We start from the raw sequence: 922,746 nt of genomic DNA on the forward strand, positions 1-922,746 counted from the left end.
TCTGCGACTGATTGGCCTTCTTTGCCCGCGACATAGTCCAGAAGCAGATTGAGTTTGGCCTTGCTGCCTTTCGGTTGCAGTCTTTTTAGATTGGCGATGTTTTTACCGTCCATCGCGATCACATAATCGAAGAGGTGAAAATCTTCCCGTGTGACCTGTCGCGCTTTTAGATCGCTGATATCGAGACCGTGATTGCGGGCGGCGACTTGGGCGCGTTTATCCGGCGCGCGGCCAATATGCCAATCGCCGGTTCCGGCAGAATCCGTTTTGACATTGAAACCTTCTTGGTCGGCGAGATCACGGAAGGCACCTTCAGCTAAAGGAGAGCGGCAGATATTGCCGAGGCAAACAAAAAGCACGGTCGGGGTCATCGGGTTTTATTCTCCTGAAACGAAAGGATTTCTTCTGTATCTGGTCGTGTTAAATTATGAAACGGATAGATCCATCGTTATGTTATTTTTATGAGCCTGATTAAAATGTATCATGCCTGAATTAAGAAGGCTGTAAATATGTTACGGGCGATAGCTTGGCGCTGTATATGCTTGTTCTAGCGGCTCTTTATATGCCCAGTTAGAAGAAATTATCGTCCCTATTGGTTTGTTCTAGTGTGTATTATGACTGCCTAAAATAGTTATCCTGTTATCAAGACGTCTCAAAAAAACAGTGATGTCCAAGTAAAATATCTGGCTATTAACGAGTTTGTAATCTTATTAAGCGAGAGCATATAGTCTAGGTTGCGTGACGTTCTGCTTTTGTTGATTGTAATGAGTAAGGGCTTTTGTGATGGCCGCAATTTTTATTATAATATTACTTGCAATATATTTTATTCCTACATTGGTTGCCAACTCTCGCAATCATAAGAACACGATGTCGATCTTTCTTCTTAACTTATTTTTAGGTTGGACATTTTTAGGATGGGTTGCGGCATTGGTATGGTCATTTACTGCTCAAGATTAAAGAGTTTCTTGGGTGAAGGCCGTGATGATGGTTTAAAGAAGGAAAAGCGTAATAGCGTGCGTTTGGGGTTGTCGCATGCTTTCCTTGGGATGCCATCGCTCTCAAAAAGATGCTGGCGGATTTGCCGCTTTTGGGAGCGCCAAACATAACGGTTGACCGTTAGTCGCAGCTTGCTGAAAAAGCGATTATGATATTGGGCATCGGCTATGCAGGTGCGGTGATAATAAAATTTTGGTTTCGCTCTCTTCTTTATCGTATTTTTTAGGTTTTCACCGAAGAATAGTCTGATGTTATAGTATTTTTAGTGGCTTTTCTGTCTTTTTAGGCTTTGTTCTGAAATATCAGGAAAATCTGTTGAAAATCAGAAAAAAATGATAGCATCTTCTTCCATGACAAATGTGACTTCACAAAACGAAAATCTATCGCCTCTCAAGCTCGTGCGGGCTAAAATCACAAAAGCGGCAAAAACCGCTGGAAGAAATCCTGACGATATTGAGCTGATCGCGATTTCCAAATTACATCCGGCTGAAGCAGCGCTTCCCCTGATTGCTGAAGGACAGCGTGTTTTCGGTGAAAACCGCGTTCAGGAGGCCTTGGGTAAATGGCCGCCCTTGATCAAGGCAAATCCCGATATTCGCCTGCATTGCGTGGGGCAGCTTCAATCGAATAAAGCCAAAACAGCGGTTGAATTATTCGATGCGATCCATTCGGTTGATCGGCCTTCTTTGATTGAGGCCTTGGGGCGTGCCATGGATTCTTTGGATAAGAAACCGGAATGCTTCATTCAGGTTAATATTGGCGAAGAAGACCAAAAGGGTGGTTGCGACATTGCCGATACCAAAGCCATTTTGCAGCAATGCCGCGATGCAGGATTGCCTGTTATCGGTTTAATGTCTGTGCCTCCTCTCGAAGTTGAGCCTGCGCCTTATTTTGCCCTGACCGTTAAAATGGCACATGATCTGGGCTTGCCTGCGGTTTCGATTGGTATGTCTTCAGATTATGAAAAAGCGATTGCCCTTGGCGCGACCCATATCCGTGTCGGAACGGCGTTGTTTGGTCATCGGGAATAATTATTTTTCTGTCGTAGAAAGGCGGGGGCAATGAGTGAAGCGGCTATTTTGATCGAGGGATTGTCCAAAGTCTATGACGGAGGCAAACAAGCCGTTACCGATCTCAATCTGAAGATACCTCGCGGATCTATCTATGGGTTATTGGGCCCTAACGGTGCCGGAAAATCAACGACGATCAATGTTTTAGCCGGACTTGTCAAAAAAACGGTCGGACGGGTTTCAATTTGGGGATTTGATATTGATCACGACCCGTTGAATGCCCGTGCGTCGATCGGGATTGTGCCGCAGGAAATCTTCTTCGATCCTTTCTTTACGCCGTTTGAAACTTTGGAAGTTTATGCCGGTCTTTTCGGTATTCCCAAAAAACAGCGGCGGACGATGGAGTTGTTGGAGGCGGTGCATCTGGCCGACAAGGCTTTTTCCCATGCCCGTTCTTTATCGGGGGGAATGAAACGCCGGTTGTTAGTTGCAAAAGCGATGGTCGCTTCGCCGCCAGTTCTGGTTTTGGATGAGCCGACAGCCGGGGTTGATATCGAATTGCGGCAACAGCTTTGGTCTTATGTCAAAAAGTTGAATGACCAAGGGGTGACGATTGTTCTGACCACCCATTATTTGGAAGAGGCCGAACAATTATGTGACCGGATTGCGATTATCAATCATGGCCATTTGGTAACCGATCAGCCGACCCGCGCTTTGTTGGATATGGCAGGGGACAAAAGCATGGATGTCGTTTTACGGCAGCCTGTCGATGCCTTGCCCGCAGAGGTTGCCTCTTGGTTGACCCATTACAACCATGAGGTTTCTGCCGAAATGGTTGATCCGAACCGCTTGCATATCCGTTACGATAAGAAGAAGATCACGGCCGGTGATATATTGACGGTTATTGAACAGGCCGGATTAGCCATTGTCGATGTGTCGACACATGAAGCTGATCTGGAAGATGTCTTTTTGAGCCTGACCAAGGGCAAGCCAGAAGCATCGTTAACATAACCGGTGGCGTTAAACCTTTCTACGGGTTTGAATAAAAGCCGGTATCAGTAATGGAGGTCTTTTGACCTTATGAGTGACAAGATTTTTGATGTCGTTATCGTCGGCTCGGGGGCTGCTGGATTAACCGCAGCTTTGCATTTGGCTGACCGTTTTGATGTGGCTGTTCTGGCAAAAGGATCTATTTCAGATGGATCGACCGCGAAGGCACAAGGCGGCATTGCTGCGGTGTTGGATGCCGGTGACAATTTTGAAAACCATATCAAAGATACCTTTACCGCGGGTGCTGGATTAAATCGTCGTTCGACCGTTGAATATGTGGTTGAACATGCACCGGAAGCAATCGAGCATTTGGCTGAAATCGGTGTGCCTTTCAATCCCGGCAACCAGTTCGGCGAAAGATGGCATTTGACCCGTGAGGGTGGACATAGTCATCGTCGTATTGTCCATGTTGATGATGCGACCGGTCTATCTGTTCAGAAGGCTTTGCAAAAAGCAGCGCATGCCCATCCGCGTATTCGTTTAATTCCTGATATGGCGGCGATTGACCTGATCTCCGGTCGGCATTGCCAGGACCCTTCGGATAGCCGTGCGATCCATGGGGTTTATGCCTATAATTCATGGAATGGAAAAGTTCAGCGTTTTCTAGGCCGTGCCACGATTTTGGCAACCGGTGGCGCAGGACAGATTTACCAGCATTCGACAGCCCCTAAGGGTGCGACCGGTGACGGTATTGCGATGGCATGGCGTGCGGGGGCGCGGGTTTCCAATCTGGAATTCAATCAGTTCCACCCAACCGCCCTTTATAATCCGGAAGGCACCCATTTCCTGATTACCGAGGCGATGCGCGGTGAGGGTGGTCAACTGAAAATCCCGACCGATGGTCATCGGTTTATGCCGGATTTTGACGACCGCAACGAATTAGCACCCCGTGATATTGTGGCGCGTGCGATTGATCATGAAATCAAACGTTTGGGTCTGGATTATGTCTATTTGGATATCAGCCATCGTCCGGCAGAATTCATTGAGCAGCATTTCCCGACCATTCGCGCCCATTTGTTAGAGCAGGGTATTGATATCACGACCCAGCCGATTCCGGTTGTGCCAGCGATGCATTATACTTGCGGTGGTGTTTTGACCGATCTGAATGGTCGTGCCGATTTACCCGGTCTCTATGCGATTGGTGAGGTTGCGCAATCAGGTTTGCATGGTGCCAACCGTTTGGCCAGTAACTCTTTATTGGAATGTCTGGTCTTTGGTGAGGCGGCGGCTCGTCATATACATGAAAATTGGGACGATTTGGCTGAACCTCCGGCGGTTCGTCCGTGGGATAACAGTCGGGTTACTAATTCCGATGAAGAAATCGTGGTTCAGCATAACTGGCATGAAATCCGGCGCGCTATGTGGGACTATGTCGGTATTGTTCGTTCCAACAAGCGTTTGATGCGCGCACGCCATCGTTTGGATAATTTGACCCATGAAATTGCTGAATATTATGGCAATTTCCATGTTTCGCCTGAATTGATCGAGCTTCGCAATTTGATTGATGTCGCGGGTTTGGTTGTGCGTTGTGCCATGAGCCGAAAAGAAAGCCGCGGATTGCATTTCAATCTCGACTATCCGGATACTTTGCCTGTGGCCGTTGATACGGTGTTGACGCCCTAGGTCATATTAAAACGTCACTTTTTTAATGGGGGGAATATGAAGCGGACGATAATCGGGCTTTTGGCAATGACAGCGGCGGTTCCAGCGATGGCGGTCTTACCGCCTGTAATTGGAGACCCATGGCCCGTCGAAGCCAGCAACCTATCCAAGACAGTTAAAACCATTTCTTCCGATGTGTTTGAAGGACGGGCACCAGGTAGTCAGGGTGAGAAAAAGACAATCGATTGGCTGATACAGCAATATCAGTCTTTGGGACTGGAGCCCGCAGGCGATAATGGTGGTTGGACGCAGGCCGTTCCGTTGGTGCATACCCGATTGGGTAAGCCGGAACATTTGGAGATAGCGACCCGACAGGGCGTAATGCCATTAGAGTTGGATAAAGATATTTATCTGACCAGTTTGCGGCCTGTTGATAAAATTATCTTGAACAACGCGCCTGTAGTTTTTGTTGGTTATGGTGTTTCTGCCCCTGAACGAGGTTGGGACGATTTCAAAAATGTTGATCTGAAAGGCAAAATTGCTGTCTTTTTGATCAATGACCCTGATTTTGCGGCCGTGTCCGGCGATGATGCTTTCGGGAAATTTGGCGGTCGCGCCATGACCTATTATGGCCGTTGGACCTATAAATTCGAAGAAGCGGCTAGACGAGGCGCGGTTGCTGCCTTGATCGTCCATGATACCCAAGGGGCGGGTTATGGATGGAATACGGTAACGGCACCGGCCGGTGAAGGCTATGACATTATTCGTGGTGAAACGGATAAGCCTGTGGCTTTGCAGGGGTGGTTATCGCAATCGGCGGCAGAGACAATATTTGCAAAGTCGGGTTTGAATTTCGAAAATCTTAAAAAACAGGCACGGCAGAAATCCTTCCGTCCCGTTACTTTGAAAAATAGTGGTTTTTCGGCGAGCCTGCCTTTAACCTATCAGAATATTACCAGCTATAACGTCCTTGGCCGGATAAAAGGCGCGAAGCGGCCTGATGAAACCATCATGTTTGGGGCGCATTGGGATGCCTATGGTATCGGCGCACCCGATAGTGAAGGCCGCACCATTCGTCCGGGTGCGATTGATGATGGAGTGGGTGTCGCCGCTGTTTTAGAATTGGCGCGCTTATTCAAATCGGATCAGCATCAGCCTGATCGTTCTTTGTTATTTGCATCATGGACAGCAGAAGAGCGCGGCATATTGGGTTCCAGCTATTATGCCGAGCATCCTTTATATCCATTGGATAAAACGGTCGCCAATTTTACCATTGATGTTTTGCAAACAGCTGGCCGATCAAATGACGTATTGTTGATTGGTGCCGGACAAAATACGCTTGAAAATGATCTTGCCAAAGTCGCCAAAGGCGAAGATCGGGTTGTGAAACCGGAATTGCTGCCTGAGCGTGGTCTCTTCTTCCGAGCGGATCACTTGCCCTTTGCCAGAAAAGGCGTGCCTGTTTTGTTGATGATGGGCATGGCTGGTGCCTATGACCTTCAAGATGGAGGCGAGGCTGCTGGTGAAAAATGGCTGTCTGGTTACATGAAATGCTATCATCAGACTTGTGACCGTTGGACAGAAAATGCCAATTTTCAGGGCGCTGCACAAGATGTGAAGCTACTTTATCTGATGGGTGAAGATTTGGCTTTCTCTGGCCGTTGGCCGCAATGGTTGCCCAATTCCGAATTCAAGACGAAGCGAGCACCCAAATAATCGCTTTTTATTTTTATGAAAATTCTAAAAAGGTCTATTGTAATCACAGTAGACCTTTTTTTGTAAATGACGATTTAGTTACTTTTTTAAATCATATGCTTAATAATAATTAAGCCTATAAATTAGGCTTAAAATTGAATTTGAATAATTTTGGTTTTTTTGTAATTATTTTTTAAATAAATATTTTTAATATTTGTCATCCAATAACAAAAAACCTTTGGGAAAAGTTGGTATGGCAAAGAATAGAAAAGGGTCGTTAAAACATGACGAAAAGCGTATCATTAAAGCCCTGCTTTCTCAGGGGTGGCGTAATCAAGACATACAAGCTTTAGTCAATATTGGGCGTAAGTATACTATTAATGGAGCACGTATTACTGAGGTTAAAAAAGACGATAGTATTGTTGCCGCAACCAAAGATGAAGTGCATTTTTTTGAAGTTAAACAACATTCTTTTGATGAAAAAACAGGCTTAAACCCTTTTGTTAATGAGCGATTGATACGTGCCCGAGAAGCAATGATCTTGGCTGTTCAGGTTTTTAATAACCCTACAACGTGTTTTAAATCTGAAGTTTTTACTATGCTAGCAAATGTTGCATGGACTTATTTGATCCATGAATTTTATGAACAAAATGATGTTAATATTGTAGGTTGCGATGGACGAACCTTATTACTAAGTAAGGCAATAGAACGAAATGATTGTCCTTTTAATGATGGCGTAAAAAACAATCTTCGTTCTCTAAAAAAATTACGAGATGAAGTTGAGCATAAATTACTTGGTCGAGCAGATTTTAAATGGCTTGGCTTATTCCAAGCATGTTGTTTAAATTTCGATAGGGTATTGTGCCAACTTTTTGGAAAAAAAATTAACTCTTGCACGCGAACTATCCTTCGCACTCCAATTTTCTAAGCTTGATTTCTCTCAAACAACAACGCTTAATCGTTACGAAATTCCTGAGCATATAGATGCGATTGATGCACGCTTACATGAAGATATGACTGAGGAGCAAATCGCGGATCTTGATTACCAATTTCGTGTTGTTTATACTCTTGATGCTGTATCAAAATCACGAGCACATTTTCAGTTCGTAAATCCAGATTCTACACAAGGCAAAGAAATCCATAACGTATTGGTACGACATCAGTTATCAGATTCACTCTATCCGCATAAAGCTGGTGATGTTGTAAATAAAGTCAAAAACGATACGGGCAAAAAATTTACTACTCATAACCATACGCAAGCGTGGAAATTTTTTAATGTCCGACCTGCATCAGGAGGAAGCCAGCCAGAAAATACGAATAAAGAGTATTGTATATATCACCCCGTATACAATAGTTATACATATTCGGATAGCTGGATAGAGTATCTTAAAAATATAGTAAAAAATGATGAAGAGTTTTCTAAATTAAAGCTGTATAAATTTCCAAAAATAAAATAGAAAATAAATTTTTATTCTACTCAAGCATGTCTTTGTTGAAAATGGCCTGACAAATGTCAGGCCATTTTATTAAAAGCGATCGGGAATAGGGCGATAAATGCATCGCTATCCGTGGTTTCTTAGATGCCTTTGAAGTCGATGGTGTCTTTCCTTTGCAGTGGAGCAAAAGAAAGCAGTCCACGGCGATAATTAAAACGAACAGGTATGGTGGTAACACCGGCACCGATGGTGACCAAGGATTCTTGCACCCGAGGCTCATGCATCAAATGAGGCGGGTTAATCGGGATGCCAACCCCGTCGTCTGATACCGTGACCCGATGATTGGCATCGCGGTCATGTGTCAGGATAACGGCATATACACCTGTTTTTGGAACCCGAACGCAGATTTTTATGGGGCCGCTTTTCGGGATAACCATTTCTTGCCGCCGGAAGATTTTATTCTGGGCGGATAATTCCTCTTCATCGGCCATGAAGTCATCTTCCGTCGGGGGATAAAGATCGATTCTCAGCAAGCCTTTGCGGTCTTTTAAGCCGACAGCCTGAACGACCAAGGCGGGGCCTTTTTCGTTCGGGCGGCACATCACCTCTTCTTCTGAAGGGGCATTGGCAATGATGCCCTGATCATTAGCCATGAAAGACACGAGGCCTTTGGTCGAGTCCACTTCTACCATATGCTGGTAGCTGTTTTTTTGCGTGGTTTTTGCAGTGTTAACCGTCGAGGGCAGCGCCGTTGCTGTTTTAGTAGGAGCTGTGGCGACTGCGCTGAAAGGGGATGAATCCGGATTAGCGGAATCCATGATAGGTTTCGGGTTGCTGTCGGTTGCTGTGTCAGAAACGGAAGAAGAAGAAAGAATCTGGGTGACCGCCGATGCTTCTTTTTGTTGTGTGCTGATCCTGCCATCCACAACAGGCTGGGCAGCCAGCAAGGCCAAGAATTCCAACACGTATTTTTCCTCTCTTACCGCTTCTGGGAAAGCAATATTTCTATTTTATACTTTAGTGACAAGCATATCTATGCTGAAATGACAAGGGAAAGAACATTGAGTTTCAACAAGCTATTATCCCATGTCACCAAAAACACTCATTTTATATTCAAAAATTTTAAGAACATCTTCAGGAATTAGTTTGTCATAATCTCCGGTAACGAAAATACCATACTTCATGGCCTTTCTCGCGGGCTTTCTTTTCATAACGGGTCTGTGGCCAATCTTGTGGACGCTGTAAAAAGTCGCGAGGCGTTTCAGCCAGCCATTCAAAATCGGGGCGTTGTCCCATAATCATCATAGCCCAGCTGCAATAAATAGGATGATCGGTTCCAAAACGGAATTCGCCTCCCTTTTTCAATTTGCGGGCGATGAGTCCGATAGGCCCGTGATTCATAAAGCGTCTTTTGGCATGGCGGGCTTTTGGCCATGGATCGGGATGCAGAAGATAGGCGCGGTCTAAGCTGCCATCGGGTAATTGTTCCAGAATATCCAAGGCATCGCCACGATGAAGTCGAATATTCTTTAGCTGGTTATTGTCGATATGCGTCAGTAGGCCAACGACACCATCCAAAAAGGGTTCGCATCCGATAAAGCCATGATCGGGACGCATCATAGCTTGTCCGGCGAGATGTTCGCCTTTGCCGAAGCCGATTTCAAATTCCAGCGGTCGATTATCGCCGAAAAGATCGGTCGCGGAGACCGGCTCTTCTGTTGTGATTTCGAGCTGTGGCAGCAGCATTTCGACTAATTCTGCCTGTTTGGGGCGCAGGCTGTGACCTTGTTGTCTGCCATATAGCCTACGAATAGTGAGAGGATCATGAATAGAGCTGTCAGTCATAAGATCGCCGTATCGGATTTTTCAGAAAGAAGGAAGAGAAAGCGTTTTTTGTAAAAAACCATATTTTGCGCGAAGGATGAGTAAAATTTTTCTTTGATGGAAAGAATGCATCCGGTTGTGGCCGCAAAAAGAAATAGGGGCAAAGCTTTATCCGATATGGATCAGCGTATTTTATGCCGCATGAGAAATTCTTCTTCCCCGTCATTTTCATTATGGTGATCAAGAATTTCCCATGCGTTATGCCATAGCGGATTTATTGTGGCTGGAGCCTTAACCCCATACGGATGGAGTCTTTGAAACCAAAAATCGGAGCTAATATACCAACAGAATGCCGTTTCAGATCGCGGTAGCCTAAGCGAGCGTAAAGGCGATGTGCTCTTTCATTTTTCTTGATGACATCGAGAATGACCATCTCGACACCTTGTCGCAGGGCTTGTTCTTTGATGTAGCCAAGCAGTGAACGGCCAACGCCTTGACTGCGAGCGGATTCATCAACGCAGATACTTTCTACCATCATTTGTCCTGCTTTAGGCTGATGATCGAGTTGGCTTAATAAAATTCCCCGCAAGATGCCGCCTATTTTGCCGTAAGTGGCAAAAAGATGTTTGAGCTCTTCATTGAGCGCATTTGGGTTGTAGCCTTTATAGGTCGCAACACCGAGTAATTGGCCGCTGCGGCTGGTCGCACTGACGATAGATCTGGATGAGATGCTGCGGCGGAGAAAGTCCATTGCCTTTTCTTGTGATCCTAGCGGGATCTTTAATTTTCGGGCGAAGGTTTTCCAGAAAAGCAGATAGGCAGAATCCATATTTTCAGAAGGAACGCCATCCTGAATTTTGAAATCTTTTATCGGGGATAAGGGGGGGCGGGGCGTAGAATGAGACATCGTATATCCACATTATTGGCCAAGATTTGGAAAAGATCACAAATAGCCGGATAGCTGATGAGATTTTGAGCCTGTTGCCTGCGGCCAGTTTCAAAAGACAGACGACCGAATACATGGAAGATACCGGTGTTTAGTCTCTTCGTGGGCGGGGCAGCTTATATTGGGCGCTAAATCTTGGGGGGCAGATATCGGGCTATCGTTGAAAGACAAAAAAAGGGCTGGAGAGAAAATCCCCCCAGCCCCTTTTTTGCGTTGTTATAAAGCGAATTAAGCTTCGATAACGTCGACAATGTTGGTGGTGCCAGCTTTACCGAAAGGTTCGCCTGCAACAACAACCAGCTTGTCACCAGCTTTAGCAAAACCGTATTTTTTAGCGGTTTCAGCAGCCAGCTTTTTAGCTTCGTCCAAGGTCTTAACCGAGGAAACTTCGATCGGCTGAGCGCCCCAGACCAGACCTAAACGACGAGCAACCGTTGCGTTCGGGGTCAAGGACAGGATCGGAGCCGTCGGACGGGTGCGGGAAACGCGCTGTGCCGTTACACCGGTTTCGGTGAAGACGACGATAGCTTTTGCGCCAACCGTTTCAGCAGTTTTGCTGGCATTTTCAGCCAAAGCATCAACCGTGGTCGGTTCTGCTGGGGTCGGGGTGAAGCGAACGCGTTCGATGTAACCCGGCGCATTTTCAACATAAGAAGAAATGCGATGCATCATGTTAACAGCTTCATGCGGCCAGTCACCGGCTGCAGATTCTGCAGAAAGCATGATACCATCGGCACCTTCGTAAATGGCGTTTGCAACGTCACTGACTTCAGCGCGGGTCGGAGCCGGAGCTTTGATCATGGATTCGAGCATAGCGGTTGCAACGACAACCGGCTTGCCCAGCTGACGGGAGCGTTCAACGATGCGCTTCTGCGTCGGCGGAACGGATTCCGGCAAGCATTCAACACCAAGGTCACCACGAGCAACCATGACAGCATCGGTAGCTTCAAGGATGGATTCGAGGTTTTCAATGGCGGCGGGCTTTTCGAGTTTGACGAGAAGCGGAGCGCGACCTTTGATGAGTTCTTTGGCTTCGATGACGTCTTCGACGCGCTGCACAAAGCTAAGAGCAATCCAGTCAGCTTTTTCCTGAAGAGCAAAGTCGAGATCTTTGCGATCTTTCGGGGTCAGAGCGGCCAGCGGGATCACAACGTCAGGAACGTTGAAACCTTTATGGTCGGAAAGGGGACCCGGAACTTCGACGCGGGTAACGATCTTCGTCGGGGAAGATTCGACGCAACGAACAACGATTTTACCATCGTCCAAAAGGAGACGGTGACCCTTGTCTAATGCCTTGAAGATTTCAGGATGCGGCAGGTTAACGCGGGTTTCATCACCAAGGGCGGTGTCCTGATCGAAAGTGAAGGTCTGGCCTTCTTTCAACTGAACCTTGCCTTCTTTGAAGTCACCGACGCGGAGTTTCGGACCCTGAAGATCGAAAAGGATCGTGGACGGGCGATTGAATTCTTTTTCAAGCGCACGAATGTTGTCAACGATGACTTTCTTTTCGTCATGGGTACCGTGGCTCATGTTGATACGGAATACGTCCGCACCTGCCAAGAAACGATCACGGATCTGTTCTGCCGTGGAGCTGGCAGGACCTAATGTGGAAACAACACGTACCTTACGGCCGCGTGGGAAAAGTCCTTCAGTCAAGCTTCTATTCCTTCCGCTTTGCTGATTTAAAATCACTTTATGCCATTTGCGCTTCTATCATCAGATGATCAAGCACAACTTCGCGTGGCAATTTGTTACAATTGGAAGGAAAAGGGAAGCGTCTCTTCGCCTAGAATCCATATTTTTCTTTATTTTCAGTAAAAAAAAACGTTTTCTTTTCCGCCTCTTGCCTAAAGATTGCTGTATCGTGAGTTTTTTCATACAGCCTTGATAGGGTAAACTGTATTGAGAAGCCTTTTCCTTTGGAAAACAGGCAAAAATTATATATTTAGTTATTTTTCAATGGGGAATGAATTTTACCATGTCAGAAAATGTTGCCGCTGATCAGCTCCGTCTGTTCGTCGAACGGATTGAACGACTCGAAGAAGAAAAGAAAGGCATGGCGGACGATATCCGTGATGTTTATCTGGAAGCCAAATCCCAAGGCTTTGATGCAAAAACAATGCGTTCGGTTATTCGTTTGCGGAAAATGGAAAAAGATGCCCGCGATGAAATGGATGCTTTGCTGGAAACCTATCGGAATGCGCTTGGGTTGAACTAGGTCTTTTTTACTATCCGAAAAAGGCGGGGCTACTCTTTTTTGATACTCTACTAGGGCATTAGAGAAATTCTATCGGGTTTTAGCGAGAAAGCATTTAGGTCAAGCCGATATCAATCAGCCCGTTTTAAGGCTATGATGACGGCTATTGATGATGCTGTTCTTCCCATAGAAATGATATTTTGCTATTTACCCCGCTCGTAAAGTCACACTTTATCTTCTTTTCGATATTTTTCAGACGTTATTCTGTCTGGAAAAGAAGGCCGGTGTGACTTGAAACGGAGACCGGAATCTTCTGGCTGTCGATCCGTCAGTCAGATCGGGGCATTGTTTTATAAAGAGCTGGATCCGGCGTGGTCTGACCAATGTCCCGCTTTATTTCGTCTAATTTTTTGATTAGGTCGGATGTAAAGCCAGTATCCCTATTCCCCGATTACGGGGATATTCATGTATCTCGTATAGACAGATGGAACCATGGCAGGCCATTCAAAATTTAAAAATATTATGTATCGCAAGGGCGCGCAGGACAAAAAGCGTTCTGCCCTTTTTTCGAAATTATCCCGTGAAGTCACGGTAGCCGCCAAGTCCGGTTTACCTGATCCGAACGCCAATCCGCGCTTGCGTGCGGCTGTTTCTGCTGCCCGTTCTGGTGGTATGCCGAAAGACAATATCGAACGCGCTATTGCTAAAGCTGTTGGCGGCGACGGTGATAATTATGAAGAACTGCGTTATGAAGGTTTCGGCCCGAGTGGCGTTTCTTTGATCATCGAAACCTTGACCGATAACCGTAACCGCACCGCCACCAATATCAGAACTGCCCTTTCCAAAAATGGCGGTAATTTGGGCACCAGTGGTTCCGTGACCCATGGTTTCGATCGTATGGGTTTGATTACCTATAAGGCCGAGGCCGGCGATCCTGACAAAATTTTCGAAGCCGCTTTGGAAGCCGGTGCCGAAGACGTCACTTCTTCTGAAGATGAGCATGAAATTTGGACCGCACAGGCCGATCTTCACGAAGTCGCAGGTAAGCTGGAAGCTATTCTGGGTGAACCGGAAGGCGTGAAATTGGCATGGCGTCCGCAGACAGTGATCAATGTCGATGAAGATAATGCTGGCACCCTGATGAGACTGATTGAAGCGTTGGAAGACGATGATGATGTCCAGACGGTTTGGGCCAATTACGACATCGATGACGAAGTCATGGAACGTCTGGGACAGGATTGATTTTTCTGTCTGAAAAGGGTTGTGATCGGTGCCAATGATTTTTCTGGGTCTTGATCCCGGTTTGGGAACGACCGGCTGGGGAGCTATCACGGTTGACGGCAATCGTCTTAGTCATATCGCCAACGGACAAATCCGCACCGATCCTTCTATGGCTTTGGCACGGCGGCTGGCTTTGTTGCATGATGCCTTAGCCGCCGTGATCGCCACCCATCAGCCTGAAATGGCCGCGGTTGAAGAGGTCTTGGGTAATAGTAATGCTCAATCGACCTTAAAGCTGGGGCAGGCGCGTGGTATTGCGCTGTTTAGCTTGGCCGAGGCTGGTTTGGCGGTGGGTGAGTATCACCCGAATGTCGTAAAAAAAGCGGTGGTTGGCACCGGAAGCGCCGATAAAAAACAGGTGCAGGCGATGGTTTCCCGTTTGTTGCCTGGTGTGAAGCTGACGGGCCCAGATGCTGCTGATGCTTTGGCTGTCGCGATTACGCATGCCCATCATCACGCGACTGCCCATGGTTATGCCCGTCGAGTCATAGCCTGAAATATTTTAGAGCCCATCCGGCGATATGCCAAAATAGGAAAATATATCAATGATCGCACGACTGGTTGGTATTCTGGTTGAAAAAAACGCTGATTCTGCGGTCATTGATGTCAATGGCGTTGGGTATCTTGTCCAGTTGTCAGGACGCGCCTTGGACTATTTTTCTGAAATAGAGGGCGAGATTACGGTTCATATCGAAACGCAGGTTCGGGAAGACGCGATTACTCTTTACGGTTTTGCGTCTTATATGGAACGGGATTGGTTTCGACTGTTGACGTCTGTTCAGGGCGTTGGCGGCAAAGCAGCGCTTGCGATTTTGACGACTTTAACGACTGATGCAATTGCATTGGCGATTTCCAGCGGCGACAAGACCATGATTTGTCGCGCCAATGGTATAGGCCCGAAAATTGCCCAGCGGATTATCAATGAATTGAAGGATAAACCGGCGGCTATTGCGCTGTTATCTTCTGTGAAAAGCGAAAATCTGTCTGTGAAAGATATTTCTCAGACTTCTATTCCCGCTAATGCCGGTAATTTCGTCGCCGATGCGGTATCTGCGCTTTTGAATTTGGGCTTTAAGCCTGCCGAGGCACAAAGAGTTGTGCAGTTGGCATCAGAAGAATTGGGCGAGCAGGCTACTTTGGATAGTCTGGTTCGTTTGGCGTTGCGGTTATCTTCCAAGCATTAATTTTACAGCATAACGGCAAGCCCGACCCCCGCAATCAAATGGCGGGGAGATGGGCTATAAAAACCGTGTTGATTATTGCTGTTCCGGATGCGGAATTTCCCAATCGACAAAAGCCTTGCTGGTTTTTATCTGTGGGCGGCTATCGATCAAGACTTTGATAACCCGATTATAGCGTTCGTCTTTTTCAGCCGCTTTGATAAGCAAATCGCCTAATATCTTCTGCCGTGCTTCGGCATATTTTTTCTTGGCGGCGGCCTGACGAGCAAGTAGCGCTTTATAGCGTTGCTTTGCTTCCTCTACCTGACGTTGCGCTTTCAGAATTTTAGGCGCTAAGCCGTCATTTTCATCATCTTCAACGGTATCAGTGTCTGCCATATAGTTATCCACAGGCTGTATTGACCTTTGTACTTTTCTTTTTCTGACAATATAGCGCATTTTTTTTCCCTGAGATCCTCTCACAAGAGAATTTAACCTCTATTCCAAATGGAATAAAAATAGAAGATGCGCAAAATGGATATATTTCAACTATTTTCAGTCGTCTGAGTAAAATAGTGATAAAAGTTTTGTCTTTTGAAAGAACAGACCGGCATTAACCTTTGGCTATCCGGTCTGTTTTGTTGGTCGTTTTTAAGGCTTAATATATTAGATGACGGGCGTAATAAGCGGTTTTCCAGCAAAGAAGGCTAGAAGATTGTCGATTACTAGATGCGCCATAGTTGTGCGCGTTTCGACAGTGGCACTGCCGAGATGAGGCTGTAAGACGACTTTGGATGACTGTGTTAAGCCTGCTGGAACCTTTGGCTCATGAGCAAATACATCCAATCCGGCGCCAGCGATGATACCTTTTTCGAGAGCCTCAATCAGAGCGTCTTCATCGACGAGGCTGCCACGGGCAATATTAATCAAAACGCCTTTTGACCCTAAGGCTTCGAGAACGTCTTTATTGACCAGTCCTTTGGTCTCTGCCGTGCCAGGGGCGGCTAAGACCAGCACATCAACCGCCTTCGCTAAATCGGCAATATTGTCATAATATGCCCATGCGACATCTTTTTTATGACGGGTGCAATAGCTGATGCTCTTTGACATTGGTGCTAGTCTTTCGGCGATAGCTTCACCAATGCGGCCGAGGCCAAAGACACCAACATCGAGGTTACTGGCACTGTGAGACAGAGGGATTTCTTCTTTATTAACCCATCCACCTGCACGGATCAGTTTATCATTCTGAATGATGTTTCTTTTTAACGTAAGGAATAAGGCGACCGCCATGTCGGCGACGTCTTCGGTTAGAACACCCGGTGTATTGGAAACCCGAATATTGCGTTTTTTAGCGCCTTCAAGATCAATCCCGTCAAAGCCAACCGCATATTGGGCGATGATTTCGAGATTGGGGAATTGATCCATATCCTCCGCTGTAATGCGGGCTTGCCCATCTCCGACCAAGGCTTTGATCTGTGGGGCTATTTCGGGCGTGATTTTCATGCCGTATTCATAGACGGTGAATAACGCGTCTAGTTTGTCTCTTGCCCCGTAAAAAAGGGGGGTACGTAACAGAATCACAGGTTTATCAGTCATTGCTTAATCTCCTGAGCGGATTATGAAGAATAAGCACTTTTATGACCGGTCTGCAACGAACAGCCCGCCGATTTCAATCGAAAGAAAAAGGCGACGGTCTCATAAAAAAACTTTATTTTCTGTCCTTATCATGGTCTCTTTCTTTTTATGACGCGGAATACTCTTTTGAATCCTGAAGCTGAAAATACTGATCCGGATCAGGCACTGCGCCCCCGTTCACTGGATGAATTTATTGGGCAACAGGCGGCGCGGGAAAATATACGCGTCTTTATTGAAGCGGCCAAAAAACGGCAGGAATCGCTCGATCATGTGCTTTTCTTTGGCCCGCCGGGATTGGGTAAAACAACGCTTGCCCAGATTGTTGCCCGTGAAATGGGCGTTGGATTTCGGGCAACATCGGGCCCTGTTATCGTGAAATCCGGTGATCTTGCGGCGCTTTTGACCAATTTAGAAGACGGGGATGTCCTTTTCATTGATGAAATCCACCGTTTGCAGCCTGTGGTTGAAGAAGTGCTGTATCCGGCAATGGAAGACCGTGCATTGGATCTAATGATAGGTGAGGGGCCTTCTGCCCGTTCTGTCAGAATTGATCTTCCGAATTTTACGCTGGTTGGAGCAACGACCCGTCAAGGTCTGTTAAGCACGCCGCTTCGGGATCGCTTCGGTATCCCTGTCCGGTTGCAGTTTTATACTATTGAAGAATTACGGCAGGTGATTACCCGTGCTGCCCGTTTGTTGGGGATGGAAATCGCACCGGAAGGTGCCGAAGAAATTGCCAAAAGAGCGAGAGGCACACCGCGTATTGCCGGGCGTTTATTGCGTCGTGTTCGAGATTTTGCGGATGTGGCCGGAGCGACAATCGTGGATCGTTTTATTGCCGACGAAGCGTTAAATCGTTTGGAAGTCGATAAGATGGGGTTGGATTTGATGGATCGCCGTTATCTGATGATGATTGCGGATATCTATAAAGGGGGGCCGGTTGGTATTGATACTTTGGCGGCCGGTTTATCTGAACCCCGTGATACGGTCGAAGAAGTCATCGAGCCTTATTTAATCCAGTTAGGATTGGTCGCGCGAACCGCCCGTGGTCGCCAATTGAATGGCTTAGCATGGCGGCATTTAGGTTTAACTGACCCAAAAGAGGCCGAGCAGCAGAGTTCTAAAAAGAAAAATCAGTCCGGTTTATTATAAAAATACCGCGCTTTTCATCGCCTGTTCAGGTTGTTTTTCTTTTACAGGGAACGATTATCAAAACAGATTAAAAAAGAATAGAAATATATACTATAATGACGATCCAGAGAGGGGTTTGTTCTTTTCATTAGGTTTTTAAAGAAAAGAACGTATTATTCCGTCTGGCTTTGTCTGTGCAAGAAGGCTGCTGCGATGGTAATGCATGGAAAGACAATATCGAAGGATAAGCCTGTTGATCCGATCGCAGATGGTGTCTTGAAAGAACGCGTTCACTATTTCCCTGTAAATGTTTATTACGAGGATACTGATCTTTCCGGACGTGTCTATCATGCCAATTATTTGCATTTTGCCGAACGGGCGCGTTCCGATCTGGTAAAATTGATGGGTATTAACCAGCGGGTCGCCTATCAGGATGGTGTCGGCATGTTCGTGATCCATCAACAAAAAATTCGTTATTGCCAGCCCGCATGGTTGGATGATCGGTTGGAAATACAAACCGAAATTATCCGCTTGCGAGCCGCAACGCTTCAGTTACAGCAACAGATTTTTCGCGGCACAGAAATTTTGACAGAAGTGGAAAGTGAGATTGCTTTTCTTTCTGTTGAGGGTCGTCCTTGTCGTATTCCGTCTTATTGGCGACCTTTGTTTGAGTCCTTGTGCCTCCCCGCGGCTGATCGGGTTGAAAGGAAGTAATTAAAAGATGCCTTCTTTGGGAATGTCCGGCAATGCCGATTTGGCGAGTTCTGTATTATCGCCGGTGACCTTGTTTTTGCATGCCGATATCGTTGGCCGTTTGGTCATGATCGTGCTGTTATGTGCCAGTATATGGAGCTGGGCCCTTATTCTGGGGCAGTTTTTCCGTGCTTCGGCAGCTAATCGTGCCAGCCGCAATTTTGAAAAAGCCTATAGTAAAGCAGAATCCATGGGCGAGCTGGAACGCTTTTATGATCGCTATTTCGGTAGCAATGATCCTTCTGCCCGTATTTTTCTGTCCGGTATGCAGACCGTGAAATCAGCAGGAAGAGCCGTTGACCATGAGGGTGACCGTGATCGGTTGTCTGTGTCCCTTGAGAGTGCTGTTGGGGCGGCTGTTGAGGATATGTCGTCCCCTTTGAGCAGCCTTGCCACCATTGGTTCGGTGTCTCCCTTTGTCGGTCTGTTCGGAACGGTTTGGGGCATTATGCATAGCTTTAGCCAGATCGCAGCCGGTGGAAATACGGCGATGGCGATTGTGGGGCCGGGCATTGCCGAAGCGTTGTTTTCAACGGCGTTAGGTTTGTTCGCCGCTATTCCAGCCAGCATTGCCTATAACCGGATGGCGCATAGTGTTGGTCTGTTTGAATCACGCCTTACCCGTTTTTCTGATCGCATTTACATCACCCTTAGCCGCGCCATGGACGCCCGTCACTGATGAGCGCAGTTTCGGCAAGAAGAAGGCGTGGGTCTAAAAGACGGCCTTTGATGGCAGAAATCAACGTAACGCCTTTGGTGGATGTTATGTTGGTGTTGCTGATTATCTTCATGGTGACAGCGCCTTTGATGGTGACTGGTGTTGCGGTCAATTTGCCGGATAGCCGTGCCAAGGCGTTGGAATCCAAAGAAAAGCCGGTGACCATTACGATTGATGCCGAGGGCGGCATTCATATTGATGATGATGTCGTCGATATGGCCGAATTACCTGCCCGTTTGCAGGCTATCCATCAGGCTGATCTGGCAAAGCATGAACAGGTATCGGGTGAAGGTGATCCTGATGCGCCTGCGGTTGCGAGTGAGCAGCCGATTTATCTGAAAGCCGATCGGGTTTTGAACTACGGTCGGGTTATGCAGGTTATGGGTGAGTTGGATAATGCTGGCTTGAAAAAAGTGGCTTTGGTGACAACGGGTGCCTCTGGCGCTTCTTCTGGAAGTAAAAACACCCCGACTGATGAGGGAAGGTAAGTCATTGTGATGACCTCCCGATCAGCTATGAGACGCGGCTTTGTTATAGCCATTGCCGGTCATATCGCTTTGTTACTGTTTTTCTTGATTCGCTTTTCGTTTCAGGACAAGCGGCCAAGCCAGCCTGTGGATACGATCGAGGTAACCTTTGCGCATGGCGTCGGGATGCATTCTTCTTCGCCTAATGCGTCTTCTGAGGCAGCAAGGGCGACGACCGCACCGAAAATAGGGGAAGAAAAAGAGGCGGCTCCGGCACCGAAAACTTCTGTGCCAAAAGAGGCGACAGCAGAGCCAAAGGCGCAGGCTCAAAATACGGCTAAAGCAGAGCCGAAAATAGAAAGTAAGCCGGTAGCCAAGCCTGAAATACAGCCAAAGGCAAAGCCGGTCGAAACGCCTAAGCCTTCTCTTGCGCCAAAAATTCAGCCACAACCCAAAGAAACTGCGGTGGTGCCCCCTCAGAAAAATAAGGCCGTGGCTCAAGAAAATCCGCAGCCAAAAGCTGAAAGTAAAACGCAAAATAAGCCCCATAATGACGTCAAGAATTTAATGGAGTCTTTTTCTAAATCTCAGGTTAATGTTTCCGATCATAAGGCAGGCAGCAACACAGAGAGTAATAAAGGAAAAGAAAAGAGTAACGCACCGGATAGCGGAAAAAGTAAAAGTGATAATAACCGGAATAGCGGTTCCCGTTTAGGATCGGATTTTTGAAAGGTATTCTTGGCGGGACGGGGACTTCTTCGAAACCGCAAGGCTCTGCCATTTCTGGTCCGGCCTTGAATGGTTTGGGTGCAGCTATCAAGCGTCAGGTTCAGCCTTGTTATGACCTTGGTGCTTTGGGTGGCACCGATGCGATGCGGATTATTACCGTTTTGCGGTTACGCTTTAATCAGGATGGTTCGGTCAACGGCACGCCTGAAATGATCGAACAAACCGGCCTGACTTCGGATAATCGCTCCTATGCTCGTCAGATGGCTGAAATCAGCCGCCGTGCTGTTTTGCGTTGTGCTCCGCTGCATTTGCCTGCTGAACTTTATAAGGGAGGATGGGATGAAATTGATATTGGCTTCATTCCGGCGCAGATGCATTGAGATTATAAAGAATAACGTGGCCTGTTCCAAAAATGGCCTCGAAATGAAGGATTGTTGAATGAGCAGCGTAATCAGAAAATGGGCGGTAACCGCTTTAATGGCTGTCAGCAGCACGGCTTTGTTCGCGCAGAATCCGGCGGCGGGCGGCAATAATGCAGCGCCTGCCAATCAGGGTGATAGCCGCCGTATTTTGCGGGTGGATATTACCGGTGGTATTTCGCAGCCGATGCCGATTGCTATTCCGGTGATGCCGACTCCAAATTCGGTGACGACGTTAGCGGGCACGACGGCCGTGTTAGGACGTCAGGTGGCCTCGGTTATTTCCAATGACCTGAAATCGAGCGGCCTTTTTTCTCCGTCGCAGCAGGCTTCCTTGCATAATGTTTCTTTCCCTGAAGTAACTGCGCCGCAATATGGATATTGGTTATCCAGTGGGGCGCAGGCTTTGGTTCAGGGTTTTGTTCAGGCCAATGGTGACGGCACCTTGACGGTGGGTTGTTATCTTTATGATGTGTTTGCTTCGCAGGAAATGTTGCATAAAGGTTTTGTGGTAAAACCAGCCGATTGGCGGCGTGCCGCGCATAGATGTGCGGATGCGGTTTATACCCGACTGACCGGTGAAGGCCCCTATTTTGATAGCCGTATTGTTTATATTTCGGAGACGGGCCCGAAGAATCACCGTCTGAAACGTTTGGCTATCATGGATCAGGATGGTGCCAATCATCGTTTCTTAACCAATGGTCAGTCAATGGTTCTGACCCCGCGTTTTGCGCCGAACCAACAGACCGTGACCTATCTCTCTTATGTCGATAACGCCCCCCGTATTTATGTTTATACGTTGGGTTCAGGGCATGTCCGTTCGGTCGTGAATAAGCCGAATACGACCTTTGCCCCGCGTTTCTCGCCTGATGGAAAGACGATTGTCTTTTCTATGTCGGTTGCGGGTAATGCCGATATTTACAAGGTTCCGGTTTCAGGTGGGCAGGCAACGCGCCTGACGACTTCACCTGGCATTGATACGGCACCAAGCTTTTCACCGGACGGTTCAAAAATCGTCTTTGAAAGCGATCGTTCTGGTAGCCAGCAGATCTATGTCATGAATGCCGATGGATCTAACCAGAACCGCATCAGCTTTGGTAGCGGTCGCTATGCCACCCCAGTATGGAGTCCGCGTGGTGATTTGATTGCCTTTACCAAATTGGGTGGTGGTTTCCATGTCGGTGTCATGAAGACCGATGGTTCTGGTGAACAAATTCTGACCAATGGTTGGCAGGATGAAGGCCCGAGCTGGTCACCGAACGGACGGGTTATCGCCTTTTTCAGAACAGCGCGTAATTCTGGTCATACCGAATTATGGTCTGTTGATTTAACGGGCGTTAATGAACGGCATATTCCGACACCTTTGGATGGATCTGATCCGTCTTGGGGACCGTTATTGCCATAATTTCTTTATTGTTTTCATTAATTGGAAGATAATCGCTGAGTTGTTCAAGCGATTCGGTGATTATTACTTTTCATATTATTGTTTTTTTCACGGGATGGCAGACCTTTTTGCCGATGAGGTTAATAATGACTAAAAGTAAATTAACAATAAGTCTGTTTGCTGGTCTAGTAGCCCTTACTGCCTGCTCGAGTCATCAGCCAAAAGCGGCTAGTTTGCCACCTGCTCCGGCGACCAAAGCACCGGCTCCCAATTCGAATGGTGATGTCGATACCGGTGCCGTTCGCGATACGGTCGTTCTGGGTTCCCATGCTGATTTCCTGCGTCAGGTCGGAACGGATATGGTGCATTTCGCTCTGAATAGTCATGACCTTGATAGTGAGGCCAAAGCTATTTTGGATCGCGAAATCAGATGGTTGAAAAAATACCCGAGCACTCGCGTCACGATTGAAGGTCATTGTGACGAACGGGGTACCCGTGAATACAACATTGCTTTGGGTGAAAAGCGTGCCGATGCGGTTCGTGATTATCTCGTAAAAGCAGGTGTTGCCAATTCGGTTAATGTCATCAGCTATGGTAAAGAACGGCCATTGGCTATGGGTTCCGATGAAGATGCATGGGCACAGAACCGTCGTGCTGTGACTGTCACGCCGAATTGATCTATTTCTTCTAAGATTGAAGATCGATAATAAAAAGGCCGCCTTTGTTGAAGGTGGCCTTTATTATTTTAAAGGCCATAGGTTGAGGTTGCCTGCATTCCATTTTTGGTAGGCTATCAGGGCGGCGGAATTTGTGAATATATTTTCGTTATAGTGAAAATGAAACGCGGTTATGTTCGGTTTTCAAACAGGCATGCTTGCTGATTTTGGTTCGATAGAACCGTCTAGCGACTCCATAGATGTATGATAAAAGTTCGATATTTGTCTATTGTTGCGATTTTTATTGGCAGTTCAGCCTTAGCCGAAGCCGCGTATTAATAACGATCAAAAAAGTTTTTGTGAGGGCTGGTATAACGGCATAGCCGTTGTTGAAAATGAATAGATAAATTTTGAGATGTTTTGAGACATGAATTTTAGACAATATGAAGGTCAGCGTTGACGATATCTTGGCCTTATTGTGTTTAGTCCATCGAATGCCATGAGATGCCGTTTTAAGATCACTAGGGCTAGCAAAAGAGAGTAGAAAATACTCTATTTCATTTAGTGTTTAATCTTTGTTTTAGATCAAACATCAAAGATAGGTGAGAGCCGATAATCCAGAACAAAATAATGTTCACCCATTTGATATTTTTGATTCCGATAAAAAAAGCAAGATTGGCGATGATCGTCACAATGATCGCGGCAGAAATAAGAATTAAGAACGGGTTGGATGAGCGGTTTAGATTTAGCTTGGGGCGTTTGTTGTAGCTGTAAATTCCAAGAAGAAGCGCCAGCACATAATAGATTGGACTGCTGTGCGCTTGTGTCGTCGTATAGGCCGTGATTGCAACCGCATATGTGAGAAGTAGGCCATTTATAAAAAATATTTTTAAAGGGGCGGAATGGTTATTTGACTGCCAATGCATTTTTTATATCCGTTCCTTAAAGTGAAGTTGTTTCGTTATTTCGCCTGATTTTTCTTGCAGATGAGAGAATCCCCGCCGAAGCGGGGAGGTTTAAAATACCTCGACAGCGAGACGGCCGACGGCCGGATCGTCGGTGAAAAAGCCATCCAATCCCAATTCCAGATAACGTCTAATTTCAGCGATCGAGCCTTGGATATTTCGGCTATTATCGCCTTCCTGATTGCGTAATTGTCGCGGCAGGAAGATGTTTTCAGGGCGGCAGGTATAGCTATGCACAAACAAACCAGCATCATGCGCATTTTGTATCAAGTTAGTCGGTTGTAGCCATTGGCCATTGCTATCTTTGGGGATTAGATATTCATTGGCAGGCCCGATCGCATCAGCATAGCCGCGAAGTTCTTGCAGCCCTTCTTTTGATACCAGATTTCTGAAAGTCGTTTTTCCACCAGCGGCCAGAATATCAGCGGGCGGCACGTCTGGATAACCCAGCAGAAACATTAATTTCCAGTTTGGTCGGCTCTGGCCTATTTTTTTCCGGATATAACGGAGAGGGGTCGGTTCAAAGGATTGAATTTCGACCGGAGCCTGACGCGTATAATTATGACGGTTCAAAATATCTAAAAGTTGGTCTTCGGGTGTGAAGCCCAATTTATGAAAATGGGTCGGGTTTTTCAATTCAGGAATAATGCCGATTTGACGACCTGAGGCGGTTGCCGAGGCGGCGACAAAATCAATAACTTCTTCGATAGACGGTATATCAAACCAGCCATTATAGCGGCTGTTAGAAGGTCTGATTTGTGGCAGCCTTTCACAGGCACGGAGTTGTTTAATTTCGGCAAAAGTAAAGTCGGTGGTGAACCAACCTTCTTGCTGTTTGCCGTCAATCGTCATGATCCGTCGCCGATTGGCAAATTCTGGATGTTGAGCGACATCCGTTGTGTCGGTGATATTGCTTTCATGACGGGCAATCAGCCTGCCATCTTTGGTTGGTACCAGATCTGGTTCGATATAATCGGCACCGTCAATGATAGCTTTGCCATAGGCCGCCAATGTGTGTTCTGGTCGTAAGGCCGAAGCCCCGCGATGCGCAAAAATCAAAGGACGGGTTGGAAAAGCCATGCTGGGGGATGCGACAAGCGCATTCCCCCGAAACAAGCTGCTGGCCGCTAGAACCGTTCCTGTTGTTTGTAAAAAATGGCGGCGGCTGAAGAGGGACATCATGAAACCTTCAAAGGATTTAGAAACCGGCCTGAACCGTGATGAAGAACATACGAGGCGCGATCGGGAAGGCTGTATATTGTCCCGAAGCCTGATTGGTTCCGAGCGTTGACCAGCCTTTTTCGCCAGTCAGGTTGGTGATGTTACCTTGAATGCGCAGATCCCGAACATGAGGAATGTTATGGAATGTATAACCTGCATTCAAGCCATAGATCATATAGGAGCCAGCCGACAGGTCATTGGTAAAGGTTGCCGGACGTTTGCCGATAATATCACCCGTTACCTGTGCCGAGAAATTGCCCCATTCAAAGCTGCCGACGAATTTTTCTGTCCAATCAGGCACACCGGCTACGCGTTTGCCCGCGGTCATAACTTCTGAACTGCCGTTGTTGTAATTGTCGTTATAGATCGAACGGTTATAGGATAGCGCGTTATAGACGGAGAAATGGGGACCGAATTTCATCGTGAAAGATAAATCCATCCCGTCCGTTGTGACTGAACCGACATTGGTCAGGGTTGTTGCGCTGCCCACAATCGAAGAATTGGTCTGGGTGGTTGAAACAGCTAAGAGGCGGTTGGAGAAATGGACGTGGTAATATTCGAGCTGGCCACTGAAATGGGTGAGGGGCCCGAAATGAACATCGCGATTGGTACGGATACCGGTTTCATATGTCCATGAAGTTTCTGGCTTACCGTTTTTCTTGAAATCTTCGAAAGCTTGTTGGCTGGTCACGCCCCATGGGGTGGCGTTACCATAACCTTGTGCTTCGAAGCTGCGCATATTTTCTTGAATATTGGCGAAAAGCTGTTCGTGGGGTGTTACATTCCACAAAGCACCGAAGGCTGGCAGGAACGGTTTTGTTGCCGAAATTTTACCGCCCGGAACGGTGATCGCATTTTTAGGAGAAAGCGAACCCGGCAAAGCGGCAATCGGTAATTTACCGTCGGTGTAGACTAATTCAGATTTAAAGCCCGCCTGCAAAGTAAGGTTGCGGGTGATCCGCCATGTATCCTGCAAATGGGTAACAAAAGTGTCAGTATAAAAAGCATTTTTATATTGCTGGATAAGCGGGTTTTTCGGTCTTTGGTAAGGGGTTGAAGGCGAATTGACATCAAGCGCATACCAATTACGGGCTTGGGTATTATCATTCCGTTCATACCAGCCACCGACTTCGATTGAGTGTTTGCCCGTCTTGTAATGCAAGGTGGACATCAGGCCGCCGCGATTATCGAGATATTCGGTTGTTCGGGTGGCATAGCCAGAATTACCGAAGACAGATTTTAAATCTTGCCCCGGGAAATAAGCTTCAAACAAAGCGGGCAATCCGGCGGCCTGAATAGGCCCTGCGACGACACCAACACCGGAATTGTGATGATAGTAAAATTGGTTATCCCATGAAATGTTTTCGCTGAAATCATGGGTGAATTTGATGTAGCCCAAGAAATCTTCACGTTGGGCATCGGAATAATAGTTCCGATAGTTCAAGCCCGCAGCGGCTGGTGTGGCACCGCTTGCCGAAAGATAATTTTGAGCCGCGTTGAAGTCTGGATACATGAAAGGTCGAACATAAACCGAGCTGGGCATAACAACGCCATCTTCATTCGGTTCGACTTTTTTTGACCAGTCGAAATAGAGCGTTAGCTTATTGCTGTCGTCTTGATGAGTGAATTTGGCATTGACCTGATTACCCCCTTGGCGGCCATTGAAGTCCCATGCTTTGGCGTCTTGTCTTGCCCATGAAACATAGGCTTTGTTGCCATCCCCGAATTCACCGGTGTCGATGCGGGCAAATGTCCGATAGGTTGAATAGCTACCAAAAGTCTGGCTGATTTGTCCGCCCGCCCGAGACAGTGGATCGCTGGTTAAAAATTCGAGCGTTCCGCCAAGGTTACTGGTCGAAGCCGTTCCGAGGGCGCCCGCGCCGGAAGACAATGAGGCCGATTTTGTGTTTTCACTGATCATCGCCCGTTGCGGGGAAAGCCCGTTATAGTTTCCGTAATTCTGGTCACCTAACGGCACACCATCCATCGTATAGCCGAGCTGGTTTTTGTTAAAACCGTGAATAAACAAGGATGAGTTTTATTCGTTATTGCCCCATGGATCGGCATTGGTGAAAACCACACCCGGCAAAATGGCGATGGCTTTGACCGGATTTAACCCTGGTAACAGGCGCTGTATCTCGACGCGACTGACGCTTTGTTCTGAATGGGTCTGTCGCGCTGTAACAACGAGATCGCTGCCTTTATCGGCTTCTTTATTGGCCGCTTGAGGCGCTGATTTATCTGCGGAGGTGGAAGTATTTTCCATTTTTTCCGGCGCAGTTTGAACTTTTTCGGTTGTAGGCGTCGCTCCTAGAACGACGTTTGGAAGAAGTGCAGAAAACGTAAGCGTGCAACATGAAAAAGCGATTTTGCGCACAGAATTATATCCCCCTAGAGCTTTATTGCGCTGTTGGGATAGAAGTTGATCTTTGCATCAATATTTCAGGATGATGTCATTTTTGTTGCATTGGGCCAGTGTGTTTTATTTGTATCAGTCTTAACTGTAAAAAACTGTGTTTTTTCGAGTCGCTTTTTCTAGCCAACGCTATTTCATCGGGTTGCTATCTTTTTTCTTTGAGCGTAATGACTGGGACATCCCCGGGGGGCCGTATGAATACGGCTGAGAATGAGCTGATTGCTCTAACCCGTCGAACCTGATCCGGCTTAACACCGGCGTAGGGAGGGAAGGCATCAGACCTTGCTTCTTATCCGTCGGCCGAAAGCCTTTTTCCGGTCGGCCTGATGGTTGACCTGCAAGAAGGATGCATAAATGGCTGATATTTCCGATCAGAATATTCCCGGTCACGTCACGACCGGTCCAATTCGTGGCTCTCGTAAAATTTATGTCGAAGGCAAGCATGGCGTTCGTGTCGCTATGCGTGAAATCGCGTTAGAACCTTCTGCCAATGAGCAGCCGGTTCGTGTTTACGATTGTTCTGGTCCTTATACCGATCCCAATATCAAAATCGACATTAGTGCGGGTTTAAAACCGCTTCGCCGCGACTGGATTTTAGCGCGGGGTGATGTCGAAAGTTATGAAGGTCGTGAAATTAAACCCGAAGATAATGGCCAGTTGGGGCCAGATCGTTCGGGCGGTGTGCCACCTTTTCCCAATGTAAACCATCATCCTTTGCGTGCCAAAGCGGGTGCCAATGTCACCCAGATGCATTATGCCAAAAAAGGCATTGTCACGCCGGAAATGGAATATATCGCTATTCGCGAGAATTGTGGTCGCGCCGAGTTAAAAGAAGCCATGATTCGTGATGGTGACAGCTATGGGGCGAATTTGCCCGATTTCATCACGGCTGAATTTGTGCGTGATGAAGTAGCCAATGGTCGCGCTGTTATTGCCGCCAATATCAACCATCCTGAAGCCGAACCAATGATTATTGGCCGTAATTTTCTAGTCAAAATCAATGCCAATATCGGTAATTCCGCCGTGGCTTCCGATGTTGCAGCAGAAGTCGAAAAGATGGTGTGGGCCATCCGTTGGGGCGCTGATACTGTGATGGATCTGTCCACTGGACGGAATATCCATGACACCCGCGAATGGATTTTGCGGAATAGCCCTGTTCCCATTGGCACGGTGCCGATTTATCAGGCTTTGGAAAAAGTTAATGGTATTGCCGAAAACCTGACATGGGAAGTCTTTAGAGATACCTTGATTGAACAGGCCGAGCAGGGTGTTGACTATTTCACCATCCATGCTGGTGTCCGTTTGGCCTATATTCCGTTAACGGCAAACCGTATTACCGGTATCGTCAGCCGTGGCGGTTCTATTATGGCTAAATGGTGTTTAGCGCATCATGAGGAAAACTTCCTCTACACGCATTTCGAAGATATTTGCGAAATCCTGAAACGGTATGACATTGCTTTTTCGTTAGGCGATGGTTTGCGTCCGGGTTGTATCGCCGATGCCAATGATCGCGCCCAGTTCGCTGAATTGGAAACTTTGGGTGAGCTGACCAAAATCGCATGGAAGCATGATGTTCAGGTCATGATCGAAGGCCCGGGTCATGTCCCGATGCACAAGATCAAGCCGAATATGGATAAGGAACTGGTCGCTTGTCATGAAGCGCCTTTCTATACCTTGGGCCCCTTGACGACAGATATTGCCCCTGGTTACGACCACATCACGTCTGCGATCGGTGCGGCTATGATCGGATGGTACGGCACGGCCATGCTGTGCTACGTCACCCCGAAAGAGCATCTGGGCTTGCCTGATCGTGATGATGTGAAGGTCGGCGTTGTTACTTACAAGCTGGCTGCCCATGCGGCGGATTTGGCTAAGGGTCACCCGACGGCTCGTTTCCGCGATAACGCCTTGTCCCGCGCCCGTTTCGACTTCCGCTGGAAAGATCAGTTCAATTTGAGCCTTGATCCAGATACGGCAGAATCTTTCCATGACCAGACTTTGCCAGCAGAAGGGGCTAAATCTGCCCATTTCTGTTCCATGTGTGGCCCTAAATTCTGTTCTATGAAAATTACGCAGGAAGTGCGTGAATTTGCTGCCCAAGGCATGGAGCAAATGAGCGACCAGTTTAAAGAAAAAGGTGGCGAAATTTATCTGCCAGCAGCTGAATAGCCCCTTTTTGCTTACTCCTTAAATTTACCCTGAGAACTATCCCTGTTTCGCTTGTCGGAGCAGGGATTTTTTTTGGAATCTGTTCAGAAAACCGAATCTTTGAATAAGATCGGCAGAGGTCATCCGTTTTGTAAAAATGGACGGTTTGCAATTAACGGAAAGAGGAATGGGCTTTTTGCTTTACCCAATATCGAGGTTTTTATAGGCTTTTAGAGGATGCGTTAGGCGCGAATATTTTATTCGGGAAAGCGTCAATAAAATCGTAGTTTCAGGCAAAAGTTATCTATCTGCGCCTAAAAATAGAATGTTGAGCCTCTGTTATCTGTCGATTTATTGTGGATAGCATCCGCATTTTATGGATGAATGGCGGGCGTTTTTGAACGTCTATATCGGTCTAGTCGCTCTGTGCTGTGCTACAGCATGTTATCGCGTAGTGGGTGCGGTTTTTAAGGGGCAGGATATTGAGTTTTGCTTTGGGAACTAGGAATTTGATGCCCACAAGATAGAGCCGTGTTCTGTAACCTAGTTATTAATTCGGACAGGCAAATTATGTCTGAAATTAAGGTGGCGGAACCGCTGCCAGGCCGTTTGCTTGAATATCCACTGACGCCAGAACGTCAGGTGGGCGCCGTATGCATCGAACCAGGGCTCGAACAGGGACAGCTCCCTTGGATGTATTTATAGCCTCAGGGATAATTGCTAGAGCGCGCACCGCGCAGAACCGCCGCGTCCTATTTAGGATGCCTGAGGCTTATCATCAAGGCGGTTTACGATATTTTCCATTCTTTCTGCATAGCCTTCAATCAAAACAGCGAGCCGTTCTTTCTCTTCCTGCTCCATTTTTAGCTTTTCCTGATTAAGGCGCAGCGTTTCCGTAAGTTGTTCTTTCTGTTGTTGGAGCTGTTCATTTTGAGATTGAAGATGGCGAGCTTCGTCTTTGATATCTTCATTTTGATCGGCCAACAGCAAAGAGGCGAGCATAATACGTCTTATGTCACCTGCGACATGTAATTGTTCGCTTATCCTTACGACTTCTTTATCTACAATATCAGCCAGAAAACGAAGGCGGTTCTCATCCCCATCGCGGCAGGCTAGCTGATAATTTCGCCCGCCGATCATTATATCTACTTGCGCCATATTCTGTTCCTGTTTTGCATGACCGGTTTTATGGAACAGTCTCCTTGATCGATTTTATCATATTATCGATGCAATCATAGGATGAAAAACAAAGCTGTCAGGGTTCTGCCAACAAGGTTAAAATTCATTAGTGGAATATTATTATTTACGGCGAAGGTCGCTTCTTTTTTTAACTCTTATTCATGCATAGAAAGTTGACGGGTGCTTATTGCGTTGAACCCAAAGTTTTATCCGCTTCACTGCCTTCAAGTAGATGGGTTAATTCATCAACGAAAGCGATCTTACCGTCTTTAATGCCATAATAGGCAACCACTTTGATGAGGCTTGTTTTGCCAGAGATTCGTGTGGCTTGGGCAATATGCACGGTTGCTGCTGCATCAGGGCTGGTAACGATATGGAGAATTTTAATTTCAAGGGCGCTGAGCTTGGTGCGTAAGGCCTTGATGTGAGTCAAAAAGTCACTCAGATTTAATTCTTTGCCATCGACTAGCTGTCGATAATCAGCAGCGAACAAATCAAGCATTTCTTCGGCGGGTCGATTGAAATCCGTCAGCCGTCCAAACATCTGTCGGATAAGCTGTTCGCTATTCGGTTTCATAGGCGTTTATCTTTTCTGCATAAATATGGATGGAATGAGACAATTTAGGTAGTGGCAGATCCATTACAAATGCTGTGCTGCGGATTTTAGCGATATTTGGGCATTTGATCGTCATCCGAATAGGATATGGGTTATTTTTGAATGATGTATGTACTTATTCACCATGAGAGAGTCCTGTTTGAGATGCTTTTTTTCTCAAAATACATTAGATCAATAGCATTTTTTACGAGGTGGGTTATTTCACCTTGTCTTCTTTCTCTTCTGTATTTTTTTGAGAAGGGCTGGTCTCGGCGGTTTTTTGCTTCAAATCCGGTTGAGGCTTATCTGAATCTGCAAGGCTGTTGGCCAGAATAGCGCGGTCTTCCTTTGTAGGAAAAGAAGTCTTATTTTGATCTTGTCCTTGAATGTTTCCGGTTAGAAGGCAATCAATTCGAGACAAGGCTTCTTCAGTGGCTTCGCGTAATTTTTGATAGCGCGCGGCAATGTCCTGATCCGCCATACGTCGATGATCGGCCTCTTCTAATCGGATAAGAGCCTGTGATAGGCGATTGAGGGCATTTAAAAGACGATCTTGAGCCATATATCTGCCCATAGCATGTTGAAGCCATGCCTCAATATGGCCTTTTATTGTTTTTATAAGGTTTTTTGATTCTAAAGGTCATTCTTTGTCGGGACATTGCCATCCGGCGTGTTGACCTTTCCGGTGGCAAAAGACTAATAAGGCCGCGTTTACCGGTTTTTATTCATTTTCGACCGGAAATTTCGATCCTCCCTTCTAATTTTTTAGGTATCTCGTAATGTCTGTTCCGTATCGACACCTCGCTAATGCCATTCGTGCCTTGTCGATGGATGCTATCCAGGCCGCTAACAGCGGGCATCCGGGGTTGCCGATGGGTATGGCAGATGTCGCAACCATTTTATTTGGTCGTTATCTAAAATATAATCCCAAAGATCCGGCTTGGCCTGATCGTGACCGTTTTGTCTTGTCTGGCGGTCATGGTTGTATGTTGCTTTATTCGTTGTTGTATCTGACCGGATATGATGAGCCGACTTTGGATGACATCAAGAATTTTCGCCAGATAGGAAGCCGCTGTGCCGGTCATCCGGAAAATACCTTGTTACCCGGTGTGGAAGCCACGACGGGCCCTCTAGGTCAAGGTATTGGTATGGCCGCCGGTATGGCTTTGGCCGAGCGTCATTTGAAAGCCCGCTTCGGTGAAGATGTCGTCAACCATCGCGTTTGGACGATCGCCGGTGATGGTTGTTTGATGGAAGGTATCAACCATGAAGTCGTTGGGATTGCAGCTAGGCTCGGCCTAGGAAACCTCAATGTTCTCTGGGATGATAACGGTATCACTATTGATGGTGATGTCACAATTTCCCGTAAAGAAGACGTGATGGCGCGCCATCGTGCCTGTGGTTGGCATGTGGTCGCCTGCGATGGTCATAATACAGAATCGATCATCAAAGCGATGGACGAAGCCATTGCTGATCCGCGGCCTTCTTTGATCGCTTGCCGGACGACGATTGGTTATGGGTCCCCCGGCAAACAGGGCACCGCGGCAGCACATGGCACGCCTTTGGGTGAAGAAGAAATTTTGTTGACCCGCGAGGCGTTGGAATGGACCAGTCCTGATTTTACCGTGCCGCGTCATATCCTGAAAAAATGGAAAGAGCTCGGCACCCGCAATCTCGATGAATATCAGGCGTGGAAAGAACGGCTGGACGCCCATAAGGATAAAGACGAATTCCTGAGAATCATTGACGGCAAGCTGCCGCAGGATTTTGATCTGACAGATCATAAGAACAATATTATCAGTGCAGCGATGCCTATGGCGACCCGTAAAGCTTCGGAAATAGCTTTGGGTGTTCTGACACGTCAGGTGAGTGAGTTAGTTGGCGGGTCGGCTGATTTGACGCCGTCCAATAATACAAAGCCGAAAGGCATGACCACTTTATCATCTGATGACTATGGAGGCCGTTATATCCATTACGGTATCCGTGAATTCGGCATGTCCACAGTGATGAATGGTATGGCCTTGCATGGGGGCGTTATCCCTTATGGTGGGACGTTCCTTGCCTTTTCTGATTATAGCCGTCCGGCCATTCGTCTTTCTGCGCTCCAAAAAACGCGGGTCGTCTATGTCATGACCCATGATTCGATCGGTGTTGGCGAAGATGGGCCGACTCATCAGCCGATCGAGCAGGTGATGTCATTACGACTGATTCCCGATTTGAGAGTTTTCCGGCCTGCTGATTCGATTGAAACTGCCGAATGTTGGGAACTAGCCTTAAAAAATATCGATGGGCCTTCATTGATGGTTCTATCCCGTCAAAATTTACCCTTGCTGCGCGAATCAGCGGATGAAAATCTTTCTGCAAGAGGGGCTTATCGTCTTCGTTCGGCTGTTGCCAAAAGACGGGTTATTCTAATGGCGACCGGATCAGAAGTTTCTTTGGCTGTTGAGGTCGCTAGTCTCCTAGAAACCGCTGGTTTTGGGGCTGATGTCGTGTCGATGCCAAGTTGGACCTTGTTCGATCAACAGCCTGAATCCTATCGTAATGACGTTTTGCCCGATCAGCCTCAATCGACAATTTTACGCGTTTCTATTGAAGCAGGGACGACAATTGGTTGGGAACGGTATACTGGAATAAATGGTCTTCGTTATGGTATTGATGTTTTTGGTGCATCGGCCCCGGCGAATGATCTATATGCTCATTTCGGCTTGACCGCAGTCGGCATCACGAACAAGGTGTTGGCCGCGATCGCCGGTAAGTCGGCACGTTAAAAAATAGCTACTGAATGATAGCTACTTATAAGTAGGAGAATAAACATGGCGGTTAAAGTTGCGATTAATGGCTTCGGCCGTATCGGCCGTCTGGCTGCGCGTGCAATTCTGTCGCGTCCGGATTCTGGACTTGAACTGGTTACGATCAACGATCTGGGTAGCGTTGAAGGCAACGCTTTCTTGTTCAAGCGTGACAGTGCGCATGGCACCTATCCGGGTACCGTTACCACTGAAGGTAACGACATGGTCATCGATGGCAAAAAAATTGTTGTCACCGCTGAACGTGATCCGGCTAATCTGCCTCACAAAAAACTTGGCATTGATATCGTGATGGAATGCACGGGTATCTTTACCAACACCGAAAAAGCTTCTGCCCATCTGACCGCAGGTGCCAAGAAGGTTCTGATTTCTGCTCCGGCCAAAGGTGCGGTTGACCGTACCGTTGTTTTCGGTGTGAACCACAAAGACCTGACCGCAGACGACAAGATCGTTTCTAACGCATCTTGCACGACCAACTGCTTGGCTCCGGTTCTTCACGTTCTTCAGCAGAAGATCGGTATCGTCCGTGGTTTGATGACCACCGTCCACAGCTTCACCAACGATCAGCGCATTCTGGATCAGATCCATTCTGACCTTCGTCGTGCTCGCACGGCCAGCGCTTCCATGATCCCGACCAGCACCGGTGCTGCCCGCGCTGTTGCTCTCGTGATCCCGGAACTCAAAGGTAAGCTCGATGGTATCTCCATCCGCGTACCGACCCCGGATGTCAGCCTTGTTGACTTCACCTTTGTTCCGCAGCGTGACACGACTGCAGAAGAAATCAACAGCGTTCTTAAAGCCGCTGCTGACACCGGTGATATGACTGGCGTTCTCGGTTACACTGACGAACCCCTCGTTTCCCGTGACTTCTATTCCGATCCGCATAGCTCCACCGTTGACAGCCGTGAAACGGCCGTTCTCGAAGGTAAGCTGGCTCGCGTTGTTGCATGGTATGATAACGAATGGGGCTTCTCCAATCGTATGGTCGATACCGCTGCTCAGATGGCTAAGACTCTCTAGTCTTAACGATCTTATCGGTAAAAAGGATATCCCGCTTTTTGTCCTTGTGACGAGGGGCGGGATGCCTCTTAATTACCTGTAATCGGCAATCCTATTTGCCGGTGACAGCATTAACCTCCTGATACAGGCCTGTTGTCCCATAATCCGTTATGACCGGGTCTCGAAGGAGGATGTCTCCGTTATCAGATCCGCTTTATGATTTAAGGCGGCCAAAAGGAGGATATAATGGGTTTTCGTACATTAGATAATATTGGCGACGTTAAAGGTAAGCGCGTTCTCGTTCGCGAAGATCTGAACGTTCCTATGGATGGCGACCGCGTTACGGATGATACCCGTCTTCGCGCTGCGATCCCGACAGTTAATGAATTGGCAGAAAAAGGCGCAAAAGTCCTTATTCTGGCTCACTTCGGTCGTCCGAAAGGTCAGCCGAATCCTGAAATGTCCTTGGCTCGCATTAAAGATGCGCTGGCTGGCGTTCTGGGTCGTCCGGTTCACTTCATCAATGACATCAAGGGTGACGCTGCTTCTAAAGCCGTTGATGCTCTGAATCCTGGTGCCGTTGCTCTTCTTGAAAACACCCGCTTCTATGCTGGTGAAGAAAAGAATGACCCGACCTTGGCTGCTGAAGTTGCCAAGCTTGGTGACTTCTATGTCAATGACGCTTTCTCGGCTGCTCACCGCGCCCATGTTTCGACCGAAGGTCTGGCTCACAAATTGCCTGCTTTCGCTGGTCGTGCCATGCAGAAAGAATTAGAAGCTCTTGAAGCTGCTCTTGGCAAGCCGACCCATCCGGTCGCAGCCGTTGTTGGTGGCGCCAAAGTTTCCACGAAGCTTGATGTTCTGACCAACCTTGTTGCCAAGGTTGACCATCTGATCATCGGTGGTGGTATGGCCAATACTTTCCTCGCCGCACAGGGTGTTGATGTTGGTAAGTCCCTTTGCGAGCATGAGCTGAAAGATACCGTTAAAGGTATTTTCGCTGCTGCTGAAAAAACGGGCTGCAAAATCCATCTTCCGAGCGACGTCGTTGTTGCAAAAGAATTCAAAGCTAACCCGCCGATCCGGACCATTCCGGTTAACGAAGTTGCTGATGACGAAATGATCCTCGACGTCGGCCCGAAAGCGGTTGTTGCTTTGTCTGAAGTTTTGAAAGCTTCCAAAACCTTGGTCTGGAATGGCCCGTTGGGTGCTTTTGAAATTGCACCTTTCGATAAAGCTACGGTTGCTCTGGCTCAGCAGGCAGCTGCTTTGACCAAGGCTGGTTCCTTGATCTCTGTTGCTGGTGGTGGTGACACGGTTGCCGCTCTTAACCATGCTGGTGTGGCAAAAGACTTTAGCTTTGTCTCAACCGCTGGTGGTGCTTTCCTTGAATGGATGGAAGGCAAAGAGCTGCCAGGTGTTAAAGCCTTAGAAGCTTAATTTAAAAGTTCGCTTTTAAAGAAAAGAGGGTGGTCTTATTGGCCGCCCTTTTTTTATCTTTTTCGGGTTTTGATGCATTTTTGGTTTGTCTTTTGGGGCTAGGAAAAATTAACCTGCGACCTGCGACCTGCGACCTGCGACCTGCGACCTGCGACCTGCGACCTGCGACCTGCGACCTGCGACCTGCGACCTGCGACCTGCGACCTGCGACCTGCGACCTAAAGTAAGGGTAGAGGTTGGATATAAAAAAAGTTGGCCGCTGAAATGATTATTGTTTCTTTAGTTATCTTATTGTGACTATTTAGAAAAATAATTTAAAAATATAGTGGCTATTTTAATCTGTATTTTTGTATTTTTGCCTGAATAACGTCGCTATTTCATTTTCGTGAATAATAGATAGATTAAATCTATCCAGAAAATCTTCAAAATACTTTATCGCAAAAGCGGATAGTTCTGTATCTGTGATGCTATAACATTATAATATCTTTCTATATGACAGAGAAAACGGGTGACTGATTCTCTTATCAGGTTAAAAAGAGTTGCTCGGGTAACCGTCAAATTGAGTTTTCAGCCGAAAGCGTTATTTTACTGATACAGCTAGATATGCTGGGGCTGTTACCTTATATCCCAAGGGAAGGAGCGCTGCGATGTCTATTACTCCCGAAGTAAAAGCTATTCTTAATCTTTATGAAAGTGATAATCCCGGGACAAAGGCTAATCTTGCTCGTATTTTGAATCATGGCCGCTTGGGTGGAACTGGCAAGCTGATTATTCTGCCAGTCGATCAGGGTTTGGAGCATGGCCCCGCACGCAGTTTTTATCCTAATCCTGCAGGATATGATCCCCAATATCATTATAAATTAGCGATTGATGGCGGGTTTTCTGCCTTTGCTGCCCCGATTGGGATGCTGGAAACCGGCGCGGCTACATTTGCGGGTCAAATCCCGACGATTTTAAAAATGAATTCTTCCAATAGTTGGTCATCTGTCAACGATCAGGCTGTGACTTCCTGTGTTGGGGATGCTTTAAGATTGGGATGCTCGGCTGTCGGTTTTACGATTTATCCCGGCTCTGATATTATTTTCGAACAGATTGAAGAATTCCGCCATATTTCGGCAGAAGCCAAAAGATGTGGTCTGGCAACGGTTGTTTGGGCCTATCCCCGTGGTGGGCGTTTGACCAAAAGAGGTGAAACCGCTTTGGATGTGAGCGCCTATGCCGTGCATATCGCTGCCCAGATCGGTGGTCATATTATCAAAGTCAAATTGCCGACTTCACATATCGAACAGCCTGAAGCGATTTCTGCTTATTCAGGAAAAGACTGGGCTCCGCTCGCCAATCGCGTTTCCCATATTATGGAATCCGCCTTTGCTGGACGGCGTATGGTTGTTTTTTCCGGCGGTGAAGCCAAAACACCGGATGAACTTTTTCGGGAAGCTGAAGCTATTCGTGATGGCGGTGGTCATGGTTCGATTATGGGACGCAATGTTTTCCAGCGTTCAAGAGAAGAAGCCTTGGCGCTCGTCGATAAGATTGTCGATATTTATAAGAAAAAGGATTGAGCGGCATTAAAAGCCGAACGGGTAGGGTAAATAATCTTAATCCGTGTTTTGAGGCGAAAAACAGCCTGTCTATGGATCAATAGAAAATAGAGATGATTAAGGGTGAGCTTTTTTATCCCTGCCCGAAAACGAGCAGGGATAGTAAGAGGTCAGATTGTTATTCAGCGGCGACTGCGGCCGCTTTTTCTTTAGCTTTTTCTGCTTCGATTTCGGCTGCCTTGGCTTCAACCAAAGAGACGATGTGATCGAGCATTTTGGCATCTTCGACCGTGTGGTCGGTGACACCTGACAAGAAAACCATATGCTTGCCATGACCGCCACCGGTAACGCCGATATCGGTTTCCCGAGCTTCACCAGGGCCATTCACAACACAGCCCAAGATAGACAGCGAAAGCGGCGTTGAGATATGCGCCAGTCTGTCTTCCAAAGCCTTGACCGTTTTAACAACATCAAAGCCCTGTCTGGCACAGCTGGGGCAGGAGACGACCCGAACGCCACGCGTCCGAAGATCTAATGTCTTGAGAATATCGTAACCGACCCGAACTTCTTGTTCTGGATCTGCCGAGAGGGAGACACGCAGGGTATCACCGATGCCGTCCCATAACAGATTACCAATACCCAAAGCCGATTTAACCGTGCCGCCGATCAGGCCACCAGCTTCGGTGATGCCTAAATGGAGCGGGCAATCAACGGCTTTCGCCAAGGCTTTATAAGAAGCGACAGCCAAGAAAACATCAGAAGCCTTCACAGCGACTTTGAATTCGTGGAAATCTTGATCTTGCAATAATTTGATATGGTTTAAAGCGCTTTCGACTAGAGCGTCGGGGCAGGGTTCACCATATTTTTCCAACAGTTCTTTTTCGAGACTACCCGCATTCACACCGATACGAATGGCGCAGCCATTGGCTTTTGCAGCCCGGACAACTTCGGCTACCCGTTCGGAAGAACCGATATTACCCGGATTGATACGGAGGCAGGCAGCCCCTGCATCAGCAGCTTCCAAAGCCCGTTTATAGTGGAAATGGATATCCGCAATGATCGGCACTTCTGCTGCGCGGACGATGTCCTTTAAAGCGGCAGTGGACTCTTTATCGGGGCAGGACACCCGAACAAGGTCAACACCAACAGCTTCGCAGCGTTTGATCTGGGCGATCGTGGCCTGAGCATCTGTGGTCGGGGTATTAGTCATGGTCTGAACACTGATCGGGGCATCTCCGCCGACAGCGACATTACCAACCATGATCTTGCGCGATTTGCGGCGCTCTATATGGCGCCAAGGACGAATGGACATATGCAAAGCCTATACGTCTAAAAGGGCATAAAACCAACCGTCTAAGGGGTTTTTGATAGAGAAGAAAGCAATATTCAAAATTCTATGGAGAAGTTACAACAGTTTACCGTTTCCTTCTGCGCGAGGGGACAGGATTACAGGTTTACATAAAGAATTATTTATATTTATATATTCTTAATATTTACAGATCAGGTTGTGACACGGTACAGCTACCCTGCCCGGGGGAGATTATAAAATTCCGAGTAGATAAGAATAGCAGTTTGAACCGAGTTGTTTAAAAAATGTCGTCTTTATCTGCTGGTATGATGTGGCTGAATAGAGCCAGCCCGATATATTTTGAAATCTGATCGCCGATTACCCTTTTCTTAGGAGACTTCATCTATGGCCAATGAGCCTTATATTGTCCGTGACATTAGCCTTGCCGGTTGGGGCCGTAAGGAAATCGATATTGCCGAAGGCGAAATGCCCGGCCTGATGGCTTTGCGTGAAGAATATGCCGCGAAGAAGCCGTTAAAAGGCGCTCGGATTACCGGTTCTTTGCATATGACCATTCAGACCGCTGTTTTGATTGAAACGCTGGTCGATTTGGGCGCGGAAGTACGTTGGGCTTCTTGCAACATTTTCTCGACGCAGGATCACGCAGCAGCGGCGATTGCAGAACAGAATATTCCGGTATTTGCTGTTAAGGGCGAGTCACTGGAAGAATATTGGGATTATGTCGATCGTATTTTCGATTGGGGTAATGGCGAAACCGCTAACATGATTTTGGACGATGGTGGCGATGCAACCATGTTCATTTTATGGGGCGCAAAATTGGAAGCGGGTATTGAATTCCCGGCTCCGGAAAATGAAGAAGAAGAAATCTTTCAGAAGGTTGTGCGTCGTCGTGTCGCAGCCAGCCCGGGCTTCCTGACCAAAACCGCAGAAACGGTTAAAGGTGTTTCCGAAGAAACCACCACCGGCGTTCATCGTTTGTATGAGATTTCAAAGAAGGGCGAGCTGCCTTTCCCAGCAATCAACGTCAATGATTCCGTCACCAAATCGAAATTCGACAATCTTTATGGTTGTAAGGAATCTTTGGTCGATGCCATCCGTCGTGCAACCGATGTGATGTTGGCCGGTAAGGTCGCTTGTGTCGCCGGTTTCGGTGATGTGGGTAAGGGTTCTGCTGCTTCCTTGCGGAATGGTGGCGCTCGCGTTTTGGTAACCGAAGTCGATCCAATCTGTGCGCTTCAGGCCGCGATGGAAGGCTATGAAGTCGTTACCTTGGAAGAAGCGGCACCGCGCGCCGATATCTTTGTGACCTGCACTGGTAATGCCGATATCATCACGCTGGATCACATGCGTGCCATGAAGCATCACGCGATTGTCTGCAATATCGGTCATTTCGATAGTGAAATTCAGATTAGTTCGCTGGCTAATATGGAATGGAACGAAATTAAGCCGCAGGTTGATCTGGTCAAATTCCCAGATGATAAGGAAATTATCGTTCTGGCTAAAGGCCGTTTGGTCAATCTGGGATGTGCCACGGGTCATCCGAGCTTTGTGATGTCAGCAAGCTTCACCAATCAGGTGTTGGCTCAGATCGAATTGTTCTGCAACAGCGATCAATATCAGAAAAATGTTTATATGCTGCCGAAGCATTTGGATGAAAAGGTTGCCGCCTTACATCTTCCGAAATTGGGCGTGCATTTGAGCAAGCTGACCCAGAAGCAGGCTGATTATATCGGTGTTCCGGTCAATGGACCTTTCAAGTCCGATCATTACCGTTATTAATTTTTGAATTTCGGGAGCGGTTAATGCCGCTTTTCGAAAGTCCATAACAAGGAACCGGTCATTCTATGGCCGGTTCTTTTTTTATGTATAAATGCGGCTGGGAATAGATTTGCCTATTCAGGTAAGGGAGATTTTGAGAATTTGGGTGATGTTTTGGGCGGTTAGGACAACCGGAGACATCGCATAGACAAGATGCTTATAGGATATTTAAGATCGGACAGGAAGCTGTCCCGACCGGAGAACCGGTCAGGACAAAAAGCTTCGCTATTGGTTTAGTTACGGGTTAACTTTTTATAGGCTTGGGCGCTGGCACGGTCAGCGGCTTCACCAAAGCGGCGGCGTTTGTCTTCTTCGTAGGATTCGAAGTTGCCTTCGAACCATTCGACATGACCGTCGCCTTCAAAAGCGAGAATATGAGTGGCTAAGCGATCGAGGAAGAAGCGGTCATGGCTGATAACCACAGCGCAACCAGCAAAGTTTTCCAAGGCTTCTTCCAAAGCACGCAAGGTTTCAACATCAAGATCGTTGGTCGGTTCATCCAACAACAGAACGTTGCCGCCTTCTTTCAGCATTTTAGCCATATGAACGCGGTTTCTTTCACCACCGGACAACTGGCCAACTTTTTTCTGCTGATCCGAGCCTTTGAAGTTAAAGGCACCGACATAAGCGCGGGTTGCGATTTCATGCTTACCGAAGTTGAAGCGATCAAGACCGTCTGAAACTTCTTCCCAGACATTCTTGTTCGGATCAAGATGATCGCGGCTTTGATCGACATAGCCGAGCTGAACCGTGGGGCCGACTTCGACTTCACCCGCGTCTGGCTTTTCTTGGCCGGTAATCAATTTGAATAATGTGGTTTTACCCGCACCATTCGCACCGATAACACCGACGATACCGCCCGGTGGGAGTGAAAAGCTTAAATCTTCGAACAGTTTTTTGTCGCCAAAGCTTTTGGTAAGACCACGTGCTTCGATGACCTTGCTTCCCAGCCGTTCAGGAATCTGGATCATAATCTGGGCTGCACCCGGACGACGATCATTCTGCTTTTCAACCAATTCGTCAAAGGCCTTGATACGGGCTTTACTTTTGGTCTGGCGCGCTTTCGGGCTCTGTCTGATCCACTGCAGTTCCTGCTGGATAGCCTTTTGACGGCCTTCTTCTTCGCGTTCTTCTTGCTCCAGTCGTTTGGACTGGGCTTCTAACCATGCAGAATAGTTGCCTTCAAACGGGATGCCGCGACCACGATCGATTTCAAGCACCCAGCCCACAACATTATCAAGGAAGTAGCGATCATGGGTGACCAGAATGACGTTACCTGGATATTCTTTCAAATGATTTTCCAGCCATGCGACGCTTTCGGCATCAAGATGGTTGGTCGGTTCATCCAACAGAAGGATACCCGGTTTTTCAAGCAACAGGCGGCATAAAGCGACACGGCGGCGTTCACCACCGGAAAGCTTGGTTACATCAGCATCACCCGGCGGGCAGCGCAGCGCTTCCATTGCGATTTCCAGCTGGTTATCCAATGTCCAGCCATCAACGGCATCAATCCGTTCTTGCAATTCGCCCATTTCGGTCATCAGCGCATCGAAATCGGCATCCGCAGGCGGATCTGCCATCAGCGTGGAGATTTCATTGAAACGGTCGACCAAATCCGCGGTTTCGCGGACGCCGTCCATTACATTGCCTTTGACATCTTTATTGGGATCAAGATTCGGTTCCTGTGGCAGATAGCCGACATTGATACCTTCTGCAGCCCATGCTTCCCCCTGATATTCCGTATCCATACCGGCCATGATTTTCATCAGGGTGGATTTACCGGCACCGTTGACACCGATGATGGCGATTTTGGTACCTGGGAGGAATTGCAGGTGAATATTGTTTAGAACAGGTTTTTTAGCGCCGGGAAAAGTCTTGGTCAGACCTTTCATGACATAACTATACTGGACGGCCATGACGTCTCCGAGATTTGGCGAAAAAGGGAAAATATCGTCTAAATTAGCGAAGCTTTGTTATATTGGCAAATCCTGTTCACCCAAAAATGCGGTTATCAGGTTTTTTGTCAGATTGTTTTTTGAAAGACGGAAAAACACCCTTACCCTGTATAGATAAGCGACATAAAATTCTATGCTTTATTTCCACAAGCAAAGATGCAATTTTCAATTTTATTTGAAATTATTTTACATAAAAAAGTAATTTAATGTTTTTAGCAGTAGGTGATTTTTGTTATTTTTTCTTAAGTATATCATTATCAGGAAAAATTGTTTTTTAAAGTGTCGTGAAGTTATGAGGGTGGAAAAACAGGACAGAAATATTTTGTCTTAAACCCATGTCCTTATATCTTTCAAAAGCGACAGGTAATTCCCGCTAGAAAAAAACAGCAATAAAGAAACTTTAGAGTTTTTTATTGTGAGTCCCGATTCTGACTCGAGAGTAGAAAACTATTCGAAGTATGATTTTTTACCCAAATTTTAAAAATAAAATCGAACTAGTTGGGTCCATAATCAGCTTATATTCAAAAAACTTCTTCTATTTTGTAGCTTTTTTGCCTCGAAATCATAAATTTGCGACCAATAGAGGTCGAAAAGGCTTTCTTCCTGATTGATTATTGGAAATGAATCGCTATTGGGAGCCAATGGGGCACGGCGTTTCGGACCGGGCCCGTTATTAACAAAACTGGAGCTACTCTCATGAAGAAGCTTGGCATCATTTTTGCCGCCGCCGGTCTGATGGCTGTTGCTGCTTGCAACAAACCGGCTGAAAACACTGAAACCGCCAACGGCACGGACAACACCGTTGTTTCCGTTGATAACGGTGCAATCGACAACTTCGCAACCGACGTTAGCTCGGCTGCTGCCAACGCTGCTGAAAGCGTTGACAATGTGACCGCAGCTGCTGCTGAAGGTCTGAAGAACAAAGTCGGTAAGTAATCGGCTTTTTCTTCCTTACTTGATATAAACAGCAGAAAAAATCTGCGGTTTATATCAATACAGAATTTTAGGCGGGTATCTGTTAGATGCCCGCCTTATTCTATGTATATATCTGGCATAAAAACGGGTAAAAGCCATTCGGTCTTGTCATTGAGGCGAAGAGGGCTTTAACCTTTTCTCTTCCTCCTCATATTCAAGAATACGACAGTTTTTTATCTATTAGGGACGACAGATGGCCAAGCCTTCCGCACCGATTCTGTTTTTTAACAGCCTTTCCAGAACGATCGAACCTTTTACCCCCATCGATCCGGAGCGTGTGCGTCTTTATAGCTGTGGCCCGACTGTTTATAATTTTGCCCATCTTGGAAATTTACGGGCGTATGTCTTTACCGATAGCTTGCGGCGGATGCTGAATTGGAAAAGCTATCCGGTTAACCATGTTATCAATATCACCGATGTCGGACATTTGACTTCTGACACGGATACTGGTGACGATAAAATGGAAGCTGCGGCCAATCGCGCCAAAAAGACGATCTGGGATATCGCCCATTTTTATACCGAAGCTTTTTGGCAGGATTTGAAAAACCTTAATATCTTTAATCCTACCATCTGGAGCATTGCGACCGATCATATTGAAGATATGATTGCCTTTGCTCGCAAGATTGAAGCTGCCGGATTTACCTATTTGCTGGATAGCGGGCTTTATTTTGATACCAGCCGCCTGAAAGATTATGGTTTGCTAGCCGGTCACCGTGAAGAAGAAGGTGTCGGACGGATTGATACGGTTGCGGGTAAGAAGCATCCGGCTGATTTCGCTTTATGGCGGCGTTCTGCCGAAGGTGAAAAGCGCCAGATGGAATGGATATCGCCTTGGGGTTTGGGTGCGCCCGGCTGGCATCTTGAATGCTCGGTGATGAGCATGAAATATCTGGGCGAGCAATTCGATATCCATACCGGCGGTATCGATCATCGCGAAATTCATCATTGCAATGAAATCGCCCAGAATCAGGCGTTCACTGGTGATGATAAAAAAACAGGTGCTAATTTCTGGCTGCACAACAATTTTCTGGTTGATCGTAGCGGTAAGATGTCGAAGTCGAAGGGTTCTTTCCTGACCCTTTCTACTTTGATAGAAGCGGGTATTCATCCTTTGGCTTATCGGGTATTATGCCTGTCAGCCCATTACCGTTCGGAACTGGAATTTTCACAGGATAATATTCTGGCTGCTCTGACCCGTTTAAAGCGGTTGGTGATCGGGGTTGGTCAGCTGAAAAAGAAAATACAGAAAAAGACGGGTTCTGAAACCGAGCCGGATTGGTTGCGGGCTTTTGATGAAAGGTCTTATAGCAAGGGTGCTCCGCTTGATTATCAGCGTGAGTTGATTGAGACTCCGTTGAAAAAAGAGGCTTTGGCAATATTAGAACGTTTTGATCAGGCAGTTTCCAATGATCTGATGTTGCCGCAGGCTTTGCCTTTGTTAGAAGAGACGCTTGGTAATAAAAAATTACAACCGGAAGAGCAGTTGAGATTGATTGCCTCTATGGACATGATATTGGGACTCAATCTTTTGCATCTGGATCGGGCAAGCCTGAATATGCGCCCCAAAAACGCATCTTTACTGGAAAATAACGTTTTGGCTTTATTGGAAGAACGGCAGATTAAACGGAAAGAAAAAGATTTCGCTGCGTCGGATGCGATCAGAGATCGTCTTTCCGAGGCCGGTATTGACGTTCTTGACGGTGATCCTTTGGGGTGGGAATGGCGACCGCAATGGAATGCCTGAGTTTCTTTTTCGGGGTTGTCCTCTAAATAGAGTGATATCTGCCGAATATAAACCTGATGAACCGACTTTGCGCAGCTTGAAAGGAATAATAATGGTAACAGAGTGGACGCCAGATAGTTGGCGCGATTTTGAAGCGCGGCAGTTACCTTCTTATCCGGATAACGATAAACTGGATAAAGTGTTAGATCAGTTATCTTCTTACCCACCTTTGGTTTTGGGTTCAGAAGCCCGACTGTTGAAAGAAAAACTGGCTGATGTCGCCAAGGGCAAAGCTTTTATTGTCCAAGGTGGTGACTGCGCCGAAAGCTTCCGCGACTTTTCTGCTGAATCCGTTCGGGCGACTTTGTCGGCTCTGTTATGGATGAATACGGTTATCGCCTATGCGTCTGGAAAGCCGGTTGTCCGTATTGGACGGATCGCTGGGCAATTCGCTAAACCTCGTTCATCCAATATGGAAGAACGGAATGGCGTTTCTTTGCCAAGCTATCGCGGTGATAATGTTAATGGCATTAGCTTTACCGAAGAAGCCCGTATCCCTGATCCTGACCGTCTTTTGACCGGTCATGCCCAAGCCGCCATTACTTTGAATTTGATCCGTGCTTATACCCAAGCCGGTGACGATAAATGGGAATATGCCTTCAATGGTCTGAACGACTTCGTCAATAGCCGTTCATGGGCTGAAGATTCCTGGCGCGGTCTGGTTGACGAAATGGGCGATTCCTTCCGTTTTGCCCAGGGCTGTGGTGGTTTCGGTAAAGGCTATGCTGATCCTTGCTTTACGAGCCACGAGGCTTTGCATCTGCCTTATGAAGAGGCAATGGTGCGCAGCGACTGTGACTATGGGCTGGATTATGCCACTTCTGGTCATTTCCTGTGGATTGGTGATCGCACCCGTTTCGAAGGTTCGGCTCATGTCGAATTTTTGCGTGGGGTTGATAACCCGATCGGTCTGAAATGTGGCCCCAATCTGGAACCTGACGAATTGCTGCGTTTGTTGGATGTTCTGGATCCGACCCGTGAAGCAGGTCGCATTACCTTAATCACCCGCTATGGCGCGAATAAGATCGAAAAGCATCTGCCTGAATTGGTTCGTGCGGTTAAAGCAGAAGGTCGTCCGGTTGTCTGGATATGTGACCCGATGCATGGCAATGGCACGCAGACCAGTGATGGTCAGAAAACGCGGCCTTTCGAGCGTATCCTTGACGAAGTTAAAGGCTTCTTTGCTGTTCATCAGGCTGAAGGCACCTATGCGGGTGGTATTCATCTTGAAATGACCGGCCTTGATGTGACCGAATGCGTCGGCGGCAGTGCCGAGTTGAGCGAAGAAGATTTGAAGCGTCGTTATTTAACGCATTGTGATCCGCGTTTAAGCCGTGATCAGGCGTTAGAAATGGCTTTCCAGATTGCCGATTTCTTCTAGATTACCTTTATTATAGTTGACGAGAAGGGCGGGGTGGACTATCCCGCGCTTCTCTGCTGGTCCCTTCGTCTAGCGGTCTAGGACGTCGCCCTCTCACGGCGAAAACACGGGTTCGATTCCCGTAGGGATCACCATGTTATATTTTACCCTTTAATTTATTTTCATAATAAATAGACTTTAGAATACAGCTTTGTGTTTTAAAGTTTTGTTTGCTTTTGAAAAAGCGATAAGTATAGTTCGTTCCCCGAATTTTTGAGGGTGATCTTTTTTTTCGTATTTTTAACGCCTGAAAAACAACTTCTTTTCAAAAAAAATATTTAGTTTCAATCTATTGCATAGAATCGCATTATTTTTTGTTGTTTTGTGTTTTTTGATTATGGTTGTTTAGAACCCTCTTTAAAATTGATATTGATTTTCAATATCAATTGATAAATAATAAATTATTCTCATTACCTAATGTTATTTGTCCGTGTTACAAATTGTTGTTGTTGGGTGGGATTGTGTATTTCTATTTCAATGTAATACATTTTTTAGGGGGAAAGTTATGTACACCAAAAATGCTCTGCTGCCGTTTCAAAATTCCATAAACCTTTAATCACGAAGGTTTTGTCTATGAGTTTTTCGGAGCCATATCGTAGCAGTCCTTATTCCTTTTTACGGCGTAATATACATTGGTTACTTCCCAGTTTTTGTTTGGGAATGATACCGACGGCTGTTTTCGCTGAAGATGCATCATATCTTCAGAGAACGGCAGAACATGAAGATGCCAATTCTGCGGCATCTGACCATTCCATGGAAGCAAGACGTCATCGCCATCATCATGATGGTCAAGGCCGATTTGACCATGGAGACAAGCATCGTCAAGATCATCCGCATGACCATCACGGGCATAATAACATGTCCGATGATGATAACCTGTCTATTCGTGATTTAATTGTTGAAGCCGATCGCCCAAAAGCGACGACTGATGGTAGCAACAGCTATGCTGTTAGGGGGGTTACCATTGGTAAACGGGTTCAGCGATTGGAAGATATTCCGCAGTCTGTTTCTGTGATGACGAAGCAGCAGATGCTGGATCAGAATTTGAATACGGTTAATGAGGCGTTGAATCAGGTTCCTGGTGTGACCGTGAATAATTACGGTGACGGCACCTCGGGATTTATGTCTCGTGGTTATTCTATGAATACCCAATTTGACAGTATTCCGTCTTTTGGGGGTACTTCGTTTGCGCAGCAATTCGATCTTAATATTTATGATCGAATGGAAATTTTGCGTGGACCTGACGGTATTTTCCAAGGGGGTGGATCACCCGGTGGTGTGATCAACATGGTGCACAAACGGCCTTTGAATAAATTCCATGTCGAAACCGGAGGATCGGTGGGTTCATGGAATAACCTGCATGGGTATTTCGATGTTACGGGTCCGCTGAATAAATCAGGCACCATCAATGGCCGTATTGTTATGGCTGGCTCCAGTCAGGATTATTTCTATAAACCCGGTCATGATCAGCGTTGGACCGGATATGGCGCCATTGACTTCCATTTCGATGAAAAAACGACCTTAACGCTTACTGCAACTGGTCAAAAAAATAGAACGACCCGTTTCATGGGCTTGCCGCGTGCCAGCGATGGTTCCGATCTTAATCTGCCGGTTTCAAGCTATGTTGGTGCCAGCTGGAATCAGAGCCGGTCACCTATGTATGAATTGTCTGCTGATTTTGAGCGTCATCTTGGAAAAGGTTGGCAGGTTCGTTTGGCTGGACGTCATCGTTATACCAACAGTTCGCAAGAATATAGCTTGCTGAGCAAGCTGAATACGCAAACGATGAAGAGTAATTTTTCTTTATACAACGCCGTTGATAAGGAAAGATATGATGATGCTGATCTGTATATAACTGGCCCTGTCCATTTATTTAACCGTAAGCATATTTTCTTGGTGGGCGCTAACTACAGCTACAATCTTGAAAGAGATGGCAGTAGTTCCGCGAGTTACAGCAAATATCCTCAGCTGACCAATCAGGATATCTTTAATCCTGTTTTGCCGCAGAATTTGCTGCCGACGGGATTAACCTCTTATTATAGAGAGCCTTTTGTCCAAAAAGGTTTATATGCATCTGCCCAGATTGAAGTCATCAAACCTGTGCAAATTCTGTTGGGCGGCAGAATGAGCAGTTATACCTATAAGCTGAAAAATTTGGTGGCGGGAACGCCAACGAAAACCCAGCAGCATGTCGGCAACCAGTTGACGCCTTATGCGGGTATCGTTTGGCATATGACGTCAGATCTGACGTCTTATTTCAGCTATACCGATATTTTCTCGCCTCAGGGTGGCTATACGGAATCCGGTGATCGGGTTAAGCCATTGCAAGGTCAGCAAATGGAAGCTGGTATCAAGGGCTCATGGTTCCGTGGAAAGCTGCATGCTAGTTTTGCCGCTTATCGCATCATGCAGCATAACTTGACCCAAGCTTCTCCTGATGGTCGGATGGATTGTGGTCCATCGCAAACTTCTACCTGCTGGATTGCGGCTGGCTTGGTGCGTAGTCAGGGATTTGATACCGAAATTATCGGGCAGCCTATGAAAGGCCTCGATATCAATTTTGGTTACACCTATAACGATAACCGCGTCATGAAAGGCGGCGATGATCTGGTCGTTGGCTCACGCTATACTGCCAATACGCCCGCCCATTTGTTCAAATTATGGACGCATTATCGCTTTGCTTTAGGCAAATCTACCGACAAGAATATTTTAAGCTTTGGTGGTGGTCTTAATGCCCAAAGTTCTACTTTCGGCACGACGCGCACTGTCACTCAACCGGGTTACATTATTGGTTCCGCGCAAATCGGATACCAGCTTAGCCCGAAATTTGAGATTTCAGTGACCGTCAACAACCTGAGCGATACCCGCTATTATAGCCGTTTGGGTAACGTCAATTATTATAACTATTATGGCACCCCGAGAAGCTTCATGTTCTCGGTTCATAACTCGTTCTAATAAAATATGGGGAGGGTGGCTCTTTAACATTCAACGATGTTAAGAGCTAATCCTCCCTGTGAAGTTTCTTTGTAATTGGCATTCATATCGAGACCCGTCCGGCGCATTGTTTCGATAACCTGATCTAAACTGACACGATGGTTGCCATCCCCGATCATAGCCAGCCGCGCGGCCTCGATAGCTTTAATAGCACCGACCGCATTACGTTCGATGCAAGGCACCTGCACCAATCCGCCAATCGGATCGCAGGTTAAACCCAAATTATGTTCCATGCCGATTTCAGCGGCGTTTTCGATCTGGCGTGGAGAGGCATCAAGGGCGGCTGCAAAACCGGCAGCAGCCATTGAGCAGGCAACCCCGACTTCCCCCTGACATCCTACTTCAGCCCCAGATATTGAGGCATTTTCTTTGAAAAGAGCGCCAATTGCGGTCGCAGTGAGCAAGAATTTTTCAATGCCTCTTTCAGTGTCGCCTTGAATAAAACGGCGATAATAGCGCAATACGGCCGGAATGATTCCAGCCGCGCCATTTGTCGGTGCCGTCACAATTCGACCACCGGAAGCGTTTTCTTCATTAACCGCCAAAGCCCAAAGATTGATCCAGTCGAGTGCGGCCAAAGGATCAATGGCTCGATCGCTATGAATGGCTTTTAATCGCGCATAAAGGGCCGGGGCACGCCGTCTAACTCGTAAACCACCAGGAAGCACACCGGTTTCACACATACCCCGTTCAATGCAGCCTTCCATGGTTTCGGCAATATGAGCGATACCTTGTGACAGTTCTTCTTCTGTGAGGGTGGCTAATTCATTTTGGCGTTGGATATCGGCAATCGATAGACCGGTTTCGATGGCGATTTCCAGCAGATCCCGTGCTGAATGATAGGGGTATGGTAGATCCAGTTCTGGAAGTTTTGCCTCTTCCCCTGTTTCGGGAGGGCGTTCGATAATGGTACCGCCGCCTATAGAATAGGCTGTGTTTTCAAGGAGAATATGGCCGCTATGGTTATAGGCCACAAAATGCATTGCATTAGAGTGGAAAGATAACCGTTTTTTCTTTCCCAGAGAATGTCTTTTTCTGGATCGAACGGAATAGAAAGGCCGTCAGCAAATTGCAGCGTTTTTTCTTGTTGGATGCGGTCAATGATAGGTTCGATGTCATCGACATTGACCTGATCAGGTCTTTCACCCGAAAGCCCCAACAAAATTGCCCGATCGGTAGCATGGCCGCGTCCGGTTAACGCCAAGGAGCCGAAAAGCGTGACGACAATTCGGCTGACCTGTTTTTTATCCAATGCTGCGATGAAATCAGCCGCTGCTGTCATAGGCCCCATTGTATGGGATGAAGAAGGGCCGATACCGATTTTGAATAATTCGAAAACGCTGCTAACCATATTATCTCCTATTTGAATAGGTAGTAGATAAATGGGTTCAAAAAAAGCAGCTTTTTTAAAACTTTATCAAAAAGAAAAGATATTTTCTTAGCCTTGTAGTGGGCGAGGAAAAAGATGCTTTTCTTTTAAATCCTGTTCTGATTTTTCTATATTCTGTTGTCTGATAACGGCATCCGCCCCCAGCTTTTTTTCAAGCGATGCCGCCAGCAATTCAACCATGACCAAGCAAGGCACCAGAGATTCATGTGACGTGAAAAGTGTAAAGTCACAGGTCAACACATGATGCGCCAAACGCGAAACGGGCGATAATTTCGGATCCGTGATCAGAATAATCGAAGTCCGTTTTTGATGCGCCTGATCAGCCAATAGGGCGATCTCTTCTTGATAATGACAGATATCAAACAGCAGCAGAATATCCCGTCTTCCGCTGTCTATGAGCTGCTCATAGGGTGTGAAGGCGTTATTTTGCACCAGATGGGTGCGTGGGCGCAATTTATGCAGTTGATACCAAAATAATTCGGCGATCGGATGCGTTAAATGATTGCCGACGATATAGACATTGCGCGAGCAGTCAGCCAGAAGTTCGGTGACATCTTCTAATTCGCAGGCGTTAATCCGCTGTAGGGTTCTGTGCATGCAGTTTTCAAAGAAAGTGTCAGCTTCCTGAAGAACTGAAGAAACGGCGGGATTATCGCTAACGTGATTATGGGCGTCGTCTTGAGCCTGTGGCGTATTGTAAATGAGTTTCTGATATAACTCGGTACGCAGACAGGCTTGGAATTCTGGAAAGCTACCAAAACCCAGTTTTGAAACAAAACGTAACACGGTCGGTCCGCTGACTTTAGCCTTTGCCCCCAGCTTTGCCACGGTTTCCAAACCAGCCATCATGTCACTGGCAAATAATATCTGAGCAATTCGCCTTTCAGCCTGCGTGAAATTTTCTGACGCCTGATGAATTAGAATAGCGAGATTTGATGTATCTTTTTTTACTTTATGCGCTTTCATGCGATGCTTGCAATATTTGTTAACATAAAATTCTTTGCAAATATAAAAAAGGTTTTTCTTAAGAAATTCCCCCTATTTCGAAATATTGGTATCATTTTATTATTTAGATGGGAAGGCTTTAAAAAAGATATTTTGTCAGACTATTATTCTGATCAATTTTTTTCTAAAAAAAATAATTTTATTTTTTTAAAGAAATGAAATTGATATGGATATGTTATATATGGGGTATTTTTAAAATATATATATCACTCCTTTTTGCGGAGTGATATCTCCATATTAGCTATCCAGCGTCAGAATAGAATAATAACAAATATTTATTCTGTCTGAAAAATATTATTTTTGCGCTTTTTTGCGTGCCTTAGTAACGGCATCTTTTAACGCAGCATAGTCAGCGACGCCAGAAAAGACCTTGTCACCGATAATAAAAGCAGGGGTGCCAGTGAGTCCTAATTCCCTTGCCAGCAGAATATTTCTGGTAATTTCTTGCGTGATGGCGGGGCTGCTGCTTTCTTTTGCGATCTCTTGAGGATTAAGTCCCAGTGATTTGACGATATCGACAATCACCTCGGCAGAAAGATGCTTGCTGTTATAAATCTGATGATGAAATTCACTGAATTTATTGCTGGTTTTTGCAATGGCTAATCCTGTTCTGGCAGCAATCTCGCTGTCGGGCCCTAAAATAGGCAATTGCCGTATAACCAGACGAACATCTTTATCTTCTGCCAAAAGGCGGTTCAGATCGCCATTGGCTTTGCGGCAGAAACCACAAGCATAATCTGAAAATTCGACAACCGTCACATGGCCTTTTTCTGCGCCATCCCATGCACCTGCAAAAGGCGTTTCCAAGGCAGTTCTGTTTTGGGAAACCAGCTTGTCAGTTTCACGCTGTTGTAAGGCTTCCATGGCCTGTGGAATAATTTCAGGGTGTTCTAAAAGATAAAGCCGCACGCTTTCGCCGGATTTTTCTACCGAATTTCCCGTGATCATGCCGCTGCATAACATATAGCCCAGCATAATGATTCCGCCACCGACGGCACCCGCCAGAACCGAGCAGAGATGGTTTTTCTTACAGCCACTTTTATTTTCCACTCTTACTTCCTCTTCTTGGTTCGGGGTATCAGGCATATTGGGGCTTTCCTGTGCAGAGACCGATATCGGATCGGTCATTTCTTTTTCTTTTTTTCTAACGCCTGACGAGCGGTTACGGCGATATCATTGGCACGACGCCATTCGGTGCTATTCGGATCGAGGCCTTTTAACGCAACGTCAGCCGCATCCATTGCCAAGGTTGTTTGTCCGCTGAGGCTGTAGCGTTCGGCCGTTGCGAGATTCATACGCGCCACATCACCTTCACGATCGTAAATTATGCCGAGGACAAACCATGCCAAAGGATTATCTTCTTCCCGATCAACGGCAAGCGTCAGGACTTTTTTAGCTTCAGCATAATTGGCAGGATCTTCAGTGGCCATCAATGCATGACCAAAAGAGGCAGCGATAAGAGGCGACTGTGAAATTTCGGTGGCTTCCCTGTAAGGGGCTAATGCCTCATCAGGATGGCCGGATTCAAGTAAAATCTGGCCTTTTAGCTCTAGAAAATAAGGGTCTTTCGGGATGAGGGTGAGCAGTTTTTGCACTTCATCCATTGACTGGGTAAAATAGGATAAGCGATGCCATGCATAAGCACGGGCATAAAGATCAGGGATATTATGGGGATCATCCGGATAGGATTTTAGCACCTCATTCGGGTCAGAAATATAACCGATAAGCTTGGCTCTGACGCGAAGGAAAGCTTGTTGTAGCTGTGGGTCGATGGGGCGGTTCCATGAAGGCAGATTTTCGAGATCGCCCCGCAGCATCATTTCACGATCGGCAGTCATGGGATGGTCGCCTGCAAAACTGCCATCGGAATCCGCCGACATAGAACGATATTCCAGCTTTCTGATCTTGCCGAAAAATTCAAGCAGTCCATGGCCGGAAATATCCGCGCGTTTCAGGAATTTTACCGCTGCTGCATCGGCGCTGGCTTCCTGTGTGCGGGTATAGCTGAGATAATGCTGGACAGCGACCTGACTGCCGATGCCGCCCAGCATGGTACCAATGACACCTGCGGCTGGAACAATGGCCGAGAGAGGTACCAAAACGGCTTGTAGCAGCATGGCAGCCAAGCTTATGCGTCCAGCTTCGTTAATACCGGCAGTGTTGACGACATGGCCAGCCGTGACATGTCCTAATTCATGCGCCACCACGCCTTGAATCTGGTTAATATTATCCGCAGCCATGATTGTGCCGGAATTAATAAAAACCATCTGTCCGCCTGCAACGAAGGCGTTGATTTCGGAATCATTGACGATCAGGATTTTGACATCCCGTAATCCGGTTGCGGCAACAAGGGGAGACAATGCCTTTTTTAAAAGGGCATCGGTTTCAGCATCTTGGAGAATTTCCTGTGCAAAGGCCGCAGATTGAATCAGCGTAAAGCTGACCATGAGACAAGATATGAAGAGCCAGAAGCGGCGTATCATGAAAAAAACGGAACCCTGATAGCTAAAAAAACAGATTCTACACCCAGATATAAGCGCTTATTCATAAGATAACGACCGGAATGGATAAAAGTTTGATAAATATTTTTTATAAATTCCGATAGTGACTTATTACTTTGCTTAATAAATTTCTAATGATGATATCTATAGTAATTTAAAATTAATTTTCAAATTTTTTGCAAATGCTATTCTGTTTTTTGATTAATTAACAATATTTTTAGTTTTTCTTTTTGTTTTTTTATTAGCAAAAAGATGTTTTTATTATGGGTATGAACAAAAAGAGCAGGGTGGTGATGCCCTGCTCTTTATTCAGACCATAAAAATGGTTTTATTCACCGAATGTCCGTTGCCACCAACCACGACGAGGTGCCGGTTTTACAGCATCACCGCTGGTATCGGTTGCGGCTGTATTATCCGGCGCTTTGACCATGGGAGCAGCTGCCGGTTTTTCTTCGACTTTCTCAACCGCTTTGGGTTCAGCCGCTTTTACCTCTGGCTGTGCTTCGCTGCTTGCTTCGGCTTTTTTCGCAGCGGCTGTCTTGGATGATCTTGTCCGTCTTTTGGCCGGACGTTTGACTTCCGTTTCAGCTTCAGGGGTTTCAGAATTTTCGGCCTCTACATCGGCTTTCGGTTCCGGTTTTTTACGACGGGTTGTCGTTGTCCGTTTTCTGACCCGTTTCGGCTTGGTTTCTTCTGCCTTTTCATTTTCAGCAGGAGCGGGTTCAGCGGCCTTAACTGCCATTTCGGTAACCGGTGCTTCGTTTTTCACTTCAGCGACGGTTACTTCGGTCGGAGCAACTTCTTCATGAAGCACGGCTGGAGTCTGATAGCTTTCATTTTCCAGCTTGGGTGATCTTGCACGAGGACGGCGTCTTGTCCGATTTGTGCGGGCGCTTTTGGCTTCGCCATCAGCGGCTTCCTCAACCGAAAAGGCCGTCTCTTCGGTTTCTGGGGCGACCAATGCCTTTGGAGCATCATAGTGGTTACCAGCGATAGCCGTGCTGTCGTTCGCGGGTGCCTTTTCCGAAGATTCAGAACCGAGCATCAACGGCTTTTCAGCGACATTGTCGCTGTTACGACGACGACCACCCCGTCTGCCACGCCGACTGCGGCGGTTCCGGCGGCTATGTTCGCTATCGTCTTCGTGACCAGTGGTTTCTTCTTCGGCTTCAGGGAATGCCTGCAAAGCTTCCTTCGGTTCGATCCGACGGTTATCCTGAATGGCAACCTCGTTATTATAGCTCGAATTGCGTCGAGCCATATTCTGGCGATGATTGCGACGGAAAGGCGCTTCTATGACTTCTTCAGCCTCGATTTCTTCAATCTCTGGCTCTTCTTCATAGTCGTCGATTTCATCCGGTGAAGAGGATGACGTTGGCAAAGGTGGCGGCAGCATCAAGCCGTGGCTGGGTGGAGGTCCAGCAGATTCGACCGATATCTGATTGTTTCCACGGAGCGGATCGCCGTCAATAAGAACGGTGACGCCATAAAGGGTTTCAATGCTACCCAATTCTTTCCGTTTTTTATTGAGAACATAAATAGCAGAATCGAGCGATGTCAGAACGTGAATCTGGCTGCCATTGCCACGGGAGGCTTCGTCTTCGATCATCCGCAAGGCCATCAGTCCAGCAGAAGGCGTCGTCAGCATCAAGCCAGAACCCTGACAATGTGGGCAAGGGACGGTTGAAGCCTCGAGCATACCGGTTCTTAACCGCTGGCGGCTCATTTCCATCAGACCAAAACTTGAAATATGGCCGACCTGAATACGGGCGCGGTCATGTTTCAGGGCGTCTTTCATCGCCTTTTCAACGCGGCGGACATTGGAATTGGATTCCATGTCGATAAAATCGATGACGACCAATCCGGCCATATCACGCAATCTGAGCTGTCTTGCGATTTCCGCCGCTGCTTCCAGATTGGTAGCCGTTGCCGTTTGTTCGATATTATGTTCGCGGGTGGAGCGTCCCGAGTTAATATCAATCGAAACCAAGGCTTCGGTCGGGTTGATAACCAGATAACCGCCCGATTTTAACTGAACGATAGGCTGATACATCGCATTCAGCTGAGCTTCGACGCCAAATCGTTGGAACAACGGTGCCGGATCAGCATAAGGATGCACTTTCCGGACATGGCTTGGCATCAGCAACTTCATGAAATTGCGCGCTGCCCGATAGCCGTCGTCACCTTCGACCAGAATTTCGTCGATTTCACGGCTGTAGATATCGCGGATAGCCCGCTTTACCAGATCGCTGTCACCGTAGATAAGGGCCGGCGCTTGGGAAAGTAGGGTTTTATCGCGGATTTCATCCCATAAGCGGGCAAGGTAATCGAAATCGCGTTTTATTTCGGTTTTTGTCCGCTGCAATCCGGCTGTTCTGACGATGCAGCCCATTGAGCTCGGCAGATTAAGTTCTGCCATGATGGTCTTTAATCTTTTACGATCGGCCAGATTAGAAATTTTGCGGGAAATACCGCCACCATTACTGGTATTGGGCATTAAAACACAATAGCGACCGGCCAAAGACAGATAAGTCGTAAGGGCGGCACCCTTGTTACCGCGTTCTTCTTTTACGACCTGAACCAGCAATACCTGCCGCCGACGGATGACATCCTGAATCCGATAATGATGCCGCCCGAAGTGACGCCGACGGCTTCTCAGATTTTCGAGGCTATCGTCATTGGCGTCATTACGGATCGTTTCGGAATCCGACAGTTCTTCATTGTCGTCTTCGTCTTCGCTTTCCTGCTGTCTGTTGTGATGCGCGGAATATTCTTCTTCTTCACGAAGAAGGGCTTCGCGGTCTTCCCGAGGAATTTGATAATAGTCGGGGTGAATTTCAGAAAAAGCGAGGAAACCCTGACGATTGCCACCATAATCGACGAAAGCAGCCTGTAGAGAAGGTTCTACACGGGTAACTTTTGCCAGATAGATATTGCCTTTTAATTGGCGACGGTCAGCCGATTCAAAATCAAATTCTTCAATACGGTTTCCTTTGATGACGGCGACCCGGGTTTCTTCCCGGTGACGGGCGTCAATCAACATTTTAGTAAGAGTCATTCAAAAATCTCCGTCGCGCTGCACAATTATTTAGTAATAAAGGGCGCGCGAGTAATAATAATATATCTAAAAACAGTGTCGTAATCTGGGAAACAGGATCTAGCGCTGACCTTGTGGTCAGCCATGAACAACAGCACTGAGAGGCCGCGCGGCTATCATCGGCGCTGTAACAAGCGCGGAGTGTGGTAGCTGCAGCGGGCCCTGCCTTATCGGAATGGGGCAGGCTTAAAACAGCGGCGTGCATCTATGCTTTCAATCCGGAAACACAAATAGATATGGTTAAATAAAATTGTAAACGCGAGAGGCAGAAGCGATTCCGGTTTTTTCGAACCAAATTTTTCCTGTTCTCTTCATTGATTCGCTACCATCGCTTTACGCCAGACGCAATGGTCGCTTTTCAACTTAGGGAAGGAGCTTATCCTTTATGGGGAGAAATATAAATATCAATAGCTTGCGCTATGAAGATGTTTTTTTAAAAATCGTTGTTTTTCTGGCTGGTCACAGTCCTTCTAACAAGGGTAATCGGTTAAAATGGCGCATCCGAAAAGAAAAAAGACCCTTTTTTACAGATGGTGGGCTGTGATTGTTAAATATCTTGAAGATATTGCAAAGGATTTTAAGCTGAAATTTTTTAGGAAAAAACAGTTTAGTCTGATTATCTTTTTTCTGTTTTTTGTATCTGACGGGGCTTTTGCTGCCGTGATGCCTATGGCGAAAGCGGTTCGGATACCGATTGCCCGTGAATCATCCCCTGCTATTTCAAGTCTGCCGCATATATACGGGGCGCGTGTTTCTGGTCGACCTTTGGTTTTGATTGATCCCGGTCATGGAGGACATGATCCCGGCTCGTCTTCTCGCGATGGTCGCCTTCATGAAAAAGATGTGACCTTGGCAATCGGCTTGGCTATTCGTGATGCGCTGATCAAGTCGGGGCGGGTGCGGGTTGCTTTGACCCGTGAAGATGATCATTTTTTGCCTTTGGTTTCCCGTCGAGAAATCGGGCGGCGAATGAATGCTGATTTATTTATTTCTGTTCATGCGGATAGTGCGGCGGCGGGCAATCCGCATGGGGCGACGATTTATACCTTGTCAGAGGTGGCGTCTGATAAAATTGCCGCGCGCCTAGCGGCGAGAGAAAATCAGGTCGATATTTCGGGTTCAAGAGAGCTTAGAAACCAAAATAGCGAAGTAAAATCCATTCTTTACGATCTGACCCGTCGTGAAACGATGAATGCCTCTGTGTCTTTTGCGTCGCTTTTACAAAGAGAATTGCAGGGTCGAATCCCTTTTCGTAGTCATTATCATCGCTTTGCAGGCTTTGTCGTTTTAAAAGCACCGGATGTGCCTTCTGTTCTTATGGAGACCGGTTATATTTCCAATCCGGCCGAGGCCGCGCAGCTTTTTTCCCGTGGATATCGGGAAAATTTGGCTTTGGGGGTTCGTCGGGCGATTGAAATTTATTTTGCCCGCCGCTTGGCACGTCTGGCGGAAAGATCCGATTTAAAATCGGACAGGCAGAAAAAATAACGACAGGAAAAATAAAACGATAATATCAAATATGGTCTAAAAAACAGTTTTTTCTATGTCGTTTTTAAAATAAGGTAAACGGGCGGATATGGCAGATACCAACAGCAACAAAGAAATAGATAGTCGATATTATCTTTTGTTGAAAAAGGTTTTTGCTTCTTTCTGGCTGGGATATTATTTTCATTTTTCTGAAAAGATATATCTGAATATTGTGCCTCATCAGGAATTTAATAATGTCTGAACCCCTGATAACGGGGGGGATAACATTTAATCATAAAGACCAGAAACCACGCATTATGTCTTTGAAACGATTTTGGCATGGGAAAATTCTGCGATCTTTTTTTCTGCTATTTATTGTTGGCTGTTCTTTTTCGGGCTTTTTATTCTGGCGGTATTTTATCAAGGATTTGCCATCGGTCGAAATGCTTGCCGACTATCATTTGCCTTTGCCTGCGGTTGTGCGCGACGGGAACGGGATGCCGTTTGGTCATTTTGTCCGCGAACACCGAGAAAAGCTCAATTACGAAGATTTTCCTCCGGTGGTTATTCAGGCGTTTCTGTCCGCTGAGGATAAATCATTTTTTTCACATCACGGGATTAACGGAACGGCTTTTTTAAAAGCGGTCTACGAATATTTTACCAAAATGGGCAGCGGTGAGCGCGCGCATGGCGGTTCAACTATTACCCAGCAGGTGGCAAAAAATCTTCTTGTGGGGGACGAATATTCGCCTAGTCGAAAGGTTAAGGAAGCTATTCTGGCTTTTCAGATCGAGCATCTTTTGAATAAGCGCCAGATTTTAGAAATTTACCTCAATCAGATTTTTCTGGGACGGAATGCTTATGGCGTCAGTGCGGCGGCCAAAGCCTATTTTGGTAAAAATGTAAAAGAGCTTTCTTTGCCGGAATCCGCATTTTTGGCGATTTTGCCAAAAGCGCCCTCCAATTACACGCCTGAACGTTATATGGAGCGTGCCTTGGGACGGCGCGCCTATGTGTTGCATCAGATGATGTTGAATGGATATATTTCGGCGGCGCAATATACAGCGGCTAGCCACACGCCTTTAGGGGTTATCAAACCGCATCTTGTCGCGAAGCCACCGGTCAAAGGCGGTTATTTTCTGGAAGAAGTGAGACGAGAATTGATTAGCCGTTTTGGTGAAACCACCAAAGATGGCGAAAATAATGTCTATTCCGGCGGATTATGGGTCAGAACCTCTTTTGATCCGGTTATTCAGGATTCCGCAGAAACAGCTTTGCGAGATGGTTTTGTCCGTTTCGAACGAGATCATGGCTGGAATGGTCGTGTCGGAAATATTGATCCAGAAGAAGGTTGGCAGGAGCGATTGATTGCAGCGGATATCGGCACAGGATATGCCGATTGGTATGCCGCCGTTGTTCTTGAAAAAGAAAATACCCGTGCCAAAATTGGCTTTGCTGATGGACAGGAGGATTTTCTTTATCCTTGGGGGGCGGCGATGCCCCGTCATGATACCGAGACTTCGGCATGGCGATTTATTCATGCCGGTGACATTATCATCGTTAAGAAAATCGATAATTTTTGGATATTGCGTAGTTTGCCTTCTGTTTCTGGCGGTATGGTCGTTGAAGATCCGCATACGGGTCGTGTATTGGCGATGCAGGGCGGATTTGATTACCGAAACGGTGATTTTAACCGCGCAACCCAAGCAGAAAGACAGCCCGGTTCAACCTTCAAGCCTTTTGTTTATGCCGCCGCATTAGATCATGGCATGACACCGGCATCTATTATTGTTGATGGCCCTTTTTGCGTTTACCAATCCGCTCGTTTGGGCATGAAATGCTTTCGCAATTTTTCCGGTGGATATTCGGGCCCGCAGACTATGCGTTGGGGTGTTGAGCAATCTCGAAATTTGATGACGGTGAGAGCTGCTGCCCAGACGGGTATGCCGCATATTGTTAAAATGGCTGAAAAAGCCGAGATCAATCCGCCCGGACATCCGTATCCGGCCGTTTTGGGTATTGCTTTGGGTGCCGGTAATACGACGGTTATGCGTTTGACCAATGGCTATTCGATGTTAGCTAATCAGGGACGGCGATTACATCCTTCCTTGATTGACTATGTCCAAGACCGGAATGGTAAGGTCATTTATAAATCGGATGATCGAATATGCACGGGCTGTAACATGCCAGAATGGGATGGACGGCCTATGCCACGGCCTCATCATACCGCCGAGCAGGCGATCAATCCGATGACTTCCTATCAAATGCTCCATATTCTGGAAGGTGTTGTTCAGCGAGGAACGGCGGCAAAATTGCGTGATTTAGGACGTCCAATGTTTGGGAAAACGGGTACTTCGACGGGGCCGACCAATGTCTGGTTTGTTGGGGGGTCTGCCGATTTGGTGGCTGGTTTATATGTTGGTTATGACCGTCCCCGTTCAATGGGGCATAGTGCGCAGGGGGGAACGGTGGCTGCCCCGATTTTTAAACAATTCGCACAGCGAACAATGGTTGATATGCCGGTAAAGCCTTTCCCCGTGGCACCCAATATCCACATGGTGAAGATCGACCGTTATTCCGGCATGCGTATTTATGGGTCCCCCCCCTTTAATCCGGCTGACCCAATGAGTCCGATTATATGGGAAGCATTCAAGCCGGATAACGAGCCGCATCGGAGTTTTTACCGTCCGGCTGTCGCGGCACCAGCTGTCAACAATACGGGTGATAATACGCCGCATCCAGATGCAGCGAAGCCTGCACCATCGGCGGCACCGGCCGATCTTCCGCATTCAAATGATAGCAGTAGCTTGCAGAAGAGAGGCTAAATCTATTAGAAGCCTAGCTAGTCAGGCTTTTTATCTGATCCGACCATTTTATTTTGACCGGCCTTTTTTTGATAGGCTGTTTTTCTCATTCAGAAAGGGATGATTATGCGCGCCGAAGCGCAAGCCCATGTCGACCATATCCAAGAATCTTTGGCGCTTCTCAGGCGCTTTCTCGACTGGGATAGAGCCTTGCGGCGGCTGGATGAACTGAACGCCCGTGTCGAAGATCCTACTTTATGGGATGATGCCCGCGCTGCACAGGAAGTTATGCGCGAGAGGGGGCGGCTGGATGAATCCATTGCAGCCACCCGTGCTATTGCAACAGAGCTTCAGGAAAATATCGAGCTGATCGAAATGGCGGAAGCCGAAGGCGAAGAAGAAATGGTGCAAGATGCCATTTCTGCTTTGAAAACTTTGGCGGAGCGCGCTGATCGCGACAAAGTGAAGGCTTTGCTTTCTGGAGAAGCCGACGGCAACGATACTTATATCGAAGTCAATGCGGGTGCTGGCGGAACGGAAAGTCAGGATTGGGCAGAAATGTTGAGCCGGATGTATCAGCGTTGGGCTGAACGGCAAGGCTTTAAGGTCGAATTGGTTGACTATCATGCCGGAGAGCAGGCCGGTATCAAATCAGCGACGCTGCTGGTAAAAGGCGAAAGCGCCTATGGTTATGCCAAAACCGAAAATGGTGTCCATCGTTTAGTGCGGATTTCACCTTTTGATAGTAATGCGCGCCGTCACACGAGCTTTGCTTCGGTTGCAGTTTATCCAGTGGTCGATGACGATATTGATATCGAGGTTTTAGATAAAGATCTGAAGATTGATACCTATCGTTCATCCGGTGCCGGTGGACAGCATGTGAATACGACGGATTCTGCTGTTCGTATTACGCATATGCCAACCGGTATTGTGGTTGCCTGCCAGAATCAGCGTTCCCAACATAAGAACCGCGCCGAAGCGATGAAGCAATTAAAGGCGCGTCTTTATGAGCGTGAATTGCAAATACGTGAAGCTGAAGCCAGTGCTGGCTATGCGGCCAAGAGTGAAATTGGATGGGGACATCAGATCCGCTCTTATGTCTTGCAGCCGTATCAGCTGGTCAAAGATTTGCGGACAGGTGTTACCTCGACCGCGCCATCCGATGTGCTTGATGGTAATCTGGATGCGTTTATTGCCGCCGCTTTGGCGCAGCGGATTACGGGCGAGACGGTTGAAGTGGAAGATGTAGAATAGAGAACAGAAGTTTTGATAGCGGTTGGCATTAACCGCTATTAAAAAGATTTGCTTAATAACGCCGCAATAATCCGACTAACCGGCCTTGGATACCGATTCTGCTGGCATCATAGCGCATCGGTGCATAGGTGCGGTTGGCAGGATCAAGCCGAACCATCCGACCTTCACGGTGAAAATATTTCAAAGTTGCATCGCTGTTGTCAATCAAAGCGACCACGATTTCGCCTTCATGGGCTTCGTCAGTCTGGCGAACGATGATGTAATCACCGTCAAAGATACCGGCATCGACCATTGAATCTCCGGCCACTTCTAAAGCATAATGCGCGCCACTTCCAAGATAGCTGGGAGGCACGGCCAGATGAGATTGGCCTTCTAAGGCTTCTATCGGCAAACCGGCAGCAATCCGGCCATGAAGCGGGATTTCAATGACATCATTATCCGCTTTCGGAGGCGTATAATCCTGCGAAATTTTTTTTTGAATTTCTGTTTTATTCTCTGGCAAACGGATAACTTCTAAAGCCCGAGCGCGATTAGGTAGCCGCCGAATAAACCCCCGTTCTTCCAAAGCTTTTATCAGGCGATGGATTCCCGATTTCGATTTGAGATCAAGGGCAAGTTTCATTTCTTCAAAAGAAGGTGAAATACCTGATACGCTGAGCCGGTTGTGGATAAAAAGAAGCAAATCATGTTGCTTGCGCGTCAGCATAGCCGCAATCTTCCGTCAAAGGCCCGCTAACGAAGGGGCGTGTTTCCTTGTCTTTTATAAGAAAGGCTTCATTATTCTGTTGGAACAGATACAGAACGTGTAGGAAACATCCATCTAACTGTCAATAGATGAGTAACAGTTTTAAACCATTCGTTAGCGGCTATTTTACCGGAGATTTTGGGAAAAGTTTTTCCATGCTTCGAATACTTGACTGGCACGTCCGCTATCAATGACATTGGATGCGACGTTAACGCCGTCATCCCAATCCCAGCATTTTTCAGCAACAATAAGCGCACCTGCCGCGTTGATTAAAACGGCATCCCGATAAGCAGACGCTTTACCCGCCAAGAGATCCAGCAAGGCTTGTGCATTATATTGGGCATCGCCGCCGCGAATGCTGCTGATCGGGTGGCTATCAAGATTAACGTCTGCTGGTTTAATCCGTATGAGGCCTTCTGGTAGGCCACTATTGGGATTGGCATTTTTCCGGATCATCAAAGCAGAGCTGCTTTTGCTGATGGAAACTTCGTCCAGCGGATCGTCACCGGAAACGAGCAAGACCGTATCAAGACCAAGGAGGTTGATCGCTTCACTATAGGCATCAAAATAGCGGGGCGAGGCCAAACCGATAAGTTGCCTTGAGACCTGTGCCGGATTGGCAAGAGGCCCGATCAAATTAAAAATGGTCGGTTGGCCAATCTTTCGGCGGAGTGGCGCGATGTCGGCTAATTCCGGATGAAAAGTCTGGGCAAAAAGAAAGGTGATACCGGTTTCTTTAAGACAATTTTCAGCCTGTTTCGGCGTAAGGTCTATTTTAATGCCCAGTGCTTCCAAAGTGTCAGCCGCACCGGCTAGGCTGGAAGAGGCGCGATTGCCATGCTTGGCGACTGGAATATGGGTCGCGGCGACCACGAGGGAGACCGCTGTCGAAATATTCAGGCTGTTTTGACCATCGCCACCCGTTCCGCAAACATCAATAGTGTTTTCGGGGGCTTTAACTGTGACCATTCTTTCGATCGCAGCCTTGGCTGCGCCCGCGATTTCTGTCCCGCTTTCTCCCCGTTTGGAAAGACCTATCAAAAAAGGGGTGATAGCGTCTTTATCGTAAAAGCCATCGAGGATGTCTCCGAATATCTTTTCGGATTCTTCGAAGCTGAGTGGACGGGTTGGATCTGGAAGAACGGATGTCATAAAAAAGCCCTATTATTCAGCCGCCATTACGGATTTATTTTCTTGGGCAATTTTGATGAAATTGCCAAGCATTTCATGTCCAAATTCGGTGGCAATGCTTTCTGGATGGAACTGTAAACCGTGGATGGGAAGCGTTTTATGCCGCAATCCCATAATGGTTCCGTCTTCATCCCATGCATTCACGATGAGATCGGCAGGGAAATCTTTTTTATCGACTACCAGTGAATGATAGCGCGTGGCAGTTAAAGGGGAGGGTAAAAACGCAAAAAGACCGCTATCATCGTGATGAATAGAAGACGTCTTACCATGCATTAAATTCTGTGCGCGGACGACTGAACCGCCAAAATATTGCCCAATGGCCTGATGACCCAAGCAAACACCGAGCAGAGGGCGTCTCTGGGTCGCACAAGCACCCACCAGATCAAGAGAAATGCCCGCTTCGTTAGGCGTTTTGGGCCCTGGTGAAATAACAAAGGCCTCGGCATTTGTTGCCATGGCTTCTTCGACAGTCAGGGCGTCATTCCGGACGACTTCTATCTCAGCCCCTAATTCTTGGAGGTAATGGACAATATTCCATGTGAAACTATCGTAATTATCAATGACAAGGATCATCTTATAAAGACTTTTTAAAACGGACTAACTTTTATCTTCTAGCACAGCTTTCCCATCCTAGGGATAGTTCTTCTATGGCTTTTCGGTGAAACAGAATAAGAAATATTTTTGATAAAAATATGAAGATGTTATTATAAAATTTATAGATATGAATTTTTAAAAAATATGACTTATTGTTAAAGTTAAAATGTAAAAAATAAACATCCAATATAGTTTATAGCTTTAGTCCAAATTAAATCTTATTTGTTGTCATTTTTTGTTTTTATCGTCGTTTTTTTCTTTTTAGTTTTTTGCAATTTTATAAATCATCTTTTTAGTATAATGACTATTGAAACTTTTATTTATTTTAAATGGTTTAAAAAAGGTCAATTGGGTATTTGAGAAAGGTTTTTAAATTCTGAAATTCTAACTTTTGAGCAGCGATATCGCTGCTGTGTTTTTTAAGTCGAAATGTGGATTTTGCGTCTCTCGGAAAAAGAAAAAATTTTGGCGGAAGTTTGTGGCTATATTTATATGTTAAAAAAAGCCTTTTTTAGATTTTTGCAATTAACAGATGTAAATTTTTATAAATTTATTCAATTAGACCTTAATTTTAGTGATTTTCTTGATATATTTGTTTTTCTGGTTAGTGATCTATAGTTGTTTAAATGAAAACAATTATTACCAAATGTGTAACATTGTAATTTAAAAATATAACAATATTTTATTGTAAATTTGATACAGAGTATGTTGCCACTACTTCCTTTTATGAATATAAAATAACAAAATTTTAAGAAGCCGAAGAAAGTTAATAAAAATTTTATAAAATTTTAATACTGAGTCTATTCGTAAGGGTATCATCCCTTTGGGTGGCGGCTATTCTGGTTGGTATCTTTAAATTCGAATTTCAGTAAAGAAAAATTAAAAAATGTCGTTTGAATAAACTAACGCCTTTCCTGCTCCTTTGAAAAAACGGTGAATTTATGGGTATTTCAAATTTAATAAAAAATTTGAAAGTTTCTACCAAAACATATCTTATTATGATCCTCCCCATTCTCTTGTTGATTATCGGGGGATTCGGATCACTTCGTGTACAGTGGAAATTTGCATCAATAGCTAAAGATTTGGGTGTCGCGCAGAGAGCCCGCGCTCAGTCTGTGAGTGATATTTCGCGTGCTACCGCAGATTATCGTTCGGCTGAAACACGTTTTGTTATGGTTCCCGATCCTCAGGCCATCCAAGCTGCCCGTCAGGAGATGACTGTTTATCGGGGGCGGATAGAAGACAACATCCATTCATTGGAGCAGAGCGAAGCGAGCCAGGATGTCTTCGATGCCACGCGCCGTTTTTTAGCAAACTGGCAAAATTATGTCGCTGTGAACAAGACAACACTTGATGCCGTTCAGCAGGGGCGGGCGAATGAAGGCCGCGATTTGTTTTGGAAAGAATTACCGGCTTTCGATCAGGCGACTTCTGCTCTTAGCAATTTGCAAAATGTCGAAAAACAGGTCAATAGCGCTAAAGTCGTGGATATGGAGCGTTCCTATAATTACGTTCGTATCTTGACCATTATCGTGACAATTTTGGCCGTTTTGATTTCCTTGTTGATTGCCAATATTGTTATCAAAGCAATCGTTCAACCGTTGGGTATTATTACAAATGCCTTGGGTGAATTGGCCGAAGGCAATATGGATGTGCATGTTGCCCTTGATCCGCGCGAAGATGAAATTGGCATCTTGCTTGATGCCTTGAAGATATTCCGTGACAAGATGCGGGATGCCGAAAAACAAAAACAGATGGAACTCGATTCTCTGTTTTCAGGCATTGGCGAGGCCTTGGACGGCTTGCGCCGCTATGATTTAACGACCCGTATTAAAGGTAATCTGACAGGATCCTTCTCTGAAATTCAGGAAAATTTCAATAATTCAATGAATTTCTTGGATCAGACGATGTCTCAGATCATCAAATCGGCTGAAAATATTCAAAATGGTGCGAGCGAAATTCGTCAAGCTTCTGATGACCTGTCACAGCGTACTGAACAACAGGCAGCCAGTCTGGAAGAAACTTCAGCAGCAATGGAAGAAATTTCCAGAACGGTTGATATGGCTGCAGTGGGTGCCAAGGAAGCCAAAAGTATCACCGATAGAGTCCAAAGTGAGGCCGAAAAAAGTGGCGATATTGTCCGCCGTGCTACAGAGGCTATGGGCAAGATCGAAAGCTCTTCTAATGAAATCGCCCAGATCATTAGCGTGATCGATGGTATCGCTTTCCAAACCAATCTGTTGGCTTTGAATGCAGGGGTTGAAGCTGCCCGTGCTGGTGATGCGGGTAAGGGATTTGCAGTTGTCGCATCCGAAGTTCGGGCTTTGGCACAACGGTCTGCTGAAGCGGCCAAGGATGTTAAAGAAAAAATTACAGCAAGCGCTGGTGAAGTTGATAGTGGCGTTGTCCTTGTTAACGAAGCCGGTCAGGCCTTAGAACGGATTGTTGGCCAGATTCATGAAGTCGGGCAGAAGGTGACTGAAGCCTCAACCATGGCTGAAGAACAAGCTGTTGGTCTGAAGCAAGTGAATACGGCTGTTTCCGAAATGGATGGCGTTACCCAGCAGAACGCCGCAATGGTAGAAGAATCTACCGCAGCAGCGCGTAATCTTGCGGCTGAAACTATGGGAATGATGGAACAGGTCGAGATGTTTAAGTTGAGCAATTCTCGGCAGTTCAATAACAATCCCGCAATGGCAGCTTCGCCCAGAAAAATAGCTAGCCGCCCGTCTACGCCTGCAAGAAGTGCTGCTAAGTCTTCTCCTGCTAAATCCTCATCAGCCGCTAAATCCAATCCGGCACCAAAGCCGATGGCGGATGATGATTGGTCAGAATTCTAAATTTAACCAGCTATTAAAAAATAGCTTTCTAAGCGGGTGGGTAATTTTTTACCTGCCCGTTTTTTTTTATATTTATTGTCTCTTTGCTTTTCCTGACTTCTGTGTTTTTATTCAAAAAAGGATATTTAGGTATAAAAACGGCATAGTTTATGCATTGTTAGTATATTATAGTTAAATTTTTTGTAGTTTTATTCGATATTGGGCTTTTCTTCTAAAAGAATTTACCCTGAATAAAATGACATTCCCGCAAAAGTTATGAATGTGGGGGAATTTATTTATGACACTGGCAAGGAACGGAAAAAATATGAATGATACCGTCACCTTAGAAATCAATGTCATCGACTCTTTTGAAGAATTTAGTCACTGTTTTACCGGCGAATGTCGGGTCGCCGTTTTACCGATCCTTTATAAAATAAGTCAGGTTTTGGTGGATAGTGCGGATTTTACGGCTTCTATTCCCGTAATCCTCGATACGATGCAAAATCACCTTAAAATGCAACGTGGCATTATTACCCTTTATGATCGCCATGTAGATACCATCTTTATTCATGATAGCTTTGGATTAAGCGAAGAAGAAAAAACGCGTGGCATTTATGCTGTCGGCGAGGGCGTTACCGGGAAAGTGGTCGAAAAAGGCAAAGCCATTGTTGCCAAGCGTTTGATCCAGAATCCTGATTTTTTGAACCGCACGCAAGCCTATCCCAAAAAAGGCCGATCAAAGGCGGCCTTTTTTAGTGTCCCCATTATTAGAGGACAAAAAGTATTAGGAACGATTGGAGCAGAGCGCGTTTATATCAATCCCCATCTTTTGCGGCAGGATCTTCAGCTTTTGGCGATGATTGCCGCTATGATGGCACCTGCTGTTGAACTTTATATGCTTGAAAATATTGAAAAAGTTCGGCTGGAGAATGAGAATCGGCGTCTTAAAAATACCCTGAAAGAACGGTTTAAACCTTCTAATATCATTGGTTGTTCCAAACCGATGCAGGATATCTATCAGCTGATCCATAAGGTTGCGGCAACAAAGGCCACGGTGCTTATTTTAGGAGAAAGCGGGGTCGGTAAGGAGCTAGTCGCGACGGCTATTCATTATAATAGTCCAAGTGCCGATGGCCCTTTTATTAAGGCCAACTGTGCCGCTTTTCCGGAGAGCTTGGCTGAAAGCGAGTTATTTGGTCATGAAAAAGGAGCTTTTACCGGGGCTATCGCAACCCATAAGGGCTTTTTTGAGCAGGCTGATGGCGGCACCATCTTTCTAGACGAAGTGGGCGAATTGAGCCTGAGTGTTCAGACGAAATTACTACGGGTGTTACAGGAACGCAGTTTTCAACGTGTCGGAGGCAATCGGCCTATAAAGATAGATGTCCGGATTATTGCGGCGACCAACCGTGATTTAGCCAAAATGGTAGAAGAAGGCAGCTTCCGAGAAGATTTATATTATCGGTTGAATGTGTTTCCGATGATGATCCCGCCTTTACGGGATAGAGGGAGTGACGTGATTACCTTGGCCGATCACTTTGTAAAAGTTTTTGCCGAAGAGAATGGTAAGAATATCAATCGGATATCAACGCCTGCCTTGAATATGTTGATGGGGTATCATTGGCCCGGAAATGTCCGCGAATTAGAAAATGTTATTGAACGCGCGGTAATACTTGCCGATGATAAAGCCATTCATAGCTATGATTTACCCCCATCCTTACAAACAGAAGAAAAAGAAATTGGCGTAGATCAAGTAGGTCAAATCACCTTGGAAGCCCGTATTCAGGCGATAGAAACTAAAATGATTATTGAAGCTTTGAAAAAACATAATGGTCATATGGGGGACGCAGCCAAAGAATTAGGGCTAACCCGCCGGATGTTAAGCGTCCGTATGGAAAAATACGATATTAGCTACAAAACCTTCCGTTCCAAATAAATTTGTGTTGAGGCAATATCCTCTAATTTCTCTTGCTGGATAAAATGAATGCGAAGCGCCTTTTTCTGGAAAGGCGCTTTGTCTCTTTTAAAGCGAAAAGGGATATCTTTTGAAATCAATGCTTTGGCTGTTTTGAAAAATATAATTCCCTTTAAAAAGTTTGATATTATAAAAATATGCATATTTGTGCATTATTTTTACGTTTTTACCGATATTGCATATTTAAAGACGGCTTATCTTTTCTCGCAATCTGGCTACGTGAATTTTTGGATTTTAATTTTTAGCTAAAAAAAGAAAAAAGCGGCATTTTGACGTTAAATTATAAAATTTTTAGAATTATAATTTAATATTAAGAATTTTTAATGCGTTTTTAAATTTTTATTCCTCATTTTTGATGCGCCATTCAAAACTGGTACGGCTGTTGCATTGTCCTTGTTCGTAAAGGCAGTTTGGGAACTTCACCATTTTTCCGGTTCCTCTGCCTCTCGCAATCAAGGGAGTTTTCAACAATGACGACCGCTACGGAAACACGTAAAGTTGCCATTTACGGCAAAGGTGGAATCGGGAAATCAACCACCACCCAGAATACCGCTGCTGCTCTGGCTTTCTTCCACGACAAAAAAGTTTTTATTCATGGTTGCGATCCGAAGGCGGATTCGACCCGTCTTATCTTGGGCGGTAAGCCACAGGAAACGGTGATGGATGCCTTGCGCGATCATGGATCTGAAAATGTGACTTTGGATAAAGTCATGAAAACAGGTTTCCACGATATCCGCTGTGTTGAATCCGGTGGCCCTGAGCCGGGCGTTGGTTGTGCTGGTCGTGGTGTTATTACCGCCATTGATCTGATGGAAAATAATGACGCCTATACCGAAGATCTGGATTTCATTTTTTTCGACGTTTTGGGTGACGTTGTTTGCGGTGGTTTCGCCATGCCTATTCGTGAAGGTAAGGCGCAGGAAGTTTATATCGTTGCTTCCGGTGAAATGATGGCCATTTATGCCGCGAACAACATCTGTAAGGGTCTGGTGAAATACGCCAAGCAAAGTGGTGTTCGGTTAGGTGGCATCATTTGCAACAGCCGTAATGTGGATGGTGAAAAAGAATTCTTAGAAGAATTCACGAATGCCATTGGCACCCAGATGATCCATTTTGTGCCTCGCGATAACATCGTTCAGAAAGCCGAATTTAACAAAAAAACGGTGACTGAATTCGATCCTGAACAGAATCAGGCTCTGGAATATAAAGAGCTGGGTCGCAAGATTCTTGAAAACAAAATGTTCGTCATTCCAAAACCAATGACCATGGATGAACTGGAAGCGATGGTCGTTAAATACGGTATTCTTGACTAAATATTGCTGAATATTGGCAATGTAAAATACCGTTATTTTAATAAAAATATTTTGGCTTCTGCAATAAGTAAAAGCTTCACCGAACGGAGAACAGATCATGCCATTACATGAGTTTGACTGCAGCAAGGTGATTCCCGAAAGAAAGCAACATGCCGTTGTTAAGGGTAGAGAAGAGGATTTAACCTCTTGCCTTCCCAAGGGATATCTCAATACCATTCCTGGATCGATTTCGGAGCGTGGCTGCGCTTATTGCGGAGCCAAGCATGTTATCGGTACGCCGATGAAAGATGTTATCCATATCAGCCATGGGCCGGTGGGTTGCACCTATGATACATGGCAAACCAAACGTTATCTTAGCGATAATAACAATTTCCAGCTGAAATATACTTTTGCTTCCGATGTGAAAGAAAAGCATATCGTTTTCGGCGCGGACAAGCTTCTTAAAAGCAATATTATCGATGCGTTTAAGGCTTTCCCAGATATCAAGCGCATGACGGTTTATCAGACCTGCGCGACGGCCTTGATCGGGGATGATATCGAGGCAATCTGTGATGATGTCATGGAAGAAATGCCGGATGTCGATATCTTCGTCTGTAATTCTCCGGGATTTGCGGGGCCAAGTCAGTCAGCTGGGCATCACAAGATCAATATCGCCTGGGTCAATAACAAGGTCGGCACAGTCGAACCCGAAATTACCAGCGATTATGTCATCAACTATGTGGGTGAATATAATATCCAGGGTGATCAGGAGATCATGCAGGATTATTTCAAACGCATGGGTATTCAGATCCTTTCAACCTTTACCGGCAATGGATCTTATGATGACCTGCGCGGTATGCATCGTGCCCATTTAAATGTTTTGGAATGTGCGCGTTCGGCTGAATATATCTGCGATGAATTGCGGGCACGCTATGGCATTCCCCGTATGGATATCGACGGTTTTGGCTTTAAGGCCTTGGCTGGTTCGTTGAAAAAAATTGGTTTGTTCTTTGGCATCGAAGACCGTGCTCAGGCGATCATTGATGAAGAAGTGGCCAGATGGCAGCCGGAACTTGACTGGTATAAAGAGCGCCTGAAAGGCAAGAAGCTGTGCCTGTGGCCAGGTGGTTCCAAGCTGTGGCATTGGGCGCATACGCTGGAAGAAGATCTCGGCATCAGAATCGTTTCTGTCTACACGAAATTCGGCCATCAGGGCGATATGGAAAAAGGCATTTCACGTTGTAGTGAAGGGGCTTTGGCAATTGATGATCCGAATGAGCTGGAAACGCTTGAGGTCATGGAAAAGCTGAAACCTGATCTTATCCTGACCGGTAAGCGTCCTGGTGAAGTCGCCAAAAAAGTGCGCGTTCCTTATCTGAACGCTCATGCCTATCACAATGGCCCTTATAAAGGTTTTGAAGGTTGGGTTCGTTTCGCCCGCGATATTTATAACGCGATCTATTCCCCGCTGCATCAATTGGCCTTTACCGACATCAGTAAAGACGATTTCGCGACAGATAAGGGTTTCATGACCCGTCGAATGATCTCGGACGTAGATTTGGATGACGAAGTCAAAAATAACACCGAGCTTCGTGAATATACAGGTGGTTTTGACAGCGTTTCGAAGCTTCACGACCGCGAATATCCCGAATTTGAATCTCAATCTGCCCCTGCTGCGGCCGAGTGACAGGAGAGAGAATGATGCAAGAAACAATTGAAAACAAAGTCGGCGATCTGCTTAGTTTTATCATGAAGAACAGCCTGTGGCAGTTCAATTCCCGTGGTTGGGATCGCCGCAAGCAGAGTGAGGGGGTTCTGACCAAGGTTTCCGAACTGCTTTGCGATGAACCTGTCTCGAAAGAGACGCCGGCTGATAAATGTTATTACGCCGAAGCCCAATGTGTCGTCGATGGTTTTAACAAGAATTTTCCTTGGCTGAAGGATTTGAGCAAGGACGAAATCAAAGCGCTGATCCACCAGTTACATGAGCGTTTGGATTATCAAACCATCGATGCTTCTTTGAATGCAGAACTGACCGTTAAAAACTATTAAAATGGGAAAAGCCTCATGAGCTGTCAATTAAAAGTTAAAGAGCGGGATGGCGTAATCAATCCTATTTTTACCTGCCAGCCTGCTGGTGCCCAGTTTGCCAGTATCGGTGTGAAAGATTGCATCGGTATCGTGCATGGCGGTCAGGGTTGTGTGATGTTCGTGCGTTTGCTGATTTCTCAGCATTTTAAAGAAAGCTTTGAAATTGCATCTTCGTCTGTCCATGAAGATGGTGCCGTCTTTGGAGCGACCAATCGGGTTGAAGAAGCCGTCGATGTGCTTTTATCCCGTTATCCTGACGTCAAAGTGATCCCGATTATCACGACTTGCTCGACGGAAATTATTGGTGATGACATTGATGGTGTTATCAACAAATTGGAAGATGAGCTGTTAGCTGAAAAATTTGCTGGTCGTGAAGTGCATTTGGTGCCGGTGCATACCCCGAGTTTCGTCGGGAGTATGATCAGTGGTTATGATGTGGCCGTCCTCGCTTTTGTGAAGAAATTTGCTAAAAAAAGCGAGCCGACAGACAAAATTAATGTGATTACCGGATGGGTCAATCCCGGGGACGTCACCGAAATCAAATCTATTTTGAAAGATATGGATATTGATGCCACGGTGTTGTTCGAAATTGAAAGTTTTGACGCACCGATCATGCCTACTGGTAACTCGGTCGGTCATGGCGAAACCACCATCCAAGATTTGCAAGGCACAGCCAATGCGAAGGGAACTATTGTTCTTAATCGTTATGAAGGGGGTAAAGCTGCGACTTTCCTTGAAAAGAAATTCAAGGTGCCGTCCGTCGTCAGCCAAACGCCCATCGGTATTCGGAACACCGACAGCTTCGTCCACAACCTGAAAGAAATGACAGGGAAGCCTATTCCGGAATCATTGGTTTATAAACGGGGTGTCGCTTTGGATGCGATTGCCGATATTAGCCATATGTTCCTTGCCGAAAAACGGGTCGCTATTTATGGCGCGCCGGATATGGTGATTGGCTTAGCTGAATTCTGTCTCGACCTTGAAATGAAACCGGTTCTTTTGCTGTTGGGTGATGACAATGGCGGTTATGCCAAAGATCCCCGCATCAAAGCGCTTCAGGAAAATGTCGATTACGACATGGAAATCGTCACCAATGCCGATTTCTGGGAGCTGGAAAACCGGATTAAGAATGAAGGCTTGGAGCTTGATCTGATTTTGGGTCACTCCAAAGGCCGCTTCATCTCCATGGAATATAATATTCCCATGGTGCGGGTTGGTTTCCCAACCTTCGATCGTGCCGGTCTCTATAATTATCCTATTGTCGGTTATGGTGGTGCCAAATGGTTGGCAGAGCAGATGGCAAATGCTCTCTTTACCGACATGGAATATAAGAAGAACAAGGAGTGGCTGCTTAACGTCTGGTAGATTCCTTTAAATTCGCGATATTGTCCGTTCGGCAAAGGTGTCAGGTTGTGATGACCTGATACCTTTACGCCCTAAAATGCTCTTTTTGATAAGAGGACATGATGAAAATAGCTGTCTATCTGAACGACAAAGATGAAGTGGCTACTTTTCGGGAAAAAGGCTCTGTCAGGTTATATGAATCTTCAGATGGAAGATGGCGAGCTGAAAAAGAAATTCCCTTTTCTCTGGTCGGTGTCACCACATTAGGGGGTATTCGACAAGCCTTATTAGACCTTGTGCCAAAGCTTGAAGATTGCACGACGTTTCTTTCCGGCGATATCAACGGCATTGCCTATGTTTTTTTACGGGATGAACTGGGATTTTCTATCTGGAAATCAGAAGGTTCGCTGGAAGAGCAAATCAATATTGTCGCGCAAAAAGAGAAAGAAGCGCGCGCGATTGCAAAATTGAAGGGTGACTGTTCAAAAGGTTGCTGTTCAACGGGAAAAAAGAAACATAGCGATGCGGAAAAAAGTGAATGTCCGCCCGATATGACGCCGTTTTTGGTAAAAACAAATGATAAGGGTGATTATACCCTGAGCCTGATTGAAGTGATGAAGCAGAATCCTTCGCTTAATTCGCGCGAAATATTGATTCCGATTATGGAAGATTTTCCTTTTAGAAAGTTAGAAATTCTTTGTGACCATCTGCCGAAATGGTTCACCCGAAAAACGGATGATCTCCATTTAAAAGCTGAAATCGAGACCTCTGAGCGGTTGGAAACGGGTGTAAAAGCTACGCTGATACATGCCCCAGCCTGAGTAAAAACTGACTGGTTCTGAATACGCTTTCGCATAACGCAAAAAGGACAGACGATGGCTCCCAGACAAAAGAAACCGGATATGCTGTATTTTGCCTATGGCGCGAATATGAATACAGAGCGGAATTGTCATAAGGCAAAAATTCTGACGGTCGCCCGATTACCAGATCATAAGTTATCTTTTTATGCGCATTCCGATATCTGGGATGGCGGTGCCGAAACTTTAATACCGGCGGCCGGAGAAGATTTATGGGGCATCGTTTATAAACTGGCAGCGATGGATTCTGATGTTTTAGATATTCGTCAAAATGCCAAGCAAGATGGCACGGGAAGCTATTTTCATACCCCTGAAGATGTGATGGGGATTGATGGTCAGATTTATTCTGTTCTGGTCTATAAAAAGGCGGCGTTAGGTAATGCGGAACAGCCCAGCGATGAGCAAATGGCTGATATTATTGCCAGTGCAGAAAAGCATGGCTTACCTAGCGAATATATTGACGGCCTTAAAGAAATTACGACGAAGAAAGCCCGCTATCCGGTTCCAATGAAGGGCAGCATGGAAGACTTTTTGAAAAACTTTGTTCCTTGTGAGTGCTGATTGACTTTAAGGAGCAGGTTTATGGCTATATCAGGCCGCCGAAATATTGCCCCGATGGCCTGAATATGAGTTATTTTACGAAGAGAGCGCCTCTAAAATATGGCAATCGGCTATCCTTCCGCCTTGGCAGGAATTGATCTGATGGCGAAGTTCTTTGGCTAGTTTGGTGAGATCCTGAATTTTATGTTCGACGGCTTCTAAATGGCTGTGTGCCAATCGATCGACCTCGTTACAATCCTGATCTTGCTTTTCCGTTAGCGCGAGAAGTTCACGGACATGATTTAAGGTGAAGCCCAATGATCGGCAGCGCCGAATGAACGTCAATCGCATCAAATGAGAGCGATTATAAAGGCGGTAATTCCCCTCTGTTCGAGGCGGTTCCGGCAAAAGACCGATGGATTCATAATAGCGAATAGTAACAATTTTAGTCTCGGTTTCTTTGGCCAGAGTACCAATGGTGAAATAATCCGCATTCATGGCTTGACCCTATAGTTACTATAGCCCCCATCTTAGTCGTCTTATCATTTGATTGCACGAGGATCATCATGGGTGTCAAATGCTGTGGTTGTGAGACGATTTCGCCGACAACAAAGAAGATTCCTGTCGGTTATAAGAGAGTCTTGTGGAGTGTTTTAATCATCAATGCCGCTATGTTTTTAGCAGAGATAGCGGCCGGTATTTTATCAGGATCGGCTTCTTTGCAAGGCGATGCGCTCGATTTTCTGGGCGATAGTTTTAATTATGCCATTAGTCTTTTGGTGATCGGGTATTCTTTACGAGCCCGTGCCAAAGCTGCGCTTGTAAAAGGCTTAACAATGGGACTTTTGGGGCTATGGGTAATTGTTATTACCCTGTGGCATATTATCAGTGGGACTCTGCCAGAAGCCCAAACAATGGGTATGGTCGGCGGCATAGCGCTTATCGCGAATGTGGTCTCATTTTTGTTATTATGGCGCTTTAGATCCGGCGATGCCAATATGCACTCTGCGTGGATTTGTTCTCGCAATGATGTGATTGGCAACTTCGCCGTTCTTTTGGCCGCTTTGGGGGTATTTAATATTGCCAAAGGTTGGCCTGATTATGCGGTGGCGGCCATTATGGCTATTCTTGCTTTGCAAGGGGCATGGATCAGTATTCGGATGGCTTTGGGTGAGTTACGATCACTGGCAAAGGCATAAAATTTAGCGGTTATTTTTTGAGCCAGCCACGAGAGCGATACCAGATGGCGGTTTCATTGAGGCCTTCTTCAAGGACAATTTGCGGCTGCCAAAGCGAGGGCTGTGGCCGTAATGTGGGATTGATCACCCAGTCGGGATGGCAAAAATAGCGAACACGGTCTTGTGTCAGACGTGCTTTTTTACCGCGCAGCCAAATTTCAGCATGTGAAGCAAAAGATAATAGCTTTTTGGGAAGGTGAACCACTCGCACGGATGGCCGACCGACTGCATGCCCCAAGACTTGGGCAAATTCATTTTGGCTCCAGCCTTCTGGATGACCATCATCGACTTCGTAAAGTTGATGGCAGCTTGGCGCGCCAATTTTTGGATCCGCTAAGGTAAGAAGAAGGCGCGATAAGTCATCGGCAGCGATAACAGACAACCGCCCTGCGGGAGGCATAAGCATTATCCCTCTTACCGCCATTCTGAACATTTCCAGCATTTCCTGATCGCCTGATCCATAGACGGCAGGAGGGCGGATAATTGTCCAATCGAGGCCAGAGGCTCTTACTTTTTCTTCTGATTGGGCTTTTGACCAGCCATAATCAGAAAGCTCGGATTCTCTTGCAGCTAAAGAAGAAACATGAATGAAGCGAGTGACACCGGCGTCTTTCGCGACTTCTAAAAGTTTTTCTGTCCCGGTGAGATTAATACGGGCAAAGGCTGCTCTGTCATCGGCCTTGATCGCGCCTGCCATATGGATAACTGCCTGACAGGAAGAAACCAGTCTTTTGAGGCTGTCTTCATCTTCAAGGCTACCTCTAATCCATTCGACCCCCGGCCTTGCCGGTTGTGGTCGTCGGGTTAAAGCCTTGATGCCAATACCGCGTCCAGCCGTATTATTGAAGACGTGGCCACCAATGAAGCCGGTTCCCCCCGTCAAGGCAATTTTCATAGCATAACCATATGGTTGCGGTGGATAAGAGCGGTACGAGCCTCATACCCCAAAATTTCCATAATCTCTTGTGACCGCTTGCCAGTGATTTTGGCAGAATCGTCGCTATCATATTCAATCAGCCCGCGGGCGATCAGATTATGATCTTGATCTAGAATATCGACCACATCACCACGGTTGAATTTGCCTTCTATTGAGCAAACACCGGCCGGAAGCAGGCTATTCCCGTCGTTGAGAGCATCGACTGCCCCTTGGTCGATATAAACCTGCCCATGGGCGGTTAACCGTCCGGCGAGCCATGTTTTATGAGCAGAAGCACTCTCGTCAGCTGTAAACAAGGTGCCTGCGCCATCATTTAAAAACATGGTCAAAGGGGAAGGGCGCTTACCTGTGGTAATGGCCAGATTAACACCGGAATAAGTCGCGATACGCGCGGCCTCTACCTTGGAAGCCATACCGCCAGATCCCATCCCAGAAGCGGAATCGCTGCTGGCCATGGCTTCTGTGTCGTTATCAATATGTTCGACCTTATCAATCCGTTTGGCGTTGGGATCCTTCATCGGATTGGCCGTATAAAGGCCATCAACGTCAGAAAACAGAATAACGCCCGAAGCGTGACTGGCTTGTCCAATACGAGCGGCTAAACGGTCATTATCGCCGAAACGAATTTCTGCGGTTGCAATCGAATCATTCTCATTGATAACAGGCACAACACCCAGTGAAAGAAGGCGGTCGAGCGTGGCTGACACATTCAGGTAACGGCGGCGATCTTCAAGATCATCCAAGGTAAGCAGGATTTGAGAAGAATCGAGACTGCAAGCGCCCAATAATTCTGCCCAGCATTGGCTTAGCACAATTTGCCCGACAGAAGCCGAAGCCTGCGCATCTTCTAAAGACGCGCGGCCGCCCCGAGGCAGATTGAGCCGCCTTGCACCAAGCGCAATAGCACCGGAAGAAACAACAATGATTTGCTGTCCCGCTTGATGGAGCTTGGCGATGTCATAGGCAACCGTTTGCAACCAATCACGTCGCACTTGACCCCGCTTATCAACAAGCAGAGATGATCCGATTTTTATAACTAATCGCGGACAGTTTCCTGGCCGGAAAACCGCCCCGTTATTGTCAGCAGAGAGATTTTCTCCACTGATTATTTGGCAGGCGGATAAATCAGGGCGTGACTGTAGCGTTAGATCGGCGACCATATCTTCTCCGTTTGAGCAGTGCTCTCTTGCGCTTTTTCCGTAGCGCGACCGGTCATTGTAACAAGCTGGTCAAGGATAGGGTCCAGACCTTCACCGGTAGCACCTGATAAAAGCATGGGTTTTTGTCCGCTTGCTTCTTCTAATGCTTTCGCTAGCTCGGCGCAGGTTTCTTCATCGACGCTGTCTATTTTATTCAGCGCCAAGATTTGCTGTTTTTCTTCTAAATCGGCACCGTATAAAACGAGTTCGTTTTGCACTTCCTGCCATGCCGCGACGGGATCTTCGCCAGAGGCATCCACAAGATGCAGCAAAATACGACAGCGTTCGATATGTCCCAAGAAACGGTCACCAATACCGACACCTTCCGAAGCCCCTTCGATAAGGCCGGGAATATCGGCCAGAACAAATTCCTGACCATGGCGACGCACCACACCTAATTGAGGGTGAAGGGTCGTGAAGGGATAATTACCGATTTTAGGGTTGGCGTTGGTTGAAGCCTTGAGAAAAGTTGACTTTCCGGCATTTGGCAAACCGACCAGACCGACATCGGCTATTAATTTTAGCCTTAGCCATACCCAAGCTTCTTGTGCTGGCCATCCGGGGCCATGTTGACGCGGGGCGCGGTTGGTTGAGCTTTTATAGCTGGCATTACCGCGGCCACCATCGCCACCTTTCAGGAAAACGACTCTTTCGCCGACTTTCGTGAAATCATGGAGAATTTCTTCTTTGTCTTCGGACAGGATTTGCGTTCCGACTGGCAATTGGATGACCAAGTCCTTTGCGCCAGCGCCGGTTTTATTTGTGCCGGCGCCGCTGGCACCACGAGGAGCGCGAAAATGCTGGGTGTAGCGGAAGTCGATCAGCGTATTGAGGCCAGGAATGGCTTCAAAAACAATGTCGCCGCCTTTGCCCCCATTTCCCCCATCGGGGCCGCCATATTCAATGTATTTTTCATGGCGAAAAGAGACCGCACCGGGGCCACCGGCGCCAGAACGCAGATAAATTTTGGCCTGATCGAGAAATTGCATGGTGAGACAGACTATAAAGAAAACAGGGCTTGTTTGAAAGCCTGATGATAGCAGAGGATATCATTTCATAAAATAATATCCCCGTTATCATATTACGCCGCTAGTGTCGCGATTCTGTTTAAAATAGTCTGTAATTTATTATGAGAAGAAGACATCTGAGACGAGGATAATACCCTGACGCGTTCTTCCTTGATAAAATTTTCAGGTAAGAAGGATACCGAATTATTAGCGGCACCCCATGCGGCTGTCGGAGGGTTTTTCTGTTTTTCAGAAAAGCCCAATTTTGTTAACAGCTTTTCTGCGGCTTCATCTTCGTGATCATAAGCCGCCGTCAGCATGGGAAGACGCAATGCGTTATCGGCAAAATGAAGCATCATTTTGCTGGCTTCTGTTGCGAAGCCATTGCCCCGAAAAGCAGGTGCAATCCAGCAAAAGAAATGGGCTTCGGTGCCCGCCAGTGCCGTGATGCCGATCAGGCGGGGTTCTTTCCCGCTTCTTAAAAAGACACCCGAATGCGGGCGCGTGATATCGGTTTCACGGATAAGCCGAGAAGCATTATCCCGTAAGTAACGGGTTACATCATTATCGGAAGAGTCGGGCGATCCGCTGCGTGAAGAGGCAGTTTCCAGCAGATCGAGTAAAACACTAAGGTCATCTGACCACAGCGGCCTCAAAAATAAACGTGCGCTATAAGCGAACATCGGTTTAAGCTCCTTGATCGCCCCCCATTCATAGCTGCCGTTAAAGACAGTATCATGACAAAAGACGAAATAAACGAGCGACTAACCGACCAAAAAAAAGAGCGGCCTTGGGTAAGGCTGCTCCCCTTTAAAACTGTTATAAAACAGTAATAATCGGGTCGCCCTTCGACGGACGACCCAACGGATCATCCGTTATTCAGCTGCCAACGGCTGTGCGTCGACGCTGACATAGCTGCGTCCGAGTTTTCCTTTATGGAAAACCACACGGCCTTCAGCAATTGCAAATAAAGTATGGTCTTTGCCCATACCTACATTGCGGCCGGCGTAAACTCTGGTACCGCGCTGACGGATAATAATATTTCCGCCAATAACGCTTTCACCACCAAATTTTTTAACACCAAGGCGGCGACCAGCTGAATCGCGACCGTTACGCGACGAACCGCCTGCTTTCTTATGTGCCATTATGTAATCTCCCTAGAAAAGTCTGCTTACATTAAAGAGCAATGACTTTGCCGGTTAAAATTCTGAACATTCTGGCACTATTGGGTAAAATACGCATAGCGCCGGAAAAAGTTTCAGAAAAAATGAAATCCAATATTAAGCAGCGGCGTTACCGACTGATACAATCTTGAGGATTGTATGCTGCTGACGGTGGCCGTTACGGCGACGATAATTATGGCGGCGACGTTTTTTGAAGACTATGACTTTTTCCGCCTTAGCCTGAGCAATGATCTCAGCTGAAACCGTCAAACCTGTGACGGGCTTAAGATCAGCACCCTCACCAGCAAGCAGGACATCTTCAAGCGAAACTGTCGTTCCCGCCTCGCCGGCGATTTTTTCGACAACAATTTTGTCTCCAGCGGCGACGCGGTATTGCTTCCCGCCGGTGCGCACGATAGCGAACATGGCTTTTATCACTTCTTCAAAGGCATGAAATAAACAGATCCGACCACGCGCGGTCAACCCACACATGCCGGTTTAAGTGTGCTCTGCTAGTCTAAACTGAATAGTGAGTCAATATGTTGAATCGATTATTCGCCGAAAAAGGCCAGCTTTTAGCCTTATTCTTTCATTGTTGAGAGGCTTTTGCATCTGTTGGCGTATTGTCTGATCTATTGAAATTTATTTTTTCCAAGGGAAATATCGAGCGTTATCATAGTGATGACGATGCCCTTTATTTTTATCGGCAAGAAAAAGGCGTTGCCGTCAAAGCAACGCCCCAAAAGTAATTTTGTTCTTCTTATTCTGGAAAGAGAATTTCTGACAGGATTAGAATATCCATGAAATATTGCCTTTGATTCCACTTTCAGAATAGCGCGTGCCATATTGACCCGTATAGGAAACACCCAATTGTAAGCGTTGCTTGATTTGAGCCTGCAAGCCTGCGCTGACCATCGCGGAATTTTGTGCCAAAGGAACACCGGAAACATTAAAATCAGAACTGCCTGAAAGGAAATTCTGTCTTATTGAAGGCGTGATTGTTCCAAAGGCATGGCGATAACCGATAGTCGCATTCGGTGTCAGGACAGTAGTTTTTCCTAATGTCATGCGAGAAGCCAAGCGCGAACCGAAGGTCGCATAGGCCATATTAGTGCTTAACGCATGGCCGGAAAGTGCCGCCGCGCCGCCTTGTTCACGGAAAGCATTTGTGTGTTGGTTGATATAGGCCGCATTTCCGAAAGGTTCTACCATGACCCGACCGATGTCAAAGCGATAGCCGATATCGGCAAACGCCTGTGTCGTACCGCCATTATAGCGGCTGCTCTGTTGATCGGTAAAATCAGAATAAAGTACTTTTCGACGGGTGGCTAATCTGTCCCATGTATAAGTCGCCCCCATTCGTAACCCTAGGCGATCCCAATTGGTATTGGCGTAACCACCCAAGGTGACGTTGTTGCTATGCCCTGAAGAGGAGCGTTCGCCGACAGAAAAGCCGGAATGACCATAACCGACAAGCGCACCAATATGCCAACGAGGAATCAGGGAAGTTTCACCACCAAGGACAAAACCGCCGACAGAATTATTCATGCCTGCTGCGTTGGCTGTATGGCCGTTTTTGCTCCAATTTCCATAGGATTGCATCCATAGGGTTTGACCTTCATCGCTGTCACAGACTGCCCCAGAATTGTGATTGGAGGTTTTTGCTGTTGTTGCACCTGGAAGACAATCAGCCAACCGCATCCGGTTAATTGCCATATCCCGAATTTCTGTGGCGTTCTGGATAAGTGCCGTTCGGGCAGAGGCGTGGATTTCGCCGGATAAGCTGTTGAAGGCATTTCTGGCACCTGCAAAATTGAGCAAAGTTGCAGGTAAGGCCAGCGAAGAGGTTGGCGATAGACGATCAAGCGTTGAAGCGACATTTTGTTCGTTGCGGCTTTGAGCGGCCGAAGTAAAAGTGATCTGGCTTCGTTCAACTTCCAGAGAAACGACGTTTTGTTTATAGTCAACGCCGGTCGTCAGGAAGGGGTAGATCGCGCTGTCTCCCGTTAGGTTGCTTTTTACGGCACCGAACTGTCCCGATATGCCATCCGAAGCGGTTAGAATATCGTAATGTTGCCCTAATGCTGGGCGTCCGGTTTGCGCGGTTGCCAAGCTGACGAGAGTGGCGCCATTAATTTGCGCCGTGCCGTTGACCGTGATCATGCTGGCGGAAGTGCTGCCAACTTGGGTGAGGTAAGTGGCATCGCTGTCTAAGACTAAATTTTGCGAGACTGCCATATTGCCGCCGCCATTGGTCAAGACAGCCCCCGGAGTGACAATACCTTGTTTGACCGTCAATCCACCCGCGAAAAGGCCATTACCGCTGACAATACCGGTTGAATTAACCATGGCGGTTGTCTCGCCGTTATTTTCAAAACGGCCTGCATTTTCGACCACTGATTTGTCGATTTTGCCAGTTAGAATGAGTTCGGCATCCGAGGTAATGCCTGTCTTGCCACTATAGCTGTTATTGCCAGAGAAGGTTTCTCTTCCTCCGGCAATAATAATGCCGCCATGCGTTTGATCTGCCCCACCTGTCAGGATCGGAACGGGCACCATATCTGCACGGGTTGAGCCATCGGCATAATCATCACGGATGGAACCTGAAAAGACATCCTGTGCTTGGCTTAATAACAGGGTGTTGTCGCCCAATACGACCTGACCATTGCCGGAAAGAGAGCGGATAGTCTGCCCTGCATCGGAATGGGCGATATCAAAAGTTCCGTTCACATTCACAACTGAAGATTGAGCAATACTTCCGGGACCGCCGATGCCCAACCAGCCTTTGTCAGCGATATTGGTTGCGCCGGTATAGCTGTTGCTATTGGTTAAATAGGCTATGCCGCCGCTTTGAATATTAACGTCTTTTGAGCCCGATATTACTCCAGCCAAGCCAAGCGCGCCCATGTCGGAAGAGACATTAAGGCCATCAGAAAAATCGGCATCCGAGACATAAAAAGGCGTGTAGCCTGTCACGGCATTTTCGAGGTCATACATAACGGCATTGTGCAAAAAGAAAGACACGCCTTCGAGTGTGTAATTATCCGGCGTGTAGATGTTGCTGCCCAAGGTAAGGACGTTGGTTTGATCGCCTTGCGCGCCGTCTCCCGTTGTAATGGAGACGGTCTGAGCATTGGCTGTATTCCCTGTGATGCTTAGAGTATGTCCCGGATCAACATCATTACTGTAACCATCGCTGCCCGTTGCCCCCGCATTGGACGCTTGATCGAGTAAGTCATTTGAGCCGACGATAATCATCGGTGTGCCGGAATCCAGCAGGGTGGGCATGGCGCGGGTGCTTTGACCATTATCAAGCGCATATTTGAACATGCTGTCAAATTGGCGACCTGCATTAGCCCCCGACAGTGGGAAGCTGCCAATAACGCTCCGCCAAGGGACTTGTGTAAAAAATTGCGCTCTTAAGGCCGGAGTAAGCCCCACAATGAGGCAACTTGCGCCACAATTCCCTGGTGTTGTTGCCGTGCCGTTGGCTTCGACAATATAGCCGCTTTTGGTTAACTGACCCGGAACGCCACCATTGTCACCTGGGTAGATGAAATCTCCGGCACCCATGATGCCGTAAAAATGATTTTCATCTGGAGCCGCGCCGGCATCAAGTGATCTTTGCCATGATAAATCTTGATAATAGGCTTGGGACGGATCGAGCCCTGGCGTGTCGGGTGAAATTTGTTGCCCGATATCATCGGAGTTTATTCTATCCTCTGTGGCTATTGATGCCTGAATAACGGCCACGCCCAAGCCGCCAGAGGTATCGTAATCCGCAACTTTGTTGCCCGTTACACTATTATAGAATTGAATGTTGGAAGCCGTGGTATCTGATTGCAGATAGCCATAGGTTCCATCCCCATACATATAGCCATAAGGGCTGCTGATGGCGGTGCCTGTATTTTGAGGAAACCAGCTGGGCATGGTGCCGTTACTGTTCATGCCCACTGCGATATTAAAAGAATCCGACCCTGTATCGAAAAGATATTCTTTGGGATCCCCATTATTAACACCGGCATTGATGCCTAGGCGGGTAAAGGAAAAGCCGTCTTCTGCTTCGTTAATAATATCAAGCGGGATATCGGTTGCATGCAGTATGCTGGGATAAAAAACACAACTCGCCATAAAAAGACGGGTTATAACCCTTCTTAGATTTATCATATCCCCCCCCATTTTTTATAATTTAACAATACTACTTATAATGAAAAATATAATTTTACAATTTTTTAGAGTTGTTCAGTAGATTTGGGTTTGTTTTCTAAAATGGAGATGATGAAATATATTGGAAATTTATGATTTTTCGTGATTACATGGTTTAAAAATTACATTTTGATATTTTATTTTTGAGATATTGTGTTTTGTTTTTATTTTTAATTTAATTAAATATAAAATTTATTGACCATATATTTGTATGTAAAAAATAATAATTTGTGATTTATCTGGTGTTTTTTATTTATATTTTTTAAATTATTTATTTTTTTAATTTTATATATATTCTAAAATATATCAAATTTATTGTTTTTTATATTATTTTTATTTCTTAAAAATAGTATTAAAAAAGTGCCATTGTAAAATGGCACCCTTCATCATTTATAGTAGTTGTTAGATGTTTTCTATCTACTTGATGAATTGACGTTTGGTCATAAAGGGCAAAAGAATAAATTGTGCGCCGCCGCGATAGATCAAAAATAAGCTGAAAGATAACCACAGGCCATTATTGCCCCAGCCTTTTAGAAAAAACAGACTGACCATAAAGAGCGAAAGCGCGACTGCCATGCAGCCCATCATGCCTTTGCTCCAGCCTGCGCCGACAAAAACACCATCCATGACATAAGAACTGACGCCAACCAGTGGCATGATGACTAGCCAGATAGAAAATCCAGCGGCGGTATTGGCGACGATTTGATCGGTAGTGAATGACTCTACCAAAGAAGAACCGGAAAAGCCGAAAATGACAGCCAACAAGACTGCTACTAAAAAGCCTTGCAGTAAACAGGCACGCATTAATTGCGAAAAACGATGATGATCTTTGGCACCGGCGGCTTCACCGCATAATATCTGTGCCGAGCTTTCATAACCATCCAAAATCAGGGTTGATAAAGAGAAAAGCTGATTGATAATGGCATTAGCAGCCAACAGAATGGCACCTTGCTTGACGCTCATACGCGTAAAAAAGATGATGGCGGTCATCAACAGCAACGTGCGGATGAATAAGTCACGATTGAGGCTGAATAATGCGTAGATGGTTTCTTTTTGCCATGTTCGGCGTTCAAGCCCCAGATAGTATAATATCCTTGGCCGCACATGTTTTGTAATTGCTGCAAGCAGCAACGAAGTTGAAAATATTTCGGAAATGATTGACGCATAAGCGACCCCATTAACGCCTTGTTTCAACAAAAGAACAAACAGGCAATCCATTGAAATATGGAAAAAATTACTGGCAACCTCGATCACCAGAACCGTTCGCATTGAACGCATCCCGATTAACCATGCGCTGAGAGCGACATTGGATAAAATAAGCGGCACGACCCAATAACGCCGCATCACATAATGCTCAGCTTGTTCTCGGATCGAGCCCGACGCATCCATGAGAGAGAGGCCGAGAGGAAGGATGATTGGCTTTAAAAGCAGTATTAAAAGCCCAATGCCTAAAGCGAGAGAAACCGCCCGTATCAGGGTTTGTTCGGTTTCATGGCTAGCTTTTATTGTCATAGGATGACGGCGGCCAGATTCTTCCCATTGGGCTTCTGATAGGGAAGGAGGTTGTGTTGTTTCTACTGTATGCCGTCCGGCAGCTTGCGCCGTTAAAGCAACCGTGCCGGAGCGTAAAAAATTAAAAAGCACACATAGAGTGGTTAATAATTTCGCCCCGATTTCAACGCCGCCTTGAGCCTGTGGATTACCCATCCGGCCAATTGCCCAAATATCGGCAAGACCAAATAACGCCGTTGCAATATTGGTGACAATCGCTGGTAGGGCGATAGCCGCAATGACTTTATGGCGAGATAAAGTAAGGAAAAGGCGGTCGGTGGCTCGTTTCGGCGATAACATTTCTCTGGGATGGCGCGCTGTCTTTTTACTGTCAAGCCGGATGCCGGATTCTTGGTTGTCGATATTATCCAGTTCGGCAGATAGGGAAGAAAAGCGGCTCAATTTCCATCCATTTATGCATAGTTTTGAATGGGATAGACTGTGATGGGTTGAAAAAAACAGAATAACGACAAAATTATATGAATATCATGCAATATTCCTCTGTGTTTTGATGGAGAAGCCTGTGTCCGTTGCGTCGTCTTCCCTTTTTTCTGTTTCGGATCTTCTAAAAGAAGGGGATACACCGGATAATGTTCAGTCGAGCTCGCAACTGGTCGATAAAAAAGCTTTGCGGAAATTTTTCCGGCAACGTCGGAAGGCTTTGACGGATAACCCATCATGGAAGGCCGATGGTCTAATTTTCACCTTGATGTTGGCAGAGCATATCCGCAGTCACTTTGGGAAGGCGCGTTCTATTTCCGCCTATTTACCCAATGATGGCGAGGTCGATCCTTTGCCGATCTTTTTGCAGGCGATTGATGCAGGCATTACGCCGTTATTGCCTAGAATTGTTGAAAAGGATGCGCCGCTCGATTTTCATCGTTGGTGGCCTGGTGATCCTTTGGAAGAAGTCGCTGGTGGCGTTTTGCAGCCAACCCAAAATTCTGAAAAAATGGCACCAGATATTATCTTGACGCCTTTGGTCGGCTTTGACCGTTCTTTACGGCGTTTGGGACGTGGTGGCGGTTATTATGACCGCAGTTTTCAGGCTTACCCTGATGCTATTCGTATCGGTGTGGCATGGAGTATCCAAGAAGCAGAATCCATTCCGGTGGAAGCATGGGATATGCCGCTTCATGCTGTTGCGACCGAAAAAGAATGGATCGGTTTTTAGGCGATAGCGTGGCTGTTTAAAGGGGTGGTGGGTTAATCTTGTTATCCCGATATCTTGATTATTGGAATCCGAAGGTAAGCGCCTAGTAGGATTATAACACCCAGTTGATAGGGCGGCGGCAATATTTTTTCTGTCGCTTCTCGGTTAAAGGCTAAAGAAAATAAGCGCTAGCTTTTCCGTGAATCCTGACCCGCAAAGGCTATCATTTTTGTTATTTTTGTTTGAATTCAACGAGGTCTGGCCCCGTTAACTGGTAATGGGCGGACTGGATGAAGTGATCAGGATTAACCGGCGCATTGTTATAATGCACTTCATAGTGAAGATGGGGGCCTGTCGAAAGGCCGCTTGTCCCAATCTGCCCAATGGTTTGTCCTTGCTGAACAATCTGCCCCTGATGAACATGTAGGCAGCTCATATGAGCATAGGCGGTTTCAATACCTTGTCCGTGATTTACGGTCGCAAAATTGCCATAGCCTGATTTTCGACCGGCAAAAGTCACGCGTCCAGCTGATGCGGATTTTACTGCTGTTCCGTAAGGACTGCTGATATCAATGCCTTTGTGAAAGCGGGTAAATCCCAAAATAGGATGAAAGCGATAGCCAAAGGGTGATGATATTCTGCCCGCTACCGGAAGAATAAAGTTATTGGGGGAAACAAGGGGAGCCTGACCTTTGTTATCCAGCCAATAAATTTGGCCATTTTTTTCCCATTTAAAAAGCTGAACCTGTACAGGGTCGCTTTTACGGGTGGTGTTTTGAGAATCCGTTTGCGCCAAAGCAATATAGAGTGGGTCGCCTATCGCCTTTTCACCCAAGCTATTTTCTCTTTGATTAAGTACGATATTGAGCCGTGTTTTATGGCGCAAAAAGAGACGTGGATTGGGCAGCTGCCTTTTTAATAATTGTTCGATTTTATCCGCCAATGAGGCAGGAATACCGGCAGTTTGGCTATCTTCTTTGATGTTTTTATCAATAGAAAAACTAAATTTTATCGGGCGGGTAACGAACGGTATTGTATATTGTGTGAGCTTTAGCCCATCCGTTCCACGGTCAATATTGACCATGCTATCAAATGAAGCTCTGAAATTGAGATGGCTCATCCTGCGGGCTTGGAGCGAACTGCTGGGGGGCAGGGTGATGATATGAAAAGCGGTGTCGTTGCTAATCGAATTTTTAGGCACGCTGGTTGTAATCAGCTTTTCAATTTCTTGGGCTTCCTGTGTCGAAAGACCGGCTTTTTCAAAAAGACGGGTAAGTGGTATCCCGTTTTCTTTCTTTAAAAAACGTACCGTCGATGCGGGGGATGCTGCCACTTCTGATTGGGATGCGATGACGCCGGCTTTTGGGGGTGCTGGAAAGAAGTGATCCATCCCGACAAGGGTTGTCGATAAAGGGGTTTTTTGCGGATTAGATTTTATGATCGGCGCGACGGCTTCGCTTTCCGGCGGCAGAAAATTTTTGTGCGTTGACGGATGGGTCAGCAAAGCGGCGGTAATCAGAGAGGTTAAGCTGAAAGCGCCGCGCCACCAACGGGCAGAGCCGATGGATTCCGCCAGATTGATGACCCAATCATCTCTGAGCATCCATGTTCTGAGTTGGAGCCATTCGGCACCGGATGAGGTCGGCATAGCAGGGGCGGTCGTAAATGCCCGCAATCTGTCAACCATCATTCTCAACGCCAGATTTTGAGATCCGCTGTTATCGTGATGTCCCTGTGACAAATGTGGTTTGGCGGCGCCTTCTGCCATTTCGTGTAACCTCAATCAATAAATGCGACCTTTGAGCTTTTTTAAGGCCACAGTCATATGCGCTGTCCGGTTTGGTAAGACTGTTTTTGTGCCTGACAACCATAAAGCCGAGTAGGCTTTTTGCCGGATAAACCTTTGTATTCGGTAAAGATTTGACTTCTTTAACGGAAAAAACAGTCAAAAATTCAATAATTGCGATAAGATATAGCTTAATTTGCGATGAACGGAAAAAGCTTTTGATAAAAAAATCAGCTTAGGAAGGCTGTTCCCGCGTAAAAATTCAATTTTGGAAATCGGCAGAGGATAACAGCTTGTCTTTTATCCTTTAAACCCCGACATATAACGCACTATGTCCCGTCTTTTTTCTTCGTCCTCCGTCATTGCCGTTTTGGGACCCACCAATACTGGCAAAACCCATTATGCTGTTCAACGGATGTGTTCTTATACATCAGGGGTTATTGGATTTCCTTTGCGTCTATTAGCGCGGGAAGTTTATGACCGCGTTGTTGCGATCAAAGGTGCCGAGCGGGTGGCTTTGATTACGGGCGAAGAGAAAATTCTTCCGGCCAAAGCGCAGTATTTCCTTTGCACCGCAGAATCTATGCCGATGAACCGCGACTTTGCCTTTGCGGCTTTGGACGAGGTGCAATTAGGCTGTGACCGCGAAAGAGGGCATGTTTTTACCGATCGCCTTTTGAATTTGCGCGGGCGGGAAGAAACGATGTTTTTAGGGTCGGATGCGCTTCGGCCTTTATTACGTCGTCTTATTCCCGGAATTGAAATTGTAAGCCGTCCGCGTTTTTCTACGCTGTCCTATAGTGGCCCTACCAAATTATCACGATTACCGCCTCGGTCAGCGATCGTCGCCTTTTCTGCCGAGGAAGTCTATGCCACAGCCGAAATGCTGCGGCGGTTACGGGGCGGGGCTGCTGTTGTGATGGGCGCCTTGTCTCCACGCACCCGAAATGCCCAAGTCGAGATGTTTCAGGCGGGCGAAGTTAATTATTTAGTGGCGACCGATGCCATTGGTATGGGACTCAATATGGATGTGAGTCATGTTGCCTTTGCTTCCTTGAGTAAATTTGATGGGCGACAAGTGCGCCGCCTTACCATCCCTGAAATGGCGCAGATTGCAGGTCGTGCGGGGCGGTATCAGCGAGACGGTAGTTTTGGCGTTTTGCAATGGCCGGGGGAATCTCTCGAATTTAGGGATGAAGAAGTTTCGGCAATTGAAGAGCATCATTTCTCACCGGCTGAATATTTATATTGGCGCGAAGGTGAGCCAGATGTCAGCGGATTGGATTCCCTGATCGCGTCTTTAGAACGTAAGCCCGGACTGCCTTTGTTACGCGCCGCACCAGAAAGTTATGATTTAGCTGTTTTGCATAAATTAGCCGCTGATCCGACGATCAGAGAAAGGTCGCGTTCTTCTTTGGCGGTCAAACGGCTTTGGGCGACTTGTGGTTTACCTGATTTTAGAAAAACCGGCATTGAAGCGCATAGCCGTTTAGTGCGGCGGATTTTTTGTTATCTGACAGAAGGGAATGGTTATCTGCCCGTCAGTTGGGTTGCTGATGAAATCGTGAAATTGGATAATGTCCAAGGCGATGTCCCGACTTTGTCGGAGCGTTTGGCCGGTATCCGTATTTGGGCCTATATCGCCCATAGATCAGACTGGTTAGAAAATCCGACCAAATGGGCTGAACGAACGCGTGCCTTGGAAGAAAAATTATCCGATGCTTTGCATGAACGGTTAACGCAGCGCTTTGTTGATCGTCGCACCTCTATTCTGATGCAGGATATGGGGAAGGCTGGATTGGATATGCTGCCCACCGAATTTGCGGAGGATGGTGTCGTTTTGGTCGGGGGAGAATCCATCGGACGGTTGGAAGGTTTTTCTTTCCAAGTCGATCCGGCTGCCCGCCATGGCGATATGAAGCGTTTACATGCGGCGGCAGAACGGCGTTTGGGTGGTGAGCTGGCGCGAAGAGCAAAAGCTTTACAGAATGATAAAGATGAAGCCTTCTCCCTGTTGGCAGAAAAAGGGAAAAAAATAGGGCTGTTATGGCAGAGCTATCCGGTTGCCTATCTAGAGCGCGGTAAGTCGTTTTTGACCCCTCGTGTGAAATTAAGCCGTTCACTTGATCGTTTACTGCCTGCTGACCAAAAACAGATCGAAGAACGTTTAACCTTGTGGCTGCATAATAATATTCAGAGAAGACTGGGGGCTTTGGTCAAATTATCTGAATTATCTGGACAGGCTGACACGCCGCCTTCTTTGCGGGCATTATTTGCGTCTTTGGTCGAAAAGGGGGGATATCTGCCACGGGCTGAAATGGATGATATCCTGAAAATATTGAATCGGCCTTTGAAAAAGCAGGCGGCGATATTGGGTATCCGTTTCGGACGTTTAGATATTTTTATGCCAGCTTTGTTAAAACCACAGGCTATCCGTTGGCGATTGGCTTTGCTGACGGTCTTTCGCGATCAGATTTTATCATTTTTCCCAGAGAGTACTGGATCAGCGATAGAAACGCCGAGAGATAGTGAAACGGCGGAAATGGCCGGCTTGGTCGGCTTCCGGTCTTTGGGAGCTCAAATGCTGCGGGTGGATAGTGCCGAGAAATTGGCTTGTATGGTGCATGATCGCCGTTTACCTAAAGGAGAGGCCTCTGTTGAAAAGAAAGCTTCCGGTAAAAAGCCGCAACCGCCTTTAGCGAAGAAAAAAGCCGAGGTTGAAGCCGCATTGCCTTCTGCGAAAAAGCGCGCAGAGAAGGGGCGTGATTCTTTGGAAGTGAAGCCGCCAAAGAAAAAAACGGCCAAAAATGTAAAAGTGGCTTTGTCGCCACCGTCAGCCCAAGAAAACCTAAAGACGAAAAACTATAAGAAGAAAAAAGAAGATATTTCGCCCAAGGAAAAGACAGAGAAGAAAAATCTGTCCTTTGTTCCTGACCAGCGGATGATGCAGGGTATGGGGCTGAAACCGGATGCTTTTGCTAAGTTGATGTTAAAATTGGGCTTTTATCCGGCGGAGAAAAAGCAAAAAGCTGAAGCTATCGTGAAAGATGAAGCGCAACAATGGGTGTGGCGTGGCGCAAAACGACGAGGGGGAAGCCGAACTGCTTTTCATAAAAAACAACCTGACATCCCTAATGCTTTTTCTGTTTTAGCCATTTTGAAAAAATGATTTTTTTATGTCTTCTATAAAGAAACGTCTTTTTTAGCGTATTGGGCTATCGTTACATCCTGTAACGCTTCGGCACTTGTCAAAATTTCATTTAATTCCTAGAGCAGGGCTTCCGTATTCTGGAAAGAGTAGGCGTTTGGCCGGAAAAGGGTTTTAAACCTTCCGTTTTTTGTGTTGGGCGTCTTTTGGTTGTTCATCAGGGTGCATCGTTCAGCTTGTACATTAAAGCCGCGACGTGATGCCCTTATCGGAGTTTCTTATAATGACGTATGTCGTTACCGATGCCTGTATCCGTTGTAAATATATGGATTGCGTCGAGGTTTGCCCTGTAGATTGTTTCTATGAAGGCGAGAATATGCTCGTCATCAATCCCAACGAATGCATTGATTGCGGTGTTTGTGAACCGGAATGCCCCGCAGAAGCTATTCTGCCCGATACCGAAAACGGGCTTGAAAGCTGGATGGAACTGAACCGTAAATACGCCGAAGAATGGCCGAACATCACGCATAAAACCGACGTCCCTGCCGATGCCGATGAAATGCGCGAAGTAACGGGCAAATTGGAAAAGTTCTTTTCACCAAAACCGGGAAGCGGTGATTAATCCCTTTTCTTTCTTTTACGTTTAAGAGTGCGTTTTGTGTTGTCAGCCTAATAACGTCCCTTAATTTTGGGCGTTATTAGGCTATGACCTGTTGGAATTTTTCCTAATTTGTGTTAAAGAGTCTTCAGAAAAGAAGGTTTTCCAAGGATTTTATTTTAGGCAATCGGTGAACGGGTTGTCTTTTTTCATCCTAATGTATCGCAAAATGGGTTCTCTGCATCATGACTACCGACCTATGTCGGGCTATGATATCTAATTGTCCGGTACCTGATTTTTTAAGATCATCAGTCATCGCACGGGAACCTTACCACAGGAAAGGTCGTATATAATGGCTTCCAAGGCGCTGAGTTTCGTCGTCGGCGATTACGTCGTATATCCCAAGCACGGTGTTGGGCGCGTAGTTGAATTACAAAGCCAGGAAATTGCCGGAACCCGTCTTGAACTTTATGTCCTGCGTTTTGAAAAAGAACGGATGACCTTGAGAGTTCCGACAAATAAAGCAGAAGCCGTCGGCATGAGAAAGCTTTCATCCAGTGCGACGCTTCAGGAAGCAATCCAGACTTTAAAGGGAAAACCCCGGATTAAGCGGACAATGTGGTCTCGGCGTGCGCAGGAATATGAAGCCAAGATCAATTCAGGTGATCTCGTTTCGATTGCTGAAGTCGTCCGCGATTTGTTCCGTGCCGATGATCAGCCGGAGCAGAGCTATTCTGAACGGCAGATTTTTGAAGGTGCCGCTTCCCGTCTTGCTCGTGAATTAGGGGCAATGGAAAATACGGATGAAGCACAAGCCCTCGATAAAATCTTTGATGTTTTGAAGGCTGCGGCAGAAGAACATCGCCAGTTGGTAAAAGAATTGGTTAAAGAAGAACCCGTCGAATAGTCAGAAAGCCTTGCAATAGGCTTTATTTTTATGACGATGTGTTTGCGAAAACGGCTTTTTTCTCGAAAAGCCGTTTTTTTTGTTGATTGTTATAATTACCTCTCTTTATCCCATAATATCGTTATTTTTTTATCGGGGTGGGGTAATTTATGCGGCATCGTTACAAAATGGGGTTATGTGCCCTGATGCTTATTGTTGCAATTCCGGTTGCTTTTAAAAAAATCCGGCCTTTTTTCTCGAGCGAGATTGGCCAATCCTATCGTTTCCAGCCTTTCAATAATATTTCTTTGGCGGGCGTAGAAGACGCTGAAATTATCGTAGGCGGTGATTATGCTGTGAATGTGCAAGGGTCTTCTCAGGCCGTCAAATCTTTAGATATGCAATTCCAAAATAACAGCCTGCATATTTTACATAAGAAAAAGGTGCTAGATTTTTTTAGCCATTATACAAAACCAGCCAAAATTCGGATCATCTTGCCTACGCTAAAGACAATCGTTTCGTCAGGTTCTTCTACTGTTTCAGTAAAAGGTGACGTCAAAAATGATCTTACCGTCGTTTTAAGTGGATCTGGAAACATTGTGATTTCTGGTAAAATTCAAGAAAACACAATGGCCGTTTTAAAGGGCTCTGGTCAGATATTCTTGTCTGATATCGATGCGGATAAGGTAGTTTCTAATGTTTTTGGATCCGGCGATATAAAGCTTGCGGGTGAATCCCATTCTTATACTGGCCTGCTTATGGGATCAGGAAAGATTGATATTAGCCAGCTTCAATCGAAAGAAGGCCACCTTTCGCTCATGGGATCGGGGGATATTGAAGTAAACCCCGCCGTCGATATGAGCGCATGGAAAATATCTAAAACAGGCAGTGGTACAATTCAGCCCAAAAAAGCCTGATTTTTATACAGCCTGTTTATGCATTAACGATGCAATAAGAAAAGGGCGTTTTCTGCTCGCCAATTTGCGGCTTTGGCTGAAATCTGTTTATCGTGAGAGAAAAACCAGCTTTCTTTCACTTTGTAATGATGCTGAGCCGCAAATTCGTAGAAATCTTCTATGGTCAACATGTGAATGTTGTCTGTTTCATACCATGAAATCGGCAGGATAGGGGTGACTGGCATTCTTCCCCTGAGCATTAAAGCCATTCTGACTTTCCAATAGGCAAAATTGGGGAAAGACACGAAAGCATAACGGCCAATGCGTAAAAGTTGGTTCAGAACCTGATGAGGGGCACGTGTCGTTTGCAATGTTTGGCTTAGGATCACGAAATCAAAAGCCTGATCGGGATAATTGACAAGGTCGGTATCAGCATCGCCTTGAATGACAGATAATCCGCGAGCGACCGCATGGCCAACATTCACCGGATTGATTTCTATCCCGCGCGCATCAATATTTTTGCTTTTTTTCAAAGCCGCGATCAGAGAACCATCACCACAACCAATATCAAGCACCCGGCTTTCAGGGATGATGTGATTAGAAATAATCGCAAAATCAGGCCGTGTCGGTTGCATGGACAGAGATAATTTGACCGAAGGATCTTCGAGGATTTGAGAATCTTTTAACGACATTATGCGCGGTCACCCTCTAAAAAACCATGAACCGTCCGATGAAGATCCGGCGCATCCAGTAAAAAGGAATCATGACCATTCGGGTTAGATAATTCCATGAAGCTAACCGCAGCCCCTGCCGCATTTAGTGCGTGCACGATAACCCGCGATTCTGAGGTCGGATAAAGCCAGTCGCTGTCGAAACTGATGACACAAAAGCGGTTTTTTGTACCTCGGAAAGCATTGGCGAGTTTACCGCCATGTTCTTCGGCTAGGTCGAAATAGTCGGTGGCGCGGGTGATATAAAGATAAGAATTGGCATCGAAACGTTCGACAAAACGAATGCCTTGATGCCTGAGATAACTTTCAATTTGGAAATCAGCGTCAAATCCGAAGCTTTTTTCCTGTCTTGATTGCAAGCGCCGTCCAAAACGGGCAGTTAAACCGGATTCCGATAGATAGGTAATATGGGCTGCCATGCGGGCAACGGCTAGACCCGCTACCGGAGGGTCTTTTTCTTCGTAATAATTCCCTTGGCGCCATTTCGGGTCCGCCATGATCGCCTGACGTCCGACTTCATGAAACGCAATATTTTGAGCTGAATGACGTGCGGTTGAAGCAATCACAACCGCAGATTCTAGACGATCAGGATAGGTGGATGCCCATTCTAAGGCTTGCATCCCGCCCATAGATCCGCCGATGACTGCTTTTAATCGTTGAATACCTAAATAATCGAGCAGTTTTGCCTGTGCCCGCACCATATCCCTGATCGTAATGACAGGGAAATTCATTGCATAAGGCGTTTCGGTATCTGGAACAAAGCTGGCAGGTCCTGTTGAGCCCAAGCAGGAACCCAGAACATTCGAACAGATAATACAATAATGCTCGGGATCGATCGCTTTCCCTTTACCGATCATCCGTGACCACCAACCGGGCTTTCCCGTAATCGGATGGTCGGAAGCGGCAAATTGATCGGCGGTCAGAGGATGGCAGATAAGAATCGCATTCGAAGCATCTGCATTAAGCTGACCATAGGTTTCGTAGGCAATTTCAATTCCGGTTAGCAGGCTGCCCCCGTCAAGAGCTAGTTCCCCCGGTAAAGTGATGTGCCGTTTAAGGCCAAAGCGTCTGTCATTACTCATTATCTATTGTCGATTGACGGTTGCCGCAGATATTGTCAACGTAGGATTGATGTTATTGGCAGGAAGCCAAGGACTATTTATCCCTTTTTATAATATTGCGTGTTTTTTGTAACCATAAAGTCGGAATAAATTGTATTTTCGGAGAAGGCTCTATCGCGCATTAGAAATGTCGATAGATAGTGAGAATATCAGAGCTCAATTTTGATAGAGCCTAGCGTGAAATTGACTATCAAAGCAGAAAGCTTTTATGCCTAGTCGCTCTGAATGACATCCGGATGGCGTTGTTCAGCGTTTTTTAGGCTTTACAGCGGATATTTTATTGAAGATTGGCGGTTTGTCGTTTTTAATCGAATGGGGTGAACAGATTATTGAAGGCGTTTCAACTGGCCGGACAGAAGGCTTGATTGATATATTTGAAACGCAATAAAGCAAATTTTGATAACCGTTTTTGTTTTTATCCAGCCATAAAAGAAGGGAAGTAATATGTCCAAGACGGCTCTGATCACAGGAGCGACCGCCGGTTTCGGCGCGGCGACGGCACGGCTTTTTGTCCAGAATGGCTGGAAAGTAGTTGCAACCGGACGCAGAAGTGACCGTTTGCAAAAATTGGTTGATGAACTTGGCGCCGATAACGTCTTTCCTGCGGTTTTTGATATCAGAGATGAATCGGCCATGAAGGCCGCCTTGGCGGCTCTTCCACCGGCATTTTCGGAAATTGACCTGTTGATCAATAATGCAGGTCTTGCTTTAGGCACAAAAGCGGCACCAGATATCCAGCTTGATGATTGGCGGACGATGATCGACACGAATGTGACGGCATTGGCGGTTATTACCCAGCATTTATTGCCTAAGCTGATCGAACGCCGTGGTATGATTATCAATCTGTCTTCAGTGGCTTCACACTGGCCTTATCCCGGTGGAAATTGTTATGGTGGGACGAAAGCCTTTGTTCGGCAGTTTTCATATGGTTTGCGGTGTGATTTGCATGGAACCGGTGTTCGCGTAACCTCGATTGAGCCCGGTCTTTGTGAAAGTGAATTTACTTTGGTAAGAACCAAAGGCGATCAGAAAGCCTATGATGATGCCTATAAGGGCGCAAAGGCGCTGCAACCGGAAGATATTGCGGATACGCTTTTGTGGGTCGCCAGTCAGCCAACCCATGTTAATATCAATTCTCTTGAGCTAATGCCGGTTAGTCAGACGTGGAATCCATTCCGAATTTATCGTGATTAATTATTAAGGTCTTTTGTGACAGAATATTCTGATAAGCCCCATCTTATTCTGATTGATGGATCGGGTTATATTTTTCGTGCCTATCATCGCTTGCCGCCTTTAACCAACAAAGCCGGATTGCCTGCTGGTGCCGTATATGGCTTTACCACGATGTTGTGGAAGCTGGTTGAAAATGTCCGGAAGCAGGATGGCCCGACCCATTTTGCTGTTATTTTTGATTCAAGCCGGAAAAGTTTTCGGCAGGCATTATATCCGGCTTATAAAGCGCATCGCCCGCCGCCGCCCGAAGATTTGGTGCCACAATTTCCTCTTATCAGAGAGGCTACGCGCGCGTTTTCTGTGCCTTCTATCGAGCAAGAAGGTTTGGAAGCGGATGATATTATTGCCTGTTATTCAAAATCGGCTTTGGCGCAGGGTTTTCAGGTAACCGTTTATTCGTCTGACAAAGATTTGATGCAATTAATCCAGCCCGGATTAAAGCTTTTTGATCCGGTTAATAATTGTCTGATTGGGTCGGAAGAAGTTGTTAAAAAGTTTGGGGTCGAGCCTGATCAACTAGGCGATTTACTCGCGTTGATGGGGGATACATCCGATAACGTGCCGGGTATCCCCGGTGTGGGCCCAAAAACTGCCAGCCGTTTAATTAATGAATATGGTAGTCTGGGAGATATTTTGGACGCTGCGGCTGAAATCAAACAGCCGAAATTGCGGCAGAATTTGATCGACCATAAAGAAACCGCGCTGTTATCCCGTAAGCTTGTTGCCTTGGCGGATGATCGTCCTTTACCGGAACCGCTTGATAATCTGGTTATCAAAGGCGTCGATATGACACCTTTGCAGGATTTTTTAAGCGAGCAGGGATTCTCTTCTTTATTGGCGCGTGCGGGTGGTGGTCAAACATTGCCTGTAGCAGACGGAAGTAAAGAGATGGCCGCCGCTTCCGATCAGGTTTTCGATGCCGATGCCGATGCCTATGAAACCGTGATTGATGGTAAGGCTTTAGATCGTTGGATCGCGGATATTTATAAAACAGGCTTTGTCGCCGTTGATACTGAGACCGATAATCTGGATGCGACACAGGCGACATTGGTTGGTGTCAGCCTGTCTACGAAAGCGGGTAAAGCCTGTTATATTCCTTGCGGACATGGTGGGCATGACCTTTTGGATCAGGCGCCTGAACAAATGGCGTTATCTGTTCTGATTGAAAAGTTGAAGCCGGTTTTAGAAGACCCGTCTATTCTCAAAATTGGGCAGAATATCAAATATGATATGATTGTTCTGTCGCGATATGGGATTTCTATCGCGCCTTTCGATGATACCATGCTTTTAAGCTATGACCTTGATGCAGGTCGGCATGGTCATGGGATGGACGAATTAAGTGTTCTATATTTTGATCATCAGCCAATCAGCTTCAAATCGGTATGCGGAACCGGCAAATCCGCCATTACTTTTAATCATGTGCCCATTCCAGAGGCGACGCGTTACGCGGCCGAAGATGCCGATATCACTTTGCGGTTATGGCAGTTATTAAAGCCGCGTTTATCAACTGATCATGTTACCCGCGTTTACGAGAATGTTGATCGACCATTGGCGCCTGTGATTGCCCGTATGGAACAACGTGGGATTACGGTTGATAGCGTCGCATTACGCCGTCTGTCATCGCGTTTTGCCAATGATATTGGACGTCTTGAAGAAGAAATTTATGCGCTGGCAAATACCCGTTTTCTGATTTCCAGTCCCAAGCAATTGGGCGAAGTGTTGTTCGGTTCGATGGGGCTGAAAGGCGGGAAAAAGAGCAAAACTGGGCAATGGTCGACTAATGTCACCGAGCTTGAGCGCTTATCCGCCGATGGCGAGAAGATCGCGGTTAAGATTTTAGAGTGGCGGCAGCTTTCCAAATTGAAGAGCACCTATAGTGATGCTTTGATTGGAAAGATTAACCCTGAAACGGGACGTGTCCACACAAGCTTTAGCTTAACAGGGGCACAGACCGGCCGTTTATCTTCTACCGATCCTAATTTGCAGAATATTCCTATCCGCACCGAAATCGGTCGTGAAATCAGAAATGCCTTTATCGCGGAATCCGGTCATCTGTTGTTATCTGCGGATTATTCACAGATTGAGTTACGGTTGGCAGCTCATGTGGCCAATGAAACGGCTTTGTTGCAGGCTTTTAAAGATAACGAAGATATTCATTCTTTGACGGCCAAGCAGCTATTCGGTCATGTCGATCGTGACAGTCGGGCAAGGGCAAAAACGATCAATTTTGCTATTTTATATGGCATTTCGGCATGGGGATTAGCTGCCAGACTGGAAATAGATCGTTTTTCAGCACAGGAAATCATTGATCGTTACTTTGAACGTTTTCCTGCTATTCGCCAATATATCGACCAGACGTTAGATTTTGTGCGTTTGCATGGCTATGTTGAAACGCCCTTTGGACGAAAAACGCATTTGCCTGCGATAAAAAACCGTAAGGTTACCGAAAGACAAGCGGCAGAGCGGCAGGCTATCAATGCGCCTATCCAAGGTATGTCGGCTGATATTATCAAGCGGGCGATGGTTAGAATGGAACCTGCCTTGGCGGAAGCTGGGCTTTCTTCTGTAAAAATGCTGTTACAGGTTCACGATGAATTAATTTTTGAAGGCCCTGAACAGGATATCGAAAAAGCTAAACCCGTTATTCGTCAGGTAATGATGAATGCCGCTTCTCCAATCATTGAATTATCGGTTGATCTGGAAGTCGAGATAGGCACGGGGACAAGTTGGGGTGCCGCACATTGACAACCCTGAATAAAGAGGATGCCGAAGCCAAAGATATTGCTATCTTGGCAAAGGGCGGGCGTACCAATGTTTTCGGATTTTTGTTGCGTTTGGCCGCTCGGATTCCTTTTCTTTTTATTGCTGGCCGGATTTATGGCGCCGATGCTTTGGGGCAGTTTGCTTATGCGGTTCTGGTAACAGAATTTACCGCTCAGCTTGCCACATTGGGTTTGACTAGAGGCCTTGCCGAAAAATTATCGCGCACGAAAGAGTCTGAGAATTATATTGTCGGTGATGCGTTACTGCTTTCCTTGATAACGGCTTCAATCGGGGCGATCATTTTATCTTTCATGCCGTTTTTGATGTTTCGGGGCGGGGCGATCAGCTTTGCCGACCATTGGTTGTTTCCTTGGGTCGTCGTGGCTTTGGTTTGGGCGGATATCGCCTTGGCCGCGCTTGCCTTTTATGGTGACATTGCAGCCAGTGTGAAAGCGCAGGCGATTATTGAGCCTTGGGTGCTGTCGATCGCATCCGTTGTTTTCATCTGGGTTGCGCCGCATGAAGGCTTGTTGCTATCTTATGTCGCGTCAGCAATTGCTGCGCTTGCAGCTTCTCTTTATCCTTTGTTACGACGTTTTGGTTGGCCGCATGGCTGGAAACCCCATATTCCGACTTTATTTTCGTTAGCTAGACGTAATATTCCTTTGGCTGCCGCCGATGCGATCGAGTGGAGTTCCAGACGGCTCGATATCGTTTTATTGGGATTGTTTTTTTCTTCTTCGGTTGTGGGCATCTATTATGTCGCGCAGCAAGTTGCCTCTTTGGTGCAGAAGCTGAAAACAAGTTTCGATCCGATTTTGGGCCCTGTCATTACCCGCAGTTTAGCCGCAGGTGATAAAACGGCGGTTGCGAACCAAGTGCGGCAGGTGGGCTTTTGGATTATTGCGGCGCAAACCGGCATTACCCTTGCTTTGGGTCTAACCAGTCACGGCGTCATGGGGTTAGTGGGCCCGCGCTTTGCGGGTGGGGACGGGGCGTTATGTTTCCTGTTGGTAGCTGAAGTCGTGGCAGCAACGGCTGTGATTTCCGAAGCTGCTCTGATTTATATTGCACCCAAGACCAATATGGCGATTTCGATTGCAATGTTATCGTTGCAGGCGGCGCTTTCCATTCCATTGATATCGGCTTTGCATAAGCATTTGGGGCATAATCCATTGCCCTCTGATTTGGCGGCGGCGGCAGGTCCTGCGCTGGCACTTGCAATATCGCTGGGTATTGGGTCAATTTTGAAGTCGTGTTTGTTACGCCGTCTTTTGAAGGCTCCGGTTTCGCCGTGGAAATGGGCATTGTTACCGGCTGTTATTGGCGCGGGTAGTGTTGGAATGTTGGCTCGGCAATTCCCTGAATGGCTTGAATTGTCCTTAGGCGTCATCATGATATTGGTGAGCTATTGTTCGATTATCTGGTATTTGGGTTTTTCACCTGAAGATCGGTTGTTATTTAAACGCCAGAAAATGCCAGATTTATCGCCCTCTTCAACTGCGGAAGTCGATCAGGAAGAGGCGTGACCGGATGCGTTTTTTTTCTGATCTATTGTCTTTTTATAGACGCCATAGGCTGCTGATAAATCTGTCTTTGTGTTTGCCGCCTATGGCGTTGCTTTCTTTATCCATTGGATCAACCCATATCGGTATACATGCCTTGATACAGTCGATCGCCGGTGTTGGTGATCCGACAGCAAGGATGATTCTGGGATTACTGCGCTTGCCCCGTCTATGCGTCGGATTAGGGGTAGGCGCGATTTTAGGCATGGCTGGCGCTGTTAATCAGGGGTATCTGCGTAATCCATTGGCCGATCCATCTTTATTAGGTACCTCGAATGCGGCTGCTTTGGGGGCGGTTTTAGCCTTTTATTTTGGATTTTCTGCCCGATTTGTTTTTTGCTTACCCCTTTTTGCCTTTATCGGTGCTTTGGCTGGATTGCTGCCTTTGTTATGGTTTGTCCGTCGCCATAATGACCCGCAAAGCCTTATTTTAGGAGGGGTCGCTATTGCAGCGTTTTCCGGCGCCTGTATTAGCCTCGCCTTGAATTTATCGCCTAATCCTTTTGCCGCCATGGAGATCATGACTTGGTTGATGGGGGCTATTACCGACCGAAGCTGGAATCATGTTCTGCTGCTGTCAGTGCCATTCTGCCTGTCTCTATTTCTATTCAGAAAAACAGCTTCTGCGCTTGATGCTTTAATTTTGGGGGATGATGTCGCCGCTAGTCTTGGTTTTGACCTTGTTCGCTTGCGTTGGTTGATTATGGCGGCTTTGTCTATTGGAGTTGGTGGTGCGGTTGCTGTGAGCGGATCGATCGGTTTTGTTGGGTTGATTGTGCCTCATATTCTTCGTCCTTTTACGCGACAGCTTCCGTCTGAATTATTATGGCCTTCGGCTGTCGGGGGCGCTTTGCTAGTAACTTTTGCTGATATTTTTGTTCGCCTGTTACCCACCGAAAATGAATTACAATTGGGCGTTGTAACAGCTTTTATTGGGGTACCTATTTTTTTTCGGCAGGCGATTAAAGGCGTGGAGGCGATGAAAAGTTTATGACCCGCCTGGTTGCCGAGAATATAGAATTAAAAACAGGTAGCCATCCGGCGGCTATCACCGTCTGTGGCGATTGCAGTTTTAAAAATGGTTTTTTGACAGGATTAATTGGTGCCAATGGTGCCGGAAAAACAACTTTTTTAAAAGCGTTAGCCGGATTGAAAGCTCCAGATAGAGGGCAAATTATCTTGGGTGATCGTAGCCTTTCTGATTTTTCTCCGCAGCAAAAAGCCGCTTCAATCGCTTATTTGCCGCAAAATCGTCGGATTCAATGGCCCGTGAAGGCACGGGATTTGATATCCCTTGGCCGTTTAACCTATGGTCGATCTTTGAGCCGATTAGATCAGCAAGATAGAATAGCCATAAATCACGCCATTGAAGTAACCGAGGTCAGCGATTTATTAGATCGGTCTATGGCTTCTCTTTCTGGTGGCGAACGAGCGCGTATTTTATTGGCGCGCGCTTTGGCTGTGGATGCGTCGGTTTTGTTAGCCGATGAGCCTTTGGCTGCCCTTGATCCGGGCTATGCCATGCAAATTATGGATGTGTTGTTGCAGGAAGCGGGAAGGGGGCGGATTGTGATCGTTGCCTTGCATGACCTGACCTTGGCAGCACGTTATTGTGACCAACTGGTTCTATGGAATCAGGGTAGAATTGTTGCGGAAGGAACGCCTGAAGACGTTTTGACTGAAGAGGCCTTGGCAGGGTGCTACCGGATAAAAGCGATCAAACAAAATTATGAGGGGCATTTACTGATAACGCCCTATGCGCGGGCTGATTTTTAAAATTTATTTTATACTTTACTTTAATTATACAAATTATCTGTAATCACAGCTTGTTTAATGTGGAAAAAATGTCCACTCTCATAATCAAGGTGATTGATCCTTTGTGTCAGTTGCCGGCCTTTGATTATCTTAATTGGGGTGAAGATAGCAAAAGATTGCCGTTATAATTCTTTCCGGTATTCATCGGAGAGATGGACGCTTCAGCACCAACGGGAGGACGTGTAATGAATTCCCCGAAAAAACCAGCTAATGGTGCCATGGCTCTGGTGGAAATGAAAGAGTTTGCTACCTTTCCGGCAGCTACTCAACGCTATATTCGTCGTTCATTGGATATTGGCCTGAAACGCCATGACGTTTTAGAACGGTGGTCGCGCGATGTTATCGAAGCCGCCAGTATCCGTGCGCAGATGCAGGTGTACCATTATTTGGATACAGTCCGTCATCATTTGCCGGATGATAATGGTTTAGAATCCCTTCAACTCTTTATGACGCCGCTGATCATCATGTCGGCTTTCGATTTGGGGCAGGATCGTCTGACCGGATTTTCGGCCTATCGTTTTCTTTATGAACGACTGTTAGGAGCTGCAGTTCGTCCGTGGTTGCCATCAGCTTTTTGTGCTTCGGCAGCTCTTCCGCATCTTCATCCAGAAAAACGTCGGGCGCTTTTACAATCCATCAGTGAAGCCGCTGTGACGGCACCCGGATGGTCGAATCGCCAGCCTTGTTTCATCCCTGAATGGGTTGAAAAGGTGCAACAGCATTTGCCGAATTAATAAAGCGATAATTTGATTTTGGTAAAGCCGCCGGTTTTTATAATCGGCGGCTTTTTTTGTCGAAGTAAACGAATGCTGGGCGGGGACATCCTTCTGATTTTGAAAGCAGAAGGATATCTGCCATCCCCAAAATGCGTTTTAATTTTGGCTATTTAATTTTTCGACCGCGGCATAAAGCGCTACGGCAGCAGCGTTCGAGACGTTCAAGCTTTCAATTTTTGAGCTGATAGGCAGTTTTGCCAGTTCGTCACAATGCGCTTCGGTATTCTGGCGCAAGCCTTCGCCTTCTGCACCCAATACCAGAGCGGTTTTGCCGCTGCCCAATGTCTGGGACAACGTTGCTTCGGAATGACCCGTCAGGCCGATGCGCCAGTAGCCGGCTTCTGCAATCTCATCTAAGGCACGGGCAAGGTTGGTCACTCTGATCCAAGGAACGATTTCCAAAGCGCCGCTAGCTGCGCGTGCCAAAGCACCGGATTCGGGTGGTGAGTGGCGGTCTTGTGTAATAATGCCCAGTGCATCAAAGGCGGCGGCTGACCGAAGAATTGCCCCGACATTATGCGGATCAGTTACCTGATCAAGAACAAGAAGAGGGCGTTTGTCGGTATCCGGTAAATCCAAAAGATCGGCGAGCCAGATATCGGGTAATGGATCGACTTCGATGACAATGCCCTGATGCGGAGCATCATTGGGAACGAAACGACCCAGATCCGCGACATCGGAAATGGTAACCGGAACCGATTTATCAATTTGATAAGGTGCCAGAGCTTCTCTGGTCGCCCATATCCGACGGATATGGCGTTCCGGATTGTTTAATGCGGCTTCCACCGCATGGCGTCCCCAGAAGCGTGGATGGGAAGGTGAAGATGCCTTGTTCCGGTTTCGAGCCATATAAAAAAATTCCTTGGTTGATTGGTCGGTTATGCGGGACTGTATAAATATTTTTCAGAAAAAAATGCAGAGGTTATCCTGCTTTAAGAAGCCATGTCGTTTTATTTTACCCAATTTGAAATAGGTAATTGCGATTTTGGGCGCTTTTTTGAGGATAAAGGAATAAAAAATAATTATTTTTTAAATATCCGGTTGACAGATTAGCTCATTTTCGTCATTGAAACCCCTCAAATAAATTGCCTCCTATGGACAGGTGGCCGAGTGGTTAAAGGCAGCAGACTGTAAATCTGCCGGGCTTCGCCCTACAATGGTTCGAATCCATTCCTGTCCACCATCTTCCGATGATGTTAGGGCGTAATTGTTGAATGAAAATGCAGGACAGTCTGATAAAGATTGGCCTGTTTTTTTATGCCTTTTTCCCTTTCCTGTTTTTCGACCGCTTTTTAATGCCTATTAGCCGCGCTGATATAAAAAAATCCCGCCCTTTCAGAAAAAAGGCGGGACTTTGTTAGCGTTTATGTCAGTTTATTATTTTTTAGCTGGTGGCATCAGTTTTAAGCCAGTGAAGAGCGCCGGATTATTGCCGCGCTGCACCAGAATAAGAACCGTATTACGCCCTGCTGCTTTGGTTGCATTGATAGCAGCCACCGCATCACCAATACTGGTTACCGGATGTTCATTCATAGAAAGAATGACATCGCCACGACGTAAGCCTTTTTCAGCAGCATCACTGGACGGATCCACGTTGGATATCCAAAGACCATGCGAATTTTGCGGAATATTAAGGCGGTTGGCTACTTCCGGTGTTACCGGCTCAAGCGTAATGCCAAGCGCGGTTCTTGCTGAATTCCGAGGCGTATTCTGGTTACTGTCATCATCAGAATCGTCGTTTTCTGGCACGCCATTTGTTGCGAGCTGATCTTCAGGCGGACGTTCCGCCAGAACCGCTGAAAGCGTGATATGCTTACCATTGCGGATAACTTCGATCGGCACTTTTGCCCCAACTGGCTGGCTGGCAACAAGATAGCTAAGAGTGTTATCCGGCGTAACGTCGATATTATTGACTTTTACTAGAACATCACCCTGACGGAGACCTGCTTTGAAACCAGGGCCGCCGGGTTCGACCCGAACGACGATTTCACCATGATCTTTCGGCAAGCCAAGACCTGCTGCAATATCGTCGGTCAGAAGCTGGATAGCAACGCCGAGATAGCCGTGACGGACTTTCTTACCCGCCCGTAATGTATCAACGACAGGTTTGGCGATTTCTGCCGGAATAGCAAAACCGATACCGATATTACCGCCATTAGGAGCCCAGATGGCCGTATTAATGCCGATAACATTACCGTTTACGTCAAACATCGGGCCGCCGGAATTACCCTGATTGATGGCCGCATCCGTCTGGATGTAACGGTTATAAGGGCCAGAACCAACGCCGCGATGCATGGCAGAAACGATACCAGCGGTCACTGATCCACCAAAGCCAAAGGGGTTACCAATGGCCAAGACCCAATCGCCTACGCGCGTTCTGGTGGAATCCCCAAACTGGACAAAGGGAAGCGGTTTAGCAGATTCGATTTTCAGCAATGCCAAATCTGAAGCGGAATCCCGTCCAACGATACGGGCTTTATATTCGCCATGATCCGGCAGGGTAACCGTAATGGATTCGACAACGGCGCTTGCGGTTGCTGATCCTGATTTGTCTGGATCGCCTGCAGAAATCACATGGTTATTGGTTACGACAAAACCATCTGGTGACACAATAAAGCCGGAACCCAATGACTGGGCTTCCCGTGTGATGGGACGTCCGGTGTCTCCGCTGCCAAGTCCACCAAACAGATCTGCGAAAGGTGTACCAGCAAAAGGATTAGCTGGCGTTTGAATTTTTACCCTTTGAGTTGTCGAAATATTGACAACGGCTGGCTGTAATTTTTCAACAAGATCTGCAAAGCCGGGGATCGTCCCATTTTTGGAAATCGGTGCATGGATCGTGCCTGGTGCGTTTTGCGCAACCTGAGCATCTACCGGCTGTTGGGTGACCATGGTGGCAGTGGCGCCGCCGATAAGTAAGGCGGCAGTAACGGCATAGGCGTAGCGCACTTTGGCAGACCTCCTGATTTTTTTCGGGGGTGTCACTGTCACTCCTTCGTTCAATTCATCGTCAGTTTTAAAGGGTATGCCGGTCATGGCCTATTTTCTAAGCCATAGCATCTTGAAGATAGAGCTAAATATAGCATTCGATTGGTGTTTTTAATATAAGCTATGTTTGTGAAAGCTCTAGTGAGAATAGGAAAATAATAGCTGAACATTTTTTGAATGATCTTTCGTTTGTTCGCTGTTTTTCCCCGAAATTTTACATTTACTGTAAAAATAAAACGCCCTCTTCTTGAAGAAACGGGATATGGCTATTTAAACGATGACCGGACAGTGAAATCTTACGGCATCTTTATCAGAGCGCAATAGGTTTAAAAAAATATCTTTGGGATATTCTGTGCCTATTCCTTTAAAATGATGGCGTTCGGGCTATATCACTGGCCTGATTTTGCAAATTTTTGGATGCTTTTTTGTCAGAATTTTTAAATTTTCGAGCGTTATATAAAGACATTTTCTTTTCATTTTTTCTTTTCAGGTTGATTGATGGCTGACCAAAATCGCGCCCCTGTTTCATCGGAAACATATCTTTTTAATAAAATAACCTCTGTGCTAGATCCTATTTCTGGTCAGAATCTTGTCGATTCCAAGCGGCTAATGGCCGCCGAATTAAAGGAATCCGATGCCCGCTTTGTTATTCGGGCCAATGGTTTGACAGCAGAGCAGCGAGCAGAGCTTGAAAAGCAGATTTCTGATGTTTTCGCTGACGACTCTGCTGTTGAAAAGACGCATTTTACTTTTGTGCTGAGTAAGTCAAAACCGAAAATTGTAGCCGTCGCAAGCGGAAAGGGTGGGGTCGGAAAATCAACCTTATCAGCAGCACTGGCTTTGCTATTAAAACAACAGGGAAAGCGGGTTGGTTTAGTTGATGCAGATATCTATGGTCCATCGCAAGGTTTGTTAATGGATATGTGCCGCCAACATGTTTCCGCAGATGGCGAACGATTACGGCCTGTTGTAACCGCAGACGGTATTCCTATGCTTTCCATGGGGCAGATTGCTGACCCCAATCAGGCGATCGCTTGGCGTGGCCCTAAAATTGCAGGTGCCTTCAATCAGTTAATGGGAGCTGATTGGAGTGATTGCGAAATTTTGATTATCGATTTACCCCCTGGAACCGGCGATATCCAGTTATCCATGGTAAGAGAGCATAAACCCGATGGCGTTTTAATTATATCAACGCCTCAGGATATGGCCTTGATTGACGCGAAGCGGGCAGTTGATCTTTTCCGAAAAACCGAGACGCCTATTATCGGCCTGATTGAAAATATGGCCGGATATCAATGTCCTCATTGTGGTGAAATATCAGATCCTTTTGGAGCTGGTGGTGCCGAGTTGGCGGCGGCTGATATGGGGATCGATTTTTGGGGACATATACCGTTAGGCCTGAATATTCGTTTGGCGGCTGATTCTGGCCATTTAGGAAGTTGTTTGAAAGACTCGGAAGAAGGGGCTGCTGCTGCTTTTTCTGCAATTGCTAAAAGACTCGGTCTTTGGCTTGATCAGCAAGGGTAATAAATGCGCGTCTCAAGCATGAATCAAAAAAACGATGCTATTCTTTATAAGAAAATATCGCGTCTGGTTTTTATCATAGATTTTTGTGGTTTTTCTTAAAAAGTCTCTGATAATAGCCACTATTTTGGCAAAAGAGGAGAAATGCCTCTTTTGTCATTTTTGTTTTTTTGCGCTTTATTTTATCGAATTTTTTGAATTTTCGATTTACGGTAATCGGTCAGCGCCACCTTGCATCCCATCCGCCCCCCTGCTAATTAAACTGCGGATCATAACTGGTGAAAATGATTGGAGAAGCTTCGAGTTTCTGTCTTTTATTATCGCCGGTTTTGTATGCCTATGCGGCATATCCAGTGTGGCCCTATGTGCGCCCCGGCTGTTTCGAACCGGGACGGAATACAGGGTTAGGCATCTATAATCTGGGGACGGCAGGCGCATGGAAATATCCGGCAGCATTCAAGCAAGCCTTGGTGGCCGTTATGCCCTGGCACTTTTCGAGGTTGCACAGGAAAAAGGGCAGATCGACACGGTCGCTGCCAGTCTCGGCAAATTCGATGAAGCTTTTGCTGAAGCAAAAGAGCTTCGTCTGCTTGCAAATAATCAAATCTTTTCCCGTAAACATGTTGAAAAAGCTATCACAGCACTCATTCCAGTGCTGGCGATTGATGATTTAACGGCAAAATTTCTGAATCTGTTGGCTGCTAAAGGGCGGCTGGGCGCTTTTCCTGAAATTGCGAGCGCCTATCGTCAATATGTAGCCGACCTTCGTTCTGAAAAGGTGGCCGATGTTATTACGGCTCATCCTTTATCTGACGAACAGAAGTCGACGCTCATTGCTCGACTTAAAGAACAGCTTAAGGCTGATGTGCAAATCAACGCAACGGTTGATCCTTCCCTTCTTGGTGGGATGATTGTGCGTCTGGGTTCACGTCAGATTGACGGATCGATTCGGAGCAAGCTGCATATGCTTGCACAGGCGATGAAAGGGTGAATATGGAAATCCGCGCCGCAGAAATTTCAAAAGTCATCCGTGAACAGATCGAAGGCTTTGGTGCAGATGCCGAAGTCAGCGAAGTTGGTCGGGTGATTTCAGTGGGTGATGGTATCGCCCGCGTATATGGTCTCGATAAAGTCGAGGCCGGCGAAATGGTTACCTTCTCCAGTGGTGTTCAGGGGATGGCCCTCAACCTCGAGGCCGATAATGTCGGCGTCGTGATTTTTGGCTCCGATCTTGAAGTTGGTGAAGGCGATACCGTTCGCAGAACTGGTCAGATCGTGGACGTTCCGGTAGGTCCGGAATTGTTGGGCCGCGTTGTTGATGCCTTGGGTAACCCGATTGACGGTAAAGGCCCGATCGACACGAAGTTACGGCGTCGTTCTGAAGAGATGGCTCCGGGTATCATCCCGCGTAAATCCGTTCATGAAGCCGTGCAGACGGGTATTAAAGCCCTTGACGCATTGGTTCCAGTTGGACGTGGTCAGCGCGAATTGATCATTGGTGACCGTCAGACCGGTAAAACAGCTATTGCTATTGATGCCTTCATTAACCAGAAACAGGTTAACAGTGGCACCGATGACACCAAAAAGCTGTTCTGCATTTATGTTGCTATCGGCCAGAAGCGTTCAACCGTTGCACAGATTGTCCGCCAGCTCGAAGAAATGGGTGCAATGGAGTACTCAATCGTCGTTGCTGCAACGGCTTCTGAACCGGCTCCGCTTCAGTATTTGGTTCCTTATTCTGCCTGTTCCATGGGCGAATATTTCCGCGACAACAAACAGCATGCATTGATCGTTTATGATGATCTTTCCAAGCAGGCTGTTGCTTATCGTCAGATGTCCTTGTTGCTGCGTCGTCCGCCAGGCCGTGAAGCTTATCCTGGTGACGTTTTCTATTTGCATTCTCGTCTTCTGGAACGTGCTGCAAAGATGAGCGACAAGATGGGCGCTGGTTCTTTGACCGCATTGCCGATCATTGAAACGCAGGCTGGTGACGTTTCTGCCTATATTCCGACGAATGTGATTTCGATTACGGATGGTCAGATCTTCCTCGAAACCGACTTGTTCTATCAGGGTATTCGTCCTGCTATTAACGTCGGTCTTTCCGTGAGCCGCGTCGGTTCCGCTGCACAAACCAAGGCTATGAAAAAAGTCTCTGGTTCTATCAAGCTGGAACTTGCTCAGTATCGCGAAATGGCGGCCTTCGCCCAGTTTGGTTCTGATCTTGATGCTTCAACCCAGAAGTTGCTCAATCGTGGTAAGCGTTTGACCGAACTTTTGAAGCAGCCGCAGTTCCATCCAATGCCATTCGAAGAGCAGGTTGTTTCCCTTTTTGCGGGTACCAACGGCTATATCGATGGTATCGAAGTCTCGGATGTCAACCGCTATGAAGAAGCTCTTCTGAGCTATATGCGGTCAAGTCATAATGATTTGTTGGCAACTATCCGTGACAGTGGCGATTTCACTGATGAGACAAAGTCGAAATTGGCGGCAGCGCTTGATAACTTTGCCAAAATTTTCGCCTAATTCTGATGTGTCAATGACAGGAGTGGGGACACTATGCCCAGCCTGAAAAGTTTAAAAACGCGCGTCAGTTCGATTAAGTCGATCAGTAAGATCACTCGGGCTATGCAAATGGTGGCTTCTGCCAAGCTTCGGCGGGCAGAAAGTCGTCTTGCAGCAGCTCGTCCTTATGCAAAGCGAATGGCGCAGGTTATGTCGTTGCTGGCTGCTAGAGCAGCCGGTACGCCTAATGCTTTGCCCCTGTTAAATGGGCGAGGCAAAAACCAGACGCATTTGTTGATTGTCACTTCTTCTGACGCTGGCTTATGCGGTGGTTTTAATGCCAACATTTACCGTCTGGCTCGGGAACGGGCTTTGGCTTTGGAAGCGGCGGGTAAAACCGTTCAATTCTATGTTATTGGTATTAAAAACGCGCCGGTAATTCGTAATAATTTTTCTGGTAAGACTGTTCATGCGACTGCTCGTGAAGAGACGTCGCCAGTTACCTTTGAGAATGCGCAGAAAATCGCTCAGGATATTATCCAGCGTTTTGATGCGGGTGAATTTGATGTAGCCCATCTTTTCTTCTCGCATTATCACTCGGTGCTGTCACAGGAACCGACAGAGACGCAGATCATTCCTGCTGCGCCTGGAAGTGGTAATACGAAAGCTCAGGACGCGGCTAATACAAATGACGCTTCGTCGGGGGCGATTGAATTCGAACCTGATGAAGAAACGATTTTGTCGACCTTGCTGCCTCGCAGTATCGCTGTTGCCATTTATCAAGCTATGCTTGAAAATGCGACATCCGAACAGGGTAGCCGTATGTCGGCCATGGAAAATTCCACCCGTAATGCCGGTGAGATGATTTCTAAACTTTCTATTCAGTATAACCGACTGCGTCAGGCAGTCATTACAACTGAATTGGTTGAAATCATTTCAGGCGCAGAAGCGTTGTAATTAAAGAATTACTGGCAAGGAAAATATTATGGCTACAGCCTCTAATAAAAAGAATGTCGGCCGGATAAGCCAGGTCATTGGTCCGGTCGTTGATGTGCTTTTTGAAGACAAGCTTCCTTCTCTTCTGACGGCGCTTGAAACCACAAACCAGGGCAATAATGTTGTTCTGGAAGTCGCTCAGCATTTGGGTGAAAATGTTGTTCGTACCATTTCTATGGATACGACCGATGGTCTGGTTCGCGGTCAGGAAGTTTTTGATACGGGCAGTGAAATCCGCGTTCCAGTTGGACCGGAAACGCTGGGTCGTATTATGAATGTTGTCGGTCGTCCGGTGGATGAACGCGGACCGATCGGTGCCAAGCAGACCATGCCAATCCATGCTGATGCTCCGGCATTTACGGAACAGAGCACGGATACGGCTATTCTGACGACCGGTATTAAGGTTATCGATCTTCTCGCTCCTTACTCCAAAGGTGGTAAGGTTGGATTGTTCGGTGGTGCCGGTGTTGGTAAGACCGTGTTGATTCAGGAACTGATCAACAACATCGCAAAAGGCCATGGTGGTTTCTCGGTGTTCGCCGGTGTTGGTGAACGCACCCGTGAAGGTAACGATCTTTACCATGAATTCCTTGAAGCCGGTGTTATTGCCAGCGACAAGGATGGTAACGCGATTTCCGAAGGTTCAAAAGTGGCTCTGGTCTATGGCCAGATGAACGAACCGCCTGGAGCCCGTGCTCGTGTTGCTTTGTCCGGTCTGACGATGGCGGAATATTTCCGTGATCAGGAAGGTCAGGATGTGTTGTTCTTCGTGGATAACATTTTCCGCTTCACGCAGGCTGGTGCTGAGGTTTCGGCTCTGTTGGGTCGTATTCCTTCTGCTGTGGGTTATCAGCCAACTTTGGCTACCGACATGGGTCAGTTGCAAGAACGTATTACGTCCACCAAAAAAGGATCTATTACGTCTGTTCAGGCCATCTACGTCCCTGCCGATGATTTGACCGATCCTGCACCTGCCGCCAGTTTTGCCCATTTGGATGCGACCACCGTGTTGAGCCGTGCGATTTCAGAAATGGGTATTTATCCCGCTGTTGATCCGCTTGACTCTTCCAGCCGCAACCTTGAACCCCGCATCGTTGGTGACGACCATTACAACACTGCTCGTGATGTGCAGGAAATTTTGCAGCGTTATAAAAACCTGCAGGATATCATTGCCATTTTGGGTATGGATGAATTGTCCGAAGACGATCGTAAGGTCGTTGGTCGTGCTCGTCGTATTCAACGCTTCCTGTCCCAGCCTTTCCACGTGGCTGAAGTCTTTACCGGTATGCCTGGTAAATTTGTGCAGGTTGAAGATACGGTTCGTTCTTTCCGTGAAATCATTGACGGTAAATATGATGATTTACCTGAAAATGCTTTCTACATGGTCGGCTCTATCGATGAAGCAGTCGCCAAAGCTGAAAAAATGGCTGCAGAAGCAGCTTAATTGCTTTAAAATAAAAACCGCCTCTTTCTGTTAGGGAAGGGGCGGAGATAGTGAGGAAGAATGGCTGAGCTTCATTATGAACTGGTAACGCCTTCACGTCTTGCCCGTTCCGGCGATGCTTTTATGGTCGTTGTTCCCGGAACCGAGGGCGATCTTGGCGTTATGGCGGGTCATATGCCCACCATGACAGCTGTCCGGGATGGCGAAGTGGCTATTTATAGCAGTGAACACCAGATCGAAACAAAGTTTCATATTTCTGGTGGCTTTGCTGAAATCAACGAAAAAGGGCTGATTATCCTTGCAGAAGAAGCCAAGGAAGAAAACTAACACTGTTAGCTGTCTTTCTTTTCAGCCTAATTAAAACAGATTGAGCGACTTTCGATATATTCGATAGTCGCTCTTTTTGTATTTATCACCCTGTCTAATGAGATTAGATTGGAATTTAGTGATTAATATCTTTCGATTTTGTTGATGCGATATTAAAATTTTATAAAAATTATTAGTGAAATCTGCGGCTGATTGTTTGATTATCATTTTAAGAAAATACGCCGCCGACTAGCTACTAGCGCAATAGTAAGTTGCTAAGATTTTCTGTGATTATTCCACTTATAAAGACCGAGAAAATAGGGCTGTTGACACCATGTTTTGGGTATTCTTGGTCGTGGATTGCGATAGAAATGTCGTTCTGTAATGATCTTTTTTCGCTGATAAAACGAGTAATTTTTGGCCTTATTAGACAGCTGACTGAGATAGCTTTCCGAAGATTACTCGATACTTTTGAACCAATGAAAATAGAGATTTTTCAGGAATTGTCATAATAAAATGCTGCATATTTATGGGCTATACGCATCATTTAATCCTGCATTTAAAATTAAATACCATAATTTTTTGAAGAAGAAATTTTCATTTTTGAAAATACGAGCGTTTTTTATCTATGGATGTTGATCAATTAAAATCTCTGCGCATAGCTTTAGAAGAACAAGCCTATCAGCTTGGTTTTGCAACTTTTGGGATTAGCCTTGCCGAAATTGCAGAGGGCGCAAGGACGCGATTTCATCAATGGTTAGCTGATGGCATGCATGGCGACATGTTATGGATGGCAGATCGAGCAGAATTGCGTAGCGATCCTAAAAAGCTGTGGCCTGATGTCCGTTCGGTTATCATGCTGGGAATGAATTATGCCCCCGCTTGTAATCCTTTGGCTCTTGCAGAGAAACCAGAAATTGGTCGGATATCGGTCTATGCACAAGGGCGTGATTATCATGATGTTGTAAAGAAAGCCTTGAAAAATTTAGCGCGTTGGCTGGTTCAGAATAGTGGCTGTGGCGTCAAAGTATTTGTTGATACTGCCCCTGTGATGGAAAAAAATCTTGCGGTTTCCGCTGGTCTTGGATGGCAGGGAAAACATAGCAATGTCATTAATAGGCGTTATGGAAACTGGCTTTTTTTAGGGGCTATTTATACGACGCTACCGTTTGAGGCTGATCAAAAGGCAAAGGGGGGCTGTGGTTCTTGTCAATCCTGCCAAGATATATGTCCGACTGGGGCGATTTCTGTCGCGGGAAGTGTAGACGCCCGAAAATGCATTTCTTATCTAACGATTGAATATAAAGGCATTATTCCAACTGTTTTTCGTCGGGCTATCGGGAACCATATTTATGGTTGCGATGATTGCCTTGGAATATGCCCTTGGAATAAGTTTGCCAAACCCGATGAAGCCCATCCCGCTTTCTGGCCGAGGGCTGAATTGGCGGCACCAGAATTAAAAGACTTGTTAATGTTGGACGATACGTCTTTTCGGCAGGTTTTTTCAGCATCTCCTGTGAAGCGAATTGGGCGTGACCGCTTTATTCGAAATTGTCTGATTGCTGCGGGTAACAGCGGCCAATCGTCTTTATTAAAAGTCGTTATGCCGCTGTTACATGATCCAGCTCTTATCGTACGTGCCGCTGCTATTTGGGCTTTGCGACAGTTAGACCCTGCGCTTTTTAAAGTTATGGCACCTCAAGCTGTTCTTCAGGAATCTGAAAAAGAGGTGCAAGATGAATGGAGGTTAGAGGAGGAGGGTTAAAGAGAATATTGCTGCGCTGCCCGCTATCGAGCCGTTGCGGCCTAAGCCTTTATCCGTCGACGACCATATCGATTTGAATTTTTTGTTGTCGATATTGGTATCTGACCACCAGACGCCGACTTTTACGTGTTTAACGAAGGTGTAGTCTGCGCCAATCTTCCAATCCCAATAACCGCCTGTTGGAGATAAGCTAACAAAATTGGGCCCAAAACCGGCTTCTCCACTGGTATGACCTACATGCCCGTGCAAAGCGGCTGCCGTGCGCGGAATAGCAAAGTCAGTTTCACCATAGGCATAGACATTGCTGTGGTCGCCATGTTTCGAAAGTGAATCTGGATCATAGCGTCCTAAAGCATGTTGGGGTGGCGCCACGTTAAAGCCAAGCTTTCCGGTGAAGGGGCCTACCAAGGCACTGGCGCTGCCGTAAATTTCAAAATAGTTGTTTTTAGTTCCGCCGCCTCCGGCTGGATAGATATAGCCGATTGCCCCACCATCAACCGTAAATGCCCCAACTGTATGACGGTAGCCGCCAAACACATCCAGTTCCATTTTACTGTCGCCCATTTTGCCCCATCCGGCCAAATTGGAACTCCATGCTCCAACATAAAAACCGCTTCTATGGGCTATCGTGACGCTGCCTTGCACCGCAGGATGATTATTGCTGCGTGACAGGCCACGAAAACGGTAGTCAGAGAAGAGGCTGAGATTACCTGATACGGTAAACGGAGAAGAGGGCGGGTCAGTAATACCGGCATTCGCCGGCGAAAAGGCAGAAGCACAAGCTATGATAAAACAAGAAGAGGAAAGCAGATGCCGCATTTAATGTATTTTCCGGATTGAAAGGTCAGAGAGCAAAGGATTGGAGCGAATATAGCGGTAAATGGGAATATGTCCCAAAAAATAATGGCTTTAAATTGCCGCTTACTTAATATTTTCTATGTAAAAATAAGAGGAAATATCAAAAATTCCTATGCCTAGCATAAGCAAGAAGATGATTTGATGTTGTCTTGTTGAATTTTTCAGATTTGTTTTTTGATGTTTTCTCATTTTTAGAGAAAAATAATGAAGGAATGGTTTTGGTATTTCTATAAAAAATTGGCGCAGTAGTTTGCTACCGCGCCAATTGGTCATGAGTTCAGAAAATTAAGCGTTCAAGCTATCTTTAACAGCCTTGGCTGAAGTAAAGGTCAGACGGTTTGAAGCCGGAATTTCAATTTCCTGTAAAGTTGCCGGATTGTGGCCTTTACGAGCGGCACTATGCTTTACCTTGAATTTGCCAAAGCCATTCAGGGCAATTTCTTCTCCAGCGACAGCAGCGTCAACAATGGTAGAAAAAACGGCATCTACAAGCTTCTTGGCGTCCGTTTTGGTGAGGCCTTGGCCGGAAGCAATCCGGTCAACCAGATCGTTGCTGTTCATGTCGTGATCCTATGGCATTAATAAATAGAAAAATTTTTAAGATCCATTTCTGTCAAAAATGAATCCCGGCGGTGGTCGCTAAATTAAGGAAGATCGGAGCCTTGTCTATAATCTTAATTCCGGCATCCTGTCTTTCCTGTTAGCAACTAGACGAGCGGGGACCGCAGCGTCTTAAGCAGGTGACTCTTATATTCCCTGACAAAAATGGCAATATTGCCCAAAGCGCTTATTGCTCGGATGCTGCAAGAAAAAATGAATTTTTGCCGAAAATTTTACAATTCATTCATGTTTTTATCTGAAAGCGTGATTTTTAAGCCATTTTTTCGATCTGTGCGAGAATAGACTGATTCTGTCTCGGGATGGGCAAATGGACAGGAATCTATCCTTGTCTACCTATCTGCCAAAGCGGAGCGTTTGGCTGAAATTAGGAATATTTCTTAATGTTAAACTCTTTTAACTAAGCCCGTAACGATTGCGATTTGTTATTATCTCCCCATATTGCCTTCTAAAAGTAAGTCTTCAAGGGATTGGGCGATGAGTGAAGATAAAATAGGCTGGCATGGCACAACGATTCTTTCCGTCCGGCGGAATGGACGCGTTGTTATTGCCGGTGATGGTCAGGTTTCCATGGGCAACACGGTAATGAAGCCGAATGCCCGAAAAGTACGCCGCTTAGGTGATGGCTCCGTTATCGGTGGCTTTGCGGGCGCCACCGCAGATGCTTTTACATTATTCGAACGGCTGGAATCGAAATTGGAGCGGCATAATGGTCAGCTGCTGCGAGCCGCGGTTGAGTTGGCTAAGGATTGGCGCACGGATAAATATCTCCGTAACCTTGAAGCCTTAATGATTGTTGCTGATGATCAGGTAACGTTGGTTTTGACCGGTAACGGCGACGTGTTAGAGCCTGTTGGTGGCATTGCCGCTATTGGATCAGGGGGGAATTTCGCATTATCCGCCGCCCGCGCGCTTGTTGATTATGAAGAAGATGCAGAAGTCATTGCCCGTAAGGCTTTGGCTGTTGCTGCTGATATCTGTGTCTTTACCAATGATCAGGTTACAATCGAGACCCTTGATAGCCGAGTTTAATTTTCTTGCTGCTGGAAAAAATTTATGACTGAAGCCCTTACGCCTAAAGCCATTGTTGCGGCTTTGGATAATCATATTGTCGGACAAAAAGAAGCCAAACGTGCGGTTGCTGTTGCGATGCGAAACCGTTGGCGGCGGCAGCGTTTGCCTGAGCATCTGAAAGACGAAGTCAATCCAAAGAATATTTTGATGATTGGCCCCACGGGTTGCGGTAAAACCGAGATAAGTCGCCGTTTGGCAAAATTAGCCAATGCGCCGTTTATCAAGGTTGAAGCGACCAAATTTACTGAAGTGGGTTATGTCGGGCGGGATGTCGAACAGATCGGCCGCGATCTGGTTGAAGAAGCCGTTCGCTTGGAGCGTGAAAAACAGCGCGTTTTGGTAAAAGAAAAAGCGGAACAGGCCGCGATGGAGCGCCTTTTAGAAGCCTTGGTTGGCAAAGATGCTAGCGAAGCAACCCGTGAAACTTTCCGCCAGCGCTTTGTTGATGGTCATCTTGATGACCGTGAAGTCGAGCTGGAATTAGAAGAAGCGCCTTCTACGCCGGTTGAAATTCCAGGTATGGGCGGTCAGGTTGGCATGATTAGCCTTGGTGACATGCTCGGCAAAGGCCATCGGACAAAACGTCAGCGCTTACCTGTTCGGCAGGCTTGGCGTCGTTTGATTGATGAGGAAGCTGACCGTCGTCTCGATAAAGATGAAATTGGTCGGGTGGCATTATCCAATGCCGAAGCCAATGGGATCGTCTTTTTGGATGAGGTCGATAAAATCGCCGTGAGCGATGTGCGTGGTGGCTCTGTCTCCCGTGAAGGGGTTCAGCGCGATCTTTTGCCTTTGCTGGAAGGCACAACGGTTGCGACAAAATATGGTTCAATGAAAACGGATCATGTTCTGTTTATTGCTTCTGGCGCTTTTCATGTGGCTAAACCATCTGATCTTTTGCCTGAATTGCAAGGGCGTTTGCCGATCCGTGTTGAATTATCGGCTTTGACGGAAGAGGATTTTATCCGCATTCTTTCGTCCACGCGTGCTTCATTAGTCGAACAGTATCGGGCGCTGATTGGCACCGAGAATGTTGTTCTTCATTTTGAAGAAGATGGTATCCGTCAGTTGGCGCATATTGCTGCTGAAGTGAATAGCGAAGTTGAAAATATTGGCGCTCGTCGCTTGTCCACAGTTATGGAAAAGCTGTTGGAAGAAATAAGCTTTAATGCAGAAGATATGCATGGCGACGAAATCAAGATAGACAAGAAATATGTCGATGAAAGATTGTCCGGCATTGCTAAAAATTCTGATTTGAGCAAATATATTCTTTAGTATATTTTTTGTGAGGGACTCTCTTTTGTTAAAGTGAGTTCCTCTTTTTACGATTTTCGGTCTATTGCTTGTTCTGTCAATTTCGTCAAAATAGCTGTTTTGCTGTTTGTTGCCTGTGGTGTTTTAGACATTTTGGCGACATAATAACGGTCTATTGCCTTTGATCGGCTATAAAAACTAGATAGCCCTTGACTTTTTCCTGCTTTTAGGGGCAGTAAGCCACCTTTACAGGTGATCGGCAGCTATGTCTGGCGCCTGATGCGATTAGGCATTTTTTTCTAGAATTAGGTGCAAAAGGTTTCACTATGGCTAAGCCGACTACAGTTAAGATTCGTCTCGTCAGTTCCGCAGATACCGGATTTTTTTATGTTACCCGTAAAAATCCGAGAAACCAGACGGAAAAAATGAGCCTCCGTAAATATGATCCGGTTGTCCGGAAGCATGTCGATTTCAAAGAAGCCAAAATTAAATAATTCTGCTCGCTTCTTTTTGAATTTTTCCAGATAAACCGGACTTGCCTTATGGCAGCTATTCTGCAGTAAGCTGCTTTTTAGTTTGCAGGGTAGGCCGGTTTTCTGCTTTTTACATAAGCGCTTTGACGGCTTCCAGAAAGCGAATGACCGAAATCGGCTTTGCTATATAGCTGGTTGCCCCCGCTTGACGGATTTTTTGTTCATCCTCAGGAGCGGCATAAGCGGTGACTGCCATAATCGGTATATGGCATAATTCTTCTGTCTTTCGAATTTGACTTATCAGCTCCAATCCGCTGACGTGCGGAAGTTGGATATCCATGATAATGAGATCAGGCATAAAATCATGGGCGCGTTTTATCATGCCTCGTCCATCTCTCACTGGCTCGACTTCAAAATGATGCGCGCGCAACAAATCGCAAAAAAGCTTTAGATTTAATTCGTTATCCTCGACGATCAAAATGCGCGAAGCCATTATCTCTATCCATCCCTTTATAATTACAGCAAATAGTTAGACCGGAAAAACTTATCCTATCTAATTATTTTTATTTATCTGTTCGGTCGTCGAATAAAAGCGGTTTGTTTTTAAATAAACTGTGCTTTCTGGGCTTGACCTTTATGTGTTGTAGGACAAAAATCTGTCTTATGACTATTGATACCAGACTTGCCGAACTTGGCATTCTTCTCCCCGAAGCGGCCGCCCCAGTTGCAGCTTATGCTCCCACGGTTTTGGCCGGTAATTTGCTCCATATTTCTGGACAGCTTCCTTTTCTTGAAGGCCAGTTAATGACAGGCCGTTTAGGTGAAGATCGTGATGAAGCGTACGGATTCCGAGCCGCTGAACGCTGTGCCATTATGCTTATGGCTCAGATGAAAGCTGCGCTTACCAGCCTTGATCGAGTTGAAAAAATTGTAAAGCTGAATGCTTTTGTTAACTCGGCACCTTCTTTTACGCGGCAGGCTCAGGTCGTTAATGGCGCATCTGAACTTTTAGCAAAAGTCTTCGGTGATGCCGGTGTTCATGCACGTAGTGCTGTCGGGGTTGCCGTTCTGCCTTTGAATGCTCCCGTCGAAATTGATGCGGTAGTCGCTGTTCGCTCATAGTAAACGAATTTAAATCAGGCAGGCCGGATGTGTATAATCCCGTCTGCCTTTTTTATATTTGAGTTTGTAAAATTCTAATATGTCTAATTTGAATATGACATTAGAGATAATTTTGATGTAAACCCTGATAACCCTTTGTAAATAATAAATAATATTTTCTATATTATATTCATTATAGTAGTTTTTTTATTATAAAGCATAATGAATTTATTACAATTTGTATAAGTTTACATAAAATATACCTTAAGATTTGCGAGATAAACGCTCGGATATTGAGGATTAATATCCTTTTTTTCTTTGCTTTTTATAAATCTAAAATCTGATGCGGGTATATTTATGACCTCTAGCCTGACGATCACTAAAAAACGTGGTAATCATAAAGCGTTTTCTACTGAAGAAAATCGTATTTCCCTACAACATCCTTCAGTTGTTCAGTTGAATGCTTACCGTTCACAGGTGCATTCTCTTTTAAGACAAGGAAATACGCTTCTTGTTCAGTTGAATGATGGTCGTCAGTATCAGTTTGATAACTTTTTTGTCGATGATGATAAGCATCTTCACAGTGATCTTGTCTTGCGAGACGAGGATCAGAAGGAAGCTTGGTGGCATGCCGAAATGCCGGATGCGTCACATCCTACTTTAGCCGGTTCAGACGTCGGTTATAGTCAGGTCGAAACGATTAAACCGTTACTAATTTATCATGACAGCGGGCTTTTGGTTCCGCTTCTGGCGGGTATATTGGGAGCTGGTGCGGCTGGCGGGGCTGCTGCAGCTTTAACAGGCGGCCATAGCCACAAGGATAATGATGGTACCACCCTCTCTGTACCTTCAGTTGATAGCGTTACGACGGATCCAACAACGGGTGAGGTAATTGTCAAAGGTACCGCAAAACCAGGTCAAGAAGTTAATGTTACTTTCCCAGATGGATCTGTCACAAAGGTAACGGCAGATAGTAAAACGGGTGATTATCAGGCGACTTCTTCTGTGCCCCAAAAAGAGGGGCAAATTGCGGTTACGTCTTCCGATAGCTCTAGCGCAAATGTCAGCAATCCTGTCACGCACGACTATACAGATATACCGCCTTCGGTCGGTATCAGTAGTGATGCAACTCAGACTGTAACGGGTCCTGTTACGTATACCTTCACCCTTTCTGAAGCGTCCAAAGATTTTACCGCTAATAGTGTGACTGTCACAGGTGGGACAAAGGGTGAGCTAGTTCAAGACCCGAGTAACCCTCTAGTTTACCACATGGTAGTGACGCCAGATGCCGGTAAAGGCGGTACTATTTCTGTTGTTGTGCCTGCCGGAACTGTTCACGATTTATCTGGAAATACAACGACTACGGATGCTGTTGCAACACCCGTATCCTATGACACGACACCGGCTGGTAATCCTGTTGCGACGGTGACGAGTGACAGCGATGGTGCAACAGTAACAGGTCCAGTGACCTATACGTTTACGCTGTCGGAGCCCGTGAGTGATCTGACGGCCGACAGTGTCAATGTGAGCGGTGGCTCAAAGGGTGCGTTAGTTCAAGACCCAAGTAATCCTCTGGTCTATCATATGGTGGTGACGCCAGACGCCGGTAAAGGCGGAGCGGTAACGGTGACCTTGCCAGCTGGCAGCCTCCATGATCTGGCGGGTAATCCAACGAGTTCAGATGCGACGGATACGGTGTCTTATGACACGACACCGGCTGGTAATCCTATTGTCACGGTGACGAGTGACAGCGACGGTGCGACAGCGACAGGTCCGGTGACCTATACGTTTACATTGTCGGAAGCTGTGAGTGATCTGACCGCTGATAGCGTGACGGTCAGTGGTGGAACAAAGGGCGAGCTGGTTCAAGACCCGAGTAATCCTCTGGTCTATCATATGGTGGTAACGCCAGATGCCGGTAAAGGCGGAACGGTAACGGCGACCTTGCCAGCTGGCAGCCTCCACGACCTTGCAGGTAATCCGACAAGTTCAGATGCAACGGATACGGTGTCTTATGACACGACACCGGCTGGTAATCCTGTTGCGACGGTGACGAGTGACAGCGATGGTGCAACAGCAACAGGTCCAGTGACCTATACGTTTACGCTGTCGGAGCCCGTGAGTGATCTGACGGCCGACAGTGTCAATGTGAGCGGTGGCTCAAAGGGTGCGTTAGTTCAAGACCCAAGTAATCCTCTGGTCTATCATATGGTGGTGACGCCAGACGCCGGTAAAGGCGGAGCGGTAACGGTGACCTTGCCAGCTGGCAGCCTCCATGATCTGGCGGGTAATCCAACGAGTTCAGATGCGACGGATACGGTGTCTTATGACACGACACCGGCTGGTAATCCTATTGTCACGGTGACGAGTGACAGCGACGGTGCGACAGCGACAGGTCCGGTGACCTATACGTTTACATTGTTGGAAGCTGTGAGTGATCTGACCGCTGATAGCGTGACGGTCAGTGGTGGAACAAAGGGCGAGCTGGTTCAAGACCCGAGTAATCCTCTGGTCTATCATATGGTGGTGACGCCAGATGCCGGTAAAGGCGGAACGGTAACGGCGACATTGCCAGCTGGCAGCCTCCACGACCTTGCAGGTAATCCGACAAGTTCAGATGCAACGGATACGGTGTCTTATGACACGACACCGGCTGGTAATCCTGTTGCGACGGTGACGAGTGACAGCGATGGTGCAACAGCAACAGGTCCCGTAACCTATACGTTTACGTTGTCGGAACCCGTGAGTGATCTGACGGCCGACAGTGTCAATGTGAGCGGTGGGACAAAGGGCGAGCTGGTTCAAGACCCGAGTAATCCTCTAGTCTATCATATGGTGGTGACGCCAGATGCCGGTAAGGGCGGAACGGTAACGGCGACATTACCGGCTGGCAGCCTCCATGATCTGGCAGGTAATCCGACGAGTTCGGATGCGACGGATACGGTGTCTTATGACACAACGCTAGCAGGTAATCCTGTTGTCGCGGTGACGAGTGACAGCGACGGTTCGACAGCGACAGGTCCCGTAACCTATACGTTTACGCTGTCGGAACCCGTGAGTGATCTGACGGCGGATAGTGTTAATGTGAGCGGTGGGACAAAGGGCGAGCTGGTTCAAGACCCGAGTAATCCTCTGGTCTATCATATGGTGGTAACACCAGACGCCGGTAAAGGCGGAACGGTAACGGCGACATTGCCAGCTGGCAGCCTCCACGACCTTGCAGGTAATCCGACAAGTTCAGATGCAACGGATACGGTGTCTTATGACACGACACCGGCTGGTAATCCTGTTGCGACGGTGACGAGTGACAGCGACGGTGCCACAGCAACAGGTCCCGTGACCTATACGTTTACATTGTCGGAACCCGTAAGTGATCTGACGGCTGACCGTGTCAATGTCAGCGGTGGAACAAAGGGCGAGCTGGTTCAAGACCCGAGTAATCCTCTGGTCTATCATATGGTGGTGACGCCAGACGCCGGTAAAGGCGGAACGGTAACGGCGACATTGCCAGCTGGCAGCCTCCATGATCTGGCCGGTAATCCGACGAGTTCGGATGCGACGGATACGGTGTCTTATGACACGACGCCAGCTGGTAATCCTGTTGCGACGGTGACGAGTGACAGCGACGGTGCGACAGCGACAGGTCCGGTAACCTATACGTTTACGCTGTCGGAACCCGTGAGTGATCTGACGGCTGACAGTGTCAATGTCAGCGGTGGAACAAAGGGCGAGCTGGTTCAAGACCCGAGCAATCCTCTGGTCTATCATATGGTGGTGACGCCAGAGCCCGGTAAGGGCGGGACGGTAACGGCGACATTGCCAGCTGGCAGCCTCCATGATCTGGCGGGTAATCCAACGAGTTCAGATGCGACGGATACGGTGTCTTATGACACGACGCCTGCTGGTAATCCGAGTGTTACAATTTCTAGCACCCACGATAATACGACCGCCACGAATGATGCCGTTACTTTTGGTTTCACTTTATCCGAGCCTGTAAGCGATTTTAGTGCCGACAGTATCAACGTTACCGGTGGAACTAAGGGATCGCTGATTAGCTTTCCTGACAATCCTCTTTTCTATGCAATTGAAGTTACACCTGACGCCAATAGCTCTGGCACAATAACGGCGACATTGCCGGCTGGCAGTTTGCATGATTTGGCAGGCAATCCCACGCTCAGCGATACAACTGACAGTGTGCTTTATGACACGATACCGCCAGCACTGACGATTACAAGCGATAGTGATGGTGCGACAGCGACAGGTCCAGTGACCTATACGTTCACATTGTCGGAACCTGTGAGTGATCTCACGGCTGACAGTGTGACGGTCAGTGGAGGGACAAAGGGCACGTTAGTTCAGGATTCGAGTAATCCTCTAGTCTATCACATGGTGGTAACGCCCGATGGTTCGGGTAGCACGATTACGGCGACATTGCCGGCTGGCAGCCTCCATGATCTGGCGGGTAATCCAACGAGTTCAGATGCGTCAGACAGTGTTGCCTATAGTGCAATTCCAGACGTCGCCCCAACGGTTGATGTAACGAGTGATAGCGATGGGAAAACGGCTATAGGCCCTGTCACTTATACGTTTACGTTATCGAAACCGGTAAGTGATTTTACAGCTGATAGTGTGACGGTTAGTGGTGGTTCAAAAGGCGCCTTAACGCAAGATAGCAGTAATCCTTTAGTCTATCATATGGTGGTAACGCCGGATGCCGGACAAAACGGAACAGTAACGGCAACAATACCGGCCGGTAGTCTCCATGATTTGTCGGGATCAGCAACAAGCAGTGCGGCGACGGATAGCGTTCCTTTTGATACAATGCCGCCTACGATTACTGTTACGAGTCCTAATGGTAACGATACCACCACCGAGGGTGATGTTACTTATGTATTTACCCTGTCAGAACCCCTTAAGAATTTTTCCGCAGATAGTATTAACGTTTATGGCGGAACAAAGGGGAGCTTCGTACAGGATAGCAGTAATCCGCTAAGCTATACCTTAACGGTTACGCCAGATAAAAATTCAGGTGGCACCCTGATCGCAGATATCCCTGTTGGTTCTGTGCAGGATCTTAATGGAAACCCGACGGTTGTTGATAGCCGATGTTCTGTCAATTTTTTTATGCTGAGTGACTCTCCCGTACGCATCATTAGTGATCAGGATGGATTAACCGCTACCAGCGATATTACTTATTCTGTGGCATTTACAGATCAAAGCCAAACGCTTTCTGCCAACGACCTTACCGTCCAAAATGGAGACCTGAAAAGCCTCACCTTTATTGATAATAGCAGTAATCCATATTTAAGTTCTTATTATCAAGTGGTCGTGTCTCCGACAAAGGATGATACAGGTATCAACAGCCTCACAGTTAATGAAAATGTGATCAATGGTGTGGGAGCAGTTACGGGTATTGTTCTTTTTGATACCCGTCAGTTAAACTTACAGGATTATACGGATACCGGATCATCGGCGACCGACTATATCAGTCAAGATAATAGCTTTAGCCTTAGTCTCGATAAGGCTGCGAACGGGGTAACCCCGAGCTATCAAGTGTCTACTGATAATGGCGATACATGGACTGATACGAGCGCGGTTCAAAATAATATTCCTGATGGGCATTATCTCTATCGGGCTGTGACGGGATATCATGTTTACAGTAATGTGATTGATTTAACAGTTGATACGACAAAGCCTGATTTAATCAGTATTAACCCGACAAATGGACAAACGGTTTCAGGTGTTGCTGAAGCGGGTGCGACCGTCAATGTATTGAGTAATGACGGTCAAACTGTTTTGGGAACGACTGTTGCTGATAGTAGTAACCATTGGTCGATTAGCGGTCTTAACATCGCTGATAATACGCCGATCAAAGCAACGGCGACCGATGTGGCCGGAAATGTTAGCAGCACGGTTACTGCCCGTGTTGATGCAACGCCGCCAGCGGTAACGATCAATAGTAGCGATGGCGCGACGATCACGGGCACCAGTGAAGCGGGTACTGTCGTAAAGGTTGATACCAATGGGGATGGGGTTGCTGATTACACCCAGACGGTCGGAGCCGATGGGCATTGGTCAATCAAACCTGATACGGCCTTGGCCAATGGATCAACTGTCAGTGTTACCAGTACTGATCCGGTCGGGAATGTTTCCAATGCGGCAACGACGGTTGTGGATAATGTCGCGCCGGTAGTGACGCTTACAACAGCCGATAATCAGACTGTGACTGGCACGGTCGATGATCCAACAGTTACCTCGGTTACGATTTTTGATAGTACCGGAAATGCTGTCGGGACGGCGGCTGTTACTAATGGAAATTATAGCCTGACTTTGCCAGAGGCGGTTGCCTCGGAAACGAAATTGACGGCTTCGGCGACAGATTCCGCAGGGAATGTGGGTAGCAGTGCGGTGTTGGATATCGTTCCCGAGATTGCGGCTACGTCATTGGCTCTACATCAGGCTTCTATTACGGCTATTACGACCGACACGATACCGACAAGTGCGGTATCGACGAACCAGAATAATGATTTTGTTACCCGCGATGATACATTGGTCGTATCCGGTAATTCCAATCTTGAGGGCGCATCAGATTCGGCGGCTGAGATGCCGGCGTTAATGATGTCTCTGGCGGTATCTGACGATACCAGCTCGAGTTCCGGCGATGTGTTACAGATTTCATCTGATGGTCAGAATTGGACGACGTTAACACCGAATAGTAACGGTGCATGGTCATGGGATGAGGGTAAAACGCATGATAGCAACTTTACCTATTCCCTGCGGACACTTGATAGTGCGGGCAATGTTCTTTCCACCGCGTCCAAATATGTAACCGTTGATCTGGTCGCACCGCCTATTTTAACCATGCCTGCTTGGAGTGATGCCGGTATTACCGTCACAAAAGACGGCAATACGACGGTGGCTTTGATTGATGATACCAATCATGACGGTGTGTATGAGCAGGGCATCGATAAAGTTTTGGCAACGGATAGTAATAACGGCACTACTGCCCATTTATCGGCTACTCTGACAGCTGGTCAGCATTATAATCTTGGCCTCGTGCAATATAATGCTGCCGGAAATTATTCGCGACTGTCCCAAACGGTTTCCTATACGGAACCCACAACATCGGCTTTGAACACGGCTTTCCAAGCCGTCGTTGCACCGCCACAAGAAGCGCGTGATACCGCCGGTATGGCAACGGCGTTTGACAGTTCAGGAAATCTGATTGTCTTGCAACGTTCCACCCTTGTGACCCAGACGGGTTCCACCAATTATGCTTTGGCGGACACGACGCAGCTACCGTATCTGGTGCGCTATACTGGACAGAGTTCTGCTGATCGTAGCACGATCAATTCATCGACCATTGCCGATTACAATCGTGATGGGTTCGCGGATGTTTTAGCTTCTGATTATATTGATGCTGCGACAACGGGGGTTGCGGTTTGGACTGGATCACAATCTGGATATAGTTTGACCCGATCAACCAGCAGTAACAATTCGGCTGGTGGGGTTATGGCCTATGATAAAGATGGGGACGGTTATACCGATTTTGTCGTTGGGAATTGGGGCCCGACCGATGGCAGTACCAATGGTAGCTTTATTAAAAATACCAATGGTGTTTTATCGCAAGATGGCGCGAATGGTTTGGCGGGGCTGACGAATTTCAAATTTGAACGGGAGGTATCCGGCGTTGATTTGAATGGGGATGGCAATGTCGATATTGCCGCCCATACTATTTCCAATAGCGATTCAACCAATCAATATGCCTTGGCGCTGATCCAAAATGAGAGCGGCACGTTAGCTTTGACGCAGAGTCTTGATAACGTCTTCAATAGTCGCGGCACGCCAACGGGAACAAGCGGACAATCAGCGTTACCGAGCGTTTGGGGCGCACAATCTTTGGTTTGGGCGGATTTTGCCAATAATGGTCAAATGGATCTGTATTTGAGCCAAGGTGGTAATACCCCGACCGGTAGTAGTGACGACGATAGCCGCATCTATATGAACAATGACGGGGTGTTAAGCAGCACGCCGACGATTATTGCCGATGATAATCTGCATGGGGCGGCGGCGACGGCCATTGACTGGAACCATGATGGTAAAATGGATGTTGTCGAAATCCGTTCAACGATCAATCAGGATTATAATAATATCCCGATTGTTTTGTTAACCAATAACGGTGTCGATGGCAGTGGCACCCTTAACCCCTTTACCGCGACGACGTTGAATACTGTCCTGAAAGCCAATATCACTGGTATTTCCGCCGTCGATGTGAATTGGGATGGCGCGGTTGATTTGCTTTATTCCACCACATCGGGCAGCGATACCCAAGCGGATGGTATAGGGCAGCCGACCCAAGCCAATATCTATTCCGTCATGAACACCAATGCGGTGGCCGATGGCACCAGCTTGCATTTGAAGATTTTGGATCAGAACGGCATAAACAGTTATTTCGGCAATACGGTTCAGCTTTTCGATTCAAGCGGGAAATTGGTTTCAACCCAAATTATTAATCCGCAAGAAGGTATGTGGGACAATGATTCCACCGCCATTGTGAATTTTTATAATTTGGATCCCAACGAGCATTATTCAGCCGCTCTTGTACGGGCAAGCGGTGGTCATTCCGATGATATTGGTGGCCAATCAAGCTATGGTGATAATTCGGAAGTTGCAGCCATGGCGCTTTTCGTGTCTGACAGCCAGAGCAGCAGTGATAGCAGTAGTAGCACAGGTATTTCGCCTGCGTTGACTTCGGTTGAAAATGTGGAAAAAAGCTGGAGTGATCTGACCCCCGGTGCTGCCAATCATGCCTATGTTTTGGCAGGGGAAACGACCGAAACCCATACGAACGGCGGCACCTTTACCGGCACAGGCTATGATGACACCTTCTTTGCGGGCTCCGGTAATAACACCTATATTGGCGGTGGCGGCTGGGGTTATGACAGCAGTGGGGCTTATGTCTGGATGTCATCCGGTGGCCATAACGTTGTCGATTATAGCAGTGAACTTAGTTCAATTACCGTCAATATGGGGAATGCCTCTGGTATCGGTAATGTGGCTATTTCGACGTCGAGCGATCATGACACTTTGCAGGGTATCCAAGGGATTATCGGCACCGCCTATGATGATACGTTTACCAGTGATGGTAAGGGTGATTATTTCGAAGGTGGCGGCGGTAACGATATCTTTAATTTGGGTAAAGGTGGTCACGACACCCTGATGTATAAATTGCTGGATGGCAGCGATAATACCGGGGGTAATGGCAGCGATACGGTGAATGATTTCCATTTGGGGAATACCGTCAACGACCCGAATGCCGATATTATCAATATCAAGGATTTGCTGGCCGATTACCAAGGCACGGCGAACATCTATTACGACGTAACCGAAAATAAATTTGTGTTGGATAAGGCCTCTAGCGGGTTGGATCAGTTTGTCAGCACCAGTGTCCATAATGGCAATACCACTGTTTCTGTCGATCGTGATGGAGCGAATGGCACCCATCAAATGACCGCCTTGGTTACCCTTGATAATACCCAGACCGATTTAGCGACGCTGATCGGTAACCATCAGATGATTATCGCCTGATAAAATTATGAAAAAACAGGTTGGGCGGGATAATTTATCCCGCCGTATGAGAAAGGTAGCCTTTCTTGTCGCGGGATTTTTTTCGGTTCCGGTCATGGCTTCTGTCGATGATTATGTGCCTAAAATGCCGGGATTAGATAGCCTGCCCAGTCTAACAGATACTTTGGCCTGTAATGACGAGCCAGCTTATCTTCATGACGAAGTTGCCCGAAATGCTGTCACCGATGGGTGGTTGACCTTGCATCAGGCCGTCCATCGTGCGTTGGAAGGTCATCCGTCTATTACCGATGCGATCGCGTCTTTGGGGCAGCAGCAAAGCGGGGTAGGGGTTGCCCGTGCCGGTTACTATCCACAATTCAAAGCAGGCGCGAGCGGTGGCCCTTGGACTTCGGCGCGTGGTTTGGGCCCTTATATATCTGCTTCGGCGTCGCAGATGCTGTATGATTTTGGGAAGGTTTCGCATCAGGTAATGCAGGCCAGAGCCTTGGCAGCGAGACAGCAAGCTAAAGTTTTGGGCGCTATTGACGACGTTTCAAAGAATGTCGCGGAAGCCATTGTTAACGTCCATCGTTACCAGCAATTGATGATGGCCGCGACGGATCTGTTTCAGGCGGTGTCTGCGGTAAAAGAAATGGCGGAATTACGGGCGAAAGCCGGCATTTCGACCCGATCTGACCCCATTCAGGCGGAATCCCGTTTAGATCAAGCGCGGGCGAATTTGATCGAAGCGCGGTCGATGTTGGAGCAATCAAGGGAGACGTTGCGCACCTTGATGAATGAGACGCGTCCGTTACCTGAAAATACCTGCATTGCGGAACCGCGTGATTTACCACCATTCAAACCTGAAGCGCCGGTTGATGCCTCTTTAAATCCTGACCTACTGCCTTCTGCATTGGAGGCTAAGGCCGAAGCTAAGGCAGCAGAAGCGCAATTAGGTATTGTTCGAGCAGGACGATTCCCGACGATTTCTATCGACGGTAATTACGGTCGTTCGATGCGCGGGGCTATTTATCCGGCGGCACCAGATCGGCGGCAGGATTACGGTAGCGTTATTTTAAATGTTTCGACCCAGATGTTTCAGGGAACGGGTATTTTGAGCCAGTTAAAAGCGGCTAATCATGCCGTGGATGCTGCCCATGCCCGCGAGCAAACGGCTTTATTGGAAGCCCATAATAAATTGCGTTCTATTCATGCCGTGGCGATGGGGTCGTTAAGCCGTTTAGGTATCCTTCAAAACCGTTTGAGAACCATCATTGAAGCGCGTGATCTTTATCGCGATCAATATCGTCTGGGTTCGCGTTCCCTGATTGACCTGTTGAATAGTGAACAAGAAATTTATCAGGCACGCAGCGAAAATATCAATGCACGGCATGATTTATGGGTCAGCGAGGCTGATCAAGTCGCGGCATCCGGTCGAGGAAGAGCCGTTTACGGCATTGACCACAGCGTTGTTCAGGGATTGGAGATATTGCCATGAGTGAGCCGTCTCAAAAAGAGACCCGCCAATCCGCTATTCTGTGGGAAGCATGGCTGGAAGCGATGATTGCCATTGCCCGCCATTATAATCTTCCGGTTTCGGTCGAGCATGTTCGTAACATCATGTCATGGGATAATGCCCAATCGGAAGATGAACGTTTGGCCGTTATGGCGCGTCATTTGGGTTTGGGATTCCGTTTGGAAAGCGGCGAAAAAGCCGAAGGGGCTGTTCGGTCAGGGGTAGCATTACCTTTTATCGCCCATTGGGATGATGGCCGAATTGGCTGCATTATGGCCAATGATGGTGATGGCCATTTAGCCGTTCGCTTTTCAGGTGAAAGTGATCTGGAAACGCCGGTTGAAATCGACTGGTTAGCCGATCATGTCGTTGAAATTGCTTATTTGCGGCCTTTGCGATCGATACCGGATGGGCGGGTGGATGACTATATTCAGCCTTATCGTCCCCATTGGTTTCGCCGTTTGGCCTTGGCTGATTGGCGGCGTTTTGGTGATGTTATTCTCGCCTCGTTGTTTATCAATCTGCTGGCTTTATCTTCTACCCTGTTTTCGATGCAGATTTATGATCGGGTTGTGCCTGCCCAATCAGAACCGACCCTGTGGGTGTTGTTTCTTGGCGTGATGATGGCGGTCTTTTTCGGGCTGTTGTTAAAGGTTGCCCGCACCCGATTATTGGATGTTATTGGGAAAAAGGCAGATTTACGGATTTCAGAGCATGTGTTCGGTCATGCCATTCGTTTGATGTATGATGCCCGTCCAAAGGTTGCCGGTAGCTTTATTGCTCAATTGCGGGAATTGGAACATGTCCGCGAATTGATGACTGCAACCAGCATCGCCATGATTACCGATTTGCCGTTTTTCTGTTTGTTTTTAGCCATTCTATGGATGGTCGGAGGCAATCTGATCTGGGTGGCGTTGGCCGCCGTGCCTTTGTTAGTTATCCCCGGTATTTTGGTGCAATATCCTCTCGCCCGATTATCCCAGCAAGGGATGAGGGAGTCTGCGTTGCGGAATGCCTTGCTGATTGAAGCGGTGGATGGCTTTGAAGATATCAAATTGATGCGCGCCGAACCCCGTTTTGAACGGCGGTGGAATCATGTCCATTCGGTGGCTGCCTCGATTGCGATGCGTCAGCGTTTTTATACCGGCTTGATGGTGACCTGGAGTCAGGAAATCCAGACCATTATTTATGCCCTGATTTTATTGGTTGGATGTTTTCAGGTGATGAAGGGCACCATGACCACCGGTGCTTTGGTCGGATGTTCTATCCTGACATCTCGTATGATTGCGCCTTTGGCACAGATGGCGGGTTTCTTCCTGCGATTCCAGCAGGCGCGGGTTGCGCGTGAAGGATTGGATTCTCTGATGAGCCGTCCTGCAGATAGAGCCGATCAAGCGCAATTAGTTCAAGTACCTGCCATCCGTGGGGCATATCAATTTGAAAATGTCCGTTTTTTGCATGATCCAGCATCAGGGCGGCCTGATATCGATATTCCCAAATTGGTTATCCGCCCCGGTGAAAAAATCGCGTTATTAGGGCGAAATGGTGCCGGTAAATCGACCTTGTTGCGGATGTTATCAGGCCTGCATCAGCCTTCGGTCGGACGCATTATGTTGGATGGTCTAGCTTTGCCAACGATTGATCCCGCTGATTTGCGGCGTGATATCGGTTTGATGACCCAAGAAGCCAAGATTTTTTATGGTAGTTTGCGGGATAATCTGACCATGGGGGCGCCATTAGCCACCGACAGTCAAATCCTTGCTGCTTTGGATATGGTCGGGTTGAGAGCCATTTTAGATCAGCGGGCCGATGGTCTTGATATGCTGTTGAAAGAAGGGGGTGGCGAGTTGTCACGAGGGCAGCGCCAATCCATTCTTTTTGCGAGATTGATTTTATCAGAACCTTCGGTGGTGTTGCTGGATGAGCCAACCGCTCATTTTGACGATGTTTCCGAACATAATCTGATCAACAACATTACCCCTTGGGTGAAAACCCGCACATTGATTGTGGCAACCCATCGCCAGAGCATTTTGCGTTGGGTGAACCGTATCATTATTCTCGATCAAGGCCATATCGTCATGGACGGCGATCGGGATGCTGTTTTGAAAAGGCTGACCCATGGCTAACCTTGGATTTTCTGCCCATAATGTGGTGGATGATCACGACCCTTTGCATCTCCCTGCGCGGATTGTCTGGGTTATCGTCGCGTTATTATTGTGCTTTTTTGCATGGGCGGCCTTCTTTACCTTGGAAGAGGTTTCGACCGGAACCGGAAAAGTGGTGCCTTCATCACATGAGCAGACAATCCAGTCTTTGGAGGGCGGGATTTTAGTCAGCCTTAATGTCAAAGAAGGCGATATTGTTCAGGCCGGGCAGATGTTGGCGCAGCTTGATCGCACCCGCACCCAGTCTTCGGTTGAAGAAACGGAAGCAAGAGCCGTGGCCGCCGAAGCTACAGCTGCGCGTTTGCGGGCTGAAGTGAATAACACGCCGCTGGTTTTCCCCGATAGCGTCAAAGCCTATCCGGCTTTGGTCCGGTCGGAAACAGCGCTCTATCATTCCCGTCGCAATAGTTTGTCGATGGGGTTGAGCGATCTGCATCAGCAATTGGCTTTGATTAAAAACGAATTGACGATGACCGAGCCATTGGTGGCAAGAGGGGCGGCTAGTGACGTTGAAGTGCTGCGCCTGAAAAGACAGGTGAGCGAAATTGATACCCGCGCCGACGATATGCAAAACCAATATATGGTGAAGGCTAGAGAAGATCTTGAAAAGGCGGAAGCCGAGGCCAAAGCCCAGCAATCAGTAACGCGGGGGCGTTCGGATATGCTGGATCGTTTGACCTTTACTTCGCCAGTAAGAGGCATCGTTAAAGATATCGAGGTCACGACTAAGGGGGGCGTTATTCCGCCGAATGGTCGATTGATGACGATTGTGCCTTTGGATGAGCAGCTTTTGGTGGAAGCGCGGATATCGCCACGGGATATTGCCTTTATCCATCCCGGACAGCGGGCGACTGTTAAGCTGACCGCTTATGATTATGCGATTTATGGTGGATTGCCTGCCAAGGTAACGGTGATCTCTCCCGATACGGTGCAAGATGATGTCCGGAAGGATAGCTATTATTATCGGGTATGGGTGCGCACGGATTCCGACCATCTGACCAATAAAAGTGGTCATAATTTTCCGATTGTTCCGGGGATGGTCGCAACAATCGATATTCATACCGGATCAAAAACAGTGCTTCAGTATTTAATTAAGCCGCTTAATCGGGCACGGGAAGCGTTGAGGGAAAGATAAGTTCCAATCATTATTTTGATCAATAAATAAAAAGATAATTTTCAATTTCAACAGAACTTAAAGTCACGCCTAAGAGTATTGGTTGATACATTAGGTTTTGAAATAAAAGGTCGATATAATGGTGCAGCTTCCTTCTTCTGCCCGACATGGGGATGAAACAGAAAATCAACAATTTCTGAATCATCTCCACCAAATTTCTGATCACGTACTGACTTCACCCGAGCAGATGCATCATTACTGCACGGGTTTTCGGTTTGGCAGCGGCAAGGTGTTGGCGGTTGTTCGGCCTTCTTCCTTGGTTGAAATGTGGCATGTGGTTGAAGCCTGTGTTGATGCAGGGAAAATCATTATTATGCAGGCCGCAAATACCGGATTGACTGGTGGGTCAACGCCGGATGGTGATGATTACGATCGCGATATCGTTTTGATAAGCGGTATTGGCATTACGGGCGTTAAGCCGGTCAACAAGGGGCAGCAGGTTATTTGTTTGCCCGGTGCAACCTTATACGATCTTGAAAATATTCTGAGGCCTTTGGGACGTGAACCCCATTCAGTCATCGGGTCGTCTTGTATTGGCGCTTCGGTTTTTGGGGGTGTCTGTAATAATTCCGGCGGCGCGTTGATGCAGCGGGGCCCTGCCTATACGCAGTTAACCCTTTATGCCCGTATCAATGAGCAGGGTAAATTAGAGCTGGTCAACCATCTGGGCGTCCGTTTGGGTGATGATCCCGAAACTATTTTAAATCGGTTGGAAAAAGGCGACTATACGGAAGCGGATATCGTCAATGACGAAAGCAAACATGCTTCCGATTGTGAATATCATCATCATATCCGCGATATTGAAGCTGATACGCCTGCGCGGTTTAACGCCGATCCTTCGCGTTTATATGAATCTTCGGGTAGTGCCGGAAAAGTGGCTGTTTTTGCTGTTCGTCTTGATACTTTTCCGCAGCAGAAAAATGCCAAGGTTTTTTATATTGGCACCAATGATCCTGATGAACTGACCGAGCTTAGACGAGAGGTTTTGAAATCGTTTAAATTCTTGCCGATCTCGGGCGAATATATGCATCGCCATGCTTATGATATTGCCGCAAAATACGGAAAAGATACCTTTTTAGCGATTGAATATCTGGGCACCGACCGTTTGCCAAAGTTATTCGCCCTTAAAAGTTGGTTTGATAGTTTGAATAACCGCGTCAGCTTTTTGCCTAGCTATCTGGCAGATCGCATGATGCAGTTTTCTTCAACCTTGTTTCCGCATCATTTACCGAAGCGGATGGATAATTTCCGTGATCGTTATGAGCATCATTTGATCTTGAAAGTATCCGAAGAAGGCACCGAAGAAGCTCGCGATTTTCTGGAAAAATTTTTCCAAAAAGCTAGCGGAAATTATTTTGAATGTAGTGATGATGAAGGCAAAAAAGCTTTCCTGCATCGTTTCGCGGCGGCCGGAGCCGCTATCCGTTATCGCGATGTGCATCAGGATGAAGTCGAGGATATTGTTGCCCTCGATATTGCTTTGCCCCGGAATAATAAGGCATGGGAAGAGCATTTGCCGCCGGAAATAACCGATAAAATTAGCCATATTCTATATTATGGACATTTCTTTTGTCAGGTTTTTCATCAGGATTACATTATCAAAAAAGGCGGAAATTGCGCCGATATTGAGCATGCGATGTGGAAGATTTTAGACGGCCGTCATGCTGAATATCCGGCGGAGCATAATGTGGGTCACCTTTATTATGCCAAAGACAGCCTGAAAGAACATTATCATGAGTTAGACCCGACGAACTCTTTTAATCCGGGTATCGGGCATACCAGCAAAGCCGCTTATTGGCGGTAGTTAAGCTGATATAAATATTATATTTTACAAAATAACACTTTCGGGATGATTTCGAGAAAATAGCTGTTCCGTTATTTTTGTTCTTGTGAAGCTGTTCTGTTGACCTGAAAACATCTATAATGGTTGTTTTCAGGTTGCCTTTTTTCAGAATGCAACCAAAACGGAATGGTCGGGTTTAGCCTATAGAGGGCGATAAGAAGGAAGCGAGAAAGAGAACGGTATGCGCGTTTTAGTCGTTGAGGATGAGCCGACGCTTTGCCGTCAGTTACGAACTACTTTAGAAGGTGCAGGCTATGCCGTCGATCTTGCAACAGATGGTGAAGACGGCCATTTCCTAGGTTCTAGTGAAAATTATGATGCGGTTGTCCTTGATCTGGGATTGCCGGAAGTTGACGGTTTGACCGTGCTTGATCGTTGGCGGAAAGAAGGCCGCGAGATGCCGGTTTTGGTTTTGACCGCGCGCGATAGTTGGTCGGACAAAGTCGCTGGCTTGGATGCTGGTGCTGATGATTATTTGACCAAGCCTTTCCAGACGGAAGAATTGATTGCCCGTTTGAGGGCGTTAATCCGGCGTGCTTCGGGTAATGCTTCTTCGGAATTACTGGCGGGGGATGTTCGTTTGGATACCCGTTCCGGCAAGGTGACTTTGGCTGGGGAACCCGTCAAATTGACCGCGCAGGAATATAAGCTTCTTTCCTATCTGATGCATCACAAGGGTAAAGTCGTTAGTCGCACCGAAATGATCGAACATATTTATGATCAGGATTTTGACCGCGATTCCAATACCATTGAAGTTTTTGTCACCCGTATTCGGAAAAAATTAGGGCAGGATGTTATTACGACTATCCGTGGTTTGGGCTATGCCCTGAATGACCCTGAGGATCGGAATCACGACTGATTATGACTTCCGGTCGTTCCGATAATACTGGCCGGAGTCGTCTTTTTAGTCGTGTTTTTCGCCGGAAACAGGCCGAAGAACAGGAACGTCCCGTCGGAGAAAATGCCGATCAGGAGCCGTTGATCCGTCCGACCGGATCGTTAACCCGTCGTCTGATTGCTATTTCAGCCTTGTGGATATTTATCCTGTTATCGGGCGGCGGCGTGACGTTGGATCGGGTGCTGACCCAAGCGGTTACCGATAATTTTGATAGCCAGCTGGATTATGTTTTGGCGGCGATGATTGCCTCTTCCGAGATTGATCCCGAAGGAGCGGTTCGGCTGAACCGTCCTTTGGGAGATCAGCGGTTTTTAGAAGCGCATAGTGGGCTTTATTTCCAAATCAGCGGTAGCGGATATGAACGGTTCCCATCGCCATCCCTTTGGGATCGATCGCTGAATGTAAGCACAATGCAGAAAGGGCAGTTGGTGCGAACATATGACAGCGATGAGTTTTCCGATGGCCCTTTACGGGTGATGGAACGCGATGTTCGTTTGCCCGGTTCTTCTGTCCTATGGCGGTTCCAAGTCGCAGAAATTCGCACATCGCTTGATAATCAAATTAGAAAATTACGGCATACCCTTGTTAAAGCCTTTTTGATTTTGGGTAGTGGATTGATCGTTATCACCGTTTTGCAGGTGACGATCGGTTTATGGCCATTACGGAAATTAAGGCGCGAAATTAGCGCGGTTCGTAATGGTCAGGCTTCGCGTATTCACAATCGGATGCCGAATGAAGTCGCGCCTTTGATTGAAGAATTGAATGCTTTGTTACGCCATAACGAGCGGCAGGCCGAAGAAGCGCGCCGTCATGCTGGTAATTTGGCACATGCGTTGAAAACGCCATTAACGGTGGTAACCAATGAGGCCAATGCCGATAGTGCTTCTTTGAAAGAAGTCGTTCTGCGGGAAGTGATGACGATGCGGCGGCATGTCGATCATCATCTGGCGCGGGCGCGGGCTATCGGAAGACGAGGGAATGCCCAAAGCCAAGCCGAGGTTTGGCCAGCTTTATTGGCAGTCGAACGGGCGGTTACCCGACTTTATCCTCATGCAACGATTGATTTGACCGGCGTTAAGGATGCTGTCGTTCGAATAGAGCGTCAGGATTTAGATGAAATTTTGGGCAATCTGATTGAAAATGCCGCCAAATATGGCCAAGGGCGCGTTTTTGTTACCGTTGAAAGGCGTGGAAAGCAGATTGAAATCCTGATTGAAGATGATGGCACAGGTATTCCGGAAAATCTGCGTGGTCAGCTTTTTAAACGGGGGGCGCGTCTGGATACAGATAAACCCGGAACAGGATTAGGTTTGGCGATCGTTAGAGATGTTGTTGAAATTTATGGCGGTAGTGTCGCCTTGGAAGAAAGCGAAGATTTAGGGGGCTTGTTTGTCCGATTGGCTTTGCCCGAGGTGAAGTAACCGTCTTTTCTGAGCAGTTTCAGATTTCATTGAAAGACTCTTCTGATATTATCTGGTCGTTTATCAAGCAAAATAGGGTTTTATGAAGGAGAGATAGGGCTGTCCGATTTTAAAAATTCGCGACTGGCCTGCCAAAATGTCAGTTGCGTTCGGGGTGATCGATTGCTTTTTACCCATTTGTCTTTTGAAGTGAAGGCTGGCGAGGCGTTATTGATAACCGGAGCCAATGGTATTGGGAAAAGTAGTCTTTTGCGTTTGCTGGCTGGTTTTTTGAAACCTTTTTTAGGGCAGATTGAAAGATTGGGGCGGCTGGCTTTTGCCGACGAGGCTTTGGCGCTTGACCGACATATGTCTTTGCAACAGGCCTTAGCGTATTGGGCGGCTTTAGATGGCTTTTCGGGCGCTGAAAAAGACGCGATGAGGATCATGGCTCTCGATAAATTAGCAGAATCACCTGTCCGCTTGCTCTCTACTGGGCAACGAAAAAGAGCTGTGTTAGCGCGTTTATTGGCCAGTCGAGCGGCTATCTGGTTATTGGATGAACCGGCGAATGGTCTTGATAAAGCTTCGATTATGGCATTGCTACGGATGATCGAAAAGCATCGCGACAAAGGGGGTGTCGTTTTGGCCGTCAGTCATCAGGGGCTAGATATGGCTGATTATGCTACCTTATCTTTGGAAGATTTTAGATCGAAGAATAATCATCAATCGGTGTTTTTTGATTTTGATGACGAAAGTGCGGCGTTTTGATCCGGCTTGTTTTGTTGATCCGGCGAGATTGCTCGGTTTTGATCGGGGCGGCTGTTTTTTTGCCGATACTGTTTTTTCTGTTGGTGGCAGTTCTATTCCCTTTTGCTGTGGGCAGTGACCGGATGATTTTATCCCGAACCGGAAGCGGGGTGCTATGGGTCGCGGCTTTATTAGCCTCTTTATTACCTATTGATCGTTTGGTTACTCCCGATATCGAAAACGGTTTTTTTGATCATTATGCAGCGCGCAATATCAGTGAAGAATGGATCGCAGTTGCCCGTATTATTGCCCATTGGTTGAGCTTTGCTGTGCCTTTGATGGTGGCGTTATTACCGGCATCCATGTTGTTGTCTTTAGACTGGTCTGTTTTTTGGAAATCGGAAGCCGGATTTTTATTGGCAACCCCCGGATTGGCTGCCTTGGGGGTTATGATTGCTGCTTTGACGGCGCGTGTAAAAGCAGGAAGCGCATTAACCGCTTTGCTCTTGCTGCCTTTGGCTGTGCCGTTGCTTATTTTTGGGTGTGGCGCAGTCGATGGGCATCAACCCGGGGCTTTTTTATTATTGGCAGCCAGTTCACTTTTCCTATTAGCCGTTGCACCTTTTGTTATCGGGGCTGCGTTACGTGTTGGACAAGAAGGATAAAAGCTGTCTAGCTTATCTTTTTGAGGCAGGCTTTATGATTGATGAAGTCGAGATAGAGGTCAGCTTTATCGATAATAGACAATCCGATGATTGTGGCTAATCGAGATGTATTATCTTCTATAACTATTTCTTTTTTTTGTCCGTAATCCATATTATCGATAGATAAATCGCCTTTATTAAAATAAGTTGCAAATTTTAATTCTTTGTTGTTTGGGTCTGGCCTTACTTCGAAAGATTTTTCTTTTTCTTGTGGCGTAAATTCTGGCTTATAAGTTGTTAAATTATAAACAGTATCATCTTGAGTAAAGTCAACTACGGCTAAACGCGTGTGTCCTTGCCATATAATCGGGTATTGGAGCGATTGGAAATCGCCACCGAATGCACTACCAAGGTGAATATCTTGTTGACAGTTACAATTGATATCCTTGCCAAAGGTCATCTGCTGTTTGTCTATTTTGATTTTTCCCAGTTTTTGAAGAACCATCAGTCCCAGATAGGCGTGGCTGACATTGGTAAAAAGAAAGGGAACGTTTTTTAAAACCGCTTTCCCGATTTTGATTTCATCAACAATGCCTAGATCGCCACTAAAAAATTCAGAAGCTCCATTCTTTGCCCGATCGAGATGCCCAACGATATGGACATGGGGAGAATGACGCCACTCTTCTGGTAATTTGCCAATAGCGGCACTGGTTTCCAAAAAGAAAGGCGCATCTTTTTCGTTTAGGGATGCTGTTATATGAGGGGCGTAGTTAGCACTCCGCCTATCTTCTTCCTCTAAAGCTATGTCAAATTGCAGTGGAATGCTTTGCGCGTAATCTATCCCAGTAACCTTGAAGGGAGGGATTGAATTCGGGGAGACCGACAATCGACCCATTTCGGCATCGGTAAGAGAGAATTCTTCTAATCCTGCTATTTTTCGGATGGGTGGGTAATAGACGTTTCTGATAAAGTCGAGGGTTTTGCCCCAAGCCTTGAGATTGCCATCCAAAAAGTAATTACCCACCAATGTTTGTTTGCATATTATCCCTATGCCACTGATGGGCGGAAGTGGGTCGGGGTCATTGGATTTTTGAAAAAAAGTCTTATCGCATATATCAAGTAATTTATTGGCATTTTGATAGTCACCTTTAACGCGAAATTTGTTTATTTCAGCATATTTTTGGACAAGGTGACTGTTTCTTAAATCTTTGGCCGCTTTGTCAATAAGCAGGTCGTCTCCATCCACCAATCCTTTTCGCATTTCATTACCGCCTGATCGCAATTCGATACCGTTTTTTAAATCTTTAGGCGTTTTTTGCTTAAGAAGCTCAATCAGTTTTGGCGAAATTAAGGGTTTTTCAGCCTTTAGTTCGGCAAGAAAAAGACTGTTCAAAAGGAAAGGGTAAAGCAGGAGACGATATTTTTTAGATATGACAAACCTTGCAAGTATAGTATTTAAAATTTCCAATTCCACTCTACATTTCCTTCACTATCTTGAAGATTTTTAGGATGTATTTTTGAATTGACCTTAAAATTTCCGTAATTCTTTGAATTATATTCGAATATAGGATTAATAGAATTGTCTTTACCGAATGTCCCGCTACTTTGAAGAGATAATTTGTCTTTTTTGTATGTCGCACCGACATTGATATTGCCTGGGCTGGTACCCTCCTGAAAAACCTATACTTCGACTACCGAGATCATGTGTAATACTTCCATTTAAAATACGTTTTCCTTGGTCATCTATATTTATTTGTGTCGGATATTGCTCTTCAGGTGGCGTATAAGTTGGAATCGGATCGAGACGTTGTGATTGATTTGGGACTGACATTGAAGAATACTTTTGGTTCAATGTATTATTTAACGCTTGATATATCGGGCTATTATTACAAATGTTTTCCATTCTTCTTTGTAAATTTTGCCATTCTTGGATTCGTTGTAGGCTATTTTTTGATGAGAAAGGTAGCATGTTGTTTGAATTTTTAGGTAAATAACTTTTCATTGCTAGTAATAATGGATTTGAATTACTGGTTATGTTGGTTTTTCCTCCGCTATAAAGCTCCTTACAAAGGTCGCTTCATAATATTGGGTATTTTGAATTAGCATTATTTATTATTGAGTCGTTATCCAATTTTATAATCCATCCATTAATATTAAAGTGATATGGAGTGGTATATCTATTTTTATCCAACAATTATTATATGAAGTTATATTTTTATTTAAGATATTGGTTTGTGTGATGATGGGTGGCTGATCTGACTTGCCTTTTTCGTTTTCTATTGAGATAGCCGGTTTTGTGACTTGGATTTTTGCATTTCTGGCCGGATTGGTCGCGGCCTTGGGATTACAGCCTTATAATCTTTGGGGATGTAGCCTTGTGGCTGTGGCTGGCTGGCTGGCTTTATTGCGGCAGACCAAAAAGACTTGGCAGATTTTTGCGGTTAGCTGGCTTTTTGCCTTTGGCTTTTTCTGGTTAGGGTTGGACTGGATAGCGACTTCTTTTACCCATCAGGCTGCGATGCCGTCATGGTTGGGTTGGGTCGCGGTGCCTTTGTTATCCTGTTATTTGGCCTGTTATATTGCTCTTTTTACTTTGCCTATCCGGCTTTTATGTCTTTCTTTCGGGCGGAGGAACGGGGACGGGCTGGGTTTTCAACCTTCTGAAGTGAATGAAGGGGAGGGGGCGATTTTTACGGGGCGTCTTTCCTCCGTTGATGATAGGGCTTTGGTGGCGCGTGAAAAAAAGGCGGAAAGCCGTTTTTCTCCTGTCTTTGATAAATCTTTGTCGCAAGTATCGCTTTGGCGTTTGACGCTCGCTTTGGCGGGGTGTCTGGCATGGGGTGAGTGGATTAAATCCTGGGTTCTGACCGGATTTCCTTGGAGTCCACTGGGCGTTATTTGGCTGAATATGATGCCGATTGCCCATAGCGCCCGATGGATTGGCAGTTATGGTTTGTCAGCCCTTGTTGTTATTGCCGCCGGTATTGTTCTGTCTTTATATGACATCGCCAAGCTTGGGATGGTGGCGAAGTTGTCGTCTTTTTCTACCTTTGCAAAGCCGATTATTCCGGCGGTTATGATGCTTTTGCCTTTTGTCGGATGGTGTCTGGTTGATGGTCACGATACGCATTGGCAAAAATCAGAGCGGAAACCTGCCCATGTCGTTATTGTTCAACCCAATATCCCGCAGGATGAAAAATACGATCTTCGTTATAAAGCACGTCACGACGCTATTTTTGTAAAGTTGTCAGGGAAGGGCGATGCCCATAATCCACGTCTGATTTTATGGCCGGAAGATGCGGTGCAAAGCTATTTAGAAGAAGAGCCTTTGGCGCGGGCGGCTTTGAGTCGATTATTGGGTGAAAATGATCTGTTGCTGACGGGAGGAGATGCCCTGATTTCAGATAGTTCGGGGCGGATTGCTTCTGTCAGGAATAGCCTGTTTGCTATTGATGCCAAGGGCGATATTCTAGACCGCTATGACAAAGCTCATCTGGTACCATTTGGCGAATATATGCCGCTTCGGAAATGGGCAGCCTATGTTGGGTTGGGACGGTTGGTGGCCGGTGATCTGGAATTTACCGAAGGGGCGCAGCCAGAAAGCCTTGATCTGGTGCCTTTTGGTCTGGTCGGGATTCAGATTTGCTATGAAATAGTCTTTTCTGGTCGAGTGGTTGATCGCGCCCATCGCCCCGATTTTATTTTCAATTTATCCAATGATAGCTGGTTTGGTCGGTCGGGTCCGCCTCAACATTTGGCACAGGCGCGATTGCGGGCGATTGAAGAGGGGCTGCCTATCGCACGGGCGACTTCTACCGGTATTTCCGCTATTATTGATGCCGAAGGGTATATTCTTTCTGCCTTGCCCGAAAATACAGAAGGAAGCCTTTCCGTTTCCATGCCACGGGCGTTGCAGCCGACTTTTTTTGCCCGTTATGGAAATCTGACTAGTGTGCTTTTTGCCACGGCTCTGTTGCTCATTGCCCTGTTTGGGCGTATTAAGCTACGCTAGTCTTGATATAAGGAAAGATTTATATCTTTATATTCTATCTTTCTATAGCGTGTCACTTTTAGATGGGGATTGGTTTTGGGGAAGCTAGTCTGTCGCGAAAGGCAGAAGGTTATTGCCCCTATCTGATCGGGAAACTGTCAGGCCAGCTTCATTTTTAGGTTTAACAGATAAGGAAAATCCTTTTTCTATGCGTAGCAACTACCTGTTTACGTCCGAGAGCGTGTCCGAAGGCCATCCCGATAAGGTTGCTGACCAGATTTCTGATGCTATCGTTGATTTGTATCTTTCTCGCGATCCAGAAGCTCGCGTTGCCTGTGAAACATTGGTTACCACGCAGCGTATCATTTTAGGCGGTGAAGTCCGTTCGGCTGTTCCGGTCAGTGAAGAAGAAATTGAAAAGACGGTTCGTGAAACTGTCCGTGAGATCGGTTACGAACAGACTGGTTTTGACTGGAGAACCGCTGAATTCGCTAATCATCTGCATGCGCAGTCTGCCGATATCGCCCAAGGTGTCGATGCCGGTGAAGATAAAGATGAAGGCGCTGGCGATCAGGGTATCATGTTCGGTTTTGCTACCGATGAAACGCCTGACTATATGCCCGCGACGCTTTATTATGCTCATCGTATTCTGGAACGTCTGGCCGAAGACCGTCATCAGAAAAAAGTCGATTTTCTGGAACCCGATGCCAAGAGTCAGGTTACTTTGGTTTATGAAAATGGCGTGCCTGTCAGAGCCGCTGCTTTGGTCTTGTCGACCCAGCATAGTCCTGCTTTGAGTTCGAAAGAGGGGCAGGCCAAGCTGCGCGATTATGTCAAATCGGTCTATGAAGATGTTCTGCCTAAGGGTTGGATGCCAGAAGATAAGGCTATCTTTGTTAATCCGACCGGTTTGTTTGAAATCGGCGGTCCTGATGGCGATGCTGGTTTGACGGGTCGTAAGATCATTGTTGATACCTATGGTGGTGCAGCACCTCATGGTGGTGGCGCATTCTCTGGTAAAGATCCGACCAAGGTCGATCGTTCTGCGGCTTATGTTGCCCGCTATCTTGCCAAGAATATTGTAGCCGCCGGTTTGGCCAAGAAAGTTACCATCCAGCTTTCTTATGCTATCGGTGTTTCTGAGCCTCTGTCGCTTTATGTTGACACGCATGGTACCGGAACGGTGGATGAAGCCAAGATTGAAGAAATCTTGCCGAAGCTCGTCCGTTTGACCCCGAAGGGTATCCGCACCCATTTGCAGTTGAACAAGCCGATCTACAAGCCTTCTGCTGCTTATGGTCATTTTGGCCGCAAAGCCGATGGCGATTTCTTCCCGTGGGAAAAATTGGATTTGGTTGATAAGCTGAAAGCGGCTGTCGCTGCTTAATAAAGCCTGTCATTAAAGACGTCTTTAGAATGAAAGCCTGCTTCCTGAAAAAGGGGGCGGGCTTTTTTCTTGGGTTCGCGTTTTTAGGGTTTTTATGAGGCGCTAATGGCTTTTTGGCGGCGGCGTTGCACCGAGGAGCCAAGGCCGATTGCTTCCCGATATTTGGCAACTGTTCGGCGGGCAATGGCAAAGCCTTTGGCCTTGAGAAGGTCAACCAGCTTGTCATCGGATAAAATATGATTGCCTTCCTGTGCGATGAAGCGAGCAATATGGCTTTTGACGGCTTCGGCGGCGGCACCTTCTTCGGAACCGCTGGATTGGATGCCGCTGGAAAACAGATATTTTAATTCGAATATGCCCTGCGCGCAGGAAAAATATTTGTTGTTTGTGACCCGACTGACTGTCGATTCATGCATGTTAATGGTTTCGGCAACCTGTCTGAGGGTCAGAGGTTTAAGTTGTTCGATGCCTTTGAGAAAAAAGCCTTCTTGATATTGGACAATGGCTTGGGTGACTTTGATGATGGTTCTGGCGCGTTGATCTAGCGCACGTATCAACCAATTAGCGCTGGCCAATTTTTCATCCAGCCAGCTTTGTTCTGGGCGGTCGCTGGGCTGGGCTTTCAATTCGGCATAATAGGCGCGGTTGACCAGTAATCTGGGTAAGGTTGCGGTATTGAGTTCGATTGCCCAGCCGTCTTTCATCTGTTTGATGAAAATATCCGGTGTGACCGATTGGATCGGCGAAGAACCGAATTTTAGCCCCGGTTTAGGATTATAATTCCGCAATTCCTGAATCATGTCGGCGAAATCTTCATCATCGACCTGACATAATTTTTTCAGGCGTGACAAAGCGCCGCGTGATAGCCATTCAAGATTGGTAATCAGTTTTTTCATCGCCGGATCGAGGCGGTCGGCTTCTTGTGCCTGAAGCATCAGGCATTCGGATAAATTACGTGCGCCGACACCCGTCGGGTCGAAGCCTTGAATGACGGTTAAAACCTCGGAGGCGTCTTCTTCTGTGATGTTCAGATGGGCGGCGATCGAAGCAAGGGATTCAGTCAGATAGCCCGCCTCATCAATCAGGTCGATCATGTGATTGGCGATGGCGAGTTTATCCCCCGTCAGACATAACCTCGCCTGATGTTCGAGGTGATCGGCCAAGCTTTCCTGATGATGGTCGGCAAATTCCCGATCGACGCCTTCATAGCCACCAGTATGATGAATAGTGTCGAAGCCTAGGCTGCCGTCTATTCCGGCTTCGCCTGTGAAGCTGGTCGGGTTGTCGGACGGGCTGTCATGGTGAAAGACTTCCTGTGCATAACCAGCATCGAGGTTATCGCCCTGATTAGTATAATCGGTCAGACTATGATCGGTCGCCTGAGCAATATCGGGTTCTGGAAGAGGCGCTTCTTGTAAATCAGGGCTATCGTCTACCCCTGCTATATTCGGGCTGTCGTCGTTATGACCTGCTTCGAGAAGAGGGTTGCTGTTCAGTTCTTCGGCTATGAAGCTTTCAATTTCAAGATTGGAAAGGGCAAGAAGACGAATCGCCTGCTGGAGTTGCGGCGTCATAACCAGAGACTGGCTTTGTCGTATGTCTAGTCTTGGACTTAGCAACCTGTCTTTTCACTCCTGCTTTCTAGCCAGTCAGGCAAAATCAGATTTTAAAGGGTGAAGTCTTCTCCGAGATAGAGCCGCCGGACATTCTCATCAGCAACCAAGGCTTCCGGGTTACCCTGAAAAAGCACCCGACCGCCATAGATAATACAAGCCCGATTAACGATATCAAGCATTTCCCTGACGTTATGATCGGTGATGAGCACCCCAATCCCGCGATTGGAAAGATCTTCGATCAAATCGCGGATATCCGATATCGAAATAGGGTCGATACCAGCGAAAGGTTCATCAAGAAGCATAATAGACGGATTGGCGGCTAAAGCGCGTGCAATTTCGCAGCGTCTTCTTTCACCACCGGAAAGTGCCATAGCGGGTGAATCATATAATTTTGTTAGATGAAATTCGGAGAGAAGTTGATCGAGCCGTTCTTTTCGTGCTTTTTTATCGGGGTAATGCAGTTCGAGAACAGAATCGATATTCTGCGCCACAGATAAACCACGGAAAATAGAGGTTTCTTGAGGAAGATAACCAAGCCCGAGTATTGCGCGGCGATACATCGGAAGGCCGGTAATATCGTGACCATCCAGCAGAATGCGTCCGGCATCCGGTTTAACCAGACCCATGACCGAATAAAAACAGGTGGTTTTACCTGCCCCGTTAGGCCCCAATAAGCCCACCACTTCACCACGGGCAACATTTAACGAAACATCTTCCAGCACTTGGCGATGGTCATATGATTTCGCGATGGAAATAATGGATAACCCTTGCGATGTACCTGACTCATACGCTTCTGTGAGAAGGCTATCCTTGGTTTTCTGGGCAGAATGCATCATCAAATCCATGTCAGGGAATAAGGCAGAAAAAAAGAGGCAGTCTGTTTAGGGTATTGAAAAACAGGCAACCTTGTGAAGTGATCTTAACGTATAAATAGAAAAAATATGAACGGGAAAAATAAATAACAACATATTTTTCCCGAAAGGCTTTTTATTTGGGTTACTCGAAGCGGAAATGGCCTTTTTATCTGGCTATTTCTTTATCGGGCTATGGCGTGCGAATATTTTACTGTTTTTGGCCGTTTTGATTAGAAGGCGGCACCACAAAATGGCCAGTTACCCGTCCTTTGCCTTGGCTGCTGTCGGAGCCAACAAGGCTGCCGTCCATTGTGCCTTTACCGGTGTTAAGGTCAATAATCAGCCTTGCGCCATGCACAACAGAATCGCCCCGCACCATTTCAACATGGCCGATCAGGGTTACCAATCTTTTTGGCACATCATAAATAGCGATTTCACCTTTGGCCATTTCATCCGGTGTTTGAATAGTGACTCCACCGGAAGCATCCAGCCTTTGCATTTGAGGGGATGCTTCGCCAGTTTTTTTGGATTGGGGCATCGTATAAGCAATGCGAACATAGGCCGCCGTGATGGTCATGTCTGCTTGTCTTGCCCGCACATGGCCGGAATAGATGGCCCGATTGTCGTTATAGAGCACTTCATTATGATCTGCATCAATATCGATCGGGGCATTGGTATCGTGATGGCGGAAGCCCTGTGCCGATAAAGGCGTCAGAATAAAGGCAATGCCGCAGAGGGATAAAGCCGCTGTTTTGAAAAAGGGAAGTGACATGTAATGTTTCAGGCCAGAATGCATGGCTTTAATCTCCTGACCGGCGATCAAAATGGGTGTGGGTCTGGCCATCCATAACAGCCTTGCCATTGATGAGGTCTACATTGATACTTTGGCCTTGGAAATGACCGTTAGGTGTTTTTCCAGAAACCGGACGTTGGCTTGTAATAAGTCGTTTATCAAGATCAAGAACAATATCCTGTCCATTGACATGATAGCCATTTGACATAACCAATTCGGCAGGCCCGTCGATCGTTAAGATATTGGAATCCATATTATAGCGTCCATGGGGCGCGGTAACGGTGGCGGGGCCGCTGTCTAAAGTTATTTCGGCAATAAGATCCGTTAGAAAAAGTTGTGGGTCGCTGGAATCAGGTTGTGTTGCCGATTCAGCCTTGAGTTCAAAAACGCGGCCATGATCGTCATGGCCGCGGTAAATCGCCTTTTTGAGGTTCATTCGCTCTTTTGATGTCGCGATATGATCGCGTGACAACATAAAGCTGAGATCTCGTCGCCCGATAAGGGGCGTAATCGCCATCATGGCCACCACGATGATAATCGCGATGGGAAAGATAATCCGAAGGATGTGGATTATCCTGTCATGGCTACCTCCAGCCAGAGCCCAGCGGCGTTGGATAAATTGGTCAGAAGGAGCCATGCCCGGCATGAGAGAATCAATCCTAAAACGGCGTTTTTATTCTTACATATGAGCGAAAATATCGGTATCCGGCCAACCGGCAATATCCAATTTTGCCCGCGTTGGAAGAAAGTCGAAGCAAGCCTGTGCCAGTTCTTCCCGTTTTTCACGTTTCAGACGGATGTCCAGCTTTTCTTTTAAAGCGTGGAGGAAACGAACATCGGAAGCCGCATATTCGCGCTGTGGATCGGATAATTTTTCCCCGCCCCAATCAGAGCATTGCTGCTGCTTGGAGATGTCACTTCCCAGTAATTCCCGCACTAGTTCTTTTAAACCGTGGCGGTCGGTATAGGTTCTGATCAGCTTTGAAGCAATTTTGGTGCAATAGACCGGTGCAGCCATAACACCGAGGTAATAAAGAATCGCGGCGATGTCGAAGCGGCCAAAGTGATAAATCTTGAGTCGTTTTGGGTCGGCCAACACAGCTTTCAGATTGGGCGCGCTATAATCGCTGTCTGGTGCGAATCGAACCAGATGCTGGTCGCCTTTACCATCAGAAATCTGCACAACACACAGTCGATCACGACGGGTAATCAGCCCCATTGTTTCTGTATCGACGGCAACAGGCCCCTCAGAAAGCGCATCTTTGGGTAAATCTTCTTCGTGGAAATAAACAGTCATGGAAAGCGGCATAGAACTAAGCCGCGCTTGTCTCAAGCCATATCCGCCGATTTTAGACTGTTTTCGACCCTCATCGGGTCAATTTCGACCGCTTTAATCACTCATTTCATCTGAATTATTAATATATTTGTTAGTTTGGTGTGGAAACTACTCGCAGTTATCGTGTTTTAAAGGTAAAGAAGATATGTGTTGTGCCGAGCGGTCGGTGCAGCAGGGTATGCGTCTCTCGTTCGATGCATGCCCAGAATTGAAGTTGGACGAACCAAGAAAGTATTTAAGGGCATGAGTTTCGATAGAGGCAGACGTAGCCAACGTGGCGGCCGAGATAAACGTGAGAGCTTCGGCGGCGACGATTATAGTTTTGGTGGCGGTGATCGTTTCGGTGGCGGTTTTGGCGGTGGTGACCGCTTTGGTGGTAATGATCGTTTCGGTGGTGGCGGTGATCGCTTCGGCGGCGGCGGCGACCGTTTTGGCGGCGGCGGCGGTGGCTTCCGCGGTGGCCGTGGTGGCGGCGGCGGTGGCGGCATGCCCCCGCAGGTTGTCGGTGAAGGCACCGGTGTAGTAAAATTCTTTAATGCCCAAAAGGGTTTCGGCTTCGTCGTTCGCGATGATGGCGGCGAAGATGTTTTTGTTCACATTTCTGCCGTTGAACAGGCAGGATTGACTGGTCTTGCTGAAGGTCAGCCTTTGAGCTTCACTTTGGTTGATCGTGGTGGACGCGTTTCCGCTACCAACCTTGGTATTGAAGGCGAACCTTTGCCAATTACTGAATCTGCACCTGCTCCCCGCGGTGGTGAATTCGGTGGCGCCCGCAGTGGTGGCCCACAGCGTCAGCTGACGGGTGAAAAATCCAGCGGTACGGTCAAATTCTTCAATGCAATGAAAGGCTTTGGCTTTATCCAGCGCGATGATGGCCAGCCGGACGCATTTGTTCACATTTCTGCCGTTGAACGCGCAGGTCTGCCGAGCTTGAACGAAGGTGATCGTCTTACCTTTGAACTTGAAGTAGATCGTCGCGGTAAATACGCCGCAGTTAACCTGAGTCAGTTAGACGATTAATTCTTTCTGATTTTGCTAAAAAAGACCGGCTGGTTCATTCCAGTCGGTCTTTTTTTTGTCTTTTATGAAAATAGAGCTTGTTAGAAAAAACGAGCCTTCTTTTGCGGAAAAAAGACTCGTGCTTTCGTTAGGGCGCTTTTTATTCTGATTTTTCTGCGATGCGAATTCCGCGTAAAAAGATAGCGACGGCTTCACGGACTTCTTTGGATGATTCTTCGATGGGTTGTTCTTCTAGTGAGAAAAGTCGGTCGAGCAGCATGCTTCCCACGGTCATATTGAAAACCATATAGGCATATTTGACCGGATCGGAGATAGCGTAATTTCCCTTTTCCTTTTGATCAAAAAACCATCTTGTCAGATTGTCTTCTGTGTGGCCGTCTAGAATATCATTAAAGATATGCCGCATTTCTTTTGATTTATGCTCAACCGTCAGAATACGAAACAGGCATACTCGATCGGGGCGTAGAATCGTTCTGGCGATGGCCATGAGTAAGCCGCAAAGATGTTCTTCGGGGTCTTCAGAAATTTCTTCTGTTGGCCATTCGATAGAGAAAAGTCGATCTTCGAGTAATTTGGTAAATAATATCTGTTTGGACGGAAACATCTGATAGACTGTTTTCTTGGACATGCCCGCCTCGCGGGCAACCCGATCCATACTGGAGCCATCATAGCCATAATTTTGCAATACTATTGCAGCAGCCTTTAGAATGAGGGCACAGCGCTTTTTCTCATCAAGCTGTGGTGGGCGTCCTACATGGCGTTTTGAAGAACAGCTATCGGATGGTTCGGGTGACATGGTGTTTGAATAATGTCCTTTAACTGGGATGAAAGCACAAGGTCGGAGAGGTTTTTCTGTTCATCTAAATGAAAGAATTTTTGTCTTGACCTCTTTATAGAGGAACGATATTTTTCAAATAAGAAACTTATCAGTTTCTTATTATCAGATTCGATGTAGCCTTTTAAAAAACTTTTTTAAAAAAGTCTTAGCGAAATATAAAAAAATCAGGATAGGGGTTTCCGGTTGAAACGAAAAATCGCTGTGTTGCCTGTTTTGGCCGGATCACTTCTGATCCTGACGGCTTGCCATCATCAGCAGAAAGAAGCGGAACTTCCATTACAGGAAGTGAGCTTTGTTGAAGTAAAATCGCAGCCTTTAACTATTCATAGTAGCCTACCGGGGCGGACTTCTGCCTATGAAGTTGCCGAGGTTAGACCACAGGTTAATGGTGTGGTTATGGCTCGCTACTTTAAAGAAGGTACCGATGTTAAAAAAGGGCAGCCGTTATTTTTGATAAATCCGGCACCCTATCAGGCGACCTATGATGTAAATAAAGCACAGTTAGCGCGTGCTGAGGCGCAGGAAAAAACGGCTGCGGCAAAATTGGAGCGTTATAAGGCGCTGGCACCTGCTCAGGCTATTAGCCGTCAGGATTATGATGATGCCTTGGCTACGGACCGCTCCGCAAAAGCCGATATTGCCCAAGCAAAAGCGAATATCGAATTATCCGCCGTTAATTTGGGATATACCCATGTGACTGCCCCGATTACGGGGCGTATTGGCCGTGTTTTGACAACGGTTGGTGCCTTGGTGACATCGGGGCAAAGCTCCAACATGGCGATTGTGACCCGTCTTGATCCAATTTACGTCGATGTGAATTTGCCTACCGTCGATTTTTTACGGTTGCGGCGCGAATTAAAGGCTGGAACCTTGAAACGGAATGGCAATGATGCCGAGGTTTCCTTAATTCTGGACGATAATTCAACCTATAACCAGACTGGGCGGCTGGCTTTAAGTGAAGTCAGTGCCGATCCCCAGACCGCAACGATTATTGTCCGTGCGGTTTTCCCCAATCCCGAACGGTTATTGTTGCCGGGTATGTTTGTTTATGGCCGGATAGAAGAAGGTGTCGATCCGAACGCCCTTTTGGTTCCGCAAGAAGCCATTTTCCGGAATAATCATGGCGATCCAATGCTGTATATCGTCAATAAAGACGATGTCATTGAAACGCGCCAGGTGAAAACCGGTGAAGCCGTTGGAAACCAGTGGGCCATTATGTCGGGCTTGAAGAAGGGCGAACGCGTTCTGGTAACGGGTCTTCAGAAAGTAAATATCGGCGATAAAGTTCACCCGGTGAAAGCTTCTTCGTCTTCGGAAGCGGCTCCACCAGCTGAGAAGGGTAGCAACGCGTAAATATGGCTCGCTATTTTATTGACCGCCCTGTCTTTGCCTGGGTTATCGGTTTAATCATTATGTTATTGGGTGGATTGGCCATTCTTAAAATGCCGATCGCCCAATATCCGAATGTGGCACCGCCTCAAGTCGAAATCGGGGTTTTCTATCCCGGGGCTTCCGCTGAAACTATTAACAACACCGTTGTGCGACCCATTTTGCAGCAGATGCATGGGTTGGATAATCTGGAATATATCTCCGCATCGTCCTTTGCATCTGGTCAGATGACGATCGATTTGACCTTTGCGCAGGGCACCGATGCCGATATCGCGCAGGTGCAAGTCCAGAATAAACTGCAATTGGCGCAGCCTCGCCTGCCGTCAGATGTGGTGAATCAGGGTATTACGGTTAACCGTTCTGCCAAAAGCTTTATGATGATCATGTCGTTCATCTCGACCGATGGCAGCATGTCCTATCAGGACATTAACGATTACGTGGCATCCAATATTGCTGATCCTTTAAGCCGTGTTTCTGGTGTTGGGGATTACACCCTGTTCGGTTTTGAATATGCGATGCGTATCTGGTTAGATCCGGCCAAGTTATATAAATATAATTTGACGGTTGCCGATGTTCAAAGTGCGATTTCAACCCAGAACGTCCAGTTGTCTTCGGGTGAATTAGGCGGTTTGCCAGCCGTAAAGGGTATCCGTTTGGATGCGACCATTATTGGCCCAACGCGCTTGACGTCACCGGAAGAATTCAAAAATATTCTGATTAAAGCTTTATCTGACGGTGCCCAGATTAAATTGGGTGACGTGGCTAAAGTTGAGCTGGGGGCACAAAATTATAGCTTTGATATTCGCTATAATAACCAGCCGGCCTCCGGCATCGCTATCAAATTGGCACCGGGTGCGAACCAGCTTCAAACCGAGAAAATGATCCGGCAGCGCTTGGCTGACTTGGAGCCATTCTTCCCGCATGGTTTGAAGATCGAATATCCGGTTGATACCGAACCTTTCATTACCGCGTCTATTCACGAAGTTGTCGAAACTTTGGTTGAAGCCATTGTGCTTGTTTTCTTCGTGATGTTGATTTTCTTGCAGAATTTCCGAGCGACTTTGATCCCGACCATTGCTGTCCCTGTTGTTTTATTGGGTACCTTTGGTGTGCTTTCTGTCCTTGGATTTTCAATCAATACGTTGACGATGTTGGCGATGGTGTTGGCAGTCGGCCTGTTGGTTGATGATGCTATTGTCGTTGTCGAAAATGTTGAACGTTTGATGCGAGATGAAAAGCTGTCTCCAAAAGAGGCGGCCAAGCGCTCGATGGATGAAATTTCCGGCGCTTTGATCGGTATTGTGTTGGTTTTATCTGCCGTGTTCTTGCCTATGGCGGCATTCTCGGGATCCACAGGGGTTATTTATCGTCAGTTCTCGATCACGATTGTGGTCGCGATGGGACTGTCTGTTTTGGTGGCTATGGTGATGACACCGGCGCTTTGTGCGACGATGTTAAAGCCGATAGATCATGAAGCTGAAGCCGAGAAAAAACCGGGAATATTTGGCCGTTTTGCCAATGGTTTTAACCGCGCCTTTGATAAGCTGAATAATGGTTATCTTGGCGGTGTTTCTTGGTTGTTGGGTCGATCAATCAAGGGGGCTGTTGCCTTTTTGATTATCGTCGTCGGCGTTGGTTATTTATTTACCCGTTTACCGACCGGCTTCTTGCCTGATGAAGATCAAGGTGAGTTTATCGGTCAGGTCACATTGCCAACGGGTGCGACGCAAGAACAGACTTCGGAAGCCGTTCATAAGGTAACCGATTATTTGTTGGCTGCCGAAAAAGACAGTGTTCTGTCCGTGATGACCGTCAGTGGTTTTAACTTTGGTGGTCAGGGGCAAAATGCCGGTTCCTTCTTCGTTCGTCTGAAGCCATGGGGGCAACGTCCAAAATCATCACAAACAGCATCGGCTTTGGCGATGCGAACGATGATGCATTTCTGGAATGATCCGACAGCCATGACCTTCGCCTTTAATATGCCTGCTGTTCGTGACTTGGGTAATGCCACGGGTTTTGACCTTGAGTTAGAAGATCGCGGCCATATTGGGCATGAAAAATTCTTGGAAGCCCGCAATATGTTGCTGGCTATGGCAGCCAATGACCCGCGTTTAAGTGGGGTCCGCCCGAATGGTATGGAGGATGCTGCCCAGTATCATTTGACGGTTGATTACGGCAAAGCCGTCATGATGGGATTGACCCCGAATGACGTCAATGTGGCTTTACAGGGATCTTTAGGGTCGATTTACGTCAACCAATTTATGCGTGATGACCGTGTGAAGCAGGTTTATCTGATGGGAACGCCCGCCGCCCGCATGTTACCTTCCGATTTTTCGAAATGGTATTTGCGGAATAATGTCGGAACGATGGTGCCATTTAGTGCCTTCATGACAGGTGAATGGCAGAAGGGCCCTCAGAAAGTCGAAAACTATAACGGTTATAATTCATTTGAAATCATGGGCACGCCGGCACCGGGGCATAGTTCGGGTGAAGCCATTCAAGCCATGACTGAGATTATCCATAAATTGCCTACGGGTGTTGGGCATGAATGGACTGGACTTTCGTTTGAAGAGCAGGCGGCGGGTTCGTCAACCATGTCTCTTTATGCGATTTCCGCTATCGTGGTGTTGTTCTGTCTGGCTGCGCTTTATGAAAGCTGGGCGGTGCCGATATCGGTTATTTTGGTTCTGCCACTGGGTGTCTTGGGTGCGGTTGCAGCAACCTTGATGCGTGGGCTTTCAAACGATGTCTATTTCCAGATTGGTTTGTTAACGACTGTCGGTTTGACCGTTAAAAACGCCATTTTGATTGTCGAATTCGCGAAAGCCTTTTTTGATAACGGCATGCCGTTAATGCAGTCTGTTGTTCAGGCAGGGCGCGAGCGGTTAAGGCCAATTTTGATGACCTCTATTGCCTTTGTGTTAGGGGTTATTCCGTTGAGCATTGCAACGGGGGCATCATCAGCGGCTCGTATCGCGATCGGAACGGCGGTTGTGGGCGGTATGGTGACCGCAACTTTGCTGACGATTTTCTTTGTGCCGCTTTTCTTTGTGGTGGTTTTGAAGCTGTTCCGCGTGAAACCGAATAAGCTGAATGCGGAGGAAGCCGCCTGATGACCTTGTTTTCTTCTTCTGCTGCTCCGGTAAAGCGGAGTAAAAAAAGATGGCATCGGCCTTTGATGGTGTTTCTTTCGGCCAATATGTTGTTGGCCGGATGCACCATGGCACCGAAATATCATCGTCCGGCTGCATCCGTTGCCCCGCAATGGCCGAAAACGGCAGCACCAACGGTTGTGGATAGCCACTCACTGAAGCCCAATCCGATGGCAAAGGATATCGGTTGGGAAGAGTTCTTTAAAGATCCACGTCTGAAAGCCTTGATTGCGATTGCTATTCGTGAAAACCGCGATTTGCGTTCGTCTATTCAGGCTATTGGAGAGGCACAAGCCCGATATCGGGTGCAAAGAGCGTCTTTGTTACCAGCGATTGGTGGCACCGGCGAGGTGATGTATCAGCAGCCTTCGGGTAAATCTGGTTTGAGCTTTGCTCCGGGTGTCGGTGAAGGCATCCCGCGTTTTCATTATTATTCAATGGGTATTGGTTTTTCTTCCTATGAAATCGATATCTTTGGCCGCATCCGCAGTTTGAGCAAAGAAGCGGCGGAGAGGGCGTTAAGTCAGGAAGAAACCGCGAGAGGCACGCTGATCAGTCTGATTTCGCAGGTGGCGAATAGCTATATTGCGTGGTTGGCTGATCGAGAAATCCTGAATTTGGCAGAGGAAAGCTATCAGGCCGCCAAGCATAATTTCGAATTATCGCGGGCTTTATTAGAGCATGGTGAGGCCAGCCTCCTTACGGTAAATCAGGCAGAAACGCTGTTCCAGCAGAAAGCCGATCTGCGTGAGCAGGCGAGACGCCAAATGGCATGGGAAGAGAATAATCTGACCTTGTTAATTGGTCAGCCGATACCTGCGGATTTGCCGTCACCATTACCTTTTGGTGAGCAAAATATCATGGAAGATTTATCGGCAGGTTTGCCTTCCGATCTTTTGCAAAACCGGCCTGATATTAGAGCGGCGGAACATGATTTGAAGGCAGCCAATGCCGATATTGGTGCTGCACGAGCCGCCTTTTTCCCACGCTTGGCACTGACTTCTTCGGTGGGTAATTCCAGTCTTAAGCCTTCGCAGATTATTACGACGGCAGCAAATACTTGGGGATTCCAGCCAGAATTGACGGTTCCTATTTTTAACTGGGGACAAAATCGCGCGAATTTGAAAATATCTAAAGCCGAACGTGATATGAAGATTACGGCCTATCAGAAGGCTATTCAAAGCGCGTTTAGAGATGTTTCCAATGCGTTGGTTGGACGGGATACCTATCATCAAGAAGAGGTCGCCTTAGCCCAAGCGGCAGCCAAAGCCGAGAATAACTGGAGTTTGGCGCGTTTACGGCAAGCGCAGGGAAGTGATTCTGCGATTACGATGCTGAATTATGAGCAGACCTATTACCAAGCCGAATATCAGGCGGTGCAAAATAGGGTTGCCCGATATCAGAATTTAGTCACGCTTTATGCGGCTTTGGGAGGGGGCGTAAAAGAAAAATCGCCACCTTTGGATCAAACGGTAGCGCCCAATAAAGGGGTGAATAAAGTCAATTAAGGGTAAAAATATTCCGGATCAGATGACTGATCCGGAATATTTGTTTTTATTCTATTCCAGTTCGAAAACTGCCTGAATAGTAATCGAGACGCTTTGCTGTCCTGATACAACGGGCGTCGTCGGTGAGACATCTGCAGAACGGGCGCTGACCGACATTAACATCGGTCGTATACCCGATGGCGTATTCGGTTGGCCTTCTGAAATAAGAACGATGCGTTTGACACGCATGCCGACCGAACGGGCATAAAGGTCAGCCCGACTTTTTGCAGCTGCAATGGCTTTAATTCTTGCCTGATCCTGCGCCTGATCGGAGTTTGAAAGGGAAAAGTTGGGCCCTTCTAAATCCTCGACATTGGCCTGCACCATTTTATCGACGATTGCACCGATGCGGTTAAGATCGTGAATACGAACTTGTATCGAGCTGCGTGCCTGATAGCCGATGCGCTGTGGTGGTTTATTCTGATCATAGCGATAGCGCGGGCTTATATTGATATTCCGCGTTTCGATATCGTCATTGCTGATGCCGCTTTCCCGCAGGCTGGCCAGCAAATTCGTCATTTTCTTCGCATTTTCGGCCGTTGCCGTGGCTGCTGTCGCGCTGTCGGCACTGGTCATCGCGGTGATTGTTGCCAGATCGGGGGTGGCCTTTACTTCACCTGTAGTAGAGATCACAAGTTTTGTGCCGGACATTTGCATATTGGATTCAGTCATTTCTGATGAACGCGCCGCCTGCAACGACATAACCGGCACAGCGGCAAGCAAGCTTCCGATCGCAATTGTTTTCAAGGAGGCTGAAGAGTTTTTCCATAAAGTTTTCAATTTTGACATTCTATTCGCCCGACATGGTAATAAGATAAAGAAAAAACGTTATTTTCGACGAAAGGTTTCGTTTGAAAGTAAATAATTTTCTTTATTGAGTGGCTATGTTGCGTTGAATGTTGTCAGTTTTTGGGAAGAACAAATATATTGTCAGTGCTTTCTATATTAAAATTTCATTAATTTTTATTTATCTATTTCTAATTTTGAAATTTTTTTCAGAGTTTTATGAAAAAGAGTGATGGCAGAAGTATATTACTTTGCCTTTTGTAGGCTGATGGAAAAGAGATTTTTATCCATAAATACTTTTGCTAAAAGCCTTTTGTTACAGCGCAGGTTCGAAAGACAGGAAGTGGGGGACGATGACACATGACCACGATCAAAATAATGAAACCGAACCTTTTGGTTTAACGGCGGAAGAGCTTGCCCGCGCGCAAAGACATCGTTTGGTTATTATTATCCTTGGCATCATTGCCATTGCGTTACTGATTATCTTTATTGCATGGCGCGCTAAAGTGACGGCTCCGGTACAAATCATTGCGGAACCCGTGCATGTTTCGACAGTGGCGCCTGTTCAACGCTCTGTAACGGGGATGGTTTCAGCAAATGGCCATTTGGCACCTGCAAAAGAGATTGTCGTTACTGCCCCGAATATTGATGGTAAAGTTGTCAAAGTCCTTGTTGCTGTGGGGGATCGGGTTCAGGCTGGTCAGCCTTTGGCTTTGATAAGTCATAGCGATTCAGATCAAAGCAATTTTGAACAGCAGGCCTTGGCAGAATCCCAGTTGGCTGATCTGGTTATTGCAGAAAGCGAATATAAAAGAGCGGAAGCGGCTGGTGACACGACCTTGGCTGAAATTTTAAAGAAAGATTATGACGAAGCGTCCCGACATGTTCGCCATAAGGTTGGGAAATCCACCCGTAAGAAAATCGTTACCCTGACACCCGTAACGGCACCTGTCAGTGGTATGATTTTATCTTGTTCGGCAGAAAAAGGGGCTGCCGTTATTTCTAATTCGACCGAGCTTTTCCGGATTGCTGAAAAAGGCGAAATCGAAATGCAGGCGAATGTCGGTGAAAAAGACCTGCCGAATATTTCGGTGGGTGCCTCGGCTGATGTTAAAATTGCCGGATTGGATAACAGTTTTTTTGGCCGGATATCTGCCATTTCGCCGGTTGTTGATAATATCACCCATATGGCAACGGTGCATATTTTGTTGGACAACAATGCGACCTTGAAATCTGGTTTATCCGCTGAAGCCCATATCCATACGATGCCTGTTCAAGCGCTCGTTTTGCCCGATGCGGCTATTATGAGCGATGATACCGGTCATTACGTTTATAGTTTGGATGAAGGTAATGCGGTTGCCCGTCATCAGGTAGCTTTGGGTCAAAAAACATCCGATGGACAATGGGAGGTCTTATCAGGCTTGCAAAAACAGGATAATATCGTGGCCTCGTCCGGTTCGATGGTAAGCCCCGGTGACAGGGTTATTGTCGATAAAAAGTAGTTTTTTTGCTGAAAATAAAAGCGTTAGGAAAGCCTTCCGGTATTTTATCGGGAGGCTTTTTTGCAAAATGGTTCTTTTCTAAGATAGCTCTTTTCTGGCAAAAAATCTTGTCATGCCCATATACTGGCTATGTTTAGATCTATGGCACATCAGATGACCGTGAAAACGGCAGCCACCTTACTTCTGGTTTTGATGGTTGCGCTGTTTTTTATCGGGCGCGAGCTGGATCATTTTTACCCCGGCCACTGGGCTTGGGGTTTTTTGATTGCATTTTCTGAAGCGGCGATGGTCGGCGGCTTGGCTGACTGGTTTGCTGTAACGGCTTTGTTTCGGCATCCTTTGGGGCTGCCATTCCCGCATACGGCGCTTATTCCCCATGCCAAAGATCGGATTGCGGTCAATTTGGCAGGTTTTATTGAAACCCATTTTTTGCGTTCTATTGTTTTGGCACGTCGGCTGAAAATGGTCGATGCAGACCGTTTTCTGTTGCGGCTGACAGATGACAAGATAACAGCCGATAATGCCCTGAAGAGCCGTCTGCGGCGTTTCTGGCCTAAATTAGGGGGGCATATCAACTATCCCGCCGTCAGCGAAGAAATTACAGGTAGCGTATTAGGTATAATTAAAAAATCTGACCCAACGATTACCCTTGGTGATGTGTTGAAAGAAGCTTTGGAAAAGAAGAAGCAGGTCGATTTGATTACCTCTGTTCTGCGTTCATTTGCAGATTGGCTGGTGCATCATGAAGATGTCATTCGCGAGATGGTCAGTAAGCGTTCTGGCAGCTTTTTGAGATGGACGGGGCTGGATTCTCGTTTGGCAGATAGCATCTATGATGCGGTTAACCGTCTGGTGAATGAGATGATGGTTGATCCAGAACATCCATTGCGTTTGCGTTTTGATGAGACTTTATGGAATTGGGTTGAAAAGCTGCGGACTGATCCGGCGCTGCAAATACGACTTAATCATATCAAAAATCTGATTTTGGATAATCCTGCCATTCACGATCGAGTGAAAGCCAAAATAGAAAGTGGTTTGCAGGGATTTCTTTTAGATAAAGATGAAAAGAGCGCTTCGCCGATAGCGATTAATAATCGTTGGCGTTCTTTACTCGCCGAATGGGGGGAAGCCGTTACCGAAGATAGTCAGACGAGAGCGGCTTTTAACCGCATTTTTAGGCGAATTATGATTGGGGTTATCGTTCCGCATAGCCATCAGATCACCCGATTGATTACGGATACGGTGGAAAAATGGGATGGTGACGAGGTCGCCGGACGGATTGAAAAAGCAGTTGGTGGAGAGCTTCATTATATCCGTTTATCCGGCACCTTCGTCGGTGGAGCGATTGGCCTGTTATTGCATATCGCTAGTTTGATTATACGTTGATATGGCGCTTTTTTGACGTGACGATAAGCCATAGGCCAGAGAGCACCATCGGAATGGTGAGGGTTTGTCCCATCGTCAGACCCCATGAGAGTGTGCCAAGCTGGACATCCGGTTCTCTGAACCATTCAACAATAAAGCGGGATAGGCCGTAGCCAACCAGAAAGAATCCGGCGAGTTTCCCCGGATGAAAACGGGATTTGGTGGCAAAAAATTGGTAATTCAGAAAAGCAAACAGGATAATGCCTTCTAAGCCGGCTTCATAGAGTTGGCTGGGATGGCGGGGTAGGGCGCCAGCCTGCGGGAAGATAACCGCCCAAGGCATTGTGCTGGGGCGTCCCCATAATTCACCATTAACGAAATTAGCCAATCGTCCAAGGAACAGGCCAATAGGTGCTGCACAACCGATGTAATCGGCTATTCTGAGCCAGCTGAGGCGGTTTGATGTCTTTACCCACCAGATGGCAAGAAAGACGCCTATCATGCCGCCATGATAGGACATGCCGCCTTCCCATAATTTGAAAACTTCTAGAGGGTTTTCGAGAATGGCCGGTTGATAGAACAAGACATAAGCCAGTCGTCCACCGACGAGAATGCCCAATGTTGACCAGAAGACCAAATCATCGGTTTGTTCCGGTTTCATCGGTGCGCCGGGTTGCTTTAAAAGGAAAAGCACATAACGCCATGCCAAAAGAATGCCGGTGATATAGGCCAAAGCATACCAATGGATCATTGGATGAAGCGTTAATCCAAAAAGATGCCAGATCCCAAGATCAAAGGCGATCGGGGATAATCCCAAAGCATCAAAATGGATAACGCTTTTCATCTGTTTGATAAAAGCGAATGGCACAGAAAATCCTTTCAACACTAAAAGCAAGATATCCGCTGAAATGATGAATAATAAATGGCCGGAAAAACAAGGTTAAGGTGATATCAGCCATTGTGAACAGTTATAGCGGGATAAATGAGTGATTTTATAGCTGCCATATAAAGAGGCAGAGAAAAAGACAAAGAAAAAGACAAAGAAAAATCGAATTATCCTGATCTTTGCCAGATACAAAAAATCCGGCCTTTTTTAAAAGACCGGATTCTTGAGGTGATAAACAGCTTGTTTGGTTATTCTGCTACGGCCTCAGCTTTTTTCGGTAAAAAAGTACCGTCTTTTAAGCTGGATTCGATTTCTTCCAAACTGCGGCCTTTGGTTTCAGGCACCGCGAAATAGACGAAAACAAAGCCAACCGCGTTCAAGCCACCATAGAACCACATGGAACCACCGATACCGAGCCAGCCGGTCATCGTTAACGCGGTTGAAGTCAGAATGAGGTTTGAACCCCATAATGTTGCCGCATGAAGGCTGGTTGCACGAGCGCGGATGCAAAGCGGGTAAACTTCGGAACCGATAAGCCAACCAATGACCTGAATACCACCCGCATTAAAGATCATGAAGGCAAACAGGCAGGCGAGAATGAGCCAGCGATGTTCGGATGCGCCACCTGGAAGGTTAAAGGCAATACCCAAAGCAAAAAGGCTGAGTGCGGCAAGAGGCATCATCATAAGCGCTAATTTGCGACGACCCACGTGATCGACCAGTAATTTACCGATTGTCGTCATGATGACGTAGATAACGGCAACGCCCAAGGCCGAGTAATAGGCCATTTGTTCGGTGAAGCCAGAATCACGCAAAAAGGTTGGGGTGTAATAGATCATCATTTCAATACCGGAAAGCTGGGTGAACGCAGCCACACCTAAACCGGCAATCAAGGCAGGACGAACCCAAGGTTCAGTTAATGCCTTCCAACCATCTTGGGCTTCTTCTTTCGTCCGGTTGCTGATCCGTTTAATGGAACGCAATTCTTTCGTGACTTCGCCTTCGGTTTCACGAACCGAATCCAGCATGTCACGGGCTTCTTCAACGCGTTCCTGACGCACCAGCCAACGCGGGCTTTCCGGAAGCATCATCATCGAGCAAAGCAGCACAGCGGCCGGAATGGCGGCAACGCTGAACATCGTCCGCCACGTCCATTCTTCCTGTAAGAAGGCGCCGACCATACCGGCGGCCAAAATACCAAGGCCGATTGAGATGTTATAGAAGGTGACCATGCGGCCGCGTTGGTTGGCAGGTGCCAATTCGGCAATATAGACCGGCACAATTTGTGAAGATCCACCGACGGCAAAACCCAAAATCAAGCGGGCAACGCCCAGCCAAAAGGCAGAAGGGGCATAACCAGCAGCAACAACGCTGACCCCGAAGATGGCGGTAACGATCATAATCATGTGGCGGCGGCCAATAAAGGCGGAGATCCGTCCACATACCAAAGATCCGACAACAGCGCCGAATAACAAGATACTGGTGATGATTTCTTGTTGATGGGCATCAAGTTTGAAATCATGCGCAATATTCATCAGAGCGCCTGAAATAATACCCGTGTCATAGCCATAAAGAAAACCGGCAATAGCAGCGACAAGCACTGTGCCTAGTAAATATAATTGTGATCCGATATAATCTGAAAAAGTATTTCGGACATTTGTTTGGGTATCATTTTCTACTTCTGAATTGTTATTCATCTAGAAATTTATCCCTTTTTTTAGTGTCCTTTCATAAAAATACTGTTTTAATAATAATAAAAATTACTATTTTTATTTATCTATAGTAATAAATATTTAAAAAACAAAAATATTCAGAATAAATAAAAGTAAACTAAATTAATGTTTAAACTATTATTTATTATAATATACACGTTATGTAAAAATAACGTATATTTTAGATAAAAGGACAGGAGAGAGAATGAAGGATCATCCTTCCATTTTCGCTAGATTATACATAAAAACTTTTAAAAATCAAATATGTTCCAATAACCTTAAAAATCGTAACATTTTACAGCATTAAAATATCTTTTTTTTATGAAAGGATTCCAGAGGATTATACATAATGTTTGTTACATTTTTTTGTGTGGAAAAAGGGCTGTAAAATTTTTTGAAAAACGGATTGGAAATGCGGGATTCTAATTTTTTTATGTCCGTTTTTAAGTGTTTTTTGAAATTATAAAGGTGATCTTTGAAAAAGATGAAGGGGCGAATGACCTGACCTCTAAATGTATTATTTTATAATATTAAATGTTTATTTTTTAATTTTAATAAAAAATTTGCCATTCGAAGAAACGGTGCTGCCACCGCGATTGTCTTGATAGGACGTAGGCAATTTTAGCGCTTGGGCATAAAAAAAGCGCATACCCAAAAAGGCATACGCAATCATTTAGTTTTTAGAATATGTCTTCTGGCGTCAGAGACAGTAAAAAACGCTTTTGCGTTTTACTGCCCTGACGTTCCCAGAACCAGCTTAGGCTGCAGCGAGCTTTTTGGTAACTTCACGTTTTACCTTAATGGCTCGTGTAGAAAGCTTTTCGTTTTTGGTCTTTAACAACCAGTTGTCCAGACCACCGACATGTTCAACAGAACGCAGGCCGTGGGTTGAAACACGAAGCGTAACACCTTTGCCCAGAGCATCGGAGATCAACGTAACATTCTGAAGGTTAGGCAGAAAGGTCCGTTTCGTCCGGTTATTGGCGTGGGATACGTTATTGCCTACCTGGCGGCCTTTGCCGGTCAGTTCGCAAATGCGCGACATTTTCTCTCATCCTGAATGGCCGGGAGGATCGACAGACGGACATACATCGCCCAAAGCCCGTGATCATTCCCCTTATGGAAAGCAAAGGCGGATAGCCTGCCTTGCCAGATTCGTCAAGCAAAGAAGCCATTTCGCCCAGTAATGGCAGCCATTATAGCCCATTCCTGTCAAAAATACTACATATTTTGCCAAGAGAAAAAGAGAGGTCTTTTGGGAGTCGTGGAAGACATTTGCTTTTACCCGTTAGTGGACAGAGGGCAGAATGATGCCGTAAGGATGACCGCATTTCTGTTATTTTAGAATAAGGTTTGCCCCCATTTCGAGTTTTCCGCCCTTTCCATTGCCCGAACCAATGCAAGTCGCGCTTTTGCAGGCTGAGAAGTCTGGCGATCAGGGGGAGGTGCCTGTCGGTGCGGTGGTAACTTTTCAAGGCAAAATTATCGCGGTAGCCGGTAATGCGATGCAGCCACCCTTTATTGACCCGACAGGACATGCGGAAATACGTGCTTTACGCCAAGCGGCCCTTGCTTTGGGATCAAGCCGCCTTGATCAATGTGATCTTTGGGTAACTTTGGAGCCTTGTGCCATGTGTGCAGGTGCCATTGCAACTGCCCGTATTCACAGGCTTTATTATGGTGCGGAGGATGTAAAAGGGGGCGCCGTTTTATCGGGCCCTCGTCTGTTTTCGCAGCCCACTTGTCACCATCAGCCTGAAATTTATAATGATCTTGGTAGCGCCCAAGCCGCAGAATTATTGCGACAGTTTTTTAAAAACAAAAGAAAATAGAGAAATAATAGCCTTCGTTTAAAAACAGTTTTTCTTATTTTTTATGTCTGTTCTATGGTTAGCTGACCTTAATCAATTAAGGCCATGCTATTTTAACATGCGGGATATCAAACTGTATTTTTCCAAAAAAATAATGATGTTTTAAATATAGAGAAAAATTCTTTGTTTAAATTTTTACTCTTTGCCATTTATTTTCTGTTGTTTTGATATAAAATCGAGCGCATGATGAATATCATTTATATATTTTTAGAATCGTGACACCACATCCTTCTCTGACACCTTTCCCTTGGCATGATTGTCTGCTTCTCGTCGCGTTGATAGCTTTTAACGGCTTATTTGCGATGTCCGAGCTGGCTATTATTTCATCCCGTCGTCCTAAGCTTGAAGCTATGGCGCGGTCGAGCAAGGGAGCAAGTGCGGCTCTGACCTTAAGTGCGCATCCAGGCCGCTTCCTATCAACAATGCAGGTCGGTATTACCGGCATTAGCACCTTGGCGGGTGCTGTCTCCGGTGAAACACTGGGGGGGCCGATCGGTCAAAGGCTGGCGCTGCTGGGTGTTCCCAATGCTATGGCATGGGGTTTCACTGTAGCAATCGTCGTCACAACCTATTTTTCCCTTATTGCCGGAGAGCTGGTTCCTAAACAGATTGCTCTGCGTGCGCCGGAACAGATTGCGGCTGTCACCGCTATTCCTGTTTTATGGCTATCCCGTATTACGGCACCAGCCGTCTGGTTACTGGATAAATCCAGTGCGCTTGTTTTCCGTTTGGCCGGTATGAACCGTGAAACCCATAATCAAGTGACCGCGGAAGAAGTCCGGCTGACGATTACCGAAGCCTTTCAGGCAGGGGTTATCGAGGAAAATGAAAGACAGATCATTTCCGGTGTTATCCGGTTGGCTGATCGGCCTGTTCGTGAAATCATGACGCCAAGAACTGAAGTCGGATGGCTGGATATGGAAGCAGATATTCCGACTTTGTCCAAAAATTTGGCTTCTATGCCGCATAGCCGGATGCCGGTTGCGATCGGATCGGTTGATAATATTATCGGTGTTGTGCATTCGCGCGATATCGTGCGTGTTTTGATGCGTGGCGAGCGTTTGGATATCAAACGTCTGATGCGGCCTGCGCCTATTGTTCCTGACCAGACTACGGTTATGGCGGCTCTTGATAGTTTGCGTCTGGCCGAAGTGCCTTTAGGGCTGGTTCATGACGAATATGGCCATTTTGAAGGGGTTGTTGCCCCTGCCGATTTATTGGCCGCAATGAGTGGTCATTTCGTTTCGGATGCGGGTGGAAAAAATGATCCTTCTATTATCGAAGATACCGAAGGGCATTATATCATTTCCGGTTCTTTATCCGCTGATCAGATGGCAGATAAGCTTGGCTTTGAGCTAGATGAAGACCGCGATTATGCCACGGTTGCTGGTTTTGCGCTTTCGGTTTTGCGGCATTTGCCGGTCGTAGGCGAATATTTTATTTCGCATGGTTGGCAATTTGAGATTTTGGATATTACCGGCCACAAAATTGAAAAAGTAGGCGTATCCAAAGCTGAACCTGAAGCGGTCGAAGAAGAATAAAAGCTTCAAAGACTTGATATTTAAGTCTTTGAAGCTTTTTAGAGAATTAATTTTTAAGGATACGGGCGTTCCACTTAGCGGTGGAGCGCACCGAATTTGCTTTCAAAAGTTTCGATATCGCCAGCATCCAATAATTTGGCCTGTTCTACCCAATGTTCACGCGCGATTCTGCCGCTGAATGCGCCCATTTTGGGGTCGATTTCAGCAATGTCGGCTTCTGTCCACGCGGCAATTTGTGAAAAACGAGTGATATTCAGACCCGCCAATATTTTGTTGGCTTTGGGCCCGAGGCCTTTTATCTGGGTTAGCTTATCTGCACCATTATTATCCGAAGAGACATCGTTTGCCGGAGCCGGAATATCCGTTTTGATTTTCGCAGCTTCTGGTTGTGGATGAGATTCTTGAGGTTTTTCGGCGGGCTTTTCGTTTTCGGTTGATTTTGCCGTTACCGGAGCGGTTGAAGTTGCGCTGCTTTTGTCTTCTTGGCGCTCGCTGTTCGGAGTGGCTGCTGATGTTGTTTCTTCGGAAGTGGCTGTCGCTTTAGGAACGATCGGGATATCTTTGTGGATAGGGATTATTTCAGCTTCTTTTTTATCCGGCGTTAAATTTTGATAGGCCGGAGGTGGTGCTACTGGCTCAAAAGTCCGCTGAAGTTTGGGAGGCTGTGCCTCATCCTGTGTTTCTTCGATCGTTTTTACGGGTTTCTGGCGACGTCTGGCCAAAAACATAATCACGACGGCTACCGCTACAACAACGATAAAGGCAGCAACGGCCATTATTTCCGTTTGCGTCATGTGTTTACTCCTTACAATATCGGGGGCAAATTTCTCTGGATAAAGCTGTTTATCAGGGCGCTATGTCCGTTTTACTTCAGACGGGAAAGCAAGCCTTCTCGTCTGAAGTATCTAATTTCTGTCCTATAAATAGGTTTTTATGGCCGATTTGGCAGAGGATAGAAGGAATTTAAATTTATAAACCGATATCACCGCGCCAAAATCCATCGGGATAGTCGATGATATTGACGGCCTGATAGGCAAGATCGCGGGCTGCGTTGAAATCGGCGGCTTTGGCGGTGACATTCAGCACCCGACCACCGCTGGCTTTTAAAGTCTGGTTGTCGAGGGTCGTGCCTGCCTGAAAAACAACTGTGCCACAGGCTTCGGCTTCATCAAGTCTGGTGATGATGCCGCCTTTTTTCGGGCTGGCCGGATAGCCTTGTGCCGCGACAACAACCGTGACGGCGTAGTCATTGGAAAATTCAGGCGCAGGTTGATCCTGCAATTTCCCGATAGCGGCGGCGTAAAGTGACGGCAGGATATCGCTGTTCAGCCGCATCATCAGCACCTGACATTCAGGATCGCCCAAGCGAGCGTTATATTCGATCAGTTTGGGGCCTTCATTGGTCAGCATCAATCCGGCATAGAGAATACCGACGAAGGGCATGCCTTGTTCTTTCATCGCCCGAACGGTCGGGGTAACGATTTCTTGCATGACCCTTTTTTCAAGATCAGCCGTCAGCTTTGTTGCGGGGCTATAAGCTCCCATACCGCCGGTATTGGGGCCGGTATCACCATCGCCAACCCGTTTATGATCGCGTGCCGTGCCGAAAGGGCGAACATTTTCGCCGTCGCTGATTGCAAAGAAGCTGGCTTCTTCGCCGCGCATGAATTCTTCAACAACAATTTCGAGACCCGCATTACCGAATGCGCCCGCCGTCATATCTTGAATAGCTTGTTCAGCTTCCAATCGGCTTTCGGCGATAATGACACCTTTGCCTCCGGCGAGGCCGTCGGCTTTTATGACAACGGGGATGTCGAAATGATCAAGGGCGGCTAAGGCTTCTTCGGCGCTGCGGCAGCGTTTATAGCCCGCCGTCGGAATATTGTAGCGGGCGCAAAGGTCTTTCGTAAAACCTTTTGAACCTTCGAGCTGGGCTGCGGCTTTGTCGGGCCCGAATACCGCAATATTGGCGGCACGCAGGCTATTTCCTAAACCATCGACAAGCGGCGCTTCGGGGCCAATAACCACCAGATCAATATGGTTGTCCTGACAAAAGCGGACAACAGCCGAATGATCTGTTACAGTCAGGGCTGCCGGTTTAGCCAGTTTTGCTATACCGGGATTGCCTGTTGTGGCATATAAGGTATCAAGTGATGGCGACTGGGCAATCTTCCATGCCAAAGCATGTTCGCGGCCGCCGGTTCCGATAAGCAGGACGTTCATGAATTCTTTCTCTTTTGATGGCTCTGATCTGTTAGCTGACTCTAGCGCAACAGACAATGTGCGTGCCTTTTCTGTATCCGAAATTTCTGGCGCTTTGAAACGCACTGTTGAAGATGCTTTTAGCCATATTCGGGTCAGAGGGGAAATAACCGGTTTTACCCAAGCGGCGTCAGGGCATTGCTATCTGTCATTGAAGGATGAAAAAGCGGTTTTGAATTCGGTGATATGGCGCGGTTCTGTGTCACGGATTAAGTTTCGGCCTGAAAATGGCATGGAAGTTATCGCTACCGGACGTTTGACAACCTATGCCGGTAATTCCCGTTATCAATTGGTCATTGAAAGCTTGGAAATCGCCGGTAAAGGGGCGTTGATGGCCTTGCTTGATCAGCGGCGTCGGGCGTTGGCGGAGGAAGGGCTATTCAGCCCTGAGCGAAAGCGCGCTTTGCCCTTTATGCCGAAAATTATCGGGGTGGTTAGCTCGCCTTCGGGGGCGGTTATCCGTGATATTTTGCATCGTTTGGCTGATCGTTGCCCGACCCATGTTATTTTATGGCCGGTTCCGGTGCAGGGAGATCAAGCCGCCGCTAAAGTAGCCGCCGCCGTTAGAGGTTTTTCTGCTTTGAAAGCGGGCGATAGTATCCCAAGGCCGGATTTGTTGATTGTCGCGCGCGGCGGCGGATCTTTGGAAGATCTGTGGCCTTTTAATGAAGAAATTTTGGTTAGAGCGGTTGCGGATTCTTCTATTCCCGTGATTTCAGCGGTTGGTCACGAAACCGATACGACGTTATGTGATTATGCGGCCGATTTACGTGCGCCGACCCCAACAGCGGCGGCTGAATTGGCGGTTCCAGTAAGAAGCGAATTGGCAACGGGTCTCAATACGCTTCATTTGCGGATGAATAATGCGGTTAGCCGCTATTATAAATTATCGGAAGAACGGTTTGAAGCGGTACGTCGTCGTTTGCCCGATGGCGAGCGTTTGATGGCGCCTTTTGTCCAGTTATTTGACGATAGATCCTTGCAGTTGGATCGCCATATTTCCGACCGGATGGCGAATGCGCGTCATAAATTGGATTCCTATGCGGCGACTTTAAGGCCATCATTATTGGCGGCAAGAATTGCCCGCGAGCAAGCGCGATTATCAGCATGTCGCTTGCCCTCTGGTCAGCGTTTTATTGCCCAAGAGCAGCAGCGGGTTGATTTAGCTTTTGGCCGTTTGAAGCAAGCCTATCAGCAGCGTTTATCGCATACCTCTTTACGCTTTGGATTTTTGGCTGAGAAATTGCAGCCCATTTTAATCAAACAGAAATGGCAACAGAAATCTGATCAATTAGCCGCTTGTCATTTGCGGGCGGATTTAGTGATATCCCGTTTGAATGTATGGCAGAAAAATCTGGATCAGTTATGGCGGGTCGCAGAACAGGCGCATCCCGATAAGATTTTAGCCAAAGGATATGCCCGTGTTGAGGATAAGAACGGGCATGTGGTCGGTGATGCCAAGACAGCCAAGCAGCTTGCCGAGCTAAATCTGGTTTTCCATGATGGAAAGGTTGTGGTTCAGCCGAAAGATCAACAGCCAGAGCAGCTGAGTCTTTTGCAATAAAAAGCTCTCAACAATGTAAAAATTGTTCAAATTGGTTTTTAAAGAATAATATATTATAATAATGGACTTGGTAAAAAAAGGCGTTAGGGTATTGTAGTTGGCGGTTAGCCATTATTTTGTTTTCATTATGGGTCTTTTTGATGCTTCCATCCTCTCATGCGCAAACATCTGTTTCTTCCTCTGAAAATACCTTTGATCCTAGATCAGCAAAAGGGAAAAAGAATACCTCGCGTTTTCAAAATATTCTGAAAAAGCAGGTACGCTTATGGCATTGGGTTAGCGCCGCTATCTTCTGTGTCGCGATGCTTCTTTTTGCCGTGACTGGATTCATGATGAATCATGATCATGGTATTTTCGCGCCGCATATTACAACGACAGAAAAGCAGGCTGAATTGCCGTTGAATATGGTTCCGGCATTGCAGCAGCCTTTGAAAAAGGCAGAGGAAAATCCCGCAAAAGTAAAAGAGGGTGGTTTTGATTGGGGGCAGCTTGCTTCGCAGGAAGTCAGTCAGCCTTTGCCGGATAATGTGGTACAATGGTTAAAAGACAACCATTTTCCGGTAAAGAAACAGGCCTTTTGGACGGATAAATTCGTTTATTTTGTGATGCCGCAACTGGGTGGCCGCGAGAGATTATTGATCGAACGCGATAACGGCCATGTTCATTATGAATATGCATCAAGAGGCTGGATTGGCTTTGTTGATGATTTACATCGTGGCGGTCACGTCGGTTCGGTATGGCAGCTATTCATTGATGCCTTTGCCATTGCTTGTGTTATCTTTTCCATAAGCGGCATCTGGCTTTTGCAAATTCACGCCAAGAAACGGCGGTCAACATGGCCATTGGTGGCTTTGGGTGTCGCAGTGCCGATCATTATTATTTTGATCGCTATGCACTCTCATTGAGTAGATTGTGAGTTAGAGCTTCTTTTTCCTGCCAGAGGGTAAAGAACAACCATATCCGAAGGGCGCTTGCCAGATTAGGGATATCGTTGGCCTTTACTCTTTCGGCATCAATACGAGCGATGAGAGCATTTAGGGGGAGGTCGCGTTTTAGCGCGGCCTGTTCCAGATTTTGCCAGAAAAACGGTTCAAGACTGATTGAAGTCGAATGACCAGCAATCATGACCGACCGTTTAACCAATCCATGATAAGGCACAGAAGCACCGTCTGAAGGTTGCATTTTATCTGTCCCTATGTTTCTTATAACCAGCCAGAAATGGCCTGTTCCACCAAAGTTTTAAGCATTGATATACCTTCTTCGCTGTCATTCAGGCAGGAAAGGGTCGCAAAATTTTTGCCGCCTGCATCAAGAAAAGTCTGTCTGCCTTGCAAGGCAATTTCTTCCAGTGTTTCGAGACAATCAGCGGCAAATCCCGGCATGGCAACGGCCAAATTTTGGACATTTTGCTGTGGCAGATTTTGCAATGTCACATCCGTTGCAGGCGTGAACCATTTTTGTGAGCCGAAGCGGGATTGGAAGCTGGTTATAATCTTGATATTTAAAACCGATGATAACGCCTGACTGGTTGCCATACATTGATAATAATAGGGGTCACCCTCTTCCCGCGTTTTGACGGGCATGCCGTGATAGCTGAGGAGTAGGCAATCTGGTTTGAAGTTTAGGTTGGCGAGTTGTTTTTCAAGATTGATTTTTAAAGCCTGAATATAGGCGGGATGGGTATAATAGGATTCCAGACTGCGTAAGGCTGGTTGCCAGCGGATTTTTTGTAGATAGCGATAGGCTTCATCTTGCACGGTGGCGGTGCTGGCCGCGGAATATTGCGGATAAAGCGGTGCTAGCAAAATACGGCGGCAACCGCTGGCGATCAGTTTTTCAATACGCGACGGAATAGAGGGTTCCCCATAGCGCATGGCATAGTCAATAACGATATTCGGCATGTGTTGTTGCAGAGCTTTTGATTGCTGTGCAGTAATGGCCGCCAGTGGAGAGCCATCTTTTGTCCAGATTTTTTTATAAGCACGGGCAGAGCGCGGGGAGCGAAAAGGTAGAATAATGCCCTGCAGAATAATTTGCCATAAGGCGGGCGGTAATTCGATAACCCGCCGATCAGAGAGAAATTGCCCGAGATAACGCCGCAAGGCCTTTGCCGTTGGCGCGGTAGGTGTTCCAAGATTGACGAGTAGCACCCCGACTTTATCGGAAACAGGCAGCGGGTTATCGGCTTGTTGCATAGGGAATCGTTCTTTTCTGAGAAAATGATCTTTGTTTAAGAAAGACAAAAACAGCTATTTTCTGATTTCGTGGAAAATAAAAGGACGATCTTATCCATTCTGCCTTTTGCCAGAGGAAAGGCTATCGCTTTATGTCGGCTGGCAAGGCGGCAAAAAAGAATGGCCTATTTATTGGCGACTTTAAAATCGAAGACCAGTGCTTTTTCTAAAAAGCTGCCTACGAAGGCTTTGAAATTTTCATGAGCCGGATCAAATAACGCCGGATCATTTATAAGCGGGCGACCGACATAATAATTACGATCACCTTCGGAATTGAACGTGACAATATAGCCTTGATCCATGCCCATGCCAGCATCTTCGCCGCTATTTTGTGAACCGGTTTCAATAGAAACGATCACGGCTTTTCCATCGGGTCTTTTGGATGTTTTGGCCAGTTCCTGAAAACGGCGGGTTGCTTCGCGGCGATCGGCTTCTGTGGCAGTTTTTTTGAAACGGAACAGGACGATATGCTGTAATTTCCCCGGGTGAAAATCAGGAGAAGTGAACTTTTCGGCTCCGACCTCTTTCAAAAGGGCGCGGGCGGCTATGGTGGCATTATCTGGCGATGGCACCGTTCCGGCTTGGGCTGTGGTCATGAAAAAGCCTCCTGCTATGAGAATGATAAATCTTTTAACGGTTTTGAAAGCAAAATTCATATCAAAGCCTTGGTCATTTTTATGGTCGAATGATCGCCTGCCCATAAGTTATGATTGTGCCGCGATAACAGCCAGCACTTTTCTCATGTGATCTTGCCATAGCATTGGATGCCAACCTTTCAGCCGCATTACCTGCGTTTGTCGCCGCGAGGAGAAGGGATTCATATATTCGCTGATCGCTTCTTCCCAAGCCGCACCATTAAGAGGATCGATGTAATCGGCCATTTGGCTGCTGATTTCGCGATAGACAGCAATATCGCTGGCAATGACGGGTAATCCGTGGCGCAAAGCTTCGGCGATAACCATGCCGCGTCGTGCAAAAAAAGCGGGTTTTAACAAAGCCCGCGCTTGTTGCATCATAAGGCTTAGTTGTTGATCGTTCACGCTTTCATAAAAACGGATATGGCGGCGGAGATCAGGATTGCGCGCCAGCATTTCTTCTAGTTTGGGCGACTCTTTTCGATCATGTCCCAAGATCAGCAGATCTGGTGCCTTTTCTCCGAATTGAAGAATGAGTCTTTTCCAGACTGCGACCAGCATTCCGGTATTATTGGCAGAGTGATTGGATTCAATCGCAAGGAAATAGGGATGTTCCGGCGGTTGTCCTGTTTTTGGTGCGGTGTTTTGTAATTTCAGATTGGGAAGGCCGTCTGCGCCAAGGGGTATGGTAACAACTGGAATGCTGCGTCCGGCTTCTGCCATGAAAGGCAGAAAACGGTTTCGGGTGGCTTCGCTGTCCGCGATAACGCAATCGGCGTAACGGGCGATGATATCGAGCCGTTTCCGCAAATTCTGCCATTCTGACGGTTTGATATATTCCGGATAGTCAAGCTGATCCGTATCATAAATCAGGCAGACAAAGCTGGCCTGTTCTTTTTCCAGAATGTTTTTTAAGGCCGCTTCGTTATCAAGATGATGTGGCGAGGCTTGCAGTAGAATTCTGATGCCGTTTTGCGGCTTGAAAAGATGTGGCCATAATTCGATCAAGGCTTTGGCTTGATAAAAGCTTTGTTTACAGCTTTGCCCAAAATTCTGGGCTTGGTTTTTTTGCCAGACATTTTCTGTCTGGGTGATCATGTTTAAAACGGCCGTTTGCGATAAACGTCCGTAGCGTCCGAAGCGATTTAAACGGGAAAAAACAACCCGATCGGAAAACCAGCCGATCAGTAATTTTATCCATGCCATTTCGATACGGCTGATGCCGTCAGTCATGACGGCTTTTCCGGCGCGTTCAGTCAGCCATGAAACATCAAGGATAATTTCGCCATCACTAGCTTCTGATGCGTCGTTCAGAGCCTGATTTGAAGAACCGCTGTCTGTCATCAATCCTCCTATGCCCCTGCTCAGGTTGTTACGATTTACCAGCGCGTGGGTTGCTTACCGTTGCCCGCCGAAGAGCCGTGCAAAATTTGCCTTGGAAATGGCGTATCCATGTGACCGGCGTCATTTTGGCCTTTGGCGTATCGATAAGCCTTTCTATCAGAACTTCCGGTGAACAGGGCACGCCCGTTTCGGGATCAAGATAGCGCGGATAGAGAATAAGTGTAACGGCTGCAAGCTCTGTTATATCAAGCCGTCTTTTCCGTCTGGCGGGAATATGACCTAGGTCACGCGTTAAGCCCCAGCCAGCATAAAAAGGTGTGCCATGGCAGATGACCTCGCGATGGCGAAGCAGAGCTTCAAAACCGGCTAGGGATGTCCATACATGGACAGCATCAACCTGATCGAGCAATTTTGCAATCGGGTAATGGCGGATGACGATATCAGCATATTTTTCAGCGGCGCCTTGTGAAACGAAGCCTTTTCGGTGGCCAGCCTCAACATCGGGATGGGGTTTGAAAATAATATAGCTGTCGGCTTCGGCTTCCCTTGCCCGACGAAGCAGATCGAGATTCCCTTTGACTGCGCCGCCGCCCAATCTTACCGAACGGTCATCTTCCACTTGGCCTGTGACCAAGACGATCCGTTTTCCTGTCGGTAGAGAAAAGGATTCTTCGGTCTCCGTTCCCATATATTTACTGATATGTGCCGATTGAATTCGGGTAATCAATTTTTTGGTGCGGTCGATCAGCTCTTTTGAAAAACGGGTCTGGTTGAATAGGGTTTCGATATCGGAAGGATGGCTTGGATCGTAATAAATCCCTTGTTTATCAACCACGATCGATAGGGGCGGGTGGAGGCCACTGCCAAGACCTACGGAACGGATGAAACCATCTTCGACTTCGTAAAGGGCATGTTGTTTAGCAACAGCTGCGCGTAATCCTGTCGGTTCGCGGGATGGCCATAGGGCGATAGCATCCTTTCTTTCATCCAGAAAAGCGAGAGCATCTTCTGTTTTTCGAGGCATAGGAAGCGTTTCATCGGTTCCCGACCAGAGGAAGCTTCGGATTGCCTGTTTTTTCCACCACGCCATGCCACAAGCCGCCTTTATCGGGCGGTTGCTGTCTATTAAAACGCGCCATTCCGATAATTGAGCGATTGCCTGACGGAGCGATATCGGTTTTTTCGTGAAAATATCGTAATATTGGAAAGCCGCCAGTAAGCGATTTACCAATTCAGCCGTTGTCATATCAGGAGAAGCGAATAGGCTGGCGAAATCAGGTCTGGCAGTTGGCGATAATCTGATGGGCATATTGCCCAATCGAGCGACAAGACCGATGTCGATCGTATGAATCGAGCGCCCGCTACAGATGATTTCCCGTGTCTGGCCGATGAGACTCCACGGATCAAAAAGGCCGAGATGAACGCGGAATCCTTGCTTTTTTAAATTTTCAGCCAAAGCTGTATCCGACTTTTGATCCAAAAGGATAAAAAGGTCGGTCTTATTCGCCATTGTCGCAAAAAGTGCTGCGTCTGGTTGGTCATCAGGAATGAAAATACGCTGTTTTCTAGAAATTTGAGGGAGAGGCGTTGCCCAGAAAGCGCCGCCCACCCGCATTTTAGTCAGCTTTTTTACAAGAGCTTCGGATTCTTGCAATGACAATGGGGCATTATCCTGCGGTTGCCCTGTATGGATGCGAGGCTGAACGAAATCGGCAAGCGTGACAGTAGCCTTTGGGAAAGGCGGCAGACGTAAAAAAGGTAAAGACAGCGGCATTTTTTTCCTGAGAAATACGATCGTCTGGCAGTGTTTGTGGCCAGATAATTGGCGTGAGCCATATGGGTTAGTTAGGCTATGTTTTTATTGAGAAATAATAAACAATAAATCCGAAAATAGCGCCTTTATTTTATTCGATAGTCTAAATCAAAAAGACTGGAATAAGGAGATATCCTTTTCTCCAGAATGGTGTTTCTTGCAACTATATAGCCTGAGGCTGGTTGTTAAGGGTAATAGACGGGATGCCGTTTTGAGACGGCTTTCGGCCTTAAAAGATTCTTTCATAACCTCTGATTTTCAAGAGAGTCATATCCGGATGACGGATAAATGAGGAGCTATATCTGATGGCCAATAATCCAACTATTTCCGAAGGACGACGCAATGTGATGGCTGGTCTTGCTACGGCGGGGCTTGTTTCTGGTTTGAGTACTGCCGCCTCTGCTGCTAATCGTGATAAAGAGCCTGCGGTGACAGGGGGCAAAACGATGTATGACCCCCGTGATGCCTATCCGCGTGCACCTTTTGCTGGACAGGATCAGCCTTGGCCGGGTTTGGCCAGCAAGATGATTCCTAGACCAGATCACGGCGAAACAAGTTATCGTGGTTCGGGCAAGCTGCAAGGGCGGAAAGCTTTGATTACCGGCGGTGATTCCGGAATCGGTCGCGCGACAGCGATTGCCTATGCGCGGGAAGGGGCTGATATTGTTATCAATTATCTGCCGCAGGAAGAATCCGATGCCCGTGAGGTGGTTTCCTTGTTACAGGGTGAAGGGCATAAGGTTTTTGCCTTGCCCGGAGATTTGCGGAATGAGAATTTCTGTGTCCAGTTAGTGCAGGAAGCAGCAAAGCGTTTGGATGGTTTGGACATTCTGGCCAATATCGCCGGACATCAGCATTACAACGAGTCCATCCTGACGCTTTCTACGGCTGATTTTGATGATACTTTGAAGACCAATGTCTATGCGATGTTCTGGCTATGCAAAGAGGCATTGAAAATCATGCCTGCTGGTTCAGCGATTGTGAACACGTCTTCGACCCAAGGATATCGTCCTTCGGCAATATTGCTTGATTATGCGACCAGCAAAGCTGCTATTGCCAATTTTACCCGTGCATTGGCTATCCAATTGGCACCGAGAGGTATTCGGGTAAATGCTGTCGCACCAGGGCCATTTTGGACACCATTGCAGGTTTCGGGTGGTCAGCCGACTTCAGCCTATAGCAATTTTGCTGCCAACACGCCGATGAAAAGACCGGGGCAGCCAGTCGAGATTTCGCCTGTTTATGTCTTTTTAGCTTGCGCTGAAAATAGCTATGTCACTGGTGAAGTTTACGGTGAAACGGGTTGCGCCCAGATTTTTTAATGAAGAAGCTTTTCTTGAAAAGGCAGCGTTTTTTACGCTGCCTTTTTGGGAATAGCGAAGGTGAAAAGTTAGTCTTTCTTCTGGCCTAATTCGGTTGTTCTTTTGACGGCGGCAAGGACGCTTTTTTGTAAACCCGCCGTGAAGTCGCTTTGATTCAAGGCAAAAAGGCTGTTCATGCCAACACCGGCCGGTGAATTGTTGATATCGAGCAACTGGCGCGGATGCTTTCCTGATAATTCCAGCATTTTTACAGATCCGACCAAATTTTCCATGGTCGTTTTCCAAGCGATATCCCGTGGAAGACCCGCTAGAACACCGGCATCAACCAAGGCTTCGATAAAATAATAGACGTAATTGGGCCCGCAGACGCCGAAACCGGTAAAGATATCTATCAGGCTTTCATCGAGGAAAAGGGCTTTTCCAAAGCCGGAGACAAATTTTTCGGTTAAATCCTTGTCTGCATGGCTGTTGATGACAACACCGCTATAGCCCAATCCGGTATCGGTTAAGGTGTTTGGAATAATGCGTGCGATAGCATAGTCGCTGCCGACCAAGCTTTCTAGTTGGGCGAGGGTGACACCCGCAACGATAGAAACCACCAAAGCTTTTTTATCGGCATTTTCGGCAATGTCTGCCCCTACGGCTTTTAAATCATCCTGTGGTCGCACCCCGATGACAATAATATCCGCCTTTTTGATGGCTTCGATATTTTTCCGGTCTTTGTCAAAAGCCGTGATACCATAGCTTTCTTGTAATTCTTTTTTCCGTTCTGGCCGGATGTCATAAGCCGTTATGTCGCCTTTAGACGCGGTTTTATGCTTGATGATGGCTCTGATCATCGCTTCGGACATCTGCCCGCTACCGATAAAATGAATATGGCTCATGGCATTACTCTTTGGCTGGGAAGGATGTTTTTATAAATTGTGATTCTAACGCAGTTTTATGTCCCGATGATATGCCTTCTTTGTTTTATTGCAAAAAACAATTTCTTGGATAGCGAAATGACGGTTGGGCTTATAAAGTGGTTCTTTAGAGCGAAAGTTCTCTCCCTTTTATCTGCTGTGAATATGGGCGGTTTTTGAAACCGGAATATTTTTCAGATTGTGAGGTCAAAATGAATTTAGAAGACAAGCTGATCTCTTTACGTCGGGAATTACATCAACATCCTGAACTGTCAGGCGAAGAATTCCAGACAACCAAGAAATTGACCGCATGGCTGAAAGAAGCCGGAATTCGTATTTTACCTTATGATTTGAAAACTGGCGTTGTAGCAGAAATCGGTCATGGTTCCCCTATGATCGCTTTACGGGCGGATATTGATGCTTTGCCGATTGAAGAAAACTCGGATGCCGTCAGTCCGTCTTTGGAAAAAGGGAAGATGCATGCCTGTGGCCATGATTTTCATTCAGCCGTTTTATTGGGCGCCGCACTTTTTTTAAAACAGAATGAATCCCGTTTGGTCGGTACCATTCGTTTATTATTTCAGCCTGCAGAAGAGAATTATTCCGGTGCCTTGCAATTGATAAAAGCAGGTGTCTTGAATGATGTTGATGTCGTTTTCGGTTTTCATAATGCCCCGAATATGCCGGTCGGTGAATTTGGTACCTGCCATGGTGCCATTATGGCGAATGTTGATCGTTTCGAGATCAATTTAGCCGGTGTTGGCGCACATGCAGCTTACCCCGAAAATGGTGCTGATGTGATTGTGGCTGCATCAGAAATTATCAATAGCCTGCAAACTATTGTCAGCCGTAATATTTCTAGCCAACAATCCGCAATTATCAGTGTGACCCGCATCAATGCCGGTAGCGGATGGAATATCTTGCCTGAAAAAGCAGAATTGGAAGGCACAGTCAGAACCTTTGATGCTGAAATAAGAAAAGAAATTCAGCGCCGGATGAGAGATATTATCTATTATATGGCGAAGGCGATGGATGTTGGCGCACAGTTTTTATGGCATGAAGGCCCGCCAGCGGTCATTAATACAGATTATTGGTCTGATTTTTCGGCTAAAATTGCACGTCAATTTGGCTATGTTGTCCATAATGTAACCCCGCAAAATGGTGGCGAAGATTTTGCCCATTATCTTCATTATCGCCCCGGTGTCTTTTTTCATATTGGCACGGGCAGCCCTGAATCTTTGCATCATCCAGGCTTTAATATTGATGAAAAGGCGATTCTACCGGCGGCTGAATATTATGCCTTGTTAGCGGAAGAAGCGTTGAAAGATTTGAAATCGTCGAAGGCTTCGACCTGAGGCGAGTTAAAATTTTCGGATAAGAAAGGATGTCTTTGATGACGGCCAAATCTGGCACCGAAATGGGCATTTTAAAACGGCGGCGTATCGAAGCCGAGATTGTCAAACCGATCTATGAAGCGATGATTCGCCATTTCGGAAAAGAAAAGGCGCAGGCTGTTTTAAAAGAGGCCATTACCGCCGATGCGGTACGTGCCGGAAAAGAAATGGCCGCCAAGCAAGAAGGTGGAGCAACTCTCGAAAATTTTGCAGCGATGCAATATCTTTGGGAGCAAGATGACGCCTTGAAAGTCGATATATTGGCCAGTGATGACCAGCATTTGGATTATAACGTCACACGATGTCGTTATGCCGAAATGTATCGAGAAATGGGATTGGGTGAGATAGGATCAATCCTGTCTTGCACAAGGGATGAGTCTTTTATCCAAGGTTATAATTCCGATATTGAAATGAGCCGAAGTCAGACGATTATGAAAGGCGCTGATTTTTGTAATTTTCGTTACCGGCTGAAAGAAAAGCAGAAAGAAAACCTGTAGAGTAAGGCAAAAATGCTCGCATTTTATAGGAGCGGGCTTACCAATCTGGCTAGATTTTCCATGATTTTACAGCGGCAAGATCGCAAACGCCATGCGGTCTTGTTTACTTCATCGGCATTACGCAAATAGGCCATTTCGATATTTTGCAGTTGGGTGATCGCTTCTTGGTCGTAGATAATCAGGCTGACTTCTTCATTTAACAGGAATGAACGAATATCGACATTACTGGAGCCGACCATCGCCAATTTGTTATCAACGCTGATATGTTTGGCGTGGAGAAGTTTATCCCGGTAGCGGTGGATGTGAATACCGGCGTTGAGTAATTCCTGATAATAGCTTTTTTGCGCCAGACTGACTAATTTTTGATCCGCAATTCTAGAGACGATAATATCGATCCTGACCCCGCGCAAAGCCGCCGTTTTCAAAGCGGCTAGTAGATCGCTATCTGGAATAAGATAGGGCGTGACAATCACCATCTGTTTTTTTGCGGCGTAAATGCCGGAAACCAGCATGGTTTCAAAGCCTGCCAAGCGGTAATCGGCTCCGCTGGGTAAAAGCTGTAAAATATGAGAGCCTTCTTCTGGCGGAACCAGATGAGGCGTATCCCGCATTTTGTCCGGCAATTCTCCGCTTTCGAGATACCAATTTATGGCGAAGAGCGTTTCCATCTCGAAAACGATGGGGCCTTCTACTCTGACGGTCAGTTCTTGATTAATAACACCCGGTCGCCAGTCGCGGTTGATGATGTTTTGTGATCCAGCGTAGCCGATTTTACCATCTATGATGAAAAGTTTCCGATGGTTCCTCATATCACCGCGTGTCCGTCCTCTTAAAAGGCGGAAGGGCAAGGCTTCACGAGCATCAACGCCAAGACTTTTTAATTGGCGGATCACTTGTTTACCGGAACGGCGTGAACCCAAAGCATCGATCAGAATCTGGCAATTAACGCCTCTAGCCGCAGCCCGACCTAAGGCAGAAATAATCTGTTGGCCGGAACGGTCGCTGTCGAAAATATAGATAACTAGATGGATATGTTGCTGGGCTTTGTCGATATCGGCCGCCAGATGATCAAAAAGCGCCTGATAGTCAGAAATATAGAGCATCTGATTACCAGCAAGTGCCGGCATATGGCCAAGATGTTCCGCAAGATCGGCAGCAGCATTCGCTTCGGGCGAGAGTGCCGCTACTGAATCTTGTAATTTTTGCCTTTGTTCGTCGAGAAAAGATTTAAGATTGGCAAAGCGTTCTGCCCGCCATGCAGGAAAACGCGCCTGACCAATCAAAAGATAAAGAAATAATCCAAAAGCGGGCTGAAAGAAAATCAGTAACAGCCAGCTACCAGCTGCTTGCGGTGTCCGACGCATAGGCACAATGACAAGCATGGTTAATCTTATCATCCATGCGACTACTTCATAAAAACTTCCAAGCGTCATTAAAGTCATTGCCAGACATCAAAACAGAAAAAAGGGAAAGCTATTTATCCCTGAAATTCCAAAAAGAACAACCTATGGTTCAGAAAAAGGGGAGGAAAGGCGGTCAACCGACTGATCCATCAGCATGGTGTCGTCTGGGTAACAGTTTATCGGTTGGGCATTGCGGCCATTTTTCCAGACAATATATTTATCTTTGATAATGAGGCTGTGGCTGAGATCGCCGTAACGGACGTCGTTACTGGTTTGAACCTGTTTTAATGTCAGGGCGGAGCCGTGGAGGAAGGTTAATTGGACATCATGGTTAAGATCTCGAAACAATGTGTCCATCCCATGTCCATCATCACAGCGATAATAAACGCGATGATGGCTGGCCATAACTTTTCTTTCCTCGGAAAGGGCGCATCCACCCAATAGGAGCAACAGGCAAGTCATAAGGCCTATATGTTTTTTTATATGCATAATTCTAATGTGCCATTTTTTATTTTTATGCCGTTAGAGCATTATTTTGCATAGATAGTTCGAATGTGAAAAATTAAAATAGTTATGAATAATTATAACATATTTTTCGATTATAATTTTTTCTAATGTTTAATGTAAGAAATTTTATTTTATTTGTCGGTCTTTTTTTTGAGCTTGGTTTTTAAGCTTTTTGTTTTTGCTCTTTGAATGGTGCCGCATTTGACAATGCGGTTTATTTTCAAAATTTGTTAACGTTGTATTATTTTTTCTAAAAAATAAGGTATTTTTTTGAAACAAAAATAAATAATCTTTGTTTTAACAATCAAAGCTAATGTTAGGAGAAGATTATGCGTTTCCAAGATAAAGTCGTGATTATCACTGGCGGTGGTAACGGAATGGGAAAAGCGGCTGCAGAGCGTTTTTCTTCAGAAGGTGCTATTGTTGTTTTGGCCGATTGGCAGATCAAAGATGCGGAAGAAGTCGCCCAATCTTTACCTAAAGATCGTGCATGGCCTTACAAGATTGATGTTTCCGATGCGGCAGCCGTCAAAAAAATGATGGATGAGGTTGCCCAGAAATATGGAAAAATTGATGTTCTGGTCAATAATGCCGGTATTTTGATCCCCGGTAAGATCATGGATGCATCAGTTGAAGACTGGCAGAAAATATCTTCCGTCAATATTGATGGCGTTATTTACTGCGCCAAATTTGCCATGCCTTATCTGGTGAAATCGAAAGGCTGCATTGTTAACACCGCATCAGTTTCCGGTTTAGGTGGCGATTGGGGCATGGTTTATTACTGTACCACCAAGGGTGCTGTTGTTAACTTTACCCGCGCTTTGGCTCTTGATTCTGGTGTTGATGGCGTGCGGGTTAATTCGGTTTGCCCATGCCTTGTCAAAACCAAGATGGCAGCGAATTGGCCGGAATCAGCACAAAACCAGTTTAAAAACAGAGTTTCTTTGGGTCGCATTCCTGAAGCTGAAGAAATTGCTTCAGTTATGGCTTTCCTCGCCAGCGATGACGCCCGCTTTGTTACCGGTGTAAATCTGCCTGTTGATGGAGGCGCGACTGCTTCGGACGGCCAGCCACATTTAGGGTGATAACCGCTCTCCCCCTATTTTCTTCTTGGTAAGTCACGAAATAGCGAAGCTTTGGAAACAAGGCTTCGCTGTTTCCTTATTGGAGAACATCCATAAGTTTGTAGCCATGCTGTGTTTTGTTTTGGATGAATTTTTGTAAGGCGTTTTGGGCTTCTTTGAAGGAAGGGAAAGAAATGCCTTCCCGAAAGGGATGTTTGTTTTTTTGCCCTATACGACCCCAATCTTTTTTAATGATCCAGTCATTGAACAAACTGGGGGATAGATAGAGCTGGTAATAGCGATACATATTTTTGGCAGAGTCGATATGTTCAAGATGATAAATCATATGCGATAGCCTTTGTTATTTATTCGACTATCACTCTAAAATAATAGAATAAAAATATTTTTACAGATGAATTAAAAGAATAATTTTTTAGAGGACGCGCAAAAAGCGTCCAGTTCCGCTTTCCGATGTTTTGAAAAGCAGATTATTTCTTGAATTATCAAGAGTTTAAGGTGTGTTTTTAAGGGATGAGCAGCTTTGCCGCTATAGAAGAAAATGGTCGGGGAAAGAGGATTCGAACCTCCGGCCCCTGCCTCCCGAAGGCAGTGCTCTACCAGGCTGAGCTATTCCCCGACGGATTACAGATAAGCTTGAAAAGCCTATCATTTCCTGATGACGGCTCTCATATAGGCTGCGTTATCTTCTGGCAAGCAGAATTATAAAAAAAACGTCAAAATTTTGATTTTTAAGGCAGAAAACAAGGGCAGAGCTGTTTTATTCATCAGAATCTTAGCGGTTTCCTCCTATTTTGTATGATGCTAGGGGGAGCGAGAAAATGATATTCTGTTGTATATCGACAAATCATTCAAAAATTGTTGTAGTTTGCTCGGCTTCTGTCTCTGCTGTTAGGTGTTTTATAAATTTATGCCGCATTCACCTGAAATAACGATTATTCTTGCCCGCGCCCAAAATGGGGTAATTGGTATTAAAAATTCTATGCCATGGCATATTCCGGCTGATTTAAAGCATTTCAAGGCCTTAACGGTAGGACATCCGATGATTATGGGACGGCGCACTTTTGAAAGCCTGCCCGGATTATTGCCGAAAAGACCGCATATCGTGTTGACCCATAAGCCGGATTGGCAAGCGGAAGGCGCGGAAGTAGCGCATGATTTAACCGAAGCCATAAAACTTGCCCGACAATATAGTGATAAAATTGCAGTTATTGGTGGTGCGCATATTTTTAAACAATTTTGGGACAGCGCCGATTGTATCGAGTTAACTGAAATATATCGTGATTATGATGGCGACACGGTGGTTGATCTGCCTGATATGACGGCGTTTTCTTTAACAGCACAGGAAGAATTTGAAGCTGAAAATGAGCGTCCTGCCTTTAGTTTTAAAACATTTCGGAAAAAATAATCCCGAAATATAAAATTACAGAGCCTTGTGAAGACGTTCCCCGATGCGTTTTATAGGCATCGGGTGAAATTTTAATGTGTTTTGGAAGTATAAATATTCTTATCTCTGACGCATTTTTTATTAATATCATTTCTTTTTTTAAAATATTGAGCAAATCTTGTTTTTCATTAAGTGGCCGAAACTGTTTCTTATGCTAAAAAACCAAGGGCTACTTAGAAAAAGGATGTTTTCAGGGCTTTTCTTTTTTTGTCGCTTTGCCTATGCCTTTTCCACCTAAAGATTGCTTTTTCAGTTATCTTTTATGGGTAGCGCCTATGTTCTTATGTAAATCGAGACTATGACCTGTCTTTTTAGTGACGCCCCTATACCCGATCATTTATATGGTGCCATTGTTGCGCTCGGTAATTTTGATGGCTTTCATTTAGGCCATCAGGCTGTGGTTGCCGCAGCCGTTGCGCGTGCCCATGCTGAAGGCCGCCCTGTTATTGTCGCGACCTTTGATCCGCATCCGGTTCGGTTTTTCTGCCCTGAGCTACCGCCTTTTGCGTTGACGACTATTCCGCAGCGCGCACGCCTATTCAAAAACGCGGGAGCAGATGCGACTTTTGTTATTCGTTTCTCGGCGGAGATGGCCAGTCTTTCACCTGAAGAATTTATTCAGAAACAGTTGATTGGTCATTTGAAAGCCGCGGGGGTCGTTACCGGACAGGATTTTACCTTTGGTAAAGGGCGAAAAGGTGGCATCGATTTATTACAGAAGATGGGACAGGATTTAGGAATTTCTGTCGATACCATCATGCCAGTCTGTGACCAGCAAGGCGCGGTTTCTTCTACCCGTATTCGTGAAGCCTTGAAAAAAGGTGAACCGGAGACAGCTGCGCGGCTTCTTAGCCGTCCCTTTACGGTCGAAGGCATTGTCCGTCACGGTAATCAAGTCGGGCGTCAGTTAGGGTTCCCAACCGCCAATCTGTTAATGGGCGATTATGTTCGACCGGCTTATGGTATCTATGCAGTAAGGGGGCGGTTGCCCGATGGGCGTTATTTGGATGGTGCCGCTAATTTAGGCATCCGGCCAAGCTTTTCGCCGCCGACCGAATGGTTAGAGCCTTGCTTCTTTGACTGGGAAGGCGATATTTATGACCAGACAATCGCGGTTTCTTTGATTGCTTTCTTGCGGTCAGAGCAGAAATTTAACGGCATGGATGCTTTAATCCAGCAGATTGCCGAGGATTGTAAAGTTGCCCGCGCCTGTTTAAGCGAATATGACGTTGATCCTATCTAAAATAGGCAATAATCGGTTAGATATCTGCTGTCTGTAAATAATCCTGTTTCTTCCGGGAAAGCTTTACATTAAAGGTATCTTTCCTTTTTTATCCCGTTTCGTATCAGAGCTTCATTATGTCCGATCAAAAATCTGCCGATGCTACCAAGGCGCGCGACTGGCGTCCGACTGTTTTTCTGCCTAAAACTTCTTTCCCGATGAAAGCCGGTTTAGCTAGAAAAGAACCGGAAATCTTAGAGCGTTGGCAAAAAGAAGACCTTTACCAGCAATTACGCGAACAGCGTAAAGGCGCGGAACGCTTCATTTTGCATGATGGCCCGCCTTACGCCAATGGCGATATCCATATCGGTCATGCTCTGAATAAGATTTTAAAAGATATCGTAATGCGCAGCCAGACCTTGTTGGGGAAGGATGTACCTTATGTCCCCGGCTGGGATTGTCATGGCCTGCCGATTGAATGGAAAGTCGAAGAGCAGTTTCGTAAGAAAAAACTGAATGTTGATAAAGATGTGAACGCCGTTGAATTCCGTCAGGAATGCCGGAAATATGCCGTTCACTGGGTAGATACCCAGCGTCAGGAATTCAAAAGATTGGGTGTCTTAGGGGAATGGGATAACCCCTATTTGACCATGAATTTTGAAGCCGAAGCGATTATTGCCGGTGAATTGATGCGGTTTTCTGAAACCGGTCAGATTTATCGCGGTGCAAAACCGGTTTTATGGTCGGTTATTGAAAAGACAGCTTTGGCAGAAGCTGAAGTTGATTATGCCGATGTCGATTCCACGACGATTGATTTGGCGTTTAAGATTACTGACAGCAAAATCCCTGAATTAGTCGGTGGATATGCGGTTATCTGGACGACGACACCTTGGACTATTCCGGTTAACCGTGCTTTGGCCTATGGCCCTGATATTGATTATGTTCTCGCTGATTTGAACGGCAAGCATTATCTGTTTGCAGAAGCTTTGCTGGAAGAAAGCCTGAAACGGATCGGCCATGAAGGGGATGCACCTATCCTGTGGCGGGGTAAGGGCGCAGAACTGGACGGCAGTGTTGCTCAGCATCCGATGTTTGAAAAGGGCGGTTTCTTTGCTGAACCTCGTCCGTTCTTGGGTGGCACGCATGTGACGACTGAAGCCGGAACCGGCATCGTCCATATGGCGCCTGATTATGGTGAAGATGACTTCTTGCTTTGCAAGGCGCATCAGATTGATCCGGTTTTTGCCGTTGAAGATGACGGTCGTTACCGGAAAGATTGGTTGTGGATGGGCGGCGAAGGACTCGTCATTTCGCCGAAGATCAATGCCGCGGATGGCCCGATCTGTTCCGATTTGAGAGAAGTCGGTGCTTTATTGGCCACTTCGGTTCTGCACCATAGCTATCCCCATAGTTGGCGTTCTAAAGCCAAGCTGATTTATCGTTGCACCCCGCAATGGTTTATCGCGCTTGATCGTCAGGTCAAAGAAGGCGCAATCGCGGGTAAAACCCTGCGCGAAACGGCTTTGGAAGCGATTGACGAAGTAAACTGGTTCCCAGCCAAAGGGAAAAATCGCATCCAGACGATGGTAGAAGGTCGCCCCGATTGGGTTATTTCTCGCCAGCGGGCTTGGGGTGTTCCGATTACCCTTTATGTTAATCGTGAATCCGGCGATTATTTACGTGATCCCGAAGTGAATGCCCGTATTCTGGAGGCCTTCCGTAAAGAAGGTGCCGATGCTTGGTTCAAAGCCGACCATCAGACTTTCCTTGGCGATAAATATCGTCTCGAAGATTATGAGCCGGTCAACGACATTTTGGATGTTTGGTTTGATTCAGGATCGACCCATGCTTTTGTCGTAGAAGCTCGTTACGGTGAAGGCACGCGCGCCCAGCTTTATTTAGAAGGTTCAGATCAGCATCGCGGTTGGTTCCAGTCTTCCTTGCTGGAAAGCTGTGGTTCACGTGGGCATGCACCTTATGATGCGGTGATGACGCATGGCTTTACCTTGGATGGTAATGGCCGCAAGATGTCGAAATCTGTTGGTAACGTCATTGATCCTTTGAAGGTTATCAATGAAAGCGGTGCCGATATCCTGCGTATGTGGGTGGCTTCGACAGATTATACCGAAGATGTTCGTATCGGTAAGGAAGTCTTGTCTGGCACGTCAGATGGCTATCGTAAATTGCGGAATAGCTTCCGTTATCTTTTGGGTGCCTTGGAAGGTTTCTCGGAAGACGAAAAAGTCGCCATCGCTGATTTACCAGAACTTGAAAAATATGTTCTTCATCTTCTGGCTGAGCTTGATAAGGGTTTGCATGAAGCTGTCGATGCTTTTGCATTCAACCGTTATCTGCGTTTGTTATCCGATTTCGTGAATAATGACCTGTCGGCTTTCTTCTTCGATATTCGGAAAGACCGGTTATATTGCGATATTGGTCCTGCGGAACCGAAAGGTACCCAAGAACGGCGCGCTTATCGCACGGTTTTGGATATCCTGTTCCATGCTTTGGTGCGTTATGCTGCCCCAATCTTGTGCTTTACGGCAGAAGAAGTGTGGTTGCATCGTTTCCCTGATGCGCAGTCTGTTCATTTGTCGGTTTGGCCGGAAGTGGATAGCCAGTGGAAAAATGGCGCTTTGGGTGAAAAATGGGCCGTTATTCGTGAACAACGCCAGATTGTAACCGAAAAGATTGAACCGTTGCGGCGTGAAAAAATCGTAGGCTCCAGCCTTGAGGCTGAAGTGACCTTGCCGGTTGATGCCGCGACCGCAGAAATTCTTTCTTCGGTTAATTTCTCTGAGCTTTGCATTACCGCCAAAATCAAGCTGGTTGATGCTGCTGATGCGGCAATAACGGTTGACCGCACCGAAAACCATAAATGTGGTCGTTGTTGGCAGCATCTTCCTGAAGTGGAAGAAGATGGCGCTTTATGCAGCCGTTGTCAGGCCGTTGTTGGTGAGTAAGGCGTGACCCAAAAAACAATTCTGTCCGATTTATCAACAAATAATGTCAGGGGGGCAGGCTTTTTAGTCGCCCTTCTGGCCTTTTGTTTTGACCAGTTCAGTAAATATTATGTGACATATCCCTTGGCTTTGCCTGAGCGGATGGAAATACAGATATTGCCCATTTTTCAATTAAAATGGGTATTGAATTACGGCATTTCGATGGGATTTTTGACCGCCGGAAGTGATGTCGGGCGTTGGATTTTGGTCGGTTTAACGGCGGCCATTGCCTTGGCTGTGGTGATTTTGATTTTACGCGAAAAGCATTTTTTTTCGGCTATGGCGCTTGGGCTTGTATTAGGGGGCGCTATCGGTAATATCACAGACCGGATACGGGCGGGCGCGGTCGTTGATTTTCTCGATTTACATTTTGGTAACTTGCATCCTTTTTTAGTCTTTAATGTCGCGGATGCTGCCATAAGTTGTGGGGTTGCTTTTCTGATCTTGCGCTCATTATGGTCAAAAAACTAGGATGAGAATAAGGCTACCTGATTTTTGAGGTAAGCTTCTTTCTATGAAACTTTGGGACTGAGAAACATCCTTCTCTTTTTTCCGAATCTGCTGGAGCTTTTAATGTGATGATAAAAACGACCAAGAATAATCCTGTTGCTCCCTTTTTGAAGATATCTGGTATAATCATTATGGGGATGGTGACAGCGATTACGGCTGGTTGCACCACACATAAGTCTAAACCCGGGGTTTTCGCTAATCCTCGTGCCAGCGAGATGGAAGCATCCCGTCAGCAGCCTTTGGTTATCCCACCGGAATTCACCCTTGCTCCGCCAAAACCAGGTGCGCCGCGGCCTCAGGATACGGATAGTTCAACCCAAGCTTTGGCAGCTATGTTTGGGCAGCCTGCTGTAAAGGCCGCCGCCGAACGGGGGCTTTTGGAAAAAGCTTCTGCCCGTCGTGCCCAGCCTGGGATTCGTAGCTCGGTCGGTGATGCTGATACGGAAACCGTGAATAAAGGTGGTTTAACGAGTGATATCGTTGCAGCCCCTGCAAAGCAGGATGATTTGGCTGTTGTCAGGGCAGGGGGACAGGCAAGCCCATCCGCCCCGCCGGTTACCTATAAAAATATGCCGCAATAATATTATCGGGAGAATTAACGTCCCCGATAAGGTGGCACGCCCTGTTCCGGCAACCATAAGTCCTGAGGGGGCGTTCCGCTTTGCCAGAAAACATCAATGGGAATGCCGCCGCGCGGATACCAATATCCGCCGATGCGCAGCCATTGGGCTTTCATTTCTGTAAAAAGTTTCTCTCCGATTCCGACCGTGCAATCTTCGTGAAAAGCGCGATGATTGCGGAAAGACCCTAAAAATAATTTTAGGGATTTGGATTCGACGATCAGTTTATCTGGCACATAATCAATAACCAGATGAGCAAAATCCGGTTGTCCCGTTACCGGACAAAGCGATGTGAATTCAGGAATCGCAAAACGGATAAGATAATTTTTCCCCTGACGAGGATTTGGGACATAATCAAGGGTAGCCTGCTCTGGCGATTGCGGCAGTGGGCTGGTTTTGCCTAAATGTGTTGTTTGCATGGGCTTATATTATCCTGTTATTTATCAGGGGAAAACCTCGAATGAGGACAGGATACCCAATATCGTTGGTAATTTTTTAAAAAATTATCAGTATTTATTACAAATAATGAAATTAAACATTTTTGAATATGTTAAGGCATTTTTTGCTGTAAAATTTTATTTGAATACAGTTATCAGGATGAATTGAATTATGAAGCTTTTGGTAACGCCAGAGTGGTTATATCGTAATCTAGCCAATCCACGATTACATATTATTGATGCCGGAAGCTATCCACCTGATGTCGATACCAAGGCTTATGATGAATATTGCAAGGCGCATATTCCTGGCGCGCTTTTCCTTGATAACCGTCTATTAAGAGATGAAAATGCACCTTTGCCGAGAATGGTGCCCAGTATTGATAAAGTCGAATATGAATTTGGGCGATTGGGATTAGATCCCGATGACATAATTGTTATTTACGACAATTTATCTTTACCTTCGGCCGCCCGAGCATGGTGGCTGTTGATGCTGCATGAATACCGTCATGTCATGCTGTTGGATGGGGGGCTGACACGCTGGAAAGGGGAGCGTTTGCCGGTTGAAAGCGGTGCCGCGATTTCATCCTCGCCGATCATCTTGCAGCTTTCCCGCAATGAAGCGCTTATTCGCACCCGTAATCAGGTGATGCATAATATCGTTTCAGGGCATGAAGTCATTGTCGATGCCCGTGCGCCTAAGGTCTTTAGTGGTGAAGCCGTTGCTAATCCAGCGCTTGCCCCAGGTCACATTCCGCATAGTCTTAATTTGCCCTATGAGGAATTGTTGGACGATAATGGGTGCTGGAAAACCACGAGCAAAATTGAGCAGGCCTTTGCGAGAAATCGGATTGATCTTGACCAACCTTTGCTGTTCACTTGTGGTGCGGGAAGAACAGCTCCGGCGTTGTTATTTGCTGCCCGCCTTTTAGGGAAAAGAGATGTTTCCCTTTATGATGGTTCATGGGAAGAATGGGGCAGTGACCCCGACACACCGAAAGAAGTAGGCCCCGCTATTCGTGAATCGACGAGGCTGATTACCGCAGGGCGTCGCCGTGAATGGGTCAAAGGGAAAGGTGGATCGGTTGTTAATCCGCCGGTCTGGCGCGCATCGACTATTTTGTTTGATTCGGTTGCCGGATTAGAAAATGCCTCCAGTCATCCAGATGATCAGCTTTATTATGGTCGTCGTGGCACGCCGACCCAATGGGCTTTGGTCGATGCATTAACCGAATTGCATCCCGGAGCGGAATCGACGGTGCTGTATCCGTCAGGTGTTGCCGCTTTATCCATGGCATTATTAAGCGCTTTGGAACCCGGTGACGAATTGCTGATGGTGGATAGCTGTTATGAACCGACCCGCGTATTTTGTGATACCGTTTTAAAGGCGCAAGGTATCAATGTTACCTATTATGATCCGTTGGTCGGTCAGGAAATAGAGCATTTATTCACGCCGAAAACGCGGGCTATATTTTTGGAGAGCCCAGGTAGTCTGACTTTTGAAGTGCAGGATATTCCCGGCATTTGTGAAGTTGCCCATCGCCATTCGATTACCACTATCCTTGATAATACATGGGCAACGCCTTTGTTTTTTTCGGCTATTGAACGTGGTATTGATTTGGTCGTTATGGCCTGCACCAAATATATCACCGGCCATTCGGACACCATGATGGGATCAGTTACCGCTGTTCCTGGTCATTTCGATAAATTGAAACGGATAAGTGGCCTTTTTGGCCAGTATGTTGGTCCTGATGATGCTAATTCTGCCTTAAAAGGATTACGCACCCTGAAAGTCCGCCTGAAAGAGCATGAAAAAAATGCTCTTAAAGTGGCAAAATGGCTGAGTGAACAGCCGGAAGTCGCTTGGGTGCTGCATCCGGCTATGTCCTCTTGTCCGGGGCATGAATTTTGGAACCGTGATTTCAAAGGCTCGTCTGGTCTGTTTAGCTTCGTTTTGGAAGGCGGCAACAACCAAGATAGAACGGTCTTTATTGATAGCTTGGAACATTTTGGTATCGGTTTCTCATGGGGCGGCTATGAAAGCCTTGCTTTGCCGGTCGATCCGCAGCCGATACGTACGGCGGCAAGCTGGCAGGCTGCAGGACCTGTTGTTCGTTTGCATATTGGACTCGAAGACCCTGATGATCTGATCGCTGATTTAGCTTTTGGGTTGAAACGTTTCAGGGCTTCGAGAGACCAATCCGGTTTTTAGCCCAAAATATCCCTTAAAATATAGTTTCCGGCTTGTTTTTCTTCAAAAACAAGCCGGAAATAGGCTTTCCAAGCTTTGTCATGATCGTTAGAGAGAAGGACAACAAAGCTTGTTTTAGGCTTGCTCTTTTCCTTTTTTAGTAATCGCGAGACCGACATGAAAATCAGTGGCGTCGATATTCGGCCCGGTAATATTCTTGAATATGAAGGTGGCCTGTGGCGGGCTGCGAAAATCCAGCATACCCAGCCCGGTAAGGGCGGGGCCTATATGCAGGTTGAAATGAAAAATCTGATCGACGGACGGAAGACCAATGTCCGTTTCCGTTCGGCTGAAACTGTAGAACGGGTTCGTCTCGATACCAAAGATTTTCAATATCTGTTTGCCGATGGCGATATGCTGACCTTCATGGACAAAGAAACCTATGAACAGATTTCTTTAGTCAAAGATTTGTTAGGCGATGCCGTACCGTTCTTGCAGGATGGTATGGATGTTGTCATGGAATTATATGAAGAAAAGCCGATTTCGGTTCAGTTGCCGGAACAGGTCGAAGCTGAAATTGTCGAGGCTGATGCCGTGATTAAAGGCCAGACAGCTTCTTCTTCCTATAAACCAGCTATTCTTGATAATGGCGTTCGGGTTATGGTTCCTCCCCATATCACAGCCGGCACGCGTATTATTGTCGATGTGAATACCCAAGAATATGTAAAGCGGGCAGATTAATGGCAGCTCCTGGTCTTATTTCTATTATGGAGCGTGCTGCACGTAAGGCAGCGCCTCTCCTTCGGCGTGATTTCGGCGAAGTTCAGCATTTGCAGGTGAGCCGTAAGGGGCCTGCTGATTTTGTTTCGATTGCAGATAAACGGTCTGAACAGACCATTTATGAAATTTTGAAACATGCCCGTCCTGATTGGGGCTTTTTAGGTGAAGAAACTGGCGCAATTCCGGGTGATCCCACCAAGCCGCGCTGGATCGTTGATCCTTTGGATGGCACGTCCAACTTCTTGCATGCGATTCCGCATTTTGCGGTTTCCATTGCGGTCGAAGAGCCGAAAGCCGATGGCACGGGTGAAATTACCCAAGCTTTGGTTTATCAGCCAATTACCGATGAAAGCTTTTGGGCTGAAAAAGGCCGTGGTGCATGGTTGCATGATAGCCGCATCCGCGTTTCTTCCCGTCGTAATCTCAATGAAGCTTTGATCGCGACCGGTATTCCTTTCGCAGGTCATGGCAATTTCGATCAGTGGGAAGCTATTTTCCGCCAGATTTCACCGCAGGTTGCTGGAACTCGTCGTTTCGGTGCCGCCGCGCTTGATTTGGCTTGGGTCGCTGCTGGTCGTTTCGATGCCTATTGGGAATCCGAAATTTATCCGTGGGATGTCGCAGCTGGTATGTTGCTGGTTCGCGAAGCTGGTGGTTTCGTTACCGATTTCCGTGGTGGCGATCAGCCGATCGAACGCCGTGAATTTTTGGCCGCCACGAGTGGCTTGCATTCCAAGCTTCATCGCTTGGTCGCAACGGCTTTGAAAAATATCTGATAACGGGGGCTTTTGTCCTTAGTTAAAAGCGGTAGTAGGGGATAACCTTTGCTGCCGCTTTTTTTATGGATTTAGCGCAAGCGCGACTCGTAGGAAGGATTCGTTTTCTTAAAGGCGATCCTTGTCCTAGCTTTGGCTTTATTTTTCAAAACAACGTAATTTATGAAGGTCGGTTTCATACCAAAAGGTAAAACGTGCTGACGACACGACAAAAGGTCTCTTTTCGTTATTTCCGAAATCATCAAAATCATCCTATGATGACCAGTATAGTCCGAAAATCTTTTTTTTAGCTTTTGGGACAAAAGTTTTCCCCATGTTTTCGTAATACTTTGTCAATATTTTTGTGGCAAATTTAAAGGATGCACAGGTTCACTCCTTTTTTTTGAAGGGGAAAATCGAAAAGGCATTATTGTAAGGATTGAGGTGGCGAAATGAAAAGAAAGCTTGGTCGTCGCCAGTTATTAACTGGCTTTGTTGCCCTAGGCGGTATGGCGATTACAGCTAATAAGGCTCAGGCTTCTTTACATCAGCCGGGATCTGATTTTCTTCACTGGGATACTGTAAAAGAAAAGCGGCTTGCTTTTCGGAATGTTCATACGAATGAACGCATTGATGCCCGTTTTTTTGGTAAACACGGCTATGACGATGAAGGTTTGGCAGAAATCAATCATGCTTTGAGAGATTGGCGAACCGGTGACATTACCGAAGTCGATACCGATCTTTTAAATCTGTTGGTAAAAATCCGCGATCGTTTGGATATATCGGCCACTCAGCCTTTTGATCTGATTTGTGGTTATCGTTCCCCCATTACAAACCGTCGTTTGCATGAACGTCGTGGTCGCCATAGTGGCGTTGCTGTCCATAGTCAGCATTTGTTGGGTAAAGCGACCGATATCGCTATGCCGGGGATATCATTGAACCATCTCCGTATGGCTGCTGAATTCGATCAGCAGGGGGGCGTTGGTTATTATCCCGAAGATGGTTTTATCCATGTTGATACGGGGCCTGTCCGTAGCTGGCAGGGCTGATCGTCTACAAGATACCTTTTGAAAAGCCTGAGTTAAAAACTCAGGCTTTTTTTATTAGTGATTAAGCAAGTTCGCCTTTGGCAGCTTTTTCGAGAATTTTGTTGAAATTTTCGACGGCTTTGGTTTCGCCTTCTTTGGCTTTCCAAATGCCTGCGCAGATGGCGACAAAATCGGCTCCGGCCTTTACCAGAGGGGCGACATTTTCTGTCGTAATACCACCAATGGCAACTGAAGGCAGTTCGAACAAGGTTGCCCACCATGAAAGAATTTCTGGACGGGCATAGTAACGGACTTCTTTGCTGGTGGTGGGATAGAATGCCCCAAAAGCCACATAGTCAGCGCTTTTTTCACCTGCAAGCATCGCCAAATGGCGGCTATTATGACAGGTGACGCCGATTTGTGCAGAAGGCCCCAGAATGACGCGGGCTTCGGCGGCATCGCCATCACCTTGGCCGAGATGCACGCCGTCAGCATCCAGTCTTTTAGCGAGAGAGACGCTGTCATTGATGATAAAAGCGACATCCCGATCATTGCATAATTTTTGCAACGGCTCTGCCAGTCTGGCGATGGCATGTTCATTGATGCCCTTCAATCGGAGCTGAAAGGCTGAAACTTCGCCGCCGTCAAAAGCTTTTTCCAAGCGTTCGACGAAATGTTCATCTATTTCGGGCGGTGAAATGAGGTAAAGGCCGCAGGGATTGTTGGCCGGCCGTTGGTAATTATCCGTGAAGGCATCTAAGGCTTCATCATGTTCGGTTAAAAGTTCGTTTTCTGCCATTATGCTTCCTTTGTACCCTAGAAGGGCCTTGCTTGGTTACGGCTTTTAGCAAAATAATTGGGAATTGAGCAGTGCTATAAACAGATGTTTGTTTATCTAGTATCTGCTTCTTTTGTTGTAATTAGGTGTTGCGATGCTGCCTGACATAGTTATTTACGGGTATAATGATAATCTTTCCGGTAATGTCCTATAGAAGAGAATTTATAGCCGTGACCATGTAACCGGATTGCTCATAATATAAAAATACTTCTGAAATTTTAGTTATCCCGACAATAACCTGCATTTTGCCCTTTGCAGTTATCGGTATCTTCTATCTTGTCGTAATAATGAATATGTTTTGAGGGTCTATTACCCTGATATTAAAAAGCACGAACCGGAAAAGCGTAAAAGGAAAGGCCGAAATAAAATGTCAGCGAAGAACGCTTATTTCATTGTTTTTGCAAATGAGAAGGGAGGCTCTGGAAAGTCGACAACAGCGGTTCATGTCGCCGTGGCATTGAGTACTAAAGGCCAAAAAGTTGCAGCCGTTGATTTGGATACCCGTCAGCGGACTTTTGCCCGCTATATGGAAAATCGTGCTGAAACCGCAAAACGGTCGGGCTTGGATTTGCAGATTCCGGTCACCAAAGTCTTTGATCCCGAAAGTTGTGAAGATTTGAATGCTTTGCTGGATGAGCTTTCCCGTGATTATGATTTTGTGATTGTTGATACGCCCGGACGCCATTCTCCCGATATTCGTTGTGCCTTGGAAAGAGCCGATAGCTTAGTTACGCCTATCAATGACAGTTTTGTCGATCTTGATCTGATTGGGCAGGTTGATCCCGAGAGCTATCATATTAAGCGTCCCAGCTTTTATGCTGAATTAGTGTGGGAAGCCCGTAAAGCACGCGGTAAGCGGGATGGTATGAGTGTTGACTGGATTGTATTGAGAAACCGGCTCCAGCACTTAGAAGCTCGCAATATGCGCCATGTGGCTTCAGCGATGACTGAATTATCGAAGCGTGTCGGTTTCCGTATTATTTCTGGATTGAGCGAACGGGTTATTTATCGCGAATTGTTTCTGCAAGGTTTGACGTTGTTAGATGTTAAGGCTTTGGGGCGTGCTGGATTAGGGCATGTCGCCGCAAGACAGGAATTAAGAGACTTGATTGCGGGGTTAAAATTGCCAATTCAGGAAGCGGTTAAAAAAGCGTAATACCGTTTTTCTGGTAAAGATAATTTTAAGATATCGTATGATAGGCATAGGATAGTAATTTTTGGGACGGCATCAGGGAATGGCTTTAATTTCATGCAGATTTTAACGCTATTAGCTTTGGCCTTGGCTTTATGGAGTTGGTGGCGTCCCATTTCGGCGGCTCTTCGTATTGGTGATTTGGCCGCTTTGATCGCTGGCCTTGGTGGTTTTTCCTTGCTGGTGAAAGGGGATGTCGTCCCTGCTGTTATCGCTATTGCTGGCGCGGTAATCTGGTTTGTGAGGCGGCAGCAACATGGTTCGGTTGCGAAAGATCGTGCCAAAAAACAGCAAGATTTTCGGGATTCTTTTTCTTCGGCCTATATGTCCGGCCAAAAAGGCGAGAGCTTTAAACCTTATAGTGCAGCGAAGAAAAAGCCGAGTGAGTATGCCTCGGCGGCTTTTCAGGCCGCACCGCCACCCAAAAGACCGTCGCCTTTCTTCAATCAAAAGAAAAATCCTTATCCGACCGGAAAAAAGGAGAAGGTTGCATCGCCTTCTAAGACGGATATGCGGTCAGAGATTATCAACCGTATCCAGAAAATCGGTATTCCCCAGAACAGAAATGATGCTTTGAAATTATTGGGATTGAGTGAAGCGGCTGATAAAATAGCGATTAAGAAATCTTATCATCAATTAATTTCTCTGGTTCATCCCGATGCAGGCGGCACCGAAGAATGGGCGCGTCATGTCAATATTGCCCGCGACATCCTATTAAAATTCAATGCCGGTTAACTAAACTTACCCTAGATTAGAATCCTGTTTTCTTTAAAGAAAATGGGATGCCTTTGATTTAATGGTCTTTTCCGGGCAGCTTTTCTTTTTCCGCCGCGTTATAACCCTGAATATCAAATAGGATTTTCCTAATAGGAGCTTTTAATGTCCCATAAATTTGATCCTACCGTACTGCGTGAATATGATATTCGCGGTATTGTCGGAAAAACACTTCATCCCGAGGACGCCTATGCCATAGGTCGTGGATTCGCGACCCGTTTACGGCGTGCAGGCGGCAAACGGATTGCTGTGGGATATGATGGGCGGACGTCTTCTCCGGCTTTGAAAGAAGCCTTGATAAAGGGCTTGGTTGAAACGGGTGTGGATGTCGTCAATATCGGTTTAGCATCGACGCCGATGCTTTATTTTGCCGAAGCGACTTTGGATGTCGATGGCGGTATCCAGATCACAGGTAGCCATAACCCTGCCGAATATAACGGTTTCAAGATGGTCTTGAAGCATAATTCCTTCTTTGGAAAAGATATTCGTGACCTTGGTGAATTGGGCGCTAAAGGCGAATGGGAAGAAGGCAAGGGCAGTGTCGAAACGGCCGATATCATGGATGCCTATGTCGAGAAGCTTGCCAAAGGATATGAAGGCGGAGAGTTCCGTATTGGTTGGGATGCCGGAAATGGTGTCGGTGGCCCCGTTCTGGAAAGACTGGTTAAAAAATTACCGGGTGAACATCTCGTTATCTACAGTGAAGTAGATGGTCGTTTCCCTAATCATCACCCTGACCCAACGGTTGAATCCAATTTGGACGACCTGAAAGCTTTGGTCAAAAAAGAAAATCTGGATTTCGGATTCGCTTTTGATGGTGATGCCGATCGTATCGGTGCGGTTGATAGTGAAGGTCATGTCATCTGGGGCGATCAGATCTTAGCTATTCTGTCTTCGCCTGTTTTGAAGCGTCATCCCGGTGGAACGATTATCGCGGATGTGAAAGCCAGTCAGGCTTTGTTTGATCGGGTCGCTGAATTAGGGGGTAAGCCGTTGATGGGGCGTACCGGCCATTCTTTGATCAAGACCTTAATGAAGGAAACCCATTCACCTTTGGCTGGTGAAATGAGCGGTCATATCTTCTTTGCCGATCAATGGTTCGGTTTTGACGATGGTATCTATGCCGCTGTTCGCATGATTGGTGCCATTCACGATATGGGTGGTTCTTTGACCGACATTCGGAAAAAGATGCCGAAAATGCTGAATACGCCTGAATTGCGTTTCCAAGCATCGGATACGCGTAAATTCCAAGTCATTGGCGAAGTTTTAGGTCGTTTGACCGCGCAAAATGCCAATGTGAATACGATTGATGGCGTTCGCGTTACCAATGACGATGGTTGGTGGTTGTTGCGTGCTTCCAATACACAAGATGTTTTGGTTGCCCGTGCAGAAGGGCGCGATCAGGCCGCCTTGGACCGGTTAATTGCTCAATTGAATGATCAGTTGAAGCAGTCTGGCATTGAACCTGTCACAACAGTGCATTGATTTTTGCATTGCTAGAAACAAAAAAGCAGTCGGAGAATAATCCGGCTGCTTTTTTTATATCAGACATCAAAGATCAAAATTTTGAAGTCTGATCGCGAAGTAGGGAAAAATGGGTTGTGCCAAGATTAATGAAATTTCAGTCCAAAAGACGGCTGATGAAATTGGTGGGAGATTTATAAAACTGGATGTTCGTGAAGAAAAAGATTGGCAGAATGTATTCCTGTTGCCGATGTGGTCGTGAATAATGCTGCTATAATTGGTTTTGAAGATAAAGCTGTTGCCCATGACCCAGAGCATGCAGATCTCGAGGATTGGAGAGCGGTTCATCGCGTGAATTTGGACGGTACTTTTTTGGGATGTCGTTATGCGATTAAAGCCATGAAAGAAAAAGGCACGGGGTCGATCATCAATATTTCTTCACGTTCCGCTTTGGTCGGAATTCCTTCAGCTGCGGCTTATGCATCATCCAAAGCCGCCATTCGTAATCATAGTAAAACGGTAGCCCTTTATTGTGCCCAGCAAGGGTGGAAGATTCGATGTAATTCAATTCATCCTGGTGCGATTTTAACGCCTATTTGGGAGCCAATGTTGGGGAACTGCAGTGACCGTGAGAAAAAAATGCAGGCATTGGTTGCAGATACACCGTTGCAGCGTTTTGGAATGCCAGATGAGGTCGCGGCTATTGCTGTGATGTTGGCCTCTGATGAGGCTGCCTATATTACTGGCGCAGAAATGAATATTGATGGTGGATTATTGGCAGGTTCTACCGCAAGTCCAGAGTGATTTTTCTAGCAAGAAGCCAACAAAGCCCGATTTTTTGAAACCGGGCTTTGTTCGTCAAAATTATTTTTTAAAATTTTGTTTTATTTTAAGCGAGTGACTGCTTCGCCAATACGCTCAAGGGCTTTTTTCAGTAACTCGGTCGAGGTCGCATAGCTGATCCGGAAAGCCGGAGACAGACCGAATGCTTCACCATGGACGACGGCCACCTTGGCTTCGTCAATCAGGTAAGTGGAGAAATCGATATCTTTTTCGATTACCTTGCCTGATGGCGTTTTTTTGCCGATTAAATCGGAAATACCTGGGTAGACGTAAAAAGCGCCCTGTGGTTTTGGGCAAGAAATGCCTTCGATAGCATTTAAGCCATCGACAACCAGATCGCGGCGGCGCGCAAAATCGGCAGACCAATCTTTCAGAAATTCTTGCGAACCATTTAACGCCGCGACAGAAGCGGCCTGTGAAATAGAGCAAGGGTTTGAAGTCGATTGAGACTGGAGCTTGGCCATCGCCTTGATAAGCGCGGTGGGTCCACCCGCAAAACCAATACGCCAGCCGGTCATGGCATAGGCTTTTGAACAGCCATTGACAGTCAGAGTGCGGTCGAACAGATCGGGTGCTACTTCGGCAATGGTAGCAAAGCGGAAATTATCAAAAATGATATGTTCGTAAATATCATCTGACAAAATCCAGACATGGGGATGGCGACGCAGAACTTCGGCCAAGCTTTTGATTTCTTCTTCACTATAAGCCGCGCCTGTTGGGTTGCTGGGAGAGTTGAAGATGAACCAACGGGTTTTTGGCGTTATTGCTTTTTCGAGCTGTTCAGCGGTAATTTTATAATTCTGGTCAATATTGGCCTGAATGAAAACCGGCGTTCCGCCACAAAAGCGGACAATGTCAGGGTAACTGACCCAGTAAGGTGCCGGAATGATGATTTCATCGCCCGGATCAATCGTTGCGGTTAAAGCATTGAATAAAACATGCTTGCCGCCGGAACCGACAGAAATCTGTTCTGGGAGATATTCCAGATTGTTCTCGCGCCGGAATTTACCAACAATCGCTTCTTTTAATTCAGCCGTACCATCAACATTGGTGTAACGGGTTTTCCCGTCATGGATGGCCTGAATAGCGGCTTCCTTAATAAATTCGGGCGTTTCGAAATCCGGTTCACCCGCCCCGAGCGTAATAATATCAACCCCTTTTGATTTAAGCTCGATCACCCGACTGGTCACGGCAATCGTCGGTGAAGGCTGGATACGGGAAAGGGCAGCGGAAATGTGAACCATCTTTTTTCCTCTCAGGAAAATCGGCGGACAGAAAGATATCCGTCTTTTGAAATATAATCCTTTTTCAGTCAGGTAAGGAGGCAGAATATACCTTCTGCAATACTTGCCATGGCGGCGGTTTTTAGCGAAGTAATTTTGCCTTGACTAGCCCGAACAGGTCATGGCCGATCAGAAAACCTGATTTTAAATCCTGTAAAGATAATACCGCTTCTTTTGCGCGATGGCTGGAAAGTAATGTCTGACGAAGTAAACCGGGTAGCAATCCCAATTTAAGAGGTGGGGTAAGAAGTTGGTTGTCGCGCTGGACGAAAATATTGCCAAGAGCGGTTTCTGTTGGGTGACCGGCGGAATCGACGGCTAGCCAGCTATTTTTATAATCTGTTTGAGACGATGCGCCTTTTATGATCCGAGGAAGAAGCGCGTGGTAAAGCTTTTCGTCATTAGCGGGGCAGGGTCTTTCCAGCGGATAACATTCTATTATTTGGGTGGGGACGGATTTTGGAGGCGTGATTTCAATAGCAATTTGACCATTGTAATTGATAACCAGCCGAATGAAATAGGGCGCTGTTAACGGGAAGCAAGCCATGTGAAGATTGTTACGGACGGCATGGCGATTATAGATGAAACCGAGCGTTTTGGCTGAATTTTCTAGCCTAGCGAGATGTTGTTCCAGAGCCGAGATACCCCCCAAGGGTTCAAAACGCATAGTTTCAATAAGCGCTGTCGGTTCTGTGCCGGCTTTGCTTGGAGATGGCTCTTTCAATTCCAGCCTTCCTTTTATATTTGGGATTTCTTTCATAAAAGTAAGGCCGAATTAACTATACCATTTGATGACTTGAGAAAGATCATTTGCGAAATAAAGTTACTATTTGTAAGAGTAGGGCAAGAAGATAACTTCTTATTACTCTTTTAATATATTTATGCCACCAAAGAAATAAAAATGAATTTGGTCACTTTTGGTTGTCGTTGGTGGCGGTCTCGTGGGGTTATCGTTTCAAGAGTAAAGCATTTTTATCGAAAAACGAGGGTAGGTTATCGTTAAAATATGATGATAGCAAATGCCTATCTTCATTTACTTTAATCGGTTTGTTTTTGGAATTATTCGTCTTTGATATGCGTTCAGTGATTGCACCTGCCGCTAGAGCGTTATAATTATAGCTTATGACTATTGCCGACATAGCTGAAGCTCCCCGCCATTTTCTTTATAGGCCCGGGTTACTGACACCTGATGACGCGAAGCGTTTGACTTCTCAAACCCTTAATGGCTGCGATGATGGTGAGCTCTATTTACAATATAGTGTTTCCGAAAGTTTTTCTTTTGACGATGGCCGTCTGAAAAATGCGAGCTATGATAACCAGTCGGGCTTTGGTCTGCGTGGATTATCGGGCGAGGCCACTGCGTTTGCTCATGCGAGTGAGATTTCTGCGGATGCTATTAGACGGGCAGGGGAAACCTTGCAGTTATTAGATCCCACCAAGGGAAATCAGGCTTCTTCACCGCTTCGTACCAATCGGCATCTTTATACAGAAGCTAATCCCCTGACTTTGAAGCCTTTTGCGGATAAAGTGGCTCTTTGCCAGAAAATCGATGCGGCGGCACGGGCAAGAGATCCCCATGTCTGTCAGGTTTCGGTCGGGTTATCCGCTTCATGGAGTGTTATCGAAATCGTCCGCCCTGATGGTTTCGTTGCTCAGGATATTCGTCCTTTGGTGCGTTTAAATATTTCGGTTGTTGTCGAAAAGAATGGCCGACGTGAATCTGGCTTTTATGGTTTTGGTGGCCGGTATCTTTACGATTTCCTTTTTGAAGAAGCCGAATGGCAAAAGGGAATTGATATGGCTTTGGCCTCGGCTTTGGTCAATCTGGATGCGGTAGCGGCACCGGCTGGAGAAATGCCGGTAGTATTGGGCCCCGGATGGCCGGGCGTCTTGCTGCATGAAGCGGTGGGTCATGGCTTGGAAGGCGATTTTAACCGGAAGGGTTCTTCTGTCTTTTCGGGTAGAATTGGCGAAAGAGTGGCATCCGAAGGTGTGACCGTTATTGATGACGGTTCTATAGCTAACCGCCGTGGGTCGTTAACTATTGATGACGAAGGCACGCCGACGAGCCGCACCGTTTTGATTGAAAACGGTATTCTGAAATCTTATATGCAAGATAGGCTGAATGCTCGGCTGATGGGGATGAAGCCAACGGGTAATGGACGTCGTGAGAGTTATGTCCATGCCCCGATCCCCAGAATGACGAATACCTTTATGGCGGCCGGACAAGATGATCCCGCCGAGATTATGTCTCGTGTCAAGAAAGGTATTTTTGCCAAGAATTTTGGTGGCGGTCAGGTCGATATTACTAGTGGTAAATTCGTCTTTTCCTGCACCGAAGCCTATATGATTGAAAATGGCCGAATTGGCGCGCCGATCAAAGGGGCTACCCTGATTGGAGATGGCCTGACGGTTCTTAACAAAATTGCGGCTATCGGAAATGATTTGGCTCTGGATGAAGGGGTCGGAATTTGCGGCAAAGGGGGGCAGTCTGTTCCTGCGGGTGTTGGACAACCTACTTTATTGGTAGAAGGCTTGACTGTTGGTGGCACCGCCTCCGAATAGTCAGAAAATATTTCAAATAATTAGAGAGAAGCGGGGTAGTTGTTACCCCGCTTTTTTTAAAAGATAGCTTGTAAAGATAAAAATTCTTTTATTTTATTATAAGGTTTTTTTATTGTTTAATGGCTTTTTAGGTAGGATGTTTTTGGATATATCCTGTTTTTTAATCAATTTTTTGTCGAAAGACAAAATCAGAGCAAGCAATTTATACTGTTGTGGGATGCCGCAAGAGAGAAATTTTATCTTCGGTTATCCCTTTGAGTATAAAAAGCATGTGAGGAGAGGCCTATAAAAGTGGCAATTTTGGACTATTCAATAAAAGTGGCCTCTTATAACATTCATAAAGCTGTCGGTGCGGATAAAAGGCGCGACCCTGAACGCATTTTGTCTGTGTTGGATGAAATCGATGCTGATTGTGTCATTCTTCAGGAAGCTGACCGCCGATTGGGTAAAAGGCGGGCTATTTTGCCCTTCGATGCGTTAACCGCGCATGGTTATACCTATGTGCCTTTGTCTTTAAGGTCTTGCAGTCTGGGGTGGCATGGCAACGCCATGTTGTTTCGGAATTTTGCCAGTTGCGTTGGGTATGAACGGGTTCGTTTGCCTCGTCTGGAACCACGTGGCGCCATCATTTGTGATATAAAAATGAAAGGGCGTATCTGGCGATTTATCGGCGCCCATCTTGATCTTTCCGGTCTTTTTAGGCGGCGGCAAGTGGCTTTTATCCTTGATAGGCTTCAAAATCTGCCCCGCGATTTGCCTACTGTTATTATGGGCGATTTTAACCAATGGCGAAAGAGAGAAGGCTGCCTACGTTTATTGCCGGATGAATTTTCTATTTTACCGACTGGCGCCAGCTTTCCGGCTAATCATCCTTTGGTAGGATTAGACCGTATTATCACAACACCAGAAATTAAATGGTTGGAATGTGGCGTTCACAACACCCCCCTTGCAAGGCAGGCTTCTGATCATCTGCCTGTATGGGCCAGACTAGCTCTGTCGCCGGTTTTTTAAAATTTTTATCAAAAAAAGCTGTTTTTATGAATTTTTATGTCATTTTTTGGGTATAAATCCTGTTGAAAATAGCTGACTAAGTAATTTTTATTGTATAGTCTTCTGTGTCTGCGTTAATTTTTTGAAATATAAAAGTTATCTCGGCCTTATATTAGAAATTTTATCATGATGCCGGCTCGCTCAGAGTCTTTAGGGATATATCGGGGAATGCAGAGATTTACATTAAAGGCGCCTGTTCTTTTGCGCTCTATGGCTAATTCGATGGGGTTTTGTAAAAAAATTATTGCACTACCCTTGTTATCTTGTGCCGTTCCAGCTTTGGCAGAAGCCCCAGCTGTGGCTGATACGGGCGATACGGCATGGATGTTGATATCGACGGCGCTTGTGCTGTTGATGATCGTTCCAGGCCTCGCTTTGTTTTATGTTGGTATGGTACGGGCTAAAAATGCATTGTCTCTTTTAACCCAGATTTTGTGCATGACAGCCCTTGTCATGGTTATATGGCCTTTGGTGGGGTATTCTCTTGCCTTTAGCGGTTCATCTCCTTTCTTTGGCAATCTGGCCAATGCCTTTTTGAAAAAGGTCACGCCGGATAGTCTGAACGGCACCATACCTGAATATGTCTTTGTTTGTTATCAGATGACTTTTGCAGCCATTACGGCGGCTTTGGCGTTGGGCGGTTTTGCAGAAAGAATCAAATTCCGTGCGGTCATGCTTTTCACCCCGCTTTGGTTGTTGCTGGTCTATTTACCGTTAGCCCATATGGTGTGGTCTTCTGATGGCTATTTCTTCAAGATGGGTGTTTTGGATTTTGCTGGCGGAACGGTCGTTCATATCAATGCCGGTGTTGCCGCGTTGGTGGGATGTCTGATGATAGGTAAGCGGAGCGGTTACAATAAAGAATTGATGGCTCCCCATTCGATGATGATGACCTTGATCGGCACCGGATTATTATGGGTTGGTTGGTTCGGTTTTAATGCCGGTTCAGCTTTGGGCGCCAACGGATCCGCCGGTTTGGCGATGATAAACAGCTTTGTCGCGACCGCCGCCGCTATTCTGGTCTGGATTGGAACGGAAGCGCTTGTTGGTCGCAAACCTTCTTTGCTGGGCGCTTGTTCTGGTGCCATTGCCGGTTTGGTTGCTATCACGCCTGCGGCCGGTAATGCGGGGCCGATGGGTGCTATCGCTATCGGCGCGTTGGCTTCATTTGGTTGTTTCTGGATGGTCGTCTATGTCAAACCCAAATTACAATTCGACGATGCGTTAGATGCTTTTGGTGTCCATGGCGTAGGCGGAATTATCGGTTCGATTGCAACCGGACTGTTCTGTTCCCCGTTATTGGGGGGCCCCGGTAAAGCTGATTATATGATCGGGCATCAGCTCTTTTTGCAGGTTTTTGCGGTTGTGGTTGCCGTTATCTGGTCGGCCGTTGGTTCTGCTATTGCTTTTTATATCGTTGATAAGCTGGTGGGCTTGCGGGTTTCGAAAGAAGAAGAAGCTATCGGTCTGGATATCAGCGAACATGACGAACGGGCTTACAATATGAACTTCTAATTTTTTTGAAGTTTTTATCTCAAGATAGCCTTTTTGATATAAAATAATTTTTAAACCAGGTCTGAATTATCAGGCCTGGTTTTTGTTTTCTTTCAAAAATTTATGGCTCTATTTATTCTACTTGAAAATCAGATGAGATCTCTTATTTTAAGGTAGCTTTAATACGCTTTTTCTTCTCTTTAAGTTCTATGATAATATAATTATATTTTATTATCCTTTGTAATAAAGGATAGGAAAATGAACTGGTCTAGTAAATTGTTTCTGTGACATTTGAAATTTTAAACTATATTATCATATCTTAGAGTATCTTCATGAAGGCGTGCATCCATATTTGCTGGACGTGGGTGCTTTGTGACGATTTTGTCCAGCCAACAAACCGGAGAACCGGACAATGGCCGAAAAGGTCAACAATCTTCAGGATTTTTTCCTTAATACTTTGCGCAAGACCCGAACACCTGTGACGATGTTTTTGGTAAAAGGTGTTAAATTACAGGGTGTTATCACCTGGTTTGACAACTTTTCTATTTTATTACGGAGGGACGGGCAGTCACAGCTGGTCTATAAGCATGCCATTTCTACTATAATTCCGGCGCATCCCTTGGAGCAGCTTAGGGAAAGCCGTAGTTTAATGGCAGAGCGTAAATCCAGTTTGCTTCAGGATGTCTTTTTATCGGCGATAATGCAGCAGCAAGAGCCGGTGACGATGTTTTTGATAAACGGAGTGATGTTACAAGGCGAAATCGCGGCCTTTGATTTATTTTGCGTTTTATTGACCCGCAATGACGATGCCCAGCTTGTTTACAAACATGCGGTTTCGACAGTGCAGCCTGTTAAATCTGTAGATTTGACGATGACAGAAAGGCGAGAAGAGGATTGAGTGGTTTTGTCCGGTCTGAGGCCGATGGCGTTTCAAGTGGCGCACGGGTATTGGTAGTTCTTCCTGAATTGGAAGATAATAATAAGCGTTCAACTGAAGCTCGATTAGAAGAGGCCACCGGCCTTGCCTGTGCCATCGGGTTGGACGTCGTTTCGAAGCTGGCTTTCCATTTGCGTTCCCCGAAAGCGGCGACGTTGTTTGGTTCTGGTCAGGTCGAGCAAATTGTGACGGCAGCCAGAGATGAAGAAGTCGATTTGGTCATTGTCGATGGCCCTTTGACCCCGATCCAACAGCGCAATCTTGAAACAGCCTTGGATGTAAAGGTTATTGACCGAACCGGCCTTATTCTCGAAATCTTTGGTGCGAGAGCGGCCACCGCAGAAGGTCGGTTACAGGTTGAGTTAGCTCATCTCGACTATCAGGCGGGGCGACTGGTTCGAAGCTGGACCCATTTGGAACGTCAAAGAGGTGGTTTCGGATTTTTGGGTGGCCCAGGTGAAACCCAGATCGAAGCCGATCGTCGGATGATTCGTGATCGTATGGCAAAGTTGCGTCGTGATTTAGCGCAGGTCACTCGGACGCGGGGTTTGCATCGAGCAAGACGGAAGCGTGCTCCTTGGCCGGTAGTGGCTTTAGTGGGCTATACCAATGCTGGAAAATCGACCTTGTTTAACCGGATGACCGGTGCCGATGTCATGGCCAAGGATTTGCTTTTTGCGACCCTTGATCCGACAATGCGGCAGATTGCTTTACCTGGCATTGATAAGGCTATTTTATCCGATACCGTGGGTTTTGTTTCGGATTTGCCGACCCAGTTGGTTGCGGCTTTCCGTGCAACCTTGGAAGAGGTGACGGCGGCTGATCTGATTTTGCATGTACGCGATATTGCCCAAGAAGACAGCGATTCTGAACGGAATGATGTCGAACGCGTTCTGGCGGAGATCGGCATTGCTCCGGTCGAAGACGGCGGCGAGTTTGCTATTCCGGTTATTGAAGCCTGGAATAAAAGCGATTTGTTGTCAGAAGAAGCCCATGCCAGCCTTGCCGCAGAAGCTGCCCGTCGTGAAGATGTCGCCTTGATATCAGCATGGACCGGCGAAGGCATTGAAGCTTTACGTCAGCTTGTTTCAGAGCGTTTGTCCGAAGCCCATCGGTTGCGTCATATCGACCTGCCATTGACAGAAGGTCAGGCTATGGCTTGGTTGCATGCCAATGGCGAAGTCGTGAATCAGAATATGAACGATCAGACCGAAAAAATGGAATATGACGTTCGGATGTCCGATGAGAATTGGGGCCGTTTTGTGGAGCGTTTCGGTTTTCTGTATCAAGGTATCCTTGAATCAGAAGACGATCCGGAGCACTTGCATCTTTCTTCATAGGAAGACTAAGACCCTTTCTTATGGCTATATGTAATCCTTGTTCTGATCTAAGTGGGCTATTGCTTTTAGCTTTGCCCACAATGAGGGATGCAGAGTTCCAAAACGCGGTTATTGCGTTATGTGCCTTTAATGAAAAAGGGGCATTGGGGCTAAATATTAGTCGCATTGTTCCTGATGTGACGTTGCATTCGTTGATGCGCCAATTGAATATTGAACCTGGTCTTGCACCGGATCGACCTATCCATGATGGTGGCCCTTGTGAAACCCAGCGTGGCATGGTTTTACATAGCCGTGACTGGAAAAGTCCGGATAGTATGATGGTCGGGCAAGACTGGGCATTAACGAGCACCTTGGATGTGCTTCATGCGCTTAGCCGAGGTGACGGCCCCAAACATTGGTTAGTGGCTTTGGGATATGCTGGATGGGGTGCCGGGCAGCTGGATCAGGAAATGAAGCAGGCGGATTGGTTTGTTTCCAAAGCGGATGACCAGTTACTTTTTGCCTGTCCTGCGGAAGATCGCTGGCAGCAGAGCTATCAAAAGTCTGGTGTCGATCTTTATCGTCTAGCTGTGAAAGTTGGGCAGGCTTAACGACAGATAATGTCTTTTACTTTTTGATATATTTCTTTTGTAGATGAAAATATTTTCCAACTATATTATCCCAACACAGTCGAAAAAATGGCTCCAAGGATTGGATAAATATCTAATTTTATCTGGGCAAAGGAGATAATATGGCAGACGTCCGCGACCCTGTGCTTTTAACGGCCTCTTTAACAGATTTGCATCCGACCCAAATTTCTGTCGGAATGCGAGAAGTCGATGTTAAGCGGGATAACTGGCGCCAAAAGGAAGATGATAAAAAATCTCTCTACCTTGGTAATCATTTAATTCCGGTTGTTTTAGGAAAAGATAGCCAGCCTTTCGTGGTCGATCACCATCATTTATGCCGCGCCCTGTTGGAAGAAGGGGTCAATAAAGTAGCGCTTTCGGTGATGGCGGATCTCTCTGCCTTGGAAAAAGATCATTTTTGGTTCGTGATGGATAGTCGTCGATGGATGCATCCCTTTGATGAACAGGGTGTCCGGCGATCTTATCAGGATATTCCTGACAATCTTAGTGATTTGAAAGACGATCCCTACCGTTCATTAGCGGGCGCTTTGCGGCGTGCAGGGGGATACGCAAAAGATGTAACGCCTTTTAGTGAATTTTTATGGGCAGATTATTTACGGCGGCAACTCAACGGCGCAGCGATTGCGCATAATTTTGACAGTTTTTTAGAAAAAGCGTCGATTCTTGCCCATGACAAAAAGGCATCTTATTTGCCCGGATGGTGCGCACCACAAGTTAAACATGTGTGAAGCATGATATCCCTTTGCCTTGTTTTCTAAATATCCCTATGTATTTTCAGTGAATTATCTTTTTTTGCCCTTTTTCGGGCTTTTTTACTAAAAAGCGATTGAATAACGCTTGCTATCCAGTTCTATAGGGTATTTGGGCAAAGCTTGCCTTATATTGGATGTTGTTTTCTGGTGAGGATAACCAAGCGCCTGTCCATGCGCGAGGTTCGGGATTATTGTGCATGCGTATCAAAATTGGCGCTTCTGTCGCCAGTAAAATTGGCTTTGCTTCTCATCAGAATGCGGTTCCTTTAATTCATGATCTGGAAATAACCAATTCGACTTCTGAAGATTTTCAGGATTTGACTTTGATTTTGAAGGCCGATCTTCCTTTCATGGAAGAAGTCCGTTGGAAAATTCCTTTTTTGAAAAAAGAAGAAACCCATCAAGTTGCCTTGCAGCCAGTGGTTCTTGATGCTGGTTTTTTACATGATCTTAATGAAAACTTGACGACACATCTGACTTTTTCTCTGGCGAAAGGAGAAAATACGCTCGCCGAAATGGTGTTGCCGGTCGAGCTTTTGTCTTATGACCAATGGGGCGGTTATCAGACAATGTCAGAGTTGTTACCTGCCTTTGTCATGCCCAATGATCCGGTTATCGATCATGTGTTGAAATCGGCATCAGAGGTTTTAGAAAAGGCTGGAAGGGTCGCCTCTATCGAGGGTTATCAATCCCAATCCCGTGAGCGGGTTTGGGAAATTACCTCTGCCATTTGGTCGGCTTTATGTGGGTTGCATCTTTCCGAAGCGGCGATGCCCGATCAATATACCGAAAATGGCCAGAAGATACGGACACCGGAACGGATATTATCAGGGCAAATAGCGAATAGTCTTGATTGTGCCTTGTTATTGGCTGCGGTTTTGGAAAAGGCTGGCTTAAATCCGCTGATCGTTCTTTTAAAAGAAGCGGTGCTCGTCGGTGTCTGGTTACAACCGATTGAATTTGCATCCCTGATTACCGATGAAGCGGCTGCCTTAAGACGTCGGGTCGATCTTAAGGATATGCTGTTATTGGATTCTCGGCTTTTATTGCAGAGAATACCTTCAGCCTTATCGGTTGCAGAAAGAGAAGCCTTAAGAAAGGTTTCTGAAGAGCGGGTTTCCGATTTCGTTATGGCCGTCGATATTCATCGGGCGCGCTTGCAGAAAATTCGGCCTTTAAATAGCACAGTGGGTGTCTTGCCTGAATTTTCGTTGGCGGAATGGGAGCCTGCGGAAGCATTTGAAACGGCACCTGTTTTACCCGCTTTTGATGTCGAAAGGCCGGAAGCCGAGAATGTTGCAAAAGACCGACTAACAAGCTGGCAACGGAAGCTTTTGGAATTAACACCACGTAATCGGTTGTTGAATTTACCAGCCAAGGGCAAGCAGGTGCCTTTGATCTGTTCCGATCCGATGCGGTTGGAAATTGGGCTGAGTGATGGCGAAAAGCTGAAAGTCATTGCGATGTCCGATTTTTCAGCCAATGGCCGGAATAAAGAGCTTTATGCCTCGCAAAATCAAGGCGATTTGCTTCAGGATATGGCTGAGGCCGCGATGGCGCGCGGCGAAATTATGTCGTCACTTCCCGCGAATGCTTTGGAAGCGGCGCTTATTGATCTCTATCGCAAGGCTAGAAGCGATATTGATGAAGGCGGGGCCAATACTCTGTTTCTGGCTATCGGGTTTTTGAAATGGAAGCGGCATCCGGAAGAAACCCGAGAATATCATGCACCTTTGGTTTTGTTGCCGGTCACTCTGGAACGAAAAAATGCTTTATCGGGGCTTGTTCTTGTCAGGCATGAAGATGAAATCCGCTTTAATCTGACGCTTTTGGAAATGCTGCATCATGATTTTAGTCTGACGATTCCAGAGTTAAATAATACTTTGCCGGAGTGGGACGGGCAGGTCGATATTGCAGCAATCTGGAATATCATCCGTCATGCTATTCGCGACATTAAAGGCTTTGAGCTGATTCCTGATGTCACTTTAAGTACTTTTTCTTTTGTGAAATATCTGATGTGGAAGGATCTGACCGATCGTTCCGAACAGTTAAAACAAAGCCCTATTGTCCATTATCTGTTAGATCGGACAAAAGAAAATCTGCCTAAGAATAAGCATTTCCCAACGGCAGAAACGCTAGATAAAACGGTTAATCCCGGAGAATTATTTACGCCCTTACCGGCGGATAGTTCACAATTGGCGGCGATTGTAGCATCGGCCAAGGGGTGCGATTTCGTTCTGGATGGCCCACCGGGAACGGGTAAGTCGCAGACGATTGCTAATATCATTGCCCATAACCTTGCTTTGGGGCGGCGGGTGTTATTTGTAGCCGAGAAAAAGGCGGCTTTGGATGTGGTTCAGCGCCGTTTGAATGCCAATGGATTAGGTGATTTTTGCCTAGAGCTTCATTCCAGTAAGGCGACCCGAACTGAAGTTATCAAGCAGCTTAATCGAGCATGGGCTGCTAGTCGCGATATTCCTGAAGAAGATTGGAAGACAGAAGCTGAAAAGCTTCGGCAGTTACGCGATAATTTGAATGAAGTTGTCCAGTTGCTGCATCAACGCCAGCCGAATGGCCTCACACTTTATCAGGCGATTGGTGTCGTGGTTCGAGATGGCGGTCGTGCCGTTCCTCGGTTAAATTTTTATCATCCGCTTCAACATACCGAGCAAGATTTAGCACGTTTTCGTGATTTGGCGGAGCGTTTGGGGCTGGCTTGGCAAGAAGTCGACGATATTCCGCAGGATTTCGATGCTGTTACCGTCAGTGAATGGTCGAATGGTTGGCAGGAATCTATTGTTGCTGCGGCTAAAAAATTAAAAGTCGCTGTTTTAGAAGTAAATGCGGCCAAAGAAGCGATTATTGAAGCGTCTGATTTGCCGATCATTGCCGAAACCCGCGATGATTTGGAGCAGTTAAGCCATTTTGTGCATCTGTTAGGAAAAGCACATGGGAGGAATTGCTATTTGGCGTTTTCTTCCCAAAAAAGTAAAATCATTGAAGCTGCCTATCAGCTTATTACAATCTTAAAAAGCTACCGCAAAGAAGCTTCCGGTCTGTCAGTACGTTATGATCGCGATATTTTAAGACGATTACGCAGTCATCCGCGCCAGTTATGGCAGGAATGGGAAAAAGCTGACCAACGTTTTTGGTTTTTTTCTGTTTTCGAAAAGAAGAAAATCATCAAGCATTTGGCTAAAGCGGGGCGAACCAAAGGGCGCATTGATGCCGCGCATGATCTGCCCCGTCTAGTGATGATGGGGCGGCTTTATGAAAAGCTTTACCGGTTAAGAAAAGCGACCCCTGCCTTGAAGTATTTTTCAGGTTGGAAGGGTATCAGTAGCAATCTTGCGATGATTGCAGATGAATGCGCTTTTTCTGATGAATTGGAAGCCGCAGTGACCACACAGGCTGCCAATCCGACGCATTTAGTCGAGTTACGGCAGGCCGTGAAAAATTTGGTGATGGAAGCCAATGCCTTATTAGATCCGGCATCACCTTTGATGATTGCAGCGCGCCGATTGAAGAAAGCGTTGCAGGTGGTTGATCGGGCTAAAAACAGCTTTGTTTCTTTGGCGGATTCCGCAGTTCCAAATGAACCGCAGGCATGGTTAGAATTGGCTGAAACGATTATCAGCTATGAAAACCGGTTGCAGGCTTGGGCAAATTGGCAACGAATTCGTTATGAGGCGGTTTCTGCAGGATTGAAGCCATTAGTCGATGCCATCGAAAGTCATGCTATTCCGAGCGAACAGGTAGCGACAACTTTTGAAGCGGCCTATGCGCGTTGGTTTGCCAGCAATCTGATTGATGCTGAACCACGCTTGCGGCGTTTTTCTTCAGCTATGCAAATGGCGGATATCGCGGCATTTAGAAAAGTGGATGACCATGTTTCTGAATTGTCAGTGCAATATATTCGCGCGCAGTTAGCCAAGAAGATTGCTGTCGATGAGAATGATGGATTGCCTGCCGGTTATGCAACCTTGAAGCGTCAGCTTCAGGTCAAGCATCCTATGCCGATCCGGCAGTTGATTAGCGAAATGGGAGATGATTTTGGGCGGTTAGCCCCTTGTATGCTGATGAGTCCGTTATCGGTTGCCCAGTTTTTACCGCCCGATCATGCGCTATTCGATCTGGTCATTTTTGATGAGGCGTCGCAAATTGCGCCTTGGGATGCAATCGGTGCCATGGCGCGAGGTAAGCAAGTTATTGTGGCCGGTGATCCGCGTCAGATGCCGCCGACAAGCTTCTTTAATCGTTCTGTTCAAAATGATGATCTGGTGGCAGATACTGAACGCGACATGGAAAGTATTTTGGATGAATGCTTGAGTGCAGGTATTCCGATGCATTCTTTAAGCTTCCATTATCGTAGTCGCCATGAAAGCCTGATCGCCTTTTCAAACTATAGTTATTATGATGGCAGTTTGATTACCTTCCCAGCACCTGTTCGGAAAGAAAGTGCTGTGCATTGGCGGCGCGTGAACGGTGTTTACAGCCGTGGTCGCAATCGCGTGAACTCGATCGAAGCGCAAGCCATGGTGGACGAAGCGGTTAGCCGTTTGATTGATCCTGAATTTAACCGACAAGGTTGGTCACTGGGTATTATTACCTTGAACAGCGATCAGCAAAGATTGGTTGAAGATTTGCTGGATAAAGCGCGTCGTGATCATCCTGAAATAGAATCTCATTTTAGCGATTTATTACCTGAGCCGGTAACGGTTCGAAATCTGGAAACGGTTCAAGGGATTGAGCGCGATTTAGTCATTTTTGGTATTGGATTTGGCCCGACTGAACCAGGATCTCCAACGATGTTGATGTCTTTTGGTCCGTTGTCGGCAGAAGGCGGGTGGCGGCGGCTGAACGTGGCCTTGACCCGTGCCAGACAGGAAATGATTTTATTCACATCCTTTGGCCCTGAAATGATCGATCTTAACCGGACAACCTCGCGTGCCGTGATTGATCTGAAACACTTCATTGAATTTGCAGATCGAGGTCCTCAGGCTTTTGCTGAAGCGGTGCATGGGTCATTGGGGGGATATGATTCGCCTTTTGAAGAGGCTGTTGCCGCAGAGTTGATGCAACGGGGATGGCAGGTGGCTTCCCAGATTGGGGTCTCTCGTTTCAGAATTGATCTAGGCGTGGTGCATCCTGATCGTCCAGGAGATTATTTGGCCGGTGTCGAATGTGACGGTGCGACTTATCACAGTGCTGCGACTGCCCGTGATCGAGACAAAGTCAGAGAAGCGATATTGTCAGAATTAGGGTGGAAGCTGGTACGCGTTTGGTCAACCGATTGGTGGGTTGATAAAGAGGGCGCTGCCGAACATTTGCATAATGCTTTGGTTGCCTTGCTTGAAGCTGACCGTCTTAAAACTAAGACTGTGTTGCCGGTGGCCTAAAGAGAATAGGGTATAAAAACAGGAATTGGCTTTTTTAACAAAAACATTTTCGGATTTGTTGGATAAGGTGGTTTATTTTTAACTTATGGCTGCGATATCCGTTCTCGTTTTTATAGCAGGCGTTTAGTTTATAAAAAATAAGGCGGTCTTTTTTTGTGTGGGATAGTCCAACAGTTAAAAAAGATCGATGGAGTGCAAGATGAAATTGACTGAAAAGACTTTTGACCTTTTTCAGGAGGATGGCACCCTTTTGGAAAAGAATATTCGTTTTCAGGAGAATGGTCAGGTCTTGGGCGCGCAGCATTTTGATCGCCAATATTGGTCTATCTTGGGCTCCCAAATTGTTTTAACCAACGAGCATAAAACGCCTTCGATTATTTTTGCCTGCTGTCTTGAGCATAGCGATCTTTTTGCCTTTTTTGGCCAAGCGGCGCAGGGTAGGAACGACAAAGCCCGTTTCATTCTCTTTGAACAGAATGCCGGTGGTGAAAAAAACTTGGCTCCGGCACAGGATATTACCCCTGCTTTGTTTATGTTGGAGCGGAAGCTTGATCATATGCGGGATACCATGAATTTGGTTTCCCAACGCACAAGTCGTTCTGCATCAAAAATAAAAGTGTTGTTTCTGATCCATAATATGTCTTTGTGGGATAGTCTGCGGGATGTTTATGCAGTTATGCGCGAACGCGATAATTTTGAAGTTGTCGTCGCAACATCGCCCCGTTTTTTTCCGGCGACACAGGATTATCAGGCAGAAGATGAAGTTCATCAAGGGCTCGAGCAGCAGGGCGTTCCTCATATTCGTTTCAAGGATGATTTTGAGGCCGCGCTTCAGGTAATAAAGGCCATCGTCCCGGATATTATTTTTCGGCAAATGCCTTGGGAAGTGAATACGCCGGAGCCGTTCCAGACGCAGCATCTTAATTTTGCTAAGCTGTGTTATGTCCCTTATTATGGCCTGAATATTTTAGAAAAATTGACAACCGAGGAAGACGAACAGGACTTTTCAGCTGATCAGTATTTCCATCGTATGTGCTGGCGGATGTATTGCGAAAACGAGCCCCTTTATCAGCGGATGAAAGAAAAATCCTTGAGAGGTGGGGATAACATTGTTGTCAGCGGTCATCCGAAGCTGGATCATTTATGGGAAGCCCGTAAGCATCCTGAATGGCCGATCAAATCTGATGGAGAGAAAAAATTCCGTCTGATATGGGCGCCGCACCATACCGTTGGAAATGGCTGGTTAGACTTTGGAATCTTTCCTCAGACATTTGGTGCCATGCTGCAATGGGCAGAAGAAGCGCCCGATATCGAATTTGTTTTGCGGCCTCATCCTTTGCTCTTCAATTCTTTGTTATTTTATAAAATATTTAACGAACAGCAACTGGAGCAATTCAAGAATTTGTGGAACCGTTTGCCTAATACCGCTTTAAGTGAAGGTGGAGATTATGGTTCATTATTGGCGGCATCCGATGCAATGATAACAGAAGGTGTCAGCTTCTTGGCCGAATATCAGGTATTCGATGACAAGCCGTTGATCTTTTTGGATAGCCAGCGTCACCGTGGATTTAATGCCGTGGGTGAAAAAATTATGCGTGGCACCTATAACGCCACCACTATTCCGGCCGCGCGGGAAATTGTCGATCATTACCGTCAACAAGGTGATGATCCGTTAGCCGCAATCCGAAAAGAGAATTTCGAAATGATGATGCCTTGGCCGGGAAAAGCGGCTGAACGCATTGTCGATGATATTCAGGCGCATATTGCCTTATAAAAGCAACAGAAGCCTAGTCCTTTAATTTATTTGGCCGGAGAAGAATATGGCAGTCGCCGTTATTTTGGGAGGCGGGAAAGGCACCCGTTTTGGTGATCCGTTACCCAAGCAGTTCAAGGTGTTGGGCGGAAAACCGATCGTCCAATATACCTTGGAAGCTTTTTTTTCGCATCCGGCCATTGATGAAATCATCGTGACCTATCCGGTTGAATACCGGAAGGAGATCGAAAAGATTACAGCGCCTTTTGCCGCAAAGAAAATGGTAACGCTGGTTGCTGGTGGGGCGTCTCGGATGGAAACGACGATGGCCGCCTTGTCGGCTATTGGTGATCGTCATGTGAAAATTCTGTTTCACGATGCGGTGCGGCCCTTCGTTTCACATGATATTATTAGTGATAGTTTGGCTGCTTTGGACAAGCATCAAGCCGTTGATGTGGTTATCCCGACCGCCGATACCATTGTTTCTGTCGATAATGCGCAAGAATGCTTGGTCTCTATTCCCAAGCGGAGCCTGTTAAGGCGGGGGCAGACCCCGCAAGGCTTTTGGAGCGATGGGCTGACCGCCGCTTATAGGGCAATTGATTCTGAAATTCTGGATCAGTTTTCTGATGATTGTGGTGTTTTTCTCTATCAATATCCTGATGCGGATATCGGCGTTGTTTGTGGTGATGATAAAAATATTAAGATTACCACGCCGATAGATTTTTTCTTGGCCGAGCAAATTCTCTATTCGGGGCAGGCCGCAAGCCGTTCTGTATTGTCGGAAGAAAAGAGCCAAAAATCGGTAGTTGTTTTTGGAGCTTCATCCGGATTAGGCGCTTCGGCTGTAAAAGCGATGGAAGCGAAGGGCTGGCAGGTATTTTCGGCATCCCGTAGCACGGGAACCGATATTTGTAATCCCGAACAGGTGAACCGTTTTTTCAAAGAAGTGGCAGCTAAAACATCTGATATTGATGCAGTTGCGGTATTTTCTGGTGTGTTGAAAACCGGCAAGATTACGGAGATGACGCGCGAAGAAATTAGCCAGATGATTGATGTCAATTTAGTTGGTTCATTGAATGTAGCTTTGGCGGCATTTCCTTATTTGAAAAAATCGTCTGGTCATCTGTTTATGGTCAGTTCTAGCAGTTATTTTCGAGGCCGCGCCAATTCCGCCGTTTATTCCGCATCAAAGGCGGCGGTTGTGAATTTGACCCAAGCGCTTTCCGAAGAATGGGCAGATGATAATATCGCTGTTTCTTGCATTGCCCCAAGACGCGCCAATACCCCGATGCGAAGAAAAGCTTTCCCCAATGAAGATCCGGCTATCTGTCTTGATCCTGAGATAGTGAGCAGGCAGGTGATTGCGATGTTGGAGCATCCCCAAACCGGTCTGATTAAGCATATTTATTGATAAAGACTGCAGGCGTTTAACTGCGCCCGAACAGTTTTTCGATGTCTTTATGCCCCAGTTTGACCCATGTCGGGCGGCCATGATTGCATTGGCCGCTATGGGGTGTGATTTCCATTTCCCGTAAAAGGGCATTCATTTCAGCAACTGACAACAGCCGGCCTGCTCTGACCGAACCGTGGCAGGCCATTGTTGCGACAATATGGTCAAATTTTTCTTTGAGAAGAAGGCTTTGATCATAAGCTGTGATTTCACCTGCGAGATCTTTTATCATGGCCTTGACCGCGCAATTCCCGAGCATCGCCGGAGTAGCGCGGACTAAGATAGCTTCATGGCCAAAACGTTCGGTTTCAAGCCCTAATGCCGCAAATTCATCCTGTCTTTGTTCGAATAGATCGCAAGAAACTTCGTCCATCTCGACAACTTCAGGCATCAGCAACCTTTGGCTGGTGACTTGGCCGTTTTCCAAGGCACGCCGCATCCGCTCCATCACCAATCTTTCATGCGCGGCATGCTGATCGACAATCACCAAGCCATCTCGAGATTCTGCGACAATATAGGTGGCGGCGATCTGACCCCTGGCGAGACCGAGCGGGAAGTCTGTTTGTTCTGATGTTTCGCTGGGGCTGGTCGTCGTATTCCGTCCCATAGGCGGCAAGGAGGATTGCGCCGCCGCACTCCATAAATCTGAAGTAGAAGGGGAAGGTCGTTTTGCAGAAAAAGAATGTGGTCTTACAGCGTCCGGTGATTTGGCTTTGAACAGGAGGGATGAATCCGAAACCGAAGATTTGGATTCATGTAGAGCGTCTTCTTTGGGCGAAGATGTGGTCTCAATAGAGGCTTCACTGCTTTTTTGCCATTTGCCCATCGCTTGGACATCGGCGGGTTGTGCGCTTCTGAATCCTGAAAGATCGAGGCTTTCCCGAAGTGCGCCGACGATGAGGCTGCGCACAGCATTGGCATCACGGAAACGGACTTCGCCTTTTGCCGGATGAACATTGATATCAACGTCACTTCCCGGAAGTGTCAGAAAGAGTGCTAGAACCGGATGGCGGTCTTTAGCTAATAAATCATGATAGGCAGCGCGCACTGATCCGATGAGCAATCGGTCTTTGACAGGGCGGCCATTGACGAAAAGATATTGGTGATCGGCCAGTCCCCGATGGAAGGTCGGTAAGCTGGCTACACCTTCTAGATACATCTGGTCACGTTGATATTCGATCGGGACACTGTTGTCCTTTAATGTCCTGTCGATAAGGGCGGCTACGCGTCTTTGACGGGTTTCACCTGCATTTAGCGAAAAAACGCGTCTGCCATCATGTTCAAGGGAGAAGCCGATATCGGGGCGGGTCATTGCCAGTCGTCTGACAATATCATGGCAGGCCATATATTCGCTTTTAGCGCTGCGCATGAATTTCCGGCGGGCGGGAATGCGAGAGAAGAGGGAATCGACCTTTATTTTTGTTCCTTTGGGAAGGGCGGCGATACCTTCTTTTTCGAATTGTCCATTATCGACGATGATTTGCCAGCCACTATCGCTTTTGGATGTTCGGCTTTCAAGCGTCAGGCGAGCAACACTGGCAATTGAGGGTAGGGCTTCTCCCCGAAAACCTAAGGTCGTAACAGCTTCGATAGCATCATTTTCAGGAAGCTTTGACGTTGCATGGCGTTCTAAGGCCAGACGCATTTCATCCATAGGAATGCCAATGCCGTTATCGATAACTTCTATGCCATCCAAGCCGCCTTTTATCAGGCGGATGGCGATACGGGTCGATTGGGCATCGATAGCATTTTCTACCAGTTCTTTTAACGCGCTGGCTGGTCGTTCGACCACTTCACCCGCTGCAATGCGATTTATTACGTCTTCTGGCAGACGGCGTATTGACATATTTCTAACCCTGCCCCAATCGGTTCTCTAGCTTTCTGGTTTAATATTCATATAAAACCGGAAAACGGCTTTTTTTTAACATTTTAAAATCATAGTATATGATGTTCAGGATCGATATAGGGTCGATAAAATAGTAGTCCTGATCTATCCCCTTATATCGGTATATGCGCAATATACTGGTTTCTTTTTGGTCTGGAAAGTTTATAGCTTTTCTGGCTTCTTTCCTAAAGCCCCTTGTTAGCGGACGGATGCTTGAATGTCTCTTTTTACCCGCCTGTTTAAATTTATGTCGCATGACATGGCGATTGATCTCGGCACGGCGAATACCGTCGTTTATCTCCGTGGCCGTGGTATTGTATTGAATGAACCTTCGGTTGTGGCAATCGAAACCTTGAATGGCGTAAAACGGGTTCGCGCTGTCGGTAATGATGCCAAGCTGATGATGGGCAAAACGCCGGACAGTATTCAGGCTATCCGCCCTATGCGGGACGGTGTGATTGCTGACATTGATGTCGCCGAACAGATGATAAAGCACTTTATTCAAAAAGTGCATGGCGGAAAAGCTCGTCCTTGGCGTTTTCCTGAAATCGTGGTTTGCGTGCCATCCGGTTCCACCTCTGTTGAGCGCCGCGCGATCCGCGATGCTGCTTCAAATGCCGGTGCCAGTCAGGTATTTTTGATTGATGAGCCTATGGCTGCTGCTATTGGTGCCGAAATGCCTGTAACCGAACCAATCGGTTCGATGGTTGTCGATATCGGCGGCGGCACGACGGAAGTTGCCGTTTTGTCCTTGCGTGGTTTGGCATACACCACTTCTGTCCGTGTCGGCGGCGACAAAATGGATGAAGCAATTGGTTCCTATGTCCGTCGTAATTTCAATCTGTTGATCGGTGAAGCCACGGCTGAGCGGATTAAGAAAGAAATGGGTACTGCGCGAATGCCTGATGATGGCATTGGTATGACGATCAGCATCAAGGGGCGCGATCTGGTCAATGGTGTGCCAAAAGAAATTCAGATTAATCAGGCGATGATCGCAGAAGCTTTGTCTGAACCAGTTGCCGCGATTGTGGAAGGTGTTCGTTTAGCGCTTGAAAATACAGCGCCAGAATTGGCAGCTGATATTGTTGATCAAGGTATTGTTTTGACCGGAGGGGGCGCTTTGTTATCCGGTTTGGATACTGTTTTGCGTGAGGAAACTTCTTTGCCGGTGACGATTGCCGACGATCCTTTGACCTGTGTTGCCATGGGAACCGGACGTGCTTTAGAAGATCCAACCTTTAGAGCTGTTCTACAAACAGCCTAATTTTAGCAGGCAAAGGATCTTTTGAAGCATGGCACCGCCGCGCTTACGTAATTTCGGCTTTTCAAGGCGGGCGCAACTAGGCTTATTCGCAAGTTATGTCGTTGCTGTCGGGGGGATTGTTGCGGCCTTGGTCATGTTGATCTTCGCCAATCTTTATCCTGCCAGTTATAATAGTGTGATCGGCTTTGTTACCGATTGCACTAGCCCGTGGCCTCGTTTTGGTCACGGGGTTATTTCCTTGTTTGATAATACCCGTAGTAATGTTGGAAGCTATATCAATGCGGGCAGCGAAAATATCCGTTTGAAAAAAGACTTAGAAAAGCTGCATCCTGATCTTGTTGAATTGCAGCTTTTGAAAGCGGATAATAATAAGCTGAAACGCTTGTTGAATTTGGTTGAACATACGCCTGAAAAAGTCGCGGTCGGCCATATGATTGGTTCGCCTTTAGCGACTAGTCATCGGACAGCGATTATTGATGTAGGCTCATTATCCGGTGTCGCAAGTGGAATGCCCGTTTTAGCTTCGGAAGGGTTGGTTGGGCGTGTTCTGGCAACGGGGCATTTTTCATCACGTATTTTGTTGTTAATCGATTCTTCGAATACTTTGCCGGTTAAAATTGCCCGTTCGGGTGTCCCTGCATTAGCCTCAGGACGAGGGGATGGCCCTTTGGATGTTCGGCCTTTGATTGCGGGGCAGTCGCCTTTCAAATTGGGTGATTTATTGGTGACATCAGGAACGGGAGGAATTTATCCGCCTGATATTCCGGTCGCCTTTGTTACATCATTAAATAATGATGGTGCCTTGGCATTACCCGCCGTTAATCCGGCCTCGATCGACTATATTATGGTTGAGAAGATATTTGTGCCTGATGCGCCGCCGGAACCTTCCCTTACCGATAAACAGCCGTCGCAAAAACAGCTTTCCCGTAAAAAAACAGCGAAAAATAATCCAACAGCCAAGGCTGTTACTCAGCCTTTGGCAGGGCAGGTGCCGGTTAATTCTGTCAACAAAAACAGCGTATCATCGGCTTCCCAATCCGAATGAAAGGATAACGGTCATGGCTTTGACGCCCGTTAATGGTCATGCGGTAAGGCCGATTATTTCCCAAGATCAGGATTTGGGCTTTCTGCCGATCAGAGCCAAAATAACCCCCATTATTATGGTTTTATTGGCGAGCTTGTTTGAAACAGGTCCTTTTGTTTCTGTATTATCACTTTGGCCGTCTTTAGGCTTTTTAACGGCTTTGGGATGGCGGCTTTTTCGCCCTGAATTATGGCAAGCATGGATGGGGCTGCCTTTGGGCATGGCGAATGATATCATTAATGGTCAGCCACCTGCTGTATCCATGATTACATGGACATTCTGTTTTTTAATGATGGATATTGTTGATAATCGGTTAGTGTGGCGGAATTATTGGCAAGATTGGGTATTGGCGACTGTGGCTATTCTTTTTTGCAGTTTGCTGGCTCTGTTGATAACTTATGGCTTTAAGGGGCATATTGGTATTGAGATTGTCGCGGATATGCCAAGGATTTTGGTCACTATTTTGCTGTTTCCGGTTATCGAATTTTTCTGCTCTGTTGTCGATCGTTGGCGTCTTGGATTATAAAATCAGGATAAAAACAATAATAATAGAGAGTGGCATACCCAGTTCTAGTGCTTGTTTTTTATAATATTGTCCATATTTTCTGCCAAAGCCGTATTTCTGTTGCGTAATACTTGCCGGATTATTTTTCTGTGAAAAAGCGTAGTCACCTTATTACCCAGCATTCGCTTGGGTATACATTTTCCCGCCGTGCTATGCTTTTTGGCGGATTGCAATTGGCAACCGGCGGTTTGTTGGCGATGCGGATGGCATGGTTATCTGTGGCTGAAAACGAGCATTACAGCTTGATGGCCGAAGATAATCGGGTGCAGACGGTAATGATTCCGCCGAGAAGAGGGTGGATTGTTGATCGCCATAATCGCCCGATGGCCATCAACCACACAGATTTCCGCGTTGATATTATTCCTGACCAGATGCAGGATCGTGAGCGGGTTATTATTACCTTGGCAGAGCTTCTTAATCTTTCGCCGGATGATGTCGATCGTATCCGTGAAGATTTGAATAAAGCCGCCGGTTATCAACCTGTTCCGGTTGCCGAGCATCTCGATTATGAACATTTTGCGGCTATCTCTGTTCGATTGCCAGAAATGGCCGGAGTGGCTCCCCAAAGAAGTTATGCCCGATATTATCCAAACGGGTCTGCTGTCGGGCATTTGATCGGCTATGTCGGATCCGCAACGACAGAAGACTATAAAAAGACGCATGACCCTTTGCTGATTACCCCCGGATTCAAAATCGGGAAGCAAGGGTTAGAAAAAACCTTTGATGATTATTTAAGGGGTGTTCCCGGAGCAAAACGTTCCGAGGTGACAGCGCGTGGACGATTGGTGCGTGATCTTGAAAATAAGCCCGATCAGCCCGGTAAAAAACTACCTTTAACGATTGATGCCGGTTTACAGGATTATGCCGCCCGCCGGATTGGCGATAATAGTGCCGCCGTTGTTGTTATCGATACAGAAAATGGTGACATACTGGCTCAAGTGTCGATGCCTTGTTTCGATCCCAATGATTTTGCTGATGGGATTGGTCGGCGGGAATGGCAGAATTTATCCCAAGATGACCATCATCCGTTGATTGATAAGACAATTGCCGGTCTGTATCCACCCGGATCGACGGTCAAGCCGATGAATGCATTGGCTTTATTAGAGTTAGGGGTCGACCCTTACGAAACCGTAAACTGCACTGGAAGTTATCAACTCGGCAGCAGTATTTTCCATTGTTGGCGGAGACAGGGGCATGGCCCTGTCAATATGCATACGGCGATTACCCAAAGTTGTGACGTCTATTTCTATGCCATGGCGCATCGGGTCGGTATGGAGCCCTTGGCCGATATGATGCGGCAGTTAGGATTAGGTGCCAGTTATCATTTGCCTTTGGGGTCGGAGCATTATGGCACGGTGCCTGATCCGGCTTGGAAATTAAAAAATATCATCGCAATTGGACGGCTGCCGACACATTAAATGCATCTATTGGTCAAGGGGACGTTTTAGCCAATCCTTTGCAATTGGCGGTGATGGCAGCACGGCTGGCTTCGGGCAAACAAATTACCCCAAGGCTGATCTTATCAAAAGAGACACCCGCACCCGCAAAGTTAAATGTCAAAGAATCCCATTTGGATTTTATCCGACAGGCTATGCGGGATGTTGTTAATGGTGGCGGCACCGGCGGTGCTGCCAAATTATATGTCCCCGGGGTTGAATTAGCAGGTAAAACCGGAACGGCTCAGGTCCGTCGTATTTCCATGGCTGAACGTGGCCGAGGCGTGCTAAAAAATGCGCAATTAGCTTGGCGAATGCGCGATCATGCTTTGTTTGTCTGTTTCACGCCGACAGATAATCCACGTTATGCCGCTTCGGTGGTTGTCGAACATGGAGGACATATTGACTCTGCAACGGATGGCCCCGCCATTGCGCGCGATGTCCTCACTTATTTGTTTGATCCCGATCGCGCTATGGCTACACTGAATGCTCTGGAAGTATCATGGGGTGGGGATCTTATGAGCCGGATGCGTATGCGTTCGGAAAATAATGCCCAAAAAACACCTCCTAAACCCAATGTGACTTAGGCGAAATCGGGATGTTATCCTTAGTTCCTGCTCCTATCCGGCAGTTGCCGTGGAAGCTTTTGTTTCTGGTTATGGCTGTTGGCAGTTTTGGTTTGGTCGTTTTATATTCGGCAGGTGGCGGCATTCGTCCTTGGGCATTGAACCAAGGGTTGCGTTTTGTTTTCTTTATTTTTGTCGCCATTGCGATCAGCCGCATCGATCAGGATACGTTAAAGCGCGTGTCATGGCCGCTTTATGGCGGATTGTTGTTGTTGCTGTTATTTGTTGAGTTATTCGGTTTCGTTGGCGGTGGTAGCCGAAGATGGCTGAATTTGGGGATTATGACGCTTCAGCCTTCGGAACTGATGAAATTAGCGATTGTTTTGGCGATTTCCCGTTTTTACGATTTGCTGCCCGCCGGTGAAATTCGAACATTTTCTGCAATGTGGCCTGCAGCGGTGATGATTTTAGTGCCCGCCCTTCTGGTTGCGGTTCAACCTGATCTTGGCACTGCGCTCATGATTGTTGCGGGCGGCATTATCGTTACTTTTTTGGCAGGGTTGCCTTTATGGCTGTTTGTTGGCGGCGGTGTCTCGCTTGCCGCGATCGCACCTCTCGCATTCTTTTTTCTATTGCATGATTACCAACGTAATCGGGTTTTGATTTTTCTAACCCCAGAAAGTGATCCTTTGGGTAGAGGCTATCATATTAGCCAATCGAAGATTGCTATTGGTTCTGGCGGTATTTTCGGCAAAGGTTTTTTGAACGGCACTCAGAGTCATCTTGATTATTTGCCAGAGCGGCATACCGATTTTGTCTTTGCGACGATGGCGGAAGAATGGGGGCTGATTGGTGGCCTGTTTATCATTGTCAGCTTTATGATTATAATTAGTTGGGGCATGCGCGTTTCGTTGAATGCGCCATCGCGTTTTGCGAAGCTGACAGCGGCTGGACTGGCTTCGACCATTTTCTTTTATGTGGCGATCAATCTGGCTATGGTTATGGGAATGGCTCCTGTCGTGGGCATTCCGTTACCTTTGGTATCAAATGGTGGTTCTGCCATGATGAATGTCATGATTTGTCTGGGGCTATTGATGGCTATTGATCGTTGGACCCGTTACCCGAAAAAAGGGTTCTAATTACCTGATTTTTAAACGAAATATCTTCTGTCTTCTACATTCTTTCCAGTTGCATAATGTTTATATCTCTATGTTTTGAGATATATATTTTTATGGCTTTCTTTGCTTTTGATATTTTGTATTTTTTGTTTTGTTCTATCTAATTTTTTATACTTCAATTCGTCAATTTAAATTAATAGTATAAAAATATATTTATTATAATAATATTATGATTTAAAAATATTGTATTATTGTGTTGTAAGATGTACTTATTTCATTGATTATATTATTATTAAGAATAGAAATTAAAATTCGTATGTTTGTTTCTTATTTTTTGTGAATAAAAATTGTATGTAAATAATTTTTTATAAAAATAAATAATAATAACCAGTTACATCTGTGAATTTTATTTTTAAAAATTTTAATGAAGTGAATATATAAAATATATCGCTGTATTATAATTCTAATTCATGGTCACATTTATCAAAATTGAAATAATTATATATTTTATAGTATAAAAATAACAAATTATTTCTATTTTTTTAATTTTTTTTTAATTTACTTATTGTTTCCTTTGATTTACCCATCCTGCATTAACCATATGAAAAGAGGGGGTGGATAGTAAAAAATTAGATATTTCCGCTATTGATATCAATTCACATAGAAAAAGTATGGCTGATTATAGAGTTTTTATTTTTGGCTTTTTATACTTGAAAACTATGAATGGAAATAAAGATATACATGAAGTTAATCTGTAATTTTGGAATAACATTCGGATTATTCCTTGTACCCTCTTGTGTTTTTGCTACTCAAAGCAGTTTATCTTCTAGTTACCAGCAATGGTACACAGGTTCGCTTTTATCGCCTTCAGGTGCTTTGCGTCAGGGCGGCGTCACAATCGAACCCTATATATCTTATAATCGTCCTATTGATAACGTGGATGCCTTTGGTCACAAATCACCTGTTTATGGTGGCACCCAGAGCGTCGCTAATACAACGCTTGTTAAATACGGTATTACCAATCATTTGAGCATCCAGCTGCATCCTCAGTTTCTCTATAAATGGAAATCCAGTTACGGAAATGGTGGTGGGCAGCCTAGAATTGGGGATCTTCCGCTGGATTTTATCTGGCGTTTTATTGACCCGAATGAAAGCCGTCTTATTCCAGCCGTAATGATTCAGGCGGGTATCTCTTTCCCTACCGGTCGGTTCGATCGCTTAAACGCAACAAAAACCAATGCCGGAGGCAATGGTAACTATGTCTTCCGTGCTGCTTTGGTTACCCAGTCAACATACCGTATTTCTGGTCATGCCTTGAGAGTGCGTGGATGGGCGAATGTGCGTCGTTCTGTCCGTGATGCTGAAATTCATGGCATTAGTAGTTATGGCACCAGCCAAGATTTTATTGGTAACGCCGAAACTGGTATGAATGGGCAGGGTGGTGTTTCCGTTGAATATGGTATCAATCAGCGTTGGGTTTTGGCCTGTGATGTCGCTCGTGACTGGTCATATGGATCGAAGGTTAAAGGCTATAATAACGGGGTCGATTATGTGAATAAAACGGGGCAGGGATCTGGTGACTGGGTTGTAGCTCCGGCTGTCGAATATAACTGGTCTGCCCGTTATGGTATTATCGCTGGTGTCTCCACGCCTTTTTGGGGGAAGAATACGACTGAAAGTCTGTCCGGTCAGGTCGCTTTTGATATGGTTTTTTAGTCGTTTTTTGGCTGCCTTATCCAGAATGGTTTTGAATATAAAATTTAACCTCTTTCGGTGCTTGTTTCCTGCGATGGGGCTCTCATATCTTGAATATGACTATTGCGATCCGCACGACGCTTGATGAGCCAGAAAATCATGCCGATTTTGTGCCTCATCGCCCCAGCCGCCCCGAGAAAACAGAGCCATCAAAGCCATTTCGTCTGGTATCTGATTACGAACCTGCGGGTGACCAACCGCAGGCAATCCATGGCTTGTGTAAAGACATTGAAAAAGGGGAGCGGGATCAGGTTTTATTGGGCATAACGGGCTCTGGTAAGACTTTTACGATGGCAAAAGTCATTGAGAAATTGCAGCGTCCCAGTTTGATATTGGCTCCGAATAAAATTTTGGCCGCTCAGCTTTATGGTGAGTTCAAACGCTTCTTTCCAGAAAATGCGGTTGAGTTCTTCGTCAGCTATTACGATTATTATCAGCCAGAAGCCTATGTCCCAAGAACGGACACTTACATCGAAAAAGACAGTGCAATCAATGAAGCGATTGACCGGATGCGCCATGCGGCAACCCGTTCTTTGTTAGAGCGGGAAGATGTCATCATCGTTGCCTCTGTTTCTTGTCTTTATGGTATCGGGTCTGTTGATACCTATTCATCTATGACCTTTCGTTTGTTGAAAGGGCAGATGGCTGACCAACGGGAAATCATTCGGCGCTTGGTGGCATTGCAGTATAAGAGGAATGATGTTGCTTTTGGACGGGGTTCCTTTCGGGTGAAAGGTGATACCCTCGAGATATTTCCTTCCCATTATGAAGATATGGCGTGGCGGGTCAGCTTTTTTGGGGATGAAATTGAGGAAATCGCTGAATTTGATCCTTTAACAGGTGTCAAAATTGCCAAGCTTGATCAGATTAAGATCTATGCGAATTCTCATTATGTGACGCCGGAGCCGACTTTGAAAGCGGCTAATAACGCGATCCGGCGCGAATTGGGTAATCGTTTGCAGGAGTTTCAGGCGGAAGGTAAATTGTTGGAAGCGCAACGATTGGAACAGCGCACCGAATTCGATTTGGAAATGATGGCCGCTACGGGCGCTTGTTCCGGTATCGAAAATTATTCCCGCTTTCTAACTGGACGCGCACCGGGTGAGCCACCGCCAACGTTATTTGAATATCTGCCCGACAATGCTTTGCTTTTTGTGGATGAAAGCCATCAGACGGTGCCGCAGATTAACGGTATGGCACGGGGCGATTATCGCCGTAAGACGACTTTGGCTGATTATGGATTCCGTTTACCTTCCTGTATTGATAACCGCCCACTTCGTTTTGAAGAGTGGAATGCGATGCGGCCACAAACTGTCTATGTGTCTGCAACCCCTGGCCCTTGGGAATTAGAACAAACTGGCGGCGTTTTTGTCGAGCAGGTTATTCGGCCGACTGGGTTAGTTGATCCCGTCATAGAAGTGCGTCCGATTGAAGAACAGGTGGATAACCTGATTGTTGAAGCCAAAAAAACGGCGGCTTTGGGATGGCGTTCTTTGGTGACAACCTTGACCAAAAGAATGGCCGAGGATTTAACCGAATATATGTATGAAGCGGGTTTAAAAGTTCGCTACATGCATTCCGATATTGAAACGATTGAGCGTATCGAGCTTATTCGTGATTTGAGATTAGGCGTCTATGACGTTTTGATCGGTATCAACCTGTTACGTGAAGGGCTGGATATCCCTGAATGTGGGCTGGTCGCTGTTTTGGATGCCGATAAGGAAGGCTTTTTGCGTTCTGCAACATCGTTGATTCAGACAATCGGACGCGCTGCCCGTAATGCCGACGGACGCGTAATTTTATATGGCGATAAAATTACCGGCTCTATGGCACGAGCAATGGCCGAAACCGAACGCCGTCGCACCAAGCAGATCGCGTGGAATGAAGCGCATAATATAACGCCGACGACAGTTAAACGACAGGTTGACGATATTGTCGGCCATTTTGGTGTTGTAGAAGATCAGGATAAATCGGCTAAGCCGGAAAACCGCGATCCGAAAATGCTGGCGCGTTCTATCTCGGAAACTGAAAAAGAAATGTTGGAGGCGGCTGCTAATTTGGAATTTGAAAAAGCGGCTGAATTACGGGACGTTTTACAGCAGTTGAAACGGCAAGAATTAGGTCTGCCACCGGAAAAATCGATGGAGATACAGGGGCGTTCTGAAGCCGGGCGTCCCGGAACTCGAAAAACACGAAGCGACAAAGCCAGAGAAGTGCGGGCTTCCAAAAAAGAGAAGCAGGAAACGGGCGAAAAACCGTTGCGATCGCGCGGGCATTGATTTCCAGATAATCAAACAGAAACCCTGTCTTGAATGATGAAAATATCAATAGAGACAGGGTATTCCATTTTTATAGCTATATCATTATTCCGTAAATGCCGCTGGCAGGATTGACTTTTCTTCGAGCGGAGAAAAGCTTGGCAATAGATGACGGTAATCAAAGGAATAAAGGTGGTAGAAACAACAGCGCAAAATACGGATCGTCCGCGTTTTTCTTTTTCAATAGCGGCAAGAGAAGGAAAAGCGCGTACCGGCGTTATATCAATGAAGCGGGGCGATATCCGTACGCCTGCCTTTATGCCGGTCGGAACGGCGGCGACCGTGAAGGCGTTGAAACCGGAAACAGTTCGGGCGACGGGCGCTGATATTATTTTGGGTAATACCTATCACCTCATGCTGCGTCCCGGAGCAGAACGTCTCGCAAAATTGGGTGGGTTGCATTCTTTTATGGGATGGGATCGTCCGATCTTGACCGATAGTGGCGGCTATCAGGTAATGAGCCTTTCATCCTTGACGAAACAGAGTGAAGAAGGTGTCACCTTTAAAAGTCATTTGGATGGTTCACGGCATGTATTAACGCCGGAACGGTCTATCGAAATCCAGCATTTATTGGGTAGCGATATTGTCATGGCTTTTGATGAATGCACGCCCTATCCCGCGACACCTTCGCGTGCGACGTCTTCTATGGAACGGTCGGTGCGTTGGGCGAAAAGATCCCGCGAAGCTTTTAATAATACGGAAGAACAAGCCCGTAATGCGGCTTTATTCGGTATCCAGCAAGGCTCTGTTTTTGAAAATCTGCGCCAGCAATCGGCCGATGCGTTGGCTGAGATCGGCTTCGATGGTTATGCTGTTGGCGGTTTGGCGGTTGGTGAAGGACAGGAAGAGATGTTCCGCGTCCTCGATTTCTGTGTGCCGATGTTGCCGGATGATAAACCCCATTATTTGATGGGAGTTGGAAAGCCGGATGATATTGTCGGTGCCGTCGAGCGCGGTATTGATATGTTTGATTGCGTTTTACCAACGCGATCCGGCCGTAACGGGCAGGCCTTTACATGGGATGGCCCTATCAATATCAGAAATGCCCGTTTTTCAGAAGATTTGAATCCTTTGGATAGCGAATGTCACTGTCCTGTCTGTCAAAAATGGAGCCGTGCTTACATCCATCATTTGATCCGTGCCGGTGAAATTTTGGGTGCCATGTTGATGACAGAGCACAATATTGCCTTTTATCAGCAGTTAATGCAGAAAATACGGGATTCTATTGCTGAAGGCCGTTTTTCGCAATTTGCACAGGATTTCCGGACGCGTTATTTCGCACGAAATAGCTAGTTAAAATTTTCGGTTGTTTATCGGGGGCAGACGAAGCTAGAGCATGGCATTATGAGCGCAGACCTTGACCTTTTTTCGTATTCTGACCCTGAGAAACAGGATTTTTCGACTATATCGCCTAAGGATTTATCCCGTGAACAGGCGGTGCATGAATTAGAGCGATTGGCCAAGCTGATCCGGCATTACGACCATCTTTACCATGACAAAGATAATCCGGCGGTTCCAGACAGTGAATATGATGCGTTAGTATTGCGTAATCGTCGGATTGAACAGTTTTTTCCTGAACTGATCCGACCAGATTCACCCAGCACAAAGGTCGGAAGTCGTCCCAATTCTCGCCTGCCTAAAATTGCGCATCGTATGGCAATGCTGAGTTTGGATAATGGTTTTTCAGATCAAGATGTCGAATACTTTCTCGGGCGAGTGCGCCGTTTTTTCAAATTGGGTGAAACTCAGGCCGTTATTTGTACTGTAGAGCCGAAAATTGATGGCTTGTCTTGCTCTCTTCGTTACGAAAAAGGCGTGTTAACCCAAGCCGTAACCCGTGGCGACGGGGTTATTGGTGAAGATGTTACGCCGAATGTTCGTGTTATCGAGGATATCCCGAAAGCGCTATCAGGATCAGGATGGCCGGATATCATCGAAATTCGGGGTGAAGTTTACATGGCAAAGAGTGACTTTGCTGCCTTGAATGCCCGTCAGACAGAAGAGAATAAAAAAGTCTTTGCCAATCCGCGAAATGCAGCGGCTGGCTCTTTGCGGCAACTCGACCCGAATATTACAGCCAGACGATCCCTTCGCTTTTTGGCGCATGGTTGGGGAGATGTCTCTTCCTTACCTGCCGATACCCAATATGGTATGATGAAAGCGATAGAAAGTTACGGGCTTTCGGTTAGTTCGCTTTTAGCACGTGCTGAAAATATCGATCAGATATTGAAGCTCTATAACGATATAGAGGCTTCGCGTGCTGATATGGATTTCGATATTGATGGCGTTGTTTATAAATTAGATCAGCTGGATTGGCAGAAGCGGTTAGGATTTTCTGCACGCGCACCTCGATTTGCTTTGGCGCATAAATTTCCAGCAGAAAAAGCGCAAACCACCCTTATTGAGATTGATATACAAGTTGGACGCACGGGCGTTTTAACACCGGTTGCCAAATTAGAGCCGGTTACCGTTGGCGGTGTTGTTGTTTCTTCGGCCACTTTGCATAATGCGGATGAAATTGATCGTTTGGCTGTTCGTCCCGGGGATCGTGTGCTTGTCCAGCGTGCTGGCGATGTTATTCCTCAAATCGTAGAAAATTTGACTATCGACGTTGATCGGCCTGCATGGCATTTTCCCCATCATTGTCCTGTCTGTGGGTCTTTGGCAAAGCGGGAAGAAAATGAAGTCGCTTGGCGCTGCACCGGAGGACTGATCTGTCCAGCTCAACGGGTAGAACGCTTGTGCCATTTTGTATCACGCACGGCTTTTGAAATTGACGGCTTAGGCCGCACCCATATTGAAAGCTTCTTTTCAGACGGGTTGATTGAAACGCCTGCCGATATTTTTCGTCTTTCTCAGAAACGATCGCTTTTGATCGGAAGAGAAGGGTGGGGTGAGCTCTCTGTTGATAATTTGCTATCGGCTATAGAAACACGTCGAAAAATACCTTTTGATCGTTTTTTATACGCCTTGGGTATTCGTCATGTGGGCACTGTAACGGCGCGTGATTTGGCCAAATGTTATCAGACGTGGGAAAATTTCAGAGCTGCCTTGGATGAGGTCGCCAGTCTGCGGGGGGTGTTGCAGCCTTCAATCGGTGAAACCGCAGATAAATACCAAAAAAGGGTAGATAAAGAGATAGTCTCTTTTATTCATATCCCGAATATTGGCGCTAAAATCATTCATAGTTTGATAGATTTTTTTGCCGAGAAACATAATGACGAGGTGGTTTCTGATCTTTTGCGAGAGCTTCAGATTGAGCCGCTTTATTTTGAACTGTCATCATCGCCTTTATCGGGGCAGATTATCGTTTTTACTGGAAGCCTTCAAAAAATAACCAGAGATGAGGCCAAAAAACAGGCTGAAAATTTGGGTGCCAAGGTCGCTTCTTCGGTATCAAGGAAGACAAATCTGGTCGTTGCTGGAGAGGCTGCGGGCTCTAAGCTTTCAAAAGCGGAATCTCTTGGGATTATGATTATAGACGAGGAGAGATGGCACGAGATTGTAAAAAATGAAGGGTTGGACAGTATTAAAATTTAATAAATGCAATGCCATTTCTTGAAATTTATATTCCAAGTTTAGATTTTTATTGGTTTTTAGTATTTTTTAAAAAGAAAACATATTTTTTAAACACTTAAAGCATCTCTTTATTAGAAAATTTTGTTTTACTTGCGTTGTCATCAATCAAGCATAAGTAAAAAAATGATCGCATATGATCGACGCAAATATTATTCCAATAATGATAAGGAGGTTCCAAAATCGGTTCAATAGGAGTAATCCGTATTCAGTTCATCGCCAAGGATTCGGTTTGTGATGTTATTTTCGGTCAGAAACTAAAATAAGATCGATGTTTAACATTGCCGATACTCGGCGGTTTTAAGATTTACAGATTAAGGCGGGAGAGGAATCGCCATGAGTTCTGAAAGTAGTCAGGGTCTAGTCACACGACTAGCCCTAATCGCTGCTATAGGTGGCTTGCTTTTCGGTTACGATTCAGCTGTTATTGCAGCAATCGGTACACCGGTTGATATCCATTTTATTGCCCCTCGTCATCTGTCTGCTACGGCTGCGGCTTCCCTTTCTGGGATGGTCGTTGTTGCTGTTTTGGTCGGTTGTGTTACCGGTTCTTTGCTGTCTGGCTGGATTGGTATTCGCTTCGGTCGCCGCGGCGGATTGTTGATGAGTTCTATTTGTTTCGTCGCCGCCGGTTTTGGTGCTGCGCTGACCGAAAAATTCTTTGGAACCGGTAGTTCGGCTTTACAGATTTTTTGCTTTTTCCGGTTTCTTGCCGGTTTAGGTATCGGTATCGTTTCAACCTTGACCCCTACCTATATTGCTGAAATCGCTCCGCCAGACAAACGCGGTCAGATGGTTTCTGGTCAGCAGATGGCCATCGTGACGGGTGCTTTAACTGGTTATATCTTTACCTGGTTACTGGCTCATTTCGGTTCTATCGATTGGGTTAATGCCAATGGCTGGTTCTGGTCTCCGGCTTCGGAAGGCATGATCGGTATTGCCTTCTTACTGCTGCTGTTAACGGCACCGGATACGCCGCATTGGTTGGTGATGAAAGGACGTCATTCCGAGGCCAGCAAGATTCTTGCTCGTCTGGAACCGCAAGTCGATCCTTCTTTGACGATTCAAAAAATTAGAGCCGGCTTTGATAAAGCTATGGACAAAAGCAGTGCAGGTTTGTTTGCTTTTGGTATCACCGTTGTTTTTGCCGGTGTCGCAGTTGCTGCATTCCAGCAGTTGGTTGGTATTAACGCCGTGCTGTATTACGCACCGCAGATGTTCCAGAATTTAGGTTTTGGCGCAGATACGGCATTATTGCAGACCATCTCTATTGGTGTTGTGAACTTTATCTTCACCATGATTGCTTCTCGTGTTGTTGACCGTTTCGGTCGCAAACCCCTGCTTATTTGGGGTGCTCTCGGTATGGCCGCAATGATGGCAGTTTTGGGCTGTTGCTTCTGGTTCAAAGTCGGTGGTGTTTTACCTTTGGCTTCTGTGCTTCTTTACATTGCAGTTTTTGGTATGTCATGGGGCCCTGTCTGCTGGGTTGTTCTGTCAGAAATGTTCCCGAGTTCCATCAAGGGCGCAGCGATGCCTATCGCTGTTACTGGACAATGGTTAGCTAATATTTTGGTTAACTTCCTGTTTAAGCTTGCCGATGGTTCTCCTGCATTGAATCAGACTTTCAACCACGGCTTCTCTTACCTTGCTTTCGCAGCATTGAGCATTTTGGGTGGCTTGATTGTTGCCCGCTTCGTGCCGGAAACCAAGGGTCGGAGTCTGGATGAAATCGAGGAGATGTGGCGCTCCCAGAAGTAGTTAAACTTGCTTTGGCTGAATCCTTTTTGTCTTTTTTAGATAAGTCTTAACCAATTATACTTTTTGTTTAGAACGATGGTATAAACGGGGTAGACACGCTAGAAACAGGCTAAAGGGATTCGGCCTCTGTTTTAAGGACGAGAATAATGACAAATACCGTTTCGACGATGATATTGTTTGGCTCGACTGGCGACCTTTCGCAGCGCATGCTGTTGCCGTCGCTTTATGGTCTTGATGCCGATGGTTTGCTCGCAGAAGATCTGCGTATTGTTTGCACCTCCCGTAGTGATTTTGACACGGACGGCTTCCGTAATTTCGCAGAAAAATCTTTAGATCGCTTCGTCGCCCCTGACCGGTTGAATGATGAAGCCAAAGCTAAATTTCTTGCCAAGCTGTCCTATGCTACGGTCGATATTACTGATCCGACCCAATTTGGAAAATTAGCTGAACTTTGTGGTCCGGTCGAAAAAGGTATCGCCATTTATCTTTCGACTGCGCCTTCATTATTTGAAGGGGCAATCGCTGGTCTGAAACAGGCTGGTCTGGCTGGTCCAAATTCTCGCCTGGCGCTTGAGAAACCATTAGGTCACGATCTTGCTTCTTCTGACCATATTAACGATGCGGTTTTGAAGGTTTTCTCTGAAAAGCAAGTTTATCGTATCGATCATTATCTGGGTAAAGAAACGGTTCAGAACCTTCTGACCCTGCGTTTCGGCAATGCTTTGTTTGAACCGCTGTGGAATTCAAAAGGTATCGATCACGTCCAGATTAGCGTAGCTGAAACTGTTGGACTCGAAGGCCGTATTGGTTACTTTGATGGATCAGGCAGCTTGCGCGACATGATTCAGAGCCACATTCTTCAGTTGGTTGCTTTGGTTGCTATGGAGCCACCGGCCCATATGGAAGCTACCGCTGTTCGTGATGAAAAAGTAAAAGTTTTCCGCGCTCTGCGTCCTATCAATAATGACTCGGTCTTCACCCATACCGTCACTGGCCAATATGGCGCTGGTGTTTCTGGTGGTAAAGAAGTCGCTGGCTATATTGATGAACTGGGTCAGCCTTCTGACACTGAAACCTTTGTTGCTATCAAAGCACATGTTGATAACTGGCGCTGGCAGGGTGTTCCTTTCTACATCCGCACCGGTAAACGTTTACCAGCCCGTCGTTCTGAAATTGTGGTTCAGTTTAAACCTGTTCCGCATTCAATTTTCTCATCTTCGGGTGGTATTTTACAGCCGAACAAACTGCGCATTGTCTTGCAGCCTGACGAAACCATCCAGATTTCTATGATGGTTAAAGAACCAGGCCTTGACCGTAATGGTGCGCATATGCGTGAAGTTTGGCTCGACCTTTCCCTTACAGACGTATTTAAAGATCGTAAGCGTCGCATCGCTTATGAACGTCTGATGCTTGATCTTATCGAAGGCGACGCTACTTTATTTGTGCGTCGTGACGAAGTTGAGGCGCAGTGGGTTTGGATTGATGGAATTCGTGAAGGCTGGAAAGCCAACAGCATGAAGCCAAAAACCTATGTATCTGGTACATGGGGGCCTTCAACTGCTATAGCTTTGGCCGAACGTGATGGAGTAACTTGGTATGACTGATCTGCATTCAACGGTAGCACAGGTTACCGCGCGCGTTATTGAACGCTCGCGGAAAACCCGTAAGGCTTATCTGGACTTGATCCAGAATGAACGGGAAAAAGGCGTAGATCGTCCAAACCTGTCCTGCAGCAACCTTGCTCATGGCTTCGCAGCAATGAACGGTGACAAGCCGGCTTTGCGCGACTTCAATAGCATGAATATCGGTGTCGTGACTTCATACAACGATATGTTGTCCGCTCATGAACCCTATTACCGCTATCCGGAGCAGATGAAGGTATTTGCTCGCGAAGTCGGTGCAACGGTTCAGGTCGCCGGTGGCGTTCCTGCTATGTGTGATGGTGTGACCCAGGGTCAGCCAGGCATGGAAGAATCCCTGTTCAGCCGCGATGTTATCGCTTTGGCTACCAGTGTTTCCTTGTGCCACGGTATGTTCGAAGGCGCAGCCCTTCTCGGTATCTGCGATAAGATCGTCCCAGGTCTTTTGATCGGCGCTTTGCGTTTCGGTCATCTCCCAACCGTTCTGGTTCCTTCAGGTCCAATGACCACGGGTATTCCGAACAAGGAAAAAATCCGTATCCGTCAGCTTTATGCTCAGGGTAAAGTTGGTCAGAAAGAACTTCTGGACATGGAAGCTGCTTGCTACCACGCAGAAGGTACTTGCACCTTCTTCGGTACGGCAAATACCAACCAGATGGTTATGGAAGTCCTTGGTCTGCATATGCCAGGTTCGGCATTCGTTACCCCAGGAACGCCTCTCCGTCAGGCATTGACGCGCGCTGCTGTGCATCGTGTTGCTGAACTGGGATGGAAGGGCGACGATTACCGTCCGCTCGGTAAGATCATTGATGAAAAATCAATCGTCAATGCCATCGTCGGCTTGCTTGCAACGGGTGGTTCAACCAACCATACCATGCATATTCCGGCTATCGCTCGCGCTGCTGGTATTATCGTTAACTGGAATGACTTCCATGATCTTTCTGAAGTTGTTCCGTTAATTGCTCGTATCTATCCGAATGGTCCTCGCGATATCAACGAATTCCAGAATGCTGGCGGTATGGCTTATGTCATCAAAGAACTGCTTGCTGCTAATCTGTTGAATCGTGATGTTGTGACCATCGCTAAAGGCGGTATCGAAGAATACGCAAAAGCACCGACGTTGAACGATGCTGGCGAATTGGTCTGGAAACCGGCTGATGAAACGCCAGGCGATGACAGCATTCTGCGCCCGGCTTCAAATCCTTTCGCTAAAGATGGCGGCTTGCGCCTTCTGGAAGGTAATCTTGGTCGTGCAATGTACAAGTCAAGTGCTGTTGATCCTAAATTCTGGACCATTGAAGCACCTGTTCGCGTATTCTCTGATCAAGACGATGTTCAGAAAGCCTTCAAGGCTGGCGAATTGAACAAAGACGTTATCGTTGTTGTTCGTTTCCAGGGCCCGCGCGCTAACGGTATGCCTGAATTGCACAAATTGACCCCAGCTCTTGGTGTCATGCAGGATAATGGCTTCAAAGTCGCTTTGGTGACCGATGGCCGTATGTCGGGTGCTACCGGTAAAGTTCCAGTTGCCTTGCATGTAAGCCCCGAAGCACTGGGTGGTGGTGCTATCGGTAAATTGCGTGATGGCGATGTTGTTCGCATCTCTGTTGAAGAAGGCAAATTGGAAGCTTTGGTTCCTGCTGATGAGTGGAATGCTCGTCCGCATGCTGAAGCCCCTGCTTTCCAGCCGGGTACCGGACGTGAACTGTTTGATATCTTCCGTAAGAATGCTGCTAAAGCTGAAGACGGTGCAGTCGCAATTTTCTCAGGTGCCGGTATTTAATTTTTCTGCTGAAAAATTATACACTTGGACTTTGTAAACTCTTTTCTGGTATAGGGTTACCTATACCAGAACTGAAATCAGATTTGTTTTTGGTCCTATTATGGTGACTTTCTGATTTTAGAAAGGAAGTATTCATGGAAATTGTAGCGATTGACATCGGTGGAACGCATGCGCGTTTCTCTATCGCGGAAGTTAGCAATGGTCGGGTTCTTTCTCTTGGAGAAGAAACCACTTTCAAAACAGCAGAACATGCCAGCTTGCAGTTAGCATGGGAACGTTTCGGTGAAAAACTGGGACGTCCTTTACCCCGTGCAGCCGCTATCGCATGGGCCGGCCCGGTTCATGGTGAAGTTTTAAAACTTACCAATAACCCGTGGGTATTAAGACCAGCTACTTTGAACGAAAAGCTGGGCATTGATACGCATGTTCTTATCAATGACTTTGGTGCTGTGGCTCATGCCGTAGCGCATATGGACGCCTCTTATCTCGATCATATCTGTGGTCCTGATGCGCCGCTGCCTAGCGATGGTGTTATCACGATTCTTGGACCGGGAACCGGTTTAGGCGTTGCTCACCTTCTGCGCACTGAAGGTCGTTATTTCGTTATCGAAACCGAAGGCGGTCATATCGATTTCGCACCGTTAGACAGACTGGAAGATAAAATTCTGGCGCGTCTGCGTGAGCGTTTCCGTCGTGTTTCTATCGAACGTATTATTTCTGGCCCAGGCCTTGGTAATATCTACGAAGCATTGGCTGCTATTGAAGGCGTGCCGTTCAGCTTGCTCGATGATATTAAATTATGGCAGATGGCTCTGGAAGGCAAAGACAACCTTGCCGAAGCCGCTTTGGATCGCTTCTGCTTGAGCCTCGGTGCTATTGCTGGTGACCTTGCTTTGGCTCAGGGTGCTACCAGTGTTGTTATCGGTGGTGGTGTCGGTCTGCGTATCGCATCCCATTTGCCGGAATCAGGTTTCCGTCAGCGCTTCGTTTCCAAAGGACGCTTTGAACGCGTCATGTCCAAGATCCCGGTTAAGTTAATTACTTATCCGCAGCCTGGACTGCTGGGTGCTGCTGCTGCCTATGCCAATAAGTATTCTGAGGTTGAATAGTATTTTCTGAATATTATTCGCTGAATTAAAAGAGCTGCCTTTTTGTTTCGACGGAAAGGTAGCTCTTTTTTTTGCGCTTATGAGAAGACATTCGCTGAAGTATTTTTAAAATAAACGTCTTCATAGCGGTCATAGCGGATAGGTTAAAAAAAATAGCCCGCTCGCTGGATTGCAGAGCAGGCTATTAGAAAAATCTTGGTAAAGATTAAAGGCGGCTATTACCTCAATATCTGATCTCAGATCAGAAAAAATATGCACCAAGATATTTTAAAATATGTTTATGCCAATGCAAAGCGAACAGCCGCTTCAGCATGAATCTGCGTGGAATCGTAGCTCGGCAAATCGAGCATGTCCTGTTTGATCAACAGAGGAATTTCGGTGCATCCGAGAATAACAGAGTCGATACCTTTTGAACGGGCTTTTTCAATAATCTCGAGATAACGTTTACGAGAAGAGTCTTTGACTTCACCCTGGCATAATTCACCGAAGATAACGTCATGAACAACGCCTCTATCTGCGTCGTCCGGCGTGACTACATCGAGACCCTGATTTTGCATACGATCGGTATAGAAGCCATGTTCCATGGTGTAGCGCGTAGCCAAAAGGAGAGGGCGCTTCTTACCATCTTTTTTCAGGGCTTTGGCTGTTTCATCAACAATATTGATGAGCGTTACGCCAGACATCTTTTCTACGGCATCAGCAACAAGATGCATTGTATTGGTGCATATAAGAACACAATCCGCACCAGCTTTTGCTAAGCCTGCGCCTGCTGAGCCTAAAAGCTTTGCAGCATCGTCCCAGCGATCGGCTTTCTGGAGAGCGACAACTTCGGAAAAATTCAGAGAATGCATAAGCAGATCTGCAGAAACCAATCCACCCAGCTGGTCGCGTATAGCTTCATTGATTATCTGGTAATAGGTAACCGTTGATTCCCAGCTCATACCGCCAATGAGGCCAATTTTCTTCATGTGTTTATTTCCGTTGCCTGATTATTTATAGCTTTAAGAATGCCACTGATTTTGAAAAAAAAGCGCGCATTCTTTGAAGAATCAAGGCATGAAAGCGCAAAAAAATATATAGATTTTGATTTTACATGCAAAAATATTGCGTAGTTGAAATGAGTGCCCTACATATTTCTTATGATCGATTATCGAGATAAACATATCTTATCTTTGCTACAGGCTAATGCTGAAATGCCTTTGGCTGACATTGCCGAGCGAGTAGCTCTATCAGTTTCGGCCTGTTCACGCCGTGTGGCTCGGTTACGCGAAGAAGGGTATATAAAAGGCACAATAGCCTTGCTGGATAGGAAGAAGATCAATCTTCCAACTACTATTTTTTTGCTGGTGAAAACCGGATTACATGCAAAGGATTATCTTGAGAAATTTCATGCGGCCGTCAGTGCTATTCCAGAGATTGTTGAGGTACATCGGCTGACTGGAAATTTTGATTATATTTTAAAGTTAGCTTTACCGAATGTTGAATATTACGATATCATTTATAAACAGATACTAAAACATGTCGCCTTCTATGATATGTCGGCTTATATCTCTATGGAAACAGTAAAACTTTCACCTTCATTGCCCACAAATTATATATAATATTATTTTTTAAGATTTAATATAGAAATGAATTGGGTTTTTGGTTTTAAGGATTATTTTCTAGGTTATCTGTTAATAACTTTGTATTTTTATAAAGTATTTTTTGTCCATCTATCTTGTTCTGTGCGAGAGTCTTAATCTGATGTACTTTGTTTTTGTGTAATGTTGCCATGCAGCTTTGATAGAGTAAAAAATCGAGAATAGAAGGTATTTCTGCCGCTTGTGCAATTGCTTCCAAATTTTTTACCGACATAATTGAGCTATGATTCATGTCGACAGCGCGAGAGAGTGTTGTCGCCGCCCTTATATTGGCTCTACGTGCCAATTCTGCCCAGCTTATATCCATTTTTTGCTGGATAGTGTAAAGCCATTCAGCAATGATTTCTTTTTGTACCATCACCTATCTCAGTAATCAGTTGTGCTGATGTAATGTTTATATAGGTTGATGTATAAATAAAATGTTAAATTTGATAAAAATAATATTGTATTGTTGTAATAATATTCAGAATACTAGACTTATTAAGTAGATAATAAGAATAGTCTCATGAAAGATTGCCGGAATCATTTGGGTCGACCAAGTGGAAAGCTTACACCGCGCCGTAAAGAAATTTTAGAATATTGGCGGCGATATGGCCCCGTTTCTTTGAGTAAGCTAGCTCGAGATTGTCATATTTTTGATAAACAGACGGCGAGACGATTTCTCATTACCTTTGAAGAAATGGGCCTTTTAAAGCCTCCTCGTATTTCATCTTATAAAAAATAATAAAAAATTAAAAAATATATTTTAATGTTGGATATTAAAAAATATACAATGAGTTATCGACAGTAAAAACTTAAATTTAATGAAATATACTTTTTATAAAATTTATTTTTACTTGTTGTAAATTTAGAATTATCAAAATCATATAAAGAAAATATGTTTTTATTTAATTTTTAATTAAAATTAAAGGAGTTTTTTATGTGGGTATTTTATAGCTTTTTAATAAAAAATATCTTTTCCTATCTGTGTTGTGATTATTGAGATAATTAGCTGATTATCCGTTGGTTATATTATCTCATCTAAATATTGAGATATATGTTTCGAAAATAACAATAATGAATTGTTATTAAATAAGTAATCCAAAAATAAATAATAATATTACGCTTTGAATATTGAAGCGCGACTTTCGAAAAGGCAATTTTTTTAAATATTTTGCTTTTTGGAAAGTCGAAAAGAAGAGTTGTGTCTTTTTTCGGCTTTATTTCATCATTTATAGGATAGTTCTTATGTTGAATAAAGCAGGCATTGCAGAGCCGAGCTTGTGGACCCGTGCGGATGCAATGAAGGTTCAGAGCGATGATCCTACCGCAACCATGCCTATTATTGACTATGATTTCCCAATCATGACGGATCAGTATTGGGTATGGGACACATGGCCGTTACGTGACATTAATGGTCAGGTTGTCAGCTTCCAAGGATGGACGGTTATTTTCTCTTTGGTTGCCGATCGTGCCAAATATAATTGGAGCAATCGAAATGATGGTGCCCGTATTGCTTATTTCTACTCTCGTGGTGGAAGCAATTGGGTTTTTGGTGGCCATCTTTTAAAAGATGGTGCAAATCCCCGCTCTTGGGAATGGTCCGGCTGCACTATTATGGCTCCCGGGACGGCCAATGCCGTCGAAGTATTCTTTACCTCTGTGAATGATACGCCGTCGCAGTCGGTTCCCGCTCAGTGCAAAGGCTATATCTATGCCGATGATAAATCGGTCTGGTTTGATGGCTTTGATACAGTAACTGATCTGTTTCAGGCAGATGGCCTTTATTATGCTGACTATGCGGAAAATAATTTCTGGGATTTCCGTGATCCTCATGTTTTCATCAATCCTGAAGATGGCAAAACATACGCCTTGTTTGAAGGTAACGTTGCCATGGAACGGGGCACGGTCGCCGTTGGTAAAGACGAGATCGGTCCAGTGCCGCCTAAAACGGAAACGCCAGATGGTGCCCGTTATTGCGCCGCCGCGATCGGTATTGCCCAAGCCACGAATGACGCCCGCACCGAATGGAAATTGTTACCGCCTTTGGTAACGGCCTTTGGTGTTAATGATCAGACCGAACGGCCGCATGTCGTGTTCCAGAATGGTTTGACCTATTTGTTCACGATCAGCCATCATTCTACCTATGCAGATGGTTTGTCTGGCCCTGATGGTGTTTACGGCTTCGTTTCCGAAAAAGGCATCTTTGGTCCTTATGAACCGATGAATAGCTCTGGTTTGGTGTTGGGTAATCCATCGTCACAGCCTTATCAGGCCTATTCACATTATGTGATGACCAATGGTTTGGTAACATCCTTTATTGATACCATTCCGAGCTCTGACCCAACGGTTTTCCGTTATGGTGGCACCTTGGCACCGACGGTTAAATTGGAATTGGTCGGTCATCGCAGCTTCGTTACCGAAGTAAAAGGCTACGGCTATATCCCGCCACAGATCGAGTGGTTAGCAGAAGATGAATCTTCTCGTTCTGCAATGACACTGTCTTTATAGAATAAATAAGCGTTATTCTTTGTAAATGACTTGTCTGTTTATGCTTTAAATAAAGCATAATTATTAATTAATTTTATTTCAACTTAAAAACGGGTTCATCAGGGCATTTTGCCCTGATGAATACCCATCCTATTCCTATAAAAATTTGAGAAACTTAAGAAAGCGTATACTGATTTAATGTTTAATTTTAATGCCAGTCGCTGGACGAGAGCCCAAGCGATGAAAGTAAATAAACTCGATTTGACTACTTCTATGCCGGAAATCGGCACCAGCTTTCCTATTATGCGTGACGATTTGTGGCTTTGGGACACTTGGCCGCTGCGTGATATCAATGGCAATGTTGTCAGTTTTAAAGGCTGGACGGTTATTTTCTCTTTGGTCGCTGACCGCAATATCCCGTGGAATGATCGTCATTCTCACGCTCGTATCGGCTATTTCTATTCGAAAGATGGAAAAAGTTGGGTTTTTGGTGGCCATCTTTTGCAGGAATCTGCCAATACCCGCACTGCCGAATGGTCTGGTGGCACAATTATGGCACCAGGTTCACGCAATCAGGTCGAAACCTTCTTCACCTCTACTTTGTTCAATGAAAATGGTGTTGCCGAAGCCGTCGCCGCTGTGACTAAAGGCCGGATCTATGCCGACAGTGAAGGGGTCTGGTTTAAAGGATTCGATCAATCAACGGATATATTTCAGGCTGATGGTCTGTTTTATCAAAATTATGCAGAAAATAATCTCTGGAATTTCCGTGATCCTCATGTTTTCGTCAATCCTGAGGATGGTGAGACCTATGCTTTGTTCGAAGGCAATGTTGCCACTATCCGTGGAAAAACAGATATAGGCGATGATGAAATTGGACCAGTGCCTGAAGATACGGTTGTTCCGGAAGATGCCTGTTTATGTTCGGCTTCTATCGGCATTGCTCATTGTTTGTCGTCAGACCGCACGGAATGGGAATTGTTACCGCCATTGCTGACCGCTTTTGGTGTTAATGACCAGATGGAACGGCCCCATGTCATTTTCCAGAATGGTTTGACCTATTTGTTCACGATTAGCCATGATTCAACCTATGCAGACGGCCTGACCGGTTCTGATGGTCTTTATGGTTTTGTTTCCGAAAATGGCATTTTTGGCCCTTATGAGCCGTTAAATGGTTCAGGTCTTGTCTTGGGTGGTCCTGCTGCTCAGCCAACCGAAGCCTACGCCCATTATATTATGAATAATGGTCTGGTTGAATCCTTTATCAATGAATTGATTGATCCCAAGACCGGAAAAGTTATTGCAGGTGGCACCCTGGCACCGACCATTCGCGTCGAATTGCAGGGACACGAAACCTTTGCAACTGAAGTGATGGATTATGGTTATATTCCGGCTTCTTATGCATGGCCGGTATGGCCTTTCCCTGATCGTCGCTAAGGCATCAGGCAGACTATTTCCCTTCTATTCTGCGCTATCATTTGAATAATAGGTAGAGCTGGAAACGACGTCCTTATCCGGAATTAAATAAACCGGACATCAATTTTTATGAAATTTTGAGAATGGTGGGCGCGGCTGGGATTGAACCAGCGGCCACTGCGATGTGAACACAGTGCTCTACCACTGAGCTACGCGCCCTTTATGCTGCGAAGCAGTAAGAAAAACCTGAAGCTTTGTCCAGAGTTTTTTCAAATAGCAGAGTAAATTATAAAAATATCCCTGCCAGCCGGTTTGACTAGCAGGGATAAGGGTTAATGACTTTTATTTAATGATGAACCTGACTTAAGCCATCAGAATTATGGTGGCTTAAAGCCGTAGGCGGGAAGGCCGCCAGATCATCGGCTTCGCTCCAGTCAATCGGATCAAGCTTTTCCGTTAAGGCAAGCGCCAAAACTTCATCAGCATGCGAAACCGGAATGATTTTGAGACCTTTTTTGATGTTTTCCGGTAATTCGATCAGATCCTTCTGATTTTCTTCTGGAATTAACACAGTCTTGATCCCTCCTCGCAGTGCAGCGAGAAGTTTTTCTTTCAATCCACCGATAGGTAAGACATTGCCTCTTAAGGTGACTTCACCCGTCATGGCGATATCGCGGCGCACTGGAATGCCCGTCAAAACCGAGGTGATAGCCGTCACGATGCCAATACCGGCAGAAGGACCATCTTTCGGGACGGCACCTTCGGGTAAATGGATATGGACATCTTTCCGGCTGAAAAGGCTGGGTTTAATACCATAGAGAGGGGCACGGGATTTAACGAAAGATAAAGCGGCCTGAATGGACTCTTTCATCACATCGCCCAGTTTACCCGTCGTGCGGATATTGCCACGGCCAGGTACGGTGACGCTTTCAATGGTCAGTAATTCACCGCCAACTTCCGTCCATGCGAGACCGGTGACGATGCCGACCTGATCTTCTTTTTCCGAAATCCCGAATTTATACCGGCGAACACCCGAAAAATCGCTAAGATTTTCAGCGGTGACCGTGATTGATTTATCTTTCTTTTCGAGAATCCGCCGTAATGCCTTACGAGCAATTTTAGCTAATTCGCGTTCAAGTGCACGGACACCCGCTTCACGGGTATAGTAACGGATAAGATCGCGAATAGCGGATTTATCAACCGCAAATTCACCTTTTTTCAGGCCATGCGATTTAATTTGTCGTGGCAAAAGATGGCTGACAGCGATTTCGATCTTTTCATCTTCGGTATAACCTTCAAGACGAATGATTTCCATGCGGTCGACCAGGGCTGCCGGCAAATTCAAAGAATTGGCGGTTGCAACAAACATGACGTCTGAAAGATCAATATCAGTTTCCAGATAATGATCCTGGAATTTGTTGTTCTGCTCGGGGTCTAAGACTTCGAGCAGGGCTGACGCTGGATCGCCCCGGAAATCTTGTCCCAATTTATCAATTTCATCCAGCAAGAACAGCGGATTAAAGCTTTCTGCCTTTTTGATATTGGTTACAATTTTACCCGGAAGTGAGCCGATATATGTCCGACGATGGCCACGGATTTCCGCTTCATCGCGGACGCCGCCTAATGACTGTCTGACAAATTCGCGTCCTGTCGCCTTCGCAATAGAGCGAGCCAAAGAGGTTTTACCGACACCGGGAGGGCCGACGAGGCAAAGGATCGGGCCTTTCAGCTTGTTGGTGCGCGCCTGAACCGCGATATATTCGAGGATCCGTTCTTTGACCTTATCAAGGCCAAAATGTTCTTCACCCAGAATTTTCTCTGCAGCCAAGATATCTTTTTTGACCCGTGTTTTTTTGCCCCATGGCATATTCAACAGGGTTTCAAGATAAGAGCGGACAACCGTCGCCTCGGAGGACATGGGTCCCATCGTCCGTAATTTTTTCAATTCGGACGTGGCCTTGGCCTTGACCTCTTTCGGCAGCTTGGGATTGTTCAGCTTTTGCGTGAATTCGGACAGTTCATCACCGTCATCTTCTTCTTCGCTACCCGCTGTTTCGCCCGTGGAAAGTTCTCTCTGAATAGCTTTTAGCTGTTCATTGAGGTAATATTCCCGCTGGTTCTTTTCCATTTGGCGTTTGACGCGGCTTCTGATTTTGCGCTCGACTTGCAAAACGCCGAGTTCGCCTTCCATCAGGCCAAAAGTCATTTCCAAACGTTTGAACGGATTCAGCTCTTCAAGCAGAGGCTGCTTGTCGGCTACCTTGACGGCTAGATTGACGGCAATGGCGTCAGCCAGTCGAGAAGGGGTATCAATTTCGCTGATTTCATGGGCAATATCGCCCGGTAATTTGCGATTGAGTTTAGCGTAATGTTCAAACTGGTCCTTGACGGAGCGCATCAGCGCTTCATCCTCGTTATTTTCAACCGAGGCGTCTTCGAGCGGTTCGATTTCGGCAACCAAATGGCCGCTAGAATCATCCATGCCAGTTATTTTGGCGCGTTTACGCCCTTCAACAAGCACCCGAACGGTTCCATCAGGTAGTTTCAGAAGCTGCAGCACATTGGCAACCACGCCAACATCATAAAGCGCTTCACGATTGGGGTCTTCTTCAGCCGGGTCGCGTTGGGAAACAAGAAAAATGGTTTTCTCTGCTGCCATCACGCTTTCAAGCGCTGCTACCGATTTTTCACGACCGACAAAAAGCGGCGCGATCATATGGGGAAATACGACGATGTCGCGCAGCGGTAAAACGGGAAGGGTTTCTGTCATCACAACTCCACTGAGGCGGCAAAATGCTCACGCCTTTTCATAAATATGGTGTCGATCTTTCTGGGTTCAATCACGGGCGTGTATCAGGAATATAACTTATTTGGGCAAAGAATTTAAAATAGCATAAAATAAAACTTTGTGCATGAATAATAATAAGAATTTTCGCTTCACAACAAAGATATAGTGATGGGATAATATGACGCAATCTTTGAGCCAACAGAATATTGAGCAAAAGCTGGATGAATGGGCAATAATCAATCCTTTGATAAAGGATGCATTACATCAATACGGCTATCCACATTATAAAGCTGTTGAAAAAGGGATCGCTAGCCTTGCCCGCACTATTATTGGGCAACAACTTCATACCAAAGTTGCTGACCAAATATGGCAGAGAGTTTCCGAATGTTTGGGTGAAGTCAGTGCGGATGCCTTTTTATCTGTTGATGAAGAAGATTTAAGGCAATGTGGTTTATCACCGGCCAAGATTAATTATTTGAAGGATTTGGCAAAGCGGTCTGCGACTGATCTTGATCTATCGCTTTTGCCTCAAAATGATGGGGAAGCGATTGATTTATTGATGTCGGTGCATGGTATCGGTCGTTGGACAGCTGAAAATTATCTGATTTTTGCAGAAAGGCGTTCTGATATTTGGCCTGCTGCTGATTTGGGTATTCGTATTGCCGTTGGATGTTTTTATAAAATACCAGAGAGACCTGATGTTAAAAAATCTCGCGAATTAGGAAATGATTTTTGCCCATACAGAAGTGTGATGGCGTTATTTTTATGGCATCAATATACAAATAAAAACTATTTTGAGTGAGTTGGCCGTTTATTGATTTTAGACGCTTCTGTTTTTATTTTTAACCGCATTCTTGCCTACTCCCTGTTGTTGTAAATTCTGAATTAATAGAATTTACATGACTGCTTCTTCTACTTTTAAAATTGAATATATCACACAAGCCCATAGTCTTGCCAAATTAGGCGCGACTAATCGTGATCTTGCCGATTTTTTTGATGTAAGCGAACGCACGATTAACCGTTGGGTTTTGAAATATCCTGAATTCGCGCAGGCGGTCAGGGTGGGCAAAACAGCAGCGGATAATCGGGTGGAAGCCTCCCTTTATAAAAGAGCGGTAGGCTACAGCTATGACTGCCAAAAAGTGGTCATGGTTTCTGGTAAGCCCGAGGTGGTAGAATTTGTCGAGCATCTCCCCCCTGATATTACAGCCTGTAGTTTTTGGCTGCGCAATCGGCGGCCGAAACAATGGAATGAAAAACAGACGTCAGAAATAACGGGTCAAAATGGGGGACCCATTTTGGCGCGGATAGAGCGGGTTATTGTTGAAGAAAATAATATTTCTTCTGATAGAAATAAGCCGCCTTTTGATGATGACGAAAGTCTTGTCCATGCGGAAAAAATATAATGTCTTTTCCGGCATTAAGGATTCCGACGGCCAAGATATTCCAGCCTTTATTGAAACCGGCACGATACAAAGGTGCCTATGGTAGAAGAGGTTCGGGAAAGTCTCATTTTTTTGCAGAAATGCTGGTTGAAGATTGTCTTCGGATATCGGGATTGCGGGCTGTCTGTATTCGGGAAGTGCAAAAATCCCTGAAAGATTCCGCTAAAAGGCTGATCGAAACCAAGCTTTCAGCTTATAATCTCGGCAGTAATGTCGGTTTTAAAGTTTTTCGTGATCATATTCGAACGCCCGGGAATGGGGTGATTATTTTTCAGGGTATGCAAGATCATACCGCTGAAAGCATCAAGTCTTTGGAAGGCTTTTCACGAGCCTGGGTTGAAGAAGCGCAAACCTTGTCGCAACGCTCTTTAGAGCTGTTAAGGCCGACAATTAGAACCATCGATTCCGAATTATGGTTTTCATGGAATCCTCGTTTCAAAACTGATCCTGTTGATCGGATGTTCCGTGGTGAAACACCACCAACAGGTGCGGTTGTAGTGAAGGCGAATTGGGAAAATAACCCATGGTTTCCCTCGCCACTAGATCAGGAAAGACGAGATTGTCTGGCGCAAGATCCCGACAAATACCGCCATATTTGGGAAGAGGGTTATGCAGAAATAACCGAAGGGGCGTATTATGCGCAGGCATTGGCGAAAGCGCGTTCTGAAAGGCGGATAGGCGTGATTGCCGCTGACCCTTTAATGACGTTGCGTGCTGTCTGGGATATCGGCGGCACAGGTGCGAAAGCCGATGCGACGGCGATCTGGATTGTCCAATATGTTGGGCGCGAAATTCGTTTTTTGGATCACTATGAAGCGCAAGGTCAGCCTTTGTCAGCGCATCTCCATTGGTTGCGTTCTCATGAATATGGGGGCGCGTTGTGTATCTTGCCTCATGACGGGGCGCAGCATGATAAAATTGCAGCGACAACCTATGAAGGTGCGTTGCGAGAAGCCGGATTTTCGGTGCGGGTTATTCCCAACCAAGGCAAAGGGGCGGCGATGCAGCGGATAGAAGCCGCGCGCCGGTTATTTCCCCAGATGTGGTTTGATGAAAACCGTTGTCGCGGCGGTTTAGAAGCCTTGGGATGGTATCACGAAAAACGCGATGAAATACGGGGCATAGGGCTAGGTCCAGAGCATGATTGGTCGAGCCATTCTGCCGATGCGTTTGGTTTGGCAGCCATTGCTTGGGAACCGCCCGTTACCAGCCGAAAAATCACCTATAGTAATAAAGGAATATTCTAATGAAGCGGGCTGAATATGTCATTTCTGCCCAAGAGGGGCGCTATGACTTTCGAAAATGAGGATGTGGAGCATTTAAAGAGCGAGAAAAAACAGAAGGCTTCTTCGCGGATATCGTTTTTATCCAATAGTGCATTATTAGCCGTTCTACAGGAAAAGGCCGATCATGCTGAAAGCTGGCATAATAGCTTGCTGGCCGAAGATCAGGCTAATGCCATAGATTTTTATGAGGCGCGTCCCTTTGGCGATGAAGAAGAGGGACGAAGTCAAGTTGTCAGTCCTGATGTCGCCGAAGTCGTCGATTATATGACGATCAGTCTGTTACGGACAATTGTATCCGGTGATCGGGTCGTTGAATTTGAGCCTGTGGCCGAAGATCAAGCGCAAGATGCCGATGATGCGACCGAAGCGGTCAGCTATGCTTTTATGCATGGTCAAGATGGCTATAAAATTTTGCATGACTGGATACAGTCCGGATTAATTGAAAAAATAGGCATTATCAAAACAGCGATCTTGTCTGAAAGGCGGGCAACGATCCGCCATATTCATTTAGAAGAAGATGCCTTGGCGGCTTTGTTAATGGAAGCCGAAGGCAATCCAGATATACAGATATCGGTCGCCGATAGTGAAAATGAGGCCAATGGCTATGATGTGACCATTACCCGCTATTGTCAGCAAAAACGCTATATTGATATGCCGATACCATCCGAAGAGTATCGCTTTTCGGCAAGAACCCGTCATGAAGACGAAGCCGATTATCAGGCACATGTCAGTTATAAAACGCTGTCTGATTTGGTTGCGATGGGATTTGATCGCGATGTAGTCGAAAGTTTACCGACTGATTACAGTGTTTCTTATGCGGATGGTCGTGTCGATGCCCGATGGCGGGATGAAACATTGCTATCAGGAAGTAATCCAAACCGCGAAGTGCTGTTATATGAAGAATATGTCCGCATAGATCGCGATGGTGATGGCATCGCCGAATTATTACAGATTTTTCGGGTAAAAGAGGTTCTGCTTTCGATTGAAGAAGTGGATGAAGCGCCTTTTGTCGTATGGACACCTTTTCCGCGTGCCCATCGGATGGTCGGGAATTCTCTGGCTGAAAAAGTGATGGATATCCAGCGGGTCAAATCGGTTTTGATGCGTCAGGCGTTAGATGGTGTTTATCAAACCAATGCCCCGCGCATGGCGGTGAATGTTGATGGTTTGACCGAAGATACTTTCGATGATCTGTTGACGATACGGCCGGGGGCTATTGTTCGTTATCGAGGTGGCATTCCGCCAACGCCTTTAAATGCCGGTTTTGATATCCAAAAATCTTTGGGCATGATGGAATATATGCAGTCGGCTCAGGAAAGCCGGACAGGTATTACCCGTCTTAACCAAGGATTGGATGCCGATAGCCTAAACAAAACCGCAACTGGGCAAGCGTTGCTTCAGGCGCAAGGGCAGCAAATGGAAGAATATGTTGCCCGTAATTTTGCGCAAAGTCTGGGACGGTTATTTCAGAAAAAATTATGGTTGATGATTGCATCAGGCGATCCGGTCGCCATCAAAGTTGAGGGGCTATACCGGACGGTTGATCCGGCCTTGTGGTCGCCGGATATGCGTGTTCGGATTACGGTTGGGCTAGGTTCGGGGCGCAAAGATCAACGGCTCGCTTATCGTCAGCAGCTTTTATCTATTCAGCAGCAAGCCTTGCCGGTCGGTTTAACGGGATCAAAGGAAGTTTATAACAATATCGCAGCAATGATCCGAGATTGTGGTTTGGGTAATCCGACTGATTATCTTATTGATCCTGATACTGCGTCATCTTCTAATTCTATTGAAAATGGTCAGGATATTCATCCGATTTCGATGCAAAATTCTGCTGGTGGTGTAGGAAAGAATCTCGATGATACAGAATTGAAAGCAAGGCAAGATACTAGTCTGGCTATGCAGAAAGCGGTGGCTGATCAAGAACGAAATATGGCCGAGTTCGCTTTAAAAAAACAGGAAGCTGAAGCCAAGCTGGCGATGCAACAAGAAGAGCATGAACAACGTTTGTCCTTGGTGAAAGCCAAAGCTGCCGAAGATGCCGCACTGGCTCGACAGCGGTCTGATTTTGAAGCGTCATTGGCCAAAGAAACGGCTGATCGCAATTATCAAATTGCCTTAAAATTGGCAGAGAAAGGTAAGTCGGTTTCCGCCAACAAAAAAACGCCGCAGGTGCCACAAGATAAAGCAGGGGGTGCATTAGATAGATAATGGAGCAAGACCCAATTTTACGGTCGAAACGTTGGAAACAATTTTATGAAGAAAAAGGGGGATTAAAAGCGATTTTGCAAGAAATCGGCACCCGTTATATTCAACGTATGTCCGAGATTGCACCATGGGAAGCTGAGGCTGAGCGGAAATTATTACGTTTAGCGATGGCGAACCGCATTGTGGGGCAAATTGATAATTTAATTCAGGTTATTATTGCAGACGGGCAATTGGCAGATCAGGCCAAAGAACATGCCCGCAAGATTGAGAATTTACCCGAGCGAAAACGTCGCTGGCTATAGATCAGCCTTTAACGGTCTAATCCTATTTAATTGAAATATAACCGGTCGGGTGGCGAATATTCCGTCATCAGAATGCCTTTGCTCGCCCCGACTAGCCGGTTAGAAATTCGGGAATATTTATAATGAGACATATGAAAGGCGCGGCTTTGAAAAGACCCCGTGGGTCAATTCAGGACGCAGCCGAGGCATTACAGGCCAATTTTTCGCCTGATCAAGAAGATCAGATGACGGGTAGCGATGTTGGCGCATCGCCTGATGACCCAATAACGGCCAATCAAGATACCGATGCCAGTGCATCAGTGACAGCAGGCGATGCGCAAGCGAATAGCGGTCAGCCGGATATGGGGGCGATGTGGCAGGAGCATTATAGAGCGCTTCATTATCATTATGCCGATCAGCTTGCCAAATACGCCGCCGCGATCATGCCCAAAAAGCCTGATCCGCAGTTATTGGTAACCGATCCCGCCAGCTATGCCGCGCAATTAGCTAGTTATGAGGATTTGACGGCCGAGCGTGATCAGATCGTGCAGGAAGTTATCCAAATTTCGAGCCAGAATGAGGCCGCCGAGTTGGAAGCCCGAAAGGCATGGGCGCAGGCCGAGCATCAGCGTTTGTTATCGGTTTTTCCAGAATGGGGAGACGATAATCAGCGACCGGATATTTTGGCCGCCTTTGAGGAAACGGGTCGTCATCTCGGTTATCCTGATCATGCTTTGGCGCAGGCCGATTCTACCGATATTTTGGCTTTGAAAAAGGCGCATGAATGGCGAAAGAAATCTGCCCAGTGGGACGCTTTGCAACAGGGTAAAACCGCCGCCATAAAAGCGGCAAAAACATCACGAAAAAGCGCTGTTCCAGGAACGTCCCAACCGCATGGTGCTGCCAAAAGTCGAAAGCTGAATGAGTCATTAGGGCAGCTACGTCAAACCGGTGATGTCCGATCGGCGGCGGCGGCGATGAACGCCCTTTTTAGATAATTTATACCAAGGAATATTTTTTAATTATGTCTGTTGCCTCTAATACCGTCCAAACCTACTCACGCGTCGGTATCCGTGAAGATCTTTCCGATATTATTTATAATATCAGCCCGACTGGATTCTTGGTCCGTTAATGTAGTTTCTTATCAATTATTGAAAATTGCATTAAATGAAAAGGCGGTGAATTCGGGGAACGTCCAACCGTAAGAAACGAGGATAATCCCGAGCCAAGCTTGAGATGAAAATTTCTTGAAGGTGTAACGACTAACAGCCGAGTCTACGGATAGAAAAGCAATAAAACTGATATCGTTATTTCCGAAAAAGAGGCGGGTATGACTCTTTTCATTTTCACGAAAAATGCCGGAAATATCTTTAGAAAAATGCATCTCTTAAACGCATTTCAGTCTGTTTTTCTATCTATGACAGTAAATGCTGACACGAGCGCCGCCCGCGAAAGCGATGATATAGTCTGAGCCTTGCAGGAATGTAAGGAAGCAAGGGATAAAGAGCCTTTGCGGTAACAATCTGGAAACACCTTTTGTAACGGCTATCGGTCAAACGACCGCCAAAAATACCTATACTGAATGGCAGACTGATAATCTGGCCAGTGCCAACGCCCAGAATAAGCAGGTTGAAGGGGCTGATCTTGCCAATGAAAGCCGTCAACCGACGGTGCGGGTTGGCAACTATACCCAAATCATGACCAAAGTAGTCGGCACATCAACCACTGATCGTGCTGTGCATAATGCTGGCCGTGGGGATGAACATGCTTATCAACTGGCACGAGCTGGTCAGGAATTAAAACGCGATATCGAAGCCCGCTTTACCGGAAATTTTGCCGCGATCCCTGGCGATGGTGCCGTTGTCGCAAGAGAAACCGCCGGTGCTTTGGCATGGCTGCGCAGTAATGCGCATCGTGGCGACGGCGGCATTAATCCTGTTATGTCTGGCGGTGACAATGGCAGCGGTTATCCCACGGTTGCGGCTACGGCTGGTAAGGCACGGCTTTATACCGAAGATTTATTAAAAGAGGTCTTGGGCGATATCTGGGTCAGTGGTGGTCAGCCGAATATGGTGATTACCTCTTTGAAATTGAAACAGACTGCGGCGGCTTTTCCCGGTCTGGCTGCTAATCGGCGCGATACAGGTGACCAGAAAGCGCGCATTATTGCCGGTGCTGATATCTATGTTTCCGATGTCGGTGAAGTGCAGTTCGTGCCTGACCGTTTTTGTGACAATAGCAGCGCTTTGGTGATTGATCCCGAATATTGGTCGGTTGCGACATTAGACCCCATTCAGAAGCGATCTTTGGCAACGACAGGTCTTGCCGATCGGGATGCCCTTTACACTGAAATCGCCTTGCGGTGCCACAATGAAGCCGCATCCGGTGTTCTGGCAGATTTAAGCGCTGCCTGATTTTCGTGATCGGGAAGGTGCCTTTTTAGAAGCATCTTCCCGTAGAAATCCGGAAAGGAAATGATGATGCCTTTTTTTCTGAATGGGTCACTGTTTCGAGAAAACAGACAGGCGAATATCGCGTTGTTTCTGGGAGGGCGGGATGACGGTTGAACGTTTGCTATCCTGCAATCCTGTAACGGGAATGAAAAGTTGGTTTTCATCTTCGGATGATAATCAGGGGAGCTGGCATATTCGTTATGAACAGGATTGTTCAGCGGCTTTGGAAGCCAATAAACGGTCACAAAATGAAGATTTCGATCGTCGATTGTATATGTGGCATGCCGCCCATGTCCCTGCCGTTATTTTGATGGAATGGCTGGTGAAATATGGCGTTCGATATTGGGATAAAAATCATGCGCCTGCGGTTCGCCGCTTACTCAACCATCCGGATTACCGCTATTTGCGCGTTAACCACTTTATTATGTGAGCATGGCCGATGGCTCTTTTTATTGATGCCCAAAATTTGGACAGTCTCACCCGTTATGATGGTTTATTAAAGGCGATTGCTTTGTGGCTGGAACGGGATGATCTGGCCGATCAAATGCCTTATTTTATTCAACTGGCCGAAGCCCGTTTTAGGCGGTTACTGGTTAACCCTGAGCTAGAAACTGAAATATCAATAGCATCCGATGGTTCGGTGCCATTGCCAGAGGATTTTGACGCATTGCGTCTCCTTTATCTGTCGGGCGGAAATAAAAATCAGGGATTTTTGCAGGTTTCGCCTGAGCTTTTTCAACGTTGTAAAAATGAAGAAAAAGATCGGCGTGTTTTTACCATTATTGCCGGGCAGTTATGGATATCCCCAGCGCCTGAAAAAGAGGTTTCTTTTTCGTTAGTCTATCGAGCGTCACTGCCAGCGTTATCTTTGAATCGGCAGAGTAATTGGTTGTTGGCAGCGCATCCCGATATTTATCTATTTGGATCTTTGTTACAGGCCGAATTTTTCGGATGGAATGACAACCGTTTGCCCGTGATTAAGGCCGCTTTGGATGAGGCCTTGGATGAGTTGAATAAGGCAGGGTTGCGTAAGCGCTATGGTGGCAGCGCCTTGGTAGCGGCAGCGCCAGTAACCGAGGCCGTTCGAGGGGCTTACCGATGGTAAGTCAGCGATTTTTATTCGGTGCTTATGAACCTGATCAGCCGCCTTATTTAAGCAGTGCGCTTGTTCATTTAAGCAATGCCTATGCCACAACGAATGGATATCGGCCTGTTGGTAGTTTTAAGCCTTTTGCATCAGCTTTGCCGGATGCTTTTATGGGGGCTTCTGCTTTTTTAGGGTCTGATGGTTCAACCTTGTTAGTGGCTGGCACCAAAGACAGTCTTTACCGCTATGTCTCGGGTCATTGGGAAGCATTGTTAACGGCATTGCCCGCCTATGGGAAATGGCATTTTACCCAATTTGGTGACCGGATTATTGCGGTTAATGGGAGTGCTACCCGCAAGATAGATATTTTGACCGGAAAAGCGGACAGCATTGCCGATGCGCCCACCGCCGAGATGGTGACGACCATTCGTGATTTTGTTGTTTATGGGCGTGCTTCTGCCCAGAAAAATCTGATCCAATGGTCAGGTTTTAACAATGAAAACAGCAATGTTATTGGCACTGATCAAGCAGGTTATCAGCCGATGCTGACCGGTGGCGATATTATGGGCATTATGGGGGGCGAATATGGGATTATTATCCAGCGATCCCGTATTGTCCGTATGACCTATACTGGTGACAGCTATATTTGGCAGTTTGATGAAATAAGCGCCAATATCGGGGCTATTGCATCAGGCTCCATTGCACAAGCTGGGCGGCAGGTTTTCTTCCTTTCCGATCGTGGTTTTATGATGACCGATGGAGTTTCTGTAACGCCTATCGGAAATGAGCGCGTTGATCGGAGCTTTTTTGAAAGCTGGCCAAGAGAAAGCCTCGATCAGATGACGGCGGCGATCGACCCAAGGCAACATATGGTTGCCTGGTTGATGTCGGGTAATCCGTCTATGGTTTTGGTCTATAATTGGGCGATTGATCGTTGGAGCCGTTTGGATATCGATGCCATTGGTCTATTTTCTGGTTTTACAGCCAATACGACTTTGGAGGCGCTGAACCAGCTTTATCCAGATGGTTTGGATTCCATGCCTTATAGTCTTGATGACCCACGTTTTTCAGGTGGCGATCCTCTTTTTATTTTTGTGGATCGCGAAAATAATTTTGGGATTCTGGAGGGAGAGAATTTACCCGCCCGTTTCCAAAGTGGTTTTTTTAGTGCTGATGGCGGCATCCATAGCCGGATACGATCAGCCAGATTGTTAGGTGATCTAACCGAGAAAGCTAGTCTGACCATAGAAGGGTGTCATCGTTTGGGTGATCCAGTTTCAGGGCGGGTTACGCGTCATATTACCTTATCCGGTCGTATCCCGTTAAGGGTCAATAATCGCTATTGTTCCGTATTGTTAGAAATCGAAGGCGGTGCGGCATGGTCTTTTATTCAAGGTTTTGATTGGGAGATCGTCGCCGGAGAAGGGCGATGATGCTGCGTTTACCGATAGCCGCAGCTTCGGTTGCAGATTGGATCAGGCGGGCGGCGATGGCCGTTAATAATTTGATGGTCAATGCTGATAAGCAATCTGATCTAATAGATAGCCATTATCATTGCCCGATACCCGTCAGCAATGCAGCGCCGGATAATCCCGAAAAAGGGCAGTGGTTTTTCAATAACACAACCCAAAAGGCGATGATGTGGGATGGCTCAAAATGGCAAAATCTGTGGGATTAGCCATGTTTCGTCAGCGGTATCGCCTGTTTTAACACACGGATAAGCTGAAAATGGAAATAGGCATAGTTGCCCATCCGTTGGAATGGGTAGGGTGGCCTGCTGCCCGAAATTTTTTGGAACCGGCGTTAAAGCGATCAGATGAAGATTGGTCGAATATTCTGCCTGAATTAGCCGAAGGGCATTTACAATTATGGGCGGTTTTGCAGTCGGATAATAATGATTGCGACATACTTTATGCCGCGGCCATTACCCGCATTGTGACTACCCAAGCCGGAGAGGTTGCCGAAATCTATCTTGTCGGTGGGCGTGATTTTGACCTTTGGATTGCAGATCTGTCGGAAATAATTGCCCATTCAGCCAAGGAAATCGGCTGTATTGCTGTCCGTGCCTATGGACGGACAGGGTGGCGGCGGCCTTTGGCAAAATTAGGATGGCAGGAAAAAACGGTAGCCTATGAAAAAGCATTGAAGGAAAATTAAATGAGTAAAAAAAGCAAGGCAACAACGGCACCGAGCCAGTTTGCCCGACCTTATATCACTAATGGCGCCAATGCTGTTCAGCAAGCCTATAGTGATAATCAGGATAATGTGAGCAATATCAATTCGTTATTGCAGAATAATATCGGAAATGTTGCCAGTAAAACATTGAATAATAGTGATGTGGATCAGGCGGATAACTACAATCAGTCTGTTTTATCGGGGCAATATCTTTCGCCTTCAACTAATCCTGCCTTGTCCGATATTGTCAAAAACACCAATCAAGATGTTTCGGATAGCGTCAATGGCGCTATTGGAACGAGGGGATTAACTGGCGGTTCTGCTCAAGCCCAACTTTTGGCAAAAGAATTAGGGCAGACGGACAGCAATCTTCTCTACAATAATTATAATACCGAGCGTGGTTATCAACAGCAGGCAGCCACAAATGCGGCCAATCTGAGCGATGCCAGAAATAGTGGCATCAATACCCTTGGCAATTATCTGACCACGACAGCGGGGCTACCGCAATCTTCATCTTCGGTTTTAGCGAGCAATATGGCCTCATTATTGGGGAATTATAACACGACAACCCAAAGCCAAGGAATTGGATCAACATTAGCCAGTTTGGCGGGGGCTGGATTGTCGGGCTGGGCTGCCAATGGTTTTAAAGTTTAGGAGCCTTTTATTATGGCTATGTTTGGAAGTGCTCTCGATCAGGACAACTCTGCCCTTAATAAGGCAATGGAAAGTTTGAATAACAGTTCTGTATTTCCGTCAGAAAATTCAGAGAAAGATAATAGCCGCGATATGCCAACGGCATCGTCTGCTGCTGCCTCTTTCCAGCCGATTGTAAACCGAGGAGAGAATGAAGGCGAAATGCCAGAAGGGAATAGCCCAGCGGTATCCCCTATGCCTCAAGTCGAACAAGGGGTGACCTCTGCACCTCATCATTTTTTTTCAAATGGAGGCATTGGACAGCGCATTGCAGGGGTTATCGGAGATGCCCTCTTGTTGGCAAATGGGCGATATCCGCTTTATCTGCCGACGGTGATGGAGCATAATCGGCGTATTGAGCAGCAAAGCGCGCAGCAACAGCAACGGGATTTTAGTAATAACCTTGCTAGCTCGAAATTGAGCCAGCAGCAGGCCAATTTGGCCGCGAAAGCCGCACAGCCACAGTATCATTTTGGCACGGATGGCCGAGTTTTATCTTTAAATCCCTTAACAGGTGAAACAACCCAGCTTCGTGATCCCGATGCGCCAACCCCAAGCGAGCATGAGCGGATGATCAGCCGCATTGTGAATTTGCCATCCAATGATCCAGAAAGAAGAATGACAGAACAAATGCTTTTTAGGAAAAAATAACATCCATTGTGAATGATGTTTTTGAATAAAAACTTAAAAAGTTGGATTTGTTCATAGAGTATCACAATAGATACTTTGGATATCGGGTTCTTATTAAAGTTAACCCGATGCAATCAGAATATCATCATTAAAATATGTATTTATTTTATGCTCTTATAAGGGAGGGTAGGGCTGCGCTATGTCTTTTTCAGACTGGTCGCAAAATGCAGATAGTAACAGTAATATTGGTGGAATCAGTATTGCCGAAGGATGTCCACCGGGCAATTTAAATAACGCCTTGCGCGAGGCCATGGCTGAGATGCGATCAGCTATCAATCAGGCGATGGATACGGCGTTGCAAGCGGCCGATATGGCAACATTTCGTCAGGCTATTGGTGCTTTGGCAAGTAATGGTGGCGATGTCGATGGCTTGTTGCGCCGCAAAGGGCAGGGTGTTTTTCCTTATTTTGCCGATGGTAGTTTTTCCGGTGGTCGAATTTATCTGACCAATAGTCAGGCGGCTGACCCGACAAGTCAGCCCGGTGATATTTGGTTGGTATATGTATGACCATCGAGATTAAAGATCAGGATAAATTTACCCGCCAGATAAGGGCTATCGCGATTAAGGGGGCGGGTGGTCTGCTCCATTCTATTGGGGTGCTTCGAATTAGAGGCCATGATGAATCTCTGCATGAGATTTTTTGCCATAAATTGGAAGTCTCTGTCTCGTCACCCCTAATTCAGAGCTATGCCCGTCATAACCCTGTTATTTCATCAGCGGTGACCGTGCAGGTTTTAGGTGGTCTGCCCCCTTATCAGCATCGCTGGTCTCTTGTGAATTGCCAGAATGCAGACAGTGTGATGGCTCTTTCTCCTTTCTCGGCAACAACGACTTTTCGAGCCGATGGGGTGCCTCATAAGCGCGCGGCTTCTGCTTATTTGCGTGACGACATTACCGATCAGAATGGCTTCACCGGTTCGGTTGAAGTCCACTGTATTTTTACAAGGTAATTTTCATGCGTAAATATTTTGATAGCGTCGCAAGCGCCCTTGATGGGAAGCCGGTCAGGGAGCCTTGATCTTCGTTTATAAAACCGACGGCAGTCTGGCGTCTCTTTTTTCCGACAATGGGACAACCGCAATTTCCCAGCCATTGCGAACGGATAGCCTTGGCTATTTCGAATTCTATGTGGCCGATGGTCTTTATAATTTGACCATTAGTTATGGCGGGAAAATCCAAATAACCCTTTCGCGGGTACAAATTTACGATGAATCCCAGTTGCAAGGCGGGACGGCAGATTTGCCCGATGGCACCCGTATTGCGGAATTGCCGATCGCGGCAATGAACAAGGCGTTGAATGCCGCCGGACAATTAACTCAATTTATCAAAAACTATTCTAATAATTCTATGGAGTGATGCCATGTCTACTTTAACTATTTCGGAAATGACGGATTCTGTATCCGTTACCGAAGATGATTTGGTCGAAATTTCTCGGCCTGTTGCCAATGGTTATGCCACCTATAAAGCCAAGATTGGCTATATCAAGAATTTGACGACCAACTATGATTCCGTGGTTGCAGCTTTGGGACATGAGCCGGTCAGCGTTGATTTGAGCAACTTTAATGCCACTACTTTTCAGCAGAAAGTTGCTCTTTCTTATAGCCAGATCACGAAAGGTCTCGGCTATGAACCATTGAATGCTGATTTCAGCAATTTTAATGGTGCGGCGTTCCAGCAGAAAATTTCTTTCTCTTATGGTCAGATTACCGGTGGTTTGGGATTTGAGCCCGCCAATAAAGATCTATCCAATATTGATGGCACGGGGTTGGTTTCAAAAATCAATGCCGTCAGAGGGGCGGCGCCCGTTCTGACGACGGGCGGTGAACTTAGTGGCAACCTTAACCCGTCATCGGATGGTGTGATTACCTTGGGGCAGCCTAATCGTAAATGGGCCGAAATCTATGCTGCCAATGGTGCCATCAACACGTCGGATGCCCGTCAGAAAATGGATATAGATTCTATCCCTGAAGATGTCTTGGATGTTTGGGGCAATCTGTCTTGGCGGCAATTTAAATTCAGAAAAGCGGTTGAAAGTAAGGGTTTTGATAACGCCCGCTGGCATTTCGGTTTGATCGCTCAAGAAGTTGAAGATGCCTATAAGGATGCTGGCCTTGATGCTGAAAGCTTGGGCATGATTTGCCATGACCATTGGGAAGCCCATACCCGCCGTGAGAAAAGCGGAAATTTGGGAAAGAACGGCAAGCCAGTCTATCATGATGTCATCGTGCCCGCTGGTGAGGCCTATGGTTTGCGTTACAGCGAATGTCAGGCCATCGAGGCGGCATGGCAGCGGCGTGAAATTGTCAAACAGCAAGCTGAAATTAATGCCTTAAAAGCGCAGTTGGCGCAGAAACAGGCTTAAGATAATGACAGCTTCTCCGGCACCTTATGTCCCTACCCAACCTGATATTTATCTTGTTTCGGGCGACGGGTTGGTACGCAATAACATGCATGTCGAAGACGGGCGAGCAGGCTATCTGCCGAGCGATACGGCGACAAGCGAAAGTCAGGCTTTGTTAGCGCGGGGATATGCCCGTTATTATCTGGCATCAGGTGATATCACGGCATTGAACAATGCCCGTAAGCTGGCCGATGCCGCTTTGAGCTACTTTTGTGCCAGCAAAACGCCACCTGCGAACGGGTTATGGTATCATCATTGGGTCGTTAATGCGGGGCAGGTCTTTAATGTTAAAGGTCCGTCCAACCCGAATGGGCATGCCTATGACGGTAATGTCGGAGAAGCTATCACTTTTACCAATGGAAAGACGCAGCTTTCTGCTCATTTGGCTAATGTTTACAACGTCTTTTCGGGCGAAACGAGCTGGCAAAATGTTTATGCCGATTTATCCAAAGGCCAGTTTTTTGATATAGATTACTTCGTCGACCGTGATGGGTATCTTTTCCGCTGGCAAAGCGGATATGCGGCAGATGCCGTTTTTACTTCTGATGCCGAACCTCAAACAGCGGTACCTGCTGGCTGTTTGCAAATGAAAAACACCGCTTTGAGTGGCGAATATCGGGTCAGCTATTCAGTCTATACGGATGACAGCATTCCCTATGGCCGTCAATTTGAAGGCTGGCCTATGTGGCGGCATTTGATGCCGGATGAACAGGTTATGGCGAATGATGCCATTCATTGGTTTATTGATCTGTTTTATCTGATGCGGGCGATTGATCAGGATAATAGCGCAAAATGGGAAAGCTGTTATCAGGGCATGTTAGCCTTATGGCAGACGGCTTGCGTCCTGACTTCATCAGAAACGCATTTTTTCAAGCGTTCCGTTATTGGAACCTATGATAGCTGGCCATTAACCTATTTTTATGCCTATGCCGCAGATGATATCTCTTATACGCCGCCAACTGATTATTGTCGTTATGGGCGGGATAAAACGACGGGTGTTGCCTATTTTGATTTACTGAAAGATGCCCACCGCTTGGGATGGGTTTTTCAAAATGATGCTTTGAATTTGGGCATTACGTCTGATCTAAATTTGAGCATTGAAGCAGCCGTTTCCCAATCGGCCAATTTAACGGTTATTTTAACCGATGATCAGAAGCGACAATATAAATATAACTTTTGCCCAGATACGGCGCTGGCATCTTATAGTGTGCCGCTTCAGCAATTTATGGATTATACCGATGTTGCTGAATGGGTTCCGGGTAATACCGATTTTGTTTATGGCAAAGCAACTGCGACTACCGAGCGTATTTTAACGGATGAAGGTAAAGCGGTTATTGCCTGCCATTATATTCTTTCCGATAGTTCTGCTGGAATAGGTTTCGCTACGGCGGCTTCCAACCAAAAATGGGATGGCGCGGAGCCATTGGTTTTATCATATATAACGACCAGCACAGATATTCTATTGGTCGTCGTGGATAATGCCGGATGGTATTGGCAGCTAGCGTTGCCGGCTAATGCGGATGCCGCTTTACAGAGCTTCGCGTGGGGAAATTTTGCATTAGCTGCATATCAAACCAATACAGCATCGCTACCCACTAAACCGGATATAAGCGGTGCGCTTAAGACAATTCAATTTCAGATCCCAAAAACCGTTACAGCACCGCAAAATCTTTATTTGGTCGCAGCTTATAATAAAATGCCTGCCAAAATACCGGATCAGGCCAAAATAGTATCGGCGGCGGTGTCTTGCAGTTTGGCTGATGTGGTAACGATTCAGATAGGGGGTGCTTCGATCGAAAAAGCATCGACGATTTATCAGCCTTATTTTCCTGGATTACTGCCTTTTCAACATGCAACGATCGGATCGGGGCGATTACCCTCTGGTGGTGGCGGATTATGGCAGGGCTCTGCCTATATCGGATATCAAAATCCGGTGCCGTGGATGTTGTTAAATCGTCATGAGGAAGCCTGTAATATGCTTCAATTGATGAAAGATGCGCAGACGCATTATGCGACGGAAAATACGGCTGCGTTATCGGGACCATTCACGTCTTGCTATATTTTCGCTCAATGGGATGCTGAGCAATATGGCGCGCCTTACCATTTCATTTTCGGAGGCCCTGATCCGAATTGGGGATGGGGAGGGTTCCAGTATCGGGCTTTTCATAATGTCGCCGACTATTGGGCAAGGATGATGGCAGCTTCTGTTGTCGCTAAAGCTGATGGCACTGCGGCAGAAAAAGCAACGGCTTTGGCGCAAGATATCGCCTGTTCTTTCATGGATTGGTTGGTTAATTGGTTGGATAGTAATCCCGCCGCGCTATCGCTGCCTTCGCTTTTTCTTTCTGGTCAGGAGCCTGAAGCCGATGGTGATAATCCCGATCAAACTGCGCTCGCATTAAAGGCGGCATTATGGTGTGGGCAAGCGGGATATGATAAAGCAAAAGCTGAAGAAATGGTCGAACGTTTATATTCTATGTTACAGAATTTTCAGCTTTCAGAGGGAGATATGGCAGGCAGTTATTCGCCCCAGCCAGATAGTCATCGTTTCTACGGATTTTGGATGCCTTGAGCGTGTATACACTTGTAAGGGCTTCTTTTTAGAAATGGATCTTTGGTAGGTTTCTGTAAAATTTTGCCTGAAATACAAAATAGACACAATGTTTTATATTGAGAGATGGTTTCTGATATAAATATTGGCAGGCTCGGACGATAAGGGCGGGGAATAATAATATCCCTGAATAAGATAAACGCCGAGATGGGACAAAAGATCGATTTTTTCTTTGTCTTCGACCCCTTCAGCAACACATTCTAGGCCAATTTCGCGGCATAGATTTATGATGGATTTGATAATTTTATAATTTTTATTGTCGTATTCCAAACCTGTCACAAAACTGCGGTCGATTTTGATTTTATTCAGAGGAAAGTTTTGGAGGTGAGAAAGGCTAGAGTAGCCGGTTCCAAAATCATCCAAAGCAATGCTAGCCCCAATTGCTTGGAGCTTTTTTACATTACTAAAGGCCGCTGCAAAATTATGCATGACGGCCGTTTCGGTTAGTTCAAATTCTATCCGACTGGGTGAAATATTGGATAATCTCAAGATATCGATCAAATGATCAATTTGCTTCTCGCGAGAGATATCATGTGCCGATAAATTGAAAGAAATCTTGATAGAGGATGGCCATTTTTGGGCTTCTTGTAAGGCTTTTTGGAAAAAAATAGGGGTCAGTCGTAAAATAACGCCTGTTTGTTCTGCTACACGGATAAATTTGTCTGGAGCAATCATGCCCAATCCGGGACTTTTCCACCGCGCCAAACTTTCAAAAGCTGCTATTTTTTCAGTTCGAGAGTCAATGATCGGTTGGAATTGGAGAAAAAACTCTTTGCCAAAATCGGCTTTTTCCAAAGCCCTTTCAATCAGAGCAAGTTCTTTCAATCTCAATTCGTGATTGAGGTCAAATACCACAACTTGTCCTTGACCACCTTGGTCTTTGGCATTGGAAAGGGCGTAATCAGCATGTTCGAATATCTGTTGTGAGTTATTTGCTGCACCGAAATAGGAGCTGGCGCAGCCGACAGAACAACTGATGACAATGTGGTTGTTTCTGGCATAAATCGGCGTGGAAATAGCCTCAATAATAGAGCTTAGTTCCTGATTGAGAACGCTGATTTCCTTGTTCCCCGGCAGGATAAAACCGAATTCATCATTTCCGATCCGGTAAACCAAGGCTTTATGACGGAGCGCCAGATATAATCTGTGGCCTATTTTGTCGAGGATGAAGTCCCCAACATCGTGACCATAGATTTCATTGATCCTTTTGAAGCCATCGATATCAATTATCCCAATAGAAAAAGGGATATTATCTTCCTTATAAGGCGGGCTGACAGCCTGAATATCTATAAAAAATTGCTTCCGATTGGCTAAACCGGTGGTCGTATCATAGCAGTTTGCCTGCTGTTCGATTTCAGCCTCTATCGCAAGCGAAGGCGGGGATTCCGCTTCGTTTTTTTTCTCCATAGAAAACCATGAGGAAAGGCGATACGCATCAAACAGATAGAGTAGAATGGCATTACAAAAGAAAAATTCAACATCCTCCAAAATGGAAGAGAATTGTGGCGATAAGCATTGGAATAACTTCAGAAAATAGATGAACTGGCTTATAAAGAACAGAATGAAAGAACTAGCTTTTAGGCGGTAAATGCAAAAACAACCAAAAACGATAGTCGGGATAAAAGGAAAAATAATATCGTTGAAAATACTGTTCCGAGCGGTATTCGTATAGAGAAGAACCGGAATAGTTATAAAGCCCACAAAAACGAGTTGAGCCATAAGACGGAGTAGATTCGTCGGATTTGGAGGTAATTCAGCCTTATTTTTCTGTTTCCGGCAAAAATGCCTAAAGAGTAACATACTACAAAAACTTACCGCCAGTAAAATTATAATAATATTACTCTGGTGAAAGTAATTTATTAAAACCTTTAACAATGAACCATTGTTCACAGAGATAAGTGTGAACATTAAAGATAACGTTAAAATGGTTCGAAATTTTATATTAAATTTAAAATAACTGATATTTAGTGCGTGATTTTTATGGATGTGTGCCCGAATGGCATGAAGGTAATGGCTCTTGAAATGCCGTATTCTGTAAAGAAGAACAGTCTTCTGTCGTGGAAAATAACGCCTGTCATGTTTGACGGCTTTATTTTTTGTAAGCATGACAGGCAATTCCTGTTCTGCCTGCTCCATCAAGGGTAGTATCTCTGAAACCAGATATACCTGATAGGCAGGCTGAATATACCGATTGTTATTTAATAATACGGAAAATGTTGGTTTTTATCACAAGGTTGTTGGGGTGATATTACGGGACTCTAGATTATTTTCAATAAAATTTATTACAGAAAGTGATTTTTTTGATTAAATCTTCTAAATGTTATCTTCATCCTGATAAGGCGTGCCACGGAAATTCTGGGCAATAACATACCATTCCGAAGATTCTTTACGGCTGGCAGGCGGTTTTGCGTGTTTGACGTTGCCAAAAAGCCGTTTCAATAAAGCGACTAAATCTTTGTCAGCGCCTCCGGCCAAAACCTTTGCCACAAAGGCACCGCCTTCACGGAGTGTTTCACTCGCAAATACAGCGGCTTCTTCGACGAGAGCCATAGTTCTTAAATGATCGGTTTGGGCATGGCCGATCGTGTTGGCGGCCATGTCAGAAAGAACGAGGTCAGCTGCGCCGCCTAAAGCTTCTATCAGCTGTTTTTGCGCATCCTGATCAGTAAAGTCGTTTTGGAAAATCGTAACCCCTTCAATGGGTTTCGTTTCCAGAAGATCGATCCCGACGATTTTTGCTTGTGGTGCTTTTTTTCTTGCAACCTGACTCCAGCCGCCAGGGGCTATACCCAAGTCAATAATACGTTTGGTATTTTTAAGCAGAGAAAAGCGTTCGTCCAGTTCAAGAAGCTTGAAGGCCGCACGGGAACGATAGCCTTCGAGTTGTGCTTTTTGCACATAGGGGTCGTTAAGTTGGCGTTCTAGCCAGCGTGTGGAGGCAGCGGTTCTTCTGCGTGCAGTTTTTACTCTTTGATGTCCCGGCGTTTTCATAGGAACCTTTCTCGGTTAAATGGTCTGCTGCAATAGCCATAACGGGCGATCAGGTCACGCAATATACCTTCGCGGATGCCTCTATCAGCAATATGCACAGCATTAATCGGCCATATTTCGACAATAGCATCCAGAATAGCACATCCGGCGACAATCAAATCAGCTCTATCTTCACCGATGCAGGTAATTTTTGCTCTTTCCTTGATCGACATCATGGAAAGCATCCGGCTAATTTTGCGAAGGGCGGCTGTTGGTGCAATCAATCCATCGACCATTTGTCGGTCATAGCGCGGCAATTCGAGATAAATACTGCCTAATGTTGCCACTGTTCCGCTTGTCCCCAGCAAGCTGCGTGGTGTGAGCCTTTGTTTTTTTAGCCGATCAGCAAAAGAGACAAATAGTTTTTTTACCTGTTCTTTCATTGCATGATAGGCTTGTTTTCTTTCTGTCGGGCTGCCGCCACGATAACCCATACTTTCCGTCAGAGAGACAACGCCCCAAGGTACAGAGATCCAGTCTAACACTCTGGGACCGTTATGGTCGCTCATGGTTAGAATAAGTTCTGTCGAGCCGCCGCCAATGTCAAAGATGAGAGAAGGAACATCTTTTTGAGTCAAAAGCATATGGCAGCCAAGGACAGCCAGTTGGGCTTCTTGCTCTGCCGAGATTATTTCTAATAACAATCCTGTTTCTTCATAGACGCGTTCCACAAAGTTACGGCCATTCAAAGCCCGACGGCAAGCTTCTGTTGCAACGGAGCGCGCCAGAAAGACATTCCGCTTTCTGAGTTTTTCAGCACAGACGCTTAGCGCAGATAAGGCGCGTTCGATGGCGGCATCCGAAAGATGATGGCTGGCAGCCAGACCTTCCCCAAGGCGCACAATCCTGGAAAAAGCATCAATAACCATGAAATCGTGCTTTTCAGCACGGGCAATCAAAAGACGACAATTGTTGGTACCAAGGTCAAGGGCACCATAAACACGCGGACGAGTAAAGTTGAACGTATTTTTAGGGCTGGCCACTAAAGCGGAATTGGTTGGATAACGGCCGCCCGACCGTTGTTTAAAAGTCGGAACGGCCCTGAATAGAGGTGGGGCCATGATCGTCCTGTCCTACTGGTGAAATTAAACGGCAAAATTACCGATTTGTTACAAGCGATAGTATAGATACGGTTTACTTGCGGCAAGCATAGCACGTCTAATTATCATGGCTGATCAGAAGGGATGCTGAATAAAAAAATTAACAAAAATTGCAGTAATTTGTAAAATAGGCTTGACAGTGGCGTCTGACAGCATTAGTTCGCAGCTCGAATGTTGCCCCGTCGTCTAAAGGTAAGACTACGGACTCTGACTCCGTCAATTGTGGTTCGAATCCACACGGGGCATCCAATCAAAAAATACCTTTCTAAAATTTAAGCTTATCCAAAAGCAGTATTAGAGACTGCATAACCCTTTATAAGCTTATTCATTCCACAAATTATGCTCTCTTTATGTTCTGTTATCTTTGCATTTAAAGCATTATTTTCTGATTTTTGTTTCAGAGATTTTTTTGGCCGCGTGGTGGAATCTTTTTTCTTCGATTTATATTGGAAATAAGCCTTTAATTTACCAAAATGCGGCCTTTTGTTGTCCTAAAAAAAACGCCTTTTTCTTAGGGGTTTGGCATTAGACTTAGTAATCTTATTTTTAGTTTTTTGTAATTAAATTACGTTTTGTTGCTCAGTGATGATGACAGCGTAAAAGTGGTTTGATCTGGTCGTATCTTTCTTCCTTCTGACAAAGACTTCTATTGACTCCCGATAACGGAACGTGAACCTTGCCTGTTGTGGAATCACGTTAACCCTAAAAACATATGGCGAAAGCTGTGCGCTTAGGGGTTATTTTGTTGTGTAGGCTGTTCTGGCTTTATCTTGTTTTCACTGAGGGAGTCTTTGATGGCTGAAACCGACATAAGGACGGCTTATCTAAGCCAAGGGTATCGCCTTTCAAATTCTACAGATCGTAACTGTTTATTTTTCGATTATTGATAATTCATTGTGTTGATAAATAGCAATGCCATACCAATATACTCAGTAAGACGAGCTTATTTAGGCATCTGATTTTATCCGATGCATCAGGAATAGGGAGTGGGAATATGCCATCTTTTGCCAAAGCCCTTGAGCAGACACTTCACAATGCCTTGGCTATCGCGAGCCGTCGTCATCATGAATATGCCATGCTTGAGCATTTATTGCTGGCTTTGATTGATGATGAACATGCCTCGCAAGTGATGGCTGGTTGTGGTGTCGATCTCGCGGAATTAAAGCGCTCTATTACGACCTATCTCGATACTGAACTGGACGCTTTGAAAATAGAAGGCAATAGTGATCCTTCTCCGACGAGCGGTTTCCAGCGCGTTATCCAGCGGGCTATTTTGCATGTCCAGTCTTCTGGACGGGATGAAGTTACCGGTGCCAATGTTTTGGTCGCGTTATTTTCCGAAAGGGAAAGCTACGCTGTCTATTTCCTGCAGCAGCAGGATATGAGCCGTTTGGATGCAGTCAGCTTTTTAAGTCATGGCGTCGGAAAAGGTGGCGTTGCTGCCGACAAACCTGCCGAAGACGAAAAGACCCAGCAGCGGTCAGCAGAAGTCTCGAAAAAGAACGAGAGCGCCTTAAAGCAATTTACGGTTAATCTGAATGAAAAAGCTGAAGTTGGGCGTATTGATCCGCTGATCGGTCGGTCGGCCGAAGTTGATCGTACCATCCAGATTTTATGCCGCCGATCCAAGAATAACCCTCTTTATGTCGGTGATCCTGGGGTCGGGAAAACGGCTATCGCAGAAGGTTTAGCCCGTAAAATTATCGAAGATCAGGTTCCCGAAGTCTTGAAAGACACGGTTATCTATTCTTTGGATATGGGAGCTTTGTTGGCTGGAACCCGTTATCGGGGTGATTTCGAAGAGCGTTTGAAGGCCGTTGTAACCGAGTTACAAAAGCAGCCTAAGGCCGTTCTCTTCATTGATGAAATTCACACGATTATCGGAGCAGGTGCAACATCAGGCGGAGCAATGGATGCCTCCAACCTTTTGAAACCGGCTTTGTCTAGTGGCACGATCCGTTGCATTGGTTCGACGACCTATAAGGAATTTCGTAACCATTTCGAAAAAGATCGGGCATTGCTGCGGCGCTTCCAGAAAATTGATGTGGTCGAGCCTAATGTCGAAGATGCCGTCAAAATTCTGAACGGTTTGCGGCCTTCTTTCGAAGAGCATCATAATGTTCGTTATACTGCGGATGCTATTCGTTCGGCGGTTGAGCTTTCTGCCCGTTACATCAATGACCGGAAATTGCCAGATAAGGCGATTGATGTCATCGACGAGGTTGGTGCCGCCCAGATGTTGGTGGCGCCTTCTAAAAGACGGAAAGTAATCTCGGCTAAGGAAGTTGAAGCTGTGGTGGCTACCATGGCGCGCATCCCGCCGAAAACCGTATCCAATGATGATAGTCAGGTTCTGGCTAATCTTGAGACCGATTTGAAGCGTGTTGTCTTTGGTCAGGATAAGGCCATCAAGACGTTGGCTTCTGCGATCAAGTTAAGCCGCGCCGGTTTGCGCGAAATGCATAAACCGATTGGTAGCTATCTGTTCTCAGGGCCAACTGGTGTTGGTAAGACAGAAGTTGCGCGTCAGCTGGCCTCTTTGCTGGGTATCCCGCTGAAACGTTTCGATATGTCTGAATATATGGAACGCCATTCGGTCAGTCGTTTGATCGGTGCGCCTCCTGGATATGTCGGATATGATCAGGGCGGTTTGTTGACCGATGCAATCGAGCAGAATCCTCATTCTGTCTTGTTGCTGGATGAAATTGAAAAGGCACATCCTGATCTGTTCAATATTTTGTTGCAGGTTATGGATAATGGCAGATTGACTGACCCGCATGGGAAAACGGTTGATTTCCGTAATGTCATTTTGATTATGACCAGCAATGCGGGTGCATCAGATATGGCTCGGGAAACGATCGGCTTTGGCGATCTGACGCGGGAAGGGGAAGACTTCGAAGCTATCAAAACGATGTTTACGCCTGAATTCCGTAACCGTTTGGATGCTATTGTACCCTTTGGCTATCTGTCGCCGGATATGATCCAGCGGGTCGTAGACAAGTTCATCCTTGAGCTTGAAATCCAGTTGGCTGATCGCAAAGTCGATATCGCCTTTGATGATGAAGCACGCGAATGGTTGGGTAAAAAAGGCTATGATCGTCTTTATGGTGCCCGTCCTATGGGGCGTTTGATTCAGGAAAAAATCAAGCAGCCTTTGGCGGAAGAGTTGCTCTTCGGAAAGTTGGCTGATGGTGGCGAAGTCAAGGTTCATATGAAAGATAATGAGCCAAGCTTTGAAATTGTCCCCGGCGCGCCTTCTGTGAGCAAGAAGCCAAAGAGCGGCAAGAAAGCCAGCGAAACTTTAGACGAATCCTAAGTCTATCGAATTAGTGGATCTTTTCTAATTACAAAAAAAGCGGGCTTGAAAAAGTCCGCTTTTTTGTTTTGTGTTTTAGGGCTGTAATTAGGATTTCAGCTTCCAACCCCGATCGACCAGAAGATAGGCGATGGTGGCGAGAATGACGTTAATCCCAATGACGATGGCAGCGCTTTCGAAAACATTGGCATCAGCAACCCCGAGAAAACCATAGCGGAAACCGGAAATGATATGGAAAAAAGGATTCCATGTGCTGAAGCAATAAAATATGCCATGCAGACTATGGACAGAATAGAAAGTGCCTGAAAGAAGCGCCAGCGGCTGGATAACGAAATTGGAAACCGATGCGGCGTGATCGTATTTGTCCGCCCAAATCGAAGTGATAAGCCCAATTAAGGCCAACATCATGGCGCCAAAGAATCCGAATAATAATACAGAAAAGGGATGGGTGGGAATGTAATGAACATTTGGCCAGAAGGCCATGGCGACCCATAAAAAGAACCCGACCAGAAAAGCGCGCGTCATCGCGGCACCCGTTAATGCAGTAATAATTTCTTTTGTGCCGATGGGTGGAATGAGATAATCTAAAATAGTCCCTTGCATTTTACCCACTAAAAGTGAGAAACTGGCATTAGCAAAAGCGTTTTGCATCATGCCCATGGCAATAAGGCCGGGGGCGACAAATGCAGCAAAGTCCCAACCCAACGTTTTATGCCCGCCTCCCAATGCAACGGTAAAAATGACCAAAAATAACAAAGTCGAGACAACAGGGGCCCATATTGTCTGCATCTGAACCTTGAAGAAACGTCTGACCTCCTTCACATAGAGGGCATAAAGGCCTTCCCAATTGAGAGAAGTTATTGTGGCTTTGCCAAAAGGGCGTTGACTAGCAGAAGACAGTTTGACCATATCTATTCGCTAAAGCTTGTTGGCTTTGGCTGCAAGTAGGTTCCTGTTTGGAATTGTATCGAGAGAAAGAATTTACATTCCCTTAATCGGGGTAGCGTGGAAATAACCGCCTTGTCGGGTTGGTGGATTGAAAGATCGTGAGGAGTTAAATGGCCTGGACCGAAGAACGAATTGAGCAGCTTAAAAAGCTATGGGAAGCCGGCGATACAGCTAGCCAGATTGCGGAAAAACTAGGCGATGTCAGCCGGAATGCCGTGATCGGAAAAGCCCATCGTTTAGGGTTGCAGGCACGCCCGTCTCCTGTGAAAAATAGTGACCATGGTGAGGCTGCCGATCATGGACATAAAGAGAAAGAAGACACCAAACCTGCGGTAAGCAAAAATGTGGCAGCGGCACCGGTTGCTCATGAAGTCCACAAAAAGGAACCTGTGAAGGCGGTCAAAGCAGCAGAACCTGTGGCAACCCCAGCGGCGGCTGAGAAGAAATCTGAATCGGCTCCGCTTATTCGTTCTATCGGCCCTGGAGGTTTTCAGCGTCAGGTCCCCGGTGAGCAGACGGCGCCTATTCCGCCAGCACCACCACGCCGTCTTGTTCCGGCCAAGCCTTCGCCTGAAATTGCGAACAAAACATCTCTTTTGGATTTGACCGATCGTATCTGTCGCTGGCCGATGGGGCATCCAGGTGAACCCGATTTCCATTTTTGTGGAAAGCCGGTCAACCCAGGATTTCCTTATTGTCTCGAACATTGTTCGGTGGCTTATCAGGCGCAGTTACCTCGCCGTGATCGCCGGCCAACGCCTACGATTCCGTTCCCGCGGAATCGTTCATAACCATTAAAATAGAACTCGAGCGATCAAAGGCGGGGAAGGGTGACTTTCTCCGCCTTTAAATCCTATCAAGATTTCTTAAAAAAGTTAGGCGATACGGGTTGCACCTTCAGAATCCTGTGCGTATAAATTTTGACTAGTGGCAGCCTATTGGCTGCCTTTTTTTCTTGGTTAGATTTTCTACGCCTGACGCGGCCCATGCCAGCGCCCGGTCTAGTTGATAGGGAGAATAACTATGGCCATAACGCCGTTAATGCCTGTCTATCCTCGGTGTGCCGTTCGTCCGGTTCGAGGCGAAGGCTGCTATCTCATCGGTGAGCAGGGCGAACGCTATTTGGATTTTGCTTCAGGTATTGCCGTTAATATTTTAGGACACGGCCATCCTCATTTGGTGAAAGCTATTCAGGAGCAGACGGCTACCCTGATGCATGTTTCGAACATGTATGGTTCACCACAAGGCGAAGCCTTTGCTAAGCGCCTTTTGGGACATTGCTTTGCGGATACCGTATTCTTTACCAATTCTGGTGTTGAAGCTATTGAATGTGCGATTAAGACCGCACGTCGTTTCCACTATGTCAATGGTAACCCGGAACGCTTTAAGCTGATTGCCTTCTCCAATGCTTTCCATGGTCGGACTTTGGGCGCGATTTCTGCGACCAATCAGCCGAAAATGAGAGATGGTTTCGAACCGTTATTACCCGGTTTCGAAGTGCTGGAATTCAATGATCTTGCAGCCGCAGAAGCTGCTGTTGACGATCAGACAGCTGGTTTCCTTGTTGAACCTATTCAGGGTGAAGGCGGTATTCGTCCGGCAACGGATGAATTCCTGAAAGGCCTGCGTCGCATTTGTGACGAAAAAGGCCTGATGCTGGTATTTGATGAAGTCCAGTGTGGCTATGGCCGTTCCGGCACATTCTTTGCCCATGAACAATACGGCATCAAACCTGATATCATGGCCGTTGCCAAAGGTATCGGTGGCGGTTTCCCATTGGGTGCCTGCCTTGCAACCGAATATGCTGCCAAAGGCATGGTATTCGGCACGCATGGTTCAACCTATGGTGGTAACCCGTTGGCTATGGCAGCAGGCCAGGCTGTTCTTGATATTATCCTTGAAGATGGCTTCTTTGATCATGTCGAGAAAATGGGGAATATTTTGGCAGATAAGCTGGAAGCTATTGTTAAAAAATATCCTGATCTCTGCGTGGAAGCCCGTGGCCGCGGTTTGATCCGTGGTATCAAATTGTCCGTGCCTTCCCGTGATTTCGTTGCCTATCTGCGCGATAACCATGCTTTGTTGACCGTTGCTGCGGCTGATAATGTGGTGCGTGTATTGCCGCCTTTGGTCATCGAAGAAGCGCATATTGTCGAATTCATTGAAAAACTGGAAGCTGGCTTGAAAAGCTATGTTCCAGCTAAAGCGGCCTAATTTTTCGGCCATATAATAAAGGTGGTTGCTGTGCCCCATTCAACAAAACGTCGTCATTTTCTGAATTTTGCAGATGCTGGCGCAACGGCTGTTAAAGCTATGCTGGCGGATGCTTTGGCGCGCAAGCAAGCGCGAAAAGGCTGGCCAAAAGGACGTGTTGACGCCGATGCACCGTTAAAAGATTCTATTCTGGGTATGATTTTTGAAAAGAATTCAACCCGGACGCGTGTTTCTTTTGATGTCGGAATGCGGCAGCTTGGGGGCACAACCATCGTTATGGAATCAGGGTCAACGCAAATTGGCCGTGGTGAAACTATTGCCGATACTGCCCGTGTGTTATCCCGTTTCATTGATGCGATTATGATCCGAACCGATGATCATGCCAAAATTGAAGAATTGGCGCGTTATGCTTCGGTGCCGGTTATCAATGGTTTGACGGATTTATCCCATCCTTGCCAGATTATGGCCGATATGCTGACCGTTATCGAGCATAAAGGCAAATTGGAAGGCACCCATTGGGTTTGGTTGGGCGATGGTAATAACGTTTTATATTCTATTATCGAAGCCAGCGGTCTTATGGGCTTTTCGGTGACGGCGGCTTGCCCGCATGGCTATGAACCTGATCCGAAATTCATTGAAGCTGCGCGCAAATCGGGCTGTAATGTTGTGATCACCGATGATCCTTTAAAGGCGGTCAAAGGTGCCGATGTTATCGTGACTGATACATGGATTTCTATGGGGCAAGAGCATGCAGAAGCTAAAATAGCGGCTATGCAACCCTATCAGGTCAATGAAGCCTTGGTGGCTGAAGCCAGTGATCAGGCCTTATTCCTGCATTGCTTGCCTGCCCATCGCGGTGAAGAAGTCGTCGATGCCGTGATTGATGGTCCTCAATCAGTGGTTTGGGATGAGGCTGAAAACCGTCTTCATGCCCAGAAGTCGGTCTTGCTCTGGTCATTAGGCGTTTTATAAAATACGGCTTTATATGGCCTAAAAATAAGTATTATCCTGCCTTATCTAGGTAGGATCGCTCATCATATTGAGGAGGTAAGCTGGCATTATTTTTGTCAGCTTACTTTTTATGGGTCAGACGATGCGAGGTAAAAAATGAGTGAGCATATCCAGAATAGTCCTTCTGAAAATCTGGATCGTTATCTGAGCTTTACGCTGCCTGTGCTGAATGTACGGGGCAGAATGGTACGCTTGAATAGCGTTTTAGACAGAATTCTGTCTTATCACCCTTACCCGTTGTCTTTGGCGCGTTTTTTGGCTGAGGCCGTGACCCTTACCGGTCTGCTTGGTAGTTTGCTGGAAGATAAAGAAAGCCAGCTGACTCTGCAAATTAGAGCAGAAGGCGGTGCAGTCGATTTATTGGTATGCGATTTCAAAGATAATATTATTCGCGGTTATCTTGAGTTTAATGCTGAACGTGAAGCGGCTTTACCCGAAAATCTGGCTTTGACGGATATTGTCGGTGAAGGCTATCTTGCCATTATTTTTGATCAGTCTGCGACCCGTGAACGGTATCAAGGGATTGTGCCTTTGACCGGAGACACGCTGGCTTCGGCGGTTGAAAATTACTTTACCCAGTCCGACCAAATCCCGACTTTGATCAGGATTGCAGTCAAGCCGCCAGAAAATGGGCGCGGCTGGATATCGGGGGGGCTGCTGTTACAGCATTTACCCAAGAATGAAGTCGATGGAGAAAGATTAACGCATCAAGGGCTGGATAATCCTGATTGGGATCATGTTCGAACCTTGGGTGAAACGATTAAGCCTGAAGAACTGACTGAACCCGCCTTGAGCTGTGAAGATATTGTTTGGCGGCTGTTCCACGAAGAAAAGCCCATCAACATCACCGGATCGGAAGCTTTCTCGACCTTATGTCGTTGTGATGAAGAGCGCTTCAAAAAAATTATCATGCGTTTCCCGAAAGAACAGCGTGCTGAAATGTGCGATGAAGATGGCCTCATTCAAATCGATTGTGAGTTTTGTGGTCAGCATTATACTTTCCCTGGCGATATCGACTGAATTATCGGCATATTTTGATGGGTGGATGGAGAGACGCTTTTGCTGTCTATAGAAATACTCTATAAAGCATGGCTATATGTCAGATGATCTCTTCAAATCTACCGTAACCCCTTCTGCCGATAGCTATAATGCTGATTCTATTGAAGTTTTAGAAGGGCTGGAGCCTATTCGGCGCCGACCCGGCATGTATATCGGCGGAACTGATGAACGTGCTTTTCATCACTTGGCAGCCGAAGTCCTTGATAATGCGATGGACGAGGCTGTCGCAGGCCATGCGACCCGTATCGAAGTCAGTCTGGAAACAGGCAACCGTCTGACGATTGTCGATAACGGGCGCGGGATTCCCATTGATCCCCATCCCAAATTTCCAGACAAGTCAGCGTTAGAAGTCATTTTGACAACGCTTCATTCCGGCGGAAAATTTTCAAATAAAGCTTATGCAACCTCTGGCGGTTTGCATGGTGTCGGGATTTCGGTTGTCAACGCATTGTCATCGGAAACGACTGTTGAAGTAGCGCGCAATCGACTGCTTTATCGTCAGTCTTTTTCCCGAGGTATTCCGGTTGCGCCTTTGGAGCAGGTGGGTAATGCGCCTAACCGGCGAGGGACTTCCGTTTCCTTTATTCCTGACACTGAAATTTTCGGGAAAAACCTGCATTTCAAACCGGCTAAATTATATCGTTTGGTGCGTTCCAAAGCATATCTCTTTGCTGGTGTTGAAATTATATGGCGTTGTAATCCGACCCTTGTGTCAGAAGACGTGCCTGAAAAAGCAACGCTTCATTTCCCCGGTGGGCTGGCTGATTATCTGAAAGAAGAAATCGGTAAAAGGGAATGTGCGACCAAAGAATTTTTTACAGGTCGCCAAAGCTTTTCTGACGAAGATGGATCGGTTGAATGGGCTGTGGCTTGGCCGTTATGGTCTGAAGGCTCTTCTCTTTATTATTGTAATACGATTCCAACGCCTGATGGCGGCACCCATGAGCAAGGCTTGCGGTTAGCGTTGGTCAGAGGGCTGCGCGCTTTTGGTGAATTAGTTGGCTTGAAAAAAGCCAAGGATATTGCGCCCGAAGATGTCATCGTGGGTGCCGATATGGCGTTGTCTCTGTTTATTCGTGAGCCACAATTCCAAAGCCAGACGAAAGACCGCCTGACTAATCCGCAAGTGGCGGGTTTGGTTGAGAAAGCTATCCGTGACCATTTCGATCATTTTTTGACCGATGATATGGAGCGTGGACGAGCTTTGATCGGCTTTATTATGGAGCGGATGGAAGAGCGTCTGAGACGGCGGGCTGAACGAGATATCAAACGGAAAACGATAACCGCAGCGCGAAAATTACGCCTGCCTGGTAAGTTGACCGATTGTAGCCAAGATACAGCCGAAAATAGCGAATTGTTTATTGTCGAGGGCGATTCTGCTGGCGGTTCTGCCAAGCAGGCAAGAGACCGGAAAACGCAGGCGATTTTGCCTATCCGAGGAAAAATTTTGAATGTCGCCGCGGCAACTAACGCCAAAATTTTAGCCAATCAGGAAATATCGGATATCACACAGGCTTTGGGATGCGGTGTGCGTGATCGTTGTGACGCGCAATCGCTTCGCTATGAGCGTATTATCATTATGTCTGATGCTGATGTTGACGGCGCCCATATCGCGACCTTGCTGATGACCTTTTTCTTTCGCGAAATGGCGGAGATTGTTCGTAACGGACACATCTATTTGGCTCAGCCGCCTCTCTATCGTTTAAAGGCGGGTGCCAAGACGTTGTATGCCCGTGATAATAGTCATCGGATCGAATTGGAAAAAACAGCTTTTAAGGGGCGGAAGGTCGAAGTTTCACGCTTTAAGGGCTTAGGTGAGATGAATCCTCAGCAATTGCGGGAAACCACGATGGATCCGAAAACCCGTAGCTTGTTAAGGGTGACTTTGCCTAAAGATTATCAGGACAGAATAAAAATATCGGAATTAGTCGATCGTTTGATGGGACGGCAGCCTGAGCATCGCTTTGCTTTTATTCAGGCTAATGCAGCCCAATTCGATGAAGCTGCTATGGATATTTAGCCTGAATAAAACCTGCGTCAAATAATGCTGATGTCTTTCAGGAAACTGAAATTCCGCCATCATGACTGATGGCGGAACTTGGACAATCTGCATCGTGGAACGGATCCACCATGCTTTTTTTGTAAGCGTATTCACTGTATAAGACAAGGAAAGAGCAGTAGCGTCACAATAAAAAATAACTTTAGTGAATAAATCTTAAAAATGAAAAAATTCTTTTAAGCCTTCTAGAATAAATTGTATGGCTAAAGCCGCCAAGATCAATCCTAATACACGGGTTATCATCGCTTCCGCGCGGCGACCAAGTATCCGCATAATCGGACCGGCTAGAATAAGTGACACGACCATCAGTATTTGAACTGCACCCAATGCTGAAAAGACGATGGCGCGTCGTTCCCAATTTTCTGTTTTGGAAATCAGCAACATCATCGTTGCAATTGCACCGGGCCCCGCAATCATCGGAATTGCCATTGGGAAAACCGAAATATCTTCAGCTTCGGCCGGTATCTTTTTAACCTGTCTTGCCCGATCTTCTCTTTTTTGGGTGCGTTTTTCAAAGACCATTTCGATAGCAGTCAACAACACCAATATGCCGCCTGCAATCTGAAATGCGGCCAAACCAATGCCAACTGCACTAAGGAAGCTTTCGCCGAATAAACCGAAAAATACCAGAACCCCAGAGGCAATAAGAACGGCTCTTATCGCCATAGCCCGTTGTTCAGCGGGGGAGGCCGCTTTGGTAAGGCTTGCGAAAATCGGGGCGCATCCTGGCACATCGATGACCACAAACAGCGAGATAAATGTTGAGACAAAGAGAGTTAGCATAAATAAAAGCTCAAAAAGCCAGACAAAAAAGAAACGCCGTCAATACGCTTGCCATTACCGAAATTCAAAGAGAAAATTATAATTTTTTTATTAAAATGGGCAATAATCTATCTGCCATTTTATTGTGTTATATTATCTTTTCAAGATAAAATTAAAAATTTTATGTCATGAAACGGTAATTTTTATCACTTTATATATCGCCGTTAGTGAATCCATGGAACGGCATCATGTAAATATGGCTGACCATTTGGGGAATAATAAACTGGTTGATGATAAGAATAGCCATCAGCACCACAGCCGGAGAGAGGTCGATCGCGCCAAAATCAGGTAATATCTTGCGAATCGGTCGGTAAAGCGGTTCGGTTAACTGATCAAGCGTATAGACAATTTTACGAACAAATTCGTTGTCAGAATTAATGACATTAAAAGCGATGAGCCATGAGCATAAAGCCTGAATCAAAATAACCCACCACAATATATTGAGCATAAAATATATGATTTGTAATATTAAAACCATTTAATATCATCCTGATTACTGGAATTATTTGCCTGGTGCCGATAGAAAATCAATGCTGATATTCTTGGCTGTGGGAGGAATGTTAAAAGTAGCGCTATCGAATTGAGCGACTTCTTCTGGTTTTAAACTAGCGATTGGCGCAGGCGCGACCCAATTGAAAACAGATTGGCCTTTGTCATCGAGAAGGTCGATCCGTATGTCCGGCACCTTCAAGGGTTTGCTGTCGTGATTGACGATTTGCCCCGAGATAGACAGAAGTTCGTTATTGCTATTGGTGCGATGTCTTTCATTGGTGACATGCTCAATCGTCAAAGTATTCTCGGCTGTTTTGGCGGCTACCGATGCGGCAGTAGACGGCTTTTTATGCACAAAATAATAAGTAGTTGCAGCAATAAGCAAAACGATGAGGGCTGCAGCACTTCCCAAGACCCAGCTTTTCATCCATGGCTTTGTCGGATTGGCAGGCAAAGAAGCCCGACGGTTCCGGTAATCATAATTCTGGCTAAGATCCTCTTCCGGATCATTTGAAAAATCATATTCAGGGCTGGAAGAAGAAAGCTTGTAACTGAAGGATAAGAAACTTTCAGAATCGGGTTGTTGTGCTGAAAAGACATCCGTTTCAGTTTCGGCCGTTTTATCTTTGCCGGATGTAAAAGGTTTTTCCTGTGCAGACTGTCCCGCAGAAAAAGAGGCTGATTCCGTTTTGGGCTCGTTTTTTTCTTCCTGCACCGGAACCGCAAATTTTGTCGAAAAATTATTTGGTGCTATTTTTTCTGCGACATTCTCATCGAATGATGATGGGATATCTTGGTCTTTGTCAGAAGAAGAAGGCTGTTGCGATAAGGAGGATTCAAAATTTTCCTTGGGCGTGTTTTCTTCCTGAAGAGCATCTTCTGAAGAGGAAGAAACAGAATTTTCTGTATTTTTTGATTCAGAGATCGATGGTTCTGTATCATCACGACTATCAGGATAAGCGATCCAGCTATGACCGCAACTGGCACAACGAACGCGACGACCATTGGTCGTAATCATGCCATCTTGAACTTCATAATGGGTATGGCAGGCTGGACAGGTTAAAATCATGGCTCTTCTACGCTTGTATGAGGAGTATTTATGCCACTTAATCCGGTAAAGCACGCCTTGCTGACCGGAGCAAGCATCCGGTTGTTCGGAATGAGAACTGCTTTTTCCAAAACATGCTCAATAATAAGGTGCTTTACTGATATAAAGGCATTTTTTAATTTTGTCTTGTGGGATAGTTTACTTTGTTTTTAAAAAAGAGGCCTTTTTGAGCGCTATCGTTCAGTTTGATCATGTCCATTTTGCTTATAATGCAGGGACAGATATTTTATCCGATCTCAATCTGACATTTTTGCCAGGACAATTTTATTTTGTCACGGGCGCATCAGGGGCGGGCAAAACATCTCTGTTGAAAATGATCTATTTGGCATTGCGTCCTTATCGAGGCACTGTCCGGATATTTGGTGAAGACATAATGACTTTGCCGGAGCGCTATATCCCAGCTCTGAGGCAGCGTATTGGCATTGTATTTCAAGATTTTCGCTTAATCCCCGAGCTGAATGTTTTTGATAACATTGCGTTGCCTTTGCGGTTGGATAGAAAAAAAGAAAGCTTTATCCGTTCCACAGTTGGCCGAATTTTAATGCAGATTGATTTGCCAGATAAGGCGTTTCATTTTCCTGAAACTTTGTCCGGTGGTGAGCAGCAAAGGATAGCCATTGCGCGGGCGCTTATCCGTCGTCCTGAAATATTGGTAGCAGATGAACCGACGGGTAATATTGATGTCGGACTGGCAACGTCTATTTTGCATTTGTTATCAGCGCTGAGCAAAAGAGGCATGACGGTTATTATGGCAACCCATGACACGCATCTATTAGATAGAGTTCCAGGTGCCAGACATATCCGTTTAGGGAAAAAAGGCAGAGTGGAATCTGTGGCGCTTCTTGACCAATGGTCGCCTGTGAAATGAAAAAGCCGCAACTATTCACATTTCCTGATCAAAATCTTTTGGGAGAGGCGCCTCTTTCAAAAACGCTTTCATGGCTTGTCGCCTTGATGGTGGCGCTGATGGCCTTGGCGTTGCTTTTCGCTGTAGCGGTTCACCAGAGAGCTGTTTTTTTACACGGCCAGTTGGCTGATCGTTTGACGGTTCAGATTATTGAGGCCGATCCCGCCAGTCGAGATAGGCAGAAAGACACGGCGGTTGCAATATTACAAACTTTGCCTTCGGTTAAATCGGTTCATGCTTTGTCTCAGCAGGAATTAGAAAAACTGGTTGAACCATGGTTGGGGCCTGATGCTGAATCCGAGATCACTTTACCGGCCTTGGTCGACTTTACGATTTTACCTCATGGAAATCGGCAGTTAATCGCAGAGAAAATACATCGCGTTGCCCCGTCTGCGTCATTAGATGACCACGGTTCGAGTGGGGCTGCTTTGTTGGCTTTTTTAGATTTGGTAACCGGATTACTGTGGGGCGTTATCTTTTCGATCGCCATTGCAACAATCGCGATTATCGCCTTGGCTGTCCGTTCAGCGGTTAATAGCTGTCAGGATAAAATAATCTTGTTGTCCTTGTTGGGTGCTGAACGAAGCCGGATTGCCGGATTATTTCGATACAAAACCGGATATGCGGTTTTAAAGGGCAGTATTGTCGGGAGTGGGATCGCCGTTTTGTCTGCTATTTTATGTATCCGTTTATTGGTCGCTTTACCGACGCCTATTTTACATTCTGACAATATAAATTTTTTGCCACTGTTTTTTATCGCTTTTTTACCTATGGTGGCCGTTATAATAGGCGTTATGACAGCTCATATAATCGTTTTGCGGATGGTTGAAAAAAAATGACAGGACGCGGATTCTTCCCACGGTTTCAGTTATGAATGCAAAGGCTATTCTGGTTGGATCCTTCTGTTTTCTGATCAGTGTCTTTCTGCTGTGGATTGGAGGATTTTGGTTATTTCTGTCTTTCCATGCCCATCCAGCAACCCAAAAAATGACGGATGGTATTGTCGTTTTGACCGGTGGAGCAGGGCGGATTGATCGTGGCTTGATGATGTTGGAGCGGCATCAGGCTAAACGGATGCTGGTTTCAGGCGTTAATCGCCAAGTCAAAGCTGAAGAGTTGGCAGCGCTTTATAATATACCGTCCAATCTGATAGAATGCTGTGTTGATCTTGGAACGCAAGCGGTTGACACGAGCTCGAATGCCAAAGAAACGGCAGAATGGATCACGTTGCATCGATATCATTCTGTCCGTTTGATTACGACAGATTGGCATATGGCGAGAGCGCGTTTCGAGCTGTCATTAGTGATCGGCAAAAATATTCAGGTTGTTGAGGATGCGATCCCAAGCCATGCTGGCTGGCGCGTTTGGATTCTCGAATATTGCAAATATCTTTGGCGGCGCTTTAGCGTCGCGATCGGTTTTAATTCGATGGCCTATCCTTCGGCACCGGCCTCTATTTGGCGTTATTTTCATCAGAAATGATTTTTGTTGGCTTTTAGAAAAAGAATATTTTACTCAGCTGTCAAATTTATACCGTTTGATAATAGCTTCATTTTTATCCGGAATTTGGAACTGAATACATGATCGCCAAGTTACGCGCCGCGCTGTTTCTGGTACTATTTTATACCCTGACGGTTGTGATGATTTTTATGGCTTTTCCTTTGTTGTTGGGAAAGCAATCCGCCATGTGGCGTCAGGCTAATCGATGGGCACGGCTTCATAGTTTTTTATCCCGCCATATCATTGGCATCCATAGCGAATGGCTGGGCAATAAACCGGATAATATTTTTACCGAAGATCGCGTTTATCTGGTCGTGGCCAAGCATGAATCCATGTTTGAAACCTTGGAGTTGGTGCGATTTTTAGGACATCCAGCGATCATTCTGAAAAAAGAATTGGTGGATTTGCCGTTATTTGGTCGTTTGTTAAAAGCGCATGGTTCTATTCCGGTTGATCGGTCACGTTCTGCTGTGGCGTTAAGGCGCATGTTGCGTTTGGCCGGTGATGCGCAAAAGCAGGGGCGGTCGTTATTGCTTTTCCCAGAAGGAACCAGAGTTGCTCATGGTGATGCACCGGCTATTCGTGCTGGTTTTTATGGGCTTTATAAAATGTTGAATTTGCCTGTTGTGCCGATCGCGCTTGATAGCGGTTTGTTGTGGGGCAGTGGTTTGAATAAGAAAGCTGGTACTGTGCATTTCCAAGCAGGAGACGTTATTCCCGCTGGATTGCCAAGGAAGGAAGCCGAAGCATGCGTCCATGCAGCCATTAACAGTTTGAATAATGCAATAGAAAAGCCGTCAAAACAGCTGTCTTGACGGCTTGGCGTGATAGGGTTGTTACCAGATTTTAAGGATGGTGGATTTCATGATCCTTGTTCAATGACAAGCGGGCTTTTTGTGAATGCTTGAAATGATCAAGAAGATAATCACCATCTTGGGAGGCAATGGCTGTCCGAATGCGGGTAAGATCAGCGATGAAATGGTCTAGCACCGGTAAAAGTGCTGGTGCATTTTCTAGCATAATATCTTGCCAAATGCGAGGTTCAGAAGCCGCTACCCGTGTTGCGTCCCGAAAGCTGCCTGCCGAATAGCGCATGATCGGCGTTCGGCTTTTTTCTTCATAGCCAGAGACCATACCAATAAGCTGATAAGCAATGACATGGGGCAAATGGCTGGTTAATGCCAGAACGTGATCATGATGTTCAGCGGACATCAAATTAACCCGACCGCCTATATCTTCCCAATATTCGGCAATATGGGCAATCGCCTGTGCTGGAGTATGGGAATCTGGGGTCAGAATAACGGGATGACCCTGAAATAGCTGCGCAAAGCCGGCATCAGGGCCATTATTTTCTGTTCCTGCCAAGGGATGGCTGGGAACGATCACATGGTCAGGTAATGTATCTTGAAGCGTTTTAGCAACGCTCACTTTTACCGAGCCAGTATCGCAGATAATAACGTCTTTTTTTAAAGCCGGAGCCATTTCTGCCGCGACCGTGCCCATAGCCCTTACAGGCACGCATAGCAGAACTAGATCAGCGCCGCAGACAGCCTCTTGGATATCATCTGCGACCACGTCCCCAAGTTTGAGCACGCTTGCTCTTTCTCGAACAGATTCTGCATTATCATAGAGACTGACCGTAATATCAGGGCAATATGTCTTGGTTGCCCGTGCGAGAGATGATCCTATCAGTCCTAATCCAATAATGGCAATATGCTTGAAAGCCGTCACTAGAGCGCCTGTCTAACCAAGGAAGTTAAAATACGGGCAACGTCTCGCATATGTTGTTCGCTGCCAATGGTAATACGTAAAGCGTGGGGCAGGCGTTGTCCCGGCAACCATCTTGTAATGTAGCCTTGATCCATCAAAGCTTTATAGGCGGTTTCGGCGTTTACCATGCCTTCAAACAGCAACAGGGAGAAGTTGGCAGAAGAAGGAATAACACGAATGCCAGCATTGCTAAGCTGTGCCATTTCGTTTTCAAACCAGCCGCGCCATTTTTTGTTATGCTTGAAGCTGTTTTGGATGAACTCTTGATCTTGAAGGGCCGCTAATGCAGCTCTTTGTCCAGCGATGGTGACGTTGAAAGGCGCACGTATCCGGTTGAGCGCATCAATGATTTCAGGGCAAGCATAGCCCCAACCGATACGTTCCGCTGCCAATCCGTAGATCTTTGAAAAGGTGCGTGTGACCAGCACATTCCGTGCATTTTTGGCAAGTGCCAATGCCCCATCGTCACATTCAGGATCAAGATATTCGGCATAGGCCTGATCAATAACGAGCAAGCAGTTGCGCGGTAAGCCGTTATAAAGCTTTTCTACTTCTGCTTTGGTGATCCACGTTCCGGTCGGATTATTCGGATTGGCAATGAAGACAACCCGTGTTCGTGGCGTGACCGCCTTTAGCAAGGCATCAACAGAGCAGCGATAGTCATCATCAGGGGCTTCGACCGGCGTTGCGCCGACACGTCTGGCCGCGAGAGGATAAACAGAAAAGCTATATCTGGGGTATAGAACCTCGTCATCCTGTCCGGCATAGGCCCCTGCTGCCAAATGCAGAATTTCATCCGAGCCCGTACCATGAATAATCCGAGCCGGATCGAGGTTATAGCAAGAGCCAATGGCCTCACGCAGGGCAGTTGCCCCACTATCAGGGTAAAGAGAAAGGTCATCTGCAGATTGCAGATAGGCATCTTGAGCCTTGTGGCTGGTGCCTAGTGGGTTTTCATTGGATGAAAGCTTTACAGCCGGACGGCCATCCAATGTTTTGGATGATCCCGGAATGTAAGGCGCGATACTGTCAATCCAAGATTTCGGACGAAGTTCAGGTGCAGTCATAATAGCTCTTTGATTAAAATCCGGATAATAATGGCGCGCGTTAAAGGCTATCCTCGATATTTAATAGTCTTTAATTCATTTTAGAACAAAACGGTTTGATTTTATATCATTATTCATGAAATTTTTGCCGTTTTTTCATGTAAGTAAAAATGCAAATAAACATGTCGTTGGATAAGTTAATTTTTTAAATATTTGTAAAAATAAAAGTACATATCAGTGATATTGTTTAATTTTTCTTGGTAAAAAATATGTATTTTTTATTTTTTTAATTTTTACATAAATTTTTTAATTTTTTTACTCATGAATTTTTATCCAAAACGCATATATGTTTTTTCGATCGCTGTAATCAAATTAGCTGACCTTGACGATCATATCAACTATCTCCATGCTTAATCAGACAAATTTGGTCTTGTTTTTGATTCGGTTTGGTCTTGTAAAAAAATATTACTTTTTTCTGTTTTTTTGAAAAAAGATTATTTTAAAGTCAGGGTTTTTGGTTACTATGCGTCTTTCTAATCTGACAGATTATGCAGTCGTTGTACTTCGTCAGGTTGTAAATCATGGCGCGAGCACGAAATGTTTGACGACATTGACTATGGCCGAAAAAACAGGGCTGCCATTACCGACTGTGCAAAAACTGATGGGACGGTTGGCGGCGGCCCATCTGTTGATTTCTTTACGAGGAATGGGTGGTGGTTTCACATTGGCGCGTCCAGCGGAAGATATTAGCCTTGCAGATGTTGTTGAAGCCATAGAAGGGCCGATCGCTATGTCGTCATGTGAGAACAAAGAACCTCTTTGTAAATTTTCTGCCGAATGCGAGATGCGTCCACGCTGGCCTGAAGTAAACCGCACCGTCAGAAATGCCCTTGAAAGTATAAGTCTTAAAAGTCTTGCGGGAGCATCATAATGAGTGAGACAAAAAACGAAGCTGCACTGGAAGCATTAGCCCGCAATGACCGTTATGAATGGGGCTTTTCATCTGATGTAGATCAGGAATTCGCCCCAAAGGGATTAAACGAGGATATCGTCCGTTTTATTTCGGCCAAGAAAAACGAGCCCGAATGGATGCTGCAATGGCGATTAGAAGCCTATAAGCGCTGGCAAGAAATGGAGATGCCCCATTGGGCAAAATTGAAGCTGCCTGAAATCGATTATCAGGACGCCTATTACTATGCCGCGCCTAAAGCCAAGCCAAAGATTGAGTCTTTGGATGAAATTGATCCTGAAATCAGAAAAACCTATGAAAAGTTAGGTATTCCGATTGAAGAGCAGAAGGTTCTGGCCGGTGTCTCTGGCGCGCGTGAAGTGGCTGTCGATGCTGTTTTTGACTCCGTTTCTGTGGCGACAACTTTTCGTGAAAAATTGCAGGAAGTGGGCGTTGTTTTTCTGTCTATTTCAGAGGCAATTCGAACCTATCCTGATTTGGTAAAACGTTATTTAGGACGGATTGTCCCAGTTAGAGATAACTATTTCTCTGCCCTCAATAGTGCTGTTTTTTCGGATGGAACCTTTGTCTATATTCCGGAGGGCGTGCGCTGTCCGATGGAATTATCGACTTACTTTCGGATTAATGCCGCAAATACCGGACAGTTTGAAAGAACTCTGATCGTCGCAGATAAAGGGGCTTATGTCTCTTATCTGGAAGGATGCACGGCACCGCAACGGGATGAAAATCAGCTTCATGCGGCGGTTGTTGAAATCTTTGTCCATGAAGATGCCGAAGTTCGCTATTCAACGGTGCAAAACTGGTATCCCGGTGACGAGAATGGCCGTGGTGGTATCTATAATTTTGTGACCAAGAGGGCGCTATGCGATGGTGCCCGTTCCAAAGTCAGTTGGACGCAGGTTGAAACGGGTTCTGCGATTACCTGGAAATATCCTTCTTGTATTCTTAAAGGGGAGGAATCGGTTGGGGAATTCTATTCAGTTGCCCTGACTAATAATTACCAGCAGGCTGATACCGGCACGAAAATGGTGCATATCGGCAAGAACAGTCGTTCCACCATTATTTCAAAGGGTATTTCTGCCGGTCATTCCGACAATACCTATCGTGGTCTGGTGAAGGTCGGTGGTGCCGCCGAGAATGTCCGTAACTTTACCCGGTGCGACTCCCTGCTGATTGGGGATAAATGCGGAGCGCATACAGTTCCCTATATCGAGGTCAAAAATCCTTCTGCCAAAGTCGAGCATGAAGCGACCACCTCGAAGATTTCTGATGATGAACTTTTCTATGCCAGACAGCGTGGGCTGAATGAAGATGAGGCCGTGGCCTTGATCGTCAATGGTTTTGCTCGTGATGTTTTACAAAAACTGCCGATGGAATTTGCAATCGAAGCCCAAAAATTATTGGGGATCAGCCTTGAGGGTGCGGTTGGCTAACAGGAGATAATTCAATGAGTAAGTTGTTAGAAATTCGTAATCTTCGCGCTGAAGTCGATAACAAGCAGATTCTTAAAGGCTTGAATCTTGAGATAGGTGCCGGAGAAATCCACGCCATCATGGGGCCAAACGGGGCGGGTAAATCCACTCTTTCCTATGTTCTGTCCGGTAAGCCCGGTTATACTGTGACCGATGGTTCAGCACTTTTCATGGGCAAGAACCTGTTTGATATGGAGCCCCATGAGCGCGCCGCTGCTGGCTTGTTTTTAGGATTCCAATATCCGGTTGAGATTGCAGGCGTTTCGAACCTTCATTTTTTGAGAGCTGCCGCCAATGCCCAGCGGAAAACCCGTGGGGAAGATGAAATTTCTGCCGGAGAATTCATCAAGATTGCAAGTAAAGAAGCCAAAGCCTTGGGGATTAATCCCGAGATGTTAAAACGTCCGGTTAATGTTGGCTTTTCAGGCGGCGAAAAGAAGCGCAACGAAATGATGCAAATGGCCGTTTTGCAGCCCAAATTGGCTATTCTGGATGAAACCGATTCGGGTCTGGATATCGATGCTTTGCGGATTGTCAGTGAAAGCATCAATCGCGTTATGCGGCAGCCGGATCGCTCGGTTTTGTTAATTACCCATTATCAACGTTTGCTTGACCATGTGAAGCCCGATTTTGTCCATGTCTTGGCCAAAGGGCAGATTGTCCGTTCCGGTGGCCCTGAATTAGCTTTGGAACTGGAACGGGAAGGTTACGGGGAGTTGGTAGCATGACGAAAGTCGAAGAAAGCAGGGGGGATGCAGTTGCAAAACCTGTTTTAACGCTGCCTTCACCGCATAACGAGGATTGGCATTGGTCTCGTTTGAATGCTTTGGAAGCCTTGTCAGGCGAAGAGCATGGGCAGTTTCCGTTACCTAATCAGTCTTCTTTCTGGTCAGGTTTGACGGGCCCCAAATTGTTATTTGTGGATGGAGTATATCAGGCAGAAGCTAGCCATGCAGGCCCTGTCAAAGTTGAAGCGGTTACAGAAAAAAGCCAAAACCCATTGGGGAAAATGACCAATGGTCAGATCGGCTGGACGCTCAATCTCGAAGAAACTTGCGCTGAACCTATCGAAATTTTGTATTTGGGTAGTGGCGGGGCATATCATATGCCTTCATCCATCCGACTGGCTAAAAATGTTTCGGCGACCTTGGTTGAGACTTATGCAGGGCAGGGCTGGAGTAACCGTTTTTCCTATTTTGACCTCGGTGAGAATGCTCGCTTGCAGCGTTTGGCGCGTTTGTCCTGCGAAGGCGGTTTTACGTCCTTGATCGAAGAAGGCAGCCTTGGTGAAAAAGCTTGCCTGATAACCGATTGGATTGGCAACAAAGGTGCCGATAGTCGGATAGATCAACGTTTTGATCTAAATGCATCCGGTGCAGAATTAATGAGCGGTGGCGCATTTCTGGCAAGAGAAAAGCAGCGTCATGATATCATGATTATCACTCGTCATATTGCTGAAGGGTGCCAGAGCCGTCAGAAATTAAGAGCGTTAGCTGACGATCAATCAACGGTTAGTTTGGCGGTTCGGACAGAAGTTGCATCCTCTGCCCAGAAGAGTGATGGCGAGCAATCTTTGAAAGGTTTGCTCTTATCTCGCGATGCGACGGTTAATATGAAGCCGGAGCTGGAAATTTACGCCGACGACGTTAAATGCGCCCATGGTGCTGCCGTTGGTGAACTTGACCCACAGGCACTGTTTTATCTGGAATCCCGTGGTATTGACCCAGAAGAGGCTAAAGACCTTTTGATTCAGTCTTTTGTCATGGAAGCCTTTATTTCGAAGCCGGATAGCCTTTTATATTCGACATGGCTGCATGATACAGAACATTGGGCAGGAGAAAAATGATGAGCTCGTTAGCAGAGATCGACAGCATTCCTGATTTCAAGCATCGTGCTGATTTTCCGGCTATCCCTGAAAACTGGTCTTATTTGGATAGCGCCGCTACCGCCCAAAAACCAAAAGAGGTGATAGACGCTATCTATAAAGCCTACGCTGTCGATTATGCGACTGTGCATAGAGGCGTTTATAGTCGGTCTGCTGATATGACGATTGCCTATGAAAAGGCACGTGAAAAAATTGCGCGCTTTATTGGCGCCAAAACAGCCGATGAGATCGTCTTTGTTCGTGGTGCGACAGAAGCGATCAATTTGGTTGCCCAGACTTGGGGCGCGGCCAATTTAAAGCAAGGCGACCGCATTCTTATCAGCCAATTGGAACATCATAGCAATATCGTGCCATGGCAGCTTTTACGTGATCGTATTGGTTTTGCGATTGATGTCATTCCTTTGGATGACGAAGATCGGATCGATCTTGATGCGGCGGCTGACATGATCAGACCAGAACATAAACTGGTTTCTCTTGCGCATATATCGAATGTGCTGGGTTCTGTCCTTGATGTCTCTAAAGCCAGAAAAATTGCCGATAGTGTCGGTGCCAAGCTTTTGATTGATGGTTGCCAGTCGGCTCCGCATTTGTCGGTTGATGTCGCTGAACTCGGATGTGATTTTTTTGTTTTTTCCGGCCACAAGCTTTATGGCCCGACCGGCATTGGTGTTTTATGGGCTAAATCGGATGTTTTAGCTTCAATGGCACCTTGGCAGGGTGGTGGTGCCATGATCGATCAGGTTACTTTTGAAAAAACAACCTATCTGGATCCGCCTGCCCGTTTTGAAGCGGGAACGCCGCATATTGTCGGTAGTTTGGGCATGGCTGCGGCCATTGATTATCTGGAAAAGATCGGCATGGATGCGCTTGCCCGCCATGAAGCCGCTTTGACCAAAGCTGCGAGAAAGCGTTTGAAAGATGTCAAAGGACTCCGTTTATTTGGCTCTGATGATAGCGCCGCTATTTTAAGTTTTTCGATCGAAGGTATTCATCCTCATGATATCGGCACTATCTTGGATGAAGAGGGTGTCGCGATTAGAGCCGGTCACCATTGCGCTCAGCCTCTTATGGCTCATTTGAATGTGCCTGCGACGGCAAGAGCCAGCTTTGGTCTTTATAATGAAGAAAAAGACATTGAACGTTTGGCAGCCGGGCTTTCGAGAGTAGTGAGTATTTTCTTATGACTAATATCGAACAAGAATCGGAAATACCTTCGGGAACACCTTCAGAAGAGGCTTCTGGAAACGAACCAGTCGCTCGGAAACAGGATTATCTGGAAGGTTTTGGCGCAGAAAAGCCAGATAAAGAGAAGCTGAAGGCTGAAATCGTTGAAACCTTGAAGGATATTTATGATCCGGAAATTCCGGTCAATATTTATGATCTCGGTTTGATTTACGATATTGAAATCGGTGATGACAATCACGCGGTTATCAAAATGACGTTGACCACCCCGAATTGTCCGGTCGCAGGATCAATGCCTGCCGAAATCGAATTACGGGTTGGCCAGATTAAAGGTATTGGTGCCGTCGAAGTCGAACTGGTTTGGGATCCGCCTTGGGGTATGGATCGCATTAGCGATGAAGCCAAGCTTGAGTTAGGGCTTCTTTAATAACGACGAACAGATTTAAAGGGAGTGCAGAAATGGCGAATACTTCTGCTGTAATTACCTTAACGCCTAGTGCAAAAGCCCGTATAAAAAAGTTGTTATCCGAAGCCCCTGAAGGCACGATTGGTGTAAAGCTTTCTACGCCTAAAAAAGGATGTTCGGGGTTAAGCTATTCCCTTGAATATACGGATAAAGCTGGAGCATTGGACGAGCGCATTATTGTTGATGACGCGGTTTTGTTTATCGACAACGCTTCGCTTCTTTATCTGATCGATTCAGAAATGGATTGGATCGAAGATGATTTCCAAGCGGCCTTCCAGTTTAAAAATCCAAACGCGACCGGTATGTGTGGTTGTGGCGAAAGTTTTACCGTCTGATAATTCTATTTTTATGGATTAAAGAAACGCGTTTTCCTTAGAAAACTGTTAGATGTTAAGACCTTGTCGAATTTTCTTTTTGACAAACAAGCCGTTATAGGCAGACATTGATGACTTCTACATTGTCTCAGTGACAAGGCGCCAGTTATGAATTCTAGTTTACAGCATATCGAGAATTGGATTTTTGACCTCGATAATACGCTTTATCCTCCTGACGCTGATCTTTTTACCCATATAGATAAGCGCATGGCTTATTATATTTCGGTGAAGTTGAACCTGCCGCTGGAGAAATCCCAGAAATTGCAGCAGGATTACTATTTGAAATATGGTGCCTCTTTGGTTGGGTTATATCGGTATCACAATATCGATCCTTATGAATATCTGGCCTATGTCCATAATATCGAAATGAACAGCCTGTCTCCCGATCTTGAATTGAGAAAATCAATCGAGAATTTACCGGGGCGGAAATGGATTTTCACCAATGGCGATCAACCTTATGCAGAACAGGTTTTAGAGCGCCGTGGGTTGTCCGGTGTGTTCGAAGGAGTCTTCGATATTCATTCTTCGCAATATCGTCCGAAACCTGACCCATCCTGTTATCAACTAATGTTAGAGAAGTTTCAGGCTGAACCGGAGCAATCGCTTTTCGTTGACGATATGGCCTGTAATTTATTGCCGGCCAAAGATCAGGGTATGACCACCGTTTGGGTCAATCATGGATTGAAAGGACAGGATGGCCATATTACGGAAGGCCATGAAAAGATTGATTACGAAATTTATGATGTCGGTTCTTGGTTAAAAGAGATAACAGCGTAAATTCAATTTATTGTTATAAAGAAAGAAATCAGGATGTCTGATCTTATCAAGATTATCGACCAAGCCTTTGAAGACCGTGCAAAAATTACGCCGGCTACAGGTGGTGAAATTGCCGAAGCCGTTGAAGAAGCTTTGGCCTTATTGGATTCCGGTAAAAGGCGCGTTGCTGAACCGGGCGCAAACGGTGAATGGGTTGTCAACCAGTGGTTGAAGAAGGCTGTTCTTTTGTCTTTCCGTCTGACCGGTAATGCACCAATGAATGGTGGTTATGACAAAGTGCCGCTGAAATATGCCAATTGGAGCGAAGAGCAGTTCCAAAAAGCCGGTTTCCGTGCTGTTCCAGGTGCAGTTGTTCGTCGGGGCGCCTTTATTTCAAAAGGTGCGGTTTTGATGCCGAGCTTTGTTAATATCGGTGCTTATGTTGGCGAAAACACCATGGTTGATACATGGGCAACCGTTGGTTCTTGCGCTCAGATCGGTGCCAATGTTCATATTTCAGGTGGTGCTGGCATCGGCGGCGTTCTTGAACCATTGCAGGCTGGCCCTGTTATTATTGGTGATAATGCTTTCATCGGTGCACGTTCTGAAGTTGCCGAAGGTGTTACTGTTGGTGAAGGTGCCGTTCTGTCGATGGGCGTCTTTATTGGGGCTTCGACCCGTATCGTGGATCGTGCAACTGGCGAAATCCACATGGGTAAAGTGCCACCTTATGCTGTGGTTGTTCCGGGCAGCTTGCCGGGTAAGCCTTTGCCGGATGGTCGCCCGGGACCTTCGCTTTATTGTGCCGTTATTGTTAAAACAGCCGATGAACGCACTCGTTCAAAGACCAGCATTAACCAGCTGTTGAGAGAAGCTCAAAACTAAGTTTTCTTGCGAGAATTATTCAATGAAAGGTCGGTATTATGCCGGCCTTTTGTTGTTTTGGTCATCTGTTTTGAAAATAAGAAATCGTGTCAGAATAGGCTTATATCTTTAATCATTCGATCTAAGAGCTAAATTAACCCAGAAATAGCTAGATCACGAATTGTGGAGTGATTTCCTGCTGGAAATAAAAGCAGTTTTTAGGAAAGAATGCCCAATTTCGAAGGGGCATAAAGACTTATCAAAATAGAGTTGGGATATGAAAAGGCAGTTTAGAAAGCGATTTAGATAAAGCTTAATCAAAGTGGTTTTGACCGCCCTCCGGTAAAGATACCGGAAAAGCGGAAAATGATAGGAATTTCTAGTCTTCAGGTGGTGCCAATAATTTGCGGGTAAAGCCGATAAGGCCGATTTGACGACGGCGCTTAATTCTTTCGACCGTCAGAATATTTTTTACTTGCTTAACGCATTCATCCATATCGTCATTGATTAACACGTAATCATAGCCATCCCAGTGACTGATTTCGCTGGCAGCGCGTGCCATTCTTTTCTGGATGACTTCTTCAGAATCCGTTCCACGTCCTCTTAATCGACGCTCCAACTCTTCAAAAGAGGGCGGCAGGATATAAACGCGGATGGTGTCACCGCTGGCTTGTTGCCAGAGTTGCTGCGCACCTTGCCAGTCGATATCAAAAAGAACGTCTTGTCCTTTATGAAGCATATCCTCGACAGGGGCGCGAGGTGTTCCATAACGGTTATCAAAAACATGTGCCCATTCCAGAAGCTGGTTTTCGGCGACCATGTTTTTGAAAGTAGGGACATCGACGAAATGATAGTCAACGCCATCTACTTCCCCCGGCCTTTTCGGGCGGGTGGTAACAGAGACCGACAGATGAATTTCTTCATCATCGGCAAGTATTCTACGGGCAATAGTGGACTTACCTGCACCAGAGGGTGAGGATATGACAAAAAGAAGTCCACGGCGGGCTAGTCGAAAATTAGCTGAAGGCATGGCAACCTTTTGCCTAAGCTGAGATGAAGGTCAAGGGGGAGAAGATAAGAATAACGCAGAAATAGAATATAATATAAGGCTATAGAAATAACAAAGGACGCATTTTGGAAAATGCGCCCTTGTTTGAAGGAATCAGTTTTGTTCGGACGATAATATCAACGGCAACGGATTTTGTTGCGATCAATCTGTCGACCAATAAGAGCGCCACCACCTGCGCCCAAAAGGGTACCAATGGTCTTGGAACCACCCGGCGCGATGACATCACCGAGTAAGCCGCCACCCAGCGCACCAATAATGGTACCGGTCGTACCATCAGAGCGATGGCAATAATAACGGCCATCACCGCCGCGATATATACGATCATTGGGGCCTAAACGGGAGTCACGATAGCCACCGCCGCGACGACCACCGCCGCCACCGCGACCATAATAGCCATCATCACGGCCACCACCGTTGCCACCGCGATAACCACCGCGGTCATCTCTATTATCCCGCCCCTGATATCTGCCATCATTGCGGTCACCGTAGTAATTCGGCGGAGGTGATCCTCCCGGCGGTTGCGCCTGCACCGCTGATAAAGGCGCCATCAATATGAGTGCCAGAGCAAACGATAACCGTTTCACTGTTTTGTCCTCTCGCTCGGAAATTATTTAAGCATCATAAAAAATGATGTGTTGTTGAGTTACTTTTACAACCTTAAATATGAGCGTAGGATTAAGAAATAGAACAGCCAATTGAAATGTTTCTATCCAAATCTCAACAAAAAATAAGGATGATCTGTCCAATTAGGCCGATAATACCGGCTATCCATATGATGCTGCGTAAATAGGGAACACCAAAAGCATAAAGTGGTAAATAAATCAGGCGAGAACCGACATATAATTCCGCCGTTATTTCGCTGTAATAACCATTATGCCCGAGATAGAGATTCGCCAGTAATGCGCCAATGAATAAGGGAAGTGTTTCAAAGAGATTGGCCTGAGCGCGGCTTAATCTTCCTGCCATGGGAGAAGGGGGAGGAAGGGTTTCGTCTCTCGTACCGACATTCCATTTATAGCCGTATTGACGTGTCTTGAAATGGGCAGCCAAAAAAATCTGTAATAATGCCAGCAATAACACTATACCCAAAAGGTAAAATTCAGGCGGCTTGGTCATAAAAATCCTTTTGTATTTGGGCTAGTGATAGCCTTTTTGTTATGGGGTGGAAAATTTTATCCCGAACCAAGGATTCTGGGGAATCAATAATTCCGCCATAATCGATGATTATCGTCACTGATATTATCGTAAATTAGACAGGATATAGATAGCTATGGCCAATATACTTTCGGTGCTTATTGGTTTTGTCTCTTTAATTTCAGTTGCTGTCGCTTTCCTGCCTTTTTTTGGATGGTTGAACTGGATTATTATCCCGTTACCTGTCATCGGTTTAGCGATTGGATGTCTTTCCAGAAAAATGAGTGGTCGCCGTATTAATATATTGGCTATTTTGCTGGGCTTATTCCGCCTTATTATTGGTGGAGGCATTTTCTAGGGAAAGCCGTTCCATCTCTAATGTATTAGGTAAAATGACATGCTGTTTTAGAAGGGCGGTGACGCTGCCTTTCTCTGGCTAATTTTTGCCAATCGTTTTATAAAATCCCGTTATTTCCAGATTTTCTTCCAAGGATATCTATGCCTTTCCCTGTTAAAACCGAAATATCCGGTCAGCGATGTCGGACGTTATTATTTCGGAATCTATCTTATTTAACTCTGTATTTTGTTCCTGCCGGAGGGGAAGGTTAATGAGCGACAATGTTCGTAATTTTATCGTCGATGATGACGATGATGGTATCCGTCTTGATCGTTGGTTTCAGCGCCATTTACCGGATACTGGTTTTGCCCGCATAGCGCGTTGGACAAGAACCGGGCAGATCCGTCTGGATGGTCATCGGGCTTCCCCCGGATCAAGAATTTTAGCCGGACAGTCCATTCGGGTACCGCCTGCGGAGCCCAATGTCCAAAATGATCGCCCGACAAAACCGTCACGTCCGGAATTATCCGAAGCCGAGGTTGAGTTTGCGCGTTCCTTAGTCATCCATCGGGATAATGCCGCAATCGTTGTGAATAAACCGGCGGGATTGGCCACCCAAGGCGGGACAAAAACGCATTACCATTTGGATGGTTTATTGGATGGGTTGCAGTTTGATGCCCCATCACGTCCGAAATTGGTGCATCGTCTAGATAAAGATACATCAGGTGTTCTGCTGCTCGCTCGTTCGGCAAACAATGCCAGTATTTTTTCCAAAGCCTTTTCAGGACGGACTGCCCATAAAGTTTATTGGGCATTGGTTGTGGGTGTGCCATCCATTACCGAAGGTCTGATCGATTTGCCTTTGGCACGTCAGCCGGGCAGCGGCGGCGAAAAAATGCATGTGGATGAGGAAAACGGTGCGCATGCAAAAACGCTTTATCGCGTTATCGAGCGTGCCGGCAATGCAGCATGCTGGTTAGAATTACAGCCTTTGACTGGTCGTACCCATCAGCTGCGTGCTCATCTTTCTGCTATTGGCTTTCCGATTGTCGGCGATGGTAAATATGGTGGCAAAGAAGCCTTTTTGACCGGTGGTGTCAGCCGGAAAATGCATCTTCATGCCAGACGTTTGGTTATACCCCATCCCAATGGCGGCAATCTAGATGTGCATGCCGATTTGCCGGAGCATTTTCTGGAAAGTATGAGCTTGCTCGGTTTTGATCTCGAAAATGGCTATGATCAGCCTCTGAATGGCGAAAAAGTCATTGATAAAGAAGCCGAAAAAATTGCCGAGGGACGTCGCGCGCGTGACCGCCGTCGAGCAAGAAAAGGGGAAAGACGTAACCGCTCTTCACTGCGGGGACAGGATCGGAAACGGTAGTTTGCCGTCCTTTTTCTGGTTTTGCTTTTGAACTTTGCCTATGCTGCTTTGGTGCAGCATAGCATTTTATTATCTATCCTACCGGCAATAGCAAAAGAAGTGTGGCAGCGTGATTCCCAAAAATGCCTATAACCGGATAGCCCGACAATTAAATCAGGCGGGAGAAAATAGCCGACAATGGAAGGAAAGTGCCTTCGGTATTGTTAAGGCTTGTCGGCGGCGGATGTTTGTCCTGTCAGCTTGTCGGGTGGTTGGGGCTTTATTGCTGACTTTTGCTATTTTCCTGTTGCAGACGCCCCGTTTCTTTCCATGGGATCAACGGTGGCTGGATGCTATGGTTGTTACCAGTTTCGTTATTATGCTGATCCCTCAGATATTGATCAGGTGGCAAAAGCCATAAATTGAAAAGAGACGAGTTTTCCTGACATGAAAAGAAAACGTTTTTATAAAGAAGTCGCGGTTGAAAATGCAGAAACCGGCTTTATCGTAAAACTCGATAATCGTCAGATCATGACTCCGGCCAGAAATCCTTTAATTCTGCCGACTCGCGCTTTGGCTGAAGCCATTGCCGAAGAATGGAGCAAACAAACAAAGGAAATAGATCCAGAGTCGATGCCTATAACCGGCTATGCTAATGCGGCGGTTGATCTAGTGCCGGACAGATATGACGACTTCGTCGCTGGTATTCGGCAATTCGCGGAAAGCGATGTGACCTGTTACCGTGCTGAAAGCCCCCAAAGTTTGGTCAATTTAGAAATTGAATTATGGGAGCCTTTGCTGGAATGGGCAGAAAAACGCTTTGATATCCATTTCCATCGGGTTGCCGGTATTATTCATAAAAAACAGCCTGAATTAACCTTGGAACGTATCGGGACGGCTGTTTCCGATTTTAATAATTTTGAGATCGTCGCACTGACGCAATTATCAACTATTTCAGGATCACTGGTTATTCCGCTTGCTATACTGGCAGATGAAATTACACCTGAAAAAGCTTTTGATGCCGCTCATATCGACGAAATATGGCAGGCTGAACAATGGGGGCAGGATGAAGTTGCGGCCAACGCCCTTAAGCGCCGACGTCGTGATTTTCTAGCAGCTGCCCGTTTTTTCAGTCTGGTAAATACAAACTAAAAACGGTCAAAACCGGTTAAAAGGAAGGATGGCTGAAATGACAGGGCAAAAATCATGGGCTTTTTTAGCCCAAAATGATTTGGGGGAAGGCGAAGCCCCTCTCGCTTTGATTTTCGATTGCGATGGCACTTTGTTGAATAGTTTGCCCGTTTATGAACGCGCTTGGCGCGCAACATGGGGTGAATTAGGCTATTCCATGGATCATAGCTGGTATCAGCCTCGTTCCGGATTTTCCGAAGATAATCTGATCTCGGCTTTTGAAGAAAAAATCGGCAAGAAAGTCGATCATACCGCCATTTCCGAGAAGATCAGAACTCATTATCTTGCCAACATACAGCATGTTGTCGAAATCACCCCGATCGCTGATATTGCGCGTAATGCCTATGGGTTTTTTCCTATGGCTGTAGCCTCTTGTGCACCGCGTGCTTTGTTGGTCGAAGGCTTGAAAATGGTCGGCTTGTTCGATTTGTTTAATGTCGTTCTTTCAGTTGACGATATCGGCATACCGAAACCAGCACCGGATATTTTCTTGAAAGCGGCCGAAATATTGGGTGTTAAGCCAGAAAAATGTCTGGTTTTTGAGGATAGTGTGACCGGATTTGAGGCCGCTGAACGTGCCAATATGCCGGTAATTGATGTGGTTCCGATGGTTTCTGGTAATATGAAAGACTAAATTCTAAGCGCTTTCTCTGGAATGCAAAAGAAAGGCCATGCAAACGCATGGCCTTTCTTGATTCATCGGGTTTGATTCAGCTTTGTCTTAAGCTGGAAATAAGCCGTTTTCATCATCTGCATTTGCAATCGACGCTATATTCGATTGAGCGCTTCGACGCTGATCAAATGCACCCCAAACTTCATTCCAGTCACCTCTAGTGGCGGCTTTGGAATATTCAGTTGAGCGGGTTTCAAAGAAATTCGCATGTTCGACGCCATTTAAAAGCGGGGTCAACCAGGGCAATGGATGTTCTTCGATCATATAAATCGGTGAAAGACCAAGCTGGCTTAAGCGCCAATCCGCAATATAGCGGATATATTTCTTGATTTCTTTCGGGGTCATACCTTCAACAGGCCCCATTTCGAAAACCAGATCAATAAAGGCATCTTCAATTCTGACTGTTCTCTGGCAAACATTGAGGATGTCTTCTTTGACTTCTTTGGTCAGGCATTGGCGTTCCTGACAGAAGGTATGGAACAACCGGATAATGCCTTCGCAATGGAGAGATTCATCACGAACGCTCCATGAAACAATCTGCCCCATGCCCTTCATCTTGTTAAAGCGAGGGAAGTTCATCAGCATCGCGAAGCTGGCGAAAAGCTGGAGCCCTTCGGTGAAACCACCCATCATCGCGAGCGTGCGGGCAATATCCTGATCACTGCCCACATCAAAGGTGGCCAGGTAATCATGTTTGTCTTTCATTTCTTTATATTGAAGGAAAGCCGAATATTCGGCTTCGGGCATTCCGATGGTATCAAGCAAATGGGAATAGGCTGCAATATGAACCGTTTCCATATTACTAAAAGCCGTCAGCATCATTTTAACTTCGGTCGGGCGGAAAATCCGGCTGTATTTATCGAAGTAGCAATCCTGCACTTCGACATCAGCTTGTGTAAAGAAACGGAAAATCTGGGTTAACAAATTGCGTTCGTGATCGCTGAGCTTTTGCGCCCAATCCCGACAATCTTCGCCTAGCGGCACTTCTTCGGGAAGCCAATGAAGCTGTTGCTGCCGCTGCCAAAATTCAAAAGCCCATGGATACTCGAAAGGCTTGTAAACGGGCGATGCCTTAAGCAGGGACATAATGGCTGTTCCTTTGTAGAATGGAGATGTCGATCGAATCTGGCGATGCTAGCCTGTCGATTCTGAAAAAGATGTAGGACTCTACATATAGTGTTATAAAAAGTTTAGTAGCCATACATATAGAATATATAAAAATAGCTTATCAAAAAAATCACTCAAATTTTATCTGTGACCTAGCCAAAATGGCCGCTTTTGTGATTCATCGCTGTTTATGGCTATAAAGATAAAAAGAGGGGCTATCTCTCTTTAAAATTTTTGTTAGAAAAAGCCGCCATTGATAGAAACTATAACTTATCGGATATCCAAGGCCGGAGACTGGGAGATTTCATGAAATCAGCGCGTTTTTTAGCTGATCGGGCTGTTGTATTGTTATTAGGTGTCGCGGTCGGATCAGCCATAGGCTACGCTTTCGGTTCATCGGGGAAATCCGGTGAAGTGCCTGTGCCGCCCTCTACCCAGTCGGTCACTTCTCTTGACAACAAAGGTTATACAACGGGTCAGGCTGAACCCGATCAACCTGTTGTCGCTAATTCTGTGACAGCGGCAGAAAATCCAACGATACCGGAGAATACATCCGGCGAAGCGTATAAACCTTTCGTGCCACCGCATTCGGCTTTACCTCCCGAACCCTCAAGCGCAAATTTGAATCAGCGCTTAGCGCAAGGTGAACCCCTGCGAGTTGGGGTGTTCGGTGACAGTTATGGTGATGGGCTTTGGTCGGCTCTTTATCGTTTGTTGCCCGCCAAAGAAGGCTATCGCGTTTTAAAATTCAGCCAGCAATCAACCGGCTTTACCCGTTATCAAAGTCAGAATGTCGAAGAAAAGGCAAAGGCTGATTTGGTAAGCCAGCCAGTGGATATTGCGGTTATCTGTTTTGGTGCGAATGATGTTCAAGGCGTTTTAGTCGGGCATCATGCAGCACCCTTGCTCAGCGCAGAATGGCGACAAGTCATTGGTGACCGGATAGAAAGTTTCGTCACGATGCTGCGACAAAAGGGGATCAGTGTTTATTGGGTTGGTTTGCCCGTTATGCGCAAACCCGATTTTGATGCCAGTATCAGTAGTATGAATAGCTTTTATACCGCCGAAATGGCCAAGTTAAATGTTCCCTTTATCGAGACACGTTCGTTAACAGTGGACGAAAATGGGCAATATTCGCCTTATCTTATGGATGGCGTAAATGAGGCATCTAAAAAAATGACATTGATGCGGGCTAATGACGGGGTGCATATGTCAATGACCGGATATGTAAGGTTAAGCCGTGGCTTGGCTTCGCAAATTCGTCATTTTGCTGATCAGCATCGTCAGAAAGAGCCGAATACGCCAGCCTCGAATGAAGCAGCCACTGCTGTGACCCGTGGAAAAGAAGTGAACCGGTGAAACGCCCGATTTCATTAAAATTAGCTCTTGCCCTGACATCTGTTCTCGCTTCCTGTGCTTTTGTGGCGCGCGCTGTTGCGCCTACGGCATCGGCATCATCCTCTCCTGTTATCGGGGTGCCTTTCACGCCCCCCGAAACGCCGAACGCTTTAAGAAATCCTGAAGTAATCCTGCCTTTTTTCAAAAAATTGGCAGAAGCCCCGCATGGCAAGCATGTCAAACCACTGCACATCTTGCAGATTGGAGACAGTCATACAGCAGGGGATTCTATTTCTGGGGCGTGGCGTTCTATTCTGCAAAATCGCTATGGATCAGGTGGGCGTGGAATTTTAGCACCTGGTATTCCTTATAAAGGATATATCGCCCATGGGGTGCATGTCTCGATGTCGGACGGGTGGAATATCGGTTCGATTTTTGGTTCCCGTTACAGCAGCGATATGCCGCCTGTCGGATTTAGCGGTTTTAATCTGACTTCGCATAAAAATGGTGCCCAGATTTCATTGGATAGCGGCATTGAAGAAGCTTTCAACCGCTTTACGGTCTGCGGTCTTGCCAAGGCAGGAGCTGGAATTGTTGTGGTCTCGATGGGGGGACAATTTCAGCGGGTCGATTTTAATAGCGATTGGTCGCATACCCAATGCGTCACGTTAACGAGCGACATGCCGCAGGTTCATGCCGATGTTGTTGCCGCCGAAGGACCTATCACCTTAACATCTTGGGCAAGTTTTCGCGATAATGGCGGAGTCGCTGTTTCTAATTTAGGTGTTGTCGGTTCCCAATTAATCCATTTGCAGAGAAGTAGCGATCAGGTCATTGCAACAGAATTGAAGGTTTATCACCCTGATTTGATCGTTTTGGCTTTCGGCACAAATGAAGGCTTTTCACCCTTCTTTGACCCCAGCGCTTTTGAATCTATTTTGCGTGCGCAAATTTCAAGAATACGCCGTTTGTCGGGCGATGTGCCTATTTTGATGTTGGGCGCGCCGGATGCTTCCAGCCGGCGTGAGGAAATGCTGCATAATACACCCGGTGTTTCACCTCCGCTTTGTTCCGAGCCGATTCCTTCCGATAATTTTGCTGTGACAACGATGCCCAACTCAGCAATTGGTAGCACGCATAACCCCGCATCCAGCAATGCTGCCCAACCAAAGGGGGTTGATGCTGTGATGTCGACGCTTCGCCAGCAAGGCGTTTTTGGTTCTGATGGAAATGGCCCAGACGTATCCCAGCCTCCGGGGAATGATGCAAATTCAGTACAAAATACGCTGCCGAATGTTGTGCCTTCCTCTAACGTCATCTGGAAGGTGACAACCCATCCGTTATTCCCGCCTGCAGGTCTTGCTGCGGTTCGTCGGGTTCAACAGCGGGTTGCTTCTCAGCTTGGTATTGCCTTTTGGGATTGGCATGCCCGTATGGGAGGGGATTGCGCCGCCGTTCGTTGGGGAAAAGCCTATCCTTCCTTGATGCGGCGTGATTATGTCCATTATACATCCTTGGGTGGACAAATTATCGCAAACCGTCTGGATAACGATATAAAAAACGCTATGGATCAATCCTCGGCGCGATAGAGCCCATTATTAATGGGCAAGATTTAGGTTCCAAGAATGCTTTTTCCGACTTTGACTTTTGGTTTATTTTTTCTGGTCGTCTTTTCCATAGCTTGCTGTTTTAGAGGCAGTAATGACTGGCGAAAAATAGCGCTGTTGATCGCAAGCTGGTTTTTCTATGGTTGGTGGGATTGGCGTTTTGTAGCCCTGTTGATCTTGTCTGCTTTATTCAACTGGGGCATGGCCGCGTTTTTATCCCATTACGAAGGCAAAGCCCGTAAGCGGATTATGGTTGCCGGTATTATCGGCAACGTGTCTATTCTGGCTTTCTTTAAATATTATGCTTTTTTGCTCAACCAGATAGCCGCTTTTTGTGGGGTGTTGGGATATGCCCCGCATTTACCGTTTATGGAAATTGTACTGCCTGTCGGGGTCAGCTTTTTTACTTTCCAAGGCATGTCTTATCTGGTTGATGTCGAAAAAAAGAAAGTGCCGCCGGCCTCTTTGGGAGACATTTTGCTGCTAATGTCTTTCTTTCCCCATTTGGTTGCAGGGCCGATTGTTCGGGCATCAGAGCTTTTGCCGCAATTTAAAACGGTACCGCCTTTTGAAAAGTCAAAGATATCAATGGCTTTGCTCCTCATTATTTGGGGGCTGTTTAAGAAAGCCGTTATTGCTTCGGAACTTTCAACGCAATTAGTGGATCCAGTCTTTTTTGATCCATCAACCCATTCACGTTTAGAGCTGATTATGGCGGCCTATGGTTATGCCGCACAGATTTATTGTGATTTTTCAGCCTATAGTGACATGGCCATCGGGTTGGCGGCGTTATTAGGTTATCGTTTCCCAATCAACTTTAATCAGCCTTATCGAGCCGCCTCATTACAGGATTTTTGGCGCCGCTGGCATATCAGTCTTTCGTCATGGTTGCGTGATTATGTCTATATCGGTTGGTTAGGTGGTAATCGGCGAGGTGCTTTTAGAACATATTTCAACCTTTTCATAACCATGCTGATTGGTGGGTTATGGCATGGTGCCAATATGACCTTTGTTATCTGGGGCGCGCTGCATGGCGGTGTTCTTGCCTGTGAACGCCTTTGGAGCAGAATAAAGCCCTCAAGTTGGCCGAGCTTGCCTGTCTGGATACGAACTGTCTTTACGTTCCATATTGTCGTTGTTGGGTGGATATTTTTTAGAGCCGATAGCTTTTCGTCGGCGGTTAATTACCTGCAGAATATGATGCAAGGTGCATGGACGGCAGGGCAGGTGACACCGTTAATGGGGCTTTTGGTCTTATTCGGGCTTCTGATTCATTTCTTGCCTCGCGAAACGATGACTCATATCGCGTTAAAAATGAAAAACTGGCCAGCATGGTCTGTTGGCATTGCGATTGCTGTTTTGATTTTGGTTATCGATGCCATGCGCTACGAAGGCGTGGCGCCCTTTATTTATTACCAGTTTTAATAGGGAAGGGATGATACGTGATGCGTAACGACTTTTCACCGATAGACTTACCGACCAATATCAATGACCGGAAACGGGCTGGCTTATGGACAGGGATGGTTATTTCGACAGCAAGCTTGTTGTTGGCACTTTTAAATGCGGAGGCTGTTGCTGATTGGGCAGATGCCTTGGCACCTACCGCATGGACAGCCCCGATTGTAGCAACGGCGGATAGCTGGCGCGATATGACGGTAAAAACCGGTCTTTCTGCGCCGAGAGATTTTCTACACCGTTATTGGAAGAAGCTAGAAGCGCTTCATTTTTCAAATCAGGAAGGTGAGGAGGCTGTTCAGCCTCCTGAATCGTAAAGATTAACGATAGAAAACGTGGCTACCTAACGCATTAACGCGCGTGCGCGTTTTGAAGAAGTGGTTAGGAGCCTGAGAGTTCGCATGATAGAATAAAGCACCTTTCGTAAGGTCTTCACTGCTACCGGTTAAAACTTCATGAGCGATTTCGATTGCTTTTTGCCAACGACGATCCTGACGAGGTGGCGTGTAACGTGTGGTATCGAAAAACTGTCCGGGTTGATTGGTAACGCCGCAAACGGTTTGCGGGAAACGTCCACCGGCTTCTGCCCGATTTAAAATCAGTTGCGCAATTGCAATCTGGCCTTCACGGGGCTGATTGGCAGCCTCATGGTAAACAACTTTGGCCATGCACATCGTTTGTGTGCCTTCGGATTGTTGTTCCAATTCATCAGCCGAGAGATTTTCACTATCTTCAGAATAATCAGCTGATTTGGCCAATGCCTGTCGGGCATGATTGGCTACAGTGTCGTTATTATGCTCAAAAGTCGAATTGGCTACGGGCTGGCTTTTTGCAATCGCAATATTGCTAGCCAAGGTTACGCCCAAAGGAAGGGCGGCAGCTATGGCCTGATGTGCCGGAAAGGTGATGGCGGCTACAGGTAAAATAAATTTTGCCCATTTTTTACAAAATAAATGTCCTAAAGCGGACATCGACAACTCCATAACCTGCGCAATTTTCGGCTGACCCACATAAATAATGCAAGAATATCGTTAATCTTGGGACAGCAGAATAATCACGTCTTGCCGACCTAATAGCATCCAAGATGGATGAATTAAGTGGCCGTCTTCTTGGTGGCGCTCTATTTCCCCTTGGTCAATCCATCGGAACTTTTTACAAGGCTGTCCGTTTCTTTGCTGCGGTAAATTGCAGTGGTTATTTGATCCGGACGAATGGATTTTTCAATTTTTGTCATTGAAAGACTCAATGAAAGGGTGGGGTCGCTATAACGGCTCGATCTATTTTTTTCTATAATTTTTCTAGAAAAAGGCCTGTTCTCAAGAGGGCGTGCCTGATTACCCCCTTCAAAAGTCGAATTTAGCTGTTTTTTTTGAAAAAAATGAAAAAAAATTCAAATAGTTCTTGACGGCATAGCCAACCTCGCTTAGAGGACTGGCCATCCCAAGCGGGTGTAGCTCAGTTGGTTAGAGCGCCGGCCTGTCACGCCGGAGGTCGCGAGTTCGAGTCTCGTCACTCGCGCCATTTTTTATGGCGCTTCCTTAGGGTTTATGCTTTTCCTCAATAAAGCAGCCTCTGCTGTTCAAGCAAGAATATTTCCCCACAAAATTAATTTTTTAGATAGCGTCCGTTCATAGATTGGGCGATACTACGTTCTAAGAATTTAAGTGATAATTTCTTAATATCAGCCATTGACGGCTTTCTCTCTTTATCCGAGACGTTATCTGCTTAAATCTTTGTGAAGACAAAAAGACACCCTATAAACTTAGCGGCTCAAAATAACTGATTCGCCTTGAGCTTTAAGGTGTTACTGTTGATTGATGTTGGAGACGATCTTGGCTGACCTGCCACATAACAGCAACGATAACCAAAATACGTTACAGACGGCTTCTGAAACGAGTGATCAGACAAAAGAGCCGTTTTGTGCCACACATCGTCGGTGTATTACGGCCTCTATTATAGCAATTCTGCTGCTGGTCGGCATTGGTGGCATAGGCTGTTGGTTATATCATCGTCATAAACAAGAGGCGATCAATAGCCGTGGAGATGCTTTGGCTGCAGCGATTGCGCCAGTTATCCAAGGTGGGCAAGTAAAAGACGTTGCTACGCTGGACAAGCTGATTGCATCTGGTGATCCTGTCTATGCCAATCTTGGCCGTTTTCTGAAGGCGGGCGTTTTTGCTGACAAAGGCGATGTTAAAAGCGCCACAGCTTTATATCAGACCGTTTTAAATGATCCGGCAGCAGGTGACATCTTACATGCCGTTGCGACTTTACATTTAAGCGCGATCGAAATGGATACGGTTCCACCTGAAAATGTGATTAAGCGGCTTCAGCCTTTGGTTGCACCCGGTAGCCGTTGGTTAGGCAGTGCCGGCGAAATGCAGGCAGCGGCTTATTTGAAAGAAAATAAACCGGAACAGGCTGTTAAAATTTATCAGAGAATAGCTTCCGACACGTCTGTTCCTGAAGATATCCGTGAGCGTGCAAAATCACTTGCTAATTCTTACGCCGATATACTGGGTAACGATAAAGAAAAGCCGGGCAATCCGGTAGCAACGACACCAGCGTCGGACAAAAAATAAGAGTAGCTGGGGATAACGTTAATGGCAAATTGGTTGAGCAAGACACGTCTGTTGAGACATGTTGCAATGGGTTGTATCTGCGTCTTTTCCGTCGCGTCCTGCAACATGGCAAAAGAAAATAAGCCGAAAACTCCGCTTATCGGCGAACGCACCCCTATTCTTATGACCGAAAATGGGGTCGATATTGACCCTGGTCTAGCTTCAGTTGCCGTGACGGTTCCTGATCCCTTCTCGAATGAAGCATGGGAACAGCCGGGTGGTAATGCCGAAAAATCAATGGGGCATTTGGCGCTGGGTAAGGCTACGACCCGTATCTGGCAGGCAAAGATCGGTGGCGGCAGCACCCGTGCCCGAATGGCCTCAGGCCCTGTTATTGCCGATGGTCGGTTATACGTTGTTGATACCCGTGCTCATCTTTATGCTTTTGATGCCGATAGCGGGAAGCTGCTTTGGAAAAAGATGGTCGGTGATGGCCATGACATTATCAAGAGCATTCACATTGATGATGAAAATGAAGAGCCTTTACCCGCGCCCAAACGTTCGGACAAACAAGCCTATAGTTTATGGCTGAGAGCCGAAAAGATTAGAATAAAGAATAAAAAACCACGGCGGGGCAGCGGTAACGGTGCCGCAATGTTTGGCGGTGGTGTCAGTGTTGACGGTGATCGGCTATTTGCGACCTCCGGTATCGGGGACGTGGCCGCTTTCGATGCCAAAACCGGAAAACAGCTTTGGATTAAGCGTCCTGGTGGTCCTTTGCGTGGCGCTCCAGGTGTGGGGCTTGGAAATTTATACGTCATTTCTCGTGACAATCAGATTTTTGCTTTGTCTGAAGATACCGGTGAAGTGCAGTGGTCTGATGCGGCGACCTTGGAAACGACCGCTATTTTTGGTGCTGCCGCGCCTTCTATTTCACACGGAACGGTGATTGCCGGATTCTCTTCTGGAGAGTTAAACGCCTATCGTTATGAAAATGGCTACGAGGTGTGGCAGGATGCCTTGTCTCGTACCAGTATTTCTACCACAGTTGGTAGTTTGTCCGATATTGACGCTTTCCCTGTGATTGATTCTGGCCATGTCTATGCCGTTGGACAGGGTGGTCGGATGGTCGCCGTCGATTTATATACCAGCCAGCGTCTGTGGGAACTTAACATATCCGGATTTTCGACCCCATGGGTGGCCGGACAATGGATCTTTGTTGTGACGATGGACGCGAAATTGCTCGCCATTCAACGGACAACAGGTCATATCCGCTGGATGAGTGAACTAAAAGCTTGGGCTAATCCGGCTAAAAAAACAGGGCCGATCAATTGGAACGGGCCAGTCCTTGCTGGTGGTCGCCTTATCCTTACTAATAACCGCGGAGAGGTTGTCGAAGTCGATCCGACTGATGGTCAGATGATTTCCAGACGTCGTGTCGGTCTGCCTATGGTTGTAACCCCTGTTGTTGCCCGCGATAAGCTATATTTGTTGGGCGAAAATGGTCAGTTACAGGCATGGCGTTGATCCGCAGTGAAGTTAGGTTATTCCCCGTTATTTTAAGTGAGTTTTTGCTCACAATAGGAAGATAATATGTCAAGCGTTGCCATTATTGGCCGCCCGAATGTCGGAAAGTCCACTTTATTTAATAGATTGGTTGGAAAAAGACTGGCTCTGGTTGATGATCGGCCAGGTGTTACCCGTGACCGTCGCGAAGGGGACGCCGATCTTATCGGAATGCCTTTTCGGGTCATTGATACGGCTGGTTTCGAAGATGAAGATCCAGATAGCCTTCCGGGAAGAATGCGTGTTCAGACGGAAGCCGCCGTCAAAGAATGTGACGTTGCTTTATTTGTAATTGATGCGCGGCAGGGCATAACGCCTCTTGATGAGGAAATTGCCCGCTGGTTGAGAGTATTGGGCAAACCTGTCATTGTCCTTGCCAATAAATGCGAAGGAAAGGGCGGTGAAGCTGGCCTTCTGGAAGCCTATGCTTTGGGCTTTGGGGAGCCGCTTCCTTTTTCGGCCGAGCATGGCGAAGGTATCGTTGGTTTATTTCAGGAATTACGGCCTTTCATTGAAGGTAGTGCTGTTGTAGCAGAACAACCTTCTGAAGATGAAGACGTAGAAAAAACCGAAGAAGAAGTTGACCTGTCGCCTTTACAATTGGCGATTGTTGGTCGTCCAAATGCAGGTAAGTCGACGCTTATTAATCGCCTTATTGGTTCAGATCGCCTGATTACGGGTCCTGAAGCTGGTATTACCCGCGATTCCATCGCGATTGATTGGTCATGGCAAGGTCGTCCCGTCCGCTTGGTTGATACGGCTGGATTGCGGAAAAAAGCGCGTGTTGTCGATAAAATGGAACGTTTATCTGTCATGGATACGTTCCGCACTATTGATTATGCCGAAGTCGTCGTCTTGTTGCTTGACGCCACCCAAGGCCTTGAAGGTCAGGATTTACGGATTGCTGATCGTGTCCTTGAAGAAGGCCGCAGTTTGATCATCGCCATTAACAAATGGGATATGGTCGAAAGTCCTTCTGCTTTCTTACAAGCCATTCGCCAAGGGTTGGATGATGGTTTGGCACAGGTAAAGGGTGTGCCTCTCATTACCATTTCGGCTTTAACCGGACGTGGTATAGATCCTTTGTTGAAGGCTGCTTTTGAAACAAGAAAAGCATGGAGCCGCCGTGTTTCGACAGGGCAGCTTAATCGCTGGCTTATTCGGGCTATTGCACATCATTCCCCGCCAGCTCCGGGTGGTAAAAGAATTAAATTGCGTTATCTAACGCAAATTAAGACGCGGCCACCGACGTTTGTTTTATTTGGAACGCGCGTAGATCAATTGCCGACAAGCTATGAGCGTTATCTTATAAATAGTTTACGGTCAGATTTGGGTTTTGGATCAGTTCCGATCCGGCTGCATTTCCGAGCGCCGGATAATCCTTTCGATTGATTTGGATTTAAAAAAAGCTTCCTGATTTCTCAGGAAGCTTTTTTTGTAGAAGTTGCTTGAATTAAGCGAGACCGACGATTTCGTTATCGTCGTTAATGTCGATATTTTCGGCAGCCGGATGACGCGGTAAACCCGGCATCGTCATGACATTACCTGAAATTGCGACAATAAAGCCTGCACCTGCATTCAGGCGAACTTCTCTGATCGGGAAGCTATGACCTGTGGGGGTATTTTTGGCTTTAGGATCAGCAGAGAAGGACGACTGCGTTTTTGCGATGCAAACGGGCAAATTACCGAAGCCTTGCTCTTCGAAGCTTTTCAGCTTTTTCAAGACGGCACCCTGTGGAATGACTTCACCTGCGCGGTAAATCTCTTTGGCGATCGTTTCGATTTTCTGCCAAAGCGGCATTTCATCCGGATACAGAAGGCGGAAAGAATCTTCTTTCGGTGCATCCAGCAAAGCAGACAGCTTGCGTGCTAAATCTTCGGCCCCAGCACCACCATCCGTAAAGTGGGTGCAGACAGCTGAATCCAAACCGATGGTTGAGCAAAGATCCTGAAGCTTGTCTAATTCTGCTTCTGTGTCGCTGTGGAAGCGGTTGATAGCAACAACAACTTTAACACCGAATTTAGCCAGATTTTCTGCGTGACGTGCCAGATTGGCAAAGCCTGTTTCAATGGCTGCGATATTTTCGCTCTTAAGATCAGCTAAGGCAACGCCACCATGCATTTTCAATGCGCGGATAGTCGCAACCAAAACAACTGCATCAGGTTCCAGATCGGCCTGACGACATTTAATGTCAAAGAATTTTTCTGCCCCAAGATCAGCACCGAAACCAGCTTCGGTGATGGCAATATCACCAAGATGCAAGGCAGCTTTGGTTGCGATCAACGAGTTACAACCATGAGCAATATTCGCAAAGGGGCCGCCATGGATAAGGGCAGGGTTGCCTTCCAAGGTTTGTACGAGATTTGGCTGTAAAGCATCCTTCAAAAGCGCGGTCATAGCACCTGCGGCTTTGATTTTTGCAGCAGCAACAGGGCTGTGATCATTGTCTTCGCCGATGATAATTTTTTCAAGGCGACTACGCAGATCTTTCAGATCAGAAGCAAGGCAAAGGATAGCCATGACTTCAGAAGCGACGCTGATATCGAAACCGGCTTCTCGTGGGTAGCCATTGGCTTTTCCACCCAGACCGATAACCATGTTACGAAGCATCCGGTCATTCATATCAATTACGCGACGGAAGGTGATGCTGTTGCGATCCATGACCGGAGCATTACCCCAATGCACATGGTTATCGATCATGGCAGCTAGAAGATCATGCGCCGAGGTTATGGCATGGAAATCACCGGTGAAATGCAGATTGATTCGTTCCATTGGAACAACCTGGGCATAACCACCACCAGCAGCGCCACCTTTGACGCCGAAGCAAGGACCTAAAGACGGTTCGCGAAGGCAGATAACAGCCTTTTTCCCGATACGGTTGAAAGCATCGCCAAGGCCGACAGTCGTTGTGGTTTTACCTTCTCCGGCTGGCGTCGGAGTAATGGCGCTAACCAAAATCAGCTTGCCTTTTGGCTTTGAAGATAAGCTGTTCAGATAATTGCCATCCAACTTGGCAATGGTATGTCCGTAAGACAGAACGGATTCATCAGGAATATTTAGACGGCCAGCAATCTCTGTAATAGGTTTTAAGGTTGCGGCTCTAGCGATTTCGATATCGCTCAGCATAGAATTCTCTCCAAAAGCAAATAGTAAATTCAGTGAGAAGTTTAAAAAGGCAGATAGCAGCTCTGTCTATTCTTAGCCGCTATGTAAGACAATAAAACAGATAACGAAATAAGGTCTTTTAGATAAATTTTTTTCGAAAATATCAAATAACAATATTACAATGTGAAAAAATATTATGCTGTCATTTTAAAGTAGGATAAGGCGCTCTCCTTAAATATAAGGTCAAAAAATATATGGTCAGGCATGAGGTTATATAGAGATGTATCAAAGCCAGTTTTGTTCATAAGGATTTATTAAGTTTATCGCTGGAAAAGAATTATTCATTATTGCTTTGTCAGCAATAAACTTAAATGCATCGAGCCTGACCTTTCTCAAGCTAGGCCAAGGTTATTCAGACCTTAACAGATAAATCAAAGCGTTAAGTAAAATTGTACAGTTGGATATCAGGAAATATGGATAGCAAAAAACTGCCGGTTTCGGAGTCTTCTGTTAGTACCAAAGAAGACAATTTCGAAATCAAGATAGCTTCAAGTGGTGAAGTTATTCCGGTTAGATCCGGACAAACTATTGCAGATGCCTTGGAGCATGCTGGCATTGAAACGGTGATTGCCTGTGAACAGGGTGTCTGTGGTGCCTGTATGGTCGGATTGGTATTGGGTGAAGCCGATCATCGAGATCATATCCAGTCGGATGCCGAAAAAGCACAAAATAAAGAGATCGCTATTTGCTGTTCTCGCGCACATTCAGCACGGCTCGTGCTCGACCTTTAGCGATTAGTTGTCCTAATTTTTAAAAAAAATACGTGGTTTTTTGTTCTCGCACGACCATGCCTAAATTTTTATGATCTGTTTATGCATTAATAGCTTTTAAAAACTTTGCAGATGGTGGAGGTTGATATTATAAATTTTTAAACAAAAACTAAAATTTTCTGGGAAAAATACCAAATTATGAGCAGAAAGCTGGATGATTTTGACGTCAAAATTTTAGACTTACTTCAGCATGATGCTACGGTCACGATGGCCGAATTATCAGAAAAAACGGGTCTATCGGCTAATGCCTGCTGGCGACGTATCCGAATTTTAGAATCTGATGGTGTTATTCAAAACCGTGTTACTTTGCTTAATCCCCAGAAAATCGGGCTTGGTATTACTGTATTTGTTTGTATCCGATGTGCTGAGCATTCTCAGGATTGGTTGGATAATTTTCTGAAAATCGTCAATGAATCACCAGAAGTCATAGAATTTTACCGCTTGGCGGGTGATATTGATTACCTTCTAAAGTTACAGGTGGCGAGTATTCACGATTATGATCGCCTTTATAAAAAGCTGGTCAGTCGTGTAAAATTAACAGATGTCAGTGCTATTTTCTCGATGGAAGAATTGAAGCACAGTACCATTTTGCCTTTGTCTCAAACATCACAAAAGAAATAATAAATTTAATATTCTTCGATTAGACGGCCGTCATGTAATGTAACGATTCTGTCCATCTTACGCGCCATAGCCATATTATGCGTGGCGATGATTGCCGCAGAGCCTTGGCGACGAACCAAGCGCAAAAACTCATGTAAAACAATATCACCGGTCGCTTCATCCAGATTACCGGTTGGTTCATCAGCCAAAACCAAGGCGGGGCGATTGGCTAGCGCGCGCGCTACAGCAACGCGTTGTTGTTCTCCACCCGATAATTGCGATGGATAATGTTTTACTCTGTCTTCCAGCTTTAAAGATTGCAGCAAAAAAAGAGCATGTTTTTTGGCTTTTTTAGGGCTTTCCCCTTGGATTAGCTGGGGAAGCATGACGTTTTCCAAGGCAGAAAAGTCGGGTAGTAAATGATGAAATTGATAAACAAATCCGAGATGATCTCGACGGACCGCGGTTCGGGCTTTGTCGTTCAAAGAGCCGATTTCCTGCCCAAGGATATTGATAGAGCCTGTAAATCCGTTTTCCAAAAGACCGACAGCTTGCAAAAAAGTTGATTTTCCTGCGCCAGATGGCCCCAGAAGAGCCAAGATTTCACCCCGTCTGACAATGAGATCAATGCCACGCAAGATTTTGATTTCTTGGTCGCCTTGTTTGAACGCCCGTTGAAGGTCGGTGACCTCAATAACGTTGTTATACGAAAATGGGCTATTCATAACGTAAGACCTCGACCGGATCTGTGCTGGCAGCTTTCCATGCAGGATAAAGCGTAAAAAGAAAGCTAGATCCAATCGATAGGGTTATGATGCCGATGACTTCAATCGGATCCACCCGCGCCGGTAATTCAGTGATAATGCGGATAGAGGGATCCCATAAATCCTGACCACTGAAATATTGAATCGCATTTACCAAAGGTTGCCGGAAATAGAGGATAATAAAAGCCAAAATTACGCCCGCCAGAGTGCCGAGACTGCCAATGGCGAGTCCGACTGCCATAAATATTTTGAGCATGGCAATACGGGATGCACCCATCGTTCTTAAAATAGCGATATCTCTATTTTTAGCACGGACAAGCATAATCAAGGAGGACAGGATATTGAAAGCGGCGACAAGAATAATCAAAGCCAGAATCCAAAACATCACGACCCGTTCAACCGAAAGTGCCTGAAATAGGCTGGCATTCATGCTGCGCCAGTCTTGTAAAACCCCGACATTAGAGACTTTGTCTTTTAACAGATCAAGTATTTGGCCTACATGGTCAGCATTATTGGTTTTTATCTCGATGATGCCAATATTATCACCCATCATGAGAAAGGTTTGGGCATCCGGCAGCGGCATAATGACAAAAGCTTTGTCATAGTCGTAAACACCGACTTCAAACACAGCTGCAACCCGATAGGAAACAATCCTTGGCACAGTTCCGAAAGGGGTGGTCTGTCCGGCAGGTGAAATCAGGCTGATATCATCTCCGGCGTGGATGCCTAGCTGTTCAGCCAACCTGATACCAATAATAACGTTGTTTGATCCGACCTTCAGTTCATTCAGATGGCCTTCTCGAATATTTGAGCGGATCAAATTGTTATTATTGACATCATTCAGTGCCATGCCCCGCAAAAGCACACCTTCGACCCGACCGGCATGGGTTGCCATCAAAGGCTGTTCAATAAGAGGAATGGCGCTGGTTACGCCCGGTGTTTTTTTTGTCGCATCCAGCACTGGTCGCCAGTTTCCAAGTTGGCCATTATAGCCTTGGATAACCGCGTGACCGTTAATGCCGACGATTTTATCAAATAATTCTGCCCTGAACCCGTTCATGACACTCATCACAATGATGAGGGCGGCGACCCCTAAGGTTACAGCCAGAAGGCTGATAGAGGCCACCAAAAATATGAACGCTTCGCCTTTCCCCGGTAACAGGTATCTTCTGGCTATTATTCGTTCATAGGCAGAAAGAATCATCGTTGTTAATGGCCTGTCTTAAGAAGGTTAAAGGCCTCTTCTATCGTAAGCGTTTGCTTTTTACCGCTGGCGCGGTTTTTCAGCTCAACCACGCCTTTGGCTGCGCCTTTTGGACCGATAACGACCTGCCATGGCAAGCCAATCAGATCCATAGTGGCAAATTTTGCTCCACCACGTTCGTTACGGTCGTCATAAAGCGTATCAACACCCGCAGCTTCCAAGCGTTTGTAAAGTGTGTCCGCAATCGCCTGACAATTTTCATCATCAACACGAAGATTGATGAGCCCAACGTGATAAGGTGCGACGGCTTCTGGCCAGATAATACCATTATCATCATGGCTGGCTTCGATAATGGCACCCAAAAGACGGGAAATACCAATACCGTAACTACCCATCTGAATTGGGATTGGCTTACCATCGGGGCCGGGAAGGGTGAAGCCCATGGGTTTCGAATATTTAGTGCCGAAGAAGAATATATGGCCTACTTCGATACCGCGTGACTGACAGAGCTTTTCGCCAGCTTGTGCTTCTCTTAATGGGTCGCGCTTTTCATCGGTGGCAGCATAGTCGGCGATATGATCGTTGACTATGCTCTGAAGTGCCTTGGGATCATCGAAGTCCGCCTCGATATGGCGACCCGGCTGTTCCCAGTTGCTGTGATAGAAGACGTCGCTTTCCCCATTGGGCGCAAGAACGATAAATTCATGCGATAAGTCGCCGCCGATAGGGCCTGTATCAGCCTGCATCGGGATAGCCCTCAATCCCAAACGAGCGAAGCTGTTTAAATAAGCGACGAACATCCGGTTATAGTTATGACGACCGGCAGCTTCATCAATGTCGAAACTGTAGGCATCTTTCATCAAGAATTCACGGCCACGCATCACACCAAAACGCGGGCGCACTTCATCACGGAATTTCCATTGGATATGATAAAAGATACGCGGCATATCGCGATAGCTTTGAAGATTATCCCGTATTAACGCGGTAATCATTTCTTCATTGGTCGGACCATAAAGCAATTCGCGATTATGTCTGTCCTTGATGCGGAGCATTTCAGGACCATAAGCGTCATAACGACCAGATTCGCGCCAGAGGTCAGCCGTCTGGAGCGTTGGCATCAGCAATTCCAGAGATCCAGCCCGAGCCTGTTCTTCGCGGATAATATTTTCAATCCGACGCAAAACCCGCAATCCCAAAGGTAGCCATGCATAAATACCGGCCGCCGTCTGGCGAATCATGCCAGCTCTCAGCATCAATTTATGGCTGATGATTTGGGCATCAGCCGGTGTTTCTTTCATCACAGGAAGAAAATAACGGGATAAGCGCATAGGATAAAAACTTCATCTGTCATAAAAAGGTTATTTTTAATGCTTGTAAATGTCAGAACCCGTTGCTGCAACTGAACTTTTTCTTTTTCAATCAACTTTAATGATGAAAAAAACAGAAAGAAGTTTTGAGCAAAAGAGCCGAACAAGCGATTGGGGTAAAATTGGGCGCAAAGTTAGAAGTCAGCGAGCACCATATAAATAATGTTGCATCTATAACACATTTCTCGCTCATTTTAACACAGACATGAAAAGCACGATGACAAGATCGAAGAAGTCGCATAGCCTTCAATACAGGCCTTAATTCAGGGGGATTGGTCTGAAAGACTAAAGTCTTTTTTTGATGCTTTCGGGGGGAAGTAATCGAAAGACTATAAGTCGAGCAAGGGGGTTGACGCTTACCGTCACGCGAGACGCCCGGGTTTTGACCCGGGCGTTTTTTTATACAAAAAAGGCCATCATTGGATTGATGGCCTTTTCTTTTATTCTTTTCTTAAACCAGACGGCTTTGTTTGAGAGCCGCTGCAACAAAGCTAGAAAAAAGCGGATGTGGATCGAATGGTTTTGATTTCAATTCTGGATGGAATTGAACACCAATGAACCAAGGGTGATCTGGACGCTCTACGATTTCAGGTAATAAGCCATCGGGTGACATACCAGAAAAGACTAAGCCGCCTTTTTCCAAAGCTTCTTTATAATGGATATTGACTTCGTAACGATGCCGATGCCGTTCTGTGATTTCCCGACTGTTATAAATCTCGGTAATCTGGCTACCTGCTTTTAGAACAGCAGGATAGGCACCCAAGCGCATCGTTCCACCAAGATCGCCATCAGCAGCTCTCTCTTCACGTTCGCCGTCCCGTTCCCATTCGGTTATTAGACCGATTACAGGTTCTTCGGATGGGCCAAACTCGCTACTTGAAGCATTTTTTAGCCCAGCTGTGTTGCGAGCACCTTCGATGCAAGCCATTTGCATACCCAAACAAATGCCAAAGAAAGGCACTTTATGTTCACGGGCAAATTTGACAGCAGCGATTTTGCCTTCTGATCCGCGTTCCCCGAATCCACCCGGCACCAAAATAGCATGCAAGGAAGACAGGGCTTCAGCCGCTTCTGGATTGTTGCCTTCAAACATTTCAGCATCAAGCCAGACAATGTTGACCTTTACCCGATTGGCAATGCCCCCATGCACTAAAGCTTCGTGCAGTGATTTATAGGCATCAGGTAAACCAACATATTTCCCAACCACACCAATGGTGACTTCACCTTCGGGATTAGCGAGTCGGTTAGAAATTTCTTTCCAGCGGTTAAGATCCAGAGGCGTTTCGATATTGAGACCAAAAGCCGAAAGAACCGCTTTGTCCAAGCCTTCTGCATGGTAATGCAACGGCACATCATAGATGCTTTTCGCATCCAAGGCCGGAATAACCGCTTCTTTCGGTACGTTGCAGAAAAGAGCGATTTTTGATCGTTCACCATCTGGCAACGGATGTTCTGTACGACAGACCAAAACATCGGGCTGGATGCCAAAGCTAGTTAAATCACGGACACTATGCTGGGTCGGCTTTGTTTTCAGTTCGCCGGCTGCAGCAATATAAGGCACCAGGGTAAGATGCACAAAAACGACTTTGCCACGACCGAGATCATTTTTTAACTGTCGAATAGCTTCGATGAAGGGAAGGGACTCAATATCCCCGACCGTGCCACCGATTTCACATAAGACGAAATCAAGATCGTCTGTATCGTCTCGAGCAAAGGTTTTGATCGCATCGGTAACATGCGGGATAACCTGAACCGTTGCGCCCAAATAATCGCCACGCCGTTCTTTGGCGATGATATTCTGATAAATACGTCCAGACGTAATATTATCAGAGCGACGAGAAGGAACGCCTGAAAATCTTTCATAATGTCCGAGGTCGAGATCCGTTTCGGCACCATCATCGGTGACGTAAACTTCCCCATGTTGATAGGGGCTCATCGTGCCTGGATCGACATTAAGATAAGGATCGAATTTACGGATACGGACTTTAAAGCCTCGTTCCTGTAACAAAGCAGCTAAACTGGCCGCCATCAGACCTTTGCCAAGGGATGACACCACACCGCCGGTGATAAATATAAACCGCGCCATGGGACTAAATGCCTAAAACTGAGAGGGATAAAAAAGCAAGCGAAGAATATAAAAATTTATCGATAACGAAAAATTTATCACTGGCAGAATGGCTAAAATACCAGCCAATGCTGTTATCTTGCTTCTGCCAGTTTAAAAATTATTTATGCGGAGTGGTCACCGGTTGATCAGCCAACGGAACCTGAGAGGTTTGCGGTTGTGCTGGTTGGCTAGGCGCTGGAGCACTCTGAACAGGCTTATGAGCCAGTGAAGTATCGATTTGAGGCGCACTATTCTGAACGCTGGCTAATGCGGCAAGGGCGATGGACAATACAACAAACAGTCCCGCCAGAGCACCCGTCGAGCGGGTCAGAAAGTTAGCAGCCCCACTGGCTGACATCAATCCGCCCGGATTCGAGCCACCGGTTATCCCGCTGCCTTCTGATTGTTGCATCAGAATAACAGTGACAAGTGCCGCTGCGACCAAGGCCTGAACGACTATAAGAATAGTAAACAACATCAGGAAAGTATTCTCCGGCAAAAATAATGCTGTCAGTGATGGTCTGAACAGCGAAAACCCATATTCAATAAAGCTGACGGTTATGGTCAGGCTATCCGGTTATTGAAAACGGTTTTTTTGATATTCAGTGGCCAAGACTGTAAAAATAGAGACTGGGATCAGCTCTAGCGAAAGGCGGCGTTCTCTTCAACCGGGTTATAATCATCCAAGGCTTTATGTTATATATAATTCGGTATGAGATGTATTTTGGTCTAGATAATGGGGTTTAAAGCTAGGCCGTTAAACGTCCTCCAGCTTCGATAATAGGTACAAATTGTTCTGCCGTCAGACTGGCACCGCCGACAAGTGTTCCGTTAACATCAGGGATTGCCATCAGCTCGGCTGCATTCTTGCCCGTGACTGAGCCGCCATAAAGAATACGAACCTTTTTACCTTCGCTGCCGAGCAATAGGCATAAACGATCACGAATCGAAGCATGCATTTCTGCAATATTTTCTGGTGCCGGTGTGTTTCCTGTGCCGATAGCCCAGATCGGTTCATAGGCGACAACCAGACTTTCGCTCGTCGCATCGGGAGGAATACAGCCGTCCAGCTGCGCACCAATAATGGGTAACGCCTGACCAGACGCATGCGCTGCCCGAGATTCACCGATGCACACAATCGTAATCAGACCATTGGCTATGGCCGTGGTTGTCTTTGCCCTGATTTCTTCGTTGGTCTCATTCTGTTCTATCCGGCGCTCACTATGCCCGACAATGACATAGCTAGCCCCGACTTCACGTAGCATCGGAGCTGAAACGCAGCCTGTATGCGAGCCGCTTTCATCATAATGACAATCTTGCGCCCCGAAAGTCATATCCGGTTGGCGCACAATGGCGGGAGCAATCAGCGTGAAGGACGGACAAATCACAACATCAAGTTCCGGATGGGCAAAGGTTGCTTTGGCTATACCGTCCAGTTCGTGCAACATGCCTAAAGAACCGTTCATTTTCCAATTGCCGGCGATGAGCTTGCGTATTGTCATGAGCCTATTCCTTCATATCGCCTTATATCTACAATCATTCTCTTCTTAAAACACGCTATGCCGTGATGGAATAAATGAGGTAAATAAAAAACGTGCTGACAAATTCAATTTTTGTCGTCACAGTTAATAACCTTTCTAACAAAAAGGTAATGCCGTGAATATTTTTTATCAAAGCCAATAACTATTTTTGCTAAAAAACTGTTTTCATGCGATAGAGATACCTTCTTTAACGCCGATCTGTGTATCGTTGGCTTGATGCAAAGCCAAGGTCAGATTATGGCATTGTGTTTATTATAATTTTTTCGGGATATCCGATGTTTGCTTTTTTTCGCCGTATGACCAAAAACGGCTTTGCTACGCTTCTGTTCGGTATCGTCATTCTTGCCTTTATTTTTACAGGGGCGTTGGGCGGTTTTAGCCGCTTTGGTGGCAGTGGAAGTAGTAGTGGAGACGGAGGAACCATAGCAAAAATTGGAAAGCGGAAACTTTCTGCCTCCGAAGCCTATGATTATATCCGCCGTGATTATTTAGCCGTGCGTCAACAAAATCCGTCTATTGATGCAATGACCTTTATTGCCAGTGGCGGTATCAGTAAGGCTATTAGCGGATATATTTCTGCCAAATCCATGAGCGAATGGGCGAAGAATAACGGTATCGGAATTAGCCAGAAAATGGTTGATGGCGAGATTGCCAGTATTCCGGTCTTTATCGGTGCCAATGGTAAATTTGACCAGAAGTTATTTGATGCCGTTTTGGCACAGCAGCATATGTCTGCTGATCAGCTGCGTGCCGATATTGCTGAAGATCTGGTTCGGCGGCAAATTTTAATCCCGATTGTTGCGGGATTGAAAACGCCGAATACCATGGCTGAACCTTTTGCCCACATGTTGGTGCAGCGGCATGAAGGCATGATCTTGGCTATCCCGACGACAGTGATGCCCGCATCAGACAAAGCGCCGGATGACAAGAGCATTGCTGATTTTTATAAATTACATATCGATCGTTACACTTTACCGGAACAACGGGTGATCCGTTATGCTTTGGTAAAGCCTGATGAAGTGAAACCGACAGAAACCCAGATTGCAGACTATTTTCACGGCCATGCCAGTGAGTATGCGGCGACAGAAAAACGTGATTTGAGCCAGATTGTTTTGCCGGATAAAGCAGCAGCAGAAGCTTTATTGGCGAAAATCAAAGGTGGTTTGAATTTTGTGGCAGCTGCAAAGACGGTCGGCTTTTCTGCTGAAGATATTCATGTCGGTGCTTTGACTAAAGAGCAATATTCGGAAAAAGCATCTCCTGATGCTGCAAATGCAGCTTTCTCGCTTGATGATGGCGCGGTGAGCGGTGTGCTCCGTTCTCCTTTGGGATGGCATATCGTTCATATTGATAAGATTGAACGTAAACCGTCGGCTACTTTGGAGCAGGTTCGGGGTGAAATTACACGCCAGCTTTCTGAAAGCCTGACTTCAAAGCAGATGACGGCTAAGATTAACCGTATTCAGGATAATATTTCCAATGGGAACGGTTTCTCTGACATTATTCATAAAGAAAAATTGGAAGTTATCGAGACTGCACCTCTGCGTCGTGATGCCAATGACGATCAAACTGTAAAAAGCCTAATCGCCCCTGCTTTTGAAAGTGGGAATGGCAGTGAGCCTTTTGTTGCGACGATTACGCCCGACAAGCTTTATGCGATTGCTATGGTTGACCGTATTATTAAACCGGCAGCCCAGCCACTCGAAAAAGTAAAAGGCCAGATCATAACGGATATTCACCATCATGAGATGGTCGAAAAATCACGTAAGCTGGCTGATGATATGCTTGCGAAGGCGAAAGCGGGCGTGCCTTTTGCTCAATTAGCAGCACAGGCTGGTGTTAAATTACCGCCGGTTACGCCATTGGCTTTCCGTCAAATTGATTTGAGCCGTTTCCAGCAATCTTTGCCGCCTGCAATCATCCGTTTCTTTGAATTGAAACCCGGTGAAGTTGCTCTAATCCCTGCGCCAGATGAAAGTGGTTGGATGCTGATGAAGATGGAACGTTTAGTCAGTTCCGATCCTTCAAAAGAAGCAGGGTTAACGGCTGCTGTTCAAAATCAGTTCCAGAATATGATGACGGGTGACATCGCAGAACAATTTTCAAATGCCGTAATGCAGAAATCTCCGGCGGCAATCGATCAGGCCGCTGCTATCAAGCTAGAAAAACGCTTTCTTAGCAGTGGCGGGAGCGCAGCACAGTGAAATCGAAGATAGCGATCGAGAAAGAGAATAACGGACAGAACAGCGATCAAGATGCGCTGGACAAGTTGAAGCAAGGCAAACCGGCCTTGCTCTGGCGGAAATCCATTACCGATATTGATACGCTGGTCGGTGTTATGCTGCGTGTTCACCAGTCCGAACGCGGCGATTTTCTGCTGGAATCTGTTGAAGGTGGCACAAATCGCGGGCGGTATTCTTTTATCGGTCTAGCCCCTGATCTCGTTTTTCGTGCTTTTGGCAACAAAGCTGAAATAAACCATAACTGGTTGCAAGATCATGATGATTTCCAGCCTGTTGATGGAGATGCCATATCGGCTATGCGTCAACTGGTGGCTTCTTGTCAGATAGATGTTCCGTCCGAACTTCCTTCGACGATTAGCAGTCTGGTCGGGTATTTTTCTTACGAAACTGTAGGTCTGGTCGAAAAGCTACCTAAACCGGCATTTGATCCGTTAAATGTTCCAGATATGCTTTTTGTAAGGCCGACGTTGTTTCTAGTTTTGGATCAGGTTACCGACGCCCTTTACATGGTGGCACCTGTTTGGCCGGAAGGTCAGGGAAGCCCTGAAGAAAAAGTAGAAAACGCATTAGGGGCTATTCAGAATATTGTTGATACTCTGAAAAAGCCGGTGCCGTCCTTACCGGCTGTAAAAGTTGACCAATTGCCTGAAATTAAGCGGGCGATGTCAGCTGAAGCCTATGAAGATATCGTTGTCCGTGCCAAGGAATATATTAAGGCTGGGGATATTTTTCAGATTGTACCGGCGCAACGTTTTACGATCGATTTCCCGCTGCCTCCTATGGCACTCTATCGTGCCTTGCGACGGATTAACCCTTCGCCTTTCCTTTATTTCCTTGATTTTCCGGGATTCTCGCTGATCGGCTCCAGTCCTGAAATTTTAGTCAAGGTAACGGATAACGAAGTGACTATTCGTCCCTTGGCTGGAACCAGACCTAGAGGCCGTAACAGCGCAGAGGATCAAGAACTTCGGGATTCGTTATTAAAAGATCCCAAGGAAAGAGCCGAGCATCTAATGCTATTGGATCTTGGTCGGAATGATGTTGGCCGTGTTTCTCAAGCGGGTAGCGTCCAAGTAACAGATTCCTTTAGCATCGAATATTATAGCCATGTGATGCATGTGGTTTCGAATGTTGTAGGTAAATTAAGACCGGATAAAGATGCGCTTGATGCCCTTTTTGCAGGTTTCCCAGCGGGGACGGTATCAGGGGCTCCGAAAGTTCGGGCATGCGAAATTATTGCAGAATTAGAGCCTGAAACGCGAGGGCCTTATTCCGGTGGCGTTGGATATTTTTCACCCAATGGTGATATGAATAGCTGTATTGTGTTGAGAACCGCCATCCTGAAGGATGGTGTCTTGCATATCAAAGCCGGAGCGGGGGTTGTCGCAGATAGTGATCCCGCTTCAGAACAGCGTGAGTGCGAAGCGAAAGCTGGCGCATTGATGGCGGCAGCCCGCGAGGCCTTTGCACAGAATGAAATTCTTCTGCAAGAATCTGCAAACGCGTAAAAACTAAAGATAAAAAACGGGAATAAATTTCCCGTTTTTTATTTGTAGCCCCGCTGCAGAGAAGGCTTTTTTTGTGCGCTTAGATGATTAATCGTTTTAATCTGTTGAGCGTTATAGCCATGACGATTTAATTGTTTTTCTAGATGGTGATGATCTTCTTTGCTGGCGCGGGCATAGGCAAAAGAACGAAGGGTTTCCAGTTTTTCATCGGCTAATGTCTTTGGTGGTTCGATACCCGTCATCCAATGCCAGAAGCGACGAAGACCATTAGGTTTTCGGGTCACTTTTACATGGGTTTTCCGATGTTTCAGTTTGGCTTCTCTTAGCCCTAGATGGATAACATCCCATTCAAGCTGGCTAAAATGTCCAGTAGCCAAAGGGCTTTTCTGATCTGTGTTATGGTTTATGAGCCATTTTTCAGATGCGTTGACCGCAGAAAATATCGTCTTCTTATCGTCTTGGATTATCATAACACCCTTCTACAATCAGTATCAGCCTTGCGTGATAAGAGAGTATCCAGAGGGCCGATATAGGCTAATTCCCCTTATAGAGAGAATTTCCTTACTATAGTATTTATCGCAACGGCAAAAATGCCTTTTCCTTATATGCCATGCATTTTATTCCAATTTTTATTGAATAAACAGCTTTTTCGCTTGTCAATAACGTAACCATGTTGAACAGACGTGGTTCCTGTGAATGGACAAGTAAAGTGAACCGGCAATGCGCCACCTGCCTGATTTTGAAGCCTGGGCTATTTTTGCAAAAGTTGCCGAATCAAACTCCTTTTCCAAGGCCGCCTTAGCCTTAGGATTATCAAAAGGAACTGTATCAAAAGCGATTTCTCGTCTCGAAGAACGTATGGGAACCTCTCTTCTTCACAGAACCTCTCGTCATATCTCTTTGACAGAAAGTGGTCGTGTCGCTTTAACCCGTGCTACCCATTTATTAGAAGAAGGGGAGGCTATCGAAGCCGAGGTTTCAGAAGATGCCAATAATCCTTACGGTGTTGTTAGGATTGCATCCCCTATATCATTTGGTATTCAGGCATTAGGCCCTATTTTACCCGAATTTCTGGCTGAATATCCTCAGGTCAGCGTTGATCTTCATTTAAGCGATTCGAGAGTCGATGTTATTGCCGAAGGGTTTGATATTGCTTTGAGAATGGGCGATCTGCCGGATTCCTCTTTACGGGCTCGGCGTTTATTTTCGATCCGGCGACCTGTCGTTGCCTCACGGGCTTATCTTGATCGCTATGGCCGTCCCAAGCACCCAAGAGAATTAAGTCAGCATGAAGTGATTATCTATTCTCATATCGAGCACCCTCATGTTTGGCGTTTTTCTCATCCAGATGAGGGGCGAGTAGAGGTTAAAGTCGATGGCCGCATTCATGTGGATAATGGCGATGTCGCCATGGGCCCGTTATTGTCAGGTATTGGTATTGCCTGTCAGCCAGAATTTTTTATCTGGCAAGCACTTCGAGATGGTATTCTCGAGGAATTATTTCCTGAATGGACAATCCCGCCTTATGGCATGTTCTTGTTAACGCCACCAGGACGCGCGCGTCCGGCAAGAGTGCGAGCTTTATTAGGTTTCTTAGCCCAGCGTTTTCAGAAAGCCCCTTGGGTGATCGGGAAAATGGAACGTCATTGGTGGAATGAGTTACATCCACCGATCGAGTAAAGGCCATAAAATATGGCCTTATCTAACTCGATTATTGAACGTTATTTATCGGGATAACGTAAACGTCCCAAAAGACGAGAAAAAGAGAATTTACTTTCTTCTGGACGCGAGAACCAGCTTTTTACCTTATGAAATCTCATAAGATTTTGGATGCGCCGTGCCAGAAATTGGCGAGTATTGCTCAGTTCTGCGTCTTTATCATCAAGATAGACATAAAGCGTTGCCATGAAAATGGCATCAAGTGACAGTCGCCGCGTGTAGTAAGAAAAATTGGTCGATTTATCACCTGCAAGCTTCCAGATTAAATCTGCTGTATGCCAGCTAAGCTGCGATGAATGCGCAATATGGCTGGGTGTCATCAGAATACTAAGAGCCCGTCGAAGTGCCTCGCGGTAAGGCTGCATGATCTCGAAGCGAGCCATGACCAATGTTTGGATTTTATCTCTGACCTTCATATCGTCCAGCGATAGGCTTGCCGCTTTTTCGCTTAACGCCTTATCAACAGCCGCAAACCATCCGTCTATCATCTGGATACGGCCGTCATGGAAAGCCAATCTTGCGCGCTCGATCGGTATTTTATGTTGATAAGCGGCCAATGCCAGAGCTTGATCGCTCCAACCATCAAAGGCGACATGTTCAGGAAGGCTTGGAGCAAGAATTTGTCTTATTTGATCCAATGTCATTTCATCGGGATTGCTACCCGATGGGGAGGAGTCTGTCATAATAACCCTTCACAGCCTAGAGGAAATCTTTTTTCTCAAAAAGCTATCATAAGGCATAATCCAAAAATTATGGCCTTTTATAAAAGTAACCCTTGCAATACTGCTATTACTATCAAAAAGGTCAACATATTAGCTGTGAATGTTAGATGAAGTTTTTTGTTCCAGAGCGAATGAGATCGCAGTGGTTGTAAATATGCATAAATATGGAAGGTGGTCTGTTATATTGTTATAATAAAACAGACCACGCATCTTTATTTTAGGAAAGTTTCTTTTTCAGATTGAGCATGGCAATAGCGGCTTTCGCTGCATCGCCACCTTTGTTTTTTTGTTCCGGATTTGCTCGAACCAAAGCTTGGTGTTCATTCTCGACAGTTAAGATACCATTGCCGATAACAAAACCATCCAAAGTTAGAGCCATGACTCCGCGTGCGCTTTCCGAAGCGACAATTTCGAAGTGATAGGTTTCGCCACGGATGACGACACCTAAAGCGACAAAGGCATCATAAAGACCGGTGTCAGACGCCATTGAAACAGCTGCTGGAATTTCTAACGCGCCTGGAACGGTGATGACTTCACATTCATGACCGGCTTCTTCAATGGCCTGTTTGGCACCTTGGATCAGCATATCATTTAGGTGACTATAAAAACGTGCTTCGACAATTAAAAATTTAGCCATCTCAGGCTCCTTCGGTAATAGGCTGTTCGCCCGTGATATTAAGGCCATATCCAGCCAATGCGACGGGCATATGGTGGCTGTTGGTCAGCAGAATCATGTCTTTGACCCCTAATTCAGCCAGAATTTGAGCGCCTATACCATAATCCCGATGTATTGTTTCTTGATTGCGACTGGTTGCCCAAACTGAAGTTTTATCTGCTGTATTTTCTTGCGAACGTTGGATAAGGACAACGACACCAGCCCCTTTTTTCGCAATAATATTCATTGATTGCGATAATAGCTGTTGTCGAGCACCTGTTTGACCCAACATATCGGTAAAGGGATCAATGGCGTGCATCCGCACAAGGATAGGCTGGTCAGCAGAAATCTGTCCTTTCACCAAAGCCAGTGTTTCACTATCGGTCGCTTTGTTTTTAAAGCGGATAGCCTGCCAATCACCACCATAAAGGCTGTTGAAAGATTTTTGTTCAACCAACTCGACATTGTTATCATGTTCACGACGCCATGCGATCAAGTCGCGAATGGTGCCTATCTTTATGTTATGTCTTTGAGCAAAGCTGACGAGATCGTCAAGACGAGCCATCGTCCCGTCTTCTTTCATCACTTCGCAGATAACGCCGGAAGCGTTTAATCCTGCCAAACGAGCGATATCAACGGCTGCTTCCGTATGACCTGCTCTGACAAGAACACCGCCCGATTTCGCAGCGAGAGGAAAGACATGCCCCGGTGTGACAATGTCTTCAGCACCTCTTGAGCTGTCGATAGCGACGGCTATTGTTCTTGCCCTGTCACCTGCCGATATTCCAGTAGTGACGCCATCTTTGGCTTCGATCGAGACGGTGAAGGCCGTTTGTAACGGTGCGTTATTCTGGCTGGACATCGGGGCGAGCCCCAATCCCGCGACACGTTCCTTTGTCATGGCAAGGCAGATTAAACCGCGTCCATGGGTCGCCATGAAATTGATCGCGGCAGGAGTCGCCATTTGAGCTGGAATAATCAGATCGCCTTCATTCTCGCGATCTTCATCATCGACCAGAATAAATATTCGGCCATTTCGGGCTTCTTCGACCAATTCTTCAACGGAAGAAAGAAAAGGATGCCGTTTGGTTGATCCTTTTACAAAGGGGGTATTGTTACTCATACCGCGGCATTTCCTAAAGCATTCATCCGTGCAAGATAGCGCGAAAGAATATCAATCTCGATGTTAATATAATCACCCGCAGTCAGAATACCGAGTGTGGTTTTTTCTGCTGTGTGGGGAATGATATTGATAGAAAATTGGACTTTACCATCAACATCTTCGACTTCGTTGACCGTAAGAGAAACGCCATCGAGCGAAACTGAGCCTTTTTCTGCAATATGGGCAGCAACTTCAGGGCCTGCTTCGATTAGAAAATTCTGAGAATCTCCAACGGGCGTTATAGAAATAACTTTACCAACACCATCGACATGGCCTGTAACGATATGGCCGCCCAATTCATCGCCTATTTTTAAGGCGCGTTCCAAATTAAGTTTTTGACCTTCTTCCCATCTACCCGGAGCAGTGCGAGATACAGACTCACCGGAAACCGTTACTTCAAACCAATTACGGGGCGTTGTGCCTTTATCAACAACGGTCAGGCAAACCCCAGAACAGGCAATAGAAGAACCGGTTAGAACTTTATCCATGGGATATTCTGTGGCGATGCGAATTCGGCGGTCGCCTTCCTGCGCTACAGAAATGATTTCGCCAATATCGGTAACAATTCCGGTGAACATGGGGGGTAAGCTCCGTTCATATATGAAAGGTAATCAAATTATATAATGATGGGGTTTATAGTAAAATTATTCCACAAAAGTAAGTTCTCTTTAGACCCGTAAATAGGCTTCTAGCTGGTCATTGCCAAGCGTTGTTCTGTCTTTAAGATACCAGCGATTATGCGCTTTCGATAGCTGTGTTAACCCAATATCAGATAGCGCATGTAAACCTTTTCCGATCACGATCGGTGCTCGGTAAAGTAATATCCTGTCTACCAGATCAGCCTCTATAAAGGCCGAGGCAGTCTGTGCGCCGCCTTCAATGAGCACATGGTCGGCGGCGGTTTGAATAATGTCGGAAGGTGTCTTTAACCCGATCCAGCCAGAGGGTACTTTTCCATGCCCTAAAACCGCCTTTTGTGGTGACCGATCAGCAAGTCCTTCCAACCGAACATCAAGACCAGGTTTATCGAATTCGAGCGTTTTTCTGCCCACTACAATAAGCTCTGACCGCATTCTTTCTAAATGCGCGTGGGCTCTTGCTCTTTCGCCGGTAATCCATTGGCTTTCACCATTAGCCAAGGCAATACAGCCATCAAGAGAGGTCGCCATTTTTAACGTGACATAGGGACGTCCTTTTATCTGACGACTAAAAAAGCCTGACATTGATTGACGCGCCTGTTTTTCTAACAGGCCACATTCTACTGGAATACCAGCCGAGACTATTCGAGCGATGCCCTGTCCATTTGTCCGTGGATCTGGATCATGACAGGCAATGATTACTCTTTTAGGATGCGCTGCAACAAGACTTTCGCTGCATGTGGGGCCGCGTTTACTTTTGTGGGCGCAAGGTTCCAATGTAACGTAGACCGTTGCATCATTTAGATTGAGATGGCTGCATTGCGCCAAAGCAACGGCTTCGGCATGAGGTCGTCCGCCCGGCTGTGTCCATCCGCGTCCGATCACCTGATTATCTTTGTTAACGATAATGCAGCCGACGGAAGGTGAGGGTGCCGTTAGGCCCTTGCTCTTTTCACCTAGGGCTATTGCCGCTTGCATCCAGCGAGCATCATTTTCAAAATTGGTCAAATTGGCAGCCTGTTTTAAATCGCCCGATGAGGCTTAGTCTTTTATTTTATATCCTAGTATGTGGCCGAATTCGCGCCAACGTTTTTGAGATTCCAGTTGTCTTGCTTCCAGCTTTTTTGATCTTCCAGATTTTGTGACTGAATTTCTGCGTCACTGCGAGGACCATTCATCCTTTGAACAAAGATAATCTCAGGATCTGGTTTTTCTATCTTTGAGCCGAAAAACATCATTGAAACCATTCCCCCCGTCAGTGCGAGGGAAAGAATAGCAATCACCGGCCTGATATGCCCATGATTCCGGATAAAAGCATTGATATCCTGCCATAAAATAGAGATTTTGTTTCGAGCCATATCAGGTAATTTATAGGGTTTGCGGAAAATCACCAGCCCTGCTTTTGATCAAATGTTTTTTGAACATAAAAAAGATTATTTCCGTATAAATTTTTGAAATTTAGAAATTATCTTCATAATGGTTAAGTTGTATTTGGATATTACCACTTGAAAGTGGCATGTCTCGTAGAAATATGCATTATATATATCTGTAATTTTGATGGAGAATAACGGGCGTGAGAATAGCCCTACTAGATGATGATCTGGAAACCGCTGCTCAGTTAAACGCGATTTTAACTGAGGCGGGTTACGATTGCCGGTCGTTCCATAAAGGCTATGCGCTTTTAAGAATGCTGCGCAGTGAAACTGTCGATTTGCTGTTACTTGATTGGAATGTACCCGATTTTTCGGGGATTGAGATCATAGAATGGGTGAACAGGCATTGTGATCCGAAGCCGCCCATTTTGTTGTCAACAGCCAGAACGGCAGCCGAAGACATCGTAACCGGTCTAAATGCCGGAGCAGATGATTATCTGGTAAAACCCGTGCAACCTGAAATCCTGTTGGCGCGGGTGAAGGCTGTTTTACGGCGTAGCTACCCAACACCGCCTTCCGACGGCATCGAACATTATGATGATTATACTTTCGATGTTTCAAGAGAGCAGGTGTCTTTAGGCAGCACGCTTATCCCAATGACATCAAAAGAGTTCATGCTTTCTTTGCTGTTGTTCCGTAATCTTCATCGGCCGCTATCGCGGGGTTATATTTTTGAAACTTTGTGGGGGCGTAATCCTGATCTTCCGACCAGAACGCTTGACACCCATATTTCAAAAATCAGAACCAAGTTAAACTTGCGGCCGGAAAATGGTTATAGATTGGCGCCTGTTTACGCATACGGCTATCGCTTGGAACGATTAACAGAAAAGAAAGCAACACCGATAGAGGCCGTACAGTAAAAAATGCTTTGGAAGCGCGGAAGCCTCCGGCCTTTTCTTCTGGGCTGCTCACTTCTATTTTTGGGAAGCGGCCATGTAGAAAAGGCTGTAGCCGCGCATTTCGAGAATAGCCAATCTATCGAATATGTGGTTGAGCCTGGAGATACGCCCCGTTTAATCGCTCAACGCTATTTTGATAGAATAAGCGACATGGATGTCGTTGCAAAACGCGCAAAAGTTTCTTTAAATCAACCTTTACATGCGGGTTTCCATCTTAATATTCCTAAAGCCTTCTTGCGGCGAGAGATTTCTGCTGCTGTAGCCTCGCATGTGTCTGGTCCGGTCACGATCTCTATCCATGGCAAGACAGGCATTTTGGAACAGGGGCAACCTGTAACGGAACAAACGACGATCGAGACGGGCGCTTCGGGTTTTGTAACCCTTCTTTTGCCTGATGGCTCCTATGTCAGCATGCCTTCCATGAGCCAAATGACGATCACGCGTTTACGGAAAGTAGCTTTAACGGAGGCCGTTGAACGGTCGTTTAAATTAGAGGCAGGACATGTTCGTGTTCATGCCGTGCCTTTATTCCGTTCTGATAGTTATTTTCATATCGCCACTCCGGCTTCTTTGACGGCCGTTAGGGGAACTGATTTTCGTGTTCATTACCTAGAGAACAGCAAAACGCGAAAAAAAGAAAATATCGTCGAAGTATTAGAAGGCTTGGTTACGACCGGTAATCATAATAAAGTTTATGCTGTACCCGGAGGGTATGGGACAAATTCTACGGAAAATCTTGATTTTCCTTTAGATCCGCCACCCAATCCTTTAAATCGTCTAACTGTGTTACGGGATGCCGAGCCAGATATTCTTCTAAACAAAGTACCTGAAGCTGCTGTCTATCATGCGGAATTGTCAAAAGATCAGAACTTCTCTGATTTGCTTTCTGAAAGCTGGCTCGATAATACGGACGTAAAATTACATGGATTAGGCGATGGGCATTATTATCTCCGGCTTTCTGCTGTTGATAATCATGATCTTGAAGGCAAAGAAAAAGTTTTTCTTATTGACCATAAAACCGGCCATCTCGAAGCTTCGGCTTATGCAATCTCTGAGGGGGCAGTTTTCCAATGGAAAATACCAGATGATGAAGTAGTTATTAGTCGTTTGCAGGTTGTCGCTAGTAAAATAAGCGAAACTGCTATCCCTATTGTTGACCAATTAGGGGGTAAGACAGGGCTTGTAAAAATTTCCTCTTTGCCGGAAGGGGATTATTCCTGGCGTATTATTGCAGCATGGCCCACAGGCGGACAAATAATGCCCCCTTTTCGCAAGCTGCATGTTTCAGGGAATAACCCGATGAAAAAAAATGAATGATGTTTTTGACAGTCTAAATACAGAAAACACTGAAAGAGTAGAAACTGAATTAAAGGATACATTGGCTTTTGAATGGTCGCTTCTAGCTGTTGCGGCAACCTTGGCGGTTGTGGTCATCAGTTGGGCTGGTATGACTTCACAGTTGGATCTCTTCTTTTATGATACTGTCGTAAGACTGGGATGCCATAAGCCTGATCCTTCGCTTCTTATTGTTAAGATCGACGACAATGCGCTGAGAACCATAGGCCCTTGGCCTTGGTCTCCTGACAAGCATGCCAGATTTATAAAACAGCTGAATAACGGTCATCCGCTACAAATCGGATATAATGTCCTGTTTCTTGATCCATCGGAATCCCATGCGACTGAAAATCTATCGCACGCCCTAGAATCCAGCAAAACACCGATATATTTGCCGATGCTCGTTGAATCCGGCAATCATAACAAAAAAATAGTGGCTGTTTTGCCTTTGCTTGCGCCTTCTGTAACCAATGTTGGGCATGTTAGTGTTCCTTTTGATCGGGATGGCATGGTGCGTCGGTATTGGCCTGCCTTAAGCGCAAAAGGGCGTTATTGGCCTGCTTTGGTTGAACTGATGGATAATCCCAATAAGCATTATTCAGAAGCGGATTTGACTGAGAAACTCTTTTCTTTTGATGGCCCACAAAATCGTTTTCCGGCTATTTCTGCGGCATCTATCTGGCGTAACGAGGTGCCACCAGAATTTTTGGTAGGAAAAAGGATTCTGGTCGGTGTAACGGCTTCGGGATTTGAATATTTGCATCCGACACCCTTTGGCGTAATGTCAGGGGTCGAAATACAAGCTAATATCCTAGATACTTTGCTTCACGATCGTTCAATTCATGAAGCGAGTGATGTTACAAAACTGATTGTCGCTCTGATTTCTTTATGGATATTGCTAATTGGATTTCGTTTTCTTTCACCTCGAGCAACTATATTATTAACTGTTTTTTTAGGCTCTGGTGTTCCATTACTATGTGCCGCATTATTCCTGTTTTTTAATTATTGGTTTCCGCCAATTACTTCTGTCATCGGGGTCGCTTTTACATATCCTTTCTGGGCATGGAGCCGCTTGGCAAGTCTGAGTAAATATTTTTCCTATGAATTAGGAAAGTTACCCGGTGATTTTCATGCGGATCCACGGCAGAAATTACCTGATATTACCGCAACCGATCCGCTAGAATATAAAAAGCAGCTTTTGAAACTAGCTATTTCTCGCATTGTTTTTATGCGGCGTTTTATTTCGGATAGCCTGTATTATCTACCAGATGTTTTCTTCGTTACCGATAAAGATAATAATATTGTCCTATCGAATAAAGCTGCCGAAAATTTAGCTGCGGAATTAGGTGCCCAATATCATCCTAAAATGCCTATTTCTGTTATATTAGATCATTTGCATAATGAAGAAGGGCATCGAATTGATCTAGATCAAGTGCGGAATAATGAGATTAGTAGCCAATGCTATGCTGAAAATGGTCGAGCTTTCGATTTACGTGTAGCCGCCTGTCGTCAGGTCGTTGGTCAGCCAGATGGTTGGCTGGTTATGCTGATTGATATTAGCGCGGTTAAATCAGCTGAAGAGCAGCGTCAGCGTATTTTGCATCTTTTAAGCCATGACATGCGCTCTCCTCAAATCTCTATTCTTGCTTTGATTGACCGCTTCTCGCGGACATCTTGCAGCAAGGAAAAGGAAGCGGGCGAAATTATTACAAAAATTTCGAGTTATGCCCGTCGAACATTGGGTCTTGCTGATAACTTCACCCGTTTGGCTCAAGCGGAAGCGCCAGAATATCAATGGATGGACGTTGAAATCGAAGGCGTCATGACCAGCGCTGTTGATGAATTATGGATACAGGCTAATCGGCGTCATATCCAGATTACGCTTAACGATTGGGAAGAGCCTTTATTTGTAGAAGGTGATCCGGCATTGTTGGAAAGAGCTTTTATTAACCTTATCGATAATGCTGTAAAATATAGCCCAGATGGAAGCCTAGTATCCTGCATCGTAAAGAAAAAAGATCAGCAAGTAGAAATTGCTATTTGCGATCAAGGTATTGGTATGGACCCAGAGCAGATTGAGGCTTTGTTTCGTCCCTTTAGGCGGGCTTCAAATGGCCCCGCAGCGAAAATATCAGGAATCGGTTTGGGATTGGTTTTCGTTAATAAAGTCATTCTCCGGCATCATGGTCATATTGACTGCCGAAGCACGCTTGGCAAAGGCACGTGCTTTGTCGTGACTTTGCCGCTTATTGTTGATCCTGAGTAGGTTTTATAGGCGTTTTGGAATGATGTTGGAGGGATGCGCAAAAAGCTTGTGCCATCTTTTCCGATATTTGTTGATCTATATTAATACGCCAAATTTTATAGCCGCTGATAGAATAGTTTTTCGCTGAATTATCGGTTGGATGAGGGGCTATAAAGAGCCACGTCATGTCACTCTGCCATGTCGTATTATTCTTTGATAGATTTTCTAAATTCTTGGTGGCCTTGTTTTCTAAATTGATGAATTTAGGGTGTTGGGCGTAGCTGACAGCGATTTGCCAGACATTTTCGTCTTTCATCTCATCAGTTGCGGCCTCCCACCCCAATGAGATTAGACAATTTGTAATGAGATAAGATGGCGAGGCGGCGATCAGGCGGAAATAACCGGGTCGAATAGAAGTACCTTGCTGTTTTATTGAAAAATCGGCAGCGGAGGTAGCACTACAAATAAAAGCACTTATGGCAAAAAAGAAAATGGATCGTAACATGCTTTTGAGAATGGCATTGTCACCTACCATTCCCAAGAGAGATACTTGCCCATTTTGCATTAGAAATAATCTTATTTCATAAAGGATGCGATATCAGGAATGTGTCGGTGTTCTGTTGTGACATAGCTGACCTGCCCAGTGCTAGCTTGCATAATAAGGCTTTGGGTAACGGAGACGCCCCGCAAGTCTTTATAAACGCCTCTAATCAGCGAGCCATCGGTTACGCCAGTTGCCGCAAAGATGGTATCGCTTTTTGCTAAATCATGCAGCTTATAAATACGATCAAGGTTTTCTATTCCGCAGCGATGCGCCCTGCTGCGTTCGTCGTCATTTCTGAAAAGAAGGCGACCTTCGAATTGTCCACCAATACAATTTAAAGCTGCCGCAGCCAGAACACCTTCTGGTGCGCCGCCAACCCCCATATAGATATCAATATTACTGCTTTCGCGTGCAGTTGCGATAACGCCTGCAATATCGCCATCTTCAATAAGAATGGTTGGACAACCAATTTCATGAAGTTCTGCAATAATCTTTTGATGCCGTTGCCGCTCTAGAATGCAGACCCGAATATTTTGGGGTGAAACGCCCTTTGCTTTGGCCAGCGCCTGTATGTTTTCTAATGGTGTTTTTTCAACACTGACCAAATTTGGCTCATATCCGGGGCCTATTGCGACTTTTTCCATGTAAACGTCAGGCGCATTTAAAAGGCTTCCCTTCGGTGCAATCGCCAAAACGGCTATAGCATTCGCGCTGCCATTGGCGGCCAAGGTTGTGCCTTCTAATGGATCCAGCGCGATATCAATCGAGATATCGTCTTCACCCATGAGACCAACTTTTTCGCCGATATACAGCATTGGCGCTTGGTCACGTTCACCTTCGCCAATGACGACAGTCCCATTAATCGAAAGCTCGTTAAAGGCGTCTCTCATGGCTTTGACGGCGGCCGCATCGGCTGCTTTCTCGTTTCCATGGCCAACCAATCGGGATACCGCCAAGGCAGCCGATTGTGTGACATAGGCCATGTTGTGCGTCAGAGCAGGATTTAGTCTTTCATTTTCTTGTCTAGCCATGAGTATTCGCCTTCTCTGACTTTAAAATGTTTACAAGAATACAGCCGAAACAAGTTATAAATGAACCTGATAAAGCGTTGTCGCCTAACGAATAGTTGTCATCATATCATAATGATTTATTCTATATATTAAGAATATCCATTGTGACGGGTGATGATTTTATTTCAGGCAGGATATTTAACGCTTTCAACAGTGTTTTTAGCGCCTCTTCCGTGCATGGTTTTGTTACCAAAATTACGTCTGCGGTCGCGTCATCCTTGCCTTCTTGCTGATTTAAGCTTTCTAAAGCGATGTCAGCATCAGCAATCGTCGCGACTACGGTTGAAACCGCTTTTGGCGTATTGGCAATAGAAAGGCGAATATAGGCACTTTGCTTATCGCTATCGGCTTTATTCGTTGCTGCTGTTTCTAAATATTCAACAGGCATACCAAAGGGCACAGTGTATCCGCTACGGGCGATATCCACTAAATCTGCGACAACGGCAGATGCTGTCGGGGCAGCACCAGCACCGGCACCTTCGAATAGCAGCCGTCCAACCTGATTACCTTCAGCAACCACCGCATTGAGTGAGCCAGCAGCTTGGGCAAGGGGATGATTACAAGGAACAAGGCAAGGGGACACTTTTTGGAACAAGCCTTGATCGTTCTTTTTGGCTTGTCCAATGAGGCGGATGCGGTAACCCATATCGGCCGCTTTTTCCATATCCGCGAGGGTTACTGTCTGGATACCAGCCGTTTTGATTGAGGCAAAGTCGAGTTTTGTCCCGAAAGCCAAAGTCGACAAGATGGCCAGCTTATGCGCGGCATCAATGCCTTCGATATCAAAAGTCGGATCAGCTTCTGCATAACCTAGAGCTTGCGCTTCGGATAAAACATCTTCAAATCCGCGTTTATCTTTTTCCATGGTGGTCAAGATGAAGTTGCTGGTTCCGTTGAGAATACCGAAAATACGGCTAATCTCGTTTGCGGCAGCGCCTTCCTTGATACCTTTAATAATAGGAATACCACCTGCAACAGCGGCTTCATAAGCAAGGGGAATATGCGCTTTTTCAGCTAACTCGGCGAGTTCGAGACCGTGATGCGCTACCATAGCCTTGTTGGCTGTAATCAGGCTGATACCTTTTTTGAGGCAAGCTTGAGCCAGTTCCAAGGCGGGGCCTTCTGATCCTCCGATTAATTCGATGACTAAATCAATGTCGTCTCTTTTGGGAAGATCAACAACATTATCAACCCAGTCATAGCCAGAAAGATCAATACCACGGTCGCGATTTTTATTTCGCGCTGATATTGCGATAACTTCAATTTTGCGGCCTGTTCTGCGTCCAATCAGATCGGCGTTATCTTTCAATAATTTAAGTACGCCACAACCGACCGTTCCTAAGCCGGCTAATGCTATTCGCAAGCCCTGCACCATATATATCCCATAAATTTTGCCTGTTAGCAGTTACTTGCCCTGACAGCGTTTTTATTTCAAGCTTGATACGCCTATGAAGCCCTTTAAATAAAGAAAATTGAGATCAGAAGCATAACAAATTTTTGGAGAAAAGGGCGGTTTTTCCCTTAGCCCAAAAGAAAGGCAGCTCTCTTGTGTTTTCGGTATTTGATCATTTGAGTGGCTTTTGTTCTGTATTGCTGACTTACAGCATTTCTTTTTTTCTCGGAGGTCTGATCGGTCTAGAACGCCAAATACATCAAAGGATTGCTGGGCTGAGAACGAATATATTAGTCGTATTAGCCACAACCTCTTTTGTAAATTTATGTATGCGTATGGGGTCAACGACAGATGCTATTAGGGTTATTGCTTCTGTTGTTTCCGGCACTGGTTTTCTGGGTGCTGGCGTGATTATGAAAGACGGCATGAATGTTCGGGGCTTAAATACAGCAGCCACAATCTGGTGCTCAGCTGCGGTTGGTACCTGTGTTGGAATCGGCCAATATGCTGTGGCCGCATTGCTCACTTTTTTTGTTATTTCAGGTAATACGTTACTGCGTCCTTTGGTGAAATGGATAAATCACTTACCCATTTCTAAATCTGAACCTGACACATCTTATTATCTAACAGTCACTTTGAAGAAAAATGACCATTCTAAAATTCAAAAAAGAATATTCGATAAAATCGATTCTCTCCAATATCAGGTGAATTCAGTTGAGTTAGAAAAACATGATGCCGAATATTTTGAGATGACCATACATCTTGGTCATAATGTTTCAGATACCCAGGCATTAAGCAATCTCGCGATTGAGATTGAGGGTTGGGAAAATATTCAGCATGTCGCGTGGAATAGCGATTTGTGATTATATTTTTTTGCTATTGATTGTCATTTATTTAATTTTATTTTTTGAAATTAAAAATTGTAAAAATATAACAATATAAGCGACTTTTTGTTTGTAATTTTTCATAAATATCGAGTGATAAAGATAATATATATCACTACAACATGGTAAGCTTGTTAGAAAACATCAGAGTAACAGATCACGAAGCGGTGAAAGATTGACGGTAAATTTTGTAAGACTAACCTACCGAAATAGATATCATGGCTTAGTGAATGGAGCAAAAAATGACATCAAGTCCATTAGAAGCGCTGGAAAATGATTACGCGGATATTCGGGATGAAGTGCGCAAATTATGCGCAGAATTCCCTGGTGAATATTGGCGCAAACTGGATCGGGAAAGCGCTTATCCGACTGAATTTGTGAAAACACTAAGCGATGCAGGCTATTTGGCGGCACTGATTCCTGAAGAATTTGGTGGATCAGGTTTACCGCTTTCAGCCGGTGCTGCCATTCTTGAGGAAATTCAGCATTGCGGCGGCAATGCCGGTGCATGTCACGCCCAAATGTATATTATGGGTGCTTTGCTGCGTCATGGAAATGATGAGCAAAAGAAGAAATATTTGCCGAAAATTGCTTCTGGTGAATTAAGACTTCAGGCTTTTGGGGTTACCGAGCCAACCAGCGGTACCGACACAACCTCTTTAAAAACATTTGCCGAGAAAAAAGGCGACAAATATATTGTTAATGGTCAAAAAATTTGGACATCAAGAGCCGAACATTCTGACCTGATGCTGCTTCTTGCTCGGACAACGCCTAAAGATCAAGTTGAGAAAAAGACTGATGGTTTATCTGTCTTTTTGGTCGATATGCAGAAAGCTTTGGCTGATGGTGGTATGACCATTCGTCCTATTCGGGCAATGATGAATCATTCCACGACCGAAGTATTCTTTGACAATATGGAAATTCCTGCTGAAAATCTGGTCGGAGAAGAGGGTAAGGGTTTCCGTTATATTCTGTCTGGGATGAACGCCGAGCGCGTTTTGATCGCTTCCGAATGTATCGGGGATGCGAAATGGTTTATCGAAAAAGCACGCGATTATTCTAAAGAACGTGTGGTTTTTGGTCGGCCGATTGGCGCCAATCAGGGTATCCAGTTTCCTATTGCTAGAGCCTATGCCCAAATGCGGGCAGCCGAATTGATGGTGTATCACGCCGCCCATTTGTTTGAACAAGGCGAACGGGCAGGGGCAGAAGCCAATATGGCTAAAATGTTGGCAGCAGAAGCCTCATGGGCTGCAGCAGAAGCCTGTGTCCAGACTTTGGGCGGTTTTGCGTTCGCTGAAGAATATGATGTCGAACGAAAATTCCGTGAAACCAGACTGTATCAGGTCGCCCCAATTTCAACGAATCTGATTCTGGCCTTTCTTGGTCAGCACGTTCTTGGAATGCCGCGCTCTTACTAAACTTCTTTCTTTCCCCGATATGATGACTGGAGAGGCAACTCTCCAGTTTTTTGCAGGAGGTTTTTATGAATAGCACCTCATCAACACAAGCCGAGTTGGATGTTGAATTTTTGCGGGGCTGGATAGGCCGTGAAATGACGGCCGAAGATGTCATTTCGGAAGAATTGGCCAAACGCTACACCGCGGTTCTCGATTTGCCATCTTCTTCATTAGAAAAAGGTGCTGTTGCTCCGCAGCTCATTCATTTCTGTTTGGCACCTGCTGTCGTGTCGGGAAAAGAATTAGGTGAGGATGGACATCCTGCCAAAGGTGGCTTCTTACCACCTATACCTTTGCCACGTCGTATGTGGGCAGGGGGTGAAATCCATTTTTTTTCTCCGCTTCGTATCGGGGATAAAGTTTGCCGTCATAGTCGTATCGTCGATGTTGTACCAAAAAAAGGCCGTAGCGGCTTACTCTGCTTTGTTACCGTCGAACATGAAATGAAAGTGGACGGCGAAACCAAAATACGCGAACGGCAAGATATTGTTTATCGGGAAGCTGCAACCAAGCCAGCACCACAACCCGCAGCTCCATTACCTGCCATTGGTCGGGGAGAGCATACGCATGACATAACACCGACAACACCTTTGCTGTTTCGCTATTCCGCGATCACTTTCAACAGTCACCGTATCCACTATGACCGGAATTATGCCGTCAATGAAGAACATTACCCTGCATTAGTGGTGCATGGCCCGTTGCAGGCGTCTTTGCTGATTCATTTTGCAGCTAAAATTAAAGGCACTTTGCCAAAACAGTTTTTGTTTCAAAGTCGGTCGCCATTATTCGACGATGCAGATTTTTCATTAAATGCAACGGTGAATGAAAAAGGTTTGTCATTATGGACATGTCGTGAAGGCGGCGCTGTCGCTATGAAGGCTGAGGTTGTATTCGATGACTAACTTTTCTTGTATTTCGCCTCTCTTTGTTCCTGCTTCCCGTCCTGAACGCTTCATTAAAGCAGCAAGCTGCGGCGCAGATGCAGTCATTATTGATCTTGAAGACGCTGTCGCTGACAAAGATAAAGATCAGGCGAGAGCTTCCCTTGATACGGGTTTTACCGATTTACCCGTTTTTATTCGGATTAACGGGGCTGATACGGCTTGGCATCAGGGTGATGTTGAGGCTGTAGCCGCTCTACCGGATTTGGCAGGCGTTATTTTCCCTAAGGCTGAAATAGGCACAGCCCTGACCGCATTCGCTGAAAATTTAAATGAAAAAATAGCCTTGATCGCCTTGATCGAAACGGCGCAAGGGTTAGCCGATGCGCGCCAATTGGCGCAGATGTCTCAGGTCAAAAGACTGGCTTTCGGTTCTATCGATTTTTGTGCTGATATGGGATGTTCTCATAGTCGCGAGGTTTTATTATCTGCTCGCAGTGAACTGGTTCTGGCTTCGCGATTGGGGAAGAAGGTTGCTCCTTTGGATGGGGTAACGACAACCATTGATGATCCAGCACCGATTGAAGCCGATGCCCGTTATGCCCGCAGCCTTGGCTTTGGTGGCAAGCTTTGTATTCATCCACGCCAAATCACCCCGATATTCAAAGGCTTCTTGCCAGATGATAGTGAAATCGCGTGGGCTCATCGCGTTTTAGCCGCAGGCGAAGGGGCGCAAAGGGTTGATGGTGCCATGGTAGACGAGCCTGTTCGTATTCGTGCCCGAGCTATCTTGGCGCGTTCAGAGAAAATGAAGACGGTTTAACCGTAATAAAATAATAATGTCGCACGAGCGGCTAGAAATATTCTGCATCGGGTGATGGAAAACGCCTATTTAGGGAAACGCGTTTTCTATCAAAAAAGACTTTACATCTTTTTTTGAAGTGTAAAACTGGCAACTGGCAACTGGCAACTGGCAACTGGCAACTGGCAACTGGCAACTGGCAACTGGCAACTGGCAACTGGCAACTGGCAACTGGCAACTGGCAACTGGCAACTGGCAACTGGCAACTGGCAACTGGCAACTGGCAACTGGCAACTGGCAACTGGCAACTGGCAACTGGCAACTGGCAACTGGCAACTGGCAACTTTAGCGGGATATAATCTGACTGTTTTCGCTTGTTATGTATGGTGTGCTATTTGAGAAATCGATGGAAAGGCTAAAAGAGGCTTTCCCGTTTGAAAACGCTTTTCTTTCTAGACTCTGAACTTCAAAATCTAATGTACCGTTTGATTGGCAGGTCATATTTATTTTGTTGCATTGGTTGGTGACCGTATCAGCTATCAATCGATAAGAGCGGATTGGCCATCTAATAAGGTAATTTCGTTTTTGTGCTATAATTTGATCTAGTGATTGTTGCTTACCAAAAAATTAATGACCGGTTTATAATGTGCAAGCATCCATGGGATAGCTTGTTCGGGGTTATCTTGAGCCGCTTGGTAATATTCCGATAAGAAACTTGCTGCTTGTATTTCAAGATCAATGCCAGTGGAAGGCACTTCTTTCTGTGAAACCGATAGGGGAATAAATTTTTCTGTCCTATCCACAGGCTCTGTGGATGGAATATATTCTGCCGTTTGAGAAATAATTGCGTCGTTTTGAATGTTGGATCCTGCTTTTTGTAATGAAGGTTGGGAAGGCGTGTACTTCAGAACCTTTTTTTGTCGTACATTATAAATACAATTAAGCGTTATTGGGTAAAAATTATGGCTAGCATTTGCCAATTTCGCGCTATTATTTGTTAATGTTAGAATATCAGGGTTCTCGGGATTGGCTTTTACATTATCAAAGCTGTGGTTACCCTCGTCATTCCATGAAAAACCATGTGGACTCGCTCTTAAATAATCATCAACACCCTCATCGCATCCAGCCTGAGCCTCTTTCCCAAATTTTATGCTTGGCGCATCTGAATCACGATTAGAAGATTTTTGTGCCGTATTACTATTATTACAAGCTGAAAGACCAGCGGTGGCGACGAGAAGAGCCGAAGACAGAAATGTGAGTCTCATTATAATTCGATAGCGAAGTATCGAAAAACTATCCATCTATTTTAGGACAGGAATCAACCAAAGCTTTTTGAGCGCAAGACAGCTAAGCTCGACTGAGCTTTTATTCGATTAAAGATTTTAGGAATGTAACCGAAAAAGGTGAAAATGGCGGAGACGGAGGGATTCGAACCCTCGGTAGGAGTTGTACTCCTACGACGGTTTAGCAAACCGTTGGTTTCAGCCACTCACCCACGTCTCCAGCGCTTCAATGATGGCTTGTGGAAACGGGCTATAACCATCTCCTGATCTATGATCAACAACTCAATGCAAAGAAAAGCGATTTTTTTTATAAAAAGTGCATTTTTTGGCAAAAATGATCAGAATTTAAGAGATCGTAGCCTTTTTTTCTGCCTAGTTTTGGGCGTAATTGCGTTTCCAGCGGCTTATTTGTGTGAGAGTAGAGCTTTTTTTATTCAGGAAAAGAGATAAAAAGCCGAAAACTGAATGTCTGGTTGTCTCTGCCCCGATATTATTCGGCGCAATATGCCGTTGCGGCCATGGTCTGAAAATTCTGGCATTCTGATCAGGCAGATCGAGGAAAATTCGACGCAGCTATATTCCAATAAAGTTTTTTGATTTTAGAGTTGTGCGAACAGGCATCCTAGAACGAAGGCCGTATACCTCTTAACATGCTTCTTTCCATTAAAAGTTAAGAGCGAAGGGGGCGAAATGTCATCAGAGCATCGGTAAGAGGCATAAGCCGAGCGGGGTGACACGTTATTAATTATTTTGTCTTACTAGACGCTGATCTGTGCAAAGTGATTTTGTCTATCCGATGATCAGATAGGTTGTCCCTCTTGGTTCTGGCATTGAAAGCGTGGCGCTATGAGTGGTTCTGCCCTGCATCAAAACGCATAAGGCTATACTTAGCCATTCCCCTCGCGCAGGCTAAAGAGATAGCCATCTGATTACGAGTTATTGCGGCTCTCCAGAAGTTAATAGTTCTGCGGCTTCGGTCAGTTAAAATGATGAGCAAGATATCTTATTAAAATCCTTGCCAAGGAAATCATTGAAATCGCAATGGAGGCATTCAGGAAAAACAGCCGAAGGCGACTCCGCCCGCGTGGGTTGATTAGCGCTAAAACGGCAAGTTCTAGGCATGTAAGTATAATGGTAGATATAAATTGGAGAGACCAAAAATCGAGGGTATCTTTGACGAAAAAATTGTTAAGAATGCATAACACAACGAAAACAAGCAGACTTGCTAATATGAGCAATCTACGTTTTTTAACATTTAAAGGTCTCCTTAAACTATTATCTATTGATTATTCTCAATGGTATGTCGCCGTTCTTTTGTGTTGATCTAACCTTTTGCAATTCAAAAATTTTTTGGTTTTATAGGCACCGAAACATATGGTTCCGCCGATGATGACATCACTAGCGATACCGACAGTCGCCCCGGTAGTGCCTGCAAAGCTACCTGCAATGCCGCCTTCTTTTGCGCCGAGGTTTTAGCCGATGAAAAGCACCACAAACTGTCCCGAATTCAGTAATGTCGCCAGCATTATGCTCTGATATAAAGTGTGTAAGGGTTGTCGCCAAAGTCCTACTGGATGTAGTTTTATTTGTTTTAAGTGTCTTTTTTATATATCTATTTTTCCGCTCTTTTTAAAATAAAAATGTAATATTATTTATAATAACATAATTATATTACTATAATGAGTTATCTATTGTCAACCTTAAGTGCTGATTTATTTTATCTCGTGAAATTATACCATTACTCTGCGCCAATTTTTGCTTAAGAAGAATAGGTGAAGTGATTGATGGAAAATATTGTAATCTGCTCCACCTGTATTTGTAGCGTTTTTATATTATTATCTGATCATTTAAGTGCATTGTGGCGATGATGGTGCATTTTATTGTTATACTTAGATGTATGTGCAGTTCATTATTAATGTTGTTTTCTATTAAGTGCTCTAGTAATTTGTTTATGAATGGCGACTGCCGCGACCTTGTTGAGAAAAGGCTGCGTTTGTTGTTTCTTAACGCGGATGTTCTGTTGCTAGGGGCGAGCGCAAGAAGGCTAGGGCGACAAGTTGTCCCATTCTGATACTAGCAGGAAAAGTTATTAACTGAGGAAGATGGCAGGGCGCTAGGGCAACGGATATTAAAAGTAAAATAGCGATGTAGGTTTGATTATTTTCTAGCTAACGACGGCCATCCTTTTATCGAGCTGCTATCTGCCGGATGGGTGGGCTAAAGAAAATGATTAGTTTTTAGAGAAGAGAGAATCTATTTTTTGTTATTATGAAGGCGCTCATAGCCTAAAGCCTGCGCGCTTCAATGATGTGTAAGCATTAAGAACCAAGCTGTGTCCCTATCCTGAAAGATAGGGACTGCTTGTTTTTCCGCTCTAAAACGTAAAGAGCAAGTGTATTTAGTCAGCCAAGTGGCTGATGATGAAGCTATAGGCCTCGGCGGTTTCTTCCAGACGGGCATAGCGTCCAGACTTTCCGCCATGACCTGCGCCCATATTGATTTTGCAAAGAAGTTCGTTGTTATCGCTTTTTGTCGCACGGAGACGGGCTGTCCATTTGGCCGGTTCCCAATAGGTGACGCGGGGGTCATTTAGTCCGCCAGTGATAAGCATGGGGGGATAAGACTGCGCCGTGACATTGTCATAGGGGCTGTAGGACAGGATAAGGTCGAAGGCCTTCTCATCTGTAATCGGATTACCCCATTCCGGCCATTCTCCCGGCGTCAAAGGCAGGCTTTCATCCAGCATCGTATTCAGAACATCGACAAAAGGCACCTCGGCAACGACAGCACCCCATAATTCAGGATCGGTATTGCTGACGACGCCCACCAATTCACCACCCGCTGAACCGCCGTGGATTGCGATATTTCCGGCTTGGGTGAATTTATGGGTAATAAGGCCTTTGGCAACATCACTGAAATCATGGAAGCTATTCCAACGCTTTTCGAGTTTGCCATCAAGATACCATTGATAACCCAGATCATCGCCGCCGCGAATATGGGCAATGGCATAGGCGAAGCCCCGATCCAGTAAGCTGAGACGGCTGGTTGAAAAATAAGGGGCGATGCTGATGGCATAGGCACCATAACCATAGAGCAGTAATTTGCCTTGCCCTTCTTTTTTGAAATCTTTCCGATAAACAACCGTGACAGGAACAAGAACATCGTCCCGTGCCGGAATCATCAAACGTTCACTGGTATAGGATTCTGAATCATAGCCAGAGGGCACTTCCTGTCTTTTCAGGAAATGGAGCGTTTTTGAATCGGGATCGTAATCATAGACTGTCGGCGGAGTGACCATCGATTCATAGCGCAGGCGATAGTAAACCGGATCATAGGATGGATTGTGATCAAAGCTGACACTGTAACTGGCTTCAGGAAAGTCGATATATTCTAATTGACCATCGGGATTGCGAAGGATGATCTGGTCGAGACCTTCTTTTCTGGCTGAAAGAAGTAAATGGTTAGAAAAAGCGTGCAAATCGGTCAGATATAACTGATCAGAGCCAGCAATTTCAGTATGCCAATCGGAAGGTGTGTCGAGGCTGGCACTGGCTAATCTGAAATTGACATGTTGATCATTGGTCAGAATCCAGAGTTTGTTTTGGCCGCTATCGACGGAATAAAGCCGTCCGGTTTTTCGGGGGCTGATCAGATTAGGCTGGCTGTCGATGTCATCACTTGGAATGAGGTAAATTTCACTGGTTTGGTGATCGCTGGATTCGAGGAAAATCCATTCCCTATCCTGACTGCGGGAAATCGAAACCCGAAAGCCTTCATCCTGTTCACGGTAAATTTCACGATCATCGGTGCTTTCCTGCCCAATGAAATGGCGGATTGCCCGATAATTGCGCCAATTATCATTGACCTCGGTATAAAGAACGGCGCGTGAATCCGCTGACCAGACGACTGCACCATTGACGACCGTGCTGACTGTTTCGATATCTTCGCCGCTTTCGAGATCACGTATTTTCAAGGTGAAACGTTCGGCGCCGTTATTGTCACATGTCCATGCGGCCAATTGTCCGTCGGGGCTAATCGCTAAAGCGCCCATGCGGAAATAGTCATGTCCTTCTGCTTCGGCGGCTTCATCAATCAGAAGTTGCCGTTTGTCGTCGCTATCGGCCATTAAACGGCGATACCATGCCCGATATTGGCTACCGGATTGGAAAGACCACCAATAGAGATAATCGCCATCCTGCCATGGCATGGCTTGTTCATCTTCTTGAAGTCTAGCCTTCATTTCCGAAAATAGTTGATCGGTCAAAGCCACCCGTGGTTTCATCGCCTGTTCGAAAAAGCTGTTTTCCTGTTTGAGGTAATCCAGAATTTCAGGATTATCGACCGTGGGATAATGAGGATCTTTTAACCATGCATATTCATCCTGAACCGTTTTTCCGTGAAGGGTAAAACTGTGCGGCGTGGGATGGGCAAGGGGCGCCTGAGGCAAGGAAGACGACGATCGTGACACAGAAAATCACCTTTGTTTATAATTTCTGACATTGTCGGATATATTCTTACGATATGATCTGACAGCGTTAGAAAGTAATGTTATGTGTTTGTTTATTAAAAGATAGGCCGAAGGAAGAGCATGTCCAGTCATAGGCAGCGTTTAGGGGCGTTAAGAACAGAATTAGCCCGTGAAAATCTGAATGGTTTTTTTGTCCCTTTAACCGACGAGCATATGAGCGAATATGTCGGCGCCTATGCATGTCGATTGGAATGGTTGACCGGATTCGCCGGTTCCGCAGGCTCTGCCGTGGTGTTGCAATCATTGGCCGCGATTTTTGTCGATGGTCGATATACTATTCAGGTGAAAGAACAGGTTGATCCCGAATTATGGGATTACAAATCTTTACCCGCTGATGATCCGGTTGAATGGGCTATTGCCAATTTAAAAGCTGGCGACAGAATTGGCTATGACCCTTGGTTAGCCAGCATTGGTTGGGAAAAACAGGCCCGTCGCCGTTTAGAAGACCATAAAATAAGCTTAGTTGCGGTTTCGAATAATTCAATAGATCAGGTGTGGTCTGATCGGCCGTTGCCTTCTCAAGCTCCCGTTTTTATCCAGCCAGAGCATTTGGCCGGAAAAACTTCCGAGCAAAAGCGGCAGGAAGTCGCAAGCTGGTTAGAAAAAAGACAGGCGGATACGCTGGTTTTGACGGCGCTCGATTCGATCGCGTGGTTGTTCAATATGCGGGGCAGTGATGTCACCTGCACACCCGTCGCTTTGGCATTTGCCTTTACGCATAAAGATGGCTCTGCTGATCTTTTTATTGATCCGGTGAAAGTCGATGATACTTTCAAGAAAGCTATGGGCGATAGCGTTCGTTTCCACGATCAGGCGGTTTTCCCCGAAGCTTTAAAACAGTTGTCAGGTAAATCGGTGGTCATTGACCCTGAAAGAACCGTGGCGGCTATTGCGTCTTTGCTGCGGGAGGGGGGCGCCCATCTTTTTTCAGATCGTGATCCGGTCGTATTGATGAAAGCGATTAAAAATCACACTGAGATTGAAGGTCACCGTCAAGCCCAGCTGTGGGATGCCGTTGCTTTAGCTAAATTCTTCTGTTGGTTATCTGACGCTGCCCTTGAGGGGGATGTGACGGAATTATCGGCGGCTGAAAAGTTATTGGGCTTCCGGCAGGAAAGTGGTCATTTGGTTGATCTTTCCTTTGAAACGATATCAGCTGCGGCGGCGCATAGTGCGATTCCCCATTATCGGGTGACGGAAGTCAGTAACTTACCTTTGAAAAAGGGTGAAATTTATCTGGTGGATTCCGGCGGCCAATATCCGAATGGCACGACCGATGTGACCAGAACCGTGATTATCGGCACGCCAACGGCTGAAATGAAACAGCGTTTCACCTTGGTTTTAAAAGGCCACATTGCCTTGGCAACGGCAGTCTTTCCGGCGGGAACCTCTGGCGGTCAATTAGATAGTTTTGCACGTCAGTATTTATGGCAGGCCGGTGTCGATTATGCCCATGGAACAGGGCATGGCGTAGGGTCATTTTTATCGGTTCATGAAGGGCCTCAGCGGATTTCACCTTCTGGCGGTGCCTTTGCCGGTAGTAATGAAGTTTTGCGGGCAGGGATGATTCTGTCCAATGAACCCGGTTATTATAAATCAGGTGCTTACGGTATCCGCATCGAAAATCTGTTGCTGACTAAACCGGTTGAGGTTGCCGGAGCAGAGAAGCCTTGTCTCGGTTTTGAGACCCTGAATTTCACGCCGATTGATCGCAATTTGATTGAGGTCTCTCTTTTGAGCGAATCAGAGATTGATTGGCTGAATCAGTATCACCATGAAGTTTATCAAAAATTGCTACCTTTCCTGTCGATACAGGAAGCGGAATGGCTGAAAGCGATGACTGCGCCTTTGGAGGGGTAATGATTATATGAAAAATATTATAGGAAACAATGTTTTTAACAAAAAATAGGTGATATTTTATAGAATCCTTGCGAGAAGTCTGGCTTAACTGTAACAACAATGCGTTTGAATGCGCGGGATAGAGGAAGCGCTTGTGAAAAAAATTGAAGTCGTCATCAAGCCTTTTAAACTGGAAGACGTGAAGGCCGCTCTGACGGATGCGGGTATATCCGGCATTACCGTCACAGAGACCCGAGGATATGGCCGACAAAAAGGGCATACCGAGCTGTATCGGGGCGCTGAATATGTCGTCGACTTTCTGCCCAAGGTAAAACTGGAAACCGTTGTGCCGGATGAATTGGTAGAAAATGTTGTCGAGGCTGTGACTGTCGCTGCCAGAACAGGCCGTATCGGGGACGGAAAGATTTTTATAAGCGATGTGTTGGACGCTATCCGTATTCGTACCGGAGAGAGAGGCACTGAGGCGATTTAAGCCAGATTGGTTAATTGTAAAGAACAGGCTTTTAAGCTACGCACACGCATCTGTTTTTCGTCTTATCCCTGTCAGGACATTTAAAGGGTAATCTATTATGGCCAATTCGGCATCTGATTTGCTTAAGCTTATCAAGGAAAAAGAAATCGACTGGGTCGATCTTCGTTTCACCGACCCCAAAGGCAAATGGCAGCATCTGACCATGTCAAGCACGGTCGTCGGCGCAGACGATCTGAATGACGGTTTCATGTTCGATGGTTCTTCGATTGAAGGATGGAAAACGATCAACGAAAGCGATATGATCCTGAAACCGGATCTGGACGCATTCTATATTGATCCGTTCTCGTCTTCTCCGACGCTGATTTTGATCTGTGACATTGTTGAACCGTCAAATGGCGAATTCTACAGCCGCGATCCGCGTTCGACCGCAAAACGCGCTGAAGCCTATGTCAAAACCTTAGGTCTTGGTGATACCGTTTATATCGGTCCTGAAGCCGAATTTTTCCTGTTTGACGATGTCCGTTTTGACAGCGGCTATAACGGCAGCTTCTATCGGGTTGATGATATCGAATTGCCGACCAATAGCGGTCGTGAATACGATAACGGCAACCTTGCCCATCGTCCGGGTGTCAAGGGTGGTTACTTCCCAGTTGCACCAGTTGATTCTGCTGTCGATATCCGTGGTGAAATGGTTTCCACGATGTTGGAAATGGGTCTTCCCATGGACAAGCATCATCATGAAGTGGCACCTGCTCAGCATGAATTAGGTTTGACCTTTGGTACCCTGACGCAGACGGCTGACCGTATGCAGGTCTATAAATATGTCGTGCATCAGATCGCACAGGCCTATGGCAAGACCGCAACCTTTATGCCGAAGCCAATTTCTGGCGATAACGGTTCTGGTATGCACACCCATATTTCTATTTGGGATGATGGCAAGCCAACCTTTGCTGGTTCCGAATATGCCGGTCTTTCTGAAAATGCCCTGTTCTTCATCGGTGGTATTATCCGTCACGCCAAGGCTATTAACGGTTTAACCAACCCTTCAACCAACAGCTACAAGCGTTTGGTTCCAGGTTTTGAAGCACCGGTTCTTTTGGCTTATTCTGCCCGTAACCGTTCTGCTTCTTGCCGTATTCCTTATGGCACCGGTGAAAAATCCCGCCGTGTTGAAATCCGTTTCCCTGATGCTACGGCCAACCCGTATCTTTGCTATACGGCTTTGTTGATGGCTGGTATCGACGGTATACAGAACAAGATTCATCCGGGCGCTGCCATGGATTGCAATCTTTATGATTTGCCGCCGGAAGAATTAGCCAAAGTTCCGACCGTTGCCGGTTCTTTGCGTGAAGCTTTGGATTCTTTGTCTGAAGATTTCGAATTCTTGACCAAAGGTAATGTCTTTACCGAAGATCAGATTAAATCTTACATCGAAATCAAGCGCGCTGAAGTGTTGCGTTGGGAAATGGCCCCCAGCCCAGTTGAATTCGAAATGTATTATTCTCTCTAATTTTAATCTCAATTCATTCTGTCTCTTGACAGAATAGAGGTTTTTAGAAAGGGGATGTCCGGAACTTATCGGGCATCCCCTGTTTTTATTAGTGTCTGTTGTTTTATTATATTGCGGCGTATTTTCTTTCGGGTTGTCGGGGGACAATTAAAAAACGTCCGTTCTTCATATTATAATCTTAAAGAGAGGTCTCTTATGGCTGTAACATCACGCCATGAACGTCCCGCGGAAAGAGGATGCCAGCCTTTATCTTTTCCGGCTTTTGTTCTGTTTATTGCCGGAATGATGGCTATCCCGTCGCTTGCTTTTGATGCCATGTTGCCCGCCTTGCCAGCGATGGGGGAAAGCTTTTCAATTACGACTCACAATGCCCAGCAGTGGGTTATTGTTGTCTATTTTCTGGGAATCGGTTTTGCCCAGATTTTTATGGACCTTTGTCTGATCGTTTTGGCCGTAAACCGGTTTTAATAACGGGATATATCCTGTTTATTTTGACTAGCCTTTTGGTCGGTATGGCACAAAGCTATCCGTTGTTATTGGCTGCTCGATTGATTCAAGGTGTCGCTGCGGCTTCATCCCGCGTTTTAGCCACCTCTATTGTGCGTGACTGTTTTTCTGGGCGTCGTATGTCCAAAGTGATGTCGTTTGCCGTCATCATTTTTATGGGGGTGCCTATTTTTGCACCTTCTTTGGGATCGGCTGTTCTTTTATTTGCGTCTTGGCGCTTTATCTTCTTTTCCCTGACACTGTTTACCCTGTTTTTTATCGCGATGATTATCTGGCGTTTGCCGGAAACCTTGCATCCAGAAGACCGGCGGGCATTGGATTGGACAGATACGATCAAGGCCGCCGGATTGTTTTTCAAGAACAGAGATACCGTTGCTTATACCGTTGCTTTGATGCTGATCGAAGGTGGATTGCTGGGGTATCTGAATTCAGTGGTTGAAATCTTTACCGATAATTTTCACGCCACGCCCAAAGTCTTCAACCTTGCTTTTGCGGCTGGTGGCGGTTTCATGATTATCGCCTGTTTGACCAATTCTTTTCTGGTCGAGAAAATCGGGATGCATCGTTTGGGGCATGGGGCGTTATTCATGATGATTTCGGCTTCCATCGCGCATGCCTTTTTAGGATATTGCGGTCTTGAATCTGCCTATGTTTTCGTCGTGATGCAGGGCATTACCATGTTCTTCTTCTCGCTTTGTATCGCTAACTTTTCTGCGATTTCTATGGAGCCTATGGGACATATCGCGGGTATGGCTTCGTCTATCCAAGGCTTTATCTGGCTGGTTGGTGGCGACTTCTTTGGTGCGATATTGGGACAGATGTTTAATAACACTATTTTCCCGATGACCATTGGTAATGCTGTTTATGGGTTGTTTGCCCTTGCCGTTATCTTATGGGCTGAAAGAGGACGGCTTTTTGTTGCCAAAGAAGGTCAGTAATCTTTCGATATTCTGATGTTGCCACTAGAACGTCCCAAGGTTGATACTGACGATAACAGGGAAAGCCAGCGGTTGATTTGAAACTGGACACTGGTCAGGGAATAACCCTGACCATCGGTTTCTACCTCAACATAGGTGTGCCGTCCGATATATTTCCCAGCGGCCACTGCTGTTTTCTGGCTATTCTGGCTGGATGACGTAATTCTAAGCCGGTCAAGCCTGGCAAGTTTCCGCACATTATTAATCGGATCAACATTGGCACCGCCATGCCGTAGCTGGTTAAGCGCGCTGGCTAGCTGTAAGGCTTCTGGTGCAGATAAGTTGGTAAGAGAGCTTCCGAAGAGGAGCTGTGCCAGCAATTCGTCTTCCGGCATCGCAGGATTGCTGGTGAAGTTGATTTCTGGTTTCAAAGCCGTGCCGGTCACATGGATGGTTGCATCGGTCGAATTGAGCGTTGCTCTTGCTGTGAGATCAAGAGCGGGTTCCACCGGCACTTCACCTTGGAAACGAATATTGCCACGATCAATGGTAAAGCGGCGACCCGCGAAATCATAATTACCGCGAATAAGATCAGTTCGACCCCGAATAGACGGGTTGTCGACGCTGCCACCGATATCGAGTTCTGCCCGCCATTCGCTATCCAGCCCCATGCCCGTTACATTTAATCGATTATGCGCATGGGTTTTTAAATCTAATACCCATGCTTTAGGCGGTGTTTGGGAAACTGGATTTTCTTCAATCTGGTTGATCTCTCGAATAGGCAGGCGAGGGATAGATGCGTTGGAAGTTTTACCAAGTTGGTAGTTGGCGCGTTTGATCTGGATGTCTCCGCTGATACGGCCACCATCGCCTTCAGAATCCAAAGCAAGATCACCGGAGACCGTTGCCTTAAAGTCATCGCGGTTAATTAGAACGGCATCTTCTGCTCTCATATGGATGGCGAGACCAATGCCTTGAGCTGCGGCAAAATCGACAGTCGCTTTGCCATCAACCCTTCCTTTATTGGAAGTATCACCACTGAAATGATTTATAATCAGGCTGGTATCAGCAAAGTTACCTTGAAGCTGAACTTGGTCGATAGTTAACCCCGTTGTGGCACCTTCGAGACGACCTTGATTCATGGCTAGCTTGCCTGTCATGATCGGATGATTGATGCTGCCATTAATATCGGTAAAGAAGGCGAGACCACCTGAAAGGTCGATATTGTCGATACCAAGTAGCCGCCAGAGGGTTTCGCTGGCACCTTTGAAACGTATTTGAGCCCTCATCGGCATCTGACGAAATTGTGCAATCGTTGGCGTTAAGTTGCGTTCTTTTAACCATTCGACCTGCGCTCTTCCGACGATTTGGTTATTATCTTGGATGACCGCTCTTAAGGCCAATTTTTCAGGGTTAAGAATGGCTGCGATGCCTGCATCTACCGGACGGGATGACAAGAAAATACCGGATCGCGTTAAGCCCCTTAAGGTAAGATTGACCATGCCATTGAGGGCGGTTACCTGATCTTGTTGCCATGTAATTTGGCCATGGGCATATCCGCCCAGTCCCAATCCAGGGCGGAACACATCCATTAAAGAAAGCGGTATCTTTTCGAGGGTAACGCTGCCTTCTGTTTTGTTGTTACCCAGATAGCCTTTTAATTTGGCGCTGCCGCCGCCGACAATTTGTATTCGGCTTTCATCAAGGCGAAAACCGCCTTCTTTATCTTTGGTAATTTCAGCCGCTTTATCAAGATGAAGCCCGATATGCGCAATGCTACCTTGGCCTTCGATTGAGAAATGGTCACGGGATAAATGAACCAGACTATCCAGCGTAAAAGGTTGTCCGCGATTGCCGGAAGCGACCAAATGGAAAACCCCATCATCCCGATCCAAATGGAAATAGCCTTTCAACTGGCCGATATCGAATAGTCTGCCTTTGATATCTTCACCGGAGAGAATGCCATCAACGATCGAGCTATTTTGCCCTAATTGAATATGGGCAGTGATAGCACCATGCCGGACAGTGGATTCAAAGATACCGCCAAGCCGACCATTATTGCTGGCGAGGTCGATTTTTATCTGTTGCTGATTATTCATATCGGGATGCGCCGGAAGTTGAAAATCGACCTTGCCCGTCATCGCACCGCTGGATTGTAGCTGCCCGTTGAAACCTCGTCCGACAGAAGTGAGATCACCGGCAAGGCGAGAGGCTGAAACATCCAGATTTTGAACATGAATTAAAGTGGGTTGATGTGGAAGAATATCGATCCGACCTAGGCCTTTGAATGCTCCCAAGGGTGAACTGCCATTGCTGTGCCAGTCATAGCCTTTATTTGTGGGTTCTAAAGTTAGGCTGACTGTTTTTAAGCCAAGGCTATCGACCGGATGGTCGAGTTGAAGATCGACATGAGGATGGGCAATATCGCCATCCAATTTTAGTTTTAAAGGACCATAACTACGCTGGTTACCGCTGCCAATAAGATGCAACGGATTGCCCGTGCTGTTATCCCGTCGCCCTTGTGCCGTCAGTTGAAGAGCAGGGGATTGCAAAATTATTTTTTGAAAGTCGGTATTCCCATCGGTATTGCGTATAAAATCGAGATTAAGGGTTGGCGCGCCTTCCATCAGCCCTTTTAAAAAAGCGTTTTCAAAATTTTCTGTCCATGCCTTCAAATGACCTGTCGATTTTACCCCGTCGATACCTGTGCGATGTTCGGCGTTAATATCACCTTCTATATTAAGAAGAGCAAATTCAGGTATCGGGTAACGGTCGATATGAGGCTGAACATGAACCTGATAACTTCCGTCTTTTAGATTAATGTTTAGGCTACCTTGCCCGCGTAGAAAATGGGAGGATAGCGTCGTTTTTTCGCAGATAAGATGATTGTCGCTGATATGGAAAAAGCCATTAACAACCAGATCACGTGTTAAATCTTCGGTCGTATGATCTGTGTGCGAGATGTGTTTGACCGTCAATTTTAATGGAATGCGGGATACGCCATCCGATAAGAGGGTTTCGCCTTCCAAAACAGCATCTTCGTAATGTTCTTTTCCAAAAGAGAGCCAGACAGCCTTTAATTGATAGGTTAGACGTCCTTTTTCAAAGCTGCCATCAAGGTGGTTAGAAAGCGTGATATGTTCACCTTCCATCTTGGAATCGATAGCTTTTGTTTGCCTTAAAATGGTTTCAATAACAACCGAGTGATAGAAGCCTTTTCCAAAATCGATGCTGCCTTTCGCTTTGATATCAAGGGTTGGTGACAAAAGCTGTATCTGGCCATCAATGGCATGATTTTGTTGGTAAAAATCTGTCTTTATATGCGTTTCACTACCCAATAGACGCGCCGTTTTCGGCTGAGCGAGACGGGACAACGCCGCCATTCCAACAATATGCCAATGGCCTGTATTCTGTTGCAGGCTGATATCGGCAAGCACACTGTTATCGAGCAAAGCATGGATATGTCCTTGCCAATTTTGCCATTGCCCTTTGCCGTTGAGGTTAGCGGTTAGCGTTTTTTTGAAACCAGCAAGATCAGCAATAACGCCTTTTTCAGGCGCTGTGAGGTCAGCCCTTAAATCAAATCTGTTCTTTTCAGGGTTGATATCCGCCAGAAAGTGGAAGTTGTCCTTTAGGGTCGACGTAATGGTCAGGTCGGCTTTTAACTGACCCGCAGTAGATAAGGCATGACCCATGATATTCATGACCGGAATAAGCGGTTTTTGTTGTTTTTCGGCGGATGTATTTTGAGGAATAACCTCAAGATGCGTGATGACCAGATTGTCGATTTTGATATAGTTATTGGGCAGTCTGAAGGGTTTTCCTTGCGAGCGAAGATGGGGCAAACGCCATAAACGGGCGGATGATGCCTGCAAGTTTTGGATATCCCAATGCCGTTTCCATAGATCCCATAGCTGCCAATCAAGGGTTAACGTTGGTATTTCCAGAAATACACCATCAAGATCATAAAAACGGAGCCTGTCTATGTGCATTTTATGCCAAATAGAGCCGTCGATATGGTCTATTGAAAAATGAAGACCCGTTGCAAGGCGCTGTTTTTTGATTTCATCGACAATAAGGCGATGGCCAATAGATGAGTCCAGAAAAAGCAGAAATGCCGATGGGATAACGATGATAAAAATTAAAAGGGGGAGGATGATAAAGCGCCAGAGAAGGCGGGCTTTGGGAAAGCTTCGACCCGTCTTTTTATTCAGCGTTATCCTATTCCCTTTACCCGCCATCTGATCGGCGGTCTCTTCGTTAGGGGCAGGGGGCATATCTTGATTTTGAGCCATCAGAAAGCCTGTCCCAATGACACATAGACACCGATGCGATTTTCACCCGGACGGCGATGTAACGGTGTGCCCAGATCAACACGCATAGGTCCAAAGCTGGTATAATAACGCAAGCCCAAACCTGTCCCCAAGCGCAGACCGCTCATTTGAGGTAAGGTCGAGGTATAAAGATTACCGGCATCAAGAAAGGGCACCAGACCAAGGTCGCCAAAACGGAAGCGTGTTTCGATCGAAAATTCTGCAAGGCTGGAGCCGCCGAGTGGTTCTCTATTCTGATTAAGATGACCGATCGCCTGATAGCTGAAACCACGGACGGAGCCACCACCACCAACATAATAACGGCGAGATGGGGCAAGATCACTGCTGTCGCTGCCGACGATAGACCCCATTCTAACCCGTCCAGCAAGAACGATGTTATGGCCAAGGGGTTGGTAGCCGCTCGCATCTATTTGGGTTCGAATATAGGGCACGGTTTTATGCAGAAATGAAATTTCGGGTGAGGCGTGAGCGCTGATCCGAACGCCCTTGGTCGGATTAAGCAAGTTGTCACTACTGTCGTAACCAAGTTCGCCCGGCAAAGCGGCAATCAGATATTGGTGATGACCCGCACCATAGCTGTAATAACCGTTATCGCGTTCATCTGAGGCGATAAATTGGCCACCAACCGACCAGACCCATTTTTTTTGCCAGATAATGTTTGTTTCTCGTTCGAAACGGCCAGATAAGGTCGCAGTTCGGGCATCATAAGCACGTCGTTTGGTATGCACGACGGAAAGGCTTGAAGATAATATTCGATCTCTTGCGCCTTTGTTCCCTTGTCTGAGAGAGGCTCCGACGCCTTGGTCGCGGGTACCCAATGTGCCAGAGAAAGTAACCGCACCTTCCGGTTTGATCATATTGCGATGCGTCCAGCTGACATCCGAGCGGACACCTTCACCATTACCATAACCAACCGTTCCAGCGATGGTATGAAGTGGTGCTTTTTCTGTCGTGACAACAATATTAGTGACATTGGGATGGTTAGGGTCAGCAACCGGTTTTAGTTGGATAGTTGAGACTAGACTGGTTTGGACAACCGCTCGCCGTAAATCATCAATTAATACGGAATCGTAAGGTGTTCCGGGGTGGAAACGGGCGATTTCGTTGAGGTGATGCGTATCTAGAGCTTGACCGTTGCTATTAAGAATAATTTCGCCAAATTTCTGGGGCTTACCTGTATCCACATTCATGACCAGACTGCCTGAATGGGTTTGGTGATCGACCACAACATCCGGCGGCGATAATTGCGCAAAAGGAAATCCTTGATGACCGAGTTCTTTTTCCAGCTGTTGATCAGCCGAGATGATGGCACCTTGGTCAACCGGATCATCTTTATGGAGCGGGTAAATCTTTTGTAAACCGAGTTTGGGGGTGTCTTCTTTTTCAAGGCCGTTAATTTTGATGTCTGCAAAACGGTAAAGCTGTCCGGCTTTGACTGAAAATTGAATAACGATTTTATGTTTTTCGATGATCGGTGTCAGTTGGGATTCGACCGAAGCATCATAATAGCCGCCTGCCTGTAATAAGGCGGTTAGATTTTCGCTGTCATCCCTGATTCTTCTTCTGATTTGGGCGATATTCGCCCGCTTGCGCCTTGTCGAATACAGGGTGGAAAGACCATTGAAACTGGTTTGCCATATATGCTCACGCGGCGGGAGGCCGATAATCTTGACCGTGTAATGGTAACCAAGATTGCTTTCCGAAACGGATGACTTCTTTTGAGCAGCTACCGCAATTGGGGAATTTGTTTTTTATTGGAGGCTGTCGATAACCCGTTATCTGGGCTGGTAACTGTTTCGCTACTAGAATCTGTTTTATTCAGATCAGGCCATTCTACGCCCAGATCAAACCAGTTATCCAAAGGTGCCATCGAGAAGCTTTTGTTATTATCGGTCGGAGCCGTTTTTTCAGGGGGTGATTTTGCCTTTACCGGTTCGATATAAACAAGAAAGGCTGTGGCTGCGATCAACCAAGATGCAGCATATTTTTGTAATTTTTTTCTGAAACAGGCCGCTTCTTTTGACGTAGAGAAAAAAGGCCTATGAAAAAAGAGCATCAATCCGGCTTTGCCGAGGCATTCGGCATATGGTTTTCTGATAAACTCTTGAGGGTTGGCAGAAGTTCCTGATAGTTGCTGATGACGCGGTCAGCACCTAGCGATCTTGCGGGTTTATCAGAGTAGCCGAAGCTGACAACAATAACGGGTAAATGGCCGTTATGACCGGTTTTGACGTCTGTAATGGAATCGCCCACAAAAGCTGTTTTGCCGCCGCCCATTTCGTCTATGACATCTAATATCGGTTTTGGATCAGGTTTTCTGACCGGAAAGCTGTCTCCGCCAATAACGGCAGAAAAATAATGATCCCAACCCAATTGGTGAATAATAGGGCGTGCCAGACATTCAGGCTTATTCGTATAGACAATCAGTTTTATGCCACGATCCTGAAGGCTTTTTAAGATGTCTTCGACGCCTTCATAAGGTTTGGTATGCACCAGAACATGTTTTTTGTAATAGGCCAGCATCAGCGGAAAGCCTTTTTCCATCAGCTGTTCATTGATGCCGCCAGTGACTTCCAAGGCTTGTTCCATTAATCGCCGGATGCCTTTTCCCATCATTTTTTCAACCTGTTCCTGTGTCGGAACAGGGCGTCCCATTTGTCCCAGAGCATAATCAAGGGCAGCATGAAGATCGGGCGAGCTATCTATCAGCGTACCGTCGAGATCAAAGCCGATAAAGTCAAAAGGAATCCGGGACATAACGGACAAAAAACTCCCTGATTGAATATAATATAAGGCTATTTATCCCCTTGGGGAGCCAGCAAAAAAAAGACAGAAACAGTATAGTGATTTAAAACCCTGCAAAAATACGCGGATTTATAAGGGGGCTTACCTTCAAAATTAAGTCTGCTCCCGTTCTGGAAATAAGAACAACTTCATGGCAAAAGCCGGATATAGGAGAGTTTTTGTTATGACTGCTCATAAGCCTTTTTCTGCTGTTATTTTGGCTGCGGGTAAGGGAACGCGTATGCGTTCTGATACCCATAAAATATTGCATCCCCTTGCTGGCAGACCTCTTTTAGGATGGGTCTTTGACAGCATTGCCCCTTTGTCGCCTGACCATATCGTGGTCGTGACAGGTTCAGGGCGGGAGCAAGTCGAAAATTATTTGGAACAGGCTAATTTGCCCGTTACTCCGGTTACCCAAGAAGAGCAATTGGGGACTGCTCATGCTGTGGCGCAGGCTAAAGCGGCATTAGACAAATTTAAAGGGGATATTGTCGTTCTTTATGGGGATGTTCCTTTAGTGCAACCCCAAACGGTGAAAGCCTTGTTAGCGCGTTTGCATGGCGAAGATAAGCCTGCTGTTTCTGTTTTGGCCTTTCGACCTGATGACCCCCGTCAATATGGGCGAATTGTGACCGATCAATCAGCACATATCCAAAAAATGGTCGAATATAAAGATGCGAGTGAAGAAGAGCGCCAAATTACTTTGTGTAATAGTGGACTTTTAGCCATAAGATCGGAAGATCTGTGGCCGTTATTATCCCGTGTCCAGAATAACAATGCCTCTGGCGAATATTATCTGCCGGATATTGTTATGTTGGCTTTGGCTGAAGGCCGTCAGGCTGTAACCGTCGAAGCCGAGGCATGGGAGGTTTCTGGCGTTAACAACCGTGCAGAGCTGGCTAGCCTTGAAGCTATCTGGCAAAACCGAAAACGGCAGGAAGTTATGAAGGAAGGGGCGAGCTTAATCGCGCCTGATACCGTCTGGTTTAGTTATGATACCGAAATTGGGCGGGATGTGACCATTGAGCCAGAAGTGTTCTTTGGGCAGGATGTCAAAGTAGCCAATGGTGTGACTATCCATAGTTTCAGTCATATTGAAGGCGCGGATATCAAAGAAAATGTCGAGATAGGCCCTTTCGCCCGATTACGGCCGGGAGCTGAAATTGCTGAAAAAGCGAAGATTGGCAATTTTGTCGAAATCAAAAAATCCAAAGTCGAAAAAGGCGCTAAGGTTAATCACCTGACCTATATCGGGGACGCTACCATCGGGGCTGGTTCCAATATCGGTGGCGGCACGATTACTTGTAATTATGACGGTTTCAACAAGAGCCGGACAGAAATTGGTGAGAAAGCTTTTATTGGATCAAATAGCGCTTTGGTTGCCCCTGTCCGTATTGGGGCGGGTGCTATTATTGCTGCGGGATCGACGATAACTCATAATGTGCCGGATGATAGTTTGGCCATTGCCCGATCAGAGCAGGAAAATAAAGCTTTGTGGGCGAAGAAATTTCGCCAGAGGAAAAAGAAGAAATAATAGAGAATCTGGTTTTTACCGAATTTCTTATGGCTTTGTTCATAGGGCAATAAATTAAAAAATCCGGCTACACTTTCGTGCAGCCGGATTTTTTTGCCATTTAGCGGGGTGGGTGATCGCCATCTGGATTGTGGCCAAGCACATTATCGAGCCAGTTTTTATCCAAAGCTGTATCGGTATTGTGGTTAGTTGGTTTTTCCTTGGCTCCATCTTGCTTGGCAGATGGCTTATCATTGCCTTTTGGCGACTGATCAGTATCGCCTGAATGCTTATCTACTGCAGGAGCGGAGGTAAGATCAGGGGAAACCGCAGGAATAGAAGGCTGAACTGCAGCTGCAGCATCACCGAAATAGGTTTCATCATCTGGCTCAAGCTGAGAATCCGGCAAGGTGACCTGCGTTTCGAACGGAATGATAGGCCGATCAGCGACAGCGACCCGCATATATTTCGAGAAAGCCATTGCCGGAGCATGACCACCCGACAAACCCGGAATAGGTTTGGAATCATCCCGTCCCATCCAGACACCCGTGGTCAAACCACTGGAAAAGCCGATGAACCAACCATCATGGTTTGATGATGTCGTACCGGTTTTACCGGCAACAGGGCGGCCTATCTGTGCGGCGCGTGCGGTTCCGGTTGCAACCGCCGTTTGTAACAGGTCAGTCATTTCGGCGGCCACCCAAGGGGCAACCAAGACCTGATCGCTGTTGTCTTCATGCTGATACAACAACTTGCCATAGCTGGTTGTGATACGGCTGATACCGTAAGGCGTAACCGCGATGCCTTTTCTGGCTACAACAGCAAAAGCGCGGGTCATATCAATGAGGCGAACATCAGACGTTCCCAACACCATTGAAGGCACAACGTCGATCGGCGTGGTAATGCCCAGTCTTTTCGCCATAGTGGCAACGGTATTGAAGCCAACCTGATTACCGAGTTTGGCGGCAATCGTATTTAGAGAAAAGGCAAAGGCCGTTCTGATGCTGATATCACCGGAGAAATGCCGCGAAGCGTTTCTTGGGCTCCAGCCGTTAATCGAAATGGGCTCATCAACAATCCGGTCATCCGGTCTAACACCGCTTTCCAAAGCTGCGAGATAGACAAACAGTTTGAAAGAAGACCCCGGTTGGCGGGTCGCCTGTGTTGCGCGATTATAAATAGACGAAACATAGTCGCGTCCACCGACCATTGCTCGAACAGCACCATCGGTATCCAGCGTAACCAAAGCACCCTGTGCACCCTTTGGGGTTTCATTTTGAATCGTGGTATCGGCTGCTCGCTGCATTCCAAGATCAAGCGTTGTCCAGACATCAATCGGTTCATTGCTGGGTTCGATCAGGGAATCTAGCTGTGCCAAAGCCCAGTCAGTGAAATAGCGGACGCCATTTTGACGGGGTTCGGCTGATAAGGCGACATTTTGGGGATCTGCATTGATCTGTTCAGTTGGATTGATCAGATGCTGTTCCGCCATTAGGCCTAAAACAACGCGTCCACGGCTAACAGCCGCCTCGGGGTCGGCGGTGGGAGAGTAGTTAGAGGGAGCCTTTACCAATCCAGCGATAATTGCCGCTTCTGGAAGAGAAAGCTGGGTCGCGGGATGGCCGTAGAATTTACGAGCGGCCGCATCAATACCGTAAGCACCACCACCGAAGTAAACCCGATTGAGGTAAAGCTCTAATATCTGATTTTTAGTGAATTTCTGCTCGATTGCCAAAGCAAGCAAGGCTTCGCGCGCTTTTCGAGCGACGCTGTAATTATTGGTAAGGAAGACATTACGGGCTAATTGCTGGGTAATGGTGGAAGCACCTTGCCAGCGTTTACCCTGACCATGCCGAATGACGGCTACCCCGACAGCCCGCATCATACCAACCGGATCAACACCGAGATGATAGCGGAAACGCCGATCTTCGGTTGCGATCATTGCCTGCGTCATGGCTTTGGGAATATCGTTATAAGGAATCCAGCGTCCATAGCCGGGGCCCATATTGACGATAACCGTGCCATCATTGGCATGAACCCGAATGGTTTGACCATTGGGAGATGCTTTCAGCTTATCGAAATCGGGAAGGCTACTCTTCGTCGTATAGACAGCTATTCCCAAAAGCACGGCTAAGGCCAAGACAATAGTCACCAGTATACCGCTGACGATCAAGGCAATGCGCAATAGTTTTCTTTTGGGGCGATTTTGAGGGGGCTTTGAAGGTTTCCGGCTCATTTCAGGGTCAATTAAAGAGAAAAGGGAGCATCAATTATGCTGACGGGAGGCTGTTTCTGTAGCAGCTTTAACGCGCCATAAGCGAAAAGGCGATTCTTTTGGTAACGGCATGCTTTCCAACCATGACGGCACCTGACCTTTTGCAAGCTGGGCGTAGAATCCATTTTTTGCTTCATTAAGGTAAATTGAGGATTCGGGCATCCCCGGACAAATCAATACCAGACTAATGCCGTGTCGTCTTATAATATTTTCTGCCTGTTCGGATGTCCCGCGAAAGGCATGATGCACATCCAAGATGGCGTCGGCATTGCGGTGATAGGGGCCTGCAATCGCCCGATGATGGGTCATCGAGATAAGTCTGGGTGCGAAATCAACAAAAGTTAGAACCGTGGCAGGGGGGATCGCTTCGATTGGTTTTAGTGCCGGAATGGTTGGGCATCTCCGCTCTGGATGAGAAGATGCCTTGTTATCATTGGCTGTTTTTTGATTTTGGGGCGGTTTTGCAGGTGCTGTGCTTTTTTTGGATAATAAATTTTTAAAGAAGAATTTCTTATGATCCTGATGAGACCATTCTGCTATTCTGAGCGGAAGTAGGCTGCTTGCTATGGCAAGAATAGAAAAAAGTGCCAGACTGTAGCCTAACATTTTTATCCATGATTTTTGGCCGTCCATCTTTGCCAAAAGACTCATGATCAGCCAGCAGCAAGCCGGAACAGATAGTAATTGTGCGGCTGGTGCCGTTCTTGTTTGCCAGGCGGTCATCGCCAACGCTGATAAAAAGAGCAATGTCAGATTGAGCCAGCCACCGATCTTAGGCGAAAAACGGTTATGCCACAAAGCGGGGAAAAGAGAGAGTAGTCCGACAAGCGGTAATGACAATATCAGGATAATGACCTTAATATCGCGGCTGTAAACAGGTTTTGCCTCACCGACATGTGACATCCATAATTTGTATAATTCTGGCGAAATCGCTTCGGGTCGGCCAAGGCATTGTGGCCAATTATAGGCGAATAATCCGCCGACCAAGATGGCTGCAATGATGGCTGCGATAAAGCGCAACGGCCATTCAGCGCGGATGGTTGAGATCAGAGCTACGGCTACCCCGCCGCCGATTGTAACGGTTAACCAGACGGGTGATAGGGCATCACAAACCGGTGCCCGATTGGCATAGGATGCAAAAACGAGCCAGCCGATCAAGCTGGTTGAAGCTAAGGTTAGGCCATAATATTTGAGGGCTTGGGCATGATGAATGTTTTTGACCCAAAATAACGTCTGCATACCAGCGGCAAGCGCAATATAGGGCAGCATTTCCAGACCGATAACCAGCGAAAGCGTGGACGCGATCGCTACGGTAAGAGCGCCTCTTTTTTTGTTGGCATCCGCATTTCCGGCGATAATCAGGCTAAGAAATGCCAGTTGCCAACCATGATGATCGATACGAAGCGGTAAAAACATCCCCAGCGTTATGCCTGCACAAAGAAGGAGACCACTGGCAACCAGAAAGCTTTGCGGGCTGATAAGGCGACGGCAGGTAAGGGCATTACCGAAGATAAGAAGACCCAAAGGAAGCAGCGGGGCAATAGCCGTTCCAAAGCGGATTGCGCCCATTGCGCCCAAAAAAGGTTGGGATACCGCAATTAAAGCGGCGATCGGCATATCTACCAGCCGCGACCAGTGGATATTTGCGCCTTTGGGTGGGTTTAAACGGTGCTGTGTAAGATCGAACCAGTCTTGACCGTGAAGCCAATCCCTGACTTCGGCAAGGCGTAAATTGTCATCAGTATCAGAGAGAGAAAGCCAGTAAATGCCGTGGCGATGGGTATAAAGCAGGAAACCGGCAGTCAGAATCCAAAATAGAAAGGTGATAACTCGCCAATGATTATGGCTGAGTTGATCCCATAACGTTCTTTTTCCCCATTTGTCGGAGGAAAGAAATTGGAAGGCCGATGTTGTTTCATGATCGGTCATCGAGAATTTGTCCGGATTGTTTCTTTTGATCATTAACAAAAAACTTTATTATTTCCGGAACGAAAAATCATAGCAAATCTCTGCATCCCCCAACAATATAATTGCCCCGCCTATGAACGACCGATGAGATAAAATATTTATGAATTGGGCTTTAATCTTTTTTCCAGCCGGTGCAATAGCCATGCGAAGCTAGTAGGTATCCGTGCGAATCCGCCGAGGTTGCGGGTTTATAATCCGTAAAAAAGATGAGGTCTAATGTTCCGGTCTTTCTGGTCGAGGGTAGAGTCTTTTCTTGATGAAGAAAAGCGTTTGTTTTTGGGACAGGTTATCCGTTTTGGCCTTACCGGCGGTTTTACCACTTTTTTGAACGCGGCTATTTATTATGGGGGTGCCCGATGGGGACATATCGCCCCTTTGTTATCGAACTTTCTCGGCTATTCTGTCGCGATGATCGTCGGTTATCTACTTCATAATTATTTTAGTTTTCGAGGCCATGGCTGCCAAGACAGGCATTGGCAGCTATTTTTACGTTTTTGTCTGGCCTCTTTATTGGGATTAGGGCTGAATAGTCTTTGGGTGTGGTTTATGGTCAATCATTTGCATCTGATGAAATGGACGCCCCTGCCTTTTATGGTTTTTGTAACGCCTTTGGTCAGTTTCTGGCTGAACCGCCGGTGGGTTTTTCGCCCTTCATCTAAAAAGTAAAAAAGCGCAGGGAATGAAAGGCAAAAGCTAGGAAGCTTTTGCCTTGTCCTGAAGGGGAGGCGTATCATTAAAGCGATGGTCAATCTTATACAGAATACCATTCTTGCCTGACCATACGGGTATCAGATCATCTTCATGAGGCCATAAAGACGGCGGGATATCCATAAGCCAGAAATAGTCAAAGGCTGATCTTGGAAAATATTCTAGTGTTTTATCCAGATCAGCAGAGCCTCTAAAACGGCACTGATGAGGATAAAGCGACTGGCTAGGATCATGGATGAAACGTTTGGCTTCTGGAAAGTGGATAGTCAGTAATTGCTGTCCAGCGATTGCCCATTCGCTGTTGGTGAAGGCGTCTTTTCTGACTGTCGCCATGGCTGGCAAATGGCTCATATGGTTGCTGACCCATGTCATAAGGCAGGGCGTCGAAACCATCGCCAATACCCGAGATCCCGGTGTCATAGAATCAATGGCTTTTAATTGTTTTTGGAATGCTTGGTTATAAAGCCAAAAGCTAGCTGTTGTGGCGCTGGTTCTGACAACAAAAAACAGACAGGCGGCGATTGCGGCTATGCGTGCGAAATTCTGATTTTTGGGAGGCTTTAAGCCCAGCAAAGCCAAAGCGAATAGATAAGGCACCAACCGCATATCGGCAAAAGCCGCACTCAGCAAAATGCGAGGTAGGCAGATATAGGCGAGTGACAGAACAAAACAGACAAGCCCCATTGGGCGCGCCAATCGAAAACGCCCGAGCAGCAAAATAAAAACAGCGATGCCAAGAGAGGCCATATCAAAATTTTGCCAACGGTCTCTTAAAACAGAAATAACCCATTCGATTTTAAGATCGAAGCGGAACCAGTCACCATTGCCGTCGCTAACATGACCGGAGCGCCATAGAATCATCAAGAGAACCGGCGGCAAAAGAGGCAGCATCGCCAATCCCGATTGATAACCGCTTGTTAAAAGTGCCGATAAAATCGGTTTGTTTGTCTGTCTGGCGTGATGGTAGTTGGCCGAAAAGTCAGAGGAAAAACATAAAAGGCCAAGAACACCCCAGCCATAACTATGGCATAGCCAGATAATGATTCCGACAGGAACGAAAAGAAGCGCCCTTATATAAGGATTTTTTTTCAGGGTAATCCAAAGGGCAAAGGCGTTAAGTGCCAATGCCATGGATAGGCAATAATTCAAAAAGCCAAATTGAAAAGGAAAGCCGTATATAAAAGGAAGTGCAAAGGCCGCCGTTGGTGGAATTTTGCCATGAACCGCTTTCGCAATGGCGAACATGCCCGTTGCCGTTATCAAGACCATTATGATAACGCCGATTTTCAAACCCAGCTCTAGCCCGAATAAATGAGCAAGCGGGATTATAAAAAGATCGAAGCCAAGATTGCCGACCAAATGCCAATCAAAGCTATACCATTGATGTAGCCATGGTGACTGATGGATACCCAATTCGACCCGATATCGCCCGAGATGTCCGGGGGCATCCGTTAATGGAGGCAATTCCGGCCAGAACAAAGGCACAGCAGAAAGTAGGATCAGAGCCAAAATATAAAATGGATTCTGCCACCAGTTGCTGTTTTTAAAGAATGATCGGGAAAATCGGGATGCAGGTCGAAAAGAAAACATTGCTGTGCTTATCCATTTTCCTGTTCCGATGTGCAAGATGATTTGCTTTTCTTGTATAAAGAATGCTTAGGTTAAAAAGAGTGAGGACAGGATAAAATTACAAAAAAACTATAATCTCTCTTTTGAACCCCGATCTTAACGCCTAAAAGGCTCCTCTATTCAATTCAGGCTAACCCCCCGCGATCAGGACGCGCTATTTAATGTATGATGATACCGTGAATAAACCGATATCTTCTCTTTCTTCGGAAATAAACCAGAAGAATAAAAATTTTGCACCTATGCTGTCAGTGATTATCCCTACTTATAATGAAAGAGGGAATATTGCAGCCTTGGTGGATGCAGTAAGAGATGCCCTTGGCGATATTCCATGGGAAATGATTGTTGTTGATGACGATAGTCCCGATGAAACTTATGAATTGGCTTTTAAATTAGCCCATAAGGAGCCCCGCCTTCATTGTATTAGAAGAGTAGGGCGGCGCGGATTATCGTCGGCGGTCGTTGAAGGGGCTTTGGCTGCGAATGGTGATTTTATTGCCGTGATGGATGCCGATTTCCAGCATGACGAAAAAATTCTGAAACCAATGTATGAAAAAATGATCGCGAAAGATCCTGATCTGGTTGTCGGAACCCGTTATGCCGGTGATGGTGGCGTGGGTAATTGGAATGAAACCCGCCGCCAGATGAGTGATTTTGCAACAAAATTGAGCCGTATTTTGGTGGGTGACAGGACGTCCGACCCAATGAGCGGTTTTTTCATGCTGCGTCGTGAAGTGATTGAATCATCGGTGTATGATTTGTCCCAGCAGGGATATAAAATTTTGCTGGATATCATCAGTTCGTCGCCGAAACCTCTGCATATCGAAGAAGTTTCTTATGTTTTTAGAAATCGGCGCGAGGGTGAAAGCAAAATCAGCCTACAAGTTATGGCTGAATTTTTATTCCAGATTATTGAAAAAATGTCTCACGGCCTTATTCCGGGGCGGTTCGTTTTATTTAGTGCCGTAGGGGCGCTTGGTCTCTGTGTTCATTTAGGGATTTTATTCTGTCTAAAATCCTATCAGGTGGCTTTCTTGCCTGCACAGGCGGCGGCGATTGGCTGTGCGATGTTGTTTAACTTCTTTGTTAATAACGAGCTGACCTATCGTGATCGCAAGTTAAAAGGCTGGGCATTCGTCCCGGGTTTGATTTTATTCTGCCTGATTTGCAGCATTGGTGCTTTGGCCAATATCGGCGTGGCTGAATTGGCTATCCATCGGACAGCTAGCTGGTCTTTGGCTGGATTGGCAGGTGCTTTGATTGGTGCTGCCTTTAATTTCGGAGCCGCTAGCAAGCTTATTTGGGAAAGAGTGAAAAAACCAAAACGTAAGTAGTAACGTGCTTTTTCTTTTTAAATTCGATATCAAAATCAGGTAATGCCCTCATTTGAGGGCATTGCCGTTAGGGCTGAAAATTGCGGTATGGGCGATATATTCAGCATAATTTTTAAGGTTACTTTTTTATATGCCTATACTCGCTAAACGAGTTCTTTTTATTGATGCCGAAGCGATGATTATCGACAAACCTGCAGGTTTGCCGGTGACGCCCGTTCGTGATGGCTCACTTAGCCTTGAAAATTATCTGGCTTCGCTCTGTTTTGGTTTTAAGCGTTGGCCAAGTATTGTCCATCGGTTGGATCGGGATACTTCTGGATGCCTGTTATTAGCGCGGAACCCCAAAATGCATCGCCGTTTGAGCGAAGCCTTTAATCAGGGGCAGGTAAAGAAATGCTATTGGGCTATTTTAAGCGGTGTGCCGGATAAAACCGAAGGGGTTATTGATTTACCTTTAACCAAAATATCTTCCCCGCAAACTGGATGGCGCATTGTTGCCGACAGTAAAGGGAAAAGAGCTGTAACGCAGTGGCAATTATTAGCTGAACATAACGGTTTGAGCTTGATTGCTTTTCGTCCTGAAACCGGACGCACGCATCAGTTAAGAGTCCATGCCGCAACAGGCTTAGGACTGCCTATCGTGGGTGACCCTTTTTATGGCGCCGATCAGAATCAGAAAATACCCCGAATGATGTTGCATGCCCATTCATTGGAAATTGAACGTTCGGAGAAAAAAGCTATCGCGGCGGTTGCCCCGCTTCCTAAAGCTTTTGCTGATTTGGGTTTTAAGAATAAAGGCTAATATCAGGGATGCCTGCGCCTATTTCGTGATTTTGGAATCTATTTCGGAGAGGCTTATTCTAGGCTGGCTCTGATAGGGATTTCTGGTGTGTCTTGTCTATGGTCAAAATTTTAAAAATCGGGGCGGCGGCGGCCTGATTTAACCAAGGCACGTTTATTTTTGCCTTCTAACCGTCGCTTCTTACTTGCATAGGTTGCTTTCGTCGGTTTCCGTTTTTTGGGAATAAATGTAGCTGATCTGATCAGGGCAACGAGACGCTCCATCGCATCTTGTCGATTCAAAGGTTGATCCCTGAAACGCTGTGCCTGAATAACCAGAATGCCTTTATTATTAATCCGAGATGCTGCGATTTCTTGCAAGCGGGTAATAACAAGTTCAGGCAGTCCTGAGCTAGCGATATCAAAGCGCAACTCTACTGCCGAAGAGACTTTATTGACATTTTGTCCACCGGGACCAGATGCTCTGATAAAGTATTCTTCTATACAGTCTGAACTGATGCTGATTTTTTGAGTAATAAAATATTTGGCCATTGAACTAAAATTCTACTCAGAATAGCCTTTTCTTTGTTATTATATGGATATTTTCTTCTGTGACCATATCGTGGATTGAGGGATATCAAGAATCCCGTTACTCTCCCCTGTATGTTTTCTTTCTCGATCAATACCGGCAGCAAAAAAACGCTGTATAGCGATTTGTTGGTCGCCCTTAAAGAGTTACTTTCTGAAGAGGGTGATCCGGTCGCTAATATGGCGAATACAGCGGCTTTGTTATGGACCTATATACCTGATTTGAATTGGGTCGGGTTTTATCAAGCCATTCGTAGCTATCTGATTTTAGGCCCTTTTCAAGGAAAAGTCGCTTGTGTGAAGATACCTTATGGTCGAGGTGTCTGTGGCACAGCGGCGGCAACAGGAAGAATTCAGTGTGTGCGTGATGTACATGTCTATCCCGGGCATATTTCTTGTGATCCGAGTGCCGCATCGGAATTGGTTATTCCGATAAGAGGCCGTCAAAATCAAATTTTGGCTGTTATCGATCTGGAAAGTCCGACTATGGGGCGTTTCGATACGGAAGATGTCGAAGGCTGTTCTCGTTTAATGGAAGCCTTGGGGCCTTTCTTAGGATAACATTTTGTTGCGGAGCGTGTTTGATGTCCGACATCGCCTATTCTATCGAAGAAATCTCCCTTGCTGATTGTTTGCCCCTTCGTCAGGCTTATCTTTGGCCAAGTCTGGCAGAGGAAGAATGCATTACCGATGGCGATAAAAACGCAACCCATTTTGGTGTTTTTGTTGATGGTAAATTGTCAGGCTGTGCTTCTTTTCACCATCTGGAAGATCATAAAAAAAGAATTCGGCGTGTGGCGGTTTCACCTGAATATCGAGGAAAAGGGCTGGGTAGTGCGCTTTTGAAATTTGCTATGGAAAAGCTGGTAACACCCGATTTATCAGAAATATGGTTAAATGCCCGCCTGCCAGCCCAGAATTTTTATCGTCGCCTTGGATTTGAAGCTGTGGGGGCGTGCTTTTTTGAACGCGATGTTGAAGAAATAAGAATGGTGAAAAATTATCCGGTTGGATAATCAAAAATTCTAAAATTATTTTCTTCTTTTGAAGGTTACTGATGCCTCTGTTTATTCTATAAATAGACAAAAGGCAGGTCACATGATGAAAATCCCCTTACATACAATACGTTCTATCTTGGCTACTTTGATCGTGGGGGGATTTACTTGCCCTGTATATGCACAAGGGGGCTATTCTGGTGATTTTTCTCAGGATCCGGTTGTCCGATCAGTAGATCGTGGATCGCCCTATATCATCCCGCCTAGATCCAGCGATGGTCAAAGATCGGGTAATTATGGAACCGATTATAACCGCGTAGATCAAGGGTATCAGAATAATGGTGACCGCGGCAATCAAGGGTATGCTAGGCAGCAACGCCGATTCCGTCGGGGTGAAAGGCTGCCCCCTCAATGGCATTCTTATAGCCAAGGATTGTCGGATTGGTCTGATTACGGATTACCGGCACCCGGCAATAATCAGCAGTGGATCCGATATTATCAGGATATCTTTTTGATTGATTCTGTTGGGAATATTCTAGCGGTTGCAGGGCAGAATAATGGGCCAGCGGCTTATTATGATGGCTATTATGGGAATAATGGCTATGTCGGCGGAAATTATTATGCGCCGCCTGTAGGTTATCCTGATTATTATAATTATGGTGGCGCTTATCAGCCTGCACCGCCGCCGCCTCCCCCTCCGCCTTCGACTGTGGGTAAGCGTCAGTATAAACAGCCGGAAGGTGAGGCTGTTTCTCCGATGACAGAGGATGATGCAGGCGGCTGGCGTTCCGATCCCCCACGGCAGGGGGGCGTTAGCTATGACGAACGGGAAGAATATCAGCCCCAGTAAAGTTACGTTTGTGGCGGGGGATATTGATAATTTTCTGTTGAAAATGACTTTGGAGCGATTGAAGACTTTCTGTGGACGATAATTTTCATTATCCCAATCGTTGAAGATGCTGGATTGGGGTCTGTTTCTTGACTCTGTCTAGTCTTATATGAAATGGAAATGTCTTTTAACTAGAAGGCCTTAGAGAAATTCGAGGCATTCTAGGGCTATTTTCAAGTAAGTTAATTTTAAAGGCTTCCTGCCTCTGGCAAACAGCCGTGAATAGAAAAAGGACCATGTCCGGATGTCGATTGAAGTCAAAATGCCAGCGCTTTCGCCTACAATGACAGAAGGCAACCTTGCGAAATGGCTGGTGAAAGAAGGGGATACCGTTAAGGCGGGCGATATTCTGGCCGAAGTCGAAACCGATAAAGCCATTATGGAATTCGAAACGGTTGATGGCGGTGTGATTGCTAAGATTTTAGTGCCAGAAGGCAGCGAAAATGTGGCTGTCGGACAGGTTATCGCTGTCATGGCCGAGGCGGGTGAAGACGTCGCAAAGGTAGCTGAGGCTGCTTTGTCAGAGGAATCTCAACCTGCACTTAAAGTTGAAAAAGCCGAAGATGCGCCTGAGGCGAAACCTGCTTCGGAAATACTGTCTATTGATGATTCCTTAGCAAAAGCGATCAGCAATGCTGGTTATGGCAAGAAAGCTGATGCGGTTTCTGTCCCAGATCAAGGCAAAATTGGCCGTATAAAGGCAAGCCCTTTAGCTAAGCGCTTGGCTAAGAAAAATGATGTTGATCTGAAAAATATTACGGGCAGTGGCCCTCATGGCCGGATTGTTAAAGCTGATATCGAAGCATTTATTGCGCATGCCGCTTCTAGCCCTTGTGCTGCTGCGCCAGAAATCCAGAGCAATATAACCCATGACACGCCGCATCAGAGTATCAAACTTAGCAATATGCGTCGTGTTATTGCCCGTCGTCTGACTGAGTCAAAGCAGAATATCCCGCATATTTATTTGACCGTCGATGTTCAGATGGATGCCTTGTTGAAGCTTCGATCCGAGCTAAATGAAGCGCTAGCTTCTAAAAATATCAAGGTTTCGGTCAATGATATGCTCATCAAAGCGCAGGCTTTGGCTTTGCAAGCAACGCCTAGCGTGAATGCTGCCTTTGATGGCGATCAGATGTTGCAATTTTCGCAAGCTGATATCTCTGTTGCTGTTTCTGTTGAAGGCGGCTTGATTACACCTATCTTGAAAAATGCCGATACCAAGTCTTTGTCTGCGCTTTCGGTTGAGATGAAAGAGCTGATTGCACGCGCAAGGGAAGGGCGGTTGCAACCTCAGGAATATCAGGGCGGAACGTCTAGTATTTCTAATATGGGAATGTACGGCATTAAACAGTTCAATGCTGTTATCAATCCGCCTCAGGCCTCTATTTTGGCTATTGGCAGCGGAGAGAAACGGCCTTGTGTTGTCGATAATGCTGTGACGGTCGCTACCATTGCAACGGTTACAGGCAGTTTTGACCATCGTGTTATTGATGGTGCCGATGCTGCCGCCTTTATGTCGGCCTTCAAGCATCTGGTTGAAAAGCCATTAGGGATTTTAGCACAATGAGTAATCAGGTAACAAAATCAGAAAATTCGGAAGTTTTGCCTCCTGTTGGTAATCCAGAGATCCGCGTTATTGCGATGCCTGCCAATACTAATGCCGATGGCCGGATGTTTGGTGGCTGGTTGATGGGTATGTTAGATCAGGCCGCTGGCTTGGTTGCTGCCCGTCATGCTTTGGCGCGCGTTGTTACTGTTGCTGCGGATTCGATCACTTTTCATGCCCCCGTTTTGGTGGGTGATGAGCTTTCGCTTTATGCTCGGTTGGTAAAAGTCGGACGCACATCGATGAAAATCGAAGTCGAAGGCTGGCGGCGCGTTCGGCATGAATTGGAAACGGTAAAATCAATTTCTGGCTTGTTTACTTTTGTCGCTATTGACGAGGATCGTCGCCCTTGTCGGGTGCCGCCCATTAATGAAACGCGGCTGTTGTCCGATAAAGCCGATAAATAGCAGCTAAAAAGCTTCGGCAATTATAAAGGGAAAGAGACTGAATTCATGGCTGATCATTTTGATCTGATCGTTTTGGGCGGAGGCCCCGGTGGATATGTTGCGGCAATTCGGGCAGCCCAGCTAAAACTGAAAGTGGCCTTGGTTGAACGGGTGCATTTGGGTGGAATTTGCCTGAATTGGGGCTGTATTCCGACTAAGTCACTTTTACGTTCGGCTGAAGTCTATCACGAGATGCAAAATGCAGAAGCCTATGGTTTGACGTCATTTAAACCGGATTTCGATCTCGATAGAATTATTGCTCGCTCTCGTGAGGTTGCTGCCCGTTTGGCTTCGGGAGTCAAAACCTTGTTACGGAAAAATAAGGTTGAGGTGATTAGCGGTGTAGGTCAGCTGACAAGCAACCATCAGATGCTGGTCACTACAGCCGAGGGTGAAGAAAAGGCTTTCGAAGCCAAAGATATTATTATCGCAACGGGTGCCAGAGCTAGACAACTTCCGAATGTGCGTGCAGATGGCAAGCATATCTGGACATATCACCATGCCTTGAAACCACCCGAGATGCCAAAGAAGTTATTGGTCATCGGATCTGGCGCTATTGGTGTCGAATTTGCCAGCTTCTATGCCGATTTCGGGGCTGAAGTCAGCATTGTTGAACATGCGCCGCAGATTTTGCCAATGGAAGATGCCGAAGTTAGTGCTTACGTCGCCAAGGCTTTCGCAAAGCGGGGTATTCGCATCCTGACTCAGTCGGCTTTGCAGAATTTAACGCCTGATGATGAAGGCGTGACAGCCGAGATCAGCGGAGCAGATGGCAAAGTCGTCAAAGAGCGTTTTTCTCATGCTATTGTGGCCATTGGCGTTGTCGCCAATGTCGAAGATATCGGTCTTGATAAATTAGGTGTCGAGCTTAATCGTGGCTTTATTGCTGTCGATGGCTTTGGACGTACTAATGTTAAAATGTGTGGGCGATCGGGGATGTCGCTGGTGCACCTTGCCTTGCCCATAAGGCCAGCCATCAGGGTGTGATTGCTGCCGAAGCGATTGCGGGATGTGAGCATGTTCACCCTTTGAATGCACAAAATATTCCGGGATGCACCTATGCCAGACCGCAAGTTGCCAGCGTTGGTTTGACCGAAGAAAAAGCGCGTCAGCAGGGTTATAACGTCAAAGTCGGTAACTTCCCCTTTATCGCTAATGGAAAAGCGATTGCTCAGGGTTCAACCGACGGTTTTGTGAAGACGGTCTTTGATGCTGACAGCGGTGCTCTTCTGGGGGCACATATGGTCGGTGCCGAAGTGACTGAAATGATTCAGGGCTACACGGTTGCAAGAACGTTGGAAACGACAGAAGCCGAAATTATGGAAACGATCTTTCCTCATCCGACGCTTTCGGAAGCAATGCATGAAAGTGTGCTGGCGGCCTACGGGCGCGCGTTGCATTTTTAAGGGGAGGGCACTTGCCTTTTTTTTTGAGTGGGTGGCGCTGGGTTGCTATCGTCTTTTTTTGCGTCATAGCCTTTTTGATCGGCTTTCTTACCGCATGTGAAGCACCTGGCGCTTTTGATCTTACATTATTGCATTTGATTGGGGGCTTTGCCTCCCGTCATCATTGGGTGGCCTGTATTGCCCGTGTTGGCAGTTTTACTGGCAATGTATCGGTTCGCGTCAGCCTGATTTTGATCGCTTTTGTGACGATGATAGGCTTGAAGGATAAATTAGGGGCATTTTTTGCTATTCTGGCGCCTTTGGGTGGATGGGCGTTTTTTTCGCTTTTAAAATTAGTGATTAATCGCCCTAGACCGTTAATTTTTTTCCATCTTGATCATGTTGATGGTGCCAGTTTTCCTAGTGGTCACAGCACTAATGCGATGATTGTGTATCCGATGCTGGCCTTGTTAATAAGACGCCATGGTGGACGGCTCGGCTGGCTTTATGCGTCTATCGCTTTGGCGCTTTTTGTTGGTTTGTCTCGCGTGGCATTAGCCGTGCATTGGCCTAGTGATGTTATTGCCGGATGGGTTGCCGGTAGTGCATGGCTTCTTGTTTGCTATGAGATTTGTGAACAATGGGGGCTTCGTCATGCGGATGCTCTGTCAATCAAAATGCAAGATGAGCAGGATGACGACGTAAAAGCGCATGCAAAACAAGGCAAACCAGCTTCCTGATTATGGCGATAAAAAGAAAAATCCATATTTATAAAATTGCTATGGCATGACAGAATAAAATTCTCTATATGCTATGATGGAAATGCCACATTGAGGATCAATTCCGATCTGTGTAATATTTCTTTTTCATAAAATGGCGTAGTTTTGTCGGCGGAAAGATGCTTTCCGTTGACCGTTGCCGTTATCGTCGCTATAGCGCCCGTCTACATATCCTGTCGACGGTGAATCTTTGGCGTCAGACGGGTGCGCTTGAACATTGCCATATATGCGCGTCTTTCTTTTAAAGAATTAACGTATCCGAGCTTAATAGCTCGGTGCTGTTTGTATAATTTAAACTATAGTCAGGCGCTTTTTGCATATTTTGGTAAAGTAACTCTTGAGGTGAAGGGCTTCATGCCGACGATTAATCAATTGGTCCGTAAGGGCCGTCAGTTACAGAAGGAACGTTCAAAAGTTCCTGCTATGGAGGCCAACCCGCAGAAGCGGGGTGTCTGTACCCGTGTTTATACCACGACCCCGAAGAAGCCGAACTCGGCACTTCGTAAAGTGGCTAAGGTGCGTTTGACGAACCAGCGCGAAGTTATCAGTTATATTCCAGGTGAAGGCCATAACCTTCAGGAGCATTCGGTTGTGCTCATCCGTGGTGGTCGTGTCCGCGATCTTCCTGGTGTGCGTTACCATGTTCTGCGCGGCGTTCTCGATACCCAGGGTGTCAAAGATCGTAAGCAGAGCCGTTCCAAATATGGCGCCAAACGGCCCAAGTAAGTAAGGTTGAACTGATATGGCACGTCGTCGTCGCCCGGAAAAACGTGAAATTTTACCAGATCCTAAATTTGGGGATGTGGTACTTTCAAAATTCATGAATTCTGTGATGTTGGACGGTAAAAAATCCGTCGCTGAACGCATCCTTTATTCTGCTCTGGATTCTATCGAAGCACGCGCAAAACGCGTTCCTTTGGAAGTTTTCCATGAAGCTTTGGACAATGTGAAACCAGGAATTGAAGTACGCAGCCGTCGTGTTGGTGGTGCTACTTACCAGGTCCCGGTCGAAGTCCGTCCTGATCGTGCGCAGGCATTGGCTATCCGTTGGTTAATCGCTGCTTCCCGTGCCCGTTCGGAACACAGCATGTCTGCTCGCCTGTCTGGTGAATTGCTTGATGCGGCTAACAATCGCGGCAATGCTGTCAAGAAGCGCGAAGATACCCATCGCATGGCTGAAGCCAACCGTGCGTTCTCGCATTATCGCTGGTAACGGCTTTTACCCTATACCGGGCAGTGTATAATCTGTCCGGTCACGGAGACTAAGGATCATGGCCCGCAAATATCCGCTCGATAAATATCGTAATATCGGTATTATGGCTCATATTGATGCCGGTAAAACGACCACAACCGAGCGTATTCTTTTCTATACCGGTAAGTCCTACAAGATCGGCGAAGTCCATGAAGGCACGGCGACCATGGATTGGATGGAACAGGAACAGGAGCGCGGGATCACGATCACGTCTGCTGCTACTACCTGTTTTTGGAACGACCATCGGATCAACATCATTGATACGCCAGGACATGTCGATTTCACGATTGAAGTTGAACGTTCTCTTCGTGTCTTAGATGGCGCAGTTGCCTGTTTCGATGGTGTGGCCGGTGTCGAGCCGCAGTCAGAAACAGTTTGGCGTCAGGCTGAAAAATATCACGTGCCACGTATGTGCTTCGTGAACAAGCTTGACCGCACCGGTGCAAACTTCCTCCGCTGCGTTGACATGATTCGTGATCGCCTCGGCGCTCGCCCGATGGTGCTCTACTTGCCGATCGGCCTTGAAGGTGATTTCAAGGGTTTGGTCGACCTGGTCGAAAATCGTGCTATCATTTGGCTTGAAGAAAGCCTGGGCGCAAAATTCGAATATCAGGAAATTCCCGAAGAGTATAAAGCTGACGCAGAAGCTGCGCGCGCTGAAATGATTGAAATGGCAGTTGAGCAAGACGATGCTGCTATGGAAGCCTATCTTGAGGGAACTGAACCAGACGTTGCTACGCTGAAAAAGCTGATCCGTAAGGGTACGTTGGCTCAGGATTTCGTTCCGGTTCTTTGTGGATCGGCCTTCAAGAACAAAGGCGTTCAGCCTCTCTTGGATGCAGTCGTTGACTTCTTGCCGAGCCCGTTGGACATTCCTGCGGTCGAAGGCGTGAAGATGGATGGCGAAACGAAAGATAGTCGTAAGCCGTCTGATGACGAGCCTTTCTCGGCGCTTGCGTTTAAAATCATGAACGATCCTTTCGTTGGATCGTTGACTTTTGCCCGTATTTATTCCGGTAAACTTACCAAGGGTACCGTTTTAAACTCGGTAAAAGACAAGCGCGAAAAAGTCGGTCGTATGCTTTTGATGCATGCCAATAGCCGTGAAGATCTCGATGAGGCTTATGCCGGCGATATCGTTGCCTTGGTAGGCATGAAAGAAACAACCACCGGTGACACGCTTTGTGCTCCTAACGCACCGATCATTCTGGAACGGATGGAATTTCCGGAACCTGTGATCGAAGTCGCTGTGGAACCGAAGACGAAAGCGGATCAGGAAAAGATGGGGCTGGCGCTTAACCGCTTGGCCGCTGAGGATCCTTCCTTCCGCGTTGCTTCTGATTTCGAATCCGGTCAGACGATTATTAAAGGGATGGGTGAACTCCATCTCGACATTCTTGTCGATCGTATGAAACGTGAATTCAAAGTTGAAGCAAATGTCGGCGCTCCGCAGGTTGCTTACCGCGAATCACTCGCCCGTCCGATCGATGTTGACTATACGCATAAGAAACAATCCGGTGGTTCTGGACAGTTCGGTCGCGTAAAAGTTAACCTTGTTCCGAGCGAACGTGGTGCTGGTATTCAGTTTTTCGATGAAGTCAAAGGCGGTAATATTCCTCGTGAATATATCCCTTCAGTCGAAAAAGGTATGCGTGAAACCGCAGAAACAGGTTCTTTAATCGGCTTCCCGATTATCGATTTTGAAATCCATTTGACTGATGGTGCGTATCACGATGTCGATTCTTCGGCTCTTGCCTTTGAAATTGCTGGCCGAGGTGCTATGCGTGAAGCCGCTCAGAAGGCGGGAATCAAGCTCCTTGAACCAGTAATGCGGGTTGAGGTGATCACGCCGGAGGATTATCTCGGTGACGTGATCGGTGATATGAATTCGCGGCGCGGCCAGATTCAGGGCACCGACACGCGCGGTAATGCCCAGGTCGTTGAAGCGATGGTGCCGCTGGCTAACATGTTCGGCTATGTGAACCAGCTACGTTCCTTTACACAGGGACGCGCCCAGTATTCGATGCAGTTTTCGCATTATGACGAAGTCCCGGCAAATGTCGCGGACGAGTTAAAATCGAAGATGGCTTAATTAAATACTGGCATAAACCGAAAAATGTCGTTATGAGCGCGCCGGAAGAAGCGCGGCGCGCTCAATACAATAGTGATAAAAGCGGTAACAAAAAGAGGTAACTAATGGCGAAAGCTAAGTTTGAGCGGAATAAGCCGCATTGCAATATCGGTACCATTGGTCACGTCGATCATGGTAAAACTACCCTGACGGCAGCCATCACCAAAGTTTTGGCTGAAGCAGGCGGCGGCAACACTTTTGTTGATTATGCCAACATCGATAAAGCTCCGGAAGAACGTGAACGCGGTATCACGATTTCAACGTCTCACGTTGAATACGAAACCGAAACCCGGCATTATGCCCACGTCGATTGCCCGGGTCATGCCGATTATGTGAAGAACATGATCACCGGTGCTGCCCAGATGGATGGCGCAATCTTGGTTGTGTCCGCTGCTGATGGTCCTATGCCCCAAACCCGTGAGCACATCCTGCTCGCTCGTCAGGTCGGTGTTCCTGCCCTTGTTGTTTTCATGAACAAGGTTGATCAGGTCGATGATCCAGAACTTCTGGAACTCGTCGAAATGGAAATCCGCGAACTTCTTTCCAGCTATGACTTCCCAGGCGACGATATTCCTATCGTTAAGGGTTCTGCTCTGGCTGCTCTGGAAGACAAAAATCCGGAAATCGGCAAAGAAGCTATTCTTTCTTTGATGGCTGCTGTTGACGAATACATTCCTCAGCCGGAACGTCCGCTGGACAAAAGCTTCCTGATGCCGATCGAAGATGTGTTCTCCATCTCTGGTCGTGGTACGGTTGTTACCGGTCGTGTTGAAACTGGTATCGTCAAGGTCGGTGAAGAAGTCGAAATCGTTGGTCTTCGTGACACCAAAAAGACCACCGTTACGGGCGTTGAAATGTTCCGCAAGTTGCTGGATCAAGGTCAGGCCGGTGATAACATCGGTGCTCTGCTTCGTGGTACGGCTCGTACGGAAGTTGAACGCGGTCAGGTTTTGGCTAAACCGGGTTCCATCACGCCGCATACCGAATTCAAGGCAGAAGTTTATGTTCTGTCGAAAGATGAAGGTGGCCGTCACACCCCGTTCTTCGCGAACTATCGTCCGCAGTTCTATTTCCGCACCACTGACGTCACCGGCGAAATCACTTTGCCTGAAGATGTCGAAATGGTTATGCCAGGCGACAACATTGCGTTTGGTGTGAAATTGATTGCTCCGATCGCTATGGATCCGGGTCTTCGCTTCGCTATCCGCGAAGGTGGTCGTACCGTTGGCGCTGGCGTTGTCAGCTCCATCATTAAATAATTTCGTTAGCTAACCGGCATCCCGCCGGTTAGCTCTCATTTTTTAGGTGGGCGCCGAAAGACTCTTGTCTTAGGCGCCTCCTCGTTCTTTGAAATGGTTAGGGAATATGGATACGCAGAATATTCGCATTCGCCTCAAGGCGTTTGATCATCGTGTTTTAGATCAGGCTACGGGAGATATCGCCGACACCGCTCGTCGGACTGGTGCTCTTATTCGCGGACCGATTCCCTTGCCAACGCGCATCGAGAAGTTCACGGTTAACCGTGGTCCTCACATCGATAAAAAATCGCGTGAACAGTTTGAAGTGCGTACCTATAAACGCCTTCTGGATATCGTTCAGCCAACCCCGCAGACTGTCGATGCTTTAATGAAGCTTGACCTCGCAGCAGGTGTTGAAGTTGAAATCAAATTAGCTTAATAAAGCTTTTGAGCCGGATACCAAGACAACCGGTTCTCTCTTAATTTCTGCCATGGTGATATTTTTTTCACTTTCCTGAAAAGGGAAGGGTAGATTTCTTTAGTGAAATACGATATTCACCATTGCAGACAAGCAGGGATACCGACCAGTTTTTACTGGTGTCATGCGTCCCCGCCTTATTTACTATGTTTCATAGTATATGGCCCTGGCGGGGGCTTCTATTGTAAAAGGGGCCGGCTCCTTCGTCATTCGGACGTAGGAGCTTTTCGTTTATCATGCTCGCCGCTGTCGTGAGCCTCTGAAGGAGTAATGGATCATGCGTACTGGCGTGATCGCCAAGAAGGTCGGAATGACGCGTCTGTTTCAGGAAGATGGTCGGCATGTGCCGGTAACCGTCCTGAAGCTTGAAGATGTGCAGGTCGTGGCCGTCAAAAATAAAGATCAGGATGGATACGTTGCTGTTCAGCTTGGTGCAGGTTCTGCAAAAGCTAAAAACGTTACCAAGCCTGTTCGTGGCCATTTTGCTAAAGCCGAAGTCGAGCTTAAAGCGAAATTGGTCGAATTTCCCGTTTCCGAAGATGCTGTTTTAGAAGTTGGAACAGCGATTTCAGCTGATCACTTCATTGCAGGTCAGTTGGTTGATATTTCGGGTCAGACTCAGGGTAAAGGTTTTGCCGGTGCTATGAAGCGCTGGGGCTTTGGTGGTTTGCGTGCCACCCATGGTGTGTCTTTGTCTCACCGTTCCCATGGTTCTACCGGTAATCGCCAGGATCCGGGTCGCGTTTTCAAAAACAAGAAGATGGCCGGACACATGGGTGCCCGCCAGCGTACTCAGCAAAATTTGGAAGTTGTTTCCACCGATGCTGAACGCGATCTGATTTTTGTTCGTGGTTCTGTCCCCGGTTCAAAGGGTGCATGGTTGATCGTTCGTGATGCTGTTAAAGTAGCTCGTCCGGCCGATGTTCCTTATCCGGCTGCCGTTAAAGCCGCGAATGGCAACGAGGCTCCGGCTGCGCCGGTGGCCGCAGAAGGTCAGGAGGGCTGATCATGAAATTAGAAGTTCAGTCCCTCGATGCATCTAAGAAGGGTAGCATCGAGCTTAACGATGCCGTTTTCGACATCGAACCGCGTGCTGATATTTTGCATCGTGTCGTAACATGGCAGTTGGAAAAACGTCGTGCACCGACCCGCGCTACGCGTGAACGTTCTGATGTTGCACGCACGGGTAAAAAGTTCGGCCGCCAAAAAGGTGGTGGTACCGCCCGTCATGGCGATCGTCGCTCACCGATCTTTATCGGTGGTGGTAAAGCCCATGGTGCAAGAGCGCGCGTTTTCAATCCTTCTTTGAACAAGAAGGTTCGCGCCCTTGGTCTTCGTATGGCTCTGTCTTCCAAAGCAAAAACCGGCGCTTTAGTCGTTGTTGACGCTTTGGATATCAACGAATCAAAGACCAAGCTCTTAGCAGCACAGATCCAGTCTTTAGGCTTTGGTCCGAAGGTTTTGGTTGTCGATGGTGATGCGGTAAACGAAAATTTTGCCCTTGCTTCAAGCAACCTTGTCGGTATCGATGTGTTGCCGGCTTTGGGTGCCAATGTCTATGACATTCTGAAACATGATACACTGGTGCTGACCCGCGCTGCTGTTGAAAAGCTGGAGGCTCGTCTCAATGGCTAAAAGTCAGGATGGGGTGGCAATTCGCCACTATGATGTTGTGCTCGGTCCGCACATCACCGAAAAATCGACTATGGTCTCTGAATTTAATGCGGTGGTCTTCAAGGTAGCTGCTGATGCGACGAAGCCTGAAATTAAAGAAGCTGTTGAAGCTTTGTTCGGGGTTTCTGTCAAATCGGTGAATACCGTTATCACCAAAGGCAAGACCAAAAAGTGGAAAGGCCGTCCTTATCGGCGGTCAGACGTCAAAAAGGCGATCGTGACTCTGGCTGAAGGTCAGTCAATCGATGTGACGACAGGGGTCTAGGACGATGGCTCTTAAGCATTATAATCCGACCAGCCCGGCCCGCCGTGGCCTTATCCTGGTCGATCGCTCGTCTTTGTGGAAAGGTAGCCCGGTTAAGTCCCTCACCGAAGGGAAAAACAAAACCGGTGGCCGGAACAACAAAGGTCACAGAACTTCACGCGGCATCGGCGGTGGTCACAAGCAGAAATATCGGCTTGTTGATTTCAAGCGTCGTAAATGGGACATGCCAGCTACGGTTCAGCGGATTGAATATGATCCGAACCGTTCTGCTTTTATTGCCCTGGTCGAATATGAGGATAAGAGCTTAGCTTATATCCTTGCTCCGCAGCGTTTGGGTGTTGGTGATTCTATCATTGCTTCCCGCAAAGCGGACGTAAAACCCGGCAATGCCATGGAAATTGGCCAGGCTCCGCTTGGTACCATTGTGCATAACATTGAGCTTAAACCTAGCAAAGGTGGTCAGCTCGCTCGTGCTGCTGGTGCTTACGCTCAGATTGTCGGCCGTGACAAAGGCATGGTGATGATTCGCCTGAACTCAGGTGAACAGCGCTATATCCGTTCCGATTGTATGGTTACTGTTGGTGCTGTATCCAACTCTGACAATGCTAATCAGAACTTCGCCAAAGCCGGTCGTAACCGTTGGCTTGGTCGTCGCCCGTTGACCCGTGGTGTTGCAAAGAACCCGGTCGATCATCCTCATGGTGGTGGTGAAGGCCGCACATCAGGTGGTCGTCATCCGGTAACACCTTGGGGTAAACCGACCAAGGGTGCTCGCACCCGTTCGAATAAGGCGACGGACAAGTTCATCATCCGTTCGCGTCACGCGAAGAAGAAGAGGTAAGCATGGCCCGCTCCGTTTGGAAAGGTCCGTTTGTCGAACTGTCTCTGTTGAAAAAAGCAGAGACGGCTCAGGACAGCAGCAACCGGGCTCCCATCAAGACCTGGTCGCGTCGTTCGACGATTCTGCCACAGTTTGTTGGTTTGACTTTCAATGTCTATAACGGTCGCAAATTTGTGCCGGTATCAGTCAATGAAGAAATGGTTGGTCATAAACTGGGTGAATTTGCGCCAACGCGTACGTTCCCCGGCCATGCCGCTGACAAGAAGGGTAAGCGCTAATGTCTAAGCCGCAAGCTCCCCGTCGCGTCGGTGAAAAGGAGGCCTTAGCCGTCGCCACCACCGTTCGCGGTAGCTCTTACAAGCTTAATCTTGTCGCGGGTTTAATCCGTGGCAAGAAAGCTGGTGAAGCCCTGAACATTTTGAGCTTCTCCACAAAAGCAATGGCAAAAGATGTCCGCAAGGTTCTTGCTTCTGCTATTGCCAACGCCGAGAATAACCATAATCTCGACGTTGACGCCCTGATTGTGAAAGAGGCATCGGTCGGTAAATCGATCGTGATGAAGCGTTTCGCAACCCGTGCCCGCGGTCGTTCGACTCAGATCATCAAGCCATTTTCGCGTATCCGTGTCGTTGTTCGCGAACAGGAAGAGGCTGAATAAGATGGGTCATAAATCCAACCCAATCGGTATGCGGCTGCAGATTAATCGCACATGGGATAGCCGCTGGTTCGCCCAAGGTAGCGATTATGGCCAGCTGTTGCTTGAAGATATCAAGATCCGCAAATTCATCATGAAAACGCTGCCGCAGGCTGCGATTTCAAAAGTGGTGATTGAGCGTCCAGCTAAATTATGCCGCATTTCGATCTATGCTGCCCGTCCTGGTGTTATCATCGGGAAAAAAGGCGCAGACATCGAAAAGCTGCGTAAAAAACTGGATTCGATGACTGAAAGTGGTGTTTCTCTGAACATCGTTGAAATCCGTAAACCGGAAATCGATGCTCAGTTGGTCGCCCAAGGCATCGCCGATCAGCTTGAACGGCGTGTTGCTTTCCGGCGTGCTATGAAGCGTGCCGTTCAGTCAGCTCTGCGTCTTGGTGCCCAAGGTGTCAGAATTACTTGCGGTGGACGTTTGGGTGGTGCTGAAATTGCCCGGACCGAATGGTATCGTGAAGGCCGTGTGCCGTTGCATACCCTGCGCGCAAATGTCGATTATGCCGAAGCTGAGGCTCATACCGCTTATGGTGTGTGCGGAATCAAGGTCTGGATCTTTAAGGGCGAAATCATGGCACATGATCCCTTAGCTCAAGATCGGCTGATGGTAGAAGCTCAGACGTCGGGGGTCCGGCCGACGCGGTAAGGGGTAACCCCCTTATCAGCGTCGCCTGATCGACCGGATAATCGGTGTCAGAAGGCGAATTAAAATGCTGCAACCGAAACGAACTAAATTTCGTAAGGCCCACAAGGGTCGTATTCATGGTAACGCACCTGGCGGTGCAACGCTTAATTTCGGTGCGTATGGTCTGAAGGCTATGGAGCCAGATCGGATTACCGCACGTCAGATCGAAGCTGCTCGTCGTGCTATTACCCGTCACATCCGCCGTCAGGGACGGCTATGGATCCGTATTTTCCCGGATGTGCCTGTTTCCAGCAAACCTGCTGAAGTCCGCATGGGCTCCGGTAAAGGTTCTCCGGAATTTTGGGTCGCTCGTGTGAAACCCGGTCGTATTCTTTTTGAATTAGATGGTGTTCCTGGCCCGATCGCTCGCGTTGCTTTTGAACGCGCCGCAGCGAAATTGCCCATCAAAGTGAAGGTTGTTGCCCGTTTGGGTGAAACCATATATGAAGAGGCCTAAATATGGCGAAGATTGACGATCTCAAAGCAAAGAGTGACGATCAACTTGCCGTCGAGCTGGGTGAAATGAAGCGTGAGCAGTTTAATCTGCGTTTTCAGTCGGCCACTGGTCAGCTGGAAAAACCCGCCCGGGTTCGCGAAGTGCGTCGCACTATTGCTCAGATTAAGACTTTACAGGCCGAGCGTCAGCGCTCGGCAACCAAGTAAGGATTTCTCATCATGCCCAAACGTGTGCTGACGGGAACCGTGGTCTCTGATAAGACCGACAAAACGGTAGTGGTTTTGGTCGAGCGTAAAGTGAAACATCCCCTTTACGGTAAGATCATCCGCTTGTCGAAAAAATATCATGCTCATGACGAGCAAAACGCCTATCATGAAGGTGAAATTGTGCGTATTGAAGAATGCGCGCCAGTTTCAAAACTTAAGTCATGGCGTGTGCTTGAAAAAGCAGATAAAGCGCCTGCTGCTTAATTATTAAGCTTGCAGGTATAGAGAGGCTTTCCCGGCTAGTCCGGGTTTGAAAAGAAGGGTCTGATATATGATCCAGATGCAAACGAACCTTGACGTTGCCGACAACAGCGGTGCGAAGAGGGTGCAGTGCATCAAGGTGCTGGGCGGTTCTAAGCGTCGTACCGCGACTGTTGGCGATGTTATCGTTGTATCAGTCAAGGAAGCCGCACCGCGCGGGCGCGTTAAGAAGGGTGACGTCCATCGTGCCGTTATCGTTCGCACTGCCAAAGATATTCATCGTGCCGATGGTTCGGTGATTCGTTTCGACGGTAATGCGGCTGTCCTGATCAACAAAACGAGTGGTGAACCTATTGGTACTCGTATTTTTGGTCCGGTGGTACGTGAATTACGGGCGCGTAACCATATGAAAATTATTTCGCTTGCGCCTGAGGTGTTGTGATGGCGGCTAAAATTAAAAAAGGTGATCGCGTGGTTATCTTGTCCGGTAAGGATAAGGGTAAGCACGGCGAAGTAACCCAGGCTATGCCAAAAGAAGGCAAGGTTATTGTTTCGGGTATCAACATTGTAACCCGTCACCGTAAACCGAGCCAGGCTAACCCCCAGGGCGGGCTGGATCGTATGGAAGCGCCGATTGCTGCCTCTAAGGTTGCAGTCGAAGATCCTAAAACGGGTAAAGCTACCCGGGTCCGTTTTGATGTACGTGACGGTAAGAAAATACGCGTCGCGGTAAAGTCAGGGGAGGCGATCAATGGCTAAAGCCTATGTTCCACGCCTGAAAACGCAGTATGAGGACGAGATCGTCAAAGCAATGACCGAGAAATTCGGTTATAAAAATGCTTTTGAAGTTCCGAAACTCACAAAAATCGTCCTTAACATGGGCGTTGGTGAAGCAACTCAGGACAAGAAAAAGGTTGACCAAGCTGCAGCTGAAATGGAGCTGATTGCTGGTCAGAAGCCTGTTGTCACCCGTGCAAAGAAATCTATCGCGCAGTTCAAATTGCGTGAAGGTATGCCGATCGGTGTCAAGGTCACGCTCCGTCGTGAACGTATGTTCGAGTTCCTCGATCGTTTCTTAACGATTGCGCTTCCTCGCGTTCGTGACTTCCGTGGGTTGAATCCAAAATCCTTTGATGGTCGTGGCAACTATGCTACCGGCATCAAAGAACAGCTGATTTTTCCGGAAATCAGCTATGACCAGGTTTCCACCATCCGCGGTATGGATGTCGTCGTTGCCACTACGGCCAAGACGGATGATGAAGCACGTGAATTGCTTCGCTTGTTCGGCTTCCCGTTTCCGGCTGACACTACACAGAAAAAGGCAGCCTGATTTTATGAATCAGGCAGCTCTTTAAGGAAAGAGAACTTAAGTCATGGCGAAACTGAGTTCGATTAACAAGAACGAAAAGCGCAAAAAAATGGCTAAAGCCTATGCCGGTAAGTATTCCCGGTTAAAGGCTGTAGCCAATGACAAAAGCCTCGATGAGACGGATCGTCTTATCGCACGGCTGAAAATGGCTGAATTGCCACGGAATGCGAATCCGACTCGTGTTCGCAACCGTTGTGCATTAACTGGCCGCCCGCGCGGTTATTATCGTAAGTTCCAGCTCTGCCGCATCCAGTTGCGTGATCTGGCTAATAAAGGCCTGATTCCAGGCGTCACCAAGTCGAGCTGGTAGGGGATATATAAAATGGCATTGTCCGATCCTCTGGGTGATTTGCTCACCCGTATTCGCAACGGCCAGCATGCCCGCAAAGATAGCGTGGTATCTCCTGCATCTAAATTGCGCGTTCGCGTATTAGATGTGCTGGCACGTGAAGGCTATATTCGCGGTTACACTGAAGCCAAGCTTGGCAATCATGACGCACTGCGCATTGAGCTGAAATATTTTGAAGGCCAGCCGGCTATTCATCATCTTGCTCGCGTTTCCAAACCGGGTCGTCGTATCTATTCTGGTTCACGCGAATTACCGCGTGTCCGTAATGGACTTGGCATCACGATCGTTTCAACGCCTAAGGGTGTTCTTTCTGATGCAGAAGCCCGTGACCAGAATGTCGGCGGTGAAGTCCTTGCGGAGGTGTTCTGATGAGCCGTATCGGTAAAAAACCGGTGGCTATCCCAACGGGCGTCACCGCAAATATTGCAGATGGTGTGCTTTCAGTAAAAGGTCCCAAAGGCGAGCTTTCTATGCCTTTGTCTTCTGAAGTGACTTATTCACTTGAAGATGGCCAGCTTTCTGTAAAGCCGATCAATGATACCAAGCGCTCCCGTTCTTTTTGGGGCATGCAGCGCACTTTGGTACAGAATCTGATCGATGGTGTGACTCAAGGTTATTCCAAAACCCTTCAGATCACGGGTGTCGGTTATCGCGCTGCTTCACAGGGCAAAACCCTGAAGCTGCAGCTTGGCTACAGCCACGATATCGATTTTGCTATACCGGAAGGTATCACGATCCAGACGCCCGAACCGACGACTGTCAATATCTCTGGTATTGATAAGCAGAAAGTCGGTCAGGTCGCGGCTGAGATTCGTCGCTGGCGTCGCCCTGAACCCTATAAGGGTAAGGGTATTAAGTATGCCGGTGAGTTCATCTTCCGTAAGGAAGGGAAGAAGAAATAATGGCCAAAGGTCTTTCTCTTTTTGAGCGGCGCCGTCAGCGTGTTCGTACTACGCTGCGTGCCAAGGGTAATCATCGTCCCCGTTTATCTGTCCATCGCTCCGGCCAGCATATTTATGCTCAGGTCATTGATGATGACCAGAGACGCACAGTTGTTGCTGCTTCTACGCTTGAAAAAGCTGTAAGAGACAAAACGGGTGCCACTGTTTCGGCTGCTGCTGAAACGGGTAAACGTTTAGCAGAACGCGCTTCTGCGGCTGGTATCACCAAGGTTGTATTCGACCGCGGGGGATTTTTATTTCATGGGCGGGTGAAAGCTCTGGCTGATGCTGCCCGTGAAGGCGGATTGGAGTTCTAAATGGCTGACGAAAGCGAAATCCAGAAAACGGAAAATGCCGAAGTTGCCAATGCTGCTAACGGCACCAATCCGAACAACGAACGTCGTGGCCGTGGTGGTCGTGGCCGTGGTGGCCGTGGTCGTGATGGCCGTGGTCGTCGCGATGACCGTCGCAACGAAGACGCCGGTGAAGAGCTGATTGAAAAGCTGGTTCACATTAACCGTGTTTCAAAGACGGTTAAGGGTGGTAAGCGTTTCGGTTTTGCTGCTCTGGTCGTAGTCGGTGACGGCAAAGGCCGCGTCGGTTTCGGTCATGGTAAGGCTCGCGAAGTTCCGGAAGCAATTTCCAAGGCAACTGCTGCAGCTAAGAAAACCATGATTCGCGTTCCGCTTCGCGAAGGTCGCACCTTGCATCATGATGGCCGTGGCCGCTTCGGCGCCGGTCTTGTCTATCTGCGTTCGGCACCGTCAGGTACCGGTATCATCGCAGGTGGTCCAATGCGTGCTATCTTCGAAAGCCTTGGTGTTGCTGACGTCGTGACGAAGTCTGTCGGCACCAGCAATCCTTACAATATGATCCGTGCTACCTTTGAAGCGCTGAATGATCAGAAGAGTCCGAAAGCCGTCGCACAGCGTCGCGGTAAGCGGATTGCTGATCTCTTCAGCCGTGGTGGTGCTTCTGCAGCTAAGGCTGAAGCTGATGCTGCTGCGGTTGTGGAGTAAAATGTGATGGCGACTCTTAAAGTTACTCAGATTGGCTCTCCTATCCGCCGCAGCCCTGACCAGCGTGCAACGCTTGTTGGTCTCGGCCTCAACAAGATGCATCGCACCCGCGAACTGAAAGATACACCGGATGTCCGGGGTATGCTTCGCAAGGTTGCTCATCTGGTTAAGATTGAGAACTAATCTTTTCCTTGTCTTTTGACAGGGAAATTGGCAAAGAACGGCGTCACCTCGACAAGAGGGGCGCTGTTTTTGTCTTGGAAAGCTTTCTGCGCATAAGCTTTCCTTAAAATTTTTTATGCGCGCCAAAAGCGAAAGCGAGTGCTTACTATGACTTTTAAATTAAATAGCTTGAAAGATAACGAAGGTTCACGCGTTGGTCGTGTCCGCGTTGGTCGTGGTATCGGTTCTGGTCTGGGTAAGACTGCCGGTCGTGGTCAAAAAGGTCAGAAGAGCCGTTCTGGTGTTTCTATCAACGGTTTTGCCGGTGGTCAGATGCCGATTTATATGCGTCTGCCAAAGCGTGGTTTCAACAACATCTTCGCTAAAGACTATGCTGAAGTTAACCTTGGTGTTGTCCAGAAGCTGATCGAATCAGGTCGTCTGGATGCTAAGAACCCGATCGATCATCAGGCTTTGAAAGCTGCTGGCGTTGCCCGCGGTGGTAAAGACGGTGTTCGCGTTCTTGCTAAAGGTGAAATTTCTTCCAAGGTTACTTTCAAGGTTGCCGGAATTTCTAAAGCTGCCCGTGAAGCTGTTGAAAAAGCTGGCGGATCAGTCGAAATCATTGCACGTCGCAATGCAGAAGAAAAGACAGACGCCTAATATACTAGGCGCCAAGCCTGATTAAGAAGGACGGTCTGTAAGGTATTTAGCTTTGCAGGCCGTTTTTTCTGGAATAAACGCCATTTTAAGCAAAGGCTTGGTTGTCAATTTTGCATTCACTGCTTAAACCCACTATGTCCGGTTCCTGAGTTTTTATTACTCGGGGGGTCGTGGAAAGAAGATAAGCTCTATATTTAGGCTTTGTCTTTGTCTTTTGCGGCATGTCGATCATACGTCATGATAGCTTTTTAAAAAATCTATCAGCAACTTTTTCGGGGTTCGACTGAATAATGGCATCAGCAGCCAATCAATTTGCCTCTAATTTCAATCTTTCTCAGTTTGGGAAGGCTACTGATCTTAAAAAGCGTCTGTGGTTCACCTTTCTGGCCTTGATTGTTTTTCGGTTACTTTCTTTTGTGCCGTTACCGGGTATTGATCCGCGCACGATGGGAGCGCTTTTTGCGCAGACTCATGGCGGTGTGTTGGATTTCTTCAATACTTTCTCAGGTGGTTCTTTAAGCCGTATGTCGTTAATCGCTTTGGGATTAATGCCTTATATTACGGCCTCTATCGTCGTTCAGCTTTCAACCTCGCTTAGTCCTCATCTGGAGGCTTTGAAAAAGGAAGGTGAAAGTGGTCGAAAGAAACTGAACCAATATACGCGGTTGGGTACGGTTCTTCTAACTACCATCCAAGGGTATTTTATTGCTGTTGGATTAGAAAACTGGAAAACGCCTGCGGGCTTTTCAGCCGTTGTGGATCCAGGTTGGTTATTCCGAGTCAGTTGTGTAATTTCCCTGATTGGCGGCACCATGTTTTTAATGTGGTTAGGTGAGCAGATCACTAGCCGTGGTGTCGGTAACGGAACGTCCCTTATTATTATGGCCGGTATCGTTTCCCAGCTTCCTGTTATTATTTTAAATACGCTGGAACGGACACGGAGCGGGGCTGTTAATCCGGCGCTGATTATTGCCGTAATTGCGGTGGTCGCAGCCTTGGTGCTGTTCATCTGCTTCATGGAACGAGCGCAAAGGCGCGTGCTAATTCAGTATCCAAAACGGCAATCTGCACATGGAATGATGCAGGCTGACAAGAGCCATCTGCCTTTGAAGCTGAATACTGCGAATGTTATTCCGCCGATTTTTGCGTCTTCTGTTCTGTTAATGCCATTAACTATTACGCAATTCGCCGGACAGCGCGTTACCGCAGGCGGCCGTTGGAGCAATATTCTGATTACTCTTAATCAGTATCTGGCTCACGGCACATGGCTTTATATGCTGTTATATGGGCTTGGGATTGTTTTCTTCAGCTTCTTCTATACGGCGATTGTGTTTAATCCCGAAGAAACCGCGGATAATTTGAAAAAATATGGTGGCTTTATTCCTGGTATCCGTCCGGGGAAAGCAACGGCAGATTACCTTGATTATCTGTTGACCCGTATCACGGTTATCGGTGCAGCCTATCTGACCTGCATTTGTTTGGTACCAGAATTCATGGCCAGCGAATTGGGGATGACCTCTTTTGCGATTGGCGGAACCAGCCTGTTGATTGTTGTCAACGTGACGATTGATACAGTGACCCAGATCCAAAGCCATTTGATTGCGCATCAATATGGCGATTTAATCCGCAAGTCGAAATTGCGGGGCAAAAGCATTCGGCGGCGTCCGAAATTGAAATAGGTTTTCCTGTTTAACAAAGCGGAATCTACATAATGAATATTATTCTTTTTGGCCCGCCGGGGGCTGGTAAAGGAACACAGGCTCATCATCTGGTTCATGACTTTGGCATGGTTCAGCTTTCTACTGGCGATATCCTGCGTCAGGCCGTTCAAGAAGGCACTGAAGTTGGGAAGATCGCTGGAGAGCTGATGAAAGCTGGTAAGCTGATTCCTGATGATCTGATGAATAAAATTTTAGGTGAACGTTTGGATAAGCCAGACACCCAGAATGGTGTGATCTTTGACGGTTTTCCACGGACAAAGCCGCAGGTTGAAGCGCTAGATAAATTGTTGGCAGAGCGTCACCGTAAACTTGATTGCGTGATTGAAATCAAAGTTGACGAAGATGCCTTGGTTCAGCGGATTGTCGGCCGTTATATTTGCACCAAATGTGGTGCCGGATATCATGACGAGTTCAAACGTCCGAAAAAAGAGGGTGTTTGTGATGTCTGTGGTTCGACGGAATTTAAACGTCGTCCAGATGATAACGCCGAAGCGGTTAGGGCAAGACTGGTCGAATATCACGAAAAGACGGCACCGATCCTGCCTATTTATGAAGCAAGAGGTCTTGTTTCCTATGTGGATGGTATGCTTCCGATGAAAGAAGTCGCTACCAAGATCCATCAGATTTTAACAGACAAGGGGGCAAAGCCCGTTTCAGCATAAAGCTGTTCAGCTTTTCCTTTTTAGTTTTTAAAAGACAGGTCTTTTGGCCTGTCTTTTTTATATTTGAATAGTGCGTCTTAAAGTCTTTTTTTTGGTTAACTTTTTAAAATGGCTTTTTATTGCTATTTTTTAAAAGGTTTTTTATAGAAAAAGAGAATAATTGCTGGTTTTGTATCAGTTGTCCTTGACTCATGCCTGCCTAACGGTTAGCAAACTTGCTCTTTTGCAGTTGTGAATCGCAGGGATGTTTTTGCATGTCTGGGGTGACGACTGTAATGAAATAAAAGCGCTGAGATGAGATATGTGCCACATATCTCGTGGAGCAGGAGATTAAAGACATGGCTCGTATTGCGGGTGTCAATATCCCGACAAACAAACGTGTAGAGATCGCCCTTACCTATATCCATGGTATCGGCCCGACCACGGCTAAAAAAATTGTTACGAAACTTGGTATTACGCCGGAACGGCGTGTCCAGGATCTTTCCGATAACGAAGTATTGCAGATTCGTGAAGCTATTGATGCTGACTATACGGTTGAAGGTGACCTTCGCCGCCAAGTCGCCATGAATATCAAGCGTTTGATGGATCTTGCCTGCTATCGCGGTTTGCGTCATCGCAAAGGGTTGCCTGTCCGTGGTCAGCGCACCCACACCAATGCACGCACGCGTAAGGGTAAAGCTAAGCCCATCGCTGGCAAGAAGAAATAAGCAGACATCTTTTTAGAAGGTGTCTTTTTGCTTTTACATCATCCAGCCTGAGGAATTTTAGTATATGGCACGCGAACCGCAGCGCGTTAAAAGACGCGAGCGTAAAAATATTTCAGCCGGCGTGGCACATGTTAACGCTAGCTTTAACAACACAATGATCACCATCACCGATGCACAGGGAAATGCTATTTCCTGGTCATCAGCCGGTATGATGGGCTTTAAGGGTAGCCGTAAATCGACGCCTTATGCCGCACAGGTTGCAGCAGAAGATGCCGGTAAAAAGGCCGCTGAACATGGTGTCCGCACTTTAGAAGTCGAAGTCAAAGGTCCAGGTTCGGGTCGTGAATCCGCACTTCGTGCTTTGCAAGCCGTCGGTTTCCATATCACTTCTATCCGTGATGTGACCCCGATTCCGCATAATGGCGTGCGTCCTTCTAAACGGCGTCGTGTCTGATCGATCTGGCGAAGGGCATCAATGTCCTTCCTTTTCCATTTTTTTGGTGGCCGGCGGGCAGCCCCGCCGGCTCAACTCACAAGGGGACGAACGTGGCTGTCAACGCTAAGAACTGGCAGGAACTTAAAAAGCCCAACGCCCTGGAAAAGAAAGCGAGCGGGAACGGCAAATGCAAGGCAACTTTTGTTGCTGAGCCATTAGAGCGCGGCTTTGGTCTGACGCTCGGTAATGCACTGCGCCGTGTGCTGTTATCTTCACTGCAAGGGGCAGCCATCACGGCTATAAAGATCGAAAACGTGTTGCATGAATTCTCATCCCTGAGCGGGGTTCGGGAAGATGTGACCGATATCGTTCTTAATATCAAGCAGGTTGCGATTAAAATGCAAGGGGACGGTAGCCGTCGCCTGCATATTTCTCGTACCGGCCCAGGTGTTGTTACCGCAGGTGATATTGCTGTTACAGGCGATATCGAGGTGATGAATCCGGAATTAGTGATCTGTCATCTTGATCAGGGTGCAATCTTTAATGCCGAATTGACCGTTGATACCGGCAAAGGCTATGTCGCTGCTGTGGCTAACCGTCCGGCGGATGCGCCTATTGGCCTTATCCCGGTTGATGCGCTTTATTCTCCGGTTAGACAAGTTGCATACAAGGTCGAAAATGCCCGTGTCGGTCAGGAACTTGATTATGACAAGCTTCTGCTGACGATCGAAACCGATGGTACCATTTCGCCCGAAGATGCGATCGCTTATTCAGCCCGTATCCTTCAGGATCAGCTTCAGCTCTTTGTTCACTTTGATGATGGTTTGGCTCCGCCGACCTCTGCCATTGGACAGAGTTCGATGCCGTCTTCCAGCAGTGAAGCTGAAAATAGCGCCAACCAGCTTAATCGTAATCTTCTTAAGAAGGTTGACGAATTAGAACTTTCAGTTCGTTCGGCTAACTGTCTCAAGAATGACAATATCATCTATATTGGTGATCTTGTTCAGAAGACCGAAGCTGAAATGCTGCGCACCCCGAATTTCGGCCGTAAATCCTTGAATGAAATCAAGGAAGTTCTGTCCGGTATGGGTTTGCGTCTGGGTATGGAAATCCCCGGCTGGCCGCCTGAAAATATCGAAGAAATGGCTAAGAAGCTCGAACAGGAATATTAATTCCTAAAAGCCGGCCTGAAAGGTCAGGCCGGTCTTTCGCGAAAGAGTTAGGCGCTCTCTAAAAAAAAGCGTGGTCCAAGGTACCTGAAACGGCCTTGAGAACAAACGAAAGGATAAAAAATGCGTCATCGTGTAGGCGGCCGCAAGCTGCAACGTACCTCCAGCCATCGTCTGGCTTTGTTCCGCAATCAGGCCGCTGCTCTGATTAAGCATGAACAGATTATTACGACTTTAGCCAAAGCACGTGAATTACGTCCTTACACCGAAAAGCTGGTTACTCTGGCTAAAAAAGGTGGCTTGGCCAATCGTCGTTTAGCCCATAGCCGTTTGTTGGATGATACCCAGCTTAAAAAGCTTTTTGATATTTTGGCTGATCGTTACAAAGACCGTAACGGTGGTTATACCCGTATCATTAAAGCCGGTATTCGTGCTTCCGACGCAGCCCAGATGGCTGTGATTGAATTCGTGGATCGCGATACCAGTGCCAAAGGTCAGGATTCAGGTCCCGTTCTGAGTGAAGAACTGGAAAATGAAGAAGCTTAATTAGCTTTTGAAATCTGATTTTAAGAGGGAAGGGGCTATTTAGCCCCTTTCTTTTTGCTTTTTTTCTAAAAAATACCAAAAAAATCAAAGCAGGGCTTGCCTTTATCGCATGAGATGATTAGAGCTGCACCCCGCAGACATTAATGCGGAGTGGTGGCCGAGTGGTCGAAGGCGCACGCCTGGAAAGTGTGTAGGGGCTAACCGCCTCTCGTGGGTTCGAATCCCACCCGCTCCGCCAGTCTTTTTTAAAAGACTGGTCTCTTAGATTTTCCAAACCTATGCCTAATTTTTCCCAAAATAATTTTATTATTTAGAGCAGAGCCTGATCCAGCATTGAAGCCTTGATCAATACGGCCTGTAATCTTTTTCTGCTAAAAAATCGCAATTTTAGACAATCTGATCTTATTTAAGCTTTATAGCCATACATCATAAAATGTTAGATTATCCTTGGTGTCTCTGATGACATAGATTCCATGGAATAGGCGCCGTTTTTTATATAAAAAGACGATATATTAAAGATATGTTGGGCTTGCGCTGGATATAAGATTTTATAAAAAATCAGCCTACATGATCGGCCTTATTTAAATTTATTTATTGGTATTCCTAAAGCCATATTTTGTAATTAAATTTTTCTTTATTCTGTGGCCAATCATATTTTTATAAATAGTTATTTTTTAAATAAAGTAATATTATTATAATTTATGTCGTTTAAAATATATCTATTGCAATGCGGCATTGAATAAAAAAATAAATATAAATCCTGATAATTGAATGATATGAGAATTCTGCAAAGAGAATGAAGCTATAGAAGTGAAAGCGTAAAATGGTTTTTGATGTTGATTTGATCAAGCGTGTTTATCAGGGCTATCGTGATAAAATCCATAAAATACAAATCGCATTAGGTAAGCCGTTAACGCTGACTGAAAAAATACTCTATGCCCATTTAGCTGAAGGTGAACCACTAAAGCCCTATCGACGAGGCGTGGATTATGTCAATTTCGCCCCTGATCGGGTCGCGATGCAAGATGCCACAGCTCAGATGGCGCTGTTACAGTTGATGAATTCTGGTCGCGATAAAGTGGCGGTGCCTTCTACCGTTCATTGCGACCATCTGATTTTAGCCTATAAAAATGCTCATGATGATTTGATCTCGGCTGAAAAGAGCAATCAGGAAGTCTATAGCTTCCTGAAAGATGTCTCTAATAAATATGGGATTGGTTTCTGGAAGCCTGGGGCTGGCATCATCCATCAGGTCGTTTTAGAAAATTATGCATTCCCAGGTGGCATGATGATCGGCACGGATTCCCATACGCCGAATGCCGGTGGTTTATCTATGGTTGCAATCGGTGTTGGTGGTGCTGATGCTGTCGATGTTATGGCTGGTTTGCCATGGGAACTGAAAATGCCCCAGATTATCGGCGTAAAGCTGACAGGCAAATTATCTGGCTGGGCTTCTGCAAAAGACGTTATTCTGAAACTGGCAGGCATCCTGACCGTAAAGGGTGGTACCAATTCTATTATTGAATATTTCGGTGACGGTGCAGCGTCCCTTTCCGCGACCGGAAAAGCGACGATCTGTAATATGGGCGCCGAAGTGGGTGCTACGACTTCAATCTTCCCCTTCGATCAGAAATCAGTCGATTATCTGAAAATTACCGAACGTGGTGAAATCGCCGATCTTGCCCAGTCTTTGGGTGATTGCTTCCGTGCAGATGAAGCCGTGCTGGCTGATCCGGCAAGCTATTATGATCGGGTCATTGAAATTGATCTCTCTAGCCTTGAACCTTACGTCAACGGGCCATTTACGCCGGATCTCGCTTATCCTATTTCAGAATTTGCAAAAGCGGTTGCTGAGCATGACTATCCTGAAAAGATGGAAGCAGGCCTTATCGGTTCTTGCACCAATTCATCTTATGAAGATTTAAGCCGTGCGGCTTCTATTATTGAAAATGCCAATGCGCTTGATTTGAAAGTCCAGTCTCAGCTGATTATCAATCCTGGATCGGAACAGGTGAAAGAAACGGCTGAACGCGATGGTCTGATTAACCATTTCGAACAGGCTGGTGCAGTGATTATGGCGAATGCCTGTGGCCCTTGTATCGGTCAATGGCGGCGTGAAGGGGCTGATAAAGCACCCCGTAATTCTATTGTCACTTCTTTCAATCGGAATTTCGCCAAAAGAAATGATGGCAATCCGAACACCTATGCTTTCGTTTGCTCTCCTGAAATCGTTGCAGCCTTCTCAATCGCGGGAAGCTTAAGCTTCAACCCGTTGAAAGACAGCCTGACCAACGAAAAGGGTGAAAAGGTCAAATTGGCAGAGCCAGTCGGTGATGAATTGCCCCAGAAAGGCTTTACGCTGAAATCTGCCGGCTATGTCGCACCGCTAAAAGACGGCAGCCAGATCAAAATAACGGTAGCACCGGATTCCGAGCGCTTGCAATTACTGGCACCTTTTGCGCCTTGGAATGGCAAAGATATTATCGACCAGCCCTTATTGATTAAGGTTAGCGGTAAATGCACAACCGATCATATTTCTATGGCGGGCGTCTGGCTGCGTTATCGCGGCCATTTAGATAATATCGCCAATAATATGCTGATTGGTGCGGTCAATGCATTCAATCAGAAAACAAATTCCGTGGTTGATCCTGAAACCGGTGATTATATGGCGGTTCCGGCCTTGGCCAGAAAATATAAGGCTGAAGGTTTCGGATCGATTGTCGTTGCCGAAGAAAATTACGGTGAAGGCTCTTCCCGTGAACATGCCGCGATGGAACCTCGCTTTTTGAATGTGAAGGCAATTATCGTTAAATCTTTTGCCCGCATTCATGAAACGAACCTGAAAAAACAAGGTATGCTGGCACTGACTTTTGTCGATAAAGCCGATTACGACAAAGTTGGTGAAGAAGATAAAATCAGCATTCTTGGATTGCCCTCTTTTGCCCCTGGTAAAAATCTGACGGTCAAATTGACCCATAAAGATGGCTCAACAGATTCCTTTGAAGTCAGCCATACTTATAATCAGACGCAGATTGAATGGTTCCACGCTGGTAGCGCCCTGAATAAATTAAGATCTGAATATAAAGCCTCATAAAATAGGCAAGGAGAGGCGGGTCTGTCAGCTCTGGTTTGACTGGCAGGCCAGCCATAAGGAATAGTGATGAGTGAAAAAATAACTTTTACCCAAGGTAAATTACAGGTTCCGAATTGCCCTGTTATTCCTTTTATTGAAGGTGATGGCGTCGGAAAAGAAATCTGGCAGTCAGCCCAGACCATTTTCGATAAAGCTGTAGAAAAAGCTTATGGCGACAAACGCCGTGTCGAATGGAAACAGGTCTTAGCGGGTGGTAAAGCTTTCGAGCAAACCGGTTCATGGATGCCCGATGAAACGATGACCGCCTTTAAAGAATATCTGGTTGGTATTAAAGGCCCGCTGACAACGCCGATCGGTGGCGGCATTCGCTCTTTGAACGTAGCTTTGCGGCAGGAACTGGATCTTTTCGTCTGTCTGCGGCCAGTTCGCTGGTTTAAAGGGGTAGAAACACCCGTCAAGCATCCTGAAAAAGTCAATATGACGATCTTTCGGGAAAATACCGAAGATATCTATGCTGGGATTGAATGGCTGGAAGGCACTGATGACGCCAAAAAGCTTTATAAATTCCTGCATGAAGAAATGGGCGTTACCAAGGTTCGTTTCCCTGAAACTTCTTCTTTCGGAATTAAGCCGGTATCAATCGAAGGTTCTGAACGTTTGGTTCGTTCGGCGATCGAATATGCTATTGCTCAAAAAGCGCCTTCTATTACGTTGGTGCATAAAGGTAATATCATGAAATTCACGGAAGGTGGCTTCAAACAATGGGGCTACGCTTTAGCTGAACGTGAATTTGGCGATCAGCTTTTCACGATGAATCAATATGATCAGCTGAAAAAATCTGAAGGTAGCGAAGCTGCTGATAAGGCTTTGAAGGCTGCTAAAGAGGCTGGTAAGATCATTGTCAAAGATGTCATTACTGACGCCTTTTTGCAGAATACCTTGCTGAAACCGGAAGACTATGCGGTTATCGCCACAATGAATTTGAACGGAGACTATATCTCCGATCAGTTGGCTGCAATGGTGGGCGGTATTGGTATCGCACCGGGTGCAAACATCAATTACGCCACTGGACATGCTATTTTTGAAGCCACCCATGGCACAGCACCTGACATCGCAGGCGAAGACAAAGCTAATCCGTCTTCACTGTTATTGTCTGGTGCGATGATGTTCGACTATCTGGGATGGTTTGAAGTCGGCCAGCTTATCAGTCAGGCTATGGAAAAGTTATTCCAGAAAAAACGGGCAACCGTTGATCTGGCGCGCTTTATGCCAGACGGAGCGGTTCTATCCACGAGCCAGTTTACAGATGAGATGGTTGCCCATCTTTAATTCTAAAACTTTACCATTCCGGCTGCCTGTTTCGGTAGCCGGAATTATAAATAGATTTTCGGACTTATTTTAAGCTATTTCCCTATAAGGCGAAAAGCTTTTTAGGGCATCCCATCAGAATATATGCCCATTCTTATCCTTAGTGATTTTACGAAATACCCAGCAGATTTTTTGTCGCGGTTTTTAAATCATTTTGCCGCATCAAGGTTTCACCCACCAAAAAACAACCGATATCATGGCGCTGCATAGCGACCAGATCATCGTGATTGCGGATGCCGCTTTCCGCGACAAAAGTACAATCTTTGGGAGCTGAACCCACCAATTCATAGGTGCGTTCAAAACTGACGGAGAAATCGCGTAGATCGCGATTATTGACGCCAATCAAACGAGATTTCAGCTTTAACGCGCGTTCCATTTCTTCATGACTATGCACTTCGACTAAAGCATCCATGCCATATTCCATGGCGGTAGCCTCGATATCTTGCATCTGATAATCATCCAAGGCGGCGGCGATAATCAATATGGCATCAGCACCGATTGCTCTGGCTTCGATCACCTGCCATGGGTCGATCATAAAATCTTTGCGAAGAACGGGTAAAGTAACCGCTTTTCTGGCCGCAATCAGATAATCTTCATGACCTTGGAAATAAGGACGATCTGTCAAAACAGAAAGGCAGGCGGCTCCGCCTTCTTCATAATCATGGGCATGAATAGCTGGTGTGAAATCGGAACGGATTAAGCCTTTTGATGGACTGGCTTTTTTAATTTCAGCAATAAGCCCGAATTGCCCTTTTGCTCTTTTCTTGTCCAAAGCTGCCCGAAAACCGCGCGGTGCTGTTTGGTTTTTAATTAAATCGCTAAGGTCGTTTGGGCTAATCTGCTGTTTTCTTTCCACAACAAATTTTGCCTTTGCTATGCAGATTTCCGTAAGAATATTTGACATCCGTTATCCACAATCAAAATAGGAACAAAAGAAATATAGTCTGTATAGGCAATTCTTGGAATTGATGGGGGTTCTTCATCAATTTTTTGAAATATCTTTTTTCAATAGGGGAAAAGGCATTAATCTTAAAGCCGATCTTCTCGAATATAAGAATAGAGAGTGAATTCCTCATAGGGTAGTTTTAATGCCTTGAAATAGGGATGATAGAAGCCCGCTTTTTTATCATTCCTTCAAAGACCCCTCATTTCCTCCATGAAAATTTTTTAGAAAGCCAATGATTTTAGAATTTGCGAAATTTTACCTGCCGATTTACCTTTGTATTATTTAAAATTCCGCCTGTCTTTTGACGATAGGGCGCTGCCTTGCTAGATTGCGCCCTTAGCTTTCCAAAAAAGCCAACCTCATAGTGTTATTTTTTTCAGCGTCTATCGAGAAGATCAGTCGATAGAGCGAGATAGAATATTCCCGAAATCATCCTGTGTAATTTTGGTTTTTGGTAACAGGGGTAGGCGGTCATTTGGCTGGCGAGCTTTGTATTTTTTAAGGATATCCGATGACAAGCGTAACAAGTCAGCCCGATCACCTGAAAAGCCTACCGTCCTATGTAACACGCGAATTATTAGCCGGTATGGTGGCGACTTTTGCGCTCATTCCTGAAGTTATCGCTTTTAGCTTTGTAGCCGGTATTGACCCTGAAGTCGGTTTATATGCGTCTTTTGTCATTGGTATCGTCATTGCTTTTTCCGGTGGCCGCCCTGCCATGATTTCTGCGGCGGCCGGTTCGGTGGCTTTGGTCGCGGCGGCGTTGGTACGTAGCCACGGTTTATCTTATTTGTTAGCCGCTGGTATTCTGGCTGGCCTTTTTCAGATCGTTTTTGGCGTATTGCGCTTGTCTATCTTGATGCGTTTTGTTGCCCGTCCGGTCAGAACCGGATTTGTGAATGCTTTAGCTATTTTGATTTTTTCGGCTCAATTGCCGCAAATATTAGGTGCCAATATTCAAGGTTTGCTGCTGATTGGGTTAGGGCTAATTATTATTTATGGCGCGCCACGCTTAACACGAGCCATTCCGTCGCCTTTGATTGCCATTGTTGTCCTGACGTTGATGGCTCATTTCCTTCATTTGCCAGTAAAAACGGTTTCGGAGCTGGGACGCTTGCCCCTTAGTTTGCCCCATTGGGTATTACCGGCGGTGCCTTTGAATTGGCAGACTTTGCAGATTATTCTGATGCCAGCCTTAGCTATCGCTATGGTCGGGTTGTTAGAATCTATTATGACGGCTTTTGTGGTCGATGATCTGACAGATAGCAGTAGTGATAAAAATCGAGAATCATGGGGGCTTGGTCTCGCTAATATTGCCGCCAGTTTATTTGGTGGCATCGCCGGATGCGGTATGATTGGTCAGACGGTTGGTAATGTCCGTTACGGGGGTAGGGGGCGTCTTTCTACCTTCGCCGCTGGTGTTTTCCTGATGGTTTTAATGCTGGGTTTACGGTCATGGGTATCGGAGATTCCAGTAGCAGCCTTGGTCGCTATTATGGTGATGGTTTCTGTCAGCACCTTTAACTGGAAATCTTTTTCTGATGTAAAACGTCAGCCGAAGCTCTCTATTATCATCATGATCGTGACCGTTCTGGTAACGGTATTGACCCACAATTTAGCCGCAGGTGTCATTGTTGGCGTTTTATTAAGTAGCCTGTTTTTTGCATTTAAGATTGCATCTTTGATCAAGGTACAGGTCGTCGATGAAGCGGATAAACGTATCTATCAGGTCAGGGGGCAGGTGTTCTATGCTTCTGCCGATATGTTTATAGATGCGTTTGATATGAATAATATTGATGGGCGTGCTGTAACCGTTGATTTAACCCATGCCCATTTATGGGATGTGACCGCAGTTGAAGCCTTCCAGAAAGTCCAAGAACGTTTCAAGCATCATAAAGCCGATCTAGAAGTGATTGGTTTAAATAAAGCCAGCTCGGTATTGATTGACAAACTGGCAGATTAATCAGTGCAGTGCCTGAATATTGTTATGTGATTTATGTAGAGATGTCATAGCAAGGCTATCATGCGGTGATGTCTTGAAGACATGGTACGACAAACAGGCAAAGCAAAACCTTGCGGGCATTTTAAGGAAGTCGATTCTGTTTTAAAGAGAAGTAGGAAGCTTCTGTTGCCCGGTGCTTCCCAAACCGCTGGAATCTGCTTCTGTTGCCCGGTGCAGCCCGACCGCGCTCTTACTTAGTAATGTCTACCCGTGAAGGTTTTCATTACGCAGCAACAGCGAGTACCTCGTTATCGTTGGCACTTGTAAAAATGATCGGTTTAACGGCTCAATCACGCCGGATGGCAATCAAATCTTTACTACACACGTCGATCCTGTTTCGCCCCCATCAACAACAGTGGGATTAATCCGCGGTTGTTGGTGGAGGCGCCGGAGTACTGCCCTCCGGGTCCGTCGAGTTTATTCCATTTAACAATCTACCATCGTAGTCACCGAGGTGACGCTCTCTAGCTAAGGTCGGTTGCCCGTAAACGCAATAGCTGTCGGTAATTTTTTATAAAAACTTTGCATCATGGGCATTATCTTGGTCTTTTTCTTCTCTTGCTTCAGCCTTTGGTGTTTCTTGTTCTGCCGGATCAATTTTGGCAAAGACCAATGGATCATGGGCTGGTGTCCACCAATTTCGTTGCAGCATTTTTAGGCTTTGTTCCAAGCTATGTCCGGCACGCATATCTGGTTTTTCTGTGCCGACAATTTGTGACAAATAAATGCCTGAATAGCCGCTAAAGATATAAGCCGTGCAGCATCCGGCGGCAAAATAAACAATATTATCAGCGCCAAACATTTCGACCCCCATCACGATACAAGCGAGCGGGGTATTTGCCGCAGCACCGAAAAGCGCAATAAAGCCAATGCCTGCAAAAAGATCGACAGGTGCGCCGATAACATGGGCTATGGCACTGCCCAACGCTGCCCCGATGAAGAAGAGAGGGGTTACCTCACCGCCTTTGAAGCCGGTGCTAAGAGTGACTACCGTGAAAATGAATTTCAGCAGCCAGCTCCAGTAATGATATTGTTTTGGGTCAAAAAAGCTGCCCAATTGTAAACCATTAGGTTCAACCGCCATGGTACCGAGACCCAGATAATCCCGTGTACCTGTGATATAGACAAGGGCGATGATGATAAGCCCACCCGTAAAGCTGATGAGCGGTGCAGAGGGAATAACTTTTTTAAGCCATTGGGAGGTGTTGGCGAGGCTTTCTGAAAACAGGCGAGCCACAAGGCCAAAGGCAATAGACGCCACAATGACCTTGAAAAAGATGACGATATTGAGCTGAAAATGCCCCAACTGGCTAAAAGAAGCCATTGTGTAGCGCAGATGATCCATTCCCCAGAGGCGACAGACCCAATCGCCGAGAATGGCGGCTGTTAAAGCGGGAATAAGCGCTCGATATTCCAATCGGCCAATAACCGGTACTTCCATTGCGAATACGGCTCCAGTAACGGGCGTGCCGAAGACTGCGCCGAAACCGGCGGCAATACCGGATATAAGAAGCAAGCGGATATCGGCTTTATTAAGCCCAAAGACTTTACCGACACCGCTAGCGATGCTGCCCCCTAATTGGACGGCAGTGCCTTCACGGCCAGCCGAACCGCCAAAGAGATGGGTAATAACCGTCGAGATGAAAATAAGCGGTGCCATCCGCAAAGGAACGCCCGCATTCGGTTTATGAATTTCATCTAGAATGAGGTTATTTCCGGCGGCGGCGGATTTACCGAAGCGGTCATAGAGCCAAGAGGTTAGAAAACCGGCAATGGGTAAGCCGAAAAGAAGAGCAGGGTAAATGAAACGTGTTTTTGTTGCCCATTCCAATGACCATAGGAATAAAGCGCAACAGCTACCGATGATGGCAGCTAACGGGAAAATGATAGCCAGCCATTTAAACAGCAGAATAAGGCGATAAGGTTTATATTTTAGAAATAGTTGATACATCTAGCTTCCTTCAATCGAGGAGCCAGACCTAATTCCGGTAGGAATAATCAACAGCAGGCATGACTCCTCAATCATAAAAATATGTTTGAGCAGGAGTCATCAGCCTGAAAGGCGGTTCGATCCTTGTAAAAAGGATCAGGCAGATTCCATTACCGTCTTTTTATTAAGACCAAAAACCGACCCAAAGTCAAGTCTGTGCCTCTGGATAATCTGTTCGGAAGGATGCCTTATTCCTAGCCACAGGGGAGAATAAGGCTAGAAACGACATAGTTATCAGATTGATTGGTGAGGGTAAATTTGCCTTTGAATTGTCGCGCAAACATTGTCGCAATTTTTAGACCAAGACTGTCGACTTTTTCGAGAGAAAAGCCTTGGGGAAGAGGCTTTCCGTTGTTGGAAATGGTCAATTCGATCTGCTCGTTAATTTTTTTGAGCTTTATTTCGATGAAGCCATTTTTGTCTTGGTTCTTGAAGCCGTGCTCCAAAGCATTGGAAACTGATTCTGCCGAAACAAGCGCCAGTGGAATAGCCATATCCGAAGGCAGAATAAGATCTTCTGCTTCTATTTTATAGCGGATATTGGGGAAATTACTGGACGCAATCACATCCTTAATTAAGCGGTCAAGGATGAGTTTAGCGCCAAGCTGATTACCATTTTTAATATAAAGTGCTCGTTGTAATTCGCCGATCATATGGATCCGACGCACAGAGGCATCAATGGCTTCTTTGGCTTTTACATCGGTAATGCTGCGGCTTTGCATCCGTAGCAACGAGGCAATAACCTGTAAGTTATTAGAAATGCGGTGCTGTAACTCGTGAAACAGCAATTCATTCCGTTCGGCCAGCATTTGATTATAGGCACGCTTCTTTTGAAGGCGGTAATTGCCTTGTTGAAGGGCTATCACCAATCCCATATCGGTGAAGGTTTCCAATAAGCAAAGAAACCAGACCAAGACACCGTTAAAGCGACTGCCTTCTTCGATAAAATAAGGTGCAGCAATGAGGCTAAGAATAGCGGCAATGATGCCGGGTCTTGTTCCAAAAAGGAAAGTGACCACAAGCATTGTCGGCATGAAAGTAATGAAAGGATAGCCAGCCGGTAAAAAATGGCCAATAATACTGCGAACAAGGAAGGCGCATCCCACAAAAATAAATGCGCAGAGATTCCCGAGCCATGGCCGATTTTGCCACAGAGGCAAATGCTCTAAAATTCTGTGCACAACCGGGGCATTCCGGATCAAGACCATGCATCCTCCCCCAGATACATTATTCTGGTGTTTTCTATTAAAGACGGTGTGAAACAGTCCTTATCATTTTTTGCTCTATGGTCTTACTTTTATTTAAAAAAAAGGAGGATCTTTAAAGACCCTCCTTTTTTTTAAATAAAATTTGGAAAGACTTTAGTTGTCTTTACGCAGGAAAGCCGGAGCAAATTCCGGTTCCATATCTCTTGCCGGACGGTCTCCATCGCGGCGGGGACCACGATCACGACGAGGACGGTCACCGCGTGGCGCACGATCACTGGTATCTCGTGGCGGACGGTTGTCATCCAATTCGGCACCGGTTTCCTGATCAACAACACGCATAGACAGGCGAACCTTGCCACGATTGTCAATTTCAAGAACCTTGACTTTGACTTCCTGACCTTCGGTCAGAACATCGCTGACTTTGTTCACGCGTTCGTTCTTGATTTCGGAAACATGAACCAAGCCATCACGGCCGCCCATGAAGTTCACGAAAGCACCGAAGTCGACGATATTCACAACTTTACCATTGTAAATTTTTCCAACTTCCGGTTCTTCAACGATACCGTTAATCCATTCGCGTGCAGCTTCAATATGCGCAGGATCAGATGAAGACAGACGAACTGTACCATCATCTTCGATATCGACCTTGGCGCCGGTCGTTGCGACGATTTCGCGGATAACTTTTCCACCCGTTCCGATAACGTCACGGATTTTATCTTTGGGTACGCTCATCGTTTCGATGCGCGGTGCCAGATTGGAAATTTCGGAGCGAACCTCGCCTAAAGCCTTGGACATTTCACCCAGAATATGAGCGCGGCCACCTTTGGCCTGTTCCAATGCTTTCTGCATGATTTCTTCGGTAATACCGGCAACCTTGATGTCCATCTGGAGGCTGGTAATACCTTTTTCGGTACCGGCGACTTTAAAGTCCATATCGCCTAAGTGATCTTCATCACCCATGATGTCGGACAGAATAGCAAATCCGTCTTTTTCAAGGATAAGACCCATAGCGATACCGGAAACAGGACGCGTTAACGGTACACCGGCATCCATCAATGCAAGGCAGCCACCGCAGACGGTTGCCATCGATGAAGAACCGTTTGATTCCGTGATATCCGACAAAACGCGGATAGTGTACGGGAAGTCAGCTTTGCTCGGCAGCACAGGATGAAGTGCGCGCCATGCCAGCTTACCATGTCCAATTTCACGACGACCCGGAGCGCCGAAACGACCCACTTCACCAACGGAATAAGGTGGGAAGTTGTAATGCAGCATGAAGCGTTCGTAATGAAGGCCGGTCAAACCGTCGATCATCTGTTCTGCATCAGCTGTGCCGAGGGTCGTTGAAACCAATGCCTGCGTTTCACCACGGGTGAACAAAGCAGAACCATGGGTGCGGGGCAAATAGCCAACCTGAGATCTGATCGGGCGAACTGTTTTCAGATCGCGACCATCAATTCTGCGGCCTTCTGTCAGAATAGCCGTCCGAACAATCTTAGCTTCAAGCTTTTTGGCCAGTTTCTGGATGCGCAGTTTTTCTGTCGGATCAGCATCCGAGAAAGCTTCATCAAGAACGGCTTTGGCTTTGCTCAAGGCTTCGACGCGTTCACCCTTATGGGTCAGGCGATAAGCTTTGTCGAAATTGTCGTAGCAAAGTTCTTCAACTTTAGCGGCCAATGCGGTGTCATCATAGCTGACCAGTTCCCAAGGCTCTTTTGCAGCCTGTTCTGCCAGATTGATGATCGCTTTGATAACCGGCTGTAAAGCGTCATGCGCAAAAGAAACCGCGTTCAGCATGATTTCTTCGGAAAGCTCGTTGGCTTCCGATTCAACCATCATAACGGCATCGCGCGTTGCACCGACGACCAGATCAAGATCGCTCTTTTCGATCTGTTCCAGAGTCGGGTTAAGAATGAATTCACCGTCCTGATAACCGACACGGGCTGCGCCGATGGGACCTAGGAACGGAACACCGGAAAGGGCAAGGGCTGCGGAAGCCGCAATTATTGCCAAAATATCCGGTTCATTTTCGCCGTCATAAGACATGACCTGCGCAATGACCAAGGTTTCGTTATAGAAACCTTCCGGAAACAGAGGACGGATTGGACGGTCGATTAACCGTGAAATCAGCGTTTCCCGTTCGGTTGCGCCACGTTCACGCTTGAAAAAGCCACCGGGGATACGACCTGCGGCCGAATATTTTTCTTGGTAATGAACGGTCAAAGGAAAGAAATCCTGACCTTCTTTTACCGTTTTTGCAGCCGTTACCGCACAAAGTACGACCGTTTCACCTAAGGTCGCGATGACGGCACCATCTGCCTGACGAGCAACCTGTCCGGTTTCCAGCGTCAGTTTTTTCCCGCCCCAATCGATTTCCTGGCGTTTTATATCGAACATTCAATTTCCTTCTGGCTCCGACCCTATGTCTGGAGCGGCCTTTTTCCGGATTCGCCGGATTGCGAAATCCCCGGATGCGAAACGGCCTCCCACATTTAGGAGGCCGTACCGACTTTTACTTACGAAGACCCAGTCTTGCGATAAGGCTGCTGTAACGGTCTTTGTCATTATTCTTGACATAATCAAGCAGGCTGCGACGCTTGTTAACCATGTGCAGCAAACCACGACGGGAATGGTTATCCTTGGCGTGGGTTTTAAAATGCTCGGTCAGATTAACAATACGTTCGGTCAGAATAGCGACCTGAACTTCGGGAGAACCCGTGTCGCCTTCTACCCGTGCATATTCTTTGATTAATGCTTCTTTACGCTCTGCTGTGATCGACATCAGTCGTCCTTTCTATTTTAAAAATTGAAACCGCGCAAAACCCGGGCTTCTTGCCCAATGACTTCAATAAGGGCAATCGGAGTTTGTGATTCCATTGCCATATTTAAGCCGAATCTTGCGTTAACCCCGATCAATTTCTGCCCCTGACGGAGTGCTTTTGCCTGATCGGAGGAAACTGCTAAAGCCGGGATGTCGTCCAGCCCTGCTGTTAAAGGCAAAAGCATTTGATACAGCTTTCCAGCTTGCGCCATTTCCATTAATTTGTCTAGTGAAATTGCCTGTTCGCTCGTAAATGGCCCTGATTTTAACCGGCGCAAATAGCTGACATGACCGTGACAATTCAGCTTGTGGGCAATGTCGCGCGCGAGGCTGCGGATATAGGTGCCTTTGGAAACTTTCGCGACAAATGAAGCGTGATCGGGGCTGAAATCAGTCAAAACAAGGTCATGAATAACGATATCACGCCCTTTGACGGTAACTGTTTCTCCCGCACGAACGCGATCGCAGGCACGCTTGCCATCGATTTTTAAAGCAGAATAGACAGGCGGAATTTGGTGAATAGGCCCTTGAAAATAGGGTAAAATCGCTTCGACAGCTTCCCTGTTAGGTCTTGTGTCGGATTGTGCAACAACGCTGCCTTCACGGTCGAGGCTGTCGGTTTCCGTTCCAAATGCGATAGTGAAGGCATAGGCTTTGTCAGAATTAAGGGCATAGCCTGCCAGTTTGGTGGCTTCACCCAAGGCAATCGGTAAAACACCAGAGGCAAGTGGATCAAGCGTTCCGCCATGCCCGACTTTTACCTTGGGTAATCCGGCGATACGGATGGCGCGCTTAACCGCAGAAACAGCCTGAGTCGAACCCAAGCCTTCTGCTTTATCAAGAACAAGCCAGCCATGAAGGGCAGGGGACGGTTGAGAAAGAGTCATAAAGAATTCAGTTTTTCTATAAAATGGCGGCGGCAAAGCGCAATATAGCGCTCATTTCCACCGATCTCTGTTTGTTGGCCATGACGGATAGGCTGTTTATTTTCATCAACTCGTAAGTTCATCGTTGCCTTCGCGCCGCAGAAACAAACTGACTTGATTTCGGTAAGCATATCAGCAATCGCCAGCAGATATTGCGAGCCTTCAAATAATTCGGCCTGAAAATCTGTTCTGAGACCATAGCATAGAACCGGAATATTTAATTCGTCGCAGACACGGGCAAGCTCAAATACCTGTCGTTTCTTGAGGAATTGCGCTTCGTCTATCAGAATGCAATGGAGGGGCGTCTTTTCGTGTCGCTCTTTGATAATATTCCAAAGCGATGTCTGCTCCGCAAAAGGAATCGCAGGCGCTTCCAAGCCAATACGTGAACGGACTACCCCTTGTTTATAACGGGTATCGATCATTGCGGTGAACAGCAATGTCTGCATTCCCCGTTCACGATAATTGAAGTCTGCTTGCAGAAGATTGGTCGATTTACCAGCGTTCATCGAGGCATAATAAAAATATAATTTAGCCATTCGTAGAATATCCGCTTGGTTTAACGGCCGTCTTCTGGACCATCTTTCTGATCGTTATCTTCTTCAAGATCGCGCTTCACATGGGGCGACCGTAACAGGGAGTCGATCAAGCTGCCCTGTTCAAAGCTTTCATCTGCCAGAAAACGGAGTTTAGGCACATATTTCAGCCTTATTTTCTGGGCGATGGCTTTTTGTAAGAAGGATGCATTTTTGGAAAGAATACCAATCACGGTATCATCAGATACGCCACCCAAGGATTTTACAAAAACCGTGGCAATCCGTAAGTCGGGAGACATCCGAACTTCGCTGATAGAAACAAAAAGACTATCCAGTGCATCGCCATGGATTTCGCCCCGCATCAGCATTTCAGCTAAGACATGGCGGATTTGCTCCCCAACTCTTAATGGGCGGATAGAATGACCTTCTGGCGTTTGATTACGACGCATGGGCTGCTGACCTTAAAAACTAAAATGTAAAAAGATATCGTCTTTTTTAATAAAAATACGGTGCCTTTTTAAAGGCCGTTTAAGGCAGACTTTAAAAAGATATCGTTTGGAAAAAGAATTGCGGCCAAGGTCGATGACCCTGACCGCAAAACAGATAATAGGTTAATAGATTAAAGGGTGCGTTCCCGTTCTTCGACTTCGAAGGTTTCGACGATATCGCCTGCTTTGATATCGGTTGAGCCTTCCAACGTGATACCGCATTCAAGACCTGCCCGAACTTCGGAAACATCATCTTTAAAGCGGCGAAGCGACGCAATAGAACCGTTATAAATAATAACGTCATTACGCAGCACACGTGCCCGCAATTTCTGGCGGATATAGCCTTCGAGAACAAGAAGACCGGCTGCGCGACCGTGTTTACCAGCCGAGAAGACTTCACGGATTTCGGCTTTACCGACAACCGTTTCGAAGTATTCAGGCCCAAGCTTGCCAGCCATAGCTGCTTTGATTTCGTCGATCAGATCATAGATCACATCGTAGAATTTAAGCGCCACACCATCACGACGAGCGATATCTCGCGCCTTGCTGTTTGGACGGACATGGAAACCGATAATCGGTGCACCAGAAGCCGCAGCCAAGGAAACATCGCTTTCCGTGATGCCACCAACACCCTGATGTAAAATACGAACGCGAATATCTTCGTTCGAGATTTTATTAAGGGCACCGGCAATGGCTTCAACAGAACCTTGGGTATCAGCTTTAATAAGCAGCGGATATTCAACAGCCTGCTTATCTTTCAATGCCGAGAACATTGATTCCAAGCTGGCAGGTTGTGCAGTCGTCCGTTTGCGTAATGCCAGTTCTGCACGATAAGAAGCGACTTCACGTGCACGGGCTTCGCTTTCCACAACGGTAAGCGTGTCACCGGCATGCGGAACACCGGAAAGACCAAGAACTTCGACTGGCATGGAAGGGCCAGCGTCTTTCTGGTTCTTACCTTGTGCATCGGTCATGGCTCTTACGCGGCCGCTGAATTCACCGACAACGAAGATATCGCCTACTTTTAAAGTACCGCGACGGACAAGAATGGTTGCAACCGGGCCGCGTCCGCGATCCAATTTTGCTTCAACCACGGTGCCTTCGGCGGCACGATCAGGATTGGCTTTAAGATCAAGGATTTCTGCCTGAAGCAAAATTTTCTCAATCAAAGCATCAAGGCCGGTCTTTTTAGCGGCAGAGATTTCGACATCCTGCACATCACCGCCCATAGCTTCGACCTGCACATTATATTGCAGCAGGGCTTCACGTATGCGCTGAGGATTGGCTTCCGGTTTATCCATTTTATTGATAGCAATAATAATGGGAACATCGGCTGCCCGAGCATGATCGATTGCTTCGACCGTTTGAGGTCTTAAGCCATCATCAGCCGCGACCACGATAATAACAATGTCAGTAACATTGGCACCGCGTGCACGCATTTCACTGAAGGCTTCATGACCCGGCGTATCAAGCAAGGTGATTTTGTCGCCTGAAGGGGCTTTGACCTGATAAGCGCCGATATGCTGGGTGATGCCACCGGCTTCACCACGGACAACATCACTGCCACGTAAAGCATCGAGCAATGAGGTTTTACCGTGATCGACATGCCCCATGATCGTTACCACTGGCGGCCGTGATTTCAGCGTTTCTTCCTGATCGACATCGCTGGAGCTATCGATTTCAACATCGCTGTCAGATACGCGTTTAATGTTGTGGCCAAATTCTGTGACCAGCAATTCTGCGGTATCCTGATCGATCGTCTGGGTCAGCGTTACAGCCACGCCCATTTTGAACAAGGCTTTAACCAGATCTGCACCGCGTTCGGCCATACGATTAGCCAATTCCTGAACCGTGATCGCTTCTGGAACGACAACGTCACGAACCTGACGAACCTGCTGGGTTCTGTTCTGATTAGCGCGTTTGTCTTTTTCACGGGCGCGGCGCAAGGCTGCCAAGGAACGTGCGCGTGCGCCACCCTCATCGCCAGACAATGCCTTGGTAACGGTCAACTTGCCTGACTGGCGGCGATCTTCACCTTTACGGTCGCGCATAGCGGGGCGGGGTGCTTCGCGTCTTGGCGGAGCAACCGGCGTAAAGCGGCGCGGTGCCGGTGAGCGAGGAGATTCACTCCGTTCTTCGGTGCGACCTTTATTAGCAGGAGCGCCCTTCGGTGCCGTATTGCGACGACCTTTGTCATCGGCATCGGTGCCTGCGGCTTTTGCTGGTGCGGGTTTGGCTTCTTTCTCAGCCTTTGCCCGTGCTTTAGCTTCGGCTTTTTCTTGTTCTTTTAAGACAGCCTGCTTTTCAGCTTCGACCTTGGCTTCTGCTTCAAGACGGCGCTTTTCTTCGATACGGCGCTGTTCTTCAAGATCGGCTTCCAGTTTCATGCGATCTTCGCGACGACGGGCTTCTTCTAAAGCCTGAAGGCGACTTTCTTCAGCTTCACGCAGAAGACGTGCCTGCAATTCTTGCCGCGAGGCCAAATCACGATGCGGCAAAGTCCGTGCGGGACGCTGACCACCAGATGTGCGCGTCTGGTTTTTCTGGTTCTGGCCACCACGACCACCCTGACGTCCGCGACCATCTTGAGCGCGGTTGCCAGCTGGGCGATTACCTGCAGGCTGTGCTGCTTTTTCAGCGGGCTTTTTGGCGCCACGGTCGGTTACTTTGATAGCCGGTGCCGGTTTAGGCGCTTCTTCCTTGGCAGGAGCTGCTGCTTTTTCTGGAGCAGGCTGCGCGGCGGGTGCCGGTTGGCTTTTTTCCTGAGCAACCGTTTCAGGTGCAACGGTTTTTTTCTCGGGCGTTGAAGCCGTGGGTGCTGTCACGGTTTCAGGTTTGATAGCTGTCTGAGTAACGGTTGTATCCTTATTCTGGGTATTTTCTGCTGGTGCAGTCGTCTTTTTGACCGTTTCATCAGCCGTAGCTGTTGCTTCACCGCTGCCCGGCTTATTGATAACCCGCCTTCTTTTGGTTTCCACAATCACGGTATTTGAACGGCCATGGCTGAAGCTCTGCTTCACCTTGCTGGTCTCTACTGTGCGTTTTATTCCCAGCGGCGCCCGCATCCCGAGCTTCGGCTTGTCGTTATCGCTCATCTGTTAATCCGAACCCTTCACATTATTTCCAGCGATAGCCATAGTATCTGCATTATCGTCGATGCAGATATCGGTATCCCCGTTCCAACCTATAAATCGGCACCACCGCATCAGAGATTTTTTGATGCGATCAGCTGTAACTGGCGCAGTTAATGCAATATGTACCACATTCCCGCGACCAAGTGCCAATGACAAAACCATGCGGTCGACAGGCAGGGTCAGACCTTTTTCAGATGTGACCTCTTGCCTTTCGGCATTTCTATTTTTCCCGACCCGAAAAGCGAAATCCAGCTTTCCAGATCCATCCGAACCGGCATCAGACGCGTGAAGTAAAAGGGCTACACGCCCGTTTCGACAGCTATCTATGATACGTTCGGAACCGGACAGCAGCCGTCCTGCACGCGCCTCTATGCCCAGCTGGTTTAACACCTGCTGTTGAAGCTCGTTTGCTATACGGACGGGGAGATCAGAAGAAATAGTGATATCAGAGGTTTTGAAGGCACGCTGTAATGCCGCCTTCAATTTGCCTTTGGTAATTGCCCGACTAAGTGCCGTATGATCAACACTGATCCACGCCCCACGTCCAGGCGCACGGGCCCGGACATCAGGGTGCACTGATCCGTCTGGGGCAAGGGCAAGTCGGATCAAATAATCGCGCGAGTCCTTACCACCGGTTAAAATACACCGGCGGGACGAATCAGTCTTCAGTTCATCATTGACGGTTTCATTGTCTTCCATACGCCAAGGCGCCTCCTTTACATAAAGGAGCCTTGAGGTAATGGAACGTTATTCCATAAACCATTATTAGGCTTTCTCCGACCTTGTTTCAGTGTCTTCTGGGGGAACAGTTTCATCTTCGGCGTCATCGAACCAATGGGCCCGCGCTGCCATGATAATTTCATTCCCCTGTTCCTGACTGAGGCCATATTCAGCCAGAATACCATCTTCTTCGTTATTATCAGACGAATGACGGCGTCTTTGGTCCTGACGTTTTTTCTGAACCAGTTCGTCAGTTGAAAGATCACCTAAATCATCAAGCGTCTTAATACCAGCTTTCCCTAAGGTCAAAAGCATCGCTTCTGTCATATAAGGTAAATCGGCCAGTTCGTCTTCGACCCCAAGCTTGCGTCTTTCTTCGCGCGCTTCTGCTTCACGTTGTTCCAAAGCTTCGCGAGCGCGGCTTTGCAATTCCGAAGCAAGCTCTTCGTCTATACCTTCAATAGCGGAAATTTCAGCCTGATCAACATAGGCGACCTCTTCGAGGCTACCAAAACCTTCGGCGACCAGTAATTGCGCCAAAGTCTCATCGACATCAAGGTCGTGCTGGAACAATTCCGAATGGGCGACGAATTCTTTCTGGCGACGCTCGGAAGCATCGGCTTCAGTCAGAATATCAATAGCAGATCCGGTTAGCTGGCTGGCAAGGCGGACATTCTGCCCACGGCGACCAATGGCCAAAGAAAGTTGATCATCAGGAACAACGGCTTCGATCCGGCTGTCATCTTCATCAATAACAACGCGGGAAACCTGTGCCGGTTGCAGTGAGTTTACAACGAAGGTCGCCATATCTTCCGACCAAGGAATGATATCGATCTTTTCGCCTTGGACTTCCTGAACAACAGCCTGAACACGGCTACCCTTCATACCGACGCAGGCACCGACCGGATCAATCGCATTATCCTGACTGACAACGGCGATTTTCGCGCGGCTGCCCGGATCACGGGAGCAAGCTTTAATTTCGATAAGGCCGTCGTAAATTTCCGGCACTTCTTGGGCAAACAGCTTTTTCATGAAATTCGGGTTCGAGCGTGAAAGCAGGATTTGAGGGCCACGATTTTCACGGCGTACATTCATAATCAAGGAGCGCACCCGATCACCGACACGGAAAGTTTCACGCGGGATCTGCTGGTCACGGCGCAGAGCGCCTTCTGCGCGACCAAGATCAACCACAACGTGACCAAATTCGATCCGTTTGACGATACCGGTGATGATTTCACCGATGCGGTCTTTAAATTCGCTATACTGGCGATCGCGTTCTGCATCGCGGACTTTTTGGAAAATAACCTGTTTTGCAGCCTGTGCTGCAATACGGCCAAATTCAATCGGAGGCAGCGGATCGACGATAAAATCCCCGACAGCTGCACCATTTTGTAATTTCTGTGCATCTGCGACAGAAACCTGTTTGAAAAAGTCATCGACCTGATCGACCACTTCGACGACACGCCACAGACGCATGTCACCCGTTTTCGGATCAATTTTTGCCCGAATATCATTTTCGGCACCATAGCGAGCACGTGCTGCGCGCTGAATAGCTTCTTCCATGGCTTCGATAACGATAGCACGGTCAATCAGCTTTTCACGCGCCACGGCATCAGCGATCGCAAGCAATTCAGCCTTGTTGGCAGAAATGGCATTAGCCATATCGATCATCCTTCTCTTACAATCTTGTCGGCGCCTTCGCTGTCTAGCGGTTGGGTGGCGGCGATGAGCGCATCAGTCAATAACAATTTTGCCCGATCTATAGCGGAAAAAGGCAAAATTTTCTGCCCTACTTTGGGGCAATCCACTATAATATTATCAGCATCGTCGACACCGATAATTTCCCCGTCAAATTGTTTACGACCATCGAGTGGTTCCGATAACCGTATGCGGGCGGAAAAGCCTTTCCAATCCTGAAAATCTTTCAAACGCGTTAAAGGCCGGTCAATACCGGGTGAACTAACCTCTAGGCGGTAAGCCTCTTCGATTGGGTCTTGTTCATCGAATATTTCCGAAAGACGGCGTGACAAAGCTTCACATTCGCCGAGACCAATCTGTCGTGTATCAGGACGTTCGGCCATGATCTGTAAAGTCGGATCACTTTTGCCACCAAACATCGCAATACGGACAAGTTCCAAGCCCAATGCCTTCACCTCCGGCTCTACCAATGCGGTAATCGCTGGAATGTCAACAACGGGGGCTTTTGGAGCCGTATCAGTCATAGCTTTGTCTATTCCGTGTTATGCCATAAAAGCTGAAAGATTTCAGGCGGTTTTGCGAGCCTCGTTTTTCCCGCTTTATTACTTTATCGAAGTCTTGTCATAAGGTCTGTTTACACAGCTTATCGTGCCAGCATCGTCAGATACCAGCCCCAACAAAGACCGTCGATGTCGAGGAAACAGGAATTATATACAGATTAAGCGTTATTTCTACAAGGGGAGAATAAAGAATCTTCCCGCTTTTATGGTCACTCTATTCAGTTTTATATTTTGTCAAAGTTATCTGTTTTTAGGTCGTCAATGGTTCTTTCGTTAATCGGGGATTATTTTCGCTCTTTCTATTCTGAATTTCTGCTATGCCGCCTGTAAATCTTATCTTTCAGCATAATTTGAAGAAAGAATAGCCATGCTTTGTCGTTCGAAAGACTTTTTGTCAGGTCGTATTTTAAAAAAACGGCCATCCGGTAAGGCTGCTTTTATGTTGGGGCAGCTTTGTCTGTCTGCTTTTCTATTGAGTGGCTGTAATGTGATTAAGAAATATCACAAAGTTGTCGATGAAAAATTTGCTGCCGGTCATGATGAAAGCGGGGATTCTTCCAGCGTTTTGCAAGGCCAATTAACGCCGGTCGATCGACGGCCTTTTATTATCCACGAAATAGCGCAATTCAATCATCCTATGGCCATGACCTTTTTGGCGAATGGCGATTTGTTGGTGGCAGAAAAAACGGGTCAGCTGAAATTATGGCATCCCGATAATAAAATCGGGACTATCCGCAATATGCCAGATGTTGTGAGTAGCGGGCAGGGAGGCTTGCTGGACGTTGCCTTGCATCCTGATTTTGAGAAAAACCATCTTGTGTATTTAAGTTGGACAGAATCTGAAAAGCTGCTGAAAGAAAAAGAGGCGCTGCGTAACGGCAAGGAAATTGCTGAAGATTCTTTAGGCGAAGATAAATCAGCAATGGGTGCCGTCGTTGGTCGTGCTGAATTAGTGTGTGATAACAAGGGTGGCGGCCGTCTTGCCGGTTTATCTATTATCTGGCGACAGGAACCCAAAACTGAAGGCAATGCCAATTTTGGTGCCAGAATAACTTTTGCACCGGATAAAAGCCTGTTCATCTCAAGCGGTGACAGATCCCAGCCTGCTTCTGCTCAGGATATGAGCATCAATCTTGGAAAAATCGTTCGAATTAGTGATGTTGGCCGTATTCCAGCGGATAATCCGTTTAATGGCAGCAGCTTTTTGAAATCGCAGATATGGTCTTCCGGTCACCGTAATCCTTTGGGGTTATCCTTTGCACCTGACGGATCATTCTGGGAAAATGAGATTGGTCAGAATGGAGGGGATAAATTAAACCTTATCCGAAAAGGCGCTAATTATGGATGGCCTATCGTGACAGCGGCGGCGGAAACGTCTTCTGCTTCGGCTACGGCCAATCCCCATCCTGAATTCGTAAAGCCAAAATGGAGTTGGAGCACCAGCCTCGTTCCATCGTCGTTGCTTTTTTATACAGGTAACCTTTTCCCCGAATGGAAAGGCAATGCTTTCATTGGTGGTTTGGCTAGCCAGATGCTGGTTCGTATGGAGATAAAAGGCGAAAAGGTTCGTGAGGTTGATCGTTGGCCAATGGGGCATCCTGTACGCGATGTTCAGCAGGGAGCAGATGGCGCTTTGTGGCTTATATATGATGACAATAAGGGGGGTATGCTAATCCGGTTGGCACCTCCTGGCCGATAAAATCTTTAGCAGATTGCAAGGTGAAACAAGGTCAATCATATCTCTAAGATTGAGGTGAAATCGGCTATAATGTTTTTTCTTGTTGTTCTGCTTGAATGGTTTAATAAGCCTGCTTCAAGTTATACATTGAAATAATATTACTTTAATTTGATGAAATTGAGAATAATAAAAATGTTTTCTGCTGCTGATGAGAATATAAAACGTATTGCTGATGCCTTGGAACGGCTGGCTCCGCCGCCTGCTGTTTGGGCTGATCCTTTAACAGCACCAGCTTATATCTGGCGTGGTCAGAACTTGGTTGCCGCCCGCTCTTTTAAACCTTTTCCGCTTGCTTGTTTGACAGGCGTGGATGCGCAAAAAAAGGCATTGCTGGATAATACCGCGAGATTAGCCAATAATTTGGCCGCACATGATGTCTTGCTATGGGGAGCAAGAGGCAGCGGTAAATCGGCATTATGCAAATCAGTTGTCGGTGAGTTGCAACAAGAAGGCGCGGCTTTGGCTTTGATTGAGGTTGCTGGAGAGCGGGTTGATACTTTGCCAGAATTATTCGGCTATATCGCGGATCAACCACGGAGCTATGTGTTGTTCGTTGATGACCTTGGTTTTGAAGAAGGCAGTTCCGCACCGCGTATTTTGCGATCTTTATTAGAAGGTGGCGCAGAAGCACGGCCTGCAAATGCTCGTCTCTATGTGACGGCCAATCGCCGCCATATTATTGCACGCCAAGTTCAGGATACCGCGGAATCCTTTACCCGCGACAGTCTTGATGACCAGTTAGCTTTGGCTGACCGTTTTGGTCTCAATTTGGGTTTCCATGTATGCGACCAGAAAAACTATCTTGAAATGATACGGGGCTATGCTGCTCGTTTCGGATTAAAGCTGGATGAAGATCATGCTTTGTCTTGGGTTCGTTCCAGAAGTGGTTTGTCAGGCCGGATGGCATGGCAATATATTATTGAAATCGCCGGTGAGCAGGGACGTAATATTTCGCTTTAATCCTTGATTTTGCATAAAAATCATATCCTTTTATTGTAAATGAAATCAGTTTCAGATGGGGTGTATCTCTAATATATGTCCTATTTGGAATATTAATGTTTAAAAATATTTTTTTATGTAATTTTAGTATTTACATCTTCCTTTCGTGAGAATAAATTTTTATTTTTGCGAAGGGGGATAACAATGAGTGATACTAATTTATTTCGTCGCCATTTCATGCAACTTGCCGTAGGAGGTGTTGTTGCAGCCCCTTTTTGAATAACGCCTCTCTTTTGGCCGCTGCCCCTTCTTCCTCCAGCAGTTCTTTTGAAACACCCGAGACCCTTCTCAACAGCATAACCGACGGCGTTTATATTAATTACAATGAAAATCCTTTGGGGCCCTGCACGAAAGCTCGCGAGGTATTGGCAAAAACTATCCCGTTGAGTGGCCGTTACGGCATAGGATTTGGCGAAAGCATTGCTGAAATCGTTAGCCAACAAGAGCATGTTCCCGCAGATTATCTGCATTTTTTCGCTGGATCGACCGTTCCTCTCCATGCCGCTGCTATGGCTTTTTCTTCTAAAGATCGCGCAATTGCTTATCCGTTTCCTACTTTCGATATTTTTTTCAAAGCGCCGAATGGAGAGATGTTTGCCCCTCTGAAACCTGTGCCGGTCAATGATAAGCATCAAGTCAGTATGGCCGATTTGCTCGCTGCCGCCCCCAATGCCGGCCTCTATTATATTTGCAATCCGAATAACCCGACCGGTGTCGTAACCCCCATGCGCGACATCGAATGGTTATTGGCGCATAAGCCTGCTGGTTCCGTGGTGTTGGTGGATGAAGCCTATATTCATTATAGTGAGATGCCTTCGGCCATGTCGCTGGTGGCGCAAGGCAAAGACGTTGTTGTCCTGCGGACTTTCTCGAAAATTTATGGTTTGGCAGGGATGCGTTTGGGTTTTGCTGCTGCCCGTCCCGATTTGCTGGCAAAGCTGGCTTTTTTTGATACCAATAATCCACCGATGCCTGCTTTTGCAGCCGCCGAGGCCAGCCTTCTTGATCCTAAATTATTATCGGAGCGGAAAGCATACAACAAAGCCGTTCGTGATGATATTTTTGCTTGGTTATCGAAGCGCGGCTATAAATATACGCCATCTGAAGCATCTTTCTTCATGGTGCATGTTGGCGTGCCGGGACAGCAGGTGACGGATGCTTTGAAAAAATACAAAGTCTTTATTTCTGGCACACGGCCACGTTATCCTGATTGGGTTCGTGTTTCTATTGGAACCTTTGCTGAAATGAATGTCTTTAAGGCTGCATTTGAAAAAGTTATGGCGTCGCTTTCCTAATTGAAGGGGCGCGTTTAGAAAAAACGACAAAAAAGACTGCACTCTTTTGGATTAAATTTTTATTCTTTTCTTATTGTAATATTTTCTCATTTTAAAAAGAAAAGGCCTTGTAAACCAAGGCCTTTTCTTCCATCGCTTTTTTTATAAAGTTAGTTAGACCAGCTTTTTTCCATCTCATCTTTGATGAGACGGTGATGCCGGGTTGCTTCTTCGATCACCATTCGTAAAAAGCGCTCTGCAAAATCAGGATTTAGTCCCGTTGATTCGGCTAACTGACGCAGTCGCTTGGCTTGTTCGGCTTCACGGGCAAGATCTGCAGGAGGAAGTTGTTTTTCGGCCTTGTAATAACTGACATCTGAAGTAATCTTGAATCTCTCTGCCAACAGGCAGACGAGAGCCGTATCAATATTATCAATACTTTTGCGATAGCGCTGCAACCGATCATTGGGCATAAATGAAAATCCTTAGTTATCGAAGCGATGGAGGTATCTTTTTGACGGTTGCAAACAAGTTGAGCAAGTGTCAACGCTTGTATTTCTTCATGCTTCACAGTGCAGCTTTTTCAGCATGACCGCTATTCAACCCGCCCCCGAGCAACATGCACCGGCATCATTGAAGCCGTTAATGCGTCTGGTGGCGTCCGATATGCAAGCTGTGAATGCGGTTATTCTTGACCGGATGCAAAGTGAAGTTCCTTTAATTCCCGAATTGGCAGGCCATCTGATTTCCAGCGGTGGCAAGCGGATGCGGCCTATGTTGATGCTGGCCTGTTCCCATCTCGTCGGTGAGCCGCGCGATATTCATTATAAATTGGCGGCGGCGATCGAATTTATTCACACCGCGACTTTGCTGCATGATGATGTGGTCGATCATAGCGATCTCCGCCGTGGGAAACGCACTGCCAATAATATCTGGGGCAATGGCCCGACTGTTCTGGTTGGTGATTTTTTATTAAGTCGTGCCTTTGAAATGATGGTGGAGTCAGGTTCTTTACGGGCGCTTGAAATTTTATCGAATGCCGCTGCCATCATTACTCAAGGTGAGGTTGACCAGCTTGTTTCTCAATATCAGATAGAAACGGATGAAGCGCGTTATCTGTCGATTATTGGAGCAAAAACAGCGGTTTTATTTGCGGCATCCTGCCGTATTGCCGCCGTTATGGCCGGATGTTCCGAAGGTCGAGAACAAAATCTTGCCGATTATGGGCAATATCTGGGGATAGCTTTTCAATTAACCGATGATGCCATTGACTATATGTCTGACAGCCAGACCATGGGGAAGGGCGTTGGCGATGATTTTCGCGATGGGAAAGTAACCTTACCCGTCATTCTTGCCTATCAGCGTGGTGAAAAGGATGACCGTGATTTTTGGCGTGAAGCCATTGAAGGTCGCCGTGTTGCTGACAGCGATCTCGACATTGCCAAAATGCTTTTAGTCAATACCGATGCCTTGGCCGATACTCTGGAACGGGCGCGTTTATATGGTGAAAAAGCTATAAATGCTTTGAAAGATTTCCCCGGTGGTACGGTAAAAGACGCGTTGATCGAGGCGGTCGAATTTACGATTGCCCGCGCATATTAAAAAAGAAGGAATATTCTGATAGTCGTAAAGCCTTCAATATGATGAAGAATAATGCCTTTCTTACAGAATTGCCGGTCTCCCGTATTTTCGAGCCTTTGGCTGAAACACTACGCAAACGAAGCAATGTCGTTATTATCGCGCCCCCTGGTTCAGGAAAAACCACGGGTATTGCCCCTGTTTTATTGCAGGAAGCTTGGTGTCAGGGGCAGGTTATCCTGCTGTCGCCGCGCCGTTTAGCCGCTAAAGCGGCGGCAGAAAGAATAGCGCAGATTATAGGAGAGCCTGTCGGGCAACAGGTCGGTTATGCGACCAGAATGGAATCCCGTCGGTCTGATAAAACCCGTATTTTAGTCGTGACCCAAGGGATATTCCGTCACCAGATCCAGCAAGACCCCGAATTAACAGGCATTTCAGCTGTTTTATTCGATGAAGTTCATGAACGGAGCCTCGATGGTGATTTTTCGCTGGCGCTGGCTCTAGACGTTCAATCTGTTCTACGACCAGATTTAAAATTGATCGCGATGTCCGCGACTATGGACGGCGCACGATTTTCTAATTTGATGGCTGAAGAGGAGGCTGGTGCTGCACCTGTTTTAGAAAGCCAAGGCCGCAGCTATCCTTTACATTATTATTATGAAGGCCGCCGTTCGGATTTATCCATCGAACAAAATATGGCGGCTGTTATCAAACGCGCCTTACAGGAAAATGAAGGCGGTATTCTTGCCTTTTTACCGGGTATCGCCGAAATAGAGCGCACCGCTGCGCTGTTAAGCAATTTGCCGTCTGATATTTCTCTTTTCCGTTTACATAGCACAGTTGATCACCGCGAACAGAATGGCGCCATACGTCCTGCACCGAAAGGATGCCGGAAAGTTGTTTTGGCCAGTGCCATTGCCGAAACTAGCCTGACATTAGACGGTATCCGTATCGTGGTGGATTCCGGTTTGACAAGGCGCGCGCGTTACGATCATCAATCGGGTTTAACGCGTTTAGTGACGGAAAGAGTTAGTCGCGCATCGGCAGAACAACGCGCTGGTCGTGCCGGTCGGCAAGATGTGGGCTATGTGTGGCGGCTATGGGAAGAAGCCGCACAAACTGGGTTGTCGCCTTATGATCCGCCCGAAATTACGCAAGCAGACTTGTCGGCTTTAACGCTCGATTGTGCCTTATGGGGGGTAGCCCATCCAAAGCAATTGCGTTGGATTGATACACCGCCCGAAAAAGCCGTCGAAGAAGCGCATAACCGATTACAAAATTTACAGGCGATTTCTTCCGATAAGCGTCCTTTGCCGCATGGTCATGATCTAGCTGCGCTGCCTATGCCGTTGCCCTTGGGGCATATGATATTGAAGGCGAAAGAAAAAGGATTGGGTGCTTTTGCCGTTGATGTTGCTGTCTTGCTTTCAGAACGGGGCGTCGGCGGCCTCGATCTTGATATCGAAAGCCGCTTGAATCGCTTTTATCGTGATAATTCGCCACGTTCACAAAAAGCCCGCCAGCTTGCCAATCGGTGGAGAAAACTGGTTGGCCTGAATAATGCTGGCATATCCCAAAATTATATGGGTGAGGGAGATGTGGGTGCTTGTGTTGCCTTAGCCTTTCCCGATCGGGTGGCCAAAAGGCGTGATAGCAAGGGAGAGCAATGGATTTCTGTCGGCGGACGGGGATTCTGGTTAGATCCTTTGTCGCCTTTGGCAAAAAACGAATGGCTTGCCGTGGCTGAAGCACAGGGAGCTGCGCAATCGGCTCGTATTATGTCGACGGCCGCTTTGGAAAAAGATCAGATTAATGCTCTTTTTGCCGAACAGATTGTTGTTGAACAAAATGTCCGCTTTAATTTTGAAATAAAAGGTGTCGAGACGGAACGGGTTCAGCGTTTAGGGGCAATTATTTTAAGTCGAGGACAAGATGATTCCCCCGACGAAGAAACTATCGCTTCAGTTTTGATGGATGCTATCCGACAATATGGGCTTGATATTTTGCCATGGTCTGAAACGGCGCTTTCCTTACGGGAAAGATGGGCATTTGTCATGGCACATCAATCGGACAAAAACGCCAACTTTGAATATGATCTAAGCGATGATGCTCTTTTGGAAAAAGCGGAAGAGTGGCTTTATCCTCTTTTAATCGGATGCCGCCGGCTGGATCGAATAAAGTCTGGTGATTTGTCGCAAGCTTTGGAAAACATATTGGGATGGCACGGTAAGCAGCAACTCGATTCATGGGCGCCTGCTCGGCTGACAACCCCTGCAGGTAGTAGCCATGTAATCGACTATAAAGATGCAGATGTTCCCGCCGTTGAAGTCCGCCCACAAGCTTTATTCGGCATAAAAAAACATCCAATGTTATTAAATGGGCAGGTGCCTTTGGTTTTAAGGCTGGTGTCGCCTGCCGGACGACCTATCCAGACAACAAAGAATTTACCCGATTTTTGGACGGGTAGCTGGAGCATGGTCGCAAAAGAAATGCGTGGCCGATACCCCCGTCACCCTTGGCCGGAAGATCCCGCCGCCGCCGAACCTACCTTGCGCACCCAAAAAGGCCGCAAGGTCTATTAATCGGTTATATATACAGAGCATCAAAATGCGTTTTGATAGGGTATTTAGAATACGGTATTTATGGGGGGGCGATACTATGTCCCCATTTTTTTGATGGTTACCCTTTATCAAAAAATGCTGTTTTAGGGCTGTTTCGCAGTAGTGATATTTCGTCGGATTAAGATTGTTGCGAGAATAGCCGCAATAGCCAAGAGGCAAGACGTATAGGCGATAAGTCTTGGCCAGCCACCTGATGTCCAGAATATGCCGCCAAGAGATCCAAAAATGCTGGAACCCATATAGTAGCAGAGAAGATAAAGGGATGTGGCATGCCCTTTATTTTGCAATGCTAACTGTCCGACCCAGCCGCTGGCGATGGAATGGATCGTAAAAAATCCGGTCGTAAAGATAAAAACGCCGATAACCATGAAGGGGAGATGATTATTCAAGGTCAACCACATACCTGAAACCATGATAGCGAGGCCTGCAATCATAACGGGACCCCGACCGACTTTATCCGACCATGAACCCGCGGTAGGTGACGCAACCATACCGGAAATATAAGAGAGAAAAATAAAGCTGATTTGTGATGATGACAGTGAGAAGGGCGGAATAGCCAAACGGAAATCAATATAATTGAAAATCGTGATAAAGCTGCCCACTGCAAGGCCACCGATAGCGAAAAGTAGAAACATACCAGAACGAGTAATATGTTGAGACCATGCATTCGCGTGGTATTTAATGTCAAAGCGAGCATTTTTGATAAAGTTTTTAGAATCCGGCAAGCAAAGCCCGAAGACGATAGCGGCCAAAAGGTCAACACTGCCCAAAATACCGAGTGCGATTTGCCAAGTGGTAAACTCGGTTAAGATTCCAACGGCGACACGGCCAAACATACCACCAAAGGCTGTACCGCCGACATAAATCCCCATGGCATAGCCCAGATTTTTGGGATGTATTTCTTCTGATAAATAAGCCATTGCCACAGCGGGAACCCCGCCAAGGACAAAACCTTCAAAGGCGCGGGCTATCAGAAAAACATCCCATGAGGGCAAAAAAGCAGCAAAGATATTCATGAAGGAAGCCGATGCCATCGAAAAGAACATAATGCCTTTTCGTCCAAGGCTTTCTGCCGTGGCACCGGAGCAAAAAATGGATATTGCTAGAAAACCCGTGGTTAGCGAAATTGCAAAAGAGCTTTCGGTAACGCTCACATGAAAATAATGAGTCAGTTCGGGAAGAATGGGTTGAACGCAGTATAAAAGCGAAAAGGTAATGAAGCCGACCAAAAACATAGCAAAGCTGGTCACAAGGTAGTTTTTGCTGCCTCGTTCTGTCCAGATAGAGCCTTCTCTTTTGGAGTGAGGTAAAGCGGTTTCGGCGTCTTGGCTTTTGATGCTGCCCATTTCGTCCCTCGTTCAGGAATTGATGCCGTCTGATAACAGGCTCATTTATTTGGAACGGGCGAAAATAGAAGTATCTGGGTAGGGCGCCAATTGTAATATTGAATAGATTTTGATTTAATTTTTTTTCAAATAACCTATGGCTGATAAATAAAAAATAACAATTATTGATTAAAAATCAGCCATATAGTTTTAATTATGCTCTTTGTAAAAAGGGCTGACCTGTATTATTTTTTCAATAAATTGAAAAGGGTATGGCCGATTTTGGACGGGTCAGGGGTCATCGCAATGCCTGCGGCTTCCATGGCTTCTATCTTGGCAGCGGCACTGCCAGAATGACCGGAAACAATAGCGCCAGCATGTCCCATATGCCGCCCCGGAGGCGCTGAAACACCAGCGATAAATCCGGCAATAGGTTTTTTCCGACCTTTTTTAGCCTGTTCTTTCAAAAATTCGGCGGCATCTTCTTCGTCAGATCCACCAATTTCGCCGATCATGATGATGGATTCCGTTTCATCGTCATCCAAAAACATGTCCAGAATATCGATAAAATTGGTGCCATTAACCGGATCACCACCGATACCGACCGCGGTTGACTGGCCTAGTCCAAGCTGGCTAGTCTGGAAAACAGCTTCATAAGTCAGTGTGCCTGAACGGCTAACAATACCAACCGAGCCTTTTTTGAAAATACCCCCCGGCATAATACCAATGCGGGCAGAATTAGGGGTCAATAATCCCGGACTGTTAGGGCCCACAAGACGGGATTTCGATCCGCTTAAGGCGCGTTTGACCCGCACCATATCCAAGATCGGAATACCTTCCGTCACGGTGACGATCAGTGGAATTTCAGCATCAATGGCTTCCAAAATGGCATCACCTGCAAAAGCAGGTGGCACAAAAATCATAGAAGCGTCTGCGCCGGTTTTTTGTTTTGCTTCGGCTACCGAATTGAAAATCGGCAGATCTAGATGCGTTTGCCCGCCTTTACCCGGGGTAACACCACCGACCATCTTTGTCCCATAGGCCAGAGATTGGGCTGTATGATGGCTGCCTTGCTGGCCAGTGATGCCTTGCGTAATGACTTTGGTTGTCGCATTGGCAAGAATCGACATCTGTTCTTTTCTCCTGACCCATATGGGTCTGCGGTCTGTTCACAGACCCCTTGTTAATATTTTTTCGTAATAAAGAATTAGGAATAGACGATTGATAATTAGCTTACAGCTGAATGGAAAGCTATTTTAAGAACCGAGAATATAGCAAGACTACCAAAAATAATCATATAAAAATAGGTAAGTATTTGTAGATAAATACCTGTTTTTGGAAAGTGATCATTCGAAAATAGTTTGTCGATGAAAAAGCGGGCATAGCCATAAGTTGAAAAGGCCAGAAAAATCATCGGCAGGGCGACGATCGTCTGGGATATCCACCGTCTGATGACGTTAAAATCGTAGACCGGCAATTCAAGAAAAGAAACCGTCAGCCAGATATATAATAAGACATTGGCGGCAGCGGTGAGCTTTTTATAAAAATCGGCTTTGTTGATATCCCGATAGCGGTGGGTTCCGGATAACGGGCTGTCATTATAAGAAGTCATAATTACGCCCCAAGAAAAATAATGCCCCAGACAAGAAAAGTCAGAATAAAGGCCGCCATATTAGTGGCGGAATAAAAAAAATAATTTTTGTAAAGGGACGGGCTTTGCAGTCGTTTAAGGGTATTAAGCCTTATTACAGACATGACATGGTAGAAAAAACACCATGTCAGAATGACCCCTATAATACGGCTGATTATATTAACAGAAAAGGCAAAGCTATTTTTGTCGGAGCAGTGAATGGCGTAATGCCAGAAAAGCGCATAATTTTCAGGACTGCTTGCTACTGCTAATAACCATAGGGTAAAAAGCGGAAAACCGATAAAAGCGATTGCCAGTGCTGTTAAGCGATGCAACAAAGCCGCCGTTCTTTGAAAGTCGGGCGATGCTGTCTTGCGGGAAGGGGAAGAAGAAGCCGTCGACCGAGCCACAAGAAATACTCCGATTAAACTGGGGAAATATCAAAAAATGTCTTTTAGCTGATAGATGATATCACGCAAAGGATGAACTGTTTAAATTTTTAAAACACAACAAAATAGAAAAAGGATGGATTGGGCGCCATGGGTAACAGAAAACAAGGGAATGGAGATATGATAACAGGGTTCCCTTTTAACGCCCCTTGTAACGGTAGCTGGAAACTTACTTTACCTTGCAGCAAGGATGAGGCGCAGGCTGTGGCTGATGGTGAAATCGGCAGTTTTAGCCTGATGGATGAGCCGCCTGTTATTATGGTGACGGAGCCTGACCCTGAGTTACCAGAAGAATGGCGTCTGGATGTCTATTTTGATCATGAGCCGAATTCTGGTGAGGTTGGCGCCATACGGGCTTTGGCACCCACAGCGGCGGCTGAAAATGAAATTATAGAACATATCGAAGAAGAAGATTGGGTCGTGTTATCCCAATCGGGATTGGAACCGGTTCGTGCCGGACGTTTTTTGGTCTGCACCCCGACCAATGCAGTTCCGTCTGAAGAAGGCAAAAAGATGTTCGTTATTGATGCCGGTCGGGCATTCGGTACCGGACATCACGAAACCACAACTGGCTGTCTTCAGATGCTTGATCGCTTAAAAGCCCATGGTCATCATTTCAATAATGTTGCCGATATTGGCACCGGCACCGGATTGTTAGCTTTTGCTGCCCGTTATTTATGGCGTTCCTCACGCGTGATTGCTTCCGATATTGATCCGGTTGCAGTGGAAGTCGCCAAGGAAAATGCCGAAGTAAATCATGTGCCTTTGGGATCAGGTTGCCGTCAGGTGGATATGGTAGTTGCCGCCGGTATGGATGACCATCGTTTACAGCGGCGTGCGCCTTATGATTTATTGATTGCCAATATTTTGGCAGGCCCCCTGATCGAATTATCACATTCTTTCGTGCCAGCGTTACAATATGGCGGTTCACTGATTCTTGCTGGATTGGTCGCAGAACAGGAACAAGCTGTCTGCCGTGCCTATCAACGCCTGGGCATGCGCTTGGCTGATCGGGTGATTTTGGGTGATTGGCCGACTCTTCGGCTAGTGAAACGCCCGAAATTTTAAAAAAATTGGCTTTTTTTGATAAAAAATGCGAAAAAAGTAAAAAATAGACTGGACGAAAGGCGCAGCTTGTGGCATCCGCCATGGCCTTGGCTGCTTATACAGCTAAGTGCTTCAAAGAAGCGCTTTTCTGCGGGTGTGGCGGAATTGGTAGACGCGACGGACTCAAAATCCGTTTCTAGCGATAGAGTGTCGGTTCGAGTCCGACCACCCGTACCAGAAACGTCAAAAAATCTATTCGGTTCTTTCCTTAAAAAAACTGCCGATCTGGCATTATCCGGTTACATATTGCCGGCATGGAAAGACCATTCCCCTTATTGATTTTAAAATTATTAGCCGCTTGTCTCTCTCTTTTGCAAGGAAGCAGAGCGCTATTTATCAACGCAGCACTTATCCAATGAGTGCGTTCTTTGGCATCCATTCTTGCCGATTTTTCTGAAAATAAGAGTATTTGATTATAGGTTTCTTGAAACAGTCTTACCTTGACAAAGGTAAGATGACAGCGCAGATGCAGATATGTTTCAAACTGTTTCAATTTATTACGAAATAGCTTTGAATTTATTCAGCACCGGAAAACCCCCATAATCTGATGGGTGTTTTGTCTGCTGTTTCTTGTCTAAGAAGGCTTAATAAAGGCTGTCTTAGCTCCCCAATGCAATTCGGGAGAGATAAAAATGATCAATAACGGCCTTTTCTTGCGGTATTCGATACCACAATTTTTCTATTACTATCCCTTCCTTGACCCCATCCGATAAAGCGCTCACTGTAATAATATAGTAAAGCGATTGTAATAAATTTTTGTTTTGTATTTTGAAATCTATCGAAATAATAAGGCAGAAATAATTGCTATTTATTCCATCAAGTGAAATTTATTATTATCTCTGTGTTATATAGGGATATATTTATTTTTCCTTATTGTGGATGAGGTCTATTATGGTCTTTCTTCCTCATAATAGCACAGGGCAACGCGCCGTAGCGGCCTTTGCCCGTATTCGGATATTGCCGAATATTTATGATTTGATAGCTTTTGTTCTGTTGGGTGGGGCGATCGCCCTTGTTGTACATGGCACCGCGGATATGAGCGGTTCTTTAGCGATTTTAAAAACCCAAACCATTTCTTTGAAAATTAGTCACTTACCCGAATATGCGTTGCGAACGACCTTGCGGATGTTTGCCGGTATTTTGGTTTCGCTGATTTTCACCTTTGTTGTCGCGACGTTTGCTGCCAAAAATAGCAGGGCAGGGCAGATTATCGTTCCGGCTATGGATATTTTACAATCTGTGCCGGTTCTGGGATTTCTGACTTTTACGGTGACTTTCTTTCTTGGTCTGTTCCCCGGACAACAAATTGGCGCTGAATTTGCGTCCATATTTGCTATTTTTACCAGCCAAGTCTGGAATATGGCGTTTTCTTTCTATCAGTCACTAACCAGCATTCCGACTGATCTTGATGAAGCATGCCGCAGTTTTAAGCTTTCAGCTTGGCAGCGCTTTTGGCGATTAGAAGCGCCTTTTGCGGCACCTGGTTTGATCTGGAACACAATGATGTCGATGTCGGGTGGCTGGTTTTTTGTGGTAGCATCCGAAGCCATTACTGTGGGGAATACCGATATCCGTTTGCCCGGTATTGGGTCTTACCTTGCCTTGGCGATAGATCAGAAAAACTTCTCTGCTATCGGAGCGGCTGTCTTGGCGATGGTTATTATCATCGTCCTTTATAACCAATTGCTGTTTCGCCCTATCTTGGCATGGGCAGATAAATTCAAGCTGGAACAATCGGCGAGCAAAGAACAAGTTCAGTCATGGGTGTATGATATTATTCGCCATACGCGCTTGATGAAGCGGCTATCGGTGCCTTTTGTCTGGATAGGGCAGCAATTGATGATGGTGCGTTTTTCCAGTGCCGAACATCAGGTCAACGCTGCGGATTCCAATCACCATAATAAAATTGCGGATTATGCGTGGTTTCTGTGTGTTCTGGGCGGTATCGGCTGGGGATGCTGGGTTACCTTTGATTATTTACAGCAAGCACTTTCTTGGGGCGATGTCTGGATAGCTTTTACCAGTGGTTTGATGACCTTGTTGCGTGTTGTCGTGCTGATTGTATTGGCTAGTCTTATCTGGGTGCCGGTGGGTATTTGGATCGGCCTTCGTCCAGCGTTAGCGCAGCGCATACAGCCGATTGCGCAATTCTTAGCAGCATTCCCAGCAAATGTGCTGTTTCCCTTTGTGGTGATCGCCATTGTTGTCACAGGTGCCAATCCGAATATCTGGTTGTCGCCTCTGATAATCCTTGGCACCCAATGGTATATTTTATTCAACGTCATTGCAGGTGCGGCCTCTTTTCCGACTGATTTGAAAGAAGCTGTTGCGATTTATCAAATCCGGTCATGGACATGGTGGCGTCGTGTGATGTTACCGGGCATTTTCCCTTATTATATCACAGGCGCGTTGACCGCGACGGGCGGTTCTTGGAATGCCAGTATTGTGGCCGAGGTTGCCAGTTGGGGGAATACTCAGCTCGAAGCTTATGGTTTGGGGGCTTATATCGCCAATGCTACAACCGCAGGTGATGTCCGGCGCGTTGTCTTGGGCATTGTTGTGATGGCCTTTTTTGTTACCTTTTTTAACCGGATTCTTTGGCGACCACTCTATGTCTTTGCCGAGCGTCGTATCCGTTTCAACTAATCTCATCTTCTGATTGGGAGCTTGGTTATGGATAATTCTGTTATCGTTAAAAATCCGCCGCTTGTTTCGGTGCAAGACGTTTGCCAGACCTATGATAATGGGGCCTCTGGTCAGATTGTTGTGCTTGATAAAGTAAATATGGAGCTGCAACGGGGCGAAATCGTCGGTCTTTTGGGGCGATCGGGTTCTGGTAAGTCCACTTTGTTACGGGCGATTGCAGGTCTTCTTCAGCCTAGTCAGGGGACGATTACCTTTGAAGGTAAACTGATTTCGGGCACCTCTTCTGAAGTGGCTGTGGTGTTTCAGAGTTTTGCCCTTTTTCCATGGCTTACCGTTCTTGAAAATGTCGAAATCGGTTTAGAAGCCCGTGGTATTAAGCCTGCTGAAAGACGGCAAAAGGCCTTGTCAGCCATCGATCTTATCGGTCTTGATGGGTATGAAAGCGCTTATCCGAAAGAGCTTTCTGGCGGTATGCGGCAGCGGGTTGGTCTGGCGCGCGCTCTTGTGGTTCATCCTAAGCTATTATTGATGGATGAGCCGTTTTCAGCCTTGGATGTGTTGACGTCGGAAACCTTGCGGAATGATCTGTTAGATCTGTGGTCAGAAGGCAGGATGCCTATCGAGGCTATTTTGATGGTGACGCATAATATCGAAGATGCGGTGTTGATGTGTGACCATATTTTGATCTTTGGTTCCAATCCTGGGCATATTATCGGTGAAATCCATGTCGATTTGCCACAGCCGAGAAATCGGCTTGATCCCGCTTTCAGAGAAATTCTGGAAGAGATTTATTCTTTGATGACGGCCAAAGCCGGTAGCACCAACACTATTCATTCCCAGCCATTTTTGGGTAATGGTATTGCCATTGTTTTGCCTAAGGTTTCGATCAATGAATTGGCAGGTTTGATCGAAACAGTGGCGGCAGAGCCTTATAATGGGAAGGCAGATTTACCGCCTTTGGCGGCTAGTTTGCGACTGGGTGTTGATGATCTGTTTCCTGTCGGCGAAACTTTGCAGTTATTGCGTTTTGTTGAAATGGAAGAGGGCGATATCCGCTTAACCGCTTTGGGACAGCGTTTTGTTGAAAGCGAATTGGATGACCGGAAGCGGTTATTTTCGCAACAGCTTTCAACCTATGTGCCTTTGGCTGCGCATATCCGCTGTATCTTGGACGAAAGGCCTGGCCATAAAGCTTCTGCTCAACGTTTCCGTGATGAGTTGCAAGATCATATGTCTGAAGAGGCGGCAAATGACACGATCAAGGCGGTAACTAGCATGGCGCGCTATGCTGAATATTTTGCCTATGACGAGGAATCTGATCTGTTTACTTTGGATAACCCAAGCTAGGCATTTTTTGTCTCTTTTGGGAATTTGGCGGGCTCTCGCGCAGCATCTAAAAATGTACCGCGAGGGTTGCCCTGAATATTCCAAGCTGTAACAAGCCAAACCGATATAACGGTCATTTATTTCTAGTTCGTCCCAATTATGATTGGGATGCCCTAATTCTCATTAAAGAGAGGCCGTTTTCATGGCTTTTAAGCTATATATTTATGAACATTGCCCCTTTTGCGTCAAAGCCCGCATGATTTTTGGCTTGAAGAATATTGATTTCGAAAAAATCATCCTTTTGAACGACAATGAATCTGGTCCAATACGGATGATTGGCAAAAAAATGTTGCCGATTTTAGAAGTCGATGGTCACTTTATCGCCGAAAGTATGGATATTGTGGCCTATATTGACCAGCAGGCTGCTCCGATAATCACCGGAAGAACTTCATCCAAGATTGCAAAATGGCTGGAACGAGTAGCGCCGTTATTCTCATCATTGATTATTCCCAGAATGGCATGTGCACCTTTCAAAGATTTTGAGACAACTGCCGCACGAGCTTATTTTGTCTGTAAAAAAGAAGCTGCGACCGGTTTATTCAGCCATCGATTAGGTGAAAGTGCAGCGTTACTGGAAGAAATAAATAAGCTGTTGGAAGAGTTAGCCCCGCTGATTGAAAAATCGAATGCGGTTAATGGCGAGCTATCCACCGATGATTTTCATCTTTTTTCGCAGCTTCGCAGTTTGTCGATCGTCAAAGACGTTTTTTATCCGGTTGAAGTTGCAACCTATCTTCAATCGATGTCCAAATTGTCGAAAGTCGGCTTGTTAGATCAATTTGCAGTATAAAAAAGTCGTTCAGATATGCTCTATTTTCAAAAAAAGGTATTTGACCTATCGCGTATCAGATAGGTTTTTCAATCGTAGGATAATTGAAATTATCGACGCCATTTATAGATAGCGTATGCCTCGTTTTTGGCGTGGCTATCTATAAATTACGAAGAAACAAACTGGGCAAGCAGTTTTTTGACACCGACGTCCTTGTCTTGAAATTCGACGGTTACTTTGTCACCGTCCACTTCGTTGACGATACCTTGCCCGAATTTATTGTGTTTAACCGTGTCGCCGACTTTGTATTGAGGGGCGCTATTCTTTTTAAACGGTTTGATCGGTGTCGAGGTCGAGGATGGCTGTGCCCTTTGCGCCCGTTGCCATCCTGCACCGCGATTGCTGGCTAATTGCCAAGGCGGCGTTATGGCTTCTTTTGCTGTATCATATCTGGGCGGATTTTTGGAGCGACCCTCTGCCCATATATCACGCCAGCCAGAAGTTTTTTTTCTTAGAAGTGATTTCTGATCTGTATGATCTTCTGGCAATTCATCGATAAAACGGGAAGGGGTAGAGGCCATCCACTGCCCATAGATTCTGCGATTGGCGGCATGGGAAATCGTGCAGAATTTTTTAGCACGGGTGATGCCGACATAGGCCAGCCGTCTTTCTTCTTCCAGACTTTTTAAGCCGCCTTCGTCTAAGGATCGTTGCGAAGGGAAAACGCCTTCTTCCCAACCGGGTAAGAAAACGTAATCGAATTCCAAACCTTTGGCGGCATGCATCGTCATCAAGGTTATTTTGTCATCTATGGGGTCATTTTCATGATCCATAACCAGACTGACATGTTCTAGGAAGCTGCTGAGATCATCATATTCTTCCATTGCACGCGCTAATTCTGTCAGGTTTTCTAACCGACCGGCAGATTGCACATCATTAACCGCCCGCAGCATCGCTTTATAGCCGGATTCATCCAGCATTTTTCGGGTAACATCAGCATGGCCAATAAATTGTAGACTTTTCCGCCAGTCCGCAAACGAGTCCATCAGTTGACCAAGGGACTGGGTTATTTTGCTGCCCAGTGTTTTTTCTGAAATTAGCTTTTCAGCGGCAACCGTCAAAGGAATCTGATTGAAATAAGCCGTCTGATAAAGCTTTTCCATCGCCTTTTTACCAATGCCACGCTTTGGTACATTGACGATGCGTTCAAAGGCGAGATCATCAGTCGGTTGAGTGATTACCCGAAGATAGGCAAGCGCATCCCGTATTTCTGCCCGTTCGTAAAAACGGAAGCCACCGATAATCCGGTAGGGTAGGCTTTTGGCAATAAAGATATCTTCAAATTCACGGCTTTGGAATTGGGCGCGAATAAGAATAGCCATATTGTTTAAAGGAACACGCATGCGCCGTAAATTTTGGACATCCGAGACGAGCTGCCTTGCTTCCTCTGCGCCATCCCAGACCCCGACGACTTTAACTTTTTCGCCTTGATCGCGTTCTGTCCACAAGGTTTTACCGAGACGAGCGTTGTTATGGGTAATCAGGCCAGAAGCCGCGGCGAGGATATGAGGCGTCGAACGATAGTTATGTTCCAAGCGGATAATCTTTGCGCCGGAGAAGTCCTCCTCAAAACGCAGAATATTGGCAACCTCGGCACCGCGCCAGCTATAGATTGATTGGTCATCATCGCCGACACAGCAGATATTCCGTTTTTTCTGGGCTAAAAGCCGGAGCCACAAATACTGCGCCTGATTGGTGTCCTGATATTCATCAACCATGATATAACGAAAGCGTTCATGATAGCTTTCCAAAACATCAGGGTGTTTTGTCAGGATAACCAGCATATGCAAAAGAAGATCGCCAAAATCGCAGGCATTCAGGCTGAGTAATCTTTTCTGATAAGCGAGATAAAGACCAGCCCCCTGACCATCGGCAAAGCTATCTTCTTCTTTGCCTACGATTTTATCAGGGGTTAAACCACGGTTTTTCCAGCGATCAATGATGCCGGCCAATTGTTTGGCTGGCCATTGTTTTTCATCGATACCCTGCGCCTGAATAAGCTGTTTTAACAGCCGGTTTTGGTCATCAGTATCAAGAATAATAAAATTGGATTTTAGGCCGATCAATTCCGCATGGCGGCGCAGCATTTTAGCCGCGATAGAATGGAAAGTGCCAAGCCATGGCATGTTTTCAGCCAGACTTCCCATCAATTCCCCGACCCGCATTTGCATTTCACGGGCAGCTTTATTGGTAAAGGTGACGGCCAATATCTGTGAAGGCCACGCTTTTAGCGTTTCGACCAGATAGGCAAGTCTTGCCGTCAAAGCAGCGGTTTTACCAGTTCCTGCACCGGCCAGAACAAGAAGAGGCCCTTCTGTTGTTCGGACAACCTCTTTTTGTTCAGGGTTGAGACGGTTCAGATAGGCCGGTTCCTGTGCAGGGTCGGCGGGAAAAGATGGATACAAGGAGTCAGTCACTTCATTAAGTTAGGCGTGGATAGGCTGCACAGCAAGAGATCGGTTAAGGGTTGTTACCAATCAGGCTTCAACTTCAATTGATCGGCGAAGCAGCGTGACACGGGATTTGCCGTAAGTCCGTTCGGTTTCGACAATCCATCCTCCGGCAGAGGGTTGTTCTTGCTTGGCTGTTTCGATGCTTGCCCATGCCGATGGAGATGCCCAACCAAGACGGGTAAGTTTTTCCAGCAAGGCACCCGCGCCGCCGCTGTTATAGGGCGGGTCGAACAACAAAAGATCGAAAGGCTGTGATATGGGAGCAAGAGAAGAAACCGGTTGCGCCATCAGGCGGGTTTCCGCTTGCGCACCCATTTTTTCGATATTGGCCTTTAATATTTTGCAGGCTTCGGGATCTTGTTCGACAAACACACTATATGCCGCACCACGCGATAGGCTTTCGAGACCTAGCGCGCCGGTGCCGGCAAAAATATCAGCGACCCGTAAAGATTCCAGTGAACCCATGCGGCTTTCAAGCATAGAAAACAGGGCTTCACGAGCACGGTCACTTGTTGGGCGGGTAGTATCGCTGTTGGGCGTTTTTAAACTGCGTCCCCGCCATTTTCCGGCAATAATTCTCATAATGAAAATTTATCCTTTAAGACATTTTGGGTAGGCTGCTTTTAAAAGTATCCAAGGCCGTCGGGTCAACCTCTTCAACGGCACCAACAGGCAGGTCACCGAGAAGGAATGGGCCATAGCTGATACGGATCAGTCGGGAAACCTGTAAGCCAAGATAGCCCAAAACACGGCGCACTTCACGATTGCGCCCTTCATGAAGCTTCATTTCAACCCAGCCATTGCGGCCTGTCCGACGTTCCAGATTGGCGTCAATCGAGCCATAATGAATACCGTCGATGGTAACACCTTCAATCAAATCTTCTAATTGATCTTGGGAAACATCACCAAAAACACGCGCACGATAGCAACGTTCAATATGGGTAGCCGGTAATTCCAGCGCCCGTTTGAAGCCGCCGTCGGTGGTTAAAAGCAATAAGCCTTCTGTATTCATGTCCAATCGACCAACGGGCATGACCCGTGGCAAATCAGCAGGCAGACGATCGTAAATAGTCATCCGGCCTTCGGGATCGCGTTCGGTTGTCAGAAGTCCGGTCGCTTTATGATACAAAAACAGGCGCGTGGCAGACGGTGCGCCAACCGCTTTCCCATCAACTGTAACACCATCAAGTGAGGTCAACAGCGTTGCTGGTTTTTCGACCGTGACACCATTAAGGGCAATTCTGCCTTCTTCGATCATGCTTTCGATCATTCGCCGACTGGCAATGCCCGCACGGGATAGCAGCTTGGCAATCCGTTGTTCGCCATCTTCGCGAGGCGTCCGTGCCGAAGCGGGTTCGGTTACGCCTCTCTTCCTTTTGAAAGGACGAGCATCTGGCGAGTAAGACGGGTTAACGGCAAGATTGCGGTTATACCGTCTGCCTTCAAAGCGCCTGTCTCCGGAAGGATTCCGGTCGCGTGACGTGGCAGAAGAAAAGCGGTCGTCCGAACGATTGCCTCTATAACCGTCATTCCGTGCGTAACTATCATTCCGTGCGTAACTATCATTCCGTGCGAAACGGTCTGAGCTACGCTGCTGATCACGCGGAAAACGAGAGGGTCTGCTTTCGCCACCGTTACCGTTGCTGCGTTGATCACTATTCCGATCTCTGAATGGTTTTTCAGCCCGTGCAGCCCGCGGATTTTCATTTGTTGAAAAACGATCCGGCGTTCTTTTTCGATAACCGGAATTGTTATCCGCATCTCTATCGCGGTCACGAAAACTATTCTTATTGCCTGCGAAACGAGCATTCGAAGCATCTTTATCGCCGAAAGAACGTGGCCGACCTGAAAAGTCTTGTCTTTGATTATTACGGTCGAAACGGTCGTTGGATGAGCGGTCATTCGACGGTCTGCGATCGTTCGATGGTCTACGATCGTTACGAGCAAAGCGGTTGTCGCCTTCTTGACGATCGGGACGCGCTACATCTTTTCGAAAAGGTCTGTCTTGACGGAACGTATTGTCAGAAGAGCCTGCTGCTCTTTTATGAACAGGTTTGTCCCTGTAACCATTTCTATCAGGGCGTGAATCAAAATTCTGAGATGCTTTTTTATCAGTCCCATTTTTATCAAAATTGGGACGCAATGTTTTATGAGGTCTGTTATTTTCTGAAGTCGTATTGGAGCGAGCCGGATTTCTGGATAACGGGGGCCGGCCTTTGCCGGATTTCGGGGGGCGATTGAAAACCATAAGTCCTTATCTGGTTGAATGCTTGGCCGTAGCAAAAGGCTTAGAATACCGGAAACAGCCATAGGCGAATCACAGCTTCTGTCAAACAACCATCTATAGCCTGACCTATGACAGGTCAGGCTATAAAAAATAAAATTTTATGCAGCTTCTATTTTTTCGACTTCCTCTTTGCTCGGAATTTTCAGCTCACCTTCCCAATTAGCAACGACCATGCTGGCTGCAGCATTACCGATAACATTGGTTGCGGAACGACCCATATCAAGGAAATGATCGACCGCCAGAATAAGGGAGATACCCGCTTCTGGAATCTGCATGAAGGAGAGTGCCGAGGCAATGACGATCAAGCTGGCACGCGGCACACCGGCAATACCTTTTGAAGTAATCATTAGCATCAGCAACATGATGATTTGCTGACCCATGGGCGGATGAATATTGTATGATTGGGCAATAAACATCGTGGCAAAGGTGCAATAAACCATGGTGCCATCAAGGTTAAAGGAATAACCCAAAGGCAGAACAAATCCGGCAATACGAGGCGGGACACCGAAAGCTTCGAGTGCTTCCAATGTCGGCGGCAGAGAGGCTTCGGAAGACGAGGTTGTAAAAGCAATCAGTGCTGGCGCTTTCAACAGCGGAATGATGTTGAGAGCGCCTTTACCGACAACCAATCGGGTTGCGAGAAGAATAACGCCCCAGAGAACCACCAAGCCGAGATAAAAACTGCCAATGAAATAACCATAGGTCAGAATAATGCTGAAACCACGTTGTGCGATAACCGAGGTCACTGCGGCAAAAACAGCCAGAGGCGCAAACCACATGACGTAATTGGTCACTTTCAGCATCACATGGGACAGGCTTTCGATACCCCGTAAAATCGGAGCGGCTTTTCTGCCCTGTGAACCGAGACCCAAACCAAAAAAGACCGAGAAAATAACGATTTGCAGAATTTCGTTATGTGCCATGGCATCAACCACGGATTGCGGCACCAAATGGTTGATAAAGTCTTTTAATGAAAAGGATGGCGCCGTGGCACCGACAGAGGAAGCCGAAACCGCAGGAGGCACAAAATTCAAACCATTACCCGGTTTGAGAATATTAACGAGTATAAGCCCCAATGCCAGCGATATAAGACTTGCCCCGATAAACCAGCACATGGTTCTGAGACCGATGCGGCCTAATTCTTTCCCGTCGCCCATATGGGCAATACCGGTGACCAATGTAGCAAAGACCAAAGGAGCAAGGATCATTTTGATCAGTTTTAAGAAAATCACGGTCAATAATGACAGGTAATTTTCAACCAGATAGTCAATCCAGCTTTTATCATGAATAGTCAAATTCATGACCGCACCAACGATCAAGCCTGCGATTAAGGCTATCACAATCCAAAAGGTGAGCCTTTTTGCCACTCTCTTCTCCAGAAATATAATTTCAATATTTTCAATAAAATTAAATGTTTAATTTTTATTTATCAAACAAAAAATTTTTAAATTCTATCATTTTAAAGCAATAAATTAATTCGAATACAAGATAGAAGAAATTCCCGATCAGGAATTGATGTGATTATGTTCTTTAAACAAAATATTTCTTTTAGAAAGGAAATTTTTTTACAAATGTAAAAATTATTTTTTTATTTTTGCAAATAAACAAAATTCTTTTAAAGAAGACGGCTCGATATTTTCTATTTCAAAGTCATCCCTTCCGATGTGGATGTTCGTTATAATTCCGGCTAAAGCTAGGCCATAAACAGACGCAATCTTCTATTTAGCAGGAAACAGGCCATTCATAAAAGAATGAAGGATTGGGCGCAACGTATTGAAAATACCTTTATGCCCTATTTCGAGAAAGCATCCCTTGCGGCATTTTTTCTCGGTATTGCGAGCGGTATACCATACACTTTATTAGCCGCAACCTTGACTCATCGATTGTCGGATGCCGGTATTGATAAAAAATCGATATCAGCTTTTGCCCTGACTTTGTTGATGTATAGCTTGAAATGGTTATGGGCGCCTTTAATTGACCGTTGCCCTGTGCCGTTTTTGACAAAAATGATCGGGCAAAGACGGGCTTGGCTGTGGATAAGCGGGATTATGACCGCTTTTGCTATTTTTATGCTGGGCATGGCAGACCCTTATCAACATTTGGAGCAGGTCGTTTTCTGGGCGCTTTTCTTAGGTTTCTGTGGTGCGACAGCGGATATCACTTTGGACGCCTATCGTATCGAGTTGTTAGATCCGTCACGTTTGGGTGTTGGTTCGGGATTATCTCAATATGGGTGGCGTATTGGTTCTTTTTTAGCTAGTTCTGGCGTCTTGTTGCTGGCTGATAAATGGAATTGGCATATTGGTTATATGGCCTGTGCGCCTTTTGTCCTGATTGCGCCCGTTACCTCTATTTTTATGGGCGAACCTCACCAATATCGTGAACCCAAACCTTTGAAAAAGCCCAGCGATATGATTGAGGCGTTTATCAATCCTTTGCGTGATTTTTTGCAGCGCCAAGGGGCTTGGATGGTCTTGCTCTTTATCCTTCTCCATAAAGTTGGAGATACAATGGCCAATTTAATGCTGCGTAATTTGTTGGTCAGCCTTGGCTTTACCAAGCAAGAAATTTTGCTGGGTGATATCAATATCGGCTTTTTTGCGCTTTTGGCGGGTATCTTTGTGGGGGGTATTTTATTTGCCCGCATGGGTATGAAACGCTCGGTTATGTTGAGCCTTATTTTGATGGCTATTTCGAATGTTAGCTTTGCGGTTTTAGCAGCATGTGGGCATTCCATGCCGATGTTGATTTTTGCTGTCGGATTTGAAAATTTTTCAAGCGGTATTGGTGGCGTTACCGTCGTCGCTTATTTGTCGGCATTGTGCAGCCTTCGTTTTACAGCAACACAATTTGCTTTGCTTAGTGCTTTGGCTGGCGTTCTAGGGCGCTTTTTGACGGGAACTACAGCAGGTGCGCTGATCGAAGCCATGGGATATGTGAATTATTATATTCTGACGACCCTGATCGCGTTACCCAGTATTTTCCTTTATGCCTTTATGATGCGGTCGGGCATGGTCGATCGGTCGGTTACAGAGGCGGAAGACTATTCCTAAAACTTCCGCCACCGTTAACTTCAATTATTCTGGCGGCGTTTCGTTGGCTTTCAGGAAAGAGCCTGCCAGATAGAGAGACCCTATTATTGCGATAATAGGCGGGTAATCGGGGGATGCTTCGCGAGATATCAGGCGAAGCGCTTCTTCCGGTGAGGCCGCTATCCGGCCAGACATGCCATTCTTTTTCGCCAGAGAGACTAGGTCTTCTGAAGGGTAACAAGCATGGCCTGGCACGGGAACGGCATAAAAGCGTGCTTGTGTCGCGCCAAAAAAGCGAAGAACGCCTTCTGCATCTTTATTGGACAACATGCCCATAATCAGATGAAAAGGCTTTTTCTCTCTTTCCACATGTTCTTTGAAAAAAGCCGCAGTAGAGGGCGCTGCTGCAGGGTTATGGCAACCATCAATCCACAATTCCGCACCAACGGGTAACTGGCTCACCAAGCTTCCATCAGAGACATGCTGTAGCCGTGCTGGCCAGAAAGCCCATCCCATGGCTGCTTTATAGGCAGCTTCCGGTATCTGAATAACTTTCTGATGGCGGAGCATTGCAATAGCCAAGGCTGCATTTTCATTCTGGTGACTGCCATTCAGGCGGGGTAGGGGCAAATGTACGCGCCCTTCCTTATCACGATAATGCAGTTCGTTTTGATAAATCGTCCATTCCCATGTGCTACCACGCGGTAACCAGATAGCTTTTTTAGCTTCGGCTACATTTTTGATTTGGGCAGCAATAGACGGTTCATAGGCTTGCGTGACGATCGGGATATTTTCTTTGGCGATGCCCGCTTTTTCGGCAGCGATATCTTCGGCATTATCGCCTAAAAATGCCTGATGATCGACGCCAAGCTGGGCAATGCCGCAGACAATCGGGTTAGTTATAACGTTGGTTGCATCCAGCTTGCCACCCAAGCCAACTTCAATGATACAGGCATCGGCCGGTTTCCGAGAGAAAGCCAGAAAGGCTGCCGCCGTTGTAACTTCAAAAAAGCTGGCACCGACATCTTCCCCGATATCGAGTACTTCTTTCAGGAGAGCCGCCAAAGTTTCATCATCAACCAGCTTATCGGCTATCCGAATGCGTTCATTGAAACGCACCAGATGGGGACTGGTGTAAACATGGACAGATAAACCAGCAGCCTGAAGCGCTGCTCTGAGAAAGGCGCAGGTTGAGCCTTTGCCATTGGTTCCGGCGACATGAAAAACCGGAGGAAGGCGGCGTTCTGGATGATCAAGCCGTTCTAACAATTCGCTAATACGGCTTAATCCCAGTATGTCACTACCCGGAGAAAGGCGTGCCAGTCGGTCTAGTTGGAATTGAACATCAGGATTATCGGAACGGGCGTGATCAGCCATTTTTTATATCTCGAAAGGGAAGCTCTGTCAGGCCGGTTCGCTGACAGGGAGCAGATAATCCATAAGCGAGATCAAACGATCACGCATTTCAAAGCGGGGAACAACCATATCGATCATACCATGTGCGAGCAGATATTCTGCCCGTTGGAAGCCTTCTGGCAGTTTTTCCCGAATGGTCGATTCAATCACACGCTGTCCAGCGAAACCAATTAAGGCACCCGGTTCGGCAATCTGAATATCGCCCAACATGGCATAAGAAGCAGTCACACCACCGGTTGTCGGATCAGTTAACACGACAATATAAGGCAGTCCTGCTTCTCTTAATGCAGCAATCGCGGCTGTGGTTCTTGGCATCTGCATCAAAGACAAAATGCCTTCTTGCATGCGTGCGCCACCAGCGGCGGTGAAGATGATATAAGGAGAGCGACATTCTATCGCAGCCTTTACGCCAGCAACAAATGCGCTACCGACGGCCAAGCCCATAGATCCCCCCATAAAGGAGAAGTCCTGCACCCCGATGACCGTTTGCCGTCCACCAAAAAGACCTTTGGCGTTAAGCAGGGCGTCGTTCTCGCCTGATTTCAAGCGAGCGGCTTTTAACCGATCCGCATAACGCTTGGTGTCGCGGAATTTCAAAGGATCTTCTTGCACGACAGGTGGCGGAAGAACGCTGTAATCGCCTTCATCAAACAGGGAGTCGAAACGAGCACGGCTTCCGATGCGGCCATGGAAGCCGCATTTCGGACAAACCGACAGGTTTTCTTCATAATCTTTATTAAAGATCATGGTCTGACAACTGGAGCAGCGATGCCACAGATTGTCAGGCGTTTCACGTTTGACGATGAAGGGTATCTTGTTACGAACTTTTTCGAGCCAACTCATACACGTATCTCCTTACGGGCATGGGAAATGGCCGAACTTAATTCTTTGGCCAGTTTTTCTAATGCCGCATTAGGGTCTTGGTTATGGGTAACGGCATTTTCAATACAAGCAACAAATGCCGAGCCAACAACAACCCCATCCGCTTTTTTAGCAACAGCCGCGGCTTGTTCCGGTGAACGGATACCAAAACCAACGGCTACCGGTAAATCGGTCACAGCTTTGATGCGATCGAGAGCGGAGTCAATGCTGGCTTCGGTTGCCTGCTGAAGGCCTGTAACACCGGCGACTGAGACATAATAAAGAAAGCCAGAAGCCCCATTAAGAATGACTTTTAATCTGGCTTCATCGCTGGTCGGCGTTGCCAGACGGATCATATCCAGACCTTTGTCACGGATAGCCACGCCCAAGCTGGCATCTTCTTCCGGTGGAATGTCCACGCAGATTACACCATCCACACCAGCTTCTTCGGCTGATTTTGAAAAACTATCGCTCCCCTTGAAAGTCATCGGGTTAGCATAGCCCATCAGGATCAGCGGCGTTTCTGGATGACGTTTTCTGAACTCGGTCGCGATTTTGAAAATATCGCCATAATTTGTTTTAGCAGCCAAAGCTCGCAAATTAGCTTTTTGAATAGCGGGGCCATCCGCCATTGGATCAGAAAAAGGCATGCCCAATTCGATAATATCGACGCCATTATCAACCAAGCTGTCTAACAAACGCGGCGTAGCATCGGGTGTCGGATCACCAGCCGTGATGAAGGCAATCAGAGCTGCCCGATTTTCTTTTTTTGTTTTAGCAAAAGTATCGGCAATCCGGCTCATAACTTGACCCCTAAATGGTTGGCTACTGTGTAGATATCTTTGTCGCCACGCCCAGAAAGATTAACAATAATGATTTTATCTTTATCCATTGTCGGCGCTATTTTCGCAGCTTCTGCCAAAGCATGGGAAGATTCCAATGCCGGAATAATGCCTTCCAATTCGCAAAGTTGCTGGAATGCTGCCAAGGCTTCGTTATCCGTAATCGTTTCATAACGGACACGTTTTATATCTTTTAACCAGCTATGTTCAGGGCCAATACCGGGGTAATCAAGACCGGCTGAAATAGAATGCGCATCTTTGATCTGGCCGTTTTCGTCATAGAGCAGGTAAGTGCGGTTTCCGTGAACAATACCCGGTGCGCCGCCTGTCAGGCTGGCAGCATGACGGCCGGTTTCCATACCTTCACCGGCGGCTTCAACGCCGATCATAGCAACATCGGTATCATCGAGGAATGGATGGAATAGACCCATCGCATTTGATCCACCACCAACAGCTGCAATTAACAGATCAGGTAAACGGTTTTCTGCTTTTTGAATTTGTTCTCTGGCTTCACGTCCAATAACGGATTGGAAATCGCGAACCATTTCAGGATAGGGATGGGGGCCTGCGGCCGTTCCTAGAATATAAAAGGTGTCATCAATATGAGCGACCCAATCACGCAGGGCTTCGTTCATGGCATCTTTTAAAGTGCGAGAACCCGCCTTGACCGGACGGACTTCGGCACCCAGTAATTTCATCCGGAAAACATTGGGTTGCTGGCGCTCTGTATCCAGTTCACCCATAAAGACTGTGCAGGATAAACCAAAGCGCGCGGCGACGGTGGCTGTTGCAACGCCATGCTGTCCTGCACCCGTTTCCGCGATAACGCGGGTCTTACCCATTCTTTTCGCTAATAAGACCTGACCAATGCAGTTATTGATCTTATGCGCGCCGGTATGGTTGAGATCTTCGCGCTTTAAATAAACCTTGGCACCGCCCCATGCTTCTGTCAGGCGAGGCGCAAAATAAAGCGGGCTAGGACGACCGACATAATGTTCTAGCAGATCATCTCTTTCTGCTATGAATGACGGGTCTTTCAACGCGCGCCGGTATTCTTCGTTAAGTTCGAGAATAATCGGCATCAGGGTTTCGGGAACATATTGTCCACCGAATGTCCCAAAATGGCCACCTGCATCCGGTTGGGCGCGAAGTGAATTCGGAAGAACAGAATTGGATTGTTTCATAATAGACGAACCGCTTGAAGGAATTGGGCAATCTTGTCCATATCCTTGATACCGGGTGATGTTTCGACACCCGAAGAAATATCGACCAGTTCTGCACCGGTGATAGCGACAGCCTGAGCTATATTACCGGCATCAAGTCCGCCGGATAAAGCCCATGGCAAGGGATGTTTATAATTTTTGAGTAAACGCCAGTCGAAGCGCCTGCCCATACCGCCCGGCAATACGCCATCGGTACGTGCATCGTAAAGCAACCGATCGGCTAAACCGCGATAATGCGGTGCCTGTGTCAGATCCTGACTGCTGGCAATAGAAAGCGCTTTCCATATCGTTACCTTGGGAAATGTCTCGCGGATGGAAGCTATCCGTTCAGCCGTTTCATGGCCGTGTAATTGAAAACCTGTTAAACCGGAGGCGAGGGCTCTTTCCAGTAAACTGTTGTCGGGGTCGACGAAAACACCGATTTTCCGGATGTGGTCGGGGATCTGCCGGATAAGCATGGCTGCTTTTTCCGGTGAAACTGCCCTTGGGCTTTTTTCAAAAAAGACAAAGCCGATATAGTCCGCGCCATTTCTGACCGCAGAGGACACAGTCTCTTCCGTGGATAAACCACATATTTTTGTGCAAACCGACATTGTTATTACATCCGGAAAGAAACCCGATAGACCTGTCAGATAAACTGAAAGTTCAGATACCTCTAAAGGATATTATCCATCGGGTCATAGTGTTTTTATGGTTATAGAGTGATTATTTCCGGCGTAATTGTCTGGCAATAGCAGACGCGACCTCGGCTGGTTCATCTGCACGGGTAATCGGGCGGCCGATTACCAGAACCGAAGCACCACGATTTAATGCATCAACAGGCGTGCAAACGCGTTTTTGATCACCAACAACACTATCGGCAGGCCGGATTCCTGGAACAACAAAAAAGCCATCACGCCATTCTTCATGAACTTGTTCGACTTCGGCTCCGGAGCAAACAATACCATCGAGGCCAGAACGACGTGCCAAGCGTGCCAGTTTTTCTACCTGAGATTCCGGCGTTCCGGTCATACCAATAACGCCAAGATCACTTTGATCAAGGCTGGTCAAAATGGTGACACCAACAACTTTAGAGCCTTTGTCTGCAGCTTTTTTCGCCGCGCGCATCATCGCTTCGCCGCCTTCGGTGTGAACTGTTAAGATCGCAGGCGGCGATTTGATGGCATGGAACAAGGCTTCGATAGCCGAAGCCACCGTGTTCGGAATATCGTGAAATTTGAGATCAAGAAAAATAGGCAGCCCTTGATCTGCTATTTTTTCAACCCCGTAATGGCCATGCGCCATGAAAAATTCGAGGCCAAGCTTTATGCCGCCGATATGGGGGCGAAGAATATTGGCCAGCTTTTCTGCCTTTTTAAGGTCAGGCGTATCAAGCGCGACAAAAACGGGATTAGATAAAAAGTCAGTATTGGGCACAGTGCATCAAACTCTATTAGCCGGGAAACCGAGGATCATTCTGGGTGAGTGATGGCGTCTCTAACGGCGGGTTTTCTGGCTGCATATCTGCAATCTGACGGTTAAGCTTGTCAATCCTTCTGCGCCAATTCCAGCGAGATGCACTGTGATAAAGCAATGCTGGAACCAGCCCAATTAAAAAGACCAGCAACAATAGCAAAACAATATTGATGTCAGCTTCCCATCCCGGCCACATTTGGAGCTTGACAGAAATGTTATAATTACTGGCACAAAAAGTAAGAAAAATGGCGAAGATGACCGCCGCGAACATTGTACGTAAAAATTGCATAGGGCTATTCTCTCTTATTGTTTTTCATCAAGCAAGGTCAAATTAGAGCCATTACTTGTCATGTTTGCATTATGTTCGTATGAAAAAATATGGCCAAACAACAAAAACGGTATATCTGCCAATCCTGTGGCTCAGTTGCCACCAAATGGCAGGGACAATGCGCCGATTGCGGTGCATGGAATAGTTTAGTTGAAGAAAAAATAGCGCCTAAAACCCCTTTTTCGAATCGCCATAATCTCCGAACTGGTGGAAATATTGTCAGACTGGGCAATTTGGCGACCGAACAGCCTTTGCCAGAACGGATTGTAACCGGCATTGCCGAATTTGATCGGGTACTGGGGGGGGGCTTTGTTTCAGGCTCCGCGACTTTAATCGGGGGCGATCCCGGTATTGGTAAATCGACTTTGCTGCTACAAGCAGGTGTTCGTCTGGCGTTATCCGGTAAGCAAGTCGTCTATATTTCCGGTGAAGAAGCAGTTGACCAGATACGGCTTCGCGCCAAGAGACTGGGTTTCGAACAAGCGCCGATGCAATTGGCGGCAGCCTCTTCGGTTCGCGATATTCTCGCCACTTTGGAACAGCTACCGGCCATAGATTTTCTGATTATAGATTCTATTCAGACGATGTATTCCGATATGATCGAAGGTGCGCCGGGAACGGTCAGTCAGGTGCGAGCCTCTTCCCAAGAATTGATTCGCTTTGCCAAAGAAGCGAATGTCGCCTTGATTTTGGTCGGTCATGTCACAAAAGACGGCGCGATCGCCGGCCCTCGGGTTTTAGAACATATGGTCGATACCGTTCTAAGTTTCGAGGGAGAACGTAGCCACCAATATCGAATATTACGCACGACCAAAAACCGTTTTGGCGGAACCGAAGAAATTGGCGTTTTTTCTATGGCCGATCAGGGGCTGTCCGAAGTGGCCAATCCCAGCAGTTTGTTTTTGACCACCCGAGATGAAAATATGAGCGGGGCGATTGTCTTTCCAGCGATGGAAGGCACCCGTCCTGTTTTAGTTGAAATGCAGGCTTTGACCGTTCGTTTATCTAGTGGGGCAACGCCTAGACGTGCGGTAGTCGGATGGGATTCTGGCCGTTTGGCTATGATCTTAGCGGTATTGGAAGCGCGCTGCGGCCTCAATTTTTCTTCGGCAGAAGTCTATTTGAATGTTGCCGGTGGCTATCGGGTGACTGATCCAGCGGCAGATTTGGCGGTGGCCGTTGCCCTTATTTCAGCCTTGGCCGAACGACCTATTCCTTCTGAAACGGTCGCCTTTGGTGAAATTGCTTTATCGGGTGAGATCCGTCCGGTTGCCCATAGTCGATTGCGATTGCGGGAATCTGCTAAGCTAGGATTCACCAAGGCTTTGATACCTAAGATCGTCGATAACAAAGAGAAGATCAATGTGTCTTCTTTTTCAACTCTTCGTCATTGTGTGGATTATTTACTGGGACGTTAATGACCAATTTTCATCCAGTCGATTTAGCGATCATCGCTCTGTTGATTATCAGCGGATTTATGGGGTTCTGGCGCGGTTTTATCGGCGCTGCACTTTCTCTATTTGCTTGGGTGGCAGCGATTATCGCTGTCAGAATAGGCCATGTGTCCGGCGCCAACATAATCCACAACTGGTTAGGTGTTGGCGTATTTGGTTCTAACTTGATCTCTTTTGTCTTGTTATTTGTAAGCGTTTATTTTGTCGGACAGTGGTTGTCCGACAGTATCGGTGCCAAGGTCAGACGGTCTTTTCTGGCCTTTCCCGATCGGGTTTTGGGTGCCGGATTTGGAGCGATTAAGGGCGCCATTATTGCAGAATGCCTGTTTTTGGTGATTATTCTGATCAATGCTACCTTTTCCAGTAACTACAAACACCGCGTGCCTTTATGGTTGGAATCGGCAGTTAGCTATCCATGGTTACAAAATGGCAGCACGGCTATTTTAGATTATACCGGTATTCCCGACCCTAATTGGATTGGGCAGCATATTCGCCAAAATAGCAAAACTGAAACGACAAGTTGGCCAATGGATAAGGTGGCGGCCTATAAAAAGCGTATGATGTCAAAACCAATTGAGGCGGCGTTTTTTCCTTCGGATGATGGAGATAGTGATAAGACATCCGAGACGGTGTCACCTGACCCCAAAAAGAAAATCCATAATAAGAAGCCGCCTCTAAAAAGCGAATAGGCTGATAGGATAAACAGATTGATCATGTGTGATGTTCAAAACTGCTAGAATAAAGGCTTTGGTTGAAAAATACGCGCTATGGTTTTGTATTAAAAATCGAATTTTAAAGCGACAACGCTGGTTTTACTGGGAAGTCCTAAATTGTTGCCGTTATCAGCGATAATTTGATTTTGATGCTTTCCTGTCTTTTATACCGGAGCAAATGTCGAAAAATATGATAAGCTAAAAGCTATCTTTTCAGACTTCATTCTTGGTAGATTTCTTATGGCCGAAACGCTTTATACGCGAGATATCATTAAATTAGCGACTTCAATCCCTTTTGAAGAGCGGTTGGAAATAGCGGATGGTCAGGCCGAAAAGCGCGCGCCTATCTGTGGCAGTCATATGGCCTGTGATGTCTGCATTGATGACAAACAGCATATTACCAAAATCGGTATTGAAATTTCAGCCTGTGCTTTAGGGCAAGCCTCTGCGGCGTTGATGGGGCAAAATATTATAGGTCGTTCCTTGCCAGAATTGAAAGAAACGCTGCGGGAGTTGAAAGCATATCTGGCCGGAGAGACAGAAGAAATTACAAGCTGGCCTAGCCTGATGGCATTATCGGCGGCGCGTCCCCATTCGGGACGGCATGGGGCTATCTGTTTGCCCTTTGAAACCGTTATTGCGGCTCTTGACGCAGCGATCGTTGCAAAGACAGAGGCTTTACCCGCCTGATTTTTGTTTTTTGTCAGGGAAAAAGCGTTTTATGAAACGTGACTATATAACGGCCTTCGCGGCATTATCCGGTGCTGTTGCTGTCGCCTTTGGAGCGGCAGGCGCGCATGCGTTTCATGATCAGGCAGCTTTATGGGCAAAAACGGGTGCCGATTTTCAGTTAATCCATGCCGTTGCAGTGATCGTTATCAGAATGAAAGTCGGGAATAGACTACCCGCTTTTCTTCTTTTAATGGGAGCGTTTCTTTTTTCATCATCGCTTTATGGGTTGGCCTTGGGCGCGCCAAAAATTATTGCCCATATTGCGCCAATTGGCGGGTCTTTGATGATTGGCGGATGGTTGGTTGCAGCTGTGTTTATTTGGCGAGGAAGAATGAAGATTTGATATAAAAAAGACCGCCCATGATAATGATCAGGACGGTCTTTTTTCTGAATACATTGATAAAGTTTAAAGCGCGCCTTTGCGAGCCAATGGGCTATCCAGGAAAGCCGCAACATCTTCTAGGCTGACTTCTTTATCCAAGAAAGTTTTCCCGATGCCCCGTGCTAACAAGAAGGGCAGGCGTCCGCCTTCCATTTTTTTGTCATGCATCATATGGGCAACCAGCTCTTTACCAGAGGCTTTAACACCCGCTTCTTCAAGGCTGGCAGGAAGCCCCGCTTTTCTTAAATGCTGGATAATCCGTTCTGCATCCTCTTTCGGTGCCAAATCTTTGACATAAGAAAATGCAAAAGCCAAAGCACAACCGGCGGCAACCGCTTCACCATGGAATAATTTATCGGAAAAACCGGTATCTGCTTCCAATGCGTGGCCGAAGGTATGCCCAAGGTTTAAAAGGGCGCGTTTGCCGCTGAGTTCTTTTTCATCATCGGCGACAATAAGTGCCTTGGCGCGGATGCTATGCTCGATAGCATAAAGGCGGCTGGCTTTGTCGCCTTCGATTAAAGCTACGCCATGCTGTTCACACCATGTGAAGAAATCGGGATCGTCAATGAGACCATATTTGATGATTTCGCCATAACCAGCCCGAAGTTGACGGGCGGGCAGGGTGCTAAGTGCATCTGGATCAATCAAAACAAAAACGGGCTGATGAAAAGCGCCGATAAGATTTTTTCCAGCTTCACAGTTGATCGCAGTTTTGCCGCCAACAGAGGAATCAACCTGTGCCAAAAGGCTGGTTGGTATCTGGATAAAACGACAGCCTCTTTTTAAAATAGAAGCGGCAAAGCCAACGAGGTCACCGATAACACCGCCGCCCAAGGCAATAATCGCATCGCGACGTTCGACGCCACGCCAGATAAGTTGCTCACAAAGTTCAGCAAGATGATGCCAGCTTTTGGTGGATTCACCGGCTGGCAGAATAATGGAATCTACCGTGATACCGGCCTGATGAAAGGATTTCTCAAATTCAGGCAATTGGCAACGGGCAACGTTTTCATCTGTAATAACAATAAAACGTTGATTGCGGGCATAAGGGGTCAGAATAGAGACCGCCTGCTGATAAAGACCTGCCCCGATGTCGATTTTATAGCTGTGATTGCCAAGATCAATCGGCACGGTAACGGTTTTTGAAATTTCGCTGCTCATCGCGGTAACGCCATTATAATTGCATCCACTATTTCTTCGTGGGGCTGTGCCCCAGTCCAGACATGTAAAGGTGCCATTGCATAAAAAGAGTCACGGACATCCGCCAGTTCTTGCAAACGGGTTCTGACATCATGGCCGATTAATAACGGTCGATCAGCCTGTTTGGTGACCCTTTCGGCCAGAGTATCAATATCGGCTTTGACCCAGATAGCCAATGTTTTTTCAAGAACTAGCTTCCGCGTTTCTTTGTCCATAAAAGCACCGCCACCGACCGCCAGAACCTTAGGCTCGCCAGCGATAAGACGTGAAATGACGCGACGTTCACCGTTGCGAAAGTAGGTTTCACCGAAATGGGCAAATATCTCTGTTATGGATTGTCCGGCCGCTTCTTCGATTTCCAGATCAGAATCTGAAAAAGGCATGTTAAGCTGGCTGGCCAGACGACGACCAATAGTAGACTTGCCAACGCCCATCATACCGATCAAGGTAATTGTGCGCGGATATGGAGAAGAAGGGCTTTGCAGCATGGCCAAGACGCTATACACGAAAGAAATGAGATTACACAATTATCTAGGTTAACGAATAAATGAACAAAATCGGCTGACTTTTGAGGATGGATATGTCAATTTTACGCGCTTTCCTGCTGGGAATTATATTGATTTTGATCGTTGGCTTTTTCAGCCTCGGCTTCATGCATTTTGAAGCCCCGATTCGCTCTATTGAAAAAGACGTCGGTAATGACGTACTTGCTCGCTAAAACATTTTTGGGGAAATTGGCTAAAGATAGACGGAAGCCCTTGATCAGTCGTTATTGGCGGCAATGGGTGATCTTTCTATCTTTTGGCATGTCCACTGGAATAATAAGCAGTGGCGTTTGTTTCGGTCAGAGTCAAACGCCATCTACCCATTCCTATTCAGTTCATGCTTTAAAACATCCTATTAGGATAGAAAAAAAACAAAAAACTGAAAAAAAAGACGGAAATTATCTTTTAGGGCAGAATAACGGACTTATTAGCCGAGCCAAAGCCGGTGACTTAAAAGAGGCTTGGGGCAATAATCCATCGGGACGCTATCTTGCTAACCTGATGCAGCATGTGGATACGCCATTGGCTTCGCGTTGGGCTGAAATTACGCTCAGACGCGCTTTATTATTAAAGGCCTCTGCACCCAGAGACATTTCTCCAGAAAACTGGATTGCTGCGCGGGCTGACCTGTTATTGCAATTGGGGGAGGCGGATGCGGCAAGAGCGCTTGTTCAGCAATCAGGGCTGCCTCCAGAGAATGCTTTACTAGGAACAACCGCGAGGGCAGTTTTAGCCACAGCTGATCCGGCAGGCCTTTGTCCTTTATTGCCTTATCTCGCCAATACCGAGTTAAAAGACGCTAATGAAACCTTGGTGCGAGCTTTATGTGCCGGTCTTGGCGGGAATGATGCTGTTTCGAACTGGCTGTTTAGTCGTGCCAATTACAAAGGTGACCAAACAGACAGGAAGCTGGCGCAAAAAGTGGCGCTTGTAGGTAGTCACGACAATCACACGATCCATGTTAATCGTAGTGAAGTCGGACATCTAAGCTTCTGGCGCTTTGGTATGGCGACGGCGGCAGGTTTGTTGTTGCCTGATTATCTTTATGGCGGCACCAATCCTGCTTATTGGGCGTTTCTGGCTCGATCGACGATGATTCCGGCAAGATCGAGAGTAACGGCGGTCAGAAAAGCCGCCGTTATGGGTGTTTTTTCTAATGCGGCTCTGGTCGATTTTTATTCTGGCCTATCTGCCAATGATAGCGAGCATGATAATAACGATACGGTTATTACCAATGACATTCCGGATTTAAAGCAGGCCTATATTAACAGGGACGAAAATGCCCGCATTAAGGCGGTTGAAACTTTGATCCAAAATGGTGATGAAGTTGATGATCATTATGCCGGCATGATCTTAACCGCCAGAGCGGCCAGCTATATCACGCCGGATCAACGTTATCGTGATAATGCGCCTGATTTATTGGGAGCAATGTTATCTGCCGGTTTCGATCTGGCGGCTGCTCGGTGGGCAACTGTCGTCAAGTCGATGGATGAAGATAAGAGCGATACGGCATGGGTCTTGTTGGCTCTAGGCACAGCTGAAAATGTCACGGATTTAAGTCGTAACCGTATCCGACATTTTGTAGAAAAAGCCAGTCAAAGCGATCCTTGGCGCGCCCGCATGGCAATAGCCGCTTTGGCTGGGTTAGAGCGGGTTGATCAAGAAGAAAGCCGATGGTTGCAAAATCATTATGACGCTTCATTCTATGATGAAAATGCTTGGGTAAAAGCCTTGGATAAAGCCGCCTGGGCTAAGGCTCCGGCGACAGTTGCTTTACTTGTCGCTATCGGTATGCAAAACCGTTCTTGGCGGTCGGTCGCGCCTTCGACTTTTTATCATATGTTAAAAGCGATGAAAAAAGTCGGCCTTGAAAGTGAAGCACGGATGATGGCGGCAGAAGTGATGAGCCGCACATAAAAGATGGTATTGTACATCTGTTTTAATCTGAGAATGGGCTGATGTCAGAAAAATCTGAAAATGAAGCACGGATCGAAGATGAAAGCCTTATTCTCCGTTTTCTTGAAATGATGGCGGCAGAATCTGGCTCTTCTCCCAATACGCTTATGGCCTATAGTAGTGATTTGAGGCTGGCTTCACAGCAGCTTGATAACGGGCTGGTGAAAGCGGATACAGATGATCTTGCGGGTCTTGGGGCTTTGTGGTCAGATTATGCCCGCAATACAGTGGCTAGAAAATCGGCGGCCTTAAAACATTTTTATCGGTTTTTATTAGAAGAATCGATGAGGACAGATGACCCATCAGCGTCTTTGCCCCATGCTGGCATTTCGCGGAATTTGCCTAAAATTCTGTCGACGGCAGAAGTTGAACAGTTATTTTTAACGTTACAGCAACGCTACCAACGGGCACCAACCGCGCCGACTTTAAGGCTGATTGCCTTGGTGGAATTGCTTTACGGTTCAGGGTTGCGGGCAAGCGAACTTGTTTCTTTGCCGAAACAGTCTTTTACACGTAAACAGCCTTTTCTTATTCTGAAAGGAAAGGGCGGGCGCGAGCGTCTGGTACCGATATCCGATCGCGCAGCCGAAGCTGTTGCCGAATGGTTAGTGCATGTACCAGAAAAAAGTCTATGGCTTTTTCCATCAGGGAAAGGGCATATTAGCCGGATCAGGCTTTACCAGCTTATCAAAGAACTGGCTGTCGAAGCGAATTTACCACGCGAAAGAGTGAGTCCTCATGTCTTACGACATGCTTTCGCAACACATTTACTCGAAGGGGGAGCAGATTTGCGCGTCTTGCAGCTATTATTAGGTCATGCGGATATTTCGACTACCCAGATTTATACCCATGTTGACAGCCGAAAACTGGTAGAATTAGTCAATTCACGTCATCCACTCGTTGACGTTCCTGTAAACGCGGCTTAACCGAACAATAATGGTTTCTTATCTCGACTTTGAAAAGCCCGTAGCTGAGTTGCAGACTCGCATTGCTGAACTTCGCAAAGCTACTTCGGATGAAATGGATCTTGATCGCGAGATATCTGATCTCGAGGTCAAGGTGCAAAAGCTGCTGCGTGATACTTACGCACATCTGACGCCTTGGCAAAAAACGCAGGTCGCCCGTCATCCGGAACGGCCTCATTTTCATGACTATATATCGGGGCTTTGTGAGGATTTTATCCCCTTGGCTGGCGATCGTCTTTTTGGCGAAGATGAAGCGATTATCGGCGGCCTTGCTCGTATAGATAATCAACGTGTGATGATTATCGGGCAAGAGAAAGGCAATGATACCGCCAGCCGGATCAAACATAATTTTGGTATGGCACGGCCTGAAGGGTATCGTAAGGCTATCCGTTTGATGAAGATGGCTGATCGTTTTGGTCTGCCTGTCGTCAGTCTGGTTGATACTTCGGGTGCTTTCCCCGGTATTGATGCTGAAGAACGTGGTCAGGCAGAAGCTATTGCCCGTTCAACAGAAACCTGCCTTTCCTTAGGTGTTCCCCTTATCTCGGTCATCGTGGGCGAGGGTGGCTCTGGTGGTGCTATCGCCATTGCCGCTGCAAACCGCCTTTTAATGTTTGAGCATGCCATCTATTCTGTCATTTCCCCTGAAGGATGCGCTTCTATTTTGTGGCGCGATGCAGGTAAAGCCAGTGATGCTGCAACAGCGATGAAACTGACGGCAACCGATCTTTATGGTTTGGGTATCGTTGATCGTATTGTTCTTGAACCGGTCGGTGGCGCACATCGTGACCCTAAATCGGCTATTGCTGCTCTTAAAACAGCCTTGCTTCAGGAATTGGCCTTTTTGACGCCAATGGATCAGGATGTCTTGCGGTCGATGCGTCGGAAAAAATTCTTGGATATCGGAGGATAATTTTTATCCTTCTGTTTTTCTTTTATAAAAGGATGTTCATCTTTTTGTCTGTGGCATAAAATTGGCAAAAGGAAAGAAGCCTTTTATAAAAGAAAATCCGTCTTTCTTTTCATAAAAGTAATCAGCTTGACCTTCTTCATCCATTCGGCGATGAAATATTTATGAAAGCTGCCATATTTTCTTATTTGACCGGAATAAAGGACATTCTGGTATCAAGGTGGCTCGTTGCGACCTTTTTAATCCTTTCTCTTCTGGCTTTTTTCCTGTTCGGATGGGTTCTAGGAGACTACCGCCTCTTACTTTTATCGCTGGCAGCCTACTTTGTTATAACTTTCTTTGTCGTTTTTTCTCGAAGACAAGGGTTAGGACAATCCCATATCCAGCCGACAGAATTTTTGCCTGACTTGGCATTGCTCCATTCTATTATTGATAATGATATAGCGGCTGTCGCCGTAAGCGACCGTTCTGGACAAATGCTGGCTTCGAATAGCCTATATAACCAGTGGTTTCCGTCTTTGGTTTTGCCTGACAAATTTGATCTCCCGCCAGAGGCGCAAAAAGATTTCGACAAAGCTTTACGCCTTGTCTGGCGTAATGGGGGTGCCAGCCTGAGATGGCAGGAGGATCACCACAGAATTTATAGCCTCTCGATACGGCGGGCAGGCGTTCATCATAATTACCTGATCTGGCGTATTCTATCGGAACACCCGGTTCCAGAAGGCAAGCATGTTGCTGCTTTGGTTGAAGGCGGGCTCGGTCGTCTGTTTGCGGAAGCCGGTATTATGGCCGTATTACTGGACGAAGAAGGTCGAATTGTTATTGCCAGTCCGGTTTTTACTTTTCGTAGCACTGGCCAAATTGATGCGACGATAGAGGGGCATGATTTCCTATCTTTTTTTCAGGCAAACCGTCACGGTCAATTTTTCTTTAAAAATACGGGTGAAAAAGAACTTCCTATCCGTTTCATCAAAATAGATCTGTCGTCTAAAACAAATATCAAAGCACCGTTTTATAAAGCTTTCAATTTAGTGCTGTTGCTTGATGAAGCGCAGGATGGTGACCAAAAAGGTCAGGATAGCCTTCACATTATTGGGCATTTATTGCCTGTTTTGCCCTATAATCTGGCTGTCGTCGGTTTGGATGGTCAGGTTCTATTGATGAATCCGTCGATGTCTAGCATTACAGGCATGTCTCTTCGAAAATTTGTTATGTATCCGAGCGACTGGGTTGTTCAAGAAGACAAAGCTGCCGTGGCTGATGCGGTGCGACGCTATTCGTCTGGACGATCCCTCTCCGGTGAAATTTCTGTCCGGTTAATTGCCAAGCCAGAAGAAACCGTCACTTTAACCTTAACTGGCATTCGTCATTTGGGTGAAGTTGCAGTGTTGATTACCTTGCAGGAATCAACCACTGAAAATGAAATAAAACAACAAATGGCACAAACCACCCGAATGCAGGCGATTGGGCAGCTGGCGGGCGGTGTTGCTCATGATTTTAATAATATTCTGACTGCCATTATTGGTTATTGTGATGTCATGCGGATGCGTCATGTCCCCGGAGACAGTGATTATGACGATATCCAGCAAATTCGGCATAACAGCAATCGAGCTGCCGCATTGACGCGCCAGTTATTGGCTTTTTCTCGCCAACAAACCATGCGCCCTCAGATATTGCAGTTACCTGATGTTATTTCAGAAATTTCTAATCTTTTGAAACGGTTGTTGGGTGAAAAAATCTTACTGACCGTGAAGCATGGCCGCAACCTTGGACTGGTAAGAGCCGATCCTGGTCAGCTAGAGCAGGTTATTGTTAATCTGGCTGTGAATGCCCGCGATGCAATGCTGGAGAGACGCGAAGAACGGCATCTTACCATTCAGACATATCGCGTAACGGAAGAAGATTCTCATCAGAATAGACATTCGATCCCTGCCGCAGATTATACGGCTTTAGCGATATCAGATACTGGCAGCGGTATTCCGCCTGAAATTTTGAATAAAATATTCGAGCCTTTTTTTACCACAAAAGAGGTTGGTAAGGGCACTGGGTTAGGGCTAGCAACCGTTTACGGTATTGTTCGCCAATCAGGCGGCTTCATCTTTGCAGATTCTGAAGCCGGAGTAGGCACATGCTTTACTATTTATTTGCCGATTTATGAAGGTGAGCTACCGCAAAAAGAAGAGCCAAAACAAGATGTTAATACGTCTTCTTTGGTATGGGGTAGCGGCAAAATATTATTGGTCGAAGATGAAGAGACTGTCCGTAATGTGGCTAGCTTTGGTTTAGTCAGACAGGGTTACGAAGTTTTGACCGCAGAGAATGGAGAAGAGGCGCTTTCCATTCTCAAGAAAAATTCGGAAATTGATCTTTTAATATCTGACGTAGTGATGCCGGGAATGGATGGCCCCAGCCTGGGAAGCGAAGCCCGCAAGCTAAAGCCTAATTTGCCGGTTCTATTTATTTCCGGTTATGCAGAAGAACAGTTGAGACGTTCGATCAGCTTGGAACATGTAGCCTTTTTGCCAAAGCCATTTTCAATTCAGGATTTGGCCGTTGCCGTTAGTAAAGTTTTAAAGACATCGACATAGCTCTATAAACAGTTGCTATGTCGACAGAAGCAAGAGAAGTTAATGCCTTATCTGATTAACCAATGTCAGAAATTATTCAACTTTGCTTAGACTTTTTCTGATGCCGGTAACCCATTTATAAAGACCAATGCAGGCCGCTTGCGATAACCCGACTGGGAGGTTTAATCCCAATCGGGGGCATACTCTATTTAGTTGGTTTTTTGACGATTGGCGTATTGATCTTTGCAACAGCCTTATGTTCTTCCGGCGTCGGATCGGAATGGCCGGAGCTAGGCGAAATAGGATGGCTGCGGGCATCATCGCTATTCAGCCAGCTAAGCGTAATAGACATACGGCGATTGCGAGGATCCATTCGATTTTCTGGCACATAAGGCTCGCGATCGGCAACCCCTTCAATCCGGTCAAAACGGTTTATATCCACGCCACCCGCGATGAGACCACGACGGGTTGCATCCGCGCGAGATGCCGATAACGTCCAGTTATTCACGCTTTGACCAGAAGTGTAGGGTAGGGCATCGGTATGTCCGCGAACAATAATCATGTTCGGCACGTCTTTAATTACTCTTGCGACTTCGGCGATAAGCTTTTGTGCCGCTGGCACCATATTTTCAGTGCCGAGGGTGAACATAGCAAAATCAGATTGATCGACCAGATCGATCCGCAAACCTTCGCGGGTTTCAACCAAGCGAACGCTTTGCTGTAAGCGCGCAAGGCTGGGATCTTTTTTCATATGTTCCTCAAGCATTTCGCGAAGTTTTTCGAAACGCTGACGATCATTCTGTTTGATGATCTCTTTTGCTTGCGCAACCGTATCTGGGCTTTTGGCAATCAGTTTTTGACCATCAGGTGATAATTTTGAATGTGTTGGCATTTCCTGAGGAACCGCAAGCGAATCCCCCTTCAAAAAGCCGACCCCACCATTCGATGCAGAGGCCGATTCTGACATCAGAGAAGGCTTAAAGTAATCGGCAATGCCCTTGCGTTCTTTTTCATTAGTCGCACCAAGGAGCCACAACAAAAGAAAGAACGCCATCATAGCCGTCACGAAATCGGCATAGGCGACTTTCCACGCACCGCCATGATGACCACCATGACCTTCGTCAATAATCTTTTTGACGATGATTGGCCGTATCTCTGGCTCGTTTTTGTTGCTTCTTCTTGCCACCGTCTTTTGCCTTCAGATTTAACGCTGCATTACCAATTCGGAATTCATGGCTTAACGCCCACGCATACCATCGAATATTTCAGCAAATTCAGGTTTGTTTTCTTCTGGTATATCGGAGCGTGCTGCTTCGATAACCAAAGGAAGAGGATGTCCCTGCATCGATGCGATAATCATCTGTTTGATGACCTGATAGATATGGGAATCTGACTCGATAACGGCACGGCAACGGTTGGCCATGGGGGCTACGATACCATAAGCTAACAACACACCGAGGAAGGTACCGACCAAGGCAGAACCGATCATCGCACCCAGAATGGGAGGCGGCTGATCAATAGAGCCCATGGTTTTAACCACACCGAGAACAGCGGCAACGATACCAAAAGCAGGTAAGGCTTCTGATAGATTTTGCAGAATATCAGCCGGAAGCGACGTTTCGCTGTGATGTGTCTTGATCGTATTATCAATAACATCTTCGACAGCATTAGGGTCTAGCGTGCCAGAAGAAACCACCACAAGCCGCAAAGTATCTGTGATGAGGCTGACCAAAGTTTTATCGGTTAAGAGCTTAGGATATTCTGCAAAGAAAGCACTGGATTCAGGATTTTCTACATGGCTTTCCAATGCAACTGGCCCTTCTGTCCGAAGGGTGCGCATCAGTTTTCCAACAAGAAATATCGTGTTTTTATAATCGTCTTTGTTGAATCTGGGGCCTTTGAAGACGGATTTGAATCCGCCCAGCAAAAGCTTCAATTCAAGCATAGAGTTACCGGCAACGACACTACCAACGGAGGCACCGCCGATAACGATTAATTCATGAGGGATAGCTTCTAATACGGGCGCCAGATGACCACCTGTAATAGCAAAGCCACCGAATACCATGACCAGCAAGATGGTAAAGCCGATTGCCGCAAACATTAAAAACCTTTCCCTCGGGTTATTTTATTCCCGATTTATAATTATCAAATATTTAAGATATCTTTTTACAAAGACACAGCGGCAGGTAAATATAATTGGTTCAGAATATTTTAAGGATACAGATATTAAAATATTCTTTACTCAAAATTATATTTTTTAACCGAGACTTTTGCCAGCTATTTGAAGCTATCTAAATCGGTATATTATCCAAGCAAATCAAAAAGGGTGGACTTATTCTGAGCTAATGCCGACCATTGTGCATTTTGCTGAGTTACGCTAGCCGTATATAGTGAATAAACCTCAGCATAATCTATGGCCTGAAAAGACGTCTTTGTCGTTTTCATCGTAAGAGCCTGATCAGAAAGACGGTCATTTTGATCACTGATCTGGGTAGCAAGGACGCTCTGCTGCCCTTGTGCATCAGTCATATGTTTGATTGCGTCATTGATCTGGTTCAGAGCATCACTCATACCCGTCGAATCATTATTCGTGATGGCGGTTTGGGTGTTCTTTAACAGAGTCGATAGGTCAACCGTCGAACCAGCAGTGCTTCCCGTACTAGCCGTAAAGCTGAAAACCTGTGTCTGGGTAAGGGTTGCTGCAACCGAACGGTCATCGCCAATAGGATACGTGATTAACTGGCTGCTATCAGAAGGAAAAAGCGCATTTCCATCCGTATCAGTGCTCGTCTTGTAGCTGTTAATCTGATCGGCCGAGCTGCTAATCTGTTGCGCAAGAATGGCCTGCGTAGAAGTCGAGTTGGTGCCATTCATCGCCTGCTGCAATCGATTTTGAATCGAGCTGAGCTGCGTTGAAATATCAGACAAAGCTGCATTAGATTGGTCAGAAACTGCCGTCGCTGTTTTGACGTTAGTCTGATAAGCGCTATTGCCGCTTAAGCTACGTCTCAGGTTATCAAGCTGTTTAGCCGTAACAGGATCATCGGACGGCTGCTGTATTTTTGTTTCGCTATTAATCTCGCTCTCATATTTTGCAATCAAGCTACTCGTAGCTTTCATGCTATTGATAGCAGAGTCCAAGCCAACCTTTGTAGTCATTCGTCCAACCCTTCCTAGAACAGTTCAAGAATAGATTGCATAGTCGTCTGAGCAGCCTGCAATATTTTTGCAGAAGCATTATATGCTTGCTGATAACGAAGGAGTTCAGCCGCTTCCGTGCTAACATCGACCCCTGACAAGCTGTCACGCGTCTTTGTCGCCGTCGTATACAGATTTTCTGTATTGGTAGCGTTCGTGGCTGCTGAAGAGGTTACCTGCGCATTAGTGCTAACCAAGGTCGCATAATTGGCTTCGATGCCATTGCTACCTCTTAACGCACTAGAAACACTCTGAAGATTTCCATTTGGGCTAGAGCTATTGGCACTAGCAATCTGGCTACCGTCAGAAGTGGTCGTTGCAAGGGTTGTTGCATCGTTATCAGTAATAGTCAGCAAACTACCACCGGCTGCACCAGCAGGCGTTTTACCCTGACTATTCCAGTCATTCACCTGCGTCGCGAAGCTGCTAGCCGCTGTATTCAGGCTGCTGCGTTCATCGGCGACAGTCGAAGCGACAGTTATCAATCCGCTCAGTGAACCACCGGCCGAGCTGTTCATATTCTTGTTGTTATTGCTATCGAGCGCATCTTTCACGCCAATAGTCAATTTACCGCTAGAATCCATCGAGGCTGTAAAGGAACCTGCCATCTGTCCAGCTGCGGTGCTAGACAATAGGGTCTGACCATTAGCCGTACCACTTAGGGTAATTTTTACGGTACCATTCGAGGCGATATCGGCATTAATTCCAATCTTGGATGACAGATCATCCAGCAGTTGATCGCGCTGGTCAGCAAGACCTGCCGCAGAGTCAGTGCCGCTTGGCGTCCGGATGATAGCCGCATTAACTTTAGCCAAAGTGGTAAGATCAGAGTTGATAACCGATACACCGCCATCGGCTTCATCTTTGATACCGTCAGAAACATTTTTAAGGCCAGAAGCCGAAGAACTAATAGCCTTTGCAGCATCATTCAGCGCGCTTATGGATGCGGTTTGTTGCGTTACGCCGGTTGGGTTCGCTGCCAGTGCTGTCAAGCTGGTAAAGAATGACGTTAACTGGCCATCTGTTCCAGTATCACCACTGTTAAGGGCTGTTTCCGTTGACGACATCCAACGCGAAACCGCGCTGGCTTCACCTGCATCACTAGCCGTGTTCCGAACATGCGTTGCTGCAAATCCGTCCCATGCCCGCGTTACAGACTGGGTCGTAACCCCGTTGCCGGTAACCTGCGCAAGGCCAAGAATGCCGCTGCCACCATTAGGGGCTTCTGTTAATTTAACATCGCGTCTTGCATAGCCTGCGGTTTGGGCATTGGAAACGTTTTCGCCGATAACGTCTATTGCCTTACCGTAGTTAAGGACGCCAGAAGCTCCAATTTGAAGAATATCGCTCATTATCGTTTCACTATCCTGTCACCACACAGCGCGAGGTATTGGATACCGGCTGCATTAGTTCTTTTGTTATTTTACGGCTCGGCAGGCAATTTTTTTAGGAAAATATGTCTGTCATTACGAAAATAGCGAACCACAACAGTTTCAATTTAGCCTTATTCAGACTTAACTATTTGTTGTAGCCGTTCCATCCGTAGCAACCTGACCACCCATTTGCTGCATTAACATGGCTGAAATGCCATGTGGCCCCGAATGACCAGACAGATTTTCAGCCAATTTAGCATCCTGCATATCCCGAAACTGATCTCCGGCATCATTGCCGAAAAGATCGTCATCAGACAGGGAGGCTTTCCGCATTTCGGAAAGCATTTGGCGGTTAAAGATAGCTTCAAATTTTTGCGCAACAGCTGCAACTTCGGTTTTACCCTTAGCCACCGCTGCACTGCCGTAAGCCTTTGTAGCTGCGACAGATGCGTTAGAAGAAGCAATGCCATTCTGACTAGCAGCCATGCTGGCTGCCAATTCTTGGCTATTCGTGACTTTTGAAATACTGCTCATAAGATTATCAAATCCGCGTTCATTGCCCCGGCCTGTTTTAAGCCTTCCAAAATGGCGGCCAAATCGCCCGGGGTCGCACCAATCGCATTTACCGCTTTCACGATATCCGTCAGATTAGCGCCGTTTTGAAGATGGAACATTGGAGATCGGGTTTGTTCAGCCGTGATCGTGCTGTTAGGCGTGACGGCTGTTTGCCCTTGTCCAAAAGCATTCGGTTGAGACACACCATAGTTTTCATCCACTCGGACAGTTAAGCGTCCATGGGTGATAGCTGCTGGCGATATACGAACCGCACCATTGATAACGATCGTACCTGTTCTGGCATTGATGGTTACACGAGCCCGAGCATCCGTACGATCAACAGGTAAATTTTCAATTTCACCCATTAAAACTGTCCGAACTTCAGCCCCTTCCGGTGCCGTAATCGCTACCGAGACACCGTCCAATACATGCGCCCGACCAGGCCCCAATGCGTTGTTGATAGCCGTTGCTACCCGTTGCACATTGGTAAGATCGGCTTCGCTTAAATTGAACTGTAAGTAAGGCGCGGATGCAAAACCCGGATCAACCGAACGTTCGACCGTTGCCCCGGAAGGGATACGACCCGCTGTCGGAATGTTGACGGTTAAGTTAGAACCATCACGACCACTGATACCAAGACCACCGACCTCGAGGTTACCCTGTGCCATGGCATAAATCTGACCATCGGCACCATAAAGCGGAGTAATCATCAAAGCACCACCACGAATGGAACGCGCACGTCCCAAAGCCGAAACGGTGATATCAATGGTCTGACCCGGTTTAGCAAAAGGCGGCAAATCGGCGGTTATGATCACGGCTGCGGCATCCTGCAAAGTCGGGCTGACATTGCTGGGCATGCTTAAACCGAAACGCGCCGATAAAGCCGTCATAGCGGCGATGGTATACTGCAAACTGGAGTCACCGGTACCGGCTAAGCCGGTAACGATGCCATATCCGGTCAATTGGTTGCTTCGCATGCCTTGGAAGTAACCCAGATCTTTAATGCGATCTGCTTTCGCTACCGTCATGAAAGGCATGACTAAGGCTATAAAAGACAAAAACAGCCCCAACATAGTGCGGTGGAACAGTTTGCCTATCAGGCTTCTTTCAGATGAAAAAATATCCATAGACTTCCTGCCCATTAGAAAGGACTGACCATTTGGAAGAAGTGACCCAGCCAACCCATGCGGCTGGCACGGGCGACATCACCTGTTCCGGTATAGCTGATGCGGGCATCGCCAATACGAGTGGACAAGACATGGTTTGTGCCATCAATATCCCACGGACGGACAAGACCCGAAATACGGATATGTTCGTCACCACGGTTGATGGTCATAATTTTTTCACCACGGATAAGCATTGTCCCATCAGGAAAGACCCGCGCAACAGTCGCCGTAATTTCACCGGATAAGCTGTTCGACTGTCCTGTCGTGCCGGTTCCTTTGAAATTATGTGAACTGCTGGCTGTCGCATCCGTTGCTTTAAAGAAGGAAAGGGGGCCAGTCGTTGGCGGAATAATCGACGCACCACCAGAACGCGAAGTCGTGGTGTTTGCCGATTTGCTGGCTGCAAAAGATTCCGTCAGTGTAATCGTCACCATGTCACCGACATGCGAAGCCCGCGCACCAGAGATGATCGGCATATAGCCATAAGAAGGCTGAAAAATAGCGCCATTTGGCACAACTTCTGGCCTTGGATCATCTGGATAGGTCGGTGCAAAATTCGGGTCGGGCTGGGTAACCTTCTTACGCGCATGCACAGGCGTTACAGCCAAGGCCGTAATCGCCAGCAACAATGCCGGAAAAGAAGGTTTCTTGAAATGCATCATCTTAAGAAATCTGCTGGTTAATATATTGCAGCATTTCGTCAGAAGCTTTGATCATTTTCGAGTTCACTTCATAAGCGCGCTGCGTTTCGATCATATCGACCAATTCTTGAACGATATTGACGTTCGACTGTTCAAGTTCACCCTGCAAAATATAGCCCATACCATCTTGCTGCGGCAAACCGATCTGTGGCTGTCCTGACGATTGGGTTTCGATGTAAAGATTCTGCCCCGTGGCTTGCAAACCCGCCGGATTGATGAAGCGAACCGTCTGAATTTGTCCGACCTGATTGGATTGGGTTTGTCCCTGTAACTGAACAGAAACCGTTCCATCTTCACCGATCGTTACCTGTTCAGCATTCTGCGGAATGTTGATATTCGGGATTAACGGTTTTCCGTCATCGGTAACAATCTGGCCATCCTGCGATAACTGGAAGTTACCGGCGCGGGTGTAACCGATGGTACCATCTGGCAACTGAATTTGGAAAAAACCGACACCGGAAACCGCGAGATCAAGCGCGTTACCCGTGTTGACCAAAGAGCCTTCAGTTTCCTGCCGTTCAGTTGCAATGGTTTGCACACCAGAACCCAGCGTTAAACCCGTTGCATAGTAATAACTGTTGGTGGACTGTGCACCTGGCTGCCGCTCTGCTTGATAGGCCAAGGTTTCAAAGGCTGCCCGATCACGTTTAAAGGCGGTCGTATTAACGTTGGCAAGGTTATTTGCGATAATCCGCATCCGGGTGTTTTGAGCATCCAGTCCGGTTCTTGCAACTTGCAGCGGCGTCGTTGGCATTCTTCGTATTCCTTACAGTTTCAATCTTGTCATACAGCGGGGGTAGATAAACCGCGTTTCAGCTATTCAGAGATGTCCATCAGGCTAGTGCTGCTTTCATCAAGCTGTTTTGCCGTTGCGACCATTCGAACAGATTGTTCATAAGATCGGCTGGCTTGGATCATATCGACCAAGGCTTGCGTTGGTTCGACATTGGAATTTTCCAAACTATCCGCCTGAACAGAGGCCGCCGGATCACGGTTTAACGTGCCGCCATCGACAACACGAAATAAGCCATCCAGTCCTTTCGCAATGCGATTGCGCGGCTGGGTAGAGGGTGAAACCAGTTTAATTTGGTCAATGGCTTCGGGCTGAACCGGATTTTGCCCCGGTAAAATGACATAGACGGTACCGTCTTTATCAATTGTAATCTTGTCAGCAGCGCCGATCGTAATCGGCCCTCTTTCGCCGACCAAGGGATGGCCTTCACCATTGACCAGAACACCCGAATTGGTGACCTGTAAGTCACCCCGACGCGTATAGGCTTCTGAACCGTCTTCTGCTTGCACAGCGATCATGGCATCGCCCCCCATCGCGAGATCGAGATCTCGTCCGGTTTGCTGTACTTCGGCTTTTTGTAAATCAGCCGAATAGATACCTTGCGATGCCATAGCCCGACTACTGTTTCCACCACGCAGCCAGAAAGCTGCCTGTGTCGACAGTTCCTTTTTAAAACCGGGGGTTTCGGCATTGGACAAGTTTGATGCGGTTGCAATCTGCTGCCGCATCGTTGCCCGCATACCTGACAGTGAAGTGTAAAGAAGACGGTCCATTTTATTCCCTATGTTTGCCGGTGATTATTCAGCCAGAATTATGACTGGATATTCATCACATAGCTGACCATCTGGTTATCGGTGCTGATGGCTTTGGAGTTTGCCTGAAAGTTACGCTGTTCAGAAATCAGGTTAACCAATTCCTGCGTCAGATCGATATTCGACAATTCCAAAGCACCGGACTGAACAGAACCCAGACCGGAGGTGTCAGCTTCACGATAGTTCAGGCTGCCGGAAGTACCGGTGACTGTCCAGTTAGCGTTACCCGTGGAATGAAGGCCGTTACGGTTGTTCACGTCACCCAAAGCAACGGCGCCCAGAATATACTGGTTACCATTGGCGAAGGTGGCGGTTACTTTCCCGTCGGTGCCAACAGAAATGTTGCTGAGAGCGGAAGACGTATCGCCGCTTTCATCGGTAGCTGTCGTCGTCGGGTATGTTGCACTGGTAATACTACCTTCATAGTTATTACCATTTGCAGTCAGCTTGGCATCAGCTGCAAGTGCGATATCTGTCAATAAACCAGTTGAAGGATCAACTTTTGCGGTTCCACCCGTAGAGGTATACGTGGTCGTGTTTGGTGTTGCCGCGCCTACGGTTCCATCACTACTGGTAGTAGTAGCCGTTCCGCCAGTGATCGTCATGACACCACCGGAAAGGTTTGTTGTGCTGGAGTCCGCAAAAGTCGCGCCGCCCAGAGTTATTTTTGCACCAGTAATTTTCGTCGTAGAACCATCGGTATTAGTAAGAGAAATATCTCCAGATGCCGATAGGCTGGTGCCAACCTGAACAAGACTACCCGTGCCACTGTTACTGATAGTAAGCTGATCTTCGTAAGAAGGCAGAGTCAGATTTTTTACAACTCGGCCACCCGTGGCAGAAGTCGTTGAGGTGCTACCCGTATAAATGCTGCCAGAGTTATCGGTTGCATAGATCTGAAGATAGTGACCATCGGAAGTAACAACATTGTTGTTCTTGTCGGTCAAAAAGCTACCATCACGGGTTAAAGAAATCGTGCCGGAAGCACCCGGTGATTTAACCAAGAAGAAGCCATCACCATTGACCATCATGTCAAGGGCGCGGTTGGTGGTCTTCATACTACCAGAGGTAAAATCCTGAATAGTGGCACGGAGACGAGTACCCTGACCGATATTTTGACCGGAGGCGAGGGGAGAATCTGCAACCAATTCACCAAAGTCGGTCGTGGTTTTCTTAAAACCATAAGAACCGGAGTTGGCGATGTTGTTTGACGTAACCGAGAGGTCAGTCTGGGCAGCATTAAGACCCGTTAAGGACGTATAAAAAGCCATTTAATAGCTCTCCTGAATGAAGGGCAAAGGGTTAAAAAGAGTTTAGCTGATGCTGGAAATATCGCTAGGATCGAAAGTGCCGAGCGACGTCACGATTTGCGTGGTGCCACTGGCCGGTGAATTAACAGCATCAATCATCGTCCATGTAGACGTGGATGTGCTGACGCTGCCGCCGGAACTATTGGTTGCATTGACTTTGACGGACAAAGGACCAGAAACGGCATTGCCGCTGCTGTCATTGCCGGAGAATGAGAAGCTCATTGCACCCGCACTTTGTGAGCCGTAATCTTGTGAATAGACCACTTTACCCGTGCTATCAGAAAGGCTGACTTTGACATCGGCAGCCGAGCTGTCCAAGGTCACCTGACCTGCAAAAGTACCATCAATCGAAGTCGACGTGCTTGAGCTGACCAAACCGGCTTTACCGATCCAGTTAGAAACATTGCCGAGGCGTGAAGAGGATACATCGCTCTGAATGGAGCTAAGCGTCGTATTCATCTGATTGATACCGGCGACGCTGGAGAATTGTGCCATCTGGGCAGCCATCTGCGTATTATCAACCGGACTATCGGGGTCTTGGTATTTTAACTGGGTCGTCAACAGCGTCAAAAAGTCAGTTGAACTGAGCGCGGCCGTCGGATCGCTCGAAGAACTGGTTGAATTGGCAGAAGTACTGGAGCCGCTGGATATCTGGTTGATATAGCTTTGGCCGGATACCGAAGATGTGGATGACATGAATATTCTCCTAGAAAGCGCAGGAACGCAAAATGTTAAATCCTATTTACTCTAATTTTTGATTAACGTTCCATTTTCAACGTATCGAGAGTTAACGCTTTTGCGGTCTGCATAACCTGCACGTTATTTTGATAATCGCGCGAAGTTTCGATCATTTCGACCATTTCCTGTGCCGTATCCACGCCAGCCGACCACACATCGCCGTTTTCATCGGCCAAAGGATGCGTCGGGTCATGAATTTGGGTCGGTTGACTATCGGTTGCCACCACTTTGTCGACCTTCACGGTCGCAATACCCGGGGACTGAGTAACAGTTGAAAAAATAGGTTTTAAGGGATGAAAAGCGGCTTCCTTGCTGCTGGCCACGGAATTGGCGTTGGCAAGGTTTGATGCGTTGGTGTTCAGACGAACCAACTGGGCGGACATAGCCCGTCCAGAAATATCAAAAATAGAAAGAGGCCGATCCATAAAACGCCTTATTCTCCTTTTAATGACGACATAACGTCAGACATGCGATCTTGAATAAAGGTCAGCGTCGAACGGTATTTCAGACCGTTTTCAGCAAACTGCGCTTGTTCGGTTGGCAACTCGACCGTGTTTCCATCAATGGATTTATCAATCGGCACGCGATATCCCATGGCATCGGTGACGGCTTCTTCCGTTTCGTTGCCGGAAGTGGCCTCGCCCAAGGCTTTGTTGAAATCAATATCCCGTGCTTTGTAATTAGGTGTTGCCGCATTGGCGATGTTTGAAGCCAGCATCGCCATGCGTTGATTTCTCAGCACAAGAGCGTCACCCTGAATACCGAACAGAGTTGAACTGATCGCCATGTCGCCCCCCTTAAAATAAAAGTTCCAAAAGAATATGTTGGATTTCTATTCAAAAGCTGTGCCAAATGAGCAAATGTCATGAAAAGGCGATTTTATCAGGTCTTTTTTATCGGAAAAAAGGCGATGCTTTGCCGAATGCGGCAAAAGTTTGCCGCTTGTTGCCGCTTTAGACTGCCGAATGCAGCGTTGTTTTCCCTAAAAAAAAGAGGGACTTTATGTATCTTCTGACGTCAGTTAGTCATTTTTTTGACGCCACGGCCTTCCTGCTAGTGATTATCGGCAGTTTTGCTATCGCCATATTCAGATCGACAGGGGCGGATATTCTGCGAGCGTTTAAAGCCTTTCGTCCTTTGATTATGGCGAAGCCTGAAAAAGAGGCTGAAACCGCTGATCGCGCGTTAAAAACGATCTTACAGCAAACCAAAGCTAAAGGTATTGCGACAGCTGACCGGATAGATATCACTTTCGCGCCGCTGTTCTTGCAAAAAGCCGTCATCAGAATGACCGATTGCAAAGATCCTAATGATTTTCGTCAATGGATAACCGCGCAATTGGAACAACGGCAGAATAGGCATCAAGGCGCGATCAATTTCTGGTATATTATTGCCGACGTCGCACCATCTGTTGCGATGATTGGAACGGTCATTGGGTTGGTCAATATGTTTTCCCATCTAAGCGACATCAATACCTTGGGACCGTCTATGGCGATGGCTATTTTGACTACGCTTTATGGATTATGCCTTTCCACATTGATTGCGGTGCCTATTGCGGGACGGTTGGAATATCTTTCTGAAATGGAAGGACAGTGGTGGAAAAGAGTGGCCGATAATCTGATCTCGTCCGCTTGGGCTGAATTGAAGATGCCTATTCTTCGGATGCCGCCTGCCAAAAACAACAGCGCTGTAGAGGACTGATTGCGGTGAAACTGAAAAGAAACGCACGCTGGACAATCAGCTATATTGATTTGTTGATGACCATCCTTGGGTTTTTCGTGCTGCTCTATGCGAGAGAGCATGACCCAAAAGAGGTTGCGGCCAGCTTGCGTTCCGCATTTAATCATGATGCCATAAAAACTGATAATGGTGGGGCAGGTGGCAAAACCGACAAGTCAGGAAAGCCTGTTCTGTCGGATAATCAGAGCCAGAATGATGCGACAAAAGCCAATGATGCCAAAGCCGACAAAGCTAAAGAAAACGAAGATTGCCTGACCAAGACAGGGGCAGCCTGTCCATCGCAAGAATTTTTGGCCGATGATCTGTTTCAGCCGCAAGAAGCGATCTTAACCGACAAAGGTAAAAATATGCTGACCCGCTTTGTGAAGAAGCCAATGCGGTCAACGGCTTATTTTTTGATCGAAAGTCATGGCATCGGTAATGGCAACGCCCGTTTTGATAGATGGGAATTGGCGGCAGCGCGCACAGCGGCGGTCGCAAGAGTGATAAAATCATCAGGAATCGATGATACTCATTTAAAAATTATGATGGCACCGGATAACCCGTTATCGGATAATGGCCAGCATTTATTGGTTACTATCAGCAAAAATCCATCTTAATTAGGGAGCGCCTCGCGTTTTACGTCTGTGGCCAAATATTGGCTATTGGTTTTATATCCTGAATATAAAACGGCATGGGATTATGTTATGGATGCCGCCGCATGCCAGTGATAGCAGTTTGTATGGTGGCCTTCGGGGCGAAGGGTAAAAATATACGCTGCCCAATTTAAAATAATGGCGAAGATAAAAAGATAGACCGAGGCTAGTTTCTTTTTAGGAAAAATCTTCTGCCTTTAGGTCGTTAAAAAAGAAATTAAAAAGATAACAGCCCCAAAAGGCCGCATTAACAGAGGGATAAAAGGCAATAATGAAAAAGAAATACTCATGTTTAGGATTTTTTTTAGGTAGTTTTGCTTTTTTATTGCCAACTACATCCGTTTTGGCTGCTGATTTCCAAGATTTAGCGGCTTTAGATAAGCAAATCGCGGCCAGTGTTGGTGCACCTATCGGTTCAGAAGGCGGTGCCGTTACCCCCGTTGACCGTCGTTTGCATTTGGCACAATGCCCTGAATTAGTCGTGATTGATAAGCCCGTTACCGGTTCTGTCTCTGTGCATTGTCCCTCCCTTGGTTGGCGTATTCGCGTACCATTGGTAAGAACCACTGCCCGTGTGCTGCATAACCGCGAAAACCCGCAAAATAGCCAGAATTCTGGTAATGCCAAAGAAAATAGCAAGGGTGATATTCTAGTTAAAAGAGGCGATCCGGTAGAATTGGTTGCCGGTAATAACAGCTTTACGGTATCAGTTCAGGGTGTGGCACAACAGGACGGTGCCTTGGGCGATCACATTCGGGTTAAATCCGATCCGAGCAAACCGCCTATTATCGCGGTTGTTGTCGAATCTGGCAAAGTAAGAATTCCCGGATTTGAATGATTAAAATGATTTAAATAATCGGAAATTTTGCCGTTATAGAGGCATCAGGAGCTTTTTATTATTAGTATTTTGCAATCGGGGCTAATTACATGGTCGACAGTATCGGAAAATCAAGCAGCGGGTTAACGCCAGTCAGTGCTGTTTCATTAAACACTTCAAATGCCTCTGGTGATGCAAGTTCCGCCCAGACGACGGTATCGACGACTGATGATAGTTCAAAGTCTTCTTCGGTAACATCGGTCTCCGGTGTGAAGAGTACTACATCGACTGAGTCAACCGCATCTTCTACCAGCAGCACGGCCAAGGCCAAAAGCACGACGTCAACGGCGGCTAGCTTTTCAGAAGCGCTTGCAGTTGCTGGCCCTCCTGTTAATAAAGCAAAGATACAGGCAATCCGTGCTTTGATTGCAGAGGGTCGTTATCCTATCAGTGCTAGCATGATCTCAGCAAAGATGGTTCAGTATGAGACGTCGGATAGTTCGACGACTTCTTCTGCGTCCTCTGTCTCATCCGGTTCTTAATGAGTGAGCAATATTTGAGTGAATTAAAAAACGCCGTTATCGGTCTAGTGAACGCATTGGACGGACAGAGCGTAGATGATATTGAAGCTGCCTGCGCAGAGGTATCTGCCGCAGTCCAAAAGGTTAAAGAACAGGATGCTTGGCATACCACTGATTCTCTACGTGAGACCTTGCAACTTGCGATGAAGCAAGCTGAAGCGGGCAGGCAGCGTAGTCTTTATAGCGCCGACATGATGCAAAAACTGTTAAGCCAGATGGCTATTTATGGCTTAACAGATGCGCCTTTGGCTTATCGGCGGACAGGCAAATTTCAATAGTTTGATCATAGGTCTGACGATTTTTCCTTACCTAAGTGTCAACTTTGCCTTCACTTTATAATAAATATGACGGTTTCCCCCGATTGTGCTTTGATATTATTTATTTGCCATAATGGATGGTAAAGATTGGTTTTACCGCTTTTTTGTTCCAAAATGGATTGCTGTCTGGGTTTTGATGCCAAAAAATAACCCATTTTATAAAAAAATTTCCCTAAAAAATTTATATTACCCAAAAACAACATTATATATTTCTAAATATTATGTTGTTTTTTTGTTTAAAAAACTTAACAAATTGTGGCACAAAAATTGCTACCTTTAAATGTGAATTTGGAAGATGTCGTAAATTTGGCAGGAGTGAGGATGACCGGCAAAGGCAAAATTAGTCGTCTTGTGAAAAAGGGAAGCATGTAATGGCTACCGCAGCCGTCAGAAAAACGATCTGGCTTGCCGCTGGGCGCACGGCTATTTTGCCCGTGGCTATTTTGGTGCTGGTCGGGTTGATGGTTGTGCCGGTGCCGACAGCGGTGCTGGATATCGGCTTTATTACCAATATCACGATCTCTCTGGCTGTTCTTATGGTGTCGTTGAACGCTGCCAAGCCGTTAGACTTTTCTTCTTTCCCGACCGTTTTGCTTTTCGCTACTCTGCTACGGTTGTCTCTTAATGTCGCATCGACGCGTGTTGTTTTGGTGAATGGCCATACCGGCGCAAATGCGGCCGGGATGGTGATTGAATCCTTTGGGCATTTCTTGATCGGCGATCATTATGTCGTCGGTATTTTCATCTTTTCCATTCTGATGATTATTAACATGGTTGTTGTCACCAAGGGGGCTGGCCGTGTTTCGGAAGTTTCCGCCCGTTTTACCTTGGATGCTATGCCAGGTAAGCAGATGGCAATTGATGCCGATTTAAATGCTGGTTTAATTACGCCAGAAGATGCCAAGTTAAGACGGCAGGAAGTCGCCACCGAAGCTGGTTTCTACGGATCGATGGATGGTGCGTCTAAATTCGTGAAAGGGGATGCCGTTGCGGGTGTCCTTATTCTGTTGGTCAATATTATCGGCGGCCTTATCCTTGGCGTTTTCAGCTATAATATGAACTTTAGCGATGCAGCCTCTAACTATATCCAGTTAGCGATCGGTGATGCTTTGGTCGCGCAGATCCCATCTTTTCTGTTGTCATTTGCAACAGCCTCTATTGTTACCCGCGTTTCATCTACCTTCGATCTTACCGGACAAATTGTCAGCCAGTTTAATTCAGCACGGGCATGGACGCCGGTTGCGGTTATTTTAGGTTTTTTGGGCATTGTTCCAGGTATGCCGCATTTTGTTATTCTGCCTGCGGCGGGGCTTTCTGGATGGACGGCGTGGAAATTGCACAAATCGGCCCAAGCAGAAGCTGCACTCAAAAAAGAACCTGCACCGGTTTTGGTTCCCGATACGCCACCGCCTGTTTCATGGAATGACGTGTCTGATGGTGCAGTTTTAGCTTTGGAAATCGGTTATGGCCTTATTGCATTGGTGGATGAGCGCAAAAAAGCCCCACTTATGGCACGTGTGACGGGTATTAGACGGCAATTGTCGCGTGATTTAGGCTTTGTTATTCCTTTGGTTCGGGTGCGTGATAACCTTTCTTTGGGGGCAAACAGCTATCGCATCAGCGTTTCGGGCGTTGTGACGGGCGAAGATCAGGTTTGGCCGGATCAGCTTTTGGCGCTTAACAATGGTGAAGCCGATGGCACCTTGGAAGGGCGCGCTGCCAAAGATCCAAGCTTTGGGCTAGATGCAGTCTGGGTGCCTGAAAATCGCCGCTCTGATGCTATCGTCGCGGGTTACACAGTTGTCGATGCTGCGACGGTTATTGCAACTCATCTTAATCAGTCTATTATCAGCAACGCCTCTGATCTCTTTGGCATGGATGATGCCCAAAAATTATTAGATATGTTAAAAGAAACTGCACCTCAGCTTGTGTCCGCTGTGACACCGCAGCCGCTACCTTTGGCAGTGATTACGCTGATATGCCGTTCTTTGTTGTGGGAAGGTGTCTCTCTTCACGAATTCCGCCGCATTATTGAAGCCATGGTAGATGCCGTTAGAGAAGAAACCGAACCTAATGCCCTGTTGGAAGCAATCAGAATTCGCATCGGTGGCATCATTGTTCAGTCTATTGTTCCGGTTAAAATGCCGCTTCCGGTGGTGACTTTTGAACCAAAGCTGGAAGCTTTGCTTTCGCAAGGGGTGCGGTCAGGACCACAGGCTGCACATCCATTTGAACCTGCTCTTGCAAGTCGGATTGTTTCCGCTTTGGAATCGGCCGCGCATCCGTTGTTGTCTAGTGGACAGCGTTTTGCCATTGTTACTTCTCCGGTTATCAGGCGGCCTTTGGCACGTCTTTTGAAGCCACATTTTTCTGAAATTTCGGTTCTATCTTTTCTTGAAATTCCAGACGGAAAGCCGGTAGAGGTCGTTGCTGTTGTCGGGGATGGCCAGACATCTTCGGCTTCTATAGCTAACAAGGCGGAGGCGGTGTCCTAATGCCCGTAAACGTGACACGAAACCTTCAAGTGATCGCCGTTGCCAGTGGTAAAGGTGGTGTCGGCAAGACCAATGTCATTGCCAATTTGACAGCAGCGCTTGCAAAAATAAAGCAGCGCACTTTGCTGTTAGATTGTGATTTGGGCATGGCGGATGCCGGTATTGTATTGGGCATGAATTCCGACCGGACGATTGAAGATATTTTGACCGGACGGCGTGAATATGAAGATGTCGTCCAAAATGGTGTTTTTGGCCTGAAATTGGTGCCAGGCGTCAATGGTGCCGGACGCATCATGGAAATGGATGCTGTTGCCAAACGCCGTTTAGTCGACAGCTTGCGCCCTTGGGTGAAATCTTTTGACTATATTTTGCTGGATAATCCGAGTGGTGCCTCTGCAAGCTCACTTTCTTTGATGGCTTCTGCCGATCAGGTAGTTCTGGTTCTTTCGTCTGAACCAACCTCTTTCATGGATGGCTATGCCCTTATCAAGTTGTTAGCGCTTGAATATAAGGTAAAAGAAATTCTGGTCGTTACTAATATGGTTGAGGACGAAACAGAGGGGCGTGATTTATTTCGGCGTTTTTCAGATGTGTCTGGCCGTTTTCTGGGCATAAAACTACATCATCTGGGATCCGTCCCGCGTGACTCGCATATTCGAGAATCGGTATTAAGAAAGCGTTGCTGCTTGGATTTATTTCCAAAAGCCCGCGCATCAGAAGCGTTTGAACGCTTGGCTCATCGGTTAAATGACTATACCTTACCTAAAAAGCTAAGGCGCAGTAATTTCTTTTCCAGTTTGGAGACGGTGAGTGCATCTTGATGATTTTGACGTTCCAGACTCCTCACCAGACGTTTACAGCCGACACCCGTCAAAAAAGAATGTCGAAGCGTTAATCAAAGGGCATCTTCAACTGGTTCGTAAAATTGCATGGCATGTGCATGGCCGTGTCTCTTCTGCGATTGAAGTCGAAGATTTGATCCAAATTGGTATGGTTGCCCTGATTGAATCTGCAAACGCTTTTGAAAATCGGGGCTTTGCCTTCGCGACCTATGCTTCGATGCGGATAAGAGGTGCGATGATTGACTATATGCGTCAACATGCCGCCACCGCGCGTTCCAGCATTGCCCGACAAAAAACCATGAATAAGGTTCGGGGCGAGTTAAGCTCTATCCTTGGTCGTCAACCAGCCGATTCCGAAATGGCTGAAAAAATGGGTATGTCGCCCAGCGAATATCGGGAATGGGCTGATGGCGCGATAAATATTCGGCAAGAATCTTTGGATGACGTGTATTCTGATCATTCTAGCGTTTTTACCGATCATGATGCTGATCAAGCGAGCGGGATGGAACGCGAGGCTTTACAAGAAGCCTTGACTGAACAAATTAAAACCCTCCCAGAGCGGGAAGCGTTGGTTTTACAGCTTTATTATGTTGAAGAATTGAACCTGAAAGAAATCGGGGAAGTTCTAGATCTTGGCACTGCGAGAATTAGTCAGATTAAAAAATCGGCAGTAGATCGCCTACGCCAAAAAATGACGGATTGGCGGCATTAGAGCCATAAAAAACGATAAAAACAGGCAAACTGCCGATATCGTCATTATCCTTCTATCAACTATCAATCGCTATCATCAATTTTAAGGTCAATTCCGGCCTTTTTGAGGAATTCTACATGGAACAGGGCGAAACCAAACAGCCAAAAATCGCAATCGCGATTATTGCACCGGGTGACATGATTTTGGTTGAATTTTCAATCAGCGCCATGGGTATGATTCAACATGCAAAAGATTTGGAAACCAATGTTATTTGTGGTCGATCCTCTATTCTGGCCGGTGCCAAAAATATAGCAGTAAAAGAATCCCTAAATTGGGATGCCGATTATATTTTATTTTTATTTGGTGATATTACTTTCCCGAATGATGTTTTGCATCGTTTGTTAGCCCATAAAAAAGATATCATTGGCGTTACTTATCCGAAACCGATTGCGCCTTATAACTTGCTGGGCATCACTGATGACAATCAGGATCAAGAAGACTTGGCGAATGGCTTGCTGAAAATGCGCTATATGCCGGGTGGATGTTTATTGGTGAAGGCCGATATCTTTAAAAAGCTCGATCCGAATTTACCCTATTTTTATTATGATGTATTTCAGGATGATGTCATGGGCGATGACTTCGTCTTCTGTGATCGCGTCCGTGAATTGGGCTATGACATCTGGTGTGATGCCAATTTATCTGCCGATATTGGCCGCATTGGTCAGCGGGTTTACCATATGCCAGAGATTGAAGAACGTCGTTTGCATATGGAACAGCAACTACTGGAAGCTGAAAAAGCCAAACAATTACCGCCTTCTGCCTGATCTTTCAGGTTATTTGGTAAGTTCTTTTTCTATTCCCGCTTTGCTGCAAGGACCGTATCATGACAGCAAAACCATCCAATGCGCCGATGAAAATTGCTCTTTGTTTTCCATCAGGCCCAATGGTGCATGTCGATTTTATGATTTCGACCGCATTGATGATGCAACAAACACCTAATGTCGACTTCATTTTGATTAACAATAAATCGCCGAATATTTCTGTGTCGCGTAATGCTTGTGTTGCGATGGCACAGGAGGCTCAAGCCGATTATCTGTTCTTTTTGGACAGTGATATGGATGTGCCACCAGATACCATCACAAGATTTTTGTCCCATAACAAGGATATTATCGGCGCTAATTATAGCAAAAGATTAGAAGAATTTTCTTTGGCTGGTAATGAGATAGTCGAAAAGCCCGAAGATTTGGTCGATCATGGATTATTGCCTGCTGTCTTTATTCCAACGGGCTGCCTGCTGATTAAAATGTCAGTTTTTGATAACCTTCCTAAACCCTATTTCTTTTTTGGTTTACGGGAATATGAAGATAAAGATGAAAGAGCCATTTTTGGGGAAGATTTTGTCTTTAGCGTCAAAGTAAGAAGTTCTGGTTATGAGCTGTGGTTTGATATGGATGTTACCCAAAAGGTAAAACATATCGGTCAGCTTCCTTATAAAATGAATGGCATTTAATTCTTTTTAGTTTTTAATTGTCTTTAAAATAAGAAAGCCGCCCGAATATCGGGCGGCTTCTTTTTTGTTCTTTTGAAACTGTTTTAAAGTAAAGATTACTTCAACAGGGTCAGAACGTTCTGCTGGGACTGGTTAGCCTGTGCCAGCATGGCGGTTGAAGCCTGGCTGAGGATCTGTGAACGAGCAAGGTTGGTCGTTTCAGAAGAATAGTCAGTGTCCTGAATACGGCTACGAGCGTCAGACAGGTTGGTGACGTTAGTGGTCAGGTTGTTGACGACCGAGCTCAGACGGCTTTCGGAAGCACCGAGACCTGCACGAACCGTGTTGACGGAGGTCAGAGCTGCACTGATGGTGGAAAGTGCTGCGAGAGCTGCCGTTGAGGTTGAAACAGACAAGGAGCTGACGACTTTACCGAGGGTAGAAAGGCTACCGATAGAAATCGTGACCTGATCGGTTGCAGTTGCGTTGGTTGCACCGGTCTGGATTTTGAAGCTCGTTGAAGCCGTGCTGCTGAACAGTGCTTTACCATTGAAGTTGGTGCCACCGATAACCTGTTTGATCTGAGCCTGAAGCTGCGTAACTTCAGTGTTCATGTCAGTACGGTCACTGGCCTGGTAGGTGCCGTTGGCAGACTGAACAGCCAACTGGTTAACGCGTTGTACCATGTTGGTGACTTCACCCAAAGCACCGTCAGCAGTCTGAGCCAAAGAAACACCATCGTTGGCGTTGCTGATTGCCTGGTTCATACCGTTGATCTGGGCGGTCATGGAACTGGAAATAGCAAGACCGGCAGCGTTATCAGAAGCACTGTTGATGCTCTTACCGCTGGACAAACGGGTCATGGAGGTGTTCAGAGCAGTATCAGCCTGACGTGAAGCATTCTGGGCGCGAAGAGCACTGGTGTTGGTATTAATAACGGTCACAAATAAATTCCTTCTCAAAAAAAAGAGCCGTTAGAGAGGGGCAGCAGGACTATGTTTCAGGTCCGTGACCGCCATAAATTCAGTAACGACCAGTCCTGATTTTTTTTTAATTCTTCGCTTTAATTTTTTTAAAAAATTGTCTTCTAAAAATATTAAATCATTGAAATAAAATGATTTTTATTTTTATTTTACGTTTTTTGAGCCTTAGAATTGAACCCTTGCCAGAATAAGAAGATGTTATTTTTAGCTTAAAATAAGCTTGTTTTTATAATTAAAGTGTTGACGGAATTTTGACGCTTTTAGATGCGACTCTTATCCATATTCGAAGTATCGTGTCATTTTTTAATCAACCCTATCCGAAATAGACCTATCGCTAGGGAGACATAAAAATGCGGTCTATCCCGTTATTTGTCTTTCTTATTTCTGACTGATCGGGGTGTAATTTCCCATTCAAGCTATTGAAAATATTAAGAAACAGCCTGTACGGTTAGTCTTATACCCCAATCAGTCAGAAATATTTCGATAGAAAATCTTGCTTGATTTTAACCCCTAAAAGGGTTTTTGACGGTTAAATAAGAGAATGGGAAATAAAATGGCATAGTTTTTGCTTTTCCAACAATCACGGTTAGGTGACTGTAAAAACAGCGCCTAGCGGATGGAAGCATCCTTTTAAGAAGGCGGAAATCCTGATGGAAAGAAACAGGGGAAAACAAGGTCAGACCGACAGTCTGGCCGATGCAGCTATCGGTGTCAGCCCTATCGTGGCCGACCAGATGCCTGCATTAGCACCATGGCTCAATAGTCTGGGGCTAAGCTGCGCTCCGTTGGGAAAAACACCTTCGGCTTTTATCATTCGGTTGCTTTCTCCCTATGAACGGCATTTAGCCGGTCAACGAGACGTTATTATCCATTTTCGTGAAGCTTTGCCGAAGCTGAAATTTCACAGGGCAGGGCAGCCCGCAGAAATCAGTTTTGGATCTTCGGATTGCTCTTTTGGTTTCGCTTTGATCGCGGGATTGGTCAGACCAGCTGGACGGCCTGCTGTCGGGGATAAACAAACCGTTGACCTGTTAAATATCGCCGCCCGTATTGCGGACAGCAATGCAACTATTCTTGTGCAGGGCGAAACCGGCACCGGAAAAGAGGGCGTTGCCCGCTATATCCATAGAATGTCACGCCGATCAGATCAGGCTTTTATCCCTGTCAACTGTGCGGCTTTGCCTGAAACCATGCTGGAAGCGATGCTTTTTGGTTATGTTAAAGGCAGCTTCACTGGTGCGATGGCGGATAATAAAGGGCTTTTCCGTGCAGCAGATGGTGGCACACTGTTATTAGATGAAGTGTCAGAATTACCGCTGGGGCTGCAAGCTAAATTATTACGTGTCTTACAAGAACAGGAAGTTCTTCCGATAGGCGCTTCTGAACCTTGCTCGATTAATGTAAGAATTATCGCTGCGGCAAACCGTGATCTTGCACAGGAAGTCGCTGCGAAAAATTTCCGTGCCGATCTATATTGGCGGTTAAATGTTGTGCCGGTCACTTTATTGCCCTTGGCACAGCGGAAACAGGATATCCGCGTTTTGGCCGCAGCCTTGCTGCTTCGTCATGCACCTGCCGATACGGATTTCCCGTGGTTGACCAATAGCGCGCTTGATCTTTTGCAAAGACATAGCTGGCCAGGAAATGTGCGCGAGCTTGAAAACTGCCTGCAACGCGCCATTCTTTTACATCGCGGTGTGCGGATCGAAGCGAGCGATCTTCTAATAGATTCTGCTGATCTTCTGAACCCGCCGGTTATAACAGCTGTTGTTGAAAGCGCTCCGTATTCCATCGGAGACCATGCGAGAAAAAATCTCTCTCTGGGCTTGGCAGATGCGGCTCGTGCGGCTGAGCATAAAGTTATCGAAGAAGCCTTGCTGGCTACTAATGGCCATCGTCGTCAGGCGGCGCAGCGGCTGGGGATCAGCGAACGCACCTTGCGATACAGGCTCGCCGGTATGCGCACGGCTTCATAACGCCATCATCTTTTCTTGCCATTCAATTATTAAAATAAAATCGGATTATAACCGATATATTCGGGGAAAACTATGACCACGCTTGATACATCCAGCCTTACCGAGATGCAAAATTCTATTTTGCAGCGTGCCAGCACGTTAAAAAATGCTGCCGGATTATCAACCTCGGCAACGAACGGGGTAGGGGGTACCTCGGCTGTTGCCGACGGAAGCCAAAGCGGGGGTATCTTAAGCTTTAATGATGCCCTTAAAGACGCCATGTCGAGTGTAAATGATTCCTACATCCAGTCCACAGAAGCACAGGATGCTTATCAAAAAGGCGAAACCACCGACATCGCTTCGGTCATGTTAAGCCGTCAAAAAGCCTCCGTCGCTTTTCAGGCAACCCTGCAAATGCGTAACCGCCTGATGGATGCCTATAAAACCATTATGAATATGTCGGTGTAATAAATGGCAGATGTTGTTCCTACACCGGATAATGCGGCTGGCAGTGTCGCCGTTCCGGCACCCTCTGGCGCTTTGGCTAACTTTCTGGCCAATAACGACCGCGTAAACAAAGTTTACGAGCGGGTGAAAGACTTTGTTCAGCAACCCGCTATCAAACGTAGTCTGCCCTTGATGGGGCTGATTAGTTTGACGGCGATCGGGGCGTTGATCTGGTTCTTGTTATCGGCACCACCACAGCGGGATTTATATCCGGGTGCAGGCGATGCTGATCGGGCATCTATTGCCAGCGTATTGGATACCGGCGGTATTCATTACACGATCAGTCGCAATAATGGCGTTATCTCGGTCTCGGAAAAAGACTATTACAAAGCGCGGATGCTTTTGGCGCAGCAAGGCCTGCCGAAATCGGCACCTGATGGCGATCATATGATCAGCTCTTTGCCGCTGGGTGCGAGCCGTGCGGTTGAAGGTGAGAGATTGCGGGCGGCACGTGAAGTCGATCTAGCCCGCACGATTGAAACCATTGACGTTGTTAGTCAGGCGCGGGTGCATATTGCTGAACAACAGCCGAGCCCCTTTGTTCGCGAACAGGTGCATGGAACAGCCTCTGTCATGCTGAAACTGGTCACTGGCCGCAACCTGTCAAATACGCAGGTGCAGGCTATCCAGAATTTGGTGGCGTCTTCAGTGCCGGGTATGGCACCTGAAGCGGTATCAGTTGTGGATCAGGCGGGCCATCTTTTATCGGCAACTTCTAATGCTGATAATGATGCCAATGATCGTCAGTTGCGGTTACAGCAAACCATCGAAGCCCGTTATATGGATGCTTTGAACAAGCTGTTGGTGCCATTATTGGGTGAAAACAACTTTACTGCTGAAGTTCATACCGATCTGGATTTCACCGAAAGTCAGGCAACAAGAGAAAGCTATCCGAAAGAAGGCTCTCTTCGTTCTGAAAGTGGTAGCTGGAATAAAGACGGTGGGCCTGATCAGAATGGCGGCATTCCGGGTGCTATGTCTAACATGCCTCCGACGCCTGCGAACCCGACCCAGAACCCGCCGCCTAATTTGCAGCCACCAGCGCAGCCCAATAATCAGCAAAATGCTCAAAATGGCCAGAATGGTCAGCAGGCACAGCAAGGACAAAATGCCCGTGCACCTGGTTCTGTTCCGGCAGAAACGGCACAGCAGGCGCAGTCTAGAACCTCTGAAAACTTCAACCGTTACTATGAATTAGGCCGTGAAGTATCTGTCGTTCGCAATCCGACTGGATCAGTAAAACGGGTTTCTGTTGCGCTGGCTCTTCGTCAGATTAACCACGGTAAACCGCCGTCCCCTGAACAGGTTGCCCAGCTTGAAAAGCTGATCAAAGGTGCCATCGGTTTTGATGCATCGCGTGGTGATGTTGTTGCGATCAGCTCTTCTGACTTCATGGGTGGCAGTGTCTTTAGCCTGCCTTGGTATCAAAATAGCTGGGTGCCGTTATTGGCACGTAACCTTTCGGCTCTTTTGGTTGCGGCTTTGGTTATCTTCGGCTTTGCACGTCCTTTCCTGAAAGCGCGCGCAGAAGCCGCTGAAAGAAGCCGCATTGCTGAAAATCCGTTGCCGCAGTTGGAACAAACCAACATCGACAACCTGATCGCAGAAGGCGAAGAACCTTCTGAAGAAAGCAATAGTCAGGCCATTACTCTGGATATGATTGATGCCGCTCCGGGCTATAAAGCAAGGGTCGAAATGGTACGACATTTCGTCAAACAAGACCCCGCCCGTGCTGCTTTGGTTGTGCATGACATGATGCGTTCAGACCTCAAATCGCTGGAGAGTCACAATGGCTGAGGACGCCGATAGCAAAAAAGAATTAAGCGGCACCCAATCCGCAGCCATTCTGATGATGTTGATGTCGAAGGAAGAGGCGGCTTCTATTCTTAGCCGCCTTGATCCTGAAGAAGTTCAGCGTCTGGGTGAAGCCATGTTTGCGGTTTCCGATATTTCGCAACGGCAAATCGAAACGGTTCTTGATAACTTTACCACGCGGGCAAGAGCCAGAACAACGCTCGGTTTTGATGCGGATAAGCAAATTCGCAGCATCATGGAACTGGCCTTGGGTGAGGAACGTGCTGAAAATGTTATGGCGCGTATCACGCCTGTTGCCCATACAACGGTTCTTGATACCCTGAAATGGATGGATGCCCGCACGATTGCGACGCTGATCGAAAACGAGCATCCGCAGATTGCCGCCTTGGTGCTCGCTTGTCTTGATCCTGTTGTGGCAGCCGATGTTCTTGAACAGCTGGATGATGGTCTGCAACCGGATATTATTTACCGTATTGCGACCCTCGATACTGTTTCGGTTGAAGCCTTAGAAGAACTTGAACGCCTGTTATTGGGACAAGTTTCCAGAGTGGGTTCGACCAATGGTGGTGGTGCCAATGCTATTGGTGGTGCACATCGTGGTGGTGCTGCTGAAGCTGCCCAGATCGTTAATAATATGAGCGATGGTGAACAGCGTCTGATGAAGGCGGTCTCCAAAATGGATAAATCGCTGGCAAGAGCAATCGAAGACGAAATGTTCGTCTTTGACGATCTTAACGATCTTGATGATCGTAACCTCGGTACTCTGTTGCGGGCGATCGATAACGATATTCTGGTTGTGGCACTTAAAGGTGCGCAAGAAGAGCTTAAGTCCCGGATGCTGGGTTGTATGTCAAAACGTGCGGCCGAAGCGATCGAAGACGAAATGGCCGAACGTGGACCTATGCGGGTATCCGAAGTTCAGGAAGCCCAGAAGCAGGTTCTCAATATTGCACGTAAACTCGCCGAGAGCGGCTCTATTATGTTAGGCAAGGGGGATGACTATGTCTGATGACCCCAGACAAGACATCCAACCTTATGAAGCTCAAGCGATTGTAGAGGCAGATAAAACCTCTGCTCAAAAAACGCCTTTCGTTGCCATAAAAAAGGCAAAGCCGCCTTTTGTCCCTTGGGTGGTTCGTTTTGGCTTGGTGCCAGAAGAACCCAAGGAAGAGGACAAAATCGAAAAATCTTCTTCTGAAGAATCGGTTCAGTCCGAGGCGGAAAAAAAGGCAGCGGCAGAAGCCGAAGAAGCTATGCCTCAGCCAGAAGCGATATTGCCGCCTCCGGTCGATGTAGAAGCTATAAAAAAAGAAGCTTATGATCAGGGTTTCCAGCAGGGTCGGAATAGTACCCTAATTGAAGTTAAAGAAGAACGGCAGGCCGTTGGTCAATTGGCTCGTTCTTTGGAAGTCTTAAAGGCTGAACCGCCACGTGCCTTGGCTTCTGTTTTGGCCGATGTCGTCGATCGTCTGGTTCACCAGATTATAGGTGAAGTTCCGATCGATGTTGTCCGTTTGAGAAAGCGGATTGATGCGGTCGCCGATATGATTACCGACGAAATGAAGCCTTGCTGCATGTTTCTTAATCCGGCGGATATCTCAAGATTGGGTGGTGTCGCTTTACCTGTTGAAATCAAAGAAGATCCATCTTTACCGGAAGGTAGCGTTCGGCTGGAAACCAGCCAAGGCTATATTGAAAACGGTACCAAAAGCCTTTTGGAAAAAATGGATGGTCTTTTGGTTGAGGTGGGAGCCGAAGCATGAGCGAAAGCCTGGCTGCCTATGCGGGTCGTATCCTTGGTCATGTCTCGATTGACGAGGGCACCCCTCGTTGGATTGGGAAATTGGTCGCCTATGATGGCTTGATGTTGGAAGCGACAGGCTTTCCCATGCCTATCGGTCATGGGGCGCTTATCATGGATGCCAATGGTCAGTCTTCTCGCGCTGAGGTCGTCGGGTTTCGGGGTAAGCATACTTTGCTTATGGCGCTTGATTCTGATGCGCCACATAATCCCGGTGCAAGAGTTGAGCCCGATAGACAGTTAAGTGTGGTTCAAGTCGGAGATGGTTTGCTAGGACGTGTTATTGGTGCCTTGGGGGAGCCACTGGATAGCTTGGGTCCTGTGATTACTGATGAATATTGGCCATTGACCGGAAAAATGGGCAACCCTCTTAATCGTGGGCGCGTTACGCAGCCTTTTGATATGGGGGTTCGGGCTATCAATGCTTTATTGACGGCAGGGGTTGGTCAACGAATTGCGATTATGGCCGGATCAGGTGTCGGTAAATCTGTCTTGATGGGGCAGATGATTGCTGGTGCGAAAGCAGATGTTATCGTCACCGGTTTGATCGGTGAACGGTCACGCGAAGTAACCGACTTTGTCGAGACCAAAATTGGCGAGGATGTTCGTCCCAAAAGTGTTGTCGTGGCGGTACCTGCCGATCATCCACCTGTATTACGCTTGCGAGCTGCAATGCGGGCAACGGCTATTGCCGAGTATTTTCGAGCAAAAGGCAAAAAAGTTCTTTTGTTAATCGATAGTTTGACCCGTATTGCCCATGCCCAACGTGAAGTCGGTCTATCCCTTGGTGAACCGCCAACGATCAAAGGCTATCCACCTTCTGCTTTGGGGCTTATCCCGCGGTTGGTCGAAAGAGCTGGTATCGATATTCATTCAAAAGGATCGATTACCGCTATCTATACGGTATTGGCCGATGGCGATGATCCTGATGATCCTATCGTCGATACAGCAAGAGCAATTGTCGACGGGCATATTATTTTGTCTCGTTCTTTGGCGGAGCAGGGAGTCTTTCCAGCTATTGATCTTGGTAGATCGCTGTCCCGTGTGATGAGTGATATTATCACGTCTGGACACAAGCAGGCGGCGGCGCATCTTCGCCGTTTGTGGTCTGTTTACGAAGAAAACCGTGATCTTATCCTGATGGGCGCGTATCGTAGCGGAACCGATGCCTCTATTGATGAAGCCATTAATCGTCATAAAGATGTTTTGGACTTTATTCGGCAGGGACAAAATGAGAGAGTGGATCTGTCCACTTCGATTGCCGCTCTGATAGAAAGGTTCGCTGGATGACGCAGAAACTTTCACGCCGGAAAAGAATTGCTAAAGTGCGTCATGTTCAGCATTTACAGGCGCAAAATGAGTTGATGCGCGCGGAAGGTCGGGTCAACAGTTTATCCGCCTCTGTCGAGCGGTTAACCGAAATTCAGTCTTCATTAAAACCGGTCACAGGTCGGGTAAATGGCGCCACTATGGCGAATGCTGGAGAGTTGATGCTGCGTTTGGATACGGCTTATAAGGATTTGACGGCGATGCTGGATCAGGCGCAAATAGTCGTAGAGCGACAGCGCCAGAAAAAAATTCAAACAAAAATTCAGCATGAGACCGCAAAAAAGTTACATGATGCCGTAAAAGAAGAAATACAGAAGACTCAAGAACGTCGTCTGATGACTATAAACGGGCACCGCCCCCCTAAACGAGGTGAAGCATTATGACAGATGTCACGCCAATTCTATCTTCGGCAGGGTCTTCTTCGACCTCTTCTGCTTCTGGTTTATCCGTGGGCGGTACGCAAAAAGCGAAAGCGAATCCGTTTGATGATCTGTTGAACTCTGTTCAGGCAGTATCGGTTCCTGATGCAAAAAAGATAATTGTTGCCGACAAGAAATCGACCGATTCCAATCTAATGACGGCGGCACCTTTATTGAAAGCAAGTAAAACCGATAAGACCACAGCTGCCGATACATCGACGAAAACAACATTGGTCGTAAGCCCCAAAGATTCGGTTGTATCAAATGCCCCGGCAAAATCTTTTGTCCCTGCGCAAAAAGTGGCGGTTCAGCAGAAAATACTTTCTGATAAGCCGACGGTGCAAGAAGACACATCAGAACGTGATAATCAGAATGATGCGGATGCCAATCCCGTCGTTGCTTTGTCGGATGATGACGCGGATTACACCTTGCCTTCTGTTAAAAAATTGTCGCAGAACTCTATGGATTTATTGGCTTCGGTCGGTGTTCATGTAGATCAGGATGATGACAGCGATTCTATTTCTGGATGGTTACCAGAAACAGAAGAAAGCCAAACGCCGCAGCCTGCTGAAACGGCGCTCCAACAAAATGTTGGTTATAATGTTGCTTTCTTATCGGCATTGAAGACCGATCCAGAGACTGCCTCTGACGCTAAAATCGCATCATCCGATGATGCGCAAGCAAGTGACACAGTCAACGAAGATTTATCTGATAGCGATGATCAAAGCCAAATCTCCAATAATGTCGCAGATAATGGTTTGATTGGCTTGGCTGCTGCCATGAGTGCTTCGCCTGTTTTGGCTTCTGCCGTTCAGGCTACGATTGCTCAACAGAATAATGTGAATGATGCGGCGATGGCTTCCTCTCCCATCACATCCGGGTTAAAAGATGTAACGTCGATTTCTGGTCAAGCCGATAATAATACCAGTTATACAACGGCAGCCTCTGTATCGAATCTATCGATATCTCCAGCCATTTTTAATGATCCCAAAATGGTCTCTGTGGATGATGATGCCGTAAAATTAGCTGAGACAAAATTTTCGCTTGATACCGGAAGTGTGGATGCAGCGCGTTCTCAAAATACGGTTCTTTCTACGGCAGATAAACCTGTATTGACGATAAAAGCGGACGATTCAAAATCTGTTCTAACCGATTTAACCTCTGCTCTTATGGCAAAGGCCAATGACGTTAAGAGCGACACTACGAAATTTTCTGATCCGACAAGACAGTCAATTTCTGTCGCTGGCAATTTCGCTGATGCTTTACAGCAGGGCGTGAGTGACAATTCGTATATTTCGGTTCTGGCTTCTGCTGTGGTGTCGGCCTCTGTATCGACAGACATGCCGCAATCTTTATCTGAAAATAGTGAGAAGCCCGCTGCGGCTGAAAATGGGCCTGCTACGCCGATCTCTGTGCCAACAGCGGCCGTAACGACGCCCATAACCACAGCTTCGGCAAATCAGAGCAACGCAATACCGAATATTGTAGCCGAAGTGGCACCTCGTCTTCAAAAAGGCGATAGCCATGGTAAAGAGACGGCAAATGCTTCTTTGAGCCGTTCAGAAGATCAGGCACAGAATAGCCAACAAACTGTAGATTCTGCATCTGCAAGCATGGCGTCATCCAATGACTTTCTTGGACTGAATGCTCAAGCGATTGGTAATAACAATCAAGGAAATGCTTATACCTTGGCTTCACAAAGTCAGGTTTCAGGATTTTCCGGCAGCGCTAGTGCTTCTAAAACGGGTTCGGTCAGCACAATATCGGACGAGCGTGTCAGTTCTAAAAAAGACGTCGAAATTGAAAGCGTTCATTCAGACGAAAATGTTTCTTCAACGGGAAATAATGATTTCTCTACGACGATGGCCTTAGCTGCAAATTTGGTTTCTACGGCTGGTAAAACGAATGCAGAAAATAATAATATTGCATTAGGGAATATAGTCCCCAGTCAAGATCAAGTTAGCGTTAATAATCAGCTTGATTTAGCGCATCAGAGCCTATGGCTCGATCAGTTGACGCGTGATATTGCGACGGCTTCAGGTTCCAATACTAATCTGACTTTTAACTTACATCCAGACCATCTTGGTATGCTGCATGTATCCATGCAATCAGCGGATAATGGGGTGGCTGTCCATATGACAGCCAGCAGCGAAGCTGCTCAGTCCATTATTGCGGGTGCTCGTCATGATTTGATGAATGAAGCCCATTCTCAAGGAGTACATATCACGGATGCACGGATTGATTTAAACAGCCAGACCATGTCACAGGAATCGGGGCAAGGGCAGCAAGCTAATCAGCAAATGGCCTATCAGCAACGGTCTAACGTTGCCGATCCGATTATTAATAATACAAGAAATGAACAACCGGACGATGACCTTGCTGAAGAGCAGAAGAATCGTGCGCGTTACGCTTAACAGGGGATGTAAGTGAGCGAAGACGACGCGAAATTGCCCAAAAAAGGCGGTTTATTAAAATCTATTGGGAAAATCCTGATTTTAGTAGTCATTATTATCGTGCTTGTTGCTATTGGTAGCGTCGCGGGCGGATATTTTTTGCCTAGATACATGCCCGCTATCTTTGCGCCAGCCACGGCTAATAATAATAACAAGGCGAGTGCATCAAAAGTTGATGAGAACTTACCTAAAAAAGTACCTTTAGATGAAAAAGATGCTTCTTCGGGACAGTTCAAAGCCAGCTATTTTGCTTTTGATAAGCCCTTTATCTCAAATGTGCAGAATAGTGGCAATCTGGTGCAAATCGGTATTGGCATTTCTACCTATTATGACGATAGGGTGATTAATAATGTCAAAAAGGATGAGCTGCCGATCAGATCAGCTATCTTGATGACCATTTCTAATCAGGACAACCAGACAATATCGACGGAAGCCGGTAAAAAGCAGCTTCAAAATCAAATTAAGGATGTCATCAATAACGTTCTTAAAGATAAAGAAGGCTTTGGTGGTGTTGATAGCGTCTATTTTACAAGTTTTCTTATCCAATGAGTAAATCCCCGAAATCCTCAAAAGATCAGGACGAGGCGACCTCCTTATCCGGCGCAGAAATGGATGCTTTGCTGGCCGAGCTGGGTAGTGATGATCCTGAAGAAGATTCTCCGCAGGAAAAAACGGAATTTGTCTTCGGTCAGGAAACGCTTAACCCTATCGTCCGTATGGCGGGTCTGGAACGGATCGCTGAAAAATTAGCGCGTCGATTAAGGCTTATCATCGAGCCTTTTGCCCGCGCCCGCACACAAGTCACCGTTGATGGTGTTGATATCCATCACTTTGAAAAATGGCGGCGGGATTTGCCCGAATTTGTCAGTATCAGTCTATATCGTCTGGCGCCGTTGAAGGGCGGAACCATGATCGTTATGGATCCTCAGTTTATTACGGGGCTGGTTGATGCGTTCTACGGTGGGACGGGTATTGTTACGCCTTCCCGTGCCAAAGAATTTACCCCAGCCGAAGAACGGTTGCTTGTTCGCCTTTCAGATACCATTGCTGAAAGTGTTGTTGAATCCTGGTCTGACGTGGTGCAATTAAACGCACAATTCCTCTCGAGAGAGACGAATGGTGCTTATGTTACCATGATACGGAATGATGAAGCGGTTGTTGTTCAGCGCTTCACTATTGTTCCGGGTAACGGTCGGGCAGCTAGGATTTCTATCGTTTATCCTCGGGCAACCCTTCGTCCTTTCGAAATGCATCTTGATACAAAAGTGCACGATGATGCCGGGCCAGCTGATGAAAACTGGACAAAGCGGATGCGTCTTGCCGTTTCGGCTATTCCCATTCCGATAAAAACGGTTTTAGCGCGCCCTCAAATTACGATGGGGCAGCTAAAAAATCTTAAAGTCGGTGAAGTTATTCCGATCGATATGCCAGAGCAATTACCCTTGATTGCTGGTACGAAAAAAATCGCTTATGGCAGCATTGGTGATCGTGACGGAAAAACAGCTTTGCTAGTTGAAAAACTTGAACAGGAACGGGAAATATGAGCGACGATTCAACAGGAAAAGAGAATAAATCGGTCAAGTCAAAGCGCGCTAAAGATTTAGGCTTGTTATCCGATATTCCGGTAAAGATGTCACTGGAAGTAGGTTCTACTTCTTTGTCTTTAGCCGAGTTATTGGATCTTGCTGAAGGCAGTGTGGTTGAGCTCGATCGTCAGGCAAATGAATTGTTGGACGTAGTCGTAAACGGTAAGTTGATTGCTAAAGGCGAAGTCGTTACGGTTAATGGCCGTTTTGGTGTCCGGATTGTTGATGTTGTTTCCAACGAAAACAATTCTGTTGGGGATGATTGATTATCATGATCGGCGGCTATCTCCTGCGTATGATGATTCCGCTAATTATTATTACGGGTTTAATCATACTGACATTGTGGTTGCTTAAGAAATTCAATCTGTTGCCTGCGTTACAATCAGAATTCTCCCAAAAAGGGCGCACAATAAAGTTAATCGAGACGTTAAGACTTGGGCGTAGGCAGCAGCTGGTCGTTGTTGAATTCTCTAATAAAAAGCTATTGCTGGCAGTGACAGATACAACAGTTAGCTGTTTATCCGAAACAGATAGCTCACCCGCTTTTTCTTTACCTGACCTACCCGAAATAGGGGATAAGTAATCTGATGACAGCCGCTAATTACAAACAGCCTGTCACTGTTTTTTCTGGGCAATTTTCGAAAAAACAATGCGAGAAATTGGGCATTTCAAAAATAAAATGGCTTATTTTAATTGGCTTATTGTCATCATTGTCCCTTGCAGTTCCGGCAACAGCACAGCATGCGCCAACAGCGCCCCATGCAGCAGAAAGGCCTGCACCGGCTGCAAAACCGGCTCCTCCATCGGCTCCAACGCCACCAGCACCGCCCGCTGATCGCAACGCTGGAGCCAGTAGTGCCGCATTAAGTCGTGGAATGAATACATTCCTTAATAACGGGAAGCCGCTGACTTTATCGCTGCAAATATTGCTGTTGATGACCTTGATGACGGTATTGCCGTCTATCATTCTCATGATGACCAGTTTTACCCGAATTATTATTGTGTTGTCGTTGCTCCGTCAGGCAATCGGTTTACAGCAGACACCGCCTAATCAGGTCTTAATTGGCTTGGCTTTGTTTCTTTCTCTTTTTGTGATGCGTCCCGTTCTGGATCAGATCAATACGACTGCCTTTTCTCCCTATGGAAAGGGAGAAATTCAGATCGAAGAAGCCATTATGCGTTCTGGTACAGCTTTGCATGGCTTTATGACGAAGCAAACCCGTAAAAATGACCTTCAACTCTTTACCGATTTGGCGCATCACCAGCGCTATGAAAATGCGGATTCTATTCCATTTACCGTGCTGGTTCCGTCCTTTGTTACCAGCGAATTGAAAACGGCTTTTGAAATTGGTTTTTTGATTTTTCTACCGTTTATTATTATCGATATTGTTGTGGCCTGCACATTGACTGCTTTAGGTATGATGATGTTGTCACCACAGATTATTTCAGCGCCATTTAAATTATTGTTGTTTGTTATGGTCGATGGTTGGGCCTTAACGATCGGTTCTTTAGCAGGATCCTTTATCCAATGAGCAGTGATCCCGACTATTTCATTGGTGTTGCGCAACAGGCCATGTGGATTACGGCCTTGGCTATTGCGCCGATATTGATACCGGCTTTGTTGGTGGGTTTACTAATTGGTATGGTTCAGGCCGCCACATCGCTTAACGAGCAGATATTAAGTTTCTTGCCTAAATTGGTCGTTATTGCGCTTATTCTGGCTTTGTTTGGCGGTAGCATTTTTGGTTTGATTGTCGATTTCATGCATGAAACCTACGGCCGGATTCCGGATTTAGTGCGTTAATGAGCGGTTTGCGATGATACCAGCACATCTGGCAGAGATAGAAAACTATCTCTGGATATGGTTAATTGCTTTGTTGCGGCCAGGCGCTGCCTTTGTTGCGGCACCATTATTGGGCGCCAATGCCTTTCCGGTTACGGTTAGGGTTATGCTGGCTTTGGCTGTCGGATTACCTTCTGTCATGGACGCGCATTTGATTTTGCCCGATTCAGGGCTGGTCTCCTTCACCGGTTTATTCTTGGTAGTAGGAGAGATTGTTACCGGTATTGCCATCGGCTTTGCTGTTCAAATTGGTTATTCGGCAGGATATTGCACCAGTGAACTTGTCGGGAACGCGATGGGTTTGGGCTTTGCGTCGATGATTGATCCCGTCAATGGCAGTAATTCCAATGTCTTGACGCAGATATTTACTATTTTGGGTGCTTTTTTCTTTTTGGCTGCTGACGGTCATCTTCTTTTGATACGGATTATTGCCGAAAGCTATCAGACGATGCCGGTAGGGGGCCCGGGATTGGATAGCCGGCTATTTTTGAAATTAACCGAATTTGCGGGGCAGCTTTTTTCAATTGGTTTGCTGATTGCTCTGCCGGTTACGTTTTCTATTATTCTGGTTCAGGTGATGATGGGTTTTCTATCGAAAACCGCACCCGCTCTTAATCTTTTTGCAGTTGGTATGCCGATGGCTTTGATTATCGGTATTCTTTTAATGGCCATTTCTGCTCCAGCTATTGGTGAAGGGCTTATGGATGCCATACGTTCTGGCCTCGATATGGCAGATAAGCTAGCAAAAACAGGAGCGGGGCATGGCTGATAGTGAAGTCGAACAAGACCAAAAAACAGAAGCCCCAACGGCGAAAAGATTAAGAGAAGTTGCCGAAAAGGGGGATGTTCTTCAATCGAAAGAATTGGGGATCGCCTTTGCCATGTTGGCATCTTTGGCATGGTTTTTGATGATCAGTCATACAATGGTTCATGATCTGACGGTTATGCTAAAGATGGGACTTTCTTTTGACTTTAACGCCTTTAGCAATTTTGACCCTTTCTCTGCGTTTTCTCGTTTAATAGCTTGTATTATTCTGCCTTTCTCGATGTTGTTTATTCTGATGATGGTTGCTGCCATTGCAGCACCAACTGTTCTAGGTTCTTTGGGGTTTCGATGGGAAGCTTTGAATTTTAAGGCAGATCGATTAAATCCAATTGCCGGTTTTTCCCGTATTTTTGGGCTGCAAGGCCTTTGGGAATTAGGAAAATCAATCGTCAAAATTTTGCTTATCGGTAGCCTTGGTCTATGGATTTTATGGCAACGATTGCCCCTGATTATGGAATTGGGGCGGCATGATTTTAAAGCAGCGATTAATGAAATCGGGCATATATTTTTAATATTAGTCTTGGTGTTGTCTTTAGCCTTGGCCGTGGTTGCTGCGATTGACGTTCCTATCCAAATTATGAGGCGTAATCGGCGCCTTCGGATGAGTAAGCAGGAAATTAAGGATGAAAATAAACAAACAGAAGGTTCGCCTGAAATAAAGGCCGCTGTCCGGCAGAGGCAAATTGCTGTATTCCGAGCATCTAACCGTAAGGCCATTCAAGATTCTACCGTTGTCATTGCTAACCCGACCCATTTTGCGGTTGCGTTAAAATATAAAGCCGGAGAGGATATAGCACCTATCGTCATGGCTAAAGGGGTTGATGAACTCGCTTTGGCGTTGCGTGAAATGGCTGATGATAATGATGTGCCGGTTTTGCATTATCCGCTTTTGGCCAGAGCAATCTATTTCACCTCCAATTCAGGTGAGTTAATACGGGAAGAGTTATATAAAGCCGTAGCCTCTATTCTGGCCTTTATTTTCCGTCTTAATGCAGGTGAGCCAGGGTTAACGCTACCTGTGATTGATGTCCCGGATGAAGTCCGCTTTGATGAAAACGGTCATCAGGCAAAAAAATAGACTTTAAGAACCTATAATCCAGCAAATTGGCCGTTTTATGTTTCCGGAATGGTTCGTTTTTACTATTTAACTTTGAACCTCTTCTGCCGTTATGAAGGGTGAAAGGATTGTTTTATGACAAGCTCAACTTCTGGCGTAACATCTACATCCTCATCGACGGCAGCCACCACGGCGGCGGCGACAACGTCATCATCATCTTCTTTGTCTTCGATCTTGACGACTTTGGGTGCTGGGTCAGGGCTTGATACCTCTAATCTGGTTAATGAGCTTGTCGCGGCATCCCAAGATCCGGTTCAAGAGCAGTTGGATGCGCAAAGTACTACCAATTCCAATCGGATATCGGCTTTAGGCACAATTACCTCGGATTTAAGTACTTTAAACACTTCTTTGGCTAGTTTGATTAGTGGTGGTTCGCTTTTAACGCAGCCAAGTGTTTCTGATACTTCTGTTATGACGGCGACCGCTGAAACGGGATCACGGTTAAGCAATCTTTCTGGTTCTATTCAGGTTAAGCAGCTGGCGCAGGCGCAGAGCATCAGCACTGGAGGTTATGATACGAGCAAAACCTTTGATGCTGGATCGCTGACCTTTACGAATAGCTATGGTAGTGCAACGGTTTCCATTGATGCGGGTTCATCGCTTTCCGATGTCGCTAAAGCAATTAATAAAAAACAAGCCGGTTTTACTGCAACCGTTTTGACCCAGTCATCAGGGCAGCAGCAGTTGATGGTTACCGGCATGACCGGTGACGCTTATGGCTTTAGCATTTCCGGTTCAGGCGGCGTTTCCGACATAAATTATGACAAGAGCTCTAATAGTGGCAGCATGACATCCAATGTTGCGGCTCAAGATGCCAAGCTTTCTTATAACAATGTCGATGTAACGCGTAGCTCCAACACTTTTGATGATTTGGTTTCTGGGGTTAGCATCACCTTAAAATCGACATCAACGCAGCCTGTTACCTTAGGCTCAACGCGTCAAACGGCGAATGTTCGGCAATCTATTTTGAACTTTGTTGATGCCTATAACCAGCTTTACTCTGATATCAGCACCAACACGGCTTTGGGTACGTCTTCTACTACAGCGGGCGTTCTGGCAAATGACTCAGGTGTCCGGACGCTGAAGTCTTCTTTGAATAACATGATTAACCAGAAGCTATCTTCAAATGGTACTTATTCTACTTTAGGTGAAGTCGGGGTCAGCATTAACCGTGACGGTACCTTGTCTGCTGACACGACGCAGCTTGATACGGCATTGGCCAATGATCCGGATTCTGTTGAAGCTTTGTTCAATCCAACGCAAAGCACCAGCAACTCTGCTGTTTCGATTACAAGCAGCATCAGCAAAGTGACGCCAGGAACCTATAAGTTATCAGATGTCACTTATGATGATTCTGGTAATATTACAGGTGCCAAATTAAATGGTAAGGATATGCTGGTTTCAGGAAAAAGCTTAATTGCTTCTTCCGATTCTCCAGCAGCAGGTCTTGTGCTGAAAATTAGTGGAAGCAGCGTTACGGATTCGACGATTTCAATCGATTCTGGGGTTGGTGGAGCTGTAAACCAGCTTTATAAGAATATGACGGCGACAGGTGGTGCCCTGACCGCTAGTAGCAATACTTATAGCAAGGTCACGACCTCTATTGCGAAAAAAGAAACTGATTTGACGTCTAAAATGACCGATTATCGGACTCGATTGACATCGCAATTTACGGCTATGAATACTGCGGTTTCAGGCTATAAATCGACCTTGAGCTTCTTGAAGCAGCAAGTCGCGCTGTGGACCAATAGCAGCAGCTCAAGCAGCAGCTAGAAGAAGATAAAAGGGCTTGGGAGGTTTTAAACCGTAGAAGATGAATTATTCACCTTTTTCTCGGGCTGCAGCCCGATATCGGGATGTCGACATTGATACGAAAGTGATGAACGCAACCCCACATGGGTTGATTACATTGCTGTATGAAGAATTGATCCGTGAATTCAATGTTTACAAATCGGCGCTTGATCAGGGCGATCGCGAGAAACGCTATCAAGCACAGGGAAAGATTTTTCGTCTTATCAGTACCCTTGAGAGCTCTCTTGACTTTGAAAAAGGCGGAGAGGTCGCAAGAAGCCTTTTTCGGAGCTATGCCTATATCCGGCATGTTTTTAGCCAGACGATAAAGACTTTAGATCCAAGCCATATTAAAGAGGCGCAAAAAGCGGTAGCTGATTTGCTTTCTGCATGGAATGAAATTGGCCATTAAAATATTTAATAGATTACGCTGAAAATTAATAAAGCTCACCTCGGTAACCGAGGTGAGCTTTATTTTTAGATTCTATGGATAGGTCGCTGCAAACAGCGCCCCTTTTTTATTCTTCGTTCAAATGAGGGCCTTCAGCAACATCCCGCCAAATCATGATGAGAACAGCCATAAGCGCGGGGCCTAAAAATAGGCCTAATAAACCGAAGGTTTCAATGCCGCCGAGGATGCCGATCAGAACCCACAAAAAAGGTAATCTTGTGGCGCCTCCGATAAGAATTGGACGGACAAGATGGTCAGCAATGAGAAGAATAAGCATTCCCAAAGCGATAACCGTAATAGCCGCCCCAAGATGACCTTGTGATGCGAGAATCGCCGCTACAATACAGAACATAACCGGAGCGCAAAAAGGAATAATGGCTGCGATTGCCGTCATGCCACCGAACATAATCGCATGAGGGGTTCCTGTAAAAACATAGATGATGCCTAATAAAACACCTTCACCCAATCCGACCAGAACTAATCCGTCGAGAGTACCACGAACCGACAGAACAACCTGATGGGCAAAGCGTTCCATATCGGGCCCCATGAGCCGCCGACTGACATTTAGGAACATTTTTTGTAATTCTGTACCCGATCGAAACAGGAAAAACAGGCTCATAAGAGTAAAAAAGAAAGTGGTGATACGTCTGGCGATATTCATTCCAAACGCCCGACTATGATTAATCAGATTACCGTTCAACAGCTGATGTAACGATATTTGGCTACTATCTTGTGAGGATGGTGCAAAAAACTGATGCCACTTGTTGATCAAATTTTCGCTAAAAAAAGGTATCTTACTAAACCATGTCGGGGGAGCTGTATCTTGGCTTTTCAAATTCTGAAAGAAATGGATCGCTGCCTGAAAATCATTCATGATTTCAAAGGCAAAAAATAATAAAGGCAATATTAACGTAACGCCAATGGCTATAGTTGCCAAAGCCGGAGATAAAACTTTTTCATGTTTTTCTCCCATGGCATTTTTTAATTTGAGCCAGAGCGGCCAAAAAGCAATGGCGAGCACAATACTCCAAATCAGAGCCGGCCAGAAATGACGGATTGTCCATAGCCCAAGGCCTATAATGCCAGCAAAAAAGATAAATCTAAAAGTGTATTGAGGCCGGCTTGCCATATTAAAATCCATATATGAGATGAAAAAACCAATAATGAATATATTTTTATATAATCTATATTGGTAATTTATTTATTACTTTCTGTTTGGACATGACCTGACCTTTCTAATTTATCCCATCCCACTTTGGGGCCTCTGATGGCCTGCGTCAGGGCTTTGATAACAACGTAATACATTATCTGACGATAACCGATCCGTTGCGGGATCAAGAGCCATAGTAAAGACCAACGTTCTTTACGTTCCAATGCAAAAGCGACGACCCCTGACATTAAGTCGATGAGTGTAAAGACGCTCCAATAGGCTGCCATTTTTTGAAGGTTATCGCCTTGCTGCACCCAGCCATGTTGATAAACCGCAAAAACGGTAGCGATAATGCTGATAACCAAGGCAAGATCAATAATCGGCGATATCGTTGCAAAGCCAATTTGGAACACAAGCGACTGCGGCAAGCCTATATAGGCCAATCCTTTAGGACGACAATTTTTGATAATCGACCAATGTTTCCACAGACATTGTAACGTTCCAAAAGCCCAACGGAAACGTTGTCGTGCCAAAGCACGAATAGTTTCAGGCGCTTCCGTCCAAGCAACAGCATAAGGATCGTAGCGTACCGTCCATCCACGTTCCTGAATAGTGATCGTTAAATCTTGATCTTCGGCTAATGTCTGATCTGGGAAACCACCAACTTGACGTAAGGTTTCAGCCCGCCATGCGCCCACAGCCCCTGGAACGACGGTCATAGCATCCAAAAGAACCGTTGCACGTCTTTCTAGATTTTGTGCTGTGATATATTCAAGCGCTTGCCAGCGGGTGATAAGATTTACCCGATTGCCAACTTTCGCATTGCCTGCAACAGCGCCCAATTTGGGATCTGAGAACCAGCGGGTTAGTCGAGCAATAGTCTGGGGTTCAAAATGAGTGTCGGCATCAAGCGCTATGATAATTTCGCCTTTAGCCTGAGCTACGCCATAGTTAAGCGCCCGTGCTTTCCCCCCATTTTCAAGCCTAATAAGCTGAACTCGGGGATCGTCTGCAAATTGGCTTTCGACAATTTCAGCGCTGTTGTCGGTTGAGCCATCGTCAATAACAATGACTTCGATATTATTGACGTCACTACTGGCTAAAACGCGATGGATAGAGGATTCGATAACGGCTTCTTCATTAAAGGCCGGAATGAGTACGCTGACTGTACGATCAGGCGCTATTGGCGGGAAAACCAATCTGTTTTCTTTTCGGGCCTGTATAATAGAAAAAGCCGAAAGAAATAGCGCGCGAAGAATACCTAGCGTGATAGCAATCGCAAAAATCCAGCGAAGGGCAATCACAGAGGCACCCAAACAGGAAAAGAGTGCGAAATTCCAGCGCGCAGATACCCTTTCGACAGGGCTTAAGGGAGGTATCGCTTCATCGCGTTTCAAATTGATTAAATCCGAAACCAGAACAAGTTTGTATCCCTTTGCCCTTAATTGGTGAATGATCTCTGGTAAGGCAGCAATGGTCTGGGTGCGGTCACCGCCAGAATCGTGCAAAAGAACAATTTGATCGCTATGCTGATCGGTAGCCTGACTGACTTGATCCATGACCCTTTGGATAATTTCGTCTTTTTGTGGTCGTTGCCAGTCATTGGGATCAACATGCAAACCAACAGAAAGATAGCCTAGTTTTTGAGCCGCATATACCGGATCGATTTCATCGGCTGTCGTTGGCTCTGCATCACCAAAGAAAGGGGCGCGGAAAAGTCTTAGTGATCGTCCCGTGAAAGCTTGAAAAAGGCGTTGGGTCGCATTGACTTCGATAACCGTACTTTGAACGCTGGCCATGCCCAAATTGGGATGGGTGTAGGTATGGTTTCCTACCTCATGCCCTTCTGCGATTTCTCGTAGTAGCAAGCTTCGGTTGGTGAGGGCATTTTCACCAATAATAAAAAATGTCGCAGGCGCTTGCTCTTTCTTGAGAATATCAAGGATTTTAGGTGTCCATTTCCGATCTGGTCCGTCATCAAAGGTGAGAGCTATCATCCCTGGACGATAACCTGCCCGTTCAATGGCATAAGGAAGGGGGATGGATGAGAAGCGCTCATCAGTAATGAGGCCATCATTACCAACGGCAATTTGTCGTTCGCCCGCTACTGGACGGCTGGCGACACGCAAGACTTCCCCGGTACCTTCAATATCAACTTCGGTACCAGCTGGAATATGCGTTAAAGCTTTAAAGGGATCTGTTGCAGGTTCTGTTGTATTTGCACCGTTATGGACGAAATGCGTCTTACCGAATATATTCCATAAAGAGGGATCTTCCGAGCCAAGTCGCCATAAAGCAAAAGCATCGAATCCCAAGTGATGGGACATTTTAATTTGATTGTAAAAGCTGACAGCATCCAGCATCCAGACATCATGAGTGATGCCAGATTCGCTATAAGAAAAATGTGTATTACCCGTATCTTTATCAAAGACAGGGGAGGTTCCGGACTCATGCGCCGTGAGCCATGCCTGTTCTATTGAAATAGCATCGGTATCGCCGCCTTTTTTCCAGCTATAGGCATAAGATCCTAATGCCACGATTACCTTTTCAGGAGGCAGATTACGGGTTGCCTGTTCTACGACATCCATAAACCAGTCATTTGACGCAATGGCACCGGCTTCTCCACCAGGGTAATGCTCGTCATAGGCCATCAAAATAAGCTTATCGCTTACCTTGGCAAAGGCCGGCAAGTTCCATGCTTCATCGGCAACAGGGGCGGCAACCGTCAAAATCCAATGATGCGCAGCAAAACGATCATGGGTTTCTTTTAATAATTGCAGATAAAAAGGCAGCGTCTGCGCCGACAAGGATTCAAAATCGAAAACGGCACCATCCGCTTGATTTTTAACCAGAAAATTTTCAACATTATTGAGGAATTGCAACCGTGCTGCTGGATCGCGCATCAAAGAGGCTGCATTTTTTCCATCCCATTCGCCACCACTGACATTCTGGATCATTGGCAGGATTTTTGGGCGTTGTTTGGCATTGTTGATAATGGCGTGCCCATGCGGATCAGGAAATTCTGTCCAGTGGTGATCAGCACCTGTAACAGAAAGCCAGCCGGGAGAGAGCCAGTCAATATCATTGATATGACGTGATAATGACGCGATACTGGCATCATCCCATGGCGTGTAAAAGACCATGCTTAAAGCGTTTTTAGGCTGTTTCGGTGGGGTTTTAATCAAACCGATACGCGATAAGGCATGATGAAGATTTATGCGCGGATGCGGCATTATCCCGTTTGGTTGAGCCTTGATCGGAGGACGGCCTACAGAAAAAGGCAAGTTCTGACCAATAGAAGGGATGGCAACTGTCGCAAAAAGGGTAGCGATAGCCAAAAAAAGCAACGCAAAAAAAGCCACGATTGCCAATGCAAAGCGTCGCTTTCTTTTCCCTGATGAATCATAAAATACTGGTTTTTTGTTCATATTTTTATTTCACGCGCATCTTTTTAATAAAAATGATACGTCTTTATAAGATAGATGATGTATCGGAAATTGACGGATTTCTGTAGAAAATCTTTATGCAATTTGGTGATGAAAAGGAACTGGCAGGTTGTTTCTTCAGAATTTTTCAAACATTTCATTATCCCCGTTGAAAACAAAGACAGCTGTTCTCCCTCTCATTTTTTCTTCGTTTTTGATGTCTCAAGGTCACGCTTTTAATGCCCAGCCATCGTCTGATAGCGAAAGCATCGTGACTGCCAAAATCGAAGCCGCAAAAGCAAACACGCCTCGTCTTCGTATGCTTGTGTCAGCTTTTCCTAAAGGGGGCGATCTTCATCACCATCTAGCAGGTGCGATTGATGCTGAAACGATGCTTCAATGGGCAGGAGATGAAAATTTATGCGTCGATCCTGTGAAATTATCTGTGGTTTCGCCTCCTTGTGAGACAGCTGCAAATAAAAAGCCAGCAAAAAATCTGGAGCGCCAAGACCCTGCCTTAAGAGAAAGCTTAATAGATGCTTTTTCGATGCGGAATTATCACTTTAATGCCGTATCTGGAGACCATTCGGGTCACGATCATTTCTTTGCCAGTTTTTACCATTTCGCGGCAGCTTTAGATAAAAATTTTGGTCGGATGCTGGCTTATAGTCGTAGGGATGCTGCGGCTAATAACTTGTTTTATATTGAAACGATGGAAAATCCGAAAATTGTATCGGCTTTTGCCAGAGGTATTTTGCAAGACGCAAAAGGGCAGACATCACCGGATACACTTTGGAAGGTCGTAAAAGATCGGCTTCCGGCGGCAGTTGCAGCGGCGAAGGTAGAAACATCAGAAGCCGAAGCTCAGGCACGGCAGATATTACAATGTGATATCGGGCATCCTGATCCAGCTTGCGCGGTTACCATGCGCTATATGATTTTCGCGATGCGTTCCGCACCGCCTGAAATCGTTTTTGCTCAGTTGGCATTGGGATTTGCCTTGGCACATAATGATCCGCGTTGGGTTGGCGTGAATATTGTCGCACCAGAAGACGGGGCGGTTTCTATGCAGGATTATGACCTGCATATGCAGTTTTTTCGCTTTTTACGGCGGTTATATCCTGATGTAAAAATCACACTCCATGCCGGAGAGTTGGCACCACCGCTGGTGCCTGCCGCCGGTTTAAGAGACCATATTCATAAAGCGGTTTTTGATGCCGGTGCTGATCGGATTGGGCATGGTATTGATATCGGTTGGGAGAACAATTCGGTTGAAACTTTGCAAGAGATGGCAAAGCGCCCAATTCCGGTTGAAATCAATTTATCCAGCAATGATGCGATTTTGAATGTCAAAGGCAGTCAGCATCCTTTTGCGCTTTATCGTCAGTATAATGTGCCAGTTGTTATTTCGACCGATGATGCTGGAGTTTCCCGAAACGACCTGACAACCGAATATATGCGGGCGATACAGGAACAGCATGTTTCCTATAGTGACTTAAAAAAGCTGTCTCGTGATAGTTTGGAATATTCTTTTCTGTCAGGCGCCAGCTTGTGGCAGCAAAAGACAGGTGAGGCTGTAAAACCGGTTTGTGCAGGTATTGATTTTACCTCTGCACCCCAAGGCAAATGCGCTGAGTTCTTAGCAAAAAATAATAAAGCTGAATTAGAGTCGAAGTTAGAAGCCGCCTTTATTCACTATGAAGGAAAGGTCAGGGAAGGGGGCTTATAAAGCATCCTTTAAGGACTTTTTGGCGGGCTGTTTCTTGAATTTTTGAGAAAAACAGGCCTTTAATTAAAAAATAAGGGCAATAACATTGCGGTTTATTCCGGTGTTATTGCCCTTTGAATATTTAGAATCCGGTTTAAGCAAGCCTTTCCGGAATAGAATTGGCTTCTTCGCTAATGGTAGCCTGGCTACCCATCGCTTCCCAAGGGAAGATCAGCCAGCTTTTGTCAACATTCCGGTCAATGCTGCGTGCCGTGATATCGACCCGTGCTTTTGACCGGATATTATCCAATAAAACCGCAAAACGGACATGTTGAGCAACGGCACCATTTTTGTCCATCATCTGACGTAGATAGGCAATTGTACCGCCAGAATCATTGATATCATCAATGAAAAGAAGCTTGCGTCCCGCAATCGTTAATTGAGCCAGTTTCAGCAATAGCTCATCAGCAAAGTCGAAGACTTTGGATGAATGGTCAACCGAAAGCATCGGGACATTCAGGCAATGAGACAGATAAACTGCCGGAACGAGACCACCTCGTCCAACCCCGACAACAAAATCAGGATATTCATTGCTGGTTGCAACCTTTTCAGCCAGCGCTTTAACGTCACTGATGAAGGATTCATTATCAATATGGGTAAATTCAATTTGCGCCATAATACTCATATATTCCGTTTAGGACGACGATACATAACTGGAAGCCTATATCTTGATTTTTAACAGTTCACTGGGTCGATCATCTTGGGATATGAACGAAATTATCACCCGATGTAAGCTGTAAATTATCTATGGCTTTCTTGTTAAGCTTTATCTGCGGATTATCTTTGGTTCCTTCCGTCAGCTTGGCGTAGCTGGCACGGAAGTCTTTCAGACGACCTTTGGCGACAACAGAAAGTACCCCATCATCTTCATTTTCGACAACGCCCTGAAGCGTGCCTTCTTTGGCGTGCGCCACTGAAATAATATGGTCGGTTTCTGCGACCATGGTTGGGCCACCATCAAAAATATCGACATAGCCATTAGAGGAGAAGCCTTCTTTTTGCAGCATTCTCATAGCAGGACGTCCGCTGGTATGCGGTTGCCCGATTACTTCCCGTGCCGTTTCCGGTAACAAGGCAGTATAAATCGGGTAATCAGGCATCAAATCGGAGATGAAATGATTGCCTTTGATCGAATTGAGATAATCGGCTTCCTGAAAAGACATGCCGAAAAATTTGTTACCCAAGCCATCCCAGAAAGGTGCGCGGCCATTTTCATCAATGACACCGCGTAATTCAGCCAGAAAACGATCAGCAAAACAGGCGCGATGCATTTTGATGAAAAGATAGCGAGAGCGTGCCAGCAGCAGCCCCAGACCGCCGGTACGATGATCAGGGTGTAAAAATAGACCGCCAACCTCCGAGCAACCTTCGAGATCAGTTGTCAGGGTTAACATGCGGGTTGTGATGCGGTGGTCTAGCTCTGGCGAGGTTTTGGTGAGCTGGCTTAAACGATAGCTATAAAAAGGCTGTTTTACACCGACTTTTGCAAAAATCTGCGCGGTGCCGACGACCTGCCCCGTTTCTGCATGTTCTAGAACAAGAACATAAACATGGTCGCGAACAGCGTCTTCGGTTTCCGAAAAAGCAGCACAACTTTTTGCGACTTTGTCTTCCAACGCTTTGAGGTCGGGCGGTAAATTGGTGAAACCGCCCCCCGTCAGCTGCGCCAAGGTGTAAAGAGACTGTTCATCACCGGCACGTGCCGGACGAATTCTGTAACTCATATTCCCCCTTCCTTTAAAAGCCGCATCAAGACGAGCGCAGAAAGCTGTGCCCGCTCCCCAAGGCTTTTAATGATCATGAATTCTTGTGCGGAATGGATGCTACCGCCTCTGACCCCCATTGTATCGATAACGGGCACATCCATTGCCGAAATATTATTGCCATCACAGACGCCACCCGTCTCTTTCCATTGAGCGGTTAACCCAAGATCGCGACAGCTGTTTTCAACCAGTGCCATTAGATTTTTGCTCTTTTGACTAATAATTTTAGGTGGACGACCGAATTGGCCATAAATCGTAACTGTCACACTATGATCTTGAGAAATATCTGCAATTGTTTTTTTCAGCAGATCTCGAGCTAAATTCATTTTTTCCGTGGTTGAAGCGCGAATATTGACCCGAAGCACCGCATTATCAGGCACAATATTGTTAGGGCCGCCGCCATCAATCTTTGCTGGGTTAACGGTCATGCCTTCACAACTAGCGGCTTTTAGGCGAAGAGCCATATCCGCCGCGGCAAGTATTGCATTGCGACCTTGGTCGATATTCCGTCCAGCATGAGCAGCTAAGCCTTTGATAACGATTGAAAAATTTCCGCTACCCGGACGGGCACTGGCGAAGGTGCCATCAGGCAGCGTTGAAGGTTCATAGGTGAAGGCAGCCGTTTTTCCAGCGGCGGCCTGCGAAAGAAGCGAAGCGGATGATCCAGAACCAATTTCTTCATCGCTGTTTAGGACAATTTCATAGCCCAACTGATCTTTTTCAGGATGCTGTTCAAAGGCTTGGAGTGCGGCCAGCATGACTGCCAATCCGCCCTTCATATCAGCGACACCAGGCCCGCCCAATGTCTCATCATCTAAATAAGTAACAGTATTGAAAGTATGGTTTTCGCCAAAGACAGTGTCGAAATGGCCAGTTAAAAGAATTTGAAGCGGTGCTTTGGGACGAACGGTTAAATGCAGATGGGTCGCCGTCGATGGTGGAATGGGTTGGCCTTCCGCAGAAATAACCGATTGGGACGGGAGGGTTACCTCCTCAATGGTAGCGGGTAAAATGGAGAAGGCTTGTTTTAAGGCCTCTGCCATGTGAGCAAGGCCAGTTTTGTTATGAGAGCCGCTGTTAATATTAGACCAGCCGGTCAGAAGATCCAGCATTGGAAAATCGGCGGCTGTTTTTAAAATTCTCTGTTCGCAGGCATTGATTATATCAGCCATTTCGTCCAATCCTTCTTTGTCTGTGAATGAAGGCCGATAAAATAAAAAGCGGCTATTTATCGACGGGAAGATGAATATCCAAGCAGATAGTTCTAGATCATTCCTGATAAAAATGGCAAATGCTGTTCTGGGCTTTCAGGTTGAAACAGACTGTTTTTAGCCTATGGGAATGAATTTTTTTTGGAATATGCGTCGGATATATAATTCAAGGTCGGATATTTTCAGCTAGGGTAGGGTATATTGTAAAAAATAAAACATATATTTTATGTAATTATCTTGTTTCGGGTGAATGTGCCCCATTACCTACCCCAAGGGAGCTATGACGATAGAACTCGCTATTTATGATATGGATCGCACGATCACCTATCGGCCGACATGGACACCATTTCTGATCTATGTTGCCTGTCGCCGACAAATGTGGCGGCTACTTTTTCTGCCTTTGGTCGTGTTCGCCATGCTTTCCTATGTCATGCGCCTGATTTCACGGGGTCGGTTAAAGGAAATATCCCATGCTTTATTATTGGGATCGCATGTTGATCCCGAAGACATAAAGCCTTTGGCTGAAAGTTTTGCTGAAAAAACGATCCGCGATAATATCCGTCCGGGTGCGGTGGCTGCGATAAAAGCTGACCATAAAGCCGGAAGACGGTTAGTTATGGCGACGGCATCCTATCGTCTTTATGCCGGATTGATTGCTAAAAAATTAGGTTTTGATGATGTTATTGCGACCGATAGCAGCATTCGTCATGATGGCCATTTAGTGGCGCGTATTGAGGGTGAAAATAATTATGGCCCTGCCAAATTGCGGATGATTTTGTCTTGGATGACGGAAGCCGATTTGGATCGCGATGATTGTCACATCCGTTTTTACAGCGATCATGTTTCCGATGCACCTGTATTCCGTTGGGTTGATTTACCCTTTGCGATTAATCCTTGTCGTCGTTTAGAAATCTTAGCCAAAAAAGAAGGTTGGCCCTGCCTCGACTGGAAGCATAACTAGCCTTTTTGGGCGTCAATTATTTTTATTGTCTTAATCTTGAAGATTAGGATTTTAAAACCCACTATACGCCATTCAATGCGATTAAATATTATTAAAAATCAAAATAATAGGAAGCTGCCTTGGGTGAGTGGCTTGCGCTTGTCAAAAGCGTTCTTATATCGCCCAATGTAGACTTGTTCCAAAGGCAAGCTTTTATTTTTAGAAGAGTAAATTTTGTCATTCCTGGGGAAGGAAGGTAGGACATGGGTAAAGTTATAGGTATTGATTTAGGTACCACCAACAGCTGCGTCGCTGTGATGGAAGGTGGCCAGCCTAAAGTTATTGAAAATGCAGAAGGCGCACGTACCACTCCGTCTATTGTTGCATTTACCAAAGACAGTGAACGTTTAATTGGTCAGCCCGCAAAGCGTCAGGCGGTTACCAATTCTGAAAACACGATTTTTGCGGTTAAGCGTTTGATCGGTCGTCGTTTTGACGATCCCGTAACCAAGCGTGATACCGAATTAGTCCCTTACCACATCGTTCGTGGTAGCAATGGTGACGCCTGGGTTAAAGCAGGTGGTCAGGATTATTCGCCTTCCCAGATTTCTGCTTTCATTCTTCAAAAGATGAAAGAAACCGCAGAATCCTATCTTGGTGAAACCGTCGATCAGGCTGTTATCACGGTTCCGGCTTACTTCAATGATGCTCAGCGTCAGGCAACCAAAGACGCTGGTAAGATTGCTGGTCTCGAAGTCCTTCGTATCATCAACGAACCGACGGCTGCTGCTTTGGCCTATGGTCTTGATAAAAACGACGGTAAGACGATCGCTGTTTATGACTTGGGTGGTGGTACCTTCGATATCTCCGTTCTGGAAATCGGCGACGGCGTTTTCGAAGTGAAGGCCACTAATGGTGATACCTTCCTCGGTGGTGAAGATTTCGACACCAAGATCGTCAGCTATTTGGCTGAAGAATTCAAAAAAGCCGAAGGCATCGATCTGACCAAAGATCGTCTGGCTCTTCAGCGTTTGAAAGAAGCTGCTGAAAAAGCTAAAATTGAACTTTCTTCTGCACAGACGACCGAAGTCAACCTGCCATTCATTACGGCAGATGCTACGGGTCCGAAGCATTTGGTTAAAGCCATTTCTCGTGCAGATCTGGAACGTTTGGTTGCTGACCTTATCGATCGTACGTTGGAACCTGTGAAAAAGGCTCTGGCTGATGCGGGCGTTAAAGCCTCCGATATTGACGATGTCGTCATGGTTGGTGGTATGACCCGTATGCCGAAAGTACGTCAGGTCGTAAAAGAATTCTTTGGTAAAGAACCGCATACCGGCGTTAACCCGGATGAAGTTGTTGCCATGGGTGCCGCCATTCAGGCCGGCGTTCTTCAGGGTGATGTCAAAGACGTTCTGTTGCTTGATGTTACGCCGCTGTCTTTGGGTATCGAAACCCTTGGTGGTGTGTTCACCCGCATGATCGACCGCAATACGACCATCCCGACCAAAAAGTCGCAGGTCTATTCAACGGCTGAAGACAACCAAAATGCTGTTACCATTCGCGTTTTCCAAGGCGAACGTGAAATGGCCGCCGACAACAAGATGTTAGGTCAGTTCGATCTCGTTGGTATTCCGCCGGCGCCACGTGGTGTGCCGCAGGTCGAAGTTACCTTCGATATTGATGCTAACGGTATTGTTAATGTGTCCGCTAAAGACAAGGGCACCGGCAAAGAACAGCAGATCCGTATTCAGGCTTCTGGTGGTCTGTCTGAGGGCGACATCGACAAGATGGTCAAGGATGCAGAGCAATTTGCAGCCGAAGACAAAAATCGTCGTGAATTGGCAGAAGCCAAGAACAATGGTGATAGTCTGGTTCACACGACCGAACGTCAGCTGAGTGAATTGGGTGACAAGGTTGATGCAGCCTTGAAAACCGAAGTCGAAGCAGCTGTTGCCGCTGTTAAAACGGCGCTCGAAGGCGAAGATGCGGCTCAGATCACTGAAAAAACCCAGGCTTTGGGTCAGGTCGCTATGAAATTGGGTCAGGCTCTTTATGAGCAGGATCAGAGCAACAACGAACGGCATGACACACCGGAAACGGAAAAAGCCGAAGGTGACAATGTTGTTGATGCCGAATTTCAGGAAATAGATGACCAAGATAAGAAATAATCTGGTTATTGCGACCCGAAGATCAGCCTTGAAATAAAGGGCTAGTCACGACAATACCACCATCGGTTTTTGGGCTATAGCTTGTAATCGGTGGTGGTACCGTTGTGAAAGTGGGGGAGCCTTGTGTCTGAGTTAGATTATTATAGTTTGTTAGAAGTCGAGCGCACAGCCGACGACAAAGTCATCAAAACATCCTATCGCCGATTGGCTATGCGTTATCATCCGGATAGAAATCCGAATGATAAAGAAGCAGAAGAACGTTTTAAGGCTATTTCCGAAGCCTATGACTGCCTGAAAGATCCCCAGAAAAGAGCTGCTTACGACCGTTATGGCAAGGATGCCTTCCAAGGCGGTGGTGCTGGATTTGGCGGCGGTTTTGGTGGCGGTTCCCAAGACTTTAGCGGCTTTTCGGATATTTTCGAATCTGTTTTTGGCGAATTCATGGGCGGCGGCCGTGGTCAGGCGCGTTCTTCAGTTCAGCGCGGTGCCGATCTGCGTTATGATTTGAAAATTAATTTAGAAGAAGCGTTTAAAGGTAAAACCATCGATATTGATATCGATGTCGCTTCTGTCTGCGATGCTTGCCATGGTTCTGGCGCTAAAGCTGGTTCTGGCCGCAAGACTTGTGACACTTGTCATGGTTCTGGACGGATACGGGTTCAGCAAGGTTTTTTTGTTGTTGAGCAGAGCTGTCCGGTCTGCCAAGGCAAAGGTGAAGTCATCAGCGACCCATGCCCTGAATGTCATGGGGAAGGGCGCTGTGAAAAGCACAAAACCCTTTCTGTGAATATTCCGGCCGGTGTTGATGATGGCACGCGCATCCGTTTATCTGGAGAAGGCGAAGCCGGTTTACATGGTGGCCCTGCAGGCGATCTTTACATATTTATCCATGTAACGCCGCATCAGGTTTTCCAACGTGAAAATTATAACCTGTTTGCTCATGTTCCGATTTCATTCACTCAAGCGGCTTTGGGTGGTTCCATCCACGTGCCAAGCCTTGATGGTGAACAATATGAAATCGCTATTCCTTCGGGTATTCAGTCAGGCAAGCAGTTAAAGCGGCGCGGTGCCGGTATGCCGGTATTAAATGGACGTGGACGCGGTGATCTGATTATTCAGATTGATGTTGAAACGCCGACCCGCTTGACGGCAAAACAGCGCGAATTACTGGAACAGTTCCGTGAAACGGAAACGGGTGAAGAATGCCCGAAATCTTCCGGTTTTTTTTCGAAGTTGAAAACAATTCTGACGGGTGAATGATCTCATCCATTAGAAAGCCTTTTTTGAAAAGATAAGGCCATACAGAATAAAAAAGGCTGCCTTTTCAGGCAGCCTTTTTGTTTGATATCCAGTCAGGATTAATCTTTGTTAAAAACCCGCTGAAAAATCGTGTCTACATGTTTGAGGTGGTAGCCGAGATCGAATAAAGCATCGAGCTTTTCGTCGCTCAAAGATACTTCAGGATCGGCCTTAAGCAGCGCCAGCAAAGAAACCTTACCATCAGATTCCCACACCTTCATGGCATTCCGCTGGACCAAGCGATAAGCAGCTTCACGGCTAGTACCTGCCTGGGTCAGTGCCAACAAAACGCGCTGTGAATGGATAAGTCCACCCATGCGGTCGAGGTTGCGCTGCATCCGTTCCGGATAAACCAATAATTTATCCATAACATTGGTCAGACGTGCCAAGGCAAAATCCAATGTAACGGTGGCATCAGGGCCGATCATCCGTTCAACGGAAGAATGAGAAATATCGCGTTCATGCCATAAAGCAACATCTTCCAGAGCCGGCGTTACATAACCGCGAACCAAGCGGGAAAGACCCGTCAGGTTTTCAGTCAACACCGGATTCCGCTTATGCGGCATAGCCGATGAACCTTTTTGACCCGGAGCGAAATATTCTTCGGCTTCCAGAACTTCGGTGCGCTGTAAATGACGAACTTCGATAGCCACGCGTTCAACCGAAGACGCGATCACGCCTAAGGTTGCAAAGAACATTGCATGACGATCACGCGGGATAACCTGCGTTGAAACAGGTTCAACAGTCAGACCCATTTTTTCGGCTACATGGGCTTCAACACGGGGATCGATATTGGCAAAAGTACCGACAGCGCCGGAGATGGCACAGGTAGCAATATCTTTGCGGGCTTCTTCCAACCGGCGGCGGTTCCGTTTGAATTCAGCATAGGCTTCGGCCATTTTTAGGCCAAAGGTTGTCGGTTCAGCATGGATACCATGACTACGACCAATGGTCGGGGTCATTTTATATTCAAAAGCGCGACGCTTCAGAACTTCCAGTAATTGGTCAATATCCTTCAAAAGGATAAGGGCAGCGCGGTTCAACTGCACTGAAAGACAAGTGTCAAGGACATCAGAAGACGTCATACCTTGATGCATGAAGCGAGCCGGATCACCAACATGTTCAGCGACATTCGTCAGAAAGGCAATAACGTCATGACGCACTTCGGCTTCAATCTCGTCGATACGTTCGACTTCAAAGGCACCTTTTTCCCAGATGGCTTTAGCGGCATCTTTCGGAACAACGCCTAATTCGGCTAAAGCATCGGTGGCATGGGCTTCAATTTCTAGCCAGATCCGGAAACGGCTTTCCGGTTCCCATAATTTTACCATTTCTGGTCGGGAATAACGGGGGATCATAATACAAAGCTCCTCAAGAAATCATCCGGCATTTTCCGGCGGGGGGTTATGGCATTTGACCTAACAAAGCCGGTAGGGGCTATCAATCTTTAAAAATATCAATCGACTATTTAGAAAAACGGTTTTTGGGTGATAAAGGCTTGTCGTTGTGCCTGTAGTTATAGAAGGCCAAGCCCTCTTAGGCTGCAAGATCCGCTGCTGCTGATAATGACGTGGTCGTGAAGATATATTTTTAAAGGACGGGCGGCAGCAACAATTGAACGCGTTAGCTGGATATCGGCTTCGCTGGGATGGGCATCGCCACTTGGATGGTTATGTACCAGAATAAGACCCACCGAGCAGAGCTCAATGGCACGTCATATCACTTCACGCACATAAACAGGCACTTGATCGACGGAACCCTCGCTAAGAACTTCGTCGCGGATAAGACGATTGTGATTGTCGAGATGAAGCAATCGACATCGTTCGGTTAGACGGAATGCCATATCGGCATGAAGATAATCTATAAGCGATTGCCAACCTGCAAGAATAGGGGCTTTTTTAACCTTGGTTTTAAGCAGTCTTAAGGCGGCAACTTGTGCGATTTTCAAGGCGGCAATAGCCGTTGGCCCTGCGCCCTTTACACGGGCAATCATACCCGGATCGGCTGTTAATAATGTTTCGATATCACCGAATTCGGCTAATAATGCGCGCGCCAGCGGTTTCGTATCTTTCCGCGGTATGGCAAGAGCTAAAAGATACTCTATCACTTCATGATCTAGCAAGGCATCAGAGCCGCTGTTAAGTAAGCGCTCCCTTAATCGGCTACGATGACCTTGAGAGCCAATGTCTTTTGTGTCCATTCTCAACGGATATAAAGGATTGAAGCGGGATGTAATACTGTTTAACTCTAAAATAAATAAAAATGGCGCCTTTTTTCTAAAGCGTTCTTTAATATCATCGGAATCGTAACATCTTAAAACTATATATCGATTTCTTAATAAAGAAAAACAGGGATGACGAATAAAACGCGCAACCAGTATTGGTTCAAAAAAAGGCATTTCTGGCTGTTCGCCATCATCCTTTTTATAGCTATTCTTCTTATTTTATGGTCCCAGCGTATGATATTTGGGCGCTGGTTGATCGGTCGTGAAGTAAACCAGCTCCATATGAAGGCGCATTATCGGCTAACGCGTCTAGATCCTACGATTCAGCAGCTTGATAATTTAGTGATTGGTGATCCGGATTATCCTGATTTGACTGCAGATCGCGTGGTGATCCATTTAAAACCGCTATGGCATGGGCTGGCTATCTCATCGATTCATTTTGATAAATTACGGCTTTATGGGCGTCTTGATCAGAAGGGTTTTGATTTCGGTAACCTCGATGCTCTGAAAAGTTATATGACTACATCGGGCAATTCTTCTGGACTGCCTATTTTGGATGTCGATCTGAAAGATGCCAGAATGAGATTGCGAACCGCCTATGGAACGATTGGTATGGCGGTTGATGGTAGCGGTAATCTGGCGAATGGATTTCAAGGTAATCTTGCTGTTTCGATGCCTCATTTCTCATCAGAGGCTTGTCAGATAGAGAAAGGGCATCTCTTTCTAAAAACATCGGTTTCTTCTGGTAAGCCTTATTTGCATGGCCCTGTGACTGCTGAAACAATGCGTTGTAAGGCTGCGGACCTTTTCCTTAGAAAAATGGACGGTGTGATTGACGGCCATTTGAATAAGGCTTTGGATAACTGGGAAGGGGGCGCTTCAATATCAGCACCCGAAATCGCATCATCTGGCCAATCTCCGTGGCAATTATCTGCCGTGAGCGGTAGAGTTGCCGCAAAAGGCGATTTTCAGCAGGCAAAAGGCCAGATGGATATTTCAGGTCTAGAGCAGATGGCTTTGGTTTCTGGTGGAAAGTGGCACCTTGCCAGTAATTTTAATCTGCCTTTTGCTTATTTTTCCGATGCCAGAAAAGGCGACAGCCTATTGGTGGATTCTCATCTTTCCTTGGAAAATGCACATGTGAAAGCCGATTTTTCTAGCTTATCTGTTCCTGACGGCACGCCTTTATTCTCTTTAGTGCAACGGCTGCGGCAAAATTTAACTAAGCTGGCTGGAGATGTTTCTGCGGATACAGAAATATCTCTTGATAACCATCAAGGGAATTTGACTGCGACACTCAAAAAAGCGGTTGTTAGAGGCGCTACTGACCAAAAAATACAGTTTTCGGGGGCTGCTGATTGGCAAGAGAAACGCCAAATTCCTTGGCATTTTGGGGGCGATCTCTCTTTTAAAGGAGAAGGGCTTCCTACCGCTTTAGTTCATCTGAATCAGTTAGGCACTTATGGTGTGAAGGGAGAGGCCAAATTTGAGCCTTACCGCGACAATCTGGCTTCGATTACTTTGACGCCGGTTAGCTTTTTATATGAAAAACAGCATTTTGAGTTGAAAACGCAAGCCAACATTTCAGGGCCGATTGGCAATAATGGGCATGTGGATTCATTACTTTTGCCTATTGATGTTGAAGGCCAAGATAAGCGGATTGCTATTAACCGTAACTGTTTCAATCTGCGTGCTGAGAAATTGGTGATGTCAGGCATTACCAGTCAAAAAATAGTTTTACCGCTTTGTCCTGTAGAACAGTCATTTTTGCGGGTGGATAATGGTCGCCTGATAGAAGGCGGTGCGCGATTGGATAATCCTACAATTTCTGGGGTTATTAATAATCAGCCATTTACCCTTCGTGTAAAAACCTCTTCGCTGTTTCTTGGACGGCAATATGCCGAGTTAAGCGGTCTGCAATTTAATCAGAAAGGGGATGAAGGCGACGCTGATACGCATCTTTCTGTTGATCACCTGACAGCCAATCTTAATGGAATGGACGGTGAGGGTGATCTGACTGGTGTGTCAGGGCGTTTAGGAATGGTGCCTTTCCTTTTCAGTAATGGTGCAGCGCATTGGGAATGGCAAAATAAAGGTGGTGAGCGAAAATCTGAGAATACCGATATCGTGTTGCATGGTGCTGTGGATATTGCCGATGCGGATCAAGCTTCACCTCGATTTTTACCGATGCGTTCTCAAGATCTATTGATGCAAATCAATACCGAGCGACTTCATATTACGGCTGGTTTGGATAGGCCTATTGATATCCGTTCGGTCCATCTTTTGGATACGAGAATAGAGCATCATTTTTCGGATAGTCGCGGACATGTTTTATTTCATGTGAATAAAGTTGTTTTTGATAAAACGCTGCAACCTGAACAGATTACGCCGTTAAGCTTAGGTATTTTCGCTGATGTAAAAGGTTCTTTGTCAGGTCAGGGGCGAATCGATTGGCAGAACAAGAAAATTGTCAGCACAGGGGATTTCGTTACCAATGGTCTTGATTTTGCGGCTGCCTTTGGGACGGTTTCTGGGTTTAAAGGTAAGGTAGCTTTCTCTGATTTGTTAAATTTGAAAACGCCAGCCAATCAATTGGCGACTGTTGATGAAATCAACGCAGGCTTGGCGATCAAGGGGGGGCAGATTCATTATCAGCTCTTACCCAACAGGGTCATTGTCATTGAAAAAGGCAATTGGCCTTTCTTTGACGGCCATTTGACCCTTGATGGTGCGGTGCTGGATTTTGGGCATACGGGAATGCACAAGGTTGTTTTCCATGTTTCAGACATGGATAGCGCCCCGTTGGTTGATAATCTCCAATTAAAAAATCTGTTCGTGAGTGGTCGTTTCGACGGCGTACTTCCTATCGAATTCAGCGCTAATAGCGGCAAGATTGAAGGTGGCCATTTGGCGAGCCGAGTACCGGGGGGTGTCGTTAGTTATGTGGGCCCTGTTTCGAATGCCCATCAGGGCATGCTGGGTAAGCTGACCTTCGATGTCTTAAAAGGGGTTCGCTATGGGCATCTGGACGTTGGTTTGAATGGTAGCCTTGATGGGGACTTTATCAGTTCTATCCAGTTCGGCGGCGTTCGCGAGGTTGAGACCAAAGCGCCCCGTTCATATTTGGCGCGCGAAATGGAAAAGTTGCCTTTCCATTTCAATGTTCAGGTTAAGGCACCTTTCCGTGGATTACTGAACGCGATGCGTTCTTATAATAACCCGCGTTCAGTTCTTAATCAGTCCGAGTTGTCTAATGAAGGAGCCTTTTGACCTTAAAAAGGAAAAAACGATCATATATCAACAATTATATTAGGATGAAATATGAGGCAGAAGACCGGAGTAATAGAGAAAGGCTTTCTTTTCGTCAGCTTGTTGATGGTGGGGGGCTGTATCTCGGTGAAGGCACCTGATAAACCCATTGAGATTAACCTTAATGTTAATGTCCGGCAGGAGGTTGTCGTTCATCTTCAAAAGGATGCTGGCGACTTTATTCAAAATAATCCGGAGTTATTCCCGCAATGATCGATATCAAAATGAAATGGCCGAAAGGCATTATCAAGGCAGCTCTGTTTATAGGCTTGTCTTTGGCTGTCCCTTCTTTTGCTCAAGGCGGTGATGATATTTTACAATCAGCCATAGCCAATGGCGTGATCGGTGAAAAAATTGATGGCTATATGGGCTTTGCCCAAACGCCCCCTCCTGCTGTTAAGACTGCGGTTGATGCTTTGAACATCAAAAGACGAGCCGCCTATACCTCAGAAGCCGCAAAACGTGGGGTTACTGTTGAGGAATGGGCTGTTGCGGTTGGCTGTAAAACTTTGGCAAGCCGTGTTCAGAACGGGCAGTTCTATGCTTTGTCAGATGGCAAATGGCAGAAAAAAAATGGCTTGATCGCTTTACCTTCTACCTGTGGATAAAAAGGGGCGGCTATTAGGTGACTTTCTACCTGTAAATAGGCCATAATTTACAAAGTTAGTCGCTTTTTTTATAAAAGAGACGATAGAGATATAAAAAAACTTCGGTTTTTCATTCTCTGTGCTTTGAGTTGACTTGCAACGGCCGTCTTCTTAAAAAAGACCTACTTGACGAGATAGTTACTCGTCATGCTGAATAGCATTTATCCTTGAAATTCAAGGGGTTGAAATTCAAAGGATAGCGAGTTGGCGATGGTGAGTAACGATTCTAATAAAGGGCTGGGACCACAAGATCCGAGGATGGCAGAATTAGAGGCCATGCTTGCGACGAGCAGAAGAGATTCTGAAAGTCGTCAGGCAAAAGCCAATAAACCTGCAGCCAAAGGTTTTGCTCAAGGAAACAGAGTGTTGACTGAGATGATTGCGGGCCCGGCTGGTGGCGGACTTATCGGGTGGTTGTTCGATCGCCTGATTGGAACTAAACCAATATTTCTGATCATATTTCTTCTATTAGGGGTCTGTATTGCGTTTAGAAATGTGGTACGGATTTCTCGTGAACATCCGGAGTGAATCCTGTATGTTCTTTAATGGATAGATAGCTAGGGGCTCGTAATATGGCTGCTACTAATAATGTAGACCCCATGCATCAGTTTACCGTGGAGCCTTTGCATGGGCTTCATATCGGAAAATATGATATTTCCTTCACCAACTCCGCTCTCTGGATGGTGATTGCAATGGCCGCTCTTGCTATTTTTATGGCAGGTGGTCGGAGGAAGGCGTTGATTCCCGGTCGCTGGCAGATGGCCGTGGAAGTCATGACTCGCTTTGTTAACGATATGGTCAGCACAAACATCGGTCCAAAAGGCCGTCCGTTTACCCCGCTGATCTTTACCCTTTTTATGTTCATCCTTTTCGCCAATATGCTTGGATTGGTTCCTTTATTCGGTCTTTTGCCGGGTGCAGAGCCTTTCACGTCAACCAGTCATGTTACCGTTACGGCAACGCTGGCGGCGATAGCTTTTGGTACCGTGCTTGTTGTGGGTTTCACGCGTCATGGACTCGGCTTTTTCAAGCTGTTTGTGCCGCATGGTACCCCCATGGCACTTATTTGGCTGATCCCCGGGATTGAAGCCTTTTCTTTCGTTTTACGTCCTTTCAGTCTTGCGCTTCGTCTTTTCGTTGCCATGACTGCAGGGCACGTTCTTTTGGAAGTTCTGGCTAACTTTATTGTCAACCCGCCGGTTCAATCTGCCTCGCCTGCTTTCCTTGCAGGTTATTATACCCTAGTGGGTATCCCGACCTTTCTATTAATGATTGGTATTTCTGCGCTTGAATTTTTGGTTTGCGCCATTCAAGCATATGTTTTCGCCTTGCTTACGTCGCTCTATTTGAACGACGCGATCAATCTTCACTGATTTCCCAGTATATGGAATGGTAAAGGAGTATTGTCATGGACGTTGAAGCTGCAAGAGTGCTCGGTAAGTTAGTTGGTGGTGGTGTTGCTGCTGTTGGTGCCGGTGTTGCTTCCGTTGGCGTTGGTAGCGTTTTCGCTGGCTTTCTTGAAAGTGCACTGCGTAATCCGGCTGCTGCCGATGGCCAGCAGGGTCGTTTGTTCATCGGTTTTGCCGCTGCTGAACTTTTGGGTCTTCTGTCATTCGTTATCTCGATTCTGCTGATCTTCGTTGCCTGATTTTCAGGTTTTCGCAGTATTTTTCGCACCGGCTGTTTTTTCAGCCGGTGTTCGAAAAATGCAGTAAGTTCAGTTAAGGAACAGCGTTAAAACTGTTCTTAGATAAAGTCTGGATGCGATCATGCCTCAGATAGCCCAGCTTGCCTCTACTTACGCTTCCCAGATTTTCTGGATGCTTGTCGTATTTGGTATTATCTATTTCGGTATTGCCAAAACCATGCTCTTGAAAGTTGAATCCACGATGGATTCCCGTGATAGCAAAATCTCTGATGATCTTGCTGCTGCGGAAGCTGCCCATAAAGCAGCAAAAGAAGCGGATGAGGCATGCCAGTCGCGTCTCGCCAAGGTTCGTTCCGAAGCACAGGCCCGCTTGCAGGCCGCTAAAGAACAATCCTCTAAAGATGCGTCCCAACAAAATGCTGCGGCCAATGCCGATTATGATCATCGGATCGATTCCGCTAGAATGCGGATCGCCGAAGAGAAATCTAAGGTAATGGCCGATCTTGAGAATATCGCGACCGATATCGCTCACGATATTGTCAAGCAGATCACTGGCCGCTCTGTTCCCAAAGAACAGGTTACCAAAGCTGTAGCACAAGTTATTTCTGCTGATATGGTCTGAGGGAGATTACCTAATGGCTAATACAACTCAGACTTCAGCGCCAGCTTCTCCGGCGACGTCTGAAGCGATGCCTCAGACCGCCCCTGCGGCGCCGAAGGTAACGGCGACAACGGAGGCACCGGGTGGTGTCCAACCGGAAGCCCACGAGTCGACTTTTCTTGGATTAAGTGGCCCGGCTTGGGTTTCTACTTCCATCATTGTCTTTTTGCTCATTCTGGTCTGGAAAAAAGTCCCGTCTCTTATTACGTCGGCTCTTGATAAACAGATCGATGAAATTCGTAGTCGCCTTGGTGATGCTGAACGCTTGCGCAAGGAAGCTGAAGTTTTAAAAGCCGAGTATGATGAGAAAACGCATCAGGCTTCAAGTGAAGCCGAAGCGATCATCGAGCGGGCGAAAGAAGATGCAAGCAGCATTGTTGCTGATGCTAAAACTCAATCCCAGCAATTGGTAGAACGTCGTCAGAAAATGGCGACCGAACAGATTGCTGCTGCAGAACAGGAAGCTATTGCTGAAATTCGGCAAACGGCTGCCAAGTTGGCACTTCAAGCTGCGACCCAAATCATTCAAAAACAGAATGATGCGCCGCATGATAAGGTTTTGATAGATCAGACAATCGATTCTTTGAACCAGCAGGGCAAACGCCTTAACTGATTGGATTGTTATGTCTGACCAAATCGGCGTCGTCGCCTTTGCGACGGCGCTTTTTTGTTGTCTTGTGTAAAAGTCAAATGACATGATTGTTTTTGTTAAAATAGTTTAACGGCCTTGTTTTGATCAGAGGTCGCCTTAACTCTTTTATCTGGTGAAATGATTATTGAGATCATTTTAAAGATTTTTCAAAAATAAGATGGATGAGGCACGGTCTGATTAGTGAATCCCAAGAAGCAGATCGTTTCAGCGAAAAACAACCTTTGGATGTTTTTAAAGGAACCGATCACCCTGACCTTGAAAAGGGCGTTGCGGCGATCAGCAATGTTTTAAAAACGCTGCCCATGCGCCCCGGGGTTTACCGGATGTATGATAGTAAGGGTAATATCCTTTATGTGGGTAAAGCTCGTGCCTTAAAAAATCGTGTTGCCAATTATACCCAGATATCGGGCCTATCCCGTCGTATCCAACGCATGGTCTCCCAAACGCGGAGCATGACGATTGTCACGACGACAACCGAATCAGAAGCGTTGCTGTTAGAAGCGCAGCTGATCAAGCGATACCGGCCTCCTTACAACATTTTGCTGCGTGACGATAAAAGCTTCCCTTATATTCTATTGAAAGAAGAGGGGACTTTCCCGCAATTTCCATCATTGCAAAGGCATCGTGGCGTAAGGCGGGCAAAAGGACATTATTATGGTCCCTTTGCAAGCGCGGATTCGGTCACCCTGACTTTGAATAGTTTGCAGAAACTATTTTTATTACGATCATGTTCGGATAGCTTTTTCAGAAACCGTAAGCGGCCTTGTTTGCTTTATCAGATAAAGCGCTGTTCTGCGCCCTGTGTCGATCGTATTTCTGATGCTGATTATCATGATTTAGTCGTCGATACGCGCGACTTTCTTGCCGGAAAATCAACGAATGTGCAGCAAAAGCTCGTTTCATCTATGGAGCAAGCTTCAGATGCTCAGAATTATGAATTAGCGGCTGTTTATCGTGATCGATTAAGGGCTTTAACCTTTATTCAGAACCATCAGGCGATCAATAGCGGCAACTTAAGCAATACAGATATCTTTGGCGTAGAAAGTCGGGCTGGCTTGGTCTGTATTCAGGTGTTCTTTATTCGTAACCGTCAGAATTGGGGACATCACGCTTATTTCTTGAATCATGTTGATGATCAAGCTTTGCCGGATGTGCTGCAAAGCTTTTTGGGGCAATTTTACGAAGACAAGATTGCACCGAAAGATATTCTGACCAATTATATCCCTAGCGACACAGAGGTTCTGGAAGAGGCGTTATCTTCGCAGCGCGGCTATAAGGTAAAATTTCATCAGCCCCAGCGCGGTGATTTGAAAAAATTACTCGATAATGCCGTTCGTAATGCCAAAGAAGCGATTGAGCGTCGCTTGGCTGAGGCATCCACTCAGCAACAGCTGTTAAAAGAAATGGTTGATCTCTTCCATCTGGACAAAATGCCCGACCGAATAGAGGTTTACGATAACAGCCATATCATGGGCACGAATATGGTGGGTGCAATGATTGTCGCGGGCCCTGAAGGGTTCCGACGGAACAGTTACCGTAAATTCAATATCAAATCCCAGACAATTAATCCGGGAGATGATTTTGAAATGATGCGTGAGGTTTTAACGCGTCGTTTCTCACGATTGGAGCGCAGTGATCCTGATCGTTCTAGCGGCGAGTGGCCTGATCTTTTGCTGGTTGATGGCGGTAAGGGGCAGGTTCGTGCTGTGAAAGAGATTCTGGCCGAGCAAGGCATTTCAGATGTGTCGATAGTGGGTATCTCGAAAGGGCCTGATCGTCATGCTGGACGTGAGCATTTCCATTTGGTGGATGGCAGTGAATATGCCTTGCCGCCGAATAGCGGTTTGCTTTTTTATCTTCAGCGGTTGAGGGATGAAGCGCATCGTTTTGCGATTGGCACCCATCGAGCAAGACGAGCCAAGAATATGACGGCTAGTCCTTTGGATGATGTGCCAGGGATTGGTCCTACCCGAAAAAAAGCGTTGTTATTACATTTTGGAACGGCACGCGATGTCAAAAATGCTTCACTGCCGGAATTGGAAAAAGTGAACGGCATTTCTTCTGCTATAGCGCAACAAATTTATGACTTTTTCCATAATAGCCCTGCGTAAGATAACCCAAATACACCCCTAATCATGACAAGGATGTAATGAAGGCTGTTTCTGTTCCTGCTTTATTTTTAACCAGCCGTTCTCATGCTGAGAATGGAGCTATTATCCGGGTGCTGACAGCAGGCGGGTTGCGGGCGGGATATGTTCAGGGCGCGCATTCTCGTTATCGTCGCCCTTTGCTGCTTGCAGGGAATTACTTGCAAGCGAGCTGGCGTGAAAAACTTGGCCGTTCATTGCCTTCTATTACTTTGGAGTTGCTCCATAGTCGAGCAAGGGTAATAGGCCATCCCTTACCAGCGCTTTTCTTAAGTTGGATATGCCCGTTTACCGCCGCGATTTTGCCAGAAGCACAGCCAGAACCTTATCTATTCCAAAGTTTAAAGAGGCTCTTGGATATTGTCGAAGAAACGGCTGAGCCTCTTCTGTGGATGGCTGAGCTGGTGCGCTTTGAATTATTATTGCTGTCGGAATTGGGATATGGGCTGCAACTGTCCAGTTGCGTTATGACAGGGCAAGATGACCATCTGGAATGGGTTAGTCCCAAGCATCACGCCGCCGTCAGTCAGCAGGCCGCAAAAGGCTATGAAACAAAATTATTGGCATTGCCGCCTTTTTTGAAAATACCGAGATCTGTTTTCTTTTGTGATTTACCTGACAAAAATGCTTTGCAACAAGGGTTGAAACTAAGTGGATTCTTTTTGCGGTACCATTTCGACGCCCCTTATTATCGTCGTTTTTTTGAAGTCAGGCAGCGTCTTATTAGAAATTTCATGGCATCTTTTGAACAAGATGTTCTCCCATGAGTATTTTCTAATAGGGGAGGGGCAAAGAAGTGTGATTAAAAAATGAGAAACGTTGCTCTTGCCTGTATTCTTGGTTTCTCTGCCCTTATGGGCGTTTCTGCTAAAGCCGAAAAAGCACCACCTCCGACTATCCCTTATTGGAGCGTATGGGCTGATCATCAGGGGGTAACCCATCAAACCCGATGCGCGCTTCATAATTTAGCATTGCAAGATTTTGCTCATACTGATCATCCCGAATGGGTGTCACAACAAGATCATGCCACAAAACGATATGTGTTCAATATTATGCCAGTCGGATGGATTGGAAATTGGCATAAAAACCCAGAACCTCAATGGATTATCCCGTTGTCAGGACGTTGGTTTGTCAAAACGACTGATGATAAATCTGTGGAGATGGGTGCTGGAGAAATGTCTTTTGGCGGGGATCAGGCGGCCAAAATGATTAATGGCCGTCAAGGGCATATTTCTGGAAGCGTTGGTAATCAGCCTGCCAAGGTTTTGATTATCCAATTAAACGCCATACCCCATAATCACGCACATCCTGAATGTGCAGCAGGTGGCTCGCCTATTCAATAAAAGGCTATATCTCGCTTTCCAAGCTAGCGGTCAGAGCCGCCGTCAATGCTTTGACTTTCTTCTGCCTCCATTGGGGCAGGGGGGCCATAAGCCAGTATTGCATTTCACTTTCTGTGATAGCGCCGAATTGCTGTAATTTTTGGCTTTCGAGTAAGTCTTTTGCCAAAACGAGTGGCACGCGACAGCGTCCTAATCCTTTCAAGGCAGCGATGATGGCTAGTCCTGCATGAGCGACCTGTAAAATAATAGGCGTGTCGGGATCATATTCGGCATCCGGCCATTCGATAAATATTTCTGGGGAGTCCGGTAATCCTACAGTCACCATTAAACCGTCGCTGAGGGTGACGGCTTCATGATTACCGGGATCATCCGTATAATTGATCGCGACATCCAGATTAGCTTGTGTGAAATCAAGGTCTTTTTCAATAGCCAGAAGTGTAAACTTGATATCCGGATTTTGACGGTGATATTCCGCCAATCTTGAAAGAAGCCAGGATTCTGTAAAATCGCGAGGTGCCGCGATTGTTAGCCTTTTTGACGACTGTCCGGCCTGCATTCTTTGGACAGCTTCTTCAAATTTTAGGAAGCCCTCTCTTAGGGCATCGAGTCCGGCTAACGCTTCGGGGGTAAGCTCAAGCCCTTTGGCATTACGACGGAATAGGACAACGCCTAAGGTGTCTTCTAATGCCCTGATCTGCTGCCCAACGGCCGCAGGAGTCACGGCTAATTCGTCAGCGGCACGGGTAAATGATAAGTGGCGAGCTGCCGCATCCATTACCCGTAAGCCGTTAAAGGGTAGATGTGTCCGCTTCATAACCGATATTCCTTTGCTGACATCTCTACCCTTCTTATGATTCTGACAATCTATGCTTTCGAGCGGCTTATAATCCGATTTTACGTAGTGCCTGATCCAGATCTTCTTTCAGATCCTCGACATCTTCCAGCCCGACGCTGAAACGCAGCATATCTTCGGTGATGCCCATGGCTAAACGCTCTGGTTCGGCGACGCCGCTATGGGTCGTCGAGCAAGGATGCGTCATCAAGGAACGGGTGTCGCCAAGATTGTTAGAGATGTCGATCAGTTCAAGATTATTCAGCAGTGAAAGTGCCTGTTGGCGATCTTTACCCAAGAACAGAGCCAGAACCGTTCCACCCGTCTTCATCTGTTTTTTCGCAAGCGCATACTGCGGATGTGATTTTAGACCCGGATAAGAAATGCGAGGAAGACGCGTTTCAAGGAACTTAGCTAAAATTTGAGCATTTTCGCTTTGACGAATGCTACGCAATTCAAGCGTTTCCAGTCCTTTCATGACCACCCATGCGTTGAAAGGTGACAAATTAGGACCCGTATTACGGATGAACGGCACCAGCGTTTCGTTGACGAATTTGTTGCTACCTGCGACGGAGCCAGCGAGAACACGTCCCTGACCATCCATCATTTTTGTTGCAGAATAAGCAACAACATCGACTCCAAATTCCATCGGTTTTTGGATGACGGGGGTGCAGAAAGCGTTATCGACAACTGTCAGGATGCCAGCTTCTTTGGCGACGTTACAGACCGCTTCGATATCGACCAGTTCAAGCGTTGGATTGGTCGGTGTTTCAAAGAAGAACAACTTGGTGTTGGGCTGGATAGCATCTTTCCATTGCTGGACATCTGCACCGTCAACCACCGTGGCCGTGATACCAAAGCGTGGCAATAACGAATCAGACAACCAACGGCAGGAGCCAAAAGCGACCCGTCCGATAACAAAGTGATCGCCGGCAGAAAGTGCAGACAACAAGACAGAAGTCATGGCGGCCATGCCGGTCGACATCGTACGGGAGGTCTCAGCGCCTTCCATTAATGCCAGTTTTTCTTCCAGCATCATGACAGTCGGGCTTTGCATACGGGAATAGATCATTCCCTCTTGCTCGCCAGCAAAGCGTTCTGCTGCGTCTTCTGCCCGTTCATAAGAATAGCCGGAGGTTAGGAAAAGAGCTTCGCTCGTTTCGCCAAATTCCGAACGGACAAGACCGCCTCTGATCGCCTGTGTCGCTGGACGCCATTTACGCGTTATATTCCGGTCAAGTCCGGTATACCGTTTCATAATTTTTTCCTGTCTCTGTAAAATGCGAAAAGCGCTGCCTGAATACCTATAGGGGATATGGGTAGATCAGTTAAGAGCGGCTAAAACAGCATTCCCCATTTCGGACGTGGACATGTTGCCACCCAAATCAGCCGTGCGTGCGCCTTTTTCGAGAGCGGTTGCGACCGCTTTTTCGATGCGGGCGGCATCATCTTCACGTTTCAGAGTATAACGCAGCATCATCGCACCGGAGAGAATCGTACCCAGTGGGTTTGCTTTGCCCTGTCCAGCGATATCGGGAGCTGAACCGTGAATTGGTTCGTAGAGACCCTTATTCTCGCTATTTAAGGATGCAGAAGGCAGCAACCCGATGGAGCCGACACAAGCAGAAGCCAGATCAGAAAGAATATCGCCAAAGAGATTGCCGGTAATAATTACGTCAAACTGGTCTGGTGCGCGAACAAGCTGCATCGCGGCATTGTCGACATACATATGGCTGAGCGCAACATCAGGATATTCCTGAGCTACTTCTAGAACAATAGTCCGCCACAATTGGGAGGTTTCTAAAACATTGGATTTGTCGATTGAGCAAAGATTGCTGCTGCGCGTGCGAGCCGTTTCAAAGCCGATGCGTGCAATGCGTCTTACTTCGTCTTCGTTATAACGCATCGTATCGAAGCCTTCGCGACGGTTTTGATCGTCTTTGCGCTGGCCACGTGGGGTTCCAAAATAGACGTCACCCGTTAATTCACGGACGATCATAAGATCGGTACCGGATATTCTGTTTTCTTTGAGAGGCGATTCTGCCTGCAATTCAGGGAATAGGCGAGCGGGTCTCAGATTTGCGAACAGATCAAGTTCTCTTCTAAGACCTAAGATTGCCTGTTCCGGACGCAATGCGCGTTCCAGATGGTCACATTCTGGATCACCAACGGAACCAAACAGAATAGCATCCGTGCTACGGCATAATTTTAAGGTTTCTTCCGGTAACGGGCTTCCAGTTACTTTCCATGCTGCGCCACCGATTAAGGCTTCGTCAAATTCGATTTCCTGACCAACAACTGCCTTTAATATTTTTACGGCTTCAGCTGTAATCTCGGGGCCGATTCCATCTCCGGCCAACAATGCAATGCGCATGGGGCACTCCTTCTACCTAATGTTTTTAAAGGCCATGCCGTAACCAACATAAGAGCGCAAGCTTTTGAATAGAAAATGCCAAAAAATAGAATTTAAGACAGGAAACGATAACTTTATCGAAAAGAAATATTACTAAAATTTAAAATAACCTTCTCCGCTTATCTCATGAATAGAGCGTCGCATATTTGAAAATTTCATTCGGCGGCTATGCGATTCTTCGAGTGGTATTGTCGTATTCGGGTGTCCGACCGCTATTGCGGCATCGATATGGTAGCTTTCAGGTACCTTTAAAATTTCCCGTGCTTTATCGAAATAAACGCCTGTCATGGGACGGGTTGCCAGCCCCATTTGGGTTGCCTGTAAGGCCATAGCCATCCATGCGGCACCCGCATCGAAACTATGACTGGGAGCATCTTGTTCGATGCCGCTGATCGGGGAGGTCAGAGTCGTTTTTGAAATGATGAAAATGATAGCGGCGGCCTGCTTTGCCCAGCTGCGATTACCTTCGACCAGCAATTCAATAAATTCTGGCCAGAGCGCGGTATCACGCATGGCATAGACAAAGCGCCATGGCTGAGAATTATAGGCAGAAGGTGTCCAGCGGGCAGCTTCTAGCAAGGAATAAAGCGTGTCTTCTGTAATTTTTTCTGAAGAAAAAGACAACGGTGACCAACGTTTTAGAAAAACAGGATCAATGGGGTAATCTGAAATGCGGGATAAAGAATGGTTTTTAGAGGTGTGAGGCTGGGACATTCAGTTATTCCTTGGCCGTGAAGAGCGATAAAAACGGCCATATTCTGATGTGAAGTCAGTTTCTGGCTAATTCGTCAAATGGGTGGCGGATGATTTGTAGAATGCAAATAATTTAAAATTATTATCGATATTTCTATTTTGGGTTAATTTAGGGATTAATCCCGTTTTTTTAAATTTAAATATTTTGTTTCTGATTTTAATATTTACGATTGATCGCGTATGGTCATGCTTTGCGTCTCCGCAAACCTGCTTAGTTTAAGTTTCTAGCATAATTGACCGAATAGCCAGCGAAGCCTTGTTCAAAGAGGCCGCAAAAATCATAGAAAAAGCAGGGCATGTTTCATGTTATCGATAAGTATAAAGTTGAGAGGTAATGGGGCGTTTGTCTGGTTGATTATGTTTGAGCATAAGCCGAAATGTAAAAATCCTTTTTGTTGATCTTGAAGTAACGGCTTCTTTGTTATTTGTCGTTTTTAAATAGCCTCTTTTTCTCAAATGATAACATTTGTCATTATATTTTAATGAAAATGATAAATGATGCAAAAGATCATTTGCACCATCTGATAATATTTAAATTTTTTGAGAATCTATTTGATACTCTATAGTACGGTATATGTTTATAGATAAAGATAAATTTAAATATTTAAGAGTTGATGCCGTAGATTAATATAAGGAAAGCCTTTTTAAAAATACTGAACAGTATTTTATATTTAAGAATGACTTTGTCTTTTTAGATGAAATGAATTTTTGTCTACTGACAAAACTCGGTTTTTCTGTTAAGAAAACGCATCACATAATAATGAATAAAAAATAATAAAAATATCTATTGTTTAGAAAAATTTAAAAATAATGTTTGGGGCTGGCTCCTCTTCAAGAGGTGAGATATTCGATCATGAAAGAAAAATTGGCATTTATTCTGGGAGGCGTCGCTATTCTCATTGCATCTGGCGTTTTCCTGTTATGCCGATCTGGTCGGGCTTCGGATATCATTTCTAAAACAATTAAATCGACTTCTCCGGTAAGACTTTATGCCGAAGATGCTAGGAATAATTATATCAACAACAAGATTACCCGGCATTTCGAACGCTATGACTTGGATCATGACCAAAAGATAAGCCGTGATGAGTATTTGGCAGGACGGAGAAGAGCGTTCGAACGGTTAGATAAAAATCACGATAATGTGCTAACTTTTGATGAATATGCGGCGTCGGCAAGTAGTCATTTTGATCAGGCTGACCAAGATCATGACGGTTTTTTAAATAGAGAAGACTTTGCAACGATAGATAAAAAGAGAATTCATGAAGAAAGAAATATAGATAAGTAATTATCTGTTAATTTTTGAGAAAAAATTCTGATTTATATTTTTTATGCGTTAAATTTGAGTTTTGAGATTGTTGGTGTCTTTTTGAATGCAGATATAGAAAAGCACAGAACAAAATATTTGTCCTGTGCTTTTTCTAAAAAATCGTCGCTGCAAAATAAATGAATAATTAGATGGTGATCGTCAAATCACCCAATTTATCCGTTAATTTGTTATTTTCCGCATAATCGACTGGGCAGGCGATAATGGAAATGCCATCATCAGCCAGTGCTTTTTCGATTACGGGCAATAACATGTCAGCGCTCGTGATTTCGTAGCCTTTGGCGCCAAAGCTTTCAGCATATTGAACGAAATTAGGATTGGTGAAGTCGACATCACGATGATGCTTTATTTCCAAATCCATTTTCCATTTGATAAGACCGTAAGCATCATCGACCCAAATCAGGACAACCAGCGGAATGTTTTCGCGGGTCGCGGTTTCGATTTCCTGTGAATTCATCAAGAAAGAACCGTCACCCATCACTGCCAGAACTTTCTGTTCAGGACAGGCTAGCTTGGCGGCTAAAGCACCCGGAAGAGCAAAAGCCATCGTCGAAAGACCATTGGAAATCAAGCAAGTGGACGGCTTCTGGGTTGGGTAAAGGCGAGCCATCCACATTTTGATAGCGCCGGTATCAGCCAGAACGATGTCGTCATCGCCCATCGCTTTTCGGATATCAGAAATAATCCGCTGTGGTTTCAGAGGGAAACTCTGATCATCAGCATTTCCGTCCAGTTCTTCTTTTTTGATTTGTTTGATTTTGGCGTGATTGTCGAATTTTGGGAAGGTTGTGTTTTTCAATCCGTCAATCAAGGCTTCTAAAGATTTATCAATATCGGCTTCGATCGCGATATCAACAGGATAGGCCGCATCAATATCTTCAGCAAAGTGATGAATATGAACAATCTTTTTGTCATGGGCCGGATTGATTTTTGACGGTGCAAATTCTTGCAATTCATAGCCAACCGACAAGATCACATCCGCTGCATCAAAAGCAAAATTTTCATAGTCACGACGCATGAAACCCGCCACGCCCAAAGCATTGGGATGGCGATCGGGAATAACGCCTTTAGCCATGAAGGTGGTTGCAACCGGAACATTCAACAGTTCAGACAAAGCAATAAGCTGCTTTGACGCATGGCTACGAGCAACGCCATGTCCGGCCAGAATGATCGGCTGTTTGGCTGTTTTGATCATATCGATCGCAGCAGCAACTTGATCGGCATCTGGTGCCGTTTTATGAACCGGATGAACCGTAATCGGCTTGAGATCGGCCGAGACATCGGATTCTTCGAGGTCCTGAGGCACAGCCAGATAAACGGCACCCGGGCGTTCCCGCTGTGCAAGATCAAAAGCTTTCCGCATCATTTCCGGCACAGATGCCGGTGTTAGGATGGTGTCTGACCATTTGGTAACAGGAGCAAACATCGCCTGAAGATCAATATATTGATGCGATTCTTTATAGATACGGTTGAGGCCAACCTGAGCACTGATAGCGACCATAGGCGTGCTATCTGTTTGAGCATCGGCGACACCGAGTAAAAGATTGATAGCACCAGGCCCCAAAGTTGCGGTGCAAACACCGGCTTTCCCCGTGAGGCGACCATACATATCCGCCATAAAGGACGCACCCTGTTCATGGCGCACCAGAATAAAACGAATAGAGGAATCTGCCATTTCATCAATCAGGCGGATATTTTCTTCCCCCGGAATACCAAAAACATATTCGACGCCTTCGGCTTCAAGGCATTTAACTAACAGCTTCGCCACCGTAGACTTTGTATCAGACATAAAAGAAAGAACCTTTTTGACGTAGCGTTTCCGATTCTGGAATGCCGGAGTTTCCTTACATAATTTAACTGGCAGTTAGAAGAATAAATCCTCCCATAGAGATAATAGATAAAATTGTGCTAAAAAATAAAGTCGAAGCCATATCCCGTTCCATGAGTTGATATCGTATTGCGAGCATGGTGGTAATGGCAGCGCTTGGTATAGCCATAGTGATTGTTGTCTGTTCAATGACAATGGATGGCATTTTATTTATCGACGCAAGAACCCATACCATTATTGGAATAATAATATTTTTAGACAAAACTAATGATGCGACGATTTTATTTAAAATAACTTTATGTGAATATAAAATTATGCCTGATGAAAATAAGGCGACGCCTCCGGTGGCCTTTCCCAAAAGCATTAAAGACGATTTTACTGTTTCTGGAAAAGGAATAGAGAGGAAAACAAAAGCCAACGCAAGAATAGGAGCAATCACAATCGGTTCAGTAAAGGCATGAGCTAGATGATGAAAAAAAGAGCTACCCGTGGCTATTTTGCCAGTATCTGTTTTACGGGCATAAGCCGGTAAAAGCATGATTGTGACAGGCACCTGCACAATATTCATCATCAGGCTACAAACGGAAACCAATAAGGTGCTACCCGAGCCAAATAGATGTCCCAAGACTGTAATACCAACAAAAGGGACAGCTGGCGCGCCAACAGAAAGAGAAATCAGCGCGGCTTCATTGAGAGGACGGCGGCAGACAAAATGGCTAATGGCTAAAGTTAAGAAATATCCCCCGCCCATGGCACAGATCAGGATAGAAACCGCCGAACCTGATGATAAATTTGCGCTTTTGGGATTGATAGAATCCCAGAAAATAAGGTCATCGGTAAAGCATAGCGCAAGACCATCTTATTCAAGATAGCGGCCTGATTAGCTGTAAAATCGCCTCGCCATCCAGCAAAGAAACCTATCATCAAAGTAATTATAATCGGTAGTAAAGCCGCTATAATAACTTCTAGCATAACTGTTTCCTTTGTCTGGCTTATGTCGGGTGTTCCGAATTTGGCGCGGAATTAATTCATATAATAAAATTATCTTTTTCAGAAGGCTTTCGGGTTCAGGTATTGTTTGTGATCCACGACCGTCTGATGGTTTTTATAAAAAAGACGCCACCAGTAAAACTGATGGCGTCTTGTCAAACTTTGGATTTTCAAAAAACCGAAAAAGAAAAGTCTGTTTTAAACCTGATTTAGGTTAGTCGGGATCAATAACCACCCTGACGGACATAACCCCAATCGGTGCTGACCGGGCGACCGGTACGGGCTGCTTCATAGATGGCCTGAATCAGGCGAACATCCTGCATACCTTCTTCACCCGGGCTACGAACCGGTTTGTTGTTGATGACGGCTTCAGCCAGATGATCCAACTGTGCAGAGAACTGGTTGTTCGCTGGCATGACGAACTGTGGCATCATGGACTGGTTGGCATGACCTGGGGTCTGAACCGAGATCAAGTTCTGGTAATAGCCGGTTGCCGGATCCATCAACAGAACGGCTTTGTCACCCTGCACCGAGAAGCGCGAAGTGGTCGTGGTTGAATAGGAGGATGCACCATGAGACAGGGCACCGCTTCTGAAGCGCATCTGCCAAATGATACGATCTTCAACTTCAACGAAGCGTTCGTCGTTCGGATCGCTGTAGGTGTAAGCACGGACTTCGATCGGTTCTTCACCCATCAAATAACGGGTGCCGTTCAAGCCGTAGATACCGATATCCATCAAAGAACCGCCGCCAGCGAGTTCGCGACGCAAACGCCACTGCTGTGCAGGATCGTTTTGATCCATAACGTCTGAGTTGTCAGTGGTAACCATGCCCACTTTACCCAGCTGGTTTTCACGGATCAATTTAACCGCAGCACGGTTCATTGGATCGTAATGGCAACGATAGCCGATCATCAGCTTTTTGTTGGCTGCCTTAGCGGCATCAATCATGCGCTGGCAGTCTGCAACTGAGGTTGCCATCGGCTTTTCGCACATAACATGCTTGCCGGCTTTGAAAGCGCGGACAGCAAATTCAGCGTGCAAAGAGTTCGGGAGAATGATGTAAACAGCGTCGATTTTCGGATCTTTAGCGATCTTATCGAAGTTGCTGTAATCATAAATTTTGCGGGGATCGACACCGTATTCAGCAGCAACGATTTTTGCTTTTTCAGCGTTACCGCTGACCAAAGCTTCGATGCGTGAATGCTGGCAACCAGCAAAACCCGGCAAGATCTGGTTCAGGGCATATTTACCCAGACCAACGATGGCATAACCAAAGCGACGATCTTCTGGCATCGGGCGGATGGCATAAGGCATCGGGCGACCAGCTGGCGTGGTCGGAACCTGGCTAGCACCGGCCGGAAGGGTCGCTGCCTGAGCTTTCGCGCTGAGACCGCCTGCCAATGCACCGGCAGCGGCGAGACCAACACCACCACCGACGAGAGCGCGGCGGGTCATGTTAGGCGTACGGGAAGCGTTGTCATCCGTTGCTGAAACAGCATTGGAAAGATTATCTGAAGACGAGGTTTTGTTCGTCATAATCCTTATTTCTTTCTTAACTGACCGACAATTCAGATAAAGTTCGTATCCGCTATTGCCTTTGGGGAACCGTTATCTGACCCGCCGGTTTTTTCAGAAAACATTCGGCAAAAGACCGAGGCTTTAAGTTATGAGGCTATAAAGCTTTATTTTCCGAAAAACGGTTTAGATTGTGGACAGTCCTAATACGGTAATATTCATTCGGCAATATACTGATTGGTAAGCGCTGTCAGATAATTATTTCTCGTGGGTGATCGTTAATTTCGAAGAAATTTTTTTTATTAGTTTTGCCGCATAATTTTTAAAAAGAAATAGGGAATTCTTGACAAAAATGGCGGCTATTAACCATAGCTTCTATGTTTTGAATAATTTTATGTGAAGAAAAATTAATTAATGCTGCTTTATCAAGCTTATATGGAGCCAGAAATATTTCTCGAAATTTTAAAAACTATTTATTGAGGCCGAAATTGAAGTAAAAAAATGGAAAAAATATCCAATTTTTTGTTTTAATATTTTAATTTTGAGAAATAATAAGTTCAGAAAGATTGAATCTATAAATATAAAAAATATCGATAAAAGATAAATGATATTTATCTTTTATCGATAGCTGATCTTGCAGCAGAACAAAAAACCTAAAAAAGGCTATTGTTCCGCATGAGGTGCCTTCAAAAAAGCGTCTTCAGATATCCATTTATCCAAGGCCTGACGCGCCCTATCTGCCATCATCGCTTTACGCTGTTTTTTGGGATGCTTTTCTTCAATAGGTGGGAAAAGACCAAAATTAACATTCATTGGCTGGTAATGATCAGGATCTGCATTTTTCGTGATATGGCCTAATAAGGCACCCAAAGCGGTTTCAGCCGGAGGTAGCGGAACTTGCTGTTCAAGCTTATCAGCGGCGGTAAAGATACCTGCTAATAATCCAATAGAAGCGGATTCAATATAGCCTTCACAGCCAGTAATCTGACCTGCGAAACGAATATCTGTCCGTGTTTTGAGACGTAAATATTCATCGAGCAGAACCGGAGAGCGAAGGAAGCTGTTCCGATGCATTCCGCCCAATCGAGCAAATTCAGCATTTTCTAACCCAGGGATCATTCTGAAAACACGAATTTGTTCGGCATATTTTAATTTGGTTTGGAATCCGACCATATTCCAAAGCGTACCCAAGGCATTATCTTGCCGCAGCTGCACAGCGCCATAAGGCCAGCGGCCTGTTCTGGGATCATCAAGACCAACCGGTTTCATCGGCCCAAAACGTAATGTATCAACACCCCGTTCTGCCATGACTTCGACGGGCATACAGCCTTCAAAGTAAGGTGTGTCTTTTTCCCATTCGCGAAAGTCACCCTTTTCACCAGCTAACAAAGCCGCGTGGAAAGCGAGGTATTCTTCCTTGTTTAAAGGGCAGTTGATATAGTCATGGCCGTCACCTTTATCCCAGCGGGACTGGAACCATGCAATATCCATATTGATGCTTTCCCGATAAACAATCGGTGCGATCGCATCAAAAAAGGAGAGGGCATCCCGACCGGTTAAATCCGTGATAGCGTTGGCTAAATTGTCGGATGTCAGTGGACCGGATGCAATGATCGTTGTTTCATCAGGGATCTGGTCAATCCGTTCACGATGAATTTCGATCAAAGGATGATTTTGTAATTTTTCTGTTACCGCTTCGGCAAAGCCTTCCCGATCAACGGCTAAAGCTGAACCTGCGGGCACCCGATGATGGTCGGCGACCTCCATAATCAGAGAACCCATCTTTCGCATCTCGGCATGTAATACGCCGACAGCATTACTGTTGGGATCATCTGAACGGAAACTGTTGGAACAGACCAGTTCCGCCAATTTGTCGGTGCTATGCGCAGGCGTTTTTTCACGCCCACGCATTTCAAAAAGTTTAACCGGAACTTGACGGGTGGCCAGTTGCCATGCGGCTTCTGAACCGGCAAGCCCCCCGCCGATAATATTGACAGGCTGCATTATCAAAATTCACTTATTCTTATAATGGACAGATAAGCCTTATATCCGGCCTATGCTTCCTCGTTCGGGCTGTCCGAAGCGGTATCGTCTTCGTCATTGCTATCATCGCTAATCCGAGCGGCAGAGACCACTTGTTCGCCATCGGCAACATTAAAGATGGTAACACCCTGTGTATTCCGACCTGCAATCCGAATATCATTTACGGTCGTGCGGATCAGTTTTGCCTGATCAGTCACCAGCATCAATTGATCTCCGTCATGAGCGGGGAAACTTGCAACCACTGACCCGTTTCGTTCCGAAGTTTCGATATTGGTGATACCCTGACCACCTCGATTACTGCGGCGGTATTCATGGGAAGATGTACGTTTCCCAAAACCATTCGCGGTAACAGTTAAAATGAAGTCTTCGGCATCTTCGAAGTCTTTTATCTTTTCAGGGGATAATTCGGCCGGAGCTGGATCCGTTTTCCATGCAGCAGAACGAAGATATTTATCGCGATCTTCTGTAGTCGTTTCAAAACCACGCAGAGTTGAAAGCGAGATAACTTCGTCACCATCCTTTAACGTAATACCGCGAACACCAGTTGAAGTCCGGCTTTGGAAAACTCTGACATCGGTTGCCGCAAAACGAATGGCTTTACCGTTGCGCGTTGCAAGAAGTACATCATCATTTTCAGAAAGAAGCGTGACGCCAATCAAACGATCATCATCACCTTCTTCGAAGCGGATGGCGAATTTTCCGTTGCTAGGCACATTGGTGAAGGCATCCATTGAGTTCCGCCGCACGCTGCCTTTTGCCGTCGTGAACAGAACATGCAGATTGCCCCATTCGGCTTCATCTTCTGGCAAGGGCAAGACGGTAGAGATCACTTCACCTTCGGCCAAAGGCAAAAGGTTAACCATCGGACGGCCTCGTGCCTGCGGTGCGCCTTCCGGCAATCTCCATACTTTCAGGCGATATACTTTGCCGTGATTAGAGAAAAACAGAACCGGCGTATGGGTGCAGGTAACAAAAAGATTGGTGACCGCATCTTCTTCTTTGGTCGCCATGCCAGAGCGGCCTTTACCGCCACGATTTTGGGTGCGGAAAGTATCCAGCGGCGTGCGTTTGATATAGCCGCCATGGGTTACCGTGACGACCATCTCTTCACGTTCGATCAGGTCTTCGTCTTCGATGGCATCGCTGGCCGCTACAATTTCGGTACGACGCGGAGTCGCGAATTGAGCTTCGATTGCGTCGAATTCTTCAACCATGATTTCATAAAGGCGTTCGCGATTACGCAAAACCTCAAGAAGTTCACTGATGGAGATTGCCAGTTTTTTCAGCTCTTCACCGATTTGGTCACGACCCAAAGCCGTAAGACGGCTGAGACGTAAAGCCAGAATGGCATCTACCTGAGCTTTTGAAAGGGTATAAAGTCCGACTTCTTCGAACTCTTCGACCGCCTCGACAAGCTTGATATAGGGTAAAACGTCATTTACCGGCCATTCGCGGGCTGAAAGCTCACTATGCGCTTCTGCTGGTGTCGGAGCAGCACGAATGATGCGGACAACTTCATCAAGATTGGTGACCGCGATCACCATACCTAACAATAGATGTGCCCGTTCCCGCGCTTTAAAGAGGTCGTATTTAGAACGACGAGTAATGACTTCTTCGCGGAACTGAACAAAGGCTGCAATGATGTCCTTGAGAGACATCGTTTCAGGACGGCCACCATTCAATGCCAGCATATTGGCAGGGAAACTGCTTTGTGCAGGTGTATGGCGCCAAAGTTGGTTCAGAACGACATCGGGCGTTGCGTCGCGTTTCAGGTCAATAACAACCCGAACACCTTCGCGGTTGGATTCATCGCGGATATCGCTGATGCCTTCAACACGCTTGTCTTTCGCAGCCTCGGCAATTTTCTCAACGAGGGCGCTTTTACCGACCTGATAAGGAATTTCGGTTAAAACGATCGAACGGCGATCGCCATGCTTTTCTTCGATGTTGTAACGGGAGCGAATAATGATCGAACCCCGTCCAGTCTGATAGGCCGACCTTGCACCACCCTGACCAAGCATGACCCCACCCGTCGGGAAATCAGGTCCCGGAACAAGACGAATAAGGTCTTCGATAGAAACAGCGGGATCAGCTATATAGGCGCGGCAAGCCGCCAAAACTTCGCCCAGATTATGAGGCGGAATATTGGTGGCCATACCAACCGCAATACCACCAGCACCATTAACCAGAAGATTAGGAAAACGAGCAGGTAAAACCTGTGGTTCTTGCCGTGATCCATCATAGTTTGGCGAGAAATTGACCGTGTCCCGATCAATATCTGCGAGAAGCATCATCGCTGCCGGAGACAGGCGTGCTTCCGTATAACGCATGGCGGCTGGACCATCAGGGTCCATAGAACCGAAATTTCCCTGACCGTCTATAAGGGGAACGCGCATTGACCAGTCTTGGGTCAGACGAGCCAAGGCCATGTAAATCGCGGAATCGCCATGAGGATGGAAATTACCCATCACTTCACCGACGATTTTTGCCGATTTACGATAGGGATGCCCCGGAACGAAACCGCCTTCCTGTGACGCGAACAGAATACGTCTGTGCACAGGTTTTAACCCGTCGCGAACATCAGGTAAGGCACGGGATACAATGACAGACATGGCATAGTCGAGATAACTCGACTTCATTTCATCAATGATAGAAACAGGTGAAATATCGTTGGTGTCTGTGGACGGCAATACGCTGGCCAAGGGATCATATCTTCCGATTAAGTGGACATAAATAGGCGTCTGGGAAACGCTTGCCTTCTTGTAACGTAAGAAGGCTTTCGGCGCCACCCCACATAGTGAAGAATAGGCACCGAAAGCCACATAAATCTATAAAAATGAAGAAAAATCAATCCTGTCAGAGGATTTTTAGGCCAACATCGACATTATTTCTGGTTGCATTGGAATAGGGGCAGACCTGATGAGCGGTGTCGACCAGTTTTTTGGCATCTTCTTTCGAAATACCCGGCAGCTTGATCGAAAGCTCAGCCGTAATACCAAAACCACCTTCTGAGCGAGGGCCTATACCGATCGTGGCTTCAACCGTTGCGTCTTTTGGAACAGTCAAATCGAGTTTTGGAGCAACAGCCTTCATCGCGCCGAGAAAACAGGCGGCATAACCCGTAGCAAAAAGCTGCTCTGGATTATTACCTTCACCACCTGGGCCACCCAATTCTTTGGGCACGGTCATTTTGATATCCAAAGAACCGTCTGTTGTGCGGGAACGGCCGTCGCGGCCTCCGGTTGCTATCGCGGTGGCATGATATTTGGCATCAACAGGCATGGATATACTCCTTCATTCTTTGAAAGGCAGAATAACAATAGATCTGCCCTTATTGATGAAAACGCGGCTCTCTTTTTCAAGAAACGGTTTCATTTCTCATCAGCCAGAACCATCCCTGACTGTGACTTCATTTTACCAACGCCCGAGACGGATTCTATTTCCCTGATTTTTAAATTTTTATTTTTAAAAGAAGGAATAAGGAAAAGAAGGCTTCAGGGATAATTATGATTTTTATAAATTCTCTATCAGGCAATAAAGGGAATTATGGCCTGATAGAGAAAAATGAACATAATTTGGAAATTAGCCTTTTTTCTGTGCCGTTTTTGTATGACGGACGGTGGCATTTTTAGATGTTGGCATAGCGGTTTCGATATCATCATCAGAGACGAAAACGAGGCTGTCCATCAAGCGATTAATGGCCTGTGATGCTTCTTGCGCTTTGTTATTTTTGGCAAGATCAATTGCTTGATTGATAGCTTTTTGGGTCTGTTCAAGAGGCGCAAGAGCGACAATAAAATCGGTATCTTCGCCGACAACCTTCATGGTTTCGACAACTTCGTGCCGCTGACCGGATTTCAGTTGACTATTCGCGGTTGCCACGGCGGTTTTCTTTTCAGGGGCGAGTTCTTCACCCACAATAAATTCACCACCGACTGGAATCCATGTGGCTTGTGCTGTTAACGCTGTGTGAGAAGCTGAAACAGGATGTTGTGGGGCAGGGTGCAGATTATCTTCAGCCGCAATGAATTTTTTGCGAGCATTACCGGCGGCAACAAGACGTTTTGATGCAGTATGCAATATTGGAAGCGCCGCCGTTGCTTGACCGGAATCTAGAATATGTTTGGCCTGAAGAATATCGACCATGGCATATTGGCCGTCTTCGGATAGATGATTTAAGGCACGATCGGCCTTATGTTCTTCCCATTTTGTATGAATAGAATGAAGCGACGATGAGGCTGTTGTTGAGGCAGCTAAACCCGGTGTGGCAATCAGAATCGCTAAAGCAGCAGATGGAGTGAAAAACCGCATAATATTTTCTTTCCCGATTTCCTCCATCCTCATTGTTTGCCTATTTATTTCTCATAGTAAGAATTTCAAGAAAGATTTAAAATAAATATAGAATACAGTAACATCTAATTATAAATTTATCTTTATTTTTCAGTAGTATAATTTTTGTTTTTTAGTAAAATTTTTGAAATTTGTTTTTTATATTAAAGTTTGTTTTCTTTGATTTTTATGAAATTAAATAATTTTTTAAAATTATTTTTTAAAGATAAGCAATAAATTTATTACATAGAGATTACCAACCAAAAGCCCTCATCATAAAAAACTATGGCAGCAATGCGTTTTGAAAAAAAAGATATTCAAGAATAAAAAAATTGATGGTTGTACGGGCGGAATAATAAAAGCGCTGTCTCTTTCTTTGTGTTTTTGCTTCAACGAAAAACCGCCAAATTTCGGGATTTTTGAAGAAAAAAAGACAAGTGTTTTGTTTTTTTTGAAAAAAATAGAAAAAAAGGCTTGCATGGTTGGTCATTTGTCAATAGAAGCCGCTTCCACGGAGGACGCGTAGCTCAGTGGTAGAGCACTGTGTTGACATCGCAGGGGTCGCAAGTTCAATCCTTGCCGCGTCCACCATCTTTACCTCCTTGGGGAAGCTAAAAAATCAGGCAGCCTTACTATTCAGTAAAGGCTGTTTTTTTATGCCTACAGCAAAACATCTCCAATAAAATAGCATTTGGTAGCTCTGACTACGGGGTATGCCTAATCTTTGTATCCAAGACCGTAGTGATGCCGATTATACGTTGGACTTTGAGAACAAAATTTGGGCTGAGGGTAGGGTTACGATATACCGTCTTGCTAACTTAGCTACGGTGGCAGGGCAGGCTGTCTGCCATATCTTGTGCATAACCGACTTTTGACCATGCCTCATAAGAACCAACAACATACAAATTCTTTTTAGCGCGCGAGACCGCGACGTTAAAAATATTGGGCGTTCCGGCTGCCCAGCGTCTCGCCCCATTTTGGCTATTGGCTGGAGCGCCTAGCAGCAGAATAACGCAATCAGCCTCTTTCCCTTGGAAAGTATGAACGGTTCCAATATGGCCTTTCAACCAATCGCTGCTTTTTATGTGAAGCCTTTCAAGAAGTGCCGCTTCTTGGCTGATACGCTTTTTCAATTCATTGGCGACGATATGGAAAGGGGTAATAATAAAAAGATCGGGATCTGTAATCCCTGCTGCCGCCAATTTTCCAAGAAAATCAACCACAACTTGCCCTTCTGCGTCGCACCATTTGGTCTCGGCCTCTCCTTTGATATCCAGCCAACGAGAATGGCCAATAACTTTGGCAATGTCGCTAGCCGGACGATTTCCAGCTGCGTGCACCATTTGATTATCATAGGCAATTCGGTTTGAAATACCGAACATAGGCTCCTGACAACGACGATGGACGAGCAAAGGAATACCGACGCGGCGGCCGTCCTGATCCGATTTAAATTCGGCTTGGAAACAAGAGGCCTGATCCGCCAGCGTTTGGGTCGAAGCTTCGGGCGCTGACCAAATAGATTTATTGACCTTAAAGAATTGGCAAATTTTGGCTGTGAGCTGTTCCGGTAAAGACACTACTGGTGGGATTTGTAATGGATCGCCCACAATAACCGAACGTTTTGCGCGCATCATAGCACCGACAGCGGCTTGAGGAACTGCCTGACCGGCTTCATCAATTAGAAGCCAACCAATACTGTTTTGGGGAAGGTTACCTAACATGCGTTCAGTAGAAGCGAAGGTTGTTGAAATAACAGGAACAACCATAAAAAGCGTTGACCAGAGATCACCAAGGTGACTTTTTTCATCTTCGTTTGATGCGGTGCCAGATGAAAAGACCTTCATAAAGACGCTGAGATTGTGCAGGAATTTTTGTGCTGAAGCATCAATAAAGGCATGATGAACTTCTAGCGCGGCAATAAAAAGCGCTTCTCTTTTTCGATGAAGGCTGTCGGGTAACCACGGCGAAGTTAGATTAATCTCTTCATGGCTTTTGACAAAAAACTGGTCATCAACAATCCGGTCACCCAGAGATGCCCGATAGGGGGCTATCTTGTCATAAGCTTCTGAAAGCTTGTGCCGTAAAGTTTCGACCTGTTTTTTTTCAGCTTCATATTCGCTTTGTAATTTTTCTAAAGCCTGATCCGCCTCGGCATAAGATTGCTCGGCTATTTTTTGTTCAATTTCCGAACGGGAAGCGATCAATTCTAGCTTGCTATGTTCCTGTAACCATATTGCCCAGCGCTTTGTTTTGAAAAGATGATGGAATATCCATGGTTGTTCAGTTTGATGGCGAGCGATATTCTCGACAGAACCTTCGGAGCGATGTTTGGCTTTTGTAAGTTGTTTATAGCAATATTCGTGATGTTCTTTTGCTTGCAAAGCCAATCTTTGCAGATGGTAGAAGACCGCCTCCCTTTCTGCCAGAGGTTGACGTATTTTCGCTATATCGAGACAGGCATGGCGGATTTTTTCGAGCGTCTTTAATTCGATCTCAATTTCATTTTTGAGAGATTGAAATTTGATACGCGTTTTTTGCCAGCGGGTTTTTGTTTCTCTAGGTGACGGCGGATTTTCTGCTTCTACGATAGCAGGCTGATGCTCACCTATAACTTGTTTTGTGACAGGGTCTTTTGTTGGTAGAGCAACGTTGTCGCCTCTTGCAGCCTTTAGATAGGTTCTGAAACCATATTCTTTATCCCACCAAAAAGACTGAAGGAATTGATGGCGATTTTTAGCATTTCCTAATGCCGCTGCAATAAGCCCCCAACTTTTAATGGGCTTTGTTGAGTTAGTGTTTTTGTTATTTTTCTCAAAAGCCAGATATGGGTTAAGAAGCTGGTCGCTGATTGATCGGAAATAGCCGATTTCTTCTGCGGTTCGGCCTATAGAATCTAGGGCAGGCAATTCTTGGCTGATGTTTTCGACGGCCTTGTTATTACTGGAGGCCACAATAATTTCGTGGCCTTTCAGAGCCGGATCTATACCGTAAAGATGAAAAAAGGCTTTTTCACCAAGGGTTATCTTTTTACCCGTCGGGATAAAGGCTTTTTCAGGATCATCAAATCCGGTCATAGCGGTTGCACGATCAACAACAGCGGCTGCGATAATATCCCGAAGTAGTGTCGTTTTCCCGGTTCCCGGGGGACCGTTAACAGCAATTAAGCCATCTTTGTTTGTTAGTTGATCGCGGGTAAGGTTGACGGCCGCTTGTTGTAACAAAACCAAGGCATGGCCGCCAACAGAAGGCCAGCGCGCTATAGGCATCATGGCAGGAGAGACGGCTTTCTCAACGGCGTTATGATCGGTTAGAAGGTTAAAAATATGTTTTGGTTTTTCATCACCTAAATATTGCCGCAAGCCGGATTTCGCTTTTCCTTGTTGGAGCAGAGACGCGGCCAAGGCTAGATCACCAAGGAAAAATGAATTGAGAAGGGATAGCTGAGGCAGTTTTTCGGATGAAAGCAGATGTTCTATCCGAAGTGCAAAGCTAGGCGCTTCGATAAGATCGGAGGATAAGCCAAATTGCAGGACGAGCCATTGATAGGCTTCTTTCAGGATGGCATTATCAACGGGACGGCTTTTGCCTTCGTTATCTTGGTTGCTTAGAATAGAAGTTAGATATTCTATGACCTTGGGTTCGATATCAGGCCAAGCACCGAGAATATCCAGTTTTCGTTTTAAAGCTTGCGGTAGTGCCCATGCAAAGCTGGATACGGCAATGCCATTTTCTTCAACAAGGAATCCACGGTCATCGATTAAGATCGCCGCGATAGCTGCCTTTTCTTGTATTTTTTGCCGTGTTTCTTCATCTTCGCCAAAGAGTTTTATCAGCTGTTCTGTCGCGTCCTTCATTCGGATGGAGCCAAGAATGATCTGATAATATAGTTTTTTTCTGGGCGGGGCTTTTTCCCGTTCTTCCCAAGGTAAGCGCGTTTTTATGAGTGAAGCCACCGCATTTTTATCTCCGGCGGCTAAATCTTCCGGTTTGCGATAGGTTTGGGGAGAAAGAGCCTCTTCTGCTGTCCATGTGGCAAGGATTGCGGCGGGTTCATTGGATTTTTCAGGTTTCAGGATAGGCAGAAAATGCAGCAATTTATCCAGTAAACCGGATTTTTTGGTGTCCGCATGAAAAGAAGTCGTTTCTTTTTCAAAGAAAGAAAAGGTCGCTTCATTTGCGGTCGCTGCCATATCCATTTTGTTTATAGCAAACTCGATTTCGCGGCTTAAATCCTGTGCGAAATCACTTGTTCGATATCCTAGTTCATCAAGCACAAGTGACAGAATATGCGGGTTTCTCGGATTTTCTTGATAAAGATTTTGAGCCGCAAAAGGGAATAATGGGAATATGGCCGCTCTTTTCTCTTCATCACGTCGAGATTATCCGTTTCATTTTTTATTATTATTTCGTTTAAATATAAAAAAACGCTTTATTTCAACGTCATTCTCAAAGTTATTCAGATTTATCTGACAGTTTGTCTTCTTGGACAAGAAAGCGCTAAAAACATTGTTGGTTTTTGAGCGCTGCGTAGGCGAATTTTATTTAGGAAATGTTCTGAGAAGAATGTTTGGCGTCAGGTTTTTGGCCAGAAGCTTTGTCGTAAAAAAACAGTTTTAATGAAAATGGTGCCCCCGAGAGGATTCGAACCTCCGGCCTGCGGTTTAGGAAACCGTCGCTCTATCCGACTGAGCTACGGGGGCAAGATGATGTTTTCTCTATAGTTTCATCATCATATCGTCAATATTGAAGAAAAAAGAGCTCTATAGGAACTGAAATTTATAACCCTTTTTCATTGAATCTAATCGGTTAGATATCTTTGTTTGAGAGTTTCATAAGGATAATACCCGCCATAATGAGACAGACCGAAAGAATGCGAATGAAATTGGCGGGCTCTTTCATAAAAAGAATACCAACGATGAAACTGCCAACGATGCCAATGCCTGTCCAAACGGCATAAGCACTGCCCAAAGGTAAGAATTTCATTGACCATGAAAGCATGCCAAAGCTGGCGAACATCGTAATAAACATGATGATAGTCGGAACAATGCGGGTAAAGCCTTGGGATTGCTTCATAAAATATGCCCAGACGACTTCAAATAATCCTGCAATGGTGATGACCAGCCACGCCATAATATCTCTCTTGTGAAATCAGTTATGCCGCCCTTTATAGGGTTTTCCTTGTTATTGTAACCTTTCCGGAATTTTATATGTGGTTTCGGAAAGTGCCTCTGGCAGGCGTTGTGCCAAAATATGAGCAATGTCTTTTTTAGAGGCATTCAGATCAAGAGATGAAAGCAGCGTTTCAAACATATCGGTTAAAAGCGTTTCGTTGGGCAACGCCATATTCATTTTGACGAATTGTATGGGTGGGAATGATTGTCTGATCGTCGATATTTCAGTTTTTAATTCATAGCTGGTGAGACCGGATAATGCCAAAATTTCTTCTGGCCTGATCTGACGCTTCATCAGAACGGCTGCAATCTTTCTAGTTAGCTCCAAGGGTAGATATTTTTTTTTGAAGCGATTCATGTCTTCATAAAAAGCATAGCTGGAGGCGGGCATGTCTATAGCTTCAGCTAACGCTCTGATTGTGATCGGGGGCTTGGCCGCTTTTCGCAATAATTTCAGTTTCTTACATGGGGAGGGCATGGATGCACAATGCGAAAATTTGAGACCAAGTCTTTGCAAAATATTGATTGTTCTATGTGTTAAAATTTAATACAAATACTTCCTGAGGATGCCCGCAAACAAAAACAAATTTTCGTAACTTTATTTTAAAATTTTAGGGCGATTATTGTAATAATTTTTTAACGAGTATGGCGGCATGGAAAATAAAAAAGAAGTAAACTACGCAGAAAACCTTCGAATTGAAGCCGACCGCACTTTGAAAAACCAACTTGTCGAGCACAGAAGCTATTGGCTGGACCGTTCTATTGATATGGGCGGGGATTCTGTTGAAATTATTATGCGAGCAGACCTTTTCTATAGTTATGTGCTTTATGGCGATTTACCCTAAGGGCGGATGTCACTATCATTTTTATCAGCGTTTTCATATAGATAGCGGGAAATAAAAATAAAACTTTTATGATAGGCTTCTAACCAATGGCGATGAAGAAGGAAGCCATGCCTTTCGTTTGGAAAGGCGAGGTCTTCATGAGGAATCCCGCGATTTTTTAATAATCGGGTCAGTTCTTCGGATTGCGAGAAGGGCACATTGTGATCGTCGTCGCCATGAATGAGCAAAACGGGCGAGTGCCATTTTTCCAGACTAGCCAAAGGAGAAGAAAGCCACATTTCGTTCTGAGCTTCTCTTTGGTCGTCAGGCGATAAGCTGGGCGTAGCTGGCCTCAACATATTATGAACACCGTGGAAATCGACCCCGACTTTAAAAATATCGCTATTCCGAGCCAAAGCGAGAGCCGTTAGATATCCCCCCCAACTACCGCCCCATATCGCAATATGAGACGAATCGACGTCTTTTCTTGTGTTGAGATAATGAATGGCCCCTAAAATATCGCGATATTCACTGGCACCTTGGCGGCCTGTTTCGGATGCTTCCCGATAATCATGGCCGTAGCCGCTGCCACCGCGATAATTAACGCTTAGAACATTATATCCGTTATTGGCGAGAAACTGATTAAAGATATAGGCATTCTGATAGTAATTTTGTGAAGGAAAACCATCCAGCATTTGCCGTCTGGGCCCACCATGCAGAAAAATGACAGTTGGGTGGAGGCGCTGGTTGTTATCGCGAGCAGAGAAAAACTGACCAAAACTATTCTTCCCATCAGAAGCCGAAAACTGGACGCTTTGAACCGGAGCTAAGCTTTTGGAAAAATCTTTTGTCGATTTTTGGGATATCAGCGTTTGAAACTGTTTGCCCTGCACCAGAGCCGGATAAGGCGGTCGCCTGCTATCGCTTACGAGCGCGGCTAATTGCCCGTTGGCGATGGCGGGTTGAAAAGCAAGGAGGCTTTGATCGCCTAGCTGTTCTGTCTTTTCAGAAGAAAGGTACCTCAGCGAAAGCGTATAATGATCGAGGTTATTATAGTTTGTAGTATAAATAAGACGATTTTGGCTTTGATCGAAGATGAATTGCTCAACCTCGAAATTGCCCTTCATTAAAGATGATACAGTTCCATTTTCTGGGTTTAGGCCATAGACATGGAGCCATCCCTCTTTTTCCCAAGGAAAAAGTATCTGATTTTGGGCTGTCCAATAGAGATTTTGATGGCGGGTTCCTGCATAGACTTCACCGCGCCCGACAGGCGCCACCCATTTTTCGGTTACAGTAAAATCATTCAAATTGGCGACCATTACCGACCACCAGCCTTGTGATCGTTCAGAAGACGAAGGAGATGGGGGTGGTTCAGTTGCGCGGATAAAAGCAAATTTGCGGCTATCCGGCGAGAAAACAGGAAATAGGTCATTGGTAAAGCTTGACGGCAAATAATGCAGACGATGAGCAGCCAAGTTAAAAATGATGATGAAGCTATGATCGATATGATCGTCAACAAAAACAAGTGATTGACCATCCGGTGACCAGCTAAGATCACGAATATGCCCTCTAAGGGTGAATAGCTTTTCAGGTGGCGTATGGTTTTCTGGGTTATAGAACCAAAGGCTATTTTGAGAGATATAGGTTAAAATTTTGCCATCAGGAGAAAAGCTGGGTTGGTATCCTGACGCGATTATTTTATCCGAGCTGGAAGCTATATCAACCAAATGGATCGTGGCTTGTGGCGATTGTAGTTCCGGAACTGGATTGGGGGAAGGGGCATCAGGGAATTCTGGATCCCCGCCGCGGACATAGGCTAGCTGACTATCGTCAGGTGAAAAAGTGATATTATAAAGAGGTTGTCCATCATCTTCCGGATAATCTGCCAGAATGCAGTTAATTGGTAGACTGCCTGTTTTCGGATCAGGTCTGGTTAGGATGAGCTGATGCTGTCCCGCTTGATAACGCACAAATGCCCATTGGCTATGATGATGCGCGCCAGTGAGTTGGCTATCCCGAGGTAAAGCCATGAGTTGGTCTAATTGACCTAGTTTTAGATTTTGAGCGGATGATTGGGATATTGGTACGGCTGATAAAACGGGCGTTAAAGGCAATGAAACGGCGATGCTTAGCGGAAGTATAAGCGAAGCCAACCAACTTTTAGGCAAAAAAAGCCTTGCCTTAAAATTCGGATTATGTGGTGTTTTGAAAAGAGAGAAAGGGCGCATCATCATACTTCTCTTTTAAGGAAGAGATAACAGATGAAAAACCAAATTATTATAGGAATATGGACTTATCCCGACCAGAATAGACCGGATAGGGACAAGTCCAGAAATAGATTAGTTTAAATCGTAGGCCTTTAACTCGCCCGATAAATACATATTGCGCGCTTTGACACGGCTTAATTTACCGGAGCTGGTACGAGGCAAAGAACGAGGTGGAACCAAGGCTACAAGGCAAGGCATCCCGATCATTGTCCGCACTTTTTGATTGATCTCGCTGTGCAGTTTTTTTCTTTCTTCGGGATCGGACATCCGGCATTGCACCAAGACGGCTGGCATTTCTCCGCCAGAATCCGTGGTGATAGCAAAAGCGGCGATATCGCCCCCTTTAAATCCCGGAAGCTGTTCCACTGCCCATTCGATATCCTGTGGCCAGTAGTTACAACCATTGACGATAATCATATCCTTGGCGCGGCCAACGATATAAATATAGCCATCGGCCATGTAACCCATATCGCCGGTATCAAGCCAACCATCGACCATGCAGGCATCCGTCGATTCTTTGTCGCGGAAGTAACCACTCATGATAGCGGGGCCTTTGACCCAGACCTGACCAACTTCTCTTTCCGGTAAGTCTTTGCCATCAGCATCACGGATAGAAATCGTGGTGTTGTTTACAGGCTTGCCGCAGTTGACGATGGAGCGATAGCGTTCTGGCTGATTGGGATCGATCGTTTTGGTTCCAGAAAGCAGGCTTTCTTTTACCATTTCAACCCGAATACCTTCATTCAGCGGCATAAGAGAAACCGCAAGGGTTGCTTCTGCCAAGCCATAGGAAGGCATAAAAGATTTGGGGTTGAATCCGGCTTCTGAGAAGGCATCAACGAATTTTTGCATGACATCAGGACGGATCATATCCGCACCATTGCCAGCAACCCGCCAACGGGAAAGATCAAAACGATCGGCTGCCTTCGTCTGGCTGGACATGCGGCGTGCGCAAATATCGTAACCAAAGGTCGGTGAATAGCTGATTGAGTAGCCTTCATTCCGCGTGATCAGATCAAGCCATGCCAGAGGACGACGCGCAAAGTCATTGGTTTTCAGGTAATCAGTCGAAATTTGGTTCGCGATGATGGACAACATGCAGCCCACCAGTCCCATATCGTGATACCATGGCAACCATGAGATGCAGCGATCGTTATCCTTCATATTCATGCCGAGACCATGCGCCGCCAAATTGCTTAATAAAGCCTGATGGGTAATGATAACGCCATGTGGGAAACGGGTTGATCCACTGGAATATTGAAGATAGGCGATATCGTCTTTCTTCGCTTTTGGTAGATCGACTTCCGTAGCATCTTCAAGCAGAAGATCATCCCATGCAACCGCATTAACACAGTTACGAGCGGCGGCTTTTTCTGCAAATTCCGATAATTCTTTCGGATAAGCAATTAGGATAGGATCGCTACTTTTGAGCTGGATCGTTAACTGATCAATATAAGCATCTTTCCCGCCGAAAGAAGTCGGCAAAGGAAGAGGAACTGGCCATATGCCAGCATAAATTGCACCAAAAAACAAAGATGCAAATTCAGGACAGGTTTCCGCAATCAGGGCCAGCCTGCTACCAGGTTTGAGCCCGCGTGCAATCAGCCTTGATGCCATTTTTAAAGCATCAGCACGTAATTCCTTGAACGGATACGGCCTGATGAGCGTTCCCCGCGCATCATGAAAATTCATGCCTTTTGTCGATTGAGCCGCGTAATCCAACGCTTCGCTCATCGTACCAAAATCACAGCGGCGGCGTGCTACATGATCATCATTGGTAGGCGTAGGTGTTAAAACTGGTTTTTGATCGCCCACAGCATTTTTCTTTCCGACCAAAGTCGACAACGTTTATTCCTCCCCGGGGCATAATCTTTTAGATTATGCTGTCAGAAAATATCCCGCCCATATCCCGGGATAATACTGCCCAATCCTTTATCAAACTATGACAGAGACGCAAGTCGTGCAACACAACTTAAAAAACAAGCAACGCAAACCTCTTAACGAGGATTCATTACGACAACTGGCTTTATATTATGTTGGACGTTATGCAACATCTTCGAAAAAATTGTCAGAGTATTTGAAACGAAAAATAAATCAGTCGGGGTGGACTGGTAAGGAGTCACCCGACGTCAATGCGATTATTTCTTACTGTATCAATCTTGGCTATATTAACGACCCCTTATTTGCAGAAATGAAATTCAACGCCTTTAAACGACGTGGATATGGCAGAATTAGGGTGAAATCTGCCTTAAAAGCAGCTGGTATTGATGAAAAGATTATTGAAAGCCTGACAGGAAATAACGATTCAGCCATGGAAACGGCATTACATTATGCAAAAAAACGCCATTTAGGCCCGTTCTACCTGAAAGAGGATAGGGACGATATCAAGGTAAAGCGGCGGCATTTTTCAGCCATGGCACGAGCTGGCCATTCAGCGGATATCATCGCCCGAGTATTTAAAATCAATATAGAGGATATCGAATTCCAAGAAGAATCCGATTTTTAGCAAAAATAATAATCAGGATGAGCTCACTCAAAAGACAAAAAGGAAGTGCATATTAGGCTATGTCTGACCAAGGTCATCATAACCGCCCTTGTCGTAGAGTAGTGATCAGGATTGTAAGGGAATACCGCTTTTCTTGACGGCAGCGCAAAGATCGGATTCAAAGCAGCGGAGACATTCCGGTTTTCTAGCTTTGCAAATATAGCGTCCAAAAAGAATAAGCCAGTGATGGGCATGGAGCCGATATTCATCTGGTGTGATTTTTTCTAAAGCAGTCTCAACCGCGCGGACATCTTTACCCGGGGCTAGCCCTGTTCGGTTGGCCACCCGAAAAATATGAGTATCAACAGCTATGGTGGGCTGGTTGAACGCCACATTTAACATGACCAAGGCTGTTTTTCGTCCAACACCCGGTAAAGCTTCTAATGCTTTTTGGTTGGCAGGCACTTCACCGTTATATTTTTCAACCAGAATATGAGACAGCGCGATAATATTTTTGGCTTTGTTATTATAAAGCCCAATAGAGCGAATATACTCTTTTAAACGCTCTTCACCGAGTGCAACCATCTGCTGCGCTGTATCAACTATTTTGAATAATGGTTCGGTTGCCTTATTGACGCTGACATCGGTTGCCTGTGCAGACAGAACAACCGACACCAGTAAGGTATAAGGATTTTTAAAAACTAATTCCGAACGAGGATTCGGGTTGTCTTTGGCTAACCGCCTATAAAATTCCTCAATAACCTCGGGGGTCATAGACCAAGCACATCCTTCATTTGGTAAAGTCCGGCAGATTGATCTGCCAGCCATAACGCTGCTTTCAACGCACCACGAGCAAAGATGATCCGGCTTTCTGCCCGATGACCCAATTCGATCCGTTCTCCTTCATTCGCAAAAACAACCATGTGATCGCCTGCGACAGAACCACCCCGTAAACTGGCAAAACCGATTGAACCGATTTTTCTGGGTTCTGTTGCTGGGCAACGCTGTAAATCAGCGATGTCATCCAGATTTTGGCCGCGGCCTTTTGCTGCTGCCCGGCCAAGTAAGAGGGCTGTGCCTGAAGGGGCATCTTTTTTGTGGCGATGGTGCATCTCCACAATCTCGATATCCCAGTCGTCACCTAATTTAGCGGCGGCCTGCTCGACCAAAGCCGCCAGCATATTCACACCCAATGAGGTGTTGGCGGCAAGAATAACCGGAATTTGGCTAGAAGCTTGCTTAATAAGCTGCTGATCAGCATCGTTAAGGCCGGTAGTGCCAATAACGATTGGTTTTTTATAGTACAGCGCCGCATCAAGATTTTCTTTGAGTGCCGTAGCGGCAGAAAAATCGATAAGAACATCTGACGCTTCAGCTAAGGCTTTACTGTCATTGCAAGACCCAAATTCAGCACCATGCCGTCCGATACCACCTGACAAATGGTTGTTTTGCTGCTTTGCGGCTTCTTGAATGGCATTTCCCATTCGGCCAGCAGCACCAATTAAACCGATTTTTACAGAGGATTCTTCCGTCATAAGATTACCCTTTCTTATGAAAAACGCGGTTATCTTTAATAGTCAGGCGATCTGCGGCCAGATCTTCCAAGGCTTCCGCGTAGATACGGTGTTCTTCTTTCAAAACGCGTTTTGACAAGCTGTCTTCTGTATCATCTTCAAAAACCGGCACGGCAGCTTGTGTGATGATGGGGCCAGCATCTAGTTCTGAAGTCACGAAATGCACCGTACAGCCATGCCACCGAACACCAGCATCCAAGGCACGTTGATGCGTATCAAGGCCGGTAAAGCTGGGTAAAAGAGCAGGGTGGATATTCAACATCCGACCTTCCCATGCCGAAACGAATTCCGGCGTGACAATCCGCATATAGCCCGCGAGAACGACAATATCGAGTTCTGCTTCTTGGAGGATCGCCAGCACTTTTTTATCATAAGCGGCGCGCCCGCCATGACCTCGATGATCGAGAAAAGCAGTTTTAATGCCTGCTTTTTCGGCCGTTTTGAGGCCAAGGGCGTCTTCGATATTCGAGAAGACCAATGAGATCTGATAAGGGCAATCCGGTCGATGGGAAGCCTTGATCAAGGCTTCCATATTCGATCCACGTCCAGAAATCAGTATCCCGACCTTCTTTTTACCTTTTACATCAGGCATTATGGGTTACTTTCCAGTCTGAAGTGCTATTCCAGCTTCCAGCTTTACCCGAAACGGTGCAGCCTTTCTGTCCCTTTTCGATCACCCCGATTGAATAGACCGTTTCACCTGCTTCATGCAGTTCGGCTTTGACCTTTTCTGCATCTTCTGGACGGACGATAACAGCCATACCAATACCACAGTTAAAGGTTCTGGCCATTTCGGCTTGATCAAGGCTACCTTCGTCTTGCAAGAAATGCATCAAATCGGGCTGTTCCCAGCTATTAGCATCGACGACAGCATGACAGTTGTCGGGCAAAATGCGCGGGATATTTTCAAGCAAACCACCACCCGTGATATGTGCCAAGGCTGCAATAACATTTTGACGGATAAGCGGTAACAAAGAACGCACATAAATGCGGGTCGGCGTCATCAGAACATCAATAAGCAGGCTGTCTTTTTTGAAAGGCGCTGGCGCTTTCATATCCCATTTTTGACCCTCTGCCAGTTTGCGAACCAGCGAGAAACCATTGGAATGGACACCGGAAGATGCCAGACCCAAAATAATATCACCGGCGCGAACGCGACCTGCTTCTAATACCTGTGAGCGTTCGACGGCACCGACTGAGAAACCAGCAAGGTCATAATCACCATCTGCATAAAGGCCGGGCATCTCAGCAGTTTCGCCACCAATCAGGGCGCATCCAGCGATTTTGCAGCCTTCAGCGATACCGGCAATGACGCGTTTAGCCAATTCGGGATCAAGATGACCCGAAGCAAAATAGTCTAAAAAGAATAAAGGTTCGGCACCTTGGACAATCAGGTCATTGACACACATCGCCACAAGGTCAATGCCTACATGATCGTGACGATTGCCGGTAATAGCGAGTTTGACCTTGGTTCCGACACCGTCATTGGCCGCGACCAGTAACGGATCATTGAAGCCGGCAGCTTTTAGATCGAAAAAGCCGCCGAAGCCTCCCAGATCGGCATTGGCTCCGGCTCTCGCCGTCGCACGGGCAAGGGGTGCAATGGCTTTGACCAGCGCATTACCTGTTGCGATAGAAACACCGGCATCGGCATAACTGTATTTTTGCGTGCTGTTATTAGTCATAAAAAAAGCCCTACACCATCAGACTTGGATTTCTAAGCTGAACTGTTCAAAAGGTTGCATGTGAAGCGGAGATTAGCATTTTTTGACGGAGTTTCCCGTTTTTTGTTCGGGTTGTTACCGGTCATAACGACCGGTTACGCTTTGTGTCCGACCATTGCCTATGCCCAGCTTGAACCGGGAGATAGAGGTATTCCGCCAGTAGAAACAACCGAAAATTTACTGGTTACCGGTATTCGTGTCGATGTCAGTGCTTCATCAGGAGAAAATGCACGACTGATTGGCTGGCGTTTGGCGGAAAGAAAGGCTTGGCAATTGTTATGGGACAAGCGGAATGATTTTGATCGTGATGACAATCTAAAAGATCCAACCACGCCTTTTTCTGACAAGAAACTTGATTCAATTGTGTCTTCTGTCGTGGTCGAAAAGGAAGAGATTGGTCCGAATCGCTATATTGCTACTTTGGGGGTTGAATTTGATCGGGCGCGGGGTGGTTCGTTATTGGGGCTGCGTAAAAATTATAGGCATTCACCGCCCATGTTGTTGGTGCCGTTAACTTGGACAGCGGGGGCGCCCGTCAGCTTTGAATGGCGGAATGCATGGCAGAAAGCTTGGGCTGAATTTAAAACCAGCCATAGTCATATCGCCTATGTTCGGCCAACAGGTGACAATCTTGATCCGGTTTTATTGAATGCCACACAACTTGGCAGTCAGAACCAGATACAATGGCAGAATATTCTGGAACAATATGGTGCCAGTGGTCTTTTGACGCCTGAAATACGAATACATTATAGTTGGCCAGGAGGTCCTGTTTCAGTTTCTTTTTTGGCGAAATACGGTATCGATCAAAAGATATTGGGTCATTTTACTTTAAAAGCTGCTTCTATCGACAATTTACCTGTCTTATTAAAACAAGGTGTTGAGCATATAGATGCTATCTATATGATGGCTTTGTTTGGCGGCAATCTTGGCAATGACCGAACCTTTATTGCGATTGAAGCTCCGGCGTCCGAGGTTGCGACTTTCACACAAAGATCCGTACCCGCACCGGCGTATCCTCGTGATGAGAATATGGCTTTAAAGAATAACAATAGCGGCGGCCTATCCAGCCCCGAAAAAAGAAAGGAGGCGCCCTTGGCGCCCACGCCCTGACCGATGACCTCTTCTCCTCCTGTCACACAGATGGCTTTGCCTCTGATCTGGCCCGAGCCGGAAAATGATGGAGATTTTATTGTCAGCGACGCCAATAATATCGCCGTTGAGCAGTTGCGCTTATGGCAAAAATGGCCTGTAAAATCGGCACTTTTAACAGGTATGCGTAAATCTGGTCGCAGCCTTTTAGGGCGGCTGTTTGTCGCCCGTACGGGTGGCGAATTGATTGATAATGCGGAAAGACGATCAGAAGAATTTATCTTTCACGCATGGAATAGGGCGGAGCGGTTAAAGCGTCCTTTGCTGGTGATTGCTGACCAGCCGCCACCACTTTGGAAAATCAAGCTTCCTGATTTGCGTTCCCGAATGATCGCTAGCCCTCATTTGGCCATCAAAGCGCCTGATACACCGTTGATTGCAGCCTTAATTGAACGGCGGCTCGGACGGCGAGGATTGCCGGTTTCAACCGAAATATTGGAATGGGTTACGCCGCGTATTGAGCATAACTATATTGCTGTTTTGGACTGGATTGATAAGCTGGATCAGGCAGCCTTGAAAAGGCGAGGGCCTCTTACCTTGAATATGGTGCGGGCAATTATGGCCGGAGAAGAAATTCCAGAAGAAGACAAAAGAGGCCGAAAAAATATATTTTGAGATAGAATTTTTTGCCAGCAGGAAGCAAGCTGAAGAGAAAAAATCGATTTTATAAAAGTATCATATATTTTTGGTAGAGTTGATTCGAGAATCAGATTTGTCACTATAGAATCAGAAAAAAGCGCTTAGTAATCTTTGTCGATATTACCAGTCAGGTTTATTTTTCGCTTAATGGATGAAAGAAAATAATATGTCCCTTATCGCTGAGCTGCCTTTAAGTGAGCGTTTTTTTAACCGAGAATTGTCCTGGTTGTCCTTTAACCATCGTGTCCTTGAAGAAGCAGGTAATAAGGTTCATCCGCTATTGGAGCGATTACGCTTTCTTTCTATATCCGGTAATAATCTTGACGAATTTTTTATGGTGCGTGTTGCAGGGTTAAAAGGCCAGCAACTGCAAAGCCTGAATGCCTATTCCAATGACGGCATGAGCATTGGCCAGCAATTAGCAGCCTTGACAGAAAGCACCCGCGAATTGATGGCCAACCAGCAGGAATGTTGGCATATCTTGCGCGAAGAAATGAAAACGGTTGGTATTCAAGTTTTGAATATTGACGAAATTAACGGCGAAGATGCTGAACTGCTGGAAAATCATTTTCGGGAGCAAGTTTTTCCCGTTTTGACGCCACAGGCGCTTGATCCGGCACATCCTTTCCCCTTTATTCCGAATAAAGGCTTTAGTCTCGTTTTCGATCTGGTTCGTCAGGCTGATAAAATTCCGGTACGCGAATTGTTGATGATTCCATCGACCTTACCGCGTTTTATTCGTTTACCATCAGGTCATAGCTCAGCAAAAAATCCGGCGCGTTATGTGGCGATTGAAACCCTGATTAGACGTTTTGTCTCTATTCTGTTTCCGGGCTTTGATGTCATCAGTCACGGCGCTTTCCGGCTTATTCGCGATAGTGATATCGAATTTCAGGAAGAAGCCGAAGACCTTGTCTTGTCTTTCCATTCTGCATTGAAAATGCGGCGTAAAGGCCGTGTTATCCAGCTGGAAATGGAAAAGGATATGCCGCCTGCTTTGGAAAAGCTGGTTTGTGATGAAATCAGTGGTGACGCGATTTTATTCCAGAGCAGCGGTTTCCTCGCTATTTCTGATTTGAGCCGTATGGTGGAGGAAGAACGACCGGATTTAAAATTCGCGCCTTTCACGCCTCGATTTCCTGAACGTATTATGGAATATGGCGGAGACTGTTTCGCGGCCATTCGCGCAAAAGATATCATCGTCCATCACCCGTATGAAACCTTTGACGTCGTTCTGGCCTTTTTACAGCAAGCCGCGGCCGACCCAGACGTCGTCGCGATCAAGCAAACTTTATACCGCGCTGGTAAACAATCAGCCGTCATTCGTTCGTTGGTTGACGCGGCTGATGCGGGAAAATCGGTAACCGCTTTGGTCGAGTTAAAAGCGCGTTTTGACGAAGAACAGAATTTAAAATGGGCAACCCAGTTAGAGCGAGCCGGGGTTCAGGTGGTCTATGGCTTTATTGACTGGAAAACCCACGCCAAAGTTTCAATGGTTGTCCGCCGCGAAGGCAATAGTTATCGAACTTACTGCCATTTCGGTACCGGTAATTACCATCCAGTTACAGCGCGTATTTATACCGATTTAAGCTTCTTTACGGCTGATCAGCGGGCTGGCCGTGATGCCGCCCAGCTCTTTAACTATGTTACGGGTTATGTTGAACCGCCGCATCTCGAAATGTTGTCCCTATCTCCGCATGGCTTACGGGATAAATTACAAAAGCTGATTGAAGCTGAAATTGAGCATGTCAAAGCGGGACGCCCCGGAGTTATCTGGGCAAAGTTAAATTCTTTGGTCGATCCGTCCATTATCGAAAGTCTTTATCGGGCATCGCAGGCCGGTGTCCATATTGATCTGATTATCCGTGGTATCTGTTGCTTGCGGCCACAAGTACCCGGTCTTTCCGATAATATTCGCGTTAAGTCCATTGTTGGTCGCTTCTTGGAACATAGTCGGATTGTCTGCTTTGGAAATGGTAAGGGCTTGCCCAATAAAGATGCTTTGGTCTTTATTTCTTCGGCTGACTGGATGCAGCGCAATTTTGACCGCCGCGTTGAAACTTTGGTTCCGATCGAAAATCCGACTGTCCATGCGCAGGTGCTAGATCAGATTATGGTCGCTAATTTATTGGATAGCGAACAAAGTTGGCGTCTATTGCCGGATGGTCGTTATGAGCGGATTAAAGACCCCGAGCATTTATTCAATCTGCATCATTACTTTATGACAAATCCTTCTTTGTCTGGCCGAGGAACTGCATTGGTCGACGGCAAAATTCCTAAATTACAGTTACGCGAAGAAATATAACGAGATATGTCAGCCGCTATATTGTTTTATAATAATATAGCGGTGGCATTTTTCATAAAAAGCAATGATTTTTTCCTATTATAGGATAAGAACATCGCGAAATAGGGGCAAAATCCCCCTGCTTCGTTGTCAATTTTACTCCCTAGTGACCAGTTGAGACGGATTTTTCATGATGCTGAATAAGAGGCAGGGCGGCAAGGATGTGGATACCAAGTATCCGGTGCCCCAACAGAAAAAATGGGACAAGGAAGGCCCTATTGGCATCATTGATATCGGTTCGAATTCGATTCGTCTGGTTATCTATGATCAACTGACCCGCGCCCCTAGAATTCTATTTAATGAAAAAATTTCAGCCCAATTAGGGCGAAATATTCCTGTTGATGGTCGCATTGATGAAAAAGCAATCGAGCTGGCGATATCTGAATTAACGCGTTTTTGGGAATTAGCGCGGATCATGAAGTTGAGCTCCTTGAGAACGGTAGCAACCGCTGCCGTTAGGGATGCTAAAAATGGGGCTTTCCTACTCGGGGAAATTGCTAAAATCGGCCTTGATGTCGAAGTTTTATCAGGGGAAGAAGAAGGCTACGGTTCTGGTTATGGCGTTTTGTCCGCCATTCCGGACGCCAATGGTATTGTCGGTGACCTCGGTGGGGGTAGCCTTGAACTTATCCGTGTTTGTAACGGGCAGGTTGAAGATAGAGTATCTTTGCCGTTAGGTGTTCTTAGAATAGCGGATATTCGTAAGAAAAGTCGGAATGCTTTGGATAATTTCATATCCGAAGCATTTAAAAAAATTGATTGGTTAGCCAATGCCCGAGACCTGCCTTTCTATATGGTGGGAGGCGCTTGGCGGTCATTGGCAAAGCTGGATATCCATGTAAGGCATTATCCTGTGCCGGTATTGCATAACTATATTATGCCGCCGGATCGGCCTTCAAAATTAATCCGCGTCATTCAGCGCCATAGTTTAAAAAAGCTAAAAAATAAGGCCAATATCTCTATCTCGCGCGTAGAGCAGCTTTCAGATGCGGCCGCATTACTGGCTGTCGTCAGTCGCCGTCTTGGAAGCCAGTGTCTGGTTACGTCAGCCTATGGATTGAGAGAAGGGCTGTTATATCTGAGCCTTGACAAGGCGACTCGTAAGCTTGATCCGCTTCTTTGGAGTGCCAATCAACGTGGTGAAATTGCGGGGCGTTTTTACCAGCAAGGAGAGGCTCTCTATGATTGGATGACGCCTCTTTTCGAGAGTGATCCGCTGCCTTATCGTCGACTGCGGCATGCGGCTTGTTTGTTGGCGGATAGCGCATGGCAGACCAATCCTGATTTCCGCGCAGATCAAATCCTTAGTATTATTCTTCATGGTCGTTGGGTCGGATTGGATGCGCATGGGCGCGCCTTGATCGGACAGGCTTTGGCTGTCAGCTATGATGGCGTGATGGATAAAAAAATTACCAATAATTTGCTTAGTGAGGCTGATAATCTTTGTGCTGTCCGCTGGGGTAAAGCAATTAGATTGGGGATGCGGTTGTCGGGAGGGGTGACCACAACTTTGAAAAAGAGCGCTATTCTTTACCAGAATAACAAAATTATTCTGCAATTTTTGGGTAATTATAAGTTGAAAGGCGAAACTGTTCTGCGCCGTTTAAAAGCCTTGGCAAATAGCTTTGATGCCAGTGAAGTTGTCGAATTTCTTTGAAATCACCAAAATTAGGCATTCAGTTTTTTAAGATATAAAAACTTCAAAAAGAAGACCTTCGCTTTGGCGATACAAAATCGGAAAGCGAAGGTCGGGGCATTTTGTCATTCCTGTTGAAGCACGGTCATTGCGATTTTGCCTTTTTGGACACTGAAAGCCATCTTACCTTCAATTAAAGCTAAGGCTTCTTTCCCAAAAACTTCGTAGCGCCAACCGGTTAAAACTGGATTATTTTCAACTTCACCTGAAATAATAGCTTCAATATCGTCACTTTTGGCGATGAGACGAGCGGCGACCTCGGCATCACGGGCGCGTATTTTCAACAACAATTTAAGTAAATCAGCAATCATTGCACCGTCTTTGCCGATGCATAATTTTCGGTCGCTACGTTGCGGAATTTCTTCTGCTTTTAAGGGCTGGGCGCTCTCGATTGTGCTCATCAGCCTTTGGCCGATATCATTGCTGCCCCAGCTTCCCGAGAGACCGCGCACTTTTACAAGGTCAGATTGACGGCGAGGGGGGTGAATCGCAAGATCTGCCAAAGTTTCGTCTTTGGCGACCCGTCCGCGTGGAATGTTCCGGTTTTGAGCTTCGTTTTCACGCCATGCGGCCAAGGCTTTTAATCGTCCTAGAACATCGGCTTTCCGGTTAGGCATACGGATACGCAACCACGATTTTTCGGGATCATTGATATATTGAGAGGGATCGGCGAGCCGCTCCATTTCTTGATTAAGCCATGCCCCACGGCCTTTTTCCCTTAATTCTTTCAATAACATCGGGAATAGGGTGGCTAGATGGGTGACATCGGCAATGGCATAATCCAATTGCCGCCGGTCTAAGGGACGATGTGACCAATCTGTAAATCTTGCGCCTTTATCCAATTTGATCGAAAGATATCTTTCTACCAGATTAGAATAGCCGACCTGTTCTCCAACTCCCAAGGCCATGGCTGCGATTTGTGTATCAAAAAGAGGAAAGGGCATTTTGCCGGTATGATGAAGAATAATCTCGAGATCCTGCCCTCCGGCATGAAAAACCTTAAGAATATCTTCATTATTGACCAACAAATCAGTAAGAGGGGTCATGTCCAGGCTGGGAGCCAGTGGATCAATGGCCGCGGCTTCTTTATCGTCCGCGATCTGAATCAGGCATAACTCCGGCCAATAACTATTTTCCCGAATAAACTCGGTATCTATGGCAATAAAGTCAGCCCGGGATAAGCGGGAACAAAGAGCGGCTAGCGTTGCGCTATCTGTGATAAGAGGATGAATCTGCATTAAGCCTACTATTAACCGGATTGTGTGCCTTGACAAAGACAAGCTGTCCGAGCGAAGCGCAACAGTAAACAAAAATCTCGTGCAATCAGGAAATTTAATACATGCATGCCTATCGCACCCATAATTGTTCTGCCCTTAGACGCGCCGATGTTGGCGCGAAAGTCCGCCTTTCCGGTTGGGTGCATCGCAAACGCGATCACGGCGGATTACTTTTTGTCGATCTTCGTGATCACTATGGTCTGACCCAGATTGTTGCCGATAGTGATTCGGCTGTTTTTGAAAAACTGGATCAACTTCGACTCGAATCGGTTATCACTATCACAGGTGAAGTCGTTGAAAGAGCACCCGAAGTTGTAAATCCGAATCTGGCAACGGGTGAGATCGAAATTCGGGCATCCGATGTCGATGTCCAATCTTTTGCGCAGGAATTGCCTTTGCCGGTTGCAGGCGAAGCCGATTATCCGGAAGATATTCGCCTGCGTTATCGCTATCTGGATTTGCGCCGCGACCGTCTCCATCGCAATATTGTTTTGCGCTCGAATGTGATCGCCAGTTTGCGTCGTCGGATGATCGAGCAGGGCTTTAATGAATATCAGACCCCGATTCTGACGGCTTCGAGCCCAGAAGGCGCACGCGATTATTTGGTGCCAAGCCGTGTTCATCCGGGTAAATTCTATGCGTTGCCGCAGGCTCCTCAGATGTTCAAGCAGCTGATGATGGTGGCAGGCTTCGACCGTTATTTCCAGATTGCACCTTGTTTCCGTGACGAAGATGCCCGTGCAGATCGTTCACCGGGTGAATTCTATCAGCTCGATTTCGAAATGAGCTTTGTTACCCAAGAAGATGTCTTTGCGACGATCGAACCGGTTTTAGCAGGCGTTTTCGAAGAATTCGGCGAAGGCAAAAAAGTTACGCCAGCCCCATTCCCGCGAATCGCTTATCGTGATGCAATGCTGTATTATGGTTCCGATAAACCTGATCTTCGTAACCCGTTGAAAATCAGCGACGTCAGCGAACATTTCCGTGATTCCGGTTTTGGTTTGTTTGCCGGTATGGTTGCCAAGGGTGCCGTTGTTCGCGCTATTCCAGCACCGGAAGCTGGAAAAAACAGCCGTAAATTCTTTGATGATATGAATAACTGGGCACGGGAAGAAGGTTTTGCTGGTCTCGGTTATATTAATATCAAAAATGGCGAAGCTGGTGGCCCGATTGCGCGCAATTTGGGTGAAGAAGCAACCAAAAAGCTGTTGGCTGATCTTGGCCTTGGCGACAATGATGGTGTATTCTTTGCTGCGGGTAAAGAAAGCGAAGCCGCTCGGTTGGCTGGTCTTGCCCGTAACCGCGTCGGTGAATTGCTGGATCTGGTCGAAAAAGACAGCTTCCGTTTCTGCTGGGTCGTCGATTTCCCGATGTTCGAATATGACGAAGATGCCAAGCAGGTTATCTTTAGCCATAACCCGTTTTCGATGCCGCAGGGTGGCATGGAAGCTTTGGAAAACAAAGATCCGCTCGATATTCTGGCTTATCAGTATGATATCGTCTGTAACGGCATCGAATTGTCATCAGGCGCTATCCGGAATCACAGACCGGATATCATGTATAAAGCCTTTGAAACTGCAGGCTATGATCAGGCTATGGTGGATGAAAACTTTGCCGGTATGATTAACGCCTTCAAATATGGCGCTCCGCCGCATGGTGGTGCAGCCCCAGGGGTTGATCGCATGGTTATGCTGTTGGCCGGTGAACCGAATATCCGCGAAGTCGTTGTATTTCCAATGAACCAAAAAGCCGAAGATCTGATGATGGGGGCACCGGCAGTTGTAAGCGAACGGCAGTTAAAGGAATTGTCGTTGCGGATTGCAACCAAGCCTACTCAAAAATCAGGCTCGTAAATTCGGTAACGCCGTAAACAGAGGGGATAATACTGCGATGTCCGTTAATCTTGCCGATTATGAACAAGCTACGCCGTTTAAGGGCGATTACGATAAAACGCTGGCACAGCTTCAAAAGAGGCTCGCCCATATTTTGGTAGCCTATATCGTATATCGTCAGAAGGCGATTATCTTGTTTGAAGGGCAGGATAGTTCCGGAAAAAGCGGTATTATCCAACGGCTGATTTCAGGATGGGATCCACGCCATTTTAGAGTGTGGCCTATCGGCGTTCCGACTGAAGAAGAAAAATCTCGGCATTTCTTGTGGCGCTTCTGGTCGAAAATGCCTGCCAATGGAGAAGTCTCGATTTTTGATCGGAGCTGGTATGGGCGCGTTCTGGTTGAGCGCGTTGATAAATTGGCGACCGACGAAGAATGGCAGCGCAGCTATGACGAGATTAATGAATTTGAGTCACTGCAATGCGAAAATGGCACGAAGATTATTAAAATATTTTGCCATATTACGGCAAAAACGCAGGATGAGCGCTTTAAACGGCGTTTGGATCACCCGTGGAAGCATGTAAAAATCAGTGTCGCTGATTTTCATGCCCGAGATAAACGAGATGAATATAAAAAAGCATTTCTCGATATGTTTGATCAGTGCAGTATGCATTGGGCGCCTTGGCATATCATTGATGCCAATGACAAACCCGCTGCACGAATCCACGCGTTGACTCTGATTGCGGATGAGCTGGAAAAAAATCTGCCGACGGCACCGCCCCCGGTTGATCCTGAAATCATCAAGCTGGCCAAAGAAAAATTTGGCATTGATATTGGGAATTAAAATAAGGTTATGATTGATGTCCTGATATCGGGACATCAAGGTCATATGTGACAAAAGAAATTTTTTATTACCGTTATCCGGCAACAGGGGCAGGATAAGCGATATCGATAACTTCCCATTCCTTTTCACCAGCCGGTAAACGCACTGTCCTGAGGTCGCCTAAAGAAGCCCCCCGTAACGCACGGGCTATCGGTGACTTCCAACTGATGCGACCATTGCTAGCATCGGCTTCATCTTCACCGACTAAAACAACCTTGCGCTGGTTATCTTCCTCATCAGCAATAACAACAGTTGCTCCAAACCAGATTTTTGACCGATCTTCTACAGCTGATGGATCGACAACACGGGCTGCTTTTAAACGGCGAGACAGCCATGACAATTCGCGGTCGATTTCGCGCATTTTTTTCCGGCCATAGATGTAATCTCCATTTTCGGAGCGGTCTCCATTCCCGGCTGCCCAGCTAACAATTTCTACAATCTTCGGACGTTCAACATTCATCAGATGGTGGTAGCGTTCTTTCAGCTTTTGCAAGCCTTCTGGCGTAATATAGTTGGGATTCTTCGTAGTCACTGGACATTCGCCCTGTTTGATTATTTTTGAATTTCGAGAAAATTGTTTTTGAAAAATAAAGCCTGCTACCTAGCGGTAACAGGCTTTTTTCTTTCTATAAAGAACCCATTGCACAAAAGGGCAAAGGCGCCTTGAAAAGGGTTCTTTCCTTCATATAGCCTTGGTTATTTAGGCTTATCGAGAGAGGGTAGGGCCAATATGATCCATTCCGCCTAGATAGTCAGATAAGGCTTGCCCACCGACACGACTGCGATTGGGGTCGGGGTCAATCCGACTATAAACAACCGCATTTTCGAGAACCCGCTGTATATAATTTCGGGTTTCATCCAACGGAAAGTCTTCGATCCAGTCAAGCACATCGGCATGGGGTAATCTGGGATCGCCATAGCTGGAAAGGTAGCGATTCACATTGCCCGGCCCTGAGTTATAGGCAGCGACAGCGAGGAGATGACTGCCTTGATAATAGCTGCGCATTCTTTCGTAAAAACTAGCGCCTAATGTCAGGTTAAAGGCAGGATCATTCACAAGACGCGAAGGATCGTAGGATAATCCCAATTTTTGCGCCTGATCTCGTGCTGTTTTGGGCATTAACTGCATCAAACCCAATGCACCTACACTGCTTTTGGCATGGCGGTCGAACTGGCTTTCTTGGCGGGATAGGGCATGAACCATGACCCAGCTTGGTTCGCTTGACTCTGGAAGCGAATAGCTGGGATAACCGCTACGATTATAGGCAATGAGATCGCTATTTCGCATAGCACGTGAAGCCATGACAGCGAGATCTTGCCGCCCGATACGTTGGCTAAGATCGACCGCCATCGTATATTCATCGGGTTGCGTCAGGCTATTGGCAAGCGCACGGAGGAAAAGGCTCTGGTCACGCCAGTTTTGCTGCTGTCCTAAACGGATAGTTGCCTGCACCAAAGAGCGGCTATAAAAACTGTTTTGTTGGCTAGAGTCTGGTAGCGAAGCACTATAGGGCGGAATCGGCACGGCCTGACCCAGTAATTCAAGTGAAAACTGTCCGTAAAATTGATCAGGGGCTTGCCCCGCGGCAGCAAAATAACGACGAGCCAGTGCCTCATCGCGCATAGCCAATGCAGACCGACCTGCCCAATAATAACCACGGCTACGGCTTTGCGGGCTTTTTGAGGCGGCGGCGTAATTGCCAAAGAAAACCAAAGCCTCTTTGGGTTGGTTTAAATATTTTAAGGCCGTTCGCCCACCTAAAAACAGAAGATCAGTATAGCGATCCCGTATGGTGAAGGATTGCTCCTTTACCTTTCGACTGTCGGGGAAAATGCTGTAAACTTGCCGGACAATTGCCAAAGTTTGAGCATATTGTTTATCATTGGCGGTGGCCTTGGCAAAAGTCAGCAATAGGCTAAGCCATTCTTCGGCATCACTAGGCATTTGCTGCAACTGACGGGGGGCTGCCAATAATGCCCTTGCATCAAATGGGCGGGTTTTAGCGCGCAAATAAAGTGCATGATCGGCAAGAATACCGGGATTGTTGTCCGCATCAGAACCCAATGCCGATAAGAGGGCTTCTGCTTCGGGTGCCATACTCTGTAAGGCCATACGGGCTTCAAAAAGCGGTTTTTGGTCTTCACTAACGCGATTAAGCTGTAAGCGTGCCGCTTCGATATTATGGCCCCATAATAACCGATCTTCACGGATGGCCTGTTCTTGTGCTGTGAAGCTATTATTGAAGCGGATAAAAAGCTTGTTTTCAATATCTGGAGAGAGATAGCCTTCTGTCCATGCGGCTTTGGCCTGTCTTACCGCTTCTCCCTGTTGGTTATATTGATCGAGAATTAAGGCATAGGCGGCACGCCCATTATTGCTGACCGGAGGATAAAGCTGAAAAAAACGCAAGGCTTGCTGCGGTTTTTCTCCTATAGCAGTCAAAGCATCAGTTAAATTTTTTTCAGCCGCCTTTCTTAGGATATTTTCAGCTGGCCAATGGGGATTTTCTATAAGGAAAGAGGCATAATCCTGAAAAGATAAAGACGTGCCAGAACGTAACGTTTGCCATTTTGCAATTTTACTGTCTGTCTCGGCTGGCTGATTGACTATGGCAATGCTATTGCGTTGCCCGTAAGCCTGCCCGGAAAGAAACAGGCCAGCCGGTATGATGGACGCAAACAGTTTAAGAAACTGCCTGCGCTGTTCGCGCTGTCTGGACAGACGTGGCGTAACGTCTTTATCAGACGATAGTAAAGTTTGGTTATGGGCCATGGTCTTCACTATATGAGACAGCTTCATACCAAAGGGAAGGAGATGATAATGTTCACGGGCTCAATTCCTGCTCTTGTGACACCGTTTCGCAACGGAAAGTTTGATGAAGTGGTTTTCAGAGCGCATGTTGACCGCATGATCGAGGGCGGTTCATCCGCCGTAGTCCCCTGTGGAACGACAGGGGAAAGCGCAACCATGACCATAGAAGAACATAATTATGTCATGGCTGTCTGTATCGATCAGGTAAATGGTCGGGTTCCGGTGATCGCCGGATGTGGATCGAATGATACCAAGGTATCACTATTACATTTGCAACATGCCGCGAAAGCAGGCGCCACTGCTGGTTTGGTTGTTTTACCTTATTATAACAAGCCCAGTCAGGAAGGGTTATTTGCTCATTACAGCTATCTGGCTGAAAATAGCCCGATTCCTATTTTGATCTATAATGTGCCAGGCCGCACCGGAAGCGATATCTCGGTTGAAACTTTGGCGCGCTTGTCGCGTTTACCTGCTATTGTCGGTATGAAAGATGCAAGCGGACATATCGCGCGGGTTTCTGCGCAAAGATTAGCCTGTGGCGCTGATTTCTGTCAGCTGTCGGGTAATGACGATATGGCTTTGGCATTTAATGCCATGGGTGGTGTCGGCTGTATTTCTGTGACAGCCAATGTCGCGCCCAAGCTTTCCGCAGATTTCCAAAAAGCATGTGCCGAAAATCGGTATCAGGATGCCTTGGTTTTGCAGGATCAGCTTTATCCGTTGCATTCTGCGCTTTTCAGTGATTCTTCTCCGGCGCCAGTCAAATATGCCTTGTCTCGCTTATATCCGGAATTTTCGTCTGAATTGCGTTTGCCGTTGGTTCCGCCTACCGAAAAGAGCAAGGCTTTAGTCGATGCGGCGCTTTCCCATGCAAGGTTAATTTAAAAGATGGCTGCTTTTCGTCCACCTCAGTTTAAAAAATCCAAAATACTCGCTGAAAACCGGCGTGCCCGTTACGAATATGCGTTCGAAGATTTCTACGAGGCCGGTATCGCCTTGACCGGAACCGAAGTAAAATCTTTGCGTTTCGGGCAGGGGTCTATTGCTGAAAGCTATGCCGAGGTTAAAAACGGTCAGGTTACCCTGATCAATGCCAATATACCTGAGTTTAGTCACGGAAATCGGTTCAATCATGAACCAAAACGACCCAGAAAGTTGCTGCTTCACGAACGTGAAATTCGTAAGATGGTGACCGCCGTTTCCCGTGAAGGGATGACAGTCATTCCAGTCAGTTTATATTTCAATAATAAGGGAAAAGCTAAACTGGAGCTGGCAATTGCTCGCGGTAAAAAGACCCATGATAAGCGCGCAACGATCAAAGAGCGTGATTGGAAGCGTGATCAGGCAAGATTGCTGCGTGACAAAGGGTGACAAGATTTAAGGATGCTTAAAACAAAGAGGTTGTTCTTAGCTTGTAAAGATTCATTTGTGAGTAATTTTGCACAAATTTAGCGAAAACAAGTTACCTCTTTTTATTTGATTTTATCTTTATGTGTAAAATATGGTAGGCTCCGCGTTTTAAAAAAGAAAAGACAATGGTCTGGTTTTCTTAAGGAAGGTTTTTTGTGAAACATCCTCGTTTTTCTGTCGGACGTGCATGCATTGCAATAGTTGCTATGGCATCGGTCGCCGCTCCAGCTTTGGCTGCTGGAGAGAAGCTTTTGCCGAGTAAACCGGAAATCGGCCTGTTCGGTTTCGATGAAAACGGTATGAATCGTTCGGTTAATCCGGGCGATAGCTTTTATGATTTCGCAAATGGTGGATGGGATCAGAATACCCCTATTCCTGAAGACCGTGCTCGCTATGGTATGTTTACGAAGTTAGCCGATCTTTCTACCCAGCGGATGAAAGACATTCTGGATGAAGCTGTTAAGACGCCTGGCAATAAAAGCGGTGATCTTTACGCCAGCTACATGGACGAAAAGACGGTTAATTTGAAGGGATTGAGCCCTTTAAAATCGACAATCAGCACGATTAAAGCCTTAAAAAACCAGCATGACTTTGCACGCCAGATGGGCGCAATGTTGCAAACGGGTGTGGATGCGCCTTTTGCCTTCGCTGTTGAGCAAGATAACCGTCTTCCTGATCAGTATATCATTAATTTTCAGCAATCTGGTCTCGGCTTGCCTGACCGTGATTATTATCTGAATAAAGATCCCAAATTAGAAACGGTGCGTCAGGCTTATGTAAGCTATTTGACGACATTGTTGAAATTGGCTGGTGAAGCTTACGCAGAACAGCGTGCGGCTAACCTTATGGCCTTTGAAACCAATCTAGCAACTGTGCAATGGGCGAGGGCAGACCTTCGCAATATCGACCGCACCTATAACAAATGGCAGCGGGCTGATTTTGCAAAGCAGGCTCCGAATTTTGACTGGAATGCTTTCCTGACGGCAGCGCACATCAATACGCAGTCAGAATTTTTGGTCGGTGAACCCAGTGCCTTCGCAGGCATGGCGCTGAATATTTCAAAAACGCCGCTTCAGACGTTGAAAGATTATTTGCTGGTTCGGCTTCTGGATCAGATGTCTCCTTATCTGTCACAGCCTTTCTCTGATGCCCATTTCGCTTTTTATGGGACGGCTTTGACCGGACAGCCAAAAGATCAGCCTCGCTGGAAAAAAGCAACGGGTCTTGTCGATACAGCCTTGGGTGAAGATATCGGTAAAATCTATGTCGCGCGTTACTTCCCGCCAGAAACTAAAGCCGCAGCCGATCAGCTCGTTAAGAATATTATGGCAGCTATGGAACGTCGGATTGATAATCTGACATGGATGTCGCCAGAATCGAAGAAAAGAGCCCATTTGAAAATGGCCTCTTTCACGCCGAAAATTGGTTATCCTGATAAATGGCGTGACTATACCGGTTTAGCCATTATTCGTGATGATCTGGCTGGTAATGTTAGACGGTCAAATGCGTTCGAGTATCAGTATAATCTGTCAAAGCTAGGTAAACCGGTTGACCGTGGTGCGTGGGAAATGACGCCCATGACCATCAATGCCTATGCGAACCCGACGATGAACGAAATAGTCTTCCCAGCCGCTATTTTGCAGCCGCCTTTCTTTGATCCTAATGCTGATCCCGCAATCAATTACGGTGGCATCGGTTCGGTTATCGGTCATGAATTGAGCCATCACTTTGATGACCAAGGTGCGAAATACAACGAAAAAGGTGCATTGGCTGACTGGTGGTTGCCTTCAGATGTGGCTAATTTCAATGCGTTGACGGACAAGCTCGCCAAGCAATACGACCAGTATGAACCCATCCCAGGCTTCCATGTACAGGGTCGTTTGACTTTGGGTGAGAATATTGCCGATCTTGCTGGTTTGACCCTGTCTTATGATGCTTATCATGCCAGCCTTGGTAACCAGATTGCGCCTATCCTTGACGGTCTGTCTGGCGATCAGCGCTTCTATCTGGGCTGGGCTCAGGTCTGGCGGGTGAAACAGCGTGAGGCGGCTGAACGTCGTCAGCTTTTGACTGATCCGCATTCTCCATCTCAATACCGTGTGGCGACTGTACGGAATCTTGATCCGTGGTATAACAGCTTTAATGTCAAAGAAGGCAGCAAGCTGTATCTTAGCCCGAAAGATCGTATCCGCATTTGGTAATTTTTTCGACAATTTATGAATAACAAAGGGTCGGTGCTGCAAAGTATCGACCCTTTTATGTTTGCTTGAGGATGCTAAAAAATTACCTCGATAAAGTTGGAAAAATCTTGCTATCCACGGTTATATCGTTTCTGATGATCGAGTGTTAGCCATACTAGGGATAGCAAAATCATAATAGCTATCCTTTTTACGGTGGGCTGGATAATAATTTGACAGGGATTTTGTGAATATCCCCTTGCTTTTATTATTTCATCCGGTTATTAACGCGACCTCCGTTACCGTAGGAGTGTAGCTCAGTTGGTAGAGCATCGGTCTCCAAAACCGAGGGCCGTGGGTTCGAGTCCCTCCGCTCCTGCCATTTTTCGGTAGTCTTAGGTAACGTGACAAAATTTAGGCAAGGCTGATTTGAAAATCTAGCCAAATGCGTCAATAAACAGATTTTCAGCCTGGAGGCATGCATGGCCAAAATAACACCGGCCGAATTCTTTCGGCAGGTTCGGGCCGAAACTGCTAAAGTAGTATGGCCAAGCAGACGTGAGACGGTCATGACCGCTGTTATGGTTGCCATCATGGCAATTATGCTTGGTGTCTTTTTCTTTGCTGTCGACGCTGCTTTCAGCCATGTTGTTCGACTTCTCTTGTCGCTTCTGGCTTAAAGGATTTTGGGTTTCATGTCTCGCTGGTACATTATTCACGCTTATTCCGGTTTTGAAAATAAAGTCAAAGAAGCCGTTGCTGCTGAAGCAGAACGCCTTGGCCTTGAGCCGTTGGTGGAAGCTATTGAAGTCCCGACAGAACAGGCTGTAGAAGTTCGTCGTGGTAAAAAAGTAGCTGTTGAACGGAAATGCTTCCCGGGATACGTCCTCGCTAAGCTGAATATGAACGAAGACGTTTATCATTTGGTAAAAAATACTCCCAAAGTTACTGGGTTTCTAGGCTTCGCGGGTAAGCCTCAGCCGATTAGTGATGCTGAAGCCGAGCATATTCTTAACCGTAAGGCCGAAGCCGAAGTCGCGGGCAAAAAATCACAAATTAAAATTGACTTTGAAATTGGTGATCAGGTTAAAGTTCTGGAAGGTCCCTTCGCCAGCTTTAATGGCGTTGTTGAAGATCTCGACTTTGATCGTGCCAGAGTAAAAGTTTCTGTCTCTATTTTTGGTCGTGCAACGCCGGTCGAACTCGAATTCGAACAGGTTGAACGCGCCGAATAAACAATTCAGGTTTTTATTTTAAAACCTGTGCGGGAGATGACCATGGGGGTCATCGTTAACCGCTTAACCTGAAAAGGGTGATAAAATGGCAAAAAAGATTACCGGCTATATCAAGCTGCAAGTGCCGGCAGGTAAAGCTAACCCAAGTCCGCCAATCGGTCCGGCCTTAGGTCAGCGCGGTGTCAACATCATGGAATTCTGCAAGGCGTTTAATGCCAAATCGCAGGGCATGGAACCGGGCACCCCACTGCCAACCATCATTACGGTTTACGCTGACCGTTCTTTCTCTTTCGAAAGCAAGATGCCTCCGGTTTCTTTCCTTTTGAAAAAGGCATTGAACCTGAAATCTGGTTCAAAAGAACCTGGTAAAGCGGTTGCTGGTAAGATCAAGCGTTCGCAGATTGTCGAAATCGCTAACACGAAGATGCCAGATCTTAACGCCAATGATATTGACGCTGCAACGCGTATCATCGAAGGTTCTGCCCGTGCAATGGGCCTCGAAGTGGTGGAGGGCTAATCACATGGCTATTTCGAAAAAAGCAAAAGCCATTGCGGCCGCTGTCGACAAGAACAAGCTTTACACCGTAGCCGAAGCTATCGCGATCGTTCGCGAATATGCTACTTCCAAATTCGATGAAACCATTGAATTGGCGATTAACCTCGGTGTTGATCCGCGTCATGCTGATCAGATGGTTCGTGGTGTTGTTACCCTGCCTAAGGGCACGGGTAAGAATGTTCGCGTTGGTGTTTTTGCTCGTGGTCCCAAGGCTGAAGAAGCCAAGGCTGCTGGTGCAGAAGTTGTTGGCGCAGAAGACCTCATGGAAGCCATTCAGGATGGCACCATTGATTTCGATCGTTGCATTGCAACGCCGGACATGATGGGTGTTGTTGGTCGTCTCGGTAAAATTCTTGGCCCAAAAGGCATGATGCCGAACCCGAAACTGGGTACGGTTACGATGAATGTTACCGAAGCTGTGAAAGCAGCCAAAGGCGGTCAGGTTGAATATCGCGTTGACCGTACCGGTATCATTCACAGTGGCATTGGTAAGGCTAGCTTTTCAGCTGAAGATATCCGTACCAATTTCGATGCTCTGATCGATGCACTTTTGAAAGCTAAACCGACTGGCGCCAAGGGTCGTTACATGAAGAAAGTTTCTATTTCTTCGACGATGGGCCCGGGTCTTAGCATTGATATTGCAGATCTTCCCGCAGCGGCTTGATCTTTTACAAGTCTTTAATTAAAGACCTGTTCGCATTTAAAGTTTGTTCCGGATGGGCTTCCTGTCCGGAACCAGTGCCGTCCGAGACTGCGGGAGATAGTTACTCTATCTTAATCGCCCGCATAGACGGGGTTTCAGTGTTTACCGGCTTGTGAAAACAATGTTCGGTTGCCGAGCCCCACGGACAAAAGTAATCAGATAGCGTATTTTATCTGAGAGCTTTAATGCCTTAATGGATGGTCATTAAGGTAACGTATAAGGAGTGAGGCATGGAACGAGCTCAAAAAGTTGAGCTGGTTGCCGGTCTTAAAAGTGCGTTTGCCGAAGCAGGTGTCATTGTTGTCACCCGCAATCTCGGTCTGACAGTTGCACAGTCCACTGTGCTGCGGTCAAAAATGCGCGAAGCCGGTGCTAGCTTCAAAGTAGCTAAGAACAAGCTCGCCCGCATTGCAGTCGAAGGAACGCCGCAGGCTTCTCTCAGCGATTTGCTGACAGGACCAACGGCAATTGCCACGTCCCCCGATCCGGTAGCTGCTGCAAAGGTAGCTGTCGAATTTGCGAAGACCAACAAAAAGTTGGAAATCGTCGGTGCGGTCATGGGAACGACCCTTCTCGACGTTGCTGGTGTGCAGGCATTAGCTGAACTGCCGTCTCTGGACGAACTGCGTGGCAAAATTGTGGGTCTCATCAGTGCACCTGCAACCAAAATCGCGCGGACCATTCAGGCTCCGGCCGGACAGCTTGCTCGTGTATTTGGTGCATATGCTGCCAAAGACGCAGCCTAATTTTTTTGAGTAAACAACTGAAACCACGGGATATGTTATCCCGTTACGGAGTTAATCATGGCTGATTTAGAAAAAATCGTTGAAGATTTGTCTGCGCTGACCGTTCTCGAAGCAGCTGAACTTTCCAAGCTGTTGGAAGAAAAATGGGGCGTTTCCGCTTCTGCAGCTGTTGCAGTTGCTGCTCCGGCTGCTGCCGGTGGTGCTGCCGCTGAAGAAAAGAGCGAATTCGACGTCATTCTCACCGGCGACGGTGGCAAGAAAATCAACGTCATTAAAGAAATCCGCGCCATCACCGGTCTGGGCCTGACGGACGCTAAAGCCCTTGTTGAAGGTGCTCCGAAGCCCGTCAAAGAAGGCATCGCTAAAGACGAAGCCGAAAAGCTGAAAAAGCAGCTTGAAGCAGCCGGTGCAACGGTTGAACTGAAGTAAGCTTTATTTAGCTTCTTTGGTAAAAAAGGCGGTCTTTATGGCCGCCTTTTTTTATATTTAATTTCATAAATTGTATTCTGAGACGGCATCGATGCCTCTTGGTTAGATAAGAGAAATACTGCTGGATCAATTTTTGAGAAATTGGTCTTTTGCCCCTCGACAATCTCCAACACTATCCCTATATTAAAAGCATACGCATAGCCTATGCCCTAACAAGGAAAGGCTACCTGCTTGTTTTTCGGGACAGGATCCAACTTGCGCAGGGATCTAAGAATAGAAAACATCAGGAATATGACGCTGACAGCTGCGATACCAAAGATGTGTCGCGGCTTTTTGTTGTCTATAGTAATGTGCATAAGGCATTCGGCCAAAACCGGTAAATATTTTTATTCAGTTTAGAACAAGAATTTTTTATCGGCAGTAATCTGCCCGAAAGGGCGGCTGGTTGTGAAGCGTGAGGATTATATGGCGACCAAGGCATCTGCTATCGGCCACGCGAGTGTAAAAAAACGTATTCGCAAGATGTTTGGTAATATCCATGAAGTTGTGGATATGCCAAACCTTATTGAAGTTCAGCGTGATAGTTACGAAAACTTTTTGCGTTCACGTCCTCAAGACGGATATGTTTCGGGTTTAGAAAAAACCCTGCGTTCTGTTTTCCCGATCCGCGATTTCGGCGGTGTCGCGGAGCTGGATTTTGTCCAGTATGAGTTAGAAGAACCGAAGTTTGACGTTGACGAATGCCGTCAGCGGGGCATCACCTATGCTGCCCCAATGCGGGTCACCTTGCGTCTGATCGTTTTCGAAGTCGATCCTGACACAGAAACACGTTCTGTTCTCGATATTAAAGAACAGGATGTCTACATGGGCGATATGCCGCTCATGACGCGTAATGGTACCTTTTTCATCAATGGTACTGAGCGTGTTATTGTCAGCCAGATGCATCGTAGTCCCGGTGTTCTGTTTGACCATGACAAAGGCAAAACCCATTCTTCCGGTAAATTCCTGTTTGCTGCGCGTGTTATCCCTTACCGCGGGTCATGGTTGGATTTCGAATTTGACGCGAAAGATATCGTCAATGTTCGTATTGACCGTAAGCGCAAATTACCGGTTACGAGCCTGCTTTATGCTTTAGGTCTGAATGCCGAACAGATTCTTCATCATTTCTACAACACGATTACTTTTGTTCGTGGTGATGGTGGTTGGAAAGTTCCCTATGTCACTGAAAGCTGGCGGGGACGTAAGCCATTCTTTGATATTATTAATGGCGATACCGGCGAAGTTGTTTTTCCGGCAGGGCAGAAAATTTCTCCTCGTGCTGCCAATAAGGCAGGGCGCGATGGTTTGGAAACGCTGTTAATTCCGACCGAAGAAATCTACGGCCATTATTCAGCCTATGATATCATTGATGAATCAACGGGTCGCATCTGGATTGAAGCTGGAGACGAAGTAACGCCAGAAAATCTGGAATTACTTGATAGTGCTGGCGTTGAGACGCTCGAGCTTCTTGATATTGACCATGTTTCAACAGGACCATGGATCCGCAACACGTTGAAGGCCGACAAGGCTGAAGACCGCGATCATGCTCTGGCTGAAATCTATCGGGTGATGCGCCCGGGTGAACCGCCAACGAAGGAAACCGCTGAAGCGCTTTTCTATGGCTTGTTCTTTGATCCTGAACGCTATGACCTGTCGGCTGTCGGTCGTGTCAAACTGAACATGCGCCTTGACCTTGACTGCCCAGACACCACCACAACGTTGCGGGCGGAAGATATTCTGGCCGTTGTCAAAACGCTGGTTGATCTGAAAGACGGTAAGGGTGAAGTCGATGACATCGATAACCTTGGTAACCGTCGTGTTCGGTCAGTTGGTGAACTGTTAGAAAATCAGTATCGTGTTGGTCTGTTGCGGATGGAACGCGCTGTTAAAGAGCGTATGTCTTCCGTTGATGTTTCGACTGTTATGCCGAACGATCTGATTAATGCGAAACCGGCCGTTGCGGCTGTTCGTGAATTCTTCGGTTCTTCGCAGCTGTCCCAGTTTATGGATCAGACCAACCCGCTTTCCGAAGTGACGCATAAGCGCCGCGTTTCGGCTTTGGGCCCAGGTGGTCTTACCCGTGAGCGTGCCGGCTTTGAAGTCCGAGATGTTCATCCTACGCATTATGGCCGTATCTGCCCAATTGAAACGCCTGAAGGCCCGAACATTGGTCTGATCAACTCATTGGCTACCTTTAGCCGTATTAATAAATATGGCTTTATCGAAACACCTTATCGTAAGGTAATCGATCACAAGGTGACCAACGAGGTTATCTATCTCTCTGCAATGGAAGAAAGCCGTTATACGGTAGCTCAGGCCAACGCAGAATTAGATGCCGAAGGCCATTTCGTTGAAGAGCTGGTTTCCGCACGTGAAGCTGGTGAATTCTTGATGGCACCGCGTGAGCAGATCACGTTGATGGATGTCAGCCCGAAACAGCTGGTTTCTGTTGCAGCATCGCTTATTCCGTTCCTTGAAAACGATGATGCTAACCGCGCCTTGATGGGTTCCAACATGCAACGTCAGGCCGTGCCTTTGGTACGTGCTGAAGCGCCGTTTGTTGGTACGGGTATGGAAGAAACTGTTGCTAGAGATTCTGGCGCTGCCATTTCTGCTCGCCGTGCCGGTATCGTTGATCAGGTAGATGCTTCCCGTATTGTTATTCGCACGACGGGCGAAGTCGAAGCCGGTAAGCCGGGTGTCGATATCTATCGCTTGATGAAATTCCAGCGTTCCAACCAGTCAACCTGCATCAATCAGCGTCCGTTAGTCAGCGTCGGTGATTATGTGAATGCCGGTGATGTTCTGGCTGATGGTCCTTCTACGGAATTGGGTGAATTGGCATTAGGCCGTAACGTGCTGGTCGCGTTTATGCCTTGGAACGGTTACAATTACGAAGATTCCATTCTGATTTCCGAACGGATTGTTAAGGACGACGTCTTCACTTCAATTCATATTGATGAATTCGAAGTCATGGCACGCGACACCAAGCTTGGCCCTGAAGATATCACGCGCGATATTCCGAATGTCGGTGAAGATGCTCTTCGCAATTTGGATGAAGCTGGTATCGTTTACATCGGTGCCGAAGTTCAGCCAGGCGATATTCTGGTCGGTAAGATCACGCCAAAGGGTGAAAGCCCGATGACGCCAGAAGAAAAGCTGCTGCGCGCCATCTTTGGTGAAAAAGCCTCTGATGTTCGTGACACTTCTTTGCGTCTGCCTCCGGGTGTGGCTGGTACGATCGTCGATGTTCGCGTCTTTAACCGTCATGGCGTTGATAAAGATGAACGCGCTATGGCTATCGAGCGTGAAGAAATCGAACGTCTGACCAAAGATCGTGAAGATGAGCGGGCTATTCTGAATCGGGCAACCTATGCCCAGCTTCAGGAAAAACTGCTTGGCCAGACTGTTGCTGCTGCACCAGATAAGCGTATTATCAAGGGTGCCAGAATTGATATCGAGACGCTGGCTTCTGTTGAGCCTCATAAATGGTTTAAATTTGCTGTTGCCGATGATGCCCGTCAGGCTGAATTGGAAGCTATTAAGAACCAGTATGACAGTGCCGATGAAGCCATTCGTAAACGCTTTGAAGATCGCGTTGAAAAAGCACAGCGTGGTGACGAGTTACCGCCAGGCGTCTTGAAAATGGTTAAGGTCTTTGTTGCCGTGAAGCGTAAGCTTCAGCCTGGTGATAAAATGGCCGGTCGTCATGGTAACAAGGGTGTTATCAGTCGTATTCTTCCTGCCGAAGATATGCCTTTCTTGGCTGATGGAACGCCGGTTGATATCGTTTTGAACCCGTTAGGTGTGCCTAGCCGTATGAATATCGGACAGATATTCGAGACGCATTTAGGTTGGGCTGCGCGTGGTCTTGGAGCGAAGGTCAGAAATGCTCTTGAAGAATGGCGTGAGGCCAATGCCGACCGCTATGAATGGGATTTCTCCCCACCAGAAGCTGTCAGAGAACGGATGATTGAAGTCTATGGCGAGAAATACGCCGAAGACATCAAAAGCCGTGATGATAGAGATATTGTCGAAATGGCTGGTTTGTTAAGAAATGGTGTGCCGATGGCAACGCCAGTCTTTGACGGTGCCAAGCCAGAAGACATCTCTGCCATGTTGAATTTGGCTGGACTCGATGACTCTGGACAGGTTGAGCTTTATGACGGACGGACGGGTGAACAATTCGACCGTAAGGTGACAGTCGGCTATATTTACATGCTGAAATTGCACCATTTGGTTGATGACAAAATCCATGCCCGTTCTATTGGCCCCTACAGTCTTGTCACCCAGCAACCGTTGGGCGGTAAAGCACAGTTCGGTGGTCAGCGCTTTGGTGAAATGGAAGTCTGGGCATTGCAGGCCTATGGTGCTGCTTATACCTTGCAGGAAATGTTGACCGTCAAATCAGATGATGTTGTCGGTCGTACTAAGGTTTACGAAGCTATCGTCAAAGGTGATGATACGTTCGAAGCTGGTATTCCTGAAAGCTTTAACGTGCTTGTCAAGGAAATGCATAGTCTGGGTCTGAACGTCGAGCTGAAAACCTCGAAGGCAAAGAATGAAGACGATAACAGTTTTCAGGTAGCCGCCGAATAGAGGCCAGTTTTAAGATGCGGCATGATTTTTAATCATGCCGCGTAAGGCTGCCTTCTTATTTGTTGACCCTTTCTGAGGGATGAAAAATGAACGAATTAGCTAATTTTGCCAATCCGCTTGCTAGTACAGAGCATTTTGATCATATCCAGATCAGTCTGGCCTCTCCCGAGCGGATCCGTTCATGGTCTTTTGGCGAGATTAAGAAACCTGAAACGATCAATTACCGTACCTTTAAACCGGAACGTGATGGTCTTTTCTGTGCCCGTATCTTTGGCCCTATAAAAGATTACGAATGCTTGTGCGGTAAGTACAAGCGGATGAAATACAAAGGCATCGTTTGCGAAAAATGCGGCGTCGAAGTCACCGTTTCTAAGGTGCGTCGCGAGCGGATGGGCCATATCGAACTGGCTGCGCCAGTTGCTCACATCTGGTTTTTGAAATCACTTCCAAGCCGCATTGGTCTTCTGCTTGATATGCAGTTGAAGCAGCTGGAACGTGTTCTTTATTTCGAAAGCTATATTGTTATTGAGCCGGGGCTGACGCCTTTAAAGAAATTTCAGCTTCTTACTGAAGATGAATTACTGGAAGCTCAGGATCAATATGGCGAAGATTCTTTCTCAGCCGGTATTGGTGCAGAAGCTGTTAAAAAGCTTTTGGAAGCCTTGGATCTTGAAACAGAACGTGAAGATCTGCTTGAAGAACTGAAGCATACAAAATCCGAATTAAAACCGAAAAAGATTATTAAACGACTGAAAGTCGTCGAAAGCTTTATCGATTCCGGAAACCGTCCTGAATGGATGATTTTGGAAGTTATTCCGGTTATTCCGCCTGAATTGCGTCCTTTGGTTCCTTTGGATGGTGGCCGTTTCGCAACCTCCGATTTGAACGATCTCTATCGTCGCGTTATCAACCGTAACAACCGTCTGAAACGTCTGATGGATCTGCGGGCGCCTGATATCATCGTCCGCAACGAAAAGCGGATGTTGCAGGAAGCCGTTGATGCGTTGTTCGATAACGGTCGTCGCGGACGCACGATTACGGGTGGTAATAAACGGCCTCTGAAATCGCTCTCTGACATGCTTAAGGGTAAGCAGGGACGTTTCCGTCAGAACCTTTTGGGTAAGCGCGTCGATTATTCGGGTCGTTCCGTTATTACGACGGGTCCTGAATTGAAACTGCATCAGTGCGGTTTGCCGAAGAAGATGGCGCTCGAGTTATTCAAGCCGTTCATTTATTCGCGTTTGGATGCCAAGGGTCTTTCAATGACCTTGAAGCAGGCCAAAAAATGGGTCGAAAAAGAGCGTAAAGAAGTTTGGGATATCCTTGAAGAGGTTATCCGCGAACATCCGGTTATGTTGAACCGTGCTCCAACCTTGCATCGTCTTGGTATTCAGGCTTTTGAACCGGTTTTGATCGAAGGTAAGGCTATTCAGCTTCACCCGTTGGTCTGCTCCGCCTTCAATGCTGACTTTGATGGTGACCAGATGGCCGTCCATGTGCCGCTGTCACTTGAAGCTCAGCTTGAAGCACGCGTTTTGATGATGTCGACCAACAATATTCTGTCACCGGCAAATGGTAAGCCTATCATCGTGCCGTCACAGGATATGGTTCTCGGTATTTATTATCTTTCGATGGCGAAAGAGAATGAACCGGGCGAGGGGATGCGTCTTTCCAATATGACGGAAGTGCATCAGGCATTGAATGTCGATGCTGTCACTTTGCATACCAAAATCACCAGCCGCGTGCCTCAGGTCAATGAGCAGGGCGAACCCTATATGAAACGGGTGGAAACCACGCCAGGCCGGATGCTGTTGGGTGAAACCTTGCCGCAGAACTACAAGGTGCCTTTCGAAACGATCAACCGTCTGTTGACGAAAAAAGATATCGGTGACGTTATCGATACCGTTTATCGTCATACCGGTCAGAAAGACACTGTTCTGTTTGCTGATGCGATCATGTCGCTGGGCTTCAAATACGCCTGTAAGGCAGGTATTTCCTTCGGTAAGGATGACATGATTGTCCCAGCCGCTAAGGAAGCCTTGGTTGAAGAAACCCGCGGTCTTGTTCAGGATTTCGAGCAGCAATATCAGGATGGTCTGATTACCCAGCAGGAAAAATACAACAAGGTCATCGATGCATGGTCTCGTTGTGGTGATCGTGTTGCAGGCGAAATGATGAAAGAAATCCAGATGGTTCATAAAGGACCGGATGGACGCGAATTGCCAGTGAACGCTATTTACATGATGGCTCACTCTGGTGCTCGTGGTTCTGCTGCACAGATTAAACAGCTTGCTGGTATGCGTGGTTTGATGGCGAAACCATCAGGTGAAATCATCGAAACGCCGATCATCTCGAACTTTAAGGAAGGTTTAACCGTCCTTGAATACTTTAACTCAACCCATGGTGCCCGTAAGGGGCTGGCTGATACGGCATTGAAAACGGCTAACTCTGGTTACCTGACTCGCCGTCTTGTTGACGTCAGCCAAGATTGTGTTGTTGTTGAAGATGATTGCGGCACAGAACGCGCCCTTGAAATGAAGGCAATCACACAAGGTGGTAATGTTATTGCTTCCTTGGGTGAACGTATCTTGGGTCGAACTTTGGCTGAAGATATCATCGGTACCGATGGTAAAATCGCGATCGCGATCGGCACTCTGTTAGATGAAGCCCATATCGCCGTCATCGAAGAAATCGGTATTCAGTCCGTTAAAATTCGCAGTCCTTTGGTCTGTGAATCGCATGGTGGTGTTTGTGCCGCTTGTTACGGTCGTGACCTTGCTCGTGGTACGCCGGTCAATATGGGTGAAGCTGTCGGCGTTATTGCTGCTCAGTCAATCGGTGAGCCTGGAACGCAGCTGACGATGCGTACCTTCCATATCGGTGGTGCTGCTCAGTTGAACGAACAGTCCCATTTGGAAGCTGTTACCGATGGTCGGTTGGAATATCGTGATCTTCGCACGATTATTGATCCGCAAGGCAAACAGATTGCCCTTAGCCGTACAGGTGAAGTGGCTTTGGTTGGCCCTGATGGTCGAGAACTGGCTTCCAGCCGTATCTTGTTGGGTGCACATCTCCTTCATGATGATGGTGACATGGTCAAGAAGGGTGATCGTCTGGCTGAATGGGATCCATTTACCATTCCGGTTATCACGGAAAGCGCTGGTATCGTTAAGTATCAGGATTTGGTCGAGAACCAGACCCTTACTGAACAGGTCGATGAAGCTACCGGTATTTCTCAGCGTGTCGTTATCGAATATCGCGCCCCGCGTGGTAAGGACGATTTACGTCCACGTTTGACCTTGATGAATGGTGATTCAGGCGAAACCGCCCGTTACATGTTGTCACCAGGAACGGTTATTTCTGTTGATGACGGCCAGGAAGTGTTGGCCGGTACGGTTCTGGCGCGTGTCAGCCGTGAATCTGCCAAGACCCGTGATATTACCGGTGGTCTTCCGCGTGTGGCTGAACTGTTTGAAGCCCGCAAGCCGAAAGAAAATGCGATCATTGCGAAAGTATCCGGTCGCGTCGAATTCGGTAAAGATTACAAGGCAAAACGCAAAGTCATCATCCGTCCGGATGATGGTTCTGAAGCAATTGAATATCTGGTTCCGAAATCCAAGGTTATTGATGCGCAGGAAGGTGATCACGTTAAACGTGGTGACAACCTGATCAGCGGTAGCCCTGATCCGCATGATATTCTTGAAGTTTTGGGTGTTGAAGCTTTGGCTGAATATCTGGTCTCGGAAATTCAGGAAGTCTATCGTCTGCAGGGTGTGAAAATCAACGATAAGCATATCGAAACGATTGTTCGTCAGATGCTGCTTAAGGTTGAAATTACTCATGCTGGTGACAGCATCTTCTTGCCGGGTGAACAGGTCGAAAAAGAAGACTTTGAAGCTGTTAATGCTAAGCTTGAAAGTGATGGTCAGGAACCAGCACAGGCAATGCCTATCTTGCTGGGTATTACCAAAGCTTCCTTGCAGACGCGCAGCTTTATTTCTGCCGCATCCTTCCAGGAAACAACGCGTGTTCTGACCGAAGCCGCTGTTCAGGGTAAAATCGATACCTTAAGCGGTCTGAAAGAAAACGTCATTGTGGGTCGTTTGATCCCGGCTGGTACGGGTGCTGCTATGAAGCGTCTTCGGATCACAGCCAACAGCCGTGATGCCGCTTTACGCGCTGCTAACAAGGCCGTTGATTTCGAACCGTCTGCGATCAGTTTTGATGGCGACAAGACCGAAACACCGGATGCAGCTGAATAATTTTTAATTATTCTTTCTGTTGAAAAAGGCAGTGCTTTTCGGAGCGCTGCCTTTTTTTATGCATTGAGATCATAAATATGCGTTTGAAAATGCTTTGACTCCCAAGATTTAGGCGGTCTTTATTTTAGAGTTTTTATTGGGCAAATTTATAAAAATTAAGGGGGCGGGGCGATCTTGGTTGTCGAGTTCTGATCAACTTGTCAGGATAAAACCAAGATGTTTATAAAAGTTGAGAGCCTCTTTATTTTGTTGATTGGCATCAACGGAAGCAATGCCACCACATAAAGATATTACCTGCTAGACGAACTGGTTCCCAAAACTTTGCTCAAAAAATAGGGATTTATAAAAAAGGCTTCAATCAATAACATAAAGCCAATGGCTTTACCGCGGGCATCAATAACCAACTATAAATCAGTGTTAGGCAAAAAGTCCGATAGAAATGTTTCTATTTCAAGGCGATCTTCTTGATGTGCCGCTTTTACAGATTCCCGCCAGATATTCATAACATGACACCCATCGTTGGAATTTGATTGTCGGATATGAATATAAGGAAGACAATTATTTCTGGGTATCAGAAAAATTAACTTTTGCTCGAGGGTTTTTTAGATTTTTATGAAGTGTTTAAGGCATTTAGCTGGCTTGTGTTTGGGATCGTTAAAAAAACTACGATCTATTTCTAAAATGATTTAAATAGAGAGAAAAGGTTTTTTATAAAAAGCCTTCCGCCTTATGGGAGACATTATGCTTTTATCATCACTTTCGCCGCAAGCTGCTTTATTAGATGGTTTAGTTCAGATTGCATTACAGGCCGGAAAAAGAGCTCTCGAGATTTATCATGGTGAATTTACTGTGATGAGGAAAGACGACGATAGCCCGGTAACGCAGGCTGACCGCGAAGCTGAAGCGATTATTTTACAGGGTTTGAAAAAGCTGCAACCGGGTGTCGCCGTAATTGCGGAAGAAGAATATGCCAAAACTAAAAAAGGCTATAACACCGATAGCTTCTTTCTAGTTGACCCCATTGATGGCACGCAGGAATTTATCAATAAGCGTGATGAGTTCACCGTTAATATTGCTTTGATAAAGAAAGCTTATCCTATTCTTGGGGTAATTTACGCACCAGCAATCAACCGTCTTTATGTTGGGGACGTTTTGGCAAAGAACGCATGGGCAGCGTATACCACCGAGGATTTGCAGATTGAAAACCGGACAAGTATTGGTATTCGTCAGGCTGGTGAAAAATGGGATGTTATGACTTCTTTTTCTCATAATAATCCGGCAACTGAAGAATATTTAAAACAATTACCTATCGCAGATCGGATTAAAGCCGGTTCTTCTTTGAAATTATGCTTATTGGCCGAAGGTAAAGCCGATATTTATCCCCGATTATCGCCAACTCATGAATGGGATACGGCCGCCGGTCATGCCATCCTTTTGGCTGCGGGGGGAAATATCATCGACGAAACTGGTGAAAATCTGATGTATGGGAAGCCCGGTTATAAGAACCCCGGATTTATTGCCTATGGTTCAGAGCAGCCACCCTTACCGGCTCAGAAATAAAGCAGGTAGATAATATTAAAAAAGAGCCGGAAAAATACATTTCCGGCTCTTTTTATTTTGATTTATATGGATTTTAAATCAGGGTTTTTTCAGGCTTTTTTCTTCAAGCCATGCTTCAAGCGATTTGATCGTGTAATCACCATCCACAAATTCTTCTTTTGTCAGAAGTGATCGCTGTAGCGGAATCGTGGTTTTAATTCCGTCGATGATGAATTCTTCCAAAGAACGGGATAAGCGGTTGATTGCTTCCTGCCTTGTTTCTCCATGCACGATCAATTTACCAATCATGCTGTCATAATAAGGTGGGATCGAATAGCCACTGTAGAGACCGCTATCAACACGAACGCCAAAGCCACCCGGGACATGGTAATTTTTGACTTTACCTGGTGACGGCGTGAAGTTGTCAGGATCTTCGGCATTGATCCGGCATTCAATCGCGTGACCCAATAAAACAATCTGATCTTGAGTGCGTGATAATCCTTTGCCGTCAGCGATACGAATTTGTTCCCGTACCAGATCAAGGCCGGTAATAGCTTCTGTTACCGGATGTTCGACCTGAAGGCGGGTATTCATTTCAATGAAATAGAACTGCCCATTTTCATACAGAAATTCGATCGTTCCAGCGCCCCGATACTGCATATCGGACATGGCCTGTGCAACGATACCACCCATTTCAGCCCGTTGTTCTGCCGTAATGACTGGAGAAGGGGCTTCTTCGAGTACTTTTTGATGACGGCGCTGCAAGGAGCAATCGCGTTCACCAAGATGGATAGCCTGTCCTTCACCATCACCAAAAATCTGGAATTCGATATGGCGTGGAGCCGCTAAATATTTTTCCATATAAATGGTGTCGTCACCAAAAGCGGCTTTCGCTTCGGATTTAGCCTGAGCCATAAGCGTTTCAAGTTCGTCTTCGACCTGAACGACCTTCATCCCGCGACCACCACCACCAGAAGCGGCTTTAATCAGAACAGGGTAGCCAATTTCGGCAGCAACGGCTTTAGCTTCTTTTATATCATGGAGCGGGCCATCTGATCCTGGAACCAGCGGTAAACCTAATTTCCCAGCAGTGCGCTTCGCTTCAACTTTGTCGCCCATAATCCGGATATGTTCCGGCTTGGGACCAATCCAAATCAATTCATGGCTTTCAACGATTTCAGCAAAGCGGGCATTTTCAGATAAAAATCCATATCCCGGATGAATAGCATCTGCACCTGAGATTTCAGCCGCCGCAATAATATTCGGGATATTAAGGTAGCTTTCACCCGCAGGGGCGGGACCGATGCAGACAGTTTCATCTGCTAACCGGACATGCATTGCGTCATCATCTGCGGTCGAGTGAACGGCTACCGTCTTGATGCCCATTTCATGGCAGGCGCGATGAATACGAAGAGCGATTTCACCGCGATTGGCGATAAGAATTTTTTAATGGCCACGGAATTACTCTATCACAACCAAGGGCTGATCAAATTCGACCGGCTGGGCGTTTTCAACCATGATTGATGAGATAACCCCACTTTTTGGTGCAACGATCGGATTCATCACCTTCATTGCTTCAACGATGAGCAGGGTGGCACCTTTTTCAACCTTGTCACCGACATGGATAAAATTGGAAGCGCCTGGTTCCGGTGCAAGATAGACGGTACCGACCATCGGCGAAAAGACCGTGCCAGGATGATTCGCTGCTACGGCTGGAGCCGCCGGTGCTGCTGCCGGAGTCGCTGCTGCTGCCGGTGCTGCCATCATAGCTGGCGCAACCGACATTGCCGGTGGCTGGGCATAGACAGGTGTAGCGTTGCGAACGACACGAATACGGCGGTCGCCATCCTGCACTTCAATTTCAGTCAGGTTCGTCGCATCCAGTAAAGTTGCGAGTTGATTCACTAATTCGGGATCGACTTGCATGGCTTCTTTGTGTTTTTCTGTCATTCTTACGCTCATGAAAATTATTCCGTCTGTCCGGCATTTATTAATTGTTAAGGCATAAACTGTAATAACCGGACAGTTATACCGACTCTGCCATGTCAGAGCTTGGCGGCTGCGTCCAGCGCAAGATCATAACTTTTTGCGCCGAAACCAGAAATTGTCCCCAATGCGGCCTCTCCGACATAGCTTTTATGGCGAAAAGCCTCGCGGGCATGGGGGTTGGAAAGATGCACCTCAATTACTGGCACCGTTATAGCCCTGATCGCATCATAGATCGCAACAGATGTATGGGTATAGGCTGCTGCGTTCAAGATAACGGCCTTTGCCTTTACAGCCTGAGCCTCCTGTAGCCAATCAATTAATGCCCCTTCATGGTTAGATTGTCTTATCTCTACGGTAACATCAAGGCTTTCTGCCTTAACTTTTAACTTGTTAGCAATGTCATCAAGCGTTTGATGTCCGTATATGGTCGGCTCACGCAATCCCAAAAGATTCAGATTCGGGCCATTCAGAATAAATATTATCGGCTTTTCTGCCATGATGTTACTTCCGGTTGCGAGTAGGGGTAAAGGCTCTTTATAGAACAGGATAGATTTCTTAGGCAAAGGCAGCTTTTCATGAGTGATAGTCTCATCAATATCAAGCTTAATGGTGAACCCCATCAGGTTAAAGCCGGAATAACGATTGCGGCCTTGGCTCAGACGCTCGGCTTGAATCCCGCCAAGGTGGCTGTTGAACGCAATCTTGAAATTGTGCCGCGTTCTGATCTCGGTAATGTGACCATTGAATCAGGCGATCAATTGGAAATCGTCCATTTTGTTGGCGGAGGTGATAAAATAATGTCTGATGATAGCTGGTCTGTAGCAGGCCATACATTCAAATCCCGTTTAATCGTCGGAACGGGAAAATATAAAGACTATGCCCAGAATGCCGCCGCTTTAAAGGCATCCGGAGCCGAAATCGTAACGGTTGCTGTGCGTCGGGTTAATTTGACTGATGCATCAGCACCCATGCTGACTGACTTCATCGATCCAAAAGAATATTGTTTTTTGCCAAACACGGCAGGCTGCTTTAATGCGGAAGAAGCCGTTAGAACGCTTCGTTTAGCCCGCGAAGCCGGTGGCTGGACGTTGGTTAAATTGGAAGTTTTGGGTGAAGCCCGCACGCTTTATCCCGATATGGTCGAAACCTTAAAGGCGACAGAAACCCTCGTAAAAGAAGGTTTCCAGCCAATGGTTTATTGCAGCGATGATCCCATCATGGCGAAACGCCTGGAAGATGCCGGTGCAGTTGCGATTATGCCATTGGGTGCGCCGATTGGTTCTGGTCTGGGATTACAGAATCCTGTCATGTTGCGCTTGATTGTTGAAGGCGCAAAAATTCCTGTCTTGGTGGATGCAGGCGTTGGAACGGCTTCTGATGCGGCTGTCGCGATGGAATTGGGCTGTGATGCAGTCTTGATGAATACGGCCATTGCAGAAGCCCAAAACCCTATTTTGATGGCTCAGGCAATGAAATCTGCCGTTGAGGCAGGACGTATGGCCTATCTTGCCGGACGTATGGGAAAGCGGATGTATGCCGATCCATCCAGTCCGTTGGCTGGTTTGATTTAATAATCAGATCAAAATTTAAAACAGGAAAAGCAGGCTATTGGCCTGCTTTTCTTATTGAAGCGGACTTTTCTCCAGCATAGGTTTAGCGTCCGCTTTTTGCCTAAAAAGGAAGGGCAATCAGACTTCAAAGACAGGAATGAGATGTTCGCCTTTCGGGGCTTCTGAAAAATATTCGTTAACCAAGGCACGCCATTGTGGCAAAGCATCTGATTTGCGGAAGCCTTCGACATGAGCTTCTATCGATTCCCAACGAATGACTAAACAAAAACGGCCTTTATGTTCGTGAGAGCGGGTTAAAGTCATACCTTCGCAACCCGGAGAGTCTAAAAATAAAGGTTTCGCCTTTTCGACAGCCGCGATAAAAGAATCTTCTGCGTTTTCTTTAATAGATATCTGCAAAAATTCATAAATCATAAAACATCTCCTAATCAGTTTAACAAAGAAGGCTAAAATTGTTAAATTTATCTGTAAATTGTAAAAAGCATTTTCGATAATAAATTTTATAGTTACGGGAACCTTTTGATCTACCCCTTCGTTGATAAGTTATAAAACAACTGATGGTCATTTCACTTAATAATAGGCGGTTTTGCTTTAGATAACCGTGATTAAGTGTCTCAATTTAACGGAGGAGGCAAATATGTCAGGTACCTATAACAAGATTAAAGGGACAGCACAAAAAGCCGTCGGCGCGGGTAAAGAAGAACTCGGCAACGCTCTCGATGATCCCGAATTGCAGAGCAAAGGTATCCTTGAGCAGGCTCAGGGTGCAGCCTCCAAAGCCTTCGGTAGTGCCAAAGAAGCCATCAGCGATGGTATCGACAAGGCCAAAGATACTTTGGAAGACTTGAAAGATACGGCGCAGGAAAAATTCGAAGACATCAAAGATTCTGTCGAAAAGAAGACGAAGTAAAATACCGAATATAGCTATACCCTATAATTTCACTCCTATCCCTATATCCCTTGGGCGTCGGTTTTTATAAAATCGGCGCCTTTCCCTTATGGGCTTGGTTTCTCAATAAAATTTCTAGATTAAAGACGTTTGGGTAAGGCATATTGCGTCTTTATCAGAGATAGTCGTTATTCATTTTGTCGCGTCTTTTGGCCTTTTGCTTGCTAAAAACATTATTTTTGTTCATGTCATGCGACAAAGGTTAGGAGATCAAGCCGTCCTGACCCTGCTATCGTTGAAAACGACGGTTTTTTTAACAGGCTTCTTTTTGAATTCAGGTTTCATGACTGCTCATTCTTCACGCCCAGACAGACGCACATTCGCTATTATTTCTCATCCTGATGCCGGTAAAACGACGTTAACCGAAAAATTGCTTTATTTCGGTGGAGCCATTCATCTGGCCGGTGAAGTGAAAGCGCGTGGTGATAACCGGCGCGCTCGTTCGGATTGGATGAAAATCGAACAGCAGCGCGGTATTTCCGTGACTTCTTCGGTGATGACCTTTGAATATGAAGGTTTGACCTTCAATCTATTGGATACACCGGGGCATGAAGATTTCTCCGAGGATACCTACCGCACTTTGACGGCAGTCGATTCTGCGGTCATGGTTATTGATGCTGCACGCGGTATCGAAGCCCAGACCCGCAAGCTTTTTGAAGTTTGCCGTTTGCGTTCAGTGCCCATCATTACCTTTATCAACAAAGTTGATCGGGAAGGGCGCCCGATATTCGAATTGTTGGATGAAATTGCCGATCAGTTGGCTTTGGATATTAGCCCTATGGTTTGGCCTGTCGGTATGGGGGGCTTGTTTGAGGGGCTGTATGATATTGAAAACAAAAAGCTCTTAAAGCCCTCGAATGAAGATAATCATGCTTTCCGAGGCGATGAAACCGTTATTTCAGGTTTGGATGATCCTAAGCTGGAAACGCTTATTTCAGAAAATGCCCGTAATAGTCTGAAGGAAGAAGTCGAATTAGCTGAAGTCGGCTATGCGGAATTTGATGAAAAAGCGTATCAATCCGGTGATTTGACGCCTGTTTATTTTGGCTCTGCTTTGAAAGATTTTGGTGTCGAGCAGCTTATTTCAGCGATTGCGCGTCATGCGCCGGGCCCACGAACCCAGCCAGCAGAACCGGAGCCGATTAATCCTGATGATCCTTCGGTGAATGGCTTTATTTTTAAAGTACAGGCCAATATGAATCCGGCGCATCGAGATCGCGTGGCTTTTATGCGGCTTTGTTCAGGGCGGTTCCGGCGTGGTATGAAGCTTAATCAGATTGGAACAGGAAAGGCGATCTCAATCCACAGCCCGATTCTGTTCTTCGCTCAAAACCGTGAAGTTGCTGATGAGGCCTTCCCAGGTGATATTATTGGTATTCCAAACCATGGCACCTTGCGGGTTGGGGATACTTTGAGCGAGAATAATCAAGGTTTGACCTTTACTGGTTTACCTGACTTTGCGCCTGAAATTCTGCGGCGCGTCGTTTTGTCTGACCCGACAAAGTCTAAACAGCTCCGAAAAGCGCTCGACGATATGGCCGAAGAAGGCATTATTCGTGTCTTCCATCCGGTTATCGGCAGCCAATGGATTATCGGTGTCGTCGGACAATTGCAGTTAGAAGTCTTTATTTCCCGACTGGATGCTGAATATCGGGTTGCTGCAACGTTGGAACCTTCGCCATGGCAGACTGCCCGTTGGTTAGCCTGTGATGACCCAAAAATGCTGGCTGATTTTATTGCGACACATCAGTCTTCGATTGCCGAGGATCGTGATAAGGCTCCCATCTTTATGGCAAAGGATGGTTGGGAACTAAATTATGTTTCCGAGCGCCATTCAGCTATCCGTTTCTTGGCTACCCGTGAAAGACGCTAGTCTCATGAATTTACAATAAAATTGCGAGCTGTGTTTTTGCAATCGTTGCATTAAATCACTTTAATAATTGCAATTTATTCCATGGTGAAAATGGCGTGTCCATCTTTTGATTCCGATAGAGATGCGCCATTTTTCCTAGGACGTTACTTGCTTATTTCGCATAATCTTTGGCAGAAAGTCTGGCCACAGTAGCGCCGCTTCATTCAGAATTTGCGCAATTTGGCGTATCCTATTACTGATCGCCTGACTATTACCGGTGAATTATGGTTGGCAATAAATTGCGACCCATCTGGTAAAACGACCCAATATGAAGCCGATGGTGCATTGTTTTATGCGTTAACCAAAAAAATACAGTTAGATATTGGTGCCAATGTTGGTTTGAATGAAGATATGCCTGCTGAAAAAATATATTTTGGGATTAGTAAAAAATTATAGAGTATTTGAAATAGATAGCTTTTTTGCTGAAACCAAAGCTACCTTTTATAGAAATGGCTTTAAATATGAATAATGCACGTCCTCCCTTACCGCCTTTTTTGACGAAGGAAGTCGCCGCTCAAAAAGTCCGAATGGCAGAAGATGCATGGAATAGTCAAAATCCTGAAAAGATTGCTTTAAGTTATACTGTTGATAGCTATTGGCGCAATCGAAGTGCCTTTATTCAAAGGCGTGAAGCAATAATCCAATTTTTGCGTGATAAATGGCAAAAAGAGCAGGAATATCGACTTATCAAAGAGCTTTGGAGTTTTTCTGATAACCGCATTGCCGTACGTTTTGCCTATGAATGGCACAACAGTGAAGGAGAATGGTTTCGTTCCTATGGTAATGAAAATTGGGAATTTGATGAAGCCGGACTGATGCAACGGCGGCTAGCGAGTATTAATGATATCTCGATAAAAGAAAGTGAGCGCCTTTTCTTTTGGCCGATAGGTCGTCGGCCGGATGATCATCCGTCACTGAGTGAATTAGGTTTATAATTTTATTAATTGCTAAAATCAGATTTTATATTTCATTTGAATCCAGCCACGTCCATAGCCTTTCTGATTTCTTTCTCAATTTCTTTTGGTATCTTTATGTTTTCGAGAAACCAATGGGCTACCTCGATACCATTCTCTACTTGATCTGGGTTTTGACTCTTCAAAGGGGTGATAATTCGGCTTGTGATAGTTCGTTCACGGAAAGAATTACCTGAGCTAATAGGGGTGTGATGATAGTTATTAGGCGCAAATTCTATATTGAAATTTAAGGCTGCTATACGTTTAGGTGAATTTTCGCTTGTCTCAATTAAATTATCTAATGTTGTTCCCATGTTTTTATAGAATTTTGGATTTTCTGCGAGCATATCTTTGTTTGTTTTATTGGATATATTTGGGTCTTTATTACCTTCACTGTTTTTGCACACAATGCCCCAAACTTGGTTAAGTGGGCAAATAAGACGGCGAATTACAAATACCATCTGGTCTAGCATATGTAGATCTTGGCTATCTGTTAAATAACCATGGATCATGTAACGGTTATCAGCGTTTCCATTTTTGAATAAATGTTCTATAAATTCTTTAGGCTTTTTGTCTGTCCAGCGATTGATTTGAAGATCATTGGGCTTAGAAAAACTATTCGGTAACAAATTTTTGGATAATACTTCTACATCGGCGTACAATTTTTTGATGTTATGACCGTAATAATCTTTAGATTTTTGCGTATTGTCTATACGTGGTCGGCTTATCGCTGATTGGCCATTGATGAGAAGAACTGCTTTAAGATATTTTTCTAAAGCATGAACAGAAAGCCAGAAGAAATCTACATTTAACTGGTTTATAGCACACCATCGCGCTGTAATATAATTTTCATCAGCCGTTCGGACAAAAAGCTCACGGATCAAATTGTTTTTTGAAGATTGTATATCTCCAATTTGTTCCTGTTTTAGCATATTTATTATCCTTCATGAAAAGCTAGATACTTATTCAATCTCCAAGTATTTTTACAAAAAATTTTCTTAGAATTACCTTTAGGTATATAGAGAACAAAAATACACTAATGGCTACGCTATTTATAGCTTGTATTTGTTTCCTGAATGCTACTTTTTATAGATTTCAGAAATATTACAATTTTCAGAAAAATGGCGGAGAGGGTGGGATTCGAACCCACGGTACGCTTCCACGCACGACGGTTTTCAAGACCGTTGCCTTAAACCACTCGACCACCTCTCCCGCTTAGAAATGCGATCGTCACCAATCGAAGTCGGTGTGGAAAGCGCTCTGTAGCAGCATAAATCTTATAAGGAAAGTATTTTTTCTAAAGAATGACGCATGTTAAAGCTTTCTCATTTAGATATTTTTTCTCTATAAGGACGTGACTGATAGAATGAACATATGATTTAGGGGCTTTAATCAAATGCAAAAGGATCGGAAGAGTCCTGTCCTGCGCATGATGTTCTTTTTTTATCAGTATATTCCTGTCCCATTAAAGAATAGTCTTGGTTATCAAGATATATTCCGAACAATAGCTAGGCTTAGGCAGATATTATGGCGCGCGTATTTCAGTCAGGGGAAAAAATATTATTCTGTGCTGTAGCCCAATTTTTTATTTTTTGTCTTAGTCTTGGTTTTTTTATTTCAGCCCCTGCATCGGCTGCGGTAATCCACACAAGCTTACCTTATTGGGCCTCTATCAGTGCAAGCGAAGCCTTTATGCGTAGCGGTCCTGGCGCAAATTATCCTGCTATCTGGCATTATGAGCGCCCTGACTTACCCGTGAAGGTTGTTGCCCGTCACGAGAATTGGAGAAAAGTCGAAGATATTGATGGCGCCAGCGGATGGATTGCATCGGCTTTGTTATCTGATCGGCGAACAGCGATTCTGAATGGATCAGGAATACAAAATCTATACGCAGATCCTTCGGCAACGGCGGCCATCGTCTGGCGTGCCGAAAGTGGGGTTATCGGGCGTATTTCAAAATGTCGTCAAAACTGGTGCTTGTTCAATATTCATGGACAAACTGGTTATGTGAACACCCGCAGTTTATGGGGAGTTGGTCCCAACGAAGAGATCAAGTGATCGGCCTGAATGCTTTAACATTAAATAATATTTGTGTTATTAACAATATTACCAATTTTTTGTACAAAATCGAAAAATTACTATCATTCAGTGACGGAAAAAATATGGCAGTTTTGAGTTTAAGCCGTTCTTGGTTTAGCAGGTTATTATGCGTCACTGTTTTTTCTACAGCGGTTCCGCTTTTAGCAACCCCACCTTTACCGACACCTATGGCGTTATCTGTGCTGGAAAGCGGCCAATGGCGGATATCTATGCTTCCCAAAGGGATAACTGATGTCTGTTTAGGAAACCCGCATCAGTTAATGCATAGTGCAATTTCATCCAATCAATGTGAAGCTTTGGTTGTCGATAATAAACCAGATTCTGCGGTGATGGAATATAACTGTGGTGACGCTGGTTGGGCGCGTACCACTATTCATGTTGAGAGCGGCCACAGCGCCCGTATTGATAGCCAAGGTGTATCTGGCCGGATGCCTTTTTCTTTTAAAGCAGATGCCCGTCGTATCGGAAATTGCGCGCCTTAATGCGCGTCTCTTTCCGATAGACTATTAAGAAGCGATTGGGTCAGGCTTCTGGCAAGAAATCAGGCACGGAGAGATACCTTTCCCCAGTATCGTAATTAACGCCGAGAATACGGCTGTTTTTCGGTAATTCTTTTATCTTTTTAGCAATGGCGGCTAAGGTTGCCCCTGTTGAAATACCAACTAATAAGCCTTCTTCTTTAGCAGCACGTAACGCCCATTTTTTGGCATCATCATTTTCAATTTCAACAATGCCGTTCAAAATATTACGGTGTAGGTTCTTTGGCACAAAACCAGCGCCAATGCCTTGAATCGCATGAGGCCCCGGCTTGCCGCCTGCCAAGACCGGTGAAGTGGCTGGTTCTACCGCAAAAATCTGGATATCTGGCCATGCTTTACGCAAGCTTTCACCAATACCCGTCAAATGGCCACCCGTTCCGACACCACTGACTAGTGTATCAATCGGTGTATCTGCAAAATCTTTTAGAATTTCAGGGCCAGTCGTTGCTGCATGAATGTTGATATTGGCTGGATTTTCAAATTGCTGTGGAATCCATGCGCCTTCGGTCTGTGCGGCCAATTCGGTTGCACGTTCTATGGCACCGGCCATACCTTTTTCTTTGGGGGTTAGATCAAATCCGGCACCATAAGCCAACATCAATCGACGTCTTTCAATTGACATGGATTCGGGCATCACCAAAATCAGTTTATAGCCTTTGACCGCGGCCACCATAGCAAGACCGATACCAGTATTGCCGCTGGTCGGTTCTATAATAGTGCCACCTTTTTTCAATTTACCGCTTTTTTCGGCATCTTCGATCATAGCCAAGGCGATACGGTCTTTTATTGAGCCTCCTGGATTACTTTTTTCGACTTTTATCCATACTTCATGGTCAGGAAACAGCTTGTTCAGGCGCAGATGAGGCGTATTCCCGATCGCTTCTAAAATGCTATTGATTTTGGCCATTCGTCCTGTCCTTATAAGAAAAAATTTGTCTAAACAGAATCATCTATTCATCAGTATGTAGGGCTTGTTTTTTTATAAAGAAAGCTGAACTAGCCTGACAATTAAACTTTACTATCAGTCTGTCAGGAAATTCTTTTCTTGAAAACAAAAACGCCCTGCCTTTATCAAGGCAGAGCGTTTTGAATAACACCAGAAAAAGGCTGTTTTTAAGCCATGGCCGGTAATAATTTCCGGTCACCAGCTATTTCCATGATCGCCTTTTGTAGCTTGTCAAAAGCTCTCACTTCTATTTGTCTGACGCGTTCGCGGCTGACGCCATAGACCTGACTTAATTCTTCGAGTGTTTTCGGGTTATCGCTTAACCGTCTTTCCGTCAGAATATGCTTTTCACGGTCATTCAGTTTGTCCATTGCTTCAATCAGCAATTTATGGCGAACAAGGCTTTCTTCTTCTTCGGCGATTTGCTGATCTTGCAAGGGTTCCTGATCGACCAGCCAGTCTTGCATCTGGCCTTCGCCATCTTCCCGAATTGTGACGTTGAGAGAGCTGTCACCACCCATCGCCATACGGCGATTCATGTTGACGACTTCCTCACTGCTGACGCCAAGATTGGTCGCAATAGATTTGACTTCATCTGGCTTTAAATCGCCGTCCTCAAAAGCGTTCAGATTGCTCTTTAAACGCCGCAAATTGAAGAACAGTTTTTTCTGAGCCGCAGTCGTCCCCATTTTGACGAGGCTCCAAGACCGCAGGATATATTCCTGAATAGAAGCTTTTATCCACCAAATGGCATAGGTGGCGAGGCGAAAACCACGTTCGGGGTCAAATTTTTTGACACCCTGCATCAGGCCTATATTGCCTTCAGAAATTAATTCGGAAACAGGCAGGCCATAACCGCGATATCCCATCGCAATTTTGGCAACCAAACGCAAATGAGAGGTGACCAAACGGCTGGCGGCTTTCGGATCTTGATGTTCCTGAAAGCGTTTAGCCAGCATATATTCTTCTTCTGGTTTTAGAATCGGAAATTTGCGGATATCGGCCAAGTAATGGTTAAGACTCTGGTCACCGCCCAATGCAGGAACCACTGCCGGAAGGGTGCTACTGGTGGCCATTTTGATCTTTCTCCCGTCTTCCCAAATTTGCTACCTACTAATAGTTGGCTATTTAGTTACGATTGCTTATCATAAGCATCTTGAACAAAAGCTGCATATCTTGGGGCATTTCCGCATCAAAGTCCACCTGTTTACCTAGAATAGGGTGAATAAAACCCAGATGGGCAGCATGTAGAGCCTGCCGTTGAAAAGCCAACGATTCTAATAACGCATGATGCGCCTTTTTGCTCCGTCCATAAACAGGATCGCCTAATAAAGAATGACCGATTGATGCCATATGCACTCGAACTTGATGCGTCCGGCCAGTTTCTAATCGACATTCTATTAGAGAAGCATTTTTTAAAGGCGTAATCATTCGGTAATGGGTAACCGCTCGTTTGCCGCGCCCGTCAGAGACAATTGCTATTTTTTGTCGATTGACAGAGGAGCGCGCCAAGGGGGCATCAACATGCCCTTGAAGGCTGGGATGGCCATCTACAATGGCCTGATAGCGGCGATTGATTGAGTGATCGGCGAATTGAGCCGCAAGGCCAGTGTGTGCTGGATCGGTTTTTGCCACGACCAAAAGTCCGCTGGTATCTTTATCAATACGGTGGACGATTCCAGGTCTGGCAACCCCGCCAATGCCAGACAGCTTGCCTGCACAATGGTGGAGTAGGGCATTGACTAAAGTTTTGTCATAATTACCGGCGGCGGGGTGAACGACCATGCCCGCCGGCTTATTCACGATCAGCAGATGCTCATCTTCGAAAACAACATCCAGCGGGATATCCTGCGCTTCATTATGTGCCGGACGGGGGAGGGGAATATCGATTGTAAAGGAATCAACGCTTTTGATTTTAAAAGCAGGGTCGCGTACCAATGCCCCTTGGCTGTTCGAAACACAGCCAGAAGAAATCAGATTTTTCAGCCTTTCGCGCGAAAGACGGGTAATTAAATTGGCCAAAGCCCGATCCAAGCGCCAGCCGATCATCTCTTCTGTTAAAATTACTTGCTCTGTCGGCATTACTTTGCGTCAAGCTCCCTTGGATTTGTCCCGATGATTTGCCATGATAGTCTTTATGACTTTCACTAATGGAATTCCGCCTTCTGACAAAGAAGGTAAGAAACTTTTTGTATCCCCATCTTTTCTGGAAAAGATATTAAAGGCTAGCCACTCCAGCCCGGATAAGGAGATATGTGGCCTTTTAATTGGTAAAAGAGAAAGCGTTATCGAAATTATGCCTATGCAGAACAAAGCTGCATATCCAGAGCGTTTTTTCGAAATCTCTGCTGCTGATCTGATTAAATCACATCGGCGCGTCCGCCAACGTCAACTTTCGATCATTGGGCATTATCATTCCCATCCTTCAGGAAGTTGCCGTCCATCACCCCGTGATGCGGCCTTGGCGCATGAAGGGCAATATTGGATTATTGCCGCTTCCAATAAAATAGAAGGATGGTATGCCGGTAAAAACGGAACCGTTGAAGGCATATTTCACCCTTGCAGGCTTGTTGTTGAATAAATATGCCTGACAATATTAAACAACACGCTATGGAAAGTCTTTTTTACTATAGCCTTAAATCGTTATATTTTAAAATAAGATAACCTTATTAAAAATGTCAGTTTGAAGGATCTTTGACTTTATGACCATGACAGCTATTCATCTGGCAAGCTTGCTGTGCTCACGGCTTTGTCATGATCTCTTAAGTCCTGTCAGTGCCATGAATAACGGCATCGAGTTATTGGCTGATGAACATGACCCAGAAATGCGGGCGCGTTGTATCGACCTTCTTTCGGAAAGTGCGAAGGTATCAGCCAGTAAGCTCAAATTTTTCCGGCTGGCTTTCGGGCAGGGCGGTGGTTTTTCCGAAGCGGTAGATACCGAGGAAATTCGTGAAGCCATTGCCGGATTATTTGGTTTTGATCATCGTATTCAGCTTGGCTGGATGATGAATGAGCCTGTCATGGAAAAAGAAGCCGTCCGTATTCTTCTTAACCTTTCCCTTATTGCTTCCGATGCTTTGGTTCGGGGGGGTAATCTTGATATCGGTGCCGAAGGCCATGAAATGGTTATTCGCGCCGAAGGGCGGCGGTTGGTCTTTGATGAGCAAATTGAAGCGACCTTGTTGGGTAAAACACCACAGGAACAATTAACGCCTCGTTTGATCGCGGCATGGCTGATCCATACCCTGATCAAGGAACGGGGTGGGGATCTACAAATTGTCCGGCCAGAACCGAATGTTTTGTTGTTTGGTATCAATATGATGTGAGGATAAGCCCGATATTCGGATTTTTGTTATTCATTGCATCACTATGATTTCAATATTTTATTTTATCTATAATGGCTAAAATAGTAGCTTGTTACCGGTAACATTCAGTCGGTTTTTTCTTATCTTAAGATTGGAGATGACGCGGCCTTCGCTTCATTGACCGTTAGGAGACTATTTCATGGCACATATCGAAATTTATACCACGCGCGTTTGTCCTTATTGCAAGCGGGCAAAAGCCCTTTTCGCTGAAAAAGGCGTGAGCTTTGACGAATATGATGTCACGGAAGATAGCGCCAAAAGAACCGAAATGATTAAGCGTTCCGGTGGTCGGACTGTTCCGCAGATTTTCATTGATGATCAGCATGTCGGCGGTTGCGATGATCTGGTGAAGTTGAATAGCGAAGGCAAGCTTGATCCGTTATTGGCAAAATAAGCTTGATGAACCGGATTCGCAGCAACGAAGGAATATATTTTGGATTTTACGCAGGATCAGTTTATCGCCAAAGTCGCCAAAAGTGACGCCTATGTAGCCGGTTCGAAAATTAAATTCGACTTTGGGCCGGAAGGTAGCATCTTATTGGATGGTATCAGCCGCAAGGTAGAAAGAGATGACGGAGAGGCCGATAGCATAATTAGCCTTAGCTGGGCTGATTTTCAGGCGTTAGCCAACGGTAAGCTTAACCCGATGACGGCATTTATGACCGGAAAGGTTAAAGTTAAAGGCGCTATGGGCCCTGCAATGCAGTTAAAACAAATATTCCAAAGTTTGCGATAGTCCTGTCAGAAAACAAAAGAAGCTCTGTTTCGACAGAGCTTCTTTTTTTATGCATAAAAGATATCTGAAAAATCAGACGCGATGCTTTGCAAGCTCGCTTTTACCCTGTTGCGCCATCGCAATATATTGACGCAGAGTGATATTTTTTTCAGCGTCCATATTGTTAATCAGATGGTCGTAGCTGGCTTCTGCTTCATCGAAGCGGCCAAGATTGGTTAAATAAATCGCTTTTTTCAGATAAGTTGTAGCAACCCCGATCTGTAAACCGCCATCTTCGGTTTTACCAAAACGCGCCAGAAATGCGTCATAAACAGGCAAGGCAACTTCTGGATTGCCGTTATCGCCGATCTGACTTCCCTTGCTGAACAAAGCGCGCGCGACATAGACTTGAATATTCTTGTCTTCGCTGTCAGCAAAACGATTAAGTAAATCGTCATAGCTGGCCAATGATTCATCCAGCCGTCTTAACTGTGCCAAGCTGATGGCTTTGTTAATCAAAGCCGTAGCAATCATGATATGGATAGACGGATCATTCGAACCGGAAAAACGGTCGAGGAAACGGTTGTAGCCGTCAATTTCATCCTCAATGCGTCCCTGTTCACTTAACAGTCCTGTTTTTTCGAAGAAGCTGTTTGCAACAATTTTAGCCGTTGCGTCGTCTTCAGTTTCGATAAATCGAGCGATAAGCGCATCATAAACGGCGATAGCTTCATCAGTCTGTTCGATATGATAAAGTGCCGCCGCTTTATTAAAGAGTGCTTTGGCAATACCGTTCTGGACTTCTTTGTCATCCACATCAGAAAAGAGACTGATCAACTGATCGTAACAGGCGATTTCGTCTTCTGTCCGTTCCAGTTTTTTCAGCGTTACCGCCTTATAGAACAAGGCCTTGGCAACATTATTCTGCAACTCTGGGGTTTTTGCAGCTGCAAAAAGGGAAATCAGTTCGTCATAAGTGGCGAGGGCTTCAACATCCTTGTCTACAGCATCAAGGTTGCCCGCTTTGTTGAAAAGGGCTTTGGCGACACAGATCTGTAATTCGGATTCCTGACTATCGCGGAAACGATCAATCAGCTCATCATAGACAGGGTGAACTTCTTCATTCCGTTTGGCTTTGCGGAGCGTAACAGCTTTATCAAAGAGAGCCTTGCCGGCGAAAATCTGTAAATTGATATCATCGGCTTCAACAAAACGACCTATCAATTCGTCATAGGCCGCAATGGCTTCGTCAATCCGGTTCATGGCAGCCAAGCAGACGGCCTTATTAGCCATCATCATAGCAATATAAAGCTGTAAATCCTTTTCCTGTTCAGCAAAAAAAGAAGCCAGCCATTCTTCATATCCCTTTAAACGGGCTTCGTTATCTTGCTCTCCGGCGGTTTCCATTAAGCTATCAAACTGGCTTTTTGCCTTTTCGGTTACGGTATTTGTCGTGGACATGCTGGTTTTGCCTTCGCCGTCGCTTTTGAGAAATGAAATAAGACAGAAAGTTCATGGCTATAAAGACCATGAGGAAAAGACGCTATCCGAAACATTGGAGAAAACGCGTTTTGTCTTATGAGGATTAAAAAGGAGGATAAGGATAAAAGGCACGTTTAATACGCCCCTTTTATCCTGTCATTATGCGGTTTCTAGAGTATCTTTTTCTTTTTCGGCAAGAATTTGATATCTTTTGAGTTCCTGATTTTCGTCAGCATCCAGTGAATTCAATAAGGTGTCATAACAACTAATCGCCTCTGCGACGCGCCCCATCGCCACCAGATTAGTCGCTTTTTTGATGAGGCCAGTTGCAACCGCGATCTGTAAGCTAGGCTCTTTTGTTGTCAGAAAACGATCGATAAAGACCGTATAAAGATTGGTCTCTTCTTCGCGTCTTTGTAAACGATGCAGAATATCGGCTTTATTGACATAGGCCTTGGCGATCTGGAAAATGATTTCTTCTGTCGTCTCTTTTTCAAAGCGGCTGATTAAGGCGTCATAGACAGCTAAAGCATCCTCAAGCTGTTCATGATTTTTCAATGCTTCGGCTTTTTTGATCGAAACCAACGCCAGACAAAGCTGTAAATCAGCCTCTTCGCTATTGGAAAAGCGCTTCAGGAAACAATCGTAAGCCGCAATGATTTGATCATGCTGTTGCAGTTTTTCGATGCAGCCAGCCTTGTTCAACAACGTGTTGGCGATAATTTTTTCAATATTGGGATCCGTATTATCCGAAAAGCGCGCCAATAAGTCATCACAACAAGCAATGGCTTGCTCTGTCTCGTTCATTTTGCTGAATAGGCTTGCTTTGTTAAATAAAGCCTTGGCGACTCCCGATTGCAAGATAGGTAATGGGTTTTCCGAGAAATGCTGAATAAGGGCATCATAGACGGCAATAGCGTCCGGATATTGTTCGGCATTACTGAGCAAAACAGCTTTATCAAAAAGGCTTTTCCCGACGTAAATTTGAAGTTCGGTATCCGGTAAGGCACCAAAACGATCAATTAGTCGATCATGTGTTGCTATTTCAGCTTCGCGATTTTGTAATATCCGAAGGCAACTGGCCTGATTGGCAAGAACCATGGCGGCATAGAGTTGCCATTGTGGTTCGACAGCTTCTTTTAGGCGATCATCCAGATCAGCATAAACCACAAGGGCTTCTTCTGTCCGGCCTGATTTGCTTAAGCTAAGGGCCTTATTAAACAATGCGGGAATAAGCGCCGAGAATAGATCACTTTCTCCAGTTTGTTTTATTTTATCCGGCATAGCCACCTCCGGAAGTGTCCGTTCGATTGCCGGTCGATATTTCGGTCAGGAAATCCTGATAGGGTAGGGGGCGCGAAAACATCGGGAAGTTTTTAGAAACTGAAAATTGTTGTTCTTCTTCGCTGGTAGCGGCCGTGCAATCCGTCAAGGCGACTGTATCAAAGCCTTTTTCATAGCCCGTCCGCAGTGTTGCTTCGACACAGCAATTTGTCAGGAAACCTGCGACTGCCAATGTTTCAATTTTGAGCTGGCGCAGGATAAAATCAAGATTGGTGCTATAGAAAGCAGATAATCCGCGTTTGCCTTCCACCATGATATCCGTTTCACGCACGGGAATCTGTTCGATGATTTCGGCACCCCAAGAGCCTTGCTGAAAAGCTTGTTTCTCAAGGATAGCTTTGAGAATGCCATGCGTCTGAGGATTCATTTCATGGTAATCTGCGGTAAAGGTGATCGGGCAAAAAAGAATATGCACACCCAAAGACCGTGCTTTTGCGACCAGATCTTGTGTGTTCTCCAACATGCCGCTGGCATCCATCACCGGTTTGACAGCTTCGTAAAAAACGCCATTCGGATTGGCAAAGTCGTTTTGATATTCAATCAAAACAAGCGCTGTCTTTTTCGCTTTATCTGTGGTCACAATATTTCCTTAAATCGAAAAGAAGAAAAACGATATTTTAGAAAATATCTTTAGCCTTGCGAAGTTTGGCTAATTCTTCCGGATTTTTTGCCCTCATAAAAGGATTGGTAGCCTTTTCCAGCGCAATCGTCGTTGGCAAGGTTATCTTGCCTTGCGCCCGCAGGAGATCAACTTCCTTTACCCGTTGTTGTAAAGCCTGATTATTGGGATCGACTGTTAGAGCAAAATGCCCGTTATCCTGCGTATATTCATGGCCGCAATAGACTTTTGTTTCTGGCGGTAAGGCTGAAAAGCGTTGCAAGGCTTGCCACATCTGTTCTGCCGTGCCTTCGAATATCCGCCCGCAGCCCATCGCAAAAAGGGTGTCGCCACAGAATAAGAGGCGATGATCAGGGATATAATAGGCAATATGGCCAAGCGTATGCGCAGGTATTGCCATTACTTTGGCGAGAATAGAATCCATTGCGACGTCATTGCCTTCATCGACCTTAAGATCAATCGCCGGTATAGGATGGCTTTCACGGGTCGGTCCTATAACCTTGCAACCGGTTTCAGCTTTGATCAGTTCGTTGCCGCCAGTATGGTCATTATGCCAATGGGTGTTCCATATCTGGGCTATTGTCCAATTCTGCTTTTTGACAAAGTCCAGAACGGGTTCCGCTTGTCCCGGATCGACTACAATGGTGTTATCACTCACTTTGTCATGAATCAGCCAGATGTAATTGGTTTCAAAGGCTGGAACAGCAACTATTTCGATAGACATTTTAGACATCCCTTTCCCGGCAAAACGACTATTGAAAGTGGATTTTACCAGCTACCGGTATTAGGCATGGATTTCCAAGGCTCTATCGGTTCTAGCTTGTCACCTGCTTGCAGTAACTCGATAGAAATATGGTCGGGTGTTCTGATGAAAGCCATCCATCCGTCACGGGGAGGGCGATTGATTACATAGCCGCCATCGATCATTTTTTGGCAGCTCTCATAAATATTATCGACTTCAAAGGCGAGATGACCGAAATTTCGTCCGCCTTCATAGCCTTTTCCATCCCAGTTCCATGTCAATTCGACCTGCACATTGTCGTTTGGCACGGCGAGATAGATCAGAGTAAAGCGACCTTCATTATTGTTAACGCGTCCAACTTCCTCAAGACCAAGAATATTAAAAAAACGGATCGTTTCGTCAGGGTCAGATACCCTGATCATCGTATGGATGTAACGCATCACTTATGCCTTTCAGAACGAAAGAAAATTCTACCTTAATCAGGATAAATACCGGTTTTTGCAAAATGACTGCAACCATTCTCTTCATATAAAAAAATCTGAAGAAATGCTGCTTTATCCGTGATGCGCTTGAATTTTTTCTCCTATCAGCCCTTATTGCTTTTCTTTTCTAGGTAGCAACAATCCTAATTGAGATTAGGAAAATATCTGTTTTATTGGGGCTTTGATGGATTGGTGGTCTGTCCCGAAGGTGCAGTGTTACTTTGTGGTTCGTCTATTTCCGACAAGGCTTTTCGGGCAACATCGGCAATCTCGGCTTTTGGGTTCGCTCTGATCGTTCTTTCCCATGCCGCTTTCGCCGTCTCGTTATCGCCAGAAAGCGCATAGATAAGGCCTTTTTCAAAAGAAATATGGGTATCAAGAGGTGCGACCCGTTCAGCTTCGGTAATATCATTTTTAGCGCGGGTCAGATCACCTTGATGTCGTGCCAATGTTGCTGACATCAGCCAGATAGTGCCATCTTTTGGAATAAATTTTAAAGCCCTGTCGATATCCTGCCGCGCCATGGCATAATCACCGACCGAGACATCTGCGCGGGCGCGATCTGATAAAGTGTTACCGCGCATTTTGTCCGGCATAGCGGGGGACATCAAGGCATGGTCAAAAGCATTGCGCGCGGCACCCGGATCTTGGTTCGCCAAAGCGGCATTACCCGCCTGATTCCAGAAAATAGCTGATCGCCCGTCATGTTCCAGATCGGATTCTCTGGCGGCTTGCTCAAAAGAATCCATGCCAGCAGAATAACGTCCAAGGGCGACATAGGCCATGCCGAGGCATTGGTTCGCCAGCACGCCACCAGCGCTTAACCGCCATGTATTGGCAATTTCGGCGGCCTGTTCTGGATCTTGATCAATCATGCCAACGCATTGGTCATAACGTTGTTTCAGACTGGCATTCGGCACGATAACCTTCAAAGTATCGTTATCCTGCTTTTCTTTCTTACGATTGGTGTTCTTTTTTTTCCCGGCTTCTGTCTTGGCCGTTGCAGCCGGTTTAGGGACTTCAACCGGCTTTTTGATTTCTTCCCGAGGACCGGTTGCCAGAAAAACGGGTGCCTTTGGCAAAGAAAGAGACGGAATCTCTGATATCTGTTCTGTAGGCGCATCCGTTGAAACTGGTGAAGCCACCTGATCTGCTGCTGCAAGCAAGGTTAGAAGAGGAAGAAGAATCATATTTGATTTTTTACCAAAAAAAGGATCAGGCCGGAATTTCGGCTAGTAACTGCGAAAGCGTATTGATGATGAGATGAATATCAGACGAACGCGATAAGCGATGATCGGCATTTTTGACCATCGTGATTCGGATATCATCGGAAATCAATTTTTCAGAAAGCATCCATGCCCGTTGCCACGGCACTTCTGTATCCTTTTGGCCTTGGATAAGGCGTATCGGGCAATGAATCGCAATGTCTTGATTCATAACCAGATGTTTTTGGCCGCTTTCCCAAAAAGCTTTTGTGACGATAGCTTCGTGACCAGCCTCATCCATGGGGATCACAAGCTTTCCCTCTTTTTGGATCGTGGCTTTTTCTTCGGGGATAAATCCCCATTCGGTAAAATCGGGGGCAGGTGCCAAACCGATTAATCCCGCCACCCGATCAGGACGATTGAGAGCGACCAACAGCATTAACCAGCCCCCCATAGAGGAACCGACCAGAATCAAAGGCCCTTGGGTTAATTGATCAATGACGGATAAGCTATCTTCCAGCCATTCGGTCAAAGTTCCGTCCGTGAAATCGCCTTCGCTTTCACCGCAACCGGAATAATCGAAGCGTAGACAAGAACGCTTATTTTCAGCAGCCCATGCCCCTAATGCAATCGCTTTGGAACCATGCATATCCGACATATAGCCGGGTAAAAAGACGATGGTGGGACCAGCCCCTTCCAATTTATGATACGCTAGATGTTTTCCGTGAGCGGATTTAATAAAAGCACTTGTCATCGTCGTAATAAGCCTACTTTAAAAACTGTCAGTTATAGCATAACGCCAGCTTACTTACTGGATTTATAAGGCTAACCTCTTTAACGCTTTTTTTATTAGGGGTCTATCTTATGTGCTATAATCGCTGTGGCTTGCTATTGATGATATAATGTATCATTAGTGCACATCAGAGGTTGCAAGACAAGGGTAAGACCGCGCATAAGCCTCTAAAGCGGCTTGCCGCTTCCATATTAACATCTTTGAAATAAAAGAAAGACGAGAATGGCTGAGAAGATCAGGATCACGCTTATTGACAATTCGGAGCGCGAGGTTCTGCAGGGCACTACTACCACCCAGATCGCCGCCTCTATTTCTACGTCCCTTGCCAAAAAGGCTTTGGCAGCCCGTTTTAATGGTCAGATTATAGATCTTTCTCAGCCGCTTTTGGAAAATGGCCGGTTGGAAATCATTACTGCCGAGAATGAAGCCGAAGCGCTTGAACTGGTGCGGCATGATTATGCTCATGTTCTGGCAGAAGCTGTGCAGAATCTATTTCCGGATACCCAGATTACTTTTGGGCCGGTTACGGATGACGGTTTTTATTATGATTTCGCACCCAATGATCGGCCTTTCACCGAAGAAGATTTACCGCTTATTGAAGCTGAAATGCGGAAAATTATCGCCAGCAACAACACTTTGGTACGGGAAGTTTGGGAACGGGATAAATTGATCGCCCTTTGGGAGGAACAGGGCGAAAAATTTAAGGCCGAATGGGCAAAAGAATTGCCAGAAGGACAGGATCTGACCATTTATCGTGCCGGAGAATGGTTCGATATGTGCCGTGGGCCTCATTTACCTTCGACGGGCAAGCTTGATCCGAAAGCCTTTAAATTAACCCGCGTTTCGGGGGCTTATTGGCGTGGTGACCAGAACAATGCCATGTTGAGCCGTATATACGGCACTGGCTGGTTAGATGCCAAGCAGTTGAAGGCACATCTGGAACGACTGGAAGAAGCCGAAAAACGTGACCATCGTCGTATCGGGCAGGAAATGGATTTGTTCCATTTACAGCCGGAAGCACAGGGTTCGGTTTTCTGGCATCCACATGGTTATACCATCTGGTTACAGCTGGAATCCTATATCCGTCGTCGTTTAAGAGGGGCGGATTACAAAGAAGTCAAAACGCCACAGTTGATGGATGCTTCTTTATGGGAAGCCTCTGGTCACTGGGGTAAATTCCGCGAAAATATGTTCGTCGTCCCAGACGAAATTCCCGGTACTGACCCAGACAAACCTGTATTGTCGGGCAAGGGCAGCCTGATGGCTTTGAAGCCAATGAACTGTCCTGCGCATATCCAGCTTTTCAAGCAGGGTATCCGTTCTTATCGTGAATTGCCGTTGAGAATGGCTGAATTTGGCTGTTGTCACCGCAATGAAGCCCATGGTGCTTTGCATGGTTTGATGCGGGTACGTCAGCTGACGCAAGATGATGCTCATATTTTCTGCACGGCTGAACAGATTGTGACCGAAACAAAAGACTTTGTCAGTCTTCTGGATTCGATCTATCGTGATCTCGGCTTTAACAGCTATGCCGTTAAATTGTCTTTGCGGCCTGAACTGCGCGCCGGCGATGATGAGTTGTGGGACAATGCCGAAAACGGCCTTCGGTCAGCTTTGGAACAGGTCGGCATCACCGATTATGAAGAATTGCCGGGTGAAGGGGCATTTTATGGCCCGAAACTCGAATTCCATTTGACTGATGCAATCGGACGGACATGGCAGTGCGGCACGTTGCAGCTTGATTATGTTTTGCCGGAAAGACTGGATGCCAGCTATGTCGCAGAAGATGGCAGCCGCAAGCGGCCTGTCATGCTTCATCGAGCGGTTATCGGTACCTTTGAACGCTTTATTGGTATCTTGATTGAGCATCATGCCGGACGTTTCCCGCTTTGGATGGCACCGGTTCAGGCGGTAGTCGCAACGATTGTTTCCGATGCTGATGACTTTGCAAAATCAGTCGTTGAAAAGATGAAGGCTGCTGGTCTGCGGGTCACTTCCGATCTTCGTAATGAAAAAATCAATTACAAAGTTCGCGAACATAGCCTGAGCAAAGTACCCAATATTTTAGTTGTCGGTAAACGCGAGGCTGAAGAAGGCAAGGTTGCTATCCGAAAATTAGGCAGCCGTGACCAAAATATTCTTTCAGTCGATGACGCTATTGCCTTATTATTGGAGGAGGCAACCCCGCCCGATCTAAAATAATGACTGAATTGGTCAGTTAGGAAAACTTATGCCGGTATCATTTTCATCCTTGGCATTTCAGCCACAGATTATTGATTATCCGGCAGTAAAAAAAGAAATCGCTTTTATCAAAAAGGCGGCAGCGGGTGACCGGCTCTCGGAATATCGCGCTGTCAGCCATTTGTTAAAAACAGCGGTTGTAAAAGGGCGCGAGGTCATTGCCGAGGCTTTGACCCGCAGACCCCATCAAGGCCGAATTGCGGCTTTAAGTTATGCCTATCTGACTGATCAGATTATTAAGCTCGGTTTTTATGGTATGGTGGGGGATGATGAAAGCACCACCACCAATCTGACTATTCTTGCGGTCGGGGGATATGGTCGGGGTGAAATGGCACTCCATTCGGATGTAGATATTGCCTTTTTATCGCGTCGTTCCCCGCGCAAAGCGCAAAAAAACTTGATTGAATCGCTGATATCTCTGCTCTGGGATGTCGGTTTAAGGGTTAGCCAATCCCATCGCAGTTTAAGCGACATGGTCAAAATGGCTAAAAAAGACATCACGATCAGAACCGCGCTTTTGGAAAGCCGCTACTTGATTGGTGATGAGTTGTTATTTCAGGATGCATCCACCCGTTTTATTCAAAAAGTCGTCGCAGGTTCAGGGCGTGATTTTGTTGCTGCCAAACTTTTGGAATGGGATGAGCGTCATTTGGCGCGCGGTGACAGCCGTTATCTGGTTGAACCTCATCTGAAAGAAGGCAAGGGTGGTCTCCGCGATTTGCAAAGCCTGTTTTGGATTGCAAAATATCTCTATCTTGAAAAAGAAGCGCGCCATACGGTTCTGACTTCGCCTATTCTGACGGATTATGCCTTGGTAAAGGCCGATCTGATTGATGGGCATGAAGCCAAAAGATTTCGCCGCTGTGAAAATTTTTTATGGGCGGTGCGGTGCCATTTGCATATTATGGTTAAGCGTCCCGAAGAAAGGCTGAATTTCGATGTCCAGCGCAGCTTGGCTGAAAAAATGGGATATCGTTCCAAGTCAGGGAAATCAGCAGTCGAACGCTTTATGCACCATTATTTTCTGGTCACAAAGATGGTCGGAAATTTGGCAGCGCTCTTTATTGATGCTTTAAAAGTAAACCATTATTTGAAAGCAAAAGGTCGGCGTTCCGCTATACCCAGACAAATTGATGGTTTTCCAGTTATCCAAGGTCAGATTGTTGTCGAAGATGATGCTTTTTTTCGTAACAATCCAACGTCTTTAATTACCCTGTTCTCTGTTGCTTATCGTCATAAATTGGACATCCATCCTTTAACCTTGCGGCAGGCTGGACGGGATGCTCGTCTGATTGACGAGGATTTGCAGAACAATCCTATTTGTAATGCCGCTTTTCTGACCTTTTTTACCCTGCCTTATAATCCAGCCCCGATTTTGAAAATAATGAATAATACGGGGGTATTAGGGCGATTTATTCCCGATTTTGGGCGCATTGTCGCTCAGATGCAGTTCGATATGTATCATCATTATACGGTGGACGAACATGCGATACGGGCAATCGATATCCTATGGCAGATAGAAAATAATAAGGCTGAAGAGGCTTATCCTTTAGGCAGCATGCTGTTTAAACAGCTTAATGCCCGTCTGGTGCTGTATATGGCTTTGTTTTTGCATGATATTGCCAAGGGACGCGAGGGCAGTCATTCGATTTTGGGCTCTGAAATTGCTCTGCGCTTATGTCCTCTCTTTGGCCTGACACCCGCTGAAACGACATTGGTAGCATGGCTGGTTAAAAATCATTTATTGATGTCGCATACGGCTTTCCAGCGTGATCTGGCAGACGCCAAAACAATTACCGATTTCGCCCATGGCGTCAAAAGCCCTGAAAGGCTGCGTTTATTATATCTGTTGACCTTGGCTGATATCTCGGCTGTGGGGCCTCACGTCTGGAATAGCTGGAAAAACCAACTTCTGACTTCGTTATATGAAGCAAGCTCGCAATGCCTGTTAGAAGGATTGACCGGACATGGAGCAGGAAGACGGCAGCGGATTGAAAACCGACAGAATGACGTCAACGAAAAGCTAGGGTGGAATGAAGATCTGTTCCAGCCTTTGTTAAAACGCTTGCCCGATGATTATTGGTTTTCAGAGCAAACCGACGTTATTGCAGCCAATATGCGGCAGATAGTGGCAACCGATAATGCAAAGCAATCTATATCGGTCACAGGGCATGAAATGCCTGCCTATGATGCCACGATGATAAGCCTTTATGCAATTGATCATCCCGGCTTTTTCTATCGTATTTCCGGTGCGATTCATGCCACGGGTGGCAATATTTTGGATGCGCGTATTCATACAACCCGCGATGGTATGGCGATGGATAACTTGCTAATCCAAAATAGTCAGGGTGAGATGATTAAATCTGGCGATCATTTGAACCGTATGATGCAGGCTATTGAAGATGCTGCAACCAGCCATATCCGTAGCAGCAATAAGCTGGCAGCTATGCGTCCGCCTTTATTTTGGAGGGGCGGGGCGTTTCATGTTGAACCTTTGGTTTTCATTGATAATCAGGCATCAGACCGTTTTACTGTTATTGAGGTTAATGCCCAAGACCGACCCGCTTTGCTTCACGATTTGGGATGCGCCCTGTTTAATGCCCGTTTGACGATCAGTTCTGCTCATATCGCCACTTATGGAGAACGGGCTGTCGATGTTTTCTATGTCTCTGATCTATTTGCCCATAAAATCACAAATCAGAATCGGTTGAAAGCAATTGAAAAGCGTTTGCTTGCTGCTGCCAATGCCGCTCAAGTCACCGAAAAATGAAATGATTCATTACATTTCATTTTTCTGTCCATAATTTTTGCTATATATAAATAACAATTATAAAAAAATATCTGTAGTTTTTTTGAGAAAATTTGGAATATAAGGCCAGAAAACAGAGTATCTCATTCTGGGGCATGACAATATTTAAATGAGGCTGTCATAATTTGAAACGCAGAGCCAATGATAGTGACATCGTGAACAAAAAAGAAAAGAAGCTAGTAGCCGAGCTGCAGTCCTCTGCTTCTGCTTTGCGGATGGGTCAATTTTCTAAAAAATGCCAAAAGCTGTTGCTTGCTGGTTTTATGACATCGCCTCTATTTGCTGCACCGGTAATCGCACAAACGACAGCCCAACCCGCGGCCAATAATGAGGCCGTTTCGATAGAAACCCTTGAGCAGGAAATCCGCCATATCGAGCAAGCTCAGGCGGCTTTACAGCAAGATTTATTGGCTGTTCGGCAACAATTGATTGCAAAAAAACAACAGACCACCGTTGCCGCTGCCGATAATCAGAAAAAAGCGCTTGCTACAACTTCATCTGATCAAACGATACTGGCCAGTAATGCCGCCGTTTCTTCGACGAATAAAACGAATAACAATACTGCCCCTGAACTAAATACAACGGCAGAAAAAACGAATGAAGCCTTGGCGGCAGCTATGCCGGCATCAACAGCGACGCCTTCTTCTTCTGCTATCAATGCTGGCGATAATACAGCGCTGGCAGCGGCTACACCACAAACGGCTAAAAATAGCACGCCTTCGTCTGGTGCGGAGAATAAAAGCCTCGATTTATTGATGGACCCTTTCCAAAATCAAGGTGATCAATATGGGATGGCTAACCTTTCCAATCCCCCAGCCACCACATCTAGCTCTGGTGCGGATCAGGCAAAATCGGCTATTTCAGTGGCTAGTGCAGGAGGGGGGGATATTGCCCAGATCAGAGAGGGTGATAATGGCGCCGTAGAGCTGTTTAAGCATACGGATGTGCCAACCGAAGCCATCATTGCCCGACATGCTCGTGATATTATTTCGATGACAGCCAATAACGGGGTGGGACCGCATCCAAGAGAATCCGCCGGTGCGCAGCTCGCTGGCGCGTTGGGTGATCATGGCGTCTTTAACCTTGGCCCGATGACCTTTATTTTGGGCGGGTTTATTGACGCATCAGGTTTGGTGTCCAACCGCCACATCGCATCGGGCACCTTCAACTCATGGAAGTCGATGCCTTTTAAGAATAACCCTGATTATCATACGGCTAATACGGAGGCGAGCGCGCGCTATACGCGACTATCCTTGTTGATGCGGGGAACAGTTTCGCCACATTCAACGATTTCTGGTTTTGTTGAAACTGATTTCGGGGCAGGGGCGTCGACCACGAACCCCTATGAAAGCAGCAGCTACGTTATACGTTTACGCCAAGCCTATTTGGCCTATGACAATAACCGTTATAATTTCCATGTATTGGGTGGTCAGGCGTGGAGTTTGTTAACCCCGAACCGTGTCGGTATTACGCCTCGTCAGGAAAGCGTTGCTGAAACGGCAGAAGCCTCGATCTTGGCAGGTCAGACATGGGCAAGACAATGGCAGGTTCGTGTTGCCAAGGACTGGTTTAACCATCGCTTCTGGGCCGCGATTTCTATTGAAAATCCGGCAACGCTCTATGACACAACCGGTTTTACCAATAGTTCCGGTCGTATTACTATGCCGAATGGTTCGACAACGACCATTACATCCAATGGTGTCGGCTTAACACAGCCATCCGCTTATTCTGCAGAAGTCTCGCCTGATATAATCGGTAAACTGGCATGGGATCCGGCATGGGGACATTACGAAGTCGTTGGTATCATGCATATGCCGCATGATCGTGTAACTTCGGTAGATGGAACAGGCCGTAATTACACAGTTCTGACCGGCGGCGGCGGTGGTTCTATGATTTTGCCATTGATACCGAAAAAGCTGGAATTGCGACTGGCTGGTTTGGTCGGAAGAGGCATTGGCCATTATGGTGCCGCCATTTTGCCAGATGCAACCTTGGATTCCGAAGGGCGCCCTCTGCCGCTATGGAGTATGCAGGCCACCGCTGGAATTATGGGACATGTTACGCCTCGGCTCGATCTTTATGGCTATTATGGTATTCAGGAAGCCGGCCGTTCCTACTTTACGGTTAACGGCGTACCTTATGGCTATGGTAATCCGCTTTATAACAACAGCGGCTGTAATACCGAGCTTTCTAGCGCCTGTGTCGGTAGCACAAAAATGGTCAGTGAAGCGACGATTGGTGGTTGGTGGCGTTTCTTGAAAGGCCATTACGGAACCGTTCAGGCGGGTGTACAGTTAGCCTATTCCACGCGTGAAGCATGGCGTGGCACAGGTGGATCGCCGACAACGCATATGAGTGAATTATTCCTCAGCCTGCGCTATTTGCCATTCCAGTAAAAATCCTGTTAAGGACAGGCAAGATTTCTCAAATTTTGGACGTTTTAAGGACATCTGGATTAAAATGTCCGTCAAGAATTTCTAGAAAACTTGCCTGATTCTCATCTTCTTGTGTAAGCAGGTCGATAAGTGCCGTTAAAGAAGAGGGTTTTTGACAAAAAGACTGTCTTTTTTTTTCTGATCGGGCTGTCGGACTGTTTTTCTGTCCAGAAATGAGCCGTTCAGACAAAATTTTGAAGATTTCGGCGTTTTCTTCGCAAAAATTACCATCATTTTTCATCAAAGTGGCGCCTTATCTTTCATATTGCGATTAAAAAAGATATCGCACCCATACCAGCTTTTTTCTTCTTAAACAGGTATGCGCCCTGTTATCGTGAGCGTTATAGGCAAAATTATTATGTCCATTGATTTTCAGATTGATAAGCCGATGACAGCGCGCCGGATCGTTGTCGCAATGTCAGGTGGTGTCGATAGTTCTGTTGTTGCGGCCTTGGCAAAGGCCACGGGTGCCGAAACTATCGGTATTACACTTCAGCTTTATGACCATGGTGCTGCTGTGGGCAGAAAAGGCAGCTGTTGCGCCGGAAAAGACATTCGTGATGCGCGCGCTGTAGCAGAAAAAATCGGTATTCCGCATTATGTCTTTGATTATGAAAATAATTTCAAAGAAAGCGTCATTGACGATTTTGTCTCGGAATATGTGGCTGGTCGAACGCCCGTACCCTGTATCCGTTGTAACCAAGGCGTTAAATTTACCGATCTTCTGAATGTGGCCCGTGAGTTAGGGGCAGACTGTCTGGCAACGGGGCATTATGTCCGCCGTCTAGTTAATGATGGCCGCGTCGAAATGCATCGAGCATTAGATCCAGCCAGAGATCAAAGTTACTTTCTATTTGCGACGACAAAAGAGCAGCTGGATTATTTAAGATTTCCCCTAGGCAGCTTACCTAAACCAAAAGTGCGCGAGATGGCGGCTGAATTAGGATTGTCGGTGGCAATGAAAGCCGACAGTCAGGATATCTGTTTCGTGCCCGATGGTGACTATGCTCGCATTGTGGAAGAAAAATGTCCCGATGCAGGGCAGGGCGGCGATATTGTCGATTTGAATGGTCAAATTTTAGGGCAACATTCTGGCCTTATCCATTTTACCGTCGGACAACGGCGTGGTTTGGAAATCGGCGGGCAGAAAGAACCACTTTATGTCATTCGTCTCAATCCTGAGAAAAAGCAGCTTGTTGTGGGACCTCGCCGTGCCTTGGCTGTTGCAAAAGCAGTTATCAAAGATGTGAATTGGCTGGTTGATGGCTTTGATCGTGAGATGCAGGTCAAAATCCGTTCAGCCGCAAAGCCAGTTGCAGCGCGTTTTGATGGAACAGAGCTCGTCTTTGACCAGCCGGAATATGGTGTTTCGCCGGGTCAGGCCGCTGTGTTTTATAATGGTGATCAGGTGCTGGGAGGCGGTTGGATTGTAGATACAACGCCTGCAGTTTCTGATGATGCTGCAGAATAGAATTTTATCTATTTGAGTAGAGGGAAGGCAGGCTGAATTTTACAGCCTGCCTTTTTTATTATCCAGCCAATCCGCTGACTGTTGCCAACCCCAAAAAGGTTAGGAAGCCCATGGCATCGGTGGTCATGGTTACAAAAATTGACGAAGCGACCGCGGGGTCGCTCCTTGCCCGATCGAAGGCTAACGGCACCAAAACGCCTGCTAAACCGCCAATGATAATGTTGCACATGATCGCCAAGGCAATGACTTCTGTCAGCAAGATATTGTGAAAAACCAGCCATGTGCCGGCACCGAGAACACAAGCGACCGTCAGACCATTTAAAAGAGCAATGCGTAATTCGCGGGTAATAGAACGAACGCAGTTAGAAGAGGTCAATTGATTGGTTGCCAAGGCTCGCACCGTGACCGCCATCGTTTGCGATCCGGCATTTCCCCCAACACCGGCGACAATAGGCATCAGGGTTGCCAATTCGACCATATGGGCGATTGTTCCTTCAAAACAGCCAATGATGGTTGAAGCGACTAAGGCTGTACCGAGATTGGTAATCAGCCAGCGAACCCGACTTTTATAACTGTCCAGCACCGGTTCATTAATATCCCCGTCACCGGCACCCGATAATTTGAGGATATCCTCGTCGGCCTCATCCCTGATAATATGGATGATATCATCAACCGTGATCATACCGACAAGACGTCCTGATTCATCCACAACGGCGGCAGAAATAAGCCCGTATTTTTGGAAACGCAGCGCTACTTCTTCCTGATCCATGGTAACCGGAATTAGCGTTTGTTCGGGCTGCATAATATCCAATATAAGGGCGTTTCGAGGTGTCCGTAATATTTTTGATAATTTACAAGTGCCAATAGGCCGATGGGAAGGATCAACAACGAAAACTTCCCAAAAATCAGTTGTCAAATCATCATTTTTACGAAGATAGCGGATAACATCGCCGACACTCATATGTTCATGCACCGCAACCAAATTGCGCTGCATCAAACGTCCGGCAGATTCGAGCGGGAAGGACAACGCACGCTCGATCGCAGCTCTGTCTTCGGAGGATACCGCTTGGAGGGCCTCTTGTTGTTTTTGTGCGTCCAACTCGCTGACGATAACCACGGCATCATCAAGATCGAGCTGACCGATGATATTGGCAACTTCTTGTCCCGTGAGCGATTTTAGCAAGTCTTCCCGAACCCATTCGTTCATTTCGGAAATGACTTCACCGCTCATCAAATCGGTGATTGCGGCGGCTAAGGGACGGCGAATATCAACAGGTGCTTGCGCAAATAATTCAGCGATATCTGCGGGATGAAGCGGGGCTACCATATCGCAAACAGCCTGATTGTCGCCTTCTTCTATATAAGAGACGACTTGGCGGACAAATTCGGAAGCCAGCCGGTTTTCTTCTTCCTGACTAGTCGGAATAGAGGAACCTCTTTCTTCCAACTCATCCTGTTGATCGGGCGGTATATCGCTTCTATCCTGTTCATTCATGGCGGTTTCCGCATCTTGAGTTATCGATTTTTTCATATCCGCGTCCTTCCTTCGGATATTATCCTGCCCGATTGCCGGATGAGCCTGTTTTCATTGAAAATAAAAAGACCCTTTTTCTTAGCCGCTATAGAATAGATTTATGTGACAGCCCTTTATCATATTCTTGTCAAAGGGAAAAATGCTGGCATCTCTATCACTTACCGCCTAACTAAAAGCTCTTGTTATTTTTCGATTAAGGAGGCCGGAATATGGCTGATGATCCCGAAAATCTTTTGATTATGACTTTGGATGATGGCGATGTGACGATTCGGCTTCGTCCCGATCTCGCACCCAAGCATGTCGAACGCATCAAAGAGCTGACCCGCGAAGGCTTTTATGATGGTGTTGTTTTCCATCGGGTTATTCCAGGCTTTATGGCACAGGGCGGCGATCCGACGGGAACCGGTATGTCTGGTTCTGATAAACCGGATCTTCAGGCTGAATTTTCAGATGCAAAACATGTCCGTGGTGTCTGCTCCATGGCACGCACGTCCTATCCGCATTCTGCCAACAGCCAGTTCTTCATCTGCTTTGGTGATGCCACTTTCCTTGATCGCCAGTATAGCGTTTGGGGCGAAGTTATTGACGGTATGGATCATATCGATGCTTTGCCGAAAGGTGAGCCGCCTGCGAATCCGGGTAAGATCAAAAAAGCCCGTATTGCTGCAGAAGATAAATAGTAATATTGCTTCTAACCCGCCCCATTTTCTTGTTTGGGCGGGTTAGTTAACCATTCGTGAAACAGTCGGACAGGTCTGCGTCCCAATGATGCCCGCCGACAAGCAAACCAATAGCTATATGGGCTGTCTATATTGCTGTTGAAAATAGGTTTTAACGTAGTTTTATATTGTCCCTTGTAGTTACAGTCCAAGAGACAGGCGACTCCCATACCACCAACCGCCGCATCCAGCATTAACTGGCCTGAGTCAAAAAAATCAATTGTTGCGGGTTCCAGCTTGGGAAGACCAATGGCCTCACGCCATGTTGTGAAATTGTCTGGCATATCTCGATGTAAGAACAGAGTGACTTTTGCCAAATCTTCTGGATGCTTTAAGGCATTTTCACCATCAACAAGATCAGGTGAAGCAAAAAGCATGATTTTATTGAGACCGAGCCGATATGAATAAAAAGCTGGATCAATCTCTCTTGCCAAAGTGATCACTGCATCAAGACCTTCACCCAGACGCGACAAGGCATAAGGGGCGGTATCTACATCTATATGCAGCTCTTTATGATGCTGCCGCAGATGTGTTATGCGTTTTATTAGCTTTTGTGATGCATAGAGGGGCGGCACCCCTAATCTTAAACGTAGAAGTTCGTGACCACCACTCGTCGAGATTTCGACCGCTTCGGCCAGAATATCCAAAGCTGGACCTAAGCGATGGTAAAGGGTTTCACCGTCACCATTAAGACGCATAGCCTGATGTTGCCTGATAAAAAGCTGTCGATTGACGAATCTTTCTAATTGCTGGATGCGGCGGCTTAATGCCGGAGAGGACAGGGATAAAGCTTCAGCTGCGGCTTTTATTGACCCTAATCGGGCTACCTGCACAAAAGCTTCAATGGCTGTTAATGGCGGCAACCTGCGCATGATGATTTCCCTAAATTCGATCCAGCTTACGGGTAATTTAAAATAGAAGAGAAGGACAAAAGGGCTCGCTATGGTTTCATTTTATGCATGTCCTACGGTATCATTCCTATTTTAGACCCTTTGTCGTTGCAAAAAATGCAATTGCAAGGCATTTTTTAGCAATTGCATTTTTTCTTGGAATCACTCATTAAGATTAGGCCTTTCAGGCATCCTCTCCTAATACTACGGTCGGTCTTTAAGACCGACCTTTTTTTTGCCATGACAACGGTGACAATTTATTCCTCTATCTCTTTTTGTGAGGATTTTTTGATGCTGAATGGATAAAAAATAAGTCGTATTATTGTCCTTTACAGTATCCATTTTTTTGTCTTTTTCTGTCTTTTATAAAAATAATCGTCGGTAAGTTTAAAATTTACCCCTGCTTTTCGATAAATAATTACTAGCAAAGCTTGCCTTCCCCTCATAATTTATGCGAACGAAAGGCCTTTGCGGGCACTCCCTGCCCAAGATAGTTAATAAGTTTTGGAGTAGCGATGACAGGATCTTCCGCAGATGATACCTTGAAACAGGCTCATACCCACCAAAAGGCCGAGAAACGGCCGAGCCCTTTATCAATATTTTTTCAAGGATTTCTGAAGCATCCGGTGATGGTGGGATCAATAATTCCGTCATCGCAGAAACTGATTCACCGGATGTTGTCTAAAACCGATTGGAGCAACACTAAATTATTTGTTGAATACGGGCCGGGTGTCGGGACTTTTTGTCCACATGTACTTAGTCGGATGGCGCCCGATGCTACTTTGATCGCGATAGACACCAATCCAGACTTTGTTGCTTATCTGAAACGCACGATCAAAGATCCACGTTTTATAGCGGTGAATGGTTCGGCTGCGGATGTGCGTTCGATTATTAAGGCGCATGGCTTTGATAATGCCGATTTCATTCTGTCTGGTTTGCCTTTCTCGACTTTGCCAGCGGGTGTTGGTGATACCATTGCTCATGAAACCGGTGCTGCGCTGCGGACTGGAGGCGCCTTTTTGGTTTACCAATTCTCTCCCAAGGTGAAGAATTTCCTTGATCCTGTCTTTTCGAATATTGACCATGAAATGGAATGGATTAACATTCCACCCGCCCAGCTTTATTGGGCATGGAAAGAATAAATATTTTTACCGTCGTGATGCCCTGATAGTATCAGGGCACAAGACCCGTATCCGCGATAAAAGGATTGTGGTCACGCTCTGTGCCAAAAGTCGAAGGGCGACCGTGCCCTGGAATGAAAGCGGTATCTCGACCCATTGGCCATAGTTTTTCTATTATCGATTTAATCAAGGCGTTATGATCGCCTCCCGTAAAATCACTGCGACCAATCGAATTCCGGAACAAAACGTCCCCCACAACCGCTAGATGGGAATCTGCGTTATAAAAAACGACATGGCCAGGCGTATGGCCTGGACAATGACGGACTATAAGACACTGATGACCAATTGTTATCTCGTCTTTATCTTCTAGCCATTGGTCTGGACTAAAGACTTCACCTTCAAAACCATATTGCCGTGCATTTTCTGGGATCTGATCAATCCAGAATTGGTCCGCTTTATTAGGACCAATAATCGGGCAATCCAGAATTCGGCTTAATGCTGCCGCACCACCGCAATGATCAAAATGGCCATGGGTGATTAAAATTTTTTCGATAGAAATCTGTTTTTTGGCGATAGCATCAAGAATAGCGGGAATATCTCCTCCCGGATCAACAACGGCACCCTGCATTGTTTCAGAGCAGTAGAGCAAACTACAATTCTGCCTTAAAGGCGTCACCGGAATAACCATAGCTTGTAGGGGCGCAGTTTTGGAAGTAGAGAGAGAAGACATGCCGGATTATTCCTTTTGCAATGCCGGTTTTGTCCTTTTAAAGGAACAAATATGATATTGGGGCGTCCCAGTGGAGAACGCCAATCATACCGATCAGCTTATCACGATCTGAAAAAATTTAACATTTAAAATTAGAAATTTAACGTTGCATATCAGACATAAATAGGCTGTAAAACAATTACAACGACGCGTTATTTTTTGCTTCTGTCTGATCTATAAATAAACAGGTCAAACAGAAATCCGTATCAACGATCTGGAACACCGCTTATGCTCGCGCTGGTACGCATTGCTCTCCGTCGCCCTTATACTTTTATCGTTATGGCGGTGATGATTTTATTGTGGGGATTCTATCCGCATTCAAAACACCGACTGATATTTTCCCTGACATTAAAATTCCGATTGTTGCGGTTATCTGGCAGTTTCAAGGTATGTCTCCTGATGACATTCAAAGCCGGATTAACACACCTTATCAGCGTGCAATGACAACGGTTGTCAATAATATTGACCATCTGGAAGCGATGTCGATTGCCAATTTTGGTATCGTTAAAATTTTCTTCCAGCCAGGAACGGATATTCGTCTTGCCAATGCGCAAATCACGGCTAGCGCTCAGACTGTTTTGCGATCTTTGCCTCGAGGGATCAATCCACCTCTTATTTTGAATTATAGCGCATCTACCGTACCTATTTTACAGCTTTCTGTGCATGGTAAAGGCTTAACAGAACAACAGCTTAACGATCTTAGTTTTAATGCGGTACGTGCCGGTCTTATTACAATTCCAGGATCTGCAATTCCTTATCCATGGGGCGGGCGGGTACGTCAGATACAATTTGACGTTGATCCCCATGCCTTGCAATCAAAGGGACTGACAGCTCAGGATGTCTCCACGACCATTGCGGATCAGACCCAGATTACACCGGCAGGTTTCGCTAAAATTGGCCCTTATCAGTATAATATCCGCCTTAATAACGTTCCGGGATCAACGGATCAGCTAAATCATTTACCGATTAAAACGGTCAATGGAGCGACTGTCTATGTCAGTGACGTTGCCCATGTGCGTGATGGTGCCGCCCCGCAAACGAATGTGGTGCATGTTGATGGTGCGCGTTCGGTTCTGTTGACGGTGTATAAAAACGGTTCAGCGTCCACTGTCTCGGTCGCAGCGGGTATTATTGCCAAAATCCCGAGTTTGTTGGTCGGTTTACCGAGCACATTACGGGTTGAGCCGCTCACCAATCAGGCCATCTTTGTTCAAGAAGCTATTTCAGGTGTTGCACGAGAGGCGGCTATTGCTGCGGTGCTTACCAGCCTGATGATTATGTTATTTCTTGGGTCATGGCGCTCTACAGTTATTATTGCCATTTCCATTCCTTTGGCAATTATGTCCGCCTTGGGATTGCTTTCTGTCTTCGGTCAGACATTAAACATTATGACCTTGGGCGGCTTGGCATTGGCCGTTGGTATTTTGGTCGATGACGGAACGGTCACTATCGAGAATATCAACTGGCATCTCGAGCATGGAAAAGATGTTATTCCAGCTATCATTGATGGTGCAATGCAAATTGCGACGCCGGCTTTGGTTTCTACGCTTTGTATTTGTATTGCCTTTGTGCCGATGTTCTTTTTACCTGGGATTGCGGGCTTCTTATTTGCCCCGATGGGGATGTCGGTTATCTTTGCGATGCTAGCTTCTTTCCTGTTGTCACGCACCTTGGTGCCGACTCTGGCTATGTATTTATTGAAGCCCATTCCACATAAAGAAGATCCCGAACATGCGGTAAAATCTTCGAATTTCTTTGTTCGTTTTCAACAGGGATTTGAGCATCATTTTGAAAAAATGCGGCTAGGCTATGTGCATCTGTTAGAAAAGGCGTTGCGGTCAGGATGGCTGTTTATTGCTGTCTTTTATGGCTTTGTTATCCTGTCCTTTACCTTGTCGCCCTTTCTTGGAAGGAATTTTTTCCCGTCGATTGATACTGGCTCGATTACGCTTCATGTCAGAGCACCGATCGGAACGCGTATTGAAGAAACTTCGGCTATATTTGCTCAGATTGAAAATCGGATACGTTCCATTATCCCTGCAAATCAGTTGAGATCAGTTGTTGATAACATCGGCATTTCAAGCAGTGCTATCAATACAACCTATGATGCGACGGGTTCTATCGGGATGCAGGACGGTAACATCATGATCAGTTTGAACGAAGATCATGCGCCTACTGATTCCTATATCAAGAAATTGCGGGAAATATTGCCACGGGAATATCCAGAAGAAACCTTTGCTTTTCTGCCTGCTGATATTGTTTCTCAGATTTTGAATTTCGGTTCACCTTCGCCGATTGATATTCAGGTAACGGGTCGTAATCCTGTTGATGATGAAAGCTATGCTCGGCTTTTGTTAAGAGAAGTTCGTAAAATTCCGGGATTGGTTGATAGTCGGATTCAACAATCGTCTAAATATCCAGAATTTACGGTGAAGGTTGATCGTTCTCGTATTGCCCAGTTGGGATTAAAAGAGCTGGATGTAACTAACAGTCTGGGCACCTCTCTGGCTGGTTCTTCACAGTTGGCTCCTGTGTTCTGGGTTGATCCTAAAAATGGTGTTTCCTATCCTGTCGTTGCCCAAACGCCGGAATATATGGTCAATACTCTGGCGCATTTGAGCAATGTCCCAATTTCAGGGCAGGGTATGCGTTCCCCTGAGCCGCAGATTTTGGGTGCTTTGGGGCCGATTGTTAGAACCCATAGTAGTGCCGTTACATCACAGTATAATTTGGCTTCTTTATTCGAGATTTATGGTGCCACTCAGGGGCGTGATCTGGGCGCTGTCAGTAATGACATCCTCAAGGTCTTACATAAAATGGAAAAGCAAAAGCCAAAAGGTGTGACGGTTACTTTGCGTGGCCAATATCAGACAATGAATACCGCATTTAAGGGTATGGGCTTTGGTCTCCTTGGTGCGATTGTTCTGATCTATTTGCTGATTGTTATTAACTTCCAGTCATGGCTTGATCCTTTTATTGTGATCGCGGCCTTACCGGGTGCATTGGCCGGTATCGTCTGGATGCTGTTTGTGACGAATACGACGCTTTCCGTTCCGGCTTTAACGGGTGCTATTATGTGTATGGGGGTCGCAACCTCTAACTCCGTTTTGGTGATCAGTTTTTGCCGCGAAAAAATGGAAGAAGGTTTTAGCTCTGCACAGGCTGCACTTGAAGCGGGAGCAACCCGTATAAGACCTGTTTTGATGACAGCATTAGCCATGATAATCGGTATGTTGCCGATGGCATTGGGCTTAGGTGATGGTGGTGAGCAGAACGCGCCTTTGGGGCGTGCTGTTGTGGGTGGGTTGATTATTGCAACCTCTGCATCACTATTTTTTGTGCCATCTTTCTTTTCGTTAATGCATCGTAATGATCCAAAAAGAGACCCTGAATTTCCGGAACCATCCGAAACTTCGGGAGAAGATCGCTCTGATAAAACAAAGGGACCTGATAAAGGCGATGGTACCAATGGAGAAGTCTATGCCTGATATGCAGGACGCAAGGGTCCAACACAAAAACCATGAAAAGCAGGAAAGTCATCGCTTAAAGTGGATTGGTATTATTGCTGTATGCTTGCTGGCCGGTGTCGCAGGTTACGGTATTTATAGCCGTTATCAGAATGAGCATGCGGTCAAAAAATGGACAGAAAGCGAAGCCGTCCCCAGCGTTTCGATTATTTCTCCAACCGAAGCGCCCGGAACGACGACTCTGACTTTACCTGGACGGGTGAATGCTTGGTACCAAGCACCTGTCTATGCGCGAACCAGCGGTTATCTGAAAGCATGGTATACGGATATTGGAACCCCTGTTAAGGCGGGGCAAATTCTGGGTCTGATTGATGCGCCTGACCTTGATCAGCAATATGCAGCTGCCAAGGCCAGCCTTGCTACGGCAGCTGCGCAGCGAGCTTTGGCGCAAACAACTTCTGATCGTTGGCAAAAGTTGATTGCGGAAGATGCCGTTTCTCAGCAGGAAGCGGACGAGAAAAAAGCAAACTATGCAGCACGTGTGGCTATGGAGCATGAGGCCGCCGCCGAAGTTGATAGATTACGGGCATTGATTGGTTTTAAACAGTTGTTAGCGCCATTTGATGGTGTGGTTACAGGTCGTGCGACCGATATTGGTGCTTTGATTATTGGTGGTGCATCCAATACCAACAACACGCAGCAGCCGTTATTTACGGTTTCCGATATTCATAAAATGCGCGTCTATGTGAATGTGCCTCAGGCTTATGCTGCTGAAATCAAACCCGGCATTACTGCAGCGTTGCATTTGCCTGAATATCCTGACCGTATTTTCCATACGACTTTTGTTGATACCAACCATGCGGTTACCCCTGCCAGTGGCACGATGTTGGTGCAGATGGCCGCTGAAAATGGCGATCATGCGTTAAAACCGGGATCTTATGCACAGGTAGAGTTTATTCTGCCAACGCCTTCCAATGTGGTGCGTATTCCGGCAAGTGCGGTCTTATTCCGGCAGGAAGGAATGACTGTCGCAACGATTGATACCCATAATCGGGCTCATCTGCATGTTATCAAAATTACGCGCGATCTTGGACGGCAAATTGAAGTTGCGGGTGGGATATCCCGCAATGATCGCGTGATTGACAGCCCTGCCGATGACCTTGCCGAAAATGATTTGGTCAGTCCTGAAGTTACCCAAGCTAAAACAGACGGGGCCGCTCATGGAAAAGAATAGGCGTTCTCTGTTTCCTTCGTCATCTTCTGAAATTAGTGCGTCTGATCGTCAGCCCGTGAAAAGAAAAATTTCGACCCTTGTCTTGATTACAACGGTTATTTGGGGCGGTTTTGTCTCAGGATGTTCTTTCGCACCGGATTATCATAAGCCGACAGCGAAAGACATTAAGGATATGCCTGTTGCCTTTAAAGAGGGCGGGGCATGGACTTCGGCACAGCCTGCTGATGAAGCACCGCGTGGGGCATGGTGGAAAATTTTCGACGACGGTCATCTGAACGACTTAGAAGATCGGATTGAAAAAAGCAGTCCGCGTCTTGCAGAAGCTCTGGCTCGCTATCAGCGTTCACAGGCTTATGTCAAAGAAACCAGATCAGGATTATTCCCGTCTATCAGCGTCAATAGCAGCATTAGCCATCAACGGGTTTTTCGTACTCCAGGTAGTTCTTATAGCCCTTATACCTATAGCCCTTCTATTGCAGGCGGCGGCATCAGTTATGAAGTCGATGTCTGGGGGCGTATCCGGAATATGGTCAAGGCTGGTAAGGCTATGGCCGAAGCTAGTGCCGCAGATATGGGAGCCATTCGGCTGAGTTTGCAGGCTGAACTGGCTGATAATTACATGCAACTTCGTGGTTTGGATGCGCAAGCCGCTCTATATCGCGAAACTGTTGCTGCCTATATGCGCGCTTTACAATTGACGGTCGCGCGTCATGACGGTGGTGCGGTTTCCGGTGTTGATGTCGAACGTGCCAGAATGCAGCTTTCGGCGACACGTTCTGAATTATCGCAAGTGATGGCACATCGCGCCTTGCTGGAACATGCAATTGCTGTGTTGATCGGTGAACAGCCAAGCAATTTTTCCATTGAACCGGTGGACATGATTAACACGCCACCGGTGATTCCAGTTTCTGCGCCTGCACAGCTTTTGGAAAGAAGGCCAGACATTGCATCTGCCGAACGGAGTATGGCGGCAGCTAATGCGGCTATCGGTTCAGCCATTGCGGCATTTTTTCCGGCGATTTCTCTTTCTGCTAATGGGGGGTCGGATTCAGCAGCTTCCAGTCTGTTGTCAGCACCGTCAGGATTTTGGGCTTTGGGACCGGCTATGGGGGTCTTGCCTTTATTCCAAGGTGGTCGCCGCAGAGCCAGAGTAAAAGAAGCGCGTGCTGACTTCGATACAGCAGCAGCAACTTATCGGGATACGGTTTTAAAAGCTTTTCAGGAAGTCGAAGATCAGATGGCAATGGCCAATTGGTTAGCCAACGCCCATGCCGATCAGGAATTTGCAGTTACAGCCGCTAAACGAGCCAATAATCTCGCCACCATCCGCTACAAAGAGGGGGCTGCGAATTATCTTGAAGTCGTGATTGCCCAGACGGCTGAGTTACAGAACCGTCGTCAGGCTTTGATTATCCAGACGCAACGTTTACAAGCGGGGGTAGGATTGATACGCGCCTTTGGGGGCGGATGGAAAGCTTCCTAGACTTTAGCCCTGTAAATGTTATGTGGGCTTTAAGGTTATATCGTTATAGCTAAAATAGCTTGTTACAATTGATCTGGATTTATTTTTTGGTTGTTGTGCAATCTTTCAATAGGTAGGCTTTTTTAGCTAAGCTTGGTTGTTGCTATAAAAGGCAATATTATTAATTAGGAATAGGCGCGTTTGACTTTTATGCGACAAAATCAGCTTGATGGTCTGGTCGCTTTTGTCTGTGTAGCCAGACTGGCGAATTTTTCTTCTGCGGCACAAAGATTAGGTGTTTCTCCTTCTGCGGTCAGCCAATCAATCCGCGCTTTAGAACAGCGGCTGGGCGTGATGTTGTTCCATCGGACAACCCGAAGCGTCAATCTGACTGATGCTGGCGCTCGCTTTCTGGCACGGGTTCAGCCTGCGGTAGACGAATTGATTAGCGCTTCTACCGATGTAGGTGACGATAGTGGTCCGCCGTCTGGTCTTTTGCGGCTCATTATGCCCCGATCGGGATATCTTTTGGCTTTGCGGCCATTGTTACGGAATTTTCTGGAAGCCTATCCAGAAATGAAAATGGAAATTGCCATTGATAATACAATGGTTGATCTTTCCAGTCATGGTTTTGATGCCGGTATCCGTTTCGGTGGTTTTGTTGAAAAAGATGTCACCAGCGTTAATATTGGCCCATCAATGATGTGGTCTGTGGTAGCATCCCCTGAATATGTTGCCCGACGTGGTATTGCCCGTCATCCCCGCGATTTGCTGGGACATGAATGTATTAAATTCCGGCGTACGTCTGGTGAAATTATCCAGCGTTGGAATTTTACCAATAAAAATGAAAACTTGATGATCAATATTGATGGTCGTCTTGTCTTGGGTGACCTTGCGGTAATGGTTCAGGCCGCTTTAGATGGATTGGGCGTTATCTATACCGTTAACGGATATGTTGAACGCTTTATCGAAGAAGGCCGTTTGGTCAGAATGTTGGCTGATTGGAGCCCGCCCACTTCGGGGCTGGTGCTTTATTATCCGGCGCGACCAAGGATTTCGCGTAAGCTGAAAGTCTTGATTGACTATTTACAGGCTCATTCCCAATTTTTGGTGAATGAAACGGGATCTCACGATTTTATGTTAGATCCGCTTAGCTAAAGCTATATGCCAATAGTATGATAAAAAAGGCCACCGAAATTCCGGTGGCCTTTTTTGTTAGCTATTTTGTACAATGAAAACCGTTAGCGCTGATAATTAAGCAGCCAGCAGCTTTTTCAACAATTCATTGACAACGGCAGGGTTCGCTTTTCCGGCCATCGCCCGCATCGTCTGGCCAACAAAGAAGCCAAAAAGCTTGTCTTTACCGCTACGATATTGTTCGACTTTATCCTGATTATCAGCCAAAATTTTGTTGATAACCTCTTCAATCGCACCGGTGTCGCTGGTCTGTTTCAGGCCGCGCTCTTCAGCGATATCGGCTGGATTCTGTCCGGTTTCCAGCATGATTTCAAAGACCTGCTTTGCGAGGCTTCCAGACAATGTACCATCGGCCACCAACGCAATCAGTTCTGCGCCCTGTTTTGGGGAAACGGGGCTGTCGGTGATATCGCGTCCCAATTTCTTTAATGCGCCAAATAATTCCGAAGTGAGCCAGTTGGCAGCGGCAGTCGCGATTTTGGCATCAGGCTCTTTGAAATATTCAAGCATGGCTTCAAACCATGCTGCGGTTTCATGATCAGCCGTGATAACGGATGCGGTATAAGGCGTCAGATTAAGATGGGTAATATAACGCTGGCGCTTGGCATCCGGTAATTCCGGCAAACTTTCGCGACATTCGTCGATAAAGCTTTCCGGTAATTCCAAAGGCAGCAGATCTGGATCAGGAAAGTAACGATAGTCATGTGCGTCTTCCTTAGAACGCAATGAACGCGTTTCACCCTTGTCATGATCAAACAGGCGCGTTTCCTGAATAATCTTGCCACCATCTTCGATTACTTCAATCTGGCGACGGGCTTCATATTCAATCGCAGCCTGCACAAAGCGAACCGAGTTCACATTTTTGATTTCGCAGCGAGTGCCGAATGGTTCGCCAGCCTTGCGAACAGAAACATTGACGTCAGCCCGCATCGAGCCTTCTTCCATGTTACCATCACAGGAGCCAACATAGCGCAGGATAGCCCGCAACTTACGAAGGTAAGCACCGGCCTCTGCTGGCGAGCGGATATCTGGCTTTGAAACGATTTCCATCAAGGCAATACCAGCCCGATTTAAATCAATATAGGATTTAGTCGGATGCTGGTCATGCATCAGCTTACCGGCATCCTGTTCGACATGGATGCGTTCGATACCGATTTCACGTTCTTCGCCATCGACATCAATCAGCAGGCTGCCTTCACCAACGATGGGGTGATAAAGCTGTGAAATCTGGTAACCCTGCGGCAAATCGGCGTAAAAATAGTTTTTACGGTCGAATTTTGAAACACGGTTAATGACAGCACCAATAGCAATGCCCGTCCGAACGGCCTGACGGATGCATTCGCGGTTCACAACCGGCAACATACCCGGCATAGCGGCATCAATTAAAGAAACCTGTGAATTCGGTTCTGCGCCAAAAGCGGTGGCAGCACCGGAAAAAAGTTTCGATTTTGAAATAACCTGTGCATGGACTTCTAGTCCGACGACAATTTCCCAACTGCCGGTTGCACCTTCAAGGATATATTTTTCCATTTTACCACCATTTTTCCGGCTGGCTGGTAAATCCGGCACGCTCTTCCAGAGCAAGGCCAGCATTTAACACGCTCTGTTCATCCAAAGGCTTACCAATCAGCTGTAAACCAAGCGGCAGACCTTGATCGTTAAGACCAACGGGCACTGTCATAGCAGGCAAGCCAGCCAAAGAAGCCGGAACTGTGAAGACATCATTCAGATACATAGCAATCGGATCATCTTGCTTCTGGCCAAGGGCAAACGCCGCTGTCGGGGTCGCAGGCGTCAAGAGAAGATCACATTTATCAAAAGCGGCTTCAAAGTCGCGGGCAATAAGCGCCCGAATTTTTTGTGCTTTGATGTAATAGGCATCATAAAAACCGGCAGACAGCACATAGGTACCAATCATGATCCGGCGTTTTACTTCATCACCAAAACCGGCCGCTCTTGTTGCAGAATACATATCCGCAAGGTTGCTGCCTTCTGGTGTTTGACGTTCGCCATAGCGAACCCCGTCATAACGGGCGAGGTTAGAAGACGCTTCGGCAGGTGCAATGATATAATAGGCGGCTAACGCATGACGTGTATGGGGCAGGGTCACATCAACGATTTCAGCACCAGCCTCTTTCATCATCTGAATACCGCGCTGCCACAGGCTTTCGATTTCTGGTGCCATACCATCGACGCGATATTCTTTTGGAATACCGATTTTTTTGCCACGGATATCGGATGATAACAGCTTTTCCCAATTGGGAACCATTACATCGGCAGAAGTAGAATCCTTGGGATCGAAACCAGCCATGACTTCTAACAAAGCAGCACAATCTTTGACCGAGCGAGCCATGGGCCCTGCCTGATCGAGAGACGATGCAAAAGCGATCACCCCAAAACGGGAGCAACGACCATAGGTCGGTTTTAAACCAGTAATACCAGTGAAAGAGGCTGGCTGGCGGATTGAACCACCCGTGTCGGTGCCCGTTGCGGCCGGTATGATTTTAGCGGCAACAGCAGCAGCTGAACCACCGGAAGAACCACCTGGCGTTAAGGCTGCATCATCGTTTTTCTGACGCCACGGGGAAATAACATTTCCAAAAGCACTGGTTTCATTGGATGATCCCATAGCAAACTGATCAAGATTCAGTTTACCGATCATACCCGCGCCGGCGGCAAATAATTTTTCAGTGATAGTGGATTCGTAAGGCGGAACAAAATTACCAATAATTTTGCTGGCGGCCGTTGTGCGATACCCATTGGTGCAGAACAGATCTTTAATACCCAAAGGCACACCGGATAAAGCTTTTAACTGGCCAGAAGCGCGTGCTTTGTCAGCCTCTTCGGCCTGCTTTAAAGCATGGTCAGGGGTAAGCGTGATAAAAGCATTCAGCTTTTCCGCTTCATTGGTCGCATTGATAAAGTTTTCGGCGACTTCACGTGCCGAAAAATCACCTTTTGCGATACCATCGCGTAAATCTGTAACACCAAGATCAGTAAGACGGGTCATTATTCGATCACCTTTGGCACAGTGAAAAAGCCATGCTCTGCTTCGGGCGCATTCGCCAACAGGGCATCACGGATATCGGGAACAGTGACTTCGTCTTCCCTCAGGCGTTGGGATTGGGCGATGACAGAGGTGAGCGGCTCTACACCATCAGTATTGATGGCAGCTAACTGCTCTCCCCAGCCCAATATGGCGTTGAGTTCAGGAACCATCGCGGTAACCTCTTCCTCAGTTACAGCGATGCAGGCGAGTTTCGCTATTTTGCGAACAATACTGGCATTTATGACGGACATAACCTTGCGCTAGCACTGGCAAAGATTTGCTTCAAGAGTAGAACAGGATCAAATAGGAAAACAGGCCTTATTCCGGTAAAAAGAATTCGGAAAAGAAAGGCTCTTTTATAATTTTTAGAAATTTTTTTATAGCGGCAAGGGGCAGAGGATTTGATATGGCCTGTCCGACAATAAGCAAGAATCCCTGGTTTTTTATCCTGACAAAATAAAGGAAACAGAATGTCCTATGATGATGACAACGAGTTTAAACCCTTTCGCTTGCATGATCTGGATGACAAAAGAGAACAAAATATCCTGAAAAAACAGGAAGAACTGCGACTCTTTCAAGATGCCTTACCCCGTAAAGGTCGATTGGCAGGGTTGGATGTCGGAACGAAAACAATTGGTCTTGCTGTTTGTGATGGCCAGTGGATTATTGCTAGTCCGGCCGAAACTATTAGACGGAAGAAATTCACACTTGATTTGGAATTGCTACGGCAATTTATCGCTAAACAGCAAATAACAGGTCTGGTTATTGGTCTTCCCTTGAATCTTGATGGAAGTGATAGTCCGAGGACGCAATCGGTTCGAGCATTTGCCAAGAATATGGCACCTTTATCCTTGCCTGTTTTGATGTGGGATGAGCGCTGGTCAACCAAAGCTGTCACGAGAACTTTATTGGAAGCGGATGCCAGCAGGGCAAGAAGAAGTGAAGTTGTCGATAAAATGGCGGCAGCCTATATTTTACAAGGTGCAATCGACTCTTTTTCGATGTTTTAATACTATCCCAGCTAAATATTATGATTTTCAATATGTCGCTTTGTTGGTCGATTTTGAGAGTATATCGCGCGATTGCTGCTTTTCGTTTCGGTTCATTATGAACCTGATAGTATTTTACTATATCAACGGAACTGTTTCTTTATTAAAAAGTAATAATATTTAGAGTAATTAATTGTTTTCACTGTAAGTCATATCGGGGGATCTATGCCGGAATATCCTAAACCTTCTGAAAAAAGCGAGTCCCCCCGACGGCAATTTTTAAAAATTGCCGGACTTTCAGCTGGTAGTGCTATTGCAGCAGGCTCTGCACCGTTATTGGCTGAAAGCAAAAATGATGACGAGCGGGTTCAGGATCAATTCTATCAAATTTCAACTTTTCTGACCGGCCATAGTGATCTTGATCGGGGTTTGTCTAATCGAGCATTAGCGGCCTTAACCGCTGCAGATGCTAATTTTACGACGAAGTTTCAGACTTTACAGCAGGCTATCCTGACCGAAAAAGTAAGCGATCCTTCCTTATTGCGAACTTCCCCTATCGGACAAAATGAAGACTTGATGGCAACAGCCAAAGCGGTCGTTTCTGCATGGTATCTTGGCTATGCAGGCGAACCGGCAATCCATGCAATGGAAGATAACGCCCATTTCATTACCTATAGTGGGGCGTTGATGTATCGCCCAACCATGGATGCTACGGTTATTCCAAGCTACGCACGTGGTGCGCCTAGTTATTGGGTTAATCCGCCCGCGAGTATCAAACAGGATTGAGCCTAATTCTTTTGCTATCCGATAGTATCTTATCCTCTTATCTGGAAGAAAAGAGCCACCATGGAATATGATGCCGATGTTATTGTAATCGGTTCAGGCGCTTTAGGTAATAATGCGGCGTATGAATTAGCAAAACAGGGAAAATCCGTTATTATTCTTGAAGCGGGGAAATCAATTCCACGCTGGAAGATTACTGAAAACTTTCGGACATCTCCCCGAAAAAATAACTATAACGATCCATATCCCAATGCCGCTACCGCTCCGACTTCTTTTGCCAAGGATTATATCGAGAATACCGGCTCTTTTGCTTATCTTCCGGGTATGTTGAAGCTAGTCGGGGGAACAACATGGCACTGGGCGGCCTGTGCATGGCGCTATCTGCCCAGTGATATGAAGTTGAAAAGTCTTTATGGCGTCGGACGTGATTGGCCGATTTCTTATGATGATCTAGAACCTTATTATTGCCGTGCAGAAGAGGCTATCGGCGTATCAGGGCGCTCTGATGAAGATCAGAGTGGGCAGGGTAAAAAGAATTTTCCGCCTCGTTCAAAAGATTACCCGATGCCTTCGGATGGCATCAACTATATGACTAACCGGATGCATGACCGTTTGGGTAAGTTGGGCTATCGTTTTGTTCAGGAACCGTCTGCCCGTCCAACCAACCAGCCGTATGATGGTCGACCAGCTTGTTCCGGTAACAATAACTGTATGCCTGTTTGCCCCATTGGGTCGATGTATAGTGGCGATGTCCATGCCCGTCATGCAGTAAAAGCTGGAGCAAAGTTGTTAACCGAGGCAACGGCTTTTAAGCTAGAAAAGGGTAGTGGTAACAAAATTGAGGCGGTTCATTATCGCAATGCCAATGGTGAAGATAAAAAGCTGACAGCTCGATATTTTATTGTGGCTGCCCATGGTTTTGAAACACCAAAACTGCTTTTGATGTCTGATGTCGCGAATTCATCTGATCAGGTTGGGCGCAACATCATGGATCATAATGGTCTGGCCATACAATTTTTGGCCGATGAACCTTTATGGTCAGGACGGGGTACAGTCGAAGAAGCATGTATTGTCAATATGCGAGACGGCCAACATCGCCGCCGTTATGCAGCATCCAAACATAATATTGGTAATTCTGTTCCCAACATGCCCGTAGCACAAAGATTGATTGCGCAGGGTATCTTCGGAAAAGAGTTGGATGAGCGTATCCGGCATGATGCGGCACGTTGGGTTGATATCTCTTCGATGTTTGAAACTCTGCCATCGCCAAGTAATCGCGTCATTCCACATCCGACTAAAAAAGATGCCTTGGGATTACCCACTTTATCTATTCATTACGATGTGCCTGCCTATACCGAAGCAGCCAAGGATATCGTTTTGCGCGATTATCGGCGTATCGCTGCCGGCATGAAGGGCGAGATCGTCAATGAAACCAGTGAATGGCAGAATCATGATCATATTATGGGATCTGTCATTATGGGTAAAAATCCAGCGGATTCAGTTGTGAATGGTGAGTGCCGCAGCTTTGATCATCATAATCTGTTTTTAGCAACGACTGGCGTCATTCCGGCGGCTGGGGTGGTCAATCCAACTTTGACCGGTATCGCATTATCTATCCGTATTGCCGATATTATCGCGCGCGAAGTATAAGAAAGGCATATGATGATCAGACCGTTTTTCTATCGTCTGGCATCCGTGGCGGGGATGGCTTTTTGTTTGTCGCTTCCGGCTATGGCATCAGCAGGAAATAGTCACACAGGCGATGCTTCTAATCCACCGGTTATAGTCCAGAAAAATGTTGTGGCGGCTACCCCGACGAATGGCTTTTCATCCGAACTGGAACGCGGTGCTTATCTAGCAAAAGCTGGGGATTGCATTGCATGCCATCGAGGTAACTCGGTTACCGCGCCGCCTTACGCAGGTGGTTATGCGATTGCATCTCCCATGGGGAGCATAGTCTCGCCGAATATCAGCCCTTCTAAAACAGCAGGTATCGGCAATTATAGCGAACAGGAATTTAGCCGTGCGATCAGAAAAGGTATCAGAAAAGATGGTGCCTATCTTTATCCAGCCATGCCCTATACAGCTTATGCCGGACTAAACGATAAAGATATCCATGCTTTATATGTCTATTTTATGCAGGGTGTTGCGCCGGTTGATGAAAAGCCGCAGGCTGTCACAAAGCTCTCCTTCCCGTTTAACATCCGCCTTTTGATGTCAGGCTGGAATTTGCTATTTTTGCATGACAAGCCTTTCAAAAATAATCCAAAAGTGAGCGATGAAATTAATCGTGGCCATTATTTGGTCGATACATTGGCGCATTGCAGCACCTGCCATAGTCCTCGTAATTTCTTTATGGCAGAATCTAGTCGCCGTTATTTGACGGGGGCAGCTGTTGGTGGTTGGTATGCACCGAATATTACGCCTGACGAAACCGAAGGTATTGGTAGCTGGAGCGAAGAAGAAATCGCCCGCTATCTGAAAACTGGTCATGTCAATGGCAAGGCTCAGGCTGCAGGAAGTATGGCAGAAGCTATTGAATATAGCCTCCGCTTTTTATCCGATGCTGATCTTCGTGCGATGGCCGCCTATCTCAAAACAGTAGCTCCCCAAAATTTGACGGGAGCCAAGCAATCCAGATTTAGTTTTGAAACACGAACACCCGTTCATATGGTCGATATTGAACCGGTAACCAGTCGCACGGCGGCGGCTATGAGCGATTCCGGCTCAGTGGATGGACAACTGCTTTACGAAAATGCGTGTGCAAGCTGCCATGGTCGTAACGGTGAGGGGACAGCTGACCATTTTTATCCATCGCTTAATCATAACAGTGCAACAGGTGGCCTTGTTGCCGATAATTTGATTATGACGATCCTGAATGGCATCGAGCGTAAAACAAATGATGGTATCGCGGGAATGCCTGCTTATAGCGATGAGCTGAATGATAGCCAAATTGCGGCTATTGCCAATTATGTGCTGACACGTTTTGGAAATAAGGCGATTGCTCCGATTTCAGCGCAACAGGTTGCAGATTTCAGAGCGAACAAAAGCGATCCAGCTTTATTGATGAAGATGATGCCATGGCTGCTATCTGGTGCCGGTTTTGTTTTTGTTGTTATTATTATTTTGGGATATTTCCGAATAAAAGGCCTATTCCATAGACGGCGCTCTAATTAGTAAAATAATAGCTAAAATAGAAAAGGCGCAGTTACTGACACTGCGCCTTTTCTAGAAGTTGGAATATAGAGCCATGCCTTGATTTTTGATAGATAATTTTAATTGATTTGATGATTGTAATATAATCATATTGTTTTTTTAAAAAATAATTGCAAACTTATTTGAAATAATATTCAATGCAAAATTATGAAAAAAAATAACCATCTTTTTATTTTTTACTTTAGCTGCTTGTGCGAGCTCTAATCTTCCAAATAAGATCAACGGAAAATATTATTGGAGCAATGATCATTTCTGTAAAAAAATACAAAGCGTATACAGACGATGTGATCGAGTGTTCGGATAAAAAAGGCAGGCATGTCAATTATAGATCTGCAATGAGTAATTCGGAATATCAAATTTACTACAACAGATGGCTGGCTTCAGCATCAAGATCCAAAGCAGGATTTGAACAGCAATCTGTCCCGTCGCAGAATAATTATCTGTATCCTACTCAATACCCTGCATATTCAGGCAGTACTCACCCCTAATAATTTCTGTACTATTGGGGAGATCGAAATAATTTTTATAATTTAGAATTACTTTACTTTCGAGCCTTGGTCGAGTTCTGTTTCGGGGCTTAAAAAATGTTTTGGTTTCATTGGGCCTTCGTTCGAAATTATAGAGAGTGCTAAGCCTTTCAGATTTTTTGTGTATTTTTCTTAAATTTTTCTATTTCATTCACTTCTCTCTTTTCTGTTATTGAATGTCGCGAAAAGAGAAGGTAAATCCCTATTTTGATGTCGCTTAATTTACCTTTCCCCCATCGCCATTTACTTGGTATCGCGCCGCTTACGGCTCCTGAAATCCTTTTTCTGCTCGATGAAGCGGAACGCTGGGTTGCCCTTAATCGGGCGGCGGCTGTCAAACATGATGACAGTTTAGCTGGTTTGACCCAGATTAACGCTTTTTTCGAAAATTCAACCCGAACGCTGCTGTCTTTCGAGATCGCCGGAAAACGCTTGGGAGCAGATGTAGTGAACATGGCTGTGGCACAGTCCAGTGTCAAAAAAGGCGAAACGCTGATTGATACGGCGGTTACCCTTGATGCCATGCATGCCGATATGTTGGTTATTCGCCATCAGGCTTCGGGTGCTGTCCAGCTTATTGCTGATAAAGTCGATTGTCCGGTTTTGAATGCTGGTGACGGCCAGCATGAGCATCCCACGCAGGCTTTATTAGATGCATTGACTATTCGTCGTCGGAAGGGACGCATTGAAAGGCTGGTTATCGCTATCTGTGGCGATATTATGCATAGCCGTGTTGCCCGCTCAGATATTATTTCCCTACAAAAATTGGGGGCGCATGTCCGTATTGTAGGTCCTTCAACATTAATTCCACCGCATATCGAAGCCTTAGGCGTCGAAATTTTTCATGATTTGGATAAAGCCATTGCAGGGGCGGACGTCGTTATGATGTTGCGATTGCAAACCGAAAGAATGGCAGGCGGTTTCATTCCTTCCTTGCGCGAATATCATGCTTTGTTTGGCTTGACGGTCGAAAAACTAAAATTAGCCGCCGAGGATGTGCTGGTTATGCATCCTGGCCCGTTGAATCGCGGTGTTGAAATCGATTCTGCTGTTGCTGATGATCTGAAATATTCGGCCATCACAGAACAGGTTGAAATGGGTGTTGCCATGCGGATGGCCTGTCTTGATGTGCTTACTCGCCAGAGACGCGGAGTGAAAGGTTGGGCATGAGTTTAATCGCAATTATAAACGGCAGATTGATCGATCCGGCTGCCAAAAATATCTATGCTGGCGGCTTGCTCATCAAAGACGGGCGAATTGCAGCCTGTGGCGATATTGACCCAAAGGGTGCTGATACAATTATTGATGCCGAAGGCGGTTATATCGCACCGGCCATTATTGATCCGACAGTTTTTTCTGTTGATGCTCCAGCCTTTATAAAAGGGGGAATTACCCGCGTCGCTTTGATGCCCGATCAGTCGCCGGCTTTGGATGAGGCTACTTTGATTAAGCGCGCTAAGGAATCCGGTGGTGATGCAGTCGAGGTTTATCCTTTAGCGGCAGGTAGTCGTTGCCTTGAAGGACAGGAATTGGCCGAAATCGGCCTGATGAAAAAGGCAGGCGCCAAGGCGGTTGCAACGGGGCGGCAGTGGATTGCTGATTCTGGCCTAATGTATCGCTTGCTTGATTATGCCGCTTCGTTGGATTTGACTGTTATCAGCCATGCCGAAGATGGTGGGCTAACTAAAGGATGTGTTGCAACAGAAGGCTTGATGGCCAGCCGTCTCGGTTTACGGGCGGCTCCTGCTGTAGCAGAAGCTATCGTTGTGGCTCGTGATCTGATGTTGGCTGAAGAAACGGGCTGCAAAATCCATTTCGCCCAACTGACGACGAAGAAAAGTTTTGATCTGATACGGCAGGCCAAAAAACGTGGTATCAAGGTGACGGTCGGGATTAATCCGGCTTATCTGTTGTTATCTGATCGGCATATTGAAGATTTCCGCACTTTTGCCCGTTTATCTCCACCTTTGCGGAGTGAAGAGGATCGTTTAGCATCAATAGAAGCTATACAGGACGGTGTGATTGATGTGTTTTGTTCTGCCCATGATCCGCGAGGCGCCGAAGATAAGCGTCTACCCTTTATTGATGCCAAACCTGGTATGGCAGGGGCTGAAACACTTCTCTCCGCTGCTGTAGAATTGGTGCGTGAGTGTATTATTGATTTTTTCAGCTTGATGAAATTGCTGTCTGGGAATGCTGCTCAATTATTGGGCTGCCAAGGCGGTTCTTTATCTGTGGGTGAAGAAGCGGATATCATCATTTTTGATGCTAATCGTGAATGGCAGCTTGATAGTGCAAAAATGGCTGCGAAGGCAGGCAATTCACCTTTTGATGGTCGGATGATGCGAGGAAAAGTGACCCACACGATCAAAGGTGGTTACGTTCTGTTGTAGGCTTTCAATGGTATAAATGTCAGAGAGGCAGGGATGGCTTGGTTGTCCCTGCCATTTTTACATAATGGGTGTTTTTTCGAAGAGATATTACCCCAACATTTGGCTAGAATAGGTCTCTACCTGTGAGATACTCGCTTGAAAGAGCACTTACACGAACTGCCAGATAAATTTGATTATCCGGCAGTTCGTATAGAACCCAATATTACATCAATTTACGATATAAATAGGTCATAGTTAAAGCCTGTGTTCTAGCGGTTTGTTTTAAATCCGCACCGGAACCATGGCCGCCCTCGGTATTCTCATAATAGAAAAAGGGCAGCTTCATTTCTTCCATACGCGCTGCAAATTTGCGGGCATGTTGAGGCCCAACCCGATCATCTTTTGTAGTTGTGAAGATGAAGGGCTCTGGGTATTTTATGCCCTGTTTCAGGTTATGATAAGGAGAGACTCGTTCCCAAAAGGCTTTAACTTTGGGATCTTGATTAACATCGCCATATTCACCTTGCCATGAGGCACCGGCAGCAATTTTTGATATTCTTATCATATCAAGTAATGGCACCTGAATAACAACCGCGTTCCAAAGCTCTGGATGCTGGGTCATTTCAACGCCCATAAGTAGACCACCATTAGAACCGCCTTGGATACCGAGATGTCGAGGCGAGGTTATTTTTCTGGTAATTAGATCCTTGGCAACTGATGAAAAATCATCATAGACGATTTGTCTTTTTGTGCCGAGACCCGCTTCATGCCAAGCTGGGCCAAATTCGCCGCCACCACGTATGTTCGCAAGGACGAATGCGCCGCCTTTTTCAAGCCACAGCTTTCCTATCATGGCAGAATAGTAAGGCGTCCGACTTACCTGAAAACCACCATAAGCCGTCATTAAAGTCGGCATAGTCCCATCATATTTAATATCTTTCCGGTGGACGACAAAATAGGGGATTTTCGTGCCATCTGTAGAGGTTGCCTCAAGCTGTTCAACGACGTCTTTTGATGCATCAAATTGTGAAGGTAAGGTTTTTATAGTTTCGATATTATTTTTATGGGTATCAGCCAGATAGACAGTGGAAGGTGTCAAAAATCCACTAACCTCAATAAAAGCAAGGTCAGATTGGCTGTCAGTTGAACCGAATTCAACCGCTAATTTATCTGGCAAGGGCAGAGTCTCTTTTACCCATTGACCGTTTGCTGCCGGAGTAAAGGCGATTGCCCGACCTTGAACATTATCAAGGATTGAAATGAGCAGCTGGTTTTTTGTCGAGGCTATACCGTTAAAGGCTTCTCGTGCGTTGGGTTGCCAAACAAGATGCGCATTTAGCGTATCTGGCGATTCTAATACATTGTTGAGATCGATGGAGATGATCGAACCAGCTGTAAAAAGATTTGAGCCATTTTTCCATGCTTCATCAAGAGAAAGAATAACGCGACCAGCCACCAATTCAACGACACTTACTTTATCAGGAATGGGAAGTTGTTTTGCGCCATTGCGTGTAAGTACAAAGCTTTGATGGTGAAAGGTATCTATCGGACGTTCGATGACTGTTAACTGATGGTTCTGGCCATCGTGGAATGTCGTCGGTGAAACGCCATAACCCCCGTCATCTTTGCTCCCCCGATAGACTTCTTGTGCTTCAGAAAGAGATTGACCTCGGGTGAGGCGCTTGACGATAAAAGGATAACCGGAATTCGTTAGATCTGCGCTTGTCCAATCCGTAGCTATGAGAAGATGATCTTTATCTTCCCATGCAACACGGTGTTTTCCACGGGGAAGACTAAATCCGTTTTTCACGAAGTTATTGGTTCTAAGATCGAATTCGCGCAATTCGACCGCATCTTCACCCCCATCGGACAGGGCGATCAAGCAAATCTGCTGATCTGGTTGTAAGCAATCAATACCATGCAATACCCAACTTTTACCTTCAGCCTTACCCAAGGCATCAATATCAAGAACAGGTACCCAGTGAGGCGTGGCGTTACGATAATCCTGTAAAGTGGTTTTACGCCATAAGCCGCGAAGATGGTCGCTATCCTGCCAAAAATTATAGATTTCGCCATGCAGAAAACTTGGCATTGGAATGCGATCTTTGGCTGACCCGATGGCTAAGGCTTCATTATAAAGCGTATTGTAGCGAGTGTCAGATTCCAAAATTTTTGCGCTTGTTTCGTTATGGCTTCTGACCCATTCCATCGCTCGTGGCGAGGAAAATTCTTCCAGCCAAATATAAGGATCACTATTCGATAAAGTCGAAGCCATCGCTGGGATAGAGGCCATTGAGGCCATCAACAAAGCGGGTAAAGTATAGCGCATGGATATTATGCCCCCCAATCAATTTTCCAGAAGAAATATAGACATAATTTCTTCATTGTCTAAAATTTCCTGATCATCGAGAACTAAGCTGAAATCAGTTCAATTCGATGCCCCGTTATTGCGCCTAGTTGTAGAAAAAAGCGGCTTTTTTGGTTTTATCTTAAAGTCTAATTATCTGTGTAACATGATGATAATTTTCAGTATCAACAACCTAATGGCATACAGCAATACGAGTAGGGCGACTTGGAACCCGTTTTATCTTGCATATTTTTTGCGGAAGCGTGTTCGTTGTGCTTATCGGTATAGGTAAAATCGGCGGAGGCGGTTGTTCGCTATCTATTCCTGCAAACAGAAACAACAAAGGAATTATCATAAAGCCTCATGTTATTTTAAAAATAGACCATACATATGTGGTCTATACATGTTATAACATAACACGAGCAAGCAATTATAAAAACAGTTTTTTGACTATAAACGTTATTAATAGTGAAGGCTGATCGGCAGATTGAAGGGTAAAATAATCTTTTATTTTTAATAAAGGGTAAGTTTGGATGATCTTGCCGGAAAAGACCGTTTTGTCTCAGATTCTGATAAAAAACGGTTATTGCCCCTGATATTTCTTCAAGGGCAATAATTAGTCGATTTTTTTATAAAATCGTCGGAATGATACCGCCTTCAAGACGGATTGCGGCTCCGTTTGTGATAGCTCCAAAAGGACTGGAAAGCAGAGCGACTTGTGCCGCAATTTCAGCTGGGTCACAGCGACGTTGCAACAAGGAAAGGGGGCGCATAGTTTTGAAAAACTCGGCTTCCATTTCTTCTTCAGATGCATTTTTATTCGCAATGGCAGCTTTAATAAATGCAGTGCTGCCTTCCGATTTTGTGGGTCCTGGTAAAATCGTATTGACGGTCACGCCCGTGCCTTTTGTCTCTTCCGCCAATCCGCGAGAAATAGCTAATTGCGCTGTTTTCGTCATCGCATAGTGGATGGTATCCCCCGGTGTCACCACACCGCATTCACTCGAAACAAAAATGATCCGCCCCCAGTTTTTTTCGATCATTTTCGGAAAATAATAACGGGACAGCCGAACGCCACTCATCACATTAACTTCAAAAATATGATGCCATTCATCATCAGTAATATCAGAGAAAGCTTTCGGTTCAAATATACCCAAATTATTGATCAGGATATCGACTTCCGGCACAGATTTCGCGAGAACATCGATACCATCGGGGCTACCCGCATCTGTTAAAACGGCTTGAACTTTGTCTTGAGATGGAAAGGTTTTGAGAGCTGCATCAAGTTTTGCCTGACTACGGCCACAAATAACAACATTAGCCCCTTCGGCAATGAATCTTTGCGCGATGGCGAGACCAATACCGGAAGTTGAACCGGTAACAAGGGCTGTTTTACCTGTTAATTGTAAGTCCATAAAAGGCTCCTTTCCTAAAGCATTTTTATATAGCGTAAGCAGGTCATCCTCATTTAAAAAACGAGAATAGAGCCTCCCCTAAAGGGATTATAAGAAGTGTATTTTTGATAGGTAATTTAAAAAATTGTGGAATATCACGATAATGAAAAGAAAATTAAATTTAATAAAAATTCTATTGAATTTATGATTTTCACTTAAGATAACAATTCAATTTTTATTAAATTATTTTCAATAACAAAAAGGAAAACCATGATTTTAAACATAACGGAAATCCTTTTTATTAAGTAAAATATAAGATTTATTTGACTATTTTTGAATAGGGTGAATATCGTTACTCCAACCACCACCCAGGGCATAATATAAATTAATAGTAGCCATTTGTTGCTGATAAACTGTTTGAATAAGGCTATCGGCCTTGTCAATTTTGTTTAATCGAGCATCAAGCACATTTTTAAATGTGTGCTTTCCGCCCTGATAGAGTCCTTGCTCGATTGTGGTGTTTTGCGTTGCTGTAGCCAGTGCTTCTGACAACTGCTCTATGCGTTGATCTTGGCTTGTCCGTGTCTGATAGGCATTTTCAACTTCAGCTAGGGCAGCCAAAAGTTTTTTATCATAAAGGGCTACGGCTTCATCAAGCTTGGCATCTTCTAAGGCGATATGGGCATGAACCCGCCCAGCGGTGAAAATTGGAAGATAGCTAGTTAAAGCAATAATTCCGCCCGAATTAGAAAAACCTGATAGGCCTGAAAAACGAATTCTTCCGTCACCACCAAAAAATTGGAGGCCAAAACGAGGAAGCATATCGGCCTTAGCACTTTTAAGGCGGTTTAAGGCGGCTGTGATATTATCTTCTGCGGCAGCGACATCGGGCCGACGATGTAAAACGGTGTCCGGTAGTTCTCCCGATGGAGCCGCTGGGGTAATCGATTCCGATGATATTTTTATCTGCGCGTTTTCTGGTGAGCGACCACCCAAAATTGCGATATGTCGTACCGATGCGGCAATGGCAGTTTCGATGTCGGGGCGATAGCTGTGTAGGATTTTTATCGCTTCATTCAGGCTCTTTATATCGGATAAAGTCGCCTGTCCGGCGTTAAATCTTGCTTGCACATAGCTTTTTAAATTTTCCAGAATGGCAATGCGCTGGTCAAGGAGTGTCAGCCTTTTACGAAGACATTGTATTTCCGTATAATAACTAGCGACTTCGGCGGCGATTGCCATTTGTAGTTGATGAAGTTGGGCTTCTTGCCCCAAAACAACGGCCTCGGCAGCTTTCGCATCGGCATGGCGCGCGCCGAAGAGATCCGGCTCCCAAGAGGCTGTCACACCCGCGATATGACCAGCCGTTGTCGGATCGCTGGAATCTTGGCTGAAAGCATTGAGATAGCTGTTACGGGAATCCGTACCACCGCCCGCAATATTGCCGGTTATGCCGATCGTCGGTGATAAAGCCGACCGCGTCATTTTAAATCCGGCTTTTGCTTCCTGAATATGATCGCGGGCAATACGAAGATCGAGATTGGCCTTCAATGTGTCTTCGATCACTTGCGTCAGATCAGGATCATTCCATGCAAGCCACCATCGCGATATGTCGCTTGGCTGCCCCGCTGTCGCCTGCGAAAATTGAGCCGGTACGGCGACCTTTGAAGGGGGCACCGGTGTTTTGAATGGCGAACATGCAGCCAGTATGAGGGTGGCGATGAATCCCGAATAAAGGGATGTTTTTTTGATAAACGTAGGTTTCATCAGGACTGGCTCGTGAGCATGGAACGGAAACGGATAAGGGCGAATGCAAGAAACAGAGCCCCCGAAGCGATAATAGCAATTAAAGGCATCGTAATGGCGTCAAAACCGGCACCACGATAAAGAATAGCTTGTGACAGATTGACGAATTGAGTTGTCGGAAGAAAGCGGACAACATCTTGTATCTGGGTCGGCATATTTTCGACTGGCGTAGCTGCGCCAGAGAGAAGATAGGCCACAGCATAGACTGGCACGACCAATAGACCGAATTGCGGCATGGTCGGGGCGACCGTTGCCAACATAATGCCCAAAGCCGTTGCAGAGAATAAATAGAGCAAGGCGCAAAGGGCGAAGAGGATGATTAATCCAGACAAATGGACACCCAGCCAAAGATGCACCACCAGCCAAAGCGATAGCATGGAGGCAATAAAAATAGCGAAGCCGTTAGCGATAATTTTAGCCATGGCGATCTCGCTGGGGCTGACAGGCAAAACGAGCAGATGTTCAATTGTGCCATGTTCTTTTTCACGAATGACGGCCGCACCAACCAGAATGATCGAAAGCATGGTGATGTTAGTGACGATTTGCATCACCGACATAAAGGGATAGGATTCTGTGTTGGGGTTGAAATAAATCCTGCTGTTAATCTGGAAAGGGAGTGCCGAGCTGATGGCGGCGAGGGGAATCGCTGACTGGATTTCACGGAAAAAAATTTCCGTAAGATAAGCCGTTCCCAATCCCGCCTGCGTCATGGCCGTTGCATCAACCCGAAGTTGTATGGCGGGTGACCTGCCTGCGAGGACATCCCTTTCAAAATTAGGCGGAATATCAACAGCGAAAATATAATCGCCTTTATCCATGCCATCTTCAGCCTGTTGAGTGTTTGTCAGGACAGGCGGTTTAAAATAGGGCTGTAAAATTGCATCGCGTAGCCGATTAGAAAGGGTGGAATGGTCATGGTCAATAAAGGCCACGGTCGCATTTGAGACCTCGACTTTGACGCCATCCGCAACCGCCAAAACACCGCCAGTAAAGGCAAAAATAATAAGGATAATCAGAACCTTGTCACATAAAAGGCTTCTGAATTCTTTGGCGCATAAAAGAGCGACATTTATAAACCAACGTCTCATCTCTTATACCTCCTGTTTACGGAGCAGGATGCAGGCCAGTCCCAGATACAGAACGGCGAATCCGGTTAAAGCTGCATACATCGTGAGAAAGGCAGGAAAGCCGAGCCCTTTGGTAAAACAACCAAGGCTGATAAGTTGGAACCATGAGGCCGGAAAGCAGCGTCCCACATGGTAGGAAATGCCGGTTAAAGTCGAAACGGGATACAGTAGTCCCGAAAAATTGACCGCAGGAATCAAGCACAGGATGGCGGTGCCAAAAATGGCTGCCACTTGAGAGCTGACAAAGGTAGAGATTAAAAGCCCAAGGCCTGTTGCGGCCAGATTATATAAGAGAGCCCCTAAGGTGAGAGCCAAAAAAGAGCCTTTTAAGGGAACACCAAGAAGCGTGACCGACAACACGACTAGCGATAAATAGGCAAACATCGCAATCGCAACATAGGGCAACTGTTTTCCGATAAGATATTGTCGGGTTGATGCCGGAGATGCGTAGAGATTGACGATTGAGCCAATTTCTTTTTCACGTACAACCCCAAGAGCCGTTAACATTGTCGGAATAAGGATCAAAGCCAGCATGATGGTATCAGGTACCATCGTATAAATACTGAGAAATTCCTGATTATAGACAAATCGAGGTTCGATAGAAAAAGGCAATGTCGAAGGCCCTTTATGCGTTAATTGCTGTGCCGATAATTGCGCATATTGCAGCAGAGCATTGGTCGCATAGGATTGAATATTGGCACCGAGAAAAGGCATGGCACCGCTGATACCAATACCGATAGCAGGATGCCGTCCGGCTTCGATATCTCGTCCATATCCGGCAGGGATATCGAGTGTCATTTGCGCTGTCCCATCGCTGAGACGCTTGTTCATTTGAGCGATACCGGAAGACGCCGCCGTTTCTGTAAAATAGGACGAACCTTGAAAAACCTTGACCAAGGCACGGCTTTCATTGGTTTGATCCTGATCACAGACCGTAAAGCTGATTTTGTTGACGTCGAAAGAAATACTATATGCCGACACCAGCAACAAAATAATGGGTCCCGCAATCGCAAAAGCCAGCCGTAATCTGTCCCTTAATAATTCAATCGTTTCCCGTCTGGCAAAAGCCCAAGTATAGGATAGCCATTGCGACAGTGACGAAGGAGCCTTTTTGGACGAATGAGACGAAATATTTTGTAGTGAATTCTGTGGCGTAGTTGTGTTGTTCTTATTGTCTTTATCTTGTGACATCTGATCTTGAAGATAGTCGATAAAGGCGGCTTCTAAGGATTTTTCACCCCGCTTTTGCATGAGCTCTTCAGGCGTGCCGACCGCGAGAACATGGCCGCGATGCATTAACGAAATACGATCGCAGCAGGCCGCTTCATTCATGAAATGGGTCGATACAAAAATCGTGACATGCTTGTTACGGGAAAGGTCGATCAAATGATGCCAGAACATATCCCGAGCCGCTGGATCAACGCCGGAGGTCGGTTCATCCAGAATAAGAATATCAGGCGTATTGATACAAGCGGCGGCAAGCTGCAACCGTTGCCGGATACCTAAAGGTAAGTCAGCTGGACTGATATTGGCAAAGGGGCGCAATTCAAAATCATCGAGCGAATTATCTACGCGTTCTTCGGTTTCTTTCTCAGCGACCCGATAAAGACGCGATTGGAGCACCAGATTTTGTCTGACCGTTAATTCCTCGTATAACGAGAAAGCCTGAGACATATAGCCGATCCGCATGCGCGTATTGAGATCGCTGCTGGAAACGGGTTTGCCGAATAACTTGGCCGTACCGCTGGTTGCATCCAGCAAGCCAGTCAACATTTTCATCGTCGTCGATTTGCCGCAACCGTTGGAACCTAGAAAACCAAAAATTTCGCCACGTCCGATACGGAAACTGACATTATCAACCGCCGTAAAAGAGCCAAAACGGCAAGTTAATCCATTGGCTTCAATGGCGGGCTCTGAATCACTATTTTGATAGGGTGGAATCGAAAAACCGCTGGCTTGCGTGCGTTTTTCTTCTGGAAGAAGAGAAATATAGGCTTTCTCGACAGTGGGTTGTCCGGTCTTTTTTAAAATATCATCGGTTTGTCCACTTGCCAGAATTTTTCCGTCATCCATCGCCACAAGCCATGAAAAACGGGCGGCTTCTTCCATATAGGCGGTCGAAACGATAACCGTCATAGAAGGATTGCCCGCCTGTAGCGTATCGACCAATTCCCAAAATTGTTGCCGCGACAAAGGATCGACACCTGTTGTCGGTTCATCAAGGATAAGCAGGTCAGGATTATGGACAAGGGCGCAGCAAAGGCTGACCTTTTGTTTCATACCGCCCGATAGCTTCCCGGCGGGACGGTCAAAAAAAGGCGCAAGGCTGGTGGCTTCTAATAGCTGGGTGATACGAGCATGACGAAATTCGGCATCGAGCCCGAATAGCCGTGCGAAAAAGTCGATATTTTCTTGGATAGATAAGGTCGGATAGAGGTTATGCCCTAAGCCCTGTGGCATAAATGCGACCCGAGGCAAAACCGCTTCGCGCTGTTTTTTTTGACCTATATCTGCCCCAAGGGTGATAACCTTGCCTTTTTGTAGACGTTTGACACCAGCAATGATGCCCAAAAGGGTAGATTTGCCGACACCATCAGGCCCAACCAATCCGATTGTTTTCCCCGCGGGTAAATCTAGAGAGATTTGGCGCAAGGCTTCATTCTGGCCATAATAATGGCTTAGATCGTGGATAGAAACAGCCGGATCGGAACCGGCAAAACTTTCTGCCATCGTATCATCCCCGATCCTGCTTTAAGGTCGGCCATTGGGCAGAAGGATCGGTTCGGACATAGCCGATGCCGGTCATGCCAGCCTTTAAAATACCGTCAAGATTACGGATGGTATCAGGCATGATGCGAAGCTTGACACGGTAGACCAGTTTTTCCCGTTCGGTTTTTGTTTCGACAAATTTAGGCGTGAATTGAGCTTCGGGAGAGACGAAAGAGATTCGTGCCGGAATGAGCGTTTTGTTCAAAGCATCCAGTTTTATGCGTGCCTCATCACCGACATGTAGCTTGCCTGCGACGGCAGATTCGAAGAACACCGTCAAATAAATATCCGAAGGATCAAGCAAGGAAGCCAGTCTGCCGCCCTGACCGAGTACAGAACCTTGTTCCGCCACTCGATATTCGATTTGTCCACTGACAGGGGCGCGAATAGTCATTTCAGCAAGCGTTGCATCTAACCGAGCGATCTGTGCCGAGGCGGCTTTTACGGCTTCTTTCGCAGCGGCCACACTATGTTGGCTGGCTTGTTCTGAAAGGCTGCGGGTGGTGTAGGCGGTCTGGCTGTTTTGTAACTCCATATCCGAAACCAGTGACTGAGATGCCATCTGTTTTGTATGCATCAGTTCCTTTGCGGCCAAAGCCGCCGCAGCATGTGCTGCTGCCTGTTCGGCTTCTGCACGATGCACCGATTCTTGTGCTTGTTCTAGATTGGCTTGTGCGGCATCCCGTTGAGCGCGTGTTTCGGCATCATCCTGTTGCGCGAGTATCTGTCCTGATTTGACCAAATCGCCTTCATTAAAGGACAGTTCGTTAATGCGTCCGGCATATTTGGCGGCAATATCAAAGCGAGTCATTTCCAGCCGCCCGTTGCTGCCTTCTATATGGGGCGGCAGGTCATTTTTATGTTCAAAATAATGCCATAGGCGGAAACCCGCTAGGGCAACACAAAGCACCAGAATACATCCGAGAATAACCCACAGCTTACCAGACTTGTGAGGCGGGGCCTGTTCCGATGAAGGCTGTGGTTTGGAGGCGTCTTTTTTCTGGTTTTCCATGTCATAAAACTTTTATTTTGTATTATGTTAAATAAGAAATAATCAAATATGTACTGTGGAGTATCATTGATAAAAAATATGACAAGCCATAATTTTTTAAAAATATAGTGTAATTTTAATTATTTATTCTTCTACTGATCTGAATATTCAATTAGATATATTTTGAAACAATGAAATTCTGTAGAAGAGATGAGTTTTTGGAAAAGTAAAGGTAAAGTCGACACCCTGTCTCTCTATTGCGGGAAGAGAACACCGACAAAGCTTGAATTTTAGGCATAATAAAGCATTGCGCCCCTGTATATTTGGGGCGCATTCAGGCAAAAATATTCTGAAAATGAAGCGCTATTATTTCGTTTTTTTATTAATTTTTGGACTGCGAACAGCGGTTTTATAGCTGGAAGGGACGCAGGGGATTTCTTTTTGCATAAGAGCGTTACAACTTTCCTGTGCCTCTTTGGCAGAGGAAAAACCCGTGAGTAGCAAGCGGTAAACCGGACTGCCTGATTCGCTGTAGGTTATTATCTTGTATTTGGCAGCGACAGGCCATTTTGCCTGTATAGTTCTTAGCATTTTATTGCTTTGGTCAGTGACCGCTGGAGATATCGGTAATTTATGCGTTGCCAATTGAACTGCAGGAGAGGTCACCATATGGCAAGATTGGGTGGTTGATATACTGGATGGGCAGTCCTGACCTATCAGCTTGTCTTCTTTTTTAGAATACGCGGCTTCTTTTAAGGCAAGCTTGTCTTTCAATGGAGTGTCTTTTCTATCCGTCGGATTGGAAGAGGGCAGAGACACCGGCTTGGATGGATTGGTTTTCTTGCTGTTTTCAGCAAGGATTTCTTTCATCGGCAGATTGAGCGGCTTTTTGGTGGCTATTTCTGTCTGGGTGATTTGCGATCGTGGGGTCGTTTTTTCTTTTTCTGCGGCAATGGGAGCGATTACGGGATCGTCGCTGTTCGATCGGTGAGTATCGTTATTGGTGACTGGTTTTTCCGCGGGAACAGCATTTTGGGCAGAAGACGGTAAATCTATTTCGGCGATAGTGGATGGCGCAGACGGATTAGAAGGCGTTGTCGTCACGGGAGCGGGTAAGGCAGCTGGCTGTGTGCTGCCTTGGGGCGCAGGCGCAACTTCAGTTGGCTTTGCCAGAATGACCGGTTGTTGCGTAGGTATGATCGCCGGTTTTTGCTGTGCGGTAGAAGGTGTGACTGTAACGGGTGACGATGCGGTAGCTGGGCTAGGCATCAGGGGGGGGGGCGCGACAGCTGCGACTGTTTTTGGCGAAGTGACTGAAACTGCGGCGGTGGTTGTTGCCTGTGCTGGAGAAAGAAAACCGTAATCTTTCGCGGGTGGAACGCCGATAAAAGCCTGAAGTTGCAGCGCGCCATTCTTTTCACGAGTAATGCGGCTCCACTGGGTCAGTCTGGCATTGACCTGATCGGCGGGTAAATCTTGCCCTGCCATTTTAGATCCGTCATTCCAACGTTCAGCCATAACATAAGCAAAGGCTAAGTTTTGGCGGAGTCTGGCGGAGTTTGAAGGCGAAGATAAAAGAGGTTCCATTTTTGCAATGGCTTCGGTCGGTTCCCCCGCCAAGGCCAAAGCCAATCCGAGATCGACAGGGGATACCTTGGTTATCGGTGCCAGAATACGTTGCGCGGCATTTTTGTTATTCGTGCCGATAGCAGCCAGCGCCATATAAAGGCGGGCTTTATCGTTAGAAGGTTCGCGCGCAACCAGTTTATTCAGGCATTGCCACGCCGAAATATAGCGTCCCGCCATCAAATAAGCGCGCCCCAGCTTGAACTGAGCTTCTGAATTATCAGGCTGTTGACGGAATGCCTGCTCTGCGCTCGTGACCGCAGAAAAGCGGTCGCTGACGATATCGGCAGAGCATAATGTCGCACCGAGAACGAAGGTTGAGGCAATAGTCGTTATTTTCAGAAAAGCGTTCAAAATAGGGCTCTTTTTAGCAAAGCGGGGAGAATTATCCTACAGAGGACATGTTGTTTATTCGAAGGCCACCTTACAATCGAAAATCACCTATTAAAGAGGTGAGATAGCTTGTTTCAAGACCGTCCTGAAAGATAAAAAGAGCCGTCTGGAACAAGCTATCTCGAGGCAAGCCTATAAGCGTAAACCGCTAGTTTCAGGGCAACCTGCCATCAGGTTGATATTTTGCACAGCGGCACCAGCAGCCCCTTTTCCGAGATTATCGAGGGCCGCGACCAACAAAATTTGTCCGGTATCTTCATTGCCGAAAATGAATAATTCCATCCGATCAGTATCCGCACAATGTTCGATTTCAATCTGCGACATATCGGTGGATTGCGACAAGGGGCGGACTTGGATGGTGGCGGAATCCTGATGATGCGCTGCCATAACCTGATAGATATCGTCGAGGCTGACCTTTTGGGATAATAAACCTGCCGATAAAGGCACATGCACAAGCATACCACGATAGCAGGGCGCCACCGCCGGAGAGAAAATCGGCGGCATGGTTAAACCAGCATGATGCTGCATTTCTGGAATATGTTTATGTTTGAGAGAAAGCGCATAGCTTTTGAAAGCAGAGGGTTTCTCGCCGGATTCATAGCTTTCGATCATTTTCCGTCCACCGCCGGAATAGCCGGAGACGGCATGAACCGTGAGCAATTGTTGATCGGAGATAAGCGCCGCTTCGGTCAGGGGGCGAACCAAAGACAAAAAGCCGCTGGGATAGCAGCCAGGATTGGCCACAAGCCGTGCAGATTGGATACGTTCTTTTTGGTTTTTGGTCAGTTCAGGTAAGCCATAGACCCAATCTTTGGCTGTCCGATGGGCCGTTGAGGCATCAACAATCCGCGTTTTTGGATTTTTGACCATCGAGACCGCTTCTTTTGCGGCATCATCCGGCAGGCATAAAACAACGATATCAGCCTGATTTAAAGCTTCTTCTCGTGCGTTTTTGTTTTTGCGGTCTTCTTCGCTTAGCGTGATAATCGAAAATTCAGGCCGGCTAGCCAGTCTTTGGCGAATTTCAAGGCCGGTCGTACCCGCGCCACCATCAATAAAAAGAGCAGTCATAATATTATAATCTCCGCCGTGCCAGAATAGGCGAGGGGTGTGTCTGTGATAAGCGTGTAACAACATCTGACAAAGCTTCAAGCGTCACACTCATCGAGAAGGCATTGGCATGAAGCAGCGTTTTTTCATCTGCCATAATACCGACATGGCCTGAAAAGAAGATATAATCACCGCGCAATAAAGGGCTATCCGAAGGGATTTCGCTTCCCAAAAGGCTACGCTGCATATCGCTGTCACGGGGGGCTTTTCGTCCGGTCATAAGCAGGCTGAGTTGAACAAGGCCGGAGCAATCAATACCACCCGCACCGCGTCCGCCCCAAAGATAGGGTAAACCGACCATCTTTTCCGCAAAGGTTACCGGATCAGAGTTTTCTTTGCCTAAATCATCTGACAAGCAGCAATGACGTTTATGGATGTATCCGGCTTCGCTTTTGATGAAATCGCCATCTTCTTCGCCTTGAAAACTGCTTCCTAAAGACCAGAAGTGAAGGGGATGTGATTTGATGTCAGCTTGTAAAAAAACGATCGTTTGCATGGCAGTCACAATATAAGAGGATTTATCCTCTAAAAGAGAAGCCGTGGATAAGGCCTTTAAGGGCAAATAGCCGACATAATGATCGGCAAGACTGTAACCCCAGACCCAGTTATCCGATATTTCTAGAACAGCGAAAGCTTCACCAGGTAAAAGTTGGCTGACGGATGGGCTATCATCGCTAAGGCTTTTTTGCACAAGGCAGGCGGTTGACCCGCAATAACGAATAATAGGTTTGACGTAGTGAGAAGAAAAAACACTTCCGGCTAAAGCAATATCAGCCAACCCGTCTTTAAAAGCATGGGTTCGAGGGTCTAGGGAAGATGATTTCTGCGTAAGACAAAAAACAGGTATTTCTTTTTTAACTTTGGTCATCTTCCCTCGTCCTCACTCTATAAGCCTATTGAATAAAAAGGTGTTCCTATCTCCTGATATTCCTAGATAAATTAATCAAACATTATTCTAATTATAAAAAATTTTTACCCGTTTTGGATGAAGCGCGTTTTCAACATCTGCCAAGCGGCACGCAGTCCATAAGCTGCACCGCCTTTGGGACGACCCGCTTTGGGAGCAGCTTGCCATGCGAAGGTGTCAAAATGCGCCCATTTGATGGAGTCACCGACAAATTCTTGCAAGAACAAGGCTGCTGTAATCGCGCCAGCCATGCCGCCACTGCCTGCGTTATTGATATCGGCTATCGTGGATTTCAGCATGGTCAGATAGTCAGCCCATAAAGGCAGTCGCCATAACGGGTCTTCGACCTTGTTTCCGGCATCGGCAAGCTGTTGTGCCAATTGGTCATCATTTGAGAAGAGGGCCGGTAGATTGGGACCTAAAGCGACACGAGCAGCGCCCGTCAGGGTGGCAAAGTCGATAATCAGTTCAGGCTGGGGCTCGCTAGCTTTGGTCAAGGCATCGCCTAAGACCAAACGGCCTTCAGCATCGGTATTGCCGATTTCAACCGTGGTGCCTTTCCGGCTGTTCAGTACATCACCCGGACGCATGGCATCGCCCGAAACAGCATTTTCAACGGCTGGAATGACCATATGCAGCCGAACAGGAAGCTTCATCGCCATAATCAGATAGGCCAATGCCAAGGCATGGGCTGCGCCCCCCATGTCTTTTTTCATCAAAAGCATTGAAGAAGACGGTTTGATATCCAGTCCGCCGGAATCAAAGCAGACGCCTTTACCGACAATAGCTATTCTGGGGTGATCGGCACGTCCCCATTGCAATTCGATCAGGCGCGGCGCTCTATGTGGGGCGGCGGCACGTCCGACAGCCGCGACCATAGGATAATTGCTGTCCAATTCTTTGCCATGGGTGGTCGTAACAATTGCCTGAAAAACGGTTGCAATTTCTTCCACAGCCTTTTGCAATTCAGCAGGCCCGCAATCGCAAGAGGGCGTATCGACCAGATCACGCACCAAAGCGGTGGCTTCGGCTTGGGCGACGATTTCATCAACGAGGCTTTGATCTGCATCCACCAACAGGACACAAGAACGACGGGCAGGCGGATCAGAACGATAACGGTCGAAATGATGCTGTGCCAGCAACCATCCAAGGGCGAGCCGTTCGACATTACCAGAGCGCAGACGATAAGTGCCTTCGGGTAACAGACTGGCCAGCTTTGCCAGATCCCAGATTGAGTTATTTTCGCTGACACCGACTAAAATCTGCGCCGGTTGTTTGTCATTAGCAGGTAACAGCAAGGATTCACCGGCCTGACCGGAAAAATGCGCTAATTGGGCAGCGGTCGCAAAATCGGCATTGTTTTTGGCTAACAATATTTCGAATTCGTCAGACGTGACCGGTATTATTTCTTGTGCCGGTTGTCCTTTATCGACTGCCAGTAAAGATTTAAACAGACGCATTTTTACGCTCCTTTAGACATTTTGAAATAATAAAAAATTACTATTTCAAAATGTTCTGAAATCCGGTTTTCTTTTATAATTCATAATTAGAATTTTAAAAAAGATATAAAAGGCAGATACCCGCTGTTACCTGCGTAACTTTACGATATCGCTACACCGAAAAGATCATGTTCATCGGCATCTTCGACACGGACAGTGACGATGTCGCCGATTTGCAGATTTTCAGCATCGCGAAGATGGACTTCACCATCAATTTCAGGGGCATCAGCATAGCTGCGCCCTGAAGCACCGCCTTCGCCATCAGTGCGGTCGATGATGGTAGGAATATCGCGTCCGATTTTTGCCTGTAATTTGGCAGCCGAGATATGAGCTGCTTTTTCCATCAGGCGTTGATAGCGTTCTTCTTTGACTTCTTCGGGAACCGCGCCCTCGAAAGCATTGGCAGCAGCGCCTGCGACCGCTTCAAAGCGGAAAGCACCCACGCGATCGAGTTGGGCTTCATCCATCCAATCCAGAAGATATTGGAAATCTTGTTCCGTTTCACCCGGAAATCCGACTACAAAGCTGGAACGAAGGGCGATATCCGGCACCATTTCGCGCCATTTTGCGATGCGGTCGAGGATTTTGACTTCATTCGCCGGACGTTTCATCTGTTTTAAAACAGAGGGAGACGCATGTTGGAACGGAATATCCAAATAAGGCAGGATAAGGCCGTCAGCCATTAACGGAATCAGTTGGTCAACATGGGGGTAGGGATAGACATAATGCAATCTGACCCATGCGCCTAATTCACCCAATCCCCGTGCAAGATCAGTGAGGTCAGCCCTGACCATCCGGTCTTTCCAGCGATATTCTTGGTGACGGAGATCAACACCATAGGCTGAGCTATCTTGTCCGATAACCAGCAATTCTTTGGTGCCAGCGGCGACCAACTTTTCAGCTTCCCGCAAAATAGCATCTGCCCGACGCGAGACTAGATCACCACGCAGGGAAGGGATGATGCAAAAGCTGCAACGATGGTTACAACCTTCAGATATTTTCAGATAGCTGTAGTGACGAGGCGTTAATTTTAAGCCCTGTTCCGGCACCAGATCGAGATAAGGCGAGGCTTCGATCGGGGCTGCGTCATGCACCGCCGACACAACCTCTTCATATTGTTGCGGCCCTGTGATGGCGAGAATATCAGGGAAGCGCTCCCGAATGCGATCAGATTCATGACCAAGGCAGCCGGTAACAATCACCCGACCATTTTCGGCAATGGCTTCGCCAATAGCATCGAGGCTTTCTTCCTTGGCGGAATCGATAAATCCGCAAGTATTGACCAAGACCACATCGGCATCATCATATTGCGAAGAGAGGTCATAGCCTTCCGAACGTAACTTTGTAAGAATACGTTCGCTATCGACCAAGGCTTTCGGACAGCCCAAGGAGACCATGCCGATTTTCGGAGAGGATGGGAGTTTTTTTATCATGTATGGATAGCCAATAAATTATTGCCGTTTTCTTGGCGAGAGGTTTTCTGAAAGCCTGCTTAATAGTCTGTGCCTATATCCATCCCGACCAAAATATGTAGATATAAGGCGAGATATTCTCAATCAGCCTGAAAAAAGGCATCAATCTATGGCTCAAAAGAATCTTTGAAGCCGGATATTCGATAGGTTTTATCAGAAGATAAAGCGTTTTTTACTTAGCTTACCTTGGTGATAAAATCTTCTGCTATTTCGGTCAGCCGTTGCACATCGCCTTTGAGAAGCAGAATCTTGATCTTTGAATGTTCACCGGATTCAATGCTGACCGCGCTTTTGGGAACAGAAAAGCTTTTTGATAGATAGGCCATCAGATTTTTATTGGAAGCGCCTTCAACCGGAGGGGCTGCAACACGGATACGGAACAACCCCCGTCCGGCGCTATCTTTATCAAGCTGGGTAATGCCTGTTTTGCTGGCGCGGGCAGTCACCCGAAGCGCCAGACGGATACCGTTTTCCACAGGGGTATAGGGTAATTCTTCGTTCTGCGTTGTCTCTGGTTGTGTCATAGGACTTCTTATAATCAATAAACCGCTTGCGTAAAATACAGGCCATCTGGTGGGGCGTTAAATCCCAAGGCAGCACGGTTGCAGGCTTCCAAAGCGGTGGTCATGTCATCGGCTGTCCATTGGCCTTGGCCGACCAAAACGAGGCAACCGACCATTGAGCGCACCTGATGATGGAGAAAAGAACGGGCCGCCGCGATGATTTCGATTTCATCGCCATTCCGTCTGACCTCGAGACGATCAAGCGTTTTGACCGGACTTCTTGACTGGCAATGCACCGATCGGAAAGTCGTAAAATCATGAAGGCCGATCAGTCTTTTTGCGGCGACGTCCATGGCGTCTGCATCAAGCGGTTTGATGACATGCCACGCCCGTCCGGCTTCCAATGTCAGCGGTGGTCGTCGATTGATAATCCGATAAAGATAGCGGCGACCAATACAGGAAAAGCGGGCATGCCATTCGGGATCGACCTCTTCACAGGATAAAATCGCAATCGGGCGAGGTTTTAGACGTGCATTGAGCGCTTCCATAAGGCGAAAAGGCGTAAATTCGCGGGCAACATCAATATGAGCGGTCATCGCCAAGCCATGCACACCGGCATCCGTTCGACCGGCAGCCATAACAGGTGTTGGTTGTCCAGCGATAGAGGCACCAGCTTCTTCGATAGAGCCCTGTATGGTTGCCCCGTGTTTTTGCCTTTGCCATCCCATGAAATTGCGGCCATCAAATTCGACCGTTAGACGAAAACGGGTCATGAAATTTGGGTTCCGCGCTGAATTGAAAATCCACGAAGCATATCTTCCAGCTTCATAGCTTTACGTCCGGCACGTTGGACAATGACGGGTTGAAGAGAATCTGTTCCGCAGCCGATAAGCAGATTGTCGTCGAGAATTTCGCCAACATTACCCGCCTGATTTTTGACGGCGGCTTCCAAAACCCGAATTCTTTCTTCGTTATAGAGGAAAAAAGCGCCCGGTTTTGAGGCAAAAGCTCGAACTTGTCTTTCGGCCTGCACCGCGCCTTTTGAAAAATCGAGTAAGGCCTCGCTTTTGTCAATTTTGGCGGCGTAGCTTTCACCGCTTTCAGGCTGTGGAACGGGGGGGTGATTTTCCGGCTGTGCCAGAAATTCCACCATCAAATTTGCGCCGATCTCTGCAATTTCATCAGATAAAAATTCAGCGGTTTTATGGTCTATCGGGGTTTTTGCAACTTTAAGCATTGCACCCGTATCAAGCCCGCGATCCATTTGCATAATAGTGACGCCGGTTTCGGTGTCGCCTGCGAGAATTGCCCGTTGCACTGGCGCTGCACCACGCCATTTAGGCAAAAGAGAGCCATGGACATTCAAACAGCCAAGACGCGGCATTTCCAAAATGGCTTTGGGTAACAAAAGGCCATAAGCCGCAACGACTGCGACATCGGCTTGATGCGCGGCAAATTGGCTTTGCGTTTCGGCATCTTTCAGCGAAACCGGCGTATGCACCGCCAATCCCAGTTCGGTTGCCCGCTTTTCAACCGGAGACGGGCGGGGTGCTTTTCCCCGTCCAGCCGGTCGGGCTGGCTGGGAATAGACAGCCACTATTTCATGTCCGGCATCAACCAGAGCATTCAATGTCGGTAGAGCGAAATCGGGAGTTCCCATAAAAATAATTTTCATGCTGCGAGAAAAAGCGCGCATGGAGAAATATTGCAAGCGATGAATAGCGGTAATTTTACAAATACTAAAAAAATAACCGTGTTTTTGCCCTTTTATCTAGGGGAAACGGACTACCGATTTTTATATAAATGTTTATCTGATAAAGGATGTCTGCTTCTCCTATAGAAAACCTTATCAAAAGTCTGGCTTGTCTGCCGGGGTTGGGCCCTCGGTCTGCGCGGCGGGCAGCGCTGTATCTGATTAAAAAGAAAGAAACCGCGCTTTATAATCTTGCACAGGCCTTGGACGCGGTGCAGGAGTCGCTGGTTGTCTGTCCTGAATGCGGGAATATCGATACCAGCAATCCTTGTTCGGTCTGTTCCGATCCCAAGCGGGATGATTCTTTACTTTGTGTCGTTGAGGAAGTAGCCGATTTATGGGCGCTTGACCGTTCTCGTTTATTTTCGGGACGTTTCCACGTTCTTGGTGGCCGATTATCGGCGTTGGATGGCATTACCCCTGATGATCTGACGATAGAGTCTTTGGTAGAGCGTGTGCGGTCTGGAAAAATCAAAGAGGTTGTGCTGGCTATGAATGCAACGTTAGAAGGGCAAACAACCGCACATTATATTACAGATCGGTTGGAAAATTATCCGGTACGGATTACCCAACTGGCTCATGGTCTGCCTGTAGGAGGGGAGCTTGACTATTTAGACGATGGCACCTTGGCGCAAGCTTTGCGTGCTAGACGACCCGTATCCTGAAATCTATTTTGAGAAAGTAATTATGGCTTTACTGCCCATTCTGGAAGTTCCCGATCCCCGTTTGCGTGAAAAATCGACACCGGTTGAGGTCTTCGACGATAATTTGCAGCGTTTGATCGATGACATGTTCGAAACCATGTATAAAGCCCCCGGTATCGGGTTGGCTGCTATTCAGGTTGGCGTGGCCAAAAGATTATTGGTTATCGATTTGCAGCAGCCCGAAGAAGAAGGTGGCGAAGCCAAACGCAATCCGTTGGTTTTCATCAATCCGGAATTAACGCCGGAAGGTGAAGAAAAACGCCTCTATACCGAAGGTTGTTTGTCGGTACCCGATCAATATGGCGAAGTAAGACGGCCAACGACGATTCACGCCAAATGGCTTGATCGTGATGGGAAAGCCCATGGCGAACGCATTGACGGCATGTTGGCGACCTGTCTCCAGCATGAGATGGATCATCTGGAAGGCATTCTATTCATTGACCATTTGTCACGGTTAAAGCGTGGCATGTTGATGAAAAAGTTGGTCAAAGAACGCAAATTGCGGGAAGAATCGTCTTATTAATCTCCCCGACAATCAAAAGAAGCTTGTTACCGGAAAGGCTGGATATGGCCATTGATATTCCGGCTTCTTTTTGAAGATGGAATCATGATGACCGTTGTTTTGCCTTTTATCGCCTTTCTGGTCGGGCTGCTTTTTGCAGCCTTGCCATTACTGTTTTTTATCCGGCAGCAGAAAGAAGAACTGAACCGATGGCAGAAGCAAGCGGTTGAATGGGCAAAAACCGAAGAACAAGCAAAAAGAATTCCAGCTTTGGAACAGGCCGCAGAAAGCTGGCGTGAAAAAGCTTCGCAATTGATGGCGGAGCAGGCCGCTAATAAACGCGGTGAAGAAGAGCGCGAAAAAGCTTATCGTCAGCAAATCGAACAATTGAAGGCCACAGAAGAAGCTTTATCGCAAAAATTCGACAGTCTTGCGGCAAAAACTTTGGAAAAGGCGCATGGCCAGTTTTTGGAACAAGCCCAGATGCGCTTTTCAAAATCTGAGAGAGAAGGCGAAGCCAAGCTAGAATTGTTGTTGCAGCCGGTCAAAGACAGCCTGAAACGGTATGAAGAATCAGTGAAGCAGGCAGAACAGCTTCGTCAGACCGAATATGGTAGTCTGACTGCCTTGGTGACAACCATGCGAGAAGGGCAGGAGGCGGTTAAAAACGAGGCCAGCAAGCTGGTAAATGCCTTAAGAACGGCACCAAAAGCCCGTGGGTGTTGGGGGGAACAGCAGCTTCGCAATGTCTTGGAAAGCTGTGGCTTAAGTGAATATGTGGATTTCGAAACCGAAGTCAGCATTAATACGGAAAAAGGCCGGTTAAGACCGGATGCGATTATCAGGATTCCAAATGGTTCTATTCTGGTTGTCGATTCCAAGGTTTCTTTGAACGCTTATCAAGATGCCTATGATGCAGTGGACGAAGATCAGCGTAAACTTTATCTGCAATCCCATAGTAAAGCGATCAAGAACCATATCGATGGGTTGAGCCAGAAGAATTATTGGGATCAGTTTAAAGAAGCCCCCGATTACGTTATCATGTTTATTCCAGGTGAGCATTTTCTGTCTGCGGCGTTAGAGCAGGATCATAATTTATGGGAATATGCCTTTCAAAAGCGGGTTTTATTGGCAACGCCGACTAATTTGATCGCGATAGCGCGCACGGTGGCGGCGGTGTGGCGGCAGGAAGATATTGCCCATAATGCTAGAAAAATTGGGGAATTAGGTAAGGAATTATACGAGCGAATTACCAAGGTTGATACGCATATGCGAGCTTTGGGTAATAGCTTGGAAAACAGCGTCAAAAATTACAATAGATTCGTTGGGTCTTTTGAATCCCGTGTTTTGGTAACTGCTCGAAAATTTCGCGAGCTGAATATCGAAACCAAAGAGCAAGATATCAAAGAGCTGCCAACCTTGGAAATTATGCCACGGGTTGATGATAAGGATTAAAAAAGAGGCTGACTAACGCCAGCCTCTCTATCGAAATTAGTGACCCCGATTGCCCGGCCCACGATCATCATTGCGGGGCCCGTTACGGTCGTTATCCCGACCGATATCGCATTTCATGAATTTGCCCCGGTTGTCACGGCAACGTTTCGGCGGCATTGGTCTGACACCACATTTAACAAAACGGCCACGGCCATCGCGGCAAGGCGCGCTGAATGCCGGCACGGCCGCCGTCGTTACAACGGCTAAAGCGGTTAAAGCTGAGAGTAGAATACGCATTAAAGATTTCTCCTAACAAAGGATCAGCGTCGAAAATGTCATGTGATGACACCTTTGTCGATGAAAAAATCTATCCGAAACGACCCATCTTTTCGATAAGAGTAAATGATGACAAGCTCTGGAACAATAAAAGCCGGATATAAATATCCGGCCTTTATCGGGTTGACTATATTCTGCAAAGAGTAGGGTAAGGTAGAATTAGGACATTAGAGCTCAGCTTTCAGTTTTTGGAGTGTTGGGGATTGGGTTCATCAGTGATGATGCATTCGATGAACGGAATGGTGATGGCAGCATCCTTTTTTACAGTGACACTGACATTTCATTTTTGCTGATCTCGGCGGAGCTGCATCAGCATAGCTTGCCGGTGCCATCGCCAAAATACCCGCTGCAACAAAAAGTGACATTAGATTCCGCATTTTCCTGCCTTCATCCTTCTTAGTGGGTATCTGAAAGTTATCAGAGCTTTTATCGTCTGTCTATTGCAAAATACTATCATTAGCATTTTTATTGAGGTAATTTACTTCACAATAAAATGTTGAATGTTTAATTTTTTTAAATTAACTTGAAAAAAGACGCACATTAACAGGATTTGGCGCTATAAAGCTTATATTATTTTAGAAGTTCCGGTTATTCACCCAAGAATCAACCTCTAAACTGACGCGAGAAAAATATGAGAATTACGCAAGCCTTTACTTTCGAGGCCGCGCATCGTCTCCCGCATGTGCCGGAAACCCATCGCTGCCATCGGTTGCATGGTCATAGTTATCGGGTTGAACTGCGGCTGGAAGGGCCGGTTAATCCCAAAACCGGTTTTGTTGTCGATTTTTTTGATGTTGAGCATATCTTTGGGCCGGTTCTGAAACAGCTCGACCATTATTGCTTGAATGATATTGCGGGATTGGAAAATCCGACAGCTGAACATATCGCGCAATGGATCTGGCGTAAAATCAAAAGTGATCTGCCGCTTTTATCGGCGGTGCTGGTTTATGAAACGCCTCATTGCTGGGCAGAATATCTGGGTGATTAACCTTTCATATTCATATCAGTGTCACATTTTTCTTTTTAATAACTGATCTTAGGGAATTTTCTGGAGATAGCAGGCGTTAGAAGAAATCTTTTTTTCCTGAATATCTCCAGTCCTTTATCCCTCTGTCGTGGGAAGCCAGCTCTGGCAAAAGGCAATTATAATAACCTGAATAAGACGCCCCTATTTGGTTATGGAGAAGGATAAGAATTTTATGCGTATTACTATGATCGGCTCCGGTTATGTTGGGCTGGTTTCAGGTGCCTGCTTTTCTGATTTTGGCCATAACGTCGTCTGTGTTGACCATGACCAGAAAAAATAGAGCTGCTTCAAAAAGGCGTTATGCCGATCTACGAGCCGGGTCTTGCCGATATCGTAGCCAATAACGTTAAAGCCGGGCGGCTTTCCTTCTCCAATGATCTGGCAGCTTCGGTAAAAGATGTCGATGCGGTCTTTATTGCGGTTGGCACACCTTCCCGAAGAGGGGACGGCCATGCGGACTTATCCTATGTATTCGCAGCAGCGCGAGAAATAGCGGCTTCGGTTTCTGATAATACCGTTATTGTTGATAAATCGACGGTGCCGGTTGGAACGGGTGATGAAGTCGAGCGGGTTATTCGAGAAGTTGCCCCCGATCGGAAGATATGGGTGGCCTCTAATCCTGAATTTTTACGGGAAGGTGCGGCTATTGGTGATTTTAAGCGTCCTGACCGGATTGTTATCGGGACAGAACAGCCTGAAGCACGGGAGATTATGCAAGAAATCTACCGTCCACTTTATCTTAATCAGTCGCCGATTCTTTTTACCAGTCGCCGTTCCGCTGAGTTGATCAAATATGCTGCCAATGCATTTTTGGCGACCAAGATCACCTTTATCAACGAAATCGCCGATCTCTGCGAAGTTGTGGGTGGTGATGTTCAAGATGTTGCCCGTGGTATTGGTGCCGATAACCGTATCGGTTCAAAATTTCTTCATGCGGGCCCCGGATATGGCGGCTCTTGCTTCCCCAAAGATACCTTGGCTTTGCTGAAGACGGCTGAAAATTTTGCAACGCCCCTTCGTATTGTAGAATCGGTTGTTACCGCCAATAATATTAGGAAAAGAGCGATGGCACGAAAAGTGGCACGCGCTATCGGTTCAGATATAAGAGGAAAAAAAATCGGGATTTTAGGGCTGACTTTCAAGCCTAATACCGATGATATGCGGGATGCACCTTCCTTGGCTCTTATTCAGGGTTTGGAAGATGCAGGGGCAGTTATTCATGCCTATGATCCAGAAGGTGAAGCGCAGGCACGCCCGTTATTGCCCAATGTGATTTTTGAGGATGAACCTTATAAAGTCGCAGAAGAGGCCGAAGCCTTGGTTATTGTAACAGAATGGGATGCTTTCCGAGCGTTGGATTTAAAGCGTGTCGCTGGATTGTTGAAAAACCCGTTATTGATCGATCTTCGCAATATTTATACCGCAGAAGAAGCTAAAAAGGCTGGCTTGGTTTATCATAGCATTGGCCGTTCCGAGGCTTAATCAGCTTTCAAAACAATTTAATTAAAGAAAAAGGGCCTGAACCGCTGTGGTTCAAGCCCTTTTTTCTGTTCAGCAATATGCGCTGTTTATTGCATCAGTTCCGGCAAGAAGGCTTCGTGAGATTTTCTTAATGTATCCAACGAAACGGCTTGCTTGTTCAAAACCAGATCTTTGCCGCCGGTAACGCCCAAGCGGAAGATAGGCAGACCTGCTTTTTCTGCGGCAGAGACCAAGGCAACAGCATTGGAGGTTGCTACCAGATAGCGTCCCTGATCTTCACCGAAATAATAAGCATGTTCAGGTAAAGTCGTATCATGTGCTTCAACGGTAGCACCGATGTTACCCGCCATAGCCATTTCAGCCAAAGCAACAGCCAAACCACCATCGCTGATATCATGGACAGCGGAAACCATTTTGTCTTGAATCATCGCACGGATAAAATCACCCGTGGATTTTTCTTGAGCCAGATCGACGGTCGGTGCGGTGCCTTCTTCGCGGCCTGCAATCTCCCGCAGCCAGATAGACTGACCCAGATGGCCTTTGCCGCTGTTACCAACCAGATAGATTTCTTCGCCGGTATTTTTAAAAGCAACCGTGGTGCTGTTCTGCCAATTACTAAGAAGGCCGATGCCGCCAATGGTCGGCGTTGGCAAAATGGCAAGGCTGCTGCCATCATCCTGACGGGTTTCATTATAAAGTGAAACATTGCCTGAAACGATCGGCATATCCAAAGCCTTGCAGGCTTCACCGATACCTTTAATCGCGCCGACGATCTGACCCATGATTTCAGGGCGTTCCGGATTACCGAAATTCAGGCAATCGGTTGAAGCCAATGGCAAGGCACCAACGGCCGTCATATTGCGATAACATTCTGCAACCGCCTGCTTACCCCCTTCTTCAGGATCTGCGCGGCAGTAACGTGGGGTAACGTCAACACTCATGGCTAAGGCTTTTTCAGTGCCATGGACTCTGACAACTGCGGCATCACCACCCGGACATTGGACGGTGTCGGCACCGACCATATTGTCATATTGTTCCCATATCCAGCGACGGCTGGCGAGGTCAGGGGAACCAACCAAGGTTACCAGATTGTCAGTGATGGAACCTGAAGGAGGCACGTTGCCCAAAGCTTTGGCTTTGGGCGTTACAACCCAAGGACGATCATAGCAGGGGGCGTTATCGGCCAAAGGTGCCAACGGAATATCGCAAACCGTGTCACCTTTCCATGTCAGAACCATATGTTTGCTGTCGGTGACGCGACCAATGATAGCAAAATCCAGTTCCCATTTTTTGAAGATAGCTTCAGCTTCGGCCTCGCGACCTGGCTTTAAGACCATCAACATGCGTTCCTGTGATTCAGAAAGCATCATTTCATAAGGTGTCATGCCTTCTTCGCGGCAAGGCACCATATCCATATTCAACTCAATGCCGACTTCGCCTTTTGACGCCATTTCAACAGCGGAAGAGGTCAAGCCAGCGGCGCCCATATCCTGAATAGCGACAATGGCATCAGAAGCCATCAATTCGAGGCAGGCTTCAATGAGGAGTTTTTCCGAGAAAGGATCGCCGACCTGAACCGTTGGCCGTTTTTCTTCGGCATCTTTACCAAAATCGGCAGAGGCCATCGTTGCGCCATGAATACCGTCACGGCCTGTTTTTGAACCAACATAAACGATCGGGTTTCCTGCACCCGATGCAGCAGAATAAAAAATCTTGTTAGTTTCTGCAACGCCAACAGTCATGGCGTTAACCAGATTATTACCATCATAGGCTGGATGAAAATTGACTTCACCACCAACGGTTGGAACGCCGACGCAGTTACCATAACCGCCAATACCGGCGACAACACCTGAAACAAGATGAGGGGTTTTGGGGTGCTTCGGACTACCAAAACGGAGTGCGTTCAAATTCGCAACCGGACGGGCACCCATGGTGAAGACATCGCGTAAAATGCCACCGACGCCGGTGGCAGCCCCTTGGTACGGTTCGATATAGCTGGGATGGTTGTGGCTTTCCATTTTAAAAATGGCGGCCTGTCCATCGCCAATATCGACGACACCGGCATTTTCACCGGGCCCGCAGATAACCTGCTGGCCTGTGGTCGGAAGCTCTCTTAAATGTTTGCGTGAACTTTTATAAGAGCAATGTTCTGACCACATGGCAGAGAAAATGCCTAATTCCACCAAATTCGGCGTTCTGCCCAGTGCCTGTTTAATGGTGTCGTATTCTTCGGGGGATAAGCCATGACTGGCCACAGTCTCGGCGGTTATGCTGCTGTTTTCTTCGGTCATATTTTAGCCGATAGCGAAGTGTAACCTTTCTGTCAGCACCCAACCTATCTTTAATGAAAATTATATGCCTTGTGGCTAATATTCTATAGAGTTTTCTGTCAAAACCCTGTTTGGCTCCGGCCATAGCTCCGCTATGAAAGAAACGCTATGAATACTGCTTCTTCTTCTGCGCCTAAAAAGGCCGAAAATATTCTTTCCATGATCGGGAATACAGCACTGGTTCGGCTTCAAGGGCCTAGCGAGCTGACGGGGTGTAACATCTATGCCAAATGCGAATTTACGAATCCGGGCGGTTCCATCAAGGATAGAGCGGCTCTTTCGATTATTGAAGATGCGGAAGCGCAGGGTTTAATTGCCCCCGGTGGGGTTATTGTTGAAGGCACGACCGGTAATACCGGCATTGGGTTGACCTTGGTGGGAGCAGCCAAAGGGTATCATACCATTATTGTTATGCCGGAAACACAGAGTCAGGAAAAGATAGCAAGCCTTCAAGCATTGGGTGCCGAATTGGTGTTGGTGCCGGAGACCAGTTATTCCAATAGTGCCCATTATGTTCATATGTCGCGGCGGCTGGCTCAAGAAACCGATAACGCCATCTGGGCGAATCAGTTTGATAATCTGGCGAACCGGATGGCGCATATCAAAACGACGTCACAGGAAATCTGGGCGCAGACAGACGGGCAGATTGACGGCTTTGTCTGCGCAGCCGGAACCGGCGGCACCTTTGCCGGAACGGGATTAGGATTAAAAGAGCATAACGCAGATATCGTGGTGGCTTTGGCTGATCCTTATGGCGCAGCTTTATATAATTATTATACCAGCGGTGAATTGCGTGCCGAAGGCCATTCTATTGCAGAAGGTATCGGGCAAAGCCGGATTACCGCCAATCTTGATGGTGCACCCGTGGATGCCCAGTTTTTGATTAGCGATCAGGAAGGTTTGACACAGATTTATCAGCTTCTTCAAAAAGAAGGGCTGTCTGTTGGGCTTTCTTCCGGAATCAATATTGCGGGTGCGATGAAATTGGCAAAAACATTAGGCCCCGGAAAAACAATCGTTACCATTCTTGCAGATTCCGGCTTACGGTATCTGTCTACTTTATATAATCATCATTGGCTGATTGCCCATGATCTTCCGGTTCCAGAATGGTTAGCGAAATAATCATTTTCGATAATGTTATAATTTTTTGGGATTGAACGGTTATAATAGTTACTTTTTCAGGATATATCTTACCGCCCCTATGCCAGATAAACGCCCCATATTTCCAGATAACCAAAGCGGCCAACGCATTAAAGTCGGCCTGACTGGCCTGACTGGTGTGGTATTACTGGTGTCCTTTGCTGCGTTATTACTTAGTTTGGCGCCAAAAGAAGAGCAAAGTCCGGCTACGGTGAATAGTGAAGTCGAGATGGATGCCAATGGCCGCGTTAATCTGGATGTGCTGGAAAAAGATATGCCCCATGACCCTTTGGCTGAATTAGGCGTATCGCCAGGGGGCAGCGTTAAGGTTCCATTGCCGGATATCACAAGCTTGCCAGCCGTAAATCCACAAAATGCAGGCCCTGCTGGGGACGAAGACGTTAATCCGGCGGAAAATAGGCCATAAGCCAATAATCGCTACCCGTGTTTAAAATGCCTTTGGCTGAAGAGAATAATAGATTTTGGCCTTCAAAAGGCTGGATAATAGGCAAAAACCATCAATGAATGGGTTCATCATTGGCCGTTAGGTTCGTCATCACTAACCCTTTAAATCTAGGTTTTTTTCCTTCTTAAAAAGCTGATCTTTTTCTATTTTACCTATTATTTCTCGTTTGTTATTCGAGAATAAACCGTGCATTGCGATGAAAATCGCAGGCTATAAAATTTTTAATAGCCATAATTTTGTTTTAGAGCGATGCTCCTGTTTTTAAGGATTTTTTACTTCTTCTATTATTATTCTTGTTCGTATTATTTTAGCGGCATTCAATCGCCGCATGTAAAAATACTTTGCTGGCTTGCATGAAAAACGGGAGGCTTGTTTATGATACTTAAAAAAGGCTGTATTTTCAGCAAGCCTTGTGAAATTTTTTATATTTCATATGAAGAAGAATATTTCTTGGGCATGCTTCGTTCATCTTGGATGAAAGCCATATTTTCATGACTAAATCAATAACTGTAAAAACTTTTTTCACGGTAAATATATTTATATTTTAAGAATTTTTATTTTTTTAAAATTAAAGTTTAATTTTTTATTAAAATTAGGAATTTAAAAAATTAAAACGCTTATTATTTTTACAGTTCATATTCTATTTATAACCGTTACGCTATAAATGCCGGTTATTTTTAACAGCCTTACTTTTAACCCTGACATAAAATATAAAAATCGTTATTTTTCATATGCTTATTCAATGAAGTTCAAAAATATCTCTTTTTTTTGTAAAGTGGTTTTAATCCCACTTGTCCGCCTTATACGGCTATGATACCCCAAGAAGAATAGTTAATAATTCCATTCATTTAAATAATGATATTGATCAGATAGGGTAGGGCGTTGTCGGCTTTGGCTTTCTATTATGGAGAGAATAAAAGAAATTTTGTTTCCAACAGAAAAAAATGCTTTGCGCCCGCGCTTGATGCAACAAAATCCAAATATAACTTAATATTATATAATAATGACAATCTATTCGACGAATTTAATTCTTTTGGTCATTTTATAATCAAAATGTTCATGTCGTTATGCGGATTGTATCATTATATTTTTAAACAGATCGGTTTTCAGTCTGCTTTACCTTTTTCATCTGGTTACAAACAAATCATCTGCAAAAAATTGAATGGCGTTTTTCTTTCTATCTCCTTTTTCTTTTTCCGATTGTGTTTTTCCGAAGTGATACAGCTTTTTTCAATGAACCGCTTACTCTCCTGTCAGACGGAAGGTCTGGTATGACCTCTGACAACTTTTTAGCCCCCCATATCCCTGTTCTTCTGGATGAAGTGATTGCGGCCCTCAATCCAACTGCAGGCGGTACTTATATTGACGGAACTTTTGGCGCCGGTGGATATAGCCGCGCCATCTTGGAAAAAGCCGATAATCAGGTGATCGCTTTTGATCGCGATCCCGATGCTATTCGGGAAGGCGCTGCGCTGGTTGAAGCCAGTGAAGGGCGGCTTCGTCTGATCAATGACTGTTTTTCTAACATTGGTTACCATCTCGACAATCTTGGCATTGATACCGTTGACGGTCTCGTTTTTGATATCGGCGTTTCTTCGATGCAGATAGATCGCCCTGAACGTGGCTTTTCCATTCAGGGTAACGGTCCATTGGATATGCGGATGGCGCAAGAAGGGCTTTCGGCCGAAGAATTCCTGAATAATGCGCAGGAAAGTGAGATTGCCGATGTGCTTTATCTTTATGGAGAAGAAAGACAATCCCGCCGTGTGGCTCGGGCTATTGTTGCAGCGCGTCCGTTAGAGACAACTTTTGAATTGGCGAATGTCATCAGACATTCTCTTGGCTATCGCTCGCATGATAAAAAAGATCCGGCAGTTCACTGTTTCCAAGCTATCCGTATCCATTTGAACCATGAATTAGACGAGTTGAAGGAAGGTCTACAAACAGCCGAGCGCGTTCTTAAGCCGCATGGATGTTTAGCTGTTGTGACTTTCCACAGTCTTGAAGACCGTATCGTCAAGCATTTCATGAAGGAACATGCCGGTCAGTCCGGACAGGTTTCCCGTCATCAGCCTTTAATTCCGATAGAGAAACCCGTTTTTTTCTCAAAACCCGCTCGCCCTGTCAAAGCAGGGGAGGCGGAACTCGCCCGTAACCCAAGGGCGCGTTCGGCAACACTTCGTGCTGTCTATCGGACAGAAACGCCTTATTCGGGAAAAGACGAAAATATTTCCCAGCTGGACCACAATACCCCGCGTTCACGGAGAAAATCGGCATGATAGTCACAAGGCATTTTCGCGCTATTTGTTTGGTCGGGTTGTGCTGCATCGCAGCCTTGATCTGCTATATGATTACGCAGCGGGTATCTCTTGAAAGACGGGCGCTTTTACGCACTGAGCGGGAAATTGTGAATTTGCGGCAGAGTATTCGCCATCTCCAGACCGAAAAAGATACACTGGCACGTTCCGATCAGATTGATCGTTGGAATGCGGAAGCCTTCGCGCTTGTTTCACCAACGATAAGCCAGTTCGTTTCTGAAGATGCGCAGTTGGCCATGCAGGATAATGTGGGTGACGTCCCAGCGGCATCCCATAACGAAGATGCGGCTTTCCGTCAGGCAAGCTACATGGTACCGACGCGACGTGAGCCTTCATCTGCCGCCTATAATGCAGCCGCTACACGGAAAGTGGAGGCAACACATTCAGTCGCAGCTTCTGAAACAACCCTTGCGCCTCCGGCAGCAACGCAGGCTTCTGCTCGGATTTTCTCATCGGATGTAATGAAGAGTGAAAATAGCGCAATGACTAAAGCTTCGGCTTTGTCATTTAGAAGCAATCATTATAGCAAGATACAAGCTGTCCGGTGATTACCCGTTTTAAGTCTAAGAAGGCATTATCCAGCACAGATATTCTTACCAATAGCCATATCCGGCTTATGGTGTTGCTTATCATTTTTTGCTTTGGCATTGCTGGTGTCATTGCCAAATTGGTATGGCTTGTTTTTATTACCGGCTGGGGTGTCGAAGAGCGCCGTCATCCGCCGGTAGCGCCGTTGCAGGCTCGTGCCGACATTGTTGACCGTAATGGCCGGACATTAGCGCGCACCATCGACGTTTGGTCTATCGGGATACATCCCCGCACTTTACAGGCCAATCATATCAGCGATCCTGATATTCTTGCCGCCAATCTAGCGGCATTACTGCCCGAACGAACAGCCGACGAATATCGGAAAATTTTGCGTTCCAATCGTAGTTTTGTGTTTCTACGTCGTCATGCCTCGCCTGAATTGGTGCGAGCGCTGAATATGCTGGGTGAACCCGCGATTGATTTTTTACATGAGCCGTCCCGCTTATATCCTGAAGGGACTTTATGCGCGCATGTCATCGGGTGGATTGGCGAAGATGGTCATGGTCAATCCGGTATGGAGTTCAGCTTTGATAAAGAGCTGACTGATCCAAAAAGACAATCAGAGCCTTTGGCCTTGTCTATTGATATTCGGGTACAGGCCGCTGTTGAAAAATCACTGGCGGCGGCGATGCAGAAATATAGCGCTGAAGGTGCCAGCGCGATTGTTCTGGATGTCGATACCGGAGAAGTATTGGCAATGGCTTCTCTTCCGAATTTCAACCCAAATGACCGAAGTAGTTCTGACCCTACGGCCTTTGATAATAAGGCGACGCTTTCAGTTTACGAATTAGGATCTACTTTTAAACCGCTTACGATGGCAACTGCGCTACAGGATGGGGTCGTTACCTCTTTGGCGAAGCGTTATGACGCGACCGAGCCTTTGGCTGTTGGGCGTTTCCATATTCATGATGAGCATGCCCAGAAAAGATGGCTCGATGTGCCTGAAACCTTGGTGCATTCATCCAACATTGTGACTGCCCGTATTGCAGATGAGTTGGGCCCTGAAAGAATGCAGGCGATGTTCCGGAATCTGAATTTCGATCATCGTCCGGCGATTGAGTTAGCAGCAAAAGGTCGGCCTATCTGGCCAGCTTATTGGGCGAGAACTACCGTGATGACGACCGGTTATGGTCATGGTATTGCCGTTACGCCTTTGCATTTGACTAGTGCCTATGCTGCACTTGTGAATGGTGGGGTATGGCGACCAGCAACCCTGTTAAAACGCAATCCAGACTATCGTCCAGATGGCAGCCGACAAATTATTTCTGGTCAAAATAGTGCGACAATGCGGCGCTTGTTACGCTTGGTCGTGACAGATGGTACGGGACGGAAAGCCAATGCACCGGGATTTCGCGTTGGGGGTAAAACCGGAACAGCAGATAAGGCGGAAAAAGGGCGGTATAACCATGGCGCTCGTATTTCGACTTTTGCGGCAGCCTTTCCGATGGATACGCCCCGTTATGCGATTGTCGCGATGCTTGATAACCCGCAAGGAATCGCTGAAACGGGCGGTTATGCAACGGCGGGTATGGTGACGGCTCCGATGGTTGGCGATATTGTCCAGCATATTGGCCCTTTACTGGGTGTTATTCCTGACCCAAAGCGAGATCTTGATCTTACCGATTTACGGGCTTTGTTATGGAAACCAGCGGCGAAAAAAGAATGACGGGCACAGAAAAAAAACTGGGATTGTTGGCCTCCGATTACGGACTTAGCGCAATAGAAAAAGACTATCCTGTCCTTGGTTGTGCTGTGGATAGCCGAAAAGTCGAGGCAGGCTTTATTTTTGGAGCCTTTCCCGGAACAACGGTGAACGGGGAAGATTTTATAGAAAAGGCCATTTTGGCCGGAGCGATTGCAATAGTCGCGCGTCCAGAAGTCAATATTGACGGTGCGGTTCATCTGGCTGCGGAGAATCCAAGGCAGGCTTTCGCTGAAATAGCCGCCCATTTTTATGCGCCTTTTCCTCCTGTTATGGCTGCGGTAACGGGCACGAATGGTAAAACATCCGTTGCTGAATTATGCCGTCAACTTTGGACAATGGCAGGGCATAAGGCCGCTTCTATTGGGACGTTGGGGGTTATTACAGAAAACACCCAATATTCATTGGGTATGACCACGCCGGATATCGTGACTTTTCTTTCCGGTTGCGCCGATTTAGCAAAATCGGGCGTTTCTCATTTAATTTTTGAAGCTTCCAGCCACGGCTTGGATCAATACAGAAGCGATGGCGCAAAAGTTATTGCGGGGGCGTTTACCAGTTTTTCTCGCGACCATCTGGACTACCATGAAACGATGGAACGCTATCTTGAAGCTAAGCTGAGGCTGTTTGATGAGCGCGTTGCACTGGACGGCACAGCTGTTGTTTGGGCTGATGATCCTGCGGCAGAGACCGTTATTGCCCATATCCGCAAACGCGGTCTGAATTTAATCGATATTGGGAAAAATGCCGAAGCTATCCGTATTCTTGACGTGCAAGCGGATAGTAAAGGGCAGGATATTACTCTGTCTATCAAGGATAAGCCGTATCAAATTCGTCTGCCATTAATTGGAGGCTATCAGCTTTCCAATGCTTTGGTCGCGGCGGGATTAGTTATGGCGACAGGCGGCGATGTTGAAGAGACGATGGCGGCCTTGTCTAGATTAAAGCCTGTCAGAGGGCGGCTGGAACGGGCAACTGATACAGAACAGGGTGCTGAAATATATGTCGATTACGCCCATACACCGGACGGTTTGCGGGCAGCGATTGAAGCTTTAAGACCGCATACCGAAGGTCGTCTTTTGGTTGTTTTTGGTGCTGGTGGTGATCGTGACCGTGGCAAAAGACCAGAAATGGCAAAAATTGCAGCCAGCTTGGCCGATCATGTGATTGTTACCGATGATAACCCCCGTGGCGAGGATGCTGCTGCTATCCGAAAAGAGGTTCTTGTCGGAGCACCTTTAGCCGAAGAAATAGGCGGGCGGAAAAAGGCTATTTTTTCTGCTGTCAGACAAGCTCATAAGGGCGACATTGTTCTAATCGCTGGTAAAGGGCATGAGCAGGGCCAGATTATAGGCCGCGGAGATGATATGCGGGTTTTACCTTTCGATGATGTAACTGTAGCCAAAAAGGCCGTTTTATGAAGGCTTTATGGCAATCCGAAGCTATTGCAAAAGCAGTAGAGGGCAAGGCTTCGGCCCATTTCTCTGTGCGTAATGTCGCCTTTGATTCTCGTGAAATTCGAGATAGAGATTTGTTTTTTGCTTTGAAAGGGGCAGAATCTGACGGTCACCGCTATGTCGATGTTGCTTTTCAGAATGGAGCAGCAGGGGCAGTTGTCATGTCGCCGGTGCCTTATCCTCATATTCTCGTGAAAGACAGCTATCAGGCATTGAAGGCTTTGGGGATTGCATCGAGAAAGCGCAATCACGGCAAGATTATCGGTATTACTGGATCAGTCGGGAAGACCAGCACCAAGGAATCCCTACGTTTAGCTTTAGAACGAAGTGCACCGGGGAAAGTCCATTATTCCCTTAAAAGCTATAACAATCATGTCGGTGTGCCGCTTAGCCTTGCCCGTATGCCGGAAGATAGTCGTTTCGGTATTTTCGAAATGGGTATGAACCACGCGGGTGAGTTATCTGAATTAACCGATATAGTTCGTCCTGATGTCGCTTTAATTACGGCGATTGCGCCTGCACATGCGGCTTTCTTCAAAGATGAGACGGCTATTGCCGAAGCCAAGAGCGAAATATTCGAAGGGCTTTCATCGGGGGGCATTGCGATAATTCCCCATGATTCACCTTATCGTGATTTGTTAACGGCCAAAGCCAAAGAAAAAAATGCGGAGATCCGTAGTTTTGGTTTTGAAGAAGGGGCAACGATCCGCGCCCAAAATATTGTTCGTGAATCAGATGGCCGTGTTTTGATAACGGCCGCGGTGCGTGATCGGCAATTGGTCTTTTCAATGGGGATGGCCGCCGAGCATTGGGTTTCGAATGCGATGGCTGTTTTAGCCATTGTTGATGCCGTTGGCGGTGATTTGGCGCTGGCCAGTTTGGCATTGGGTGATATCACCGGCTTTCATGGGCGGGGGCAACGTTTTGATGTTCCTGTCGGAGAGGGCAAGGCGACTGTTATTGACGAGAGCTATAATGCCAATCCGGCCTCGATGACGGCGACGATCAAGGCTTTGGAAAATGAGCCAAAAGATAAAAGACGTATCGTCTTATTGGGCGATATGCTGGAATTAGGGCGGAATTCTGCCGATTATCATCGGGCTTTGGCCGATCCATTGACCCATGCAGAAATTGACCATGTTTTATTGGTTGGTGAGGAAATGAAAGCGCTGGCACAAGATTTGGCCGGCAAAATCACCTGTGACTGGGTTGCTGATGCCGGACAGGCAAAAGAAGCAATTTCGGCCTTGTTGAAGGCAGATGATATTTTGTTGATTAAAGGGTCGAATAGTCTGGGATTATCCGCAGTGGTTTCGTCTCTTTCGGAAAAGGGCTGTGCATGTTCTATTTGATTGCCTCTGCGGAAGGGTTCTCCCGATTATTTAACCTGTTCCGCTATATTACTTTCCGGACAGGGGCTGCCGCGATTACTGCCTTGTTGATCGGATTGATTTTTGGCCCTCGCTTTATCGGCTGGATGCGTATCCATCAGCATAAAGGGCAACCTATTCGGAGTGATGGCCCAAAAACCCATCTGGCAAAGGTCGGCACCCCAACCATGGGTGGGCTGATGATTTTGATAGCGGTTTCGATATCGCTTTTGCTTTGGATGGATTTTTATGATCGTTACGTCTGGGCATGTATTGCCGTGATGTTGGGTTTTGGTGTGATCGGCTTTATTGACGATTATGACAAAGTAACCCAGAATTCTGCCCGTGGTGTTTCGGGGAAAGTTCGGCTTTTATGGGAATTTGCGCTCGCCTTTTTTGCCTGTTATTTGATTTTGAAAGACGGCAATACCCAGCTTTATCTGCCTTTTTATAATGGCCCTGTGATTGATCTTGGGTGGTTTTATTATCCCTTTGCCGCTTTTGTGATTGTAGGCACGGCCAATTCCGTCAACTTAACCGATGGTCTGGATGGTTTGGCAACGATGCCGGTGATTATCGCTAGCCTTGCCTTTTTCGTTATCAGCTATGTGGTTGGTAATGCAGTTTTCGCCCATTATCTGGGTATTCCTCATGTCCCCGGTGCCGGAGAGTTAACGATTTTAACGGGTGCCATCATCGGCGCGGGCTTTGCCTTCCTATGGTTTAATGCGCCTCCTGCAGCGATTTTTATGGGCGATACGGGTAGTCTGGCTTTGGGTGGATCCCTTGGCACCATTGCGGTCGCGACCCATCATGAAATTGTGTTAGGGATTGTTGGCGGTCTTTTCGTCGCAGAAGCTTTGTCGGTCATTATTCAGGTGGGCTTCTATAAACGCTTTAAACGGCGCGTTTTCCGCATGGCACCGCTCCACCATCATTTTGAACAACTGGGCTGGTCTGAACCAACTGTGGTTATCCGTTTTTGGATTATCAGTTTTGCTTTGGCTTTGCTCGGTTTAGCAACGTTGAAACTAAGATGATTACTAGCCCCGTTTTTTCCGGTCAGTTCTATGCTGTTTTAGGATTGGCGCGTTCCGGTATGGCAACCGTTGCTGCTCTGTTGGCGTCTGGTGCCAAGGTTATGGCATGGGATAATAATCCCGACAGCCGGAACCGCTTGGAGCAGCAATATGAAGCGGCCATTGGCGAAGGGCAACTTATTATTGCTGATCCGATGATTGCCGATATTTTCGGAGTGTCTGCCTTTGTGGTTTCCCCAGGTATTCCGATCAATCGCCATCCGATAGCAACGCTTGCCAAAGAAACGGGTATCCCGATTATTGGTGATATCGAATTATTTGCCCAAGCTCATGATTTTTGGGAACGGCATGGTCGTCATTGTCCAGTGATTGGGATTACCGGCACTAACGGGAAATCGACGACAACTGCCCTTATTCATCATATTTTGAAAGAGGCGGGTATCCCGTCTCTTATGGGCGGGAATATTGGGTTACCGTTATTGGCTGCCGATCCGTTACCCGATGGTGGTATCTATGTATTGGAATTATCCAGCTATCAGATTGATCTGACCTTTACCCTTGATTGCGATATTGCCGTTTTGACCAATGTTACCCCTGATCATTTGGATCGACATGGTGGTTTTGAAGGCTATCGTAAGGCTAAAGAGCGGTTGTTTCTGCTACAATCATCGCCGCATTATGCTGTGATTGCGACAGATGACATTCCCAGTCAGGTTATTGCCAAACAATCCGCTGCCCATTTGGTAACGGTGCATGCTGATAATGTGCCTTTGGCAGAACAACTGACTTGGCCAAATTTGCAGGGCCCGCATAACGCCCAAAATGCGGTTTTGGCGATTGCCGTAATGCATATTTTGGGTATTTCGGATGAGGTTACCTCAAAAGCTATGGTGAGCTATTCGGGCTTGCCGCATCGGATGCAGAAGGTCGGAGAACGTCGAGGTGTTCTTTTCGTCGATGATTCCAAGGCAACCAATGCGATGGCAACAGCGCCCGCTTTGGCTGCCTTCCCGGCTATTCATTGGATATTAGGGGGCGTGCCGAAAACGGCAGACCTTGATCCTTGTAAACCCTTCTTTAACCATATCCGGCAGGCTTATACCATTGGTCAAGCCGGGCCAGATTATGCCGAATTGCTTCGTGAAGCGGGTGTGAAGGTTGTGGAATGCGGTGATCTTGAAAATGCCGTTAAATTGGCAGCGAAAGAGGCTCAGCCTGAAGAAGTTGTGATGTTGACTCCAGCTTGTGCGTCTTTTGATCAATTCAGCGATTATGAGGCCAGAGGGCGCGCATTCAAAACAATAGTGGAGGCTCTTGATTAAAATGGGGTCTATGCACCATTCTCGCCCCGATCCGGCCAAGGAATTGGCTGGGACAGAACGCAGAAAAGGAAAAACGCGGGAAGATGCCAAAAATCAGAGATTTGGCCGTGCCGATCGTTCTGCTTTTGGGCGATGGTTTTGGGAAATTGATCGGTTCCAGCTTTTCTTGATTTCTCTTTTGATTGCGGTTGGCATTATTGCAGTGGCCGCCGCATCGCCTGCTATTTCAGCACAAGAGGGTAAGCCGGCCTTTTACTATTTTACCCGACAGATATTCTGGTGCGCTATTGGGATACCAGTCATGATTGGTATTTCCATGGCACCGAAAGACCTAGCCCGCCGCGCCTGTATTCTGGGAGCGGCCATCTGTTTTTTTCTGTTGCTGCTTGTGCCTTTTTTAGGGGTGGAAGTGAATGGTGCTAAACGCTGGCTTGGTTTTGGAATGTTTAAAATCCAGCCTTCAGAATTTTTGAAGCCTTTTTTTGTGGTCACAATGGCATGGCTATTATCCTTTCGTTTTAAGGATAAATCGTTACCCGTCATTCCTATTTCGATGATATTCGTGATTATTATTGGCGCATTGCTGATGAAACAGCCGGATTTCGGGCAGACAGTTATCTTTGGAACTGTCTGGCTAATCTTGTTAATCTTATCAGGTATTCCAATTTTATGGATGATCGGTCTTGGCGCGCTGGGTTTCATTGGTGTTCTGGCCGCGTATCAATTCTATTCGGTTGCCCATACGCGGATTGATGCCTTTTTGAATGGCACCGGCGATCACTATCATGTCGATCGTGCTATGGCGACGTTGACCAATGGCGGTTTTGTTGGCGTTGGCCCTGGAAGTGGCATTGAAAAATTCCGGTTACCAGAAGCGCATAATGACTATATTTTCTCCGTTATCGGTGAAGAATTTGGCCTTTTGGCCTGTATTATTATTGCCCTTATATATGGAACTATTGTTATAAGGGTTTTTAGACGCCTGCTTGGCGAAGATAACGGCTTTCTGTTATTGGCCTCTGCGGGTCTTGCAACTCAGTTCGGGTTGCAGGCTTTAATCAACATGGCGGTGAATGTGCAGTTACTGCCTTCAAAAGGGATGACCTTACCATTTATCAGTTATGGTGGGTCTTCTCTGGTCGCCATGTCTATCGGTTTTGGATTGTTACTGGCTTTTACCCGTCGCAATCCCTATCTCGCCCGATCAACCTATCTTCCGAAATGGCAGCAAAAATGAATGGCAGCCGACAATATATTCTCGCCGCTGGTGGTACAGGCGGCCATATGATTCCAGCCCACGCATTGGCTGTAGAGTTGATGCGTCGTGGTCATCATGTGGCTTTGATTACTGATGAAAGAGGGACGCGTTTTCCCGATCTTTTTAAAGATGTTCAAATCCATCAGCTTCCTGCCGGACGGCTAACGGGCGGTGTCAAAGGCCTATTTCAGGCGATGCGCAATATCTGGGCTGGGCGAGAGCGCGCCTTAACACTGTACGAAAATTTCACACCCGCTGCGGTTGTCGGTTTCGGGGGATATCCAGCGTTACCAGCTTTGTTAGCGGCATTTAGGGCGAAAATTCCGACAGTTATTCATGAACAGAATGCTGTAATGGGGCGAACAAATCGCTTTCTCGCGGGAAAAGTGGACGCCATTGCTACCGCTTATCATCAGGTTGATCGGTTAAAAAAACGATATCGTCGGAAAACCGAAGTTACCGGCAATCCCGTGCGTGACGAAGTTTTGTTTTTGCGTGATCTGCCTTATCCGCCATTAAGCGATAACAGCATTTTTCGGATATTGGTTGTCGGTGGTAGTCAAGGCGCCAGCATTCTGTCGGAAGTGGTTCCCGAAGGATTGGGCTTATTGCCGCTTCATCTGAGACGGCGGTTGCAGGTGACTCAACAATGTCGGCCAGAGGATTTGGAAAAAACCCGCGCTCAATATGCAAAATTGGGTATCCCAGCTGATATATCGACTTATATGGCGGATTTGCCGCAGCGTCTGGGTTGGTCACATCTGGTGATTTCACGAGCTGGGGCATCAACGATTGCGGAATTGGGTGTTGCCGGAAGACCGGCTCTTCTTATTCCTTATCCGGCAGCGATGGATAACCATCAATATGCCAATGCCCGTGAGTTAGTTTCTGCTGGTGGAGCGCGTTTGATCGACCAGCGTCGGTTCAATCCTTTCGAGCTGGCAAAACAGATTCAAAAAATGGCCTTGGAGCCTTCTGCCTTGAAAAATGCGGCAGCAAGGGCAAGGCAGGTCGGTTATCCCGATGCCGTTGAAAAGCTGGCAGATCTGGTCGAACAGGCCGGAGGCGATACGCCGGATCAAAATTTGGATCAGGATAATTCTGCTTTGAATGAAAATATAGAAGGAGCGGTTGCATGAAGGGTGTCGGCACGGATATCGGCCGAATTCATTTCGTCGGGATTGGGGGTATCGGCATGTCCGGTATCGCCGAAGTAATGCATAATCTCGGCTATCAGGTTCAAGGTTCTGATATTTCAGAAGGCTATAGTGTCGATGCTTTGCGCCAGATGGGCATAAAAGTGCTGATCGGGCATCATGCCGAGAATGTAAAAGATGCGGCGGTTGTTGTTGTATCGAGTGCCATTCATCGCGGTAATCCCGAAGTTGAAGCTGCCCTTGAAAACCGTATTCCGGTTGTCCGCCGTGCAGAAATGTTGGCTGAATTAATGCGGTTAAAATCTACGGTTGCCGTGGCAGGCACCCATGGGAAGACAACCACGACTTCTATGGTTGCAGCCTTGTTAGATGCGGGTGGCATTGATCCTACCGTTATTAATGGCGGCATTATCAATAGCTACGGCTCTAATGCGCGTTTGGGCGATTCCGATTGGATGGTTGTCGAAGCCGATGAAAGCGATGGTAGCTTCCTGCGTTTGGACGGAACGCTGGCGATTGTTACCAATATTGATCCTGAACATCTGGATCATTATGGTTCATTCGAAAAAGTGCAGGATGCCTTCGTTGAATTTGTTTCCAACGTGCCTTTTTATGGGGCGGCTTTCCTTTGTATCGATCACCCCGTAGTGCAATCAATCCTGCCACGTATTCGTGACCGCCGGATTGTAACCTATGGCTTTTCTGCCCAAGCGGATATCCGTGCGACAGATATTACGCCTGTTACCGGTGGAAATCGTTTTACAGCCGTTATTCGTAGCCGTGACGGTGATACCCGCCGGATCGAGAATATCTTTTTACCGATGCCCGGTCGGCATAATATTCAAAATGCGTTGTCGGCGATCGGTGTTGCGTTAGAATTTTCAATTCCTGATGCCGCCATCATTGATGGTTTTGCCCGCTTTGGCGGCGTAAAACGGCGTTTTTCCCGTGTCGGTGAAATCAAAATCGGCAAAGGCAGCGTATTGGTTATTGATGACTATGGTCATCATCCAGTCGAAATAAAGGCGGTTTTATCCGCTGCACGGGAAAGTGCCCAGCAGCGTGTTATCGCCGTCGTACAGCCGCATCGTTTTTCTAGATTGCATGATCTGATGACCGAATTCCAAAGCGCCTTCAATGATGCCGATATGGTCTTTGTTGCGCCGGTTTATGCCGCGGGTGAAAAGCCGATAGAAGGGGTCGATTCCCAAGCCTTGGTTTCGGGTTTGAAACAGCATGGGCATCGTTTTGCGCAAGCCGTGGATTCGCCCCGTTCTTTAGCGATTGCATTAGCCGATACGATCAAAGCTGATGACATTATTATTTGTCTTGGCGCTGGCGATATTACTAAATGGGCAGCAGGTCTTGCTGCAGATATTACCTCAATCAGAGAGGTGCATCACTTATGACGACTGTTTCTTCAAGCAAATTACCTTCCATTCGTGGCGAGATAGAAGCCAACGCACCCTTGGCTCCGCTGACATGGTTTCGGGTCGGCGGCAATGCGGAATGGCTGGTTAGCCCCTATGATACCGAGGATTTATCTGATTTTCTGAAAAAAATTGATCCGGAGATGCCGGTCAGAACATTGGGTATTGGTTCCAATGTTATTATTCGGGATGGTGGTGTTTCGGGTGTCATTATCCGTTTACCTCGCCGTTTTTCATGGATCAAAAGAGAAGAAGGTAACCGTCTTCGCTGCGGTGGTTCGACTTTGGGCATGATGATTTCGAAGGTGGCCGCCGATGAATTCTTGACTGATCTGGAATTTATGCGCGGCATCCCCGGTTCTATCGGTGGTATGATCCGCATGAATGCCGGTGCTTATGGCGGCGATATTTCCAAGATTCTGTTACAGGTTACCCTTGTCCGCCGGAACGGGGCGATTGAAATTTGGCCAGTTGAAAAACTGAATTTTGCCTATCGCTATTCAGAGTTGTCAGAAGATGCGATTGTGACCGAAGCCCTTTTTCAAGGTCGGGAAGGTGACAAGGCAAAGATCGAAGCCCAGATGGCAAAAATTATTGCCGAGCGAGAATCTAGCCAGCCGGTTCGCAGCCGGACAGGGGGCTCTACCTTTAAAAATCCAGAAGGCCATAAGGCATGGCAGCTTATTGATGAAGCGGGTTGTCGTGGTTTAAAAATCGGGGATGCGCAAGTATCAGAAATGCATGCGAATTTTCTGTTGAATCTGGGTGATGCAACCGCTGCCGATATTGAAAATCTGGGCGAAGAAGTGCGGGCGCGAGTGAAAGCCAAATTCGGCATTAGTCTTGAATGGGAAATTAAGCGCATCGGTCATAAAGCCGATGGAGATAAGGCATGACCGGAAAGAAACATGTCGTTGTTTTGATGGGCGGATGGTCATCAGAACGCGAAATTTCTCTTTTGTCAGGCACCAATGTTGGAAAAGCGTTGGAGACTGCTGGTTATCGGGTGACGCTGCTTGATATGGATCGCGATATCGCGTTCAAGCTTCAGGAAGCCAAGCCGGATGTTGTGTTTAATGCGCTCCATGGCACCCCCGGTGAAGATGGCAGTATTCAGGGCTTGATGGATTTAATGGGCATTTGTTACACCCATTCGGGTCTAACGGCTTCGGCTATTGCCATTGATAAAGAGCTGACCAAAAAGATTTTAACCCCTGATCATATTCCAATGCCCACGGGAGTGGTCGTTTCGCGGGAAAGTCTTTATCAAAAAGATCCTCTGCCGCGTCCTTATGTTTTGAAACCGGTCAATGAAGGTTCTTCTGTCGGGGTGGCTATTATTGATAAAGATTTCAATGATGGGCAGCCTATTCGGAAAGATCAAAAAGGCCCGTGGCAGAATTTTAAGACGCTTTTAGCTGAATCTTTCATCAAAGGGCGTGAGCTAACGGTAGCCGTCATGGGTGATAAAGCTTTGGCTGTGACCGAGTTATGCCCGAATAACGGATTTTATGATTATCAGGCCAAATATACGGATGGCATGACGACCCATATTTGTCCTGCCGATATTCCGGAAGAAATCGCGGACGCGGCGATGGCGATGGCGTTAAAGTCACATCAACTTTTGGGGTGCCGAGGCCCGTCCCGTTCAGATTTCCGCTGGGATGATGAGGCGGGATTGCAAGGATTGTTCTTGCTGGAAGTTAACACCCAGCCCGGCATGACGCCCTTGAGTTTGGTGCCGGAACAGGCAAAGCAGCTTGGTATCGATTATGTTGGTTTATGCCGGATGATTGTTGAAGAAGCCTTGGCTGAACCGTCTTTGTCCCAGATAAAATCACAAGAAACCAAAATGGCAGGACAGAGTGGCTAAAGCAGCACGTAGGACAAAGTCGACACCGGCAAGACGTTCCGCAAGGCCTCGCGCCCGCCAATCCGGTGCGGCGCCCCGTCATCCCAAGCGGCCTATCAAGAGTAATGAGAATATAACCCTGCCTACATGGTTAGGGTTTCTTTCTCATCCGTTATTAAAACGGCTTTTGCGTCAATTTCTGATTATTTTGGTTATTATCGGATTTTTTGCGGGGCTGTGGGCTGCCCGTTGGCCGCAATTATTGGCGACTAAAACGGGTGAGTATTTGGGACGGCAGGGATTTTCTGTCCGTCATGTCGAAATTGTCGGGCTGCATCATATGGATCGCCAAGCCATTTACGATATTGCTTCTACTCAACAAAATTTGGCTATGCCTTTAGTTGATCTCAATTCTATTCGAGATCGCTTATTGCGCTTTGGCTGGATTGAAGATGCACGTGTATCACGCCGTTGGCCGGATACTTTGGTTGTCGATATCGTTGAACGCAATCCAGCAGCGGTCTGGCAATATCATGGCCATTTGAAACTGGTCGACAATAACGGCATCATTATTTCCGATGTTGATCCTCATGCCTCACCCGATTTACCTTTGGTTATTGGGGCCGGTGCCAATTTGCATCTGGAAGACCTTGGTCATCTTATTGAGGCGGCGCCTTCATTAAAACCGATGATTGATGCGGCTAGCTGGATTGGAAATCGGCGTTGGGATCTTCATTTTGCGTCAGGTGAAACTTTGGCTTTACCGGAAGGGAATGAAGCTGAAGCCGCTTTGGTGCGTTTCTCTCATGTTAACCACGAACATCATTTGTTAGAAAGGGGCTATGTCAAATTCGATATGCGTGTTCCGGGGGCGCCGATTACGGCTAGAATATCACCGGATCCCGTTAAGAAAATGACAAAGCCTGCTAAGGCTGCCGAGCCTTTGATAAGTGATCGAATATGAAGGAACGACATCACAGTATGACGCCGGTAAAAGAAGGCAACCTGATAACCGCACTTGATATCGGTTCTTCTAAAATTTCTGCCCTGATTGTTGAGAAACGGGCGGACAATGTCTTGCAGGTATTGGGCAGCGGTCAGCGCGAGAGCGTTGGGGTTAGGCGCGGCTATCTTTTCGATATGGAATCGACCGAAAAAGCAGTGCGAGAAGCGGTTGAACAGGCGGAACGGATTGCGGGCACCAATATCGAATCTGTCTGGGTTTCTTTTTCTGCAGGCGGGCTGATTTCTGATCTTAGTTCGACTGAAGTCGCTCTGAATGGTCAGAGAATTGAAGAAATCCATATGGAAACCCTGTTAGCAACAGGGCGGGATGCGATTGATCCTGACGGGCATATGGTGCTTCATGCGCAACCCGCGCTTTATACTTTGGATGGGTTAAAGGGCGTTAAAAGTCCGATTGGGCTTTATGCTGATCGGCTGGGCGTTGATATCCACGTTATCGCCGCCGAACCGTCTCCGGTAAGAAATCTTGAATTGGCGGTTCGGTCTGCTCATTTGGAAGTGCAGGCGATTGTTGCCGCGCCAATTGCGGCAGGTATGTCTTGCCTTTTTGAAGAAGAACGGGAATTAGGCGTAGCGCTCGTTGAATTGGGGGCAGGGGTCACCAATGTGTCGCTTTTTGCGGGCGGGTTGCTTGTGGGGTTAGCGTCTATACCGATGGGGGCATCCGATATCACTGATGATATCGCGGCGGCTTTTGGGACAAGGCGGTCGGATGCTGAAAGGCTGAAATGCTTTTACGGTTCGGCGCAAAGCTCACCGCGTGACAATCATGAGATGATTGATGTTGCCCCAATTGCCAATGTTGAAGACGTGATTGATCCACAACGGATAAGTCGGGCGCAATTGATCGGCGTTATCAGGAAACGGCTTGACCATTGGATGAATCATATCGCTGAAGCATTAAAATCTTTGGGATATAATGGTCCTGTCGGACGACAGGTTGTTTTAACAGGGGGAGGTGCAGAATTGAAAGGTATTGCCGATTACGCCCAGGGTGTCTTGGGGCGTTCGGTCAGAATTGGGCGACCACATGGCCTTGTAGGGCTTCCTGATGCGCATAGCGGACCTGCTTTTGCGACTTTAACAGGACTTGTTCTTCATGCGGCTTCGGAACCTTTTGACCTTAGACCGCTTTCTTATAATAATAACATGAGCAGTAAAAACTCTTTGATGGGATCTTTTAAACGTCTTTTTCAGATGTTTCGTCGTGAATATTAAAAATATATTCAAAATTAAGGTTTTATCTCACATTTTTACGTGCTTTTAATGATAGCTTCAGGCAATATAAGGTTTAGTCACTAGGTAACAGGGTGAAATAGCTTTGTTTGGTCAGATCCGGTAATCTTTTCGATAAAGAGTAACTTGTTAAATCCGATTTTGTAGCATTGTAGCCTAGGATAAGCCTGACAAAATGTATTTGGGACGGAGAGCGTAAATGACCATCGAATTCATGCGGTCCAGTGATAGCGGCGAAGTAAGTGAACTGCCCCGGATTAGCGTGATAGGCGTCGGTGGCGGCGGCGGAAATGCCGTTGCTAATATGATTGCATCTGATGTGCAGGGTGTCGATTTTATTGTAGCGAATACGGATGCCCAAGCCTTAAATATCTCTCCGGCAGAGCAGCGGATTCAGCTTGGCCCCACGACAACCCAAGGGTTAGGTGCCGGATCAAGACCGGAAGTCGGTAAGGCTGCCGCAGAAGAAACAATCGAACAGATTCAAGAAGCTATTGAAGGGGCAAGAATGTGCTTTATCGCAGCCGGTATGGGCGGCGGTACGGGCACGGGGGCCGCTCCTGTCATTGCTAAGGTTGCGCGTGATCGGGGCATTCTGACCGTTGGTGTTGTCACGAAACCTTTCAACTTTGAAGGTAAACGGCGCGCACGGGCAGCTGAAAGCGGTATCGAAGAACTGCAAAAGCATGTCGATACGCTGATTGTTATTCCGAACCAAAATCTGTTCTTGATTGCCAATCCGAATACCACCTTCAAGCAAGCCTTCCAGATGGCAGATGAAGTTCTGCAGCAGGGTGTACGTGGTATTACCGATTTGATGGTTCGCCCAGGCCTTATTAATCTTGATTTTGCTGATATCCGCTCGGTTATGAGTGAAATGGGCAAAGCCATGATGGGAACCGGCGAAGCGTCCGGCGACAATCGTGCGATCGAAGCCGCAGAAAAAGCCATCGCCAATCCGTTATTGGATGGTGTGTCTATGAATGGCGCACGTGGTGTTATCGTTTCTATCATCGGTGGTGAAGATATGACCCTGATGGAAGTCGATGAAGCCGCAACCCATATCAAGGAATTGGTTGATTCAGACGCCAACATCATCTTTGGTTCGGCATTCAATGAAGATCTTGATGGTCGTATCCGTGTTTCGGTTGTTGCAACCGGCATAGATTCCAGCAAGAAAGAAGAAGGCGAAGACGAAAAATCCTATAGCAACCCGACCAGCTCGGTTTCTGGCTATAGTTCAATGTCATCGCCTGCAGCTTCCTCCATGTCACAGCCAAGCGCGCATGTTGCGGCTCCAGCGCCTAAGGTCGCAGCGCCGCAGCCACCGGTTGAAGATGAATTGGTTCTTGGAAAAGAAGCGGTTTCACCCACTGAAAAAAAAGATAATGCAAAGGTTTCGCCTACACCGTCTTCCGATAATGGCGAAAATGCTGCTCAGGCCGGTTGGAATAACGAACCTAACCGTCCGGCTCCAAGACTGGTAAGAGAAGGCAGCACGTTATTTGAACGGATGTCGAATATTGCGCGCGGTAATGATCGTAAAGATAATACCGAAAATCGTGGCCGTGTGGATATCCCGCAGTTCTTGAATCGTCAGGGTAACTCCTGATCTCCTGATTTAATTTAAAATCAGAGAAGGCAGGCTGTTTAGGATAACCTTATGGTTATCTGGGCAGCCTGTTTTTTTGTCTTTGGAGCAAATCAGCAAGCTATTTTCTGTAATAGTTTGCATTTAATCCGATCTTCATCTTTTTTGTCGCTTTATGCTTGCGTTCATAAACACAGTTAGCTTTTTACGGTAGCATGGCTATCGATATAAAAGATTCTAAGATTGGCGACATTTCATGTCAGCCCGTTCCATCGGAATTTGTCAAAACAACGGTTTCGGCAAAAGGGAAAAAGATATCTTACGAGAAGATACGATATATTGTTAAATCAACTTGGGTATCTTTTCTGGTCTTAACGGGTGTGCCTTTCTATCCTGCGCCCCTACAGGCACAAATGTCCCAGACGGACACCGACACGACGACTGATAAAGCAGATTTAACAGTTTATCTGCGCCGATTGGCCGCGCAACCCCATGATACCAACGCTTTGATTGGTGCTGGTCTAGCCTCTTATCGAGCCGGTGATCTCCATGCAGCCTATGGCTTCTTGTCTCGTGCCGAAACATTGGCTCCCCGTGACGGAAAAGTAAAAGCCACCTTGGGATCAATTTTTATTCAAGAAGAAAAGCCGCAACAGGCGCTGAAATATTTTCACGATGCCATTGTGAATGGCATACCGGCCTCCGTTGTCGCCAGTGACAGCGGGTTAGCCTATGATTTGCTAGGCAATAAAGCCAAAGCCGAAGCCGCCTATACCATGGCGTTATCTTCCCATCCTGATGATGAAACAGAAAGACGTTTTGCGCTTTCTCAAGCCATTGCGGGACGGGGGAGCAATGCGCTTGCTTTGATTGATCGCCAGTTAAGACAGCAAAACCGTGCCGCATGGCGCACCCGTGCCATGATTTTGGCATTAACGGGGGATGTTGCCGGTGCCAATGCCATTATTAAAACGACGATGCCCGCGGGTTCAGCCGATGCGATGGCCTCTTTTTTAAGTCGTTTACCGCATTTATCCGCGTCAGAAAAAGCCGCCGCTGTCCATTTCGGTGACATGAAAGTCAAAGGTAGCCCTTCGACCTCCATTTGGGCTGGGAATGATAAATCAGGGCCTGCCGATACCAAAGAGCCAGTTTCAGATTTTAATATTGATAGCGTATCGACAGCGAATGATGATTACACGGCAGCGGCGCAACCTATGCCGATGGCACCGCAGACGCCAAGACCTGAAGTAGGTGAAGACCCAATCCGGTCTTTAACCGTTAAAGATGATGAGAATGATAGCGCAACGCCTAAGGTCTTGTTAAAGCCAAGAAAAACGGTGGTTGCTGATAACAAGCCTGCCACGGTGCCGCCCGTTGCAGCCGTATTGTCGAAAACAAAAGACAAAGGAAAAACGTTACCATCTTCTGTAGCGGAGAAGGCTCCGGAAAAAGCGCTTCTTGGCATCAAGAAAACGTCTATCAGAAGTGATGCTGAAATAAAGGCCTATTGTAAGCTCACCGTTGAAAATGGTCTTAAGTTACCGGCTAAAAAGACAACAAAGGGTAAAGCTGCACCGAAAAAGACGGTTATTGTTTCTAAAACGCCCAGCAGAATAGAACTTTTGAAGATCAATCAATGTATTTCAACCCAGAAAGCCTTGGATCAGAAGGCTGAAAAAAGCCCAAATAAAAAGACCAGCAATCTGGCTGTAGAGCCAGTTGAGAAAAATCCTAAAAATATCATTGGCAAAAAAGAGGTAGTCACCAATACGCCTGCTGCTCACATCGCGGAAAAGCCTGCCGCCCATAATGTTGCAGAGGCCAAAGTCACTGCAAAATCTGCCCATGAAGCTATAAATGAGCGCTATTGGGTTCAGGTTGCAAGCGGTGAGAATAAAGCCAATCTTTTGGCGGTCTGGCAGAAATTATTGATTCGGTATCCATTGCTGAAAACAACGCAGCCTTGGACAACACCATGGCATAAGTCGCATCGTTTGTTGGCGGGGCCTTTTACCTCGGATGAGCAGGCACAGGATTTTGTCAACAAACTGAAAAAGCATGGTTTTTCCACGATACAGTTTACTTCCCGTAAAGGCATAACGGTAGAAAGACTGACCGCGAAATGAAGATACGCTACATTCTAGCTTGCCTTGCGGTGGGCTGTCTAACCGGTTTGGGAGGCATGGCGCTCTCATGGATACTGCATGCTGTTCAGCATATCGCTTATGGCTATAGCTTGCAGCATGTCATTAGCGAAGAAAGCTTCTTGAGGGGCAGTATCGCCGCAGCGCCTTTAAGACGGTTATCTGTGCTTGTTTTTTGTGGTGCTGTGGTCGGAATCGGTTGGGGCTTACTCCGTCATTTCGGTTCGCGTTTGGTCTCGATACCGCAAGCGGTAGCGGCCAATAAAAGTGTGATGCCTTTTTGGACGACTTTAATCCATGTCCTGTTGCAGATTGTGACGGTTGGCTTGGGTTCCCCTTTGGGACGGGAAGTAGCGCCTCGTGAATTGGGTAGCCTTATCGGTGAGAAATTCGCTTTTTTAGGCCATTTATCTGAAAATCAACGGCGGATTTTAGTAGCCTGCGGGGCAGGAGCAGGCTTGGCATCCGTCTATAATGTGCCTTTAAGTGGGGCATTATTTGCTTTGGAAGCGCTGCTAGTCACATGGGCAAGTCCGGTTGTTATCGTGGCGTTACTTACTTCAGCCTTGGCTGCCCGAATGGCATGGATCGTTTTGGGAAACAGCATGGTTTACCACGTACCGTCGTGGCCTGTTGATACCCATCTAATGATATTAGCATTGCTCGCAGGTCCAGTTTTCGGCTTTGCGGCTAATAATTTTCGTGTCTGGTCGCAGAAAATAACAGCGGGCAGAATAAAGGATAACCGCCGACTGGCTTGGGTTGCTATCCTTTGTTTTGCCGTGATCGGCCTATTGTCGATGTGGTTTCCTGAAATACTTGGCAATGGGAAGGGGCCAGTCAGTCTGGCCTTTAACAACAGTTTATCTGGTATGCAGGCCGGACAATTATTCTTGCTGAAAATAGTCGCTATTTTCCTTGCGCTTTGGGCTGGTGCCTATGGTGGGGTATTGACACCGGGGATTAGTTTAGGAGCTTTATTAGCGGTTGTTATTGGGCAGATATGGAATATCTGGCTGCCACCTGTGGCAATTGGTGCCTTTGCTATTGTAGGGGGTGCTGCTTTTCTAGCGAGTTCGATGAAAATGCCGATTACAGCGATGGCATTGGTTATTGAATTTGCCCGAACCGGTCATGATTTTTTAATCCCAATCGCTTTGGCCGTGGCTGGATCTGTTGCGGTAAGCTCTCTTCTTGATAAAAAACGGCGGGAGGCGACGGTTTCAACGCCGCAGAATAGTGTCATTAGTCGTTTAGGATGATGGCAAGATTGCGAGTAACTTCATCTCCGAAACGGCTACTTGTTTTTGAAAATCATTTTCTATTTTTGGCTGTGGTCTTTATGCTTTATCGCTGACCGCTCGCTTTTGCGGATATTGGCCATGGTAGAATGATGAAGACACAATTTGCACCTTATGCTGCTGATCCGGATTTTTCCCGTGGCAGATTATATGATGAAGGCAACGGAGCGGTAAGAGGCCCCCGCAATCCGTTTCAGCGTGACCGTGACCGGATTATCCATTCCATGGCATTTCGGCGGTTACGGTATAAAACACAGGTTTTTATCGCCCCAGAAAGCGATCATTTTCGCGTTAGGCTGACTCATAGTTTGGAAGTCGCCCAGATTGGCCGAACTATTGCACGGGTGCTTCGGTTGAATGAAGATCTGACAGAAGCGCTGTGTTTGGCACATGATTTAGGACATCCGCCTTTTGGCCATATGGGCGAAAATGTTTTGAAAAAGGCGTTGAAAGATGCCGGTGGTTTTGACCACAATGCCCATAGTCTTCGTATTCTAACTTCCCTTGAATCGCCTTACCCCCGTTGGCCAGGGCTTAATTTGACATGGGAAATGCAAGAAGGCTTGGCCAAGCATAATGGCCCAGTGCGCTCCCCGAATTGGGCATTATCCGCCATTGATGATTCTTTTCCGTTGGAGCTGGCGAACTGGCCATCATTAGAAGCACAGGTTGCGGCCTTATCCGATGATATTGCCTATGATAACCACGATCTGGATGACGGATTGCGAGCGGGACTCATTAATTTTGATGAAGTTGTAACCCAGCCATTGATTGCCCCTACTTGGGAAGCCGTCAGAAAGCGTTATCCTAATCTGACAAAAAAACGGCTGATTGCGGAATTGATCCGTGAACAAATCGGTCGAATGGTGAATGATTCGTTGGATGAAACCCGTCGTCGGATTGCCAATTTTCAGCCCGAAACGATTGCCGATATCCGCAGTCATAGCCAAGCGACGGTCAGCTTTTCAGAAGAAATGGCTAAAAATGAGCGCCGTTTCAAAAAATTTATGTATGAAAAGCTCTATCACCATCCCGATCTTCTCCCGATAGCGGATAGGGCTTCTCATGTGGTTTCGGGATTGGTTGCCCTTTATAATGATAACCCGCAATTATTGCCGGAAGATTGGCAAGAAAATCTGCCTGATAATGCGGTAGAACGGCAACGGCATATTGTCGATTATGTGGCCGGTATGACGGATCGTTATGCCTTGAAACGGTATCAACAGGATATTGGTGCTTTCGATTTAACCTGAGCAAGGGGAGCGATCCTGCTTTTTTAAATCGATTTATTTCTTGAAAGATTGATAATAACGCCCCCGAATAGCTCTAGTCAGCATTTGATTGTTCCGAAAAATAGATTAGAGCATTTTGGCAACAACAGGTTAAGGCTCGGGATAGTAGCCTTGGCTGTTTTTTCAGCTTTTTCATTATTTGTCTGATGGATTATTTTAACTGTGACCCTTTATCGCCACTTTGCCGCGCAGCTTTCTTCTATTCTTGATGCCTTTGAAGCCGAAGGCCAGCTACCGGCCGGTCTCGATCGCAGTCGGGTTGCTGTCGAACCGCCGCGCGACCCGTCTCACGGGGATCTCGCCATCAATGCCGCTATGGTATTGGCAAAAGTCGCCAAGACGGCTCCCCGTGCTTTGGCCGAAAAACTGGTTGAACCTTTATCCCAATTGGAAGGGGTTGATACGGTTGAAATCGCAGGCCCTGGTTTCATCAATATGCGGCTGACCGATGATTGCTGGCGGAAAGAGTTAACTCATATTTTGGAGCAGGGTCAGAATTATGGCCGCTCGGATATCGGTCAGAATTTGCGGGTGAATGTTGAATATGTTTCCGCCAACCCAACGGGCCCGATGCATATGGGCCATTGCCGCGGTGCCGTGGTGGGTGATGCATTAGCCTCTTTGCTGGATTTTGCCGGTTACAAGGTAACCCGTGAATATTACGTCAATGACGCCGGACAGCAGGTTCAGACTTTGGCACGTTCTGCCCATCTTCGCTATCGGGAAGCTTTAGGTGAGCAGATTACGATCCCCGAAGGGCTGTATCCCGGTGACTATCTGGTGCCGGTTGGAAAATTGCTAGCTGAAAAATATGGCGACCGTTATGTCAATGCGCCGGAATCTGAATGGTTGACGCTATTCCGTGAAACGACGGTTGCAGCGATGATGGATATGATCCGCGCCGATTTGGCTTTGCTGGGCATCCATCATGATAAATTCACCTCTGAAGCCGCGCTGCATAAGGCGGGTATTGTTCAAAAGGCTATTGATAAGCTGGAAAAAGACGGCTTGATTTACAAAGGCGTTTTGGAAGCACCAAAAGGCGAAACCCCCGATGATTGGGAACCGGTTGAATTGACGCTGTTCCGTGCCACCAAATTTGGTGACGACAGCGATCGGCCTGTTCAAAAATCAGATGGTAGCTATACCTATTTTGGTGCCGATCTCGCTTATCATGCTGAAAAAGCAGCTGATGCCGATCAGTTGGTTGATATTTGGGGTGCCGACCATGCGGGCACGGTTAAACGGATCAAGGCCGCCGTTGCCGCATTGACCCAAAATAAAGTCCCTTTGGATGTCAAACTGGTGCAGATGGTGCATCTGTTGCGTGGTGGCGAACCCGTCAAAATGTCAAAGCGCTCCGGCAATTTCGTGACCTTAGCCGATGTGGTGTCAGAAGTTGGTCGTGACGTTGTTCGTTTTTCCATGCTGACCCGCAAAGCCGATGCCCAGATGGATTTCGATTTTGAAAAAGTGATCGAAGCATCCAAAGACAATCCAGTTTTCTACGTCCAATATGCTCATGCACGGGTGCATTCTCTGCATCGTCGGGTGTTGGCCGAGAAGATGACGCTGCCTGAAAAAGCTGATCTTACTTTATTAGATAAAGAAGAATTGGCTTTGATGCAGCAGGCTGCCCAGTTCCCGCGCTTGATTGAAGCGGCGGCTGTCGCGCATGAACCACATCGTATCGTTTTTTATCTGTTCACCTTGGCTGCGGATTTTCATAGCTTATGGAATAAAGGTAATGATAATCCTGATCGGCGTTTTCTGTTGCCGGATGATCCGGCAAAAACAGCAGCCAGATTGGCGCTGGCTGATGCGATTGGGCAGGTTATCAGAAATGGGCTTGGCGTAGTCGGCGTCAATGCCGCGGAGGAGATGTAAGGGAATGGATGATAAAGATCAGGAGCATGATGCCATGAATTCCCATGGCCGGCCTCAAGATAATAATACCTATAACCGACCATTTGGCCGGTCCAATGCTCATGGTTCATCACATGATGATACCAATGATTTTTATGATCATCACTCGGATGAAGAAGAGGGCGAAGATGATGACAGCTTGCCATGGCTTGAACCTGTAGAAGATGACGAAGGTGGTCATGGTGGTAATCTGTTCCAGATCATCATCGTTGCCTTGGTCGCCTTGTTGACTTTAACTCTATTCGGTGTTGGTCTTTATTGGTGGTTCCATCGTCCTCCGACGGTCAGCGGCAATGCGTCTTTGATTACGGCTGAACCTGGGCCCTATAAGACCAAGCCGCGCGAACCGGGTGGGATGAAGATCGAAGGTGAAGGTGAATCTGCTTATGCCGCCAGCGAAGGGCGGGATATCAATTCGTCTATTGATACATCGGCACAACCGGAACAGCCGATGACCATTACCCCGAAGCAAACCGAGCAACCGATCACGACGCCTGCGCCTGTTGCAAAAGCACGGCCGGATACAGCCGATAACGAAGTTGAAATGTCAGATATGACAGGGGATACCCGTCATTCGGCAACAGCGCGTCCGGCTCCGGTAAAACATGAGAAGGAAGCCGCTGCTAAAGCGGTCGATCGTCCGGCAAAGGTTGTCGAACATGAAAAACCGGCGGTTGCTCCCGCAAAGCCGGTTGTCGCCAAAGCTGAAAAGAATGAAATCATTCATTCGGCAGAAGTCGCTAAACCCAAAGCTAAGGAAGAAACTTCTTTAGCGGGTGTGATGAACAACCTGCATAACGATACCCATCCAGCCGATGAAGCCAAGAAAGCGCCAGCCTCTGGTGCGGGTGTTATCCAGTTGGGTGCGTTTGGTAGTGAAGCCAAAGCCAATGAAGTTTGGGCGCATCTGACGCAGCATTATGGCTGGTTGAAACCTTTGCCGCATCAGGTTGTATCGGTAAAGATTGGTGAAAAAACCTTCTATCGTTTACGGGCGACCGCAGGCGGTCAAGCCAATAGCTTCTGCAGCCAATTGCAGACAGCGGGTGAGACCTGTGCTCATATCGGAAAATAATATCTGAATAGGGGTATGCGCATCTATTTCGCGCATACCCTTTATTTTTCGACTGTTTATACTGTTTTTATGCCCATCGGGTGCTATGGCTGCTGGCAATAAAATCTTCCGGTCAGCAGTGTTGGGGGCCTCATTATGATAACAACGAATGAAATCCGCCGTTCTTTTCTCGAGTATTTTGAAAAAAATGGCCATCGGATAGTACCATCAGCACCCTTGGTGCCTCAAAATGATCCGACGTTGATGTTTGTTAATGCGGGGATGGTGCCTTTCAAAAATACGTTTACCGGTCTTGAAAGCCGTCCTTATAAAACCGCAACCTCTTCACAAAAATGTGTGCGTGCCGGTGGTAAGCATAACGACCTTGATAATGTCGGTTATACTGCCCGCCATCATACGTTTTTTGAAATGCTGGGTAACTTTTCTTTCGGTGATTATTTCAAAGAACGGGTTATCACGCTCGCATGGGGATTGCTTACCAAAGAATGGGGATTAGATCCCGAACGTCTTTGTGTGACGGTTTACCATACCGATGATGAAGCCTTTCAGTTATGGCAGAAAATCGCAGGCCTTCCCGAAGAAAAAATTATCCGGATCGCGACTTCTGATAATTTCTGGTCAATGGGCGATACGGGGCCTTGTGGTCCTTGCTCTGAAATCTTTTATGATCATGGCCCTGAAATTCCAGGTGGCCCTCCAGGATCGCCTGACGAAGATGGTGATCGCTTCGTCGAAATCTGGAATTTGGTGTTCATGCAATATGAACAAGTCGATGCCGAAACCCGTTTAGATTTGCCGCGTCCCTCAATTGATACTGGTATGGGGTTGGAACGTATCGCTTCTGTTTTGCAGGGTGTGCATGACAACTATGATACGGATACCTTCAAAGCATTGATTGCAGCATCGGGTGAATTGACCCACACCCCAACCGATGGCCAGTTTAAAGCTTCACATCGGGTTATTGCTGATCATTTACGGGCTGCTGGATTCTTGGTTGCGGATGGCGTTTTGCCTGCCAATGAAGGTCGTGGTTACGTTCTGCGTCGCATTATGCGCCGCGCTATGCGTCATGTCCATCTTATCGGGGCAAAAGAGCCTTTGATGTATCGGCTGGTTCCAGCATTACTTTCTGAAATGGGCGTTGCTTTCCCTGAATTGGTCAGAGCGAAAGCCCTGATCGAAGAGACCTTGCGTTTGGAAGAAACACGCTTCCGTCAGACGTTGGCAAATGGTCTGAAAATTCTGGAAGAAGAAACCCAGCATCTGAAAAGCGGTGATACCTTGCCGGGTGAGGTCGCTTTCAGACTCTATGACACCTATGGCTTCCCTTATGATTTGACGGCTGATGCTTTGCGGGCGCGAAATCTTATGGTCGATCAGGCTGGTTTTGATGCGGCGATGGCTGAACAGCGGAAAGCTGCGCGGGCAGCTTGGAAGGGTTCTGGCGAAAAAGCATCAGATGAAATTTGGTTCGATATTGCCGATCAGCAGGGCGGCACTGAATTCACGGGCTATACCGCTGAAAAAGGTAGCGGTCAGATTGTTGCTTTGGTCAAAGACGGTAAGCGGGTTGAAAGCGCTGCTCAAGGTGATGAAGTAACCATTATCACCAACCAAACGCCTTTCTATGGCGAAAGTGGTGGTCAAAAAGGCGATGTTGGCACCATTACGGGCAGCCATGGTTTGAAAATTAATGTGACCGATACGCAAAAGCCTTTAGGCCGGATTCATGCCCATATCGGTAAAATCGAAAATGGTCAGATCAAGGTGGGCGATGATGTCGATCTGTTGGTTGATATCAATCATCGCAATCGGTTACGTGCCAATCACTCGGCAACCCATTTGCTGCATGCGGCATTGCGCGACCAGTTAGGCCAGCATGTTTCCCAAAAAGGCAGCATGGTTTCGGCTGAACGTTTGCGCTTTGACTTTTCCCATCAGAAGGCTTTGAGCGATCAGGAATTGGCGGCGATTGAAGCTGAAGTTAACCAACAGATTTTGGGTAACTCGGCGGTCACAACGCGCTTGATGACGCCGGAATCTGCAGTTGAAGCAGGGGCTATGGCCTTGTTCGGTGAAAAATACGGCAACGAAGTCCGCGTTTTGTCGATGGGTATTCGTCATGACGATGAAGAAGAAGGCGCATGGTCGGTTGAGCTTTGCGGTGGAACGCATGTTCCGTCCTTAGGTCAGATCGGTTTATTCCACATCATCAGCGAAACGGCTGTTTCTTCCGGTATTCGTCGTATTGAAGCCGTAACGGGTGAAGAAGCCAGATTATGGTTGGTTGGTCGCGATCGTTTGCTGCGTGAAACAGCTTCTGTCTTGAAAGCCGTTCCAGAAGAAGTCCCGACACGGACAGCCGCGCTTCTTGAAGAGCGTCGGAAGTCAGAACGTGTTCTGGCGGATGCTCAGAAAGCTTTGGCCTTGGCAAATGCCAATGGCGGGCAGGGCGGCAATAGCGCAGAGCCTGAAAAAGTGGGTGCTTACCAGTTCATCGGTCAGGTTATCGAAGGGCTTGATCCTAAAGCTTTACGGGGTCTGATTGACGATAATAAAAAGATTGTCGAATCTGGGGCGATTGCCTTTATTACGGTCAACGAAGGCCGCGCTTCTGTTGCGGTTGGCGTTAGTGACGATCTGAAAGATAAATTAAGCGCTGTCGACCTCGTCCGTAAGGCGGTTGAAACCTTGGGTGGCAAAGGCGGCGGTGGCCGTCCTGATATGGCTCAAGGTGGCGGCCCGAATGGGGCTGATGCAGCGAAAGCATTGGATGCGGTAAAGCAGCTTTTGCAGAACGCCTAAGCACTTACCCATTAAGTATAAAAAAAGCCCTGAATTTTTTCAGGGCTTTTTTTGTGTCAACAAAAGAGGTTCTTAGGCTTCTGGCATAATACTCGGTGTATGTCGGACAGCGTGCATATTGCCTTCTTCTGCAGCCTTGAGAACAATTTCACGCATCGAAGCGCGCTTGTCATGAATAGCCGCAACTGCATGACCAGTAGAGACACCCAAGGATATCAATGTAGCTTCTGCTAAGCGTAAAGAGCTTTCCAGCGTTTCTGCAACGATATCGGTTGCGCCCGCTTTAAATAGTTGAGCGGCATGACGGGAATCGCTGGCACGAGCAATGATAATCAGATCAGGGTAAATGGTGTGAAGACGATGAACGACATTCACCATGGAAACTGGATCATTGATGGCCAGAACAACCGCGTTGATCTTGTTACCGAGTTGCTGAACGAAAACCGGATTGCTGATATCGCCAAAAGTCGCTTGATAGCCGTCTCTTTTGGCATTGATGACCAGATCAATATCGGAATCTATCGCAAGATAAGGCTTCTTTTCTGAAGTGAGCACATCGGCAATAACCCTTCCGACGCGTCCGATTCCTGCGATAATGGTGTGGTTATCAATATCTTCGATGGGTTCTTCATTGGAAGGCAAGGTCAAATTATGCTCGCGCAAGGTGAGTTTGAGCGAAATTCTATGACCAATTTTGGCGAGAAGCGGCGTAATTGTCAGACCAATGGCAGTGACAATTTCCCAGAAAGCCGCAGTTGAAGGCATAATAAGCTGTGCCTGTCTGGCTGTCGCCAGAATAACCAAGGTCGTTTCCGAAGGTGCTGACATCAATAAGCCAGATTCGATTGCGGTTGCCAATCTGACATGGCTAAGGCGAAGCATACCGCTGGTCACAATGGTTTTAACAATAACAACCCCAGCAACACCCAAAGCCAAGGCCTGCCAATTGGCCATGATAAGCCGGAAATCGAGGCTCATACCGACTGTGAGCAAGAAGACCCCCAAAGCCAGCCTTTGGAAGGGCAAGATCACCATTTCAACTTCGACATGATAGTCGGTTTCAGCGATCAAAAGACCTGCGGTTAAAGCCCCAACAATGGGAGAGAGCCCCATCGCGCTGGTTGCAACAGAGGCCAAAATAACAACAAGCAGACTGATAGAAAGAAAGACTTCTGAGCTTTTGGTTCTCGCGGCCTGTGCAAAAAGGGTAGGAAGAGCAAAGCGCCCCAAAACTAGAATGGCAATGACCGTTGCGCCACCCTGCCATAAAGTAGCGATCAATCCGTCCCAACGATTATCCTGCCCATAAGGCGCCATGGCACCTAACGCAAAGATGATCGGAACCAAGGCTAAATCTTCGAAAAGGAGGATAGCAAAAGCGTTTTTACCAACAGGCCCTGTCGTTCCTACCATAGGTAGCACCAAGGCGGTTGATGAAACACTTAACGCCAAGCCCATACCGATGGAGCCCGCCCAGTTTTCACCAAGACAGTAAAGTCCGGTACCAATAAGGAGGCCGCATCCCAAAAGCTTTCCCGTTCCCAATCCGAAAACAGCCCTTCGCATCGCCCATAGGCGTTTGAAGGATAATTCGATGCCGATAGAAAAAAGCATCAGGACGATACCGAAATCCGCAAAAGGTTCGATACCGTCCGGATCGGAAATGGTGACGTGTTTTAACCATGGATATTCTGTGACGAGAGAACCCAGACATTTAGGCCCCAAAACTGCACCCGCCAGAATAAAACCGATGACCGGAGATATCCGAAAACGGGCGAAGGCTGGAATAATTAGCCCTGCAGCTCCCAAAATGACGAGGGAATCGCTGAAAAGAGACGAGTTCATCTGCATGAGGATGCATTATCCATAAATTAAGAGCTATGCCTCACTTTTTTAATTAAATTAAAGAATTGTTTTTGCAATGAAAACTGCAAAAAATATATTGAGATATTATTATATGAGATAATAAATAATATTCAATTTATAGAAACTTAACATCAAAATCATTTTTATAAATGAGATCAATTGGTTTTTTATTAAAAAAATCGAATCCGCATCTGATTCATTAAATTTTTTTTAGAATATCCCGCTATGGGTATTTTTTTCTCACGGCATTTTGATGCAAAAATACCATGAATAAGGGTTATTATCCGCTGCCTTTATAAATAATGTTGGGACAGAGAGGATAAGACGTTAAATATTTTTAAACAAGATTAGAGCATATACAAAACAGATAGAGAAATAGCTGACAAATCCCTTTTAGTCAGATAAGAGCCATTTTAATTTTAATGGCTTAAATGATGGGGCTTTGATATACTGAATGGAGGATAAAAGTCGTCTTGTTTCAAACCTTTTCTGATAGACCATTTCTTGTGTCTTCTGCTTGTGAATCGACCGCTTTTCGGCCAGATAAGAAAACTGAAAATTGGGTATAAACGATTCTGTAGAAGTGGTTTTTTGTATGAAAAATCACGTTAGAACAGGTCTCTTGATCACATTATAATATTATAAAATAAAAATATAAAAATCCTTACGGAGAGGATAATATGAAAAATAATTTTAAGATAGCGAAAGTGGCGCAGTGGGTGTTAGCCTTATCCATTGCGACTTCATCTGCCGAAGCGTGGGCTGATCCGTTGGGTAACTGGCTTTCTAAAGTCAATAACCATCACAAACATAAAGATGCCGCCAGCGAACCGGCAACAGAGCAAGAAGATCAGGCTGATACCGATACCACGGCAGCGCCGTCTTCTGTTGCGGCTCAGCCACAAAGCCAGCAAACTATTCAGCAGCCCGCTCGCGTTGCCCCGTCAGCAAGATCGGTCGATAACGGACAAAGTCAGTCAGCCGCGCAGATTTCGCAGCAGAATGACAGTGACGATTCTGTTAGAATGTCTAGCAATGACAATCAGGATAATGGCGCTTCTGATGCGCCTGAAATGGTCCCCGTTTCGCATCAGCATGTTTCTCCCGCGCCATTCCCTTACGCATCCCTGACCGTCGGAAGCAGCGAATTACAGCCGGAACCCAATCCGCGCATGCCCGTCAGCAAAGGCGGTGTCGTTGAAGAGAATATCGAAAACAAAGGTTTGGTTGATAGTATCGTTCAATCCACCCGTGGCCGTCATAATGCTTTTGGATGGATCGGTGTCGGCGATAACAGCGTTATGTTGGCTCGTGATCCTAAAGATCGCGGTATTTTCGGTACATGGTTAGGTATCAAGCCGTGGTTGCGCGATAAAGGTATCGATATTCAGTCTTCTATGGGGGGTGTTGAAACGGCCTTTAATGCGCGTGGTGGTGATCGCCATGCATTGAGAACCGCTTACCAATGGTTAGTTCAGGCCAGTTTTGACATGGAACGCTTAGGCGTTGTCAAAGGTGGTAAATTCAACTTCATGATGACAAAGCGTGGTGGTGGACAGATTGAACAAGCCATCAACGCAACGACCCTGACCGAAATGCAAGAAGTCTATGGTCGTGGTAATATTTGGCGTTTGATTGAAGGTTCTTATGAACAGCAGCTCGGTCGGTTTAACATCAAGGTCGGCCGTTTAACCGAAAACAACGAATTCGGTATGGCCAGTACCGGATGTTCCTTCATGAGCTTGGGCTTCTGCGGTAACCAAGCAGGTAACCTTGTTGGTGACTACTGGTATAACTGGCCAGTTTCGAACTGGGCAGGTCGTGTGACCTATCAGGTGTCGAAAGAAGTGACCATCGGTGCCGGTGTATTCGACGTTAACCGTAAGAATATTCAGGGCAAAGTTCTTCACGAAAACTTTTACATGGATAACCCATTCCATCCAGAAGCCGGTTTGTATATCGGTGAAGTTAAATGGGCCCCGAAATTCGGTAGAGAAAAAAATCTCGAAGGTATGTTCAAATTTGACGGTTGGTATACTGACGATAAGTCTTATAATCTCCGTTATTATCAAGATGTTGCGATGCAGACCGGATATTCATCGCAGGGCCCCGAAGTACGTGGTCGCTATGGTGCTTATGTAACGGCTGAACAGCAGGTTTTACGTTTTGATGACCACCGGCAATTGACGGTTGCTTTCCGCGCTTTGAAGAATGACGGAAGAACTAATAAATCAACGGCTGAAGTTTCTGCCTATGCCATCCTGTTCGGCGTTTCCAAAGAACGTCCCGATGACTGGGTCGGTATTGGTAGCGGAACAACTTGGTTGAGTAACGCCTTCCTGAAAAGTGATGCTTTGTCCGCTCAGCATCGTCATCAGGAATATTATTCAGAACTTTTCTATAATATCCAAATTTCTCCGGCCGTGTTCTTGCGTCCGAATATTCAATATGTGGTTCATCCGGGCGGCTATTATGCCCGTGGCCCTGTTGATACGCCTTACAACTATAATTCGAAGAATATTATTCTGCTTGGTCTCAAAAGCGGTTGGGTATTCTAATATAGTATAATGATTATCCGGTTATTGAAGAGGGGTACTTCTTCAATAACCGGATATGAATTGAAGATTATTGATCTATATTCTTTAGAACTTTGTTGATCTCAAAATTATCTGCGGTTTCTTTTTTGAAACAGGAACCTGCACGCAAAAACAAACAGATATCTTCGGTCTTTTCCCCATTTTTTTGTTGGTAGCAGCCCATCGGGCGATATTCTTTGGGTAGATTTTTGCCTGAAGAATAAGCTGTAATGACCGCATTTGACGCTAAAAATAGCGAAGATGACAAGGTTGCTGTATCTGGATATCGAGTGCCATAGCTATTGGTCGGTAATACGCTGTAAATCGGAATTCGACGATGAAGAAGGCTGTATCCGCCGCTTTGCCAATAATCGATCTGATATAAAACCAATCCACATAATTCAGAGAATGAACGGGCTTTCATTTCAGCCTGTAAAACGCCACGATATTGATACCAGTGTCCGCTATTACCATTGCTGCAAAAGAGTGATGCGGCTGCCCATATAGCAAAGACGGCTGTTCTTGATAAATATTTCAATGGATTGGAAAGGCGACCTGTCCATTTCTCAACTAGCAGGCCGCTGCCTATAGCGCCGAGAATAATAAAAATACCGCTCGATAAGAAAATAAAGCGATATTCTTTATGAGAAATCAGCATATGGAAGGCGAGGTTCGTCAGCGCTGCCCCAAATAGCGCTGGATACCGATAAGCGGCGACACAAATAGGAAAGGGCAAAAGAAGCGCAAGCCATTTCCAATTCGTCCCTATGTCCAGAAAATAGCCGTATAAAGGCGCTATGCCGTAATCATTAGCGCGATGATAAAGTAAATTTTGTTGTATGTTTTTAAGAAGCCATAAAAGCGGATATTCGCCGATAAAGATATCGGATAATGAGCTAATCAAAATCGCGAATAGTCCGCCAAAAATAAAATAAACCCAGTGTTTGAAGTTGAATTTTAAAGTAAATAACGAAATAAAAATAATTGATGGGATATATTGAAACCTCAATAAGGCTGATAATCCCATTAAAAAGCCCGCAGCGATAAGAGTGTTGACGGATTTTTTGGTAGAGCAAAGATAAAAAGCAGCAGGCATAAAAGCTGAAAAAGAAAGCGATTCACTCAAAGGATGCGCTGCAAAAAGGACTATTTCATACCAAGTCGCGGCTACAAACATAGCCAGACAAGCAACAAAAAGCGAATATGGGCGGCCTAGACGGTAGGCGCTCCAGACGACGCCCATTGATAGGATTGCTGTTATCGCATGGGGAAAAACCCAATATAAATAACTCTGGTTATTGATTATGTCGCCAGCCTTCATTGCCATGGCTAATAGCACCGGAACAAGGCCGCCTCGCATACCGTAGCGATATTCCCAAGGGATAACCGAATAGCCAAAAGCTAAGCGATGAGCTTGTTCAAGATATTGGAAGATTTCATCAGGGTGATAATAGCCGATAGGAAGAACGGCGATGATGCGTAATGCCAGCGCCAAAAGAGCGATCAAAGTAAAGGCAAGATAAGATTTTGGTATTGATTTCAGGGAAAGGGATGAGGCAGATTTATCTTTATTTGCCATTATTTTTTCCATTTCCAACCAGAATTCTATCGTCCAGATTTTGATAAAGATACTTGCTTGATTAATAGGCGTTTAGCTTATGAAAGAAACAAAATATTTACCGCTTTGGCCTCATTAAAAAATAAATTTATATCCCTTATAGTTTCTATATTTTTTTCAATAATATCTAAATATAAATAACATTTATTATATTATGCGATGTGTCATCTTCTTTGGAATGCTTGTTACTTTTATAAAAATATGTGGTTTTTTGTTTAAAAATTACGAAATGATTTTATGTGACGCATTTTAAGTTTATATGAAATTGTTAAAAATATATATTAATTTTCTTTACTTGTCAGTATGTTACACCCTGCTATAACCATTAGGATAATTTTTACTTTTTAAGGAGTAATATCCCAAAGACAGTCAGAAGAACTGTCTATCTATTATATTATAATCAGCAATGGTTGTAATATTGATTTAAAGAGTAAAAATTTATTTTGCAGGGTTGCTTGTTGTTTGATCGGACAGATTATTAGGGTCTGTCCTTTTAGAATGGAGATGCCATAGCAAAAATACACTTTATATTTTTTATAAAATAAAAACATAATTATATTATAATGTAAGGTGTTTTATAAATTGTTTATTCAATATTTCTATATTTCTGATTAAAGTATTTATTTAAAAATAAAACAATTCAGTATAGATATTGTCTCGAATTTATGTTTTTTACAGTGGGGCGCTGTAAATAATATTTTGCTTTTTGTATATAAAAAATGATAAAAACTACAAAAAGCATTAAAACTAGGGGATGGTTTTTGAGATATGAATAATTTTATTATATTTTTTCAAAGTAATAATTTTTAACGTATTATGGCTTCGATTTCTTCGTTCAGGAGTGCTTCTGTCGTAGAAAACACAGCGCTTATCGGCGAAAGCCCGGCTATGCGTGAAATACGGTATCTGATTAAGCAGGTTGCCCCTACCTCTGCATCAGTATTGATTACCGGCCCGTCAGGGAGCGGTAAGGAGATGGTTGCGTCTTCCATTCATGCTTCAAGCCCACGGTCTGGATCCAGATTTATTCCTGTCAATTGTGGTGCAATTCCGCGCGATTTATTAGAATCCGAATTATTTGGTCATGAAAAAGGCGCCTTTACCGGAGCGGTTGGGCAGACCTATGGCCGTTTTGAAGAGGCGGATGGTGGAACTCTTTTCTTAGATGAAATTGGTGACATGCCCTTTGATATGCAGGTCAAACTGCTGCGGGTTCTAGAGGATAATATTATCACCCGTGTGGGTGGGCGACAGCCTATCCATGTCGATACCCGTATCATATCGGCAACCCATCGTGATATTCACAGCGCAATCCAAAGTAAGCATTTCCGTGAGGATTTGTTTTATCGCTTAGCCGTGTTTCCGATCCATCTGCCTTCCTTGGCCGAGCGTGACGATGATATTCCTTTATTGGCAGAATATTTTTGCGATCGTCTTCCTGCCGGTCGGAAATTTTGTTTTTCGTCAGAATCGTTGCAATATTTGGCAAAATACAACTGGCCGGGAAATATTCGGGAATTGCGCAATCTGGTTGAGCGCACCTCGATATTATACCCCGATCAAACGGTCGGTATTGAGCAGACCCAGAAATTATTAAATCTGGCTGTCAGCAGTCAACCGGTAGAACGTGAAGCTTTATGGGATCTGAGTAGCCCGTCGCCATCCACATCGTCAGCCAGTCATTTTTCATTATCGGAAGATGATTTCGGTGGCGTTCAAGATAATGACGAGGGCAATCAGGATGTCTTTTCAGATTTTCCTGTTCCCGGCGATTCCGTGAAACTGAAAGATTTGGTTTCAGAGCTTGAATGCCGCTATATTACGGCGGCTTTAGCTTCTGCCAATAATATCGTTTCTGATGCGGCGCGCCTGTTAGGGTTGCATAGGACAACCCTGATCGAGAAGATGAACAAATATAAGATCAGCCGATCTTAATCCGGCAGGCCTTTTTTTATACCCAAGCCCTGCCGGATAGTCAGGTTACGGATATAAAAATTCGCTCTGCCAGCGACCATCATTCAAGCTGAATAATTCGCGTTCATGTAATCTGAATTCGCGATCATTCCAGAATTCCATGCGGATCGGTTTTACACGGAATCCCGTCCAGTAAGATGGACGCGGCACAGCTTTGCCTTCATAGCGCGCTTCGATATCGGCAATGCGCTTTTCGAAAACATCACGTGCTGGTAATGGACGGGATTGTTCCGATGCCCATGCACCAAGCTGTGATTTGCGGGCACGAGAGGCGAAATAAGCATCGGCTTCTGCGTCAGAAATCAGCTCGACAGGGCCTTCAATCCGAACCTGCCGCCGTAACTTTTTCCAATGGAAAAGCAAGGTTGCAACCGGATTTTCCAAAAGCTCGTGACCTTTGCGGCTGCCTAAATTCGTATAAAAGACAAAGCCGTCTTCATTATGCCCTTTTAACAGCATCATACGCACACAGGGGAATGCCTGTTTGCTGGCTGTTGCAAGCGCCATAGCCGTTGGATCATCGGTTTCGGCTTTTTTAGCCTCATCCATCCAGTCGTCGAACATTTTATGAGGATCTTGAGTCATAATCACAGATCTAACCTTATCCACCCGCCAAGAAAAGCGACTTATCCAATATTTCTATAACTGTTATTGGTTTGGCAGGAGAAGGCTGGAATCTCCATAGGAATAAAAACGGTAGCCTGTTTCGATTGCATGGTTATAGGCTGCCAGCATTTTTTCTCGTCCCATCAGTGCCGAAACAAGCATAAATAAAGTAGATTTTGGCAAATGGAAGTTAGTCATCAGGCCGTCAATTGCCCGAAAACGATAGCCGGGGGTAATGAAAATATCGGTCTCGCCAGAGAAGGGATGCACGACACCTTTTTCATCAGCAGCGCTTTCAACGAGACGAAGGCTAGTTGTGCCTGTCGCAATGATGCGGCCACCTTGTTTTTTGGTTTCGTTAATGGCCTCGGCAGTTTCAGCCGAAATCGCGCCCCATTCGCTATGCATGACATGATCGGCGCTATCTTCGACCTTCATCGGCAAAAATGTACCGGCCCCCACATGCAGAGTAACCTTTGTATGTGTGACGCCTTTTTGCTCTAACCGGCTTAATAAGGCTTCTGTAAAATGAAGGGACGCCGTTGGAGCGGCGACTGCACCTTCTTTTTCAGCAAATATAGTCTGATAATCTTTACGATCCTGCTGATCTGCTGGTCTTTTATGGGCGATATAAGGGGGCAGGGGCATGTTACCTGCCCGTTCTAGTAATAATTCGACGGGTTCTTCACCCAAAAATTCAAAAATGACCGAACCGTCTTCGTCCCGCCGGACAACCTGTCCGAAAACTTCTTGGCCAAAGTCAACGACATCATCGGCTTTTAGCCTTTTGGCATTACGGACGAAAGCGCGCCATTGGCGTAAGCCTTCCCGTTTCACCATATTGGCGCTGATACGAGCCTGATTTTTTTTACCTTCAAGATAAGCCGGAATGACGCGGGTATCATTGAAAATAAGCAGATCGCCTTCTTTCAGAAGGTCAGGCAAATCCGCGACATGATAATCATCCATCCCTTGGGAAGTGACTTGTAACAAACGGGCAGATTCCCGTGGGATAGCCGGTCTTAAGGCAATAGATTCAGATGGAAGTTCAAAGTCAAAAAGATCAACCCGCATAGAAATACATCCCTGTTTTAAGCAGCCATTATTTTTTTTATTATTTTATTGGGGCTGCTGGGCTTCAGGTTGTTCCCCACCAGAAGCATGTGATTTGGCGATCAGTTTCCGCATTGCATTTCGTTGCAATTCTTCTTCTTGCTTTTGCTGTTCTATGCGGTTGGCAGCTTCTTGTTTTTCAATAGCGGCTTTGACTTCTTCTTCTTTAGGAGGCCGAATTTTGTCAGCACCAATAGAGGCTCGCACAATGAGGGATGGATGCGCAGGTGGTTCGCCTTTTTCTACTGCATCGACATATTCCATACCGGAAACCACGCGGCCGATCGGCGTATATTCGCCATCAAGAGAGAAGTTTGGCTGATAAACAATGAAAAATTGGCTGTTGGCGCTGTCTTTATCTTGCGCTCTTGCCATGGAGACTTCGCCTCTGACATGCGGCATGTCGTTAAATTCGGCCTGAACATTCGGCAAGGAAGATCCGCCGCTGCCATCGCCCTTGGGATCACCAGTTTGCGCCATAAAACCGTCGATAACTCGATGGAATTTTAAGCCGTTATAAAAGCCTTTTCGAACCAATGTTTTAATGCGCTCAACACTTTTGGGCGCTTTATCCGGACGCAATTGAATAACCACGCGGCCGCCAGTTGAAAGGTCGAGGTTAAGGGTATTTTCGGGTATCATTTCCGGAATAGGGGGCAGATCAGGCAGAGCTTGCCGTTGTGTTTTTTGAACGACTTTTCTGATTTCCTGAGGCGTTGCGGTTAAATCCGGATCTTTTTCTTTTCCGTGTTTCTGTGCAAGAAGGGGAGCGGCCAGTAAAAAAAACACAAAAATAGCGCTAGTGCTTTTTAAAATACCCTTACGGCGCATACTATAAATATCCTTCTCGACGGTTCACGGCTAACTGAAACAATCACCACCCGCGTTATAGACGGACAAGGCTGCTTTTCAAAAGCCTTGTTGGCACGGTGATCGCGGGTAATCTGCTATAAAAAAAGACAATATGAAAGTGAGTGATTTTGGAATTATGCAAGAGTTGAGATGAAGACAATATTTATAGAAACACCCAACTATCTTTTATTAACTGTTCTGTCTGGGGTTTCTATTATAATTCCAAATATGGCTTCATTCTATAAATCGGGTATTTTATGCTTTGGCCAAAAGCGAAGCCTTCCGTTTTTGCTCCATGGCTTCTTGTAATTTTTCGGCGACATGGGGCGAGACAAAAGGTTTGATATTGCCGTTATAGAAAGCAATTTCTTTCACCAAACGTGAAGCAACAGGCTGTAAAACACAGTCAGCCATAAGAAAAACGGTTTCTATTTTATTGTTTATTTGCTGGTTCATGCCAGCCATTTGATATTCATATTCGAAATCGGCGACCGCCCGTAATCCCCGCAGAATAACCGATGCACTATGGCTTTCGACACAATCCATCAGCAAGGAATTATAAGTAATAACCTCGATTTTGCAGCGGGAAGGGTTTTCGAGAATGTCTATCTCATGAAGAATCATGGATGCCCGCTCTTCGGCTGAAAAAAGCGGCGATTTCCCCGGATTTTCTGCGACAGCAACGATGAGATGATCAAAAATGCGAGCGCCACGCCGGATAATATCGAGATGCCCCAAGGTTACGGGATCAAAGGTACCCGGATAGAGTGCGACCGGCTGTTTTTTCGAAGATTGGGCGTCCATATCACAAAATTTCCTTTCACGGTCCTGACAGCAAAAAAGTGTTAGAAACTTTTTTGCTGTCAAAAGAGGCTAATACGTAAAATTTAGTGATCGCGCGCTACAATATAGCGGGCAATGCTGCGCAGATAGTCGGCTTCTGACCCAAAAACAGAAAGATGGGCAATAGCCTGATCTACCAACGCTTTTGCCTGCGAGCGGGCTTTTTCAAGACCCAATAAGGAAAGGAATGTTGCTTTGCCAGCAGCGGCATCTTTACCGACGGCTTTACCGGCAACGGCTTCATCACCTTCGGCGTCAATCAGATCATCGGCAATCTGGAAAGCAAGACCGATATCACGTGCATAGGCTTTTAAGCGGTCACGGATATCTTTATTCTGCCGTCCCATGATAGCGCCCGCTTCAAGGCAGAAGCCAAACAGAGCACCTGTTTTGAGCTGTTGCAAGCGAGTGATCGTTGGAAGATCAAAAGGTACAGTTGAGGTTTCAGCGGCAAGATCAATTGCCTGTCCACCGACCATACCGTCTTTACCAGAAGCAATTGCCAGAGCCTGAATCAGTTCAAGCCGGACATGGGGATCGCTATGAATTCTTTCTTCTGAAAGAATTTCAAAGGCCAAAGCCTGAAGCGCATCGCCGGAAAGAACCGCAGAGGCATCGTCAAAAGCTTTATGGACGGTTGGTTTACCACGCCGTAAATCATCATTATCCATGCAAGGCATGTCATCATGAATTAAAGAATAAACGTGGATACATTCAATCGCCATACCGACCCGTAAGGCGGCTTCGCGATCAACGTTGAACAAAGCGCAAGTGGCGACCACCAAAAGCGGGCGGAGTCTTTTTCCGCCACCGATCGCCGCATAGCGCATGGCTTCAACCAAGCGACGACGAGGATCTTCAGGAAGAGACAATTGTTCAGCAAAGAGCCGGTCAATATCCTGAGCGACCTGTTCCATCATGGTCTTAAGATTAAGTGCCATATCCATTATTTACTCCGCATCGAAAGGACGAGCGCCTGTTGCCCGTCCGTCCTGATCGAAACTGATCTGTTCGATTTTTGTCTGTGCCGCTTTCAGCCGTGCTTCGCATTGTTTTTTCAATGCATCGCCCTGACTATACATTCGAATAGAATCTTCGAGGGTTGTATCGCCGCTTTCAAGACGACGGACAATTTCTTCGAGCTTTTTTAAAGCTTCCTCGAAACTCAATTCCGATATGGTTTTTTCTTGGCTCATCTTGTTACGATCAGACTTGCTTTTTGACAGATAAAGGCGGTTTTACACCGCCTATTTCTGCTTAAAAGCGGGTCTTTCCCTTATTTCTTGGTAAAAGGATCAACAAAGCCTTTATACTGGCTTTCACCTTCGCTGGCATGAATTTCTTCTGCTGTCCGTTCCTGATTTTCACGTTTACGGTGCAGATAGCGGATCATGGCTTCGCGTTCACCCGCCAAGGTTGCGTCAAAGGGAGAGGTTTCCTCTTCCTTGTCCTTTTCGACCTTAGCCACAATCGCGTTTAATTCGCGCTGCGTCGTTAAACCCAAGGTGACCGGATCTTTGGGAACAATATTGATCATATTGTAATGGGTGCGATTGCGGATTTTGGCAATCGTTTCACGGGTCGTGCCGATCAGTTTTGAAATCTGTCCGTCAGTGACCTTCGGGTGATTGGCAATAATCCATGCAATACCATCAGGTTTGTTCTGGCGCCGTGAAATCGGTGTGTAGCGCGGTCCTTTCGGACGACGATGCTGTTCAGGGGCAACCTGTATAACCAGACGGTAATCAGGGTCTTTTTGACCTTTTTCGATTTCCTCTAGCGTGAGTTCACCGGCACGAACTGGATCACGACCGGCTAGTTTCGTCGCAGCGGTATCATCTGCAATGGCCTGAACTTCAAGGATATGAAGACCACAAAAAATAGCAATCTGTTCAAAACTAAGTGAGGTATTATCGACAAGCCAGGAGGCTGTCGCATGAGGCATAAGCGGCTGGGCCACAGCAAGATTCTCCTGAATATTGCACCCCGTTACGGCGAGGCCTACATAAGAAAAGGGCCACCCGTTGAAGGATGGCCTTGCGTATTTTTTATCCTTACTCTGTCATAGAGTTAAGGGCAAGGCAGATATCAACCTGATCTCTGCCATAGTGTATTTTTTCTATTCACGTGATTATAATTATACTGTTATTGGCAACGATCTTATTGAGATAGCGTAAAATAAAATCTAATTTTAAAGAAATAATATTTTCTATGGAAGTGATTTTTTAATCACTGTGATTTCATTAAAATGAAGAAACTATTCGGTTTTTTCTTTTTTCAAAAAGATTGTTTTTTGTCGATTTTAATTGGATAAATAGCGCCTTGTAATAAGACTGCCTTTCCTAGATTTTTTAAAGACAAGTTAGATGATTTACCTAGACTATCAAGCCACGACCCCGATGGCACCAGAAGCCAAGGCGGCGATGATGCCTTGGTTAGATGGGGGCGCTAATCCGCATTCTTCCCATCGGATAGGGCGAAAGGCGGCGGCGGCGGTTGCCATTGCAGAAGAGCAGATAGCCGCTTTATTGCCTAATGCGGAAGCGGGGCATCTAATCTTTACGTCTGGTGCAACAGAATCCCTTAATTGGGCCATAAAAGGCTTGTGGCTTTCCGATAGGAATAAACGCCGCAAGGTAGTTACGCTCGCGACAGAACATGCCGCAACTTTGGATAGCGTTCGTTATTTAGAGAAATTGGGTGCCGAGGTCATTTTTCTACCAGTCCATAAAAATGGGTTGGTTGATATGGAAAGGGCCGCCGCAGAAATTGATACCGATACTGCCCTTGTGACAGCCATGCTGGTGAATAACGAGATTGGCGTTATTCAGCCCATCACTGAATTGGCCGCTTTGGCGCATAATGTTGGTGCGTATTTTTTATTGGATGCAGTGCAAGGTTACGGTCGCGTAGCGATGCCAGAAACCTGTGATATGATTGCCTTGTCAGCGCATAAAATCCATGGACCTATCGGGGTGGGTGCGCTTTGGTTCAAAAAAGATATCGCTTTACAGCCTCTTTTCCATGGCGGTCATCAGCAAGGCGGGTTGCGGTCAGGGACGCTTAGTCCCGCATTATGTGCCGGTTTCGGGGCGGCGGCTTTTTTGGCAAGGCAAAAACAGGCCGAAGATTTTGCCTATATTTCAGAGCTTTTCGCTGTAGCCAAAGCTGAAATGCCGGATTGGATTATAAATGGTTCTGAGGATATTCGCTGGCCGGGTAATTTCAATATCCACCAAGAAGGTATCGATTCAAGCCGTTTGATCAGTGATACCCGCCAAGTGGCCTTTTCCGCAGGCTCTGCTTGTTCCAGTGGGAATGGTCGTCCCAGCCATGTTTTAAAAGCCTTAGATCTGTCGCAAAAAGCAGTTCGTGGCAGTATCCGCATCGGTTTTGGTCGATATACCACTATAGAAGATTTGGTTACTGGCTTGGGATATATTCGGGAAGCCGCCGAAAAACAGCGCAAGAGTCCTTTTTTCAGTTAGAGAAGATTTTATGTCCGTCACTGTTTTTTTTATTGACCAGACGCAGCACAAAGTCACTTACCAAGCCGAAAAAGGCGATAAGTTATTGGATGTGATCCATAAAGCCGGCTTGCCGGTAGAAGGCACATGTGACGGCGCGTTAACCTGTGCCACTTGTCATGTGATTATTGATGTCGATAATTTTTCTCAACTGGAGGCTGCTTCTGATGTTGAGGAAGATATGCTGGATTTAGCCTTTGATGTAGCACCAACTTCCCGATTGGCCTGTCAGGTCTATTTGCCAGATTGTGAGCATTTTACGGTTTATTTTCCCCAAGATTTTTAAGGGGAATGACGAAAGTCATCCGGCTAAATTTTTAAGTAACACGGTAAATTGACAATTTTTTCGCGGTTACAGTCTTGCCAAGTGGTTCTGAATGTTTCATAGGCGATATTGGAAGTCGGGCGGACGGTGCTGTCGCCAACCCGGTCAGGTCCGGAAGGAAGCAGCCGTAACGAATTTGTATCGGGTCGTTCCGGCTTCCACGTCTTACTATTTTCCTAAAATTTAAATACTTTCATTTGTCGGTTGCGACAACATCTTTCTGTATGGTTTCAGATAGAGATATTCTGGAAGCCTGATGCGGAATTTTCTGTTAAAAAATATTTAAGTCGCTTTATCGTCTTACATTATGCATTAACTTCATCTTATGGTTGATTCTTCCTCTCCGGCAATGCTCTATCGAGTTCTCGCTCGCAAATATCGCCCGCAAAAATTTTCTGATCTGATTGGTCAGGATGCGATGGTGCGAACTTTGGGAAATGCTATCGCCCGAGACCGGTTAGCGCATGCCTTTTTGTTGACTGGTGTTCGGGGTGTCGGGAAAACCTCTACTGCCAGATTGATCGCAAAAGCCCTTAATTGTGTCGGTAGAGACGGCAAAGGCGGGATGACGATCGACCCTTGTGGTGAATGTGAAGCTTGCCGTGCGATTGCCGAAGGTCGCCATATTGATGTGGTCGAGATGGATGCTGCATCCCATACGGGCGTCGATGATATTCGTGATATTGTTGAATCCGTGCGCTATGCTTCGGTATCCGCCCGCTTTAAAGTCTATATTATCGACGAAGTACACATGCTTTCAAAAAGCGCTTTCAATGCGCTGTTGAAGACCTTGGAAGAGCCGCCCGCGCATGTAAAATTCCTATTTGCCACGACGGAAATCAATAAAGTTCCGATTACGGTTTTATCGCGCTGCCAACGTTTTGATTTAAGGCGGATATCGACCGCTACCCTGACCGAATATTTTACTAAAGTTGTCCAGCTGGAACAGGTGGAAGCCGAAGAAGAAGCTTTGGCCATGATTGCCAAAGCCGCCGAAGGTTCGGTGCGTGATGGTCTGTCGATTCTCGATCAGGCAATTGCCCACAGTTCTGGCAGTATTCTGGCCGCTGATGTTCGTGAGATGTTGGGGCTTTCCGATCGTGGAGTTATCAAATCTCTGTTATTGGCCTTGCTGGAAGGGCGCGGGGATAGTGTTTTAGATCATGTTAAAGCCCAATATGATTTGGGTGTAGAACCGGAAGCTTTGCTGCATGGATTGTTGCAGTTAATCCATGCCATCACCCGCAGTAAAATGGGGCGACCCGATAATTTAACGATACATCCCACCGAAGAAGAAAGCTGGTTAGCCGAATTAGGAAAGAAGCTGTCTTTTCCAACCCTTCATCGTTTGTGGCAGCTATTGTTAAAAGGGCATCAAGAAGTTCAAAATGCAGTTTTGCTTTTGGAAGCGGCTGAAATGGCATTGCTTCGGGTGCTTCATGCGAGCCAATTGCCTGATCCTGCGGCGATTATAGCCCAGTTAAAAAAGCAAGAAGCTTTATCTTCTTCACAAAATTCACCGCCATCATCTGAAGATAATCGTTTTCCGTCGCTACCTTCTTTGGTTCGAGGTGATGCGGAAGTCGAAGACGTAAAAAAAAAATCCTTTGAATACGGAAATTTAAATACTCAAAGTGCAAACTCTCCTTCACGGTCTAACGATGATAGCCATCCGTTCATAAGCGCAGACCAGAAAGACAATTCTTCTTCTCGAGAAAGATCAGGCGAATGCACAAGCCAAGAGGAAATGGCGTCTGAAACCGTCCAATTTTTAGAAAAAGAACAGCAAACATCAGACGAAAAGCTACGACTTTATTTTCCGTCGGATTTCGAATCACTGACGGCGATGATTTTCGACAATGGCAATGCGCTGATCAGCCATGGCTTGGGAGATTATGGGCGGTTGATTGAATATGCTCCGCCGAAATTGGCATTGGAAGAAGATAAACACTTTACCCCCGAATTCAGGCAAGAATTATCTTACGCTTTGAAAAATTTGACAGGCCAAGCTTGGACAGTTGATTTTATTCGCGATAGAAAAGGTAAACCCAGTTTTCGAGAGCAGGAAATAGCCCGAGAAGAGGCACGTCAGAGAGCGATTTTGAATGCACCGATTGTTCAAGCGGTTTTAAAAACATTTCCAAATGCCGAACTGGTTCAGCCTGCCAAATAATTTTTCTGAAATTTTTTTTGCATCAGATAAGGGCTCTTTCTAAAGCGAAGAGCACAAGCTAAAATGAAATTTCATAATATAAAGGCTTTGCAATGGATCTCGAACAAATGATGAAGGCAGCTCAAGAAGCTGCCCAGCAAATACAGACCCAGATGGGAGAAGCTCAGGCCAAGCTGGACACGATTGATGTCGAAGGTGCATCCGGCGGCGGTCTGGTCAAAATCAAAGCTACGGCAAAAGGTCGTATTACCGGCGTTGAAATTGATGACAGTTTGTTGGTGCCAGCTGAAAAACAAATGCTGGAAGATTTGATTGTTGCGGCTTGCAATGATGTGAAAGCCAAAGCCGAAGAAGTAAGCAATGGTGAAATGGCAAAAATGACCCAAGGGATGCCTTTGCCGCCGGGTATGAACTTGCCTCTTTAAGCTCAAAAGCGAGATAGGGAAGGGGCATTGCGCCCCTTCCAATTGAAAGAAATTAAAGGCGAGGTAACGTTACGCCTTTTTGTCCCATATATTTGCCTGAACGATCAGAATAGCTGACTTCGCAGGGTTCATTGCCTTGCAAGAACAAGAATTGGCAAGCGCCTTCGCCTGCATAGATTTTGGCTGGAAGCGGTGTGGTGTTCGAAAATTCCAGCGTCACATGACCTTCCCAACCCGGTTCCAAAGGCGTGACGTTGACGATGATGCCGCAACGGGCATAGGTCGATTTACCAAGACAGATAACCAAGACATCTTTGGGAATGCGGAAATATTCAACCGTCCGTGCCAAGGCAAAGCTGTTTGGCGGAATGATGCATACATCGGTTTTTCTATCGACGAAGCTGGTTGAATCGAAATTTTTGGGATCAACGGTGGCTGAATCGACATTGGTGAAAATTTTGAATTCGTCAGCAACACGGGCATCATAACCATAAGAGGATAATCCATAGCTGATACAGCCGTCTCTACGCTGGCTTTCAACAAATGGTTCGATCATTCCCTGTTTTTGAGCCTGCTCGCGTATCCAGCGGTCAGCCATGATCGACATCGTTAATTCCTTTTCTGAAGTCTGCTTAAATGAGATAATTTTATTTTCGGGATGGGATATTCAGATTTTCGGGCCCAAAGCTATGGGGCAGTAGCGTAGATAGTCGATAAGATTCAACCTTTGAGCCTGCTGCAGAAGTGCAATAGACCATCATATCGTAATGACCCATTTGTGCGGCTTCATTTAAAACCTGACGACAACGTCCACAAGGATAAATGATCTCTTCACCAAGAAATTGGCCTTTTCCATCAAATTGGCCTCCACAAATCGCGATCGCTTTGATATTTCCGAGTTGCCCATTGGCATTGGCCGTTGCAACTGCGACCGTTTCAGCACATAGGGTGAGGCCATAGCTGGCATTTTCAAAATTCGTACCGGTAATCACGCTGCCATCTTGTAATAAGAGCGCAGCGCCTACGGCAAAACCCGAATAAGGGGAATGAGATTGTCTGGCGGCTTGGCGAGCTTTATCCACCAGTGATTTCACGGTAGTGTTGTCAGCTTCAATGGCATTTATAGATTCGGACATGAATATGGTATTCTCTTTTTTGAGGGGAGTACTATCCCGAAAATGGCGCATTGATATTACAAAAGATTGAAAAAAGAAGAAGGGCGAATTCTGCATGGTTGCAAATTTAAAAACAGTACCTGCCATGTCAGAAGAGGGCGCTTCTCTTCCTGCTAACCTTGAGGCCGAAGCGGCACTGTTGGGTGCGCTGTTGGTTGATAACCGTTTGGCCGAAGATGTTCAGGTCAAATTGCGGGAAGAGCATTTTTTTGATCCAACGCATCGTCTAATTTACCAGATTATCATGCGTCAGTTAGACCGGAATCAGTTAGCCAATCCGGTCACGATACAGCCTCTGATAGAAAAAGACCCCAGCTTACAAGCCAAGGGGGGAATGAAATATATCTATAATCTCGTCCGAAATCAGACATCCTTGCTGGGTGTTCGTGATTTTGCGACACAGATTTATGAACTGGCCTTGTTGCGGGAATTGGTCAGTGTTGGGCGTGACATGGTTGATAACGCCTTGAATACGCAAGGTGTGATTGACCCCCGATCCCAGATTGAAGAGGCGGAAGCTGCGCTTTATCGTGTGGCGGAATCCGGTATTTCAGAAGGGGGCGTTAAAAGCTTTGCACAGGCGGCGCTGGTCGCGGTGAAAGCGGCTGAAATGGCCTTAAATTCAGGTGCGCATTTATCCGGTGTGACCACGGGATTGGATTCAGTGAATGCCAAAATTGGTGGATTGCATCGTTCCGATCTTCTGATCTTAGCAGGACGTCCAGGGATGGGAAAAACGGCCTTTGCAACGAATGTCGCCTTTAATGCTGCCCGTCGTTTTATGTATGATACGGGCAATGGTATCCCGCCAGAAGAAACGCCTGGCGCGCCGGTCGCCTTTTTCAGCCTTGAAATGTCGGCCGATCAGTTGGCTACCCGTCTTTTGGCAGAACAGTCCGGTTTGTCTTCGGAATCGCTCCGTATGGGGCGCGTCAGTAAGGAAGAATTTCGTAATCTTGCGAGAGCCGCTGCCGAGTTAGAAGAGCTGCCGCTTTATATTGATGATACCCCCGGTCTGACGATTGCCAGTTTGCGGACTAGAGCCCGTCGGTTGAAGCGACGTTTTGGTATCGGCTTATTGGTGGTCGATTACCTGCAATTGTTGCATGGATCGGGTAAAGCCAATGATAATCGTGTTAACGAAATTTCCGAGATTAGCCGAGGTTTGAAAACGTTAGCTAAAGAGCTGGATATTCCGGTGTTGGCGCTTTCACAGCTTTCCCGTGCAGTTGAACAACGCGACGATAAACGGCCTCAGCTGTCTGATCTTCGTGAATCTGGATCAATCGAACAGGATGCCGATATCGTGTTATTTGTTTATCGCGAGGAATATTATCTTCAATCGCGTGAACCGAAACGCCCCGCAGAAGGCAGCGATGCCCTTATTGATGCCCAGGTTGATGAAGAACATCGCAAATGGCAGCAATCCATGGAGCAGGTCTATAACCGCGCGGAATTGATTGTTGCCAAGCAACGTCATGGTGCCACGGGCAAGGTGCGTTTGCGTTTTGAAAGTCAGATCACCCGCTTTTCTGATCCTGTTGACGATTTTAATTCCGAAGATGAATTCAGCTCTTAGTAAAATAAAGTTGATATAATCAAAAATTAAAATAAAACATGGGTAATTGAATGAATAACTATGTAATGTGATATTATAACTTTTGCGGTTTTAACCGTAAAGTGAATGAGAAGCTATGGTCAGCACAATAAAAAATCAGAATGTTAATCCCCATGATGGTCATAATTACACGCATGACCATGCTCATCATGAGCATAATCATGGGCATTCGCATGCGAATGAGATTAATGCCAACAATAGCCGTGGTTTCGGCATAGGTATTATTATCAATCTGGCCTTTATTCTGATTGAAATAGGCTACGGCATTTCTTCGGGATCACTTTCCCTTATTGCGGATGCAGGGCATAATCTTTCTGATGTGCTTGGTTTAGCACTTTCTCTTGCCGCTTTTATGGCTGAAAAATTTAAGCCGACATCCCGCTTTACCTATGGCTATCGATCTTCTTCTATTTTAGCGGCTCTCTTTAATTCGCTATTTCTGGTTATTGCTTGCGGGGCGATTGGATGGGAAGCTATCCTCCGCTTTTCTGAGCCTGTGGATGTGCCAGGTGGCACCATTATGATTATCGCCGGTATCGGCATTATCATTAATTTTGCTACAGCGCTTTTGTTTAGAGATGGCCATGAAGAACTGAACCGCCACGCAGCCTTCCTGCATATGCTTTTGGATGCTTTGGTTTCGGCTGTTGTTGTTCTGTCAGGGCTGGTCATTAAATTGACCGGATGGCATTGGATTGATCCGACCCTTAGCCTTGCGATTGTGGTTGTTTTGTTATGGAGCAGCTGGAGCCTTATCAGACGATCCGTGGCCATGGCGTTGAATGCGGTTCCGCCGTCGATAGATGTCAGTGCGGTTGTTGAACGGCTTGATCAATTGCCGGATGTCGTCAATGTCCATCATCTTCATATCTGGCCGGTAAGCACCAGCGAAACAGCCATGACGGCGCATATTGTTCGTTCTAAAATTCAAAATAATGACGAATTTATCGGGCAGGTGGGCGATATCATGAAAAAAGAATTCGATATCGGTCATGTGACGATACAAATCGAGCATAATGGTTGCGATAACGAAGACGATTGTTAATCGTAACATCTTGATATTTAAACTATAATTGACCTGCTGTCTTATGGTCGGTGAAGGGGCATATAACGTAACAATCGTGCCAATTTTATCACAGTCGGAATAACTACGCCTCGCTATTATTTATTCCGGTTGTGGTGAAAGCGCCTTACCTTTACCGGACGTATTATCCGGCCATTATATGCTTAAAAGGGCTTAACGACCCTGTCTTTCTGGTAATTGAGATCAATTGAGTATAGTGCCGTTATTTCCGCTTATTGGAGGCATATAAGGGGTATATCGTGCAAGATCATAATCAGGTGAATAAAGATAAGCCTGTATTAGTTACCGGTGTTTCCGGATTTGTTGGTTCAGCCGTTGCGCGTTCCTTGGCGCAGCAAGGCTATACAGTGCGGGGTATGGTGCGTTCATCTAGCCCGAAGACCAATATCCGTGACTTTCCCGGCGAAATTGTTTTCGGTGATCTGGATGACCCGCCGTCTTTGAGAGAACCCCTTTCAGGTTGTAGCGCCCTTATCCATGTTGCCGCTGATTATCGGCTGTGGGCGGCTGATCCCAATGAAATTATTCGCCATAATCGTCTGCATACGCAGGCCATTATGACTGCGGCTTTATACCTAGGTATCGAGCGTGTTATTTATACCAGTAGTGTGTCTACTTTGGCACCGGGACATGGAAAGCCCAGCGACGAGAATGCGCCGCTGACGCCTGAAAATGCGATTGGTGCCTATAAACGCTCCAAAGTGGAAGCTGAACGGTTAGTGGAAAAGATGATAAAAGAGCAGGGATTGCCTGCTGTTATTGTCAATCCCTCAACACCGATCGGCCCAAGGGATGTAAAGCCCACGCCCACCGGACGGATTATTATCGAAGCCGCCACGGGCAAGATGCCTGCTTACGTTAATACCGGCCTTAACCTTGCCCATGTTGATGATGTGGCCGATGGTCATGTCAAAGCGCTTGAAAAAGGCGTTATTGGCGAAAGATATATTCTAGGCGGTTATGATGTGCCGCTGGGTATCATGTTGGCTGAAATCGCAAGACAAGTCGGTCGCAAGCCACCTAAAATTGCATTGCCACGCTGGCCACTTTTCCCCTTAGCTTGGGGTGCCGAAGCAGTAGCAAAACTGACCAAGATAGAGCCATTTATTACCAAAGATGCGTTGCGTATGGCTGGATACCATATGTATTTTTCATCGGAAAAAGCCAAACGTGATCTCGGTTATAAAGCGCGTCCTTGGCAGCATGCCATCTCTGATGCCATAGAATGGTTTCGGGCAGAAGGTATGTTGTGATGTTTGCCACGATTCTAGGATTATTATCCCTTAGTATCTGGATTGGTCTTCTGTTTTTTCACGGTGGCTTTTGGTTATGTCGCGAACGGGACGATCGTCCCGTTCCTTCTTTGGATATATGGCCAGATGTTGTCGCCGTTGTGCCTGCGCGTAATGAAGCGGATGTTATTGAGAAAACTATCCGTTCATTATTAATGCAAGAATATCCCGGTAATTTTAAAGTTATTCTGGTTGATGATAATTCCGAGGATAATACGGCCGAAGTCGCAAGAAAAGCCGCGGGGGATTATCCTGAAGGCAAGCTCACTATTTTAAATGGCGAAACCCTCCCAAAAGGTTGGGCAGGGAAATTATGGGCGATTGACCAAGGCATTAAAGCCGCCGGACAGGTGAAATGGTTATGGCTTACGGATGCGGATATCGCACATAGAACCGACACATTAAAAATGTTGGTCGCCCATTCTGAAAAAGAAGGGCTGATTTTTCATTCTTTGATGGCGCGTTTAAGCTGTAATAATTTTGCAGAATGGGCGTTAATTCCGGCTTTCGTCTTTTTCTTTCAGATGCTTTATCCGTTTCGCCACATCAATAATCCGAAGCACAAAACTGCTGGGGCTGCGGGTGGATGCATGTTGGCCGATCGGGTTAGCCTTGAAAAAGCTGGCAGTATTGAGGCTATTCGTCATGCAATCATCGACGATTGCAGCCTTGGTATGATTATGAAAAAGCAGGGTAAGATCCGGCTGTCTTTGACGAACCGTTCTCTTAGCGTTCGGCCATATCTGAGTTTTCGGGAAATTGGCCATATGATTTCCCGTTCCGCTTATGCGCAATTACAATATTCTTCTTTGCTTTTAGCATTAACATTGGCAGGGATGAGCCTTGTCTATCTGGTACCGCCTATTCTGTTTTTTTTGACACATGGTCTGTCTGCATGGGTAGGGCTTACCGGATGGGTAATGATGGCGCTTGCCTTTCAACCGATTTTACATTTTTATCACCGCTCCCCTCTTTGGGGCATAGCACTTCCCTTAATCGCGATCTTTTATAGCTGTGCGACATTTTTTTCTGCCGTACATGTCTGGCAGGGGCGAGGTGGAATGTGGAAGGGGCGTGCGCAAGCACGTATAGGTCTGTGAGTATCAAAACACAAAATAAGCTAAATGCGGCCGCTTTGGTCTCTGGCAAAGGGCATCAGGATGAAAATTTTCCGGTGGCCTCTTTTCTAATCAGTCCGGAATATCGGCCTATTATTATGGCTTTCTATCAGTTTGCCCGCCAAGCTGATGATGTTGCCGATAATGTGACAGCCAGCAAAAAAGACCGTCTGTCTGTCCTTGAGGATATGCGCAGCAGTTTAACTGGTGAAAGCCAGAGCGAACCCGATGCTGTTATCTTGCGCCAGACTTTGTTAACGCATGATCTGGAGCATACGATTACGCATGGTTTGGATCTGTTGGAAGCGTTCCGTCGTGATGTATCTGTAAATCGCTACGAAAACTGGGACGCCTTAATGGATTATTGCCGTTATTCGGCATCTCCGGTCGGGCGTTTTGTTTTGGATGTGCATAAAGAATCCCGCAATCTTTGGCCTTTGAATGATGCGTTGTGCACGGCATTACAGGTTATCAATCATCTTCAGGATTGCGGTAAAGACTATCGCATGATGAACCGGATTTATATCCCGAACGATATCATGGAAGCCGTCGGAGCGACAGCTGCTGATTTAGGTTGTTTCCATGCGTCTTTGGCTTTGCGTCAGGCAATTGAAACAACAGCTTTAAAAACGCAATCGCTTTTGAAACGGTCTTCCGGTTTTTCGGCGGCTATTCATGATCGGCGTTTGGGTGTTGAAGTTGCGGTTATTCAGCGTTTGGCAGAAAGCCTAACGGCATGCTTGATTAAGCATGATCCGTTATCGGAACGGGTTCATCATAACAAAGTAGAAACCTTGGGCTTAGCTTTTGTCGCAGCAGCAGGGAGACTATTTTCTTAATGACTTCGGCCACTAAAGAGATTCTGCCCGCAAATGTTTCCGAGACTTCATCGGAAATGCAAGCTTCGAGTAGCGGTGCAAAAAGTAGCAGCTTTTACATCGGCATGCGGGTTTTACCCCCCGCCGAACGGGAAGCTATGTATGCTATTTATAGCTTCTGCCGGCAGGTAGATGATATTGCTGACGATTTGGAAGGCAGTCAGGACGAAAGAAAGCAAGCGCTTGAGCAATGGCGTCATGATATCAATGCGCTTTATGCCGGAGAGCCTTGTGGACAGGCTGCTTTTCTAAAGGAGCCGGTTGCACATTTTCATTTGAAGCAGGATGATTTTATTGCCGTTATTGACGGCATGGCCATGGATTTAAATGGCCCGATCGTCTTTCCGGACGAAGCCACGCTTGATCTTTATTGTGATCGGGTTGCGTCAGCGGTCGGTCGCCTGTCTGTTTATGTTTTTGGCATGAATCCTGATATAGGTGAGACCTTGGCCTATCATCTGGGTCGGGCATTACAGTTAACCAATATCTTGCGTGATATTGATGAAGATGCCGAAATTGGTCGCTGTTATTTGCCACGGGAACCGCTTGAGAAAGCAGGTATTCCGCTTGATGTCAGTAAAGTCTTGTCTGATCCCAGACTGGATAAGGTCTGCCGTGATATTGCTTGGCAGGCCGAGGGACATTACGCGGCATCGGATCATATTATTCATGGCCGCCCGAAAGGCCATTTGATAGCGCCACGTTTGATGGCGGCGGCTTATTCAGCGCTTTTGCGTAAAATGTTGGCACAAGGGTGGAAAAGCCCCCGCAAGAAGGTCAAACACAACAAACTTGCCCTATTGTGGACTTTGCTCAGATTGAAGGTGACTTCATGAGTGTAACGCATATTGTCGGTGCTGGTTTAGCCGGACTAGCCGCCGCCGTGGCTATTACCCATGCAGGGGGGCGCGTCAAAATATACGAAGCCTCCTCAATGGCAGGCGGACGGGCGCGTTCCTATCATGATAAAAAGCTGGATATCGAAATTGACAATGGCAATCATATGCTGTTGTCAGGCAATCATTCAGCGGCAACCTATCTGAAAAGGATAGGGGCAGAACATAACTTTAAAAGCCCAAAACAGGCGGCGTTTTCTTTTTGTGACCTGAGTGACAAAGAACGCTTTACGATTAAGTTAAGCGATGGCTTGCTGCCATGGTGGGTTTTACGCCCGAATAGCCGTGTGCCGCATAGCAAGATTAAAGAATATTTTGGATTGTTGTCTTTATTATTGGCCGATCATGACGCCAAAATAGGCGACATTATTCCCGACAATACGGCCTTGTGGCATAAGCTTCTGGATCCCTTTTTTGTTTCGGTTCTCAATACACCGGCAAAAGAAGGTGCGGCTTGTCTGGCGGCAGCCGTTATTCGGGAAACGCTGATAAAAGGGGGCAAAGCCTGTATTCCCCGTATCGCTTATCCGAATTTGGCCAGTAGTTTTATTGATCCTGCGCTTCTCTATCTGAAAGGGAAGGGTGTTGAGGTCGATTTTCATCATCGCTTACGTCAGATCCATTTTTCGGGTCAGGATGTTGAAGCACTGGAATTTGCCCATCAGGAAATAAAGCTGGAAAAAGGGGATAAGGTTATTATCGCCTTGCCCGCATGGGTTGTTCAGTCTTTGTTACCGGATATTGAGACACCTGATAAATATCAGGCCATTATTAATGCCCATTTCCTGATGACGCCTACGGCCGCGATGCCGCATATTATGGGTGTCGTTGGCGGCACGGCCGATTGGATTTTCACTTTTGAAAACCGGATATCGGTCACGATTAGTGCAGCCAATCACTTGCTCGGTCTTGAAAAAGAAGAGCTGGTAAAGCGTATTTGGGATGATATTCAGGAAGTCCATGCATTCAAGAAAGAAATGCCTGCATGGCAAGTTGTAACCGAAAAAAGAGCGACATTTGAGGCTACGGTTGAACAAAATAACCGTAGACCTCCAGCCGTTACGCCATGGAACAATCTGTTTCTGGCTGGAAATTGGGTGAGAACTGGTCTGCCCGCGACCATCGAAGGTGCCATTCGTTCTGGCCAGACTGCGGCTGACTTAATTTTATCCAATTGAATTTCAGTAGAGAGCTAAGACATGACTGTATCGACTTCTTCTGTTCCCCCTCTTAGCAATTTATCTGATGAGGTTGAGCCGATTATCCAAAAGGCTGCCGATGCCCTTCTTAAAAACCAGCAGAAGGATGGTCATTGGGTTTTTGAACTGGAAGCCGATGCAACTATTCCCGCCGAATATATCCTTTTAAGGCATTATTTGGGTGAAGCCGAAGATTTGGAGATGGAAGCGAAAATAGCCCGCTATTTACGCCGTATCCAAGGTGATCATGGCGGGTGGCCGTTATTTTATGGTGGTGAATTCGATTTAAGTGCCACGATTAAAGCCTATTTTGCGTTGAAGATGATCGGTGATTCTCCCGATGAGCCGCATATGCTCAGGGCAAGAACCGAGATTCTGTCACGCGGTGGCGCGATCCGAGCCAATGTCTTTACTCGCATCCAATTAGCCCTTTTTGGGGCATTATCATGGGAACATGTTCCCCAAATGCCAGTGGAATTGATGTTGATGCCGGATTGGTTTCCGGTTCACATCAACAAGATGGCTTACTGGGCAAGAACGGTTTTAGTACCTTTATTGGTGTTGCAAGCGTTAAAGCCAGTTGCCCGGAACCCTCGTGGTATTCTGGTGGATGAATTATTTATTCCGGGATTGAAGACAGCGCTTCAGGAAACGGGCGACCCGATGTGGCGGCGCTTTTTCTATACGCTGGATAAGGTTTTACATAAGGTCGAACGTTATTGGCCGAAAAACATGCGTGCCAAGGCTATTCATAGCTGCGTCCATTTTGTCACCGAGCGGTTGAATGGTGAAGACGGCTTAGGGGCTATTTACCCTGCGATTGCCAATAGCGTCATGATGTATGATGCCTTGGGATATCCCGAAAACCATCCTGAAAGAGCGATTGCCCGTAAAGCCGTCGAGAAATTGATGGTGCTTGATGGCACTGAAGATCAAGGCAAAGAAGAAGTTTATTGCCAGCCTTGCTTATCCCCGATTTGGGATACCGCATTAGTCGCCCATACGATGTTGGAAGTCGGAGGCGATGAGGCTGAAAAATCAGCCGTTGCCGCACTTAACTGGTTAAAACCGCAACAGATTTTGGACGTCAAAGGCGATTGGGCATGGCGTCGTCCTGATATCCGACCGGGTGGATGGGCATTCCAATATAGCAATGATTACTATCCCGATGTTGATGATACTGCGGTTGTTACCATGGCGATGGATCGCGCTGCAAAATTACCCGATGTCAATGACAGCTTTGAAGAAGCCAAAGCCCGCGCCATGGAATGGACGATCGGGATGCAAAGCGATAACGGCGGATGGGGGGCCTTTGATGCCAATAACAGTTATACTTATCTGAATAACATCCCCTTTGCTGACCATGGGGCTTTGTTGGATCCTCCAACGGTCGATGTTTCTGCTCGTTGCATTTCAATGATGGCACAGGCTGGTATGACGCTTGAAGATGCCAAAATGAAGGCCGCCGTTGATTACATGCTGAAAGAGCAGGAAGAAGATGGCAGCTGGTTTGGGCGTTGGGGTGTTAATTATATCTATGGCACATGGTCAGCGCTTTGTGCTTTGAATGTGGCCGCAGTGCCTTACGATCATGTTTCTATCCGCAAGGCTGTCGGTTGGTTGAAGGCCATTCAGAATGAAGATGGTGGCTGGGGCGAAAATTGCGACAGCTATGCCTTGGATTATAGCGGATATGAGCCGATGGCTTCGACTGCTTCGCAAACGGCTTGGGCATTATTGGGACTAATGGCGGTTGGTGAGGCCAATTCCGAAGCCGTGGCTAAGGGCATAAAATGGCTTGCCGAAAATCAGGATGATAAAGGCCTGTGGAACGAAGACTATTATAGCGGCGGTGGTTTCCCCCGTGTTTTCTATCTTCGTTATCATGGATATTCTAAATATTTCCCGCTTTGGGCTTTGGCGCGTTATCGTAATTTAAAGAAAGCCAACCAGCCTATCGTGCATTACGGTATGTAAATATTCTTTTTATAACTTATTAGTAATGAAATAAGGGTAAAGCAAAATGCGGCTGATTTTTTCAGCCGTATTTTTTTATATCATCATTTTATCTGAATAAAATATTCTGATAGTTATTTGGAATATTATTAAGGAAAAAATATGCTGAACCACATACTTGCTGTGACCGGAATAGATCGTGAAGCACGGGCAGCAGCGCAATGTGAGAAAGTATTATCATTGGCAGGCGGTGGAAATAGCATCCGTCTGGAAGATTCTCTGCGTCGGATTATGCAGGGCAATACGATTTCTGGCCTTGTCAGTTTTGGGTTGGCTGGTGCCTTGGATCCCGATTTAAAAGTTGGTGATTGGGTGGTTGGCACCCATTTAACCGGTAGTTTTGAGGCCGATTGTAATTCTGAATGGCAAGCTTCGCTTGAGAAAGCATTTCCTAATCTGAAAAAAGGCATATTTTATTCAGATGGTAGTTTGGTTTCTGATATCGGGCAGAAAAAGCAGATACAGGAAAAAGAAAAGGCTATTGCGGTTGATATGGAATCCCATATCGTTGCCCGAATAGCCGAAGAATATCATTGTCCATTTATTATTTTAAGAGTGATTTCAGATCAGGCCGATCACATGTTACCTCCGGCCTTTTCGGTCGCGATGCAACCCGATGGAAGTATTGCTATTCCGGCCTTACTGAAATCACTGTTATGCAGACCAAGTCAATTGCCTGCTTTCGTCACTACCGCACGGGCAGCAACGAAAGCATTAAAGGAATTAGGCCGCGTCGCTTTCATCTTTGGAGGTAGCCTCGGCTTCCCTGATTTCAGCTAAACGCTGCTGAACATGGTCAGAGAACACGTCTTTTGCACGACGCTGATGAGCAAGGCTGATTTCCGGTGCCATAGCGCCTTCAGTTTTAACACCCTTTAACGCAACCATAGCGGCTTTCAGCGGATGACGAATGGTGTCGATAACAGCCGTGGCCTCGAAGCCGGAATGCACCATGCAATCCTGACATTTTTCATAATTGCCGACGCCATAATCATCCCAAGCGGTGTTTTCCATCAGCTCTTTAAAGCTTTTGGCGTAGTCTTCACCCAAGAGATAGCAAGGACGCTGCCAACCGAAGACGGTGCGGGTCGGGTTACCCCAAGGGGTGCATTTATAGGTTTCGTTACCAGCCAAGAAGTTCAGGAACTGAATGGACTGGTTGAACGGCCATTTATGCCCTTTACCCAAACGGAAGATGTTACGGAATAATTTCTTCGTGGTCGTCCGGCTCAGGAATTCATCCTGATTGGCGGCGCGTTCGTAAGCATAGCCCGGAGAAACCGTGATACCGTCGATACCGATAGCCTTCATACGGTCAAAGAATTTAGCCGTCCGTTCCGGATCTGCATCATTGAAGAGGGTGCAATTGATCGAAACCTGAAAGCCTCTTGATTTCGCAAGACGGATCGCAGCTTCGGCCGTTTCATAAACACCATCTAAGGAAACCGAGCGGTCGTGCATTTCTTTGTCGCCATCGAGATGGATCGACCAAGTGAAATTCGGACGGGGTTCATACTGATCAATCTTCTTTGCGAAAAGCAAAGCGTTGGTGCAGCAAATAACGAATTTGCCTTTATCGAGCGCGCCTTTAACGATTTTCGGCATGTCACGATGAAGCAAAGGTTCGCCACCAGCGATAGAAACCACGGGAGCGCCACATTCATCAATGGCTTCCATGCATTCGTCATAAGACAAACGCTGGTTCAGGATTTCTTTCGGATAATCAATCTTTCCGCAGCCCTGACAAGCAAGGTTACAGCGGAAAAGAGGTTCAAGCATTAAAACCAAAGGATAACGCGTTGTCCCTTTGATATGATTACCTACAATATAGGAACCAATCCGTAAAACTTGACTTAAAGGAATACCCAAGGCTCAAGCCTCCTGTTCTGTATCGTTAGAAAGACTGTCCGCTTCTTTTGAAGCAGCAGTTTTATTGTCCAAATTATTATGTGCCGCGTTGCGGGCTTTCAAATGGCGCAGCGTTGGCGGCAAACGGAAAGCGATTTTTTCTTCAACACCAGCAAGCTGTTCTACGGTCACAGGCCCCAAGGCACGAATAGCGGTGATAACGCTTTGCACCAGCTCTTCCGGTGCAGAAGCACCAGCCGTTAATCCGACGGTATTGATACCTTCAAACCAGACAGGATCAATTTCACTGCCGTCAGCGATCAGATAGCTGGGAAGGCCTTCTTCCAATCCGATTTCACGCAAACGGTTGGAATTCGAGCTATTGGGCGAACCCACAACCAGAATAAGGTCGGATTTTTTGCAAAGGTCTCTGACCGCTGCCTGACGATTCTGCGTTGCATAGCAGATATCAGACGTGTCAGGTCCGATGACATCCGTGAATTTCTGGCGCAATGCAGCGATAACCGAACGGGTATCATCTACAGAAAGCGTCGTTTGGGTAATGAAGGCGACGGGCGTATCTGCCGGAATATCAAGGCTGGCAACCTGTTCGGCTGAACCGACGAGATGCACCGGCCCATCTATTTGGCCTAAAGTCCCTTCAATTTCAGGATGACCGGCATGACCAATCAAAATCAAAGTGCGTCCATGTGATAGATAACGCCGTCCCTGTGCGTGAACCTTGTTCACGAGAGGGCAGGTTGCATCGACCACAGGCAAGCCTCGCTGTTCGGCTTCTTCCTGAACGGTACGGGCAACACCATGTGCGCTGAAGACGGTGACTTCGCCAGAAGGGACTTCGGAAAGTTCTTCGACGAAAACAGCGCCTTTTGCCTTCAGGGTATCGACAACATGGCGATTATGGACGATTTCGTGGCGGACATACACGGGTGCTCCGACACGGTCTAATGCCTGATCGACAATTTCGATAGCACGGATCACGCCTGCACAGAAGCCGCGCGGTTGAGCCAGTATGATTTTTATCACAAACAGTCCCGATTTTGGATGTTCTTAATTCTAGACATTTAAGTCTAATCTGTCAGAGCGCTGTAACTATTTTATAGATAATTCTAAAGCAGATAACGCATAATGTAGCACAAAGACGGCATATTTCGTGTGAATTATGTATAAAAAACACAGTATTTTCTGTGGTCGTGGCCAAAAATGGAAACTCAACCTTTTTTTTGACGTTTTTTTTCATCAAGGCATAACGAAGCATTTTTTGTGAAGGATTAGATAAAAAGTTCTAAACCGTCGATGAGTGATAGAAAGAGAGCTTTTAAAGGCGTTATTGTTCTTTCTCCATTCATTAGATGCTTCTTAAAAAAGACATATCAAACCAGGGAAGAAAGCCGACGGGAAAATCAGGATATTACATTTTCATTATTTCTCCCATGTTTATAAATGGGGAATAGTTTTAAAATGTGGAATCGTATTTTGCCTCTTTCCATATTCATTTGAATTGAAGAGTAGGATTTTTTATGGCTTTAAAATTAAAGAATATATTACCCGCTATTTTGGTGACGGTAGCGCCGGTTGCAGCCTTTGCCCAAGCGAGCGATCCTGCCGCCACCCAAATTGACGCCTATCACAATGCTATTATCGAAATCATGAAACAGGGTAAGACCCTTGGTATCACGGGCCGGATAACGCGCTTTGAAACCTTGGTGCATGATTATTACGATATGTCGACCATGACTTCTTTGGTTGTTGGATCAGGCTGGGCTTCGGCTTCTCAGGCCGATCGGGCGCAGGCTATTGCCGCCTTGGAACATCACAGTGCCGTCATGTTAGCCAGCAATTTTGTCAGCTATGGTGGTGAGCAGTTTAAAACCGAATTGCCGGTAACCAGCCGTGGATCAGATAAATTGGTACGGGCAAGCATCACGAGCGATAAGCTTATTTACCGGATGCGCTTTAGTCAGGGAAAATGGAGAATCGTTGATATTATTTCGGATGGTGTCAGCCAGTTGGCTGTTCAACGTGTCGATTTCTCTTCAACGGTTGCGTCTAATGGTATTCCGGGGCTGGTTCATAAATTGGCAACGATTGATGCCAAAACAATGAAATAACTTTTATGAAACTTTTAGGCCGGAACTTTTTTAAAGATCCGGCTTATTTTTTTTAGTATCCGCACTTAATCGGGCAGCCAAGACTTCAAGTGGAATATGCTTGACGGCTTCTAGGCGATCATCAGCCTGTAAAATATCGGCGATAATCGCAAGTCTTTGCGTGATATGGTCGAAATTCTGTAAAACTGAGACGTGGTTTTCGACGACATAGCTATCGCCGCATAATACCACGGAAAGATTTTCGACATCATGCCGAACCAAAGCAACTTCCGCCGCCAGTTTTTTGAATAAAAGGGTCGTTGCCCGATTATTTCGGCACATGTCTCCGGAACAGGGACGAGCCTGTTCCGGATTGAGAAAATTTTTGTCCAATTTTACTTCTGACATTTAGCAAGAACCAAAGAGGCGATATCGCCGATAGCGACCTCCTGATCGATTACTTTTGCATCACGAGCAGCGCGCGGAGCATCGCCCGCAATGGCGGTTTCTTGATCCTGTGCAAAGGTGAAGGCACCGCTTGCTTTCAATGGCTTCATACCTGCGACACCGTCATCACCAACGCCGGTCAAGATCCCTGCGACCACATCATCTTTGGCCGTTTTAGATAAAGCCGCAAATAACAGGCTTGCGCTGGGACGATGACCCTGAACAGGTTCTTTCGGCAACAGGCGGATCGTTGGATCTGGCCAGCGGTCAATAACCACATGGTTTTTCGTGTCGCTGGCGATATAGATTATGCCTTGCTTTAATTTGGCACCATCTTTGGCCAGTTTTACCTGAGGTTTGATCGCAGAGCCCAAACGAGTCAGATAAATTTCGGTGAAGCTTTCGTCCAAAGGCTGGACAATAATAGTCGGGGGACAGTTAGCCGGAAATTCTGGCAAAATATCAAGCATAGCATCAACACCGCCCGTTGAGGTGGTGAGCGCGATCATTTTACCGTTCCATTCCAGCGCTTCTTTTGCAACTTTACGCTGTCTGGTTTTTTTCCGGATTTTACCGCCAGCGGCTGCAACAATCAGCTCGGCAAGTTTCGGCCCCAGCTTTTTAAAAACTTCCAGAGTGACGTTCTGTGGTTTTGGGAAACATTCAAAAGCGCCCAATTCCAAGGCGCGCAGTGAAATTTCTGCACCACGTTGGGTCAGCGTGGAAAGCATGATGACCGGCATTGGCCGTTCTTTCATGATTTCCTCTAGAAATTCGATACCGCTCATTCCAGGCATTTCGACATCAAGCGTAATGACCTGGGGTGATAATTCCGTAATACGTTCCCGTGCTTCATCCGCATTCGCCGCGACGCCGACAACCTGAATATTATCAAAGCTGTCCAACACCTCGGAAAACAGGGTGCGCATGGTGAGAGAATCATCAACAATTAAAACGCGAACAGGATCGCTCATTCCGTATCCCTTTTACTGATTTTAAAACGCTCGTTACATGAAAAAATCTGGTTCAATTTGAAGCAGTTATTCAAAATCGATATTTTAAAATCCTAGTTTAATGCCTATCGTTTGATAGTGAGTTTAATATCATAAAGTCTAAAATATGCTTAACAAAATCGGTTTTTGCCCTTTAGTTTCAAAACTATGCCGCTATGTTTTTTGTGAAAAAAGCGAGTAATTTTTATAAAAAATCATATGGTTTTTTAAAATTTAAAATAGCCACATGAATAAAAAACCGATTTCTCCAAAACGGACTTTTAAAGTAAAATATTTTTTATAATAATAAAAATATATTCTTTTAAAATAATGTAAAATTAACTGTATTTTTGAGGATTAAGAAGAGAATCTACATCAACGACTAAAGCGGTTTTCCCTTCTTGTAAAAAAGCGACTCCACTAATACCATGCACCGGCTGGAAATTTTTTTCGAGACTTTGTACCAAAACTTGCCGCTGACTATCCAAAGCATCGACAATAATCATGACTTCGGGCTGATGAATCGCCTGATCAATCCGGATCAGGATTTTTCGACCTTCCTTAAAAGAGTCTTGGGTGAAAGTTTCTTCGCCCAACAAAGCGGATAACGCAATCGCAGGAAACCATTGATCCCGTAATTGGATCATGGATTGTCGTTCATCGACCCAATGGATGTCTTCCGCATGGACGGCGATGCTTTCGACAATATCGGAAATCGGCAGAATATAGCGTTGTTCTTTGACTTTGACGATTAAACCTTCAACCATGGTTTGGTTGAGCGGTAAAAGCAGAGTGACACGCGTACCTGAATGAGGTGCGGCATAGATGCGAATTTCGCCTTTTAATGACTGAATAATGTGTTTTACGGTAGAAAAACCACTTTTTTCTTTATGCTGATAGTCACTGTCGAAATTCTGCGCTTCTGTTTCGGCAGAAGCATCCTTATCTGCAATTATCCCGTATTTTTCGGCAATTTTAATGAGTTTTTCCCACAAAATACCACGCCCGTCATCAGAAATGACGATTTTTAAACGGCTGGCATGATAGCGAGCTTCCAATCGGATGTGGCCTTCACGGGCTTTGCCGATTTCCTGTCGCTCTTTTGCGTCTTCAATACCGTGAAAGGCGGCGTTATCGACGAGTTCCAGCAGGGCTTTTCCAAGCTGGATAACAATGCGTTTATCTATTTTTGTTTCTGAACCGATCATCGAAAAGGCAATGAATTTACCGCTGTCGGTAAAACGTTGTTCAATAATTGAAATGATCTGCGAAAAAAGTGGCTCAACTGTTTGGGTTTGAAGCGCCATCGCATAATTATTAGCGGCTTGAATCAGTTGATCCAGCTTTTCAAGCGCGTTGACCCGACCAGCATTTTCAGAAGAAAGCGAGCTAAGACTTAATTCTGAGCGGACACTCAACATTTCGTGGAATATGTCGAAAAGATTATCCAGCTTTTCGGGATTAACCGGAATATGGGGAGCGAGACTACCTTCGACATGAAGGCTATCATCTGTAAAATTGGGTTGCAGCCGTGTTAAAGGATCATCGGCTATTAAAGCTGAATTTGCATGGGATGTTATTTTTTGGTTATCGGTGGTCGGTTCATCACCAATTGTCTTAATCGCATATTGAGAGGAATGAGCAGTTGCGTTCTTTAATTCCTCTTCAAGTTGGATATGGTCTAGCGGTGTCTGTCCAGAGGCAACGGCTAGAATATAACGCTCAATCGTATCAAAACTACGTTGGACTAGGTCGATTAAAAACAGATTTAAGGCGAGGCGATCATTACGGATGGCTTCGATCAGTTGTGCCAGTAAAAAAGTAAGCTGCACCAAAGGCTTTTCGCCATCACCTGCCGCTTGGTTATTGAGTTCCTTTATCGCCATTTCCAGACGCAACAGACATTTGCTGTCATAAACGCCAGCCTGACAGGCTCTTAGGTCATTCTCGATAGTTTTTTTTTGGCCTTGCCATAAAGTAAACAGTTTTTTTTCGGGCTGCGTCATAAAATAGTATATTCCCCGAAAGAACGTCTGATGGTTCCTGTTACTCTGGAACCCTATAGAATCGATATCCAGAAAATAGCTAGAGTTAGTGCATCTATATTATTGAATTATACATCAAAATCGGAAGGCACGCTGGTAAATTTTATCCATCCAGTCAAGGATGGAATAGTAATGCCGGATTATATTTGACGTTTTTTATTTATGTTTTGATCTCGTTATAAAATCCGGCAAGATTTAATTTGTCTTTGCATCGGCCCCTAGATGGAAGCGTTCCAAAGCGGTTCCCAGCAAATCAATGGCATCGACAATATTGCGAGAGGCTTCGGTTGATTGTTCGACAATAACACCGCCTTGCTGGGTGATTTTTTCAGTATCTTTGACCATAGCCGCGGCATTATGCAGATCTTGCGATTGGGATACCGCCGATAGTGAAATATCATGCGCTTGTTGATTAACGGTTTCGATACTCTGAATAATTTCTTCGAATGTTTTTCCAGTATTTTCGACATGGTTTTTAGTGGTGCTAAGCTGTTTTAGGCTCCCTTCAATAAGGGTTTTTATGCCTGCAGCCGCTTCAGCAGAACGTTGTGCCAATGCCCGCACTTCATTTGCCACAACGGTAAAGCCTCGTCCGGCTTCGCTGGCTTTCGCGGCTTCGATGCTAGCATTCAAAGCTAAAAGATTGGTTTGAAAGGCGATATCATCAATCAAGATGACGATATTGGAAATCTTCTTTGAAGAGGCGGATAAAATTTCCATGCTTTCGATAGCTTCAGAAGCAATACGACCGCCTTCACCGGCCTTCACCCGTGTTTGTTCAATCGATTTGCTCACATCCCTTGCGCGGGATGCGGTTTTTTCTGCGGCATCTGCGATCTGACTCATCGTCGAAGTCGCATCCCCCAGCGCTTGAATCTGATGCTGGCTGGAATCTGTCAGAGATCGCGTAAAACGCCCAATATTATGTGCTTCCGAACGCGCATTATTGGCGATTGTAACGACTTTGGCGATGGTGCCGGCTAGACTGGAGCGCATATTAGCAAAGTCATTGGCAATGGCGGCGTAATTTTTCGGGATATGTTCAAGAACAACATCGAAATTTTGTTCAGCCATCTGATTAAGCGCTTTACTGAGGCTTGTCAGAATGGTGTTCCGTTCTTGGCGTTCATAGTCGAGGTAATTCGACAGAACGATTTCAATATCAAGTAATGTTAATTTGACTAAAGAGCCTATTGTTTTGGCTAGTTTTTGATGCAGCAAAAAGCCACCCGGTGCGCCCTTTATCGCCCGCGTAATCAGTTGTTCCAAATTGATCGCATAAGCACTGATATAATAGGTGGGGGTAACCCCTATCTGTGCATGGATCGCGCCAATTTTTTTAGAATTTTCTGCGCTTTGTTGATTTAAGGGTAAAGAAAACCAAGCCGTCCAATGGGCGAGCTGTTTCTTTTTAGCCTTATCAATTCCAGCTTTGCTTTTAAAAAAAGAGTGTGCTGATGTTCGGTTCAGATGGTCATAAAGATAATCGAGGGTTTTTAGCCCATAACGCCCAATTATTTTTTTAAGCGCAGGAAAATTTTTGTAGTCATTTTCAGTGACGTTGAATAATTTTAAACGTTCCTTGAAATCTTCAGCCACGCATAATCCTTAAATTGGAAATTATTCCGTCTGCCGAACAGCATGTCGTGAGGCATTTGATGCGTCATTCGGACATGAACATACAGCGTCTATATTCCTACGGCATATATTGAAAAATTTACATTCATTTTGAAACAAAAAGGGTGCCAAAATGGCACCCTTCTTTATCTTTTACTTTATAAATTGTTTTATAAAGTAAAAAGGTTTTAACGTTTGGAGAACTGGAAGCTACGACGTGCTTTTGCACGGCCGTATTTCTTACGTTCAACCGCACGGCTATCACGCGTTAAGAAGCCTGCTGCCTTCACAGTAGAACGCAGGGTCGGTTCGTAACGGGTCAAAGCCTGTGAAATGCCATGCTTTACAGCACCGGCCTGACCGGAAAGGCCACCACCGGTGACAGTTGCGACGACATCATACTGGCCACGACGTTCGGTAACGTCGAAAGGCTGGTTGATAACCAGACGCAGGGTCGGACGAGCGAAGTAAACTTCCTGATCACGACCATTAACGACGATCTTGCCGCTGCCTGGCTTGATCCAAACGCGGGCGACGGCGTCTTTACGACGACCGGTTGCATAGGCGCGACCCTGAGCGTCTAAAATCTGCTCACGCAGGGGAGCTGGTTCGACAACGTCTGCTTTTTTCTCAACAACAGCTTCGGTTACTTCAACAGAAGGGGTTGCTGCACCAGCATTCGCTGCGCCGGCTGCTGCCAGATCAGCGAGGTCAGAAAGAGATTGACGATGATCAGCCATCAGGCACCCACCTTATTTTTACGGTTCATAGCCGCAACATCAAGAACTTCAGGATTCTGAGCCGCATGCGAATGTTCCACACCGGCGAAGATACGGAGGTTACGCATTTGCTGGCGACCTAAGGGGCCACGAGGAATCATGCGTTCAACCGCTTTTTCCAATACACGTTCAGGAAAACGTCCACCCAATACTTTGGCAGGGGTGGTTTCCTTGATACCACCAGCATAACCGGTATGCTTGTAGTATACTTTTTTCTGCATTTTACGGCCGGTAAAACGCACTTTATCCGCATTGATAACAACGACATTGTCGCCGCAATCAATATAAGGGGTAAAGCTCGGTTTGTGCTTGCCGCGCAGGATATTAGCGATAATCGTTGCGACACGACCAACAACTAATCCTTCAGCATCAATCAGATGCCATTTTTTTTCGACGGTTGCAGGCGTTGCCGGCTTCGTCGTTTTCATGAGCGCCTTCATGGGCTCTTGTTCCTCATATGGCTAAAAATTCGTAAAATTGCGGAGATTCCTGTGTTCAGCAGGAAAACCGACTATTGAAGGCAGGTGAATACAGTCTAGGCCGTAATAGTCAAGAAGAATAAGGGTTTTTAGAGTGGTACTATAATACCACGGCAAATATTTCTGGCCTTTTTACCCCGAAAGCTATTCATTTCCGATCATACTCAAGCGGTAAAATAACCCACGTTATGTTGTAACATATATAATAAAGTCCCATATAGCGCACAGACCAGAGCATCTTCCGCAAAAGTTAAGGGATGCCTTATAAAACTTTAGGACAAAGAGATGATAAAGCGAATTTTCCGATCACATTGGTTAGATCGTATCGCTGTTGTGCTTTCGGGTTTATGCGCTATCCACTGTTTTGGTGGATTATTTCTTTTGCTCTTTTTATCCGAGGTATCCGATCGGCTGAGCGACCCGCGCATTCATGAAATCGGTTTGGGGTTGGCCGTTCTTTTCGCTGTATTAGGTTTAGGCGGCGGCTTTATATCGCATCATAAATGGCGTCCCGTCATTATCGGCTCTATTGGTATTGCCTTTATGTCGGTAGGTCTCTTTATCGGCCACAGCGTTTGGGAAGATGTCTGTACGGTTATTGGCGTTTGTTTAGTGGCTTGCGCCCATTTACTTAATCATCGTGTCAGAAGGCATAGTTGCCTTCATTAAAGGCGGATAAGCGGTAACGATATATTTTTACTTTTTCCCAAGAGCAAAAATATATCGCTCCCTTTTTGCTATTTTTTCTCTTGAAAGAATTTTTCAGGGAAAGGCAGGGTGGCAGAACACTGTTTGATCGTGATTCTGGAACCGGTTATGATGTTACGGTTACTTAAAACGCCTTTACCGACTTCCAAGGCAACGCGCACCGCTTTATCCGAGACGTGAAGCTCTGTCGTATTCGGCTTCATATTTTCTATCTGGGTAATTTCGCCTTTGTCATTGATAAAGGCAACCGACATCGGACGCAGCACTGACCGCATAGTGAAGGCGTAACGACGTGGACTGTCCCATAAGAAAAGCATGATCGGGGTGCCGCTATTCAGATTGGCAACGCCCTGATTGATCTGTTCTTTGGTATGGGCAACCGGAATGGTCGTGAAGGGAATTTTTGTTCCAAAACTTGCTGTTTTGATTTCGAAATCACAGCTTGCCCATGGGTCATTGGTAGGCGGCACCGCTTCGGTGGAGGGGGGTGTTTGTCTATAATCTGGGGTGTCGTTATTGGCAGATAAAATAAAAACGGCTGCCAACATAAAAATCTTACGCATGGGATATGCCTTTTTCTACTCTGGTTTAGATGCCATTTATCAGGATATCGATTTAATGAACATCTAAGAGTATTACTCAAGGAATATAAAGAAAGTTGTCATTTTTAAAGGCGGTTTTCTAAAAAATATCTCAGGTAAATAGCTGACGCTTTTTTCGTTAATTAGACAAAATACTTAAATCCTGTCTGGATTGATAATGATCACCTCTCATCCTAAAAATAATATAACGATAGCTGATGCATATTTTATTTTTTGGCCTTTAAATAACGATAGAGCGTTGCACGGCTGACACCGGAAGCTTGGCAAATATCGGCAATCGGCATATCGGGATTGTTATGATAAAGCGTGATAGCGGTTTTGATTTTGTTTTCTGGCATATGGGGACGTCCGCCTAACCGACCTCTTGCACGCGCAGCCTTTAAACCGGCTTGGGTGCGTTCACGGATAAGATTACGTTCGAATTCAGCCATTGCCCCGAAAAGATGAAAGATCAGACCACCATTAGAGGAATCTGTATCAATTTTTTCAGACAGGCTCTCAAACAGAACCGACCGTTTTTTCAGATTGTCGACCAAGGTAATCAGTTCTTTTAACGATCTTGCCAGACGGTCAAGTCGCCATACGATGAATTTATCCCCTTCACGCATGTAGTTTAAAGCTTCATCCAGACCAGGTCTTTCGGCTTTGATACTGCTGACCTTATCCGTGAAGATTTCTTCACAGCCCGCGTCTTTCAAAGCCTGAATCTGATCGTCCAGATTCTCTTCATGGGTTGAAACCCGTGCATATCCAATTTTCATAATATTCTTTTATTCCGAAATTCGATTTTGATATAGTGATTATAAGATGTGTTTTAAGATTAAATAATAATAAATACAATAATACTTATAGAACAATAGCTTATATTGCTCAACATTGTATGTTTTTATCTCATATTCCTAAGATTGCAACAATTAGAAATATATTAGGCAGAGATAGTAGCAAGTATCGGTTTACTTACTACTATCCTGATGACGGCATTATAGGCCTATTTTAGCGACGTGTTCCAAAACGGAAAATGGTCGTGTAATCAAATGCCTGTCCCGGCTTAAGTTCAGTCGTCGGGAAGGTTTTATGATTAGGTGAATCGGGGAAATGCTCGGCTTCAAAGGCAATCGCGTCCGTCTGGCGGTATTGCTGATTGCTTTTGCCGTAATAGGTGCCATCCAGTGAATTGGATGTATAAACTTGCATGCCCGGTTGCGAGGTTAAGACCTCCATCGTCCGGCCTGTTTTCGGATCAAAAATTTGCGCAGCAAGACGCGGTTGTTTGCCATATTCGCCGTTAATGACCCAGTTTTGATCATATCCGCGCGCATAGCGAAGCTGGACATCATTATCCCGCAAATGGTCACCAATGCGCATCGGATTACGGAAATCAAGAACCGTACCTTGAACAGGGGCGATTTCTCCCGTTGGAATAGAAGTCGCATCTGTTGGGGTGTAGTTATCGGCATTGATTTTCAAAATCTGATTTTCGATCGAACCGGAGCCTTCCCCTGAAAGGTTGAAATAGCTGTGGTTCGTCAGATTCAAGACCGTGGGTTTATCGGTTTTTGCCTGATAGTGAAGACGCAATTCGTTTTTGTCGTTCAAGCTATAGGTGACATGAACTGTTAAATTCCCCGGGAAACCTTGATCGTTATCGGGACTGACCAATGTCAGTTCTGCACCGGCTTCATGTTCGGTCGCGGGCAGGGGACGGACAGTCCAGACATATTTATCAAAGCCTTTGGTGCCCCCATGCAAAGAATTAGGGGCTGCCGTTACCGGAACATGGTAGGTTTTTCCACCGAGGCTGTAGGTGCCGTTGGCAATACGGTTAGCATAGCGACCGATAAGCGCGCCAAAGAAAAGGCCGCCCTTAGCCGAATCTTCCGTGTAGCCTTTCAGATCGGAGAAACCGAGAACGATGTCTCCGGCTTTTCCGTCTTTATCTGGCGTTTCGATGGATTGGATAATACCACCATAGGAAATGAAGCGAACCGTAATGCCATTCGTATTTTTTAAGGTATAAATCTGAACAGGTTGGCCTTCAGGAGTGGTGCCAAAGGGCGCACTACTTAAACTGACCGAAGACGCAGCGCTATGGGCAGCAGTCGGCATGATGACTGCGCCGGGCACAGATAAACCAAGGCATAAATATATTATCTGTTTTGATAGATAGCGCATGTGACAATCTTTCTTCAATTTTTAAAGACTAAATCAATAAAAATTATTATTTATTCTTGAATAATTAGATGAATTAAATAAGATATGCGAAGAAAGATATGACATTTTCTCTTAAAATCAATAATAATGGCGAATATTTAGTAATTATTATTTTAGATTATCCGTAAATTAAAAATAATATTGTTATTTATAGTAATGTAATACTAATATTTTTCGAAGTCAATTTTGACAACGCAAGTCAAAGCACAATGGATTTATTACTTTTTCTTAAAATAGAAGTTGCTATGGGGCTTTTTGGATTGCCTTGATCAAGGCTTCATAAGTTTGATTTTTATGATTTAATTTATTTCAATAGATATATGAAATTTTATTTTTTATTTTTAAAATTATATAACTTCAATAAATAGAAATTTCAAAATTATCTTTAATTAATCTTACTAATGAGGAAAATCTCTCGGAGAGAAAACTTGATCCGTTTTCCCTCCGAAAAGAATAAAGTTTCTTTATTTCGCCAGAGCTTCGGCAATGAGCTTTCTGGTGTTTTCCAGTCCATAAAGCTTAATAAAGCTTCCCATGCGAGGCCCTTGGCTAGAACCTAAGAGGGTTTCGTAGAGAACGCCGAACCAATCTCTTAACTGATTCTCATAATAAGCCTTACCGACTTCATAGACTTCGGTCTGCAAAGCTTCGGCCGGACTGTCGGCAGGAAGTTTGGCCAAACGGTCATCGAGATCTTTCAACGCCTGCTTTTCCTGTTCAGTCGGTGCGCGGCGATGCAAGGTCGGTGCGATATGATCTTTGTGATAGGCGAGGGCAAAGCCAATCAGACGATCAAGATCAGGATATTTTTCAGCATTCGCATCCGGCAGGAGTTGTCCAAGGTAGCCCCAAACCATGGTTTTGTCGGCACCATCGCCTAAGACGCCGACCAAGTTCAGAAGAAGGCTGAAAGGCACGGGCATTTCTGTAGTCGGTACTGCGCCATTATGAATGTGATGAACCGGATTACCCAATTTTTTATCGGCATCCTGATCATGCCAATTTTTTCTGAACTGCCAATATTCATCAATCGCGCGCGGGATGACCCCAAGATGTAAAGATTTAGCTTTTTTCGGTTCGCGATAAGCAAAGAAAGCCAGACTTTCTTCAGGGCCATAACGGAACCATTCTTCCAATCCGATGCCGTTTCCTTTGGATTTGGAAATCTTTTCACCGTTTTCGTCCAGAAACATTTCATAGTTAAAACCTTCTGGCGGACGGCCACCGAGAACACGGGTGATTTTTGAAGACTGAGTCACAGAATCGATAAGATCTTTTCCGGCCATTTCATAATCAACGCCCAGCGCCTTCCAGCGCATTGCCCAATCGACTTTCCATTGCAATTTGGCTTTGCCGTCAAAGACTGACTGTTCGACCATTTCGCCTTCATCTTCGAAGCGAATCAAGCCGGTTTCGGCATCGACGACTTCGACAGGGACCTGCAAGACGATACCGCTTTTGTCGCTGATCGGAAGGATTGGAGAATAGGTTGCACGACGTTCTTCGCGGAGGGTCGGCAACATAATATTCATGATTTTTTTGTAGTTGCGTAAAATCTCTTTCAGGGTTTCGTTAAATGCCCCTGAATTATATTGTTCGCTGGCTGAATAGAAATCATATTCAAAGCCGAAACGATCAAGAAATTCCCGCAGCATGGCATTATTATGATGGGCAAAGCTTTCATATTTGCCGAAGGGATCGGGAATACGAGATAACGGCTTGCCTAAATGTTCAGCGAGCATTTCGTGATTAGGGACGTTTTCCGGTATTTTTCGCAAACCATCCATATCATCTGAAAAAGCGATCAAACGAGTCGGGGTATCCGATAAAATCTCATAGGCGCGGCGCACCATCGTTGTTCTGAGAACTTCGTTGAAAGTCCCGATATGGGGCAAACCCGATGGGCCATAGCCGGTTTCAAAAAGGATATATCCTTTTTCAGGAGCCGCTTTAGCATAGCGTTTCAGCAGTTTTCGCGCCTCTTCAAAAGGCCATGCTTTGGATTTTTGGGCTGCAATGCGAAGAGCGTTTTCCTGTGTCATATGATCCTGTGTTATCATAAAAGAAGACCGATCAAGGATGCCGGTCTGGAATAAAAATTATCCGGTTTCTTCCTATATACAGGGATATCAAAAATCAAAGTATCCCTTTCGCCTTAATTTTGATTATCGGGAATATCGGAAAATTTTAATAGCCTGATTGGTAGGAATCTATGTCGGTGAAATAATTTTATTTCTGTCATCCTAATGGAATGACTTTTCCAGCCGACGACCCTATTCTGACTTTTAATGTATCTTATTTATTAAGGGTTAGGCTGTTTTTAAATGGCCAATCCGTCTTCCTGTCCATCAAAGTTAGGAAAGCATTCAGCTATTGTCTGTTCTGGTAAAGTCGCCTTCTAATACGGGAATAATGCGTGACAGATAGTCTTTTTTCCGAAGATCGTATTCCTCCGGCACTGCATGTTACCCATGCCGGTATATGGATGGCTTTTGCCAATGGCAATATCCAGTCTTTGGATCGCTCAACGGCGCTGGATCTTTTGCAAAAAACGCCTCTTATTATCCTGAACACACCGATGGTAGCGAGCCGCTTGAAAGTGGAAGACATCAGCGGTCTTGATATCCTCGAATTATTTGCCTTTGTGCATCCGGCACGTTTTGCAGTTCCAACGCCAGCAGGTTTGGCGCGTTATTTGAATTTGGACTTGCCTTCTGATGATATGTCGGCAGCGCAGGCGTTGCATCAGATTACATTAAAGCTTCTGAATGTGATGGCTGATCCGACTTGGGTAGAGCGAAGCGGTGCATGGGATAGTGCCGCCGCTTTATTTCGACGCCAATGGAGTTGGAGCCCTTTTCTTGAACCTTATTTGAAAAAGCCGTCTCATCCAGAGCCATGGCTTTTTTCTCGCTTGCCGGAATGGGAAGAAATGCCCCCAAGATCACCAATGCGGCCGGTGGCTTTGTCACCAGAAGAAGGCGCAGAAAGTTTAGAAAAAATTCTGGGACAAACAGCCGAGGCAAGACCTGAACAGCGCCGTTATGCCAGCCATGTTAGCCAAATTTTTAATCCAAGAGAGAATGAAGAAGAACCACATTTTCTTCTCGCTCAGGCGGGAACAGGTATTGGCAAAACTTTGGGCTATCTGGCACCGGCTTCGAAATGGGCTGAAAAATCAGACGGGACGGTCTGGATATCGACCTATACCAAGGCATTACAACGCCAATTAGGACGCGAGGCAGAGCGTATATTTCCCGATGCGCAGCAATATCGGAATTTGGTTGCGATCAGAAAGGGGCGTGAAAATTATCTCTGTCTGCTGAATCTAGAAGAGGCGCTGCAAAACAATTTTAAATATCGCACCAACATTCTTGTTCAGTTAATTGCCCGATGGGCGGCCTATAGCCGTGATGGTGATATGATTGGTGGGGATTTGCCCGGATGGTTGATTAGTCTATTTCGTCGCAATGGGGCTTTGTCTCTGACTGATCGGCGGGGCGAATGTATCTATTCGGCTTGTCCGCATTTTCGGCGCTGTTTTATTGAACGGGCTATCCGTGCAACCAAAACGGCTCGCATTGTTATTGCCAACCATGCCTTGGTAATGCTTTTGGCAACAGGCGATAAAAGTGAAGAAAGCAATTTGGGTCGGTTGATCTTTGACGAAGGGCATCATGTTTTTGAATCTGCTGATGCGACTTTTGCTTCTGCTTTGACCGGAAGAGAAGCCTGCGAATTAAGACGATGGTTAACCGGTTCAGGTAATCGGCGGCGGCGAAAAGGTTTGTCCGAGATAACCGGATATGATGAGAATATTGCCTCGGCCGTTGAAGAACTGAAAGAGGCAGCCAGTCTGTTACCTTCGGACAATTGGTTGAAAAATTTGTCGGAAGATAGACCGCTGAATGCGATTGAAAAGTTGTTGCTGGCTATTCGTAATATGGTCAGGGCAAGAGCGAATAAACCAGCGCAAGGTTATAGCCTTGAGAGCGAAATCATTGATGTCGATGAAGCCGTAGCTGAAGCGGGAGGCGAGAGCCAAATCGCTATCCATTCGCTTTTGGATCCAATTAAGCAGATCGGCAAACGGCTTGAAATCTTGCTTATGGAGTCACCGGACTGGCTAAACTCGGCTTTGCGAGGGAAAATAGAAGGTTTGATGAACGGTTTAAAGCGCCGCGAGATGATGCTTTCTAATTGGTTGGTTTTGATTGGGCGGTTAACCGGAAAATCCGAAGTCGATTTTATTGATTGGTTGGCCATCGATCGGATTGATGGGCGGGAATATGATATCGGTATTCATCGCCATTGGATTGATCCGACCTATCCCCTTGCTCAAGAGGTTTTTAAACCATCGCATGGGCTACTGGTTACTTCGGCAACATTAGGTGTCAGCCGACAGACAAGTCCCGATGATGATGCTGAAAATTCGGAAGCTGTCCTTTCATGGGAGGCTGCTGAAAAAAGGAGCGGAGCCAAGCATCTTGGTATTCCGCTTTTGCATTTCGAAGCCAAAAGCCCCTTTGATTACAGCCACGCTGCAGAAGTATTTATTGTTAACGATATTCCGAAAAACAATCTTGCTGCGTTAAGCAATGGCTATGTCCGTTTATTGGAGGCCGCGAAGGGGGGCGCTCTTGGGCTTTTTTCTTCAATCCAACGGTTGAGAAGAGTGTACGCGATGATTGTCGATCATTTGGCTCGGCAGGGGTTGCCGCTTTATGCCCAGCATGTTGACCCGATGGATACCGGCACATTGGTCGATATTTTTCGGGATGATCCCCATGCTTCATTATTGGGAACCGATGCTTTGAGAGACGGAATTGATGTCCCAGGGCAATCTTTGCGGTTGGTTATTATGGAAGGCTTGCCATGGCCGCGTCCAACGGTTGCTCATGCCGCCCGCAGGCGGGCGTGGGGCGGGTGGGCTTATGACGACCAGATTATCCGCGCCAAGCTGGCACAGGGTTTCGGGCGACTTATCCGTAGTCAGGATGATAAGGGCGCTTTTGTGCTATTATCTTCGGCCGTGCCTTCGAGATTGCTGGATGCGTTCCCGAAAGGCGTAAAAATCAATCGGCTTTCGCTTGAAGAAACAACCGCGATGATTGCCGAAAGATGCCAGCTGCAATAATTATCCCGTCTGAATTTTATCCCATTCGTTGATAATGGCATCACCCGTTTGTCGCCGGATATTTTGTATTGGCACATGAGAAAAACGGGTCGGATGGACGCGATTGGTTAATAACGTCCACGCAATTTCGCGTTCAAAATCAATCCATAATCCGGTGCCAGTAAAGCCCGTATGACCAATGGTTTGATCAGAACAGGCCTGCCCACCCGCCCAATTATCAAATTTACATTCCCAGCCAATCGTTCTTTTGGGATTGGAAGAAATGCTGCGAATAGCGTTGAGAGACTCTTTGGAAGCGGCACTTCCATCCATCAGGGATTGTGCGAAATCAAGCACAGCATCCACCGTGCCGAATAAACCGGCATGACCGGCGGCGCCGCCCAATGCCCATGCATTTTCGTCATGCACTTCGCCTTTTAATATGCGATGACGGAAAGCGCAGTTTTCTGTTGCAACGGCCAGATGGGCAGGGGGATGATAAGATAAACCATCTGCTTGGGGTAATTCGGTTAGGGGGCAAGCATAAAGCCGTTCAAGCGCAATCCCCAGTAATATGAAGTTGATATCGGAATAGACCGGCGTTTTGATGGTTTCCCATTTACGCTGTAGAATAAAATGCCGAAGAATATTGGGATCGCTGCCATAGGTATAAATAGGTTCGACCGCAGGCAGCCGAGTATTATGGGTCAGGCAATCCCGAAAAGTGAGCGTCCGCTCATAGGCCGTGCTGACCTCATATTGCCTTAAGTCAGGAATGGCATGGGTCAAAGGTTGATCAAGATCGATAACCCTTTTTTCGACCAGTTTTAAAATAGCGGGTGTAGTCGCCAAAACTTTGGTTAAAGAGGCCAGATCAAACCAATGTTGACGGGTCAGCTTTTCTTTTTTCGGTATGATTTGGGCAAATCCGTCAAGATGACATGCCCGTTTGCCATCGCGGGTAACGATGCCCAAAACCGCGCCTGATATTTTTCTTTCTGAAACAACGGTGCCGACAGGCTGAAAGGCCTCTTTCACAAGACTTTCTAGATTTATCGGAAATGAGGTCATTTCGCCTGCCTTCTATCTGCGTTTGATATCACTCAATTTAATCAGATAATTAAGTTAATGATTATCGTTTCAAAAGGGCTTTATAAAAAGGTTCTTTTTGTGGATTTTTCGCGATTTCTTCCAAGGCCGCTTGAATACGATTGAGCACCTCGGATGATTTAATCATGACTCTGAGATTTTTCAGGCGGCGGCAATTCTTAGGATTAAGAACCAGAACCTCGACCTCCATATCCGAAATGCTGGATTCAATGCGCCAGCCGGGTAAAGAAACAACCGGCCTTACCGGAACGAAACGTCCCAGCTTGCCTTTTAGATATTTTGAAAGTTCGGTGCTGACGGCTTTGGCTTGTTGCAACGGTAGTTCTTCTTGCCGTCGGCCGCTGAAAATAATGCTGTGGCCGTCATATTCCGCCAAAGCACTTTGGCTGCCTTTCATATCGGCATATTTTGAACGATATTTTGTTTCGATTGCGAATATACCTGTCGGCCCAACGAGCACATGATCGATATTTCCACGAGGAAAAGATAAATCATGAAATATTAGCCAGCCTTCTCTAACTAAGGGCGTGAAATATTGTGCGCTAGCCACTTCGCCGACCAATCCGGCGGTTAAACGTTTCCGCTTGGCCATTATTTTTTTTGTCGCGAAAACGGAGGCTGTCATTGAGGCCAGACAGATAACCCCCAATAACAGGTCAATAAAGTGAAACTGTATTTGCGCTGGATTGATCCATTGTCCCATTAAGATAACAACAACGATAGAGGGAATGATTGCTGAAATTGAGCAAATCGCCATCAGTTTGTTATTTTCAAAATGAAGATTTTTTTGGAGCGTTTCTCCCGGTAGCGCCAAAAGGGGTTCTGAAACGGGATTACGGCGTTTGAGTTGATAGTCTTTAAAAGCACAAAAGCCCATTGTAGCGATCGGGATTATGAGACAAAAAATGATAAAAAAGACAGCGGATACGCTACTAAACAAGAGAACCTCGGATAATCAGAACAGAATATAAAGAATAACCAAGGTCATAGATCAATTTTTAACAATATCTACTTAAAATCGTGTTTCTAAAACACAGAATTTTCAAATGCGATTGAGGAGTTGTTATTTTATTAAGTGAATTTAATATTTTTTATAATTAATTATTAGTAAAAATTTGATGTTCGTCAGGTAGGGTGACAATAAACGGTCATAACAATCAAGGACATGATGTATCCGTTGTTACTATATATGCCGTTTTCTTTAAAAAAATCGACGATTTCATCGGGGCTGTAGCCTTTTTTATGGAGCGTTTGGATAGATGAAACCATTTCATTCAGAATATCTTTTTTTGTAATTAATTTTTCTTTTTGAGGTAAACTATCTACCTTATCCCTTAATTCGTTTATTATACTATGATTGAAGTTATGCACGACCGTTATCCCCAATACATATAATGGGAACGATCTAACACTTTTTCTAAAGAAAGAGAATGAAAGAGATAATGACCGATAGGGGCATTTAAAAGATAACAATGGTCAATATTAGAATCAACTTGTTGATTTAATTGTTTAAAGATGCTTTTTATTTATCGGAGTAGATTGTGATTACAATCTATCATCAAGGCTTATTCATAAGTTGATTTTCATATTCGACAAATTTTGTCGACAGCCGAATCTGTATGGCGCAGAATAGAATAGCCAAGCGAATTATCGTTTAAAAATTGGAAGGGAGGGTGGCGATCTTGATTTTTCAAAATCACAATAGCCGATAAGGTAGAAGATTAAGCATAAAACTATGGTGCCGCTTGCAGGACTCGAACCTGCGGCCCTCGCATTACGAATGCGATGCTCTACCAGCTGAGCTAAAGCGGCGCAACAGAGTTGTGGCTCTTAGCAACCCTTGAGGATAAGCTCAAGAGTAATTTTGCAATTAGAGAGAAATAATTTTCTGTTAGCTATATTTTAAGCTTATTGGCTTTACGCTTCCGCCTTGAAAGTGGATAAAGCGTATCCGCAAATACTTGACGTAATTACCGAAAATTCACGAAGGCAAAGACCCAAAAATATGACGGAAAGTCAGAAAAAAGAGATGGAGGCTCCGGTTTTCCAGAGAAGCGGAGGCGAAGGTGTCATGAAGGCGATTGGTTCTGATGATCGCCGGATGCATGTACGAGCCTATAATTTTTGGCTGTCAGTGTTGAACGGGCATAAGATTCCTTTGGTGAGCGATTTTGATCCGTCCGCCATCGTTGATTTCGGTCGGCACAGCTTTTTACTGGATTTTCGCGAAAATCCCCATAATCCTAAAATTGCGTTTTTGGGATATGCCCTGCGCGAGCTGGATAAGCTGACCTATCATGTCAATCATATCTCGGATGCCCATGAAGGCAGCCTGATTGCCCATATGGCGACCGCTTCGCATTTTTCTGAAGTGATTGAGCAGAAGGGCCCCATCGGCTTTGAGGCCGATTTTAAAAATCATTCAGGCCAAGCCTTGGTTTATCGCGGTATCTTTATGCCATTTTCATCCGATGGCGAACATATCGATCATCTTTATGGTGTGGTGAACTGGAAGATTCTGTCTGAAGCTGATTCAGCGTCAACCTCTCCGCTGCTGCAAGCGATTTCTACCGAATTACCGGCCGTCGATATCGGTGACCCTGACGACAGCAAAACCGTTCGTCCGGTTCTCCCGATGATAAAGGCTGGCGATAGCTTGGCAGCTTTGAAAAAAGCACCGGCGCAAGCCATCGTTGATTTAGGGCCCATCACAAAAGACTTCGTCTTGTTGTTAGGCCGTCGTGAAAAAGACGATCAGCTTAGTATTGTCGCAATGGTCGAAAAAGATAACGAAGGGCTAAATCAGCTTTTAAAAAATTTATAAAGGCAAGTCATCAAGAGATAAAACCGAATTGGAAGCTTTACCTTTATTATAAGGTGGAGGAGCGGTTTTGATGAACGAAAATTTGGAAGGGATATCTCTTTTCATTTGTTACCCTTTGGGGCAAAGGGAACAAACGTAAAAATTTTCGTTTTGTCTTGTACAGGCTGTTCTAAAATCTGCCTGAATTTTAAGGAGGAAAGCACCGAAAGCTGCTTTCATGATAGATAGAGCTTTCGGTCTGAAGAGCATGACTGACCGATTGACAATAATGTTAGCCCAAATTCCACAAACTGTTGGTAATTGCCGCAGTAATGCGGATGCTATACTGAAAATCAGAAAAGAAGCAGGGGGTGTTGACCTTATCCTGTTTCCAGAATTGCAATTGATCGGTTATCCTCCGGAAGATTTGGTTTTAAAGCCTTCTTTGTTGGCCGCAGCCAAAGAAGAGTTGCTGCGTTTAGCACAGGCAACCGCCGATGGGGGTTCCGCTTTGCTGGTGGGTACCGCATGGCAGGATGAAGGCCGCATTTTTAATGCGGTTGCCCTTTTGGATCAGGGCAAGATTGCCGCAATCCGCTATAAACATGACCTGCCCAATTACGGCACCTTTGACGAAAAACGGATTTTTTCAGCAGGGCCACTGCCTGAACCTGTGCTGTTTAAGGGCGTGTCTCTCGGTATCCCTATTTGTGAAGATATTTGGACAGAAAAACTTTGCGCCCATTTGAAAAAAAGAGGCGCAGAGATACTGCTTGTCCCGAATGGTAGCCCCTTTGAAAGTGGGAAATATGCTATTCGCCGCGATATTGTTACCAAGCGCGTTAAGGAAACGGGATTACCCTGTCTCTATCTGAATAGAGTCGGCGGACAAGACGAGATCGTTTTTGACGGCGGTTCATTTGTTATGAATCGTGACGGCGAAATTGCTGTTTCTCTACCCCAATGGCAATCTGATCATTCTGTGACGCATTGGCATAACGCAGCGGGTGAGTGGTCTTGTGAGACTGGCGCGCAGGTTGAAATTCCGACGGGTGAAGACGGAAAATTCAGCGACATCTATCAGGCAATGATGATGGGGCTTGGCGATTATGTGCGCCAAAATGGCTTCTCTGGCGTCTTGCTTGGCTTGTCGGGCGGCATTGACAGCGCCCTTTCCGCGGCTGTGGCCGTGGATGCTTTGGGCGCGGATAAAGTCTGGTGCGTTATGCTGCCTTCCCGTTACACCAGTCAGGAAAGCCTTGACGATGCGCAGGCTTGTGCCGAGATGTTGGGATGTCGTCTAGATTCCGTTCCGATCAATCCAGCGGTTGAAGCGATTGATCACATGCTTGCCCCACTTTTCGCTGGTAAAAAGCCGGATTTAACCGAAGAAAATATTCAGTCCCGTTTGCGCGGCGTTGTTTTGATGGCGATTTCGAATAAATTTTCTCCGATGGTGTTAACCACGGGAAATAAAAGCGAAATGGCGGTCGGCTATGCCACCCTTTATGGCGACATGAATGGCGGTTATTCCGTTTTAAAAGATCTTTATAAAACAGACGTCTTTAAAATATCCTTGTGGCGGAACAAACATAAACCCGCCAATGCATTGGGACCGGATGGTTATGTCATGCCAGAACGGGTTATTACCAAGCCGCCTTCCGCAGAATTGCGGGAGGACCAAAAAGACAGCGATTCACTGCCGCCTTATGATATATTGGATGCGATTTTGCATGGATTGATCGAAGAGGATTTATCCTGTTCCGATCTAGTCAGCCGAGGCTATGATCCGGCTTTGGTTGCGCAGATTGAAAATCTGTTGCATCGATCCGAATATAAAAGAAAGCAGTCACCTTTGGGTGTCAAACTTGGCAGCCGCAATTTCGGTCGGGATCGCCGTTATCCGCTTTCCCATCAATTTCGTTCTTCTCATTCCTGATCGGGTTTTTTTGTGATTACTACGCGCTTTGCCCCTTCGCCGACGGGCTTTTTACATGTCGGCAATATCCGCACGGCTTTGATAAACTGGCTTTATGCTCGTCATCATAATGGTCGCTTTGTTTTGCGGATTGATGATACCGATAGCGAAAGATCAACCGAAGAATATACCCAAGCTATTCGTGCCGATATGGCTTGGCTTGGGATAAATCCAGATGTTGAATACAGCCAGTCGAAACGTACGGAATTATATGAAATCCGTTTCGAAATGCTGAAGGAATCGGGGCGTCTCTATCCTTGCTATGAAACGCCTCAGGAACTGGATTTAAAACGCCGTATTGCGATTGGTCGGGGATTGCCGCCGATTTATGATCGGGCAGCGCTTAATCTGACCGTGGAAGAACGCGCCGAGTTTGAAGAAAAAGGAATCAAACCCCATTGGCGTTTCCGGTTAGACCACGATCATACGATTACGTGGAATGACCTTATTCGTGGCCCGCAGCGTTTTGATCCGGCATTGCTTTCCGATCCGGTGATCAGACGTGCGGATGGCAGCTGGCTTTATCTGTTGCCTAGTGTCATTGATGATATTGATATGGAAATCACGACGATTGTTCGTGGTGAAGATCATGTCAGCAACACCGCCACCCAAATTCAGATGTTTATGGCATTGGGTGCCGAATTGCCTGATTTTGCTCATATGGCTTTATTGACCGGTGGCGATGCCAAGATCTCCAAGCGATTTGGGGCAGATAGTGCCGCCGATTTTAAAGCCGAGCATATCGAGCCTGTCGCTTTGGAAGCGTTACTTGCCCGCATTGGCACCAGTGATCCGGTAGAGGTTATTAGTGATTTATCCTCTCTCGTTGAGAATTTTGATTTTAGCCATTTCAGCCGTGCACCAGCCCGTTTTGATATGGCAGAATTAAAGCATCTGAACGCCCGCATTCTGCATATTACGCCTTATGAGCAAGTGTCAGATCGCTTACCAGAAGGCATGGATGCCCATAGTTGGGAAGTTATCCGTCCGAATATTGATGCTTTGCCAGAAGCGGCTTTCTGGTGGTCTGTTGTGAAAGAAGATATTGAAACAGAGGCCTTTTCAGAGGGTGACAAGGCTTATCTCGAAGCTGCTCGTCAGATAGCGGGTGAGCTAGATTGGTCATCCAATCCGTGGAAACAATGGATTGAACTTTTGAAAAAGCAAACGGGGCGCAAAGGAAAAGAGTTATTCTTGCCTTTACGGCTAGCTTTGACTGGGCAAAGTCATGGCCCAGATATGGCGGGTTTGTTATCCCTGATTGGTCATGAAGAAGCCATTAAACGTTTGGAAAAAGCTATCAAATAAGGCGATTGATCTGGTCAGATTACTTTAAAAGTTTTTTGATCAGATCAAAAATAGAAAAACTGGTTCGATTATAAACGCGGTTATAAAGCGCTTTTTTCGGATCAGTGAGCCACCCCCAACCCCGAGGCATTCTGAGCCCGAGTTTGTTTTTGATAATACGGGTTGGAGATGTCCTGGCCGCAATACTTTTGCGAAGGCTGGGTTTTCTGATACCAAATTTCATAATTCGATATTTAAATCCTCACAGGATAAGGAACAAGGCCTTATCCTGTGAATGACTTCATAACGGTTAGATATCTTTCGAGAATCCAAAGAAGAATCCGCGTCTAGAACCATAAGAAGGTAAGCCAACACCGACACCTTCTCCCGTTCTTATCTGGTAAACATGATCACCAATATTGGTGATATCAAAGCGCAGATCGATACCCTGTTTTTCCAAACGATACATGATCGTGGTGTTTACCGTTGCATAAGGTGTGACGCTGGCTCCATTCGGAATCGTGTCGCCGTTAGCCAAGGTAAGATCGGTTCTTAACCCTGAGCCATAAAGAGCCGTTGCCCCTAATTGTAGGTTTTTCAAAACACCATCGTGGAAGCGATAGGAAATACCGCCGGATGCCGTCCAGCTCTGGTTATGATCCAGATAGATATAATGCTGAGCGATATAGGCGAGATCATCTTCACCGAAGTTATATTCGCTGGATTTGATCTTTTTCCCTAAAGCTTTCTGATAGGCAAAGTTGCCATACACACGCCAACCGCCATGGGTGTAGCTACTGTTAAAGTCGATACCCCAGATTTTACCTCGACTGTAGTTGAACGGCGTCATTAAAATAGCCTCACCGAACTGACCTTCGTCAATTAGGTTATGCGAACGCCGGTAGTAACCATCGACACCAAAGGTAAAGTCTTTACCAATTTTTTGCTGGATACCGGCATCATAGTAGTTTTGCCGTTCCGCATAAGGCGTGGTGGCCTTGTCTACGCCCGTGGCAGCCCCCGTGGTTCCGGTAAATCGGCTGATCGTCCGATAGCCAACCAATTCGAAGGGCGGCGGTGAGAAATAGCGCGAATAACCGATATGCATAGCGGTCGATTTGGTCGGCTGCCATGTCAAATTAGCGCGTGGGCTGAATTGGTGTTCAGTCCGGTAGCTGGAGTAAAGATCAAAGCGGACGCCATAATTGAACGTCAAATTTTGAGCCAGCTTCCATTCGTCCTGTACATAGGCGCTGTAGGTGAGCTGGGTTTTTCCACTGTTATCGACGATGGATAACGGCACGGTTCCAATCTGATTACCGTCACTATCGGCGGTGAAGACGGAAGAGGTTGAGAAGGTGCTGCCGCGTTCCCGATCAAAGAAGAAACCACCGCGAAGGGTATGATGCTTGCTGACATGCCAAGAGGCATCATATTGCAATCCAAAGGCCACATTCCGGCGGGTAACCCGTTGAGCCATACCGTTAAAGATCAACTCACCGGTGACCGATGGATAATAGTCGAGCGAAGAATAGCGTCCAAAAACAGAGGCCTGCATCGAGAAAGGCCCTGAATCATGCATAAAAGCCAGCTGGGCAAAACCTGTCCGCTCTCTCTGGTTTTCATTTAGATCATTACTGCGGTAATCGGTTTGGCCATTCAGATCGAAACCAGTGGTTCCGTTTTCACCAGGATGAATATTCTTCGGGTTCGGAATTTGGAAGTTTTGCTGCGAATAACCCGCCATCAAGGATATCCGGTTGCTGTCATCCAGAATGTGATCAAGATAGCCGAAGAAATTGCCCTGATTGCTATGATCGTGCAAAGGCGTCGAAGAGCCGTCAATGCTATCAATACCCAAGGCCGTATGGCGATATTCACCCGTTACATAATAATTGGTTGAACCCGTTGAACCACCATATTGAACGCTTGGTATAATCGTTCCATGGCTGCCACCGTAAATAGAGGCCGTGCCACCATTTTTTTGCAGGCCGCTTTTGGTCGTGATGTCAATAATACCAGCGGTTCTTAAGCCATATTGGGCAGGCAAGGCACCGGTAATCAAGTCCATTTTATCAATCATACGGGGTGCCAAGGTCTGACCGAAAACGGAAATGCCTTCTGGCAGAACAATACCGTTAATACGGTATTGAAGATTGTTATGATCTCCACGGATATGGACTTGGCTGAACTGATCTTGGGTCACACCCGGCATTTGCAACAGAATGTTATTCATCTGTTGGTTATAACCACCGGGAATGGCTTCGATCTGTTTTTGATCCATCGAATAAACGGTGGCACCCAGATGTGATTGAATTTGGGCGCGGGCTTCGTTCAATCTTTGTGCCGTAACCAGAATGGTATCTTTACCGGCTGCGGTCGGGGATGCGCTTGATTCCGTATTTTCTGCGCTACTTTCAGATGAGGTCGCATTATCTTCGACGGAGTGCGTATCATCCGCTGCATAAGAGGGTGATATGGTAAGAGTCGATGAAATAGCCAATACGCTGGCAACACTGCATAACTTGAATAATTTAATAGCCGATTTTTCGGAACCGCCCATCATCCCCGTTTCCCCCTGTGAAATAGTTATGTGATAACATAACATTTCTAAGAGAGAAATGTCCATGAATATAAGATGAATAGTGCTAGAAAAGCTTACCAACTGTGGATTTTGAGCGATCTGGTTAGGTAGAATAAAAATGGCTCCTGCCGTAAAGGAGGAGCCATTAAAATAATTTCTATTTTGAAAATTAACCTGCGGTATGCGGTTCAACTTCATAGGCGCGGTTAATGGCGCTTAAAACGGCGCGAACCGAAGCGGTTGCAATATCGTCGTCAACACCGACACCAAAGACAGTGCCACCCTGTGGCAAGCTGCATTCGATATAGGCGGCGGCCTGAGCCGTATTGCCATGGCTGATCGCATGTTCTTGGTAATCGAGGACTTCCAGACGAATATTGGTTATCGCTGACAATGCATCAATGATGCTGGAAATGAGACCATTGCCATGACCCTCGACTTCACGAACAGTATCACCGGCTTTTATTTTGCCGATAATAGCATAGCCATCTTGGCCTTGCTTGACCTGAAAATCGACTAATTGGAAATGGCCGCTATTGTCGAGGTGATAATAGTCAACAAAAGCCTGCCAGATATCAGAAGAATCCAGTTCTTTTGACGAAGAATCGGCCAGTTCTTGAACCTTGCGGCTGAAATCCACCTGCATACGCCGTGGCATTTTCAGGCCTTGATCCTGTTCAATCACCCATGCGACCCCACCTTTTCCGGATTGGGAATTCACACGGATAACGGCCTCATAAGAACGTCCTAAATCGGCGGGATCGATTGGCAGATACGGCACATCCCATATCACATCGGTATCTTCACCAGCCGTCCGTTCGGTGCGTTTCGCGAAACCTTTCCGAATGGCATCCTGATGCGAACCAGAAAAGGCAGTAAAAACCAGATCACCAGCATAAGGATGGCGAGGGGATACCGGTAATTCGGTGCAATATTCGACGGTCTTGATGACCTTATCAATATCGGACAGATCAATATTCGGATTGATGGCCTGCGTATAGAGATTGAGTGCCAGCGTTACCAAGTCAACATTGCCGGTTCTTTCACCGTTGCCGAACAGGCAGCCTTCGACACGGTCAGCCCCTGCTAATAAAGCCATTTCCGCCGCTGCGATGCCCGTGCCACGATCATTATGCGGATGGACGCTGACAATGATCGAATCCCGTCTCGAGATATTGCGGCAGAAGAATTCAACCTGATCAGCATAAATATTCGGCATGGCGGCTTCGACAGTCGCCGGTAAGTTGATCGTCAAAGGCTTTTCAGGGGTTGGCTGCAAAACATCCATAACCGCTTCGCAGACTTCCAGACTGAAATCCAATTCCGCCGTTGAAAAGGTTTCTGGGCTGTATTCAAAACGCCAATCGGTGCCTGGGCGTTTTTCAGCTTCATCGCGCAGCATCGTGACACCGGCAATCGCCAGCTTTTTTACTTCTGGCCGTTCCATATTGAAGACAATACGACGCCATGCAGGCGAAACCGCATTATAGACATGGATGATGGCACGGTGGATACCTTCGAGGCTATCAAAGCTCTTGGTAATCAATTCCTGACGTGCCTGTGTCAGAACCTGTAAGGTGACATCTTCCGGCACGGCATTCTGATCAATCAGGCTACGGACAAAATCGAATTCAGTGGCACCAGCAGACGGAAAACCGACTTCAATTTCTTTCAATCCGATAGAGACCAACAGGTCGAATAAACGGCGTTTTTTCTCGCCATTCATAGGATTGGCCAAGGCCTGATTACCATCCCGTAAATCGGTAGAAAGCCAGATTGGGGCTTTTTTCAAGCTATGGGAAGGCCATTGGCGGTCTGGTAAATCGATCGCAGGAAATGCGCGGTATTTTTTGGCCGGATTGCGTAACATGATTATCCCTAAAACTTCTTCATTCTGTCATCTGGCGTATGTCAGCCAGACAGCAAAACCGTTTTTTACTAATGAAGTAACCCCTTAGACGTTGGCCCTTGCTGTAACAAGAAGGGCAAAGCTATCGACACGCCTAAGGGCGTATAAGTCGTAGATTGCGTGCTATAAGGGGCAGGGAATACATAAAAATATATATAAAAGCGCGATCAAAATAAGTCTATATAGAATCGGGATATTTTTCTTTTATTTGCGGCAAAAAATTTAAGGAGAGTTATTTAAATCTTTTGTGAAATAAAAATTAATACCCGGTTTTGATATATTATTACTGATCTTTCGCTTCTTTGATATCCTTCCAATTGGCGGCATCTATCTTTTCTACCGGCACGCCTCCACGGACATTATGCAGCACGGTAAGGTGTATAGGTTCTATCTGGGTATTGTCTTTATCAAAAGCGGTGCCATCCGATGTAACCGCCAAAGCTAGAATATTATCGCCATTATGATCGATAATACCAGGTGGGATCGAAAAGACATTTTGAGGTCCGATATGCGATATATATTGGCCGATATTCCATCCGTTTACGAAAATGAGCATCCGGTAATGGCTTTTTGAGCGGATTTTATCAGCTTCGCCAATAGCGAGACCCAAGGTGATATCATTTTGTTTCGGAAGGCTCAGTTTTATATGGGTTCGGTACCATGTTGTTCCAGGCGTTGATGATAGATGCGTTATATCCGAGGATGTCCAATTATCGTCCGAATATCCCGGTAAATGCCAACCGGAACGTTCCCCGAACTGGCCGCCGTTATTAAGCGCACCACGATCGGTATCTATCAGATTTTCGCCACCGTCATTGCCTTGGATACGCCAGCTGATCGGTACCGCATAGGCCGCACTGGAGGGTTCAGCTAAAGAGGCCGCGATCAAGCCCGATGGTGCCCGTTGCATATTATTATCGGCATTGTCTTCACGATGACCATTCAGGCGGATCATCACGGAGAAAACGTGATCGCCTGCTTTTTGAGCGGAATCAGGCAGTTTAAAACGAACCGTGTTTCTGGTTGAGGGCTGGGATAGACCGCTTTCGATTTCGTTTTCACCTAAAAACTGGCCGTCCATCCATAATTGCAAAAATCCGCTGCCCCCCGCGCCATAATGGAGAGTCAGGGTCTTGGCTTGAGGGTCGCCAACAAAATGTCCCCGATACCAGATATCGCCGTCATGGAATCCATAAGAATCTGCATTTAGGTTCGGCTGCCCTTCCGGCGGCGGAATAATCGCATTATCGCTGATATCTTCAGCTTTTTGCCAATGGCTGTCATCAAAATTTGGGCGCGCTTCGGGGGTACCTTCGGCCGCTTGCCAGTTCAGATTCATGAGGTTAGGCAAATTGAAGGTTTCAGGTTCTGGTAAAAAATCCTTGGCGATGAAATTTCCATTCAGGAAATTCCGGCTAAAATTCACACGATGATCATTCCATTCGACATTGGTAATCGTTGGCGGTGCCCAGATTTCCAGAAATTCCTGACTGGCAGTATCCCCCCTTAACGATAAGGTAAGATCTGTTGATGAAGCTTGGCGGATCAGGCTGGGCCCCCGCACAAGGACGTCTCCTGCTTCTGTGGACAGGCGGGCGAAGCGAGCAGATTCTTTCTCGTCACCAATGAGAAGGATGAGAGGAACAGGCCCGCCATTTTCGATTTTAATGCGGATAAGCCCTGAATGAATATAATTCAGCCGCAAATCATGGCGATCTGGATCATAGAAATATTGCGCATTGCCTTCGATAACCGTTACGCGGGGTTTGGTTTCATATCGTAAAATGGTTTCACCGGCTTCCCCTTGGCGACCATTGAAAAGTGCAACGTCATGTTCCCCTTGGACAATGGATGTCTGATATTGGGAAGTTGAATAGACCAGACGATTCCGTCCCAAATTGAAGGCCGCAATCAGATATTTGCTGTCGTGGCCGTTTAATTCGAGATTACCTTCTTCTGGAATGCTGTAGGTGCCATCAGGTAAGGCAACCGAAAAGGTGAATTTACTGTCGTGAAGGCTATTCGCCGGTTTATGGGTTATGAAGAAAAGATGGGAAGACGTGTCTGGATTGACATTATGCAAAACCCGAACATGACTGGATGTCGGGACAATGATGGCACCCGGTGCCATTTTAGTAATATCAGAGAACGCCGCGATAAACTGCCCCAAGCGTTTTAGACCATCGGCTTTCGGTCTAAGGTTACGCGCTTCATCAATCGGTGCACCGTAATCAAATGAGGTAATGCGCCCCGATTGTCCTAGCCAGCCCCAATTGATACCACCATAGACCATCCGAAGGGTTTGATTAGTCAAACCATTGATCAGGTTATTTCCTAATATCAAGGATTGGTGGCGTTCATCATTACTGTTTACCAGACAGTTATATTGTCCATTGCTGCCCCAATAATCGGCATTGCCATCCTCTATTGTAATAAGGCTGGTCGCTGGACGTTTTAAGAAGTTGGCAGTGTTATCGAGATTGTAATATCCCAAATCCGGCGGCGAGGTTTCACGCAAAGCTTGGTTTTGAGTATCGCAAAATCGGGTTGTGTTGATCGAAAATCCGTGAAGATCAATCAAGTTGGCCGAATCGTCCCCTGATCGGGCGACTGATAACCAGTCGCCAACAGGACCGCTTTCATTATGAAAAATCGGAAGCGTGATTCCATCATGCCGGGCTTTGGCATATAAATGCGCCATATAGCGTCGTTTGACAGGGCTGGGGTCCCCTAGGCGATCTTCCACCTGATACAAAATGACGTTGCCTTTATCCCCGTCATATTGGTGGCGACTGATAATCGCATTAATATGCGTCAGCCATTCATCCACGGCGGCCAAATAAACAGGGTCATCGCTTCGAGCATCGACTTTCTGGCGCGTTAACCAGCCGGGGAATCCGCCCCGCGACAAATCGGCATCCGCATAAGGGCCGATACGGACAACAACATATAATCCGGCGACTTTGGCCATGCTTAATAGGCGGTCAATATCGCGGATTCCGTTAAAATCATAAACACCCGGGGCAGGGGAGTGATAAGCCCAGTCTAATTGAATCGTTACGGTATTAAATCCGATAGCTTTCATCTTTTCGAAGATATCTTGCCAAAGAGACGGGCTGGGCAGGCGAAAAGGGTCAAATTCCCCGCTCCAGATCAGAAATCTATGACTATCGATCATCGCAGAATAGCGGTCAAAAGTTATTCTGACAGTCTTTTCAGCCGGTAAGCTGACGGTAATATCCCGCCCTTTTACGGGACGGGACAATATTTTATCCGAATTATCGGCGGCAGCAAAAGCGGTTTGACTGAGAACAGGAGGTAACAACAAAGAGAGGATGCTGGCACCTAGCCGGAATTTCTTTGCTATTTTGTCCATCTTGTCCATTTTTGCTCTGCTACCCAGTTTTGTAAGTTTAATTTCATTAAACGAGTTTGTTTTTATAAAAAATATTAAAAATTTGTCATCAGTCGCTTTTACAATGCCGATTATCTTATTTCGGATATCTTCCTCATGATTACAGCTCTATGGTGACCAGATAGAAAATTATAACCCTGACAAATCAAAGATACAGCCTGATTTTTAGAAGATAACCGGAAAACAAAAATAGAATACCATATTCAAAATCTTTTTACCCTGCATTACAGCATAGAAACTGCTTAATTATTCGGAGAGAATGTATGAATGCCTCTTGTAACCGTCGTCAGATGCTTTTTGCTTTGGGGGTCGCTACCGTTGTAGGTGCCGGTTTGAAGGGGAATTCTCTATTTGCGGCAGCCTCGCCTGATAGCAATCTTACCCTTGGAAAAGCGCAGAATTTTTCTTGGAAGGGATTACAGGCTTATGCTTTAGAGCTCTCGCGACAGCCTTATAGCCAGCCAAAGCCAGCAGCTGAAGTGATGGCGATTGACTATAATGCGATGGGTCAAATTAGCTGGCGTGATGATAAAACCTTGTGGGCGAATGATCCCGAGAGAGCGACCCGCTTTTTCCCTGTTAATCGGGCGGCCCCTGTGCCTTTGAAAATTTATGTGGTTGAGAACGGTCAATCACGTGAAATGCTGTTTTCTGATGGTTTATTTAATGCGCCGGCAGATAGCCCACTACATAAGCTAACCAAAGATCAGATGGGTTTTGGCGGATTCCGCTTCATGAATTCCGATAGGCTGCATGACTGGCTAGCCTTTATGGGTGCTTCCTACTTCAGGGCAGCCGGCGATCAGGATCAATATGGTTTATCCGCCCGTGGTTTAGCGATTGATACTGGCCTTTCCCATGCAGAGGAATTTCCTGTCTTTACTCGCTTCTGGCTCGAAAAGGCACCGAATAACGGCATAATTATTTATGCTTTGCTGGAAGGTCCTAGCGTCGCGGGTGTATATCGGATGAATACCTACCATAAAAATGGTCATGTGGTTCAGGATATCGATTGCACCGTTAAATTGCGTAAAAATGTAGAACGCCTTGGATTCGGCGTGATGACCAGCATGTTCTGGTATGGCGAAAACAATCATCGCAGCGGTAAGGATTGGCGGCCAGAAGTCCACGATTCTGATGGATTGGCCTTGTGGACGGGTAAAGGTGAAAGATTATGGCGGCCATTAGAAAATCATGAGGTAACGCGGGTCAGCAGTTTTTCCGATGAAAACCCGAAAGGATGGGGCTTAATTCAGCGCGATCGTAAATTTGATCATTATCAGGATGATAATTTTTTCTACGAAAAACGCCCCAACTTATGGCTAGAAACGCGTAATAATTGGGGGGCAGGTGCTGTTAACCTCCTCGAAATGGCAACCAAAGGTGAAACCGACGATAATATCGGCGCTATGTGGGTACCGGCAGGCCCCGCGAAAGCTGGTAACCGTTATGACCTCTCTTATCGTTTAACTTGGTTGAATAGCGAACCTTTGCCGAAACCGTCTTCTTATGTCATCGAAACACGGACAGGTATGGCTAGCGATGATCCAGTTGGTCAGGATGAGCGTTGGTCTAAACCAGGATTAGAGAAAATCGTCATTGATTTCGAAGGTTCGGCTTTAGAAAATCTGGCGCGTGAAGGTGTTGAATTTGCTGTCACCGCCAATCAGGGGCAGATTGTTTACAGCTCGGCGGCTCCGATTGCTGGATTCTCTAACCGTTGGAGAGCGACTGTCGAAGTGAAAGCTGTACCTAATCAGGTGATGGAACTGCGCGGATACCTGAAAAAAGGCAATAACGCCATCAGTGAAACATGGCTTTATGCGATAGGCTAGAAGGAAAATAGATCACATGATCGCCCTTTTCGCTATATTGTAATATTCTATTTATATAGAAGCACATCATTCGTTATTTTATCAGATTGTCCAGATAAGATTTAATCCCGTTTTTATACCGGAAAATGATAATATTTCCTCTGCTCTTGATAGGGAGCAGGGGAAACTTATTCCGCGAGTTTCGGAAAAGGCGCAGAAATGAAAAATCCTGAACAGGCGCAAGTAAATAACACTTCTTATGAATCCGATCCGTTTGCCTGCTTACCGCCTTTGACGCCTATCGAAATGCCGATCCAGTCTTGGAGTAAAGTCGATAAGGTAAGCTCGAAAATACGAACATCGCCTTCGGGGATTGGTAATCGGCGCGGTCTGTTATTTGGGGCAACGCTAATCATATCGATTGCGGCGGCGGCCGATGTTCTAATCGCGGAATCCATACAGGGTATAAGTCTGAGCGAATTTTTGATCTTTATTCTGTTCACCCCGCTCTTTGCGTGGGTGCTTTTCGGTTTTCTGGGAGCACTGATTGGTTTTACGCAATTATTGTCAGGAAAAGCGTCTTCTGATTATCAGATGCCCCCAGCCTCCGTCGCTCCACGGGGTAAAACCGCGATATTGATGCCGATCTATAATGAAGACGTCGATATGGTTTATCTTCGTTTGAAAGTGATGGCACAATCTCTTGTTGAAACGGGTTACGATCAAAATTTTGAATTCTTTATTTTAAGCGATTCAAAGCCAGACAATGGTCAGACTGAGTTTTTTGCCTATCAGAAGTTAAAAGAACAAATAAAAATTCCGGTATGGTATCGTCGCCGTGCAAAAAACATTGCCCGAAAACCAGGTAATATTGCGGATTGGATCCATAATTTCGGCAGTGGTTATGACTATATGCTGGTATTGGATGCCGATAGTCTGATGTCCGGCGAAACCATTGCTAGAATGGCGGCTAGTATGGATCGGGATAAGGGAGTTGCTCTCTTGCAGACCGTTCCTATGCCTGTGAACGGCCAGACATTTTTTGCTAGATGGCAGCAATTTTCCGCTCGGTTATATGGCCCTCTCGCAAGTGCGGGCTTGGTTTGGTGGTCGGGTTCAGAATCAAGCTTTTGGGGGCATAACGCGATTATCCGCGTGAAGGCTTTTGCAGAAAGCTGCGGCCTCCCTAAGCTTTCTGGTAAAGAGCCTTTCGGCGGCAATATTATGAGTCATGACGTATTGGAAGCCACCCTGCTGCGGCGGAATGGATGGGCGGTTCATACAATTATGGCCGAAGGTAGCTATGAAGAATATCCGCCGACATTGGTGGATAGTGCCATAAGAGACCGGCGTTGGTGCCAAGGAAATTTACAGCATTTTCGCCTTTTGGACATCAAAGGATTGCATTGGATTAACCGTTTGCAATTATTGATTGGGATTACCTCTTATACGACGTCTACTTTGTGGCTGTTTTTGTTGTTAGCGACCCTGATGCATCATTTTGGCGGTATGGGTTCTAATTTGAGCCTACCTCCTTCTGCATGGCTTTTGGTTTTGACCATCATATGCCTGTTCGGTGCCAAAATTTTTGCTGTCATTTGGGCGCTAATGGATAAAAGACGTGCCAAGTCGCTAGGTGGGCTAAGCGGTATATTGGCCAGTGTTGTGATTGAAATTCCTTTATCGGCCTTTATCGCGCCTATCTTGATGGTAACCCAGACGCTCACCTTTATTGATATTTTACGTGGTCGGCCGAGTGGGTGGAATACTCAACGGCGGGATGTGGACGGCATTAGTTTTACAGAGGCCTTCCATTATTACCGCCCCCATATGATTGTCGGGCTTGTCTTTACCCTATTGGCTTTTGTTGGTGGGGGATCTCTGACATGGTTATTGATGGTTGCATTAGGCTTGGTCTTGGCACCTGTCACCGCTTATGCGACTTCTTATTCTTCCATGGGAAAAGCATTGGCTTCAATCGGTATCTTTGTAACGCCTGAAGAACATCGGCAGGATGGAACGCTCGAATCTCGGAAAGAAAGCGGGATTGTGCATGCCGCCCAAAAAGCAGCTGCTAACATGCCGCCACAGGCTTATTCTGGTGCTGGAAAGAATAACAAAGCTGGCCATTTTGTTGCAGAAAATTTAGCGTAACAGCTAGTTTAGATTCCGATGTCATCGAATAGAATGGCTGTAAAAGAAGGATTGGCAAAGGGCAGGGCATTTACCTGCCCTTTGTTTTTTCAGTATAAATTACGGTATAATCAAAAAAATATCACGAAAAAGACGATTGGGGCTAGTCGTCACAGGCTGGCTTTGCTAAAGGCTTCTTCGCTGCCTAGCACCCGTAGCTCAGCTGGATAGAGCGCTGCCCTCCGAAGGCAGAGGCCACAGGTTCGAATCCTGTCGGGTGCACCAATCCTTTAATGCAGTATTTTCACAATAAAATAAGTGTAGATCGCCTAGCTTCTTAGTTAAGAAGCGATAAGGCATGGGACATTTTTGCCCTGATTTATTTCCACAAGAAATTATTAACGCATTTGGAACCGCAATAATGTTTTTCAAGTCCGAGGTGTCTTTGTGGGCTATTTCTCAAGTTTTCGCTATCAGGCTGATTTGTGTAAAACCAGCCTGATAAAATACGATATTAAGCTGCATGTTCCCTGGTGCCAGCAATAATGAGCCAGCCAATAGCGTAGATCAGCATAAGTACTAATGCGGTTCCTGCAATCGTCACAATAGGTTTCGGATAGGTCGATTTAACAGGCATATTAGGCTCAACAACACGAATGATGAATAATTTTTGTCGCATCGCCGTTTCACTAGCTTTGACCAGAGAGGCCGCGGCTGATTCATAGCGTTTTGCAGCAAACTCTTGTCTTATTCTTAATTCTTCATAAGAGCCAAGTCCTGTTACCATAGAGGCATGCCCCGAGGTCATCAAATTACGCTGCTTATTAACAACGGCTTCTAAAGAGACAACCTGACGCTTTAAAGCAATATACTGAGGACTTTCGGGCGAGATAGTCTCTTTCATAGAATCAAATTGTGCCCGTGCCTGTTCTAACTGGGCCGTAAGCTGAGAAACCAGCTTGATCTGTGTTTCTCCTGTAATACGAGGATCTAAATCCTGATCACCTCGCCTAAAATGTGTAATGGCTAGCTGAATCTCAGCTATTTTGTCTTCAGCTTGCTCTAATTGAGTTTTCGCTATCCCAACAGCACTATCATAACGACGCTTATTCATGTCATTAACACGTTTTTCACCTAGCTTTAGGAGCGTTTCTGCTAAAAGATACGCATCTTTAGGTCGGAAAGCTCTGACATTGATATTTGTAATACCAGTTTCGGTTTCATACTTTACCTTAACGTGCTTCAAATAGTATTTTAAAAGCATTTCTGGGGTTGGAGCAGGGAACCATAAACGGCTAAAAATATCAGCTTCAGGTCTTCTAAACATAGCGACTAAATTCAACTGTGATTGCAGTTTTGCAACCACATCATGTGACTGCAAATAATCGTTGACGCTTACGCCTTCTGTCTGGCTGCCTCCAGAACTCCCCAAAGCGCCCATCATTTGGGTAAGACCTGTTGCTGGCATTGCATTTTGTCCGTCAGAACGAACAACAAAATGCGCTTCGGATTCATATTGGTCTGAAGCCATAAACGCAAAATAAAAAGAAAGAAACAAAAGAGGAAAAATAACAATTATTATAAAATTTCTACGTTTTTGCCATGATATTTTTAAAAATTCTATCAAAGCAGAATAGTGTTTTTCAAAATGGTTGTGAAATTCTTCGTCCGTCGTTTCCACATTTTTTTCCAAGTTTAGTTAAAGCCAAAGACACAATGTTGATTTATCTATTAAAGCATGTCTGCTAATTTGGTGACGGCTGTAATATGTGCTTTCCAAGTTGGCAACTGCCATTTCTCCATAGCTTTCTTTTGGGCTCTAATCCGTTCTGAATTTTCTTGACTATATTCGATAATTGCATTTTGCCAGCCTAATCCGTCAATTGGATCAATATATTGAGCTACTGCACCACCGACTTCCCGATGTGCGGCTATGTCGCTACAAATAACAGGCACGCCTAAACTTATAGCCTCGGCAACTGGCAGGCCATATCCTTCTACAAAAGAGGGCATTAATAACGCTCTAGCTTGCTTTAACCAAAGCTGCATTTGCGTATCACCAAGATCGCTAAATTCATAAACGCGCTTTTTAATAGCAGGACAGCGTTCAAGCATATCCAAGATATTTTCGTTTTCCCATCCTCTGCGGCCAATTAAGACAAGATAGGGCGCGTCTTCTCCATAAAAATTAACCAGATTCCGCCATATATTTAAAAGCAGTAAATGATTTTTTCGTGGCTCTATGGTGCTTATATAAATAAAAACAGGCTTATTATCTTCTATGCCAAGAACATCAAACAAAGAAGGGATAGAATGATGTGCTTTTTCAGATTTATGGTTAATATCTATGCCTAGATGAGCTGTAATTATAGGTGTTTTTCGACCCGATTTTTCTAAAAAAGATTGAAAACTTTTCTTCGTATCATGTGAGTTTGCAATGATTCCATCCGCAAGATCTGCCACAGTATTCATCCGATTTATATGCAAATTAGCACCGTTAGGGCGGGCATATTCAGGATAAGTAATCGGAATAAGATCATGTAAAAGACAAATAAATTTGGCATTTTCTTTTTTAGAATAGAAGCCATCAATTTTTTATTGGTTAGATGATGAGGTGATGACTGGAGGAAAATACGCAACGGAAAGTGAGATTTTGGGATCGCCTGTGGCCACATTTGGCGATAAATTTTACTGAGATACTGCCACTTTTTAATTTTTTCAGTCGGAATTAGAATTCGACTATTCCACAATTTTTCGACATGATCAAGAAATGTCAAAGCGCGATCAGTGGGAATACGCCCATATTGACCAAAATATTGGTTGCTGCAAAAACAAGTTGCCCTGGAATCTGTCGTAGTAATTCGCGGGCATAAGCCATTTCAACCCGATCAACCCCTGTCGGTGTTGCGTGAAGTATACGCGATAATAAACGGGACAGATCAAGGATGATCTCTCGATCTGGCAGCATAAAGTTATCCTTTAATAATCAAGATTGGCGTTGTTTTTCCTGATGGAACTCAATGGCCTCTTCTATGCTATCAAACAGATGAAGTTGCTTCTGATACATAACAGCACCGCTGTCGCAATATTCCCTTAATGTATTGAAATCATGGGAAATCATTACCAAAGTACCATTTGTTCGGCGTTCTATTAAAGCCTCGTGACAACGATTCCGGAAGCGTTCATCTCCAGCACCAGTAACTTCATCAACAAGATAACAATCAAATTGTACTGCTAATGATACGCCAAAAGCTAATCGAGCAACCATACCAGCTGAATACGTTTTAATCGGTTGTCTAAAAAAAGGCCCTAACTGTGCAAAATCTTCAACATAAGCTAAAAGCTCGTCTTCTTTTTTGCCATAGACACGCGCAATGAAGCGACAGTTGTCAGCACCCGTCAAACTGCTTTGGAAAGCACTCGTGTAACCGATCGGCCAAGAGGTCGACATCTTGCGTGTTATTTTGCCTAAAGTTGGTTTTTCAACCCCAGAAATAAGACGAGTTAAAGTCGATTTTCCAGCACCGTTCGCTCCACATATACCAATGCTTTGACCTCGACTTAATGTAAAGTTCAGGTCTCGAAATACAGTATTTTCAAATTTGTTATTCTTGTATATTTTTGTGACATTTTCAAATTTTATCATTTCTTTACCATAACTATTTTGAATAACTTTAATATTTTGCCTTGAAGAAACAATTGAAAGCGTCAAAACTGGTCATTCCTTTATAGAAACATTATCCGAGCCCTTCTATAGAAGAATGATTCCACCGTAAAAATTTATAAAAGAGGCAGAATGAACAGCGTTTTAAAGGTTGCTCACAAAAATGCGGAGTTGTGCTTTATTTTTTTTCAACGATATAGCATGAGCTCTTAGTGATGATGAATTCTTGCCAAGCCTTTTCTCGATCAATATCGAGACGTGCCCGATCCTTACCACAGTTGGGATGTCTGATTTTACCTATTTTATTGGCAGGTTGTAATTCGCTGCCTTCCAGCGGACCTACGGCACACCAACTGTTAAAAAGAACTCAGCCAGGTAAAAATCCTATGGATATCTCGGTGGTTAATTTGAACCTACCTGGGAATGGTATGAAGGCAGTCCTTGCCGCAGATAAAAGTAGCGAAATTTTGGATGACAATATTTCTCTTTCTTCTGCCGCGGAAAGATACACCAAAGAAAACGATAGTGATAAAGGCCGAAATCTCAAATTAAGAGCTCTCGCAATGGAAGGAAGAGTTGATCTCATTGGCCCTGGTGATGTTCTTCGAATAAGTATTTATGAAGCGGGTACCCGTCTTTTTATTGGTAATAGTAATCGTTACGGTTATACAGGGGTCGATCCTTCTGCCTCGGCTGAACATTTTGATATTGTCGCAGTTGATGCAATGGGCACTATCAAATTGCCCTATGCGGGTCGCTTACGTGTCGCAGGATTGCGTGTTGTACAAATTCAACATTTGATTGAAGAGGCTTTTACTACCCAATCTCAGAAACCTCAGGCTATGGTTTCGGTGCTAGAAAATGTAGCGAATACGGTTTTTATTGGTGGAGATAATGCCACAAAAGCATCGCGTATGCCGCTGACTTTATATCATGAACGTTTGTCAGATGCGGTTTCTTTTGTAGGCGGGCCGCACTCGCTTCTATCTGATACTGTCGTTATTTTTTCACGAGGGGGCAAAACGGTTAAACAGCGCCTCGACCATATTACGCCGGAAAGTCCCGATAATCTTGTTTTATTACCAGGTGATCGGATTGAGCTCGTAAGGCGGCCGCGAACTTTTGAAGTCTTTGGTGCAGGCAGTCGAGTTGAACAGATTAGTTTTAACAACCCAGAGGTCTCTCTAGCTGAAGCCCTTGCTAGGGGGGGGGGGCCTAACGATAATATTTCAGATCCTAGAGCCGTTTTTCTGATGCGTTTTGTACCAGATGAAAATGCCCCAAATAAGGAACGACCTGTTATCTATCAGCTTAATATGCTGGATCCTGCGAGTTATTTTTTAGCACAGAGATTTACCCTGCGGGATAAGGATGTCCTTTATATTGCCAGCGCCAAGTTAACGCGTGCGATTAAGGCATCTAGTATTATTAATCAGATTTTTGCACCGCTTCTTATTGCAAGAGCGGCAGCTTTCTAAGCTCTGATTCATTGGAGGTTGGATATAAATCATAAGATTTATATCCAACCTCAAAAATATTATTATATTTCTGTCTGATATTTTTTCTTGCTTCCCTTCACATAATCAGAAAAGCTGATGTCGCTTAAGAGTAAGTTTAGCCTTGTCTAAATTTGGGGACATTTTTGTGAGTGAAATGTGAAGGGGGAAATATCAGTTATGGGTAATCCAACAAAAGGTATGCCGGATAATCAGAAGCGAAGGCAGCTTCTGAAAACAAGCGCAACGATGGTTATAGCCGGTAGTATTGGAAATATTTTGCCTAAAATGGCAATGGCAGCAACAGAATCTCCGTTATCAGGTGTGCTAGAACAATTTGCTCATGAAATTTTGATGTTATCGCCAGAAATGGCGACAAGCTTGGGCTTGAATAAGGGCAAATTAGCCGGTCTTGAAGCCAAATTGTCCGATAATTCTGAAAAAGGATTAGCGGATTGGTCGCGTCAGATTCGATCCATGCGTCAAAGGCTTGATAAGGTTAAAACCAGTATCAAGAATGAACAGGATCAAATTCATTACGAGACAGTGTCTTATGCTGTCGATCGGGGTCTAGACGGCCTTAAATTTTCTTATGGTGGTGGTGCCTCAGCTGGATTCTCAGGTGGAACAGAAACCTACAGCCTGAGCCAACAGAATGGCGTTACTACCTCAATTGCTGATTTTCTGAATTCGCAGCACCGGATTGAAAATAAGGCCGATGTCGAAGCTTATCTTTTACGACTACAGGCTTTTTCCAGGCAAATAAAAGAAGAAACTGAAGAGTTAAAAAGAGAAGTTTCTATCGGGGTTATTGCTCCTGATTTTATTGCTCATAAAGCTCTGGCACAAATGCAGGATTTCCGGGCGACTAAACCCGAAGAGCAAAGCTTTGTCCGCAATCTTGATATTCGAGCAAAAAAAGCGGGTATTCAAGGTAGTTTTTCAGATAAAGCCGCTCAAATTGTCAAAGATAGCCTCTATCCGGCTTTAGATGTCGAGTTAGCTGAGTTCGCGAAAATCATTCCTCATGCGGGGAGTAATCCATCTGTCTCGCGTTTACCCGACGGAGAAGCCTATTATAATTGGGCATTACGGCTGGGAACGACTCTAACCACGCCTGCATCAGATATCCATAAAGTCGGCCTTGAACAAAATGAAATATTAAAGGCTGAAATGGATGTTCTGCTGAAATCGCAAGGATTTACGCAGGGAAGCGTCGGGCAAAGACTACAGGCCTTAAGCAAAGATCAGCGTTTTATTTATCCGGATAATGATACCGGACGGGCCGAAATACTTGCTTATTTGAATGACCGTCTGGCGGCTATTCGTCCGCTACTTTCGAAATTGTCCCATCTAGGTATGAAAGCGCCGATCATCGTAAAGCGCGTGCCGCCTGATGTCGAAAAAGGCGCACCGCTAGGCTATATGAACTTTCCAGCTTTGGATGGTAGCCGCCCTGCAATTTATTATATCAATCTGGCATCGACCAACCTTTGGCCACGTTATTCTTTGACCACGCTGACAGCCCATGAAGGTATTCCGGGGCACAGCTGGCAGGGTGCGTATCTGGCCGAGCATCATAGCGAAATTCCGCTTATTTCATCGATGATGGGCTTTAATGCTTTTGTCGAAGGCTGGGCGCTATATGCTGAAAAACTGGTGGACGAGCAGGGGCTTTACGCCAACGATCCTGTCGGCAGAATCGGTTATCTATTAGATCAACAATTCAGAGCTTGTCGCTTGGTGATCGATACGGGGCTTCATTCCATGGGATGGTCGCGTGAACAAGCAATCCGCTATCTGATCGACGAATGTGGTTATGTGGTCGATGCCGCGACCAGTGAAGTTGATCGTTATTGCGCAAGCCCGGGACAGGCTTGTGGCTATAAAATGGGACAGCTTGAAATCCTACGCTTGCGTCAGATGGCAAAAAGCCGCTTGGGATCGGCTTTCGATTTGGCTTCTTTCAATGATGCTATTGTTGAAACCGGCGGCGTGCCTCTTTCTGTATTAGGTGATGTCATCAACCGATATATTGCTGGCGTAAAATAAGATCCGACATAAAAAAGAGCCCCTTTTTGGAGGGGCTCTTTTTTACTTTCATAAGAAAACAATTAGACCCGTTTGACCCAATCGTAAGGATCAGCAGCCCGTCCATATTGCAAATCAATTAAGGATTCTCTTAATTCATTCGCAACTGGATTATTGGCGCCTTCCTTGCCGATTTCGAAATCGCCATGGGTGTCACATACTTTACCGATTGAAGTAATAACCGCAGCTGTCCCACAGGCGAAAGCTTCTAAGAGCTTGCCTGATTGGGCATCGCTGCGCCATTGATCAAGGCTGTAGGGCTGTTCCAGAACCGTATATCCCTTGTCCTTTGCCAAGGCGATAATAGATTTTCTGGTAATCCCGTGCAGAATCGTCCCTTTCAGGGGCGGAGTGACTAATGTCTTGTCATCCATGACAAAGAAAACATTCATACCGCCTAATTCTTCAATCCAGCGCCGTTCGATAGCATCCAGAAAGACAACCTGTGCGCAGCCATGTGCATAGCCTTCAGCCTGAGAAGTCAGGCTGGCGGCGTAGTTACCACCACATTTTGCCGTACCAGTGCCGCCAGGAACTGCGCGGACATGGTTTTCGGAAACCCAAATCGGAACGCCTTTAGTGGCGTCTTTGAAATAGGATCCAACCGTGCAGGCAATAACCGCAAAGATATATTCTTTGGCAGGTTTAACACCCAAGAAAGGCTGGCTAGCAATCTGGAAAGGACGGATATAGAGGCTGCCACCTTCTGCATTCGGTACCCAGTCACGATCTATATCGACCAGTTTATGAACCGCATCCAGAAAAATTTCTTCTGGCAATGGCTGCATCGCCATGACTTCTGCAGAATGCTGGAAGCGACGCGCATTTTCTTCTGGGCGGAACAGCAGGATTTCATCTTTAGGGCTGCGATACGCTTTCATCCCTTCAAAGATTTCTTGCGCATAATGCAAGACGGAGGCAGCTGGATCGAGAGGTAACGGCTGGCGTGCCATGACCCGTCCATTATGCCATCCTTTTTCTTCGGAATAATGGATGATGACCATATGATCGGAAAATGTCGTACCGAAGCCAGGGTTTGCCATCATCTCTTTCCGCTTGTCAGCGGGCGTTGGATGATCTGTTGGTTCTACTGTAATCGTAAAGGGTGTTTTTGTTTGAGACATAACTGAGCCAATCTTTTTGATAACAACCGAGTGGATTGTTCGAAGCTTTAAGAAACGGGAGTCAAATTGCGTGCTGCCTGAATAGTATTATTGAGAAGACAAGCAATAGTCATTGGCCCCACGCCACCCGGAACCGGCGTTATAGCAGAGGCAACCTTAACCGCTTCGGCAAAATCGACATCACCAACGATGCGCGTCTTGCCCGCCGCTTTGGCAGCTGGATCTTCGGCCGGAATGCGGTTGATACCCACATCAATAACGACAGCGCCAGGTTTCAGCCATGAAGCTTTGACAAAATGGGGAATGCCAACGGCTGCGACCACGATATCAGCCTGCCGACAGAGTTCTTCCAGATTTTTGGTATGGCGATGGGCAACGGTAACCGTGCAATCAGCCGTTAGAAGTAACTGCGCCATCGGGCGTCCAACGATTGTAGAACGGCCAATAACCAAAGCATGTTTACCTTGAAGGCTGCCTAAATTATTTTCAAGCAGCATCATGCATCCAGCGGGCGTGCAAGGCACAAGCGTTGGCTTGCCGATAGCCAAAAGGCCTGCATTGACGACATGGAAACCATCAACATCTTTGGCCGGATCAATCGCTTCCAGAATAGTCGGCGTATCAATATGCTTGGGTAAAGGTAGCTGAACCAATATACCATGCACGGCTGGGTCATTATTAAGAGTCTGGATTAAATCCAGTAATTCTTGCTGGCTGGCATCCGCATCAAGACGATAGCTGAGCGAATTCATACCGACCGCTTCGGTCATCTCTTCTTTTTTGCGGACATAGATACGGCTGGCAGGATCTTCGCCTACCAGAATGACTGCGAGCCCCGGAACGACATTGCGTTCTTTCTTGAGTGTTTCGACGTCTTTGGCAATTTTATTGCGTAAATTGGACGAAAATTCTTTACCATCAATAATTATTGCCTCAGCCATAAACAATCCTTACAACAAAAATATTCAAAGAATCAGCCCAGTCTTATAGGCTAAGCCATGCCCTATATAGGGGGATCGCTTTATTTTGGAAGAAAACAAGTCTTAAAAATTCCTTTGATAAAGAAAATAAATTATAATCATCAAAAGAATAGCGGCACATTTTTAAAGCTGATGGGTTAGTCTATTTTGGCCTTTGACAAATGGCGATTGGGAAGAATCCTGCACCATGGCATCGAAACAGACTTTTTCGTTATTAATTGATGGTATGGAATGTGCGGCCTGTTCAAGCCGTATAGAGCGGGTATTAAATCGTCTCCCCAATGTCGATGCGTCTGTCAATTTTGCGACAGAGAAAGCTCATGTCACTTTTGATCCTGCATCAACCCAAATTACCGATATTATCAAAGCGATAGAGAAGGCTGGCTATCGCGCCAGTGAGGCCGATAAAATAGACAATGAAAAACGTCGTTTGTTAGAACAAAAACAAGGAAGACAAACGCTTCACCGTTTTCTGATTGCGCTTTTTTGTAGCCTGCCTTTCTTATTCCAAATGATCGCGATGTTTTTACCTGCGCATCACATGGGTAAACATGGCTTTGAACTGCCCCGTCTTACGCAATGGGTATTGGCGACCATTGTTGAATTTGGTGCCGGTGCGGCTTTTTCAAAGCCGCATGGAAATCGCTTCGTTCTGGTTCAGCCAATATGGATGTTTTGGTCGTTTTGGGAACGGGCATGGCCTATCTTTACAGTAGTATCGTCTACTTTGCTGGTCTTGGGCAGTTACATGTCTATTTTGAAGCGAGCGCCATGATTATCACGCTCGTTTTACTGGGGCGTTTGCTAGAAGATCAGGCAAAAAATCGGGCGGGTTCTGCCATGCAGACATTGCTGTCTTTGCAACCGCAAACTGGCCATATAGAGCGGGACGGAGACGTTTCCGATATTGGTATAGATGAAATCGTAACTGGTAATATTCTTCTGATCTGTTCGGGAGAACGGGTACCTGTTGATGGCCAAATTATGGCAGGTGAATCCGCCTTTGATGAATCAATGCTCACTGGTGAAGCCATGCCTGTGGCTAAAGAAAAGGGTGATAAAGTTTTTGCTGCCAGCATCAACAAAGGGAGTACAATCAGGATAGAAGCCATTGCGGTTGGGCAACAAACCGCCTTGGCGGGCATTATCCGTATGGTCGAAGATGCCCAAGGATCAAAAGCGCCTATCCAAAAATTGGCTGATAAAATAGCAGGTATTTTCGTGCCATTGGTTATTGCGATTGCTTTTCTGACCTTGGCCTTAAGCTGGTTTTTTACCGGATCTTTCTCTCATGCGCTTATTTCTGCAGTCGCGACACTAGTGATTGCATGTCCTTGTTCTTTGGGGTTGGCGGTTCCAACTGCCATTATGGTTGGGACGGGGGTAGGTGCCAGAAATGGTATTCTTATTCGCAATGTTGATGTATTAGAACGGGCTAAAAATATTAACTATCTGGTCGTCGATAAGACAGGCACCGTAACGGAAGGAAGGCCGGAAGTATCGACACTATCCTGCGCCACCAACAGAACGGAAGACGAGCTGTTAACGGTTGCGGCCGCTCTTTCTAGCCAGTCTTCCCATCCTTTATCGCAGGCGATTTTTGCCTTTTGTCAGGATAGGGGGATAAAAACCGCTATACCCGATCATATATCAGAAAAGGCGGGGCTTGGGATTTCGGGCATAGATACCGATCATCATGATATCAGAATGGGGTCTTTGCGTTTTTTACAAGAGGCTGGCATCGATGCTAAAAATTCGGAGCCAGCTTTAAGATCGGAAGCTAAAAGCAAAAAAGAAATAACCGAAGATGCCAGCCTTGTTCATATGGCCTGTGATAAACACTATTTGGGATATATCGCTTTAGCTGATCCCATCAGACCGAGTTCGAAGGCGGCAATTAAAAAATTGCGGGCTTTGGGGATCGAAGTAGCAATGATGACAGGTGACAACGCCGTTACGGCCAAGGCGATCGCAGCAAAAGCGGGTATCCAGCATTACAAGGCCGCTTTGTTGCCCGAAGATAAGGCAAATAAAGTCCAGACTTTGAGAAAACAAGGCTATTATGTCGGCATGGTTGGGGATGGCATCAATGATGCTCCGGCTTTGGCTGTCGCCGATGTTAGTTTCGCGATCGGTACCGGTTCCGATATTGCGATAGAATCTGCCGATGTTATCTTGATAAAATCAAGTCTGAAGGATGTTGCCCTTGCGATATCGCTTTCACGAGCAACGATGCAAAAGATGAAACAAAATCTATTTTTTGCTTTTATCTATAATGTTTTGGGAATTCCGTTAGCCGCCTTTGGTTTTCTTAATCCGGTGATTGCCGGTGCTGCGATGGCGATGAGTTCGGTTTCCGTTGTCGGCAACTCACTTTTATTGAGCCGGTGGACGGCTTTTCAGTCAGGGAGATAACGAATGACCCGCGTAATTTTTCAGGTCGAAGGGATGCATTGCGAAAAATGCGTAAAAACCATTGAAAATGGTTTGAACCAGTTTGACGGTATTTCTGCGGTATCAGCCTCTTTAAAAAACAAGGCTGTCACCATAGATTATAATCCAGAGAAAGTGACCGAAGAGGCTTTGAGAAAAGAAATAGAAGACTTGGGATATGATGTGCCGGCTTGAACGAAAACAATAGCAAGGCTGAATGTAGCAAATCAGGATATTCCAGTCTGCCCGTCTTAAAGCAGACAGACTGGAAATCTCTCCTTAATACTTGCCCTAATTTTATATCATTTGGCGGAAAAGTAAATTTATATAATGTATTTTTTTGTAACTTAGATTAATTTTTTCTTCATAAAAAAGATCATATTTTTTGCTTTTATCGCTATATAATAAAAATCACCCCATATCTGAAATTTTGGCGGTATAATATCCAGGGGGGCATCAAACTCTGAAATGCCAAGCAATCAGAAAGATTAGACTAAATTCGAGGGTGTTATTTTTAAATTTCAAAAATGAATTATTTTTCAATATAAAATTTTTTATATGACTTTTTATTGGAACAATAGTTTAAATAAAGCAGATTTTGACAATAAATCTTTTTCTATTTTTGACTAAATATTTAAAATGTTTCATTCTCGATATTAAAAGAACTAATTTAAAATTTTGTAACCCTCGTGAATGATTTGAAACTAAACTTCTCTGTTTTTTATTGATAAAAGCGCCTTAACCCAGATTAAGAAAATCGTATTTTAAGGGAGGATTAACTTGTTCAAAGGCTTGCACCCAATCCGTTACGGCAAGCGTGAAGTATGGCCTCTGATTGAAGGCGGAAAAGGTATCGCCGCATCGGATCATATGAGTGCAGGTGCTTGGGCGGCTGCCAATGGCATCGGCACGATTTCTGCTGTTAATGCAGATAGTTATGATGAAAATGGCCAGATTATCCCCCAGATCTACCATGCAAAAACACGTCCAGAGCGCCATAAAGAATTGGTGCAATATGCCATCAATGGTGCCGTTGATCAGGTTAAACGTGCCTATGATATTGCTTCTGGCAAGGGCGCAATCAATATTAATGTGTTGTGGGAAATGGGCGGTTCCCAGACCATTTTGAAAGAGGTTTTGGAGCAAACCAAAGGATTGGTAACGGGTATTACCTGTGGTGCGGGTATGCCTTACAAGCTTTCTGAAATTGCTGCCCATTATCAGGTTTATTATTTACCCATCGTTTCTTCAGGAAGAGCCTTTCACGCTTTATGGAAGCGGGCTTATTCCAAGGTGCCTGAATTTTTGGCCGCCGTTGTTTATGAAGATCCTTGGTTGGCCGGTGGTCATAACGGGTTATCCAACGCCGAAGACCCTCTGTTACCCCAGCATCCTTATGAAAGAGTGCTGAATTTACGAAAAGTAATGCGTGCCGCAGGTATTCCCGATAGCACCCCAATCGTTATGGCGGGGGGCGTCTGGCATCTGGAAGAGTGGAATGATTGGATCGACAACCCTGAATTGGGCGCGATTGCATTCCAATTCGGAACAAGACCTTTGGTTACCCAAGAAAGTCCTGTTTCCTTGGCATGGAAAAAACGCCTGATGCAGCTCGATGAAGGTGATGTCTTGTTGCATCGTTTTTCACCGACCGGTTTTTATTCCTCTGCTGTCAAAAATACGTTTTTACGTAACCTTGAAGGCCGTTCTGAACGCCAGATCGCTTTTTCGGTTAAGGAAACGGGTGATCATACTTGTTTGCTGGATGCTGGTGTGAACAGCCGTGCTAGCTTTTGGGTTACCGACAGTGATTTGCAACGCGCCCGCCAATGGGTAGCCGATGGTTTTACCACTGCATTGCGCACGCCTGACGGCACGCTTGTTTTTGTCACGACAGAAGAAATGCGGATAATCCGTAAGGATCAGGCGGATTGTATGGGCTGTTTAAGCCAGTGCAATTTTTCATCTTGGTCGGAATCGTCAGAAAAAGGCACTACTGGCCGGATTGCTGACCCACGGAGTTTCTGCATCCAGAAAACTTTGCAGGATATTGCCCATAGCGACGAGATTGAAAACAATCTGATGTTTAGTGGTCATTCGGGCTATCGGTTTAAAACCGATCCTTTTTACGCCAATAATTTTATTCCGACGGTTCAACAGTTAATCGACAGAATCCTGACAGGAAAATAAAAACAATTATTGAGGCCTGACTAATTACCCTGCAGTAAACATGCAGGGTAATTTTTTTAATATTATTCAAAATCGACCTTATTATTCACTCTATTCACCGTATGGAGCAAAGTTTTAAGGATACAACTGCCCCGACCATGCGTTCAGCCATAAATAGACCAGTCGGGCAGGGCTAAATTTTGAGGCTGCAATTCAGCCATTATTGCTTTCCTGCTGTCTGGCGAAAATCCCCATTAAGCACGAGGGTAAGCAATGACGAGACCCAATCTTCACACTGAATCAGGCCGGATTGTTGGCGATAACCAAAATAGTATTACCGCAGGCAAAAGAGGCCCGACCTTACTGCAAGATGTCTATCTGGTTGAAAAGCTGGCTCATTTTAACCGTGAACGTATTCCCGAACGGGTCGTTCATGCCAAGGGTTCTGGCGCATTTGGTGAATTGACGGTAACCGCCGATATTACCCGCTTCACAAAAGCTAAACTGTTTTCCAAGGTCGGCAAAAAGACGCCGATGTTTGCCCGCTTTTCTACTGTGGGTGGAGAAAGAGGTTCCGCCGATACCGTGCGTGATCCACGGGGATTTGCTTTAAAATTCTATACCGAAGAGGGAAACTGGGATTTAGTCGGCAATAACACCCCTGTTTTTTTCATCAGGGATGCAATTAAATTTCCCGATTTTATCCATACGCAAAAGCGTGACCCGAAAAGCAATTTAAAAGACCCGAAAATGATGTGGGACTTTTTCTCGCAAAGCCCAGAAAGCTTGCATCAGGTTCTTATCCTCTTTTCAGATCGCGGTATTCCGCTTAGCCACCGCTTTATGCATGGATTTTCAAGTCATACCTATTCGATGATCAATGAGGCAGGTGATATCCACTATGTGAAATGGCATTTCATTTCACAGCAGGGAATCAAAAATATGCCTGTCGAAGAGGCTGAAAAAATCGCAGGTAGTAATCCTGATCATTATCAACAGGATCTGTTCTCCGCGATCGAAAAGAGTGACTTTCCGAAATGGAAGGTCGCAATCCAGATTATGACACCGGAGCAAGCCCGCAAGCAGCGTTTGAATCCCTTTGATGTGACCAAAGTTTGGTATCATAAAGAATTTCCGCTGATGGAAGTTGGCTTTTTTGAACTGAATAAAAATCCCGAAAATTATTTTCAGGATGTCGAACAGGCGGCTTTTTCTCCTGCGAATACGGTGCCCGGTCTCTATTTCAGCCCTGATAAAATGCTGCAAGGTCGGCTTTTCGCTTATGCCGATACCCAGCGTTATCGTTTGGGTATTAATGCGACCCAGATTCCGGTCAATCGCCCAAGATGTCCTGTGAATGGTTACTATCGTGACGGCGCTATGCGAGTTGACGGCAATGGCGGGGATAGTCTCAATTACGAGCCTAATTCTGACCCATCTTCACCTTTTGAAAATGCGTCATATAAAGAACCAGTCATCCCAGTGGATGGTGACGGCGATCATTATGACCGCTATGAAGATGCGGGTAATGAGAATTATGAGCAGCCCGGCAAGCTTTATCGCCTGTTAAAAGAGGATGAAAAAGCGCGGCTGGTTGCTAATCTGGCGGCATCTTTGGGTGCGCCATCTGTCCCTAAATCAATAAAAGATAAACAAATAGAATTGTTTACGCGCTGTGATGCCGATTTAGGAAAGAGATTGACAGAAAGTTTGGCATAAAAAAACAACAGTCTTAGTTATAAAAAATATATGCGCTTCTCTCTTTTGGGAAGCGTATATATTTATATTTTCACTGTCTGTTATTTACATTTTTTTTGTTAATTTTTGTTCAGGAAAAGATTATATCAAAATAACTTAAATAGTTTCCAAAAGCTAAAAAGATTTCTGTGTGTTCTATATTTCTTGTTTTCTGCAAAAACTTTGTTTGTTTTTACTTTGCGTAGGCATCACAATATTTTTTGCGGGAATAACACCTCTGAAGGCCGCCGACACATGGGCGGATTGGCAGCCCGTCTATATCCGGACGGTCGATATTTCCAATGGGAACCAGAGTTTACACAGCAATATATCGGCGATTACCAAGGATAAGCAGGGCTTCCTTTGGTTTGGAACCGCGGGAAGCGGTTTGATTCGTTATGACGGACAACATGCTGATAGTCTTAGATATTCTCCAACTCAGAAACTAAGCTTACCCGATAACGTTATTCACAGTCTGATTGCCTTACCGGACGGTGGTTTGCTGATCGGGACGGATGTGGCCGGTGTTGTCCGATTTAATCCGCTGGATAATAATTTTTATCCTTATCCCTCAACCGGAAACCAGAATTTAGGGAGCCGTATTTATTCTATCGTGGCGGATAAAAAGGGCGGATATTGGATTGGATCTGATATCGGATTGTCGCATATTGATGCTGATTTAAAACATACCAAACAATTTTTTGTCTTCTGTCAGGATAATGACACCTGTTCCAGCCAGACACGCGCGATATGGGAAGATGAAGACGGTTCGCTTTTATTGGGAACCGATAATGGCCTAGTCCAATATTCAGCTAAGACCCAGAAATTTACCACGCTTCTCTTTAAAAACAGCCTTTTTAAAAATGACATGGAAGGGATTCGCGCGCTTTATCGCGATTCAAAAGGTCGCCTTTGGATCGGAACAGAGGCGAACGGCGTTTTCTATATGACTGCGGATGGCAAGCTACATCAGCCAGAAGCGTTACAGAAAGATAGCCCATTTATCCGCTACCATTCGGTCAATGACTTTGTGGAAACCTTTGGTGGGGCCTTATGGATTGGCACGAGGGGCGGCGGGGTCTTATCTCTGGATGAGAAAACCGGAAAAATAAACTTTATCCACCGGAATGTTGCCGCATCAGAAAGCTTGGGCAGTGACTCTGTTCGGGCTTTTTTCCGTGAAAAAACGGGCAATATCTGGGTCGCGACAGGAGATAATGTCGCCTTTTATACCCAAGAAGACGATCATATCTTTACCTTTAATAATAACGGCATGAGCAATAAGTCTTTAGCGGATTGGAATGTCTTTTCTATTTTAGTGACCCAAAATAAGCAGATCTGGTTGGGTCTTGGTAATGGTCAGGTAGATTGGTTAAACAAAAAACAGGGTTCTATCCGACATCTAAAATTAGAAGGGCTAGCTTCTGGTGAAGCTATTCATAGTCTTGTCGAATTGGATGATGGAACCATACTGGCTGCATCAAAGGGATTAAGCCGAATTGACCCGAATAAACTCAGTATTTCGCCTTATCCTGTGCCGGGATTGTCAGAAAATCTGATCGTTACCAATCTGCTATATAAAGACGGTGCCGTTTATATCGGCACACCCGAAGGGCTGTTTATTTATCATATAAAAACGAACAAGACCGAGCACTTAACTCATACCAATAGTGACAAGAACAGTCTTTCTAATAACCGGATACTGGACTTATCCTTTAAACCGAATGGCATCTTGGCGATTGGAACCGCGAAGGGTCTTAGCTTTTACAAAGTAGACGAAAAGAAATTTCATAATATCCTGCATCGCAACGACAATATTAACACCATTCCTAATGATTATATTGCCGCGCTCCGTTCTGTCGGAGATAAGCTTTGGATTGGCATCAGGGGCGCCCTTCTTGAAGAAAAGAAAGGTATCTTTTCTCTTGTTTCTATGCCGCGAAATGACGTGTTTTGTGAGACGATTCAAAGCTTAATCAATGACACCCGCAACCGTTTATGGATCGTTGGCAGCAGTAAATTAGCGACTATCGACCCCGAAACGAAAAAAATAGACAGAATAAGCCGTCGGATAGATGACGAGAAAATGATCTATTATCCGCATAGTGCCGCTATCGGCGCGGATGGGGAAATATTGCTGGGTGGTTCGAATGGTTTGACGGTTATACCTGCCGAATTTCGGCCTGATATCGTACCAGAACCTAAAGCCCGTTTAGCCTTAACCAATATCAGAATTAACGGACAAGAATTACCTTATGGCAAGCTGCCAACGGCAGGGCAGACGCTGAATCTGTCATCTCATGTTACCAATTTGCTGCTGCGATTTTCGCTTTTGGATTACGGTTTTACAAGGCAAATTCGTTATAGCTATCGCCTTTTGGGGCAGGATTCTGACTGGATCACCTTACCGGCAGGCAGTATTCCTTTTGTAATCTATTCCCGTTTACCGGCAGGGCATTTCGTTTTTGCGCTTCGTGCCTCTATCCCAGGGGTAGACCGGCCTATTCTGGAAACAAGATTTCCAGTAAATGTCGCATATAGATGGTATGAATATCGTTTTGTCAAAATTGCCTTTTTGATCGCCATTGGCCTGCTTCTTTATGATCTTGTTTCAAACCAGATCAGAAAATTGCGCCAAATGATTGCCAATAAAACACAGGAATTAGAAGAAACCAATCAGCGTTTAAAAAAGTTAGCAAATACAGATGAATTAACAGGCCTTCTTAATAGGCGCGCTTTTACAGAAATTTTTGAACGATATTGCGAAGAATTCCATACAACTAAAGACCAATTTTCTATTTTTATTTTGGATATCGATTTCTTTAAAAAGATAAATGACAAAGAAGGTCATTTGGCTGGGGATTCGGTCATCCAATATATTGCTGAGAAAATTACCGAAAATATTCGTCAAAATGATTTAGCTGCCCGCTATGGGGGCGAAGAATTCGTTATTATGCTGCCCAAGGCCGATATGGAGACAACCCGCAATGTTGCCTTGCGTATCGGTAACGCCATTTCTGAAAAGCCGGTTTCATACCAAGGACGCGAAATCCCCGTTACCGTTAGCATCGGGGTCGCCTTGATGAAGAACGATGATACGGCCAATTCTTTACTCGAACGGGCTGATGAAAGACTTTATATGGCGAAGAACGAAGGTCGGAACCGCGTTTCTTCTTGATGCCTAATGTCTTTTTAAAAGACGACAGTCTTGGTAAATGACATGGGTATTTTGAGCATCATCGCCTGCAAAGCTATAAAGCGATGCCGAGTTGCCTTTTTCCCACCAGACAAGACCATGCGATAAATCCGTTCCATGATGGCCGACATAGCGCGCACCGCTGGCAGAAACTGCTTCTGTTAAGCCGTAGCTTTGATTATCAAGGTCGATGTACAGAAAAGAGACAGATGATTTTTTCTTCCGATCTTCTGTGGTGATATAATGTACGGTAACGTTTTTCTTGTTATCGCATAAATAACGATATGATCGTTGTTGTAGGTTCAAGACATTGGATGCCTGTTTTGCCCAAAGTGGGGTCGCGGTTAAAAGTGCAAAAAGGGTCAAATGTCTCAATTTCACGGTCAGACCTCATTTATTATTATGTGTACTGATTCAAGATATTTAATGCATACTTTTAGATAAGGTAAAACAATATCGTTTTTGTTGAATATGGATGTTGTTCGGCACATATATCTCTATCCAGCTAGAAAGAGGATCGTCTGTTGAAAATGAAGAATTTTTCTCTCCTTTCTTTGTTTTTATCTACTGTTTTTGTGACTTGCCCGCTTTATGCGCAATCGGATCAAGGCGATGTCATGCCGGTTGCCGTATCGGGCGATGTCGAAAAAACGCATCGGGCGATTGATTATGTCGGCGGCTGGGCGGTGACCAGTGGCGGAAAAACAGTCATCGAAATCGAAATAGAGCAGACTCATAACAGTCGTAATCCCTTTGGTGGTTTTCTCAGCCATCCTCATCTGGATATTACGACCAAGGCTTTCACCAATGTGCATGGTCCTTTGGTCAGGGAAGAAATTGTCGCCAGTCGATTGTTTGACGATCATCTGTTTTTTTCGACCCGTGACGGGTTAGGTGCACGCCATGATATCGAAATGCGGCTTGATAATAACGACAGCGCTTCTTTGAATATTCTGGATATAGCCGGTATCCGCTGGCCGATTACTAGAACCAATAGTCGGGCACCTTTTACGCTGAACTGGGATATCAATCACGTCTATACAATAGATCGGCCAGAATTGCCGCCGAACACGGAAATTATCAGGATTTATCGTGAAGTTCAGTCTTCAAAATCGCCGAATGAAGAGATTGCTGGAGCCGCGCGTTTGCAGAGGGTGAAGGATATCATTTCTCAAGGCAAACTGCATACGGCACAGGATTTTAATCAGGCCGCTTATATCTTAAACCGCAGTTCCAAAGCTGAAGATGCTTTGCTGGCGCATAGTCTGGCGATGGCAGCTTTGGCGAATGGTGACGAGACCGCAATTACGACAGCCACCAATAGTTTGGATCACTATTTGATGCTGAATGGTCGTCCCCAGATTTATGGCACTTGCCGCCAAGGCCTTGCCAAGAATAGTCCTATCCAGCAGCCCTATGACAACACCGCTATTCCCGAAAGCTTGCGTCATGAACTGGGTGCTTTTGAGCCAATTGCGTCTCTTGCATCCAGCACTGCCGAAAAAACGCCGGTAGCGGCATCTGTCGCGACGGAAAATCCAATAAAAGACAAAGTTGCGCCCACAACGCCCATTATTATAAATAGAGCAGGGCGGCGTAAAATCGCGATGGGGCAGCCAACAACAGCAAAAAAGACTCCCACGATGGCACCCCAAAATTAGGAATTAATCCTATCTGTCATTGCCTAATATGTGAAGGATGAGCTAAAAAATGACAGATATCTATGATCGGAATGAAGCGGTTATTTCGCTGTGGCCGGAATTTGCCGAAGCCATTGTTGCGGGCACAAAAACAGTCGAATTTCGGCGGCGAATACCGATTCCGGCTTTATCGGCACGAATATGGATTTATGCGACCCGTCCGATCAAATCGGTGATCGGTTTTACTTATCTTGAGGCGATCGATACAGGAAATGTCGATCAGCTTTGGCAAAAATACGGAAAAGAAGCCTTCTTATCTGAAAAGCAATATCGCGATTATTTTGAAGGTACAGATAAGGCGATCGCTTTTTTGTTAAGAGATCACCAAAAAATAGAACCCATTGGCCTTGAGCAAATGGCGGTTGTCCGTCCTCATTTTTTGCCACCGCAATCTTTGACATGGTTGAGGAAAGAAGAAACGCAAAGACTGGTTACACTTGTCGGTATAAAATAGGCAAAGGACGCTGTTTAAAAACAGCGTCCCCCTAGAATTAGCTCCGGTAATCGGCGTTGATTGAAATATAACCATGCGTGAGGTCACAAGTCCAAAGTTGGGCTTTGCCTTGACCCAAACCGATATCAACCGAGATGTCGATTTCTTTGCCTTTTAAATGTGAAGCCACGGGTGCTTCGTCATAATCGGGAACAACCATACCTTTGGCTGCCACTTCGATGCCGCCGAAACGAATAGACAGTAAATCCCGTTCGGCGGGCTGCCCCGCTTTACCGACAGCCATAACGACGCGTCCCCAATTTGCATCTTCTCCGGCCATGGCGGTTTTCACCAATGGAGAGTTAGCGATTGAACGCGCGATGATATGGGCGCTTTCGTCAGAAGCCGCACCGGTTACGGTTACGCTGATAAATTTGCTGGCACCTTCACCATCTCTGACAACCTGTTGTGCCAGATCAAGGCAGATGGCCGTGATCGCTTTTTGGAGCTGGTCTGCATCTTTGTCTTTGGAAGAAGACAGCACAGGATTACCTGCGGCTCCAGTTGCAAAAGCCAAAACCGTATCCGAAGTTGACGTGTCACTATCAACCGTAATGCAAGAAAAGCTTTTTTTGTTAGCTTTGGTCAGCATCTGTTGCAGGAATTCAGGAGAAACGGCAGCATCCGTAAAAATATAGCCCAGCATGGTTGCCATATCGGGCGCAATCATGCCGGAACCTTTAATAATGCCGACCAATTTGACCGCTTTGCCTTGAATGGTGATTTCCTGACGAGAGACTTTTGGGAAAGTATCCGTCGTCATGATGGCATTAGCCATATGTTCCCAGTTAACGTCTTCTGCCGAAAAGGCTTTTTCTAGACCTGCACAAGCCGTATCAATCGGCAAGGGAACGCCGATAACGCCGGTTGAAGAAACAAAAACTTCATGTAAGGCGCAGTTTAAATGATCGGCAACACGCGCCGTAATGGCAGCAACCGCTTCGCGTCCCTTATGCCCCGTGAAAGCGTTAGAATTTCCGGCATTAACGACCAGAGCCCGTGCTTTTCCTTTTTTCAAAGCCGCGCGGCACCATTCTACTTCTGGTGAAGGGCAGGCTGATTGCGTCGTCAGACCGGCGACGACAGTGTCTTTTTGGAAAAGAAACAGGCTGAGATCATTGCGTTGCCAATTTTTATAACCGGCGCAGACCGTTCGTAATGTAATCCCGTCTATGGCCGGTAGTTCGGGTATATAGCTGGGCGCAAGCGGTGAAATATTGGCGATCATACAAAAAGATCCTTCAATCACAATAGACTGGCCGGTTTGTTGATACGGCTTGATAGTGTATCATCACTATAACGATGCGTGTTTATTCGTTAAAGAAAGATATAAAAAGCTCGAAAAAAAGATTAAATAGCATTAAGACTGCTGAAACACTCTTGGCCACCCTGATCTCTCATATAATCTGACCGCTCATCAGAAAAATCGACAGGGTAAGAGAAAAGAGGCATTGTTTGTAATGGGGGGAGGGGATGATTGACGTTACCAAGGCGGCGACCTATCTTCTTTTCAACTTATCAGCTTAAAAGGTGAACCCTTGCCGGTTCACTTCGTTCACCGCATATTTTGAAATTGTTAGGGACTGTCCATGTTCGGCGCTATTGCCAAGGCTTTATTCGGCTCTGCTAATGATCGTTATATCAAATCCCTGCGCCGTATTGTTGAAAAAGTAAACAGTTTTGAACCGAGCGTTTCTGCGCTTGATGATGAAGGGCTTGCCCGACAAACGCTTCTGTTTAGGGAAAGATTGGCCAAGGGGGAGACGCTCGACATGCTCCTGCCGGAAGCCTTTGCGACCGTCAGGGAAGCCTCGAAGAGAACCTTGGGACAGCGTCACTACGACGTCCAAATTATCGGTGGTATCGTTCTTCATCGTGGTGAAATCGCAGAAATGCGGACGGGTGAAGGTAAAACGCTGGTTGCGACCTTGGCTTGTTATCTGAATGCCTTGGATAGCAAAGGTGTTCACGTTGTAACGGTGAATGATTATCTGGCAAAACGCGATGCCGAACAGATGGGGCAGGTTTATCGCTTCCTCGGTTTGACTGTCGGCGTGGTTATGCCGAATATTTCAGACGAAGAACGCCGTCAGGCCTATTTGGCTGATATTACCTATGCGACCAACAACGAATTGGGTTTCGATTATCTGCGTGATAATATGAAATATTCGCGGTCGCAGATGGTTCAGCGGCCTTTCAACTATGCCATTATTGATGAAGTTGACTCTATCCTGATTGATGAAGCGCGGACGCCGCTTATTATTTCAGGCCCGACCGACGATAAATCCGATTTGTATATCGCGATCGATCAGGTCGTGAAAAAGCTGAATGCTGATGATTACGAAATCGATGAGAAGCAGAAAAATGTCGTTCTGACCGAAGACGGGACAGAACGGGCAGAACAGCTTTTGAGAACCGATGGCCTTTTGCTGGAAGGCAATCTTTACGACTTTGAAAATACCCAGATTGTCCATCACCTCAATCAGGCATTGAGAGCGAATTTGATGTTCCGGCGGGATGTCGATTATCTGGTCAGAAATAACAAAGTCGTTATCATTGACGAATTCACGGGACGCATGATGGATGGTCGCCGTTGGTCAGAAGGTCTGCATCAGGCCATCGAAGCCAAAGAAGGCGTTCAGATTGAACCCGAAAACCAGACCTTGGCGTCGATTACTTTCCAGAATTATTTCCGACTTTATCCGCGTATTGCCGGTATGACGGGAACGGCGGCGACCGAAGCGACCGAATTTCATCAGATTTACAAGATGAATGTCGTGACGATCCCGACCAATCTTCCGGTGCAGCGGAAAGACGAAAACGACCAGTTCTATAAAAATCTGGAAGATAAATTCCGCGCAATTGCCAAATCGATTAAAGAGCATGCCACCAGTGGTCAGCCGATCTTGGTTGGTACGGTTTCGATCGAGAAATCAGAGCTTCTTTCCGAATATCTGCATCATGAAGGCGTGCCGCATAAAGTTTTGAATGCGCGTTACCATGAAATGGAAGCCCATATCGTGGCACAGGCCGGACGATTGGGCGCGGTAACCATTGCAACCAATATGGCTGGCCGTGGAACCGATATTCAGTTGGGTGGTAATGTTGATTTCCGTATTGCCGATGAATTGCGCGATATGGAAGAAGGAGCAGAACGCGATGCTGCGATCCTCCGCATTAAAAAAGAAGTAGAAGAAGAAAAGCAAAAAGTTATCGAGGCGGGTGGCTTGTTCGTTTTGGGAACAGAACGTCATGAAAGCCGCCGGATCGATAACCAGTTGCGTGGCCGTTCGGGTCGTCAAGGTGACCCCGGATTGAGCCGTTTCTACCTCAGCCTTGATGATGATCTTTTGCGTATTTTCGGTTCGCAAACCATGTTCTCGAAAATGATGAACAAAAGTTTGGCTGATGGTGAAGCAATTGTTAGCCCGATCATGTCAAAGGCTATCGAAACCGCGCAAAGAAAAGTCGAAGCTCGCAATTATGATATTCGTAAACAGGTCGTCGAATATGACGATGTGATGAATGAACAGCGGAAAGTTATCTACGAGCAACGCGCGACCGTGATGGATGCGGAATCGGTTAACGATCTTGTTGAAGAAATGCGGGAAGAAACCATTGGCGCTTTGGTAGCAGAAACTTGCCCCGAAGGTCAGTATGTCGAACAATGGGATATCGAACAGTTAAAAGAAAAGGCGCTCGATATTCTTAACCTCGATCTGCCAGTGCAAGAATGGCAGGAAGAGGAAGGCATCGACACCGAAATCGTCGCTGACCGTATTTTTGAACTGACCGATCAGGCCTTAGCTGACCGGATTAAAGATATTCCGGCCGATCAATGGGCGGGTATTCAAAAGAATACCTTGCTTCAGGCGATCGATCACCATTGGAAAGAACATCTTTCTGTTTTGGACAGCTTGCGCCAGATCATCCACCTGCGCGCTTATGCTCAACAAACGCCGATCAACGAATATAAGCATGAAGCCTTTGCTTTATTTGAGCGGATGCTGTTGGCTATTCGGGAAGATGTGACCAGAAATCTTCATCGGGTCGAGATTTATCAACCATCCTTGGAATTGTCGGAATTACCAGAATTTTTCAAAAATTCTCCTGAACTTATGGCGGCTTTGAACGAGCAGGAGAAAATGCTTTTTGAAACAACGGTTGATAGTCAAAATCAGGCACCGGATGATCAAATTATGGTCAACCAAGTTGCAGCGCAACAAGGGGCTGCCGCCCAGACTGATTCCCTGTCCGATGCTGACCCTGCCCATTGGGTTGGAAAAATAAGCCGTAACGCGCCTTGTCCTTGTGGATCTGGCAAACGTTACAAGCATTGCCACGGTGCCTTCACCGAAAAATAAAAAATAGAAAAGCTGCCTTCGGGCAGCTTTTTTTATGCCAATCTAAAATTTTTGTTTTATTTTGAAGCTTTTAGAAAAGACGTCTTTCATTTTTTATGAAAGCGTCAATATTTTTCATGAGTATTTATACTATAAATTACTTTTTTCTTTCTTGCTCCATGCTACCTTGATTGCGAGGAGGAGGAGAATGCCCAATATACAGCGTATTTCTACTATAGAAAAACAGATCGACATGCCTGTTTTCAATCAAAACCCTGAAGATGTTTTTATAACAGGCTATGTGAAGTGGTTTGATATCGCCAAGGGGTTCGGTTTTTTAATCGGATCAAAAGGTGAGGGGGACATTTTACTGCATTTTTCCGTGTTAGAAGAATATGGGAAACGCTTTTTACCCGAAGGCACATGGGTAAAATGTCTGGCTAAAAAAAGCCGCCAAGGATTGAAGGCTCATAAAATTCTTTCTTTTGAAAAAAATAAAGAAATAAAGCCTAATTCAAAGCCTGTTGAGGAAGCTGTACCGACACCGCCTGAAAATGACGGGGAGGTATTTGAACAGGTGACGATAAAATGGTTTAACCGCACCAAAGGCTATGGTTTTTTAACCAGAATGACGGATGAACAGGATATTTCTGTCCATGCAGAGACTTTTCACACCGCTGGTATTAAAAAATTCGAAGCAGGCAAACAGCTTTATGCTTGTTTGAAAGAAGGTGAAAAGGGTTTATCCGCCCATCTTCTGAGAGAAGACATAGTAATTAAGTAGAAAAATACCTTTATCATATTAATTATATAAATTAATTTATATAATTAATATGAATATTGTGGGGGTTCAATGCTTTCTAAGCCAAATGTATAGTAGTATTTACGTGCAGCGCGCCACCCGCGGACAAAACTTGGCAACTTTGGGTCTGGACAATTTTCATCGTCCCAAGCTTTTTTATCAAGCCATCGACCTGTAATAAGATCTTCTATTGAAGGCACGAGAGCAACCTTGCCATGTTTTTCGCAAAGAATTTTGCGTCTTTTTTTCATAGCAAGATGCAAATTAACAATTAGCCAGCTATCCAACTGTTTTAATGTTTCTACATCTTCAAGTAGAGCGTAGAATCCCATAAGACCTTTCATCTTATGAAGTTTTTTACTGCTCTTAAGAAAGCCGTCAATTTCTTGTTCTTCTAATCCGCCATAGAGATAGCCTCTCAACTCAAGTATAAGCCCTAAGAGATCCCAATCATACGTTTGACCTACTGCACGACACCTAGATCGTTCGAACCCAATTTTTCTAGGATAGTGTAAAAGATATACTTGTATTAGACGGGACATTTTAGTGATTATACGATCATGAACATATTTTGGAATTTTAAGGCCTTCTTTTGTAAAGCTGTATCCAAGATAATCTATTTTAGAATAATTTCTTATTTCAGCTTTATTTTTTTATTAAAGCTATTCCTGGAGATTTTTTTTCGTTAATTATTAATCCACTATTCTTGCAATGTCCTATAAATGTTTCTTCAATCTGCTCAGCTTCTGCATAAGAAGAGCAAAGTGCAACGACGTCATCGGCATACCGAACAAATTTTCCTGATTTTCGTTCTAGTGCCATATCTAGTTCATGGTTTGCTAAATTTGCTAGAAAAAGAGAAATAGATGAACCTTGAGGAGTGCCTCTATGTCTTCTTGAAAATTTTTGATTTTGATAATTAAGTCTGTCTGCAAATTGATGTCGCATAAATTCTTTCAAGACAAAGCGCTCGTGAGGTGTAGTTGCGACCAATTCACGATCATCTAAAAGACGATTCATATATTTAGTGGGAATTGAATCAAAGTAATTTTGAAAGTCAATTTGAACAGAAAATAGTCTTTTGTAGTTAATGCCGCTTTTTAAAGCTAAAATAGCGTCAAATAAATTTTTTCTGGGATCATATGCATAAGAAAATGGTGATAATTTTTTTACATTTCTGTCCCGAATATTTCGAAAAATAACATTTGCCAATGCAGAGTCAGGGATGGAGAAGGCCATTATTTCTCTAACCCCACCATTTGGTTTTGGAATTTGATGTTTAATAGCCGGAATAGGTCGATATGTATTAGTACAGACTTTTTTCCATATCGTTCTTGCTATAATATTTGAATGTCGAGCACAGTGAGCGGGGTCAAAATGATTATTTAGATAAGGATTTTTATCTTGCGGTAGTTTCCCTTGTATACCTGTCCGCTTTTTAAATTTTTCTCTATATTGATTTTTTTTAGCTTGGATGGTGTTATTCTTTTGTTGTTTTTTGCGACAAAGTCTTTTTATCTCTAATTTAATTGCTTTTTCCATAAGAAATCGACGAGAGGCCCTAATCTAATCATACGTCCGCAGACAGCGTACAGAATAAGGCGTCACCCTTTCTGCTCTTCGATACTCTCAGTATCGGGTAACTTGGCCTCCCGTCTAGGCTACTGCGCCATATTTTATATAGAGAAAATATTTTATCTTTTGTCAATAAAATTAAAAAGGATAATAAAAATTTATTTGATTTATCCTTGTTTTTTTAAGTAATTCTTAGTGGAAATATACCGCTCCATTGGCATATCACCTTTAAGATTTTTTATATGACTTAACCTTGAAATTCGTCTTTTAAGGATTTCTATTAGGTCTATAAGCAGTAAAACGTCCTTTGGTTGAATGATATAAAAGAGATATAATCGCCTGATGAAAAACACTTTGCGTGAATATAGTGCAGAGGCGCTAACCGGCCTTTTTATTGTCATTGCGACGATTTGTTTCGCCTATTACGCTTGGAACAAGACCGGCGGCGGTGTCACTGCCCATGCTGTTCATGTGAAGGCTTTGTTCCCTAATGCTGGCGGCATCAATTCCGGCACAGAGGTTAGGGTTGCTGGTGTAAAAATTGGTAGCGTTCTTGATGAACAGCTTGATCCGCAGAGCTATCAAGTCATGGTTAATTTGGCTTTAGATCCGGCGATCCCGCTTCCTTCTGACAGTAGCGCGGCCATCACCTCTGATGGTTTGATGAGTGGCTCTTATATCGCCCTTATCCCAGGCGGTTCGGACAAGCATCTAAAAGAAGGTGATACCATTATTGATACCCAAGGCTCGGTTAATCTGATGGGGCTGATTGGTCATTATTTAAACGGTAATAATGGCTCGAAACCGGCACAGAATGACGCCTCGGGACAAGCTGCCGACAAAAATTCATGAAGCGTGGTGCGATGATTGTCCTTCTGATTGCAGTTATTCTGCTTTCAGGAGGTATTTTGTGGGATATTAAAAAAATCGCCCTGAATGGCTCGACTTTTCTTCTCGTGATGAAAAATCGGCTTCGTCTTCGAAAACAGAGAATGAAGTCGTTTCGGGTGAAAATGATGATAAATCAGTAGCGGATAAATCCGAATATACGACGACAGCCCCGACAGAAAAAGGGGTTTTGCCCATGTCGCAAAGAGTGGCGGTTTTGGGCGTGTTAAATAAGAAAACCGGCGAATGGCAGGATATCATCTTGCATACCGGTGAAATGACCCATTTTCCCGATATCATTATCAAGCTTGAAGCTTGCGAAGAAACGATGCCTTGGGAAGCCGAGCATTTAACCGGTGCTTTCGTACAAGTGGAAAGTTTGAAATATAACCACCGCTGGCAGAAGATATTTTCAGGATGGCTGTATAAAGAAGCGCCATCTTTGAATGTAATCGAAAGCCCTAATTATGATGTCTGGCCTAAAAGCTGCACGATGCGGGCACCATCTGGACGCAGCAAGGAAAAAGAACCAGCTCCGGCGGCGGCGCCTGTCAAATCTTCACCCTCTGCCAAAGCTAAAGTGGCCTCTCCCGAAAAGCGGGATTGATACTCATCTTTAGAGATGATGTGATCTTTTGATAGGGGCGGAATACTATCCAACGCACCCCAATTACCAGATTTCTTATTTGCAAAATATCCAGAAACGGCAGGTCTTAGGCGTTCTAAATATTCTTCTCTTTTATTTCGACCGCGCCCATTGAAGCCAAATGGTCGGTGATGAATTGACAATCGAGAAGCGTAAATCCGCCTGCTTTTAATCGGGCGACGAGCCAAGCCAAGGCCACCTTTGAAGCGTTGCTGACCCGACTAAACATGCTTTCGCCAAAGAAGGCATAGCCTAATCTGACACCATAAAGCCCCCCGACCAAGCGGCCATCCTGCCAACATTCTACCGAATGGGCGTATCCCAGCCGATGCAGCAAGCAATAGGCAGCGCGGATTGGCGGATTGATCCAGCTATCTGGTCTCTCTTCGGTCGGTTCCGCGCAAAGATCAATAACGGCTTCAAAATCACGATCAGCGGTCACTGAAAAGCGATCAGAGCGGATGACCTTGGCTAATGACCGCGAGAGATGAAAATGATCAAGGGGTAAGATACCCCGTTTTTTAGGTTCAACCCAATAGACTTCATCTGTTTCCCGACTGTCAGACATAGGAAAAATGCCAGTCGCATACGCACTAAGCAAAAGATGATGATCGATCATATTTTTCATAGCCAACCTTCTTTTCAGGATCAGACTATAGGCGATAGAAAGGGAAATTGGTAATCCAAATAAAAAGAGTAACGACCCTTTCTTTCGGTGACTTTTGGTTTTGATGGTAGATCATTACCCATTATTATAACGACCACCTCTCATCACTTGAATAGCAGGCTTTCTTGAAACAGATATCTTCACCCAAGACCGGTTACCTTAACCTTATTACTGATGTTGAAGGCCTTTTGGTTGGACAGGCAGAAGACCCGATTGCAAAAACCGGTGTGACTGTTCTGACTTGCCCTTCTTTGTGGACGGCTGCGGTTGATATTCGCGGTGGAGGTCCTGGGGGGCGCGAAAGTGCTGTTCTTGATCCCGAAAATCTGGTCGGCGGGGTGCATGCCATTGTTTTAACAGGTGGTTCTGTCTTTGGTTTGGCTGCGGCGGATGCGGTGACGGTGGCTTTATCCAATGCAGGGAAGGGGTTAGACCTTAATAGTAACCATAATCCTGTCCCGATCATACCGGCAGCGGTGCTTTATGATCTTGCCAATGGCGGGAAAAAGGATTGGGGCGAAAGGCCACCTTATTATCAATTAGGGAAATCGGCCTTGCAGCAGACCTCTTCTTCTTTTTCTTTGGGAAAGGCGGGGGCCGGCTATGGCGCTATGGCGGGCACGGTCAGGGGTGGTCTTGGCTCAGCCTCTTTGGATTTAGGTGATGGGCTGGTTGTTGGGGCTTTGGTAGCGGCCAATCCAGTGGGCTCCCCCTATATGGCTGATAATCAAAGCTTTTGGGCATGGCCTTTTGAAATAGAACAGGAGTTCGGGGGACATAGGCCTGATATCAGGCTGATGCATTATAATGACCCATTTCCTGATACTAGCCGGATTTTCAACACTTCCCGCTTAAAAGGTGGAGCCAATACTATGTTGGCAGTGGTCGCAACGACAGCAGAACTCGATCGAAATCAAACCAAAAGATTAGCGATTATGGCACAGGATGGTTTCGCGCGAGCTGTTAGGCCGGTGCATACACCTTTTGATGGTGATACCTTATTTGCGCTTTCTTCCGGTGCAGTTTCCATCGGTCAGGGGAATGATGCTAATATACAATTGGCACGTATCGGTTCTGCTGCCGCCGACTGTGTAACGCGAGCCATCGCCCGCGCAGTCTATTGTGCGAACAAGTAAATATTCCGGCTATTTTTGAGCAGTGGTTTTATTTTCTGCCTGAACAGCCTGTTGTAATGCTAATAATTGCAACCGGATGCTACCGGCTGTTTCGTAAAGATTGATGCTGCCCTGAAGCCACTGGGCAGCCGTCATATTGTTATCGGGATTGCGAGGGAAGGCTGGAAGCTGTGGCGGCGGCGTCATTAGATTGGCTGGCAAGCTCGGCATTGGCTGCACGACGCGCGTCGTCGAGCAAGCCGGAAGCATCAGCATTGCCACAGACAGCAGTATAAACGGGCTGCGATGCCGTTTTTTGCGCATTTTCTTGAACATTCCTTATTTTGTCGGTCTGACTTTGTTGGATGAGGCTCATTTTTTGAGTCAAATCATCTATTTGTTGTTGTGCAAGACCGGCCTGTTTTTGGGATGTGGATAAGGCTTTTTCATATTTGGCCTGTTCATGGCGTTTGCCCCGACGATATCCATCGTGATGGATCAGGCCTATCGCCAAAAGAATGGCCGATACGGCAAGTATGGGTTTCCATGAGCCTTTTATAAAAGACCAAATGACGGGCAGCAGTTCAGTCATGGCAGCCCTTGTTTTCGATCTGAAGGTTTTTGTCGTTTTGATTGCTAAATGAAATCAAAGTTCCCCCAAAGGTGGCCATCCCAATCCCTTGAGCCATATTGTTAATCCACCCCATATCATGTCCCAGCAAAGTGCCGACGACGATAAGCAGGCCTCCCCATGTTGTGCGTTCTCTCAAACGGCCTTCTATCCAGTGTATGACTGTATAAAAACGCCTCATTGTTTTTCTCCAATTTGTTCATGTTTTGTTCTTTTTAGGTCATGGCAGACCACCATTGGCTGTCAGGAAGATAACTGGTTGTGCGATTATTCCATCCTTTCAAAAATCGGGGCTGATGAAGGGATAAATCAAAATTTTCCCGAGTTTTTGCCCATATAATGGCGGCTTGAGCCTCGCCTGTTTTTTGTATCCAGTTTTGATAGGCTTTGACGGTATCATCGCCAATGATACCATCAGGTGAAACACCAATAAGCCCTTGTAAAAGCCGGATCGCTGTTTTGGGTCCCGATCCCCATGCTTTATCAAGAACCGAAGCGGTGACATGATTCCATGGGAGTTTATCCATGCCGGAATCATGATAATATTGGGAAAGACCGATCGAGACCGCTTCGTCTTCTGTCAGGTTGGACATATCCGCTGCGGTAATATTGGTGTTCTGCCTTTCAAGCGAAAGTGCAGCCGCCGTGATACCGTATTTTGAACCTACTAACTGGCCTTTCCACCAGTTTCCTCGATCTTTCGGATCGAGAGATAATTGTCCTTCCCAATGCTGGATATACCAACGGATAAAATCAGCAGCTGTCATCATGGGAAACTATTACCACTTGTCAATGACAGCATCTGAAGGCGATGTCTGGTCATTTTGAAAATCATCGAACTATCCTGAAATATAAATAAAACAACAGGTTATGAAGATATTCTATTGCCTGTTTTAAAGTTATTATGGCGGGCTGATGGGTGTCAGTTGCCGGTGCTAAACCCGAGCTATTGGATAGAACCCGTCTGGAATCCGTGCATACTTGCCATTTCCAGCATATCTTCGGTTGATACGACATGCTGCCCAACCAACCAGACATCCCTAGAAAAAGTCATATCCACGATATTGGCATGACAAACCGGCACATAACCTTTCCGCCTTAGATAATTGGCAGCAGAGCTTTCGATTTTCTGATGTGATAATTTTTGTTTTTTCGCGGTAACGCCATATTCAAACCGGTTTTCCGGTTGTTGAAAAAGGGCCGCTTCCGCGTTTTTTTGTGTGTTTGAAGGCAATGCGTTTTTAGAAGTAAATGCCTTTTCAGAATTCCTCATGATAACATTCCTTTTTGTTCTTGTTATGTTCTAAAAATATCAACAAGAGCGACTGTAGGAAAGTTCGATGTGGAAAAATGTTATTTTTGTTGGAGTTGTATTATAAAAATATATCAATATTTATTGTATTTTAAATTTATATAATAATATTTGTAATATCAGAAAGATTCGGAATAGGGATGAATGTAAAAAAACGGCACAGAAAGCTGTGCCGTTTCGAGTCATTTGATTTTGTTATCAAGCCTTCATACTAGGACGGGCAGAAACCTCTTCATACCAGCGATGCAAGGCTTTCAGCTTGGTATCTGGTTCGATATCAAGGCGTTTTTTAGCAAGATCAATCGCAACAATGGCTGTGATATCTGCCATAGAGAAATGATCACCCGCAGCATAAGCCTGTTTTTGCAGATAACCATCGAGATCTTCAAAAAAGCGAAGTGTCCGTTTTTTACCGCGTTCCGCCAGTTCTGGAATCTGTTGATAGCTATCGGGGCCTGCCAAGGCATGGCCTTTCAGATTGCTATTGCTATTGCGGGTCGCATCGACAACAGAAAAATAGCCGTCCAATTCAATCCGTCTTTCCCACATTCCAACAATAGCGCGTTCTTCCGCGGTACGACCAATTAAGGGTGGATCGGGATATATTTCTTCCAGATAACGGCAGATAACAGGCACTTCCCCTAAAGGGGTGCCGTCATCCAACAAAAGAGTAGGCACAACACAATAGGGGTTTATTTTGCGATATTCTTCAGAAAATTGCTGTCCCGAGGGAAGGTCAACTTGCAGGGTTTCGATATCAATCTTTTTTTCTGCGATAAAAATCCGAACCCGACGCGGGTTGGAAGCCCCGCTATAGTCATACAGTTTCATCTGTCTTCCTTTCTGCTCTTTTTATCTTTTATAGTGATTTGAACGCAGAAGCGGCGTTTTCTTTTCCAAAAAATAAAAAGTTCTCGCTGCTTTTTTTCTCTATAGAAACAGCGTCACAAACAGTTATCCATTTTATTGGTTTAGATAATTATAGCTTTCTGGAATTTGAATTTTTATTTCACATTTAAATTATAATAATATTTTTATTTAAAATAATATTATATCAATTATAGTGGGTTACAGTCTAATATATTCAAAATTCAAGTGAGGGGATATTTCATGAACCGGTTGTGGAATAATGCATGGATAACACTATCTCTGGCTGTTCTTATGTGGGCTAGTAATTTTGTTATTGGACGTATTATTCCGTCCACTATGCCACCCGTCAGTTTATCGTTTTGGCGCTGGGCTGTGGCGGCGTGCATCCTTTTGCCTTTTGTGTGGTCTTCTTTGAAAAAAGAGTGGCGGGTTATTCTTCGACATTGGCCGATTATCTTGTTGCTTGGGGCTACTGGACAGGCGGGTTCCAATACATTGGCCTATTATGGATTACATAGCACCGGCGCCACGGTTGCTTTGCTGATTCAGTCTGCAACACCTGTGGTTATCTTGCTTTTTACCTTTGGCCTTTATGGGGAAAAGCCTAGCTTAAAACGCATTATTGCGATGTTTTTTGCTTTTGCCGGTATTCTTTGTGTGATTGCGGCCAAAGGCAGTGGGGGCGCGGCATCGACAATAGGCGGTTGTCTGCTTTTGACGGGAACCATGTTATGTCAGGCTTTATACGCGACGGTTTTGCGCCATAAACCACCAACGAGCCCGTTGGTTCTGTTGTTTGCCTGTTTTGTTGCAGCTTCGCTTGTATTGTTGCCTTTCCAGATTCCTTATGGGGTAGGGCTGCCTTTCCATGATTTTCATGTTTTATCAGCCATTCTCTATCTGGCGGTTGGCCCGTCGATTTTTGCGTTTTTATTCTTTAATCGGGGCGTCCATATTATCGGAGCCAGCCGAGCCAGCATTTTTCTCTATTTGATGCCGGTTTTCGGTAGCTTGATCGCGGTGCCTCTGCTGGGCGAGCGGCTGGGCTGGATGCATCTGACCGGATTTTTATTGGTTGGGGTCGGATTTGTCTTATCGAGAGAAAAAGTAAGATCAATTTTGGCGCGTTGATAAAAAAGCCCTTCCTGATGTTGAATCGGAAGGGCTTTCTGACAAGAATTTAGAGAATGGCTTTGATCGCCGCAACAAAGGGATCAAGGGTTGCCGGCGTTAAGCCCGCCACATTGATGCGGCCTGAGGGCGCCATATAAATCGCATTTTCAATACGCAGCCGCTTAATCTGTTCAGATGCAAGCGGTAATATCGAAAACATGCCTTTTTGCTGTAACAGTGGCGTAAAATAGTCGTCTGCCTTGGCGAGATATTGGCGAATACCGCTAATCCGTTTTTGCATGGCTTTTAATTCTGTACGCCAAGATTCGCGCAGCGGATCGTTTTCAAGAATAATCCGTACGGCTGCGGCACCATGATCAGGCGGCATAGACCAATGCGTTCTGGTTGAAGCGATTAAATTAGACCGGATGGTCTTACTGCTTTCGGCATTGCGCGATAACACAAAAATCGCGCCGGTTCTTTCGCGATAGAGACCAAAATTCTTGTCACAAGAATAGGTCACAATCATCTCTTCGACATGCTGGCTTAACCAGCGCATCCCCGCGACATCTTCATCTAGGCCATCGCCAAGCCCCTGATAGGCAAGATCAATGACAGGCAGTAAGCCGTTTTCGCTGATAACTGCGGTCAGCGCTTTCCACTGATCGAAGGTGAAATCACATCCGGTCGGGTTATGGCAACAGCCATGCAGTAAGACGACATCGCCCGATTTGACCTGTTTCAAGTCATCGAGAACAGAATCAAAATCAATCTGACGTTTTTGGCTATCGTAAAAAGGATGACTAAAACTACGTAAGCCGGTGTCGGTGATGATTTGGAGATGGTTGACCCATGTCGGCTGACCATAATGAATACCAGCATCGGGGTTGGCCGCGTGAATAAGATCAAAGGCCAGTCGTAACGCGCCCGTGCCACCCGGTGTTTGTAAGCCGCAAAGTCGGTCATGATCGTTAAAATCATCCCCAAAAACGACCGGAATCAATTTCTGGAAAAAACCGATATCACCGGCTGATCCGAGATATGATTTGGTTTTCTGTTCATGGATAAGCTGAATTTCTGCAGCTTTAACCGCTTGCATAACAGGCGTGTGCCCTTGATCGTCGCAAAAAACCCCAACCCCGACGTCAATTTTATTTTCGCGGTTGTCTTCACGACAAAGGGCGATCAATTCCAAAAGGGAATCTGCCGGTTGAGGTTTAAGATTTGAAAAAGTCGATTTTTTTTCAAAAGGCACCGAAACCGGTCTTTCTGTTATATTTTCGGCATAAGCGGTCATGATATCCCTCTTTATATTCCTCTATAAAAAGAGGTTAGACGAAATTTTGTCAGTTAAACAATAAAAAGAATAACAGCTTTTTATTAGTATAAAACAATAGGTTATTATAATAAATTTATTTGCATAATAGTGTAAGTCTTTTTAATTTTGTGACTATTTTTTGTGTTTTTTTGATATTTAATTGTTTGTAATAAGACTTATTATGCAATAGATTATAACATAATTTAATGATTGATATCTTGATTCAGTAAAAATAGCTGCTTTAAGTTTAATTTAAAATATCAATTTATAATAATTTTATTTTAAATACATCCCACGTTGGTAATTTTATTATTTATATTGTGATATGCATTATCATATATCTAAATGTCATATTGAAATGATATTAGTCGTTATTCCCAGACCTTTATAAAGGGACAAGTCATTGCTTCCATATTCAGTTCTAAAGCGGATACGTCATTATCTGTCTTTTTCTTTTACGATAGCGATAACCGCGAGTAGCCTTTCAACAGCAACCCTTGCGGCGGCGCAACCTACGGATACCCACAAGGAAGCCGATGGCGTAGCTGCACTGTCTGGCACGCCACATGACCCGTGGAGTGGAACCCGCCTTGTTGTTGCCATTTCGGTTGATCAATTTTCAGCTGATTTGTTCTCAGAATATCGCAATCGTTTCCATTTGGGTATGAAGCAATTACAAAATGGTGTTGTTTATCCCATGGCCTATCACAGCCATGCGGCAACCGAGACCTGTCCCGGACATTCTGTTTTATTAACTGGCGACCATCCGGCCAGAACCGGCATTATTTCGAATAGCTGGTATGACTTTTCTATCAAACGGGCAAATAAGGCCGTTTATTGCAGCGAAGATCCCGCAAACTCACCCGATGCCCAGAATTATCAGCCTTCTGTCCAATATCTGAAGGTGCCGACTTTAGGCGACCGGATGAAAAAGGCGAACCCGCATAGTCGAGTTATATCTGTTGCGGGTAAAGACCGTGCCGCCATCATGATGGGCGGCCATATGACTGACCAGATATGGTTCTGGTCAAACGATGCCTATAAAACGCTGCCCGATCACAAGGTTGCTATGCCGGCCAGTGTAAAATCGGTGAATGAGCAGGTCGCCCAGCTGATGCTGCAGGACGAAACGCCGGTTATGCCATCGGTTTGTGCCGATCATGCGGCCGCCCTGAAACTTGGCAGTAATAATGTTATTGGCTTAGCACCTGCTTCACGGAAAGCGAGTGATTACAAAGGCTTTCGCCTGACGCCCGACTATGATCGGACAACAACCGATATAGCCGTTGGTCTGATTGATGAATTGCAATTGGGACATGGTAATGCCCCTGATTTATTGACGATCAGCCTTTCTGGTACGGATGCTATAGGACATACTTTCGGCACAGAAGGGGCTGAAATGTGCACCCAGATGACTGGTCTGGATAGCAATATTGCGAAAATCATTACGGCTTTAGATCGTAACGGCGTATCCTATGTTCTCGTTCTGACCGCCGATCATGGTGGGTTGGATGTTCCAGAACGAGCAAATTTACGCGGTATTCCAACGGCGCAACGGGTTGACCCTGCCTTATCGCCGAATGTTGTGTCTGCCCGATTGGCTGAACAGTTTCATTTAACCACTAATCAACCGCTGTTTTTTGCCATTGAGCCACAGGGCGATTGGTATGTTAATCGCGACTTACCGCAGCAAACAAGAGAACAGCTTATCAATGCTGCTAAATCTGAATTAACCGCGCATCCGCAGGTCGCTGCTGTTTTTACAGCAACAGAATTAAGCCATTTCCCGCAACCGACACGTTCACCGGAATTATGGAGCCTTGCTGAACGGGCAAAGGCCTCTTTTGACCCGTTACGTTCCGGCGATCTGATTGTTTTATTAAAGCCCCGTGTCACGCCGATTGCCAAAGCAGACGAATACGGAAAAGTGGTGGCTACGCATGGTTCACCTTGGGATTATGATCGTCGGGTGCCGATCATATTTTATACCCCACATGTGACGGGCTTCGAACAGCCAATGCCCATAGAAACCGTCGATATCATGCCAACTTTGGCCGCCCTATTACAAATTCCGTTAAAAAAAGGGGATGTCGATGGGCGTTGTCTGGATTTAGATCCGACGACCGCCACGACCTGTCCGATACAGTAATCTATAAATGGGGGGTGCCGGCCTGACGAAAAGCCTGTTTACCTTTGATATAGGTAGCGGCAATCGCCCGATCATCCCCCATTATTTCTATAGCGAAGAGCTTTTCGGATAAAGGCGCATCCTTGGTTCGGCGGGCAAGTAAAGGCGTCGCCGCTGGATCGACCAATATAAAATCGGCTTCCTGTCCGACTTCCAATGATCCAACATAGCGATCAATGCCTAAAAGGCGCGCTCCGGCTAATGTTGCCAGATAAAGTGCATGGAAGGGATCAAGATTGTAATTCTGTAATCGGCAGACTTTATAGGCTTCGGACATGGTTGCTAATAGTGAAAAGCTGGTGCCTGCGCCGACATCACTGCCCAGACCGATAGTAATGCGATGTTGGTTGGCTTTCGCAAAATCAAATAATCCAGAACCCAAGAATAAATTCGATGTCGGGCAAAATGCAATTCCGGCACCGGCCTTGGCCAAGCGTTCAAAACCGGAATTGGATAGATAAAGGCAATGGGCAAAAACGCTTCTTTTTGTAAGCAACCCAAAGTTGTCATAGACTTCGAGATAGTCACGTGATGTTGGAAAGCGTTCTTTTACGGCGGCGCATTCCGCTTCTGTTTCGGCAAGATGGGTTTGCATTAGAATATCGGGATATTCGTTTAGTATTTTACCCGCACCAACGAGTTGTTCCGAAGATGAAGTGAGAGCAAAACGAGGCGTGACCGCATATCCCAAGCGGCCATGGCCTTGCCATTGTTGAATTAACGCTTCGCTTTCCCGAAGTCCGCCATGCGTGTGGTCAGCCAGAGATTTCGGCGCCAAATCCATCAACACTTTTCCGGCGATGACCCGCATATCGGCTTTTAAGGCGGCATTATAAAGCGCTTCTACCGATTGTGGATAAGAGGTTGCAAAAACAAGCGCCGAGGTTGTGCCACTCCGCAGGCATTCTTTTAAAAAGAAATCTGCTGTAGCTTCTGAATAGGCCTTGTCCGAAAATTTCTCTTCAGTCGGGAAAACCTTTTTCTCAAGCCATCCCAGTAAAGTTTCGCCCCCTGCGGCGATGCAATCTACCTGTGAATAATGGATATGGCTGTCAACAAAACCGGGCATGATCAGATAGCCCGAATAATCGGCAATTGTCAGATCAGGAAATTTTTCAGTGATGATTTCGGTGCTATCCCGCGCAATGACCAAGCCATTTTCAACGACAATAATCCCGTCTTTCTGATGAGAGATCGCCTTGTCGCCATAAAAAGACGGATCGTCTGTCAGGGAAACTATTTCGCCCCGAAAACCCTGCCGCATCGTTATTTCCTTGTCTTTAGTCGCGTACGCGAAGGGTTAAAGCAGAATTTTGGTTTCTACCGACAATAGATTTTCTAATAACTGCCAAAATCCGGTGACAGCATCGGCGCCACTTTTGGCATAGGCTTTTGCCATTTTGTCGCGGATAAGGCCGAAAAGTTGACCTTCCAAAGCCGAACCTGATGCTGTTAATTTAAGCAGCCGACAGCGGCGATCCCGTTCGCCTTGCCGTATGACAATCAGTTCTTTTTCTTCCAAGTCATGAATGACACGCCCCAAAGATTGTTTGGTAATATTCAGCAGGCGCAGCAATTCACCGACTGAAATATCCGGTTTTCTGGCAATGAAATAAAGGGAACGGTAATGCGCCTGTCCCAATCTGTTTTTTGTGAGCAAGCTATCAATGGACTGATAAATTGTCGAATATCCGAAATAAAGGAGTTCGATACCGCGCCTTATTTCAGGTTCTCTTAAAAACAGAAGGGAATCTGCTGGCGAAGAAAACGCCTCTTTCATCAGGCCACACCTTTGAAAAATAGATAAAATACCGGACTTGAAAGATATATGGCAGTTTGGAAAAGCAAAGCCTACTTTTTTGATGCTGGGTTATTTTGAATTTGTGACAAGATTGGCATTAAATAGCTATATAGCGCCGAAACCATGTCACAAAGTGATGTGTCCCGACATCTAAAGAAATCTTGGGCGAGAAGTCCAAATCACGTTTGGATGTTTCGATATCGGCATAGGTGGCAGGGACATCTCCCGCTTGCATTGGTTTTAATTCGGTTATGGCTTGGCACCCGCAAGCCTGTTCTAGCCGTTCAACAAGATAGCTTAAGGTCTCGGGATGATTGTTGCCGATATTGTAGAGATTATGGGGATTGAGACTGCCACCGGATTTGATCTCGTTGTTATCTTTTGGGGGGTGATCTAAGGCCGAAATTAGACCCGCGACAGCATCATCAATATAGGTAAAATCCCGCAGCATATTGCCATTATTGAAAAGCATAATGGGCTTTTGATTTAGAATACGCTGGGTAAAAATCCACATCGCCATATCAGGCCGCCCCCAAGGGCCATACACCGTAAAAAAACGGATGCCGGTTAGGGGAATGCGATAAAGATAGGCGTAGCTTTCGCTGATCATTTCGCCAGCCCGTTTTGTCGCAGCATAAAGCGATACCGGATAATCGGGATGGCTATCGATGTTAAAGGGCAGGGGAGAACGATTGCCATAAACCGAAGAAGATGAGGCATAAACCATATGCCTGACCTTTCGCTGCCTTGCTATTTCAAGGATATTGAGATGGCCGATCAGATTGGAATTGCCATAGGCCGCCGGATTAAGGAGCGAATATCTGACACCAGCTTGGGCACCTAGATGGATAATCCGATCGAAGTCATATTTTTTAAGGATATTATTTAATTGATGGGCATCTGAAAAATCGACTTCAAAAAAATGGAGTTTGCCATTGGCTATCTTTTCGATTTCGGCAAGGCGGTGCTTCTTTAATTCTGGATCATAATAATCATTCAGATTGTCTATTCCGATCAGCTCTTCGCCTCTTTGTAAAAGCGCTTTGGCAGCAGAGCTGCCAATAAAGCCAGCAATGCCCGTTATCAGAATAGCCATAATCGAGATCCTTTAGGAAGAAGTTCCCATTTTTTAGTGGCAGAAAGAAAAATTTTAAAAATCAAGGCTTTTCAAGCCAGTCTCAGTCGTTATAAAGAAAACCGTTCTTGCCTGAAAACGGTATTGGGGCGTAGCCAAGCGGTAAGGCAACGGGTTTTGATCCCGTCATGCGCAGGTTCGAATCCTGCCGCCCCAACCAAACTCCTTTCATTAATTATAATGTTTTCGCTGAAAACGCCGCTTTATTGGCATTCTGAAGCGACCATCTCTTAAAAGAATCAAAGACCGCATAGCCTTCAATGGCGAATAATCGTCCTTCTAAGCTATCTTTGTCTGGGAATATCCGGCTGCTGATGGTGTAGAGGCCTTGTTGTTGCTCATCTCCGACAAAAACTTCGATAGACGACCGATCTAGAAAAATATGCAGCTTTATTTTTGATGCGGCGGGCAGAGGGCAGCTTCTGATACCTTTTACATTCTGCCCAGAGCGGTTCCGATCCAGAACAATGCGATTTTGGCTTCTATCTATAGAGAAGCGTTTCCTGACCCTTACCATTACAGCGGAGCGCAATACCTGCCTGATAGGCGTTGCTTTTTTCAAGGTCGATAACCAGTTCGATTTCTTGTAGCGGCGATTCCATCATGAAGGGATGCTCTGAATCGGAAAGCGTCATCAGGCCATTTGATTTTTCTGCCTGACGCAGCAATTCCAATTCTTTGACAGGGGTCATTAAAACGCGATCACCGACTAAATTCAGTTCACGGGGCAGGGTCATGCAACCTGCCCAGCGATCACGTTGACTCGGTTTAGAATTTTCCCACATGTCAAACCATGCAATCAATATTTGACGGCCATCTTTGGCTTCCAAACGTTGGGCAGCATAAAAATCATGACCATGATCCAGCTCGGCGAAAGCTGCTGTGGGTGTGAAAGTCGTATTCTGCCAATCACCGATAATAGAGCCATTCTGGAAAAGATTGCGGTTTTGATACCCTTTTGCTTTTAGTCCTTGGGGAGAGAACATCAAAATAGTCTGATTACCCAATGGGAAGAAATCGGGGCATTCCCACATGAAAGCCCGTTCCCCCAGCGGCGATTGTGGATTTTCGCCCAGTAAAGATTTGAGAAAGACCCAGTCTTTTAAATTTTCGCTTTGGTATAAGGCGACCTGCCCAATGCCTTGATCGTTTTCGTCATCAGTGCGGTAGCCAACCACCATAAACCAATGGCCGTTTTCTTTCCATATGCGGGGGTCTCTGAAATGGCAGACCTCTTTTGCGGGCGGCGTATCAAGAACAACGCCTTGTTTCTGGAAATGAATGCCGTCTTTGCTGGTTGCCATACACTGCACTTCACGAATAGCATCTGGGCTATCGGGCGATAGAACGGTATGACCTGTATAAATCAGTGTCAGAATGCCTTTGTTATCGACGGCACATCCTGAAAAACAGCCATCCCGATCAAAAGAATCCCCCGGTGCCAAAGCAACAGGGAGCGTTTCCCAATGGACGAGGTCAGTGCTTTTGGCATGTCCCCAATGCATAGGCCCCCAAACCGGAGCAAAAGGGTAGTATTGATAAAAGAGGTGGTATTCACCTTTAAAGAAAATCACACCATTAGGATCATTCATCCAGCCCGTTAAAGGTGCGACATGGAATCCCGGATACCATTCAGAAGATAAAAGTTGATCGCCCGCTTTTTTTTGTGTTGCTTCTGCTTTGGCAAGATTCTCGTAAGAAAGGGATTCCATTATTTAGCCTCTTGTTGGGGTAGAAGAATTATAAAGGATAACGACCCAAGCGAAATATTTTTCCGCCACAAGGCCAAGTGTTTCCTTTTTTCTATATTTTTTTACGGCAAGGCTTTTCAAAAAAAAATTACTTGCTATAACGCGGCTCTTCCAAACAGCTATCGCATAGAGCGAAAATTATTGGGGCGTAGCCAAGCGGTAAGGCAACGGGTTTTGATCCCGTCATGCGCAGGTTCGAATCCTGCCGCCCCAACCAAACTCCTTTTTTCATAAACAAAAGGCCACAAAAGCTTTCGCCTTTGCAGCCCTTTGCGCTCTAACAAAATAGATCAATATTCAGATTACAGATCGTTCTCATCGGCATTGATAAGAATTTCGATGCCAAAAGAATGAGTTTCTTTCGGTTTAATCGGGACAATGCCCGGTTTTTCAAAAATATCGCCTTTGAAATCAGCCGGATCAGAATGACCCTGCCATGGCTCGATGCAAAGATAATCGGCACCCGGTTTCATCCATAAAGCCAAAGACGGCATCAACGGGAAACGGACAATCGCCCCCTTATAGCCAGGTGCGCCCATCCAGACAGAACGGCTGGCGACCTTATCAAAGATCAAAGCGTCATCATTAAACAGGTCATCATTTAAAATGACCGTGCGGTCATGCACTGGATTTTCTCTTGGACCGACGAACAGGCCGTCACCATCGACACCAGAGATAGAACCAACTTCGGCTTTTTCAAAAAGAACGATGTGATTTTTCCGGTCTGCGCCAGTCGGAAGCGGCCATCTTAAGGCTGGATGGAACCCAAAGCTGGCAGGCATTGGAGAATCACTATTATTAGTTACTTTAACGTCGATGACTAGACCGTTTTCTTTAAGATGGTATTCGATATCAAGGGTGAAGGGGAAAGGGTAAACTGTCCGAGTCTCTGAATCATCTTTCAGGCGGAAGCAGACACGATCGGGTTCAACCACCACCGGATCAAACGCTTTCCGGCGAGCAAAACCATGGCGGGGTAGCTCATAGCTTTTATCGCCCAAGCGATAATGGTTTTGAACCAAGGTGCCAACGATAGGGAATAAAAATGGCGCATGGCCACCCCATATTTTAGGATTCCCGTCCCACAGCCAGTCTTGGCCATCGGCATCTTGGATACGTTGCAGTTCGGCACCCGCAGTTGAAATATCGAGTGTCAATGAATTATTTTTTATAGTGATAATCTTGCTCATGGACGGTTTTTATCGCATTTTTTTGAGAAAGCGCCATTTTTTATCGCAATATCCACCTCAAATGCAGGAATATTCGAATAGAAAGCAATGACGGGCTTGCTCTTAGGGAAACTATTGTTATAGACCTCGCCAAAAGATTTTCATTGCGGGCGTGGCGGAAATGGTAGACGCGCTGGATTTAGGTTCCAGTATCGCAAGATGTGGGGGTTCAAGTCCCTTCGCCCGCACCATCCCACTCACTGTTCAGAGGTTTTCCTTCTGAAGAGCGTTTGCTCCGGATTTCCGGAGCGGACATTATTTGGCTTTAAAGCAGAATTCAGAAATAAAGGTTCGTTACGAGATGGAAACTGTCGAAACGTTAAATGAAGGCCTGAAGCGGAACTACACGCTGACTATTACGGCAGATGAGATCCGTAAAAGAATCGATCAGGAAGTTGCTGAAGCAGCCCCCCGCGTCAATATGCCCGGTTTTCGTCCGGGAAAAGTACCGGCAAAGCTGATTCACAAGATGTATGGCGCTTCTATGGCTCAGGATGCCCTGAACAAAGCGCTTCAGGAAGGCGTTCAGAAGCTGTTGAGCGATAAAGGCGAAAAGCCCGCTATGCAGCCTGAAATCGAGCTGACCGAAGGTTACGAACTCGGTAAAGATGCTGAATTGAAGGTGAAATTTGAAATTTTGCCCGCAATTCCTGAAATCTCTTTCGATGACCTGAAGCTGGAACGCCTGACTGTCGAAGCTGACAATGCCGTCATCGACGAAAAAATCAAAGAATTCGCTACCCAGCAGAAAAGCTTTGATGATTCGGAAAAAGGCCACAAAGCCGAAAACGGTGATCTGGTCGTTATTGATTTCGTCGGTAAAGTCGATGGTGAAGCCTTTGAAGGTGGCACCGGTTCAGACATGAATGTCGAAATTGGCGCAGGTCAGTTCATTCCGGGTTTTGAAGAACAGTTGGTTGGTGCCAAGCAGGGCGATAGCCGTGTTTTGAAGGTATCTTTCCCTGAAGATTACACCGTCCCTTATCTGAAAGGTAAGGCCGCAGAATTCGACGTCACGGTCAGTGAAGTTCGTATTCCGCGCAAGGCAGAAGTCAATGATGACTTCGCAAAGTCTCTTGGCCTTGAAAGCCTTGATCAGCTTCGCGACCTGATGAAAGGTCAGATCGAACAGGAATTAAACGGCCTGACGCGCACCCACATGAAGCGCAAGCTGCTTGACCAGTTGGCTGACAGCTACAGCTTTGAAGTGCCTTCACAGATGGTTGAAGCTGAATTCAATCAGATCTGGCAGCAGTTAGAACATGCCGCCAATCATGAAGAAGATTCAGAAGCAGCGCTGGCTGAAATGGAAAAAGAACGCGACGAATATCGCGCCATTGCAGAACGCCGCGTTCGCTTGGGTCTGGCTCTTTCCGACATCGGTGCTAAAAACAACGTTGAAGTTTCCCCTGCTGAAATGAACATGCTTATTTCTCAGGCAGCTCAACGTTACAGCCCAGCAGATCGTCAGCGTTTTGTTGAATATCTGCGTGAAGATCCGATGATGGCCGCTCAGCTTCGCGCTCCGCTTTACGAAGACAAGGTCGTTGATATCCTGTTTGAAAAAGCAGACATCACTGACCGCGCTGTAACGCGTGAAGAACTGGAAGCTGCAATCGAAGCTGAAGATGATAGCATCGGTAAGCATGATCACGACCATGATCATGATCACGAAAAAAAGGATGCTGATTCCAAGCCGAAAGCCAAGAAAGCCGCTGCTCCTAAGAAGAAAGCAGCGCCTAAGAAAAAGGCTCCGGCAAAAGCTGAAAAGAAATCTTCTGACGAATAAGGAAGGTTTCGAACAAAGTGCGGCCTGAAACAGAAACTGCCGCTTTGAAAGTGGCAGTGTTGTTGCCCTGCCATAATGAAGAAGCTGCCATCGGTAAAACGGTGGCAGCTTTTCGTCATGTGCTGCCCGATGCGACTGTTTACGTCTATGACAATAACAGTACCGACAACACCATTGCGGTTGCCCGTCAAAATAACGCCGTTACCCGCAGCGAAAGGTTGCAAGGGAAGGGGCATGTTGTCCGGCGGATGTTCGCTGATATTGATGCCGATGTGTATATTTTGGCTGACGGTGATGCGACATATGATGCCTCGGCTGCGCCTAAGATGGTGAAAATGCTCTATGAGCAAGGGCTGGACATGGTCGTCGGCATTCGGCAATCCGTTTCAGATCAGGCTTATCGTCCTGGTCATCAAATGGGTAATCGTTTGCTGAATGGCATTCTTGCCTGGTTATTTGGCCGCAATTTTACAGATATCCTTTCTGGATATCGGGTTTTTTCAAAACGCTTTGTCAAAAGCTTTCCTGTGTTAAGCACCGGCTTTGAAATCGAAACGGAAATAAGCGTTCATGCCTTGGCACTTCAAATGCCTGTGGCTGAAATCGAGACGCGTTATAGCGCCCGACCAGAAGGTTCTTTTTCCAAATTATCGACTTATCGGGATGGCTGGCGTATTCTTTTAACGATTATGTCGCTTTTTAGATTAGAGCGTCCCTTGCTCTTTTTTGGCATTATCGGGATGTTATTGGCGATTACGGGTATTGGGCTTGCCGTGCCTTTAATGGTTACCTACTGCCATACAGGATTAGTGCCGAGATTACCGACGGCTTTGCTTTCGACGGGGCTTGTTATCCTTTCCAGCCTTTCCTTTGCTTGTGGAATTATTTTGGATACAGTTGTCTATGGGCGTCGAGAAGCGTTAAGACTAGCTTATCTGGCACAGTCAGGTCTTTTTGAATCCCAGCCGAAAGAAAGATAGATATATCTTTGGGCTTGAATTAGTAAGCAAGAGCGACAATCTATAATTTTCGCCAAATAATTAAGGACGCTGTTTTTCGATGAGCCATGATCACGCTGATATCGTCAATGCTTTAATCCCAATGGTTGTCGAACAATCGAACCGTGGTGAACGTAGCTTTGATATTTATTCTCGCCTGTTACGGGAACGTATTATTTTTGTAACCGGTCAGGTCGAAGACCATATGGCTTCGGTGATTTGCGCTCAGCTTTTGTTTCTGGAAGCTGAAAATCCGAAAAAAGATATTTTTCTTTATATCAACTCCCCGGGTGGCGTTGTGACAGCAGGCCTCGCTATTCACGATACTATGCAGTATATCCGTCCAAAGGTCGGTACGCTTTGCATCGGTCAGGCCGCTTCAATGGGTAGCTTCCTGCTTGCTGCGGGTGAACCTGGCATGCGTATTGCCACGACCAACAGCCGTATCATGATTCATCAGCCTTCTGGTGGGGCGCAGGGTATGGCGGCCGATATTGAAATTCAGGCTCGTGAAATCCTGCGGATGCGTCATCGCTTGAATGCTCTTTATGCGAAATATACCAATCAGCCGATTGAAGAGATTGAAAAGGCGATGGATCGCGATAACTTTTTGGAAGCCGACGAAGCCATGGCCTTTGGTTTGATCGACAAAGTCTTTGACAAGCGTCCGCCAGCTTCCGAAGAAAAAGAATAAACAATTCCGAGCGAAATCGGTCTTTTTTATACAGACCCGTTTGACCTTTGCTGCAAAATATCCGTTTTTTCGGATTGCAGCAGAGGGAAAACAAGCGCTAAAACGATCTTGGAATGGATGAAAGCGGCTAAAAGCCGCCAAGGATGATGTTATGACCAAACTGAGCGGCAGCGATTCCAAAAGCACGCTTTACTGTTCTTTCTGCGGCAAATCGCAGCACGAAGTCCGTAAGCTTATCGCCGGGCCGACAGTGTTTATCTGCGATGAATGTGTTGAACTGTGCAACGACATCATTCGCGAGGAAACCAGAGGCGCTTTGCATAAAGGCGACGGCAGCGTGCCGACCCCACAGGAAATCTGTACGATTCTTGACCAATATGTTATCGGACAGAGCAAAGCCAAGCGGGTGCTTTCTGTTGCGGTGCATAACCATTACAAACGGCTGAACCACGGTGGTAAAGACGCCGATGTTGAATTGGCGAAATCCAATATCCTTTTGATCGGGCCTACCGGTTGCGGTAAAACGCTTCTGGCTGAAACCTTAGCACGCACTTTCGATGTGCCTTTCACTATGGCCGATGCTACCACATTGACCGAAGCCGGTTATGTCGGAGAAGATGTCGAAAACATTATCCTGAAATTATTACAGGCTAGTGACTACAATGTGGAACGCGCCCAGCGGGGCATCGTCTATATTGATGAAATCGACAAGATCACCAGAAAATCCGATAACCCGTCTATTACGCGCGATGTTTCCGGTGAAGGCGTGCAGCAGGCCTTGCTGAAACTCATGGAAGGCACCACGGCTTCGGTCCCGCCACAGGGTGGCAGAAAACATCCGCAGCAGGAATTTTTGCAGGTCGACACGACCAATATTCTCTTTATCTGCGGCGGTGCTTTTGCCGGACTTGATCGGATTATTGCGGATCGTCTTGAAGGCAAATCAATCGGTTTCGGCGCGCATGTTTCGGCTCCTGATGAACGGCGCACGGGCAAAATCTTGCAGGAATGCGAACCGGAAGATTTGCTGAAATTCGGCCTCATCCCTGAATTTGTCGGTCGTTTGCCTGTTCTCGCAACGCTTGAAGATTTGGATCAAGAAGCTCTGGTACGGATTTTAACCGAACCGCGGAATGCTTTGGTTAAGCAGTATCAGAAGTTATTTGAGCTGGAAGATGCCAAGCTAGAATTTACCGAAGATGCATTGGCTTCGATTGCGAAGAAGGGCATCGAACGGAAAACCGGCGCACGTGGTTTGCGTTCTATCCTAGAAGGTATCTTGCTGGATACGATGTTCGAACTACCCTCACTTGAGGATATTTCCGAAATCATCGTCGACAAAGATGTCGCCGAAGGAAAGAAAGAACCTGTTCGGGTTTTTGCCAAAAAAGAAAAAGAAGTTAGCCCCGGAGCTGCCTAGAACAGCCCTAGCTAACAGCTTGCCTTAATGAAAAAGAGGCGGTGCTTCATATCCTTTAATCTAGTCGATAACGGGGATATGAGGTGCCGCCTCTTTTGGTAACAACCCCGTAAGACGGGGATCCTCATGAATTTCGATCATCCGCTGAAAAGGGCGGAATTGATGTTTCTGATAGAAGCGCAAGGCTGCGGGATGATCGAGGCTACAGCTATGTAGCCAAACGCGCCGTACATCCGGTCGCCATGCTTTGCTTAACGTATGCCTCATCATGGGATGACCTAGCTTTTTACCAAGACAGGCGCTGGAAAGACCAAAAAAAACAATTTCACATTGGCCTTCTTGGCGAAAATCCAGCTCTACCAGACCGATAATCTGCTGATCTTGATCGCGCAGACGATAGATTTCGATTTTAGGATGGGTGATCAAAGCCTGTAATTCAGAGCTATCCAATTCCAAACGGGAAAACCACAACCACGGGCTGCCTATTTGCCGGAAGAGATCTAGATAGGGCGCGGTTTCTGGATTTTGCCAGTACTCTAAATGGTAGCGTTGGTTTTCAGCATCCAAAATGTCAGTATTTTGAGGTTGTATTGAAATATCGGGTCGGCTTGTCATTTCCAAAGCCGTGATAACGGATGCGATTTGCCCTTTTTCAAGCGAAAGAATCGTCATCGACTATTCCCAAACCGCGATCGGGGGCAGGCTCATTAAAACAGCCTCGGCATCGCCACCCGTTTTCAGACCAAATAAAGTCCCGCGATCATAAAGCAGATTGAATTCGGTATAACGGCCACGATAAACATGCAGTCGATGGAAGTCTTCTTCGCTGACGGGTGTATTTTGCCGTCTAGCAATCAGTTTCAGAAAAATATCGAGAAAGGCACTGCCGACATCTTTGGTAAAAGCAAAATCAGCCTCAAAATCATTGTCGATATAGTCATAAAAAATACCACCAACACCGCGTTTTGTCTGGCGATGGGGAATATCGAAATAACGGTCTGCCCATTCACTAAAACGGGTGTAATAATCAGGATTATGTTGGTCACAGACGGCTTTCAAGGCCAGATGAAATTCATCTGTGTCTTCCTGATAGGGGGTAGAGGGATTAAGATCGATACCGCCCCCAAACCAGCTTTTTTCGGTTTGCAAAAAGCGGCAATTCATATGGATATTGGGGACATGGGGGTTCGCCATATGGGCGACCAGACTGATGCCAGTTGCGAAAAAATGCGGGTCTTTTTCTGTTCCCGGAATTTTCTGCGCGAAATCAGGAGAGAAACAACCTTTGACGGTCGAAATATTGACCCCGACCTTTTCAAAAATCTGGCCTTTCATCAAAGACCGAATGCCATGTCCTTTTTGAATGCCAAAACTGTCAGAATTCTTTTGCCATGGCGTCGGCAAGAAAACAGCCTGACTGCCTGCTTGATGCTCTACCGCTTCAAATTGCTGGCAAATACGATTGCGTAATTGATGAAACCAATCCGAAACCGTCTGTTGTTGTTTATCTAACTTCATGTGCGAAGCCTCCTGTCTGGCGTAGGGCTTCAGCCAAAGCGATACCCGCCGAAACCGCAATATTCAAAGAACGGAAATCGGAGAGCAGCGGTATTCGGACCTGATGGGTAGCTGCCTTATGGACAAAATCGGGGGCGCCTGCGGATTCAGAACCGAACAGCAGAATATCATCCGGTTTAAAAGTCATTTCCGGTAATGGAATATCGCCAGCTGTGGTCAGTAATACCAAACGTTCTGATCGCGCTTCTTGAAAGCTATTCCAGTCATTATGCCGCACGGGCGGGGCTATTCTTGCATAATCCATGCCCGCCCGTTTCAAAGCACGATCGGAAAAGGCAAATCCACAAGGTTCTATAATATCGACACCGACACCAAAACAGGCCGCCGTTCTCAGGATTGTTCCTACATTACCGGCAATATCCGGTTGATATAACGCTATTCTCATTATTCGGATTATAATAATAGTTGGCAAATTATGCCAAAAAAGTTTATTACAAATATCAATAATTTTTTATTTTAATACATATCAAAAACCCGAAAAGGCTAAGGGAAATATATTTTCCTGCTGTGGAATTGCTCGACCCCCTTGGGGTGTCCGGTGAGGGGAGGAGAATCTATGCCGTCTTCTGAAAAAAGCTTGCCCAAAGATATGGATCGCCGCGATTTCCTAAATGTCGCCGCCGTCGGTTTAACGGGCATCGGTGTTTGTGGGGCTGCGGTGCCGTTTATCGCGCAAATGAATCCGTCAAAGGATGTCGCAGAGCAAGAGAAAACAGAAGTCGATATTTCCTCCGTCCAGCCGGGGCAAACCGTCAAAGTTGTCTGGCGCGGACAGCCTGTCTTCATCCGTAATTTGACAGAACAGGAAATAACCGAGGCCAATGCCGTCGCGATGTCTGACCTTCGTGATCCTGAGACCTTGGAACAAAGAACCAAGGCAGGCAAGAATAACTGGCTGGTGACAATGGCGCTTTGCACACATCTCGGCTGCATTCCACAAGGCGGTAATGCCGGAGAGCCGAAAGGCGAATATGGCGGCTACATCTGTTCTTGCCATGGTTCCGCTTTTGACACGGCAGGCCGTATCAGAAGGGGGCCTGCACCGACCAATCTGACTGTCCCACCTTATCGTTTTATCAGTCCTTCTGTCATCTCTATCGGTTGAGCTTATTTGTTATGAACCTGTCTCCGCCTCCATACCGGCCAAAAAATTCTTTTACCCGATGGCTGGATGACCGTCTGCCTGTTATCCGGTTACTGCATGATGTGATCGGCGGGGGATATCTTGTTCCCCGTAACCTTAACTGGTTGTGGAATTTCGGGGTGTTGGCAGGCATTGCCCTGACAATTCAAATTGTCACGGGCTTGGCCTTGGCGATGCATTACGTTGCCAGCAGCAGTGAAGCATTCAATTCGATTGAAGGCATTATGCGCTATGTCGGTTTCGGGTGGTTAATCCGATATGGCCATATGGCAGGTGCCAGTTTGTTTTTCGCTGCCCTTTATATCCATATGTTTCGCGGTGTTTATTATGGTTCCTATAAAGCACCCCGTGAAATGATCTGGTTGATTGGCGTTTTGTTGTTCATGTTAGCCATGGCGACTGCTTTTCTTGGATATACGTTGGTTTGGGGACAGATGAGCTATTGGGCTGCCCAAGTTATTACCGGCCTATTTTCGGTTGTGCCTTTTGTTGGTGAAAAGATAAGAATTTGGATTTTAGGCGGATTCTCGCCCAATGCGGCTACGGTGAACCGTTTCTTTGTTCTTCATTTTACGCTGCCATTTGTCATTCTGGCGGTGGTCGGGTTGCATGTCTGGGCTTTGCATCGGAAAGGTTCGGGTAATCCAACTGGTATAGAGGTGCAAAAACCAGAAGAAGTCGTCCCCATGCACCCTTATTATGTTGTCAAGGACGCGGTCGCGGTTTGCGTCTTTTTGTTGATTTTTTGTAGTCTGGTTTTCTTTTATCCGAATGCCTTCTCTGACCCCGATAATTATATTCCTGCTAATCCTTTTTCGACACCTGCACATATCAAACCGGAATGGTATTTCTGGCCGTTTTATGCTGTTTTACGCTCCTTTACCGTTAACTTCATGGGCATACCGGCCAAGGTCTGGGGTGTTCTGGGTATGGGGCTATCGGTTATAGTTTGGGGCTTGCTCCCTTGGCTTGATAACTCGCCTGTAAGATCGGGGCGTTACCGGCCTCTTTTTCGGTGTTTTTTCCTGTTTTTTCTGGCGGATATGCTTTTATTGGGATTTTGCGGCAAACAGCCCGCCGAAGAGCCATGGATAAGATTGGGGCAATGGGCATCCCTTTATTATTTCGCCTTTTTCTTGGTGATCTTGCCGATTTTACCGCTGTTTGAAAAAACAAAAGCCGTGCCTTTTTCGATAGACGAGGCAGAGAATAAAAGAACGGATGCCTGATATGCTGAATTTTATCCGCCGTATCGGCTTCATACGCCTTTTATGTCTGTTGGCTGGTCTTGGCATGTGCCTTGTGTTGTTATGGGGCGTTATCCAACCCAGAGTAAAACAGGATGTTGATCCCGCTATCCGTTACCAAAAGCCGTTAAAGCCCTTAAAATTGTCAAGTGATGGGCTGACGGAACATTTTGACAAGAAGCAATTGCGGCGCGGTTTTACCGTCTTCCAGTCTGTTTGTGCATCCTGCCACGGGGTAAACCAAGTCCGTTTTCAGGATTTGACTGAAATCGGTTATAGTAAAGCCGAGATTGATACCATCCGTCAGGAATGGATTAATCGCGTGCCGGATATTGATCCGAATACAGGCGAAGCCTTGATGCGTCAGCCTAACCGAACTGACCGGATTACAGGCCCTTATTACAATCCATTGGGCACATTAGGCATTACCAATGCCCCTGATTTATCCTTGATGACCAAGGCCAGAAAAGGCGGCACGCGCTATATCTATTCTTTGCTGACTGGCTATGAAACAGAGCCCAAGGAAATAGCCGAACGCTATCCCCAATTAAAAACACCGGAAGGCAGTTTTTATAATCCTTATTTTAAAGGGTTACATGTCGCGATGCCTTTGGCTCTTCTGACAGATAATCAGGTTAGCTATGAAGATGGCACCAAGGCCAGCACCGATCAGATGGCACAAGATGTGACGGCTTTCTTGAAATGGACGGCGGAACCGGAATTGGAAAACCGCCACCGTATAGGGTTGGGTGTTATTATTTTCCTGCTTGTGGCAACGGGGCTTTCGGTTGTCTGTTGCTACCGGATATGGCGGAAGATTTAGCGGGCGACGGCAGCAGGCAACGATCCAGTCCAGATTTTCTGACCAAGGCAATACGACTTTGAATAATATTGCCGTAACGGCGGACAAAGCCTTTTGGTGTTTGGACACTGCGTTTTTTGGGTAGCGGGAAAATAGCCGCTAATCTGGCCGCCTCCGAGGCAGAAAGATGGCTAGCATCATGATGGAAGTAAAATTGTGATGCCGCCTCGACGCCGTATATTCCACGGCCTGTTTCAGCAATATTGAGGTAGACCTCCATAATGCGTCGTTTTGACCAGATATGTTCAATTAGAAACGTGAAATAAGCTTCGATAATTTTACGACTATAGCCGCCATTTTGCCATAAAAAGACGTTTTTGGCGGTTTGCTGACTGATTGTAGAGCCTCCGCGAATACGTCCGCCGCTGGCATTATGTTTGGCGGCTTGTTCAATAGCGGTAAAATCGAAACCATGATGGGAACAGAAACGGCTATCTTCAGCCGCAATAACCGCATCCGCCATAATAGGATCTATCCGATTTAAGGGACGCCAACGATAATCAAGACCATAGCCCATTATTCGGTTAGTTATCATGGTGAGGGTGACCGGAGGGGGGATAAAGCGATAAAATCCCGCCCATAAACAGGATAATAAAAGAGAAATAACAAAAATCCGGCAGAAAAAACGAAAAAGCCGACACATCCTGTTTTATTCCCTTGATTAGCCCTGTTAAGCAGATAACCGACGAAAACGACTGCAATTTCAGGCTTTATAGCAAGATTTTTAGGCTTTATAGCCATAATAACGATGTTTTTTGAAATGGTAGAGAAGAGGGCAATAGCCATGAAAAACGCGATCAATCTTAAGCTTTTGGCCAGACTGTGTTTCGCGGCTATGCCTGTTTTTTCCGGTTTTGTCGGAAGTCAGCTATGGGCTGCCCCCGTTGGGATTGTGCCTTATATGGCGAATTGCTCTTCATGCCATCAGCCCAAAGGACAGGGTTCCGCCAATCTTGCCCCAAAATTGACGAACCGTATCGGGAAAATTGCGACTTTTGACGATGGCCGCCGTTATATGCTGTCAGTCGTTTTCAATGGTATGGCAGGACGGGTTGTTGTTGAAAATATGCCTTTTTTAGGGGTGATGACCCCGTTAGGCTCATTAAAAGACGAGGATATCGCGGGCGCGCTTAATTATATTATGTCGTTGCAAAATATGCCTCAGATCAAGCCTTTTACCGCAGCAGAAGTGAAAGCTGCCCGTTCACTACCGAAAAAATCGGCACCTCAGATGACCATCGAACGACAGAAATTAATTGCCGCACATGGGCCTTTCTAGACTGGGAATTACTGTCCTAGCATTTTTCGCCGGATATCCAGACTGATTGCGGTTTTAATTTTTCATCCATCACAACGAAGTCGGCTCTTTTCCCTACTTCTAAGCTACCACGGTCGTCTAAACCCAGAAAACGGGCAGGGGTGAGGGATGCCATTCGTGAGGCCGCAACCAAGGAAATATCAGCAAATTTTACCATATTGGCAAAAGCCGCTGCCATATCGAGCAATGAACCTGCCAAAACATTTTTGTCATCGGTAATCCGGCCATCACGCCGATAAATCATTTGTTCCTGTAGCAAGAAGTGATCCTGTTCCCATCCGGTTAAGGGCATCGCATCAGTTATCAACATTAACCGGTCGGCACCTTTGGCTTTATACGCCAAGCGAATATTGGAAGGATGCACATGCTGCCCATCGGCAATAATACCGGCATAGGCGCTGTCACTATCTAAAGCGGCTCCCACCATAGAGGGCGCGCGACTGCTATTTTGAGACATCGCATTAAACAGATGGGTAAATCCACGTGCACCAGCAGCAACGGCCTTTATGGCAGTATCGTAATCGCTATCGGAATGGCCGATAGAGACAATCACGCCTGCTTGTGACAGCCTTTTAATAACCGAAATATCCATCGTTTCTGGCGCCAGAGTCAAAAGGATTTTGAAGCTATCTTTGTTTTTTTGTGCGCTATCACAAAGGAAACGAATATCTTCTTCGCTGATGGGGCGAATTTTGTTTTCTGCATGGATGCCACGCCGTTTCATGGCGATGAAAGGCCCTTCAATATGAAGGCCGACAACTCCTTTGATGCCTAATCTTACCGCCTGTTCAATTGCCAGAACTGCTTTTTTGATAGTGGTCGTGTCTTCGCTCACCAAAGTCGGCATCAAAGCCGTCGTTCCAAAGGCACGATGGGCGGCGGCAATAGTGGCGATCGAGTCAACATCAGGATTGTCATTCAGAAGACAGCCGCCGCCGCCATTCACCTGAATGTCGATAAAACCAGCCAAGACAAGCTGATTACCCAGATCAACGATCGGTATACCAGATGGCACCGGTTGATCTGTAATAGCCTGTATCAGGCCGTCTTCGATCAACAGGGTGTGATCTGGCAATAGTGCATCCGGTGTAACGATCTGACCATGCGTAAGGGCAATCTGCATCGGGACATCTTTCAGGATTAAAATGGGGCGTTTGAACGGGCTGTGTGCAATAACGACCGGACTTTTTGAAAAAGTCGAAGTAAGATACAGGGTATCTTTAGGGGGCGTAAGCCTTTAGGAAAAGGGAGACGATCCGGCTGACATCCTCTTCGAGTGTTTCTTCAATATCTGGTTGAGGAATATTATAGAGGCGGGAAGGCATGCTTTTCGCGCATAAGGCATGCAGTAAGAAAGACGCCGCTTTTTGAGGATCGTCTTTTCTAAGCTGATTTTTTTCCATGGCGGATTCAAAATAGATCGCGAGTTTTTGCATGGCGACCTTGGGACCCGCGTCATAGAAAATTTTGCCGACCTCGGGGAAACGCCAACTTTCGACAACCGCCAGCCGTAATAAGGTTTTCTTTTCCGGTTTAATAATATTCCGGCAAAGGTGACGGCCATATTGGTTCAGCGTGACTTCAATTTCAGCTTGTGGATTAAGTAAATCTGTATAAACCTTATGAAAGTCGCCTGTTAGCCGTTCTATCACCGCAGAAAATAAGGCCTCTTTAGAGGGGAAATGAGACCACAGTGTCCCTTTTGACCCTCCGACTTTGGCCGCGATAGCCGACATGGAGGTTTCAGCATACCCTTTTTCAAGGAAAAAGCGCTTTGCTTCTTCGAGGATAGCTTCCCGGCGATCTACGCATTTTTGTTGCTTTGATATATTCATAATTTCCATAATGCAAAATACTCTACAGTACGATTCGACCTTGACAAAAACCGCCTTCTAACCCAAGAAAAAAGTTGTACTATCTGGTACGGAAAAATTTATGCATCTTAAACGACCACTCATTACCAGTATTTCTGTAGCAACGCTATTGCTGACAGGATGTGCCTCAATTCCTAAACTGGGGAAAGCGCCTAAAGTAAAAGACGTACATGATTATGCAACGGCACAATCCCTTGCAGGTAACGAAGTGGCATGGCCAGGCGAAGGTTGGTGGAAGTCATATGGTGACCCTCAACTAGACCAACTGATGACCGAAGCTTTAGCGAAAGCGCCTGATATGGCGATTGCCAAGGCACGGGTATTGTCGGCGGCTGGTAGCAAGCAAGTTGCGGGTGCTGGATTATTGCCTTCCATTAACGGCTTTGTCGGAACCGGTGCGGGGCACCTGATGAAAGATCAGGAAATCCGGCAGATGGCGCGCGAAACCGGTGGGGGGGATAGCTTTAAAGACTGGGGCGATGGTGGTTCGTCTTTTCTGACTATCCGTTATAATCTGGATATCTGGGGTGGGTATCGCGCCAAATTGGCTGCAGCGACCTCGGAATCTAAAGCGGCTTTAGTCGATTCACACGAAGCGGCTTTGATGCTGACGACTGGTATTGCTGCTGCCTACGCCAACCTTTCCCGCCTGTTCGAAGAACGGGAAGTGTTGCAACGTAGTTTGGAAGTGCGCAGCCAGATCGTCAAGCTGACCCAGCAGAGATTGGGACATGGCCTTGATAATGATGCGGTGATGCAAGATGCCAGCGCAAGACAAGCCAATGCCCAAGCTGATTTGATCGCCAATCAAGAATCTATTGATCTTGCTCGACATCAGATTGCAGCGCTTATGGGGGCAGGGCCTGATCGTGGTATGGTAATTCAACGGCCACAATCCGTTAAATTGCGGGCGGTTGGTTTACCGGATAACGCGGCATTAGACCTTTTGGGACGGCGGCCTGATATTGTAGCCGCACGTTTGACTGCGGAAGCCGCCGGTTATCGGGTCAAAGTCGCTAAAACCCAGTTTTATCCCAATGTCAGCCTTAACGGTATCGTTGGATATCAGACGCGGGCTTTAGAACATATGGCGACCCATGGTTTGGCTTTGGGGGCCGCCAGTGCCGCCCTTAACCTCCCGATTTTTAGAGGGGGCAGCCTGTCAGGTCAGTATCGCGAAGCATGGGCAACCTATCAGGAAGCTGTTGGTAGTTATGACAAAACATTGTCACAAGCTTTGCAACAGGTAGCTGATGCCGCGACGAGTCAAAAACAGCTCAATCTGCAGCTTGACCAAACAGCTCAGGCGCTTAATCATGCCGAACTTTCTTATAATGTGTCAGCCAACCGATATAAAAGCGGTCTCGTGACTTATATCGATGTTTTACAGGGGGAAGAAAACGTTCTGACCCTAAGAAAAGCAGTCGCCGATCTTCGGGCGAGAGCCTTCCAGCTTGATGTCTCATTGATTCAGGCTTTGGGTGGCGGTTTTACGGCAGCATAACTTTTTTTGTGAGTGACAACTATGGCAGATCATAATCCCACGGTTCAGGCCGCCGCAGATCAGGGTGACAGCAAGCTGTCATTGGATAAAGAAAACGAAAACGCTACCGAAAATACCGATTCCCAGCCGGATAAAACTAACAAAGCCAACAGAAAACGTTGGCTTCGTTATCTGGCCATCGGTCTGATCGTTATCGCAATAATCTATGCCATCTGGTATTTTTTAGTGGGTTCGCGTCATGCGACCACTGACAATGCCTATACCAATGCGGAATCAGCACAGGTTATGGCATTGGTTTCAGGACCGGTCGCACAGGTTTTTGTTTCGGATACGCAGCAGGTTCAAAAAGGTGATTTGCTGGTTCGCCTTAATCCGGATGACCAAGTCATCGCTTTGGCAAAAGCTGAAGCTGATATGGCCTCAGCAGAAAGAAGATTTGGCCAGACATCTGCCAGCAGCGATGCGCTTTCTCAAGCCGTGATGGCACAGCAGGCTAGCGTTGAACAAGCCGAAGCCAATTATCTGGCTGCTCAGTCAACCTATCATCGTGCAGAAACCGATTATAACCGTCGCCATTCTTTAGTCGAATCTGGTGCTGTTTCTCGGGATGAAATGACAGCGGTCTCCAATGCTTTGGAAAAAGCACGGGCGGCTTTATTGCAAAGTCATGCCGCTGTTGATCAGGCACATGCAGCCAAAGAACAGGCTATCGGTAATTTTGAAGCCAATCAGGCTTTGATCAAAAACACGACGGTCAGCACCAATCCGCAGGTTCGTGCCGCCAAAGCCAATTTGGATCAGGCTCGTTTGGATAACAGCCGTCTTGAAATTCGCGCGCCTATGGCGGGTGTTGTTACCCAGCGTCAGGTACAGGTTGGACAGCGTGTCAATGTCGGCACGCCGATTGCGACCATTGTTCCGATTGAACAAATTTATGTTGATGCCAATTTCAAAGAAACCCAGCTGGGTAAAGTGAAAGTCGGTCAGACGGCAACCGTGAAATCAGATCTTTATGGGGGTGATATCGTTTATCACGGCCATGTCGTTGGTTTCTCTGGTGGTACTGGTGCTGCTTTCTCTCTTATCCCTGCCCAGAATGCGACGGGTAACTGGATCAAAGTTGTTCAGCGTTTGCCTGTTCGTATTGCCCTTGATCCCAAGGAATTGAGAGCCCATCCGCTGCGCGTGGGTTTGTCGATGGAGGCTGACATTGACCTTTCTTCAAAAAACTAGTCATCAACTGCATGACTTTTTTGCGGGATTTTCTTTTGGCCCACCGGGAGACCGGCGGGCACCCGCTTCTGCTGAAGGTCTTTTATCTGGCTCCAAACAGGCAATAGCCTGTATTATTTTGGCGATGACCAATTTTATGGTCGTGCTTGATACGACCATCGCCAATGTGTCGGTGCCGCATATTGCCGGAGACCTCGCGGTTTCCAACTCCCAAGGCACTTGGGTTATTACCTCTTATGCGGTGGCCGAAGCTATCTGTGTGCCATTGACCGGCTGGCTTTCCCGCCGCTTTGGTACCGTGCTTTTATTCTTTATTTCAATTCTCGGTTTTACAACCTTCTCTTGCCTATGCGGTTTTTCGCATAGTTTGCTCGTTTTGCTGATTTTCCGTTGTCTGCAGGGCTTTTTTGGTGGTCCTTTGATGCCGATTACGCAAACGCTCTTGTTGCGTGTGTTCAAAAAAGAACAACATGCGCAGGCTATGGGTATTTGGGCAATGACGACCATTACCGCTCCGATTATCGGGCCTATCATGGGCGGTTGGCTCAGCGATAACTGGTCGTGGCCGTGGATTTTCTATATCAATATTCCGATCGGGGTTATCTGCGCTGTAGGTGTCTTTGCACTGTTGCGTGGTATCGAAACCCGCACATTCAAGGAATATATTGATAAGGGCGGCTTGGCTATCATGGTGACATGGATTGCCTGCCTCCAGATCGCGCTTGATTTGGGTCATGACCATGACTGGTTGAGCAGCAGCATGATTGTCACGCTTCTGGTTGTGGCGGCGATCGGTTTTACGGTCTTCGTCATCTGGGAGTTGACTGAAAAAGAACCGATTGTTGATCTCAAGATTTTCAGACATCGTGGTTTCACAATTAGTGTTCTATCGCTCTCATTCAGTTTCGGGGTGTTTTTCGCCTCGGCGGTTATTATTCCGCAATGGCTGCAGCGTGTGATGGGCTATACCGCGACGGATTCTGGTCTTGTGACCGCTATGTCCGGTATTTTGGCCGTCTTTTTCTCACCGATTGTTGCCAAACTAAGTGGCAAAGTTGATCCGCGTATTCTCGTCAGCTTTGGTATTTTGTGGCTGGGCGGCTGTACAGCGCTCAGAACGCTATGGGATACCAATAGCAGTTATTGGATATTTGCGGTTCCGCAATTCCTGCAAGGGATCGGGATGCCGTTTTTCTTTGTGCCGTTAACGACCTTGGCGCTTTCTTCGGTTTTGCCAGAAGAAACGACATCGGCGGCCGGTCTCATGAACTTTTTAAGAACATTGGCCGGCGCTATCGGTACATCATGGTCAACGACGGTTTGGGAAGATTATGCCCGCGTCATGCATAATGAGCTGGCCAACGTCATTCCTACCCCGAATGTGGTCTTGCCACTTTTGCAAATGGGCGGGCGAAATACGGTTAAGGCAAGGGCATTTTTCGATGCCTTGGTCGATACACAGTCTTATGCGCTTTCGACCACCCATATTTTCTTTATCAGCACGATTGTCTTTATTGTTGCTTCTTCTGTGATCTGGCTCGCGCCAGCGCCCAAGAAAAAGCAGAAATAACGGTCTTCCCGAATAGACCTGCCTTCGTATAAGGATAAGCGAAGGCAGGTCATTTAAAGGGGTAGGGGTTATTTTTACAGAACGACTAACCGGCATAGCGGGAGCGCTATGCCTTATTTTGATTGCTTTCGGGCTATCTTCAAACCGTCGCAAAATCAAAATACGACAGGTCTGTGGCGCTTTTATTACGCAGATCGTGATCGCCATTCTTATTCTTTATGTCCCTTTCGGGCAAAATATGATGGCGGCATTAGCGCGCTTCGTGAATAATTTCATAGGATATGCGTCTGCTGGGTCGGCTTTCCTTTTTGGTCCTTTGGCAACATCCCCATTGGGGCATAATTTTGCCATGCAGGCTTTGCCGGTTCTGATCTTTTTTTCTTCCCTGATTTCTATTCTTTACCATTTGGGTATGATGCAGTTTCTGGTGCGCTGGATTGGCGGTGCGATTGAAAAGCTGACCCAGATCGGTCGGGTTGAAGCCATCAATTGCGCAACCAATATTTTTGTCGGGCAGAGTGAATCTCCCTTGGTCGTTGGACCCTATTTAGGGGAATTGCCACCAGAACGACTGTTTACGATTATGGTAACCGGCATGAGCGGTATCGCGGGTACGTTGCTGGCCGCTTATGCCCAAATGGGTATTCGTCTTGATTACCTGTTGACTGCCAATCTGATGGCGGCACCCGCCGGTATTATGATGGCAAAAATCATGATGCCAGATCTGACAGAAAGTGCCGCATTTGAAGAAAAAATAGCCCCCCATCAGAAAAAATCGGCCAATATCATTATGGCCGCAGCTGAAGGTGCACAACAAGGTGTTAAGTTGGCGGTCGCCGTTGGGGCGATGGTGATGGCTTTTGTTGCTTTGGTGGCTATGGCGAATGGATTTTGTTCGATGGTCGGCAGCTGGTTTGGATGGCCAGATTTAACCTTTCAAAGCTTGATCGGTGCGGCTTTCCGCCCTGTCATGTGGTTAGTCGGTGTGCCTTGGTCAGAAGCAGGAACCGCTGGTGGCTTGATGGGCGAAAAAGTCATTCTGAACGAGTTTATTGCCTATATTCATTTTGGCCAAATAACATCGGGTTTATCACCTCATACGATGGCTATCGTTACCTTCGCGCTTTGTGGTTTTGCCAATATTTCATCCATCGCCATTCAGATGGCAGTAACCGGTGGTATTGTTCCGCATCAGCGTCCTGTTATCGCCCGATTGGGTGGTCGTGCCTTGGTTGCTGCGATGCTGGCTAATTTAATGAGCGCCACACTTGCTGGTTTGTTGGTGTCCTGAATTATGTCAAAAACGATAGCAAAAAGTCTTTTAAAGGCTATGACAATCGAAAAAGAATCTTTGTTTTACAAAGGTTTGTTAAGGGTATCTGTTACGGATATCGTCTCTTCTTCTAATCTTTTTACATCCCCTTTGAAAAATATTTATCCGGCGCGACAAAACCCTGTCAGTTGCTGGCAATATAATGTAACGAATGGCGGAAATGGGGGATATCATGCAACAATGGCTTGACCACTATTTCAGGCTAACAGAACGCGGGACAACAATTCGCACCGAAGTCATGGCGGGTCTGACGACCTTTTTAACCATGGCTTATATTATTGTGGTCAATCCGACCCTGCTGGCACAAGCCGGTATGCCTTATGCAGCGGTTGCTGCTGCGACCTGTTTTGCGGCTGGATTTGCTAGCTTACTTATGGGGTTTTACGCCAATACACCGTTGGCTTTGGCACCGGGGCTTGGGCTTAATGCCTATTTCGCCTTTACGGTTGTTGGACAGATGGGCATCCCATGGCAGCAGGCTTTGGGATGTGTTTTCTTATCGGGTGCAATTTTCTTGCTTCTGACTTTTGCCGGTATCCGGCAAATGATCATTAAAGCAATACCCCATTCTTTATTTGCAGCGACGGCGGGCGGCATTGGTTTTTTTATCGCCTTTATCGGCTTAAGAAATGCCGGAATTATCGAAGCTAATACTTCGACATTGGTGACGTTAGGCTCTCTTGGCAGCAGCCAGACTTTATTTGCGATAACGGGACTTATTCTGACCGCGGCTTTAATGGCATATCGGGTTCGCGGTGCTATCCTGATCGGCATTTTGGCTGTTACGGTTTTGGGTCTTTTATCGGGTTTTGTTCATTTTTCAGCGAGTGATTATAGCCCTGCGATGCTCGGAAAAACGGCCTTTGCCCTTGATATTAAGGGGGCTTTGTTCCGTGGTCATAATTTCGGCTCTGCTATTATCGAGATCCTGTTTATCCTGTTATTCGTCGATTTGTTTGACAATATCGGCACCTTGGTTGCTGTAACAAAACGCGCCGGTTTAATGGATAAAGATGGTACTATCCCTAATTTGAACCGGATGCTTTTGACCGATGCGATCGCGACATTAGTCGGTGCCGTTTCCGGCACCTCGACAGTGACTTCTTATATTGAAAGTGCTGCAGGGGTGCAGGCTGGCGGTCGAAGTGGACTGACGGCCGTTGTTGTCGGGTTATTATTTTTGTGCATGTTGTGGGTTGCCCCTTATGCCCAAATTATTCCTATCGGTGCGACGGCACCGGCACTTATTCTGGTCGGGGCATTAATGATGGCGCCGTTAACCGAAATAGAATGGAATAATATAGAAGAAGCGCTACCTTGCTTTTTGACGCTGATCATTATTCCTTTGAGCTTTTCCATTGCCAATGGTCTGGCATTCGGAATGATTGCCTATACCGCGTTGAAAATAGCTAAAGGTAAAATCAAAAAGGACGATTGGCTTTTATGCCTGCTGGCCGCTTTGTTTATTGGTCGTTTCATTTATCTGGCGAGAGGGTAGCGGGATGATAAAGATACATCGGTATAAAAAAATAGCGGCAGTTTTGCTGGGTGCGAGTGCTTTATTTTTCAATTTTGGCACTCAAAATAGTCAACAAGCCATTGCTCATGAAATCCATTCAAAAATGCCTGTTAGGGTTGTGGTTCTGACCGCTTTTGAAATCGGTGAAGATCAGGGCGATAAAGCCGGTGAATTTCAGGCTTGGGCGAATATTTTACCTGAAAAAATAGCCTTTCCAGCCGCACCCAGAAATTTGCGTTATGATCCCAAAACCGGTGTATTAGCGATCAATACCGGCATGGGCACAGGGCAGGCGGCAACTTCGGTCATGGCTTTGGGACATGATGACCGTTTTGATTTATCTCATGCCTATTGGTTGGTAGCTGCGATCGCGGGTGTTAATCCAAATGCCACTAGCATTGGGTCGGCGGCTTGGATCGGTAATGTGGTCGATAGCGATTTCGGCTATATGCTGGATTCAAGAGAGATACCGTCCGATTGGCCAACCGGCTGGGTGCCGTGGGATAGAGAACGTCCTTACCAATCGCCCCGTCCTGACAATACTCATAATGTCTTTCTATTAAATAAAGGCTTGCAAAACTGGGCATATCAGCAGACCGCACAGATTAAATTAGCTGATAATCCTACCTTGCAGAAAATAAGATCAGGATATCCTGCTTACAAAGCGGCACTGCAACCACCTGAAATTGTCAAAGGCGATGAGGCAACAGGGCAGGTATTTTGGCATGGCGTTTTAGCCAACAGTCATATTGAAAAATGGGTATCCTATTGGACGGATGGCTCAGGACGCTTTGTTATGACGGGCATGGAAGATAGTGGTATTGCCAGAGCCATTTCTGTTTTAGCCAAAGAAGGGCGAGCTGATTCTAATCGGGTCATGATGCTGCGAACAGCGGCCAATTATACCATTCAGCCCGCAGGCGAAAATGCGGCAGCAAGCCTTGCCCATGAAGGCAGTGAGCTTTCTGGGATGCAGTCGGCTTTGGATGCCGCTTTTCTGGTCGGAAACAAGGTTGTTAGTGAGATATCGACTCATTGGAACCGTTATCGTGATCACATACCGGCATCTTGAGGGCTAAATATTTTTTATTAAATTTGAGTATGTTGAATGAATAATCTTATAAAATTTATAGAAGGTTTACCCAAGGCAGAATTGCATCTGCATATCGAGGGAAGCCTTGAACCGGAGCTGATGTTTGAATTGGCCAAGCGTAATAACATTACCTTGCCATTCAAAGACATTGAATCGGTTAAATCAGCTTACAAATTCAACAACTTGCAAGAATTTCTTGATATTTATTATCAAGGCGCCAATGTTCTTAGAACAGAAGAAGATTTTTGTGATCTCGCGATGGCTTATTTTTATCGGGCACATCGCGACAATGTTGTTCATACTGAAATCTTTTTCGATCCCCAGACCCATACAGATCGCGGCATTCCTTTTAATGTCGTGATGAATGGTTTGCTGGCCGGTATTGCCAAGGCTGAGTCCGAATTAGGGATGTCGGTTCAGCTGATTATGTGCTTTTTGCGCCATCTTGATGAAGAATCTGCTTTTGCGACTTTGCGGATGGCCGAGCCTTTCCTCGATAAAATTACTGGTGTCGGCTTGGATTCTTCCGAAGTGGGTAATCCACCTTCCAAATTCCGGCATGTTTTTGCGGAAGCCCGTAAAAAAGGTTTAAAACTGGTTGCCCATGCCGGTGAAGAGGGCGCTGCGTCTTATATCAAGGAAGCTTTGGATATTCTGGGTATTGACCGGATAGACCATGGCAACCGGATTACCGAAGACCATTTACTTCTGACCAAAGCGGCTCGTTCCGCCATGGCGTTGACGATGTGTCCGCTTTCTAATCAGAAATTACAGGTAGTTCCTGACCTTCGAAATCATCCTTTACCCTACCTGTTGCGCCATGGTCTGCGGGTCACTATAAACTCGGACGATCCGGCCTATTTTGGCGGTTATGTGAATGATAATTATAAAGCATTAGCCAAATATTGCGACCTCAAGGCCGATGATTTCATCGAGATTGCCAGAAACAGTTTTCTCGGGTCATTTCTTCCGGATCAAACAGTGTCGGCTTATCTGGATGTTCTGGATAAATATGTCGATTCTTTTTAAGACAGCGCGCTTTTTAAGACTGCACAATCAATTTTATAAAGAATAAAGGCCAGAAAGGCATAAGACCGGTTCATGATCAGGATTAAAAAATGATAACCATCCTGCATGTCCTTTTGATCATCATAGGTAGTCTGGCGCTACTTATGGCGCTAGCAGGTGTAGGTTATACCACTCTGGCCGCGATCGTTGTGCTGTGTTGGCAAAAGAAAGAGACCATTGCGAGAAAAGAATGGCCATCGGTTTCTTTGGTCAAACCTTTGCATGGCGATGAACCAGCCTTGGTCGAAAATCTTTCAAGCTTTCTGGAACAGGATTATCCGGCTGAATATGAGATGCTATGTGGCATCCAACATCCGGATGATCCCGCCGGTAAGATGGTTCGGGAAATGGCTTCAAAAAGCAACCAGACGGCTGTCCGTTTGATTGTTGATACCAAAAGCCACGGCACTAATGCCAAAATATCGAATTTAATCAATATTACGGCGCATATCGGCCATGATATTTTGATTATCAGCGATAGTGATATGAGCGTGCCTGATTGTTATATCCGTCAGGTTGTTCATGCTCTTGAAAAAGAGGATGTCGGGGCGGTTACCTGCCTTTATCATGGTCGAGGCGATAACGGTTTTTGGTCGCAGCTTTCGGCCTCAAATATTGATTATAATTTTTTGCCATCTGTTATGGTTGGTGTCGCCCTTCGGAAAGCAAATCCTTGTATGGGTTCAACGATTGCCATAAAGCGTGACACGTTAGAAGCGATTGGCGGATTTAGCAGCCTCGCCAATATTCTTGCAGATGATTATGTTTTGGGTGCAAAAGTCAGGGCTTTAGGATTAAAGGTTGAAGTAATACCGGTTATTTTAACGCATAGCTGCACAGAAACGAGTTTTTTATCGCTTGTTCGGCATGAATTGCGTTGGTCAGCGACAATTAGGGATATTGATCCGGTCGGCTTTTTTGGAAGTGCGGTCACTTATCCGGTGCCTTTGGCCTTTGTCGGGCTGATGCTGACAAATGAATGGCTAAGTTGGCCTGTTCTTTGCCTTGCTTTGGCTTCCCGTTGGTTATTGGGGTTGCGTATAAATAGGGTGACTGGAGTTTCACGTTGGGAAGCGTTATTACAGCTCCCTTTTCGTGATTTACTCTCTTTCGGAATATTTTTATCGACCTTCTTTATCTCTTCTGTTGATTGGCAGGGAATGGAACTTACGTTGCATTCTGACGGACGCATTTCGCGCAAATAGGAGTCCTTTTTATAATGATGCGTACGCTTTTTCTGCAGGCACCGTCTTTTGACGGTTTTGATGGTGGGGCAGGTTCCCGCTATCAGGCTCGCCGTGAAATCAAGAGCTTCTGGTATCCGACCTGGCTCGCACAGCCTGCAGCTCTTATTAAAGATTCAAAACTGATTGATGCTCCGCCGCATGGTACGAAGTTGCCGGAAGTTCTGGCGATCGCGCCCGATTATGATCTGGCGATTTTGCATACTTCGGTTCCAAGCTTTGCTTCCGATGTCAAAACGGCAGCAGCGCTGAAAAAAGTCAATCCGTCGATGAAAATTGGTTTTATCGGTGCAAAGGTTGCAGTCGAAGCTGATAAAAGTCTGAAAGATGCCAAGGGCATTGTGGACTTTGTTGCTCGCAATGAATTTGACTTTACGATCAAAGATGTTGCCGATGGCAAAGAATGGTCAGATATTCTCGGCTTGAGCTATATCGATGACAAAGGCGAAATCGTTCATAATGCCGATCGTCCTTTGCTTCAGAATATGGACGAGCTGCCTTTTGTTACCCCGATTTACAAGCGCGATCTTGAAATCGAAAAATACTTTATTGGCTATTTGAAGCATCCTTACATCTCGATCTATACTGGTCGTGGCTGTAAATCACATTGCAGCTTCTGCCTGTGGCCGCAGACGGTCGGTGGGCATAAATATAGAACCCGCAGCGTCGAGCATGTGATTGAAGAAATCAAATACGCACTGAAGACCTTCCCTCAGGTAAAAGAATTCTTCTTTGATGATGATACCTTTACCGATGATCGTCCTCGTGCCGAAGCCATCGCCCGCGAATTGGGTAAATTAGGGGTTACATGGTCATGTAATGCCAAAGCCAATGTGCCTTATGATACCCTGAAAATCCTTAAGGATAACGGGCTTCGTTTGTTATTGGTCGGCTATGAATCCGGTAACCAGCAGATCCTGCATAACATCAAAAAAGGGATGCGGGTCGAAACGGCCGAGAAATTTACCCGTGATTGTCATGATCTGGGTATTGCTATCCATGGCACTTTCATCCTTGGCTTGCCGGGCGAAACGCGCGAAACGATCGAACAGACCATCAAATGGGCATGTGAAATCAATCCGCATACCATTCAGGTTTCTTTGGCCGCGCCTTATCCGGGAACCCTGCTTTATAAACAGGCCATCGAAAATGGCTGGCTTGATCAGTCCCATGCTGAATTAGTAGATGACCATGGTGTCCAGATAGCACCTTTGAGCTATCCGCATTTAAGTCATGAAGAAATCTTCCGTTCAGTTGAGACTTTCTATAAGCGCTTTTACTTCCGCCCCGGAAAAGTCTTCTCAATTGTTAACGAAATGGTTCGTGACTTTGATATGATGAAACGCCGGTTGCGTGAAGGTGTTGAATTCTTCCAATTCCTGCGGGAACGGAAAGAAGCCTGTTAAAAACGGAGTAATGAAGTGAAAAAGCTGATCGTCACCGCTGATGATTTTGGGGCTGCTACCGTTGTTAATGAGGCAGTGGAAAAGGCGCATATCGATGGCGTGTTGACGGCGGCTAGTCTGATGGTGGGGGCTCCGGCTGTCCTTGATGCGGTCGAACGGGCAAGACGATTGCCCAATTTGGGGGTTGGTCTCCATTTGGTTCTGGTCGAAGGCCGTCCGGTTCTGCCACCTGATGAAATACCTGATCTGGTTGATCGTGATGGTATGTTCCGCCGCAATATGGTCAGAGCCGGAGTTGATATCTTTTTCCGCCCTGGTGTCCGGCGGCAATTGGTGCGTGAAATCAATGCCCAATTCAGTGCGTTTGCGGCAACCGGTCTTAAGCTGGATCATGTGAATGCCCATAAGCATTTTCATCTTCATCCGACGATTTCCAGCCTTATTCTGGCTATTGGTCGCCGTTATGGCTTAAAAGCGATGCGGGCGCCGGTTGAACCGATTAATGTTCTGGCCGAAGTTGAACCTGTTTCCCGCCATTTGCCCGATTATGTCGCAATGCCTTGGGCTTATGGTATTCGGAAGCGTTCAGTTCATGCTGGGCTTCTTGTCCCTGACCAGACTTTTGGTATCGCATGGACGGGACATATGAACCCCCATAGAATGTTAGGCTTGATCGAGCATTTGCCAGAAGGGCTTAGCGAAATTTATGTTCATCCAGCCGTGAGCGATGAATATGAAGGCCACGCCAAGGGATATGAATCCATTGAAGAATGGCATGCTTTGACGGATGAAGCCGTCAAAAAAGCTTTGAAAGAGCAGAAAATCGAGCTTGGTAATTTTTCGGATTTTCTCGGGAAATAACAGCTTCAAGCATCATTGATAAAAATTCAAAATAAAGGGCAGGTCTTTTACAAAGGTTAAAAGGCCTGCTTTTTTGTCAATGAAACTTGCGATTTTGGCCTCTCTATGGAATAGAGCCTTCTTTATAATCTCGGGTTTGTCCCACAAGCCGCTTAAAATCTTAAGCGGCTCTTTTAATAATAGTATGGCGACCAATGACCGGTAAAAATAAAGATAAACCATGGAGCCGTATTGTAATTCTGGCAGCAAGTCTGATCGGTTTCGTTCTGGCTCTTTATTTTATGCGCCGGATCGGTTTTCATAATATCTTTGCCTCGGTGGCGAGTATCGGGGTGGAAGGCTTTCTTCTTTTCTGTTTCTTTTCGGTTATTGTGTTGCTTCTTTTGGGAGCCGCATGGTTTTCGGTTACGCCCAATCAGCCTTTGAAAAAAATGCCTTTATTTGCATGGGGGCGGACAATCAGAGAAGCAGCTAGTGAAATTCTGCCTTTTTCACAAATTGGTGGTATTATCCTAGGCGCGAGAACCCTGACTGGAGCAGGTCTGCCTTTCCAATTGGTCTATGCGTCGATGATTGTTGATATGACAGCAGAAATGGCGTCGCAGCTTATTTTTACCCTGTTTGGGGTAGGAACGATTTCTCTTTACTATTTCGGTGGTGGAAAGGCGATGTCGATACAGCCTTTATCCTATGCTGGATTAGGGGTTATCGTCGCGATATTGCTCTTATTTATTCTTTTCCAGCGCCCTATTTTGAATGTTGCAGGCAGTTTGGCTGAAAAAATTGTCCCTGGTGCTGGTGATAACATTCGTGATGTCTCGAATAAAATGACCGAGATTTATCGTCAGCCGGTAAAACTTCTGGCTTCTTTTGTTTTTAATATGTTGGCTTGGGTTATTGGGGCTTCCAGTGCATGGGTCGCCTTAAAATTTATGGGCGTGCAGGTTTCTTTGACCGCCGTTTTGACGATCGAAAGCCTTATTTTTGCCCTTCGAAGTGCTGCCTTTATCGTGCCGGGAGCAATCGGCTTACAAGAGGGCGCTTATATTTTGATGGCACCACTTTTTGGTTTAACGGGGGCGGAAATGATCGCTTTATCCCTTCTGAAAAGAGCGCGTGATATTTCCATTGGTGTTCCGGCTTTGGTTCTTTGGCAAATCAATGAAAGCCGCCGATTACTTTAAAATCCCTCTTGCCTGTTTCAAAAGAAATAGGTAAGGAAGTGGCCTCTGGCATAAAGCGGGCGTAGCATAGTGGTAATGCACTAGCCTTCCAAGCTAGCTAGGAGGGTTCGATTCCCTTCGCCCGCTCCAGTTTTTTTATAGCAGACGCAAAAAAGCCGCCCTGTCTTGCGACAGTGACGGCTCCTTTTATATTCAGGCTTACTTATCGCGGGGCGGAGGTGCCATAAATTCTGCACCGACCGGATTGGGGATGTTTTTAGCCAGAATAGCATCGATCGTTTTCAGATCTTCGGCAGAAATCTGCCAACCGAAAACTTCATCAATACCATCAATCTGTTCCGGCTTGCGAGCGCCCCAAAGTGCCAAAGTAGGACCTTGTTCCAGCATCCAGCGAATAGCCAAAGCCAGCACAGACTTGTTGTAATGTTCTTTGGCGAGCGTTTTTAATTCTTCCACCGCAGCCAGATAATGTTCAAAGCGCGGCTTCTGGAATTTCGGGTCTGTTTTCCGTAAATCATCACCGGAAAAAGCACGATCAGCCGTCATCTTACCAGAAAGCAAACCACGGCAGAGTGCGCCATAGCCCAAAACGACCAGATCGTTTTTCTTGGCATAGGGCAGGATGTCTTTGTCTATTTCGCGTTCGAACAAGTTATAGGGTGATTGCGAAACAGCCAGTTCGGCATATTTCTTGAACTCATCCATCTGTTGAGCGGAATAGTTGGAGACACCGATTGACCGGATTTTACCTTCTTTTCTAAGGTCTTCCAGTGTCGATGCGGTTTCTTCGATCGAAACCAACGGGTCTGGCCAATGTACCTGATAAAGGTCGATATAATCGGTGCCAAGGCGGCGCAAGGAATCTTCGATTTCTTTTTTGATGCGGCTGGCTGAACTGTTACGGCGCATCGACTGATCTGGCGTCAAAGTCCAATCAAGGCCGACTTTGGTCGCAATAATAAGTTTATCGCGCTGTCCCTTGATAGCTTTACCGACGATTTCTTCGGCATGGCCACGGCCATAAGCAGGGGCGGTATCAATAATATTGATGCCGAGATCAATGGCGCGATGAATAGTCTTTACCGAGGCGTCATCATCCGTTCCGCCCCACATCCAGCCACCAATAGCCCATGTGCCGAGCGCAACACGCGTAGCTGGTTTATCAATACCGTTGATGGATATCTGGTCAAAATGAGTTGGTTTTTGCGTAGAAGTGTTCATCAGAAACTCTCCACATTTCTTATAAAATGCCCATGTCTTTAAAGGGCAATCAGGCTTTACGTTATTTCGGGATAAAAATCAGATATCTCTGAATTTTTTTCAATCGGCCTGTTTATCCGTTTTCAAAAACAGATTTGTTGAATTAACGCTGGGCGTTATCAATTGTTTCCAATTCTTTATCCAAAATTTTGATGGCTTCGGGATAATGAATACTGCCACAGAGCGTAAGCGGGGCAGGGATAAACAGCCGATGTGCCTCGGGGATGGCCTTTGTTAAAAAGGGATGCTGTAACATCAGGCTACCCATATCCTGCGAAGGATTAGCTTTTTGTCCCATAATTAAAAAATCGGGACGATATGTAACGATTTCTTCGAGAGAAAGACGCGATAAAGCGCCTTTATTGAGGCGTGTTGCTAGATTTTTTAAACCTGCTCTTGTCATCATATCATCAACCAGACTGCCTGTGCCACTCAGATAACCTTGGCGCTGGTAATAAGCAGCGGATCGCCCCTGTCCGGCAGGTGCCGGTAAATGCGCAAGTGCCGCCTGCATTTCCCTGATTTTTTTTTCGCCCCTTTCTGGATAACCAACGGCCAAAGCGACAACCCGAATCTGGGCGATGATATCATCTACGCTGTTGGCCAAGGGGAGGTCGATAATCTTGACCTTACGATCTCTCAGCAAAGGCAAATATTCAGCATGGCTATAGCTGCTGGTGATAACGAGATCAGGATGAAGGCGCAGCAACTCTTCAGCGCTGCCATAAGCAAAGGGGAGCGATTGCGCTTCTTTGGCGATTAAAGACATATCGGGATCGCGGGCATAGCGCGTTAAAGCGGTGATCTGGGAATGATCGGCCAAGGCTACCAATAGCTCGTCTGCGCATAAATTGAGCGACACAACACGAGAGGGGCGTTTTAAATTTTCGCTTCGCAGCGGCGATAAAAAGAGGCCAAAAAAGAGAAAAAGCCATGCCAGCCTATGCAAAGGACGGCGTATAGTGTCCCTATTTCCTCGGTCAAAAGAAGAAAATAACGATTCCAACAAGATTGATTGACCTCTCTCGTCCTTTCCGACTACGGGGGTTCTTTTGCATAGGGTTCCCTTCCAAGGAAGGGAAAAGGGAATAAGGTGTAAGGCCTTTGCTGCCCCTGCAACTGTAAACAGTCGAAACGCCGAAAGCCACTGGATAATGCAATCTGGGAAGGCGGCCATTTCTATGCTGTGAGCCAGGAGACCGACCCTATGTAATCGTTCCACGATCGGACAGGGGATTCTGATCGAACGAGGTAATTTCTTCCTCGCACGGGCGATAAATTGTGACCTTCAGGCCATATTGGTCTGTGGGGGTGTCTGGCTGTGACTAATAGAGGGGGGATCAATGGCTCGATTATTTCTTTTATCGACTTTAGCTTTAACAACGACGAGTTTAGCGGCATTTCAGCCTGTTTTGGCAAAAGAAAATGACCATCATCATGATGCAGGCAAAATAAACCATAAAAACGACAAAAAGCTTTCTGGAAAACAAAATTCCGAAAAAGCACAGGATAAGACGCAAAATATCAACGCCTCTGATCCGGATGCCGACGCTTTGGCGATTGCCAGCAGCAACCAACCTTCTTTGGTGGTGACTGCGTCCAGAACACCAGAAAAAGCCGATCAGGTTTCTTCCCAAGTAACGGTCTTGGATAAAGCCGCCATTGATCACAGTCAGGGTATGGCAATTTCCGATATTTTGGTCAGAACACCGGGTGTAACGGTCGCTAGAAATGGTGGCTATGGAACGGCAACTTCTGTCTTTATCCGTGGTGCGGAATCTGGTCAGACGATGATGGTTATTGATGGGGTCAGAATGACCGATGCCTCATCAACCAATAATGGCTATGATTTCGGGACTTTGATGACGGGGGATACTTCACGTATTGAAGTTTTGCGTGGTTCCCAGTCTATTTTATGGGGCAGTCAGGCAATCGGTGGTGTGGTCAATATCGTGACCGCGATGCCGACAAAGCCTTTAGGGGGCAGTGTTGACCTCGAAATGGGTTCACATAGCACCATCAATGCCCGTGCCGCTATCGGGGGCAAAACTGACCGGATTACATGGCGTTTGGCGGGTAATAATTTTTATACTAAAGGTATTTCCACAATCAGCCCGCGTTATGGCGGCCATGAACAGGATGGTTATCATAACCGTTCCGCCACGGGTCGAGTCAATATTAAGCTTATTGATGAAGTGTCGGTCGATTTGAGAGGTTATTACTCTAAGGCGATGACCGATCTTGATAGCAGCTATGGCACGCCAGACACCTCTGATTATGAAAATAAAGAGCAATGGATGGGCTATGCCGGTTTGAATGTTGCGTTATTCGATAATCGGTTACGGAATCGTTTTGGCTACAGTTATACCCAGACCAAAAGAAACGATATCAGCCCGTCTTTCGAACCGTATAATACCGATACTTTCTTAGGGAATGGTCATACCAGACGTTTTGAATATCAGGGCAGCTTGGCCTTGGTCAAAAACTGGGATCTCGTTTTCGGTTATGAAAATGAGCGGAGCGGTATGAAAAGTTCTTCGCCTGCCTATGGTGGTTCCGATACCCGTGGAAGAATTGATATCAACAGCGTTTATGGACAGATAAAAGGGAAGATTATCAAAGGCTTCTCGGTCGATGGTGGTGTCCGTTATGACCATCATTCGAAATTCGGCGGCAATGTTCTATTCTCTGGCGGTGGTGTTTGGGCGTTTAATAACGATAATACCGTCTTTCGGGCGCATTATGGGGAAGGGTTCAATGCCCCTTCGCTTTATCAAATCTATAGTGAATACGGTAACCAGAATCTGAAACCGGAAAAATCACATGGTTGGGATGCCGGTTTCCAGCAGCGTTTTTTTGATAAGCATTTGACGATTGGTGCGGATTATTTCCAGAGAACGTCCACTAACCTGATCGCTTATCTGAGCTGCCCTTATTCCGGCGAGTTACCTGCCATTTGTTATGTGCCGAATACCAACACGCCCCGCTATGGTTATTATGACAATATCAACCGCAGCACGGCACACGGCGTTGAAGTCAATGCCAGCCTTGATATCAAACGCGTTTCTTTGAATGGTAACTACACTTGGACTTCGGTTAAAGACCGTTCGGATGGTGTGGATTATGGCTATCAATTACCCAGACGGCCTAAAAACACCGCCAATGGATCGGCTGATTATCATTGGAAATTCGGTCTTGTGACCGGTATTGCTGTCCGTTGGGCATCGAAATCATGGGATACGGTGCATAGCGAATACAGCATGAATCCGCATATGAATCGGGGTTATACCCTTTATGATTTGCGACTGGAAATGCCGGTTTCAAAACATCTGACCGTATTTGGCCGCGTCGAAAATCTGACCGACAAATATTATGAAACCGCCTATCGTTATGGCACTTTAGGTCGGACATTTTACGGCGGCATTCGCGCCCGCCTGTAATAACCAAAGAATAAATAAAAAAGCCGCCCGTTTTGGGGCGGCTTTTTTTAAATCTGATGAAAAGTTCAAATCAGACGCGCATCGGCATCAAAACATAAAGAGCTGCCGACTGATCGGAATCTCGTATCAGGGTTGGGGCAGCCGATTCAGCCAGATGAATTTCGGCGACATCATTTTCAATCTGTCCAAGAATATCCAGCAAATAGCGGGCATTAAAGCCGATATCCAAATGATCGGCATCATATTCACCGGGAACTTCTTCGGTGGCCATACCATTTTCAGGGCTGGTTACGGAAAGAGAGATTTTACCCGGTTCAATCGTCATTTTAACCGCACGGGTTTTTTCGCTGGCGATGGTTGCCACACGATCAACACCCTGCATCAAAGCCTTGGGATTGACCTTTAATAATTTGTCGTTAGCGGTCGGGATAACCCGCGTATAATCGGGGAAGGTGCCATCAATAAGCTTTGAAGTCAGAATGGCATGTCCCAGATCAAAGCATATCTTGCTGGCAGAAAGAGAAATTTTAATTTCTTCTTCGCATTCATCCAACAATTTTCGCAATTCGACGACGCATTTACGCGGGATGATCACATCCGGCATATCTTCGGCACCGGCAGGGCAAGAAACGGTAACGCAAGCGAGACGGTGACCGTCCGTTGCGGCTGCCTTCATAACACCTTCACCGTTTTTCAACACATGAAGGAAAATACCATTCAGATAATAACGCGTTTCATCGACAGAGATGGCAAAACGGGTTTTATCAATAATTTGTTTCAGGCTTTCCGTTGGTAAAGCGAAATGGGTAGGTAATTCGCTTTCATTGATAACCGGAAAATCATCACGGGGCAGGGTGGACAAACTGAAACGCGAACGACCAGCAACAATCAGCATTTTGCCATCGGCGGCACTCAACTGGATCTGTGAGCCATCAGGCAGTTTACGCACAATTTCAAACAGCATATGTGCTGACACTGTCGTTTCACCGGGGGTGTCGACTTCGGCGGACAGCGTTTCTACGACCTGCAAATCGAGATCGGTAGCCATCAGCTTTACACAACCATTGGAGGCAGCTTCAATCAGAACATTCGATAAAATCGGAATAGTGTTGCGCCGCTCGACTACCGATTGAACATGGCTAAGACTTTTCAATAAAGTCGCGCGTTCGATCGTTGCTTTCATAACTGTTTGGTCATCCCTGATTTAAAAAGGCGGAGGTCGGTTATAATCGATAGTTTTTTAAAAAGCCTTAACTCTTTTTAGGCCTTAGAGATTATAATTTTCCTGCCATATTTTGATCAGCCTTTGCGTATAATCATGCTTTGGCTTGGTGAAAATAGATTTGGTGCTTTCGTTTTCTATAACACGCCCCTTATAGAGAATCACCATTCGGGTTGCAAAAAAACGGGCAAAAGTAAGATCATGCGTTACCAATAAACAGGCCAGATTCTCTTGTTCAGACAGAGCTATCAGACTTTTTCCGATTTCCACCCGATTGCGACTATCCAAAGCCGAAAAGGCTTCGTCCAATAACAATAGTTCGGGTTCATTGACGAGGGCGCGGGCGATCGCCACCCGTTGACATTGTCCACCAGACAGGGTTGCCGGATAGCGTTTTGTGATATCGGACGGCAAAGCCGCCTTTTCAAGGGCGCTTTGAAGCATATTAAAGCGCATTTCCGGCGATAAAGTGGTTTTCTTTTGGTAAAGATTCAGTGGTTCTGTAACCGTTTTTTCTACTGTCCAAGTCGGATCAAGGCTGCTGGTCGGATCTTGGAAAACCATCTGCATTTTTTGGTAAAGGGCAAGACGATCTTGTTTTTTTTCAAAAGAAATAGCCTGATCTTGCCATAGAATTTCGCCTGAAGACGCTGGTAAAAGGCCAGATATCAATTTGAGTAAAGTCGACTTTCCGGCTCCAGACTCTCCGATAATAGCAACTTTTTCTCCGGCTTTTATCTGGAGGTTGATATCACCCAACAGATTATTGTCTTTCTCCTGATAAGACAGATTGCGAAGGGTTAATAACGGTGCAGATATCGGCCTATGGTCAGCAGTTTCTGTTTCAGAATAAGGAGCAGCATTCAGCTGGTGATAGGATTGGATGATGTCTTGGCTATAGCAATCTTGTGGATTTGACCACCAGCGCTGGCTCGCCATTTTTGAAACAAGCTCGCCATCTTTTAAAACCACGATACGTTCCGCCATATGAACGGCCAAGGCTGGATTATGGCTGATGAGTAAAATGGCGGTTTCACGATTTTCGGTTGCCCGTTTGAAGATCGCCATAATCTGGGCTTCAGTGAGCATGTCGAGGGCAGAGCTTGGCTCATCTGCAATCAATAAGCTGGGCTTTGACGCGAGAGCGACTGCAATGGCTGCCCGTTGTCGTTGTCCGCCAGAAAGTTGATGCGGATAACGTTTCGCCATATCCGGTGTCAGCCCGACCTGCCGCAAGGCTTCTGCAACACGGGAAGCTGTCTGATCAGACTTGTCTTTAATGCTTTCCTGAAGGTGGTTGCCAATACTTTTCATTGGATCAAGAAAACGCAAAGAATCCTGTCCGATAAAGGCAATTTTTTGACCGCGCCAGTCATTCATCTGCTTTTCGGAAAGCTGCATTAAATCGGTTTTTCCAATACGAAGCGCACCGGATAAAGTAAGATTTTCTGGTAACAGTCGTAAAATGCTGCGGGCAAGGGTAGATTTCCCAGAACCGGATTCCCCGATTATTCCGACGATTTCACCGCGTCCGATGCGAAAGCCGATATCCTTTAACAAAAAGCGATCTTTTGCTTTAACGGACAGATGTTCGATGGCCAAAAATGTCATAATCTATTTTGTGCCTGATAACGGATAAGACCTTCGCCAATCATCTGGCAGGAAGATATAATCCAAAAAAGCATAATCCCCGGCCATATAGCGAGCCATGGCGCAATATTCAGCAGATTTTGGGCTTCTAGCAACATGCGACCCAAAGACGGAACGGGAGGCTGAATGCCGATGCCGATATAGGAAAGCGCCGCTTCCGCGATAAAGGCAAAGCCACATTGACTGCTGGCCTGTGTTAGTAACGGCACCGTGATATTGGGGAAAATATGTTGAAAGGCGATAGCAATGCGTCCTTTGCCCGATAATTGGGCGGCGGCGATAAAATCAAAAGAGGCAATACTTGTGCCATGATTGCAAGCCACACGGGCAAAAACCGGAATGGCATAAACGGCAATAGCCAGCATAACATTTTGCCCACCGGAACCACATAGTAATTGCAAGAGTAAGGCCGCAATCAAGGCCGGAAAGGCAAAAAGGATATCACTGGCCTGCATCAGCATTTCACCTAATCCGTCACGACGGACGGCGGCAATCAGCCCGATAGGGACGCCGATTATAAAGCCTAACCCCACCGCAGGAAAAACAATTAGGCTGGAACAAGCAGCAGCAATGACCACTTCTTTTAAAACATCGCGACCAAAAGCATCTGTGCCAAAAAAATGATGCCATGAAGGCGCCTGTAAACGCTCGGCCAAGGTAATGGGTGGAACAAGGCCATAAAGAAGGTAGCCGCCTATCGATACCGATAAAAACAGAATAAGGCCAAGTAGACCCAAGCGCAGCAAGATAGGCAAAGAGCGGAAATTGGATATCATTCTATTTTAACCGTGGATCAATGGCGTGATGCAAAAGATTGCTGATAAAGCGGGTAAACAAGGTCACAGTTGCAATCAGAAGGGCAATAGCCTGTATCAAAACAAGATCACGGGCGGCAATAGCCTGCAAAAGAAGACGACCTAATCCGGGTAAATAAAAAATATTTTCAACAATGACGGTGCCAGTAAGCATGGCAGGTAGGGAAAGCGCCAACAAGGGCAATAACGAAGGCAAAGCATGGCGAATAGCATGATGGATGATGGCTTGCGAACGGGATAATCCCCGCGCCCGTGCCGCCATGATGAAATCTTCTTGTTCAATGGCCTGCAATTGCTGACTAAAGGCACGGGCGAGCCATGTTGCCTGCGGCAAAGACAAGGCGATAACCGGCCAGTAGAACGCCGGTTGGCCTAGTAAGGTGAAAATGGAGACGTTATGATCCACGGCCAAAGGCCAATGGAAATGAAGTGCCGCATAAAGCAATAAAATAGCTATCCAAAAGCCCGGTAAAGAAAGGCCTATACGGGTCAAGATAACAAGAAAGCCTCGTAAAGAACGATAGCGCAATAACACAATAGCAAGCCCAAAAAGAAAACCACCGACAGCCGCAAAAAGGAAAGAAACCAGCACAAGGGGAAGGGAAATGTTTAAAGCTTCCCTGATCAAATCACTGGCCGGAATATGGTAGCTGAAGCTTGTTCCGAAATCACCTTGCAGGCTGTGGAAAAGCCAGTTCGCGTAACGCATATAGGCGGGTTTATCGAGGCCAAATTCAGCCTGCACTGCCGCCAATGCACGGGGGCTAGCCTGTAATCCCATCATATATTCGGCGGGATCTCCCGGCAGAACAGACAGCAATCCGAAAATAATGACGCTGGCTATCCATAAGGCCAATAGAAATAGCCCGATTTTTTTCAAAAATGCAGATGGCGTTAATAGGTGGAAATGCAGGGTAATCGCAAAAAAGAGCAGTAAAAAAGTGGCAACCAACCATAACCCAAGATGTGTGGTTATCGAGCTATTATAAGATACCGAATGCGAGGTTGTGCCATAGCTATGGGTAAAATAAGCAGATGTCAGGTCAAAAGCCTGTGTCGGGCTACCGCGCCATAATCCGGCCAAATCAGCATTGGAGACAGCAAGATGAGGATATTGGAATAAGAAAACATTTGCCGCGTCATAGGTTAAGATTTTTTGAAGAGATTGCAGTTTTTGATGTCTTTGAAACGGGTCACTTTCCTGATCAAGTTGATCTAAAAGGGTATGAAATTCGGTTTTATGATAACCGAAATAATAGCCGTTTTTGTCGTAAATTCGGTAATCAAATGGTTCAGCATGATTGATAACGGTTAGCTGGAAATCATGTTTTTTATAAACACGGTCGAGCCATGTCGCCCATTCTATTTGGCGAAGTGTAAGATGAATGCCGATTTTGCCTAATTGATCGGCGATTAACTGCCCCGAAAGCAACGCATAGCGGGACGGTGGCAAATCAATGACAAGGTTTAATCCGTTGGGATATCCGGCCTGTTTTAACAAGTCTTTCGCTTTTATTGGGTCACAGCGATAAACTGAGGTCAGATCGAGATGATCAGGGTTTTGCGGCGGAAAATGGCTGCTGATGATGCGGCCATATCCATAAAGAACGCCGTCAATGAGGGCTGGGCGATTAATTGCTAGCGAAATCGCCTGCCGTAAAAGGCGATTTTGAAACAGCGGTACATTCTGATTAAAGGCAAGAATGACCTCGCCTTCGCTAGGAAAACTCGAAACTTTGAAATGCGGGTCATGCGCCAGCTCTTTTAGATTTTCCGATGAAGGGAAATCTGGAAAAAAGTCAACCTGACCTGTCTTTACCGCTGCATAAGCCGCCAAGGGATCTGATATAAAAAAGAAATTCAAGGCCGCGATGGAGGGTTTCTTTCCCCAGTAATCAGAGCGCGCGAGCAGTTGAATACGGTTTCCATGTTGCCATTCATGAAAACGGAAAGCCCCTGTGCCAATGGGTGAAACCGCAAGATGATTGGCCGATTTTGGCGAAACCATAACGCAATCAGGCAACGACAATAAGGTCAGAAAAAAGCTGTCTGCCTTTTTTAAGGTAATACGAAGCTGGAAAGGCGAGGGGGTTTCTATCTTTTCAATAATAGACAGAGCTTCTTGCTGAACATTGGCCGAATTTTCTGCCCTTGCGCGGTTCAGGCTAAACCCGGCGGCGGCGGCATTAAAAGGCTGTCCATCAGAAAAGCTGACATCCTGCCGAAGATTAAAAAGATATTCTTTACCGTCTTTATTGATTGTCCAGTTTTTGGTCAGCCATGCTTCGGGGTGTCCATCGGTTGAAAGCCGAACCAAGCCTTCAAAAATAGTCCCGTAGCTGACGTCATCAATAACCGCGGAAGCGCCTGCCGTGGAATCCAGTGAAGGTGGTTCCATTTGCAACGCGATATTAAGCTGATCTTTAGCGATTGCGGGGGCAGAATTGAACATTCCCCAAAGGATCAAGAGAAAGAACGCGGTTATATGAGTAACAATAGGACGGATAGGGGGGTATCCTTTGCTAGTTCAAGCCATCTAATGAGATAGGCTTTTAGCCAAGAATGGTTATTTGCGTAAAGGTAAAAGACGGGCAGGATTGACGGCCTTTAAACCATGCCTAATTTCAAAATGAAGCTGTGGTCGAGGCGTGTTGCCGCTTTCTCCGGCAGAAGCGATAACTTCGCCTTTTCTGACAAAATCGCCATGTTTCACTTTGATATTATCCAAATGGCCATAAACGGTTGTCCAGCCTTGGGCATGTTGGATCAGAATAACGCCGCCTAAAATAGAAATATGGGTTCCGGTATAGGCAACATGGCCATCTTCTGCGGCAAAAATAGGCGATCCCATGGCCGCCGCGATATCAAGACCATTATTGACATGGCCGTTTTCTGTCCGACCATAGCTGCGAATAATAGAACCACGGGCAGGCCAACCGAAATGAAGCGGCTGTCCAGCCTTTTCACTGTCGTGATTATGGGGGGTTGCAGGCTGTGCACCGCCGACAATTTGTTTCACATTCAGGTGGTTGTCGCGGGATTCTTCGCTGTGACTTTGAAGAGAAGCCGTCGGTAAGATCAGCTTCATACCTTCCCGAAGGCGATAGGGGGGCTGTAAATGGTTTAAGCTAATAATCCGTTGCCATGATATTTGGTAACGATGTGCCAGACTGAGGCCAGTATCACCGGACTGGACGATATAGGATGACTGCCCTTCGGGTATCATCAATATTTGTCCAGCCTGTAAACGGTAAGGCGCTTTTAAATGATTATGGCTAATCAGGGATTCAGCCTTAACGCCAAGTCGATGCGCGATACCGTTCAGGGTTTCGCCTGACCTTACATGGTAGACATCCGAAGCCGCCGCATGGCCATAGGTCGGTAAAGCCATGCTGCCCAAAAAGAGGGCAAGGCAAAGGCCGGATATCTTCCATAAAGGCAGGCTTTTTATCATTAGGCCAGAATATCCGTGAGCGGTTGCAGCGACGCGACATCGGTCAGATTAGGGGCAAGCGGCGTGACCGTGACATAATTCTGGTAAGACAGGTCAAGATCACCATTACGGTTATCTTTACTGATCGCTTCACCCAAAGCGAGCCAATACCAATCCTTACCACGCGGATCGACGCCTTTTTCAATATTCAGGCGGCCATAGTCACGATGACCTTGCGCAACAACCTGGATCCCTTTGACATCATCATTTTCGCAAGCCGGAAAATTGACATTGTAAAAGGTGCGGTTTGGCAAAGGAGAGTCAATCAGTTGTCTGATGACTTTTTCACCCCAGCTAATCGCGGTATCGAAAGAAAGTGCGCCATTTTTGAAATCAGGCGAATAGACCTGACTAAGACCGATTGAACGGATACCTGCAATGGCACCTTCCATGGCGGCTGAAACCGTACCGGAATAAGTCACATCTTCTGCCAAATTGGCACCGTGATTGATACCGGACAGCACGAGGTCAGGCGGATTATTTTTCATAATCTCTTTAATACCCATAACCACCGAGTCAGATGGGGTGCCTGATACCGAGAAATGCCGATCGTCATGTTTATAAAGACGGCTCGGCAGGCTTAAAGTTAAGGAATGCGCCATGCCAGAACGCTCTTTATCAGGCGCAACGACTGTCACATCATCCGAAATTTTAAGAGCGATTTCTTCCAGAATTTTGATACCTTGCGCCGAGATACCGTCATCATTGGTGATCAGAATACGCATTAGAGAATCTCCAGCTTGGTTATGCCGTTCATGTAAGGGTGCAGCACTTCTGGAATGGTTACCGTGCCGTCTTCTTCCTGATAATTCTCAAGAATAGCGACCAAAGTCCGCCCGACAGCAAGACCAGAACCGTTCAATGTGTGAACAGCCGCAGTCCCTTTGCCTTCTTCTGGACGGTAACGCGCGCCCATACGTCTGGCCTGGAAAGCACCACAATCTGAAATGCTGCTGATTTCCCGATAACAATTCTGTCCAGGCAGCCATACTTCAAGATCATATGTCCGCGTGGCCGAAAAGCCCATGTCACCGGTGCATAACAACACACGCCGATAAGGCAGATTTAGGCTTTGCAGGATATGTTCGGCACATTCGACCATCCGCATTTGTTCTGCGGTCGATTGTTCCGGCGTTGTAATCGCTACCATTTCCACCTTGTCGAACTGATGCTGGCGGATCAGGCCTCTTGTATCGCGACCGGCAGCACCTGCTTCAGCTCTAAAACAAGGGGTTAATGCGGTAAAGCGTAAGGGGAGCTCTTTTTCATCCAGAATAGATTCCCGAACGATATTGGTCAGGCACACTTCGGCCGTTGGAATAAGCCAGCGGTCATCCGTTGTATGAAATAAATCTTCTTCGAATTTGGGAAGCTGACCTGTTCCAAAAAGCGCATGGTCACGTACTAAAAGCGGTGGCGCAATTTCAGTGAAGCCATTGGTTTCGGTTTGGCAATTCAGCATATACTGGCCAATAGCCCGATTAAGGCGCGCCATAGCCCCTTTCATCAAAGCAAAACGCGCACCAGACATGGCGGCGGCGGTATCAAAATCCAGCCCTAATGCAGGGGCAAAATCAGCATGTTCTTTGGGTTTGAAAGTAAATTGGCGCGGTTCGCCCCAACGAAAGACTTCTTTATTGTCCTGTTCGTCTTTTCCTTCGGGGACATCTTCGGCTGCCAAATTAGGAATAGCCGATAAAAATCGCTGGAGCTTTTCGCCGATTGCGGCTTCATCGCTTTCCAGTGCGGTCATCTTTTCCTTGATGGCGGAGACTTCAGCCTTCATTCCTTCGGCTTTGTCTTTTTCGCCTTGCTTCATAGCTTGTCCGATTTGGCGGGATACTTCATTGCGTTTGGTTTGCAATGTCTGAAGTTCCAATGCCAATGCACGGCGCGCGCCATCCATCTCAAGAACGGTCTCGGAAACGGGTTCAAACCCCCGACGGGATAAAGCCTTATCAAAATTTTCAGGCTCTGAACGGATTAGTCTTATATCATGCATAGTCCTGCCTATGACAATGCTGTAAATCGAACGCAAGACCGTATAAAAAAATCCATAGTCCATCTATTTTAAAAACGGTATTTAATACTATGATACTTCTCTATCTTGTCTGATCGGATTCCCCTGTTTAATACACTTCAAGAGTCGTGACGTGGTTGGCCATATAACAGAGAATTCTCTGTCTTGTAGTTAGCACGCATTTATAGAGTGAAGCCTGTTTCTGCCCGGAATGATCCTTCCAGATGAACCGTGCAGCGAAAAGGTGGTTGCCAGCTTTAAAAAGGGAGCAAAGTATATGGCATCTAATTTCACTGCTTCTAAGGTTGATACCAAAGGTATTAAAACCAGTGCTTTGGAAAAAGCGCCTTCTATCGCCGCCCCTGATGACTATCGGCCTTCACCGGATGAGCCGTTTATGAATGAACGGCAACAAGCCTATTTCCGTGAAAAACTGCTTAAATGGAAAGAGGCCATTCTGATTGAATCGCGCGGAACGCTTGCCCAATTGCGCCAAGAGTCGTTGAAAGAAGCAGACCTTACCGATCGGGCTTCAAGCGAAACAGACTGGTCAATCGAATTGCGGACGCGTGACCGGCAACGCAAACTCATTTCAAAAATTGATGCCGCTTTACGGCGAATCGATGAGGGGGAATATGGGTATTGTGAGGTTACGGGGGAACCTATCTCGCTGGCGCGTCTGGAAGCCCGCCCGATTGCAACAATGACGATCGAAGCGCAGGAAAAGCACGAACGTCATGAGAGAGTGTCTCGGGAAGACTAAAACTTTTAAAAAGGACTTAAGTTGATCAACTTAAGTCCTTTTTTCTTTTCCCTTAATTTATTTTAAAGAGAAAATATTTTCTTTAATTCGGAGCTTTTGTTTTTTTAGGCGGTTCATCACAGCAAAATCGGGGTTTGGACGGGTTGCTTCCGTTCGCAAGCGCGCATCAAGATCGGCATGTTTCGAAAAAAGTGCAGCGAGGTGACGATTTCTCATAACTGAAGAATCTCCCGTTAATGGTAGGCTGGATGCCCGAACAGGTGAAAGTAAACCACAGTTTGGCTGCGCTGTCCTGATACAAAATCTTTTTTGAAGATAAGCTGTATTTTTTACGCGACCAATATGGCATAGAAGCAGGACTAGCACCCATGGTTTTCATGAAGGCGATATATTAAAACAGCTTTTAAAGGATTGATGATGAACAATGACGCATTACTGGAGCAGCTTAACCTGCTACGTCAGGAACATCGGGATCTTGATATCGCTATTGACGCTTTGGCACTCAATAATCCGACTGAACAGCTACGTTTAGCTCGTATGAAAAAGAGAAAGCTTCGCCTAAAAGATGAAATTACCCTGATAGAAGACCAGTTGGTGCCGGATATTATCGCGTAAAGAATGATCCATTTTAGATTTTATTGATAGAAAAAAGGCCACATCCGTTAAAGATGCGGCCTTTTCTGGTTATTTTGAGAAGCGTTTTTATGCCGTTACGCGGCTTTTTGCTCAACTTTTGCATTGACGATATCGCCCTCGATTTTGGGCTGATCGTCCTTTGCGGCGCCGATTTCAATTTTCCGTGGCTTCTTCTGTTCGGGAACCACGCGATCTAATTCAATATTCAACAGACCATTCTGATAATCGGCACCCACAATTTTGATTGTATCCGCTAACTGGAAGCGTCTTTCAAAACTACGTTTAGCAATGCCGCGATGCAGATATTCACGCCCTTCTTTGTTCGTCGTTTCGGTTGCGCGCCCCGTTATTGTCAGGACGTTTTCTTGCACGGTTACATCAAGTTCATCTTTGGAAAAACCGGCAACAGCCATAGAAATGCAATAACGGTTCTCGGCTAGCTTTTCGATATTGTAGGGGGGAAAACTTTCACTTTCACCGCGAGAGGCCAAGTCAACGAGACGGTTAATATTTTCAAAACCAACAGAAGAACGTAAGAAAGGGGTAAGATCAAAAGCACGCATATTTTCTAATCCTTATATTAAGCGACTAAATTACATTGTCTGCATTATGCCAGACGAACAAGTTATATGCCGATTGGCCATATCTCTTGTTGAGATTGAGATAATATAGGAAAAAGTGATTTCAAGATTTTTGGATAAATTTTTTTATATATTTTTGTCTATTTAATTTTAGGATGAATAGGCGCTTTTAAGAGGCTCCCTTAATATGAGAAAAACGGCGTATTTCCTTGGTGGTAGACTGCGAGGCAAGGCCTTTGCCAGAGATTAAAAAAGCCTCTGACAGAATAACCCGCCAGAGGCTTTGAGATAATAATCAAATAATAAATTTAGATACCGCAAACGATTATCCCACCCCAAGAAGGGGCAGGAATAATTGTTTGGAATTTTTGTTATTTGGTAGTCGTCTGGTCGTAGAATACGGAAATATCCTGTTTCATCTGATGCAGGGAGGCCGGATCTAAATAAACCATATGACCCGATGGATAATAACGGTAGCTGATATTGGCGCGTTGTGCCGGTTCAAGCATCATATGAGACAAGTCATATTCCGTTGCGAAAAAGGGCGTCGCCATATCGTAATACCCATTTAAAGAAAGAATTTTTAAATGAGGATTTTCGCGCATAGCGGCAGATAAATCGACCGCCACGTCAGGCATTTCCTGCGGGTAATGGGAATTCGGGGCTTTATGCTTCCAATCCCAGTTAAAGCCCGGCTGGCCATAAACACTGATACGATAATCAAGATTGCTCTGATATCCTAAGTCGCGACTGAGATAATCACTAAACAAAGCAAAGAAAGCACCAGAAACAGCGGTGCTAGAAGCATCGAATTCAGGACTTTCGCCAGCGGGTTCTGCATCGATACCCGTATAGCGGGCATCCAGACGGCCAGTGGTCAAATGCCGATCACGCAGCAATTCTTTCCGGAAAGCGCCTAATTCAACCCGAAGATTATTCAATTTGATAAATTCAGGAGAAAGACCCGTAAAGACAGCCATCTGTTGAGCAATCCGATTTTTCTCGGCTTCTGAAATCTGATCGCCTTTTTCTAAAGCAGCCGCATAATCTCCGGCAGCAAAAGCGCGAACCTGTTCCAAAAAGCTTTTGATGTCGGCAGGACGGTTGGCCAGTTTGTTGTGATACCATGCGGTTGCGGCATAGCTTGGCAAATAAGACTTATAAATCTGATCATATCCGGGCTGGCGGATACCGTAATTCAAAATAGATGAAAGCAAGATAACCCCGTTAAATTGCATTCCATCATTCTGTAACAAATTAATTAACTGGCCTGAACGGGTGGTGCCATAGCTTTCACCAAACAAGTATTTCGGGCTGCTCCAACGCTGATTTTTATTTACATAGCGTTCAATGGTCTTAGCAAAGGCACGGGCATCCTGATCAACGCCCCAGAAAGCATCACCTTTCGTATCACCCAAAGGCCGAGAATAACCGGCACCGATGGCATCAATAAAGACCAAATCAGATACATCGAGCATACTGTCAGGATTGGCGCCAAAGCTGTAGGGGGCAGGGCGGATAGTAACTGGATCGGTCGTATTTACCTTTACCGGCGCAAATGATCCCACATGCAGCCACAAGGTAGAAGAACCGGGCCCACCGTTATAGAAGAAGGTAACCGGACGGCTTTTATCCGAATTTTTGTTGTTCACTGTATAGGCTGTATAAAAAACGCTGGCCGTGGGTTTTCCGTTGCCATCCCGTATAGTCAAGGTGCCTGCCGTTGCCTTGTAGTTAAGCTCTTTACCGTTAAGAGAGAAGCTATGTTCGGTCGTTTTTTCTTGTTCCGCGATCGGTGGTTTTGCCCAGTTTGATTGGATATCATCCGTCAAAGCAGGATTTTGCTCTTTATTTTCGACTTTTTTGTCGGAATCTTTTTTATTGCTGTGATTGTGGTCGGCCATCGCAGGCGAGACCAGCGTGCTGGCAGAAAATAATAAGGACGTCACAATAAGAGAAAAGCGCATCGGTAAATCCTGCTGTCTGGGAAGGGTTACATGACTTGTAAAAATCATTCGATTTTGTGGTTAACGGTTAATTAGTCTTATAGCTTTCAATCTCTTTTTGAAACAATCTTTAAAATTCAAATTACATTGCAATAAAATGTTAATTTTTTCAGAATGTTTTTTCTGTATTTTTAGCTATTTAAAATCCAAAGTGATTTTTTAAAATCGCAATTGAAAGCCTTGTTTTTCAGGAATATTTTATACCGAATGGTAAAATAAATAGTACTATTTATGGGTTATAAGACAACGGGAAGTGAATAAAAAAAAGCGCTCCCAGTTTCAAACCGAAAGCGCTTTTTTGTTTTAGAAGAAAATGGGGTAGATTATTTTTTACCGCCAGTGACATCTTTCCATGCGCCGGAGAAGGTCTTGCCGACGGTGTTAGCACCTTTCTTGATACCATTACCGGCTTTATCCGTGGTATTTTCGATAGCACCGCCTGCTTTGTCGGCTGATCTTGCGATGGTATGACCCGCATTATCCGTAGCTGTTTCGGTGCTGCTTTTGGTCTTATCCCATGACTTACCAAGAGCGTCGTTGCTCTTTCCGGTCGTTTTGCTGGCCGTTGATTTGGTCATTTTCCAGCTTTTTTTCGCAGAATGACGGACTTCATTCGTTGCACTTTTAGCACCGCTACTGGCTTCGTTGGCCGTATTTTTGATGCTGTTATCTGCCTTTTCGACAACGCCCTGATCCGCTGCAGTATAAGCGGCACCGGCCATGACAGGGGAGAGACCAAAGGCTGCTGCGCCCAGAAGAAAACCCAAAACAGGTTTAGTCAGTCGGTTGCTGGACATAGTAGAATGCATTCCTTTCGTGACAGATATGTTCCGCTATTAAACCATAAACTTTAAGTTATGTTCCATTTCACAGAACATATGTAGATAGACTACGATAGATATGCTATATAAGCCGCATGCTTCTTTAAGAAAAATGATAAGGTTGCATGTCGTTTATTTAATATTTTTGTTACATTGAATCGAAGAAATATTTTTTCTTGATAAAAATTATTAAAAATCTAGCACCGACGACACATCTGTCTTTAAGATAGATAAATATTTTGTTTAACCTATTGATTATGCGAGATAATTTATTGCCTAATTATCTTCTCCATAGCCTGCCAGTTTCTATCCAGACAATGCTTGTTCTCTGTCTTTGTGTTCTGGTGAGCCTTACCGCCTATCGTTTTATTTTACGTCTCATTCGAGCCATTATTGAGAATAAAGAAAACCCGATTGCCGAGATATGGCTGAACAAGCTCGCTTCACCTTTCCGTTGGATATCCGGTCTAATCGGTATTTATGCCTCTCAGCAAATATTGCCTTTCGGTGAAGTCGGAGAAAATTTGCTAGGCCGGACAGAGGCCTTTGTTGTGCCTGCCATGGCGGGGTGGCTGGCTTTGGCATTGCTGCATGCCATTAGCGATATCGTTGATATAAGAAGCAAACGGTCGGTCGAAGGCAATGAAAGCCGAAAGCTGGAATCCAGACGACGGCGCACTCGTATGTCGATTATGATGCGAGTCGGCTCCTTTCTTATTATCATGGTCACGCTTGGGATTATGATGATGACGATTCCAGCGGTGCGAAATATCGGCGTAACCCTTATGGCGTCTGCCGGATTGGTGGGTTTGGCCGTCGGTGCCGCCGCCCAGCCAATGCTTAAAAACTTGATTGCCGGCATTCAGGTTGCTTTTACCGAGCCAATCCGCATTGACGATTTGGTCATTGTTGAGACGGGCGATTGGGGTTGGATAGAAAAAATCACATTAACCTATGTGACTGTCCGTTTGTGGGATGAGAGACGCGTTATTGTGCCTCTGGCGCGCTTTTTGGAAGCGCCTTTTGAGAATTGGACGAGAGAAGCTGAGCAGCTAATTGGAAAAGTTTTTTTATATGTTGATCCTTTGGCCGATGTGGAGCGGCTGCGTGAGCATATGAAAAAAGTAGTTACTTCCAATGCTTTATGGGACGGTCGATCTTATATTTTACAAGTAAGTGACATGAAACCGGAATATATCGAGCTCCGATTATTGGCGACTGCAAGGGATGCGCCGTCCTCTTGGGATCTCTGTTGTGACATCCGTGAACAGATGTTGCGTTTCATTGCTGAGAACATGCCAGAGACCATTGCACACACAAGATTTACGATGCCGCCGCGTAAAAAACTTGATTTTTTGGTCGATGGGGTAGATGCAATTCAACGAACCCCTAAGGGAAATAAAGCAGGAGTCTAAGATGCGCGATATCGATTCCGTAATGCGCTTGGCACCGGTTATGCCGGTCCTGGTCATTGAAGATATTGCTGATGCAAAACCTATTGCAGAAGCTTTGGTTGCCGGTGGCCTGAACGTTCTTGAAGTAACGCTTCGCACCCCATGTGCTCTTGAAGCAATCAAGATCATGAAAGAAGTTCCTGGTGCCGTTGTTGGTGCTGGTACGGTTCTTAACCCAAAAATGCTCGATCAGGCTCAAGAAGCTGGTTGTGAATTTTTCGTTAGCCCGGGTCTGACCGCTGACCTCGGTAAGCATGCTGTTGCCCAGAAAGCTGCTCTGCTTCCGGGTGTTGCTAATGCTGCTGATGTGATGACGGGTCTTGATCTCGGTCTGAACCGCTTCAAATTCTTCCCAGCTGAAAACATTGGCGGTTTACCTGCCCTGAAGTCCATGGCTTCTGTTTTCCGTCAGGTTCGTTTCTGCCCGACCGGTGGTATCACCCCGACCTCAGCTCCGAAATATCTCGAAAACCCATCCATCCTTTGCGTTGGTGGTAGCTGGGTTGTTCCGGCTGGTAAGCCAGACGTGGCAAAAATCACTGCTCTCGCTAAAGAAGCTTCTGCTTTCAAGCGCGCAGCTGTTGCCTAATAGCGCAATAGAATTTGCCTCAAAGGCGCCGTCTGTTTTTAAACAGGCGGCGTTTTTGTATTTTGGGGAAGGGCGCCTTTATTCTTGGCCATTCTCTTTAGACAAATAATGTGATGCTAGTCTTCTAACCGAAATATAATTTTTATCTGGCAGAGCATCCAAAAAAGAAAAAACCGATTCTATAATCAGGCATTATCCGCTTATAAAAAGATCATATTTTCAAGCCCCAAAAGACGATATCCATCGAAAGCGGATATAATAAAGAAACTTTTTTAGATATTACCCGTTCCTTGTTTATGGATGAACAAGCGATACTAGCCGGTGGCTGTTTCTGGTGCATTGAAGCTATTTTCAAAGATATTATCGGAATAATATCCGTTGAAAGTGGTTATATCGGCGGAACGGTACCCAATCCCAGTTATGAACAGGTCTGCGAAGGCAAAACCGGACATGCTGAAGCCGTGCGTTTGGTTTTTGATTCCAGCCAGATCAGCTATGCTGATATTCTCGATATATTTTTCGATATTCATGACCCAACGCAGCTTAATAGGCAGGGGGATGATGTTGGCATCCAATATCGTTCTGCGATATTTCCATTGAATAACGAGCAGGAACATCTTGCCCAAGATGCGATTGTTAAAGCGCAAGCCCATACTCAAAAACCGATTGTGACAAAGATCGAGCCTGCTAGCGTCTTTTATCCGGCAGAAGCCTATCATCAGGATTATTTCTACCAAAAAGGCTCAGGAAACAATTATTGTGCCCTTGTTGTGGCACCTAAAATTGCCAAATTTCGCAAGAGCTACAGGGATAAATTAAAACAATAGCCTCAAATGAACGAATTTTTTATCCCTGTCCTTTTGACCTGATCGCTTATTAATTTCTGGGGGCCGCTGCGCGTCCCAAACGGTCATTGATGGCTTTTCCGATGCCGTTAAGCGGAATGGGGGCAATGGCGATGCGTGCGTAGCCGCTTTTTTCGGCCTTATGGAGGGCTGAAAATAAATTGGCCGCCGCTTCGGTTAAATCGCCTGATGATGACAAATTATCATCGCCTGTAATCTTTCCAAAACCGATATGCCATTCATCTTCGTCTTTTTTTGAAACATCTAATCGCACAGGTTGAGATGGGGCATAATGGCTGGCCATTTGTCCGGGGGCGACTGGATTTTGTCCGTTCGCTTTATATTCTACGATTGGCAAATGGGTCGCCGCTGCGATCTGTTCTGTGGTGATAGGCCCCGGTCGTAATATTTTTATTTCATCCGCTTCGACAGAAATAATCGTAGATTCGATTCCTTTATCAGAAACACCCCCATCAAGAATGGCCGCGATTTTTCCATCGAGGGAATCTTTTACGTGAAGAGCCGTTGTTGGACTGATCGAACCGCTTTTATTGGCGGAAGGGGCCGCTAAAGGGCAGCCACAGATTTTGAGCAATTCCCGAATAACGGGATGAGACGGCATTCTGACCGCAACTTTATCCAAACCTGCGGTCACAATAGAGGCAATTTTCGCTTCTTTTTTAAAGGAAGCACCAATGTCAAAGCACCCGGCCAAAATTTATCCGCTAAAGCCAAAGCGTCTTCATTGAATTCTGCGATATGCTCGGCCTGCGTCCTATCCGCGACGTGAACGATTAAGGGATTGAAGGACGGACGACCTTTTGCCTGATAAATGCGGGCGACCGCTTCGCCGGATAACGCATCCGCCGCAAGGCCATAAACCGTTTCAGTCGGAAGGGCGACCGGATAGCCTTTCCGAATCAGTTGCACTGCCTTTTCAATGCCTTTTGGGTCACAGGGCAGGATTATAGTTTCAGTCGGAGAAAAAAACGCATTCATCCTTTTCGGCTATCCTCTGTCTGTTCGTTCTGCAAGTTTTCCCTATTTATCTGGCAAAAATCTTTTCTTTTTCGTGATCACAGACGCCATTTCCCTCTAATTAAAAAATAAACATATAAACACATCTTTATATTTAGCTTGACCTTTGCCTCCTGATCGGAGAGCAAGAGGAAGGATTAAGGTTCTTTGTTGCTAACAAAGCTAAGAGGGAAACTGGTGAAAAAAGATTTTTTAAAGCCAGTGCTGCCCCCGCAACTGTAAACGGCGAGCAAAGATCATTGTGCCACTGATATTGCAATATCGGGAAGGCCGATCTGAGGCGATGAACCGTAAGTCAGGAGACCTGCCTTAAACCAGTCATCCATCCATCAATTTTGAAAGCTGAAAAACGGCTTTCGAAATTGACTTCTTTTCGGGGTTGAAGAGAAAATGAGCGTTACCATTGCTAATTTGGGTTTCCCAAGAATTGGCCCGCATCGCGAACTGAAATTCGCGCTTGAGAGCTTCTGGGGTGGCCGTAGCAGCGAAACCGAGCTGAAAGAAACAGCCGCTTCCCTGCGTCGCGAAACTTGGTTGAAACAGAAAAATCTTGGAATCGACTATATTCCGAGCAATGATTTTTCTTTTTACGATCACGTCCTTGATACCACGGTGATGTTAGGTGCCGTGCCGGAACGTTATGGCTTCAAGGGTGGAAAAGTTGATCTTGCCACTTATTTCGCCATGGCTCGCGGTACGACCTCCGCTGAAAACAGCGTAACCGCCATGGAAATGACCAAATGGTTCGACACCAATTATCATTATATGGTGCCTGAATTAGTCAAAGGTCAGAAATTCAGCCTCGCTTCTACCAAGGTTTTAGATCTTTATAACGAAGCCAAAGAAGCCGGTATCGAAACCCGTCCGGTTATTCTGGGTCCGGTTACATGGTTGAGCCTTGCCAAAGGTCGCGATGTCGATTCGTTCGATTATCTCGATGACGTTCTGGCTATTTACACCGAAGTTTTGACGAGCCTTGCCAAAGCCGGTGCAAAATGGGTTCAGATCGACGAACCTGCTCTTGTCCTCGATTTAAATGACAAACAGCGCGCAGCCTACAAAAAGGCTTATGACGTTTTGTCAAAAGCGGGTCCATCTTTGATGCTGACCAGCTATTTTGGTCGTGTCGCCGAAAACATGGATCTTGTAACCTCTTTGCCGGTTGCTGGTCTGCATGTTGATTTGATCCGTGGCAGCGATGATTATGATACGCTGTTGCTAAAAGCTCGCCCTGACACGGTTCTGTCTTTGGGTGTGATTGACGGCCGTAATATCTGGCGCGCTGATCTGGATGCTTTGGTTGACTGGATTGAACCGCTTGCGGAAAAATATGATCTGGTTCTGGCACCGTCATGCTCTTTATTGCATGTTCCGGTTGACCTGAAAGCCGAAAAGAAGATTGATCCGGAAATTACGCAGTGGTTGGCTTTTGCTCAGCAGAAGCTGGAAGAACTGGCTGTTCTCAAAACCGCTTTGAACAAAGGCCGGAATGAAGTTGCCAAAGAACTGGCGGCCTCAACCCAAGCGGCTAAAAACCGTCAGTCTTCACCGCGCATCCATAACGAAGCCGTTACCAAACGTCTGGCTGCAATCACGCCGGATATGGCACAACGTCGCAATCCTTATCCGAAACGTGCTGCTGTCCAGCAGAAAGGCCTGAACCTTCCGCTTTATCCGACAACGACTATTGGTTCTTTCCCGCAGACGTTAGAAGTTCGTCAGGCACGCGCTAAAAACCGTCGTGGTGAGTTGGATGATGCTGGTTACACGCAGTTCCTGCGTGAACAGACCGCAGCAACCATTCGTTGGCAGGAAGAAATCGGTCTGGACGTTCTGGTTCATGGCGAATTCGAACGTAACGACATGGTTCAGTATTTCGGCGAACAGCTGAACGGTTTTGCCTTCACCAATAATGGTTGGGTACAAAGCTACGGTTCACGTTGCGTCCGTCCGCCGATCCTGTTCGGTGATGTCACGCGTCCGAAAGCTATGACGGTTGACTGGTGGTCATTCTCCCAGAAGCAGAGCAAAAAGCCTGTTAAGGGTATGTTGACGGGTCCGGTTACCATCTTGAACTGGTCTTTCGTTCGTAACGATCAGCCACGTTCCGTTAGCTGCCGCCAATTGGCCTTGGCTATCCGTGACGAAGTGGTTGATTTGGAAACCGCTGGCGCAAAAATCATTCAGATTGACGAAGCCGCTTTACGTGAAGGTCTGCCTTTGCGTCGTGCAGAATGGCAAACCTATCTGGATTGGGCAGTCGAATCTTTCCGTTTGACGGCTTCCGGTGTTCGGGATGACACGCAGATTCATAGTCATATGTGCTATTCTGAATTTAACGACATTCTGCCTTCGATCGCTGCGATGGATGCAGATGCGCTCTCCATCGAGACCGCTCGTTCGCAGATGGAATTGTTGCAGGCTTTCGCCAGCTATCAATATCCGAACCAGATCGGCCCCGGTGTGTATGACATTCATTCACCCCGTATTCCGTCTGTTGAAGAAATGGTGAACCTCTTGCGTTTGGCTCGGAAGCATCTTCCGGCTGACCGCTTGTGGGTCAATCCGGATTGTGGTCTGAAAACCCGTCGTTGGGAAGAAGTGAAACCTTCTCTCTTAGCGATGGTTGCTGCCGCAAAAGAAATGCGGAAAGAAGAAAAATCTAAATAATATTATATTATTTTAGATAATGGATCGGGTGACGGAGAGCTTTTGGGTCTCCGCCGCCCGATTTTTATATATATCACTCAAAAAAACCTTTCATTTCAGACATATTTTTTCATTAGGTCTGCATATCGCGGTTGTTGCCAAGGCAGCCGGATAAAAATCATCCTTGCAAAAAAGATGATATTCTGTTCCCAAAGAAGCAGGGTAGGAAAATGGCATCTGGTCTTTCAAAGACCATTTTGCGCAAACTTCCGATTGTGTAAGGGGGGACAGCTTGTTGTCATCAGAGAATAGAACAGATCAAGAAAAAACTATTTTAGGACACCCACCGGGGCTATTTTTGCTGTTTTTTACCGAGATGTGGGAAAGATTTTCATTCTACGGAATGAGAGCGCTACTGATATTTTATTTAACGAAGCATTTTCTTTTCAGTGACAATAAATCCTATACTATTTACGCGGCGTATACATCCTTAATTTATATTATGCCGGTTATCGGTGGTTTTATTGCTGATAAAATTTTGGGTGGCCGAAAAGCCGTTCTCTATGGTGCGGTTCTTATTACCATTGGCCATTTTTTGATGGGTTTTGAAGGAAATGGCGGCAATCAAGCTTTTGCCATTAATTGTTTCTATATCGCACTTGCCTTTATCATCGTCGGCACCGGATTTCTGAAAGGCAATATATCCGCCATTGTCGGCAGCCTTTACAATAAAGATGACCTAAGACGAGATCCAGCCTTCACTATTTTCTATATGGGCATCAATCTTGGCGGCGCATTAGGGCCTTTGATCTGTGGCTATATTGGCGAAAGATATGGCTGGCGTTATGGCTTCGGTCTGGCTGGTGTTGGTATGGCCATTGGCCTTGCGATCTTTATTTTTTGCCGTCCGCTTCTGAAAGGGCGGGGTGAATCCGCCTATCCTGAAAAATTGTCGCAAAAAATCATGGGTATTTCGAAAGAAAATTGGACGTATATCCTTGGTCTTGTTGGCATCGTTTTTTCTGCTTTGCTGCTCAATTATCATGAAGTTGTCGGTCAATTGCTGGGTGTTATCGGTATTCTGTTGGTTGGCTATATTTTATACTGCGCCTTTCAATTACCCTCTGTTGCCCGTGACCGTTTGTTGGCAGCAATGTTGTTGATGATCGGATCGGTTATTTTCTGGTCTCTATTCGAGCAAGCTGGATCATCGCTCAATATGTTTACCGATCGCTACACCGATCGCCATATTGCGGGTATTGATATCGCGACATCCATGTTCCAGTCGCTTAATTCGATTTATATCATTTTGCTGGCGCCTTTAATGGCCGGATTTTGGACATTACTGAACAAATACAAGCTTGAACCTTCGAGCTTTTTTAAATTCGGCATGGGTTTGATCGGGCTCGGCATCGGCTTTTTAGTTCTGGTTGCTGGTGCACCGGCACATTCAAACCAGTTGATGCCTGTTATCTTTATTTTCCTGATTTATTTCTTCCATACGCTGGGTGAATTATGCCTGTCACCCGTCGGACTGGCGGCTATTACTCGATTATCACCCATGCATATGGCTGGGTTGATGGTTGGCACATGGTTTTTTTCAACGGCATTCGGTGAATATGGTGCTGGAATGATCGCCCAAATGACCAGCAGTGGCGGCGGCGATGGATTTCATACTATTCTGAATGTTTATTCTTCTATCGGCTGGCTTTCCGTTGTATTCGGCGGGGGTATATTCATCTTAACACCCTTCTTGAAAAGGCTGTTGCATGAGAATGAAGGCGAATAACCTTATTATTTGTCCCTAATTCTGACAGCCGGAAGTCTTAAAGTTTGATCGGAAAGGATGGTAATCGCGTATGTCACGGCAATATTTTGGAACGGATGGTATCCGCGGTTGCACGAACAAAGATCCGATGACAGCCGATGTCGCTATGAGAGTAGGACAGGCCGCCGGTGCCTATTTCAAACGTGGGCAGCATCGTCATCGTGTTCTGATTGGTAAAGACACGCGATTATCGGGCTACATGGTAGAATCTGCCCTGATGGCGGGTTTTACCAGTGTCGGTATGGATGTCGTCTTGGTAGGTCCATTGCCGACACCGGGGGTCGCGCTTTTAACCCGATCAATGCGTGCTGATCTTGGCGTGATGATTTCTGCCAGTCACAATCCTTTTTCCGATAATGGTATCAAGCTTTTTGGGCCCAACGGATACAAGCTGTCTGACGAAGAAGAAAAAGCCATCGAAACCGCCATCGATCAGCCGCCGGTTCTGGCGGCTCCGGCGGATATTGGTCGGGCAAGACGTATCGATGATGCACAGGGACGCTACATCCATGCGGTAAAATCTAGTTTTCCAGAAAGTTTGCGACTGGATAAGTTACGGCTGGTTTTGGATTGCGCCAATGGGGCTGCCTATCAGGTTGCTCCCGCCGTTTTATGGGAATTAGGCGCCGAAGTCATTACTTTAGGCGTGTCCCCCAATGGGTTGAATATCAACGACCATTGCGGCTCAACCGACACCTCTTCTTTGCAAGAGAAGGTGCTTGAAACACGAGCTGATCTGGGCATTGCCCTTGATGGGGATGCCGATCGTCTGATTATTGTCGATGAAAAAGGACAGATCGTCGATGGCGATCAGATCATGGCCTTGATCGCGACGTCAGCCCATAAACGCAATTTGTTGCAGGGGAATTCGCTTGTCGCGACGGTAATGTCCAATTTAGGACTTGAGCGTCATTTGTCGAAATTGGGTATTCAGCTTCTTCGCACACAGGTTGGTGATCGTCATGTCGTCGAAGCCATGCGGGCAGGGGGATATAGCGTTGGCGGAGAACAATCTGGCCATATTATCCTGTCTTATCATGCGACGACTGGAGATGGTTTGGTTGCCGCGTTACAGGTGCTGGCCGATCTGGTGCAAAGCGATAAAAAAGCAAGTGAATTACTGCATGTTTTTGACCCGTTACCCCAGCTTTTGAAAAATGTCCGTTATAGCAGTGGTCAGCCTCTTAAAGACGAAGCCGTTTGCGAAGCGATATCCGAAGCCGAAGAAAATCTGAAAGGCAAGGGACGTCTGTTAATCCGTAAATCGGGAACAGAGCCGTTAATCCGCGTCATGGCTGAAGCGGAAGACCCCGAACTTATTCATCAGATTGTCGATCATATATGTGAGACTGTACGTCGTGCCGCATAAAATACCAGAAATTAGCGAGGACTTTCCTGCGCGTATTCTGACCATCGCCGGATCAGATTCCGGCGGCGGGGCAGGGATTCAGGCTGATATCAAGACCATCACGATGTTAGGCGGCCATGCCTTGACCGCGATTACGTCTTTGACGGCTCAAAATACCCAAGGCGTGACCCGAATTGATGTCATCGCGCCTGAGATGGTCATTGCCCAGATTAATGCGGTGATGACGGATATCGGCGTGTCGGCGATCAAAATCGGGATGGTTGGTAATGGCGAAGTCGCAATTGCACTGGCAGATTATCTTGAAAAATTTCCTGATATTCCAGTCGTTCTTGATCCCGTTATGGTTGCGACCAGTGGATCAACATTGGCCGATGATAAAACAATCGCGGCATATGACCGTTTGATGTTTCGGGCAGACCTTATCACCCCCAATATTCCCGAATTAGAGATTTTAACCCACCAAAACATCCAATCAGATCAACAGCTGATTGAAGCGGGACGACAATTGGCACATCAATATGACAGCCCGATATTGGCTAAAGGCGGTCATGGCGAAGGGGCAATCTTGGTCGATCGTTTAATTTTACCCGATGGTCAGGAATATGCATGGCAGGATAGCCGTATCCTGACAAAAAATACGCATGGTACAGGCTGTAGTTTATCCAGCGCTATTGCGACCTCTTTAGGACAAGGCTTGTCGTTAAAAGAAGCCGTAACAAGGGCGCGTCACTATATTCGGAAAGCTTTAGAAAAAGCACCGTCCCTTGGAAAAGGGCATGGACCTATCGGACATACTTTAGGGATTAGCGCCTTTGATCGCTGGTTTCTTGAAAACAACTGATTAGAACCGGCTGGAATAATGTCAAAAAAAGCAATTGTTATGCCTGACCTATCTCATGAAGATAGCCTAAAAGGCGTGATTTTTGGCGTCGATGAAGTTGGGCGGGGACCTTTAGCGGGCCCTGTTATGGCCGGCGCTGTTTATCTTCATCGGGAACATATTCCACAAGGTATCAATGATTCCAAAAAGTTGACTCCGCGTCGTCGTCATCTCTTATCAGATATGCTGCATAATCAGGCTGATTATGCGACAGGTCTTGTGGATGTTGAGACTATCGACCGGATCAATATCCGGCAGGCTAGTTTATTGGCAATGAGACGTGCTGTAGAAGCTTTGATACAGAAAATAGGTATCGAGCCTGATTATATCCTAGTAGATGGCCGTGAAAGTCCTGATTGGCCGTGGAAATCACGATCGATTATCAGAGGGGATAGTATATCTTTGTCGATTGCGGCGGCTTCTATTGTGGCAAAAGTCGAACGTGATGAGATAATGACAGACGCTAGCCAACAATATCCGGGCTATGGCTGGGAAAGAAATATGGGCTATGGCACGCGGGAACATCGTGAAGCCATTCAAATTTTGGGGCCAACCCCGCTACACCGCCAGAGTTTTGCACCGGTTCGCTATTTTTATGAAAACAAAAACTAGGGGCAAAACGACGTTATTTTAGTTACTTTTTTTAAATTTTATGAAGTTATAAAATAGTTACTTCAATAATCATCCATAACAGCTTTTTTATTTTTACAATGAAGCCTCTTGACCGAAGAGTCGCATTGAATCACAGTAAAGCCGGATTTCTGTGAAAGGATCAGTATTTATGCGCCTTGCCGAATGTGTATCACGCATGAGTGAGGAAGACATCGGAGGCGATACAGATTTATCTGACAGCCCAAAGTTACCTTTGAATTCTATTTTGGCCGGTAATTGTATCGACGTTTTAAAAACGCTGCCAGATAATTCGGTTGATCTTATCTTTGCTGATCCACCTTATAATCTTCAGTTAAGTGGTGAACTTTTCAGACCAGAAGGCAGTCGCGTTGATGCGGTCAATAATGCATGGGATAAATTCGATACCTTTGCGGCCTATGATCATTTTACCCGTTTGTGGTTAAAAGAAGCCCACCGCGTGTTAAAAGATGATGGCACTATCTGGGTTATTGGAAGCTATCATAATATTTTTAGAGTCGGCACAGCCTTGCAGGATCAGGGCTATTGGATATTAAATGATATCATTTGGCGCAAATCCAATCCGATGCCTAATTTTAAAGGTCGGCGGTTTACCAATGCCCATGAAACCCTGATATGGGCGGCTAAATCAGATAAATCCCGTTATATTTTTAACTATGCCTCCTTGAAGACTTTTAATGATGATCTTCAAATGCGTTCGGACTGGCTATTACCAATATGTTCAGGGAATGAACGGCTGAAAAACGAAAACGGGCAGAAAATCCACCCCACACAAAAGCCTGAGGCCTTACTTTACCGGATTATATTAGCTTCATCCCGACCGGATGACGTTATCCTTGATCCGTTTTTTGGCACGGGCACAACCGGCGTTATTGCCCGACATTTAAGGCGAAACTGGATTGGGATCGAACAAGACCCGACTTACATTACCGCTGCTACGACCAGAATAGAGCAAGCAGAGGTTTTTGACGAAGGTTTGATGGGGCAATCATCCAATAAACGGAAGCAGCCGCGTGTTACTTTTGGTTGTTTGATGGAAAATGGTTTTATCCGTCCCGGTCATGTCCTATATGACAGCCGTCGTCGTTTTAAAGCGGTCGTTAGTGTCGATGGTGCTTTGCAATCCGCCGATGGTCGGGTCGGCTCTATCCATAAATTGGGTGCTCAATTACAACAGGCCGTTTCCTGCAATGGCTGGATTTTTTGGCATTTTGAAGAAAATAATACTTTGTTGCCGTTAGATATCTTACGTCAACGTTACCTTGCCGAGAATCCCTGATGTCTTTTTATAATCAAAGTCTGACTACTCCCGAAATGCCTGATATCCGCCTTTATTTTTGTCCGACTGCCTTTGTCAATGCGCCGATTGCGCCTTCCGGTGCGACTTTCCGTCTGGCGGGCGGGTTAAAATGGTTTGGCGCTTTTAGTGTTATCATGGTGTCAAAAGGTGAGATCGTTCAGGAACGGGTTATTTCTGTTGCTGATATCAATAGCTTTTTGAACAGCCTTTCGACTGAAATGCAGTTGGATGCCTATAAAACGATTTCAAGGATTGTCGCGCCAAGGACGTCTTTTAAACTGGGTAAAAATGAGATCAAATTAGATCATACCCATATTGTCGGCATATTGAATATAACGCCGGATAGTTTTTCCGATGGCGGGTTATATCAAAATAACGTCCAATCCGCCTGCGAAACGGCCAAGGCTATGATACAGCAGGGCGCTTCTTTGATTGATGTCGGGGGTGAATCCACCCGCCCTGGCGCCGAACCGGTAACAGAAGAAGAAGAAAAATTACGGGTAATGCCGGTCATTGACCGATTGAGAGAATCTTCTTTACCGATCTCAGTCGATACAAGAAAGGCATCCGTTATCTCGGCCGTATGGGAAAAAACACCAGCTATTTTTAACGATGTCTCGGCTTTAAGCTGGGATAAGAATTCTTTGCTTGTCGCGGCAGAAAAACAATATCCGGTTATCTTGATGCACCATGAAGAAAGCAAAGATCATGAGGCATCTTCTAAAAAAATCCTGATCGAGGTTTATAACTGGCTAGAAAAGCGTATAGCCGTTGCAGAAGCCGCCGGTATCAGTCGTGACCGGATCATTATTGATCCAGGTATTGGTTTCGGTAAAAGCTTTCAAGATAATCTGGTTCTTATTCGTGGGATTGCGCTTTTCCACGGTTTGGGATGCCCCTTGATGCTTGGGGCAAGTCGAAAAAAACTGATTATTACCTTTGCAGGGGATACCCATCCCCAAGACAGATTAGGTGGTTCTTTGGCGATTGCCCTTCATGCAGCCGATCAAGGTGTGCAGTTATTGCGGGTGCATGATGTCAGAGATACGGCGCAAGCGCTGACCGTATGGCAGGCCTTATATTAAATCGGATAAGTCCTCTTATTCGACTATCTGTCTGTTAAGTAAAAAAAATCTGCTTTTACGCAACAATGTCATGCATCGCTTTATGATATGAAGCGTTATTACTATTATTTTAATTGAAAGAGAATCTGTGTCACCAATCCGCGGACGAATCAGTCGAACTAAAGATGTCTTTTCCTATGTAGGAGTTTCACTTTGGATTTTGCTGGCCTGGGATATTCTGGTCACCGCTCTTTACGTTTATAATCCTGAATGGCCATTATGGATGGAGGTGCCCACCGCACCGACAACTGTTTTAGGGTCTGCCCTTATTCTTTTTATCGGTTTTTCGACTAATAGTGCCTATGCCCGTTGGTGGGATGCGCGGGGATTATGGGGATTGATGAATAACAATTCCCGCAATTTTTCGCGTGAAGTCTTAATGGTTTTTCGGGATAAAGAACAACAAAAGCAATTGGTGCATCGCCATATTGCCTATATTCACGCTTTGCGTTGCCGGTTGTTTCAGATTGATCCGTCAAAGGATATCGAACGATTTTTACCCGCTGAAGAATGTGAAAAATTAAAAGAAGGCAATAACGTCCCCAATCTCATTCTTTTTGAAACCGGCCAAAAAATTGCGGCCATAGCTGAAAAAGAAAATGTCGACAGCATTCGGTTACAAATGCTGGAAAATACGATGACGGCGATTTCACATGCCCAAGGCGGTATGGAAAAAATAAAATCTACGCCGTTGCCGTATCAATATACGATTTTTCCGATGCTCTTTATCGAGTTCTTCTGCGTGGTTCTGCCGATAAGTGCGGTTGATACCTTGGGTATTGCTACGCCTCTGGCAACGACGATTGTTGGCTTTTTGCTGTTTATCCTGTGCCGCTTAGGCCGTGATTTGCAGAGTCCGTTTTTTCGCCAATCCCCAAATTGCTTGCAGCTTGATAGCATTTCCGAGATGATCGAAACAGATCAGCTTCAATGCTTGACATTTAATAAATAAAATTACATTTTATATGTAACTTTTAAACTAAAATATTAAGTTGCTGTTGCAAGAAATTGAAGTTACCTGTTTCGGGAGGGCATTCTATAAGAATCTTCTGAAAATGGTATTTTCGTGGAGATTCTTATGTCCTGTCATCCGGAAGAGGCTTTGCTCGATGAACTCGAGGCGTTGTTAGGCCCAAAAGGATTTACCAAAGATCCGGCTATTATGGCGTCTTATCTAGAAGATTGGCGGGGCAAATTAAAGGGGAATGCTGCGGCACTGCTTTCCCCTGCATCGACTGAAGAAGTCGTGGCTATTATGAAAATGGCCTATGAAGCCAAAGTAGCCGTCGTACCTCAAGGTGGTAATAGCTCGACGGTAGGGGGCGCTACCCCTTCGAAAGACGGCTCAGCCCTTTTGCTGTCAACTAAAAGACTAAATACTATTCGCTCTGTTTCCCCAGAAGAAAGCTGCGCTACGGTTGAAGCGGGCGTTATCTTATCCGCCCTGCATGAGGCCGCAGACCAGCATGGCTTGCGCTTTCCCCTTAATATTGCCTCCAAGGATATGGCAACTATTGGTGGCCTTATCTCGACCAATGCTGGAGGTTCCCATGTCCTTCGCTTTGGACAAATGCGGGCTTCCGTTATGGGCATTGAGGCCGTCTTTCCCGATGGTTCACTATTAGAAAATCTGCGGCCATTAAGAAAAGACAATCAAGGCTATGATTTGCGCCAGTTATTGGCCGGTGCAGAAGGTACCTTGGGTGTTATTACCGCAGCCAGCGTAAGATTGATGCCAAAGCCTCACTCTAGAGTAGTGATGTGGGTCGGGCTCGAATCTCCTTCGGCGGCGTTATCCCTGCTACGTCATCTTGAAAAAGAAAGTGGTGAGGCGGTCGAAGTCTTTGAGCTGATGGAAGCCAGCCTTATTGATCTGGTATTGAAGCATATACCGGATACCGAAATCCCCACCGAAAAAGCGTATCCTTGGTATGTTTTAATTGAAGCCACTGCGTTTTCTGAAGATTTTGATCTGGAAGCGGTCATGGTCAATATTTTAGCCGATGCGACAGAGAAAAAAGAAATTCTTGAAGCCGTTATCGCCCAGAATGAAACGCAGGCAAAAAAATTATGGCGTTTACGTGAAACGATTCCATTGGCTGAACGGACGGAAGGTTTTGCTGTCAAACATGATATTTCGGTGCCCGTCAGTGCGATGCCGTCCTTTATAGAACGCGAAAGCGTCGCCATTGAACAGAAATTCCCCGGATGCACTGTTTTGGCCTTTGGACATCTAGGCGATGGGAATGTTCATTTTAATGTTTGCCCGCCAAAAGATGTCAAAGATCAGCTTGGATGGGTCGAAAATGAAGGTATTTCAGTTTCTCATTTCATCTATGAAAGAGTGATGGCCAATGGTGGTGCCATTTCAGCTGAACATGGAATTGGGCAAACAAAATTAGCTGATTTTGTCCGTTTTGGAAATAAAGCAAAAATACAGGCCTTAAAAGCGATCAAGAAAGCGTTAGACCCCGAATCTATTATGAATCCTGGCAAGCTATTACCCGCTGACAAGCAGGGTTAACGGCTTATAAAAAGTCATATCTGGTATATATATTTATCATCGGGTCAAATATTTTTACAATTCCCAGATATTATCCTTTATATGTCGTGAGCTTTCCCCTTTAATAGATATTTGTATCACTACAGGAGCAGAAAACGAATGGCTTCAAGGCCGACTAACGCTTTGCCGGTTCTTTATAACGAACTTATCCCGATTTCTCGGCATGATCACAAAAACTGGCGCTTCCGTTTACAAGACAAGCTGCCTTTCATGTCGGAAATCCATGCCATTCCATTAGCCGTCGAAGAATTCGGTATGGCTCAGCGCAACTTCCCGATCGTCTTTTCATCTGGTCCTAATCCGGTGCCGCTGGCACTTATGGGTCTGAATGACGGGGTCAATGTTTTCTTTGATGAAGAAGGCAATTGTCGGGAAAGCCATATCTATTTGCCGGCCTATATTCGTCGCTATCCCTTTATGTTGGCCAAGATTAACCCAGAAAGCGAAGACATGTCGCTTTGTGTTGATACTAGTCGTGGGATGCTTGGTGAATTCGAGGATGGCGAGCTTCTTTTTGATGGGGATGAACCGAGCGAATTCACCAAAAATATTTTGGGTTTTTGTGAGCAATTTGCCATTTCTGCCCAGCGGACAAATGACTTTGTCGCGGAATTGATGGAACACAAACTGTTGATCGACGGTGAAGTGGCCATTCAGCCCAATGATGCGACCCAGCCTTATGTCTATCGCAGCTTCCAAATCGTGTCAGAAGACCGGTTAAAAGAATTGCGGGGCGATGTCCTTCGCAAGATGGTCAAATCTGGCCTTCTGCCCTTGGTTTATGCGCATCTGATGTCATTAAGTCTGGTGCAGGATATTTTCCAGCGGCAGGCCATTTTAGGCAGAATTCCGCCGTTGCAGGAAAATGGACAGAATCCAGCTTCCTAACGCAAAAGCGGTTACATCCTTTATAAAATTAAAAGGCTGGAAGTTATAGACTTCCGGCCTTTTTAATATTTTCTCGGCAGTAGCTGATGGCGATGATATTATTATGAGATGAAAGATTCTCTTGCTTCGTTATTCGAGCGTTTGAGCCGCTCTTCTTTTCGGCAGCGCTTCCGTCTTGGTTCTCAAGAACAGCAATATTTAGCCAATAAAGGGCTGGAAACTATTTTGGAGCATGGCAAAGACTTTATTGCCAAGCGACTAGCACCGGCTGAAATACCCAATGATGGCAAGCAAACGCCGTTTAAAGGCCATCCGATCTTTTTGGCACAACATGCCACGGCAACCTGTTGTCGGGGCTGTATCGAGAAATGGCACGAGATAGAGGCTGGTCGTGCTTTGAACCAAGCCGAGCAGGATTATATTCTGGGTGTGATCGCCCATTGGCTTAATTTACAAGAAAGCCGCCCTCCCAAAATTCGGGCAACGCCATCCACGTCACAAAAGAAAGCCAAGCCAAAATCAGAGGACGGGCAGGGAAGTCTGTTTTGAATAAGAAGGATTAAACCGCATTTTGCCAGAATGACTGCAGGTTTAAATATAGATAAATTTTTAGGGGAAGACTGTGGTGCCCAGGGACGGAATCGAACCGCCGACACTGTGATTTTCAGTCACATGCTCTACCGACTGAGCTACCTGGGCTGAGAGAATTTATCTCGTCTGGGTGGGCGTATAAGAATGAAATCAGGTCTTGTCCAGTATATTTTTTCTTTTTTCTTATATATTTAATAATTTAATCAAAATCGGCATCATCAGCCTGCAAATTTTTACCCGGTAAACGGTAGGCATCCCCCAACCAATTCAGCAAATCGCGATCACGACAACCGCGGCTGCAAAAAGGTCTGAACTCGGCTTGGGTCGGTGCGCCACATAAAGGGCATTTGCCTTTTGTTACCGTTTTTTTAGATGACATTATTTTCTCACAATATCGAAAATCAGAAGGACGGGAATTCTACACCCACATCGCCTTGATAGATTGGGCGCATCGGCTCTGCTTTCAAGATGATTTCTGCGGCCGTCGATCGAGATAGTGCGTCCAACCATTCAGGATGCCGTTTAAGACATTCTATAACGAAATGAGAGGCCGTCAGAACCCGTTTACCAGCGCCCTTAGCACGGCAAGCCTGCCGCAATAGCTGACGGGTTTCATGTTCGATAGGATGGGAGGCTATTTGCTCTGGCAAAGAAGGTCGTTTTTTTTGCCTGATAATTTGCAAAAAACCGAAACCATTGACGCCGGTGCGTTCAAAAGGCGCAGGCAAATGACGGTCAAGGCACTCAGCAACCTGCTGCCGGTCTGATTTGCCCGATAAGCCCGGGATATCAATCCCGATTGATCCACCGACACCAAAAAGCGTAATTGCTCGTGCAGTCGCCTCTGTGCCCTTTAAGGCGAGGTCTAATGCAGCCAGATGGCCATCTATATCAAATAGGGTTAAAGCAGGTGTTAATGCCATGCGTAGGCGCCCACCGGCAAAATCCATATCGCCGCTTCGGGCTTGTTCGATAATTTCTGACCATCCGGCTTTTTCCAAACGGTCAGGTTGATGATTTTGTTGATAGCTGACAGGATAACCGCTGGCTTTCGCCCTCATTTCAAGAGACAGGCCGTCTTTCAGAGCGGTATCAGGAAGAGCAGGGCGTGCATGAGGGGGTTTTACGATACCACGCTCGATAACGGTTTCCCGAATAATCTCGACGCGCAGCAAGCTGCCTTTGGTGAGGGAGCGAGGCACCGAAGCGACCCAGACAGGATCGCCTTTATCGGTGGTAGCCATTGTCCGACCCGTAGCATTGATCCCGTCTGCTAAACGGACATCTATAACCGATCCCGCTCGTAAGCAAGGCGTGTCCGTTTCTATACGCGCCTGAACAATGGTATCATCATCGGCCAATAAAGCGGCACGGGTTTCCCCGATGCCTTTTTCAATTAACCATTCATAGGAAATCATTCAGGCAGGTTCTTTTTCGGAAAGAGACGTCGCTGAAATAGGCCAACCGGCATTTATCAATAAATGGCGGGTTTCATAGAGGGGCAGCCCCATAACGGAAGAATGGCTGCCGGCTAGAAAACGGATAAACGATTCAGCATAGCCTTGAATGGCATAACCGCCCGCTTTTCCTTGCCATTCTCCACTAGCCACATAGTCTTCTATTTCTTGAGGGCTGAAGGGTTTGAATGTGACGATGCTGGATGATACCCGCAAGGCCGTAGGCGCGCCGTCTTTTTTCAAAGCAACTGCCGTTAAAACACGATGCCGCCGCCCAGATAACAGCTTGAGATAGGATGTTGCCTGTTTTTCGTTTTCTGCCTTAGGCAAAATACGACGGCCTGCGGCAACAACAGTATCTGCGGCCAGAACAAAAGAGTCAGAATTACGAGATGCTGCCCATTCTGCCTTTTCGTTGGCCATCCGCTGGACATATTCTAGCGGACGTTCACCTTTATGGGGTGTTTCATCAATATCTGCTGGAAGAACAAAATCGGGTTTAATACCGATACGTGCCAGCAATGCCAGCCGACGAGGACTGGCAGAAGCAAGAATAAGCGAAGATGCCATAAAATTATTTAAAGCGGTAGGTGATCCGCCCTTTGGTCAGATCATAAGGGGTCAGTTCGACCAAAACTTCATCACCGACCAAGACGCGAATACGGTTTTTCCGCATTTTACCAGCCGTATGACCCAGAATTTCATGGTCATTTTCTAATTGAACACGGAACATCGCGTTGGGAAGAAGTTCCACAACACGACCACGCATTTCGAGTAATTCTTCTTTTGCCAAATGGAGCCTCTTTAATTTTCGATAGACAGAATATTATTCTGTGCCAGTTTGAAATTTAGCCGAATTTTTAACATCAGGCTTTTACAAAAGATAATGCACAAAAATGCTAAAAATACCGACAGGTAAAAATGCCTTCGGCAGCCGAAACTGCCGAGACTAAAAGCGCTCTTAACGTGATACGGCATAAAAAGAAAGCCGTGATCCCAAAAAAGCTATTGTCAGGAAGCGGGCATTGTTACCTGTTGTTGATCCAACCAACTGGCGACTTCACCAGAAAGCTGGTTTGCCGCTTTGTTTAAAATATTGGCGACACTCACCGCATCTTGTTTGGTAACGGGCTGCCTTATTTCAAAATGATGGCTGGTAACGGTTTCCATCTTTTTGTCATTACTACCACGGAAAAAGGCATCATAAGTAATGACAACTTGTTGATGGACAGCATCCAATCCAAAGGCCGATAAATTACCCGTTAGGCGATAGGAAACACCAACTGCGGAGCGATAGCTGACAACCATAAAGCGATTATGGCTGGCAATCGTTTCAGAAAGAACGTTACCGAAAAGATGAGATGGGGAATCAACCCAAACAGCATCTGTCAGATACGCAATCGTCGTTGGGCTGGTCGTTACCGGAATACGGGTAACTTTTAACTCGGCAGGGACAGCAGGCGGCGCCACCAGCAATAATGGTTTGCTTTGCGAAGACGGCTTGTCATTAGCCGGAGCCGCCGCAGTCGCCGTTAGCGTCAGCAAATTTTTGGGCGGCTTGTGGTTACCTATATTGACACAACCCGCCGTTAAAAGAGCGGCCAGAGGAAGCATCAGGGCTGAAGTATAACGATAATTCATAACACCTAATCCTTTGGCTTATAATCTGGTAACGATTGGCCTTTTATCATGCCTTCGGCACCGTTTTGATTGATACGATCGGTTAATGACGACATGCTGCCGATCATATCGTGCAGATCATGCACTAACTGATCGAATTGTGGCATCGTCTCATTTGAGAAATGATGAACACCAGGACGTGCATCCAGAAGCATTTCATTCAGATTTTGCATACTGTCATGAGCCGCCATAACCGTTTCTTTCAAATGCGCGGTTGCGGGATGAATATCCTGTTTAACCGTATCATTTGTCGTATGGGCTAATTCGCCGATTTGCTGACCCGCATCGCTCAAATTGAGCAGAGCGTGATGCGCATCATCCATGATTTGCCGCATTTTAGGCGACTGGGTCGCAAGATTGCTGGATAGCGTGTTCAAATTATCCAAAATTCTGGCAATAGACTGCTGATTATGGTCATTCAGAAGATCGCTCATCCGTTCGGCCAGCGTTGTAATCCGTTCGATCAACTGAGGTGCGCTGTTCAATAACTGTCCCAAAGCACCCGGTTTCGTCGGAATAACGGGCTCACCGAAAGGCCCATGATTATCAATCGGTTTTGCCCCCGCGACACCACCAGCCAAGGTAATCTGGTTCACGCCAGAAAAGCCAACACTCGACATGGTAGCCGTTGTGCCTTCAAGAACAGGGGTGTCAGCGTTTAAGCTAATTCTGACACGCACAAAATCAGGATTATTCGGCAATAATTTGATTTCTTTCACCTGACCTGACGGGACACCGGAATAGGTAACCGAACTGCCTTTTGCCAAGCCATCGACCGATTGGTGGAAAAAGATATCATACTGATGCGTTTCAGCGCCGGAAACGCGGCCTATCCAAACGAGAACCGTGGCAATTAAAGCCAACAATATCAGCGTAATACTACCAACAAGGATATAATTGGAGCGGGTTTCCATTGTCTGTTCCTTATGCTCCTGTCTTTCTGGCTTCAAAAGATTCCGCAGCTGCCCGACCACGTGGTCCATTGAAGTAACGTTTTATCCATGGATGATCGAGTTTAGTCAGATTTTCGACCGAATCGACAGCCAGAACTTTTCGATCTGCCAAGACAGCAACACGATCGCAAATATTATAAAGACTATCGAGATCATGGGTAATCATGAATACGGTCAAGCCCAGCATTTTGCGAAGCCCCAGAATAAGGGCATCAATCGCATCAGCGCTCACCGGATCAAGACCAGAGGTGGGTTCATCCAAAAACAGTAAATCAGGATCCAATGCTAAAGCGCGCGCCAATCCCGCTCTTTTCCGCATACCACCGGATAATTCCGAGTTAAATTTTACCCCGACATCTTCAGGAAGGTCGGTCATAGCGATTTTGTATGACGCGATTTGTTCTAAAAGCGTTTCGTCGAGATCAGGATAATATTCCCGCAACGGCACTTTAACATTTTCAGTGATATTCAAGGTCGAGAACAGGGCGCTTTCTTGGAATAAAACGCCCCAATGACGGCTAACCATCCGCATGTTAAGCGGGTCTTTGCCCACCATTTCATGCCCTAAAACCTTGATAGAACCAGCCGTCGGTTGTTGCAGCCCAATAATAGAGCGCATCAAAACAGATTTACCGGTTCCAGAACCGCCAACAAGCCCTAAAATTTCGCCTTTTCTGACATTCAGATCAACACCGTCATGTACGATCTGACTACCAAAACTGTTTTTAAGGCCTTCTATTTGTATAATATCAGAATCGCTCATACCCAGCCTATTTCGGAAAAGAATACGGCAAAGAAGGCATCGAGAACGATTACCAAAAAGATAGAATGAACAACGGCTTTTGTCGTGCAATAGCCTAATTGTTCCGCATTACCTTTAACCTGTGTTCCCTGAAAACATCCGGCGACAGCAATCAATGCCCCAAAAATTGGGGCTTTGATTAAGCCGACAGCAACATCGGTATAAGGGATAACTTCTCTTAACCGCGTGATGAAAGTCGTCGGTGGTATATCCAGCACTGACCAACATAGTAATCCACCACCGACGATGGCAGCGATAGTTGCATAGAAACCAAGGAGCGGCATCATGAGGATGCTGGCAATAAAGCGGGGTAAAACCAGACTTTCCATCGGTGAAACACCGATAATGCGCATCGCGTCAATTTCTTCTGCTAAATTCATCGAACCGATTTGCGCCGCAAAGGCGGAGCCGGAACGACCAGCTACCATGATGGCCGTCATTAAAACGCCCAATTCACGGAAAGAAATACGTCCAACCAGATTAATACTATAAATTTCTGCGCCGAATTGCCGCAGCTGGACAGCACCTTGCTGCGCGATCACAACCCCGACAAGAACACTCATCAAACCGACGATGGCCAAAGCATTCACACCGACCGATTCCATCTGGCAAATAATCGCCGTGGTTCTCAATCGGCTGGGATGGCAGATGGTATGCCATATACTAATAAGTAAGGCGCCGAAAAAGTTAATCAAACCTAATGCTGTATACCAGACATGGACGGCATTTTTACCAACCCCTGTCAGTACATAGATTAAAGGCGACAAAGCCTTTGGTTCAGGAGGTAAGGGGCGATCATATTGGGATATCCGTTCAAGGATATGCGCCATACCAGCATCCGCGCCTTTTACCTCGGCGTTATTTTCCTGTGCCAGTTTATGCACAACCCATGCACCGGCAGTATCCATCCGATGCAGGTTTGAAAGGTCGATCACTTTTATGGATGGAAGAGTGTTTAGCTTATTCGACAAGCTATCGAGATGGGCAAGCGTCAACACACCTTGCAAGGCAAGTTGATCACCCTCTATATCAAAGCTAAAATCATCAGAACCGGTCATGTCGTGCAAACCATGAGCCAGATTGAAAAAAACAGCAACCCAATAGAACCAAAAACTTTTAATAAATACTGCTGTAGAAATTCAAATAACAAATGAAGATCAGTATGGCTTTATTATGAAAGTACAAAAAAAGCTGCCAATGGCAGCTTTTTTCGCAAGAAATGGATATGTTTTTTTTCTTAGTCGTTGAAAAGTTTGCTCCATGCCCGTGGTTCACGGTTTTTCCAGAAACCGCGATGCCATGCATCAGAAGCCAATAACGGTAAGACTGAACCGGCTTCGGCATAAACCATCTGTTCAAGGGCGGTATCGACCTTGCCCCAGCTAGCAGCTTCTTTCAGTGTCGAAGAAGAGCAAGCACCATCTCGGACATCAGCAACCGTGATCTGCACGGCATATTTATGCATTTCGACATCTTCATGGCCAAGCACTTCGGCGCAAACAACGGTATCCTGAACGAAGTTTTTCGGAACACCTCCGCCAATCATCAAAAGGCCAGTTGTGCCAGCTTCGATTTTGATATCGGTCAATTCGCGGAAATCAGCCGCTGCATCCAGCATGACATAAGGCTTTTTATCACGGATGCGTTCAACCTGATGCTTCACCAGACCGAAACCGGCAGAAGAATCAACAAAAGCTGGGCAGAAAATCGGCACATCATGTTCATAGGCCAATTTAACAAGGCTGTTTTCTTTTTTGCCATGTTCGGAAAGGTAACGACCCATTTCACGAATGAAAGCGCGGCTGGAATAGCCACCCGGTGCCAAAGATTCTGCGATTTTGTAAATCGTGTTGTCGCAGTCCTGAAGCTTTTCTTCATCGATATAGGTATCGTAGATACGATCGATATAAAGCGAACGGAGCGTCATATCATCAGGCACTTCTAAAGCCTGATAATGCTTGTGTCCCAAGCCTTCGAAGAAATCCATATCAACAATGGAAGCACCGGTTGCAACAACGCCGTCAATCATGTTGGAACGGAGCAATTCGGCATAGGCATCCATGCAACCACCAGCCGAGGTAGAACCGGCAATGACCAAGAAGATGGTGCATTTAGGATCAGCCAACATCTGATTATAGATATCGGTTGCCCGTGCCAGATCGCGGCTGGTGAAGCTCATTTTGCCCATGGCATCAATGATCGGACGAGCATCGAAGCTACGGATGTCGATATGTTCGACTTCTGTCGATAATAATTCAGCCTTGCGCTGATCGTTTGCTTTTGAATCTGTCATAAAATGAAGCTCCGCTTGAATCCGGTAAAATTCTAGAATTTATTTAATACTGAAAAAACTGTTCTCTTTCGTGACAATCGGAAAGACCGTTTAGCGCATGGCTATATTGAGTTCCTGATTATCAACGTCATTATAAAGGCTGGCCATCGGCTGATCTTCCACGACGACCGTCATGCTCGGTGTAAAACCGTTAAATCCAGTGCGCATCGCATTTCCATAAGCGCCGAGCATCCCGATTTCGATATAGTCACCAACGGCAATATCAGCGGGTAACGGGAAAGGACCTGCCATATAATCCATATCATCGCAGGTCGGGCCATAAAAACTAAAATTGATATCGCGCGCCTGATTGGATTCCGGCTTTAAAACTTTGACCGGAAAGCGCCAGTCCAGATGAGCGGCATCAAACAAGGCACCATAGGCACCATCATTGATATAAAGTTCATTGCCACGGCGTCGTTCAACCCGAACGATCAGGCTGGAATATTCAGCCGAAAGTGCGCGTCCCGGTTCAGCCCATAATTCTGCGGAATAAGAAATCGGCAAGGATTCAAAGGCTTCATGAATAATGCGGAAATAATTTTCCAGATCCTGTGGTTCCATATCGGGATAGACCGACGGAAAACCGCCGCCGACATCAATAACGTCAACGGTAACGCCCGCTTGAACAATCGCATCACGCGCCAATTCCATCGCCTGCATATAAGCGACAGGGGACATAGCTTGGCTGCCAACATGAAAGCAAATACCAAGCGCATCAGATGCCTGACGTGCCGCCATTAACAGCGAAGCAGAGCTTGCCGGATCAATACCAAATTTGGAGCTAAGGCTCAATTTGGAATGATCGGAGGAAACTCGGAGCCGGACACATAACGTCAAATCTTTGGCGTGATCGGTTGCTCGCAGGATTTTATCGAGTTCATCCTGATTATCGAGAGAGAATGCACGCACACCATGATCGAAATAGGCTTCGCGGATGACTTCTTCGGGCTTTACCGGATTCATAAAGCATAATGTCGCATCCGGTAACAGATGACGCACCAAACGGACTTCATTCGCAGAAGCAACGTCATAATGCGTGATACCCGCATCCCACAGACTACGAATAAGCGCCGGTGACGGATTGGCCTTAACCGCATACATCGTCGTTCCCGCAAATTTTTCAATAAAGAAGCGGGCGGCCCGATGGGCAGCTTGAGGGCGGATAAGGGTAACCGGTTCAACCGGACGAAGAGAAGTAGCTAACCCCAGCGCGCTATGATGTTTGTGCAATTCAAGGGACCTCCAGAGGGTAGGGTGGCAAGACTAAGTGTAAAAAGCTGCCTTGCGGTTGGAAGTCCCATGGGGCAGCGGACGTCGCTTTTAAAAAGCGAATGTCAGGATGTAAAGAAGATTATTATCTTGTCTATAGGTAATTATAATTTTTTTAAGAAAAATAAAGTTACGTGCCAAAAACACAGTAAATTTGTCAGATATTTGTTAGATATCAGTCACATAAATTTAAAAATTTGGCTGATTATCACTTTATAAAAATTAAAAATTTCAGAAAAAAGGCTGGCCATACATCGGATTGATTCCTGTCATGTATAGCCACCTTATTCTCTCGCTATCGCGAGGCTTTACTGCCCGAGATCAGCTTTCAATCGCATATCCAGATAATCATCAACCGACGTCATCAATTCTGGCATTTCATTCTGGAAGAAATGGTTTGCCCCCGGAATAATGGATTGATCAATGGTGATATGTTTTTGGGTGCGCAGTTTATCCACCAATTTTTGCACTGCGCCGCCTGTTACAACCTCGTCACTTTCACCCTGAATAATAATGCCTGATGAAGGGCAGGGTGCCAAAAATGAAAAATCATACATATTGGCCGGTGGCGCAATAGAGATAAAACCTTTGATTTCAGGACGACGCATCAAGAGCTGCATGCCGATCCATGCGCCAAAACCAAATCCGGCAACCCATGTCGTAACTGCTTCTGGATGAATGGATTGCACCCAGTCCAAAGCCGAGGCTGCGTCAGAGAGTTCCCCGATTCCGTTATCGAAAGTCCCTTGCGAGCGGCCGACACTTCTGAAATTAAAGCGCAAGGTCGCGAAACCGCGACGGGCAAAAGTTTGGTAAAGTGCCATGGTGATATGATTATTCATCGTACCACCGCCTTGGGGATGCGGATGAAGAATTAAAGCAACAGGTGCCCTTGGTCGTGATCCAGGTTGAAATCGACCTTCAAGACGCCCTTCAGGGCCGGGGAAAATGACTGCAGGCATGGTTATCCATTTGGTTATCGGGCGAAAAACGCCCTAAAGACAAGTTATCATTCTTACTTATATAAGGTTAGGTTTCTTCTAAGCAATATTTCAAGCTTTTTTAGACATAGGCTGTGTAAGGATTTCATGCGTGAATAGCCGGATTTATCTCGATTATGCTGCAACAACCCCGATAACGGATTCGGCCAAAAGGGCGATGACAGAGGCCTTTGAAATATGGGCTAACCCGTCATCGCCGCATAAAGATGGCCGTCATATGCGGGCATTGATAGAGGAAGCCCGTATCAGGATAAAAGCGGCTTTGAATTGGCCTTATCAATTGGTTTTTACGAGCGGCGCGAGTGAATCCATTGCGATGGTTTTGCAGAGAAACACGCTAAAACAGTGCAGTATTTCAGCTGTCGAGCATGATGCTTTTTTGAGAGCGGGGATTGTTCCCGATATTTTGCCCGTTGATGAAAACGGCTATATTATTCCTGAAAATTTGCCGGAAAATCAGCTTGTTGCCGTCCAGACGGTGAACAATGAAACCGGCGTTATCCAGCCTGCCGAGATCTTGGCGCAGCGCGTTCGAGAAAAAAATAGTTTATGGTTTGCCGATGCCGCGCAATCGGCTGGGAAAATATCGCTGCCGGATGCCGATTTTATCAGTATTTCAGCGCATAAGTTGGGAGGCCCGCCGGGAATCGGGGCTTTGTTGATTCGGGATTGGGCAAAACTGAAGCCTTTCGGGGGACAAGAGCAGGGCTATCGCGCCGGGACGGAAAACGCGCCCGCTATTTTGGCTTTTGCTGCGGCGGTCTGCGAGAATAAGGAATGGTTTGAAAAATCGGCTGCCCTTCGTGAAAAGCTGGATCAGGCTATTCTTTCTTTTGGTGGCGAGATTGTCGCGCATCAATCGCAGCGGATACCGACGATCGCCTCTTATCGGATGTCCGGTATGGTTGCAAAAACGCAGCTTATTCTTTTCGACATGGCGGGTATTTCTATCTCGGCAGGGAGTGCTTGTTCATCAGGTAGCCTGAAATCGAGTCCGGTGCTGAAGGCAATGGGATGGGGCGATAAGGAAGCGCAAGAAGTCATTCGGGTGAGCTTCGGTAGAGAAACAACCGAATCCGATATCGACCATTTTATAAAAACATGGCAGCAGATTTCAGAACAGCGGAAAAAAGCCTGATAGGTCGGCCATTCATCGCGGTAATATCGACCATTTTAATTTTGCCCGAGATTTTAAATATTCAAGGATAGTCAGAATGACAGCAGCGAATCAGACAAAAGAATCTTCCCAGATATTGACGAGTGACCTTCTCCAAGAGCGGAATAAAGAGGGATGTCTGGTTCTTTATTCGGGTGGTCAGGATTCGGCGACCTGTCTTGCTTGGGCCTTGGAGCATTTTGAAAAGGTCGAAACCATCGGCTTTGATTACGGGCAAAGACATAAAGTTGAACTGGAATGTCGGGAAGGGTTGAAGCGGAAGTTTATCGAGATTTTCCCTGATTGGGCGGGGCGGCTGGGCGAAGATCATATGCTTGATCTTGCTGTGCTGCATCAGGTGAGCGAATGCGCTTTGACGCGCGAGACCGAAATTGCTTTTGGGGAAGATGGTATCCCAAATAGCTTTGTGCCGGGGCGCAATCTGCTCTTTTTTACTTTTGCGGCGACTATCGCTTACCGTCGCGGCTTGCGGCATATTGTCGGCGGTATGTGCGAAACGGATTATTCGGGTTATCCCGATTGCCGCGATGATACTATCAAGGCCTTGCAAGTCGCGATTAATTTGGGGCTGGAAAGGCGACTGGTGCTGCATACGCCGCTTATGTGGCTTGATAAGGCGGCTACGTGGCGGATGGCTGAAAATATCGGCGGTGAGAAGCTGGTTGAGGCCATTCGGCAAGAAAGCCACAGCTGTTACTTAGGTGAAAGAAAGACGCTCCATCCGTGGGGATATGGTTGCGGTCATTGTCCGGCTTGCGAATTGCGCGCTTCTGGATGGGAAAGCTATCAAAAAGGCCTTTTACGGTAAGGATAATTATTTCAAATATTATTCTGTTGATGTAGCAAAAAAACAATCAGTTATTTTGAAGTTTCTGGCATCGTTTTTGGAAAAATAGATTGGAAATTAGATCGTATTTTTTCATAAATATTTTTATGCCCTAAAATCGGCGGCTCTATCGGCTTTTAGATTTTGTCAAGAGAACTGTTTTCTTGACAGCCACAATATTTAGTGTTCTTGAGAATATAATACACTATATGGTGCCATACATCTTCCGACCCCCGTTTGGAGCCGGCGGAAGATGTATGGCTTATTTTTTATTTCCATGAAAAGATTTAGGGGTACAAAATGGCTCGTGCGGCACCGACTTTTCCGGCGTTTGTTATAAAACGTAACGGCGACAAAGTTCTGTTTGATAATGATAAAATCAGAACGGCTATCGAAAAAGCGGGTGCTGCTACGGGCGAATTTAATCATGCCGAGGCCGCTCGTTTAGCCAAGCAGGCTCAAAAAGTGATTATGCATCGCTTTTCCGACCGTGCGCCAGAAATAGAACAGATTCAAGATATCGTTGAACAGGTTTTGGTCTCCGCTGACTATATTGCCACACAGCGTGCCTATATTGTCTATCGCGAACAGAGATCAAAATCGCGTAAAGATCAGGAAACCATCGTCAAGGTTGAATCCTCGATCAATGAATATCTGGAACAGGCCGATTGGCGCGTTAATGCTAATGCCAACCAAGGCTATTCTTTGGGTGGTCTCATCCTGAACGTTTCCGGTAAGGTGGTTGCCAATTACTGGCTATCCCATATTTATCCGCCGGAAGTCGGTGAAGCTCATCGCGCCGGCGATCTTCATATCCATGATCTGGACATGCTTTCCGGTTATTGCGCCGGTTGGTCGCTGCGGACGCTGTTGACAGAAGGGTTGAACGGGGTTCCCGGTAAAGTTGAAGCGCGCCCGCCGAAACATATGTCGAGTGCTATCGGACAGATCGTTAACTTTCTTGGCACGTTGCAGAATGAATGGGCAGGGGCGCAGGCCTTCAGTTCCTTTGATACCTATATGTCAGCGTTTATTCGCAAGGATAGCCTGACGTATAAACAGGTTCGCCAGTATATTCAGGAATTGATTTATAATTTGAATGTGCCTTCGCGTTGGGGCACCCAGACACCCTTTACCAATCTGACTTTTGATTGGACATGCCCTGATGATTTAAAGGATCAGATTCCGGTTATCGGTGGCGAAGATATGCCCTTTACCTATGGCGATCTTCAGCCAGAAATGGACATGATTAACCGTGCTTATATGGAAGTCATGACCGAAGGCGATGCCAAAGGGCGTGTTTTCACCTTCCCGATTCCGACCTATAATATTACGCCGGATTTTCCGTGGGAAAGCGAGAATGCAACCCGCCTTTTCGAAATGACGGCTAAATATGGTTTGCCTTATTTCCAGAACTTCCTGAATTCCGATCTGAAGCCGCATATGGTGCGTTCCATGTGCTGCCGTCTTCAGCTTGATCTGACCGAGCTGTTAAAGCGCGGTAACGGTCTTTTCGGTAGTGCAGAACAGACGGGTTCCTTGGGCGTTGTGACGATCAACTGTGCGCGTCTTGGCCGGATGCATCGCGGGAATGAGAAGGGGCTTTTCGACCGTCTCGATACGATGCTGAATATCGGCCGCACCAGCCTCGAAATTAAGCGGAAAGTTATCCAAAAGCATATCGATAACGGTTTATTCCCTTATACCAAACGCTATCTTGGCACCCTGCGAAATCATTTTTCGACCTTGGGTATCAATGGCGTCAATGAAATGATCCGTAACTTCACCGAAAATAAAGAAGATATCACGACCGAGTGGGGCGCTGCTTTTGCTGTTCGTTTCCTCGACCATATTCGTGAGAGAATCGTTTCTTTCCAAGAAGAAACCGGTCATCTTTACAATTTGGAAGCGACACCTGCCGAAGGGGCGACCTATCGTTTTGCCCGTGAGGATAAAAAGCGTTTCCCCGATATGTTGCAGGCTGGTAGCGAAACCAATCCTTATTATACCAATTCCAGCCAGCTTCCGGTTGATTTTACCGACGATCCGTTTGAAGCTTTGCAGCGTCAGGAAATTTTGCAAAGCAAATATACCGGCGGGACAGTGCTTCATCTTTATATGGGTTCGCGCATGTCCAATGCCGAAGCTTGTAAAAAAATGGTACGGCGCGCGCTGGAAAATTTCCGACTGCCTTACATTACGATTACGCCGACTTTCTCGATCTGCCCGAAACATGGCTATCTTGAAGGTGAGCATAAATTCTGCCCCAAATGCGATGCAGAATTGATTGCAGCGAAATGCAACAATAAGGCCGCTTAAGAATTTTAGATATTCACCCGATTATCCAAGAAGGAGAGATACGCATGACCGAGATGAAAAAAGATACACAGGATTTTGCTAAAATCGAATTGAAAGACGAAGAACGCCAGCCTTGCGAAATCTGGACGCGCGTTATGGGCTATCATCGTCCGGTTTCCTCTTTCAACATTGGTAAACAGGGTGAATTTGGCCAGCGTCGTTATTTCGAAGAGAATAGCTGTGGCTGCAACTGATCTTAGGATCGGTGGATTGGCTCCCATGTCCAGTTGCGACTGGCCAGGGGAGCTGGTCGCTACTGTCTTTTGTCAGGGCTGTAGCTGGGATTGTCCTTATTGCCATAATCAGCCGTTAAGATCGGCAAGCGGCAATCAGGAGAACCGAATTCTTTGGAATGATGTTCTTGCTTTTTTAGAGCAGCGTCGCGGTCTTTTGGACGGCGTTGTTTTTTCAGGCGGTGAGCCAACATTACAGGCAGCCGTGTTCGACGCGATGCAAGCGGTCAAAGATATAGGCTTGAAGATCGGCCTTCACACAGCAGGCATGAATCCAGAGCGTTTCCAGAAGTTATTACCTTTCGTCAAATGGGTCGGCTTTGATATTAAAGCGCCTTTTTCAAAATACGATCAGGTAACCCGCATTCCCAATAGCGCCGAAAAAGTAAAAGAAAGCCTTGGCTATCTTTTGGAAAGCGGTGTAAATTATCAGATACGCACAACCGTTTATCCGCCGCTTTTGGATGATGCTGCTTTGGCGGAGATGAAAACAGACCTCGCGGCTTTTGGTGTGACCGAATATACTTTACAGCCTTATCGAGAAGTATAATTCTTCCATAATTTAGGCGCTTTGCTGAATAGTTTATGCCCTATCCTGACTTCTTTTTATTTTTTCGGTGAAAAGGAAGAAAATTTTGCCCGCAGCTATTCAGCTCACCCGTGTTTCAAAAAATTTCGGGACACGTCCTGTCTTGAAAAATATCGACCTGACCGTTCCAAAGGGTAGTTTATTTGCCTTTCTTGGCAATAATGGTCAGGGAAAATCAACGACCATCCGTATTATTACCGGTCTTTACCGGATAACTTCTGGCAAAGTTATCGTGTTGGGGCAGGATATGCAAAGTCAGCCGATACCTGCCTTGGAACGGATGGGCTGTTTGGTCGATTCCCCCAGCCTTTATAATCATATGACAGCCCGTGAATTTTTAAAAATAGGCTGTGTGATTAAAAATATTCCCTATCAGGAAATTGATCGGGTTCTGGAAATAGTCAATCTTCATACCGAGCCGCGTTTGAAGATTGCCCTTTATTCTTTGGGAATGCGGCAGCGTTTAGCTTTGGCGCATGCGCTGTTAGGGAATCCTGAATTGTTGATTCTGGACGAACCGACCAATGGCCTTGATCCTGAAGGTATCAAGGAAATCAGGGAATTACTGATAAGCTTGCCGGAGAAAACCGGTTGCACCATATTCTTTTCCAGCCATCAACTGGAAGAAGTTGAAAAAACAGCCAGTCATCTTGCCTTGTTAGATCAAGGTAAAATTCTGTTTCAGGGACAGTTGGAAGAGATCCGAGCCGCAGGGCGCTCTGCATTGCTTCTTGACGTTTTGGATGTTGAAAAAGCTTTCAACTTTCTTCTGGAAGCAAAATATGAAGTAAGCCGTTATGGCGAGCATCAATTGCTGGTCGAGAAGATTACCCGAAAAGAAGCCTCTGCTCTTTATCGCCAGCTTATGGCCGCCGATATCGAATTTTATCAGGCTGTTTTAGAAAAACCCTCTTTGGAACAATGGTTTTCGCAGCAAATGGCTATTTCCAGAAATAAGGCTTAAATTATTCTATGACTGTGCAAAAAACGCAGGATATGTTTTCTCTGATGAGCCGACTTATCAAAGCCGAGTGGTTGAAGACAGAACATCCGCGCCGGTTATTGCTGTTTATGATCTTACCGGCTGTGGTGACGGCGCTGATCGGGTGGTTGGCCGGACATCATAAAGATATCTTTCTGGATATCACCGCATGGCAAGAGGTTTGGCAAACGATCCTTTTCTTCTGGAGCAGTTTTGCGTTTTCCTTTTTCATTGTTATTTTGGCCGCCAAATTTAACGGAATAGAGCATAGTAACCAAAGTTGGCGATTGATGCTGACATTACCGCTGCGTCCCTGTCATTTGTTTTTTGCAAAGTTGTCCATCGAATGGGGATTGTTGCTTTTTTCCAATATTATGATGGTTCTCGTTTACAGTTCGGCTTTTCTGATAGGCAGTCATACAGATATGGCGGGTAATAGTCTTGATCTGTCACTTGTGAACAGCTTTCTCTTGCTGCCTTTTGTGATGCTGCCCGTTCTTTTTATTCAACATTCTTTGAGCTGGTTTTTTTCAAATACCCGATTTCCAGTTATTTTTGGCACCATTTGCACCCTTATGAGCGTTCCGGTCAGTGAGTTTTTTGACGCAAAAGGATGGCTTTTCTATCCTTGGGCTTATGGCACGCGCTTTGTAAATGATCGCTTAAATATCTCTATCGGACAAAAGATAACCGTAATCCCAATCTCTCAAAGTGAATTTTTCATTTTTGCTGTTGTGCTTTTTGCGGTCGCATCTTTTCTGGTTACCGCTTATTTGAAGCGGAAAGACATTCATTAAAAATTATCCCTGTAAAAGCGGCCTTTCATTTCCCAATTCTAACCCCAATAAGGTTAGTGGAAAAAGGCGCGTTTTTCGGGTAATTGCAAAGAATAACGGCTGGTCTTTCCTTTGAAATCGCCATTTTACCCCGAGGCCTGTTGCGGCCTTTAGTTTTGTTTGTGAGTTTGCATATTTATGACCTCTGTAGTTTCCGATAGCCGGATAGATAATCAAAATGATGCCGGAAAGCCGATAGCAACCCGTAAAGACGGACGGATTGATATTTTGGGCTTGTCACGTGAAGAAATGCGGCAAGCGTTGACATCCAAAGGGCTGGACGAAAAACAGGCAAAATTGCGGACAAAACAGTTATGGCATTGGATGTATAACCGTGGCGCGGTTACCTTTGATGGCATGACCGACATTGCCAAAACCATGCGTCCATGGTTGGCTGATCACTTTGTCATTTCCCGCCCCGAAGTCGTTACCATGCAGATATCGACCGACGGCACCCGTAAATGGCTTTTAAAGACCGATGACGGCTATGATTACGAAATGGTCTTTATTCCCGATGCCGATCGTGGAACGCTATGCATTTCCAGCCAGATAGGCTGCACCTTGAATTGTCGTTTCTGTAATACCGGAACGATGCGATTGGTGCGTAATTTGACCGTCGGTGAAATTGTTGGCCAGATTATGCTTGCCCGTGACAGCCTTGATGAATGGCCATCCAAGCCAGAAGGGCGTCTGCTGACCAATGTCGTCATGATGGGGATGGGCGAGCCGCTTTATAATTTCGACAATGTACGTGATGCGCTGAAATTGGTTATGGATGGCGATGGTATCGCCTTATCCCGCCGTCGCATTACGCTTTCAACTTCTGGTGTTGTACCGATGATGGCAAGGGCAGGAGAAGAAATAGGCGTTAATCTGGCGGTGTCCTTACATGCTGTGACAAAAGTTGTCCGTGACGAAATCGTTCCGATCAACAAAAAATACGGGATTGAAGAATTACTGGCAGCTTGTGCGGCTTACCCCGGGATCAACAATGCCCGCCGGATCACTTTTGAATATGTGATGTTAAAAGACAAAATGACAGTGAAGAGGATGCGCATGAGCTGGTGCGGTTACTGCAATATTACCGCTTGCCCGCGAAAGTGAATCTGATTCCGTTTAATCCTTGGCCGAATTCACCCTATGAATGTTCGACACCGGAACGGATTGCCCGTTTTTCGGATATCGTCTTTAACGCCGGTATTTCGGCACCTGTTCGCCGCACAAGAGGGCAGGATATTATGGCTGCATGTGGCCAGTTGAAATCAGCCGCCGAAAGAGAATCCAAGCGGCAATAAATGGTTACATTATAATAGGGTAAAAGGAGTATTTCTTCCTTTTTCTATAAAGTTAAAGCATGTAAACTTTTGTCATGTGGCTACTTGATAGATTCTTGAAAAAGCTGGTTCGACAAGGACAACTGATCATTGTCGAATCAAATGGCCAGCGCCATTCCTACGGTGTGTCGGAAGGCGAAGCTCCGGTAACGGTGCGTTTCCATGATCCGGAGGCGCCCCATTTTGTGGCCTCCCATCCTTATATGGGATCGGGAGAGGCTTATATGGACGGGCGCATGACCGTCGATGACGAAGATGTTATGGGGCTAGTCCGCCTTATCCTGAAAAATACCATCAGGGATAATGCCAATATGCTGGAAGGCGGGATTATTCCCCGCACGCTACAGCATGTTACAAACCGTTTTCAGCGTTTTAACTGGGAAAAACGTTCAAAACAAAATGTAGCGCATCATTATGATCTGGATGATCGCTTATATAATCTCTTTTTGGATAAAGATCGTCAGTATAGCTGCGGATATTTTACCGATCCAAACAACAATCTTGACCAAGCTCAGCTTGATAAAAAAATACATATCGCCTCAAAATTAGCCTTAGAATCAGGCCAAAGAATATTGGATATCGGTTGTGGATGGGGCGGGATGGCGCTGTTTCTCAGCCAGATTGCTGATGTCGAGGTTTTGGGCGTTACCTTATCCGAAGAGCAATTAAAGGTTGCCCGAAAACGCGCCAAAGAAGCGGGTGTCGAAGATCGGGTTAAATTTGAGTTGATTGATTATCGCGAGGTCAAAGGCCGCTTTGATCGCATCGTTTCGGTGGGTATGTTCGAACATGTTGGCCCCCCTTATTACAAAAGCTTTTTCAACCATTGTCGCGATCTTCTGACCGAAGATGGTGTTATGCTGCTGCATACGATTGGACGGCTGGGATTGCCGGGAGCAACTGACCCGTGGACGAATAAATATATTTTCCCAGGGGGGTATTGTCCGGCTTTATCGGAAATTGTGTCTGCTAGCGAGCATAGCGGCCTTATCCTTTGCGATGTAGAGAATTTAAGGCTGCATTATATGTATACCTTGAATCACTGGTATGAAAATGTGTTGGCAGCCAGAGCAGATATTATCAAGCTTTACGATATTCGTTTCTATCGTATGTGGACTTTCTATCTGGCGGGCGCATCGGCGGCCTTCCAATATGGCCAGATGTGCAATTACCAGATTCAATATACCCGAAAAAGGGACAGCTTACCGATAACGCGGGATTATATGTTCGAGCGTGAAACCCAATTACGGGCTAAATCATAAATAAAAAATCCCTGCCTTTTTCGAGGCAGGGATTTTCTTTGCGACCTTGATTTCTAAATTATTTAGAAGACGGCTTGGGGAAGGGGTGAGCCGCTTTCCATTTTTCAAAGGCCGCTTTTCGTTCATCCGGCGAAATGACACCATCGTGATTGGTATCAACAGCATCATAAGCGCCTAAAATTTCGCTGCTGGCCTCGTCATAGGTGACCTGACCATCATGATTGGTATCAGCGCGGTCAAACCAATGAGAAACAGGGCCTTTATCCATATCGCACATATGATGATGTCCGTGCGGATGACCGCCTTTACCATCTTCTGGCGGAGGCGTGCCGTCAGCGCTGGCTGGAGGCGGCGTATGGCCTTTATGATCGCCAGCTTTTTTATTTTTGAATTTTTCCATCATGGCTTGGCATTGATTTTTTTCATTTGCCAATACCGTCTGGAATTCGGCTTTGGTCACAACGCCATTATGATCAAGATCAAATTTCTCAAAGTCTTGTTTTACCCGAGCTTGTGTCTCGACGCGTGTAATTGGCAGGATGTGGGGGGGGACATCTTGTGCTAAAGCCTGCGTCAAAGGTGTCGTTGCTAAAAACAAGCCGGACGCCAACGACAGACCACTCAAAAGAAAATTTTTCTTTTTCATTATTTTGACCTTACTCCAAGAGACAAGTGGAAAACTATTCTACAGCAATATAATTCCCAGTATTTTCTCTAAGGTGATGTGGTATCAGGCAGTTTATGAATATTGTCTGATTATACTATAATAGGATGCCTTTCTTTGTTGATAAGATAGGCCGTAAAATTTTTAGGCAGTATGGCGCTTGAATCGCCATCATAAGCGTGGCAATCGGCGGCTATACGGTAAAAACATTGCCGCATTTATTAAATTCATTCCGGAGAGTTTCATGACCGAAAAAGTAAAACGCGTCGTACTCGCCTACTCAGGTGGCCTTGATACCAGCGTTATTTTGAAATGGCTGCAAGAACATTATGGTTGTGAAGTTGTTACCTTCACGGCTGATCTTGGTCAGGGTGAAGAACTTGAACCCGCCCGTAAAAAAGCTGAAATGATGGGCATCAAGCCTGAACATATTTTTATGGACGATCTCCGTGAAGAATTTGTTCGTGACTTCGTTTTCCCGATGATGCGCGCCAATGCCCTTTATGAAGGTCAGTATTTACTCGGCACCTCGATTGCGAGACCGCTAATTGCCAAGCGGCAGATTGAAATTGCCCGTCAGGTGGGTGCCGATGCTGTTGCGCATGGCGCAACCGGAAAAGGTAATGACCAGATTCGTTTTGAATTGGGTTATTATGCGCTGGCACCGGATATCAAGGTTATTGCACCTTGGCGCGAATGGGATCTGAACAGCCGCAGCAAGCTGATTGCTTATGCTGAATCCCGTCAGATTTCTGTTCCCAAAGACAAGCGCGGCGAATCGCCTTTCTCGGTTGATTCCAATTTGCTGCACACCTCTTCAGAAGGTAAGATTCTTGAAGATCCGTGGCAGGAAGTGCCGGACTATGTCTATTCCCGTACGGTCAATCCGGAAGATGCCCCGAATACGCCTGAAATCATCACCATTGATTTTGAACGAGGCGAGGCGATTGCCATTAACGGTGAAGCTTTAACGCCAGCCGAAGTGCTGACCAAGCTGAATGACTTGGGTCGCAAGCATGGTATTGGCCGTCTTGATCTGGTCGAAAACCGTTACATCGGCATGAAATCACGCGGCATGTATGAAACCCCAGGTGGCACGATTTTGATTCAGGCTCACCGTGGTATTGAACAGATCACGCTGGATGGTGGCGCCATGCATCTGAAAGATGAATTGATGCCGCGTTATGCTGAATTGATCTATAACGGCTTCTGGTTCTCACCAGAACGTGAAATGTTGCAAGCCGCGATCGATCATAGTCAGGCACGGGTCAGCGGAACCGTCCGGTTAAAGCTCTATAAGGGCAGTGTGAACGTCATTGGACGTAAATCACCGAATACGCTTTATTCTGAAAAGGTTGTAACCTTTGAAGATGATGCTGGCGCTTATAATCAGCAGGATGCTGCAGGCTTTATCAAGCTGAATGCATTACGGCTGCGCTTGCTCGGTGAACGTAACGCCAAAAGCCTTTAATTTTATTGGGAACCCGCTTGCAGAAAATGTAGGCGGGTTTTCTTTTAAAAAGGGAACGGCATCAAGAGGCATGGACATGCCAATAACCACCCTTTTGGTGGCCGAAACTTTTAAATTTTGGGGATGTTTTTTCTAAGATAAAATGGTGCTGCCGGTGAGGATTGAACTCACGACCTCAGCCTTACCAAGGATGCGCTCTACCACTGAGCTACGGCAGCACAACCACTTTTTTGTGGTGAGGCGCTCCTATGAATGAACTATTCCCGTTAGTCAAGAACGATATGAACTTTTCTTAAAAAAATAGAGAATTTTCGAAAAAATGCATCAAAACCAAGCTGATAACAAAAAAAAGCTTTTAGCCGAAGCACTCCGTCAGAATTTGCGTCTCCGAAAAATGCAAAATCAAAAAAGAAAGGAAAATCATGAGGATATAAAGGATAAGGCATGATTTTCTTGTAGGTGAAAAAGAAAATCCTATAGCCTCAATCTTATCAGATAAGGCTATAGGATCAGGATTAATCATATTTTTAGGTTAAACTATTGGCAGGCGAGACATTCGTCATAATCCCGCATTTCGACTTCAATCTGCCTCATTTGCGGCGTGTTATCGGCTTCGACGCCACCAGCAAAGCCTGCGCGCTGTAAGGATTTTGAGCGAAGATAGTAAAGTGACTTCATGCCCATTTCCCAAGCTCTGAAATGCAGCATCAATAAATCCCATTTTTCGACATCCGCCGGAATAAACAGATTCAACGACTGCGCCTGATCAATATAGGGTGTACGGTCAGCGGCCATTTCCAATAACCAACGCTGATCAATTTCAAAGCTGGTTTTGAACGTATCCTTTTCTTCTGCCGTCAAGCAATCGAGATGCTGGACAGAGCCATTCTGTTCCAGAATAGAATTCCAAACGGCATCAGAATCCTTGGATTTATTCTGCAAAACTTTCTGCAAATAAGGATTTTTGACGACGAAGCTGCCCGACAAAGTTTTATGCGTGTAAATATTTGCGGGAATAGGCTCGATACAGGCTGAGGCTCCCCCTGCAATAATGCTGATCGAAGCGGTTGGGGCAATTGCCATTTTACAGGAAAAGCGTTCCATAACGCCCATATCAGCCGCATCAGGGCAGGGACCACGCTCATTAGCCAACATCATAGAGGCTTCGTTGACCTTGGTATTGATATGGCGGAAAATTTTGAGGTTCCAGCTTTTCGACAAAGCGCCTTCAAAAGGTATTTTTCGCGCTTGCAGGAAGCTATGGAATCCCATCACCCCCAAGCCAACAGATCTTTCCCGCATGGCGGCATAGCGTGCCTGAGACATTTCATCGGGGGCATTATCGATATAGCTTTGCAAAACGTTATCGAGGAAACGCATGACATCTTCAATAAAGCGCTTGTCGTCATGCCATTGATCCCACGTCACCAGATTGAGAGAGGATAGGCAGCAAACAGCCGTTCTCTGATTACCGAGATGATCGGTTCCCGTCGGAAGCGTGATTTCAGAGCAAAGATTTGAAGTTGAAACTTTCAAGCCCAAAGCCTGATGATGGCGAGGCATGTTGTTGTTCACATGGTCAATGAACACAATATAAGGCTCGCCCGTCTGGAGGCGGGTTTCTACCAGCTTTTGGAACAAGCTGCGGGCATCGACTTGTCCCCGCTTGGAACCATCATGAGGCGAAATAAGATCAAATGGCTTGCCATCGCGAACCGCTTCCATAAAGGCATCCGAAAGCAAAACCCCATGATGCAAATTCAATGCCTTACGATTAAAATCGCCTGATGGTTTTCTAATTTCCAGAAATTCTTCAATTTCGGGATGAGAAATATCAATATAGCAGGCGGCCGAACCTCGCCGCAAAGATCCCTGACTGATGGCCAGCGTTAAAGAATCCATCACTCGCACAAAAGGGATAATACCGCTGGTTTTACCGTTCAAACCGACAGCTTCGCCAATACCGCGCACATTACCCCAATAAGTGCCGATACCGCCGCCGCGAGATGCCAGCCAGACATTTTCATTCCAGATATTAACAATGCCCTGCAAACTATCCGGCACTGAATTCAGATAACAGGAAATCGGCAGACCTCGCTTGGTACCGCCATTCGATAATACCGGTGTCGCAGGCATAAACCACAAACGGGAAATATAGTCGTAGAGACGCTGCGCATGCTCTTGGTCATCGGCATAGGCATCCGCCACGCGTGCGAACAGATCCTGATAGCTTTCTCCGGGTAAAAGATAACGATCATCTAACGTTGCTTTACCGAAAACTGTCAGCAAGGCATCTCGGCTCGGATCCGTTATGATATTAAAGCGTCTTTTATCGGCTTTTTTTGCATCATCTTTTTTGCTTTCCGAAGGAAGAGTCATGTTTTTTTCCTAATACCAGAAATTTCAGCCATTAAAATCAAGAGCGTTCCTACGAGGCGCTGAATGGGCATCTCTTCAAACGCAATGTCTTCCCGATAGGTGTCAGATTAATCGTTATTCGCCCTATCCATATACATTTTAGAAGGTGTGTAAAATCATTATCTTGTATAAGATTTTTGATCACATACTAGATAAGGTAATTTCCATCGTTTTTAATAAATATTTTTTTCTTGAAGCAAGGCCGAATCTGTCCAAACCGTTGATTTGTCGGGATATGGATTTTTTTGGATAATAAGATTAAATTTTTTAATGATAAAAATCCTTGTTGGATAAAAGCCGCCTTTGAAATTTTTTTCACAAAATTCAAAAACGATTATCCAATTTGGATATTTAACATTAAAAAATTATTGATAATAAAAATTTAAAAAAATAATTAAATTAATTATTTAAATTTATTTAATTACGGATTATTGGTTTATTAATTTACAAAAAATCAAAGTACATAAAATTTAATATCAAAAAAACTTGATATATTTTTGACATTAAAGCCCAAAATGGAAATTAAAAAATTATATATTTCCCATATAAAATTTAATCAAATTATAAAGTTATTTTTTACATGCATATAAAAATTATTTAGAGAAATATAAAAACAAAACTATTGATAAACACAATTACCATGTTACAAAAATAAAGCGAGTATCATCACGCATTTCACGGTTTTACCAATGGGGGGGTATAATCTATGGAACGTCGTTCTGGGCTGTCATCAAAATGGCCTGTGCATTTATTTCGTTTAAGCCTGTTAGCCGGTATTTCTTATTTTTCGGCACCGGCTTTGGCGGCACAAAGCGAAAGCGACCTTCAACAGGCACAATCACCTATTTTGTCAGCAGATAATACATCGGCACAAAGTCTGCCTGAAGACAAAAAAGTCGAAGCCAAAAACACAAAGAATAAATCTGATAAATCAGGCCAGAAGAAAACCGATTATCGAGCCGGTGATGCGAATACCATCACGGTTACGGGAACGCGATTGTCACAATCTCGCCTTTCCAACGTTATGGCCGGATCATCTTTGGGTGAAGAGCAGATTAAATCACGTGGCTATACTGATCTTGGATTAGCATTATTGCGTGAAAATCCAGCTTTTTCTGTCCCGAATAATAGTCCTATCGGGACACAGGGTAGCTACGGTGCGGGACAATCCTTTGTCTCTCTTTTTGGGTTGGGTGATCAACGCACTTTGACCTTGGTTAACGGTATGCGGATGGTCGGAGGCGCGACCGCTTCTATTTTCGGTGGCGGTTCCGGTTCACAGGTTGACGTCGGTACTATTCCAACTTCCTTGATTAAAAAGATTGATACAAAATATGGCGGTGCTGGTGCCGCTTATGGTGCTGATGCCGTGGCTGGTGTCGTTAACTATCAATTGGATGACCACTTCAAAGGCATCGACTTCAATGCACAAGGCGGTTTTACCCAACGGTTGAAAGCGCCTCAGGAAAAATTCTACTTCAAAGGCGGCACCGACTTTGATGAAGGGCGGGGCGGTATCGTCTTTGATGTTGAATATCGTCATAGCGGCGGCGTTCTTGCGAAAGACAGAAATAATGTTTTTGGCTCGGAAAAAACGTCTTATTCCCATAGACCCGTGGGGAGCACCTCGCCTTACTCCTATGTCTTTACAAAAGGACGGCGTTATATCCAAAGCTCGGTTACGGGTATGCCACTTACGGCAGGCACCTATGGGTCTTATCCGACCTATCTTAACCAAGTGGATATCGGGGTACCGGCTGGAAATGGCAATCAGGCTGCTATGTTCAGTCAGGATGGTAAATCGCTTGTTCCTTTGACTGCGGATACCTTAATTCGGGACGGTTATTACGGATTAGGCGGGAATGGTATCGCGCTTAGCGATTATAGCCAAATATATACCCCATCCAAAAACCTCAATTTGACGACCCTTGGTCATTATGATTTGAGCGATCATATCCATGCGACATGGCAGGGCTGGTATCAGCGCGGCGAAGCCAAAAGTCAGACCGCGCAAGGCACGTGGCAGGATACGGGATTCCAAGGCCCATTAACCATGGATAGCTATTTAAACGGAGATCCGGATAGTGGCTATACCGACGTTAATGGCCCGTTGACATTAAGCACCAACAATCCATTCCTGACGCCAGCTGAACGCACTACGATTATCAATGCTCTTCAGGCTGCCGGACAACCGACTGATACTTTCTATATGGAAAGACTTAATCAGGATCTGGATGCGGGTATGTTCAGAACCAAAGACCAAATGTATCGATTGCAAGGTGGTCTTGATGGTGACTTTAATGCTTTGGGGCGGCATTTTAACTGGAAAATCAGCGGTGAATATAGCCAATATTTCAATGATACTTGGCAGCCTTCAATTAATACCCAAAATTTCATCAATGCCTTGAATGCGACAACAGATGCCAGCGGTAATATTATCTGTACCCCTGGATATGTAAATTCAACGGCGGCGACCAGAAGTTCTACCTGTTCACCGTTAAATCCATTCGGATTTAACCAAATGTCACAAGCTGCGAAAGACTATGTCATTTCTGATGTTCATAGTAAAAACCGTAACTCCCAGCGTGACATTCAGGCTGAAATTAACAGCACTATTGTTAAGCTTCCGGCTGGGGATATCCGTTGGGATATCGGCTACGAACACCGTCGGGAAAGCTATAATTTCAATCCGGGAAGTTTTGCTGAAGGTGAGCTTTTATCGGATGGAACAAGACGGCGTTATGGTAATTCCGCGGCTATTACGGCGGTTAGCGGTGCCTATCATACCCATGAAGCCTTTGGTGAATTAGACATTCCGCTGATTTCACCAAAGATGCATGTCACAGGTGCCTACAATCTTAGCCTGACGGCCAATGGCCGCTACATTAAGAATAGTATGACGGGCAGCTACTGGACATATATGTTCGGCGGTTCATGGTGGCCAACCCGTGATTTCGGTTTGAGTGGTAACTATGCGCAATCCGTACGTAACCCTTCGGTTACCGAATTGTTTGCGCCTAAAGGCACCGTCTATGACTCAGCGTCAGATCCTTGTTCTTATGAATTTCTGGATTCAGGGCCTAATCCGGCAACAAGACGTGCCAATTGTGCCGCCGCGGGCATTCCGACTAACTTCCAGTCTCAGATTGTTAACCAGACGATGCCGGGGACGAGTGGCGGTAACAGCCATTTGAAAAATGAGACATCGCATAGCTTTACCGCTGCGATCGACTTTACGCCGCATTTCGTTCCGGGATTAACGATCAACGCGGCTTATCTTGATGTTAAAGTCAATAATGAGATCACATCTCTTGGTCTCGGGGACTTAATGAGTGCCTGCTATGATTCTGCATCCTATCCCAATAGCAGCTATTGTGGTTCTTTTACCCGCGATCCATCTACCCATCAGGTAACCAATTTTGCTGAAGGCTATTACAACGTGGCTAGCCAGCATATGCAGGCTATTCAGGGGAAAATTGATTATGTGCTTCCTCTGCGTCGCTTAGGGCTGCCTGATTCAGCCGGTACGCTGGAATTAACGGGTAATTATATTCACTATGTCAAAAACGAGCAGAAGATTTTGACAAGTACCTATGATTTATTCGGTACCACAACGCAGCCGCAAGATAACGTCACGCTGAATCTAAACTATACGCGTGATAAACTGACCTTCCAGTGGCAGACGCTTTGGTATGGTAAGGCACGTTATGCGGTTCAGGTATCTGATCTGACTTATGAAAATAACAAACGGCCTGACTTTGCCTATTTCAACATGACTATTGGTTATAAAATCAACAAACATGTTGATGCCAGCCTTATGGTTAATAATATCACTGATGCGCTTCCGGAATATCCGGGATCAATCAGTATGACCCGTTATTATGAAGTCCTGATGGGACGTTCTTTCAAAATGTCTATTGGCGTTCACTTCTAAAAACGAAAAAATCCCCTTTCCCGATATAAAGGGAAGGGGGATTTCTATATAAAATCGGTTTTTTCGGTCAGAAAAAATGGCCTTTTTAAAAACAAAGCTCATCTTGAAATATTAAATGGTTGAAAATCGCGATCAAATGCGTATAGAGCATGGCGCTAGTGGCCCCGTAGCTCAACCGGATAGAGCACCTGCCTTCTAAGCAGGATGTTGCGTGTTCGAGTCACGCCGGGGTCACCATCTTTTCTATATTTTATTCAAAAACAGATAATCCCAGAAAAACCGGCCCCAAAAGTAATAATAGTTTGGAGTCGATCACGAAGCCTTCTTGCCGTTTCTGTTCAAGAAAACGCTGCAATTCCGATAATTTCACCCGATGAACAGTGATATCTTCATCATCGACGCCACCGCCATCTGATATTTTTTTGAGATTGCGGGCACGGACGAGAAAAAAACTTTCCGAAGTCATTCCAGGTGAAGCTGCGAATTGTCCTAGACTATCAATGCTATCAGCCTGATAGCCGGTTTCTTCTATCAATTCGCGTGCAGCGGCCGTTTCAACCGATTCATTGGAATCGCTATCCCCGATTAAACCGGCTGGTAATTCAATCGTATTCTTACCAAAGGGAATACGTTGCTGCTCAACCAGAATAACGGAATCACCATCTAAAGCGATAATAACGGCGGCACCCATATTACGGGGGCGACTGGCATATTCCCATGTGCCACGCCGCTTCAAAATAATGAATTTCCCAGAATAAAGCGTTTCGGCTTCCGGTAAGGAGGTTTTTTCAGAATTCTGCGACATCTTTTACGCCTATCCAAATGGTCATGCTACACTTGGAAAACGGCTATCGGTAGAGGCAATCGGGGCTCCATTTCAAAAAACGGTAAGCTTTATCCTGCAAAAGGGCAGGATAAAGGCTTTTAATAATCGTCAGAAGCACCGCCACCACCAAAGGAGCCACCATCGCCGCCGCCAAAATCACTACCCCCAGAATCTCCGCCACCGCCAAAATCGCTTCCGCCGCCCCAGCCGCCACCAGACGAACCTCCACGGCCACCGCCACCGCCACCGCCACCACGGCGATTAAAGAACATGGAAAGGAGGGAAAAAATCGAAAGAACGGCCAGAAAAAACTTTAGAACCACATAGAGCGCAGAAAAAATAGATTTGATGACCGACCATAAGGTCGAGAAAAATATCGCGAACCAACTTTTGGGTGGTAATACCCCATGATTATTCGACAAAGTTTGTATCTTCTTTTGTGCGCGAAATTTGTTTTCGCTAACCAGCGCAATAATCAACAAGCCACCTCCACCGAGAACAATCATCCAAAAAGAGGATGTATAGGCGGTAATGGCTTTACATTAGAGGGCAGGGCAGCATTATCCCTTTTGGCTTGATATGACTGCTCGGCGGCCAAAGATTTTGATTTCAACTCATCATTGGGGTCTGTCAAAAGATCACCAAAAATTTGTACAGCTATTGCGATGCCTTTTTTCGGATCTTTTTTCATCACCGGCGTTACCTTCTGGTGAAGAAGCGTAAAGGCCAAAGCGTCCGGAATCTGACCCTCTAATCCATAACCGACTTCAACGCTGACTTTCCGGCCGTGATCCTGATTGTGATTGGTATAAACTAAAAAGATCAGACCATCATTAATTTTGGCATGACCGATTTTCCAATAGCGTCCTAAACGATATCCATAATCGCGGAGATCATAGCCTTGTAAATCGTTTAAGGTTACGACCACCATCTGATGACCGCTTTTAGCCTCGATAATGGCTAATTCCGAATTGAGCTGTTTTTCCTCTTGTGAGGACAAAATATGGGCATCATCGACAACATATTGGTCGCTCAACTCCGGAAATTTCTGAGCAAAAGCTGCGGTATTTTTGATAAGAACAAAAAATACAAAAAGCAGCAATAGCCCTGAAAGCCGGTAACAAGATGATAAATTTTTTCTGGAAAAACGCATAGCTACCGGCTTCATAATCCTATTATTTCTGGGTGTTAGAGGTTGCAGGCGCTGCCGGAGCATCAAAGCTGACAGTAGGCGCAGACTGGGCATTCGTCGCCGTTGCTTCATATGGAACCATCGGTTTTGCTCCATAGAATATTTTGGCACCGATTGCATTCGGGAAGGTTCTGACCAAAGTATTATACTGCTGAACGGCTTCGTTATAATCCCGCCTTGCAATTGTAATACGGTTTTCGGTACCTTCTAACTGTGCTTGAAGCGCCAGAAAATTCTGATCTGCCTGTAATTGGGGATATTGTTCCCGAACAGACATTAAACGTCCCAAAGCCATGCTTAAATGCCCTTGGGCTTCGGCAAATTGTTTCATTGAATCTGGATTATCGACAGTAACATTCATCGATGTTGCTTTGGCACGTGCCTCTGTAACCGCCGTCAGCACATCTTTTTCGTGGGTGGCATATCCTTTCACAGTTGCAACCAGATTGGGAATAAGGTCAGCGCGGCGCTGATATTCATTCTGGACATCTGCCCAACGTGCTTTGGCATTTTCTTCCGAAGCTGGGATTTGGTTAATACCGCAGCTTGAAAGAGAAACGATAGCGACCGGAGCAAGCAAAAAAGGAGAAGCTCGGCGTAACAAAGACATAAAAAATCTCCGGTTAATGATAAAATTAATATGTTTTCTATTGAACAAATGAAGCCCAGATTATGTTTCTAATTTACTATATCAGAAAAAAATATTTAATATCATGGCCTTTTTTATATTCAAGAATCACGATTTTGGACTATTTACCCCGCTTCGAAACGTGAATTTTATTTTGGAAATTCGGTCTTCATAGATAGGATAAATCTCCAGAATCGTAAAAGGAAGATTATGTCAATACTCACTGATTTTAAGAATTTTATCAGCAAAGGCAATGTGCTCGGTTTAGGTGTCGCGGTTATTATGGGCGATGCTTTCAACAAGATCATTGGTTCTGTAACCGGCGATCTTTTGATGCCGATTATCGGGGCTGTCTTTGGCGGTGTTGATTTTTCTGGATTTTTCATCCGTTTGGGCGCTGTCCCTGCCGGTTATACGGGTTCGTTGACCAGCTATAACGATTTGAAAAAGGCCGGTGTTCCGCTTTTCGGTTATGGACAGTTTTTGACGGTTGTGGTCAATTTTGTGATCGTTGCCTTCATCCTGTTTATGATCATGAAGCTCGCTTCCAAATTACAAAAAGAATTAGATACAACCGAAGCGAAAAAAGAAGAAAAAATCGCCGAAAAAGCACCTACGCCAGAAGACATCGTCTTGCTGCGTGAAATTCGCGATCAATTGCGCGACAAAAAATAATCTCTTTAGATATAACTCCAAAAAAGAAGGCATCCGAAAAAGATGCCTTCTTTTTTATTGCTTCTGTTTCTGATGCCAAAGATCAGAAATTGAAATTCGTAAAGATGCCTAATTCTTTATAAGAAGCGCTTCTCATACCGCCCAACGAACCGTTGGTAGTGTTGATATAGACTGGCACGGTTCCGGTATAACCGTGATTGGTGACATTTTCCTGCTTATAGACAAGGCCGATATCAATATTTTTGATCGGCTGCCAATCAACACCCGCATTGAAATAGTGATCCCTGAAATGAGAGTCGCTTCTCATATAAGGTTGCGCCCAATCATAGCGCCCGAATAACGAGACTTTATCGATAAGACGGATAGATCCCCATCCAGCAGCCCCTTGTCCGGCATCTTTTTTGTAGAGAGAGCTAGAGGCATCACAGGCATTCAAATTACAATCCAAGGCCGAGCTAGTGAAATCTTTCGCATAGAAATATTCAGCACCGAACCGGAAACGGCCATGCACATAAGCGATAATCGCATTATACCGTTGGGCGGCGTTATAGACATATTCGCCCATTTGCCCACGTTCTTGTCCCTGATGCCCGATATGGGCACCACCACCGACCGTGAATCCAGCATAATTAACATTGATCCGGCCTTCAAAGTCAGGATTTTTCGACCGGAAAGGTGACCGATAACCAGAACCATCGACCACAGCCATGTTATATTCGAGTAAACCGTTCCATAACTTACCCATGGCAAAAATACCCCAGTCAGCCGAGGTTGCGAAATTCGCTCTTTCCGAGGTTGTATTTTCAACCCAGCGATAACCGTAAAGATTTTCAACAAAAGGCAACCATGGAAGATCGGCAGCACCGAAGCGAACCGATAAAGCATCGGATTGCTTGCCTTCTAAATAAGCATGTTTGATGTAAATCGTTTCGCCGACACCCGCTATATAAGAAGCATCAGTTGTCAAACGGGCAGCCCAGTTGTCATTAAACTTATGGTCAACCATCAAATAGAAACGTTTCAAATCAAAGCCGATAGAATCACCTATCGGCCTGTTTTTGGTATCATATCCTATGTTACCCGCTGGTGTGTTGGTTGCCGTTGGTGCCGATGTTCGGGCTGGCATCCATGCCGCGGCTTGACCATCTGATCGGTAGGTTGCCCAGCTGGCATTGGCATACATCCGCATACCAATATGGGTATTGCTGAACCAATCACCGAATTTCAGATTTTTATCGATCCGTTGGGAAACCGATTTCTCAACCTGTTTATGAACTTGGTCGGGAATGGAATCGATTGCGGCAGCCAATTTTAGTTGTGCATCTGATGGTAATGCTTGTTGTGTCGATGCGGATTGTGCCCCTGCAACATTATTTTGATTTTGAGGAATTTGTGATTGGGCAAGGACCGTTGTGCTGGTATTATTGTTATTATTTTGTTGGGCATCCAATTTCATCGCCAATGCCTTTAATTCGGCATGTAATTGACGAATCTCCTCTGCCTGCCTTGTTATCTCGGCTTGTGTTGAAAATCGGGCAGGCTTTGTTTTTTTGGAGGATGATGTCAGGGCGGCGTAAACTGGAGACGATATTGTTGGGAAAGTCGCCAGAACACCTAGTACAGGGATCAAGCTACTACTTTTTCTTAGCGATTGAAAAATACGTTGCATATATGCTCCTGCACATACCCCAGGTCCTCAAGGCAGAAGCATAAATTAGGCATGTTACAGTTTTTCTATCAGTTTGATGGCAGTTTTGTGACAGTTCTATGATAGATATGTGACAGGCTATATCCGATTTCAGGAAGCAAATGCGGCTATTATTTTATAGCTAAAAAAGAAAAAACGCGTTTTTGTCATTATTATGCAATATGCGATGGGTACAGCTCGAGGCTATAGAAATACCCAAAATATCCGGCATAAAAGAAAGAAGTGCTGTTATGGTTAAGAAAATAGCTGCTCTTATTGGTTTCGTCAGCCTTTTGGGCAGCACAGCCTATGCAACGACAATCTCTGGTGCAGGTGCGACATTCCCAGCGCCTGTCTATGGAAAATGGGCCAACTCATACCGTAGCCAGACCGGTGTTGTTATTAACTATCAGCCGATCGGATCGGGTGGGGGTATCAAACAGATAAAAGCATCCACTGTCGATTTTGGGGCTTCTGATAAGCCATTGAAAGTCGAAGAGCTTTCCAAAGACGGTCTATATCAGTTCCCAACGGTGATGGGCGGCATCGTTCCTATTATCAATTTACCGGGCTTACGGTCAGGCCGATTGCATTTAACCGGCAGCATTCTTGCCGATATCTATCTTGGTAAAATTACCAAATGGAATGATCCCCGTATTGCTTCGATCAACCCGTGGTTAAAATTGCCGCCGGTACCGATTACGGTCGTTCATCGTGCGGATGGTTCCGGCACCTCTTTCCAATTTACGTCTTATCTGACGCTTAAAAGTCCTGAATGGGCTTCCCGTGTCGGTGCCAGCGATGCTGTCCAATGGCCGATTGGTCTTGGTGGTAAAGGTAATGACGGGGTCGCAGCCTTTGTTAAACAGACGGCTGGTGCTATCGGATATGTCGAATATGCCTATACCCGTCAAAGCACTGTGCCTTATGCTTTGATTGCCAATAGTGAAGGGCGCTTCCCGCATCCTTCTACGGAAAGCTTCAAGGCGGCTTCTGCTTCAGCTGACTGGACGCATGCAGCGGGGAATAACATTTCCCTTTTGGATCAAAAGGGTTCAGAGAGCTGGCCCATTGTTTCGACAACCTATATTCTGTTACACCGCACGCCGAGCAAGCCTGATACGACTGCCGAAATTTTGAAATTCTTCGATTGGGGATATCAGAATGGCGATCAGGACGCTTTATCTCTTGACTATGCACCGCTACCGAAAGAAGTGAAGACGTTCATCCGCCAACAGTGGAAAACAGAAGTTCAGGTTAACGGGAAAGCTGTCTATAGCGCCCGCTAAGTGTAGTCAGGCTGTTTGCAGAATATGCTTCTTAAATCAGCCACAGCAGATATGAGGAAAAAGATGATAGCTGTCAGAAGAGAGTCGGATAGATTTTATGAGTGATTCTTCATTGTCCCAACCTTCTCGATCAGATCGTCTTTTTTCCTCAGGTTCATTAGGGGAAATGATTTTCCGTTCCCTCTGTTTTTCTGCGGCGACTCTGACACTTGTGGCTATGGCCGGTATCATCGTCTCCTTGACCATTGGTGGTTGGCCGGCATTCAAGGCTTTCGGAATCAATTTTTTCCTTTCTAGCGAATGGAACCCTGTTTCCGAAATCTATGGTGCAGCAGGCCCCATTATCGGAACATTGATCACTTCCTTTTTGGCATTGTTACTGGCTTTGCCTTTGGCGGTCGGTATCTCTGTTTTTCTGGTAGAATTTTGCCCTGTAATCCTTGCTAGACCCATCGCGGTTGCGGTTGAACTTTTGGCGGGTATCCCGTCGATTGTTTACGGTATGTGGGGATTATTCGTTCTGGCTCCGTGGTTTGCACATTACATCCAGTTTCCGCTTTTGATGAATCTTTCATCAGATTCATGGCTGGGTAAAATGGTTGCCGGTGTGCCTAATGGTGCCAATATCCTTACGGCATCCCTCATTCTTGCGATTATGATTTTGCCTTATATGGCATCCGTCTTTCGGGAATTATTCCTGACGGTACCTGCTCAGGTCAGAGAAGCCGCCTATGGTTTGGGGGCGACACCTTTCGAAGTCGTCCGCTCGGTCATTATTCCTTATGTCAAGAGAGGGCTGATCGGGGTCATCATGCTGGGCTTGGGACGTGCCTTAGGGGAGACCATGGCGGTCACCTTTATTATTGGTAACACCCATAGCTTACCGCATTCTCTCTTCGATTCCGGTTCCACAATTGCATCAACGATTGCCAATGAATTTACCGAAGCAACCAGCGAAATGCACAGCGCGGCCTTAACCGCCTTGGGTCTGGTTCTGTTTATGATCACCTTCTTGGTTTTGATCTTGGCTCGGCTTCTTATTGGTAAGCGGAGTTAGGCATTTTTATGAACAGCAATTTAAAACGCCGTCTCATCAATAAAATTTTCGTGGCTTTGTGCACTTTGTCCACTTTATTGGCGATCGGTATGCTTGCCCTTATTTTAGGGTCTCTCATCATAAATGGTGCCGGAGGGTTGCATCTTTCGGTCTTCACGCAAGATCAGCCATCCCCAGGGATGTCTGGCGGTTTAAGAAACTCTATCATCGGTTCAATCGCGATGTGCTTGGCGGCGATGATTATTGCCGTTGTACTGGGTATTCTGGCTGGAACATGGCTTTCTGAATATAGCCGCAATTCAAAATATGGTCGGGCAATCCATTTTTTAAATGATGTTTTGCTTTCTGTGCCTTCTATTCTGGTTGGGCTGTTTGTTTATGAAATCATGGTTCGGCCATTCCATGGCTTCTCCGGTTTCGCCGGGGCTGTTTCTTTGGCCTTGCTCGCTATGCCGATTGTGACCAGAACCACCGAAGATATGTTACAACTGCAACCCGATACGCTTAGAGAAGCGGGGATGGGGCTGGGTGCTTCGCAAGGTCTGGTTATTCGTTCGATTATCTGGAAAGCCGCAGCCCCTGGACTGTTAACGGGCGGTTTGCTTGGTTTTGCCCGTATCAGTGGTGAAACCGCACCGCTGCTTTTCACCGCCCTTGGAAACCAGTTCCTGACTTTCAATATGTCGGAACCAATGGGCAGTTTGCCAACGACTATTTTCCAATTCGCTATGAGCGCCTATGACGACTGGCGCAATTTGGCATGGGTCGGTGCATTGTTAATCGCTATGGCGGTTCTAACCATCAATATTTTAGGACGCGTTATGACCAGAGGGGGAAAACGCTAATGACAAAAAACGAAAACATGGTCGAAGACCTCGAACAGTTTATTGCACCCCCGCCAACAGAAAATCTTAATCTGGAAGCGCGCAACCTCGATTTTTACTATGGCACACATCAGACCTTATTTAATGTTAGTCTGCCTGTAGAACGGAACAAGATTACCGCTCTTATTGGTCCTTCGGGCTGCGGTAAATCAACCTTGCTCCGTATCCTGAACAGGATTTATGCCCTCTATCCCCAGCAATATGCGGTCGGTCGCGTGTTGTTAGATGGCAAAGATATCCTGACAGACCATAACACGCTTTCTAGATTGAAAGATCGTGGTGATCAGGTGGAATTAGATCCTCTGGATTGCGATATTTCCCAGATCAGAGCGCGCATCGGTATGGTTTTCCAAAAACCAACACCTTTCCCGATGTCGATCTATGACAATGTCGCTTATGGTGTCCGTCTTCACTTTAACAAATCACGTCAGGAAATAGACGGGATTGTTGAACGGGCATTGCACCGCGCCGCTCTTTGGGATGAGGTAAAGGATAAATTAAAAGATTCCGGCCTCAGCCTTTCCGGTGGACAGCAGCAACGTCTTTGTGTCGCACGGGGATTGGCCGTTGAACCTGAGGTTTTATTGCTTGATGAACCGGCCTCGGCGCTTGATCCGGTTTCAACCGCAAGGTTGGAAGAAACCCTCATGGAATTGAAAAAAGACCTGAGCATCGTCATCGTTACCCATAACCTGCAACAGGCTGCTCGTATTTCTGATTATACTGGCTTCATGTATTTGGGTAATATGATTGAATTCTGCTCAACTGATCGTTTATTTGCCCGTCCAAAGACACGTCGTGCCCGCGACTATTTAACGGGACGTTTTGGATAAGATCTGCATCTTTATTCGAAAGAATGAATAGCCAATCCTAATCAATAGGTGTATTTGCTGTTTTTGAAATAGCCATTTACGCCTCTTTATATTGATTTAGGGTTGGCTAATTTTTATTAGATAGAAAAAATTCTATATTTTTATGAAATGAAATTTTCTGTTTCAGCTTAGCGTTTTAAAAGCTGTTTTAAGTCTCTATTTTACCGTCATAAAAATGATAAACTTTGTATCGGGCAGTTTGCGCTAGACATATTTTCGGCTATAAAAGCGCTCCAAATAAGAACGCGTTTATTAATCGCCTTGCCTTTTTCGGCACAGGATTTGTCCTGTTCCTTTTTCGGAGAAGCTAATTCATGTCCCGTCGTCGCCAAATTTACGAAGGCAAAGCCAAAATTCTTTATGAAGGCCCTGAACCCGGCACCATTATCCAATATTTTAAGGATGATGCGACTGCGTTTAATGCCCAGAAAAAAGGCATGATCAGCGGTAAGGGAGTCATCAATAATCGGGTTTCCGAACATATTTTCACTTTGTTGTCCGGTATTGGTATCCCGACCCATTTTATTCGCCGTTTAAATATGCGCGAACAATTGGTGAAGCAGGTCGAAATCATTCCGATCGAAGTCGTCATCAGAAATGTTGCCGCCGGTTCTTTGAGCAAAAGATTAGGCATCGAGGAAGGCACCCAACTTCCACGGACGATCATCGAATATTATTATAAAGATGATGCTCTGAATGACCCGATGGTCGCTGATGAGCATATTGCTTGCTTTGGTTGGGCAACCCAGGAAGAAATGCACGACATCGCCGATATGGCTATCCGTGTGAATGATTTCATGAGCGGCCTGTTCGCTGCGATCAATATTCGTTTGGTTGATTTCAAACTCGAATTTGGCCGTATCTGGGAAAATGACTATAGCCGCGTTTTGTTGGCTGATGAAATCAGCCCAGACGGTTGCCGGTTATGGGATATGGTCACGAATGAAAAGCTCGACAAAGACCGCTTCCGTCAGGATTTAGGTGGTGAAGTCGAAGCCTATCAGGAAATTGCCCGTAGGTTGGGATTATTACCCGTCGATCCCGATACCGAAGTTCTTGATCTTGAATCTCATCGCAAAAATCGCGGTTTATAAAAAATAGCATCCTGCTGCGGATAGAATAATCTTGTTCTATCCGTGGCACGGTAAAATTTTTATCTGACAACTGATTTTATCGAAAGAACGGCTTTACCCGTTTCCTATTCGTTTTTCCTATTTTCTGCCTTTATCTTTTCTCTGAACCCAGCATGCATTTGAAAATTCTAATTCGTGTTTGAAGGCTTGTGGCCAAAAACACGATAATGGCCTTGATATCGACCCTATCGGGATCATTTCGTTTAACTGTGCCTTGCTAGAATAAAGCCTGTTGCTCAAAAATCGGCTAATAATCCGCATATCATGCCGTGATAGAACCGATTTTGATAAAAAAATTCTGCTTTTTTGTGATTTTAAACCCTTATCTATAAACAGGATTCTGTTATTCCGTTATCTATGACCAGCGTTTCTTCCGACATCGAAAATATCTCCGAAACCGCCTTTGATAAGGCATTATCCGAACGTTATCTGGCGTATGCGTTATCAACCATAACCTCACGCTCTTTGCCCGATATCCGAGACGGGTTAAAGCCCGTACAGCGGCGACTTTTATGGGCGATGCGGCTTTTAAAGCTTGATCCGGCCTCCGCTTATAAAAAATGCGCTCGCGTTGTTGGCGATGTTATTGGTAAATATCATCCGCATGGTGATCAGTCAGTTTATGATGCGATGGTGCGCC

At 46.2% G+C, this 922,746-nt stretch carries 777 protein-coding genes, 22 tRNA genes, 2 other RNA genes, 14 pseudogenes and 4 riboswitches (2 of these 819 cut by a window edge); of the genes and pseudogenes, 490 read left to right on the forward strand and 325 right to left on the reverse strand.

Going from position 1 to position 922,746, the window contains the following annotated elements:
• A protein-coding gene (locus FBY58_RS01070) for a low molecular weight protein-tyrosine-phosphatase (RefSeq protein WP_141919098.1) crosses the window boundary here: on the reverse strand, positions 1-371 show its 5' portion. Its footprint begins 103 nt before the window's first position; the window shows 371 of its 474 coding nt (coding positions 1-371); its start codon is at positions 369-371; its stop codon lies beyond the left edge, outside the window.
• Between the two features lie 412 nt (positions 372-783).
• Between FBY58_RS01070 and FBY58_RS01075 the strand changes: the two genes are divergently transcribed.
• The 7 genes from FBY58_RS01075 (at position 784) to FBY58_RS09375 (ending at position 7,810) form a co-directional block, all read left to right on the forward strand.
• Positions 784-957, forward strand: coding sequence for a superinfection immunity protein (locus tag FBY58_RS01075; RefSeq protein WP_141919099.1), 174 nt, complete (start codon positions 784-786; stop codon positions 955-957).
• A gap of 371 nt (positions 958-1,328) precedes the next feature.
• Positions 1,329-2,027 carry a YggS family pyridoxal phosphate-dependent enzyme gene (locus tag FBY58_RS01080; RefSeq protein ID WP_141919100.1) on the forward strand — a complete coding sequence of 233 codons (699 nt, stop codon included), beginning with the start codon at positions 1,329-1,331 and terminating at the stop codon, positions 2,025-2,027.
• Positions 2,028-2,057: 30 nt separating this feature from the next.
• The gene (locus FBY58_RS01085; RefSeq protein ID WP_141919101.1) at positions 2,058-3,017 is read left to right on the forward strand and encodes an ABC transporter ATP-binding protein; all 960 of its coding nucleotides are present in this window, start codon (positions 2,058-2,060) and stop codon (positions 3,015-3,017) included.
• Between the two features lie 69 nt (positions 3,018-3,086).
• On the forward strand, positions 3,087-4,679 hold the full coding sequence (gene nadB, locus FBY58_RS01090; RefSeq protein WP_141919102.1) for an L-aspartate oxidase: 1,593 nt from the start codon (positions 3,087-3,089) through the stop codon (positions 4,677-4,679).
• A gap of 36 nt (positions 4,680-4,715) precedes the next feature.
• On the forward strand, positions 4,716-6,374 hold the full coding sequence (locus tag FBY58_RS01095; RefSeq protein WP_185738162.1) for a M20/M25/M40 family metallo-hydrolase: 1,659 nt from the start codon (positions 4,716-4,718) through the stop codon (positions 6,372-6,374).
• 232 nt (positions 6,375-6,606) lie between these two features.
• Positions 6,607-7,281, forward strand: coding sequence for a DUF3644 domain-containing protein (locus FBY58_RS09370; RefSeq protein ID WP_221624816.1), 675 nt, complete (start codon positions 6,607-6,609; stop codon positions 7,279-7,281).
• A complete protein-coding gene (locus tag FBY58_RS09375) occupies positions 7,226-7,810 on the forward strand; it encodes a hypothetical protein (RefSeq protein WP_221624817.1) in 585 nt (194 codons plus the stop codon). The genes FBY58_RS09370 and FBY58_RS09375 overlap by 56 nt, the downstream gene beginning before the upstream one ends.
• Positions 7,811-7,929: 119 nt before the next feature.
• On the opposite strand, the gene FBY58_RS01105 is transcribed toward FBY58_RS09375, so the two are convergent.
• The 4 genes from FBY58_RS01105 to pyk all read right to left on the reverse strand — a co-directional run bounded on the left by FBY58_RS01105 (position 7,930) and on the right by pyk (position 12,215).
• Complete coding sequence (locus FBY58_RS01105) at positions 7,930-8,754, reverse strand: DUF2141 domain-containing protein (RefSeq protein ID WP_141919103.1); 825 nt, start codon at positions 8,752-8,754, stop codon at positions 7,930-7,932.
• Positions 8,755-8,938: 184 nt separating this feature from the next.
• Positions 8,939-9,634, reverse strand: a complete 696-nt coding sequence (locus tag FBY58_RS01110) for a tRNA (guanosine(46)-N(7))-methyltransferase TrmB (protein WP_141919104.1) — start codon at positions 9,632-9,634, stop codon at positions 8,939-8,941.
• Between the two features lie 253 nt (positions 9,635-9,887).
• Positions 9,888-10,520, reverse strand: coding sequence for an N-acetyltransferase (locus tag FBY58_RS01115; RefSeq protein ID WP_141919105.1), 633 nt, complete (start codon positions 10,518-10,520; stop codon positions 9,888-9,890).
• A gap of 267 nt (positions 10,521-10,787) precedes the next feature.
• On the reverse strand, positions 10,788-12,215 hold the full coding sequence (gene pyk / locus FBY58_RS01120; protein ID WP_141919106.1) for a pyruvate kinase: 1,428 nt from the start codon (positions 12,213-12,215) through the stop codon (positions 10,788-10,790).
• Between the two features lie 322 nt (positions 12,216-12,537).
• Here pyk and FBY58_RS01125 point away from each other — a divergent pair, with 322 nt between their 5' ends.
• The 4 genes from FBY58_RS01125 (at position 12,538) to ruvA (ending at position 15,221) form a co-directional block, all read left to right on the forward strand.
• Entirely contained in the window at positions 12,538-12,777 is a 240-nt protein-coding gene (locus FBY58_RS01125; protein ID WP_141919107.1) for a DUF2312 domain-containing protein, read from the forward strand.
• Between the two features lie 471 nt (positions 12,778-13,248).
• On the forward strand, positions 13,249-13,998 hold the full coding sequence (locus FBY58_RS01130; protein ID WP_141919108.1) for a YebC/PmpR family DNA-binding transcriptional regulator: 750 nt from the start codon (positions 13,249-13,251) through the stop codon (positions 13,996-13,998).
• A 34-nt stretch (positions 13,999-14,032) separates the two neighbouring features.
• Positions 14,033-14,533, forward strand: coding sequence for a crossover junction endodeoxyribonuclease RuvC (gene ruvC, locus FBY58_RS01135; RefSeq protein ID WP_141920579.1), 501 nt, complete (start codon positions 14,033-14,035; stop codon positions 14,531-14,533).
• A gap of 49 nt (positions 14,534-14,582) precedes the next feature.
• A complete protein-coding gene (gene ruvA, locus FBY58_RS01140) occupies positions 14,583-15,221 on the forward strand; it encodes a Holliday junction branch migration protein RuvA (RefSeq protein WP_141919109.1) in 639 nt (212 codons plus the stop codon).
• Positions 15,222-15,293: 72 nt separating this feature from the next.
• On the opposite strand, the gene FBY58_RS01145 is transcribed toward ruvA, so the two are convergent.
• Positions 15,294-15,596 carry a hypothetical protein gene (locus FBY58_RS01145; RefSeq protein WP_260432000.1) on the reverse strand — a complete coding sequence of 101 codons (303 nt, stop codon included), beginning with the start codon at positions 15,594-15,596 and terminating at the stop codon, positions 15,294-15,296.
• Between the two features lie 267 nt (positions 15,597-15,863).
• On the reverse strand, positions 15,864-16,793 hold the full coding sequence (locus FBY58_RS01150; RefSeq protein WP_141919111.1) for a 2-hydroxyacid dehydrogenase: 930 nt from the start codon (positions 16,791-16,793) through the stop codon (positions 15,864-15,866).
• A 147-nt stretch (positions 16,794-16,940) separates the two neighbouring features.
• On the opposite strand from FBY58_RS01150, the gene ruvB reads away from it, so the two are divergent.
• The 8 genes from ruvB (at position 16,941) to pal (ending at position 23,110) form a co-directional block, all read left to right on the forward strand.
• Positions 16,941-17,984 carry a Holliday junction branch migration DNA helicase RuvB gene (gene ruvB, locus FBY58_RS01155; protein WP_141919112.1) on the forward strand — a complete coding sequence of 348 codons (1,044 nt, stop codon included), beginning with the start codon at positions 16,941-16,943 and terminating at the stop codon, positions 17,982-17,984.
• Positions 17,985-18,176: 192 nt separating this feature from the next.
• Positions 18,177-18,677 carry a YbgC/FadM family acyl-CoA thioesterase gene (locus tag FBY58_RS01160; RefSeq protein WP_141919113.1) on the forward strand — a complete coding sequence of 167 codons (501 nt, stop codon included), beginning with the start codon at positions 18,177-18,179 and terminating at the stop codon, positions 18,675-18,677.
• Between the two features lie 7 nt (positions 18,678-18,684).
• On the forward strand, positions 18,685-19,395 hold the full coding sequence (locus FBY58_RS01165) for a MotA/TolQ/ExbB proton channel family protein (protein WP_141919114.1): 711 nt from the start codon (positions 18,685-18,687) through the stop codon (positions 19,393-19,395).
• The gene (locus FBY58_RS01170) at positions 19,395-19,922 is read left to right on the forward strand and encodes an ExbD/TolR family protein (protein WP_141919115.1); all 528 of its coding nucleotides are present in this window, start codon (positions 19,395-19,397) and stop codon (positions 19,920-19,922) included. Before FBY58_RS01165 ends, FBY58_RS01170 begins: the two co-directional genes overlap by 1 nt.
• A gap of 9 nt (positions 19,923-19,931) precedes the next feature.
• On the forward strand, positions 19,932-20,630 hold the full coding sequence (locus tag FBY58_RS09440) for a hypothetical protein (protein WP_260432001.1): 699 nt from the start codon (positions 19,932-19,934) through the stop codon (positions 20,628-20,630).
• The gene (locus FBY58_RS09445) at positions 20,627-21,010 is read left to right on the forward strand and encodes a hypothetical protein (RefSeq protein ID WP_260432002.1); all 384 of its coding nucleotides are present in this window, start codon (positions 20,627-20,629) and stop codon (positions 21,008-21,010) included. The genes FBY58_RS09440 and FBY58_RS09445 overlap by 4 nt, the downstream gene beginning before the upstream one ends.
• Positions 21,011-21,107: 97 nt before the next feature.
• Entirely contained in the window at positions 21,108-22,454 is a 1,347-nt protein-coding gene (gene tolB, locus FBY58_RS01180; protein ID WP_409373541.1) for a Tol-Pal system beta propeller repeat protein TolB, read from the forward strand.
• Positions 22,455-22,579: 125 nt separating this feature from the next.
• Positions 22,580-23,110, forward strand: coding sequence for a peptidoglycan-associated lipoprotein Pal (gene pal / locus FBY58_RS01185; protein ID WP_141919117.1), 531 nt, complete (start codon positions 22,580-22,582; stop codon positions 23,108-23,110).
• A gap of 536 nt (positions 23,111-23,646) precedes the next feature.
• Here the strand turns inward: pal and FBY58_RS01190 are convergent.
• The 4 genes from FBY58_RS01190 to FBY58_RS09450 all read right to left on the reverse strand — a co-directional run bounded on the left by FBY58_RS01190 (position 23,647) and on the right by FBY58_RS09450 (position 27,541).
• Complete coding sequence (locus FBY58_RS01190) at positions 23,647-24,015, reverse strand: hypothetical protein (protein WP_141919118.1); 369 nt, start codon at positions 24,013-24,015, stop codon at positions 23,647-23,649.
• A 90-nt stretch (positions 24,016-24,105) separates the two neighbouring features.
• Positions 24,106-25,233, reverse strand: a complete 1,128-nt coding sequence (locus FBY58_RS01195) for a glycerophosphodiester phosphodiesterase (protein ID WP_141920580.1) — start codon at positions 25,231-25,233, stop codon at positions 24,106-24,108.
• Positions 25,234-25,252: 19 nt separating this feature from the next.
• Entirely contained in the window at positions 25,253-27,304 is a 2,052-nt protein-coding gene (locus tag FBY58_RS01200) for a TonB-dependent receptor (RefSeq protein WP_260432004.1), read from the reverse strand.
• Between the two features lie 9 nt (positions 27,305-27,313).
• The gene (locus tag FBY58_RS09450) at positions 27,314-27,541 is read right to left on the reverse strand and encodes a hypothetical protein (protein WP_260432005.1); all 228 of its coding nucleotides are present in this window, start codon (positions 27,539-27,541) and stop codon (positions 27,314-27,316) included.
• Between the two features lie 323 nt (positions 27,542-27,864).
• A riboswitch (TPP riboswitch) is annotated at positions 27,865-27,974 on the forward strand.
• A gap of 71 nt (positions 27,975-28,045) precedes the next feature.
• Here FBY58_RS09450 and thiC point away from each other — a divergent pair.
• A complete protein-coding gene (gene thiC / locus FBY58_RS01205; RefSeq protein ID WP_141919119.1) occupies positions 28,046-29,860 on the forward strand; it encodes a phosphomethylpyrimidine synthase ThiC in 1,815 nt (604 codons plus the stop codon).
• 735 nt (positions 29,861-30,595) lie between these two features.
• Here the strand turns inward: thiC and FBY58_RS01210 are convergent.
• The 3 genes from FBY58_RS01210 to FBY58_RS01220 all read right to left on the reverse strand — a co-directional run bounded on the left by FBY58_RS01210 (position 30,596) and on the right by FBY58_RS01220 (position 32,175).
• Positions 30,596-30,997, reverse strand: coding sequence for a cell division protein ZapA (locus tag FBY58_RS01210; protein ID WP_141919120.1), 402 nt, complete (start codon positions 30,995-30,997; stop codon positions 30,596-30,598).
• A gap of 205 nt (positions 30,998-31,202) precedes the next feature.
• Positions 31,203-31,595 (reverse strand): nuclear transport factor 2 family protein, encoded by a 393-nt coding sequence (locus FBY58_RS01215; RefSeq protein WP_141919121.1) that lies wholly within the window; start codon positions 31,593-31,595, stop codon positions 31,203-31,205.
• 235 nt (positions 31,596-31,830) lie between these two features.
• Positions 31,831-32,175, reverse strand: a complete 345-nt coding sequence (locus FBY58_RS01220) for a hypothetical protein (RefSeq protein WP_260432006.1) — start codon at positions 32,173-32,175, stop codon at positions 31,831-31,833.
• Positions 32,176-32,392: 217 nt separating this feature from the next.
• Here FBY58_RS01220 and tkt point away from each other — a divergent pair, with 217 nt between their 5' ends.
• From tkt to FBY58_RS01245, 4 genes are all read left to right on the forward strand, one after another.
• Positions 32,393-34,384 carry a transketolase gene (gene tkt / locus FBY58_RS01225; protein WP_141919122.1) on the forward strand — a complete coding sequence of 664 codons (1,992 nt, stop codon included), beginning with the start codon at positions 32,393-32,395 and terminating at the stop codon, positions 34,382-34,384.
• Between the two features lie 45 nt (positions 34,385-34,429).
• The gene (gene gap / locus FBY58_RS01230) at positions 34,430-35,443 is read left to right on the forward strand and encodes a type I glyceraldehyde-3-phosphate dehydrogenase (protein ID WP_141919123.1); all 1,014 of its coding nucleotides are present in this window, start codon (positions 34,430-34,432) and stop codon (positions 35,441-35,443) included.
• 225 nt (positions 35,444-35,668) lie between these two features.
• Positions 35,669-36,862, forward strand: a complete 1,194-nt coding sequence (locus FBY58_RS01235; protein WP_141919124.1) for a phosphoglycerate kinase — start codon at positions 35,669-35,671, stop codon at positions 36,860-36,862.
• A 647-nt stretch (positions 36,863-37,509) separates the two neighbouring features.
• Positions 37,510-38,424, forward strand: a complete 915-nt coding sequence (locus FBY58_RS01245; protein WP_141919125.1) for a class I fructose-bisphosphate aldolase — start codon at positions 37,510-37,512, stop codon at positions 38,422-38,424.
• Positions 38,425-38,581: 157 nt separating this feature from the next.
• On the opposite strand, the gene ispG is transcribed toward FBY58_RS01245, so the two are convergent.
• On the reverse strand, positions 38,582-39,715 hold the full coding sequence (gene ispG, locus FBY58_RS01250) for a flavodoxin-dependent (E)-4-hydroxy-3-methylbut-2-enyl-diphosphate synthase (protein WP_141919126.1): 1,134 nt from the start codon (positions 39,713-39,715) through the stop codon (positions 38,582-38,584).
• A 381-nt stretch (positions 39,716-40,096) separates the two neighbouring features.
• On the opposite strand from ispG, the gene ahcY reads away from it, so the two are divergent.
• The gene (gene ahcY, locus FBY58_RS01255; protein WP_141919127.1) at positions 40,097-41,491 is read left to right on the forward strand and encodes an adenosylhomocysteinase; all 1,395 of its coding nucleotides are present in this window, start codon (positions 40,097-40,099) and stop codon (positions 41,489-41,491) included.
• Between the two features lie 272 nt (positions 41,492-41,763).
• Here ahcY and ettA read toward each other — a convergent pair whose 3' ends face one another.
• Positions 41,764-43,446, reverse strand: a complete 1,683-nt coding sequence (ettA, locus tag FBY58_RS01260) for an energy-dependent translational throttle protein EttA (protein ID WP_141919128.1) — start codon at positions 43,444-43,446, stop codon at positions 41,764-41,766.
• A gap of 735 nt (positions 43,447-44,181) precedes the next feature.
• On the opposite strand from ettA, the gene FBY58_RS01265 reads away from it, so the two are divergent.
• From FBY58_RS01265 to FBY58_RS01285, 5 genes are all read left to right on the forward strand, one after another.
• On the forward strand, positions 44,182-44,421 hold the full coding sequence (locus FBY58_RS01265; RefSeq protein WP_141919129.1) for a hypothetical protein: 240 nt from the start codon (positions 44,182-44,184) through the stop codon (positions 44,419-44,421).
• Positions 44,422-44,653: 232 nt separating this feature from the next.
• Entirely contained in the window at positions 44,654-46,204 is a 1,551-nt protein-coding gene (gene cysS / locus FBY58_RS01270; protein ID WP_141919130.1) for a cysteine--tRNA ligase, read from the forward strand.
• 91 nt (positions 46,205-46,295) lie between these two features.
• On the forward strand, positions 46,296-47,624 hold the full coding sequence (locus FBY58_RS01275; RefSeq protein ID WP_141919131.1) for a 3-deoxy-7-phosphoheptulonate synthase class II: 1,329 nt from the start codon (positions 46,296-46,298) through the stop codon (positions 47,622-47,624).
• 58 nt (positions 47,625-47,682) lie between these two features.
• Positions 47,683-47,758, forward strand: a tRNA-Glu gene (locus FBY58_RS01280).
• A 478-nt stretch (positions 47,759-48,236) separates the two neighbouring features.
• Complete coding sequence (locus FBY58_RS01285) at positions 48,237-50,618, forward strand: TonB-dependent siderophore receptor (RefSeq protein ID WP_141919132.1); 2,382 nt, start codon at positions 48,237-48,239, stop codon at positions 50,616-50,618.
• A 23-nt stretch (positions 50,619-50,641) separates the two neighbouring features.
• Here FBY58_RS01285 and FBY58_RS01290 read toward each other — a convergent pair.
• The 5 genes and pseudogenes from FBY58_RS01290 to FBY58_RS01310 form a co-directional block, all read right to left on the reverse strand.
• A pseudogene (locus FBY58_RS01290) lies at positions 50,642-52,008 on the reverse strand (L-serine ammonia-lyase).
• Between the two features lie 87 nt (positions 52,009-52,095).
• Positions 52,096-53,013 carry a MurR/RpiR family transcriptional regulator gene (locus FBY58_RS01295; RefSeq protein ID WP_141919133.1) on the reverse strand — a complete coding sequence of 306 codons (918 nt, stop codon included), beginning with the start codon at positions 53,011-53,013 and terminating at the stop codon, positions 52,096-52,098.
• 333 nt (positions 53,014-53,346) lie between these two features.
• Positions 53,347-54,180, reverse strand: coding sequence for a DsbA family protein (locus FBY58_RS01300; RefSeq protein WP_260432007.1), 834 nt, complete (start codon positions 54,178-54,180; stop codon positions 53,347-53,349).
• Positions 54,177-55,535, reverse strand: coding sequence for a M48 family metalloprotease (locus tag FBY58_RS01305; RefSeq protein WP_141919134.1), 1,359 nt, complete (start codon positions 55,533-55,535; stop codon positions 54,177-54,179). Before FBY58_RS01305 ends, FBY58_RS01300 begins: the two co-directional genes overlap by 4 nt.
• Positions 55,536-55,881: 346 nt before the next feature.
• Complete coding sequence (locus FBY58_RS01310; protein ID WP_141919135.1) at positions 55,882-58,611, reverse strand: ribonuclease E/G; 2,730 nt, start codon at positions 58,609-58,611, stop codon at positions 55,882-55,884.
• A 424-nt stretch (positions 58,612-59,035) separates the two neighbouring features.
• On the opposite strand from FBY58_RS01310, the gene FBY58_RS09305 reads away from it, so the two are divergent.
• The 4 genes from FBY58_RS09305 to prfB all read left to right on the forward strand — a co-directional run bounded on the left by FBY58_RS09305 (position 59,036) and on the right by prfB (position 64,175).
• Positions 59,036-59,194, forward strand: a complete 159-nt coding sequence (locus tag FBY58_RS09305; RefSeq protein ID WP_185738163.1) for a hypothetical protein — start codon at positions 59,036-59,038, stop codon at positions 59,192-59,194.
• Positions 59,195-59,214: 20 nt separating this feature from the next.
• Positions 59,215-60,138: an N-acetylmuramoyl-L-alanine amidase gene (locus FBY58_RS01320; RefSeq protein WP_409373542.1), complete on the forward strand. Its 924-nt coding sequence runs from the start codon at positions 59,215-59,217 to the stop codon at positions 60,136-60,138.
• 233 nt (positions 60,139-60,371) lie between these two features.
• Positions 60,372-62,942, forward strand: a complete 2,571-nt coding sequence (locus FBY58_RS01325; RefSeq protein WP_409373534.1) for a penicillin-binding protein 1A — start codon at positions 60,372-60,374, stop codon at positions 62,940-62,942.
• 105 nt (positions 62,943-63,047) lie between these two features.
• Positions 63,048-64,175: a peptide chain release factor 2 gene (gene prfB, locus FBY58_RS01330; protein ID WP_141919137.1), complete on the forward strand. Its 1,128-nt coding sequence runs from the start codon at positions 63,048-63,050 to the stop codon at positions 64,173-64,175.
• Positions 64,176-64,227: 52 nt separating this feature from the next.
• Here prfB and lexA read toward each other — a convergent pair whose 3' ends face one another.
• The 3 genes from lexA to FBY58_RS01345 form a co-directional block, all read right to left on the reverse strand.
• Positions 64,228-64,881: a transcriptional repressor LexA gene (gene lexA / locus FBY58_RS01335; protein ID WP_141919138.1), complete on the reverse strand. Its 654-nt coding sequence runs from the start codon at positions 64,879-64,881 to the stop codon at positions 64,228-64,230.
• A gap of 165 nt (positions 64,882-65,046) precedes the next feature.
• Positions 65,047-66,072 carry an anthranilate phosphoribosyltransferase gene (trpD, locus tag FBY58_RS01340; protein ID WP_141919139.1) on the reverse strand — a complete coding sequence of 342 codons (1,026 nt, stop codon included), beginning with the start codon at positions 66,070-66,072 and terminating at the stop codon, positions 65,047-65,049.
• A gap of 12 nt (positions 66,073-66,084) precedes the next feature.
• Positions 66,085-66,684, reverse strand: coding sequence for an aminodeoxychorismate/anthranilate synthase component II (locus tag FBY58_RS01345; protein ID WP_141919140.1), 600 nt, complete (start codon positions 66,682-66,684; stop codon positions 66,085-66,087).
• Positions 66,685-67,646: 962 nt separating this feature from the next.
• On the opposite strand from FBY58_RS01345, the gene FBY58_RS01350 reads away from it, so the two are divergent.
• From FBY58_RS01350 to FBY58_RS01385, 8 genes are all read left to right on the forward strand, one after another.
• Positions 67,647-69,545 carry a methyl-accepting chemotaxis protein gene (locus FBY58_RS01350; RefSeq protein WP_141919141.1) on the forward strand — a complete coding sequence of 633 codons (1,899 nt, stop codon included), beginning with the start codon at positions 67,647-67,649 and terminating at the stop codon, positions 69,543-69,545.
• A gap of 304 nt (positions 69,546-69,849) precedes the next feature.
• On the forward strand, positions 69,850-71,460 hold the full coding sequence (locus FBY58_RS01355) for a sigma 54-interacting transcriptional regulator (protein ID WP_141919142.1): 1,611 nt from the start codon (positions 69,850-69,852) through the stop codon (positions 71,458-71,460).
• Positions 71,461-71,969: 509 nt separating this feature from the next.
• Positions 71,970-72,812 (forward strand): nitrogenase iron protein, encoded by an 843-nt coding sequence (nifH, locus tag FBY58_RS01360; RefSeq protein WP_141919143.1) that lies wholly within the window; start codon positions 71,970-71,972, stop codon positions 72,810-72,812.
• A gap of 97 nt (positions 72,813-72,909) precedes the next feature.
• Complete coding sequence (anfD, locus tag FBY58_RS01365) at positions 72,910-74,478, forward strand: nitrogenase iron-iron protein, alpha chain (protein WP_141919144.1); 1,569 nt, start codon at positions 72,910-72,912, stop codon at positions 74,476-74,478.
• Positions 74,479-74,489: 11 nt separating this feature from the next.
• Entirely contained in the window at positions 74,490-74,843 is a 354-nt protein-coding gene (gene anfG / locus FBY58_RS01370; protein ID WP_260432009.1) for a Fe-only nitrogenase subunit delta, read from the forward strand.
• A 15-nt stretch (positions 74,844-74,858) separates the two neighbouring features.
• Entirely contained in the window at positions 74,859-76,247 is a 1,389-nt protein-coding gene (gene anfK, locus FBY58_RS01375) for a Fe-only nitrogenase subunit beta (protein WP_141919145.1), read from the forward strand.
• Between the two features lie 98 nt (positions 76,248-76,345).
• Positions 76,346-77,047: a Fe-only nitrogenase accessory protein AnfO gene (gene anfO, locus FBY58_RS01380; protein ID WP_141919146.1), complete on the forward strand. Its 702-nt coding sequence runs from the start codon at positions 76,346-76,348 to the stop codon at positions 77,045-77,047.
• Positions 77,048-77,101: 54 nt separating this feature from the next.
• The gene (locus FBY58_RS01385; RefSeq protein ID WP_141919147.1) at positions 77,102-77,644 is read left to right on the forward strand and encodes a gamma-glutamylcyclotransferase family protein; all 543 of its coding nucleotides are present in this window, start codon (positions 77,102-77,104) and stop codon (positions 77,642-77,644) included.
• 75 nt (positions 77,645-77,719) lie between these two features.
• Here FBY58_RS01385 and FBY58_RS01390 read toward each other — a convergent pair whose 3' ends face one another.
• On the reverse strand, positions 77,720-78,121 hold the full coding sequence (locus FBY58_RS01390) for a helix-turn-helix domain-containing protein (protein WP_141919148.1): 402 nt from the start codon (positions 78,119-78,121) through the stop codon (positions 77,720-77,722).
• Positions 78,122-78,189: 68 nt separating this feature from the next.
• Between FBY58_RS01390 and FBY58_RS01395 the strand changes: the two genes are divergently transcribed.
• On the forward strand, positions 78,190-78,822 hold the full coding sequence (locus FBY58_RS01395; RefSeq protein ID WP_185738164.1) for a cation transporter: 633 nt from the start codon (positions 78,190-78,192) through the stop codon (positions 78,820-78,822).
• Between the two features lie 10 nt (positions 78,823-78,832).
• Here FBY58_RS01395 and FBY58_RS01400 read toward each other — a convergent pair whose 3' ends face one another.
• From FBY58_RS01400 to FBY58_RS01435, 8 genes are all read right to left on the reverse strand, one after another.
• Positions 78,833-79,756, reverse strand: coding sequence for an SDR family oxidoreductase (locus tag FBY58_RS01400; RefSeq protein ID WP_141919150.1), 924 nt, complete (start codon positions 79,754-79,756; stop codon positions 78,833-78,835).
• On the reverse strand, positions 79,753-80,958 hold the full coding sequence (proB, locus tag FBY58_RS01405; RefSeq protein WP_141919151.1) for a glutamate 5-kinase: 1,206 nt from the start codon (positions 80,956-80,958) through the stop codon (positions 79,753-79,755). Before proB ends, FBY58_RS01400 begins: the two co-directional genes overlap by 4 nt.
• The gene (gene obgE, locus FBY58_RS01410; RefSeq protein ID WP_141919152.1) at positions 80,943-81,986 is read right to left on the reverse strand and encodes a GTPase ObgE; all 1,044 of its coding nucleotides are present in this window, start codon (positions 81,984-81,986) and stop codon (positions 80,943-80,945) included. The genes proB and obgE overlap by 16 nt, the downstream gene beginning before the upstream one ends.
• A gap of 92 nt (positions 81,987-82,078) precedes the next feature.
• On the reverse strand, positions 82,079-82,687 hold the full coding sequence (locus FBY58_RS01415) for a GNAT family N-acetyltransferase (RefSeq protein ID WP_141919153.1): 609 nt from the start codon (positions 82,685-82,687) through the stop codon (positions 82,079-82,081).
• Between the two features lie 192 nt (positions 82,688-82,879).
• Entirely contained in the window at positions 82,880-83,149 is a 270-nt protein-coding gene (gene rpmA, locus FBY58_RS01420; protein ID WP_141919154.1) for a 50S ribosomal protein L27, read from the reverse strand.
• Between the two features lie 135 nt (positions 83,150-83,284).
• On the reverse strand, positions 83,285-83,593 hold the full coding sequence (gene rplU / locus FBY58_RS01425; RefSeq protein WP_141920583.1) for a 50S ribosomal protein L21: 309 nt from the start codon (positions 83,591-83,593) through the stop codon (positions 83,285-83,287).
• A 363-nt stretch (positions 83,594-83,956) separates the two neighbouring features.
• On the reverse strand, positions 83,957-87,334 hold the full coding sequence (locus tag FBY58_RS01430; protein ID WP_141919155.1) for an autotransporter domain-containing protein: 3,378 nt from the start codon (positions 87,332-87,334) through the stop codon (positions 83,957-83,959).
• Between the two features lie 456 nt (positions 87,335-87,790).
• Complete coding sequence (locus FBY58_RS01435; protein ID WP_260432010.1) at positions 87,791-89,326, reverse strand: MATE family efflux transporter; 1,536 nt, start codon at positions 89,324-89,326, stop codon at positions 87,791-87,793.
• A 121-nt stretch (positions 89,327-89,447) separates the two neighbouring features.
• On the opposite strand from FBY58_RS01435, the gene FBY58_RS01440 reads away from it, so the two are divergent.
• A complete protein-coding gene (locus FBY58_RS01440) occupies positions 89,448-90,098 on the forward strand; it encodes a 5-formyltetrahydrofolate cyclo-ligase (RefSeq protein ID WP_141919156.1) in 651 nt (216 codons plus the stop codon).
• Positions 90,099-90,309: 211 nt separating this feature from the next.
• Here the strand turns inward: FBY58_RS01440 and FBY58_RS01445 are convergent, their stop codons facing one another.
• On the reverse strand, positions 90,310-91,845 hold the full coding sequence (locus FBY58_RS01445) for a M23 family metallopeptidase (protein WP_260432011.1): 1,536 nt from the start codon (positions 91,843-91,845) through the stop codon (positions 90,310-90,312).
• A gap of 349 nt (positions 91,846-92,194) precedes the next feature.
• Here FBY58_RS01445 and FBY58_RS01450 point away from each other — a divergent pair, with 349 nt between their 5' ends.
• The 4 genes from FBY58_RS01450 (at position 92,195) to FBY58_RS01465 (ending at position 97,412) form a co-directional block, all read left to right on the forward strand.
• Entirely contained in the window at positions 92,195-95,032 is a 2,838-nt protein-coding gene (locus tag FBY58_RS01450) for a helicase-related protein (protein ID WP_141919157.1), read from the forward strand.
• A gap of 262 nt (positions 95,033-95,294) precedes the next feature.
• A complete protein-coding gene (gene fdxA / locus FBY58_RS01455; protein ID WP_141919158.1) occupies positions 95,295-95,633 on the forward strand; it encodes a ferredoxin FdxA in 339 nt (112 codons plus the stop codon).
• 328 nt (positions 95,634-95,961) lie between these two features.
• Positions 95,962-96,516: a CarD family transcriptional regulator gene (locus tag FBY58_RS01460; protein ID WP_141919159.1), complete on the forward strand. Its 555-nt coding sequence runs from the start codon at positions 95,962-95,964 to the stop codon at positions 96,514-96,516.
• Between the two features lie 185 nt (positions 96,517-96,701).
• The gene (locus FBY58_RS01465; protein ID WP_260432172.1) at positions 96,702-97,412 is read left to right on the forward strand and encodes a DUF2807 domain-containing protein; all 711 of its coding nucleotides are present in this window, start codon (positions 96,702-96,704) and stop codon (positions 97,410-97,412) included.
• A 23-nt stretch (positions 97,413-97,435) separates the two neighbouring features.
• Here the strand turns inward: FBY58_RS01465 and metW are convergent, their stop codons facing one another.
• Together metW and FBY58_RS01475 are read right to left on the reverse strand one after the other, a co-directional pair.
• Positions 97,436-98,083: a methionine biosynthesis protein MetW gene (metW, locus tag FBY58_RS01470; RefSeq protein WP_141919161.1), complete on the reverse strand. Its 648-nt coding sequence runs from the start codon at positions 98,081-98,083 to the stop codon at positions 97,436-97,438.
• Positions 98,083-99,204 (reverse strand): homoserine O-acetyltransferase, encoded by a 1,122-nt coding sequence (locus tag FBY58_RS01475; RefSeq protein WP_141919162.1) that lies wholly within the window; start codon positions 99,202-99,204, stop codon positions 98,083-98,085. The genes metW and FBY58_RS01475 overlap by 1 nt, the downstream gene beginning before the upstream one ends.
• A 483-nt stretch (positions 99,205-99,687) precedes the next feature.
• Between FBY58_RS01475 and FBY58_RS01480 the strand changes: the two genes are divergently transcribed.
• The 6 genes from FBY58_RS01480 (at position 99,688) to FBY58_RS01505 (ending at position 107,353) form a co-directional block, all read left to right on the forward strand.
• Positions 99,688-100,437 (forward strand): SDR family NAD(P)-dependent oxidoreductase, encoded by a 750-nt coding sequence (locus FBY58_RS01480; protein WP_141919163.1) that lies wholly within the window; start codon positions 99,688-99,690, stop codon positions 100,435-100,437.
• A gap of 15 nt (positions 100,438-100,452) precedes the next feature.
• The gene (polA, locus tag FBY58_RS01485; protein ID WP_141919164.1) at positions 100,453-103,221 is read left to right on the forward strand and encodes a DNA polymerase I; all 2,769 of its coding nucleotides are present in this window, start codon (positions 100,453-100,455) and stop codon (positions 103,219-103,221) included.
• Positions 103,218-104,768, forward strand: a complete 1,551-nt coding sequence (locus FBY58_RS01490; protein WP_141919165.1) for a lipopolysaccharide biosynthesis protein — start codon at positions 103,218-103,220, stop codon at positions 104,766-104,768. The genes polA and FBY58_RS01490 overlap by 4 nt, the downstream gene beginning before the upstream one ends.
• 4 nt (positions 104,769-104,772) lie before the next feature.
• A complete protein-coding gene (locus FBY58_RS01495; protein WP_141919166.1) occupies positions 104,773-105,798 on the forward strand; it encodes an iron ABC transporter permease in 1,026 nt (341 codons plus the stop codon).
• Complete coding sequence (locus tag FBY58_RS01500; RefSeq protein WP_141919167.1) at positions 105,795-106,580, forward strand: ABC transporter ATP-binding protein; 786 nt, start codon at positions 105,795-105,797, stop codon at positions 106,578-106,580. The genes FBY58_RS01495 and FBY58_RS01500 overlap by 4 nt, the downstream gene beginning before the upstream one ends.
• Before the next feature lie 224 nt (positions 106,581-106,804).
• Positions 106,805-107,353, forward strand: a complete 549-nt coding sequence (locus FBY58_RS01505) for a hypothetical protein (RefSeq protein ID WP_141919168.1) — start codon at positions 106,805-106,807, stop codon at positions 107,351-107,353.
• Positions 107,354-107,491: 138 nt separating this feature from the next.
• On the opposite strand, the gene rlmB is transcribed toward FBY58_RS01505, so the two are convergent.
• Positions 107,492-108,244, reverse strand: a complete 753-nt coding sequence (gene rlmB / locus FBY58_RS01510) for a 23S rRNA (guanosine(2251)-2'-O)-methyltransferase RlmB (protein WP_141919169.1) — start codon at positions 108,242-108,244, stop codon at positions 107,492-107,494.
• Positions 108,245-108,491: 247 nt separating this feature from the next.
• Between rlmB and FBY58_RS01515 the strand changes: the two genes are divergently transcribed.
• Positions 108,492-108,578, forward strand: a tRNA-Tyr gene (locus FBY58_RS01515).
• A 194-nt stretch (positions 108,579-108,772) separates the two neighbouring features.
• Here the strand turns inward: FBY58_RS01515 and FBY58_RS01520 are convergent.
• Entirely contained in the window at positions 108,773-110,344 is a 1,572-nt protein-coding gene (locus FBY58_RS01520) for a Do family serine endopeptidase (protein WP_141920585.1), read from the reverse strand.
• A 537-nt stretch (positions 110,345-110,881) separates the two neighbouring features.
• Between FBY58_RS01520 and FBY58_RS01525 the strand changes: the two genes are divergently transcribed.
• From FBY58_RS01525 to queG, 7 genes are all read left to right on the forward strand, one after another.
• On the forward strand, positions 110,882-111,910 hold the full coding sequence (locus FBY58_RS01525) for a P-loop NTPase (protein ID WP_141919170.1): 1,029 nt from the start codon (positions 110,882-110,884) through the stop codon (positions 111,908-111,910).
• 433 nt (positions 111,911-112,343) lie between these two features.
• Entirely contained in the window at positions 112,344-112,898 is a 555-nt protein-coding gene (locus FBY58_RS01530; RefSeq protein WP_141919171.1) for a F0F1 ATP synthase subunit delta, read from the forward strand.
• A gap of 2 nt (positions 112,899-112,900) precedes the next feature.
• Positions 112,901-114,430, forward strand: coding sequence for a F0F1 ATP synthase subunit alpha (gene atpA / locus FBY58_RS01535; RefSeq protein WP_141919172.1), 1,530 nt, complete (start codon positions 112,901-112,903; stop codon positions 114,428-114,430).
• Positions 114,431-114,463: 33 nt separating this feature from the next.
• On the forward strand, positions 114,464-115,366 hold the full coding sequence (locus FBY58_RS01540; RefSeq protein ID WP_141919173.1) for a F0F1 ATP synthase subunit gamma: 903 nt from the start codon (positions 114,464-114,466) through the stop codon (positions 115,364-115,366).
• 28 nt (positions 115,367-115,394) lie between these two features.
• Complete coding sequence (atpD, locus tag FBY58_RS01545) at positions 115,395-116,849, forward strand: F0F1 ATP synthase subunit beta (RefSeq protein ID WP_141919174.1); 1,455 nt, start codon at positions 115,395-115,397, stop codon at positions 116,847-116,849.
• A gap of 60 nt (positions 116,850-116,909) precedes the next feature.
• Positions 116,910-117,176, forward strand: a complete 267-nt coding sequence (locus FBY58_RS01550) for an ATP synthase F1 subunit epsilon (protein WP_141919175.1) — start codon at positions 116,910-116,912, stop codon at positions 117,174-117,176.
• A gap of 607 nt (positions 117,177-117,783) precedes the next feature.
• Positions 117,784-118,920 carry a tRNA epoxyqueuosine(34) reductase QueG gene (gene queG / locus FBY58_RS01555; protein WP_141919176.1) on the forward strand — a complete coding sequence of 379 codons (1,137 nt, stop codon included), beginning with the start codon at positions 117,784-117,786 and terminating at the stop codon, positions 118,918-118,920.
• On the opposite strand, the gene FBY58_RS01560 is transcribed toward queG, so the two are convergent.
• Entirely contained in the window at positions 118,903-119,739 is an 837-nt protein-coding gene (locus FBY58_RS01560; RefSeq protein WP_141919177.1) for a TorF family putative porin, read from the reverse strand. The two genes, queG and FBY58_RS01560, sit on opposite strands and share 18 nt — an antisense overlap.
• Before the next feature lie 324 nt (positions 119,740-120,063).
• The gene (locus FBY58_RS01565; RefSeq protein ID WP_141919178.1) at positions 120,064-120,339 is read right to left on the reverse strand and encodes an HU family DNA-binding protein; all 276 of its coding nucleotides are present in this window, start codon (positions 120,337-120,339) and stop codon (positions 120,064-120,066) included.
• Positions 120,340-120,873: 534 nt separating this feature from the next.
• On the opposite strand from FBY58_RS01565, the gene hslV reads away from it, so the two are divergent.
• From hslV to rpmG, 3 genes are all read left to right on the forward strand, one after another.
• Entirely contained in the window at positions 120,874-121,428 is a 555-nt protein-coding gene (hslV, locus tag FBY58_RS01570; protein ID WP_141919179.1) for an ATP-dependent protease subunit HslV, read from the forward strand.
• A gap of 24 nt (positions 121,429-121,452) precedes the next feature.
• Positions 121,453-122,745, forward strand: coding sequence for an ATP-dependent protease ATPase subunit HslU (gene hslU, locus FBY58_RS01575; protein WP_141919180.1), 1,293 nt, complete (start codon positions 121,453-121,455; stop codon positions 122,743-122,745).
• Positions 122,746-123,050: 305 nt separating this feature from the next.
• Positions 123,051-123,218, forward strand: a complete 168-nt coding sequence (gene rpmG / locus FBY58_RS01580) for a 50S ribosomal protein L33 (RefSeq protein ID WP_141919181.1) — start codon at positions 123,051-123,053, stop codon at positions 123,216-123,218.
• Between the two features lie 109 nt (positions 123,219-123,327).
• Here the strand turns inward: rpmG and FBY58_RS01585 are convergent, their stop codons facing one another.
• Positions 123,328-123,690: a response regulator gene (locus FBY58_RS01585; RefSeq protein ID WP_141919182.1), complete on the reverse strand. Its 363-nt coding sequence runs from the start codon at positions 123,688-123,690 to the stop codon at positions 123,328-123,330.
• A 170-nt stretch (positions 123,691-123,860) separates the two neighbouring features.
• Here FBY58_RS01585 and FBY58_RS01590 point away from each other — a divergent pair, with 170 nt between their 5' ends.
• From FBY58_RS01590 to FBY58_RS01635, 10 genes are all read left to right on the forward strand, one after another.
• Positions 123,861-124,319, forward strand: coding sequence for a RidA family protein (locus tag FBY58_RS01590; RefSeq protein WP_141919183.1), 459 nt, complete (start codon positions 123,861-123,863; stop codon positions 124,317-124,319).
• Positions 124,320-124,655: 336 nt separating this feature from the next.
• Positions 124,656-133,886, forward strand: a complete 9,231-nt coding sequence (locus FBY58_RS01595; protein WP_141919184.1) for an Ig-like domain-containing protein — start codon at positions 124,656-124,658, stop codon at positions 133,884-133,886.
• A 7-nt stretch (positions 133,887-133,893) separates the two neighbouring features.
• Positions 133,894-135,363 carry a TolC family outer membrane protein gene (locus FBY58_RS01600; RefSeq protein WP_260432012.1) on the forward strand — a complete coding sequence of 490 codons (1,470 nt, stop codon included), beginning with the start codon at positions 133,894-133,896 and terminating at the stop codon, positions 135,361-135,363.
• Positions 135,360-137,507: a type I secretion system permease/ATPase gene (locus FBY58_RS01605; protein ID WP_141919186.1), complete on the forward strand. Its 2,148-nt coding sequence runs from the start codon at positions 135,360-135,362 to the stop codon at positions 137,505-137,507. The genes FBY58_RS01600 and FBY58_RS01605 overlap by 4 nt, the downstream gene beginning before the upstream one ends.
• Entirely contained in the window at positions 137,500-138,681 is a 1,182-nt protein-coding gene (locus FBY58_RS01610; RefSeq protein WP_141919187.1) for an HlyD family efflux transporter periplasmic adaptor subunit, read from the forward strand. Before FBY58_RS01605 ends, FBY58_RS01610 begins: the two co-directional genes overlap by 8 nt.
• A gap of 118 nt (positions 138,682-138,799) precedes the next feature.
• Complete coding sequence (gene dld / locus FBY58_RS01615) at positions 138,800-140,524, forward strand: D-lactate dehydrogenase (protein ID WP_141919188.1); 1,725 nt, start codon at positions 138,800-138,802, stop codon at positions 140,522-140,524.
• A gap of 220 nt (positions 140,525-140,744) precedes the next feature.
• The gene (locus FBY58_RS01620; protein ID WP_141919189.1) at positions 140,745-141,422 is read left to right on the forward strand and encodes a response regulator transcription factor; all 678 of its coding nucleotides are present in this window, start codon (positions 140,745-140,747) and stop codon (positions 141,420-141,422) included.
• Positions 141,423-141,424: 2 nt separating this feature from the next.
• Positions 141,425-142,882, forward strand: coding sequence for a HAMP domain-containing sensor histidine kinase (locus FBY58_RS01625; RefSeq protein WP_141919190.1), 1,458 nt, complete (start codon positions 141,425-141,427; stop codon positions 142,880-142,882).
• Positions 142,883-142,954: 72 nt separating this feature from the next.
• A complete protein-coding gene (gene ccmA / locus FBY58_RS01630; protein ID WP_409373543.1) occupies positions 142,955-143,632 on the forward strand; it encodes a heme ABC exporter ATP-binding protein CcmA in 678 nt (225 codons plus the stop codon).
• Entirely contained in the window at positions 143,632-144,276 is a 645-nt protein-coding gene (locus FBY58_RS01635) for a heme exporter protein CcmB (RefSeq protein WP_141920586.1), read from the forward strand. The genes ccmA and FBY58_RS01635 overlap by 1 nt, the downstream gene beginning before the upstream one ends.
• A gap of 7 nt (positions 144,277-144,283) precedes the next feature.
• On the opposite strand, the gene FBY58_RS01640 is transcribed toward FBY58_RS01635, so the two are convergent.
• Positions 144,284-145,687, reverse strand: coding sequence for a retropepsin-like aspartic protease (locus FBY58_RS01640; RefSeq protein WP_141920587.1), 1,404 nt, complete (start codon positions 145,685-145,687; stop codon positions 144,284-144,286).
• An 864-nt stretch (positions 145,688-146,551) separates the two neighbouring features.
• Between FBY58_RS01640 and lnt the strand changes: the two genes are divergently transcribed.
• Positions 146,552-148,267 (forward strand): apolipoprotein N-acyltransferase, encoded by a 1,716-nt coding sequence (lnt, locus tag FBY58_RS01645; protein ID WP_141919192.1) that lies wholly within the window; start codon positions 146,552-146,554, stop codon positions 148,265-148,267.
• Positions 148,268-148,454: 187 nt separating this feature from the next.
• The gene (gene metK, locus FBY58_RS01650) at positions 148,455-149,633 is read left to right on the forward strand and encodes a methionine adenosyltransferase (protein ID WP_141919193.1); all 1,179 of its coding nucleotides are present in this window, start codon (positions 148,455-148,457) and stop codon (positions 149,631-149,633) included.
• Between the two features lie 92 nt (positions 149,634-149,725).
• Here metK and rpoN read toward each other — a convergent pair whose 3' ends face one another.
• The 5 genes from rpoN to FBY58_RS01675 all read right to left on the reverse strand — a co-directional run bounded on the left by rpoN (position 149,726) and on the right by FBY58_RS01675 (position 154,193).
• Positions 149,726-151,252, reverse strand: a complete 1,527-nt coding sequence (rpoN, locus tag FBY58_RS01655; RefSeq protein WP_141919194.1) for an RNA polymerase factor sigma-54 — start codon at positions 151,250-151,252, stop codon at positions 149,726-149,728.
• A 47-nt stretch (positions 151,253-151,299) separates the two neighbouring features.
• Positions 151,300-152,082: an LPS export ABC transporter ATP-binding protein gene (gene lptB, locus FBY58_RS01660; protein ID WP_141920588.1), complete on the reverse strand. Its 783-nt coding sequence runs from the start codon at positions 152,080-152,082 to the stop codon at positions 151,300-151,302.
• A 229-nt stretch (positions 152,083-152,311) separates the two neighbouring features.
• A complete protein-coding gene (locus FBY58_RS01665) occupies positions 152,312-152,947 on the reverse strand; it encodes an LptA/OstA family protein (protein ID WP_260432013.1) in 636 nt (211 codons plus the stop codon).
• Positions 152,904-153,533, reverse strand: a complete 630-nt coding sequence (lptC, locus tag FBY58_RS01670; protein WP_260432014.1) for an LPS export ABC transporter periplasmic protein LptC — start codon at positions 153,531-153,533, stop codon at positions 152,904-152,906. The genes FBY58_RS01665 and lptC overlap by 44 nt, the downstream gene beginning before the upstream one ends.
• Positions 153,534-153,575: 42 nt before the next feature.
• Positions 153,576-154,193, reverse strand: coding sequence for a ribonuclease D (locus tag FBY58_RS01675; protein ID WP_141920590.1), 618 nt, complete (start codon positions 154,191-154,193; stop codon positions 153,576-153,578).
• A gap of 282 nt (positions 154,194-154,475) precedes the next feature.
• Between FBY58_RS01675 and FBY58_RS09615 the strand changes: the two genes are divergently transcribed.
• The gene (locus FBY58_RS09615; protein WP_141919196.1) at positions 154,476-155,252 is read left to right on the forward strand and encodes a cold-shock protein; all 777 of its coding nucleotides are present in this window, start codon (positions 154,476-154,478) and stop codon (positions 155,250-155,252) included.
• A 139-nt stretch (positions 155,253-155,391) separates the two neighbouring features.
• Here the strand turns inward: FBY58_RS09615 and FBY58_RS01685 are convergent, their stop codons facing one another.
• Positions 155,392-156,048 carry a TetR/AcrR family transcriptional regulator gene (locus FBY58_RS01685; protein ID WP_141919197.1) on the reverse strand — a complete coding sequence of 219 codons (657 nt, stop codon included), beginning with the start codon at positions 156,046-156,048 and terminating at the stop codon, positions 155,392-155,394.
• 225 nt (positions 156,049-156,273) lie between these two features.
• Between FBY58_RS01685 and FBY58_RS01690 the strand changes: the two genes are divergently transcribed.
• The 3 genes from FBY58_RS01690 to FBY58_RS01700 are packed head-to-tail and all read left to right on the forward strand — an operon-like array spanning position 156,274 to position 162,139.
• On the forward strand, positions 156,274-157,443 hold the full coding sequence (locus FBY58_RS01690) for an efflux RND transporter periplasmic adaptor subunit (protein ID WP_141919198.1): 1,170 nt from the start codon (positions 156,274-156,276) through the stop codon (positions 157,441-157,443).
• 2 nt (positions 157,444-157,445) lie between these two features.
• Positions 157,446-160,592, forward strand: coding sequence for an efflux RND transporter permease subunit (locus FBY58_RS01695; protein WP_141919199.1), 3,147 nt, complete (start codon positions 157,446-157,448; stop codon positions 160,590-160,592).
• The gene (locus FBY58_RS01700; protein WP_141919200.1) at positions 160,592-162,139 is read left to right on the forward strand and encodes an efflux transporter outer membrane subunit; all 1,548 of its coding nucleotides are present in this window, start codon (positions 160,592-160,594) and stop codon (positions 162,137-162,139) included. The genes FBY58_RS01695 and FBY58_RS01700 overlap by 1 nt, the downstream gene beginning before the upstream one ends.
• A gap of 51 nt (positions 162,140-162,190) precedes the next feature.
• On the opposite strand, the gene FBY58_RS01705 is transcribed toward FBY58_RS01700, so the two are convergent.
• Entirely contained in the window at positions 162,191-162,967 is a 777-nt protein-coding gene (locus tag FBY58_RS01705; protein ID WP_141919201.1) for an SIMPL domain-containing protein, read from the reverse strand.
• A gap of 350 nt (positions 162,968-163,317) precedes the next feature.
• Here FBY58_RS01705 and FBY58_RS01710 point away from each other — a divergent pair, with 350 nt between their 5' ends.
• Entirely contained in the window at positions 163,318-164,466 is a 1,149-nt protein-coding gene (locus FBY58_RS01710; protein ID WP_141919202.1) for an efflux RND transporter periplasmic adaptor subunit, read from the forward strand.
• A 153-nt stretch (positions 164,467-164,619) separates the two neighbouring features.
• A complete protein-coding gene (locus tag FBY58_RS01715) occupies positions 164,620-165,852 on the forward strand; it encodes a DUF445 domain-containing protein (RefSeq protein ID WP_260432015.1) in 1,233 nt (410 codons plus the stop codon).
• Here the strand turns inward: FBY58_RS01715 and lgt are convergent.
• From lgt to rpmB, 3 genes are all read right to left on the reverse strand, one after another.
• The gene (gene lgt / locus FBY58_RS01720; RefSeq protein WP_141919204.1) at positions 165,842-166,699 is read right to left on the reverse strand and encodes a prolipoprotein diacylglyceryl transferase; all 858 of its coding nucleotides are present in this window, start codon (positions 166,697-166,699) and stop codon (positions 165,842-165,844) included. The two genes, FBY58_RS01715 and lgt, sit on opposite strands and share 11 nt — an antisense overlap.
• Before the next feature lie 266 nt (positions 166,700-166,965).
• Positions 166,966-168,414: a sugar porter family MFS transporter gene (locus tag FBY58_RS01725; RefSeq protein ID WP_141919205.1), complete on the reverse strand. Its 1,449-nt coding sequence runs from the start codon at positions 168,412-168,414 to the stop codon at positions 166,966-166,968.
• 772 nt (positions 168,415-169,186) lie between these two features.
• Positions 169,187-169,474 carry a 50S ribosomal protein L28 gene (gene rpmB / locus FBY58_RS01730; RefSeq protein ID WP_141919206.1) on the reverse strand — a complete coding sequence of 96 codons (288 nt, stop codon included), beginning with the start codon at positions 169,472-169,474 and terminating at the stop codon, positions 169,187-169,189.
• 352 nt (positions 169,475-169,826) lie between these two features.
• Between rpmB and FBY58_RS01735 the strand changes: the two genes are divergently transcribed.
• Both FBY58_RS01735 and FBY58_RS01740 read left to right on the forward strand, forming a co-directional pair.
• On the forward strand, positions 169,827-170,261 hold the full coding sequence (locus FBY58_RS01735) for a nucleoside deaminase (RefSeq protein WP_141919207.1): 435 nt from the start codon (positions 169,827-169,829) through the stop codon (positions 170,259-170,261).
• A 254-nt stretch (positions 170,262-170,515) separates the two neighbouring features.
• The gene (locus FBY58_RS01740) at positions 170,516-171,841 is read left to right on the forward strand and encodes a hemolysin family protein (RefSeq protein WP_141919208.1); all 1,326 of its coding nucleotides are present in this window, start codon (positions 170,516-170,518) and stop codon (positions 171,839-171,841) included.
• A gap of 74 nt (positions 171,842-171,915) precedes the next feature.
• Here FBY58_RS01740 and FBY58_RS01745 read toward each other — a convergent pair whose 3' ends face one another.
• Together FBY58_RS01745 and purD are read right to left on the reverse strand one after the other, a co-directional pair.
• The gene (locus tag FBY58_RS01745) at positions 171,916-172,635 is read right to left on the reverse strand and encodes a hypothetical protein (protein WP_141919209.1); all 720 of its coding nucleotides are present in this window, start codon (positions 172,633-172,635) and stop codon (positions 171,916-171,918) included.
• Between the two features lie 175 nt (positions 172,636-172,810).
• A complete protein-coding gene (gene purD / locus FBY58_RS01750) occupies positions 172,811-174,064 on the reverse strand; it encodes a phosphoribosylamine--glycine ligase (RefSeq protein ID WP_141919210.1) in 1,254 nt (417 codons plus the stop codon).
• On the opposite strand from purD, the gene xseA reads away from it, so the two are divergent.
• Both xseA and FBY58_RS01760 read left to right on the forward strand, forming a co-directional pair.
• Positions 174,063-175,667: an exodeoxyribonuclease VII large subunit gene (gene xseA / locus FBY58_RS01755; protein WP_141919211.1), complete on the forward strand. Its 1,605-nt coding sequence runs from the start codon at positions 174,063-174,065 to the stop codon at positions 175,665-175,667. The genes purD and xseA overlap by 2 nt on opposite strands.
• Before the next feature lie 140 nt (positions 175,668-175,807).
• Complete coding sequence (locus tag FBY58_RS01760; RefSeq protein ID WP_141919212.1) at positions 175,808-176,572, forward strand: PepSY-associated TM helix domain-containing protein; 765 nt, start codon at positions 175,808-175,810, stop codon at positions 176,570-176,572.
• On the opposite strand, the gene FBY58_RS01765 is transcribed toward FBY58_RS01760, so the two are convergent.
• From FBY58_RS01765 to FBY58_RS01785, 5 genes are all read right to left on the reverse strand, one after another.
• Positions 176,556-176,849 (reverse strand): ribbon-helix-helix domain-containing protein, encoded by a 294-nt coding sequence (locus tag FBY58_RS01765; RefSeq protein WP_141919213.1) that lies wholly within the window; start codon positions 176,847-176,849, stop codon positions 176,556-176,558. The genes FBY58_RS01760 and FBY58_RS01765 overlap by 17 nt on opposite strands.
• 20 nt (positions 176,850-176,869) lie before the next feature.
• On the reverse strand, positions 176,870-177,862 hold the full coding sequence (gene hemH / locus FBY58_RS01770; RefSeq protein WP_141919214.1) for a ferrochelatase: 993 nt from the start codon (positions 177,860-177,862) through the stop codon (positions 176,870-176,872).
• A 164-nt stretch (positions 177,863-178,026) separates the two neighbouring features.
• Complete coding sequence (locus FBY58_RS01775) at positions 178,027-178,497, reverse strand: Dabb family protein (RefSeq protein WP_141919215.1); 471 nt, start codon at positions 178,495-178,497, stop codon at positions 178,027-178,029.
• A gap of 108 nt (positions 178,498-178,605) precedes the next feature.
• Complete coding sequence (locus FBY58_RS01780) at positions 178,606-179,880, reverse strand: glycosyltransferase family 1 protein (RefSeq protein ID WP_141919216.1); 1,275 nt, start codon at positions 179,878-179,880, stop codon at positions 178,606-178,608.
• Between the two features lie 28 nt (positions 179,881-179,908).
• Positions 179,909-181,654, reverse strand: coding sequence for a capsular biosynthesis protein (locus FBY58_RS01785; protein ID WP_141919217.1), 1,746 nt, complete (start codon positions 181,652-181,654; stop codon positions 179,909-179,911).
• A 344-nt stretch (positions 181,655-181,998) separates the two neighbouring features.
• Between FBY58_RS01785 and FBY58_RS01790 the strand changes: the two genes are divergently transcribed.
• Entirely contained in the window at positions 181,999-183,015 is a 1,017-nt protein-coding gene (locus FBY58_RS01790) for an SDR family oxidoreductase (RefSeq protein WP_141919218.1), read from the forward strand.
• Between the two features lie 68 nt (positions 183,016-183,083).
• Here the strand turns inward: FBY58_RS01790 and FBY58_RS01795 are convergent, their stop codons facing one another.
• Positions 183,084-183,899: a pyrroline-5-carboxylate reductase gene (locus tag FBY58_RS01795; RefSeq protein ID WP_141919219.1), complete on the reverse strand. Its 816-nt coding sequence runs from the start codon at positions 183,897-183,899 to the stop codon at positions 183,084-183,086.
• 230 nt (positions 183,900-184,129) lie between these two features.
• Here FBY58_RS01795 and FBY58_RS01800 point away from each other — a divergent pair, with 230 nt between their 5' ends.
• The gene (locus FBY58_RS01800) at positions 184,130-185,272 is read left to right on the forward strand and encodes a M20 peptidase aminoacylase family protein (RefSeq protein ID WP_141919220.1); all 1,143 of its coding nucleotides are present in this window, start codon (positions 184,130-184,132) and stop codon (positions 185,270-185,272) included.
• A 38-nt stretch (positions 185,273-185,310) separates the two neighbouring features.
• On the forward strand, positions 185,311-185,808 hold the full coding sequence (locus FBY58_RS01805; RefSeq protein WP_141919221.1) for an L-2-amino-thiazoline-4-carboxylic acid hydrolase: 498 nt from the start codon (positions 185,311-185,313) through the stop codon (positions 185,806-185,808).
• A 23-nt stretch (positions 185,809-185,831) separates the two neighbouring features.
• Here FBY58_RS01805 and cls read toward each other — a convergent pair whose 3' ends face one another.
• Both cls and FBY58_RS01815 read right to left on the reverse strand, forming a co-directional pair.
• The gene (gene cls / locus FBY58_RS01810; protein WP_141919222.1) at positions 185,832-187,250 is read right to left on the reverse strand and encodes a cardiolipin synthase; all 1,419 of its coding nucleotides are present in this window, start codon (positions 187,248-187,250) and stop codon (positions 185,832-185,834) included.
• 63 nt (positions 187,251-187,313) lie between these two features.
• Positions 187,314-187,700, reverse strand: a complete 387-nt coding sequence (locus FBY58_RS01815) for a hypothetical protein (protein WP_141919223.1) — start codon at positions 187,698-187,700, stop codon at positions 187,314-187,316.
• A gap of 347 nt (positions 187,701-188,047) precedes the next feature.
• Between FBY58_RS01815 and FBY58_RS01820 the strand changes: the two genes are divergently transcribed.
• Positions 188,048-188,803, forward strand: a complete 756-nt coding sequence (locus tag FBY58_RS01820; RefSeq protein ID WP_141919224.1) for an SDR family NAD(P)-dependent oxidoreductase — start codon at positions 188,048-188,050, stop codon at positions 188,801-188,803.
• A gap of 76 nt (positions 188,804-188,879) precedes the next feature.
• Here the strand turns inward: FBY58_RS01820 and FBY58_RS01825 are convergent, their stop codons facing one another.
• Both FBY58_RS01825 and FBY58_RS01830 read right to left on the reverse strand, forming a co-directional pair.
• On the reverse strand, positions 188,880-189,128 hold the full coding sequence (locus tag FBY58_RS01825) for a WGR domain-containing protein (protein WP_141919225.1): 249 nt from the start codon (positions 189,126-189,128) through the stop codon (positions 188,880-188,882).
• 214 nt (positions 189,129-189,342) lie between these two features.
• A tRNA-Pro gene (locus FBY58_RS01830) sits at positions 189,343-189,419 on the reverse strand.
• A gap of 291 nt (positions 189,420-189,710) precedes the next feature.
• Here FBY58_RS01830 and FBY58_RS01835 point away from each other — a divergent pair.
• The 5 genes from FBY58_RS01835 to FBY58_RS01855 all read left to right on the forward strand — a co-directional run bounded on the left by FBY58_RS01835 (position 189,711) and on the right by FBY58_RS01855 (position 195,562).
• Entirely contained in the window at positions 189,711-190,208 is a 498-nt protein-coding gene (locus tag FBY58_RS01835; RefSeq protein WP_141919226.1) for a dihydrofolate reductase, read from the forward strand.
• Positions 190,209-190,545: 337 nt separating this feature from the next.
• A complete protein-coding gene (locus FBY58_RS01840; protein WP_141919227.1) occupies positions 190,546-191,490 on the forward strand; it encodes a bifunctional riboflavin kinase/FAD synthetase in 945 nt (314 codons plus the stop codon).
• A 116-nt stretch (positions 191,491-191,606) separates the two neighbouring features.
• Complete coding sequence (gene ileS, locus FBY58_RS01845) at positions 191,607-194,432, forward strand: isoleucine--tRNA ligase (RefSeq protein ID WP_141919228.1); 2,826 nt, start codon at positions 191,607-191,609, stop codon at positions 194,430-194,432.
• 3 nt (positions 194,433-194,435) lie between these two features.
• Entirely contained in the window at positions 194,436-194,942 is a 507-nt protein-coding gene (lspA, locus tag FBY58_RS01850; protein ID WP_141919229.1) for a signal peptidase II, read from the forward strand.
• Positions 194,943-195,049: 107 nt separating this feature from the next.
• Positions 195,050-195,562, forward strand: a complete 513-nt coding sequence (locus tag FBY58_RS01855; protein ID WP_141920591.1) for a DUF3035 domain-containing protein — start codon at positions 195,050-195,052, stop codon at positions 195,560-195,562.
• Between the two features lie 14 nt (positions 195,563-195,576).
• On the opposite strand, the gene queF is transcribed toward FBY58_RS01855, so the two are convergent.
• Positions 195,577-196,020 (reverse strand): preQ(1) synthase, encoded by a 444-nt coding sequence (queF, locus tag FBY58_RS01860; RefSeq protein ID WP_141919230.1) that lies wholly within the window; start codon positions 196,018-196,020, stop codon positions 195,577-195,579.
• 190 nt (positions 196,021-196,210) lie between these two features.
• Between queF and FBY58_RS09465 the strand changes: the two are divergent.
• The 5 genes and pseudogenes from FBY58_RS09465 to FBY58_RS01880 all read left to right on the forward strand — a co-directional run.
• A pseudogene (locus FBY58_RS09465) lies at positions 196,211-197,005 on the forward strand (sulfurtransferase); the annotation flags it as partial.
• A gap of 45 nt (positions 197,006-197,050) precedes the next feature.
• A complete protein-coding gene (gene metC / locus FBY58_RS09470) occupies positions 197,051-198,247 on the forward strand; it encodes a cystathionine beta-lyase (protein WP_260432174.1) in 1,197 nt (398 codons plus the stop codon).
• Positions 198,248-198,403: 156 nt separating this feature from the next.
• Positions 198,404-198,967 (forward strand): elongation factor P, encoded by a 564-nt coding sequence (gene efp / locus FBY58_RS01870; RefSeq protein WP_141919232.1) that lies wholly within the window; start codon positions 198,404-198,406, stop codon positions 198,965-198,967.
• Positions 198,967-199,782, forward strand: coding sequence for an inositol monophosphatase family protein (locus tag FBY58_RS01875; RefSeq protein WP_141919233.1), 816 nt, complete (start codon positions 198,967-198,969; stop codon positions 199,780-199,782). Before efp ends, FBY58_RS01875 begins: the two co-directional genes overlap by 1 nt.
• Positions 199,783-200,213: 431 nt before the next feature.
• Positions 200,214-200,810, forward strand: a complete 597-nt coding sequence (locus FBY58_RS01880) for a DUF882 domain-containing protein (protein ID WP_141919234.1) — start codon at positions 200,214-200,216, stop codon at positions 200,808-200,810.
• A gap of 61 nt (positions 200,811-200,871) precedes the next feature.
• On the opposite strand, the gene thiE is transcribed toward FBY58_RS01880, so the two are convergent.
• Positions 200,872-201,588: a thiamine phosphate synthase gene (gene thiE / locus FBY58_RS01885; protein ID WP_141919235.1), complete on the reverse strand. Its 717-nt coding sequence runs from the start codon at positions 201,586-201,588 to the stop codon at positions 200,872-200,874.
• Between the two features lie 406 nt (positions 201,589-201,994).
• Between thiE and FBY58_RS01890 the strand changes: the two genes are divergently transcribed.
• From FBY58_RS01890 to FBY58_RS01905, 4 genes and pseudogenes are all read left to right on the forward strand, one after another.
• Positions 201,995-202,783, forward strand: a complete 789-nt coding sequence (locus FBY58_RS01890) for a division plane positioning ATPase MipZ (RefSeq protein ID WP_141919236.1) — start codon at positions 201,995-201,997, stop codon at positions 202,781-202,783.
• Between the two features lie 93 nt (positions 202,784-202,876).
• Complete coding sequence (locus FBY58_RS01895) at positions 202,877-203,554, forward strand: DnaJ family molecular chaperone (RefSeq protein WP_141919237.1); 678 nt, start codon at positions 202,877-202,879, stop codon at positions 203,552-203,554.
• A 144-nt stretch (positions 203,555-203,698) separates the two neighbouring features.
• Positions 203,699-205,078 carry a phosphoglucomutase/phosphomannomutase PgmG gene (gene pgmG / locus FBY58_RS01900; RefSeq protein ID WP_141919238.1) on the forward strand — a complete coding sequence of 460 codons (1,380 nt, stop codon included), beginning with the start codon at positions 203,699-203,701 and terminating at the stop codon, positions 205,076-205,078.
• A 139-nt stretch (positions 205,079-205,217) separates the two neighbouring features.
• A pseudogene (locus tag FBY58_RS01905) lies at positions 205,218-205,861 on the forward strand (SDR family oxidoreductase); the annotation flags it as partial.
• 80 nt (positions 205,862-205,941) lie between these two features.
• Here the strand turns inward: FBY58_RS01905 and FBY58_RS01910 are convergent.
• Positions 205,942-207,144: a pyridoxal phosphate-dependent aminotransferase gene (locus FBY58_RS01910; protein ID WP_141919239.1), complete on the reverse strand. Its 1,203-nt coding sequence runs from the start codon at positions 207,142-207,144 to the stop codon at positions 205,942-205,944.
• Positions 207,145-207,265: 121 nt separating this feature from the next.
• On the reverse strand, positions 207,266-207,907 hold the full coding sequence (locus FBY58_RS01915; protein ID WP_260432023.1) for an aminotransferase class IV: 642 nt from the start codon (positions 207,905-207,907) through the stop codon (positions 207,266-207,268).
• Positions 207,908-208,305: 398 nt separating this feature from the next.
• On the opposite strand from FBY58_RS01915, the gene tldD reads away from it, so the two are divergent.
• The 10 genes from tldD to FBY58_RS01965 all read left to right on the forward strand — a co-directional run bounded on the left by tldD (position 208,306) and on the right by FBY58_RS01965 (position 224,516).
• The gene (gene tldD / locus FBY58_RS01920) at positions 208,306-209,748 is read left to right on the forward strand and encodes a metalloprotease TldD (RefSeq protein ID WP_141919241.1); all 1,443 of its coding nucleotides are present in this window, start codon (positions 208,306-208,308) and stop codon (positions 209,746-209,748) included.
• Between the two features lie 291 nt (positions 209,749-210,039).
• Positions 210,040-210,759 (forward strand): endonuclease/exonuclease/phosphatase family protein, encoded by a 720-nt coding sequence (locus FBY58_RS01925; RefSeq protein WP_141919242.1) that lies wholly within the window; start codon positions 210,040-210,042, stop codon positions 210,757-210,759.
• A 207-nt stretch (positions 210,760-210,966) separates the two neighbouring features.
• Complete coding sequence (locus FBY58_RS01930; RefSeq protein ID WP_141919243.1) at positions 210,967-212,313, forward strand: ammonium transporter; 1,347 nt, start codon at positions 210,967-210,969, stop codon at positions 212,311-212,313.
• Between the two features lie 391 nt (positions 212,314-212,704).
• A complete protein-coding gene (gene hfq, locus FBY58_RS01935; RefSeq protein WP_141919244.1) occupies positions 212,705-213,190 on the forward strand; it encodes an RNA chaperone Hfq in 486 nt (161 codons plus the stop codon).
• Positions 213,187-214,569, forward strand: coding sequence for a GTPase HflX (gene hflX / locus FBY58_RS01940; protein ID WP_141919245.1), 1,383 nt, complete (start codon positions 213,187-213,189; stop codon positions 214,567-214,569). The genes hfq and hflX overlap by 4 nt, the downstream gene beginning before the upstream one ends.
• 20 nt (positions 214,570-214,589) lie before the next feature.
• Positions 214,590-215,159: a YqgE/AlgH family protein gene (locus FBY58_RS01945; RefSeq protein ID WP_141919246.1), complete on the forward strand. Its 570-nt coding sequence runs from the start codon at positions 214,590-214,592 to the stop codon at positions 215,157-215,159.
• A 140-nt stretch (positions 215,160-215,299) separates the two neighbouring features.
• On the forward strand, positions 215,300-215,926 hold the full coding sequence (locus FBY58_RS01950; protein WP_141919247.1) for a ParB-like protein: 627 nt from the start codon (positions 215,300-215,302) through the stop codon (positions 215,924-215,926).
• A 221-nt stretch (positions 215,927-216,147) separates the two neighbouring features.
• Positions 216,148-221,349: a DUF4011 domain-containing protein gene (locus FBY58_RS01955; protein ID WP_141919248.1), complete on the forward strand. Its 5,202-nt coding sequence runs from the start codon at positions 216,148-216,150 to the stop codon at positions 221,347-221,349.
• Positions 221,350-221,548: 199 nt separating this feature from the next.
• Positions 221,549-223,123, forward strand: coding sequence for a hypothetical protein (locus FBY58_RS01960; protein WP_141919249.1), 1,575 nt, complete (start codon positions 221,549-221,551; stop codon positions 223,121-223,123).
• Between the two features lie 46 nt (positions 223,124-223,169).
• Complete coding sequence (locus FBY58_RS01965) at positions 223,170-224,516, forward strand: bifunctional cytidylyltransferase/SDR family oxidoreductase (RefSeq protein WP_141919250.1); 1,347 nt, start codon at positions 223,170-223,172, stop codon at positions 224,514-224,516.
• A 16-nt stretch (positions 224,517-224,532) separates the two neighbouring features.
• Here the strand turns inward: FBY58_RS01965 and mutL are convergent, their stop codons facing one another.
• Positions 224,533-226,401, reverse strand: a complete 1,869-nt coding sequence (gene mutL, locus FBY58_RS01970) for a DNA mismatch repair endonuclease MutL (RefSeq protein ID WP_141919251.1) — start codon at positions 226,399-226,401, stop codon at positions 224,533-224,535.
• A gap of 256 nt (positions 226,402-226,657) precedes the next feature.
• On the opposite strand from mutL, the gene FBY58_RS01975 reads away from it, so the two are divergent.
• From FBY58_RS01975 to glk, 13 genes and pseudogenes are all read left to right on the forward strand, one after another.
• Positions 226,658-227,704 (forward strand): rod shape-determining protein, encoded by a 1,047-nt coding sequence (locus FBY58_RS01975; protein ID WP_013934138.1) that lies wholly within the window; start codon positions 226,658-226,660, stop codon positions 227,702-227,704.
• A gap of 28 nt (positions 227,705-227,732) precedes the next feature.
• On the forward strand, positions 227,733-228,749 hold the full coding sequence (mreC, locus tag FBY58_RS01980; RefSeq protein ID WP_141919252.1) for a rod shape-determining protein MreC: 1,017 nt from the start codon (positions 227,733-227,735) through the stop codon (positions 228,747-228,749).
• 13 nt (positions 228,750-228,762) lie between these two features.
• Positions 228,763-229,314 (forward strand): rod shape-determining protein MreD, encoded by a 552-nt coding sequence (locus FBY58_RS01985; protein WP_141919253.1) that lies wholly within the window; start codon positions 228,763-228,765, stop codon positions 229,312-229,314.
• Positions 229,315-229,442: 128 nt separating this feature from the next.
• Positions 229,443-231,376 (forward strand): annotated as a pseudogene (gene mrdA / locus FBY58_RS01990) (penicillin-binding protein 2).
• Positions 231,377-231,387: 11 nt separating this feature from the next.
• A complete protein-coding gene (rodA, locus tag FBY58_RS01995) occupies positions 231,388-232,494 on the forward strand; it encodes a rod shape-determining protein RodA (RefSeq protein ID WP_141919254.1) in 1,107 nt (368 codons plus the stop codon).
• 720 nt (positions 232,495-233,214) lie between these two features.
• Positions 233,215-234,189, forward strand: a complete 975-nt coding sequence (locus FBY58_RS02000) for a hypothetical protein (protein WP_185738167.1) — start codon at positions 233,215-233,217, stop codon at positions 234,187-234,189.
• A 95-nt stretch (positions 234,190-234,284) separates the two neighbouring features.
• Positions 234,285-236,507: an excinuclease ABC subunit UvrB gene (uvrB, locus tag FBY58_RS02005; RefSeq protein ID WP_141919255.1), complete on the forward strand. Its 2,223-nt coding sequence runs from the start codon at positions 234,285-234,287 to the stop codon at positions 236,505-236,507.
• Positions 236,508-236,654: 147 nt separating this feature from the next.
• Entirely contained in the window at positions 236,655-237,839 is a 1,185-nt protein-coding gene (gene tgt, locus FBY58_RS02010) for a tRNA guanosine(34) transglycosylase Tgt (RefSeq protein ID WP_141919256.1), read from the forward strand.
• A gap of 51 nt (positions 237,840-237,890) precedes the next feature.
• Entirely contained in the window at positions 237,891-240,086 is a 2,196-nt protein-coding gene (gene ligA / locus FBY58_RS02015) for an NAD-dependent DNA ligase LigA (RefSeq protein ID WP_141919257.1), read from the forward strand.
• A gap of 372 nt (positions 240,087-240,458) precedes the next feature.
• A complete protein-coding gene (locus FBY58_RS02020; RefSeq protein WP_141919258.1) occupies positions 240,459-241,880 on the forward strand; it encodes a sugar porter family MFS transporter in 1,422 nt (473 codons plus the stop codon).
• A 146-nt stretch (positions 241,881-242,026) separates the two neighbouring features.
• The gene (gene zwf / locus FBY58_RS02025; RefSeq protein WP_141919259.1) at positions 242,027-243,484 is read left to right on the forward strand and encodes a glucose-6-phosphate dehydrogenase; all 1,458 of its coding nucleotides are present in this window, start codon (positions 242,027-242,029) and stop codon (positions 243,482-243,484) included.
• Complete coding sequence (gene edd, locus FBY58_RS02030) at positions 243,477-245,303, forward strand: phosphogluconate dehydratase (RefSeq protein WP_141919260.1); 1,827 nt, start codon at positions 243,477-243,479, stop codon at positions 245,301-245,303. The genes zwf and edd overlap by 8 nt, the downstream gene beginning before the upstream one ends.
• A gap of 134 nt (positions 245,304-245,437) precedes the next feature.
• Complete coding sequence (glk, locus tag FBY58_RS02035) at positions 245,438-246,412, forward strand: glucokinase (RefSeq protein WP_141919261.1); 975 nt, start codon at positions 245,438-245,440, stop codon at positions 246,410-246,412.
• Between the two features lie 278 nt (positions 246,413-246,690).
• On the opposite strand, the gene FBY58_RS02040 is transcribed toward glk, so the two are convergent.
• A complete protein-coding gene (locus tag FBY58_RS02040) occupies positions 246,691-247,380 on the reverse strand; it encodes an aspartate/glutamate racemase family protein (protein ID WP_141919262.1) in 690 nt (229 codons plus the stop codon).
• A gap of 171 nt (positions 247,381-247,551) precedes the next feature.
• Between FBY58_RS02040 and FBY58_RS02045 the strand changes: the two genes are divergently transcribed.
• Complete coding sequence (locus FBY58_RS02045; RefSeq protein WP_141919263.1) at positions 247,552-248,013, forward strand: Lrp/AsnC family transcriptional regulator; 462 nt, start codon at positions 247,552-247,554, stop codon at positions 248,011-248,013.
• Between the two features lie 46 nt (positions 248,014-248,059).
• On the opposite strand, the gene FBY58_RS02050 is transcribed toward FBY58_RS02045, so the two are convergent.
• A complete protein-coding gene (locus FBY58_RS02050) occupies positions 248,060-248,410 on the reverse strand; it encodes an XRE family transcriptional regulator (protein WP_260432025.1) in 351 nt (116 codons plus the stop codon).
• A gap of 869 nt (positions 248,411-249,279) precedes the next feature.
• Between FBY58_RS02050 and FBY58_RS02055 the strand changes: the two genes are divergently transcribed.
• Positions 249,280-250,542 (forward strand): glycoside hydrolase family 68 protein, encoded by a 1,263-nt coding sequence (locus FBY58_RS02055; protein WP_141919264.1) that lies wholly within the window; start codon positions 249,280-249,282, stop codon positions 250,540-250,542.
• Between the two features lie 177 nt (positions 250,543-250,719).
• Positions 250,720-251,958 carry a glycoside hydrolase family 68 protein gene (locus FBY58_RS02060; protein ID WP_141919265.1) on the forward strand — a complete coding sequence of 413 codons (1,239 nt, stop codon included), beginning with the start codon at positions 250,720-250,722 and terminating at the stop codon, positions 251,956-251,958.
• Between the two features lie 123 nt (positions 251,959-252,081).
• Here FBY58_RS02060 and FBY58_RS02065 read toward each other — a convergent pair.
• Together FBY58_RS02065 and lon are read right to left on the reverse strand one after the other, a co-directional pair.
• Positions 252,082-252,156, reverse strand: a tRNA-Val gene (locus tag FBY58_RS02065).
• Positions 252,157-252,283: 127 nt separating this feature from the next.
• A complete protein-coding gene (lon, locus tag FBY58_RS02070) occupies positions 252,284-254,707 on the reverse strand; it encodes an endopeptidase La (RefSeq protein ID WP_141919266.1) in 2,424 nt (807 codons plus the stop codon).
• A 196-nt stretch (positions 254,708-254,903) separates the two neighbouring features.
• Between lon and FBY58_RS02075 the strand changes: the two genes are divergently transcribed.
• The 7 genes from FBY58_RS02075 to FBY58_RS02105 all read left to right on the forward strand — a co-directional run bounded on the left by FBY58_RS02075 (position 254,904) and on the right by FBY58_RS02105 (position 261,074).
• Positions 254,904-255,527, forward strand: coding sequence for a DNA-3-methyladenine glycosylase (locus FBY58_RS02075; RefSeq protein ID WP_141919267.1), 624 nt, complete (start codon positions 254,904-254,906; stop codon positions 255,525-255,527).
• A 97-nt stretch (positions 255,528-255,624) separates the two neighbouring features.
• Positions 255,625-256,131, forward strand: a complete 507-nt coding sequence (locus FBY58_RS02080; protein WP_260432028.1) for a helix-turn-helix domain-containing protein — start codon at positions 255,625-255,627, stop codon at positions 256,129-256,131.
• Positions 256,131-257,417 (forward strand): PBSX family phage terminase large subunit, encoded by a 1,287-nt coding sequence (locus tag FBY58_RS02085; protein WP_141919268.1) that lies wholly within the window; start codon positions 256,131-256,133, stop codon positions 257,415-257,417. Before FBY58_RS02080 ends, FBY58_RS02085 begins: the two co-directional genes overlap by 1 nt.
• Before the next feature lie 42 nt (positions 257,418-257,459).
• A complete protein-coding gene (locus FBY58_RS02090) occupies positions 257,460-259,664 on the forward strand; it encodes a hypothetical protein (protein ID WP_260432029.1) in 2,205 nt (734 codons plus the stop codon).
• Positions 259,664-259,963: a hypothetical protein gene (locus FBY58_RS02095; protein ID WP_141919269.1), complete on the forward strand. Its 300-nt coding sequence runs from the start codon at positions 259,664-259,666 to the stop codon at positions 259,961-259,963. The genes FBY58_RS02090 and FBY58_RS02095 overlap by 1 nt, the downstream gene beginning before the upstream one ends.
• A gap of 122 nt (positions 259,964-260,085) precedes the next feature.
• On the forward strand, positions 260,086-260,940 hold the full coding sequence (locus tag FBY58_RS02100) for a hypothetical protein (RefSeq protein ID WP_141919270.1): 855 nt from the start codon (positions 260,086-260,088) through the stop codon (positions 260,938-260,940).
• A gap of 26 nt (positions 260,941-260,966) precedes the next feature.
• Entirely contained in the window at positions 260,967-261,074 is a 108-nt protein-coding gene (locus FBY58_RS02105) for a head protein (protein ID WP_141919271.1), read from the forward strand.
• Positions 261,075-261,086: 12 nt separating this feature from the next.
• On the opposite strand, the gene FBY58_RS09310 is transcribed toward FBY58_RS02105, so the two are convergent.
• A complete protein-coding gene (locus FBY58_RS09310; RefSeq protein WP_185738168.1) occupies positions 261,087-261,326 on the reverse strand; it encodes a hypothetical protein in 240 nt (79 codons plus the stop codon).
• 163 nt (positions 261,327-261,489) lie between these two features.
• Here FBY58_RS09310 and FBY58_RS02110 point away from each other — a divergent pair, with 163 nt between their 5' ends.
• The 13 genes from FBY58_RS02110 (at position 261,490) to FBY58_RS02170 (ending at position 272,014) form a co-directional block, all read left to right on the forward strand.
• Positions 261,490-262,356 carry a DUF5309 domain-containing protein gene (locus tag FBY58_RS02110; RefSeq protein WP_260432175.1) on the forward strand — a complete coding sequence of 289 codons (867 nt, stop codon included), beginning with the start codon at positions 261,490-261,492 and terminating at the stop codon, positions 262,354-262,356.
• A 142-nt stretch (positions 262,357-262,498) separates the two neighbouring features.
• Positions 262,499-262,825 carry a hypothetical protein gene (locus tag FBY58_RS02115; RefSeq protein WP_141919273.1) on the forward strand — a complete coding sequence of 109 codons (327 nt, stop codon included), beginning with the start codon at positions 262,499-262,501 and terminating at the stop codon, positions 262,823-262,825.
• A 9-nt stretch (positions 262,826-262,834) separates the two neighbouring features.
• Positions 262,835-263,500, forward strand: coding sequence for a hypothetical protein (locus FBY58_RS02120; RefSeq protein WP_141919274.1), 666 nt, complete (start codon positions 262,835-262,837; stop codon positions 263,498-263,500).
• Positions 263,494-264,915: a hypothetical protein gene (locus tag FBY58_RS02125; RefSeq protein ID WP_141919275.1), complete on the forward strand. Its 1,422-nt coding sequence runs from the start codon at positions 263,494-263,496 to the stop codon at positions 264,913-264,915. The genes FBY58_RS02120 and FBY58_RS02125 overlap by 7 nt, the downstream gene beginning before the upstream one ends.
• Positions 264,912-265,160: a hypothetical protein gene (locus tag FBY58_RS02130; protein WP_141919276.1), complete on the forward strand. Its 249-nt coding sequence runs from the start codon at positions 264,912-264,914 to the stop codon at positions 265,158-265,160. Before FBY58_RS02125 ends, FBY58_RS02130 begins: the two co-directional genes overlap by 4 nt.
• 50 nt (positions 265,161-265,210) lie before the next feature.
• Complete coding sequence (locus FBY58_RS02135) at positions 265,211-265,639, forward strand: hypothetical protein (protein WP_260432030.1); 429 nt, start codon at positions 265,211-265,213, stop codon at positions 265,637-265,639.
• On the forward strand, positions 265,640-266,311 hold the full coding sequence (locus FBY58_RS02140; RefSeq protein WP_141919277.1) for a hypothetical protein: 672 nt from the start codon (positions 265,640-265,642) through the stop codon (positions 266,309-266,311). It abuts the gene before it with no gap.
• 12 nt (positions 266,312-266,323) lie between these two features.
• Complete coding sequence (locus FBY58_RS02145; RefSeq protein ID WP_141919278.1) at positions 266,324-267,001, forward strand: hypothetical protein; 678 nt, start codon at positions 266,324-266,326, stop codon at positions 266,999-267,001.
• Positions 267,002-267,179: 178 nt separating this feature from the next.
• Positions 267,180-267,548, forward strand: coding sequence for a hypothetical protein (locus tag FBY58_RS02150; protein ID WP_141919279.1), 369 nt, complete (start codon positions 267,180-267,182; stop codon positions 267,546-267,548).
• Complete coding sequence (locus tag FBY58_RS02155) at positions 267,545-267,991, forward strand: hypothetical protein (RefSeq protein ID WP_141919280.1); 447 nt, start codon at positions 267,545-267,547, stop codon at positions 267,989-267,991. The genes FBY58_RS02150 and FBY58_RS02155 overlap by 4 nt, the downstream gene beginning before the upstream one ends.
• Before the next feature lie 64 nt (positions 267,992-268,055).
• Complete coding sequence (locus FBY58_RS02160) at positions 268,056-268,397, forward strand: carboxypeptidase regulatory-like domain-containing protein (protein ID WP_260432031.1); 342 nt, start codon at positions 268,056-268,058, stop codon at positions 268,395-268,397.
• Between the two features lie 4 nt (positions 268,398-268,401).
• Positions 268,402-269,403 carry a tail fiber domain-containing protein gene (locus tag FBY58_RS02165; protein ID WP_141919281.1) on the forward strand — a complete coding sequence of 334 codons (1,002 nt, stop codon included), beginning with the start codon at positions 268,402-268,404 and terminating at the stop codon, positions 269,401-269,403.
• Between the two features lie 4 nt (positions 269,404-269,407).
• Positions 269,408-272,014 (forward strand): hypothetical protein, encoded by a 2,607-nt coding sequence (locus FBY58_RS02170; protein ID WP_260432033.1) that lies wholly within the window; start codon positions 269,408-269,410, stop codon positions 272,012-272,014.
• Between the two features lie 93 nt (positions 272,015-272,107).
• Here FBY58_RS02170 and FBY58_RS02175 read toward each other — a convergent pair whose 3' ends face one another.
• The 3 genes from FBY58_RS02175 to FBY58_RS02185 all read right to left on the reverse strand — a co-directional run bounded on the left by FBY58_RS02175 (position 272,108) and on the right by FBY58_RS02185 (position 276,144).
• Positions 272,108-273,772 carry a bifunctional diguanylate cyclase/phosphodiesterase gene (locus FBY58_RS02175; protein WP_260432034.1) on the reverse strand — a complete coding sequence of 555 codons (1,665 nt, stop codon included), beginning with the start codon at positions 273,770-273,772 and terminating at the stop codon, positions 272,108-272,110.
• 594 nt (positions 273,773-274,366) lie between these two features.
• A complete protein-coding gene (locus FBY58_RS02180) occupies positions 274,367-275,044 on the reverse strand; it encodes an RlmE family RNA methyltransferase (protein ID WP_141919283.1) in 678 nt (225 codons plus the stop codon).
• Positions 275,041-276,144, reverse strand: a complete 1,104-nt coding sequence (locus FBY58_RS02185; protein ID WP_141919284.1) for a Ppx/GppA phosphatase family protein — start codon at positions 276,142-276,144, stop codon at positions 275,041-275,043. The genes FBY58_RS02180 and FBY58_RS02185 overlap by 4 nt, the downstream gene beginning before the upstream one ends.
• 214 nt (positions 276,145-276,358) lie before the next feature.
• Between FBY58_RS02185 and FBY58_RS02190 the strand changes: the two genes are divergently transcribed.
• Together FBY58_RS02190 and clpA are read left to right on the forward strand one after the other, a co-directional pair.
• Positions 276,359-276,432: transfer RNA gene (locus FBY58_RS02190), tRNA-Gln, on the forward strand.
• 745 nt (positions 276,433-277,177) lie between these two features.
• Positions 277,178-279,499 (forward strand): ATP-dependent Clp protease ATP-binding subunit ClpA, encoded by a 2,322-nt coding sequence (gene clpA / locus FBY58_RS02195; RefSeq protein ID WP_141919285.1) that lies wholly within the window; start codon positions 277,178-277,180, stop codon positions 279,497-279,499.
• Between the two features lie 87 nt (positions 279,500-279,586).
• Here clpA and FBY58_RS02200 read toward each other — a convergent pair whose 3' ends face one another.
• Positions 279,587-280,408 (reverse strand): ABC transporter permease, encoded by an 822-nt coding sequence (locus FBY58_RS02200; protein WP_141919286.1) that lies wholly within the window; start codon positions 280,406-280,408, stop codon positions 279,587-279,589.
• Positions 280,409-280,557: 149 nt separating this feature from the next.
• On the opposite strand from FBY58_RS02200, the gene FBY58_RS02205 reads away from it, so the two are divergent.
• The 5 genes from FBY58_RS02205 to parE all read left to right on the forward strand — a co-directional run bounded on the left by FBY58_RS02205 (position 280,558) and on the right by parE (position 286,751).
• Positions 280,558-281,238 carry a GcrA family cell cycle regulator gene (locus FBY58_RS02205; protein ID WP_141919287.1) on the forward strand — a complete coding sequence of 227 codons (681 nt, stop codon included), beginning with the start codon at positions 280,558-280,560 and terminating at the stop codon, positions 281,236-281,238.
• Between the two features lie 232 nt (positions 281,239-281,470).
• Positions 281,471-282,661 (forward strand): aspartate aminotransferase family protein, encoded by a 1,191-nt coding sequence (locus FBY58_RS02210; protein ID WP_141919288.1) that lies wholly within the window; start codon positions 281,471-281,473, stop codon positions 282,659-282,661.
• Between the two features lie 30 nt (positions 282,662-282,691).
• Positions 282,692-283,633 (forward strand): ornithine carbamoyltransferase, encoded by a 942-nt coding sequence (argF, locus tag FBY58_RS02215; protein WP_141919289.1) that lies wholly within the window; start codon positions 282,692-282,694, stop codon positions 283,631-283,633.
• Positions 283,634-283,768: 135 nt separating this feature from the next.
• A complete protein-coding gene (locus tag FBY58_RS02220; RefSeq protein WP_141919290.1) occupies positions 283,769-284,692 on the forward strand; it encodes an Hsp33 family molecular chaperone HslO in 924 nt (307 codons plus the stop codon).
• Positions 284,693-284,768: 76 nt separating this feature from the next.
• The gene (parE, locus tag FBY58_RS02225) at positions 284,769-286,751 is read left to right on the forward strand and encodes a DNA topoisomerase IV subunit B (protein WP_141919291.1); all 1,983 of its coding nucleotides are present in this window, start codon (positions 284,769-284,771) and stop codon (positions 286,749-286,751) included.
• 195 nt (positions 286,752-286,946) lie between these two features.
• On the opposite strand, the gene FBY58_RS02230 is transcribed toward parE, so the two are convergent.
• The 3 genes from FBY58_RS02230 to FBY58_RS02240 all read right to left on the reverse strand — a co-directional run bounded on the left by FBY58_RS02230 (position 286,947) and on the right by FBY58_RS02240 (position 289,173).
• Complete coding sequence (locus FBY58_RS02230) at positions 286,947-287,573, reverse strand: MarC family protein (protein WP_141919292.1); 627 nt, start codon at positions 287,571-287,573, stop codon at positions 286,947-286,949.
• 190 nt (positions 287,574-287,763) lie between these two features.
• Positions 287,764-288,090: a YggT family protein gene (locus FBY58_RS02235; protein ID WP_141919293.1), complete on the reverse strand. Its 327-nt coding sequence runs from the start codon at positions 288,088-288,090 to the stop codon at positions 287,764-287,766.
• A gap of 24 nt (positions 288,091-288,114) precedes the next feature.
• Positions 288,115-289,173, reverse strand: coding sequence for a zinc-ribbon domain-containing protein (locus FBY58_RS02240; protein ID WP_141919294.1), 1,059 nt, complete (start codon positions 289,171-289,173; stop codon positions 288,115-288,117).
• Between the two features lie 205 nt (positions 289,174-289,378).
• On the opposite strand from FBY58_RS02240, the gene ftsE reads away from it, so the two are divergent.
• The 4 genes from ftsE to FBY58_RS02260 all read left to right on the forward strand — a co-directional run bounded on the left by ftsE (position 289,379) and on the right by FBY58_RS02260 (position 292,434).
• On the forward strand, positions 289,379-290,080 hold the full coding sequence (gene ftsE, locus FBY58_RS02245) for a cell division ATP-binding protein FtsE (protein WP_141919295.1): 702 nt from the start codon (positions 289,379-289,381) through the stop codon (positions 290,078-290,080).
• A complete protein-coding gene (locus tag FBY58_RS02250; protein WP_141919296.1) occupies positions 290,077-290,958 on the forward strand; it encodes an ABC transporter permease in 882 nt (293 codons plus the stop codon). The genes ftsE and FBY58_RS02250 overlap by 4 nt, the downstream gene beginning before the upstream one ends.
• 31 nt (positions 290,959-290,989) lie before the next feature.
• Positions 290,990-291,601: a YdcF family protein gene (locus tag FBY58_RS02255; protein WP_141919297.1), complete on the forward strand. Its 612-nt coding sequence runs from the start codon at positions 290,990-290,992 to the stop codon at positions 291,599-291,601.
• 98 nt (positions 291,602-291,699) lie between these two features.
• The gene (locus FBY58_RS02260; protein ID WP_141919298.1) at positions 291,700-292,434 is read left to right on the forward strand and encodes a 1-acyl-sn-glycerol-3-phosphate acyltransferase; all 735 of its coding nucleotides are present in this window, start codon (positions 291,700-291,702) and stop codon (positions 292,432-292,434) included.
• Between the two features lie 31 nt (positions 292,435-292,465).
• On the opposite strand, the gene tyrC is transcribed toward FBY58_RS02260, so the two are convergent.
• Together tyrC and hisC are read right to left on the reverse strand one after the other, a co-directional pair.
• The gene (gene tyrC / locus FBY58_RS02265) at positions 292,466-293,350 is read right to left on the reverse strand and encodes a cyclohexadienyl dehydrogenase (protein ID WP_141919299.1); all 885 of its coding nucleotides are present in this window, start codon (positions 293,348-293,350) and stop codon (positions 292,466-292,468) included.
• Positions 293,350-294,459, reverse strand: coding sequence for a histidinol-phosphate transaminase (gene hisC, locus FBY58_RS02270; RefSeq protein WP_141919300.1), 1,110 nt, complete (start codon positions 294,457-294,459; stop codon positions 293,350-293,352). Before hisC ends, tyrC begins: the two co-directional genes overlap by 1 nt.
• A gap of 499 nt (positions 294,460-294,958) precedes the next feature.
• On the opposite strand from hisC, the gene FBY58_RS02275 reads away from it, so the two are divergent.
• From FBY58_RS02275 to dapD, 9 genes are all read left to right on the forward strand, one after another.
• Positions 294,959-295,366: an SUF system Fe-S cluster assembly regulator gene (locus FBY58_RS02275; RefSeq protein WP_141919301.1), complete on the forward strand. Its 408-nt coding sequence runs from the start codon at positions 294,959-294,961 to the stop codon at positions 295,364-295,366.
• The gene (gene sufB / locus FBY58_RS02280; RefSeq protein WP_141919302.1) at positions 295,366-296,838 is read left to right on the forward strand and encodes a Fe-S cluster assembly protein SufB; all 1,473 of its coding nucleotides are present in this window, start codon (positions 295,366-295,368) and stop codon (positions 296,836-296,838) included. Before FBY58_RS02275 ends, sufB begins: the two co-directional genes overlap by 1 nt.
• A 14-nt stretch (positions 296,839-296,852) precedes the next feature.
• A complete protein-coding gene (gene sufC / locus FBY58_RS02285) occupies positions 296,853-297,605 on the forward strand; it encodes a Fe-S cluster assembly ATPase SufC (protein ID WP_141919303.1) in 753 nt (250 codons plus the stop codon).
• The gene (locus FBY58_RS02290; RefSeq protein ID WP_141919304.1) at positions 297,602-298,723 is read left to right on the forward strand and encodes a SufD family Fe-S cluster assembly protein; all 1,122 of its coding nucleotides are present in this window, start codon (positions 297,602-297,604) and stop codon (positions 298,721-298,723) included. The genes sufC and FBY58_RS02290 overlap by 4 nt, the downstream gene beginning before the upstream one ends.
• On the forward strand, positions 298,723-299,946 hold the full coding sequence (locus FBY58_RS02295; RefSeq protein WP_185738189.1) for an aminotransferase class V-fold PLP-dependent enzyme: 1,224 nt from the start codon (positions 298,723-298,725) through the stop codon (positions 299,944-299,946). The genes FBY58_RS02290 and FBY58_RS02295 overlap by 1 nt, the downstream gene beginning before the upstream one ends.
• The gene (locus FBY58_RS02300; protein ID WP_141919306.1) at positions 299,943-300,371 is read left to right on the forward strand and encodes an SUF system Fe-S cluster assembly protein; all 429 of its coding nucleotides are present in this window, start codon (positions 299,943-299,945) and stop codon (positions 300,369-300,371) included. Before FBY58_RS02295 ends, FBY58_RS02300 begins: the two co-directional genes overlap by 4 nt.
• A gap of 32 nt (positions 300,372-300,403) precedes the next feature.
• Positions 300,404-300,745: an iron-sulfur cluster assembly accessory protein gene (locus FBY58_RS02305; RefSeq protein ID WP_141919307.1), complete on the forward strand. Its 342-nt coding sequence runs from the start codon at positions 300,404-300,406 to the stop codon at positions 300,743-300,745.
• A gap of 147 nt (positions 300,746-300,892) precedes the next feature.
• Positions 300,893-301,561 (forward strand): pyrimidine 5'-nucleotidase, encoded by a 669-nt coding sequence (locus FBY58_RS02310; protein WP_141919308.1) that lies wholly within the window; start codon positions 300,893-300,895, stop codon positions 301,559-301,561.
• A 33-nt stretch (positions 301,562-301,594) separates the two neighbouring features.
• Entirely contained in the window at positions 301,595-302,425 is an 831-nt protein-coding gene (gene dapD / locus FBY58_RS02315; protein ID WP_141919309.1) for a 2,3,4,5-tetrahydropyridine-2,6-dicarboxylate N-succinyltransferase, read from the forward strand.
• A 358-nt stretch (positions 302,426-302,783) separates the two neighbouring features.
• Here the strand turns inward: dapD and gmk are convergent, their stop codons facing one another.
• The 3 genes from gmk to FBY58_RS02330 all read right to left on the reverse strand — a co-directional run bounded on the left by gmk (position 302,784) and on the right by FBY58_RS02330 (position 304,589).
• Positions 302,784-303,434 carry a guanylate kinase gene (gene gmk, locus FBY58_RS02320; RefSeq protein ID WP_141919310.1) on the reverse strand — a complete coding sequence of 217 codons (651 nt, stop codon included), beginning with the start codon at positions 303,432-303,434 and terminating at the stop codon, positions 302,784-302,786.
• A gap of 155 nt (positions 303,435-303,589) precedes the next feature.
• The gene (locus FBY58_RS02325) at positions 303,590-304,057 is read right to left on the reverse strand and encodes a glycine zipper 2TM domain-containing protein (RefSeq protein WP_141919311.1); all 468 of its coding nucleotides are present in this window, start codon (positions 304,055-304,057) and stop codon (positions 303,590-303,592) included.
• 133 nt (positions 304,058-304,190) lie between these two features.
• Complete coding sequence (locus FBY58_RS02330) at positions 304,191-304,589, reverse strand: MAPEG family protein (RefSeq protein ID WP_141919312.1); 399 nt, start codon at positions 304,587-304,589, stop codon at positions 304,191-304,193.
• Between the two features lie 154 nt (positions 304,590-304,743).
• On the opposite strand from FBY58_RS02330, the gene FBY58_RS02335 reads away from it, so the two are divergent.
• From FBY58_RS02335 to FBY58_RS02355, 5 genes are all read left to right on the forward strand, one after another.
• The gene (locus FBY58_RS02335) at positions 304,744-304,965 is read left to right on the forward strand and encodes a DUF2207 domain-containing protein (protein ID WP_141919313.1); all 222 of its coding nucleotides are present in this window, start codon (positions 304,744-304,746) and stop codon (positions 304,963-304,965) included.
• A 250-nt stretch (positions 304,966-305,215) separates the two neighbouring features.
• Positions 305,216-306,325: an RluA family pseudouridine synthase gene (locus FBY58_RS02340; protein WP_141919314.1), complete on the forward strand. Its 1,110-nt coding sequence runs from the start codon at positions 305,216-305,218 to the stop codon at positions 306,323-306,325.
• A 109-nt stretch (positions 306,326-306,434) separates the two neighbouring features.
• A complete protein-coding gene (locus FBY58_RS02345) occupies positions 306,435-306,725 on the forward strand; it encodes a hypothetical protein (protein ID WP_141919315.1) in 291 nt (96 codons plus the stop codon).
• Positions 306,726-306,751: 26 nt separating this feature from the next.
• On the forward strand, positions 306,752-307,456 hold the full coding sequence (locus tag FBY58_RS02350) for an ATP12 family chaperone protein (protein ID WP_141919316.1): 705 nt from the start codon (positions 306,752-306,754) through the stop codon (positions 307,454-307,456).
• Positions 307,457-307,484: 28 nt separating this feature from the next.
• A complete protein-coding gene (locus FBY58_RS02355) occupies positions 307,485-308,129 on the forward strand; it encodes an HAD family phosphatase (RefSeq protein WP_260432035.1) in 645 nt (214 codons plus the stop codon).
• Between the two features lie 87 nt (positions 308,130-308,216).
• On the opposite strand, the gene FBY58_RS02360 is transcribed toward FBY58_RS02355, so the two are convergent.
• Positions 308,217-309,254, reverse strand: a complete 1,038-nt coding sequence (locus FBY58_RS02360) for a ribonucleotide-diphosphate reductase subunit beta (protein ID WP_141919317.1) — start codon at positions 309,252-309,254, stop codon at positions 308,217-308,219.
• 327 nt (positions 309,255-309,581) lie between these two features.
• Here FBY58_RS02360 and FBY58_RS02365 point away from each other — a divergent pair, with 327 nt between their 5' ends.
• Genes FBY58_RS02365 through FBY58_RS02380 form a run of 4 tightly spaced genes read left to right on the forward strand, consistent with a single transcriptional unit; the run spans position 309,582 to position 313,992 of the window.
• Positions 309,582-310,634 (forward strand): SGNH family hydrolase, encoded by a 1,053-nt coding sequence (locus FBY58_RS02365; RefSeq protein WP_141919318.1) that lies wholly within the window; start codon positions 309,582-309,584, stop codon positions 310,632-310,634.
• Positions 310,631-312,202 (forward strand): SGNH/GDSL hydrolase family protein, encoded by a 1,572-nt coding sequence (locus tag FBY58_RS02370; protein WP_141919319.1) that lies wholly within the window; start codon positions 310,631-310,633, stop codon positions 312,200-312,202. Before FBY58_RS02365 ends, FBY58_RS02370 begins: the two co-directional genes overlap by 4 nt.
• A gap of 36 nt (positions 312,203-312,238) precedes the next feature.
• Positions 312,239-313,645 (forward strand): MBOAT family protein, encoded by a 1,407-nt coding sequence (locus tag FBY58_RS02375; RefSeq protein WP_141919320.1) that lies wholly within the window; start codon positions 312,239-312,241, stop codon positions 313,643-313,645.
• Between the two features lie 20 nt (positions 313,646-313,665).
• Positions 313,666-313,992 carry a hypothetical protein gene (locus FBY58_RS02380; protein WP_141920595.1) on the forward strand — a complete coding sequence of 109 codons (327 nt, stop codon included), beginning with the start codon at positions 313,666-313,668 and terminating at the stop codon, positions 313,990-313,992.
• 3 nt (positions 313,993-313,995) lie between these two features.
• Here the strand turns inward: FBY58_RS02380 and FBY58_RS02385 are convergent, their stop codons facing one another.
• Positions 313,996-314,646, reverse strand: coding sequence for a cell wall hydrolase (locus FBY58_RS02385; protein ID WP_141919321.1), 651 nt, complete (start codon positions 314,644-314,646; stop codon positions 313,996-313,998).
• Positions 314,647-315,119: 473 nt separating this feature from the next.
• On the opposite strand from FBY58_RS02385, the gene FBY58_RS02390 reads away from it, so the two are divergent.
• The 4 genes from FBY58_RS02390 (at position 315,120) to der (ending at position 319,194) form a co-directional block, all read left to right on the forward strand.
• Positions 315,120-315,196 (forward strand) — tRNA-Asp (locus FBY58_RS02390).
• 296 nt (positions 315,197-315,492) lie between these two features.
• Positions 315,493-316,257, forward strand: a complete 765-nt coding sequence (locus FBY58_RS02395) for a tetratricopeptide repeat protein (protein ID WP_141919322.1) — start codon at positions 315,493-315,495, stop codon at positions 316,255-316,257.
• Positions 316,258-316,278: 21 nt separating this feature from the next.
• A complete protein-coding gene (locus FBY58_RS02400; protein WP_141919323.1) occupies positions 316,279-317,763 on the forward strand; it encodes a PQQ-binding-like beta-propeller repeat protein in 1,485 nt (494 codons plus the stop codon).
• 66 nt (positions 317,764-317,829) lie between these two features.
• Entirely contained in the window at positions 317,830-319,194 is a 1,365-nt protein-coding gene (gene der / locus FBY58_RS02405) for a ribosome biogenesis GTPase Der (RefSeq protein WP_141919324.1), read from the forward strand.
• Positions 319,195-319,255: 61 nt separating this feature from the next.
• On the opposite strand, the gene FBY58_RS02410 is transcribed toward der, so the two are convergent.
• A complete protein-coding gene (locus FBY58_RS02410) occupies positions 319,256-320,929 on the reverse strand; it encodes a formate--tetrahydrofolate ligase (RefSeq protein ID WP_141919325.1) in 1,674 nt (557 codons plus the stop codon).
• A gap of 452 nt (positions 320,930-321,381) precedes the next feature.
• Here FBY58_RS02410 and FBY58_RS02415 point away from each other — a divergent pair, with 452 nt between their 5' ends.
• Both FBY58_RS02415 and FBY58_RS02420 read left to right on the forward strand, forming a co-directional pair.
• Complete coding sequence (locus FBY58_RS02415) at positions 321,382-321,699, forward strand: 2Fe-2S iron-sulfur cluster binding domain-containing protein (protein WP_141919326.1); 318 nt, start codon at positions 321,382-321,384, stop codon at positions 321,697-321,699.
• A gap of 177 nt (positions 321,700-321,876) precedes the next feature.
• On the forward strand, positions 321,877-322,359 hold the full coding sequence (locus tag FBY58_RS02420) for an Lrp/AsnC family transcriptional regulator (protein WP_141919327.1): 483 nt from the start codon (positions 321,877-321,879) through the stop codon (positions 322,357-322,359).
• A 5-nt stretch (positions 322,360-322,364) separates the two neighbouring features.
• On the opposite strand, the gene FBY58_RS02425 is transcribed toward FBY58_RS02420, so the two are convergent.
• From FBY58_RS02425 to tpiA, 6 genes are all read right to left on the reverse strand, one after another.
• On the reverse strand, positions 322,365-323,063 hold the full coding sequence (locus tag FBY58_RS02425) for an ABC transporter ATP-binding protein (protein ID WP_141919328.1): 699 nt from the start codon (positions 323,061-323,063) through the stop codon (positions 322,365-322,367).
• Positions 323,056-324,306, reverse strand: coding sequence for a lipoprotein-releasing ABC transporter permease subunit (locus FBY58_RS02430; protein WP_141919329.1), 1,251 nt, complete (start codon positions 324,304-324,306; stop codon positions 323,056-323,058). Before FBY58_RS02430 ends, FBY58_RS02425 begins: the two co-directional genes overlap by 8 nt.
• 5 nt (positions 324,307-324,311) lie before the next feature.
• Positions 324,312-325,634 carry a proline--tRNA ligase gene (proS, locus tag FBY58_RS02435; RefSeq protein WP_141919330.1) on the reverse strand — a complete coding sequence of 441 codons (1,323 nt, stop codon included), beginning with the start codon at positions 325,632-325,634 and terminating at the stop codon, positions 324,312-324,314.
• A 490-nt stretch (positions 325,635-326,124) separates the two neighbouring features.
• Positions 326,125-327,759, reverse strand: coding sequence for a CTP synthase (locus FBY58_RS02440; protein ID WP_141919331.1), 1,635 nt, complete (start codon positions 327,757-327,759; stop codon positions 326,125-326,127).
• Positions 327,760-327,898: 139 nt separating this feature from the next.
• The gene (gene secG / locus FBY58_RS02445; protein WP_141919332.1) at positions 327,899-328,258 is read right to left on the reverse strand and encodes a preprotein translocase subunit SecG; all 360 of its coding nucleotides are present in this window, start codon (positions 328,256-328,258) and stop codon (positions 327,899-327,901) included.
• 271 nt (positions 328,259-328,529) lie between these two features.
• Entirely contained in the window at positions 328,530-329,282 is a 753-nt protein-coding gene (gene tpiA / locus FBY58_RS02450) for a triose-phosphate isomerase (RefSeq protein ID WP_141919333.1), read from the reverse strand.
• Between the two features lie 314 nt (positions 329,283-329,596).
• Between tpiA and FBY58_RS02455 the strand changes: the two genes are divergently transcribed.
• Both FBY58_RS02455 and trpE read left to right on the forward strand, forming a co-directional pair.
• Positions 329,597-331,525 carry a peptidylprolyl isomerase gene (locus FBY58_RS02455; RefSeq protein WP_141919334.1) on the forward strand — a complete coding sequence of 643 codons (1,929 nt, stop codon included), beginning with the start codon at positions 329,597-329,599 and terminating at the stop codon, positions 331,523-331,525.
• Positions 331,522-333,072: an anthranilate synthase component I gene (gene trpE, locus FBY58_RS02460; RefSeq protein ID WP_141919335.1), complete on the forward strand. Its 1,551-nt coding sequence runs from the start codon at positions 331,522-331,524 to the stop codon at positions 333,070-333,072. The genes FBY58_RS02455 and trpE overlap by 4 nt, the downstream gene beginning before the upstream one ends.
• Positions 333,073-333,110: 38 nt before the next feature.
• Here trpE and FBY58_RS02465 read toward each other — a convergent pair whose 3' ends face one another.
• Entirely contained in the window at positions 333,111-333,542 is a 432-nt protein-coding gene (locus FBY58_RS02465) for a hypothetical protein (protein WP_141919336.1), read from the reverse strand.
• A 250-nt stretch (positions 333,543-333,792) separates the two neighbouring features.
• Here FBY58_RS02465 and FBY58_RS02470 point away from each other — a divergent pair, with 250 nt between their 5' ends.
• Entirely contained in the window at positions 333,793-334,752 is a 960-nt protein-coding gene (locus FBY58_RS02470; RefSeq protein WP_141919337.1) for a LysR family transcriptional regulator, read from the forward strand.
• 41 nt (positions 334,753-334,793) lie between these two features.
• Here FBY58_RS02470 and FBY58_RS02475 read toward each other — a convergent pair whose 3' ends face one another.
• From FBY58_RS02475 to FBY58_RS02500, 6 genes are all read right to left on the reverse strand, one after another.
• On the reverse strand, positions 334,794-335,474 hold the full coding sequence (locus FBY58_RS02475; RefSeq protein WP_141919338.1) for a COQ9 family protein: 681 nt from the start codon (positions 335,472-335,474) through the stop codon (positions 334,794-334,796).
• A gap of 256 nt (positions 335,475-335,730) precedes the next feature.
• Positions 335,731-336,150, reverse strand: coding sequence for a 6,7-dimethyl-8-ribityllumazine synthase (gene ribH, locus FBY58_RS02480; protein ID WP_141919339.1), 420 nt, complete (start codon positions 336,148-336,150; stop codon positions 335,731-335,733).
• Between the two features lies 1 nt (position 336,151).
• A complete protein-coding gene (gene ribB, locus FBY58_RS02485; protein WP_141919340.1) occupies positions 336,152-337,291 on the reverse strand; it encodes a 3,4-dihydroxy-2-butanone-4-phosphate synthase in 1,140 nt (379 codons plus the stop codon).
• Positions 337,288-337,908: a riboflavin synthase gene (locus FBY58_RS02490; RefSeq protein WP_141919341.1), complete on the reverse strand. Its 621-nt coding sequence runs from the start codon at positions 337,906-337,908 to the stop codon at positions 337,288-337,290. The genes ribB and FBY58_RS02490 overlap by 4 nt, the downstream gene beginning before the upstream one ends.
• A gap of 90 nt (positions 337,909-337,998) precedes the next feature.
• Positions 337,999-338,976: a bifunctional diaminohydroxyphosphoribosylaminopyrimidine deaminase/5-amino-6-(5-phosphoribosylamino)uracil reductase RibD gene (ribD, locus tag FBY58_RS02495; protein ID WP_141919342.1), complete on the reverse strand. Its 978-nt coding sequence runs from the start codon at positions 338,974-338,976 to the stop codon at positions 337,999-338,001.
• Positions 338,977-339,029: 53 nt separating this feature from the next.
• Positions 339,030-339,359: a hypothetical protein gene (locus FBY58_RS02500; protein WP_260432039.1), complete on the reverse strand. Its 330-nt coding sequence runs from the start codon at positions 339,357-339,359 to the stop codon at positions 339,030-339,032.
• A 182-nt stretch (positions 339,360-339,541) separates the two neighbouring features.
• Between FBY58_RS02500 and FBY58_RS02505 the strand changes: the two genes are divergently transcribed.
• From FBY58_RS02505 to FBY58_RS02515, 3 genes are read left to right on the forward strand one after another with little or no spacing between them, the layout of a single operon-like run.
• Entirely contained in the window at positions 339,542-340,261 is a 720-nt protein-coding gene (locus FBY58_RS02505) for a response regulator transcription factor (RefSeq protein WP_141919343.1), read from the forward strand.
• Positions 340,262-340,264: 3 nt separating this feature from the next.
• Positions 340,265-341,617 (forward strand): FecR domain-containing protein, encoded by a 1,353-nt coding sequence (locus FBY58_RS02510; protein WP_141919344.1) that lies wholly within the window; start codon positions 340,265-340,267, stop codon positions 341,615-341,617.
• Positions 341,610-343,901 (forward strand): CHASE2 domain-containing protein, encoded by a 2,292-nt coding sequence (locus FBY58_RS02515; RefSeq protein WP_141919345.1) that lies wholly within the window; start codon positions 341,610-341,612, stop codon positions 343,899-343,901. Before FBY58_RS02510 ends, FBY58_RS02515 begins: the two co-directional genes overlap by 8 nt.
• On the opposite strand, the gene FBY58_RS02520 is transcribed toward FBY58_RS02515, so the two are convergent.
• The 3 genes from FBY58_RS02520 to FBY58_RS02530 all read right to left on the reverse strand — a co-directional run bounded on the left by FBY58_RS02520 (position 343,882) and on the right by FBY58_RS02530 (position 346,869).
• Positions 343,882-344,445 carry a hypothetical protein gene (locus FBY58_RS02520; RefSeq protein ID WP_141919346.1) on the reverse strand — a complete coding sequence of 188 codons (564 nt, stop codon included), beginning with the start codon at positions 344,443-344,445 and terminating at the stop codon, positions 343,882-343,884. The two genes, FBY58_RS02515 and FBY58_RS02520, sit on opposite strands and share 20 nt — an antisense overlap.
• A gap of 11 nt (positions 344,446-344,456) precedes the next feature.
• On the reverse strand, positions 344,457-345,455 hold the full coding sequence (gene glpX, locus FBY58_RS02525) for a class II fructose-bisphosphatase (protein WP_141919347.1): 999 nt from the start codon (positions 345,453-345,455) through the stop codon (positions 344,457-344,459).
• Between the two features lie 121 nt (positions 345,456-345,576).
• Positions 345,577-346,869: a homoserine dehydrogenase gene (locus FBY58_RS02530; RefSeq protein WP_141919348.1), complete on the reverse strand. Its 1,293-nt coding sequence runs from the start codon at positions 346,867-346,869 to the stop codon at positions 345,577-345,579.
• A gap of 173 nt (positions 346,870-347,042) precedes the next feature.
• Between FBY58_RS02530 and FBY58_RS02535 the strand changes: the two genes are divergently transcribed.
• From FBY58_RS02535 to FBY58_RS02550, 4 genes are all read left to right on the forward strand, one after another.
• Positions 347,043-347,750, forward strand: coding sequence for an MgtC/SapB family protein (locus FBY58_RS02535; protein WP_141919349.1), 708 nt, complete (start codon positions 347,043-347,045; stop codon positions 347,748-347,750).
• 263 nt (positions 347,751-348,013) lie between these two features.
• Complete coding sequence (locus tag FBY58_RS02540; RefSeq protein ID WP_141919350.1) at positions 348,014-349,192, forward strand: acyl-CoA dehydrogenase family protein; 1,179 nt, start codon at positions 348,014-348,016, stop codon at positions 349,190-349,192.
• Positions 349,193-349,257: 65 nt separating this feature from the next.
• Positions 349,258-350,133, forward strand: coding sequence for a MaoC family dehydratase N-terminal domain-containing protein (locus FBY58_RS02545; RefSeq protein ID WP_141919351.1), 876 nt, complete (start codon positions 349,258-349,260; stop codon positions 350,131-350,133).
• A complete protein-coding gene (locus FBY58_RS02550; RefSeq protein ID WP_141919352.1) occupies positions 350,126-350,935 on the forward strand; it encodes a CoA ester lyase in 810 nt (269 codons plus the stop codon). The genes FBY58_RS02545 and FBY58_RS02550 overlap by 8 nt, the downstream gene beginning before the upstream one ends.
• Before the next feature lie 101 nt (positions 350,936-351,036).
• Here FBY58_RS02550 and FBY58_RS09315 read toward each other — a convergent pair whose 3' ends face one another.
• The 4 genes from FBY58_RS09315 to FBY58_RS02570 all read right to left on the reverse strand — a co-directional run bounded on the left by FBY58_RS09315 (position 351,037) and on the right by FBY58_RS02570 (position 356,665).
• Entirely contained in the window at positions 351,037-351,243 is a 207-nt protein-coding gene (locus tag FBY58_RS09315) for a hypothetical protein (RefSeq protein ID WP_185738170.1), read from the reverse strand.
• A 273-nt stretch (positions 351,244-351,516) separates the two neighbouring features.
• Positions 351,517-352,179, reverse strand: coding sequence for a hypothetical protein (locus tag FBY58_RS02560; protein WP_260432040.1), 663 nt, complete (start codon positions 352,177-352,179; stop codon positions 351,517-351,519).
• A gap of 145 nt (positions 352,180-352,324) precedes the next feature.
• Positions 352,325-352,417: transfer RNA gene (locus tag FBY58_RS02565), tRNA-Ser, on the reverse strand.
• 2,178 nt (positions 352,418-354,595) lie between these two features.
• Positions 354,596-356,665, reverse strand: coding sequence for a S9 family peptidase (locus FBY58_RS02570; protein ID WP_260432041.1), 2,070 nt, complete (start codon positions 356,663-356,665; stop codon positions 354,596-354,598).
• A gap of 120 nt (positions 356,666-356,785) precedes the next feature.
• On the opposite strand from FBY58_RS02570, the gene FBY58_RS02575 reads away from it, so the two are divergent.
• The 5 genes from FBY58_RS02575 to FBY58_RS02590 all read left to right on the forward strand — a co-directional run bounded on the left by FBY58_RS02575 (position 356,786) and on the right by FBY58_RS02590 (position 362,012).
• Entirely contained in the window at positions 356,786-358,585 is a 1,800-nt protein-coding gene (locus tag FBY58_RS02575) for an aminopeptidase P family protein (RefSeq protein ID WP_141919354.1), read from the forward strand.
• 133 nt (positions 358,586-358,718) lie between these two features.
• A complete protein-coding gene (locus FBY58_RS02580; RefSeq protein ID WP_141920597.1) occupies positions 358,719-359,057 on the forward strand; it encodes a P-II family nitrogen regulator in 339 nt (112 codons plus the stop codon).
• A gap of 97 nt (positions 359,058-359,154) precedes the next feature.
• Entirely contained in the window at positions 359,155-360,567 is a 1,413-nt protein-coding gene (gene glnA, locus FBY58_RS02585) for a type I glutamate--ammonia ligase (RefSeq protein ID WP_141919355.1), read from the forward strand.
• A gap of 195 nt (positions 360,568-360,762) precedes the next feature.
• The gene (locus FBY58_RS09475) at positions 360,763-361,035 is read left to right on the forward strand and encodes a hypothetical protein (RefSeq protein ID WP_260432042.1); all 273 of its coding nucleotides are present in this window, start codon (positions 360,763-360,765) and stop codon (positions 361,033-361,035) included.
• A complete protein-coding gene (locus FBY58_RS02590) occupies positions 361,002-362,012 on the forward strand; it encodes an MFS transporter (protein WP_260432043.1) in 1,011 nt (336 codons plus the stop codon). Before FBY58_RS09475 ends, FBY58_RS02590 begins: the two co-directional genes overlap by 34 nt.
• Here the strand turns inward: FBY58_RS02590 and FBY58_RS02595 are convergent.
• From FBY58_RS02595 to FBY58_RS02605, 5 genes and pseudogenes are all read right to left on the reverse strand, one after another.
• Positions 362,006-366,286 carry a translocation/assembly module TamB domain-containing protein gene (locus tag FBY58_RS02595; RefSeq protein ID WP_141919356.1) on the reverse strand — a complete coding sequence of 1,427 codons (4,281 nt, stop codon included), beginning with the start codon at positions 366,284-366,286 and terminating at the stop codon, positions 362,006-362,008. The genes FBY58_RS02590 and FBY58_RS02595 overlap by 7 nt on opposite strands.
• Entirely contained in the window at positions 366,286-367,551 is a 1,266-nt protein-coding gene (locus FBY58_RS09480) for an autotransporter assembly complex family protein (RefSeq protein WP_260432045.1), read from the reverse strand. The genes FBY58_RS02595 and FBY58_RS09480 overlap by 1 nt, the downstream gene beginning before the upstream one ends.
• Positions 367,552-367,557: 6 nt before the next feature.
• Positions 367,558-368,061: pseudogene (locus FBY58_RS09625) on the reverse strand (outer membrane protein assembly factor); the annotation flags it as partial.
• On the reverse strand, positions 368,052-368,381 hold the full coding sequence (locus tag FBY58_RS09485; RefSeq protein WP_260432046.1) for a hypothetical protein: 330 nt from the start codon (positions 368,379-368,381) through the stop codon (positions 368,052-368,054). The pseudogene FBY58_RS09625 and the gene FBY58_RS09485, both read right to left, overlap by 10 nt.
• Positions 368,381-369,082: an HAD family hydrolase gene (locus FBY58_RS02605; protein ID WP_141919357.1), complete on the reverse strand. Its 702-nt coding sequence runs from the start codon at positions 369,080-369,082 to the stop codon at positions 368,381-368,383. Before FBY58_RS02605 ends, FBY58_RS09485 begins: the two co-directional genes overlap by 1 nt.
• Positions 369,083-369,293: 211 nt before the next feature.
• On the opposite strand from FBY58_RS02605, the gene glmU reads away from it, so the two are divergent.
• Positions 369,294-370,646: a bifunctional UDP-N-acetylglucosamine diphosphorylase/glucosamine-1-phosphate N-acetyltransferase GlmU gene (gene glmU, locus FBY58_RS02610; RefSeq protein ID WP_141919358.1), complete on the forward strand. Its 1,353-nt coding sequence runs from the start codon at positions 369,294-369,296 to the stop codon at positions 370,644-370,646.
• 100 nt (positions 370,647-370,746) lie between these two features.
• On the opposite strand, the gene FBY58_RS02615 is transcribed toward glmU, so the two are convergent.
• Together FBY58_RS02615 and FBY58_RS02620 are read right to left on the reverse strand one after the other, a co-directional pair.
• The gene (locus tag FBY58_RS02615; RefSeq protein ID WP_141919359.1) at positions 370,747-372,861 is read right to left on the reverse strand and encodes a transglycosylase domain-containing protein; all 2,115 of its coding nucleotides are present in this window, start codon (positions 372,859-372,861) and stop codon (positions 370,747-370,749) included.
• Between the two features lie 30 nt (positions 372,862-372,891).
• Positions 372,892-374,829, reverse strand: coding sequence for a hypothetical protein (locus FBY58_RS02620; RefSeq protein WP_260432047.1), 1,938 nt, complete (start codon positions 374,827-374,829; stop codon positions 372,892-372,894).
• 255 nt (positions 374,830-375,084) lie between these two features.
• Here FBY58_RS02620 and FBY58_RS02625 point away from each other — a divergent pair, with 255 nt between their 5' ends.
• Positions 375,085-375,534: a GtrA family protein gene (locus FBY58_RS02625; protein WP_141919360.1), complete on the forward strand. Its 450-nt coding sequence runs from the start codon at positions 375,085-375,087 to the stop codon at positions 375,532-375,534.
• Positions 375,535-375,561: 27 nt separating this feature from the next.
• On the opposite strand, the gene FBY58_RS02630 is transcribed toward FBY58_RS02625, so the two are convergent.
• A complete protein-coding gene (locus FBY58_RS02630; RefSeq protein WP_141919361.1) occupies positions 375,562-377,166 on the reverse strand; it encodes a hypothetical protein in 1,605 nt (534 codons plus the stop codon).
• 200 nt (positions 377,167-377,366) lie between these two features.
• Between FBY58_RS02630 and FBY58_RS02635 the strand changes: the two genes are divergently transcribed.
• Both FBY58_RS02635 and FBY58_RS02640 read left to right on the forward strand, forming a co-directional pair.
• Entirely contained in the window at positions 377,367-378,536 is a 1,170-nt protein-coding gene (locus FBY58_RS02635; protein WP_141919362.1) for a glycosyltransferase family 2 protein, read from the forward strand.
• 130 nt (positions 378,537-378,666) lie between these two features.
• Positions 378,667-379,338, forward strand: a complete 672-nt coding sequence (locus FBY58_RS02640; RefSeq protein WP_141919363.1) for an RluA family pseudouridine synthase — start codon at positions 378,667-378,669, stop codon at positions 379,336-379,338.
• A gap of 110 nt (positions 379,339-379,448) precedes the next feature.
• Here FBY58_RS02640 and arfB read toward each other — a convergent pair whose 3' ends face one another.
• Complete coding sequence (gene arfB / locus FBY58_RS02645; RefSeq protein WP_141919364.1) at positions 379,449-379,868, reverse strand: alternative ribosome rescue aminoacyl-tRNA hydrolase ArfB; 420 nt, start codon at positions 379,866-379,868, stop codon at positions 379,449-379,451.
• A 111-nt stretch (positions 379,869-379,979) separates the two neighbouring features.
• Here arfB and FBY58_RS02650 point away from each other — a divergent pair, with 111 nt between their 5' ends.
• From FBY58_RS02650 to icd, 42 genes and pseudogenes are all read left to right on the forward strand, one after another.
• Positions 379,980-380,465: a GAF domain-containing protein gene (locus FBY58_RS02650; RefSeq protein WP_141919365.1), complete on the forward strand. Its 486-nt coding sequence runs from the start codon at positions 379,980-379,982 to the stop codon at positions 380,463-380,465.
• Between the two features lie 23 nt (positions 380,466-380,488).
• On the forward strand, positions 380,489-380,920 hold the full coding sequence (locus FBY58_RS02655; RefSeq protein ID WP_141919366.1) for a GNAT family N-acetyltransferase: 432 nt from the start codon (positions 380,489-380,491) through the stop codon (positions 380,918-380,920).
• A gap of 82 nt (positions 380,921-381,002) precedes the next feature.
• Positions 381,003-381,749, forward strand: a complete 747-nt coding sequence (locus FBY58_RS02660; protein WP_260432051.1) for an RcnB family protein — start codon at positions 381,003-381,005, stop codon at positions 381,747-381,749.
• Positions 381,750-382,032: 283 nt separating this feature from the next.
• Positions 382,033-383,355: a pyruvate dehydrogenase complex dihydrolipoamide acetyltransferase gene (locus FBY58_RS02665; RefSeq protein ID WP_141919367.1), complete on the forward strand. Its 1,323-nt coding sequence runs from the start codon at positions 382,033-382,035 to the stop codon at positions 383,353-383,355.
• Positions 383,352-383,801 (forward strand): acyl-CoA thioesterase, encoded by a 450-nt coding sequence (locus tag FBY58_RS02670; RefSeq protein WP_141919368.1) that lies wholly within the window; start codon positions 383,352-383,354, stop codon positions 383,799-383,801. The genes FBY58_RS02665 and FBY58_RS02670 overlap by 4 nt, the downstream gene beginning before the upstream one ends.
• 45 nt (positions 383,802-383,846) lie before the next feature.
• Positions 383,847-385,246: pseudogene (gene lpdA / locus FBY58_RS02675) on the forward strand (dihydrolipoyl dehydrogenase).
• 11 nt (positions 385,247-385,257) lie between these two features.
• Positions 385,258-385,965, forward strand: a complete 708-nt coding sequence (locus tag FBY58_RS02680; protein ID WP_141919369.1) for a phosphatase PAP2 family protein — start codon at positions 385,258-385,260, stop codon at positions 385,963-385,965.
• Between the two features lie 158 nt (positions 385,966-386,123).
• A complete protein-coding gene (locus tag FBY58_RS09490; RefSeq protein WP_260432184.1) occupies positions 386,124-386,249 on the forward strand; it encodes a hypothetical protein in 126 nt (41 codons plus the stop codon).
• Between the two features lie 109 nt (positions 386,250-386,358).
• Positions 386,359-386,730, forward strand: coding sequence for a 30S ribosomal protein S12 (rpsL, locus tag FBY58_RS02685; protein ID WP_011240418.1), 372 nt, complete (start codon positions 386,359-386,361; stop codon positions 386,728-386,730).
• A 16-nt stretch (positions 386,731-386,746) separates the two neighbouring features.
• Entirely contained in the window at positions 386,747-387,217 is a 471-nt protein-coding gene (gene rpsG / locus FBY58_RS02690; RefSeq protein ID WP_141919370.1) for a 30S ribosomal protein S7, read from the forward strand.
• A 58-nt stretch (positions 387,218-387,275) separates the two neighbouring features.
• Positions 387,276-389,348, forward strand: a complete 2,073-nt coding sequence (fusA, locus tag FBY58_RS02695) for an elongation factor G (protein WP_141919371.1) — start codon at positions 387,276-387,278, stop codon at positions 389,346-389,348.
• 104 nt (positions 389,349-389,452) lie between these two features.
• Positions 389,453-390,646 carry an elongation factor Tu gene (tuf, locus tag FBY58_RS02700; protein ID WP_011240421.1) on the forward strand — a complete coding sequence of 398 codons (1,194 nt, stop codon included), beginning with the start codon at positions 389,453-389,455 and terminating at the stop codon, positions 390,644-390,646.
• Between the two features lie 106 nt (positions 390,647-390,752).
• Complete coding sequence (gene rpsJ, locus FBY58_RS02705; protein ID WP_012817274.1) at positions 390,753-391,064, forward strand: 30S ribosomal protein S10; 312 nt, start codon at positions 390,753-390,755, stop codon at positions 391,062-391,064.
• A gap of 316 nt (positions 391,065-391,380) precedes the next feature.
• The gene (gene rplC, locus FBY58_RS02710; protein ID WP_141919372.1) at positions 391,381-392,109 is read left to right on the forward strand and encodes a 50S ribosomal protein L3; all 729 of its coding nucleotides are present in this window, start codon (positions 391,381-391,383) and stop codon (positions 392,107-392,109) included.
• Positions 392,110-392,111: 2 nt separating this feature from the next.
• Complete coding sequence (gene rplD, locus FBY58_RS02715; RefSeq protein ID WP_141919373.1) at positions 392,112-392,738, forward strand: 50S ribosomal protein L4; 627 nt, start codon at positions 392,112-392,114, stop codon at positions 392,736-392,738.
• Positions 392,731-393,042 carry a 50S ribosomal protein L23 gene (locus FBY58_RS02720; protein ID WP_141919374.1) on the forward strand — a complete coding sequence of 104 codons (312 nt, stop codon included), beginning with the start codon at positions 392,731-392,733 and terminating at the stop codon, positions 393,040-393,042. Before rplD ends, FBY58_RS02720 begins: the two co-directional genes overlap by 8 nt.
• A gap of 4 nt (positions 393,043-393,046) precedes the next feature.
• Positions 393,047-393,883 carry a 50S ribosomal protein L2 gene (rplB, locus tag FBY58_RS02725; protein ID WP_141919375.1) on the forward strand — a complete coding sequence of 279 codons (837 nt, stop codon included), beginning with the start codon at positions 393,047-393,049 and terminating at the stop codon, positions 393,881-393,883.
• A 2-nt stretch (positions 393,884-393,885) separates the two neighbouring features.
• Entirely contained in the window at positions 393,886-394,161 is a 276-nt protein-coding gene (rpsS, locus tag FBY58_RS02730) for a 30S ribosomal protein S19 (RefSeq protein ID WP_141919376.1), read from the forward strand.
• Entirely contained in the window at positions 394,161-394,541 is a 381-nt protein-coding gene (gene rplV, locus FBY58_RS02735) for a 50S ribosomal protein L22 (RefSeq protein ID WP_141919377.1), read from the forward strand. The genes rpsS and rplV overlap by 1 nt, the downstream gene beginning before the upstream one ends.
• Before the next feature lies 1 nt (position 394,542).
• Positions 394,543-395,238: a 30S ribosomal protein S3 gene (rpsC, locus tag FBY58_RS02740; protein WP_141919378.1), complete on the forward strand. Its 696-nt coding sequence runs from the start codon at positions 394,543-394,545 to the stop codon at positions 395,236-395,238.
• A gap of 64 nt (positions 395,239-395,302) precedes the next feature.
• A complete protein-coding gene (rplP, locus tag FBY58_RS02745) occupies positions 395,303-395,734 on the forward strand; it encodes a 50S ribosomal protein L16 (RefSeq protein ID WP_011240430.1) in 432 nt (143 codons plus the stop codon).
• Between the two features lie 2 nt (positions 395,735-395,736).
• Complete coding sequence (gene rpmC, locus FBY58_RS02750; protein ID WP_011240431.1) at positions 395,737-395,940, forward strand: 50S ribosomal protein L29; 204 nt, start codon at positions 395,737-395,739, stop codon at positions 395,938-395,940.
• Positions 395,941-395,952: 12 nt separating this feature from the next.
• Entirely contained in the window at positions 395,953-396,204 is a 252-nt protein-coding gene (gene rpsQ, locus FBY58_RS02755) for a 30S ribosomal protein S17 (protein WP_141919379.1), read from the forward strand.
• A gap of 67 nt (positions 396,205-396,271) precedes the next feature.
• Positions 396,272-396,643, forward strand: a complete 372-nt coding sequence (gene rplN / locus FBY58_RS02760; protein ID WP_011240433.1) for a 50S ribosomal protein L14 — start codon at positions 396,272-396,274, stop codon at positions 396,641-396,643.
• Positions 396,640-396,960 (forward strand): 50S ribosomal protein L24, encoded by a 321-nt coding sequence (gene rplX / locus FBY58_RS02765; protein ID WP_221624818.1) that lies wholly within the window; start codon positions 396,640-396,642, stop codon positions 396,958-396,960. The genes rplN and rplX overlap by 4 nt, the downstream gene beginning before the upstream one ends.
• Entirely contained in the window at positions 396,953-397,531 is a 579-nt protein-coding gene (rplE, locus tag FBY58_RS02770) for a 50S ribosomal protein L5 (RefSeq protein WP_141919381.1), read from the forward strand. The genes rplX and rplE overlap by 8 nt, the downstream gene beginning before the upstream one ends.
• 43 nt (positions 397,532-397,574) lie before the next feature.
• Entirely contained in the window at positions 397,575-397,880 is a 306-nt protein-coding gene (rpsN, locus tag FBY58_RS02775) for a 30S ribosomal protein S14 (protein ID WP_141919382.1), read from the forward strand.
• A gap of 12 nt (positions 397,881-397,892) precedes the next feature.
• The gene (rpsH, locus tag FBY58_RS02780; protein WP_011240437.1) at positions 397,893-398,288 is read left to right on the forward strand and encodes a 30S ribosomal protein S8; all 396 of its coding nucleotides are present in this window, start codon (positions 397,893-397,895) and stop codon (positions 398,286-398,288) included.
• Complete coding sequence (gene rplF / locus FBY58_RS02785; protein ID WP_141919383.1) at positions 398,288-398,821, forward strand: 50S ribosomal protein L6; 534 nt, start codon at positions 398,288-398,290, stop codon at positions 398,819-398,821. Before rpsH ends, rplF begins: the two co-directional genes overlap by 1 nt.
• Positions 398,821-399,177: a 50S ribosomal protein L18 gene (gene rplR, locus FBY58_RS02790; protein ID WP_141919384.1), complete on the forward strand. Its 357-nt coding sequence runs from the start codon at positions 398,821-398,823 to the stop codon at positions 399,175-399,177. The genes rplF and rplR overlap by 1 nt, the downstream gene beginning before the upstream one ends.
• Positions 399,178-399,879, forward strand: coding sequence for a 30S ribosomal protein S5 (gene rpsE, locus FBY58_RS02795; protein ID WP_141919385.1), 702 nt, complete (start codon positions 399,178-399,180; stop codon positions 399,877-399,879).
• Positions 399,880-399,885: 6 nt separating this feature from the next.
• Positions 399,886-400,062 (forward strand): 50S ribosomal protein L30, encoded by a 177-nt coding sequence (rpmD, locus tag FBY58_RS02800; RefSeq protein ID WP_141919386.1) that lies wholly within the window; start codon positions 399,886-399,888, stop codon positions 400,060-400,062.
• A gap of 147 nt (positions 400,063-400,209) precedes the next feature.
• Positions 400,210-400,704: a 50S ribosomal protein L15 gene (gene rplO, locus FBY58_RS02805; protein WP_141919387.1), complete on the forward strand. Its 495-nt coding sequence runs from the start codon at positions 400,210-400,212 to the stop codon at positions 400,702-400,704.
• Positions 400,705-400,994: 290 nt separating this feature from the next.
• Positions 400,995-402,383, forward strand: coding sequence for a preprotein translocase subunit SecY (secY, locus tag FBY58_RS02810; RefSeq protein WP_141919388.1), 1,389 nt, complete (start codon positions 400,995-400,997; stop codon positions 402,381-402,383).
• Positions 402,384-402,415: 32 nt separating this feature from the next.
• Positions 402,416-403,087 carry an adenylate kinase gene (locus FBY58_RS02815; protein ID WP_141919389.1) on the forward strand — a complete coding sequence of 224 codons (672 nt, stop codon included), beginning with the start codon at positions 402,416-402,418 and terminating at the stop codon, positions 403,085-403,087.
• Positions 403,088-403,425: 338 nt separating this feature from the next.
• Positions 403,426-403,794, forward strand: a complete 369-nt coding sequence (rpsM, locus tag FBY58_RS02820) for a 30S ribosomal protein S13 (protein ID WP_141919390.1) — start codon at positions 403,426-403,428, stop codon at positions 403,792-403,794.
• Positions 403,795-403,858: 64 nt separating this feature from the next.
• Positions 403,859-404,248: a 30S ribosomal protein S11 gene (gene rpsK, locus FBY58_RS02825; RefSeq protein WP_011240446.1), complete on the forward strand. Its 390-nt coding sequence runs from the start codon at positions 403,859-403,861 to the stop codon at positions 404,246-404,248.
• Between the two features lie 92 nt (positions 404,249-404,340).
• Positions 404,341-405,402, forward strand: coding sequence for a DNA-directed RNA polymerase subunit alpha (locus FBY58_RS02830; protein ID WP_141919391.1), 1,062 nt, complete (start codon positions 404,341-404,343; stop codon positions 405,400-405,402).
• A gap of 120 nt (positions 405,403-405,522) precedes the next feature.
• Positions 405,523-405,945 (forward strand): 50S ribosomal protein L17, encoded by a 423-nt coding sequence (gene rplQ / locus FBY58_RS02835; RefSeq protein ID WP_141919392.1) that lies wholly within the window; start codon positions 405,523-405,525, stop codon positions 405,943-405,945.
• A gap of 147 nt (positions 405,946-406,092) precedes the next feature.
• Positions 406,093-406,183, forward strand: a tRNA-Ser gene (locus FBY58_RS02840).
• Between the two features lie 585 nt (positions 406,184-406,768).
• Positions 406,769-409,039, forward strand: coding sequence for an aconitate hydratase (locus FBY58_RS02845; protein ID WP_141919393.1), 2,271 nt, complete (start codon positions 406,769-406,771; stop codon positions 409,037-409,039).
• 66 nt (positions 409,040-409,105) lie between these two features.
• Positions 409,106-410,368 carry an NADP-dependent isocitrate dehydrogenase gene (gene icd, locus FBY58_RS02850; protein ID WP_141919394.1) on the forward strand — a complete coding sequence of 421 codons (1,263 nt, stop codon included), beginning with the start codon at positions 409,106-409,108 and terminating at the stop codon, positions 410,366-410,368.
• Positions 410,369-410,516: 148 nt separating this feature from the next.
• Here icd and trpC read toward each other — a convergent pair whose 3' ends face one another.
• Complete coding sequence (gene trpC, locus FBY58_RS02855) at positions 410,517-411,311, reverse strand: indole-3-glycerol phosphate synthase TrpC (RefSeq protein WP_141919395.1); 795 nt, start codon at positions 411,309-411,311, stop codon at positions 410,517-410,519.
• Between the two features lie 553 nt (positions 411,312-411,864).
• Between trpC and FBY58_RS02860 the strand changes: the two genes are divergently transcribed.
• Complete coding sequence (locus tag FBY58_RS02860; protein ID WP_141919396.1) at positions 411,865-413,316, forward strand: SulP family inorganic anion transporter; 1,452 nt, start codon at positions 411,865-411,867, stop codon at positions 413,314-413,316.
• Between the two features lie 150 nt (positions 413,317-413,466).
• Here the strand turns inward: FBY58_RS02860 and ssrA are convergent.
• The 12 genes from ssrA to rimP form a co-directional block, all read right to left on the reverse strand.
• Positions 413,467-413,853: a transfer-messenger RNA gene (gene ssrA / locus FBY58_RS02865) on the reverse strand.
• Positions 413,854-413,866: 13 nt separating this feature from the next.
• Positions 413,867-415,306, reverse strand: coding sequence for a voltage-gated chloride channel family protein (locus FBY58_RS02870; RefSeq protein WP_141919397.1), 1,440 nt, complete (start codon positions 415,304-415,306; stop codon positions 413,867-413,869).
• A gap of 83 nt (positions 415,307-415,389) precedes the next feature.
• Positions 415,390-415,469: riboswitch (Fluoride riboswitch) on the reverse strand.
• Between the two features lie 70 nt (positions 415,470-415,539).
• Positions 415,540-416,553: a sensor histidine kinase gene (locus FBY58_RS02875; protein ID WP_141919398.1), complete on the reverse strand. Its 1,014-nt coding sequence runs from the start codon at positions 416,551-416,553 to the stop codon at positions 415,540-415,542.
• A gap of 153 nt (positions 416,554-416,706) precedes the next feature.
• Positions 416,707-418,950, reverse strand: a complete 2,244-nt coding sequence (gene pnp, locus FBY58_RS02880; protein ID WP_141919399.1) for a polyribonucleotide nucleotidyltransferase — start codon at positions 418,948-418,950, stop codon at positions 416,707-416,709.
• Between the two features lie 115 nt (positions 418,951-419,065).
• The gene (gene rpsO / locus FBY58_RS02885) at positions 419,066-419,335 is read right to left on the reverse strand and encodes a 30S ribosomal protein S15 (RefSeq protein ID WP_141919400.1); all 270 of its coding nucleotides are present in this window, start codon (positions 419,333-419,335) and stop codon (positions 419,066-419,068) included.
• Between the two features lie 17 nt (positions 419,336-419,352).
• Entirely contained in the window at positions 419,353-420,261 is a 909-nt protein-coding gene (gene truB / locus FBY58_RS02890; protein ID WP_141919401.1) for a tRNA pseudouridine(55) synthase TruB, read from the reverse strand.
• Positions 420,258-420,839, reverse strand: coding sequence for a thymidine kinase (locus FBY58_RS02895; RefSeq protein WP_141919402.1), 582 nt, complete (start codon positions 420,837-420,839; stop codon positions 420,258-420,260). Before FBY58_RS02895 ends, truB begins: the two co-directional genes overlap by 4 nt.
• A gap of 20 nt (positions 420,840-420,859) precedes the next feature.
• The gene (rbfA, locus tag FBY58_RS02900; RefSeq protein ID WP_141919403.1) at positions 420,860-421,285 is read right to left on the reverse strand and encodes a 30S ribosome-binding factor RbfA; all 426 of its coding nucleotides are present in this window, start codon (positions 421,283-421,285) and stop codon (positions 420,860-420,862) included.
• A 170-nt stretch (positions 421,286-421,455) separates the two neighbouring features.
• Complete coding sequence (infB, locus tag FBY58_RS02905; protein WP_141919404.1) at positions 421,456-424,419, reverse strand: translation initiation factor IF-2; 2,964 nt, start codon at positions 424,417-424,419, stop codon at positions 421,456-421,458.
• A 3-nt stretch (positions 424,420-424,422) separates the two neighbouring features.
• A complete protein-coding gene (locus FBY58_RS02910; RefSeq protein ID WP_141919405.1) occupies positions 424,423-425,157 on the reverse strand; it encodes a DUF448 domain-containing protein in 735 nt (244 codons plus the stop codon).
• Positions 425,158-425,223: 66 nt separating this feature from the next.
• Complete coding sequence (nusA, locus tag FBY58_RS02915; protein ID WP_141919406.1) at positions 425,224-426,840, reverse strand: transcription termination factor NusA; 1,617 nt, start codon at positions 426,838-426,840, stop codon at positions 425,224-425,226.
• A gap of 5 nt (positions 426,841-426,845) precedes the next feature.
• Entirely contained in the window at positions 426,846-427,400 is a 555-nt protein-coding gene (rimP, locus tag FBY58_RS02920; protein ID WP_141919407.1) for a ribosome maturation protein RimP, read from the reverse strand.
• Positions 427,401-427,875: 475 nt separating this feature from the next.
• On the opposite strand from rimP, the gene FBY58_RS02925 reads away from it, so the two are divergent.
• From FBY58_RS02925 to FBY58_RS02935, 3 genes are all read left to right on the forward strand, one after another.
• Complete coding sequence (locus FBY58_RS02925; protein WP_141920599.1) at positions 427,876-429,135, forward strand: PQQ-dependent sugar dehydrogenase; 1,260 nt, start codon at positions 427,876-427,878, stop codon at positions 429,133-429,135.
• Between the two features lie 171 nt (positions 429,136-429,306).
• Positions 429,307-430,134, forward strand: coding sequence for an ATP-binding protein (locus tag FBY58_RS02930; RefSeq protein ID WP_141919408.1), 828 nt, complete (start codon positions 429,307-429,309; stop codon positions 430,132-430,134).
• Between the two features lie 254 nt (positions 430,135-430,388).
• On the forward strand, positions 430,389-431,468 hold the full coding sequence (locus FBY58_RS02935; RefSeq protein ID WP_260432068.1) for a pyridoxal phosphate-dependent aminotransferase: 1,080 nt from the start codon (positions 430,389-430,391) through the stop codon (positions 431,466-431,468).
• A gap of 149 nt (positions 431,469-431,617) precedes the next feature.
• Here FBY58_RS02935 and FBY58_RS02940 read toward each other — a convergent pair whose 3' ends face one another.
• The gene (locus FBY58_RS02940) at positions 431,618-431,920 is read right to left on the reverse strand and encodes a chorismate mutase (protein ID WP_141919409.1); all 303 of its coding nucleotides are present in this window, start codon (positions 431,918-431,920) and stop codon (positions 431,618-431,620) included.
• 115 nt (positions 431,921-432,035) lie between these two features.
• Here FBY58_RS02940 and FBY58_RS02945 point away from each other — a divergent pair, with 115 nt between their 5' ends.
• The gene (locus FBY58_RS02945) at positions 432,036-433,049 is read left to right on the forward strand and encodes a polyprenyl synthetase family protein (RefSeq protein ID WP_141919410.1); all 1,014 of its coding nucleotides are present in this window, start codon (positions 432,036-432,038) and stop codon (positions 433,047-433,049) included.
• Between the two features lie 38 nt (positions 433,050-433,087).
• Positions 433,088-435,607 (forward strand): ATP-dependent helicase HrpB, encoded by a 2,520-nt coding sequence (gene hrpB / locus FBY58_RS02950; RefSeq protein WP_141919411.1) that lies wholly within the window; start codon positions 433,088-433,090, stop codon positions 435,605-435,607.
• Positions 435,608-435,729: 122 nt separating this feature from the next.
• Here hrpB and FBY58_RS02955 read toward each other — a convergent pair whose 3' ends face one another.
• The 4 genes from FBY58_RS02955 to FBY58_RS02970 form a co-directional block, all read right to left on the reverse strand.
• Positions 435,730-436,992 carry an MFS transporter gene (locus FBY58_RS02955; protein WP_141919412.1) on the reverse strand — a complete coding sequence of 421 codons (1,263 nt, stop codon included), beginning with the start codon at positions 436,990-436,992 and terminating at the stop codon, positions 435,730-435,732.
• Positions 436,993-437,216: 224 nt separating this feature from the next.
• Positions 437,217-438,101, reverse strand: a complete 885-nt coding sequence (sucD, locus tag FBY58_RS02960; RefSeq protein ID WP_141919413.1) for a succinate--CoA ligase subunit alpha — start codon at positions 438,099-438,101, stop codon at positions 437,217-437,219.
• 98 nt (positions 438,102-438,199) lie between these two features.
• The gene (locus FBY58_RS02965) at positions 438,200-438,583 is read right to left on the reverse strand and encodes a hypothetical protein (RefSeq protein WP_260432070.1); all 384 of its coding nucleotides are present in this window, start codon (positions 438,581-438,583) and stop codon (positions 438,200-438,202) included.
• Positions 438,584-438,585: 2 nt separating this feature from the next.
• A complete protein-coding gene (locus FBY58_RS02970) occupies positions 438,586-439,011 on the reverse strand; it encodes a succinate dehydrogenase (protein WP_141919415.1) in 426 nt (141 codons plus the stop codon).
• A gap of 129 nt (positions 439,012-439,140) precedes the next feature.
• On the opposite strand from FBY58_RS02970, the gene FBY58_RS02975 reads away from it, so the two are divergent.
• The 5 genes from FBY58_RS02975 (at position 439,141) to FBY58_RS02995 (ending at position 444,979) form a co-directional block, all read left to right on the forward strand.
• Positions 439,141-440,118 (forward strand): 50S ribosomal protein L11 methyltransferase, encoded by a 978-nt coding sequence (locus FBY58_RS02975; RefSeq protein WP_141919416.1) that lies wholly within the window; start codon positions 439,141-439,143, stop codon positions 440,116-440,118.
• A 129-nt stretch (positions 440,119-440,247) separates the two neighbouring features.
• Positions 440,248-440,334: transfer RNA gene (locus FBY58_RS02980), tRNA-Leu, on the forward strand.
• A 714-nt stretch (positions 440,335-441,048) separates the two neighbouring features.
• Positions 441,049-442,803: an ABC transporter permease subunit gene (locus FBY58_RS02985; protein WP_141919417.1), complete on the forward strand. Its 1,755-nt coding sequence runs from the start codon at positions 441,049-441,051 to the stop codon at positions 442,801-442,803.
• A gap of 27 nt (positions 442,804-442,830) precedes the next feature.
• Positions 442,831-444,150: an AAA-associated domain-containing protein gene (locus FBY58_RS02990; protein ID WP_141919418.1), complete on the forward strand. Its 1,320-nt coding sequence runs from the start codon at positions 442,831-442,833 to the stop codon at positions 444,148-444,150.
• A 181-nt stretch (positions 444,151-444,331) separates the two neighbouring features.
• Positions 444,332-444,979: a GrxB family glutaredoxin gene (locus FBY58_RS02995; protein ID WP_141919419.1), complete on the forward strand. Its 648-nt coding sequence runs from the start codon at positions 444,332-444,334 to the stop codon at positions 444,977-444,979.
• Positions 444,980-445,125: 146 nt separating this feature from the next.
• Here FBY58_RS02995 and FBY58_RS03000 read toward each other — a convergent pair whose 3' ends face one another.
• The 4 genes from FBY58_RS03000 to FBY58_RS03015 form a co-directional block, all read right to left on the reverse strand.
• Positions 445,126-447,435 carry an ATP-dependent helicase gene (locus FBY58_RS03000; protein ID WP_141919420.1) on the reverse strand — a complete coding sequence of 770 codons (2,310 nt, stop codon included), beginning with the start codon at positions 447,433-447,435 and terminating at the stop codon, positions 445,126-445,128.
• A 60-nt stretch (positions 447,436-447,495) separates the two neighbouring features.
• Positions 447,496-448,053: a 16S rRNA (guanine(966)-N(2))-methyltransferase RsmD gene (rsmD, locus tag FBY58_RS03005; RefSeq protein ID WP_141919421.1), complete on the reverse strand. Its 558-nt coding sequence runs from the start codon at positions 448,051-448,053 to the stop codon at positions 447,496-447,498.
• A gap of 16 nt (positions 448,054-448,069) precedes the next feature.
• The gene (locus FBY58_RS03010) at positions 448,070-449,719 is read right to left on the reverse strand and encodes a pseudouridine synthase (protein ID WP_141919422.1); all 1,650 of its coding nucleotides are present in this window, start codon (positions 449,717-449,719) and stop codon (positions 448,070-448,072) included.
• Between the two features lie 137 nt (positions 449,720-449,856).
• Entirely contained in the window at positions 449,857-451,125 is a 1,269-nt protein-coding gene (locus FBY58_RS03015; RefSeq protein ID WP_141919423.1) for a dicarboxylate/amino acid:cation symporter, read from the reverse strand.
• Positions 451,126-451,509: 384 nt separating this feature from the next.
• On the opposite strand from FBY58_RS03015, the gene FBY58_RS03020 reads away from it, so the two are divergent.
• Entirely contained in the window at positions 451,510-452,811 is a 1,302-nt protein-coding gene (locus tag FBY58_RS03020; RefSeq protein WP_141919424.1) for an AmpG family muropeptide MFS transporter, read from the forward strand.
• Positions 452,812-452,835: 24 nt separating this feature from the next.
• Here FBY58_RS03020 and FBY58_RS03025 read toward each other — a convergent pair whose 3' ends face one another.
• The 7 genes from FBY58_RS03025 to FBY58_RS03055 form a co-directional block, all read right to left on the reverse strand.
• The gene (locus FBY58_RS03025) at positions 452,836-454,167 is read right to left on the reverse strand and encodes a folylpolyglutamate synthase/dihydrofolate synthase family protein (RefSeq protein WP_141919425.1); all 1,332 of its coding nucleotides are present in this window, start codon (positions 454,165-454,167) and stop codon (positions 452,836-452,838) included.
• A 27-nt stretch (positions 454,168-454,194) separates the two neighbouring features.
• The gene (gene accD / locus FBY58_RS03030; protein WP_141919426.1) at positions 454,195-455,049 is read right to left on the reverse strand and encodes an acetyl-CoA carboxylase, carboxyltransferase subunit beta; all 855 of its coding nucleotides are present in this window, start codon (positions 455,047-455,049) and stop codon (positions 454,195-454,197) included.
• Entirely contained in the window at positions 455,046-455,870 is an 825-nt protein-coding gene (gene trpA, locus FBY58_RS03035; protein ID WP_141919427.1) for a tryptophan synthase subunit alpha, read from the reverse strand. Before trpA ends, accD begins: the two co-directional genes overlap by 4 nt.
• Entirely contained in the window at positions 455,867-457,093 is a 1,227-nt protein-coding gene (gene trpB, locus FBY58_RS03040) for a tryptophan synthase subunit beta (protein WP_141919428.1), read from the reverse strand. The genes trpA and trpB overlap by 4 nt, the downstream gene beginning before the upstream one ends.
• Entirely contained in the window at positions 457,090-457,725 is a 636-nt protein-coding gene (locus tag FBY58_RS03045; protein WP_141919429.1) for a phosphoribosylanthranilate isomerase, read from the reverse strand. The genes trpB and FBY58_RS03045 overlap by 4 nt, the downstream gene beginning before the upstream one ends.
• A 112-nt stretch (positions 457,726-457,837) precedes the next feature.
• The gene (gene pyrF / locus FBY58_RS03050) at positions 457,838-458,548 is read right to left on the reverse strand and encodes an orotidine-5'-phosphate decarboxylase (protein ID WP_141919430.1); all 711 of its coding nucleotides are present in this window, start codon (positions 458,546-458,548) and stop codon (positions 457,838-457,840) included.
• A 16-nt stretch (positions 458,549-458,564) separates the two neighbouring features.
• Positions 458,565-458,876: a lipopolysaccharide assembly protein LapA domain-containing protein gene (locus FBY58_RS03055; protein ID WP_141919431.1), complete on the reverse strand. Its 312-nt coding sequence runs from the start codon at positions 458,874-458,876 to the stop codon at positions 458,565-458,567.
• Between the two features lie 89 nt (positions 458,877-458,965).
• Between FBY58_RS03055 and radA the strand changes: the two genes are divergently transcribed.
• From radA to FBY58_RS03075, 4 genes are all read left to right on the forward strand, one after another.
• Positions 458,966-460,333 carry a DNA repair protein RadA gene (gene radA / locus FBY58_RS03060; protein WP_141919432.1) on the forward strand — a complete coding sequence of 456 codons (1,368 nt, stop codon included), beginning with the start codon at positions 458,966-458,968 and terminating at the stop codon, positions 460,331-460,333.
• Positions 460,333-461,058, forward strand: a complete 726-nt coding sequence (locus tag FBY58_RS03065) for a CvpA family protein (RefSeq protein WP_141919433.1) — start codon at positions 460,333-460,335, stop codon at positions 461,056-461,058. Before radA ends, FBY58_RS03065 begins: the two co-directional genes overlap by 1 nt.
• Positions 461,059-461,322: 264 nt before the next feature.
• Positions 461,323-461,772 carry an iron-sulfur cluster assembly scaffold protein gene (locus FBY58_RS03070; protein ID WP_141919434.1) on the forward strand — a complete coding sequence of 150 codons (450 nt, stop codon included), beginning with the start codon at positions 461,323-461,325 and terminating at the stop codon, positions 461,770-461,772.
• Between the two features lie 31 nt (positions 461,773-461,803).
• Positions 461,804-462,157 (forward strand): DUF423 domain-containing protein, encoded by a 354-nt coding sequence (locus FBY58_RS03075; RefSeq protein WP_141919435.1) that lies wholly within the window; start codon positions 461,804-461,806, stop codon positions 462,155-462,157.
• A 63-nt stretch (positions 462,158-462,220) separates the two neighbouring features.
• Here FBY58_RS03075 and aroB read toward each other — a convergent pair whose 3' ends face one another.
• Both aroB and FBY58_RS03085 read right to left on the reverse strand, forming a co-directional pair.
• Positions 462,221-463,360, reverse strand: a complete 1,140-nt coding sequence (gene aroB / locus FBY58_RS03080) for a 3-dehydroquinate synthase (RefSeq protein WP_141919436.1) — start codon at positions 463,358-463,360, stop codon at positions 462,221-462,223.
• Positions 463,357-463,887 (reverse strand): shikimate kinase, encoded by a 531-nt coding sequence (locus FBY58_RS03085; protein ID WP_141919437.1) that lies wholly within the window; start codon positions 463,885-463,887, stop codon positions 463,357-463,359. The genes aroB and FBY58_RS03085 overlap by 4 nt, the downstream gene beginning before the upstream one ends.
• A 92-nt stretch (positions 463,888-463,979) precedes the next feature.
• Here FBY58_RS03085 and FBY58_RS09320 point away from each other — a divergent pair, with 92 nt between their 5' ends.
• The 5 genes from FBY58_RS09320 to FBY58_RS03105 all read left to right on the forward strand — a co-directional run bounded on the left by FBY58_RS09320 (position 463,980) and on the right by FBY58_RS03105 (position 470,363).
• A complete protein-coding gene (locus tag FBY58_RS09320; protein ID WP_185738171.1) occupies positions 463,980-464,117 on the forward strand; it encodes a hypothetical protein in 138 nt (45 codons plus the stop codon).
• A complete protein-coding gene (locus FBY58_RS03090; RefSeq protein ID WP_260432072.1) occupies positions 464,098-465,861 on the forward strand; it encodes a hypothetical protein in 1,764 nt (587 codons plus the stop codon). The genes FBY58_RS09320 and FBY58_RS03090 overlap by 20 nt, the downstream gene beginning before the upstream one ends.
• A gap of 41 nt (positions 465,862-465,902) precedes the next feature.
• Positions 465,903-466,826 carry a tyrosine recombinase gene (locus FBY58_RS03095; RefSeq protein WP_141919438.1) on the forward strand — a complete coding sequence of 308 codons (924 nt, stop codon included), beginning with the start codon at positions 465,903-465,905 and terminating at the stop codon, positions 466,824-466,826.
• Between the two features lie 10 nt (positions 466,827-466,836).
• Positions 466,837-467,778 (forward strand): acetyl-CoA carboxylase carboxyltransferase subunit alpha, encoded by a 942-nt coding sequence (locus tag FBY58_RS03100; RefSeq protein ID WP_141919439.1) that lies wholly within the window; start codon positions 466,837-466,839, stop codon positions 467,776-467,778.
• A 161-nt stretch (positions 467,779-467,939) separates the two neighbouring features.
• Entirely contained in the window at positions 467,940-470,363 is a 2,424-nt protein-coding gene (locus tag FBY58_RS03105; protein ID WP_141919440.1) for a response regulator, read from the forward strand.
• 184 nt (positions 470,364-470,547) lie between these two features.
• On the opposite strand, the gene FBY58_RS03110 is transcribed toward FBY58_RS03105, so the two are convergent.
• From FBY58_RS03110 to flgB, 13 genes are all read right to left on the reverse strand, one after another.
• Entirely contained in the window at positions 470,548-471,528 is a 981-nt protein-coding gene (locus tag FBY58_RS03110) for a flagellar motor protein MotB (protein ID WP_141919441.1), read from the reverse strand.
• Positions 471,529-471,579: 51 nt separating this feature from the next.
• Positions 471,580-472,443, reverse strand: a complete 864-nt coding sequence (gene motA / locus FBY58_RS03115; RefSeq protein ID WP_141919442.1) for a flagellar motor stator protein MotA — start codon at positions 472,441-472,443, stop codon at positions 471,580-471,582.
• Between the two features lie 203 nt (positions 472,444-472,646).
• Positions 472,647-473,501: a flagellin gene (locus FBY58_RS03120; protein ID WP_141919443.1), complete on the reverse strand. Its 855-nt coding sequence runs from the start codon at positions 473,499-473,501 to the stop codon at positions 472,647-472,649.
• 14 nt (positions 473,502-473,515) lie between these two features.
• Complete coding sequence (gene flgK / locus FBY58_RS03125) at positions 473,516-474,892, reverse strand: flagellar hook-associated protein FlgK (RefSeq protein ID WP_141919444.1); 1,377 nt, start codon at positions 474,890-474,892, stop codon at positions 473,516-473,518.
• Between the two features lie 162 nt (positions 474,893-475,054).
• Complete coding sequence (locus FBY58_RS03130; protein ID WP_141919445.1) at positions 475,055-475,447, reverse strand: rod-binding protein; 393 nt, start codon at positions 475,445-475,447, stop codon at positions 475,055-475,057.
• The gene (locus tag FBY58_RS03135; protein WP_260432176.1) at positions 475,444-476,541 is read right to left on the reverse strand and encodes a flagellar basal body P-ring protein FlgI; all 1,098 of its coding nucleotides are present in this window, start codon (positions 476,539-476,541) and stop codon (positions 475,444-475,446) included. The genes FBY58_RS03130 and FBY58_RS03135 overlap by 4 nt, the downstream gene beginning before the upstream one ends.
• 68 nt (positions 476,542-476,609) lie before the next feature.
• A complete protein-coding gene (locus FBY58_RS03140) occupies positions 476,610-477,296 on the reverse strand; it encodes a flagellar basal body L-ring protein FlgH (RefSeq protein WP_141919447.1) in 687 nt (228 codons plus the stop codon).
• A gap of 1 nt (position 477,297) precedes the next feature.
• Positions 477,298-478,089, reverse strand: a complete 792-nt coding sequence (gene flgG, locus FBY58_RS03145; RefSeq protein WP_141919448.1) for a flagellar basal-body rod protein FlgG — start codon at positions 478,087-478,089, stop codon at positions 477,298-477,300.
• A gap of 62 nt (positions 478,090-478,151) precedes the next feature.
• Complete coding sequence (gene flgF / locus FBY58_RS03150) at positions 478,152-478,901, reverse strand: flagellar basal-body rod protein FlgF (RefSeq protein WP_141919449.1); 750 nt, start codon at positions 478,899-478,901, stop codon at positions 478,152-478,154.
• 38 nt (positions 478,902-478,939) lie between these two features.
• Positions 478,940-480,211, reverse strand: coding sequence for a flagellar hook-basal body complex protein (locus tag FBY58_RS03155; protein WP_141919450.1), 1,272 nt, complete (start codon positions 480,209-480,211; stop codon positions 478,940-478,942).
• 42 nt (positions 480,212-480,253) lie between these two features.
• Complete coding sequence (locus FBY58_RS03160; RefSeq protein ID WP_141919451.1) at positions 480,254-480,946, reverse strand: flagellar hook assembly protein FlgD; 693 nt, start codon at positions 480,944-480,946, stop codon at positions 480,254-480,256.
• A gap of 62 nt (positions 480,947-481,008) precedes the next feature.
• Positions 481,009-481,413, reverse strand: a complete 405-nt coding sequence (gene flgC / locus FBY58_RS03165; RefSeq protein ID WP_141919452.1) for a flagellar basal body rod protein FlgC — start codon at positions 481,411-481,413, stop codon at positions 481,009-481,011.
• Positions 481,414-481,421: 8 nt separating this feature from the next.
• Positions 481,422-481,775 (reverse strand): flagellar basal body rod protein FlgB, encoded by a 354-nt coding sequence (gene flgB / locus FBY58_RS03170; protein WP_141919453.1) that lies wholly within the window; start codon positions 481,773-481,775, stop codon positions 481,422-481,424.
• Between the two features lie 215 nt (positions 481,776-481,990).
• Here flgB and FBY58_RS03175 point away from each other — a divergent pair, with 215 nt between their 5' ends.
• From FBY58_RS03175 to FBY58_RS03220, 10 genes are all read left to right on the forward strand, one after another.
• Positions 481,991-482,689 carry a motility protein A gene (locus tag FBY58_RS03175; RefSeq protein ID WP_141919454.1) on the forward strand — a complete coding sequence of 233 codons (699 nt, stop codon included), beginning with the start codon at positions 481,991-481,993 and terminating at the stop codon, positions 482,687-482,689.
• Between the two features lie 5 nt (positions 482,690-482,694).
• Entirely contained in the window at positions 482,695-483,327 is a 633-nt protein-coding gene (locus tag FBY58_RS03180) for an OmpA family protein (protein WP_141919455.1), read from the forward strand.
• 307 nt (positions 483,328-483,634) lie between these two features.
• Complete coding sequence (gene flgA, locus FBY58_RS03185; RefSeq protein ID WP_141919456.1) at positions 483,635-484,201, forward strand: flagellar basal body P-ring formation chaperone FlgA; 567 nt, start codon at positions 483,635-483,637, stop codon at positions 484,199-484,201.
• An 89-nt stretch (positions 484,202-484,290) separates the two neighbouring features.
• On the forward strand, positions 484,291-484,722 hold the full coding sequence (gene flgM, locus FBY58_RS03190) for a flagellar biosynthesis anti-sigma factor FlgM (RefSeq protein WP_141919457.1): 432 nt from the start codon (positions 484,291-484,293) through the stop codon (positions 484,720-484,722).
• Positions 484,722-485,039, forward strand: coding sequence for a hypothetical protein (locus FBY58_RS03195; RefSeq protein WP_141919458.1), 318 nt, complete (start codon positions 484,722-484,724; stop codon positions 485,037-485,039). Before flgM ends, FBY58_RS03195 begins: the two co-directional genes overlap by 1 nt.
• Before the next feature lie 410 nt (positions 485,040-485,449).
• Positions 485,450-487,573 carry a flagellar biosynthesis protein FlhA gene (flhA, locus tag FBY58_RS03200; protein WP_141919459.1) on the forward strand — a complete coding sequence of 708 codons (2,124 nt, stop codon included), beginning with the start codon at positions 485,450-485,452 and terminating at the stop codon, positions 487,571-487,573.
• Complete coding sequence (locus FBY58_RS03205; protein WP_141919460.1) at positions 487,573-488,394, forward strand: AAA family ATPase; 822 nt, start codon at positions 487,573-487,575, stop codon at positions 488,392-488,394. The genes flhA and FBY58_RS03205 overlap by 1 nt, the downstream gene beginning before the upstream one ends.
• Positions 488,384-489,127, forward strand: coding sequence for a FliA/WhiG family RNA polymerase sigma factor (locus FBY58_RS03210; protein ID WP_141919461.1), 744 nt, complete (start codon positions 488,384-488,386; stop codon positions 489,125-489,127). Before FBY58_RS03205 ends, FBY58_RS03210 begins: the two co-directional genes overlap by 11 nt.
• Before the next feature lie 116 nt (positions 489,128-489,243).
• A complete protein-coding gene (locus FBY58_RS03215) occupies positions 489,244-489,930 on the forward strand; it encodes a glycosyltransferase family 2 protein (RefSeq protein WP_141919462.1) in 687 nt (228 codons plus the stop codon).
• Between the two features lie 59 nt (positions 489,931-489,989).
• Positions 489,990-490,616, forward strand: coding sequence for a glycosyltransferase family 2 protein (locus FBY58_RS03220; protein ID WP_141919463.1), 627 nt, complete (start codon positions 489,990-489,992; stop codon positions 490,614-490,616).
• Positions 490,617-490,711: 95 nt separating this feature from the next.
• On the opposite strand, the gene FBY58_RS03225 is transcribed toward FBY58_RS03220, so the two are convergent.
• Positions 490,712-491,539, reverse strand: coding sequence for a flagellin (locus FBY58_RS03225; RefSeq protein WP_141919464.1), 828 nt, complete (start codon positions 491,537-491,539; stop codon positions 490,712-490,714).
• A 689-nt stretch (positions 491,540-492,228) separates the two neighbouring features.
• Here FBY58_RS03225 and FBY58_RS03230 point away from each other — a divergent pair.
• The 18 genes from FBY58_RS03230 (at position 492,229) to fliS (ending at position 509,432) form a co-directional block, all read left to right on the forward strand.
• Positions 492,229-493,554 (forward strand): sigma-54-dependent Fis family transcriptional regulator, encoded by a 1,326-nt coding sequence (locus tag FBY58_RS03230; protein ID WP_141919465.1) that lies wholly within the window; start codon positions 492,229-492,231, stop codon positions 493,552-493,554.
• Positions 493,555-493,626: 72 nt separating this feature from the next.
• Entirely contained in the window at positions 493,627-494,001 is a 375-nt protein-coding gene (gene fliE, locus FBY58_RS03235; RefSeq protein WP_141919466.1) for a flagellar hook-basal body complex protein FliE, read from the forward strand.
• Between the two features lie 3 nt (positions 494,002-494,004).
• The gene (gene fliF, locus FBY58_RS03240; RefSeq protein WP_141919467.1) at positions 494,005-495,837 is read left to right on the forward strand and encodes a flagellar basal-body MS-ring/collar protein FliF; all 1,833 of its coding nucleotides are present in this window, start codon (positions 494,005-494,007) and stop codon (positions 495,835-495,837) included.
• The gene (gene fliG / locus FBY58_RS03245) at positions 495,830-496,864 is read left to right on the forward strand and encodes a flagellar motor switch protein FliG (protein WP_141919468.1); all 1,035 of its coding nucleotides are present in this window, start codon (positions 495,830-495,832) and stop codon (positions 496,862-496,864) included. The genes fliF and fliG overlap by 8 nt, the downstream gene beginning before the upstream one ends.
• Positions 496,857-497,618 (forward strand): hypothetical protein, encoded by a 762-nt coding sequence (locus FBY58_RS03250; protein ID WP_141919469.1) that lies wholly within the window; start codon positions 496,857-496,859, stop codon positions 497,616-497,618. The genes fliG and FBY58_RS03250 overlap by 8 nt, the downstream gene beginning before the upstream one ends.
• The gene (locus FBY58_RS03255) at positions 497,615-498,946 is read left to right on the forward strand and encodes a FliI/YscN family ATPase (protein WP_141919470.1); all 1,332 of its coding nucleotides are present in this window, start codon (positions 497,615-497,617) and stop codon (positions 498,944-498,946) included. Before FBY58_RS03250 ends, FBY58_RS03255 begins: the two co-directional genes overlap by 4 nt.
• Positions 498,943-499,368: a flagellar FliJ family protein gene (locus tag FBY58_RS03260; RefSeq protein WP_141919471.1), complete on the forward strand. Its 426-nt coding sequence runs from the start codon at positions 498,943-498,945 to the stop codon at positions 499,366-499,368. The genes FBY58_RS03255 and FBY58_RS03260 overlap by 4 nt, the downstream gene beginning before the upstream one ends.
• The gene (locus FBY58_RS03265) at positions 499,365-501,818 is read left to right on the forward strand and encodes a flagellar hook-length control protein FliK (RefSeq protein WP_141919472.1); all 2,454 of its coding nucleotides are present in this window, start codon (positions 499,365-499,367) and stop codon (positions 501,816-501,818) included. Before FBY58_RS03260 ends, FBY58_RS03265 begins: the two co-directional genes overlap by 4 nt.
• 12 nt (positions 501,819-501,830) lie before the next feature.
• Positions 501,831-502,406 carry a flagellar basal body-associated protein FliL gene (fliL, locus tag FBY58_RS03270; protein WP_141919473.1) on the forward strand — a complete coding sequence of 192 codons (576 nt, stop codon included), beginning with the start codon at positions 501,831-501,833 and terminating at the stop codon, positions 502,404-502,406.
• Complete coding sequence (locus tag FBY58_RS03275; RefSeq protein ID WP_141919474.1) at positions 502,403-503,401, forward strand: flagellar motor switch protein FliM; 999 nt, start codon at positions 502,403-502,405, stop codon at positions 503,399-503,401. Before fliL ends, FBY58_RS03275 begins: the two co-directional genes overlap by 4 nt.
• The gene (gene fliN / locus FBY58_RS03280) at positions 503,398-503,709 is read left to right on the forward strand and encodes a flagellar motor switch protein FliN (protein ID WP_141919475.1); all 312 of its coding nucleotides are present in this window, start codon (positions 503,398-503,400) and stop codon (positions 503,707-503,709) included. Before FBY58_RS03275 ends, fliN begins: the two co-directional genes overlap by 4 nt.
• A 5-nt stretch (positions 503,710-503,714) precedes the next feature.
• The gene (gene fliO, locus FBY58_RS03285) at positions 503,715-504,026 is read left to right on the forward strand and encodes a flagellar biosynthetic protein FliO (RefSeq protein WP_141919476.1); all 312 of its coding nucleotides are present in this window, start codon (positions 503,715-503,717) and stop codon (positions 504,024-504,026) included.
• Between the two features lie 4 nt (positions 504,027-504,030).
• A complete protein-coding gene (gene fliP / locus FBY58_RS03290) occupies positions 504,031-504,975 on the forward strand; it encodes a flagellar type III secretion system pore protein FliP (protein WP_141919477.1) in 945 nt (314 codons plus the stop codon).
• On the forward strand, positions 504,972-505,247 hold the full coding sequence (locus FBY58_RS03295; protein WP_141919478.1) for a flagellar biosynthetic protein FliQ: 276 nt from the start codon (positions 504,972-504,974) through the stop codon (positions 505,245-505,247). Before fliP ends, FBY58_RS03295 begins: the two co-directional genes overlap by 4 nt.
• A gap of 13 nt (positions 505,248-505,260) precedes the next feature.
• Complete coding sequence (fliR, locus tag FBY58_RS03300) at positions 505,261-506,055, forward strand: flagellar biosynthetic protein FliR (RefSeq protein WP_141919479.1); 795 nt, start codon at positions 505,261-505,263, stop codon at positions 506,053-506,055.
• The gene (gene flhB / locus FBY58_RS03305; protein ID WP_141919480.1) at positions 506,048-507,190 is read left to right on the forward strand and encodes a flagellar type III secretion system protein FlhB; all 1,143 of its coding nucleotides are present in this window, start codon (positions 506,048-506,050) and stop codon (positions 507,188-507,190) included. The genes fliR and flhB overlap by 8 nt, the downstream gene beginning before the upstream one ends.
• 114 nt (positions 507,191-507,304) lie before the next feature.
• A complete protein-coding gene (fliD, locus tag FBY58_RS03310; protein WP_141919481.1) occupies positions 507,305-509,002 on the forward strand; it encodes a flagellar filament capping protein FliD in 1,698 nt (565 codons plus the stop codon).
• 40 nt (positions 509,003-509,042) lie between these two features.
• Positions 509,043-509,432 (forward strand): flagellar export chaperone FliS, encoded by a 390-nt coding sequence (gene fliS / locus FBY58_RS03315; protein WP_141919482.1) that lies wholly within the window; start codon positions 509,043-509,045, stop codon positions 509,430-509,432.
• A 106-nt stretch (positions 509,433-509,538) separates the two neighbouring features.
• Here fliS and FBY58_RS03320 read toward each other — a convergent pair whose 3' ends face one another.
• Both FBY58_RS03320 and FBY58_RS03325 read right to left on the reverse strand, forming a co-directional pair.
• Positions 509,539-510,600: an AI-2E family transporter gene (locus FBY58_RS03320; protein WP_141919483.1), complete on the reverse strand. Its 1,062-nt coding sequence runs from the start codon at positions 510,598-510,600 to the stop codon at positions 509,539-509,541.
• A 68-nt stretch (positions 510,601-510,668) separates the two neighbouring features.
• A complete protein-coding gene (locus tag FBY58_RS03325) occupies positions 510,669-514,049 on the reverse strand; it encodes a glycosyltransferase (RefSeq protein WP_141919484.1) in 3,381 nt (1,126 codons plus the stop codon).
• 268 nt (positions 514,050-514,317) lie between these two features.
• On the opposite strand from FBY58_RS03325, the gene FBY58_RS03330 reads away from it, so the two are divergent.
• Positions 514,318-515,775 (forward strand): adenosine deaminase, encoded by a 1,458-nt coding sequence (locus FBY58_RS03330; RefSeq protein ID WP_260432074.1) that lies wholly within the window; start codon positions 514,318-514,320, stop codon positions 515,773-515,775.
• A gap of 133 nt (positions 515,776-515,908) precedes the next feature.
• Here FBY58_RS03330 and FBY58_RS03335 read toward each other — a convergent pair whose 3' ends face one another.
• The 3 genes from FBY58_RS03335 to FBY58_RS03345 all read right to left on the reverse strand — a co-directional run bounded on the left by FBY58_RS03335 (position 515,909) and on the right by FBY58_RS03345 (position 518,749).
• Positions 515,909-516,430, reverse strand: a complete 522-nt coding sequence (locus tag FBY58_RS03335; protein WP_141919486.1) for a phosphoribosyltransferase — start codon at positions 516,428-516,430, stop codon at positions 515,909-515,911.
• Between the two features lie 79 nt (positions 516,431-516,509).
• Positions 516,510-517,538 carry an arginine N-succinyltransferase gene (locus tag FBY58_RS03340; RefSeq protein ID WP_141919487.1) on the reverse strand — a complete coding sequence of 343 codons (1,029 nt, stop codon included), beginning with the start codon at positions 517,536-517,538 and terminating at the stop codon, positions 516,510-516,512.
• Positions 517,535-518,749 carry a hydrolase gene (locus FBY58_RS03345; protein ID WP_141919488.1) on the reverse strand — a complete coding sequence of 405 codons (1,215 nt, stop codon included), beginning with the start codon at positions 518,747-518,749 and terminating at the stop codon, positions 517,535-517,537. The genes FBY58_RS03340 and FBY58_RS03345 overlap by 4 nt, the downstream gene beginning before the upstream one ends.
• 319 nt (positions 518,750-519,068) lie before the next feature.
• Between FBY58_RS03345 and FBY58_RS03350 the strand changes: the two genes are divergently transcribed.
• The 3 genes from FBY58_RS03350 (at position 519,069) to dnaJ (ending at position 523,159) form a co-directional block, all read left to right on the forward strand.
• On the forward strand, positions 519,069-519,749 hold the full coding sequence (locus FBY58_RS03350; protein ID WP_141919489.1) for an HAD family phosphatase: 681 nt from the start codon (positions 519,069-519,071) through the stop codon (positions 519,747-519,749).
• A 242-nt stretch (positions 519,750-519,991) separates the two neighbouring features.
• Positions 519,992-521,899 carry a molecular chaperone DnaK gene (dnaK, locus tag FBY58_RS03355; RefSeq protein WP_141919490.1) on the forward strand — a complete coding sequence of 636 codons (1,908 nt, stop codon included), beginning with the start codon at positions 519,992-519,994 and terminating at the stop codon, positions 521,897-521,899.
• A gap of 123 nt (positions 521,900-522,022) precedes the next feature.
• Positions 522,023-523,159 carry a molecular chaperone DnaJ gene (gene dnaJ, locus FBY58_RS03360; RefSeq protein WP_141919491.1) on the forward strand — a complete coding sequence of 379 codons (1,137 nt, stop codon included), beginning with the start codon at positions 522,023-522,025 and terminating at the stop codon, positions 523,157-523,159.
• Positions 523,160-523,257: 98 nt separating this feature from the next.
• Here the strand turns inward: dnaJ and purB are convergent, their stop codons facing one another.
• Both purB and radC read right to left on the reverse strand, forming a co-directional pair.
• Complete coding sequence (gene purB / locus FBY58_RS03365; RefSeq protein ID WP_141919492.1) at positions 523,258-524,556, reverse strand: adenylosuccinate lyase; 1,299 nt, start codon at positions 524,554-524,556, stop codon at positions 523,258-523,260.
• A 158-nt stretch (positions 524,557-524,714) separates the two neighbouring features.
• Positions 524,715-525,398 (reverse strand): annotated as a pseudogene (gene radC / locus FBY58_RS03370) (RadC family protein).
• A gap of 153 nt (positions 525,399-525,551) precedes the next feature.
• Between radC and FBY58_RS03375 the strand changes: the two are divergent.
• The 11 genes from FBY58_RS03375 to FBY58_RS03425 all read left to right on the forward strand — a co-directional run bounded on the left by FBY58_RS03375 (position 525,552) and on the right by FBY58_RS03425 (position 535,829).
• Complete coding sequence (locus FBY58_RS03375; RefSeq protein WP_141919493.1) at positions 525,552-528,692, forward strand: YdbH domain-containing protein; 3,141 nt, start codon at positions 525,552-525,554, stop codon at positions 528,690-528,692.
• A gap of 51 nt (positions 528,693-528,743) precedes the next feature.
• Positions 528,744-528,944, forward strand: coding sequence for a YnbE family lipoprotein (locus tag FBY58_RS03380; RefSeq protein ID WP_141919494.1), 201 nt, complete (start codon positions 528,744-528,746; stop codon positions 528,942-528,944).
• Complete coding sequence (locus FBY58_RS03385; RefSeq protein ID WP_141919495.1) at positions 528,941-529,339, forward strand: YdbL family protein; 399 nt, start codon at positions 528,941-528,943, stop codon at positions 529,337-529,339. The genes FBY58_RS03380 and FBY58_RS03385 overlap by 4 nt, the downstream gene beginning before the upstream one ends.
• Positions 529,340-529,588: 249 nt before the next feature.
• Positions 529,589-529,906 (forward strand): AtpZ/AtpI family protein, encoded by a 318-nt coding sequence (locus FBY58_RS03390; RefSeq protein ID WP_141919496.1) that lies wholly within the window; start codon positions 529,589-529,591, stop codon positions 529,904-529,906.
• Between the two features lie 44 nt (positions 529,907-529,950).
• A complete protein-coding gene (locus FBY58_RS03395; RefSeq protein WP_141919497.1) occupies positions 529,951-530,751 on the forward strand; it encodes a F0F1 ATP synthase subunit A in 801 nt (266 codons plus the stop codon).
• A gap of 35 nt (positions 530,752-530,786) precedes the next feature.
• Positions 530,787-531,026, forward strand: coding sequence for a F0F1 ATP synthase subunit C (locus FBY58_RS03400; protein WP_011240562.1), 240 nt, complete (start codon positions 530,787-530,789; stop codon positions 531,024-531,026).
• A 121-nt stretch (positions 531,027-531,147) separates the two neighbouring features.
• The gene (locus FBY58_RS03405; protein WP_141919498.1) at positions 531,148-531,648 is read left to right on the forward strand and encodes an ATPase; all 501 of its coding nucleotides are present in this window, start codon (positions 531,148-531,150) and stop codon (positions 531,646-531,648) included.
• 13 nt (positions 531,649-531,661) lie between these two features.
• The gene (locus tag FBY58_RS03410) at positions 531,662-532,300 is read left to right on the forward strand and encodes an ATPase (RefSeq protein ID WP_141919499.1); all 639 of its coding nucleotides are present in this window, start codon (positions 531,662-531,664) and stop codon (positions 532,298-532,300) included.
• Between the two features lie 200 nt (positions 532,301-532,500).
• Positions 532,501-534,450, forward strand: coding sequence for an excinuclease ABC subunit UvrC (uvrC, locus tag FBY58_RS03415; protein ID WP_141919500.1), 1,950 nt, complete (start codon positions 532,501-532,503; stop codon positions 534,448-534,450).
• Positions 534,451-534,488: 38 nt separating this feature from the next.
• A complete protein-coding gene (gene recO / locus FBY58_RS03420; RefSeq protein WP_141919501.1) occupies positions 534,489-535,253 on the forward strand; it encodes a DNA repair protein RecO in 765 nt (254 codons plus the stop codon).
• A 42-nt stretch (positions 535,254-535,295) separates the two neighbouring features.
• The gene (locus FBY58_RS03425) at positions 535,296-535,829 is read left to right on the forward strand and encodes a cupin domain-containing protein (RefSeq protein ID WP_141919502.1); all 534 of its coding nucleotides are present in this window, start codon (positions 535,296-535,298) and stop codon (positions 535,827-535,829) included.
• Between the two features lie 4 nt (positions 535,830-535,833).
• Here FBY58_RS03425 and FBY58_RS03430 read toward each other — a convergent pair whose 3' ends face one another.
• The 4 genes from FBY58_RS03430 to FBY58_RS03445 all read right to left on the reverse strand — a co-directional run bounded on the left by FBY58_RS03430 (position 535,834) and on the right by FBY58_RS03445 (position 539,788).
• Positions 535,834-536,643, reverse strand: coding sequence for a LysR family transcriptional regulator (locus FBY58_RS03430; protein ID WP_141919503.1), 810 nt, complete (start codon positions 536,641-536,643; stop codon positions 535,834-535,836).
• Positions 536,644-536,710: 67 nt separating this feature from the next.
• On the reverse strand, positions 536,711-537,919 hold the full coding sequence (locus FBY58_RS03435) for a PLP-dependent aspartate aminotransferase family protein (protein ID WP_141919504.1): 1,209 nt from the start codon (positions 537,917-537,919) through the stop codon (positions 536,711-536,713).
• 66 nt (positions 537,920-537,985) lie between these two features.
• Positions 537,986-539,035, reverse strand: a complete 1,050-nt coding sequence (leuB, locus tag FBY58_RS03440) for a 3-isopropylmalate dehydrogenase (RefSeq protein WP_141919505.1) — start codon at positions 539,033-539,035, stop codon at positions 537,986-537,988.
• A gap of 132 nt (positions 539,036-539,167) precedes the next feature.
• Positions 539,168-539,788: a nitroreductase family protein gene (locus FBY58_RS03445; protein WP_141919506.1), complete on the reverse strand. Its 621-nt coding sequence runs from the start codon at positions 539,786-539,788 to the stop codon at positions 539,168-539,170.
• An 892-nt stretch (positions 539,789-540,680) separates the two neighbouring features.
• On the opposite strand from FBY58_RS03445, the gene FBY58_RS03450 reads away from it, so the two are divergent.
• Positions 540,681-541,112, forward strand: coding sequence for a histidine kinase (locus tag FBY58_RS03450; protein WP_141919507.1), 432 nt, complete (start codon positions 540,681-540,683; stop codon positions 541,110-541,112).
• 166 nt (positions 541,113-541,278) lie between these two features.
• On the opposite strand, the gene FBY58_RS03455 is transcribed toward FBY58_RS03450, so the two are convergent.
• The 8 genes from FBY58_RS03455 to FBY58_RS03485 all read right to left on the reverse strand — a co-directional run bounded on the left by FBY58_RS03455 (position 541,279) and on the right by FBY58_RS03485 (position 551,840).
• Complete coding sequence (locus FBY58_RS03455; RefSeq protein WP_141919508.1) at positions 541,279-542,940, reverse strand: acetolactate synthase large subunit; 1,662 nt, start codon at positions 542,938-542,940, stop codon at positions 541,279-541,281.
• Between the two features lie 64 nt (positions 542,941-543,004).
• Complete coding sequence (locus FBY58_RS03460) at positions 543,005-543,730, reverse strand: AEC family transporter (protein ID WP_260432075.1); 726 nt, start codon at positions 543,728-543,730, stop codon at positions 543,005-543,007.
• An 8-nt stretch (positions 543,731-543,738) separates the two neighbouring features.
• Positions 543,739-543,951, reverse strand: coding sequence for an AEC family transporter (locus FBY58_RS09495; RefSeq protein ID WP_260432076.1), 213 nt, complete (start codon positions 543,949-543,951; stop codon positions 543,739-543,741).
• A gap of 242 nt (positions 543,952-544,193) precedes the next feature.
• A complete protein-coding gene (locus FBY58_RS03465) occupies positions 544,194-545,507 on the reverse strand; it encodes a Gfo/Idh/MocA family protein (RefSeq protein WP_141919509.1) in 1,314 nt (437 codons plus the stop codon).
• A gap of 642 nt (positions 545,508-546,149) precedes the next feature.
• A complete protein-coding gene (gene trmFO, locus FBY58_RS03470; protein WP_141919510.1) occupies positions 546,150-547,490 on the reverse strand; it encodes a methylenetetrahydrofolate--tRNA-(uracil(54)-C(5))-methyltransferase (FADH(2)-oxidizing) TrmFO in 1,341 nt (446 codons plus the stop codon).
• Positions 547,491-547,540: 50 nt separating this feature from the next.
• Positions 547,541-550,318, reverse strand: a complete 2,778-nt coding sequence (gyrA, locus tag FBY58_RS03475; protein WP_141920601.1) for a DNA gyrase subunit A — start codon at positions 550,316-550,318, stop codon at positions 547,541-547,543.
• Between the two features lie 67 nt (positions 550,319-550,385).
• A complete protein-coding gene (locus tag FBY58_RS03480) occupies positions 550,386-550,811 on the reverse strand; it encodes an organic hydroperoxide resistance protein (RefSeq protein ID WP_141919511.1) in 426 nt (141 codons plus the stop codon).
• A gap of 300 nt (positions 550,812-551,111) precedes the next feature.
• Complete coding sequence (locus FBY58_RS03485; protein ID WP_141919512.1) at positions 551,112-551,840, reverse strand: YfdX family protein; 729 nt, start codon at positions 551,838-551,840, stop codon at positions 551,112-551,114.
• A 534-nt stretch (positions 551,841-552,374) separates the two neighbouring features.
• On the opposite strand from FBY58_RS03485, the gene FBY58_RS03490 reads away from it, so the two are divergent.
• A tRNA-Val gene (locus FBY58_RS03490) sits at positions 552,375-552,449 on the forward strand.
• Positions 552,450-552,676: 227 nt separating this feature from the next.
• On the opposite strand, the gene FBY58_RS03495 is transcribed toward FBY58_RS03490, so the two are convergent.
• From FBY58_RS03495 to FBY58_RS03510, 4 genes are all read right to left on the reverse strand, one after another.
• Positions 552,677-556,048, reverse strand: a complete 3,372-nt coding sequence (locus FBY58_RS03495) for an ATP-binding protein (RefSeq protein WP_260432077.1) — start codon at positions 556,046-556,048, stop codon at positions 552,677-552,679.
• 433 nt (positions 556,049-556,481) lie between these two features.
• Positions 556,482-556,558 (reverse strand) — tRNA-Arg (locus tag FBY58_RS03500).
• A gap of 106 nt (positions 556,559-556,664) precedes the next feature.
• Positions 556,665-556,988 carry a multidrug efflux SMR transporter gene (locus FBY58_RS03505; protein ID WP_141919513.1) on the reverse strand — a complete coding sequence of 108 codons (324 nt, stop codon included), beginning with the start codon at positions 556,986-556,988 and terminating at the stop codon, positions 556,665-556,667.
• Between the two features lie 51 nt (positions 556,989-557,039).
• Positions 557,040-557,507 carry an XRE family transcriptional regulator gene (locus FBY58_RS03510; protein WP_141919514.1) on the reverse strand — a complete coding sequence of 156 codons (468 nt, stop codon included), beginning with the start codon at positions 557,505-557,507 and terminating at the stop codon, positions 557,040-557,042.
• A 175-nt stretch (positions 557,508-557,682) separates the two neighbouring features.
• Between FBY58_RS03510 and FBY58_RS03515 the strand changes: the two genes are divergently transcribed.
• On the forward strand, positions 557,683-557,874 hold the full coding sequence (locus FBY58_RS03515; protein WP_141919515.1) for a hypothetical protein: 192 nt from the start codon (positions 557,683-557,685) through the stop codon (positions 557,872-557,874).
• On the opposite strand, the gene FBY58_RS03520 is transcribed toward FBY58_RS03515, so the two are convergent.
• Together FBY58_RS03520 and FBY58_RS03525 are read right to left on the reverse strand one after the other, a co-directional pair.
• Entirely contained in the window at positions 557,871-560,024 is a 2,154-nt protein-coding gene (locus tag FBY58_RS03520; RefSeq protein ID WP_260432078.1) for a S9 family peptidase, read from the reverse strand. The genes FBY58_RS03515 and FBY58_RS03520 overlap by 4 nt on opposite strands.
• 171 nt (positions 560,025-560,195) lie before the next feature.
• Entirely contained in the window at positions 560,196-561,968 is a 1,773-nt protein-coding gene (locus FBY58_RS03525) for a fatty acyl-AMP ligase (RefSeq protein ID WP_141919517.1), read from the reverse strand.
• 115 nt (positions 561,969-562,083) lie between these two features.
• Between FBY58_RS03525 and FBY58_RS03530 the strand changes: the two genes are divergently transcribed.
• Positions 562,084-562,629, forward strand: a complete 546-nt coding sequence (locus FBY58_RS03530) for a regulatory protein RecX (RefSeq protein ID WP_260432079.1) — start codon at positions 562,084-562,086, stop codon at positions 562,627-562,629.
• 105 nt (positions 562,630-562,734) lie between these two features.
• Here FBY58_RS03530 and nth read toward each other — a convergent pair whose 3' ends face one another.
• The 4 genes from nth to purM are packed head-to-tail and all read right to left on the reverse strand — an operon-like array spanning position 562,735 to position 565,867.
• The gene (gene nth / locus FBY58_RS03535; protein ID WP_141919519.1) at positions 562,735-563,382 is read right to left on the reverse strand and encodes an endonuclease III; all 648 of its coding nucleotides are present in this window, start codon (positions 563,380-563,382) and stop codon (positions 562,735-562,737) included.
• Positions 563,379-564,143: a 4-hydroxy-tetrahydrodipicolinate reductase gene (gene dapB, locus FBY58_RS03540; protein ID WP_141919520.1), complete on the reverse strand. Its 765-nt coding sequence runs from the start codon at positions 564,141-564,143 to the stop codon at positions 563,379-563,381. Before dapB ends, nth begins: the two co-directional genes overlap by 4 nt.
• Before the next feature lie 4 nt (positions 564,144-564,147).
• Positions 564,148-564,774 (reverse strand): phosphoribosylglycinamide formyltransferase, encoded by a 627-nt coding sequence (gene purN, locus FBY58_RS03545; protein ID WP_141919521.1) that lies wholly within the window; start codon positions 564,772-564,774, stop codon positions 564,148-564,150.
• On the reverse strand, positions 564,767-565,867 hold the full coding sequence (purM, locus tag FBY58_RS03550; RefSeq protein ID WP_141919522.1) for a phosphoribosylformylglycinamidine cyclo-ligase: 1,101 nt from the start codon (positions 565,865-565,867) through the stop codon (positions 564,767-564,769). The genes purN and purM overlap by 8 nt, the downstream gene beginning before the upstream one ends.
• Positions 565,868-565,969: 102 nt before the next feature.
• On the opposite strand from purM, the gene FBY58_RS03555 reads away from it, so the two are divergent.
• The 4 genes from FBY58_RS03555 to FBY58_RS03570 all read left to right on the forward strand — a co-directional run bounded on the left by FBY58_RS03555 (position 565,970) and on the right by FBY58_RS03570 (position 571,695).
• Positions 565,970-567,016: a hypothetical protein gene (locus tag FBY58_RS03555; protein WP_260432080.1), complete on the forward strand. Its 1,047-nt coding sequence runs from the start codon at positions 565,970-565,972 to the stop codon at positions 567,014-567,016.
• A gap of 3 nt (positions 567,017-567,019) precedes the next feature.
• Complete coding sequence (locus FBY58_RS03560; RefSeq protein ID WP_141919524.1) at positions 567,020-567,670, forward strand: HdaA/DnaA family protein; 651 nt, start codon at positions 567,020-567,022, stop codon at positions 567,668-567,670.
• Positions 567,671-567,860: 190 nt separating this feature from the next.
• The gene (locus FBY58_RS03565; protein ID WP_141919525.1) at positions 567,861-569,999 is read left to right on the forward strand and encodes an RNA degradosome polyphosphate kinase; all 2,139 of its coding nucleotides are present in this window, start codon (positions 567,861-567,863) and stop codon (positions 569,997-569,999) included.
• 169 nt (positions 570,000-570,168) lie between these two features.
• Positions 570,169-571,695 carry a Ppx/GppA family phosphatase gene (locus tag FBY58_RS03570; protein ID WP_141919526.1) on the forward strand — a complete coding sequence of 509 codons (1,527 nt, stop codon included), beginning with the start codon at positions 570,169-570,171 and terminating at the stop codon, positions 571,693-571,695.
• A 104-nt stretch (positions 571,696-571,799) separates the two neighbouring features.
• Here the strand turns inward: FBY58_RS03570 and rnd are convergent, their stop codons facing one another.
• Entirely contained in the window at positions 571,800-572,972 is a 1,173-nt protein-coding gene (rnd, locus tag FBY58_RS03575; RefSeq protein WP_141919527.1) for a ribonuclease D, read from the reverse strand.
• A 101-nt stretch (positions 572,973-573,073) separates the two neighbouring features.
• On the opposite strand from rnd, the gene aspS reads away from it, so the two are divergent.
• Together aspS and FBY58_RS03585 are read left to right on the forward strand one after the other, a co-directional pair.
• A complete protein-coding gene (gene aspS / locus FBY58_RS03580; RefSeq protein ID WP_141919528.1) occupies positions 573,074-574,864 on the forward strand; it encodes an aspartate--tRNA ligase in 1,791 nt (596 codons plus the stop codon).
• 37 nt (positions 574,865-574,901) lie between these two features.
• On the forward strand, positions 574,902-575,687 hold the full coding sequence (locus FBY58_RS03585; RefSeq protein WP_141919529.1) for a polyphosphate kinase 2 family protein: 786 nt from the start codon (positions 574,902-574,904) through the stop codon (positions 575,685-575,687).
• Positions 575,688-575,760: 73 nt separating this feature from the next.
• Here the strand turns inward: FBY58_RS03585 and greB are convergent, their stop codons facing one another.
• Together greB and FBY58_RS03595 are read right to left on the reverse strand one after the other, a co-directional pair.
• Positions 575,761-576,258, reverse strand: coding sequence for a transcription elongation factor GreB (gene greB, locus FBY58_RS03590; RefSeq protein ID WP_141919530.1), 498 nt, complete (start codon positions 576,256-576,258; stop codon positions 575,761-575,763).
• A gap of 174 nt (positions 576,259-576,432) precedes the next feature.
• Entirely contained in the window at positions 576,433-578,499 is a 2,067-nt protein-coding gene (locus tag FBY58_RS03595) for a lytic transglycosylase domain-containing protein (RefSeq protein WP_260432081.1), read from the reverse strand.
• Positions 578,500-578,547: 48 nt separating this feature from the next.
• Between FBY58_RS03595 and dapA the strand changes: the two genes are divergently transcribed.
• The 13 genes from dapA (at position 578,548) to cysQ (ending at position 596,254) form a co-directional block, all read left to right on the forward strand.
• A complete protein-coding gene (gene dapA / locus FBY58_RS03600; protein WP_141919532.1) occupies positions 578,548-579,423 on the forward strand; it encodes a 4-hydroxy-tetrahydrodipicolinate synthase in 876 nt (291 codons plus the stop codon).
• 3 nt (positions 579,424-579,426) lie between these two features.
• The gene (gene smpB / locus FBY58_RS03605) at positions 579,427-579,909 is read left to right on the forward strand and encodes an SsrA-binding protein SmpB (RefSeq protein ID WP_141919533.1); all 483 of its coding nucleotides are present in this window, start codon (positions 579,427-579,429) and stop codon (positions 579,907-579,909) included.
• A gap of 194 nt (positions 579,910-580,103) precedes the next feature.
• Entirely contained in the window at positions 580,104-582,149 is a 2,046-nt protein-coding gene (locus FBY58_RS03610; RefSeq protein WP_141919534.1) for a M13 family metallopeptidase, read from the forward strand.
• A 282-nt stretch (positions 582,150-582,431) separates the two neighbouring features.
• Positions 582,432-582,507: transfer RNA gene (locus tag FBY58_RS03615), tRNA-Trp, on the forward strand.
• Between the two features lie 100 nt (positions 582,508-582,607).
• Positions 582,608-582,805 (forward strand): preprotein translocase subunit SecE, encoded by a 198-nt coding sequence (gene secE / locus FBY58_RS03620; protein WP_141919535.1) that lies wholly within the window; start codon positions 582,608-582,610, stop codon positions 582,803-582,805.
• 15 nt (positions 582,806-582,820) lie between these two features.
• Complete coding sequence (nusG, locus tag FBY58_RS03625; RefSeq protein ID WP_141919536.1) at positions 582,821-583,360, forward strand: transcription termination/antitermination protein NusG; 540 nt, start codon at positions 582,821-582,823, stop codon at positions 583,358-583,360.
• A gap of 85 nt (positions 583,361-583,445) precedes the next feature.
• A complete protein-coding gene (rplK, locus tag FBY58_RS03630; RefSeq protein ID WP_141919537.1) occupies positions 583,446-583,877 on the forward strand; it encodes a 50S ribosomal protein L11 in 432 nt (143 codons plus the stop codon).
• A gap of 4 nt (positions 583,878-583,881) precedes the next feature.
• A complete protein-coding gene (gene rplA / locus FBY58_RS03635) occupies positions 583,882-584,580 on the forward strand; it encodes a 50S ribosomal protein L1 (protein WP_141919538.1) in 699 nt (232 codons plus the stop codon).
• A 269-nt stretch (positions 584,581-584,849) separates the two neighbouring features.
• A complete protein-coding gene (rplJ, locus tag FBY58_RS03640; protein WP_141919539.1) occupies positions 584,850-585,365 on the forward strand; it encodes a 50S ribosomal protein L10 in 516 nt (171 codons plus the stop codon).
• Between the two features lie 57 nt (positions 585,366-585,422).
• On the forward strand, positions 585,423-585,794 hold the full coding sequence (rplL, locus tag FBY58_RS03645) for a 50S ribosomal protein L7/L12 (RefSeq protein ID WP_141919540.1): 372 nt from the start codon (positions 585,423-585,425) through the stop codon (positions 585,792-585,794).
• Positions 585,795-586,259: 465 nt separating this feature from the next.
• Positions 586,260-590,432, forward strand: a complete 4,173-nt coding sequence (gene rpoB, locus FBY58_RS03655) for a DNA-directed RNA polymerase subunit beta (RefSeq protein ID WP_141920602.1) — start codon at positions 586,260-586,262, stop codon at positions 590,430-590,432.
• Between the two features lie 86 nt (positions 590,433-590,518).
• Positions 590,519-594,694 carry a DNA-directed RNA polymerase subunit beta' gene (gene rpoC, locus FBY58_RS03660; protein WP_141919541.1) on the forward strand — a complete coding sequence of 1,392 codons (4,176 nt, stop codon included), beginning with the start codon at positions 590,519-590,521 and terminating at the stop codon, positions 594,692-594,694.
• A gap of 741 nt (positions 594,695-595,435) precedes the next feature.
• Positions 595,436-596,254, forward strand: coding sequence for a 3'(2'),5'-bisphosphate nucleotidase CysQ (cysQ, locus tag FBY58_RS03665; RefSeq protein WP_141919542.1), 819 nt, complete (start codon positions 595,436-595,438; stop codon positions 596,252-596,254).
• A 78-nt stretch (positions 596,255-596,332) separates the two neighbouring features.
• Here the strand turns inward: cysQ and accC are convergent, their stop codons facing one another.
• The 3 genes from accC to aroQ form a co-directional block, all read right to left on the reverse strand.
• Positions 596,333-597,676: an acetyl-CoA carboxylase biotin carboxylase subunit gene (gene accC, locus FBY58_RS03670; protein ID WP_141919543.1), complete on the reverse strand. Its 1,344-nt coding sequence runs from the start codon at positions 597,674-597,676 to the stop codon at positions 596,333-596,335.
• An 18-nt stretch (positions 597,677-597,694) separates the two neighbouring features.
• The gene (accB, locus tag FBY58_RS03675; protein ID WP_141920603.1) at positions 597,695-598,183 is read right to left on the reverse strand and encodes an acetyl-CoA carboxylase biotin carboxyl carrier protein; all 489 of its coding nucleotides are present in this window, start codon (positions 598,181-598,183) and stop codon (positions 597,695-597,697) included.
• A 95-nt stretch (positions 598,184-598,278) separates the two neighbouring features.
• A complete protein-coding gene (gene aroQ, locus FBY58_RS03680; RefSeq protein ID WP_141920604.1) occupies positions 598,279-598,719 on the reverse strand; it encodes a type II 3-dehydroquinate dehydratase in 441 nt (146 codons plus the stop codon).
• Between the two features lie 78 nt (positions 598,720-598,797).
• Between aroQ and thiS the strand changes: the two genes are divergently transcribed.
• Entirely contained in the window at positions 598,798-599,793 is a 996-nt protein-coding gene (gene thiS / locus FBY58_RS03685) for a sulfur carrier protein ThiS (protein ID WP_141919544.1), read from the forward strand.
• A 117-nt stretch (positions 599,794-599,910) separates the two neighbouring features.
• Here the strand turns inward: thiS and FBY58_RS03690 are convergent, their stop codons facing one another.
• Entirely contained in the window at positions 599,911-600,207 is a 297-nt protein-coding gene (locus tag FBY58_RS03690; RefSeq protein ID WP_141919545.1) for an antibiotic biosynthesis monooxygenase, read from the reverse strand.
• 223 nt (positions 600,208-600,430) lie between these two features.
• Between FBY58_RS03690 and FBY58_RS03695 the strand changes: the two genes are divergently transcribed.
• The 4 genes from FBY58_RS03695 (at position 600,431) to FBY58_RS03710 (ending at position 603,589) form a co-directional block, all read left to right on the forward strand.
• On the forward strand, positions 600,431-600,703 hold the full coding sequence (locus FBY58_RS03695; protein WP_141919546.1) for a CsbD family protein: 273 nt from the start codon (positions 600,431-600,433) through the stop codon (positions 600,701-600,703).
• Between the two features lie 322 nt (positions 600,704-601,025).
• Entirely contained in the window at positions 601,026-602,615 is a 1,590-nt protein-coding gene (locus FBY58_RS03700; RefSeq protein ID WP_141919547.1) for a peptide chain release factor 3, read from the forward strand.
• A gap of 219 nt (positions 602,616-602,834) precedes the next feature.
• Positions 602,835-603,050 (forward strand): hypothetical protein, encoded by a 216-nt coding sequence (locus tag FBY58_RS03705; protein ID WP_260432082.1) that lies wholly within the window; start codon positions 602,835-602,837, stop codon positions 603,048-603,050.
• A 65-nt stretch (positions 603,051-603,115) separates the two neighbouring features.
• A complete protein-coding gene (locus FBY58_RS03710; protein WP_141919548.1) occupies positions 603,116-603,589 on the forward strand; it encodes a nuclear transport factor 2 family protein in 474 nt (157 codons plus the stop codon).
• Between the two features lie 32 nt (positions 603,590-603,621).
• On the opposite strand, the gene FBY58_RS03715 is transcribed toward FBY58_RS03710, so the two are convergent.
• The gene (locus FBY58_RS03715; protein ID WP_141919549.1) at positions 603,622-604,539 is read right to left on the reverse strand and encodes a hypothetical protein; all 918 of its coding nucleotides are present in this window, start codon (positions 604,537-604,539) and stop codon (positions 603,622-603,624) included.
• Positions 604,540-604,729: 190 nt separating this feature from the next.
• Positions 604,730-604,819, reverse strand: a tRNA-Ser gene (locus FBY58_RS03720).
• A gap of 480 nt (positions 604,820-605,299) precedes the next feature.
• On the opposite strand from FBY58_RS03720, the gene FBY58_RS03725 reads away from it, so the two are divergent.
• Both FBY58_RS03725 and FBY58_RS03730 read left to right on the forward strand, forming a co-directional pair.
• The gene (locus FBY58_RS03725) at positions 605,300-605,665 is read left to right on the forward strand and encodes an SH3 domain-containing protein (protein WP_260432083.1); all 366 of its coding nucleotides are present in this window, start codon (positions 605,300-605,302) and stop codon (positions 605,663-605,665) included.
• A gap of 104 nt (positions 605,666-605,769) precedes the next feature.
• A complete protein-coding gene (locus FBY58_RS03730) occupies positions 605,770-606,189 on the forward strand; it encodes a hypothetical protein (RefSeq protein WP_141919551.1) in 420 nt (139 codons plus the stop codon).
• 40 nt (positions 606,190-606,229) lie between these two features.
• Here FBY58_RS03730 and cysK read toward each other — a convergent pair whose 3' ends face one another.
• From cysK to FBY58_RS03745, 3 genes are all read right to left on the reverse strand, one after another.
• Positions 606,230-607,153, reverse strand: coding sequence for a cysteine synthase A (cysK, locus tag FBY58_RS03735; protein ID WP_141919552.1), 924 nt, complete (start codon positions 607,151-607,153; stop codon positions 606,230-606,232).
• Between the two features lie 206 nt (positions 607,154-607,359).
• Complete coding sequence (gene rpoH / locus FBY58_RS03740) at positions 607,360-608,268, reverse strand: RNA polymerase sigma factor RpoH (protein WP_141919553.1); 909 nt, start codon at positions 608,266-608,268, stop codon at positions 607,360-607,362.
• Between the two features lie 52 nt (positions 608,269-608,320).
• On the reverse strand, positions 608,321-609,274 hold the full coding sequence (locus FBY58_RS03745) for an RluA family pseudouridine synthase (protein WP_141919554.1): 954 nt from the start codon (positions 609,272-609,274) through the stop codon (positions 608,321-608,323).
• Positions 609,275-609,329: 55 nt separating this feature from the next.
• Here FBY58_RS03745 and FBY58_RS03750 point away from each other — a divergent pair, with 55 nt between their 5' ends.
• The 4 genes from FBY58_RS03750 (at position 609,330) to FBY58_RS03765 (ending at position 611,296) form a co-directional block, all read left to right on the forward strand.
• A complete protein-coding gene (locus FBY58_RS03750; RefSeq protein ID WP_141919555.1) occupies positions 609,330-609,773 on the forward strand; it encodes a Mov34/MPN/PAD-1 family protein in 444 nt (147 codons plus the stop codon).
• Between the two features lie 121 nt (positions 609,774-609,894).
• Complete coding sequence (locus FBY58_RS03755; protein WP_141919556.1) at positions 609,895-610,521, forward strand: histidine phosphotransferase family protein; 627 nt, start codon at positions 609,895-609,897, stop codon at positions 610,519-610,521.
• Positions 610,522-610,699: 178 nt separating this feature from the next.
• Positions 610,700-610,954, forward strand: a complete 255-nt coding sequence (gene grxC, locus FBY58_RS03760) for a glutaredoxin 3 (protein ID WP_141919557.1) — start codon at positions 610,700-610,702, stop codon at positions 610,952-610,954.
• A gap of 39 nt (positions 610,955-610,993) precedes the next feature.
• Positions 610,994-611,296 (forward strand): SCP2 sterol-binding domain-containing protein, encoded by a 303-nt coding sequence (locus tag FBY58_RS03765; RefSeq protein WP_141919558.1) that lies wholly within the window; start codon positions 610,994-610,996, stop codon positions 611,294-611,296.
• A gap of 72 nt (positions 611,297-611,368) precedes the next feature.
• On the opposite strand, the gene FBY58_RS03770 is transcribed toward FBY58_RS03765, so the two are convergent.
• The 7 genes from FBY58_RS03770 to FBY58_RS03800 all read right to left on the reverse strand — a co-directional run bounded on the left by FBY58_RS03770 (position 611,369) and on the right by FBY58_RS03800 (position 617,903).
• Positions 611,369-612,736 (reverse strand): tetratricopeptide repeat protein, encoded by a 1,368-nt coding sequence (locus FBY58_RS03770; protein ID WP_260432084.1) that lies wholly within the window; start codon positions 612,734-612,736, stop codon positions 611,369-611,371.
• Between the two features lie 180 nt (positions 612,737-612,916).
• On the reverse strand, positions 612,917-614,041 hold the full coding sequence (locus FBY58_RS03775) for a tetratricopeptide repeat protein (protein ID WP_141919559.1): 1,125 nt from the start codon (positions 614,039-614,041) through the stop codon (positions 612,917-612,919).
• Complete coding sequence (locus tag FBY58_RS03780; protein WP_141919560.1) at positions 614,031-614,681, reverse strand: cysteine hydrolase; 651 nt, start codon at positions 614,679-614,681, stop codon at positions 614,031-614,033. The genes FBY58_RS03775 and FBY58_RS03780 overlap by 11 nt, the downstream gene beginning before the upstream one ends.
• A gap of 37 nt (positions 614,682-614,718) precedes the next feature.
• A complete protein-coding gene (gene gloB, locus FBY58_RS03785) occupies positions 614,719-615,444 on the reverse strand; it encodes a hydroxyacylglutathione hydrolase (protein ID WP_141919561.1) in 726 nt (241 codons plus the stop codon).
• A gap of 44 nt (positions 615,445-615,488) precedes the next feature.
• A complete protein-coding gene (locus FBY58_RS03790; RefSeq protein WP_141919562.1) occupies positions 615,489-615,902 on the reverse strand; it encodes a VOC family protein in 414 nt (137 codons plus the stop codon).
• A 212-nt stretch (positions 615,903-616,114) separates the two neighbouring features.
• Positions 616,115-617,134 (reverse strand): tetratricopeptide repeat protein, encoded by a 1,020-nt coding sequence (locus FBY58_RS03795; RefSeq protein WP_260432085.1) that lies wholly within the window; start codon positions 617,132-617,134, stop codon positions 616,115-616,117.
• 25 nt (positions 617,135-617,159) lie between these two features.
• Positions 617,160-617,903 (reverse strand): carboxylesterase, encoded by a 744-nt coding sequence (locus tag FBY58_RS03800; protein WP_141919563.1) that lies wholly within the window; start codon positions 617,901-617,903, stop codon positions 617,160-617,162.
• A 261-nt stretch (positions 617,904-618,164) separates the two neighbouring features.
• On the opposite strand from FBY58_RS03800, the gene thrS reads away from it, so the two are divergent.
• The 4 genes from thrS (at position 618,165) to mnmA (ending at position 626,898) form a co-directional block, all read left to right on the forward strand.
• Positions 618,165-620,144 carry a threonine--tRNA ligase gene (gene thrS, locus FBY58_RS03805; protein ID WP_141919564.1) on the forward strand — a complete coding sequence of 660 codons (1,980 nt, stop codon included), beginning with the start codon at positions 618,165-618,167 and terminating at the stop codon, positions 620,142-620,144.
• Between the two features lie 28 nt (positions 620,145-620,172).
• On the forward strand, positions 620,173-622,953 hold the full coding sequence (locus tag FBY58_RS03810; RefSeq protein WP_141919565.1) for a [protein-PII] uridylyltransferase: 2,781 nt from the start codon (positions 620,173-620,175) through the stop codon (positions 622,951-622,953).
• Between the two features lie 164 nt (positions 622,954-623,117).
• Positions 623,118-625,388 (forward strand): hypothetical protein, encoded by a 2,271-nt coding sequence (locus tag FBY58_RS03815; RefSeq protein WP_141919566.1) that lies wholly within the window; start codon positions 623,118-623,120, stop codon positions 625,386-625,388.
• Positions 625,389-625,785: 397 nt separating this feature from the next.
• Positions 625,786-626,898 (forward strand): tRNA 2-thiouridine(34) synthase MnmA, encoded by a 1,113-nt coding sequence (mnmA, locus tag FBY58_RS03825; protein ID WP_141919568.1) that lies wholly within the window; start codon positions 625,786-625,788, stop codon positions 626,896-626,898.
• A 58-nt stretch (positions 626,899-626,956) separates the two neighbouring features.
• On the opposite strand, the gene mgtE is transcribed toward mnmA, so the two are convergent.
• Positions 626,957-628,429 (reverse strand): magnesium transporter, encoded by a 1,473-nt coding sequence (gene mgtE / locus FBY58_RS03830; RefSeq protein WP_141919569.1) that lies wholly within the window; start codon positions 628,427-628,429, stop codon positions 626,957-626,959.
• A gap of 212 nt (positions 628,430-628,641) precedes the next feature.
• Here mgtE and FBY58_RS03835 point away from each other — a divergent pair, with 212 nt between their 5' ends.
• Positions 628,642-629,112 carry a peptidylprolyl isomerase gene (locus tag FBY58_RS03835; RefSeq protein ID WP_141919570.1) on the forward strand — a complete coding sequence of 157 codons (471 nt, stop codon included), beginning with the start codon at positions 628,642-628,644 and terminating at the stop codon, positions 629,110-629,112.
• Between the two features lie 11 nt (positions 629,113-629,123).
• Here the strand turns inward: FBY58_RS03835 and FBY58_RS03840 are convergent, their stop codons facing one another.
• Positions 629,124-630,023, reverse strand: coding sequence for a LysR substrate-binding domain-containing protein (locus tag FBY58_RS03840; protein ID WP_141919571.1), 900 nt, complete (start codon positions 630,021-630,023; stop codon positions 629,124-629,126).
• Positions 630,024-630,556: 533 nt separating this feature from the next.
• On the opposite strand from FBY58_RS03840, the gene FBY58_RS03845 reads away from it, so the two are divergent.
• Entirely contained in the window at positions 630,557-631,183 is a 627-nt protein-coding gene (locus tag FBY58_RS03845; RefSeq protein WP_141919572.1) for a class I SAM-dependent methyltransferase, read from the forward strand.
• 31 nt (positions 631,184-631,214) lie between these two features.
• On the opposite strand, the gene FBY58_RS03850 is transcribed toward FBY58_RS03845, so the two are convergent.
• Positions 631,215-631,892 (reverse strand): MBL fold metallo-hydrolase, encoded by a 678-nt coding sequence (locus FBY58_RS03850; RefSeq protein ID WP_141919573.1) that lies wholly within the window; start codon positions 631,890-631,892, stop codon positions 631,215-631,217.
• Between the two features lie 267 nt (positions 631,893-632,159).
• On the opposite strand from FBY58_RS03850, the pseudogene FBY58_RS03855 reads away from it, so the two are divergent.
• From FBY58_RS03855 to FBY58_RS03870, 4 genes and pseudogenes are all read left to right on the forward strand, one after another.
• Positions 632,160-635,419, forward strand: a pseudogene (locus FBY58_RS03855) (efflux RND transporter permease subunit).
• Positions 635,412-636,632, forward strand: coding sequence for an efflux RND transporter periplasmic adaptor subunit (locus tag FBY58_RS03860; RefSeq protein ID WP_141919574.1), 1,221 nt, complete (start codon positions 635,412-635,414; stop codon positions 636,630-636,632). Before FBY58_RS03855 ends, FBY58_RS03860 begins: the two are co-directional and overlap by 8 nt.
• The gene (locus tag FBY58_RS03865) at positions 636,619-638,115 is read left to right on the forward strand and encodes an efflux transporter outer membrane subunit (protein ID WP_260432087.1); all 1,497 of its coding nucleotides are present in this window, start codon (positions 636,619-636,621) and stop codon (positions 638,113-638,115) included. The genes FBY58_RS03860 and FBY58_RS03865 overlap by 14 nt, the downstream gene beginning before the upstream one ends.
• 189 nt (positions 638,116-638,304) lie before the next feature.
• Positions 638,305-639,252 (forward strand): LysR family transcriptional regulator, encoded by a 948-nt coding sequence (locus FBY58_RS03870; protein ID WP_141919575.1) that lies wholly within the window; start codon positions 638,305-638,307, stop codon positions 639,250-639,252.
• 96 nt (positions 639,253-639,348) lie between these two features.
• On the opposite strand, the gene gatB is transcribed toward FBY58_RS03870, so the two are convergent.
• From gatB to gatC, 3 genes are read right to left on the reverse strand one after another with little or no spacing between them, the layout of a single operon-like run.
• Positions 639,349-640,821, reverse strand: coding sequence for an Asp-tRNA(Asn)/Glu-tRNA(Gln) amidotransferase subunit GatB (gene gatB, locus FBY58_RS03875; protein WP_141920607.1), 1,473 nt, complete (start codon positions 640,819-640,821; stop codon positions 639,349-639,351).
• A gap of 1 nt (position 640,822) precedes the next feature.
• On the reverse strand, positions 640,823-642,301 hold the full coding sequence (gene gatA, locus FBY58_RS03880) for an Asp-tRNA(Asn)/Glu-tRNA(Gln) amidotransferase subunit GatA (RefSeq protein WP_141919576.1): 1,479 nt from the start codon (positions 642,299-642,301) through the stop codon (positions 640,823-640,825).
• Positions 642,301-642,591: an Asp-tRNA(Asn)/Glu-tRNA(Gln) amidotransferase subunit GatC gene (gene gatC, locus FBY58_RS03885; protein WP_141919577.1), complete on the reverse strand. Its 291-nt coding sequence runs from the start codon at positions 642,589-642,591 to the stop codon at positions 642,301-642,303. Before gatC ends, gatA begins: the two co-directional genes overlap by 1 nt.
• A 219-nt stretch (positions 642,592-642,810) precedes the next feature.
• On the opposite strand from gatC, the gene ruvX reads away from it, so the two are divergent.
• The 6 genes from ruvX (at position 642,811) to FBY58_RS03915 (ending at position 650,248) form a co-directional block, all read left to right on the forward strand.
• Entirely contained in the window at positions 642,811-643,350 is a 540-nt protein-coding gene (gene ruvX, locus FBY58_RS03890; protein WP_141919578.1) for a Holliday junction resolvase RuvX, read from the forward strand.
• A gap of 204 nt (positions 643,351-643,554) precedes the next feature.
• On the forward strand, positions 643,555-644,115 hold the full coding sequence (locus tag FBY58_RS03895) for a sugar dehydrogenase complex small subunit (RefSeq protein WP_141919579.1): 561 nt from the start codon (positions 643,555-643,557) through the stop codon (positions 644,113-644,115).
• Between the two features lie 60 nt (positions 644,116-644,175).
• Complete coding sequence (locus FBY58_RS03900; RefSeq protein WP_141919580.1) at positions 644,176-645,762, forward strand: GMC family oxidoreductase; 1,587 nt, start codon at positions 644,176-644,178, stop codon at positions 645,760-645,762.
• A gap of 12 nt (positions 645,763-645,774) precedes the next feature.
• Positions 645,775-647,289 (forward strand): cytochrome c, encoded by a 1,515-nt coding sequence (locus FBY58_RS03905; protein WP_141920608.1) that lies wholly within the window; start codon positions 645,775-645,777, stop codon positions 647,287-647,289.
• A gap of 776 nt (positions 647,290-648,065) precedes the next feature.
• Entirely contained in the window at positions 648,066-649,025 is a 960-nt protein-coding gene (locus FBY58_RS03910; RefSeq protein ID WP_141919581.1) for an aspartate carbamoyltransferase catalytic subunit, read from the forward strand.
• Complete coding sequence (locus tag FBY58_RS03915) at positions 649,022-650,248, forward strand: dihydroorotase family protein (protein ID WP_141919582.1); 1,227 nt, start codon at positions 649,022-649,024, stop codon at positions 650,246-650,248. The genes FBY58_RS03910 and FBY58_RS03915 overlap by 4 nt, the downstream gene beginning before the upstream one ends.
• A 202-nt stretch (positions 650,249-650,450) precedes the next feature.
• Here FBY58_RS03915 and FBY58_RS03920 read toward each other — a convergent pair whose 3' ends face one another.
• The 14 genes from FBY58_RS03920 to fmt form a co-directional block, all read right to left on the reverse strand.
• Positions 650,451-652,556: a prolyl oligopeptidase family protein gene (locus tag FBY58_RS03920; protein WP_141919583.1), complete on the reverse strand. Its 2,106-nt coding sequence runs from the start codon at positions 652,554-652,556 to the stop codon at positions 650,451-650,453.
• Between the two features lie 647 nt (positions 652,557-653,203).
• Complete coding sequence (locus FBY58_RS03925) at positions 653,204-653,989, reverse strand: SDR family NAD(P)-dependent oxidoreductase (RefSeq protein ID WP_141919584.1); 786 nt, start codon at positions 653,987-653,989, stop codon at positions 653,204-653,206.
• Between the two features lie 306 nt (positions 653,990-654,295).
• Complete coding sequence (locus tag FBY58_RS03930; protein ID WP_141919585.1) at positions 654,296-655,735, reverse strand: efflux transporter outer membrane subunit; 1,440 nt, start codon at positions 655,733-655,735, stop codon at positions 654,296-654,298.
• Complete coding sequence (locus FBY58_RS03935) at positions 655,735-656,862, reverse strand: ABC transporter permease (RefSeq protein ID WP_141919586.1); 1,128 nt, start codon at positions 656,860-656,862, stop codon at positions 655,735-655,737. The genes FBY58_RS03930 and FBY58_RS03935 overlap by 1 nt, the downstream gene beginning before the upstream one ends.
• A gap of 3 nt (positions 656,863-656,865) precedes the next feature.
• Positions 656,866-659,631 (reverse strand): ribosome-associated ATPase/putative transporter RbbA, encoded by a 2,766-nt coding sequence (gene rbbA, locus FBY58_RS03940; protein WP_141919587.1) that lies wholly within the window; start codon positions 659,629-659,631, stop codon positions 656,866-656,868.
• A 4-nt stretch (positions 659,632-659,635) separates the two neighbouring features.
• Complete coding sequence (locus tag FBY58_RS03945) at positions 659,636-660,682, reverse strand: HlyD family secretion protein (RefSeq protein WP_141919588.1); 1,047 nt, start codon at positions 660,680-660,682, stop codon at positions 659,636-659,638.
• Between the two features lie 345 nt (positions 660,683-661,027).
• The gene (locus FBY58_RS03950) at positions 661,028-662,641 is read right to left on the reverse strand and encodes a sporulation protein (RefSeq protein ID WP_141919589.1); all 1,614 of its coding nucleotides are present in this window, start codon (positions 662,639-662,641) and stop codon (positions 661,028-661,030) included.
• A 171-nt stretch (positions 662,642-662,812) separates the two neighbouring features.
• On the reverse strand, positions 662,813-663,751 hold the full coding sequence (gene argC, locus FBY58_RS03955) for an N-acetyl-gamma-glutamyl-phosphate reductase (protein ID WP_141919590.1): 939 nt from the start codon (positions 663,749-663,751) through the stop codon (positions 662,813-662,815).
• Between the two features lie 4 nt (positions 663,752-663,755).
• The gene (locus FBY58_RS03960; protein ID WP_141919591.1) at positions 663,756-664,658 is read right to left on the reverse strand and encodes an NlpC/P60 family protein; all 903 of its coding nucleotides are present in this window, start codon (positions 664,656-664,658) and stop codon (positions 663,756-663,758) included.
• 104 nt (positions 664,659-664,762) lie between these two features.
• On the reverse strand, positions 664,763-666,157 hold the full coding sequence (locus tag FBY58_RS03965; RefSeq protein WP_141919592.1) for a M17 family metallopeptidase: 1,395 nt from the start codon (positions 666,155-666,157) through the stop codon (positions 664,763-664,765).
• Positions 666,158-666,297: 140 nt separating this feature from the next.
• The gene (rimO, locus tag FBY58_RS03970; RefSeq protein WP_141919593.1) at positions 666,298-667,629 is read right to left on the reverse strand and encodes a 30S ribosomal protein S12 methylthiotransferase RimO; all 1,332 of its coding nucleotides are present in this window, start codon (positions 667,627-667,629) and stop codon (positions 666,298-666,300) included.
• Between the two features lie 215 nt (positions 667,630-667,844).
• Positions 667,845-668,192: a DUF167 domain-containing protein gene (locus tag FBY58_RS03975; protein ID WP_141919594.1), complete on the reverse strand. Its 348-nt coding sequence runs from the start codon at positions 668,190-668,192 to the stop codon at positions 667,845-667,847.
• A gap of 14 nt (positions 668,193-668,206) precedes the next feature.
• Positions 668,207-668,944: a tRNA pseudouridine(38-40) synthase TruA gene (gene truA / locus FBY58_RS03980; protein WP_141919595.1), complete on the reverse strand. Its 738-nt coding sequence runs from the start codon at positions 668,942-668,944 to the stop codon at positions 668,207-668,209.
• Positions 668,941-669,846 carry a methionyl-tRNA formyltransferase gene (fmt, locus tag FBY58_RS03985; protein ID WP_185738172.1) on the reverse strand — a complete coding sequence of 302 codons (906 nt, stop codon included), beginning with the start codon at positions 669,844-669,846 and terminating at the stop codon, positions 668,941-668,943. Before fmt ends, truA begins: the two co-directional genes overlap by 4 nt.
• 146 nt (positions 669,847-669,992) lie before the next feature.
• Here fmt and recR point away from each other — a divergent pair, with 146 nt between their 5' ends.
• From recR to rmuC, 3 genes are all read left to right on the forward strand, one after another.
• Entirely contained in the window at positions 669,993-670,589 is a 597-nt protein-coding gene (recR, locus tag FBY58_RS03990; RefSeq protein ID WP_141919597.1) for a recombination mediator RecR, read from the forward strand.
• Positions 670,590-670,611: 22 nt separating this feature from the next.
• Positions 670,612-671,151: a peptide deformylase gene (def, locus tag FBY58_RS03995; RefSeq protein ID WP_141919598.1), complete on the forward strand. Its 540-nt coding sequence runs from the start codon at positions 670,612-670,614 to the stop codon at positions 671,149-671,151.
• Between the two features lie 87 nt (positions 671,152-671,238).
• Complete coding sequence (gene rmuC / locus FBY58_RS04000; RefSeq protein ID WP_141920609.1) at positions 671,239-672,585, forward strand: DNA recombination protein RmuC; 1,347 nt, start codon at positions 671,239-671,241, stop codon at positions 672,583-672,585.
• A gap of 36 nt (positions 672,586-672,621) precedes the next feature.
• Here rmuC and FBY58_RS04005 read toward each other — a convergent pair whose 3' ends face one another.
• On the reverse strand, positions 672,622-672,861 hold the full coding sequence (locus FBY58_RS04005; RefSeq protein ID WP_141919599.1) for a hypothetical protein: 240 nt from the start codon (positions 672,859-672,861) through the stop codon (positions 672,622-672,624).
• Positions 672,862-673,531: 670 nt separating this feature from the next.
• On the opposite strand from FBY58_RS04005, the gene queD reads away from it, so the two are divergent.
• Together queD and FBY58_RS04020 are read left to right on the forward strand one after the other, a co-directional pair.
• On the forward strand, positions 673,532-673,888 hold the full coding sequence (queD, locus tag FBY58_RS04015; RefSeq protein WP_141919600.1) for a 6-carboxytetrahydropterin synthase QueD: 357 nt from the start codon (positions 673,532-673,534) through the stop codon (positions 673,886-673,888).
• Between the two features lie 211 nt (positions 673,889-674,099).
• Positions 674,100-675,409 (forward strand): annotated as a pseudogene (locus FBY58_RS04020) (UDP-glucose dehydrogenase family protein).
• An 86-nt stretch (positions 675,410-675,495) separates the two neighbouring features.
• Here FBY58_RS04020 and purL read toward each other — a convergent pair.
• Positions 675,496-677,700 (reverse strand): phosphoribosylformylglycinamidine synthase subunit PurL, encoded by a 2,205-nt coding sequence (gene purL, locus FBY58_RS04025; RefSeq protein ID WP_141919601.1) that lies wholly within the window; start codon positions 677,698-677,700, stop codon positions 675,496-675,498.
• Between the two features lie 147 nt (positions 677,701-677,847).
• Here purL and FBY58_RS04030 point away from each other — a divergent pair, with 147 nt between their 5' ends.
• From FBY58_RS04030 to alaS, 23 genes are all read left to right on the forward strand, one after another.
• Positions 677,848-678,861, forward strand: a complete 1,014-nt coding sequence (locus FBY58_RS04030) for a cysteine synthase A (protein WP_141919602.1) — start codon at positions 677,848-677,850, stop codon at positions 678,859-678,861.
• 79 nt (positions 678,862-678,940) lie between these two features.
• Positions 678,941-679,306, forward strand: coding sequence for a hypothetical protein (locus tag FBY58_RS04035; RefSeq protein ID WP_141919603.1), 366 nt, complete (start codon positions 678,941-678,943; stop codon positions 679,304-679,306).
• A gap of 1,310 nt (positions 679,307-680,616) precedes the next feature.
• A complete protein-coding gene (gene rsmH / locus FBY58_RS04040) occupies positions 680,617-681,624 on the forward strand; it encodes a 16S rRNA (cytosine(1402)-N(4))-methyltransferase RsmH (RefSeq protein WP_141919604.1) in 1,008 nt (335 codons plus the stop codon).
• The gene (locus tag FBY58_RS04045) at positions 681,621-682,211 is read left to right on the forward strand and encodes a hypothetical protein (RefSeq protein WP_141919605.1); all 591 of its coding nucleotides are present in this window, start codon (positions 681,621-681,623) and stop codon (positions 682,209-682,211) included. The genes rsmH and FBY58_RS04045 overlap by 4 nt, the downstream gene beginning before the upstream one ends.
• Positions 682,208-683,917: a penicillin-binding protein 2 gene (locus FBY58_RS04050; RefSeq protein ID WP_141919606.1), complete on the forward strand. Its 1,710-nt coding sequence runs from the start codon at positions 682,208-682,210 to the stop codon at positions 683,915-683,917. The genes FBY58_RS04045 and FBY58_RS04050 overlap by 4 nt, the downstream gene beginning before the upstream one ends.
• Positions 683,914-685,374, forward strand: a complete 1,461-nt coding sequence (locus FBY58_RS04055; protein WP_141919607.1) for a UDP-N-acetylmuramoyl-L-alanyl-D-glutamate--2,6-diaminopimelate ligase — start codon at positions 683,914-683,916, stop codon at positions 685,372-685,374. The genes FBY58_RS04050 and FBY58_RS04055 overlap by 4 nt, the downstream gene beginning before the upstream one ends.
• Complete coding sequence (gene murF, locus FBY58_RS04060; RefSeq protein WP_141919608.1) at positions 685,371-686,762, forward strand: UDP-N-acetylmuramoyl-tripeptide--D-alanyl-D-alanine ligase; 1,392 nt, start codon at positions 685,371-685,373, stop codon at positions 686,760-686,762. The genes FBY58_RS04055 and murF overlap by 4 nt, the downstream gene beginning before the upstream one ends.
• Complete coding sequence (mraY, locus tag FBY58_RS04065) at positions 686,750-687,820, forward strand: phospho-N-acetylmuramoyl-pentapeptide-transferase (protein ID WP_141919609.1); 1,071 nt, start codon at positions 686,750-686,752, stop codon at positions 687,818-687,820. Before murF ends, mraY begins: the two co-directional genes overlap by 13 nt.
• Positions 687,817-689,142, forward strand: coding sequence for a UDP-N-acetylmuramoyl-L-alanine--D-glutamate ligase (gene murD / locus FBY58_RS04070; protein ID WP_141919610.1), 1,326 nt, complete (start codon positions 687,817-687,819; stop codon positions 689,140-689,142). The genes mraY and murD overlap by 4 nt, the downstream gene beginning before the upstream one ends.
• A gap of 1 nt (position 689,143) precedes the next feature.
• Positions 689,144-690,379 carry a putative lipid II flippase FtsW gene (gene ftsW, locus FBY58_RS04075; RefSeq protein ID WP_141919611.1) on the forward strand — a complete coding sequence of 412 codons (1,236 nt, stop codon included), beginning with the start codon at positions 689,144-689,146 and terminating at the stop codon, positions 690,377-690,379.
• The gene (murG, locus tag FBY58_RS04080) at positions 690,376-691,539 is read left to right on the forward strand and encodes an undecaprenyldiphospho-muramoylpentapeptide beta-N-acetylglucosaminyltransferase (protein ID WP_141919612.1); all 1,164 of its coding nucleotides are present in this window, start codon (positions 690,376-690,378) and stop codon (positions 691,537-691,539) included. The genes ftsW and murG overlap by 4 nt, the downstream gene beginning before the upstream one ends.
• Positions 691,536-692,966: a UDP-N-acetylmuramate--L-alanine ligase gene (gene murC / locus FBY58_RS04085; RefSeq protein WP_141919613.1), complete on the forward strand. Its 1,431-nt coding sequence runs from the start codon at positions 691,536-691,538 to the stop codon at positions 692,964-692,966. Before murG ends, murC begins: the two co-directional genes overlap by 4 nt.
• Positions 692,963-693,883, forward strand: a complete 921-nt coding sequence (gene murB, locus FBY58_RS04090; RefSeq protein ID WP_141919614.1) for a UDP-N-acetylmuramate dehydrogenase — start codon at positions 692,963-692,965, stop codon at positions 693,881-693,883. The genes murC and murB overlap by 4 nt, the downstream gene beginning before the upstream one ends.
• On the forward strand, positions 693,880-694,860 hold the full coding sequence (locus tag FBY58_RS04095; RefSeq protein ID WP_141919615.1) for a D-alanine--D-alanine ligase: 981 nt from the start codon (positions 693,880-693,882) through the stop codon (positions 694,858-694,860). The genes murB and FBY58_RS04095 overlap by 4 nt, the downstream gene beginning before the upstream one ends.
• A complete protein-coding gene (locus FBY58_RS04100; protein WP_141919616.1) occupies positions 694,853-695,803 on the forward strand; it encodes a cell division protein FtsQ/DivIB in 951 nt (316 codons plus the stop codon). The genes FBY58_RS04095 and FBY58_RS04100 overlap by 8 nt, the downstream gene beginning before the upstream one ends.
• Positions 695,800-697,083, forward strand: a complete 1,284-nt coding sequence (gene ftsA, locus FBY58_RS04105) for a cell division protein FtsA (protein ID WP_185738173.1) — start codon at positions 695,800-695,802, stop codon at positions 697,081-697,083. The genes FBY58_RS04100 and ftsA overlap by 4 nt, the downstream gene beginning before the upstream one ends.
• 217 nt (positions 697,084-697,300) lie before the next feature.
• Entirely contained in the window at positions 697,301-698,713 is a 1,413-nt protein-coding gene (ftsZ, locus tag FBY58_RS04110; protein ID WP_141919617.1) for a cell division protein FtsZ, read from the forward strand.
• 194 nt (positions 698,714-698,907) lie between these two features.
• Entirely contained in the window at positions 698,908-700,821 is a 1,914-nt protein-coding gene (locus FBY58_RS04115) for an SPOR domain-containing protein (RefSeq protein WP_141919618.1), read from the forward strand.
• Positions 700,818-702,101: a chloride channel protein gene (locus tag FBY58_RS04120; protein ID WP_141919619.1), complete on the forward strand. Its 1,284-nt coding sequence runs from the start codon at positions 700,818-700,820 to the stop codon at positions 702,099-702,101. Before FBY58_RS04115 ends, FBY58_RS04120 begins: the two co-directional genes overlap by 4 nt.
• A gap of 131 nt (positions 702,102-702,232) precedes the next feature.
• The gene (locus FBY58_RS04125; RefSeq protein ID WP_185738192.1) at positions 702,233-703,393 is read left to right on the forward strand and encodes a deoxyguanosinetriphosphate triphosphohydrolase; all 1,161 of its coding nucleotides are present in this window, start codon (positions 702,233-702,235) and stop codon (positions 703,391-703,393) included.
• 201 nt (positions 703,394-703,594) lie between these two features.
• Positions 703,595-705,319 carry an arginine--tRNA ligase gene (argS, locus tag FBY58_RS04130; protein ID WP_141919621.1) on the forward strand — a complete coding sequence of 575 codons (1,725 nt, stop codon included), beginning with the start codon at positions 703,595-703,597 and terminating at the stop codon, positions 705,317-705,319.
• A 4-nt stretch (positions 705,320-705,323) separates the two neighbouring features.
• The gene (locus FBY58_RS04135; protein WP_141919622.1) at positions 705,324-706,433 is read left to right on the forward strand and encodes an SPOR domain-containing protein; all 1,110 of its coding nucleotides are present in this window, start codon (positions 705,324-705,326) and stop codon (positions 706,431-706,433) included.
• A gap of 135 nt (positions 706,434-706,568) precedes the next feature.
• Positions 706,569-709,238, forward strand: a complete 2,670-nt coding sequence (gene alaS / locus FBY58_RS04140; RefSeq protein ID WP_141919623.1) for an alanine--tRNA ligase — start codon at positions 706,569-706,571, stop codon at positions 709,236-709,238.
• A 72-nt stretch (positions 709,239-709,310) separates the two neighbouring features.
• On the opposite strand, the gene FBY58_RS04145 is transcribed toward alaS, so the two are convergent.
• Complete coding sequence (locus FBY58_RS04145; protein WP_141919624.1) at positions 709,311-711,089, reverse strand: cation:proton antiporter; 1,779 nt, start codon at positions 711,087-711,089, stop codon at positions 709,311-709,313.
• A gap of 695 nt (positions 711,090-711,784) precedes the next feature.
• On the opposite strand from FBY58_RS04145, the gene FBY58_RS04150 reads away from it, so the two are divergent.
• Positions 711,785-713,662 carry a carbohydrate porin gene (locus tag FBY58_RS04150; protein WP_141919625.1) on the forward strand — a complete coding sequence of 626 codons (1,878 nt, stop codon included), beginning with the start codon at positions 711,785-711,787 and terminating at the stop codon, positions 713,660-713,662.
• A 67-nt stretch (positions 713,663-713,729) separates the two neighbouring features.
• On the opposite strand, the gene FBY58_RS04155 is transcribed toward FBY58_RS04150, so the two are convergent.
• The gene (locus FBY58_RS04155; protein WP_141919626.1) at positions 713,730-715,259 is read right to left on the reverse strand and encodes a mannosyltransferase; all 1,530 of its coding nucleotides are present in this window, start codon (positions 715,257-715,259) and stop codon (positions 713,730-713,732) included.
• 855 nt (positions 715,260-716,114) lie between these two features.
• Between FBY58_RS04155 and FBY58_RS04160 the strand changes: the two genes are divergently transcribed.
• Positions 716,115-717,233, forward strand: coding sequence for a sigma-54-dependent Fis family transcriptional regulator (locus FBY58_RS04160; RefSeq protein WP_141919627.1), 1,119 nt, complete (start codon positions 716,115-716,117; stop codon positions 717,231-717,233).
• A 45-nt stretch (positions 717,234-717,278) separates the two neighbouring features.
• Here FBY58_RS04160 and pdxH read toward each other — a convergent pair whose 3' ends face one another.
• The 7 genes from pdxH to FBY58_RS04195 form a co-directional block, all read right to left on the reverse strand.
• Complete coding sequence (gene pdxH, locus FBY58_RS04165) at positions 717,279-717,881, reverse strand: pyridoxamine 5'-phosphate oxidase (RefSeq protein ID WP_260432090.1); 603 nt, start codon at positions 717,879-717,881, stop codon at positions 717,279-717,281.
• A gap of 39 nt (positions 717,882-717,920) precedes the next feature.
• Positions 717,921-718,952 carry a tRNA preQ1(34) S-adenosylmethionine ribosyltransferase-isomerase QueA gene (gene queA / locus FBY58_RS04170; protein WP_141919628.1) on the reverse strand — a complete coding sequence of 344 codons (1,032 nt, stop codon included), beginning with the start codon at positions 718,950-718,952 and terminating at the stop codon, positions 717,921-717,923.
• A 45-nt stretch (positions 718,953-718,997) separates the two neighbouring features.
• Positions 718,998-719,822, reverse strand: coding sequence for a peptidylprolyl isomerase (locus FBY58_RS04175; protein ID WP_141919629.1), 825 nt, complete (start codon positions 719,820-719,822; stop codon positions 718,998-719,000).
• A gap of 276 nt (positions 719,823-720,098) precedes the next feature.
• A complete protein-coding gene (coaD, locus tag FBY58_RS04180) occupies positions 720,099-720,647 on the reverse strand; it encodes a pantetheine-phosphate adenylyltransferase (RefSeq protein WP_141919630.1) in 549 nt (182 codons plus the stop codon).
• Between the two features lie 83 nt (positions 720,648-720,730).
• Entirely contained in the window at positions 720,731-721,627 is an 897-nt protein-coding gene (locus tag FBY58_RS04185; protein ID WP_141919631.1) for a polyprenyl synthetase family protein, read from the reverse strand.
• 9 nt (positions 721,628-721,636) lie between these two features.
• Positions 721,637-721,882 carry an exodeoxyribonuclease VII small subunit gene (locus tag FBY58_RS04190; RefSeq protein ID WP_141919632.1) on the reverse strand — a complete coding sequence of 82 codons (246 nt, stop codon included), beginning with the start codon at positions 721,880-721,882 and terminating at the stop codon, positions 721,637-721,639.
• An 80-nt stretch (positions 721,883-721,962) separates the two neighbouring features.
• Complete coding sequence (locus tag FBY58_RS04195) at positions 721,963-722,646, reverse strand: DUF1013 domain-containing protein (protein WP_141919633.1); 684 nt, start codon at positions 722,644-722,646, stop codon at positions 721,963-721,965.
• A 406-nt stretch (positions 722,647-723,052) separates the two neighbouring features.
• Here FBY58_RS04195 and FBY58_RS04200 point away from each other — a divergent pair, with 406 nt between their 5' ends.
• From FBY58_RS04200 to FBY58_RS04220, 5 genes are all read left to right on the forward strand, one after another.
• Positions 723,053-724,174, forward strand: coding sequence for a cysteine desulfurase family protein (locus FBY58_RS04200; RefSeq protein ID WP_141919634.1), 1,122 nt, complete (start codon positions 723,053-723,055; stop codon positions 724,172-724,174).
• Positions 724,175-724,184: 10 nt separating this feature from the next.
• A complete protein-coding gene (locus tag FBY58_RS04205) occupies positions 724,185-724,499 on the forward strand; it encodes a 2Fe-2S iron-sulfur cluster-binding protein (RefSeq protein ID WP_141919635.1) in 315 nt (104 codons plus the stop codon).
• Positions 724,500-724,606: 107 nt separating this feature from the next.
• Positions 724,607-724,704: signal recognition particle sRNA small type (ffs, locus tag FBY58_RS04210), an RNA gene on the forward strand.
• Between the two features lie 159 nt (positions 724,705-724,863).
• Positions 724,864-726,711, forward strand: a complete 1,848-nt coding sequence (locus FBY58_RS04215) for a DNA polymerase III subunit gamma/tau (protein ID WP_141919636.1) — start codon at positions 724,864-724,866, stop codon at positions 726,709-726,711.
• Between the two features lie 92 nt (positions 726,712-726,803).
• Entirely contained in the window at positions 726,804-727,136 is a 333-nt protein-coding gene (locus tag FBY58_RS04220) for a YbaB/EbfC family nucleoid-associated protein (protein WP_141919637.1), read from the forward strand.
• A 52-nt stretch (positions 727,137-727,188) separates the two neighbouring features.
• Here FBY58_RS04220 and dcd read toward each other — a convergent pair whose 3' ends face one another.
• Together dcd and FBY58_RS04230 are read right to left on the reverse strand one after the other, a co-directional pair.
• The gene (gene dcd / locus FBY58_RS04225) at positions 727,189-727,743 is read right to left on the reverse strand and encodes a dCTP deaminase (protein WP_141919638.1); all 555 of its coding nucleotides are present in this window, start codon (positions 727,741-727,743) and stop codon (positions 727,189-727,191) included.
• 40 nt (positions 727,744-727,783) lie between these two features.
• Positions 727,784-728,272, reverse strand: a complete 489-nt coding sequence (locus FBY58_RS04230; protein ID WP_141919639.1) for a cytidine deaminase — start codon at positions 728,270-728,272, stop codon at positions 727,784-727,786.
• Positions 728,273-728,366: 94 nt separating this feature from the next.
• On the opposite strand from FBY58_RS04230, the gene FBY58_RS04235 reads away from it, so the two are divergent.
• From FBY58_RS04235 to FBY58_RS04275, 9 genes are all read left to right on the forward strand, one after another.
• Positions 728,367-729,890, forward strand: coding sequence for a replicative DNA helicase (locus tag FBY58_RS04235; protein WP_141919640.1), 1,524 nt, complete (start codon positions 728,367-728,369; stop codon positions 729,888-729,890).
• 115 nt (positions 729,891-730,005) lie between these two features.
• Positions 730,006-730,974, forward strand: a complete 969-nt coding sequence (locus tag FBY58_RS04240) for a cation diffusion facilitator family transporter (RefSeq protein WP_141919641.1) — start codon at positions 730,006-730,008, stop codon at positions 730,972-730,974.
• A 278-nt stretch (positions 730,975-731,252) separates the two neighbouring features.
• The gene (gene hpnA, locus FBY58_RS04245; RefSeq protein WP_141919642.1) at positions 731,253-732,266 is read left to right on the forward strand and encodes a hopanoid-associated sugar epimerase; all 1,014 of its coding nucleotides are present in this window, start codon (positions 731,253-731,255) and stop codon (positions 732,264-732,266) included.
• Positions 732,266-733,405: a glycosyltransferase gene (locus FBY58_RS04250; protein WP_141919643.1), complete on the forward strand. Its 1,140-nt coding sequence runs from the start codon at positions 732,266-732,268 to the stop codon at positions 733,403-733,405. Before hpnA ends, FBY58_RS04250 begins: the two co-directional genes overlap by 1 nt.
• Positions 733,402-734,262, forward strand: a complete 861-nt coding sequence (hpnC, locus tag FBY58_RS04255; protein WP_185738174.1) for a squalene synthase HpnC — start codon at positions 733,402-733,404, stop codon at positions 734,260-734,262. Before FBY58_RS04250 ends, hpnC begins: the two co-directional genes overlap by 4 nt.
• The gene (hpnD, locus tag FBY58_RS04260) at positions 734,262-735,137 is read left to right on the forward strand and encodes a presqualene diphosphate synthase HpnD (RefSeq protein WP_141919645.1); all 876 of its coding nucleotides are present in this window, start codon (positions 734,262-734,264) and stop codon (positions 735,135-735,137) included. The genes hpnC and hpnD overlap by 1 nt, the downstream gene beginning before the upstream one ends.
• On the forward strand, positions 735,134-736,375 hold the full coding sequence (gene hpnE / locus FBY58_RS04265) for a hydroxysqualene dehydroxylase HpnE (protein ID WP_141919646.1): 1,242 nt from the start codon (positions 735,134-735,136) through the stop codon (positions 736,373-736,375). Before hpnD ends, hpnE begins: the two co-directional genes overlap by 4 nt.
• A gap of 21 nt (positions 736,376-736,396) precedes the next feature.
• Positions 736,397-738,373, forward strand: a complete 1,977-nt coding sequence (shc, locus tag FBY58_RS04270) for a squalene--hopene cyclase (RefSeq protein WP_141919647.1) — start codon at positions 736,397-736,399, stop codon at positions 738,371-738,373.
• A gap of 141 nt (positions 738,374-738,514) precedes the next feature.
• A complete protein-coding gene (locus FBY58_RS04275; RefSeq protein WP_141919648.1) occupies positions 738,515-739,192 on the forward strand; it encodes a phosphorylase in 678 nt (225 codons plus the stop codon).
• Here FBY58_RS04275 and hpnH read toward each other — a convergent pair.
• Both hpnH and ispH read right to left on the reverse strand, forming a co-directional pair.
• Positions 739,136-740,281 carry an adenosyl-hopene transferase HpnH gene (hpnH, locus tag FBY58_RS04280; RefSeq protein ID WP_141919649.1) on the reverse strand — a complete coding sequence of 382 codons (1,146 nt, stop codon included), beginning with the start codon at positions 740,279-740,281 and terminating at the stop codon, positions 739,136-739,138. The genes FBY58_RS04275 and hpnH overlap by 57 nt on opposite strands.
• Positions 740,282-740,284: 3 nt before the next feature.
• Positions 740,285-741,307, reverse strand: a complete 1,023-nt coding sequence (ispH, locus tag FBY58_RS04285) for a 4-hydroxy-3-methylbut-2-enyl diphosphate reductase (protein ID WP_141919650.1) — start codon at positions 741,305-741,307, stop codon at positions 740,285-740,287.
• 494 nt (positions 741,308-741,801) lie between these two features.
• Here ispH and FBY58_RS04290 point away from each other — a divergent pair, with 494 nt between their 5' ends.
• On the forward strand, positions 741,802-742,392 hold the full coding sequence (locus tag FBY58_RS04290) for an HpnM family protein (protein ID WP_141919651.1): 591 nt from the start codon (positions 741,802-741,804) through the stop codon (positions 742,390-742,392).
• 30 nt (positions 742,393-742,422) lie between these two features.
• Here the strand turns inward: FBY58_RS04290 and FBY58_RS04295 are convergent, their stop codons facing one another.
• The 6 genes from FBY58_RS04295 to rplM form a co-directional block, all read right to left on the reverse strand.
• A complete protein-coding gene (locus FBY58_RS04295; protein WP_141919652.1) occupies positions 742,423-742,779 on the reverse strand; it encodes a hypothetical protein in 357 nt (118 codons plus the stop codon).
• Positions 742,767-743,792 (reverse strand): chemotaxis-specific protein-glutamate methyltransferase CheB, encoded by a 1,026-nt coding sequence (gene cheB, locus FBY58_RS04300; protein WP_141919653.1) that lies wholly within the window; start codon positions 743,790-743,792, stop codon positions 742,767-742,769. The genes FBY58_RS04295 and cheB overlap by 13 nt, the downstream gene beginning before the upstream one ends.
• 356 nt (positions 743,793-744,148) lie before the next feature.
• The gene (locus FBY58_RS04305; protein WP_141919654.1) at positions 744,149-745,816 is read right to left on the reverse strand and encodes a chemotaxis protein CheW; all 1,668 of its coding nucleotides are present in this window, start codon (positions 745,814-745,816) and stop codon (positions 744,149-744,151) included.
• A 234-nt stretch (positions 745,817-746,050) separates the two neighbouring features.
• A complete protein-coding gene (locus FBY58_RS04310) occupies positions 746,051-747,454 on the reverse strand; it encodes a globin-coupled sensor protein (protein ID WP_141919655.1) in 1,404 nt (467 codons plus the stop codon).
• 206 nt (positions 747,455-747,660) lie between these two features.
• Positions 747,661-748,212: a 30S ribosomal protein S9 gene (rpsI, locus tag FBY58_RS04315; protein WP_141919656.1), complete on the reverse strand. Its 552-nt coding sequence runs from the start codon at positions 748,210-748,212 to the stop codon at positions 747,661-747,663.
• Positions 748,212-748,691: a 50S ribosomal protein L13 gene (gene rplM / locus FBY58_RS04320; RefSeq protein ID WP_141919657.1), complete on the reverse strand. Its 480-nt coding sequence runs from the start codon at positions 748,689-748,691 to the stop codon at positions 748,212-748,214. Before rplM ends, rpsI begins: the two co-directional genes overlap by 1 nt.
• A 324-nt stretch (positions 748,692-749,015) precedes the next feature.
• Here rplM and FBY58_RS04325 point away from each other — a divergent pair, with 324 nt between their 5' ends.
• The gene (locus tag FBY58_RS04325; protein WP_141919658.1) at positions 749,016-749,399 is read left to right on the forward strand and encodes a MerC domain-containing protein; all 384 of its coding nucleotides are present in this window, start codon (positions 749,016-749,018) and stop codon (positions 749,397-749,399) included.
• A gap of 68 nt (positions 749,400-749,467) precedes the next feature.
• On the opposite strand, the gene FBY58_RS04330 is transcribed toward FBY58_RS04325, so the two are convergent.
• The 4 genes from FBY58_RS04330 to FBY58_RS04345 form a co-directional block, all read right to left on the reverse strand.
• A complete protein-coding gene (locus FBY58_RS04330) occupies positions 749,468-750,001 on the reverse strand; it encodes a DUF192 domain-containing protein (protein ID WP_141919659.1) in 534 nt (177 codons plus the stop codon).
• A 245-nt stretch (positions 750,002-750,246) separates the two neighbouring features.
• Positions 750,247-750,801, reverse strand: coding sequence for a recombinase family protein (locus FBY58_RS04335; protein WP_141919660.1), 555 nt, complete (start codon positions 750,799-750,801; stop codon positions 750,247-750,249).
• A 232-nt stretch (positions 750,802-751,033) separates the two neighbouring features.
• Entirely contained in the window at positions 751,034-752,212 is a 1,179-nt protein-coding gene (locus FBY58_RS04340) for an aldose epimerase family protein (RefSeq protein ID WP_141919661.1), read from the reverse strand.
• Positions 752,213-752,715: 503 nt separating this feature from the next.
• Positions 752,716-754,293: a lysine--tRNA ligase gene (locus FBY58_RS04345; protein ID WP_141919662.1), complete on the reverse strand. Its 1,578-nt coding sequence runs from the start codon at positions 754,291-754,293 to the stop codon at positions 752,716-752,718.
• Positions 754,294-754,667: 374 nt separating this feature from the next.
• Between FBY58_RS04345 and FBY58_RS04350 the strand changes: the two genes are divergently transcribed.
• Positions 754,668-757,388: an ATP-dependent DNA helicase gene (locus tag FBY58_RS04350; RefSeq protein WP_141919663.1), complete on the forward strand. Its 2,721-nt coding sequence runs from the start codon at positions 754,668-754,670 to the stop codon at positions 757,386-757,388.
• On the opposite strand, the gene FBY58_RS04355 is transcribed toward FBY58_RS04350, so the two are convergent.
• From FBY58_RS04355 to FBY58_RS04370, 3 genes are all read right to left on the reverse strand, one after another.
• On the reverse strand, positions 757,389-758,438 hold the full coding sequence (locus FBY58_RS04355; protein ID WP_141919664.1) for a serine hydrolase domain-containing protein: 1,050 nt from the start codon (positions 758,436-758,438) through the stop codon (positions 757,389-757,391).
• A gap of 61 nt (positions 758,439-758,499) precedes the next feature.
• Positions 758,500-759,354 carry a nuclease-related domain-containing protein gene (locus FBY58_RS04360; protein WP_260432094.1) on the reverse strand — a complete coding sequence of 285 codons (855 nt, stop codon included), beginning with the start codon at positions 759,352-759,354 and terminating at the stop codon, positions 758,500-758,502.
• A gap of 859 nt (positions 759,355-760,213) precedes the next feature.
• Positions 760,214-760,289: transfer RNA gene (locus tag FBY58_RS04370), tRNA-Thr, on the reverse strand.
• 193 nt (positions 760,290-760,482) lie between these two features.
• Between FBY58_RS04370 and FBY58_RS04375 the strand changes: the two genes are divergently transcribed.
• The 3 genes from FBY58_RS04375 to gltX all read left to right on the forward strand — a co-directional run bounded on the left by FBY58_RS04375 (position 760,483) and on the right by gltX (position 764,566).
• Positions 760,483-761,301, forward strand: coding sequence for a hypothetical protein (locus FBY58_RS04375; protein WP_141919667.1), 819 nt, complete (start codon positions 760,483-760,485; stop codon positions 761,299-761,301).
• A 247-nt stretch (positions 761,302-761,548) separates the two neighbouring features.
• Entirely contained in the window at positions 761,549-763,219 is a 1,671-nt protein-coding gene (locus FBY58_RS04380; RefSeq protein WP_141920612.1) for an NAD+ synthase, read from the forward strand.
• 12 nt (positions 763,220-763,231) lie between these two features.
• The gene (gltX, locus tag FBY58_RS04385) at positions 763,232-764,566 is read left to right on the forward strand and encodes a glutamate--tRNA ligase (protein ID WP_141919668.1); all 1,335 of its coding nucleotides are present in this window, start codon (positions 763,232-763,234) and stop codon (positions 764,564-764,566) included.
• A 289-nt stretch (positions 764,567-764,855) separates the two neighbouring features.
• Here gltX and FBY58_RS04395 read toward each other — a convergent pair whose 3' ends face one another.
• The 3 genes from FBY58_RS04395 to FBY58_RS04405 form a co-directional block, all read right to left on the reverse strand.
• Entirely contained in the window at positions 764,856-767,108 is a 2,253-nt protein-coding gene (locus tag FBY58_RS04395) for a TonB-dependent receptor domain-containing protein (protein ID WP_141920613.1), read from the reverse strand.
• Between the two features lie 190 nt (positions 767,109-767,298).
• Positions 767,299-768,999 carry a 2-isopropylmalate synthase gene (gene leuA, locus FBY58_RS04400; protein ID WP_141919670.1) on the reverse strand — a complete coding sequence of 567 codons (1,701 nt, stop codon included), beginning with the start codon at positions 768,997-768,999 and terminating at the stop codon, positions 767,299-767,301.
• Positions 769,000-769,321: 322 nt separating this feature from the next.
• A complete protein-coding gene (locus FBY58_RS04405) occupies positions 769,322-772,423 on the reverse strand; it encodes a beta-galactosidase (protein ID WP_141919671.1) in 3,102 nt (1,033 codons plus the stop codon).
• Between the two features lie 293 nt (positions 772,424-772,716).
• Between FBY58_RS04405 and FBY58_RS04410 the strand changes: the two genes are divergently transcribed.
• The 3 genes from FBY58_RS04410 (at position 772,717) to FBY58_RS04420 (ending at position 776,685) form a co-directional block, all read left to right on the forward strand.
• On the forward strand, positions 772,717-774,288 hold the full coding sequence (locus FBY58_RS04410) for a glucan biosynthesis protein D (RefSeq protein WP_141919672.1): 1,572 nt from the start codon (positions 772,717-772,719) through the stop codon (positions 774,286-774,288).
• Between the two features lie 198 nt (positions 774,289-774,486).
• A complete protein-coding gene (mdoH, locus tag FBY58_RS04415; RefSeq protein ID WP_141919673.1) occupies positions 774,487-776,421 on the forward strand; it encodes a glucans biosynthesis glucosyltransferase MdoH in 1,935 nt (644 codons plus the stop codon).
• 187 nt (positions 776,422-776,608) lie between these two features.
• Positions 776,609-776,685 (forward strand) — tRNA-Arg (locus FBY58_RS04420).
• Between the two features lie 229 nt (positions 776,686-776,914).
• Here the strand turns inward: FBY58_RS04420 and FBY58_RS04425 are convergent.
• The 4 genes from FBY58_RS04425 to FBY58_RS04435 all read right to left on the reverse strand — a co-directional run bounded on the left by FBY58_RS04425 (position 776,915) and on the right by FBY58_RS04435 (position 780,046).
• Positions 776,915-778,081 carry a lipopolysaccharide biosynthesis protein gene (locus FBY58_RS04425; protein WP_141919674.1) on the reverse strand — a complete coding sequence of 389 codons (1,167 nt, stop codon included), beginning with the start codon at positions 778,079-778,081 and terminating at the stop codon, positions 776,915-776,917.
• A 50-nt stretch (positions 778,082-778,131) separates the two neighbouring features.
• A complete protein-coding gene (locus FBY58_RS09505) occupies positions 778,132-778,863 on the reverse strand; it encodes a glycosyltransferase family 1 protein (RefSeq protein WP_260432099.1) in 732 nt (243 codons plus the stop codon).
• Between the two features lie 310 nt (positions 778,864-779,173).
• Entirely contained in the window at positions 779,174-779,368 is a 195-nt protein-coding gene (locus FBY58_RS09510) for a hypothetical protein (protein ID WP_260432100.1), read from the reverse strand.
• 18 nt (positions 779,369-779,386) lie between these two features.
• Positions 779,387-780,046, reverse strand: a complete 660-nt coding sequence (locus tag FBY58_RS04435; protein WP_141920614.1) for an ABC transporter ATP-binding protein — start codon at positions 780,044-780,046, stop codon at positions 779,387-779,389.
• Positions 780,047-780,342: 296 nt separating this feature from the next.
• Here FBY58_RS04435 and FBY58_RS04440 point away from each other — a divergent pair, with 296 nt between their 5' ends.
• A complete protein-coding gene (locus FBY58_RS04440; protein WP_260432101.1) occupies positions 780,343-781,542 on the forward strand; it encodes a polysaccharide biosynthesis/export family protein in 1,200 nt (399 codons plus the stop codon).
• A gap of 198 nt (positions 781,543-781,740) precedes the next feature.
• A complete protein-coding gene (locus FBY58_RS04445) occupies positions 781,741-783,612 on the forward strand; it encodes a DUF885 family protein (protein WP_141919676.1) in 1,872 nt (623 codons plus the stop codon).
• 62 nt (positions 783,613-783,674) lie between these two features.
• Here the strand turns inward: FBY58_RS04445 and FBY58_RS04450 are convergent, their stop codons facing one another.
• Both FBY58_RS04450 and folD read right to left on the reverse strand, forming a co-directional pair.
• The gene (locus FBY58_RS04450; protein ID WP_141919677.1) at positions 783,675-784,775 is read right to left on the reverse strand and encodes a branched-chain amino acid aminotransferase; all 1,101 of its coding nucleotides are present in this window, start codon (positions 784,773-784,775) and stop codon (positions 783,675-783,677) included.
• Between the two features lie 47 nt (positions 784,776-784,822).
• A complete protein-coding gene (folD, locus tag FBY58_RS04455; protein WP_141919678.1) occupies positions 784,823-785,716 on the reverse strand; it encodes a bifunctional methylenetetrahydrofolate dehydrogenase/methenyltetrahydrofolate cyclohydrolase FolD in 894 nt (297 codons plus the stop codon).
• A gap of 226 nt (positions 785,717-785,942) precedes the next feature.
• On the opposite strand from folD, the gene FBY58_RS09515 reads away from it, so the two are divergent.
• The 6 genes from FBY58_RS09515 to FBY58_RS04480 all read left to right on the forward strand — a co-directional run bounded on the left by FBY58_RS09515 (position 785,943) and on the right by FBY58_RS04480 (position 795,272).
• A complete protein-coding gene (locus FBY58_RS09515; protein WP_260432103.1) occupies positions 785,943-786,530 on the forward strand; it encodes a cation transporter in 588 nt (195 codons plus the stop codon).
• Positions 786,422-788,170, forward strand: coding sequence for a copper-translocating P-type ATPase (locus FBY58_RS04460; RefSeq protein WP_260432104.1), 1,749 nt, complete (start codon positions 786,422-786,424; stop codon positions 788,168-788,170). Before FBY58_RS09515 ends, FBY58_RS04460 begins: the two co-directional genes overlap by 109 nt.
• Positions 788,171-788,173: 3 nt before the next feature.
• Positions 788,174-788,383 carry a heavy-metal-associated domain-containing protein gene (locus FBY58_RS04465; protein WP_141919679.1) on the forward strand — a complete coding sequence of 70 codons (210 nt, stop codon included), beginning with the start codon at positions 788,174-788,176 and terminating at the stop codon, positions 788,381-788,383.
• Positions 788,384-788,968: 585 nt separating this feature from the next.
• Positions 788,969-790,378: a nitronate monooxygenase family protein gene (locus FBY58_RS04470; protein ID WP_141919680.1), complete on the forward strand. Its 1,410-nt coding sequence runs from the start codon at positions 788,969-788,971 to the stop codon at positions 790,376-790,378.
• A gap of 252 nt (positions 790,379-790,630) precedes the next feature.
• Complete coding sequence (locus tag FBY58_RS04475; RefSeq protein WP_141919681.1) at positions 790,631-792,076, forward strand: catalase; 1,446 nt, start codon at positions 790,631-790,633, stop codon at positions 792,074-792,076.
• A gap of 169 nt (positions 792,077-792,245) precedes the next feature.
• On the forward strand, positions 792,246-795,272 hold the full coding sequence (locus tag FBY58_RS04480; RefSeq protein WP_141919682.1) for a ligand-binding sensor domain-containing diguanylate cyclase: 3,027 nt from the start codon (positions 792,246-792,248) through the stop codon (positions 795,270-795,272).
• 3 nt (positions 795,273-795,275) lie between these two features.
• On the opposite strand, the gene FBY58_RS04485 is transcribed toward FBY58_RS04480, so the two are convergent.
• A complete protein-coding gene (locus FBY58_RS04485; RefSeq protein WP_141919683.1) occupies positions 795,276-795,671 on the reverse strand; it encodes an MliC family protein in 396 nt (131 codons plus the stop codon).
• A 149-nt stretch (positions 795,672-795,820) separates the two neighbouring features.
• On the opposite strand from FBY58_RS04485, the gene FBY58_RS04490 reads away from it, so the two are divergent.
• Positions 795,821-796,951, forward strand: coding sequence for a hypothetical protein (locus FBY58_RS04490; RefSeq protein ID WP_141919684.1), 1,131 nt, complete (start codon positions 795,821-795,823; stop codon positions 796,949-796,951).
• A 49-nt stretch (positions 796,952-797,000) separates the two neighbouring features.
• The gene (locus FBY58_RS04495; protein WP_141919685.1) at positions 797,001-797,444 is read left to right on the forward strand and encodes an ASCH domain-containing protein; all 444 of its coding nucleotides are present in this window, start codon (positions 797,001-797,003) and stop codon (positions 797,442-797,444) included.
• Between the two features lie 37 nt (positions 797,445-797,481).
• Here FBY58_RS04495 and argJ read toward each other — a convergent pair whose 3' ends face one another.
• On the reverse strand, positions 797,482-798,711 hold the full coding sequence (gene argJ, locus FBY58_RS04500; RefSeq protein ID WP_141919686.1) for a bifunctional glutamate N-acetyltransferase/amino-acid acetyltransferase ArgJ: 1,230 nt from the start codon (positions 798,709-798,711) through the stop codon (positions 797,482-797,484).
• A gap of 361 nt (positions 798,712-799,072) precedes the next feature.
• Between argJ and secA the strand changes: the two genes are divergently transcribed.
• Positions 799,073-801,847, forward strand: a complete 2,775-nt coding sequence (gene secA, locus FBY58_RS04505) for a preprotein translocase subunit SecA (protein ID WP_141919687.1) — start codon at positions 799,073-799,075, stop codon at positions 801,845-801,847.
• A gap of 61 nt (positions 801,848-801,908) precedes the next feature.
• Positions 801,909-802,610 (forward strand): cold-shock protein, encoded by a 702-nt coding sequence (locus FBY58_RS04510; protein ID WP_260432105.1) that lies wholly within the window; start codon positions 801,909-801,911, stop codon positions 802,608-802,610.
• 44 nt (positions 802,611-802,654) lie between these two features.
• On the opposite strand, the gene FBY58_RS04515 is transcribed toward FBY58_RS04510, so the two are convergent.
• Positions 802,655-803,050 carry a hypothetical protein gene (locus FBY58_RS04515; RefSeq protein WP_141919688.1) on the reverse strand — a complete coding sequence of 132 codons (396 nt, stop codon included), beginning with the start codon at positions 803,048-803,050 and terminating at the stop codon, positions 802,655-802,657.
• Positions 803,051-803,273: 223 nt separating this feature from the next.
• Positions 803,274-804,170 (reverse strand): reverse transcriptase domain-containing protein, encoded by an 897-nt coding sequence (locus FBY58_RS04520; protein WP_141919689.1) that lies wholly within the window; start codon positions 804,168-804,170, stop codon positions 803,274-803,276.
• 375 nt (positions 804,171-804,545) lie between these two features.
• On the opposite strand from FBY58_RS04520, the gene mlaD reads away from it, so the two are divergent.
• Together mlaD and FBY58_RS09630 are read left to right on the forward strand one after the other, a co-directional pair.
• Positions 804,546-805,055: an outer membrane lipid asymmetry maintenance protein MlaD gene (gene mlaD, locus FBY58_RS04525; RefSeq protein WP_141919690.1), complete on the forward strand. Its 510-nt coding sequence runs from the start codon at positions 804,546-804,548 to the stop codon at positions 805,053-805,055.
• 232 nt (positions 805,056-805,287) lie between these two features.
• Positions 805,288-805,521, forward strand: a pseudogene (locus FBY58_RS09630) (DUF2155 domain-containing protein); the annotation flags it as partial.
• Between the two features lie 35 nt (positions 805,522-805,556).
• On the opposite strand, the pseudogene aat reads toward FBY58_RS09630, so the two are convergent.
• Positions 805,557-806,365, reverse strand: a pseudogene (gene aat / locus FBY58_RS04535) (leucyl/phenylalanyl-tRNA--protein transferase).
• A 164-nt stretch (positions 806,366-806,529) separates the two neighbouring features.
• Here aat and FBY58_RS04540 point away from each other — a divergent pair.
• A complete protein-coding gene (locus FBY58_RS04540; RefSeq protein WP_141919692.1) occupies positions 806,530-807,540 on the forward strand; it encodes a P1 family peptidase in 1,011 nt (336 codons plus the stop codon).
• Positions 807,541-807,549: 9 nt separating this feature from the next.
• On the opposite strand, the gene FBY58_RS09525 is transcribed toward FBY58_RS04540, so the two are convergent.
• The 6 genes from FBY58_RS09525 to FBY58_RS04565 form a co-directional block, all read right to left on the reverse strand.
• A complete protein-coding gene (locus tag FBY58_RS09525) occupies positions 807,550-807,675 on the reverse strand; it encodes a hypothetical protein (protein ID WP_260432107.1) in 126 nt (41 codons plus the stop codon).
• A gap of 4 nt (positions 807,676-807,679) precedes the next feature.
• Positions 807,680-808,111, reverse strand: a complete 432-nt coding sequence (locus tag FBY58_RS04545) for a hypothetical protein (protein WP_141919693.1) — start codon at positions 808,109-808,111, stop codon at positions 807,680-807,682.
• Positions 808,104-808,331: a hypothetical protein gene (locus FBY58_RS04550; protein ID WP_141919694.1), complete on the reverse strand. Its 228-nt coding sequence runs from the start codon at positions 808,329-808,331 to the stop codon at positions 808,104-808,106. The genes FBY58_RS04545 and FBY58_RS04550 overlap by 8 nt, the downstream gene beginning before the upstream one ends.
• A 34-nt stretch (positions 808,332-808,365) precedes the next feature.
• Entirely contained in the window at positions 808,366-808,920 is a 555-nt protein-coding gene (locus FBY58_RS04555) for a glycoside hydrolase family 108 protein (protein WP_141919695.1), read from the reverse strand.
• Between the two features lie 176 nt (positions 808,921-809,096).
• Positions 809,097-809,423: a hypothetical protein gene (locus FBY58_RS04560; RefSeq protein WP_260432108.1), complete on the reverse strand. Its 327-nt coding sequence runs from the start codon at positions 809,421-809,423 to the stop codon at positions 809,097-809,099.
• 237 nt (positions 809,424-809,660) lie between these two features.
• Entirely contained in the window at positions 809,661-810,293 is a 633-nt protein-coding gene (locus tag FBY58_RS04565) for a glutathione S-transferase (RefSeq protein WP_141919696.1), read from the reverse strand.
• Between the two features lie 279 nt (positions 810,294-810,572).
• Between FBY58_RS04565 and FBY58_RS04570 the strand changes: the two genes are divergently transcribed.
• The gene (locus FBY58_RS04570; protein ID WP_141919697.1) at positions 810,573-811,463 is read left to right on the forward strand and encodes a DMT family transporter; all 891 of its coding nucleotides are present in this window, start codon (positions 810,573-810,575) and stop codon (positions 811,461-811,463) included.
• Between the two features lie 49 nt (positions 811,464-811,512).
• Here the strand turns inward: FBY58_RS04570 and FBY58_RS04575 are convergent, their stop codons facing one another.
• The gene (locus tag FBY58_RS04575) at positions 811,513-812,742 is read right to left on the reverse strand and encodes an amino acid aminotransferase (protein WP_141919698.1); all 1,230 of its coding nucleotides are present in this window, start codon (positions 812,740-812,742) and stop codon (positions 811,513-811,515) included.
• A 424-nt stretch (positions 812,743-813,166) separates the two neighbouring features.
• On the opposite strand from FBY58_RS04575, the gene FBY58_RS04580 reads away from it, so the two are divergent.
• Positions 813,167-814,912, forward strand: coding sequence for an alkaline phosphatase family protein (locus FBY58_RS04580; protein WP_260432109.1), 1,746 nt, complete (start codon positions 813,167-813,169; stop codon positions 814,910-814,912).
• A 1-nt stretch (position 814,913) separates the two neighbouring features.
• Here the strand turns inward: FBY58_RS04580 and guaD are convergent, their stop codons facing one another.
• The 3 genes from guaD to FBY58_RS04595 form a co-directional block, all read right to left on the reverse strand.
• Entirely contained in the window at positions 814,914-816,215 is a 1,302-nt protein-coding gene (gene guaD, locus FBY58_RS04585) for a guanine deaminase (protein ID WP_141919699.1), read from the reverse strand.
• Positions 816,216-816,251: 36 nt separating this feature from the next.
• Entirely contained in the window at positions 816,252-816,731 is a 480-nt protein-coding gene (locus tag FBY58_RS04590) for a MarR family winged helix-turn-helix transcriptional regulator (protein WP_141919700.1), read from the reverse strand.
• 118 nt (positions 816,732-816,849) lie between these two features.
• On the reverse strand, positions 816,850-817,848 hold the full coding sequence (locus FBY58_RS04595) for an NAD-dependent epimerase/dehydratase family protein (protein WP_141919701.1): 999 nt from the start codon (positions 817,846-817,848) through the stop codon (positions 816,850-816,852).
• A 124-nt stretch (positions 817,849-817,972) separates the two neighbouring features.
• On the opposite strand from FBY58_RS04595, the gene FBY58_RS04600 reads away from it, so the two are divergent.
• A tRNA-Gln gene (locus FBY58_RS04600) sits at positions 817,973-818,047 on the forward strand.
• A gap of 15 nt (positions 818,048-818,062) precedes the next feature.
• On the opposite strand, the pseudogene FBY58_RS04605 reads toward FBY58_RS04600, so the two are convergent.
• Positions 818,063-819,599 (reverse strand): annotated as a pseudogene (locus tag FBY58_RS04605) (sucrose-6-phosphate hydrolase).
• A gap of 181 nt (positions 819,600-819,780) precedes the next feature.
• Between FBY58_RS04605 and FBY58_RS04610 the strand changes: the two are divergent.
• Positions 819,781-819,855: transfer RNA gene (locus FBY58_RS04610), tRNA-Gln, on the forward strand.
• A gap of 85 nt (positions 819,856-819,940) precedes the next feature.
• Here FBY58_RS04610 and FBY58_RS04615 read toward each other — a convergent pair.
• Positions 819,941-820,828: an aldose 1-epimerase family protein gene (locus FBY58_RS04615; RefSeq protein ID WP_141919702.1), complete on the reverse strand. Its 888-nt coding sequence runs from the start codon at positions 820,826-820,828 to the stop codon at positions 819,941-819,943.
• Between the two features lie 145 nt (positions 820,829-820,973).
• Between FBY58_RS04615 and FBY58_RS04620 the strand changes: the two genes are divergently transcribed.
• From FBY58_RS04620 to clpX, 5 genes are all read left to right on the forward strand, one after another.
• Positions 820,974-821,058 (forward strand) — tRNA-Leu (locus FBY58_RS04620).
• 110 nt (positions 821,059-821,168) lie between these two features.
• Positions 821,169-822,656 (forward strand): trigger factor, encoded by a 1,488-nt coding sequence (tig, locus tag FBY58_RS04625; RefSeq protein WP_141919703.1) that lies wholly within the window; start codon positions 821,169-821,171, stop codon positions 822,654-822,656.
• Positions 822,657-822,673: 17 nt separating this feature from the next.
• Entirely contained in the window at positions 822,674-823,636 is a 963-nt protein-coding gene (locus FBY58_RS04630; protein WP_141919704.1) for a glycosyltransferase family 2 protein, read from the forward strand.
• A gap of 79 nt (positions 823,637-823,715) precedes the next feature.
• Positions 823,716-824,348, forward strand: coding sequence for an ATP-dependent Clp endopeptidase proteolytic subunit ClpP (gene clpP / locus FBY58_RS04635; RefSeq protein WP_141919705.1), 633 nt, complete (start codon positions 823,716-823,718; stop codon positions 824,346-824,348).
• Positions 824,349-824,499: 151 nt separating this feature from the next.
• Complete coding sequence (clpX, locus tag FBY58_RS04640; RefSeq protein ID WP_141919706.1) at positions 824,500-825,768, forward strand: ATP-dependent Clp protease ATP-binding subunit ClpX; 1,269 nt, start codon at positions 824,500-824,502, stop codon at positions 825,766-825,768.
• Between the two features lie 60 nt (positions 825,769-825,828).
• On the opposite strand, the gene FBY58_RS04645 is transcribed toward clpX, so the two are convergent.
• From FBY58_RS04645 to FBY58_RS04655, 3 genes are read right to left on the reverse strand one after another with little or no spacing between them, the layout of a single operon-like run.
• On the reverse strand, positions 825,829-826,440 hold the full coding sequence (locus FBY58_RS04645) for a GNAT family N-acetyltransferase (protein ID WP_141919707.1): 612 nt from the start codon (positions 826,438-826,440) through the stop codon (positions 825,829-825,831).
• A 3-nt stretch (positions 826,441-826,443) separates the two neighbouring features.
• Positions 826,444-827,286 (reverse strand): oxygen-dependent coproporphyrinogen oxidase, encoded by an 843-nt coding sequence (hemF, locus tag FBY58_RS04650; protein ID WP_141919708.1) that lies wholly within the window; start codon positions 827,284-827,286, stop codon positions 826,444-826,446.
• A complete protein-coding gene (locus FBY58_RS04655) occupies positions 827,273-827,731 on the reverse strand; it encodes a tRNA (cytidine(34)-2'-O)-methyltransferase (RefSeq protein WP_141919709.1) in 459 nt (152 codons plus the stop codon). The genes hemF and FBY58_RS04655 overlap by 14 nt, the downstream gene beginning before the upstream one ends.
• A gap of 171 nt (positions 827,732-827,902) precedes the next feature.
• On the opposite strand from FBY58_RS04655, the gene petA reads away from it, so the two are divergent.
• The 3 genes from petA to FBY58_RS04670 are packed head-to-tail and all read left to right on the forward strand — an operon-like array spanning position 827,903 to position 830,560.
• Entirely contained in the window at positions 827,903-828,451 is a 549-nt protein-coding gene (gene petA, locus FBY58_RS04660; RefSeq protein WP_141919710.1) for a ubiquinol-cytochrome c reductase iron-sulfur subunit, read from the forward strand.
• 11 nt (positions 828,452-828,462) lie between these two features.
• The gene (locus FBY58_RS04665) at positions 828,463-829,719 is read left to right on the forward strand and encodes a cytochrome b N-terminal domain-containing protein (protein ID WP_141919711.1); all 1,257 of its coding nucleotides are present in this window, start codon (positions 828,463-828,465) and stop codon (positions 829,717-829,719) included.
• 1 nt (position 829,720) lies between these two features.
• Positions 829,721-830,560, forward strand: coding sequence for a cytochrome c1 (locus FBY58_RS04670; protein ID WP_141919712.1), 840 nt, complete (start codon positions 829,721-829,723; stop codon positions 830,558-830,560).
• On the opposite strand, the gene mtgA is transcribed toward FBY58_RS04670, so the two are convergent.
• The gene (mtgA, locus tag FBY58_RS04675) at positions 830,493-831,242 is read right to left on the reverse strand and encodes a monofunctional biosynthetic peptidoglycan transglycosylase (RefSeq protein WP_141919713.1); all 750 of its coding nucleotides are present in this window, start codon (positions 831,240-831,242) and stop codon (positions 830,493-830,495) included. The two genes, FBY58_RS04670 and mtgA, sit on opposite strands and share 68 nt — an antisense overlap.
• Positions 831,243-831,383: 141 nt before the next feature.
• On the opposite strand from mtgA, the gene FBY58_RS04680 reads away from it, so the two are divergent.
• A complete protein-coding gene (locus FBY58_RS04680; RefSeq protein ID WP_141919714.1) occupies positions 831,384-831,878 on the forward strand; it encodes a cytochrome c in 495 nt (164 codons plus the stop codon).
• Between the two features lie 16 nt (positions 831,879-831,894).
• On the opposite strand, the gene nagA is transcribed toward FBY58_RS04680, so the two are convergent.
• Together nagA and FBY58_RS04690 are read right to left on the reverse strand one after the other, a co-directional pair.
• Entirely contained in the window at positions 831,895-833,040 is a 1,146-nt protein-coding gene (gene nagA / locus FBY58_RS04685; protein WP_141919715.1) for an N-acetylglucosamine-6-phosphate deacetylase, read from the reverse strand.
• Between the two features lie 97 nt (positions 833,041-833,137).
• The gene (locus tag FBY58_RS04690; RefSeq protein ID WP_260432110.1) at positions 833,138-833,752 is read right to left on the reverse strand and encodes a TetR/AcrR family transcriptional regulator; all 615 of its coding nucleotides are present in this window, start codon (positions 833,750-833,752) and stop codon (positions 833,138-833,140) included.
• A gap of 100 nt (positions 833,753-833,852) precedes the next feature.
• Here FBY58_RS04690 and FBY58_RS04695 point away from each other — a divergent pair, with 100 nt between their 5' ends.
• The 12 genes from FBY58_RS04695 (at position 833,853) to FBY58_RS04755 (ending at position 847,935) form a co-directional block, all read left to right on the forward strand.
• The gene (locus FBY58_RS04695; protein ID WP_141919717.1) at positions 833,853-835,295 is read left to right on the forward strand and encodes an efflux transporter outer membrane subunit; all 1,443 of its coding nucleotides are present in this window, start codon (positions 833,853-833,855) and stop codon (positions 835,293-835,295) included.
• 21 nt (positions 835,296-835,316) lie between these two features.
• Positions 835,317-836,528, forward strand: a complete 1,212-nt coding sequence (locus tag FBY58_RS04700; RefSeq protein WP_141919718.1) for an HlyD family efflux transporter periplasmic adaptor subunit — start codon at positions 835,317-835,319, stop codon at positions 836,526-836,528.
• Positions 836,506-838,098 carry a DHA2 family efflux MFS transporter permease subunit gene (locus FBY58_RS04705; protein WP_141919719.1) on the forward strand — a complete coding sequence of 531 codons (1,593 nt, stop codon included), beginning with the start codon at positions 836,506-836,508 and terminating at the stop codon, positions 838,096-838,098. Before FBY58_RS04700 ends, FBY58_RS04705 begins: the two co-directional genes overlap by 23 nt.
• Before the next feature lie 94 nt (positions 838,099-838,192).
• Positions 838,193-839,389: a NupC/NupG family nucleoside CNT transporter gene (locus FBY58_RS04710; RefSeq protein ID WP_141919720.1), complete on the forward strand. Its 1,197-nt coding sequence runs from the start codon at positions 838,193-838,195 to the stop codon at positions 839,387-839,389.
• 214 nt (positions 839,390-839,603) lie between these two features.
• Entirely contained in the window at positions 839,604-840,929 is a 1,326-nt protein-coding gene (locus FBY58_RS04720) for an NCS2 family permease (RefSeq protein WP_141919722.1), read from the forward strand.
• A 4-nt stretch (positions 840,930-840,933) separates the two neighbouring features.
• Entirely contained in the window at positions 840,934-842,022 is a 1,089-nt protein-coding gene (locus FBY58_RS04725; RefSeq protein ID WP_260432111.1) for a purine nucleoside permease, read from the forward strand.
• Between the two features lie 36 nt (positions 842,023-842,058).
• Complete coding sequence (locus FBY58_RS04730) at positions 842,059-843,072, forward strand: adenosine deaminase (protein ID WP_141919723.1); 1,014 nt, start codon at positions 842,059-842,061, stop codon at positions 843,070-843,072.
• 89 nt (positions 843,073-843,161) lie between these two features.
• Positions 843,162-844,316: a bacteriohopanetetrol glucosamine biosynthesis glycosyltransferase HpnI gene (gene hpnI, locus FBY58_RS04735; protein WP_141919724.1), complete on the forward strand. Its 1,155-nt coding sequence runs from the start codon at positions 843,162-843,164 to the stop codon at positions 844,314-844,316.
• Between the two features lie 14 nt (positions 844,317-844,330).
• Positions 844,331-845,761: a hopanoid biosynthesis associated radical SAM protein HpnJ gene (gene hpnJ, locus FBY58_RS04740; RefSeq protein ID WP_141919725.1), complete on the forward strand. Its 1,431-nt coding sequence runs from the start codon at positions 844,331-844,333 to the stop codon at positions 845,759-845,761.
• 15 nt (positions 845,762-845,776) lie between these two features.
• Complete coding sequence (gene hpnK, locus FBY58_RS04745; RefSeq protein ID WP_141919726.1) at positions 845,777-846,622, forward strand: hopanoid biosynthesis-associated protein HpnK; 846 nt, start codon at positions 845,777-845,779, stop codon at positions 846,620-846,622.
• Positions 846,623-846,816: 194 nt separating this feature from the next.
• On the forward strand, positions 846,817-847,806 hold the full coding sequence (locus FBY58_RS04750) for an HpnL family protein (RefSeq protein WP_141919727.1): 990 nt from the start codon (positions 846,817-846,819) through the stop codon (positions 847,804-847,806).
• Positions 847,807-847,861: 55 nt separating this feature from the next.
• Positions 847,862-847,935, forward strand: a tRNA-Gly gene (locus FBY58_RS04755).
• A 69-nt stretch (positions 847,936-848,004) separates the two neighbouring features.
• On the opposite strand, the gene FBY58_RS04760 is transcribed toward FBY58_RS04755, so the two are convergent.
• Positions 848,005-849,027 carry an aldo/keto reductase gene (locus tag FBY58_RS04760; protein WP_141919728.1) on the reverse strand — a complete coding sequence of 341 codons (1,023 nt, stop codon included), beginning with the start codon at positions 849,025-849,027 and terminating at the stop codon, positions 848,005-848,007.
• Between the two features lie 142 nt (positions 849,028-849,169).
• Positions 849,170-849,928 (reverse strand): ABC transporter substrate-binding protein, encoded by a 759-nt coding sequence (locus FBY58_RS04765; RefSeq protein WP_260432112.1) that lies wholly within the window; start codon positions 849,926-849,928, stop codon positions 849,170-849,172.
• Between the two features lie 180 nt (positions 849,929-850,108).
• Positions 850,109-850,289, forward strand: a riboswitch (cobalamin riboswitch).
• Positions 850,290-850,409: 120 nt separating this feature from the next.
• Between FBY58_RS04765 and FBY58_RS04770 the strand changes: the two genes are divergently transcribed.
• Positions 850,410-852,506, forward strand: a complete 2,097-nt coding sequence (locus FBY58_RS04770) for a TonB-dependent siderophore receptor (RefSeq protein ID WP_141919730.1) — start codon at positions 850,410-850,412, stop codon at positions 852,504-852,506.
• A gap of 70 nt (positions 852,507-852,576) precedes the next feature.
• Here the strand turns inward: FBY58_RS04770 and dnaN are convergent, their stop codons facing one another.
• The 7 genes from dnaN to serS form a co-directional block, all read right to left on the reverse strand.
• Positions 852,577-853,689: a DNA polymerase III subunit beta gene (gene dnaN, locus FBY58_RS04775; RefSeq protein ID WP_141919731.1), complete on the reverse strand. Its 1,113-nt coding sequence runs from the start codon at positions 853,687-853,689 to the stop codon at positions 852,577-852,579.
• An 84-nt stretch (positions 853,690-853,773) separates the two neighbouring features.
• Positions 853,774-855,339 (reverse strand): ABC transporter ATP-binding protein, encoded by a 1,566-nt coding sequence (locus FBY58_RS04780; protein WP_141919732.1) that lies wholly within the window; start codon positions 855,337-855,339, stop codon positions 853,774-853,776.
• Positions 855,336-856,154 carry an ABC transporter permease gene (locus FBY58_RS04785; RefSeq protein WP_141919733.1) on the reverse strand — a complete coding sequence of 273 codons (819 nt, stop codon included), beginning with the start codon at positions 856,152-856,154 and terminating at the stop codon, positions 855,336-855,338. Before FBY58_RS04785 ends, FBY58_RS04780 begins: the two co-directional genes overlap by 4 nt.
• A 1-nt stretch (position 856,155) precedes the next feature.
• Positions 856,156-858,645 (reverse strand): ABC transporter substrate-binding protein, encoded by a 2,490-nt coding sequence (locus FBY58_RS04790; RefSeq protein ID WP_141919734.1) that lies wholly within the window; start codon positions 858,643-858,645, stop codon positions 856,156-856,158.
• A gap of 114 nt (positions 858,646-858,759) precedes the next feature.
• The gene (locus FBY58_RS04795; protein WP_141919735.1) at positions 858,760-859,647 is read right to left on the reverse strand and encodes a M23 family metallopeptidase; all 888 of its coding nucleotides are present in this window, start codon (positions 859,645-859,647) and stop codon (positions 858,760-858,762) included.
• Positions 859,647-860,411, reverse strand: coding sequence for a 5'/3'-nucleotidase SurE (surE, locus tag FBY58_RS04800; protein ID WP_141919736.1), 765 nt, complete (start codon positions 860,409-860,411; stop codon positions 859,647-859,649). The genes FBY58_RS04795 and surE overlap by 1 nt, the downstream gene beginning before the upstream one ends.
• The gene (gene serS / locus FBY58_RS04805) at positions 860,411-861,688 is read right to left on the reverse strand and encodes a serine--tRNA ligase (RefSeq protein ID WP_141919737.1); all 1,278 of its coding nucleotides are present in this window, start codon (positions 861,686-861,688) and stop codon (positions 860,411-860,413) included. The genes surE and serS overlap by 1 nt, the downstream gene beginning before the upstream one ends.
• 295 nt (positions 861,689-861,983) lie before the next feature.
• On the opposite strand from serS, the gene dksA reads away from it, so the two are divergent.
• Complete coding sequence (dksA, locus tag FBY58_RS04810; RefSeq protein WP_141919738.1) at positions 861,984-862,469, forward strand: RNA polymerase-binding protein DksA; 486 nt, start codon at positions 861,984-861,986, stop codon at positions 862,467-862,469.
• A 57-nt stretch (positions 862,470-862,526) separates the two neighbouring features.
• Here the strand turns inward: dksA and FBY58_RS04815 are convergent, their stop codons facing one another.
• Complete coding sequence (locus tag FBY58_RS04815; protein ID WP_141919739.1) at positions 862,527-862,685, reverse strand: YdcH family protein; 159 nt, start codon at positions 862,683-862,685, stop codon at positions 862,527-862,529.
• 201 nt (positions 862,686-862,886) lie between these two features.
• On the opposite strand from FBY58_RS04815, the gene FBY58_RS04820 reads away from it, so the two are divergent.
• A complete protein-coding gene (locus FBY58_RS04820) occupies positions 862,887-863,084 on the forward strand; it encodes a YdcH family protein (protein ID WP_141920618.1) in 198 nt (65 codons plus the stop codon).
• A gap of 95 nt (positions 863,085-863,179) precedes the next feature.
• Here FBY58_RS04820 and FBY58_RS04825 read toward each other — a convergent pair whose 3' ends face one another.
• The 3 genes from FBY58_RS04825 to FBY58_RS04835 all read right to left on the reverse strand — a co-directional run bounded on the left by FBY58_RS04825 (position 863,180) and on the right by FBY58_RS04835 (position 866,489).
• A complete protein-coding gene (locus tag FBY58_RS04825) occupies positions 863,180-863,668 on the reverse strand; it encodes an Hsp20 family protein (protein ID WP_141919740.1) in 489 nt (162 codons plus the stop codon).
• Between the two features lie 389 nt (positions 863,669-864,057).
• Positions 864,058-865,653 carry a S10 family peptidase gene (locus FBY58_RS04830; protein WP_141919741.1) on the reverse strand — a complete coding sequence of 532 codons (1,596 nt, stop codon included), beginning with the start codon at positions 865,651-865,653 and terminating at the stop codon, positions 864,058-864,060.
• A gap of 362 nt (positions 865,654-866,015) precedes the next feature.
• Positions 866,016-866,489, reverse strand: a complete 474-nt coding sequence (locus tag FBY58_RS04835) for a hypothetical protein (protein ID WP_141919742.1) — start codon at positions 866,487-866,489, stop codon at positions 866,016-866,018.
• Positions 866,490-866,785: 296 nt separating this feature from the next.
• Between FBY58_RS04835 and FBY58_RS04840 the strand changes: the two genes are divergently transcribed.
• The 3 genes from FBY58_RS04840 to msrA all read left to right on the forward strand — a co-directional run bounded on the left by FBY58_RS04840 (position 866,786) and on the right by msrA (position 869,383).
• Positions 866,786-867,928 carry a mechanosensitive ion channel family protein gene (locus FBY58_RS04840; RefSeq protein WP_141919743.1) on the forward strand — a complete coding sequence of 381 codons (1,143 nt, stop codon included), beginning with the start codon at positions 866,786-866,788 and terminating at the stop codon, positions 867,926-867,928.
• A 1-nt stretch (position 867,929) separates the two neighbouring features.
• A complete protein-coding gene (gene eda, locus FBY58_RS04845) occupies positions 867,930-868,556 on the forward strand; it encodes a bifunctional 4-hydroxy-2-oxoglutarate aldolase/2-dehydro-3-deoxy-phosphogluconate aldolase (RefSeq protein WP_141919744.1) in 627 nt (208 codons plus the stop codon).
• Positions 868,557-868,852: 296 nt separating this feature from the next.
• Positions 868,853-869,383 carry a peptide-methionine (S)-S-oxide reductase MsrA gene (gene msrA / locus FBY58_RS04850; RefSeq protein WP_141919745.1) on the forward strand — a complete coding sequence of 177 codons (531 nt, stop codon included), beginning with the start codon at positions 868,853-868,855 and terminating at the stop codon, positions 869,381-869,383.
• 49 nt (positions 869,384-869,432) lie between these two features.
• On the opposite strand, the pseudogene FBY58_RS04855 reads toward msrA, so the two are convergent.
• Positions 869,433-870,400 (reverse strand): annotated as a pseudogene (locus FBY58_RS04855) (L-threonylcarbamoyladenylate synthase).
• Positions 870,401-870,562: 162 nt separating this feature from the next.
• Positions 870,563-870,766: riboswitch (cobalamin riboswitch) on the forward strand.
• Positions 870,767-870,829: 63 nt separating this feature from the next.
• Here FBY58_RS04855 and metE point away from each other — a divergent pair.
• From metE to FBY58_RS04910, 11 genes are all read left to right on the forward strand, one after another.
• The gene (metE, locus tag FBY58_RS04860) at positions 870,830-873,109 is read left to right on the forward strand and encodes a 5-methyltetrahydropteroyltriglutamate--homocysteine S-methyltransferase (RefSeq protein ID WP_141919746.1); all 2,280 of its coding nucleotides are present in this window, start codon (positions 870,830-870,832) and stop codon (positions 873,107-873,109) included.
• Between the two features lie 271 nt (positions 873,110-873,380).
• Positions 873,381-874,877: a peptide MFS transporter gene (locus FBY58_RS04865; RefSeq protein WP_141919747.1), complete on the forward strand. Its 1,497-nt coding sequence runs from the start codon at positions 873,381-873,383 to the stop codon at positions 874,875-874,877.
• 70 nt (positions 874,878-874,947) lie between these two features.
• A complete protein-coding gene (gene glmM, locus FBY58_RS04870) occupies positions 874,948-876,285 on the forward strand; it encodes a phosphoglucosamine mutase (protein WP_141919748.1) in 1,338 nt (445 codons plus the stop codon).
• On the forward strand, positions 876,275-877,126 hold the full coding sequence (thiD, locus tag FBY58_RS04875) for a bifunctional hydroxymethylpyrimidine kinase/phosphomethylpyrimidine kinase (RefSeq protein WP_141920619.1): 852 nt from the start codon (positions 876,275-876,277) through the stop codon (positions 877,124-877,126). The genes glmM and thiD overlap by 11 nt, the downstream gene beginning before the upstream one ends.
• 39 nt (positions 877,127-877,165) lie before the next feature.
• Entirely contained in the window at positions 877,166-877,777 is a 612-nt protein-coding gene (locus FBY58_RS04880) for a ribonuclease HII (protein WP_141919749.1), read from the forward strand.
• 169 nt (positions 877,778-877,946) lie between these two features.
• The gene (locus tag FBY58_RS04885; protein WP_141919750.1) at positions 877,947-879,095 is read left to right on the forward strand and encodes a site-specific DNA-methyltransferase; all 1,149 of its coding nucleotides are present in this window, start codon (positions 877,947-877,949) and stop codon (positions 879,093-879,095) included.
• Positions 879,095-880,201 (forward strand): dihydropteroate synthase, encoded by a 1,107-nt coding sequence (gene folP, locus FBY58_RS04890; protein ID WP_141919751.1) that lies wholly within the window; start codon positions 879,095-879,097, stop codon positions 880,199-880,201. Before FBY58_RS04885 ends, folP begins: the two co-directional genes overlap by 1 nt.
• Before the next feature lie 199 nt (positions 880,202-880,400).
• Positions 880,401-881,192, forward strand: coding sequence for a bestrophin family protein (locus tag FBY58_RS04895; RefSeq protein ID WP_260432114.1), 792 nt, complete (start codon positions 880,401-880,403; stop codon positions 881,190-881,192).
• Between the two features lie 126 nt (positions 881,193-881,318).
• Positions 881,319-882,764 carry an FAD-binding oxidoreductase gene (locus FBY58_RS04900; protein WP_141919753.1) on the forward strand — a complete coding sequence of 482 codons (1,446 nt, stop codon included), beginning with the start codon at positions 881,319-881,321 and terminating at the stop codon, positions 882,762-882,764.
• Between the two features lie 138 nt (positions 882,765-882,902).
• On the forward strand, positions 882,903-883,691 hold the full coding sequence (locus FBY58_RS04905) for a SapC family protein (RefSeq protein ID WP_141919754.1): 789 nt from the start codon (positions 882,903-882,905) through the stop codon (positions 883,689-883,691).
• Positions 883,692-883,799: 108 nt separating this feature from the next.
• Entirely contained in the window at positions 883,800-884,240 is a 441-nt protein-coding gene (locus FBY58_RS04910; protein ID WP_141919755.1) for a DUF4186 domain-containing protein, read from the forward strand.
• A gap of 74 nt (positions 884,241-884,314) precedes the next feature.
• Here FBY58_RS04910 and FBY58_RS04915 read toward each other — a convergent pair.
• The 12 genes from FBY58_RS04915 to FBY58_RS04970 all read right to left on the reverse strand — a co-directional run bounded on the left by FBY58_RS04915 (position 884,315) and on the right by FBY58_RS04970 (position 893,740).
• Positions 884,315-884,390 (reverse strand) — tRNA-Phe (locus FBY58_RS04915).
• A gap of 91 nt (positions 884,391-884,481) precedes the next feature.
• Positions 884,482-884,661: a DNA gyrase inhibitor YacG gene (locus FBY58_RS04920; protein ID WP_141919756.1), complete on the reverse strand. Its 180-nt coding sequence runs from the start codon at positions 884,659-884,661 to the stop codon at positions 884,482-884,484.
• Between the two features lie 22 nt (positions 884,662-884,683).
• Positions 884,684-885,700 carry a hypothetical protein gene (locus FBY58_RS04925; RefSeq protein ID WP_141919757.1) on the reverse strand — a complete coding sequence of 339 codons (1,017 nt, stop codon included), beginning with the start codon at positions 885,698-885,700 and terminating at the stop codon, positions 884,684-884,686.
• Entirely contained in the window at positions 885,701-886,309 is a 609-nt protein-coding gene (locus FBY58_RS04930) for a nucleoside triphosphate pyrophosphatase (RefSeq protein WP_141919758.1), read from the reverse strand.
• 4 nt (positions 886,310-886,313) lie between these two features.
• Positions 886,314-886,532 (reverse strand): translation initiation factor IF-1, encoded by a 219-nt coding sequence (gene infA / locus FBY58_RS04935; protein ID WP_007403889.1) that lies wholly within the window; start codon positions 886,530-886,532, stop codon positions 886,314-886,316.
• 218 nt (positions 886,533-886,750) lie between these two features.
• Positions 886,751-887,380, reverse strand: coding sequence for an ABC-type transport auxiliary lipoprotein family protein (locus tag FBY58_RS04940; RefSeq protein WP_141919759.1), 630 nt, complete (start codon positions 887,378-887,380; stop codon positions 886,751-886,753).
• 5 nt (positions 887,381-887,385) lie between these two features.
• Positions 887,386-888,333 (reverse strand): MlaD family protein, encoded by a 948-nt coding sequence (locus tag FBY58_RS04945; RefSeq protein WP_141919760.1) that lies wholly within the window; start codon positions 888,331-888,333, stop codon positions 887,386-887,388.
• Positions 888,334-888,343: 10 nt separating this feature from the next.
• A complete protein-coding gene (locus FBY58_RS04950; RefSeq protein ID WP_141919761.1) occupies positions 888,344-889,135 on the reverse strand; it encodes an ABC transporter ATP-binding protein in 792 nt (263 codons plus the stop codon).
• Positions 889,132-890,232: an ABC transporter permease gene (locus FBY58_RS04955; protein ID WP_141919762.1), complete on the reverse strand. Its 1,101-nt coding sequence runs from the start codon at positions 890,230-890,232 to the stop codon at positions 889,132-889,134. Before FBY58_RS04955 ends, FBY58_RS04950 begins: the two co-directional genes overlap by 4 nt.
• 179 nt (positions 890,233-890,411) lie before the next feature.
• On the reverse strand, positions 890,412-891,467 hold the full coding sequence (locus FBY58_RS04960; RefSeq protein ID WP_141919763.1) for a 1,9-bis(guanidino)-5-aza-nonane synthase: 1,056 nt from the start codon (positions 891,465-891,467) through the stop codon (positions 890,412-890,414).
• A 90-nt stretch (positions 891,468-891,557) separates the two neighbouring features.
• Complete coding sequence (locus FBY58_RS04965; RefSeq protein WP_141919764.1) at positions 891,558-892,739, reverse strand: type III PLP-dependent enzyme; 1,182 nt, start codon at positions 892,737-892,739, stop codon at positions 891,558-891,560.
• A 347-nt stretch (positions 892,740-893,086) separates the two neighbouring features.
• Entirely contained in the window at positions 893,087-893,740 is a 654-nt protein-coding gene (locus FBY58_RS04970; protein ID WP_141919765.1) for an alpha/beta hydrolase, read from the reverse strand.
• Positions 893,741-893,870: 130 nt separating this feature from the next.
• Here FBY58_RS04970 and FBY58_RS04975 point away from each other — a divergent pair, with 130 nt between their 5' ends.
• From FBY58_RS04975 to FBY58_RS05015, 9 genes and pseudogenes are all read left to right on the forward strand, one after another.
• Positions 893,871-894,917: a cysteine desulfurase family protein gene (locus FBY58_RS04975; RefSeq protein WP_141919766.1), complete on the forward strand. Its 1,047-nt coding sequence runs from the start codon at positions 893,871-893,873 to the stop codon at positions 894,915-894,917.
• Positions 894,918-894,993: 76 nt separating this feature from the next.
• On the forward strand, positions 894,994-895,764 hold the full coding sequence (gene queC / locus FBY58_RS04980) for a 7-cyano-7-deazaguanine synthase QueC (protein WP_141919767.1): 771 nt from the start codon (positions 894,994-894,996) through the stop codon (positions 895,762-895,764).
• 318 nt (positions 895,765-896,082) lie between these two features.
• On the forward strand, positions 896,083-898,101 hold the full coding sequence (locus tag FBY58_RS04985; RefSeq protein ID WP_141919768.1) for a ribonucleoside triphosphate reductase: 2,019 nt from the start codon (positions 896,083-896,085) through the stop codon (positions 898,099-898,101).
• A gap of 44 nt (positions 898,102-898,145) precedes the next feature.
• Positions 898,146-898,334 carry an anaerobic ribonucleoside-triphosphate reductase gene (gene nrdD, locus FBY58_RS04990; protein ID WP_141919769.1) on the forward strand — a complete coding sequence of 63 codons (189 nt, stop codon included), beginning with the start codon at positions 898,146-898,148 and terminating at the stop codon, positions 898,332-898,334.
• Positions 898,321-898,923 carry an anaerobic ribonucleoside-triphosphate reductase activating protein gene (locus FBY58_RS04995; RefSeq protein WP_141919770.1) on the forward strand — a complete coding sequence of 201 codons (603 nt, stop codon included), beginning with the start codon at positions 898,321-898,323 and terminating at the stop codon, positions 898,921-898,923. Before nrdD ends, FBY58_RS04995 begins: the two co-directional genes overlap by 14 nt.
• 85 nt (positions 898,924-899,008) lie before the next feature.
• Entirely contained in the window at positions 899,009-899,926 is a 918-nt protein-coding gene (locus FBY58_RS05000) for an ABC transporter ATP-binding protein (RefSeq protein ID WP_141919771.1), read from the forward strand.
• An 8-nt stretch (positions 899,927-899,934) separates the two neighbouring features.
• Complete coding sequence (locus FBY58_RS05005) at positions 899,935-900,741, forward strand: ABC transporter permease (RefSeq protein WP_260432115.1); 807 nt, start codon at positions 899,935-899,937, stop codon at positions 900,739-900,741.
• A gap of 177 nt (positions 900,742-900,918) precedes the next feature.
• Positions 900,919-902,075 (forward strand): annotated as a pseudogene (gene rlmN, locus FBY58_RS05010) (23S rRNA (adenine(2503)-C(2))-methyltransferase RlmN).
• Between the two features lie 74 nt (positions 902,076-902,149).
• Positions 902,150-903,376 carry a cyclopropane-fatty-acyl-phospholipid synthase family protein gene (locus FBY58_RS05015; protein WP_141919772.1) on the forward strand — a complete coding sequence of 409 codons (1,227 nt, stop codon included), beginning with the start codon at positions 902,150-902,152 and terminating at the stop codon, positions 903,374-903,376.
• Positions 903,377-903,434: 58 nt separating this feature from the next.
• On the opposite strand, the gene FBY58_RS05020 is transcribed toward FBY58_RS05015, so the two are convergent.
• Positions 903,435-904,022, reverse strand: coding sequence for an EF-hand domain-containing protein (locus FBY58_RS05020; protein WP_141919773.1), 588 nt, complete (start codon positions 904,020-904,022; stop codon positions 903,435-903,437).
• Between the two features lie 262 nt (positions 904,023-904,284).
• On the opposite strand from FBY58_RS05020, the gene FBY58_RS05025 reads away from it, so the two are divergent.
• Positions 904,285-905,511 carry an argininosuccinate synthase gene (locus tag FBY58_RS05025; RefSeq protein ID WP_141919774.1) on the forward strand — a complete coding sequence of 409 codons (1,227 nt, stop codon included), beginning with the start codon at positions 904,285-904,287 and terminating at the stop codon, positions 905,509-905,511.
• Between the two features lie 143 nt (positions 905,512-905,654).
• Here FBY58_RS05025 and FBY58_RS05030 read toward each other — a convergent pair.
• Together FBY58_RS05030 and FBY58_RS05035 are read right to left on the reverse strand one after the other, a co-directional pair.
• Positions 905,655-905,729, reverse strand: a tRNA-Thr gene (locus tag FBY58_RS05030).
• Between the two features lie 319 nt (positions 905,730-906,048).
• Complete coding sequence (locus FBY58_RS05035; RefSeq protein ID WP_141919775.1) at positions 906,049-907,890, reverse strand: ribonucleoside-diphosphate reductase subunit alpha; 1,842 nt, start codon at positions 907,888-907,890, stop codon at positions 906,049-906,051.
• A 745-nt stretch (positions 907,891-908,635) separates the two neighbouring features.
• Here FBY58_RS05035 and FBY58_RS05040 point away from each other — a divergent pair.
• Together FBY58_RS05040 and FBY58_RS05045 are read left to right on the forward strand one after the other, a co-directional pair.
• A complete protein-coding gene (locus FBY58_RS05040) occupies positions 908,636-911,863 on the forward strand; it encodes a TonB-dependent receptor (protein WP_141919776.1) in 3,228 nt (1,075 codons plus the stop codon).
• A gap of 160 nt (positions 911,864-912,023) precedes the next feature.
• Positions 912,024-912,100: transfer RNA gene (locus FBY58_RS05045), tRNA-Arg, on the forward strand.
• 13 nt (positions 912,101-912,113) lie between these two features.
• Here FBY58_RS05045 and FBY58_RS05050 read toward each other — a convergent pair.
• The 4 genes from FBY58_RS05050 to FBY58_RS05060 all read right to left on the reverse strand — a co-directional run bounded on the left by FBY58_RS05050 (position 912,114) and on the right by FBY58_RS05060 (position 914,491).
• Positions 912,114-912,668, reverse strand: a complete 555-nt coding sequence (locus tag FBY58_RS05050) for an NUDIX hydrolase (protein ID WP_141919777.1) — start codon at positions 912,666-912,668, stop codon at positions 912,114-912,116.
• Positions 912,669-912,787: 119 nt separating this feature from the next.
• Complete coding sequence (locus FBY58_RS09530) at positions 912,788-913,111, reverse strand: hypothetical protein (protein WP_260432116.1); 324 nt, start codon at positions 913,109-913,111, stop codon at positions 912,788-912,790.
• Between the two features lie 80 nt (positions 913,112-913,191).
• Positions 913,192-913,725, reverse strand: a complete 534-nt coding sequence (locus FBY58_RS09535; protein WP_260432117.1) for a YgcG family protein — start codon at positions 913,723-913,725, stop codon at positions 913,192-913,194.
• A gap of 139 nt (positions 913,726-913,864) precedes the next feature.
• Positions 913,865-914,491, reverse strand: a complete 627-nt coding sequence (locus FBY58_RS05060; RefSeq protein ID WP_141919778.1) for a LemA family protein — start codon at positions 914,489-914,491, stop codon at positions 913,865-913,867.
• Between the two features lie 228 nt (positions 914,492-914,719).
• Here FBY58_RS05060 and mscL point away from each other — a divergent pair, with 228 nt between their 5' ends.
• Positions 914,720-915,184: a large conductance mechanosensitive channel protein MscL gene (mscL, locus tag FBY58_RS05065; RefSeq protein WP_141919779.1), complete on the forward strand. Its 465-nt coding sequence runs from the start codon at positions 914,720-914,722 to the stop codon at positions 915,182-915,184.
• An 82-nt stretch (positions 915,185-915,266) separates the two neighbouring features.
• Here mscL and FBY58_RS05070 read toward each other — a convergent pair whose 3' ends face one another.
• Positions 915,267-916,853 carry a porin gene (locus tag FBY58_RS05070; RefSeq protein ID WP_141919780.1) on the reverse strand — a complete coding sequence of 529 codons (1,587 nt, stop codon included), beginning with the start codon at positions 916,851-916,853 and terminating at the stop codon, positions 915,267-915,269.
• Positions 916,854-917,122: 269 nt separating this feature from the next.
• Here FBY58_RS05070 and pstS point away from each other — a divergent pair, with 269 nt between their 5' ends.
• The 6 genes from pstS to parC form a co-directional block, all read left to right on the forward strand.
• Entirely contained in the window at positions 917,123-918,160 is a 1,038-nt protein-coding gene (gene pstS, locus FBY58_RS05075; protein ID WP_141919781.1) for a phosphate ABC transporter substrate-binding protein PstS, read from the forward strand.
• Between the two features lie 97 nt (positions 918,161-918,257).
• Positions 918,258-919,217 carry a phosphate ABC transporter permease subunit PstC gene (pstC, locus tag FBY58_RS05080; RefSeq protein ID WP_141919782.1) on the forward strand — a complete coding sequence of 320 codons (960 nt, stop codon included), beginning with the start codon at positions 918,258-918,260 and terminating at the stop codon, positions 919,215-919,217.
• An 8-nt stretch (positions 919,218-919,225) separates the two neighbouring features.
• The gene (gene pstA, locus FBY58_RS05085; protein ID WP_141919783.1) at positions 919,226-920,062 is read left to right on the forward strand and encodes a phosphate ABC transporter permease PstA; all 837 of its coding nucleotides are present in this window, start codon (positions 919,226-919,228) and stop codon (positions 920,060-920,062) included.
• The gene (locus FBY58_RS05090; RefSeq protein ID WP_141919784.1) at positions 920,062-920,934 is read left to right on the forward strand and encodes a phosphate ABC transporter ATP-binding protein; all 873 of its coding nucleotides are present in this window, start codon (positions 920,062-920,064) and stop codon (positions 920,932-920,934) included. Before pstA ends, FBY58_RS05090 begins: the two co-directional genes overlap by 1 nt.
• Positions 920,935-921,287: 353 nt before the next feature.
• Complete coding sequence (gene purC / locus FBY58_RS05095) at positions 921,288-922,067, forward strand: phosphoribosylaminoimidazolesuccinocarboxamide synthase (protein WP_141919785.1); 780 nt, start codon at positions 921,288-921,290, stop codon at positions 922,065-922,067.
• 396 nt (positions 922,068-922,463) lie between these two features.
• A protein-coding gene (gene parC, locus FBY58_RS05100) for a DNA topoisomerase IV subunit A (RefSeq protein WP_141919786.1) crosses the window boundary here: on the forward strand, positions 922,464-922,746 show its 5' end (the start). Its footprint extends 1,964 nt past the window's final position; 283 of the gene's 2,247 nt are visible here — the first part of the coding sequence; its start codon is at positions 922,464-922,466; the stop codon falls past the right edge of the window.

The organism is Zymomonas mobilis, assembly GCF_006715975.1.
GTDB classification, from domain to species: Bacteria; Pseudomonadota; Alphaproteobacteria; order Sphingomonadales; family Sphingomonadaceae; genus Zymomonas; species Zymomonas mobilis_B.

What these genes read in the sequence shown, in the direction of transcription:
- gmk (WP_141919310.1), bottom strand. Translation starts at nt 303,434, where the DNA reads ATGCCTTCAGCTAATTTTCGACTAGCCCGCCGTGGACTTCTTTTTGTC.
- FBY58_RS03840 (WP_141919571.1), bottom strand. Translation starts at nt 630,023, where the DNA reads ATGCGCAGGTTGCCGCCATTAACAGCCATTGAAGCTTTTGTGCAGGTA.
- hemH (WP_141919214.1), bottom strand. Translation starts at nt 177,862, where the DNA reads ATGCAACAAGCCGATAACCCGCTGCCTGTTTCCGATAAAGTCGGGGTG.
- FBY58_RS03895 (WP_141919579.1), top strand. Translation starts at nt 643,555, where the DNA reads ATGCCGGAATATCCTAAACCTTCTGAAAAAAGCGAGTCCCCCCGACGG.
- FBY58_RS03730 (WP_141919551.1), top strand. Translation starts at nt 605,770, where the DNA reads ATGGCAGTTTTGAGTTTAAGCCGTTCTTGGTTTAGCAGGTTATTATGC.
- FBY58_RS03070 (WP_141919434.1), top strand. Translation starts at nt 461,323, where the DNA reads ATGGCCGAAACGCTTTATACGCGAGATATCATTAAATTAGCGACTTCA.
- FBY58_RS03900 (WP_141919580.1), top strand. Translation starts at nt 644,176, where the DNA reads ATGGAATATGATGCCGATGTTATTGTAATCGGTTCAGGCGCTTTAGGT.
- FBY58_RS03020 (WP_141919424.1), top strand. Translation starts at nt 451,510, where the DNA reads ATGAAGGATTGGGCGCAACGTATTGAAAATACCTTTATGCCCTATTTC.
- FBY58_RS03275 (WP_141919474.1), top strand. Translation starts at nt 502,403, where the DNA reads ATGAGTAAATCCCCGAAATCCTCAAAAGATCAGGACGAGGCGACCTCC.
- hpnE (WP_141919646.1), top strand. Translation starts at nt 735,134, where the DNA reads ATGAGTGTAACGCATATTGTCGGTGCTGGTTTAGCCGGACTAGCCGCC.
- FBY58_RS03425 (WP_141919502.1), top strand. Translation starts at nt 535,296, where the DNA reads ATGAGAAACGTTGCTCTTGCCTGTATTCTTGGTTTCTCTGCCCTTATG.
- FBY58_RS03925 (WP_141919584.1), bottom strand. Translation starts at nt 653,989, where the DNA reads ATGGACTTACAATTAACAGGTAAAACAGCCCTTGTTACCGGTTCAACT.
- FBY58_RS03255 (WP_141919470.1), top strand. Translation starts at nt 497,615, where the DNA reads ATGAGCGAAAGCCTGGCTGCCTATGCGGGTCGTATCCTTGGTCATGTC.
- proS (WP_141919330.1), bottom strand. Translation starts at nt 325,634, where the DNA reads ATGCGCTTATCCCGTTATTTTCTTCCTGTGATGAAAGAAACACCGGCT.
- FBY58_RS09450 (WP_260432005.1), bottom strand. Translation starts at nt 27,541, where the DNA reads ATGGAAAATACTTCCACCTCCGCAGATAAATCAGCGCCTCAAGCGGCC.
- FBY58_RS01525 (WP_141919170.1), top strand. Translation starts at nt 110,882, where the DNA reads ATGGCTGACCAAAATCGCGCCCCTGTTTCATCGGAAACATATCTTTTT.
- FBY58_RS03750 (WP_141919555.1), top strand. Translation starts at nt 609,330, where the DNA reads ATGACTTTCACTAATGGAATTCCGCCTTCTGACAAAGAAGGTAAGAAA.
- FBY58_RS01115 (WP_141919105.1), bottom strand. Translation starts at nt 10,520, where the DNA reads ATGTCTCATTCTACGCCCCGCCCCCCCTTATCCCCGATAAAAGATTTC.
- FBY58_RS05060 (WP_141919778.1), bottom strand. Translation starts at nt 914,491, where the DNA reads ATGTCTTTGTTACGCCGAGCTTCTCCTTTTTTGCTTGCTCCGGTCGCT.
- mtgA (WP_141919713.1), bottom strand. Translation starts at nt 831,242, where the DNA reads ATGTGTCGGCTTTTTCGTTTTTTCTGCCGGATTTTTGTTATTTCTCTT.
- FBY58_RS04720 (WP_141919722.1), top strand. Translation starts at nt 839,604, where the DNA reads ATGCAACAATGGCTTGACCACTATTTCAGGCTAACAGAACGCGGGACA.
- FBY58_RS01275 (WP_141919131.1), top strand. Translation starts at nt 46,296, where the DNA reads ATGGTAACAGAGTGGACGCCAGATAGTTGGCGCGATTTTGAAGCGCGG.
- FBY58_RS09485 (WP_260432046.1), bottom strand. Translation starts at nt 368,381, where the DNA reads ATGCTCTTTTTTCATAGGCCTTTTTTCTCTACGTCAAAAGAAGCGGCC.
- infB (WP_141919404.1), bottom strand. Translation starts at nt 424,419, where the DNA reads ATGAGCGATAACGACAAGCCGAAGCTCGGGATGCGGGCGCCGCTGGGA.
- lexA (WP_141919138.1), bottom strand. Translation starts at nt 64,881, where the DNA reads ATGCTGACGCGCAAGCAACATGATTTGCTTCTTTTTATCCACAACCGG.
- FBY58_RS02290 (WP_141919304.1), top strand. Translation starts at nt 297,602, where the DNA reads ATGACGAAAGTCGAAGAAAGCAGGGGGGATGCAGTTGCAAAACCTGTT.
- FBY58_RS03075 (WP_141919435.1), top strand. Translation starts at nt 461,804, where the DNA reads ATGAAACGTGACTATATAACGGCCTTCGCGGCATTATCCGGTGCTGTT.
- thiC (WP_141919119.1), top strand. Translation starts at nt 28,046, where the DNA reads ATGGCTGATATTTCCGATCAGAATATTCCCGGTCACGTCACGACCGGT.
- sucD (WP_141919413.1), bottom strand. Translation starts at nt 438,101, where the DNA reads ATGTCGATTCTTGCCAATGCGACAACCAAAGTCATTACGCAAGGCATC.
- glmU (WP_141919358.1), top strand. Translation starts at nt 369,294, where the DNA reads ATGACTGCTCATAAGCCTTTTTCTGCTGTTATTTTGGCTGCGGGTAAG.
- FBY58_RS01295 (WP_141919133.1), bottom strand. Translation starts at nt 53,013, where the DNA reads ATGAAAGCGCATAAAGTAAAAAAAGATACATCAAATCTCGCTATTCTA.
- FBY58_RS02595 (WP_141919356.1), bottom strand. Translation starts at nt 366,286, where the DNA reads ATGGCTCAAAATCAAGATATGCCCCCTGCCCCTAACGAAGAGACCGCC.
- tuf (WP_011240421.1), top strand. Translation starts at nt 389,453, where the DNA reads ATGGCGAAAGCTAAGTTTGAGCGGAATAAGCCGCATTGCAATATCGGT.
- fliS (WP_141919482.1), top strand. Translation starts at nt 509,043, where the DNA reads ATGAATTATTCACCTTTTTCTCGGGCTGCAGCCCGATATCGGGATGTC.
- FBY58_RS09525 (WP_260432107.1), bottom strand. Translation starts at nt 807,675, where the DNA reads ATGACGGCTGCCCAGTGGCTTCAGGGCAGCATCAATCTTTACGAAACA.
- radA (WP_141919432.1), top strand. Translation starts at nt 458,966, where the DNA reads ATGGCCAAACAACAAAAACGGTATATCTGCCAATCCTGTGGCTCAGTT.
- FBY58_RS02895 (WP_141919402.1), bottom strand. Translation starts at nt 420,839, where the DNA reads ATGGCTAAATTATATTTTTATTATGCCTCGATGAACGCTGGTAAATCG.
- prfB (WP_141919137.1), top strand. Translation starts at nt 63,048, where the DNA reads ATGCGCGCCGAAGCGCAAGCCCATGTCGACCATATCCAAGAATCTTTG.
- FBY58_RS01190 (WP_141919118.1), bottom strand. Translation starts at nt 24,015, where the DNA reads ATGCATTGGCAGTCAAATAACCATTCCGCCCCTTTAAAAATATTTTTT.
- FBY58_RS04410 (WP_141919672.1), top strand. Translation starts at nt 772,717, where the DNA reads ATGAATGCCTCTTGTAACCGTCGTCAGATGCTTTTTGCTTTGGGGGTC.
- flhB (WP_141919480.1), top strand. Translation starts at nt 506,048, where the DNA reads ATGGCTGATAGTGAAGTCGAACAAGACCAAAAAACAGAAGCCCCAACG.
- FBY58_RS01775 (WP_141919215.1), bottom strand. Translation starts at nt 178,497, where the DNA reads ATGACCACAGCCCAAGCCGGAACGGTGCCATCGCCAGATAATGCCACC.
- fliN (WP_141919475.1), top strand. Translation starts at nt 503,398, where the DNA reads ATGAGCGACGATTCAACAGGAAAAGAGAATAAATCGGTCAAGTCAAAG.
- FBY58_RS01700 (WP_141919200.1), top strand. Translation starts at nt 160,592, where the DNA reads ATGACCTTGTTTTCTTCTTCTGCTGCTCCGGTAAAGCGGAGTAAAAAA.
- FBY58_RS04615 (WP_141919702.1), bottom strand. Translation starts at nt 820,828, where the DNA reads ATGAGCAAGATTATCACTATAAAAAATAATTCATTGACACTCGATATT.
- purC (WP_141919785.1), top strand. Translation starts at nt 921,288, where the DNA reads ATGTCCCGTCGTCGCCAAATTTACGAAGGCAAAGCCAAAATTCTTTAT.
- leuA (WP_141919670.1), bottom strand. Translation starts at nt 768,999, where the DNA reads ATGTTACGCAATCCGGCCAAAAAATACCGCGCATTTCCTGCGATCGAT.
- FBY58_RS03835 (WP_141919570.1), top strand. Translation starts at nt 628,642, where the DNA reads ATGGCTGATGATCCCGAAAATCTTTTGATTATGACTTTGGATGATGGC.
- FBY58_RS09515 (WP_260432103.1), top strand. Translation starts at nt 785,943, where the DNA reads ATGGCATCGAAACAGACTTTTTCGTTATTAATTGATGGTATGGAATGT.
- flgB (WP_141919453.1), bottom strand. Translation starts at nt 481,775, where the DNA reads ATGGCGATCAGTTCAACTCTGTTCGGTATTCAGGGTGACGCTCTTGTG.
- FBY58_RS03915 (WP_141919582.1), top strand. Translation starts at nt 649,022, where the DNA reads ATGAGTTTAATCGCAATTATAAACGGCAGATTGATCGATCCGGCTGCC.
- FBY58_RS03480 (WP_141919511.1), bottom strand. Translation starts at nt 550,811, where the DNA reads ATGCCTGTTGATGCCAAATATCATGCCACCGCGATAGCAACCGGAGGC.
- fdxA (WP_141919158.1), top strand. Translation starts at nt 95,295, where the DNA reads ATGACGTATGTCGTTACCGATGCCTGTATCCGTTGTAAATATATGGAT.
- FBY58_RS03770 (WP_260432084.1), bottom strand. Translation starts at nt 612,736, where the DNA reads ATGTCCACGACAAATACCGTAACCGAAAAGGCAAAAAGCCAGTTTGAT.
- FBY58_RS04295 (WP_141919652.1), bottom strand. Translation starts at nt 742,779, where the DNA reads ATGTCAGAAGTAAAATTGGACAAAAATTTTCTCAATCCGGAACAGGCT.
- rpoH (WP_141919553.1), bottom strand. Translation starts at nt 608,268, where the DNA reads ATGGCCACCAGTAGCACCCTTCCGGCAGTGGTTCCTGCATTGGGCGGT.
- FBY58_RS03700 (WP_141919547.1), top strand. Translation starts at nt 601,026, where the DNA reads ATGACTGCTCATTCTTCACGCCCAGACAGACGCACATTCGCTATTATT.
- FBY58_RS02540 (WP_141919350.1), top strand. Translation starts at nt 348,014, where the DNA reads ATGACATCAAGTCCATTAGAAGCGCTGGAAAATGATTACGCGGATATT.
- rpmD (WP_141919386.1), top strand. Translation starts at nt 399,886, where the DNA reads ATGGCGACTCTTAAAGTTACTCAGATTGGCTCTCCTATCCGCCGCAGC.
- FBY58_RS03100 (WP_141919439.1), top strand. Translation starts at nt 466,837, where the DNA reads ATGGTTTCTTATCTCGACTTTGAAAAGCCCGTAGCTGAGTTGCAGACT.
- ruvX (WP_141919578.1), top strand. Translation starts at nt 642,811, where the DNA reads ATGTCCTATGATGATGACAACGAGTTTAAACCCTTTCGCTTGCATGAT.
- efp (WP_141919232.1), top strand. Translation starts at nt 198,404, where the DNA reads ATGAAAATCAGTGGCGTCGATATTCGGCCCGGTAATATTCTTGAATAT.
- FBY58_RS01395 (WP_185738164.1), top strand. Translation starts at nt 78,190, where the DNA reads ATGGGTGTCAAATGCTGTGGTTGTGAGACGATTTCGCCGACAACAAAG.
- fliG (WP_141919468.1), top strand. Translation starts at nt 495,830, where the DNA reads ATGGCTGAGGACGCCGATAGCAAAAAAGAATTAAGCGGCACCCAATCC.
- hpnI (WP_141919724.1), top strand. Translation starts at nt 843,162, where the DNA reads ATGATAACCATCCTGCATGTCCTTTTGATCATCATAGGTAGTCTGGCG.
- FBY58_RS01220 (WP_260432006.1), bottom strand. Translation starts at nt 32,175, where the DNA reads ATGGCTCAAGATCGTCTTTTAAATGCCCTCAATCGCCTATCACAGGCT.
- hslV (WP_141919179.1), top strand. Translation starts at nt 120,874, where the DNA reads ATGAGTGAAGATAAAATAGGCTGGCATGGCACAACGATTCTTTCCGTC.
- hfq (WP_141919244.1), top strand. Translation starts at nt 212,705, where the DNA reads ATGGCCGAAAAGGTCAACAATCTTCAGGATTTTTTCCTTAATACTTTG.
- surE (WP_141919736.1), bottom strand. Translation starts at nt 860,411, where the DNA reads ATGCGTATTCTGATCACCAATGATGACGGTATCTCGGCGCAAGGTATC.
- FBY58_RS03445 (WP_141919506.1), bottom strand. Translation starts at nt 539,788, where the DNA reads ATGTCCCAGCCTCACACCTCTAAAAACCATTCTTTATCCCGCATTTCA.
- FBY58_RS01400 (WP_141919150.1), bottom strand. Translation starts at nt 79,756, where the DNA reads ATGAAAATTGCCTTGACGGGGGGAACCGGCTTCATTGGTGGCCACGTC.
- recR (WP_141919597.1), top strand. Translation starts at nt 669,993, where the DNA reads ATGTCTGCTTCTCCTATAGAAAACCTTATCAAAAGTCTGGCTTGTCTG.
- pstS (WP_141919781.1), top strand. Translation starts at nt 917,123, where the DNA reads ATGGTTAAGAAAATAGCTGCTCTTATTGGTTTCGTCAGCCTTTTGGGC.
- FBY58_RS03690 (WP_141919545.1), bottom strand. Translation starts at nt 600,207, where the DNA reads ATGATTTATGAATTTTTGCAGATATCTATTAAAGAAAACGCAGAAGAT.
- FBY58_RS04220 (WP_141919637.1), top strand. Translation starts at nt 726,804, where the DNA reads ATGGATCTCGAACAAATGATGAAGGCAGCTCAAGAAGCTGCCCAGCAA.
- FBY58_RS01950 (WP_141919247.1), top strand. Translation starts at nt 215,300, where the DNA reads ATGGCAGACGTCCGCGACCCTGTGCTTTTAACGGCCTCTTTAACAGAT.
- gatC (WP_141919577.1), bottom strand. Translation starts at nt 642,591, where the DNA reads ATGTCCGTCATAAATGCCAGTATTGTTCGCAAAATAGCGAAACTCGCC.
- purL (WP_141919601.1), bottom strand. Translation starts at nt 677,700, where the DNA reads ATGACCGAAGAAAACAGCAGCATAACCGCCGAGACTGTGGCCAGTCAT.
- FBY58_RS04330 (WP_141919659.1), bottom strand. Translation starts at nt 750,001, where the DNA reads ATGCGTAAGATTTTTATGTTGGCAGCCGTTTTTATTTTATCTGCCAAT.
- FBY58_RS02990 (WP_141919418.1), top strand. Translation starts at nt 442,831, where the DNA reads ATGGATAATTCTGTTATCGTTAAAAATCCGCCGCTTGTTTCGGTGCAA.
- FBY58_RS04035 (WP_141919603.1), top strand. Translation starts at nt 678,941, where the DNA reads ATGCCAGATAAACGCCCCATATTTCCAGATAACCAAAGCGGCCAACGC.
- FBY58_RS03260 (WP_141919471.1), top strand. Translation starts at nt 498,943, where the DNA reads ATGACGCAGAAACTTTCACGCCGGAAAAGAATTGCTAAAGTGCGTCAT.
- FBY58_RS09615 (WP_141919196.1), top strand. Translation starts at nt 154,476, where the DNA reads ATGAGTTTCGATAGAGGCAGACGTAGCCAACGTGGCGGCCGAGATAAA.
- FBY58_RS04590 (WP_141919700.1), bottom strand. Translation starts at nt 816,731, where the DNA reads ATGAAAGAGGCGTTTTCTTCGCCAGCAGATTCCCTTCTGTTTTTAAGA.
- FBY58_RS04565 (WP_141919696.1), bottom strand. Translation starts at nt 810,293, where the DNA reads ATGAAACTGTATGACTATAGCGGGGCTTCCAACCCGCGTCGGGTTCGG.
- FBY58_RS02340 (WP_141919314.1), top strand. Translation starts at nt 305,216, where the DNA reads ATGAGCGACAATGTTCGTAATTTTATCGTCGATGATGACGATGATGGT.
- FBY58_RS04460 (WP_260432104.1), top strand. Translation starts at nt 786,422, where the DNA reads ATGGATGTTTTGGTCGTTTTGGGAACGGGCATGGCCTATCTTTACAGT.
- FBY58_RS03130 (WP_141919445.1), bottom strand. Translation starts at nt 475,447, where the DNA reads ATGAGCAGTATTTCAAAAGTCACGAATAGCCAAGAATTGGCAGCCAGC.
- rplL (WP_141919540.1), top strand. Translation starts at nt 585,423, where the DNA reads ATGGCTGATTTAGAAAAAATCGTTGAAGATTTGTCTGCGCTGACCGTT.
- FBY58_RS01840 (WP_141919227.1), top strand. Translation starts at nt 190,546, where the DNA reads ATGACCTGTCTTTTTAGTGACGCCCCTATACCCGATCATTTATATGGT.
- FBY58_RS01495 (WP_141919166.1), top strand. Translation starts at nt 104,773, where the DNA reads ATGCGTTTTTTTTCTGATCTATTGTCTTTTTATAGACGCCATAGGCTG.
- FBY58_RS01620 (WP_141919189.1), top strand. Translation starts at nt 140,745, where the DNA reads ATGCGCGTTTTAGTCGTTGAGGATGAGCCGACGCTTTGCCGTCAGTTA.
- FBY58_RS04495 (WP_141919685.1), top strand. Translation starts at nt 797,001, where the DNA reads ATGACAGATATCTATGATCGGAATGAAGCGGTTATTTCGCTGTGGCCG.
- FBY58_RS04235 (WP_141919640.1), top strand. Translation starts at nt 728,367, where the DNA reads ATGGTTGCAAATTTAAAAACAGTACCTGCCATGTCAGAAGAGGGCGCT.
- FBY58_RS04380 (WP_141920612.1), top strand. Translation starts at nt 761,549, where the DNA reads ATGACTGACCGATTGACAATAATGTTAGCCCAAATTCCACAAACTGTT.
- rplC (WP_141919372.1), top strand. Translation starts at nt 391,381, where the DNA reads ATGCGTACTGGCGTGATCGCCAAGAAGGTCGGAATGACGCGTCTGTTT.
- FBY58_RS03910 (WP_141919581.1), top strand. Translation starts at nt 648,066, where the DNA reads ATGTCGCTTAATTTACCTTTCCCCCATCGCCATTTACTTGGTATCGCG.
- FBY58_RS05025 (WP_141919774.1), top strand. Translation starts at nt 904,285, where the DNA reads ATGACCGAAAAAGTAAAACGCGTCGTACTCGCCTACTCAGGTGGCCTT.
- FBY58_RS02620 (WP_260432047.1), bottom strand. Translation starts at nt 374,829, where the DNA reads ATGACCGATCATGAAACAACATCGGCCTTCCAATTTCTTTCCTCCGAC.
- FBY58_RS02050 (WP_260432025.1), bottom strand. Translation starts at nt 248,410, where the DNA reads ATGGTACAAAAAGAAATCATTGCTGAATGGCTTTACACTATCCAGCAA.
- sufC (WP_141919303.1), top strand. Translation starts at nt 296,853, where the DNA reads ATGAGTAAGTTGTTAGAAATTCGTAATCTTCGCGCTGAAGTCGATAAC.
- ahcY (WP_141919127.1), top strand. Translation starts at nt 40,097, where the DNA reads ATGGCCAATGAGCCTTATATTGTCCGTGACATTAGCCTTGCCGGTTGG.
- FBY58_RS04175 (WP_141919629.1), bottom strand. Translation starts at nt 719,822, where the DNA reads ATGCGCCGTAAGGGTATTTTAAAAAGCACTAGCGCTATTTTTGTGTTT.
- FBY58_RS04375 (WP_141919667.1), top strand. Translation starts at nt 760,483, where the DNA reads ATGACGGAAAGTCAGAAAAAAGAGATGGAGGCTCCGGTTTTCCAGAGA.
- FBY58_RS04005 (WP_141919599.1), bottom strand. Translation starts at nt 672,861, where the DNA reads ATGCGTATTCTACTCTCAGCTTTAACCGCTTTAGCCGTTGTAACGACG.
- FBY58_RS04645 (WP_141919707.1), bottom strand. Translation starts at nt 826,440, where the DNA reads ATGACGATTCTTTCGCTTGAAAAAGGGCAAATCGCATCCGTTATCACG.
- FBY58_RS04290 (WP_141919651.1), top strand. Translation starts at nt 741,802, where the DNA reads ATGGCTTTAAAATTAAAGAATATATTACCCGCTATTTTGGTGACGGTA.
- rpsE (WP_141919385.1), top strand. Translation starts at nt 399,178, where the DNA reads ATGGCTGACGAAAGCGAAATCCAGAAAACGGAAAATGCCGAAGTTGCC.
- FBY58_RS03570 (WP_141919526.1), top strand. Translation starts at nt 570,169, where the DNA reads ATGATGCTGAATAAGAGGCAGGGCGGCAAGGATGTGGATACCAAGTAT.
- FBY58_RS03385 (WP_141919495.1), top strand. Translation starts at nt 528,941, where the DNA reads ATGATCGATATCAAAATGAAATGGCCGAAAGGCATTATCAAGGCAGCT.
- FBY58_RS01890 (WP_141919236.1), top strand. Translation starts at nt 201,995, where the DNA reads ATGTCAGCGAAGAACGCTTATTTCATTGTTTTTGCAAATGAGAAGGGA.
- FBY58_RS04955 (WP_141919762.1), bottom strand. Translation starts at nt 890,232, where the DNA reads ATGACCGGTTCTGATGATTTTAGCTTTGATATAGAGGGTGATCAACTT.
- fmt (WP_185738172.1), bottom strand. Translation starts at nt 669,846, where the DNA reads ATGAAAATTATTTTTATGGGAACTCCCGATTTCGCTCTACCGACATTG.
- FBY58_RS03195 (WP_141919458.1), top strand. Translation starts at nt 484,722, where the DNA reads ATGAGTGAGCAATATTTGAGTGAATTAAAAAACGCCGTTATCGGTCTA.
- FBY58_RS03120 (WP_141919443.1), bottom strand. Translation starts at nt 473,501, where the DNA reads ATGACTACAAAGGTTGGCTTGGACTCTGCTATCAATAGCATGAAAGCT.
- FBY58_RS01325 (WP_409373534.1), top strand. Translation starts at nt 60,372, where the DNA reads ATGTCTGAACCCCTGATAACGGGGGGGATAACATTTAATCATAAAGAC.
- ileS (WP_141919228.1), top strand. Translation starts at nt 191,607, where the DNA reads ATGTCCGATCAAAAATCTGCCGATGCTACCAAGGCGCGCGACTGGCGT.
- anfG (WP_260432009.1), top strand. Translation starts at nt 74,490, where the DNA reads ATGATGCAAGAAACAATTGAAAACAAAGTCGGCGATCTGCTTAGTTTT.
- FBY58_RS03065 (WP_141919433.1), top strand. Translation starts at nt 460,333, where the DNA reads ATGACCAATTTTCATCCAGTCGATTTAGCGATCATCGCTCTGTTGATT.
- FBY58_RS01795 (WP_141919219.1), bottom strand. Translation starts at nt 183,899, where the DNA reads ATGAGCCATATTCATTTTATCGGTAGCGGGCAGATGTCCGAAGCGATG.
- fliO (WP_141919476.1), top strand. Translation starts at nt 503,715, where the DNA reads ATGATCGGCGGCTATCTCCTGCGTATGATGATTCCGCTAATTATTATT.
- dapA (WP_141919532.1), top strand. Translation starts at nt 578,548, where the DNA reads ATGTTCACGGGCTCAATTCCTGCTCTTGTGACACCGTTTCGCAACGGA.
- FBY58_RS02635 (WP_141919362.1), top strand. Translation starts at nt 377,367, where the DNA reads ATGTATGATGATACCGTGAATAAACCGATATCTTCTCTTTCTTCGGAA.
- FBY58_RS02945 (WP_141919410.1), top strand. Translation starts at nt 432,036, where the DNA reads ATGACCGCTATTCAACCCGCCCCCGAGCAACATGCACCGGCATCATTG.
- FBY58_RS04445 (WP_141919676.1), top strand. Translation starts at nt 781,741, where the DNA reads ATGGGTAATCCAACAAAAGGTATGCCGGATAATCAGAAGCGAAGGCAG.
- FBY58_RS01710 (WP_141919202.1), top strand. Translation starts at nt 163,318, where the DNA reads ATGACACATGACCACGATCAAAATAATGAAACCGAACCTTTTGGTTTA.
- FBY58_RS03775 (WP_141919559.1), bottom strand. Translation starts at nt 614,041, where the DNA reads ATGCCGGATAAAATAAAACAAACTGGAGAAAGTGATCTATTCTCGGCG.
- FBY58_RS01530 (WP_141919171.1), top strand. Translation starts at nt 112,344, where the DNA reads ATGGAAATATCCGGCAGCATTCAAGCAAGCCTTGGTGGCCGTTATGCC.
- FBY58_RS01930 (WP_141919243.1), top strand. Translation starts at nt 210,967, where the DNA reads ATGCAGAGATTTACATTAAAGGCGCCTGTTCTTTTGCGCTCTATGGCT.
- FBY58_RS04820 (WP_141920618.1), top strand. Translation starts at nt 862,887, where the DNA reads ATGAACAATGACGCATTACTGGAGCAGCTTAACCTGCTACGTCAGGAA.
- FBY58_RS04450 (WP_141919677.1), bottom strand. Translation starts at nt 784,775, where the DNA reads ATGTCTCAAACAAAAACACCCTTTACGATTACAGTAGAACCAACAGAT.
- thiS (WP_141919544.1), top strand. Translation starts at nt 598,798, where the DNA reads ATGAGTGATAGTCTCATCAATATCAAGCTTAATGGTGAACCCCATCAG.
- rpsH (WP_011240437.1), top strand. Translation starts at nt 397,893, where the DNA reads ATGGCATTGTCCGATCCTCTGGGTGATTTGCTCACCCGTATTCGCAAC.
- FBY58_RS01125 (WP_141919107.1), top strand. Translation starts at nt 12,538, where the DNA reads ATGTCAGAAAATGTTGCCGCTGATCAGCTCCGTCTGTTCGTCGAACGG.
- cysK (WP_141919552.1), bottom strand. Translation starts at nt 607,153, where the DNA reads ATGGCCAAAATCAATAGCATTTTAGAAGCGATCGGGAATACGCCTCAT.
- rpsK (WP_011240446.1), top strand. Translation starts at nt 403,859, where the DNA reads ATGGCACGCGAACCGCAGCGCGTTAAAAGACGCGAGCGTAAAAATATT.
- FBY58_RS02120 (WP_141919274.1), top strand. Translation starts at nt 262,835, where the DNA reads ATGGCTCTTTTTATTGATGCCCAAAATTTGGACAGTCTCACCCGTTAT.
- FBY58_RS04545 (WP_141919693.1), bottom strand. Translation starts at nt 808,111, where the DNA reads ATGACTGAACTGCTGCCCGTCATTTGGTCTTTTATAAAAGGCTCATGG.
- queA (WP_141919628.1), bottom strand. Translation starts at nt 718,952, where the DNA reads ATGCGGGTTGATCTTTTTGACTTTGAACTTCCATCTGAATCTATTGCC.
- FBY58_RS04190 (WP_141919632.1), bottom strand. Translation starts at nt 721,882, where the DNA reads ATGAGCCAAGAAAAAACCATATCGGAATTGAGTTTCGAGGAAGCTTTA.
- FBY58_RS02510 (WP_141919344.1), top strand. Translation starts at nt 340,265, where the DNA reads ATGCTTTGGAAGCGCGGAAGCCTCCGGCCTTTTCTTCTGGGCTGCTCA.
- FBY58_RS02465 (WP_141919336.1), bottom strand. Translation starts at nt 333,542, where the DNA reads ATGATAATCCAAGACGATAAGAAGACGATATTTTCTGCGGTCAACGCA.
- pgmG (WP_141919238.1), top strand. Translation starts at nt 203,699, where the DNA reads ATGTCCCATAAATTTGATCCTACCGTACTGCGTGAATATGATATTCGC.
- rplR (WP_141919384.1), top strand. Translation starts at nt 398,821, where the DNA reads ATGGCCAAAGGTCTTTCTCTTTTTGAGCGGCGCCGTCAGCGTGTTCGT.
- ribB (WP_141919340.1), bottom strand. Translation starts at nt 337,291, where the DNA reads ATGAGTAACAATACCCCCTTTGTAAAAGGATCAACCAAACGGCATCCT.
- FBY58_RS01500 (WP_141919167.1), top strand. Translation starts at nt 105,795, where the DNA reads ATGACCCGCCTGGTTGCCGAGAATATAGAATTAAAAACAGGTAGCCAT.
- rpsM (WP_141919390.1), top strand. Translation starts at nt 403,426, where the DNA reads ATGGCTCGTATTGCGGGTGTCAATATCCCGACAAACAAACGTGTAGAG.
- FBY58_RS04905 (WP_141919754.1), top strand. Translation starts at nt 882,903, where the DNA reads ATGGCTTCAAGGCCGACTAACGCTTTGCCGGTTCTTTATAACGAACTT.
- secA (WP_141919687.1), top strand. Translation starts at nt 799,073, where the DNA reads ATGTTCGGCGCTATTGCCAAGGCTTTATTCGGCTCTGCTAATGATCGT.
- FBY58_RS04985 (WP_141919768.1), top strand. Translation starts at nt 896,083, where the DNA reads ATGGCTCGTGCGGCACCGACTTTTCCGGCGTTTGTTATAAAACGTAAC.
- FBY58_RS04825 (WP_141919740.1), bottom strand. Translation starts at nt 863,668, where the DNA reads ATGCGTGCTTTTGATCTTACCCCTTTCTTACGTTCTTCTGTTGGTTTT.
- FBY58_RS02940 (WP_141919409.1), bottom strand. Translation starts at nt 431,920, where the DNA reads ATGCCCAATGATCGGTTGCAGCGCTATCGCAAAAGTATTGATAATATT.
- FBY58_RS01705 (WP_141919201.1), bottom strand. Translation starts at nt 162,967, where the DNA reads ATGTCAAAATTGAAAACTTTATGGAAAAACTCTTCAGCCTCCTTGAAA.
- FBY58_RS01625 (WP_141919190.1), top strand. Translation starts at nt 141,425, where the DNA reads ATGACTTCCGGTCGTTCCGATAATACTGGCCGGAGTCGTCTTTTTAGT.
- fliP (WP_141919477.1), top strand. Translation starts at nt 504,031, where the DNA reads ATGACAGCCGCTAATTACAAACAGCCTGTCACTGTTTTTTCTGGGCAA.
- FBY58_RS03045 (WP_141919429.1), bottom strand. Translation starts at nt 457,725, where the DNA reads ATGTCGGTTTGCACAAAAATATGTGGTTTATCCACGGAAGAGACTGTG.
- FBY58_RS03850 (WP_141919573.1), bottom strand. Translation starts at nt 631,892, where the DNA reads ATGTCTTCTCTCTCTACTTCCAAAACTGCGCCCCTACAAGCTATGGTT.
- FBY58_RS01785 (WP_141919217.1), bottom strand. Translation starts at nt 181,654, where the DNA reads ATGCCGCTGTCTTTACCTTTTTTACGTCTGCCGCCTTTCCCAAAGGCT.
- FBY58_RS03010 (WP_141919422.1), bottom strand. Translation starts at nt 449,719, where the DNA reads ATGGTTTTCAATCGCCCCCCGAAATCCGGCAAAGGCCGGCCCCCGTTA.
- FBY58_RS03695 (WP_141919546.1), top strand. Translation starts at nt 600,431, where the DNA reads ATGTCAGGTACCTATAACAAGATTAAAGGGACAGCACAAAAAGCCGTC.
- rnd (WP_141919527.1), bottom strand. Translation starts at nt 572,972, where the DNA reads ATGCAGATTCATCCTCTTATCACAGATAGCGCAACGCTAGCCGCTCTT.
- FBY58_RS03025 (WP_141919425.1), bottom strand. Translation starts at nt 454,167, where the DNA reads ATGGCTGATCACGCCCGTTCCGATAATCCTGATGTTCAATTCCAACTA.
- rsmH (WP_141919604.1), top strand. Translation starts at nt 680,617, where the DNA reads ATGACCTCTGACAACTTTTTAGCCCCCCATATCCCTGTTCTTCTGGAT.
- FBY58_RS05020 (WP_141919773.1), bottom strand. Translation starts at nt 904,022, where the DNA reads ATGAAAAAGAAAAATTTTCTTTTGAGTGGTCTGTCGTTGGCGTCCGGC.
- FBY58_RS01600 (WP_260432012.1), top strand. Translation starts at nt 133,894, where the DNA reads ATGAAAAAACAGGTTGGGCGGGATAATTTATCCCGCCGTATGAGAAAG.
- nagA (WP_141919715.1), bottom strand. Translation starts at nt 833,040, where the DNA reads ATGCAGATTGCCCTTACGCATGGTCAGATCGTTACACCGGATGCACTA.
- FBY58_RS01960 (WP_141919249.1), top strand. Translation starts at nt 221,549, where the DNA reads ATGAAATTGACTGAAAAGACTTTTGACCTTTTTCAGGAGGATGGCACC.
- FBY58_RS04520 (WP_141919689.1), bottom strand. Translation starts at nt 804,170, where the DNA reads ATGGAAAAAGCAATTAAATTAGAGATAAAAAGACTTTGTCGCAAAAAA.
- FBY58_RS03405 (WP_141919498.1), top strand. Translation starts at nt 531,148, where the DNA reads ATGCCTCAGATAGCCCAGCTTGCCTCTACTTACGCTTCCCAGATTTTC.
- FBY58_RS02115 (WP_141919273.1), top strand. Translation starts at nt 262,499, where the DNA reads ATGACGGTTGAACGTTTGCTATCCTGCAATCCTGTAACGGGAATGAAA.
- FBY58_RS01480 (WP_141919163.1), top strand. Translation starts at nt 99,688, where the DNA reads ATGTCCAAGACGGCTCTGATCACAGGAGCGACCGCCGGTTTCGGCGCG.
- FBY58_RS04950 (WP_141919761.1), bottom strand. Translation starts at nt 889,135, where the DNA reads ATGAGCGATTCTGATATTATACAAATAGAAGGCCTTAAAAACAGTTTT.
- FBY58_RS02155 (WP_141919280.1), top strand. Translation starts at nt 267,545, where the DNA reads ATGACCATCGAGATTAAAGATCAGGATAAATTTACCCGCCAGATAAGG.
- FBY58_RS02420 (WP_141919327.1), top strand. Translation starts at nt 321,877, where the DNA reads ATGAGCAGAAAGCTGGATGATTTTGACGTCAAAATTTTAGACTTACTT.
- FBY58_RS03935 (WP_141919586.1), bottom strand. Translation starts at nt 656,862, where the DNA reads ATGAGACGTTGGTTTATAAATGTCGCTCTTTTATGCGCCAAAGAATTC.
- argC (WP_141919590.1), bottom strand. Translation starts at nt 663,751, where the DNA reads ATGACTGCTCTTTTTATTGATGGTGGCGCGGGTACGACCGGCCTTGAA.
- mutL (WP_141919251.1), bottom strand. Translation starts at nt 226,401, where the DNA reads ATGTCAATACGCCGTCTGCCAGAAGACGTAATAAATCGCATTGCAGCG.
- FBY58_RS03485 (WP_141919512.1), bottom strand. Translation starts at nt 551,840, where the DNA reads ATGCGGTTTTTCACTCCATCTGCTGCTTTAGCGATTCTGATTGCCACA.
- FBY58_RS04205 (WP_141919635.1), top strand. Translation starts at nt 724,185, where the DNA reads ATGTCCGTCACTGTTTTTTTTATTGACCAGACGCAGCACAAAGTCACT.
- lptB (WP_141920588.1), bottom strand. Translation starts at nt 152,082, where the DNA reads ATGCATTCTGCCCAGAAAACCAAGGATAGCCTTCTCACAGAAGCGTAT.
- FBY58_RS02180 (WP_141919283.1), bottom strand. Translation starts at nt 275,044, where the DNA reads ATGAAAACGCCGGGACATCAAAGAGTAAAAACTGCACGCAGAAGAACC.
- rplM (WP_141919657.1), bottom strand. Translation starts at nt 748,691, where the DNA reads ATGAAGGCGCTCATGAAAACGACGAAGCCGGCAACGCCTGCAACCGTC.
- FBY58_RS04550 (WP_141919694.1), bottom strand. Translation starts at nt 808,331, where the DNA reads ATGAGGCGTTTTTATACAGTCATACACTGGATAGAAGGCCGTTTGAGA.
- nadB (WP_141919102.1), top strand. Translation starts at nt 3,087, where the DNA reads ATGAGTGACAAGATTTTTGATGTCGTTATCGTCGGCTCGGGGGCTGCT.
- FBY58_RS03335 (WP_141919486.1), bottom strand. Translation starts at nt 516,430, where the DNA reads ATGGCGCAAATTGAATTTACCCATATTGATAATGAATCCTTCATCAGT.
- trpB (WP_141919428.1), bottom strand. Translation starts at nt 457,093, where the DNA reads ATGAAACAATCCAATTCTGTTCTTCCGAATTCACTTCGCGCCCAACCG.
- FBY58_RS01695 (WP_141919199.1), top strand. Translation starts at nt 157,446, where the DNA reads ATGGCTCGCTATTTTATTGACCGCCCTGTCTTTGCCTGGGTTATCGGT.
- shc (WP_141919647.1), top strand. Translation starts at nt 736,397, where the DNA reads ATGACTGTATCGACTTCTTCTGTTCCCCCTCTTAGCAATTTATCTGAT.
- FBY58_RS03205 (WP_141919460.1), top strand. Translation starts at nt 487,573, where the DNA reads ATGCCCGTAAACGTGACACGAAACCTTCAAGTGATCGCCGTTGCCAGT.
- FBY58_RS01355 (WP_141919142.1), top strand. Translation starts at nt 69,850, where the DNA reads ATGAATGATACCGTCACCTTAGAAATCAATGTCATCGACTCTTTTGAA.
- FBY58_RS02305 (WP_141919307.1), top strand. Translation starts at nt 300,404, where the DNA reads ATGGCGAATACTTCTGCTGTAATTACCTTAACGCCTAGTGCAAAAGCC.
- FBY58_RS03960 (WP_141919591.1), bottom strand. Translation starts at nt 664,658, where the DNA reads ATGACCAAAGTTAAAAAAGAAATACCTGTTTTTTGTCTTACGCAGAAA.
- leuB (WP_141919505.1), bottom strand. Translation starts at nt 539,035, where the DNA reads ATGCGCATTGCATTGTTGGCCGGAGATGGAATCGGCCCCGAGATTACA.
- pal (WP_141919117.1), top strand. Translation starts at nt 22,580, where the DNA reads ATGACTAAAAGTAAATTAACAATAAGTCTGTTTGCTGGTCTAGTAGCC.
- FBY58_RS09490 (WP_260432184.1), top strand. Translation starts at nt 386,124, where the DNA reads ATGCTTTCCGTTGACCGTTGCCGTTATCGTCGCTATAGCGCCCGTCTA.
- serS (WP_141919737.1), bottom strand. Translation starts at nt 861,688, where the DNA reads ATGCATGATATAAGACTAATCCGTTCAGAGCCTGAAAATTTTGATAAG.
- FBY58_RS02975 (WP_141919416.1), top strand. Translation starts at nt 439,141, where the DNA reads ATGGGTAACAGAAAACAAGGGAATGGAGATATGATAACAGGGTTCCCT.
- FBY58_RS02090 (WP_260432029.1), top strand. Translation starts at nt 257,460, where the DNA reads ATGACTTTCGAAAATGAGGATGTGGAGCATTTAAAGAGCGAGAAAAAA.
- rmuC (WP_141920609.1), top strand. Translation starts at nt 671,239, where the DNA reads ATGACCGTTGTTTTGCCTTTTATCGCCTTTCTGGTCGGGCTGCTTTTT.
- queF (WP_141919230.1), bottom strand. Translation starts at nt 196,020, where the DNA reads ATGCAAACAACACATTTAGGCAAAACCAGCCCACTGCCGCAATCGCCA.
- mgtE (WP_141919569.1), bottom strand. Translation starts at nt 628,429, where the DNA reads ATGAAAAAATCGATAACTCAAGATGCGGAAACCGCCATGAATGAACAG.
- FBY58_RS03870 (WP_141919575.1), top strand. Translation starts at nt 638,305, where the DNA reads ATGCGACAAAATCAGCTTGATGGTCTGGTCGCTTTTGTCTGTGTAGCC.
- FBY58_RS04835 (WP_141919742.1), bottom strand. Translation starts at nt 866,489, where the DNA reads ATGTCCAGCAACCGACTGACTAAACCTGTTTTGGGTTTTCTTCTGGGC.
- ruvB (WP_141919112.1), top strand. Translation starts at nt 16,941, where the DNA reads ATGACGCGGAATACTCTTTTGAATCCTGAAGCTGAAAATACTGATCCG.
- FBY58_RS09320 (WP_185738171.1), top strand. Translation starts at nt 463,980, where the DNA reads ATGTCAATTTTACGCGCTTTCCTGCTGGGAATTATATTGATTTTGATC.
- thrS (WP_141919564.1), top strand. Translation starts at nt 618,165, where the DNA reads ATGGCTGAGAAGATCAGGATCACGCTTATTGACAATTCGGAGCGCGAG.
- FBY58_RS04880 (WP_141919749.1), top strand. Translation starts at nt 877,166, where the DNA reads ATGCCTGACCTATCTCATGAAGATAGCCTAAAAGGCGTGATTTTTGGC.
- atpA (WP_141919172.1), top strand. Translation starts at nt 112,901, where the DNA reads ATGGAAATCCGCGCCGCAGAAATTTCAAAAGTCATCCGTGAACAGATC.
- FBY58_RS02430 (WP_141919329.1), bottom strand. Translation starts at nt 324,306, where the DNA reads ATGATTCTTTCTGCCTATGAACGAATAATAGCCAGAAGATACCTGTTA.
- FBY58_RS01460 (WP_141919159.1), top strand. Translation starts at nt 95,962, where the DNA reads ATGGCTTCCAAGGCGCTGAGTTTCGTCGTCGGCGATTACGTCGTATAT.
- FBY58_RS04150 (WP_141919625.1), top strand. Translation starts at nt 711,785, where the DNA reads ATGAAAAATAATTTTAAGATAGCGAAAGTGGCGCAGTGGGTGTTAGCC.
- FBY58_RS04670 (WP_141919712.1), top strand. Translation starts at nt 829,721, where the DNA reads ATGCTGAATTTTATCCGCCGTATCGGCTTCATACGCCTTTTATGTCTG.
- FBY58_RS03350 (WP_141919489.1), top strand. Translation starts at nt 519,069, where the DNA reads ATGACGATAGAACTCGCTATTTATGATATGGATCGCACGATCACCTAT.
- ligA (WP_141919257.1), top strand. Translation starts at nt 237,891, where the DNA reads ATGAGCGCAGACCTTGACCTTTTTTCGTATTCTGACCCTGAGAAACAG.
- FBY58_RS03295 (WP_141919478.1), top strand. Translation starts at nt 504,972, where the DNA reads ATGAGCAGTGATCCCGACTATTTCATTGGTGTTGCGCAACAGGCCATG.
- FBY58_RS02075 (WP_141919267.1), top strand. Translation starts at nt 254,904, where the DNA reads ATGACGCAATCTTTGAGCCAACAGAATATTGAGCAAAAGCTGGATGAA.
- recO (WP_141919501.1), top strand. Translation starts at nt 534,489, where the DNA reads ATGAAGGCTGTTTCTGTTCCTGCTTTATTTTTAACCAGCCGTTCTCAT.
- uvrB (WP_141919255.1), top strand. Translation starts at nt 234,285, where the DNA reads ATGACTATTGCGATCCGCACGACGCTTGATGAGCCAGAAAATCATGCC.
- rplJ (WP_141919539.1), top strand. Translation starts at nt 584,850, where the DNA reads ATGGAACGAGCTCAAAAAGTTGAGCTGGTTGCCGGTCTTAAAAGTGCG.
- FBY58_RS01160 (WP_141919113.1), top strand. Translation starts at nt 18,177, where the DNA reads ATGGTAATGCATGGAAAGACAATATCGAAGGATAAGCCTGTTGATCCG.
- FBY58_RS01895 (WP_141919237.1), top strand. Translation starts at nt 202,877, where the DNA reads ATGCAGATTTTAACGCTATTAGCTTTGGCCTTGGCTTTATGGAGTTGG.
- FBY58_RS01590 (WP_141919183.1), top strand. Translation starts at nt 123,861, where the DNA reads ATGACTATTGATACCAGACTTGCCGAACTTGGCATTCTTCTCCCCGAA.
- FBY58_RS05005 (WP_260432115.1), top strand. Translation starts at nt 899,935, where the DNA reads ATGACTGTGCAAAAAACGCAGGATATGTTTTCTCTGATGAGCCGACTT.
- FBY58_RS01085 (WP_141919101.1), top strand. Translation starts at nt 2,058, where the DNA reads ATGAGTGAAGCGGCTATTTTGATCGAGGGATTGTCCAAAGTCTATGAC.
- FBY58_RS02410 (WP_141919325.1), bottom strand. Translation starts at nt 320,929, where the DNA reads ATGCTGAGCGATATCGAAATCGCTAGAGCCGCAACCTTAAAACCTATT.
- FBY58_RS04930 (WP_141919758.1), bottom strand. Translation starts at nt 886,309, where the DNA reads ATGGCATCTTCGCTTATTCTTGCTTCTGCCAGTCCTCGTCGGCTGGCA.
- FBY58_RS03745 (WP_141919554.1), bottom strand. Translation starts at nt 609,274, where the DNA reads ATGCCGACAGAGCAAGTAATTTTAACAGAAGAGATGATCGGCTGGCGC.
- tgt (WP_141919256.1), top strand. Translation starts at nt 236,655, where the DNA reads ATGACGGTAATCAAAGGAATAAAGGTGGTAGAAACAACAGCGCAAAAT.
- cls (WP_141919222.1), bottom strand. Translation starts at nt 187,250, where the DNA reads ATGACTTTAATGACGCTTGGAAGTTTTTATGAAGTAGTCGCATGGATG.
- queD (WP_141919600.1), top strand. Translation starts at nt 673,532, where the DNA reads ATGAGAATTACGCAAGCCTTTACTTTCGAGGCCGCGCATCGTCTCCCG.
- flgG (WP_141919448.1), bottom strand. Translation starts at nt 478,089, where the DNA reads ATGCCAACGACGCCGCTGCAAGTTGCAAGAACCGGACTGGATGCTCAA.
- FBY58_RS04045 (WP_141919605.1), top strand. Translation starts at nt 681,621, where the DNA reads ATGATAGTCACAAGGCATTTTCGCGCTATTTGTTTGGTCGGGTTGTGC.
- ftsA (WP_185738173.1), top strand. Translation starts at nt 695,800, where the DNA reads ATGAAGGAACGACATCACAGTATGACGCCGGTAAAAGAAGGCAACCTG.
- FBY58_RS09475 (WP_260432042.1), top strand. Translation starts at nt 360,763, where the DNA reads ATGGCTGTAACATCACGCCATGAACGTCCCGCGGAAAGAGGATGCCAG.
- rpmG (WP_141919181.1), top strand. Translation starts at nt 123,051, where the DNA reads ATGGCTAAGCCGACTACAGTTAAGATTCGTCTCGTCAGTTCCGCAGAT.
- rpsS (WP_141919376.1), top strand. Translation starts at nt 393,886, where the DNA reads ATGGCCCGCTCCGTTTGGAAAGGTCCGTTTGTCGAACTGTCTCTGTTG.
- FBY58_RS01235 (WP_141919124.1), top strand. Translation starts at nt 35,669, where the DNA reads ATGGGTTTTCGTACATTAGATAATATTGGCGACGTTAAAGGTAAGCGC.
- FBY58_RS03265 (WP_141919472.1), top strand. Translation starts at nt 499,365, where the DNA reads ATGACAGATGTCACGCCAATTCTATCTTCGGCAGGGTCTTCTTCGACC.
- FBY58_RS03725 (WP_260432083.1), top strand. Translation starts at nt 605,300, where the DNA reads ATGCGTAGCGGTCCTGGCGCAAATTATCCTGCTATCTGGCATTATGAG.
- FBY58_RS03930 (WP_141919585.1), bottom strand. Translation starts at nt 655,735, where the DNA reads ATGAAACCTACGTTTATCAAAAAAACATCCCTTTATTCGGGATTCATC.
- nth (WP_141919519.1), bottom strand. Translation starts at nt 563,382, where the DNA reads ATGACCCCCGAGGTTATTGAGGAATTTTATAGGCGGTTAGCCAAAGAC.
- truB (WP_141919401.1), bottom strand. Translation starts at nt 420,261, where the DNA reads ATGACTCTTTCTCAACCGTCCCCTGCCCTTCATGGCTGGCTTGTTCTT.
- FBY58_RS04750 (WP_141919727.1), top strand. Translation starts at nt 846,817, where the DNA reads ATGACCGGTAAAAATAAAGATAAACCATGGAGCCGTATTGTAATTCTG.
- FBY58_RS04095 (WP_141919615.1), top strand. Translation starts at nt 693,880, where the DNA reads ATGACCGGAAAGAAACATGTCGTTGTTTTGATGGGCGGATGGTCATCA.
- FBY58_RS03055 (WP_141919431.1), bottom strand. Translation starts at nt 458,876, where the DNA reads ATGCAATTTTTACGTACAATGTTCGCGGCGGTCATCTTCGCCATTTTT.
- accD (WP_141919426.1), bottom strand. Translation starts at nt 455,049, where the DNA reads ATGAGTTGGCTCGAAAAAGTTCGTAACAAGATACCCTTCATCGTCAAA.
- dapB (WP_141919520.1), bottom strand. Translation starts at nt 564,143, where the DNA reads ATGACGGAAGAATCCTCTGTAAAAATCGGTTTAATTGGTGCTGCTGGC.
- FBY58_RS03715 (WP_141919549.1), bottom strand. Translation starts at nt 604,539, where the DNA reads ATGCTAAAACAGGAACAAATTGGAGATATACAATCTTCAAAAAACAAT.
- rimO (WP_141919593.1), bottom strand. Translation starts at nt 667,629, where the DNA reads ATGATAAAAAAACTCCCATCCTCTCCGAAAATCGGCATGGTCTCCTTG.
- FBY58_RS04200 (WP_141919634.1), top strand. Translation starts at nt 723,053, where the DNA reads ATGATTTACCTAGACTATCAAGCCACGACCCCGATGGCACCAGAAGCC.
- FBY58_RS02455 (WP_141919334.1), top strand. Translation starts at nt 329,597, where the DNA reads ATGTTTGCTTTTTTTCGCCGTATGACCAAAAACGGCTTTGCTACGCTT.
- FBY58_RS04760 (WP_141919728.1), bottom strand. Translation starts at nt 849,027, where the DNA reads ATGAACACTTCTACGCAAAAACCAACTCATTTTGACCAGATATCCATC.
- FBY58_RS02085 (WP_141919268.1), top strand. Translation starts at nt 256,131, where the DNA reads ATGTCTTTTCCGGCATTAAGGATTCCGACGGCCAAGATATTCCAGCCT.
- FBY58_RS02375 (WP_141919320.1), top strand. Translation starts at nt 312,239, where the DNA reads ATGCTTTTTCCGACTTTGACTTTTGGTTTATTTTTTCTGGTCGTCTTT.
- secE (WP_141919535.1), top strand. Translation starts at nt 582,608, where the DNA reads ATGGCCAAAATAACACCGGCCGAATTCTTTCGGCAGGTTCGGGCCGAA.
- FBY58_RS04185 (WP_141919631.1), bottom strand. Translation starts at nt 721,627, where the DNA reads ATGGCACTTAATCTTAAGACCATGATGGAACAGGTCGCTCAGGATATT.
- secY (WP_141919388.1), top strand. Translation starts at nt 400,995, where the DNA reads ATGGCATCAGCAGCCAATCAATTTGCCTCTAATTTCAATCTTTCTCAG.
- FBY58_RS04405 (WP_141919671.1), bottom strand. Translation starts at nt 772,423, where the DNA reads ATGGACAAGATGGACAAAATAGCAAAGAAATTCCGGCTAGGTGCCAGC.
- flgM (WP_141919457.1), top strand. Translation starts at nt 484,291, where the DNA reads ATGGTCGACAGTATCGGAAAATCAAGCAGCGGGTTAACGCCAGTCAGT.
- FBY58_RS02530 (WP_141919348.1), bottom strand. Translation starts at nt 346,869, where the DNA reads ATGGTGCAGGGCTTGCGAATAGCATTAGCCGGCTTAGGAACGGTCGGT.
- FBY58_RS03975 (WP_141919594.1), bottom strand. Translation starts at nt 668,192, where the DNA reads ATGACACAACCAGAGACAACGCAGAACGAAGAATTACCCTATACCCCT.
- msrA (WP_141919745.1), top strand. Translation starts at nt 868,853, where the DNA reads ATGGATGAACAAGCGATACTAGCCGGTGGCTGTTTCTGGTGCATTGAA.
- rplV (WP_141919377.1), top strand. Translation starts at nt 394,161, where the DNA reads ATGTCTAAGCCGCAAGCTCCCCGTCGCGTCGGTGAAAAGGAGGCCTTA.
- FBY58_RS05090 (WP_141919784.1), top strand. Translation starts at nt 920,062, where the DNA reads ATGACAAAAAACGAAAACATGGTCGAAGACCTCGAACAGTTTATTGCA.
- rplN (WP_011240433.1), top strand. Translation starts at nt 396,272, where the DNA reads ATGATCCAGATGCAAACGAACCTTGACGTTGCCGACAACAGCGGTGCG.
- FBY58_RS02165 (WP_141919281.1), top strand. Translation starts at nt 268,402, where the DNA reads ATGTCTACTTTAACTATTTCGGAAATGACGGATTCTGTATCCGTTACC.
- FBY58_RS04135 (WP_141919622.1), top strand. Translation starts at nt 705,324, where the DNA reads ATGGATGATAAAGATCAGGAGCATGATGCCATGAATTCCCATGGCCGG.
- metW (WP_141919161.1), bottom strand. Translation starts at nt 98,083, where the DNA reads ATGTCGTTAAAAGATTCTCAAATCCTCGAAGATCCTTCGGTCAAATTA.
- FBY58_RS04815 (WP_141919739.1), bottom strand. Translation starts at nt 862,685, where the DNA reads ATGAGAAATCGTCACCTCGCTGCACTTTTTTCGAAACATGCCGATCTT.
- FBY58_RS01595 (WP_141919184.1), top strand. Translation starts at nt 124,656, where the DNA reads ATGACCTCTAGCCTGACGATCACTAAAAAACGTGGTAATCATAAAGCG.
- FBY58_RS03515 (WP_141919515.1), top strand. Translation starts at nt 557,683, where the DNA reads ATGGAAAATAAAAAAGAAGTAAACTACGCAGAAAACCTTCGAATTGAA.
- FBY58_RS02475 (WP_141919338.1), bottom strand. Translation starts at nt 335,474, where the DNA reads ATGACAGACTCCTCCCCATCGGGTAGCAATCCCGATGAAATGACATTG.
- FBY58_RS02335 (WP_141919313.1), top strand. Translation starts at nt 304,744, where the DNA reads ATGGCCAATATACTTTCGGTGCTTATTGGTTTTGTCTCTTTAATTTCA.
- FBY58_RS03790 (WP_141919562.1), bottom strand. Translation starts at nt 615,902, where the DNA reads ATGCGTTACATCCATACGATGATCAGGGTATCTGACCCTGACGAAACG.
- FBY58_RS02080 (WP_260432028.1), top strand. Translation starts at nt 255,625, where the DNA reads ATGACTGCTTCTTCTACTTTTAAAATTGAATATATCACACAAGCCCAT.
- FBY58_RS03965 (WP_141919592.1), bottom strand. Translation starts at nt 666,157, where the DNA reads ATGCGTCTGTTTAAATCTTTACTGGCAGTCGATAAAGGACAACCGGCA.
- obgE (WP_141919152.1), bottom strand. Translation starts at nt 81,986, where the DNA reads ATGCAATTTCTCGATCAGGCCAAAATTTATCTGCGTTCTGGCGCCGGT.
- der (WP_141919324.1), top strand. Translation starts at nt 317,830, where the DNA reads ATGTCAAGCGTTGCCATTATTGGCCGCCCGAATGTCGGAAAGTCCACT.
- FBY58_RS04465 (WP_141919679.1), top strand. Translation starts at nt 788,174, where the DNA reads ATGACCCGCGTAATTTTTCAGGTCGAAGGGATGCATTGCGAAAAATGC.
- FBY58_RS02185 (WP_141919284.1), bottom strand. Translation starts at nt 276,144, where the DNA reads ATGGCCCCACCTCTATTCAGGGCCGTTCCGACTTTTAAACAACGGTCG.
- FBY58_RS01145 (WP_260432000.1), bottom strand. Translation starts at nt 15,596, where the DNA reads ATGGCAGACACTGATACCGTTGAAGATGATGAAAATGACGGCTTAGCG.
- clpA (WP_141919285.1), top strand. Translation starts at nt 277,178, where the DNA reads ATGCCATCTTTTGCCAAAGCCCTTGAGCAGACACTTCACAATGCCTTG.
- FBY58_RS03430 (WP_141919503.1), bottom strand. Translation starts at nt 536,643, where the DNA reads ATGAAGCGGACACATCTACCCTTTAACGGCTTACGGGTAATGGATGCG.
- fusA (WP_141919371.1), top strand. Translation starts at nt 387,276, where the DNA reads ATGGCCCGCAAATATCCGCTCGATAAATATCGTAATATCGGTATTATG.
- FBY58_RS04360 (WP_260432094.1), bottom strand. Translation starts at nt 759,354, where the DNA reads ATGGGCTTTTGTGCTTTTAAAGACTATCAACTCAAACGCCGTAATCCC.
- pstC (WP_141919782.1), top strand. Translation starts at nt 918,258, where the DNA reads ATGAGTGATTCTTCATTGTCCCAACCTTCTCGATCAGATCGTCTTTTT.
- FBY58_RS02170 (WP_260432033.1), top strand. Translation starts at nt 269,408, where the DNA reads ATGACAGCTTCTCCGGCACCTTATGTCCCTACCCAACCTGATATTTAT.
- tolB (WP_409373541.1), top strand. Translation starts at nt 21,108, where the DNA reads ATGGCTGTCAGCAGCACGGCTTTGTTCGCGCAGAATCCGGCGGCGGGC.
- FBY58_RS02235 (WP_141919293.1), bottom strand. Translation starts at nt 288,090, where the DNA reads ATGGTTTTAATATTACAAATCATATATTTTATGCTCAATATATTGTGG.
- FBY58_RS01465 (WP_260432172.1), top strand. Translation starts at nt 96,702, where the DNA reads ATGCTTATTGTTGCAATTCCGGTTGCTTTTAAAAAAATCCGGCCTTTT.
- FBY58_RS03380 (WP_141919494.1), top strand. Translation starts at nt 528,744, where the DNA reads ATGAGGCAGAAGACCGGAGTAATAGAGAAAGGCTTTCTTTTCGTCAGC.
- FBY58_RS04700 (WP_141919718.1), top strand. Translation starts at nt 835,317, where the DNA reads ATGGCAGATCATAATCCCACGGTTCAGGCCGCCGCAGATCAGGGTGAC.
- FBY58_RS04115 (WP_141919618.1), top strand. Translation starts at nt 698,908, where the DNA reads ATGGCTATCGATATAAAAGATTCTAAGATTGGCGACATTTCATGTCAG.
- FBY58_RS04910 (WP_141919755.1), top strand. Translation starts at nt 883,800, where the DNA reads ATGAAAGATTCTCTTGCTTCGTTATTCGAGCGTTTGAGCCGCTCTTCT.
- clpP (WP_141919705.1), top strand. Translation starts at nt 823,716, where the DNA reads ATGAGCCATGATCACGCTGATATCGTCAATGCTTTAATCCCAATGGTT.
- FBY58_RS02230 (WP_141919292.1), bottom strand. Translation starts at nt 287,573, where the DNA reads ATGCTAACTCTCTTTGTCTCAACATTTATCTCGCTGTTTGTGGTCATC.
- FBY58_RS04230 (WP_141919639.1), bottom strand. Translation starts at nt 728,272, where the DNA reads ATGTCCGAATCTATAAATGCCATTGAAGCTGACAACACTACCGTGAAA.
- FBY58_RS02930 (WP_141919408.1), top strand. Translation starts at nt 429,307, where the DNA reads ATGTTTTCTGCTGCTGATGAGAATATAAAACGTATTGCTGATGCCTTG.
- FBY58_RS03400 (WP_011240562.1), top strand. Translation starts at nt 530,787, where the DNA reads ATGGACGTTGAAGCTGCAAGAGTGCTCGGTAAGTTAGTTGGTGGTGGT.
- flgA (WP_141919456.1), top strand. Translation starts at nt 483,635, where the DNA reads ATGAAAAAGAAATACTCATGTTTAGGATTTTTTTTAGGTAGTTTTGCT.
- FBY58_RS04595 (WP_141919701.1), bottom strand. Translation starts at nt 817,848, where the DNA reads ATGGCTATTCTGATAACGGGCATTGCTGGCTTTATTGGCAGCTCTGCT.
- murB (WP_141919614.1), top strand. Translation starts at nt 692,963, where the DNA reads ATGACGACTGTTTCTTCAAGCAAATTACCTTCCATTCGTGGCGAGATA.
- FBY58_RS04125 (WP_185738192.1), top strand. Translation starts at nt 702,233, where the DNA reads ATGAAGACACAATTTGCACCTTATGCTGCTGATCCGGATTTTTCCCGT.
- rsmD (WP_141919421.1), bottom strand. Translation starts at nt 448,053, where the DNA reads ATGAGAATTATTGCCGGAAAATGGCGGGGACGCAGTTTAAAAACGCCC.
- FBY58_RS02515 (WP_141919345.1), top strand. Translation starts at nt 341,610, where the DNA reads ATGAATGATGTTTTTGACAGTCTAAATACAGAAAACACTGAAAGAGTA.
- FBY58_RS01965 (WP_141919250.1), top strand. Translation starts at nt 223,170, where the DNA reads ATGGCAGTCGCCGTTATTTTGGGAGGCGGGAAAGGCACCCGTTTTGGT.
- dld (WP_141919188.1), top strand. Translation starts at nt 138,800, where the DNA reads ATGGTGCAGCTTCCTTCTTCTGCCCGACATGGGGATGAAACAGAAAAT.
- trmFO (WP_141919510.1), bottom strand. Translation starts at nt 547,490, where the DNA reads ATGCAGCCTGTCAATATTATCGGCGGGGGGCTTGCCGGTTCAGAAGCC.
- FBY58_RS01450 (WP_141919157.1), top strand. Translation starts at nt 92,195, where the DNA reads ATGTCCCGTCTTTTTTCTTCGTCCTCCGTCATTGCCGTTTTGGGACCC.
- FBY58_RS03465 (WP_141919509.1), bottom strand. Translation starts at nt 545,507, where the DNA reads ATGACGAACAAAACCTCGTCTTCAGATAATCTTTCCAATGCTGTTTCA.
- FBY58_RS02605 (WP_141919357.1), bottom strand. Translation starts at nt 369,082, where the DNA reads ATGTCCCGGATTCCTTTTGACTTTATCGGCTTTGATCTCGACGGTACG.
- FBY58_RS02055 (WP_141919264.1), top strand. Translation starts at nt 249,280, where the DNA reads ATGTTGAATAAAGCAGGCATTGCAGAGCCGAGCTTGTGGACCCGTGCG.
- FBY58_RS05015 (WP_141919772.1), top strand. Translation starts at nt 902,150, where the DNA reads ATGTGGCTACTTGATAGATTCTTGAAAAAGCTGGTTCGACAAGGACAA.
- glk (WP_141919261.1), top strand. Translation starts at nt 245,438, where the DNA reads ATGGAAATTGTAGCGATTGACATCGGTGGAACGCATGCGCGTTTCTCT.
- FBY58_RS02200 (WP_141919286.1), bottom strand. Translation starts at nt 280,408, where the DNA reads ATGGTCAAACTGTCTTCTGCTAGTCAACGCCCTTTTGGCAAAGCCACA.
- FBY58_RS03345 (WP_141919488.1), bottom strand. Translation starts at nt 518,749, where the DNA reads ATGGCTGATATAATCAATGCCTGCGAACAGAGAATTTTAAAAACAGCC.
- FBY58_RS03105 (WP_141919440.1), top strand. Translation starts at nt 467,940, where the DNA reads ATGAAAGCTGCCATATTTTCTTATTTGACCGGAATAAAGGACATTCTG.
- FBY58_RS01760 (WP_141919212.1), top strand. Translation starts at nt 175,808, where the DNA reads ATGCTTCCATCCTCTCATGCGCAAACATCTGTTTCTTCCTCTGAAAAT.
- FBY58_RS03095 (WP_141919438.1), top strand. Translation starts at nt 465,903, where the DNA reads ATGTCAGAAAAATCTGAAAATGAAGCACGGATCGAAGATGAAAGCCTT.
- folP (WP_141919751.1), top strand. Translation starts at nt 879,095, where the DNA reads ATGTCTTTTTATAATCAAAGTCTGACTACTCCCGAAATGCCTGATATC.
- FBY58_RS04725 (WP_260432111.1), top strand. Translation starts at nt 840,934, where the DNA reads ATGATAAAGATACATCGGTATAAAAAAATAGCGGCAGTTTTGCTGGGT.
- FBY58_RS03215 (WP_141919462.1), top strand. Translation starts at nt 489,244, where the DNA reads ATGGAACAGGGCGAAACCAAACAGCCAAAAATCGCAATCGCGATTATT.
- nrdD (WP_141919769.1), top strand. Translation starts at nt 898,146, where the DNA reads ATGACCGAGATGAAAAAAGATACACAGGATTTTGCTAAAATCGAATTG.
- FBY58_RS04275 (WP_141919648.1), top strand. Translation starts at nt 738,515, where the DNA reads ATGCTGAACCACATACTTGCTGTGACCGGAATAGATCGTGAAGCACGG.
- rimP (WP_141919407.1), bottom strand. Translation starts at nt 427,400, where the DNA reads ATGACTGATACGGCTCCAAAAGCCCCCGTTGTTGACATTCCAGCGATT.
- FBY58_RS02815 (WP_141919389.1), top strand. Translation starts at nt 402,416, where the DNA reads ATGAATATTATTCTTTTTGGCCCGCCGGGGGCTGGTAAAGGAACACAG.
- FBY58_RS04145 (WP_141919624.1), bottom strand. Translation starts at nt 711,089, where the DNA reads ATGCAGATGAACTCGTCTCTTTTCAGCGATTCCCTCGTCATTTTGGGA.
- gloB (WP_141919561.1), bottom strand. Translation starts at nt 615,444, where the DNA reads ATGTCTATCGAAATAGTTGCTGTTCCAGCCTTTGAAACCAATTACATC.
- FBY58_RS01310 (WP_141919135.1), bottom strand. Translation starts at nt 58,611, where the DNA reads ATGACTCTTACTAAAATGTTGATTGACGCCCGTCACCGGGAAGAAACC.
- FBY58_RS02330 (WP_141919312.1), bottom strand. Translation starts at nt 304,589, where the DNA reads ATGACCAAGCCGCCTGAATTTTACCTTTTGGGTATAGTGTTATTGCTG.
- FBY58_RS03220 (WP_141919463.1), top strand. Translation starts at nt 489,990, where the DNA reads ATGACAGCAAAACCATCCAATGCGCCGATGAAAATTGCTCTTTGTTTT.
- FBY58_RS02310 (WP_141919308.1), top strand. Translation starts at nt 300,893, where the DNA reads ATGAATTCTAGTTTACAGCATATCGAGAATTGGATTTTTGACCTCGAT.
- FBY58_RS02520 (WP_141919346.1), bottom strand. Translation starts at nt 344,445, where the DNA reads ATGCAAAATGGGCAAGTATCTCTCTTGGGAATGGTAGGTGACAATGCC.
- glmM (WP_141919748.1), top strand. Translation starts at nt 874,948, where the DNA reads ATGTCACGGCAATATTTTGGAACGGATGGTATCCGCGGTTGCACGAAC.
- FBY58_RS04555 (WP_141919695.1), bottom strand. Translation starts at nt 808,920, where the DNA reads ATGATGACAGCTGCTGATTTTATCCGTTGGTATATCCAGCATTGGGAA.
- FBY58_RS03395 (WP_141919497.1), top strand. Translation starts at nt 529,951, where the DNA reads ATGGCTGCTACTAATAATGTAGACCCCATGCATCAGTTTACCGTGGAG.
- FBY58_RS04695 (WP_141919717.1), top strand. Translation starts at nt 833,853, where the DNA reads ATGCATCTTAAACGACCACTCATTACCAGTATTTCTGTAGCAACGCTA.
- rpsG (WP_141919370.1), top strand. Translation starts at nt 386,747, where the DNA reads ATGGCACGTCGTCGTCGCCCGGAAAAACGTGAAATTTTACCAGATCCT.
- FBY58_RS09305 (WP_185738163.1), top strand. Translation starts at nt 59,036, where the DNA reads ATGGGGAGAAATATAAATATCAATAGCTTGCGCTATGAAGATGTTTTT.
- FBY58_RS01855 (WP_141920591.1), top strand. Translation starts at nt 195,050, where the DNA reads ATGATAAAAACGACCAAGAATAATCCTGTTGCTCCCTTTTTGAAGATA.
- FBY58_RS04575 (WP_141919698.1), bottom strand. Translation starts at nt 812,742, where the DNA reads ATGACCGCTTATGCCGAAAATATAACAGAAAGACCGGTTTCGGTGCCT.
- FBY58_RS01820 (WP_141919224.1), top strand. Translation starts at nt 188,048, where the DNA reads ATGCGTTTCCAAGATAAAGTCGTGATTATCACTGGCGGTGGTAACGGA.
- glnA (WP_141919355.1), top strand. Translation starts at nt 359,155, where the DNA reads ATGGCCAATTCGGCATCTGATTTGCTTAAGCTTATCAAGGAAAAAGAA.
- FBY58_RS01605 (WP_141919186.1), top strand. Translation starts at nt 135,360, where the DNA reads ATGAGTGAGCCGTCTCAAAAAGAGACCCGCCAATCCGCTATTCTGTGG.
- purD (WP_141919210.1), bottom strand. Translation starts at nt 174,064, where the DNA reads ATGAACGTCCTGCTTATCGGAACCGGCGGCCGCGAACATGCTTTGGCA.
- FBY58_RS02105 (WP_141919271.1), top strand. Translation starts at nt 260,967, where the DNA reads ATGTCTGTTGCCTCTAATACCGTCCAAACCTACTCACGCGTCGGTATC.
- FBY58_RS04435 (WP_141920614.1), bottom strand. Translation starts at nt 780,046, where the DNA reads ATGATAAAATTTGAAAATGTCACAAAAATATACAAGAATAACAAATTT.
- FBY58_RS02380 (WP_141920595.1), top strand. Translation starts at nt 313,666, where the DNA reads ATGCGTAACGACTTTTCACCGATAGACTTACCGACCAATATCAATGAC.
- FBY58_RS01475 (WP_141919162.1), bottom strand. Translation starts at nt 99,204, where the DNA reads ATGAGTAATGACAGACGCTTTGGCCTTAAACGGCACATCACTTTACCG.
- hemF (WP_141919708.1), bottom strand. Translation starts at nt 827,286, where the DNA reads ATGAAGTTAGATAAACAACAACAGACGGTTTCGGATTGGTTTCATCAA.
- FBY58_RS02175 (WP_260432034.1), bottom strand. Translation starts at nt 273,772, where the DNA reads ATGGCTCAACTCGTTTTTGTGGGCTTTATAACTATTCCGGTTCTTCTC.
- icd (WP_141919394.1), top strand. Translation starts at nt 409,106, where the DNA reads ATGAGTGAAAAAATAACTTTTACCCAAGGTAAATTACAGGTTCCGAAT.
- FBY58_RS01665 (WP_260432013.1), bottom strand. Translation starts at nt 152,947, where the DNA reads ATGGCCAGACCCACACCCATTTTGATCGCCGGTCAGGAGATTAAAGCC.
- FBY58_RS03455 (WP_141919508.1), bottom strand. Translation starts at nt 542,940, where the DNA reads ATGTCTGATACAAAGTCTACGGTGGCGAAGCTGTTAGTTAAATGCCTT.
- ftsZ (WP_141919617.1), top strand. Translation starts at nt 697,301, where the DNA reads ATGACCATCGAATTCATGCGGTCCAGTGATAGCGGCGAAGTAAGTGAA.
- FBY58_RS01745 (WP_141919209.1), bottom strand. Translation starts at nt 172,635, where the DNA reads ATGACGCAAACGGAAATAATGGCCGTTGCTGCCTTTATCGTTGTTGTA.
- FBY58_RS01875 (WP_141919233.1), top strand. Translation starts at nt 198,967, where the DNA reads ATGGCAGCTCCTGGTCTTATTTCTATTATGGAGCGTGCTGCACGTAAG.
- FBY58_RS01685 (WP_141919197.1), bottom strand. Translation starts at nt 156,048, where the DNA reads ATGTCACCCGAACCATCCGATAGCTGTTCTTCAAAACGCCATGTAGGA.
- FBY58_RS04925 (WP_141919757.1), bottom strand. Translation starts at nt 885,700, where the DNA reads ATGATTTCCTATGAATGGTTAATTGAAAAAGGCATCGGGGAAACCCGT.
- FBY58_RS02140 (WP_141919277.1), top strand. Translation starts at nt 265,640, where the DNA reads ATGAGTAAAAAAAGCAAGGCAACAACGGCACCGAGCCAGTTTGCCCGA.
- tig (WP_141919703.1), top strand. Translation starts at nt 821,169, where the DNA reads ATGGAAACTGTCGAAACGTTAAATGAAGGCCTGAAGCGGAACTACACG.
- rpoC (WP_141919541.1), top strand. Translation starts at nt 590,519, where the DNA reads ATGAACGAATTAGCTAATTTTGCCAATCCGCTTGCTAGTACAGAGCAT.
- FBY58_RS01390 (WP_141919148.1), bottom strand. Translation starts at nt 78,121, where the DNA reads ATGAATGCGGATTATTTCACCATTGGTACTCTGGCCAAAGAAACCGAG.
- mnmA (WP_141919568.1), top strand. Translation starts at nt 625,786, where the DNA reads ATGTCCATTGATTTTCAGATTGATAAGCCGATGACAGCGCGCCGGATC.
- FBY58_RS03865 (WP_260432087.1), top strand. Translation starts at nt 636,619, where the DNA reads ATGGAAAAGAATAGGCGTTCTCTGTTTCCTTCGTCATCTTCTGAAATT.
- FBY58_RS01445 (WP_260432011.1), bottom strand. Translation starts at nt 91,845, where the DNA reads ATGGCAGAAGGCGCCGCCAAACCACATTTGTCACAGGGACATCACGAT.
- murD (WP_141919610.1), top strand. Translation starts at nt 687,817, where the DNA reads ATGATTACTAGCCCCGTTTTTTCCGGTCAGTTCTATGCTGTTTTAGGA.
- FBY58_RS01715 (WP_260432015.1), top strand. Translation starts at nt 164,620, where the DNA reads ATGACCGTGAAAACGGCAGCCACCTTACTTCTGGTTTTGATGGTTGCG.
- FBY58_RS02205 (WP_141919287.1), top strand. Translation starts at nt 280,558, where the DNA reads ATGGCCTGGACCGAAGAACGAATTGAGCAGCTTAAAAAGCTATGGGAA.
- FBY58_RS01075 (WP_141919099.1), top strand. Translation starts at nt 784, where the DNA reads ATGGCCGCAATTTTTATTATAATATTACTTGCAATATATTTTATTCCT.
- murC (WP_141919613.1), top strand. Translation starts at nt 691,536, where the DNA reads ATGAAGGGTGTCGGCACGGATATCGGCCGAATTCATTTCGTCGGGATT.
- accB (WP_141920603.1), bottom strand. Translation starts at nt 598,183, where the DNA reads ATGACAGAAAAACACAAAGAAGCCATGCAAGTCGATCCCGAATTAGTG.
- FBY58_RS05070 (WP_141919780.1), bottom strand. Translation starts at nt 916,853, where the DNA reads ATGCAACGTATTTTTCAATCGCTAAGAAAAAGTAGTAGCTTGATCCCT.
- anfK (WP_141919145.1), top strand. Translation starts at nt 74,859, where the DNA reads ATGAGCTGTCAATTAAAAGTTAAAGAGCGGGATGGCGTAATCAATCCT.
- ruvA (WP_141919109.1), top strand. Translation starts at nt 14,583, where the DNA reads ATGATCGCACGACTGGTTGGTATTCTGGTTGAAAAAAACGCTGATTCT.
- smpB (WP_141919533.1), top strand. Translation starts at nt 579,427, where the DNA reads ATGGCTGCTTTTCGTCCACCTCAGTTTAAAAAATCCAAAATACTCGCT.
- FBY58_RS03845 (WP_141919572.1), top strand. Translation starts at nt 630,557, where the DNA reads ATGACAGGATCTTCCGCAGATGATACCTTGAAACAGGCTCATACCCAC.
- rpsL (WP_011240418.1), top strand. Translation starts at nt 386,359, where the DNA reads ATGCCGACGATTAATCAATTGGTCCGTAAGGGCCGTCAGTTACAGAAG.
- ribH (WP_141919339.1), bottom strand. Translation starts at nt 336,150, where the DNA reads ATGGCTAAATTTTTAATTGTCGAAGCACGTTTTTATAGTCACCTAAAT.
- FBY58_RS02395 (WP_141919322.1), top strand. Translation starts at nt 315,493, where the DNA reads ATGTTGGAGACGATCTTGGCTGACCTGCCACATAACAGCAACGATAAC.
- cysS (WP_141919130.1), top strand. Translation starts at nt 44,654, where the DNA reads ATGGCCAAGCCTTCCGCACCGATTCTGTTTTTTAACAGCCTTTCCAGA.
- hslU (WP_141919180.1), top strand. Translation starts at nt 121,453, where the DNA reads ATGACTGAAGCCCTTACGCCTAAAGCCATTGTTGCGGCTTTGGATAAT.
- FBY58_RS02545 (WP_141919351.1), top strand. Translation starts at nt 349,258, where the DNA reads ATGAATAGCACCTCATCAACACAAGCCGAGTTGGATGTTGAATTTTTG.
- FBY58_RS01165 (WP_141919114.1), top strand. Translation starts at nt 18,685, where the DNA reads ATGCCTTCTTTGGGAATGTCCGGCAATGCCGATTTGGCGAGTTCTGTA.
- flgF (WP_141919449.1), bottom strand. Translation starts at nt 478,901, where the DNA reads ATGGACCGTCTTCTTTACACTTCACTGTCAGGTATGCGGGCAACGATG.
- FBY58_RS01430 (WP_141919155.1), bottom strand. Translation starts at nt 87,334, where the DNA reads ATGATAAATCTAAGAAGGGTTATAACCCGTCTTTTTATGGCGAGTTGT.
- dapD (WP_141919309.1), top strand. Translation starts at nt 301,595, where the DNA reads ATGTCTGATCTTATCAAGATTATCGACCAAGCCTTTGAAGACCGTGCA.
- rplE (WP_141919381.1), top strand. Translation starts at nt 396,953, where the DNA reads ATGGCTAAAGCCTATGTTCCACGCCTGAAAACGCAGTATGAGGACGAG.
- FBY58_RS02000 (WP_185738167.1), top strand. Translation starts at nt 233,215, where the DNA reads ATGAAGTTAATCTGTAATTTTGGAATAACATTCGGATTATTCCTTGTA.
- FBY58_RS02260 (WP_141919298.1), top strand. Translation starts at nt 291,700, where the DNA reads ATGATCGCCAAGTTACGCGCCGCGCTGTTTCTGGTACTATTTTATACC.
- FBY58_RS03755 (WP_141919556.1), top strand. Translation starts at nt 609,895, where the DNA reads ATGACCATGACAGCTATTCATCTGGCAAGCTTGCTGTGCTCACGGCTT.
- FBY58_RS04970 (WP_141919765.1), bottom strand. Translation starts at nt 893,740, where the DNA reads ATGCCTGCAGTCATTTTCCCCGGCCCTGAAGGGCGTCTTGAAGGTCGA.
- murG (WP_141919612.1), top strand. Translation starts at nt 690,376, where the DNA reads ATGAATGGCAGCCGACAATATATTCTCGCCGCTGGTGGTACAGGCGGC.
- rplF (WP_141919383.1), top strand. Translation starts at nt 398,288, where the DNA reads ATGAGCCGTATCGGTAAAAAACCGGTGGCTATCCCAACGGGCGTCACC.
- queC (WP_141919767.1), top strand. Translation starts at nt 894,994, where the DNA reads ATGACAGCAGCGAATCAGACAAAAGAATCTTCCCAGATATTGACGAGT.
- FBY58_RS01150 (WP_141919111.1), bottom strand. Translation starts at nt 16,793, where the DNA reads ATGACTGATAAACCTGTGATTCTGTTACGTACCCCCCTTTTTTACGGG.
- trpC (WP_141919395.1), bottom strand. Translation starts at nt 411,311, where the DNA reads ATGTCAAATATTCTTACGGAAATCTGCATAGCAAAGGCAAAATTTGTT.
- xseA (WP_141919211.1), top strand. Translation starts at nt 174,063, where the DNA reads ATGAATTCTTTCTCTTTTGATGGCTCTGATCTGTTAGCTGACTCTAGC.
- glpX (WP_141919347.1), bottom strand. Translation starts at nt 345,455, where the DNA reads ATGGCTAGACAAGAAAATGAAAGACTAAATCCTGCTCTGACGCACAAC.
- rpsJ (WP_012817274.1), top strand. Translation starts at nt 390,753, where the DNA reads ATGGATACGCAGAATATTCGCATTCGCCTCAAGGCGTTTGATCATCGT.
- FBY58_RS01215 (WP_141919121.1), bottom strand. Translation starts at nt 31,595, where the DNA reads ATGAAACCGAATAGCGAACAGCTTATCCGACAGATGTTTGGACGGCTG.
- FBY58_RS01825 (WP_141919225.1), bottom strand. Translation starts at nt 189,128, where the DNA reads ATGATTTATCATCTTGAACATATCGACTCTGCCAAAAATATGTATCGC.
- flgK (WP_141919444.1), bottom strand. Translation starts at nt 474,892, where the DNA reads ATGAGCGATATTCTTCAAATTGGAGCTTCTGGCGTCCTTAACTACGGT.
- truA (WP_141919595.1), bottom strand. Translation starts at nt 668,944, where the DNA reads ATGACCCGTTTTCGTCTAACGGTCGAATTTGATGGCCGCAATTTCATG.
- FBY58_RS04355 (WP_141919664.1), bottom strand. Translation starts at nt 758,438, where the DNA reads ATGACCTCATTTCCGATAAATCTAGAAAGTCTTGTGAAAGAGGCCTTT.
- dksA (WP_141919738.1), top strand. Translation starts at nt 861,984, where the DNA reads ATGGCATCTAATTTCACTGCTTCTAAGGTTGATACCAAAGGTATTAAA.
- FBY58_RS09370 (WP_221624816.1), top strand. Translation starts at nt 6,607, where the DNA reads ATGGCAAAGAATAGAAAAGGGTCGTTAAAACATGACGAAAAGCGTATC.
- FBY58_RS05050 (WP_141919777.1), bottom strand. Translation starts at nt 912,668, where the DNA reads ATGTCGCAGAATTCTGAAAAAACCTCCTTACCGGAAGCCGAAACGCTT.
- FBY58_RS04250 (WP_141919643.1), top strand. Translation starts at nt 732,266, where the DNA reads ATGTTTGCCACGATTCTAGGATTATTATCCCTTAGTATCTGGATTGGT.
- FBY58_RS01790 (WP_141919218.1), top strand. Translation starts at nt 181,999, where the DNA reads ATGGCCAATAATCCAACTATTTCCGAAGGACGACGCAATGTGATGGCT.
- FBY58_RS04490 (WP_141919684.1), top strand. Translation starts at nt 795,821, where the DNA reads ATGAAGAATTTTTCTCTCCTTTCTTTGTTTTTATCTACTGTTTTTGTG.
- flgC (WP_141919452.1), bottom strand. Translation starts at nt 481,413, where the DNA reads ATGGATCGGCCTCTTTCTATTTTTGATATTTCTGGACGGGCTATGTCC.
- rplD (WP_141919373.1), top strand. Translation starts at nt 392,112, where the DNA reads ATGAAATTAGAAGTTCAGTCCCTCGATGCATCTAAGAAGGGTAGCATC.
- FBY58_RS02860 (WP_141919396.1), top strand. Translation starts at nt 411,865, where the DNA reads ATGACAAGCGTAACAAGTCAGCCCGATCACCTGAAAAGCCTACCGTCC.
- dnaN (WP_141919731.1), bottom strand. Translation starts at nt 853,689, where the DNA reads ATGAAAGCAACGATCGAACGCGCGACTTTATTGAAAAGTCTTAGCCAT.
- FBY58_RS01800 (WP_141919220.1), top strand. Translation starts at nt 184,130, where the DNA reads ATGAATTTAGAAGACAAGCTGATCTCTTTACGTCGGGAATTACATCAA.
- FBY58_RS02665 (WP_141919367.1), top strand. Translation starts at nt 382,033, where the DNA reads ATGTCGATTGAAGTCAAAATGCCAGCGCTTTCGCCTACAATGACAGAA.
- parE (WP_141919291.1), top strand. Translation starts at nt 284,769, where the DNA reads ATGTCAGATGATCTCTTCAAATCTACCGTAACCCCTTCTGCCGATAGC.
- FBY58_RS02275 (WP_141919301.1), top strand. Translation starts at nt 294,959, where the DNA reads ATGCGTCTTTCTAATCTGACAGATTATGCAGTCGTTGTACTTCGTCAG.
- FBY58_RS01835 (WP_141919226.1), top strand. Translation starts at nt 189,711, where the DNA reads ATGCCGCATTCACCTGAAATAACGATTATTCTTGCCCGCGCCCAAAAT.
- FBY58_RS01345 (WP_141919140.1), bottom strand. Translation starts at nt 66,684, where the DNA reads ATGATCCTTGTCATTGATAATTACGATAGTTTCACATGGAATATTGTC.
- FBY58_RS04830 (WP_141919741.1), bottom strand. Translation starts at nt 865,653, where the DNA reads ATGCGCTTTTCTCTTATTGTGACGTCCTTATTATTTTCTGCCAGCACG.
- lptC (WP_260432014.1), bottom strand. Translation starts at nt 153,533, where the DNA reads ATGGCTCCTTCTGACCAATTTATCCAACGCCGCTGGGCTCTGGCTGGA.
- ispG (WP_141919126.1), bottom strand. Translation starts at nt 39,715, where the DNA reads ATGTCCATTCGTCCTTGGCGCCATATAGAGCGCCGCAAATCGCGCAAG.
- FBY58_RS04680 (WP_141919714.1), top strand. Translation starts at nt 831,384, where the DNA reads ATGAAAAACGCGATCAATCTTAAGCTTTTGGCCAGACTGTGTTTCGCG.
- trpA (WP_141919427.1), bottom strand. Translation starts at nt 455,870, where the DNA reads ATGAGCCGGATTGCCGATACTTTTGCTAAAACAAAAAAAGAAAATCGG.
- rpsI (WP_141919656.1), bottom strand. Translation starts at nt 748,212, where the DNA reads ATGGCTGATCATCGTCAATCTCTTTCTGACCTCGCTGATCTGGCAGCA.
- FBY58_RS02870 (WP_141919397.1), bottom strand. Translation starts at nt 415,306, where the DNA reads ATGTATCAACTATTTCTAAAATATAAACCTTATCGCCTTATTCTGCTG.
- FBY58_RS04395 (WP_141920613.1), bottom strand. Translation starts at nt 767,108, where the DNA reads ATGGGCGGTTCCGAAAAATCGGCTATTAAATTATTCAAGTTATGCAGT.
- FBY58_RS01780 (WP_141919216.1), bottom strand. Translation starts at nt 179,880, where the DNA reads ATGACAGACAGCGGTTCTTCAAATCAGGCTCTGAACGACGCATCAGAA.
- tpiA (WP_141919333.1), bottom strand. Translation starts at nt 329,282, where the DNA reads ATGACAATACGCAAGCTCATCGCCGGCAATTGGAAAATGAACGGTTCT.
- FBY58_RS01805 (WP_141919221.1), top strand. Translation starts at nt 185,311, where the DNA reads ATGACGGCCAAATCTGGCACCGAAATGGGCATTTTAAAACGGCGGCGT.
- FBY58_RS04560 (WP_260432108.1), bottom strand. Translation starts at nt 809,423, where the DNA reads ATGAGGAATTCTGAAAAGGCATTTACTTCTAAAAACGCATTGCCTTCA.
- FBY58_RS01415 (WP_141919153.1), bottom strand. Translation starts at nt 82,687, where the DNA reads ATGTTCGCTTATAGCGCACGTTTATTTTTGAGGCCGCTGTGGTCAGAT.
- rpsC (WP_141919378.1), top strand. Translation starts at nt 394,543, where the DNA reads ATGGGTCATAAATCCAACCCAATCGGTATGCGGCTGCAGATTAATCGC.
- FBY58_RS02660 (WP_260432051.1), top strand. Translation starts at nt 381,003, where the DNA reads ATGATGAAAATCCCCTTACATACAATACGTTCTATCTTGGCTACTTTG.
- FBY58_RS03320 (WP_141919483.1), bottom strand. Translation starts at nt 510,600, where the DNA reads ATGGCAAGCCGGCCTCAATACACTTTTAGATTTATCTTTTTTGCTGGC.
- FBY58_RS01265 (WP_141919129.1), top strand. Translation starts at nt 44,182, where the DNA reads ATGAAGAAGCTTGGCATCATTTTTGCCGCCGCCGGTCTGATGGCTGTT.
- FBY58_RS02295 (WP_185738189.1), top strand. Translation starts at nt 298,723, where the DNA reads ATGAGCTCGTTAGCAGAGATCGACAGCATTCCTGATTTCAAGCATCGT.
- FBY58_RS01385 (WP_141919147.1), top strand. Translation starts at nt 77,102, where the DNA reads ATGGCTCCCAGACAAAAGAAACCGGATATGCTGTATTTTGCCTATGGC.
- FBY58_RS02670 (WP_141919368.1), top strand. Translation starts at nt 383,352, where the DNA reads ATGAGTAATCAGGTAACAAAATCAGAAAATTCGGAAGTTTTGCCTCCT.
- FBY58_RS01975 (WP_013934138.1), top strand. Translation starts at nt 226,658, where the DNA reads ATGTCTCTTTTTACCCGCCTGTTTAAATTTATGTCGCATGACATGGCG.
- cysQ (WP_141919542.1), top strand. Translation starts at nt 595,436, where the DNA reads ATGCTTTTATCATCACTTTCGCCGCAAGCTGCTTTATTAGATGGTTTA.
- pnp (WP_141919399.1), bottom strand. Translation starts at nt 418,950, where the DNA reads ATGTTCGATATAAAACGCCAGGAAATCGATTGGGGCGGGAAAAAACTG.
- nusA (WP_141919406.1), bottom strand. Translation starts at nt 426,840, where the DNA reads ATGGCTAATGCCATTTCTGCCAACAAGGCTGAATTGCTTGCGATCGCT.
- rpsN (WP_141919382.1), top strand. Translation starts at nt 397,575, where the DNA reads ATGGCGAAACTGAGTTCGATTAACAAGAACGAAAAGCGCAAAAAAATG.
- FBY58_RS04885 (WP_141919750.1), top strand. Translation starts at nt 877,947, where the DNA reads ATGCGCCTTGCCGAATGTGTATCACGCATGAGTGAGGAAGACATCGGA.
- fliD (WP_141919481.1), top strand. Translation starts at nt 507,305, where the DNA reads ATGACAAGCTCAACTTCTGGCGTAACATCTACATCCTCATCGACGGCA.
- FBY58_RS01210 (WP_141919120.1), bottom strand. Translation starts at nt 30,997, where the DNA reads ATGGCGCAAGTAGATATAATGATCGGCGGGCGAAATTATCAGCTAGCC.
- rpoB (WP_141920602.1), top strand. Translation starts at nt 586,260, where the DNA reads ATGGCGACCAAGGCATCTGCTATCGGCCACGCGAGTGTAAAAAAACGT.
- mscL (WP_141919779.1), top strand. Translation starts at nt 914,720, where the DNA reads ATGTCAATACTCACTGATTTTAAGAATTTTATCAGCAAAGGCAATGTG.
- rplK (WP_141919537.1), top strand. Translation starts at nt 583,446, where the DNA reads ATGGCAAAAAAGATTACCGGCTATATCAAGCTGCAAGTGCCGGCAGGT.
- FBY58_RS02400 (WP_141919323.1), top strand. Translation starts at nt 316,279, where the DNA reads ATGGCAAATTGGTTGAGCAAGACACGTCTGTTGAGACATGTTGCAATG.
- alaS (WP_141919623.1), top strand. Translation starts at nt 706,569, where the DNA reads ATGATAACAACGAATGAAATCCGCCGTTCTTTTCTCGAGTATTTTGAA.
- FBY58_RS03505 (WP_141919513.1), bottom strand. Translation starts at nt 556,988, where the DNA reads ATGGCGTGGCTGGTCATCACCATTGCAGGATTATTTGAAGTCGTCTGG.
- FBY58_RS03090 (WP_260432072.1), top strand. Translation starts at nt 464,098, where the DNA reads ATGACGTACTTGCTCGCTAAAACATTTTTGGGGAAATTGGCTAAAGAT.
- FBY58_RS01955 (WP_141919248.1), top strand. Translation starts at nt 216,148, where the DNA reads ATGCGTATCAAAATTGGCGCTTCTGTCGCCAGTAAAATTGGCTTTGCT.
- atpD (WP_141919174.1), top strand. Translation starts at nt 115,395, where the DNA reads ATGGCTACAGCCTCTAATAAAAAGAATGTCGGCCGGATAAGCCAGGTC.
- FBY58_RS02060 (WP_141919265.1), top strand. Translation starts at nt 250,720, where the DNA reads ATGTTTAATTTTAATGCCAGTCGCTGGACGAGAGCCCAAGCGATGAAA.
- FBY58_RS01305 (WP_141919134.1), bottom strand. Translation starts at nt 55,535, where the DNA reads ATGATACGCCGCTTCTGGCTCTTCATATCTTGTCTCATGGTCAGCTTT.
- FBY58_RS02995 (WP_141919419.1), top strand. Translation starts at nt 444,332, where the DNA reads ATGGCTTTTAAGCTATATATTTATGAACATTGCCCCTTTTGCGTCAAA.
- FBY58_RS05035 (WP_141919775.1), bottom strand. Translation starts at nt 907,890, where the DNA reads ATGACTCTTCCTTCGGAAAGCAAAAAAGATGATGCAAAAAAAGCCGAT.
- FBY58_RS04120 (WP_141919619.1), top strand. Translation starts at nt 700,818, where the DNA reads ATGAAGATACGCTACATTCTAGCTTGCCTTGCGGTGGGCTGTCTAACC.
- hpnJ (WP_141919725.1), top strand. Translation starts at nt 844,331, where the DNA reads ATGATGCGTACGCTTTTTCTGCAGGCACCGTCTTTTGACGGTTTTGAT.
- FBY58_RS04305 (WP_141919654.1), bottom strand. Translation starts at nt 745,816, where the DNA reads ATGACGCAGCCCGAAAAAAAACTGTTTACTTTATGGCAAGGCCAAAAA.
- FBY58_RS04570 (WP_141919697.1), top strand. Translation starts at nt 810,573, where the DNA reads ATGAACCGGTTGTGGAATAATGCATGGATAACACTATCTCTGGCTGTT.
- FBY58_RS04665 (WP_141919711.1), top strand. Translation starts at nt 828,463, where the DNA reads ATGAACCTGTCTCCGCCTCCATACCGGCCAAAAAATTCTTTTACCCGA.
- FBY58_RS01610 (WP_141919187.1), top strand. Translation starts at nt 137,500, where the DNA reads ATGGCTAACCTTGGATTTTCTGCCCATAATGTGGTGGATGATCACGAC.
- queG (WP_141919176.1), top strand. Translation starts at nt 117,784, where the DNA reads ATGGATGTTGATCAATTAAAATCTCTGCGCATAGCTTTAGAAGAACAA.
- nifH (WP_141919143.1), top strand. Translation starts at nt 71,970, where the DNA reads ATGACGACCGCTACGGAAACACGTAAAGTTGCCATTTACGGCAAAGGT.
- FBY58_RS02150 (WP_141919279.1), top strand. Translation starts at nt 267,180, where the DNA reads ATGTCTTTTTCAGACTGGTCGCAAAATGCAGATAGTAACAGTAATATT.
- FBY58_RS03085 (WP_141919437.1), bottom strand. Translation starts at nt 463,887, where the DNA reads ATGCTGCAAAGCCCTTCTTCTCCATATCCGCGCACAATTACCTTGATC.
- hrpB (WP_141919411.1), top strand. Translation starts at nt 433,088, where the DNA reads ATGATGAAGAATAATGCCTTTCTTACAGAATTGCCGGTCTCCCGTATT.
- FBY58_RS01550 (WP_141919175.1), top strand. Translation starts at nt 116,910, where the DNA reads ATGGCTGAGCTTCATTATGAACTGGTAACGCCTTCACGTCTTGCCCGT.
- FBY58_RS02360 (WP_141919317.1), bottom strand. Translation starts at nt 309,254, where the DNA reads ATGTCCCTGCTTAAGGCATCGCCCGTTTACAAGCCTTTCGAGTATCCA.
- FBY58_RS01735 (WP_141919207.1), top strand. Translation starts at nt 169,827, where the DNA reads ATGCAAGTCGCGCTTTTGCAGGCTGAGAAGTCTGGCGATCAGGGGGAG.
- gap (WP_141919123.1), top strand. Translation starts at nt 34,430, where the DNA reads ATGGCGGTTAAAGTTGCGATTAATGGCTTCGGCCGTATCGGCCGTCTG.
- def (WP_141919598.1), top strand. Translation starts at nt 670,612, where the DNA reads ATGGCTTTACTGCCCATTCTGGAAGTTCCCGATCCCCGTTTGCGTGAA.
- FBY58_RS02720 (WP_141919374.1), top strand. Translation starts at nt 392,731, where the DNA reads ATGGCTAAAAGTCAGGATGGGGTGGCAATTCGCCACTATGATGTTGTG.
- FBY58_RS03390 (WP_141919496.1), top strand. Translation starts at nt 529,589, where the DNA reads ATGGTGAGTAACGATTCTAATAAAGGGCTGGGACCACAAGATCCGAGG.
- mdoH (WP_141919673.1), top strand. Translation starts at nt 774,487, where the DNA reads ATGAAAAATCCTGAACAGGCGCAAGTAAATAACACTTCTTATGAATCC.
- FBY58_RS01675 (WP_141920590.1), bottom strand. Translation starts at nt 154,193, where the DNA reads ATGACTGTTTATTTCCACGAAGAAGATTTACCCAAAGATGCGCTTTCT.
- FBY58_RS02925 (WP_141920599.1), top strand. Translation starts at nt 427,876, where the DNA reads ATGTTGGGGCAGCTTTGTCTGTCTGCTTTTCTATTGAGTGGCTGTAAT.
- fliF (WP_141919467.1), top strand. Translation starts at nt 494,005, where the DNA reads ATGGCAGATGTTGTTCCTACACCGGATAATGCGGCTGGCAGTGTCGCC.
- FBY58_RS02385 (WP_141919321.1), bottom strand. Translation starts at nt 314,646, where the DNA reads ATGTCCGCTTTAGGACATTTATTTTGTAAAAAATGGGCAAAATTTATT.
- FBY58_RS01080 (WP_141919100.1), top strand. Translation starts at nt 1,329, where the DNA reads ATGATAGCATCTTCTTCCATGACAAATGTGACTTCACAAAACGAAAAT.
- gatB (WP_141920607.1), bottom strand. Translation starts at nt 640,821, where the DNA reads ATGGAAAAATATATCCTTGAAGGTGCAACCGGCAGTTGGGAAATTGTC.
- edd (WP_141919260.1), top strand. Translation starts at nt 243,477, where the DNA reads ATGACTGATCTGCATTCAACGGTAGCACAGGTTACCGCGCGCGTTATT.
- purN (WP_141919521.1), bottom strand. Translation starts at nt 564,774, where the DNA reads ATGCCTGATGTAAAAGGTAAAAAGAAGGTCGGGATACTGATTTCTGGA.
- anfO (WP_141919146.1), top strand. Translation starts at nt 76,346, where the DNA reads ATGATGAAAATAGCTGTCTATCTGAACGACAAAGATGAAGTGGCTACT.
- eda (WP_141919744.1), top strand. Translation starts at nt 867,930, where the DNA reads ATGCGCGATATCGATTCCGTAATGCGCTTGGCACCGGTTATGCCGGTC.
- FBY58_RS02040 (WP_141919262.1), bottom strand. Translation starts at nt 247,380, where the DNA reads ATGAAGAAAATTGGCCTCATTGGCGGTATGAGCTGGGAATCAACGGTT.
- FBY58_RS04795 (WP_141919735.1), bottom strand. Translation starts at nt 859,647, where the DNA reads ATGATAAAAAGCCTGCCTTTATGGAAGATATCCGGCCTTTGCCTTGCC.
- rpmA (WP_141919154.1), bottom strand. Translation starts at nt 83,149, where the DNA reads ATGGCACATAAGAAAGCAGGCGGTTCGTCGCGTAACGGTCGCGATTCA.
- FBY58_RS03945 (WP_141919588.1), bottom strand. Translation starts at nt 660,682, where the DNA reads ATGGAAAACCAGAAAAAAGACGCCTCCAAACCACAGCCTTCATCGGAA.
- trpD (WP_141919139.1), bottom strand. Translation starts at nt 66,072, where the DNA reads ATGACATCCGTTCTTCCAGATCCAACCCGTCCACTCAGCTTCGAAGAA.
- FBY58_RS09310 (WP_185738168.1), bottom strand. Translation starts at nt 261,326, where the DNA reads ATGCATTTTTCTAAAGATATTTCCGGCATTTTTCGTGAAAATGAAAAG.
- FBY58_RS01945 (WP_141919246.1), top strand. Translation starts at nt 214,590, where the DNA reads ATGGCTATATGTAATCCTTGTTCTGATCTAAGTGGGCTATTGCTTTTA.
- FBY58_RS02130 (WP_141919276.1), top strand. Translation starts at nt 264,912, where the DNA reads ATGATGCTGCGTTTACCGATAGCCGCAGCTTCGGTTGCAGATTGGATC.
- FBY58_RS03920 (WP_141919583.1), bottom strand. Translation starts at nt 652,556, where the DNA reads ATGCGCTATACTTTACCCGCTTTGTTGATGGCCTCAATGGCCTCTATC.
- FBY58_RS02300 (WP_141919306.1), top strand. Translation starts at nt 299,943, where the DNA reads ATGACTAATATCGAACAAGAATCGGAAATACCTTCGGGAACACCTTCA.
- fliE (WP_141919466.1), top strand. Translation starts at nt 493,627, where the DNA reads ATGACCACGCTTGATACATCCAGCCTTACCGAGATGCAAAATTCTATT.
- FBY58_RS03860 (WP_141919574.1), top strand. Translation starts at nt 635,412, where the DNA reads ATGCCTGATATGCAGGACGCAAGGGTCCAACACAAAAACCATGAAAAG.
- FBY58_RS04900 (WP_141919753.1), top strand. Translation starts at nt 881,319, where the DNA reads ATGTCCTGTCATCCGGAAGAGGCTTTGCTCGATGAACTCGAGGCGTTG.
- FBY58_RS03410 (WP_141919499.1), top strand. Translation starts at nt 531,662, where the DNA reads ATGGCTAATACAACTCAGACTTCAGCGCCAGCTTCTCCGGCGACGTCT.
- FBY58_RS02365 (WP_141919318.1), top strand. Translation starts at nt 309,582, where the DNA reads ATGAAATCAGCGCGTTTTTTAGCTGATCGGGCTGTTGTATTGTTATTA.
- FBY58_RS01170 (WP_141919115.1), top strand. Translation starts at nt 19,395, where the DNA reads ATGAGCGCAGTTTCGGCAAGAAGAAGGCGTGGGTCTAAAAGACGGCCT.
- fliR (WP_141919479.1), top strand. Translation starts at nt 505,261, where the DNA reads ATGATACCAGCACATCTGGCAGAGATAGAAAACTATCTCTGGATATGG.
- FBY58_RS02490 (WP_141919341.1), bottom strand. Translation starts at nt 337,908, where the DNA reads ATGTTCACCGGAATTGTTACCGATATTGGCGAAATCATTTCTGTAGCG.
- FBY58_RS01245 (WP_141919125.1), top strand. Translation starts at nt 37,510, where the DNA reads ATGTCTATTACTCCCGAAGTAAAAGCTATTCTTAATCTTTATGAAAGT.
- FBY58_RS02240 (WP_141919294.1), bottom strand. Translation starts at nt 289,173, where the DNA reads ATGATTTTAACCTGTCCAGCCTGCCATACCCATTATGAAGTTCAAGAT.
- flhA (WP_141919459.1), top strand. Translation starts at nt 485,450, where the DNA reads ATGGCTACCGCAGCCGTCAGAAAAACGATCTGGCTTGCCGCTGGGCGC.
- FBY58_RS01815 (WP_141919223.1), bottom strand. Translation starts at nt 187,700, where the DNA reads ATGCATATAAAAAAACATATAGGCCTTATGACTTGCCTGTTGCTCCTA.
- FBY58_RS09495 (WP_260432076.1), bottom strand. Translation starts at nt 543,951, where the DNA reads ATGCTAGAAGTTATTATAGCGGCTTTACTACCGATTATAATTACTTTG.
- FBY58_RS03175 (WP_141919454.1), top strand. Translation starts at nt 481,991, where the DNA reads ATGTATCTTCTGACGTCAGTTAGTCATTTTTTTGACGCCACGGCCTTC.
- FBY58_RS01765 (WP_141919213.1), bottom strand. Translation starts at nt 176,849, where the DNA reads ATGCAACCTTCAGACGGTGCTTCTGTGCCTTATCATGGATTGGTTAAA.
- FBY58_RS04730 (WP_141919723.1), top strand. Translation starts at nt 842,059, where the DNA reads ATGAATAATCTTATAAAATTTATAGAAGGTTTACCCAAGGCAGAATTG.
- FBY58_RS03495 (WP_260432077.1), bottom strand. Translation starts at nt 556,048, where the DNA reads ATGGCAGCGACCGCAAATGAAGCGACCTTTTCTTTCTTTGAAAAAGAA.
- FBY58_RS02560 (WP_260432040.1), bottom strand. Translation starts at nt 352,179, where the DNA reads ATGAGACTCACATTTCTGTCTTCGGCTCTTCTCGTCGCCACCGCTGGT.
- FBY58_RS01910 (WP_141919239.1), bottom strand. Translation starts at nt 207,144, where the DNA reads ATGGTTCACATTTCCGCTGCCCTTTCCCGTATCCAGCCTTCACCGACG.
- FBY58_RS02910 (WP_141919405.1), bottom strand. Translation starts at nt 425,157, where the DNA reads ATGGAAGACAATGAAACCGTCAATGATGAACTGAAGACTGATTCGTCC.
- FBY58_RS02250 (WP_141919296.1), top strand. Translation starts at nt 290,077, where the DNA reads ATGAAAAAGCCGCAACTATTCACATTTCCTGATCAAAATCTTTTGGGA.
- FBY58_RS01585 (WP_141919182.1), bottom strand. Translation starts at nt 123,690, where the DNA reads ATGGCTTCGCGCATTTTGATCGTCGAGGATAACGAATTAAATCTAAAG.
- FBY58_RS02095 (WP_141919269.1), top strand. Translation starts at nt 259,664, where the DNA reads ATGGAGCAAGACCCAATTTTACGGTCGAAACGTTGGAAACAATTTTAT.
- FBY58_RS04960 (WP_141919763.1), bottom strand. Translation starts at nt 891,467, where the DNA reads ATGACAGATTCAAAAGCAAACGATCAGCGCAAGGCTGAATTATTATCG.
- FBY58_RS03140 (WP_141919447.1), bottom strand. Translation starts at nt 477,296, where the DNA reads ATGATGCATTTCAAGAAACCTTCTTTTCCGGCATTGTTGCTGGCGATT.
- FBY58_RS05040 (WP_141919776.1), top strand. Translation starts at nt 908,636, where the DNA reads ATGGAACGTCGTTCTGGGCTGTCATCAAAATGGCCTGTGCATTTATTT.
- FBY58_RS02965 (WP_260432070.1), bottom strand. Translation starts at nt 438,583, where the DNA reads ATGACTTCTTATAATGACAGCCCGTTATCCGGAACCCACCGCTATCGG.
- FBY58_RS04475 (WP_141919681.1), top strand. Translation starts at nt 790,631, where the DNA reads ATGACGAGACCCAATCTTCACACTGAATCAGGCCGGATTGTTGGCGAT.
- FBY58_RS02440 (WP_141919331.1), bottom strand. Translation starts at nt 327,759, where the DNA reads ATGGCGCGGTTTATATTTATCACCGGCGGTGTGGTGTCATCCCTTGGC.
- FBY58_RS02415 (WP_141919326.1), top strand. Translation starts at nt 321,382, where the DNA reads ATGGATAGCAAAAAACTGCCGGTTTCGGAGTCTTCTGTTAGTACCAAA.
- FBY58_RS01300 (WP_260432007.1), bottom strand. Translation starts at nt 54,180, where the DNA reads ATGACCGATCCGATATCGGTCTCTGCACAGGAAAGCCCCAATATGCCT.
- dcd (WP_141919638.1), bottom strand. Translation starts at nt 727,743, where the DNA reads ATGTCGATCATGGCTGACCGCTGGATACGCGAGCAGGCTCAAAAACAG.
- FBY58_RS02210 (WP_141919288.1), top strand. Translation starts at nt 281,471, where the DNA reads ATGGCCATAACGCCGTTAATGCCTGTCTATCCTCGGTGTGCCGTTCGT.
- FBY58_RS02470 (WP_141919337.1), top strand. Translation starts at nt 333,793, where the DNA reads ATGCGCCACCTGCCTGATTTTGAAGCCTGGGCTATTTTTGCAAAAGTT.
- purB (WP_141919492.1), bottom strand. Translation starts at nt 524,556, where the DNA reads ATGATCCCCCGTTATTCCCGACCAGAAATGGTAAAATTATGGGAACCG.
- tldD (WP_141919241.1), top strand. Translation starts at nt 208,306, where the DNA reads ATGACTATTGCCGACATAGCTGAAGCTCCCCGCCATTTTCTTTATAGG.
- mraY (WP_141919609.1), top strand. Translation starts at nt 686,750, where the DNA reads ATGTTCTATTTGATTGCCTCTGCGGAAGGGTTCTCCCGATTATTTAAC.
- FBY58_RS03510 (WP_141919514.1), bottom strand. Translation starts at nt 557,507, where the DNA reads ATGCCCTCCCCATGTAAGAAACTGAAATTATTGCGAAAAGCGGCCAAG.
- FBY58_RS01565 (WP_141919178.1), bottom strand. Translation starts at nt 120,339, where the DNA reads ATGAACAGCAACGATCTGGTTGACCGGATTGCTTCCGGCCAAGGCCTC.
- purM (WP_141919522.1), bottom strand. Translation starts at nt 565,867, where the DNA reads ATGACTAATAACAGCACGCAAAAATACAGTTATGCCGATGCCGGTGTT.
- FBY58_RS04155 (WP_141919626.1), bottom strand. Translation starts at nt 715,259, where the DNA reads ATGGCAAATAAAGATAAATCTGCCTCATCCCTTTCCCTGAAATCAATA.
- FBY58_RS02350 (WP_141919316.1), top strand. Translation starts at nt 306,752, where the DNA reads ATGAAAAGAAAACGTTTTTATAAAGAAGTCGCGGTTGAAAATGCAGAA.
- FBY58_RS03800 (WP_141919563.1), bottom strand. Translation starts at nt 617,903, where the DNA reads ATGACAAGTGCTTTTATTAAATCCGCTCACGGAAAACATCTAGCGTAT.
- FBY58_RS04785 (WP_141919733.1), bottom strand. Translation starts at nt 856,154, where the DNA reads ATGATATCCAATTTCCGCTCTTTGCCTATCTTGCTGCGCTTGGGTCTA.
- rlmB (WP_141919169.1), bottom strand. Translation starts at nt 108,244, where the DNA reads ATGGCTCGAAACCGGAACAAGGCATCTTCACCTTCCCATCCACGCTTC.
- aspS (WP_141919528.1), top strand. Translation starts at nt 573,074, where the DNA reads ATGCATGCCTATCGCACCCATAATTGTTCTGCCCTTAGACGCGCCGAT.
- uvrC (WP_141919500.1), top strand. Translation starts at nt 532,501, where the DNA reads ATGAGGCACGGTCTGATTAGTGAATCCCAAGAAGCAGATCGTTTCAGC.
- FBY58_RS02135 (WP_260432030.1), top strand. Translation starts at nt 265,211, where the DNA reads ATGGAAATAGGCATAGTTGCCCATCCGTTGGAATGGGTAGGGTGGCCT.
- rplO (WP_141919387.1), top strand. Translation starts at nt 400,210, where the DNA reads ATGACTTTTAAATTAAATAGCTTGAAAGATAACGAAGGTTCACGCGTT.
- motA (WP_141919442.1), bottom strand. Translation starts at nt 472,443, where the DNA reads ATGTTTGCGGCAATCGGCTTTACCATCTTGCTGGTCATGGTATTCGGT.
- FBY58_RS02630 (WP_141919361.1), bottom strand. Translation starts at nt 377,166, where the DNA reads ATGTTTTCTTTTCGACCTGCATCCCGATTTTCCCGATCATTCTTTAAA.
- FBY58_RS04780 (WP_141919732.1), bottom strand. Translation starts at nt 855,339, where the DNA reads ATGACATTTTTGGCCATCGAACATCTGTCCGTTAAAGCAAAAGATCGC.
- folD (WP_141919678.1), bottom strand. Translation starts at nt 785,716, where the DNA reads ATGGCTGAGGCAATAATTATTGATGGTAAAGAATTTTCGTCCAATTTA.
- mlaD (WP_141919690.1), top strand. Translation starts at nt 804,546, where the DNA reads ATGAAAAACACTTTGCGTGAATATAGTGCAGAGGCGCTAACCGGCCTT.
- aroQ (WP_141920604.1), bottom strand. Translation starts at nt 598,719, where the DNA reads ATGGCAGAAAAGCCGATAATATTTATTCTGAATGGCCCGAATCTGAAT.
- FBY58_RS01130 (WP_141919108.1), top strand. Translation starts at nt 13,249, where the DNA reads ATGGCAGGCCATTCAAAATTTAAAAATATTATGTATCGCAAGGGCGCG.
- cheB (WP_141919653.1), bottom strand. Translation starts at nt 743,792, where the DNA reads ATGAGCGATCCTGTTCGCGTTTTAATTGTTGATGATTCTCTCACCATG.
- rplU (WP_141920583.1), bottom strand. Translation starts at nt 83,593, where the DNA reads ATGTTCGCTATCGTGCGCACCGGCGGGAAGCAATACCGCGTCGCCGCT.
- proB (WP_141919151.1), bottom strand. Translation starts at nt 80,958, where the DNA reads ATGGTCGCCGATCTAACGCTACAGTCACGCCCTGATTTATCCGCCTGC.
- FBY58_RS02020 (WP_141919258.1), top strand. Translation starts at nt 240,459, where the DNA reads ATGAGTTCTGAAAGTAGTCAGGGTCTAGTCACACGACTAGCCCTAATC.
- aroB (WP_141919436.1), bottom strand. Translation starts at nt 463,360, where the DNA reads ATGAGCAGCGAAATTTCAAAAACCGTTACCGTGCCGATTGATCTTGGC.
- FBY58_RS02615 (WP_141919359.1), bottom strand. Translation starts at nt 372,861, where the DNA reads ATGAGCCGGAAACCTTCAAAGCCCCCTCAAAATCGCCCCAAAAGAAAA.
- FBY58_RS02355 (WP_260432035.1), top strand. Translation starts at nt 307,485, where the DNA reads ATGGCTGAAATGACAGGGCAAAAATCATGGGCTTTTTTAGCCCAAAAT.
- coaD (WP_141919630.1), bottom strand. Translation starts at nt 720,647, where the DNA reads ATGGACGCCCAATCTTCGAAAAAACAGCCGGTCGCACTCTATCCGGGT.
- FBY58_RS01985 (WP_141919253.1), top strand. Translation starts at nt 228,763, where the DNA reads ATGGCTTTGACGCCCGTTAATGGTCATGCGGTAAGGCCGATTATTTCC.
- secG (WP_141919332.1), bottom strand. Translation starts at nt 328,258, where the DNA reads ATGTTGTTTACTATTCTTATAGTCGTTCAGGCCTTGGTCGCAGCGGCA.
- FBY58_RS04655 (WP_141919709.1), bottom strand. Translation starts at nt 827,731, where the DNA reads ATGAGAATAGCGTTATATCAACCGGATATTGCCGGTAATGTAGGAACA.
- grxC (WP_141919557.1), top strand. Translation starts at nt 610,700, where the DNA reads ATGGCACATATCGAAATTTATACCACGCGCGTTTGTCCTTATTGCAAG.
- FBY58_RS02550 (WP_141919352.1), top strand. Translation starts at nt 350,126, where the DNA reads ATGACTAACTTTTCTTGTATTTCGCCTCTCTTTGTTCCTGCTTCCCGT.
- FBY58_RS04770 (WP_141919730.1), top strand. Translation starts at nt 850,410, where the DNA reads ATGGCTCGATTATTTCTTTTATCGACTTTAGCTTTAACAACGACGAGT.
- clpX (WP_141919706.1), top strand. Translation starts at nt 824,500, where the DNA reads ATGACCAAACTGAGCGGCAGCGATTCCAAAAGCACGCTTTACTGTTCT.
- FBY58_RS01880 (WP_141919234.1), top strand. Translation starts at nt 200,214, where the DNA reads ATGAAAAGAAAGCTTGGTCGTCGCCAGTTATTAACTGGCTTTGTTGCC.
- FBY58_RS02650 (WP_141919365.1), top strand. Translation starts at nt 379,980, where the DNA reads ATGTTTTCTTTCTCGATCAATACCGGCAGCAAAAAAACGCTGTATAGC.
- FBY58_RS03375 (WP_141919493.1), top strand. Translation starts at nt 525,552, where the DNA reads ATGACGAATAAAACGCGCAACCAGTATTGGTTCAAAAAAAGGCATTTC.
- FBY58_RS01095 (WP_185738162.1), top strand. Translation starts at nt 4,716, where the DNA reads ATGAAGCGGACGATAATCGGGCTTTTGGCAATGACAGCGGCGGTTCCA.
- metK (WP_141919193.1), top strand. Translation starts at nt 148,455, where the DNA reads ATGCGTAGCAACTACCTGTTTACGTCCGAGAGCGTGTCCGAAGGCCAT.
- FBY58_RS04030 (WP_141919602.1), top strand. Translation starts at nt 677,848, where the DNA reads ATGAATACTGCTTCTTCTTCTGCGCCTAAAAAGGCCGAAAATATTCTT.
- arfB (WP_141919364.1), bottom strand. Translation starts at nt 379,868, where the DNA reads ATGGCCAAATATTTTATTACTCAAAAAATCAGCATCAGTTCAGACTGT.
- ftsW (WP_141919611.1), top strand. Translation starts at nt 689,144, where the DNA reads ATGGGGTCTATGCACCATTCTCGCCCCGATCCGGCCAAGGAATTGGCT.
- metE (WP_141919746.1), top strand. Translation starts at nt 870,830, where the DNA reads ATGAGCGTTACCATTGCTAATTTGGGTTTCCCAAGAATTGGCCCGCAT.
- FBY58_RS04345 (WP_141919662.1), bottom strand. Translation starts at nt 754,293, where the DNA reads ATGACACAGGAAAACGCTCTTCGCATTGCAGCCCAAAAATCCAAAGCA.
- FBY58_RS04945 (WP_141919760.1), bottom strand. Translation starts at nt 888,333, where the DNA reads ATGGAAACCCGCTCCAATTATATCCTTGTTGGTAGTATTACGCTGATA.
- rbbA (WP_141919587.1), bottom strand. Translation starts at nt 659,631, where the DNA reads ATGGCAGAAAGTTTTGCCGGTTCCGATCCGGCTGTTTCTATCCACGAT.
- FBY58_RS04215 (WP_141919636.1), top strand. Translation starts at nt 724,864, where the DNA reads ATGGTTGATTCTTCCTCTCCGGCAATGCTCTATCGAGTTCTCGCTCGC.
- hpnD (WP_141919645.1), top strand. Translation starts at nt 734,262, where the DNA reads ATGACTTCGGCCACTAAAGAGATTCTGCCCGCAAATGTTTCCGAGACT.
- FBY58_RS01350 (WP_141919141.1), top strand. Translation starts at nt 67,647, where the DNA reads ATGGGTATTTCAAATTTAATAAAAAATTTGAAAGTTTCTACCAAAACA.
- FBY58_RS03905 (WP_141920608.1), top strand. Translation starts at nt 645,775, where the DNA reads ATGATCAGACCGTTTTTCTATCGTCTGGCATCCGTGGCGGGGATGGCT.
- FBY58_RS02985 (WP_141919417.1), top strand. Translation starts at nt 441,049, where the DNA reads ATGGTCTTTCTTCCTCATAATAGCACAGGGCAACGCGCCGTAGCGGCC.
- FBY58_RS03565 (WP_141919525.1), top strand. Translation starts at nt 567,861, where the DNA reads ATGTCCCTTATCGCTGAGCTGCCTTTAAGTGAGCGTTTTTTTAACCGA.
- FBY58_RS02100 (WP_141919270.1), top strand. Translation starts at nt 260,086, where the DNA reads ATGAGACATATGAAAGGCGCGGCTTTGAAAAGACCCCGTGGGTCAATT.
- FBY58_RS01540 (WP_141919173.1), top strand. Translation starts at nt 114,464, where the DNA reads ATGCCCAGCCTGAAAAGTTTAAAAACGCGCGTCAGTTCGATTAAGTCG.
- FBY58_RS02640 (WP_141919363.1), top strand. Translation starts at nt 378,667, where the DNA reads ATGCCTATACTCGCTAAACGAGTTCTTTTTATTGATGCCGAAGCGATG.
- FBY58_RS04160 (WP_141919627.1), top strand. Translation starts at nt 716,115, where the DNA reads ATGGCTTCGATTTCTTCGTTCAGGAGTGCTTCTGTCGTAGAAAACACA.
- rplA (WP_141919538.1), top strand. Translation starts at nt 583,882, where the DNA reads ATGGCTATTTCGAAAAAAGCAAAAGCCATTGCGGCCGCTGTCGACAAG.
- petA (WP_141919710.1), top strand. Translation starts at nt 827,903, where the DNA reads ATGCCGTCTTCTGAAAAAAGCTTGCCCAAAGATATGGATCGCCGCGAT.
- FBY58_RS02845 (WP_141919393.1), top strand. Translation starts at nt 406,769, where the DNA reads ATGGTTTTTGATGTTGATTTGATCAAGCGTGTTTATCAGGGCTATCGT.
- ettA (WP_141919128.1), bottom strand. Translation starts at nt 43,446, where the DNA reads ATGGCCGTCCAGTATAGTTATGTCATGAAAGGTCTGACCAAGACTTTT.
- FBY58_RS02045 (WP_141919263.1), top strand. Translation starts at nt 247,552, where the DNA reads ATGATCGATTATCGAGATAAACATATCTTATCTTTGCTACAGGCTAAT.
- rodA (WP_141919254.1), top strand. Translation starts at nt 231,388, where the DNA reads ATGTTATCCTTAGTTCCTGCTCCTATCCGGCAGTTGCCGTGGAAGCTT.
- FBY58_RS03340 (WP_141919487.1), bottom strand. Translation starts at nt 517,538, where the DNA reads ATGAGTTACAGAATTCGTCCGGCACGTGCCGGTGATGAACAGTCTCTT.
- FBY58_RS02255 (WP_141919297.1), top strand. Translation starts at nt 290,990, where the DNA reads ATGAATGCAAAGGCTATTCTGGTTGGATCCTTCTGTTTTCTGATCAGT.
- murF (WP_141919608.1), top strand. Translation starts at nt 685,371, where the DNA reads ATGAAGGCTTTATGGCAATCCGAAGCTATTGCAAAAGCAGTAGAGGGC.
- FBY58_RS09510 (WP_260432100.1), bottom strand. Translation starts at nt 779,368, where the DNA reads ATGCTGCCAGATCGAGAGATCATCCTTGATCTGTCCCGTTTATTATCG.
- FBY58_RS04920 (WP_141919756.1), bottom strand. Translation starts at nt 884,661, where the DNA reads ATGTCATCTAAAAAAACGGTAACAAAAGGCAAATGCCCTTTATGTGGC.
- FBY58_RS04240 (WP_141919641.1), top strand. Translation starts at nt 730,006, where the DNA reads ATGGTCAGCACAATAAAAAATCAGAATGTTAATCCCCATGATGGTCAT.
- FBY58_RS01285 (WP_141919132.1), top strand. Translation starts at nt 48,237, where the DNA reads ATGAGTTTTTCGGAGCCATATCGTAGCAGTCCTTATTCCTTTTTACGG.
- nusG (WP_141919536.1), top strand. Translation starts at nt 582,821, where the DNA reads ATGTCTCGCTGGTACATTATTCACGCTTATTCCGGTTTTGAAAATAAA.
- FBY58_RS02125 (WP_141919275.1), top strand. Translation starts at nt 263,494, where the DNA reads ATGGTAAGTCAGCGATTTTTATTCGGTGCTTATGAACCTGATCAGCCG.
- FBY58_RS04690 (WP_260432110.1), bottom strand. Translation starts at nt 833,752, where the DNA reads ATGAATATATCAAAGCAACAAAAATGCGTAGATCGCCGGGAAGCTATC.
- guaD (WP_141919699.1), bottom strand. Translation starts at nt 816,215, where the DNA reads ATGCGGCAGGGTTTTCGGGGCGAAATAGTTTCCCTGACAGACGATCCG.
- rpmC (WP_011240431.1), top strand. Translation starts at nt 395,737, where the DNA reads ATGGCGAAGATTGACGATCTCAAAGCAAAGAGTGACGATCAACTTGCC.
- FBY58_RS01505 (WP_141919168.1), top strand. Translation starts at nt 106,805, where the DNA reads ATGAATTCCCCGAAAAAACCAGCTAATGGTGCCATGGCTCTGGTGGAA.
- FBY58_RS01195 (WP_141920580.1), bottom strand. Translation starts at nt 25,233, where the DNA reads ATGTCCCTCTTCAGCCGCCGCCATTTTTTACAAACAACAGGAACGGTT.
- rpsO (WP_141919400.1), bottom strand. Translation starts at nt 419,335, where the DNA reads ATGTCGATCACAGCAGAGCGTAAAGAAGCATTAATCAAAGAATATGCA.
- FBY58_RS03155 (WP_141919450.1), bottom strand. Translation starts at nt 480,211, where the DNA reads ATGGCTTTTTATACGTCCTTAACGGGTCTTAATGCTGCCCAGACTGAC.
- argJ (WP_141919686.1), bottom strand. Translation starts at nt 798,711, where the DNA reads ATGATCGCCAATATTTCACCGCTTGCGCCCAGCTATATACCCGAACTA.
- mreC (WP_141919252.1), top strand. Translation starts at nt 227,733, where the DNA reads ATGGCACCGCCGCGCTTACGTAATTTCGGCTTTTCAAGGCGGGCGCAA.
- FBY58_RS02955 (WP_141919412.1), bottom strand. Translation starts at nt 436,992, where the DNA reads ATGGGCAGCATCAAAAGCCAAGACGCCGAAACCGCTTTACCTCACTCC.
- FBY58_RS02875 (WP_141919398.1), bottom strand. Translation starts at nt 416,553, where the DNA reads ATGGTCTTGATCCGGAATGCCCCGGTTGTGCACAGAATTTTAGAGCAT.
- FBY58_RS03710 (WP_141919548.1), top strand. Translation starts at nt 603,116, where the DNA reads ATGAATAATGCACGTCCTCCCTTACCGCCTTTTTTGACGAAGGAAGTC.
- FBY58_RS03435 (WP_141919504.1), bottom strand. Translation starts at nt 537,919, where the DNA reads ATGAAACGGTATACCGGACTTGACCGGAATATAACGCGTAAATGGCGT.
- FBY58_RS03135 (WP_260432176.1), bottom strand. Translation starts at nt 476,541, where the DNA reads ATGTTGGGGCTGTTTTTGTCTTTTATAGCCTTAGTCATGCCTTTCATG.
- FBY58_RS01110 (WP_141919104.1), bottom strand. Translation starts at nt 9,634, where the DNA reads ATGACTGACAGCTCTATTCATGATCCTCTCACTATTCGTAGGCTATAT.
- tkt (WP_141919122.1), top strand. Translation starts at nt 32,393, where the DNA reads ATGTCTGTTCCGTATCGACACCTCGCTAATGCCATTCGTGCCTTGTCG.
- FBY58_RS02575 (WP_141919354.1), top strand. Translation starts at nt 356,786, where the DNA reads ATGTCCAGTCATAGGCAGCGTTTAGGGGCGTTAAGAACAGAATTAGCC.
- FBY58_RS04335 (WP_141919660.1), bottom strand. Translation starts at nt 750,801, where the DNA reads ATGAAAATTGGATATGCACGGGTTTCAACCCATGAAGAGAATCTGGAC.
- dnaK (WP_141919490.1), top strand. Translation starts at nt 519,992, where the DNA reads ATGGGTAAAGTTATAGGTATTGATTTAGGTACCACCAACAGCTGCGTC.
- FBY58_RS04940 (WP_141919759.1), bottom strand. Translation starts at nt 887,380, where the DNA reads ATGAATTATCGTTATACTTCAGCCCTGATGCTTCCTCTGGCCGCTCTT.
- lon (WP_141919266.1), bottom strand. Translation starts at nt 254,707, where the DNA reads ATGACAGAAACCCTTCCCGTTTTACCGCTGCGCGACATCGTCGTATTT.
- FBY58_RS03230 (WP_141919465.1), top strand. Translation starts at nt 492,229, where the DNA reads ATGGAAAGAAACAGGGGAAAACAAGGTCAGACCGACAGTCTGGCCGAT.
- thiE (WP_141919235.1), bottom strand. Translation starts at nt 201,588, where the DNA reads ATGGCAGAAAACGAACTTTTAACCGAACATGATGAAGCCTTAGATGCC.
- gatA (WP_141919576.1), bottom strand. Translation starts at nt 642,301, where the DNA reads ATGACCCGTCTTACTGATCTTGGTGTTACAGATTTACGCGATGGTATC.
- FBY58_RS03250 (WP_141919469.1), top strand. Translation starts at nt 496,857, where the DNA reads ATGTCTGATGACCCCAGACAAGACATCCAACCTTATGAAGCTCAAGCG.
- FBY58_RS09440 (WP_260432001.1), top strand. Translation starts at nt 19,932, where the DNA reads ATGACCTCCCGATCAGCTATGAGACGCGGCTTTGTTATAGCCATTGCC.
- FBY58_RS02625 (WP_141919360.1), top strand. Translation starts at nt 375,085, where the DNA reads ATGTTCCGGTCTTTCTGGTCGAGGGTAGAGTCTTTTCTTGATGAAGAA.
- FBY58_RS03595 (WP_260432081.1), bottom strand. Translation starts at nt 578,499, where the DNA reads ATGGCCCATAACCAAACTTTACTATCGTCTGATAAAGACGTTACGCCA.
- rplQ (WP_141919392.1), top strand. Translation starts at nt 405,523, where the DNA reads ATGCGTCATCGTGTAGGCGGCCGCAAGCTGCAACGTACCTCCAGCCAT.
- FBY58_RS02655 (WP_141919366.1), top strand. Translation starts at nt 380,489, where the DNA reads ATGTCCGACATCGCCTATTCTATCGAAGAAATCTCCCTTGCTGATTGT.
- FBY58_RS04055 (WP_141919607.1), top strand. Translation starts at nt 683,914, where the DNA reads ATGACGGGCACAGAAAAAAAACTGGGATTGTTGGCCTCCGATTACGGA.
- FBY58_RS03325 (WP_141919484.1), bottom strand. Translation starts at nt 514,049, where the DNA reads ATGAACAAAAAACCAGTATTTTATGATTCATCAGGGAAAAGAAAGCGA.
- rpsQ (WP_141919379.1), top strand. Translation starts at nt 395,953, where the DNA reads ATGCCCAAACGTGTGCTGACGGGAACCGTGGTCTCTGATAAGACCGAC.
- sufB (WP_141919302.1), top strand. Translation starts at nt 295,366, where the DNA reads ATGAGTGAGACAAAAAACGAAGCTGCACTGGAAGCATTAGCCCGCAAT.
- rbfA (WP_141919403.1), bottom strand. Translation starts at nt 421,285, where the DNA reads ATGCGTCGTAATCAAACGCCAGAAGGTCATTCTATCCGCCCATTAAGA.
- FBY58_RS02220 (WP_141919290.1), top strand. Translation starts at nt 283,769, where the DNA reads ATGAGTGAGCATATCCAGAATAGTCCTTCTGAAAATCTGGATCGTTAT.
- zwf (WP_141919259.1), top strand. Translation starts at nt 242,027, where the DNA reads ATGACAAATACCGTTTCGACGATGATATTGTTTGGCTCGACTGGCGAC.
- FBY58_RS03160 (WP_141919451.1), bottom strand. Translation starts at nt 480,946, where the DNA reads ATGTCATCCACATCTTCGGTATCCGGCCAAAGCTATATCAACCAGATA.
- FBY58_RS03585 (WP_141919529.1), top strand. Translation starts at nt 574,902, where the DNA reads ATGTCCGTTAATCTTGCCGATTATGAACAAGCTACGCCGTTTAAGGGC.
- FBY58_RS03450 (WP_141919507.1), top strand. Translation starts at nt 540,681, where the DNA reads ATGAAAGAAAAATTGGCATTTATTCTGGGAGGCGTCGCTATTCTCATT.
- FBY58_RS04790 (WP_141919734.1), bottom strand. Translation starts at nt 858,645, where the DNA reads ATGTTCAATTCTGCCCCCGCAATCGCTAAAGATCAGCTTAATATCGCG.
- FBY58_RS02145 (WP_141919278.1), top strand. Translation starts at nt 266,324, where the DNA reads ATGGCTATGTTTGGAAGTGCTCTCGATCAGGACAACTCTGCCCTTAAT.
- anfD (WP_141919144.1), top strand. Translation starts at nt 72,910, where the DNA reads ATGCCATTACATGAGTTTGACTGCAGCAAGGTGATTCCCGAAAGAAAG.
- rplP (WP_011240430.1), top strand. Translation starts at nt 395,303, where the DNA reads ATGCTGCAACCGAAACGAACTAAATTTCGTAAGGCCCACAAGGGTCGT.
- FBY58_RS04325 (WP_141919658.1), top strand. Translation starts at nt 749,016, where the DNA reads ATGATAAAGCGAATTTTCCGATCACATTGGTTAGATCGTATCGCTGTT.
- FBY58_RS03560 (WP_141919524.1), top strand. Translation starts at nt 567,020, where the DNA reads ATGACCTCTTCTCCTCCTGTCACACAGATGGCTTTGCCTCTGATCTGG.
- FBY58_RS03810 (WP_141919565.1), top strand. Translation starts at nt 620,173, where the DNA reads ATGCCGGTATCATTTTCATCCTTGGCATTTCAGCCACAGATTATTGAT.
- rpmB (WP_141919206.1), bottom strand. Translation starts at nt 169,474, where the DNA reads ATGTCGCGCATTTGCGAACTGACCGGCAAAGGCCGCCAGGTAGGCAAT.
- FBY58_RS01560 (WP_141919177.1), bottom strand. Translation starts at nt 119,739, where the DNA reads ATGCGGCATCTGCTTTCCTCTTCTTGTTTTATCATAGCTTGTGCTTCT.
- pstA (WP_141919783.1), top strand. Translation starts at nt 919,226, where the DNA reads ATGAACAGCAATTTAAAACGCCGTCTCATCAATAAAATTTTCGTGGCT.
- ruvC (WP_141920579.1), top strand. Translation starts at nt 14,033, where the DNA reads ATGATTTTTCTGGGTCTTGATCCCGGTTTGGGAACGACCGGCTGGGGA.
- FBY58_RS02425 (WP_141919328.1), bottom strand. Translation starts at nt 323,063, where the DNA reads ATGAATAGCCCATTTTCGTATAACAACGTTATTGAGGTCACCGACCTT.
- FBY58_RS03795 (WP_260432085.1), bottom strand. Translation starts at nt 617,134, where the DNA reads ATGATTCTTCTTCCTCTTCTAACCTTGCTTGCAGCAGCAGATCAGGTG.
- FBY58_RS04340 (WP_141919661.1), bottom strand. Translation starts at nt 752,212, where the DNA reads ATGCGCTATCTATCAAAACAGATAATATATTTATGCCTTGGTTTATCT.
- FBY58_RS03460 (WP_260432075.1), bottom strand. Translation starts at nt 543,730, where the DNA reads ATGGGCGGGGGATATTTCTTAACTTTAGCCATTAGCCATTTTGTCTGC.
- FBY58_RS01725 (WP_141919205.1), bottom strand. Translation starts at nt 168,414, where the DNA reads ATGAATAACAATTCAGAAGTAGAAAATGATACCCAAACAAATGTCCGA.
- rplB (WP_141919375.1), top strand. Translation starts at nt 393,047, where the DNA reads ATGGCTCTTAAGCATTATAATCCGACCAGCCCGGCCCGCCGTGGCCTT.